Origin of the sequence: Spirochaeta isovalerica (assembly GCF_014207565.1) — a bacterium.
Lineage (GTDB): Bacteria > Spirochaetota > Spirochaetia > DSM-2461 > DSM-2461 > Spirochaeta_F > Spirochaeta_F isovalerica.
The window spans coordinates 1-922746 of sequence record NZ_JACHGJ010000002.1 but is presented as its reverse complement, the minus strand read 5'-3'; the positions used below and the strand labels follow the sequence as shown (position 1 = coordinate 922746).

General features: G+C 47.7%; 806 protein-coding genes, 3 tRNA genes, 2 rRNA genes and 2 pseudogenes (1 of these 813 only partly in view). 347 read left to right on the top strand and 466 right to left on the bottom strand.

Annotated elements, in window-relative coordinates; genetic code table 11:
- The 5 genes in view from nifK to nifH are tightly spaced (at most 20 nt apart) and all read right to left on the bottom strand, a layout consistent with a single transcriptional unit that may run on beyond the window.
- Positions 1–936, bottom strand: partial view of a nitrogenase molybdenum-iron protein subunit beta gene (gene nifK, locus HNR50_RS08950; protein ID WP_184746006.1) — the 5' portion only. 447 nt of this gene lie to the left of the window's left edge; only the first 936 of its 1383 coding nucleotides appear in the window; the start codon lies at positions 934–936; its stop codon lies off the left edge, out of view.
- On the bottom strand, positions 914–2539 hold the full coding sequence (nifD, locus tag HNR50_RS08945) for a nitrogenase molybdenum-iron protein alpha chain (protein WP_184746004.1): 1626 nt from the start codon (positions 2537–2539) through the stop codon (positions 914–916). Before nifD ends, nifK begins: the two co-directional genes overlap by 23 nt.
- An 11-nt stretch (positions 2540–2550) precedes the next feature.
- On the bottom strand, positions 2551–2928 hold the full coding sequence (locus HNR50_RS08940; protein WP_184746003.1) for a P-II family nitrogen regulator: 378 nt from the start codon (positions 2926–2928) through the stop codon (positions 2551–2553).
- A 9-nt stretch (positions 2929–2937) separates the two neighbouring features.
- Complete coding sequence (locus tag HNR50_RS08935; RefSeq protein WP_246433914.1) at positions 2938–3258, bottom strand: P-II family nitrogen regulator; 321 nt, start codon at positions 3256–3258, stop codon at positions 2938–2940.
- Between the two features lie 20 nt (positions 3259–3278).
- The gene (nifH, locus tag HNR50_RS08930; protein ID WP_184745999.1) at positions 3279–4097 is read right to left on the bottom strand and encodes a nitrogenase iron protein; all 819 of its coding nucleotides are present in this window, start codon (positions 4095–4097) and stop codon (positions 3279–3281) included.
- Positions 4098–4343: 246 nt separating this feature from the next.
- Here nifH and HNR50_RS08925 point away from each other — a divergent pair, with 246 nt between their 5' ends.
- Positions 4344–5069 (top strand): NAD(P)-dependent oxidoreductase, encoded by a 726-nt coding sequence (locus HNR50_RS08925; RefSeq protein ID WP_184745997.1) that lies wholly within the window; start codon positions 4344–4346, stop codon positions 5067–5069.
- Here the strand turns inward: HNR50_RS08925 and HNR50_RS08920 are convergent, their stop codons facing one another.
- Genes HNR50_RS08920 through modA form a run of 3 tightly spaced genes read right to left on the bottom strand, consistent with a single transcriptional unit; the run spans position 5070 to position 7189 of the window.
- Entirely contained in the window at positions 5070–5744 is a 675-nt protein-coding gene (locus tag HNR50_RS08920; protein ID WP_184745995.1) for an ATP-binding cassette domain-containing protein, read from the bottom strand.
- A complete protein-coding gene (gene modB / locus HNR50_RS08915) occupies positions 5734–6414 on the bottom strand; it encodes a molybdate ABC transporter permease subunit (RefSeq protein ID WP_184745993.1) in 681 nt (226 codons plus the stop codon). Before modB ends, HNR50_RS08920 begins: the two co-directional genes overlap by 11 nt.
- A gap of 10 nt (positions 6415–6424) precedes the next feature.
- Entirely contained in the window at positions 6425–7189 is a 765-nt protein-coding gene (gene modA, locus HNR50_RS08910) for a molybdate ABC transporter substrate-binding protein (protein WP_184745991.1), read from the bottom strand.
- A gap of 173 nt (positions 7190–7362) precedes the next feature.
- On the opposite strand from modA, the gene HNR50_RS08905 reads away from it, so the two are divergent.
- Entirely contained in the window at positions 7363–7908 is a 546-nt protein-coding gene (locus tag HNR50_RS08905) for a flavodoxin family protein (RefSeq protein ID WP_184745989.1), read from the top strand.
- Here HNR50_RS08905 and HNR50_RS08900 read toward each other — a convergent pair.
- Positions 7895–8542 carry a cyclic nucleotide-binding domain-containing protein gene (locus HNR50_RS08900; RefSeq protein ID WP_184745987.1) on the bottom strand — a complete coding sequence of 216 codons (648 nt, stop codon included), beginning with the start codon at positions 8540–8542 and terminating at the stop codon, positions 7895–7897. The two genes, HNR50_RS08905 and HNR50_RS08900, sit on opposite strands and share 14 nt — an antisense overlap.
- Positions 8539–9576, bottom strand: coding sequence for a 3-dehydroquinate synthase (gene aroB / locus HNR50_RS08895; RefSeq protein WP_184745985.1), 1038 nt, complete (start codon positions 9574–9576; stop codon positions 8539–8541). Before aroB ends, HNR50_RS08900 begins: the two co-directional genes overlap by 4 nt.
- A gap of 81 nt (positions 9577–9657) precedes the next feature.
- On the opposite strand from aroB, the gene HNR50_RS08890 reads away from it, so the two are divergent.
- Both HNR50_RS08890 and HNR50_RS08885 read left to right on the top strand, forming a co-directional pair.
- A complete protein-coding gene (locus HNR50_RS08890) occupies positions 9658–11088 on the top strand; it encodes a BamA/TamA family outer membrane protein (protein ID WP_184745983.1) in 1431 nt (476 codons plus the stop codon).
- An 83-nt stretch (positions 11089–11171) separates the two neighbouring features.
- Positions 11172–12230, top strand: a complete 1059-nt coding sequence (locus HNR50_RS08885; protein ID WP_184745981.1) for a glycosyltransferase family 4 protein — start codon at positions 11172–11174, stop codon at positions 12228–12230.
- A 95-nt stretch (positions 12231–12325) separates the two neighbouring features.
- On the opposite strand, the gene HNR50_RS08880 is transcribed toward HNR50_RS08885, so the two are convergent.
- Positions 12326–12622 carry an ArsR/SmtB family transcription factor gene (locus HNR50_RS08880; protein WP_184745979.1) on the bottom strand — a complete coding sequence of 99 codons (297 nt, stop codon included), beginning with the start codon at positions 12620–12622 and terminating at the stop codon, positions 12326–12328.
- Between the two features lie 65 nt (positions 12623–12687).
- Between HNR50_RS08880 and HNR50_RS08875 the strand changes: the two genes are divergently transcribed.
- Positions 12688–13833 carry a cysteine desulfurase family protein gene (locus HNR50_RS08875; protein WP_184745977.1) on the top strand — a complete coding sequence of 382 codons (1146 nt, stop codon included), beginning with the start codon at positions 12688–12690 and terminating at the stop codon, positions 13831–13833.
- Between the two features lie 2 nt (positions 13834–13835).
- Here HNR50_RS08875 and HNR50_RS08870 read toward each other — a convergent pair whose 3' ends face one another.
- Positions 13836–14294 carry a hypothetical protein gene (locus tag HNR50_RS08870; RefSeq protein ID WP_184745976.1) on the bottom strand — a complete coding sequence of 153 codons (459 nt, stop codon included), beginning with the start codon at positions 14292–14294 and terminating at the stop codon, positions 13836–13838.
- Between the two features lie 202 nt (positions 14295–14496).
- Between HNR50_RS08870 and HNR50_RS08865 the strand changes: the two genes are divergently transcribed.
- The 6 genes from HNR50_RS08865 to HNR50_RS08840 are packed head-to-tail and all read left to right on the top strand — an operon-like array spanning position 14497 to position 19154.
- Positions 14497–14943 (top strand): fused DSP-PTPase phosphatase/NAD kinase-like protein, encoded by a 447-nt coding sequence (locus HNR50_RS08865; RefSeq protein WP_184745974.1) that lies wholly within the window; start codon positions 14497–14499, stop codon positions 14941–14943.
- 58 nt (positions 14944–15001) lie between these two features.
- Complete coding sequence (locus HNR50_RS08860) at positions 15002–15925, top strand: DUF4129 domain-containing protein (RefSeq protein WP_184745972.1); 924 nt, start codon at positions 15002–15004, stop codon at positions 15923–15925.
- Entirely contained in the window at positions 15922–16470 is a 549-nt protein-coding gene (locus HNR50_RS08855; protein WP_184745970.1) for a hypothetical protein, read from the top strand. The genes HNR50_RS08860 and HNR50_RS08855 overlap by 4 nt, the downstream gene beginning before the upstream one ends.
- Complete coding sequence (locus HNR50_RS08850) at positions 16467–17420, top strand: AAA family ATPase (RefSeq protein ID WP_221439839.1); 954 nt, start codon at positions 16467–16469, stop codon at positions 17418–17420. Before HNR50_RS08855 ends, HNR50_RS08850 begins: the two co-directional genes overlap by 4 nt.
- 4 nt (positions 17421–17424) lie before the next feature.
- On the top strand, positions 17425–18681 hold the full coding sequence (locus tag HNR50_RS08845) for a DUF58 domain-containing protein (RefSeq protein ID WP_184745967.1): 1257 nt from the start codon (positions 17425–17427) through the stop codon (positions 18679–18681).
- The gene (locus HNR50_RS08840) at positions 18678–19154 is read left to right on the top strand and encodes a hypothetical protein (RefSeq protein ID WP_184745965.1); all 477 of its coding nucleotides are present in this window, start codon (positions 18678–18680) and stop codon (positions 19152–19154) included. The genes HNR50_RS08845 and HNR50_RS08840 overlap by 4 nt, the downstream gene beginning before the upstream one ends.
- Positions 19155–19168: 14 nt before the next feature.
- On the opposite strand, the gene fabF (HNR50_RS08835) is transcribed toward HNR50_RS08840, so the two are convergent.
- The 3 genes from fabF (HNR50_RS08835) to HNR50_RS08825 form a co-directional block, all read right to left on the bottom strand.
- Positions 19169–20407 carry a beta-ketoacyl-ACP synthase II gene (gene fabF / locus HNR50_RS08835; protein ID WP_184745963.1) on the bottom strand — a complete coding sequence of 413 codons (1239 nt, stop codon included), beginning with the start codon at positions 20405–20407 and terminating at the stop codon, positions 19169–19171.
- Positions 20408–20542: 135 nt separating this feature from the next.
- A complete protein-coding gene (locus HNR50_RS08830; protein ID WP_184745961.1) occupies positions 20543–22006 on the bottom strand; it encodes a pyridoxal-phosphate dependent enzyme in 1464 nt (487 codons plus the stop codon).
- A 119-nt stretch (positions 22007–22125) separates the two neighbouring features.
- The gene (locus tag HNR50_RS08825; protein WP_184745959.1) at positions 22126–23298 is read right to left on the bottom strand and encodes a threonine synthase; all 1173 of its coding nucleotides are present in this window, start codon (positions 23296–23298) and stop codon (positions 22126–22128) included.
- Positions 23299–23503: 205 nt separating this feature from the next.
- On the opposite strand from HNR50_RS08825, the gene HNR50_RS08820 reads away from it, so the two are divergent.
- The 3 genes from HNR50_RS08820 to HNR50_RS08810 are packed head-to-tail and all read left to right on the top strand — an operon-like array spanning position 23504 to position 26257.
- Entirely contained in the window at positions 23504–24106 is a 603-nt protein-coding gene (locus HNR50_RS08820; protein ID WP_184745957.1) for an anthranilate synthase component II, read from the top strand.
- Positions 24099–25478 (top strand): anthranilate synthase component I family protein, encoded by a 1380-nt coding sequence (locus HNR50_RS08815; RefSeq protein WP_184745955.1) that lies wholly within the window; start codon positions 24099–24101, stop codon positions 25476–25478. The genes HNR50_RS08820 and HNR50_RS08815 overlap by 8 nt, the downstream gene beginning before the upstream one ends.
- Complete coding sequence (locus HNR50_RS08810) at positions 25418–26257, top strand: aminotransferase class IV (protein ID WP_184745953.1); 840 nt, start codon at positions 25418–25420, stop codon at positions 26255–26257. The genes HNR50_RS08815 and HNR50_RS08810 overlap by 61 nt, the downstream gene beginning before the upstream one ends.
- 92 nt (positions 26258–26349) lie before the next feature.
- Here the strand turns inward: HNR50_RS08810 and HNR50_RS08805 are convergent, their stop codons facing one another.
- Positions 26350–27624 carry a hybrid sensor histidine kinase/response regulator gene (locus tag HNR50_RS08805; protein WP_184745951.1) on the bottom strand — a complete coding sequence of 425 codons (1275 nt, stop codon included), beginning with the start codon at positions 27622–27624 and terminating at the stop codon, positions 26350–26352.
- A 40-nt stretch (positions 27625–27664) separates the two neighbouring features.
- Complete coding sequence (locus HNR50_RS08800; protein ID WP_184745950.1) at positions 27665–29410, bottom strand: protein kinase domain-containing protein; 1746 nt, start codon at positions 29408–29410, stop codon at positions 27665–27667.
- A 77-nt stretch (positions 29411–29487) separates the two neighbouring features.
- On the opposite strand from HNR50_RS08800, the gene HNR50_RS08795 reads away from it, so the two are divergent.
- A complete protein-coding gene (locus HNR50_RS08795; RefSeq protein ID WP_184745949.1) occupies positions 29488–29823 on the top strand; it encodes an FHA domain-containing protein in 336 nt (111 codons plus the stop codon).
- On the opposite strand, the gene HNR50_RS08790 is transcribed toward HNR50_RS08795, so the two are convergent.
- From HNR50_RS08790 to HNR50_RS08770, 5 genes are read right to left on the bottom strand one after another with little or no spacing between them, the layout of a single operon-like run.
- Positions 29824–30807, bottom strand: a complete 984-nt coding sequence (locus HNR50_RS08790) for a tocopherol cyclase family protein (RefSeq protein WP_184745948.1) — start codon at positions 30805–30807, stop codon at positions 29824–29826. It lies immediately after the preceding gene.
- Positions 30808–30814: 7 nt separating this feature from the next.
- On the bottom strand, positions 30815–31867 hold the full coding sequence (locus tag HNR50_RS08785) for a M20/M25/M40 family metallo-hydrolase (RefSeq protein ID WP_184745947.1): 1053 nt from the start codon (positions 31865–31867) through the stop codon (positions 30815–30817).
- On the bottom strand, positions 31864–33159 hold the full coding sequence (gene lysA / locus HNR50_RS08780) for a diaminopimelate decarboxylase (RefSeq protein WP_184745946.1): 1296 nt from the start codon (positions 33157–33159) through the stop codon (positions 31864–31866). Before lysA ends, HNR50_RS08785 begins: the two co-directional genes overlap by 4 nt.
- A 13-nt stretch (positions 33160–33172) precedes the next feature.
- Positions 33173–34309 carry an aminotransferase class I/II-fold pyridoxal phosphate-dependent enzyme gene (locus HNR50_RS08775; RefSeq protein ID WP_184745945.1) on the bottom strand — a complete coding sequence of 379 codons (1137 nt, stop codon included), beginning with the start codon at positions 34307–34309 and terminating at the stop codon, positions 33173–33175.
- 3 nt (positions 34310–34312) lie between these two features.
- Positions 34313–35530, bottom strand: a complete 1218-nt coding sequence (locus HNR50_RS08770) for a DUF2322 family protein (protein WP_184745944.1) — start codon at positions 35528–35530, stop codon at positions 34313–34315.
- A 301-nt stretch (positions 35531–35831) separates the two neighbouring features.
- On the opposite strand from HNR50_RS08770, the gene HNR50_RS08765 reads away from it, so the two are divergent.
- The 5 genes from HNR50_RS08765 (at position 35832) to HNR50_RS08745 (ending at position 38836) form a co-directional block, all read left to right on the top strand.
- On the top strand, positions 35832–36578 hold the full coding sequence (locus HNR50_RS08765) for a TatD family hydrolase (protein ID WP_184745943.1): 747 nt from the start codon (positions 35832–35834) through the stop codon (positions 36576–36578).
- Positions 36579–36669: 91 nt separating this feature from the next.
- Entirely contained in the window at positions 36670–37044 is a 375-nt protein-coding gene (locus HNR50_RS08760; protein WP_184745942.1) for a GntR family transcriptional regulator, read from the top strand.
- Positions 37045–37063: 19 nt separating this feature from the next.
- On the top strand, positions 37064–37522 hold the full coding sequence (locus HNR50_RS08755; protein ID WP_184745941.1) for an NfeD family protein: 459 nt from the start codon (positions 37064–37066) through the stop codon (positions 37520–37522).
- 3 nt (positions 37523–37525) lie between these two features.
- Positions 37526–38458, top strand: coding sequence for an SPFH domain-containing protein (locus tag HNR50_RS08750; protein WP_184745940.1), 933 nt, complete (start codon positions 37526–37528; stop codon positions 38456–38458).
- A gap of 36 nt (positions 38459–38494) precedes the next feature.
- Positions 38495–38836 carry a hypothetical protein gene (locus HNR50_RS08745; RefSeq protein ID WP_184745939.1) on the top strand — a complete coding sequence of 114 codons (342 nt, stop codon included), beginning with the start codon at positions 38495–38497 and terminating at the stop codon, positions 38834–38836.
- On the opposite strand, the gene HNR50_RS08740 is transcribed toward HNR50_RS08745, so the two are convergent.
- On the bottom strand, positions 38833–40002 hold the full coding sequence (locus HNR50_RS08740) for an AI-2E family transporter (protein ID WP_184745938.1): 1170 nt from the start codon (positions 40000–40002) through the stop codon (positions 38833–38835). The genes HNR50_RS08745 and HNR50_RS08740 overlap by 4 nt on opposite strands.
- A gap of 45 nt (positions 40003–40047) precedes the next feature.
- Positions 40048–41046: an NAD(P)-dependent alcohol dehydrogenase gene (locus HNR50_RS08735; RefSeq protein WP_184745937.1), complete on the bottom strand. Its 999-nt coding sequence runs from the start codon at positions 41044–41046 to the stop codon at positions 40048–40050.
- Positions 41047–41214: 168 nt separating this feature from the next.
- Here HNR50_RS08735 and HNR50_RS08730 point away from each other — a divergent pair, with 168 nt between their 5' ends.
- Together HNR50_RS08730 and HNR50_RS08725 are read left to right on the top strand one after the other, a co-directional pair.
- Positions 41215–42117 (top strand): SHOCT-like domain-containing protein, encoded by a 903-nt coding sequence (locus HNR50_RS08730; RefSeq protein ID WP_184745936.1) that lies wholly within the window; start codon positions 41215–41217, stop codon positions 42115–42117.
- On the top strand, positions 42083–42460 hold the full coding sequence (locus HNR50_RS08725) for a DUF2089 domain-containing protein (protein ID WP_343060145.1): 378 nt from the start codon (positions 42083–42085) through the stop codon (positions 42458–42460). Before HNR50_RS08730 ends, HNR50_RS08725 begins: the two co-directional genes overlap by 35 nt.
- Positions 42461–42463: 3 nt before the next feature.
- Here HNR50_RS08725 and iadA read toward each other — a convergent pair whose 3' ends face one another.
- Positions 42464–43642, bottom strand: coding sequence for a beta-aspartyl-peptidase (gene iadA / locus HNR50_RS08720; protein ID WP_184745932.1), 1179 nt, complete (start codon positions 43640–43642; stop codon positions 42464–42466).
- Between the two features lie 81 nt (positions 43643–43723).
- Entirely contained in the window at positions 43724–45262 is a 1539-nt protein-coding gene (yfcC, locus tag HNR50_RS08715) for a putative basic amino acid antiporter YfcC (RefSeq protein WP_184745930.1), read from the bottom strand.
- 185 nt (positions 45263–45447) lie between these two features.
- Here yfcC and HNR50_RS08710 point away from each other — a divergent pair, with 185 nt between their 5' ends.
- Positions 45448–47376, top strand: a complete 1929-nt coding sequence (locus HNR50_RS08710) for a sigma 54-interacting transcriptional regulator (RefSeq protein ID WP_184745928.1) — start codon at positions 45448–45450, stop codon at positions 47374–47376.
- Here the strand turns inward: HNR50_RS08710 and HNR50_RS08705 are convergent.
- The 19 genes from HNR50_RS08705 to HNR50_RS08615 all read right to left on the bottom strand — a co-directional run bounded on the left by HNR50_RS08705 (position 47355) and on the right by HNR50_RS08615 (position 69209).
- On the bottom strand, positions 47355–48371 hold the full coding sequence (locus HNR50_RS08705; RefSeq protein ID WP_184745926.1) for a response regulator: 1017 nt from the start codon (positions 48369–48371) through the stop codon (positions 47355–47357). The two genes, HNR50_RS08710 and HNR50_RS08705, sit on opposite strands and share 22 nt — an antisense overlap.
- A 15-nt stretch (positions 48372–48386) precedes the next feature.
- The gene (locus tag HNR50_RS08700; protein WP_184745924.1) at positions 48387–50669 is read right to left on the bottom strand and encodes a PAS domain S-box protein; all 2283 of its coding nucleotides are present in this window, start codon (positions 50667–50669) and stop codon (positions 48387–48389) included.
- Positions 50670–50758: 89 nt separating this feature from the next.
- Positions 50759–51520: a 2-dehydro-3-deoxy-D-gluconate 5-dehydrogenase KduD gene (gene kduD, locus HNR50_RS08695; protein WP_184745922.1), complete on the bottom strand. Its 762-nt coding sequence runs from the start codon at positions 51518–51520 to the stop codon at positions 50759–50761.
- Between the two features lie 12 nt (positions 51521–51532).
- A complete protein-coding gene (gene kduI / locus HNR50_RS08690) occupies positions 51533–52369 on the bottom strand; it encodes a 5-dehydro-4-deoxy-D-glucuronate isomerase (RefSeq protein ID WP_425506738.1) in 837 nt (278 codons plus the stop codon).
- 18 nt (positions 52370–52387) lie between these two features.
- Entirely contained in the window at positions 52388–53506 is a 1119-nt protein-coding gene (locus HNR50_RS08685; RefSeq protein ID WP_184745920.1) for a glycoside hydrolase family 88 protein, read from the bottom strand.
- Positions 53503–55491, bottom strand: a complete 1989-nt coding sequence (locus HNR50_RS08680) for a hypothetical protein (protein WP_184745918.1) — start codon at positions 55489–55491, stop codon at positions 53503–53505. Before HNR50_RS08680 ends, HNR50_RS08685 begins: the two co-directional genes overlap by 4 nt.
- Positions 55492–55513: 22 nt before the next feature.
- Complete coding sequence (locus HNR50_RS08675) at positions 55514–57169, bottom strand: MFS transporter (RefSeq protein WP_184745916.1); 1656 nt, start codon at positions 57167–57169, stop codon at positions 55514–55516.
- On the bottom strand, positions 57166–58992 hold the full coding sequence (locus HNR50_RS08670) for a hypothetical protein (protein ID WP_184745914.1): 1827 nt from the start codon (positions 58990–58992) through the stop codon (positions 57166–57168). Before HNR50_RS08670 ends, HNR50_RS08675 begins: the two co-directional genes overlap by 4 nt.
- Positions 58982–59749 carry an IclR family transcriptional regulator gene (locus HNR50_RS08665; RefSeq protein WP_184745912.1) on the bottom strand — a complete coding sequence of 256 codons (768 nt, stop codon included), beginning with the start codon at positions 59747–59749 and terminating at the stop codon, positions 58982–58984. The genes HNR50_RS08670 and HNR50_RS08665 overlap by 11 nt, the downstream gene beginning before the upstream one ends.
- Before the next feature lie 56 nt (positions 59750–59805).
- Positions 59806–60747, bottom strand: a complete 942-nt coding sequence (locus HNR50_RS08660) for an aldo/keto reductase (RefSeq protein WP_184745910.1) — start codon at positions 60745–60747, stop codon at positions 59806–59808.
- Positions 60744–61895, bottom strand: a complete 1152-nt coding sequence (locus tag HNR50_RS08655) for a glycerate kinase (protein WP_184745908.1) — start codon at positions 61893–61895, stop codon at positions 60744–60746. Before HNR50_RS08655 ends, HNR50_RS08660 begins: the two co-directional genes overlap by 4 nt.
- Positions 61892–62548: an aspartate/glutamate racemase family protein gene (locus HNR50_RS08650; protein ID WP_184745906.1), complete on the bottom strand. Its 657-nt coding sequence runs from the start codon at positions 62546–62548 to the stop codon at positions 61892–61894. The genes HNR50_RS08655 and HNR50_RS08650 overlap by 4 nt, the downstream gene beginning before the upstream one ends.
- Entirely contained in the window at positions 62541–63869 is a 1329-nt protein-coding gene (locus HNR50_RS08645; protein WP_184745904.1) for a lactate racemase domain-containing protein, read from the bottom strand. Before HNR50_RS08645 ends, HNR50_RS08650 begins: the two co-directional genes overlap by 8 nt.
- A 66-nt stretch (positions 63870–63935) precedes the next feature.
- Positions 63936–65219, bottom strand: a complete 1284-nt coding sequence (locus tag HNR50_RS08640; protein ID WP_184745902.1) for an iron-containing alcohol dehydrogenase — start codon at positions 65217–65219, stop codon at positions 63936–63938.
- Positions 65220–65230: 11 nt separating this feature from the next.
- Positions 65231–66160 (bottom strand): transketolase family protein, encoded by a 930-nt coding sequence (locus tag HNR50_RS08635; protein WP_184745900.1) that lies wholly within the window; start codon positions 66158–66160, stop codon positions 65231–65233.
- On the bottom strand, positions 66160–67017 hold the full coding sequence (locus HNR50_RS08630) for a transketolase (protein WP_184745898.1): 858 nt from the start codon (positions 67015–67017) through the stop codon (positions 66160–66162). The genes HNR50_RS08635 and HNR50_RS08630 overlap by 1 nt, the downstream gene beginning before the upstream one ends.
- Positions 67018–67028: 11 nt before the next feature.
- Positions 67029–67415 carry a VOC family protein gene (locus tag HNR50_RS08625; RefSeq protein WP_184745896.1) on the bottom strand — a complete coding sequence of 129 codons (387 nt, stop codon included), beginning with the start codon at positions 67413–67415 and terminating at the stop codon, positions 67029–67031.
- Positions 67412–68218 carry a sugar phosphate isomerase/epimerase family protein gene (locus tag HNR50_RS08620; protein WP_184745894.1) on the bottom strand — a complete coding sequence of 269 codons (807 nt, stop codon included), beginning with the start codon at positions 68216–68218 and terminating at the stop codon, positions 67412–67414. Before HNR50_RS08620 ends, HNR50_RS08625 begins: the two co-directional genes overlap by 4 nt.
- 1 nt (position 68219) lies before the next feature.
- Positions 68220–69209, bottom strand: a complete 990-nt coding sequence (locus HNR50_RS08615; protein WP_184745892.1) for a PdxA family dehydrogenase — start codon at positions 69207–69209, stop codon at positions 68220–68222.
- A 485-nt stretch (positions 69210–69694) separates the two neighbouring features.
- On the opposite strand from HNR50_RS08615, the gene HNR50_RS08610 reads away from it, so the two are divergent.
- The 14 genes from HNR50_RS08610 (at position 69695) to HNR50_RS08545 (ending at position 83571) form a co-directional block, all read left to right on the top strand.
- Positions 69695–70150: a tripartite tricarboxylate transporter TctB family protein gene (locus HNR50_RS08610; protein WP_184745890.1), complete on the top strand. Its 456-nt coding sequence runs from the start codon at positions 69695–69697 to the stop codon at positions 70148–70150.
- Between the two features lie 3 nt (positions 70151–70153).
- Positions 70154–71692, top strand: coding sequence for a tripartite tricarboxylate transporter permease (locus HNR50_RS08605; RefSeq protein ID WP_184745888.1), 1539 nt, complete (start codon positions 70154–70156; stop codon positions 71690–71692).
- 55 nt (positions 71693–71747) lie between these two features.
- Positions 71748–72701 (top strand): tripartite tricarboxylate transporter substrate binding protein, encoded by a 954-nt coding sequence (locus tag HNR50_RS08600; protein ID WP_184745886.1) that lies wholly within the window; start codon positions 71748–71750, stop codon positions 72699–72701.
- Positions 72702–72804: 103 nt separating this feature from the next.
- Positions 72805–73449: a GntR family transcriptional regulator gene (locus HNR50_RS08595; RefSeq protein ID WP_184745884.1), complete on the top strand. Its 645-nt coding sequence runs from the start codon at positions 72805–72807 to the stop codon at positions 73447–73449.
- Between the two features lie 97 nt (positions 73450–73546).
- On the top strand, positions 73547–74989 hold the full coding sequence (gene sufB, locus HNR50_RS08590) for a Fe-S cluster assembly protein SufB (RefSeq protein WP_184745882.1): 1443 nt from the start codon (positions 73547–73549) through the stop codon (positions 74987–74989).
- 23 nt (positions 74990–75012) lie between these two features.
- Positions 75013–75768 carry a Fe-S cluster assembly ATPase SufC gene (gene sufC, locus HNR50_RS08585; RefSeq protein WP_184745880.1) on the top strand — a complete coding sequence of 252 codons (756 nt, stop codon included), beginning with the start codon at positions 75013–75015 and terminating at the stop codon, positions 75766–75768.
- Positions 75758–76966 carry a Fe-S cluster assembly protein SufD gene (gene sufD, locus HNR50_RS08580; protein ID WP_184745878.1) on the top strand — a complete coding sequence of 403 codons (1209 nt, stop codon included), beginning with the start codon at positions 75758–75760 and terminating at the stop codon, positions 76964–76966. The genes sufC and sufD overlap by 11 nt, the downstream gene beginning before the upstream one ends.
- Complete coding sequence (locus tag HNR50_RS08575; RefSeq protein WP_184745876.1) at positions 76959–78143, top strand: aminotransferase class V-fold PLP-dependent enzyme; 1185 nt, start codon at positions 76959–76961, stop codon at positions 78141–78143. Before sufD ends, HNR50_RS08575 begins: the two co-directional genes overlap by 8 nt.
- On the top strand, positions 78140–78592 hold the full coding sequence (gene sufU / locus HNR50_RS08570; protein WP_184745874.1) for a Fe-S cluster assembly sulfur transfer protein SufU: 453 nt from the start codon (positions 78140–78142) through the stop codon (positions 78590–78592). The genes HNR50_RS08575 and sufU overlap by 4 nt, the downstream gene beginning before the upstream one ends.
- Before the next feature lie 3 nt (positions 78593–78595).
- The gene (locus tag HNR50_RS08565) at positions 78596–78907 is read left to right on the top strand and encodes a metal-sulfur cluster assembly factor (protein WP_184745872.1); all 312 of its coding nucleotides are present in this window, start codon (positions 78596–78598) and stop codon (positions 78905–78907) included.
- Positions 78908–78989: 82 nt separating this feature from the next.
- On the top strand, positions 78990–79490 hold the full coding sequence (locus HNR50_RS08560; RefSeq protein WP_184745870.1) for a hypothetical protein: 501 nt from the start codon (positions 78990–78992) through the stop codon (positions 79488–79490).
- A 179-nt stretch (positions 79491–79669) separates the two neighbouring features.
- Positions 79670–80746 carry an ArsR/SmtB family transcription factor gene (locus HNR50_RS08555; RefSeq protein WP_184745868.1) on the top strand — a complete coding sequence of 359 codons (1077 nt, stop codon included), beginning with the start codon at positions 79670–79672 and terminating at the stop codon, positions 80744–80746.
- Between the two features lie 84 nt (positions 80747–80830).
- Positions 80831–81769, top strand: coding sequence for a 2-oxo acid dehydrogenase subunit E2 (locus tag HNR50_RS08550; protein WP_184745866.1), 939 nt, complete (start codon positions 80831–80833; stop codon positions 81767–81769).
- Positions 81769–83571 carry a class I adenylate-forming enzyme family protein gene (locus HNR50_RS08545; protein WP_184745865.1) on the top strand — a complete coding sequence of 601 codons (1803 nt, stop codon included), beginning with the start codon at positions 81769–81771 and terminating at the stop codon, positions 83569–83571. The genes HNR50_RS08550 and HNR50_RS08545 overlap by 1 nt, the downstream gene beginning before the upstream one ends.
- On the opposite strand, the gene HNR50_RS08540 is transcribed toward HNR50_RS08545, so the two are convergent.
- From HNR50_RS08540 to HNR50_RS08525, 4 genes are all read right to left on the bottom strand, one after another.
- Positions 83550–84941, bottom strand: coding sequence for a hypothetical protein (locus HNR50_RS08540; RefSeq protein WP_184745863.1), 1392 nt, complete (start codon positions 84939–84941; stop codon positions 83550–83552). The two genes, HNR50_RS08545 and HNR50_RS08540, sit on opposite strands and share 22 nt — an antisense overlap.
- Positions 84942–85004: 63 nt before the next feature.
- Positions 85005–85784, bottom strand: coding sequence for a 4,5-DOPA-extradiol-dioxygenase (gene ygiD / locus HNR50_RS08535; protein ID WP_184745860.1), 780 nt, complete (start codon positions 85782–85784; stop codon positions 85005–85007).
- Entirely contained in the window at positions 85781–86383 is a 603-nt protein-coding gene (locus HNR50_RS08530) for a nitroreductase family protein (protein ID WP_184745858.1), read from the bottom strand. Before HNR50_RS08530 ends, ygiD begins: the two co-directional genes overlap by 4 nt.
- A gap of 47 nt (positions 86384–86430) precedes the next feature.
- Positions 86431–86874, bottom strand: a complete 444-nt coding sequence (locus HNR50_RS08525; RefSeq protein ID WP_184745856.1) for a MarR family winged helix-turn-helix transcriptional regulator — start codon at positions 86872–86874, stop codon at positions 86431–86433.
- 102 nt (positions 86875–86976) lie between these two features.
- On the opposite strand from HNR50_RS08525, the gene HNR50_RS08520 reads away from it, so the two are divergent.
- On the top strand, positions 86977–87426 hold the full coding sequence (locus HNR50_RS08520) for a GNAT family N-acetyltransferase (protein ID WP_221439837.1): 450 nt from the start codon (positions 86977–86979) through the stop codon (positions 87424–87426).
- On the opposite strand, the gene HNR50_RS08515 is transcribed toward HNR50_RS08520, so the two are convergent.
- Genes HNR50_RS08515 through HNR50_RS08500 form a run of 4 tightly spaced genes read right to left on the bottom strand, consistent with a single transcriptional unit; the run spans position 87423 to position 89523 of the window.
- On the bottom strand, positions 87423–87953 hold the full coding sequence (locus HNR50_RS08515) for a chromate transporter (RefSeq protein WP_184745854.1): 531 nt from the start codon (positions 87951–87953) through the stop codon (positions 87423–87425). The genes HNR50_RS08520 and HNR50_RS08515 overlap by 4 nt on opposite strands.
- Entirely contained in the window at positions 87953–88525 is a 573-nt protein-coding gene (locus HNR50_RS08510; RefSeq protein WP_221439836.1) for a chromate transporter, read from the bottom strand. The genes HNR50_RS08515 and HNR50_RS08510 overlap by 1 nt, the downstream gene beginning before the upstream one ends.
- A 54-nt stretch (positions 88526–88579) precedes the next feature.
- Positions 88580–89146 (bottom strand): methyltransferase domain-containing protein, encoded by a 567-nt coding sequence (locus HNR50_RS08505; protein WP_184745852.1) that lies wholly within the window; start codon positions 89144–89146, stop codon positions 88580–88582.
- Positions 89146–89523, bottom strand: a complete 378-nt coding sequence (locus tag HNR50_RS08500) for a rhodanese-like domain-containing protein (RefSeq protein WP_184745850.1) — start codon at positions 89521–89523, stop codon at positions 89146–89148. The genes HNR50_RS08505 and HNR50_RS08500 overlap by 1 nt, the downstream gene beginning before the upstream one ends.
- 145 nt (positions 89524–89668) lie before the next feature.
- Here HNR50_RS08500 and HNR50_RS08495 point away from each other — a divergent pair, with 145 nt between their 5' ends.
- Complete coding sequence (locus HNR50_RS08495) at positions 89669–90115, top strand: SRPBCC family protein (protein ID WP_184745848.1); 447 nt, start codon at positions 89669–89671, stop codon at positions 90113–90115.
- 9 nt (positions 90116–90124) lie between these two features.
- Here the strand turns inward: HNR50_RS08495 and HNR50_RS08490 are convergent, their stop codons facing one another.
- The 3 genes from HNR50_RS08490 to HNR50_RS08480 are packed head-to-tail and all read right to left on the bottom strand — an operon-like array spanning position 90125 to position 92363.
- Positions 90125–90562, bottom strand: coding sequence for a CGGC domain-containing protein (locus tag HNR50_RS08490; protein WP_184745846.1), 438 nt, complete (start codon positions 90560–90562; stop codon positions 90125–90127).
- Positions 90563–90618: 56 nt separating this feature from the next.
- On the bottom strand, positions 90619–91335 hold the full coding sequence (locus HNR50_RS08485) for an SIMPL domain-containing protein (protein WP_184745844.1): 717 nt from the start codon (positions 91333–91335) through the stop codon (positions 90619–90621).
- A gap of 44 nt (positions 91336–91379) precedes the next feature.
- Entirely contained in the window at positions 91380–92363 is a 984-nt protein-coding gene (locus tag HNR50_RS08480; RefSeq protein WP_184745842.1) for an NAD(P)-dependent alcohol dehydrogenase, read from the bottom strand.
- Between the two features lie 81 nt (positions 92364–92444).
- On the opposite strand from HNR50_RS08480, the gene HNR50_RS08475 reads away from it, so the two are divergent.
- On the top strand, positions 92445–92993 hold the full coding sequence (locus HNR50_RS08475; protein WP_184745840.1) for a flavin reductase family protein: 549 nt from the start codon (positions 92445–92447) through the stop codon (positions 92991–92993).
- A 53-nt stretch (positions 92994–93046) separates the two neighbouring features.
- Here HNR50_RS08475 and pepF read toward each other — a convergent pair whose 3' ends face one another.
- A complete protein-coding gene (pepF, locus tag HNR50_RS08470; protein ID WP_184745838.1) occupies positions 93047–94852 on the bottom strand; it encodes an oligoendopeptidase F in 1806 nt (601 codons plus the stop codon).
- Between the two features lie 141 nt (positions 94853–94993).
- Between pepF and HNR50_RS08465 the strand changes: the two genes are divergently transcribed.
- Positions 94994–95344, top strand: coding sequence for a DUF3147 family protein (locus tag HNR50_RS08465; RefSeq protein WP_184745835.1), 351 nt, complete (start codon positions 94994–94996; stop codon positions 95342–95344).
- On the opposite strand, the gene HNR50_RS08460 is transcribed toward HNR50_RS08465, so the two are convergent.
- Complete coding sequence (locus tag HNR50_RS08460) at positions 95335–97029, bottom strand: endo-1,4-beta-xylanase (RefSeq protein ID WP_184745833.1); 1695 nt, start codon at positions 97027–97029, stop codon at positions 95335–95337. The two genes, HNR50_RS08465 and HNR50_RS08460, sit on opposite strands and share 10 nt — an antisense overlap.
- Before the next feature lie 73 nt (positions 97030–97102).
- Complete coding sequence (locus tag HNR50_RS08455; protein ID WP_184745830.1) at positions 97103–97963, bottom strand: GNAT family N-acetyltransferase; 861 nt, start codon at positions 97961–97963, stop codon at positions 97103–97105.
- 121 nt (positions 97964–98084) lie between these two features.
- On the opposite strand from HNR50_RS08455, the gene HNR50_RS08450 reads away from it, so the two are divergent.
- From HNR50_RS08450 to HNR50_RS08435, 4 genes are all read left to right on the top strand, one after another.
- Positions 98085–98591 carry a MarR family winged helix-turn-helix transcriptional regulator gene (locus HNR50_RS08450; RefSeq protein WP_184745828.1) on the top strand — a complete coding sequence of 169 codons (507 nt, stop codon included), beginning with the start codon at positions 98085–98087 and terminating at the stop codon, positions 98589–98591.
- Positions 98591–100723 (top strand): ABC transporter transmembrane domain-containing protein, encoded by a 2133-nt coding sequence (locus HNR50_RS08445; RefSeq protein WP_184745826.1) that lies wholly within the window; start codon positions 98591–98593, stop codon positions 100721–100723. The genes HNR50_RS08450 and HNR50_RS08445 overlap by 1 nt, the downstream gene beginning before the upstream one ends.
- A gap of 2 nt (positions 100724–100725) precedes the next feature.
- Positions 100726–102618, top strand: a complete 1893-nt coding sequence (locus HNR50_RS08440) for an ABC transporter ATP-binding protein (protein ID WP_184745824.1) — start codon at positions 100726–100728, stop codon at positions 102616–102618.
- 222 nt (positions 102619–102840) lie between these two features.
- On the top strand, positions 102841–104253 hold the full coding sequence (locus HNR50_RS08435) for a sodium/glutamate symporter family protein (protein ID WP_184745822.1): 1413 nt from the start codon (positions 102841–102843) through the stop codon (positions 104251–104253).
- A gap of 12 nt (positions 104254–104265) precedes the next feature.
- On the opposite strand, the gene HNR50_RS08430 is transcribed toward HNR50_RS08435, so the two are convergent.
- Positions 104266–105621 (bottom strand): 1-acyl-sn-glycerol-3-phosphate acyltransferase, encoded by a 1356-nt coding sequence (locus HNR50_RS08430; RefSeq protein ID WP_184745820.1) that lies wholly within the window; start codon positions 105619–105621, stop codon positions 104266–104268.
- A 248-nt stretch (positions 105622–105869) separates the two neighbouring features.
- Here HNR50_RS08430 and HNR50_RS08425 point away from each other — a divergent pair, with 248 nt between their 5' ends.
- Positions 105870–106385, top strand: coding sequence for a ferritin-like domain-containing protein (locus tag HNR50_RS08425; RefSeq protein ID WP_184745818.1), 516 nt, complete (start codon positions 105870–105872; stop codon positions 106383–106385).
- 45 nt (positions 106386–106430) lie between these two features.
- On the opposite strand, the gene HNR50_RS08420 is transcribed toward HNR50_RS08425, so the two are convergent.
- From HNR50_RS08420 to HNR50_RS22715, 4 genes are read right to left on the bottom strand one after another with little or no spacing between them, the layout of a single operon-like run.
- The gene (locus tag HNR50_RS08420; RefSeq protein WP_184745816.1) at positions 106431–107219 is read right to left on the bottom strand and encodes a GNAT family N-acetyltransferase; all 789 of its coding nucleotides are present in this window, start codon (positions 107217–107219) and stop codon (positions 106431–106433) included.
- Positions 107220–107231: 12 nt separating this feature from the next.
- Entirely contained in the window at positions 107232–107708 is a 477-nt protein-coding gene (locus tag HNR50_RS08415) for a TrmO family methyltransferase domain-containing protein (protein WP_184745814.1), read from the bottom strand.
- Between the two features lie 17 nt (positions 107709–107725).
- Positions 107726–108658 (bottom strand): AraC family transcriptional regulator, encoded by a 933-nt coding sequence (locus HNR50_RS08410; RefSeq protein ID WP_184745812.1) that lies wholly within the window; start codon positions 108656–108658, stop codon positions 107726–107728.
- A gap of 49 nt (positions 108659–108707) precedes the next feature.
- Positions 108708–110609 carry a methyl-accepting chemotaxis protein gene (locus tag HNR50_RS22715; protein WP_184745810.1) on the bottom strand — a complete coding sequence of 634 codons (1902 nt, stop codon included), beginning with the start codon at positions 110607–110609 and terminating at the stop codon, positions 108708–108710.
- A gap of 127 nt (positions 110610–110736) precedes the next feature.
- On the opposite strand from HNR50_RS22715, the gene HNR50_RS08400 reads away from it, so the two are divergent.
- Together HNR50_RS08400 and HNR50_RS08395 are read left to right on the top strand one after the other, a co-directional pair.
- Complete coding sequence (locus HNR50_RS08400; RefSeq protein ID WP_184745808.1) at positions 110737–111108, top strand: Fur family transcriptional regulator; 372 nt, start codon at positions 110737–110739, stop codon at positions 111106–111108.
- Between the two features lie 48 nt (positions 111109–111156).
- A complete protein-coding gene (locus HNR50_RS08395) occupies positions 111157–112149 on the top strand; it encodes a metal ABC transporter substrate-binding protein (RefSeq protein ID WP_184745806.1) in 993 nt (330 codons plus the stop codon).
- A 48-nt stretch (positions 112150–112197) separates the two neighbouring features.
- On the opposite strand, the gene HNR50_RS08390 is transcribed toward HNR50_RS08395, so the two are convergent.
- Positions 112198–113787: a sensor domain-containing diguanylate cyclase gene (locus HNR50_RS08390; RefSeq protein ID WP_184745804.1), complete on the bottom strand. Its 1590-nt coding sequence runs from the start codon at positions 113785–113787 to the stop codon at positions 112198–112200.
- Positions 113788–113946: 159 nt separating this feature from the next.
- Between HNR50_RS08390 and HNR50_RS08385 the strand changes: the two genes are divergently transcribed.
- Positions 113947–114621: a DNA-J related domain-containing protein gene (locus HNR50_RS08385; protein WP_184745802.1), complete on the top strand. Its 675-nt coding sequence runs from the start codon at positions 113947–113949 to the stop codon at positions 114619–114621.
- Here HNR50_RS08385 and HNR50_RS08380 read toward each other — a convergent pair whose 3' ends face one another.
- Positions 114622–115908 carry an adenylate/guanylate cyclase domain-containing protein gene (locus HNR50_RS08380; protein WP_184745800.1) on the bottom strand — a complete coding sequence of 429 codons (1287 nt, stop codon included), beginning with the start codon at positions 115906–115908 and terminating at the stop codon, positions 114622–114624. It lies immediately after the preceding gene.
- Between the two features lie 121 nt (positions 115909–116029).
- On the opposite strand from HNR50_RS08380, the gene HNR50_RS08375 reads away from it, so the two are divergent.
- The 7 genes from HNR50_RS08375 to HNR50_RS08345 all read left to right on the top strand — a co-directional run bounded on the left by HNR50_RS08375 (position 116030) and on the right by HNR50_RS08345 (position 124879).
- Positions 116030–117874 (top strand): hypothetical protein, encoded by a 1845-nt coding sequence (locus HNR50_RS08375; protein ID WP_184745798.1) that lies wholly within the window; start codon positions 116030–116032, stop codon positions 117872–117874.
- 104 nt (positions 117875–117978) lie between these two features.
- Complete coding sequence (locus tag HNR50_RS08370; protein ID WP_184745796.1) at positions 117979–118773, top strand: SDR family NAD(P)-dependent oxidoreductase; 795 nt, start codon at positions 117979–117981, stop codon at positions 118771–118773.
- Entirely contained in the window at positions 118770–119852 is a 1083-nt protein-coding gene (locus HNR50_RS08365; RefSeq protein ID WP_184745794.1) for a DUF1295 domain-containing protein, read from the top strand. The genes HNR50_RS08370 and HNR50_RS08365 overlap by 4 nt, the downstream gene beginning before the upstream one ends.
- 132 nt (positions 119853–119984) lie before the next feature.
- Positions 119985–122189 carry a molybdopterin-containing oxidoreductase family protein gene (locus HNR50_RS08360; protein ID WP_184745792.1) on the top strand — a complete coding sequence of 735 codons (2205 nt, stop codon included), beginning with the start codon at positions 119985–119987 and terminating at the stop codon, positions 122187–122189.
- Positions 122189–123085, top strand: a complete 897-nt coding sequence (locus HNR50_RS08355) for a DUF1295 domain-containing protein (protein WP_184745790.1) — start codon at positions 122189–122191, stop codon at positions 123083–123085. Before HNR50_RS08360 ends, HNR50_RS08355 begins: the two co-directional genes overlap by 1 nt.
- A gap of 86 nt (positions 123086–123171) precedes the next feature.
- Complete coding sequence (locus tag HNR50_RS08350) at positions 123172–124098, top strand: response regulator (protein WP_184745788.1); 927 nt, start codon at positions 123172–123174, stop codon at positions 124096–124098.
- Positions 124085–124879 (top strand): TIGR00266 family protein, encoded by a 795-nt coding sequence (locus HNR50_RS08345; RefSeq protein WP_184745787.1) that lies wholly within the window; start codon positions 124085–124087, stop codon positions 124877–124879. Before HNR50_RS08350 ends, HNR50_RS08345 begins: the two co-directional genes overlap by 14 nt.
- Here the strand turns inward: HNR50_RS08345 and HNR50_RS08340 are convergent.
- From HNR50_RS08340 to HNR50_RS08330, 3 genes are read right to left on the bottom strand one after another with little or no spacing between them, the layout of a single operon-like run.
- On the bottom strand, positions 124873–125418 hold the full coding sequence (locus HNR50_RS08340; protein WP_184745785.1) for a dihydrofolate reductase family protein: 546 nt from the start codon (positions 125416–125418) through the stop codon (positions 124873–124875). The genes HNR50_RS08345 and HNR50_RS08340 overlap by 7 nt on opposite strands.
- A 12-nt stretch (positions 125419–125430) precedes the next feature.
- Positions 125431–125946, bottom strand: a complete 516-nt coding sequence (locus tag HNR50_RS08335; protein ID WP_184745783.1) for a DUF402 domain-containing protein — start codon at positions 125944–125946, stop codon at positions 125431–125433.
- Positions 125947–125957: 11 nt separating this feature from the next.
- Entirely contained in the window at positions 125958–127004 is a 1047-nt protein-coding gene (locus tag HNR50_RS08330) for a 1-acyl-sn-glycerol-3-phosphate acyltransferase (RefSeq protein ID WP_184745781.1), read from the bottom strand.
- Positions 127005–127147: 143 nt separating this feature from the next.
- On the opposite strand from HNR50_RS08330, the gene HNR50_RS08325 reads away from it, so the two are divergent.
- The 7 genes from HNR50_RS08325 (at position 127148) to HNR50_RS08295 (ending at position 136107) form a co-directional block, all read left to right on the top strand.
- The gene (locus HNR50_RS08325) at positions 127148–128260 is read left to right on the top strand and encodes a LacI family DNA-binding transcriptional regulator (RefSeq protein WP_184745779.1); all 1113 of its coding nucleotides are present in this window, start codon (positions 127148–127150) and stop codon (positions 128258–128260) included.
- Between the two features lie 63 nt (positions 128261–128323).
- Positions 128324–129241: an ABC transporter permease gene (locus HNR50_RS08320; protein ID WP_184745777.1), complete on the top strand. Its 918-nt coding sequence runs from the start codon at positions 128324–128326 to the stop codon at positions 129239–129241.
- Positions 129222–130106 carry an ABC transporter permease subunit gene (locus tag HNR50_RS08315; protein WP_184745775.1) on the top strand — a complete coding sequence of 295 codons (885 nt, stop codon included), beginning with the start codon at positions 129222–129224 and terminating at the stop codon, positions 130104–130106. Before HNR50_RS08320 ends, HNR50_RS08315 begins: the two co-directional genes overlap by 20 nt.
- Before the next feature lie 68 nt (positions 130107–130174).
- Positions 130175–131716: a type 2 periplasmic-binding domain-containing protein gene (locus tag HNR50_RS08310; RefSeq protein ID WP_184745773.1), complete on the top strand. Its 1542-nt coding sequence runs from the start codon at positions 130175–130177 to the stop codon at positions 131714–131716.
- Between the two features lie 71 nt (positions 131717–131787).
- The gene (locus HNR50_RS08305; protein ID WP_184745771.1) at positions 131788–132936 is read left to right on the top strand and encodes a glycoside hydrolase family 88 protein; all 1149 of its coding nucleotides are present in this window, start codon (positions 131788–131790) and stop codon (positions 132934–132936) included.
- A gap of 1 nt (position 132937) precedes the next feature.
- Positions 132938–135295, top strand: coding sequence for a glycoside hydrolase family 2 protein (locus HNR50_RS08300; protein WP_184745769.1), 2358 nt, complete (start codon positions 132938–132940; stop codon positions 135293–135295).
- Positions 135292–136107, top strand: a complete 816-nt coding sequence (locus HNR50_RS08295) for a hypothetical protein (RefSeq protein ID WP_184745767.1) — start codon at positions 135292–135294, stop codon at positions 136105–136107. Before HNR50_RS08300 ends, HNR50_RS08295 begins: the two co-directional genes overlap by 4 nt.
- A gap of 30 nt (positions 136108–136137) precedes the next feature.
- On the opposite strand, the gene HNR50_RS08290 is transcribed toward HNR50_RS08295, so the two are convergent.
- Complete coding sequence (locus HNR50_RS08290; protein WP_184745765.1) at positions 136138–137130, bottom strand: ABC transporter permease; 993 nt, start codon at positions 137128–137130, stop codon at positions 136138–136140.
- A gap of 17 nt (positions 137131–137147) precedes the next feature.
- Positions 137148–138023, bottom strand: coding sequence for an ABC transporter ATP-binding protein (locus HNR50_RS08285; protein WP_184745763.1), 876 nt, complete (start codon positions 138021–138023; stop codon positions 137148–137150).
- 185 nt (positions 138024–138208) lie between these two features.
- Here HNR50_RS08285 and HNR50_RS08280 point away from each other — a divergent pair, with 185 nt between their 5' ends.
- Positions 138209–139144 carry a lipoyl protein ligase domain-containing protein gene (locus tag HNR50_RS08280; RefSeq protein WP_184745761.1) on the top strand — a complete coding sequence of 312 codons (936 nt, stop codon included), beginning with the start codon at positions 138209–138211 and terminating at the stop codon, positions 139142–139144.
- A gap of 4 nt (positions 139145–139148) precedes the next feature.
- Here the strand turns inward: HNR50_RS08280 and HNR50_RS08275 are convergent, their stop codons facing one another.
- The 10 genes from HNR50_RS08275 to HNR50_RS08230 all read right to left on the bottom strand — a co-directional run bounded on the left by HNR50_RS08275 (position 139149) and on the right by HNR50_RS08230 (position 155193).
- A complete protein-coding gene (locus HNR50_RS08275; RefSeq protein ID WP_184745759.1) occupies positions 139149–140480 on the bottom strand; it encodes an MATE family efflux transporter in 1332 nt (443 codons plus the stop codon).
- Positions 140481–140548: 68 nt separating this feature from the next.
- Complete coding sequence (locus HNR50_RS08270; protein ID WP_184745757.1) at positions 140549–141238, bottom strand: FecR family protein; 690 nt, start codon at positions 141236–141238, stop codon at positions 140549–140551.
- A 2-nt stretch (positions 141239–141240) separates the two neighbouring features.
- Positions 141241–142986, bottom strand: coding sequence for a CHASE2 domain-containing protein (locus HNR50_RS08265; protein WP_184745755.1), 1746 nt, complete (start codon positions 142984–142986; stop codon positions 141241–141243).
- The gene (locus tag HNR50_RS08260) at positions 142983–146663 is read right to left on the bottom strand and encodes a CHAT domain-containing protein (protein ID WP_184745753.1); all 3681 of its coding nucleotides are present in this window, start codon (positions 146661–146663) and stop codon (positions 142983–142985) included. The genes HNR50_RS08265 and HNR50_RS08260 overlap by 4 nt, the downstream gene beginning before the upstream one ends.
- A 66-nt stretch (positions 146664–146729) precedes the next feature.
- Complete coding sequence (locus tag HNR50_RS08255; protein ID WP_184745751.1) at positions 146730–148400, bottom strand: two-component system sensor histidine kinase NtrB; 1671 nt, start codon at positions 148398–148400, stop codon at positions 146730–146732.
- A 56-nt stretch (positions 148401–148456) separates the two neighbouring features.
- Positions 148457–149056, bottom strand: coding sequence for a 3-isopropylmalate dehydratase small subunit (gene leuD, locus HNR50_RS08250; protein ID WP_184745749.1), 600 nt, complete (start codon positions 149054–149056; stop codon positions 148457–148459).
- Positions 149053–150420 (bottom strand): 3-isopropylmalate dehydratase large subunit, encoded by a 1368-nt coding sequence (leuC, locus tag HNR50_RS08245; protein ID WP_184745747.1) that lies wholly within the window; start codon positions 150418–150420, stop codon positions 149053–149055. Before leuC ends, leuD begins: the two co-directional genes overlap by 4 nt.
- A 71-nt stretch (positions 150421–150491) precedes the next feature.
- Positions 150492–151094: a DUF2269 family protein gene (locus HNR50_RS08240; RefSeq protein WP_184745745.1), complete on the bottom strand. Its 603-nt coding sequence runs from the start codon at positions 151092–151094 to the stop codon at positions 150492–150494.
- Positions 151095–151318: 224 nt separating this feature from the next.
- Entirely contained in the window at positions 151319–151828 is a 510-nt protein-coding gene (locus tag HNR50_RS08235; RefSeq protein WP_184745743.1) for a DinB family protein, read from the bottom strand.
- Positions 151829–152328: 500 nt separating this feature from the next.
- A complete protein-coding gene (locus HNR50_RS08230; RefSeq protein ID WP_184745741.1) occupies positions 152329–155193 on the bottom strand; it encodes a hypothetical protein in 2865 nt (954 codons plus the stop codon).
- A 22-nt stretch (positions 155194–155215) separates the two neighbouring features.
- Here HNR50_RS08230 and HNR50_RS08225 point away from each other — a divergent pair, with 22 nt between their 5' ends.
- Positions 155216–155971, top strand: a complete 756-nt coding sequence (locus HNR50_RS08225; protein WP_184745740.1) for a pseudouridine synthase — start codon at positions 155216–155218, stop codon at positions 155969–155971.
- Positions 155972–156024: 53 nt separating this feature from the next.
- Here HNR50_RS08225 and HNR50_RS22710 read toward each other — a convergent pair whose 3' ends face one another.
- The 6 genes from HNR50_RS22710 to HNR50_RS08195 all read right to left on the bottom strand — a co-directional run bounded on the left by HNR50_RS22710 (position 156025) and on the right by HNR50_RS08195 (position 163231).
- Positions 156025–156783 carry a response regulator gene (locus HNR50_RS22710; protein WP_184745738.1) on the bottom strand — a complete coding sequence of 253 codons (759 nt, stop codon included), beginning with the start codon at positions 156781–156783 and terminating at the stop codon, positions 156025–156027.
- Entirely contained in the window at positions 156770–158719 is a 1950-nt protein-coding gene (locus tag HNR50_RS08215) for a sensor histidine kinase (protein ID WP_184745736.1), read from the bottom strand. Before HNR50_RS08215 ends, HNR50_RS22710 begins: the two co-directional genes overlap by 14 nt.
- Positions 158720–158817: 98 nt before the next feature.
- Entirely contained in the window at positions 158818–160161 is a 1344-nt protein-coding gene (locus tag HNR50_RS08210) for an ABC transporter substrate-binding protein (protein WP_343060158.1), read from the bottom strand.
- 192 nt (positions 160162–160353) lie between these two features.
- Positions 160354–161634 (bottom strand): TRAP transporter large permease, encoded by a 1281-nt coding sequence (locus tag HNR50_RS08205; protein ID WP_184745732.1) that lies wholly within the window; start codon positions 161632–161634, stop codon positions 160354–160356.
- A complete protein-coding gene (locus HNR50_RS08200) occupies positions 161634–162140 on the bottom strand; it encodes a TRAP transporter small permease (protein ID WP_184745730.1) in 507 nt (168 codons plus the stop codon). The genes HNR50_RS08205 and HNR50_RS08200 overlap by 1 nt, the downstream gene beginning before the upstream one ends.
- An 80-nt stretch (positions 162141–162220) precedes the next feature.
- Positions 162221–163231 carry a TRAP transporter substrate-binding protein gene (locus tag HNR50_RS08195; protein WP_184745729.1) on the bottom strand — a complete coding sequence of 337 codons (1011 nt, stop codon included), beginning with the start codon at positions 163229–163231 and terminating at the stop codon, positions 162221–162223.
- Positions 163232–163454: 223 nt separating this feature from the next.
- Between HNR50_RS08195 and HNR50_RS08190 the strand changes: the two genes are divergently transcribed.
- Positions 163455–164558, top strand: coding sequence for an Ldh family oxidoreductase (locus tag HNR50_RS08190; protein ID WP_184745727.1), 1104 nt, complete (start codon positions 163455–163457; stop codon positions 164556–164558).
- Between the two features lie 13 nt (positions 164559–164571).
- On the opposite strand, the gene HNR50_RS08185 is transcribed toward HNR50_RS08190, so the two are convergent.
- From HNR50_RS08185 to HNR50_RS08160, 6 genes are all read right to left on the bottom strand, one after another.
- Positions 164572–165081 carry a hypothetical protein gene (locus tag HNR50_RS08185; RefSeq protein WP_184745725.1) on the bottom strand — a complete coding sequence of 170 codons (510 nt, stop codon included), beginning with the start codon at positions 165079–165081 and terminating at the stop codon, positions 164572–164574.
- Between the two features lie 42 nt (positions 165082–165123).
- The gene (locus tag HNR50_RS08180) at positions 165124–165762 is read right to left on the bottom strand and encodes a HAMP domain-containing protein (protein ID WP_184745723.1); all 639 of its coding nucleotides are present in this window, start codon (positions 165760–165762) and stop codon (positions 165124–165126) included.
- Between the two features lie 12 nt (positions 165763–165774).
- Positions 165775–165993 (bottom strand): hypothetical protein, encoded by a 219-nt coding sequence (locus HNR50_RS08175; protein ID WP_184745721.1) that lies wholly within the window; start codon positions 165991–165993, stop codon positions 165775–165777.
- A 633-nt stretch (positions 165994–166626) separates the two neighbouring features.
- A complete protein-coding gene (locus HNR50_RS08170) occupies positions 166627–167949 on the bottom strand; it encodes an extracellular solute-binding protein (RefSeq protein WP_184745719.1) in 1323 nt (440 codons plus the stop codon).
- 60 nt (positions 167950–168009) lie between these two features.
- Complete coding sequence (locus HNR50_RS08165) at positions 168010–168573, bottom strand: carbohydrate ABC transporter permease (RefSeq protein ID WP_221439835.1); 564 nt, start codon at positions 168571–168573, stop codon at positions 168010–168012.
- A gap of 253 nt (positions 168574–168826) precedes the next feature.
- Positions 168827–169708 carry an ABC transporter permease subunit gene (locus HNR50_RS08160; protein WP_221439834.1) on the bottom strand — a complete coding sequence of 294 codons (882 nt, stop codon included), beginning with the start codon at positions 169706–169708 and terminating at the stop codon, positions 168827–168829.
- A 188-nt stretch (positions 169709–169896) separates the two neighbouring features.
- On the opposite strand from HNR50_RS08160, the gene HNR50_RS08155 reads away from it, so the two are divergent.
- Both HNR50_RS08155 and HNR50_RS08150 read left to right on the top strand, forming a co-directional pair.
- Positions 169897–171588: a glycoside hydrolase family 2 protein gene (locus tag HNR50_RS08155; RefSeq protein ID WP_184745713.1), complete on the top strand. Its 1692-nt coding sequence runs from the start codon at positions 169897–169899 to the stop codon at positions 171586–171588.
- An 8-nt stretch (positions 171589–171596) separates the two neighbouring features.
- Positions 171597–172520, top strand: a complete 924-nt coding sequence (locus HNR50_RS08150; protein ID WP_184745711.1) for an ArsR/SmtB family transcription factor — start codon at positions 171597–171599, stop codon at positions 172518–172520.
- Between the two features lies 1 nt (position 172521).
- Here the strand turns inward: HNR50_RS08150 and HNR50_RS08145 are convergent, their stop codons facing one another.
- Complete coding sequence (locus HNR50_RS08145) at positions 172522–174210, bottom strand: glycoside hydrolase family 13 protein (protein WP_184745709.1); 1689 nt, start codon at positions 174208–174210, stop codon at positions 172522–172524.
- A gap of 385 nt (positions 174211–174595) precedes the next feature.
- Here HNR50_RS08145 and HNR50_RS08140 point away from each other — a divergent pair, with 385 nt between their 5' ends.
- The 4 genes from HNR50_RS08140 to HNR50_RS08125 are packed head-to-tail and all read left to right on the top strand — an operon-like array spanning position 174596 to position 180328.
- Positions 174596–176131: an extracellular solute-binding protein gene (locus HNR50_RS08140; protein ID WP_184745707.1), complete on the top strand. Its 1536-nt coding sequence runs from the start codon at positions 174596–174598 to the stop codon at positions 176129–176131.
- Between the two features lie 59 nt (positions 176132–176190).
- The gene (locus tag HNR50_RS08135; protein WP_221439833.1) at positions 176191–177108 is read left to right on the top strand and encodes an ABC transporter permease; all 918 of its coding nucleotides are present in this window, start codon (positions 176191–176193) and stop codon (positions 177106–177108) included.
- Positions 177109–177118: 10 nt separating this feature from the next.
- A complete protein-coding gene (locus HNR50_RS08130) occupies positions 177119–177997 on the top strand; it encodes a carbohydrate ABC transporter permease (protein ID WP_184745705.1) in 879 nt (292 codons plus the stop codon).
- Positions 177998–178051: 54 nt separating this feature from the next.
- Positions 178052–180328, top strand: coding sequence for a helix-turn-helix domain-containing protein (locus tag HNR50_RS08125; RefSeq protein WP_184745703.1), 2277 nt, complete (start codon positions 178052–178054; stop codon positions 180326–180328).
- A gap of 37 nt (positions 180329–180365) precedes the next feature.
- Here the strand turns inward: HNR50_RS08125 and HNR50_RS08120 are convergent, their stop codons facing one another.
- The 7 genes from HNR50_RS08120 to HNR50_RS08090 form a co-directional block, all read right to left on the bottom strand.
- Positions 180366–180824, bottom strand: a complete 459-nt coding sequence (locus HNR50_RS08120; protein ID WP_184745701.1) for a NanQ anomerase/TabA/YiaL family protein — start codon at positions 180822–180824, stop codon at positions 180366–180368.
- Positions 180814–181740 carry a dihydrodipicolinate synthase family protein gene (locus HNR50_RS08115; protein ID WP_184745699.1) on the bottom strand — a complete coding sequence of 309 codons (927 nt, stop codon included), beginning with the start codon at positions 181738–181740 and terminating at the stop codon, positions 180814–180816. The genes HNR50_RS08120 and HNR50_RS08115 overlap by 11 nt, the downstream gene beginning before the upstream one ends.
- Positions 181741–181757: 17 nt before the next feature.
- Entirely contained in the window at positions 181758–182771 is a 1014-nt protein-coding gene (locus HNR50_RS08110; protein ID WP_184745697.1) for an ABC transporter ATP-binding protein, read from the bottom strand.
- Positions 182758–183771 carry an ABC transporter ATP-binding protein gene (locus HNR50_RS08105; RefSeq protein WP_184745695.1) on the bottom strand — a complete coding sequence of 338 codons (1014 nt, stop codon included), beginning with the start codon at positions 183769–183771 and terminating at the stop codon, positions 182758–182760. Before HNR50_RS08105 ends, HNR50_RS08110 begins: the two co-directional genes overlap by 14 nt.
- Before the next feature lie 9 nt (positions 183772–183780).
- Entirely contained in the window at positions 183781–184710 is a 930-nt protein-coding gene (locus tag HNR50_RS08100) for an ABC transporter permease (protein ID WP_184745693.1), read from the bottom strand.
- Positions 184711–184719: 9 nt separating this feature from the next.
- Complete coding sequence (locus HNR50_RS08095) at positions 184720–185679, bottom strand: ABC transporter permease (protein WP_184745691.1); 960 nt, start codon at positions 185677–185679, stop codon at positions 184720–184722.
- An 83-nt stretch (positions 185680–185762) separates the two neighbouring features.
- Positions 185763–187427: an ABC transporter substrate-binding protein gene (locus HNR50_RS08090; protein ID WP_184745689.1), complete on the bottom strand. Its 1665-nt coding sequence runs from the start codon at positions 187425–187427 to the stop codon at positions 185763–185765.
- A gap of 174 nt (positions 187428–187601) precedes the next feature.
- Here HNR50_RS08090 and HNR50_RS08085 point away from each other — a divergent pair, with 174 nt between their 5' ends.
- The 3 genes from HNR50_RS08085 (at position 187602) to HNR50_RS08075 (ending at position 190188) form a co-directional block, all read left to right on the top strand.
- Positions 187602–188282, top strand: coding sequence for a GntR family transcriptional regulator (locus HNR50_RS08085; protein WP_184745687.1), 681 nt, complete (start codon positions 187602–187604; stop codon positions 188280–188282).
- Positions 188283–188359: 77 nt separating this feature from the next.
- Positions 188360–189535: an AGE family epimerase/isomerase gene (locus tag HNR50_RS08080; protein ID WP_184745685.1), complete on the top strand. Its 1176-nt coding sequence runs from the start codon at positions 188360–188362 to the stop codon at positions 189533–189535.
- Complete coding sequence (locus tag HNR50_RS08075; protein ID WP_184745683.1) at positions 189532–190188, top strand: YdcF family protein; 657 nt, start codon at positions 189532–189534, stop codon at positions 190186–190188. The genes HNR50_RS08080 and HNR50_RS08075 overlap by 4 nt, the downstream gene beginning before the upstream one ends.
- 4 nt (positions 190189–190192) lie before the next feature.
- Here the strand turns inward: HNR50_RS08075 and HNR50_RS08070 are convergent, their stop codons facing one another.
- Genes HNR50_RS08070 through HNR50_RS08055 form a run of 4 tightly spaced genes read right to left on the bottom strand, consistent with a single transcriptional unit; the run spans position 190193 to position 196695 of the window.
- Positions 190193–191035 (bottom strand): sugar phosphate isomerase/epimerase family protein, encoded by an 843-nt coding sequence (locus HNR50_RS08070; protein ID WP_184745681.1) that lies wholly within the window; start codon positions 191033–191035, stop codon positions 190193–190195.
- The gene (locus HNR50_RS08065; RefSeq protein WP_184745679.1) at positions 191032–193353 is read right to left on the bottom strand and encodes a response regulator; all 2322 of its coding nucleotides are present in this window, start codon (positions 193351–193353) and stop codon (positions 191032–191034) included. The genes HNR50_RS08070 and HNR50_RS08065 overlap by 4 nt, the downstream gene beginning before the upstream one ends.
- Positions 193354–193357: 4 nt before the next feature.
- On the bottom strand, positions 193358–194362 hold the full coding sequence (locus tag HNR50_RS08060) for an ABC transporter substrate-binding protein (RefSeq protein ID WP_184745677.1): 1005 nt from the start codon (positions 194360–194362) through the stop codon (positions 193358–193360).
- Between the two features lie 47 nt (positions 194363–194409).
- Complete coding sequence (locus tag HNR50_RS08055; protein WP_184745675.1) at positions 194410–196695, bottom strand: ATP-binding protein; 2286 nt, start codon at positions 196693–196695, stop codon at positions 194410–194412.
- 129 nt (positions 196696–196824) lie between these two features.
- Between HNR50_RS08055 and HNR50_RS08050 the strand changes: the two genes are divergently transcribed.
- The gene (locus HNR50_RS08050) at positions 196825–197700 is read left to right on the top strand and encodes a substrate-binding periplasmic protein (protein ID WP_184745673.1); all 876 of its coding nucleotides are present in this window, start codon (positions 196825–196827) and stop codon (positions 197698–197700) included.
- A 39-nt stretch (positions 197701–197739) separates the two neighbouring features.
- Positions 197740–198609, top strand: coding sequence for a YkgJ family cysteine cluster protein (locus tag HNR50_RS08045; protein ID WP_184745671.1), 870 nt, complete (start codon positions 197740–197742; stop codon positions 198607–198609).
- A gap of 36 nt (positions 198610–198645) precedes the next feature.
- On the opposite strand, the gene HNR50_RS08040 is transcribed toward HNR50_RS08045, so the two are convergent.
- Positions 198646–199368, bottom strand: a complete 723-nt coding sequence (locus HNR50_RS08040) for an ABC transporter substrate-binding protein (protein WP_184745669.1) — start codon at positions 199366–199368, stop codon at positions 198646–198648.
- A gap of 279 nt (positions 199369–199647) precedes the next feature.
- Between HNR50_RS08040 and HNR50_RS08035 the strand changes: the two genes are divergently transcribed.
- The gene (locus HNR50_RS08035) at positions 199648–200379 is read left to right on the top strand and encodes a substrate-binding periplasmic protein (RefSeq protein ID WP_246433954.1); all 732 of its coding nucleotides are present in this window, start codon (positions 199648–199650) and stop codon (positions 200377–200379) included.
- A 100-nt stretch (positions 200380–200479) separates the two neighbouring features.
- Here HNR50_RS08035 and HNR50_RS08030 read toward each other — a convergent pair whose 3' ends face one another.
- The 9 genes from HNR50_RS08030 to HNR50_RS07990 all read right to left on the bottom strand — a co-directional run bounded on the left by HNR50_RS08030 (position 200480) and on the right by HNR50_RS07990 (position 214811).
- Positions 200480–202642, bottom strand: a complete 2163-nt coding sequence (locus HNR50_RS08030; protein ID WP_184745665.1) for a methyl-accepting chemotaxis protein — start codon at positions 202640–202642, stop codon at positions 200480–200482.
- A 22-nt stretch (positions 202643–202664) separates the two neighbouring features.
- The gene (locus HNR50_RS08025) at positions 202665–203840 is read right to left on the bottom strand and encodes a M20 family metallopeptidase (RefSeq protein WP_184745663.1); all 1176 of its coding nucleotides are present in this window, start codon (positions 203838–203840) and stop codon (positions 202665–202667) included.
- Entirely contained in the window at positions 203840–204772 is a 933-nt protein-coding gene (locus HNR50_RS08020) for an ATP-binding cassette domain-containing protein (RefSeq protein WP_184745661.1), read from the bottom strand. Before HNR50_RS08020 ends, HNR50_RS08025 begins: the two co-directional genes overlap by 1 nt.
- Positions 204762–205820 carry an ABC transporter ATP-binding protein gene (locus HNR50_RS08015; RefSeq protein WP_184745659.1) on the bottom strand — a complete coding sequence of 353 codons (1059 nt, stop codon included), beginning with the start codon at positions 205818–205820 and terminating at the stop codon, positions 204762–204764. Before HNR50_RS08015 ends, HNR50_RS08020 begins: the two co-directional genes overlap by 11 nt.
- Before the next feature lie 10 nt (positions 205821–205830).
- A complete protein-coding gene (locus HNR50_RS08010) occupies positions 205831–206742 on the bottom strand; it encodes an ABC transporter permease subunit (protein ID WP_184745657.1) in 912 nt (303 codons plus the stop codon).
- A complete protein-coding gene (locus tag HNR50_RS08005) occupies positions 206735–207697 on the bottom strand; it encodes an ABC transporter permease (RefSeq protein WP_184745655.1) in 963 nt (320 codons plus the stop codon). Before HNR50_RS08005 ends, HNR50_RS08010 begins: the two co-directional genes overlap by 8 nt.
- Positions 207698–207777: 80 nt before the next feature.
- The gene (locus HNR50_RS08000) at positions 207778–209652 is read right to left on the bottom strand and encodes a peptide ABC transporter substrate-binding protein (protein WP_184745653.1); all 1875 of its coding nucleotides are present in this window, start codon (positions 209650–209652) and stop codon (positions 207778–207780) included.
- Positions 209653–209768: 116 nt separating this feature from the next.
- On the bottom strand, positions 209769–213647 hold the full coding sequence (locus tag HNR50_RS07995; RefSeq protein WP_184745651.1) for a two-component regulator propeller domain-containing protein: 3879 nt from the start codon (positions 213645–213647) through the stop codon (positions 209769–209771).
- 9 nt (positions 213648–213656) lie between these two features.
- On the bottom strand, positions 213657–214811 hold the full coding sequence (locus HNR50_RS07990; RefSeq protein ID WP_184745648.1) for a cyanophycinase: 1155 nt from the start codon (positions 214809–214811) through the stop codon (positions 213657–213659).
- A gap of 276 nt (positions 214812–215087) precedes the next feature.
- On the opposite strand from HNR50_RS07990, the gene HNR50_RS07985 reads away from it, so the two are divergent.
- Complete coding sequence (locus HNR50_RS07985; RefSeq protein ID WP_184745646.1) at positions 215088–217058, top strand: PAS domain-containing hybrid sensor histidine kinase/response regulator; 1971 nt, start codon at positions 215088–215090, stop codon at positions 217056–217058.
- 58 nt (positions 217059–217116) lie between these two features.
- On the opposite strand, the gene HNR50_RS07980 is transcribed toward HNR50_RS07985, so the two are convergent.
- Positions 217117–218301 carry an MFS transporter gene (locus HNR50_RS07980; protein WP_184745644.1) on the bottom strand — a complete coding sequence of 395 codons (1185 nt, stop codon included), beginning with the start codon at positions 218299–218301 and terminating at the stop codon, positions 217117–217119.
- Positions 218302–218573: 272 nt separating this feature from the next.
- On the opposite strand from HNR50_RS07980, the gene HNR50_RS07975 reads away from it, so the two are divergent.
- Positions 218574–219038 (top strand): methylglyoxal synthase, encoded by a 465-nt coding sequence (locus HNR50_RS07975; protein ID WP_184745642.1) that lies wholly within the window; start codon positions 218574–218576, stop codon positions 219036–219038.
- Between the two features lie 146 nt (positions 219039–219184).
- On the opposite strand, the gene HNR50_RS07970 is transcribed toward HNR50_RS07975, so the two are convergent.
- From HNR50_RS07970 to HNR50_RS07940, 7 genes are all read right to left on the bottom strand, one after another.
- Positions 219185–222385, bottom strand: a complete 3201-nt coding sequence (locus tag HNR50_RS07970) for a glycoside hydrolase family 2 protein (RefSeq protein WP_184745640.1) — start codon at positions 222383–222385, stop codon at positions 219185–219187.
- Positions 222386–222397: 12 nt separating this feature from the next.
- Positions 222398–223054, bottom strand: a complete 657-nt coding sequence (locus tag HNR50_RS07965; RefSeq protein ID WP_184745637.1) for a ThuA domain-containing protein — start codon at positions 223052–223054, stop codon at positions 222398–222400.
- A complete protein-coding gene (locus HNR50_RS07960; protein ID WP_184745636.1) occupies positions 223054–224157 on the bottom strand; it encodes a Gfo/Idh/MocA family protein in 1104 nt (367 codons plus the stop codon). The genes HNR50_RS07965 and HNR50_RS07960 overlap by 1 nt, the downstream gene beginning before the upstream one ends.
- A gap of 24 nt (positions 224158–224181) precedes the next feature.
- A complete protein-coding gene (locus HNR50_RS07955; RefSeq protein ID WP_184745634.1) occupies positions 224182–225765 on the bottom strand; it encodes a GxGYxYP domain-containing protein in 1584 nt (527 codons plus the stop codon).
- On the bottom strand, positions 225758–228055 hold the full coding sequence (locus HNR50_RS07950) for an alpha-L-rhamnosidase (protein ID WP_184745632.1): 2298 nt from the start codon (positions 228053–228055) through the stop codon (positions 225758–225760). The genes HNR50_RS07955 and HNR50_RS07950 overlap by 8 nt, the downstream gene beginning before the upstream one ends.
- An 87-nt stretch (positions 228056–228142) precedes the next feature.
- Positions 228143–229576, bottom strand: a complete 1434-nt coding sequence (locus HNR50_RS07945) for an MFS transporter (RefSeq protein ID WP_184745630.1) — start codon at positions 229574–229576, stop codon at positions 228143–228145.
- Positions 229577–229781: 205 nt separating this feature from the next.
- A complete protein-coding gene (locus HNR50_RS07940; RefSeq protein WP_184745628.1) occupies positions 229782–231260 on the bottom strand; it encodes an MFS transporter in 1479 nt (492 codons plus the stop codon).
- A 212-nt stretch (positions 231261–231472) separates the two neighbouring features.
- On the opposite strand from HNR50_RS07940, the gene HNR50_RS07935 reads away from it, so the two are divergent.
- Positions 231473–231700 (top strand): hypothetical protein, encoded by a 228-nt coding sequence (locus HNR50_RS07935; protein WP_184745626.1) that lies wholly within the window; start codon positions 231473–231475, stop codon positions 231698–231700.
- Between the two features lie 149 nt (positions 231701–231849).
- Positions 231850–235512: a glycoside hydrolase family 2 protein gene (locus HNR50_RS07930; protein WP_184745624.1), complete on the top strand. Its 3663-nt coding sequence runs from the start codon at positions 231850–231852 to the stop codon at positions 235510–235512.
- Between the two features lie 372 nt (positions 235513–235884).
- Here the strand turns inward: HNR50_RS07930 and HNR50_RS07925 are convergent, their stop codons facing one another.
- From HNR50_RS07925 to HNR50_RS07900, 6 genes are read right to left on the bottom strand one after another with little or no spacing between them, the layout of a single operon-like run.
- Complete coding sequence (locus tag HNR50_RS07925; protein ID WP_184745622.1) at positions 235885–237234, bottom strand: MFS transporter; 1350 nt, start codon at positions 237232–237234, stop codon at positions 235885–235887.
- 4 nt (positions 237235–237238) lie between these two features.
- Complete coding sequence (locus HNR50_RS07920; RefSeq protein ID WP_184745620.1) at positions 237239–239761, bottom strand: glycoside hydrolase family 38 N-terminal domain-containing protein; 2523 nt, start codon at positions 239759–239761, stop codon at positions 237239–237241.
- Positions 239758–241548 (bottom strand): class I mannose-6-phosphate isomerase, encoded by a 1791-nt coding sequence (locus HNR50_RS07915; protein WP_184745618.1) that lies wholly within the window; start codon positions 241546–241548, stop codon positions 239758–239760. The genes HNR50_RS07920 and HNR50_RS07915 overlap by 4 nt, the downstream gene beginning before the upstream one ends.
- Positions 241541–242482 carry an ROK family protein gene (locus tag HNR50_RS07910; RefSeq protein WP_184745616.1) on the bottom strand — a complete coding sequence of 314 codons (942 nt, stop codon included), beginning with the start codon at positions 242480–242482 and terminating at the stop codon, positions 241541–241543. Before HNR50_RS07910 ends, HNR50_RS07915 begins: the two co-directional genes overlap by 8 nt.
- Positions 242482–245445, bottom strand: coding sequence for an alpha-mannosidase (locus tag HNR50_RS07905; RefSeq protein WP_184745614.1), 2964 nt, complete (start codon positions 245443–245445; stop codon positions 242482–242484). Before HNR50_RS07905 ends, HNR50_RS07910 begins: the two co-directional genes overlap by 1 nt.
- Positions 245446–245456: 11 nt before the next feature.
- A complete protein-coding gene (locus HNR50_RS07900; protein ID WP_184745612.1) occupies positions 245457–248609 on the bottom strand; it encodes a glycoside hydrolase family 38 N-terminal domain-containing protein in 3153 nt (1050 codons plus the stop codon).
- Positions 248610–248753: 144 nt separating this feature from the next.
- On the opposite strand from HNR50_RS07900, the gene HNR50_RS07895 reads away from it, so the two are divergent.
- Together HNR50_RS07895 and HNR50_RS07890 are read left to right on the top strand one after the other, a co-directional pair.
- Positions 248754–249911 (top strand): GntR family transcriptional regulator, encoded by a 1158-nt coding sequence (locus HNR50_RS07895; RefSeq protein ID WP_184745610.1) that lies wholly within the window; start codon positions 248754–248756, stop codon positions 249909–249911.
- 230 nt (positions 249912–250141) lie between these two features.
- Positions 250142–250771, top strand: coding sequence for a ThuA domain-containing protein (locus HNR50_RS07890; RefSeq protein ID WP_184745608.1), 630 nt, complete (start codon positions 250142–250144; stop codon positions 250769–250771).
- Between the two features lie 12 nt (positions 250772–250783).
- Here the strand turns inward: HNR50_RS07890 and HNR50_RS07885 are convergent, their stop codons facing one another.
- From HNR50_RS07885 to HNR50_RS07870, 4 genes are all read right to left on the bottom strand, one after another.
- On the bottom strand, positions 250784–251755 hold the full coding sequence (locus HNR50_RS07885; protein WP_184745606.1) for an acetylxylan esterase: 972 nt from the start codon (positions 251753–251755) through the stop codon (positions 250784–250786).
- Positions 251756–251769: 14 nt separating this feature from the next.
- Entirely contained in the window at positions 251770–253476 is a 1707-nt protein-coding gene (locus HNR50_RS07880; protein ID WP_221439832.1) for an endo-1,4-beta-xylanase, read from the bottom strand.
- A gap of 25 nt (positions 253477–253501) precedes the next feature.
- Positions 253502–254746, bottom strand: a complete 1245-nt coding sequence (locus HNR50_RS07875; protein ID WP_184745602.1) for an endo-1,4-beta-xylanase — start codon at positions 254744–254746, stop codon at positions 253502–253504.
- Positions 254747–254886: 140 nt separating this feature from the next.
- Positions 254887–256320, bottom strand: a complete 1434-nt coding sequence (locus HNR50_RS07870) for a family 43 glycosylhydrolase (protein ID WP_184745600.1) — start codon at positions 256318–256320, stop codon at positions 254887–254889.
- A 181-nt stretch (positions 256321–256501) separates the two neighbouring features.
- Between HNR50_RS07870 and HNR50_RS07865 the strand changes: the two genes are divergently transcribed.
- Genes HNR50_RS07865 through HNR50_RS07855 form a run of 3 tightly spaced genes read left to right on the top strand, consistent with a single transcriptional unit; the run spans position 256502 to position 261982 of the window.
- Positions 256502–258853, top strand: a complete 2352-nt coding sequence (locus HNR50_RS07865) for a glycoside hydrolase family 3 N-terminal domain-containing protein (protein ID WP_184745598.1) — start codon at positions 256502–256504, stop codon at positions 258851–258853.
- A 28-nt stretch (positions 258854–258881) separates the two neighbouring features.
- Complete coding sequence (locus HNR50_RS07860; RefSeq protein ID WP_184745596.1) at positions 258882–261299, top strand: substrate-binding domain-containing protein; 2418 nt, start codon at positions 258882–258884, stop codon at positions 261297–261299.
- Positions 261300–261325: 26 nt separating this feature from the next.
- A complete protein-coding gene (locus tag HNR50_RS07855; protein ID WP_184745594.1) occupies positions 261326–261982 on the top strand; it encodes a response regulator transcription factor in 657 nt (218 codons plus the stop codon).
- A gap of 7 nt (positions 261983–261989) precedes the next feature.
- Here HNR50_RS07855 and arfA read toward each other — a convergent pair whose 3' ends face one another.
- From arfA to HNR50_RS07835, 4 genes are all read right to left on the bottom strand, one after another.
- Positions 261990–263504, bottom strand: a complete 1515-nt coding sequence (gene arfA / locus HNR50_RS07850; RefSeq protein WP_221439831.1) for an arabinosylfuranosidase ArfA — start codon at positions 263502–263504, stop codon at positions 261990–261992.
- 84 nt (positions 263505–263588) lie between these two features.
- Positions 263589–265667: an alpha-glucuronidase family glycosyl hydrolase gene (locus HNR50_RS07845; protein WP_184745590.1), complete on the bottom strand. Its 2079-nt coding sequence runs from the start codon at positions 265665–265667 to the stop codon at positions 263589–263591.
- A complete protein-coding gene (locus tag HNR50_RS07840) occupies positions 265664–267790 on the bottom strand; it encodes a glycoside hydrolase family 3 C-terminal domain-containing protein (protein ID WP_184745587.1) in 2127 nt (708 codons plus the stop codon). Before HNR50_RS07840 ends, HNR50_RS07845 begins: the two co-directional genes overlap by 4 nt.
- A gap of 33 nt (positions 267791–267823) precedes the next feature.
- The gene (locus HNR50_RS07835; protein ID WP_184745585.1) at positions 267824–268468 is read right to left on the bottom strand and encodes a GDSL-type esterase/lipase family protein; all 645 of its coding nucleotides are present in this window, start codon (positions 268466–268468) and stop codon (positions 267824–267826) included.
- 146 nt (positions 268469–268614) lie between these two features.
- Between HNR50_RS07835 and HNR50_RS07830 the strand changes: the two genes are divergently transcribed.
- The 3 genes from HNR50_RS07830 (at position 268615) to HNR50_RS07820 (ending at position 272396) form a co-directional block, all read left to right on the top strand.
- Positions 268615–270396, top strand: a complete 1782-nt coding sequence (locus HNR50_RS07830; RefSeq protein ID WP_184745583.1) for an extracellular solute-binding protein — start codon at positions 268615–268617, stop codon at positions 270394–270396.
- 83 nt (positions 270397–270479) lie between these two features.
- Positions 270480–271466 carry an ABC transporter permease gene (locus HNR50_RS07825; RefSeq protein WP_184745581.1) on the top strand — a complete coding sequence of 329 codons (987 nt, stop codon included), beginning with the start codon at positions 270480–270482 and terminating at the stop codon, positions 271464–271466.
- Between the two features lie 9 nt (positions 271467–271475).
- Positions 271476–272396 carry a carbohydrate ABC transporter permease gene (locus HNR50_RS07820; RefSeq protein ID WP_184745579.1) on the top strand — a complete coding sequence of 307 codons (921 nt, stop codon included), beginning with the start codon at positions 271476–271478 and terminating at the stop codon, positions 272394–272396.
- 60 nt (positions 272397–272456) lie between these two features.
- On the opposite strand, the gene HNR50_RS07815 is transcribed toward HNR50_RS07820, so the two are convergent.
- Positions 272457–273575 (bottom strand): GntR family transcriptional regulator, encoded by a 1119-nt coding sequence (locus HNR50_RS07815; protein ID WP_184745577.1) that lies wholly within the window; start codon positions 273573–273575, stop codon positions 272457–272459.
- Between the two features lie 18 nt (positions 273576–273593).
- Positions 273594–275168, bottom strand: a complete 1575-nt coding sequence (locus HNR50_RS07810; protein WP_184745575.1) for a family 43 glycosylhydrolase — start codon at positions 275166–275168, stop codon at positions 273594–273596.
- A 263-nt stretch (positions 275169–275431) separates the two neighbouring features.
- Between HNR50_RS07810 and HNR50_RS07805 the strand changes: the two genes are divergently transcribed.
- From HNR50_RS07805 to HNR50_RS07795, 3 genes are all read left to right on the top strand, one after another.
- Positions 275432–276724, top strand: a complete 1293-nt coding sequence (locus tag HNR50_RS07805; protein WP_184745573.1) for an extracellular solute-binding protein — start codon at positions 275432–275434, stop codon at positions 276722–276724.
- 65 nt (positions 276725–276789) lie between these two features.
- Positions 276790–277692, top strand: coding sequence for a carbohydrate ABC transporter permease (locus HNR50_RS07800; RefSeq protein WP_184745571.1), 903 nt, complete (start codon positions 276790–276792; stop codon positions 277690–277692).
- A complete protein-coding gene (locus tag HNR50_RS07795) occupies positions 277692–278522 on the top strand; it encodes a carbohydrate ABC transporter permease (RefSeq protein WP_184745569.1) in 831 nt (276 codons plus the stop codon). The genes HNR50_RS07800 and HNR50_RS07795 overlap by 1 nt, the downstream gene beginning before the upstream one ends.
- A gap of 193 nt (positions 278523–278715) precedes the next feature.
- On the opposite strand, the gene HNR50_RS07790 is transcribed toward HNR50_RS07795, so the two are convergent.
- The gene (locus HNR50_RS07790; RefSeq protein ID WP_184745567.1) at positions 278716–282975 is read right to left on the bottom strand and encodes a PAS domain S-box protein; all 4260 of its coding nucleotides are present in this window, start codon (positions 282973–282975) and stop codon (positions 278716–278718) included.
- Between the two features lie 204 nt (positions 282976–283179).
- Between HNR50_RS07790 and HNR50_RS22590 the strand changes: the two genes are divergently transcribed.
- Genes HNR50_RS22590 through HNR50_RS07780 form a run of 3 tightly spaced genes read left to right on the top strand, consistent with a single transcriptional unit; the run spans position 283180 to position 284385 of the window.
- Positions 283180–283314, top strand: coding sequence for a hypothetical protein (locus HNR50_RS22590; RefSeq protein ID WP_281389043.1), 135 nt, complete (start codon positions 283180–283182; stop codon positions 283312–283314).
- Between the two features lie 47 nt (positions 283315–283361).
- Positions 283362–283643: a type 1 periplasmic-binding domain-containing protein gene (locus tag HNR50_RS07785; RefSeq protein WP_184745564.1), complete on the top strand. Its 282-nt coding sequence runs from the start codon at positions 283362–283364 to the stop codon at positions 283641–283643.
- Entirely contained in the window at positions 283591–284385 is a 795-nt protein-coding gene (locus HNR50_RS07780) for a histidine kinase (protein ID WP_184745562.1), read from the top strand. Before HNR50_RS07785 ends, HNR50_RS07780 begins: the two co-directional genes overlap by 53 nt.
- On the opposite strand, the gene HNR50_RS07775 is transcribed toward HNR50_RS07780, so the two are convergent.
- The 4 genes from HNR50_RS07775 to HNR50_RS07760 are packed head-to-tail and all read right to left on the bottom strand — an operon-like array spanning position 284351 to position 289570.
- Positions 284351–285259 carry a hypothetical protein gene (locus tag HNR50_RS07775; protein WP_184745560.1) on the bottom strand — a complete coding sequence of 303 codons (909 nt, stop codon included), beginning with the start codon at positions 285257–285259 and terminating at the stop codon, positions 284351–284353. The genes HNR50_RS07780 and HNR50_RS07775 overlap by 35 nt on opposite strands.
- Positions 285260–285273: 14 nt before the next feature.
- Positions 285274–286530, bottom strand: coding sequence for an AfsA-related hotdog domain-containing protein (locus HNR50_RS07770; protein ID WP_184745558.1), 1257 nt, complete (start codon positions 286528–286530; stop codon positions 285274–285276).
- A 15-nt stretch (positions 286531–286545) separates the two neighbouring features.
- Complete coding sequence (locus HNR50_RS07765; RefSeq protein WP_184745556.1) at positions 286546–288597, bottom strand: methyl-accepting chemotaxis protein; 2052 nt, start codon at positions 288595–288597, stop codon at positions 286546–286548.
- A gap of 10 nt (positions 288598–288607) precedes the next feature.
- Positions 288608–289570: an NAD-dependent epimerase/dehydratase family protein gene (locus tag HNR50_RS07760; protein ID WP_184745554.1), complete on the bottom strand. Its 963-nt coding sequence runs from the start codon at positions 289568–289570 to the stop codon at positions 288608–288610.
- 289 nt (positions 289571–289859) lie between these two features.
- Between HNR50_RS07760 and HNR50_RS07755 the strand changes: the two genes are divergently transcribed.
- The 9 genes from HNR50_RS07755 to HNR50_RS07715 all read left to right on the top strand — a co-directional run bounded on the left by HNR50_RS07755 (position 289860) and on the right by HNR50_RS07715 (position 299461).
- Entirely contained in the window at positions 289860–290696 is an 837-nt protein-coding gene (locus tag HNR50_RS07755; RefSeq protein WP_184745552.1) for an alpha/beta fold hydrolase, read from the top strand.
- 160 nt (positions 290697–290856) lie between these two features.
- Complete coding sequence (locus HNR50_RS07750) at positions 290857–292461, top strand: sensor histidine kinase (RefSeq protein WP_184745550.1); 1605 nt, start codon at positions 290857–290859, stop codon at positions 292459–292461.
- 3 nt (positions 292462–292464) lie between these two features.
- Entirely contained in the window at positions 292465–293223 is a 759-nt protein-coding gene (locus HNR50_RS07745) for a response regulator transcription factor (RefSeq protein WP_184745548.1), read from the top strand.
- Between the two features lie 107 nt (positions 293224–293330).
- A complete protein-coding gene (locus tag HNR50_RS07740; RefSeq protein ID WP_184745547.1) occupies positions 293331–294374 on the top strand; it encodes an extracellular solute-binding protein in 1044 nt (347 codons plus the stop codon).
- Between the two features lie 79 nt (positions 294375–294453).
- Complete coding sequence (locus tag HNR50_RS07735) at positions 294454–295524, top strand: ABC transporter ATP-binding protein (protein WP_184745545.1); 1071 nt, start codon at positions 294454–294456, stop codon at positions 295522–295524.
- Entirely contained in the window at positions 295514–297169 is a 1656-nt protein-coding gene (locus tag HNR50_RS07730; RefSeq protein ID WP_184745543.1) for an ABC transporter permease, read from the top strand. Before HNR50_RS07735 ends, HNR50_RS07730 begins: the two co-directional genes overlap by 11 nt.
- 100 nt (positions 297170–297269) lie before the next feature.
- Complete coding sequence (locus HNR50_RS07725; protein WP_184745541.1) at positions 297270–298673, top strand: MATE family efflux transporter; 1404 nt, start codon at positions 297270–297272, stop codon at positions 298671–298673.
- 191 nt (positions 298674–298864) lie between these two features.
- Complete coding sequence (locus tag HNR50_RS07720) at positions 298865–299053, top strand: helix-turn-helix transcriptional regulator (RefSeq protein ID WP_343060133.1); 189 nt, start codon at positions 298865–298867, stop codon at positions 299051–299053.
- Between the two features lie 3 nt (positions 299054–299056).
- Positions 299057–299461 (top strand): DUF2178 domain-containing protein, encoded by a 405-nt coding sequence (locus tag HNR50_RS07715; RefSeq protein WP_184745537.1) that lies wholly within the window; start codon positions 299057–299059, stop codon positions 299459–299461.
- A gap of 121 nt (positions 299462–299582) precedes the next feature.
- Here HNR50_RS07715 and HNR50_RS07710 read toward each other — a convergent pair whose 3' ends face one another.
- The 3 genes from HNR50_RS07710 to HNR50_RS07700 all read right to left on the bottom strand — a co-directional run bounded on the left by HNR50_RS07710 (position 299583) and on the right by HNR50_RS07700 (position 305588).
- Positions 299583–301295 (bottom strand): ATP-binding protein, encoded by a 1713-nt coding sequence (locus HNR50_RS07710; RefSeq protein ID WP_184745534.1) that lies wholly within the window; start codon positions 301293–301295, stop codon positions 299583–299585.
- 8 nt (positions 301296–301303) lie between these two features.
- Positions 301304–304237, bottom strand: a complete 2934-nt coding sequence (locus HNR50_RS07705; RefSeq protein ID WP_184745532.1) for a chemotaxis protein CheB — start codon at positions 304235–304237, stop codon at positions 301304–301306.
- A gap of 511 nt (positions 304238–304748) precedes the next feature.
- The gene (locus HNR50_RS07700; RefSeq protein ID WP_184745530.1) at positions 304749–305588 is read right to left on the bottom strand and encodes a head GIN domain-containing protein; all 840 of its coding nucleotides are present in this window, start codon (positions 305586–305588) and stop codon (positions 304749–304751) included.
- Between the two features lie 10 nt (positions 305589–305598).
- Between HNR50_RS07700 and HNR50_RS07695 the strand changes: the two genes are divergently transcribed.
- Positions 305599–305793, top strand: a complete 195-nt coding sequence (locus HNR50_RS07695; protein WP_184745528.1) for a hypothetical protein — start codon at positions 305599–305601, stop codon at positions 305791–305793.
- Between the two features lie 171 nt (positions 305794–305964).
- On the opposite strand, the gene HNR50_RS07690 is transcribed toward HNR50_RS07695, so the two are convergent.
- From HNR50_RS07690 to HNR50_RS07615, 16 genes are all read right to left on the bottom strand, one after another.
- Positions 305965–307152 (bottom strand): iron-containing alcohol dehydrogenase, encoded by a 1188-nt coding sequence (locus HNR50_RS07690; RefSeq protein ID WP_184745526.1) that lies wholly within the window; start codon positions 307150–307152, stop codon positions 305965–305967.
- Positions 307153–307179: 27 nt separating this feature from the next.
- Positions 307180–308556, bottom strand: coding sequence for an MATE family efflux transporter (locus tag HNR50_RS07685; RefSeq protein WP_184745524.1), 1377 nt, complete (start codon positions 308554–308556; stop codon positions 307180–307182).
- A 72-nt stretch (positions 308557–308628) separates the two neighbouring features.
- On the bottom strand, positions 308629–309378 hold the full coding sequence (locus tag HNR50_RS07680) for an SDR family NAD(P)-dependent oxidoreductase (protein ID WP_184745522.1): 750 nt from the start codon (positions 309376–309378) through the stop codon (positions 308629–308631).
- 22 nt (positions 309379–309400) lie between these two features.
- Positions 309401–309736 carry a cupin domain-containing protein gene (locus HNR50_RS07675; RefSeq protein WP_184745520.1) on the bottom strand — a complete coding sequence of 112 codons (336 nt, stop codon included), beginning with the start codon at positions 309734–309736 and terminating at the stop codon, positions 309401–309403.
- Positions 309737–309746: 10 nt separating this feature from the next.
- Positions 309747–311642 (bottom strand): heparinase II/III domain-containing protein, encoded by a 1896-nt coding sequence (locus tag HNR50_RS07670; protein ID WP_184745518.1) that lies wholly within the window; start codon positions 311640–311642, stop codon positions 309747–309749.
- Positions 311639–312106 carry a hypothetical protein gene (locus HNR50_RS07665; RefSeq protein WP_184745516.1) on the bottom strand — a complete coding sequence of 156 codons (468 nt, stop codon included), beginning with the start codon at positions 312104–312106 and terminating at the stop codon, positions 311639–311641. The genes HNR50_RS07670 and HNR50_RS07665 overlap by 4 nt, the downstream gene beginning before the upstream one ends.
- Entirely contained in the window at positions 312099–312497 is a 399-nt protein-coding gene (locus HNR50_RS07660) for a hypothetical protein (RefSeq protein WP_184745514.1), read from the bottom strand. Before HNR50_RS07660 ends, HNR50_RS07665 begins: the two co-directional genes overlap by 8 nt.
- A gap of 9 nt (positions 312498–312506) precedes the next feature.
- Positions 312507–313586 (bottom strand): sn-glycerol-3-phosphate ABC transporter ATP-binding protein UgpC, encoded by a 1080-nt coding sequence (locus tag HNR50_RS07655; protein WP_184745512.1) that lies wholly within the window; start codon positions 313584–313586, stop codon positions 312507–312509.
- A gap of 9 nt (positions 313587–313595) precedes the next feature.
- Positions 313596–313988, bottom strand: coding sequence for a hypothetical protein (locus tag HNR50_RS07650; RefSeq protein WP_184745510.1), 393 nt, complete (start codon positions 313986–313988; stop codon positions 313596–313598).
- Positions 313975–314490, bottom strand: a complete 516-nt coding sequence (locus tag HNR50_RS07645) for a hypothetical protein (RefSeq protein ID WP_184745508.1) — start codon at positions 314488–314490, stop codon at positions 313975–313977. The genes HNR50_RS07650 and HNR50_RS07645 overlap by 14 nt, the downstream gene beginning before the upstream one ends.
- 75 nt (positions 314491–314565) lie before the next feature.
- Complete coding sequence (locus HNR50_RS07640; protein ID WP_184745506.1) at positions 314566–316548, bottom strand: type 2 periplasmic-binding domain-containing protein; 1983 nt, start codon at positions 316546–316548, stop codon at positions 314566–314568.
- 54 nt (positions 316549–316602) lie between these two features.
- A complete protein-coding gene (locus HNR50_RS07635; RefSeq protein WP_184745504.1) occupies positions 316603–317466 on the bottom strand; it encodes a carbohydrate ABC transporter permease in 864 nt (287 codons plus the stop codon).
- 14 nt (positions 317467–317480) lie between these two features.
- Complete coding sequence (locus HNR50_RS07630; RefSeq protein WP_184745502.1) at positions 317481–318467, bottom strand: ABC transporter permease; 987 nt, start codon at positions 318465–318467, stop codon at positions 317481–317483.
- A complete protein-coding gene (locus tag HNR50_RS07625) occupies positions 318460–320457 on the bottom strand; it encodes a DUF4962 domain-containing protein (RefSeq protein ID WP_184745500.1) in 1998 nt (665 codons plus the stop codon). The genes HNR50_RS07630 and HNR50_RS07625 overlap by 8 nt, the downstream gene beginning before the upstream one ends.
- Before the next feature lie 74 nt (positions 320458–320531).
- Positions 320532–321278 (bottom strand): IclR family transcriptional regulator, encoded by a 747-nt coding sequence (locus HNR50_RS07620; protein WP_184745498.1) that lies wholly within the window; start codon positions 321276–321278, stop codon positions 320532–320534.
- 484 nt (positions 321279–321762) lie between these two features.
- Complete coding sequence (locus HNR50_RS07615) at positions 321763–322629, bottom strand: helix-turn-helix domain-containing protein (RefSeq protein ID WP_184745496.1); 867 nt, start codon at positions 322627–322629, stop codon at positions 321763–321765.
- A gap of 108 nt (positions 322630–322737) precedes the next feature.
- On the opposite strand from HNR50_RS07615, the gene HNR50_RS07610 reads away from it, so the two are divergent.
- Genes HNR50_RS07610 through HNR50_RS07595 form a run of 4 tightly spaced genes read left to right on the top strand, consistent with a single transcriptional unit; the run spans position 322738 to position 327356 of the window.
- Positions 322738–323991 carry an L-rhamnose isomerase gene (locus tag HNR50_RS07610; protein ID WP_184745494.1) on the top strand — a complete coding sequence of 418 codons (1254 nt, stop codon included), beginning with the start codon at positions 322738–322740 and terminating at the stop codon, positions 323989–323991.
- On the top strand, positions 323992–325095 hold the full coding sequence (locus HNR50_RS07605) for a class II aldolase/adducin family protein (protein ID WP_184745492.1): 1104 nt from the start codon (positions 323992–323994) through the stop codon (positions 325093–325095).
- Positions 325096–325118: 23 nt separating this feature from the next.
- Positions 325119–326204 (top strand): PfkB family carbohydrate kinase, encoded by a 1086-nt coding sequence (locus HNR50_RS07600; RefSeq protein ID WP_184745490.1) that lies wholly within the window; start codon positions 325119–325121, stop codon positions 326202–326204.
- A gap of 9 nt (positions 326205–326213) precedes the next feature.
- Positions 326214–327356, top strand: a complete 1143-nt coding sequence (locus HNR50_RS07595; protein ID WP_184745488.1) for an aldose 1-epimerase family protein — start codon at positions 326214–326216, stop codon at positions 327354–327356.
- On the opposite strand, the gene vapC (HNR50_RS22585) is transcribed toward HNR50_RS07595, so the two are convergent.
- Complete coding sequence (gene vapC, locus HNR50_RS22585; RefSeq protein WP_184745485.1) at positions 327252–327866, bottom strand: type II toxin-antitoxin system tRNA(fMet)-specific endonuclease VapC; 615 nt, start codon at positions 327864–327866, stop codon at positions 327252–327254. The two genes, HNR50_RS07595 and vapC (HNR50_RS22585), sit on opposite strands and share 105 nt — an antisense overlap.
- A 171-nt stretch (positions 327867–328037) precedes the next feature.
- Between vapC (HNR50_RS22585) and HNR50_RS07585 the strand changes: the two are divergent.
- The 6 genes and pseudogenes from HNR50_RS07585 to HNR50_RS07560 form a co-directional block, all read left to right on the top strand.
- Positions 328038–328322 (top strand): annotated as a pseudogene (locus tag HNR50_RS07585) (integrase core domain-containing protein); the annotation flags it as partial.
- A 91-nt stretch (positions 328323–328413) separates the two neighbouring features.
- The gene (locus tag HNR50_RS07580; RefSeq protein WP_184745483.1) at positions 328414–328989 is read left to right on the top strand and encodes a Crp/Fnr family transcriptional regulator; all 576 of its coding nucleotides are present in this window, start codon (positions 328414–328416) and stop codon (positions 328987–328989) included.
- A gap of 91 nt (positions 328990–329080) precedes the next feature.
- Complete coding sequence (locus tag HNR50_RS07575; protein ID WP_184745481.1) at positions 329081–329752, top strand: hypothetical protein; 672 nt, start codon at positions 329081–329083, stop codon at positions 329750–329752.
- A gap of 164 nt (positions 329753–329916) precedes the next feature.
- Positions 329917–331023, top strand: coding sequence for an acyltransferase family protein (locus tag HNR50_RS07570; protein ID WP_184745479.1), 1107 nt, complete (start codon positions 329917–329919; stop codon positions 331021–331023).
- Positions 331024–331065: 42 nt separating this feature from the next.
- Positions 331066–331656: a cyclic nucleotide-binding domain-containing protein gene (locus HNR50_RS07565; RefSeq protein ID WP_184745477.1), complete on the top strand. Its 591-nt coding sequence runs from the start codon at positions 331066–331068 to the stop codon at positions 331654–331656.
- A 61-nt stretch (positions 331657–331717) separates the two neighbouring features.
- Positions 331718–331861, top strand: coding sequence for a hypothetical protein (locus tag HNR50_RS07560; protein ID WP_184745475.1), 144 nt, complete (start codon positions 331718–331720; stop codon positions 331859–331861).
- Positions 331862–331879: 18 nt separating this feature from the next.
- Here HNR50_RS07560 and HNR50_RS07555 read toward each other — a convergent pair whose 3' ends face one another.
- The gene (locus tag HNR50_RS07555; RefSeq protein ID WP_184745473.1) at positions 331880–332596 is read right to left on the bottom strand and encodes a transporter substrate-binding domain-containing protein; all 717 of its coding nucleotides are present in this window, start codon (positions 332594–332596) and stop codon (positions 331880–331882) included.
- A 340-nt stretch (positions 332597–332936) separates the two neighbouring features.
- On the opposite strand from HNR50_RS07555, the gene HNR50_RS07550 reads away from it, so the two are divergent.
- The 4 genes from HNR50_RS07550 to HNR50_RS07535 all read left to right on the top strand — a co-directional run bounded on the left by HNR50_RS07550 (position 332937) and on the right by HNR50_RS07535 (position 335028).
- Positions 332937–333524, top strand: a complete 588-nt coding sequence (locus tag HNR50_RS07550; protein ID WP_184745471.1) for a Crp/Fnr family transcriptional regulator — start codon at positions 332937–332939, stop codon at positions 333522–333524.
- Between the two features lie 75 nt (positions 333525–333599).
- Positions 333600–333977, top strand: a complete 378-nt coding sequence (locus HNR50_RS07545) for a DUF6326 family protein (protein ID WP_184745469.1) — start codon at positions 333600–333602, stop codon at positions 333975–333977.
- 479 nt (positions 333978–334456) lie between these two features.
- The gene (locus HNR50_RS07540; protein ID WP_184745467.1) at positions 334457–334714 is read left to right on the top strand and encodes a type II toxin-antitoxin system Phd/YefM family antitoxin; all 258 of its coding nucleotides are present in this window, start codon (positions 334457–334459) and stop codon (positions 334712–334714) included.
- Positions 334714–335028, top strand: a complete 315-nt coding sequence (locus HNR50_RS07535; RefSeq protein ID WP_184745465.1) for a type II toxin-antitoxin system RelE/ParE family toxin — start codon at positions 334714–334716, stop codon at positions 335026–335028. Before HNR50_RS07540 ends, HNR50_RS07535 begins: the two co-directional genes overlap by 1 nt.
- 189 nt (positions 335029–335217) lie before the next feature.
- On the opposite strand, the gene vapC (HNR50_RS07530) is transcribed toward HNR50_RS07535, so the two are convergent.
- The 10 genes from vapC (HNR50_RS07530) to HNR50_RS07485 all read right to left on the bottom strand — a co-directional run bounded on the left by vapC (HNR50_RS07530) (position 335218) and on the right by HNR50_RS07485 (position 347778).
- On the bottom strand, positions 335218–335616 hold the full coding sequence (gene vapC / locus HNR50_RS07530; RefSeq protein ID WP_281389061.1) for a type II toxin-antitoxin system tRNA(fMet)-specific endonuclease VapC: 399 nt from the start codon (positions 335614–335616) through the stop codon (positions 335218–335220).
- 12 nt (positions 335617–335628) lie between these two features.
- Entirely contained in the window at positions 335629–335865 is a 237-nt protein-coding gene (gene vapB / locus HNR50_RS07525) for a type II toxin-antitoxin system VapB family antitoxin (protein ID WP_184745461.1), read from the bottom strand.
- A 43-nt stretch (positions 335866–335908) separates the two neighbouring features.
- Complete coding sequence (locus HNR50_RS07520) at positions 335909–336670, bottom strand: nucleotidyltransferase domain-containing protein (RefSeq protein ID WP_184745459.1); 762 nt, start codon at positions 336668–336670, stop codon at positions 335909–335911.
- Positions 336671–336994: a hypothetical protein gene (locus tag HNR50_RS07515; protein ID WP_184745457.1), complete on the bottom strand. Its 324-nt coding sequence runs from the start codon at positions 336992–336994 to the stop codon at positions 336671–336673. It lies immediately after the preceding gene.
- Positions 336995–337766: 772 nt separating this feature from the next.
- Complete coding sequence (locus HNR50_RS07510; protein WP_184745455.1) at positions 337767–339212, bottom strand: family 43 glycosylhydrolase; 1446 nt, start codon at positions 339210–339212, stop codon at positions 337767–337769.
- 54 nt (positions 339213–339266) lie between these two features.
- Positions 339267–340733: an alpha/beta hydrolase gene (locus tag HNR50_RS07505; RefSeq protein WP_184745453.1), complete on the bottom strand. Its 1467-nt coding sequence runs from the start codon at positions 340731–340733 to the stop codon at positions 339267–339269.
- Positions 340734–340801: 68 nt separating this feature from the next.
- Positions 340802–343702, bottom strand: coding sequence for a glycoside hydrolase family 3 C-terminal domain-containing protein (locus HNR50_RS07500; protein WP_184745451.1), 2901 nt, complete (start codon positions 343700–343702; stop codon positions 340802–340804).
- A gap of 15 nt (positions 343703–343717) precedes the next feature.
- Complete coding sequence (locus tag HNR50_RS07495; protein ID WP_184745449.1) at positions 343718–344743, bottom strand: glycosyltransferase family 2 protein; 1026 nt, start codon at positions 344741–344743, stop codon at positions 343718–343720.
- The gene (locus HNR50_RS07490) at positions 344733–345365 is read right to left on the bottom strand and encodes a hypothetical protein (RefSeq protein WP_184745447.1); all 633 of its coding nucleotides are present in this window, start codon (positions 345363–345365) and stop codon (positions 344733–344735) included. Before HNR50_RS07490 ends, HNR50_RS07495 begins: the two co-directional genes overlap by 11 nt.
- A 7-nt stretch (positions 345366–345372) precedes the next feature.
- Positions 345373–347778 carry a glycoside hydrolase family 3 C-terminal domain-containing protein gene (locus tag HNR50_RS07485; protein WP_184745445.1) on the bottom strand — a complete coding sequence of 802 codons (2406 nt, stop codon included), beginning with the start codon at positions 347776–347778 and terminating at the stop codon, positions 345373–345375.
- Positions 347779–347970: 192 nt separating this feature from the next.
- Between HNR50_RS07485 and HNR50_RS07480 the strand changes: the two genes are divergently transcribed.
- The 5 genes from HNR50_RS07480 (at position 347971) to HNR50_RS07460 (ending at position 357508) form a co-directional block, all read left to right on the top strand.
- Positions 347971–350370, top strand: a complete 2400-nt coding sequence (locus tag HNR50_RS07480) for a glycoside hydrolase family 3 N-terminal domain-containing protein (protein WP_184745443.1) — start codon at positions 347971–347973, stop codon at positions 350368–350370.
- 103 nt (positions 350371–350473) lie between these two features.
- A complete protein-coding gene (locus tag HNR50_RS07475; RefSeq protein WP_184745441.1) occupies positions 350474–352600 on the top strand; it encodes a glycoside hydrolase family 3 protein in 2127 nt (708 codons plus the stop codon).
- Between the two features lie 94 nt (positions 352601–352694).
- Complete coding sequence (locus tag HNR50_RS07470) at positions 352695–354035, top strand: alpha/beta hydrolase fold domain-containing protein (RefSeq protein ID WP_184745439.1); 1341 nt, start codon at positions 352695–352697, stop codon at positions 354033–354035.
- Positions 354036–354110: 75 nt separating this feature from the next.
- Positions 354111–355628 (top strand): bifunctional metallophosphatase/5'-nucleotidase, encoded by a 1518-nt coding sequence (locus HNR50_RS07465; protein ID WP_184745437.1) that lies wholly within the window; start codon positions 354111–354113, stop codon positions 355626–355628.
- Positions 355629–355747: 119 nt separating this feature from the next.
- Positions 355748–357508: a methyl-accepting chemotaxis protein gene (locus HNR50_RS07460; protein ID WP_184745435.1), complete on the top strand. Its 1761-nt coding sequence runs from the start codon at positions 355748–355750 to the stop codon at positions 357506–357508.
- 70 nt (positions 357509–357578) lie between these two features.
- Here HNR50_RS07460 and glf read toward each other — a convergent pair whose 3' ends face one another.
- From glf to HNR50_RS07435, 5 genes are all read right to left on the bottom strand, one after another.
- The gene (gene glf, locus HNR50_RS07455; protein WP_184745432.1) at positions 357579–358691 is read right to left on the bottom strand and encodes a UDP-galactopyranose mutase; all 1113 of its coding nucleotides are present in this window, start codon (positions 358689–358691) and stop codon (positions 357579–357581) included.
- Positions 358688–361102, bottom strand: a complete 2415-nt coding sequence (locus HNR50_RS07450; RefSeq protein ID WP_221439829.1) for a beta-glucosidase family protein — start codon at positions 361100–361102, stop codon at positions 358688–358690. The genes glf and HNR50_RS07450 overlap by 4 nt, the downstream gene beginning before the upstream one ends.
- Before the next feature lies 1 nt (position 361103).
- Positions 361104–361988: a LysR family transcriptional regulator gene (locus tag HNR50_RS07445; RefSeq protein WP_184745430.1), complete on the bottom strand. Its 885-nt coding sequence runs from the start codon at positions 361986–361988 to the stop codon at positions 361104–361106.
- A gap of 454 nt (positions 361989–362442) precedes the next feature.
- A tRNA-Leu gene (locus HNR50_RS07440) sits at positions 362443–362526 on the bottom strand.
- An 88-nt stretch (positions 362527–362614) separates the two neighbouring features.
- Positions 362615–364237, bottom strand: a complete 1623-nt coding sequence (locus HNR50_RS07435) for a sulfatase-like hydrolase/transferase (protein WP_184745428.1) — start codon at positions 364235–364237, stop codon at positions 362615–362617.
- A 124-nt stretch (positions 364238–364361) separates the two neighbouring features.
- Between HNR50_RS07435 and asd the strand changes: the two genes are divergently transcribed.
- The 3 genes from asd (at position 364362) to HNR50_RS07420 (ending at position 368210) form a co-directional block, all read left to right on the top strand.
- Positions 364362–365474, top strand: a complete 1113-nt coding sequence (asd, locus tag HNR50_RS07430; protein ID WP_184745426.1) for an aspartate-semialdehyde dehydrogenase — start codon at positions 364362–364364, stop codon at positions 365472–365474.
- Positions 365475–365519: 45 nt separating this feature from the next.
- Entirely contained in the window at positions 365520–366683 is a 1164-nt protein-coding gene (locus HNR50_RS07425; protein ID WP_184745424.1) for an ankyrin repeat domain-containing protein, read from the top strand.
- Positions 366684–366767: 84 nt separating this feature from the next.
- Positions 366768–368210 carry an MFS transporter gene (locus HNR50_RS07420; RefSeq protein ID WP_184745422.1) on the top strand — a complete coding sequence of 481 codons (1443 nt, stop codon included), beginning with the start codon at positions 366768–366770 and terminating at the stop codon, positions 368208–368210.
- Between the two features lie 9 nt (positions 368211–368219).
- Here HNR50_RS07420 and HNR50_RS07415 read toward each other — a convergent pair whose 3' ends face one another.
- Positions 368220–372557, bottom strand: coding sequence for a DEAD/DEAH box helicase (locus tag HNR50_RS07415; RefSeq protein WP_184745420.1), 4338 nt, complete (start codon positions 372555–372557; stop codon positions 368220–368222).
- A 120-nt stretch (positions 372558–372677) separates the two neighbouring features.
- Here HNR50_RS07415 and HNR50_RS07410 point away from each other — a divergent pair, with 120 nt between their 5' ends.
- The 3 genes from HNR50_RS07410 (at position 372678) to HNR50_RS07400 (ending at position 376034) form a co-directional block, all read left to right on the top strand.
- Positions 372678–373577 (top strand): hypothetical protein, encoded by a 900-nt coding sequence (locus tag HNR50_RS07410; protein ID WP_184745418.1) that lies wholly within the window; start codon positions 372678–372680, stop codon positions 373575–373577.
- 62 nt (positions 373578–373639) lie between these two features.
- The gene (locus HNR50_RS07405) at positions 373640–373792 is read left to right on the top strand and encodes a hypothetical protein (RefSeq protein WP_184745416.1); all 153 of its coding nucleotides are present in this window, start codon (positions 373640–373642) and stop codon (positions 373790–373792) included.
- Positions 373785–376034 (top strand): amino acid permease, encoded by a 2250-nt coding sequence (locus HNR50_RS07400; protein ID WP_221439828.1) that lies wholly within the window; start codon positions 373785–373787, stop codon positions 376032–376034. The genes HNR50_RS07405 and HNR50_RS07400 overlap by 8 nt, the downstream gene beginning before the upstream one ends.
- Here HNR50_RS07400 and HNR50_RS07395 read toward each other — a convergent pair.
- Entirely contained in the window at positions 376031–376537 is a 507-nt protein-coding gene (locus HNR50_RS07395) for a PaaI family thioesterase (RefSeq protein WP_184745414.1), read from the bottom strand. The genes HNR50_RS07400 and HNR50_RS07395 overlap by 4 nt on opposite strands.
- Positions 376538–376834: 297 nt before the next feature.
- Here HNR50_RS07395 and HNR50_RS07390 point away from each other — a divergent pair, with 297 nt between their 5' ends.
- The 8 genes from HNR50_RS07390 to HNR50_RS07355 are packed head-to-tail and all read left to right on the top strand — an operon-like array spanning position 376835 to position 382292.
- Entirely contained in the window at positions 376835–377545 is a 711-nt protein-coding gene (locus tag HNR50_RS07390) for a DUF2520 domain-containing protein (protein WP_184745412.1), read from the top strand.
- Positions 377542–378330, top strand: coding sequence for a 3-methyl-2-oxobutanoate hydroxymethyltransferase (gene panB, locus HNR50_RS07385; protein WP_184745410.1), 789 nt, complete (start codon positions 377542–377544; stop codon positions 378328–378330). The genes HNR50_RS07390 and panB overlap by 4 nt, the downstream gene beginning before the upstream one ends.
- Positions 378330–379091, top strand: coding sequence for a pantoate--beta-alanine ligase (gene panC / locus HNR50_RS07380; protein ID WP_184745407.1), 762 nt, complete (start codon positions 378330–378332; stop codon positions 379089–379091). Before panB ends, panC begins: the two co-directional genes overlap by 1 nt.
- Positions 379078–379617 carry a flavoprotein gene (locus HNR50_RS07375; protein ID WP_184745405.1) on the top strand — a complete coding sequence of 180 codons (540 nt, stop codon included), beginning with the start codon at positions 379078–379080 and terminating at the stop codon, positions 379615–379617. Before panC ends, HNR50_RS07375 begins: the two co-directional genes overlap by 14 nt.
- Positions 379614–380333 (top strand): phosphopantothenoylcysteine decarboxylase domain-containing protein, encoded by a 720-nt coding sequence (locus tag HNR50_RS07370; RefSeq protein ID WP_184745403.1) that lies wholly within the window; start codon positions 379614–379616, stop codon positions 380331–380333. The genes HNR50_RS07375 and HNR50_RS07370 overlap by 4 nt, the downstream gene beginning before the upstream one ends.
- A 1-nt stretch (position 380334) precedes the next feature.
- On the top strand, positions 380335–381105 hold the full coding sequence (locus HNR50_RS07365; RefSeq protein ID WP_184745401.1) for a type III pantothenate kinase: 771 nt from the start codon (positions 380335–380337) through the stop codon (positions 381103–381105).
- Positions 381102–381458: an aspartate 1-decarboxylase gene (gene panD, locus HNR50_RS07360; RefSeq protein WP_184745399.1), complete on the top strand. Its 357-nt coding sequence runs from the start codon at positions 381102–381104 to the stop codon at positions 381456–381458. Before HNR50_RS07365 ends, panD begins: the two co-directional genes overlap by 4 nt.
- Positions 381459–381503: 45 nt before the next feature.
- Entirely contained in the window at positions 381504–382292 is a 789-nt protein-coding gene (locus HNR50_RS07355) for a response regulator (protein ID WP_184745397.1), read from the top strand.
- A gap of 5 nt (positions 382293–382297) precedes the next feature.
- On the opposite strand, the gene HNR50_RS07350 is transcribed toward HNR50_RS07355, so the two are convergent.
- The 4 genes from HNR50_RS07350 to HNR50_RS07335 form a co-directional block, all read right to left on the bottom strand.
- The gene (locus tag HNR50_RS07350; protein ID WP_184745395.1) at positions 382298–383596 is read right to left on the bottom strand and encodes a methyl-accepting chemotaxis protein; all 1299 of its coding nucleotides are present in this window, start codon (positions 383594–383596) and stop codon (positions 382298–382300) included.
- Positions 383597–383723: 127 nt separating this feature from the next.
- Positions 383724–384443 (bottom strand): thioredoxin family protein, encoded by a 720-nt coding sequence (locus HNR50_RS07345; protein ID WP_184745393.1) that lies wholly within the window; start codon positions 384441–384443, stop codon positions 383724–383726.
- Between the two features lie 142 nt (positions 384444–384585).
- Entirely contained in the window at positions 384586–385095 is a 510-nt protein-coding gene (locus tag HNR50_RS07340; protein WP_184745391.1) for a hypothetical protein, read from the bottom strand.
- 133 nt (positions 385096–385228) lie between these two features.
- On the bottom strand, positions 385229–386752 hold the full coding sequence (locus HNR50_RS07335; RefSeq protein WP_184745389.1) for a DUF4384 domain-containing protein: 1524 nt from the start codon (positions 386750–386752) through the stop codon (positions 385229–385231).
- Between the two features lie 419 nt (positions 386753–387171).
- On the opposite strand from HNR50_RS07335, the gene HNR50_RS07330 reads away from it, so the two are divergent.
- Positions 387172–388059: an ABC transporter ATP-binding protein gene (locus HNR50_RS07330; protein WP_184745387.1), complete on the top strand. Its 888-nt coding sequence runs from the start codon at positions 387172–387174 to the stop codon at positions 388057–388059.
- The gene (locus tag HNR50_RS07325) at positions 388056–389315 is read left to right on the top strand and encodes a hypothetical protein (RefSeq protein WP_184745385.1); all 1260 of its coding nucleotides are present in this window, start codon (positions 388056–388058) and stop codon (positions 389313–389315) included. The genes HNR50_RS07330 and HNR50_RS07325 overlap by 4 nt, the downstream gene beginning before the upstream one ends.
- Positions 389316–389481: 166 nt before the next feature.
- Here HNR50_RS07325 and HNR50_RS07320 read toward each other — a convergent pair whose 3' ends face one another.
- The 4 genes from HNR50_RS07320 to HNR50_RS07305 form a co-directional block, all read right to left on the bottom strand.
- Positions 389482–390084 (bottom strand): hypothetical protein, encoded by a 603-nt coding sequence (locus HNR50_RS07320; protein WP_184745383.1) that lies wholly within the window; start codon positions 390082–390084, stop codon positions 389482–389484.
- Positions 390085–390135: 51 nt separating this feature from the next.
- A complete protein-coding gene (locus HNR50_RS07315; protein ID WP_184745381.1) occupies positions 390136–392283 on the bottom strand; it encodes a S8 family peptidase in 2148 nt (715 codons plus the stop codon).
- Between the two features lie 12 nt (positions 392284–392295).
- On the bottom strand, positions 392296–394008 hold the full coding sequence (locus tag HNR50_RS07310; protein ID WP_184745379.1) for a hypothetical protein: 1713 nt from the start codon (positions 394006–394008) through the stop codon (positions 392296–392298).
- Positions 394009–394164: 156 nt separating this feature from the next.
- Positions 394165–394566, bottom strand: a complete 402-nt coding sequence (locus HNR50_RS07305; protein WP_184745377.1) for a hypothetical protein — start codon at positions 394564–394566, stop codon at positions 394165–394167.
- A gap of 80 nt (positions 394567–394646) precedes the next feature.
- Between HNR50_RS07305 and HNR50_RS07300 the strand changes: the two genes are divergently transcribed.
- Positions 394647–395816, top strand: a complete 1170-nt coding sequence (locus HNR50_RS07300; RefSeq protein WP_184745375.1) for an MFS transporter — start codon at positions 394647–394649, stop codon at positions 395814–395816.
- Here HNR50_RS07300 and HNR50_RS07295 read toward each other — a convergent pair.
- Entirely contained in the window at positions 395798–397636 is a 1839-nt protein-coding gene (locus tag HNR50_RS07295; protein WP_184745373.1) for a methyl-accepting chemotaxis protein, read from the bottom strand. The two genes, HNR50_RS07300 and HNR50_RS07295, sit on opposite strands and share 19 nt — an antisense overlap.
- Positions 397637–397863: 227 nt before the next feature.
- On the opposite strand from HNR50_RS07295, the gene HNR50_RS07290 reads away from it, so the two are divergent.
- From HNR50_RS07290 to HNR50_RS07250, 9 genes are read left to right on the top strand one after another with little or no spacing between them, the layout of a single operon-like run.
- Positions 397864–398844 (top strand): GntR family transcriptional regulator, encoded by a 981-nt coding sequence (locus HNR50_RS07290; RefSeq protein WP_184745371.1) that lies wholly within the window; start codon positions 397864–397866, stop codon positions 398842–398844.
- A gap of 43 nt (positions 398845–398887) precedes the next feature.
- Positions 398888–399298, top strand: a complete 411-nt coding sequence (glmS, locus tag HNR50_RS07285; protein ID WP_184745369.1) for a methylaspartate mutase subunit S — start codon at positions 398888–398890, stop codon at positions 399296–399298.
- On the top strand, positions 399292–400662 hold the full coding sequence (gene glmL / locus HNR50_RS07280) for a methylaspartate mutase accessory protein GlmL (protein WP_184745367.1): 1371 nt from the start codon (positions 399292–399294) through the stop codon (positions 400660–400662). The genes glmS and glmL overlap by 7 nt, the downstream gene beginning before the upstream one ends.
- A 3-nt stretch (positions 400663–400665) precedes the next feature.
- A complete protein-coding gene (locus HNR50_RS07275) occupies positions 400666–402111 on the top strand; it encodes a methylaspartate mutase subunit E (protein WP_184745365.1) in 1446 nt (481 codons plus the stop codon).
- Positions 402111–403358, top strand: coding sequence for a methylaspartate ammonia-lyase (locus HNR50_RS07270; RefSeq protein WP_184745363.1), 1248 nt, complete (start codon positions 402111–402113; stop codon positions 403356–403358). The genes HNR50_RS07275 and HNR50_RS07270 overlap by 1 nt, the downstream gene beginning before the upstream one ends.
- Positions 403355–404707 carry an acyclic terpene utilization AtuA family protein gene (locus HNR50_RS07265; RefSeq protein ID WP_184745361.1) on the top strand — a complete coding sequence of 451 codons (1353 nt, stop codon included), beginning with the start codon at positions 403355–403357 and terminating at the stop codon, positions 404705–404707. The genes HNR50_RS07270 and HNR50_RS07265 overlap by 4 nt, the downstream gene beginning before the upstream one ends.
- A complete protein-coding gene (locus tag HNR50_RS07260; protein WP_184745359.1) occupies positions 404704–405021 on the top strand; it encodes a DUF4387 domain-containing protein in 318 nt (105 codons plus the stop codon). Before HNR50_RS07265 ends, HNR50_RS07260 begins: the two co-directional genes overlap by 4 nt.
- Positions 405021–405968 carry an alanine-tRNA synthetase second additional domain-containing protein gene (locus HNR50_RS07255; RefSeq protein ID WP_343060129.1) on the top strand — a complete coding sequence of 316 codons (948 nt, stop codon included), beginning with the start codon at positions 405021–405023 and terminating at the stop codon, positions 405966–405968. Before HNR50_RS07260 ends, HNR50_RS07255 begins: the two co-directional genes overlap by 1 nt.
- Positions 405965–406825 carry a fumarate hydratase gene (locus HNR50_RS07250; RefSeq protein WP_184745357.1) on the top strand — a complete coding sequence of 287 codons (861 nt, stop codon included), beginning with the start codon at positions 405965–405967 and terminating at the stop codon, positions 406823–406825. The genes HNR50_RS07255 and HNR50_RS07250 overlap by 4 nt, the downstream gene beginning before the upstream one ends.
- On the opposite strand, the gene HNR50_RS07245 is transcribed toward HNR50_RS07250, so the two are convergent.
- Both HNR50_RS07245 and HNR50_RS07240 read right to left on the bottom strand, forming a co-directional pair.
- Positions 406822–407133 carry a CcdB family protein gene (locus HNR50_RS07245; protein ID WP_184745355.1) on the bottom strand — a complete coding sequence of 104 codons (312 nt, stop codon included), beginning with the start codon at positions 407131–407133 and terminating at the stop codon, positions 406822–406824. The genes HNR50_RS07250 and HNR50_RS07245 overlap by 4 nt on opposite strands.
- The gene (locus HNR50_RS07240; RefSeq protein ID WP_184745353.1) at positions 407133–407351 is read right to left on the bottom strand and encodes a type II toxin-antitoxin system CcdA family antitoxin; all 219 of its coding nucleotides are present in this window, start codon (positions 407349–407351) and stop codon (positions 407133–407135) included. The genes HNR50_RS07245 and HNR50_RS07240 overlap by 1 nt, the downstream gene beginning before the upstream one ends.
- Positions 407352–407434: 83 nt before the next feature.
- Here HNR50_RS07240 and HNR50_RS07235 point away from each other — a divergent pair.
- The 4 genes and pseudogenes from HNR50_RS07235 to HNR50_RS07220 all read left to right on the top strand — a co-directional run.
- Positions 407435–407956: pseudogene (locus HNR50_RS07235) on the top strand (Fe-S-containing hydro-lyase); the annotation flags it as partial.
- Between the two features lie 148 nt (positions 407957–408104).
- Entirely contained in the window at positions 408105–408326 is a 222-nt protein-coding gene (locus tag HNR50_RS07230) for an OadG family protein (RefSeq protein WP_184745349.1), read from the top strand.
- Positions 408323–409600 carry a sodium ion-translocating decarboxylase subunit beta gene (locus tag HNR50_RS07225; RefSeq protein WP_184745346.1) on the top strand — a complete coding sequence of 426 codons (1278 nt, stop codon included), beginning with the start codon at positions 408323–408325 and terminating at the stop codon, positions 409598–409600. The genes HNR50_RS07230 and HNR50_RS07225 overlap by 4 nt, the downstream gene beginning before the upstream one ends.
- A gap of 247 nt (positions 409601–409847) precedes the next feature.
- Positions 409848–410762, top strand: a complete 915-nt coding sequence (locus HNR50_RS07220; RefSeq protein ID WP_184745344.1) for a leucine-rich repeat domain-containing protein — start codon at positions 409848–409850, stop codon at positions 410760–410762.
- Positions 410763–410798: 36 nt separating this feature from the next.
- On the opposite strand, the gene HNR50_RS07215 is transcribed toward HNR50_RS07220, so the two are convergent.
- Together HNR50_RS07215 and HNR50_RS07210 are read right to left on the bottom strand one after the other, a co-directional pair.
- Positions 410799–411665 (bottom strand): SDR family oxidoreductase, encoded by an 867-nt coding sequence (locus tag HNR50_RS07215; protein ID WP_184745342.1) that lies wholly within the window; start codon positions 411663–411665, stop codon positions 410799–410801.
- Between the two features lie 68 nt (positions 411666–411733).
- The gene (locus tag HNR50_RS07210) at positions 411734–412528 is read right to left on the bottom strand and encodes a helix-turn-helix transcriptional regulator (protein WP_184745340.1); all 795 of its coding nucleotides are present in this window, start codon (positions 412526–412528) and stop codon (positions 411734–411736) included.
- Between the two features lie 82 nt (positions 412529–412610).
- Here HNR50_RS07210 and HNR50_RS07205 point away from each other — a divergent pair, with 82 nt between their 5' ends.
- The gene (locus tag HNR50_RS07205; RefSeq protein WP_184745338.1) at positions 412611–413444 is read left to right on the top strand and encodes an SDR family NAD(P)-dependent oxidoreductase; all 834 of its coding nucleotides are present in this window, start codon (positions 412611–412613) and stop codon (positions 413442–413444) included.
- Between the two features lie 107 nt (positions 413445–413551).
- Here HNR50_RS07205 and HNR50_RS22825 read toward each other — a convergent pair whose 3' ends face one another.
- Positions 413552–413683 (bottom strand): hypothetical protein, encoded by a 132-nt coding sequence (locus tag HNR50_RS22825; protein WP_425506740.1) that lies wholly within the window; start codon positions 413681–413683, stop codon positions 413552–413554.
- Between the two features lie 42 nt (positions 413684–413725).
- Positions 413726–414469, bottom strand: a complete 744-nt coding sequence (locus HNR50_RS07200; RefSeq protein WP_184745336.1) for a DeoR/GlpR family DNA-binding transcription regulator — start codon at positions 414467–414469, stop codon at positions 413726–413728.
- A 108-nt stretch (positions 414470–414577) separates the two neighbouring features.
- Here HNR50_RS07200 and HNR50_RS07195 point away from each other — a divergent pair, with 108 nt between their 5' ends.
- On the top strand, positions 414578–416965 hold the full coding sequence (locus tag HNR50_RS07195) for a glycyl radical protein (protein ID WP_184745334.1): 2388 nt from the start codon (positions 414578–414580) through the stop codon (positions 416963–416965).
- Here HNR50_RS07195 and HNR50_RS07190 read toward each other — a convergent pair whose 3' ends face one another.
- From HNR50_RS07190 to HNR50_RS07180, 3 genes are all read right to left on the bottom strand, one after another.
- Positions 416966–418609 carry a Na/Pi cotransporter family protein gene (locus tag HNR50_RS07190; RefSeq protein WP_184745333.1) on the bottom strand — a complete coding sequence of 548 codons (1644 nt, stop codon included), beginning with the start codon at positions 418607–418609 and terminating at the stop codon, positions 416966–416968. It abuts the gene before it with no gap.
- A gap of 72 nt (positions 418610–418681) precedes the next feature.
- Positions 418682–419656, bottom strand: a complete 975-nt coding sequence (mvk, locus tag HNR50_RS07185) for a mevalonate kinase (protein ID WP_184745332.1) — start codon at positions 419654–419656, stop codon at positions 418682–418684.
- Positions 419649–420881 (bottom strand): DHH family phosphoesterase, encoded by a 1233-nt coding sequence (locus tag HNR50_RS07180; RefSeq protein ID WP_184745331.1) that lies wholly within the window; start codon positions 420879–420881, stop codon positions 419649–419651. Before HNR50_RS07180 ends, mvk begins: the two co-directional genes overlap by 8 nt.
- Before the next feature lie 117 nt (positions 420882–420998).
- Here HNR50_RS07180 and HNR50_RS07175 point away from each other — a divergent pair, with 117 nt between their 5' ends.
- The 4 genes from HNR50_RS07175 (at position 420999) to HNR50_RS07160 (ending at position 424806) form a co-directional block, all read left to right on the top strand.
- Positions 420999–421796: a DeoR/GlpR family DNA-binding transcription regulator gene (locus tag HNR50_RS07175; protein ID WP_184745328.1), complete on the top strand. Its 798-nt coding sequence runs from the start codon at positions 420999–421001 to the stop codon at positions 421794–421796.
- Between the two features lie 149 nt (positions 421797–421945).
- The gene (locus tag HNR50_RS07170; protein ID WP_184745326.1) at positions 421946–422959 is read left to right on the top strand and encodes a C4-dicarboxylate TRAP transporter substrate-binding protein; all 1014 of its coding nucleotides are present in this window, start codon (positions 421946–421948) and stop codon (positions 422957–422959) included.
- 69 nt (positions 422960–423028) lie between these two features.
- On the top strand, positions 423029–423529 hold the full coding sequence (locus tag HNR50_RS07165; protein ID WP_184745324.1) for a TRAP transporter small permease: 501 nt from the start codon (positions 423029–423031) through the stop codon (positions 423527–423529).
- Positions 423526–424806, top strand: a complete 1281-nt coding sequence (locus HNR50_RS07160; protein ID WP_184745322.1) for a TRAP transporter large permease — start codon at positions 423526–423528, stop codon at positions 424804–424806. The genes HNR50_RS07165 and HNR50_RS07160 overlap by 4 nt, the downstream gene beginning before the upstream one ends.
- 336 nt (positions 424807–425142) lie before the next feature.
- Here HNR50_RS07160 and HNR50_RS07155 read toward each other — a convergent pair whose 3' ends face one another.
- From HNR50_RS07155 to HNR50_RS07140, 4 genes are all read right to left on the bottom strand, one after another.
- Complete coding sequence (locus HNR50_RS07155; RefSeq protein ID WP_184745320.1) at positions 425143–426027, bottom strand: helix-turn-helix transcriptional regulator; 885 nt, start codon at positions 426025–426027, stop codon at positions 425143–425145.
- Positions 426028–426099: 72 nt separating this feature from the next.
- On the bottom strand, positions 426100–426747 hold the full coding sequence (locus HNR50_RS07150; protein ID WP_184745318.1) for an HAD family hydrolase: 648 nt from the start codon (positions 426745–426747) through the stop codon (positions 426100–426102).
- 130 nt (positions 426748–426877) lie between these two features.
- Positions 426878–427786 (bottom strand): rhodanese-like domain-containing protein, encoded by a 909-nt coding sequence (locus tag HNR50_RS07145; protein WP_184745316.1) that lies wholly within the window; start codon positions 427784–427786, stop codon positions 426878–426880.
- A gap of 61 nt (positions 427787–427847) precedes the next feature.
- Positions 427848–428765 (bottom strand): sulfurtransferase, encoded by a 918-nt coding sequence (locus HNR50_RS07140; RefSeq protein WP_184745313.1) that lies wholly within the window; start codon positions 428763–428765, stop codon positions 427848–427850.
- A 308-nt stretch (positions 428766–429073) separates the two neighbouring features.
- Here HNR50_RS07140 and HNR50_RS07135 point away from each other — a divergent pair, with 308 nt between their 5' ends.
- From HNR50_RS07135 to HNR50_RS07110, 6 genes are all read left to right on the top strand, one after another.
- The gene (locus tag HNR50_RS07135; RefSeq protein WP_184745311.1) at positions 429074–430774 is read left to right on the top strand and encodes an FAD-dependent oxidoreductase; all 1701 of its coding nucleotides are present in this window, start codon (positions 429074–429076) and stop codon (positions 430772–430774) included.
- A 27-nt stretch (positions 430775–430801) separates the two neighbouring features.
- Positions 430802–432085: a YeeE/YedE family protein gene (locus tag HNR50_RS07130; RefSeq protein WP_184745309.1), complete on the top strand. Its 1284-nt coding sequence runs from the start codon at positions 430802–430804 to the stop codon at positions 432083–432085.
- 65 nt (positions 432086–432150) lie between these two features.
- On the top strand, positions 432151–432936 hold the full coding sequence (locus HNR50_RS07125; protein ID WP_184745307.1) for an ABC transporter permease: 786 nt from the start codon (positions 432151–432153) through the stop codon (positions 432934–432936).
- 16 nt (positions 432937–432952) lie between these two features.
- On the top strand, positions 432953–433975 hold the full coding sequence (locus HNR50_RS07120; RefSeq protein WP_184745305.1) for a taurine ABC transporter substrate-binding protein: 1023 nt from the start codon (positions 432953–432955) through the stop codon (positions 433973–433975).
- Between the two features lie 4 nt (positions 433976–433979).
- Complete coding sequence (locus HNR50_RS07115; RefSeq protein ID WP_221439826.1) at positions 433980–434744, top strand: ABC transporter ATP-binding protein; 765 nt, start codon at positions 433980–433982, stop codon at positions 434742–434744.
- Complete coding sequence (locus tag HNR50_RS07110; protein ID WP_184745303.1) at positions 434744–436360, top strand: ArnT family glycosyltransferase; 1617 nt, start codon at positions 434744–434746, stop codon at positions 436358–436360. Before HNR50_RS07115 ends, HNR50_RS07110 begins: the two co-directional genes overlap by 1 nt.
- Here the strand turns inward: HNR50_RS07110 and HNR50_RS07105 are convergent.
- The 8 genes from HNR50_RS07105 to HNR50_RS07065 are packed head-to-tail and all read right to left on the bottom strand — an operon-like array spanning position 436336 to position 441816.
- Positions 436336–437100: an ABC transporter ATP-binding protein gene (locus tag HNR50_RS07105; RefSeq protein ID WP_184745301.1), complete on the bottom strand. Its 765-nt coding sequence runs from the start codon at positions 437098–437100 to the stop codon at positions 436336–436338. The two genes, HNR50_RS07110 and HNR50_RS07105, sit on opposite strands and share 25 nt — an antisense overlap.
- A complete protein-coding gene (locus HNR50_RS07100; protein WP_184745299.1) occupies positions 437081–437836 on the bottom strand; it encodes an ABC transporter permease in 756 nt (251 codons plus the stop codon). Before HNR50_RS07100 ends, HNR50_RS07105 begins: the two co-directional genes overlap by 20 nt.
- Positions 437833–438762 (bottom strand): ABC transporter substrate-binding protein, encoded by a 930-nt coding sequence (locus HNR50_RS07095; RefSeq protein ID WP_184745297.1) that lies wholly within the window; start codon positions 438760–438762, stop codon positions 437833–437835. Before HNR50_RS07095 ends, HNR50_RS07100 begins: the two co-directional genes overlap by 4 nt.
- Entirely contained in the window at positions 438752–440005 is a 1254-nt protein-coding gene (locus HNR50_RS07090) for an ATP-grasp domain-containing protein (RefSeq protein ID WP_184745295.1), read from the bottom strand. Before HNR50_RS07090 ends, HNR50_RS07095 begins: the two co-directional genes overlap by 11 nt.
- Positions 440002–440688 (bottom strand): glycosyltransferase, encoded by a 687-nt coding sequence (locus HNR50_RS22345; protein WP_343060157.1) that lies wholly within the window; start codon positions 440686–440688, stop codon positions 440002–440004. The genes HNR50_RS07090 and HNR50_RS22345 overlap by 4 nt, the downstream gene beginning before the upstream one ends.
- A 35-nt stretch (positions 440689–440723) precedes the next feature.
- Positions 440724–441041, bottom strand: a complete 318-nt coding sequence (locus tag HNR50_RS07075) for an EamA family transporter (RefSeq protein WP_184745293.1) — start codon at positions 441039–441041, stop codon at positions 440724–440726.
- A complete protein-coding gene (locus HNR50_RS07070) occupies positions 441038–441415 on the bottom strand; it encodes a DMT family transporter (RefSeq protein WP_184745291.1) in 378 nt (125 codons plus the stop codon). Before HNR50_RS07070 ends, HNR50_RS07075 begins: the two co-directional genes overlap by 4 nt.
- Positions 441416–441447: 32 nt before the next feature.
- On the bottom strand, positions 441448–441816 hold the full coding sequence (locus HNR50_RS07065) for an FHA domain-containing protein (protein WP_184745289.1): 369 nt from the start codon (positions 441814–441816) through the stop codon (positions 441448–441450).
- A gap of 79 nt (positions 441817–441895) precedes the next feature.
- On the opposite strand from HNR50_RS07065, the gene HNR50_RS07060 reads away from it, so the two are divergent.
- The 6 genes from HNR50_RS07060 to HNR50_RS07035 are packed head-to-tail and all read left to right on the top strand — an operon-like array spanning position 441896 to position 449615.
- Positions 441896–443506, top strand: coding sequence for a methyl-accepting chemotaxis protein (locus HNR50_RS07060; protein WP_184745287.1), 1611 nt, complete (start codon positions 441896–441898; stop codon positions 443504–443506).
- A 58-nt stretch (positions 443507–443564) separates the two neighbouring features.
- Positions 443565–444581 carry a LacI family DNA-binding transcriptional regulator gene (locus HNR50_RS07055; RefSeq protein ID WP_184745285.1) on the top strand — a complete coding sequence of 339 codons (1017 nt, stop codon included), beginning with the start codon at positions 443565–443567 and terminating at the stop codon, positions 444579–444581.
- A gap of 28 nt (positions 444582–444609) precedes the next feature.
- On the top strand, positions 444610–446202 hold the full coding sequence (locus tag HNR50_RS07050) for a xylulokinase (protein ID WP_184745282.1): 1593 nt from the start codon (positions 444610–444612) through the stop codon (positions 446200–446202).
- A gap of 43 nt (positions 446203–446245) precedes the next feature.
- Positions 446246–447274 carry a S66 family peptidase gene (locus HNR50_RS07045; protein WP_184745280.1) on the top strand — a complete coding sequence of 343 codons (1029 nt, stop codon included), beginning with the start codon at positions 446246–446248 and terminating at the stop codon, positions 447272–447274.
- Between the two features lie 33 nt (positions 447275–447307).
- Entirely contained in the window at positions 447308–448897 is a 1590-nt protein-coding gene (locus HNR50_RS07040; RefSeq protein WP_184745278.1) for a PAS domain-containing sensor histidine kinase, read from the top strand.
- A gap of 55 nt (positions 448898–448952) precedes the next feature.
- The gene (locus tag HNR50_RS07035; protein WP_184745276.1) at positions 448953–449615 is read left to right on the top strand and encodes an MBL fold metallo-hydrolase; all 663 of its coding nucleotides are present in this window, start codon (positions 448953–448955) and stop codon (positions 449613–449615) included.
- A gap of 82 nt (positions 449616–449697) precedes the next feature.
- On the opposite strand, the gene mmsB is transcribed toward HNR50_RS07035, so the two are convergent.
- From mmsB to chvE, 3 genes are all read right to left on the bottom strand, one after another.
- Complete coding sequence (gene mmsB, locus HNR50_RS07030; RefSeq protein WP_184745274.1) at positions 449698–450861, bottom strand: multiple monosaccharide ABC transporter permease; 1164 nt, start codon at positions 450859–450861, stop codon at positions 449698–449700.
- Positions 450858–452417: a multiple monosaccharide ABC transporter ATP-binding protein gene (gene mmsA, locus HNR50_RS07025; RefSeq protein ID WP_184745272.1), complete on the bottom strand. Its 1560-nt coding sequence runs from the start codon at positions 452415–452417 to the stop codon at positions 450858–450860. Before mmsA ends, mmsB begins: the two co-directional genes overlap by 4 nt.
- Before the next feature lie 77 nt (positions 452418–452494).
- The gene (gene chvE, locus HNR50_RS07020; RefSeq protein ID WP_184745270.1) at positions 452495–453568 is read right to left on the bottom strand and encodes a multiple monosaccharide ABC transporter substrate-binding protein; all 1074 of its coding nucleotides are present in this window, start codon (positions 453566–453568) and stop codon (positions 452495–452497) included.
- 206 nt (positions 453569–453774) lie between these two features.
- Here chvE and HNR50_RS07015 point away from each other — a divergent pair, with 206 nt between their 5' ends.
- The 14 genes from HNR50_RS07015 to HNR50_RS06950 all read left to right on the top strand — a co-directional run bounded on the left by HNR50_RS07015 (position 453775) and on the right by HNR50_RS06950 (position 467194).
- Positions 453775–454563: a DeoR/GlpR family DNA-binding transcription regulator gene (locus tag HNR50_RS07015; protein WP_184745268.1), complete on the top strand. Its 789-nt coding sequence runs from the start codon at positions 453775–453777 to the stop codon at positions 454561–454563.
- Entirely contained in the window at positions 454560–456062 is a 1503-nt protein-coding gene (locus HNR50_RS07010; RefSeq protein WP_184745266.1) for a sugar ABC transporter ATP-binding protein, read from the top strand. Before HNR50_RS07015 ends, HNR50_RS07010 begins: the two co-directional genes overlap by 4 nt.
- A gap of 75 nt (positions 456063–456137) precedes the next feature.
- A complete protein-coding gene (locus HNR50_RS07005; protein ID WP_184745264.1) occupies positions 456138–457145 on the top strand; it encodes a substrate-binding domain-containing protein in 1008 nt (335 codons plus the stop codon).
- A gap of 178 nt (positions 457146–457323) precedes the next feature.
- Positions 457324–458565 (top strand): ABC transporter substrate-binding protein, encoded by a 1242-nt coding sequence (locus tag HNR50_RS07000; protein WP_184745262.1) that lies wholly within the window; start codon positions 457324–457326, stop codon positions 458563–458565.
- Positions 458566–458642: 77 nt separating this feature from the next.
- Entirely contained in the window at positions 458643–459533 is an 891-nt protein-coding gene (locus tag HNR50_RS06995; protein WP_184745260.1) for a carbohydrate ABC transporter permease, read from the top strand.
- A complete protein-coding gene (locus tag HNR50_RS06990) occupies positions 459533–460363 on the top strand; it encodes a carbohydrate ABC transporter permease (RefSeq protein WP_184745258.1) in 831 nt (276 codons plus the stop codon). The genes HNR50_RS06995 and HNR50_RS06990 overlap by 1 nt, the downstream gene beginning before the upstream one ends.
- A 6-nt stretch (positions 460364–460369) precedes the next feature.
- Positions 460370–462139 (top strand): TIM-barrel domain-containing protein, encoded by a 1770-nt coding sequence (locus HNR50_RS06985; protein WP_184745256.1) that lies wholly within the window; start codon positions 460370–460372, stop codon positions 462137–462139.
- A 97-nt stretch (positions 462140–462236) separates the two neighbouring features.
- Entirely contained in the window at positions 462237–462497 is a 261-nt protein-coding gene (locus HNR50_RS06980; RefSeq protein ID WP_184745254.1) for a hypothetical protein, read from the top strand.
- 228 nt (positions 462498–462725) lie between these two features.
- Complete coding sequence (locus tag HNR50_RS06975; RefSeq protein ID WP_184745252.1) at positions 462726–463265, top strand: TetR/AcrR family transcriptional regulator; 540 nt, start codon at positions 462726–462728, stop codon at positions 463263–463265.
- Positions 463262–464461: an MFS transporter gene (locus tag HNR50_RS06970; protein ID WP_184745250.1), complete on the top strand. Its 1200-nt coding sequence runs from the start codon at positions 463262–463264 to the stop codon at positions 464459–464461. The genes HNR50_RS06975 and HNR50_RS06970 overlap by 4 nt, the downstream gene beginning before the upstream one ends.
- Before the next feature lie 77 nt (positions 464462–464538).
- A complete protein-coding gene (locus HNR50_RS06965; protein WP_184745249.1) occupies positions 464539–465153 on the top strand; it encodes a TetR/AcrR family transcriptional regulator in 615 nt (204 codons plus the stop codon).
- Positions 465154–465164: 11 nt separating this feature from the next.
- The gene (locus HNR50_RS06960; protein ID WP_184745247.1) at positions 465165–465659 is read left to right on the top strand and encodes a flavodoxin domain-containing protein; all 495 of its coding nucleotides are present in this window, start codon (positions 465165–465167) and stop codon (positions 465657–465659) included.
- 11 nt (positions 465660–465670) lie between these two features.
- Positions 465671–466423 carry a flavodoxin family protein gene (locus HNR50_RS06955; protein WP_184745245.1) on the top strand — a complete coding sequence of 251 codons (753 nt, stop codon included), beginning with the start codon at positions 465671–465673 and terminating at the stop codon, positions 466421–466423.
- A gap of 99 nt (positions 466424–466522) precedes the next feature.
- A complete protein-coding gene (locus tag HNR50_RS06950; protein ID WP_184745243.1) occupies positions 466523–467194 on the top strand; it encodes a DUF5680 domain-containing protein in 672 nt (223 codons plus the stop codon).
- A gap of 29 nt (positions 467195–467223) precedes the next feature.
- Here the strand turns inward: HNR50_RS06950 and HNR50_RS06945 are convergent, their stop codons facing one another.
- Complete coding sequence (locus HNR50_RS06945) at positions 467224–467937, bottom strand: L-ribulose-5-phosphate 4-epimerase (RefSeq protein ID WP_184745241.1); 714 nt, start codon at positions 467935–467937, stop codon at positions 467224–467226.
- Positions 467930–469417 (bottom strand): L-arabinose isomerase, encoded by a 1488-nt coding sequence (gene araA, locus HNR50_RS06940; protein ID WP_184745239.1) that lies wholly within the window; start codon positions 469415–469417, stop codon positions 467930–467932. The genes HNR50_RS06945 and araA overlap by 8 nt, the downstream gene beginning before the upstream one ends.
- 159 nt (positions 469418–469576) lie before the next feature.
- Between araA and HNR50_RS06935 the strand changes: the two genes are divergently transcribed.
- Both HNR50_RS06935 and HNR50_RS06930 read left to right on the top strand, forming a co-directional pair.
- Entirely contained in the window at positions 469577–470653 is a 1077-nt protein-coding gene (locus HNR50_RS06935) for a GntR family transcriptional regulator (protein WP_184745236.1), read from the top strand.
- Between the two features lie 23 nt (positions 470654–470676).
- Positions 470677–472842: a substrate-binding domain-containing protein gene (locus HNR50_RS06930; RefSeq protein ID WP_184745234.1), complete on the top strand. Its 2166-nt coding sequence runs from the start codon at positions 470677–470679 to the stop codon at positions 472840–472842.
- 98 nt (positions 472843–472940) lie between these two features.
- On the opposite strand, the gene HNR50_RS22705 is transcribed toward HNR50_RS06930, so the two are convergent.
- The 7 genes from HNR50_RS22705 to HNR50_RS06895 form a co-directional block, all read right to left on the bottom strand.
- On the bottom strand, positions 472941–476213 hold the full coding sequence (locus HNR50_RS22705) for an endonuclease/exonuclease/phosphatase family protein (RefSeq protein ID WP_184745232.1): 3273 nt from the start codon (positions 476211–476213) through the stop codon (positions 472941–472943).
- Between the two features lie 222 nt (positions 476214–476435).
- Positions 476436–477092 carry a FecR family protein gene (locus tag HNR50_RS06920; RefSeq protein ID WP_184745230.1) on the bottom strand — a complete coding sequence of 219 codons (657 nt, stop codon included), beginning with the start codon at positions 477090–477092 and terminating at the stop codon, positions 476436–476438.
- Between the two features lie 19 nt (positions 477093–477111).
- A complete protein-coding gene (locus HNR50_RS06915; RefSeq protein WP_184745228.1) occupies positions 477112–478389 on the bottom strand; it encodes a hypothetical protein in 1278 nt (425 codons plus the stop codon).
- Complete coding sequence (locus tag HNR50_RS06910; RefSeq protein WP_184745226.1) at positions 478386–478802, bottom strand: hypothetical protein; 417 nt, start codon at positions 478800–478802, stop codon at positions 478386–478388. The genes HNR50_RS06915 and HNR50_RS06910 overlap by 4 nt, the downstream gene beginning before the upstream one ends.
- A 57-nt stretch (positions 478803–478859) precedes the next feature.
- Positions 478860–480242: a hypothetical protein gene (locus HNR50_RS06905; RefSeq protein WP_184745224.1), complete on the bottom strand. Its 1383-nt coding sequence runs from the start codon at positions 480240–480242 to the stop codon at positions 478860–478862.
- A 117-nt stretch (positions 480243–480359) separates the two neighbouring features.
- Entirely contained in the window at positions 480360–481022 is a 663-nt protein-coding gene (locus HNR50_RS06900; RefSeq protein ID WP_184745222.1) for a PAS domain-containing protein, read from the bottom strand.
- Between the two features lie 58 nt (positions 481023–481080).
- Positions 481081–482982, bottom strand: a complete 1902-nt coding sequence (locus tag HNR50_RS06895; protein WP_184745220.1) for a bifunctional diguanylate cyclase/phosphodiesterase — start codon at positions 482980–482982, stop codon at positions 481081–481083.
- A gap of 107 nt (positions 482983–483089) precedes the next feature.
- Here HNR50_RS06895 and HNR50_RS06890 point away from each other — a divergent pair, with 107 nt between their 5' ends.
- Positions 483090–485786 (top strand): adenylate/guanylate cyclase domain-containing protein, encoded by a 2697-nt coding sequence (locus HNR50_RS06890; protein WP_184745218.1) that lies wholly within the window; start codon positions 483090–483092, stop codon positions 485784–485786.
- A 9-nt stretch (positions 485787–485795) separates the two neighbouring features.
- Here the strand turns inward: HNR50_RS06890 and HNR50_RS06885 are convergent, their stop codons facing one another.
- On the bottom strand, positions 485796–486638 hold the full coding sequence (locus tag HNR50_RS06885) for a helix-turn-helix transcriptional regulator (RefSeq protein ID WP_184745216.1): 843 nt from the start codon (positions 486636–486638) through the stop codon (positions 485796–485798).
- A gap of 103 nt (positions 486639–486741) precedes the next feature.
- On the opposite strand from HNR50_RS06885, the gene HNR50_RS06880 reads away from it, so the two are divergent.
- From HNR50_RS06880 to HNR50_RS06860, 5 genes are all read left to right on the top strand, one after another.
- Entirely contained in the window at positions 486742–489192 is a 2451-nt protein-coding gene (locus HNR50_RS06880; protein ID WP_184745214.1) for a beta-mannosidase, read from the top strand.
- An 83-nt stretch (positions 489193–489275) separates the two neighbouring features.
- Positions 489276–489911 (top strand): DJ-1/PfpI family protein, encoded by a 636-nt coding sequence (locus HNR50_RS06875; protein ID WP_184745212.1) that lies wholly within the window; start codon positions 489276–489278, stop codon positions 489909–489911.
- A gap of 275 nt (positions 489912–490186) precedes the next feature.
- Positions 490187–492703, top strand: a complete 2517-nt coding sequence (gene valS / locus HNR50_RS06870) for a valine--tRNA ligase (protein WP_184745210.1) — start codon at positions 490187–490189, stop codon at positions 492701–492703.
- A gap of 80 nt (positions 492704–492783) precedes the next feature.
- Complete coding sequence (locus tag HNR50_RS06865) at positions 492784–493365, top strand: TetR/AcrR family transcriptional regulator (RefSeq protein ID WP_184745208.1); 582 nt, start codon at positions 492784–492786, stop codon at positions 493363–493365.
- Positions 493362–495131: an LpqB family beta-propeller domain-containing protein gene (locus HNR50_RS06860; RefSeq protein ID WP_184745206.1), complete on the top strand. Its 1770-nt coding sequence runs from the start codon at positions 493362–493364 to the stop codon at positions 495129–495131. Before HNR50_RS06865 ends, HNR50_RS06860 begins: the two co-directional genes overlap by 4 nt.
- On the opposite strand, the gene HNR50_RS06855 is transcribed toward HNR50_RS06860, so the two are convergent.
- Positions 495124–497118: a hypothetical protein gene (locus tag HNR50_RS06855; RefSeq protein ID WP_184745204.1), complete on the bottom strand. Its 1995-nt coding sequence runs from the start codon at positions 497116–497118 to the stop codon at positions 495124–495126. The genes HNR50_RS06860 and HNR50_RS06855 overlap by 8 nt on opposite strands.
- Before the next feature lie 301 nt (positions 497119–497419).
- Between HNR50_RS06855 and HNR50_RS06850 the strand changes: the two genes are divergently transcribed.
- Positions 497420–498394, top strand: a complete 975-nt coding sequence (locus HNR50_RS06850; protein WP_184745203.1) for a lysophospholipid acyltransferase family protein — start codon at positions 497420–497422, stop codon at positions 498392–498394.
- 14 nt (positions 498395–498408) lie between these two features.
- Here the strand turns inward: HNR50_RS06850 and HNR50_RS06845 are convergent, their stop codons facing one another.
- Both HNR50_RS06845 and HNR50_RS06840 read right to left on the bottom strand, forming a co-directional pair.
- Entirely contained in the window at positions 498409–499554 is a 1146-nt protein-coding gene (locus tag HNR50_RS06845; protein ID WP_184745201.1) for a lysophospholipid acyltransferase family protein, read from the bottom strand.
- Positions 499547–500212: an HAD family hydrolase gene (locus tag HNR50_RS06840; protein WP_184745199.1), complete on the bottom strand. Its 666-nt coding sequence runs from the start codon at positions 500210–500212 to the stop codon at positions 499547–499549. Before HNR50_RS06840 ends, HNR50_RS06845 begins: the two co-directional genes overlap by 8 nt.
- Positions 500213–500320: 108 nt before the next feature.
- On the opposite strand from HNR50_RS06840, the gene HNR50_RS06835 reads away from it, so the two are divergent.
- Together HNR50_RS06835 and HNR50_RS06830 are read left to right on the top strand one after the other, a co-directional pair.
- Complete coding sequence (locus HNR50_RS06835) at positions 500321–501619, top strand: CapA family protein (protein ID WP_184745197.1); 1299 nt, start codon at positions 500321–500323, stop codon at positions 501617–501619.
- A gap of 12 nt (positions 501620–501631) precedes the next feature.
- A complete protein-coding gene (locus HNR50_RS06830; RefSeq protein WP_184745195.1) occupies positions 501632–503947 on the top strand; it encodes an efflux RND transporter permease subunit in 2316 nt (771 codons plus the stop codon).
- A gap of 50 nt (positions 503948–503997) precedes the next feature.
- Here the strand turns inward: HNR50_RS06830 and HNR50_RS06825 are convergent, their stop codons facing one another.
- On the bottom strand, positions 503998–504504 hold the full coding sequence (locus HNR50_RS06825; RefSeq protein ID WP_184745192.1) for a phosphoribosyltransferase: 507 nt from the start codon (positions 504502–504504) through the stop codon (positions 503998–504000).
- A gap of 25 nt (positions 504505–504529) precedes the next feature.
- Positions 504530–505144 (bottom strand): 4'-phosphopantetheinyl transferase family protein, encoded by a 615-nt coding sequence (locus HNR50_RS06820; RefSeq protein WP_184745190.1) that lies wholly within the window; start codon positions 505142–505144, stop codon positions 504530–504532.
- Between the two features lie 174 nt (positions 505145–505318).
- On the opposite strand from HNR50_RS06820, the gene fabF (HNR50_RS06815) reads away from it, so the two are divergent.
- The 4 genes from fabF (HNR50_RS06815) (at position 505319) to HNR50_RS06800 (ending at position 509456) form a co-directional block, all read left to right on the top strand.
- Positions 505319–506575, top strand: a complete 1257-nt coding sequence (gene fabF, locus HNR50_RS06815) for a beta-ketoacyl-ACP synthase II (RefSeq protein ID WP_184745188.1) — start codon at positions 505319–505321, stop codon at positions 506573–506575.
- A 107-nt stretch (positions 506576–506682) separates the two neighbouring features.
- On the top strand, positions 506683–507252 hold the full coding sequence (locus HNR50_RS06810; protein WP_184745186.1) for a TetR/AcrR family transcriptional regulator: 570 nt from the start codon (positions 506683–506685) through the stop codon (positions 507250–507252).
- 10 nt (positions 507253–507262) lie between these two features.
- Positions 507263–508246, top strand: a complete 984-nt coding sequence (locus tag HNR50_RS06805; protein ID WP_184745184.1) for a ketoacyl-ACP synthase III — start codon at positions 507263–507265, stop codon at positions 508244–508246.
- Between the two features lie 136 nt (positions 508247–508382).
- Positions 508383–509456: a sensor domain-containing diguanylate cyclase gene (locus HNR50_RS06800; protein ID WP_184745182.1), complete on the top strand. Its 1074-nt coding sequence runs from the start codon at positions 508383–508385 to the stop codon at positions 509454–509456.
- A 32-nt stretch (positions 509457–509488) separates the two neighbouring features.
- Here the strand turns inward: HNR50_RS06800 and HNR50_RS06795 are convergent, their stop codons facing one another.
- The 11 genes from HNR50_RS06795 to HNR50_RS06745 form a co-directional block, all read right to left on the bottom strand.
- A complete protein-coding gene (locus HNR50_RS06795) occupies positions 509489–510016 on the bottom strand; it encodes an ApeI family dehydratase (protein ID WP_184745180.1) in 528 nt (175 codons plus the stop codon).
- Positions 510017–511276, bottom strand: a complete 1260-nt coding sequence (locus HNR50_RS06790; protein ID WP_184745178.1) for an aminotransferase class I/II-fold pyridoxal phosphate-dependent enzyme — start codon at positions 511274–511276, stop codon at positions 510017–510019.
- 18 nt (positions 511277–511294) lie between these two features.
- Entirely contained in the window at positions 511295–511540 is a 246-nt protein-coding gene (locus HNR50_RS06785) for a phosphopantetheine-binding protein (protein WP_184745176.1), read from the bottom strand.
- A gap of 52 nt (positions 511541–511592) precedes the next feature.
- Complete coding sequence (locus tag HNR50_RS06780; RefSeq protein ID WP_184745175.1) at positions 511593–512408, bottom strand: SDR family oxidoreductase; 816 nt, start codon at positions 512406–512408, stop codon at positions 511593–511595.
- Between the two features lie 16 nt (positions 512409–512424).
- On the bottom strand, positions 512425–513174 hold the full coding sequence (locus HNR50_RS06775; protein ID WP_184745173.1) for a polyketide synthase: 750 nt from the start codon (positions 513172–513174) through the stop codon (positions 512425–512427).
- A gap of 47 nt (positions 513175–513221) precedes the next feature.
- On the bottom strand, positions 513222–514028 hold the full coding sequence (locus HNR50_RS06770; protein WP_184745171.1) for an enoyl-CoA hydratase/isomerase family protein: 807 nt from the start codon (positions 514026–514028) through the stop codon (positions 513222–513224).
- 3 nt (positions 514029–514031) lie between these two features.
- Positions 514032–515270, bottom strand: coding sequence for a hydroxymethylglutaryl-CoA synthase family protein (locus HNR50_RS06765; protein WP_184745170.1), 1239 nt, complete (start codon positions 515268–515270; stop codon positions 514032–514034).
- 162 nt (positions 515271–515432) lie between these two features.
- Entirely contained in the window at positions 515433–516173 is a 741-nt protein-coding gene (locus HNR50_RS06760; RefSeq protein WP_184745169.1) for an SDR family oxidoreductase, read from the bottom strand.
- 4 nt (positions 516174–516177) lie between these two features.
- The gene (locus HNR50_RS06755; RefSeq protein WP_184745168.1) at positions 516178–517461 is read right to left on the bottom strand and encodes a beta-ketoacyl-[acyl-carrier-protein] synthase family protein; all 1284 of its coding nucleotides are present in this window, start codon (positions 517459–517461) and stop codon (positions 516178–516180) included.
- A 40-nt stretch (positions 517462–517501) separates the two neighbouring features.
- Complete coding sequence (locus HNR50_RS06750; RefSeq protein WP_184745166.1) at positions 517502–518428, bottom strand: acyltransferase domain-containing protein; 927 nt, start codon at positions 518426–518428, stop codon at positions 517502–517504.
- A 14-nt stretch (positions 518429–518442) separates the two neighbouring features.
- Positions 518443–519573 carry an N-acetyltransferase gene (locus HNR50_RS06745; RefSeq protein ID WP_184745164.1) on the bottom strand — a complete coding sequence of 377 codons (1131 nt, stop codon included), beginning with the start codon at positions 519571–519573 and terminating at the stop codon, positions 518443–518445.
- A 198-nt stretch (positions 519574–519771) separates the two neighbouring features.
- Here HNR50_RS06745 and HNR50_RS06740 point away from each other — a divergent pair, with 198 nt between their 5' ends.
- From HNR50_RS06740 to HNR50_RS06725, 4 genes are read left to right on the top strand one after another with little or no spacing between them, the layout of a single operon-like run.
- A complete protein-coding gene (locus HNR50_RS06740) occupies positions 519772–520437 on the top strand; it encodes an alpha/beta fold hydrolase (protein WP_184745162.1) in 666 nt (221 codons plus the stop codon).
- Between the two features lie 37 nt (positions 520438–520474).
- Positions 520475–521701, top strand: a complete 1227-nt coding sequence (locus tag HNR50_RS06735) for an adenylate/guanylate cyclase domain-containing protein (RefSeq protein ID WP_184745160.1) — start codon at positions 520475–520477, stop codon at positions 521699–521701.
- Positions 521698–522426, top strand: coding sequence for a LolA family protein (locus HNR50_RS06730; RefSeq protein ID WP_184745158.1), 729 nt, complete (start codon positions 521698–521700; stop codon positions 522424–522426). Before HNR50_RS06735 ends, HNR50_RS06730 begins: the two co-directional genes overlap by 4 nt.
- Positions 522423–523589 carry a geranylgeranyl reductase family protein gene (locus HNR50_RS06725; protein ID WP_184745157.1) on the top strand — a complete coding sequence of 389 codons (1167 nt, stop codon included), beginning with the start codon at positions 522423–522425 and terminating at the stop codon, positions 523587–523589. The genes HNR50_RS06730 and HNR50_RS06725 overlap by 4 nt, the downstream gene beginning before the upstream one ends.
- Here the strand turns inward: HNR50_RS06725 and HNR50_RS06720 are convergent.
- The 4 genes from HNR50_RS06720 to HNR50_RS06705 form a co-directional block, all read right to left on the bottom strand.
- Positions 523573–524025, bottom strand: coding sequence for a bacteriohemerythrin (locus HNR50_RS06720; RefSeq protein WP_184745155.1), 453 nt, complete (start codon positions 524023–524025; stop codon positions 523573–523575). The genes HNR50_RS06725 and HNR50_RS06720 overlap by 17 nt on opposite strands.
- Before the next feature lie 123 nt (positions 524026–524148).
- Positions 524149–525339 carry a type III PLP-dependent enzyme gene (locus HNR50_RS06715; RefSeq protein WP_184745152.1) on the bottom strand — a complete coding sequence of 397 codons (1191 nt, stop codon included), beginning with the start codon at positions 525337–525339 and terminating at the stop codon, positions 524149–524151.
- Between the two features lie 265 nt (positions 525340–525604).
- Complete coding sequence (locus HNR50_RS06710; RefSeq protein WP_184745150.1) at positions 525605–528679, bottom strand: efflux RND transporter permease subunit; 3075 nt, start codon at positions 528677–528679, stop codon at positions 525605–525607.
- Between the two features lie 3 nt (positions 528680–528682).
- The gene (locus tag HNR50_RS06705; protein WP_184745148.1) at positions 528683–529732 is read right to left on the bottom strand and encodes an efflux RND transporter periplasmic adaptor subunit; all 1050 of its coding nucleotides are present in this window, start codon (positions 529730–529732) and stop codon (positions 528683–528685) included.
- 74 nt (positions 529733–529806) lie between these two features.
- Here HNR50_RS06705 and HNR50_RS06700 point away from each other — a divergent pair, with 74 nt between their 5' ends.
- The 4 genes from HNR50_RS06700 to HNR50_RS06685 all read left to right on the top strand — a co-directional run bounded on the left by HNR50_RS06700 (position 529807) and on the right by HNR50_RS06685 (position 532530).
- Positions 529807–530412, top strand: a complete 606-nt coding sequence (locus HNR50_RS06700) for a TetR/AcrR family transcriptional regulator (RefSeq protein WP_184745146.1) — start codon at positions 529807–529809, stop codon at positions 530410–530412.
- On the top strand, positions 530409–531779 hold the full coding sequence (locus HNR50_RS06695; RefSeq protein WP_184745144.1) for a TolC family protein: 1371 nt from the start codon (positions 530409–530411) through the stop codon (positions 531777–531779). Before HNR50_RS06700 ends, HNR50_RS06695 begins: the two co-directional genes overlap by 4 nt.
- 322 nt (positions 531780–532101) lie before the next feature.
- Positions 532102–532305 (top strand): hypothetical protein, encoded by a 204-nt coding sequence (locus HNR50_RS06690; RefSeq protein WP_184745142.1) that lies wholly within the window; start codon positions 532102–532104, stop codon positions 532303–532305.
- A gap of 36 nt (positions 532306–532341) precedes the next feature.
- On the top strand, positions 532342–532530 hold the full coding sequence (locus HNR50_RS06685) for a hypothetical protein (RefSeq protein ID WP_184745140.1): 189 nt from the start codon (positions 532342–532344) through the stop codon (positions 532528–532530).
- A 54-nt stretch (positions 532531–532584) separates the two neighbouring features.
- Here HNR50_RS06685 and sbcB read toward each other — a convergent pair whose 3' ends face one another.
- On the bottom strand, positions 532585–534042 hold the full coding sequence (gene sbcB / locus HNR50_RS06680) for an exodeoxyribonuclease I (protein ID WP_184745138.1): 1458 nt from the start codon (positions 534040–534042) through the stop codon (positions 532585–532587).
- Between the two features lie 92 nt (positions 534043–534134).
- Here sbcB and HNR50_RS06675 point away from each other — a divergent pair, with 92 nt between their 5' ends.
- The 4 genes from HNR50_RS06675 (at position 534135) to HNR50_RS06660 (ending at position 538007) form a co-directional block, all read left to right on the top strand.
- Positions 534135–535262: an aldo/keto reductase gene (locus tag HNR50_RS06675; RefSeq protein ID WP_184745136.1), complete on the top strand. Its 1128-nt coding sequence runs from the start codon at positions 534135–534137 to the stop codon at positions 535260–535262.
- Positions 535263–536021, top strand: a complete 759-nt coding sequence (locus tag HNR50_RS06670) for a TSUP family transporter (protein WP_184745134.1) — start codon at positions 535263–535265, stop codon at positions 536019–536021.
- Position 536022: 1 nt separating this feature from the next.
- Positions 536023–536982 (top strand): AEC family transporter, encoded by a 960-nt coding sequence (locus tag HNR50_RS06665; RefSeq protein WP_184745132.1) that lies wholly within the window; start codon positions 536023–536025, stop codon positions 536980–536982.
- 98 nt (positions 536983–537080) lie between these two features.
- On the top strand, positions 537081–538007 hold the full coding sequence (locus tag HNR50_RS06660; protein ID WP_184745130.1) for a DMT family transporter: 927 nt from the start codon (positions 537081–537083) through the stop codon (positions 538005–538007).
- 4 nt (positions 538008–538011) lie between these two features.
- On the opposite strand, the gene HNR50_RS06655 is transcribed toward HNR50_RS06660, so the two are convergent.
- Positions 538012–538644 (bottom strand): L-threonylcarbamoyladenylate synthase, encoded by a 633-nt coding sequence (locus HNR50_RS06655; RefSeq protein ID WP_184745128.1) that lies wholly within the window; start codon positions 538642–538644, stop codon positions 538012–538014.
- A 161-nt stretch (positions 538645–538805) separates the two neighbouring features.
- The gene (locus HNR50_RS06650; RefSeq protein WP_184745126.1) at positions 538806–539333 is read right to left on the bottom strand and encodes a hypothetical protein; all 528 of its coding nucleotides are present in this window, start codon (positions 539331–539333) and stop codon (positions 538806–538808) included.
- A 153-nt stretch (positions 539334–539486) separates the two neighbouring features.
- On the opposite strand from HNR50_RS06650, the gene HNR50_RS06645 reads away from it, so the two are divergent.
- Positions 539487–540869 carry a BspA family leucine-rich repeat surface protein gene (locus HNR50_RS06645; protein ID WP_184745124.1) on the top strand — a complete coding sequence of 461 codons (1383 nt, stop codon included), beginning with the start codon at positions 539487–539489 and terminating at the stop codon, positions 540867–540869.
- Between the two features lie 3 nt (positions 540870–540872).
- Here the strand turns inward: HNR50_RS06645 and HNR50_RS06640 are convergent, their stop codons facing one another.
- Both HNR50_RS06640 and HNR50_RS06635 read right to left on the bottom strand, forming a co-directional pair.
- Positions 540873–541826 carry a DUF1848 domain-containing protein gene (locus tag HNR50_RS06640; RefSeq protein ID WP_184745122.1) on the bottom strand — a complete coding sequence of 318 codons (954 nt, stop codon included), beginning with the start codon at positions 541824–541826 and terminating at the stop codon, positions 540873–540875.
- Between the two features lie 6 nt (positions 541827–541832).
- Positions 541833–541988 carry a hypothetical protein gene (locus tag HNR50_RS06635; protein ID WP_184745120.1) on the bottom strand — a complete coding sequence of 52 codons (156 nt, stop codon included), beginning with the start codon at positions 541986–541988 and terminating at the stop codon, positions 541833–541835.
- A 129-nt stretch (positions 541989–542117) separates the two neighbouring features.
- Between HNR50_RS06635 and HNR50_RS06630 the strand changes: the two genes are divergently transcribed.
- The 4 genes from HNR50_RS06630 to HNR50_RS06615 are packed head-to-tail and all read left to right on the top strand — an operon-like array spanning position 542118 to position 544907.
- Positions 542118–542600, top strand: coding sequence for a MarR family winged helix-turn-helix transcriptional regulator (locus HNR50_RS06630; RefSeq protein WP_184745118.1), 483 nt, complete (start codon positions 542118–542120; stop codon positions 542598–542600).
- On the top strand, positions 542597–543400 hold the full coding sequence (locus HNR50_RS06625; RefSeq protein WP_184745116.1) for a transporter substrate-binding domain-containing protein: 804 nt from the start codon (positions 542597–542599) through the stop codon (positions 543398–543400). Before HNR50_RS06630 ends, HNR50_RS06625 begins: the two co-directional genes overlap by 4 nt.
- A gap of 9 nt (positions 543401–543409) precedes the next feature.
- The gene (locus HNR50_RS06620; protein ID WP_221439824.1) at positions 543410–544183 is read left to right on the top strand and encodes an amino acid ABC transporter permease; all 774 of its coding nucleotides are present in this window, start codon (positions 543410–543412) and stop codon (positions 544181–544183) included.
- The gene (locus HNR50_RS06615; RefSeq protein WP_184745114.1) at positions 544173–544907 is read left to right on the top strand and encodes an amino acid ABC transporter ATP-binding protein; all 735 of its coding nucleotides are present in this window, start codon (positions 544173–544175) and stop codon (positions 544905–544907) included. The genes HNR50_RS06620 and HNR50_RS06615 overlap by 11 nt, the downstream gene beginning before the upstream one ends.
- Before the next feature lie 13 nt (positions 544908–544920).
- On the opposite strand, the gene HNR50_RS06610 is transcribed toward HNR50_RS06615, so the two are convergent.
- From HNR50_RS06610 to HNR50_RS06600, 3 genes are read right to left on the bottom strand one after another with little or no spacing between them, the layout of a single operon-like run.
- Positions 544921–545688 carry an ABC transporter permease gene (locus HNR50_RS06610; protein WP_184745112.1) on the bottom strand — a complete coding sequence of 256 codons (768 nt, stop codon included), beginning with the start codon at positions 545686–545688 and terminating at the stop codon, positions 544921–544923.
- A gap of 16 nt (positions 545689–545704) precedes the next feature.
- Positions 545705–546496, bottom strand: coding sequence for an ABC transporter permease (locus HNR50_RS06605; protein ID WP_184745110.1), 792 nt, complete (start codon positions 546494–546496; stop codon positions 545705–545707).
- Positions 546493–547500, bottom strand: a complete 1008-nt coding sequence (locus HNR50_RS06600) for an ABC transporter ATP-binding protein (RefSeq protein WP_221439823.1) — start codon at positions 547498–547500, stop codon at positions 546493–546495. Before HNR50_RS06600 ends, HNR50_RS06605 begins: the two co-directional genes overlap by 4 nt.
- A gap of 371 nt (positions 547501–547871) precedes the next feature.
- Between HNR50_RS06600 and HNR50_RS06595 the strand changes: the two genes are divergently transcribed.
- Positions 547872–549077 carry an MFS transporter gene (locus HNR50_RS06595; RefSeq protein ID WP_184745108.1) on the top strand — a complete coding sequence of 402 codons (1206 nt, stop codon included), beginning with the start codon at positions 547872–547874 and terminating at the stop codon, positions 549075–549077.
- Between the two features lie 3 nt (positions 549078–549080).
- On the opposite strand, the gene HNR50_RS06590 is transcribed toward HNR50_RS06595, so the two are convergent.
- Complete coding sequence (locus HNR50_RS06590; protein ID WP_184745106.1) at positions 549081–549860, bottom strand: substrate-binding periplasmic protein; 780 nt, start codon at positions 549858–549860, stop codon at positions 549081–549083.
- 283 nt (positions 549861–550143) lie between these two features.
- Between HNR50_RS06590 and HNR50_RS06585 the strand changes: the two genes are divergently transcribed.
- Positions 550144–551148: a Gfo/Idh/MocA family protein gene (locus HNR50_RS06585; protein WP_184745104.1), complete on the top strand. Its 1005-nt coding sequence runs from the start codon at positions 550144–550146 to the stop codon at positions 551146–551148.
- 1 nt (position 551149) lies between these two features.
- Here HNR50_RS06585 and HNR50_RS06580 read toward each other — a convergent pair whose 3' ends face one another.
- The 7 genes from HNR50_RS06580 to HNR50_RS06550 form a co-directional block, all read right to left on the bottom strand.
- On the bottom strand, positions 551150–552415 hold the full coding sequence (locus tag HNR50_RS06580; protein WP_184745102.1) for a sensor histidine kinase: 1266 nt from the start codon (positions 552413–552415) through the stop codon (positions 551150–551152).
- Positions 552405–553754 (bottom strand): sigma-54-dependent transcriptional regulator, encoded by a 1350-nt coding sequence (locus tag HNR50_RS06575; RefSeq protein WP_184745099.1) that lies wholly within the window; start codon positions 553752–553754, stop codon positions 552405–552407. Before HNR50_RS06575 ends, HNR50_RS06580 begins: the two co-directional genes overlap by 11 nt.
- 20 nt (positions 553755–553774) lie before the next feature.
- The gene (locus HNR50_RS06570) at positions 553775–556144 is read right to left on the bottom strand and encodes an ABC transporter permease (RefSeq protein ID WP_184745097.1); all 2370 of its coding nucleotides are present in this window, start codon (positions 556142–556144) and stop codon (positions 553775–553777) included.
- A complete protein-coding gene (locus tag HNR50_RS06565) occupies positions 556137–556826 on the bottom strand; it encodes an ABC transporter ATP-binding protein (protein WP_184745095.1) in 690 nt (229 codons plus the stop codon). The genes HNR50_RS06570 and HNR50_RS06565 overlap by 8 nt, the downstream gene beginning before the upstream one ends.
- Positions 556827–558071, bottom strand: coding sequence for an efflux RND transporter periplasmic adaptor subunit (locus tag HNR50_RS06560; protein ID WP_184745093.1), 1245 nt, complete (start codon positions 558069–558071; stop codon positions 556827–556829).
- A gap of 127 nt (positions 558072–558198) precedes the next feature.
- A complete protein-coding gene (locus tag HNR50_RS06555; protein ID WP_184745092.1) occupies positions 558199–560136 on the bottom strand; it encodes an MASE3 domain-containing protein in 1938 nt (645 codons plus the stop codon).
- A gap of 246 nt (positions 560137–560382) precedes the next feature.
- Positions 560383–561828: an aminoacyl-histidine dipeptidase gene (locus HNR50_RS06550; RefSeq protein ID WP_184745091.1), complete on the bottom strand. Its 1446-nt coding sequence runs from the start codon at positions 561826–561828 to the stop codon at positions 560383–560385.
- A gap of 127 nt (positions 561829–561955) precedes the next feature.
- Here HNR50_RS06550 and HNR50_RS06545 point away from each other — a divergent pair, with 127 nt between their 5' ends.
- Positions 561956–563449, top strand: coding sequence for a DUF4340 domain-containing protein (locus HNR50_RS06545; RefSeq protein WP_184745090.1), 1494 nt, complete (start codon positions 561956–561958; stop codon positions 563447–563449).
- Here the strand turns inward: HNR50_RS06545 and HNR50_RS06540 are convergent.
- The 4 genes from HNR50_RS06540 to HNR50_RS06525 are packed head-to-tail and all read right to left on the bottom strand — an operon-like array spanning position 563446 to position 565385.
- Complete coding sequence (locus tag HNR50_RS06540; protein ID WP_184745089.1) at positions 563446–564027, bottom strand: hypothetical protein; 582 nt, start codon at positions 564025–564027, stop codon at positions 563446–563448. The genes HNR50_RS06545 and HNR50_RS06540 overlap by 4 nt on opposite strands.
- The gene (locus HNR50_RS06535; RefSeq protein ID WP_184746300.1) at positions 564020–564547 is read right to left on the bottom strand and encodes a Gx transporter family protein; all 528 of its coding nucleotides are present in this window, start codon (positions 564545–564547) and stop codon (positions 564020–564022) included. The genes HNR50_RS06540 and HNR50_RS06535 overlap by 8 nt, the downstream gene beginning before the upstream one ends.
- Positions 564531–564908 carry a NusG domain II-containing protein gene (locus tag HNR50_RS06530; protein WP_184745088.1) on the bottom strand — a complete coding sequence of 126 codons (378 nt, stop codon included), beginning with the start codon at positions 564906–564908 and terminating at the stop codon, positions 564531–564533. Before HNR50_RS06530 ends, HNR50_RS06535 begins: the two co-directional genes overlap by 17 nt.
- Positions 564909–564917: 9 nt before the next feature.
- Positions 564918–565385, bottom strand: a complete 468-nt coding sequence (locus tag HNR50_RS06525; protein WP_184745087.1) for a hypothetical protein — start codon at positions 565383–565385, stop codon at positions 564918–564920.
- Between the two features lie 69 nt (positions 565386–565454).
- Here HNR50_RS06525 and argA point away from each other — a divergent pair, with 69 nt between their 5' ends.
- From argA to HNR50_RS06510, 3 genes are all read left to right on the top strand, one after another.
- Positions 565455–566777 carry an amino-acid N-acetyltransferase gene (gene argA, locus HNR50_RS06520; RefSeq protein ID WP_184745086.1) on the top strand — a complete coding sequence of 441 codons (1323 nt, stop codon included), beginning with the start codon at positions 565455–565457 and terminating at the stop codon, positions 566775–566777.
- A 62-nt stretch (positions 566778–566839) separates the two neighbouring features.
- A complete protein-coding gene (locus HNR50_RS06515; protein ID WP_184745085.1) occupies positions 566840–569404 on the top strand; it encodes an EAL domain-containing protein in 2565 nt (854 codons plus the stop codon).
- 35 nt (positions 569405–569439) lie between these two features.
- Positions 569440–570333 carry an alpha/beta hydrolase gene (locus tag HNR50_RS06510; RefSeq protein WP_184745084.1) on the top strand — a complete coding sequence of 298 codons (894 nt, stop codon included), beginning with the start codon at positions 569440–569442 and terminating at the stop codon, positions 570331–570333.
- Here HNR50_RS06510 and fliM read toward each other — a convergent pair.
- The 5 genes from fliM to HNR50_RS06485 form a co-directional block, all read right to left on the bottom strand.
- Positions 570330–572171, bottom strand: coding sequence for a flagellar motor switch protein FliM (fliM, locus tag HNR50_RS06505; protein ID WP_184745083.1), 1842 nt, complete (start codon positions 572169–572171; stop codon positions 570330–570332). The two genes, HNR50_RS06510 and fliM, sit on opposite strands and share 4 nt — an antisense overlap.
- Positions 572172–572175: 4 nt before the next feature.
- Entirely contained in the window at positions 572176–572412 is a 237-nt protein-coding gene (locus HNR50_RS06500; protein WP_184745082.1) for a FliM/FliN family flagellar motor switch protein, read from the bottom strand.
- A complete protein-coding gene (locus HNR50_RS06495; RefSeq protein WP_184745081.1) occupies positions 572413–572667 on the bottom strand; it encodes a FliM/FliN family flagellar motor C-terminal domain-containing protein in 255 nt (84 codons plus the stop codon).
- A 99-nt stretch (positions 572668–572766) separates the two neighbouring features.
- Entirely contained in the window at positions 572767–573594 is an 828-nt protein-coding gene (locus HNR50_RS06490) for a helix-turn-helix transcriptional regulator (protein ID WP_184745079.1), read from the bottom strand.
- Positions 573595–573794: 200 nt separating this feature from the next.
- Positions 573795–575525 carry an ABC transporter ATP-binding protein gene (locus HNR50_RS06485; protein ID WP_184745077.1) on the bottom strand — a complete coding sequence of 577 codons (1731 nt, stop codon included), beginning with the start codon at positions 575523–575525 and terminating at the stop codon, positions 573795–573797.
- Positions 575526–575700: 175 nt separating this feature from the next.
- Between HNR50_RS06485 and HNR50_RS06480 the strand changes: the two genes are divergently transcribed.
- Positions 575701–576501, top strand: a complete 801-nt coding sequence (locus HNR50_RS06480) for an exodeoxyribonuclease III (protein WP_221439822.1) — start codon at positions 575701–575703, stop codon at positions 576499–576501.
- A gap of 41 nt (positions 576502–576542) precedes the next feature.
- Here the strand turns inward: HNR50_RS06480 and HNR50_RS22580 are convergent, their stop codons facing one another.
- Complete coding sequence (locus tag HNR50_RS22580; protein WP_281389040.1) at positions 576543–576674, bottom strand: hypothetical protein; 132 nt, start codon at positions 576672–576674, stop codon at positions 576543–576545.
- Positions 576675–576925: 251 nt separating this feature from the next.
- Between HNR50_RS22580 and HNR50_RS06475 the strand changes: the two genes are divergently transcribed.
- A complete protein-coding gene (locus HNR50_RS06475) occupies positions 576926–577948 on the top strand; it encodes a type I glyceraldehyde-3-phosphate dehydrogenase (RefSeq protein ID WP_184745075.1) in 1023 nt (340 codons plus the stop codon).
- Between the two features lie 50 nt (positions 577949–577998).
- Here HNR50_RS06475 and HNR50_RS06470 read toward each other — a convergent pair whose 3' ends face one another.
- The 4 genes from HNR50_RS06470 to HNR50_RS06455 form a co-directional block, all read right to left on the bottom strand.
- A complete protein-coding gene (locus HNR50_RS06470; RefSeq protein WP_184745072.1) occupies positions 577999–578757 on the bottom strand; it encodes a substrate-binding periplasmic protein in 759 nt (252 codons plus the stop codon).
- 55 nt (positions 578758–578812) lie between these two features.
- A complete protein-coding gene (locus HNR50_RS06465) occupies positions 578813–579418 on the bottom strand; it encodes a TetR/AcrR family transcriptional regulator (protein ID WP_184745070.1) in 606 nt (201 codons plus the stop codon).
- Position 579419: 1 nt separating this feature from the next.
- Positions 579420–580283, bottom strand: a complete 864-nt coding sequence (locus HNR50_RS06460) for an SDR family NAD(P)-dependent oxidoreductase (RefSeq protein WP_184745068.1) — start codon at positions 580281–580283, stop codon at positions 579420–579422.
- Between the two features lie 96 nt (positions 580284–580379).
- Positions 580380–582578 (bottom strand): MFS transporter, encoded by a 2199-nt coding sequence (locus HNR50_RS06455; RefSeq protein ID WP_184745066.1) that lies wholly within the window; start codon positions 582576–582578, stop codon positions 580380–580382.
- Between the two features lie 196 nt (positions 582579–582774).
- Between HNR50_RS06455 and HNR50_RS06450 the strand changes: the two genes are divergently transcribed.
- From HNR50_RS06450 to HNR50_RS22575, 3 genes are all read left to right on the top strand, one after another.
- Positions 582775–584619 carry an amino acid permease gene (locus HNR50_RS06450; protein WP_184745064.1) on the top strand — a complete coding sequence of 615 codons (1845 nt, stop codon included), beginning with the start codon at positions 582775–582777 and terminating at the stop codon, positions 584617–584619.
- 83 nt (positions 584620–584702) lie between these two features.
- On the top strand, positions 584703–586325 hold the full coding sequence (locus HNR50_RS06445; protein ID WP_184745062.1) for an ABC-F family ATP-binding cassette domain-containing protein: 1623 nt from the start codon (positions 584703–584705) through the stop codon (positions 586323–586325).
- A 294-nt stretch (positions 586326–586619) separates the two neighbouring features.
- Positions 586620–587228, top strand: coding sequence for a response regulator (locus HNR50_RS22575; protein ID WP_184745060.1), 609 nt, complete (start codon positions 586620–586622; stop codon positions 587226–587228).
- Between the two features lie 5 nt (positions 587229–587233).
- On the opposite strand, the gene HNR50_RS06435 is transcribed toward HNR50_RS22575, so the two are convergent.
- From HNR50_RS06435 to HNR50_RS06420, 4 genes are read right to left on the bottom strand one after another with little or no spacing between them, the layout of a single operon-like run.
- Positions 587234–588970 (bottom strand): response regulator, encoded by a 1737-nt coding sequence (locus tag HNR50_RS06435; RefSeq protein ID WP_184745058.1) that lies wholly within the window; start codon positions 588968–588970, stop codon positions 587234–587236.
- Positions 588970–589296 (bottom strand): Hpt domain-containing protein, encoded by a 327-nt coding sequence (locus HNR50_RS06430; protein WP_184745056.1) that lies wholly within the window; start codon positions 589294–589296, stop codon positions 588970–588972. Before HNR50_RS06430 ends, HNR50_RS06435 begins: the two co-directional genes overlap by 1 nt.
- Positions 589280–589651 carry a hypothetical protein gene (locus HNR50_RS06425; RefSeq protein ID WP_184745054.1) on the bottom strand — a complete coding sequence of 124 codons (372 nt, stop codon included), beginning with the start codon at positions 589649–589651 and terminating at the stop codon, positions 589280–589282. Before HNR50_RS06425 ends, HNR50_RS06430 begins: the two co-directional genes overlap by 17 nt.
- Positions 589648–590472 (bottom strand): sensor histidine kinase, encoded by an 825-nt coding sequence (locus HNR50_RS06420; protein ID WP_184745052.1) that lies wholly within the window; start codon positions 590470–590472, stop codon positions 589648–589650. Before HNR50_RS06420 ends, HNR50_RS06425 begins: the two co-directional genes overlap by 4 nt.
- Positions 590473–590590: 118 nt before the next feature.
- On the opposite strand from HNR50_RS06420, the gene HNR50_RS06415 reads away from it, so the two are divergent.
- On the top strand, positions 590591–591211 hold the full coding sequence (locus HNR50_RS06415) for an MBL fold metallo-hydrolase (RefSeq protein ID WP_184745050.1): 621 nt from the start codon (positions 590591–590593) through the stop codon (positions 591209–591211).
- Here HNR50_RS06415 and HNR50_RS06410 read toward each other — a convergent pair.
- The 8 genes from HNR50_RS06410 to HNR50_RS06375 form a co-directional block, all read right to left on the bottom strand.
- Positions 591201–591449 carry a hypothetical protein gene (locus HNR50_RS06410; protein WP_184745049.1) on the bottom strand — a complete coding sequence of 83 codons (249 nt, stop codon included), beginning with the start codon at positions 591447–591449 and terminating at the stop codon, positions 591201–591203. The two genes, HNR50_RS06415 and HNR50_RS06410, sit on opposite strands and share 11 nt — an antisense overlap.
- A gap of 128 nt (positions 591450–591577) precedes the next feature.
- Complete coding sequence (locus HNR50_RS06405; RefSeq protein ID WP_184745047.1) at positions 591578–594013, bottom strand: heavy metal translocating P-type ATPase; 2436 nt, start codon at positions 594011–594013, stop codon at positions 591578–591580.
- Positions 594014–594222: 209 nt separating this feature from the next.
- The gene (locus tag HNR50_RS06400) at positions 594223–594504 is read right to left on the bottom strand and encodes a metal-sensitive transcriptional regulator (protein ID WP_184745045.1); all 282 of its coding nucleotides are present in this window, start codon (positions 594502–594504) and stop codon (positions 594223–594225) included.
- A 63-nt stretch (positions 594505–594567) separates the two neighbouring features.
- Positions 594568–594801 (bottom strand): MoaD/ThiS family protein, encoded by a 234-nt coding sequence (locus HNR50_RS06395; protein ID WP_184745043.1) that lies wholly within the window; start codon positions 594799–594801, stop codon positions 594568–594570.
- Entirely contained in the window at positions 594791–595024 is a 234-nt protein-coding gene (locus tag HNR50_RS06390; protein WP_221439821.1) for a 4Fe-4S binding protein, read from the bottom strand. Before HNR50_RS06390 ends, HNR50_RS06395 begins: the two co-directional genes overlap by 11 nt.
- The gene (locus HNR50_RS06385) at positions 595017–597017 is read right to left on the bottom strand and encodes an aldehyde ferredoxin oxidoreductase family protein (RefSeq protein WP_184745042.1); all 2001 of its coding nucleotides are present in this window, start codon (positions 597015–597017) and stop codon (positions 595017–595019) included. Before HNR50_RS06385 ends, HNR50_RS06390 begins: the two co-directional genes overlap by 8 nt.
- Positions 597014–597244, bottom strand: coding sequence for a hypothetical protein (locus tag HNR50_RS06380; RefSeq protein ID WP_184745040.1), 231 nt, complete (start codon positions 597242–597244; stop codon positions 597014–597016). The genes HNR50_RS06385 and HNR50_RS06380 overlap by 4 nt, the downstream gene beginning before the upstream one ends.
- On the bottom strand, positions 597241–598935 hold the full coding sequence (locus HNR50_RS06375) for a DUF362 domain-containing protein (RefSeq protein ID WP_184745038.1): 1695 nt from the start codon (positions 598933–598935) through the stop codon (positions 597241–597243). The genes HNR50_RS06380 and HNR50_RS06375 overlap by 4 nt, the downstream gene beginning before the upstream one ends.
- Before the next feature lie 129 nt (positions 598936–599064).
- On the opposite strand from HNR50_RS06375, the gene HNR50_RS06370 reads away from it, so the two are divergent.
- Positions 599065–599652, top strand: a complete 588-nt coding sequence (locus HNR50_RS06370) for a TetR/AcrR family transcriptional regulator (protein WP_184745036.1) — start codon at positions 599065–599067, stop codon at positions 599650–599652.
- A gap of 210 nt (positions 599653–599862) precedes the next feature.
- Positions 599863–600015, top strand: a complete 153-nt coding sequence (locus tag HNR50_RS06365) for a hypothetical protein (RefSeq protein ID WP_184745034.1) — start codon at positions 599863–599865, stop codon at positions 600013–600015.
- On the opposite strand, the gene HNR50_RS06360 is transcribed toward HNR50_RS06365, so the two are convergent.
- Genes HNR50_RS06360 through HNR50_RS06340 form a run of 5 tightly spaced genes read right to left on the bottom strand, consistent with a single transcriptional unit; the run spans position 599993 to position 603771 of the window.
- Positions 599993–601054, bottom strand: coding sequence for a radical SAM/SPASM domain-containing protein (locus HNR50_RS06360; protein WP_184745032.1), 1062 nt, complete (start codon positions 601052–601054; stop codon positions 599993–599995). The two genes, HNR50_RS06365 and HNR50_RS06360, sit on opposite strands and share 23 nt — an antisense overlap.
- A 4-nt stretch (positions 601055–601058) precedes the next feature.
- Complete coding sequence (locus tag HNR50_RS06355) at positions 601059–601325, bottom strand: PqqD family protein (RefSeq protein ID WP_184745029.1); 267 nt, start codon at positions 601323–601325, stop codon at positions 601059–601061.
- Positions 601326–601332: 7 nt separating this feature from the next.
- On the bottom strand, positions 601333–602160 hold the full coding sequence (locus HNR50_RS06350; RefSeq protein WP_184745027.1) for a hypothetical protein: 828 nt from the start codon (positions 602158–602160) through the stop codon (positions 601333–601335).
- Positions 602157–602570 carry a S24/S26 family peptidase gene (locus tag HNR50_RS06345; RefSeq protein ID WP_184745025.1) on the bottom strand — a complete coding sequence of 138 codons (414 nt, stop codon included), beginning with the start codon at positions 602568–602570 and terminating at the stop codon, positions 602157–602159. Before HNR50_RS06345 ends, HNR50_RS06350 begins: the two co-directional genes overlap by 4 nt.
- Positions 602557–603771 (bottom strand): nucleotidyltransferase family protein, encoded by a 1215-nt coding sequence (locus HNR50_RS06340; RefSeq protein WP_184745023.1) that lies wholly within the window; start codon positions 603769–603771, stop codon positions 602557–602559. Before HNR50_RS06340 ends, HNR50_RS06345 begins: the two co-directional genes overlap by 14 nt.
- Positions 603772–603823: 52 nt before the next feature.
- Here HNR50_RS06340 and HNR50_RS06335 point away from each other — a divergent pair, with 52 nt between their 5' ends.
- The 4 genes from HNR50_RS06335 to HNR50_RS06320 are packed head-to-tail and all read left to right on the top strand — an operon-like array spanning position 603824 to position 607554.
- Positions 603824–604768 (top strand): ABC transporter ATP-binding protein, encoded by a 945-nt coding sequence (locus tag HNR50_RS06335; protein ID WP_184745021.1) that lies wholly within the window; start codon positions 603824–603826, stop codon positions 604766–604768.
- Positions 604761–605564, top strand: a complete 804-nt coding sequence (locus HNR50_RS06330; RefSeq protein ID WP_184745019.1) for an ABC transporter permease — start codon at positions 604761–604763, stop codon at positions 605562–605564. Before HNR50_RS06335 ends, HNR50_RS06330 begins: the two co-directional genes overlap by 8 nt.
- Before the next feature lie 10 nt (positions 605565–605574).
- The gene (locus HNR50_RS06325; protein ID WP_184745017.1) at positions 605575–607188 is read left to right on the top strand and encodes a gamma-glutamyltransferase family protein; all 1614 of its coding nucleotides are present in this window, start codon (positions 605575–605577) and stop codon (positions 607186–607188) included.
- 48 nt (positions 607189–607236) lie between these two features.
- Positions 607237–607554: a hypothetical protein gene (locus tag HNR50_RS06320; protein WP_184745015.1), complete on the top strand. Its 318-nt coding sequence runs from the start codon at positions 607237–607239 to the stop codon at positions 607552–607554.
- Here the strand turns inward: HNR50_RS06320 and HNR50_RS06315 are convergent.
- From HNR50_RS06315 to HNR50_RS06275, 9 genes are all read right to left on the bottom strand, one after another.
- Positions 607551–608030, bottom strand: a complete 480-nt coding sequence (locus HNR50_RS06315; RefSeq protein ID WP_184745013.1) for a hypothetical protein — start codon at positions 608028–608030, stop codon at positions 607551–607553. The genes HNR50_RS06320 and HNR50_RS06315 overlap by 4 nt on opposite strands.
- 197 nt (positions 608031–608227) lie before the next feature.
- Positions 608228–609184 (bottom strand): D-2-hydroxyacid dehydrogenase, encoded by a 957-nt coding sequence (locus HNR50_RS06310; RefSeq protein ID WP_184745011.1) that lies wholly within the window; start codon positions 609182–609184, stop codon positions 608228–608230.
- Positions 609185–610114 (bottom strand): transketolase family protein, encoded by a 930-nt coding sequence (locus tag HNR50_RS06305; protein ID WP_184745009.1) that lies wholly within the window; start codon positions 610112–610114, stop codon positions 609185–609187. It lies immediately after the preceding gene.
- Positions 610111–610947, bottom strand: coding sequence for a transketolase (locus HNR50_RS06300; RefSeq protein ID WP_221439820.1), 837 nt, complete (start codon positions 610945–610947; stop codon positions 610111–610113). Before HNR50_RS06300 ends, HNR50_RS06305 begins: the two co-directional genes overlap by 4 nt.
- Before the next feature lie 28 nt (positions 610948–610975).
- Entirely contained in the window at positions 610976–612529 is a 1554-nt protein-coding gene (locus tag HNR50_RS06295) for a tripartite tricarboxylate transporter permease (RefSeq protein WP_184745007.1), read from the bottom strand.
- Between the two features lie 16 nt (positions 612530–612545).
- A complete protein-coding gene (locus HNR50_RS06290; RefSeq protein WP_184745005.1) occupies positions 612546–613292 on the bottom strand; it encodes a tripartite tricarboxylate transporter TctB family protein in 747 nt (248 codons plus the stop codon).
- Positions 613293–613356: 64 nt separating this feature from the next.
- Positions 613357–614361, bottom strand: coding sequence for a tripartite tricarboxylate transporter substrate binding protein (locus HNR50_RS06285; protein WP_184745003.1), 1005 nt, complete (start codon positions 614359–614361; stop codon positions 613357–613359).
- Positions 614362–614421: 60 nt separating this feature from the next.
- Positions 614422–615396: a sugar phosphate isomerase/epimerase family protein gene (locus HNR50_RS06280; RefSeq protein WP_184745001.1), complete on the bottom strand. Its 975-nt coding sequence runs from the start codon at positions 615394–615396 to the stop codon at positions 614422–614424.
- Between the two features lie 14 nt (positions 615397–615410).
- Positions 615411–616235: a sugar phosphate isomerase/epimerase family protein gene (locus tag HNR50_RS06275; protein WP_184744999.1), complete on the bottom strand. Its 825-nt coding sequence runs from the start codon at positions 616233–616235 to the stop codon at positions 615411–615413.
- A gap of 135 nt (positions 616236–616370) precedes the next feature.
- Here HNR50_RS06275 and HNR50_RS06270 point away from each other — a divergent pair, with 135 nt between their 5' ends.
- Together HNR50_RS06270 and HNR50_RS06265 are read left to right on the top strand one after the other, a co-directional pair.
- The gene (locus HNR50_RS06270; RefSeq protein ID WP_184744997.1) at positions 616371–617009 is read left to right on the top strand and encodes a GntR family transcriptional regulator; all 639 of its coding nucleotides are present in this window, start codon (positions 616371–616373) and stop codon (positions 617007–617009) included.
- A 4-nt stretch (positions 617010–617013) separates the two neighbouring features.
- Positions 617014–617649, top strand: coding sequence for a GntR family transcriptional regulator (locus HNR50_RS06265; protein ID WP_184744995.1), 636 nt, complete (start codon positions 617014–617016; stop codon positions 617647–617649).
- Here the strand turns inward: HNR50_RS06265 and HNR50_RS06260 are convergent.
- The gene (locus HNR50_RS06260) at positions 617646–619421 is read right to left on the bottom strand and encodes a response regulator (protein WP_184744993.1); all 1776 of its coding nucleotides are present in this window, start codon (positions 619419–619421) and stop codon (positions 617646–617648) included. The genes HNR50_RS06265 and HNR50_RS06260 overlap by 4 nt on opposite strands.
- A 193-nt stretch (positions 619422–619614) precedes the next feature.
- Here HNR50_RS06260 and HNR50_RS06255 point away from each other — a divergent pair, with 193 nt between their 5' ends.
- From HNR50_RS06255 to HNR50_RS06240, 4 genes are all read left to right on the top strand, one after another.
- Entirely contained in the window at positions 619615–620025 is a 411-nt protein-coding gene (locus HNR50_RS06255) for an acyl-CoA thioesterase (RefSeq protein WP_184744991.1), read from the top strand.
- Positions 620022–621794 carry a response regulator gene (locus tag HNR50_RS06250; RefSeq protein WP_184744989.1) on the top strand — a complete coding sequence of 591 codons (1773 nt, stop codon included), beginning with the start codon at positions 620022–620024 and terminating at the stop codon, positions 621792–621794. The genes HNR50_RS06255 and HNR50_RS06250 overlap by 4 nt, the downstream gene beginning before the upstream one ends.
- 71 nt (positions 621795–621865) lie before the next feature.
- Entirely contained in the window at positions 621866–623260 is a 1395-nt protein-coding gene (locus HNR50_RS06245) for a glycoside hydrolase family 32 protein (RefSeq protein WP_184744987.1), read from the top strand.
- Positions 623248–626409: a tetratricopeptide repeat-containing diguanylate cyclase gene (locus HNR50_RS06240; RefSeq protein ID WP_184744985.1), complete on the top strand. Its 3162-nt coding sequence runs from the start codon at positions 623248–623250 to the stop codon at positions 626407–626409. Before HNR50_RS06245 ends, HNR50_RS06240 begins: the two co-directional genes overlap by 13 nt.
- Before the next feature lies 1 nt (position 626410).
- Here the strand turns inward: HNR50_RS06240 and HNR50_RS06235 are convergent, their stop codons facing one another.
- From HNR50_RS06235 to HNR50_RS06180, 12 genes are all read right to left on the bottom strand, one after another.
- A complete protein-coding gene (locus tag HNR50_RS06235) occupies positions 626411–627553 on the bottom strand; it encodes an HlyD family secretion protein (RefSeq protein ID WP_184744983.1) in 1143 nt (380 codons plus the stop codon).
- 7 nt (positions 627554–627560) lie between these two features.
- Positions 627561–629705: a peptidase domain-containing ABC transporter gene (locus HNR50_RS06230; RefSeq protein ID WP_184744982.1), complete on the bottom strand. Its 2145-nt coding sequence runs from the start codon at positions 629703–629705 to the stop codon at positions 627561–627563.
- A gap of 8 nt (positions 629706–629713) precedes the next feature.
- Positions 629714–630904 carry a retroviral-like aspartic protease family protein gene (locus HNR50_RS06225; protein WP_184744980.1) on the bottom strand — a complete coding sequence of 397 codons (1191 nt, stop codon included), beginning with the start codon at positions 630902–630904 and terminating at the stop codon, positions 629714–629716.
- A 76-nt stretch (positions 630905–630980) separates the two neighbouring features.
- On the bottom strand, positions 630981–631202 hold the full coding sequence (locus HNR50_RS06220; protein WP_184744978.1) for a hypothetical protein: 222 nt from the start codon (positions 631200–631202) through the stop codon (positions 630981–630983).
- A 107-nt stretch (positions 631203–631309) separates the two neighbouring features.
- Entirely contained in the window at positions 631310–631957 is a 648-nt protein-coding gene (locus HNR50_RS06215) for a helix-turn-helix transcriptional regulator (protein WP_184744976.1), read from the bottom strand.
- Positions 631958–632258: 301 nt separating this feature from the next.
- Positions 632259–633122, bottom strand: coding sequence for a CHASE2 domain-containing protein (locus HNR50_RS06210; RefSeq protein ID WP_184744974.1), 864 nt, complete (start codon positions 633120–633122; stop codon positions 632259–632261).
- A 4-nt stretch (positions 633123–633126) separates the two neighbouring features.
- Entirely contained in the window at positions 633127–633771 is a 645-nt protein-coding gene (locus tag HNR50_RS06205) for a CPBP family intramembrane glutamic endopeptidase (RefSeq protein ID WP_184744972.1), read from the bottom strand.
- A gap of 96 nt (positions 633772–633867) precedes the next feature.
- Complete coding sequence (locus HNR50_RS06200) at positions 633868–635910, bottom strand: adenylate/guanylate cyclase domain-containing protein (RefSeq protein WP_184744970.1); 2043 nt, start codon at positions 635908–635910, stop codon at positions 633868–633870.
- A 141-nt stretch (positions 635911–636051) separates the two neighbouring features.
- On the bottom strand, positions 636052–636843 hold the full coding sequence (locus tag HNR50_RS06195; protein ID WP_184744968.1) for an amino acid ABC transporter ATP-binding protein: 792 nt from the start codon (positions 636841–636843) through the stop codon (positions 636052–636054).
- Entirely contained in the window at positions 636840–637886 is a 1047-nt protein-coding gene (locus HNR50_RS06190) for an amino acid ABC transporter permease (RefSeq protein ID WP_246433902.1), read from the bottom strand. Before HNR50_RS06190 ends, HNR50_RS06195 begins: the two co-directional genes overlap by 4 nt.
- Positions 637873–639057: an amino acid ABC transporter permease gene (locus tag HNR50_RS06185; RefSeq protein WP_246433901.1), complete on the bottom strand. Its 1185-nt coding sequence runs from the start codon at positions 639055–639057 to the stop codon at positions 637873–637875. Before HNR50_RS06185 ends, HNR50_RS06190 begins: the two co-directional genes overlap by 14 nt.
- A 320-nt stretch (positions 639058–639377) precedes the next feature.
- On the bottom strand, positions 639378–640466 hold the full coding sequence (locus HNR50_RS06180) for an amino acid ABC transporter substrate-binding protein (protein WP_221439819.1): 1089 nt from the start codon (positions 640464–640466) through the stop codon (positions 639378–639380).
- 205 nt (positions 640467–640671) lie between these two features.
- Here HNR50_RS06180 and HNR50_RS06175 point away from each other — a divergent pair, with 205 nt between their 5' ends.
- Entirely contained in the window at positions 640672–642165 is a 1494-nt protein-coding gene (locus tag HNR50_RS06175; protein WP_184744966.1) for a B12-binding domain-containing radical SAM protein, read from the top strand.
- Positions 642155–643555, top strand: a complete 1401-nt coding sequence (locus tag HNR50_RS06170; RefSeq protein WP_184744964.1) for a cytochrome c biogenesis protein — start codon at positions 642155–642157, stop codon at positions 643553–643555. The genes HNR50_RS06175 and HNR50_RS06170 overlap by 11 nt, the downstream gene beginning before the upstream one ends.
- On the opposite strand, the gene HNR50_RS06165 is transcribed toward HNR50_RS06170, so the two are convergent.
- The 3 genes from HNR50_RS06165 to HNR50_RS06155 are packed head-to-tail and all read right to left on the bottom strand — an operon-like array spanning position 643524 to position 645463.
- Positions 643524–643895: a hypothetical protein gene (locus tag HNR50_RS06165; protein ID WP_184744962.1), complete on the bottom strand. Its 372-nt coding sequence runs from the start codon at positions 643893–643895 to the stop codon at positions 643524–643526. The two genes, HNR50_RS06170 and HNR50_RS06165, sit on opposite strands and share 32 nt — an antisense overlap.
- Positions 643885–644322, bottom strand: coding sequence for an MOSC domain-containing protein (locus HNR50_RS06160; protein WP_184744960.1), 438 nt, complete (start codon positions 644320–644322; stop codon positions 643885–643887). Before HNR50_RS06160 ends, HNR50_RS06165 begins: the two co-directional genes overlap by 11 nt.
- The gene (locus HNR50_RS06155; RefSeq protein WP_184744958.1) at positions 644306–645463 is read right to left on the bottom strand and encodes a molybdopterin molybdotransferase MoeA; all 1158 of its coding nucleotides are present in this window, start codon (positions 645461–645463) and stop codon (positions 644306–644308) included. Before HNR50_RS06155 ends, HNR50_RS06160 begins: the two co-directional genes overlap by 17 nt.
- A 120-nt stretch (positions 645464–645583) precedes the next feature.
- On the opposite strand from HNR50_RS06155, the gene yqeB reads away from it, so the two are divergent.
- The 7 genes from yqeB to HNR50_RS06120 are packed head-to-tail and all read left to right on the top strand — an operon-like array spanning position 645584 to position 651484.
- Positions 645584–647158 carry a selenium-dependent molybdenum cofactor biosynthesis protein YqeB gene (yqeB, locus tag HNR50_RS06150; RefSeq protein WP_184744956.1) on the top strand — a complete coding sequence of 525 codons (1575 nt, stop codon included), beginning with the start codon at positions 645584–645586 and terminating at the stop codon, positions 647156–647158.
- Positions 647149–648291 (top strand): aminotransferase class V-fold PLP-dependent enzyme, encoded by a 1143-nt coding sequence (locus HNR50_RS06145; RefSeq protein ID WP_184744954.1) that lies wholly within the window; start codon positions 647149–647151, stop codon positions 648289–648291. Before yqeB ends, HNR50_RS06145 begins: the two co-directional genes overlap by 10 nt.
- Entirely contained in the window at positions 648284–649315 is a 1032-nt protein-coding gene (gene selD, locus HNR50_RS06140; RefSeq protein WP_184744952.1) for a selenide, water dikinase SelD, read from the top strand. The genes HNR50_RS06145 and selD overlap by 8 nt, the downstream gene beginning before the upstream one ends.
- Positions 649299–649598: a putative Se/S carrier protein gene (locus tag HNR50_RS06135; RefSeq protein WP_221439818.1), complete on the top strand. Its 300-nt coding sequence runs from the start codon at positions 649299–649301 to the stop codon at positions 649596–649598. The genes selD and HNR50_RS06135 overlap by 17 nt, the downstream gene beginning before the upstream one ends.
- The gene (gene yedF / locus HNR50_RS06130) at positions 649546–650175 is read left to right on the top strand and encodes a sulfurtransferase-like selenium metabolism protein YedF (protein ID WP_184744948.1); all 630 of its coding nucleotides are present in this window, start codon (positions 649546–649548) and stop codon (positions 650173–650175) included. Before HNR50_RS06135 ends, yedF begins: the two co-directional genes overlap by 53 nt.
- A 56-nt stretch (positions 650176–650231) precedes the next feature.
- Entirely contained in the window at positions 650232–651095 is an 864-nt protein-coding gene (locus HNR50_RS06125) for a bacteriohemerythrin (RefSeq protein WP_184744947.1), read from the top strand.
- Positions 651096–651154: 59 nt separating this feature from the next.
- Positions 651155–651484, top strand: coding sequence for a hypothetical protein (locus tag HNR50_RS06120; RefSeq protein ID WP_184744946.1), 330 nt, complete (start codon positions 651155–651157; stop codon positions 651482–651484).
- Positions 651485–651530: 46 nt separating this feature from the next.
- Here the strand turns inward: HNR50_RS06120 and HNR50_RS06115 are convergent, their stop codons facing one another.
- The 9 genes from HNR50_RS06115 to HNR50_RS06075 are packed head-to-tail and all read right to left on the bottom strand — an operon-like array spanning position 651531 to position 661428.
- Entirely contained in the window at positions 651531–651923 is a 393-nt protein-coding gene (locus HNR50_RS06115; RefSeq protein ID WP_184744945.1) for a Zn-ribbon domain-containing OB-fold protein, read from the bottom strand.
- Positions 651920–653128 carry a thiolase C-terminal domain-containing protein gene (locus HNR50_RS06110; RefSeq protein ID WP_184744943.1) on the bottom strand — a complete coding sequence of 403 codons (1209 nt, stop codon included), beginning with the start codon at positions 653126–653128 and terminating at the stop codon, positions 651920–651922. The genes HNR50_RS06115 and HNR50_RS06110 overlap by 4 nt, the downstream gene beginning before the upstream one ends.
- A gap of 2 nt (positions 653129–653130) precedes the next feature.
- The gene (locus HNR50_RS06105) at positions 653131–653820 is read right to left on the bottom strand and encodes a hypothetical protein (RefSeq protein ID WP_184744941.1); all 690 of its coding nucleotides are present in this window, start codon (positions 653818–653820) and stop codon (positions 653131–653133) included.
- A gap of 25 nt (positions 653821–653845) precedes the next feature.
- Positions 653846–654703, bottom strand: coding sequence for a cyclase family protein (locus HNR50_RS06100; protein WP_184744939.1), 858 nt, complete (start codon positions 654701–654703; stop codon positions 653846–653848).
- Positions 654704–654718: 15 nt separating this feature from the next.
- Positions 654719–656146, bottom strand: a complete 1428-nt coding sequence (locus tag HNR50_RS22330; protein ID WP_184744937.1) for a YlbE family protein — start codon at positions 656144–656146, stop codon at positions 654719–654721.
- Entirely contained in the window at positions 656143–657702 is a 1560-nt protein-coding gene (fdrA, locus tag HNR50_RS22325) for an acyl-CoA synthetase FdrA (protein WP_184744935.1), read from the bottom strand. Before fdrA ends, HNR50_RS22330 begins: the two co-directional genes overlap by 4 nt.
- A gap of 13 nt (positions 657703–657715) precedes the next feature.
- On the bottom strand, positions 657716–660061 hold the full coding sequence (locus HNR50_RS06085) for a xanthine dehydrogenase family protein molybdopterin-binding subunit (RefSeq protein ID WP_184744933.1): 2346 nt from the start codon (positions 660059–660061) through the stop codon (positions 657716–657718).
- A complete protein-coding gene (locus tag HNR50_RS06080; RefSeq protein ID WP_184744931.1) occupies positions 660058–660534 on the bottom strand; it encodes a (2Fe-2S)-binding protein in 477 nt (158 codons plus the stop codon). Before HNR50_RS06080 ends, HNR50_RS06085 begins: the two co-directional genes overlap by 4 nt.
- Positions 660535–660546: 12 nt before the next feature.
- Positions 660547–661428 (bottom strand): FAD binding domain-containing protein, encoded by an 882-nt coding sequence (locus tag HNR50_RS06075; protein ID WP_184744929.1) that lies wholly within the window; start codon positions 661426–661428, stop codon positions 660547–660549.
- A gap of 184 nt (positions 661429–661612) precedes the next feature.
- On the opposite strand from HNR50_RS06075, the gene HNR50_RS06070 reads away from it, so the two are divergent.
- Both HNR50_RS06070 and HNR50_RS06065 read left to right on the top strand, forming a co-directional pair.
- Entirely contained in the window at positions 661613–662857 is a 1245-nt protein-coding gene (locus tag HNR50_RS06070) for a uracil-xanthine permease family protein (protein WP_184744928.1), read from the top strand.
- A complete protein-coding gene (locus HNR50_RS06065) occupies positions 662835–663686 on the top strand; it encodes an oxamate carbamoyltransferase subunit AllH family protein (RefSeq protein ID WP_184744926.1) in 852 nt (283 codons plus the stop codon). Before HNR50_RS06070 ends, HNR50_RS06065 begins: the two co-directional genes overlap by 23 nt.
- On the opposite strand, the gene HNR50_RS06060 is transcribed toward HNR50_RS06065, so the two are convergent.
- On the bottom strand, positions 663664–664785 hold the full coding sequence (locus HNR50_RS06060; protein ID WP_184746286.1) for a 4Fe-4S binding protein: 1122 nt from the start codon (positions 664783–664785) through the stop codon (positions 663664–663666). The two genes, HNR50_RS06065 and HNR50_RS06060, sit on opposite strands and share 23 nt — an antisense overlap.
- 9 nt (positions 664786–664794) lie before the next feature.
- On the bottom strand, positions 664795–665832 hold the full coding sequence (locus HNR50_RS06055; RefSeq protein ID WP_184744924.1) for a LacI family DNA-binding transcriptional regulator: 1038 nt from the start codon (positions 665830–665832) through the stop codon (positions 664795–664797).
- Between the two features lie 66 nt (positions 665833–665898).
- Between HNR50_RS06055 and HNR50_RS06050 the strand changes: the two genes are divergently transcribed.
- Entirely contained in the window at positions 665899–666765 is an 867-nt protein-coding gene (locus tag HNR50_RS06050) for a DMT family transporter (RefSeq protein ID WP_184744922.1), read from the top strand.
- Positions 666766–666778: 13 nt separating this feature from the next.
- Here HNR50_RS06050 and HNR50_RS06045 read toward each other — a convergent pair whose 3' ends face one another.
- From HNR50_RS06045 to HNR50_RS06030, 4 genes are all read right to left on the bottom strand, one after another.
- Positions 666779–667360, bottom strand: a complete 582-nt coding sequence (locus tag HNR50_RS06045; protein WP_184744919.1) for an isochorismatase family protein — start codon at positions 667358–667360, stop codon at positions 666779–666781.
- Positions 667357–668709: an MATE family efflux transporter gene (locus tag HNR50_RS06040; protein ID WP_184744917.1), complete on the bottom strand. Its 1353-nt coding sequence runs from the start codon at positions 668707–668709 to the stop codon at positions 667357–667359. The genes HNR50_RS06045 and HNR50_RS06040 overlap by 4 nt, the downstream gene beginning before the upstream one ends.
- A gap of 92 nt (positions 668710–668801) precedes the next feature.
- Positions 668802–668963 carry a hypothetical protein gene (locus tag HNR50_RS06035; RefSeq protein ID WP_184744915.1) on the bottom strand — a complete coding sequence of 54 codons (162 nt, stop codon included), beginning with the start codon at positions 668961–668963 and terminating at the stop codon, positions 668802–668804.
- Positions 668964–669083: 120 nt separating this feature from the next.
- Positions 669084–669989: a helix-turn-helix transcriptional regulator gene (locus tag HNR50_RS06030; protein WP_184744913.1), complete on the bottom strand. Its 906-nt coding sequence runs from the start codon at positions 669987–669989 to the stop codon at positions 669084–669086.
- A gap of 79 nt (positions 669990–670068) precedes the next feature.
- Here HNR50_RS06030 and HNR50_RS06025 point away from each other — a divergent pair, with 79 nt between their 5' ends.
- From HNR50_RS06025 to HNR50_RS06015, 3 genes are read left to right on the top strand one after another with little or no spacing between them, the layout of a single operon-like run.
- On the top strand, positions 670069–671814 hold the full coding sequence (locus tag HNR50_RS06025; protein ID WP_184744911.1) for a DUF885 domain-containing protein: 1746 nt from the start codon (positions 670069–670071) through the stop codon (positions 671812–671814).
- A 9-nt stretch (positions 671815–671823) separates the two neighbouring features.
- Positions 671824–672099, top strand: a complete 276-nt coding sequence (locus HNR50_RS06020; protein WP_184746284.1) for an isochorismatase family protein — start codon at positions 671824–671826, stop codon at positions 672097–672099.
- Between the two features lie 11 nt (positions 672100–672110).
- Positions 672111–672947 carry a GNAT family N-acetyltransferase gene (locus tag HNR50_RS06015; protein WP_184744909.1) on the top strand — a complete coding sequence of 279 codons (837 nt, stop codon included), beginning with the start codon at positions 672111–672113 and terminating at the stop codon, positions 672945–672947.
- Here HNR50_RS06015 and HNR50_RS06010 read toward each other — a convergent pair.
- Both HNR50_RS06010 and HNR50_RS06005 read right to left on the bottom strand, forming a co-directional pair.
- Entirely contained in the window at positions 672937–674721 is a 1785-nt protein-coding gene (locus tag HNR50_RS06010) for a methyl-accepting chemotaxis protein (RefSeq protein ID WP_184744907.1), read from the bottom strand. The genes HNR50_RS06015 and HNR50_RS06010 overlap by 11 nt on opposite strands.
- A gap of 113 nt (positions 674722–674834) precedes the next feature.
- Entirely contained in the window at positions 674835–675992 is a 1158-nt protein-coding gene (locus tag HNR50_RS06005) for a GGDEF domain-containing protein (RefSeq protein ID WP_184744905.1), read from the bottom strand.
- 260 nt (positions 675993–676252) lie between these two features.
- Between HNR50_RS06005 and tyrS the strand changes: the two genes are divergently transcribed.
- Both tyrS and HNR50_RS05995 read left to right on the top strand, forming a co-directional pair.
- Positions 676253–677467 (top strand): tyrosine--tRNA ligase, encoded by a 1215-nt coding sequence (gene tyrS / locus HNR50_RS06000; RefSeq protein ID WP_184744903.1) that lies wholly within the window; start codon positions 676253–676255, stop codon positions 677465–677467.
- A 76-nt stretch (positions 677468–677543) separates the two neighbouring features.
- Positions 677544–678416, top strand: coding sequence for a hypothetical protein (locus HNR50_RS05995; RefSeq protein ID WP_184744901.1), 873 nt, complete (start codon positions 677544–677546; stop codon positions 678414–678416).
- Here HNR50_RS05995 and ade read toward each other — a convergent pair whose 3' ends face one another.
- Positions 678417–680168 (bottom strand): adenine deaminase, encoded by a 1752-nt coding sequence (gene ade / locus HNR50_RS05990; protein WP_184744899.1) that lies wholly within the window; start codon positions 680166–680168, stop codon positions 678417–678419.
- Between the two features lie 202 nt (positions 680169–680370).
- On the opposite strand from ade, the gene HNR50_RS05985 reads away from it, so the two are divergent.
- The 5 genes from HNR50_RS05985 (at position 680371) to HNR50_RS05965 (ending at position 686740) form a co-directional block, all read left to right on the top strand.
- The gene (locus HNR50_RS05985) at positions 680371–681663 is read left to right on the top strand and encodes an NCS2 family permease (RefSeq protein ID WP_184744897.1); all 1293 of its coding nucleotides are present in this window, start codon (positions 680371–680373) and stop codon (positions 681661–681663) included.
- A 263-nt stretch (positions 681664–681926) separates the two neighbouring features.
- Positions 681927–683126: a BMP family ABC transporter substrate-binding protein gene (locus tag HNR50_RS05980; protein WP_184744895.1), complete on the top strand. Its 1200-nt coding sequence runs from the start codon at positions 681927–681929 to the stop codon at positions 683124–683126.
- 79 nt (positions 683127–683205) lie between these two features.
- The gene (locus HNR50_RS05975) at positions 683206–684738 is read left to right on the top strand and encodes an ABC transporter ATP-binding protein (RefSeq protein WP_184746282.1); all 1533 of its coding nucleotides are present in this window, start codon (positions 683206–683208) and stop codon (positions 684736–684738) included.
- On the top strand, positions 684738–685814 hold the full coding sequence (locus HNR50_RS05970; RefSeq protein WP_184744893.1) for an ABC transporter permease: 1077 nt from the start codon (positions 684738–684740) through the stop codon (positions 685812–685814). Before HNR50_RS05975 ends, HNR50_RS05970 begins: the two co-directional genes overlap by 1 nt.
- Positions 685814–686740 carry an ABC transporter permease gene (locus HNR50_RS05965; RefSeq protein WP_184744891.1) on the top strand — a complete coding sequence of 309 codons (927 nt, stop codon included), beginning with the start codon at positions 685814–685816 and terminating at the stop codon, positions 686738–686740. Before HNR50_RS05970 ends, HNR50_RS05965 begins: the two co-directional genes overlap by 1 nt.
- 92 nt (positions 686741–686832) lie before the next feature.
- On the opposite strand, the gene HNR50_RS05960 is transcribed toward HNR50_RS05965, so the two are convergent.
- The 6 genes from HNR50_RS05960 to HNR50_RS05935 form a co-directional block, all read right to left on the bottom strand.
- Entirely contained in the window at positions 686833–687435 is a 603-nt protein-coding gene (locus tag HNR50_RS05960) for a TetR/AcrR family transcriptional regulator (RefSeq protein WP_184744889.1), read from the bottom strand.
- A gap of 170 nt (positions 687436–687605) precedes the next feature.
- On the bottom strand, positions 687606–688787 hold the full coding sequence (gene fabV / locus HNR50_RS05955) for an enoyl-ACP reductase FabV (protein WP_184744886.1): 1182 nt from the start codon (positions 688785–688787) through the stop codon (positions 687606–687608).
- The gene (fabZ, locus tag HNR50_RS05950) at positions 688787–689215 is read right to left on the bottom strand and encodes a 3-hydroxyacyl-ACP dehydratase FabZ (RefSeq protein ID WP_184744884.1); all 429 of its coding nucleotides are present in this window, start codon (positions 689213–689215) and stop codon (positions 688787–688789) included. The genes fabV and fabZ overlap by 1 nt, the downstream gene beginning before the upstream one ends.
- Positions 689216–689220: 5 nt before the next feature.
- On the bottom strand, positions 689221–690471 hold the full coding sequence (gene fabF / locus HNR50_RS05945) for a beta-ketoacyl-ACP synthase II (protein ID WP_184744882.1): 1251 nt from the start codon (positions 690469–690471) through the stop codon (positions 689221–689223).
- Between the two features lie 12 nt (positions 690472–690483).
- On the bottom strand, positions 690484–691227 hold the full coding sequence (gene fabG, locus HNR50_RS05940; protein WP_246433897.1) for a 3-oxoacyl-[acyl-carrier-protein] reductase: 744 nt from the start codon (positions 691225–691227) through the stop codon (positions 690484–690486).
- A gap of 23 nt (positions 691228–691250) precedes the next feature.
- Entirely contained in the window at positions 691251–692237 is a 987-nt protein-coding gene (locus tag HNR50_RS05935; RefSeq protein ID WP_184744878.1) for a beta-ketoacyl-ACP synthase III, read from the bottom strand.
- Between the two features lie 157 nt (positions 692238–692394).
- Between HNR50_RS05935 and HNR50_RS05930 the strand changes: the two genes are divergently transcribed.
- The 5 genes from HNR50_RS05930 (at position 692395) to HNR50_RS05910 (ending at position 698533) form a co-directional block, all read left to right on the top strand.
- The gene (locus HNR50_RS05930) at positions 692395–692970 is read left to right on the top strand and encodes a molybdenum cofactor guanylyltransferase (protein ID WP_184744861.1); all 576 of its coding nucleotides are present in this window, start codon (positions 692395–692397) and stop codon (positions 692968–692970) included.
- A gap of 69 nt (positions 692971–693039) precedes the next feature.
- Positions 693040–694707 carry an AMP-dependent synthetase/ligase gene (locus HNR50_RS05925; RefSeq protein WP_184744859.1) on the top strand — a complete coding sequence of 556 codons (1668 nt, stop codon included), beginning with the start codon at positions 693040–693042 and terminating at the stop codon, positions 694705–694707.
- Positions 694708–694957: 250 nt separating this feature from the next.
- Positions 694958–695776: an electron transfer flavoprotein subunit beta/FixA family protein gene (locus HNR50_RS05920; RefSeq protein WP_184744856.1), complete on the top strand. Its 819-nt coding sequence runs from the start codon at positions 694958–694960 to the stop codon at positions 695774–695776.
- A gap of 13 nt (positions 695777–695789) precedes the next feature.
- Positions 695790–696815, top strand: coding sequence for an electron transfer flavoprotein subunit alpha/FixB family protein (locus HNR50_RS05915; protein ID WP_184744854.1), 1026 nt, complete (start codon positions 695790–695792; stop codon positions 696813–696815).
- Positions 696816–696826: 11 nt separating this feature from the next.
- Positions 696827–698533, top strand: a complete 1707-nt coding sequence (locus HNR50_RS05910) for an acyl-CoA dehydrogenase family protein (RefSeq protein WP_184744852.1) — start codon at positions 696827–696829, stop codon at positions 698531–698533.
- Between the two features lie 56 nt (positions 698534–698589).
- On the opposite strand, the gene HNR50_RS05905 is transcribed toward HNR50_RS05910, so the two are convergent.
- Entirely contained in the window at positions 698590–699384 is a 795-nt protein-coding gene (locus HNR50_RS05905) for a transporter substrate-binding domain-containing protein (protein ID WP_184744850.1), read from the bottom strand.
- 78 nt (positions 699385–699462) lie between these two features.
- Between HNR50_RS05905 and HNR50_RS05900 the strand changes: the two genes are divergently transcribed.
- Together HNR50_RS05900 and HNR50_RS05895 are read left to right on the top strand one after the other, a co-directional pair.
- Positions 699463–699837 carry a flagellar assembly protein A gene (locus tag HNR50_RS05900; protein WP_184744848.1) on the top strand — a complete coding sequence of 125 codons (375 nt, stop codon included), beginning with the start codon at positions 699463–699465 and terminating at the stop codon, positions 699835–699837.
- Positions 699767–700918, top strand: coding sequence for a FapA family protein (locus tag HNR50_RS05895; protein WP_184744846.1), 1152 nt, complete (start codon positions 699767–699769; stop codon positions 700916–700918). Before HNR50_RS05900 ends, HNR50_RS05895 begins: the two co-directional genes overlap by 71 nt.
- Here HNR50_RS05895 and HNR50_RS05890 read toward each other — a convergent pair.
- Positions 700905–701369 carry a (2Fe-2S)-binding protein gene (locus HNR50_RS05890; protein WP_184744844.1) on the bottom strand — a complete coding sequence of 155 codons (465 nt, stop codon included), beginning with the start codon at positions 701367–701369 and terminating at the stop codon, positions 700905–700907. The two genes, HNR50_RS05895 and HNR50_RS05890, sit on opposite strands and share 14 nt — an antisense overlap.
- The gene (locus HNR50_RS05885; RefSeq protein WP_184744842.1) at positions 701369–703624 is read right to left on the bottom strand and encodes a xanthine dehydrogenase family protein molybdopterin-binding subunit; all 2256 of its coding nucleotides are present in this window, start codon (positions 703622–703624) and stop codon (positions 701369–701371) included. The genes HNR50_RS05890 and HNR50_RS05885 overlap by 1 nt, the downstream gene beginning before the upstream one ends.
- Positions 703625–703860: 236 nt before the next feature.
- On the opposite strand from HNR50_RS05885, the gene HNR50_RS05880 reads away from it, so the two are divergent.
- Positions 703861–705270 carry a nucleobase:cation symporter-2 family protein gene (locus HNR50_RS05880; RefSeq protein ID WP_184744840.1) on the top strand — a complete coding sequence of 470 codons (1410 nt, stop codon included), beginning with the start codon at positions 703861–703863 and terminating at the stop codon, positions 705268–705270.
- Positions 705271–705277: 7 nt separating this feature from the next.
- On the opposite strand, the gene HNR50_RS05875 is transcribed toward HNR50_RS05880, so the two are convergent.
- Positions 705278–706120, bottom strand: a complete 843-nt coding sequence (locus tag HNR50_RS05875; protein ID WP_184744838.1) for a helix-turn-helix domain-containing protein — start codon at positions 706118–706120, stop codon at positions 705278–705280.
- Positions 706121–706182: 62 nt separating this feature from the next.
- Between HNR50_RS05875 and HNR50_RS05870 the strand changes: the two genes are divergently transcribed.
- Positions 706183–707748 (top strand): beta-N-acetylhexosaminidase, encoded by a 1566-nt coding sequence (locus HNR50_RS05870; protein WP_184744836.1) that lies wholly within the window; start codon positions 706183–706185, stop codon positions 707746–707748.
- On the opposite strand, the gene HNR50_RS05865 is transcribed toward HNR50_RS05870, so the two are convergent.
- Positions 707726–708184: a PTS sugar transporter subunit IIA gene (locus HNR50_RS05865; protein WP_184744834.1), complete on the bottom strand. Its 459-nt coding sequence runs from the start codon at positions 708182–708184 to the stop codon at positions 707726–707728. The genes HNR50_RS05870 and HNR50_RS05865 overlap by 23 nt on opposite strands.
- Before the next feature lie 51 nt (positions 708185–708235).
- Entirely contained in the window at positions 708236–709123 is an 888-nt protein-coding gene (locus tag HNR50_RS05860) for a LuxR C-terminal-related transcriptional regulator (protein WP_184744832.1), read from the bottom strand.
- Between the two features lie 143 nt (positions 709124–709266).
- Between HNR50_RS05860 and HNR50_RS05855 the strand changes: the two genes are divergently transcribed.
- The gene (locus HNR50_RS05855) at positions 709267–709839 is read left to right on the top strand and encodes a hypothetical protein (protein ID WP_184744830.1); all 573 of its coding nucleotides are present in this window, start codon (positions 709267–709269) and stop codon (positions 709837–709839) included.
- A gap of 4 nt (positions 709840–709843) precedes the next feature.
- On the opposite strand, the gene HNR50_RS05850 is transcribed toward HNR50_RS05855, so the two are convergent.
- Positions 709844–710317: a hypothetical protein gene (locus HNR50_RS05850; protein WP_184744828.1), complete on the bottom strand. Its 474-nt coding sequence runs from the start codon at positions 710315–710317 to the stop codon at positions 709844–709846.
- Positions 710318–710418: 101 nt separating this feature from the next.
- Here HNR50_RS05850 and HNR50_RS05845 point away from each other — a divergent pair, with 101 nt between their 5' ends.
- A complete protein-coding gene (locus tag HNR50_RS05845) occupies positions 710419–710847 on the top strand; it encodes a MarR family winged helix-turn-helix transcriptional regulator (protein WP_184744826.1) in 429 nt (142 codons plus the stop codon).
- Here the strand turns inward: HNR50_RS05845 and HNR50_RS05840 are convergent.
- Genes HNR50_RS05840 through HNR50_RS05830 form a run of 3 tightly spaced genes read right to left on the bottom strand, consistent with a single transcriptional unit; the run spans position 710844 to position 715183 of the window.
- A complete protein-coding gene (locus HNR50_RS05840) occupies positions 710844–711614 on the bottom strand; it encodes an SDR family oxidoreductase (protein ID WP_184744824.1) in 771 nt (256 codons plus the stop codon). The genes HNR50_RS05845 and HNR50_RS05840 overlap by 4 nt on opposite strands.
- Positions 711601–713400, bottom strand: coding sequence for an ABC transporter transmembrane domain-containing protein (locus tag HNR50_RS05835; protein ID WP_184744822.1), 1800 nt, complete (start codon positions 713398–713400; stop codon positions 711601–711603). Before HNR50_RS05835 ends, HNR50_RS05840 begins: the two co-directional genes overlap by 14 nt.
- A complete protein-coding gene (locus HNR50_RS05830) occupies positions 713393–715183 on the bottom strand; it encodes an ABC transporter ATP-binding protein (RefSeq protein WP_184744820.1) in 1791 nt (596 codons plus the stop codon). Before HNR50_RS05830 ends, HNR50_RS05835 begins: the two co-directional genes overlap by 8 nt.
- 175 nt (positions 715184–715358) lie before the next feature.
- On the opposite strand from HNR50_RS05830, the gene HNR50_RS05825 reads away from it, so the two are divergent.
- Positions 715359–716546, top strand: a complete 1188-nt coding sequence (locus HNR50_RS05825) for a hypothetical protein (protein ID WP_184744818.1) — start codon at positions 715359–715361, stop codon at positions 716544–716546.
- 44 nt (positions 716547–716590) lie between these two features.
- Here the strand turns inward: HNR50_RS05825 and HNR50_RS05820 are convergent, their stop codons facing one another.
- From HNR50_RS05820 to arcC, 5 genes are all read right to left on the bottom strand, one after another.
- Positions 716591–727138 (bottom strand): Ig-like domain-containing protein, encoded by a 10548-nt coding sequence (locus HNR50_RS05820; protein WP_184744816.1) that lies wholly within the window; start codon positions 727136–727138, stop codon positions 716591–716593.
- A gap of 372 nt (positions 727139–727510) precedes the next feature.
- Positions 727511–727909, bottom strand: coding sequence for a GNAT family N-acetyltransferase (locus HNR50_RS05815; RefSeq protein WP_184744814.1), 399 nt, complete (start codon positions 727907–727909; stop codon positions 727511–727513).
- A 284-nt stretch (positions 727910–728193) separates the two neighbouring features.
- A tRNA-Arg gene (locus HNR50_RS05810) sits at positions 728194–728267 on the bottom strand.
- A 116-nt stretch (positions 728268–728383) separates the two neighbouring features.
- A complete protein-coding gene (ygeW, locus tag HNR50_RS05805; RefSeq protein WP_184744811.1) occupies positions 728384–729583 on the bottom strand; it encodes a knotted carbamoyltransferase YgeW in 1200 nt (399 codons plus the stop codon).
- Positions 729584–729620: 37 nt separating this feature from the next.
- A complete protein-coding gene (gene arcC, locus HNR50_RS05800) occupies positions 729621–730571 on the bottom strand; it encodes a carbamate kinase (RefSeq protein WP_184744809.1) in 951 nt (316 codons plus the stop codon).
- Between the two features lie 230 nt (positions 730572–730801).
- Between arcC and HNR50_RS05795 the strand changes: the two genes are divergently transcribed.
- Complete coding sequence (locus tag HNR50_RS05795; protein ID WP_184744807.1) at positions 730802–731392, top strand: acetate uptake transporter; 591 nt, start codon at positions 730802–730804, stop codon at positions 731390–731392.
- Positions 731393–731440: 48 nt separating this feature from the next.
- Here HNR50_RS05795 and hepT read toward each other — a convergent pair whose 3' ends face one another.
- The 5 genes from hepT to HNR50_RS05770 form a co-directional block, all read right to left on the bottom strand.
- The gene (hepT, locus tag HNR50_RS05790; protein WP_246433895.1) at positions 731441–731839 is read right to left on the bottom strand and encodes a type VII toxin-antitoxin system HepT family RNase toxin; all 399 of its coding nucleotides are present in this window, start codon (positions 731837–731839) and stop codon (positions 731441–731443) included.
- Between the two features lie 7 nt (positions 731840–731846).
- A complete protein-coding gene (gene mntA, locus HNR50_RS05785; protein ID WP_184744805.1) occupies positions 731847–732239 on the bottom strand; it encodes a type VII toxin-antitoxin system MntA family adenylyltransferase antitoxin in 393 nt (130 codons plus the stop codon).
- Between the two features lie 80 nt (positions 732240–732319).
- Positions 732320–733078, bottom strand: a complete 759-nt coding sequence (locus HNR50_RS05780) for an ABC transporter permease (RefSeq protein WP_184744803.1) — start codon at positions 733076–733078, stop codon at positions 732320–732322.
- Positions 733079–733090: 12 nt separating this feature from the next.
- Positions 733091–734038, bottom strand: coding sequence for an ATP-binding cassette domain-containing protein (locus HNR50_RS05775; protein WP_221439816.1), 948 nt, complete (start codon positions 734036–734038; stop codon positions 733091–733093).
- Positions 734035–735054 (bottom strand): alpha/beta fold hydrolase, encoded by a 1020-nt coding sequence (locus tag HNR50_RS05770; protein WP_184744801.1) that lies wholly within the window; start codon positions 735052–735054, stop codon positions 734035–734037. Before HNR50_RS05770 ends, HNR50_RS05775 begins: the two co-directional genes overlap by 4 nt.
- A 109-nt stretch (positions 735055–735163) precedes the next feature.
- Between HNR50_RS05770 and HNR50_RS05765 the strand changes: the two genes are divergently transcribed.
- Positions 735164–735754 (top strand): MarR family winged helix-turn-helix transcriptional regulator, encoded by a 591-nt coding sequence (locus HNR50_RS05765; protein ID WP_184744799.1) that lies wholly within the window; start codon positions 735164–735166, stop codon positions 735752–735754.
- A gap of 98 nt (positions 735755–735852) precedes the next feature.
- Here HNR50_RS05765 and HNR50_RS05760 read toward each other — a convergent pair whose 3' ends face one another.
- The 5 genes from HNR50_RS05760 to folK all read right to left on the bottom strand — a co-directional run bounded on the left by HNR50_RS05760 (position 735853) and on the right by folK (position 743769).
- The gene (locus tag HNR50_RS05760) at positions 735853–739128 is read right to left on the bottom strand and encodes a DEAD/DEAH box helicase (RefSeq protein WP_184744797.1); all 3276 of its coding nucleotides are present in this window, start codon (positions 739126–739128) and stop codon (positions 735853–735855) included.
- A 36-nt stretch (positions 739129–739164) separates the two neighbouring features.
- A complete protein-coding gene (locus tag HNR50_RS05755; protein ID WP_184744795.1) occupies positions 739165–739881 on the bottom strand; it encodes a membrane lipoprotein lipid attachment site-containing protein in 717 nt (238 codons plus the stop codon).
- Positions 739878–741548 carry a thioredoxin domain-containing protein gene (locus tag HNR50_RS05750; protein ID WP_184744792.1) on the bottom strand — a complete coding sequence of 557 codons (1671 nt, stop codon included), beginning with the start codon at positions 741546–741548 and terminating at the stop codon, positions 739878–739880. The genes HNR50_RS05755 and HNR50_RS05750 overlap by 4 nt, the downstream gene beginning before the upstream one ends.
- A 72-nt stretch (positions 741549–741620) precedes the next feature.
- Positions 741621–743144: a proline--tRNA ligase gene (gene proS / locus HNR50_RS05745; RefSeq protein WP_184744790.1), complete on the bottom strand. Its 1524-nt coding sequence runs from the start codon at positions 743142–743144 to the stop codon at positions 741621–741623.
- 109 nt (positions 743145–743253) lie between these two features.
- On the bottom strand, positions 743254–743769 hold the full coding sequence (gene folK, locus HNR50_RS05740) for a 2-amino-4-hydroxy-6-hydroxymethyldihydropteridine diphosphokinase (RefSeq protein ID WP_184744788.1): 516 nt from the start codon (positions 743767–743769) through the stop codon (positions 743254–743256).
- A 162-nt stretch (positions 743770–743931) separates the two neighbouring features.
- On the opposite strand from folK, the gene HNR50_RS05735 reads away from it, so the two are divergent.
- Complete coding sequence (locus tag HNR50_RS05735; protein ID WP_184744786.1) at positions 743932–744531, top strand: hypothetical protein; 600 nt, start codon at positions 743932–743934, stop codon at positions 744529–744531.
- Here the strand turns inward: HNR50_RS05735 and HNR50_RS05730 are convergent.
- The 8 genes from HNR50_RS05730 to ygfK all read right to left on the bottom strand — a co-directional run bounded on the left by HNR50_RS05730 (position 744528) and on the right by ygfK (position 757545).
- Entirely contained in the window at positions 744528–747404 is a 2877-nt protein-coding gene (locus HNR50_RS05730) for a molybdopterin-dependent oxidoreductase Mo/Fe-S-binding subunit (protein WP_184744784.1), read from the bottom strand. The genes HNR50_RS05735 and HNR50_RS05730 overlap by 4 nt on opposite strands.
- A 4-nt stretch (positions 747405–747408) precedes the next feature.
- Entirely contained in the window at positions 747409–748194 is a 786-nt protein-coding gene (locus tag HNR50_RS05725; RefSeq protein WP_184744782.1) for an FAD binding domain-containing protein, read from the bottom strand.
- 11 nt (positions 748195–748205) lie between these two features.
- Positions 748206–749048, bottom strand: coding sequence for an FAD binding domain-containing protein (locus HNR50_RS05720; protein ID WP_184744780.1), 843 nt, complete (start codon positions 749046–749048; stop codon positions 748206–748208).
- Positions 749045–749515, bottom strand: coding sequence for a (2Fe-2S)-binding protein (locus HNR50_RS05715; RefSeq protein ID WP_184744778.1), 471 nt, complete (start codon positions 749513–749515; stop codon positions 749045–749047). Before HNR50_RS05715 ends, HNR50_RS05720 begins: the two co-directional genes overlap by 4 nt.
- Positions 749512–751638 (bottom strand): xanthine dehydrogenase family protein molybdopterin-binding subunit, encoded by a 2127-nt coding sequence (locus HNR50_RS05710; protein WP_221439815.1) that lies wholly within the window; start codon positions 751636–751638, stop codon positions 749512–749514. Before HNR50_RS05710 ends, HNR50_RS05715 begins: the two co-directional genes overlap by 4 nt.
- 126 nt (positions 751639–751764) lie before the next feature.
- Positions 751765–752970 carry a YgeY family selenium metabolism-linked hydrolase gene (locus tag HNR50_RS05705; RefSeq protein WP_184744776.1) on the bottom strand — a complete coding sequence of 402 codons (1206 nt, stop codon included), beginning with the start codon at positions 752968–752970 and terminating at the stop codon, positions 751765–751767.
- Positions 752971–753148: 178 nt separating this feature from the next.
- Positions 753149–754474 (bottom strand): putative aminohydrolase SsnA, encoded by a 1326-nt coding sequence (gene ssnA, locus HNR50_RS05700; protein WP_221439814.1) that lies wholly within the window; start codon positions 754472–754474, stop codon positions 753149–753151.
- Positions 754471–757545: a putative selenate reductase subunit YgfK gene (gene ygfK / locus HNR50_RS05695; RefSeq protein WP_184744774.1), complete on the bottom strand. Its 3075-nt coding sequence runs from the start codon at positions 757543–757545 to the stop codon at positions 754471–754473. The genes ssnA and ygfK overlap by 4 nt, the downstream gene beginning before the upstream one ends.
- 367 nt (positions 757546–757912) lie before the next feature.
- Between ygfK and HNR50_RS05690 the strand changes: the two genes are divergently transcribed.
- Positions 757913–758539 carry a YgjV family protein gene (locus HNR50_RS05690; RefSeq protein WP_184744772.1) on the top strand — a complete coding sequence of 209 codons (627 nt, stop codon included), beginning with the start codon at positions 757913–757915 and terminating at the stop codon, positions 758537–758539.
- On the opposite strand, the gene HNR50_RS05685 is transcribed toward HNR50_RS05690, so the two are convergent.
- The gene (locus HNR50_RS05685) at positions 758536–759324 is read right to left on the bottom strand and encodes a hypothetical protein (RefSeq protein WP_184744771.1); all 789 of its coding nucleotides are present in this window, start codon (positions 759322–759324) and stop codon (positions 758536–758538) included. The two genes, HNR50_RS05690 and HNR50_RS05685, sit on opposite strands and share 4 nt — an antisense overlap.
- A 91-nt stretch (positions 759325–759415) precedes the next feature.
- Here HNR50_RS05685 and HNR50_RS05680 point away from each other — a divergent pair, with 91 nt between their 5' ends.
- Entirely contained in the window at positions 759416–760690 is a 1275-nt protein-coding gene (locus tag HNR50_RS05680; RefSeq protein WP_184744769.1) for a hypothetical protein, read from the top strand.
- Positions 760691–760700: 10 nt separating this feature from the next.
- A complete protein-coding gene (locus HNR50_RS05675) occupies positions 760701–761417 on the top strand; it encodes a DUF6320 domain-containing protein (protein WP_184744767.1) in 717 nt (238 codons plus the stop codon).
- Here HNR50_RS05675 and HNR50_RS05670 read toward each other — a convergent pair.
- Positions 761414–761941, bottom strand: coding sequence for a chemotaxis protein CheW (locus HNR50_RS05670; protein WP_184744765.1), 528 nt, complete (start codon positions 761939–761941; stop codon positions 761414–761416). The genes HNR50_RS05675 and HNR50_RS05670 overlap by 4 nt on opposite strands.
- Before the next feature lie 34 nt (positions 761942–761975).
- Positions 761976–763076, bottom strand: a complete 1101-nt coding sequence (locus HNR50_RS05665) for a coiled-coil domain-containing protein (RefSeq protein ID WP_184744763.1) — start codon at positions 763074–763076, stop codon at positions 761976–761978.
- A gap of 87 nt (positions 763077–763163) precedes the next feature.
- Between HNR50_RS05665 and HNR50_RS05660 the strand changes: the two genes are divergently transcribed.
- Positions 763164–763535: an ASCH domain-containing protein gene (locus tag HNR50_RS05660; protein WP_184744761.1), complete on the top strand. Its 372-nt coding sequence runs from the start codon at positions 763164–763166 to the stop codon at positions 763533–763535.
- Here HNR50_RS05660 and HNR50_RS05655 read toward each other — a convergent pair.
- Positions 763532–764755, bottom strand: coding sequence for an OmpA family protein (locus HNR50_RS05655; RefSeq protein WP_184744759.1), 1224 nt, complete (start codon positions 764753–764755; stop codon positions 763532–763534). The two genes, HNR50_RS05660 and HNR50_RS05655, sit on opposite strands and share 4 nt — an antisense overlap.
- A gap of 324 nt (positions 764756–765079) precedes the next feature.
- On the opposite strand from HNR50_RS05655, the gene HNR50_RS05650 reads away from it, so the two are divergent.
- The gene (locus HNR50_RS05650) at positions 765080–765526 is read left to right on the top strand and encodes a DbpA RNA binding domain-containing protein (RefSeq protein ID WP_184744757.1); all 447 of its coding nucleotides are present in this window, start codon (positions 765080–765082) and stop codon (positions 765524–765526) included.
- 52 nt (positions 765527–765578) lie between these two features.
- On the opposite strand, the gene HNR50_RS05645 is transcribed toward HNR50_RS05650, so the two are convergent.
- The 3 genes from HNR50_RS05645 to HNR50_RS05635 form a co-directional block, all read right to left on the bottom strand.
- Positions 765579–766697 carry a hypothetical protein gene (locus tag HNR50_RS05645; protein ID WP_184744755.1) on the bottom strand — a complete coding sequence of 373 codons (1119 nt, stop codon included), beginning with the start codon at positions 766695–766697 and terminating at the stop codon, positions 765579–765581.
- A 6-nt stretch (positions 766698–766703) separates the two neighbouring features.
- Positions 766704–767084: a hypothetical protein gene (locus tag HNR50_RS05640; RefSeq protein ID WP_184744753.1), complete on the bottom strand. Its 381-nt coding sequence runs from the start codon at positions 767082–767084 to the stop codon at positions 766704–766706.
- Between the two features lie 66 nt (positions 767085–767150).
- The gene (locus HNR50_RS05635; RefSeq protein ID WP_184744751.1) at positions 767151–767507 is read right to left on the bottom strand and encodes a TraR/DksA family transcriptional regulator; all 357 of its coding nucleotides are present in this window, start codon (positions 767505–767507) and stop codon (positions 767151–767153) included.
- A gap of 135 nt (positions 767508–767642) precedes the next feature.
- Between HNR50_RS05635 and infA the strand changes: the two genes are divergently transcribed.
- Complete coding sequence (infA, locus tag HNR50_RS05630; protein WP_184744749.1) at positions 767643–767861, top strand: translation initiation factor IF-1; 219 nt, start codon at positions 767643–767645, stop codon at positions 767859–767861.
- Here the strand turns inward: infA and HNR50_RS05625 are convergent.
- Genes HNR50_RS05625 through HNR50_RS05585 form a run of 9 tightly spaced genes read right to left on the bottom strand, consistent with a single transcriptional unit; the run spans position 767846 to position 776960 of the window.
- Positions 767846–768328, bottom strand: a complete 483-nt coding sequence (locus tag HNR50_RS05625; protein ID WP_184744747.1) for a Smr/MutS family protein — start codon at positions 768326–768328, stop codon at positions 767846–767848. The genes infA and HNR50_RS05625 overlap by 16 nt on opposite strands.
- The gene (locus HNR50_RS05620) at positions 768328–770388 is read right to left on the bottom strand and encodes an SH3 domain-containing protein (RefSeq protein WP_184744745.1); all 2061 of its coding nucleotides are present in this window, start codon (positions 770386–770388) and stop codon (positions 768328–768330) included. The genes HNR50_RS05625 and HNR50_RS05620 overlap by 1 nt, the downstream gene beginning before the upstream one ends.
- Complete coding sequence (locus tag HNR50_RS05615) at positions 770340–770933, bottom strand: tetratricopeptide repeat protein (RefSeq protein WP_184744743.1); 594 nt, start codon at positions 770931–770933, stop codon at positions 770340–770342. Before HNR50_RS05615 ends, HNR50_RS05620 begins: the two co-directional genes overlap by 49 nt.
- Complete coding sequence (locus HNR50_RS05610) at positions 770915–771904, bottom strand: VWA domain-containing protein (RefSeq protein ID WP_184744741.1); 990 nt, start codon at positions 771902–771904, stop codon at positions 770915–770917. The genes HNR50_RS05615 and HNR50_RS05610 overlap by 19 nt, the downstream gene beginning before the upstream one ends.
- On the bottom strand, positions 771901–772902 hold the full coding sequence (locus HNR50_RS05605) for a VWA domain-containing protein (RefSeq protein ID WP_184744739.1): 1002 nt from the start codon (positions 772900–772902) through the stop codon (positions 771901–771903). The genes HNR50_RS05610 and HNR50_RS05605 overlap by 4 nt, the downstream gene beginning before the upstream one ends.
- A complete protein-coding gene (locus HNR50_RS05600) occupies positions 772889–773773 on the bottom strand; it encodes a hypothetical protein (protein ID WP_184744738.1) in 885 nt (294 codons plus the stop codon). The genes HNR50_RS05605 and HNR50_RS05600 overlap by 14 nt, the downstream gene beginning before the upstream one ends.
- Complete coding sequence (locus HNR50_RS05595; protein ID WP_184744736.1) at positions 773770–774648, bottom strand: DUF58 domain-containing protein; 879 nt, start codon at positions 774646–774648, stop codon at positions 773770–773772. The genes HNR50_RS05600 and HNR50_RS05595 overlap by 4 nt, the downstream gene beginning before the upstream one ends.
- A complete protein-coding gene (locus HNR50_RS05590) occupies positions 774645–775625 on the bottom strand; it encodes an AAA family ATPase (protein ID WP_184744734.1) in 981 nt (326 codons plus the stop codon). The genes HNR50_RS05595 and HNR50_RS05590 overlap by 4 nt, the downstream gene beginning before the upstream one ends.
- A gap of 60 nt (positions 775626–775685) precedes the next feature.
- Positions 775686–776960 (bottom strand): bifunctional ornithine acetyltransferase/N-acetylglutamate synthase, encoded by a 1275-nt coding sequence (locus HNR50_RS05585; protein WP_184744732.1) that lies wholly within the window; start codon positions 776958–776960, stop codon positions 775686–775688.
- 47 nt (positions 776961–777007) lie between these two features.
- Between HNR50_RS05585 and rmuC the strand changes: the two genes are divergently transcribed.
- A complete protein-coding gene (gene rmuC, locus HNR50_RS05580; protein WP_184744730.1) occupies positions 777008–777853 on the top strand; it encodes a DNA recombination protein RmuC in 846 nt (281 codons plus the stop codon).
- On the opposite strand, the gene HNR50_RS05575 is transcribed toward rmuC, so the two are convergent.
- From HNR50_RS05575 to HNR50_RS05565, 3 genes are all read right to left on the bottom strand, one after another.
- Positions 777850–778449, bottom strand: a complete 600-nt coding sequence (locus tag HNR50_RS05575; RefSeq protein ID WP_184744728.1) for a hypothetical protein — start codon at positions 778447–778449, stop codon at positions 777850–777852. The two genes, rmuC and HNR50_RS05575, sit on opposite strands and share 4 nt — an antisense overlap.
- A gap of 8 nt (positions 778450–778457) precedes the next feature.
- Positions 778458–779513: an endonuclease/exonuclease/phosphatase family protein gene (locus HNR50_RS05570; RefSeq protein WP_184744726.1), complete on the bottom strand. Its 1056-nt coding sequence runs from the start codon at positions 779511–779513 to the stop codon at positions 778458–778460.
- 120 nt (positions 779514–779633) lie between these two features.
- A complete protein-coding gene (locus HNR50_RS05565) occupies positions 779634–780233 on the bottom strand; it encodes an ATP-dependent Clp protease proteolytic subunit (protein ID WP_184744724.1) in 600 nt (199 codons plus the stop codon).
- A 158-nt stretch (positions 780234–780391) separates the two neighbouring features.
- Between HNR50_RS05565 and era the strand changes: the two genes are divergently transcribed.
- Genes era through lysS form a run of 4 tightly spaced genes read left to right on the top strand, consistent with a single transcriptional unit; the run spans position 780392 to position 784328 of the window.
- On the top strand, positions 780392–781291 hold the full coding sequence (gene era / locus HNR50_RS05560) for a GTPase Era (protein WP_246433894.1): 900 nt from the start codon (positions 780392–780394) through the stop codon (positions 781289–781291).
- Between the two features lie 20 nt (positions 781292–781311).
- Positions 781312–782118 carry a DUF368 domain-containing protein gene (locus tag HNR50_RS05555; RefSeq protein WP_184744722.1) on the top strand — a complete coding sequence of 269 codons (807 nt, stop codon included), beginning with the start codon at positions 781312–781314 and terminating at the stop codon, positions 782116–782118.
- A gap of 12 nt (positions 782119–782130) precedes the next feature.
- On the top strand, positions 782131–782742 hold the full coding sequence (locus HNR50_RS05550; protein ID WP_184744720.1) for a hypothetical protein: 612 nt from the start codon (positions 782131–782133) through the stop codon (positions 782740–782742).
- The gene (gene lysS, locus HNR50_RS05545; protein ID WP_184744718.1) at positions 782739–784328 is read left to right on the top strand and encodes a lysine--tRNA ligase; all 1590 of its coding nucleotides are present in this window, start codon (positions 782739–782741) and stop codon (positions 784326–784328) included. The genes HNR50_RS05550 and lysS overlap by 4 nt, the downstream gene beginning before the upstream one ends.
- 101 nt (positions 784329–784429) lie before the next feature.
- Here the strand turns inward: lysS and HNR50_RS05540 are convergent, their stop codons facing one another.
- Positions 784430–784849 carry an Hsp20/alpha crystallin family protein gene (locus HNR50_RS05540; protein ID WP_184744716.1) on the bottom strand — a complete coding sequence of 140 codons (420 nt, stop codon included), beginning with the start codon at positions 784847–784849 and terminating at the stop codon, positions 784430–784432.
- A gap of 343 nt (positions 784850–785192) precedes the next feature.
- Here HNR50_RS05540 and HNR50_RS22170 point away from each other — a divergent pair, with 343 nt between their 5' ends.
- From HNR50_RS22170 to HNR50_RS05520, 4 genes are all read left to right on the top strand, one after another.
- The gene (locus tag HNR50_RS22170) at positions 785193–785771 is read left to right on the top strand and encodes a septal ring lytic transglycosylase RlpA family protein (protein WP_221439813.1); all 579 of its coding nucleotides are present in this window, start codon (positions 785193–785195) and stop codon (positions 785769–785771) included.
- A 115-nt stretch (positions 785772–785886) separates the two neighbouring features.
- Positions 785887–785960 (top strand) — tRNA-Ile (locus tag HNR50_RS05530).
- Positions 785961–786170: 210 nt separating this feature from the next.
- Positions 786171–786443, top strand: coding sequence for a transposase (locus tag HNR50_RS05525; RefSeq protein WP_184744714.1), 273 nt, complete (start codon positions 786171–786173; stop codon positions 786441–786443).
- Positions 786428–787282, top strand: coding sequence for an IS3 family transposase (locus HNR50_RS05520; RefSeq protein ID WP_184746262.1), 855 nt, complete (start codon positions 786428–786430; stop codon positions 787280–787282). Before HNR50_RS05525 ends, HNR50_RS05520 begins: the two co-directional genes overlap by 16 nt.
- Positions 787283–787295: 13 nt before the next feature.
- On the opposite strand, the gene HNR50_RS05515 is transcribed toward HNR50_RS05520, so the two are convergent.
- The 3 genes from HNR50_RS05515 to HNR50_RS05505 form a co-directional block, all read right to left on the bottom strand.
- Entirely contained in the window at positions 787296–788123 is an 828-nt protein-coding gene (locus HNR50_RS05515) for a TolB-like translocation protein (RefSeq protein WP_184744712.1), read from the bottom strand.
- Between the two features lie 47 nt (positions 788124–788170).
- Positions 788171–789079: a phosphatase PAP2 family protein gene (locus HNR50_RS05510; RefSeq protein ID WP_184744710.1), complete on the bottom strand. Its 909-nt coding sequence runs from the start codon at positions 789077–789079 to the stop codon at positions 788171–788173.
- Between the two features lie 70 nt (positions 789080–789149).
- Positions 789150–789764, bottom strand: a complete 615-nt coding sequence (locus HNR50_RS05505; RefSeq protein ID WP_184744708.1) for a TetR/AcrR family transcriptional regulator — start codon at positions 789762–789764, stop codon at positions 789150–789152.
- A 145-nt stretch (positions 789765–789909) separates the two neighbouring features.
- On the opposite strand from HNR50_RS05505, the gene HNR50_RS05500 reads away from it, so the two are divergent.
- The 5 genes from HNR50_RS05500 to HNR50_RS05485 are packed head-to-tail and all read left to right on the top strand — an operon-like array spanning position 789910 to position 796382.
- The gene (locus tag HNR50_RS05500) at positions 789910–792324 is read left to right on the top strand and encodes a glycoside hydrolase family 2 protein (RefSeq protein WP_184744705.1); all 2415 of its coding nucleotides are present in this window, start codon (positions 789910–789912) and stop codon (positions 792322–792324) included.
- Positions 792321–793727, top strand: coding sequence for an MFS transporter (locus HNR50_RS05495; RefSeq protein WP_184744703.1), 1407 nt, complete (start codon positions 792321–792323; stop codon positions 793725–793727). Before HNR50_RS05500 ends, HNR50_RS05495 begins: the two co-directional genes overlap by 4 nt.
- Positions 793724–794866, top strand: a complete 1143-nt coding sequence (locus HNR50_RS05490) for an arylsulfatase (RefSeq protein WP_221439812.1) — start codon at positions 793724–793726, stop codon at positions 794864–794866. The genes HNR50_RS05495 and HNR50_RS05490 overlap by 4 nt, the downstream gene beginning before the upstream one ends.
- Positions 794867–794899: 33 nt before the next feature.
- Positions 794900–795475 carry a hypothetical protein gene (locus HNR50_RS22165; protein WP_221439811.1) on the top strand — a complete coding sequence of 192 codons (576 nt, stop codon included), beginning with the start codon at positions 794900–794902 and terminating at the stop codon, positions 795473–795475.
- Positions 795476–795497: 22 nt separating this feature from the next.
- Positions 795498–796382 carry an alpha/beta fold hydrolase gene (locus tag HNR50_RS05485; RefSeq protein WP_184744701.1) on the top strand — a complete coding sequence of 295 codons (885 nt, stop codon included), beginning with the start codon at positions 795498–795500 and terminating at the stop codon, positions 796380–796382.
- Here the strand turns inward: HNR50_RS05485 and HNR50_RS05480 are convergent.
- The 3 genes from HNR50_RS05480 to HNR50_RS05470 are packed head-to-tail and all read right to left on the bottom strand — an operon-like array spanning position 796337 to position 799551.
- The gene (locus tag HNR50_RS05480) at positions 796337–796615 is read right to left on the bottom strand and encodes a hypothetical protein (protein ID WP_184744699.1); all 279 of its coding nucleotides are present in this window, start codon (positions 796613–796615) and stop codon (positions 796337–796339) included. The two genes, HNR50_RS05485 and HNR50_RS05480, sit on opposite strands and share 46 nt — an antisense overlap.
- Positions 796616–796622: 7 nt before the next feature.
- Positions 796623–798269, bottom strand: a complete 1647-nt coding sequence (locus tag HNR50_RS05475; protein WP_184744697.1) for a carboxylesterase/lipase family protein — start codon at positions 798267–798269, stop codon at positions 796623–796625.
- A 46-nt stretch (positions 798270–798315) separates the two neighbouring features.
- Complete coding sequence (locus HNR50_RS05470; protein WP_221439810.1) at positions 798316–799551, bottom strand: DEAD/DEAH box helicase; 1236 nt, start codon at positions 799549–799551, stop codon at positions 798316–798318.
- A gap of 93 nt (positions 799552–799644) precedes the next feature.
- On the opposite strand from HNR50_RS05470, the gene dbpA reads away from it, so the two are divergent.
- The 3 genes from dbpA to HNR50_RS05455 all read left to right on the top strand — a co-directional run bounded on the left by dbpA (position 799645) and on the right by HNR50_RS05455 (position 802890).
- The gene (dbpA, locus tag HNR50_RS05465) at positions 799645–801003 is read left to right on the top strand and encodes an ATP-dependent RNA helicase DbpA (protein ID WP_184744695.1); all 1359 of its coding nucleotides are present in this window, start codon (positions 799645–799647) and stop codon (positions 801001–801003) included.
- A gap of 430 nt (positions 801004–801433) precedes the next feature.
- Positions 801434–802429, top strand: a complete 996-nt coding sequence (locus tag HNR50_RS05460) for a ribonuclease D (protein WP_184744693.1) — start codon at positions 801434–801436, stop codon at positions 802427–802429.
- Positions 802430–802638: 209 nt separating this feature from the next.
- Positions 802639–802890: an RNA recognition motif domain-containing protein gene (locus tag HNR50_RS05455; RefSeq protein WP_184744691.1), complete on the top strand. Its 252-nt coding sequence runs from the start codon at positions 802639–802641 to the stop codon at positions 802888–802890.
- A 16-nt stretch (positions 802891–802906) separates the two neighbouring features.
- Here HNR50_RS05455 and HNR50_RS22820 read toward each other — a convergent pair whose 3' ends face one another.
- Positions 802907–803062: a LapA family protein gene (locus HNR50_RS22820; RefSeq protein ID WP_425506739.1), complete on the bottom strand. Its 156-nt coding sequence runs from the start codon at positions 803060–803062 to the stop codon at positions 802907–802909.
- Positions 803063–803228: 166 nt separating this feature from the next.
- Between HNR50_RS22820 and HNR50_RS05445 the strand changes: the two genes are divergently transcribed.
- The 4 genes from HNR50_RS05445 to HNR50_RS05430 all read left to right on the top strand — a co-directional run bounded on the left by HNR50_RS05445 (position 803229) and on the right by HNR50_RS05430 (position 808584).
- Positions 803229–803816, top strand: coding sequence for a PAS domain-containing protein (locus tag HNR50_RS05445; RefSeq protein WP_184744686.1), 588 nt, complete (start codon positions 803229–803231; stop codon positions 803814–803816).
- 131 nt (positions 803817–803947) lie between these two features.
- Entirely contained in the window at positions 803948–805546 is a 1599-nt protein-coding gene (locus HNR50_RS05440) for a B12-binding domain-containing radical SAM protein (protein WP_184744684.1), read from the top strand.
- 59 nt (positions 805547–805605) lie between these two features.
- Positions 805606–808140, top strand: coding sequence for a phosphoenolpyruvate--protein phosphotransferase (ptsP, locus tag HNR50_RS05435; RefSeq protein WP_184744682.1), 2535 nt, complete (start codon positions 805606–805608; stop codon positions 808138–808140).
- A 195-nt stretch (positions 808141–808335) separates the two neighbouring features.
- Complete coding sequence (locus tag HNR50_RS05430; protein ID WP_184744680.1) at positions 808336–808584, top strand: hypothetical protein; 249 nt, start codon at positions 808336–808338, stop codon at positions 808582–808584.
- A gap of 115 nt (positions 808585–808699) precedes the next feature.
- Here the strand turns inward: HNR50_RS05430 and HNR50_RS05425 are convergent, their stop codons facing one another.
- Complete coding sequence (locus HNR50_RS05425; RefSeq protein WP_184744678.1) at positions 808700–810310, bottom strand: methyl-accepting chemotaxis protein; 1611 nt, start codon at positions 810308–810310, stop codon at positions 808700–808702.
- A gap of 204 nt (positions 810311–810514) precedes the next feature.
- Between HNR50_RS05425 and HNR50_RS05420 the strand changes: the two genes are divergently transcribed.
- From HNR50_RS05420 to HNR50_RS05385, 8 genes are all read left to right on the top strand, one after another.
- Entirely contained in the window at positions 810515–811537 is a 1023-nt protein-coding gene (locus tag HNR50_RS05420) for a pirin family protein (RefSeq protein WP_184744676.1), read from the top strand.
- A gap of 69 nt (positions 811538–811606) precedes the next feature.
- On the top strand, positions 811607–812347 hold the full coding sequence (locus HNR50_RS05415) for a lysophospholipid acyltransferase family protein (protein WP_221439809.1): 741 nt from the start codon (positions 811607–811609) through the stop codon (positions 812345–812347).
- A gap of 223 nt (positions 812348–812570) precedes the next feature.
- A complete protein-coding gene (locus tag HNR50_RS05410) occupies positions 812571–812849 on the top strand; it encodes an RNA recognition motif domain-containing protein (RefSeq protein ID WP_184744672.1) in 279 nt (92 codons plus the stop codon).
- 73 nt (positions 812850–812922) lie between these two features.
- The gene (locus HNR50_RS05405; protein WP_184744670.1) at positions 812923–813126 is read left to right on the top strand and encodes a hypothetical protein; all 204 of its coding nucleotides are present in this window, start codon (positions 812923–812925) and stop codon (positions 813124–813126) included.
- A gap of 290 nt (positions 813127–813416) precedes the next feature.
- A complete protein-coding gene (gene folB / locus HNR50_RS05400; RefSeq protein ID WP_184744668.1) occupies positions 813417–814244 on the top strand; it encodes a dihydroneopterin aldolase in 828 nt (275 codons plus the stop codon).
- Positions 814245–814356: 112 nt separating this feature from the next.
- On the top strand, positions 814357–816549 hold the full coding sequence (locus HNR50_RS05395) for a methyl-accepting chemotaxis protein (RefSeq protein ID WP_184744666.1): 2193 nt from the start codon (positions 814357–814359) through the stop codon (positions 816547–816549).
- Positions 816550–816647: 98 nt separating this feature from the next.
- Complete coding sequence (locus HNR50_RS05390; protein ID WP_184744664.1) at positions 816648–817769, top strand: PQQ-dependent sugar dehydrogenase; 1122 nt, start codon at positions 816648–816650, stop codon at positions 817767–817769.
- A gap of 144 nt (positions 817770–817913) precedes the next feature.
- Positions 817914–818930: an SDR family NAD(P)-dependent oxidoreductase gene (locus HNR50_RS05385; protein ID WP_184744662.1), complete on the top strand. Its 1017-nt coding sequence runs from the start codon at positions 817914–817916 to the stop codon at positions 818928–818930.
- Here the strand turns inward: HNR50_RS05385 and HNR50_RS05380 are convergent.
- The 4 genes from HNR50_RS05380 to HNR50_RS05365 form a co-directional block, all read right to left on the bottom strand.
- Complete coding sequence (locus HNR50_RS05380) at positions 818887–819765, bottom strand: hypothetical protein (RefSeq protein ID WP_184744660.1); 879 nt, start codon at positions 819763–819765, stop codon at positions 818887–818889. The genes HNR50_RS05385 and HNR50_RS05380 overlap by 44 nt on opposite strands.
- 66 nt (positions 819766–819831) lie before the next feature.
- On the bottom strand, positions 819832–820386 hold the full coding sequence (locus HNR50_RS05375) for a hypothetical protein (protein ID WP_184744658.1): 555 nt from the start codon (positions 820384–820386) through the stop codon (positions 819832–819834).
- Between the two features lie 78 nt (positions 820387–820464).
- On the bottom strand, positions 820465–821325 hold the full coding sequence (locus tag HNR50_RS05370) for an EFR1 family ferrodoxin (protein WP_184744656.1): 861 nt from the start codon (positions 821323–821325) through the stop codon (positions 820465–820467).
- A 7-nt stretch (positions 821326–821332) separates the two neighbouring features.
- The gene (locus HNR50_RS05365; protein ID WP_184744654.1) at positions 821333–821737 is read right to left on the bottom strand and encodes a molybdenum cofactor biosynthesis protein MoaE; all 405 of its coding nucleotides are present in this window, start codon (positions 821735–821737) and stop codon (positions 821333–821335) included.
- A gap of 201 nt (positions 821738–821938) precedes the next feature.
- Here HNR50_RS05365 and HNR50_RS05360 point away from each other — a divergent pair, with 201 nt between their 5' ends.
- Positions 821939–823870 carry a 5'-nucleotidase C-terminal domain-containing protein gene (locus HNR50_RS05360; protein ID WP_221439808.1) on the top strand — a complete coding sequence of 644 codons (1932 nt, stop codon included), beginning with the start codon at positions 821939–821941 and terminating at the stop codon, positions 823868–823870.
- 135 nt (positions 823871–824005) lie between these two features.
- Positions 824006–824272, top strand: coding sequence for a hypothetical protein (locus HNR50_RS05355; protein WP_184744652.1), 267 nt, complete (start codon positions 824006–824008; stop codon positions 824270–824272).
- Positions 824273–824336: 64 nt separating this feature from the next.
- Here the strand turns inward: HNR50_RS05355 and HNR50_RS05350 are convergent, their stop codons facing one another.
- Both HNR50_RS05350 and dctP read right to left on the bottom strand, forming a co-directional pair.
- The gene (locus HNR50_RS05350) at positions 824337–825914 is read right to left on the bottom strand and encodes an ATP-binding protein (RefSeq protein ID WP_184744651.1); all 1578 of its coding nucleotides are present in this window, start codon (positions 825912–825914) and stop codon (positions 824337–824339) included.
- A gap of 3 nt (positions 825915–825917) precedes the next feature.
- Positions 825918–826898 carry a TRAP transporter substrate-binding protein DctP gene (dctP, locus tag HNR50_RS05345; RefSeq protein ID WP_184744649.1) on the bottom strand — a complete coding sequence of 327 codons (981 nt, stop codon included), beginning with the start codon at positions 826896–826898 and terminating at the stop codon, positions 825918–825920.
- A gap of 133 nt (positions 826899–827031) precedes the next feature.
- Between dctP and HNR50_RS05340 the strand changes: the two genes are divergently transcribed.
- The 7 genes from HNR50_RS05340 (at position 827032) to HNR50_RS05310 (ending at position 832769) form a co-directional block, all read left to right on the top strand.
- On the top strand, positions 827032–827550 hold the full coding sequence (locus HNR50_RS05340; RefSeq protein ID WP_184744647.1) for a hypothetical protein: 519 nt from the start codon (positions 827032–827034) through the stop codon (positions 827548–827550).
- A gap of 133 nt (positions 827551–827683) precedes the next feature.
- Entirely contained in the window at positions 827684–829933 is a 2250-nt protein-coding gene (locus HNR50_RS05335) for an ATP-binding protein (protein ID WP_184744645.1), read from the top strand.
- Positions 829934–829972: 39 nt separating this feature from the next.
- Positions 829973–830419: a hypothetical protein gene (locus HNR50_RS05330; RefSeq protein ID WP_184744644.1), complete on the top strand. Its 447-nt coding sequence runs from the start codon at positions 829973–829975 to the stop codon at positions 830417–830419.
- Positions 830367–830966, top strand: coding sequence for a TetR/AcrR family transcriptional regulator (locus HNR50_RS05325; RefSeq protein WP_184744642.1), 600 nt, complete (start codon positions 830367–830369; stop codon positions 830964–830966). The genes HNR50_RS05330 and HNR50_RS05325 overlap by 53 nt, the downstream gene beginning before the upstream one ends.
- A gap of 76 nt (positions 830967–831042) precedes the next feature.
- A complete protein-coding gene (locus tag HNR50_RS05320) occupies positions 831043–831597 on the top strand; it encodes a flavodoxin family protein (RefSeq protein ID WP_184744640.1) in 555 nt (184 codons plus the stop codon).
- A complete protein-coding gene (locus HNR50_RS05315; RefSeq protein ID WP_184744638.1) occupies positions 831578–832222 on the top strand; it encodes an NAD(P)H-dependent oxidoreductase in 645 nt (214 codons plus the stop codon). Before HNR50_RS05320 ends, HNR50_RS05315 begins: the two co-directional genes overlap by 20 nt.
- Before the next feature lie 145 nt (positions 832223–832367).
- On the top strand, positions 832368–832769 hold the full coding sequence (locus tag HNR50_RS05310; RefSeq protein ID WP_184744636.1) for a hypothetical protein: 402 nt from the start codon (positions 832368–832370) through the stop codon (positions 832767–832769).
- Positions 832770–832776: 7 nt separating this feature from the next.
- Here HNR50_RS05310 and HNR50_RS05305 read toward each other — a convergent pair whose 3' ends face one another.
- From HNR50_RS05305 to HNR50_RS05275, 7 genes are all read right to left on the bottom strand, one after another.
- Complete coding sequence (locus tag HNR50_RS05305; RefSeq protein WP_184744634.1) at positions 832777–834162, bottom strand: sensor domain-containing diguanylate cyclase; 1386 nt, start codon at positions 834160–834162, stop codon at positions 832777–832779.
- Positions 834163–834218: 56 nt separating this feature from the next.
- Positions 834219–835196 carry an NAD-dependent epimerase/dehydratase family protein gene (locus tag HNR50_RS05300; RefSeq protein WP_184744632.1) on the bottom strand — a complete coding sequence of 326 codons (978 nt, stop codon included), beginning with the start codon at positions 835194–835196 and terminating at the stop codon, positions 834219–834221.
- A 65-nt stretch (positions 835197–835261) separates the two neighbouring features.
- Positions 835262–836143 (bottom strand): hypothetical protein, encoded by an 882-nt coding sequence (locus HNR50_RS05295; RefSeq protein WP_184744630.1) that lies wholly within the window; start codon positions 836141–836143, stop codon positions 835262–835264.
- The gene (gene surE / locus HNR50_RS05290) at positions 836143–836871 is read right to left on the bottom strand and encodes a 5'/3'-nucleotidase SurE (RefSeq protein ID WP_184744628.1); all 729 of its coding nucleotides are present in this window, start codon (positions 836869–836871) and stop codon (positions 836143–836145) included. Before surE ends, HNR50_RS05295 begins: the two co-directional genes overlap by 1 nt.
- 2 nt (positions 836872–836873) lie before the next feature.
- Positions 836874–838346, bottom strand: coding sequence for a phosphonate ABC transporter, permease protein PhnE (gene phnE / locus HNR50_RS05285; protein ID WP_184744626.1), 1473 nt, complete (start codon positions 838344–838346; stop codon positions 836874–836876).
- Positions 838343–839140, bottom strand: coding sequence for a phosphonate ABC transporter ATP-binding protein (phnC, locus tag HNR50_RS05280; protein ID WP_184744624.1), 798 nt, complete (start codon positions 839138–839140; stop codon positions 838343–838345). Before phnC ends, phnE begins: the two co-directional genes overlap by 4 nt.
- A 120-nt stretch (positions 839141–839260) precedes the next feature.
- Entirely contained in the window at positions 839261–840157 is an 897-nt protein-coding gene (locus tag HNR50_RS05275) for a phosphate/phosphite/phosphonate ABC transporter substrate-binding protein (protein WP_184744622.1), read from the bottom strand.
- A gap of 219 nt (positions 840158–840376) precedes the next feature.
- Between HNR50_RS05275 and HNR50_RS05270 the strand changes: the two genes are divergently transcribed.
- Both HNR50_RS05270 and HNR50_RS05265 read left to right on the top strand, forming a co-directional pair.
- Entirely contained in the window at positions 840377–841045 is a 669-nt protein-coding gene (locus HNR50_RS05270; RefSeq protein WP_221439807.1) for a YfbR-like 5'-deoxynucleotidase, read from the top strand.
- A 72-nt stretch (positions 841046–841117) separates the two neighbouring features.
- Positions 841118–842521 carry a hypothetical protein gene (locus HNR50_RS05265; protein ID WP_184744620.1) on the top strand — a complete coding sequence of 468 codons (1404 nt, stop codon included), beginning with the start codon at positions 841118–841120 and terminating at the stop codon, positions 842519–842521.
- Between the two features lie 84 nt (positions 842522–842605).
- Here HNR50_RS05265 and HNR50_RS05260 read toward each other — a convergent pair whose 3' ends face one another.
- Both HNR50_RS05260 and HNR50_RS05255 read right to left on the bottom strand, forming a co-directional pair.
- Positions 842606–843313: a hypothetical protein gene (locus HNR50_RS05260; RefSeq protein ID WP_184744618.1), complete on the bottom strand. Its 708-nt coding sequence runs from the start codon at positions 843311–843313 to the stop codon at positions 842606–842608.
- Positions 843314–843436: 123 nt separating this feature from the next.
- Positions 843437–845437: a methyl-accepting chemotaxis protein gene (locus tag HNR50_RS05255; protein ID WP_184744616.1), complete on the bottom strand. Its 2001-nt coding sequence runs from the start codon at positions 845435–845437 to the stop codon at positions 843437–843439.
- Between the two features lie 131 nt (positions 845438–845568).
- Here HNR50_RS05255 and HNR50_RS05250 point away from each other — a divergent pair, with 131 nt between their 5' ends.
- Positions 845569–846054, top strand: coding sequence for a hypothetical protein (locus HNR50_RS05250; RefSeq protein WP_184744614.1), 486 nt, complete (start codon positions 845569–845571; stop codon positions 846052–846054).
- On the opposite strand, the gene HNR50_RS05245 is transcribed toward HNR50_RS05250, so the two are convergent.
- The 6 genes from HNR50_RS05245 to HNR50_RS22700 form a co-directional block, all read right to left on the bottom strand.
- On the bottom strand, positions 845985–846677 hold the full coding sequence (locus HNR50_RS05245; RefSeq protein ID WP_184744612.1) for a GNAT family N-acetyltransferase: 693 nt from the start codon (positions 846675–846677) through the stop codon (positions 845985–845987). The two genes, HNR50_RS05250 and HNR50_RS05245, sit on opposite strands and share 70 nt — an antisense overlap.
- A 126-nt stretch (positions 846678–846803) precedes the next feature.
- A complete protein-coding gene (locus HNR50_RS05240; RefSeq protein WP_184744610.1) occupies positions 846804–848120 on the bottom strand; it encodes an MFS transporter in 1317 nt (438 codons plus the stop codon).
- A gap of 56 nt (positions 848121–848176) precedes the next feature.
- Positions 848177–848701, bottom strand: coding sequence for a nitroreductase family protein (locus tag HNR50_RS05235; RefSeq protein WP_184744608.1), 525 nt, complete (start codon positions 848699–848701; stop codon positions 848177–848179).
- Between the two features lie 228 nt (positions 848702–848929).
- Positions 848930–849394, bottom strand: a complete 465-nt coding sequence (locus HNR50_RS05230; RefSeq protein ID WP_184744606.1) for a MarR family transcriptional regulator — start codon at positions 849392–849394, stop codon at positions 848930–848932.
- A gap of 12 nt (positions 849395–849406) precedes the next feature.
- Positions 849407–850795: an MATE family efflux transporter gene (locus HNR50_RS05225; RefSeq protein ID WP_184744604.1), complete on the bottom strand. Its 1389-nt coding sequence runs from the start codon at positions 850793–850795 to the stop codon at positions 849407–849409.
- 112 nt (positions 850796–850907) lie between these two features.
- Positions 850908–852536, bottom strand: coding sequence for an ATP-binding protein (locus HNR50_RS22700; protein ID WP_184744602.1), 1629 nt, complete (start codon positions 852534–852536; stop codon positions 850908–850910).
- A gap of 162 nt (positions 852537–852698) precedes the next feature.
- On the opposite strand from HNR50_RS22700, the gene HNR50_RS05215 reads away from it, so the two are divergent.
- The 5 genes from HNR50_RS05215 (at position 852699) to HNR50_RS05195 (ending at position 857075) form a co-directional block, all read left to right on the top strand.
- Entirely contained in the window at positions 852699–853259 is a 561-nt protein-coding gene (locus HNR50_RS05215; RefSeq protein ID WP_184744600.1) for a chalcone isomerase family protein, read from the top strand.
- A gap of 110 nt (positions 853260–853369) precedes the next feature.
- Complete coding sequence (locus HNR50_RS05210; RefSeq protein WP_184744598.1) at positions 853370–853726, top strand: arsenate reductase family protein; 357 nt, start codon at positions 853370–853372, stop codon at positions 853724–853726.
- Entirely contained in the window at positions 853723–854757 is a 1035-nt protein-coding gene (locus tag HNR50_RS05205; protein ID WP_184744596.1) for an NADH:flavin oxidoreductase/NADH oxidase, read from the top strand. Before HNR50_RS05210 ends, HNR50_RS05205 begins: the two co-directional genes overlap by 4 nt.
- A 6-nt stretch (positions 854758–854763) precedes the next feature.
- Positions 854764–856041, top strand: a complete 1278-nt coding sequence (locus tag HNR50_RS05200) for a glycoside hydrolase family 3 protein (protein WP_184744594.1) — start codon at positions 854764–854766, stop codon at positions 856039–856041.
- Positions 856042–856109: 68 nt separating this feature from the next.
- Complete coding sequence (locus HNR50_RS05195; protein ID WP_184744592.1) at positions 856110–857075, top strand: hypothetical protein; 966 nt, start codon at positions 856110–856112, stop codon at positions 857073–857075.
- Between the two features lie 39 nt (positions 857076–857114).
- Here HNR50_RS05195 and HNR50_RS05190 read toward each other — a convergent pair whose 3' ends face one another.
- Both HNR50_RS05190 and HNR50_RS05185 read right to left on the bottom strand, forming a co-directional pair.
- On the bottom strand, positions 857115–858053 hold the full coding sequence (locus tag HNR50_RS05190; RefSeq protein WP_184744590.1) for a radical SAM protein: 939 nt from the start codon (positions 858051–858053) through the stop codon (positions 857115–857117).
- A gap of 62 nt (positions 858054–858115) precedes the next feature.
- Positions 858116–859432 carry an FAD-dependent oxidoreductase gene (locus HNR50_RS05185; protein ID WP_184744588.1) on the bottom strand — a complete coding sequence of 439 codons (1317 nt, stop codon included), beginning with the start codon at positions 859430–859432 and terminating at the stop codon, positions 858116–858118.
- A 192-nt stretch (positions 859433–859624) separates the two neighbouring features.
- Here HNR50_RS05185 and HNR50_RS05180 point away from each other — a divergent pair, with 192 nt between their 5' ends.
- Positions 859625–861313: a hypothetical protein gene (locus tag HNR50_RS05180; protein ID WP_221439806.1), complete on the top strand. Its 1689-nt coding sequence runs from the start codon at positions 859625–859627 to the stop codon at positions 861311–861313.
- 5 nt (positions 861314–861318) lie between these two features.
- Here the strand turns inward: HNR50_RS05180 and HNR50_RS05175 are convergent, their stop codons facing one another.
- Positions 861319–861777, bottom strand: coding sequence for a ferritin family protein (locus HNR50_RS05175; RefSeq protein WP_184744586.1), 459 nt, complete (start codon positions 861775–861777; stop codon positions 861319–861321).
- 98 nt (positions 861778–861875) lie between these two features.
- Here HNR50_RS05175 and HNR50_RS05170 point away from each other — a divergent pair, with 98 nt between their 5' ends.
- Together HNR50_RS05170 and HNR50_RS05165 are read left to right on the top strand one after the other, a co-directional pair.
- Entirely contained in the window at positions 861876–862313 is a 438-nt protein-coding gene (locus tag HNR50_RS05170) for a hypothetical protein (protein WP_184744584.1), read from the top strand.
- The gene (locus HNR50_RS05165; RefSeq protein WP_221439805.1) at positions 862300–863007 is read left to right on the top strand and encodes a hypothetical protein; all 708 of its coding nucleotides are present in this window, start codon (positions 862300–862302) and stop codon (positions 863005–863007) included. Before HNR50_RS05170 ends, HNR50_RS05165 begins: the two co-directional genes overlap by 14 nt.
- 61 nt (positions 863008–863068) lie before the next feature.
- Here the strand turns inward: HNR50_RS05165 and HNR50_RS05160 are convergent, their stop codons facing one another.
- The 11 genes from HNR50_RS05160 to HNR50_RS05110 form a co-directional block, all read right to left on the bottom strand.
- A complete protein-coding gene (locus HNR50_RS05160) occupies positions 863069–863734 on the bottom strand; it encodes a 3-oxoacid CoA-transferase subunit B (RefSeq protein WP_184744582.1) in 666 nt (221 codons plus the stop codon).
- Between the two features lies 1 nt (position 863735).
- The gene (locus HNR50_RS05155) at positions 863736–864416 is read right to left on the bottom strand and encodes a CoA transferase subunit A (RefSeq protein WP_184744580.1); all 681 of its coding nucleotides are present in this window, start codon (positions 864414–864416) and stop codon (positions 863736–863738) included.
- The gene (locus HNR50_RS05150) at positions 864413–865600 is read right to left on the bottom strand and encodes an acetyl-CoA C-acetyltransferase (RefSeq protein WP_184744578.1); all 1188 of its coding nucleotides are present in this window, start codon (positions 865598–865600) and stop codon (positions 864413–864415) included. Before HNR50_RS05150 ends, HNR50_RS05155 begins: the two co-directional genes overlap by 4 nt.
- A gap of 162 nt (positions 865601–865762) precedes the next feature.
- Positions 865763–866872 (bottom strand): ABC transporter permease, encoded by a 1110-nt coding sequence (locus HNR50_RS05145; protein ID WP_184744576.1) that lies wholly within the window; start codon positions 866870–866872, stop codon positions 865763–865765.
- 8 nt (positions 866873–866880) lie between these two features.
- Positions 866881–867972, bottom strand: a complete 1092-nt coding sequence (locus HNR50_RS05140) for an ABC transporter permease (protein WP_184744574.1) — start codon at positions 867970–867972, stop codon at positions 866881–866883.
- Positions 867969–868694, bottom strand: a complete 726-nt coding sequence (locus HNR50_RS05135; RefSeq protein WP_221439804.1) for an ABC transporter ATP-binding protein — start codon at positions 868692–868694, stop codon at positions 867969–867971. The genes HNR50_RS05140 and HNR50_RS05135 overlap by 4 nt, the downstream gene beginning before the upstream one ends.
- Entirely contained in the window at positions 868684–869628 is a 945-nt protein-coding gene (locus tag HNR50_RS05130) for an ABC transporter ATP-binding protein (protein WP_184744570.1), read from the bottom strand. Before HNR50_RS05130 ends, HNR50_RS05135 begins: the two co-directional genes overlap by 11 nt.
- On the bottom strand, positions 869615–870487 hold the full coding sequence (locus HNR50_RS05125; protein WP_184744569.1) for an HlyD family secretion protein: 873 nt from the start codon (positions 870485–870487) through the stop codon (positions 869615–869617). Before HNR50_RS05125 ends, HNR50_RS05130 begins: the two co-directional genes overlap by 14 nt.
- The gene (locus HNR50_RS05120) at positions 870484–871125 is read right to left on the bottom strand and encodes a TetR/AcrR family transcriptional regulator (protein ID WP_343060104.1); all 642 of its coding nucleotides are present in this window, start codon (positions 871123–871125) and stop codon (positions 870484–870486) included. Before HNR50_RS05120 ends, HNR50_RS05125 begins: the two co-directional genes overlap by 4 nt.
- An 89-nt stretch (positions 871126–871214) precedes the next feature.
- The gene (locus HNR50_RS05115) at positions 871215–872489 is read right to left on the bottom strand and encodes a HAMP domain-containing sensor histidine kinase (protein ID WP_184744567.1); all 1275 of its coding nucleotides are present in this window, start codon (positions 872487–872489) and stop codon (positions 871215–871217) included.
- On the bottom strand, positions 872486–873205 hold the full coding sequence (locus tag HNR50_RS05110) for a response regulator transcription factor (RefSeq protein ID WP_184744565.1): 720 nt from the start codon (positions 873203–873205) through the stop codon (positions 872486–872488). The genes HNR50_RS05115 and HNR50_RS05110 overlap by 4 nt, the downstream gene beginning before the upstream one ends.
- A gap of 86 nt (positions 873206–873291) precedes the next feature.
- On the opposite strand from HNR50_RS05110, the gene HNR50_RS05105 reads away from it, so the two are divergent.
- The 4 genes from HNR50_RS05105 (at position 873292) to HNR50_RS05090 (ending at position 876181) form a co-directional block, all read left to right on the top strand.
- Positions 873292–873789 (top strand): hypothetical protein, encoded by a 498-nt coding sequence (locus HNR50_RS05105; protein ID WP_184744563.1) that lies wholly within the window; start codon positions 873292–873294, stop codon positions 873787–873789.
- 22 nt (positions 873790–873811) lie between these two features.
- Positions 873812–874339: a hypothetical protein gene (locus tag HNR50_RS05100; RefSeq protein WP_184744561.1), complete on the top strand. Its 528-nt coding sequence runs from the start codon at positions 873812–873814 to the stop codon at positions 874337–874339.
- 11 nt (positions 874340–874350) lie between these two features.
- Positions 874351–875622: an FAD-binding oxidoreductase gene (locus HNR50_RS05095; RefSeq protein WP_184744559.1), complete on the top strand. Its 1272-nt coding sequence runs from the start codon at positions 874351–874353 to the stop codon at positions 875620–875622.
- 148 nt (positions 875623–875770) lie between these two features.
- On the top strand, positions 875771–876181 hold the full coding sequence (locus HNR50_RS05090) for a hypothetical protein (RefSeq protein ID WP_184744557.1): 411 nt from the start codon (positions 875771–875773) through the stop codon (positions 876179–876181).
- On the opposite strand, the gene HNR50_RS05085 is transcribed toward HNR50_RS05090, so the two are convergent.
- The 5 genes from HNR50_RS05085 to HNR50_RS05065 all read right to left on the bottom strand — a co-directional run bounded on the left by HNR50_RS05085 (position 876175) and on the right by HNR50_RS05065 (position 881254).
- Entirely contained in the window at positions 876175–876627 is a 453-nt protein-coding gene (locus HNR50_RS05085) for an RNA polymerase sigma factor (protein WP_184744555.1), read from the bottom strand. The genes HNR50_RS05090 and HNR50_RS05085 overlap by 7 nt on opposite strands.
- Entirely contained in the window at positions 876620–877225 is a 606-nt protein-coding gene (locus HNR50_RS05080; RefSeq protein ID WP_184744553.1) for a hypothetical protein, read from the bottom strand. Before HNR50_RS05080 ends, HNR50_RS05085 begins: the two co-directional genes overlap by 8 nt.
- A gap of 108 nt (positions 877226–877333) precedes the next feature.
- A complete protein-coding gene (locus HNR50_RS05075) occupies positions 877334–878224 on the bottom strand; it encodes a hypothetical protein (protein ID WP_184744551.1) in 891 nt (296 codons plus the stop codon).
- Positions 878221–879276, bottom strand: a complete 1056-nt coding sequence (locus HNR50_RS22695) for a 4Fe-4S dicluster-binding protein (RefSeq protein WP_184744549.1) — start codon at positions 879274–879276, stop codon at positions 878221–878223. The genes HNR50_RS05075 and HNR50_RS22695 overlap by 4 nt, the downstream gene beginning before the upstream one ends.
- A 31-nt stretch (positions 879277–879307) precedes the next feature.
- Positions 879308–881254, bottom strand: a complete 1947-nt coding sequence (locus tag HNR50_RS05065; RefSeq protein WP_184744547.1) for an alpha-galactosidase — start codon at positions 881252–881254, stop codon at positions 879308–879310.
- Between the two features lie 165 nt (positions 881255–881419).
- Between HNR50_RS05065 and HNR50_RS05060 the strand changes: the two genes are divergently transcribed.
- On the top strand, positions 881420–883189 hold the full coding sequence (locus tag HNR50_RS05060) for a GGDEF domain-containing phosphodiesterase (protein ID WP_184744545.1): 1770 nt from the start codon (positions 881420–881422) through the stop codon (positions 883187–883189).
- A gap of 98 nt (positions 883190–883287) precedes the next feature.
- Here HNR50_RS05060 and HNR50_RS05055 read toward each other — a convergent pair whose 3' ends face one another.
- From HNR50_RS05055 to HNR50_RS05020, 8 genes are all read right to left on the bottom strand, one after another.
- On the bottom strand, positions 883288–884031 hold the full coding sequence (locus HNR50_RS05055) for a hypothetical protein (RefSeq protein WP_184744543.1): 744 nt from the start codon (positions 884029–884031) through the stop codon (positions 883288–883290).
- Complete coding sequence (locus HNR50_RS05050; protein WP_184744541.1) at positions 884018–887083, bottom strand: efflux RND transporter permease subunit; 3066 nt, start codon at positions 887081–887083, stop codon at positions 884018–884020. Before HNR50_RS05050 ends, HNR50_RS05055 begins: the two co-directional genes overlap by 14 nt.
- The gene (locus tag HNR50_RS05045) at positions 887080–888162 is read right to left on the bottom strand and encodes an efflux RND transporter periplasmic adaptor subunit (protein ID WP_184744539.1); all 1083 of its coding nucleotides are present in this window, start codon (positions 888160–888162) and stop codon (positions 887080–887082) included. Before HNR50_RS05045 ends, HNR50_RS05050 begins: the two co-directional genes overlap by 4 nt.
- Entirely contained in the window at positions 888163–889050 is an 888-nt protein-coding gene (locus HNR50_RS05040) for a helix-turn-helix domain-containing protein (protein ID WP_184744537.1), read from the bottom strand.
- A gap of 136 nt (positions 889051–889186) precedes the next feature.
- Positions 889187–889687 carry a thiol peroxidase gene (gene tpx / locus HNR50_RS05035; protein ID WP_184744535.1) on the bottom strand — a complete coding sequence of 167 codons (501 nt, stop codon included), beginning with the start codon at positions 889685–889687 and terminating at the stop codon, positions 889187–889189.
- Between the two features lie 72 nt (positions 889688–889759).
- The gene (locus HNR50_RS05030) at positions 889760–891037 is read right to left on the bottom strand and encodes an MFS transporter (RefSeq protein WP_184744532.1); all 1278 of its coding nucleotides are present in this window, start codon (positions 891035–891037) and stop codon (positions 889760–889762) included.
- A gap of 89 nt (positions 891038–891126) precedes the next feature.
- A complete protein-coding gene (locus HNR50_RS05025; RefSeq protein WP_184744530.1) occupies positions 891127–891303 on the bottom strand; it encodes a hypothetical protein in 177 nt (58 codons plus the stop codon).
- Between the two features lie 224 nt (positions 891304–891527).
- Positions 891528–893612 carry a methyl-accepting chemotaxis protein gene (locus tag HNR50_RS05020; protein WP_184744528.1) on the bottom strand — a complete coding sequence of 695 codons (2085 nt, stop codon included), beginning with the start codon at positions 893610–893612 and terminating at the stop codon, positions 891528–891530.
- A 147-nt stretch (positions 893613–893759) separates the two neighbouring features.
- Between HNR50_RS05020 and HNR50_RS05015 the strand changes: the two genes are divergently transcribed.
- Together HNR50_RS05015 and HNR50_RS22315 are read left to right on the top strand one after the other, a co-directional pair.
- The gene (locus HNR50_RS05015; RefSeq protein ID WP_184744526.1) at positions 893760–894149 is read left to right on the top strand and encodes a DUF2721 domain-containing protein; all 390 of its coding nucleotides are present in this window, start codon (positions 893760–893762) and stop codon (positions 894147–894149) included.
- The gene (locus HNR50_RS22315) at positions 894146–895615 is read left to right on the top strand and encodes an FAD-dependent oxidoreductase (protein WP_184744524.1); all 1470 of its coding nucleotides are present in this window, start codon (positions 894146–894148) and stop codon (positions 895613–895615) included. The genes HNR50_RS05015 and HNR50_RS22315 overlap by 4 nt, the downstream gene beginning before the upstream one ends.
- On the opposite strand, the gene HNR50_RS05005 is transcribed toward HNR50_RS22315, so the two are convergent.
- From HNR50_RS05005 to HNR50_RS04990, 4 genes are all read right to left on the bottom strand, one after another.
- Positions 895610–896236, bottom strand: coding sequence for a C39 family peptidase (locus tag HNR50_RS05005; protein WP_221439803.1), 627 nt, complete (start codon positions 896234–896236; stop codon positions 895610–895612). The genes HNR50_RS22315 and HNR50_RS05005 overlap by 6 nt on opposite strands.
- Before the next feature lie 125 nt (positions 896237–896361).
- Entirely contained in the window at positions 896362–896877 is a 516-nt protein-coding gene (locus HNR50_RS05000) for an adenylate/guanylate cyclase domain-containing protein (protein ID WP_184744522.1), read from the bottom strand.
- Between the two features lie 252 nt (positions 896878–897129).
- Positions 897130–897633 carry a GNAT family N-acetyltransferase gene (locus HNR50_RS04995; RefSeq protein ID WP_184744520.1) on the bottom strand — a complete coding sequence of 168 codons (504 nt, stop codon included), beginning with the start codon at positions 897631–897633 and terminating at the stop codon, positions 897130–897132.
- Entirely contained in the window at positions 897633–898658 is a 1026-nt protein-coding gene (locus HNR50_RS04990) for a hypothetical protein (protein ID WP_184744518.1), read from the bottom strand. Before HNR50_RS04990 ends, HNR50_RS04995 begins: the two co-directional genes overlap by 1 nt.
- A gap of 246 nt (positions 898659–898904) precedes the next feature.
- On the opposite strand from HNR50_RS04990, the gene HNR50_RS04985 reads away from it, so the two are divergent.
- Positions 898905–900266 (top strand): MATE family efflux transporter, encoded by a 1362-nt coding sequence (locus HNR50_RS04985; RefSeq protein ID WP_184744516.1) that lies wholly within the window; start codon positions 898905–898907, stop codon positions 900264–900266.
- Here HNR50_RS04985 and HNR50_RS04980 read toward each other — a convergent pair.
- The gene (locus HNR50_RS04980) at positions 900256–902067 is read right to left on the bottom strand and encodes an EAL domain-containing protein (protein ID WP_184744514.1); all 1812 of its coding nucleotides are present in this window, start codon (positions 902065–902067) and stop codon (positions 900256–900258) included. The genes HNR50_RS04985 and HNR50_RS04980 overlap by 11 nt on opposite strands.
- Before the next feature lie 38 nt (positions 902068–902105).
- Between HNR50_RS04980 and HNR50_RS04975 the strand changes: the two genes are divergently transcribed.
- Positions 902106–902669 (top strand): GNAT family N-acetyltransferase, encoded by a 564-nt coding sequence (locus HNR50_RS04975; RefSeq protein ID WP_184744512.1) that lies wholly within the window; start codon positions 902106–902108, stop codon positions 902667–902669.
- Here the strand turns inward: HNR50_RS04975 and HNR50_RS04970 are convergent.
- Both HNR50_RS04970 and HNR50_RS04965 read right to left on the bottom strand, forming a co-directional pair.
- Entirely contained in the window at positions 902584–903054 is a 471-nt protein-coding gene (locus HNR50_RS04970) for a hypothetical protein (RefSeq protein WP_184744510.1), read from the bottom strand. The two genes, HNR50_RS04975 and HNR50_RS04970, sit on opposite strands and share 86 nt — an antisense overlap.
- A gap of 83 nt (positions 903055–903137) precedes the next feature.
- Positions 903138–903926 (bottom strand): isochorismatase family protein, encoded by a 789-nt coding sequence (locus HNR50_RS04965; RefSeq protein ID WP_246433920.1) that lies wholly within the window; start codon positions 903924–903926, stop codon positions 903138–903140.
- A 115-nt stretch (positions 903927–904041) separates the two neighbouring features.
- Between HNR50_RS04965 and hydA the strand changes: the two genes are divergently transcribed.
- Together hydA and HNR50_RS04955 are read left to right on the top strand one after the other, a co-directional pair.
- A complete protein-coding gene (hydA, locus tag HNR50_RS04960) occupies positions 904042–905391 on the top strand; it encodes a dihydropyrimidinase (protein ID WP_184744506.1) in 1350 nt (449 codons plus the stop codon).
- 81 nt (positions 905392–905472) lie between these two features.
- The gene (locus tag HNR50_RS04955; RefSeq protein WP_184744504.1) at positions 905473–907698 is read left to right on the top strand and encodes an NADP-dependent isocitrate dehydrogenase; all 2226 of its coding nucleotides are present in this window, start codon (positions 905473–905475) and stop codon (positions 907696–907698) included.
- A gap of 13 nt (positions 907699–907711) precedes the next feature.
- Here the strand turns inward: HNR50_RS04955 and HNR50_RS04950 are convergent, their stop codons facing one another.
- The 6 genes from HNR50_RS04950 to HNR50_RS04925 form a co-directional block, all read right to left on the bottom strand.
- Positions 907712–910009, bottom strand: coding sequence for a hybrid sensor histidine kinase/response regulator (locus HNR50_RS04950; protein WP_184744502.1), 2298 nt, complete (start codon positions 910007–910009; stop codon positions 907712–907714).
- 9 nt (positions 910010–910018) lie between these two features.
- Positions 910019–912070 (bottom strand): TIGR03545 family protein, encoded by a 2052-nt coding sequence (locus tag HNR50_RS04945; RefSeq protein ID WP_184744500.1) that lies wholly within the window; start codon positions 912068–912070, stop codon positions 910019–910021.
- Complete coding sequence (locus HNR50_RS04940; RefSeq protein WP_184744498.1) at positions 912067–912588, bottom strand: TIGR03546 family protein; 522 nt, start codon at positions 912586–912588, stop codon at positions 912067–912069. The genes HNR50_RS04945 and HNR50_RS04940 overlap by 4 nt, the downstream gene beginning before the upstream one ends.
- 3 nt (positions 912589–912591) lie before the next feature.
- Positions 912592–915420: a cache domain-containing protein gene (locus tag HNR50_RS04935; RefSeq protein ID WP_184744496.1), complete on the bottom strand. Its 2829-nt coding sequence runs from the start codon at positions 915418–915420 to the stop codon at positions 912592–912594.
- An 85-nt stretch (positions 915421–915505) separates the two neighbouring features.
- Positions 915506–917527, bottom strand: a complete 2022-nt coding sequence (locus tag HNR50_RS04930; protein WP_184744494.1) for an ABC transporter ATP-binding protein — start codon at positions 917525–917527, stop codon at positions 915506–915508.
- A complete protein-coding gene (locus HNR50_RS04925) occupies positions 917527–919269 on the bottom strand; it encodes an ABC transporter transmembrane domain-containing protein (RefSeq protein WP_184744492.1) in 1743 nt (580 codons plus the stop codon). The genes HNR50_RS04930 and HNR50_RS04925 overlap by 1 nt, the downstream gene beginning before the upstream one ends.
- A gap of 120 nt (positions 919270–919389) precedes the next feature.
- Between HNR50_RS04925 and fbaA the strand changes: the two genes are divergently transcribed.
- Positions 919390–920466, top strand: coding sequence for a class II fructose-bisphosphate aldolase (gene fbaA / locus HNR50_RS04920; protein WP_184744490.1), 1077 nt, complete (start codon positions 919390–919392; stop codon positions 920464–920466).
- 67 nt (positions 920467–920533) lie between these two features.
- On the opposite strand, the gene HNR50_RS04915 is transcribed toward fbaA, so the two are convergent.
- From HNR50_RS04915 to HNR50_RS04905, 3 genes are all read right to left on the bottom strand, one after another.
- A complete protein-coding gene (locus HNR50_RS04915) occupies positions 920534–922174 on the bottom strand; it encodes a fatty acid--CoA ligase (protein ID WP_184744488.1) in 1641 nt (546 codons plus the stop codon).
- Between the two features lie 294 nt (positions 922175–922468).
- Positions 922469–922579 (bottom strand): 5S ribosomal RNA (gene rrf / locus HNR50_RS04910).
- Between the two features lie 78 nt (positions 922580–922657).
- Positions 922658–922746: ribosomal RNA gene (locus HNR50_RS04905) — 23S ribosomal RNA — on the bottom strand; the annotation flags it as partial.

Here is a 922746-nt window from a genome sequence, read left to right as displayed (position 1 = left end):
GTGGAGGTACTGCTGCATATCGGTGATGATATCGACGACGCGGCCTCTTTCATCATTTATCGATTCGGGTACGGGGCAGCCGGAGACCTCGCTGACTTTCATCAGGAAACGGTCTGTCGCGTTGATCCCTATGGGCACTTCCATGACCTCGTAAGGCACATCGCATTTCTTTCTCAGCTCTTCGCCGGCCGCTTCGGAGGAGAATTTCCCCAGAGCGAAGGTAAAGCTGCTGGCACCGGAGCGCTTGAGATCGGGAACCGATGCCCCGCCTTTGGGATAGAACTGATGGAACCCCGTCTGAGGCGCATCGAGTACGCCCGACGTATCGGGGAACATGACGAAAGGCACATGCATTTCCGACATCAGTCTTTTAATCTCCCGCATGTCCGAAGGCTCGACCCAGCCGGGGAGAATGTTGACCTGGTCCAGCTCATAGTCCTGCTTTTCCGGAAAATATTTGGCGATGGACGCGCACATATTGGAAAAGCCTGTCACATGGGACCCCACATAGCTGGGTGTGCTGGCATAGATCACATGTTTGCCTGCGGGGATTTTCCCCTCGTCGATGGCTTTCTGCGTTATCTGGCTCACATCATCACCGATTGTCTCGGACAGACAGGTCGTGTGCACGGCGACGATATCGGGATCATAGATTGAAAAAAGGTTATTGAACGACTGAAGCAGATTGCTCTGTCCGCCGAATACCGATGCCCCTTCCGTAAAAGAGGATGTTCCCGCCATAACCGGTTCCTTGTAATGCCTTGTCAATGTGGAACGGTGATAGGAACAGCACCCCTGCGAACCGTGACTGTGGGGAAGACATCCGTGAATCCCCAGAGCCGCGTACATGGCTCCTATGGGCTGGCAGGTCTTGGCCGGGTTTATGGTCAGGGCCTTCCTGTCTTTTACTTCTTTAGGTGTGTGACGCAACAGCATGTTTACCTCTCGCATATTTCGCGCTCATGGCGCTCTGAGTGCTCCAGGGAGCTTTAATCAGACCCCAGACATTCGTATTTACCATTCTCTCGATCTCTTTATAGAAATTGACAGCTCCGTCAAATCCCGCATAAGGACCGCCGTAGTCGTAGCTGTGCAGCTGTTTCAAGGGAATACCCATTTTCTGAACGGCGTATTTCTCTTTGATACCCGCGCAGAAGACATCGGGCTTATAGACTTCCACCAGTTTTTCCATTTCGTAATGGCTGATATCGTCGATAACCAGAGCGCCTTTTTCCATCTGGGCCATCATTCCCTCGTAATCGCTGAACTCCATCCCTTTTTCCATAAGAGCCGCTTTTCTGTCCTGCAGCGCCTGTGAATATCTCTCGGGATCTTTCTCGATATGAAGCTCCTCGATGTTTCTCGAGTCCGCATCGACTTTGATTGAGGGAAGAACCCGTCTTCCTTCGTAATCGTCTCTGTGGGCGAACTCGTATCCCGCAGCGAGAGTTTTCATCCCCAGCTCCGCAAAGAGATCCTGGTAATGATGGGCTCTCGAACCGCCGACAAAGAGCATGGCTGTTTTGCCTTCCGTGCCGGGGCGGTATTTAGCTGCCGCCTCATCTGTCTTGAGCATCTCCTCTGCGATAACCTCTTCTATTCTGGATATCAGCTGGGGATCTTCGAAATAGGCTCCGACTTTCCTCAGGGACTTGGCCGACTGCTCGGCTCCGATAAAGTTCACCTTAGTCCAGGGAACGCCGAATTTAACTTCCATCATCTCCGCTACATAGTTGATGGAACGGTGGCACATAATCAGGTTCAGATCGGCCGTATGGGCATTGGCGAAATGATCGATAGAGGAGTTCCCGCTGAATGTCGCCACCAGCTCGATCCCGCATTTTTCGAAGAGCTCTTCGAGAACGAAAGCGTCTCCCCCGATATTGTATTCGCCGAGCAGATTCACCCGGAATTTGCTGTCGCTGCGGCTGTCATCGTTACCTATGACATGCTTGAAAATCTGGTTGTTGGCTATATGGTGTCCCGCCGACTGGCTGACCCCTTTGTATCCCTCACAGGAGAATCCGAAGACATTGCAGTCGCCGAACTGCGCTTTCATCTCTCTCGCCACTGCGTGGACATCGTCCCCGATCAGTCCGACAGGACAAGTGGAGAAAATCGCGATCGCTTTGGGATGGAAGAGGTCATAAGCCTCCTGGATCGCATCCTTCAGGAGTTTTTCTCCCCCGAAAACGATATTGGAATCCTGCATGTCCGTGGAAAAGCAGTAGGTCATAAAGTTCTCGGATGTCTCATTCTCCGGTCTGGTCTGGTTCCGTCTGGTCAGCCAGGAATAAAATCCGCAGCCGATCGGGCCGTGGGTGATATTCACGATATCCCTGGTCGGTCCCAGAACGACCCCCTTGCACCCCGCATAGGTACAGCCCCTCTGGGTTATGATTCCGGGAATGGTCCGGACGTTGGCCTGAATCTCCTTCACCTCTCCGGGGTCGTTCACCATGGCTGCTTTCTTCCGTTTCCGGTAGACCTTGGTGGGATAGGTCTTCATCATCGTATCGTCAAGTTTTTCAAAACTCATTTTCACTTCCTTCAGTCGAGCGTCACACCGCCCCGTTCGCCGGTACGAACTCTGTAAGAGTCATTGACGGGGAGAACAAAAATCTTCCCGTCACCACTGTTTCCGGTCTGGTTAACCTTGATAAGCGTCTTGACCGCCAGATCCACTTTGTCGTCGTGGACAATCATGGTCAGAAGACGCTTGGGAACAAGCTGCGGAGCATCGCTGAGTTTTGCGATGGCTTCTTCATAGCCTTCAGCCGCTCCCTGCATGATTCTGAAGTCAACCGTCCCCTTCCCGCGGCCGAGGACACGCCCCGTCGCCGTCAGAGAAGGAAACCCGGCGCCGGCCAGGGCTCTTTTCGTCTCGTTGACCTTATTAATCCGGATTACCGCCATTACCTCTTTCACATCGTCCCCCTAGTCTTCTTTAAAACCGGAACTGATCGTGTAGGATTCCATAACCGGAGATACGAATACTTTTCCGTCTCCGTAGTTTCCCGCCTTGCCGGTTTTGGCGATTCCCAGAATAGTATTGATTACCAGCTCTTTGTCTTTGTCCTTGATGACGGAAATCAGAAGATCTTTGGGAAGCTCATCGTAGATGACCTCTCCGACTTTCAATCCGTGCTGCTGTCCTCTTCCGGCAACATTCACTTTGGTGACGGCCGGATATCCGGCATCCATAAGAGCGTCCATTACTTCCTGGCTCTTTTCCGGTCTGACTATTGATCTGATCATTAACATTTTCGCTCTCCTCCTTAGTTGGCAATTCCGAAATCTATCAGCAGCTGTTCCAGATCCTCGATCTCCAGAGGAGTGGGAACGACGAACATCTTGTTTTCATCTATTTTTTTGGCCAGCGTTCTGTACTCGTCAGCCTGACCGTGAACCGGTTCAAAATCGATTACTGTTTTTCTGTGAATCTCGGCTTTCTGAACCATATTGTCTCTGGGGACGAAATGGATCATCTGCGTACCCAGCTTTCTGGCCAGCTCTTCAATCATCTCTCTCTCGTTATCAACCTTACGGCTGTTGCAGATAAGACCGCCCAGACGGACCCCGCCGGCATCGGCATATTTCACAATACCTTTGCAGATGTTATTGGCCGCGTACATGGCCATCATCTCTCCGGAAACGACGATGTAAATCTCTTCCGCTTTCCCCTCACGGATCGGCATGGCGAATCCACCACATACAACATCCCCGAGAACATCGTAGAACGTGTAATCCAGATCCTGTTCATAAGCGCCCAGCTGTTCGAGCATATTGATGGATGTAATGATGCCCCTGCCCGCACATCCGACTCCCGGCTCGGGACCGCCCGATTCGACACATCGGGTTTCGCCGTATCCATCTTTGATAACATCATCCATCTCGATGTCTTCCCCTTCTTCCCTCAGGGTATCGAGAACTGTTTTCTGAGCCAGACCGCCCAGAAGAAGTCTCGTGGAGTCCGCTTTGGGGTCACACCCGATGACCATGATTTTCTTTTTCATCTCCGCCAGACCGGCAACAGTATTCTGCGTGGTTGTGGATTTCCCGATCCCGCCTTTTCCGTAAATGGCTATCTTTCTCATCTTTTTCTTCCTCGCTTAAAAAGGTTTATGACACTGGTAATGCAAGGGATGTGCCAGTTTCGAAAAAGGTGAAATTAAGTGGAGAAAACAGATGTTTTGACAAAAATGTCGAAGAGAATCGGGTACTCAGATCCGATTTGACACAAATGTAAAACCTTTGTTTACAAAGATGTCATGAGATTTTGTCCGGTTTTTCATCTTTGTTAATTTATACTTAAGGGAAAAGAGGAAGGGAGAACTACAGCTATGACAATACTTGTGACCGGAGGTACAGGAGCAACGGGACGTCTTCTTATCAGGCAGCTGCTGGAGAGAGAACACACCGTTTTGGCGGTCGTACGGTCAGCAGAAAGACTGGAAGACGAAATAAGAAATCACCCTAAACTGATAACGATCGAATCTCCGATTCTCGACATGGAAGATTCGGAAATGGCAGGGTATCTCAAAGATTGTGACGGAGCAGCTTCGTGTCTCGGGCACAATCTTACTATCAGGGGAATTTTCGGTCCGCCGCGGAAACTGGTCAGAGATGCGGCGGTAAAAGTCTGCCGGTCTGCCAGCAGCAGAGATTCGGGGCTTCCTTTCAAATTTGTTCTGATGAACACAACAGCGAACCTGAATAGAAATCTCAATGAAGAACGAACTTTCGGAGAATCACTGGTAATTTCTCTCATGAGGCTTCTGGTGCCGCCCCAATCAGACAATGAAGAAGCCGCAGAGTATTTCAGGAAAGAGATAGGAAATGACAATAAATCAATTGAATGGGTTGCCGTTCGGCCCGACACTCTGATCGATGAACCGGATCCCGGAGACTATGATCTCAGTGCGTCACCAGTGAGAAGTCCTGTCTTCAATCCCGGTAGAACGAGCCGAATCAATGTGGCTCATTTTATAGCGGAACTTCTTACCCGAGAAGACCTGTGGGAAGAATGGAAAGGACAGATGCCCGTCATCTACAACAGAGATAAATAATCAGCCGATTTTAACGGCATTCTGCAGGTTGAATTTTCTACAGCCGTTCAGTCCCCGCCCGGAAAGGCGGTACAATCTGTCGCTCAGAGTAACAAGATCCTCTCTGTCATGACTGATAACCAGAACCGGAATATCGGTTTTTTCTCCCAGTTCCCTGATCGTCGCGAGGATTGAACTTCTTAGGCTGTAATCAATAGCATTAAAGGGTTCATCGAGTAAAAGCAGATCGGGAGTGCACAAAAGGGCCCGTCCTATAGCGACCCGCTGCTGTTCTCCCCCTGAAATTCTGGCAGGCTTTGATTTCAGCAGCGGCTTCAGATCGAGAAAATCGACAATTTCATCAAAAGACAATCCCGTTTTCGCGGTATAGGGAATGCCGAACAGAAGGTTGTCCCGAACTGTCAGATGGGGAAACAGAAGCCTGTCCTGAAAGACATAGCCGACTCGCCTTTTGTGAATGGGAACGCTGACCTTTCTACCCACATCGGCCAGGACTCGGTCATTAAGCCGTATAAAGCCGGATTCCGGTTTCTCAATTCCAGCTAAAAGATTGAAAAACGATGTCTTACCCGAGCCGGAAGGGCCGAAAATACCGGTTATCCCCTTGCCGAATTCACCCGATAGATGAAGATCAAATTCCCTCCTTGCCAGTGTGAGATCAAATTCAAGACTCATGATTAATCCTCCCGGAGAGATGTGATGACAGAAACAGGGATCCGAAAGAGATGGCTATGGAAATGAGAACCAGCAATGACGCCTCTTTTTCCTTTCCGGGAATCTGCAGAAATGAATAAACCGCCAGCGGGATCGTCCGGGTTTCTCCTTCTATATTGCCGGCGAAGGTGATTGTCGCTCCGAATTCTCCCAGACTGCGGGCAAACCCCAACAACAGACCATTGATCACCCCCGGGAGGATCAGAGGCAGGGTTATGCGCATAAACAAGGAAAAACCGCCGGCTCCCAGAGTCATGGCGGCCAATTCCAGCCGGCGGTCCACCATGGCCATGGCCGTCCTGATACTGCGGATAATAAGCGGAAAAGAGACAATCATTGAAGCGAGAAGAGCCGCCGTCCAGCTGTATGCAAGCGATCTACCCGTAACCGAATAAAAAAACGAACCGATGATTCCCTTTTTCCCCAGAACAATCAGCAGAAGATAACCGGTCGTGACCGGCGGCATAACCAGGGGGAGATTTATAATACCCTCTATAAATGGAGATTCTCGCTTGAGTTTACGTTCCAGATAATAGGCGGCGATCAAGGCGACAGGCAGATTCAGCGCTATAGCCGCAAAACCGGTCTTTACCGAGAGAAACACAATTGTAGAAATACGCGATAAGTCCAATGGAACTCCTTCAGTTCACTGACCGGGTAAAACCGGAATCTTCAATCATCTCTTCGACTTCAGCAGCTGACTGAATATACTGGAAAAAAACTCTGGCTGCTTTCCCACTGTTCCTGAGCAGAACACAGTAGTAACGGATCGGACTATGCGATTCCTCAGGAAAAAGGGAAAGGATTTTTACCATCTCGCTCTTCATGGCATCCGATAGATATACAATCCCGAGATCAGCCTCATCGAGTTCCACTACGGATAAAGCGGCCCGCACATTAGGCGCGGGAAGAATTCTCGGCTTCAGATCCTCATACCATCTGTAATATTTCAAAGCCTCTTCTCCGTATCGTCCCGCCGGAACATGGTCCGGATCTCCCATGGAAAACCATCCTTTGGAAATCTCCGGCAGATTCGTGTTTTCATCAAGTTTGAAGGGGTCAAGAGATGAATCTTCAGGTGCAATAAGAACCAGACGGTTTCCCATCAGCAGCAGGATTTCCTCCGTTACCCCGAGATCTCTGACAAAATCCATCCAGCTCTCAGAAGCGGAAATATAAATATCCGGTTCGGCGCCCTGCTCTATCTGACGGGCCAGCATTCCGCTCGATGCGCTGCTGATGCGGACCTCGCTTCCGCCGTCTTTTCTGAACTGAACGGAAATGCCTTCCATAATATCCGATGTGCTGGCTGCGGCAAAAACAGTAATCGTTTCACTATCATTTTTGCCGGAGCAGCCTGTCAGCATTGCAGCAATAAGAAGTATCAGAACGGGATATCTTTTCATGAAATCTTTCCCCTTAAGGAAAAGAAAATGCAAATTGCGTGCCATCTGCTAAAGAGAGAATAAGGCAGCAGGAAGAAAAGCAGTGCCGGTCTTTTTGACATTTATGTCATTTTACGGAATTTTCTTTTCACAGATGTTATAAGATACCTGTATGATTAAATCGGAGGAAAATTATGAAAAGCGTTGTAGTCTATTACTCACATACGGGAAATAACAGATATCTCGCCGAAAAAACAGCCCTGGCTTTAAATAGCGAAGCCATTGAAATTCACCCGAGATTTTCCGCCTTCCCCTTTCTGGTTCTTTCATCGCTGACAAAGTTAAGCTCGGGTATCAGAAAAATCGATAAAGACTTCAGTTCATATGATTCGGTGATTCTCTGCGGACCTATCTGGATGGGGCAGATCGTCTCCCCGCTCAATGATTTTCTGAAAAAATACATAAGCCAGATTAACAGACTGCATTTCATAACATGCTGCGGCAGCAAAGACTCAACAAAAGAGGATAAGTTTGGCTACAGTCACGTATTCAGAAAACTGAAAGAGATGATAGGTAAAAAAGCCGGACTTATGGAAGCATTCCCCATCGAATTGATTTTACCGGCTGAAGATAAAGAAAATGATCAAGCCATGATGGAAGCCCGACTGTCCGATAGGAGTTTTAACGAAGAGATTAAAGCAAGACTGGAGGCCTTTGCGGGAAAACTTACTGCATCCTGAGAATGATACGCTTCTCGATGAATACATGAGTATCATCGTCGGAACCGGGGACCCTGTGAACGACTTTCCTCTTTATCAGTCCGGCTATGGCATTGGGAATGGAGCTCTCGGGAATCCCCAGATGCCTTGACGCCCACTTGGCAAAATCATCGACAGTGATCATAACGCCGTTATTAGCGGAAAGGTCAGTCATGGATCCCGTATGGCTGAAATAGTCTCCAATCCCGAGAAAAACCTGCTTTTCGATATCGGAACCCATAACCTGTTCAACAAGAAGATTTGTTCGTCTCAATCTTGTCGCCAGTACTTTGATCATCCTGACGGCAAAATCTGAATTCTGTTCGATCAGTGTCATAAAGGCGTTCTGATCCAGGGCCAGAAGCTTGCAGTCCGTCACGGCAATAGCCGAAGCTGACCGGGGCTTCCGTTCCACCATGGCCATTTCTCCGAAAAAGTCTCCCTTTTTCAAAGTGGCCAGTGTCGTTGTGGATTTCTCGGTTGTCTTTTTCCGGATTTCCACCTCTCCCTCAACAATGAGAAACATCTGATTTCCCGAATCACCTTCCCTGAAAATCATCTGCTTCGAATCTATATTCTGTATAAACTTGTTAAAAACGTTGCCATTCAGTTTCACTTGTCACCTGCTGATTCCAGATTTCTATTCAGAACCTTCAGTATAATATTTCTATCTACAGCTCTGATCAAAGTCTTTTCAATTCTTTCCTGAAGAATGAAATTCACAATTCCCCCTTTCTTCTTCTTATCCTGACTCATGGCAGTGATAAGTTCATCGGGGTTAAATTCAGCATAAAGTCTGAAATTATATTCCTCAAGCATTTTTCGCACTTCAATTGCATAATAATTGTCGGTAATGCCCAATTCCACGCCGGTTTCCATAGCCATGAGCAGTCCCCAGGCAACAGCTTCGCCATGAGACCAGGAACTGAAGCCCGAAACGGATTCCAGAGCGTGGGCGAAAGTATGGCCGAGATTGAGGGTGGCGCGGACCCCGGTTTCGCGGAGATCCTCTTCTACGACCCGGCCCTTAACCATGATGCAGCGCTTTATTATATCTGTCAGAATCTGTGGGTCTCTGGCCAGCACCGACTCTCTATTCTCTTTAAGAATATCAAAAAGTTCACGGTCGCCTAGCATGGCGGTTTTTATGACTTCCCCCAGTCCGCTCAAATACTCCCGTTCGGGGAGTGTTTTCAATAATTCGGGACAATATCGTACTTCCGAAGCCGGATAAAACGACCCGACCATATTCTTGTATCCTGCAAAATCGATTCCCGTCTTCCCTCCCAGAGATGCATCGACCATAGCCAGAAGAGTCGTGGGAACAAGAATAACCGAACAGCCGCGCATGTATACCGATGCGGCAAAAGCTGTCATATCACAGATCACACCGCCGCCGATTCCGGCGAAACATCCGTCGCGCCCGTATTCGGCTTCGACAGCCTTTTCGAGAATCTGTTCAACTGATGCCCAGTTTTTAGCCTTCTCCCCCGGTGGGAGAATGACTGACTGACGCTGGCTGCGGTTGGGAAAGAGGTGGGCCGTATTGTCATCAAAAACAAGCAGCGCATCTTCGAGCACTTCCTCGGGTGAACAGAAAAATGTTCTGGTTGTATAAGGTCCGAAATGGAAAGTACGAATATCGTTCATAGGGGAAAGTATAGACAACAGGCTTTCTTTGCACAAGCTTGTTTATCGGAGTTCTGTGTGTTAAATTATCCTGATATGTATATGAAAATGACAATATTCAGAGTGCTTTTGATCCTGTCCGCCTTAATCAGCTTTCCCATAATTCTTTCTGGAAACAGCATGACTCAGCCTGTCGTCGTTTCCGAAATAAGTACTGAAATCGATGGCTCAACTAAGAGAAGCGCTCTTTTGCGAAAAATCGATCTGTTCGAAGGAATGAGATTTGATTCTCTGGAAAGCTTAGCAGAGTATATGGATTCAGCTGTTCAGGATCTTGTGAATATGAGGGTTTTTGAAGAGGTGGACTACAGCATTGAGAAAAAAGATGCCCAGAGTGAATCATGGGAATACAAAGTCAGTCTACATATAAAAGATTCGATAACCTTCTATCCCATCCCCTATCCCAAATACAATTCCAATACCGGCGGACGTCTGGGGCTGCATCTCTATTACTACAATATGTTCGGAACTCTTATTGACGGAGACCTGTCAGGCAATATCGACATTATAAAAGATGAGGAAAGCGGCCGGATTACGATTCCGGGTTGGCATATCACGCCGCTAATAGAAGGTATACCCATAGGAAATATGGATATTGATCTCAAATACAGCCACAAGTTCATAACAGACAGCCCCAGAGGAGATCTGGTTCTTCCTTCGGAAGTCATTCTGGAAAATACCATAATAAAAAAGGACTCCTACCACAATGACAGCGTCAGCGCGGGAACGGAGATATCCATTTCCGACGATTTCTATTACAGGATGGCTCCAGAGATCGGATTCAATTACGCCGTAACCGGGTTTAAAGCAGATCAGGCGACCGGAGAGCTCGTGCCTTATGAAGCAACTCCCGGGGAGAATCCCGATCTGGATATCATGTATTTCAACTGGAACCATTCGCTGGGATACGACTCGGTTGACTGGATCGGAAATTTCAGAAACGGCTTTGCGGCGGAACTGAAAAACACCTTGACTCTATCGACGGACTTTTTACGGGAAGCCCCTCTCCATTTCTCTTCGTCGATTGAGGGGGAAGTTAAGTATTTCTGGAGAATAAACAAACATTTTGATCTTTCCGCTCTGGCCGGTGCCATGATTTCTTTCAACAGAAGAATGGAGGATCTGGGATCGAAGATCAGGGGAGTGCGGGACGAACAGCTCTTTGGAGACAAAGCCCTCTTCTTCAGTCTCGACCTGAGCATATCAGCCATTGACTGGGACGGCATAGGAGAATTACTTATAATTCCCTATTTCAATCTGGGATATGTCAGAAACGATATGATCAGGGATTATGAAATGAATTTTGCAGAAAAGGACAGTTTTGTCTACGGAACCGGTCTTGATGTTGTTCTGTATATCGATAAACTCAATGCCCTCACTTTAAGGGGTACTGTGGGGATCGATCTGGGGCAATACAACTGGGACAGCGGTGATAAATGGGAAATCGATATAGATACTTCTCTTTCCTACTGATTACTTTTACGTCAGAACTGGATAAATCATTTTATGTGTTGTATAGTTACTCAATCGTTTTTAATTAAAAAGAGGACTTCTCATTGAATAACTCAATAATTCTTCTGATTGGAATCGCCACATCTTTTGCCTTTCTGATCAATCTATATTTGACTCCAATCCTGATTTTTCTTTCAAGAAGACACGGCCTCTTTGATGAAATAGATCACAGGAAAATACATACCGAAGATACTTCCAGGCTTGGCGGCATTGGCATATTCACATCCTTTATGATTTCCGCTTTCGTCTCTCCCTTTCTGGTCAGAATGCTGACAAAAGATTCTTTTATCTTCGTAATGGGAAAAATCAATATACCGCTTTTGATCTTATCAATTGCCATAATATTTACAACTGGTATTCTCGATGACTTTGCCCAGGTGAGGGCCCGTTACAAATTGGTGGGACAGGTTCTGGCATCAATCGTCGCAGTCCTTGCCGGAGCTCTTATTACACAAATTGAAATCCCCTTTATTAATTATACAATACAATTGGGATTTTTCTCCGTACCCTTGACTATTCTCTGGCTCGTAGGATTGTCAAATGCACTGAATATGATAGACGGTCTTGACGGTTTATCTTCGGGAATCGGGATCATCGCATCTATGATTTTCGGTTTTGTTTTTCTGATTAACGGCCAGTTTATCTCCGCTATCATATCTTACTCTCTCGTGGGAGCCTTATTCGGATATTTGTTCTTTAATTTTCCCCCGGCCAGAATTTTCATGGGAGATTCCGGTAGTCTGCTGATAGGTTTTCTTCTCGCCTTGTTACCGATCGCGACCTCCCCGGACAGTCCGAGTTCTCTGGTTCTTCCTATTACAATGCTGATTATTCCGATATTTGATGTGGTAGCTGCCATTTGGAGAAGAAGCCGGGAGAAGAGAAACATATTCAGTCCCGACCGCCATCATATCCATCACAAGCTTCTTGATATGGGAATGAAAAACAGGACAATCCTTGCCATAGTCTACGGACTCAGTCTCATTCTGGGAATTGTCATAATAATTTTCGAATCGACCGGCTCACATAACTTTTTCCTGGTTTTATCCAGCTGGCTAGTGGTTGCGATTCTTTTCATCGTCCTTCACTATAAACAGAAATAAAATAGATGAAAAAAAAAGCATCGGGATTGAATCCTGATGCTTTTTTATACCCCTATAGTTGGGGTGTCATACAAATTTAATTGAATATAATCAGCTTAATTATCCATCTCATCCACTTCAAACCCCTGAATGATCTTCTGAACGAAAGGGTCGATAATTTTATAGATTCTTCTGTTGCCGTCGGTTTCCGATTCTACGATATTTCTGTCTTTAAGGACAGCCAGATGCTGAGAGATAACAGGCTGGGGCAATTCCAGACATTTCCAAAGGTCGGAAACACAAGCGTCTTCTCTTTCGATTAGCAAAAGGATCTGGAGACGGAGAGGATGACCACAGACTTTTAACTTGTGTGCGAAATCTTCTAATTCTTCAACTGAACAGCATTTTTCCATAATTGGAAATCATATATCATAATTGCGATATATACAAGTTTTATTCAAGGTATTATTATAAACCTATGATATATCTAGACTGGGCAGCCACAACGCCCCCGTACCAGGAAGCCATTGACGTCATGGCCAATACAATGAAGAACATATACGGCAACCCCTCTTCCGCCCACGCACCGGGTCTGGAAGCAAAAGCTCTTCTCAATGAATCGCGGAAAAAATGCGCGGAAATGCTGAACTGTAAAGCCGATCAGATTATTTTCACATCCGGCGGTTCGGAATCCAATAATATGATTATCTACTCTCTTCTAAAAACAAGAGACAAAGGAGAGATCATCGTCTGCGGCCTGGAACACCCCGCTGCCGGACTTCCGGTTCAGAATATGGCTAAAATGGGCGCTAAAGTGAAACAGCTTAACCCCGACAAAGCCGGTTTGATCCATCCTGAAAAACTGGCTAAGGCAATTAATGAAAAAACCCGCATGGTTATTGTTATGCTTCTCAATAATGAAACCGGAGTCATTCAGCCACTAGAGGAACTTATTGCTGTTGTGAGAGAGGCCGAAATAAAATACGGAAGACCGATCCACTTCCATTCCGATATGGTTCAGGCTCTGGGAAAAATCCCGGTCGATCTTCAGAAATATAATGTAGACAGCGCGTCATTCAGCGCGCATAAATTCGGCGGACCGAGAGGAATCGGAATCCTCTTCCTGAAAAAAGATAGAGAGTTTTTATTTTTGGGAGGTGGACAGGAGCGGGGAATGAGACCGGGAACGGAAAACCTGGCATCAATTGCTTCCATGACAAGAGCTCTGGAACTTTCCCTGCAGGAGGATCATAAATCCATGAAAAAACTGATGGATTTGCTTCTCGAAGGAGTTTCTGAGATCCCGAATGGTGAAATTCTTCCCCCGGAAAGAGTTTCCCGGAGAGAAAATTACTGTGATTATATTCTATCCCTCTCTTTTCCTCCCGTTCCCGGTGAGGTTCTGGCCAGAGTCCTCAATGAAAAAGGTTTTGCCATTTCAACCGGCTCCGCCTGCTCGACAAATAAAAAAAGTAAAACAGCTGCTTTGACAGTTATGGGTTTTGACCGCAGAATTTCATTTTCTTCAGTCCGGGTCTCAATCGGAAGGGATACGACATTCGAAGAGGTTGATGAGTTTTTAAAAACTCTTGGAAAGACGGTCGAAGAGCTGGCTGTTATCTGATTCTAATCAAAGGTATCAAGGAGTTCTCTGTATATAGACAGGAGAGCCCGATGGGAAGCGCTGCCAATATGGGCATCGATCAGAACATCTTTTCTCTCCCGTTTAAACCAGTTGTAGAGACGGAGGGCTCCTTGAGAGGGATTCTCTGCAGCCGAGGCAATTTTCAGTAAAGCTTTAATCTCTTTGTAATCCATGAAGATGTGCTCCTTACCGATGCAGAGATTAAAAAATTTGCCGTTTTTCAGCTGCTCGAAATAGATTGCCTGATCCTTTTCAGGAGAATTATGAATAAGGGATTCATTCTGCTGCGACAGTTCGCGGTTTTCTTTATTTCTTTCTCTGACTTCCATATTATAGAGAAGAACGCCGGCCTGTTCCCGAATAAAGGCCAGACTTTCCAGATCGAGCTTTTTCAAAACCGAACTTATCTCAGAGATCATTTTTTTATGTTCATCGCTCATAGGCTTATTATAGACCGGAAATGCCTGAAAACCTTATGATACAGATTTTTTCCGGAACTCATGCAGATCCTGATAAAACTCTGTCTCAATTAAAGACAATAATTTTCAAATATTTTAATAAATATACTTTACATTATATATGAACTTTATTATATATAGAGATGTAATTTAGATAAGAATTTATTGATTAGAGGTTTATTATATGAATAACAAGGAATTACCCCGTTTTTACAATCACGATGAAAATTTTGCAACCGGAGCACAGCCGAGTGTTGAAGGCATAAAGCTTCTGAAAGAGAAAGGATTTACTGCTGTTGTCAATATTTCTCCCGTGTCAACTCCCAACTTCCTCCCCGGAGAAGGTGGTCTTGTCGAAGGACTGGGTATGGATTATGTTCATTTTCCCGTGGATTGCTCGAACCTCAGGGATCGTCATTACAAAATGTTCTCCGCCATTCTCGATGGTCTTGAGGGAGAGAAAATCTTCATCCACTGCGGCGGCAATATCAAATCGTCCAGTCTCCTCCATATGTACAGAGTTATTGAAAAAAAGGTCGATGAGAAAGAATCTCTCGATGAACTCCTGAAAATTCAGAACCCGGAACAGAAGTGGTTCGACTACTTTAAACGATTCGGCATGGCCGGATAATCTTTCCAGAATCAAAGGCGCTGTTGTCTTTCGGGAATTTTCCCTGTACAATTTGGCTATGCGCCGTTCCACGCGCTCCGGAATGCTTTTCGGAGCGTCTGTTTTTTTAATCATCCTGCTTATCTCATCTATCGGGGAACCGGAGTTTCATAACGGACACCCTATATCCTCCCATCCCTTTTCTCAGTCGGAAGGTGTTTCTGATCTCATAGCCAGATTTTATGAGATTTTTCAGAGCCAGGCCGGATTGGTCCGGGATGCCAATATCGGGATCAGAAAGATATTTTCACTCTATGCCGTCCCCCTGTCAATTGCCGCGCTTATCTTCCTGGCGCTTATGCTGATGGTTTCAAAAAAAGTCAGAAGATTTTTTATAGTCCGGGCACTTATAGGTCTGTCTCTCATCATTTTGATTCTGCCCATTTTTTATTCTTCAGCCATAGAGGAATCCGAAGATAAACACGGAGAAATGATTGTGACCGATATGGGCGAGGATATCATGGGAGAGGAACTCAATAGCCCGGTTGAAAAAAATGAAATCATTGCTCCGGAAATATCCAGGGAATTATCATGGTTTATCTCTTTCCTTATTATATCGTTCTTTATTATCGCCGCTTTTTTTATTCAGAGAAAAGTCCGGCATTTCCTGAAAGAGAATAAAGACAGAACCCTGTTGACTGTGACGGAGAATGCTCTTGATTCCATGAAAAAAGGATCGGATTATAGCGATATCATTCTCCGCTGTTATGACGAAATGATCATCTATGTAAAAGAGAAAGCGGGAATTGTCCGATCGGCATCCATGACTCCCCAGGAGTTCAGCAGGCATCTGGAAATGGAAGGACTCCCTTCAAAAGAGACCAGATGTCTCACGGCTCTTTTCGAACAGGTCCGCTACGGTTCAGCCCCGCTCTCCCGTGAACAGGAAAGCAGCGCTGAAAACTGTTTGCGCTCTCTGGTGAAAGCGCTGGAGGACCGATGAAAAAAACTCTCATCGGTTTCACTCTGCTCACAGCCGCCCTGGTTCTCGCCTGGTTTTCACGGGATCACCTGACGGCCGTGATTGTCATCCCCTTCATACTGGGGCTTTATAAGCTGGGATTACTGATCGACACACTGCCTCAGCTCCTCTGGTGGATTTTCACAGTCATTATTTCTTTCTCTCTCCTTTTTACAACTGTCCGGCTGCCGGGACTGCAGTTGATAAGAACAAAAAAAAGAAAATATCCCGGCGGAAAGCTCGATATGCTGGACGGATTGATCAAAGAAACGGAAAAAGGCAGTTCCTGGTCGGGTCAGCAGCTCGCTCTGCTTCTTATAAACATTTACAGGAGATCCGAGGGATTACCGGAAATCAATATACACAAACTGAAGCAGCAATATGACGGCAAAGAGATCCCCGATGAGCTGAAACCTTTTTTAAGGAGCCAGTTTGATGGAATGAAAGTCAAAAGCAATACAGCGACGAGATTATCTCTGGAAAAAGCCGTTAAATATCTGAAGATAAAAGAAATGAGGGAAGAATGATGATTGATGTGAAAAGCAGCACAGCCGCTATTATCGATGAGATAGAAAAAGGCGTTATCGGGAAAAGGGAAGTTCTTGAAGAATTAATGGCAGCCGTCCTGAGCGGGGGACATATCCTTTTTGAAGATTTTCCAGGACTGGCCAAGACGCTGATCGCCAACAGCCTGGCTTCATCTCTGGGACTGACCTTCCGGAGAGTGCAGTTTACACCGGATCTGCTACCGGGTGACATCACCGGCGGTTATATATTCAACAGGATGGAGAGCCGCTTTGATTTGAAAAAAGGGCCGGTTTTTACCAACATCCTCCTGGCCGACGAAATAAACAGGGCATCTCCCAAAACCCAGTCGGCTCTGTTGGAAGCCATGCAGGAAAAACAGGTGACCATCGAAGGAGATACCTATCCCCTCCCCGATCCCTTTATTGTCATTGCGACCCAGAATCCCGTTGAGTACGAAGGAACGTTCCCCCTCCCGGAAGCGCAGCTGGATCGTTTTATGGTCAGGCTGTCAGTCGGATATCCCACGGTCGCAGAGGAAAGAGAAATCCTCAGCCGGCGGAGAATCCGGAAAACAGATGAGGTGGCCATTGAAGCCGTGACAGACAGCGCCGCTTTAAAAGAGATGAGAGATGTTGTAGAGTCTGTCCATCTAGATGGCGACCTGGAAGAGTATATCGTCAAACTGATAGCCGGGACGAGACATGATCAGAGAATACGGGTAGGCTCAAGCCCCCGCGGATCACTGGCTCTCATGAAACTGGCCATGTCCCATGCGGCAATCGCCGGAAGAGATTATGTTCTCCCCGACGATATAAAAAAATATCTGATTCCGGCTTTGAGCCATCGCATTATGCTTGAACCTGATTACTGGATGAGAAAACACGCGGCGGAAGACATTCTCACAGCCATAGGAAAGAATATACCCGTACCGGTTCTGGAAAAAAGGTAGTACTTTGAGCCGCTATTATTCCCTGGTTCTGACAGCCTCTATTCTCTTAATCGCCTCGCTGATGACCCGGACCTCTTTTCCGCTCTACCTTATGCTCCCTCTCCTCTGGAGGTTTATCAGAAAAGATACTCCGGAATTCTGCCCTTTTGAAGTCGAGAGGGATATTAAGGAAAAACGCCTTATCCGCGACGGGGAAACTGATATCATTCTGACGGTGAGGAATCGGGGGAAGAAGGCGGCCAGGATCCGCATTGTAGAACAACTGCCTGCCGGTCTCGCGCTTACTGAAGGCGATACAAATCTTTTTACCAAACTGAAAGCCGGGGAATCGGCTGCTATGAAATACCGGATCCGCTCAGGGAGAGGTCGGCACCGCTTTGCAGCTGTGAGAATAACTGTATGGAATGCAATGGGACTCGAAAAAAGCGAATATGAAATCGAAAAGGAAAGCGAAATCATTACCATGGCTACTACCGGACATTTGAGTTCCTTGCCTATCAATGTGAGAAAAACGCTTGTCTTTGCCGGCCTTAATCCTTCGGGCCAGGGGGGAGACGGGGTTTATTTTCACGACGTGAGAGAATACAGACCGGGAGACCCTCTTCGCCATATCCACTGGAATGGCGTTGCGAAAAATCCCGACAAACTGATAACCCGGGAGTTCGAACAGGAAAGGGTTTCCGATATCGGCATCATTCTGGATGCGCGAAACGATGCTTACTATCAGTACGGTATCAACACTTATATCGAAGAGACTATCGATGCCGCTGCAGCGCTGAGCGGGATTCTTCTGAGCCTTCAGAACAGAGTGGGACTGATGATTTACGGTCGTTTTCTCGATTGGACCATGCCGGGATACGGGAAAATGCAGCAGGAGAGAATCCGTCGGGCACTCTCTTCGGTAACAACAGGAAACCATCATGTTTTCAAAACTTTGAAAAATCTTCCGACCAACCTTTTTCCTGAAAGATCTCAGCTTATATTCATCAGCCCTCTGCTGGATAGCGACCTGGAATTTCTCAAACGGCTCAGAGGTCGGGGATATGCGATAATAGTGATCTCTCCCGACTGCCTATCCCGGACTACAGACTCATATGATCCATTAACACGGGAGATCGCTTCAATACAAAGGAATATGCTATTGAAAGACCTTGAGAGATCGGGCATTACCGTGCTCAACTGGAACATGAAGCACAGTATGGAAAAGCTGATCCAGCTGAACAAGGGAAGGCTGCGCATGGCTGTCAGGGGGAAATTATGATAAGATTGGCCAGATATGCCTATATTGGAATCAGCGGATTGCTGCTATCGCTTTCGCTGCTTAAGACTCCCTCGACGGCGCTTCCTGTTATTGCCGGAGCCCTGGCATCAGCCTGGCTTTTTTCTCCCCGGTTGAAATCAGCCATCCATTTCGCGATTCTTCCGATTTTTACCGGAGGAGTTCTTCTTGGCTATCTATTCGGAGGAAATACCTACGGACAGATCCTGCTTTTCCTCTTGATTCTGACAGCCTGGGAAATAGACGGTCTATACATGGATAGTAAAGGATGTGTAGACAAAGAGGCGGAAATCAAGCTGATCCTTCCTTTGATAATTCTTCAGGTCATATCAATGGTGGCCCTTGCAGCCCTCTACGCCTTTATGGAAAACAAAGGGCTCAGAATCGGATTCTGGCCCCTTGTTATCATTGCGATTAGTTTAATTGCCCTTCTACGCAAACTCTTCAGCAGTTGAGGAAACTTATTTTCTCATCTCACTTTTCCAACAATAAGACTGGAGTTATGTCCGCCGAAACCGAAGGAATTGGACAGAGCGTAATTGACCTCTCTTTCAACAACTTCCCTGTTGATGCAGGATACAGCCACATCGGGATCAAGATTCTCGATATTGATGTTGGCGGGGATTTTATTATCCATCACCGATTTTACAGCAAATATGGCTTCCAGCCCGGCTGTCGCTCCGAGAAGATGACCGTGCATTGATTTGGTCGATCCTACGGAAAGACGGCTCTGATCATCGCCGACCAGTTTGTAGATTCCCTTGGACTCACCGATATCACCGAGAGGAGTCGATGTTCCATGGGCATTGATATAATTCAGCTCCGATGGATCGATCTTCGCCATCTCGCAGGCGGATTTCATAGCCTGATAGGCTCCGTTTCCTTCGGGATCGGGCATAACGAGGTCATAGGCGTCTCCCGACATCCCCACGGAGAAGAGTTCGCAGAGAATCTCAGCGCCTCTCGCCTTCGCGTGTTCATACTCTTCGAGAATCAGAACCGCAGCGCCTTCGGCGATTACGAATCCGTCGCGTCCTTTATCATAAGGTCTGGATGCTTTTTCCGGCGTATCGTTGTAACTCGTGGAAAGAGCCCGCATTCGTCCGAAAGCTCCCACGATCAGCTCATTGACCCCGCTCTCCGTTCCTCCGGCCACCATAACATCGGCCTGTCCCGACTGTATGATCATCAGCGCCGTAGCTATCGAGTGATTGGCAGTGGCGCAAGCGGTCTGCATGCTCATATTGGGGCCTTTGAATCCGTACTCCATACTGAGAAATCCCGCGGCGATGTTTCCGATAGTCTGGGGTATATACATAGGACTGATTCCGCTGATGCCTTTTTCGTTAAGGCCCGTGACATTTGTTACAGCCGCGTCGATACCGCCGAGGCCGCTTCCCAGGGTAATTCCCACTCTCCAGGGATTCTCTTCGACGGAAAAACCGGACTGGGTTTTGGCTTCTTTTAATGCATGGGCCGCATAGGCGACAAAATCATCGAGACGGTTCCCTTTCTTGGGATTTATGTACAGGTTCTCCCTGCTGAAGTCTTTTACTTCCCCGGCGACCTGAGAGGTGCATCGCGATGGGTCAAAACGTTTGATTCGGGCAATACCGCTCTCCCCTTTTAATACTTTGTCCCAGGTTTCATTGACATTATGGGCCAGAGGATTGACGGTCCCCATCCCTGTTATTACGACTCGTTTCAAATTGATCTCCTCAGGTATGAGTTGTTTTTCAAGTACTAATACCTTACTTCAGTCAGCACTTTTCTGCAAATGGTTTCCCCGACAAAAAGAAAGCCCCGGCGCAAACCGGGGCGGAAAAGAAGAGGAATATAAATTCTATTTCAGTAAACCGGTTTTATCGTTGAAGTCATTGATCAGTTCATCGATCCTATCTACCTGTTCAAAAGTCTTATACCAGTAGTTATCATGATCGTACCACTGAGCGTTGAGCTCTGTGAGTTCAGATCCCTGCTGTTCTATCCAGGTGTAATATTTCAGATTGTGGATGGTCTTTCTGTCGTAGTAGGAAAGCTCTTTCGTGTTATCGTAAGTCATGCCGTGGAGGAGTTCGATATCTCTCTGGGCATCGCCTTCGGAGTAAACGCCTCTCTCTTTTTCCAGCTCCTTGATTCTGGAACCGTAGAGTTCCATGGAGTCTGTCGCAATTGTCACAACATAGTCATCGTTAGTCAGTTCGTTGTATTTGGCGAACTTGATTGCTGCCAGAACATTGGCTACGCCGGAGATTCCCAGGAAATCAAGAGCTTCAACAAGTTCGGGATTAACACCCTGATCTTTAAGAGATTTTCTTCCCACAGGCTCATTGAAGAGACGGATAAGTCTCATGGCTTTCTCATCGTCAACGGCGATTACGAAGTCCGTATCCTTGCAGTCGTGAACCCAGGGAACGTGCTTGTCGCCGATTCCTTCGATTCTGTGGCCGCCGAAACCGTTATTGAGCAGTGTGGGGCACTGGAGAGCTTCCGCAGCAGCGATTTTGGATTTGGGGTATTTCCGCTTCAGGTAATATCCCGCCGCCATTGTTCCGCCCGAACCTGAAGAGCTGATGTATCCGGCGAATCTCTTGCTGCCGGTCACATATTTCTGAAGCAGCTCATCGACAGCCGCACCGGTCACGTTGTAGTGCCACAGAGGGTTGCCCAGCTCGTCGAACTGGTTGAAGATTTTCAGATCTTCTCCGGAGTTTCTCAGTTCATGGCATTTATCAAAGATTTCCTTTACGTTGGACTCGCATCCGGGAGTGGCTATGACTTCTCCGGCTACTTTTTTCAGCCAGTTGAATCTCTCTTCAGACATCTCCTCGGGGAGAATGGCGATGGAATCGCAGGACATGAGAGCCGAGATATAGGCACCGCCCCGGCAGTAGTTCCCGGTGGAAGGCCAGACGGCTTTTGTTTTTGTGGGATCGAACTGACCCGTAATCAGCTGGGGAGAAAGACAACCGTAGGTAGCTCCTACCTTATGAGCTCCTGTAGGCATGTATTTTCCGGAGATCACAATTATGTTGGCTTTGATGCCAGTGAGTTCCGGAGGAAGAACATAGTGGTTGACGCCACCGTAAAGTCCTCCGCTTTTCTTCGGTTCGTTTTTCCAGGTGATCCTGAAAAGGTTGGCGTGGTCCACATCCCAGAGGCCGATATTTTTCAGCTTGTCTTTGATTTTCTGAGGTACTGTTTCGGGATTCTTCATCATCTCATAGGTGGGAAGAACGATTCCCTGCTCTCGGAAGTACTTAATATTGGAATCCAGTGTTTTCTGATCAATTGTCAAATCTATCATCTTTTCTTTTCTCCTTGCATTATTGTCGAATTAGATCGGTCACGATGCTGCTGCATCCCCCGCTCTATCTATATTTTCGAATAAGAACGGGTCCTGATGCTACGCATCCCCCGTTTTATCTAGATCTCATCTATTGAACTGATGGAATGTTCGGGCATTCTTATGCCTTTCAGTGCCGTTGCCGTATCTTTCAGACCGTTGCCCGTTGCCAGAATGACAACCGATGCATCCTTATCCAGTTCTCCCGCGACCTGCAGGAATCCCGCCCAGGCCGTTGCTCCCGCCGGTTCGGTAAAAAGACCCGCTGACGCTGATAAATCCGCCTGCGCAGCTATGATCTGATTGTCGCTGACCCGGATAAACCGGCCTTTGTTGCTCCGGACCTTGTTCAATGCGTAAACACCGTTTCTGGGTACATCAACGCATATCGAATCGGCTACGGTCGCTGTGGGAAGATTGGTAAACCGACCGTCCCTGTCGGCCCGGTACAGCGCATCGCTACCTTCGGCCTGAACGCCGAAGATCACAGGAATTCTGTCAATGATTCCGAGCTTTTTCAAATCCTCGAAACCTTTGTATATTCCCCCGATGATACATCCGTCTCCCACTGAAACGAAAAGATAATCAGGAGCCTTTCCCATCTGTTTGAATAACTCAAGGGATACGGTCTTCTTCCCTTCTATTGTCATGGGATTGTAGGCTGTGTTGCGGTTCATGCCGCCGGCTTTTCTGGAATAGGCCATGGAAAAATCATAAGCCAGGTCGTAATTACCTGCCACTTTATAAACGTCCGCTCCGTACTGAAGGGCCTGGATAATTTTGGCAGGCGGTGCTGTTTCCGGCAGAAAAATGGTTATACGCTGTCCGGCCGCAGCTCCTATACCGGCCATGGAAGACCCGGCATTACCTGTCGAAGCCAGAACGATGTTGTCGATGCCGTTCTTTTTCGCAAAGGCGGAAACAAGCCATGAAGCCCTGTCTTTAAAAGAGCTTGTGGGATTCGCTCCGTCATCTTTGATAAACAGATTGGGAAAACCGGTGCGATTTCTCAGATTTTCCGGTTCCCAGAGAGGTGTGTTACCTACAGGAGAGGGAGGAAAATACTCCTTCTCCACAGGCAGCAGCTCGAACAAGTCAAATGAACTGTCGGCTTTTCCGGTCAGCCTGACTTCGAGAACGCCGGCCAGAGGCTGATCGGCCTCCTGCTTCTCCGCGCAGACAGGGCAAACCATTAGGTCCGCTTTTATATCGTAGACCCGGCCGCATTCGCTACAGATATAATCGAATTTCATTCTATCGTCTCCTGGAAAAATTGCTCATAAACTGACAGTTCCGTCGAGCATTAAGCCATTCTATCATGATCTTTTCCTGCTGTGAAATGTTTTTTGTTAAGATTATCAGACAATTTGATTTTAAGACAGGAAAATCCCCTTTGCAAGCCCCTGAAGCAGATTCTTTTACTTTTCCAAAAGCCTCCCCTTCTGCTATATTCACCTTATGTCAAAATCGATTTTAATAATGGACAACTACGACTCCTTTACCGAAAACCTGAGGCACCTGCTTTTGAAAGTCCGTCCGGAATACAGCTTTTCCGTTCACAGAAACAACGACAGATCAGTTTTCGATCGGCAGTGGGACGGATTCGTCATTTCCCCGGGCCCGAAAAGCCCTTCTGAAACAGGGATTCTCAAAGAGTTTTTCGAGAAGGTCGTCCTCCCCCGCAAACTGCCGGTTCTGGGAGTCTGCCTGGGGATGCAGTTTCTCGCCTGGTTCTACGGCCTTGCAGTCTCTCCCGCTGACGATGCGAGACACGGAAGGACTGTGGAAATGTCTGTGAAAAATACCGATATTTTCAAAGGTCTGGGCAGGACGCTCAAAGCCATGCGTTACAATTCGCTGGCCATAGACGCCACGGTCAGGGAAATCGAAGAGAAAACAGATTTGATAGTTACTGCTGTACAGAGCGAAGGAGATATGATAATGGCTCTTAAACATAACAGTCTCCCTTTTACCGCCGTTCAGTTTCATCCCGAAAGCTTTCTGACGGAAAAAGCCGAATCCATGATGGAAAATTTTTTCAGAGATTATATCGATGGCTGAATACAGAGAAACCCTTATCGGCCGCCCCTCCATTGAAGCGCTTTTCCATATAACGGATACCTACAGGGGAATTTCTCTTTTTTCCTCCAACTGCGGTGATGACCGGGAGTATACAGGAATCAATCCCCTTATCATTCTGACTGAAGGGGAACTTCGGCAGGGCCGTTCCTGCAAAGCGATTTCCGACCCGATGAAAGAACTGGACCGACTTGTCGAATACTATTCGGACCTGCCTGACGAAGCGGCGCTCCTCGGATACATATCCTATGATTTCAAGGACAGACTTGAGGAACCGGGGCTCTACGGGAAAAGAAGCCAGGGCATCTTCGGCGATTTCTACTTTGCCATCTTTGAACACTATATTCTCACAGACCGAAGCAGAGAGAAAGGAAAGATCATCTCTCTTACCTTCCCATTTGTCCATGATTCGCTTCCCTTGGAAAAGATCCCTGAATTGCTCAAGTATAAGATAGAGCACCCCGGTCCCGAAGAGGCTCCAGCGAAGGAGCTGACCCATTATAAAGGCACCTCACTCGATAAAACAGATTTTGAAAACGCCGTAAAAAAGACAATAGAATATATCAGACAGGGAGATATTTACCAGGCCAATATCACCCGGACCATCTCCGGAGAATCAGAGCAGAGCGCGCTTGAGACGGCAATGGAACTGTACAGGTCCAACAGAATCACATACGGCGTATTCGCATCGATACCCGGAGGTCATGTCATCAGCACCAGTCCGGAGCTGTTCTTCAGAACCGGAGACGGGAAAATATCAGCCTCGCCTATCAAAGGGACAATTGCCAGAGGGCGTACCCCGGAAGAAGATGTGCGAAACAGAGACGATTTGCTCCAGTCGGAAAAAAACAGGGCGGAACTGGCCATGATTGTCGATCTGCTCCGAAATGATTTATCGAAGGTCTGCAGGCCGGGAACCGTCGACGTTCCGGAATTTCCCCTGCTGATGACTCTCGACAACGTATTCCACCTGTATGCCGATGTAATCGGTGAAATCCTTCCGGAAACGGGAATCGGTGAAATCCTGAAGAAAACCTTTCCCGGAGGCTCAATTACAGGTTGTCCGAAAATACGGGCCTGCCAGATAATCGATGAGCTTGAGCCAGTCCCGCGGGGGATTTATACAGGCAGCTTCGGCCGTATCGGGTTTAAGGGCGATGCGGTTTTCAATATTATGATCCGTTCCCTGTTCCGCTCGGAATCCCGTATAATGTTCAATGTAGGCGGAGGGATAACGCTACTCTCCGATCCCGGGGAAGAGTATGAAGAGACCATACACAAAGGAACGCATATATGGAAAGCAGTGAACATGGAAGAGATAGAAGAAGAGCGGTACTGTACAGGGGAGAGCTGAGCGATCCCGCCATTGTTTCCAATGCCCTTTCCCCTTTTTTTAATTACGGGTTGGGCTTTTTCGAAACGGTTCTTTATGACGGAGGAAAACTTCATCTTTTCGACAGACACCTCGATCGGATGAAAAACACTTGCAGGGACTTTTCCGTAAAGGTGGATTTCAGTGAGATTACAGAAGAAAAGATTCTCAGATACCTGGAGAGCCAAAATCTGACGGAGCACTGCTCACGGGTTAAAATTCTTTACGCCCCGGTCAGTGACCCCGCCCGATGGGATACGGTTGTCTCGGCAGCCCCCTACACCCGCCCCGTGAACGACTTTGTGCTTTCGGTCCATGACGAAGTTCGCGATACGGTATTAAACCGGTACAAATCACTGAATTACAACTTCAACCTCCATTGGAGAGATCATTACCGGCAAAAGGACAAGAGCGACGAAGTCCTTTTTCTGAATCGATACGGAAATATTCTGGAAGGGTCTTATACCAATATTCTGCTTATTAAGGGAGACACGCTTTTCTATGCAGGTAAAAATCAGAATTATCTGAAGGGAATCATGCAGAATAGAATTCTTGAAGCCGCTTCAAAATCGGACTGGCGAATCGCGGGGCTCGAAAAGGGGATCGATCTCGAAACACTGCAAAGCGCTGATGAGGTAATGGTATGCAATTCTCTGCTCCTGATAAAAAAAGTCGGGAAAATTCTTCGGGACGATGAAGTCTGGAAATGGGACACACAAAGCGGACCGTCCCGGGGAGACAAACTGCTGGAACTTATCTGAGACAAGGAAAGCCATCAAAGAATCAGACTATGCCATGCATGATTTGAGATGGTTCTGATGGAGGGGATCCGTCAACCTCCGGAGTAAGACACTCACTTTTCAATAGTAAAATGGAATTTCGTCCCTTCCCCCGGTTTGCTTTCACAGGTGATCTGGCCGCCCAGTTTCTGCGTTACCAGATTGTAAACGATATTCATTCCCAGCCCCGTTCCGCCGCTGGCCCTTTTTGTGGTAAAGAATGGATCGAAAACATGATTGAGATGGGATGGTTCGATACCCTTTCCGTCGTCGCTGTAGGTAATATCAATCAACCGCTCTTTTTCAAAAACATCGATTGTGATATTTCCCTCATCATCTTCATCAAAAGCATGAGTAAGGCTGTTAACGATAAGATTAGTCAGTATTTGAGAAATAGCGCCCGGAAATGTGTCGACATTCAGTTTCCCAGGACAATTAACTGCGATTTTGTGTTTGGTCACTTTAATTTTCGGGTGGAGACTCATCAGGATTTTATCAATATATTCACCGAAATCGATAACCCTCTTGCCGCCGGTATTCTGATCGACCGAAACCTGCTTGAACCCCTGGATCAGCTGGGCTGCGCGGGAAAGATTCGTCAGAAGTATCCGCGAAGCTTCCTTAGCCGTGTCTAGAAAATTCTGAAGGTCTGATTTCTTCATCTGCTCGGACTGAAAGAGTTTCTCGAAATCTCTGGTCGCCGTTTCCATATGGGATGCCGCGGTAATGCCGACGCCCACAGGAGTATTGATTTCATGAGCCACCCCGGCGACAAGGCCTCCCAGTGCAGCCATTTTTTCCGATTGGACCAGTTTCGCCTGGGCTTCCTTGATGACTTTGATGGACCTTTCCAACTCGGCGGTTCTCTCGGCGACCCGTTTCTCCAGATCTTTGTTCAGTTCGAAGAGTTCCCGGGTCCTCTTTTCGACTTCTATCTCCAGCCCTTCCTTGTAGAGTCTGTTATTGCGGATCAGTTCAGCCTTTTCTATTACCATCTCAACGGATAATTCGAGTTCCGCCAGATCGTAAATCGGCTTCATGATGTAGTTCCACGCTCCGCGGGACACAGCTTCAATGGCATCTTTAATGACGCCGTTTCCGGAAACGACGATGAGTGGAGTTTCAGGCTTCTCTTTTTTTACGACATCGATAACTTCGAGACCGGATATTCCCGGCATATGAAGGTCGCACAGAATGACGGTTGGCTCCTCATGGCGGATGGCTTCAATCCCTTCCTGTCCGTTGACGCATTGTATGACGTCATAACCGCTGTCTTCGAAAAAATCGGAAATACTTTCCCTTACAATTGAGTCGTCATCGATAATCAGCATTTTTCGGAGCGTATCCATAATTCAATACTAAGATTTAATATTTACTATTTCAATTTTTTTATGGGAAATTATAATTTCCTCCACTCTTGAGACTTACCTCCTTCTCAATGGATCCTTCCGGCCCTTCCAGGGTAATAAAATACTTGCCGGGAAGGAGGTCCAGCTGAAGGTTCGTCTCTCTTTCGCCGGGGATTTTTTCAAAGGACATAGACCGGGGGGAAAAATACTCCTTTTTTCCGTTGATTCTGAGATCGCCCACAGGAATATCGATAGACAGAGTAGCGGGAAGAGGCGTCATCAGTACATTCAAGTCTATAAGGATCTGATCATACCGGGGCGTCAGAAAATACTTTTCCTCAAGATACCCTTCTCTTGCGAATTTCAAATGAAATGATTCGCCTGTTCTCAGCCCCTCTCTCCTGGAAGAGTTGAAGAGAACCCAGGATTCCTCCTGACCGATAAAAATATCTGTTTCCCCCGATAAATCGGCACCGGAAAACCGGTCCCGAACCGATAACTCGATATCCAGAGGCAAACCTTCGGGCGGCGCGGCCAGAATTGCCAGTTCCATGGGATTTCGGTTTTTGACGAACGGTGTGACATAAACAGATCTCCATAGCACTGTCGATCCGCTCTCGACCCTAACCCGATAGCTCCCCTCTTTCAGAAAGAGACTTTTCTTACCTTTGGATGAAAAAAAACCATCCAGTTCCCTCTCCGAATTGTGCGGATAAAGAGTATAAGAGCTATCCTGTTCAGCCGGAATAAGCGAGATGCGGAGCAAGCCGAAGCGGCCTCCCAGATAGTATCCTGCTGTTAGAGCCAGAAGTGAAAGTGTCATAATAAAAAAAAGAGGAATAACATAGGCCGGCATGAATTTCCGCCCTGTTTGGAGGACCATTTCCGTCAGCTGCTTCGTCTTTTTCATTTCCGGCTTACCGGAAGTCACAAGAAAAGCCAGCTCGTCTCTCACAAGGGTATTCGTTTTTTTCCGGAACTGCCTCTCCAGAATTTTCCTTACTTCGCCGGCGTTTCGGGGCCGGAAAAAGGGCCGGATCCTGAGACAGCGCCGCATGAGCCGGATCACATCGCCGCTCACGTCCTTCCTGTAATTTTTAAAAGGAACGTATTTTCCCCGGCGGATCTCTTTTTTCAACTCTGTGTATCTTTCGGACCGGAAGGGTTTTGCACCATTGAGCGCTTCATAGAACGTAACGCCGAAAGAGAAAAGATCAGCTTTAATCCCCACTGTTGAGCTGTCATCAAACTGTTCGGGAGCCATGTAGGCGGGAGTTCCCATTGCTGTTCCCGAATCGGTGATGCTCACGTCCTTCAGCGAGGATGAGGCTATACCGAAATCCCCGAGTTTCACGTCCCCCTTGCGGGAGATATAGATATTCGAGGGTTTGATATCCCTGTGTACAATGCCTCTGGCGTGGATATACTCAAGGGCTTTCGCCGTGCAGAGCATGATGTAAAATAGAACGGACAGATCCGGAGGGCCTTCCCTTTTTATCAGTTCATCGAGAGACATGCCTTCTATATATTCCATGGCGATATACCAGGAACTCCCCTCGCGGAAGTGGTCGTACATATCGACGATATAATCGCTGCGCAGGTCCATCATCATATCCGCTTCGAGCCTGAACCTCTCCCGGAACTCCTTATCGCGGATCGTCAGTTTTTTCAAGATGATTTTCCGTTTGAGAGTGGGGTGTTCGGCCGAATAGACAACCCCCATCCCCCCTTTCCCGATCTGCGAGAGTATTTTGTATTTTCCGACTTTGTCCGGTATTTTTGACACTGAGCCTCCGTCTGATACCCTATGATAACAGATTGCCCAGGTTAGACAAGCTCAACATTTCAGGGCATAATGTAAAGATGGAAGAAACGGTTTACAAGCGCAGCAACAAAGGAAAAGCCATAAGCAAAAAGGATGACGGCCATTTGAGGCTGCGCACCGATACGAGCAGCATACGCATCAACAAAACAATTCTGATCGGCAGGGACAAATCATGCAAGCTGCAGATTGACGATCCTCTTGTTTCCAGACGCCACGCCATGATCGAGTTTATTTCCAAAGTCGCCTATATCAAGGATCTCGGCAGCACCAATGCCACTTATGTGAACAATAACCCTCTCAGACCCAATGAACAGAAACGGCTGAGACGGGGCGATGTCATACGTATTGGCAAAACGGAAATCACCATAAGCTGATCAGAGGAGCTCTTCTCGGTCTCCGACAATTTCCAGGCCGCTGCATGGCGACTGCTCATGAAAAACAAGCTGTTCGCCCCGATAGAACTTCAGGTTGATCATCCCGTCGATGCTTTCACTGATCCTTCTGTCCATGGAACCGATAACCGGAGCTTTCAACTCGCCGGCCGCTTTTCTCGATGCAGAGATAACCAGCCGATCACCTTTTTTCAGCCGGCCGCGTCTCCCACGTCCTCTGCCTCTTATGGTCATAGAGACTTTTTCATTTTCGATATTGTGTACTTCCAGACGTGAGCCGGTATAGGTTGAGAACGTTATAACCTCTCCCTCATGGATAAAGAAGCCCAGAAAGCCGCGGAACCACGATCCGAACCAGGGGATGCGGGCAAGAGAGAGCATGAATGAAGTACGGGGTTTGGAGAAACTGTTTGTCTGCATCCATATATAGGAGGTGGGAAATGAAGTGCCCCAGTCTTTTTCGATATACCCGGAACCGCTATTGAGATCGATGACCTCATCTCCCTTGACGATTTTTCCCGAGAGCCTGTGACCTGTACTGACGACACCGTGATAGCACTCCATAAAAGGGACATAGCGGTACCATCCCATGATGCCGGGGCGAAGAAGGCTGACGGGATAGAATCCGGGATCAATCAGCGAAACACGGCCGGATACAGGAAGATTATCCGATAAACTGACTTCCTCCAGTGAAAAACGGTTTCCCCCTATCTCTACAGAAAAGGGATCGTAGGAAATGTTCAGTTCATGTAAAGGAAATGAACAATATTCGGTAGATCCGTCTTTTCCGTCAATGATCTGTATGAAGGCTTTTGATTCCTTTTTCCCGAGAGATATTCCCGGGATGAGAGCGAGGGACCTGTTCTCTTCTGTTACGAACTTGTAATACCACCCTTCGAAATAGCCTTTGCTGTGAGTGAACCGGCGCGGTCCCTGATAAACCTGAGGTCTAAATATTCTCAACATATCTCCATTATAGATGAAAAATCATGGATTTGTAAAAATCGGAAAAATCCTTCAGATTGATATGCTCATCGGGCTTATGGGCATGGCGGATGGAACCGGGACCGAAATTGATGGAGGGAATGCCGGCAGCGTTGAGCTGGGCGATATCGGTCCAGGCCTGCATGATTTCCCGGTCAATTCCCTCCATGAGATAATGATCGATTCCCTCTCCGGCATAGGAGGAATCAGCTTCGTCGACAATGACAGTGTTCTCAGCTCCGATGGAGGCAAACAGCAACTCCTTTGCCTCTTCCAGACTGCGCTCGGGACTGAAGCGGTAATTGATCATAAGCTCCGCGCGGGGCGGCAGCACATTGAAGGCATTGAAAGTATTGAGAGCCGTTACATTGACTGTTTCATAATAGAGAAGTCCGTCCAGAGTGCGGTCGGAACCGATGATACCATCCATCTCCCGGATCTTTTCGTAGATTTGCAGAGATTTGTTAAGAGCGTTTTCTCCGGTCCTCGGGTTGGCGCTGTGGGCCGAAACGCCGAACACTTCTTTTTTCACCGCCAGAGAACCCAGGCAGCCTACGGAATAGCGAGACTCGGTAGGTTCCAGAATAAAGGCGAAATCCACATTCTTGAAATGACCGCGGTCCAGGAGAGTGTTGATTCCGTTGGGAACAGGACCTTCTTCCCCCGAATAGAAGTAAAATGAGAGATTATGGGAGAGAGAGATGGCGCCTATCGATTCATCGCTGATGATTTTCAACATAACGGCCAGACCGGCTTTCATATCACAGGCCCCTCTTCCGAAAAGCATGGAGTCTTTTTCATAGGCTTCGGTCGTGCTGTTCCCCAGAGGCACCGTATCGATATGGCCGATCAGGGCGATCCGCTTCTCTTTACCCCGGTCCAGATGGAAAACAAGTGAATTTTCTTCGCGGATCAGAGTTCCATCAAAGGGAGCCATGGTCTTTTCCAGAATATCACAGATCTCTTTTTCTTCCCCAGTGACGCTTTCAACAGCAATCAGCTCTTTCAGAATTTCAGGTAATTCAGCCCTGATATTAATCATAAGAGCTCTCCGGGAATGGTCATGTCATCAATCAGTTTTCTGATTTCGATCCGGGGGCGTACGACATGGGCTTTACCCCCGAGAACGAGAACCTCGGGAGCGACATCATGACTCAGGAAAAGAGGCATACTCTCCGTATAGCCATAAGCGCCGGAGCAGAAAACTCCCAGCAGATCACCGGTTTGGCTTTCTGATGGGAGAGCGAGATCCTTCCCCAGGAAATCAATGGAAGTACAGAGGCTGCCTCCCACATCGAACTGGCGGAAATTCTTCTGCTCCCGTGAAATGTTAAAGGTGGGATGGGCTGTTCCGATAAGCGCGGGGCGCAGCAGATGCTGGGCGCCCCCGTCCGCCAGAAGATACTCTTTTCCCCGGGAGGATTTCCTGTCGATCACTTCAGTGATATAAATGCCGCACTGTCCGACCAGATATCGCCCCGGCTCAGCGATCAGCCTGGTGCCGTTCTCACGGATAAAGGGGTATTTATCGATAAGTTCCGTAATTTTACTGCTGATTCCTTCTATGCTGAGCCCGCTGTCCCTATCGGAATAGGGAATGCCGATACCGCCGCCGAAATCAATGGAGAGGACTTTGAAATGTTTTTCGTTGATCTCGCCGGCCAGGCGGAAGCAGTTCTCCAGATTGCTCAGGAATCCCCGACTGTTCTGTATGCCCGTACCGGCGAAGATATGAATTCCCTGAAGGCGGATATTCGATAGCGATGAGACTTCTTCGATAGCCGCGTCGACAGATTCCGAATCAATACCGAATTTCTTGGAACCGCCGCCCATATTCACCGCAGCGCCGTCCACTTCGAACTCGGGGTTGATACGCAGTTCCACATCCATCACTTTTCCCAGAGAAGCGGCGACCCGGTTAATCCGTTTGATCTCTCCTACGCTCTCCGCATTGATGGCATAAATACCCATTTCCACAGCCATGGCGATATCGCCGTCAGTCTTGGAGGGACCGGCGAAGACGATGCTCTTCGGATCGGCTCCGATTTTCCGGCAGGCATAGAGCTCGCCTTCCGAGGCCACTTCCACTCCGGCTCCTAAATTGACAAGCTGTTTGACCACAGCGATGTTGGGGTTGGCTTTCATGGCGTAGAAGATATCAACTTCCGCAGGAAGATTCTCCCTGAGATAGGAATATCTCTCCTTGATGGTCTCTCCGTCATAAAGGAAAAGGGGTGTCCCGATCTCTTCAGCCAGGGATACCGCATCGAGTCCCGAGACGGTCAATCGGCCTCCGTCCATGGAAAAGTGACGGCTTATATCTTCTACTTTCATAATCGCTCCTGAATTATTCCCAATTCTCAAAAAGGTGTTTTATCCGGCTGAGTGCTTCTTTCAATCTGTCGAAATCGACCGCAAAGGAAATCCTGATGTGATTCCTGCCTCTCTCGCCGAAAGCCAGTCCCGGAATAGTCAGAACATCCACTTCATCGAGGATGCGCAGGGCGACTTCCCGCGAAGTATCGAATGCCGAGATATCGGGAAAGATATAAAAAGCGCCTTCGGGCTTTTCCACATGAATGCCTTTGATGCTTTTAAGAGTTTTCCAGGCGTATTCCCCTTTTTCCCGGAGCTCTTCGCGGATACGCTTCACAAAATCATCGGTAGAACCGTCGAGAGAGGCAATCGCCGCATACTGGGAAACGGAAGAGGCGCAGGTGGTCACATACTGGTTAGCGACTATCATGGGTTTGGCAATCTCTTCGGGGCATATCGTCCAGCCGATTCGCAAACCCGTGGCAGCAGCTCTTTTCGATATACCGTCAACTGTGAGGACCCGGTCGGAATACTCCATAGGGCTGGATGGCTGTTTTTCTCCGAAAAAGAGTTCGCTGTAAATCTCATCGGAGATGATATAAATCCCTTTTCTTTCGGCAATTTCCGTTACAGCGCTCACCTGCTCAGAGGTGAGAACGGCTCCTGTCGGATTATTGGGACTGTTAATGACAATAAACTTTGTTTTACCGTTGATTTTCCTTTCCAGATCGGCCAGATCGATAGAAAAATCCTTATTCAATTTATATGTTACGGCCTTTCCTCCGTGAAGCTCCGCAATAGTCTGATAGACGGAAAAGGCGATTTCCGGAATAAGGACTTCCTCATCGCGGTCCAGATATACCGAATAAATGTTCCACAGCGCCCCTTCCGCTCCATTGGTTACGATAACCTGATCGGCCGAGTAGTTACGGCCGTTCTTTTGTGAATGATAAGCGGCTATGAGCTTCCTCAGCTCCAGGTTTCCCTGATTTGAGGTATAGCGTGTCTGCCCCTGCGCGAAGGCTTCAAGCCCTTTTTCCCTGAGGGCAAGCGGCAGATCGTCGGGGAGCTGCCCGATGCCGAGATTGATTGTGTCACGGCCGGCCAGGGCATTCATCTTCCGGATTTCAGAGATTTCCACTCCGGCGAAAGTACTCTTCGGTTTCACGGCTTATCCTCTCAGAGCTTCTTCCAGAGCATAAGCCCGTTCTGAAGCTGAAGTTATATATTTGGCAATCATGGGAGTCAGTTTCAGAGTCCCCCTGCTCGATACGGACATGGAAGGGATAACGAGAGCCCCGGCAGGGATTTCCGGGCCGTAAGAGCCGTCCTTTTCCGCCAGGATTCTGCCGGTGCTGTACGTTTTAATACCGCCGCCGATTTCATGAGTGATCAGTTCCGCTGTGCCCGCCGACGTATAGGCGACATTATTGAGAGGGTCGAGAATAGGCGTCGCCTTGGAAATATGAACTCCCGGAGCAAGCGTAACGAGATCACCCAGCCTGGCTCCCTGAGTTACGCCTGATCCCTCGCCCATAAGCACGTGATCTCCCAGAATCACCGGTGTGGCTTCCACGGGATCCAGAACGCCGCCGATTATGGCACCGGCGCTGATATGGCTGTCCCGTCCGATCTGGGAACAGCTTCCCGCCAGGTTTTCCACCATGGTTCCCGCACCGACATGGGCGCCTACATTGGCGTATCCCGGGGGCATGAAGACGCAGCCCGCTCCGGCATAGGCTCCCCGTCGGAGTCCCGCTGCGGGGGGTACGACGCGGAACCCTTCCCTTCCCGTCAGTTTCCGTACGGGAAAGGTTTCTTTATCGGTAAAAGCGATGTCATTGCTGCCGCCGTATACAACGATATTTCCCAGAGGGAAACCGAGCATAATGCCGTTCTTAACCCACTGGTTGGCCTGCCATCTCCCATCGATTATCTGAGCTGTCCGTAGATATCCGGCTTCGAGCAGATCCATGACCTCATTGAATGTTCTCAAGGCGGCGTCTCTCTCGGAAGAGAGTTTCCCTTCTTTTTTCAAAGCAGTGAATTTCTCAACCCGTTCCCGCAGTTCCGACGGGACTTTATAATGGACAACGGCTTTTACGTACTCCCCCTCACCGATGCTTTGAAGCATTTCCACATTGGGGTGCTGTCCCGGACGGGCGGCCGCGTTAGCCACATGTTCACCGAACTGTTCCAATCCTTTCATGGCCAGAGCTCTGTCGATGTTTCCATTGTCGAAATCGACCAGATTGGCAATGACTTTCAGACTTCCGGCGCTGCCTTCCCGGTTATGGACAGTGTGGATGACTTCACCGCCTTTGACTATATCGATCTTATCAACTTTTTCAGCTGACTTAAGTGTCTTAAGTATCTCTTCAAATTTCATAGTTTTTCATGATAGGTAAAGAGTTAAAGAGAGTCAACGGGAGAGGGCTTGCAAGTGTGAAATGATGATGGAGGAATGGAATATTCCGGGAATAAAAAAAACCGTTCATGATTCTAAAAGAGGAGAGATAGTCACTGAGATGATTTCAAGCAATATCTGAGCCCCGGAACCAGAATGATACATCCATAGAATGTTATAAAGACTTTTATATACAATACAACTCTGATTTTCTTTTTTCATGAACAGTCATTATCACTGTTTTTTCTGTAACTATCCCCGTAATACCGGTATTATACTTTTGATGAACTCAAAAGAAAAAATAATAAATCAGCTGGATTCAGTTGCTTACATAGATTTTCATATACATCTTGAAGATCAGTCTCCTGATGATCTTCAAGATAGTGTTCTCTACCTGGCCAATTCAATAGACCGGGAGAGTTACAACGCGACGTTGGCCCTTGCAGAAAAACACAGAAATGTTATCGCTCTCCCGGGGATTCACCCGGCCAGGTCTGAAACAGAAACCTGGCCTCTCCATTTGCTGGAAAAGATATTCAGCAGAAGCGCCCTGACCGGAGAAATGGGACTGGACTTTTTCTGGATAGAAGACAGAAGTCATGATTCGCGCCAGAGAGAGATATTCAGGTCCCAACTGGAGCTTTCGTCAAAATATAAATGCGTTCCTTCTATCCATACAAAAGGGGCGGAACAGGAAGTCCTCGATTTATTAAAAGAATACGGAATTCAAAAGTCTGTTGTTCACTGGTATTCCGGACCTCTTGAGCTCATACCCTCCTATCTGGATCAGGGCGCCCGGTTCACGATCGGCCCGGATATCTTCAAAGGTTCAGAAGTCTGGAAACATATCCCCCCGGAGCGTATTTTCGCCGAGACGGACAATCCCACCGGCATACCCTGGATTTTAAATAAAGATGCCAGGGCTGATGATATCGTGATGATCTATCGGGAGCTGGCCTTAAAGCTAGGCGAGAAGGAAGAGAAGATTATAAACAGGCTTAAAAAAAATATGATCGATCTGCTTGATTGATGAGCTGCTGAGACAGAAAAAACCAATCGGGAAAGAATTCTCTTGACTTTTCATTTTTTAACTGTACTATATAAGTATAACGGTGGTACGGATGAAACAAATTGAAAATCTAAAAGTCGATTACAAATCAATCATCCCGGTTTATGAGCAGATAAAACAGCATATCAAGGTTAACATCCTGAGCGGCAATTATTCTGCTGATGAAAAAATCACTTCTGTCAGGGAGATGTCAAGAATGTTACAAGTCAATCAGAACACAATTGTCAAAGCCTATTATCAATTGGAGCAGGAGGGTTTTGTCTATTCACAACCGGGGCGGGGTTATTTTGTAAAGGCTGTGAAAAACAGCGAATCCAGAGAGAAAGAAGAGGTTTTCCGGTATGAGACAAAGGCGTATCTGGAAAAAATTACAGCAATGGGCTTCTCTGTGAATGATGCCATTGCAGAGATGGAAAAAATGAATTGAAGATGAGGAGATAAGATTTATGTTAGATTCAATTTCACCGACAACAGTATGGCTTATCGTTGGGATCGCTCTGGCTCTGGCTGAAATGGCTCTGCCGGGACTGATCATCGGATTCTTCAGCCTGGGAGCAATCATTACAACTCTGACAACATGGGCGGGGCTGACTAACAGTTTCGCTGTTCAGATGATCGTCTTTCTGGCCACATCAATTGTTTTTCTCACATTTTTTCACAGCATCTGGAAAAAGAGAATCAAACCCGGAACAAAGGGAGACACGACAGACTTTAACCTCCAATTGGGCAAGATAGTACCGGTAACGGAGTTCATCGATCCCGGAGAAGGTGTCGGGAAAGTGCGCTATCAGGGTGCCCTGTGGAACGCCAGGTCCGAGACCAAAATCGCCCCGGGAGAATCTGCCAGAATCAAGGGATGCGACAATCTGACCCTTATTGTAGAACCAGTAGATAAAGGAGAATAGAAAATGATAAATACAATAATTTTAATCGTAATCGGCATGGCTTTAATCGGCGTCATCTTCACTATTGTAAAAATCGTTCCCACGCAAAACGCTTTCGTTGTCGAAAGATTGGGGAAATACAACAGAACTCTGGAGGCGGGTTTCAATATCATTGCCCCCTTTATTGACCGGGTAGCCTATAAACACAACCTGAAAGAAATGGCAGTCGATGTGGAGCCGCAGACCTGTATAACCAAGGACAATATCTCTGTCGCTATCGACGGGATTCTTTTTTACCGGGTTGTCGATCCCGTTAAGGCCAGCTATGGCATCAATGACTACCAGTTTTCCATAAGCCAGCTTGCCCAGACCACTATGCGTTCGGAAATCGGTTCGCTTGAGCTGGATGTGACCTTCGAATCGAGGGACAATATTAACGGAGCTATTGTGGCCGCCGTTGACGAAGCATCCGATCCCTGGGGAATCAAAGTGACAAGATATGAAATAAAAAATATCGATACTCCAAAGACAATCCGCGAAGCCATGGAAAAGCAGATGCGTGCGGAACGGGAAAAAAGGGAGCAGATAGCTCTGTCCGAAGGTGACAAGCTGGCAAAGATCAACAGGGCCGACGGAGAGAAAGAGCAGGCGATCAGATACTCGGAAGGAGAGAGAATCAAGCGGGAAAACGAAGCCCTTGGCCAGGCAAAAGCCATCCTTGAAGTCGCGAAAGCAACAGCTCAGGGAATTGACGAAATATCCAAAGCCATCAATCAGCCGGGCGGCCAGGAAGCCGTAGCCATGCGCATAGCCTCGGACTGGTTCCAGTCTTTCGAGAAACTGGCCAAAGAGACCAACAGCATGATAATTCCAACCAATGTATCGGAAATGGCCAGCGTAACATCTGTGCTGAAGAGCGCTTTGAATTTTACTGGAAAACCGTCGGAAAAACAGTAATCTTGAGGGGGGCCACCCCCCTCTGAAGGAGCGTGAATGAAACAGTTCTTTAAGTTTTTTGCATACGGGATCATCTTCAGCGGCATACTGCTTTTTCTCTCTTACCTTCTGGACTTCGCTCCGCTTGATAAAAATAACGGAAATATATTCTCCAATGCTTTTATTACAGCCCTGCTGCTGGTGCTTTGGGGAGTAATGAGAATACAGGGAAATGCCATGGGCAGGCCGGAAAGCACAGACATTTTATATGGTGTAAAAATTGAGGAAATAAGAGAGAGGGCGACAGAGTATGAAAAGCTGAGTCAATCGAGGATTCCCTCGGCTCTGGCTCTGTTTCTGGTGGCAGCCGCCAATTTAGCCCTGTCCTGGTTTCTCTAGGTTTCACCGTCCGATGTATCTGCATCGTCGATCGTATCATTCTCCTCGTCTTCGGGTTCATCTTCTTCACCCTTTTCAACATCCCCGCCTCCGACAACAGAGAGCGCCTCAGTAACAGGAGGCAGATATTCGGCAAAAGTCTGTCCGTACAGCTCCCAGATACTGATGAAAAGAGCCGCGATAACCGGACCGATAAGAACGCCCCAGATTCCGAAAAGCCCGATTCCGCCCAGCGTTCCCAGAAGGATGAAAAGCTCGTGCATTTTCGTATCCTTGCCGACGAGAACGGGTCGCAGGATATTGTCGATGCTCCCGACGAGAACGGCGCAGTAGATTCCGAGAGCTACGGCAGCAGCAATCCGTCCCGAAACGGCCAGGATGATGACTGCCGGAATCCAGACCAGGGAAGAACCGATCAAAGGAATGATGGAGAGGATGGTCATAATCAATCCCCAGAATACAACCGAATCGATTCCGGCAAACCAGAACCCGAGGGCGGCCATTGTCCCCTGAATTATACCGATCAGAAAAGTTCCCTTCAAAGTGGCCCGGGTCACCGATGTAAAATAATCGAGAAGCTTCCGTTCCGGCTCATCTTCCAGGGGAAGATAATAGAGGATGATATTGATCAGTTTTCCACCATCCTTGAGAAAGAAAAAGAAGGCATAGAGGAATATAAAGAAAAGAAAACCCGCCTGGACCGTTGAAGAAGTCACCTGGCTGATGCTGTTGACCAGCAATGAGCTGAGGCTGCTGACCAGATCGCCCAGCTTTACCAGGATCTGATCCTGATACTGGACTAGATAATCGTAAAAGGGAAGTTTTTCCAGCGTGGACAGGAGCCGGTCGGGCTGGGAAATCATTTCCTGAATCCAGGGGCCGACGGCCTGTCCGACCTGAACGGCCTGCACGACGACGATACTCAGTATGATGCTGATAGGAATAATGACTATGAGCAGTATGGCCAGCAGTGTCAGTCCGGCAGCAATGGACTCGCGTCCCCGCACAAAACCATGAAGCCTGCGGTAAATCGGCTGGCTCAGAGATGAGAAAACCCCCGCAAGAAGCAGAGTCATGAGAAACCCTTTAATCATCAGGGCGAAAAGAGCCGTTACAAAAGCAGCGAGAATGAGAACGACAAGCTTATTAACCGCACTATGAGTCATAGCAACCTCCGTCTGGGGAAATACTAGGAAATAGAGGGTCTCCTGTCAATCGGCAACTTTCAGAACGATATTGCCCTTCTTGCTGCCGCTTTCGGCGTAACGATGTGCCTCCGCTGCCTTATCGAGAGGAAACACCCTGTCGATTTGCGGTTTCAGAACTCCTCCTGCAGCCAGTTCCGTCAACTCATCCATTTCCTCTCGGGACTGCCCGGCCGATTCAATCCTCAACCGCTTTCCGGTAAACAACTTGAAAAAGAGCGAGAGGAACAGATCTTTTATCCCCGCATAAGCGAGGAAATAGTTACCTTGCTTCTTCAGAAGACGCATTTTTTTGAGTACGGATTTCCTGCCGACGACATCGATAATAAGATCAAACCGCTCGTCCCGTTGTGTATAATCTTCAAGGTTATAATCTATCACCAGGTCAGCTCCGAGCTGTCGGAGCATTTTTAACTTATCCGGGCTGTCGACTGCTGTAACAGAGGCCCCTCTCGATTTGGCGAGCTGGAGGACAAGCGTTCCTATGCTTCCCCCGGCGCCGATTATGAGAACGTTCTGCCCCTCCGCTAAGGAAGCTTTGCGTAAATAATGGATTGCCTCCATTCCCGCTGTGGGCAGGACAGCGGCTTCTTCAAATGTCAGGTTGTCCGGCTTTATCGACAGGATTCCCTGAGCATCGCCCGGTTCAGAGGGAAGGCGGATATACTCACTGTAGGCGCCGAACCCCATTCCCGTCGTTCCGAAAACCGGATCCCCCGGTTTATAATTCGAGACATCTTTTCCGGTTGCGACGACTTCTCCGGCAAACTCCTGTCCCAGAACCTGAAGGCGTTCCGGCTTTCTCCACCCCGCGTAGAGCCTCATGGGGAAAGACAGCCCGAGAGGTAATTCCAGACGGCGGAACTCACAGTCTCCCGCGGAGACCGAAGCCGCAGCGATTTTTATCAGGATATCCCGGTCTCCCGGTTCGGGAATCTCTTTTTCTCCGGGAATTAATCCATCGGGCGAACCGTATTTTGTCCACAATACTGTTTTCATAGTCATGATTCAAGTTTACTCCTTGGGGAGATAAAATAACCACCTAATTGTAATTCACAAAATATCCTGTTCAGGAATGACAACCTTCGAGAAGAGGTAATTTTTAGATTTTCTCTAATTTATTTGCCATTTTATAAATTGCATTTTATATTTTATAAAAGGAGATTTACAATAATGAAAGAAGAGAGACTGGAAATATTAAAAATGCTTCAGGAAGGGATTATCTCCGCTGAAGAGGCGGAAAAGCTTCTGTCCGCACTTGATAAGGGAGAAAAGGATTCCCGGCACAGACATAATTCTGAGGAGACTTTCTCCTTCGGCAACTTTTTTTCCAATTTCGACAAAGGGTTTTCCGATCTGGGAAAGGCTGTTGGCGATTTGTTTGAAAACATTTCCATCAGCGGAAAGTACAGAGATTTTACCCCTGTGGCGATGGAAGATAACCGCTTTACACCGGGAGAAGGAGTCCGTATAGAAATCAGTCAGCCGGGACGGGGTTTTTTTAATGGAAACAGCGATATCTCTGTCATAGCGTCTCCCGACAAAGCGATCCATATCATTGAGGGTGATTGCGAAGTTCTGAGAAAGAACGGTGTCATTGCCCTTTTATGCAGTGAAGATTGTAAAATTACCATTCCGGAAAATATGGGAGAAGTGGCCGTGCAATTGTTTAACGGATCTATTGAAATCGACCGGATTGATGCTCCCGTGCGGGTTGAAACGGTCAATGGAGATATCGTCCTTAAAAACTGTTCCCGTCCTGCAAAACTGAAAACTGTCAGCGGAAGAATAGAAAGCCGCATTTCCGGAAAGTACAAAGGAAAAATGGAGTTGAATACTGTGAGCGGTAAGATCGGATTATTCATACCCCGATCCTTTTCAGGCCTATGTGAATCGACTACAATCAGCGGGAACGTATCGTGCCATGTGAGAGAAAATATGGCAGAGGAACGGGGATCGGAAGATTTCCGGAAATCCGTTCATTTCCGTTTTGGAGAGGGCGATCGAACAAACAAGGTTCTCTGTAGAACCGTCAGCGGCAATGTGGAGTTGGAAAGCGATGAATATACCGGGTAAATGTCCTTCCTGCGGAGGGAAAATGACCGCAGTGAAAATGGAATGTCATGACTGCGGCACTGTTATGGACGGTAGATTCAGTCCCTGTCCGGTCTGTTCACTCGATCCGGAGATGAGGGAACTCTTTGACCTGTTCATGCACAGCCGCGGGAATCTGAAAGAAGTGCAGAGGATTCTGCAGCTGTCCTACCCTACGGTGAGAAGCCGTATCGAGGGAATGTTCGCCGCCTACGAAAAAAGCGATTCCTCAAAAATCGGGCGGATGGAGATTCTGAAAATGCTCCGGACCGGGGATATCGATGTTGTTGAGGCGGAAAAGCTTTTGCGGGATGCGGATAAATAAAATCTATTCGAACGTCCCTTTGACAACTGGTTCGCCTCCCCGGACCATAAGCCGGCCCCGGGCAATGACTGAATCAATCTCCAGAGATTCTTTGCTCAGTAAGAGAATATCAGCATCGTTACCGGCTTTCAGCTCTCCTTTACCTTTCAGTTTGTGTATGGCAGCCGGATTGGCTGTCAGTGGTTTCAGGGCAACACTCAGATCTATATCAAATTCCTGAACGGCTGTTTGCAGAGTTTCCCCGAGGGAGCGGCAGGAACCGATTCCCAATCGGAGAAAACGTCCCTGCGAGTCGAATTCCGGCAGGCTCCCCTGCCCGTCGGAAGTGAAGGTTATACGGTCAACCGGAAGCTCCTCGTCGAGCATCCGCTTCAAAGCTTCGGCAGCGGGGACTTCCCCCTCCTTGATAAACTGCTCTGTTGTGCTCGTGGTAAAATCGGCGTATCCCCCTTTACCGACATATTCTTTAGCCGCTTCAAAAAGATAGGGATTGCGGTTCATATGGGTCGGAAGGATCTGTCCGGGAGGAATTTCCGTTTCTTCAAAAAGGCGGTTCAGGAGCCCGGTCATTTTACTGCTGTCGCCCATATGAACATTGACGATCCCCCCCTTGCCCGAGAGGATACCTCCAAGCCTGGAATCGGAGACAACTTTCACCAGAGTATCGAGGCCGGGATGGGACGAGCGGTGGTCTGCCAGAGCGATCTCCCCTGTTCCGATAATCCGCTCGATAAGAATGATATCGTCAGTAATGCTGCCCGTTACGGTGCGCACGGGAACCTGATAGGAACCGGTCAGAACCCAGGCGGAAATGCCTTCTTCGATCAGAGCGTTGGCTTTGGCAATGAGGTTGGACATGGTCCGGGTGGTTCCGTCGGTTCCGAGTACCCCGATAACCGATGTCACCCCGGCGAGAGTCAGGTCGGACAGGGATATTTCGGGAGTACGGGTCCTGAATCCGCCTTCTCCTCCGCCTCCGCAGATATGGACGTGGCCGTCGATAAATCCGGGGATCACGATTTTACCGGAAGCGTCAATTACATTAATATCAATTCCCGATAGGGCACGGGAATCGCTGGATCCTATTTCGAGGATTGTCTCTCCGCCGATTAATATGTTTTTCCTACCCAGATATTGCGGCGCATAAACTTCACCGTTTTCAATTAATGTAATGGAACTCATATTTTTAACTCCCTTTTAAAAAATGATGGCCGGACCGATAAAAATCAATCCGGCCGGAATTATGTGTGCAAACCGATTATATCAGAATCCGGTTATTACGGCGATAATGATGAAGGCTGTCCCGAGAAGAGCCAGCAGTCCCTGGAACTTGATCTGGAATTTCGCCCAGTTTCCCCAGTCCAGTCTGGCCACGCCCAGAACGCCCATGAGACATCCGGAAGTGGGGACGATGAGGTTTGTGAAACCGTCTCCCAGCTGGAAAGCCAGAACGGCGACCTGTTTGGTCACTCCGACGATTTCAGCCAGCGGCCCCATGAGAGGCATGGTCAAAGCCGCCTGTCCCGATCCGGAAACGACGAAGAAGTTGAAAACAGACTGGAACAGGTACATAAACCAGGCCGAGAGAGCTTCGGGCATGCCGGCGAGAACAGATCCCATTCCATGGAGGATGGTATTGAGAATATTGGGATCTCCCGTGCTGTCTCCTCCCATAACCAGGATGATACCTTTGGCCATACCGACAACAAGCGCCGCGCCGACGAGATCCGATGCTCCGCTTCTGAAAGCCGCCGCGCCATCGTTAAAGGTCATGCCGTTGAGCTTGAAAATACCGCCGATTATAGCTGCGACCAATCCCATGATAAAGAAAACAGTGGCGATGGAGGGGATGTAATACCCGTTTCCGACTCCATAGGATACAACGCCCCAGACGACCCAGATAACCGCTCCGAGAACAGTCAGCAGAACGAGGATATGTCCGAGAGAGAATTTCATATCCACACTGTCTTTCTCTCTGAAGTCTTCCCGGAAAAAATCATCGCTTTTGTAGGATACGGACAATTGGGGATTCTTCTTGACGCGGTGGGCATAGAGCCATGTAAAGCCGATACCTACGGCCGTGAAGAATATCCACATTATAATTCTGAAAGGCGCTCCGGACATGAGGGGAACTCCGGCGACACCCTGAGCGATGGCCACGCTGAAGGGATTCATCCACGATGTGGCAAAACCGATTTGCGTAGCGACATAGGTGATGAGTATACCTGTTATGGCATCGTACCCCATGGCAATTACGATGGGAATGATTATCATGGCAAAAGGAATGGCTTCCTCCCCCATGCCGAAGACAGCCCCGCCGAGAGAAAACACCAGAAAAAGAAGTGGAATGAGCAGAACCTCTTTCCCTTTTGTTTTCCGGATCATGGCCATGATTCCCGCCTCGACAGCTCCCGTGCGGAGAACGATTCCGAAAGATCCCCCTGCTATGAGAATAAAGGCGATGATACCCACGGCCGTACCCCATTTGGAACCGGAAGTGAGACCTTCGAAAACGTAATTGAGAAGACCCATTCCCCCGAATGGTTCAAAGAGAGCAATCGGTTTGGTGTGCGTCACACCTGCGGGATCTGCCACCAGCTCTCCGTCCGATTCGACAAAGAGATTAGTGTAGGATAAGGGATCGAGTACGGTTTTGCCGTTTGGTGCTTCCTGGGTTCCTGTAAAAACACCTACAGGAACGAGCCAGGTCAGCAGCGCGGCAAAAATAACAACGAGGAAAATAATGATATACGTGTCGGGCATTCGCCAGGTTCGTTTTCCTGTCTTTTCTCCACTGGACATTGTGAACTCCTTTGGTCGTTCAGGCGAGTCTTTAACCAGCCTTGTTTTTTGTTTTCTCAATTATAGGCGGAGGTTTTTAAAAAGAAAATTTCATCAATACTGATCACTTTTCCCTATCAGATTTTTCAAAATAACGAATATTTGGTTATCTTTTTGAGATTTTCAGGTTATTCTGGTTATATATTATGAAAAATAAATCCATTACTCTTATTTCCGGAAGCCGGGATACGGGAGATTCCCTCTCCGAACAGCTGCAGCTCTATCTCAATAAAGAACAGACATTCTCACTGATTGTTCTCGATGAATTCTGTCCCGAATCAGTTGAATCGGACCTGATAATCTTTTCAAGCCGGTCTCTCGAAGAAGAAGCCCGGGAAAAGATAAACCGGTTGAAAGCCGGCAGATTTATCAGCGGACGGAGAACCATAAGCCACAAGGGCATAGACAGCCTTGTGACCATACCGGCAGGAACAGACATTCTCTTTATCAATGATGACAGAGAATCAGCTGAAGAGAGCATAGAAGCTCTGAAGAAAATCGGTTTTAATCAATTCAATTACAAACCCTGCTATCCCCCTCTACTGGAAACGGAGGGAATCAAAACAGCCATAACAGCCGGAGAAACCCATCTGGTTCCGCCGGAAGTCAGCAAAGCCTACGACCTCGGTTCGCGGGTTTTCGATTATCCGACTCTCGCGGCGATCCTCTCCTGCCTGGAAATATCCCCCGATGAAATCGAAGCGCCTTCATTTCGCTATCTGAAAAAAATCGTCAGCACATCGGCTAAAGTGTCGGCTTACTCGCAGAAAATAAACAAGCTGAACAGTCAGCTCATCATGCTGCTCGAAGGTTCCGGCGAAGGCATCCTGACTTATGACACATCTGGAACCGTCCTGATGGCCAACGAAAACTTCCGATCTTCCCTTACGCCGGGATTGGAAAGTCCCGTAGGGTACAGGCTGTCTGAGATATTCGACTCAAAGGAGCTGCTGAGTTTTCTCCTTAAAAGCCGGAAGGAAGAAGGCGGGCGGTTCTACGCAGGAGGAAAGCACTTTTCCGTCAGAAAAACTCTACACGAAAACAGCAGTACCTATATCTGCAGCATCGTTTTTTCCCGGGGAGACATGGAGGAAACGGTTCATCGGGAACGGGTGGCTTTTGATCATCTGATCGGTAAAAGCGAATCATTTTCCCGAATGAAAAAACAGGCAGAGAAACTCTCGCTCTCGAACTTCAATATTCTCATAGAAGGGGAAAAGGGGACAGGCAGGAAGCTTCTGGCCCGGGCCATCAGCAACAGCTCTCACAGAAAGCAGCAGGTCTGTCAGACCGTTCGGCTCGAAGCTCTGGACAGGGAGCAGATGGAAAGTGAAATCGAAGCCCTTGTATCCGATAGAGATGAGGGGACGGTCATACTCAGCGAAGCGGATCTCCTTCCCCTGGATCTCCAGAAAAAACTTCTGTTCTTCCTGATTCACACACCGGAAAAAAAGCGCATTATTTCAACCGTGAGCGGCGATTTCTATAAGAAAGTGGAAAGTGGAGCCTTTTTACCCGAACTGTATTACAAACTGAAAGAGAGTTACCTCTATATACCGCCCTTAAGAGATAGAGAGGATGATATTCCTCTGATTCTCAAAGCAGAGTTAAAGAAAACCGGAGTTAAACTGAAAGTTGACAGAGAGCTTATCTCCTATCTGAAAAGCTGCTGCTGGTCCGGAAATATCAATGAGCTTATCAATACGGTCAGAACGATGTCAGCACTGGCCGAGACAGATGTCCTGACATTGGCATGCCTGCCCGAAGGGATGATTCCCGATCAAAGGAAATATGATAGGGAACTACCAAAGGCTTCCCGGTCAGTTCTTATGGCGATTGAACAGCTTAATAAAAAAGGAATTGTAACCGGACGCGCCAAACTGACAATACTAACGGATAAAATGGGAGAAAGATTAACCGAGGCTCAAATCCGGCGGATTCTCAAGGAATTGACTGCGGAGGATTTTGTCAGAAAGGAAAAAGGAAGATACGGTCTGTTCATATCGGAAAAAGGCAGACAAGCTCTGGGAACAGGGGACAGCTCATCGAAGCGTCAGTTCTCCGATTTTCCCTGATCTCCCCCATCGTGGAAATATTTCGGGTAGATCTCCCTGGCGCAGTCGGGGCATAAACCATGAGAGAACTCGGCTCCGGTATATTTGCTCACATATGTCTCGACCTGATTCCAGTACCCCTCATCGTCACGGATCTTCTTGCAGTGGCTGCATATGGGCAGTAAACCGTTCAGGGTTTTTATGCTCTCCATAGCCTGCTGCAGTTCGCCGATCAGTTCCTCTCTGGCCTTCTCGGCGGTTTTTCTCTCGGTGATATCCCTGTTGCTTGCTCTCCGCCCCAGATACCTGCCTTCGAAAGAGAATACGGGCTGACAGATATGCTCCACCCATATTATACTGCCGTCAGCCTTTTTAAGAGAAAATTCCATAACCATTTTCTTTGATTTATCATGACGGTGGGCTTTAAATTCCGGTACCGGATCCAGACCGTCAGCGGGCTCCATTATGGAATAAAGAAGATCGGGGTCTGCTTCGAACTGCTCCTTCCTGTATCCGGTCATCCTGAGGCATGAGGGCGATGTATAAATCAACTCTCCTTCCGCTCCGACCCAGGTTTCCCAGTCATAAGTATGATCAGCGATCGTCCGGAAAAAGAGTTCCTGATCTTTCAGCCTCTTTTCGGCATTCACTTTGTAAAGAGTCATTTCAAGATTGATTTTCATCTCTTCAAGGCGAATGGGTTTTGTCAGATAGGAATAGGGGCTGCTTTTTTTAGCGCGGGCAATGGTTTCCTCATCGGAAAATGCCGTCATAAATATAACCGGCAGATCAAGTTCGGCGGTAATCTGTTCCGCCGCTTCGGTACCATCCATATCTCCCTTTAAATGGACATCCATCAGGACGATATCCGGCGCTGTCTCGCGGGCCGTTTCTAGAGCTCTTTCTCCATAGCGGACACAGCCTGTTACGACATACCCCATTTTATTGAGTTTCCGGCTCAGATCGGTGCTGACAATCACTTCATCTTCGACAATTAATACCTTTGCTGTTGTCACCGGTTTGTCCTCCGTTCATCCATTGGGCCAGGTAAAGATCCAGACCGTTCCCTTATCTTTTTTGACGGACCACTCCCCTTCCAGTTGTCCCTCGATCAGATCAATAATCAGACGGATTCCCATGGATGCGGTTACATCGGGGTTAAAATCATCAGGTAGCCCGCATCCATTATCGGAAACTTCAGCTTGAATCTTACCCTCCGGAATACGGCGCACTTCGATTTTTACCGATCCGCTCTCACTTTCCCCAAAAGCGTGTTTGTAGGAATTTGAAAGCAGTTCCGTGAAAATCAGACCACAGGATACAGCGTTTTCCAGCTGTATATCGATATCTTCCGCATTCATGGCAATATCAATATTCCGCCCCACATACATCTCTCTCAGATGATTCATCAGGTTTTCCAGGTACTTCCTGATTGGTATCCTGTCAAAATTTTCCGATTTATAGAGGATTTCATGAACGAGAGACATGGATTTGACTTTGTTCTCCGCCTCGGCAAAGGCTTCCAGTGCCTGAAGATCTTTTGTTTTTTCCGATTGAAGACTTAGCAGGCTGGACACAACCTGAAGGTTATTCTTAACTCTGTGATGAACTTCCTTGAGAAGGATTTCCTTTTCCTTCAGAGTTTTGCGCATTTCATTCTCAATCTGTTTCCGCTCGGTGATATCTTCGGAAATTCCCAGAAGATAGACAGGCTTTCCCTCTTTATTGCGGATGGAGATTTTCTGTGTATGGAGGATTTTGGTCTGACCGTCTCTCGATTGTATCGGCTCTTCGGCAATATCGGTGATTTCTGTCCGCTCCAGAGCTTCACGGTCCTTACGGGTAAAAAAATCCGCTTCATCCCTGGGAAAGAAATCATAATCGTTTTTCCCTTTCAGCTCTTCGGCGGAATATCCCACAATTCTTTCGGCGGCCTTGTTAAAACGAATGAACCGGAGCGTTTCGGCATCTTTGACAAATATCATGTTGGGTATATTCTCTACTATGGTATCGAGAAAGGTTTCAGCTTCCAGACGCTCTGTAATATCGTGAGCAATGCTTAAAATGCCGACCAGATTCCCTTTTTCATCGTGAAGGGAGTTTTTAATAACTTCGACAGTTTCACCGTGGCCGTCATTCTTGTACTGAATATTGGCGATATAGGATGCTTCTCCTTTTTCCATTGCGATTCTGTCGTATTCCGAGTAAAGATCCGCTTTATCCTTACTGAAAAAATCATGGTCCGTTTTTCCCCTGATCCGGCTTTCATCGAGACCCAGGAATTGACGGTATCTGTTATTACATTTCAGATATTTCCCCTTGCTGTCTTTCAGCCATAACAGATCGGGGACGGAATCGAAGAGAGACTGGAGATGCAATTCGTTTCTTTTCAGTTCATCGGTTCGCTTCGCGACAAGGCTTCTCAGCTGCAGGATCCAGAAGATGATAAGACCCATGATGATCAGAATCGAAATCATGGCGATGATCAGAAACGTCTGGTTCTTTTCCAGCCATGTCCGGGAATCGCTGTAGCGGACACCGGTCCATTTCCGGTCGATCTTATCAAATATTCCGTTCTCCCTTGCCAGTATGACCCCTTCTTTGAGAATAGACTGAAGCAAACTGTTGCCTTCGACAACGGCTATGGAATTCTGGCCGATATACAGAGGGTCGCCTACCGATTTGACTTTATCCATGAGATTGCTGCTGAAAAGATGATACAAAACGATCTGCTTATCACCTATGACCGCATCGGCTTTTCCAGCGATTACCAGATTGACGGCTTCGGCAAAAGTATCGGTTGGCAAGATCGTAGCTGTGATCCCTTTCTGCAATAGATATTCCTCCGCGTAGTCTCCCCGCTGCATGGCCACCCGCCTGTTCCGCAGGTCTTCCAGGGACCGGATATCGGGTCTGTCGCTCTGAACGAAAATCAGCGCCGGAACTTCCCAGGTAAGAGGTGTAAAATCAAATCTTTCATCGCGTTTTTCACTGTAGAAAAGGCTTGTCAGCGCATCGGCTTCTCTATTGAGCACAGCTTCCTGAGCCTGTTGAAAAGACATATGACGGAATCGGGCTTTAAAACCGAATTCCGTCGCAATCCACCGTATCAGCTCGATGCTCATTCCATCGCTGGAATCCTCCTCCCCTTTGAACTCAAAAGGAGGATAATCGGTCTGGCTGACAAAGAGGATTTCATTATGATCCTGCAGCCAGTCCTGTTCCGCCTGACTCAGAACAGATGAGATATTTTCCGGATAGAGAGAAAAGCCCGCCAGTAAAAAGAGTGTAAACAGGAATATTTTGCCTTTCATTTTCAACGCCAGCCTTCTTCAGTGATAATTTAATTATAGTACATGAAGGAATGGGCTGAAAAAGAAAGGCTTTTTTTCTTACACCGAAGTTACCGGGACAGCCATCCTCCGTCGACGGCGATGGTGTAGCCATTGACATAATCGGAGGCCGGAGACGCCAGGAAAACCGCTGCGCCGCCCAGATCGGAAGGCTTTCCCCACCGTCCGACGGGAATTCTCTCGAGGATCTGTTTGCTCCGAACCGGATCGTCCTGGAGAGCCTGCGTATTGTCGGTCGCCATATATCCGGGCGCGATTCCGTTGACAGTAATCCCGTGCTGAGCCCATTCATTGGCCAGGGCCATGGTCAGTCCCTTCATGCCCGATTTGCTCGACGTGTAGGAGGGAACGCGTATACCGCCCTGATAGGAGAGCATGGAGGCGATATTGATGATCTTTCCGCCCCGTCCCTGTTTTATCATCTGCCTGGCCGCTTTCTGGGCCAGAAAGAAGGCGCTCTTCAGATTGACATTCATGACATCGTCCCAGTCTTTCTCGGAAAAGTCGATAGCTTCGTTCCGTCGGATGATTCCCGAATTATTGACCAGAATGTCAACAGAGCCGAATTTCTCAACTGCTTTTTCGATGACGCCGTCCAGTCCGTCGGTTGACGACAGATCGCACGCCAGATCGAGATAGCCTCTCCCGAGCTCGAGGACCTGTTTTTCCGTTTCGGCGGAGTTTTTCGTACTGACTCCCACGATATGACATCCCGCTTCGGCCAATGCAATAGCAATCCCCTGCCCGAGCCCCCGGGAAGCCCCGGTCACGATAGCGGTTTTTCCTTCCAGATTAAATTGATCCAGTATCATTATCTGCCCCTCCTACTTCAGGTCTTTCATATCGACGAAATCCATATCGTCGAAGGTCTTGTTCTCGCCGCACATGCCCCAGATAAAGGTGTAGTTGCTGGTTCCCACTCCCGAGTGAATGGACCAGCTGGGAGAGATGACGGCCTGTTCGTTGGCCATGACGACGTGACGGGTTTCATCGGGCTGCCCCATATAGTGGAAGACTCTGGTTTCTTCTGCCATATCGAAGTACATGTACACTTCCATTCTTCTCTCGTGGGTGTGGCAGGGCATGGTGTTCCAGACGCTCCCCGGTTCGAGTATTGTCATTCCCATAACCAGCTGGCAGCTCTCGCAGACCGCCGGATGAACAAACTGATAGATTGTCCGCACATTGAGATTGGCCGGATCGCCGAGCTTCACTTTCCCGGCCTTTTCAAGATTTATAATTGTTGTGGGATAGGCTTTGTGAGCCGGTGCACTGTTCAGGTAGAACTTGGCAGGATTGGAAGCTGAAGAACTTTTAAAGATGACTTCTTTCACCCCCATTCCGATATAGGCGCCTTCCCGGGATTTGATCTCATACTCTTTCCCGTCGAGAACCACGACTCCGTCGCCGCCGATGTTGATGACACCGACTTCCCGGCGCTCCATAAAATAGTCGACGCCCATTTCCTTACCGGCTTCCAGTTTCAATCCCTCTTTTACGGGCTTGATTCCTCCGGCAATGATTCTGTCCACATGGGAATAGGTCAGATTGATCTGATCATCCTCAAAAAGCTTTTCGATGAGAAAATGCCGTCTGATATCCTCAGTTGTATACTTTCTGGCATCTTCCGGGTGATTGGCGTATCGCACATCCATTTTCATTATTTTATTCTCCTCCGGTCAGCACTGCCGACCTTCCTTGTTTAATTTTTCCAATATAACTTCATGCCTGGAATCGCCGCCGAAAACGGTTTTTTCAAATTCCATTCCGGCAAAGAAAAGCGCAGCAAGACCGTAGGACCAGTCGTTGGACCTCTGCATTTTATACTGAAGCTTATAGCCCAGCTTCGGAATAAGCGGCATGGCAATGGTCGGCCCGCTGATATGGTCCATGCTGAGCAGTCCGTCGCGCTTCTCCAGATCACAGAGAACCGCCCGGTAGGCCCGAATGGCGGGATCGAGATAGGAAATATCGAGATACCCTTCGCGGACGGCCCGCATCCATCCCGATGCGATCAGGGCCGTGGCGCTGCTTTCCTTCAGGGTCGTCCCCGGTTTGTTGAGTAGCGTCTCGAAGTATCCGTCTTCTCTCTGGAGAGGGAGGAGCGCTTTGCTCACTTCCCGGACGATATCTTTGCATTCCTCTTTTTCCGGACCTTCGGGCAGGTTGCCGATAAGCATGGGCATGGCTCCGATGACCCATCCGTTTCCCCGGCCCCAGTACAGTTTTTCCGGATATTTACGGCCGCTTTTCGTCCAGTAGCAGTGCACAAACAATTTATCCTCCTCGTCCTGGAGGTAACGGCGGAAAAAGGAGGGCTGGCTCTTAGCAAAATCCATGAGCCACTGCTCGCCCTGCTCTTTGGCGTAGAGGCTCGTAAACACGCCGTACATCATGATCGAATCGACCCAGATGCTCTTCGGATAGAGTTTCCCTTCGAGGGAATGCCCCAGATGATTGGGCATATTGTGTATGATTTTTTCGGAGTTTTTTATGTAGTCGAGACCGCGGTCCGTCGTTTTCTTGTACCCCGCTCCGGGAAACTTCTTCTGGAGATAATAGGTCGCCAGAGTCGGAGCCAGCGTATCGGACTGATCGATACGGCATCCCTTCGCTATATGATAGTCCGCATAACTGCGGATGTAATCGGTATACCGGTCTTCCCCGAGGTGCTCATTGATCAACCCCAGAGAATGCATGAGGAGAGCTTCGCCCCACATCCAGGGGATGGAATCATAGGCCAGCCGTTTAGTGGTGTCATCGGCCAGCTGCAGAATCATTTGAAATTCTTTTGTCAAAATACCCTCCTGCTGTTATTGAAGTCGAGAAGAAGTGATTTCCCGTCGAAATCGATCTCAATCACATCGCTTTTTCTTTCCGCAAAGACGTATTTGGAGTCAAAGCGGTCGTATTCCAGGTCTACGGCTTCGTTATCGACGAGGAAGTCTCCCTTATAGGTGAGCTGAAGATTTCTATAATTGAGCGTTTCATCTTCGTAGGAAACGGCCAGCGAACGGATTTCATCGCAGAAGGTTTCAAAATCACCGTACTGCCGGGATGTGCCGGTTTCGGTAATCCAGTATGTTTCCCGGCCTTCCTGGATGAGATCATACTCTTCGGTCAGTATCATCTCTTCATCATAGGCCGTCCCTTCAAAGGGTTTATATACCAGATCGCTTTTTCCCGTCAGGGCCACATAGACATCGCCGATTTTTCCGAAAGCGTAGTTGTCCTCCACAATGGCCTGTTCCATATACTGCCGGGGAAAAAAGGCATGGGTGTAGTTGTTGATCTTTCTCGCCATGCCCGCCAGATCGCCGAGTGGATTCAATTTTTCAGGAAGCACCCAGAGGCTCATATTGATGTTCTTCTCCTGAACCGTATGGGGATGATAGCCGTTGCCGACCCAGTAATTGGGCGAATTGCCCAGCGCGCCGTCCGGTTTGAGAGAAGCCGCCGGATTCTGAACGAAGATATTGAAATCGTTGTTGATGGTCAGGGAGAAAAGGCTGTGCTGATCTCCCGGCATTCCGGGATGGTAGGCCTGGGCCGTCGACATGGCGTAATCGGGCGTCCGGTACATATAGGTGTTGGCCCGCTGTATAGCCGTGCCGTCATAAAGCGGATCGAGGAGCCGGGAGACTGCGGGAGACAGTTTGAATGTCTTCAGCAGCCCCAGATTGATCAGCTTGAAATCATTGAGGAACTCATTGGAGAACATTCCGGTCCGGTCGATGTATTTGATGGTATTATCGATGACTTCGGGATTGGTGAAAGCCTCGCTGTTGAACTGCATCATGATCTGAGGGTCTTCCGTTCCGTTCAGCCCCTCCGCTTCGAATTCGGAAAGATTGAGCCCTGTACTGGCTTTGATAAGGGTCTCCCCGTTCTGATCATAGCCGATGGCCCTCAGAACTTCGGGAACTTCATAGCGCTTTACATACTTGAAGTTGGCTTCCATTCCTCCGATATGTTCCACATTGAGGATTTCATTGTAACGGGGCCAGATAAGCGAAATGGAATCTTTAATGGAACTGTGCTGTCCGCTCATCTTCGCTTTTTCATACATGCGCCCCGAATTGACCGTAAAGGTTCCCTTGTAGTTCTGGGTCGCCAGATCATAAATGAGCAGATCCATGACGATGGACGCTTTTGTCCGCACCTCTTCATCGGGAGCGAAGTCGATCAGAACGGCAAGCGGTGCGATATCCTCGACATAATAGGTTGAGGAGTACCATTCTGTAAACCCGTAGAGAAAACGCTGTTCCAGCCAGGTCAGCACTCTTTTTTTACCCATTTCGCTGTGTTCGCTGCCCCGAATATCCATATTGGTGAAGATTTCGTCACCGTAATAGTGACCCAGCAGATATTCGCTTGATGAAAAGAGCAACTGATGGTTTTCCGACCAGTAGCACATGGAATCGTCTCCCGGCTGGTCCATCCAGAATTTGAACCCTGTGGCGGTCTCGCGGATTTTTTCCGCCACATCGGCGGGGAGTTTGTCTGAGTGGCTGTAGAGAATGCGGATCATGGAAGGGATCCTGAAGTCGGAACAGTCATACCGGCCTTTTATATATTCCAGCGTACCGTCTATCTCTGAATAATCGGGCTCCTCCCCTTCTTCCAGAGCGATCATGATATCGTCGATTGTCAATTTCAGAGATCGCGAATAGTCATCCCTGGCATTGGTTCTTTCGATTTTTCCATTATTATATAAGTCTATTCCAACCCAGACTCCTATAAGAATCAGGAGAGCCGGTATGGTTAAAAGCCATTTCTTCATAATATTTTCCTTTTTTTTCTTATTAAATAAGCTGAGCTTTCAGTTCCGCCACCTCTTCATCGGATAAGCCCTCTTTGTAATGGAGGAGCAGTTTTTCGTGCTTTTCTCTGGTAAGAGGGAAACGGGCCGCAATAAAGATAGCCAGCAGGAGAAGAATGCCGGGAAGGACAAAAACGATGACTCTCAGACCGGTAATAAACGTTTCGGGCTGGTTAAAGGATTTCACCGATTTCATCGTCGAGTCCGGGTCGAAGTTGTATGCCTGAGACACTTTCAATCCCCTTTCGGCGATGACAGCCGGCTTGGATTTTCCTTCGGTAATCAGAAACAGAACGCCGTCCTCTCTGTCTATCTGCATGGAGCCACCGCGGGGAAAGAAAACTTCGCTGAGATCCGGCTCGATCAGAATGTCTGCCGTTCCATCTTTCGAGAGGTCTATTTCAATGAGGGAATCGCCGTTGATTCTCACATGGGAATCTTCCGGAACGATAATATCTCCCGGCAGGATATAGCCGGAAAACTGAAGCATGAATCCGACCGCCCAGATACCGATGGCCGAGGAAAATTTTCTCAGGAAAGTCATGAATCCGGCAAAGGCGCCGCTCCGCCGGTCCCCGAAGGCCAGTTCGGAAATGTCCGTTACATCGGGAAAGGTGATCCAGGGGATGACGATGCATCCGATAAGCCCCAGTCCGACAACAAAAGCAATGACGAATATCGATGCGATCGGCCAGGACGTGTTATAGAAGCCCAGAGCAAATGAACCGAAAATAAATATAACCGCTCCAACGATATAAGTCCGGGGCTTGCCGATCTTTTCCGCCAGCAGGACGACCAGGGGCAGCGCGGCGATCTGAGTGATCAGCATGGTGCCGAGAACCATTTCCAGAAGATCCTCCCGTCCGATAAAATAGGTCATGTAATAGGTGAAGACGGCGCTGACCACATCCATGACAAAGAAAGCGAGAAGATAAATGCCGATCAGGGATCGGTAGGATCGGATTTTAAAGGGCGATAGAGTTCTGGACAGGCTGAACCGCGTTTTCTCATCGGGCACCGGAGTCCTTTCGCGGCACCAGAGAAATATCCCCAGGTAGGGAACGGCATAGAAAAGACCGAAGAGGAGCCCCATCATCAGATATCCTCTTTTCTCGGGAAACAATCCCACGATAAGCATGGGAAGGACCGCTCCGATAAGAGAAGCCGTCTGGGAGAAAAAAAGCCTGGCGCCGTTCACCCGTCCTCTTTCCTTCACATCCCGGCTGATCTCGCTGGAGAAAGCCGTATAGGGTACCATAACGATGGTGGAAACCGTGGAGAAAAAGATATAGCTGAAGGCCACGAATGCGAACTTGGCGGCCTGGGAATCGAAATCGGGAGCGTACCACAGCATGGTAAACGCTATGACGATAAGAAAGAATCCCGCCAGCATATAGGGCCTCCGCCTTCCGTAGCGGCTCCGCGTATTGTCACTGATTCCGCCCATAATGGGATCGCTGACCGCATCCCAGACCTTGGACAGGAGAACGACAGTTCCCGCCAGAATGGGATTGATCCGGACCACATCGGTCAGAAAACGCAGGTAAAAGAAGCCAATGACCAGCTGGGCGCCCCCTCCGAATAAGTCTCCGGCGGCAAAGGCGGCCATCTCGCGGAATTTCATCTTTCCCTCTTTCATATCAATTCCTCCATTCTGATATTCTTTTTGAAATTCAATTTCAGCTTCCGGTTCTCAAAGCGGAATTCCACTTCCTCATCTCCCCGGCTGAAAGATCCGTAAGGAGATTCCAGTCTTCTGTATGTCGTATTCACTGTCTCTCCGTCTACGGCGAAGGATCCTTTATAGCGAAGCACCATGTTTCCGAAGGAAAGGGTTTTTCCTTTAAACTGGGTTTCCATCTCCCGGATCCGGGCTGTGAAATCCTCATAGGATTCCTCTTCTCCGGCCATGACGCAGATCCAGAAAGTGACTTTGCCCCTCTGGATTATCTCCGCCCTGTCCTTGTCACTCCTCTCCAGAGGATAACGGCCGATCAGCGCCACTTTGCTCTGTCCCGATCTCCCGAAAGCATAAGGGCCGTCCATCTCGAAATGATCGAACTTGTCAAAAGGAAAATGGGCATGAGTAAAATCAGCCCGGCTGCGCTCCATATAGCCCTTTCGCCCCCGTGTATCATAGATGGACAGCACCGTATTGCCGTGCTGGACGCTGTGTGGCAAAACTCCGTTCCCGACCCAGTAGGACGGTGAAAAATTCCTGGCATTATCATCAAAAAAGGCGACTCCCGGATGTGTCGTAAAAACCGATATATTCTCATTCAGAGTCGCCTGCCAGATATGCTGCTGGTCCCCGAAGGTCCCGGGGTAATGGTTCTGGGCTGTCGAGAGAATATAATCGGCGGTCCGGTAGGTATAGGTGTCGGCCCGGCGGATAGCCACGCCGTCCTGTACGGGATTGAGCAGGCGGGAAATAAGCGGAAGAAGAAATCCGATCCCCTTAATATCGAGCATGGAAAAATCTTTGAGAAAATCATTGGCGATCATATTGTATTGCCGCCACATCTTCATGGTTCTCCTGATGACCGGAGGATTGGTAAAACTCTCCATGGCCCACTGAATGTAACCGGTGGTCTCCTCCCCCTTTTCCCGGCTGAATCCTTTCAGTTCGGAAAAATCGTGGCCCATGGATGTTTTGATTACCACGGGCGATTGATCAGCGGCGATTTCCCTGAGCACATCGGGAATCCTGTAGTTGCGGCTCAGATAGAGATTGCTGGATATTCTCGAGTAATCGAGTTCTCCGACGTAACGGTGACCGAATAAATACTCGCTCACTTCCAGCACATCCTGTTTCAGCGGTTCTCTCTTCTGATCCTCATAGCAGCGGCCGCTCGATACGGAAAAGAGCCCTTTGTAGTTGTGCATGGCCATATCGGCAACAAAAAGGTCGAGGATGATCAGGGCTTTCTTCTGAAGGTCTTCATCAGCAAAATCCGCAAGCAAAGTCAAAGGGGGAATGTCTTCCTCGTAATAGGTGTTGGAATGCCATTCGATAAAGCCGTGCTCGAAGCGGTGTTCCATCCAGGCCAGAATCCGGGGCCGGAAGATCTCCATCATTTCAAGACCGCTTTTTCCCGAATTGGAGAAGGTTTCCCCCTGATACAGCCGGCCGGCCAGATAGCCGCAGGTGAAAAAGAGGATCTGATGGTTTTCCGACCAGTAACACATGGAATCGTCACCGGGCTCATCCATCCAGTATTTGAACCGGAGAACCGAGTCCTCCATCCGGTCTATTGTTTCATCGCTGAGCAGATCTTTATAACAGTAAAGGGTCCGCAGAATTGAGACCATGCGGAAATCGGCGCAATCCAGCCTGTAATCGGCAAAATCGCAAAGTTCCAGAATCGGTTTCTCGTCAATTTTCTGTCCGTCATCCAGATCTTTTATCCCTTTGAAAGATTTCGATCCCATCTTGATAGACATGGGAATATCATGATCCATAATAATCTCCTTCGTAGCCGAGCCGCCTCGAGATTTCCCTGGCCGCTCCGACAAGAATTCCGGCTTCTTCCTCGATATTTCTCTCTTCACTGTACAGTCCCGCTGTGCTGATGGCGGCGCAGACTCTGTTTTTATGATTGAAAAGGGGGACGCCCAGACATTTGACGAAATCGAGGATTTCCCTGTCATCGATGGAATAACCGCGCTTTCTGGTCTCTTTCAGATCCTCGAGAAGCGAATCGCCGTCCATAATGGTCCGCACGGTCCTCTGACGGAACCTCATGGTCCCGATCAGCTCCCGCTGTTCGCTTTCCGGGAGCCCCGAAAGAATGGCCTTCCCCAGTGATGTACAGTAGGCATCTTCCCGGTTAGAAATATTGGCTGTGTAAATAGGAACGTATTCCGGTTCGGACTTGTGGAGATAAACGATCTGGTTCCCGTCCAGCATGGCGATAAAAACTGTCATATTCAGTTTTTGCATGGTCTCTTCCACAATAGGTCGGGCTACCTGGATCAGATCCATATTCTGTATATACCTGTTACCTATCAGAAAAGAACGGAGTCCCACTTTATAGAGCCGGACCTTCCCCTCTTCGCTGTGGACCATGCGGGTTTCCATAAGCATCAGGAGAATTTCATAGGCTGTCGTTTTGGGAATATCCGTTTTTTCGACGATTTCGTTGAGCGAAAGGCCGTCTTTCGATTCGGAAATCAATCCCAGAATCTCAATGGCACGAACGACACTTCGGTTCTTCATGATCTGATTATACAGTTCATATGTACGATGTCAATTCGCATATACGAATACTTATATCATCTCCATTGACTTGTATAGCGCACTCTTTCCCCATACATATCGGGATTGCCACCACAGGCTTTAAAAAGTTCCTGCGTGGATTTATCGAGAGTCTTCTGAACATCATCGGGGAGATGATATTCAACAGCCGCCAGAAGTTTATTCAGCTGGTCCGCCGTTCTTGCCCCGGCCAGAACGGAATCGATGAAATCCTTTGACAGAACATAAGAAATAGCCAGCGTCACAGGTTCTATCCCCGATTCCTGAGATATGGCGAGAAACGACTTTAGTGCGTTCCCTGTTTCTTCCAGCATTATCGGGGTTTTGAAATGACGGGTCCGTTTTCTCCCTTCGGGAAATTCTCCGGGATCAGCATACAGGCCGGACAGAAGCCCCTGCTGAAGGGGAGAATAAGCCAGAACCGGTATCCCTCTCTCTCTGGCATGCGGTCCGATATTCTCTTCGATGACTCTCCACAACAGACTGTAAGGCAGCTGATTGCCGGCGAGAGGACTCTTCCGGTTCTCGTCCATATCCTCGACACCGAAGTTACAGACACCGATTTCCCGGATCTTCCCCTCTCTTTTCAGATCTTCAAAGAGATCCAGAGCCGCTGAGGTCTCTTCAGAACGGGAAGAAGGCCAATGGATCTGCATCAGATCGATGGCCTCTCTCCTGAGATTTCTCAGACTGTCTTCGATAATCTGAGTCAGTTCTTCCCGGTTTAATCCTTCAATTTTGCACTTTGAAGCGATATACACATCATCCCTGTTTCCCAGGGCTTTTCCGAGAATGGACTCGCTCCGGCCGTTTCCATAGTTCGGCGCTGTATCAAAAAGCCTGACTCCTCTCTCCGCACCGAAACGCAGGACATCAATGGCGGCTTTTTCCGGGCTATCGGACCAGATGGCATCACCGGCGAAAGTCCAGGTTCCAAGAGATAATCGGGAAAAAATCATAAGCTCCTCCCCTGACAGATTTTTATCAGGCGGAAGATCTCTTCGGCATTCCTTTCGACCAGAAAAGCCGTTCGGTCAGCTTCGAGAGCCTCCTCCAGAGTGATCGGGTAATTCATAATGGAAAAAAGTGCGGAGATTCCATGATTGTGAACTGATAAGGCATCATCGGCAACCGATCCGGCAATGGCTATGACAGGAACATTTTTTTCCGCCGCTGCTTTTGCCACGCCGACAGGAGTTTTTCCCATCACCGACTGGAAATCGATCCGTCCTTCACCAGTCAGAACGAAATCAGCCCCTTCCAGCTTCTCCCCTATTCCGGTTTCCTTTAAAACCAGTCCGATACCCGGTTCAAGAGAACCATTGAGAAAAGCGGCGAAAGCTCCGCCCAATCCACCGGCGGCACCGGCTCCGGGCAGCCGGTTCATATCGAATCCGAACTGCTCCGCAACAATCCCGGAAAAGTGTTCCAATCCTCTATCGAGCCTAAAAACCATCGCTTCGTCAGCCCCTTTCTGGGGACTGTAAACATAAGCGGCTCCCCTCTCTCCGTATAAGGGGTTATCCACATCACAGGCTATCCGGAACCGGCATTCCTTCAGACGGGGGTCGAGCCGATCTGTCCCGATCGCCGCGATTTTTGGAAGATTCTCCCCGCACCCCTTCAGCACCTTTCCACTGCTATCGTGAAATGTCATCCCCAGAGCCTGCATCATTCCTGTTCCGCAGTCATTGGTGGCGCTGCCGCCTATGCCGATGACAAAGTTCCGGCACCCTCTCTCCACTCCATCCAGGATCAGCTGCCCTGTCCCGTAAGTGGATGTTTTTTCCGGATTCCTTTTAGCCTGAGGAATCAGAGGCAGTCCCGACGCTTCAGCCATCTCGATAACCGCCGTAGAGCCGTCTCCGCTGATTCCGTACCGAGCCATAACCGGTTCATCAAGTGGACCGCGGACTGCAAGATCGATATAGGAGCCCTCCGTACCGGCAACCAGGGCTTCGACAGTCCCTTCTCCTCCGTCAGCGACAGGAATTTTTACCACTTCCGCCTCGGGATATACGGCAAGAATGCCCTTTTCAGCAGCATCTGCCAGCCTGGTAGAAGGCAGGCTGCCTTTAAAGGAATCGATCGCCAGTACAACTTTCATCGAGCGGCTCCTGCTTTATCTTCAAGAGCCTGGACAGTGAGCTCCAGATAATCGAGGCTGGAATGGACAAAGGAGAGCAGCTCCGGCTTCAACAGCGAACGGACCCTTGCCATGGAAATCTGGGAAAAGAGAATGGCATCGTGTTTTTCAGCCAGCCTTTCCACTTCCTTCATGACCTGTCCGTCATGGCCGGCGCTGTCTCCCCGGCTCAGAGCTTCAAAAGCACCGGAGCAGAGTTGAACGGGCATAGGGGCTCCCATAAGCTTCTGCATGTAATCGGCGGGCTCTCTGTTCGTGGGATTGGTCATGAGAACAACAGGGTTCTTATAGTTTTCCAGAACCTTTTTATAGAGAGCCGTATCAATGGATTCGATGGGAACATCGACCAGTCCGGAAACTCTGGCGACCGACATGCTGAGGGAACTGCAGCTGACGATAATGCCGTCAGCTCCTCCCCGGATAGACCGGTTGACCAGTCTTTCAAGCCAGGGTACCGTCAGGCCGGGAGTATTTCCTTCAGACATCATGCAACGGAGCAGCGCTTCATCGAGCATATGGAAGAACCGGTAATCTCCGGAGAGTTTCTCCAGTTCAAGCCTGACCGGCTCGAGAACCAGTGATGTCGTGTGGATGAGAGCGATGCGGCTACTCATAGAGAGGCACTCCGTAAGGTCCGTCGGCCATCCAGCAAATGGAAATTTCATCGCCGAGCTTCTCTTTCAAATTCGCAACAGCGGCGGAAAGGTGCTCAGCGGGAGTCCCGTTCTGAAGACCGCTCAGATCTGACAGTTTTTCTCCGGGACAGATCCTGTATTCCGAATCGGAGAACTGAGGACTCATATAATAGAAGTGGTCCTGGGGAATGACTTTGAACATGCGGTTCCACATCTGAACCTGCCACTGTTCGGGAATGAAGGTCCAGTCGGGAGACAGAATGGTTCTGTCAAAGGCTTCCCGGCCTGTCAGTTTTAAAAGCTGAAGCATGGTTCTGTAAGCCAGAGAACCGATTGGATCTGTATCGGTATTATCGGCGACCATGAGAACATAACCGCCCTCTTTGACGATCCGTGCCGCTTCCACTCCGGCTTTTGCCGCCTGATAGTGATTAATCCCCACGAAGCCCCCATGGGTCAATACGATATCGTATTTCCTTTCGACGTGAATGGCCGTATAGCTTTTCAGATGGGCCACCGCCGCTTCATGGGCTTTTTCCAGATGTCCGGCAAAAACACCGGTCAGATCGAAATTTCCGTCCAGCGTTACATTGACAATAAAATCGGCACCGGCGACACGGGCCATATCCAACGCTTCGTCATGACAGAGGTTTCCCTCAAGGTTGAGAGCACAGGACCGTTCATCGGCCAGCATGGGAGCGCCGTGAAAAATGAAGGTGCTCTTCTCCCCGATAAGACCGGGGCAGATGGATTTTCTTCCTCCGGAAGCTCCGGCCATAAAATGACTCTCCACAAGTCCCGTAAGGATTTTTATATCGCTGTTTACATAATCGCTGTTGATAAGTATATCACTGCCCCGTCCCGTCTTGCCCAGAAAGGAGAGATTTTCCTCATTATGGCAATCATGATTTTCCACTCTGACAGGAAGTTCGAACAGCCGTGGATCAAGCATATCCCTCAACTCCGAATCGGTCTGTCCCCGGTGAGTTCCCGTTGCGACAAGAACGAGAATGCCCGATGCCGGAACACCGCTGTTCATCAGTTTCTCCACCAGCGGATAGAGAATGCCCGCCTCGCCTTTATAGGGGACAGGTCTCGTACTGTCGGAAATGACAATACAGGCCGTGAGCTCTTCCGCCCTTCCGCTTTTAGAAGCGATGATTTGTTCGAGCTGCGGCGATCCGATGGGGTTTTCCAGGGCATCTGCAACCATCTGCCGCGGATTGACGGCTGATTCCGGATGGGGCATGGTGAGAATGTCAGTGCCTTCGGGTAATTTCAGATCCTTTGTATGAATCATGTTTTCCTCTCTTTCAATCAGAAAAGGGGGCTCCGGGGAGCCCCCTGATAATATTATACCTTCGATTTATCCCGCGTAGGATTTGATAAGAGAGAGATCCCCTGTTTGCGCGGACAGAAGAATCGGCTTCATATACTCGTCGACCTGCTCTGCCGTCAGAGGAACGGGCATATTCTGAAGCTTCATCTTCAACTGAGGATTCTTCGCCGCTGTCAGAGCCCTTTCAATATGGCCATCGGTAAAGCCTTCCAGCTCTCCCAGCGAAACAGGACAACCGACAGCCCGGGAGAATTCTCTGAGACCTTCTGCCACAGCCATTCCCAGCTCCCGTCCCCGGAGAGCGTCGATGTCGTTTTCAATATATTTGTATTCCTTTAAAACGCCGCCTACAAGCTTAAGCTGCTTTTCAACAGCGGGAGCGAAGAACACAGCGTAATAGGGATTCATAATCCCGCAGGCCCTGCCGTGAGAAGTAACATCGACCAGAGAGAAACTGGTAAGGTGAGCTCCGTTGGTCCCTCCGATCATGATGGCATATCCACCCAGGTCCGTCGCAAGTCCGATTGCTTCCCTCGCAACCTTGTCGGCCGGATTCTTTACAACGACAGGAGTGTACTCTACGATCAGGCGAAGAGCCGTCTCCATAATATCGGCCAGTTTGTCATAGGTCTCTTCCGTTGCCCCGTAAAATACTTCGAGGCAGTGGGCGATACCGTCGAGAGCGCCGTCAACCGTCAGCCCGAGAGGCATGGTCGTCGTCACGGAATAGTCAAAAAGAGGATTCGTGGGAATGATGCCTTCATCGACGATCAGTTTCTTCTGGCCCGCCACGGGATCTGTCACATTGGAGTACTTGGTCAGATGGGCTCCGGAACTGGCCGATGTCTGAACCGCGATATGGGGCAGCATGACTTTCCCCGTTTTCTTAATGGATTCCGAAACCAGACCGGTTCCGAAATAGGATTCGATTTCGGGGCTGTTTTCCCCCTGTGTGGCAAGGGCTATAGCCGCTTTGGCCGCATCGATTGAGCTTCCCCCTCCGATGGAAATAACCACATCGGGTCTGAAGTGAAGAATGTAACTCTCGATTCTGTATACATCCTCCCTGGGAGCATTGGGCGCCGCATCGGGTACGATCCTGTCTCCGGCCAATTCCATTCCGGCGCTTTTCAGGGATTCCACAACCTGGTCGCAGACTGCTTTCATATATGTCGTATTGGATATTACCAGAGCTTTCTTTCCATAGGACGAAGCGATGGATCCGATATCTTTCAGAACATCCAGACCGAAATGGTAGGAATCTCCTTTAAAGGCTTTAAGCAGTTCCGAAGCTTTTTTCTGTATACTCATTTTCAATCTCCTTATTTCCTTGCCGTCAGCCCGAGAGCTTTGCGGCTGATACTTTTGCTGTCAATACCATACTTTTCCATAAGCGGGTCATAAGGTCCCGATTCGGTAAAACAATCATCCACCCCTACGAAATCCATAGGGACAGGACGGCTTTTCACCAGCACTTCCGCCACGGCGCTTCCCAGTCCGCCCAGAACAGAGTGCTCTTCCACCGAAAGGAAGCAGCCGGTTTTTGATACCGACTCCAGCAGAGTCTCTCTGTCGAGAGGTTTTATGCTTCCCAGATCGAGAACTTCAGCCTCGACGCCTTCGCCTTCCAGTTCTTCAGCGGCTGCGAGGGCCATAGGCACAGTGATCCCGCAGGCTCCGATGGTTATATGGGAACCGCTTCTCAGAACCTGAGCCTTTCCGATTGTCAGCGGCTCTTTTTTATTGAGAACAGGACTGGAGTTCCGGCACATTCTGATATACACGGGACCATCAATTTCCAGAGCCTGACGAAGGACCGGTTCGACATCATCGGCTTCTGAAAGCACCAGAACCGTCAAATTGGGAAAAGAGCGCATTATGGCCAGGTCGGTAATCGACTGATGGCTGGCTCCGTCGAAAGAATCGGAAAGACCTGCGTATCCTCCGGCAATTATCACCGGCAGATTGTTGTAGCAGATGACATTCCGGATCTGGTCCGTCGATTTCAATGCCAGAAAAATGGCGAAAGCGCTGATAACCGGCCGGTATCCGCAGGTCGCCATACCGGCAGCCATATCGGCCATATTCGCCTCTGCGACACCGGTGTTGAAAAACCGCTCAGGGAAAGCCTGTCCGAATTTCCCGCTTCTCGTACTGGATGAAACATCGGCATCGAGCACTACGAGTCTGTCATTTTCTTTTCCTATGGAAACGAGAGCCTCTCCGAAGGCGTCTCTCATTGCTTTTTCCATCAGTCATCCTCCCATTTGGCAAGCTGTTCCGTCAGTTCGGGCAGAGCCTTTTCAAAGTGATCATCCCCGACGGGGGCTCCGTGCCAGGCATTGGAGTTCTCCATAAAGGAAACCCCTTTCCCTTTGACCGTATCGTAAATGATTACCGAAGGGCCGTCGGTCTGTTCATCGAGCCAGCGGAATGATTCCTCAATGCTCTCCATATCATGACCGTCGAACGTGCGATCGGAAACATTCCAGTTAAATGCCCGGAACTTATCGGCCAGGGGATCAAGGGGCATAATCTCATTGGCCGTACCGTCGAGCTGAACTTTGTTGTAATCTATAAGAAGAACCAGTTTCTCCGGTGCGAACTTTCCTGCGGCCATAATGGCTTCCCAGGATTGTCCTTCGTTAAGGCATCCTTCGCCGACAATGACATAAGTGTAGAAAGAGTTTCCTTTCATCCGGGAAATCAGGCTCATGCCCAGACCGACCGACAGGCCGTGACCGAGTGCACCTGTAGACATCTCCACTCCGGGGGTTTTATTCATACAGGGATGCCCCTGGAGAGAACTGTTCAGATCCCGGAAAGAAGAAAGCGTCCCTTTCTCAAGGAATCCCCGCCCCTCCAGGACGGCATAAAGCATGGGGGAAGCGTGTCCCTTGCTGAGAATCAGCCTGTCCCGATCTTCCCACTGCGGCTCATCGACCCGGATATTCATTCTCCTGTAATAGAGATAGGTGAGAAGATCGGCAATGGAGGCCGACCCTCCCCAGTGTCCCGTCCCCTTATCGTGAAGCGTTTTCAGAACATCGATTCTGAAACGCTGCGCCTGAGCCTGAAGCTCTTTATTGCTTAGTTTAAGTGTTTGCATTCTCTTTTCCTTTACCAGGGCATTTCGGGCCGGTATATAAGATGTATCCAGTTCCCTTCGGGATCCTGAAAAAACCGGACGCGCCCTCCCATAAAAATTGTAAAAGGGTCATCATTAAAAATGACTCCCGCCCCCTCGAGAGCGGTAACGGCTTGATCGAAATCAGAGACGGAGAGACTCAAATGCTGATTCTTCCTCGCCTCGTCTCCCGGGTATTCGTAGAAATCAGGCTTTTGAAAAAACTCAAGAGTCACTCCCTTTTCATCTCTGACGAAAACAGGCATTCCCTTCCCTTCCGGTTCATAGAGCTCGCGGAACCCCAGAACCGTGATATACCAGTCAGCCAGGGACCGGGGATTCTCCGCCATGATGCCCAGATGTTCAATCGTAAATTTCATAGATATTTCCTCAGCGTGGAAACAGCTTCGTAAGCGGCCTGATCCGGTTCGGGATAAGGGAGTATTTCAACAGAGGCATATCCTTCATAGCCGATCCCCTTCAATGCACTGAAAATACTCTGAAAATCCATATGACCCCGTCCGGGGGCCCATCGGTTCGTATCAGCCAAATGGACATAGCCGACAAGATCGGAATGTTTCCAGAAAGCCCCTTCGATAGAGGGATCTTCGATATTCATATGAAAGATGTCGGGCATCATGACGAGATTATCATGCCCGATGCTCCGGATCATTTCGGCGCATTGATCAACAGTATTGAGAAAGTTGATCTCATAGCGGTTGACCGGCTCGAGGGCGACAATGACTCCGAGTTCCCCGGCTCTCCGCAGAACGCGGTCCATGGACTGGCGAAAATTCTCTTCCGAAGGTTCCCCATCTTTCAGCATCCCTCTGAGGCGGCCGATATTGATCATGCTTCCAAGCTCGGAGGCCACTTCCATCAAACCCAGAAAATCCGACACGGCCTTCTCCCGTCTGCTTCTGTCGGGATGAGTAAAATTGACACCCGTATCAGCGAAAATCTGTCCGGTGGACACCATGGGAATTTCAAGACCAGTATCTTTTAAATGTCTTTTTATAGACGGGAGATCAACCTGGTCCCGGTGAAGGAGAGCCAGCTCCACTCCATCGTAACCCAGCCTTGCCGCTTTCTCCAGATTCACCTCCAGCTTATCCCGAAAGACGACGAAAGCCGACATCAGGGCGTTTTCCGGAGCCACGGCCAGACCTAATTTGATAGCCATATCAATCCTCCTTTTCCAGAGAAGTGAGAACAACTTTCAAAGCTTCGGTCAACGCGTTGGCACTGGCTTTACCTGTTCCGGCAATATCAAAAGCCGTACCGTGAGCACAGGTGGCAATTGCGACAGGCATGCCACCGTGTATAGTCACGCCTGAATCAAAACCCAATAGTTTAGTCGCGACCTGCCCCTGATCGTGATACATGGACAGAACGCCGTCAAACTCCCCCTTTCTCACGCGAAGAAAGATCGTATCAGCGGGAAATGGCCCGGAAACATCGACACCACGGGATGCCGCCTGCTCCACAGCAGGAGCGATATGCTCTATCTCTTCCGTTCCGAAAAGGCCTTTCTCTCCTCCATGAGGATTGAGGGCTGCTACGGCGATCCGGGGATTTTTCAAACCGAACCGCTTCATCTCCTCATCGAGAAAAAGGATGGAGGCCATAACACGGTCTTTAACAATATAAGAAGCTATATCTTTAACCGCTATATGGCTTGTCACCCTGTTGGTCCATATCGGTGCCAGATAATTGATCTCTCCATTTACATCCTGTCTATGGAAATGATCTTTGAACATTTCAAGCTCACTGGAATAAGGGCATCCTCCCAGCTTCATCGCCTCTTTATTAAAGGGAGCGAAGACGAAACCGCCGACTTTTTTCTCATCAATGAGCTTCATGATTTTTTTAAGGGATTCATAAACACAAGCTCCTGCAACGGGAGAAACTGATCCGAAGGGGATTTCCTCAGTGCCGGCAGGCACATCGAGAAAGAGATACCGTCCGGCAGCTCCGTCGATACGGTCTTCATCGACAACTTCAACATTCAGCTCCGAACCGGTGATAGACAGGGCTCTGTCAAAACTCTTTTTATCTCCGACCAGGAGAATTCTGACATTTTCATCAATTTTATAATCTCTGAGGCATTTGACTGTTATCTCCGGACCGATACCGGCGGGATCCCCAATCATAAATGCAATTGTTTTATCCATCTTTCAGACACTCCTGAATTTTTTATTGGATAATCAGAATATACCAAACCAATCGTTGTATATTGTATACCATTTAAGTTTTTAGTCAATCTTTTTTATACGTTTATCGAGCATTTTGCAGATTGATTTCTTATCTGATTGAGAAATTCTACTGTATTCAATCAAATATTTCATGGGAAAACAGAAAGGGGAAAACTAAACTTCAGAGAAAGAAAACACTTCGCATAACTACTCTATATCTTTACATTATATATAATTATTATTTTTTTAAAGTAAAATAACCAATAAAAAGCATCTAAAATCGACAACCTGAAGATAAAAAAACCAATATATATCAGAATATTCATAAGAATTGTATACTATTTTTTTGTTGACAGGTGAAAAATTCAATCTTACAATCAGCAGTATATTGAATATGGTATACAATTTACCAAGCCAATCAAAGGTAATCAGGATTCCTGTTCAATAGTATTCAGAGGAGAATTATGAAGACAATAAAAATAAATACAAGGGCTGCCATCCCGGTCTTCACGTTTGCCGTGGGAATAATCTGGGTCCTTTACGGACTGAAAAACTACGGTTGGTGGGGCAATAACGGCCCGGCTAGCGGGTTCTTTCCCGCCATAGTCGGTGTCATTCTGGCGGGAATCAGCATCATTGCTTTTATTGATGGAGCGAAACTGGAAGCTCCTGAATATTTCAAGGCCAGCTACCACCCTTTTCTGGCAGCGGTTGTGACTATTATCGCAGCCATGGTTATCGGTTTTTTCCCGGCGCTTCTGCTCTATATACTGGGCTGGCTGAAACTGTATGAGAAATACAACTGGAAGCTGTCGCTTTCCGTCTCGGTAATCACCACAGCCGCCTGTTACGGTATTTTCGTTATGTGGCTGCAGGTTCCTTTCCCTGCAGGATTTGTATTCGATCTTATACTAGGATAGAAAATGGAAACTTTTATATTACTGATGCAGGGATTTCAAACAGCCCTGACCATACAGAACTTCCTGGCTGCCTCCATCGGAGCCCTTCTGGGAATCATTGTCGGAGCCATGCCGGGAATCGGCTCGCTCGCCGGAGTAGCACTGCTGCTTCCCCTGACTTTTAAATTCAACCCCGTTACGGGAATCATCATGCTGTCGGCCATCTACTACGCCAATATGTACGGAGGATCATTCAGTTCCATCCTTATAAATATACCAGGCGACAGCCCCGCTGTCATGACGGCTCTGGACGGCCACCCGATGGCATTGAAAGGGAAACCCGGTAAAGCCCTTTTTACCGCGAACCTGTCTTCATTCATAGGCGGAACGATCGGGATCATCATCCTGACGATTTCCGGTCCGGCCCTCGCACGGCTCGGCCTGAAGTTCGGTCCTGTCGAGATGGCTGCGCTGCTGATGGTGGCGATGACTTCCTTAAGCTGGCTCGTAGGAGACAACCCCACCAAGGGGCTGGTTTCCACCATGATCGGAATCGTCCTGGCAACAGTTGGTTTTGATATAGTCGTGGGAACGCCCCGATTCAATTTCGGTTCCCTCCACCTGCTCGGTGGAATTTCATTCATTCCTCTCGTAATCGGAATGTTCGGATTCTCTCAGGTTCTGCAGATGATGGAACCCCGTGACAAAAATGATTCGGTTGATCAGAAACTGACCATAAAGGATAGCATACTATCTAAAGAAGAGATTAAAAGACTTCTTCCCCCCGCTCTCCGGTCATCATTCCTGGGAACTATTATCGGGATTCTTCCCGGTGCAGGCGCAACTACCGGATCTTTCCTGGGATATATGCTGGAGAAGAAGATAGGAAAAAACAAGGATAAAATGGGTACGGGAATCGTCGAAGGTGTGGCATCGTGCGAAGCGGCAAACAACGCTGCAGCAGCCGGAGCCTTTGCCCCTCTCCTTTCTCTTGGAATTCCCGGGTCGGGAACAGGAGCCGTTCTACTGGGTGGTTTGCTTATGTATGGACTGAGTCCCGGACCACTCCTTTTTCAGAACGAACCGGAATTCACCTGGGGGCTGATCGCCTCTCTCTATGTAGCCAACGTGATTACTCTTGTGGTAGCTCTGTCCATCATTCCCTTTCTGATAAAAATACTCAAAGTTCCCACGAGAATCATGGTACCCATTATCACAACCGTGTGCATTATGGGAGCTTACAGCGCGAGCAACTCGCTTTACGGAGTGCTCCTTATGCTGGGAGCCGGTTTCGTCGGGTTTCATCTGAGCAAGAACAACTACCCCATTGCCCCTCTTCTGCTGGCTTTTGTACTGGCTCCCACTCTGGAGAGGGATTTCAGAAGATCCTTCCTTATTTCTGACGGAAGCCCTCTGATCTTTTTCCAGAAGCCCATAGCAGCGGGATTAATGATCTTTCTTATCCTCACTATTATGACCCCTTTGTTCAAAGCTCTGATCCGCAGGATCAGAAGATCGGATAAAACATCAGATTCGGCTAAAACAGCCGGACAAACTAAGTGATATGATTCCGGCATTCGTGCCGGATGAATATATAAACAAATCAAGGAGATTTTAAATGAAAAAGATTTTAACTGCTTTACTTATGACAGCATTGGTTTCCGGTTTCGCCTTCGCTGAAGGGAAACAGGATTCACCCGAAGCCTCAGGTCCCTGGACCCCCCAGAAAGTTGTAGAATGGGTCGTGACATCCAGTGCCGGCGGTGGTTCATCCATCTTTACCCAGACAATTACTGAAATCATTAAAAACGAAGGGCTCGTAGATCAGAATATCGTCATCAACTACAAAACAGATGGTGGCGGAGCCGTTGGAAGAAGAATGGTCAGCACAATGAAAAATGAAGCTCACACTCTTCTCACTTTCAACTCCGGCGACCTTCAGCCTATGGTACAGATGGAAGGCGGTGACCTGGACGGACTGACTCCTCTAGCCGTTATGGCACTCGACGGTCAGATTATTCTAGTGAACAAAAACTCCGAATACAAAACTATCAACGATATAATCAACGCTCTGAAAAACGGAAAGAGAATGATTATGGGCGGTTCCAAATCCGATGACGAAGCTATCTATAATGCTATGAAAAAAGAAGTGGGCGGAGACATGGAATACCTCAGATCCGACTCGACCGGCGAAGCTCTCACTCAGCTTCTTGGCGGACATGTCGATATGGCTATTGCCAAACCCGCAGCTTCTTTCGACCTGGTTAAAAGCGGAGAACTCCTTCCTGTTGTTGCAGCCGGCGGAAGCAGATTTGCCGATCCTTTCGACGCTCCCACTTTCAAGGAACTTGGATACGATATCGAATTTGAAATCTACAGAGGAATTGTCGGTCCCGCCGATATGCCCGCTGCTGCCGTTGAATTCTGGACAGAAGTTTTCAGAAAAGTTTCACAGTCTGATTCATGGAAGAACGACTATATCAGCAAGTTCCTCCTCGTTTCCAATTTCAAAGGTGGAGACGAAGCCAGAGCGTACATGCAGAAATTTGAAGACATGTACACAGGGAACTAATCTCTTGCTCTGACTTCTGAACTCCGGAAGATAGTCCGTTGTACCGACGGACTATCTCTATTTTAAACTTTATCACGAATAGTTTTTTGTATACAATAAGATTATGGAAGAATTAATAACCAGAAAAAGCCTGTCCGATCAGGTTCACGACCACATCAAGAGAATGATACTTTCCGGCGAACTCAAAGGCGGAGAAAGAGTGCCTGAAGCCTCACTCAGTAAACTTTTCGGCGTCAGCCGCACTCCGCTGCGTGAAGCTCTGAAAAAACTGAGCGACTACGGGCTGATTTATATAAAACCGAGAAGCTATGCCGAAGTCGTAGTTATCTCCGAAAATGAAGCGAAAGAAATTGCCGAGGTGAGAATCAATCTGGAAATTCTTTCCGCCAAACTTTTCAGCCGCCATGCCGATCCTGAAAACTACAAAGCTCTCAAAGAGATATCCCGGAAATGCCTTGAGTTCAATGAACAGGGAGATAAAGCCGGGGCATTTGAAATGGACAGTCTCTTTCATCTGAGTATAGCCCGTAACTGCGGAAATAAGGTCCTCTATGAAATCTTCGAGAAACTCGATGCCAGGATCCAGCTTCTCCGTCTCAATCAACAGCTCGGCCCGGATTCTCTGAAAGATTATATAAAGCAGCATAACGTCCTCATATCCGCTATGGAAAACAGGGAGGAGAATCTTATTGAATCGATTCTCAATGCTCATATCATGCATGATTTTCACAGTGCGACGGTTTCTTAATAGCTTTAATTAATTAAATTAGATTTATTTACTTATCTCTGTTTTTTTTGTTATATTATCAATGTAATGATAACGATTACCATTAAGGTTAGCAAAAATGACAGATAAAAAAAATAAAATAGAGGAATTCACCGACAGTGAATACAAATGGGGATTTCATACCGACATAGAGCAGGAAATGGCTCCCAAAGGTCTGAATGAAGATATAATACGCCTCATTTCAAAAAAGAAAAACGAACCGGAGTTTCTCCTCGACTTCCGGTTGAAAGCCTACAGACACTGGCTGACCATGGACCAGCCCAACTGGTCTTCCATGAATGTTCCCGCCATAGATTTTAACGATATCATCTATTTCGCCCAACCGAAGAAAAAGAAACTGAACAGCCTCGACGAAGTGGACCCGGAAATCCTGGAAACCTATAAAAAACTCGGCATCCCTCTGGAAGAGCAGAAAGCCCTTTCGGGAGTGGCGGTAGACGCCGTTTTCGACAGCGTCTCGGTCGCAACTACCTATAAGGAAATGCTCGGGGAAATGGGAATAATTTTCTGCAGTTTCTCCGAAGCGGTTCAGACCCATCCGGACCTGATAAAGGAGTATCTCGGGTCGGTTGTCCCCTGGCGGGACAATTTCTTCGCCACACTTAATTCCGCTGTCTTTACCGACGGTTCCTTCTGCTATATCCCCAGGGGAGTGAAATGCCCCATAGAGCTCTCCACCTATTTCAGAATCAATGCAAAAGGGACAGGTCAGTTTGAAAGGACCCTGATCATAGCGGAGGAAGGCGCTGAAGTCAGCTACCTGGAAGGATGTACAGCTCCGCAGAGAGATGAAAACCAGCTGCACGCCGCGGTTGTGGAACTTTTCGCTCACAAGGACGCGAAAATCAAATATTCCACAGTTCAGAATTGGTACCCCGGAGACAAAAACGGTAAAGGGGGAATTTTCAATTTCGTTACAAAGAGGGGAAAATGCCACGGAGACAATTCCAAGATATCCTGGACGCAGGTGGAAACCGGTTCGGCTCTGACCTGGAAATATCCGAGCTGTATCCTCAAAGGCGACAACTCCACAGGAGAATTCTATTCCATCGCCGTTACCAATAATTATCAGCAGGCCGACACGGGCACGAAGATGATCCATCTGGGTAAAAATACAAACAGCACCATAATTTCCAAAGGCGTCTCTGCGGGAAAAGCCCGCAATTCCTACAGGGGACTGGTGAGAACCGGTCCGGCTGCGACCAATGCCCGCAACTTTTCCCAGTGCGACTCGCTTCTGATAGGAGATCGGTGCGGAGCCCATACTTTTCCCTATATCGATGCCAAGGGAAGCACAGCTACGATCGAACACGAAGCGACGACATCGAAAATAAGCGACGACCAGCTCTTCTATCTGCAGCAGCGGGGAATAGAACCGGAAGATGCGGTGACCATGATCGTCAACGGATTCTGCAAGGAAGTTCTCAATGAACTGCCCATGGAGTTTGCCGTTGAAGCGCGGAAACTTCTCGGTGTCAGCCTCGAAGGATCTGTCGGGTGAAAGGGATGAATAAAGGAGAAACCATGTTAGAAATTAAAGATTTACACGCCTCGGTTGAGGGAAAAGAAATATTAAAAGGGATTTCCCTCAAGGTGAATCCCGGAGAAGTCCACGCGATAATGGGTCCTAACGGTTCGGGGAAAAGCACGCTGTCGCAGGTGATAGCAGGCAATCCCGCTTACGAAGTTCTTTCCGGGGAGATACTATACCGCGGTCAGGATATTCAGGAGATGGAAGCCCATGAAAGGGCCAGAGCCGGACTGTTTCTCGGGTTTCAATATCCCGTGGAGATCCCCGGTGTCACCAATATCTACTTCCTGAAAAATGCATTGAATGCCATCAGGGAATCCAATGGCGAAGCGCCGCTGGACGCCTACGAGTTCAATGAATATCTGCTTCAGAAAATGGATGAAGTGGGAATGAGTCATGAGCTGACAAGACGGGCCGTCAATTCGGGCTTTTCCGGCGGAGAGAAGAAGAGGAACGAGATCCTCCAGCTTCTGGTCCTCAACCCCCGTCTGGCCATTCTGGACGAAACCGATTCGGGACTGGATATCGATGCTCTGAAAACCGTTGCCGGCGGGGTGGAGAAATTCAGGAATTCTGAAAACGGCGTCATACTGGTCACCCACTATCAGAGGCTTCTCGATTTTATCCCCCCCGATTTCGTTCACGTTCTGATCGACGGAAAAATCGTTCTTTCGGGAGACAGCAAACTGGCTCTGGAATTGGAGTCGAAAGGTTACAACTGGGTGAAAGAGGAAGAATATGCCGGTTGATGTATTAGACTATAAAAAGACAAGAGCCGACCGGCTCGAACGCTCGGGATTACCCGATACGAAGACGGAGCGATGGCGGAAATTCGACATTTCTGCCATAACAGAAGCCGATTTTGCAGAAGCACCGCTTAAAACAGGGGAACCGTCTCCCCGGACAGTTTCGCAATGGGAAAACCTGACGGATAAAATTGAAATTCTCAACGGAAGCCTGAATCTGCCGGAAAAGGAAAAACAGGCTTTAGCCAGCCGTTTTTCCTTTGTCGAAAACAGGGATCAGATCGGTAAGGCCGGTGATGAGAGAGGGGCTTTCTTTTATGATCTCAACAGCTCGCTTATTTCGGATTATTCAGTCATTACTGTAAAAAAAGGGATAAGCGGTAAACCCCTTTATCTGCCTCAGCATATTGAAGGCGATAAAAATCAGATCAGAACCAACCCTCGGCTCGTTATTATCCTGGAAGAAGGGGCGGAACTGGAACTGATTCAAAGTTTTTCCAGTTCCGGTAAACCGGCTGTTTTCCACAACTCCGTAACGGAAATCATCATGAACAAAAACAGCAGGCTGGACCATCTGGTTCTCCAGGAGGAAAGGGATGAAGCCCATGTATTCAACCATCTGTTTATCAGACAGATGACCGGAAGCCGGTACCACGGGCGGAATCTTATAAACGGAGGGAAACTCAGCCGCAATGAATACCATATAGCGTTGAAAGAGGAAAACTGCGAAACACAAGTAGACAGCCTCTACCTGGGAAAGGGAGAGCGCAATCACAATAGCGATGTGACCGTTTATCACGACGCTCCGCTATGTACCAGCCGGACCGAATCGAGAGCCATAGCGCTTGATAAGGGAATGGGAACTTTCAGAGGATACGCTCTGATCGCCCGGGATGCCCAGAAAAGCGACGCGGTTCAGCAGTTCAAAACCATACTCCTCGATGATACGGCGGAAATCAATATGGAACCGCAGCTGGAAATCTGGGCCGATGATGTGAAATGCTCACATGGCGCCACAGTCGGAAGTCTGGATAAAAAACAGCTCTTTTATCTGCAGACCAGAGGCTTTACGGAAGACCAGGCCCGGAGAATCCTTCTTGAAGCCTTTGCTTCCCGTCTGGCCGACGGCCTGGACATGGGGGGAATCGGACCCCATATAAAAGAGAAGATATCCGGGCTCATGGAAGGGCTTTATGAATAGAGAGGATTTCCCCCTGCTTTGGGAAGGCGTTTATCTGGACAGCGGAGCGACATCTCAGAAACCTCTACAGGTTATAGAAAGAATCGACCGCTACTACCGGAATGAAAACGCCAACGTTCACAGAGGCGTATACGAGCTCAGCGCGAAAGCAACAGTACTCTATGAAGAGGCCCGAGAGAGGGTTGCCCGTTTCATAGGCGCCGTGAGAGATGAAATAATCTTTACCAGGGGAACGACGGAATCCATTAACATGACGGCTTTTTCTTTTGCCGAACCGCTTATGCAACCGGGAGATGAAATTCTCATATCCCATATGGAACATCATGCCAATATCGTCCCCTGGCAGTTGCTCTGCGAGAGAACCGGAGCTGTACTGAAGGTGATACCCATAGACAGGAATGGCAATCTGGACCGTCCTGCCTTGAGCGCATTGCTGACCGGCAGGACCAGGTTACTGGCTCTGACCCACATATCCAATGTTCTGGGAACGGTTAATCCTGTGAAGGAGATTATTGCCGAAGCGCACGAGAAGGGAATACCCGTGCTGATCGATGGAGCCCAGGCCGTAGGCCGGACTAAAGTGGATGTGAACGATCTTGATGCGGACTTCTACGCCTTCTCAGGCCACAAGATGTACGGACCTACGGGCATCGGCATCCTTTACGGAAAAAAGAAACATCTGGAGAAGATGCGCCCCTATCAGAGCGGTGGTGATATGATACTGCGGGTTACCTTTGAAAAAACGACCTGGAATGAAATCCCCCATAAATTTGAAGCGGGAACCCCCAATATCGCCGGAACAATCGGACTGGCCGAAGCCGTTCGCTACCTGGAGCGAATAGGTATGGACGAAGTGGAAGCCGCCGAGGACGAAGTCATGTCATACGCCCTGGAAAAGCTGGGAAGGATTGAGGGATTGGAAATTATCGGGTCGCCGGACAGGAGATCGGGAGCTATTACTTTTACTCTGGGAGACGCCCATCCCCACGATATCGCTCATGAACTGGCCAGAAAGAACATCGCTGTCCGGGCGGGACATCATTGCGCCCAGCCTCTGATGAACTTCTATAAGGTGCCGGCGGCGACAAGAATGTCTCTGGGGCTCTACAACGGGAAAGAGGACATTGACAAACTGGCCGACGCATTACCGGAAATCAGGGAGAAATTCAAATTATGAAAGATCAGGAATTGTATCAGGAAATGATACTGGACCATTACAGGAATCCCCGGAACTGCTGCTCCATGGAGAATCCCACCCATTGCGCTGAAGGTGATAATCCCCTGTGCGGCGATCATCTGGAAGTTTTCGTGAAAGTGGACGGGAAAATCATTCAGGAAATCAATTTCCAGGGGTCGGGCTGTGCCGTGTCACAGGCATCGGCATCGATGATGACCGAAAACCTGAAGGGAAAGACCATTGAAGAGGCGCTGAAGGTTTTCGACAAGGTCCATGTTATGCTGACCGGTTATCACCCCGATGAGGAATCGGAAGACAAAGCTCTGGGCAAACTGGAAGCCCTGTCGGGTGTGGCGCAATTCCCTATGCGGATAAAGTGCGCGTCCCTTGCATGGCACACACTGAAATCCGCCCTGAAAGAGGAAGAAGAGCCGGCCACTACGGAGTAAAATATGGAAAATAAATTTGACAGACAATATATTCTGGATATTCTCAGGCCCATAATGGATCCCGATCTGGGAATGAGTATCGTCGACCTGGGGCTGATCGTAGAGGTCATTATCGCAGGAGCGAATGTCACGGTGGATATGACTTTGACAACGCCCGACTGCCCCTACGGCCCCGTATTATTCAATATGGTGGAAAGCACCTTGCGGCGCGATCCCCTTATTGATAAATTTTCTCTCAATCTCGTCTGGACAGAACCCAGGACCCTCGATGACCTGAGCGATATGGACAGGCTTAACATGGGGCTGGATATTTAATTTCAAATTATACTGTTTAATTTGATCTTTTAAATCTTCTGTTCTATAATTCCAAAAGTTAAATATATACTTAGGAGTTAATATGAAAAGAAAGTTTTTTATTGCGATGATGCTGGTCATGCTCAGTATTCCGGCAATGAATTTAGCCGCCCAGAATTCGGGAAGCCCTATCGGTCTGGACTTCGGCGGTGTTGTTTCCACTGGATATATCGCTTCAGAACCTTACTCTTTCCTTTTTCTTCTCAGAGGCGGCGCCACAGTTACCGGACGATACAGAATCAATGAAACATTCAGCACAGGCCTGGAACTCGGTTTTACCTATTTTTCCTGGGATTACTATGGAACCACGACAAACTGGATCGATATTCCGATGAACGCTGTATTCCGCATAGGCGGAGGAAAAACATTTGTAGAACCACATGTCGGGTATTACCTCTCCGCGTCCATAATGGATTTCAGCGGATTCAGCGTCGGAGTCAAAGGATCTCTCGGCGGATTCTACACGGATATCACCTATGTGATCGGCAGCGATTACAAATATCCGAGATTCGGAATCGGCTGGCAGTACAACAACATTTTCTAAAGATTCGCCCCGGCACCCGCCGGGGTTTTTCATTTAACAACAAACTTTTGACATTCCGGAACAGGAATGCTATCTTTAGCTTACCCGCCTTCGCGGGTAGTCACATACCCGAAATCATCCGTACGGTAATGACAAAAAAAGAGGAAGGGAATACTATAGGGAAACCAGGGAGTTAATCATTGCCTTCAGATAATATCATTTCAGTACAAGCGGGACCGGGACTGGAGCTGAACCCGGTTTTGAACACACTAAACAGCATGATCGTCCTTTCCAATAAAAAACACTGTCCCCACTGTCAGAATCATCTGAATCTGACGGATGAGGAGTCCGAAACAGCCAGACTGGTTTTTGAAGGCCTCTATCATGCCGTCATTCCCCAGCACACATTCAGCAGTTTTCCCGCATATCTGGATTACCTGAAAGGATGCGATCCTCTTGAGCTCCGTGATAATATCCTGACCTTCTACAAACAGAGACACGACTGGAAAACAGGATCTCTGAAGGAACAGACTTCTGAAGAAATCAGCAGAAAAGTACTCGTTTCCCCCGACGGATTTATAAGTTTTCTTCAGGAAAGCTTCGATCCCGACCATATTGATCAGGAAATCGAAAGGCAAGCATTCGAATATCTTAAGCATCCGGATAAGATGCGGAAAGTCATCATCAGTTTTCTTTCCGGCTTATGGAACAGAACATTCCAACAGCGGTGGGAGGAAGTCAAAGACGACCTTACGGATTTCATCGGTAAAACAGAATTATCCTATCTTAAAAACATGTCTCCTCTGAAAGCCATATACAATATGACCGGATCGGAAATCCATGAAGAGAAGATAGCTTTTGCCCTGGAAAAAGGATACAGGCTCATATTCATCCCCAATAAAGATGTTGGTGAAATATACTCCAAAATGCTCTCTCAGGGTGTTTTATACATATTCTTCAACCCCGAAAATTATGAGAAGAGACGACTGAACGCTCAGTTGAATAATATTGATGAACTGGCGAGAAAACTGGGGGCTATAGCTGACCCCAACAGACTCAATATTCTCAAATACATAGCCTCGAAAAATGAAGCCTGCTCACAGGATATCATAAGGGATATGGGTTTCAGCCAATCCGCCGTGTCCCGCCACCTGAAAACCCTGTCAGATTCGGGCATTCTGATGGAACGGAGACAGGTCAGTGCGAAATTCTACAGGCTGAACGGCGAATACGTGCACAATATTCTTCATTCGCTCACGGGGTTTCTGGGAATCTGATAGCTCGGAAAGATATTTTTCATTGCCTATTGTTTTTTTCACATATAGAATAATTTCATTACTGAACACCGGAGAATCTATACTATGCTGAAAAAGACCAGGCCTGATGGAACATATATCGAAGGTCTCCATTATTTTACAAGAATGCTGCCCTATATGATGCCGGGGCGCACGGAATCGGCTATATACTTCGAACAGGAATTCGATGTAACCGAAACGCTCCCCTACATAGAAAGATGGAACCGCCAACATGGAGATCAGGAAGGGAAGCTGACCTTTTTCCAGGTTTTCCTTTGCGCTCTCGCGCGGACCGTCGCGCTTCGTCCGGATCTGAACCGCTTTATTTCGGGATTCAATTATTATCAGAGAAATGAAATCCTTCTCAACTTCATAGCTAAAAAGGAACTGAATGACGAGGGAGAGGAGATAAATATAACCGTCCCCTTCTCCCCATTTGAAACCTTATGGTCCGTGAGACAGAAGATTCACAGTTTCGTAAACAAAGGGAAAAGCGGAGAAGGCAATGAGAGCGAGGATCTGAATGAAACGCTAATGAAATTCCCGCGATTCATCCTGAAATTCTTCTTCCGGATGTACAATTTCCTCGATTATCACAACATTCTTCCCGCCTCGCTGATCAAGGCCGATCCCATGTATGTCACGTCCTTTGTCACCAATGTTGGCAGCGTGGGAGTCGATGCGCCTTTTCATCACAATTTCGAAAGGGGAACATGCGGGATCTTCATAGCCCTGGGGAAATTCAAAAAATTCCGCTATATCAGCGAAGAGGGAAAGCTTGTGGAGCGCGATGTGGTCAAAGTGACCTATACCTACGACGACCGTATCAAAGATGGTATCTATTGCGCCAAATCCATCGATCTGTTCAAGGAAATGGTTGAAAACCCCTCTATGCTGGAAGAGCCTCCGGAACTGGAGAATGTCGATCTGAAGCGCTTGAAACTAAAACAATACAAGCCGGAAGACGGCGCCGTCCGAAGAACAGAATGTATGGAGAATAAATAATGAAAAAAGATATCCCATGGAAAAAATATCTCGGGACCGTTCCCTCTTCGCTGCAATACGAACACAGAAGCCTTTACGGAGCCATTGCCGGACAGGCGAATGAAACTCCTGATCTTATTGCATGGGATTTTCTGGGGCTTCAAAACACCTACAGCCAGTTTCTGGCCGATATAGACCGGTGCGCTGCCGCACTTGTGAAGAACGGATTGAAAGAGGGGGACAGAGTAACAGTCTGCATGCCCAATACACCACAGGCGGTTATATTCTTCTACGCTCTTAATAAAGCCGGCGCCATAGCCAGTATGATTCACCCCCTCTCAGCGGCCGATGAGATTCTCTATTACCTTAAACTGAGCCAAAGCAAATGGGCTTTCACCCTCGATGCCTTTGTTCCCAACTTCACTCCCATAATGAACGATTCTCCTCTGGAAAAGCTGATAGTCACAAAACTGGGCGATTATATGGGCAATATAAAAAGCTCTCTCTTCTATCTGACCAAAGGGCGTAAAATAAAGAAAGTACCGGCTGACAGGCGGATTATCTGGTGGAAAGACCTGATGAACAGTGTCCGCACCGGTGCTTCGGAACCGGAAAAGAGTATGGCTCCCGGGGAGATGGCCGTAATCCTGTACAGCGGGGGGACAACGGGCCGCTCTAAAGGGATCATGCTATCAAGCGATAATTTCAATGCTCTGGCAGCGCAGACCGGTGTTCAGGGAAGCGAAATAATCGGGCACCTGGCTCCCGGAGATGCGGTTCTGGCCATCCTGCCTGTTTTTCACGGTTTCGGCCTGGCGGTATGTATCCATTCCATGCTGACGGCCGGGGGCAAATGCATCCTCGTCCCCAAGTTTTCCGCTGAGCTTGTTGGCAAAATGATCCGGAAGGAAAGACCGGAAATCATTGCCGGTGTTCCTACGCTTTACGAAGCTCTGCTCACAGACAGCAATATGCGAAAAGCAGACATGAGCAATATGAAAGGCGCCTTTGCCGGAGGGGACAAGGTTCCCCATAGCATCAAGATCCGCTTTGATCAGTTATTGAAGGAAAACGGAGCGAAGGTTCCCTTAAGAGAAGGCTACGGGCTAACCGAATCGGTTACGGTCTGCGCCGTTATGCCCGAAGCGGAGTACCGCAAAGGTTCCGTTGGCATACCCTACCCCGACATGTTCTTTAAAATAGTCAATCCCGAAAACGGGGAGACGCTGGCTGCCGGGGAGGAAGGTGAAATCTGCGTGTCCGGCCCCACAGTCATGCTCGGCTATCTGGACGAACCGGAGGAAACCGCCCAGGTTCTTAAAAAGGATGAGGACAACGTCACCTGGCTCCATACGGGAGACATCGGTCATATTGACGAGGACGGTTTCATCTACTTCAAACTGCGTCTTAAAAGAATGATTAAAGTTTCCGGTATCGCCGTCTACCCCACGCAGATCGAAGAGATTCTCGACGCTCATCCCGATGTGGCATCAGTCTGCGCCATCGGCGTTCCCGATGCCTATCAGATCCAGAAAGTGAAAGCTTTTATCGTTCTGGCTGACCCGGAGAAGGAAAGTCCGGAAATGAAAGAGGAACTCATATCCTGGTGCCGTGAACGGATTAATAAATGGAGCTGTCCCAGGGAGATAGAGTTCCGCAGCGAACTGCCCCAGACAAAAGTCGGAAAGATCGCCTACACGGTTCTGGAACAGGAGGAACTGAATAAAACCAGAGAAGAATGGCACATAGAAGAGGAAATCCGCGAAGATATCATACGCGACGAAGATGAAATGCTCCGCGATCAGGATAAATTCAGAGGATAAAGAATTCGCGACATATGGGCCTTCTCCGATTTATCGAGGGGCCTGAATCTGTTAGCTATCCTGACGAAAATCCACTCGAAAGAACCAACGAAACCGGTCCGGATCAGAAGAGCTATCAGAAGCAGCCATAATGACATAATGACAACCATAAAAAGAGCGATGGCCCCGGGATTGAGCATAAAGCTGTCGAACTGGAAAGTGAGAAAAGATTCGGGAAAGGGAACGGAAGATTCTCCGAACAGTCCGTGGGCGGCATAGCTGAGTACGAACCTTACGGGGAACTCCAGGACATAGAGAGTCAGGGTGAGCATCCCCGCTGCTCTGATAAACAGAGTTCTGTCGCAGATTCGCTGCAATCTCTCCAGCGGAGCGTATTCAAATCTCTTCATGGCGAAGCTGAGAACGAAGAGGATCAGCCCCATGTTGAAAACGGCCAGGTGCACCGGATAGGGCTCGTAAATGAAGATGGCGTCAACCGGTCCGGTTCCCGCAGTGAGAACCCGGATAACAATCAGAAGGACGCCGGTCAACAGAGCGACAGTGCCCGTCCGGTTCAGAAATCCCCTTAGGGAATCAAGATCCTTCCTCTCCCTGTCGTGGAAGAGAAAAAGTCCGACGATCATCCCGATCGAACCGTATGCCGCCAGGGGAAAGAGATCAAGCTGGCTGGCACTAAGTGACTGCAGGATAAATATGGCAACATTGGCGGGCAAAGTGTTCACTTCGACCAGACGGGTAACCAGATTGTAAGAGGGTCCGCTTATGACTGCTGACAGGACCAGTACAAGAACGGCCTGAATCAGCAGAATTTTTGTCAGAGACTGTCTGTTCTTCCATTTATCTTTTCTAAAGAAGTAAGTCATGGACAGGGCGAAATAGATTTCAGCGAAGGCCAGCATACTCAGCATGGTGTGAATGTACCACTGCCCGGAACTGATTTTTAATCCGTTACCGGTTACCAGATTTCCGAACAGACCGGCAGAGCCCTGTCCGGGATGATGCAGATCGGGACGGTAATCATGGAGAACTGTGACCATAAAGACATGGATCAGCAGAAAAAGTACGGCGTTGACATACATGGGAGACACAGCCTGTCGGATAGTCCTCCCCTTCTCCAGCCTTTTCGCCGTGAGATAGGAATTGAGGATTCCGGTCATAAGTATGAAAAAACCGGGCCAGGTGCCGACGATGATCAGAGGCAGCGCGAAGGGGATGACCCAGGGGGCATGCTCCCCCACGACAACGGCGGCATTGCCTTCGGAAAACCAGACGCCTTTGAAAAAAGCATGGGAGAACAGCATCCCTATGATTCCGATTCCTTTCATGATATCGATGGATATCAGCCGCGAAGGTCTGTTTGGCTCTGACATAGTTACACTCCCTGTAAAGTATCTATAGGGATTATAGCACAGGCCGGCTCCCGCTCAATTATTTTATGAAAAAAGCACTGTCCTCATAGAGACGGTTCCGAAAGAGATGCCCTCTATGGGGAAAGTTATCCTGTCTTTATCATCGGAAAGACCCAGCGTATACAGCAGAGGGAGATAGTGTTCTGCCGTTGTTATGGATTGCATTGCCTTTTCCCCCAGCGCTTGATAGTCTTTCAGCTTTTCGTACTCACCATCCAGTATAAGATTCTTTACTTCCTCATCAAAGGATACAGCCCAGTCGGCAGCAGTCATTTCGGGGAATGTCAGCATCCTGAGATTGTGAACGATATTCCCGCTTCCCATAAGAAGAACCCCTTCCTCTCTCAGCCATCGGAGTTTGTGGCCCAGTTCAAAATGCCAGGCTCCGTCCTGTCGCAAATCAAGACTCAATTGTATGACAGGCACATCGGCATCGGGGTACATATGTCTCAATATGGTCCAGCTTCCGTGGTCATATCCCCGTTCGCTGTCCCCTTTGATATTAAATCCTTCAAGCTTCTCTATGATTTTTTCAACCAGTGCGGGGTGCCCGGGAGAGTTGTATCGGATACGGTACAGTTCATCGGGAAAACCTCCGAAATCGTAGATCGTACCGGGATGGGGCGATGCTGTCAGTAGAGTTTCCCCTCCGGTCATCCAGTGCGCCGAAACAACCACGATAGCTTCCGCCTTGCCGATCAGCTGACCGAGCTCTCTCCATTTTTCCGTGTATCTGTTCTCTCCCAATGTCATATCGGGAGAGCCGTGTCCTGCAAAGAGGACCGGCATTCTCCCTTTGCTCATACTGTGACCACCAGATCCTCATAAGCCCGTCTCGGGGCCCGGGGGTAGAGTTCCTTCGTTCCGTCGAAATATCCAAGAGATATAAGCATAACCACATCCTTTTCTTCTCCGAGATCGAATTCTTTTTTGATACCTTCGAAATCAATACCGCTCATGGGGTGGGAGTCGACGCCGTAATGTCTGGCGGCGTACATGATGGACATGCTCAGCAGCCCCGCATTGCTCTCGGCAAACTTGATTTTCCTCTCCTCTGTTGAACCGTAGAGATTTTCCGCCATGGTTCGGGCTCCGGCTGTTTTCTCCTTACCCATTGCGGCTTCCAGCTGCTTCCACACGGGATTGTTTACATCATACCCGGCCCTGTTTCCTATAACGATAAGGGTTACGGGAGCTTCCTGGACTTTGGACTGCCCTCCGGTTAACTCAAGAAGTTTCTCTTTTGCCTCCGGAGTCTTTACGGCTATAATATCCCATGGCTGAAGATTAAAAGCTGAAGGCGCCGTTGAAGCCAGGTCTATGATATTTTTGAGCAGTTCATCATCGATATCTTTAGAGGGATCAAAAAAATTAACCGATCTTCTTTCAAAAATGCTATTCATAATATTCTCCTATTTAATACTAACTAGTATTATTTCATTAAAAAAAATCATTTCCTATTCAGTTTCTTCAGGATTCTCACCAGCTCTTTCTTTTCCCTGTCTTCCAGGGGACAGAGGAGATCTGACACGACTTTGATGTGGTCGGGGAACAATCCTTCGATTAACTGAAAACCTTTTCCGGTAAGCTGAACAACAAATGCCCTGCCGTCTTCAGGATCTCTGATTTTTGTAATCAACCCCTCCTGCTGAAGATTTTTGAGAACGACAGTCATGTTTCCTCCGGAAGAGAGCGTTTTCTCCAGCAATTCACAAACTCTAAGCGGTCCTTTATGATAGAGAGTTTCAAGAACACTGAACTGAGCGGAGGTGAGATGACCTCTCTCCAAAGTGATGCTTTCACTCTTCCTGACCGTCTGCATAGCCCGGAATATGGCGATTATGACACTGAAATCCAGTCTTTCGTCAGGACTGTAACGTTGTTCGCTTTCCATGCCTGAAATATATTACTAGTTAGTAATATAGTCAAGAAAATCTTTGCATTTATAATTATTCTTTCCCTGTTACCCCTGGCAAAAAGGCTTTATTCTGATGAGATGGATAATCATATCATTGAACTGAAAGAGATAGGTAATGAGAACTGGCGCGATGTCTATAAACTAGAAGTCTTTGAAGAACAGAAAGAGTTTGTCGCCGATCCCGGGTATTATATGTGTCTGTGCTCTTACGGATCTCTCTGGCATCCTCTTGCAATCTATCGGGACAATGCGCCGATAGGTTTTATTATGTGGGCCATCGATGATGAGGACAACAGCTGCTGGCTCGGGGGATTCCTGATAGATAAAAACTTTCAGAGAAAGGGATGCGGACGCAAAGCCCTGGAGCTGATCATGAAAAAACTCAGGACTGAAAAGAACCCCGACAGCTTTGCCCTCTCCTATTTACCTTCGAACGATGCATCCGGCTTGTACTATCTTCTGGGATTCCGGGAAACCGGAGAAAAAGAAGACGATGAAATTGTTGCCCGGTTAAAACTGAAAGACTAAAGAAATATTATCCCCGCAATGGCACCGGCCATAATATAGAGAACCGGGGTAGCTTTCCATAGACTTCTTGCAATCAATATCGCCGTCATAATCAGAAATCCCGGCAGAAAGAACTGCCCGCCGGGCAGGACGGCTTCGCTCAGGATAAACCACACGGCCGATGCAATAAGCCCCAGAGCTGCGGGGCGGATTGCGCTCAGGCTGTCCTGGATCGCTTTGCTGGAAGCGAAGTTTTTCATTAATGCCGCTATGAGAATGATAATTATCAGCGAGGGCGTGACGATACCGGCTGTAGCGACAACGCCGCCGGGAACCGAAGCCAGCTTGAACCCCGTATAAGTCGCCATATTGATGCCGATCGGCCCCGGCGTTGACTGGCTTATAGCGACCATATCGATAAACTCGTCACTGGTAATAAAACCGCCGTCGACGACAGCCTCTTTCAGCAGCGGAAGGCTCGCCAGACCTCCGCCGATTGTAAATAGACCGATTTTGAAGAATGTAATAAAGAGTTCAATTAAGGACATCAGACTTTCTCCCTTTTCACAGCTCCACCGATCCAGCCCGCCAGTCCGGCGGCCAGCACGATAACGACGGGAGACTGTCCGAAAACAACAACGGCTGTAAAGGCGAGAACAAGCAGGGATATGGTCAGGATATTCCTCTTCGTATCGCCGGTAATCATTTTCGCCGCCAGCGTATAGAGAGTATGGAGAAGCAGGGCGGCGACGGCGGCGCGGATTCCCCGAAATGCCCTCTGGAAAATCTCATTCTGCTGCATAAATGGGATAAATGCCGCAATAAGCGTGATGATGATCAGAGAAGGGGTTACCATGCCCGCTGTCGCCGCTATGGCTCCGGGAATCCCCTGACGTTTATAGCCGACGAATGTCGATGTGTTGATGGCGATGATTCCCGGCGTGGCCTGGCCGATAGCGTAATAATCGAGCAGTTCCTGATCGTCGACCCAGTCCCGTTTTGTCACAAGCTCGTCTTTGAGCATGGGCAGCATGACATAACCGCCGCCGATGGAGAACAAACCGATTTTGAAGAACAGCCTGTAGAGAAATCCGATTTCCCTGATTTTTTCACCGATCATGGGGCGAGTTTAGAGAAATTGGTGGAAAAAGTAAATCGGAATATACTTTTCTGCTTATTTCACAGCCCAGACAAGCGAATGAAAAGGAAGGGAATCATCGCTCCAGATGGATTGGAAACCGGTGTTTCTCAAGGCCTCTGAAATCTCATCGGCACTGACTCTGATCTTTTGAGGCGGGCCGGAAGGGGTTTCCCCTTTTTTCCAGTCGGCGATACAGATTTTTCCGCCTTTCTTCAGGATTCTCATAACTTCAGCCAGAGACTGATCAGGCGCTTCCAGCTCATGGTAAAGATTGAACATAATAGCCAGATCCACCGAATCGCTATCAATAGGGAGTGACTTTTCCTCCACCAGAAGGGGGATGATCTCTCCCTTTTCGGGAATGAGATTCTCCTTCATCCAGTCGACCATGACCGGAGAGATATCGGCGGAAAAAGCCTTGCCGCCTCCGCAGAGTTCCAGAAAAGCCTTCGTGAAAAGACCTGTTCCAGCGCCGATATCAGCCATAACGGAACACCCGTTTAGCCCGAGCTTCTCCCGGATAAAATCCGGCGGGATGTGTTCCAGCCGGACGGGATCATTGAGTCTGGCCAGTTTGTCAGGATTGAATTTTCTCTCCACTATTTCTTCTCCAGAGCCCCTTTCCATCGGCGGACGCCACCGAAGCTGGTCACATTGCTGTAACCGTTCAGCTCCAGTTTTCTTTTCGCTGCGGCAGCCCGGCCTCCGCTCTGGCAGTAAACGACGATCAGAGCATCTTTCTTTGTCTTTTTCAATTTGGCGGGGAGATTTTCCGGAGAGATGTGTCTGGAACCGGGGATAAAGCCCGATCTGTATTCCTTATTGGTGCGCACATCGAGAAGAACGAATTTATCGCCATTTTCAAGTTTGCTTTTCAGCTCCTTGTAACTCATAAGGGTTATGGCGTTGAGGATGTAGCGGTATATGATAAAACCCGCAATGATGCCCATAATGATATAGGGTATGTACTGCGTCATATTTAAAGTCTCCTTGGATAAAGAAATATATCCTTCTTAGGGATTTTTGTACATAGAGTCCGCTTCAATAAAGTTGTTGAATTCTGTGGTTTTTACAGTTAGGAATAACTAATATTAATATAAACCTATGCAAGAGGAGAATATTATGCAAGGCATTGAATTGAGTATAAATATATCGGCGCCGAGGGAAAAAGTATGGTCCGTTATCACTGATATCGAAAATTCCGTTAATACCATTTCCGGAATCCGGAAAATTGAAATTCTCGAAAAAGGAAACCCTTTCATCGGATTGAAATGGCGTGAGACCAGAGAAATGTTCGGAAAGGAAGCGACGGAAGTCATGTGGATACATAATGCGGAAGAAAACAATTTTTATAATGTCAGGGCAGAAAGCCACGGCTCCAGATATTATACGGATTTCTATTTGAAGGATTCTTCGGAAGGCTGCGCTCTCACAATGAAGTTTACAGCTGAGATCGAAAGTTTCGGAGCCAGGCTGGTGAATTTTCTTTTGGGCTGGATGTTTAAAAATGCCACGATAAAAGCTCTGGAAAAAGATCTTGAAGATATTAAAGAAGCTGTGGAGAAATAACTGAAAAAATCAGTCGTATGCTTTTCTCATCTCTTCGGTTCCCATAACGGGTTCAAGAAGTTTTTCCCATTCCGGATCATTCCAGGTTCCCAGCTTTTCGTGCTCCAGAAGGTATTTCTGAGGGATCGGATGGGTTCCCGTCACGACGGGGATCCCGTAACGCGATTCAATAAAATCCTTGAAATGGATTATGTGAGGACAGGGAGGATAACCGACCAGAAATCCCGTGGCGAAATGAATGACGTCCACTCCGTTCTTCTTCATCTCCTCAGGCGAATACTCGATATTGCCGCCGGGGCAGCCCCCGCAGCTGGTATATCCGGCAATTTCAAGGGGTTCATCGGCAGCGTACCTGTCGAAAGCTCCTTCTCTGTTCTGCAGCGCGCGGAAGCATTTGCCTCCGGCGCAGGTTTTATAACGATCGCAAATTATAATGGCTACTTTCATACCTTTCAGTTAAACACCGAAAAGTCCGCCTGTCCACTTTAATGTGCATATACAAATCAATTTGTTTCAAATACGATGCTTATATCATAGGAGATGGGGATCTCGCCTCCCGGAACTTCAGAAGGAGCGGCTCCTTCATATTCCATGACCGCGACGTTGCGCTGAACCATACCGTATCCCCCGTAGGGAAGGTTTCCCGTACCGGTCTCGGTTATAGAGACTGCGCGCCCGAGCTTGAGTCCCGCATAGTCTGACAGCTCATAAGCTTTCTGCTTTGCCTTTTCGAAAGCGAGTCGCCTGGCTTCGATATAATACTCCTGTGGGTAAGCTATGGAAAACATGAGGTTTCCGATTTCAATACCATCTATCGATCCGAGAGAATCGAGAACCGATGCCAGAAGGGAGGGCGAACCATCAAGATCATTGAATTTGACTGTAACGGTCTGACTGACGACCTGCCCGATAATTTCATTCCGTCTTGTCTGGTCGTTCCAGATATAATCCTTGGAAAACCGGATAGCCGATGTGGCGATATTCTTCATGTCTATTCCGGCGCCGTTGAGCGTTTCGGTTACCAGGGAAATTTTCCCGTTTGCCAGATTCTGGGCTTCCTTTGTCGTTTTCGCTTTTTCCGAAACGGTTAGAACCAGTTGTGCCGTATCGGGCGCCGCCATTACAGATCCCGATCCGCTGACCGAAATTGTTCCGGACTCTTTTGCCAAACCACAGGAGAACAGCAGGAGAGCAGGAAGAATCATAAATATTTTTTTCATTTTAACCTCTTGATAATATGTTTACAGGTAATACGGTGAAAACCTTAAAAGGTAACAATAATTTTTCCCAGCACACCGCCTCTGCGGGATTTATCTACGGCGCTGACAATATTTTCAGCAATATGGATGCTGTCTATAAGCGGTTTAAAGGTTGCCGATTGGAGGAGCATCTGAATTTGTCTCATTCTCCCCTTCGAGGGATACCCGATAAAGAGACTGGTTTTATAGGGAGTAAAAAACCAGAGCAGGGTACGGATAATCTGAAAGGGAATAAATGAATCGGGAATGTAGACCGGAGCGTATACACCGCCTTTTTTCAGTAATCCGGAAGGATTGTCTCTGATGACAGCAGCGGGACAATCGACAACAGCATCCCATTCCGGTTTGCCTGACAATTCATCTCTCCAGGAATAACGGTCGAGGCACTCACGGGCTCCCAGATGTCTCAGGGCTGATTTCTGATCGTCGCGGCAGACCGCCGAAACATCCCAGCCCCGGGAAGCGAGAATCTGCAAAACCGCCGAACCGACTCCGCCCGACGCACCGAAGAGAAGCGCTTTTCCCGGCTTCATTTTACGAGAGAAAGACGTGGCCAGAAGAGCGCTGATACAGGCTTCCGGCAGGGCCGCGCCCTCTTCGAAGGAAACGCTTTCCGGCATAATCAGACAGTGGTCCGCCCGAACCTTCAGCCACTGACGTCCCGAACCTTTATTAAGAGGCGAAACAAGTCCCATAACTCTGGTCCCTACAGAGAATCCCTTCTTTTGAGCACCCGCTCCGGCCCTGTATACAGTTCCGGCAAAGTCTGTGCCGAAGATTCTGGGAAAAAGCGGGAGAGTAACCGGTTTCTGGGAACCGGAGAGGATTTTCCAGTCGATGGGATTGACCGATATGGCCCGGATCTGCAGGAGAATCTCACCGCTGTTCAATTTTATCCGGTCCGGATCAATGCATTTTCTTTCAGGAAGAGTCCCGAACCGCAGCTCCTCCGGTCCTCCCCACCGACTGTAATAGATTCCTTTTTCCATTCCCGTCCTCCATTCTTTTATCCACTTTCATTGTATAGAAAAAAAAGCCCGGAGAGAATGAATTGTGGTACCATAATCTCCATGAACAGACAAATAAACAGCACGCCGCTCCTTCACGGTGTTCCCATAGTTCTTCTCTGCGCCGAATCGGAGGGCAAAGTCGATGTCACCACTATCGGCGATGTGGCGGTGATGGGGCTCAATCCCCCTCTGGTCGGTTTCTCGACTCACGAGAACCATTTGATTACAGAACTGATCGACAGGGAGAGGAAAGTGACCATCAACATTCCTGAAGTCACTCAAATGAAAGAAGTGGATTTCTGCGGTATCCATTCGGGGCGGGAGAGAGATAAGGCATCGCTTTTCAGACTGGAAAGGACCGAGGGCTATGTCCGTACGGGCGACTGCCCCGTCAATCTCCATGTGAAAGTTCTGGAAAGGGTTCAGATCAAACAGCGCGTTATCTATACCGGTGAAGTCAAGGCTACCTATGTCAGGGAAGATCTTATTCCGGAGGGGAAACTGGATATGAGAAGCCTCAAATCCCTCCACTACGGTCTGGACAACCGCTATTATTCCATAGGGGGTGATATAGGCACGGGCTATAGAGAAGGACGGGATCTCTCATAAAAAAAACGCGGCGAAAAGCATTCCGCCGCGTTTTTTACTTACTGTGCTATCTTTCAGTCGATCAGTTTTTCCAGTCTGTCGATCAGGGCTTCCAGAACTTTGAATCCCGCTTCAACAGGCTCGGAAGACATCATGTCCACCCCGCCGGTCGCCAGCGCTTCCAGAGGATAAACAGAGTTACCCAGGCTCAGGAATTTCAGGTAATTCTCCACAGCGTTCTCTTTTCCGTCCAGAATACCGTAGCAGAGGGCGTGTGCTGCGGATATGCCCGTGGCATACTGGAACGTATAGAACGGTTCGTAGAGATGGCCGAATGTCGCCCAGGTGATGGAGGTTCTCTCCTCATCATCCTTCAGGGCGTCTCCGTAACCCTCCGCATAGAATCCGCTCATGATCTCCTGCAGAATATCGGCATTGAGAGGTTCTCCCGCTTCCAGCCGCCTGAAAACTTCAAACTCGAACCGGGCCAATGTGGGCATGATAAAGAAATAACGGTGGATATTGTCCATGGCTTCCTGAATCACAGCCAGCTGGAAATCCCTGTCTTCATCGGTTTTGAACAGATAATCGCGCACCATGGCCTGGTTGAAATTCGATGCCACTTCAGCGACGAACATGGAGTAATGGGAATCGGAGTAACTCTGATTCTCATGAGTCAGATAGGAGTGCATGGAGTGTCCCAGCTCATGGGCCAGAGTGCTGACTTCCGTCAGCGTGTTGTCGTAGCTGAGCATGATGCAGGGATAGGTGTCATAAGTTCCGTAGGAAAAGGCTCCCTGGCTTTTCCCCTTGTTTCTGCCGTAGTCGACCCAGCGGTCTTCGAGGCATCCCTTGCGGACTGTGCTGACATATTTGTCACCGAGAGGCGCCATTCCCTTTCCGATCAGATCGACCGCTTCGGTAAAGCTGTATTCGGGCTGTTTTTCCGTCAGGGGAGCCCAGATATCGTAGGGGCGCATTTCATCCAGCTTGAGCAACCGTCTTTTCACATCCCAGTAGCGGTGCCATACGGGCAGTTTGCTCTTGAATGTGTCGATCAGATTGTGAAACACATCTGTCGGAATATTGTAAGGTGACAGTTTGTACTGAAGAACGGAGTCGTAACCCCGGATTTTTGCCAGAGTAGCGGTCTGTTTCGCCGAGGCGATATAATTCCCCGCATAGGTATGCCGGAGCCCCAGATAGGCATCGGCATAATTTTCCATACCGCTCTGCCGGATCTTTCTGTCGGGATGCTTTTTGATCTCCTCTATATTGCTCTGGGTCACATCCATGGAACCGCCGTCCTTTCCGACAGCGTCTTTAATTTTCATATCCATGGAGGAAAGCATATTGAAAGTCATTTCCACGCTGCCGAATGGGTCGGAGACCAGGCCCAGAACCTCTTCCACTTCTCCGGAACGGACATGGGGCCTCGTGCGGATCAGATCCTCAAGGCTGTGTCTGTAGGGAGCCAGTTCTTTTTCCGACTCCAGCCAGCCGCGGAGCTTTTTTTCATCCATGGCCAGAATTTCAGGATCGGCAAAGGCGGAACGGGCATTCAGGTCAGCGCCCATGCTCTGTATCTGACTGACCATGGAAGTGGCTTCGGCGTCGTCGCCGTTAACCGCCATAGCCATATAGGCGTAAAAACCGAGCTTCTCCGCTTTCCGCGAAAGCTCTTCCTCTTTCTTAAGCCATTTAATGAGATTGTCCGGGCTTGACGAGAGAGTTCCCTCGAATCCGTCAATGACAGGGAGTTCTTTTTTAAGTTCTTCGAACGCCTTTTTCCAGGCAGCCCGATCCGGGAATACCGCTTCGGCATTCCAGGTTTGTTCCTTCGGAATGTCCGAACGACGGGGTACACTTGTTTTTTCCATATATTACCTTCTTTTTTAAACTGAATTATTTTAACACGAAACATTGCGGACAGTGTACCGTTTATCTTTCGAAACCGCTGAGACCATCTTGAAGATTTCCACAGCAATAAGTATGTTCAATAAAATTAAGGAGAAAAAAAAATGCTGCAATATATAATCAAAGTGATTCTTTCCGCCCTTATAATCGTAGCGGTCAGCGAGATCGGAAAAAGAAGTTCTCTTTTCGGAGCGCTGGTTGCCGCTCTTCCCCTTACTTCGCTGCTGGCCATAGTATGGATGAGACTGGAGAAGGTCGGGACTGACCAGATCGCCCGGTTATCCGGTTCGATTTTCTGGCTGGTGATTCCCTCCCTCCTCTTTTTTATACTTTTTCCCTTTCTGCTGAACAGAGGCATGGCGTTCTGGTTCAGCTTTGCCATTGCCGCCGTCAGTACCACGGCAGCTTATCTGCTCATGAGCCGGATACTGACAGCCGCGGGCATTCAGTTGTAGAGTTCCAGAGTTCCCCAGCCCGTGGTATTGTGCCACGACTCGTTTGTGGGGTCATTCCATTTGGAAATTCCTTCGCGTTCGGCGTTTCCGAAATTGTCGTTGACCTGGAAATCCATTCCCATCTTAAGACCCGGCTCGCCTTTGACTTTCTGGAGGATATACATCAGTTCCACAAGATAACCGTCATCGGTGATCCGCGTCGCCGATTTGATTTTGTCTTTCCAGCCCTGACCACCGAAACTCATGTCGTTGTTGTGCCCGATACGGATCTGACTGTCATCTTTACCCAGGGCGACCGTTTTGTCGTTAAGCTCATCGATAAAGAATTCAAAGGAATCGTTCATGTACGCCTGATCCGCATTATCGCTCACCGTGCTGTCGGCCACTTCGGCCAGAACATAGAGGTGTTCTTCATCCCAGAGCATTCTGACCGCGGCGACGGCTCCCGGGGCATTCATGACCTGTGTATCAGTTAAGACGACTGGAGCGGCTTCCCAGACCGGATCTATTTCCCCGTCAATAAGCGGCGTACCCTTCGGAGCCTGATAGGTCTTGTTCTGACGCGGTTCTTCCAGGACGACATCGTCAGGCAGGTCATCGGAACGGATAATTCCATGATAAGCCAGTTTGGCTTTCATTGCGTCGTCGAAAGGCAGAGGCCAGTCCGGTCGATTGTAGGGCTCGCCGGTCCTGTAGGTATGGCCGTCGTTAAATCCCCAGAATGTGACGCTTGTTATGATATCGTCGTTTTTCACAAAAATATCGAAAAGGTCTTTATAGCGGTGGGCCTGGCGGATCAGAGAATCGCCGTCAGGTTCCTCCATTGTCTGGAATTCTCTCGAATAGAGTGACATATCCAGTTCCGTGATATGGATTTCAACATCGAGGGTTCTGAAAAGATCGATCGTTTTTTCAATCTCCTCAAGCGGAGGATGGGAAAGAGTCAGATGGAGTTGAAGCCCTACCCCGTCAACGGGGATGCCTCGTTCTTTCATCCCTTTGACAAGGGAGAACAATGCATCCCTCTTGGCGGGTTCAAAGGTTTCGTAATCATTGAGAAAGAGCCCGGCGTTCGGTGCCAGTTCCCGTGCGAGCAGAAAAGCCTGATCGACGTAATCGGGCCCTATGCTGTTATACCAGGGCGTCCGCCTCATATTATCGGGCTGGCTTGTGTCGACCGCTTCATTGACGACATCCCAGGCATAGACAATGTCGCCGTACCGGTCAATTAACGCGGACATATGGTCTTTAAGGATGGCCAGAACCTCATCCCGGCTCCTGGACCGGCCTGATCCGTCAGCAAAAACCCAGGAGGCGATTTCGTCGGGATGGTGCCAGACGAAAGTATGGCCGCGCATTTTCATATGGTTTTCTTTCGCAAATGCGGCCAGTTGGTCGGCCGGTTCGAAATTGTATGTATCCTCTTCGGGATGAATGGTGCGGAACTTCATGGCGTTTTCCGCCGTAAGGCTGTTGAAATGATAGGCGAGCAAAGCCCCTTCCGCTCCTTCAAGCTGAAAAGGTTCCGCTGCAGCTCCAAGGGGAAAACTGTTTTTATAAACCCGGGACAGAGCTGCAAGATCCGTTTCTATCTCATGACCGTAATCCCTGATGAGGGGAGAACTTACACAGGCAGCAAAAAGGACTGGCAGAATGAAAGATAGTATATATTTCTGTAATTTCACAAAGGCCTCCAGTTGGTTTCTGTTTTCAACTAACTTATGATAACAGCACTTATCCAACCGGGCAAGAAAATGTTTACAAAGGCTCTCTGTAATAATCAAATCGGGAGACAAGCCGGAAACCGCACCGCTTATAGAGGTTCAATGCTCTCTCATTCTCCGATTCGACCTCCAGAACGACCGCTCTTGAGGTATCGGCTATCCGGCATTTATCGATCATAAGCTGAAGAGCCTGCTGCCCCCATCCCCTGCCCCGGAACGAGGCATCCATGGCAAAGCCGTGAATGTAATCACGATTCTCCTCGAGATACCGTCCGATCATTCCGACGACCTTCCCCTCATGAATGACAGCGTAGAAATCTCTTTTATCGGAAGTATAGAACAAGCCGATCGTTTCCTCGACAGTTCTTCTCTCTTCATGAAAAGCCTCGCCGTTAATGCGGATCAGCTCCTCCCTATCCTCCTCTCTAACCGGACGGATCTGGATGTCATGTCTCTCTGCTGCCGGAACCGGAGATTCCAGAATCATGGAGAACTCGGAGAAATCATATGAAGCCCCCCGGTGCTTCAGAAATGCAGCACCGTCTTCAGAATTCCCATCGCAGACAAAAAGGAGAGACGGCACTGACCGGCGCTTCACTTCACCGGCGACCTCGCGGAGAAGGGTGCTCATATGCCCTTTCCTCCTCTGCTCCGGAACCGTAAAAGCGTATACCTCAGCCTCGACAGATGTGGGAACGAAGAGATACACAACGGATAAGGGCACGCCATCGCCGTAAAGGATAAAATAATTGTGATCCCCGGGCTTTCTGTAATCATCATCGCTGTCGAAATCGTAGGAAGTACCATCGAAACTGTTGCATCTCCCGATGATCTGATTAATGTGAGACACTGCCTCTCCCGAAGGGATACCCGGTTTAGCTATGGTTATTTTCATATGAATATTCTGCTATGGAATGATGAAATAAGCCAGATAAACTAAAGATAGAATTTTTTTATTGACGGAAAAATCAGATATCGTTAAATTATTTAAGATAACTTAACTATTTAGGATACTTATGCAAAATAGCAGAGAAGAATTAAAGGAAAATCTTCAGGAACTGGGGCATTATCTTATGCACCGGTCCATGGCGGGATATTTCCAGTTCGCCAGAAAGCACAACCTCTCATACAGCCAGATGTTTATACTCGGCAGACTCAACAAGGAAGGCAGAGCCTCTGTCAGCGAGTTGAGCTCCATGCTCGATATAAGCAATTCCGCCGTCAGCCAGCTTCTCGACAAGCTGGTACAATCAGGCTACATAGAGCGACGGGAAGACCGGGAAGACAGAAGAAAAAAATATCATTACATCAGTGGAAAGGGGGAAAAAGTCCTTAAGCTTTCCATCATCGCCCGTTCATCCTGGATGGAGGACCTTGTGGGAAAAATATCCGAAGAGGAAGCAGCCGGACTACTCCCCTGCCTTCAGAAGATCGTGGGGAGATTCTCGGAGATGGAACCTCTTGAACCTCATCACCGGCATCATCTCCATCATCAGAAAAAAAACTTCGGGGAGGAAGAATAGTGTTTAAAATTCTGCGTTATTATGCCCCTTACATACCGGCGATAGTTCTGGCCGTGGCTCTCCTGTTCCTGCAGGTAAACATGGATCTGGCTCTGCCGGACTACATGTCCAAAATCGTCAATGTCGGCCTTCAGCAGGGGGGCATAGAATCGCCCGTTCCCCTCAGGATATCACCGGAAACAACGGAGAGGCTTTTATTTCTGCTGGACAAACCCGAAGCTGAAAAGTTTACCGGCTTTTACAGCATGTCCGGTAAAGAGGCCGCTTCAGTGCTCCCGGAAGGGAAGGAAGAAGAACTGATATCGGACAATGATTTCCGATCGGACCTGATAATCAGCTTCATACTGGCTACATCGGATAATCCCCAGGATGCCTCCCTGTCTCCGCAAAAGCTTGTATCCATGCCGGAGGAACAGAGATCGGCAGCCATAAGGGAAATAAAGGAACAGCTGCGCAGACGGTTCGATCCGGCCATGCTCGAGCAGATGGCTTTGCGGGCCGTTAAGAAAGAAAACGAATCAATGGGGATAGATTCAGCCGCTGTCCAGAGCCGGTATATTCTGGAAACAGGCGGTTTTATGCTTATTCTGGCGCTGATTTCAGCAGCCGCTACGATAACTGTCGGATTTCTGGCCGCACGGGTGTCAGCCGGAGTCGGGAGGACTCTCCGTTCCGATCTGTTCCGTAAAATCGAAGGGTTTTCAAACGCCGAATTTGACCATTTCTCGACAGCCTCACTCATTACCAGAAATACCAATGACGTAGTGCAGATACAGCGTGTGACATTTATGATTATGCGCATGATGCTCATGGCGCCGATAATGGCGACAGGAGCTGTAATCAGAGCTTTTACAAAAGCCCCCTCAATGGGCTGGATCATCGCTCTTGCCGTACTGGTCCTTCTGGGAATAGTCAGTGTCGTTATGTCCATAGCTCTTCCCAAATTCAAAGCCATTCAGGGGCTCGTCGATAAAATCAATAAAGTAGCCAGAGAACAGCTGACAGGGCTGCTGGTCGTCCGGGCATTTAACAGGCAGTCTTTTGAGAAGGACCGTTTCGACAAGGCAAACAGGGAACTGACCGATGTCAACCTCTTCGTCAACAGGCTAATGGTCACTCTCATGCCCTTCATCACCCTGATTATGAACGTCCTATCACTCACTATTATCTGGGTCGGAGCCCATAAAGTGGCCGAGTCGTCCCTTCAGGTCGGCGACATGATGGCTTTTCTCCAGTACGCCATGCAGATCGTCATGTCCTTTCTTATGCTCTCCATGGCATTCATCTTTATTCCGAGAGCCTCTGTTTCGGCGGGAAGAATCGACGAGGTTCTGAAAACCGAAGGATCTATCAAAAATCCTTCCCGGCCGGAAAGCTTTGCCGACAGGGTCCGGGGAAAAATCAGTTTCAAGAATGTCAGCTTCAGATATCCCGGCGCCGAAGATTATGCATTGAAAAATATAAGTTTCACAGCTGAGCCCGGCCAGACGACAGCCATTATCGGTTCAACGGGAAGCGGGAAGTCGAGCCTTATAAATCTAATACCCCGCTTTTACGATGTATCGGAAGGGGAAGTTCTTATGGATGGAAAGGATGTGAGAAAGATAACTCTTTCAGCCTTGAGAAAACAGATCGGTTATGTGCCGCAGAAAAGCGTCCTTTTCGCCGGAACGATTGAAAGCAACCTTTCATATGGTTCGGAAGGGGTCGATCAGGAGAAATTGGAAAAGGCTGCACGGATATCCCAGTCCAGCGAGTTTATCGGCAGGAAAGAAGAAGGTTTCGATTCCCAGGTCAGCCAGGGGGGAGCCAATGTATCGGGAGGACAAAAACAGCGCATATCTATTGCCAGAGCCTTGATCAAAGACTGTCCCGTGCTCATTTTCGATGACAGTTTCTCTGCTCTGGACTTCAAAACCGATGCCAGATTGCGGGGAGAGCTCGAGAGGGAATACGGTGATACGACTCGAATCATCGTGGCCCAGAGAGTCTCCACGATTATGCAGGCCGAACAGATTCTGGTTCTGGACGATGGAAAACTGGTAGGAAAAGGCCGGCACAGTGAGCTGATGGATAACTGCCCAGTTTACAGGGAGATTGTTCTCTCCCAGCTCTCGATCAAGGAAGTGTAAGTATGAGTGATAATATAAAAAAACGGAAAGAAAGTCTGAAAGGCAGTTCGGATCAGATTCTGCGGCGCGGTCCCCGACCGGGCGGAGGCCGCGGCCCCCAGGGAATGATGAAAGGGGAATCGGCCAAAGACTTCAAAAAAGGGATCGGCCGCCTTCTCCGCTATATGGGCAAATACAGATATACCGTTCTGGTAGTTTTTGTTTTTGCTTCTTTTTCTACGGTTTTTATGATTTTAGGTCCCAAAATCATGGGACAGGCCACGACGAAATTATTCGAAGGGATCATGGCCAAAATAGCCGGCACGGGGGAAATAGACTTTGCCTCTATCCGCCGGATTTTACTCTTGACTCTCGGATTATACGGGATATCGGCTCTTTTCTCCTATATTATGGGCTGGATCATGTCGAGCGTATCGGCGGACCTCTCCTACCGCTTCAGAAAGGATATAGCGGAAAAGATGCATAAAATCCCTCTGAGATACTACGACGGGAACAGCCATGGCGATGTTTTGAGCCGTATAACGAACGATGTGGATACTATCAATCAAACCTTGAGCCAGACGCTGACCCAGATGATCACAAGCGTAGTTACGGTCGCCGGCGTGCTTGTAATGATGTTTTCCATCGACTGGCGCATGACGCTGACAGCGCTGCTGATCATTCCCCTTTCCATGGGAACTGTGGCGTTTATCGTTAAAAAGAGCCAGAAATATTTCAAGAGACAGCAGGCATCGCTCGGCCATGTCAACGGGCACATTGAGGAAATGTTCTCTGCTCATATTATCATGCAGGCCTTTAACGGACAGGAAAAAAGCCTTGAAGAATTCGGCGTATTTAATGAGGAGCTTCATGAATCGGCCTGGAAAAGCCAGTTCCTTTCCGGCCTGATGATGCCCCTGATGATGGTTTTCGGGAATATCAGTTATGTGGCGGTCACGATTCTCGGCGGCTGGCTGGCGGTAAGAAACATGATTACCATTGGAGACATACAGGCCTTTATCCAGTATGTCCGGAACTTCACCCAGCCTCTGACCCAGATAGCCAATATAAGCAATGTGCTTCAGCAGACTGTGGCCGCTGCGGAAAGGGTCTTCGAATTCCTCGATGAAGAGCAGGAAATCGCCGAAAAGGAAAATCCTGTCAAACCGGATACCATCCGCGGCGAAGTGGAATTCAAGAACGTCCGGTTTTCCTACAATAAAAAAGACCCCGTTATCCGAGACTTTTCCGCTGTTGCCGGCGAAGGAAAGAAAATAGCCATCGTCGGCCCCACAGGAGCGGGAAAAACGACCATGGTCAAACTGCTTATGCGTTACTACGACGTGGACAGCGGAGCCATCCTCGTGGACGGCATGGATATTCGCGATTTCACCAGAAAAGACCTGAGAAACAACTTCGCCATGGTTCTCCAGGATACGTGGCTCTATAACTCGACGGTCAGGGAAAACATCCGCTACGGCCGCACCGATGCGACTGACGAAGAGGTGGAAAAAGCCGCCGGAGCCGCTCATGTGGATCACTTCATACACACATGGCCCGATGGATACGACATGATTATCAATGAGGAGACCTCCAATATCAGCCAGGGGCAGAAACAGCTGCTCACCATTGCCCGGGCCATTCTGGCCGATCCGCGGATCCTGATCCTCGACGAAGCGACCAGTTCGGTCGATACGCGTACGGAAGTTCTGATCCAGAAAGCCATGGACGGACTGATGGAGGGGCGGACGAGCTTTATCATCGCCCACCGCCTCTCGACGATCCGCAACGCCGACCTTATCCTCGTAATGAACGAAGGAGATATCATCGAACAGGGCAGCCATGAGGAACTTATGGGACAGAATGGTTTTTACGCCGATCTTTATAACAGCCAGTTCGAACACGTGACGATCTGAAAAAACTTCAATGGAGGGGGTATGGGAACTCAAACCTCAGTATCCCCTCCCCCTAATCGAACAAAGCCTTGAATCCCAACACATATCATATTTTCAGAATTTTACAGTCGCGGCAGAACTATTCTTATCATATGAAATAATATATACTGTGTGAAAATCATAAACAGTTATCAGCCGACCTTTATTGTTTCCTGATATCTGATAGATCGACAGGCGGTTCAGATGTCATTTAACTGGTCATTAATTCTGCATCTCGGAGTTTTGTATGGAGCCATTGTGCTGGCGACCTTTATCCGGACAAAAGTTGCATTTTTCCAGAAATATCTCATTCCCAATCCTCTGCTGGCGGGATTTATCTTATTGCCATTATATAATTTTGTCTTACCGAGATTCGGACTTGAACAGCTAGGACTGGGAGAGATAGCTTATCATCTTCTCAGCATTTCTTTTGTCTCACTCACTCTGAAAAAATCTCCCGGAAAAAATAACAGCAGAAAGGAAATTGTTCCGATGGCCATGGCTTTTGTTTTCCAGTTCGGATTGCAGGCCTTTATCGGACTGATCCTCACTTTCATGTTTATTCAAACCCTCATTCCCGATCTTTTCCATTCATTCGGGTATTTGCTGGCTTTGGGGTTCATTCAGGGACCGGGACCAGCCTTTTCCATAGGACAGAGCTGGGCCAGCTTCGGCGTGGTTGACGGTGGAAATATAGGACTGACTTTTGCGGCAATCGGTTTTATTTTCTGCAGTTTCGGCGGAGTTTTCCTCATTAACTTTGGAATTCGAAGAGAATGGATTTCCAGAGAATCAGTTGCCTTCCTCTTAAACCGAGACCTGCTGTCCGGCGTCCATCCGGCAGGAACTGACCTTCCCGTAGGGGCCTACCAGACCACGGAGTCAGAAGCGATAGACAGCTTCAGCCTTCATATCGGTCTGGTTTTTATCGGTTATCTGCTGGCTTATCTTTTTTTAACCGCCCTAACCTGGGCTCTGTCGTTTCTTGGTGATGCGGGAATGCAACTTGCCGAGACGTTCTGGGGACTCAATTTTATTTTTGCCGCCGTAATGGGAATGTTGATAAAGAGTGTGCTGACCCTTACAAATCAACGGCATATCATCGATAACCTCACCCTGAACCGGATCTCGGGATTCTCTGTCGATCTAATGGTTACCAGTGCCATAGCGGCGATTTCCCTGGTTGTTGTCACCAGATATTGGCTGCCTATTACAGTTATGTCTGTAACAGGGGGTGCGCTGGTTCTATTGAGCTCCATCTGGTATTCCTCCAGAGTCTTCAAAGACCACCGCTTTCAACGGGCTCTGCTTGTATTCGGCGTTTCTACCGGTACCTTATCAACCGGCCTGGCGCTTTTACGAGTGGTTGATCCAAATTTTGAAACACCGGTGGCAACAGATTACGGTTATGCATCGGGTATCATATTTTTGATGATGATTCCCTACATCCTGGCAATCAATCTTCCGCTCCAGACTTACCAGAGCGGCAATTATCTTTATTTCTGGTTATCGGTAGGAATCAGCCTCATCTATTTGCTTCTCGGAACCCTATATCTGGGACTTCGCAGCGGATGGGGGTCTCTGAAGATTTCCGGAAGCATCTGGACAGTAAAATAGATCTGTTTCACATCATTGTGATTTGAGAAACGTCACGGCATGATGCCATTTTATACCTGAGGTCGGCCGTCCCGTAAATGTAAAGCTGTAAAGTGTTTTGTTATAGTAAAACTCAAATTGATCCCGATAGACTACGTTATCTCCGCTGATTTCATTGAGAGGAAATTTCAAAACCTCACCGCTGCTGAGTTCGAGTTCGATTCTGTCTGCGTACATGCGCGCTTTTCCGAAGCCCAGTCTCTTTCTCTTCTCCGTTTTATAGCCGGTGGAAAACTGAATATCCCGATCATCGAATAAGACGGTTGAAACATTTTCCATCAGAGCTTTGCGCAGCGATTCCCGAAAATATTCAAGCTGCCAGACATACCACTCGTGAATATCATCAAAAGGGAGATCTCCTCGTCGAGTTTCAAAAAAGCCTCGATGGGTCAGTTTTACTGAGAAACCGCAGCTGTCACAAGTAAATAAGTCTTTCAGGGAATACATGGTATTAATACCTTTGCACCCGGGACAGATAAAAAGAGTGCGGGACAGACCTTCAGTCAACTCTTTGCTATGAAAGGTGAGGCTGTTATTCCGTTGATAATCGAATTCATTATAGTTCAGGTTTTTGTCCAGTCGCTCCTGCAGCTCTGAAAGAGAGAGTTTGCCTGCTTCTTCCCTGCTGACAGCCAGGCGGTATTCGATTGTGACAGGACCTCTTCTTTTCTTTTCGGCCCACCGGGGCAATACGAGGAAAGAGCCCTTTATAATGGGAACCACAACAGGAATCTTTAACAAACGAACCAGTTTTGCCGTAGCGGGAAGAACGGGAAGGGTTTGCCCGTCCCATGTCCTTTCGCCTTCGGCAAATACGCCGACGACACCCTTTCTGTTCAGGGTTTCAATCATCATACGCACCGTATCAAGATCGGAGACGCCTTTGGTTTTAGGGATTGTTCCCAGCCTTCTGAGAAAAAAACCGGCCAGAGGGTTGGTAAAATTGGGATCGGAAGCCACCCAGGAGACGGGATGAGGAATATGAAGTGAAATCAGAACCGGATCGAATAAACTCACGTGATTGGGAAGTAGAAGGTAAGGCGGCTCGAGTTGTTTGACAATGTCTCTGTTCTCATGATGCAGCCTGTAGCGGAATTTGAAGACAAGGCCCGCTGAATACTTTAAGAATGTATTCAGCAGTCTATTCGGTTTTCTTATTATGACCTTATTCATGATTGCCCGGAACCGGCAGTTCCCTTTGCATGTCCTATTAATATTGGGAAGAGAATCGGCAAAATAAAAATTGAAAACATAAAAGAGAGGGTACTCCCAGGTCATATGAGATGTCAACTGAAACAATTTGCCCCTGATGATCAATCTCTCAGGCACCAAAGACTGCCGGAGCGAATTGGAACCTTTCCCTGAAATTATTATCGGTTCAGGGATAATATAGGAAAAATGACCCTCTGTTTATGGAGAGGAGGGTTTCTAAAGAGATATTCCCTTAAGAATAGTCCGCTCTGTTCATTCTGGCAGATTTAAAAGGACATCAGCTATTAAAAGAACATATTCCGTTCACACTTCGTTCATAAGCTTCCCCTATCTTTTAGAACATAAAGCAATCAGGAGGCTTTGAGATGAAAAAAATGAATATGACAATAATTTTAACAGTAATGACTGCTGCGGTTCTTTCCGCGGGAACAATCGGATCTTCCAGCGTTGATGTCGATAAATTCTACAGCCTGGAGGATATGTTCAGGTATGCCATGGAAGATGAGCATATGGCGCTGGCCGAGTATGAGGCGATTATGGAGAAATTCGATGTGGACCGCCCTTACGCCAACATCGCGAAATCCGAGGAAACCCATATCAGCTATCTGAACAAACTGTACGAAACATACGGATTCGATATCCCCCGGATCGACACCGATGCCCATGTGGTCATTCCCTCCAGCCTGGCCGAAGCGGCTCAGGTCGGCGTCGATGCGGAAATAGCCAACATAGCCATGTACGAGAAGTTTCTTGACCAGGATCTTCCCGATGATGTGAGAGAGGTGTTCACCTTCCTGAAAAACGGTTCGGAAAATCATCTGGCATCCTTTCAGAGGCAGCTCGCAGCCGGAGGCGGTGGCCGTTTCAGAAGCCGGGCCTGAGAAAAGCACTCGCAAAAACCGCACTCGTTTCGAATGCGGTTTTTTTTATTTTCTGCTTTCCAGCAAAGCCCTGAACTTCGGTCCGGTCATGACTTCCGCTGAAAGCAGTTCCCCGTCGAGAAAAACCGAGAAGAGACCCCAGGGAGTCGGCAGTTCCGTCAGCTTACTTCTATCATCGAGAAGATGAATGCGAACGGGGAAACCCGATTCTTCCCCTATTGCAGCCATAATTTGAGTAAAATCATAGTTGAACGGGCAAGCGGGAGAGTAGAAAAAATCCAGCCCCTCCGCTTCTGACAGCCCGCCTCTTCTGGCGCTTTCGAAAAATACCGGATCAGGGGCCGCAGAATCAAACTTCTTCACAGCCAGTTCATACCAGGGTTCCGCCCGATCCAGAATTTCAAAGCCGAAATGAATCAGCACTTTTTTATCAACCATAAATGGCTTTTTCGTTTTACCTACGACAGCGGCGATCCCCTTGTATCCCGCGTTTCTGCAGTCTTCTTCGAACTGATCGTAGAGCTTTCTTCCCAGGCCATGCCCCTTGTACCGACCGGAAACCCAGAAGCACTGGATCACGGCAAAGCCATCGGCTTCGACAGGAAACAGGGAGATTTCCGCCGGAGAGTACTCGATAAAAACTTTTCCTCTCACATCGGCTTTTAGAAACCTGTGTCCCTCTTTAAAGCGCCCCTTCATCCATTCCTTTTTCTGTTCGGCTCGCGATCGATTGACTTTGTCGTTTCCGATGGCGCAGCATATATGCTCTTCGGCTATATTATCCCCGTCGACATACTTCAGGGGAATTTGATTTGTATCCAGTGGATCGGACATGTTGACTCCTTGCTATCTGGCGTTAACGAATTCGCTTTCCCAGTCGAAATCCGCTGCATCTTCATACCATTCAGGCCAATGAGCGCACCATGACGGCACGGTATATTCCCGAACCCGTTCCATTCCGTAATATGGTTTGATATCCAGCACGGGAGTGCCCGGTTCGGCATCGATATAAGCCAGACCGGCCATTCCCTCGGCTAAATCGATAAAAGTAAGGGGAACCAGAGTCATGGCCAGAGGGTTGGGTCTGACTGGCGAACGGGTGGCGAAAATCCCCAGTTGATCGGGAGATTTGACATAAGGTTTCTCCACCGTGGTCAGTTTTCTCATTTCCGGTCTGTCAAGTAAATGGGCCCACCAGTAAACCTGAATATGAGAAAAATTCTCCAATCCTGTCAATGCGCTCCTGAAATCTTTCTCCAGCTGAATGACAAAGCCTCTTTCTCCTGTCTCAATTGTTCCGATACTTTTAAGATCGTATTTCATTTTTATCCTCCTGATTTTCAGGAGGCAGCCCTGACGGGAACGCATATGATTACAGCATACCTGCCATCCTCCCCTTTTTCATCATCTTTCGGGAAGAGTTCATAAGCAGGCCGGTCGTCTGGAACATAACCGCTGATCGGCAGCCATTGACAGTAAACCCAATCCCAGGCTTCCTGGTATTCCCGGGAATTCAGCCTGAAATGAGCCATGGCTGTCTTTCCGCCCTCAAAAGGGAGAACGCCCAGAACTTCATCTCCTTCGAAATCAGATCCCGTGGAGATCCCCAGAGTGACCCGGAGTTTACCGTCATCAGTCAGATCGGGATTATCGTGGTAGATAGCAAGATATTCACTGTCCTCTTCAACAACATCCCGAGCCCCTGCACAGGTATACAGTTCCGTCCAGAGACGCTGAAACAGATTGCCATCCCCCTTATAGGGCCCGGTATACCTGATATAGGCCAGTTTACGGGAACCGATTTCCTTCACTTCCACTTTCCGCTCTCTATTTTCATTGCGCATCCGCCAGAGTTGCACCCCCTGACGGTATTCAATATAAGGGGTCCATGGCTTAATCTCTTTACCGATGTTGCTCGAATGTGTGCTCAAATTGCTATTTATGACATTAGCTGACCGCCACCTGGTGGGCGTCTCTCCGAATTTCTGTCTGAAAGCCCGGGAAAATGATGCCGCGTTGGAAAATCCGCAATCCATCGCAATATCGATGATTTTCCTGTCCGGTCTTACGGCGAGAAGCGTGGCTGCCTTTTCCAGCCTCAAGCGCTGCAGCAGTTCAATAGGCCTTTCACCTGTCTGGCTGTAAAAAATGCGGTGAAAATGATAGGGAGAAAAACAGGCAATTCCGGCCAGCTTATCGAGAGATAAATCTGAACCGAGATTTTTTTCCATATAATCGAGAACTCTGTTTATACGCGTTTTATAGGAGATCATAAAACAAGTATATCAAAAAATCAGAAAAGAGGGCCTAAGGAATTCGCTATCAGTCAGTGGATTCGGGTAGATAGGCCATTACTTCATCGCCTGATTCTTCTCTGGTTTTGAAATACTGAATGCGATGGTAAAGCTCTTCGGCCTGACCGGATAGCTCTTCCGTAGCAGCCGCGGCTTCTTCCACCATGGCCGCATTTTTCTGTGTATTTTCATCCAGTGTCTGTAGAGTCTGATTGATTTCATCGACACTGATCAGCTGACGCTGAGAGGTTTCCGAAATTTCCTGAATCAGAAGATCCACTTTTTTGGATGCTTCTTTAATCTCATCGAGAACAGCTACGACATCACGGGCTATACCAACGCCTTCCTCCACCTTCTCGTTACTGGCTTTAATAATCCGGGCAATTTCGCCCGCAGCCTTATCCGATCTTTTAGCCAGTTTCCTGACTTCTACAGCCACAACGGCAAAACCTTTGCCCTGTTCCCCGGCCCTCGCGGCTTCTATTGAGGCATTCAAAGCAAGTAAATTGGTCTGGAAAGCAATATTGTTAATGACTTCTATAATATCGGTTATGCGGCTACTGGACTCATTGATAGTAATCATAGCCTGTTCCATCTCGTTAACGGCTGCCGTTCCCTTTTCCGTTTTGGAAGTGGCTTCGGAACTGAGCTTGTTTGCCGCCTGGGTATTATCCGCATTGGATCTGATGGATACTGCCAATTCGTCGATAGAAGCTGAGGTCTCCTCAAGAGCGCTGGCCTGCCCCTCGGTTCGCGAGGAAAGATCCTGATTGGCTATGGCAAGTTCGTTACTGGAGGAAGAAACCTGTCTGGAGCTGGCGATTACCGAATTGACCGTGTCAGAGAGCCGCATGGTAATATTTGTCATGGCCCGGCTCAGACTGCCGATTTCATCGCGGGAATTGTATCGGAAATCTTTTGTGAGATCTCCTTCTGCAATCTGCTTGCTGAGAGCTTCCAGCCCGGCCACCGGCTTGACAATCGTCCGGTTCTGAAAAATGATGACCGTCAGCAGAAAAGCAAAAAATATGGCGATAAAAAAGCCACCTGCCGTCAGGTTTACAGAGCGGACTCTGTAAAGCTCCCGCAGAGCAATATCAGTTTTCATCCCCAGCAGATAGAAGCCTGTTTCCCTATCGGCGAAGTTGGTAAAATGTCCCGCTACAAAAAGAAATTCCTCATCGAGAAGATAATGCTGACCGCCTATCCGCGTAACGATATCATTTTCAGTGACATAATTGAGAAAATCCTCATTGACTTCCGACTGACTCAGAATAAAATCAGCCAGTTTAAGGTTCCCAGCCAGGGAAGGAGAAATGCTGACATCTTCCGCATCCATGAAATAAAGGAATTCGATATCGTTGGGAGCCAGAGCTCTGGTAAACGAATTGAGGCCGCCTTCAAAATTGGCAACTCCCAGCAACTCTTCGCCATCGAGAATGGGGAATAAACCTTTAAGACGAAGGCCCTTTTCTGACATCTCCATGCGGGACAGAGCGATCTTCTCTTTTTTGATTCTGGCATATCCCTCGGAATGATCCAGAGACTCTCCATAGGATTCGAAATTCCAGTTCTTATAGTAGGAACTCAAATCAGCATCGACGATATGCACATTGACGTTTCTATAGGGCGTGAATTCTTTATAGGTTGCACCGAGCTGGGACATGGCTTTGTGAATCAGTTCACGGTCATGACTTATCATTCCCTGGACAACTGCCGGGTTCTGGGCAATCTGGATAACATTTGTCTGCCACACATCGACTTTATTATTCATTGCCTCGTTGTAAAAGACATGAATCTTTTCCGCGGCTTCCGCTACGAGCTGCTTCTGAAGGCTGTTGTAGATTATGACGTTGGATATGATGTATACAGACAGTCCGAGAATAAAAATAACCAAAGTCAGACTTATCGTCTTTTTCTGAAGGTTCACGGCATACTCCTAATACTTTATTTTTAGTATATGCACATAGGGAAAGCAAATTCATAAATTAACACTATTTTGCAAATCAATTGCATTTCTTATTGACCTTATCAGTAATCAATCTTATCTTTGGCACATGACCAGTAAGCGGAAAAAGATTTACAATTGCATCAGCGAGTCCTCATCGCCCCTGAATGCATCTCAAATCCACCGTGAAACCGGCAACGAAATGGATCTGGCAACAGTTTACCGCGGTTTGCAGTATCTGGAAGAGGGGCATTATATCTCCTCTTTCGTTTTTTCCTGCGATGAGCGGGGGATGGAACGTTATTACATAAAGGCCCGGACAGAGCATACTCATTATATGCACTGCCGGAAATGCCACCGTTTTTTCCCTATGCCGCTTTGTCCTTTTAAAGACAGTATGGTATTTGAAAAGAAAATCGACGGCTTCCTTGTGGAAAACCATACCATTACGCTTACAGGGCTCTGCAGCACCTGTCAGTAATTTTTTTAGACTGAATTGCAAATCATTTGCACATAATTTGGAGGTTATATGTCAAGAATCAAAAAATCAGCAACTACGGCTCTTTTTCTATTAGCTTTTATTTCTGCGGGTCTAACCGCTTCAGGAGCCAGTGAAAACAACGACGGTTTGACAGTTATCACGACTACGAGCATCATCACCGATGTAGTTAAAAACATTGCCGGTGATCATATAACGGTAAAAGGGCTTATCCCTCAGGGCGGAAATCCTCACAACTACCAGCCTACTCCCCGCGAAATGGCCATGGTCGAAAAGGCCGATCTGCTTCTGGTGAGTGGTCTCGGCCTGGAGGAAGCCCTTCTCGATTCCCTGAAAAATGTCTCAAAAGGGAAGGTGGTCGAAGTCTCCTCGAGAATTGAGCCACTGGCTTTTGAAGAGGAAGGTGAGCACCACGATTTGGAAGATCATGATGATGAAGCGGATCACGATGAAGGTGACGATCATCATCACGATCAGGATCCCCATACCTGGACAAGCCTTCTCAACGTCCTGACATGGACTGAAGTTATCAGCGATGCCCTTTCAGAACTGGATCCTGCCAATCGGACGGCTTACCAAGCCAATGCTGAAAACTACAGGAAAAAACTTCTGGATCTCGATTCCAGAGCCAGAGAGATTTTATCAGCCATTGATGAAAAGGACAGAAAACTGGTCAGCGATCACAGTCTGTTCGGTTATTTCGCCAGAGATTACGGATTCGAAGATTTCGGAGCCCTTGTTCCGAGTTTTTCTACAAATGGAGAGGTTTCGGCAAAGGATTTTTCCCGGCTGATCGAGGAAGTCAATGAATATCAGATCAAAGCCGTTTTTATCGGTAATACGGCAGGTGACTCAATAAAAAAACTGGGAGCCGTCCTGGTTGAAGAATCGGACCACCCGGTCGAACTTCTGACAATTATGACCGGATCGCTTGCCGCTCCCGGAGAGACCGGCGACACCTATCTGGGTTATTTCGAATACAACGTGAACCAGATTGCCAAAGGATTGAGATCGGAGAACTGAAGGAAGTGATGGAAAGTCCCGGGATATTTATCGCGGGACTATTCGCGGCTACCGCTCTTCTCCCGGTTCCCAACTGAAACTTTTTCTCTTCCTCTTATCTTCATACATTTTCATATCAGCCCTTTCGATCAGTTTCTGGATTGTTTCACCGTCTTCCGGGTAAAATGCACAGCCTATTGAACAGCCGATTGAGAATTTCTTGTTCCGGAAGTAAAGAGACCCTTCCAGCCCCGATCGCACTTTGGAAACGATCAGATTGATATCTTCTTTCGTTTTCAGATTTAAAAGCAGCATGGTGAACTCATCTCCGCCGAAACGGGCGGAAAGGTCGGACTGCCTCAGAGTTGTGGTCAACTGAGAGGCCACTTCTTTCAATACGTAGTCTCCTGCATCGTGGCCGTAGGTATCATTAATGGGTTTAAACCCATCCAGATCCATAAAAAGCAAGGCCGCCATTTCGCTGTTCCTCGAGACAAGACCGAGAGATTTCGCAGCCATCTCCAGAAAGAACTGTCGATTCATTAGACCCGTTAGCGTATCGATTGTCGCCAGATGCTGCATATGAACTTTCTGTGAGCGGTTCCGGTAGAACAGATAGGCTATCAACAGGGAAATGACGAGATTCATGATTAGAATAAAGAGGAAATTGGAAAAAACATCACCGATCGTTTCACTGCGGATTTCGTCAAGGAAACCCTGGTTGATATGACTGATATTTTTCCAGTACAAGTCCTCTGCTGTTTTTAACATCCCTGAGTCTTTGAGATCTGAAAATCCGCCGGGGACATTTTCGGGGGAAATGGAGTTCCACAGAAAGATCCCCTTTCCCGTCGACACAACGCCCTGATCCGCTGTATATATCTCTTCAGCCTCATCGGGGAAAAAATCATATATTCTGATCTGTTCCTGTTCGGGAAACATGAAACTGTAGGTATAATCGGAAAAACGCTCGGAATAGAGCCAGTAGCCGTCCCGGTTTAGCAGCATATTGCCGCAGCACTCCGTTTTGCTGCGCATATCCGGTAGACGGTTAAAGATGGACTGAGCCAGAAAATTGACGACAACAATCCCCAAAGTTGCACCATTCGAGTCGATTGAGGGGACGGCAAACCTTATCACCGGTTTATGGGGCGTCTCAACTACATCATTCTCCATATTTAAATCGAGAGGAGAAATGAAGACCATTCCTTTTTCCAGAGCTATGGTAGATGTAAAATAGGTCCTGTGCTTCTTGTTCTGAAGTTTATCGCCGGAAATTATAGACGCACCGGAATCGGTTTTGCTTATCCGGATTACTTCATTTCCCCTCTTATCGATATAGCGGATCTGATCGTAAATTCCTTTGTGGATGCTGAAGGACACCAGGTTCTCTTCCAGGTTGGACATGTTCTTTCTATCAGGATTTTCCATATGCCGAACGATCATATCATTAATAAAAGCCAAATCGGCATAAACCTGAACAAGCGACTCCTCTATATATCTTTTTACCGTGGAAACCCGGGCTTCTTCATTGATTTTGATTTCATCGATCTTCCGGGAATAGTTGTTCTGGAACATGAGTTGAAAAACCAGAAAAAGAACGATTGTAAGTGATATGAAAGAGAGAAAAAAAGGTTTTAAAATCCATTTTTTCGTCAAAGCGCCGAAAACCTCTCATGCTTTGCATTAAATATAATTGTAATCATATAAGAGGTGAAATAAAAATTCAGTTGTTTTCCCGATACAACCACTCTTCAATTTCCGTTAATGTTATAAGAGAAGACAAAACTGACCGTGCAATAAGCTGGGATGGTAGAGATGGATTTTACAGACAGACAAAAGAAATTGAATATGGAAGCGCTTGAAGAGTTTCTATCACGCCTCCATAAGCCCTGTTATGAAACAGAACTGATGCGCATCGCTTACGGAATGGAGAATATCCCTTCCGATGCGCTGGAACTCTACCAGCTTCACTTCCTTCTTTTTCATACTCTCTACTCAATGCAGAAAAAGTACGCCTCCAAAGGACTCTATCTTCATATCCATTTTATGAGAACCTTTCTCCTGCCCTATCCGGAAAGTGGGTATTGCAGGCATTACGATCCTGAAGGATACTTCTGCCGCAGCGAAACAACAGGCAGTTATTGTGATTTCCACAGCAAACCGGAAGAAGAAAAAGCTCTGGATGATGTTTCTGCCCGGTATTTCTATCTGGACAGCGACAATTACCATGCGGTTACGGGAGAGCAGGCCGAGTCTTTTATCAGCGGAGCCTGGGAACTGATGAACTCATGGGACAAAGTGGAAGAAGCGCGCAGCATACTGGGACTGCCACAGGGGTTTGATGCCAAAATGCTTCGGAACAAATTCAAAAAACTGGCGAAAATCCATCATCCCGATACGGGAAGTGAACTGACCCTGGATAAAGAAGATGAATTTATAAAAATAAATAACGCTTATTGTTTTTTGAAAAATCTGCAGAGTCTCGCTTAATCAGCTCCGGCCGGTCAGATACCAGGTTCTGTGAGCCCCCAGTCCCTTCAGCTCTATTTCACCTCTCTCTTCATAGTTGAAATCTCTTCCGGAAGCATTTCGGAATGTCTCGCTCACATGAATTTTCCCCTTTTCGCAGGTCGATTCGAGACGGCTCGCCAGGTTCACCGTTTCGCCCCAGAGGTCGTAGGCGAATTTGCTGATCCCCACCACTCCCGCGGCTGCCGGTCCCGTATGAATCCCGATACGGATATAAAAAGGCTTATTCTTATCCAGATAGGTTCGTTTCATATGATCCTGCATATCCAGGGCCAGTTCCGCTACGGCGCCGGGGTTGTGGCTTTCCGCCACTGGCAGACCCGAGGCGGCCATCCAGGCATCTCCGATGGTTTTAATTTTTTCCATTCCATAGGATTTCGCCATTTCATCAAAGGTTGAAAAGAGGCTGTTTAAAAGTTTGAGAACTTTAGCGGGATCGGAATTTCTGGTCAGCTTTGTAAAACCGACGATATCGGCGAAAAGCACTGTCACCTGATCGTATGAATCGGCAATAGCAGTTTCGTCATCTTTCAGCCGGGCAGCTATAGGAGCGGGCAGAACATTCAAAAGGAGATTTTCACTCCGGGCCTGTTCCTTCTCGATTGTTCTTTCGTAACGGCGGCTGACTCTCCGTGCCGCCCAGGAAGCGGGAAAAGCAATTAATAGTCCCAGAATTCCGAAACCGGCCAGAAGTGTGTATTGGATAAGGGCGATTTCGCCTTCAATCCTCTTGGTGTTTTCATGACTGGAGAGAATCCAGTCCGTCCCCGGAACAGGAGTAAAGTAATCTATTTCCACCGTGCCGTCGGGGTAAACGAGAAGCCCGCCGGTTCCCGCGCCGCCCTGAATACTGTCGATCCATGGCTTTTCTCCCGTCGAGGGGGTCAGAAGATCGCTGAAAGTCTGACCCATAGGCGCTATGGACTGCCCGATCATCCCGGGGTCGGGATGACAGAGAAGTTGTCCGTCCCCCTTGTCTATCATACACAGATACCCGCGGTCCACCTCGGAACCCTCCACGCTGGCCTGAAGATTATCTATCACCATTTCGGGAGATTCCCCCTGATCGAGCAGATTCCTCAGAATTCTGGCCATATTGTCTGCCTGACGCATGTTGACATCAATCTGCAGAGTCACATATGTTTTCCGGACATAATTCATAATAACCGGGGCTGCGAGTGCGCCGGCGATAATAAGAGAAAGGAGAATACCGATGAAAGTAAACAGGTAAAGACGGGAATTTTTCATATTTACATTATATACGAGTATGGCAATTTCTCATCTTCTATTATCAACAAAGTGCTTAATTAAGCTCAGCGGATGACCTTCCCGATAAAAAATATTACAATGTTATAAGGTATATGATATTTTGACTGATCGGAATTACAGATCTTTTTACTCAGCTCCATCGCAATCACCCTCTTCCAGACTCGCTGCGGGTCTCCTGAGACGGATCAAAGGCGCGGCCCGAAAAGAGCGGTGGGGTTCGGCCATTTTCCGGATCGCCTGGACTGCCGGGCCCGTTACCTATCTGGGTCTGCAGGGAGGATATTACATAGCCTACGGAAAACCGGCTTCTTCCGCGGTTTTCATTTATTTCGCAGGCTATACCTTAATAGCGGGCCTCTTTGCCTTATCGGCCCGATTCATTTATAACGCCACCCACGGCGACAGGGAATCCGCCGATCAGGAAGCTCTCGAATTCGTATTCGATGCGCTTCCGCTGCGTATAGTGGAAATCAGGAATCTCCAGTTGAAAGTACTCGATCCCTTCGGCCGAAAAGTGATGGCGGCCAAATATCTCCTGGAAAACCCCAATGCGGGATCCGAGAGCTTTTCCACGGCGATACAGGATCTCCTCGAAGACGAGGAACTGGCGGCGCTTTTCCGCAGGATGGAGACCTACCGGGGAAACGGACTTTACGTCAGAGCCGAAGAAATCCAGCAGGAGATCTCGCCTCTCATATCTTCCCGGCTCGACAGACTGAAGGAAGTCTCCGGGCCTCTTTCGGAAAGCCTGTCCCATCGGATTCTTGATGAAGGGAAAACGGACCTCGCCGGACGGAAACGAATCCGGGGATTTCTAAGCCGCTGTTATTCTGCAATAGACAAGGATGACCTGAAACGTATGTCTCTTTCCGATGCTGAAGAGATTTTCATTCTCCTGTTTGAAATTATCAACGGGCGGAGTTTCCCCTCTTTCCGGATTGAATACAGAGGAGAAAAAAGCTACACCGAATCAGCCCGCACATTGCAGAAAGCGAAAAGAGAATACAGGGCCGCCATATACAAGCGCAATGATACGATCCGCATTCTCGCGGAACTGCTCTACAAGCCGGTTCCCGGAACGTCCGGATTAACGGGGCAGCTGAAAAAAAGCAGCAGGAAACGGGGGCCCGGAATTCATAAAGTTCTGGCTAGCATCCCCGATATCCGGTCTGCCAGAATCTTTCAGGACCGGATCATCGAGTCCATGAAGGTTCTGCTTTCGGGACCGGACCGCCATTCAACCAGAGCGAAAAACTGTATGGCTCTCTATAAGCGTCTGCACAGACAGGGCAAGTCCGCTGCAAAAGCCTATGAAAATTTCAGCAAAGCCTGGGAAAAAAGAGAATCTCTGCTCAGATCTCCCCGGTCGGGCAGAAAAAAGCTCCTGAAAAAAGGGGAGAAAGGAACAGGCGTTGTTCTCATACCTTCGCTCACATCACTGGATCGAAACAGAATACTGCCTTTTGCTCGAAAGATTAAAGATAAACTGGAAGAATTCGACGCCAAGCATGAAAACAGTGTGATGCAGGCAAACGATGAGAAGGAACTGGCTATAGATCTTATGCTCATCGCCGATGATTATCTACCTCTGGAAGAAATTCCTGTTCAACAGGCTATTGAAGGGACTGTCTCGGCCTATGTGAGCCGGAGCGGAAGAAAATCGGCGGGAGCGGCAGAAACAGACTGGGGCCTGACTCTGGTGAAAGACAATCTCCATCCGGAACAGCAGGTCCTCCATGAAGTCCTGGATAATCTGCTGGCTTTTGAAAGATTGAAACTGAGAGAAGATGATATCGATTATCTGGCGGAAATGCTCGGAGCAGACAGGGATTTTCTATTTGATAAGATAAAAAAAACAGATGTTCAGGAGGATTTCTCTCCCGAGCCGCCCTATGTCGTTCCGTCTCCCGATTCTCTTTCGGCAGGAGAAAATTCCCGGGACTAATGAGCATTAATCTTCCTGTGCTCACAATTGTGTTCTACTCTTCAGTGTTATTTTTCCAGGTTATTAATAGTGAAAAATAAACCGATTCATACTATTCTCTACATATGCCTGACAGAAAAGAAAAATTCGCAGATAAATACGGACCATGGGCGCTGGTCGCCGGAGCCTCGGAGGGTCTCGGCGCCGCATTTGCCGAATCTCTCGCTTCCCGGGGCATAAATCTCATAATCATAGCCAGACGGCGCGAACCTCTGGAGCTGCTCGGTGAGCGTCTGGAAAAGAAGCACGGAATTACCGTGATCGCGCGCTCAATGGATCTGGGAGATGTATCGGGAATCAGAGAATACATTGACGGATTATCAGAAGAGATCGGATTGCTTGTCTACAATGCGGCTTATGCCCCGATCGGACTTTTCTCACGAAAAGAAGAGAGCGATCTGATGAAAGTGCCCGATGTGAATATAAGAGCGCCTCTTCTGTTGACGAAACTCCTGACCGATAAGATGATACCCAGAAAGAAAGGGGGTATCATACTCATGTCATCGCTATCGGGCTTTCAGGGCGGTCCCGGTTTGTCAGCCTACAGCGCATCCAAAGCTTTCAACACAGTTCTGGCCGAAGGATTGTGGGCGGAAATGAAAAAAGAGGGAATCGATGTCATGGCATGCTGTGCGGGAGCGGTCCGGACACCGGGTTATTCAACGGCCAGCCGATCAAAGGAGGCGCCCGGCACTTTGGATCCGCAACAGGTGGCGGAAGAAGCCGTAAAAGCCCTCGGGAAAGGTCCGGTTTATATCCCCGGTAAGCTCAACAGACTGTTCCGCTTTATTCTGGGCAGACTTGTCAGCCGGAAAAAGGCTGTTAAAATAATGGAATACAATACTAAGGATTTAATATGACAAATGCTATTGCAGGATTTATGACACCATTGGGTATTTATCTGATAATAACCCTTCTTCATCTTATCGTACCGGCCCGGAAAGTAACAGGATATGTAACCGATGAGAAAACCGGGGAAAAGATGAAATATTATCTGAACGGCAGAAGAGTGCTGATTATCTCAATTCTCCTCTGGGCGGGAGCCGGGCTCCTAAAGAGCGAACTGTTCAGCTGGCTCTACACCGTAAGGTTCTACAGTCTGGCGGGAGCGCTGACAATCGGGATCATCTTCTCCCTGTATATTGTCCTTTCCGCTCCCTTTTCGGGAAAATCTTTCTTTGCCGATTTCTATTTCGGCCGTTTGAAAAATCCCCAGTTCTTCAAAGGGCGAATCGACGCCAAGATGTGGCTCTATATGGTCGGGGCGATCATGCTGGAACTGAACGCCCTCAGTTCAGCGGCCTATCATTACATGAAATACGGATCCCAGTCATCGCCGGGCATTTTTATCAGCGCAGCCCTGATCTCCTGGTTTGTCTTTGAATATCTGACTTTTGAAGAAGTCCATCTTTACACCTATGATTTTTTTGCAGAAAGAACCGGTTTCAAACTGGGTTGGGGATGTCTGGCTTTCTATCCGTTTTTCTACCCTATAGCTCTGTGGGCGACTGCCGCGCTGCCCGCCCCCGGGACAAATACGCTGCTCAGCATCCTCTATATTCTGATTTTCTTCGGCGGCTGGACTCTCGCCAGAGGGGCCAATATGCAAAAGTTCTATTTCAAGACCCGACCGGGAAAATCCTTCCTGGGAATCAAACCCGAGACGCTGAGCGACGGCGAAAAAACCTTGCTGGTAAACGGCTACTGGGGATTGAGCCGGCATATCAACTACCTTGGGGAAATTCTCATGGCCGCCGGTATTATTCTGAGCGTCGGTTATCCGGCCAATCCGCTGCCATGGTTGTATCCGCTTTATTATGTGGCGCTGCTCTTTCCCAGACAGATGGCTGATGACAGACGCTGTTCCCAAAAATACGGACCTCTATGGGATGAATACGAGTCCAGAGTCAAGTACAGGATAATTCCCTTTCTGTATTAAGGCTTTGAAAACAGGGAAAAAGGAACAGGACTCGCATTATCTTCGGTGTACGGCATTGAAATAGATCATAAGGGTCATATAACTGTCGAAAGCGCCATAAATACATAAATAATCTGACAACAGGGAATTTACATGGAAAAGAAAACATTCTGCCGGATCTGCGATGTCGGGTGCGGATTAATCGCCACAGTGGAGGATGGAAAAATCATCTCGATCAGACCGAACCCGGATCATGTGGTCTCAAAGGGATTCGCTTGTAAAAAAGGATTGAAATACCACGAAATAGTCCACTCTCCCGATAGAGTCACAGCTCCGCAGAAACGAAGGGGAGCGAAGTGGGAAACGGTCGGATGGGATGCGGCTCTGAAAGAGATAGGCTCGGAAATAAAACGGATACAGAAAGAATACGGTCCGGACTCGGTCGCCCTTTATGTGGGCAATGGCGCGGGGTTCGGCTTTCTTCATCCTTTTTTCGCCCAGGCTCTTCTCATCGGACTGGGATCGGACAGCGCCTACAGTTCAGCGACTCAGGACTGTTCCAATAAATTCATTACAGCCCAGCATATGTACGGCTTTCCCATGACTCAGCCAGTACCGGATTTCGAGAACGCCGGATGTTTCCTTATAATGGGGGCCAACCCCTATGCCACGAAAATGTCCTTCCGCGGTGTTCCCGATGTCATGAATAAACTGAAAGAGGCATCGGAGAGAGGCTGCCGGATCATAAATATCAACCCCAGGAAGACCGAAACTGTCAGAGCGGGGGGGGAGCACCACTACATCCGTCCCGATACGGATATCTTCTTCCTCCTGGCCCTGGCCAATGAGCTTATAAAAATCAACGCCGTGGATCACAGAAAGGTTTCCCGTTATATGAAGAACTTCGATAAGTTCCGCGATGCCATCAGGAACTGGACACCTGAAAAAGCTGCGGAAGTAACGGGCATTGCAGAGGAGACGATCCGCGAGATCGCCCGGACTTTCGCCGATGCCGACGGCTCGTCGATCTACTGTTCCACGGGAATCAATATGGGTCGCAACGGGGCTCTGACCTTCTGGGTATCCGAAGCCATAAATGCCATGACGGGCAATCTTGACCGCAAGGGGGGAACGACAGTCAATAAAGGGTTGGTGGATTTTCCGAAAATGGGTGCGAAGAACCGCATTATGATGACTGACAAGACAAGCCGCATTGGCGGGTTCAAAGCAGTTAACGATCTGTTTCCGGGCTCACTGCTGGCCGATGAGATCCTCACTCCCGGAGGAAGGCAGATCAAAGCTCTGATCGTCGCCGCCGGAAACCCCCTTCTGACTCTGCCCGATACGGCCAAAACGGAGAAGGCCTTTAAAAGTCTCGAACTGCTCGTTTCAGTGGACATCTTCCGGAATATGACCGGGAACCTGTCTCACTACATTCTGCCGGGCATCACCCCTTTTGAGCACGCCGACATCAACTATCTCTTTCACTCTCTTATGGGGATAACCCACCGCCGCTTTTACCAGTATACCGACAGACTCATCCCTCCCCTTGGAGAGGCGAAAGACGAACTGTGGATCTACCAGGAGCTTTGCCGTCACGGCGGCGGAAAATTCTTCGGCTCCCGTGCCATCCATTACTGGCTGCACCTGAGGCGGTTTCTGAGAAAAATCCCCCTCATCGAAAAAGGCATGGCCTTTTCCCATGAGCAGATCCTCGATATGGTTTTAAAACTCTCGCGGAAGAAAGGCATTAAGAGAATGAGACGTCACCCCGACGGGGTACTGCTGCCTCAGTACGGAGCCGGAACATTTCTGGGAAAAAGAGTGTACACAGAGGACGGTCTGGTAAATCTGGCTCCGGATCCCATGCTAGAGGCTATGGAAAAGCTGGAAGAAGAATGGCAGTGGGAAAAGAAAAACTCCCGAAAGCTGAAACTGATTAATATGCGGCAGCTGCTCACTCACAACACCTTTATGCAGAATGCCCCCTCCCTCGTCGAAGGGAGAAATAACAGCAACTATCTCTATCTCAATCCATCGGACGGGGAAAAAGCCGGATTCACGAAAGAGGAAATTCTCCGGGGAGGCTCAAGAGAAGCCGAAGTCTACAACGAAACGGGCTCCATAACCGTTCCGGTGATATTTACGGAAGACATGATGCCGGGATCGGCGGCCATACCCTTCGGCTGGGGTCATCAGAGCGCCGACGGATTGTCCAGAGCCTCGCAGACCGGCGGAGCTAATGTGAACTATCTCATACCATCAGGAACCGATCATGTTGAAAGGCTCTCTCTTATGGCGCATCTGTCCGGTGTCATTATCAATGTCCGGCCCGCGGGCGGCGCAAAGGAAAAATGATGAATAAAATTAAGAGTTCCAAATCTCTCTCCATGATTTTCATCCTCATTGCCTATGGGACCGCTTCAGGAGCGGGGTGGTTCGCATGGCAGGCGGTACCGGCCGATATGCCCCTGCTGTTAAAAACCCTGATCGCCGATCTGTCCGCATCGGGAATCATTTTTCTTTTCAGCCTTATTTCCGGCAATTCCAGCTGTTACGATGCTTTCTGGAGCGTGGCTCCGCCGGTTCTTTTCCTGATATGGACAACATCGGGACAATTAAATCAGGACATTTCGCTGCGTGCGGTTTTTCTTCTGTCCGTCACTTTATTATGGGCTCTGCGGCTGACAGCAAACTGGGCGCTTTCATGGCCCGGTCTGAATCACGAGGACTGGCGCTTTATTTCCCTCAGGGAAAGTACCGGACCTTTCTACTGGATAATCAGTCTGATCGGTCTTCACCTTTTCCCGACCCTGCTCGTTTTTATCAGTTCAGTTCCCGCCTATTTCGTCCTGACATCTCTTCAGTCTCCGCTGAATTTTATGGATTTTATTGCACTGGGAACAGCTCTGACGGCAGTTTTCTTTGAATGGCTCAGTGATTTTCAACTTGCCGGACATAGAAAATCGGCAGATAAGGAGACTCCGATCCGCAGGGGCTTATGGAAGTACAGCCGCCATCCCAATTATTTCGGTGAAGTCCTCTTCTGGTTCAGTCTCTACTTTTTCTCTCTGGCGGCGGTACCGGAAAAATTCTGGATAGGATTCGCTCCCCTTCTCATGCTCTGCCAGTTCGTCTTCGTATCCATTCCCATAATGGAAAAACGGCAGCTGCAGAGGAAAAAGGGATATGATGAAATCCGGGAAAAGGTCTCTATGTTTTTTCCGCTCCCCCCGGGAAAGAGCTCCTTATAATTTGAAAGGAGATTGTCCACCGACTACAATTAAACTGAAATCTTAGTTGCAAATACCGGATCTCTATTCAACCGCAAGGAGAAAAGATGTCAAAATCCAGCCATAAAATTCTCATCATAGATGATGATCCCACGCTGATTACCATATTATCGGACTTTCTGGAAATGGAGGGATACCAGCCGATTCCGGCGAATGAAGGTGAAACCGGACTGAAACTGCTGGAAGAGAATCAGGACGTCTCTGCGATCATTCTCGATTGGGTTCTCCCCTCTATCACAGGAATTCAACTGCTGAAAAAGATAAAACAGAAGGAAGCCTATCTTGATATACCTGTCATTATGCAGACAGGAAAAAAAGACAAGGAAAGCGTTATCGAGGGAATTGAAGCCGGAGCGTTTTACTATATGACAAAGCCCTATAGTTTGAAGGTTCTTATAACGATTCTGAAAAAAGCCATTTTCGACTATGAGAATCTCCGCCTGGTCAAAGAATCCCTGCAGGTGAACAAATGCAGCATTACCGACTTTCTGAAAAAAGGGGAGATAGAGCTGAAGGCTCCGGGAGAAGCTCTCAGGGTTGCCTCGTTCTTTACGCAATACACAGACTATGACAAAGCATCCATAGGTTTGTCGGAACTGCTCCTCAATGCCATTGAACACGGGAACCTCGGAATCGGTTACGATATGAAAGAAGAGCTGATAATGGATGACCGGTTTGACGAAGAGATACGGAACCGTTTGAACGCTCCTGAGAACATTGATAAAACAGTCAAAGTGATATTTGAAAAGACATCGGATTCCATAAAAATCTCAATCTCCGACAGAGGGTCCGGATTTGATTACAACAATTTCCTGAGGCTCGATCCCGATACGATTTTTAATGTTCACGGACGCGGAGTGGCCATGGCCAAACTCATTTTTGAAAATCGTCTTGAATTTTCGGGAAATGGTAATACAGTAGAGATCATATTACCTTTGCGGGAACAGGAAGTGAAAAAGAATGATAAGCCATGAAATTGACTATGAGATATTCGGCGACGATATGCAGACTGTGGAAGTGGAACTCGATCCCGGAGAAACAGTTATAGCTGAAGCGGGTGCTATGAACTGGATGGAGGAAGGGATTCAGTTCGAAGCGAAAATGGGCGACGGTTCCGAGGCAAACGAATCCGTAATGGGAAAACTTTTCTCCGCTGGAAAACGGGTTCTCACCGGGGAATCCCTGTTTATGACCCATTTCACCAATCGGGGCATGGGAAAGAAAAGAGTGGCCTTCGCCGCCCCTTATCCGGGAAAAATCATCCCGTTGGACATGAGACAGCTTGGCGGCAGACTGATCTGTCAGAAAGATGCCTTTCTCTGCGCGGCCCTGGGCACCAAGGTCTCGATAACTCTTAATAAAAAAATCGGCACCGGTTTTTTCGGAGGAGAAGGATTTATTCTCCAGAAGCTGGAGGGAGATGGAAAAGCATTTCTCCACGCCGGCGGTACCATTATTAAAAAAGAACTGCACGGGGAAAAGCTCCGCCTCGATACAGGATGTCTGGTCGCTTTTACCGATGGAATAGATTACTCGATAGAGCAGACGGGAAACCTCAAATCCATGTTTTTCGGAGGCGAGGGACTATTCCTGGCAACCCTGAGCGGATACGGAACAGTCTACCTGCAGAGCCTCCCCTTCTCCCGGCTGGCCGACAGAATCATCCGTCATGCCCCTTCTGCAGGCGGAAGTCGAAAAGGCGAAGGATCAGCGCTCGGAATGCTGGGCAGCCTGCTGGACGGGGACAATCATTGATCCTGAAGAGGTTTTCTCATAAAACGCGATGATACCATCTGGCCTAAAAGAATCTCGCTCGAAACCAGCTGAAAATCCAGCTGGTTGTCGAGCTCTCCGAACAGAGGAATACCGCCGCCCAGCAGAACCGGTATAGTTGTAATGATCATCTCGTCTATAAGATCGTCAGCAAGAAAATTCTGTATTGTCCGGCCTCCGTCTATATAGAGATTTGTAAACCCCTCTTTCTCCAGACGGCTGAGGATCTCCCCGGGACTTCCCGAAATGATTCTGACTGACGATTTCAGTTCATCAGGAACCTCTTTCAACATGGTACTACAAACGAAAACAGGGACGGGATAGGGCCAGTCGATGCCAAAGGACAGTACTTTTTCGAAAGTATTGCGACCCATGACAATGGCATCCACTCTTCCCAGAAAATCACTGAAACCAGTATCGATATTATCGGGGTTGGATATTGTTTCGAGCCAGTCTAGATTATTATTTCTGTCAGCGATGTAACCGTCGAGACTGGCGGCTATATATACAATGCTTTTCATGGTTCCTCCAGGTCAGGGAAGATTGTATTCCGGTAGGGAAACGCCGGGGCGCCAGCTGAATATATCATCGCTCCAGATCCCCTTGCGGGAACTCATATCTTTCCGGATTATCCGCGCTTCATCGCGGCACCGTTCGATCAGATCTGCGGGATAACTGTATCGAGAGCTGTTCTCTTCGAACTCGTCCTCATCATCCAGTATAATCTCATCACTATTATAAAAACGGATCAGATCGAGATCCAGGTCGATGGCCGAGACCCGTTCACTGTCCCAGTCCGCCTTGGAAGCGATATTCACGTAATGCATCCGGGGAGTCCAGTCGGGATTCCAATGAATATGGATATTGTGATACCGGTCCCTGAAATAGAACATGAGAATATGGGTATGGGTATTAAATGCGCCTCTGTAGCTTTTCAGCGGAGTGTCGCTGGGGGTATACACAACCAGAGTGCTGTCCGATTCGTATATGATTTCCGTTTCAAAGCGGTAGTGGATGTCGCTGTTGAATTTTGTCGTGTGGTGGATCATGGGAAACAGTATCAGTCCAGTTTCATTCTATTGATTACCGGCGCAGCGTAAAGCCTGATTAAAGCATTCTGCAAAGACTCGTCCTGTGAACTCAATTTTTCTTTCAGCCAACGGACGGGCTTGTCTTTTATGGAATCCAGCCTATGGAGAAGACGGGCTGCATAATTGTTTGATTCCCAGATTTTTGTGCCGCTGATGATGCTTTCGTCCAGCTTCCTTACCAGCTCGGCTCTTTTCACGCCGATTACCCGCGGGGAAATATGGATATGGATCTTCCGTTTTTTCTCACCGATTTCCCGCAGAATCTGGCCGCTGTCCCTCCGGGAATCCTGCGTATCAGCCAAGCCCAGATGGTCGCGGATGATAAAAGTGTCGAGGGGTATTTCCTCATAGCTCATACTGACAGGCACAAGAGGGATTTCCCGGCTGAAGTCCTCCCAGTTTTTATCTTTGTGCGAGAGCTTAAGCATGGCCAGCACCGCCGAATCCGTCCTGTCATCTCCGTCTTTGGCTCTGCCGTTGCGCTGGGCGATCCATACATTTCTCCCCTTTTTCACAAGCGAGTGGATATAATGGGACAGCTTTTCCGCTTCATGCAGTTTCTCATCCATATCCTCCACATTGCGCTTAACGATAAAGCCCCTGTTCAGCCGGATCAGGTGTCCAAGCCAGGAGGTGTTGAGAAGATTATCGCCTGCGGCATTATAGGCCGTGTTGCCGGTTTCGCTGTGAAGCATATAGTTGAACAGAATGGGATCAAGAGAGGTGCTCCGGTGGTTGGAGATGAATATGGACCCGCTTTTGGAAGGTTTCTTCAGTTCGCCCGTGCCGCTGAAGGAAATTTCTTCCACTGTCTTCTTTACCAGCAGATCGACCATATGGATCATCAGATTCTTGAACTGATCATAGCTTTTAAGAGATGATACAATATTCCTGATGTTATGGTGATGACTGCTCAGGTGTTCCAGAAGGACTTTAAAATGGGGATCCTCAATAACCTTATTCCAGTATGTGGAGAATATTTTTTCCGGATAGGAACGTATGTCTGAAAAATCCATAAACCCTCCTGGGTGAAGCTCCTATAATATACGGGTAAATGAATCTTATGACAAACACTTTCTCAAAGTTAATTTCATCACAAATAAAATAATTGTACTGCATAATTCTTGACACAATATAGCAATCAAACCATCATATAAGAATGAAACAGGAACAGAGCAGTAAAAAATATATACAGATTGCCGATTTGATTATTGAGGAAATAAACAGGGGGACCTGGAAAGAAGGCGAAGCGATTCCGACAGTGAGGAAGCTGGCGGAAATGTACCGCGTCAGTCCCCAGACGGCTAACAAGGCGACCACGCATCTGGCCGGACTGGGTATTATCGCTTCCCGGCAGGGTTCCGGATCCCTCGTCACGGGAAAGAAGAGCGCTCTGGCGGGACCGGAAATACCCATGCTGATCGATAAAGCCCGATCATCATATCTGCGCGGAGAAGATACGGCCGTCGGCTACCACGGGAAAGAGCTCTATCTGAATTATCTCCATGAAATGAAAGAAGAGGGAATGGAACCCCACCTTCTGGTATACGATAAAAGAGAGACGGTTCTTCCGGAAGAGACGAAAAATATCCTTTTGCGATCAAAAGGGACACTCGTTCAGGGGAGTCTTCCCGATTGCTATCTCGATTTTCTTGAAGAGAACGATATCCCTCTTGTTATGATCAACAGGTCGATCCACAAAGACTTCTCCGGGAGAATAGGCTCTGTCATGATGGATAACGGAGGCCTGGAACAGCTTTCAGCCTATGTAGCCAGTCTGGGCCATGAAAAATACATTTTCGCCTTTTCCAATGAATTTGAAATGACATCGGTCTACGACAACAGACTGAAGGTAATCGGAAACACGCTGGTGGAAAACTGCCGGAACGCCAAACCGGAAATATCCGAATTCCATTTTACTCCGGGAACAAACAAAGACTCTCTGAAATTGAAAGAATTGATTGATAAGGGTGCTACGGCGATCCTCTGTTATAACGATATCTGCGCCCTGAGAATATACGACCTTCTGCATCAGCAGAATATCCGCGTCCCCGAGGAAGTGTCGGTCAGCGGGTTCGATGACCTTTTCATGGCCGAAATGGCCGCTCCTCCGCTCACGACTGTCAAAGTGAACCGGAACCAGCTGATCTGCAGCTCCCTGTCTCTTTTAAAGGAATTGATTACCAGGACATCGCCCTGCAGCGAAAAAGGGGTTTCGGAAACAAGCCTGGTTATCAGAAGATCCTGCTGGCAGAAAAGATCGGCCATATAATTGTGTTGCACAATTTTTATTACAAATAGTTGACAAATCATCACAATGTGATATTCTTTCCTTATGACAAGGAACAAACTTAAGAAAAAGAGCCTTATCAACCAGAAGGAACTGTGGATCATGCTGATTCCCGTACTTCTTTATTTTGTGCTCTTCAAATACCTGCCCATGGGCGGCGTCATTATAGCTTTTCAAAGATACAGTCCTTTCAGAGGCGTTGCGGGAAGCCCCTGGGTGGGATTCGAGTATTTCCGCCAGTTCTTCTCCTCCATCTATTTCGGTAGAGTGCTGAGAAACACGCTGATGATCGGGCTGTTCGATCTGGCCTTCGGATTTCCGGCGCCGATTATTCTGGCGCTGCTTCTGAACGGCATCGGAAACAAAACATTCAAAAAAGCGACCCAGACCGTGACGCTGCTCCCCCACTTCGTCTCCTACGTCGTCGTGGCCGGAATCGCTCTGAACATGCTGTCTCCCAGCACCGGCGTCATAAATGCCTTCCGCATGAAGCTCGGTCTGGACAGCATCTATTTTATGCAGGAATCCAAATACTTCTGGGGCATTTTCACCTCTCTGAGGATCATCAAGGAATCGGGTTTTGCCGCAATCATCTATCTGGCGGCGCTGTCGGCTATCGATCCCACACTGTATGAGGCAGCCCGGTGCGACGGAGCTTCCAGGCCCCAGCAGCTGCGCCATGTCACCCTTCCGGGAATCATACCCACCATAGTCATCATGTTCATCATCAAAGTGGGGAAAATCATCAGCATCAGTTTCGAACAGGTTCTGCTTCTTCAGAATGACGTCATTCTCGACACATCGGAAGTAATCAGCACACTGGTCTACCGGAGAGGACTGGTCAACGCCGACTACAGTTATGCCACAGCGGTCGGGTTATTCGAAACCTTTGTCGCCCTGGTTCTCGTCCTGTCATCAAACGCCATCGCAAGGAGAATGAAAAGTGAATCGTCCCTCTGGTAAAATGGAACTGTTCTGGTCCACTCTGGTGGCCGCGGCAGTTATCCTCATATGCGCTGTCATGCTCTACCCTTTTCTCTTTACCATATCCGCCTCGATTTCCGATCCCGATATGGTCATAAGAAATCAGGTGACCTTTTTCCCCAAAGGACCGCTCAGCTTCGAAGGGTATAAAATCCTGTTCAAAAACGAGAGAATCTGGCAGGGCTATGCCAATACGATTTTCTACACGCTTTTCGGAACAGGGGTTAATCTGGCCATAACCGTTCTGGCAGCCTATCCCATGTCGCGGAGAGGTTTTAACGGCTATAAATTCATCAATATCTTCATTTCCCTGACCATGTTCATCTCTGCAACGGGAATGATGATCCCTCTCTTTCTGGTGGTCCGGGGACTGAATCTGCTCGATACGAGACTGGCGATCCTGATCGTTTTCGCCGCCTTCCCCTATTACATCATACTTCTACGATCCTTTTTCCAGCAGATGCCCGAAGAGATGTTCGAAGCGGCCCGGCTCGACGGCGCCAACGAGTTCACCATTCTGCTCAAAATCGTTCTGCCTCTCTCCGGAGCCGCTCTGGCGACCATAGGCCTCTATTACGGAATCAACCGCTGGAACGGATACTTCTGGGCCATGATCTTCCTCAGGGACGAAACGAAACACCCCCTCCAGGTCGTCCTGAGAGAGCTTATCGTTCTGGCCTCCATGGGGGAGGAAATGGATGCCAGCCTCAACAGAGGCGGTAGCAACGCGGAAGTCATAAAATACGGCGCTATCGTTCTGGCGACGCTGCCCATAGCAGTCATCTATCCTTTCATTCAGAAATATTTTGTGAAGGGAGCCACCCTCGGCTCTGTCAAAGGGTAAAAAACAGTAAAAATCCCCCGTTATCCGGGATTTTGAATATACCGGGATTACCCGGAAAAGGAGTCTCAATGAAAAAATCACTTATTCCTCTACTTATGGTTATGACTATCGGTTCAGCCTTTGCTGCAGGTAATCAGGAAGCAGCCGTTTCTTCCGGCGGAACCGTGGATCTGGACGTCTGGGCTGTGAAAGCAGCGGAACTTCAGGTCGATACCGAATCGCTGGCGAACTGGAAAGGTATCGAAGAAGCAACGGGAACCAGCCTCAACTGGCAATTAATCAGCACGGAAGTGAAAGACGAACAGTTCAATCTGATTATGACTTCAGGCAATCTTCCCGATGTCATGGCTTACTATGAAGGGAAAAGCGGATTTTCCTCTGTAAATAAATTCGGAACTCAGGGAGCATTCCTTCCCCTTGAAGACCTGATCAGAGAGCACGCGCCCAACCTGAAAGCCGCCATTCTCGACGATCCCAAGGTAAGGGAATCGCTTATGGCTTCCGATGGAAATATCTACTATATCCCCATGCTGTCGGCGCTCAATGCGGCACGCGGATGGTTTATCCGTTACGACTGGCTGGAAGCTGTTGGAAAAGATGTTCCGACCACAACCGACGAACTGTATGAAGTTCTCCTGGCATTTAAAAACGAAGACCCCAACGGAAACGGCGAAGCTGACGAAATCCCCATGATTTTCCGCCGCCGCGGCGACGACGCCTTCTACAACCTCGGAGCTCTCGCTTATGCTTTCGATGCCGATACGGGCTGGGTCCTCAGGAACGGAAAGGTCGTTTACGGTCCCTCTGAACCGCAGTACCTCGATTTCCTCAAATACATAGCCAAACTCTATAAAGAAAAGCTGATTGATCAGGAAATCCTCACCCGACCGGGCAATCCCCGTAACGACCTGCTCGGCAAAGACCAGGCTGGAGCCATTCATGACTGGTTCGCTTCAACAGCCAGCCTCAATGATACTCTCGCATCGGATATACCCGGTTTCAATCTTCGCCATATGGCGCCTCCCGTGGGAACAGCCGACAGACCTTTTACCAGAATACAGATGAGCAAAGTCCGGGGAGACGGCGGATGGTCTATCAGCCACAGCAATCCCGATCCAATCGCCACGATTAAAATGATGGATTACATTTTCAGTCCCGAAGGCAGCCGATATGTGAACTTCGGAGTGGAAAACGATACCTATGTTCTGGAAGGCGGAAAACCCCTATACACGGATAAAATTACAAAAAACCCCGACATGGGCTTCCACGAAGCTCTCGTAACTAACGGCATGCAGTGGAAAATCGGTCTGCAGCAGGACATCGAATACGAGAAACAGTTCGCCAATGCTATCGCGACAGCGGCCCGTATCGACTATATGGATAACTTCATAGAAGAAGAGTTCCCCATTCTCAGCTTCACCGAAGATGAGCAGATGGTTATCGATGACAAGCTCAGCCAGATCAACCTCTACACAGCTGAAATGAGTTCCAGGGCCCTTATAGGCGCTGATAAAACTGCTGATCTTACAAAGATATTCGCAGAGCTGAACAATATGGGACTGAAAGAAGTGACAGCTATCTATCAGGCGGCTTACGACAGAAAGAAATAAGACAAGCCGATGGCTCCCCGCAAAAGCCGGGGGGCCAGCCGGAGATGACAACGGGATGAAAGGATAGCTTTATGAAATATGAAAACATGGCCCGCAGCATACTGACAGTATTGGACAGAGCCATATCCGTTCACGGAAACCGCAGGCCTGAAATCGGCATGGGAGACCTTCATCCCGGTTGGCACTACACAAAAGAGCACTATTGGACCGAGGCCTTCTGGCCCGGTCAGTTATGGCTGGCCTATGACTGGACGGGAGATAAAAAGTATCTTGAGGCGGCCCGCGTCCACAGCCCGGCTTTTGCGAAAATGCTTACAACGCCCCGGTGGCTCCACCACGATGTGGGCTTTCTCTTTCTCATGAGTTCCGTCTGGGACTTCAAATTGACAGAGGACAGAGAAGCCAGGGACAGAGCGCTCAGGGCTGCTGATATTCTCAGAAGCCGCTTTCAATGGCACGGACGTTTCATCCTGGCCTGGAATCCGAAGCCCGGCGACAAAGAGTGGAACCGCATAGCCAGCGGGAAAATGATTATCGATTCCATGGAAAATATATCGCTCCTCTACTGGGCAGCAAGGCAGACCGGAGAAAAAGCCTATGCCGAAATCGCCACGGAGCATGCGGCTACCATGGCAAAATACATAATCCGTGACGACGGCAGCACTTATCACTGTTACGATTTCGATCCTGTTACGGGAGTTCCCATAGGCGGTTCGACACATCAGGGATGGAGCGCCGAATCCTGCTGGAGCCGCGGCCAGGGATGGGCCGTCCACGGTTTCTGCCAGACCTATATCAACACGGGTAATTCTTTGTTCCTGGAATCCGCCAGAAAGCTTGCCGATTATGTCATCGGCAATCTCCCGGAAGACAATGTCCCCCCCTGGGACTTTTCCATTCCGCCGGAAGCTCCGCAGGTCAAAGATTCTTCAGCCGGAGCCATACTGAGCGCGGGATTTCTGAGTCTCTCACAGATCCTTGAGGAAGAAAAATCTCCCGATGCGGAACTGTATAGAGGATTCGGATTGAAAATGCTCGACGGCCTGAAAGAACATTGCGATTTAACTGGCGATCCCCAGTCCCAGGGGTTACTGAGTCAGGGAGCCAGCCACGCGAAAAAAGGCGGATACTGGGCTTCGGCCATGCTCCCCTACGGAGATTACTACTACTTCGAAGCGGTACTGCGCGCTTCGGGAAAAAGCGACTTTATCTGGACTTGAAATGAAATCTGATACACAAACGAATTTGACCGACCTCTGGGAATTCCATAAAGGAGATCTCGGCGGAATATGGGAAGCCTGCCGTCCCGTAAAAAAGGGAGATGCGGAAGACGCACTTCTCTGGGAGAGAGTCTCGCTCCCCCACTGCTTTAACGCCCTCGACGCCGTTGCCCCCGACGCCACCTACTATCAGGGACCGGGGTGGTACCGGAGAACCATTAAGCCGGAAAACCCCTTCCCGGGGGGAAGAACCCTTCTACATTTCGAAGGAGCCGGCCAGGACAGCCAGGTATACATCGGCCAGCGCAAAGCAGGAGAACACAGAGGCGGATACGATGAATGGAAAGTCGATATTACCGACTTCCTGTCCGAGTCGCCTGAAGAAATCAGACTGTCAGTCCGTTGCGATAACGGACGTGATGTCCAGCGCATTCCCTCCGATCTCTCGGATTTTACCATTTACGGAGGATTGTACAGGACAGTGAAACTTCTATACGAACCGGAAGTTTATATAAAGACGCTGCATATTACACCGCTCATTGAAAAAGAAGACCTTTCGGCTGAACTGCATATATCGGCTGAACTTAACCGCATCGATAGAGACGTCCGCCTGACTCTTGAGATTCTCGACCCGGCCGGAGCCGCGGTCTGGTCCGAAAGGACAATGACATCGGGACACATCGATCTGAAAAAGAGCCTGAGCGGTCCCGCGCTCTGGTCGCCGGAAAATCCGCAGCTCTACAGCGCCCGGATCACACTGGAAGATAAGGAGTCGCGATGGCGGCAGACTTACTCAGAGAGATTCGGATTCCGATCCTTTGAATTCCGCAGAAAAGGCCCTTTTTTTCTCAACGGCGGGAGGCTTCTGCTCAAAGGGACCCACAGGCATGAAGACCACGCCGGACTGGGCGCGGTGATGCCTCCGGAACTGATCGGGCAGGAAATGCGGATGATCAAAGCCATGGGAGCGAATTTCATCCGCCTCGGCCACTATCAGCAATCTACGCAGGTTCTGGATTTATGCGACAGCCTCGGCCTGCTGGTCTGGGAGGAGATTCCCTGGTGCCGCGGCGGACTGGGCAATGAATCGTACAGAGAGATGGGCCGGACCATGCTGAAGAATATGATAGAACAGCATTACAACCATCCCTCCGTCATTATCTGGGGACTGGGTAACGAGAATGACTGGCCGGGGGATTTTGAAGATTTCGACGAAACAGCTATCAGGCAATATATGAATGAACTGCATGAACTATCACACAGACTTGATAATACAAGAATGACGGCAATCCGCCGCTGTGATTTCTGCAAAGACATTCCCGATATTTATTCACCGTCAATCTGGGCCGGTTGGTATCGCGGCCACTACAGGGAGTACAAAGAGGCGACTCTGAAACATATAGGCGAAACGGAACGATTTTTCCACGCTGAATGGGGCGCTTCAAGCCACAGCGGACGGTTCTCAGAAGATCCCTACGAGGGACTGGAACACCTCAGGACCGGAGTGGGCACCGACGAAAGGGGAAGCGACGCATCTCTGTACGGAGGTATATCACGGGTATCAAAAGACGGGAACTGGTCGGAAAACTACGCCTGCGATCTCTTCGACTGGACATTGAAAGAACAGGAGACTATGGCGGATCTGACCGGATCGGCTTTCTGGCCTTTCAAAGATTTCGCGACACCGCTCAGGCCGGAGAATCCCCTCCCCTATGTCAACCAGAAGGGGGTCGTGGAAAGGGACCTGACCCCGAAAGAATCCTTCTACGTCGTTCAATCTTTCTGGTCGAATGTTCCCATGATCAGAATATTCGGCCACAATTGGACGGACCGCTGGGGCGGGGAAAAGGAAGAAAAGGAGTTTCGCGTTTACTCCAACTGCCGCCGGGTGGAGCTGTTTCTCGACGGCCGGAGCCTCGGAGTCAAAACCAGGGATTCACAGGATTTTCCCGCGGCGGGATTGCGCTGGACCGCAGAACTGTCATCGGGGATCCACGAACTCCGCGCGCTGGCCGTGAATGAAGAACTGGAAGACCATATCAGTTTTGCCTACCACAGCGAAAAATGGGGAAATCCGGCCGTTCTTCTGGCCGATATTGCCGAAGAGGATTCAAATACATACCGGATTTCGGTTAAAATGACCGATGGCCGGGGAAAAACCTGTCTGGATTACGGTGAGTACGTCTATTATTCTCTCGCCGGTAAGGGTCAGATGATCAGAAACCTTGGAACGGTCAGAGGATCGGAGAAGGTCCAGATGTGCAACGGCAAATCGGAAATCACAGTAAAGGCGGAAAAGGGCTCCTCCGTTCTGGTTATCAGATCGGGACAGGCGGATCCCCTGTTTTTGGAATTATGAAAGAAAACTACGAATTCATAGCCATTGATGAAGGAAAACAGAATCTCCTGAGGGGCAATACGAGCGGGAAAGGCATCAGCTGGAAAAGATCTCTGGCGGACTATCCGACCGCCCGCGCCCTCGAAAGGATCGACGGGGACAGAATCCTGATCGGTTACGACCGGGGATACTGCATTGCAGAGATCGACAGCGGAGAGATCATCCATGACTGCCGGAGCTGGACCGGTGTCACCTCGGCCAATTCCGGACCGGACGGCACCACACTGATTACCGGATTAAACCTGGAAGGACATAAAGGCGTCACGGTACTGACACTGGATCGCGAAGACAGGGTAATCGACGCCCGGTCCTGCAAAGGCGATTATGTGAGGCTGATGACCCGGACAGATGAGAACCTGTATCTCCTTTCCACCAATGACAGGATCAGGATCTGCACGAGCGGGCTTCAAATGAAAGGGACGCTTGCTGCAAAGGGATTTCTCCACGCCTGGCAAAGCCGTGTGACCGATGACAGCATTCTGGTATCCGCCGGATACGGTGCTTTTATGGCCAGATTTTCCCTTTCGGGAAAGCTGGTACAGGTATTCGGGGGGAAAGACTCCGTCCCTGCGGAAGTTGAACCCTTTTTCTACGCCTGTTTTTCCATTGCCGAAGATAAGTCTATTCTGGTGGCGAACTGGCAGGGGCACGGTCCGGATAATGGTCATAAAGGACGACAGCTTCTTCATTTTGATGAGATGGGGAATTATTTGGAATCCTGGTCATTCCCCGAAGAGATTTCCTCCTTTCAGGGTCTTCTGCTTCTGGAATGAAAGAGAGTCGTTTCCACCTCTTCTCAGGAATTATTCCCACCGGAAAAGCAGGGACGCAATCACCAGAAACAATACCGTCATAGCAGTCAGAATTCCCAGATTCGGCAGGATCTGAACCAATCCCGCTCCATCAATCATAATGGACCTGGCTCCGTCGATAAAATGAGTCAGGGGAAAGAAGAGCGATATTTTCTGAACTGCCTCGGGTGTCCCTTCCAGAGAGAAAAACACTCCGGAGAAAATAATCATGGGAAAAGTAATCAGATTCATTAACCCGTTGGCCAGTTCCTCGCTCTTTATCCTGGCGGCGAAGATTAATCCGAAAGAAAGCATGCAGAGTATGGCCAGCATCGTCAGAAGAATCAGCAGCAGATAGGAACCGTTTACCACAAAATGCAGAAAGAGATTTGTCCCTGCAAAAACGGTGATCGATGTAATGAGAACGATGAGAAAACGACTGGCCATCTGCGCTGTAATAAACGTAAAGGGCGTAACGGGTGTCGCTTTCATTCTTTTGAGCACGCCGTTCTTTCTGTATCGGACGATTACGAACCCCACGCCGAACATACAGCTGAAGAGCATATTCATGCCGATGACGCCGGGAACCAGCCAGTCCACATAGCGCACCGCTTCACCGGACACCTGCTCTTCGGCGTAGTTTGCCAGATCGGCCCGGCTGAGCCGGCGGAGGATCCCGGCTGAAGGAGACTCTTCGTTCAGATAATAAGTCCCGGCCTCTCCGTCAACAAAAATATCGATCTGATGACGTCTCAGCTTTTCCAGAGCCTGCCCGCTGTCGGCGTATTCTATGGTGTCCACAGCGGGCAAAGTGAGAAAGGATCCCGAAGGAGCTGTATAATTTTCCAGCACCCCCGCTTTGAACTGCGATTCGCCATTGCTGCTGAATGCGAAGGAAAAGCCTACGACGAGCACGACGGGAAAGAGGAGATTCCAGAAAAGCGTCCCCCTGTCACGGACGAATTCCATTGTTCTGGCATATACGATGGCTGTAAATTTATTCATATTCGATTATCCCTTTTTTATGACCGCAAAGACTCGCCGGTCAGCTTCAGGAAGAGATCTTCCAGATTGGGCTTTTTAATGCTGAGCCCTTCCAGATTCAGCCCCGAAGCCAGAAGATCCTTCATGGTCCTATCGAGGTTCGCCGTGGATATCTCCAGAAACTCGCCCTTCACTTCCGACCCCTCTATTCCCCCGGGCTCCGCCCCGCCGTGGGGCAGCCGAACCAGCGCCCCGTCGAAGTGAGATTCCAGCAGTTTATCGGGACTGTCGATTTCCAGAAGCTTCCCGTGGTCCATAATGGCAATTCTGTCACAGAGGATTTCCGCTTCCTCCATATAATGAGTCGTCAGGAGAACCGTCGTTTTCTCCGATTTGATATTTTCGATCAGCTGCCAGAAGTTCCGTCTGGCCTGGGGATCCAGTCCCGTGGTCGGTTCATCGAGAAACACCATTTCGGGCCTCGGAATGATGGCCAGTCCCAGAAGCATCCTCTGCCTCTGTCCTCCCGAGAGCTTTCTGTTGTCCCGGTTGAGAATGTCCGAGAGGGAACAGATTTCCACAACTTCGTCCAGACTCCGGGGATCGGGATAAAGGGCTCTGAACATTTCCAGAGTTTCCTTTACGGTAATAAACTCGGGCAGCGCCGTATTCTGAAACTGAATGCCCACTTTCTTTTTAAAATGATGATCGATCTCACTGTCCCGGAAATAGATCCGGCCTGATGTGGGGGTCAGAATTCCTTCCATCATTTCAATGGTCGTCGTCTTTCCCGCCCCGTTGGGACCGAGAAGTCCGAAACATATGCCTTCATCTATGGAAAAACTGATATCCTGCACGGCCTGAACATTTCCGTAGTTTTTCCTCAGATTCTCAATACGCATTATTGTACTCATAGATAGAACATAGAAAAGCTGTAGGGAATAGGCAAGATAATTTTGAATCAGTCTGAAATTTGTATCCTCGCCGCAGAGGGATTCATACTTGAATTTCTGACCTGACAGCGCACCTCCTACCGATCTGAAATAACACGGCGGAAAAGGAATGTAAACTTTGTGAAAGCCATTTATACTGACAGGATATGAAAGTCTTTTTTTCGGAAGCAACCGATCCCTTTACCAATCTCTCCATAGAAAAATGGCTTCTGAAGAGAGAGGACCTCAAAAACTCTGATGTTCTGCTCTTCTACCGAAACGCTCCTTCAGTTATTCTGGGACGGTTTCAGAACCCCTGGTTGGAATGTGATTTACGGAAAATGGAAGCTGATGAAGTAACACTTGTGCGACGGGAGAGCGGCGGTGGAACGGTATATCACGATCAGGGGAATATGAATTTCTCATTTATAGAAAATAAGGACAGACTGATAAAAGAGGAAAAAACCGCTATTGTCGTCGCCGCGCTGACGTCGCTTGGTATAGAAGCTGCTCAGGGAGAAAGGAATGATATCTATATCGATGGGAAAAAAATCTCTGGCAGCGCCGGGCGGTACACAGCAAAAAGAGCTCTGCATCATGGAACTCTCCTGATCGAGACAGACCTGAAAAATCTGAACCGATACCTGTTAAAAAAAGATTACAAGTCCCCTTCAATGAATAGCAGAGGAACCGCTTCCATCCCCTCTGAAGTGACTAATATCCTCTACTACAACAATCAATTGGTCTATAGGGAAATTTGTGAGTCCATAATTGAAAAGGCTTCGGCTTCCCGGAACAGTCAGGTCGAAATAGTAAACCTGAAGTTATCAGATATAGAGAACAGGGAAGAGATAAAAGATATCCGCGCAACATTTTCCGGCTGGGAGTGGACTTTCGGAAAAACTCCGACCTTTACTTTTGCCAGCCCTGCTGCTGTGCCCGGCAACGGATCGGAATGTCTGATCACTGTAAAACAGGGATTGATCGAAGACATTTCCTTCAGGGGAGAAACGGGACGGGCTGAAAAGGAATTCATAGAGAGATACATGGGAAATCGGTTTGACCATTCCCTGCTGTTCCTCAATCCGGTCAGGGAAACATAAATGTCTATATATTGCTGTCAGAGGAAGAGATCATAAGCCTTGCCCGGAAAAACATAAGGAGCGCCCCGCCCCAGACAGAGATGACGATCCCCCACCAGACGCCTTGTAAACCGAGGCCGGAAACCGTTCCCAGCAGATAGAAAAGAATGGGCGGAAAGATAATCTGCCTGAAAAGCCCTACCCAGAAAATCAGACCGGGTTTCTTAAGCCCCTGCAAAAGAGAGTTTCCCGTTCCGAGCAGGACATAGGCCGGCATGGCGACAATTTCTATAAGCAGATATCCCGCTCCGGCGGCGATGACGGCCTCTACGGGATTAAAAACAGCAACGAGAGGTCGTCGGAGAAAGAGCAGCAGAACCATACCCGTTCCCATTATAGCAAGGCCGTAGAGTACAGTTTTATTATAGGCTTCGCGGACTCGTTCCGGCTGATTTGCTCCGTGGTTCTGCCCGGCAAGAGTCACCAGAGCCATATTGAGTCCGATTGTTGGCAGGAGAATAATCTGCTCTATGCGGATCGCCGCACCGTATCCCGCTATAGCTTCGTCTCCCCCGAACTGAACGATAAAGCGGTTTATAATAAAAACCCCCAGGGCAATGCTCATGGAATTGAGGCTGGCCGGAAGACTCTGATGGAGCAGGGACGGCCAGAGGGTCACAGGATGGCCTTTTTTCTGTCCCCTGCTGAAAGAAATGCTTCCTGTCCGCCTCAGCCTTACCCACAGATAAACCGTTCCGACGGCCTGAACCACCACCGTAGCCAGCGCCAGTCCTGCCGTTCCCATATCAAAGGCGATTATAAAAAGAGGGTCCAGAGCCAGATTGAGAAAAAAGCCCAGAATAAGAAAATTACGGAATGCTTTCGTATCTCCCGTGGCGGAGAGAAGACCGTTTATTCCGTTGTTCAGGAAAAAGAAGGGTAGTCCCGACATGATTACACGTATGTAAACGACTCCTTCTTCAAGAGACTGCCCCTGAGCGCCCATAAAACTGAAGGCGGGAACAGAGGCGAATATACCGAAAACAGCCAGAAGAATAGAGAAAAGGATGGCGAGGATGATCCCCGCATAAGCCAGGCGGTCCGCTCCATCCGAATCTTTTTTACCCAGAGCATTGGAAGCCAGTCCCTGTATTCCGCTTCCCAGACCGTGGCTGAAAGCGACCAATATGAAAAAGACCGGAAAAGAAAGAGACAGCCCTGCTAGAGCCTCGGTGGAAATGAACCTTGTATAATAGGTATCCACCACATTGAACATGGTATTAAAGAAAAACCCCATTGCCGCGGGAACGGCTATGGCTCTGATCAGTTTCGGGATGGGGTCCCTTGTTATATCCATTGTCTTCATATTTTAATGTTTATCATAATAGTTAACTATGGCAAGAGAAATCGACAATTTCCGATATTTCACTCTCCCGGAATCTCATTTCTGCTCCGGACCATCTCAATGGCATGGTTGTAACAATCGATTTTCATATAGAGATCGACAAGCAGATTGTAGGACAGGGGTTCGGTAGGATCGATCTCGATCATGGAGAGATAGTTCGATTCCGCATCGCCGTACTGGCCGTAAATTTCGTAGATAAGAGCTTTCATCATCAACAATGTATAAGGGGTAAGATCCTGATCATCCAGATCCTTCAGCTTATCCTCCATTTCCTCTAAAAGGTTTCGGGTAAGATAATCATTGAGGATTTCCTCTTTTTTATCGGACCCCCGGAGCGCCCCCACTCCCCCGGTCTGGGCGCTGGAATATTCCGCATCGGCGAATTTGCTTTTGATACTCTTCCAGAGCTCGCCGAGCAGACTGCTCTTCTTCCCGTCCCGGTCCGACCGGCTGTTCTCCAGCTGGAGCCTGCTGTCGGGCAGAAGCTCTATGGCGGCGCCATCGGCCAGAAGAATCAGGGCGGTTCCGTCACTTCCCGTGCTGATGATATCTCCCGTTTCGAGATTCTGACCGGTCATCGCAGGAGCGGATTTCCCCGAAGAGATGATCTGAACCCGGCCCCGGCATTCGAGTAGAACGGCGTTCTCTCCGGTCAGAGCCGTGGTCGATGCGATCAGCGCAAGCAGTATTAGAACAATAGCCTTTCTCAATATCAGATTCCCTCTTTCAATCCTGTCACTTTATGGACGATTATCTTATCGCTTTTTCCTTTAACAGCCACAGGGGCCATAGTCTCGACTTCCACCAGATGACCGACTTTCTGAAACAGCTCATCGCTGATGAGCAGGTCGGTTTCGAAATCGCGGGTCAGCCCCTCTATTCGGGAGCAGACATTCACGGCGTCTCCGATAACAGTATACTCCATTTGCCGGGGCGAACCAATATTGCCGACAAGGACCTTTCCGCTATGGATCCCCATCCCTATTCTGATGGGAGGTTTTCCCTTCTCCGCTCTGTCCCTGTTGAACCGTTCCAGTCTGCTCCGCATATCCAGACAGGCCTTTAAGGCCCGTTCCGACGCGTCTACCATGGCTACGGGAGCGCCGTATATGGCCATGATGGCATCGCCGATATACTTGTTAAGCGTTCCTCCGTATTGGAAGATGATATCAGTCATATCGGTAAAGTATTCGTTGAGCATCTCCACGATTTCGTCGGGAGGCATTTTTTCCGACATGGATGTGAAACCGCAGATATCGGAAAAGAATATGGCGACTTCCCTCAATTCTCCTCCCAGCTCGATAGCATTGCCGCTGTCGAGAATATTGTTAACCACTTCCGCCGAGACATAGCGGGAGAAGGTCCTTCTGACATGGGCTTTCTCCCTTTCGACGATAAGATAATTGTAGAGGACGGCTCCGAGCCATGTGATGAATATGATCAGAAGGGGGTTGAAGATATCCACGATAGTTCCCATCGAGGTGTAGAGAAAAAAGGCCAGGAAACTGAAAAGGACAACCGCCGCAGCAGCGGTGATCAGTCCGGCAAGAGGCCTCAAATGGATAAATGCCAGGGATCCGGCTGCAGAGAGGAGCAGGAGAATCAGCAGATTAACCATTCCGGGGATCTCTCTGAGATAGCGGCCCGTATAGAGGGTATTGACGATGTTGGCGTGAATCTCAATTCCGTACAGGCCGGTGCTGCTTTCGACGGGGGTGAGAGATCTGTCGTGCGATTCCTTGAACCAGGCCCCCACGAGGACTATCCTGTCGCGGAACAATTCAGGATCGGCTGAACCGTCCAGAACCTTGTGAAAGGGAACGGTAGTAAAAGACCCTGCCGGGGCATAGTTTATAAGCAGGGTTCTGTCTACATTGAGAAGCGGGGCAGCCTGAGGATAGAGTTTGAAAGAGAATGCCTCGTGACTTTCACCCAGAGAGCTGTCTGCAGGAAGGACTCTCCTGACAAAATTGTCCCTGTCTATGATCAGGTTGACATAACCGATAGCCTGTGCCCCTTCTGCGAAGAGAGGGAGCGGCCTGTCGAAATAATCTATGACATAACCGCCGCTCTCCCGGACATCCCGTTTTTCAGGAAGGACCACATTGCCGGCATAGTTCAGAGCCGAGGCGAGAGCCCGGTCCTCATCGGCTGTATACCCGCCGTCGCCCAGCATAATATCCAGTCCGATGACCGAGGCTCCGGCATCCTTCAGATTGATTATAGACTCGGCCAGGATCTGCCGGGGCCAGGGCCAGCGAATGTTGATTTTCTCAAAGGACTCGTCATCTATGGTTACGATGGTCAAAGGAGCCGACGCCTCGTTCAATCCTGCCAGAGATGCCCTCAGATCCCGGCTTTTCAGTTCGGATATGCCGGAGAAAGGGAATATAACAACGAGGGCTAAAGAGGCCAGAGCCAGCAGAGGGACGAGAATCCATTTCTGTTTTTTTTTCATAATCCTGCCTCGTAATTGCCATAAAATATAAAAGGAGCCCAGTAGAAAGGACTAGCGAAACGATTGTCCCTGATAAAAGCTCGCTTCATCCGCGAAATGGCCCGGGCGTAGCTTATTTTTTCTTCCGCAACAAGAGAATAGACACCGGTCATGAACTGCATGGTCGACTCATCGGAAACCTGCCAGAGTGAGACTGACAGGGAATTGGCACCCGCCACGAGAAAAGCCTGGGTCAGGCCGACAACGCCTTCGCCCCGGTATATCTTCCCCAGTCCGGTTTCACAGGCCGAGAGATTCACAAAATCGGCGGCGATGTTCAGCCGGGAAATTTCGCTCATGGTCAGATAGCCGTCTTCGCCCCTTCCCGAAGGGGGAAACTGGGAAAGAACGACGGCGGACAATTGGGGCACTTCGGGAACGACGATGCCGTGGGTTGCGAAATGGAGAGCCTTATAAGATGCCAGTTCGCCCGTTGAAGAGAGCGCTTTTATTTTCTCCTCGGACACTTCGGCTCCCGACAGCACTTCGGACCGCTCGACGATATCTGATAGAAGATTGACTTCCTGCAGCGTCCCGGGAAGATTGATCCAGGCGCCGTAACCCATGGAATTATAAATTCCCCGGGTGCCCTCTCCGCTGCGGATCATTTCAGAGACATTGAGCCTGATCCCCGAAAAATCAATTTCATCATCAGCAGGTGGAGGTGAATCTGAATTATAAACAGCCCCGCCCATGGCAAGCAGCGGTTTTCTTTCCTCTCCGTAAATCCGGTCATGAACCAGCTGCTCTATGATGAGAGACTGTGCGTAAGTGATATCGTATTTTTCCACGAGATAAGTGCCCTCTTCATCGATGAGGGCTTCGAAAGGAATGGTTCCCAGAAGTCCGTCGGGCACGATGATGAGGTGGTCGATCCCGGCCAAAGCTTCACCGTATACGCCGAAGAGGCGGCTGTTGAGGTAAGTTCCGATTTCCTTCACAGCGCTGTCAGTTGACCGGGTCTGAACAGGTCTGGCCAGCAGCAGTCTGTACAGTTTCAGTACGCTTTCGAAGCGGTCGGCTTCGGGATCATCGATATAGCGCTGAATCAGGTTACCGTATGCGGAATAGAATCGGTCCAGAAAATCCACATCGATGGAAACAAGGGTTGATGTAATTCTCTCTTTTTCCACCAAAATGGTCTGTAGGAGATTTTCATCGACGATAGAGAGGGTCAGCAGTCCCGAGCGCTTATCGAGGCCGTTGAGAAAAGACTGGAGGATATCGGCGCTGAATGAGATCTCACCGTTCAGGACATCCAGCTGCTCCAGCAGGTATTTCCCCCTGGATAGTTCCTGAAAATAGAGAGACATGATCCAGTCCTCCAGAAAAAAATAGGTGACCGACAGATCCCGGTAGGAATTGACCTGCAATTCCAGATATTCTCTTCGAACCTCGTCCCGGGCGGTCAGGCGGAGCTCTTCAAAAATCTTCACAGCCTCACTCAAATAAACAGCCGCGTTGGCATAATCGCCGAGATTAAAAAAGGAAGCCCATATGTTTCTCAGAGCAGAGGCTTCCTCCCTTCTCTCTCCGGTGTTTCTCCAGTACTCGAGGCATTCGAAGAAAATCTTTCTCGCAGCGACCTCATCACCTTCCGCAAGAGTTAACACCGCGAGATTATTTTTGCGGATGACGATACCTCTGAGGTTTCTGTTTTTACTATCGATCCGCAGCGCTCTTTCATAGCTCGACCGGGCTTCATCCAGGCGGCCCGATTCCCGGAAAGCTTCTCCCAGATTGCTTAGATTAATGGCTTCGCCTTGCTCATCGCCGTTCCGCCGACTGAGGTCCAGGGCTTTCTCATAAAAGGGTATGGCCTCTTCCGGATTGCCGTCGAGACGGATCGCCTGGCCTATATTGTTGTACACCGAAGCCAACCCCTCTATGTCGTCGAGCTCCTGAAAAAGGATTTCGGCTTTCCCGTAATACTCTTGGCTCTTTTCAAACCAGCCCCAGGCCCGGTAAAGCTCACCCAGGCTATTGAGAATGTTCGCTTCGATTTCCCTTACGCCCTGCTTTTCAGCGAGGTGAAGCGCCTGAAGATAGAAGTCCAGAGCCCGGTCATACTCGGACAGAGCGAATTTCGCCTGGGCAATATTATGGAGATGAATCGCTTCATCGGAGGGGAGATCCAACCGGCGGGAGATATGCCGCGCAGTGCTGTAAGACTCTATAGCCTCCCGGTATTCCCCCAGAGCGTAATGGTAAGTTCCTATATTATTGTTGAGATGCATCAGCTCGGCCAAACTGTTCTCCCTCTCATATAAAGTGAGAAGAGGCTTCAGCGATTCTATGATTTTTGCATAATCGGTATTTTCCGAATAAATATAGTTGAGATGCCCCGCGAGCTCTTCCGCATCGCCCCGGTTCCCTTCTTCGATACTGAGTGCCAGGCTCTCGCGGAACAGCTGATCGGCTTTGTTCATATTGCCTGTGTTTTCAAAAGACATTCCCAGATTGAGAAGAAGAACCGAAAGATCGGTCAGATTTTCTGCTTTCCTGTAAAGGGAAACCGCTTCCTGAAAAAGGGGAATGGCTTTCTGATAATCGCCGTTGCTGTAGAAAATCAAACCCTGATCGTTGAGAAGAGAAGCGAGCTTTTCTTCATCTCGATTACGGCGGTAGAGATCGATCAGCTTGTCATTGGTTTTCTTCAGAAGGTCTTTCCTCCCGGCTTCGCCGTAAATCCAGGCCAGGCTTTCATAGGCGGGAATGATAAGATCCTGACGCCCCAGGGATCGCGCGGCGCCGAGAGAGTCTTCATAATAGGCAATGGCGAGATCGTACTCTCCCGTTCCGGCATAGAGAAAACCGAAATAGGCGAGAACCCGGCACCGGTCCTCCTGATTTGCCAGCTCTTCAGCCATTGACAGGGCTTTCCGGAAGAAATCCAGAGCCTTTTCCGGCTCATTTCTGTCCATGGAGACTTTGCCCGCCCAGGCCAGGTACTGGGTCAGCTCGGCCGATGAACCAAAGGACTCCTGAAGAGAAACAGCGATCCCGTAATCCTCCTGCGCTCCCGAAAGGTCGAGTAGATAATATCGACAATTTCCCCGCATGGCATAAAGCCAGGCTTTCTCAGTCTCTGCGCGGTTTTCGGGGGAACGGGACAGAGCCTCGTCAAATACAGGAAGGGCTTCTTCGTATTCTTCTGCCAGAACTTTGGCGTATCCGCCGTATTCAAAAGATCCGCGGGCTTCGGTCGTCATCCCCATTTCTCTTTGCCGGTCAGCGGCTTTAAGAAACAAGTCTCCCGCATCGGAATAGTCTGTGGTGTACATTTTAAGATTGGCCAGAGCCGTCAGGATATTAGCCTGAAAAGAGAGGTCGTTCCGTTTTTCAGCCAGCTCCAGAGACAGAAGATAGTGATTTTCCGCTGTGGTGAACTCCGAGAGATAATAGGCCGAAGCGCCGGCCCAGAGATGGGCATTCATCAGCGATTCTTCGCCATTGGATCCTGCATTGGCGAAAACTTCGATGCTGCCGGACAATTGGCTGTAAGCATCGGCATATCGGCCCTTCCCGTATAAACCGGTCCCTCTGTTGAAAAGTGCACGTCCCTCTTCCATCTTGTCGGCGAAGAGGGGATGGAGGAGAAGAAATCCGGTCAGTATGAATAAAATCCTGCGGTTCACCTTTTCAGCTTAGACTCAGGGGCAAGAGGTGTCAACGGGGAAGGAAGATCCGATGGCCCGGTCCGATCAGGAAGCGGGGATCACAGAAGGCAGATTCAAAGTAAAGACGGTGCCTTTTCCCACAGAACTTTCCACAAGGATTTCCCCGCTGTGATCCTTCACGATTCCATAAATGGCCGAAAGCCCGAGTCCCACACCTCTCCCCTGCTCTTTCGTTGTAAAAAAAGGATCGAAAATCCTGCTGAGATTCGCCGCCGGAATGCCCCTTCCACTGTCGACGATGCGGATTCTGCAGAAAAGTCCGGGTTTCAGATCAAAGGAACTGGCAGCGCAGTACGAATCGTCCAGAGCCGTATTTTCAAGAGTGAGTCTTATTTCACCCCCTCTATCGATGGCATCGCAGGCATTGATGCAGAGATTGATGATGGCGCTCTCAATATCTGTATGATCCCCTCTGACGGAACAATGGTCGGCTGTTACGGATAGAGAGATATTTTTGGTAATCGTGCCGGTAAGCAATTCAACCGTATCGCTCAGAATCTCTTTGAGATTGATATCGGCTTCCGGAATGTCCCCTTTCTGTCCGAAGACTAAAAGCTTCTCAACCAGCTCCCCCGCTTTCCGCGACGACTCAAGGATCATACCGGTGTATTTCATCCCCTTTTCATCGAGGTTCCGATTGGGTGACTGGAGCAGCTGCGCCGCATTAACGATTCCGCACAGGCTGTTATTGAAATGGTGGGCGATGCCCGAAGCCAGCTGGCCGACCGATTCCATTTTCCTCCTATGGAGCAACTTTTCCTCCATCCTCTTCCGCTCTGTTATATCATCATATATCGAAACGATTTCGCCGGTGGGGAGTTTGTAGATGTAATAATCCCGCCATCCGCTTTTCCTGCCATCGCTGTACTCTACTTCGGGACAGCGCTCCGCCTTACCGCTTTTCCAGACCTTCTTGAAAAGGGGAAATATTTCAAGGGATTTCAGGTCGGGCAGGACTTCGCTGACCCTCCTGCCGGACAGATCGTTTCTGGATAGCTTGTCGCTTTCCTCGGCCGAACGGTTGATATCGACGAAAACAAAATCATCACCCTCATCGACAGCCTGGAATACCATAACTCCGCTGCTCATATTGGAGAACAGTTCGCGAAACATAGCTTCGCTTTTATGGAGTTCCTGTTCCGCCTGTCTCTTCTGAATGGCGATCGAAGCCTGTTTAATAAACGTTTCGATCAGCTCCTGATTGCGAAGGGGTTCTTCATTTCTGTTGAAAATAATGGCCGTTCCGAAAAATTGATTCTGCTTCGCCATATCGATGAGAAATATGCTTCGTATGCCCAGAAGCTTTTCTATGGAAGCACAGACGAAATGGGGAATTGTTTTCAGAGCCAGGCCGTAAAGGCCCTCTTCGAAAAGATGGAGCTTCCCGTCGGCGTAATAGGGGGTTGTATCGTCAATACCGATGGTCATACCGACCGGATTGCGGCCCATTATGGCGATGAGTTTTTCCAGAAAGCCTCCCAGGCCCAGAACGGCTTCAACAGTAGCTTCCATTTTCCGGGAATCGACCGAATTCAGAATAATATAGGCGCTGTTGCCCAGAAAATCGAGAAGCTGATTTCCGATATACTCATAAATATTGTCATTCCGGGAAAACTCGATAAAGTCCAGAGCCGTATGAGAAAGCAGTTCCAGCATTTTGCGGTTTTCAGAATGATTCTCTTCTTTTTCTGTCATGAATGTAGATAATTGTAATATCTCATTGGCAATTATTAAAGAAAAAGAAAAACTGTTCAGCCTTTAAATGAAGGAAGAAACTGATTCTTCAGCTTTATATCCTCCAGATTCTCCATCAGCATGGATGTGGTATCCCACCTTCCTTCGACCAGAGCAATGCGGTAGTTTTCCGGCAGATCGAAGGCGTAGAACCGATTCCCGGCATGGAGTTTTTTGGAATTCAGATTGACACGGAATTCCACCAGGGGATCATCTTCAGCCATTTTCATGAGTTCTCCAGCGCTCGCCTCATCGACGATGAGAGCGGGTATTCCGAGACTGCTGCAGTTATTGGCAAAGATCTCAGCATAGGACCGGGCAATGATACATCTGACCCCCATCCCCTTCAAAGCCCAGGGAGCGTGCTCCCGGCTGGACCCGCAACCGAAATTCCGGCCGGAAACCAGAATGGAATGTCCCTGATAATCGGGAGAATTGAGGATGTGTCTCTTCTCCTCTCCATTCTCTTCATATTTCACGTCATAGAAGGCGAACTGCCCCAACCCGTCGAAAGTGAGACATTTCATAAATCGTGCGGGAATGATCCTGTCCGTATCGATATCATCGCCCCTGAGGGGAATCGCCTTACCTGTAATCTCTATAATTCTCTCATTCATAACATTTCCCTCACATCGGATATAACTCCGTTAACCGCTGCGGCAGCGACCATGGCAGGACTCATAAGCACAGTCCGGCCGGTTGGCGATCCCTGCCGCCCGATAAAGTTTCTGTTTGAGGAGCTGGCGCATAACTCCCGTTTCTCCAGTTTATCGGGGTTCATGGCCAGACACATGGAACAGCCCGGTTCCCGCCATTGAAATCCCGCTTCTTTGAAAATGGTGTGGAGCCCTTCCCTCTCAGCCTGGTCGGCTACACTTCTCGATCCCGGAACAACCAGCGCCCGTACACCGGATCTGACTTTTTTTCCCTTAACCACTTCGGCGGCGATTCTCAGATCGCTGATCCTTCCGTTTGTACAGGAGCCTATAAAAGCCACATCGATTTCAGTTCCCTTGAGAACCTGACCGCGGTCAAAGCCCATAAAAGAACAGGCCTGCTCATCGGCGTCTTCGGGAATCTGATCTCCGACACCCAGTGCCTGGCCGGGATTGATCCCCCATGTCACCATTGGCTCCAGAGATGAGACATCGAGATTGTAGACATCGTCATATTCAGCATCTTTTCCGGAGGCGAGAGACTTCCATCGCTCAACGGCAGTTTCATAATCTTCCGGAGCGTATTTCCGCCCTTTCAGATATTCATATGTTTTGTTATCGGGATTGACGTAACCGACGCGGGCGCCCCCCTCGATCGTCATATTGCAGATGGTCATCCGCTCTTCCATCGACATGTTATCAATGACCTCTCCGCCGTATTCATAAGCGAATCCGAGACCGCCGTTCACACCCAGATCGGCGATGATTTTCAGAATGATATCCTTGGCGTAAACGCCTTTTTTCAGAGTTCCGCTGATGTTGATCCGCCTGACTTTCGGTTTAGATAGAGCCATGGTCTGAGTCGCCAGGATATCGCGGATCTGGCTGGTGCCGATTCCGAAGGCAATGGCTCCGAAGGCGCCGTGGGTCGATGTATGGGAATCTCCGCAGGCGATGGTAAGCCCCGGCTGAGTCAGTCCCAGTTCAGGGCCCATGATATGGACGATTCCCTGATGATCGCTGTCCGGTCCGAAGTAGCTGATCCCGTTCTTAGCCGTATTATCTTCCAGAGCGCGGATCATCCCCTCTGCCAGTTCATCGTCAAAAGGCCGTTCTCTCTTGTCTGTAGGGATAATGTGATCCACCGTGCCGAAGGTCCTTTCGGGGTAGAGGACTTTGAGGCCCCGCTCTCCCAGCATTCCGAAAGCCTGGGGAGATGTCACTTCATGAATGAGATGAAGGGAGATGAAAAGCTGGTCCTGTCCGGTGGGCAGGGTTTTGATTTTGTGAATATCCCAGACTTTATTCAGCAGGTTTTGGCTCATGGCGGCACCTCTCTTTCGTTTTATATTTACAAAATATAAAGAATAATAGAGTTAGGTTCCACTAATTATTTTTAAAAAAGCGTAAAATCCGGTTTGTAGACCATGAGAATAAAGACAAAGATCAGAGGAACGACACCGGCCAGGGAAACCCTCAGCCGTTTTTTTAAAAGATCCATAAGCTCTTCGGAGAGGATATCTGATTCCGGGTCGACTTCCGCCAGCAGCTTTTTGATCTTATACTGTCCGGGGATATCGCTGATAATCCAGATAACTCCCGAAAGAACGAAAAGACTGAAGCCGAGAAAAAGCCAGCCCGTATGGAGGAAATCCCCGTAAATCTGAGTCAGAATAATTCCGCTGATGACTGAGAGAATGATAAGCGGAGAGGAGAAACGAGCATCGAGCCAGGCGACGGTGTTGTAGGTATGCAGAATAATCTCTTTCCTATTCGAAGCCAGACTCCGCAGCTCCCACAGTATGCCGATGACCGCATTGGCGAAAAAGAGAGTGACCGTGAGTATGTGGGCGAAAAGGACATGGGGATAGAGGAAGGGCCTGTTGAGGAATTCATCGATCTTGTCGCGGAACAGGATGCTCAGGATAATCATTGCCGCCATAATGGCCAGAAAGACAAAAAGTACCGGTTTTGAATTTGCGTTATTTTTCGGGTTCATATATGACTGTTTTATCCTCGCTCATTATATATCGTGTTGTATTATTGTAATGAAGCCTTGGGAAAATTGAAAGATAATTATTGTTTCGAGAAGATTCTTCATGAAGGAGCCAGATTGTGATTTTATCTGCAGTTAATTCCAGTCACGATGTTTAGAAACTCTTGTTTTGAAGTAGATTGGACAGGGCTTTATCGGAAGCGGATTGCTCAACCGCATATTCGCTGTTATACGTAGAAGCCCGAATAATCCGGTGTAAATGGATCAGACCATTTCTTTAATATATCCCATCTCATCAATGAAATATGCTTTATATGAAATAAATCATGACCTAACCACGAAGAAAGTAAATCACCTAAATGCATTTTATTCCCAAAGTGTTGTGAAAATAAATCTGGGCTTGATAATTCTCTTAACCAATTTATAGAGTTATCTCTTTCCTCTTTGAATTTTTCAATCGAAGAACTCATTTCCCGTTCGTTGTATTTCCTGGAAGTTATCCATTTCATTTCATCAAATGAAGGCCATTCCCTTTCCGGATTAAAAAGAATAAGTTCAAAATTATATCGAAAATCTTCTATTTCAATATCAATAATATGGTTTAAGATTTCAAGCATTGACCATCTATCCTCAGCAGGCTTCCAATGCGCTTGTTCTTCGGTTAAATTCAACATTAGATTCTCAATTATTGTCTTATTTATTTCCAACTGTGCTAATGACTTATCATATTCAATCATAATGTTTCCTTTTAATAGGAATATCCGGGGTTTTACGTATAACATTCCGACAATATGTCAAGTCTAGCACGAAGTGGTATATTTGGCGAAACACGGAATGAAATGGAGCGTATATTTCTCATTAAGTGATGAGTTCGACGATTTTGGATTATATTTTTAGTCCTTATTTCTTGTTATCTTATTTCCTATTAACAAAACTGATGTATAAATGAAGGCAAACATCCCAAAATCAATTGCTAATTTTAGGAAATTGAAATCCTCGGTAAAAATGTTGTAATCAAAATCTATGTAATAGAATATTACTGTTCTAATTATGTAAGCTATTACAAAATAAACAATACCTTTTCCCACTCTCATTTGTACTCCAGAATCATCAAATCATTTATTGAGTAGCTTTTTTTACCATCAATATACATTCTAATAGTATAGTAACTTTTCTCATAATTCAATATTAAACAAATGTAACAACTAAGCCGCCAGCTATAAAGGAATCCGGTTGTTCATCTCTCTCCTTTTGCCCGCACATGACTGTACAGCGCATTCATGATCACCATAACCACGCCCATGCCGATAAAAACGAGCGCCCTCAGAACCGTTGCCGAATTAGTCAGATCGAAGAACACGAGCCTGATCAGCGATCCGGCGATACCCGCCATTGAAATAAAGCGGAAGGTATTTTCCCGTAGTTTAAGACTCAAGAGGAAAATAAGTAGACTTTCCAGAACAAACATCAGCGTAATGATATTCCTGTTGAACCGGAAGAATATATAGAGGGCCACTGCCGCAAAAAAAGGATAGAATAACCAGAGGTTCCTGTTCTTGTGGATGTTATGGGCAAGACGGGAGAGAATTATGAAATTCCCCTCTTCGGCAAACTCATCGAGACGGGCTTTATGCCCGAAGAGAACCAGATAGAGAGTATTCAGGGCTATGACTATGGCTCCGGAAAGCCAGCCACCCCGGTCGAATCCGAGAATGAAACATAGCTGGAAAGAAGCCGCCCAGGAAAGGAAAACGGAATAGAGTCTTATCCGGCTGAGATCAGGTCTCCGGGTCCAGGAGAAAAAGAGAGACAGGACGGCCAGGGCGATCCAGATGACCGGATGCCACTGGGCTTCGACTTCCATTGCAGTCAGGGCTATGGCGACGAGATAGAGCAGCTCCAGAATATGACGGAAGATAAAGCGGAAGAACACATTCTCCCTGGTGAGATCTCCGGCGCTGCGTATAACCCAGTAAAGGATCAGAACGACAGTCTGGATATCGAGCAGCAGGTACATTTTCAGCTCGCGATTTACCGTAAAATGGACAATCAGAAAGAGAATCAGCTCAATAAAGGCGATCCGTTTCTGCGGGATTCCGATAGCCGGGAAAGCCTTTCCCGATTCAAGATTGATAATAGAGAGAACAAAGAGAAGCATGCCGATGAAATAATCCGACCTTTCCTGAAAGAAGAAGAGGCATTGGGCGATAAGAAAGATATTGAGCAGAAATAATCCAAAGGAGCTGCTCCGCTGAAGAGATGCCTTTTCAGCCTGTACTGCGGCAGTTCTGATTCCGCCGGGATTCCAGGGGATGATGATCCGGGAGAAAAAAGCCATAGATATGAGAACGGCTGTCATGGGAATAAAGTAGAGTATTTGCGCCGCGATTCCGCCGGGATAGTCATAAGAAGAGACCAATGTAAAAAGAACCAGAGCGGGTGCGATTATCTTCACGGCAATAGCCAGTGAGGGATTACGGTTTCTGTCCTTGACTGCCAGAAGAGGAATGAGAAGAACAACTGTCAGAAAGGAGTAGGTCCAATCTCCCGCCAGAGCATAGACAGCTGCTGCCTGCAGAGGCATGAAAACAGCGATTGAGCCGGACATTTTTACATCGACTTCTGAAAAATGAGCATTTCTTCGGGAGTACAAAGCGTAAAGAGCTGTTGTGAACAGAAGAACGGCGCTTAAGGTTCCGGCGGCAACCAAGTGTCCGCCGCTCTCGAAGGAGAGAACAAAAGCGGATATCCCGGCAGCTGTTCCAGCTGCAGGAACGAGAAAATAAGCGATCCGGGTCAGCAGGATCTCTTTTTCCATGACGGTGATAACCAGAAACAGGACCGTTTCCAGTAGCACGATAAGGCTGATGTAAAACCAGGTGACACCGTAGGGATACAATGCCGTCAGGGACAGGATCATAAGCAGATTCGCCGCCAGAGCATCGGTTACGAAAAGCCACCGTATTTCGAGTTTTTTCGCTCTCCGGGCAATCAGGTAGGCCATGAAGGCTCCGGCTCCGAGAAGAAGAAATTTCAAAGGGATCAGATTCCGGTAAAGGAATAGGCCGTTGCCGAAAAAGACCCAATTGAGAAAATGGGTCAGAAAAGGAATCAGCTCGAACTTTTTCTGGCTGTAAACGTGCCGGTAGTGAGCCAGCAGACTGAAAAGAAAGACCAGCGTAACCGAGAAGAGAGCCGCCGCTTCGTCGCCGGGGGAAAGCGCGGCACGGCCCGGTCTGCCAAGCTGGAAATGCCAGATCATATGATAGAGAAAAAAGAGGCTGATTATGATAAGGAAATGAATGTCCCATTTTTTCCGGTAAGTCAGATATAGGCCATACAGCACGACGGCCAGAGCCACGAGAAAAGGCAGAAGAGCGGCGGGGGCGATGGAGATGGCCAGAAGACTCAGAAAAACATGGACAGAGGCTATTACCTGACGGCCGGAGGCATGTCCGAAGGCGATATTGGCCGCGACGCCCAGCATAAGAAGAATCAGCCCCGCGATTGGATTATCGATCCATTTGAAGCCGGGGATTCCCGACGAGCCGATACAGGCGAAAAGCAGAATAGCTCCCGAAGCGGAGCGAAGCCAGAGCGCCAGGTTCAGAAGTTTGAATCTATGTTCCAGCAGATAGGAGCCCCCGGCGATCAGCGCCACCGAGCAGAGGAAAAGGAGAAATCGTCCGAACTCCGATAAATTAATGGCCACATAGGTTCCCAGAAACCCGAATCCCAGAACCAGAATGACCGTTCCGAGAATTCCGATCCAGTTTTTAAGAAGAAGATCGGCCAGGACTCTTATTCCCGACGGTTCGGGGACAATGACATCCTCCGGGCGACCGGGCGCCGCTTCTTCATCGGCAGCGGCGATTTCCGGTTCCGCCGGAATTTCAACCTGATCATCGATGCTGACGGGTTCTTCTTCCGCCGTAGATGTTCCGGAATCATTTTCCCGGTAATGACCTTCTACAAAATCGATAAGATCTTTTAACCGGTGTCTCAGATGATCCTGATCACTTCTGAGATCCGAAATTTTCCGGTTCTGTCCGATAACAACAAAAATGAGAATTGCGACGGCTATGAGACTGATTAATTCCATATCCCCATAGTAGCATAGTTATTTGTTCTGCGCTAAGATCATGGCCATGACCGGAAACGATCTGGATATTCTCTACAGAGATGAACACATTGCCATTGTAAACAAACCCGCCGGCCTGCTGACCCATCAGACGAAGATGGCCTCGGACAGGGATTCCGTTGTAGACAGACTCCGGAGCCGATTTCCTTCTCCCCCTTCTCCTGTCCACCGGCTCGACCGGGCGACATCGGGACTTCTCATATGCGCTTTCGACAGTCTGACAGCCAGGCTTCTCGGGGAATCTTTTATCAGAAATGAAATTGAAAAGGAATACACTGCTGTCGTCAGAGGCTACGCCGCAATAGAAGGAACCATAGACCGTCCGCTGAGCAAGGATGGTGAGGGGGAGCTGCAGACCGCACTGACCCGCTTTACCCTGATGGGCACCATGGAAATACCGGTGGCCAATAACAGGTACGCCACTTCGCGTTACTCCCTGATCAGGGTCAAACCGGAAACGGGCCGATTTCATCAGATCCGCCGGCATTTGGCCGGAGCAGGACATCCGGTCATCGGAGATACGAGCCACGGCGATTTGCGGCACAACAGGATTCTGGAGAATTACTGGGGCAATGAAAGGCTGTTATTGCATTGCGGAAAACTGACTTTTGACCATCCCCGGTCAGAAGAAAGGCTGACATTTGTTATTTCCGAACCCGAAGATATGGCCGGCGTGACAGATAGATTTCTGATCATGGGCCAGGCTATAGACGACCGGCCAGATTCATCGAATATATGAATGAAACCGTACTCCCTCAGAGCTCATACAGATTGGCAGAGTATTAATCAGGATCAGATCTTCAGCCCGACCTTTTTCCTGAAAGCGCTGACTTTCTCCTTGCTGACCTGAATTCTTCCGGAAATTCCGAAGTCCAGAGCGAGGCGCCCCTGCCCCCAGGGGAGGATTTCCCGGATGTTTTTCAGATTGGCAATGGCATTTCTGTGGATTCGGTAATACAGAGCGGGGGGGAGTCTCTTCTCGAGCTGATTGAGGGAGGAATCAACAAGATACCGCTCTCCCCTGCTGTGGAGAAAGAGCAGTCCGCCATCCATTTTAAAGTAATCGATTTCTTTCACGTCAAAGACCCGGTAGGTGTTGCCTTTCCGCACGCTGATATTTTCGAGCAGATCACTCCCGTCCTGCCGGGAGTCGAGCAACCGGGACACTTTGCTCTCCCAGTAATCATTATCTTTGATAGAGGCCAGAACGCGGTTGATCGCATCGAAAAAGCGCTTTTTCGTATAGGGTTTCAGAAGATAATCGACCGCGTTCACTTCAAAAGCGTTAATGGCGTATTCGTCGTAAGCGCTGATGAAAATCACCGCAGGATGATAGGAGCATTTGCCCAGCATGCCGAATCCGTCGAGCTGGGGCATCTGAATATCGAGAATCAGGAGATCGGGCTTGACCTCCTCAAAAAGTTTCAGAGCTTCTTCGCCGTTTTCCGCTTCTCCGGCTATGGTGATCTTATCAATATCCTTGAGAAAGAAACGAACCCGGTCTCTTGCCGGTTTTTCATCATCAACAATAATGGCTTTAATTAAACTCACTGGCTGTCTCCGGAATCTTTAATATGACTTTCAATCCTCCGGGATTGTTCTGAACGAACTGAACCGGCTGGTTGTAAAGAGTCATCATTCTCTGATTGACGTTTCGGATCCCCGTTCCCTGCTGTTCCAGAAGGATATGGGGATTGACAGCCTGGGTTCCGCGGTCGGAAATAGTAATAATAAGAAAATTCCCCTCTTTGACAATCTCAAAATCGATATGGATTTTTCCCCCTTCATCGGATCCGTACTTCACGGCATTTTCCACTATGGGCTGAAGAAGCATAGGGGGGATAGTGTTGTAAAGAAGTTCTTTATCGATGTGGTACTCGACCTCGAGATTATCTCCGTAGCGCATTTTCTCAATATCCATAAACTGCTTGATTATATTCAGCTCTTCCGAAAGAAGCACGGTGATCCGGCGGGTCGAAACAAGGGAGTAACGGAACAGATCGGCCAGTTTTTCAATCATGATAACAGCTTTGTCGCTGTTGCTTTCGATCAGATGGGCAATACCGTTTAAGGTGTTGAAGAGAAAATGGGGGTTGATTTGAGCGCGCAATGCCATCAGTTCCGATTCGACAGCCTGGGCTCTCAGAGTTTCTCTCTCCCGCTCCATTCTCATCTTCAGGGTCTCATTGGTAATGAACAGCATAAACTGTTCGCCGACACTCTGGTCTTCCGGCATCTTACGGGAAAGGAGCTTGACGGGAATGGGCTCGCCGTTAATATCCTTCAGATCGATGTAGAGGATATTCTCGCTGCTGCTGTCGAACAGTTCATCGGGTAGATCATCGGTATAAAAGAAAAGGCTCAGATTCATCTTTTCATTGCTCAGATCGGTTTCGCCCTTCAGACCTACCAGCTGGAGGAATTTGCTGTTTCCCTCCAGAACCTCCCCTTTCCTGTTAATAACGATAATGCTCTCCTCTACGGCTTCGAAGATATTTTTCAGCGTTGTGATCTTCTCGTCAATAACTTTGGACATGACATTGAAGTTGGAAGCGAGAATATCCTTTTCGGATTTGATCCTGATTCTGGCTCCGTAGTTTCCCTTTTTGATCCACTGGCTGGTTTCCGCCAGCTCCATCAGATAGAGATTGATGTCTTTCAGCGCCCTTCCCACCACACCGTGCTCCTGAAGATCCAGAATGGGAGAATCGAGTTCTCCCATGGCCAGGCGCCCAGCCTGCACCGAAAGATCGGTATAATGGGAGATAAGGTTACCCACCGACTCCCCGAGCAGATTCAGCTCATCCAGATCGGGAGAATGCTTCAGCTTGAGGGTTTTGCCGACGAAGGAAGAGAGTTTATAACTGAGATCCATAATGGGCTGGGATATGGAATTGGAAAAGCGGAAGGAATAGTAAAGTGCGATTCCTATGAAGAGAATGAACAGACTTAAGGAAACAAGGATTTCCACATTGCGGAGAGTTGAAGTCAGAACATCGACCTCTCCGATAATCACATCGAAAAGCTTATTGACCGTCTCGCTGTATATGGGAAAGAACTCTATGCTGTCGATGACGTTCCTCAGAATGTAAGCGTCTTTGTTGTCGGCGGCATCGGAGCTGTAATACAACTCCGTCCAGAGGTGATTGATTCTCTGAAGTCCGGGTTTCCTCTCAAGCTGAAGAACCACCCTTTCAAAATCGGGGCTTTCGATGGCAGAAAGGACCTCGAGAACTCCCTCCCGGGCGACTATCCACGTATTGTACAGATCTTTCATTCTTCTGTTCAGAGTTTTATTGAGATCGATTATGTTCTTCCGGGGCCTGTTATCCAGTTCCCGGAAATAATGGTCCAGACTCTGATACTGCTCTTTGAACTGAAAATAGGTTTCGCCGTCCGACCAGTTGTACTGCAATTCATTCATGGAGATGAGAATATCGTTCCAGATCTGCTTGGACCGGGATAGGGCGAGGACATCGTCTTCCATTCGCCTTTGAAAGACTCCCAGTGTAAACAGAAGCAGAGAATAGAACATTAAGAAACTGACTAGGACCACATAGGACAGGAATATCTTCTTTCTGATCGTCATGGTTCATTTTCCAGCAGAGAATTGGTTTCGGCTTCCGCGGCATGGCAGGCAGAAGCCACGTAATTGCCCAGTATGGATTCTACGATAGCGCTTCCCACGGCTTCCCGGTAACGGTCGACATCGGCTACGGGAGGATTCCAGTAGGGCGAGGCCAGCGCGTAACTCTCTTTCGACGCCCGGGTCCATTGGGGCGTGCTGTCGTGACTGGTGAACTCATCATTCTCCCAGACGGAACTTCTCGCTGCCGGAATTCCGCCCAGCAAAGCCTGGAGAGAGTTGGCTTCGTTTGTCAGCCACTGGATCAGGATCCAGGCGGCTTCCCTGTTCTGAGAACCGCTGTAAACGGACAGCCCCCAGGTGGAAATATGGGGTGTTGTTCCCGCCGGTCCTTCCGGGATAAGAGAGTAACCCACCTTACCGGCAATTTCGGAAGACGAACTGTCTTCGTAGTGGATTTTGAAAACGCTGGCGTCATATATCATGGCGGCCCGTCCCTCCATAAAAATGGAGATGCTTTCATACCATCCGTTGCTCGGAGCGCTTTTTGGACCATAGAGCCGCAAAAGCCTGCCATAATAGGCGGTCGCCAGAATGGCCTCCCGGGACCCCATACCCGAGCGATCCCCTTCCAGCCAGTCGCCGCCGAACCCCCGGAGGAAGTCGATCCACTGGGAAGTGGCCGAAGCTCTTTTGCCGCGCATGGTTATACCGTAGATTTCACCGTTGGATTCGCTGTATATTTTCCGGGCCGTATTTTCAAGCTCGTCCAGAGTTGAGGGAGGTTCATGTATGCCGTATTTTTCCAGGATTTCTCTGTTGTAGGCCAGAAGCGACGTCTCCATTAAAACGGGGATGGCGTACTGGCTCTCATGGCGCCGTCCCGCTTCGAGAGCAGCGGGAAAGAAGTCATCTTTCCTGAAGTCCGGATTAGTGAGAGTCGGATCATCGATCAAATCATCGAGAGAAGAAATCCATCCCGATCTTTCGTATAGCGTAAGGGAATGGCCGGGCATAATCATAAAGACATCGACATCGGAGACACCGGACACCATCTCGATTTTTCTCTTGGCCCGCAGCTGGTCTTCCGGATAAATGCTGATCTCCACATCGATTCCGGTCAGAGCCTCGAATTCCGGCAGAATCGGTTCGATGATTTCCACCCAGGGGTGGAGATTGAGCATGACATTCAGTTTTGTACCGCTCTGGCTCCTCCAGTTGAATTCCGGGGAGACTTCATCCGATGATGTGCCGCCGGTTTCCCCTCGGACGGAAGTCCGGAAAACAAAAAGGGCACCGAAAAAGAGAACCGGGACAATTATTATCAAAGCCGCTTTTTTCACAATCAACAGCCATACTCCCTATAAGACTTCTTTTTAAATTTTCCGTGCCATTGTCGCCGGGGCAGGACTGCAGGCCAAGCGGATTTTTCACCGGAAAGCCGATCAGCCAGGCAGAAAAATCATCAGAATCAAAATAGGCTGGTCGAACCGGAAAATCCAATTTATCAGATTTTCCGGTATCTTATCTGCCCCTTAATAGAACAAATCGGGAATAAACATAACGAGACCGGGGAATAGTATGAGCACCACGAGCACGATGAGCAATGTGATGAGAAAGGGAATCAGGGATGTTACCAGTTTTTCCAGTTTCACATTAGCTACGCCGGATGCGACATAGAGAACCGTCCCGACGGGCGGTGTGATAAGACCGATTCCCAGGTTGATAGACATAATGACGCCGAAGTAAACGGGGTCGATGCCGACCTGAACCATTACGGGAGTCAGAATGGGGGCCAGTATGAGAATGGCCGGAATGAGATCCATAATGAACCCGATGAGGAAGAGCAGAAGGTTGGCCATAAGCAGGATCACAATCTTCGACTGGGTAAGGCTTGTCAGGAGCCTGGCCAGATCAGTCGGAACATGAGCACGGGTCAGAAGCCAGGCGGAGACCATTGCCATACCGCACAGAAAGAGAACAATAGCTGTTGTCCGGGCCGAAGCCAGAAGGATACCGGGAAGATCTTTGAGCTTGATTTCCTTATAGTAAAAAAGCCCGAGAAACAAAGCTACGACGGCGGAAACAGCACCCGCTTCCGTTGCAGTGAAAACACCACCCAGTATGCCGCCGACAACGATGAAAGGGAGTGTCAGAGCCGGCCAGACTTCTTTCAGAGACGATCCGACTTTACGGAAGGAAAACTTCTGTCCTTCTCCGACAACGCCATACCGGTGTTTCGTACTGGTGATATAGGTCGTGACCATAAGCGCCAGTCCTACGAGTATACCGGGAATTATCCCGCCCAGGAAAAGACGGGCAATGGACGTGCTGGTCACAATTCCGAAGAAAATAAAGGGAATGCTGGGAGGGATAATGATTCCGATGACAGCGGAACTGGCCGTTACGGCAGCAGAATAAGGGGCGGGATATTTCTGCTCGACCATGGGAGGCACCATAAGCCCGCCGATGGCAGCTGTATCGGCAATGGCCGATCCGCTGATTCCGCCGAAAAACATACTGGCCATGATATTGACATGACCCAGTCCTCCGGGAATATGCCCGATCATGGAATCAGCCAGTTTCACCAGCCTTTTGGCAATACCGCCCTGATTCATGACTTCGCCGACAAATATAAAAAAGGGAATAGCGAGAAGCGGGAAGCTGTTCATTCCCGAAATCATCTTGCTGGGAAGCACAGTGAGGGGCAAATCCATAAGAAAAAGCAGAACGACATTGGCCACACCCAGAGAAAACACAACGGGAATCCCGATGAGTACTGAAACAAACAGAACAAGTAAAAATATCCAGAGCATTACAGCGTTACCTCCGATTTTTCAGCAGCATCACCGTTTTTTCCGGAAAAAAGGGCCGCTATCTTCCCTATGGCGAGCAGAGTCATAAGAAGCGCGCAGAAAGGGACTATCATATAAACGGTGGACAGGGTTATGGAAAGGGCCGGAGAGACATTTTTGGCGCTGATCGTAACGATGTAACCGTAATAAGTCATAATAAGCAGAACAAAGAGAACCGCAAGTCGCTGTATAAAAAAGAGCGATTTTCTGACAGCGGAAGACTTTATTTTATCAACAATGAAACTCAATCCCACGTGCTCATCGGACTTGTAGGCCAGAACGGCACCGAGAAAGGAAATCCATATGAATATAAACCTGGAAAGCTCATCGGCCCAGCCGATGGAATTATTCAGGACAAACCGCATAAAGACATTGAATATGACAATGATGAACATGGCGGTGGTAAAGGAAATGAGAACCATATTGAACAGCTTTTCGATTTTAACAAACTGATCTTTAATCTTCATCAGAACTCCAATAAAACCGGTCCGGAATGACCGAACGTCACTCCGGACCGGTTTTCAAATTAAGTAACTTCCCGATCGAATCAGTAGCCTGCGGATTTGATTTCCGCGAGAACGCTGTCGATAAGGTCTTTTCCGATAGCTTTTGAATAGGTATCGTATACGGGCATTACCATGGACTGGAACTCGGCTTTCTGAGCGGGAGTCAGTTCCACGACAGTCATAACCTCTTTGAGTTTTTCTTTGTACTCGCTGTTGTATTTTCTGTTCAGTTCTCTTTCTCTGTCGCGGGAAGCGATGGCCGCATCCTGCACAACTTTCTGAAGATCTTCCGGCAGGTCGTTGAAGAATTTTTCAGCGATCAGCAGAACAAAAGGAGAGTACACATGACCGGTGTCGGTAGCGAATCCCTGTACTTCAAAGAAGTTCTGGAGATAGATTGTTCCCCAGGGGTTTTCCTGTCCGTCGACAACACCCTGCTGCATAGCTGAGAAGAGCTCTCCGAATGCCATGGGAGTCGGGTTGGCGCCGAGAGTCGTCCAGGCATCGAGATGCATGGGGTTTTCCATGGTTCTGACTTTCAGACCGTTAACATCGGCGGGAGTGTAAACCGCCCGTTTGCTGTTAGTCAGGTTTCTGTATCCGTTTTCCCAGAAAGCCAGTCCTTTCAGACCCACAATGGAGAGGCTGTCGAGCAGCTCCTGTCCGATTTTACCGTCGAGAACGGCATCGGCCGCTTCTGCATTGGGAAAAAGGAAGGGGAGATCGAATACACCGAATTCAGGCTGAAAAGATACGATAGGTGCTGTGGAAGGACAGGTAACTTCCTGCTCGCCTCTCTGAAGAGCTTCCATCATTTCTCTGTCATCACCGAGCTGGCTGGAGTGATAAACATCAACTGTAATCCGTCCATTGCTGTTTTTTTCAACCAGTTCCTTGAAGTACATCAGACCTTCGTACTGAGCGGATTTGTCATTCAGACCGATACCCGCAGTAATTTTGTAAGTCTTTTCAGAATCATCCTGTTTCCCTTCGGCGAACAGACCGCTCATTGCGATAGAGATAACCAAGACGCTGACCCATATTTTTTTCATAGGGTTCCTCCTTTTGTAATGACTTCATGCTACAGGAAAAAATACCGGCTCCAAGAGAATTCATGCGAACGGGAAAAATCGGCTGTGAACAGGAATTCCGGCCCGTGAACCGGATTTTTCCCTGCTCTATTGTATGGGGATCTATATACGGAACATGGATTTATATAAGATCCCCCTTTGACATTATCTATTTTATCCCTTTAATCTTCATTGGGAGAAATCTATGGAACATGAAGAAGTTCGGATTCAGCGCCATTCTCTGGAAGACTTTTGCCGGAAAATATTTCAACAGCTGGGAGTTTCGGAAGAGAACGCCGCCACAGCATCTGAAGTCCTGGTCGCCGCAGATGCCTGGGGTATACCATCACATGGGACAGGACGGCTATGGCGTTATGTCAACGGCTTGAAGTCCGGTCAGATGCTGCCCGATGCGCCTTTTGAAATCCTCAGGGAGACCCCTGCTTCTCTGGTAATCAATGCCAATGGCGCCATGGGAGCGCCAGTCAGTGTGAGAGCCATGAATATGATTATCGATAAGGCGAAAACAAACGGTTCGGCTTTTGGATGCGTCCGCGGCTCCAATCACTTCGGTATAGCCGGATATTACGCGAAAATGGCCCTGAATGCCAATATGATCGGCATAGCCATGACGAACACAGCCGCTCTCGGCGTTCCGACTTTCGGCCGTCAGGTCATGTTCGGGACCAACCCGCTGGCCTTTGCCGCTCCAGCCGATAAGGAAGTGGCTTTCCTGTTGGATATGTCGACGACTGTCGTCACCAGAGGCAAAGTGGAAGTGTACGAACGATTGGATAAGGAGCTTCCCGACGGATGGGCTGTCGATAAAACCGGCAGACCGGCAAAAGATGCCCGTTCCATGCTCGATGATATGCAAAACAGAGTCGGCGGAGGGTTACTTCCCCTCGGAGGAATGGGCAAGGCCTTCGGCGGACATAAGGGTTTCGGACTGGCTGTCATGGTGGACATTCTGACCGGCGTCCTGAGCGGCGCTTCATTCGGTCAGGGAGTCTTTGATACGGAAGAGTCCTCCGCCCGGGTCAGTCACTTCTTCGGTGCCATCGATATCAGCCGCTTCAGGGACCCTGATGATTTCCGAAGGGATATGGATGATATGCTCCGGGAAATACGCCGGAGCCCACCGGCCGAAGGAGAAGAGCAGGTCTACTTCGCCGGATTGCCGGAAATGGAGAAGGAACGGGAGAACAACAGGATCGGGGTTCCTCTTTTGAAAAAAACATATGAGGGAATATGCGCCATTGGAAAAGAACAGGGAATACAATGCCCGGAACCGATAAGCATCAGCTGAGATGTGGAGTATGTCATGATTTTTCGTCGACTCTGAGATCTTTAATGGCCAGCAGTACGAAATCTCCGACCTTGTGCGTTGTAATGAACGAGGAGACATGCTGTTCCGCATCCTCGACATATACTTTTAAAGTGGCTTTGACATCGATACAGGGATTTCCTGTGTTAAAAGTCTCTTCAACGGCATTACGGATCGTACAGACTTTGCAGTGAATAGTCTTTCCACAGCCGCCCGGCTTGCTGTGGTGAATGCAGTTGAAAACGTCGCCGCCTTTATAGCCTTCGATCAGCTCCGGCTCTTTTCCGGTCAGTTCCTTCAGACGTGTGTTTTCAGCTTTCATATTCGTTTCAGAATCGATCAGCAGAACCGGATATTCGAGGCGGTCCAGGTAATCCCGGATCGAACCGATCGGCCTGGAAAGCAGATCGGAGGCGCAATCTTCGCACATACTATGAGAGGTTCCTTCAACATGGAGAGCCTTCTCTCCCATTGATTTTCCACACCAGGCGCATTCTATCTTCATAGTGAAATTTTAAGAAAACTGAAGTCATTTTTCAAGAGATCCTTAGGACACCAGAGGAAAATGACAACATGAAAAAAGAAAGAAAGCATTGATATTCCTGTTGACTCTCAAGTTCCTTACGGATCTTCCTTTGCAATTTTTCGGCGAATCTGGATAGTATTTCCTGAGGCAATCCGGGCAGATTGTATGACTGAAATCCACCGAGGAGTGTTTGGCTATATAGCTTTCAATCTCTTCGTAATACCCCTTGTCATTCCTGACATTTTTACAGTAGGAGCAGATGGGGATCAGCTCCTGAAGTTCATTGATTTCCTTTATTCTCGTTTCCAGTGCAGCAATGAGGTTTTCTTTATCCGCTGAAGTCTTCTCCAGGGCGAAATTGGCTTTATCGAGCTTGATTATGTTGATTCTGAATTCGTTGACCGCTCTGGCGATATCGCCGATCTCGTTCTTTATATTGATATAGGGTACATCGGATTCCGCATTCTTCCGGCTGATCAGCAGCATGGCGTTCTTCAACCTATCAAGGGGAGCAAAGATGTTTTTCTGAAAAATCTGCAGAAAAAAGAAAATGAGTATCGATGACAGGAGGAAGGCGAGAATATGTTCCCGGATTTCCTGCCTCTCACGCTCGATCCTGCTGTCTGCATATTCCTCTGTCTTATTGACAACAACTCCCATAAAATCTGATATCTATTCCAGTATTCTGACCCCCAGTCTCAGGAATTCTTCATGGGTGGATGGATAGGGACCGCCGGCCGGAGCCAGTGGAAGTATTTCATTCCGGGACTTTAAAAACTCATCGAAATAGAGATTTTTCAATTCGGAGTACGATTCCTCTACCCCCTGCCCCTGAAGATGGGCACATAGAAGATCCAGATCTTCAAAATACTTTAGAGTTACAATATTCAATATAATATCTTTTCATACAGATCTGATTTCAATAGCTGTCCACCAGCCATAGTGGCTGTTAGAATGGAGATTTCAGGACCAGCCATATTCCTCAAAGCCAGAGTTCTGAGTCTGATCGACGAATAGCGGTTTATCAGCCCTGCATCCGCCCTTCTCCGCAAGTCATCGATTCCTGTCTTGATTTCGACAACCCCGCTTAAGGCTGATGATATCTACTCTTCTAGGTTTTCCCCTTGCAACTCCGCCAGAACTCTTGATAAGGTTTCTTCTCCTTCCCGCAGAAAGGCGTAGACCGAAGGATCTTCGGGATCAAGCAGAACGCTATTGCCGTAGACAATGGTATCGCTGTATTCACTCTCCCTTCTCCGCCATCGGCAGCCAGGTCTCTCCAGATATACTAGTCCAATTTGGGATTGTCCGAAAACTCCCCCAAGAGATTTACATAGATACTATAAGATGAATTAAAAGCTATTCTTCCGAAACTCCTTTTTCAATATCCTGGACAGACAGCAAATAGCGGACGTGATCTTGAAACTGAAAAAGAACTGGCAGCGTTGAACAGATTATGATAAAAAATATGTAAAAAAAGCCCGGCTGAAAATATATTTTCAGCTGGGCAACATTGTTTAATTCTCAATTATTCAAAACTTCTTCAATCCTTTTATCAGCTCTTGTTAGAACATCATCAAGACTCTCGCCTAACAACCAGGTTTTTTCAATTTCCTCTTTAATAATTGTCTCTATGGCCGCATAATTTAGAACTGGAGGAAAAGTGCTAGCGTTGGATGCCGTTTCGGCATAATTCGCTCTCTGAGGCACATTGTCAGCAGCTAGAGCTTTCAGAACACTGTTTCTCGGCGCGATATGTCCTGTTCCGGCAGCCCAGTCATATACATGATCATTCAGGAAACTGCAGAATTCAAGAGCTGCTTCATACTGTTCCAAATTGTCCTTCTGCTTTGGGATAACCCACATATGGCTATTGGCCCAGACTTTCTTTTCACCCATCAGATTGGGAAAGTTCATGGCTCTGTAGTCAAATTCCAACTCTCTGTTGTACTGATCCACGACCCAGGTTCCATTTAATTCTATAGCAGCTTCACCAGTCATGAACATCTGCTGAGCAGCTGTATAATCGGCATAAGGATCGGAATAGCCCTTATTAAAACGCTCAAGCATAAAAGAGAGAGCCTTTTCAGCCTCGGGAGAATCCATATTCGCTGTATTTGATTCGATATCAATGACTGATTTTCCCTGTTGCTCCATCAAAGAATGAAACAACCGGAAAGAAATGGGATACTGTGTTGCATCTTCAACCCAATAGAGCTTGCCGGTTCTCTCTTTCATGATCTGAGCCTGTTCAAAGAACTCTTCCACACTGGTCGGAAGAACAGGTATACCATTGGAATCGACTAATCCGGCTTTTTTAAAGAGATCTACATTAACATGAAGTAAATTGGCATGAAGATCTAAAGGGACTCCATATGATGTTCCTTCATAGGATATGGCTGCGGCTGCTGGTGCTGTCCAGTCAGAAGAATCGATACCAGCGGAATTGTATTGATCGTCAAGAGAAAGCAGTAATCCCCGGGACGCATAGGCTGGCATATTAGTCTGATGCATAACAGCGACATCAGGTGGGTCTCCTGCAGCAAAAGTGGTATTTAACTGATCATAATAGCTTCCCCACTCACTACCGCCAAGTTTCTCAACTCTTATTTTTCCTTCATTTTCAGCATTGAAAATATTTGTGAGGATCTGAATGGCTGCCGCTTCCGAATTAGCCTGACTCAAATCCGTCGACTTCATAAGCGAATCATCGGGATCTCCGAAGAAACGGGCAAGTTCAAGAACAATAACTCCATCTTCAGATCCAGTCTGTTCCGCACCACCACTCGCCAGAACAGGAGACAGAAAGATTGAACCCATCAAAATACCAATTAATAATTTTCTCACTATGAACTCCTTTAAGATTCTATATTATGTGCAGACTAAATCTCTGCCATATATCTGTATTTATTTGCCGCCGCTGGACATGGAAATTCCCCGGATAAGATACTTCTGAAAAATCAAAAACAAAATGAGGAGAGGTAAACTGGCAATAGAACCGCGAGCCATGAGAGATCCCAGTTCTGTTGCCTGAGCAAAGTTCCCCTGTAAAGAAGCCAAACCTGTCGTGATTGTAAACATCTCTTTTCTCGTTGCGGAAACAAGAGGCCAGAGATAATCATTCCAGGTCAAAATATAGGTAAAGATTCCAAGAGAAGTTAAAGCGGGAACTGTCATGGGTAAAATTATGCTGAAAAATGTTCTTATAGGAGAAGCTCCGTCTATCTGAGCCGCTTCAGTAAGAGAATCCGGAATTCCTTTAAAGAACTGAACCATAATAAACACACCAAGAGGAATGGCTATTCTGGGAAGGAATAAAGCTGCGTAGGTATTATGGGCAGATAACTGGGAAAACATCAGAAAAAGAGGAATGAACAGAGCTTCTTTGGGAACCATAAGTCCCGCCAGAGTCAGAGAATAGAGGACTTTTCGTCCCCTGAATTTCATTTTGGCAAATGCATATCCTGCCATGGCTTGAAACAGAAGTGTAAATACAGTTGTAATACCCGTCACAATTAAACTGTTTGTAAACCATCTTGTTGTCAGTCCTACTTTAAATACTCCGAGAAGATTTTCGAATGTTACTTGCGCAGGAAACAATGCAGTCGAATTTATCTTAAGAAGATTATTAGGTGTAATAGCCATAATAACCATCCAGTACACGGGAACTATCCAGATTAAAGCTAAAACAATTAAAACTATTCGGCCGAACCAGAATGATACACTATTCTTTTGCATTTTTCTTCTCCGATTTAAAAGTTAATTGAATAAGGGATATGGCAAACATGGCAAGAAAAAGGAACACGGCCATGGCTGAAGCATATCCAAGTTGATAATCACGGAAGCCAGTTTCGTAAATGTATTGAATTAGAACTCGAGTCGTACCCCCGGGTCCCCCTTTGGTCAGAATATAAACCTGACCGAAGATCTGAAAGGAAGCAATGATCTGAAGAATTGCTACCAGTTCTATTGTTCTTTTCAGAGAGGGTACAGTTATATGAAAAAAGTCATGATACCATTTAGCGCCATCGATAGAACTGGCCTCATAAATGAAGGGATCTATATCCTGAAGACCCGCAAGTAGCAAAATCATGTTAAAGCCGACAGTCCACCAGAGTGTACATATTATGATGGCAGCCATGGCAAAGTGAGGATCTGTTAGCCAGTTGATTACCGGAAGATCAAGAAAAGTAAAAGCCTTACCAATTAATCCCTTTTGCGGATTAAACATAAATCCCCAGATTAAAGTTGTGACAGAAACAGAAAAAACATAAGGAGCAAAGAAAGCAGTTCTAAAAGAGCTGTTAACCTTACTTTTCTTATTGAGCAAAATAGCAAAAATCAATCCTATAATAATCAGCAACGGAGTTGAATAGAGAACAAACTTCAGAGTATTGAAAAATGAACTCCAGAAAGTAGGATCTTTTAACATTCTTGTATAATTAGCCAATCCCTTAAAGGTCATACCAGAAGTAAGTAAATCCCATTTAAAAAAGCTGGCAAACAAAGCATGGAAAAGAGGAAAAATTTGAAAAACCAGATATATAGCCATAAAAGGAAATAGAAAAAATACGACTGAATAATTGAACGACTTAATAGTTCTCACTCTCACCCCCTCCCTTTAAATTCATATATTCATGAATCTTAAGGCTATTATTTCATGCTTATGCGAACTTGTCAAGTTTTATCCTTGTATATTCTTTTTACTTCATGCTATAATGAACTATAATAAATCGGGAGTTATTTATGATACCTATTGAATATCCGAGACCATTACAGTATAGAAACTCCTGGATGAGTTTGAACGGACTCTGGGAATTTACTGATTATAATGATGATTTTCTCAAAAGTCCTTACGATAAGATCAATGAATCATTTGACTATACCATCCAGGTACCCTATACATACCGCACCAAAGCATCCGGATTGGGTTGGGACAAAAACCTTCAAAAAGTTATATACCGCAGAACTATTGAACCGCCATATGCGACAGAGAATAACCGGACAATACTTCACTTCGCCGCTGTAGACTATTACTCAGAGATTTGGATAGATAACGAACTTGTGGGTAATCATGAAGGAGGCTACACCCCTTTTTATTTTGATATAACGAATTATATCAAAGAGAGAAAAAGATTTACCATTACGGTATTTGTCGAAGACCCGGACTCGGGAGAACAACCCAGAGGTAAACAGTCAAAAGGGGCATCTTTTGCCTGCTGGTACACTCCCGTAACAGGAATATGGCAGGATGTCTGGTTGGAGTTCCTGCCAGAAACCTATATAAAATCGATTAAGAAAATCTCCTCAACTCCTGAAGGGACAATAAATTTCTCCCTTGAATTATCTTCTCCATTGGAAAACACCATTGTATTATCCGAAGTAATCCTGCAGGGAACCTCCATTACGAAAACTGAGATTGAAGCCAGATTCCCCTTTACTCAAATGAGTCATTTCATTAATAACGCTTCACATTGGGAGCCGAAAAATCCCGCATTATATTATATCCGCATCCTTTTGATTCATAATGATTCAGTTATTGATGAACTTATAACTTATACAGCCTTCAGAACACTGGAAATAAAAAAAGACGGGTTGTATTTAAATGAAAAGAAACTTTATCAAAAACTGATTCTTATGCAGGGATACTGGGAAGATGGAGGATACACTCCTCCTTCTGAACACTCATACGGGAAGGATATAGAATCTGCACAGGAATTGGGTTTTAATGGATGCAGGATGCATATGAAAATTGAAAGTCCCCGGTTCTATCATGCTGCAGACCGCCTGGGCTTTCTTGTATGGGAAGAAGCCCCTGCCATTTATGACTATTCGGAAAGATCCAAGAACCGTTTCTATAAAGAGTGGATGGAAATACTAAAAAGAGATTTCTCCTGTCCCTCAATCATTGCGCGTGTGATTTTTAACGAATCATGGGGAATCCGAGATATTGCAGAATCTCCAAAAATACAGTCATGGGTAAAAGAAGTTTACAGTATGACACGAACAATAGATCCCCATACATTACTAATCGGAAACGACGGATGGGAACATTTTGATGGAGATTTCATTACATGCCATAATTACGAACACTCACCAGTTGAAATAGAAAAAGAGTGGAACAAAGCCCGATCAAACAAACCTTTCGGTATAGAAAACAAAAAACTGTATATCTCTGAACCGATCCCCCCCGAACGGCCCTGGATCCTCAGCGAATTCGGAGGAATCAGTTTTAAATCATCTACCGGAGAAACTTCCGAATTGTGGGGATATAAGGACATTCCTGAAACCGCTGATGATTTTTTAGAACGCTTTGAATCGATTATCAAAAAATGCTCAAAACTAGCCGGATTAACCGGTTGGTGTTATACTCAATTCAACGATACGGAGCAGGAGAAAAACGGTCTCTTTTCCAGTGACAGAAATCCTAAGTTTCCCCCTGAGTTAATTCGTAAACTAATAGACAGATATTTTGAGGGAAGTTAAATTATCCGATGGAATCAAAAGTATTAATTGCTGAAAGTGAAAAGGTCCAGGAAATTGCAAAAGCTCTCAATTCTCAATTGAGAATAGATATGCTTAAAATTTTGCAATACAGAAAGATGAATCTCCGAGAACTCGCTGAAGAGCTTGATATACTGACTTCAACGTGTACAATGAATATCCAGATTCTGGAAAAGGCAGGGCTTATAAAAACAGAGATGGTTCCGGCTACAAGAGGTAGCCAAAAGATCTGCCAAGCCAGCTGTTCCGAAGTGGTTCTCCCCCTGATAGAAGATAGGAAAGTTCAGGATGATGAAATTATTACTATTGATATGCCCATCGGTTTATACACAGATTTTGAAATTCATCCGCCCTGCGGGATTTTAAGTGACACAAATATTATAGATTATCTGGATAGTGAAAGGGCCTTCTTCAGCCCTCAAAGAAGCAATGCTCAGCTGATATGGTTTACAGAGGGGTTTATCGAATACAGCTTCCCGACAAATCTACCAACAGAAAAAAGTGTCAAATCTCTTCAGATAACTACAGAGATCTGTTCCGAATTTCCAGGAAATAAATCAGACTGGCCTAGTGATATAACCATGTGGATCAATTCCGTGGAAATCGGAACCTGGACAAGCCCCGGAGATATGGGCGATAAAAGAGGAAGATTCACTCCAAAATGGTGGGGACTTGAAAACACTCAGTATGGTTTTTTAAAACACTGGAGAGTTACAGAAGAAGGCTCTTTTATTGATGGAATGGAAATATCAAAAATATCATTACATCAATTAAAACTGAGATCAGACCACAGAATTAAGGTACGATTGGGAAATAAGAAAGATGCCAAGTACAAAGGCGGACTTAATATTTTCGGAGAGAAATTCGGAAATCACCCAACAGGTATTTCCATGCAGCTTGAAATGAATTCATAATCTAGCTATATAGCCTCACCCGGAAGACATAGGATTCATAAGGCTCCAACCATAAAGAGCGGAGATTCACAACAGCCTCACCGCTCTTTCCATAATTGGATAAAACTGTTTTCAAAACCTCATAATCGTAGCTGCGAGTGAGGGCATCACCGGTAAAATTGGAAACAACCAGCAACACCTGCCCGTTCCCTTCCCTGAGAAAAGCATAGACCAAAGGATCATCGGAATCGAGAAGAATGCTTTTTCCGTAAACAATCGTATCGCTGTACTCGCTCTCCCGTCTCAGTCGGATCAGCTCTTTATAGTGATAGAAAACGGAGTTTTTATCGGCGACAGCTGCCTCCCCATGTATTAGGGAACCCGGACCGTCCATTTTCAGCCACGGCTCTCCACTGGTAAAGCCGTTATGCTTTCCGCCGGTCCAGCGCATGGGAACCCGGGCGTTATCGCGGGAAAAGGGCTGGATTCTCCTGATAGCCTCAGCGGGAGTCATTTTATGATCATTAATAAGAAGATCATAGTAATGATGGTCCATAAGATCGTTGTATTCTTCAATCCTATCGTAATAAGTGTTGATTGCGCCGATCTCCTCACCCTGATAGATATAAGGCGTTCCGCTCATCATATGAAGAGTAGTCCCCAGCATCTTGGCACTTTCCACCCGGTACTCCCTGTCATTTCCGAAACGGGAGACAGCCCGCGCCTGATCGTGATTGGACCAGTAGTTGGAGTTCCATCCCCTCCCCTCCAGTCCGGTCTGCCAGTTTGACATGATCTGTTTGAATTTGACCAGATCCAGCGGTTTCTTAAGCTCTGATACATCCCCTCTGTCCACATCCATATGTTCGAACTGAAAGATCATGCTCAGTTCCTTTCTGTCGGGATGGGAATAGAGCTGACCGTCAAAGGGAGTGACGAAGGGCGTCTCCCCGACGGTGAGAACATCGTAGTGGCTCAGGACTTCACTGTGCATTTCCCTCAGGTATTCATGGGCTCTGGAATTGTTGGCCCAGTGCTCAAATCCGGCGACCCCTCTGTCTGTTATGGCGGCCGGGGGAAAGTCCACCGGTTTGCCGATCATATTGATAACATCCATACGGAAACCGCCTATCCCTTTTTTCAGCCAGAAATGCATCATATCATAGACGGCTTCCCTGACCTGTCTGTTGGCCCAGTTCAGGTCGGGCTGTTTTTTACTGAAGAGGTGGAGATAGTACTGACCGGTCGCTTCATCGAGCTCCCAGGCGCTTCTGGTGAAATAGGATCCCCAGTTGTTGGGCGATCCGCCATCGGCAGCCGGATCTTTCCAGATATACCAGTCCCGTTTGGGGTTGTCCCGGGAACTGCGGGATTCGACGAACCAGGGGTGTTCGTCACTCGTGTGATTGACAACAAGATCCATAACGATGCGTATCCCTTTTCCGGCTGCCCGGGATATGAGCTCATCGAAATCCGCCATGGTTCCGAACTCAGGGGCGATATCGCGGTAATCGCTGATATCGTAGCCGTTATCGTCCATGGGGGATTTGTAGACCGGGCTCAGCCAGATGACCCGGACACCCAATTTCTCCAGGTAATCAAGTTTGCTGATGATCCCCTGCAGGTCGCCGATGCCGTCTCCGTTGGAATCTTTAAAACTTCTGGGGTAGATCTGATAGACCGCTTCTTTATGCCACCATTTTTTTTCCATAGTGAATCCTCTTCCCTAACACTAATCATTACCCGCGGCGGGTTCTCTTCAATATAAGTATTTGATAATTAGAATTATACTGAATCTATCAGAAAAATACTCTTCATGATGGATATTGCCTTAAAAAAGTTTCCGGTCTGCTTCATGGAATTGGCAGGGCTGAACAGATTTTTAAGGGATGTTCTCTGCAGATGAGCGGGGGATTAGACCCGACAGGGAAAAAGATGCCCCGGGGAATTGAAGCAAACTGATATCCGTAGCAATTTCCTGTCATTATAGTAAATTCTTGCTATAATCAAAAAACTATTCATGGCATAAAGCTCCTCTAGCCCGATTCCAAAGGACCGGGGGACAATGAAGCAACGAAAAAACAAGGAGACTACGAATGAAACGAATTTTTATGTTGCTTCTGCTTCTTCCGGCCATGCTTATTGCCGAAGGACAACAGGACAAAACAGCCGATGACGCTGTGGAAATCGTCATCTACAACAACAGCGGAGCCATGAGCGCCGCCCAGGGGGGAGCATCCAGCGATCCCGAACATGTGGAATTTATCAGGGAGTATATAAAAGAAAGGACCGGGGTGAACGTCATCGTTATTCCCCCGGTAATCGGTCAGGAAGATCAGAAGCTTAATATGCTGCTGGCTTCGGGTATGCAGATTGATGCTTTCTGGGGTAACTGGGACCAGTACTACAGCAAGAACGCCATTATGCCTATTAACGATCTGATGGAAAAATACGGTTCAGATATTATGTCACACTGGCCTGAGGAATCGATCGAAGCCATGAGCGACAGCCAGGGGAACCTTTGGGGTGTGCCCAGAGTGACTCCTACAGTGGCAACCAACCCCTGGGTCAGAAAGGACTGGGCAGAGGAACTGGGCGTCAAATTCCCCGAAACCATAGCCGAGCTGGAAACTTTTATGGCTGCCGCGGCCGCAAATAAAGAAAAGCTTTCCGGAGATGACACCATCATCATGCTGGCGGAAATCAATGGAAAACACGGCTCACAGGGAATCTACCAGACGTTTATCGGAGGATTCACCGAGCACGGATTCTCAAACTGGATGGATTCTGACGGAAAACTCAAGCCTTATTATCTTCAGGATGGCTACACCGATTTCCTGAAAACCATGAACAGATGGTACACAAGCGGATATATGTATCCCGAGTTCGCTTCTCTGAACAGACAGAAAGTGAGAGAACTGGTAAAAACGGGAAATGTCGCATCCACAGCCACCTGGTATTCCAATGTTGCTAACGTTCATTGGGATATGAACCAGATCGATCCCGATGCGGAATTCGTCCTGATTCAGAAAGGAATAGACGGTCCCATGGGGAAAGGAGAGACGGTTATTCCCGCGACATCACAGGGTATGCTCATCTCTTCCAGAAGTAAACACCCCGAAGCCGTCATCAAAGTCATGAACCTTCTCTATTCTTCTCCTGAAGCCTTTGCCACGTCCCAGAAAGGTCCCGAAGGCGTCAACTGGGAATGGACAGACAAGGAGAATGGAATCTACGATCTGCTTACAGACAACCTGAACTACATCCGCGATTTCGACTTTGCCGTCGGCCTCCCCGCTGCGGCAACTGCCGGAACAGCCAATCCCATGTTCCAGAAAGAAAACGAAGTCTGGGGCCTCGCGGGCCAGGGGAACAATCCTCCCACGGGACTCGATTTCTCCCGGGGGAAAATGCCTTTCGACGCAGGCGTGAAATACGATCCTTCGGTTCTTTCCGATCAGATACCCGGATACAGCGATATCGAGAGAATGGTCGAGGAAGAGCAGATCATGTTCATCATCGGTGAGAGACCTCTCTCCGAATGGAACGATTTCATCGGCGAACTCTACGATGCGGGGCTTCAGGACTGGATTGACGTTCACACCGATATCTACAAAGAAGCCATGAAATAAGATCCATTTTACGCGGCGGGCCGTGATTCTCCGGCCGGCCGCTTTTTCCGGAGTTTACTTTGAAATCACTAAGAAAAAAGAAGAGCGATTATGCCGCTCTCTACTGGTTAATGGCGCCGGGCCTCGTCTATTTTTTTATTTTCCGGTACATACCGATGCTGGGGACCCTGGTGGCTTTTAAAGATGTCGCGCCTTTTGAAGGTATCGAAGCCATATTCACAGCGCCCTGGGTGGGATTGAAACACTTCAGGAAATTCATATCCTCGGTTTTTTTCTGGAATATAATGGGCAATACCTTTATTCTCGCTGGGCTGAGGATGATTTTCGAGTTCGGACTCCCCATTGTTCTGGCCTTGATGATCAACGAAGTGCGCCTTCTCAAATTCAAAAAAGCCGTTCAGACTATTTCCTACCTGCCTTACTTCGTATCCAACGTGGTTCTGGCCGGTATGGTCTTTAACCTGCTGTCTCTTCACGGCGGCCTGATACCCGAAATCATCCGCTTTTTCGGCGGACAGCCGGAATATTATGTGGGAATGTCCGATACCTTCCGCCCCGTTCTGGTAACCGCCATCGTCTGGAAGAATCTGGGATGGGGAACCATAATCTATCTTGCCGCTCTGACAGGAATCGATCCTCAGTTATACGAAGCGGCGGAAATCGATGGAGCCGGACGGTGGCAGCAGACTATAAGGATAACTTTGCCGAGCATCAGCTATGCTATCGCCATTATGTTTTTACTTCGTATTTCAGTAGTTCTGAATCAGGGATATGAAGAAACGCTGCTTCTATACAGCCCGGCAGTCTACAAAACAGCTGACATTATCGACACATATGTGTTTAGAACCGGTCTGGAACAGATGAATTTTTCCTTTGCCACAGCGGTTGGTTTTTTCAAATCCCTGTTGGCTCTCGCTCTCGTAGGCCTCTCCAACTGGACTACGAAAAAACTCGGACAGGACAGTCTGTACGCATAGGAGTATGTAAATGAGTGCAATTTTCCCCACAAGGGGTGAAAAAATATTCCGGGGTTTCAACGGCTCACTTTTGATCCTTATATCTCTTCTCTTTCTTGTTCCCTTTCTCACGGTATTTATGACCAGCTTTCTTTCGGAACAGGAATACATTCAGAGGGGTCCTTTTGTTCTGTTTCCGGAAAAATTTGATTTCGGAGCCTACAAAATGCTCCTCTTTCAGGGAGACGCTGTTCTAACAGCCTATAAGAATACCATATTCCGGACAGTTGTCGGAACGATCCTTCAAGTCGGCGCGACCAGTCTGCTGGCTTACGGCCTGAGCAAATCCGATCTGCCGGGAAGGAAAATAGTCATTTCCGCGCTGATCATCTGTATCGTTTTTCCCGTGCAGATCATCCCCCTGTTCCTGCTGAACAAAAGTCTGGGACTGATCGATTCCATCTGGTCCCTGATCTGGCCGCGGCTGATCAACACCCAGTACGTGTTTATCATGATGGCTTTTTTCCGGCAGATACCAGCCAGCCTCGAAGAATCGGCTAAACTGGACGGCTGCTCTGTGTTTCAGACCTTTGTAAGAATCATTCTGCCGCTGAGCCTCCCCTCGCTCGTCACGATCGGTCTCTTCTACGCGGTATGGCAGTGGAACGACTGGTTCGATGCAGCCATGTTCCTCATCAGCCAGGGAAAACTTCCCGTTCAGAACCTGATGAGAACCATACTACTCTCATCAACCATGAGCGAAGTTATCACGACCGGACAGACTCCCCCTCCCGGCGAAGCGATTAAAGGAGCCGTCATAGTCATTTCGACTCTTCCCATCCTTGCAGCCTATCCCTTTATTCAGAAATACTTCGTCAAAGGGATGATGATCGGCTCGGTAAAAGGGTAATTTCATGCTATAATTTTCCGGCGGATCAATCGGTCCGCCGAAACTTCCGGAGGTATGAAAAACCTGAAAAAAGTTCCCCGCTATTATATCCGAATTCTCTTTATTCTCCTTATTGCTTCCATGGTCCCCACAGTCTGGCTGGCGGGCTTTCTCTACACCCGTATGTCCGACCTCATCCGGACCGCCGAAGAGGAAACGGCCATCCACTATCTGGAGCAAATCTCCCACAGCATGGAACTGATTGTAAAAAATATAGAGGATACGGTCCATCTTCTCCAATTGAATAACGATTTCATCACCTATCAGCATTTCAAAGACAAAAACTACTTCAGGAATTTTCATGATCACTACAATCTCGACCGCATTTCCGAATACTCGCGCTTTCTGAAATTGCGGACCGGGATCAACCGGAACCTGGAGCAGTTCGCCACGACGGCGGATTTTATTCAGTCGGTTTATTTTTACGATACAAAGGTGAGGGAAGTTTTTTCCATGGAGTATATACCGACGCCCATTCAGTCTTTCCCCCACCGCGAATGGTACAGCCATTTACCGTCCATCGATGAAAAAACTCTGATCGGACCTGTTCTCAACAAAGACGGACAGAAAGTTCTCTATATGGTCTTTCCCGAAAGGGATAACAGCGAAATGGTATTTATCGTCAATATCAACGTATCTCTTCTTTATAACTTTCTCTGGAGACAGATCGAGCCGCGCAATACGGAAAACTTCTTTATCCTCGATAACAACGGCTCCCCTCTTTTATATGATATCCGCATGGAAAAGATGATTCAGTCGATCGCCTGGACAGTGAAGGAAAACTCCGAAGGCCTGAATGCCGTTCAGGCAGGCAATAAAAAGCTGCTGGTAAGCAGCTGGAAAGATGACTACCCCGGCTGGTCCTATCACGGGGTCAATAACAGTTCCCAGTTTGCCGCCTTATTTAATCAGAACCGCCGTTTTATGCTGTGGATACTTCTTCCGCTGCTCTTCATCAACCTCTCATTGCTGTTTTTATTGCGTCGGCTTCTGTACAAACCGATAGATATGGTCATGGGCCATATGCCGGAAGAGGAGGCGCGGACACTGGACCGGCTCGGGCAATGGATCGATGAAGCTGTCAACGAAAGAGATGTTCAGGAGGAACTGCTCAATAAAACGGTTCCGGCTTTTCAGACCGATTACCTGAGCCGCAAACTCGATGGAGGAGATGTTCCCGATTCTTCGCTTCCCCCGACAGATCTCCCTTTCAAAGATTCCCGGTTGCGGGTTCTGGCTTTCTTTACGGAAGAGAATGAAGATCTGCAGGAGGCTCTTCATAAACTATCCCAGTGGAGTTCTTCTCTGCAGTGGCCGTCGGTATCCTTCAGAAAGGGTTCGGAGCTCTTTGTTGTCATGGACGGAGAAACACCCGCCTACAGCGAAATATGCCGTCTCACCGATGATTTTACATCCCGGGTATACGGCGAATCAAACTTAAAACTTTTCGGGGCCATAAGTCAGAAAAGCTGGAATACAGAGGAGCTATACAAAGGACGCATCCAGGTCGAAACAGCTTTAAAAGATTATTTGAAACTCCCCTTCGGAACACCGGTGATTGAGCTGGGCCGTCCCTGCGGAACAGATATCGCTCCCCTTATTCTGGAAAAGGGCTTTACCGAAAATCTGCTCGATCTTTTAAAAAACGGAGAGAAGGAAGAGGCGGCGGAGCTTCTCCGGTTCAGACTGGCACAGCTGGCGGATGAGGGAGAGGACCACCTGCCGTCGGAAGTTCAGCATTTTTATATTCATCTGGTCAATTCGCTTCTCAACGGCCTCCGGGACAGGGGTTATGACATTTATCTCTCCGATCCGGTCGGGGAAGATCCTTTTGTTACCCTGATCAATTTGAAAACCGGCGATGCCATAAACCGGTGGCTTCTCGGATTTCTGGACAGGATAGCGGGAAGAATATCCGGCGGTGATGAAAATTCACAGGCCCGTTCCTATATAAGCACGGCCGAGGCCCTGATAGATGAGCAGCTGGGAGATGATATCAGCCTGTCCTCCATTGCCGAACAGATGCATCTTTCAACTTTCTACTTAAGCCGCCTGTTCAAGGAAGTGAGGAATGAAACCTTTACCGAGTATCTGAGAGTTCAGCGGATGAAAAAAGCCCGTCAGCTCCTGGAGGACAGGGAACTGAAAATCAAGGATGTGAGCCGCCGCGTCGGCTACTGGAGCAGCAACTATTTTATCAAAGTGTTCCGGAAGCACTACGGGGTGACTCCCGGAGAATTCAGAGATGCCCAGCTCTCATTGAAAAGGAAGGGATCCGGTTCAAACCAGTAAGGATTATCTTACAATCGAACCGGAATCCCACTCTTATTCAGATTTTTACTTTAATTACGATTTTTCTGACTTTCTCAGAACCTTTACTGACGACGGAACAACCGGGCATATGCAGTTCACCGGGATGAAATATGGCGAAGGATCCCGCGTCGACACGAAAGGTTTGATAGCTTTCCGGCTTAAACAACGCTATATCAACAGTTTCGTCATAAGCCTGAATTTCCCTCACCTGCTCCGGATAGGCGAAACCCATCTCCTCCGAACCGGATATGGGAATTTGAAGATCCATGTATTTCCGGTGGGATTCCATCATTTTCTGTTCGGAGGAAAGGGTATCGTATTCCTGTACAAGAGCGAAAACCCTGTCTCCGTCAATCTCATACCTCCCCTCTTTCAAAGAGGAGAGATCGGATTTCTCCAGAAAATCAAATGCTGCGGGAAGAGCCTCGTGCAGGACTTCGTAACGGCGGATTTTTTTCAGGGAATCAAAGAGCATCGAGAAAATCCACTCCTTTAATGTCGTGTTTGTCTCTCAGTAAGCGGAATTCATCTTTTAGAACAGCTTCTTCCGATGCACCGAAATTACTGAATGGCCTGCGGCAATATCCCCCGTCAACACCCATCCAGGAGAGGGCCCGTTTCATAATAGCCACATAATTTTTCTGTGTGGCATGCATGATTATGATATTGGCAATCCGCTGTTTCTCCTCCGCTGTTTTCAGGTCCCGCTCCGCCATAGCTTTATTGATAGCGATAAAAAGCTCGGGCATAAGATTGTAAAATGAACCGATGAGACCGTCGGCTCCGAAAGAGAGTCCCGACATGGCCATTTCGTCGCATCCCGAATAGACGAGAAAATCATTTCCGATCTCCTCTTTCATCCGCATCACTTCAAAATGGGATGTGGCCGTATACTTCACGCCGGCCACGCCTTCAATAGTGGAAAACCGTTTAACCTGTTCGAATCCCACCAGTCCGGCGAGGGCGATATTGTAAACGATCATGGGAAGGTCGGTTGATCCGGTTATATCTTTGTAGTAATTGAATACATCGTCCGCCCCGAATTTCCAGTAGAAAGGGGGGACGCTGGAAATGGCGTCGACACCGGCCGATGCAGCCTGTTTTGCCAGATCGATAGATATTTTCGTCCCGATGGCGCCGACATGGGCGATCAGGGGGATCCGGCCGTTTACCTGGTCGACAACGACCTCGACAACCTTCATCCGCTCCTGGGGTGTCATGAGAAATCCCTCGCCGGTGCTACCCGTCAGATAGAGTCCGTCGACCCCTTTTCCGATCAGATGATCGACCAGAGCTCTCATTCTCTTCTCATCAAAATTTTCATCCATGTCGAAGGTCGTGACAAGGGCGGGAATGACCCCTTTGATTTCATTAACATTGTACTTTGCCATAATTATCCTCTTTGTTCTTATCTTATTTTCTCAACGAAATGACAGGCGGCCAGATGCTCCTCTCCGTCTTTTCCGTAATTGACCAGTTTCGGCTCCTCTCTCCGGCAGATGTCCTGACATTGGGGACAGCGGGGATGAAAGGGACATCCCGAAGGCGGATTGACAGGACTGGGAACATCGCCTTCGAGAATGATGCGATCGCTCTTCCTGTCCGGATCGGCCACCGGAATAGCTGATAGCAGAGCCTGCGTGTAGGGATGGAGTTTTCGCTCATAGAGTTTATCGCTGTCCGATAGCTCAACGATCCGCCCCAGATACATGACGGCGATCCTGTCACTGATGTATTCGACAACGCTCAGGTCGTGGGTAATGAACACATAGGTGAGGTTCCTCTCATCCTTGAGTTTCTTCAGAAGCTTGAGGACCTGGGCCTGTATGGAAACATCGAGCGCGCTGACTGCTTCATCGCAGATAATCAGTTCCGGGTCGATGCTCAGAGCCCGGGCGATACCGATTCTCTGTCGCTGCCCTCCGGAAAACTCGTGGGGATAGCGGTCCATATATTCCCGTCTCAGGTTGACCGCTTCAAGCAGATCCCCGATGATCTTTCTCCGTTCCTCCCGGCTTTTCACACCGAACTTTTTAAGCGGGTCTTCAAGGGAACCGAATATGGTGAAGGCCGGATTGAGCGATGAATGAGGATCCTGAAAAACGATCTGCAGCTTCTTCCTGAAAGGTACCATGTCCTTTGCATTGAGCGTTCTCAGTTCGGTCTGGCCTTCCGGTCCATGGTAATTGATCTCCCCGTCCGTTGCCTGAACCAGTTTCAGGATGGATTTTCCCAGGGTCGTCTTGCCGCAACCGCTTTCCCCTACCAGCCCGAGGGTCTCGCCTCTGTAAATATCCAGATCCACGCCGTCGACCGCTTTGACATAACCGCTCAGCTGTTTGAATACGCCTTTATGGATGGGAAAATGAGTTTTGATATTTCTGAGGCTGAGGATAACCTCTTTCTCTTTATTTGCCCTCATGGTTCATAACCTCCCTGTAATACCAGCACATGACCGAATGGGTTTCACCGCACGATTCTTCCACGGGAGCAGTTCCGCATTTGTCCGTGGCAAAGTCGCACCGGGGCTGGAACTGGCAGCCGACCGGCCTGTCGTAGGGATCGGGAGTAGAGCCCTTGATAGGTTCGAGCTCCTGCTGTTTCCCTTTTCCCAGAACGGGTATGGAACTGAGAAGGGCCCTTGTGTAGGGATGGGCGGGCCTGTGGAGAACATCCTCCACGGTGCCGCTTTCCACAATGTTTCCCATATACATGACGGCCACATCGTCAGCCAGTTCGGTCACGACCCCCATATCGTGGGTGATGAGCATAATGGCCGTGCCGTAGTCTTTTTTCAGGGTCTCCATCAGCTCGAAGATCTGGGCCTGAATGGTCACGTCCAGGGCCGTGGTCGGCTCATCGGCGATCAGAACCCGGGGATTGCAGGACATGGCCATGGCGATCATGGCGCGCTGCCTCATGCCGCCGGAAAACTGGTGGGGGAACTCCTTCGCCCTCTGTTCCGGCGCCGGGATGCCCATGTCACTGAGAAGATCGACGGTTTTCTTCCTGATCTTCCGTGCGGTTATTTTTGCATGGTATTTCAGGTTTTCGCCGATCTGTCCGCCCACGGTGAATACGGGGTTGAGCGCTGTCATGGGGTCCTGAAAAATCATGGCGATCTCCCCGCCCCTGATGGACCGCATGGTGGGGCCGTTCTGTTCGAGCTGATCGATGCGGAGCTTGCCGTGCCTTTCGCTGTAGTAGTTTATTTCCCCTTCCTCGATTCGCGACAGCTTGGGAAGCAGTCCCATGATGGATGACGCGGTGACGCTTTTCCCGCAGCCGCTTTCCCCGACGATGCAGAGCGTCTTCCCTCTTTTTACGGAAAAGGAAACACCGTTGATGGCCTTATTGCACCGCTGGTTTGTATAGAAGAAGGTTTTGAGGTTTTTCACCTCGATTATCGTATCTTTATCCATGACTCTCTCCTAACCCTGCTGCGATGGGTCTGTGGAATCGCGCAGACCGTCTCCGATAAAATTGACGCTGAGAACGAACAGGGAGATGACGATTCCCACGGGCAGCCACATCCACCAGCTCTCCTGAAGGATTCTCAGCTCCTGCGCCGCGTTGAGAATGTTGCCCCATGTGGCGATATTGAGCGGTACGCCGAGTCCCAGAAAACTCAGGGCCGCTTCCTGAAGAATGAACATGGCCGTACTCAGGGTGATATTGACCATTACGGGTCCCAGAGCATTGGGGAGTATATGTTTGTAGGTGATGGTTGCCGTTCCCAGCCCGAAGGCTTTGAGCGCCTGAACATACTCCTCTTCCCGGAGGCTGAGCATCCTGGCCCTTGTCATCCTGTACATGGGCCCCCATCCCGTTATTATAAAAATCACAATGAGATTGATAAGACTCTGTCCCAGAATGGAGACGAGCAGAAGCACCAGGATGATCTGGGGAAAGGCCATAAAAATCTCCGAGAGCCGAAGAAACAGCCCGTCGATCAGTCCGCCTTTATATCCGGCGTAACAGCCGAGGGACACACCGACGAGAGCCGCGCCGAGGGCGCTTCCGAGACCGACGAGGATGGAAATCCGCCCGCCGTAGACGATTCGGGCGAAAACATCGCGCCCCACCCTGTCCGTGCCGAGTATATGATCAGCCGAAGGAGCCTGAAGCACCGCCTTCAGATCGATGGCCAGCGGATCATACTGGCAGATCAAAGGAGCGAAAATGGAAGCCAGAAGGATGAGCGAAAATATGACAAATCCCCCCACGGCAAGCCGGTTGTTGAGAATCTTTCTCAGCTGCCGGTTCATTTTGCTCTGTTTGAGCAGACCCGCTTCTTCGCGGGCCCGGATTTTATCGAAACTCCGGTCGAGCCGGGTATTTTTCTTCTTTATATCATTCATGGATTCCGCCTAACTCAGTTTGACTCTCGGATCGAGCACTGCCGTGAGCAGGTCGACGAGGAAACTGGCGATGAGAACAGCCGTAACGGAAAAGAGGGCGATCATCATAACCAGAGGGAAATTCTGTCCTCTGACGGCCGTGATAAATTCATTCCCGATTCCGGGCCACTGAAAAATCTGCTCGATGACCACGGCCCCGCCGATAAGCGTGGGAAGCCGGAAACCGACCAGAACGACAACGGGGGTCAGAGCCACGCGGAAACCGTGAACCAGATTGACCCGCCATTCGGGAAGCCCTTTGCTCCGGGCTGTTTTTATATAATCTTTATTGAGCGAATCGAGCATGCTTGAACGGGAATAGCGCATGACTCCCGCGGTCATTGTCGCCGCCAGAACAAGGGCGGGCATAACCAGATGGGGGAAACGGTCCCAGTAGGTGACATATTCGGGCATAAGCCTTCCCCCGACGGGAAGCCAGTGGAGCTTGAGGGCGAATATGAGAATGGCCACCAGGCCGAAAAAGAACTGGGGGATGGAAACCCCTATCATCCCGATGACTGTCAAGGAGTGATCGGCGATGGACCCTTTTCGGATGGCGCTGAGGAACCCCAGCAGACTGCCGAACAAAGAAGAGAGAAGCAAGGCGATAAAGGACAGTTCCAAAGTGGCGGGAAGCCTGTCGAAAACAATGTCCCGTATAGGGACGCCGCTTGAAAGGCTGTAGCCGAAATCACCTTTGAGGACGCCTTTGAACCAGATGGCGTAACGGACGATAAAAGGATCGTTCAATCCCAGAGAATCCCTTAAGGCGTCAAGTTTTTCCGGCGAGAGCTCAGCGGCTGCTTCCGGATTAATCATATAGGAGACAGCGTCTCCCGGCATTAACTCCAGTCCTCCGTAGATAAAAAAGCTGATGATGATCAACATGGGAACCAGAATCATAAGTCTTCTAATCGTATAAGAGAGCATCTATATAACTCCTCCGGGATAAGTCTTGAAAGAGGCGGCGGGCTATGAGGCCCGCCACCGATGGTATTATTTAATAAGGCTTATCAGGGTTTGGGAAACTTGTTCACGTAGAAAAGTCTCGTATAGGGAATGTCCACGGGAATCACTCTCATGTTTTCCATGGCTTCCAGGGCTTTCACGTCGGCCACGCTTTTGGTAAAACCGTAATCGAGTTTTCCGGCGGAAGCGTTTTTGATCACGTTTGTGTCATTCTCGCCGCTGGGGTACATGACGATTTCATCGATTTTGGCTGTTCCGCCGTAGTACGATTCGAAGGGAACCGCAACCGTGTAGTCGTTCATTTCCACTGTTTTTATTTTGAATGGTCCGCTTCCCACAGGGCTCTGCCAGAAGGAGTTCTGCTGGAACTGGAGGGGATCGGAGTTTTCAAAGTACTTTTTCGGAAGCGGGGGAAACTGAGAGAAAGTGAGAAGCATATTGGGATCCAGTGTTGCAAATGTCACTTTCACTTTATTTCCGTTCACAGCAATTCCGCTGATGGAGTCGGCTGTTCCGCTTACATAAGCATCGGCGCCTTCGATGGATTTGAAAGTTGTAGAGAACACAGAGTGGATCGCCGGAACTTTCAGAGCGTACTCGATGCTCCACTTGATATCATCTGCTGTGATGGCTGACCCGTCATGCCATTTGGCTCCGTCCTCCAGAGTAAACTCGATTTCCATGCTGTCGTCAGATACTTTGAAAGAAGAAGCGAGCTGTCCCTCTTTCGCCATGAGCGATTCGTCGGCGACGATCAGTCTGTCAAAGAGAACCTTATTAGCCATATTCAGACCGGGGTTGAACCAGGGATGTTCGAAAAACTCTACAGGAGCCGTATTGGTGTAAAGCACATGCTTGCCATTGGAATCGGCTTCAACTGTCCAGTCGAGAATGCCCCAGTCGTAATTGTACTGTGCGTTTCCGTAAGCCCCGCCGTTTCTGTTAACTCTGTCGCTCTCATAAATAAAGAGCTGCTGGTAGTATAGGGGAATCAGAGGAAGGTATTCATTGACATATTCTTCAAGAGCGAAGAATGCTTTCTGCTGCTCAACGATATTGGCTGTCGCTTTTGTAGCGGCAACGAGTTTGTCGATTGTAGGATTGCTCGGCGTATGGGAGTTACCCGGTCCGTTAGTCGGCAGTTTACCGTAATACTCGTGCATGGCCAGAGCAGCGGAACCGGCATAAGCCATATCCCACTTCACGTAAGAAGGTCCGTTGACAGGATCGGAAGGATTGGTCCATAGCTGCTCCCCGAGGTCGCCTTCGAGTTTTCGGAAATCCATTTTAATCCCCACGCCGCCGAGATAGGCCTGTACGGCAGTCATGATATCGACTGTCAGCTGGTCTCCGTAGTAGTAAACCACATCGAGAGTATAGGAGGAATCCCAACCCGCTTCTTTGAGAAGAGATTTAGCCATTTCCGGATCATAGGAATAGGAATTGAGGCCGTCGGCTTTCCAGGGTCCGTTGGGAACCATGCTGTTCGACACAAGAGCTTTTCCTTCGAGAAGCGTCTCGGCGATAGTGTCCATATCGATGGCATAGGCGATGGCCTGTCTCACTCTGTAATCGGAAAGAGGATTGCTGTTGAGTCCCTCGATCTGTTTGTCCGATGCCGGTTCAGAGGCCTGCTGCCCGCCGGCCCACAGTCCGAATGCCAGAAAAATCATCAGAATAGATAGTAATGATGTTCTGATTTTACCCATTTTATATCTCCTTTAAACATAAAAAATGATTCTCTATTTACGGATGCAGTGTTTTGCCACCCAACCCGCTACATTGGTTTATTATTGCATACATTTGTATACAGTCAAGTTTTTTCTTGCAGATTTATTTTCCAAGGTATACAATGCAGTCATACTATAAAATAAGGTTTGCCTATGAGTAAGGATAAAAACGGGGAGAAATCCTCATACGAGAAAATGAAAGAGTTGGTCCTCGAAGGCCGCATTTCCCCGGGATTCAGACTGACCGAAGCCTTCCTGGCGGAAAAGCTCGATATGTCCCGCATCCCCGTAAGGGAAGCGATCCAACAGCTGGTCCACGAGGGCTTTATAGAGAGAACCGGCAAAAACGGGTACCAGATAAAAGAGTACAACGAACAGGATATTATCGATCTCTACAATTACCGGGAAGCTCTCGACGGCATGCTGGTAAGGCTCTATACCCAGAGGGTCGACGACTCCCAGCTGTACTACCTGGAAATGAATGTGGAGGCCATGGACGAACACTTCAAAAACTTCGATCAGCACGTGTTTTCCAAAATCGACCAGGAATTCCACAGAATCATCGCAAGGGGAGCGCGAAACCAGTATATGGAACACCAGCACGAAATCATTCTGGAAAAAGTGCTCTACATCGCCGATATGATCTACCGGATAGATGAAGAGAAGCACACAGAGCTGCTGAACCCCGAAACATACCGGAAGACCTACGATCAGCATTGCGAAATATTCAACGCCATTAAGGAAAGAGATCCCGACAAAGCGGAAAGGGCCGCAAGGGATTCTGTCGAAAAAGGACTGAAACAGGCGCTGCAGGTTCTTTCGAGAAGACACTAGAGATAAGTGAGACATAATAATCAAAAAAACTCGCAAACAAAACGTAAGGGCAGTTATGCCTGTATAGGAAGAGATACATGGATTCAAATACAATCGGAGAGCTGAAAGATTTTTATTATACGGAACTGATAGAAGACGTCGTCCCCTTCTGGGAGCGGAACTCTGTCGACCATGAATACGGGGGATTTATGGATTTCCTGGACAGAGAGGGAAAACCTCTTTCCACCGATAAAGGGGGATGGGTCCAGGGGCGGGCCGTCTGGATTTTCTCCACTTTATACAAAGAGATAGAACCGAAAAAGGAATGGCTGGAAGCAGCGGAAAAAGGTGTTCGCTTTATCCGGGAGCACCTGATCAGAAAGGAGGACGGCCGGGTTTATTTCGAGGTGACCAGAGAGGGGAAACCCCTTGTTATGCGCCGTTACCTTTTTTCAGAAATGTTTGCCGCCATAGGCCTGGCCGCCTACAGCGAAGTTTCCGGAGACCGGGCCGCGCTGGCAGAAGCGAAAAAGCTCTATGCCCTTATTGATAATCTGGAAGGGAAACTGGAGCCGAAAATCGATCCCGCAACCCGAGAGTTCCGCGGGCACTCCATGACTATGATGCAGATAAGTCTCAATCAGATCATGCGGCAGGCCGATCCTGAAAGCGCCGGGAAATACACAGCCAGAATTGATAGACAGATAGACGAGCTGTTCAGGTATTTCGTCAAACCGGACCTGAAAGCCCTGCTGGAAACTGTCGGTCCTGAAGGGGAGATGAGCGAAGGGCCCGAGGGAAGATGCGTCAACCCGGGCCATGCCATCGAAACGGCCTGGTTTATACTGGAGGAAGCGAAATACCGGAACGACAAAGATTTGATGGAGAAAACGCTTCCCATTCTCCAGTGGTCTCTCGATCTGGGATGGGATAAAGAGTATGGAGGTTTATTCTCCTTTGTCGATATCGGGGGAAAACAGCCGGCCCAGATAGAATGGGACATGAAGTACTGGTGGCCCCACTGCGAAACAATTTACGCTTTGCTTCTAGCTTATGAAATGACAGGCCGCGACGTTTATGAACAGTGGTTTAAGAAAGTTCATGACTACACCTGGTCTCACTTCCCCGACCGGGAGAAAGGCGAGTGGTTCGGCTACCTGAGACGGGACGGTTCGGTTCAGGTGGACCTGAAGGGGAACCACTACAAAGGGCCTTTTCATATCCCCCGCTTTCTGATGAAAACCTATAAGCTTCTGGAGGAAATGGCGAAATGACGGAACAGGCAGTTGAGAAGGCGGCGCATATCATCTGGGACTACCACCATATGAATCACAAACTGGAGAAATCCGACCTTCTCTTCGTTCTGGGAAGCCATGATATCCGGGTGGCCGAATACGCCGCCCGTCTCTTCCGCGAGGGATGGGCGCCGGTCATTCTTTTTTCGGGAGGCGTGGCCCATCAGGGGGATATGCTCGATACGGGATGGGGAAAAAGCGAAGCGGAGGTTTTCGCCGCCAGAGCCGGGGAACTGGGAGTTCCCGGAGAAGCCATTCTGCTCGAGACCAAAGCCGGCAATACGGGAGATAATGTCCGCTATTCCCGGGTTATTCTTGAAGAAGCCCGAATCACATTTGATAAGATCATCGCCGTACAGAAACCTTATATGGAGCGAAGAACCTATGCGACGATAAAAAAGATCTGGGCCGATAAGAAACTGATTGTCACATCCCCTTCCCTTTCATACGAAGCCTATCCGACGAATGAGATATCGCTTGAGAATATTATCAATATCATGGTAGGCGATCTTCAGAGAATAATCGAATATCCGGCAAAAGGTTTCCAGATTCATCAAAGTGTCCCGGAAGAAGTTATGAGCGCTTACAGACAGCTCGTTGATGCGGGGTATGATCGGCATATGATAGGATAGAGCCTTATTTCGCCAGACTCATCAGAAAATCCCGGCTGCTCCTGATTTTTCCGCCTCTGACCCCTTCCAGTATAAAAGGGACACCGCTCTTTCCCGCTTCTTTCAGCTTCTTATAGAGAAGCCTGTAATTGAATCTTCCCTCTCCCGGCGCGGCCGGCAGCAGCCCCGCAGGTGTGGGTATAAAATCCTTGCAGTGGATCAAAAGAAGGTCATCTCCATATAAATCGACAGTGCGCTCAATAAGCTCATCCTGATGGCGCCAGTTCTTTATGGTGAGAAAATTCACAGGATCAAAGATGAACTTCAACCGGTCAGCACCGGAACGCTCTTTCAGTTCCACCACGCGCTCCGGACTGCTAAGAACATGAAAACTGACCCCTTCGACAGCGATGTACGAATCAGTTAAACACGCCGTATTCTGCAGGTCCCGCAAAACAGCGACAGCCTGTTCCATAGCTTCTTCGGATAGATTTTTCGGGGAATTGATAAATGGCAGAATTGAAAAACCTTCGGTCTCTGTTCCGACGGCATCCGCACCTAAAGCGGAAAGAACCGCCAGACTCTCCCTGAAGATGCGGCGTCCGATACCTCCGCCCCGGATTTCTTCCCGGGAAAACCAGTTGAAGTAGGCCCCCACCAGAGAAATGGAAATGCCCCGGCCCACCAGATTTGACTGTATCTCCTCGATCAGACAGGGAGACCACAAACCGGGAGAACGTTCCACATGGCTGAACGCTTTCCAGGGCACAAGCTGGATAGAGTCCAGACCGGCTTCCAGTACAGCCTCTGCCAGCTCACCGGCAGAGGAGAAGCGGCCCAGATCATGGGCCCGTATTCCGATATTCATGATTGCTTTTCCTGATTTTTTTTATGCAATTGTTTTAAAACCGCATCCAGATCCTTAAAATTATAAGGCTTATTGAGAAAACCGGCCGCCCCCTGATCCTCCAGAATTTGTCTGTCCTCTTTCCGCATATATCCGGTGGCAAAAATGACAGTACAGCCGGGATCGGTTTCCTTCATTTTTTTAAAAGCGTCAAGCCCGTTCATGACAGGCATGATCATATCCATAACGACAAAGTCAATCTCCTCATGCCTATCCCGGAACAGAGATACCGCACGGCTCCCGCTTTCCGCCAGAATAACGCGATAACCGGCTTCTTCAAGCATATCTTTATTATTCTGTCTCAGAAAATCTTCATCATCGACAAAGAGAACCGTTAACTGCGGCCCCTGTTCCTCAAAGAATGAAGATAAGGTATTGTCTGCAGCCGGCTGCTGTGTTCCATTTTCCGATATAGGCAACCGTATACGAAAAGTGGTCCCCCTGCCCTTTTCGCTTTCCACATAGACAGCACCTTTATGCTCCTGTACAACACCATAGACAGCAGCCAGTCCCAATCCGGTTCCTTCTCCCTGCGCCTTTGTCGTGAAAAAGGGTTCGAAAATACGCTGCAGATTCTCTCGCGGTATACCGGTTCCCGTATCGATGATTTCCAATTCGATAAACAGTCCCGGTTCCAGGTTAAAGGAAGAGACCATACAGAAATCTCTATCGAGCCGGATGTTTTGTGTGCGGAAAGAGAGCGTACCACCCTCTGGCATGGCGTGAACGGCGTTAATCGCGATGTTCATCAATATGCTCTGAATCTCTGTGGCATTACAGAAGACAAAGCTCCTCTCCGCCCGGAAATCCCTTTCGATGGCGATCTTTTTATCTGATGTCTGGGAGAGAATCCCGCATATTTCATTCGCGATCAAATGGAGGTCTGCTGAAGTATAATCGCTGTTTTTTTTACGACTGAACTGCAGAAGCTTTTCTGTCAGGTCGGCCCCTCTCTGAGACGCCTGCAAAATCATATCGGCATAATTCCGGCTTTTCTCATCGATATTCCGTTTGGGGGACAGGAGAAGCTGAGCCGAGGACATGATGGCCCCCAGAACATTGTTGAAATCGTGGGCGATCCCGCCGGCCAGTGTGCCGAGTGACAGCATCTTCTGAAACTGTATTCTGTTTTCCTCTTCCTGTTTCTGTCTTGAAATATCCTTGATATTGGTCAGAAAAAGGATTCTGTCGTTAAAACTGATTCGCGAGAGCATTACGACGGCCTGAAAATCAAACCCTGATTTATTCCGGAAGCTCCATTCGAACAGAGCGGAACCTTTGCTTCTCGCTTCCGCAAAGGCATGATCGAGGATATCCTGCCGGTTCAATCCGGTTTTTTCCCTGTTTCCCTCCGGGGAAAACAACTTCAGCGCGAGGAATTCCTCTTTATCTTCGCAGCCGAAGAGTTCGAAAGCCGAACGGTTGCCGTCCTCCTGTCCCGATTCAGGAGAATAAAGCAAAAGCGCATCGGTGGAGTTGTCGAAGAGATAGCGGTATTTCTTCTCATTCAGAATCAGCTGATAGTGCTGGTCCTTTATAGTCCGGCTCATACGGTTCAATGTTTCAAAGACAATCCGGAATTCATCGTTATCCTCATAATCGAAAGTATGCCCTTCTCCGGTGTCGAGCCAGGCAAAGGAGGAGATACGCTTCTGCAGAAACTGAATTTTCCCAAGCAGTATTCTTCTGAATATAAGAGAATAGATCACGGCCAGGATTACCAGAGCCGATATAAAGACTATGGCTGCGATATTGATGATAAGTATGGATTCGATATTGCGCTGACGTTCTGAATAATGGCTTTGAAATGATTCTCTCTGTTCCAGATACAGCAATCTGTTAATAAAGAAAATTTCATTGATGTCCTTGAGCAGGATTTCCCTTTCGAGAGTCTTCAAACCGCCTTCGACAAAACTTCCGATATACCGGTCGAGCTGATGGTAGTTCGCCTGGAGTTTTTTTAACAGAGATAAATCCGACTCATTATTTTCACTTTCGAGCAGCTGCTTGATAAGAGAGAGGTTTTTATCGAGCTGAACCTGTATGGTACCGTGGGAAGGGATGTAACCGAGAGAAAAATTGAGAAAATCGGATTCCATTTCCATGGAGTTATGAACAATGGTGTAAAAATCGTTTTCAAACTGAACAGCCTGCGCATTGCCTTCAATAATGTCCCGAAGGCTAAGATATATAAAAAACTGGATGGAGATATATAAGATGCTGACTGCAATGATGACGACCACTGCCGAAGACAGGGACTGGCTGATATTTTTCTGCATATCTCTACTTAATAAACTTATTGGTATAACTATCAGAAATACTGAAATCCTGATCTATAATACCATACTTTCTGTACAGCTCGCCTATCAAATTGTAATCCCGATCGAGATGCAGACCGATTTCGTATTCATCGGGATGAATAAGATCAATTATCCCGAGCATCTGACGTAATTGATGATCCCGATTCAGCACGCCCTCCTGATCATAGCTCATCACGATATCCGTAGCCTCCTCCGGGTGGGAAATGGCATATTCCCATCCCCTGATGGATGCGTCGACAAAGCTTTTGCAGATATCGGGATTACCATTGAGGTATTCTCTGGTCGTGAAGATATTATGACCGGGAAACCCGATTCCCTGCTCGGCGAAACTCATGATATCAAGATTTGATTCGTCAAAGCCGTCGCTTCTCAGCGTCAATAATTCGTTATAGGTCATAACGGCGGCGACATCCACTTCATCATTGAGGAACTGGCTCATATCCCATTTCTGGGAGATGATATCCACCTCTTCCCGGGATATTCCGTAAAGGTCGAGCAGGGCAAAGAGCTGATATTCATTTCCGATAAACCAGATGGCTACTTTTTTTCCCCTAAAATCCTCGACAGATACAATTCCCTTCTCCTTACGGGAGATCAGGTTGAGACCGTTATCTTTAACGATATTGGCCAGGGAAACAAGCGATTCATCCTGGGAAGCGACCAGGTCAGCCGGCCATTTTGTTCCGAATTCTTCAAGTCCTGCTGCAACCGTCTGATTGGGATTCTGACCGTAACCTCCCGGTTCTATCGAAACACGGAGCCCCGCCTCATTGTAGAAACCCTTTTTCAATGCGACATAATATCCGGCGAATTGTGTTTGTGTTGTCCATTGAAGTCGCAGAGTGACATCGCGAACAACCGGTTCAGCGGATCTCCCGATGCTTTTCTGATTAAGGAAAATAAGGAAAAAGACTACAAAGCAGACCAGTAGAATGAGAACAAGCAGCAAACCTGATATTTTTTTCACGTCCTGACTCCCTTTATAGAGAATTTTACGCTAATGGCAGGCGAATTTCAAACAGGAAGCCCGATGACAAACGATGTACCAACACCTTCGGTGGACGTTACGGACATCTGTCCCTTATGCTGCTCGGTAATGATAAAATAGGAGACGCTGAGCCCCAGACCTGTCCCCTCTCCTACCGGCTTGGTCGTAAAGAAAGGCTCAAAAACTCTTTTCCGGGTATTTTCATCCATCCCCGGCCCGTTATCCACAATTTCGAGGTAGACCATTTTTCCGCCTTTTCCGGTATACAATCTGATGGTAAAACAGGGCGATTCAATGTGAGCCTCCAGCATAGCCTGGGCTCCGTTTCTCAGAAGATTCAGAAGGACCTGCTGGATTTTGCTGCCTTCGCAAAGAACCGGCGGTATATCTTCGCCGTATTCTTTAACAATCCTGATTTTCCTGAAATCCGATTGTTTTTCCAGATCATAATCCGACCCTGCCAGAACCAGCGTCTTATCAAGAAGCTCCCGGAGGTTATGAGTGGAATTAACCCTTTCGCTTTTCCTGGAAAAACTGAGCATATTTTCGACGATTCCGGCAACTCTTCTTCCCGATTCGCTGATAGATGAAAGCATCCTCAGGATTCCCCTCTCATCGAGAAAGGTTCTTATATCATCCAGGGCGATCCCGAGTTTAAGGGCCGCTTTTTCATTAGCAGCCATATGCAGGTTTTTATTAAGACGGTTATCCATAACCGAGGCCGACTGCATCATTCCGGCCAGAGGGTTATTTATCTCATGGGCCATACCCGCGGCAAGTCCTCCGATGGATAACATCTTTTCACTTTGGATGAGAACTTCCTGCATACGGACTTTTTCCGTCACATCATCTATCCTCAATACAGCCCGGAGGGATTCACTCCCGGTAAGAGGATAAATCGTTATATCCTCAAAATGTGCAAGGTTTTCTTCCTGGTGTTTTTTCTTTTTGATATAAATAGGCTCTCCCGATTGAATGCTTGAGGAGATGTTGCCCATTTCGCTTTCGAGATAGGGGAGCAGATCAGGGAGGAACGCGCCGCATGCTTTGTCGGCTTTGATACCAGTCATATTCTCAGCAGCGCAATTCCAGTGAGTGACTTTTCCTCCCGATTCTACACCGATAATGACTGAAGGCATGGAATCAATGATATCGTTTACGTATTTCCTGGATTCGGACAAGGCCAGCTCCATTCTCTTCCGCTCTTCGATTTCCTGATTCAAGTTCTCGAAAGTCCGGTCCAGCTGAAAGGACATCTTATTGAAGGCGACAATCAATTTCGAGACTTCATCACCGGTTCTGAGAATTTTACTCCTGCTTGGGCTTATCTGAAGTTCCTGTCTGAAATTCCCCTTTTCAATACTTCCTGCCAATATAGTCAGTTCCTCTATGGGAGCCACGACAGAATGAACGACCAGATAGAGAATGATGGCGGCCAGCAATATCCCGATGAGTATGATCACAAGAGAAACTTGAATAAGGAGTGTGGTCCCTGCTGTAATTTCATTATAGGCGCCGTTAATTCCCAGTGACCAGCTGGCTTCGGGAACAGGTGAAAAAGCAATGAACTGACTGCCTTCTCCGTTTCTGTAGGTACCGAATCCGGATTTCTGATCTGTCATAGCCCGGATTATATTCTCCAAAGCGGTATCTCCCTGAAATACAGACTGAATAGGGGGAAAGCTGCTTTCGTCCTTATGATAAATCAGTCTGCCTTTTTTATCGCCGACAAAGAGAGAGCCGGAATTCCCGAAGGAAATATCTTTAAACTCCCGGAACAGCTCCTTCAGAGGAAGTATAAGAACAACCATTCCGTCAACGTCCGGTTCACGGTGTTCGACATAGGAAAAGAAGGAAGGCGCGAATAAAGCGACAGCTTCATTGCCGAAGAATATTCCCGGCTCGGAAACAGCAGAAGAACGATCATAAACCGCTCGGTCCCATCCATCCAGTGAGCTTAAATCAAAGCTTTCCAGATCTTTATCATAGGGAGACATCATAAGGATTTTGCCATCGGGAGAGCCGTAAAAAGAATGAATGAATTGCGGATATCTCTTTCTGAAAACCTGCAGCGTCGTTTCAATATTAATCGCCGTAACTGTCGCGCTGCCCAGGTCCTGACTGAGGCTTCTGAAGAGTCGTATTGATGAATTTAATTGGCCTGCATAACTTCGACTGAGCAGCTGAGCATTTTCACGGGACTGATTCTTGAGCGCATTTGTCGAAATTATTCCGGTTGTTATTGAAATAACTGTAACGATGCCGATCAGAACAGGCAGTATGACAGCCATCAAACGGAATTGTAATTTCAAAAAGATCCCCTAATTTCTGAAGTATAAGAATAAAACATAACAGCCCATCTTTACCAGTAATAAATCTTTGACTGCGGACAATTAATTCATTAGCCTTAAAGTACAGTTATATCTCAAAAGAGGTTAATTATGAAACGGTTCTTAGAATTATCACTGGCTCTGATGCTTTTCTGTTTCCCTTCCTGCACAAAAGAAAAACTGATTATTGATGAAGTCAGCGCCAGGGAGATTGAAACTCCATCCTCCGAAGAAGAACCGGAACAGGCGGAGACGAAGCCTCTGATTGTCGTATCGCCTGATGATGTCATTGAGATCCTCGTACGCGCTGATGGAGCTCCCGGTATGTATTTGGGAGAAGACGGCGAAGTTCACGGCTTCTATGTCGATCTGGAAAAGATGGTCATGAAAGAGATGGGGCAGGCCTATCATTTCTACCCCTATTCCAGTATTGCCGATATATTCGTCGGGTTCAAATCGGGAATCTATCACTCCGCTCTTTCTACGCCTGACGTACCCGATTACCAGGCGTTATTCGACCTATCCATTCCCTATGAAATCCTCCATTACGTCACTTTCGTAAGAGTAGATAACAATGAAATTAAAGGCGATACCCGCGAGGAGATTATAAAGAGTCTTTACGGGAAGAAAGTGGGGGTGCAGACGCAGGGGCATATCTACCAGGCTCTGAGGGATTACAAGGAAATCGAGCTGGTCGAATACGAGACGACAACAAAAGCGCTGGAAGCTCTGAACGCCGGACTCCTCGATGCCGTTCCCGATGTCAAACGGATTGGAGAGTATTACAGGAATCTGAAGGGATGGAATATAAAACCGGTGGGAGAGCCGATTATCAATCATGAAATCTGCACGTCCTTTTCAAAGGCTCTCGATCCTTCCCTTGTGGAGCGGTACGACAAAGCGCTGAAAAAGCTGATCGATGAAGGGAAGGTAAAGACGCTGTGGGAGAGCTACTTCGGGCCCATGGCGGAATCGGATATACCGTGAAGGCTTGACTTTTCAACCCCGAATAGTTAAAGAAACAGAATGGCTGATAATTCAATTCTTTCACTTACCGATTTACTACCCCTTACCTGTTCCCGCTCCGGGACCTGCTGTCATGGCAAAAGAGTGAACCTCAATCCCTGGGAGCTGTTTTGTTTTTCAAGTGTAAAAAAAATGACTCCGAGGGAATTCAGGGACAGATTCTGCGTTTACGGCGGCATCCGGCTCAAGTTCAATGGTAAATCGCAATGGAAGGGTATGTCCGCCTGCAGTCTTTACGAGTCCGGTTTCGGCTGTTCGGCTCACGCCGGAAGGCCTCTGGTCTGCCGGCTATACCCGCTTGGCCGTCAGATACTGAATGAAAATAAGCAGTATATTTATGAGGGGAATGAATTTCCCTGTCTGGAAGGTTGTCCGGAAGTCGTCGACCAGCCCCATATGACCGTTGGCGAGTATATTGAGGGACAAGGAGCCGGTGACTACGAAAAAGCTCAGGATCTCTATCTGGAAATGATGCAGAACATTGCCGACGCCGCCTTTATGCTTCTTCTCGAGAGCGGTCTTTCCGAATCGGGAGACCGGGAGACTCTTAAAATCTGGAGAAAGATGGGATCGGAAGAGCCGGCACAGTTAAGGGAGAGAATCGGATCTCTGTGGATAGACCGTTTGATGCTTCCCGAATTAAAGGGATATGAAAGCAATTATGAGACTTTCATTAACAGACACTATGAAGTTCTCATTTCCCGGGCAGAGGAGACATTCAACTCCATATCCGATCTGGACGGCTTCAGGGAGGCATCGGTTCTGATGATGGGGCTGGCGCTTCATCTGGGCAGGAGCCTGGGCGCCGAACCATCCGATCTTGCGGAGAAATGGATCGCCGTTGCAAAACAGAACGGAGCAGAGGAATAAAAGGGCGAACCGATTGGTTAACCCGACAGACTGCCTTTATCTGTTCAGCAGTTTTTCAATAGCTTCTACAATTTCCGGCCTATGGGCTTCAAAATTCATTTTCAATCGGGGAATTTTATCGGCATAGCGATTATTGACCAAGTGCCAGTATTCAATGGTGAGAAGTGGTTCATCGATCCTTATGATTTTATCACAGAGATCGAGATCGACCAGTAACTGCTCAATTCCGCCGAGCGGGTTCACCATAAAATCAAAACGCCCCCAGGCAAGCATATTGATGACATTCTCATAGGTCGGTGCCGTGACAATCCTGACACCCGGTACGCTTGCGGGAAAACCGAAAGATGCGCTCGGACCGACATTGGCGATTTCGCCGATTGAGAGTCCCTTCCAGGTCGAGGGATCAGGCTTATATTTACCGGCATCCTCAGCTCTGATGTACATATACAGGCGGCTATATCCCAGAGCTCCATCGCGAAAACCGATAGCCGTATAACCGGCAGCCAGCTGATCAGCCAGTTTGGTGTTCGCTACTATCATGGCATCGAGACGGCCCGACTGGACTTCAGCCAGAAGTCTGGATCCGGGCAGTTCCAGAAGTTCCGGCTCAAAACCCGCTTCCCGATAAGCCGGCGCCAGCGCATCAAAGAGAATTTTCAGATTACTCGACGTGGCGCCGAGTTTTACTGGTTGCTGCGCGGAGAGGTAATTTAAAGCTGATATAACAATAATCGCCAGCCAAATTGCAGATCTACCCATCGAACATCTCCTAACGTTTTTTTTCGGGATAAACTCAGTTGTCACGGGCAGAAAAATCGGAAAAGCTTTAAGAATCAATAAGGATCAGTCAAATAGAGAAAACGCTCGGAAATCCTCTAGAAAGCAATAACTTTCTCCCTGCTCTATAAGTTAGATTATCTTTCAACGGCTTCAGGCATTCAAGAGTTACAGGGAAAATATCCGGCATCTCGCAATAAGAGATTTGTTTGTTCTCATAAATTGCCGAAATGACCTTAAAATCCTATAATATCTTAAGTGATGCCGAAAACTCTTTTCTTTCTGATACTCTTACTTCCCTCCGCTCTTGTGGCTAAGGATCCCCTGCAGATTGTCACCGATATCTGGGCCCCCTATGTCTATAGGGATGAAGAATCCGCTGCCGGATTCGATTACGAAGTAATGGATGCTGTGTTAAAGCGAATGGAAGTGGATTACGAACTGAAGATCCTCCCCTGGAAACGATGCATCTATCTCATTGAAAACCGCGAAGCCGATGCCATACTCGATATCAGCATGAATGATAACAGGCTTGAAACCATGATCTTTCCCGAAGAACCGATTTCCTCCAGCGAATCGGTTCTCTTCTACAGGAAAGGTACCACCTACCGGTTCGCCGGTTTGAGTGACCTGGATAATCTGATTGTCGGAACCATCCTCGGCTACGAGTACAACAGGGATTTTCTGGAAGCAGAGAACTTTAAAAAGGAGCCTGTAACATCGCTGGAACAGAATATCGGAAAGCTGCTTCTGGGACGGATCGATATGTTTATCTCCAACAGGAGCGTCGGCCTTTTCACCATTATGAATATGGGCAAATCCTCAGAAATAACCTATCTGCCCGAACCGGTCAGCGGCGGCTTGAATTATCTGGCCTTCTCGAAAGTAGAGTCTAATGTCAACCTGGCAAAGGCTTTCTCAGAAGAGCTGAAGAGGTTCAAAACCACAGCTGAATACAGAACCATTCTGGCCCGTTACGGCCAGAATCCCTGAATCAGTGCCGATATCCGCTCAGGGATGAACCAGAAATTTCCAGAAGCAATTCATTCGGCAACTTCAGCTTTGCAGCAAAGCTCCTGATCCCACCCGGGAATCACTCGGTAATAAACTGATCGACCGCTTCTTCCAGGTCTGTAGAAACTCTCTGAATATTGTCGGAAATATCTTTGACAAAATGCATGCTGCTGATTATCTCTTTCGACCCGAGTTGTATTTCATCTATCCCCTGCTTAACCGTCGAACTGATCTGCGTCAGTTTTTCTATGGATTCCGACACGGCCTTAATGCCCGTTTTCATATTGTCCGCGTCACCATCGACCACCCGGCTGATCTCTTTCAACTGGCCCGCCGTATTCAGTATCTGCCGGCTCCCGTGATTCAGCTCCTCCGTATTGGCCGAAATTTCATCGAAGGCAGAAATGGCATCTTTGGTCTCTTTCATCACCCTGGAAAAGGCCGAATCGCTGTTTTTTGCCGTTTCATAGGCGATATTGACTGATTCCAGTATTTCATTAACCGTCTTTTTTATGACTGAACTGTTTTGCTGACTCGTCTCGGCAAGTTTTCTGATCTCGTCAGCAACAACGGCAAATCCCTTCCCCGAGTCCCCTGCGTGAGCCGCTTCGATAGCGGCGTTCATAGCCAGGAGGTTCGTCTGGTTGGCAATTCCGCTGATTACTGCGGATATTTCCGAGATCTGTCCGGCCAAATGGAGAGTTTTCTCGTTAGCCGAATTGGCATTGGTTATCCTTTCGCCGGCATCGGTTATCACTTTTTCCAATTCCGTGAACACTTCTTTCTTGAGTCCTATTGTGGCGGAAACGCTCTGGAGCGAGGCAATCATCTGCCCTACGGCCGAAGTGGCATCGGCAACGGACATCTCCTGTTGTGAGCTGCCTTCCTTGAGTTCTTCCACCCTGGACGCTATCTCTCTTACAACTTCGCCCACGCCGTGAACAACACTGTCCAGGTTTCCGATCTGCCCCTGAATGGAAAGGATATTGCTGGAGATCTCTTCAGTCGCCGCCATGGTTTCTTCAGCGTTGGAAATCAAATCGTCTTTCTGAAAGCTGATGTCATGACTGGTTGTCTTTATGCCCCGGACGATTGTCCGCAAATGTTCGATGAATCCGTTGAACGAAGCGGCCAGGCTTCCCATCTCGTCATGGGAGCGCACTATCATCCCGGCCGTCAGATCGCCTCCTGCTCTGGATATGTTCTCCAGGTTCGATGAAGCCAGGATGATATATCTGATGACTGTTCTATCCAACAGAAAGAGAATCAGAGCCAGCAGCGCGACAAGGGAAACCATGATAAAAAGGATGGATCTGATCGTCTCTCTCGAAAGATTGCCGTATATTTCATCGATACTGAATTCGATCATCAAAGCCCAGGATGTTTCGGGGATCATCTGCTTGATTATGCTTTTTCTCTCACCTTTCCCGTCCCTGTATTCCAGCTGAACCGGATCATGGGAGTAGATGGATTCTGAAAAGGAAGAAAAATCATCTTCGCTCACACCCATATCGGTGAAATAGGAAACAATCTGGTTTTCCTCCTCCATGGAATAGAGGGGGTGATAGATATAGAGATACTTGTTGTCATCAGTCAGTGTGGAGTGAAGCGAGAGAACCGCCCGGGAATCTTCGGTCTTTTCCCGGAGATAGGCGATCACGTCTTTCATCCCCATATCGATTCCGATAACACCGACGATCTTTCCCCCCTTCCTGACAGGATAGGTCATGGTCACGACGCGGGTGTCGGGGGCGTTGGACGGGGCATAGGGGGGCGAGCAGTAAAGGCCATTAATGGCAACCGCTTCGTTATACCAGTTTTTCTCTTTTGTATTATAATCCTCTCCCAGCTGCTCCCAGTAATCGGTTATCCAGTACCTGGAGCTTTCCGATCCCATAAAGACATAGTCCACCGTATCCTCGGACAGAAATACAGAGGCAATTTTCTGAAAATCCGCAAAGTGGGGGTTCTGTTCATAATCCTCTCTGTTTACCGTATCGGGCATCGATTCCGCCATGTCGATAACAGCGGGAAGCCTTGCCATATCTTTGAGAATCTGTTTCTTCTCCGCGACATAGCGGTAAAGCTGGTTGGTGATCTCGGCACTCAGAATCTGCTGTTTCTCCCGTTCCCTTTCGTAGAGAGATTGACGCTGAGATAAAAAAGTAACCGCTCCTATTACCGTTAACAGAAGAATTGGCAGAAGGAGAAGCATGATTCCGAACTTAAACCGTAATTTCATAATTTAACCTTTGCATTCAATATCAGATCTTTCGCCTGATACCTTTAAACTCATTCAGAACCGATGCTCTGAACTGATCATCAGCCAGAAGATCCCTCCCCAGAGAAGCCAGAGCGATGACATTCTTCTTCAGCCCTTCGTAAGCCCTGTCGCTGTTGCACATCTCCCCGTATTCTACCGTATGGGCCAGAGGGGGCTCTGCGCTGTCGGTCACGCTGAAATAGGGATGCATGGCCGGCATGGCCAGACTGATATTGCCGATATCGGAGGAACCGAAGCGCCCTTCGGGATCGGCTTTTGTCACCGTCTCCCCCAGATCCGACAGGTAAGCGCCATAGCGCTCTTCCATCTCCATGTTGGGGTATCGTTCCGCATAGATGAGCTCTTCGCCGATCCGGGCTTCGGCTCCCGTCAGAACTTCCACCGAGGCGACGATATCCCTGATCCCGCTGACCGCTGTTTCCACATCGGCCTTTGTCGCCCCCCTGACGCTGAACCGGCAGGAAGCGTAACCGGGAATGATGTTGTCGGCGGTTCCGCCTTCCAGGATGATCCCGTTCGTATTGACATCGCGGGGAAAGCGCTGGAAGTTCGCGTCGATACCGTTGAAGGTCTGGATGACCGCCGACAGGGCATTGATCCCCCGGGAGGGATTGGCCGAATGGGCCTGTTTCCCCTCGTATTTAATGGTCAGGCTGGTTATGGCCCGCCCTCCCCGTCCGATCTGGTTTATCGATGAAGGATGAGCCATAAGAGCTATATCCACATCATCGAAGAAACCCTCCTCAAGAAGGATGATTTTTCCGCCCTTATCCTCTTCCGCCGGTGTTCCGATAACCGAAACCCTTCCCTTAAATTCCGGCAGCAGACGGGTCAGGGCGACAGCGGCGAAAACCGCCCCGGTTCCCACCAGATTATGGCCGCAGCCGTGTCCCACTTCCGGAAGGGCATCATATTCGGCCAGAAAAGCGATATGGGGAGCCTCATCACCCCCTTTTTTGGTAGCTTTGAAAGCCGTGGGAAGGGATCCCAGCCCGACCTGAACGTCAAATCCTTCCCTTTTCAGAATGCCGCTGAGCCGTTTACTGGACTCATATTCCATAAGGCCGGTTTCGGGATGGTCGAAAATGGCACGGCCGGTTTTGACCATCTCTCCATAGAGTTCGTCAACTATTGACTGAAGTGCTTTGTCTATCATCAGCGTCTCCATAAATCCAGTTCTCTTTCATCGGCCAGCACCCAGTGTCCGGGATAGGCCTCGCGCCACGACGGGGGAACCTTGTCATAATCGTGTATCGACGGGTCGTAAATCAGCAGGTTTTTGTTTTTCTCCGACTCGGGATCAGGAAGCGGGACCGCCGACAGCAACCCTTTCGTATAAGGATGGAGGGGACGGCGGAACAGCTCTTCGCTATCGGCCAGCTCGACTATCTTTCCTTTGTAGATAACGGCGATCCTGTCGGAGATCAGCCGGACCACGCTCAGATCGTGGGCTATGAAAAGATAGGTCAGGTCCTCTTCCTTTTTCAGTTTATTGAGCAGATTGAGAATCTGAGCGCGGATGCTCACGTCGAGAGCGCTTATCGGCTCATCGGCCACCAGAAATTCCGGTTCCATAATCAGAGCCCGGGCGATGCCGATCCTCTGCCTCTGCCCGCCGGAGAACTCATGGGGAAAGCGCGAAGCGAAATCGGGGAGCAGTCCGACTTTCCGGAGCGTCCGCTCCACTTTGGCCTTCCTCTCCTTCTCCCCTTTGAACAGTTTGAAATTGTAGAGCCCTTCGGAAACGATGTAATCGACCTTGGCCCTTTCGTTGAGGGAAGCCATGGGGTCCTGAAAAATCATCTGGACGCTCTGGCGGAATTTCCGTTCCTGAGAACCGGTCATATTGCCGCTGACAGACTCTCCTTTATAGAGAATATCTCCCTGGGAGGCCTGGTGAATCCGCATGATAGCACGGCTCACAGTTGTTTTTCCGCTGCCGCTTTCCCCGACCAGGGAGAAGGTCTCTCCCTTATAGATATTGAAAGACACATCGTCGACGGCGGAAAACTTCCTCCGCCCCAGTTTGAAGTCCACTGTCAGGTTTTTCACTTCCAGTAGAATTTCCCGTTTATCTTCAGCTGCCATAATCCAATCCTTTGAGCGACTTTTCCTTCAGCCGCTGTATAATCTTCGGAGCCTCGACTTCCGGCGCCGATTCGTGAAGGAGCCAGGTTTTGGCAAAATGGGTATCGCTCACGGCAAACCAGGGCGGCGCTTCTTCGAAATCGATTTTCAGGGCCCGGGGATTGCGTGGCGCGAAGGCATCCCCTTTGATCTCCTTAAAAAGATTGGGCGGCGTGCCGTGGATTGTGTAGAGGTCCTCTCCTTTCTCCCCCAGCTGGGGAAGCGAGGCCAGCAGAGCCCAGCTGTAGGGGTGGCGCGGATCGTAAAAAACTTCCGGAGTCCTTCCGTACTCGACGATCTCTCCGGCATACATAACCGCCACCCGGTCCGCCACATTGGCGACCACGCCCAGATCGTGGGTGATGAATATGATGCTCATGCCCATCTCTCTCTGCAGCTCCTTCAGATTCTCCAGAATCTGGGCCTGGATCGTCACATCGAGGGCCGTCGTCGGCTCGTCGCAGATTAGAATATCCGGTTTGCAGGCCGCCGCGATGGCTATGACGCCCCTCTGGCGCATCCCGCCGGAAAACTCGTGGGGATACTGGCCGTATCGCTGGGCGGCATCGCCGATTCCCACTTTCTCCAGCATGGAAAGAGCTTCGGCCCTGGCTTCCTGGCGGTTCATCCCCCGGTGAAGCGTGATCACTTCGCGGATCTGCTCCCCGATGGTCTTCAGGGGATTGAGAGCCGTCATGGGGTCCTGGAAAATCATGGCGATTTTCTTCCCGCGGATTTTGAGCCACTGCTCTTCTCTGGAAAACTCAGCGAGGTTCTCCCCTTCAAAGAGGATATTCCCCGAGGCGACCCGGCCGTTTTTATCGAGCATCCCCAGAAAGGATTTGGTGAAAACCGACTTCCCGGAACCCGACTCCCCCACGATGGCCAGGGTCTCCCCTTTGTAGAGATCGAGAGAGGCGGAACGGACGGCGGTCAGCTCCTTCCCTCTCAGATTGAAACGGATCACCACATCCTCGACTCGGAGGATTTTTTCTCGTGTTTCTGTCATAAATTCCTCCTTACAGATGGTTTTTCGGGTCCGACGCATCGGCGAATTTGTTTCCGACGATATAAAAGGAAACGGTAATGACGGCAAGGATAACCGTGGGCCAGGTAAGCTGGAAGGGATAAAGCATAAAATTGCTCCGCCCCTGATTCACCATGTTTCCCAGGGAAACCGTATCGAGAGGCAGCCCCAGTCCGATAAAGCCGAGGAACACTTCCGCTCCGATGGAATAGGGAATGGTCAGTGCCGTCTGCATGATTATGATGCTCACCAGAAAGGGGATGATATTTTTCCCCAGAATCCTGTTCAGCGGCGTCCCCAGGCACCGGGAAGCCACATTGTACTCGCTTTCCCGTAAGGAAATGACTTTGTTGCGGATAAAACGGGCGATGGTAATCCAGCCCCGGGAGGACATGGCGATGACGATGGTCCAGAATCCCGGCTTCATGATGTAGGAAAGAAGAATCAGATAAACCGTGGAGGGGATATTGGTTATGACATTGTAGATTTCCGTCATGATCTGGTCGCTCTTGCGGACATAGCCCCAGAGAGCTCCGGCCACGACGCCGATCCCCACATCGAAAAAAGCGATGGTAAAAGCCAGAAGTATGGAAGTGCGCGTTCCGTACCAGGTTCTGACCCAGATATCCCTTCCCAGTCCGTCTGTTCCGAAAATATGGGAAAAATCGGGCTTTCTGTTCCAGAGAGAGGAATCGAGGGCCACCTTGTTGGGGTCCACCGACGCCAGAACCGGATAGAGAAGGGAGAAGAGAACGAGAACACCCATTATGATCAGCAGAGTCAGGGACAACCGGTTTTTGATAAAAGTCCTGAATGTGGATCTCCAGTAGGAATAGTGGGAATAACCGGTTTCCTCCGCCGCTTCGGGATTCCAGGGCGCGAAAGTAAAAGCATCGTCAGACACGGAGGGCCTCCTTTTTCTTCTTTTTTTCGGCCAGTCGTATCCGGGGATCGACAAAAGCCATCAGCAGGTCTCCGACGAAGACTCCCGCCACGCCGAGCACCGCGTAGATAAGAACCAGGACCTGCACCAGGTTGTTGTCCTGCTGTTTGATGGCGTAGACGAGAAGCCCGCCCATGCCGGGGATGGAGTAGATGCTCTCGATAATGAGCGAACCGGCTATGGTCAGCAGCAGCTGCACCGGCAGATATTGGACAAGGGGAACCACGGCGTTTCTCAGCACATGGTGCCGCATGATATATTTCTGACTGAGGCCCTTGGAACGGGCGAACTTGATGTAATCGCGGTTTTCCTCATCCACCATAAAGCGGCGGAGCCAGATCCCGTACCAGGCGATTCCCGTCAGGGACAGGGAAACGACGGGCAGAATCCAGGTGACCGGCCTGTCTTCGTAAAAGACCATGGGCCAGCGCATAATTCCCGTAACCCAGATCTGAATGAGGAAGAGATAGATAAGGCTGGGTATGGCTCTGACGGTCACGACATAGGCGGTACCCAGATGATCGGGCCATCGGTCCTTGAACCGCGCCATAAGGATCCCCAGTCCGAAACCCAGCGTTACGCTGATGAACATGCTGGCCAGTCCGAACCAGAGCGAATAGGGAACCTTTTCCGCCAGAATCGTCCTTATGGGCAGCTTGGGATAGACAGTGATGGACCGGCCAAGATCGCCTTTAAACACCCCTGTGAAGAAACGCTGCAGCTGGATGAAAGCCGGGTCAGTGACGCCCAGGCTCTTGAGATAGGCGCTGCGCATCTCCTCGGTCATATTGATATAGTCTTCCCGGGTGAAGTAACCGCTTGTCGGCATCAGCCTGAGGAGTAAAAACACAGCGATGACGACAATGACGACGGTGAGAAGACTCTGCAGAATTCGTTTTACGATATAACGTGACATGGTTTGTATCCAGGTGGGGACGTCGGCGGATTGACAACCCGCCGCTGTCCCCGGTTTATTTCTTTAGTTAGGTTTTGAGTTTAATTGGGAGCCAATTCGGCCCGGAATGCTTTTTCCAGCATTTTGTACTGATCCGCCGTAATGGGATTCTGCTGCAATATCATGCCTTTATACTTGAACCGCGTTACACCGAATCCGCCTCTCGGAGTCGAGAAAGGAACAACCGTATCCATGGAATAGGCGCCGCCTCCCGCCTGCCAGGGGATGATGACCGCGTTGTCGATCAGGAACCGCTCGGCGCGGCTGAAGATTTCGTATCTGTCGGTCAGCGATGTTTTTCCATCGGCTTCTTCGACGAGCCTGTCAAACTCCGGGAAGGAGTACTGGCCGTCGTTCACGCTTCCGTCGGTGACGAGTCTTCCCAGCTGGGCCATGGGGTCGGCGTATTTGAAGCTGAATGAATCGTAGAGAAGGTCGAAGCGTCTGGGCTTGATGGTATCGTTGTATTTGTCATCGACATACTGCCCCAGAACCAGTTCCACCTGCCCGTCGAAGGTGTCGCGGAGCATTTCCTGAAGCAGGAGGGCTTCCCTGGTTTTGGTCGGGTCTGTCGGATGGACGAAGAGGATCTGAACCGGAAGTTTCCCATCGGCTTTGATCTCGGCGATAGGCAGCATGTCCACGGTTGCGGGGCTTATCCCTTTAATATTACCCTTTCCGTCGGTCAACTCATCGACTGCTTTCTGAAAATACTCCTGAGCCAGTTCTCTGTCGTAAGTGCGCCGCTCCTTCACTTCTTTCAGAAGAGGGTAATCCGTATAGTCCTGGCCGTTCTCATCGAAGATGACGTCTTCGGGAATGATTGTGTTTCTTAAAAGCGCTTCAGGCTCGTAGGGATTGACCAGTTCGAGCAGCTTGGCCCTGTCTATTCCGTGATAGAGAGCTTTTCTGAAGTTCACATTGTTGATAAAGGCTCTGGCTTCGGGATTGTCCGACGTGTAGTTCATGGCGAACCAGTAAGTGACGGAACTCTTTTCATCGAGGAAAACGTTGTCCGCCCATTTGGTGCCTTCCAGCGCTTTAACCTGATCGCCCTGAAGTGTCGTTGCCGAAACTTCGCCTCTCTGGAACATCTGGACCCGGATGGAATCATCAGCCACTTTCTGAAGGCTGACTTGTCCGACGTTAACGGAGTCGGCGTCCCAGTAGTGCTCATTCTTAGCCAGACGGATTTCCTTGTCCCTCTGCCATTCCGCCAGATAGTAGGCGCCTGTGAAGATCAGTTTCTCTTTCGTCGTCCCGAAATCTTCGGCGCCTACGCTGTCCAGGAATTCTTTCTCCAGAGGAAAGAAGAGTTCCGTAACCAGATAGGAGAGAAAATAGGGAGTCGGGTTGTCCAGGGTGTATTTGACCGTATATTTATCGGGGGCCGAAACGCCCACGGAGGAATCGAATGAAGCGAGAGCTTCCTCCCTTGTCTTGCCGATATCCACACCGTCGTCAATATCCACAAGATCCCAGTAGTACCCGTTGAGTCCGGAAATCACTTTCCTTATGATTCCGACATTCTTGATTCCGTTTTTCGGTTCGGCAATAAAGCGCATCCCTTCTACGAAATCGTCAGCAGTGACTTCCCAGGCCGTTTCCTGTCCCATGGAGTCTACCCACTTGACGCCGGGCCTCAGATAAAAGGTCCACTCGGTATAATCCTCATTGTGGTCCCACCGCTCGGCGAGTGAGGGAACGAATTTCCCGTACCGGTCGTTTTCCACAAGCCCGTCCATGGTATTGGCGGCGACCCGCAGGGCCGTCGTGTCGAGAAGCAGGAAGTAGTTGAGGGTCTTCACTTCCGTGGCATAGGTGGTCCTGTACTGATCGGGCGCTTCGCCGGCCCCTCTTCCGAAGAGGGAAGAGGCGGCAAGCACCATCAGACAGAAGGCAAGAACTCTTTTCATTTCATTTCTCCTTTTCCGTGCATTTGTTTCAGCGTGAGGCCGAAACAGCCGCAGGACAAGGTGGAAATAATACGCAGAGAGGCTACGTAATTTTACGCAGCCCCCTCTGAAAGCTGCTAATGGAGGAGATTGATCAGCTCAAGCCGGCTTTGCACTCCGGTTTTCCTGAAAAGGTTGTAAAGATGCTTTTCCACCGTGCGGACCGAAATGCCCAGGTCGGAGGCGATCTCCTTATTGTACTGGCCCCGTGCCAGAAGGCCGAGGATTTCCTCTTCCCTGGGGGACAGATCCTTCTCGGCCGCAAGCCTTTTTATCCTGTCCTCCAGCCCTTCCCTCCCGGGATTGAACCGGCTGCTCAGCGCCTCCCTGATATTGCTGAGATAAATCTCCTCCCGCCGTCTCTGCCCTTTGAGACGGGCTTCGATTCTCGCGGTAAGCTCATCGGCTCTGAAAGGCTTGGCAATGTAATCGACTGCGCCTTCATCGATTCCCTGAAGTTCCTCCTGCCGGCCCCCCCGGGCGGAGAGAAAAATGAAAGGTGCCGATTTCCACGGCCCCTCCTGAATGCGCAGAAGAAGCTCGTGGCCGTCCATCCCTCCCAGCATGACATCGGAGATGATCAGGTCGGGGGATTTGAGAAAAGGGATCCGCTCGAGAATGTCCTCGGCGCTTTCCGAAAAAACAAGATTGTATCGGTCCGAAAGGGTTTCCGCCAGAAGGCGTAACATGTCCCTGTCGTCGTCAATCAGGACTATAGTCTTGTTCTGCTCCGAATGAAAGACGTCCTGGGGGAGTTGCGGCAGGGGCGAGCGGAAAGAGAGGTGGCCGGAGGGAAGACCGGAGGCTTGACCGCTCCCCGGAGGAACCGACGCTTTGAAAATGATGCGGAAAACAGAACCCCGGTCTTTCTCCGACTCAACAAGAATCCTCGCTCCCATGTTTTCCAGAATCCTCCTGACAATGGAAAGCCCCATTCCGATTCCCTGAATATGCTCTTTTCTGTGGCTGCTCTGGTAAAAGGGATCGAATATTTTTTCCAGACGGCTTTCTGAAATGCCTTTTCCGCTGTCCCGGACTTCCAGGATAACGCCGTCACTCCCGCTGCGCAGAGAAATGCGGACGCTCCCTTTCTCCCGGTTGTATTTCAGGGCGTTGTCCACCAGATTATTGAAAATGCGGTCCACCGCCAGGGGATCTCCGTTTATGAATAAGCCGGGTTCGATTTCGCTGTTGAAATCCAGTCCCCTTACCTCGGCCGCCGATCGGACCATTTCCACTCCGGAAAGGACCAGTTCGCTTACGGAGCAGATCTGATCGTGATTGTATATGGTCCGGTTCTGGTTCATTTTTTCAGAATCGAGGTAATTCACCATATCGCGGACAAGTTTGTCCACGTTATCTCTGACTATCCTCAGATCGCTGTCTGCCCCCTTTTTCTCCATATAGCGCTGTATATAATTCTGGATAAAAGTGAGCGGCGTCTTGGTCTCGTGAGCCAGGTTGATGAAATAGGTCGATTTGAGGCGCATTTCCCGTTCAAGCTCTCTCTTGGCTTCTTCCAGTTCCGCCGTCCTTTCCCGGACGAGAGCTTCCTGCCGCCGAATCGTTCCCAGATGCATCCGGCTTCGGAGCCGGATAACGGCGATAAGGACGCCGAGAAGTATCAGGCCGTAAAAGACCAGCATATACCAGCGCAGAAGAAGAGAAGGCTTCACAATAAGAGGGACATTCAGCTCATTGCCGAACCAGAGCCCTCCGCTGCTCCCCGACCGGAGGTGGAGACTGTAACGGCCCGGAGCCAGATGGCTGAAGATGATTTCCCCGTGAACGCCGATTTCTATCCAGTCGTCCTTTTCGCCGAAGCGGTAGGCATAGCGGAGATCGCCGGGTCGGCTGTAATCGAAGGCCGTGAGCTTGACAATGAGCATCCGGTTATCGGCGTCGAGCTCAAGGTTTTCTCCCTCCCGGTAGATATTCTCTTCCATGGAGAGACTGCGGAAGACCTCTACAGCCATCCGGGGCTCCTCCCGGGCCGATGAATCCAGGCCCTTCCCCCTTTCCAGAAAGGCCAACCCTCCGGTCGACCCGAAATAGAGATTGCCCGACCGGTCGCGGAAAGCCGCCGCAGGATTGTAGATGAGTCCGGGAAGACCGTCCTCGATGCCATAACTGAATATCAGATCTCTGGCCTTATCGTACCGGGCGATGCCCTTGAGTGTGGAGATCCAGATATCCCCCTCTTCGCCGATCAGAACCGATCTGATTATATCGGAAGGGAGTCCGCTCTTTTCCCTCAGGATTTTTCTTTCTCCGCTCAGGCGGTCCACAATCAGAAGACCTCTCTGATCGAGGGCGAAAAAATAATCCCTATCGGACCGGGTCATATAATAAGAACTGATTCCGCTGAAAAGAGGATCCGACGGTTCGGAAAGGGCGAGCGTTTGCGTATCCATCAGGAGAAGGGGGTTGTCTCTGGAACCTATGAGCAGATTGCCGTCATCGAGCAGCATGAGGGAAGAGACATCGAAACTACTAAGGCGCACGGCTGTGGGATCCTCGGGAGAGAACTGCTGCAAACTTCCGCCCGCCATGTCATAACGGAATAATCCGTCGTATGCGGTAGCGATCCAGATCGCTCCATAAAGGTCTTCCTTGATCTGATTGACCACACCATCGGCCAAACGTCTTCGGCCCGAGATCCCGTCTCCTTCCTCCTCAAGCAGATAAAAGCCGCGATCGGTGCCGCAGAAAAGGGATCCATCGGAACCGCGGTGAAGCGCGTAGACTATCTCTCCCGAAAATATCTCCTTCTGGACCGCCCCGCTGATCTCGAAAAGCCCCTGATAAGTTCCGGCGTACAGTCCCCCCCGGCCGTTTGAAAGAATGGCCCGGATATCATTTCTCCGCGGGATGTCGGCTCCCTCACCGGAAATAGCAATGCGGTTGAAGAGAGGGTTGGTATAAAGGCTGATGCCATCCCTGGTCCCGAACCAGAGGACCCCTCCTCTATCCTCCATTATGGTATGTATCCTCGAATGGGCCAGTGACCGCATATCGCCCGACTTATGGAAAATCTGTCTGAAAGCTCCCGTCTCCCGGTTCATCAAATTGAGACCGTCGGTCGTTCCCACCCAGAAACGCCCCCGCGAATCCTCCTTGATGGCCCGGATCGAATTATTGCTTATGGACTCCGGATCATTCTCCTCATGACGATAGGAGACGAAAGACTCGCTTTTTCTGTCAAAGCGGTTCAGCCCTCCTCCCGAAGTCCCGACCCATAGCGTATTGCCGCTGTCGATATAAAGGGAGAAAATATAATCGCTCGAGAGAGAATCCGGCTCTTCATCATTATGCCGGTACTGTATGAACCGTCCTGTTGATTCGATATAGCGGTTTATGCCTCCTCCGTCGGTGCCTATCCAGACATCTCCGTTTCCATCCTCGACGATCGGCCACACATTATTGTGGCTCAGCCCGGTGCCGCCGGAACCTGCTTCGAAATACCGGATAGAATTGCTCCGGGGATCGACCAGGGAAACACCTCCGTAGGTTGTCCCCATCCAGATCCGCCCCTTGCTGTCCTCCAGAAGCCCCCATACGTAGTTGTCGGAAATCCTCCGGCTCTCATCCCTTTCGTCTTTTGCGTACCTCAGAAACTGGCCGCTCCGGGGATCAAGTCTGGCGGCTCCTCCCCCGTCTGTCCCGATCCAGATATAACCGCTGCTGTCCTGGATGAGACTCGTTACGTAGTTATGGGGCAGAGATCCCTTGTCGTCGGGATCGTTCTTGTAATAGCGGAAAGACCTTCCGTCATAGCGGTTGAGTCCGTTGGAGGTGCCGATCCACATGAATCCCCTGTCATCCTGAAGGAGGGCGTAGATTCTGCTGTGGGAAAGCCCCTCGTCGAGACCGATCCGGGAAAAACTGAAATCTTCTTCGGCGGAAAGAGAAACAAGAGATAGAAACATTATCAGAAGAATCAAAGTTCTTTGCACGGCAAGCCTCTATGGGGAAAAACTGATATTCCCGGATAGGATTTCCAGTTCAACATCCACCACGGCAAAACCTCCCCGGGAGTCGGCATAAGCCTCTGTCCGTCCATTGGTTTTATGAAACCGCAACTCAAGAGCCGGGAAAACAGACTCGCCGGGGAAGAGGGAAGGATCGAACACATAGGATGTGACATATTTCGATGACCTGCCGGCATCGCTTTCGAGCATGGACTCATCATTATCCATCAGCTGTCTTGCAAGAAAATTCCTCAGATCCGCATAGGGGGAAAACACACCTGTCGACAGCGGTTTGAGTGAAGAGAGAACCGTCCTGTCCCCGACAGGCGATTTATCCCGCAGATCCAGGATTCCGCGATCCGCTGAAAAGACATCTCCCTTTTCAAAAAATGAGATGCCAATGCCCCGGGCCCTCCGGCCGTCCATGGAAAAATCTCTCATATCCACAGAGAAGACAGATGAGGCTCCGTAAACACGGAAAACTCCGTCCTTTACCAGAAGGGCCGTGTTTTCCGAAATTCCCAGGCCGTATTTAAAGGAAGTCCTGTTCAGAGCGGCTATCAGCCGCCCCATACGGCTGCGCATGTCGAAGTGCTGGTCCACCAGAATATCCTTCAGAAATCCCAGGCCTTTTCCCAACGCCACATCGCTGTCCCATTTTCCGGAACCGAAGAGCGAAAAAAGTGATGACGATGTCTCGCCGCCACAGATCATGGGATCGGACATGACAGCGGCCCCGGCGCTGGTTCCGCCGATGACGGCACCCCTGAGATTTTTCTCCCTTATGGCTTTCAGGGCCGGAGTGTCTGAGCCGTCCTTTTCAAGGAGAGCGGCGATCGTCATATTCTGGTCGCCTCCAGTAAACCAGAATCCGTCAGCCGATTCTATCAGGTCCAGAACCTCCCTCTTGAAGGCGCCTCCTTTCCATTCTTCACGTTGATTTGAAATTTCCAGAAGCGCGGCCCGGCAGGGGCCGGCGGAAAGCAGCTTCGTACGGATTTTGTCAAAAGCATCCTCGGGATCCGACGTTGCCGTTGCGATAATCGCCACAGAAGGTTCGGTACCACCTGTGCAATTATCTAAAAAAGCCCGGTATATATCGGTCTGGTCAATCCTGTCGGCTCCGCCGACGATCAGCAAGGGTCCCATGCGATTCTCCTGTCATTTTACTTAAAAGTCAGTATAGCATCACATGCTATTCTGTCTACAGTGATAAAATAGCGGAGTCAAGTCCGGTTCGATACCCTGTCTCCCGATTGAGAAATTTTGTCAATAAATTGAAATAGGGAACGGGATATTCGATAATTAAAACGATTCTCCAGTTTAAACTGCAGGACTGCTCTTATAATCTGAAATGGATTTTCAAGAGCAGTCTTCTTTTGAGCCATCTTCCCATAGAATCCACCGTAATGAGAGCAGGCAATTATGAAAGAAGAGCATTATCTGAAGAAAGAACTCTATAGTTTAATCGCTACCGACCCTTCAATATTCGATTTCATACAGGAGGGAAGCCTTGACGGCATATGGTATTGGGATCTTGAGAACCCTGAAAATGAATGGATGAGCCCCAGGTTCTGGACCATTCTGGGGTACGATTATAACCGGAAGTCCCATAAGCCGGAAGAGTGGCAGGACATAATCAACCAGGATGATTTAAAGATAGCCATATCCAACGTCGAAAAACATCTGGCCGACCCCGATCATCCTTATGATCAGATTGTCCGTTATATGCACTGCAACGGCTCAACAGTATGGATCCGCTGCAGGGGTATAGCCATCCGTGACAGTCAGGGAAAGCCGATCAGAATGCTCGGAGCCCATACGGATTTAACGACAATCAAAGCCTCTGAAAAATCGCTTCTGGAAAACCGCAAACTCCTGGAAGAGACATCCCGGATAGCGCAGATCGGAGGATGGGAGTATTACCCCGAAGGAGACAAATTTATCTGGACTCCGGAAGTGTACCGCATCCAGGAACTGGATCCGGAGATTATACCTTCGCTCGAATTGGGTGTGAACATGTACCATCCCGATCACAGGCAAGTAATCAGTCATGCCGTTCAAAGAGCTCTGGAGAATAATGAATCATTCAATCTTGAGTTGAAAATTATTACCGGCGCCGGAAATGAACGCTGGGTGGAAGCGATAGGAAGACCTATTGAAGAGAATGGGAAGATTATCGGCTGCAGAGGAACTATTCAGAACGTAACCGACAGAAAAAAAATCCAGGAAGAAAACGAGCGGCTGACCGCCCAGATAAATCATAAAAGCAGAATGGATGCATTGGGACAGATAACAGGCGGTGTCGCCCACGACTTCAACAACATCCTGACAGGCATAATGAGTGCAGCGAACCTCTTGAAAATCAAAGGGACATATTTTGATGACAAGTGTAAATCCTATGTAGAGCTCATACTCAAAGCATCGGACAATGCGGCCAGGCTGATAAGCAAGATGCTGACCTTTTCCAGGAAAGACCTGGAGGAAAAGGAAATTCTGGACATCGGAAAAATCATAAATGAGACTATAGAGATTCTGGGAAATTCAATTGACAAGAAAATTACCTTGAAGACAAATCTGACCAGAGAAAAATCCTTAATATGGGGAAACTATATATCCATCGAAAACATGCTGATGAATATCTGCATCAATGCAAGTCATGCCATGCCGAACGGAGGGACTATTGAGCTGTCCTGCCGGAGATTCCATGCGGATGATTTATACTGCAGGACAAGCACCTTTGATATCATTCCCGGCGATTATGCGCAAATTACAATTGAGGATGAAGGCGAAGGAATTCCCGCTGAAAATCTCACGAAAATTTTCGATCCTTTTTTTACGACAAAAGCAGCGGGAAAAGGTACCGGTCTGGGGCTGGCAGCCGTCTATGGAATCGTGACTGATCTTCACGGCGCCATCACAGTCGACAGCGAATTGGGAAAGGGAACTGTATTTGAGATCCTCATACCGGTGACTGACTCTTCCCGGAGTACAGAGAAAGAGGGCCAGATATTTAAAAGAGGGAAAGGAACCATACTTCTGGTCGATGATGAAGAGATAAACAGAATAACGGGTAAAGATCTGCTTGAATCACTGGGTTATTCGGTGATAACTGCTGAAAACGGCGAAGAATCTTTAAGTATCTTTAAAGAGAATATCGGCAGAATAGACCTTGTCATTATGGATATGACAATGCCAATCATGAATGGCGCCGAAACGCTTGAAATATTAAAGAATGAGAAACCGGATCTGAAAGCGATAATAGCTACAGGACATGCTGAGTACGAAAAGCTGAATCAGATCAGGGATCTGGGCTTTAACCAGTTTGTAAAGAAGCCGTACAGCCTGGGAGAAATGAGCCATAAGATATTCAGCATGATAGAAAAATCCCCCTGATTTTCCGGCATCCAGAATTATCAGTTCTCTATCCCGGAAGCTGACATCGGGCTTTCTTTTAACTTTCTTCTGGAAAAATACTCTTCCGCTGCCGGAATAAGGACAGGGAGGGAAAATATAGAAGCGCACCGGCTAAGCTCATAAGAGCAGCTATGTAGATCGAAAAAGAGAACGTTCCGTTCAAGTCATTGAGTAGACCTCCAATTACCGGACCGCCGATTCCAGCCGCGGCATAACCCAGAAAGACATAAGGATAGACAGATCCGAGTTGCGCGACACCGAACTTCTGTGCCGTCTCCCTGGCGAAAAGGACGAAATTCCCGCCAAAGCCAAGCCCGATAATAAGAGTCACCAATAGGAACTTAGTCCCTGAGAGAGAGGAAATTGAGAGCAGAGAGATTCCCGCGGCCTGGATGAAAAGGGCGGCGACAATCGATAAGCCGGCTCCGATTCTGTCACTGACAGCTCCCCAGAAAATCCTTCCGGTAAAGTTGGCGACGGAGAGAAGTGATACGGATAGGATAATAATATTATTATCCATCCCAGACTCCATTCCTATAAGCTTCAGACTTCCTACTATCAAAAGGCCGGCAAAGGTTCCAAAAAATATGCCAAGAAACAGTTTCAGAAATACGGGATTCTTCACGACACGGATTGATGAGGCAGGGGTTGAAACCCTGTTTAGGGAGTTATCAATCTTAATGAATCTGGATGCAAAAAGAATAATCAATCCGTATAAAACCGCTATTATAACAAAAAGCTGAAAAACATCCCTGCCCGACTGTAATACGAAGCCTGCAAGTTTAGACAGGACCAGGGCTCCGAGACCGAATCCCGCCGATGTCAGCCCCGTGATAAGACCCTTTCTTTCAGGATAAAGCTGAACGGGTATGGTTAAGGCTACCCAGTAACCCAGTCCTGTTGCCATTCCGGAAAAGAGGCTTATCCCGATAAGAACAGCGGGAAAGCTGCCACGGGATAATCCCGCAAGAAGATATCCGGATGTGAAAAGAAAAGCCGAAGCCAGAGAGATCCGGGAAGGTCCGATGACAGGAGCCAGCTTGCCCGCCCCGATCATGGTTAGGGGGAATACAGCTATGAGCAAACCGAAAATTATCTGTGTTTCTGTTGTTGTATATCCGAAACTGTTTACCAACTCTGATGCGATCAGACTCCAGGCGTAGACTCCGCCCAGACACAGCATGAGCAGGAATGCGGAAACAACAGTTATCTTCTTGTTCATATTCTCTTCCTTTACGACTATCCGGGACTGGCGGGATAATCAATAAAATGAATTACTATTCACGAATTATTTTTCGTGAATTAAAATACTTTATTTAAGCTGAATCGTCAACTCCCGCCTTCCCAATGATTCATCTAATAATTTTGGATTTCCTGGCTCATTGTCTGGAAACACACATTCTCTTTCCCGGTTGGTAACCTTAAACCATCAGTTTATAGTTCTTTTTCTCTCCCTGCTGTACAATGAGTTGAACATAAGAAAGGAGCGCCGACATGAACAAGCGGAAAACTATAGCCCTCGTGGCACACGATAACAGAAAAGTAGACCTGGTCGAGTGGGTCCAGTACAACTGGAAGAAGCTGAAGGGGCATAAACTCATATGCACCGGAACAACAGGAAAACTCGTATCCGAGGCTTTTGAGAAAAAAGTGAAGGCGACGGAAGATATCATACCTGAAATCATCCGCCTCAAAAGCGGTCCTCTCGGAGGAGACCAGCAGCTGGGTTCGATGATAGCCACAGGGGAAATAGATATTATGATTTTCCTCTGGGACCCCATGGAGCCCCAGCCCCACGACGTTGATGTCAAAGCACTGGAAAGAATTGCCGTTCTCTACAATATCCCCATGGCATCGAACAGAGCCACGGCTGATTTCATGATTTCTTCGGAACTCTTTCAGGCCGACTACACTCCGGCGCTGAAGGATTATGCCTCTTATATAAACAGAAAAGTGTAGACTCTATCATCATCTTTGATCTGGAAAGAGTCCTCATATGGTGTTCCTCATTATAATCTTGAAAAAAGAAGACCGCGCTTCCAGTTACAGGCGGTGATTTAATACAGGATTTTCCCCGCGCCTTGCGAGCCATTTGTGAGACGTTTTCATTCATCACCCCTTTCCGGCAGGTCCACGACAGAGCGCATTTTTCTCAGAAATGCTTTTTTCGTGCAGCTGAATGATATCTTCACCCGCCCCCCTGTCGTCTTGAAAACAATTCTGTTCCAGCCCTTCCGCAAAGAGAGACCTCTGACAAGACCTTCGTCCGTCTGAGACAAAGCCAGATCCCCTTCATGGGATACAGCGACACCATTCAATGCTATGCCGGTGATTCCTCTTCCGCGGATTTTCATATCGAGACGGGGCAATCCGGGCTCGATGAGTAGGTCATCGAGGCTTCGGGGGCTGTGGATCCGGAAACTGAGTAATCCTTCCGGGGCAGAAGGCAGATTCAGAGATGATCCCCATCCCCGGGAGATGACCGACTGATGCCCTTTACCGTCATTGTACAGGACATGGGTGACAACACGGCGGCGGTTGAGCGCCGGAGGGAGTGTTTTAACCCGCCCGTTCAAGGAGGCTCCGAGGTTTTTCAGAATAGATGCGACCATGGACCGGAACCTCATGCCGAGATCAAAGAAATCGAGAGTCGAAACGATGATCTCTCCCTGGCCGATAGGCTGCTGCACGATAATGTTTCCCGCCGGTTTGCTCTCTCTTTCACTGCGGAGAACCTTTGCGGTTTTAACCGGCTCGGCCTGATAATTCCAGGCTTTCCAGTCGGTGTCACAGGCTTTCAGAATGGTCCGTCCTCCGTTGTCCGGCCAGTCTCCAGTCATGGACCGAGCGGATACGGTATTTTCAACAATCTCGGAAAAGTACAGATCCCTGTTCCCCAGGTTCCGCACCAGAGGGTGTTTTTCCGCAACGAGATAACTTGTAGCCGCTCTGTCTGCAAAATCGACTCTCCTGCCGGTCAGGGAAGAGATGATAGGGGTTGAAGGGCTATCAGCTCCCCAGAGAAGTATCGTGCTTCCACCCTCAACAGCTTTCCGCAGATCTTTTTCCAGGTCCCCGTCCAGGAGAGGGGGATGTTTCCCGTCGATGATCACCAATTGATTCCTGTCCGGATCAAAACTGGAGAAGGTTACGGAAACGTTCTCAAAAAGGGTTTTCCCGGTGCTGCCATCAGCAGAACTCAGATAGGTAACCGATTGTTTTCTCTCCGCCCGGGCGATGCTGACCCTATTGTGTTTTTCCGATCTGCTCTTCGGCTTCCAGATGTTTTTCCGCTTTCGGAAATCATCGGAAAAAGCGGCTTTCACAGCCTGAAGCAGGGGCCATTCCTCATTGAGGGGAAGATCGCCATCGTAACCGGGATTGAAAGTGGTACAATAGGGCCCCAGCCGCTCGGGCTGAACACCGGGCAGGCCTTCTTCAAAATCGGAGAAAAAGATCCCGTCGCTTAATTCATATGCACGGCTTGTATCTTCGAGTCCCAGGGGAAGGGGTTTATTGCCGTACCAGGCCAGATTGAAGACTGATGCGTATGAGGATCCGGCTTTCCGCTGACTGGTAATCAGATCAAAAGCCTCTCCCGCGAGACCTTCCATCCGGCCCAGTTGAGATTCATAGGCTCTGTCGCCGTTCACTTTTGACACCTGTCTGGGCGTTCCGAAATAAGCCATGCCGGTTTCCCCGGTACCCCAGGGTTTTCCCAGAAGAGAGAACAGCGGATAGAGCCCCCTCCAGGCATAATGTTCAATAAACGTGGGCAGACCTATCCTGCCGAAGATCTCCCCGTCTCCGGAAATCCAGTCCCGGGTGGGATCATTTTTCCTGGCGATGGAAATCCAGTTGCGTATTTCCGCTATATTTCTTTCGATAACACTCTTCGGCGCGTGAAAGACCATCCTGCCCACTTCCACGGTTTCGTTACAGACACTCCAGCCCAGAACGGACGGGTAATTCCGGTCCCGGAGAACCAGCCCCTTCACATGGGCGGAACAGGCAGCCCAGAGTTTATCGGAATCCATCTTCGAAGCCGCATCGCTGAACCAGATGGCTGACTCATCGAGGATGCACATCCCCATCTCATCGGCCAGCTCCAGATAGAAGCGGGGATAGACCTGAGCGTGAAGCCGCACGGCATTGCCGTTGGATTGCTGAACCATTTTGTACCAGGCCCAGGCGTAGCGGCGCGTCATCTGGGGAATTCCGGTGAAGTGCCAGGAATCGGCTTTCAATCGGATCTGTTTACCATTGAGGAGAAATTTCCTCCCTTTTATGGAAAACTGCCGCCAACCGAAGCGGGTATACTTGCCGTCATGAACTGTACCGCTCTCTTCCGCATAAAGCAGCAGCCCATAGAGCTGAGGATCTTCGGGAGACCAGAAGGAGAGCCTGCCATCGACAGAGGTTCCGATTGTAATAGTTTTTTCGGAATGAGCCGGGATGGTTTCAGCGCCGCCATTGAAAGAGAAGAGTTCTTCACCCAGGCACCAGTTCACTTCGGGAACCTCTTCTGAGGAGCTTCCATTCTGATTGAGCCAGGGGGCGACAGCAGCCTTCAGATTAAAAGAGCGTTCAGTCTCCGTAGTATTCTTTACGGTAACATCAATTTCCAGCCGGTTCCTGTTGACCAGAGGTTTGACGAAAACATCGCTTATATACAGGACCGGCATTTTCTGCAGGAACACATCCTGCCAGATTCCCGCAATGTAACTGGCCCAGAAGGAGCCGCCCACATAGACACGGCTGCCGTAATCTCCCGGTTCATTGAGCAGTTCCCCCTGCACGATCCACAGGAGAATATCCAGATCTCCACCGGCCGCGGCCTGAGCCGTCACATCAATGGCGAAAGGCAGAGTGGGATCGAAATGCTCTGCCACCTCTTCCCCGTTGACGAAAACTTTCACATAGCCAGCCACGGCTTCAAAATGAAGCAGAATTCTACTTCCGCTCCAATCAGCCGGGACTGTTACAGTACGGTTGAGCCACCCGGCTTTCACAGTATTCCACGATTCGGGATAAGAGGGAAAAGAGCGGAAATCCCCGCCTCCGCCATCGAGCAGAAAGCCATTGACATTCCAGGGAGAGGGAACTTTGAGCATAGTGCTCTCCCAGCTGAAGGATTCGGGGATCGTCGGAGAGATCAGGGCGGACTTCTCCATCTCTTCCACATGGGCAACCGGCTGGAACCGCCAGAATCCATTGAGGCAGATTTCATCGCGCCGGGGCTTTTCCATCGATTTGACCAGCCCCTCCTGAGGGGCGAACTTTCTGTTATAGACTTTCTTTACCATATCCTTATCCAATTATCTGCTGGCCCAGAGCATACCCCTGGTGACAATCTCCCTTGTTTCCGGCAGTTTAAAATCCTCCGCCGTATGACCAAAGGAAGCAAAGAAAACTCTGGCTTTCCCATAGGTCCTCTTCCAGATCACAGGCATAACCGTTCCTTTGATCCAGTCGATACCCTCCTGATCACCGGCAAAGGTTGTCGTGGCCAGAACCTCATTACCCGGATCTGTGTGCATGTAGTACTGTTCCGAATGAATGGGGAAATCTTTAATGCCTTTAACGATGGGATCGTCGGAGGTGATATTGATTGTATAATCGATGACGCCGCCGGGATGAACCACCCACTGGCCTCCGGTCATAAACTGATACTCCGTATTATCCCGGAAGCTGTCGCACATACCGCCGTGCCAGCCCGCCAGCCCGCAGCCGTTGGCAACAGCTTCTTTTAATCCTTTCCACTGTTTCGGCTTGATTTTGGACATGGTCCAGATCGGCACAATGAGATCCAGGGAATCCATCAGTTTTTTATCGGTGTAACATTTGAGATTATGGGTAAAAACGACTTCATATCCCTTCTCTTCGAGGATCTTTTTGAAAATCAGTCCCGTCTGCTCAGGTTCATGGCCGGACCAGCCTCCCCAGGTTATAAGAGCTTTTTTCCTTGTACTCATCATAGTTCTCCTTTTTTCAGTCCGGCCTGAAAGGGCTCGGGTTGTTTCATGGACGATTTGATTTGAACAGATGTTCCAGTCTCACCGGCCTCCTCAAAGGCGAGCATGACATCAAGGACATGGAAAGCCATGTCTCCGCTGGCCCGATGAGGCCTGTCTGCAGCAATGGCATCAGCCATATCGGCCAAACCGACTCCCCGGGAATTCATTTTGTAAGGAAAATTTCTCGTGGAGACCTTTGCTGTCTTGAGACTGTCCTTTCGGAAAAGCTTCACAGGACCGTCGAAACCATTGGGATCGGGAATGAGCAGACTGCCCTCGGTTCCGTGGATCTCAATACGCGGAAGTTCGGATTTCCACGTATCGAAGCTCATAATAACCGATCCGGCAGCACCGTTTTCAAATGTCATCAGTCCCTGATAATGAGTGGGAACTTCCACGTCGATCTTCTTTCCCTTTGTATTTGCGGCGGAACAGACGCGCTGCTCAAATCCGCAGGAAGTGACGGCCTGAACCGATTTTACCGGTCCCAGAAGACTGACGAGAGCTGTCAGGTAGTAGGGCCCCATATCGAGCATGGGACCGCCGCCTTTTTTGTAGTAAAAATCGGGAGCCGGGTGCCAGCTCTCATGTCCATGACAGTTCATGGAGGCAAAAACGCTCAGGGGCTTACCGATTTCCCCTTCATCGATGAGCTTGCGGCAGGTCTGAAAAGCCGATCCCAGAAAAGTGTCGGGAGCGCAGCCGACCCTAAGGCCTTTGTTCTCCGCCAGAGCGAGAACTTCCGCCGCTTCCTCCCGGTCCGAAGCAAAAGGTTTTTCGCTGTAGACATGCTTTCCATTTTCCAGAGCCAGTTTATCGATAGTTCCGTGATAGGGAGGCGTGGTCAGATTGAGGATGATGTCGATGTCATCGCGTTTCACAAGCTCTTCCGTTGAATAGACGGGTACATTGTACTTTTTCTTCTTTGCTGCGGCTTTTCCGGCATCGAGATCGCTGCAGCCCCGTATTTCCACACCGGGGAACATATTGGTCAGGTTGCTGAAATAGATGTCGCTTATATTGCCGCATCCGACAATTCCGATTCCTGTTTTTCTGTTCATAGGATCTCCTTCATCAATTCTCATTTAATCTCGCGATACTTTTTCCGTGATTAATCTCACCAGCTCATCAGGAGCGACCACTTTCACATCGCTATCCAGGCCGTCAATCACCTGCTGAACATTGTCCAGCCCCTTGCTCCAGGCATGGACCAGAACAAGAGAGTAACCACTACTGTCTGACGGATTTCTGTTCTGTCCATTCAGGTTTCTGATGACCGTTGCTTCATCGCAGCCCCGGAGTCCCTCCCAGAGCATCTCCCGGGGAGTTATAATCGGTTTGCCCTTGGACCAGAGGATTTTCCCCTTGTGGGATTTGTGATTCCTGAATTCCAGATAGATAAGCGCATCGATATTGTTCTGACGGGTATAGAGTTCCCAAAGATTCTCTTTATACAGGGAGTTGAAATCGATGATTTCAACAATTCCCAAATCGGTACGGCCCATCCGGCGGTTCAAAGTTTCCACATGGGCAGCCAGGGCTTGAGGACTGTAAAGACTCGGATAGAGGTAACCGCTCCCTGACGGACCGGCTACGAAATGGTTTGGCTGCTCACCTGCCGCGGCGTCACGATAGTACCGCTGAAGAACCGAAGGCGCAATATCGGCCATCAGAGGAGAGACCGCCCACCCCATGGGAAAAGACCCTCTGCCGGAGTTGCCCCACCACCGGGAATCTGTGTAGAGATCACCAAGCATCCATTGCACATTGTCGCCGTCGGACATAAGAAACGAAACATAGTGAACTTTTTCATCATAGGTTTGAACTTCTGCTGATACCTGTTTCAGATCCGCCGTCTCAAATCCGCTGAAGACAGAGAGATTCCGGGCGTGGTCCGACGGAATCGTATAAAGATCGCTTCGGGAGCTCATGGCGACAAATTTATCTTCCCCCCTTCCGGGATCTCCCCAGCCGAATAGGGGGGCATCCTCCCCGGCCCACCGGGTTATCATTTTCCGGAAAGAGGAATTACCGTCGAAGAAGAGGAATCCATTCAGTGCCACGGCATAATCTCTCAAAGCCGGAACGAGCGATTCCTTCTGCTCGAAGAGAACATCTTTTGAAAACCGGTCTTTATAATTTTCAAAGACCCATTTTTCATCTTTTCCCCGCACATCAAGAGCCATGGAAATCCCCCTTGAGATCATTTCAGATTCAAGAGATGTATCGATAGCGGGGGCCTTATAGAGGGAAACAAGGCTGTTGGCCCCATTGACAGATTGATCTTTAATGGAACAGAGAATATAAGCTTCTATATAGTCTTTGTATCGATCGATGAGAATCCGGTAATCATCGACAGGCTCAACCGTTACGCCCCGGATTTCAAGATCCTTCAGCCAGGCGGTATATCCTCCATAACCGGGGTCGATATATATCTGAGTTCTTGAGGATTTTGAAACCAGCCCCTGGAGCGTGCTCACAAAAAGCTTCTCTTCGGGAGACAGATTCTGCTCATCCAGAACCAGAAGGTGTTCAGCCTTTTTCAGATTGCCGGTTAAAACTGATATATCAACCGCTCTGTTACGAGGCGCTTCAAAGGAATCTGTATCGAGGTGAGAACGGCAGCCGAAGAGCAGCAGGACAGGTATAATGCAGAAGATTCTATACATAAATAACCTCACATTGAAAGTTTTCGTCGAGACAGAGAGATAATTCGATCTCGTCGGGGGCTTCAATATATAGATTCAGTTTCCCCTTTTCCCTTTCCCATCGCACGGATAATTCTCCGAAGGGAGTCCTGGTCCGCCCCTCTGCCGAGGTGAGATGATTATTAAAATCCGGCTGAATTATCACTTTCCTGAAAGCGGCATCCTCAATCTGAATACCCGCGAGGCGGGTGAGAAACCAGGAGCTGATACTGCCGAACATCCTGTGATTTCTCGACTGTTCCCCGTTCCAGTTTTCCCAGAGCGTTGTAGCGCCCTGTTCGATCCACATTCCCCAGCCCGGAAAATCCCTTTGAGTGGCGATTTTCATAGCCAGGTCGCCGCGGCCGTGACGGCTCAGAACTTCGAGAAGATACTTTGTCCCCAGGATTCCCGTATCGAGATGAAAGTTCTGCTTTTCGACCTGATCCACCAGCCTTTCGAATACCTTTGATTTCAGGCTTTCATCGATCAAACCATAAAACAGAGTAGCGGAATAACTGGTCTGGCAATCGCCTTTGACAAAACCCGATTCCTGATTGACAAAGGCTCTGTTAAAAGCTTTGCGGATTTTCTCTGCCTGATTTCCGAAGTTATCAGCATCCCCCTTCCTGCCGACGGCTTCGGCTATTTTTGCCATAAGCCGGGCCGATTCGTAGAAAAAAGCCGTACTGGTCAGAGAAGGAGGGCATTTCGGTTTATGAGGGATGCGGCCCGGAGAGCACCAGTCGCCCAGACCGTAATGGATGATATGGTTCTTTGCCTTACCGCTCTGCCACGACATATACTTCTTCATGGGGTCGTAGACCGACTCAAGAAAAACCTTATCACCGCGATAAAAGTAGATATGCCAGGGGATGATGATAAAAGAGCTGTCCCAGGCGGGGCCGGAGAACCCCTCATACCCCCACCCCGGCGTGGGCGCTATGGCGGGAATCCGACCGCTTTCGCTCTGGGCATCGACAATATCGTAGATCCATTTTTTCAGAACCCTGTCCGAATTATAACAGAGAAGATTGTAATCGATGGAAAGGTTTACATCACCGGTCCAGCCGTTTTTCTCCCGGTGCGGACAATCGGTGGGGATTCCCTGAAAATTATTCAGATTGGATTGGTTGCCCGCAAGAAAGATTTTATTCAGCAGATCATCGGAGCAGCTGAAATTTCCGATCTGCTCCAGGTCCGAGTGAACTTCCAGTCCCGTAATGGTTGATTTATCAACAGATTCCAGACCGTCGACTTCAACATACTGGAAGCCGTGATAGGTGAAGCGGGGATGCCATTCTTCCAATCCCCGCCCTTTGAATATATACCGGTCTCTCTGGAGATAGGGCTTATCCGGTTCTGCCGTATGCTCATAGAGAGGCATCATGTCGAGCTCTCTCCCCTCAAGCTTTTCTCCGTGGGTCAACAGGACCTCAGTCCCCGCGGGAGCCGATCCTTTCAGACGGACAAAACCGGCGATATTGACTCCCAGATCGAAGACCCATTTCCTCTCGCCGATCTTCCAGTATTCGACCGGCTCGATCTCCCGGATAATTTTCATGGGCGGCATGTCCAGAGGCTTAAGAGCTTCCGTGGGAGAGGAATAGAGAACAGCGTTTTCCCAATGACTGTCATCATAATCGGGATTCTGCCAGCCCGCCAGCTCCAACCGGGCGTCATAACACTCTCCGCCGAAGATATCGTCGCTGATTATCGGCCCGCTGGCTGTTTTCCAGGACGCATCGCTATCCAGCAGAATATCCCTGCCGCTTTTAATAATTCCGGTCATAATGAATCGCGGCAGCCCCCGCCAGTGGGCCGTATCGTAGTTCCAGGCATTTTTCAGATGCACGTTGTACATGCCGTTGCCCAGAATGACTCCGATGATATTTTTCCCCGCTTTCAAATAGGGCGCTATGTCATAGGTCAGGTAATACGTCGTTTTTTCATACTGGCTGTAGGGGGGAGAGAGAACATCGTCTCCTATTTTATGCCCGTTTACATAAAATTCAAAATACCCCAGTCCCGTTATGCAAACCTCTGCAGATTCTATTTCGCTTAGTTCTACAGTTTTTCTGAAATAAGGGGCCTTTAGATATTTGCGGTTTTCATAGCCGAGTTTCTCAAAAGCCCTGTCGGCAAATCTCCGCAAAGAGGAGCTGACATAATGAATGTTCCCCTCCAGTCTCTGCCGTTTATTCTCTTTTATATGATGTTTTTTTCCGATCCAGCTAGCTCTAGAAAAATCGGCGGCATAAGCGGGGGACATGTTATTCTTCCTTATTAATTAACTGTTTTCTGAGTTCCCAAAGCCAAAAAGCCCCTGAGGGCTTTTTGTTTGATATATCCATAGCGTTTAATCCATCGCGGGGAGGGGCATTCCCAATCCTCCGGGCGATTCGGGATCGGAATCGATGATGGGATTTCTTTTGCCTTTATGTTTGGCATCGATAGCCTGTTCGATCTCTTTCTCCCGCTTGTGATTGATAGGCATGCGGGACAAAATAAGTATTCCGGCCAGGAGAATGACGGCGGGAATGATTCCCGTACCGAGTCTTATGGCCCTGACGGCTTCGACTGACTGCTCTTTTGTTGTTCCGACATAACCGGCTGCCGACATGAGGGAACTGAGAATAACAGGCTGAACACTCGCCGCGGGAGTCAGGAAAACGGCTATGATGCCCGCCACGACGCCTGGCTGGCGTTTCCCCGTTTTCAGCTCGACATCATCGACAACCAATCCCAGGAGTGGCTGGTTGATAGCTCCGGAAAAAGCATACCCTCCGAGAATAACGATATAGGTGGCTGCAGCGACCCAGTAGTTTATGGGCAGGGACAGTGTGGCGTGTCCGGCCACAGAAATCAGAAGCCCTGTTGTCAGAACATTCCTCGATCCGTATTTTTTGACACCCAGAACGATCAGCGGGAATATGGCCATCTGAAAAATTCCTGTCAGCACATCGGGTATGGTTGCCTTCATCCCCGAAACGAGCAGGACATTGTCCATATAATAGAGATATCCCGTAAAATAATTGCCCGTTGCGGAATTGATCAGGAAAAACCCGATGACAAAGTATAAAAAGGATTTATGCTTTATCAGATCCAGAAACAGCCTACCCAGTTCCTTTAGCCCCCGGCTCATCTCCATATGGGCATAGAATTCCGGATCTTCCTTCACAAAAAGGGAACCGATCCAGGTGAGCAGCAGGCCGAAGATGATGCAGGAGGAGAAAATGAGCACAATGGAGAGGCGGCTGAATTCGCCGGTTAAGAACCAGACGGGAATCATGCCGCCGATAAATATGGGAATCATCGTGACATAGCCTCCGATGACCTGGACCTCGGTTCTGTCTTTCATCGCCAGAAAAGTATTCATTTTGAAAGCGTTGAAACTGACATCGAGCATGGTTTTTGTCCCTTCGTATATGACGAGCAGGACGAGGAGATAGACAACCGCTATGATATCGGGCCACCCGGGAGAAGCGAAAAAAACGGGAATGATGGTGGCGGCGATGACAGGTATGGACCACCGGATGAGAGGCCTGTACTTGCCCTGTCTCTCTTTGAACGGGCGTTTGTCCGCCCAATAGCCGACCATCGGATCATTGAGGCCGTTCCAGATGCTGAAGACGAGGAAAACGGCGCCGAACATGGCCGGAGACATGCCGACGACATCGGTGTAGAACTTCATCAGAGAGCTGGTGACAATGATATTGACCAGCGCCATCCCGCCGGTAATCAGGTTGATAAGAATCTTCTTGTTAAAGGTATAGTAACTGGATAATTCCATAATGTTTTTCCCTCTCTAATGACAGGCGACGGCATTGTCTTAAGCTCTGATATCAGAAATATCAAATGAGAAAGTCTCCAATTGATATGTCATATAAATACAACCATATTTGATATATCTTTTTGAAATATATTAGCACGCAAACCGGGTATGTCAACAAAAATCGGCTCTCGATATTGCGGTAAAAAAGTTATGTAATTTCCACTCAGGCATGAGATAGAGACGTACTCCCTTCATGATCCGGGTCGTTTCCGCCTTTGGGAATACCGGCTGGTTCATCGGGTGTTTTTCTGCCTCTGTGCCTTTGGGAAAATTCCGACAGATCCTTCTCCACATCTTTTGTAAAGGGGTTCAGAAACAGAGGGATCATGCCCAGGAGTATAAAGAGACCGGGAATAAGAGCCGAAGCTATTCGGATTCCGTTCTGAGCTGTTGCACTTTGGGCATCGCTTCCGCTGATAAACCCGTAATACCCCAAAATAGTCGTAAAAACAAGGGTATGAAGCCCTCCTACGGGAATAGTGAGAAGTGCGTTCATCCCCATGAAAAGACCGGCTTTTCTCGTGCCCGTTCGTCTCTCATCCTCATCGATTATGGCGCCCATCATAACGGGACCGACGATTGCGGAAACATTTGTCAAGGTTATTACCGCTGTGAATACAATCATGGCCTGCCACATATTGTTTACAAGGAAAATACTGAGATAACTCAACGCCAGAGGAATGGAAGCCCATAGCAGAAGCTTCCTCATCCCTATTTGCTTACTGAGCTTACCCATAAGGGGCATGAATAAAAACATAATGAGCCCCGGAACGATATCGGCTATTGTAGCCTGGATTCCCGAGAGATTCAGAACATGGTCTGCCATATAGAGGAAAGAGGTAAAAAAAATCACTGTCGGCCCTCTTCCGATTATCTGATAGAGAAGCCATGTCATAAATCCCCTGGATTTCATAAGGGATTTTGCATCTTTCCTGAATATTTCCACAAGTCTGGCTTCTTCATTTTTAATCTCGGCTCTGAACATGGCCTCATTCTCTTTCAGAGGGCGGAGAGCGATATAATAGAGAATGGAATTGAAAATAAGCACTCCGGAGAACAAAGCGACCGTCAAGCCCCTTCTCGCCTCTCCGACTAGAAGCAATGTCGGAATGACCGATGCCAGAAATGCTCCGACCTGACCGACATAGTTTTCCGCAACGGAAACTCCGACTCTTTCATCTCTGGATGGAGCGGCGACAAGCATATAGGATGCCCGGGAAATGCTGTAAGCGGTCTGCGCCGTATCGAAAACAAATAGAAGAACCGATAAAAACAGAAAGATAAACCATTCCGCCCATCCAGGCTGGGCAAAGAGCATCATAGCCGACGAAATAAGGGTAACCGGTGCGGTGACGCGCATCAGATAGGTGTATTTCCCCCGGCTTTTCCTGAATTTAAAGCGGTCGATAAAAACTCCCATCAGGGGGTCGTTGGCGGCATTCCAGATTCCGAAAAGCATATAGATTATCCCCATATACTTAATATCCATGCCGATAATATCCGTATAGTATTTCAGGTAGGCACTGTGAATGAGCGCATTGCTGAGCTGGACAGGCATAAAAGGCAGAGCGATCTGCAGCTTTCTCTGATTATTGATCATCCCATCATTACTGATTTTCCAGAAGTCTCTGAATTTTCCCATTAATTCATCCTTTTTCAGATTGTCTTTTCAGGAAGTGCGGAAAAATCAATAAAATATGATATATCATATTAATTTTTCTTTCATTTAGTATATCGTAAGAAAAAAAGATGTCAACTTTTATTTACATCCATATTTTGGATGCTATAATACAAACTATGTCATATCATACTAATATCCTATAAAATTGATATAACATATATTTGGAGTCCGGAATGAGCCTGAACAAACAGCCGAATATTCTCTTCTTGTTTACAGAAAATCAGCCTTTCAACACCAATCTGAGTATCCGCCCTACACCTATGGACAGGCTGATACAAAGAGGCTCTGTCTTTACCCAGACAGAGATCCCCGGAGGGTCCTGTGGTACCGGATCCATGCCCGGCGGGGACATGCTCCATACAGTACGATCCCTTTATCGTTTAAAAGATGCCGGAGGATAGGTTTCAGAAAAGTCCAGCTCAACCGGAACCGCCTTTATGCAAAATACAGGAAGAAAAAGAACAACTTTCCCTCTAAACACTCATTTGATTTTTGAGAACCGGCCCTTCTGATCAGATGAATGAAATTTAAACAAGGAAGCGCAAACACTATGTTAACTGATAATTTTGAAACAGATCGATTGGATAAACAAGTATGGGAAATCATCGGAAGAGGAAATCTCTCTTTAAATAATGGTATCCTTCTGGTAGAGGATTGTTATGTCACGACTACGGCTTCAGAATGGTCGGATTATAGTTTTCAGTTTAGAGGCCGAACTCCAGCCCATGAAGATCAGGTTCAGATTTGGGCAGGATTTCGACATTTCAATAGAGACTTTCGCTATGTTGCAGCTCTTAGAGGAGGAAACAATAACCACCTCTATCTAGCGAGATACGGGGCAGAAGGATTTGATAGATTCCTCGATATTGAGCCCCTTGATTTTAAACCGGTTACCGGAAAATGGTATGATTTAAAAATTGTGGTTGCAGGGCCAACAATAGCTGTCTACCTGGGCGATGAGGAGGAACCCAGGCTATTAGCAGAGGACCCTGAAGCACCTTTCAGGAATGGCGGTGTCTCTCTTGGAGGAAGCTACCTGGCTACGGAGTTCACCCATGTTAAAGTTGCGCCTGTAGAAAAAAACTGCCTGAATGGAGTACATAGAGCTCAAAAGCTACCAATAGTTTCTGATAAAGAGGCCAAAAGACAAAAACAAAGAGAGCTATTTAAGCCATTTGTAATTGATAATATTTCAGACGATAGAAGTGAGTTCTCTTTGAATGGTAACTGGTTATTCCTGCCGGATAATAAGAGAGAAACTGATGGAAGCTCCGCATTAGAAGATGATACGGCTTGGCATGTTATGGATGTTCCCAACTTATGGGGTCCCGCTAGAGCCTGGCTGGAAGGTGAGACCTTTCAGAATGGAAAGTTCAATAAAGGCATGAATGACACCTTTCACCAATTAGAAAAAGATAGGTGTGATAGTTACACTTTTAATTGGGGGGAAACAGAATCAGCATGGTATCGCAATACACTGGTACTTCCAGATGGAATTGACCGGAAACAGTTAGTTCTTCACTTTGAAGGCGTATCTTATATTTCTGAAGTTTACATAAACGGTATAAAGCTGCATGAAAATAGAGGAATGTTTGGTCCTTTTGATGTGGATATCTCCCGAAATGTTAAACCGGGAAGAAATATTATAGCCGTACATGTTAACAGGGTTGCAAACAGCCCCAGTGTGGGAAGTGGAGACCTGGCAAATGATACTATCGATGCGAACTACGCTGCTGCCTGGGATATCATCGAGCATGGATCCAAGGGGAAAGTGCTGCAACAATTAGATGAAATGGAACTGCCAAGAGGTTTTCTACAAGGAACTCCAGGAGGGATCTGGAAACCTGTAACCCTTATCATATCTGAAAAAGTCAAAATAGAAGAGACCTTTTTCAATCCGTCAATGGATTCCGCCCATATAGATGTCTGGTATAAAAACAGTGGGGATACCGACAGAACTGCAACATTAAACTACACGATTATTGAAAAGAGTAACGGGACAGTTCTCTGTGATGGCACGATAGAAGAAGTTAAACTTAAAGCCGGAGAGAGAAGAAAGGTTAGTTTCTCGACCCCTGAAGTTTCAGCAAAGCTCTGGGCTCCCGGAGAACCAAACCTATATAATCTGAAATTGGTTGTGACCACTTCTGAAGGTGTGGATACCCTTACAGAAACAGTAGGGTTCAGAACCGTAGCGACAGAGGGTAATCGAGTCATCTTTAACGGAAAACCTCTATGGATTAGAGGGGCTAATCATATGCCTGCTCATATCCGTCCAAACGATGAGAATCTTGCTAAAAAGTTTATGAAACTCGCTTTAGAGCATAATGTTATCGCAACGAGAACTCATGGGGCACCATTTTCTAAAAACTGGATGAAAGCCGCAGATGAATCTGGCGTAATGGTATCCTACGAAGGCACTTGGCCCTGGTTAATGCTGCGAGGCAACGATGTACCTCCGGAAGAGGCTACCAGTATATGGCTTGATGACATGGAGAGGCTCTTCAAGGCAAATCGGAATCATCCATCAATCTTTTTATGGACTGTGAATAACGAGATGAAGTTTCTCATTTATGCAGCAGGTAAAGTTCTGAAAGCAAAAGGAGCTCTACTGAATAGAGCGATGAAAACAGTCAGAAATCTGGATCCCAGTCGACCTGTAGTAGCGGACTCTGCGTATTTTAGAAAAGTGGCATATTATATTCCGAGGTTATCATTAATTATGAATAAAATTGATGATGGTGATATTGATGATCCGCATATATATAGCTCCTGGTATGAAAACAGTTTTTATCATCTGGTAAATGGTGAGTTTTCAAAGATGTATGCGATGAAAAACAGACCGTTAATCAGTCAGGAAGCAGGGACAGGGTACCCTCGAGCAGATGATGGCCTACCCACAAGAGTCTATCTTTTTTATCATCAAACTCCCCAGACCTGGGTCGGCAAAGATGCATACGAACATTCTGATCCTAAGTATTTTCAAGAACGACACGCTATGTTAACGAAAGGAACAATTGAAACGATACGGAGAGTTGATCATACAAAGATCTCCGGTGTAATGCCCTTTGCCTTTGAGACATGGTTTTATCACCAGCATGATTATAAAAAAGTAACCCCTATGGAGACAGCGAAAAAAATCAGAATGACTTTTCAACCTATACTGGCCAGCATGGATCTTCAGATTCTGCATTATTATGCAGGAGGAGAGATAAAAAGCAAGTTAGCGCTACTGAATGATGACAAGGATCATCCCGTTCTGGAAGAGCCTGTGGTAAATTGTGAAGTTCGTTACAACGGGAAAATTTTATCAAAAAAAGTTGTTGCGTTTGATAATATACCCTACTACAACAAGGCTGAAAAAGATTTTGGTTTAACCATCCCTGAGAACTTACCATCTCCCAGGATCGATGTTGAACTTCGTTTAATAGTAGAATCAGCAGGTAAGCCCCTATCTGAGAACTCATACAAGATAACCTTGGCAGATAAATCCTGGGCACTTCCCGATAAAAAAAGCCCACGGAAATATGTGACTCTTAAAATAGAGAAAGAGGTTCAAAAACTGCTGGACTTTTTAGGTTTTGAGTATCGTACCATTTCAAAAATAGGTCACGATAATATCAAAGAAGAGACTCTCCTGATTGGCAATAGAACCAGGTTAAAATCTAAACAGATAAATCAGCTGAAAAAAACTGCAGCAGCCGGTGGAAACATTATTATGCTGAATAGTGGTAAAAGTGTACTAAATGTTTTTCCTGATCTGGTTACCCACTACAACAAAGCCTTTCATGAGATTGTTAACATGAATATAAAAGAGAGTCCTGTTTTTGCAGATCTTGACCCTCTTGATATCTCCTGGTTCCCATATAAGCCGTATAAAAAGAAAAAAGCTGGATATTTGGATGCGTATGTGCCGGAATCAACAGGTTTGGAGCAAACTGTACATAAGCTAATCTACAAGGTAAAGGTTCCCCATGTCGCTATCGGTCGTTATACGGTAAACCGATTTGACCCCGATGTTTCCGTTCTTGCGGAGGCGCTCCTACCCCATGGCTATCTTTCAGATCCGCAACAATATAAAGATATAGGTGGCTCAGTACTCTTTGATATCAAGTTAGGAAAAGGTTCTTTCAGGGTGAGTTCCATACGATTTGATGCAGTTGACCTAGACCCGATTGCAGCTAAATTGATGGGAAATGTACTTAAAATATAAACTTCAAGATTTAATTTCTTCATAAAATTTACATACTGAACAGTCAGCACAGTTAAAAGGAGCATATTAAGAAAACTTTCAGAAGAGGCATGACTATTGTCAAAGCTTAATTCAGCCGTTTCTGGACAGGCTAGATATTTATGATTATAGTCACTCCGGCTGGATTGGCTTTCCCCATAGTGACAAAATACCTGATCAACAGCCTGTTGATCGATATAAGCCTCTACAACATTATAGGATTGTATGGTTTTTAACTCAGTTCCTGGCCCTTAAAAGTATAGCGGTTATGCTCTTCCGGCTCGATGGACAGCTGTCTTTTTTGACAACAGTCGGAGCCCGGACCGGTATATCACCCCTCGACTATAGGACTCATCAGCTTTCGCTTTCCAGCGCCAGGTCCTTCACTAGTTTGGCATGAGTTTTTTCATCAATGTTGTAGAAGAACAGGGGCAGGATCATGATAAGAGAACCGATTCCCGGAATTATGGTCATGGACTGAAACAAACCGTCGAGCACCTGTGGGGACTGAGCCGTGTTGGCTATGAAGCCGTAATAAGTCAGCAGGAGTCCTGCGACGAATTTCCCCAGACCGGCAGTCAGCTTTCCGATAAAAGTGAGCGTTGAGAAAATGGTACCATCGCTCCTCTTGCCGGTCTTCTTCTCCATCCATTCGACCGTATTGGCGATCATGGTAGTGCGGATAACTTCGGGGAAACCGTTGAAGAGTCCCCACAAAGCGGCGAAGACGTAGAAGATAAGAAGATTTTCATAACCGATGAAATACATGGCCGTTCCGAGAAAAGCCAGAACGAAACCGCTGTAGAGAACCAGTTTTTTTCCGCTGATGAATCTGGTCAGCCAGGGGACCAGTCCCGAACCAAGAGCCATTGTCACCAGGCTGATCCCCGCAATGACAGTCATCAGACCCTCATTCTGCAGGTTGTACTTGGCAAAATACATCATCATGACCATCTGGAGGCTCGGAATAACTGTCAGCAGTAGCGACAGGAGCACGAGCAGAAGCGGCCCGTTTGCAAATATGGAGACGAGGCTGTCCTTCAGGCTGATTTTCTGATCCGGGTCATGGCTGAAAGTCCTTTCTCTTGTGATAAGACCGCCCTGAAAAATCGCCAGAAATCCGAGAAGGCAGAAAATAACTGCAACGGCGAAATATCCGCCCCCTTTATCCCCTCCCAGCAGATTCTTTAGGGGGACAGTCGCCAGCACGGCGGCGGCCGTTCCGACAGCTCCGGCCACCCGGCCCCAGGAAATGAGCAGGTTTCTGTCCTCCGTCCGGGGACTGATCCGGCCCGCCAGGGTCCAGAGAGAGATATCACCGGAAGTATAGGCCATGCCCCAGATGATATAGGTGACCCACATATAGACGATGCGGCCGCCGTATTCCAGATCGGGGACGATAAACATTATGGCCGTCGTCACGGCGATGGGGAACGACATGAAGATGAGATAGGGGCGGCACTTGCCCCATCGGCTTCTGGTCCGGTCGACAATCATCCCCATAATCAAGTCGTTAAAGGCATCCCAGATCCGCGCCACCAGAAACATGAGCCCCGCCGCGGCGGGACTGATGCCCATGACATCGGTATAAAAAATGAGAATAAAGAAATTCACAAAAGTGTACATGAGATTCTGGCCGCCCAGAGCGCCGGCGAAAGAGATCTTCTCCCGCAGAGAAACTTGGATCGATAGAGCCTTTTTCATTATATTACTCCTTGATTTTTACCAGAACCGTTTCTCCCGGCACCAGCGTAATTTGATTTCCATTGAGATTTCCCTCTTTGCCGCTTCCGGCAAGAGAGAACTGCGATGCCTCCATAGAATTTTTTCCAATAAGAAGCGACGTATCGCAAACATCATCCGAAATATTGACCAGTCTCATAAAGAGAGAGCCATCCCTCCTTTCCAGTGAGCTGATAACCACAGCTTCACAGGATGTCCGGGGCAGTTCCCTGATCTGCTTCCCTTCCGCCGCAGTGACCTGCAATGGCTGAAGATTCTCTAGGGACGACCGGTAGTTTTCCTCAGGCGAATAAGACCCGTGGGGCCTGAAGACATAACGGAAGAGTGTTTTACCCGGCTGGTCGGCTTTGAAATTGGTCTGCCAGTAATTATTCATGACATAGGAATAAACCGTTCCTTTGTAATCGACAGTATCAAGCCATCCGCAGAGCCCGGGCGGTCCCGAACGAACAGGATCGTGGACCAGTTCTCCGCTCTTGAAGATAGGAGCGTCCATGAGAACGCAGGACATCCCCTTTTCCGGACCCGAAACATCGACCCAGCGGGAAGCGCTGATGAAATTTCTATTGGCGCCGGGCAGCTGGTCCTCTTCAAGCCGGACCGTACCCCAGGCGCTGTCGTAGCGGAGCACTCCTCCGGGGATATCCATGGGAAAAGCAAAGTGAAGACCTTCTTTTCTCCGCGATACGGGACGGTCGAGAACGTTATGGATACGGACTTCATCAGACCAGGCGTCGATGCTTATATCACTTATGAATTCATGGCAGCGCGGCGCCTTACGGCTGATCCTGAAAGAGACGCGCAGCGGCCCCTTATCGACCATATCTATGGAAACGCCGGCTCCCGTTGCTTCGCTTTTTCTCAGAGAGGGGAATTTTCCCGGCACCAGGACAAAGGAGTTGAATCCCTCTGTCCCCTTCTCCGGCACATACTCCCTGTTATCGAGAACGAGACTGGAAATCCGCCCCGTATCCCTGTCGATTTCACAGGAGATGCGGTCATTGCCGAAACGGTATCCCTCGATATAGCAGCCCCCTTCGAAAGGTGCAGGTCCGGTTTCGGAAAGCCTATAGGAGCGGAGGCCGAAAGCCGGAACCGAAGCGGCAAAAAAAGCCAGACGTCCGTTGGAAAGGCGCTGAGAGGGAACGGGATTCCCCTCTTCATCGGCGACGGAGTTGAAGGCAGTGGAAATCTCCACGATGCGGGAAACCGGCCAGCTGAGGCTGTTGTAGACGCTCAGGGATTTTTCCCTGCTGCCGCCGTGGCTCTGATCATTGAGCAGACCGCTGTAGCTGTGCCCCGATTCGGGCTGCCCTCCCAGAGTCTCAGTCAGGAAACGGTGAACACCCTCTTCTCCCTTCAAGGCTCTCTGTTTTTTCCAATCCCACTGGCTTCTGGCAAATGGATGATCGGGCCGGCTGATCGAGTTATGGGCACCCCAGGTGTGCTCGTTGAAAAGAAGAACCTGTTCCCAGGCTTCCGCTTCATAGCGGCGCCCCGATTCTCCCCCGGTCATAATGGCCAGATTCCCGGCCTGGATCAATCTCTCCGAGGCTTCCCTGGCTATAGCGGTTTCCCGGGCTGTGGAGAGCACTCCGTCTTCCCAGTAGGCAGTCAGGTCTCCCCGATACCGGGGCAGTTGATCTCCATAATTCTTCTCAAAATCAGCCATGGCGCCGGAGTTGGTTGAGATGACCAATTCGATATCCTTATGGGCTTTGTTCCAATCTTCCACAATGGCGCTCAGATCGGGATCGGGCGGGCCGTTGTCCGAGCCGATATTGTATCGGAGAATGACCGTATCATAGGGATAGTTCTTTTTTTCCAGAGAATCGAGATAACGGCGGATTCTGCCGTAACGCAGTTTGTTCCTGAGATTCTTTGTTTTATTCAAACCCGTATGGAACCATGCGTATCCCTTCCCGTGAACCCACAGGAGGATTTTTTCCCTTCCCGAGGGAGACACCCAGTAGAAAGGCTTATCGCCCCACTCTTTAATGGTAGAACCGATCCGGTCCATGTGATTTGTACCGGCTGAAAGGTAACGGATCCCTTCTTCACTGAGCGCCGGGACCATACCCCAGTTCCAGCCGGGGACATCTGTAATCATGGCCGAATCAATCGTTGTACCCGTCAGCTTTTCAAACTCCCTTTTCCAATCCATCATGCGGATCAGCTCTTCGGGGCGGCAGAGAGCCGTATGCATATTGGCGAAGAGTCCGTCCAGGCCGATATGGCCCGACCGGACCATGGAGACGAAGCGGTCGATCTGTTTCTGTCCGGCCTTTGACAGCCATTTTTTCAGCGCCCAGGTCGCTTCGGGATTCCAGCGGAACTGCGCGTTCTCCGGCCTGTTCCGGTTGGCGTCGACCAGATCCATGGCCTGTTCCTGATTGCGGAACTGGATATCCAGAACTTCCTTCTGGGTATGGGTGTACCCGATGTCAAAATGGGTGTGATGAATCAGGCAGACTTTCCACTTCTTCATTTCTCTTCTCTCCTGTTCCGTCTCGTGCCTCTTACAAAAGCCTTGATTGTGGCGAACTCTTGCGCCGGCCGGCCAGCAGCGGGGCGAATGGTGTATTCTCCGGCACCGGCGGGAACGATAAATGTCTCGGCATAGTGAATGCGCATCGGGTCAAAGGCGCCGGAAGGACTTTCTACAATCACTTCGTCGCCCTGAACCAGGTTGAGAACATGAACCGTGCCTTCCGTGTCGTGGGGAACCGTACCGGTAAACCAGTGGCGCCTTGTTTCAATAAATTCCAGCTCATGGAGTCCCGTTCTCTCCTCCCGCCATCCCTGTCCTTCGGCAACCGGTTCCAGAGGATTGATAAACCCGTCGGAAAGTATCCTGTCACGGTCGCGGGTCATATCGATGACCTGTTCCCCCTCGTCGATATGAACGGGACGGGGCCGGCCGTCAAGGCCGTTGCGGTTCCAGTCCCAGAGCTTGAACGTAAAGATATAGGGCGTCGCCGATATTTCGAGAACCATGGTGTTTTTCCCCGAGCAGTGAATGGTTCCCCCGGGGATCATGAAGTGATCGTGCTTTCCCGCCGGGAACCTGTTGATGTATTTTTCCGCATCGAATTCTCTTCCCGTGCTCTGGCTCTCCCTGAGTGCTCCGATCAGTTCGGACAGTTCGGTTCCCTCTTTCACGCCAAGGTAGACCGAAGCGTCATCCTCCGCTTCAAGGATGTAGTAACTCTCATCCTGGGTATAACTCATGCCGTAGGATTCGCGGATAAAATCTGTTGTCGGGTGGACCTGAAGACTGAGATTCCCCCCTCCCATCGTATCGAGCATATCGAAGCGGATGGGGAACTCCGCTCCGAAACGGGCTTCCGTCTTCGCCCCCAGCAGTTCCGTGGGTCTCATATGAACAACATTGATGGCGGGCATCTCATAAGCCGCATCGCCGAAGCGGAATATGAGGCTGTTCTCTTCGGGAACGCCGTCGAAACTCCAGGCGAAATTGTCCGAATCCTTATCGAGGCCGAATTGCTCTTTCATCCACTGTCCGCCCCAGGGACCCGCATCGTAATAGGGCACGAGTCGGAAAGGCCGGGAGACACATAAATCCAGAGCGGCTTCTGCGGCCCGGGCCGGAATCAGAACCGGCGCGTCAGGCCTGTTCGCATCGAGAAAGAAGTCCGCCTTATGATAGAGCTCTCTTTTTTTGCGGTCGCCCATTCTCCAGTCGAAGAAAAAGGCCCTCTTGTACATCCGCAGAAAATCCTCGCCGTAATTATCACCGAAGAGGTTGGCCAGCTCTTTGCGGCGGTAACGCTTCTGGATCTCCCAGCGCGTCAGCTCGGCGTAAATAAGAATGTCCGGTTCGGCGATGAGATAAGCCCCGACACCGCAGATGAGCACGAGGCCTTCGGAAACAGCTGCCGCTTCGCCGCGGAGGGCCGCCAGCTTTTCCCCATCGGCAAATTCTTCCAGACGGTAGGTGCTCATGACGCCGCGGACCCTGTCCTGAGTCAAATCGCGGCTGATTTTGCTTTCGGCCTGATCCAGGGGGATATAGATCTCATCGGACAGGAAAAAATGCTCCGCTCCCAGTCCCCGGCGGAGCTGTTCTCCCAATTCCCTGTGAACACCGGGATAATATTCCACGACAACTGTGGTCTTATCTTTAGCAAGATGATCAACAGACTCCTGTATCTTTCTATAAATCTCATCAAAACCGCGACAGATATCCTTTTCAAAACCGTCCACAGCTATCCCGGGAGTCAGGTCGAATCTCCCCTTTCCCCTCTTATCCATTACAATCTCCTATGGTTAACAGTTCCGCCGCTCCGAGCAGTCCAGCATCATCGCCGCAGAGCGCGGCTCTGCAGACTATCGAAGGATTGACCTTCTTCAGACGCTCTTGAACATAGGGCAGGATGATATCGCCGCTGGCCATGATCCCCCCTCCGATGATCACTCTCTCGGCCTGAAATTCCTCCAGCGCGGGAATCATGGCGTCCGCCCAGATTTCCATAACCGAATTGCTGATCTCCCGGGCCGGGGCATCGCCCTCTCTCCGGCAGTCGAAGAGAATCCGGTAATCAACCGTCTCATAACGGCTCAGCCGGCTGGTCCCGTAATCGGAACGGCTCCTGATTCTCTCATTTAAAATCTTTAAAGAGGTTCGGGCTTCGGCGCAGTCCTTACGGCCGCAGACACAGGGAATGCCCTCACCCCCCGAAGGGCGATGGCCCAGCAGATTTCCCGAGTTTCCCCGTTCGCCGCCGGTCAGTTTGGAGTTCTCCATGATGGCCGAGCCAATGCCCGTACCGAGGGTGAACAAAGCCAGATTGGCTGTATCTTTTCCGGCGCCGTAGCGGCTCTCTCCCAGAAGGGCGCATCGGGCATCATTTTCCAGAACGATGGAACAGGATAATTCCTCATCGGCCCATCGGGAAAAGTCAAAGTCCGTGGAGCCTGGAAACTTCCCGTAATAATCGGTCGGTTTGTTCTCATGCCGGTCGATGATCGCCGGAAAAGCGATTCCCGCTCCACGGGAACCATGAATAACGAGCCCTCTTTCCCGGCAGAGAGCCAGCCACTCATCTTTAATCCTTTTCATCTGCCATTCAACCGGTCTGTGCGATTCAGACGGCAGAACTTTTCGCGCCAGGATCCTCCCCTGCGAAACCAGTCCGAGCTTGATCCGGGTGCCGCCCATATCGGCGGCGAAGGAAAAATCTCCCATCAGAGCGGTTTCTCCTCTGAAGAGCGGCTGCCCTTTAACAGAATCTGAATCGTTTTAACTTCAAAAGGTCCGAATGAGAGATCGGCCCTATTGCCATCACAGATTTTTACCGGGTTCTCTTCAACCATATTGGTCTCATACAGGCTTTCAACTGAGCGGTTGATTTTCAGCATGACCCTTTCTTCCCGGCCATTGCGCTCATAGAGACGGAGGATCAGGGCATCGCTGTCTTCACTCTCTTTCAACGCTGAGTAGGTGATAGCTTCGCTGTCCAGCTCGAAGAGGGGCTGACCGCAATCCAGAGAGCTCTTCCCGAAGGGTATCCAGGTATTGAATTCCATAGCTTTTTCATCAACCTTTGCAGCGAGGTGATCGCCATCGTGGACAAAAAAGGCATATCTGATATCATGCAGCCCCAGATCCCCCCGTTTAGCCGGGTAATTGGTCGATTTAATCAGGTTGAGATCCAATGTGTTGTTTTTGGTTCTGAAACCGTATTTGCTGTCGGTGAACAGCGCCGCCCCCCTTTCTCCGTCATTCATATCGACCCAGTTGTGTCCGCACATTTCGTACTGGGCCCGCTCGATCTTCGTTTTATTCCGCGCCGATCTCTTAAGCGATCCGAACTGAATATCGAAGACAGCCACATCGGTTTTCAGGTTGAGAGGAAAAGCGGTCCGGACCATTTTCTTATTGTTCTGCCAGTCTCCGTGGAGTTCAAAATCGAGACGGCTTTCGCCATCACGGAGCCTGATGATCTGAGTCATCCGGCTTCTGCCGTATACGTAGCGCTGTACGATTTCCCGCACCGGTCCGTACCGGAAAGCCCTGCTTTCGATCAGCTTCATATGGCGTTTGGGCAGCAGGCGGTAAAAGCGGAAGATGTCCCAGGCATTGGCGATATCCGAATAGACGGTTAAGCGGTTTGCTGTTCCCCGCAGTACTTTGCGCCCGCTTTTTTTGTCTCTGATGGAAGCGATGGCTCCGCGGCGATTGAATTTCACCAGGATCCGATCGTTTTCCAGCATCCGGTTATTTTCAGAAGCTTCTCTTTTCCAGGAACCGGCGTCTCTTACCGTAGAGGATAAGGGAGACAGATGGAGTTCCTGATACTCCTGTCCCGTGAAGCGCTGAGCCCGGAGAGGAACAGGAAGGGGATTGTAGGCCGACAACTCTTTCAATGAGACTGTTTCTTCTGAAGAAAGAGGAGACTGTCCTGTTACATGACGGAATATCTCATCAGTTTGTTTATCCAGAGCTTCATACCGCTCCAGACACTCCTTGTACACCCGTTTAATCGAAGATCCCGGTAGGATATCGTGAAACTGATAGAGCAGAACTTCTTTCCAGATAGCGCGGACCTCCTCTTTGAATTCTCCGTACCGTCCGGTCTGAACCAGCAGAGTTTCCAGAGTTTTGAGCTTCTGTTCCATGCGGCGGTTGTAATACTTCACCCACCCCTGAGAAGTATAGGTTCCCCTGTGCTTCTCCAGATACAGTTCGCCCCGGTAAGAGGGGAATTTCTCTTTTATCATCGATAGCCTGGAAAAGAAATCTCTTGCGAACTCCATTTTTACCCGGGGCATAGGCGCAGTGCCGTTCAGCCTTCTGATTCTCTCCACATGAGAGGCCGCTGGACCGCCGCCGCCGTCTCCGACGCCGAAGAGATTCAGCGTTCTGTTGTCAATGTGTTTTTCCCGGTAATTTCTGGCCGATTTCAGTAGAAAATAGACATTGGCCGGGCTGTTATACTCCCCTTCGGGCGGCATATGGGCAAAAACTTCCGAACCGTCAATTCCCTGCCAGTTGAAGGTATGGTGGGGAAATTTGTTCGTATCGTTCCAGGAGATTTTAATGGTCATGAAATTATCGAGACCGGACTTTTTTATGATCTGGGGCATATTCCCCGAATAGCCGAAGACATCGGGGAGCCAGAGACTGTCGACCCGGATGCCGAACTCCTTCTGAAAGAAGCGGATTCCATAGAGCATCTGGCGGACCAGAGCTTCCTCTCCCGAAACATTGGTATCGGCTTCGACCCACATTCCCCCCTGGACTTCCCAGCGGCCCTCGGCCACTCTTTGCTTTACCTCTTCATAAAGCCCGGGATGCTGATCCTTCACCCACTGATAGAGCTGGGGCTGGCTGGCTCCGAATTTGAAGTCGGGGTAATCCTCCATCAGCCTCAGGACATTGGCAAAGGTTCGGGCGCCCTTTCTCCAGGTTTCCCGGATAGGCCACAGCCAGGCGAGATCCAGATGGGCATGGCCGATCGAACTGATCTGATGATCCAGTTTCGAAGGGGTCTTCAACAGTTCTTCCGTAAGCTCTAGCGCTTCGGACACCCAGCCGGGTTTCTGTCTGTTGATAATGGCCCGGACTTTCATCAGTCCTTTTCTGTAAATCCGGAACGCCTCGCGGTCCAGTTTCATCGACCCTATCTTCAGGTCCCGAAGAACCTTCAGATCGTAATAGAGGGCTCTCATGTTCATATCACGGGTTACCATTTCGACGATCTCAATACGGCCTTTTTTCTTTACGTTCCCGAAGAGGTCGTTCATTCCCGCATCGATCCAGAGCTCCACATTCCCCTGTCCGTCGGTAAAATTCTCAAGGGGGTAATAGTACTTTCCCGGATCTCCCAGATAGCCCATAAAACCGAAAACAGAGCTGCCGTTGGTAAAACCTTTCAGGGGATTCCCCTCCCTGTCATAGAGAAGAGCTTCGCAGTTCATATCCAGCTTCAGGAAAACCGGCTCGCCCGGGGCCGGGTCAACTTTCCCGGTCAGGTGAAACCAGGCGCAGTCAAAAAGCTTTCCCCAGGAATCTCCGACTTTATATTCTTTGTAAACCAGGCCTTCCCGTTCAGAGAAGGGAACCGGTTCTTCCGTTACGGCGCCGCGTAAGATAAAACCGCCGACAGTCCTATCTATCTGTTTTTGAACTCTTTTCATAACATTCATTGATCCATCCCCTAAAAGTCAAACTTGTCCGAAAGCTTCTGAATGCTTTTTACCATTACAGGGCGCTTCGATGCCGCAGCAGCCAGAATCCAGGTCTTATCCCTTTCGGGAAGAAGCAGAGAAGCGGCCCCATCGGGAATGGCCATGGTCACATTGTGAAGATACCCGTATCGATAGGTTTTATCGGCCCCCCGGTCATGGGTGTGAGAGGCGAACCATTCGAGGCGGTCGCGGTTGATAAATCCCGGTTCAACGCCGGTGCATTTGTTCAGCCAGGCGTAGTCTCTGCGGTGCTTCAGATGGTGCTTCGGTTCTCTCTTCCAGATTCTCCTGTCCCATTGGCCCTCATATCCGGTCATCGCCGGAATGGTGCGGTTCTCTTCACTCAGAAGATTTCCTTGACTGTCCAGCCACTTGAAGGACACATGGGTATCCCTTTCGGCTCCGGCCAGCAGAGACAGGCTGTTGTACCCTTCGGGAAGTTTGATTGTCTGCCCCCGGAAGCTCATGGCATTGTCCCCATCTCCCCTGTTCAGATAAAATTCCACGGTTCCGGCGGAAATTCTGTCAGGCGTAATCTCTTCGGGAAAGAGAGCTCCCGAATCCTCACCGTTCCCTCCGATCAGACGGTCGTCCCATTCAAGAGGAATCGGCGTGCTATGAATTTCTGTTATGCCCGCTGTATCTTTCAGCGTGACGACAAAAGCCTTGACGCTGCTGGCTCCCATGGCAACCTCAAAACTGTTCCCCTTAAACCCGACGGCTTCAATGGGTTCCTCGAGGCCGTTGACTTCAACGACGCGGCTGACGGCATGGGAAAAGGATAGCGCAGCCCGGCCGTAGCGGCCTTCTCTTTCATAAAGACGGACAAGAATCGCATCATCGCTCTCGCTCTTTTTAACTGCCATGACGCCGAACTGATGGGAACTCAGCTGCAGCAGAGAACCGATATCCGCTTTATCCGCTCCATCCTTCCCCTCTACCAGAAAAGACCGAACGGGCTGATTAAACGCTCTGGCCACGCGATCGGTCCCCCTCCAGTCACCGCCGTGACCGTAAATGCCGTACCGAATGGTGTGTTCACCCCAGTCGTGAGTCTTCTGATCCCAGAAACCATTGGTATAACGGAGAGCCGGTGTATAAAGGAGCGTCATCCTGATGGTATTCGCCTCGGGACGGTCCCATCCGTACTTTGAATCCTCGATAATGGAAAATCCATGTTTTTTCCCGCTGAGATCGGCCCACTGCCGCGAGGGGACTTCAAAAATCTTTTTGTGATTTACATCCCTCTTAATGCGGGAAGTTTCCCAGTTACAGGTGAACTCCGGTTCCTCCAATGCCGCAGTAAAGGCCACTTTGAAAGTACAACCGGTCTCACGCCAATTAATTCTCTCCGTGATCTCGACCAGATCGGAACCGGCGGAGAGGCTGATCTCCCGGAAGAACTGCGAAGACTGATAATTTGTCACGACCTGCAGGGTTACGCGAAGGGAAGAGTGTTCAAGTACATGGATTTCGCTCCCCTCTTCAATTCTGCAGAAGGGAGCTTTCTTTCTGTCACGCCAATCCATATTCCAGGCCGGGAATTTCATCGGCCTCTCTTTCTGAAATTCATAGGCCAGAGGTTTCCCGAGCAGCTCTCTATCCGCTTCTTTGCAGAAAACAGAGGAAAGAGCGCCTTTCATTGATAAAGACACACGGTACCGGCCGTTCTCCAGAACAAATCCAGCCCCATTCCTCTCCAGGGTAACGGGATCGTCCACGGCGACCTGATCCTTCAGGCCCGGCGAGCGAAGGGAGAATCGCGTCCAGCTCGATGGAGGGAGTTCCGGAATAAAGGACAGGGCGTAACGCCTTTCACCGACTTTCTTCAATTCTCCGGGATAGGTCTCTCCTGTTCCGCTTTCCAGAACGACCCGACCCTCTACAGGATCTTCAGAGAGGTCCATCTCCAGATCGACAGGTTCCCGTCTGCTTTGAACCAGCGGATTGAAGAAAAGGATATTCCCCTCTCCTTTGACAAGGGGCGCTATGGCTTCCGCCGAATCGTCGAGGATATGGCTCCAGGTTTTAAGGGCGATCACTTCATCGTTGTGAGAGAACTCATAGGCTGTCGGAGTCGATGTGCCGGGAAGAATGTCGTGCATCTGATTTCCGATGACCAGCCTCCAGGCCGATTCGATCTTCTCTTCCGGATAGGGAAGTCCGGCGTTAACCATCGCCGAAAGAGCCGCCGCTTCCGCCGCAAAAGCGAGCTGTTCGTTTTTCCTGTTCCAGCGCTTCATGATCGCCGCGGAGGTAATGGTTCCCGCGCTGTGGTTGGTCAGAAGGAAATCCCCTTCATAGCGGTCCATCCGCCTTTTTTCCTCGTCAGTGACTTCATTGAAAAACTGATCGGCCGCGCCCTGCCGGACGACAAGTCCTTTCGCTTTTCGGGCGTAATGGCGGATGCTCGCCAGCGCTCTCCGGATCGACCCCTCCGTTGGGGCCCCACCGATATCGCCGACGCCGTAATATTGAAAGGATTTCCAGATACCGTTCTTTTTGCCCAGCCGGGTTAATCGCGCCAGCCTGGAGGGATTGATATAGAGTGGGAGTTCCAGATGAGCGTCGTATCGGCAGGGGTTGAGAGCGCTGACGATCTCGCTGCCGTCCGGGCCTTTCCACATACCGATTTCAAAGGGGATTCCCACTGAGGACCCCCAGGTCAGCTTCTGGCTGGAAAATCCCCGGATTCCGCAATGGGCCAGAAGCGTAGGCATGTTGCCGGGAAATCCGAAGCAGTCGGGAATCATATAGTCGCGGCTGCTCCGGCCGAATTCCTTCATCTGCCACTTATCGCCGTAGAGGATATTTCTGATCATCGATTCCGAAGCAGGAACCAGGGCGTCGGTCTCATCGAGGCAGGTGCCGGCCAGGTGCCACCGCTCTTCCCCAACGAGTTTCTTGACCTCTTCGAACTCTTCGGGGAAATACTCCTTCATCATCTGATACCGGATGGCTCCGGTGAAGTTAAAATGGTGATCGGGATATTTTCTGAACATCTCTATGCTTTCGTCCAGAGTGTTCTTTATATACTTATTAATCGTCGTAGGATATTCCCATCGCCATTGAGTATCCAGATGGGAATAGGGAATCAGAAAGATTTCCTTTTTCTTTTCCATAATGCAGTTTCCTTGTGCCTTGCCATTTGTTATGTCTTATTTAGACCAACCTATTTGCTATATCATATCAACAAAACCAACTATAACATATACTAGTCATCTGTCAATATTTAATATATGCTATAGCAAACCCGGGAGAACAGAATGGCATCGGACAAAAAACCGCTTTACGAAATCATATACAGACAATATAAGATAAAAATTCTTTCCGGAGAATTGCCGCCCGGCACACGGCTGCCGACTGAAATGGAGATCGCCGGCGAATTCAAAGTCAGCCGCATTACTGTTACAAGAGCCCTCAAAGAGCTGGAACTGGAGAAGTTCATAAGGCGGGTCAAAGGAAGCGGCAGCTATGTCACCGAAAAGGAGTGGCAGAGCGCATCAGATTCCAGTTCCTCCCCTTCGGGAAATAAAAACGGCTTGAATTTCATTTCTCTCATACTTCCCTTTGATGAAGAATTTTCAACCATATTTCTCAAAGGGATAGAGGACGAAGCGAAAAAGAAAGGTTTTCTGGTTACGTTCCACAATACGGCTGAAGATTCAGATCAGGAAGTGGAGATCATTGAAGATGTTCTCTCGAAGGGATCCCGGGGGTTGATAATCTACCCTTTCTCCGAAACCTCCAACCTCCATATGTACAGCAGCCTGCTTATAAGAAAGTTTCCCTTTGTTCTCATCGACCGCAAAATCCCGGGAATCGAAACATCGATTGTTTCGGTTGACAACAAAAAGGGGTTTGAGGAAATCACATCCCATCTCATAGAGCAGGGGCACAGGAAAATAGTCTTCGTCGGGAGCTGGGTGAACAGGATCTCTTCGGAACAGGAGAGATACAACGGCTTCTGCCAGGCCCATATCAACCACGGCGTCCCCCTGATGAAGAAGAATCTCTACTCATTCAGCGATGCCGAAGCCATCCCCGATGGCTACAGAGAAAATCTGGATAAGGATATAAGAAAGATCCATTACCTTCTGGACATCCTGGAAAAATATCCGGCAGAGGAACGGCCGACGGCCATTGCAGCGGTTAACGATCTGATCGCCCGGCTGATTATGACGACGGCCCAGGAAAGGGGCATAGCCATTCCCTCGTTCTACTCTCTGACAGGATTTGATAATCTGCCCTACGCGGCTCATCTCCCTATTCCTCTGACGACAGTGGAGCAGCCAGCCTATGAGATCGGCAAACAAGCCGCGGAAATCCTTTTCCGCGCAATAGACCGGCAGGAGAACCAGCCGGTATCGTGTACCATACCACCGCATCTGATCATCAGGGAATCGACGGATTGCGTGGTGTAGAATTATGCCATCTAAAAACCAGGAGTAAATATCAAGTCTGTAAATGAAGAACTGCAGTAAGCCGACTATAATCGGCGGAATATCCTGTAAGTGAATCGACTTTCAGTTTATTGATATCATTGCGATATCTGCAATGATGTATATAAATGACAGATTCAGCTTAATTAAGCCCCCTGCCTGTAGAAATTTTCTGAACTGATGTATAATAAATACTGAAATCAGGAGAGCCCATGAAAATTCTGTGTATTTGCGGTGATTTTTACCATCCAGCAGCTGTAGTAAAGAAGGGACTCGATTTTCTGTCAGAATTGAACCTGGACATACGCTTTTTAGATGACACCACCCTGGGATCTCCACATTGGCTTAAGGATTATGATGTTCTCATACTCAGCAAAGCCAATATGACAGTAGAAAACAAATCCCGGACATGGCTCAATGATCAATGGGAACAGGAAATCGATCGCTTTGTCAGATCGGGACACAAGCTTCTGGTCATTCATTCGGGAACGGCCGGTTACGATAACAACAGAAAAATCAGAGAACTTATTGGCGGTGTTTTCTCTCATCATCCCGAACAGGAGGCTATTTCCTATTCAGCTTCCGGAAACAAAGCCTTTATGAATGAAGTTCAAACATTTACAGAAAAAGATGAGCAATATTTCATGACGATGGATCGTGAAGACATAGACTTGATTCTCGTATCAACATCTCAGCAGGGAACCCAACCGGCAGGATGGTTCCTGAAGCATGATGCCGGGGAAGTGGCTGTACTGACACCGGGTCACAATATCGAAGTATGGCTCAATAGGCAGTTCCAGAAAATACTGGAAGAGATTTTAAAGGGATGGATGAAAGGATAACATTCTTTCCTTTTACAAACCCCATCGATCGCAGAGGATATCAATTCTCTTCTTCATCTGAAAGGGACCGCCGCCTTCATGGTCGTTAAACTCCCAGGCATGTATCTCCTTCCGCCCGGCATAATGATTGAACGCGGCGTATACCGTGGATGGGGGACAGGTCATGTCCATCAGGGCCGTGGAAAAAAAGGCGTCGCATCGGGCCCTCCTGGAGAAGTTGACTCCATCGAAATAGGACAGAGTTTTGTGAACCCTGTCCGATTGATCCCGGTGGATCCTCAGGTATTCGCCGATCTCCTTATAGGGATAAGAGTCTGTAATCCGGATGGCTCTGTGGAAATGACATAAAAAGGGAACATCGGTCAGAACGGCATCGAGCCCTTCAATCAAACCGGCAGCCGCCAGACTGATTCCTCCCCCCTGGCTCCCTCCGGTTACGGCGATACGGGCCGAGTCTATATCTTTCCGGGCGGCCACAGTCTCATAAGCGCGGACAGCATCGGTAAAAACCCTACGGTAATAGTATGTGTCTCTGTCGAGAACGCCCTTTGTCATAAATCCTGGAAACTGCCCGTTACCCGGAGAAAGCTCGGGATCCGGTGTATCGCCGGGGCTCCAACCGCTTCCCTGCCCTCTCGTGTCCATAACGAAATGCGCCATTCCCGTACTCACCATGGTCAGCCATTCGTGAGGCAGATTGCGCCCGCCGCCATAGCCGATAAACTCGATCAGACAGGGAAAAGGTCCTTCCCCTTCGGGCCGCAGAAACCAGCCCTTCACGCTCTGACCGGCAAATCCGGAAAAAGTGACATCATAAATCTTTATATGGCGGAAATGATGTTCGATTTCTTCAAACCGCGGCTCCCCGGCCGCCTGCCGCGATTGGGAGAGGGTGGCTGCCCAGAAAGCGTCGAAATCCGCTTCCTCGTGAACTTCCGGTTTATATTTTTCCAGGGCGTCCAGCCCCATATCAAAAAAAGCCATAAAAATCCTCCAGATTATGATTCAAAAAACATCACTTTATCCACTATGGCATGAAATGCCGGTTTTGCCATAAAGTTTCTATCGAAAAGAAGCGGATGGCCCGGGGCTCTCCAGCTCCGGGAATCGGCCAGCCCCCAGAAAGAGACTCTGTGAATTTGTTCTGCGAACTCAAGGTAATAGCCGAATAACCGGGCATAGGCATCAGCCTGTTCTTCATAAAGGGCGGGCAGTTCCGATTCAGCCGGAACACCCGCGCCGTATCCGCCTACCGTAATATCGAGTTCTGTTACCGACATCTCGGCTCCGGTTGCGGCAAAGCGCTCAAGAGCGGCCCGCACGTTGTCCAGGTCTGTTGTCCAGCCCCGGAGGTGATAGTGGCTCTGAAGGCCGATTCCCTCAATGAGAAGTCTCCCGTCGTATTCGGGATGGTTTTTCCAACGAAGGTTGATCTCTTCAACCATCTGGCCGATGGCATTGCGTTTGGCCGGAATTTCCTCGTTGTAATCGTTGTAATAGAGCACGCTGGCAGGGAAATATTTCCGGGCGAAGTAATAAGCGTAGAATATAAAGTCCGAGGGATGTTCTCCGGCGTCCTGATCAGAACCGTTGGAAAAGGCCCGGTACCAGCCGCTCTCTGTTCGCAGCTGGGTGCGCCAGTCTCCCGCCTCCCAGTCATCAAGAGATCCTCCCCAGCTTCCGCCGTTGTTGGAAAGAGCTTCATTCACCACATCCCAACTGTAAAAACGGTCGATAACGCCTCTTTCGGCCCAATGATCTGCGAGAGTGCTGATGTAATACTCCATATTTTCCAGGGCTTCTTTGCGGGTCAGGGGCTCTCCGGTCGAAGAGCTGAAAAGCCAACGGGGAGTCTGGCTGTGCCACACAAGGGTATGGCCGATGAGTTCCATGTTGTTTTCAACCGCCCAATCCACGATGGCATCCGCTTCTGTGAAGTTGAAATCCTTTGCATCGGGGCGGACCGATCGATTCTCCGAACCGGCGATACCCGCCGGCTTATGGCCGTTTTCCGCGGTCACCGCATTAAAGTGGTGCCTGTACGCTTCTTCCGTGTTAAAAAGACTCATCATAGACGAACCGGAATAGACGTTGCCGATCCTGAAATAGGGAGAGAAGAGCTCGCCGAGTCCGGGGAGAGTCAGATCCCACCGGGGAGCCGAAACAGCCGGAGCTGCCGAATCGGCTGTCCGCGTAACAATCCACTTGCTTATGGTGAAGTCGCAGTTCGCTCCCGTCTCATTGGTCTGGAGACGCAGGCGTACAAACTGGCCTTCAATGAAATGCTTCTCTGTAAGGACTGTTTGCAGGGAATAAGTCTGAGTGCCTTCCACATCGGTGCTTATAATCCAGTTCCAGGGGGATTCCGCTCCCCCCAGGACCATGGCCGTACCGGAAGGCGCATCAATAATCTTTCCCTCGATGGTGACCCTATCTCCCGGCTGCAGCGGCGATGCGTCAAAATCTCTTATAAGATCGATGGCATGCCAGCTTTCCGAACGGTCACTCAGACGGAGCTCGCCGTTCTCTACAGAAAACCGGGGATTTCCCGACTGCTGAAGAGGCGCACGTAGATTAATACTATTCCCGGAAATGTAATCATTCAGATCAAACACGATCTTATCACCGGTTCCTGAAGCTGTCATGCAGGCTGTAAAAAAAACCGCTATCAAAAAAAAAGTTGGGAAAAATATTGCTTTATTCATCTTGAGCCTCAAAGAAAATTCAATTTTACAATAGGTCGATTTGGATTTCCGATTCTTCAGTTGAGGGAATCTGAAATCTCTGCAGTCTGCCTTCAAACTCCAGTTCGTATTCTCCGAGAAAGCCTTTCACCTCAATCTCTCCCTTTGAATCGGAGACAAATTCTGACGGTTTGAGCCACCATTCGCCTTTGAACAGATCTTTAAGAGCATGATAGGAGGGTTTCGGCGTGTTATCCCGGCGGATCAGACCGGATGGGGCATTCAGCCAGGCACCGTCCTTAATATCCCACCATGTGATGGATTCAACCAGAGGATGGGAGAGCAATGTCTTGATGTGCGTGACGACTTCTTCCGCCTGCCGCTCTTCCCCCTCGGGCGTGCTGGGCCAGTCGGTCACCTGAAAATCGTTCAGGTCCTTTATTTCCGGCGGCATCAGATCGCCGGAGATTATGGTGTTTTCGGTGAAATGTATCGGCAGGCCGAAACGTTCGAACCGCTCGATAATCCTCTCTGTCTTTTCCACGCCCCAGTATCCCTGGTGCATATGCGACTGAATGCCTATTACGTCTATTTCAATCCCCGCTTCAAGGCAGCCTTCCACCAGGATGTCATAGGCCGGAGAGGTATCGAAATCGTTTATGAGGAACCGGGCCCGGGGGTTGGTTTCCCTGGCCGTCTCAAACATGATTTTAAGCAGTTCGATACGCCCTTTCTCTTTGCACAGCCTTGTCAATCCGTTGTCGTATTTATCGAAGATGGGCATGATGACCGCTTCGTTCACCACGTCCCAGGTATCTACTATTCCAGCGAAATCCGAAACGTCCCGTTTGATGCGGTCTATCTGGGTCCGGAGGATTTCATCATTGGTCATATTCAGTAGCCAATTCGGGGCAAGGGTATGCCAGCACAGCGGATGGCCTTTGAGGGCAATATCATGGCTGCTGTACCAGGAGGCAAGCTTCTTCATCATTTCCGTACCGGGTTTGCCCTGTTCCGGCTCGAAGTTTGCCCAGTAAAAAGGCAAAGTCACCTGATTGAAAAGATCCAGATATAATTTTGTGATGACATCGGGCTGCTCCCCCGCCGGTCCGTTTAATTCCTTACGGGCAAAGCGGATTATATCATCCTGCCAATTTGAACCGAATTGGAATTTGTGGTTTTTCTGTCCGATGCGAACAGCGCATCCTGCAACCGGCCTGCCCCCCTGTGTCAGTTTTAATTTGACTGAGCCTGTGCGGTTTGTCTGTATTTTTCTATCCAATGCTCCCAAAGCGAAGCCTCCTGTTGGTTGTTACTCAATTTTTTGCCATAAAAAAATTGTATGGCGAACCATAGCTGAAGAAAATCGGTCAAAACACCTATTAACCATTGAGATTAAGACCTATGGGAAATGCCATTCCCGGCTCTATATTAAATAAATGCAAAATCAAGCAGGCTCGCCAGGCCGCTTCCGCGGAACCGGATATACAAGGGATGGATTCCGTCGGGAATCCCGACGGTCCCTTCGTACCTCTCCCATGCTGTTGAAAAATCTGTAACGGCAATGGTGCCGCGAACCGGTCCATCCCATTCGGTCAGAATTTCAAAATGCCCTCTGCAATATCCCCGGGCGCTGATGACCATGCGGCTGACGCCGTTGAATTCAAAGTATTTGAAGCCGGCGACGGCGCCGTCCATCATATTGGCCACATAACCCTTTCCGGTATCGCCGTCACATTCATCCTGGGTGATTTTAGGGAAGCGATTGTCCATATAGGCATTGGCGCCGGTGTAAACCGATTCTTCCTTACAGAAAAGATTGCAGGCCATGTGCGCCGGATATTCTCCGCGGGCCGGAAGGGGCTCTCCCTTTAGTCCGCATGAAGTCATCTCCGCCTGTTCGATCGTTCCGTCCGCAGCCATGATTATCGGCTCGGCACAGGCCTGGCGGCTGAAATTCGTCCCGTTCGTATGGCGGTGGTAGAAAATGTATTTCCTTTCACCGAGATCGAGGATGCCTCCGTGATTGTTACCGCCGTAATACATGGGTTTTTCCGCCGGCTTGTAGCTGTTTATATGAAGATCGCTGTTGCTTATCACCACTCCCCGGTATTCAAACCCATCGGTCGGACTGGAGCTGACGGCGTAACACAATTCGTGAAAGACCACAGAGGAGTACACAAAATAATACAAGCCATTGATTTTGCGGATAGACGGTGCTTCGAAGAACTCGTGACCGGCAAAAGAGCTGCCCCGGGAATAGGGTTTGCTCGGTGCTATGTTATTGGGCCCTTCGAGAACAGTCAGCATGTCCTCTCCCAGAACGGTTACCATGGGACCGGTCCGGGACGGATCATCGGCGGGGCAGAATCCGGTGTAGAGATAGGTCCGGGTACCCTCGGTGAGGACGCCCGGATCAAACTGCGGCTCATCATCGGGTCCTTCTCCCAGAAGGGTTCCGTCGTCATGATGAACATATCCGTAAAAGCTGTATCTGCCCGCCGGGCTGTCGCATACGGCGACGGAGACCACGGACACCTTATCAAGCACATAGTAAAGGTAGTATCTTCCGTCGGGTCCCCGGGTGACATCGGGCGCGTAAAGACACATCCTGCTATGGGGATTCAGCGGGTCATCGGTTTTTTCATATATGACCCCTTCATACTGCCAGCTGGTCAGGTCGCCGGGATCGGCGGACCAGCAGACATAATCATTCAGGCAGTACCCGTGCCCGTTGAATCTGTCGTGGGAGCCGTAGATGTACACTCTTCCGTCGAATAAATGCGGTTCCGCATCGGGGACGTATTCCCATGACGGAAGATAGGGGTTAATTCCCCGTTGCTGAAGTGAAGATTCATTTGCCATGGTTGGGCCTCCCGCTGCAGTTGTATCTAATTATTTTCCATTCGCCTCATATAAAAATCAATCCGTCTTTTTGCCTATATGGATAGGTTATATGACCGATGCATTGAGGGGTGTTTACGCTGCTTTCGGATTTTTTTTTTCAGGTTAAAATCAATTAAAAATAAAGGTAGGTGAATCAGCCATGAGATCTATGGATAAACGGGCGGAAGAAATAGTACGCGAACTGCGGATTGAAGAAAAACTGGCTCAGCTCTACTCAGCCTGGTGCCATTTTTCCGAAAACGGCCATATAAAAATCCGAAGCATGGAAGGGTTTAAAAACACCTACCGCGAACTGGATATGAAGAAGGATTTCCAGCACGGAATCGGTCATATCGTGAGGCCTCTGGGCAGTCAGCCCATATCCGCCCTTGCCGGAGTGAAAGCGCTCAATTCCATTCAGGAGTACCTGGTCAAACACACCCGCATGGGTATTCCCGCTCTCCCCCACGAGGAATGCCTGACAGGCCTCATGGCAAGGGGCGCGACGCTTTTCCCTTCGGGTATAAACAACGGCTCGCTCTGGGATGAAGATCTCATCGGCGAAATCGCAGAAGCTATCGGTTATGAGCTGCGAAGCGTCGGCAGCAAGCTCGGGCTGGCGCCGGTCCTGGATGTGGCCCGCGATGCCCGCTGGGGACGGCTTGAAGAGAGCATGGGAGAGGATCCCTATCTGGTCGGATCTTTAGCGACGGCCTGGGTTCGCAGTTTTCAGGGGCCCGATGAAGATGTTATGGCCACCCTCAAGCATTTCGCCGGACACTCTCTTCCCGAAGGCGGACGGAACCACGCTCCGGTCAGGATCGGCGAGTCGGAATTGAATGACACGATGCTGCTGCCCTTTGAGATGGCGGTCAAACTCGCGTCCCCGGGAGCTGTGATGCCCGCCTATCACGACATAGACGGCATCCCGCTTCACGCATCGCGGAAATATCTGGGCGATGTTCTCAGAGAAGCCTGGAAATTCCAGGGGGTTATTGTTTCCGATTACGCGGGAATAGGTCAGCTTCACAACGAACACCGTGTCGCTGAAGATATGGAAGAGGCGGCCGCTCTGGCTCTTGAAGCCGGTGTCGACGTGGAGTTTCCCGGAGACGAGTGCTTCGGGCAAGCCGCCCTGAAGGCCATTGAAAAGGGAAAACTACCGGTGGCTCTGGTAGACCAGGCCGTCAAGCGGGTGCTGAAGGAAAAAATCAGGCTGGGACTTTTCGACAAGCCCTATGCTGATGAAAAAGCCATAGACCTCCGCTCCGAATCGACAAGAAATACGGCCTATAAGGCTGCGGCACAATCAGCTGTACTCTTAAAGAACAATGGTATCCTTCCTCTTGAGAATCCCGGTTCGCTAGCTCTTATCGGCCCATTGGCAGATGATAAGATGGCTATGCTCAGCGGCTATTCCTTTCCCGTTCACCTCATTCTCAGCGGGCTGGACGATGAAGATCCGGAACTCAAAACCGTCAGAACCGTATTTGAAGAGTTCTATCCCGGCAAAGTCGGCTTTTCCAAAGGATGTGATGTCCTGACAGAGCGTCCCAAAGAAGCGGCGGTTTTCCCCGGGGATCTGTCACTGGACGGCAGAAGTCAGAAAAGCTACATAAGCTACGACACCTCCGGATTTTCAGAGGCCATCGATCTTGCCCGAAAATCCGATACGGTCATTGCCGTTCTGGGAGATCTCGCCGGATTGTTCCTCACGGGAACTGTGGGAGAAGGATCCGACACGAGCTCCCTGCGGCTCCCCGGCGTTCAGCATCAGCTACTCGAAGTTCTCCTTGCCACGGGTAAGCCGGTCATTGCCGTGCTCGTAAGCGGACGGCCCTATAGCCTGGGAAGCCTCGGGGAGAAATGCGCAGCCGTACTTCAGGCCTGGCTTCCGGGAATGTATGGGCCGAAAGCGATTTTCGATCTTCTTACAGGAAGGGAGAACCCCTCGGGGAGGCTGCCTGTTTCAATTGTGGAGAATGCGGGGGTCATGCCCTATTTCTACAATCATAAACTCAAGTCGGCCGGCACTCCGCTCCATCCGGATTTTGCAGCGGATTATCCCTTCGGCTACGGTTTGAGTTATACGTCCTTTTCCTACTCCGATTGGGAAATTCCGGCCGTCCCGGTTGAGATAACCGGTTCCGTCAGAGGCTCGTTTAAAATTACCAATACCGGCCCTGTAAAAGGCGCTGATGTCATCCAGATATATGTGAGGGATCTGTTTGCCAGCAGGGTCCGCCCCGTAAAAGAGCTTAAGGCATTCAAAAAAGTCTTTCTTGAGCCCGGAGAAACCGCCGATGTGGAATTTGAAATACCTGTGGATATGTTGAATTTCACGGTTGACGACTTTGTCCGGATCGTCGAACCGGGCGACTTTGAAATTATGCTGGCCGGAAACGCGGAATCCATCGAATTCAGCACGACTGTACAAGTAACAGGGGAAAGGCGGCCGCTTCCGGATAATTGGGAAATGAAATCATCCCTTACCATACGTAAACATTTATAGTAATATATTCGGATTATGGAAAGTTACTGTGAGTCTTGCACCAATGGGTGAATTCAATAAAGTATACGGTGTTATAACCGCAGGTATAAACGACTCGTACCAGGCGGGGATCTGGCGGGGGATCGTCTCAAAATCGGAGGAACTGGGCACAGGGCTGGTGAGTTTCCTCGGTTCGCGTATCAATTCGCCCCATCCCGATGAGAGTAATTCCAACATAGTGTATTCGCTTGTAGGGAAGAATCAGATCGACGGCCTGATTATTGTCAGTTCGTCCATATCCACTTATGTGGAGCCGGATCAGCTGGCCAAGCTTCTGGAGCCATGGTCGGACATTCCGAGAGTCTCACTGGGACTTGCCATTCCGGGAATCCCCAGCGTCACCGTTGAAGGGCGAAAGGCTATCGGCTCAATCATAAAACACCTGATCCACGACCACAAACGACGCTGCTTCGGTCTGATATCCGGTCCGCTACACCATGAGGAATCGCGCTTGAGAATGAACAGTTTCTACGAATTCCTCGAAAACGAAGGCATACCGACCGCGTCGGTACCCTGGGTCGAGGGAGATTTCAATACCGAGTCGGGCAGACAATGCGTTTCGGCCCTGCTCGATTCGGAAGTAGAACTGGACGCTTTGTTCTGCTTGAATGACAACATGGCCCTGGGAGCTATGGAGGAATTGATATCCCGGGGGTACCGCATTCCCGAGGATATTTCGATTTTCGGCTTTGACGGGATTGAGGAAGCTCAGTTTTTCAATCCTCCCCTTACCACGGTTCGTCAGCCTTTATATGAAATGGGGGCCAAAGCCGTTGAAATGCTCTTTCAGCAACAGGAGGGAGAGCCCGTATCGAACATAAAACTCAGCTCTTCTCCGCTCATAGGGGAATCCTGCGGATGCAAAAGCCATGAGAGAACTTTCGGCAACGGGGATTTCGCAATTTCTACGAAAAGCCGGACCTATTCCGATTCGGAAATCAAAGAGCTGAAGAAAACAATTCTGGAGGGACGGGAAGAGGATTTTCTCGAACAGCTTTCCGAAAGCCTCGGCTCTTCCATGCAGTCTCCCTCAGCCATTCAATCGCTTCAGTCCATGCTTTTTGCTGTTCAAAAAGATCTGCTCCTGTCCGTGAAAGCTTCCGACCGGAACCGAATTGAAGAGATATCAGATTTAATAGCCCGGGGAGTCTCATACCTGAATCAGCAAATGGTTTTTTCCCTTTCCTCCAGGAGACTGAAGGAAAAAGAACAGAATTCCATAACCCGCTCTTTCGGAGCCTATATATCGGAAGCCTTTGATAAGGATTCCATCCTGAACAGGGTGAAAGAGGGCCTGTCCCTTATCGGTTACTCCGAAGGCTATATCGGAATCATGACCGGATGGGGCGAGGAAAACCGGAAAAATCACGACAGATGGGAACTCTTCCATCTATCTGAGGAAGTCCGGTATCTGAACAGTTTCGATGGTGGAATCCAGCAGCTTCCCGACGCTTTGCACAAAGCCTGGGGAAAGAGCCGCTGCGTCATAAAACCCCTTGTTTCAGAATCGGAAATTTTCGGGATCATCATTCTGCCGGTAAAAACCGATGACCCGGGCTTCTACGACATCATATCCAAGCAGATCGCCAGCACCCTCAAAGGCTACCACCTGATGGAACAGGTCAAACTGCACGAGCGGGGTCTGGAAGTGGAAGTAGAGAAACGCACCAGGGAACTGATAAGAATCAACACGAAGCTCCAGAGCGAAGTGGAACTGCGCACGAGGCTAGAAAGCGATCTCATCGAAATATCCAATCAGACCATGAACCGGATCGGACAGGATCTGCATGATGATTTGTGCCAGCATCTGGCAGGTATTTCCATGCTCACCAAAGTTCTGGGAAAAAGTCTGCCCGAAGGATCGCCGACCTCCGATACGGTTGAGAAGATAGCGAATATGCTGGGAGATTCCATTGAAAGGGCGAGGAACATTTCCCGGGGGCTCGTTACCATCGGCCTTGCGGAAAACGATTTTGTCGCGACCATCGACAGTCTGATAGAATCACTGAAGAAAAGCAGCGGATTGCCTATTTCTCTTATTGTGGGTAATAATTTCTTCATAGAAAAGGGGGACAGACGAATCCAGCTCTACCGGATTATTCAGGAAGCCCTCTCCAATGCCATAAAGCACTCAGGGTGCAGCAGAATCGTGGTAGATCTGGGAATGTTAAACACCCGGAACAGCAGTGCTTATTCCCTCAGCAGCCTCCAGCCTTCTGCCGGGCACCCGGTTTCAGGTTTTTATGTTCGTATCGAGGATGACGGAGTGGGCTTTGTAAAACCCGAAAAGTCATCGGGGATGGGTTTGCAGATAATGGAATACCGGGCGGAAAAAGCCGGCATGACCCTTGATTTCCGGAAAACCAAGGGAGGGGGCACGACCGTGGTGTGCGCCGCCATCAGCTAATTCAGTGAAAGAAAAGGAAGAAAGATATGCCTAGCAAAGGAATAATCGAATTTCTGGTTGTAGATGACCACCCGATTTTCAGACAGGGACTTGTCGCTCTCCTCGAGAGCGAATTGAGATATAAAGTCAAAGGGCAGGCGGGGAGCGCCCGCGAGGCCGAACAGTTTCTCTCAGGCGAGCAGGTTGATATCATACTGCTCGATATGTCCCTCGGCGACAGCAAAGGCATCGATCTGATCCGGGATTTGAAAAGCAAATACCCATCGATTCCCATACTTGTCATATCCATGCACGACGAGCTGATTTATGCCGAACGGGTATTAAAAGCCGGCGCCAGCGGCTACATTATGAAGGAAGAAGCCTGGGCTGTGACTCTGGAAGCCATTCAGAAAGTGCTGAACGGCAAAGTGCATGTTTCGCAGAACATAAACCAGCGCCTGCTTTCGAAAATGTATTCGCAGAAGGACGAAACCCTGCCCGAAGAGCTGTTGAGCGACAGGGAGTTTGAAGTCCTGGAATACATGGGCCAGGGCTACGGCACGGGTGAAATTTCCGAATCGATGAACCTTTCGGTTAAAACCGTCAGCACCTATCGCGATCACATCAAAGAAAAGCTCCAGCTCTCCTCGGCCGCTCAGGTCCGCCGCTACGCCGTAAAATGGTGGCAGAGCAGACGAACCTGATTCCGGTTCAGGTCGCGGCGCTGAGGACGATGCAGTTCCAGCTCAGGGGAAGAACCTCACCGGAAATTTGTCCCTTTTCATAAGCGATACCTGAACCGTCCCGGGGAACGACATTGTCCCGGTCGTCCTTACTGTTTACAGCCTTGTTGTCTTCATGAACCATGACCTTGTGTTCGTCCAGCCGGAATTCTTCGAATCCGTCCAGTTGAAAATCGAGAGAAACTGCGGACTCCCGGTTGCGGTTTATCACGAACAGGGCCAGAACCCCGGTCTCTTCGTTATGGACCGCTGCCACATCCAGATAGGGGATATCCCCGTATTTCTCATTCTTATAGGACGGACAGTCAACCATCAACCGGATGGCGGTTCCCCTTCCGTACCGGGAAGCGTATTGGAATGGATAATAGATTGTCTGCTTCCAGGCGGGACCGCCGTTTTCCGTCATGATCGGGGCGATGACATTCACCAGCTGGGCGAGACAGGCGATTTTAACCCTATCGGAATGGCGGATCAAAGTGTTCAGCATCATTCCCACCACGAGGGCGTCTTCGAAAGTGTATATATCCTCGAGAAGCGAAGGGCCGACCTGCCAGGGCTTGTTTTTGTAAATATTCTGATCCTGCTGATTGGAGTGAAACCAGACATTCCACTCGTCGAAAGAGAGATAGATCGTCTTTTCGGATCTTTTTTTGGCCTTTATATAATCACAGGCGTGAATGACTTCCTCGATATATTTGTCCATGCTTAAAGGGGCGGCGAGAAATGTTTCAAGATCGTCCTTAGCATTCTCCAGGTACATATGAATGGAAATGTAGTCGACGTTCTCGTAGCTTTCGTCAAGGACCTGTCTCTCCCATTCGGGAAATGTGGGCATACCGCAGCCCGATGAACCGCAAACCACAAGTTCCAGCTTCGAATCGAATAATTTCAAAGCCTTGGCCGTTTCATTGGCCAGTCTGCCGTATTCGTATGCTGTCTTATGTCCGACCTGCCAGGGACCGTCCATCTCATTGCCGAGGCACCAGATGCCGATGCCCAGGGGTTTATCCCGGCCGTGGCTTTTTCTCAATTCGCTCCAGTACGAACCTTCCGAATGATTTGAGTACTCAACGACTTCAGTGGCCTCCTGCAATCCTCTGGTCCCGAGATTAACGGCCATCATCACTTCCGATCCGGCTTTTTCAGCCCATCTGGCAAATTCATGGAGACCTATTTCATTGGGCTCGGTGGATTTCCAGGCCAGATCCAGGCGCCTGGGCCTTTCTTCGACCGGACCGACGGTGTCTTCCCATTTGTACGCCGATACGAAATTCCCCCCGGGATAGCGGATAATCGGGACATTGAGTTCACGAACCATCTCCAGAACATCCTGTCTGAATCCCTCTTCATCGGCAGTTTCATGGCTCGGCTCATATATACCGCCGTAAACAGCTCTGCCGAGATGCTCGATAAAGGCTCCGTAAATCCTCTTGTCGATCTTTGCTATGGGCAAGTTTTTATTCGCGTATATTTTGGCTTTCATAGTCATTCCTTCCTTTTAATTTACCTTATGACTTAATCAAATAAAACATGATATATATCACAATAGAATTATCTGCCCGACCTTCTATTTGAAGGACCGGAAGTAAGGTACGCAGACCTCCATCCATTCCCGGGCGTCGGCCAGCTGAATCTCCAGTTTTTCTCTGACGGCGCGGGCCCGCTGAGGATCAATCCTCTCTGAAACCTCATCCCAGTGACTGATCATTCCTTCAACGCCGGACACGCCTGTCTTATATCGCTCCTCGATTTCGTCCATGAGAGTTCTCCCTGACGAAAGCTTTCTGTCCCAGGGAACATGATGAAACCAGAGAAGATATTTTTCCGGGCAGGTATCCATCGATCCGAAGAGAGAGGAACAGGGCTCCGGGTACTGTTCCGTGGCCTTTGTTCCCGTAGGACTGCGGTCGAATCCCAGACCTTTACGATCAGCCCGGTGATAATAAGTCGATCGCCAGTCCTCCCTTTCCCCGCCGTCGAAACCGGGATCGGGACCGTAATGGTGCCCCTCTTTCATTATATGATGGAGGCCGAGAGGCGTCATATAATTGATGCAGGTTTCCCATGAAGGGAGGAGCATCCGCATACAAACATCGATGACTTTTTCGTCGGAACCGAAGGTTTGAACAGCCCATTCTTCGGCGATAGCTTCGGAACTCAGACCGGGGTTCCAGGCCAGACGACCGTAGGCGTACCAGTTGAGCGGATGAAAATGAGATCCGCACCAGGTTTCCTCATCTCCGATATTCGAAACCGCCGCTATGCCGGTGATTCTGCCGTTCCGTTCATTCGTAAGGCGGGAAACAACCGAAGAGGGCGATTCCGGATTCGATAAGCCGCTGGCGAAATCGAAATCCAATATCTCCTTCCACATGGGCGCCAGGTAGACGATATGATTGCCCTGGCCAAGGTATTCCTGGGTTATCTGGAATTCCATAAAGGAATTCGTGGAATGGAGATGGGAGAAAAGGGGGTGAACAGGCTCTCTGGGCTGGAAATCGATCGCTCCGTTCTTGATCTGGATCACGCAATTGTCATCGAACTCTCCATCCAGTGCCGAGAAAGTCGAATAGGCGGTTTTAGCTCTGTCCGCTTCGCCGTGGCCGTATACAAAGGCCCTCCAGATAAGCACCCCTCCATGGGGAGCGAGAGCGCGGGCCAGCATATTGGCCCCCTGGGCATGATTCCGGTTATAACTGAAGGGGCCGGGCTGGCCTTCCGAGTCGGCTTTGACCAGAAATCCTCCGAAATCGGGGATGAGCGCATAAATCTCGTCGCATTTTTCCATCCACCATTGACGAACCTCCGGATCCAGAGGGTCCGCCGTATCCAGACCGCCGATGATCATCGGCGATGCGAAATTGACCGAAAGAAATGTCCTGATTCCCCAGCCCGCCAGAACCTGCGCTATGGCTTTCACTTTCCTCAGATTCCCGCTCTGCAGAACCGTCTGGGCGTCATTGACATTATTCAGCACGCTGCCGTTCAGGCCGACAGATGCGCAGGCCCTGGCGTAATCTGTATAACGGTTATCCACACGGTCCGGCAGCTCGTGCCACTTCCACAAAGATTTCCCCGCATATCCCCGCTCTATCGTTCCGTCGAAATTGTCCCAATGATTGAGCATTCTCCAATTGAATGCCGGCGATCCGCTATATGTACTGCCCGGTTCGGGAAGATGGCCGGTCGTGATCCTCCGCAGGAGCTCAAAAACGCCATAGATTAAGGCCGGCTCGTCTTCGCCGATAACCCAGAGGGCATCGCTTTCCCCTCCATGACCCGATTCAGAATTTCCGGGCATGATCAGGGTAAAAGCTTCCGGTTTACCATTCACACTGCCATCAGATTCAGGCCCTGTTCCCTGAATCATTTCGCCCAGGGAATGCTTTGTTCCCGCTATTATTGAGGGGCGGGATCTGGTGCTGTCATTTCTCTGAGAATTGATAAGACGAACTGTTTTCACCTTTTCCCCGGTCAGGCCGGAGAACCCCCGTTCCAGTTCAGCGGCAACATTAGCCATGACCGGTCCCTCTCCATAGACATGGATTTCCCTGCACAAATCTTCAGCCATAGCCAGTCTTTCGCCGCTTAATCGGTTATAGGCCATCCACAAATCATATCCGCTGCAGTTTTTCATACTATTCATTTTGCTTCTTCTATGGTTATTTCCAGAATTTCCGTCGACCATGTTTCCGGAAAGTCATTGATGAACCGGGGAGAACAATTGCTGATGAGCACCTGACAAACTCCCGGAACGAGACGTCTGATACCGTCATCGCCAACGGTTTCGAAATCTTCAGGCTTTAGAACGAATTCAGCCCTGACGGAGGCTCCCGCGGCAATATTCAACCGCTGAAAAGCCTTGAGACTCCAGTCCGGTCCCTTGTGCCCTTCTCCGCTGTGCCTCAGATAGACCTGGCAAACCTCTTCGCCTTCTCTGCTGCCCTTATTGGCAATGTCCAACCGGATTTTAATGTTTTCACCGGCTCTTATTCCCGTGCCGGAAATTTCCATGTTTTCAGGGGCGAAACGGCTATAACTCAGTCCGAATCCAAAGGGAAAGAGCGGCCGTTTTTCCATGTACCGGTAAGTCCGTCCCGCCATGGAATACTCCTCGTAAGGGGGAAGGTCTCCGGTGGAAGCGGGAAATGTGACGGGGAGCTTGCCCGAGGGGTTTGTCTCTCCGAAAACGATATCGGCTACAGCGCTCCCTCCCTGTTCTCCGGGATACCAGGCGAAGAGAATCGCATCGGCGATGTTCTCAGGCACGGCGATCGGGCTTCCGCCGGTGAGAATGAGTACCAGCGGCTTGCCTCTGTCTCTCAGGGCCTGAAGATATTCCAGCTGCCATGGCGGCAGCTCTATCGTATCCCGGTCTCCCTTACAGTCGGAGGCTACGGCATCTCCCTCTTCCCCCTCGATGGCATTGTCGATTCCGAAGACCGCGATAACGACATCGGCTTTTTCGGCCATACCCACAGTCCAGCCCGTATTCTTGTTCGGTCCGTACATCCCGATTCCCGGGTGATAGTCCATGCTGACAGCAGGCCGTTCCGAAACGGCCCCGCTCATCCCTTCCAGAATGGAAATCAAGTCGGGGCTGAGACCGTGGTAGTTGCCCAGAAGAACATGGAGATTCGCCGCTGCGGGGCCTATGAGCAGGATGCGTTTGGGCGAATCGTCCAGAGGCAGGAGTTCATCGCGGTTCTTTAAGAGAACAATGGATTTTCTCGCGGCTGTTAAGGCCAGATCCAGGTGCTCCGGCGATCGGATGACCTCAGGATCCGTACCTTTGTAGGGGTTGGGGTTTGAAAGATCATCTGTCCCCAGGATCCCCAGTTTATATCTGGTTCTCAAAAGCCTGGCGACCGAAAGATCGAGATAGGATTCGTCCAGCAGACCGTGCCGCACAGCATTGCAAAGGACTTCATAGGCGTTGCCGCAGTTCAGATCGCAACCCCTTTGCACCGCCAGAGCCGCCGATTCTTCGGCATTTCGGGTTAAGCCATGGTTTTCGTGAAGGTCCTTGATGGCCCAGCAGTCAGACACATAATGGCCTTCAAAACCCCAGTCTCCCCGGAGAATCTCTTCCATAAGGAAGCTCGACGCACAGCACGCTTCTCCGAGTGTCCGGTTATAGGCCCCCATAACCGATTCCACCCCTTCTTCCACCAGCGCTTTGAACGCCGGAAGATATGTCTCGTGGAGGTCCTTCAGTGAAACACGGGCATCGAAGCTGTGGCGGAGGGCTTCGGGGCCGCTGTGGACCGCAAAATGCTTTGCGCAGGCGGCTGTTTTCAAATAGCGTTTATCCCCGCCCTGAAGTCCCCGTACGAATGCCTGGCCCATCCGGGTCGTCAGGACGGGATCCTCTCCATAGGTCTCCTGCCCTCTGCCCCATCGGGGATCTCTGAAGATATTAATATTCGGTGTCCAGAAAGTAAGGCCGTGGTACTGTTCCCTCACTCCCCGGGAAACAGCCTGATCATACTTGGCTCTGGCTTCATCGGCAATGGACGAAGCGACGGACTCGGCGAGCCCGGGATCGAAGGTCGCGGCCAGGGCGATCGCCTGGGGAAAGACCGTTGCGGTTCCCGCCCTGGCTACTCCGTGAAGGGCCTCGTTCCACCAGTTGTACCGGGGAATTCCGAGCCTGTCGATGGCCGGGCTCCCGTGAAGCATCTGGGAGACTTTTTCTTCCATGGTCATTTGTTGTATTAGATCTGCAATTTCCTGTTCCTGCTCCTTGGCAAGTCTGACAAAACTCATAGGGGAACACTCCTTGTTTACATTGTTTCTCAGTTACGTGGATGCTCCACGAAGGATCTTTGAGATTTCCGCCGAGAGAAGCGGACCGAGGATTGAGTATCCCGCGGCATCCAGGTGAAGCCCGTCGGGAAGCAGATTGCGGTCCGGCCGGCCCTCATCAGTCAGGAAACGGCTTCCCGGGTCCAGGAACGCGTATCCCTTTCGGGCGCATAAGCCTCGCAATCCTTTATTGATATCAGTGATGCGGGAACCGTAATCGATGCCGGTTTCATCCCGGTCTCTCGGTAGGATTCCAACAACAAGAAGTTTCGCATCGGAAAGCCGCGTTTCTATGCTCCCGCAGATATCAGCCAGTCTATCGAGGATATAGACGTTATCATGGGTTCCTATATTATTGGTCCCGGCGAGGATGACAGCCACAGAAGGATTCATCCCTTCCAGTTCGCCGTTTTCCATACGCCAGAGAATATTCTCCAGAGTGTCTCCGCCAAAGCCGAGATTCGCCGGACGGAAGCTTCCGAAGAACCGGTTCCAGAGATCGGGATTATCCTCCCATCGCCGCGTAAGGCTGTCTCCTATAAAGACCGAGTCGACATTGTCCTTACCGGTCATATCCATAATCCGCCTGTGCTTTTCTATATGATGATCATCTGTGCGCATGATTGGCTCTATCGGCATGTTCCGGTCTCCCTTTCCCTGCGGCATTTCCATCGGACACCGCAAACCCTCGATATGAAATCAAGTATATCAGAGAGGGAGGCCATCTTTGTATAGGTTAAATCACCGACCATATTATCAGTATTTCCCCCGCTATGTTGAACCGAATGACCGCCCTTATACTTTTTTCAACCGGCGGATCATTCAAAGTCGTCTTTGATGCTTTTCCTCCGGAATACCTACTCTATGGAGGTGCACTAATGAAGCGCACTTTATTTACTGCTTTTCTATTAGTCATTTTATCCGCCGTGCTTTTCGCCAGTGGAGCAGATGAAACGAAGGGTGCCCAGGGCAACGGAGAGCCCCATGTATTCTCTCCCGACAATCCGGTCACAATCGATGCCTGGATCGTTACCAGCCAGACAGCTCCCTCGCCGGACAACAAAATTTCGAAATTGCTGAAGGAGAAGCTCGGAGTTACGCTTAATTACGATATAACAACTCCCGATCAGCAACTGGATCGTATCGGAATCATGCTGGCAGCGGGATCGATTCCCGAGCTTGTCGGATCAACCGATCAGCAAGCGAGGCTTGTACAGGGCGGCGCTCTCCTTCGTCTCGACGATTATCTGGACAGCGGCCGCTGGCCTCTCCTTGCGGAGCATGTCAGACCGGTTCGCAAAAAATTGACATGGACAGGCGGAGGCGTTGAAGACGGCCTGTACCAGTTCCCCAATTACAACCGCTTCTATGGAAATCCCCCTATAATGTCGCCTATCCACTGGGGTACGGCATTCTGGATCCAGAAAGACGTACTCGCATTCCACAATTATCCTTCGCTGGAAAACATGACGCTCGAGCGCTATTTCGATATGATCGAGTCCTATATGAAAGCCAACCCCACTATCGACGGTGCGAAAACAATCGGGTTCTCCTTTCCCATGCAGGGTCGTGTCTGGGGTCTTACCAATCCTCCCCTGTTTCTTGCGGGATATCCCAATGACGGCGGCGTAATGGTCGATGACGGCCAGGCTAAAATTTATGCTAACTCTAAATATGCCTACGATTACTTCAAATTCCTGAACATGGCTCATGACCGTGGCCTGGTTGATCCTGAATCTTTCACTCAGACTCTGGACCAGTATCTGGCGAAAGTCGCCAGCGGCCGTGTCCTCGGTGTTCATGACCAGAGATGGAGTTTCGGAACAGCCAACGACGCCCTTGTAGCCAATGGCCAGTACGAACGGACATATGCGGCGACTATGCCGACATTCCCCGGTAAGAAACCTTATTATGCCGATAGAGATGTATTGAATATCAACCAGGGATTCGGAATTGCCTCCAACGCCGAAAATCCCGAATTGCTTCTCGATTTCCTCGAGATCATGCTGACTCCCGAATGGCAGACCATTCTTTCCTGGGGTATAGAAGGCGAAGACTACCTGGTCGATGAAAACGGCCTTTTCTACAAGACTCAGGAAATGCGCGATAACTTCAACAACCTTACCTGGAAACAGGACAACCGGCTGGAAGCCCTTCTCGACATTATGGTTAAGAGACAGGGAGAACTGCCCGGAGGCAATGCTTTTGCAGCCGGCGATCAGCCCGGAGAGTTTTTCGACAGCCTGAAACAGTACGATAAGGACTTCCTTGCGGCCTACGGTCTTCAGACCTGGAGACAGTTCGTAAACGATCCTCCTCCCAACCCCGCTCATTATCCCGCGTGGCAGATATCTCCTCCTGACGGCAGCGCCGCCCAGGTCGCCAACCAGCAGCTGGAAGATGCGGCCCAGAGATACTTAAGCGAAGCAGTCCTTACTGATCCTGCAAGATTCGACAGTGTCTGGGATGAATATATGGCTGCCATAGACAGCATCGATGTAGCGGCTTTTGAAGCTGTGATTACCGAAGGCGTGCAGGCTCGTATCAGAGCGGCAGGCGGAGAATAGAATAGAGCTTAAGCTGCAATAAAAAGGTGGGGCGCCTTATGGCCCCCACCCGCTTTTGTCTCATCACAATAAGAGGTTGATTAATGGGAATAACGACATCACCCGGCGTTTCAGCGAAAAAGCGCCCCTGGCGGGTAACATTCAAAAAACAGTGGCAATTGTACTTAATGAGCTTTCCGATGCTCTTTTATTTGCTTTTATTTGCCTATGTGCCGCTGTTGGGCTGGGTAATGGCCTTCCAGGAATTCCGGCCGCGATTCGGGCTCTCGCCTATCGGTCAGGTTATGAGCAACAAATGGGTTGGATTGGAGAATTTCAAAACGCTATTGGACAATACAACCATTCTGGGACAGCGTTTTCTGCAATCGGTAGTTAATACGCTGGGGCAGAGTATACTGATTCTCGTTCTCGGCTTCTTTTTAACCATTATGCTTTCCCTGCTGCTTAATGAATTGCGGCTGACAGGGGTAAAGCGCTTTGTTCAGAACGTTTTGTACCTCCCCCACTTTTTAAGCTGGGTTATAGTGGCCATGCTGGCCTCAACAGCCCTATCTCTGCCCGGTTCCGGCGGATTTCTGAATGATTTTCTTCTGAAAGTGGGTATTGTGGACCGCCCTATACAGTTTCTGGCCGATCCCGGATATTTCTGGGGAATCGTGGCGGGAACCCATTTGTGGAAAAACCTCGGGTGGAACACCATTATCTATATGGCAGCCATGACCTCCATCGATCCCAATCTTTACGAAGCGGCTTCCATAGACGGCGCCAATCGGTATCAGAAAATGTGGCATGTGACCCTGGCTTCGATCCGTCCCACCATAGTGCTTCTGCTGATTATAAATATCGGGATGCTGCTCACCAGCGGTTTTGAAATACAATGGCTTCTCGGACAGGGCGTGAACATCGTGCGATCAGAGAATATTGATGTTTTCGTATTGCGCTACGGTATCAAGATGGGTAATTTCAGCCTGGCAACCGCCGCCGGCATATTGAGGACCGTGGTCAGCATTCTCCTTTTGACCGGTTCCAACTTCGTCGCCCGATCGCTTAAACAAGAAACGCTATTCTAGGAAATATCAATGAAAAGTAAAATAAAATTAAGACGAAAATTTAGTGCCGAGTCCCTGATATTCCATACATTTAATTATGTATTCCTGGCATTGCTGTGCATCGCCATGCTATATCCGATCATAAATACTATAGCTGTATCATTCAATGACGGACTGGATGCCGTCAGGGGGGGAATCGGCCTGTGGCCACGGACCTTCACTCTCGATAACTATCGGACAGTTCTCGGAATGCACACCATACTGGACGCCTTCTGGATGTCCGTCTATCGAACTGTCGTCCAGGTCGTAACGAACATCGTGGTGACTTCCATGCTGGCCTTCGCATTGAGCCGGAGAGAATTCAAACCGGGCAGGCCGATTGCACTGATTTTTGTGCTCACCATGTACTTCAATGCGGGACTCATCCCCAATTTCATTCTCATCCAGAGTCTGGGCATGGTGAACACATTTGCGGTTTACTGGGTACCGACCATGATTTCCGCTTTCAATCTCATAATAATGAGGACTTATATGAGAACCATCCCCGAGGCGCTGCTTGAATCGGCGCGGCTGGACGGGGCCAGCGATTTCCGCACCTATCTGCAGATTGTCATGCCACTCTCAAAACCGGTATTGGCGACCGTAGCCCTGTTCGTCGCCGTGGGCGCCTGGAATACGTGGTTCGATGCTTTTATCTACAATTCCGGAGCCCAGCACCTCTCGGTTCTCCAGTACGAACTTCAGAGAGTTCTCGCTTCCGCCATGATGCAGGGCCAGCAGTCGAGCCAGTCGTCTCAGGCAGCCCAGGCGGGAATGGGCCTTTCCATGGTAACGCCCCAGACTATCCGGGCCACCATTACGGTTGTGGCCGCCGTGCCTATACTTATAGTCTACCCTTTCCTGCAGCGCTATTTCGTTCACGGCGTGCAGCTCGGCGGAGTCAAGGAGTAAGAACTATTAGTGAATTATATGTTTCCGGATGTTTAAGAGAAATCTACATCCGGATTTTTTTTAGATTAAAAGATCTCTGACGCTTTCTCTTTCAATGAAAGGAGGCTCGAAAATCATCTGCTTGGGCATAGGGCGGTGAGAAGGCTCCAGCTCTTCGAGAAGAATATAGGCAGCCCAGCGACCCATGGCGTATTTGGGATGTTCGAAAGTGGTGAGAGGCGGCGACAGAAGAGTAGACGATTTATAATCATCAAACCCGACAACGGAAATGTCTTCGGGAATTCGGAAACCGCAGTCTTTGATCGCCCGGTACCCCTGAAGGGCCACGTTGTCGTTGAAATAAAAAATCGCCGTCGGAGGATCGGGGGATCCCGATAACATCTGACTGGTCAGTTTGTACCCCTGCTCGGAATACTGGAACTCTTCCAGGTCGGAATAGTGCTTAATGTATTGATCATTGACTTCGATACTTGCATCATTCAGGGCTTTGATATAGCCGTCGAATCTGTCCCGGCCAGCCTGGACATCATATTTGTATATAATGCCGATTTTCCTGTGCCCTTTTTCCAGAAGATAATTGATGGCGTCGTATCCGCATTTCACATCATCGATAGTGACCATGGAGAAGTTTTTCACTTTCGAGTTCCAGTTGGTCGTGACGACGGGAATCCCCGCACCCCTAAGAAGAGAGAGCAGAGGATGGTTATCGGTTATCTGCGAGTTTCTGGAAGGCTCGATGATAAGCCCTTTCACTCCCTGATCAATCAGTCTCCTGACGGATTCCAGCTCTTTGGAATAATCCTGATTGCAATTGGAAAGAACCAGAGAATAACCGTTGGCGTAAATCGTATCTTCAATGCCTCTCATTATATCGGGGTAGATATAATCATGAGAGTAAAAATTCACCATGCCGATAAATCCCTTCTGTTCCTTTCTTTCCCCGGAAATAGATTCCCGGGAAACATCGGGCTTGCCTATAAAGAACGACCCCCTCCCGTGAATCCTTTCGATGATGCCGTCCTTTTCCAGTTCTTCCAGAGCCTGGCGAATGGTATAGCGGCTGAAGCCGTATTTATCCATAAGCTCGAATTCAGTCGGCAGCTGATCGCCATTTCTGTAATTGTCATCATCAAATATCTTCAGAAGAGCATCTTTTACTATCTTATATTTCAGGGACATTTTTATATATTCACCGCTTTAAAATCGTTTTATGGATAATTCGGCGAAGTCAGCCTGTTTTCCGCCCCCGGAAAGATCCTGACAGGCTAACGCGGCAAAAGCTCCGGTAAAGCGGAAGTCTTCGCAGTATTCGTCAGAAAGGACACGGGCAGACAGCTTATCACCGACTTCCATCCATTTATCTTTTTCTATTGAATAATAAAACTGTATTAAATCTTTTTCTACTCTGTAGCGGAGATTAACAATTCCTTTTTCCGGCAAATCGATATTATATACAGGATATTCGAAATTCCCCTGTCCCGCCGACAGAAGATGAAGAACCCTTCCCCGGTATTCATCATGGGAAACATGGAGATAATAATAACTCTCCGTGTCATAATATGCGGCTAATCCGGCCATCTGGTGATACATGTCCGGATTCATTTCCAGTGAAACCGTAACGTCGAAAACCGGATTGTCCTGACGTATGGCCAACAGACTCTGAGTAAAGAGACTGCTCATGGACTCCCTGCCGTACATCCTGAGCCATCCCGGCCTTTCCGTAAGGGAATAAAAACTCTCCGATGGGATTCTCAGGGACTGAAAATCATCATGAAGCCCTTCGGGACCGAATTCATACAGACTGTGTCGCTCCTGTTCTTTCTGAACCGAATTTCCGGGAATTTCAATAACCTCCGCCGGTTCGTTGCCTCCCGAAGCCAGACGGGGCCATTCCCCCTCCGGCCAATCGACCCTCTGAATAGCCGTTTCCCGGCCAAGCACCGAATGGCCGTTGCAAACCGACGGCCTGCTGGCTAGATGCACAAAATACCAATTGCTGTCGTGCCCCTTGATAATATCTCCATGTCCGGTCTTCTGCAGAACAAGATCGGGATACGGTCTCGATGTGATAAAGGGATTCCGGGGGTGAACTTCATAGGGGCCGTAAATATCCCGGCTTCTGGACACGGTTTCGCAATGGCTGTCCCGCGTGCCCCCTTCGGCCGTAAAAAGATAATAATAGCCGTCCTTCCGATAGAGATGGGGACCTTCGGTCAGCTTCTTTCCCGTTCCTTTGAAGATTATTTTTCTTTCACCGAGAGGTTTGTTATTTTCGAAATCGTATTCCTGCAGGGAAATACCATAGAACAGGTTTTCCATCCAGGGCCTGTGATCCCAGAAGGTGTTGAGCAGATATTTCTTACCATCGCTGTCGTGAAACAAAGAGGGATCGAACCCCAGCGAATTGAGATATTTCGGCTCGGACCACGGACCTTCGGGCGAAGACGCCGTAACCAGATAGTTATGGGTATCTTTAAAAATTCCCTCTAAAGATCTTACGTTTGTAAAAATAAGATAGAACAGTCCCTTATCATAAGTAAGGCAGGGAGCCCAGATACCGCCCGAATCGGGAATACCGTACATATCCAGCCGGGATCTGTCGGCAAGAGGCCTTGAAAGGAATTCCCAATTGACCAGATCTTTTGAACGGTGTATTTGTACACCGGGAAACCATTGGAACGTACTTGTGGCAATATAGTAAAATCCCTCTGCATAAACAATAGAGGGATCGGGATTAAAGCCTTTAAGAATAGGATTGGTTATTTTTGTCACAAACAACTCCTCAACAAATACAAGACATCTACGAACATCTATAGTACAAGTATCAAAATAATAGATTTAAAAAAAATGCAGTACAAATAGATTATATAGGCATTTATTTTCCTTTGACAAGGAAGGATGTTCGGTTTATTATATTTTTATGTGATTGTTGTATGTAATTTGTCTTTTTATCCCAAAAGGGCTTTTTACCAAATTGTCCGTACTTGTACTGTCGATTTGATAACAGTTATTCAAAAAAATGAAGGAGTTTTTAAATGAAGAAAGTTTTCCGACTGATGCTTAGCTCGCTTTTACTGTTTACAATGGTAACGGCTCTGAGTGCTAATGGACAGCAGGAATCGGCCAAACCCGATTCCGGACCTGTTGTAATCGAATGGTGGGCCCTCTCAGGAGGAGGCGGTGCTCAGGATCCGGCTTCCGAATTCAAGAAGCAGGCTGTAGCTGACTACGAAGCATCACATCCCGGTGTAAAAATCAATTTAACCATACTGGAAAATGAAGCTTTTAAACAGAAGATTCAGGTTGCCATCCAGGCCGGCGATCCGCCGGACATTTTTCATTCCTGGGGCGGCGGTGTCATGGTCGAATATGCCAGACAGGGCATGCTGAGGGACGTAACCGATTACGTTAACAGCACTCTTTCCAAAAAAATCGGTCTGGGAGCCCTGGGCGTTTACGGATACGAAGGAACCTATTACGGCTCTCCCTACGATATGGGCGGTGTTGTATTCTGGTATAACAAAGACATCTTTGATGAAGTCGGCGTTTCCGTTCCCAAAACCTGGACTGAGCTTATTGAAACTTCTAAGAAAATCAAGGCAGCCGGATATGTTCCCATAGCAATGGGTGCCGGAGACAGATGGCCGGCTCACTTCTGGTGGGTATATCTAGCCATGAGAATAGGCGGAATCGATGCCTTCAACGCAGCTTACGGCGGAAATGGATCTTTTAAAGATGAAACATTCGTTAAAGCCGGAGAATTGCTGCTGGATCTTGCAGAAACAGAGCCGTTCCAGACCGGATTCCTCGGAGCCAGCTACGATGACCAGGCCAGACTCATGGGTGACGGAAAAGCGGCAATGGAGCTGATGGGACAGTGGGCTCCTTCCGTAGAAGCCAACAACTCCGCATCGGGAGAAGGCGTTGCCAACCTCGGCATGTTTACCTTTCCTGCGGTTAAAGGCGGAAAAGGTGATCTGAAAGACGTAATGGGCGGCGGAAACGGCTATATTTTCGGAAAAGACGCTCCCGATGAAGCGCTCGATTTCCTCAATTTCTACCTGTCCGTTGACCGTCAGAAAGAACTTGTCGATATCGAAGGTGCCATACCTGTCGTCAAAGGCGCCGATGCAGCGCTCAGCGGCAATACGGCTGAATTGGCCAAGGCTGTCAGCCAGGCCGGTTACTACCAGCTCTATTACGACCAGTTCCTCCCCCCTGCGGTCGGAGAAGTGGTTAAGGACGCCGTTGCGGCCTTGCTGGCGGGAGAAGCGACTCCCGAAGAAGCTGCTGCTATGGTTGACGATTCCTGGCAGATGGAAAAATAATACCTTAAGATAAAGGTTGGGGATTCTCCAACCTTTATCTTTTTTTTAGTGGATGTAACCAAATCATGATTTCGAAAAGAAAAGCCGGGGCAACACAGAACCTTTTAATGTTTGTTCTGTTCATCGCGCCGGCGCTTATATTATTCAGCGTTTTTGTCGTGGCACCTGTTTTTCAGGGAGCTTTTTATTCACTGTTCAACTGGAAGGGCGCCGGGCCGCTGAACAGAGACAACTTTGCCGGCGTTGAGAACTTCACAAGGCTGTTCGCCGACAAATATTTTAAAACCGCTTTGTGGAACAATATGAAAGTGATCATCTTCTCACTGATTTTTCAGCTTCCCGCAGCGTTTATATTCGCGCTTCTCATCGGTCGGGGCAAATCGAGAGGATCGGTTCTATTCAGAAGCCTGTACTTTTTCCCTTATATTCTGACGGAAATAATCGCCGGAGTCATATGGAAATTTATCTATAATCCCCAGTTCGGACTAATGACCCAGCTGGCCACCTTTTTTGCCGATGCGAAAACGGAAATAGCCCTTCTGGCCGATCCGTCGACTGCGTTCAATGCCATTTTCGTCGTCCTGTTCTGGAAGTATATCGGTTTTCATATGATCCTTTATATCGCCGGATTGCAGAATGTCCCGTCGGAACTGGAGGACGCCGCTGTAATAGACGGAGCCAACAGACTGCAGGTAATCTGGAATGTCATAATCCCCAGCATGAAAAACGTTATATCTATTTCCATATTCCTCTCGGTTACCGGAGCTTTCAACGTATTCGACGTCGTATGGGCCATGGGCCAGGGAGGACCTGTTCATTCAACGGAAACTCTCGTGACCTATCTGTACAATTTCGGATATAAGAGATTCGCCTTCGGTTACGGAAGCGCCGTGGCCATAGTTATTTTTCTGCTATGTCTGGCATTTAATTTTCTCTACCAGAGATTCATCGTAGGAGAGGAAAACTGATGGTAACAAAAAAAAGATATGAAGTCATAAGATTTGTTTTCAGCGCGATCATCGCCTTTCTCATGTTTTATCCCATACTGACGGTCCTGATGGGCGGATTCAAGGAAAAAGGTCAGATATTCTCCGATCCCTTCGGAATCCCCAATCCCCCGACCCTGCAGACTTTTGCGGAAATACTGGGAGCAACCGGCACCTACTGGACCCTGATATTCAACTCCGTATACATCACCGGCGCGACAATAGCCATAGTGATCGTATTCGCCATGCTGGCCAGCGCTGCTCTCTCGAGAATCCGCATAAAAGGACAGAAAGCCATTTTCAACTTCTTTATAATGGGACTGCTTTTTCCTCTGACCGTGGCCATTCTCCCTCTCTTCCTGCAATTGAGGTCGTTCGGACTGATCGGATCACGATGGGGAGTTATCCTGACTCAAGCCGCATTCAACCTGCCCATCAGTATTTTTATCCTGACAGGTTTTTTCCGGCAGATCCCCTTTGAGCTTCAGGATGCCTGCAGCATCGACGGGGGGACGATTCTCACTTTTTTCAGAAAGATAATGGTTCCCCTCTCAACTCCCGTTCTGGCTACTGTGACGATTATCGTTTTCGTCGCCAGCTGGAACCAGTTCATGCTGCCTCTGCTCGTCCTTTCCGATACATCGCATTTTACGATTCCCCTGGGAGTCATGCAGTATCAGGGACAATACGCTTCCGGGTGGAACCAGATTATGGCTTTTATCACGCTGTCCATTCTTCCGGTCATCATTTTCTATTTTGCCCTTCAGCGCTATGTCATAGACGGGCTGACGGCCGGGGCAGTAAAAGGCTGAAGCAGCATAAGTTTTACTTTTTTATCAAACTATTGCAGAGATTATCCAGAGGACCTTTCAGGTCCCCTGGATTTCTTTTAGATTTCTGGCGAACATTGCCCCTTAACTTCTGGATATAAATCCTTTGGATAGCACAAAACTCCATCGCGATATAACGAAATCCCTACATTAAAATGCAAGAAAGCAGAAAGCCTTATTTGGTCTGTAAGTGATTGTTGAGCAAATCTATTAATTCTTCCTGCCTGAAAGGCTTACATATACTTGCTGTAAAGCCGTACTCACGAGGATTCTTCATAACAGGACCGTCGGCATATCCACTGGCGACAAAAGCGGGAATCTTTGTATTTGTTTTTCTCAATTCAGCTATTGTCTCCTTTCCGCCCATTGCGCCGGGCACAGTAAGATCAAAAATCATAGCGCTGATCGATCTGCCGGTTTTAAATTCTGCTTCTAGAAAATCTAAAGCATCTCTTCCATTCTCCTTGCAAACAACAGTATAGCCAAAAGATTCAAGCGTTCTTTTTAAAATTTCCCGAATAACTTCTTCATCATCCATTACCAGAAATGTTCCGCTGCCAAAATGCTCTGTTTTCAATTTTCTATCAGAACAAGGTACATTTACATCTACTGCGGGCAGATATACATTAAAGAGACTTCCTTTATGCAGCTCAGAATCAACCTCAATGCAACCCCCATGTTTTTTCACTATGGAATAACAAGTAGCCAGCCCCAGACCGTGGCCATAGGCTTTTGTAGTAAAAAAGGGATCAAATATCTTATCTAACTTCTCTTTAGGAATACCTATACCGTTATCTTTAATGGAGATTCTGACATAGTCTCCTTCAGCTAATAGGGGGTGCTTCCCTTCAGCAATTGAGATATTTCTGGCTGTTACATTTATTTTCCCTTCGTTGGGAATAGCCTGCTTGGAGTTAATGATCAGATTATCGATAACCTGGCTGATCTGGTTTTCATCATAGTTACAATTCCAAAGGTCCTGCGGAACATCGAAATTACATGAAACTTTTGATCCGCTTAGTGCAAAATGAACTGATTCTTCAACCATAGGAAACAGCGGCGCGATCTTTTGAACCGGAGAGCCTCCTTTTGCAAAAGTCAGAAGCTGCTGAGTCAGTGATCGTGAACGTTCTATCGTATCCCCTGCCTTGCCAAGATAATAGTTCTTTTTCTCCACAGTAGGAGATTGTAAGGCCAAATCTGTCAATCCATAAAATCCACTTAAAAGATTGTTAAAATCATGGGCTATCCCGCCTGCGAGGACTCCGAGAGATTCCAGTCTTGACGATACTTCCAAAGCGCTCTCCAATTTCTTTTGCTCTGTTATATCCTGAAAAGTACCTGATATTTTTATACATTTCCCGTTTTCCATGATCGGTTGACCCATGGCCCGGACACAAACTTCTTTGCCTTTTGCGGTTATAAGTCTTGCCTCAAAATCAAATGGTGTTCCCTTGCTTATAGCTGACTCAACAGATTCCTGAACTAAAGACCGGTCTTCGGGATGATAAAAAAGGATAGCCTCTTCCAGAGTCGGGGAGAAGTCGTCAGGTAATTCGTGAATCCTGCATGTTGTTTCAGTCCAGTATACTTTATCCGAACCGACATTTAAATCCCAACCACCCACGCGAGCCATTTCGCCTGTTCTGCTCAGAAAGTCTCTACTTTCTTGCAACTGCCTTTTTGTTACATTTAATTCTACAAGCGATCCGATGACCCTCGCTGAGACTTGAAGCCTTTCTTTGGCAAGCTCGATTATATAAGAAGGTCGGGTTTTATAAGCCCGGGCTTCCTCTTCCAGTGTCTCTATGGGGATTGAGTATTTTTCTGAGATCTCTCTAAGCTCCGTCATTTTATCCGGTGGATTTCCATATCCGAAGTTTATTGAACCGACAACCTCATTGAATGCAAAAATCGGGTAAGCGTATATTCTTAACCCTCCATGGCAATGAGAATCCGTTGGTTTTCCCGTCTTAATGGATTTGAGGGATGTATCAGTCCAGCATGACTCATGGCACAACCATTTACCCGAATCCAGAGATTCGTTCAGATCTGTAATCGCGGTAAGCTCCCTGGCCCTGCGATCAAGCAGTCTGCACCAGCCGGAGGAGAAAATACCGAAAGCATAATCGCCATTCTTTTCATAAACGGCAGCGGAAGTTTCCAGCAGACCCAGATAATCATTGACAATGTCTTTCAGCATCTCTTCTCCCACGGAATCCAGTATGGTTCTGTCACTGTTAAGCTCCGTTAGATCTCCATAAGGCTGACTATATTTATCATCAATTTGTGTCTTGGATTTCGGCGTCAGCAGCCATTGAATTTTCTGAAGTTGCTCTTGCGTTTTTTTCTGTTCGGTTATATCCCGGGAAATGATGACAGTCCTTAACTCATCTTCTGAATACTGATAAACCTGTCCTTTCGATTCAATGATTCTGTAAGATCCATCTTTGTGCAAAAACCTCCAGACGTCTATGCTGACGCCTGCTTCATCTTTAACCTTCTCATACTTTTCAAGACTGGTTTCCAAATCATCGGGGTGGATCAGATCTATCGCTGGTTTTCCCAATAATTCCTCAGGCTCATAACCTAAAATATCTTTATAGTTCTTATTAAGATATGTATAAACACCGTTGGAATCGATTTCACAAATGAGGTCATTGATGTTATCAACCAGCAATCTATACTTTTTCTCGCTATCCTCTAAGGCATCCTGAGCTTTTTTTAAACTGGTTATGTCTGTAGAAAACACAATGATACCGGTGACTTTTCCGCTTTCTGCTTTTACAGGAACTTTATTAGTAAGCAGCCATTTCCTAGAACCATCGGAAGAAGGTAACGGTTCTATAATCCCCATCTTCGGATTTCCGCTATCCATCACTTCCTTATCATCTCTATAATATTCATCCGCCATTGTCGGAAAAATCTCTGCCGATGGCTTCCCTTCAATTTCTTCCTTGGGAAGATTGGTCATTTTCGCGACCGTATCGGTAATTTTTATGATGTTGTTCTCTGTGTCTTTATAAATGATGAAAGAGGGATCATTGTTTAAAAGGACTTCCTGTTCTTGCAGTAAGTCCTTCATCTGAATTTCCGCATTTTTTCGATCAGTTATATCCAGAGATGTTCCCGGATATATTTCATTGCCATTCTCATCATAATCCAGAAAGGCATACATAAGCACATCAAAGGAGGTTCCGTCCTTTCGCTTTGCTTTAAATTCGCCTATAAACTTGCCCTTTTCTTTTATTTCATTAATTATCTCTGTCGACTTCTGTGGGTCTTCACAATGGCTGACGGGAGAAGTATCAAGGATTTCCTCGATGGAATCATATCCCCACATTTTGCAATATGCCTGGTTTGCATAAATGATTCTGCCTCTATGATCTACAATATCAAAGGCGTTCAGAGAATTCTCAATAGCTTTATTAAGCATGGAAGACTTCTTTTTAGCTCTATTTTCTTCAGTTATATCAATCCACTGACATACAATATTAATAATCTTTTTGTCAGCATCGAGAATTGGATACATGGTTAGGTCGATCCAGACATTCCGGGCTCCATTAAGCGGTGCATGTTTTACAACCCTGGATTCCCAATAAAGGGAATGATGAACTATATTATGTCTTTCAAAAAGGTCTTCTATCTTCTGCTTTATTTCACTGGTCTGAAAATTCTCATCTTGAATAACATTATATTTTCCAACAAGCTGCTCATCAGTAAGGTTGAGTGTTGTTTTCAATGAATCGTTAGCGTGAATCAGGGTCCCCTTCTCATCGGAAATCCATATAGGGATAGGACTGTTTTCCATTACAGATCTGAATATGTTGGTGCTAGTGTTCAAAACATAGGATTCAGTTTCCAGCTTTTGCATACGTCCCGTCTGAGCAGTATGAATATCGGTTAGTTGTAGTTTTAATAAGGCCAGGCTCAATTGCTTTGTCACTGAACCAATAAAGATCAATTCCTGTTTTGTCCAAAGGTGTTCTTTCCGGGCTTGACCCAATAAAAGTGAATTAAAAGAATTCCCATCAAAATCAAAAGGATACCATAAAAGACATTGAACTTTAAATTTGTCATGAAGATTGTCGCATTCATCACAATTTAATGATGCGGTTTGAGAACTTATCAGGTAATGATGTGTCTCGATTATTTGGGAAATGTGTTTATCAGAAAAATGCGAAGAGTATTTAAACTTCTGTAAATTACTCCCAGATTCTTCATTCGGCCATTCGCAATAAGTCTCTATTGTATTGTCATCCGGACAAACTGAACAAACCAAAGCCTTATCAAGCTTCAGGATTTCACAAAGTGTCTGAAGAATTCTCTTTAAAAGTTCATCCCGGTCACTTATATTTCTAATAATATCAGTTATTGCATCAATAGCAGTCATATAAAGAGAATATTGATCCCCAGCCGCTGATTCATTAACCATAATTATCCCCAATAATAATTGATTTAAAGAAGCAGATTCATAAACAAAAGATTATAATCTTTCATTAAATAATAGGATACAGCTATTGATATATCAAAGAATTAACCAGTTGCTCCTTTATAAAGGAAAGTTGGATTTTTCCCGCAAACATAAGCTTCAATCAGTTCAGTTGAAACAGGACATCAAATAACCTACTATTTTAATATGACCGGAAAATACACGGTGGGAGTGATAATGATCGAGATTGAAGGACCTTATCACGAACTGGTCTGCAAAGGACTGGAAAGCAGAGCTTCGGAACTGGAGTTCAATCTTCTCTTTTACACAGGAACTCTTTAAAAGGGGTAACTCCGAAAAGAACCGCTAACCAGATCTACGATCTCGCCATGGAAGCTAGGCTTGACGGTTTGATTTTTATCTCCACCAGTCTCTCTCCTTTTATCGAATACAGCGAGTTTACAGAATTTACCAGATTGTTTCCCTCTTCCATCCCGAAGGTCAGCCTCGGCGATCCCGTCCCGGGGATGTCTTCTGTCAGGATCTCGCCGCAGAAGGGCATCGCCCAGGCTGTTGATCATCTGGTTACTGATCACGGTCGGAGAAATTTCGCTGTGGTTGAGGGACTCCTGCGGAAATCATGTTACCGATTCAGGAGCGGAGCAACCTGACCTGGAAAATCGGCTCTTACGCAAAAATGACGAGGTTTATTTTCCGGCCGGCAAAGAATGGAATCGAGAGAAAGAGAAATTCGCATCGGGCATATGGGGTGACCGTTTGTACAGATCGAGACGATTCATCTCCGAGGGAATAGTCAACAGCTATGATATGGCCAGTCTGGCAAAGGGAATTTCCCGGGCCTCTTCCGAACTGGAATTTCCCTCCATCTTTGTGCTTCTCTACCACGGAGAAGACAGAAAGAACGCCCGAATTGTCATTCAGGAATGGAAAGAAAAGGAAAGTTCTCCTCTCGCAAATACCCCCTTCCCGGCAAGGGAAATTCTACCACAATCCGGCCTGGAACGGCTATCAGGCGATATAGTTATAATAAACAACCTTTTTTTTCTGGACAATATCTTCGGATTTATAGTGATTGAGAAAGGACCGGAGTTCGGAGAGGTCTACAGCAACCTGATCAGCCAGATATCAACAGCTCTCCGCGGGATCGAAGTCCTGAACTCGCTTAAGAAATCGGAAAACGACATATCGATCAAGGTCAGCTGTCCTCCGGATCTGGAGATAAATGTTGTTCCCCTGGATTTCTTTCAGATTCTGACAGAGCTGATCGACAATTCCATACTGCACTGCGATGAGCAGAAAGAGGATAAGAGTATTGAACTGGATGTGGAAGCCAAAGCCCCGGGAATCCTGTTCTATACTAAAGTACCGGTATTCCCTCAAACCTTTCTTTAATGGCGTTCAGGATCTCTCTGTCTTTATCAAAAGGAACAGGAGCGATAAGAACACCTATATTTCCCGATTCGGGTAGCTCAAGGGGTATGTCATCTACATGTTTGAGCAATCTGGCTTCAGCGCCTTTATCCTCGATTTCGTTTATCAGGGTCAGGACCGAGCGATTGTATTCGGAATTGCATATGATCCAGACCTGGCTCAGCCCGCGTCCGGGTATGACCTGGCCGATCTCATCGAAAAGACTGTTACGGGTAATCCACGAGCATATTCCTCTGGAAGAGGATTTGTGCGGCAAACCCGGCAGCTTCTTCTCAATGCAATGTTTGACATTATCAAAATCCTTCTGCCTGAATGTAGCGTAAACGCATAGGAAAACAGGTTTGTCCCTATCGAGCCCTTCGCACTTTTCCCTGTAATTCTTTTCATTGACAATAAGGGTATTTTCCGGAAATAAGGATTTGAAGTTTTTATAGACTATATGGAACTCATCGATCAGGATTACGCACTGATACCCCTCGGGAACCGATCTTATATCCTGCTCAAGAAATTTAACCCAGGGACAGATCTTGTCTATCATGGGAATGCCCTTTGCTCTGGCCTTATCCAGAGCGACCGGGTCGCCGCCGTATCCGCCGGCGAATATGCCCGCGCCTTCCGGCAGGTCGTCTATCGTTTCGACGAAGCGGATTCCCGATGACTTGAGAAAGTCACGGTAAACATCGGAATGATGAAGAACGTTCCAGTCCAGGATGAAATAATAGGACGTCTGCTGTGTCTCATTTCTATCGATCAAGTATCGGGGAACCGACTTCTCGAGTACGTTTTTCATAACCGGACATCGTCCGTCCTGTCGGAAATAGTAAAATCGGCTCATTACCTTCTCCCTCCCTAACTAAAATCCCGGCATTCTATCGCTTTCGTGTACAGTTTCAGACACTGTACAAGATTGTCGAAGTCCTCCTCTGAAAGATCAGAGAAGGAGAAGTCGACAATGAGCGAATTACCGCTTCGCTCTATGTTCGTCTGATAGCAGCTGCCATTGATAAAATAGCGGTTGTCAAAGGAAAACAGGAAGTCGTGCTTTTTTTCCGGATCATATCTATCATTCCCGGGAATCTCGATTTTGAAATCACGGGTACTGATCTCTTTCAAAGCCCCATCGATATATTCATAGTTCTCCAGGTTCCTCAAACAGAATTTATGCCTTCCCGGACTGTTTGTATGAGGCTTATACCGGAAATCTCCGATTTTATTGTATAGTTCTTCCTGCCGGAGCTCTCCGAAAAGAGCTTTTTCTATACTTCTCCCGTTAAAGCGAATGGAAACCGCAAGAGTCTGATTCTGTATGATTTGGAAATTGAGAATCACTTTTTTCCACATTCCCGACGCGGCCCTTTTCTTGACATCGACGGTTCCGACCAGTTTGATCGGCAGGTGATAATCAACATATTTTTCAAAATGGATATCCAGATCGCTCATCATGATCTGATATTCCGATTCGGGAATCATACCATATTTATGACATGTGGCCAGTCCGAACTGTCTGGCCGCTTCGATCACCATCATTCCCGGCACATGTTCATTATAGTGTTCAAAGTAAAATTCATGCTCCGTATCAACAACCATATTGGCATAAAAAGAATTCCTGTCATCTGCCACACCTGAGCGGAAGAGAATCTCAGACAAAAGGGCTTTTTCGGAATCCAGTATGATGCGGCTCTTTTCATCGAGGATTTTAAGTATCTTAATCTGATCCATTTCATCGGGCATGCCTTTCAGAATAAGGCCGTTTCTGCCGTCATCAGCATAGTGACCGTTTAGAAATTTCCATGATTCGGAAGAGAGTTTATTTCTCATTTCGCGGACATACTGCTCCGGTAAGACCGGCAGTATCTGGGCGAGGAGATAAACCCGGCCCGTTGTATCCGGAAAGATTTTTTCAGTAGAAAACTGATCCAGAAGAGAAAAGCGCTGCCTCATGAATATCTGCTCCTCCCTATTCAGCCGGGGCAGGATTTCATCCTCAAAGACTTTCCCGGACAGGCAGGGCGGAATTTCAGCCCTCAGATTATTGATTAAGACGTTTTCTTCTTTTTCCTTATGTACCAGGGATTTACAGATTGCAATTGATTCAGAAGCCAGCATATCAAACTCCTATTATCATATTTTATAGCTGGAAATCAGCTGTTCCAGTTCATCGATTTCTTTCAGATTATCCGAAGACACTTTACCCACATTGCTAACCAGACGGACGATATCTTCCGTTCCCCTGTTCTGTTCGTTGGTGGCCGATTGGATCTGAACGGACCGCTCGATCAGCTCCTTCATCTCCTCCTTAATGCTGGAGCTGAACATTGTAAGCCGTTGTATGAGCTCCTTGATTTCCATTGTTGACGATACGACAGTTGAGATGGCCTCAAGAATCTGGCCCGTTCCCGAGCTCTGCTCCGTCATGGCGAAGGAGACCTGGCTGATCAGCTCCGTAGTTTTATTGATGTTGACTCTGATCTTATCAAAAGCCTGACCGGCAATCTCTGAAAGGTTGACTCCGTTCAAAACTTTTGAGTTCATCAGAGCAATTTTGGATTGGATTTCCATTACCTGCTGCGCGCTGGATTCAGAGAGTTTTCTCACTTCCTGGGCCACGACGGAAAATCCCCTTCCCGCATCTCCCGCATGGGCCGCCTCTATAGATGCGTTTATGGCTAACAGATTGGTCTGGGATGTTATGTTTTCCATGATATTGATGATCTCGGAAATTTCCCGGGAAGATTGCTCAATAATCTTTATGGCGTTAAGCGAATCCCTGATGGAGGCTTCTCCCCCCTTCACGACTTCCAGAAGCTCTTCCGAAAGAGTTCTGGCCTGGGTTGTAGTCTGGGTGACCGATTTCATGCTGCCTTCCATCTCTTCCATGGAACAGGATGTCTCTTCAATGAATCCGGCTTGTGTCTCCACATTCCCGAAAATTGTCTGAACGGCCTGAATGATTTCAGACAGGCTCTTGTCTGTCGACTGGACGACGTCAATTTGCTTGGACGTATTGGCATGTATGTTCTTTACTGAAGCGGACATCTCTTCCACCGAGGCTGATGCCTCATGAATATCCCTGTCAAGGGAGTCTGAAGTATTATGTATGAATACCGTGCTTTTACCGATTTTTATGAAAATGGCATGTATGGTATCCATAAATCTGTTGAAATGGTCTGTGAGCAAACCGACTTCGTCGCCCTGGATTATGGATAGCCGGGCCGTAAGATCCCCTTCCCCATTGGTCAGCCGGGCCAGTTGAACCTGCTGCAGCTTTATCTGAGACACGATTTCATTGGAGAAAATCATCTGAATGAAAATGCCGATCGACACCAGAACGAAAAGGGATACAAAGATAAATCGTAAATAGGCTCTGCTGTATTTGTATTCGAAACCGGATGAAAGAAATAAAGCTATCTGGCTGTCGTCCATTTCCCGGTCTACATAATATCTGCTATAGGAAATTCTGCTTTCCTCCCTGGTTATGTCCCCGCTTATGAATGACTCCAGATTCTGCGAGTAAAAAACTTCCTGCCGGTAAGCCCTGGTAAAGTGGATAGAGTAAAAGCTCATGGCGTAAACGGTAAACATAATGAAAATGAGAATGTTCTTGGATTTTAAGGAAAGCACTTTCCAGTTATCATTTTTGTTTATGTAATAAACCTTCAGTATTTCTCTCGGTTTCAAAAGAACCGTATTGCTCAGCGATATCTGAAGGAACGAGTAAACGATTGCCTGCGATATGGTAAATATGAAATAGAAAAGCATATCCGCCGAAAAGACATGGGAGATATTCTGATCGAAAAAGGCATAGGTAACAAAACCTGCGACGAAACCGAATCCGTTGATGGAATAAATAACGGCAGGCAATTTCATTATCCGCTTTTTGATATGTATGATTTCATTTTCCGGTAGTGTCCCTTCGGCAATAATGGTATTGATTCCCCTTTCCACAGGTTTTATGTAGAAGTAGATAATGAGGGAGAGGATTGTGCCGAAAGGGAGAAATATGGATAGCAGAAAGCGGATATAAAATTCTATAAAGCCACTTAGACTGCCGCTGCCGAAAAATGAGGCCAATGCCAGATACTCCAGGGAGTTGCCGACTGATATTGCCAGCAGAGAAACAAAAAAAGTGATCGATGCTATTTTCAGAGATAATTTAAATTTCTTACTTTTCATTTTATCCTCTTCAGATCCTGCGGCAGATGGAGCGGAGAGCTCTATCAAGTCCTTCATCCATAGAGATTTCCGGGACCCAGTTCAGGTTGTTTTTATAATTGAATTTTCCGTGATTCAGATTGATGGATAGAACATCGGCGATTCTTCTGGCTAGCGGAGGGTTGCCGGGAAGGCAAAGCAGCTGCCAGATATCCTCTATTATCATCGCCGGAATCAGGATGATGGCTTTAGATAGTTTTTTATAAGGGAGGGGATTCCCGGTTTTTTCAGCCAGCAGTGTGAAGAAATCATGTATTCCGGCCGGCTCTGTATTGACTCCCATGTATGCCCGATTGACAGAGGATGAGCTCATGGCGATTCTGTAGAAGAGTTCGCATAAGTCATCGATATAGATCAAAGGAGAATTTTTTTCGCCGCCGGAGAGAAGGATTAGTTTTCCCATGCTTAAGTATTTGATCAATGATGGCAGAAAGCGCTTGTCATTGGCTCCGTATATCATCCCCGAATAGACTATCGTCAGCTTTAGTCCCGATCTATCGCGAGCCTGCTCCGCATATCGCTGACCGAGATATTTGCTCCTGGCATAATCCGTATCGACAAATCTGAGTATTTTTCTCCGTTTGAGGACGGCAATGCTCGAACAGTATACGAATCGGCATGCGGGATTGAGTTCGATTATTTTACTGCAGATATTTCTTGTACCTTCGCCATTTACTTTCCTGTAGGTCGCCCATGGAGCAGAACCGACGAAAGCAGCCAAATGGAGGCAAACATCCAGATTTTCGATAAAGGAATTCAAAGTCTCGGGCTCAAGGATATCACCTTCGACATAAGTAACATTTTCACTATCCCGTACAGAAGCCCTGTTTCTTACAAGGCACCTGATTACGCATCCTTTTGATTTAAAAAAGTCAACAGTATTCGAACCGAGATAGCCTGTGCTTCCGGTAATCCCGATGATCAAGTCTTTCATGCTATGTCCAAAAATCTTATTAGTTACTTTTTTAAATTAATATGAGGACATAATAACTGATACTTTTTAAATGTACAATTATTATCTGTTTATATTTAAATATTCATTATTTTAAGCACACTGTTGTTTTCTACCTCCTTCCGATCAAGGAACAGAACGGGGCGAATCATTTCTGTCGTGATGGAAAAAGTGAAACAACGAGTGCAAGTCATATTGATGTGTTTTTTTGCACGCCAGGAAAGGGAAATATGTTAATATGCACAGAGAAACTCTAAGGACGGAAAAACCTATGGATAAGCACTGGACCGAGCATGACATCAAGATAAACAACATCAATCTGCACTATTACCGTACAGGGAAAGGAGTGAAAAAAACTCTGATCCTCGTACACGGATTCTCAGACAATGGTCTGTGCTGGACACAGGTCGCCCGCGCGTTGGAAGATGAGTACGATGTTATAATGCCTGATATGCGGGGACATGGTCTTTCTTCCCGATACTCTGAGACAGAGACTCTTGATATGGCTTCAGACCTGGCGGAACTCATAAAAGAGCTGGGCCTGGCCAAGCCAGTGGTCGGTGGTCATTCCATGGGATCCATGGTCACTTATGAGCTGGCTATCCGTTACAGGGAATTACCCGGTGCCTTGTTTTTCGTAGATCCGCTCTGGTGGATCGGCACCCCTTTTGGAAATCCCGGGAATCAGGCCCCCGAAGAAAACCCCATAGCAACCTGGGCGAAAACCCTGCAGGACATCCCCCTGGATGAATTGATAAAAGGTTACAGGGAAGACAACCCTGCCTGGTCCGATGAGCTGATCCGCATTATGTGCGAAGCCAAAAAGCAGCTGGATATGGGTATAGTCGATGTTCTATCCGAAAAAATGCACAGACAGGAGTGGGACTGGCAGGAAGAAGTAAAAAAATTCCCGCAGCCCTTCCTGCTTTTTTCCGGAGAGACTGAAAAAGGCGGTTTTATTACACCGGAAGTCAGTGCCAGAGTGAAAGAAATCAGACCTGACGCCATGACGCTTCAAGTACCGGATGTGGGGCACCTGATACACTTTGACGGTTTCCCTGTTTTTATGGAAGGCTTGAAGAGATTTCTGGCAAGCGTTGATCTATAAATGACAACAGATTGCCGCCAATCCGGATTTCCGCGATTCTGCCAGTATGAAATGAACTGAAACTCCCTGATTTCAATACTCAGATAGATTTCTTGCAAAGACAAAAAATATAAGCTTAACTGTAAGTATGAATTTTCAGGCAAAATTACGAAGGGTATTTATGGTTTTCTCCATAAAGCTGATAATCGTAATTGTATTACTGTTTGCTACTGTGACGATTATTGTCAATTTCGTAAACAATAATTTGAATAAGAATCACAGCATAGAACTTGTTAACGAATCCTTTAGCAATCTGATGGAAAGCATTTCCGCGCAGATAAGCTCACATAATTCCGACAATGATTATCTGCAGGCGATCCAAAACAACTATGTCAGCCGACGACTCGTATCCAGTACGGATTATACATTTTCCCGGATGATAAATGTGCGATACAACTATGACATATACGATATGAATGCCAACCCCATATATCAGGAATCATATCATCTGCTGCCTCAATACAAAATTTATCTCAATATCATCAGAGACCGCGTCAGGAAGGACTCTCCTGTTAAATTTATTCTCTATCCCAGTTTCAAAACCAATACGGCGACACTGATTTTTTACGGGGGGCTGTATAAAGATGGGGAACTGATCGGCTTCGATATGTATTCAATAGAAATAACCGATCTGGATTATGCTCTGCTGCCCAATACAGGCGACTATGTTATAACGGACCGGTTCGACGGCATCATCTCCACCAACAATAACAAACTGCTGGAGAAGAGTCTGAATTTCAAATACGCCGAGAACTATACGATCGGCGCGCAAAAATACACTGTGACAGAAGTAAAAAAGGATTTTTATTCCATCTACTATCTGGAAAAAAAAATCAGCTTGAGCCTGTCCTATTTAATAGTCTTCTCTCTTCTGCTCGCTATAGCTCTTGTCGTGGTGGCATTCACCAATAATATCGTAACAAAAATCGCAAGAGAAAACACCAGGAGCTTCGAGTCCATTATTGCCGATACGAACAGAGTCTCCAAAGGACACCTGGACCACAGAATCAATGAAGATCTCGAAGACGACTTTAAAAGCCTGGCGATCAATATCAATGAGATGCTGGAGAAACTGAACTATGAAATAACATTGAATAAGGAGCTGAGCGAAACCAATATCATTTTTGAAAAAAGAAAGCTCGATGCTCAGTTCAACCCTCATTTTCTGTATAACTCTCTGGAAACCATTCGATATTCCATGCAGTATGATATCAAGGGAACTGAAAAATACATCCTGGACTTAACAGCCATATTAAGATACTCCATATCCAATGATATTAATTACTCTTCCCTGGAAAAGGATCTGACCTATACCGAGAAGTTTCTGAATTTATACAAATACAGATTCGCTGATAAATTAACATACTCCATCAGGACATCGGAGGAAACGAGAGATGTTTCCATACCCAAGCTGGCTCTGCATCCCCTGGTAAGCAACAGTATCAAATATGGGTTTACTAACAGTCTGTCCGTCAATATTGATATCACTTCGGAACTGATCAATGGGGTTTGCTTTATTCGGGTCCGCGATAACGGAGTCAATATTACAGATGAAGTCATAAATGAGATTAATCAGATATGTAAACAGAAGAAGAACCCCTCGAACCATATAGGCGTTCATAATGTTCTAAGGCGGTTTATGATTCTTTATCCCGATTCCCGACTGAATGTCTGGCGCGAAGATGAGGGAACCGTCTTTGAAATCAGTTTTAATAAGAGTTGGTGACCAATGTATAATGTTGTTATTTGCGAAGATGAAGATATTATCCGGAAAGGACTGATTTTCAGCTATGACTTTCAGAGCCTGAACTTGAAAATAGCCGCGGATTTTGATAATCCTCTTTCCTGTCTGGAGTATTTAGCTGATCATGATGCGGATATCATTATAACAGATATAAAAATGCCGCTGATGAGCGGATTGGACATGATCAGTAAAATTGAGAACAGGAAGAAATATGAATTTATCATATTAAGCGGACACAGCGATTTTGAGTATGCGAAAAAAGCGATTACCTACGGTGTTACAGAGTATCTGGTAAAACCTCTGGATCATCAGCTGCTTGAGGTTTCCCTGAAAAAAGCTATTGCTAATCTCAACGATAAGAACCTGCTGCAGAATACCAAATATCAAATCGAAGATATATCGAAAGTGTATCAGGATATACAGAATGAGGATTCTCTTTTCCAGTCGATTATTGCTTATATAAAAGAAAACTATATGCATAAAATCGTATTGGATGATGTCGCCGGAGAATTAAACTACAGCGTCTCTTCCATTAAGCACAAGCTGAAAGAACACGATCTGAAATTCAACACGACCCTGAATCGCTACAGGATCTATAAGTCGATCCAGTTTATGAAGCTGAATGAAGTTCCCGTTTATCAGATCGCCAAAATGGTCGGTTTCAGCGACTATAGATACTTCTGCACAAAATTTAAGAAATATACAGGTTACTCAGTTACGGAACTGGTGCAGAAAAATCAATAGAAACCGGGTTTCTGGCTTTTTTTCACACAAAGTCTGCCTTTTTGTAGCATATCGCGCTCAGGTCAGCGGTGGTAAAATTACTTATTACTTTACAAAGGAAGGGAAAAATGAAAAAAGTCTTATTAATGACTGCGGCGGTTTTTATGTTGGTTAATCTTACTATCGCTGCCGGCGGAGCTCAGGAGTCCGGAGCAGACAACGGACAGGAAGAAAAGAAGCTGGTCGTTTATTCGCCAAACTCGGAAGGACTTCTCAACGCGGTGGAAAAACCGTTCGAAGAAAAATACGGTATCGAAGTGGAAATCATATCAGCCGGAACCGGAGAATGTCTGAAACGTATCGAATCTGAAAAAAACGATCCTCAGGGCGATGTTATGTACGGCGGAAGCTATGCTACCCTCCTGGCCCAGAGAGATCTATGGGCTGATTATGTCAGCAAAAACGATTCCCAGCTGGTTAAAGCTTATAGAAATGATAGCGGTTATGTTACGAAAAACACCCTTGACGGCAGTGTTCTCGTCATCAATAAAACAAAACTGGCCGAGAAATTACCCGGCGTCACCATTACGGGTTATGAAGATATTATCAAATACGGATCTCAGCTGGAAGGCCAGATAGTCTCGGGAGACCCTGCAAAATCATCAAGCTCTTTCGCTCATCTGACAAATATGCTGATTGACTTCGGCGGATATGAAAGCGATGCGGCCTGGGCGAAAGTGACGGATATATTCAGAAACCTCAAAGTCCTCGGATCCAGTTCAGCCGTATGGAAAGGCGTGAGAGACGGAGAATATACAATCGGCCTTTCCTATGAAGACCCCTGCCTGACTCTGATCAATGACGGTGCTGACGTGGAAGTTATCTACATGGAAGAAGGCGTTGTGTTCCTGCCAGCCGGTTCCGCTATCATCAAAGGCGCCAAGCATCCGGAAGCCGCCAGGCTGTTCATGGACTTCATCACTTCGAAAGAAGTGCAGGACGTCTACGGCATGACGCTGACTAACAGACCTGTTTACGAAGGCGTTCAGACAGCTGATTACATGAAACCTCTCGATCAGATCAATGTGAAAGTTGAAGATACTATGTATATATCAGCTAACAAACAGGCGATTGTAGACCGTTACATCGAAATGTTCACAAGCCTGGACTAATAGAAAATTCTAAACTGGGGTGTTGTAAAAGTATTCAGCTTTTGCAACACCCTCTTTATTATACGGGGATGATTAGAAAATGAGCGTAGCGATAGACATAAAGAATGCCTTAAAAAAATACGGAGATAATGTCATTATTCCGGACCTGAGTCTGAAAATCAAAGATGGAGAGTTTTTTACATTGCTGGGTCCATCGGGATGTGGAAAAACGACTCTGTTGAGAATGATTGCCGGTTTTAACACCATTGAAGGCGGGGAATTCCATTTTGATGAGAATATCATCAATGATCTGGACCCGAGCAAAAGAAACATCGGTATGGTTTTCCAGAATTATGCTATATTCCCCCATTTGACAGTCAGGGCGAATGTGGAGTTCGGTTTAAACAACAGGGACTATAACAAAAAAGAGATCGGCCCGATGGCTGATAAATTCCTGAAATTGATGCAGATCTATGAATATAGGGACAGAATGCCGGAAAACTTATCCGGCGGTCAGCAGCAGAGAGTCGCCCTTGCGAGAGCCCTGGTGATAGCGCCGGATGTGCTGCTAATGGATGAGCCCCTATCCAATCTGGACGCTAAACTCCGTCTGGAAATGCGTCAGGCCATAAGGGATATACAAAAGGAAGTGGGGATAACCACGGTTTACGTGACTCATGACCAGGAAGAGGCCATGGCTATCAGCGACAGAATCGCAGTTATGAATCTCGGTGAGATTCAGCAGATCGGCACGCCCCAGACCATCTACCACCGTCCCGTTAATGAATTCGTCGCCAATTTTATCGGCCGTACGAATTTGATACTCGCCGATTGCGAAGAAAATGAAGTTGATGTGCTGGGTCATAAAGTCCGGATTAAAGATCTGGATTACAAAGGCAAGGTCAAAGTGTCGATCCGTCCGGAAGAGTTTATGCTGACCGACGATAAAACCACCATTAAAGCCGTTGTAAAAGATACCGTATTCTTAGGGTTGAACACGCACTACTTTATTGAGCTGCCCAACAAGCAGATAGTGGAAGTGATTAAAGAAAGCATGATCGATAATATGATCGAACCGGGAACCGAAGTCTATTTAACCATCAACACGGAGAAGGTGAATGTTTATACGGAAGACGGCTCCAAAAATCTGGTGATCGCCCATGAGAATTAAAAAATCAAAAATCAACTTGTGGTCCACGTCGACCTTAAGCTTATTGATCTTATATACGATTTTTCTGATCATACCTCTGTTCGTACTGTTGTCAGAGTCATTTCTCGATAGAGATACAGGACAGTTTACCTTAGAGAATTTCCAGCGGTTTTTCGGGAAGAAATACTATTACTCCACTTTGCTGAACTCCTTTAAAGTCACAGTTTCCGTGACTGCCGTCGCCGTGGCTCTGGGTACCACGCTGGCTTATTTTTTCTCGCGATTTAAAATTCGAGGGGCTAAAACTCTGCGGATACTGATTATTCTATCCAGTATGTCCGCCCCCTTTGTCGGTGCCTATTCCTGGATATTGTTACTGGGAAGGAATGGAGTCGTAACTCAGTTTTTTGAAAAGATATTTGGCATTGCCATGCCGGATATTTACGGTTTCAAAGGGATTTTGCTGGTCCTGTCTTTACAGCTCTATCCGCTGATATTCCTTTATGTTTCAGGGGCTTTATCCAATGTGGACAACTCCCTTCTCGAAGCGTCTGAGAATCTCGGCTGTTCGGGAGCTAAACGGTTTTTCAAGGTCGTCGTGCCTCTGATTCTTCCGACGGTTCTGGCCGGCTCATTGCTTGTTTTCATGAGGTGTTTCAGCGACTTCGGAACTCCCATGCTCATCGGAGAGGGATATCGAACCTTTCCCGTTACGATTTACGATGCCTACATGTCAGAATTGGGTGGAAACAACAGTTTCGCCGCAAGCATCGCCATTATTGCCATTATTCTCACTCTGGTTATCTTTTTAGCTCAAAGATATATTGCCAATAAAAAAGCCTTTACCATGAACAGTATTAATAAAATAAGGCCGGTTCAAATCGGCGGTTTCAGAAACATGCTGATTCACCTATACGCTTATTTATTGATAACGCTTTCCATTGCGCCGCAGGTCTATGTCATTTATACATCCTTCAGAAATGTAAACGGAACCGTATTTACCAGCGGCTATTCCCTGAATAATTATATTATAGCCTTTTCCAAAATGGGGAATGCCATCAGAAATACAATTGTCATACCATTGACAGCTTTAGCCTTTGTTCTGACCTTTGCCGTTTTTATCGCCTATCTTGTAGTACGGAAGAGATCCAAGATCACTGCCGCGATCGATACGGTTTCCATGATCCCCTATATTGTTCCCGGTATCGTAGTCGGTATTGCGCTGGCAACCGCATTCAGCCGCCCCCCCATGGTTCTAACCGGCAGCATGACGATAATGGTTATCGCGCTCATAATAAGACGTCTGCCCTATACGATCCGTTCCAGCGTCGCCACTTTGCAGCAGATTCCCATTACAATTGAAGAGGCGGCTCTGTCTCTGGGCGCCAGCAATATCAAGACATTCTGGAAAATAACCATCCCCATGATGTCCGCCGGGATCATTTCCGGAGCCATTTTATCCTGGATAACAATGATTTCCGAATTGGCATCGGCCATTTTACTCTATACGGGTAAAACGAGAACTTTGACCGTTGAAGTCTATACACAGGTTCTGCGGGGAAATTACGGCGTAGCCGCCGCGCTGGCCGCAATCCTGGCCGTGCTGACAACCCTTTCTTTAGTTCTCTTCAACAAAGTGAACAAAGGCCGGGATTTATCAATGTAATTCAGGAGAACAGATTTTGCAGCAATTGTGCGGGATCTGTTCTCCCGGGGATGAACTGCTACTCTAGCATTTTTCCTGCCCTTTCTTTATATTGTCCGCTATGAATCATTTCTTAATGGCTGATCCTGAACTATCGCGGGAAGAGAGTAAACAGAATTACTCGGCCCTCTTCAATATCGCTCTGCCGATTATGATGACGAATTTCCTGCAAACCATCTACAACCTGACAGATACCTATTTTCTGGGAAAGATCAGCCGCGAGGCAGTGGGAGCCCCCTCTATCAGCTTCAATATCATCTTTCTTCTCATCCTTTTTTCCATGGGATTCACCCAGGCGGGAAGAACTCTGATCAGCCAGAGCATCGGCAAAAAGGACCGGAGCCGGGCGGAGTTCTATCTGGGACAAACCGCCGGTATTATGGTACTGGCAGGCGTTGTCCTGCTGCCCCTGTTCTACTTTTCCACACCTTACATATTGAAACTGATGGCTGTTCCCCATGAGATTTTCAACGATACAAGCGACTATCTGCGAATTGTCCTATATAGCCTCCCCCTGATGCTTCTCAGCTTTGCTCTCCACGGAGCCCAGGAGGGAGTGGGAAAAAGCATTATCCCTCTTTATATTAATATCGTCACGATCAGCATCAATATACTGCTGGACTGGCTTCTCATTTTCGGCATTGGCCCCTTCCCCGCTCTGGGTGTGCAAGGCGCCGCCTGGGCTACTTTTATCGCCCGGATCATCAATGCGCTTATAGCCCTGGCCCTGGTGCTCCGCCCGCGCGACTCCGCCAATACAGCTCTGACCAGCATTCGTCTGCATATGTCAAATATTTATCCCGATAGGAACGCCTGGAAACTGATTGTAAAGATCGGTCTCCCCTCCAGTCTGGGGCACAGCGCTTCTGCACTGGGATTCACAGTACTTCAGGGAGTGGTCAATACATACGGAACAGCGGTTATCGCTGCTTTCAATTTGGGAAGCCGCATTATTAATCTCTTCATGATGCCGGCCCTGGGGATCAGTCAGGCAGTGGCTGTTCTGGTAGGCCAAAATCTTGGTGCGAAACGGAAAGATCTGGTCTTCCTGACTTTACGCCAGGCACTGAAGACCGTTTTCGTCCTGATAACCCTATCCATGACCATTACTTTTTTCTACGGGAATCGGGTCACTGGATTCTTTATAAACGACCCCGAAGTGATCGCCTGGGGGAAAATATTGTTCCGCCTTGTTAGTCCCTCTGTTATCTTCTTTGCCCTTTTTACAGTTATCAACGGTGCTTTTCAGGGAGCCGGAGACACGCGTCCTGTAGCCTTTTTGAACACTTTCCGGCTCTGGGGATTACGATTGCCCATCGCATTCGTCCTCTGCATACTTTTGGGATTCGGTCCCGAAGGGATCTGGTATGGCATGATCGGATCCAATCTGTTCACCGCATTAGCCGGGTTTTACCTGATACTGACCCGCCCCTGGACGGAAAAACTGAGCCCGGACCAGGTCTGAAGCAGATTTAATGCAAAGCTGCATTTCACAAGATACAAACCTTTAAGCTATACCGGGATATAGGTATAGCTATCACCATTTATTATTTATATGCAACTTATATCGGACATATTGCAATATATATTTGACATAATGCAATATATAAAATACATTATTAGTAATACTGATTGTGTGAGGAGTTAATCTTGGCGGTGAACAGAATAAAACTGGCCAGAATCGAAAAGGAAATGACCCAGGCGGAGCTGGGAAAACTCTGCGGCGTAACCAGACAGACAATCGGTCTTATCGAGTCGGACAGCTATAATCCGACCATCTCACTCTGCCTTAAGCTCTGCCGGGTTCTCGGCAGGAATCTGGATGAATTATTCGGGGAGGAATAACAAATGACTTTAAAACAAAGAATAACCCTTATCCTGGGCCTGGACAGCCTGGTGGGTATCGCCCTTGTCGTCACAAAACTGACTGGTTTGAATTCCAGTTATCTCAATGGGTTCGGCATCGGCCTCTTCTCTGTAACCGTGCCCTTTCTTATCTATCTGACTTTCAAACTGAGGGACAGAGAATACAGGGAGGAATATGACTTAAGCGTTAATGATGAAAGGATCAGAAGGAACAGCGAAAAGGCTTACGCCATAGGTTTTCAAATTCAGACAGCTTTGCTTCTGGCCACAGCCGTCATCTCATATGTCGCCGACTTCAATCTCTATTTTCCTGTAATCGCTATCGTTCTGGCGTCACTTATCTTCGCCAAAGTCTACTATAAAAGATTGAACAAACAGCCGGATTAGTTAATGACGCTGGAGGAAATGAAATAGCCTGCTTAGTTGGTCATAGTGATATAAATCGAGCATAAATCTGAAGAAAAAAAGGTGAAAAGAAATCTGTTCAGTTAAAAAGATATAAGCATGTCTATTCAATATGGCTGTTAAGCAATTTCAACAGTTCAAAGACTTTATAGGGCTTTTGAATGCTATCATTAAATCCATACTTCTCGGGATAGGCCATTACAGGATCGTCTGAATATCCACTTGAGACGATAATAGTCGTTTGAGGACAGATTTTTCTGACACTGCCAATAATATCTTTTCCACCCAGTCCCCCGGGAATCGTCAGGTCTAAAATCATTCCCGCTAAGTTCATACTGGAACAATCACCATTCTCAAGAAAAGAGATTAAATCTTCACCTGTATTTTTTATTTCGACCCTATAGCCGAAAGATTCAAGAGAATCTTTAATTGCCTGACAGAGGATCATTTCATCATCCAATACGATTATGGTACCGGATCCCTGCAAATCTTCAAAAGTCGTCGTAGTGAGATTTAAAGGTCTACTTTGGCGGCAGGCCGGCAGAAAAATATAAAAAACACTCCCCTCCTCTCTTGTAGATTCAAAGTCGATATACCCGCCATGACGCTTAATGATAGAGTAGCATGTCGATAAGCCGAGGCCTGTTCCTGTATCTTTGGTAGTAAAGAAAGGATCGAAAATATAAGGGGAATCCTTTTTATCAATACCGGAGCCATGATCCTTAATGGAGATTTTTACATATTCGCCAGCTGAAAGAGTTTCATGCCCGCCCTCTCCGATCTGAGTATTTTCAGCGTCTACGACTATAAGTCCTTTTTTATTCATTGACTGAAGAGCATTAATTATCAGATTATCTATAACCTGGGATATCTGGTTTTTATCGCAATTGCAGGACCAGAGATTCTCATCAATATTGTATTGTACAACTACAGAAGTACCGCTTATAGCGAAATTCACAATCTCCTCTATTAAAGGGAGGAGTTTGTGTTCCCGCTTTACGGGACTTCCCCCTTTTGAGAATGTAAGCAATTGCTGTGTGAGACTCCGGGCCCGATCAATGCAATTTATCGTATTTTCAAGATATTGGTTCAATTTCTCATCTTTGTTATTCATTTGAACCATTTCGATGTTAAGAAAAAAACCATTTAACAGATTATTGAAATCATGGGCAATACCGCCGGCAAGGATTCCAATGGAATCGAGTTTCTGCATTTGGGACAATTTTTCGGTAATTCTCTCTTTTTCTTCCTCTCTTTTTTTCCTGAGGCTAATATCACTTATAATAATACGGCATCTCATATCACATTCTCTATTGGGAACAATGACACCATCAAGAGAAACCCAGAATGCAGTTTTACCGTTCCGGTTCATTCTAATTTCGCAGGATTGTCCGCTTTTAGTTGCAAATATCTCTTTAAGCAGTAAATAGAGTTGATCCACATCATCTTTTAGAACATATTTTTGTAAATGCGAGTTTGCCAGTTCCCTTTTACTTAAACCCAGCAGTTGAGCCGCAGTTAAATTGGTTTCGAGGATCAAGCCTTCTCTGGATAGGGTTAAGTATCCGACAGGAGCTAGATCGTATAAATCGTAATATCGGTTCTGAAGAGCCTCTATTGATTCCTGAGCCGCAATTAAATCCTCATTCTGAAGCTCCAGTTCGATCTTATGTACATTTAAATTATGGATTAAATCAGATATCTCATCCTTTCCCATACATTCAATTTTTTTAACTGATTCCTTCTTCGCCTTTTGAGCTATCTTTTCAGCTTTATGGCGAATTTCACTTTTATCGCTGATTCCATGACTGCTCATAAAGCCCCCTACGGCCGATTTGGCAATTTGACGATTTCCACACCAATAGTCTGATCACTCATTTTAAAGGCACGGACTTCATACTCAGAGAAAGATTCGCTGAATGTCAGATCATCGCTGAATCCTTCAGCCATCGCCGTTAATATTTCACTGACTTTATCATTCTTAATCCATGGGAAAATTTCATTAAAAGTTAATCCGACAAGACTTGCCGGGTCTTTTCCTGAAATCTTCTCAATTGAGGGATTGGCATCTATCAGACAAAGTTTTCCATTTTTATTGGTCTTGAACAGGCTTATGGCAACAGGTGAATTGGTAAAAAAATTATGAAATAGAGATTCTGTATTAATCAACTTTTCTTCTATTCTCTTTGCATTGCTGATATCGGCAAAGGTTATAACAGCTCCCTCAATTACGTTATCCAGAGTCCTGTAGGGCTGAATACACATGGAATACCATGTTCCGTCTATGGTTTCAACTTCCATTTCCTTCAGACTCAGGTCATCAAGTACCGATTGAATGAGAGGAACCAGATCTATATGAGATTTGAAATTAGAAAGTATATGGTTCACCGGTCTACCGATATCCCCATTAATAAGATTGATAATTTTTGTGACTGTAGGAGTAAACCGCATAATGCATAATTGAAAATCAACAAAAATCGTACCTATGCCTGTACCGGCCAATAGGTTGTCCATATCGTTATTCAGTCTGGTAAGCTCACGAACCTTCATCTGCAGCTCAGTGTTAACTGTAATTAACTCTTCATTAACCGATTGCAACTCCTCTTTTGAAGTTTCGAGCTCTTCATTTGTCGATTGAAGTTCTTCATTAACAGACTGCATCTCTTCATTAGAAGATTTCAGCTCTTCATTAGCGGCTTTCAGTTCTTCCTGAGTTGATTGCAGAAATTCCCGGCTTTCGGTCAATTCCTGCTGGAGAGATTCTATAGATCCCCGGGAACCCGATAGGGACTCACCGGAGGAGCTTATGTCTTTAGGACTGGTTTTATAATTCCTCTCCAGTATAATCAAATAATAATCACTTTCTGAACTATTATCTTTCCCCTTTACAGGAGTGATCTTGATATCGATTTTTTCAAAATCACCATTAGTTCGAACCATTAATCCTTCCAGGGTGAGGATTTTTCCCGTTTTAACAGTTTTTCTTAAGAGGCCCGGAAGTTTCTGATATAGTCCTTCTCTGGCCATTTTTAATACATTGGGTATTCCCTGTACTCCCGGACTCGGTTCAAGGAATCGACCCGTTCGCCCGTACAGATAAAAGATATCTCCCGTGCTGTTTACCAATACAGCAGCATGACTCAGATTCTGCAGCAATGCTTTTTCAGTCAGATCCTTAAGAGCCATTCCCTTTTGCGTCGTATTGGTTTTTACCTGTTTGCGGGCCGAGTTGTCGTCCGGAAGAAAATTATCAATTTTTATATTTCTGTTTCCTATAAAGCCATCTTTCCGTCTGTAAATCTTCTGTTTATTATTTATTTTCTTAAACAGCTTGCCGTTTTCTCCAATGGATTCGGATGTACCAAGAAAGAGAAAGCCCTCAGGATTCAAAGCGTAATGAAAAATAGGGATGATTTTCCTCTGCAGCTCCGGCCCCATATAAATGAGAAGATTGCGGCAACTGATAAGGTCTATTTTGGAAAATGGAGGGTCCTTTATCAGATTCTGCTCTGAAAATACAAGCAAATCCCTGATTTTCTTGCTAATTCGAAAATATCTCCCATCCGGTTCCAGATTGAAGTATTTATTGAGAATCTCCGGTTTAATCTCCGATTTAATGTTATAGGGATACATTCCTGAACGAGCTCTATCAATAGCCAGAGGATCGATATCCGTTGCAAAAATAGTTGTATTAAGAGGAAGATTTGCTTTATACATGTATTCGTAAAATAAAATGGCTATTGAGTAAGCCTCTTCTCCCGTAGAACAGCCGGGTACCCATATTCGAAGAGGACTTCCGTTTTCCTTGTTTCTAATTATTCCGGGTATGACTTCCTTTTCCAGATAGGCAAAGGCACCAGTGTCACGAAAAAAGTTTGTGACACCGATAAGCAAACTGTAAAACAGAGATTCAACTTCCTCGCTGCTTTCCCGGGTAAAATCAATGTATTCTTTTAAAGTCTTAATCTCCTTGATTGCCATTCGCCTTTTTATCCTGCGCATTATTGTGCTGGATTTATATTGGGAAAAATCATGACCTATCTGATTTTTTAGTAAAAGGAATAAATGCTTAACTTCTTTATAGGGTAGTGACTCGAATTCCTCACTATCCTCCTTGCTTATCTCGAAATTGAAGCTGGCATATTTTTGCAGCTGGACAGCCATTTCCTCGGGACTTAATACGAAATCGACTAGACCTGTTGAAATAGCATTGCCGGGCATACTGGAGAATTCCGCTGATTCAGGTTTCTGAACCATGACCATTCCGCCTTTCCCCTTTATGGCGCGCAATCCAATGGACCCGTCGGATCCGGAACCGGAAAGGATAATACATATGGCTTTTTCATGACACTCATCTGCCAGGGAACGAAAGAACAAATCAATAGAAAGATGATGACCTTTGCTGATATCTGCTTCTATAAGTTTCAGTTTTCCTTTCTCTATCAGCAGGTTATAAGCCGGCGGGATAACATATACGGAATTGATCTGAACGGGCATATCATTCTGAACTTCATATACATTCAGCGAAGTGCATTTCCTGATCAGTTCAGTCAGAGAACTTTTATGTTCGGGGGCAAGGTGCTGAACGATAATGAAAGACATCCGGGGATTGGCAGATTCTTCAAGTCCGGAAAAAAAAGATTGAAAAGAGGACAATCCTCCGGCCGAGGCACCGATACCGACGACTGGAAAATCGATTTCACTGGTTCCCGAAATCAGATCTATCGCCGATTCCATGTCAGTCCTCTCCTTTGCCATTCCCGGTTTACTCCTTTTAGAAACTCAATGAATTGATAGAACTAACATATACGACGCTCTGCAAAAAGCCATAGGATGCTGCGTAAATAATTATCAATAAAATAATTATACATGAAAAGATACTAATAGGTAACATTAAACTTAAAAACAGTCTGTTCTACCTACTATGGAGACTCGAGAGACTCAATCTGATAAATAACACCGCATGCTATTATTATGATGTATTCCAAGCATACGGTTCACAGGTTCTGACGGTACGAAGCCGGATTGTTGGGGAAAAGGTTTGGAGGTTTGAAATAAAATCTTTCCTAATATATTAAAGATCTTCAGGATCTGTTGCATTTAACCTGAAAAGGAGAAGAATCAGGAAGTTGAGCATACTTTATTATCAGTCAAAGCCATTTGGTAATGTTATCATTTCCGGTGGCGTCTCCCCATGGAAAGGGCAGCTCGAACAACGCTGATTATTGTAAAACCCGGATGTACAAAACCGCCCGGTCCGGGCTTTCCGTTAATCCTTTTTTATTATTTCCCCACTGCTCGATGTGCGGATACTTTCCATCACGGGATTCCCTCTATAATAAAGATTTCCTCCAGATGAGAGGGAAGCTTCGAGTTTCTTAAGGATAGTCAGTTCCGCATTGGCCGAACTGGAAATCGTGATATCGGCATTCTCCGTAATAAAGCCGGGTCCAATGAATTCTCCTCCCGAGGAAAGGCGGAGTTCCGTTTCGACAGCTTCTCCGGTAATGTATATATTCCCCGAGCTGCTGATTGATGCTTCGACCTTCATGGCTCTGACATCCACATCGGCTTCTCCAGATGCACTGAGCCAGATATTCATCTCCCTGTTTACTCCGCTATAACTAATGTCTCCCGATGATGAACTGGTAATCTGCAGATATTCCACATCTCCCTGCGCTTTGATGGAACCGCTGGAAGAGGTTCTCAACTGTGTTTTCAGAGCTTTCAAGTCTCCCAAGACTTCCGCATTTCCCGATGATGATAGATTGAGCGAGCGTATTTCGCTTCCAGGCATGGAAATTGTAAACTGAACTCCCCTGAGCCGTTTAAGAGAAAAAAATCTGATTTTGCGGCGAATAATCAATTCACCATTTCTTACATATACCTTCAGCTGATCGAGCTGACCTTTATCCCCTCTGGCTTCAACGCGGCGGCTTTCATTAAGGCGAATTACAAGATCCGCGGGAATGCTGTTGCTTATGGAATGGAAATCGCCAACATCAAATATTCTCTCATTGGGATCCATATCATATTGTCCTGAAGAAAATAACGACATTCCCGCAGCTAAGAATGCAATTATTACAAGACCCTTTATTACAATCTTCATATTCTCTCCTGTGATTCGTTACCTTAAGTTCTGTATTATAACCGATGGGCAGGGAGAAGTTGTCACCTTTTTTACTTATTACTATCATACACAGTCATGGTGGGATGGATGGAGAGGATACGCCCTTCCCAGAATAGTTGAGCACAATGGTAAAGGGGTCTGGCTGGTTAACGATTTGCTGAGATATCAGAAACCAATTAAGTGAATTATTGAGCATTTCTGCACAATATATATTTTCGCATAATTAATTGTTACTACGGGCCTACATCACATATATTTTAGAAGAACTGTATAAAGAGCCTTCGGATAAAAAAGCTACATTACGGGATTTAAAAAAACCGGCAAAATCCCTTCGATCTGCCGGCTACTTCATACGCTATTTACACATTTCGAAAATCTTCACAATCTCCGCTTTCGTCACAGGTCTCGGTCCCGGTGTCGTATCGGGCTCCGGTCCCTTGAACATCCTCACCACATCGTCAGCCATCTTCTCAATTTGATCAGAAGGAATATTCACATCTGAAAGCGTCAGATAGGAATCGGTGGATTTCAGCCACTCGACAACTTTGCCCGAAAGCATTTTAGCTGCTTTCAGATCATCAGACTCCGTCACACCGAAACAACGTCTGGCAAGTTTGGCCCAACGGTGAGGCAGCGTATCGGCCATCAATTCCAGATAAGGGGGAATCACAATAGTCATTCCCCTCCCGTGGGGCAGATCGTAAATGGCGCTCAAAGGCATCTCCACAGAGTGCATGGGAATGCAGCCCGTTCGCCCGAGAGCCTGAATGCCGGACCATCCGAAGATAGAACAGAGAGCCAGCTGACCGCGAACTTCCTTGTCTTCAAGATTATTGATGATCAAATCAAAATTGTCCTTCAACGTCAGAATCATGGCTTCGGTAATCCTATCGGCAAACTCCGACTCGGCATGGCTTGAAAGATAGTGTTCTATAAGATGCGAAAAGATATCAACACAGCTGTCTTTAGTCACGCCCATCGGGAGCGATGTGAGAAGATCGGGATCGACAATGGCCACTTTGGGAAAGCGATATTCCGATCGGGAAAAACTCTTCTCCTTAGTCTCGCTGTTAGTCAGAACACCTCCGGCGTTACACTCAGAACCGGAAGCCGATACTGTGGGTATGGAGATAATCGGGTAAGCCCCGGTGTACTCTCTCGGTTTCCGGTCTCCCAGAACAACATAATCCCAACATCCACCGCCGGAAAAACTTGTCGCCGCTATATACTTGGATCCATCAATAACCGATCCACCGCCCAGAGCAATGACCATGTCGCAGCCCTCAGCCTTGAATTGTTCGATCGCTTTATCGATAGTCTGGGAACGGGGATTCGGTTCGATGCCCGTAAAGGTGACAAAATCTATACCGGCAGCTTTCAGAGACGACTCCACTTTATCGATTATGGGGTCGAGGAAGCCGCCTCTTGCATAGGTGGCAATCATCGCCTTTTTACCATACTCTTTCGCTATTGCACCTGCTTCGCTGATCCGGCCTTCGCCGTAGGTTAGTTTTGTGGGAAAATTCCACTGAAATGGTGTCATATCTATACCTCTTTTACTTTTTTTTTTTCATTCGTTTATTGTATTCCGCTCCTTGAACAGGAGTTGTGGAATATAGACAAAATAGAGCACGAGAGCCAGCAATGCCGTTATCACATTTGAAAAGAACATGGTGTACCAGACTCCGTACTCCCCGATTGAAGTGAAAACGTAACGCAATGCCAGAAGACCGGGAATTCTTAAAGCCCAAAGCCTCATTATCGTAATACTCATTGTTATATTTGTTTTTTGAAACCCATTGAAGATTCCACTAAGCGATTGGAAAATACTCCAGGCGATAAGCGTCCAACCCATCAGCCTGATATAATTGAGAACATGTTTTATTATGTCAGGATCACCTTTTGCCAGATATGTCCCGACAGGTTCTATAATAAATTGAATGCATACAGCCCCGATAAATCCGAATACTATCGCAAAAACCAGTCCCGTACTGATAGCGGTTCTGATTCTGTCCATAGCCTTTTTCCCCCAGTTCTGGGCGATCAAAGGAATGAGGGCCTGCCCCACGCCCGTAGTAGGGGCGAAAAAAAGAGAATTTACCTGATTGCCTATGGCAAAAGCTGCAACGACTTGATAACCATAGGGAGCAATAAAAGAATTAATCAGGAGAAAGCCGAACTGCGAGCTGGCTTGGGAAAAAGCCAGAGGCATGCCTACTTTGAAAAGATCTTTCAGTATAATCGGATCCAGAATCTTTCGTTTATATACCCAGAAAAGATCGAAATCATGGATCTTACTGTGGTAGAAAACAAGAATCAGAACAACCTGGAGAAGCATAGTTACCAAAGTGGCATAAGCTAAACCTCCTATACCACCATCCAGAACAAGAATAAAAAGAGCGTTCAATCCTGCGTTAGCCACAACTCCGAAAAAAGCCAGATACATAGTCATAGCCATTTTTCCCTGGGACTTGTAGAAAGCCATATAGAGCTGAAAAATAAGAGTCATGGGAATACTGAAAAACCGGATTTTAGTGTAAATGGTAGATTGTTGGAGCATATCTCCGGAGATACCCAGCAGCCTGAGAATGGCATCGGATAGAAATATACCTATCAGCATTAAAGCCAGAGCGAAAAACAGGATGATATACCGAAGCTGGGAAGCGTATCGCGATGCTTTTTCCGGCTTTTCCTCACCAAGGGTTTTCGCTATTACACTGACTCCGCCAGTGGACAGTCCCACGCCGAGAGCCTGAATCATAATGAACAGAGGCGCGACAAAAGCGACAGATGCGACCTGGAGTCCACCGATTCTTGAAGCGAATATCATATCGACAAAGCTGTAGGATGTTCTCAATAATCCCGAGAGCATGACCGGGACAGCCAATCTGAAAATCAGAGGCCTGACCGGATCTCCCAGAAGATTCTTTTCTAATTTTTTTTTCAATTATGCTACCATACTTAAAAAAGACCGGGCGCCCAACCCGGGGCGCCCGGAAGAATACATGAAGAGGTGTTCTTAAAGGAAATCCTGACCACCATTGATCTGAACGATTTCACCGGTGATGAAAGAAGCTTTTTCACTTACGAGAAACTCGATTACAGATGCGACTTCCTGGGGTTGTCCCAGTCTTTTAAGAAGAATATTGTTTTTCCACGATTCAAAAACCTCGGGTTTGGACTTTCTAATCGCATCATGGAAAGCTGTATCGATTGTACCGGGAGATACGGCGTTGACTCTGATGCCGTATTCGGCCAGGTCTTTTGCCAGAGCTCTGGTCAGCGTAGTGACAGCGGCTTTTGATGTTCCGTAGACTCCGGCTCCCGGACCTCCGGAATTCCATCCAGCAATGGATGTAAAGTTGATAATGGAAGCGTTTTCCGATTTTTTGAGAAAGGGAATAGCTGCTCTGGAATTGAAGAAAGCGCTATCCAGATTCAGAGCCATAACGAATCGGTAGAATTCCGTTGTCATCTCTTCGAAACGGCTTCTGCCTCCCAAACCACCGGCATTATTAACCAGTACGTCGATTTTTTCATATTTGGCGCCGATCTTTTCCCATCCGGCCAGAACTTCTTCTTCTTTGGTTACATCGTAGAGAAAAAGTTCTGCTTTTATTCCCATATCGGCTAGTGTTTGAAGGGCTTTCTCCCCCTGGGCGGAATCTATACCGTTTAAAATTATTTCATATCCCTGCTTGCCCAGAGCTTTCGCTGTTTCCATCCCGATTCCACCGGTTCCTCCGGTAATCATTGCTATTTTACTCATTTCTATCCTCCAATAATTCTATCTAGTTTAAAAAATCTTTCCGGCACGGTGTAAAAATGTCCAGCAAGACCCCCTCTTTCAAACAAAGGGCACCATGCTCAATATGAGGCTGTTTGAATGTCGAATCGCCTGCTTTCAGTACTTTTTTAGTTCCGCCGATATTGAACTCGAATTCACCGGAGAGAATGTATGTGATCTGCTCATGTGGATGGGAGTGCAATGCGCCGATTGCCCCTTTCTCAAAATGAACTTCCACGCACATAAGATTATCGTGAAAAGCCGTAACTTTTCTTTTCATACCGTTCCCGAGATCCTCTAATTCTATCTCTTCTCCAGGAAAAAAGTTTTTCAATTCCATTAATGACTCCTTATTTTATTACAATCCAATTGACTTCAAAGGAAGCCTCATTCCCGCGCTTACGGAGAATCAGCGTGTTCCTGTAACCTGACGCGGAATTATCAGGACTTTTAGCCAGAAATATTTCAGTTTGCTCAGTATTGACAAGACAATCCACTGAGATAGATCCGATTTTCCACTTCAGTCTTAACTGATCTCTTGCAGATTCGGACACTTTTTTTATGTCACGAATATGTTGATATCCATTCTCGTCAAATATAATGTCACCCTTTTCAAGAAGAGGCTCTTCCAGCAACTCCCCTTCGATGTGGAAGAAATAATCGAAGATCGAAGAATTGGCTGCTTCAACCGCAAACCGATCTTTGAACCCGGAATCGTTTAACTGTATGTCCCGTTCAAAATTTACATCTTCATAGACTCCGGTTGACCGGACTTTCATATGAAGCTCTTCTTCAATGAGGCACTCCCCCCCTTTAAATCCTTTATGGCTTTCTCCATTGACGACAACTGTGTTATGAGAGGGACTCATTTTATGCCACTCATTACAGAGAGGATTGCCATAGCCGGAATTGGATAAATCCCGACTGAGCATTTCACCCTTGAGGAGCACTTCGATATTCATTTTGTCCGGATGGGCATGGCTCGGACCGTTGTGCCCGTACTTTATAAAGACATTCGATCCATAGCTTTTAATGAGCCCGCAATATGATGACTTGAAATTAACAGAGCCGCTAATAACAGGGGTCGTCATTTTATACCTGAGCTCAGGAACAAAGAGGAGCTCTTCCAGAGAAATGTCATTTTCAAAGTAATAGGGTTTAGACAGAGGGAGAGATCCTCTATCCCCTACTTTATTTACGATTGAGGCCATCAAATGCCCGATACGGCTATCTTCACCGAAGATTTTCGTGCCGATTGCGTAAACATATGAATATGTTTTCAGATTGATATCGGGCCAGCCATCATTGGGATTGGGTAGAAGATGATTGTCGAAGGCATAAATGTAAGCTGCATCCAGCATCTTCTCTACTGTTTCTTTACCTAAGGGAAAATCATATCCGTACAATTCGCAGAACAGAAGCAGATTGGCCACACCTTCCAGAAGGAAAAAATTATAATGGATAGAGCCTTCGTACCAGAAGTAATCATCTGTAACACCTTCTGTTAACTGCCGGATTTGATTGTTGGGTCCGTTAAATGCATAATCGATCATCTCCCGGTTTCCGAGAAAAAGCCCCATAACACCAATCGCGCTATTGAGCCATGTGGGAATGTTATGAATCTGATGGACCTGGGGCTTTAACATTATAAAAGCCTGACTGAAGAAATCCCTCTCCATTCTATCTATAAAACCATCGGGGAGATCCTCTTTTACAAGCTGAAAAGCATTGACAAGACGTATGATAAAGATCGCTTCATTGAGAGACTGGGGCATGATTCTGGAAACTCCCCATGCCGCGTCTTCAAGATTATCAAATTCCAACCCCTCCTTGTTGTGAAGAATGAAATTCAGATAATTTTCACTATAATAACTTGCAAACTTCACCAGATTCGCCAGAAATCTCTCCTCACCAGTCAGTTTGAAAATCAAAGCGGATTTCCAGGCATTTACCACGGCGAGATTCCTGTACATAGTCAGCCAGCACCCGTCAAACAGTTCATGATTCTCATAAACTTTTCCGCAAACGCTGCATTCGTGTCTGTGCGGAGTCTTAGGATCGAACAGGAGCCTGGCTCCCTCTTCTTCGCAGAAATAGTGATGAGCCCAGCGGGAAGTCCGGTCAGGGGAATCATCGAAATTATGGAAAAAATCATCGACTTCCTCTCTCGCCCGTAAGACAAAATTTCCAAGTCTGTCCTGTGAGTTGACAAGAACTTTCAATTTCTCAATATCAGAATATTTCAATTGCCGGCATCCTTCTTTTTAAACAGCGAGATGATCAGCAGAATCAACTGCATTATCAGCGCGTAAAACAAACCGAAAAGAATCGGTTCCCCCGGGAGGAACACCTCATCGGAGGGATACCCGAAGAAAGCCACGGCCGCACTGTTGATTCCCTGGTAAATAGCCATGATGAAAATGGCCGATATAAATCCCAGAGTGATATCCTTTGCACGGCAGACGAACCGCTGTGCGAATGTTGAGCTCCCGTAAGGCCTGTGCCATCCGATACCATATAGCATATGAAGCGTCGGATTAATAAAGAATGTGCTGGCCAGCCCTATGGCGATTCCCAGAAAAAAAATCAGGTCGATCAGACTGTTATACCGCCCGAGCGGCGTTCCCCAACCGATCAGGAAGTAAATGGCTCCTATACTCCACCAACGGATAAGAAATACTGCGATTTGCTCTTTCCTTTTCTTATTCATCTTTTGCGATTCCAGTTGCAAGCAGCAAAATAGCTCCGATAATAAAAGCTGCCATTGTCGCGACTAACAAACCGATGGATAAGCTGGCGTCATGGAAGGTTAAAAGATTGGCTTCCTGTATATCCTTAATCAGTATTCGTAAAAAATAAAAACCCATGGCTTCCGTAGCAACGCAAGCCAGTAGGAAAAGCTCAATTCGGGACCCTTTTTTCACAGAAGAGGAACTGAAAGCCGTAACGACTCCTAGAATGGTAAAAGAGAATAGGAAAAAACCCGAATTGGGATTAAAAACTTTAGTAATAATACCTATATGGATCTGAGACAGAGCCAGGTGGGATAGAGCTGCGATATAAATGAGAAATCGCGATCCATTATACAATATATCTTTCATAACATTCCCTTATATAATCCTCAGTTCAGATTCCGTTTCGAAAAAACTGCACTTATCCGTATTCAGGAAAAGCTCCAGTTCATCGCCTACATGAATATCGTGGTTCTCTGTTGCAAAACGGGCACGCAGTTCTGTTCCGGAAAGGTTAAAATAGGCTACATATTCGCTTCCCAGACACTCGACAATATCCATGCTGACTTTAAAGGATTCACCAGTTCCTCCGTAAAGAGAGAAATGCTCGGGCCGAAACCCCAGAATGACCTCTTTCCCATCAAATTCACTGAGATACTTTCGATTTTCCTCGGCAATAGTAATTGTCAATTCAGGGCTGACAAAATGTATGTTCTCAATCCTGCCCCTGAGGAAATTCATTGCTGGACTTCCGATAAAGCCGGCGACAAACATATTGACAGGATTCATATAGATCTCATGGGGCGTACCGATCTGCTGAATTTGTCCTCTGTTAAGCACAACTATCCTATCGGCAATGGTCATAGCCTCCACCTGATCGTGGGTCACATATATAAAAGTGGCTCCCAGCTTTCTGTGAAGCTTGGCCAGCTCTTTCCTTGTCTGATTCCGCAGCTTGGCGTCGAGATTGGAAAGTGGTTCGTCCATAAGAAAGATCTCAGGGCTTCTGACTAGAGACCGTCCAATGGCGACTCTCTGCCTCTGCCCTCCCGAAAGCTGTTTGGGCTTTCTGTTCAGTTCGGGAATGATCTCGACAATTTCCGCTGCTTCCATTACCTTCTGATGGATATCGTCTCCATTGACGTGTCGAACAGTCAGGGGGAAACCTATGTTTTCATATACGGTTTGTGTCCCGAAAAGAGCATAGTTCTGAAAAACCATAGCGATGTTTCTATCTGCCGGGGCAACATTGTTGATTTTCCGCCCTTCCATAATCAGCTCACCGTCGGTTATGGTTTCGAGACCAGCTATCATCCGGAGCATGGTCGATTTTCCGCAGCCCGAAGGACCTACGAATACGATAAACTCCCCGTGTTCGATCTCCATATTGAAATCCCTCAAAGCTTCCACTCCTCCGGAATAGACTTTCTTAACATTTTTGATACTGAGGTTTGCCACTCGATCCTCCTATTTCAACCTGTTTCTCTTCGCGGTATAAATCACTGACAACAGGCCTCCGGCAACACAGATTACAGAAGAGAGAATCAATATCAGATTCAAAAGAAAAGCATGTGTCTCTTCAAGATTCACTGTTGTAAAAAACAGACGTGAGAACTGAAAAAAACCCATTGCCAGAGCAAAGATACTCCAGGGAAGGGAGTATATCCGAACTTTTATAGCTGTCAAAAATCCCAGAAGAAGCAATGCTATTGTAAGCATGACGAAAATGCCGATACCCCTGTCTTTGTCCATAGCATTGAGAACGAAGACTGTATAAACAGTATTCAGGGCGATGAATGCAATAATCATCAAATATCCCTTATTGTTATTCTGGTAGAGCATTCTTTCAGGATTTTTCATTGAGCCCCTCCTTCCTGTCCAGCAGATAGTTAATCAGAGTCAAACTGAAGAGAAGTACAATTATCATCATGGAAATGATCAATAATGCCGAAATCATTTCAAATGGAGCAGTCGAAGGAGCATAGCCCTCGATGGCCGAATAATCCAATTTCTCATAACGAGTTCTGAAAGCGAGATTCGATGATAAAACCGACGCTCCTCTGATAATATTTATAATGGCAGCTATCAGCGTATAGGATACGCCAAAGATACCAGCTGTTTTCTTGTTTATATCGAATGTAAGCAAAAAGAGAGACATAACTAAAAAAGTCAAACCGAAAGAAAAAAGAGCTGTGTTTACGGTTTGCAGTTCTTTAAAAAAATTATACATTTCATCATTTCCATTCATGAACAGAGTGTAGAAATCCGTCATGAATCCCAGTCCAAGAAGACAATTAAAAACAGCTGCCAATATGGTTAGGTAAGTGAAAACGATTTGAATCTTTAAACTGAATTTGTTCATTTTTATACCCGGATTGAAATCCCAATACCGGCCCGGGTCGCCCCGGGCTGATATTATCTCAATTGTTAATATGGATTAGTTACTCGTCATGCGTTTGTAAGCAGCTGTGTATACACTTTCATAAGTATCCAGTCCAGCGTCTTTAAACTCAGCGGCAATTTCATCAGTCGTCTTGATGACAGTTCCGTTGCCTGTAATGAAGATGAATATCTTGTCAACCTGATCTTCACCGATCGCCGTAGTACCAAGTTTAGCCACATCCTGCTCATTCAGAGAGATAACCGGAGGCATCATTCTGAAATAGGGATTTTCTGCTTCGTAATCATCTATCAGAACATTTTTCTTTGTGTAGAGATCCCAGCCGGCAAATCCAGTGGCGGAAGTGTACTGAAGCTCAAAACCGATCTCTTTCTGATAACCGAGAGCCAGGTGGGATCCCATGAAATCTCTCAGGAATCCGGAAATGTCCCCGTTTTTGAACTCATCGGCCGTATCAATCAACCACTGGCTGAACTTGGGATATTCTGTTCCATCGGGACCTTTGAATACAGCACCTTCAACTCTCGCTTCGGGAATTGAATAATTCTGGACATTATTACCATCTTCGGAATACATGTAATCGAAAAGAGCCAGCGCGGCGTTTCTCTGAGGTTCATCAGCTTTGGCGGAAATGGCCCATCCATCGGGTTTGATTGCTCTCGCATTACCTACATAATGTATGAAATCATTGATTCCCGCTCCGGTCACAGTCGTTACAGGAGGGAGAAAAGCATACATTTTATCGCTTCCGGCTGTTGTAGATGCAAACCAGTCATATGTCATGAAACCGAACTGTCTCTGCCCTTCAACGTCATCAGAAAAGAACATGCTTGTTCTGAAATTATCTTTGATGGAAAGATCGGCGAATTCACTATGAATAAGACCTTCCTGATACCACTGCTGAATATAGTTCAGGTTTTCAAGGAAAGAATCCTGAGCGTATGAATGTACGACTTTGTCGCCTTCCAGAATCTGTCTTGCCGCATAAGAATCGGAACCGTGGACTCTCTGTCCATCGAAATAGTTCATCATTCTGAGCAGGTCTTCTCTGTATTTGGAATGTCTGACGAAATAAGGAGAAATTTCCGCGTCAGCGACTACTTTTCCGGTGGACACTTTGGAAAGAGTTCTGGGAGACAACTCTATAACGCGCCAGAGAGCTATAAGCTCGTCAATGTCGTAAACAGCTGTTTCTCCGACATAGAGATCAGAAGGTTTGTCCAAATCGGGGTGCGCCTCTGCAATGTAGTCCTTAAGAACATTCAAAGCCGTAGATTGGTCGAGCATACCATTTTTAGAAGCTTTGTTTTGCAAATCGATGACATTGTTCTCAAACCTGTCCCAATACCCTTCGTATGCGACTTTCAAAGTGTGGGTTTCAGCTTCAAGAGCCTCTGTGGAATCGAGCAGAGCTGTGACCCATGCGGGACGGCCGACAAAGGCTCTTGCATAGTTGCCCAGTTCCGCTGCATAGGGAAGGTGATAGATTCCGCCGTCGAAAGCTGTGATGGCTTTGGCAATATTGGGTTGGCTTTCCAGATATTCCTTAACATGGGGCATGTAATCAAGATAGTCTTTAAGGTTGATCAGGTAACCTTGAGCCCCGTATTTCATCAGTGATTCCGCAATGGAGTTTCCACCGTAAATTGTATCGCTTGAAAAAGATGTAGCCGCTGCGATATCAATCATTTCCGAAGCTTTCTGGTCCTGAACCGCGTTATCGGCAATTTTTAAACCGAGTTCTTTTTCAATGTACTGCCAAGTCGGTTTCAGATCGCCCTGGCTGACAACGGTTCCGTCAGGAAGGGTCAGCGGATTGGCTTTCTGATAGGTCATTGTCCTGGAGTTATTACCCATAGCAAAGTTGATGTTAAGCGTGTCCGCTTTCACCAGATTGGCCAGATCAACTTTTTCCATTGTCTTTGACTCAGATTCAGATACAGCTGAATCGGAAGCTTTCGAACAACCGCTGAGAACCAGAACTACTGCAATAGAAAGCAGTAAAGCAATTTTTTTCATTTAAATCTCCTCCAATTTATTTAAAAACATAGTATGAGCTATGCATTAACCAGATTAGCCTTTGACTCCGCCCATATTCACACCCTTGGCGAAGTACTTTTGTATATAGGGATAAATAATAAGAACCGGGACGATGGAACAGACCAGAATGGCATACACATAGGAATCCGCCGCATAAGGAAGCAAGTCTCCCATATCGTCGATCATGGCCTGATAATTCTCCACGAGGATCCTCATATAAACCTGAAGCGGAAGCTCCATCGGGTCTGTCAGCAATATCCTTGCCCAAAAGTATCCATTCCAACGGCTCGTGGCATAAAAAAGAGTTACAGTAGCCATGGATGCTTTAGACATGGGAATGAAGATTCTCCAGAGAAGCTGAAATTCGTTCACTCCGTCAACCAGTGCGGCTTCTTCAATTGACTCAGGTATGGCGCTGAAGTAATTTCTCATCAGGATGATATTGAAAGCCTGCACACCGAAGGCTACGATAATGCCCCAGCGGTTATTAACATTCATGTTTACATAGTTGAGATACATCGGGATAATCCCCGCATTGAACCACATTGTAAATACGACAAAGAGGTTAAGCTGTTTTCTGAATAAAAGCCTTTTCTTCGTCAGAACATAAGCACCGGTAACGGAAATGAACATACTCCATGCGGTACCGAATACCGTATAAAACAAAGTGTTGATATAGGAAATCCAGAAACCTTTATCGTCGAAGATAAGTTTGTAAACCTGGAAATTCATATCGACGGGAAAGAGAATAACCTTATTTGTCTCATAGGCAATTTTCCCGCTGATAGAAGCGGATACGGCATAAATCACCGGATAGAGTGCCAGTACGGCAAATACTGAAATGAGGATATGTGCCAGAGTTTTGAATATTATTTCACTTTTACTTAAACGTTCCATTTAAATCCTTTCTCCTACCAGAGTGAAGTTTCAGAAATCTGGCGGCTAATGAAGTTAGCGCCCATGACAAGTGCAAAACCGATTAACGCGTTGAACATGCCGGCAGAAGCACCGAGGGCCGAGTTTCCCTGTTCCAAACCGATTCGAAAAACAAAACTGGAGAGCACATCAGCTGTGTCGTATGTATTCTCGTTATAGAGAAGAATGATCCTCTCATAACCGATAGAGAGCATTTGTCCAATTCGGAGAATGATCATAATCGTCAGCGTCGGCGCCATTCCCGGAAAGGTGACATACCTAATTTCCTGAAGCTTGTTACCCCCTGAAACTTTGACAGCTTCGTATAAGACGGGAGATATTCCCATAATGGAAGCGAAATAGACGATGGAACTGTATCCGGCTTCTTTCCAGATTCCTGTAATGATATACAAGGGCCTGAAGTAAGCTGCGTCTTGAAACAGCTTTGTTCCTTCGGGAACGATGTTGAGCTGAAAGAGAAGATTGGCGATTACCCCGGTGTTAACTTCTCCATGATACAGCAGAGTTAATACGAGTCCTGTTATCGTGACTTCCGAAAGGAAGTGAGGGAGATAGGTAAACGTCTGAGTAAGATTCCGGTAGAACTTGTTCCCGATTTCACTAAAGAATAGAGCCAGAAATATCGGTATGGGAAATCCGAAAATCAACCCGTATAAACTGACAAGAAATGTTGAGCGGAAAGCCCGCCAGAACTGAGTCGAGTAAGGACCGTTGATTAAATTCTTAAAGTTAGTAAAACCAACCCAGTCGCTTCCCCAGACACCGAGGTTGGGCTGATAATTCTTAAATGAGATCAACAATCCCGCCATCGGTTTATACATCCAGAGGAGATACCAGATAAGGACCGGCAGCAAAAGGAGATAAAGCCTCCAATCTTTTCCAACGACCTTTAACCCATTATATAATTTATATTGTGTCAGTTTTTCTTTGTTCAAACCGTTTTTCTTTACTAAATCAGTCATTAACCAACTCCAGAATTTTACTAATCTTATTATTTTCCACTTCAATATGAGCTAATTTGGCTTTAACAGGAGTATCCATAAACACTAGATAGCCCGAGGGAGAATACAGTAAGTAATCAACTCTTTCATCATGTCCCGTAGATAGTCCGTAAGCTCCATCGCATTGCACTTTTTCAATTTCCTGATGATCTGCTTCAGCGCTCCGGGGAACAAGAGCAGAGATGAAGGATTGCTTTTCTACCAATTCTTTATTGGAAATCCGTATTCCCTTCATATGATTTTCTGTGAACTTATCCGGTTCCTGGGTTGTCATAACCGCTCGGACGGTATTCTCATTCAGGTCCATAACGACCTCTCTCTCCGATACGACAAAGAGATCCATCTCAGCATTCCCGATACTGTACCTGTAACAATCGCCATACACATCGGGGTACACATCGCTGTACATCTGCCATGTATAGGTATGAGGAAGTTCACTGACTAACTCGTCTATCATGAAAAATATTGAACTGCCGCTTTTCGAAAATAAATGTCGTCGGCATTTATTCATTTTCAATTCTTTCTTATATACAGCCGCCGTCTCACCCGCCAGATAGGAATAGTCATCATTCAATTCGCAAGATATGATCTCGCCTTTCATTTCGGGAGTGTAATTCTTCCAGATATTGTTCTGCCCTTCGCCTTCGTATCCGACTCCATCGACGAGGATTACGTTGTGATCCGAAGCTTTGACTGTTCTGTTATATCCATCATCGATGGCAAAAAAATGGCCTCCATAATTAAAAAGAAAGGAATTATTATCTGGATGTTGATGAGATAGTCCGAAACAGTTGTAGTTTTTCTCTTCTTTAAGCTTCCAAAGCCAGCTCCACTGTTTTCTCCCACCGGGATTGGAGCATTTAAAAGAAAAATGCGCTGCATCTCTTTCCCAGGAAGTTCTTTTGACATAAAGGCCCAGATCATCAAAAAATTTTTCCAGGGGCAAATCATCAAATTCTTTCTCTTCCACCATCGGATCATAAAAAAGAACTTCGAAAAAACACTCGGGAAGAATGCCCGGCTTAACTTTTGACAATTCAGCTTCTCTTTCCAGGAATTCATCGCGGACGAGATTTCCAAGTTTCTGGGCATATCCGTTTTTATATTCTGCCGCCGTTTTGTAATAAATGGCTGTGCTGTGCCCGCTTCTTCTATCATGTGCATCACCGAAACCGATCTGTTCTTCAAGATTAGGGGCGGCCTGATATAGTCTGTATTCAAAGGAATTTCTTAAGAAACCTGAGGTTTCGAAATAATCAATCCCCTCCCGCTCTTTCAGAAGATGAGCGTAAACATAAAGCCACATGGCTCCGTACCGCCAGTAGACCACGCCTTCGTAGTCACTGCCATCTTCAGGCATTACTGAAAAAACGAAGTCGAAGTTAGCTCTGGCACTGTCGATCCATTGCTGGACATCCTCTCCTTCTTTAACAAGAGCATAGGCTGCAGCGCTGAGACCCGTCATATTAATCCAGTTATGGTTCTGCCAGTAATTTGTCGACCAGCCGGAGCCTTCCGTTTCAACCTTGAAAGCGAACATGCGGCCGCCCTGAAGCAGGATCTTCTCCTTAACCGCTTTCCTCTCATCTTGAGTGAAGCTCTCTTTCAACCAGTCATAGGATATTCCCATTCCGAAGAGGATCCAGGCCGCGGAAAGATCCACATCGACCAGATGAGCATTGCCCCAATGTGGATAATTAACCGCAGTCATGATCCACCTTCGAGCCTCATACAGATATCTCTTTTCGTCCGTCAGGATATAGGCCAGAGCCAGATTGGCCATGGCAATTCCCATAAAAGTCGTGCTGGAGGGGGGATGACTTTTCGGCAGTTCTACAGAAAAATATGTTTCACATTGTTTCACAAGACGTTCAAAGACAGCCTTCTTTCCGGCTCTAATGTCTTCTTTGAGAACATCGGGTTCACAATCCATAAAAATCAAATCTCTCAATTCTCATCCTCTTATTTCAGAGTTACGCATATACGTAACAGTTACGGTATTTTATATAAAAAAAAGCCGAAAAATCAGCTATAGCCTATGCGGCGGGAAATAGTCAAAGCGGCTTCCTTTACAAGACGAGCCTGCTCTTCCACGTCCGTTTCGACAGAATACAAACCGCTGATACTGATGGCTGCGACGACATTGCGATTGCTGTCAAAAATGGGAGCTCCAATACACAACAGATGATCATTTTGCTCTCTATCATCAATGGCATACCCCTGAATTCGCACTTTTTTGACTTCGGCTTCTAGCTTGTCGAAATCCGTAATAGTGTGCGCAGTCTTTCGAATCAGTTCCTTCCCCCTCAGAGATTCAAACATCTGCTCATTATAGGCGAGAAAGGATTTCCCCAAAGAAGTGCAATGCAGATTGGTGCGGCTGCCGATATCGCAAGTAGCCACAAGAGTTTCTTTTGGTTCATGTTTATAGATGTAAGTAATTTTCCCCTGAACCTCTTTCCCGAGAAAGACCGTTTTGTTGGTTTTATTACTGAGCTCTTCAATAGCCGCTTTTGCCTTGTCGACAATCGAAGTGTTGGCAATAAAGGCATTTCCGATATAATAGGCAGTCACCCCGATTCCATAGACTTTACTGCGCTCATCAATAACTTCGACCATCCCTTCATCGAGTAGTGATCTGACAATATCGCTGGCGCTGGTTATGGGGATATCAAGTTTAGCCGCTATTTCGGACAGAGTCAGCCCTTTGGATTCATTGGCAATGACTTCAAGAATCTTAATTGTCCTGGTGGCAGCTCGGCTCTTTTTCATATCCTCTCCAGCAATTTTACTTCTACTTCATTATTCCGTAACGATTACGCATATACATAACGCTTTCGTTTTACTGTTTTACACTGGTTCTGATTGTTCGTCAAGAATAAATTGTCTATTTTGATTTATTTGCCTTGAAATCCCCTTAAAAAGGCACTATTAGTCCTTTTTACTCCCTTTCTGCAAAATTGCGAAGGTTAGAAAGATGATCATGAATACGTATATGCGAAGCTTTTACCTATTTATGAATTATTTAAACCTATTTAGACAAAAAAAATCGAAATCTGGACGATCTGAGATAATTAATAGGATTACAAAGAAGGCAATACTCGAAGTGACAATAAATTAGCGCCAATCTCAAAATCGGACCATAGAATTGTACTTCGGGGAATAGAATGTAAAACACCCATATCTGCTCAGAATAATTGAAACACTTATCATATGATGAATTGGAAAAGACAAAGGCGAAATCAGTAAAATCAATTCATGATCTCTTGCGGAATTCCCGGGGCGTCACACCGATGATCTTCCTGAACTGCCTTGAAAAATAGTTGCTGTCGCTGAACCCCAGGTCATATGCGATCATGGTAATAGAGCTGTCTCTCTTCAGCAGAAGAGAACAGGCCCTGTCCATTTTTTTCTTCAGATGATAATCGAGCGGCGATGTCCCGGTGATTTTCTGAAAAGCCCGGTTAAGAGTGCTCGCCGACATATGTGATACCTCAAGCAATTCCCGGATAGTGATGTTTCTGTCCAGATTCTGCTCAATAAAGCTGATAGTCTCTCCCAGCTGATAAAGGCTGGAATGATCGGATCCGGCATTTCCTGCGTATGCGCGGGATAAATAGGCAATCAATTGCATAAACAGAGAGGCGGTTAAGTACTTATAGCCCTCCCTCTTATGACATTCCTCCCTTTCCATCTCATCGAGTAAACCGGTAACATAGCGGATCTGATCCCTATTGAGTTTTAAACGGCTGGAAAATTTCGATGTTTCCCGTAAAAGAGGCTCGATTGTAAAGAGCGTATGAAATCCCGGAGATCGGCTTATGTCCCAGTCGGGGAGTTTAAGCTTTTCCAGGTCGAAAAGGATATTGATAAGAACCAGATTCTCCAGATCTTTATATCCATGGGCCAGATCTCCGTTTATAACGAAAAGATCGCCGCGGCTCACCTGAAAACTATGTTTCTGAGTGAAGTGTGTCCCCTTCCCGTCGAGAATCAGGACGAGTTCCGAGAAATCATGTGAGTGAACGGGATAGTCCGGCTGAGGATTCCTTTTCAGAATTTTTACGGGGATATCATCACTGCGGAAGAAGTCCTTACCCATTAGATGATGGCGTTCATACATGACAGCATTGTGCTATTTTTTGACTGTATAATCAAGGTGAGATCCGGGAAAGAATCCTAATCTATTGTTAAAGAATCACTATGACACACCCGATTCGAAGGAGATTTTATGGGAAATATATATGAATATGCCAAAGAACAATACGCGGAAGTCGGAGTAGACGTAAAAGACGCTCTGGAAAAGCTCAGAAAGATATCCCTGTCGGTGCACTGCTGGCAGGGCGATGACGTAGGGGGGTTCGAGACGCCCGATTCGCAGTTGTCCGGCGGAGGAATCCAGGTGACGGGAAACTACCCCGGTAAAGCCGGCAACCCCGATGAGCTGAAAAAAGATCTGGAGAAGATGTACAGCCTGCTTCCCGGTAAGCACAGACTGAACCTCCATGCCATATACGGGGACTTTAAGGGGAAAAAAGTCGACAGGAACGAAATCGGTCCCGAACATTTCAAAACATGGTCGGACTGGGCTGGAGAACAGGGCATAAAGCTGGACTTTAACGGCACATTCTTTTCCCACCCCATGGCGGACAGCGGTTTCACACTCAGCAGCAAAGATGAAAAAATCCGGGAGTTCTGGATAGAACATGCTAAAAGATCCCGTGAAATCACCGCTTTTTTCGGTAAAGAGCAAGGGTCGCCCTCAGTCCACAACCTCTGGATACCCGATGGAGCCAAAGATCAGGTGGTGGATAGAATGGGGCACAGAACCATTTTGAAAAACTCGCTTGACACAATATACGATCAGAAACTTGACGGCAGACATATCCGCGATGCCGTGGAGTGCAAGCTCTTTGGAATCGGAAGCGAATCCTATGTCGTGGGATCTCATGAGTTCTATATGGGTTACGCTCTGAGCCGGGAGAAACTTCTCTGCCTCGATATGGGGCATTTCCATCCCACCGAATCGATCGCTGACAAGATTTCAGCGGTTTATCAGTATCTCGATGAAATCCTCCTCCATGTCTCAAGGCCTGTCCGATGGGATTCCGACCATGTAGTCACCCTCAACGATGACATCTACGCATTGATGCAGGAGCTCGTCAGATCCGGAAAAATCAACAGCACCTATATCGGTCTCGACTTTTTCGATGGAACTCTGAACAGAATCGGAGCCTGGGCTGTCGGTGCCAGGGCTTCTCTCAAAGGAATTCTTTTCGCTCTCCTCGAGCCCTATTCGCAATTAAAAGCCTATGAAGAAGAGGGCAATAATTTCGGACGACTGGCTCTGCTGGAAGAGATGAAAAGCAAGCCCTTCGGAATTATCTGGGATGAATACTGCCGGGAAATGGGAACGCTTACCGACAGAGAAATGCTGTCTGATGTTCTCAGCTATGAAAAAGCAGAACTGGCGGAGAGAAAATAGATGAGCATGGATAAACTTATTGAAGTTTCAAACCGCTATGGGTCCGATGCCGATTATGTTCTGGCCGGAGGAGGAAACACTTCCTGGAAAACTGATGAATTTATGTATGTGAAGGGGTCGGGAACAGAACTGGCGACTATAGATTCTGACGGTTTTGTCAAAGTTGATTTGAAAAAACTCGATAAAATCTGGTCGAAGACCTATTCCGGAGATACCGAAACCAGAGAGGAAGAGGTACTTGCGGACTTAATGGCATCGAGATTTCCCGAGGAGAATGAAAAAAGGCCCAGCGTCGAAACGCTTCTCCACGGGATGCTTCCCTATACTTATGTCGTCCATACCCATCCGGCTTTGATAAATGGCATAACATGCAGCAATAAAGCTGCGGAACTGGTCCGGGAGTTATTTGGAAACAGAGCCCTGTGGGTTTCCATTACCAACCCGGGATACATTCTGGCCAAAGTTGTAAAAGACAGAATTGATGAGCACCTGAAATCGGGCGGAGAATTTCCCGTAATGATTTTTCTCCAGAATCATGGTGTTTTCGTTTCGGCTAATACGATTAATGAGATCGACTCCATTTACGCCCATATGTTCAAAGTCATAAATGACAAGGTAACCATTCAGCCCGATCGGGAGAGACAGGGAGTCGACCCATCGGAGGAAGAAAAAGCGGTGCGGATTATCCGGGACGTTTTAGGAAAGGATATGGCGGTACTGGGGTTCCGAAACAAGGATATAATGACTTACTCCCGATCGGCTGAAGCCTTTACGCCTCTCTCTCTATCGTTCACCCCGGACCACATCGTCTACTACGGCTTCAAACCGGTTTATTCCCGAAGCCTGGAGTCTCTCGGCGAGGACTTGAAAAGCTATAGGGAATCACATGAAGAGACGCCCCGTCTCGCGGTTGTTAAAAACATCGGGGCCTTCGCGATCAATACCAGCGAAAACAAAGCCGCCAAATCGGCGCTCCTTTTTGAAGACAACGTGAAGATAGCGGTCTATACGCAGAGTTTCGGAGGATACAGTTTCATGCCTCAGGACAAAATCGATTTTATACGGAACTGGGAAGTGGAAAAGTACCGCGCTTCAAAGAGCTGAAGGAGCAGAAAATGAGTGGAAATATGAAAAGATACAGAGATTACATTAACAATGTCAGCGGAAACATGCTCTTCGGATGCGATGGTTTCGTCGACGAGACATATGAGATTGTCGAAGAAAGGCAGAATCTGACCCGGTACTCGGCAATGGGGAAACTAAAAGATTTCGGGGAACTGCTTGTGGCCAGGGCCGATGGAGGCGTAGGGCTCGAAATAGTGGCCAAGAGACGATGCGAAGGGGGTTTCGGCATAAATACGGGAAGAATCGCCGGTATTCTGGGACTGAATGTAACCCTCCCCGGTCTTTTTGGAAAGAATGAGATCGATCCGGCTTTTGCGGAGTTTAAAGAGTACTGCAATCTCCAGTCGGTCGGCGATCCTGCCCTGACTCTCGTTTTTGAATTCGGAGATGGAAAAGTACTGATGAGCGATCTGCAGGCTGTTTCCAGTCTGACATGGGCCGATGTGGAGAAACATTTCGGAAAGGAAAAACTGAAAGAGATGTTCACCGGCGTGGATGTTTTAGGCCTCGGCTACTGGTCGCTGACCGCGGATTTTGACGGAATATTCCAGGGCTTTATGGATCAGTATGAAACAGTGGAAGCGCCGCGGCGCATGTTTTTCGATTTCGCCGATATCAAAAAGAAATCCGGCGAAGCCTTTTCCCGATCCCTGAGGCTGATTGCTTCCTATAATGACAGAATTCCCATGACTTTCAGCCTCAACGAACATGAGGTCTTTGAGCTTTTCAGAAGAGTCGGTGTGGAAGAGCCGGAAAATACCCCGGCAGCCATTGCTCCTGCTCTGGCTATTGCCCGGGAGAAAGTGGGCTTCGATGAGCTGATCGTCCATACACCGGAATTTGCCGTGGGATCGAGCGCCACAGAGGGCGAAGCCTACGCTATTCAGGACCGCCAGACCGAAGTTGTCAGAACAGCCGGAGCGGGAGACAGCTTCAACGGAGGCTATGTCAGTGCCTCTCTGGGAGATTTGTCCCTGAAAGAACGTCTGGTAATCGCCAATGGGGCAACGGCTTTCTTTGTCACCCATGCCACCGGACCGACAAAAGAACAGCTTATCGCTCAGATCGAAAAAGCGACTGACAAATAAGGATCAAAAATGAAGACATTACATAAATTGACACTTCTGTCACCGGACTCTACCGAAGGCTTGAAGAAAATTGATCTGAAGCAAGGGGACTGGTCAGTCAAATCCTATACGCTCCGCGGCGGCCTGCAGGAGGGGGTCGATGTTGTGGAAATAAATAATGGCAGACTCTCCTTCGCAGTCCTCCCGACCCGGGGCATGGGGATCTGGAAAGGAGAGTGCGGAGATGTCTCTCTAGGCTGGAATTCACCGGTAAAAACTCCGGTACACCCCTCTTTCATCAACTACCAGGATCGGGGCGGAATCGGCTGGCTGAAAGGCTTTAACGAATGGATTGTCCGGTGCGGACTCAACAATATGGGAGCGCCCGGAACCGATAGGGACGGAACGGCTCTGACTCTCCACGGGAAAATTGCCAATATTCCCGCCCACTCCGTTTCTCTTGAGATAAGCGATGAAGCGATCATCCTCAGAGGAGAAATCGACGAGACCATGATGCTGGGGCCGGCCCTGAGACTGAACACGGAAATACGGACGGAACCGGGATCGGGAAAACTGACGATTTCAGACACCGTGACAAATATCGGAGCCGCCCCTGCAGAGCACGAACTTCTCTATCATATAAACTATGGGGAATCTCTTCTGGAAAAAGGTTCGAAGGCATTGGCTCCCTTTAAACATGTTGCGCCCAGAGATCTCCGGGCCGCTGAGGGCATCGATTCATTTAATGTGTATGAAGATCCGGAAACAGGATATGCGGAACAGGTCTATTTTTATCAGCTTGTCGAAAAATCCGGAAGCGGGGGGACAATGGTCATGCTGAAAAACGCTTCGGGCGATAGGGCATCTGTTCTCCGTTATTCCTTAAGTGACTTTCCCTGTTTTACTCTCTGGAAAAATACAGCGGGAAAGGCTGATGGTTATGTGACGGGGCTGGAACCGGGAACCAATTACCCCAACTGCAGACCGGTTGAAAGAGAACAGGGTCGACTCCTGTCTCTGGCAGGAGGCGAATCGCGCCGGACAGCCTTATCTATAGAAGTTTTGGAATCAAAAGAGGCCGTCGAAGATGCCGAAAATGAGATAAACAGGCTTCAGGAACAGGTCGAAGGGAAAGTGCATCGGCAGCCCCTTGCGCTCTTCTCGGGAAACTAGACATCGCGGAGCTGTTGAAAACCCGCAACAGCTCCTGTTTCTTCTAAACCGAATGCCATCTGCGATGAATAGAGCTAATCGAATAAAGGCATCAATTCTGGTGTCACTTTTCAGAAATAGTTCAATCAATCTCAGCCCTTCCACCCGTTCAAATTCTCTCGTATTGTTAGATACCAGGATTAGACCTTTGCTCCGAGCATGTCCGGCAATATGGAGATCATTAACACCAATCACAGTTCCTTTTTTTTCCAGATCGGCTCTTATATCACCATAATGCATCGCCGCTTCATCATCATAATGCAGTACATCGAGATGTGTAACAAAGTCTTCAACATTTCTAAGATTTTGTTCAGGCTTTGAGCTTTTTTCAACACCATGCATGAGTTCAGCCAGTGTAATAGTGCTGATACACATTTGGTCCACATGTTTATTAAAAACATCTAGCAATTCCATAGGACGCCGTTTAATCACGTATATAACAAGATTTGTATCAAGAATGCATTTCAGCATTTAAAATGATTCCCTTTCCGCCTGATGCTGAGAAGCATGTTCTGATATGAAATCATAGGTGACTCCCACTTCATCGGTAAGAAAACCGTCCTGATGATCTTGAGAACCGGGATTTTACGGCTTCCAGACCAAACGAGCTGTGGGTCGCCGACTTCACCTACGTATCGACCTGAACGGCTTATTGAAGCCGGGATTGATCCATCAGTTGGGAGAAAAGGCGATTCCTATGACAATACCATGGCTGAAACGATAAATGGTCTTTACAAGGCAGAAGTTATTCATAAAGATGGCCCCTGGCGGTCCATTGAGCAGGTGGAATTGGCAACACTCGACTGGGTGGACTGGTTTATTAATCGCAGGATCATGGAACCTCTGGGATATTTATCTCCCAAAGAATTTGAAATGATGTATTATGAACAGGAAGAAAGTCTGGCTATGAGAGCCGGACTCAAATAAAACTGTCTCCGGGATTCTCGGAGTGGTTCAGAAAAGAACTTTTACAAAGATATGATTCAGGGGATATTATTGAGCTACCGGAGAATATGTAATGGAAAAAGAAATCAAAAAATACCTCTCGAAATATATAGAACTGACTGATGACCTGATTGATGATTTATCAGAGAATTTACCGGTCAGAAAATACCCCAAAGGCAAAGTTCTTCTGAAAGCGGGAGAAATCTGCAATGAGTGTTACTTCATTCTGAAAGGTCTTATCAGATGTTACAACCTGAGAGAAGGAGATGAAATCACTACCGATTTTTATCTCGAGGAGCAGGTTGCCTCGCCATCCTGTTACGGCCAGGAAACTCCTTCCGATCTGTATCTGGAATGCCTGGAAGATACGATAGCTTTTGTTGGCTCACCCCAACTGGAAGGTGAAATGCTCGGTAAATATCCCCAGCTAGAAAAAATGGCCCGCATTATGGGTGAGAAAATGATGTCGGGCTATCAGGACAGCTATCGAACCTTCAAAATGTCTTCCCCGGAAGAGCGGTATCTCAATCTGGTGGAAAACAATCCCGACTTGATTCAAAGAGCCCCTCAGTACCAGATAGCCAGTTATCTGGGAATCAAACCGGAATCGCTGAGCCGCATACGAAAAAGAATTTCCCGAAAGGGCTGAAGAACCTTTCTTAACTTAAGTCAATGGATCATTTGCATTAACTCCTTTACTTTGTAGTCAACCTTATATTTGCATAACAAAAGGAGAAGATATGGATCATCTTAAAAACAAGAAAGGAACAGCGGGCTTAATCGGCATTGGTTCAAGCCTTTATATGGCATTGGCATATATCACAGGAATTATCATATTCATCGCCGTTCTCAAATATCCCTCTATTACAGAAGACATGGACAAGGTCAGAATTCTTGTGGATATGAAAACCATGGTGTTTTCAACCAATCTGCTGATGTACGTTTTATTCGGCCCTATTCTTGTTTTGTTTATCCTCTACCTGAGATCAAAGCTGAGTGACGACAAATCTGTACTGGTCGGCTTCTCATCAGTCGTCGGGTATATCTGGGCGGGATCGCTGACGGCCAGCGGCATGATTGCCAATGGAGCCATAGAGCCTATCATCAAATTGTTCCAGGTCGATCCCGATCAGGCTGTTTTTCTCTGGCGGATGTTCGACACGGTGTCACTGAGCATCGGAAACGGGAACGGAGAAATTCTCGGAGGACTTATGACCCTGGGATTCGGAATGGCTATGGTGAAAGATCCGCATTTATCCAGAGGATTGGGAATATTCGGGATTATTATCGGATTGATAGGGGTGATTTCGCTTATTCCGGGATTAGTAGATCTGGCGGTAATATTCGGTCTGATGCAGCTGGTCTGGTTTGTTCTGACGGGATTTTCCTCTTTGAAGAAGAGTGATAAATAGTTTTTAACAAGGATTCTTCATAGAGGATGTCTTTATGAGAATCCTTGCGCGCATAGAGAAGTCATACTCCGACACGTACTAATTAATATAAAAGAAACAGCAGAATCCAGTTAACCTATGTTAATGAAGTCATGAGATTAACAGAGTAAGCTCATGTGAGGAGTATGACTATGAGGCAAAACAAAAGAGAATATTATCTGGATTGGATCCGAGTGATTGTGGTTCTGCTACTGGTTCCCTTTCACACAGCAGTTTCTTTTTCCCATATAGGAAAAGGGTATATATACAGCGCAGAGCCTGTTGATTCCTTTTTTTATGTGTTTCTATCTGATTTTCTCAATCTCTGGTTTATGAGAATGCTTTTTTTCATTTCAGGAATGGCATCTTTTATGGCATTGAAAAGAAGAACTGAAAAAGAGTTCATTGTTGATAGAGTGAAAAGATTGTTATTACCAATTCTGTTTGTTCTTTTAACAATTGGTCCTTGCTCCGCCTATCTTCTGGCAGTAAACCATTATGGTTTTATCGGCAATTTCCTCCAGTTCTATCCTAATTTCTTTATTGAACCTAAAAAGTATCTTTTCTGGGGGCATATGTGGTTCTGTCTTTATCTGCTTGTTTATTCCTTCCTTATTATCCCCTTGCATCATCTGTTTGAACAAAGAAATAATTACATAGGCAAATTCATATGGTTTCTGAGCCGAGGCAATCATATCCTGCTTCCAATGTTCTTCATAATGCTTTTGGAAGCACTGTTGAGACCGTACTTCCCGGGGTATCAATCCTTTTGGGGAGACTGGGCAAATGTTATCGTCTATTTCTCATTCTATCTCCTTGGATATTCAGCTGGTAGAGATACATGCTTGATTGTGGCAATTCACAAAAAGAGAATTCCTTTCCTTGCCATAGCAGTTTTATCCACGGTCATTCATATTGTTTTTAAAAGATTCTATATTCAATCACATATTTCATCGATATTCTGGGGCTCAGGGGCCTATTCGTGGGTTATGTTTTTTCTATCTCTTTTTCGACAGCACGCCAATAAAGACAGCAAAGTTTTACAGTATCTGTCCCGGAGTTCATTCTCTCTCTATGTATTCCACTACCTTATCCTATCCCTTTTCAACTTCATTCTTTTAAGAACCGGCTTAAATCACTACATAGTCTGGAGTCTTACAACATTGGGAACCTATGGTTTCTTCTTTCTGCTATACAAGAGTGTTTTGAAAAAATTCAGAGTTCTGCGATTTGTTGGAGGCATCAAAGTCTGATTCTTTTATGACGGATTCCAGAGGAACAGATATAATGGGATTGTGGAACAAGAATGGTTGGATCTGTGGCACCGAATACTCAAAGAGAGACAAATCCCGGAAAGAGAATGGGAACGTTTCAGTCAGCTGGTAAAATTCATGACGATGAAAAAAGGTGAATTTCTTATCCGGGAGGGTGATATGCCGGATAAAGTGGCATTTATTGCTTCAGGGATGTTCCGAGCTTTTTACACAACAGATGAAGGAGATGAGAAAACGATAGTTTTCAGAGGAACGGGGAGACCTTTATCAGCCTATAGTTCTCACCTTGAGAATAAGGAAGCCAAGTTCTCCATCGAAGCTCTGGAAGAGAGTTCCCTACTCTATCTGTCCATTCAAAACTTTGAGAAACTCCTCTCCGCAAATCCGTTCTGGAAAGAAGTGACGGCCCTGTATTATATGAACCTCTTTATAGAAAAGGAAAAAAGGGAGAGAGAGTTAATGTCCGATGACGCGGAAACTCGGTATAATAATTTTCTCAGAGAATACCCGGGTTTAATCGATAGAATAAACCACTATCACATAGCTTCTTACCTTGGGATCACAAATGTAACTTTAAGTCGAATAAGAAGAAGACAAACAACCTTACGATAAAAGGCTGAAGACAAGATTTCCCTAGTTTAACCATAAACACCTTATCACCTGAGGGGTGCGAATGAAAATCTCAATTGATTCTACTACAGAAAGAATCCAAAGCACAGACGGAATGGCGCTTGCAGGAAAGATTCTGGAAAATAATGGACTATCCGATATATCATCAGATCAAGGCCTTAAACACCCCCAGGTCCTGGAGTATTGATTTATTCTTATCCCGACTTTAAGAATGAGGCAGATAGTCTGCTGAGATTTCATCAAAAAGTCCGGAGCTTTTGATTTTTTCCAGACCTGAGTTGAATCGCTCAATTATCCATCGGCTGCGCGGGTGCTTTTTAGAAACAACCATGTGAAAACTGGCACCGTTAAGTGTAGGATCATAGCTATAATAGGTGAACGTATTTTCTTCCGGAAAAAAAGTTTGAATGGTGTACAATCCATTTAGATTGTTTGTCAGGAAAAATTCCGCACGATTGAGAATTAGCATTTTAAAAGCCTGTTCCTCAGTTTCTACCACACAGTAATCAATTTTATCAGAAGCCAGGTATTGATCCACATTGGCTCCGTATGAGTACCCTCTCTGGATGATTACTTTGTAATCCATTAAATCATCCGGTTTGCTTATATGGAAGGTCTTTTCTTTCAGGCAAAAGGCCGCGCTGAAACTCATATCCCAGATAGGTTTGCTGTAAAGGACTTCTTCCTCTCTTTCCGGATTCCACAAGTAACCCAGACTTCCGTCAGAATTACCTTCAGTAATATTGAGCCAGACTCTTGCCCAGGGACAGAAACTATAATTGACCTCAATGCCTTCTGCTTTAAAGGCTTCTGTTACGATCTCCGTAAAGAAACCGTATCCCGGCAAGTACTCTGATACTCCGGGAGGGTATTCGCCAATGGAGAAATCAAGTGTATCCAGAGTCTGTCCGGTTAGATTCACAGGTTGTAGTATCGTGCTCCCGATGAATAATATAAAGAAGATTATAAAATTGAATCTACCCATATTAAAAGAATAGTATATTTATGAAAAAACTCAACCTGAATCCGTATAGTCAAATCCAGCAACTTCCAAATGAAAAAAGTGAAAAAAGCATTTCTCCCAACCATTTCAAGATAATACAATTCTTTACTATTACAATTCCAATAAATTGCAAAAAATAAAACAATAGTCTAATATTTGATATATTTTGTTATATATAAATCATTCTGGAAAAACGTGTTATGATTTCAAATAGAAATGATGGTACTTACGAAAAATATATGAACCTCCAGGAGCTGTAATGAACGAAACCGTAGAACAGCTTCAAATATTCCTTTCCCGATATATGGAAATCGATGAAAGATTGGCCTCTCTATTGGTGGAAACGGCAATGGTCCGCCGCTATGGCAAAGACGAATTTCTCCTTCGCCAGGGGGATCTTTCAGAAGAAACCTTCTTTATCCTCAAAGGATGTGTCCGGAGTTTCTCTCTAGTGAGCGGGGAAGACAAAACTCTGGATTTTTACTGTGAAGAGGAGCCGATTATGCCTCTGGAGCTGGGAGAAAAACGACCTGCCAGCCATAGTCTCATAGCCATGGAAGAGCTTATCCTGATTGCCAGCACCCCTTCTATGGAAGAAGAAGCCTTTAAAAGACATCCAGAGATTAAAAATGTCTGCCTGGCCATGGCGGAGACAATGAGTCATTCTCTGCAGAAGAAGTTTACTTTTTATCGCACTTCTTCGGCAGAAGATCGCTATATCGCCCTCCGGGAACAGCGCCCCGATCTACTGCAGAGAGTCCCTCAATATCACATTGCCAGTTATTTGGGGATCAAACCGGAATCGCTGAGCCGCATACGGCGCAGACTCCAATCTCAAAACCGGTAACGATCTTAACCTCGATCAATGACATCAATAAACATCTCTGGCTAGACTGTGATCATAATTTATCGGAGGATTTTTATGAAACAAAACGTACCTGTGATTCAATCGACTTTATGGATCGTCCTAATGATCAATATGATTTTTATTGATATTTATTCGATCATTGTAATTCTTTCCGGTGGTGGGAATATGGATATCCCCGGAGACGCCGGAGTATTCATGGCCATCGCTGTATTCATGACCAATGTGCCGACGGTCATGATCTTTCTCTCGCGGGTTCTGCCCTTCCGCCCCAGCAAAATAATGCACTATATCACTATAGTTTTTACAGGCCTTTACATCATCGGGCTGGGAGATTCTTCTCCTCATTACATTGCCGGCGCGGCTGTGGAGCTGATTACACTGGTGATTCTTTTTATCATTACGTTGAAGTGGAAAGAAAGTAACAGGAATTAAAAGATGTTTCCCTTTAAAGACAGCATTTAGACGAAAAAAGATGCTCCCAAGTCATATATCTTTTGCCCGTACTAACAATAAATTAGCGCCAAAGAATTATTGGTTCATTTTACGCCTATAAAACTTGTTGATTCTATTAATATGCTGTTACTGAAATCATTCTGTCATCTTCTTAAGTTCGCCCTCTTTTACATTATCAATAGGAAATCAATTATTCCCAAAATTGCTCTCATTTGGCAGGAGAATCAGAGGTATATACGGTACTTCAAAGAGAAGAATGTAAAAACTGCCCTTCTCTACTCAGGAGAAGAGGTTTATCCGATCAATGCTCATCAGCAAGGTTCCTGAACATTTACCGTATTTCAGTGTCGTTTTATGGAATGCCCTTATTATACATTGTGTTTTAATATTACACCTGGGAATAATCGACATTATATCAAAATATCGATATAATATGTATATAGGGAAGGAGGTATATTATGCCAAGCATCAGACCCAGCTCCGATTTAAGAAACAAATACAATGAAATCTCTGAATTTTGTCATGAAAATAATGAACCTGTCTATATTACGAAAAACGGCAAAGGAGATCTTGCTGTAATGAGTATAGAAACCTTTGAAATCCTGGCAGGAAAATTTGAGCTATACAAAATGCTGGATAAGGGACTAGAGGATATAAAAAGCAACAGAGTCAAAGGGGCAGCTGATTTTTTTGATGATTTGGAAAATTCAATTTAATGCACAAGTATTCTGTTGAAGTTTCCGATACCGCTCAATCCGATATTAAGGGAATTGTATCCTATATCAATCTGGAACTTAAGAATCCCTTGTCGGCAAAAAAATTGGCAGTAAAATTTAGAAAAAGTATTTTAAGTCTGGAGGAGATGCCAAAGAGATTTAATCTGTTAAAAGATGAGATGTTATCCAGAAATGGTATCAGAAAAATGGCAATCGATAACTACCTGGCCTTTTACATAGTCGATGATAATAAAAAAATAGTGTCGATAATCCGTGTCCTTTACAGCAGGAGAGACTGGGAAGAAATCATCTGAAATCCTTGTTTCATCTTCATCTGTTCCTTGCTAAATTCATTATTCAACATCTTTCTCAAAAAGAGAAAAAATCTGATTCATGAGATGAAGCAGGACAATAGTCTATGGGGCTGTCACTGTATCGCAATTGCTGCCGCGGCATCCATGCCGCTAATCTGGATTTATAAAATACTGGAGTCAATAACGGTGTCACTTCTCAGAAACAGTCCAATCAATCAACCTCAGCCCTTCCACCCGTTCAAATTCTCTCGTATTGTTCGATACCAGGATGAGTCCTTTGCTCCGGGCATGTCCGGCAATATGGAGATCATTAACACCAATCACAGTTCCTTTTTTTTCCAGATCGGCTCTTATATCACCATAATGCATCGCCACTTCATCATCATAATGCAGTACATCGAGATGGGTTACAAAGTCTTCAACATTTCTAAGATTCTGTTCAGGCTTTGAACTTTTTTCAACACCATGCATGAGTTCAGCCAGAGTAATTGTGCTGATACACATCTGGTCCACATGTTTATTGAAAACATCGAGCAATTCAATAGGTCGCCGTTTAATCACATAAATAACTATATTTGTATCAAGCATGTATTTCAGCATTTAAAATGATTCCCTTTCCGCCTGATGCTGAGAAGCACGTTCTGATATGAAATCATCGGTGACTCCCACTTCACCGGAAAGAAAGAAATCATCCCAGCTTTTATTTAGCGGAGCAATTATCCGGGACTCTCCGACGACTCGAACCGTAACTTTCTTTATATTTTTAGGGAATCTGGTTTCAACTGGAAGGCGAACAGCCTGAGTTCTGTTATTTTCAAAAACTGATCCAATATTCATAATTCCTCCCCTTGCTATACACTTTAAGTATATAGCATTTACATCAATTATCAAAGAGATTAACAAGATCAATAAATGCCTTATCGAGAGTTTCATTATCTGAAGTTTTCGGCTTTTTCATATGTTCTACAGATTTTCTGATTGCATAAAGGCTTTCAGAGATATAGGAATCGAGTAATCCAATGCTGGAAATCTCGCTAGATTCCAGCAAACTCTTCTTAATTTCCAACAGATCTTTGATTTTTTGATATACAGGGTTTTCTATATCCAACAGAGTTAGAAGCTTCTCAAACTCTATTGGAGGAAACTCTTTATATTTCATTATCCAGAAACAGGCCAGAATCGGCCTTAAAACATAAAAATACTTCTTCAACCTGATTTGATCCTTTTTCTGTATTGGATCAAAATTCCTTTCAGCCATACTCAAATAATGATATATCGATGAAACTGGTGAGAAATACAGATTATTAATCTCCCGGAGAATATCAACGGATCGATTATCTCGAATATAAACAATAGGAGATCTCAACCATTCAGAAAAAGTATTATTTGATCGCGAGATGAGTACTAATGTCTTCTTAATATCCCAACCGGAGAAATCAAAATCATCAACGATCGGGTATTCGATAACATCTCTTTTCGGTTTCACATGGAGATACCAGTCCTTTTTATGCATATAAACAAACCTGACATCATAATCACTATCGGCGGATTCAAAACCCCAGGCCCGTGAGCCGGACTCGACTGCAAGGATAATTTTTATATCATGCTCGATTTCAATTTCTTTTAGTCTGTTTAGTATCATTTATCGCTCCTCCATAAAACGGATGGAGTCTCTGGAGAACAATTTTGTTTTGTACACATCGGGATCTCTACGATTAAGATTGACAACTCCTGTATCCGAAAAGGATAACTGGAATTCCAAAGAAACAATCACATCTCTTTTAGTGTAACTAACAAATTTGTAATCGTGGATATCCCAGGAATTATAGATCTTTTTGATAAATCCATATCCTTTAGGAATTTCTCCTTCCAGCCTTCGAACAGCTTTATTTGCTTGCCGCTTTGCCCATCTAGCTCCGCCTTTGTTATTGTCGCTGATTGAGGCTTTCCTGTATGTTTTACTCATCTTCTAACTCCTTAACAAGTAGTTAGAAGACAGCTCCTTTTTTCATATATATTGCTTCCATATCGTCGAGTCTTAATGTTTTTCCATAATTTCCATTTCCTCAAGAGAAAAGCCGGTTCTAATTATTTTGTCATTACGACTCTTCCATGTAGAAAATGAAAATCTCGCAACACCTGAATAATTAACATTTTCCGAATAGTGATATACTCTTAATTTAAGAGGATTGATATGAATGCCGTTAAAGAGCAAATGATAAAAAATAATTACAGAACAGCCTGAAAATTCCAGCTATATTGAAATATTGCAGGAGTTGAGTTTCTCTGACATGGTCAATAAGGGATTACAAAATTCTCTTGATGGAAAAGTATCATCAACATCACAGCTGAAAAAAGAAATACAGAATTGGTAGAAACATTCTGGACTAATGAGTCCAAAGACTGGCTAAAATAAATTCATGACTACATAGCTGCCGATAGTCAGACAAATACCAGGAAAGTAGTGGAAAAAATTATTGATCGAGCTGATTCATTAAGAGATTTTCCATCCATCGGACAAAGGTTTCTCGCCGGATCAGAGCATCTCGATCCCCTGCTTAATCGGCAAGGTTTTCGAAAATTGGTTTGTGATGATTATATATGTATAGGACGGGCTTCAAACCGGGCTACCGCCGATTTTATAATTTCTTCCGATCTGTTTCAATCGGATTATAAGCCGAAACTGAAGGATTATTCGTCCTACATCAACCGAAAAGTATAGAGTCATGGTAAATATTTTACCTTAAAAAAGTAAAAGACAGGAAATCCATTTTCCCCTTTCCGGAAAACCGGAAATAAAGGGGATGGACTCCAACCGGCGGACTGAATGAGGTCCGGATCTCAGTCCATCTTCTACGGTTCCTGAGATGAAGGGGAAATTCAGCAACTTTATCTCCCTGCTCAGAACAGAAAACTGTTATTTCCCCTTCAGCCGCTCCTCTTGCCTTTATGGTTATTGTTCCGGACTGTACAAACTCGAAATATTTAAAGCCGACTAGTGCTCCATTTTGCATATTGGCGATATACTGATAAGCTCCGGGCCGGCCGTCCTTTCCCTCCTGAGTGATATAAGGGTGCTTTCGGAAGAGAAATCGCGGGCAATAACTGTCATAACGGCCGACTCCTCTCAATGAACCGAGATTACAGGCTATATACGCACCGTATTCCCCACTTCCCGGAAGAGGCTTGCCGTTCAGACCGCAGCTGGTAACTTCCGCCTGCACCGGCAGCCCGTTCCCGCCCAGCGGCAATTCTTCAGCGCAGGCCTGTCGTGAAAAGGAATTCCGGTTCGTCTGCCTGTGATAAAAAATGAAGAACTTCCCGTTATGTTGGAGCAGACTTCCGTGTGTATTGCCGAGGTAATTGCGCCCTTTTCCCTCTTGCGTAATTCCACTTAATCCGATATCGCCGAGGCTGACCAGAGTTCCGGCAAATTGGAACCCCGAATCGGGTCGTTCACTGACAGCATAACATAGCTCGTGATTGTGACGTGATGAATAGATGAAATAATAAAGATCATTTATTTTCCGAATGGAAGAGGCTTCAAAAAACTCGTGGTCCGAATATGAGCCCGGCCCTTTAGCGGGAAAGAGAAGGAGGGGTTCTTTTTTAATTGTGATCATATCGGTTTCAAGTTCGACAACGACTCCTCCTTCGCTTTTCAGCGATCGGAATCCCGTCAGAGGAGCCGGGATCTTTACAGCGAAACCCGAATAGAGGTAGACTCGCCCCCGATCGACCAGAACCCCCGGATCGAAGGGAAGATGATCTCCTGTGCGGCGCCCCCATCTTGCTCCGCCGGAATCCCTGATATGACCGTGAAAAGAGAAGGGACCGGAAGGTCTATCGGAAACAGCGACTCCCATAATACCGCTGAAATCCAGCGTATAGTAGAGGTAATAACGGTTATCGGAGCCCTGAACAACATCGGGAGCGAAAAGGAGGCGAAGCCCCAGACGATTACCGGGATCCTGAGTCTTTCTGTATATAATTCCTTCATATCTCCAGTCAGAGAGATTCTCTAAAGGAGCAGAATAGGAGACATAATCGTTCAGGCAGAAAATTGCTCCGTTGAAGCGGTCATGCGATCCGTAAAGGTAAACTCTGTCACCGAAAACCCGCGGTTCTCCATCGGGAATGTATTCACCGGCCGGTAGAAAGGGGTTGAAAACGGAATTATTCATGGAGAGATCTCCTTAAAAAGGAAGGCCGCACTCAGGAAAGTGCGGCCTTAGGTATTATTTAATGAACCGGTCAAAAAAGTCCAGCATTTCGTAAATATTGGGAACGCCGAATTCTTCAAAAACAGCTTGAGTCTCCCGGTCGGGTTTCCAGTCAAAAAAGGCATGTCCGGCATCGGGAACCTGCAGGTAGAGAGCATCCTGTCCGGCATCTTGCAGAGCGTCGTTATAGATGCGAACCATTTCATCCCTAATGAGCGGATCGGCTGTACCACGAACCAGGAAATGAGGAATAGAGCGTTCATCTTCGGCAGGAATGTTGAAGATTGGACTGACCGCCCTCAAAGCATCTGAGGACTGTTCCGGCATGGGCACTTCCGGGTTAGTTCTAACATCAAATACTCCGTAACTCGGTGCAGCTGCCCTTAAGGCTCCTTTCAGAAAATCTCTGAACTCATAAACAGACATTTTAGCGGGGAGATAAGTGGGCATAATTTCATACACTCCCTTCTTTTCTCCAAATCCGCCGTCTCCGATACGTTCAATCATAGTTGCTGCGGATGCGCTGAGATGCCCTCCGGCACTGTCTCCGGTAATTACTATACACTCCGGATCGGCACCGTATTCTTCAGCATGCTCGATTACGTGAGCCATGGCGCCGTAGACGTCTCCGATCAGATCATGCATAAGATTCGGCTCCGGATCTCCATCGAGATGACCGATCCACCGGTAATCGATGCTGGCCACAACATATTTACCTGTTCCGGCAATCTCCCGGGCCATCCCCCTCATAACATCTTCACTGTTGGACGACCATCCCCCACCGTGGACAATGATGAGAAGGGGCAGTTCAGCTGCGTTTTCGGGAGAGAACAGGTCATATTTCAGCTCCTTCACTCCCGGCTTTGCATAGACAATGTCGTTGATAACTTTTATTCCTTTCGTCATATTCCTGTCCATGAAAGAAGCCCCCAAAACCATTGGTGATGTGAGTCTGACTTCAAAATGACTTTTCGGACTTTCGAAATAATCAACCCACCATGGGCCGGGTACGGCATAATAGAGAGAGTCGATCTCAAACCCCGCATCAGCTTCGGCCTCTATGGTAAATACGGTATTGGCTGGATATTTCTTTCCCGGGATAACTTCAGGATTCACGGTTACGTTTCCGTTTACTGCCTCATCGAGGCTGACAGAGTATTCCGCCTGAACAAAAACAGCACCGATCGTCTGTTCCTCCTCAATATTGAAAAAGAGTTTCGAGTCTTCTCCATCTACACCATTCCAGTAACTGAACTCATAGCCCTGATCGCCTATCGCTTCAATTGCAAGAGGACCGTAAGGCACTTCAAGAGAGCTGCCGCTCTCCAGAAAAACCAGTTTATCCATACCGGAAGCGTAAACGGCCAATGTACCATCACTCATCTCCCCTGCATGAAGGATCACTTTTTTTTCTACTCCGCACGAGATTAAAACTGTGCATACCATCGCCGCAGTTAGCAGTCGGAGAGGGCTTATTTTCATGAAAATCTCCTATTGCAAAATAAAGGAGCACCGCCGGAAGGTAGGCAGCACTCCTGAAATCCTGTCTATCAGTTCAGTTTTCCGGCTTTTCTCAAAGTGATAAATATACCGAGAGCCAGAAGAAGAGCTATGAGGATATCGGCTGCAATAAGGCCGATCATCCAGGGAGCCATTGTAAACGTTACCGTCGCTCCGGGAACTATTCCATTCATGGCATGGCTGTTCGCCACGGTATAGAGAAGCCTGTGCCCGGTCCGGCGCAGTTGCTGGACAACAGTAGCGCTTTCCGTTTCATCCATGGATTTCATAGACTCGAAGGTGATGTTGATGTCGGTTCCGGCAGCCAGTCCCTGATTGACATCCATATGGTCATAGAGGTTGAAGTCACTGATCACGACACCTTTGAAACCCCATTCATCACGGAGGATATTCTGCATAAGAGGAACTGATCCACCGGCCCAGACCCCTCCGATTCTGTTGAACGAACTCATAATCGCTGTGGAAGCGGGCATGATTTTTTCACTGACCGTACCGGCCTCATCGGATATGTACTTGACCGTGGTTTCGGCATTTTTGACAATGAGCTCAAAGGGCTTCAGATAGATCTCTCTGATTGACTGCTCATTGGCCCAGGTTGCCACACCATTGGCATTTCTGTTCGCCTCCTGGTCATTCAGCGCATAATGCTTCACATAGGCATAGACACCTTTTGAGGCTGTTCCCTCAACAACGGAAGTTCCGATTTTCCCCGAGAGGTAAGGATCTTCTGAATAATACTCGAAGTTTCTACCGGCAAAGGGAGATCTGTGAATATTAACAGCAGGAGCATACCATCCGTGAACATCATAGAACAGACCTTCGTTTCCGACCATTTCACCCATTTCAAAGGCTATTTCGGTGCTGAAAGTCGATGCTATAACAACCGCTGAAGTGTAGGCTACGCCGTGTATATTGGCACCCATGAAAGAGTTGATTCCAGCCGGTCCATCGAGGTCAACCGTAGCAGGCTTGCCAATGTTGTCAATCTCTCCCGTATTATAGGCGCTGTTGATGACAATGGTTATGATATCTTCGGGATTGAGCTGATCCAGGAAAGGCTCCCAGAGGGGATCACTGAAGTCCCGGCCTCTCATGTTGATCAGAGAGATTCCGTTTTCCGCTCCGGTAACCGGCATTTCGGCCTCCGGATCATCGTGATCACCGGCCCAATAAGGGGCAAAAGCAGCCAGAACCGCATCGCTTGCTTTCAGATCCTCTGCTTTGGGCGCAGTGGGAAAGGTTCCGGCGAAATCACTTCTCGAAAGGGTTCTGCTGATCTCGGACGAAACATCATCGAAGAGATTTGTCGCCGCTACAAGATCGGATTCTCTTCCGCTCCTGTCCTTATAGACAATAGTGCTGTCAACGGAATAGACGATCTCATCCACGCCTTCCTTCATGTTGTGAGAGTCGGTCTGAAGCCTGATCCTGTAATCTCCCTTATCGAGAACATAGGCTCTCTCCTGAAGGAAATCATAGGAGGCCATATCCTCCACGGCAATTGACAGAGTGACAGTTTCCGATTCTCCCGGACCGAGAAGACCGGTTTTCGCGAAATCTCCGAGAACAACTTCCGATTTCTCTACGCCGCCCTTATAGTAGGGTGCTGAATAATATAGCTGAACCACTTCTTTTCCGGCCCGATCGCCCTTATTGGTAACTCTAACATCGACTGAAATGGATCCATTGATATCTCCGATCTCCCGGGACGTAACTTCCCAATGAAAATCAGTGTAACTGAGCCCGAAACCAAATGGATAGACAACGGCTTCGTCATAGTTGATGAAACCTTCAGCCGCTGCCGTTTCGTAGTAGCGGTACCCCATATATATCCCTTCCTCGTATTCAACGAGAAAGGCGTCGCCGTACGAGTTATTACGGCTGATATTGGAATACTGAAAGTGTCCGAAATTGACAAAAGTGGGATCCTTTGTAAAATCGGCTGCATAGATATCGGCTGTCCTCCCTGAGGGATTGACCGTTCCGTTCAGAATTTCTCCGACAGCGAGAAATCCTGTCTGACCGGGTGAACCGACCCATAGGACCGCATCGATTTCCGGATCATCTTCAAGAATACCCATTTCCATGGCAGCGCTTGAGTTGATGAGGACGATTACCTTGTCGAAGTTCTTTTTAGCCAGTTCGAGAAGATCCTTCTCATCCTTGTTGAGTTCCAGCTGATGCTGTCCGGGCTCATAGTTTTCTTCGAACCCTTTCATATTCTGAGAAAGGTCTCCCCCTTCTCCGCCCCCACGGCCGAACATGATAATTGCCGCATCGTCATATGTACTGAAACTGGCCAGTGCGTCATCGGTAAATCTGTCAACAGGCATTTCTCCGATGTAATAAGTCGAATCCTGCGGCTTGTCCATGACAATATCCGCCTTGGGATTCTCGTATTTTTTTGCGGGCTGTCCGAAGTTGTTCCGCCCCATGGTGTAAGCGGCGAAGGAATCAAAGAGGGAATAAACCGTTTCGTTAATGCTGTAGTTTGCCTTTTCCAGACCTTCTTTCAAATCGACAACAGTTGAAATATCGACAGAACCGGATCCCGAACCACCGAAAACCGAGTCGACGGCATCACGGCCCATCAAAGTGATTTTTGTCCTGTTCGAAGCTGATGTTTCGAGGGGTAGAGCTCCGTTATTCTTCAGAAGTACGGCTCCTTCCGCTTCGATTTTTTTTACCAGATCCTCGGCCGCTTCCTTCAGAAGCATTTCGGAGGCGTAATCGAGAGAGTAGTATTCGCTGTCCCAGTCCTCTGTGCCTTCCGCTGTTGTAATGACAGCTTTCCCTTTACCTAAATACAAATCAGCGTATCCGCTGAAAACATTGATGAGAATATTGAGAACAATCGCCAGAACCGCAAACAGGGAAAGTGCAATAATGCGGCCCCGAAGGAACTGTTTTCTGCTCTTTTCTTTTTTCATTCCTTGTCTCCTTTTTTAGTTGAAACCCACGACCAACTGAGTGAGTTTGTAAATTCCGATAGATATTTTTCTTCCGATCTTCCCGGGAAGATGGGTAATCAATCCGAGAATACCGAAGCGGAGGCTCATGTAGAGTCCTCTGTCCCTGTACTTGACGGAATGCCAGAGATCCGTTTTCTGAACGAGATGCTCCTTCTGCCGGGAGCGGATCAGAAGAATACTGGAAACTGTCATAATAATCTCCAGATAATGTCGCATGTATTTCTTCAGCTTATGGTTGAAAACCGTACTGGTCAGCATATGGTCAAGCATCATCTGGTTCACTTTCAGCTGCTGGTCGATCCTACTGATCATGACTGATTCATTGACAGACTGATCGGCACGGCCGATATAATAGCGGTAGAAATTAACATCGATGTAATAGAGGGACCGCACATGGTTCAGCGGAACAAAGGCAAAGAGATTGTCCACATAGAATGTATGCTCCGGCAGTTTGAGGCCGCATTCCCTCAGCAGCCCGGTCCGGTAGATCATCGAGTGCATCAGCATGTACTGACCTTTGCGGAAGGACCTTGATTCATGCCATCCGAAGATTTTCCCCTCGGGGAAAACCGATTTATAGCGGACCGTCTTCTTAAACCGGGCTCCTTCTTTCTCATAGACGAAGTTGCTGATCAGCAGGTCCAGAGTTTTGCCCTGGTCATCCAGTTCCTTCAGTTTGTCTAAAATGGACTGGAGGGACGGGAGATCGACCCAGTCATCACTATCTACGACCTTGAGAAACTTTCCCTTCGCATGGCTGATTCCCCTATTGACAGCTCCTCCATGACCTTTGTTTTCCTGATGGATGGCTCTGACGATTCCCGGGTTATTCCTCATATAGGCATCGGCAATGGCATCGGTTCTGTCCCGGGATCCGTCGTTGACAATCAGAATTTCAAGAGAATCGTCCTTACAGGCCAACAGGGAATCTATGCAACGGTGCAGATAGTCCTGTGAATTGTAACTCGGCACAACGACCGTCAGGATCTTATTCGTCATTTTCCGGTTTTCTCCTGAAAATGATCTTAAAAATGGGGAAGAAGATCCAGAATGAAATAGCCGCGTTGATAATCATGGTGATGACATCGGCTGTTTTCTCTCCGGCTGCACCGAGACCCCAGGTATTCATAAGCAGATTGTAAATGGGGATTTTATAGAATCCCTGTGCGGCGGCGGCGGCAAAGGTGATGCCGATATAGGCGATGAAATACCAGAAAGCGGACCACCAGATATTGCCGTTCGATTTGAAAGTGATATTTCTCTGGGCGAAGAAATTGATGACCTGGGCCGTGAGAAGAGTGATCTCCACGGCCAGAAAATAAGCCAGTCCGCCGCCCCCGCCCTGAGAAATCAGTCCGGCGGGATAATTGAAAATATAGTAATCGCTGCCGTCGAGATTTCTCCCGACCTGAAGAATCTGAAAAGTCGTATCGATAAGCGATGTCTGCTCGAAGATTTCTCTGAGAACAGGCATCAGCAGCATCTGAAGAACCGTGACTCCGTTGCTCAATAGAAAAAAGACGAGAAACTGGGCGATGTTGGGGTGTTTGGCGACAAAGTTCTTCCAGAATTCTTTAAGAGCGCCCCAGGCCCCTTTATTTGCATTCTTTTCCACAATCATTTATATGTTAACTCCTGTTTTTCTTTCTGTTTTCCGACAGGACCTTAGTCAGCCCTTTGAAAAAATGTCCGTTTGCCATAAGCAGGATCCCATCGAGCATTGGCATGGTAATGATTCCGCCGGTCATGCGGGACATTCCGCGGAAGGGCATGTAGTACACGGACATCATGATAAGATTAGCCGTATCTCTTTTCCCTATTCCTTTGAGAAATTTGTGAGCAAATACAATCAGATAAAAGGCGAACCGGGCAAAAAGGCCCTTTGAATAGCGGCACTGGGCTATAGTATCATTGTAGCCCAGCTCTCTGTTTCTATCCCATTGAGGCGAAGGGACCTTGCGTCCCAGAAGCATTTCGAATTCCTCCTTCTCAACATTTTCCACTCTTCCGCTGAAATAGGCGGGAAGAGATCCCTTCTCATATGGCGTTTCGGCGTTGCTTCCCTCCAGGTACAGATGTCCCGAGAGCTTTATATCGGAACTGGACGCACCGATTATTATTTCGTAATCCCCGCCTTCGATTTCCCATTGATTTGATTTTTCATTAAAATACCGGAAGCTCTTATCATCAAAATCAATCTTTACCTGTTTTGATTCTCCGGGCTCCAGAAACACTTTGACAAACCCTTTAAGCTCGATGATTGGCCTGAAGACTTCTTCTGAAATTCGGGATATATAGAGCTGAGCCACTTCCGAACCGGCTTTTTTCCCTGTGTTTACAAGTGTAAAGGACACACCATTTTCATCAATATCCAGTAAGGTATAGGAGAAATCTGTGTAACTCAGGCCAAAGCCGAAGGGAAACATGACTTTTTTATTAAGAGTACTGAAATACCGATACCCCACATAAAGCCCTTCGCGATATTCCACAGTTGCCTCTTTCCCCGGAAAAAAAGGTGCCGAAGGTGTGTCCTTATAACTCAAGGGATATGTCTCCGCCAGTTTACCCGAAGGATTTACTTCTCCGGTTAAAATATTGATAAGGGCTCCCGCTCCTGCCTGACCGGACAGATATCCGTGAAGAACCCCCTTTGCGTCTTTGACCCAGGTCATTTCCACAACGGAGCCGCTGGACAAAATGACAATGATGTTTGGATTTACTTCACGCAGTGCTTCGAGCAGATTCAGCTGATTGGAAGGAATTGACATGTCCTTTCTATCCAGTCCTTCCACTTCTGTATACTCATCGAGCCCCAGAAAAAGCAGAATTTTATCGCTTTTACCGGCCAGAGCACAGGCTTCACGAACCAGTTTCCTGTTTCTGCGGCCGAATCTCTCGTATCCTCTGGCAAAACCGTTTAAAGATAATGAGGATTTTTTACAGAGAAATAGAAAGGAATCGAGCTTTTTAGGGTTCACAATGGATGAACCGGCTCCCTGAAAACGGGCTCTTTCGGCAAATTCTCCGATTAGCGCTATAGTGTCAGTTTCTTTTAAAGGTAGAATGTCCTCTTCGTTTTTAAGTAGGACTATTGATTCTTCTGCCGCTTTACGTGCCAGAGCATGGTGTTTATCCCAATTTATCGTTTGATCAGTCTGTGAAAGATATTTGTCCGTTCGAAATGCCAGTTCCAGCAGCCGGTCCACTGCTTTATCCAGAACAGACTCCTCGAGTTGACCTTTTTTCACAGCTTCAACAATTTCGCGGTTAGTTTCTCCGCCAGTTGTAGGCATCTCCAGCTCATTGCCGGCTTTAAGTCCCTCAACTCTGTCATTACCGCCGCCCCAGTCCGTCACGACACAACCCTGAAATCCCCATTCATCTCTGAGAATATCCTTTAGTATATGAACATTTTCATTGGTATAGGTCCCGTTCAGCTTATTATACGCAGACATGACAGTGGAGACATTCCCTTCCTTGACTGCAATTTCAAATGCCGTCAGATAGATTTCCCGGAGTGTCCGTTCATCGACAATAGCATCGACAGCCATTCGATTGGTTTCCTGGTTATTCACACAGAAATGCTTCACGCAAGCCGAAACGCCTTTGGACTGAATCCCTCTTATATACGAAGCAGCCATTTTTCCTGCCAGAATTGGATCTTCACTGAAATATTCAAAATTCCGGCCGCAAAGTGGATTTCTTTTAATATTGATACCCGGTCCCAAAAGCACATTGACTTTCTGGGCAGCAGCTTCCTCACCCAGAGCTTTGCCCACTTCCTCTCCCAGCTTTTCATTCCAGCTGTTCGCCACTGTTGCGGCCGTAGGAAAGCAAGTCGCAGGAATGCTTTCGTTCAAACCGAGATGGTCGGCCGCCACGGCCTGTTTCCTCAGTCCGTGCGGTCCGTCAGCAAGAAACATGGAGGGAATCCCGTGCTTCGGAATATCCCGGGACTGCCAGAAGTCTTTTCCGGACATCAGAGAGGCTTTTTCCTCCAGTGTCATTTCTTTAATTATTTGTTCAAACTTCATTTACCGGTCCCTTTTTAATTTGTAAGCCGACTATATCATGGCTTTTTTCATAGAGCCATCAGCTAGTTGTTTCGGGGAGGAAACCATTAGTTGACCCGTAAACTTATGGTTGCCCCCCCGCAACAGAACGCTGATAGCCTCCTTAAAAAACACATGATACGGTGATTACATAATTTAAGGAGGTGCAAATCAGTGAGAAACTCGATTTTGCTAATCAGCTCGATTATCCTGGTGCTTACAGTAACAGGCTGCAATAAAGATCCCTTTGAAAACAGCATTTACAGTAAACAGCCGGAAATCGGTCTTTACCAGGACTACCTGGCAAACAATTCCGATCTTCCTTCCGAAGGAACAGATCCAGTTCTCAACACAGGCGTTGAGAAAGATATTATCAGGAAGAGCAAGCTGCTGTTTAAAGACTCTAACGGGAACGGCAAACTCGAACCCTATGAAGACTGGCGTCTGTCGCCTCAGGAGAGAGCGGCTGACCTCGTTGCCCGTATGACAAACGATATGAAAGCCGGACTTTTCAACTGGCTGGGAGAATCAGGCAATACAGCCATGACCAAAGATGATAAAGGAACGGAAGACACATCGGACGACAGACTGTACTACGGCCTCGAAGGACTGAATGCAGACGGTACAATTGAACGGACTGTTATGACCGCCTTCGGACCGTCCAATTCTGTTCCCTTCTCTATGATAAAAAATGGAGCGAGATATATCAATGATCAGCTCGAACTGTCTCCTCTGGACGAGGTAAAATTCAACAACAACCTCCAGGGTCTGGCTGAACGCACTGAGTTCGGAATTCCCGTTATTATAAGTTCCGATCCCCTTCACTCCGGTTTCAACGGGGATGACATGTGGCCCTCACGCCTATCAAAATGGCCTTTTTACCTCGGTCTGGGAGCGGCTGACGACCTTAAAACAACCAAAGCATTCGGCCAGACAGTAGCTGATGAAATGAGGATGTCCGGCCATCACATGCTTCTCGGCCCTCAGGCTGATATTGCCACTGAACCGAGATGGGGCCGGATACAGCATCTGCTTCACGCCAACGGAGACGCGGCGGCCAAGCACATGAGTGTTCTTATAAAAGCGATGCAGGGCGGTTCGACCCTCGATCCCGAAGCTATGGCGACAACAGTCAAACATATTCCCGGTTCGGGTTCCGTAGTAGAGGGAATGGACAGTCATACGGCAGCCGGTCAGTGGAGCGTTTTCCCGGGGAACAACCTGGATGAACACCTAAAGCCCTTTCAGGCCGCCATCGACGCAGGAGCCACTTCAGTTATGGCTTGCTACAGCATCATTGATGTAGAAGAGTACAAAGATGTCATCGATGGAAAACCCGTTGATGAAGGCGCTGCATTTTCCACAAAAATCATGACCGATCTGCTCAGAGATGAAATGGGATTTGACGGTTCTGTCGTTTCCGACTGGGGAATCGCCAAAAGCAGTGCCTGGGGTCATATGGACATTCAGGAGAAACCGGAGATCTTCGCCGAGATGTTCAACGCCGGTACCTATCAGTATGGCGGAACAGACTACACGGAAAACTGGCGTGAAGCCTTTGAGCTCGGTTTGATCTCCCAGGAAAAAATCGATGAAGGAGCCAGAAAATCCCTTGAGCTTCAGTTCAAGCTCGGTCTTTTTGAAAACCCCTATGTCGACCTCGATGAAGCGGAGAAATTCTGGGATCCCGAAGGAGATGAGCTCAGATCGAGATATGCAGCCGGTGAAGCAGCCATGAAAAAAGCCATGGTTCTGACAGAAAACAAAGATGTGGCAGAAAACCTGGCCATGCTTCCCGTACTGGGAACCAGCGATGAATATATAAGCTCGGTAGATAGAAACGGGAACGGCGTAGTCGATGTCTATTTCGATTCAGTCTACCCCGAAGCGGACAGCGGACAGAGCAGAACAAAAGCATTTTCAACAGAGACCCAGTACCTGAATATCAACTTCGTCGACAGTCCCGAAAAAGCCGATCTCTACATCGCCCGGATGTTCTCCAGAGGAGCCACCTACTTCGGAACTCAGGGGGGAACACCTCTGTCCTTCGACGGCCCTGTGATGGTATGGGATCACGATAAGCAGGCTTATACAGATAAAGCTGTAAAAGTTAATAGTCATTTCTCAGAAGGATTCGCGGAATTCGGAGCCTGGAAATTTAATGACTGGAGTCAGGTCGGCGGAGAAAGCGGATTCATAGGACAGGGATTTCATACATACCTGGGCGGTCTGGAAAGCAAAGCCGTCGTTGACAAGGCTCTCGCGGCCAAAGAAGCCTACCCCGGTATGAAAGTGATCATAGGGATGACAGCTTCACGTCCCGGAATCGTTACAGATTTTCATGACAAAGTTGACGCTATGATCATCGACTTCGCAGCTACCGATAAAGCATTCCTTGATATTATCTTCTGGCAGAACGGCAACAAACCGCAGGGAAGATTACCCGTTGAATTCCCGAGAGATGATGCTTCGGTCGAAGCTCAGCTCGAAGATGTTCCCGGAGATACGGCCAACCCGGTTTATGAAATCGGTTACGGCCTGAACTACGCCTCTATGGGCGGATACGGCGGCTGATAATCAGCTGCACTTCATTACTCCTTTTTTACTGGCCGCCCCGGTTGGCGGGGCGGCTTCCTTCTCTTATTTAACTTTTCAACTTTTATCCAGGAGGAAAAATATGAAAAAAAGTTTGGCACTGCTGTGTTTATCTGCCGGTATGATATTCGTATCATGTGGAAGCAGAGAGACCTATGTGCAGCCGGAAATCGGTATCGCCGAAGGAACCGGAGTCACGGAAATTACCGTGGATAATTTCCGTTTCCGCGATGCCAGCAAAGACGGGCAGCTGGACCCCTACGAGGACTGGAGACTCTCTCCCCTTGAAAGGGCGCGGGATCTTGTATCGAAAATGGAAACGGAAGCCAAAGCGGCTCTGCTTGCCGAAAAGGACTTTATCGGCGGGCCGACTGACGACAACGGAACCGTTTCGTTTGAGAACAAGATCAAGATCACTCAGGAACATATCCGTTTCAATCTGACAAGATGGGGTTATGCGGGTGATTCAGCAGTTTACGCGAAGTATCACAACGAGCTTCAGAAAATTGCGGCGGCAACACCTCTGGGAGTTCCCATGGTGATAATCACCGATCCCGTCCACGAAGCCGGTACCAATGAGAACAGTACGGAATTTAAAGGCGGCGATGCTCAGAATACGTCCTTCACCCCCTTTCCCCTTCTTCTGGGTCTAGGTGCGATCGGAGATCCTGAAATTGCCAGAGAAGTGGGAGCCATGCAGGCTGAAGAATTCCGTTCCGCCGGAGCCAGACTGCTCCTTGGACCTCTGGCAGATATCGCCTCCGAACCCATGTGGGCCAGAGTCGGACATACGTTCGGTTCCGATGCGGAACTGGTGGGAGAACTGGCCAAAGCCTACATTCAGGGACTTCAGGGCAGAGATGACGGTGTCGACCCGGAAAAGGGCGTCGCGGCAACTATCAAGCACTTCCCCGGTGCCGGTCCCAACGAAGGCGGAATGGACAGCCATTCCTATCCCGGTCGATCCAATATCTACCCCGGAAACAATCTGCAAATGCACCTAAATACAATGCGGAAAGCTCTTGAAGCCAATCCGGCCGCTTTAATGCCCAATTACAGCATTATCGAAACAACCTACAAGGGAAAACAGATCGAAAATGTTCCCGCCGCCTACTCGAAGATTCTCATGCAGGATATTCTGAGAGATGAAATCAAATGGGACGGTCTGGTCACCTCTGACTGGGGAACTCTCGATGGAGAGGAAAGTCCTATGTACGGGATGTTCGGTTTCGCCATGGCCTGGGGAGACGAATGGGACAAACCGCGGGGCCAGAGGATCGCCGATTTCGCAGCAGCCGGTTCCCACCAGGTTGGAATGGGAGCACCGGACTACTGGATGGAAGCACTCGATGAGGGCTATATCACCGAAGAAGTCATCGATGAAGCGGCCGTTAAAGTTCTGGAACTGGCTTTTAAAGTCGGAGCCTTCGAAAACCCCTACTCCGATCCACAGGAAGCTCTGGCCATTGCCGAGGCGAACAGAAAGCGGGGGGAAGAGCTGATGAAACAGGCCATCACTCTGCTGAAAAATGACGATTCCATCCTTCCCCTCGACGCTTCGACAGAAGATCTGAACGACACACCGGGAATTCAGGTAAGCTATATCGGATACGACAGCGATGAAATCGAAGCCTACGCGGCAGCAGTTCCCGCTTTCACAGTAGTGGAAAATGCAGCAGATGCCGATTACGTCATAAAAAGAGTCAGCGCCCGTCAGGGAATGTATTTCGGACTCGACGGAGGAGCTCCCCTTTCATGGGACGGAGAGATCTACGTCTACGACCATGACACCCAGAGCCCGAGCTCTACCCTGTCCGAACAGGGAGACCATCCCTTCGGAGCTCTCGGTTCCGCGAGCAATACAGCTGTATGGACGGCAGTCAAGGAGGACTTCCTCAATACAGTGGCATCCATGGACAGCAAAGCTAAACTGATTCTTGACGTTCATATGATCAGACCGTTCATTATCGAACCCTATATTGATGATATTGACACACTTCTTGTTGACTTCGGAGCTACAGACAAAGCTGTTCTGGACATTGTGTTCCAGATGAAGGACATGGTTCAGGATAAGTCGGTTCAGCCTGCAGGGAAGCTTCCCATGGCCATACCAGCCTCTGATGCCGACGTATATGCCCAGTTTGAAGATCTGCCCAACGATTCAGCTAACCAGACCTTCAAAATGGGAGATGGTTTGACTTCCTACTGAAATCAGTAGACAAGTCTAATGATTTAATCCGGGCGGCGGTTCGTCACAGGTACCGCCCCCCGGAAACGGATTTTCATTGAAAGGAGTACATTCAATGAAGAAATTTTTTCATTCATCCAGTTTATTACTAACATTTTTATTTACAGCATTTCTAGTCGCATCATGTGCGACTCAGCCGGAAAAACCGGCAGATGAACAGAACGGGGCAGCTGCCATGGATTCTGAAGAGGTATACTACAAAGTGGTTCTCGACGAAGCGGTCAACGGTACCGTAACTGTCGAACCGCCGATCCCCGCCGACGGACTGGTCAAGGCCGGAACACAGTTTACCCTTACGGCCACACCCGATGAGGGATACGCGGTCGATTCGATCTACAAAATGATCTGGATCATTGAAGCCTATAACTACGGGTACTTCATGGAATCGACCGAATCGACCTGGACCCTTACCGTCGATCCAGCAGACGGACGGTTTCAGACCTACGGACCATCCAATATCTATAAACTGGGAGCATCTTTTATAAAGGAAAGCGAACTCGACGGTATTGAAGTAACCCAGAATATTGAATATGCCCGGGTCGGGGACAAATCCCTTGTATATGATGTATACGCACCGGAAGGAGCAAAAGATCTGCCTTCTGTCGTTATCATTCACGGAGGAGGCTGGAGCGCCAATACCGAAGACATTATGCGAGGAATGGGAAGGGAAATTGCCAAAACCGGAAAATACGTGGCCTTTGCCCTCGATTACCGCCTTCTCAATGACCTCGATTCCAGCGGAAATCTGGTCGGGAATTCTCTGGTTGACGTAATCGAAGATGTTTTCGGAGCTATCGCCCATATCAGGAAAAATGCAGCAGAATACGGCGGAGACCCCGGCAGGCTCGCCGTGACCGGAGACAGCGCAGGCGGACATCTGGCCGCTGTTGTAGCCAATATGCCCCATATGATAGGGACCGGTGGATTTGACGGAATGAACTTCGAGTTCTGGCCGACAGGTGTGGCCGAAAGCGAAGTGGCAGCAGTCAGAAAGGGAATTATGGATTCCGTTAAAGTAGCCGCGCCCAGCTATGGAGTTTTCACTCTGGCGCCGGCTATGGCTGAGGAGATGCCCGGTCTTATTCCTGCAGAAGGAAACGAGGCATGGTTTGCCCAGCTCTCTCCGATGACCCATATTCCAAATGCGTCAGAACGACGTCTTCCCCCTCAGCAATGCCAGATAGGCAGTGAGGATCCTATTATACCGCCCGCAGCGGTTCAGGGCTATGTCGCTGCGCTGGAGCAGGCCGGCCAGGCCGCCGAGTACATTGAAGTGCCCGGAGCCAGCCATGCCTACTTCGACTGGAAGCCGGACCCCATGGTTCAGGGGGTTTTCAACAGCACAGGGAAAACCTATCTGAAGGAAATGATCCGCTTTTTCGACAGTAACATCTAATAGCTTTTTGCTAAACATAGCCGGTTGCGGACCCGATTCTCGGGAAGACGCTACCGGCTCCATTAAGGAGAAGAAATGAAAACAAATTTTAAAAAGGCACTCCTGCTTGCCTCGGTTCTGCTTCTATCGGCAGCGTCAATAATGGCAAGCGGAAAGCCCGAAGACTTCACACTTCACATAGTTTCGACCAATGACACCCATGGCTACGGTCTGACACCATCGGAAACGAGTATCGGCTTCAGCCGCGTAGCCGGATATGTTAATCAGCTGAAAAAAGAAGGTCAGGATGTCCTTCTTCTCGATGCCGGTGATACAATAGCCGGAAATGCAGCGACAAACCTCGACAGGGGAGAAAGCGCTATCTATGCACTCAACTCTGTTCAGTACGATGCCATGACTATGGGTAACCACGAGACGGATTTCGGTGCTGAACGCTTTCTCGAACTGACAGAGCAGATGAACTTTCCTTTTATCGTAGCCAATCTCTATGCCGATGGTGAGGCTCTGTTTGAACCATACCTGATCAAAACCATAAAAAAAGTAAATATCGCCCTTGTCGGGATCGTGACTCCGGAGTACGGCGTCAAGGATTTTACCTATGAAGATCCCGTTGTCGCTTTAAACAGGCTTATGCCTGAACTGAAAGAAAAAGCCGATGTGATTATTGTCCTGGCCCACCTGGGAATGGAAAGAGATTTCACCTCGAAAAGGCTGGCCGAAGAAGTAGAAGGCATCGATCTGATAGTTGATGGGCACGACCATGTTTCCACGCCCGAGGGAACAATGGTCGGAGAGACTCTGATAATCAATTCAGGATCGGAATCCAGCAACATTGCAATGGCCTCCCTAACCGTAGAAGGGGGGAAAGTCGTAGAAAAGACATCCCGCTTGGTAGATTTGACCGATGAAAAACTAAAGAACGCCGAAGATCCTGAAGTCTCAGCAGTCCTTGCGGAAATCAAAGCCAAAAATGATGCGATTCTCAATGAAGTGCTGGCCGTTTCTCCGGAATTCCTGGAGGGAACCCGAGCTGTCATCCGCACAAGTGATACCAATCTCGGCCGTCTCGTTACCGATGCCTTCCGTTCCGACAGCGGTGCCGACATCGCTCTCATGAACGCCGGTTGGATCCGGTCGAGCGCGGAAGCCGGAGGTGTGACGATGCAGGATGTACTCAATATTCTGGCTATGGGCGGATCAGTCGTGACCATTCCCATGACGGGATCAGAAGTACTTGCCTCTCTGGAAGCAGGATTCGCCATCTATCCCGAACCGAACGGGTTCCTCATGCAGGTCAGCGGACTGACTTGCGATGTCGACACGTCCAAAGAAGCGGGCAGCAGAATTTCCAATCTGATGATAGGGGGAGAACCCGCCGGGATGGAAAAGACATACAATGCTGCCGTTCTCGACATCCTCGCTCAAATCGGCGCGGCAGGCCGGGCCGGAGCACCGGACTATAAACCCTTTGCCATCTACGGCGGAGGAATCATTGCTGTAAACAGCCTGTCGACTGAAGCTCTGGCTGATTATCTGAGAAACACTCCCGATGCTTTCAATATCATCGAGGAAGCTCGAATGAATATCAAATAACCGGTCTGATACTATCTGAATTATAAAATAGCACCGGCCCTGATAAATCCGACGAATATCAGGGCCGGTTGTTCACGAAAAAACCCACCGATAAAAAAGTCCAATATAAGGAGATTCCTTTGACCATACGATTCCGATTATTTACGTTCGTCATAACCTTAAGCTGTCTGCTCATCGGGGTGTCATACTTTGCCACCTTCATCACCATGGATATCCTTTCCAAGACAGAGCATATCTACTCAGATCAGTTCTCCGCACTGGATACACTTGTTCAGACGGCCAACCACGCAGGCAAAGCTGATCATATCCTGTCGAAGTCTCTCTCCGGTTCAAATCAGAATGATCATATAAGTGAAATTGAAAACGAAATTTTCCTCGGGGAAGACCGCTTAAAATCCTTTAGGGAGATTTACGGGCCGATCCTCAATGATAAAAAAGAACTCGAAGATTTAGAACAGTTTTTTTACAAATGGAAGACGGAAATCATTGCTGTATCAGCAGGACGGCCAGGAATGCCGGGGCTAAACTATCAGGAATCCTATGAAAAGATGACCCAATCACTGGGTTCGCTCTTTGATATAATCCGCAACAATGCCGAGGGGAACTACACTGATGTGAGAAAATACGGGAAAAATCTCTTTATAACCTATCACGTTATTGCCGCATCGGGGGGAATCCTCGGGATTCTGATCCTTATGACCATCTATCGATCCGTTCTCAGGCCTATCCGTACTGTAAGCCTTAAAGTTGAAGAGCTTTACGAAGGGAACGGGGATCTGACTAAACGGCTGCCCGTTAAGGGAAATGATGAGATGGCCGGGCTGGCGGAAAACCTGAACGGATTTATAGAGAAGACGGAAAAAATACTAGTAGCGTTGAGACAATCCATTCGAAAAGCCGATTCTGTAAAAACCGGAACAATCACCTCAATTTCGGAAAACAGTACGGCTACTACACAGATCTCCGCCAGTATGAAATCGATCAGCGGACAGATTACCTCTCTGGACAGGCAGATTCGGGGAGCCGGCGAATCAGTCGGCAATCTCGACGGGAGTGTCAACCAGTTTGAAACACAGGTGTCAGAGCAGGTCTCTATAGTCGAAGAGACGACCGCTTCGGTTACGGAAATGATCAGCTCCATCGGGAATCTCTCAAATATAGCCCGGGGACGAAAGGAGGGAACCGAAAACCTACGGGAAAAGATCAGCGAGGGCGACCAGAAAATTCAGGAATCCGTTTCCTCTGTCAAAGACATTCACGCTGATATTGACACCATACACCAGATGGTCAATCTGATTTCGGGAATTGCCGCCCAGACAAATCTTCTGGCCATGAATGCCGCCATCGAAGCTGCCCATGCCGGCGATGCGGGACGGGGATTCGCCGTAGTATCCGATGAAATCCGGAAGTTGTCCGAAACATCGAGCGCCCAGTCAAAATCCATAAGGAACGTATTGCTCCAAACTGTGTCCAATATAGAAAAGGCGACAGAAGCCAGCGGTTTCACATTGGACATCTACAGGGAAATTCAGGGGGAATTTACTGTCCTCATTGACGCATTCACCGAGATATCCAACAACTCCTCGGAACTGAATACGGGGGGAACGCAGATTCTTCAAACGATGGAGCATTTGAACAGCCACAGTATCAATCTGAAAGACGAGTCGAACCGCTTGAAAAGGGTAAACAGCGAAATGGTTTCTGTCATGGAGGAAATATCAGCCATTTCACGATCCATAGACAGTTCAATAAAAGAGATGAACCGGGGGATGGATGACATAACCGGAGGAATCAGCGAGATGAACTCCCTCTCTGAGGATCTCGATTATGCCATGAACACGGCGGAAGAACAGCTGAAGCTTTTCAAACTGACCTGCTGAATCTTATGATGAACAGGAAGTTTGTCCGGACGGTAAAAACGCCATCGAACCTGTTGAAATTGGAATTTCTTTACCCTTCCCGGTTCAAAAGCATTCGAACAGTTTCCAGCGCTCTTTCTATGGTTACGTCCATATCATAATACCTGTACTCTCCGAGACGTCCACCGAAAATGACATGGTCCAGACCGGAGGCGAGCTCCCTGTATTTCCCGTAGAGTTCTGAATTTTTCAAATCATTTACAGGGTAATAGGGCTCATCGCCCTTCTTCCACTCGTCGCTGAACTCGTAACTGATAACAGTATGGGGCTGCTCTCCGAAATTAAAATGCTTGTGCTCTATTATCCTCGTGAACGGGGTTTCCCTGTCTGTATAGTTGACAACGGCATTCCCCTGAAAATCAGGGATGTCGAGGATCCGGGTTTCAAAGCGGACTTTTCTGTACTCCAGAGTTCCCAGTTCATAATCGAAAAAGGAATCAATCGGCCCCGTGAAAACAATCGTACCGGCCTGACCGGACCAGAATTCCCTATCGTCGAGATAATGACTGTTCAAACGGATGTCCAGCCCTTCAGTCATTCTGGAGATGATGTTCGTATAACCATCAACGGGTATCCCCTGAAAGCGGGCGTTGAAGTAATTATTGTCATAGGTAAAGCGTACGGGAAGTCTCTTGATAATAAAAGGCGGCAGATCTTCACAGGATCGGCCCCACTGCTTCTCCGTATACCCCCGGATCAGCTTTTCGTAGATATCCGGTCCGACCAGATTGACAGCCTGCTCCTTCAGGTTTGACGGATTTCTGCAATATTGACCGCGCTTCTGATCTTCGATCTTCTTCCGGGCTTCATCGGGCGTCGTAACACCCCACATGGCATAAAAAGTGTTCATATTGAAAGGAAGGTTGTAAATCTCCCCTTTGAAATTGGCCAGAGGACTGTTTATATAATGATTGAACTCACTGAAATTACTGATATAATCCCAGACTTTCCTGTTGTTCGTATGAAAGATATGGGCCCCGTATTTGTGTACATCTATGCCGTTTTGTCTTTCCGTATAGATGTTCCCGCCTATATGGTCTCTTTTATCGATGATGAGACATTTTTTTCCGGCACGGCTCAGCTCCCTGGCTGCGACAGCTCCGAAAAGCCCGGCACCGACAATAAGATAATCGTATTTCTTCATTTTGAGGAATTGGTTCTCCACTCTTTCCAAAGTTTGAACAGACCTCTGAAAAAACGACCGTTCACTATGAGAAGCATACCGTCAACCATTGCCATGGATACAGATCCGCCGGTCATTCTGGCTATGCCCCTGAAAGGCATGTGATAGACCGACATCATGATGAGATTCGCCTCGTTCCGCCGTCCAATCCTCTTAAGGTACCAGTGGAGAAAGACGATGATCCAGTAAGTGAGGCGGCCAGCTACACCCCTGGCATAGCGGCATTGAGAAATTGTATCATTATATCCCAGATCTCTTTTTCTGTCCCAATTGGAAGGAGGAAGAGGCCGTCCCAGCAGCTGCTCGAACTCCTCATCACCGATATGGGCTGCTTTCCCTTCAAAGTACGAAGGAAGATCTTCCTTTCTGTAGGGAACAGGAGCATCGGTACCTTTCCTATGCATAGAGGCTTTCAACCTGATGTCAGCACTTGATGCTCCGACAAGAATTTCATAATCCCCCTCTTCGATTTCCCACCCGTTAGTCAGAGTGTTGAAATAGCGGAAACTTATATCGTCGAAAGGTATAGTTATGTTTTTGACTTCGCCGGGGTTGATAAAAACCTTCTTAAATCCCTTAAGCTCTTTATAAGGTCTGAAAATAGCATCGGAACAACAATGGATATACATCTGGGCTATTTCCATTCCGGCGGCTTTTCCCACATTGGCCAGATCAAAGCTTATGCCGTTATCATTGATTCTCAGATCTGAATATTCAAATTCCGTGTAGCTCAAACCGTATCCGAAGGGGAATAGAACAGCGATCCCGGCTGTATCGTAATAGCGGTATCCGATAAAGAGGGACTCTCTGTACTCGGCAGTAACTTCCCTACCGGGGAAATTTCCGGCCGAAGGGACATCTTCATACTTGAGTGGATAGGTTTCAGCCAGCTTGCCCGAAGGATTGACATCGCCGGAAAGAACACGGAGTATTGCCCGGGCTCCCGCCTGTCCCCCGAGATAGCCGTGCAGCAGACCTTTGACCTTCCCGATCCAGGGCATTTCAATAGCCGAACCGCTGGAGAGGCAGACAACTATGGAGCTGTTGACTTCGTAAACCGCTTCGAGGAGATCTATCTGATTGGCTGGAAGGGACATGCTTTCCCTGTCGAGCCCCTGTGTCTCGGTCGCTTCATCGAGCCCCAGATATAGAAGAACTATATCTGCGCCGGCGGCAAGCTCACAGGCTTCCCTCTTGAGTTTACCACTCTTCCTCCCATACCTTTTATATCCCGGAGCATAATCGATAATGCGGATACCCGATTCGTCGAAACATTCGAGCGTATTATCCAGTATGGTGGGATTGACCCGGGATGATCCTGACCCCTGATACCGGGCTGTCTTTGCAAACTCTCCAATTACAGCCACCTTTTTATCGTAGCGAATGGGAAGGATAGCGTCTTCGTTCTTCAGAAGGACGATAGATTCTTCAGCCATCTTCTGTGAAATCCGGTGATGCTTTTCCACATCGAAATTGAACCGGGACTTATCTTCCAGTTTTCCAGTAAAGAAGATCAGGTCCAGCAGATTGTCGACCCTCCGGTCCAGTATCGATTCATCGAGAACACCATTCTGAACGGCGAGAACGATCTCCCTGTCCGTCTCGCCGTCATTGGAAGGCATCTCAAGATCATTCCCCGCTTCCAGACCGGCGACTCTGTCATTGCTGCCCCCCCAGTCGGAAATAACGGCGCCCTCATATCCCCACTCGCCCCTCAGTATTTCCTGCAGTATATGCTTGTTTTCATTGGTGTACGTCCCGTTGAGTTTGTTATAAGAAGTCATGAGGGACCTGGTTCTGCCCTCTTTGACGGCTATTTCAAAAGCGGTGAGATAAATCTCCCTGAGGGCTCTTTCGTCGACGACCACATCAATGGACATGGCTCTTTCTTCCTGATTTTTGGCACAGAAATGTTTAACACAAGCCGAGACTCCGTGGGACTGTATGCCCCGGACATATGCGGCGGCCAGCTTCCCGGCCAGATAGGGATCCTCGCTGAAATACTCGAAATTCCTCCCGCAAAGAGGATTTCTCTTCATATTCAGTCCCGGCCCGAGAAGTACGTGAACTTTCTGAGCCACTGCCTCCAGCCCCAGATAGGAGCCCACACGTTCCCCCAGATCTTCATTCCAGCTGTTTGCGACAGTGGCTTCCGTAGGATAACATGTGGCGGGGATTCCAGCGTTAAGCCCCATCTGATCCGACCCGACAGCCTGCCTGCGGATACCATGGGGACCGTCTGCCAGAAACATACTGAATATGCCCAGCCTTTCAAGATTTTGTGATTGCCAGAAATCTTTCCCGGACATCAGGGAGGCTTTTTCCTCCAGAGTCATTTTCCTTATCAGTTCTTCGTATTTCATCCGAGCCATATCAGCGCAGCTTTATCCTTTGATTCAAAATGTATCGGCGGAACAATTCGACCGCCTGATTCTGTATTTCCCTGTGTTTGGAAACGAAATAGAGATTCTGCGGGATTTTCTCTTCTAGCCGCACAATTTCCAGTGATCTGTCGGGAAAGGATTCCTCCAGAAAATCAATGGAAATACCGGCGACTTCCCTCTGTTCGCAAAGATGATGAATTGAGGCTAGATTCTCGCTTTCATACCTGATTCGCGGAGTTATACCCGCTTCCCGGCATTTATCGGCAAATCCCTGTTCTTCTCCCGGGACGACAGACTTGACGACCAACGCCATATCGTCAAGCTCTCTGAGGGAAACGGTCTTTCTACCCGAAAGGATATGGCCGGAGGGCACAATGAGGACCGTTTCTCCTGAATGGAGAATCTGATAATCGCAATTGCTTATCCTCTCGTGGCCGAGAACAATGCCCGCATCCGCCTGTTCCTGAAAGAGATCTTCCAGAGGGGAGGCATCGGGATACTCACGAATTGTCATCTGTATCTCGGGATTCCTTTCGCCGAAAGAGTAGAGCGTATCAAGAGAATAGGAGGACACGGCCGAATAGGTAGCGATGATATTCAGAGCATTTCTGCTGCCGTTGATGATGCTGATCTCTTTTTTGATATCTTCCATAAGGTAGCAGAGGTGCCTGGCTCTCGCATAGAGCAGCTCCCCCGATTCGGTCGCTTCCATTCCGTGGGTGCCGCGGAAAAAGAGCTCTGCATCCAGCTCAGTCTCAAGCTGTTTGATTACTTTGCTCAGCCCCTGGGGAGAGATATAGGCATCCTTGGCAGCCGCAGTGAGACTTTTTTTCTCATAGACCATAATGAAACACTGCAGAGATCTCGTATTCATATCTTCATTTTATTAACTTTGGACTGTTTTATCCATCAGCAAATAGTTGCACAGAGTCAACTGTTTATTGATGGAACATTTTCCAGTATTACCCAAGTTTAAGTAGTTACTCTTATCGATGCCTCCCGAAGGATTGTTTCAATATGGATGGAGAATAGGGAAAATAAACAGGTCAATACTGGCATCAGTACCACAGACGACACTTATAAACGAAAAAACACTTTCAACCGAAAGTGTTTTAATTTCTTACCCTGCAAGGAATTACGATAGTTATACGAAGAGGACTTGCCATTCCAGTCGAAATCCCCTGATTTCTCCTTACAGGCCACCTGCGATTGCTGCCGCGGCATCCATGCCGCTAATCCTCGCCCTTGCTCGGCGCAATCTATGGATCAAGTCCTCTCGAATTGCTTATAAATGAAAAAAGATTCCATCAGGAATCTTTAATCTACTATGCGGCGGAGAGGACTTGAACCTCCACGCCCTAACGAGCACTAGCCCCTCAAGCTAGCGTGTCTACCGATTTCACCACCGCCGCATTTCTTGATAACAAGGAGGATAATACAGATCCGTTTATTTTTTGTCAACAGCTCCGGTTTTTTTTCTAATATTTTTTTTCAGATCATCTAAGTAGCGAATTTATACTTCTTTCCGTGCACTTCAATTTCAAAATCCATAACCCTCGGCCACATAGGCGGCAGACATTCATTTGCCTTTGCCTCAAGCTCATTCATCAACTCCTGCAGCAATTCCGGTTCCTCTTCCGATAAGTCCTTGTACTCACCTCTATCGGCATCCAGATTGTATAACTGAGTGCTCCCTGTATATGTATTGAGCATCAGCTTCCAGGGACCACGCCGCAGTGTAAGATTGTAATCGCTTTTCCAGAAAAGAGACTGATGCGGATCACCTGGATGGTCGCCTCTCACATAGGGAAGAAGATTGACGGAATCGATTACTCTATCTCCCGGTACCGGGAGATCAAGAGCTGCCAGAGCGGTACTGTATACATCCATTAATGAGACCATTGGCTCATAAAGACCGACGAACCCCTCTTCCTCCGGCCATTTTATAATCATGGGGATTTCCAATCCTCCTTCAAACTGAGACATTTTTCCTCCGGCCAGTTCGCCGTTATCTGTCGCTTCGGTATAGCTCGCTCCGCCGTTATCGCTGGCGAAAACGATCAGAGTCTCATCATAAATCCCTCTTTCTTTAAGATCCTCGATCAATCTTCCTATTCCCTCATCTAAATGAGAGATCATGGCCGCATAGATTCTCCTGTTCTCATCCTCAATTTCCGGAAATCTGTCGTAGTATTCTTTCAATTCGATAAATGGTGTGTGCGGGGCATTATATGATGAATAGAGAAAGAAAGGAGTATCGGGATTTTCCGTAAAATGCTCATCAATATAATCAATCGATTCATCAGTAAAGGCATCGGTCAGATGACGGTCTTCTTTTATAACCGATCCGTTCAACTGAATGGCGCTGGCCCCTTTTCTCTTCATATGCCAGATATGCTTTTCCCAGAACAGATCGTGCTGAAAGGAAACGACATCGTCTTTATCGGGATCATCGGGATAGGAAAAGGCTTCCAGAAAGCCGTAATAATGATCAAATCCTCTCATTGTCGGATACTGTTCCGCTCCGTAACCCAGATGCCATTTCCCGACCAGAGCCGTTCCGAATCCCGCTTCTTTCAGGATTTCAGATAAAAACAGTTCCGAATGGGGAACGCCCTGCTTTTTCATCTGCGAAGGAAAGGGGTAGGTCCCGAAGGGGACCTGGCTCATCTCATCGGTATCGAGGAATAATTCGGCGGCATAGTAATAGGCGGGAAAGAAGGGATAGATCTGCATAGGCTGGCTGTCGAAACCGCTCCGGTTCTGGACCCGTCCGGTCAGCATCCCCGCCCGGGATGGCGCGCAGATGGGAGAACTGGCCAGAGCCTGCTCAAAAACCACCCCGTCCTGAGCCAGAGAGGCGATATGGGGTGTATCGATACCGTTTTTTTTATCGTAAATGGTTAAGTCGTTCCGGCTTAAATCATCGGCCAGAATGATCAGAATGTTCGGCGCGGAACGGCGCAGGGGATGCACTCTGTTTTTCAGGTATTCTCTTTTGCCTTCCAGCATCTTTTCATCTTCAATGATATCCCACCGCGAAGAATAACGGGGAAAAAAGAGCCAGAGAAGCATCAGAACCGATGCGCAAATGATAAGAGTCTTTCTGCTTAAAAACTTCATATGTCTATATTTTTGCGAAGATTTTCCCTTCTGTCTAGAAAATTATTGCAACTTTCTCTTCTGCCCGTATTGAACAAGAGCGTTCTTATCGATAAGAATTCTTTCATTATATATGAGGTGATGTATGAAGTTAAGGACTGGTTTGATAGGCTGGAGAGGAATGGTCGGTTCGGTTCTCATGGACCGGATGAAAGAGGAAAAAGATTTCGATCATATAGATCCCCTTTTCTATTCCACATCACAGGCCGGACAGAAAGCTCCCGATGTGGGCTACGATGTTCCCGCGCTGGCGGATGCCTATGATCTTACATCGCTCAAAAACATGGATGCCGTCATCTGCTGTCAGGGCGGCGCCTACACGGAAAAAGTGTACCCGGAACTTCGCAAAGCGGGCTGGAAGGGTTACTGGATCGATGCGGCGTCAACTCTCCGTATGGCGCCGGACAGCGAGATCATTCTCGATCCGGTCAACAGAGCCGTTCTCGATGAAGCTCTTTCCAAAGGAGTCAAAACCTTCGCCGGCGGCAACTGCACGGTAAGCCTCATGCTAATGGGTCTCGGCGGGCTTTTTGAAAATGATGCGGTGGAATGGCTCACCTCCATGACCTATCAGTCAGCCTCGGGGGCCGGAGCCAGAAATATGAGGGAACTCCTTCTGCAGATGAGAGAACTCGGCGCCGCGGCCGGGGCCGATCTGGACAATCCCGCTTCAGCTATCCTCGATATAGACAGAAGAATTACAGCAAAGCTTAACGATGGGGATTTCCCTGTGGACAATTTCGGAGCTCCTCTGGCGGGAAGCCTGATTCCCTGGATCGATAAAGCCGTTGATGACGGCCAGACCAAAGAGGAATGGAAGGGCTTTGCGGAAACCAATAAGATTCTCAGAACAAAAACACCAATAGAAGTGGACGGAATCTGCGTCCGCGTCGGCGCCATGAGGTGCCACAGCCAGGCTCTTACCATAAAGCTGAAGAAAGATATCCCGCTGGGAGATATTGAAGATATGATCCAGAACGGGACCGACTGGTCCGACCTGATCAACAATAATAAAGAGGATACGCTGGAATATCTGTCTCCCGCCGCCGTTTCCGGAACGCTAAGGGTCCCTGTGGGAAGGGTGAGAAAGATGCGAATGGGTGGCGAATATCTCTCGGCCTTTACCGTGGGCGACCAGCTTCTCTGGGGCGCCGCCGAACCGCTGAGACGCATGATGAGGATTATCGTCGAGCGGTAGAGACATTGATTCAATTCTATGGCACTGACCGCCGATTATAGACATATGCGCCGTTTATTGCCTATCTGCTTTCTCCTTATCATCTCTTTCAGCCTTTCCGCCAATATGCGAGAAGATCTGATTGAGGCTTTAAACAACAAGATGTATCTGAGAATACGGTCCCTTCTCGACCAGGGTGCCGATCTGGAAAAGAAAGATGATACGGGGCGGTCCCCTCTTACGCTGATGGTTATCAGCGGCAACGTCGATATGGTGAGGCTGCTGCTTCGGTACGGCTCCAATATAAACTCCATAGACGATAATGGCTACACGGCCCTTCATTATGCAGTGGAATCGGGACAATACAATATTGCGGAAATTCTCATTCTTGAGGGAGCGGAAACCAACTCCATCAACAATGCTGAGGAAACACCGGTTTATCTGGCGCTTAAAAACAACGATATTCAAATGACGGAACTTCTTATCCGGAACGGCGGAGAGCTCGATTTCATTCCTATCATCGCACCGGTTATGGAAGATTACCTGAAGAGCCGCGTGTCCATAAGAAACAAGCTCTACGGTCTGGATTTTCTGAACAGGACCGAACTGATGGAAGCTGTTTTTGCCGGTGATTTCAAAACGGCAGAGCTCCTCATAACTGATGGGGCCGATGTCAATGAACAGAATGAAACGGGTTTGACAGCGCTGATGATGTCTGCCGGTCTGGGGGATATCTATACGACAAGGCTGCTTCTGAAAAACGGAGCCGACAGGAATATCAAAGATCAGGACGGCCTGGAAGCCATCTCCTACGCCATGTTGACTCCGGGGAATCTGGTTGTGAAAGAACTTCTGGAATACAATCGGGAGATCGATCCGCACGCCTTGTTCTACGCTCTGTTCGAAGGCAAAAAGGAACATTTTTCCACACTTCTCACATTATCTGAGACAGCGGATATTTTCGATGATTCGAACCGGAGCCTTCTCATGTATGCGGCCTACCTGGGGGATTATTACGCGGTGAGAAGGATTATCGCCAAAGGTTCCGATCTCAACCTGACAGACGGTAACGACAGAACGGCGCTCGCTTACTGCGTCCGGGGAATGAAGGAGCCGCTTGAGGATTACTATCAGATAGCTTCGGCTCTGGTCGAGAACGGAGCGGAAAAACGGGATCTGACCAGTTCGGATCCGGAGATGGAAAAAGCCCTGAAAGGGTACCGTTTATAATTCCGGGTAATTACAGTTTGACGTCTCAAATAAACAGTTCTATTATTACTTACTGTAAGTAATATTAACATTCAAGGACATCGGATGAGCAAAAGAGAAATCAGACTGAGAAATATGGTTGCCTATGGCGCCGGAGACATTTACGGCGGCGGCGCTTTCATCATTATTGGAACATACTTCATGTTGTTCCTCACGCTTAATGTGGGAATCAATCCCGCCCTGGCTGGTCTGATCGTGTCACTCGGGAAAATCTGGGATGCCGTAACTGATCCCATGATGGGGATTCTCTCTGACAAGACCAGAAGCCGGTTCGGTCGGCGGCGTGTGTACTTCCTCCTGGGGATTCTCCCCATTACGGCGTCTTTCATTCTTCTATGGCTAAATCCTCATATAGAGAGCGAGACGGGTCGTTTCCTCTATTACTTACTGGCCTACATGTTTTTCAATACCGTTTTTACCATGGTAATGGTTCCCTACAACGCCCTTCTCGCCGAAATGACAAGCGACTATAAAACCCGGTCAAAAATGATGGGGATCAGAATGCTTTTCTCTCAGGGCGGAACTCTTGTCAGCGCCGTTGTCCCGGGCATAATATTCTCCTTTACGGGAAGAAATGATCTGGGTTACTTCTATTTCGCTCTCATCATCGGAATATTCTACGCCACCCCCTGGCTTTTCACATACCTCGGGACATGGGAAAGAGAGGTGACGGAAGAGGAGCGGAGCCTACAGGCCCGGAGCCTGGGAGACGTATTCCGGGAATTCTTTTCTACTTTCAAAAACAAATCATTCAGAAGCCATATCGGAATGTATCTCTCGGCGTACGCGTCCATGGATATTTTTATGGCCCTTCTCATGTATTACCTGCTTTTTCATCTGAGATACAGCGGCAGCGAGTCTCTTGTGCTCGGTACGGTGCTGATCGTCCAGATTATCGGAGTGGTCATCGTTTCCCGGTCCTGTATGAAACAGGGAAACGCCAGGGTCTACCGCCGCCATATAGCTATCTGCATGAGCGGTCTCGTTCTACTCTCCCTGCTTCCCAAAGGTGTTCCCTATTGGGGTATTCTCGCGGCCGGGGCCGTTTTTGCCCTGGGGATGGCCGGAGGAGTTTTCGTCCCCTACAACAATCTCGCTTTCGTTATCGATGCCGATACGATTATCAGCGGCAGGCGCCGCGAGGGGATATATTCGGGGATGACCACTTTCATAAGAAAGATTGCCCAGGCAATGGCCTTACAGATCGTGGGTATAGGCCTTTCGCTGATCGGATTTTCACAGGGTTCAGTGGAACAGAGCACCTCGACAGTAAACGGCATCCGGATCATGTTTACCTTTCTGCCTCTGGCGCTTTTGCTCGCCGGGTTCATTTTCTCCCGAAGCTTCCGGATCGATCCGGAAAACCATAAACTGATGCTGAAAGAGATAGAGACCCGGGAGAAAGGGGAAAACTGCTCGCAGGACAGGGAAGTCGTCGAAGCCTGCGAGCTGGTTACGGGCTGTTCCTACGATACGCTCTGGAGCTGAGCTACAAATCTAGATCCTGACACCGCTCAGGATATAACAATTAAAATTATCTCGGAATCCCGCTTCCTTCAGAACTTTCCGGAAGGGACTCTCTGATACTGCCAGACCGTTCACCTTTTCGACCTTGATGGATTTGAGCGGTTCCGATTCCCGACTGAGGAGCGTGCGGAAAAACCCGAGAGATTCCAGTGAATCAGGATGGTCCGGTTCTGTAAAAAATTCCAGCTCTTTTCCGTTTTTCAGCGAATAGAGGAGAGGATTCTGCCCCCGGAAGACCATATGGTTGGAAGGCATTCTTTTGGGATATTTCCCTTTGAGCTCATCAAGTCTGATACCCGCCAGGGAAGCGGGATCGGTGCAGTTCATCCAGTATAATGTGTCCTGCTCGAGCGGATCCTTCAACATACGCAGAGCCTCCCAGCTGGCAAACTGCAGACCTCTGACCCCTTCGAAGAAATACCCTGCCACACACTCTCCGGACAGTTCCATGAGGCGGAGCGTGGGGAAAACGGCATTCCAGTTCAGTTGCTCCGTTTCCCTTTCCAGAAGCTGTCGGAACAGAACGCCGTAACGCAGGAACAGCTGACGGATCACTTCGCGCAGCCTCTCGTCGCGGGCTATCAGGTCTTCATCTTTCCCGATGGTCTCGGGAATGAACCAGCGGCCTTCGACAGGGCGGGAACGAACCCAGCGGCTGTATCCGCCCCGGCTGATTTTCCGGCCGCCCCTCTCTTTTTCCATGTCGGAAAAGCTGTCGGCATTGTATTTGTTTGCAATGCCGCTGCGGACTGTTGAAAAATGATCATTGGAAATGGCCCCTTTCCAGCAGAGTTTCCAGAGCGATTCGACCAGCTCCGTACTGTTTTTTCCGCTGTGTTCTTTTATGTCCCAGAAAGTAAAACCGCCCCGGCTGTCGGGGAGAAGATCCTCTCCCCCCTTTTTTCCTTTTCGGGGAGGGATGAAGAGGCTCTGTTCCTCATCGAAGCAGAAGGCAATTGTTTCTTTGCCGCAGCCGTACCACATAAGGGGGCTTTCCTGAAACAGCGTATCGAGCCACGTCCGGTAGTAGGGGTTGAGCCTGGCCGGGAGGATTTCCTTCTCCCATAGGGGGGCTTTGGCTCCGAAGGCTATCAGCCTCTCCATAACATCCCGCAAATCATCTTTATCTCCTCCCGAGCCAGTGAGAAGCTGCTGCTGTGCCAGGAAAAGCTGAAGGCTTTCCGCCGGCAGCGCTTTGAACTCCTTCCGCCCTTTCCGCCTTTTCAGCCTGAAGAGGATTTCCAGATTTTCAGCCGTGCAGATTTCATCTTCCACAGCCCCTTCGGTCAGCCGGTCGATGATGAGCTGATCCGACTGGCGGAGTTCCTCCAGGCAGTCCATTATGATTTGAGACGGCGCCGGATAGAGTTCCGCAATGCGGGTTAAGAGAACGGGGCCGAAAAAGGAGAGCCACTGAGGCAGCACATCATCAATCTCACCAATAAATTTATCGGCATCGAATTTCTTATCATATGTGACAGAGAGCACGATCGGTTCTGATGAATCGCCACTTTCCCGCAAAACGATGCGGTTCTTCACATCTTCCAGGATTTCCGCACAATTTTCCCTGTCACGGATCAGGGCTTCGGTCAGCTCTTCCCACTGGCTGAGCGGGAGAAAGATCCTCTCCTCGATCCAGTCGAATAGATCATCGGATGCCCCCGGGCAGTAATCGGGAAAGGTCCGGGTCAGCTTTGCCTGGAACTCCGCAACCAGTTCACAGGACAGCATGGGACGGAGACCCGACTCATGAACGATTCCCCGTATAAGGTCTTCATTGAGATTGGACTGACCTCCCAGAGGGGTGTCATCTTCATACATTCTCTGGTTCGTATGATCGTAAATAATGCCTGCCGCGAAGGGCGACGGCGTCCGCGTCACAACATCGGTGATGCGGATTTTCCCCTCCCGGATTTCATCGAGAACCATAGCGAGCGAAGGAAGATCGAAATCATCGCGGAGGCAGGAGCGCCAGGTTTCTGTGAGGATGGGAAAATCCTCGTAACGGCTGACCGCCTGGAGGAGTTTCTTGGAACGGAGTCTGGTCAGCCACAAAGGAGTCCGCTGCTTGAAGGATTTTCGGGGCAGAAGCAGAGCACGGGAACAGTTGTGGCGGAACCGCCCCCCGAAGAACATGGTCGATTCGAGCCTTCGCCTCAGAAGAGATTCGAGATTATCCGCATTGACCAGAGACAGAACGTCTTCCGAGGAAAACTGATGGGGAAGATCGAGAATGACAGCGTCATCGTCACAAAAGACCTGCAGGGGATAGCCGTGCTTGTCCTCCCAGGCCTGGGAAAGAGCTTCGCTGTAGGGATAATTGAGTGTTCCGCCCCACAAAGTGTGGAGAATGACCTGATGGCAATCCGTTCTGTTCAAAGGATCGTTAAAATGCTCGATGACGAGGTTATTCCTGCCGGGGAGAGATGCTCCGGTAACGTCTTTCTGCCTTTCCAGGAAGAAAAGCATCGATTCGGCGGCTTCGGGGCTCATATGAAATCGCCGGCTCAGCTCATCGCCTAAGCGGGGATCATTCCATTTCCGCTCTACATGATCCAGCAGATCCAGTATTCTGAGAGAATAAAAGAAGTCCCTGCCGTTGGGATCGGCTTTCCAGAAAGGGCTCATAGCTCCGTTCGAGTCTCCGGGGCTGACCTCCACAGCCCGGTCTCCGATCCTGTCAATCCTCCAGGTCTGGGTTCCCAGTGTAAAAAAGTCTCCGGGATTTCTCTCCCAGACAAACTCCTCGTCAAGCTCCCCTATTTTGGAACCGTCCCCCATCAGTCTCAGCTCGTAGTAGCCTCTGTCGGGGATAGTGCCGCCGGACATGTAGATGACTCTTTCCGCTCCGTCTCTGGCCCGCGCCGTTCCCGCCGCTCTGTCGATATTGAGCCGGGCTTTCAACTCGCCGATACGCGTATCGCTGTACCGCCCGTTCAGCATATTCAGGACCAGATCGAAATGGCGCCGGGGGAGATTCCTCCAGTGATAAACCGATGTTATAAAAAGATAAAGCTCATCGAGGTTCCACTCTTCGGTACAGCACATGGACAGAATAACCTGCGCCAGAACATCAAGAGGGTTCTCAGGTATCTTCAACGCCTCGATCTCTCCGGCCAGAACGGCTTCCGCCGTAATGGCGCAGCTGACCAGATCGAGGCCGAACATGGGAAAGATGGTGGAACGGCTGACATCGCCCACATTATGCCCTCCCCGACCGATCCGCTGAATGGCAGAGGACAGCGAAAATGGCGCCTGAATGAGAAGAACTTCATCAATGGAACCGATATCGATTCCCATTTCAAGGGAGCTGGTCGCGACTATGGCTTTCAGCTCGCCGGCTTTCATCTTCTGTTCAACGAAATGCCGAATCTCCCGGGACAGCGATCCGTGATGGGCGAATGCGACAGTCTCCCCCATATATTCATTGATCATCCGGGTCACTTTCTCGGTCTGCCGGCGGCTGTTGCTGAAAATCAGCGTGGACCGGTTGGAGCGGATCTTCCCGGCAAAGACAGCGATGGTCGACGGCCACTGGGATCCCTCCCCTTCCGGCGTATCAGGGAAGGCGACGGAGAGCTCATACTTCTTCCGGATTTCCGAACGGAGGATTTTAACATCCCGGGGCCGGGATGCCTCTTCCTTATGATATCGCCTGTAATAACCACCCAGCAGCGAGGCGACCAGATTCATGGGCTGAACCGTTGCGGAAAGGCCGATGCGCTGAAACTCTCCGTTGATCAGAGTCAGCCGCTCCACAGCCGAAAAGAGATGGACTCCCCGCTTGTTCGCCGCTATGGCATGGATTTCATCGAGAATGAGAACGGACAGTCCTGAAAGCAGGCTTTGAGCCGCTCCGGAAGTGAGCATGATGTTAAGGCTTTCGGGAGTCGTTATGAGGATTTCCGGCGGCCGTCGCATCATTTTCTGCCGATCCGATCCCGATGTGTCGCCGCTGCGGGTCTGAACGCGGATCTCGGGGAATGATTCTCCCCTCTCTTCGAAAAAGGCCCTCAATTCTTTCAGAGGCTCAGTAAGGTTGCGGCGCACATCATTATTTAATGCCTTGAGCGGGGAAATATAGAGAACCCGCACGGTTCCGCCCGGCCATTGTTCCGTAACCAGCTGATTGATGGACCAGAGAAAGGAAGCCAGCGTCTTGCCGCTTCCCGTCGGCGCCGTCATCAGGACATGAGACCGGGAAGCGATTTCCCTCCAGCCTTTTTCCTGGATATCCGTGGGAGCTGAATATTTCCGAGTAAACCAATCCTGAATGAGCGGATGAAAAAGTTCCAATACCTGTGCCATAGCTAACATATTAAGGGATATTCGGTAAAAAACAACCTGTCATGCATTTTGCATTGGAAATCACAACAAGATTGCCATAAACTCAGATATTGAATATCCATACATTTAACGGGGAAAATCATGCGTTCATCACTATGTCTCACATTAATAACAGGATTACTGTTGCTTTCCGGCTGTGACTTTCTATCATCTCTCTCATCGGATAGCGATAGCGAACCTGCCGAACCGGATTCGGCTAATTCGGCACCTTTAATTACAGTTGATTTCGACTACCAGGAGAGTCAATATACCTCTTATACCAATATTTACGTCATATGGCTGGAAAACTCTTCAGGAGATATTCAGCATCTTTACGTTTGTGAACGCCTTCTGCCCGATGACGGAACCAGAACTTCAGATTATAAAACGATTACAGATCGATTATCGGCGCTGCCTTTCTGGCATCTCAATCGCTATGATGAAAATGATGCGGACCTGATGAATGATGCAGTTTTCCAGGACGATGTCGACGCGGTTACGGGAGCGACTCAAAGGAATTCAGACTTCACCGTAAGCAGGGCGATCGCTGAAAGGATGGGAAATGAATTTACTCTTTATCTTGAAGTGGATGAATCCTTTGAATACAACGAGTGGTTTCCCGGTACAAAATTCGATATGACAGATCAGCCTGCAGTACTCTATTCTGCCGATATTGACTTATCGTCGGACAAAACCGATTATACGTTAACACCAATAGGTTTCACTCCTATGTACAGCTATGAGACTTATTACAACACCAGTTTTGCCAGCTATAACAACAATAGCGAAGTCACTTCTTTTTTTGAACTGACAGCCGACGACGAAACAGCCCGGACAAATGGGACTTTATCATTTGAAAAAGGTATTTTGTTTGAAGATATGAGATACATTACCCACAGCAGAACGGAAACGGCGTCTTCCGATTATATTTTCGGAACAGCCGCCCCTTCTGAAAGTTCGATCCGCTCTATCTCAGGCATAACCGCGGCAATCAGCCGTTAAGAAAAAGACAATTATTTTTCCTGCTTGCCCGATCAACAGAACCGGACCTAAAATATTAAGTTATGAACCATTTAATTCCAGGCCTGATCGCGGCTGTTCTGGCAGTCGGCATCATCATCACTCTTACCATTTCAGCTGTTATCCGCATCAATCATATGGACCGCAATAAAATCCATGAAGTAAGAGAACTGTACAGGAAGAGAAACCGTGTCTGATAATTCCATAAAAACCGAACTATCGCGGGAACTGAATCTATTCCACCTGACCATGCTCGGACTGGGCATGATGATCGGTGCGGGTGTATTTCTGGGAATCGGGAATTCGATCCACCATGCCGGACCGGGAGGAGTGATTCTCACCTTCGCCTTCAACGGGGTGCTGGCCCTCTGTACGGCTATGTCCTATGCCGAGCTGAGTTCGGCTATTCCCAGAGCGGGAGGAGCCTTCAATTTCGCCAAACTGGCTTTCGGATCCCATATGAGTTTTCTCGCCGGCTGGATGGAGTGGTTCGCCTCCAGCGTAGCCGGTTCCATGTATGCCGTTACATTTTCAATCTATACGATGCGCTATCTCGATACGCTGGGGTTTCTCCCCGCAGGACTGGCGGATACTCTGATAAAGCCTGTGGCTGTGGCAATAGCGCTCCTTTTCCTGATAATCAATTACAGGGGAGCTTCGGAAACAGGTAAGGTCGGAGCCATTATGACGCTGGGACAGACGCTCTTCCTGGTTCTGCTTGCCATTATCGGGATTTATGTTGCCATAAAAGAACCCCACAGACTTCTGAATTTCCAGCCCTTCCTTCCCAAAGGATGGGGACGGCTCTTGATGACCATGGGATTCACCTATGTGGCTTTTGAAGGGTTCGAAGTCATCGCCCAGGCGGGAGATGAAGCCATCAATCCCCGAAAGAACCTCCCCAAGGCGATGATTCTCTCAGTATCAGTAGCTGCTCTGACGTATATCGGCGTAGCCTTCGCGACCATAGTGTCTGTTCAGGCCGGCCATGAGGGGATCGACATTCCCTGGGAGTGGATCGGTTCTTTCGGAGAGAAGGGATTCGGCGAAGCGGTATCCCGGCTGATACCGGCGGGAAATATCCTGCTGACCATTGCCGTCATTTTCGCATCCACATCCGCTCTTAACTCGACGGTTTTCTCGGCGACCCGGGCTTCCTATGCTCTCGGCAGGGATGAGCTTTTGCCACCTGTTTTTGCTAAAATCTCCCCGAAAAGAAAGACCCCCGTCGGCGCTCTTACACTGACAGGAGTGATCATCGTATTCGTCGCTTCATTCCTGCCTACGATGGATGTGGCTTCAAGTGCCAGCATCATGTTTCTCTTTCTCTTTTTCGTCGTCAACCTGAGCGTCATCATCATCAGAAGAAAGTTGGGTGATGAGATGAAATACGGCTATATCATGCCGCTTTTCCCGCTCTTTCCCATAATAGCTATTATCATGCAGGCCGTTCTGGCCATCTGGCTGGTTGAAATGTCACTTGTAGCCTGGATAATCGCCCCTCTCTGGATCATCTCAGGCTCAGCTATCTACTTCCTTTATGCCAAATCCCATATGAAGCCCTCGGAAGTGGAGTTGGAAGTCATTGAAGAAGATCATAGTGAAACTAACGGCAGATACAGGGAACAGGTGATGATGGCTGTAGCCAATCCGGAAAATGTCCCGCTCCTGGCGGAAGTGACCCGGTCGCTGGTTCCCGATAATGAGGCTCTGGTGGAATTCCTTCATATGGTTCCCGTACCGGGGGCCGTGGCGCTTTCCGACGCGGAGAAATTCCTGAAAAGCGGCAAGGAAGCCATTGATAAGGCGGAAGAACTGCTAAGCGAAACGTACTCTACAGCCAGTACGATCCGCTACTGCCGCAATATCTCCCGGGGCATTATAACCACGGTTAAGGAGCGGCACAGCAAGACCTTGATTATGGGATGGCACGGCAAACCGGGAAACAAGCAGTTCTCTCTGGGAAGCACGCTGGATCCGGTTATCTGCGGGACTCCGGGAAATGTGATAGTCGTCAAAGGCGATGTGAAACCGAAAAAAATAAAAACCGTTCTGGTTCCCCTCTTCGGCGGACTGAATGACGCTCTGGCCATGAAAGCGGCGGAAAGGCTTCTCCCCGATGAAGGTGGAGAGATAACCGCCTTCTATTCCAACAGGGCCAAAATGCGGCCGGGCCATATCTACAACATCATGCGGAATATCGTCGACAATCCCGACGTGATCATTCACGAAATGAACACCCATCACGCCCGGATGGAGAACCTGATCGTAGAGGAAGCGAAATTTCACGACCTGCTGGTGCTGGGGATCTCGGAACCGCGGACTTCCAGGCTCGGCTTCCCTTCCCTTTCCGAGAGGATTGCCGCGAGGGTTCCGAGTCCCATGCTGCTGGTCAAGACGAACAGCATACTGCGCAAGCTGGCGAAGCGACTTTTTTAAACCTCGACCTCATCGACAGGAGTCTCATCATCGACGAGAAACCACTCGTTATCAGCAAATTCCTTCGATGAAATCTTATCGATCGCCATCTTCAGGTACTTGCCCGTGGCTGAAACGGCCACCTGCCCGTCAGGGAGAATGATTTCCCCGGAACCCTCAAAAATAGCGCCCCGTTCCGATGTTATCCTGCCGACAACTTTGAGCTCCTGATTGAGAGGAACCGGCTTCTTATAGCGAAGGGTGAGCTCCGCCGTTACGCCCCATACCGTATCTTCATAGCGGGACATGATGGCCCGGCCGATGATTTCATCGAGTATAGCCGAAGCCATACCGCCGTGCAGCCTGTCGGGATAACTCTGATGATGGTCCCGTGGGGTAAAAAGAGCGACGACTTCATCATTCTCTGTCTCATAAAACCTGGCTTTCAGGCTCAGATTATTATCGGTACCGCAGACCAGGCACATTTTGGAATTGTTCTGTTTCGATTTAATTGTGTATTTCATTATTCCATTATATATGAAAACAGATATTGTTAAATCCTTGACTTTTCCCCGGTTCAGGAGTATATAGAACACAGGAAATCCCGGAAGAGACGCCGAGCCGTCGGCAGGCAATCTCAAAAACCTCCGGAATTTACAATAACGTTGGAAAATCTTTGGATGCTGAAATATTTGTTTCAGGACCAAGGCATCCGGCGCGGAGTTTACGAATGTAAATGAGCACCGGATAACGCAGGGCCTGTAGCAAAGATGAAAGCAGGCAAAGATTTTCACAGGACTTGATCTATAAGGACAGGTACCATGAATAAAACACGCCCCTGCGCCATTGTGGGAGACGGCCGCATGGCCACGCACTTTGCGCGCTACCTTCAGCTGAGCGGAATCCCCTATAAACAGTGGTCCCGCAAGGCCAATTCAGAAGACCCTTCTGACTATCTCAAAAACTCCAGAGCCGTTTTCCTCCTGATCAGAGACGATGCCATCGCTTCATTTGCCGAAGAGAATCCCGGTCTGAAAGAGATGCCCCTCATCCATTTTTCCGGAAGCCTCTTTCTCGAAGGAATCCCCTCGATCCATCCCCTGATGACATTTTCAAAAGAACTGTACAGTCTGGAAAAATACAGGACCATCCCTTTCATTCACGAAAAGGGGAAGATGTCTCTCCGCGATGTTCTGCCCGAACTGCCTAACCCCGTTCAGGCCATGGATTTCCGGATGAAATCGCTCTATCACAGTCTCTGCGTTCTCAGCGGGAACTTTACCACCATGCTGTGGCAGAAAGCTTTCAGCGATTTCGACGAGAAGCTGGAACTGGACGACAGGCTGCTGATTCCCTATATGGAACAGACATTCGAAAACCTGAAAAGCAACTGGACCGATGCTCTGACCGGACCTCTGGCCCGGAGGGACAAAGAGACTGTTGAGAGGAATCTCCAGGCTCTGGAAGGCGACCTCTATCAGAACGTCTACCGGTCTTTCGCATCTACCGTTTTTACTGGAGGGAATTTATGACGACACTCGATTTCAGAAAATACAAAAATGAGAATAAACCCATATCCATGATCACCTGCTACGACAGCTGGAGCGCGGCGATTATAGAAGAAACAGATATAGACTGCATACTGGTGGGAGACAGCCTGGCCATGACCATGCACGGCTATGACAGCACACTTCCCGCCAACACGGAACTGATGGCCCTGCATACGGCAGCCGTACGGAGAGGCGCCCCCAATGGCTTTATCATCGGCGATATGCCCTTTCTCAGCTTCCGCAAAGGACTGGTTCCGGCGATGGAAGCGGTTGAGAAAATCATGCGGGCCGGAGCCAATGCGGTCAAACTGGAAGGATATGCGGGGCACGGTGATATTATCAGTCACATTGTCGATTCCGGTGTTCCGGTCATGGGCCATATCGGCCTGACGCCCCAATCGGTCCATCAGCTCGGCGGATATAAAGTCCAGGGAAAGAGCGATGAAAAGGCACGAGAGCTTATGGAGGAAGCGGTGGCTCTGGAAGAGGCGGGCTGCTTCGCCGTGGTTCTCGAATGCGTGCCGGCCCCGATCGGACAGGCCATATCGCAGAAACTCACCATACCGACCATAGGCATAGGAGCCGGGAACGGATGCGACGGACAGGTTCTGGTTCTTCAGGATATGCTCGGGCTCAACAATAAATTCCAGCCTAAATTCGTAAGAACTTATATGAAGGGCTTTGAAACAATCAAAACAGCCCTTAACGAATACGACAGGACGGTCAAGGATCGCTCCTTTCCTGCAGAAGAGGAGAGCTACAGTTAATGAGAATCATCAGATCCATAGAAGAATGGAGAGACATTTTCAGGTATCATAAAAGGGAAAGACGCTCTGTCGGACTGGTGCCCACAATGGGAGCCCTTCACGACGCCCACATCAGTCTGGTAAAAGCATCGATGGAAGAGAATGACCTGACGGCCGTTTCCATCTTCGTCAATCCGACCCAGTTCAACAATCCCGACGACCTCAATAATTACCCGCTGACCTGGGATGAAGATGTGCGGAAGCTCGAGGAAGCGGGAGTCGATTATCTCCTCTACCCCTCCTATGAAGATATGTACCGCGACGGTTATAAATACAAACTCATTGAAACTGATTACTCGCAGGATCTGTGCGGAACCGCCAGACCGGGCCACTTCGACGGCGTTCTCTCTGTCGTTATGAAACTGATCAATATCACGAAAGCGACAAGGGCTTATTTCGGAGAGAAAGACTGGCAGCAGTACCGCCTTATCGCCGGCATGGCCGAAGCGTTTTTCCTCGATACGGAAATCATCCCCTGCCCCATTGTCAGAGAGGAGAGCGGACTGGCCATGAGTTCCCGGAACAAGATGCTGACTCCCGAAGAGCTGGAGATCGCTCCTAACTTCAACAGAATCATCACTTCTGGGAAAAGCATCAATGAGATGAAAGCGGAGCTGGAGTCCCTGGGAATGAAAGTGGATTATCTGAAAGAAAAGGAAGGACGGATATTCGGTGCCGTTTTTCTCGGAAAAGCGAGGTTGATAGACAATGTCCCCCTCTAAAAAAATACTCATATGCATCAGCGGATCCATATCCGCCTACAAAGCGGCCTCTCTCGCATCGGCCCTTAAGAAAAAAGGCCATGAGGTGAAGACTGTCGCGACTGAAAGCGCTCTGAAATTCATCGGTCCTGCCGCACTGGAAGGTATTACAGGACAACCGGTCCTGACTGATATGTTCAATCCCGGTTACGAAATCCCTCACATCAATCTCTCCGAATGGGCCGATATGATCGTCCTCTACCCCGCTTCGGCGACGACGCTGGCCCGTCTCAGGATGGGACTGGCGGAAGATCTTCTTTCGGCGATCTTTCTCTCCAACAATTTCAGGAAGCCCTACTGGATCTGCCCGGCCATGAATATCAATATGCTGGAGCATCCGGCGGTTCAGGAAAACCTGAAGATTCTGGAAAAATGGGGAGCCCGGATCATCGATCCCGACGAGGGCGTTCTGGCCTGCGGCACCGTGGGCAAGGGAAGAGCTCCCGAGCCGGTTCCTCTGGCCGAAATGATTGAGGAAGCCCTGTGAAGATACTGATTACTTCGGGAGGAACGGAGGAACCGATCGACGGCGTCCGCTACATAACCAATTTCTCCACGGGCAAAACCGGTGCGGTCATCGCCGATAGACTGACAGATCTTGGCGCGGATGTGACACTTCTCCATGGCAAGCGAGCCCATCTACCCGAAAAAGATATGGAACAGTACAGCTTTACCAGCTTTGCCAGTCTGGATGAAAAGCTTGAAGAGCTCCTTTCATCGGAAGATTTTGATGCGATTATTCATCTGGCAGCCGTCAGCGATTATACGGTCGACTATATCGAAACCGAAGATGGAAAAAGAATCACCCCTGATGATAAAGGGAAAATCAGCTCTGACAGCGACGGCCTGATACTCCGGCTGAAAAGGAATTACAAAATTCTTCAAAGGCTGAAGACTTACAGCCGGAGAGGGAAAGAACTGTTGGTAATCGGTTTCAAGCTGACCGATACGGACTCGAAAGTGGAGATGGCGGAAGCTGTGACAAAGCAGCTGAAAGGCGGCTTTGTCGATCTTGTTGTTCACAACAATCTGAGAGACATCACGCCATCGGTCCATCCGGCCGGGCTCTATCTGCCAAAGGGAGAGCTGCTCTGCAGAACCGGAACCAAGGAAGAACTTGCCGAAAAGCTCTTCAGTTTTCTTCAATCGGAAAACAACCGGAAGGCTAAGGCAGAAAGTTTACAAAAAGGAGAATCAAACTGATATGATATTATGTCTCGATGTGGGAAATACCCAGTTATACGGAGGGCTTTTCAAGGAAGATAAAGTTATTTTCCGTTTCAGAAAAGTTATGAATAAGGGGATCTCTTCCGATGAGATAGGGATTTTCCTCCGTTCCGTCATAAGAGAAAACGGACTCGATCCTTCGGATGTCAGCCGCATTGCCTATTGCAGCGTCGTACCGGATCTAAATCACTCCTTAGAAAACAGCTGCCGCCATTATTTCGATCTTGAGCCCTTTTCCCTGAAACCGGGAGTGAAAACGGGATTGAAAATAAAATACAGCAACCCCGGTGAGGTTGGGGCGGACAGAATCGCCGACGCCATCGGAGCCTATACCCTTTTCCCCGGTAAAGATATTATCATTGTCGATTTCGGGACAGCCACGACAATCGAGGTTCTGACGAAAAACAGGGAATATCTGGGCGGAGCCATTGTACCGGGGATGAAAATTGCCATGCAGGCGCTGGAAGAGCGAACGGCGAAACTGCCGAAAGTGGAAATAGTGAAACCGACCAAAGCCTGCGGACGGTCGACAATTGAAAGCATCCAGTCAGGTCTTTATTTCGGGAATCTCGGAATTATCAAAGAAATTACCAGAATGATTACAAAAGAGAGCTTTGAAGGCGGCAAACCGATGATTATCGGGACGGGGGGCTTCTCCGGTCTCTATCGGGATTCCGGCGTGTTCGACGAGATAATCCCCGATCTCGTTCTTGACGGGATATACAAAGCACAGGAGCTGAACAAATGATTATTGAAATGCTGAAAGCAAAACTACATAGAGCCACCGTTACCGATGCGGACCTCAATTACGAAGGCTCCGTATCAATCGATCCTTCACTGTACAAAGCGGTGGGGATGATGGAATTTGAAAAGGTCGATATCCTCAATATAAACAACGGAGCCCGGCTGACGACCTATATCATCAATGGCAAAGAAGGTGAAGTCTGTCTCAACGGAGCTGCAGCCAGACTGGCGCAGAGAGGCGACAAAGTGATCATCTGCTCTTATTGCGGACTCGATTCTGAGGAAGCGAAAGGCCACAAGCCCCAGGTGGCTCTACTCGATGAAAACAACCGGATTATCAAAGAGGGGATTAAGTAAAAAGGAATCCTTGACTGCCTTCGCAATTTGGCTACAATTGAAAGCATGATAAACATATTGCATGTAGAAAGAGGATCGTTCTTCAGGAAGGTAATCAAGGATATCGCAGCTCAGTCGGGACTGATTCATTATGAAGCGGACAGCTCCGAAGCGGCACTGGAAATTCTCAAAAAAGAGCCGGTCGATCTTGTAATCACCGGCCTGGAGCTGGCAGATGTCTCGGGAGAGGAATTTGTCGAGAGATTGAGGCGGACTCAATTCAACGATATCCCCGTCATGGTGATTTCATCCAGCGACTCCATGGAAGATTACGAGAAGATGTTCAAACTGGGGGTTGTGGATTTCATTCATAAAAAAGACATCTCCTACGACCGGTTCAATCGTTATGTCCAATCGATCGTCAAGGAAGACCGACTGGTTACGAAACTGAGAGAAATCAATATCGCCGTACTCGACGACAGCCAGGTGAGCCTCAATGTTATCCGTAATATTTTCACTCTCAATAAAATACAGAATGTCGATTACTTCAAGGATCCCAAAGAACTGCTGGCGTCCAATAAGAACTACGCGATCTATATTCTTGATTTGATTCTGCCGGAAGTTTCCGGCGACGAAGTGATTATGAAGGTCCGGGAGAAATCGAGCGATAACGTCATAATATCGATTTCCAGCGTTAAAAATTACAAAACCATCTCCAATATTCTGCTCATCGGCGCCGATGACTACATCATAAAACCCTTCGACTCCAATGTGTTTATGGCCAGGTTGAAAGCGACAGTCAGAACGCTGCTGCTTCTGGAGGAAATTAAAGAGCTGAAGAGCCGGCTCAGGTAATTTTTTTAATATTCTGATTCGAGATACCTATCGCGGATCGTAAATCGTTCCATAAGCGTCTCAAGCTGCAGAGCCTGTCCCGCCAGTTCCTCGGAAGCCGAGGCGCTCTCCTCGGCGCTGGCGGAGTTGCTCTGGGTGACACGGCTGACCTGCTCCAGCCCGGCTGTCATTTCATCGAGGGAACGGGTTTGCTTCTCAGTCGCATCGGCGATCTTGTCGAGCAGATCAGCAACTTTCGAACTGGCATTGACAATGGCCTCGAGCTGCTGGAGAGTTCTGATGACAGCTTTGTTCCCGTCCTCGATTCTGTGGGCCGACTTATCAACCATATCTGTCGTTTCCTTTACAGCCCCGGCGCTTTTGACCGCCAGGTTCCGTACTTCATCTGCTACGACGGCAAATCCCTTCCCGTATTTTCCCGCTCTCGCCGCTTCCACATTGGCATTAAGTGCCAGGAGATTGATCTGAAAGGCAATATCATCGATGACTTTTACGATATTCCGAATTTCACCGGAACTGCTGTTAATCCCCTCCATGGCTTCTTTCATTTTGATCATCTCATCGGAACCGTTTTCCGCTTCCTGACGAGCCTCCCCTGCCAGGCGATTCGCATCTTTTACCAGCAGTGAGTTTTCATGGGATTGATTGTTCATCTGCTCTACCGATGAGGTTATCTCTTCCAGTGTCCCTGCCTGATCCGAAGCGCCCTGCGAGAGATTCTGGCTTCCTATGGCGATCTGATCGGCACCGGAACGGACCTGATATATGGCATCGGTTATCTGCTGAACCAGATCTCCCAGAGACTCTGTCATCTCTCCGATTGAATGGCCCAGGGCGTCGCTGTCGGAAAGCAGATTGACTTCAACGGCGAAATTGCCTTCGGCCACCTGCTGCAGCACAACTGATTTCTCCCGCAGAGCCGCTGTCATTTTTGAAAAGGAACGGGCCAGCTGTCCGATTTCATCTCTCTGCTTTATGGACAGATCATCGAGATCGACGACTCCGCCGGCTATCTGTTCGGCATGAGCTGTGAGCTTTCCAAGAGGTTTGATGATAAAAGCCGCCAGTCCGACAACAGCAATGATCGTAGCTGAAGATCCCGGAACAACGATGACAAGGAAGGTTCTCAGACTCAATCCCTCCATCCCCATATAGAAAGCCATAATGGCGATTAAACCTACAGTCAGGCCGAAGGTTAGCGAAATTTTAAAGATGATATTGAAACGGTATTTGAGAAAGAATGTGATGTTGGTCAACATGACTATTCCGCTAATGATAAGCACGACCTTGAAAAACTCGGACATATTCCCCCCTATTCAAATAAAAATACTCTGCTGATACATTAAAAACGGGTTCCAGCCGGTAGAATCCGGTATCTTATTCATCCGCCGGGCAATCCTTATTAAAGACTAGATGAGCGTCATGTTATTTTCAATCAAAATACGGGTCGCCGCCGATCCGCCGGACATCGGGAAGATCGCTCCAGACCCAGTTTCCTTCCTGAAGTGTCGCCATATGCCTGTCCGTCCCCTTCATGGGCAGCGCGATGACATGTTCCTGACGGGCGTGTTCCAGATAGAGATATTCATAATCGTATTTCATCTGCTTGTATTCTATCTCTTCCGCGCCGGTCTTAAGTATCCAGGTACCGTTGTTTCTGTTGATGTACTCCCCGCCGCCGTCAGCTGCAAATGTGTATTTCTCCGGAAGCTGAAGATCTTTAAGAAGGGGCTTGAAAACGCCTTCCGAATCCTTGTATCGCTTCATGCTGCCCACCATGGCGACCGGATCCTGAGTATAGATATTTTCGATATACTGCCCCTTGCTGTCATAGAGAAACACTGAGGGGTATCCGGAAAAATCAAAATTATCCAGTTCGGGATTTCTGGCACCGTTCACCTTGTCGAGCAGTTTCAGAGGAATGTAGTTTTCCGTCAGATAAGACTGGAATTCCGGTTTGGACAGAACATTTTCCTCAAGACGCTGACACCAGATGCACCAGCTGGGAGCGGTAATAAGAACAAATATGTTCCGCCCCTCACTCTCTGCGGCTGCCAGCGCCATATCATAATCGCTGTACCAATTGACTGTATCGGCAAATAGACCAGACAGAAGCAGAATAAATATTATTGAGAAAATCCTGACTTTCATTATGCCCTCCCGGGGAAAAAGCTATACTAATAATTTTATGGAAAGTTAAGGAAATTTCAAAATTTGCCGGGGAGACAAAAAAACCGCCGGGAGCTATAGCATAATCCGGCGGTCTTCTGATTTTTAAAACCAGAGAAAATTATTAGTCACAAATGAAGAAAATCACCTTCTCCGCAGTTGTAAAGGATAGAAATGTTTTGTCGAAACGGGGATTCTCATAAGCAGAGACGATACTGGTATAGATAAACCTGGAACTCTCGTCTTCTCCGGCAGAAGGGTTATAGACAAAATCGATCAAATACTGACTGGGTGTCGCGGTCAAACCGCCGATTCTGTCATAGGCATCCTTGCTGAAACCGATGGAATGAGACTCATTAGTATCACCGTTCTGAGTTGTTTTAGCTGTAATTTCAATAGCTGTTTTAAAACCTAAGTCTGCAAAAGTTCTTTTTTCCGGGTCATTAGGTACTACATTGTTCAGGTTTTCCTGAATTTTCTGATTATAGTCGACGATCAGTTCGACAGATTCGTTTTTTGTTACGTTCAGCGTATCTTCATCAATATTTGTAATCAGTTTCCCGGAGAAAGACTCCTGGGCGAAAACTGAAACCGTGGTCATAAGAAGAAAAGCTATTATTAATTTCTTAAGCATTCAATGCTCCCTTAAGTTGTTGGCTTGTGAATCACAATCTTAGACTGATCAGATCAATTCTGTCCAGAATAAATAGAGCCGTGTTTTGATAATAAGACAACTCCCGGAAGCGGAAGTTACGGTAAAAAAAGAATTACCGCATGGTCGTCAGATTAAGAATCGCCTCGCCGACCCGCACTTCATCCTCCGCACCTGTCTGCTTTTTCCTGAGTCCTCTGGTCTGAGCCACAACGGCTTCCATTGTTGAAAAAACTTCATACTCTTCTCCGTCGATGAAATCGACAATCGTATTGGGCGTCGGCGGTTCCTTTGAGAAAGCGGTAACGATCATCTGCTCCACGCCGAAGGGTCCCTGGACTTCGAATTCGTAAGGAAGTGCTACGGCCCTGTTAACCTGATCCATGCCGATGTAGAAAGAGCGCTCGAGAAGAACCATCTCTCCTGTCGCCAGCCGATAAGTAATCCGGAGGAACGAAGGCTGATTGACTCTCAAATAAAGCTGAAGCGTCTCGCCATCCTCAAACACGAGAGAATCGCTGTCCCTTCCTTTATTGGTCCAGACATCGACATTAATACCGCCGTCGGTCAAAGCGCCGACTGAGAATTCCTTCAAGGCGACCATAGCCTCTTCGAAATTCTGAGGCTTCAGATCATAGGATCTCAAGTCGGCCGAGTAGGGAAACCTTACCGATGCCTGCCCCAGCTTATTGCCCCGTTCATCGACAGCTAGAACCCGGAACCGTATCATATTGCCTTCCATCCAGTAGTTGGAACGATAGATGGTCTTTGCATTGGATCGTGACAGAGACCCTATAAGAGATCCTTCCAGCCCCGAAGCGGCATAACGCCCGAACTCGCTTGAGAAAGATGATGTTTCAAAAGTACTGGGAGGTACGGAAATATTCCCGGCATTGAGATCCTGTCTTTTCAGGATAAGGGCGATTTTATCCATAGCCGCCTGATAATTGCGCAAATCGAGATCATCCAGTTCCTGTATCCGGCGGTTCACATCATCTTCAAGAGTTCTGACAAAACTCTCCTGATCCGTGTCATATGCGGATAACAGCCTCTGAAAGGAATCCCTGCTCCTCCGGGGATTCACTGAAAGATACAATGACTCCTGTTCAGATAGCAGAATAAGCTCTTTCTGCGCGTCGTAAAGAGATTCGAGAGCCTGTACATTCTTCCCCGAACCGATCAGCTCTTCCGCGCGGTCATAGGCGCTAAGGGCTTTACCAAGAGCCAGATCCGCTTTCTGCACATAAGATGAAGATAAATCCTCAATGGAAACATAGGCCAGAGCATAGGTTTGGGAGGAATCGTCATACACAAGATAATCTACGCCGGAAACCGTAACCTGAACGGAATTCCTGGACAAAATTGTCAAATCAGAGCTGTATCCCCCCGAACCATCTTCTTCAGATAATGTCATGACCGAGTTGACTTTGGTTTCAATTTTTCCCGAGAGATCGGCAAGCGCACTCTCTTTCGCTTTGGCAACGGCATCGCTTGAATAGCGGTTATACATGGCAAAACCCGTGAGATACCGGTCTGACGAATAGGGAGTGCTGGTTCCCATTGAACGGACCCAGCCCGGTTCGGCATAGAGATGTATGGATATTAAAATGAGAATAAGTGTCGCAGGCAGTTTTTTCATGGCGTAATCTCTCCGTTTTTTTGTATTATACTACACTGGAATCATCTTTTCAGTTTTCCTTAAGGCTCAGCAGTATTAAAACCGAAATGGGCAAAAATATTATCGCGGTCAGCAATCGATTTCAGATGTTTAGCGATTCCCGGGTGGCAAACTGCCTATAACAATAAATGGATACGATGCCCTTTTCTTCGCTGTATACTTCTCCTGAAAACGCTATATGCTGATCACTTTGGAAAACTTCTAAATAAATCGCTTCCTTAATAAATTTTATTTATAATGTTTAATATTATACATCTTTTATTATTTTAGAACCAACTATATAATCTCAATATCATTTATCATATTCAGGCAATAGCTGAAACAGTCAGATATTGCCGGATGAAATTTCATAAGTTAATTAATCAAATGAGGCAGATATAATGGAATTGGAGATACATGAAATTTCAAAGCACTTCAGAGAAAAAAAAACTGTAAACAAATTCTCATTAAAAATCACGCCTGGAGTCTGGGGGCTCTTAGGTGCAAACGGGGCTGGAAAAACCACATTGATGCGGATTATCGCCGGTATTATCAAACCGACTTCCGGCTCTGTCACCTATAACGGAATCCCCATAGGCGAACTGCAGGAAAAGTACAGAAATATTTTGGGATATCTTCCTCAGAATTTCGGTTTTGATCCGGATTTTTCAGTCAATGACTACCTGAATTATATCGGTGCGCTCAAAGGGCTCGGCGCGGCAGATGTTTTGGAAAGAATAGAGGATCTGACAGAGAAGCTGAATCTTACCGAGCTGAAAAATAAAAAAATTACAAAATTATCGGGAGGCATGAAGCAGAGAGTCGGTATTGCCCAGGCTCTGCTCAACGAACCGGAAATTCTGATCCTCGATGAGCCGACGAGCGGTCTGGATCCGGGAGAGAGGATCAGATTCAGAAATCTGATTTCAGAATTTGCCCGCGATCGCATCGTGATCATTTCGACTCATATCGTTTCGGATGTTGAATACATAGCGACCATGAACGCTGTTATGAAAGAGGGAAAGCTCCTCTCTTGCGGCACAACGGCAGATCTGGTCAGAACAGTGGAGAACCATGTATGGAGCAGCGTCATATCTATCAGAGATCTCTATGAATATGATCGGAAAGTGAGGATTGTTAACACCAGGAACGTAGATGCATCGAGGGTTTCGATCCGGTATCTGGCTGAAAAACCGGTAAACGACAGCTCTATATCCCGGAAGCCGTCCCTGGAAGATCTGTATTTATGGATGTTCCCGCAGGAAGAGAAAGAGGCGGAAGACCTATGAACAGATTATTGATTCTTGAATTTAAAAGAGTTTTGAAGAGGCGGCAAACGATGATTATCATCTTTGTTTCATTTTTCTTTTCCATAGTTCTGGCTATGATACCTGTTATCTCCCAGGAAGCATTCCACTACGACAAATCGGGAAAAGCAGAGACGCTCAAAGGACTGGATGCCATCGTTTTCAAAAGAGATCTGCAGAAAGATATTATCGGCATTGTGACGCCTGAGAAATTCAGGCTGGCTGTAGAGATATCTCAGAAATGTCTCCGGGAATACGGAGTGGAATCACAATATGATCTGCCGGTCGAAGTATACACAGAAAGAATAGAGCCTTATTCGCTTTTGGTGCACAAAGTCAAAGAAGTCCTCGCCGATCCGGATACGGGATTTGCGCCTTCTATTCTCCAGATAGATCCCGAGACCTTAGACGGGAACTTTTATGACAGATTCGAAGAGAGATTGGAAGGCATAATGGAAACAGAACAGAAGGATCATCGGGTGGTACGGTCAACGTCGATAGAAATGTATAAGAGGGTTCAGCTGCCCCTGTTTTTTTTCGGCACCAACGGAGACGCCATGGATTATCAGGTCCTGCTTTCCTTCATCATACTACTGGCATGTACATTTCTGGCGGCTCCGGTTTTCTCATCAGATTATCAGAACGGAGCTGAAGATATTTTGCGGTGCACGAAATATGGAGGGATACGGCTGGCCAACGTAAGAATTATAACATCAATTTGCGTAAGCGCCCTTTTGTACGGGGTTAGTATTTCCTTATATATATTCATTTCAAATAGTCTTTTCGGTTGGGAATGCACTGAAACATCCATGCAGGTAGTATATTCAGCCGTAAGTCTTCCCGACTGGAATATAGGGCAGCTCCAATGGATTATGATGTTTGCCGGACTGGCCAGCGTAATGGCCACGGTGAGTTTCACCCTGCTCATCTCTTCAAAAAACAGAAATGTTCTCATCCCTCTGGCCATTGGCCTCATAACCTGTATTCTGCCTATGATTATCTATTTCCCTCTTCGGAAGATCAATGAAGATCTGGGATTGTGGGTTCAGGCGATCGTGGCATCCAATGGAGCGGGGCTGCTGGGCAGCTTTTATTATGAAGCGCTGGATCTATATTTTCTTAGAATCGGGAGATTTGCTATCTGGGTGCCTTTGGCCATGGTGGTGTTTTCAGTCGCCGAATTCGGCTTTTTCATAGCTGTGAGTAACGTCTCGTACGACAAATACAAGGAGTACTAACTCACAATTGAGGAACATAGAGAAATACCGAGGAGACACATAAGTAGAGACTAACATACCGGAAACTCTAAACGACACTACTGATATCTAATCCATAGAATGAATCACTTATATAGAAATGCTTCCTGTCTCCGGGATTTAAAAGAATTCGAGAATCTTTATCCGATTACTCTGCGTACCAGATCCGGTTGATGATGATTTTTTCCTGATCTTTTCCGCCAGGAGAATTGGCAATCCTTTCGAGCGTGCACTCGACAAGGGAAACTGAATTATCTCTGATTTCCAGATTGTCCGCTGCGGCAACAGGTCTTGAGCTAACAGTTCCTCTGCCTCCACTGAAGGACAGGAACTCCATTCTGTTGTTTCCTCTGTTATGTCTAAAGACACCAAGCATTACTCTCGAGCCTTTGGGCGGTTCATAAGTATTTGTCTGGCAATATAGAAAAAAATCTTTCCACTGAACTTTTCCCGAATTTCCGTCCGCCATATCAAAATTGATAACTACGTCATCGCTCCAGTTAAAATCTTCAATCCTGATTTCCCGGGGAAAACCTGCCGACATGCGGTATATGACAGTAGCCCCATTATACCTAAGGACCTTATAGCTATCAGAAGGATTAGTTTTATAGAAACTGATAATTCGGGAAAAATCCGGCCTATCGTAAACCTGTTCGTCATCAATTGCGCCTCGCGGAAAGCCGAAAGACATTGCAGTTATCAGAATCAATATGGAGAGAGTCTGTTTCTTTCCGCATCTGAGATATTTCATTTTCGCACTCCTTAAAAGGAGTCCCTGTGCAGGAACTCCTTGAGCATAGATTTAATTCGCAGGAATGCTGATCCTATAGAAATCGTATTCCTCTCCATCCAGATAGGCATTATATGTCTGTTCCGGATTGATTACATAAGCGTCAGCTTCCGTATCATTCGGTTCCATATCATCATTTCCATCTGTCAACGCTGCTGAACCGGTGTATGAGGATGGATCCGGATTATCTTCGGAGATGCGTATGGCATAATGGCCGTCCAGGGGAGAACCGTCCGAGACATAAGCGGTAATGCCGATGACATAATCCTCTCCCCTCTGAAGGGGATACTGAGTCTGATCGAGAGCCCCTCTATCATAATCCAGAATGAATTCAAATGCCGGATTGGCCGGGTCGCTATCGTCCACACGGTACAGTTCAATAACTGTGTCTGTTCCTGCCGTTCCTTCGTTCGTCGCTGTAATGATGTTATAGATCGGAAAATCATAGGCGAAATCTACAACGACATTCCCAAGGGGATTGTTAAAAGATACAACTTTTACCGGATCTGAATCATCGGAAAGAGATTCGCCGAAATAGAAAGTTTTTAAAATGTAATCCCCTTCTCTCAGGAGCCCGAATGAAGCTATGCCGCTTTCGCTGGAAAGAGAGCTTGCGACAAATTCTCCCGTAGACTTGTAGAGGTAAACCGGCACCGCCGCAACTCCGATACCGCTGTTTGTCACATTAGCCTGAAGGAGATATTCCGAATAAGGCGATGAATCGGAGGGACTGAGATTGATAACGGCCTCTATGGCTGCGGCGACATTGACTCTGCCCCAACCGTAATCCTCATCGAACCCGGGAGCGCCTTTATCGTCGGCCGTCGATTCGAGTATGTGCTTGATCATAGCGGGAGAAAGGGTCGGATCATGGGTGAGCATAAGCCCGACCAGACCTGTTACGAAAGGCGTTGCCATAGATGTCCCGGACATATACACGTATTCGTCTACCGCCGTGTTTCCAGCGGAAATGATATTGAATCCCGGAGCCGAGACAGACAGATGTTTGCCCGAATTGGAAAAGTGGACTTTTTCGTCCCTCCCGTTTGTCGCGCCCACGGCGATGACGCCCTGGTAAGCGGCGGGGAATGCGGAAATGTTAAATCCGTCATTACCCGATGCCACGACCGCAACGACTTTGTTTTCCAGACCATAGTTGATCACATCAATGGCGTAGTAGCTGGCATAATCGCCTCCGAGAGACATATTGACCGGAACGGTATAATCGGAATCGATATTGGCGACTTTGTAATCAACCAGATGTTTGAAAGATCCGTACACGGCCCATGTGGAGCCGCTTCCGTCCACGCTGTTTCCGTTTTCGTCATCGGCGAAACATTTGTAGAAAAGATAAGTCGCGTTATCGGGACAGACGCCGGTCACGCCGAGCCCGTTATTTCCTTCCGCCAGTATGGTACCCGAAACATGAGTTCCGTGGCCTTCCCCGGGATTGCTGTCCCAATTGGAGCCGTCCATAGCAACAGGATCATTTCCGGGCCCGACAAAAGTATATGAAACAGATCCGGCATCTCCGGTTTTATCAAACATGGAATACCCGGGATGGGCGCCGTAGACAGAGCCGAACTCCTCATGTGTTTTGTTTATTCCCGAATCGATGGTAGCGATAAAAACGTCATATTCCCCGACGCCGTAAGTCTTCAAAGCTTCTCCGAGGCCGGTTATATGATAGGAATACTGGGAACTGTTTATCCTGGGGTCGTTCAGATCATCGCTGTAGGTTACGGCCGAATACATCTCATTGATCATATCCGGCTCGGCGTAAACTACGCCCGGAGCATTATTGAGAGTTTTGAGTAGCTTGAGAACTTCTCTGTTTTTCCTGACATATAAATAACGCCCGCCATTCATTTCCATTCTGTTCACCACTACGGCTCCCGCGTCGGTGATGACCTTTTCCTTAAAGGAATCTTCAATCCTGACAATCAGATATCCGTAATGGGTCTCGTTTATCAGATCCTGTTCCGAGCCGGGAGAAAAGAAAGAGCTTTCCCCGGGAAGATCGGAATAATCGAAGGAGACTTCCTTTTCCGGAACAACTGTGGCAGGATCGCCTGAGATCCCGGGTGCCAATGCCGTATCACAACCCGTAACAAAAAGGGCTGCTGAAAAAAATATGGCAATATATTTAATTGATTTCATATTCTATTCCTCCTACTGCGCCATATCGGAAATGGTCAGTGTAAACCATCCGTTCAAGGTTCCCTGTCCGCTGGCACTGTTTGAAGCCAGAGACTGTTCCTGTCCGAGCAGTATCGTTCCGTCGTTGTTGTAGTATTCATTGGAAAAATAGGTGCCGTGGCCTTCATCTATGATATTCCATTCATAAGTTTTCCCTGCTTCCAGACCGGATAATCCGAAAATGAGATTGAAACCGGAATAATAAACCGTAATGGTTCCGGCTGCCGTATCCTCATTGACAAAATACCCGACATATTCCGAAGGCACAGCATTCCCTAAAATATCAAGAGTATTGTTAACTCTGTCCCATTTTATGGGAAGTGAGTAAATCGGCGCCGTAGTATCGCGGATCTGGAGTTGAAACTGTAAATACTGAGCTCTATCAGTATCAAGAAGTTCAGTATTGGTAATGGAAAATGTGAATTCAGGCATCAGCGAATCGGATGTCGACTTGTTGGCCGGAGCAGTCAGCAGCGTGTTATGAGGAGGCAGAAGAGTCAGGCTGACTGATTCCGATTCCTCAGATGCCCCGCTGCCGTTATAGGCTATAACTTTATAAAAATAAGAATGTTCCAGTTCGATTGTCGGATCAAAATCGGAGTAGCTGTAATTTCCTGCGCTGGTCGGGTTGCTGAAAGTCAGGTTTCTGTCGAGAACCTTATAGGTGTTGCCGCCGTCGTCGGAACGGAGGACATCTATCCTCCGGATTTCTTCTGCGATCGAGATATCCAGTGCTATATAATAAGTCGTACCTTCGCCGTTGAATGTAGTCGATCCTTCGGGAAGCGCAATCCTTTTTACCGGATCGATCGGGGTTCCGTAATAATCTCTGGAAACACTGTATGTTTTACCTGTGAACTGGGTAATGACGGGTATAACTCCGGCTAGAGAGGCATCTGCTGAAGGGGCATCGGTTGTAATGATCAGTTCAGAAGTCTGCTCCACCCTGTTGGCCGCCACATCATAGGCATTCACAAACAGAGAGTAGCTTCCGGCCATGTAATCATGAGTGGAAAGATCGAAAAGGGCAACAGTTTCATAATATCCTGTAGAACCGATCTGCTCACCTTCTTTTTCAAAAGAAGAAGCCGCCAGGCCGTCCCAATGTGTAATGATGCCGTTCAGGGATATTTTTATTCCGTAGCCGCACCAGCTTGTTTCTTTAATCTCCGTTCTGGCTCTTGCCGAGACGCGGATATAGTTGAGATCAGCCGAATCGATCGAGCCTTCGGCAACAAACCAGTCCGTTCCGTTCCCGGAGTATTCCACAGATGTTATGGAAGGAGCTTCAGCAGAAAAGCTGGTCATCATAAGATCGTGATTATACAGGACGGGAAGTTTTCCATTCTCAAAGGAAAAGCTCTGTATTTTGCAGGATGCCCTGTCATTTTTAGCTGATACAATATCATAGAGAATGTCAGCCTCATCTTCATTTACAGCGATAATGACTGAACCGTCGCTTCGGGAAACACCTGTATAAGCAGGCGAGCTATCTCCCTCAGGATAGAGCTTCACTTCGACTCCATCGACAGGAGATCCGTTCAATGAATCCAGAACCAGAAGTTCCAGATCAACCTTGTTTTCCGGAATGTCGGGATTTTCAGGATCACCGGGTCCCGGCTGCTGACAGGATCCGAGCCAGAAGAGCAGAAAGACTGCGCTTAAAGCAAAAACACTTTTTTTCATAATATACTCCTTTTGATTTAATATTTTACTTTCCATTAGAGTATATTTACAATAATTAATTTTTTATTTTTAAACTTATAAAAAAAATCAGAGACTATTCGATAGGACATAAGAGATTTGGAAATCTATAATGATACAGGAAAGGACCTGTCAGAATCAATCGTCAAAAAACAGCTCATTAACCTCATCCCAGGCTTCCGGCTCATCACTGCGGAGCCTGCTGAGCAAAGTAAACCGTTTCAACAGCAGTTCCGCTCTGCCGGCCTTTGCATACCGGCTCCAGGCTTCCTCTGTCATGGAGCCGTCATAAGGCTTTTCGATATTAATGCTGCTGCCCAGCTCATCGAAACTCAGTTCTTCTATTTCCTGAAGCTGCCTTTTCACATCGCTTTTCGCCAGGGTTGAAGCATGGATTTCCAGCCGGCCCAGGCTTAGATCGGCATTCATGCCGGAGAGCTGCTCCGCGGCGATCCTAATGGCTTCCCGATCGTGATCGGGAAGGCTCTCGAGAGTATGATAAGCATTAGCCATAACATTCATATAATCTTTTTCTGTCATGAAGTACCTCCCTTTTCTTCTAATTTTAGACAGAAAACTAAGTAATGCAAATATATATAAAAAGGTATATACTGCTCCCCATGAATAAAAACGATGATAAATTCAATGCTAAAAATGTAATTATTATATCACTGGCTCATCTGACCCATGATACCTATTCCGCTTTTCTGGCTCCGATCCTGCCCATTCTGATCGATCAATTGGGAATCACCTTATTTATGGCGGGAATGCTCGATGTAGTCCGGCGCGTTCCCCAGCTTCTGAATCCCCTGCTGGGAATGATTGCCGACCGGATAAGAATCAGCGTGTTCATAATTCTGGCACCCCTGGTCACCACTCTCTCCATGAGTTTCCTCGGTCTTTCTCCCAATGTCATAGTTCTGACGGCTCTCGTTTTCGTATCGGGAATCAGCGCCGCCTTTTTTCACGTTCCCAGCCCGGTTCTGATCAAACATTTCTCGGGAAATAAAATCGGCCAGGGAATGAGTTTCTATATGCTGGGAGGAGAACTGGCCAGAACGCTGGGTCCTCTGCTCATTCTTTCAGGTGTCAGCCTATGGGGGCTTCAGGGAACCTGGCGTCTCGCGCCGCTTGGAATAGCCGCTTCGCTGGTCCTCTTTTTCCAGTTCCGTAAAGTTAGGGTCCACAAGCCGGAAAGACGGGAAGAATCCAAAGGCTACGGTAAGACATTTATCAACCTGCTTCCCCTTTTCCTCACCATAGGCGGAATCATCTTCTTCCGGGGAGCCATGAAAGCGGCTCTGACGATTTACCTTCCCACCTATCTGACAGGCAAGGACCAGTCGATCTGGATGGCGGGGATATCCCTGTCAGTTCTGCAGTTCTCCGGCGCTGCGGGAACTTTTGCCGCCGGTCCTCTCTCCGACAGGATCGGGAGAAAGAAAGTCCTGCTCATAGCTTCGATTATAAACCCTTTTCTGATGCTGCTTTTTGTCAATATATCAGGAGTTCTGGTCATACCGGTGCTGATACTTTCGGGATTCTTTCTGTTTATGACAGGTCCGGTTATCCTTGCGACTGTTCACGATGTCAAATCCGATCAGGGAGCTTTCATCAACGGGGTCTATATGACAGTAAACTTCTTCTTCGCTTCGGTCATGACTGTGCTGGTGGGATTTCTGGCTGACAGATTCGGCATGGACAGAACCTACAGCGCCACTGTGCTTCTCTCGGCTCTGGCCATACCGGTCGTATTATTTATGAAAAAGAGCTATTCCGCGACCCGGTAAGTTTTCATCTCTTCCCGGAGGCTGTTGACCGTCTCGACATTTTCCTCATTGGACTTGCGGATCAGATCGAAAGAGCTGAGAATCTCTTTGGTACCCAGCGTTATTTCCCGGATGCCGTTGAATGTCGATGAAGAGTGCTCTCCAATGATTTCCATAGAACGGTCAAGAGTCCGGGAGCGGTCGCTAATGGTGCCAATCCCCTGACTCAAGTCGTGGCTTACCTCTTCCGATTCCCGCGATGTCCGCTCGACTTCTTTTCCGCTGGCAACAAGCGAATCGAGATATTTATGAACGTCATCCATAACCTGGGAATAACGGAGCACTTCCTCTCCGATCTTCTCGAATGTCTCATTATTTTCCCGGCTCCGCTCAAGGGTTATATCCATATCCTGAGAGATGGTGGAGAGGAACTTATCTATGCGGGAAACATTTTCTCCCGACGATTCGGCCAGCTTTCTGATCTCTTCGGCAACAACGGAAAATCCCTTTCCGGCATCTCCCGCATGGGCTGCTTCGATTGCGGCGTTCATCGCCAGTATATTGGTCTGGTCGGCAATGCTTTTTATTACCGTTACGATATCGTGTATCCCCTGCATTCCCGTCGCGACCGATTCCACAGCTTCGATGGATTTCTCAAGTGAATCGCGGTTTTCCTCGACCAGCAGAAGCAGATCCCTGGCGCGGGCATTCTGTTCCGAGGAAATGCTTCCGACTTTACCGATATCCTCAACCATGACCTTCATCATATCGCCTGATTCGCGGGCCTTCTCAGCCTGCACAGAAACCTTTCCCGAATAGGTCTGCACATCTCCGTCGAGCCGGGCGATCTGCTCCCTCGACTGAAGAAGTTCCGAATCGAGCTTCTCGAACTGCCCTTCAAAGGATTCGATATTCCTGAAAATCTCCTCCATGGCCGAAGCTGATTCGGTCATCCCCGAAGAGAGGATCTCCTTCAGTTCGTCGGCCCGGTAGATCGTTCCGTTGACGCTGGTGAAAAAATCTCTCAGAGAATCGAGAACGGAATTGAGGTGACCTCCCAGATGACCTATTTCATCAGTTGTTTTCACATTGTACCGGACTGTCAGATCCCGTTCCGCCGCCCTGTTCATCAAACCCTCTATTGTGACGATTCTGCCGGCGAGATTGCGGCTGAACAGAATAACGAAAACCGATGAGAGAAGCAGTATCACCATAAATACCGCTGCGGAGATAATCATCCAGCGGGAGTTTCTCCCGTCGATCATCAGAATCAGATTATCAACGGTCTCCTCGATCCCGAAAGCGACAAATTCAGAGGAGCGGTCAAGTTTCTGCATCCTGTCCTCCAGAACCATGACATCTTTATAGAGGTCGCTCTCTTCCCGGGACCAGTCGGTGCTGTACCGGACGCGGATAAAGCTGTTGTTTCCCAGTTTTTTTATCAGCTCAGAAGTTCTGATCGCCACAATGGCATCATTTGCCTGCTGTATATCTTTTTCCAGATGGGTCCATAAACCGCTGACCTTCCGGGCTCTCTCCCGGATTTCTTCCGGAATGTAGGAATTTTGAGAGATCTCTTCATACTCTGTCAGAAGTTCTTTGAAGCCGCGGACGGCCTGTAACCAGTTCTCAGCCACTTTATTAAATCCCGTATCGTTTATGAGAACGGCATTGGACTGGTTCTGAATCTCTTTAAACTGATTGAGCAGCCTGTAGGAACGACTCATATAATGGTCGAGCTTAACCGTCGTATAGTTGTTGTAAAAGAGGATTAAAGAGTTAACCGATAACATGAGAATCACTGTAAAAACAAACAGTGACAGTTTACTCTGTATTTTCATCTATTTTCCTGTTCAAAATTGATTTTAAAATATTACTTGAAGAAAGACATTCAATGCAAACGCTTGCATTAAGATTAGCTCTCAATCCGGGATCTGTCAAGTTTTCGTATTTAGTAAAGAGGAAAGAATAATAAACGAATTATAACTGTTGACAAGCTCATATTTCAGGATTACATTACTTGAACAATTGGTATATACCAATTGCAGGAGTGGTACAGTTGCTGTATATGAGAATTGACAGGAACTCGACGGTTCCCGTCTACAGACAGATTACCCAGAACATAACCCTTATGGTTAAACAGGGAAAGCTGAAACCCGGCGACAAAGTCGTCCCCGAGCGCGAACTGGCAACAGCTTTAAATCTTTCGAGAGGGACCGTGAAAAAAGCCTACGGAGAACTGGAGAACAACAATGTTCTGGAAGTGGTTCAGGGCCGCGGCTCCTTTATTTCCCGCAATCAGGATGTGCTCATCCAGAGCCGGAAAGACAGAGCCGTCCAGCTGATCGACAATGCCCTTACGGAACTGGAAGCCCTTAACTTCTCCCACAGGGAAATCACCACTTTTTTCCAGCTCATGCTTATGAACAGGGAACAGAAAATCAACAGTTTTCATATAGCCGCCGTCGATTGCAACAGCGAAGCCCTCACGGTTTTTGAAAAACAGCTCCGGTACATTTCCGGAACAAGAATAAGCAAATACCTTCTCGATGATGTCGTTGAGAATGGAGATCCCGAAAGGCTCCTGTCAGGTTTCGATGTGATATTGACGACATCGACCCATTACAACGAGCTCTCCGCCATCTGCCCCGCTCTCAAGGAGAGGATCCTCCAGGCCGCTCTCACTCTCGGACAGGAAACCATCATCGATCTGGCTTCCATCAAGCCGGAAAGCCGTATCGGTACCATTTGCATAACCGAGCGATTTCATCAGATCGTCAAGGACAGAATGACTCTTTTCGGATTGGAAACCGATGATGTCTCCTATCTCTGCAACTGTCGGGGCAGCGATTTCCACAACTATCTTGAAAATAAGGACGTCGTCATTCTCCCTTCGGAAATGTCGGTCAGCGACAACTGGGATCTGACTGACGCTCTGGACAAATTCTCCGCCAGGGGCGGCAAGATTATCAATTTTGATTATCAGATAGATAGAGGTTCTCTCATTTACATAGAGGAACAGATTTCCAACCGAATGGAGCGGCTGTGATCTTTGATCCGGCTCATTCGGTTTTTAGGAGTATTTAAAAGGAATGTGTAAAAAAACAATTGTTCTGGGCGTTATCGGCTCGGACTGCCACGCTGTGGGGAACAAGATTCTCGACAAGTTCTATTCCGATGCCGGCTTCAATGTCATCAATCTGGGCGTTATGGTCTCCCAGGATGAGTTTATCGATTCGGCCATAGAAACAGGAGCCGAGGCTATTCTCGTTTCCTCGCTATACGGACACGGGGAGATCGACTGCATGGGTTTCCGCGAAAGATGCACGGAAAGAGGCCTTGAGGATATCGTCCTCCATGTGGGAGGCAATCTTGTTGTGGGTAAAATGGACAAGGCTCATATCGTTGAGAAGTTCAAAGATATGGGTTATGACAGAGTTTACACTCCCGATGTGGATCTGCAGATCTGTCTGGAAGAATTGAGAGCCGATCTGAAATGCTGATTTCCATCGATATCGGTTCGACCTGGACGAAAGGGGCTCTTTTCACAGTCCGGGAAGGAAAACTTGTGGTGGAAAACAGAGAAACCACGGCAACAACCACCGATGACCTGTCTATCGGATTCAGGGAAATTCTCGGCCGGCTCAGACTGACAGCCTACGGTGATACCCCGGTCCTCTGTTCCTCTTCAGCCCATGGCGGTCTCAAGATAACAGCCATCGGAATCGTTCCCGACCTGACTTTGGAATCGGCCCGGCTGGCGGCTCTTTCCGCCGGCGGGAAACTGACGAAAGCTTTCTCCTATCGCCTCAACAGTTCGGATATTAAAGAGATTGAAGCTTCACTGCCCGATATAGTCCTTCTTACGGGAGGGACCGATGGGGGCAACAGAAGCTACATTCTCCATAATGCGGAACTTCTGGCAAAATCGAACCTTGACTGTACCATTCTCTATGCGGGGAACCGCGATCTTCAGGATGAAGTGAAAAATATTCTCATCAGAAAAAAGCTGCTCATCGCCGCTAACGTATTGCCCGATCTGAACAATCCCTCACCACAAGAGGCCCGGGATGTCATCCGGGAAACGTTTATGTCCACCATCATCCAGGGAAAAGGTCTTCAGTCGATCGTCAAGCTGACCGGTTCGGCTCCCGTACCCACACCGGCAGCGGTTTTCGACTATGTGACTCTTCTCGACAGGGAAAAGGCTTTCGAGGGAGATTTCTCTTTTATCGATATGGGCGGAGCCACGACCGATTATTACTCTGCAGTTTCATTTGTAAGCGGGGAGAAGGTCATACGGAAAGGAATCCGGGAACCGAGGATCAAGCGCTCTGTCGAGGGAGATCTGGGAATGAGGGTCAGCGCCCTGTCGGCGTTGGAATCGGACCGCATGACTCTCGAAGCGGAAGTCGAATCGAGGGGTCTCAACCCCGATGACTTTCTCGTTTATTTGAATAAAGTGAGCACCATGACCGAATACATCCCCGTCGATGCGGAAGAAAAGCGCTTTGACGCCCTGCTCGCCGGATTCTGCACAGCCAATGCGACAACACGTCACGGAGGAACCCGGAGGGAAGTCTATACAACTTCCGGTTCGGCGTTTATCGAAAGGGGAAGAAACCTGAAAAATATCAAAACCATTATCGGTACGGGAGGATATCTGGCGGCGCTCGATGACGATCCTTTCAGGCATTACCCCGTACCGGCTGTTACCATAGAGGGAGAGGAAATACTCAGTCCGGCGGAATACCGGTATTACCGGGACGAACGCTACCTGATACCCCTCCTGGCCAATGCGGCCCGGCTCTATCCGAAAGAGGCGGCGGCTTCATTGAAACCGAATTTAGCGGAAATAAAGGATTAAATGGTGGAAATTCAAAACAAAAAAATTGAAAAACAGGAATACCTTAATGCAAGGGAAGAGATTCTCGCGGCCTGGCCGACCGGTCAGGGTGTCTCCATCGAAGAGGGGGTCAAATATCAGCAGAGTCTCCCCGAATCGAAACGATTTGCGTCTGTATTGAACCAGGCGGTAAAAGAGAAAAAGGTCCTTATCCAACCCAGAGCCGGCGTCGCCCTGGTGGATGAACATATAGAGCTTTTGAAATTTCTGGAAGAGGAGTCGGACCTCCTCCCCACGACGATCGACGCTTACACCAGGCTGAACCGCTATGATGAAGCCCAGAAAGGTATCGACAAATCCCGGGCTGCGGGCCATTCGCTTCTGAACGGCTTTCCGGCGGTCAACCACGGCATCGAATCGTGCCGGAGAATCATTGAATCCATCAGCAAGCCGGTGGAAATCCGCCACGGGACTCCCGACGCCCGGCTTCTGGCGGAAATATCCTACGCCGCGGGTTTCAACTCCTTCGAAGGGGGCGGAATTTCCTACAACATCCCCTACGCCAAGAACGTTCTCCTGGAAAAATCGATCCGCGACTGGCAGTTTATCGACCGTCTGACCGGTATCTATCAGGAAGAGGGAATCACCATAAACAGAGAGCCTTTCGGCCCTCTGTCGGGAACTCTGGTACCTCCTTTCGTTTCCCATTCCATCGCCATAATCGAAGGACTTCTCGCTCTGGAGCAGGGCGTCAAATCGATCACACTCGGCTACGGTCAGGCGGGAAATATGATCCAGGATATCGCCGCCATGCAGTCCCTGACAGAACTGGCCCACAAATATTTCGGAGAAGCGGGATTCAAAGATTACGAGCTCTCCACGGTTCTTCACCAGTGGATGGGCGGTTTCCCCGAAGACGAAGCCAGGGCCTTCTCGGTTATCGCCTGGGGAAGCGTCGTAGCCAATTTTGCCGGCGCCACGAAAGTCATTGTAAAAACACCCCATGAAGCGTCGGGCATCCCCACGAAGGAAGCCAACCTTCAGGGACTGAAAGCCACGCGGCAGATGATACAGATGACCCATGACCAGTGTTACTTCAACATCGCCGAACTGGCTTTGGAAAAAGAAATGATCCACCGGGAAGTGGACGCTATCATGGCTGCCGTTTTCGAAGCTGGAAAAGGCGATATCGCCGTGGGCGCCGTCAAAGCTTTCGAGGCGGGAATCATCGATGTCCCCTTCGCACCGGCCGCCTGCAACTACGGAAAGATGCTGCCTGTCAGAGACAATACGGGAGCGGTCCGCGTTTTCGAGACCGGTAATACGCCGCTTCCCGCAGACGTGATGAACTATCACAAAGAAAAGATCAGAGAAAGAGCCGCCGTCGAGGAACGGGACCCCTGCTTCCAGATGGTTATCGACGACATTTACGCCATCAGCAAAGGCCGGCTTGTAGGGAGACCCAGATAATGAAAATTGTTAAAGCGATATTCTCGCCCGGTGTGACAGGCTTCTTTTTCGACGACCAGAAAGCCATCAAGGCGGGAGCGGAACACGACGGTTTTATCTACCGCGGCGAGCCGATGACAGAGGGATTCACGACGATCCGGATGACCGGTCAGTCCATCTCCGTTCAGCTGATCATGGAAAACGGTCAGATCGCCGTGGGCGACTGCGCCGCCGTCCAGTACTCCGGTGCCGGCGGCCGCGATCCTCTCTTTCTGGCCGAAACCTATATCCCCTTTATGGAAGAGCACATCCGCCCCTGGCTGGAAGGCCGGGACATTCAGTCCTTCAAAGAGGCCGCCGAAGAGTTCGACGTTCTGAAGGTCGACGGGGAAAGGCTTCATACGGCCATCCGTTACGGCGTGTCCCAGGCGCTTCTCGATGCAGCGGCTATTTCAGCGGGGCTCCTGAAACAGGAAGTGGTCTGCCGCGACTACGATCTGCCGGTCGTAGCCGAGCCGGTGCCTCTCTTCGCCCAGTCAGGAGATGACCGGTACACCGCTGTCGACAAAATGATAATCAAGCAGGTCGATGTTCTGCCCCACGCCCTCATCAATAATATCGATACCAAACTGGGACGGAAGGGAGAGCTTCTCCTCGAATACGTCAGCTGGCTGAGAAACCGCGTGGAACAGCTCCGCGAATACAGTGATTACAAACCGGATCTCCATATCGATGTCTACGGAACCATCGGCATCATCTTCGACTATGACGCGGACCGCATGGCCGACTACTTTCTGGAACTGGAAAAAGCCGCCGGAGAACTGCAGCTCTACATCGAAGGCCCCATGGATATGGGTGAAAAAGCCAGACAGATCGCAGCCATGAAAGAGCTTCAGGACAAGCTCCATGAAAAGGGATGCAAAGTCAAAACAGTCGCCGACGAATGGTGCAACACCTGGGAGGACATCAGAGATTTCACCGACGCGAAATGCTGCGATATGGTGCAGATCAAAACGCCCGACCTGGGGAGCATCCACAATATCGTAAAGAGCATCCTCTACTGCAAGGAGCACGGTATGGAAGCCTATCAGGGGGGAACCTGTAACGAGACCAATATCTCCGCCCAGACCTGTGTCCACGTCGGACTGGCGGCCCGCGCCGAGAGAATGCTGGTCAAACCGGGCATGGGATTTGACGAAGGACTCACTATCGTGAAAAACGAAATGGAGCGGACATTGGCCGTCCTGAAATACAAGGAGGTGAAATGATGAAAGAGTTTGTTGTACTCTCTCCCACGGCCATTCTGGGATACGGATTCCCCGAGGAATCCTTCTACAGAGGGCTGGAGAAAAACCCCGACCTGATCGCCGTTGACGGCGGTTCGACCGACCCGGGCCCCCATTACCTCGGTTCAGGAAAATCCTTCACCGACCGGATAGGGGTTAAAAGAGACCTCCGCTACATGATCACCGAAGGGGTGAAACGGGGCATTCCCGTTGTCGTGGGAACCTCCGGCGGCTCCGGCGCCCGCCCCCACCTGGAGTGGACAAAAGAGATTGTCGAAGAGATTGCGAGTGAGAACAATCTCCATTTTAAAATGGGACTGATCTACTCGGATATTGATAAAGCCGTTGTCAAAGAAGCCTGGAAAGCGGGAAAGATCCAGTCGCTGGACTATGTCCCGGAACTGGATGAGCAGACCATCGAGGAATCGCATAACATCGTCGCCCAGATCGGTGTGGAGCCGATGATCGAAGCTCTGAAAAAAGGCTGTCAGGTCATACTGGCGGGAAGAGCCTACGACCCGGCCTGTTTCGCCGCCCTCCCCATCAAAGAGGGTTACGATGAAGGGTTGGCAACCCATATGGGCAAAATCCTCGAATGCGCCGCCATCGCCTCGACGCCCGGTTCGGGATCGGACTGCGTTCTCGGTTTTCTGGGAGAAGACTACTTCCGCCTGGAAACGCTCAGCGACGAAAGGCGCTTCACCAAAGAATCAACCGCCGCCCATACGCTTTATGAAAAATCGGACCCCTATCACCTGGTCGGGCCCGGCGGATCTCTGAACCTGGAGAGATGCCAGTTTATCGAGCACCCCGAAAAAGGCGTCACCGTTAAGGGCAGCGTTTTCGAGAAAGCGGAAAAATACACAGTCAAGCTGGAAGCGGCCCGGAAAATCGGCTACCGCACCATCAGCATCGCCGGCACCAGGGACTCCATCCTTATCGGACAGATCGATTCGGTTTTGGAAAAAGTCAAAGCCCGGGTGAACGACCTGCTGAAAAAAGAGAGCATGGAAGGCAATGTCCATTTCCACGTCTACGGTAAAAACGGTGTCATGGGATCTCTGGAACCGGAAGAAAAGACAAGCCATGAAATCTGTATCGTCATCGATGTTGTGGCGCCGGTTCAAACCATGGCCGATACGATCTGCAGCATCACCCGATCAACTCTACTCCATTACGGTTACGACGGGAGAATCTCGACGGCGGGCAACCTGGCCTTCCCCTTCTCGCCCTCGGATATCAAAGCGGGAGAGGTTTACAACTTCAGCCTCTACCACATAATGGAAATCGATAATCAGGACCTTTTCAAAGTGGAGGTACGGGACATATGAAACAGCCCATAACCGATCTGGCCCGGGTCATCCGGTCGAAAAACGCCGGCCCTTACGAGCTGACCCTTGATATGATCTTCAAAACAAGCGAAATTTACGAAGCGATCAAGAAAAAACAGCTGATTAATGCTGAAAAGATCGCGGAAATCTATAAAATAGATAAAGAGATGATTAAGGGAGTGATCTATTTCGACCCCTCCCATGCCGTGAAAGTAACCATGAAACGGGAAATCCCTTCGGGAGCTTTCGGCGACAGCGATATTTACGGGGCGCAGCAGCACGCGCCTCTGCTCAAACTGGAGTTTGATATATAGTGGAAAACTATTCGACGCGGATGCTTCGGGAGAATCTCATATTCTCCACCTATTACGCCCCCCGGGGACGCAACCGTCTATACGCTCTGGGAAAGCTCCTTTCCCAGAGATATATCTCCTCCCACGACCAGCTGATCGGCGTGATCGGTTCGGAAGGGGCGGGAAAATCGACTTTGATCAAAGCGCTCTTCCCGGGCCTGGAACTGACCAATGACGACGACGGGGTCAACGTCCGCCCCACTCCCATATACGACTTCAAAGAGGATGACTTCTTTTCGGGCCATACCTTCCACATAGACTACCGGTACGAATCGGCCTTCCATCAGCAGTTCGAAATCGTCGATGCGGTAAACAAGGCCATCAACAGCGGACGGCGGGTTATTATCGAGCACTTCGACCTTATCTATGAAGCCCTGGGATACAACGCCCAGATCCTCTTCGGGATCGGCGAGGAAGTTATCGTCGCCCGTCCCAATGTTTTCGGCCCCTCGCCTCTGGCGATCAAAGAGGTCTCCCACAAAACCATAAAATACAGATTGATGGCCCATTCGGCGGAAGATATCACCAGTATGGTTCTGGAACAGGATTACAACTATAAAAATCCCATACTCCATTCCGATGTCAAGCACGGCTTCGTCATCAGTTTCGATGAAAAACCGGATATCGATATCCGGGAACTGGAGGCCAAAGTTCTCGATATAATCAATAAGGACATCAAGATACAGAACTCCCGGGAGCAGCATATCAAGATCGGCGATCACGAGATGTTCTGCACCGGCGTGCGGACCCATGTCAAATCATCGGGACAGATACAGGATTTCAAACTGAGGAAAGAGTTCACTTACGATCCCTATACAAAGGAATACCTCCTGGTGGGAAGAGTGGGCTCGAAAGAGGAAGCGGCGGGATTCGAAAACATCCTGATGGAACCGGAGACGGAATTATGAAACATATCATAGAGAGAGCGCAAATCTACCAAGCCCTGAAAGCGGGAATCAAAAAGACGGGCGTCGTCCTCCCCGGCGATGTCAAAAGGGCTCTGCACCAGGCCATTGAAAAAGAAACCGGACCGGCCGGAAAAGTTCTCCGCTTCATCGCGGAAAATCTCGAATCGGCTGAACGGGAAAATATGCCCATGTGCCAGGATACGGGGATGGTCGTTGCCTTCGTGGAGATGGGCGATAAGGTTGAGATCAAAGACGCTTTTATCGATGATATTATCCACGATGCCATAGCCGATGCCTATGAGGAGGGTTATTTCAGAAAATCCGTAGTGGAAGACCCCCTCAACGGGCGGAAAAACACGGGAAACAATCTCCCTGCTGTTATACATCACGAACTGAAAAAAGGATCCGATCTCAAAATCAGCCTTATGCTCAAAGGGTTCGGAAGCGAAAACTGCTCCCGCCTGGCCATGTTCAAACCGACGGCAGGCCGCGATGAGGTTATCGAGTCCATCGCGAAGATCGTCGTGGAAGCGGGCGGCTCACCCTGCCCGCCCACCATACTGGGCATCGGTATCGGCGGAACTATGGATTACGCGGCGAAGCTCTCCAAAAAAGCGCTGATCCGAGAACTGGACGACAGCCACCCCGATCCCTATTATGCTCAGCTGGAAGACGATATCCTAAAGAGGGTCAACGAGCTGGGAATCGGAGGCGGCGGACTGGGAGGTGATATTACCACCCTTGCCGTAAAGGTTGAAAAATTCCCGACACATATTGCCGGACTCCCCGTGGCGGTAACGGTGAACTGCTGGGCCGACCGGAAAACGATTGTGGAGTTAAAAGGAAAGGATAATTAAAAACCAGTAAAAATAAGATCTACGGCTGCAATCAATTCTGTTCTTAACGATTCTAAAGATCCTTTTTCTTCACCAAGGTACTTCACAGGAACTGCAGCCATTTCTGAAATGTAAGCGGTATATTCCTGGTTGTCGAGAATAAAGGGAATATGGATTTTTGAAATTAAAATGGCTTCTGTTTTGGTTTTTTTTCTGACAGGAGCCACAATACGGGTAGCAAGATCGCTGAGAAAAGGCGTCTGTAAATCGAGAAGGAGAGGTGTTTCCCCTGATGATTTTCCTTTGTTCGTGTAGAGGTGAAACTGCATTAAAAAGTTCTCATATCTTCACTGAAGACACATGTCTCATCAATTTGCTGATTGTATTTATCAATGGCCTCTTTATTCTCTTTTTTCCAGGCTTTTTCTTTTTCCTCAGCCAGTCTGACTCTCAAGGCCCCTTCAGCAACAGCCGAAATCGAAATATTCATATTTCTGGCTTCAGAGAGCAATTCGCTATCAATACTCACATTTGTCCTCGTCTTCATATACATATATTATACACACGCCCTGTGTGTAGTAACAGAATAAAATGGGATGATGCTTCAAAGAAAAAAGAAATAAGGATAAAAAAATGAAAATTACACTGCCCTTAAGAGCGGAAGATATAGCAAAGATGAAAGCAGGAGATGAGGTCTATCTGACGGGAACCATTTACAGCGCCCGGGACCAGGCCCATAAAAGACTCTTCGAACTGCTTGAAAAAGGCGAGGATTTCCCCGTGGACCTGAAAGGCCAGACCGTATTCTATATGGGACCGGCCCCCACTCCCGACGGGAAAATCATCGGTTCCTGCGGCCCCACGACAGCCTACCGGATGGACCCTTTTGCTCCGGCCCTGATGGATTACGGTCTGAAAGGAATGATCGGGAAAGGCCCCAGAGCACAGGAAGTGGCCGATTCTGTCGTCCGCAATAAAGGTGTTTATTTCTATGCCTACGGCGGATGCGGCGCTCTTTATGCCCAGAAAATAAAAGCCAATGAACTGGCGGCTTTCGGCGATCTGGGACCCGAAGCCATCTATAAACTGGAAGTGGAAGATTTTCCCGTTGTTGTGGCGATTGATTCGGAAGGCGGGAATATCTACGGCTGATTATTTCGCGGAATATCAGCCCTCATAAACCCCTTTGTGTAGGAATAGTCCTACAAATCTTTAAAAACCAGTCCTACTTACAACTTCATCAATCGGGATCATACTGCTGAAAAATACTAATAAATACAGTATTCAGCAGGAGAATTCAATGTTAAACCAGGGACTAACCCTGACCTTGGCCGGCATGGCTTTTGTCTTTAGTTTTCTGATCCTCTTAGTGGTCGTTATGACTCTGAGTTCTAAAATTATATTGCGTTTTTTTTCGGAAACAGCGCCTGTCCCCGTTCCGGAACGAAGAGCCAAACCGGAAATCGCTGTAGCCGTGGCGATCGCGGCCGCCAGGGCTAAAAAGGACGGCAGAATCCAATGAGAGAAGATCTTATCCAATCCATAAGGGAACTCTGGTTCTCCACAGGCCTATACGGTTTTCTGCAGGAAGGCGGTTCGGGCAATCTCATTATGATCGCCGTGGGAATCCTCCTCCTCTACCTGGCCGTCAGGAAGGGTTTTGAACCGCTGCTTCTCATTCCCATCGGCTTCGGCGCCATTCTCTCCAACATCCCCTTCGCGGAGATCGCCGGTCAGGCGACCTATTTTCTCAGCGATGGCGGTGAAGTCATATACAACAAAGAAGCCCACAGCATTATCGAATCCTTCGGCGGTTTCATCGGGCAGTTTTACAACATAGGCGTGGCGAGCGGGCTTTTTCCCCTGTTGATCTTTATGGGAGTGGGAGCCATGACCGATTTCGGTCCCCTTCTGGCCAACCCGAGGACCCTTCTTCTCGGAGCGGCCGCCCAGTTCGGAATTTTCATAGCCCTTCTGGGAACTGTTGCCCTGGAGCTGATTCCCGGTTTCAGTTTCGTCTCTACCTCGGAAGGAGACACTCTGGCCCGGTCCATCCTCCATGTGGCCGGTTCGATCGGAATCATCGGAGGCGCCGACGGCCCCACAGCCATTTTCACAGCATCCAGATTAGCGCCTGCTTATCTAGGTCCCATAGCAGTGGCCGCTTACAGCTATATGGCATTGGTGCCTATCATCCAGCCGCCCATCATGAAAGCGCTCACAACTCCTGAAGAACGGCGGATAAAAATGGAACAGCTCAGAGAAGTGAGCAAAGCGGAGAAAATCGTTTTTCCTCTGATTGTGCTAATGCTATGCATCCTTCTGCTGCCCAGCGCCACACCACTTGTCGGCATGCTTATGTTCGGCAATTTATTGAAAGAGAGCCTGGTAACCGACAGACTGTCCAATACAGCTCAGAACGCGCTTATGAATACCGTGACCATAATGCTCGGCCTTTCCGTCGGTTCCAAAATGCAGGCCGCAGTCTTTCTGAACGCCACCACTCTGGGAATTCTGCTTCTCGGCCTGGCGGCTTTTGCCATCGGAACGGCTTCCGGCGTTCTTCTTGCGAAACTGATGAACAGATTCAGCAAAAGACCTATCAATCCCCTCATTGGAGCGGCGGGAGTATCTGCCGTGCCCATGGCGGCCAGAGTGGTCAATAAAGTGGGGCTTGAAGAGAACCCGGGAAACTTTCTGCTCATGCATGCCATGGGTCCCAACGTGGCGGGAGTAGTGGGTTCCGCTGTAGCGGCGGGCGTGCTGCTGGCGCTGGTCCCGATTCTGGGCAGCTGATTCTTGAAATTCGGTCAGGCGGCTGTAACTACGCCTGACCGGGAGTTTAACCTTTTCCCCGTCCGGCTCATTCAATTTTTCTGAATAAAACAGCAACAGAAACAACTTGTCAAAATTGTGAATAAAGCCTATTCTTGGAATTAAAAACCAGCAAAAAAAAAGCAAATAAACCGTTGCCTTACAACAATTTAAATGCTTATACATAAATAATAATGCAAGCCGGTTTATTTGTCAAGAGGAGATCTGATTGACCGAATTTCAAATTGATGCCGACAGGCTTATCGGACTGTTTAACGAAGAGAAGCTGAAGAAGATTTCATCGCTTATTATCGAAGCCTACAGAAATAGCGATTATCAGTCCCTCAGAAAATATGCCTCTGCTCTGGACATCAAAGCGGGTGAATTTGAAGCGAAACCGGCCGGAACTTTCCGGAAGATGATGCTCTTCTATCATCCCGACAGACGGGCTGTCATCCATAGAAAAATAAGAGAGCTCTCTGCAACAGGGCAAAGAGAGATGCTGACGAAAATGGAACAATCTGTCAGTAGAGATATTATTCAACCTCCCCGGCAACCACGCCATTCCGGAAAGAAAAGGAAATTCTCCAAAGATTTTACCTTCAGAGAGGAGTACTGGACCAACCCCTTTAATGATGATTTCGAAAGCGATGATTTTCTCTATACCAGCGAAGACAGGACAAGAGTTACCGAAGATGACTTCTTCGAGTTCATTGAGGCGGTCAGAGCCATGATGTACGGAAACCTCCCCGGTGAATTCCTTCCGAAGGACCTTTATCATCTGGACGGAGAACTGGATTTAAGCGAAGAGGGGATCGGAGATCTGACGGGTCTGGAATACTGCATCAATATAACGGAACTGATTCTCAGCCGGAACCGGATCTCCCATCTCTCCGACCTTTCCCGACTCACTCAGCTCCAGATGCTCGATCTGTCGTGGAACCAGATTACTTATGTCGATGAACTGGCAGCCCTCACCTCGCTCAGGATTCTGGATCTATCCTTCAACGATATTGAGGACATTTCTCCTCTCATCACCCTGGAAGATTTGAAGTATCTCAATCTCATAGGAAATCCTCTGAGATCTGCCGATGACGTAAGGATTTTAAGGGAGAGAGGAGTCATAATCATCTTCGACTCATAAAAAAAGCAGCAATCCTTTTTATATTTCTACAGAGTTTTACAAATCGGACCCGCCATTAGTAACGATGGCTTTAAAATGATCTTCCAGATGATGATCCCCATACTGTTCAGCGATATTATCCATCGCCATAGCCGTGAGAAAAAATTCAACGGGACCATATGTTTTAGAACCGGTAAATATTCTTAACAGGCTGATGACAGCTACTCTGATCCAGTCGGGCAGGTGAATGACTTTGCCATGGCTTCCGTAAGCCGCCAGAGCCAGTTCCGCCAGTTCATTCTGAGAGAAGAGATCTGGACCTCCAATAGTCAGCTCACAGCTTTTCCTGTTCAAATGATCGACGCAATAGGAGGCCAGATCTTTCCCGGAGACGGGATTGAGTCTGAACGATCCATCTCCGAAAAGATAGACCTTGCCACTTTTGGCCATATTGAGAAAATCAGCCATATCGGAAAAGTAACCATTGGGACGGATAATAACATAATCCAAACCGGATCCGACAAGTTCCTGAACAAATCGTTCTTTCGCTTGAAAAATCTTAAGATGCGTCATTTTATCGCCATTAATGGCGGATATATACATAAAGGATTGAACGTTCGATTGTTTCGCTTCATTCAGGAGATTGGCATTGCCCTGATAATCGACATCCATATAGGTCAGACCGTCTTTCTGCCTTGTAATGCCGACCGTACTTATAACTCTGTCTATACCTTCCGTTACCCCTTTCAGAGAGTCCGGATCTGTAATGGAGCCGACAAAATAATCATCCATATTCTCCAGTTGCTTCTTCTGCTCTTCTTTCCTGATGAGAACCCGAACCCAATAACCTTTTTTTTTCAGTTCCCGGGCAATATGATTTCCCAGATAACCGGTAGCACCGGCCAATAATATCTTTTCACTCATCCATAACACCTCATAACTTTGATTTAGTAATAATCTAATAGAGGACGGGATTTTCGTATTGTAAAAAATCAGCGCTGTTTCAGCATATGTTGAAGAGTGATTTCTTCGGTTCCCGTTATTAATTCGGTGGGAGTCTTGCCTGTGTATTTCTTACAGGCTTTTATAAAATGAGATTGATCGTAAAAGTGATCGATAAGCCGGTCTCCCTCATTTAATTGCTTCAAAGCCACAGCGAATCTGACTATGTTCGCATAGGCTTTTGGAGTCATACCTACGGTTTTCTTAAAGAATCTCTCGAAGGCACTCAAGGATAAGCCATACTTATCGGACAGTGTCTGAATAGCTATGTTCCCCTCAGAAGACTCTATCACTTCCAGAATTCCATTCATACGCTCAAGCTGCTGTCCGGTTCCTGATTTCTCTTCAACATAGGTTTCAAGCAGTGATGACGACTCTTCGAAATTCCTGCAGACCTTCAGTTCGGAATATAAATCAGATAAGTTCCAGGGAGACTGTCGGCCATCAATTATCGAGCCGGTATAAAGAGCTCCGGGGACATGAAACAATTTGAGAAACCCCGCCGGTGTAAGCGAAAGACCGATCTGATTCGTATTCTTTCCATAACGGATTTCCCATACCCGGTCGAGCTGGCCGGTTACGAGAATCGACGGAAGCTTCATCCCTTTCCCGCCATTCTCTGCAATATAATAATCATCACAGAAATTGAAAACCACATGAAGCGTACCTGTCGGCATAATTAAATCCCGCGTCGAGACCTTATCGCCTTCAGCAAATTCAACATGCCAGATCTCCTGAACAATCGGGCTTAATTCATCTCCGGCCGGTCTTGATATTACCTGCATGGTATTACTTTAATGGATTTCAGCTATTAGGAAAACCTGGTTATTTCTTGACGGTCCTATTATCCCTTCTTACTTTAGTAACATGAAAAACAAAGACGTAGTACTTATCACCGGAGCTTCCGCCGGATTCGGACATGATACAGCAAGAGAATTATTAAAAATGGGTTATGATGTTTATGCAACAGCCCGACGATTGGAGCCTATGGCTGACCTGGAAAAGATGGGAGCCACGCTTATAAAAGTTGATGTCACCAGCGATGACGATGTAAAGAACGCCGTCGACAGGATAATAAGCGAGAAAGGACAGATTGATATCGTCTACGGAAATGCCGGTTACGGTATATACGGCAATATAGAAAACATATCTCTCGATGACCTTAAATATCAATACGATGTCAATCTTTTCGGCCAGGCAAGACTGATACAAGCGGTGCTGCCCCATATGCGGGCCAGAAAATCGGGAAGAATTATCCTTACGGCATCGCTGATGAGCCATCTCTCCACTGCGGGACTGGGCTGGTACGCCTCGACAAAGCATGCCCTGTTCGCCATGGGAACGGCCCTGCGTCAGGAAGTGAGAGGACTGGGCATAAAAGTGATTATGATCCACCCCGGAGCCGTAAAAACGAATTTTGACAATGTGGCGATAAAAACCCTGGATAAGATTGACTATCCCGATGACTACAAGCCTTTAATGAAAGGGTTCAGGGAATACATCATCCAATCCTACGAGACCTGTCCGGGACCGGAAAGCACCGTAAAAGACATGGTTCACGCCGGAACGGCCCGAAAGCCGAAAGCCATTTATGACACGACGGGACAGGCCAGGATCATGAAAAGGCTTATTAAGTGGTTAAACAGTTCCCTGTTGGACCGGATAGTGCTTTCCATGTATTCCAGGCCCTCTCATGTATGAAGGAACAGAGATGAAACCCGGGAATCCTATTGACAGTTTTCAGGTCGGCAGCGATCTCTAAGTGGACAGATGTTCTAAGGGTAGACTGAAAACCGGAAAATGATAAGTCAGAAAATTGACAGGCGCTCTTCCAGATCGGCGACCCGGCGGATCGTGATGAAACGGCCCTGCTTAACGAGAAGATTCTCCTTTTCCAGAAAAGATACGGTTCTGGAAAGGGCTTCCCGGGAACAGTCCAGGATATCAGATAATAAAGAGAGATTTGGTTAAGGGAATCGATCTTAAACTTCCAGGATTTCTGTTCCTATACCGGTAAAGAAGGTTCTGTAGCTCTCCTCAAGATTTCCATCGGTGATAATACAATCGATATCTCCGGGAGGACAAACCGTCCGCACTGCTGTCTTTCCGAATTTGCCTGAATCGGAAAGAACATAAATCGTCTCCCCTTTTTCGACAAACCTGGCCATGACTTCCGCTCTTTCAAGATCGCGGCACATCAGTCCCTCATCGGACGTAAAACCGTCCATTCCGAGAAAGACTTTTGAGAAGTTATAATAGCTGAGATATTCGGCGACCAGGGGACCGACCAGGGTTTCGCTTTCCTTCTGAAACAATCCCCCCATGAGAATGACATTGACCGAAAGGGAGTTTTTAAACTGCCGCGCGACAAAAGCGTTATTGGTGATGACATTGAGATCTTTCCGCTCTGCAAGAAAACGGGCCATAAGGGAGATAGTCGATCCGGCTTCGAGAAGAATGGTCTCTCCATCCTTCACCAGATCCGCAGCTGCGGCGGCTATTCTTTTTTTGGTAGGGAAATTGATGCTCAGGCGATGGGTGATATCATCGACAGGGGGCAACGCAGCCCCTCCGTGAGTTCGCATCAGGAGTTTCTCTTCCTCAAGAGCCCTGAGGTCACTGCGTATTGTGACAAGCGACACCTTCAGAAGTTCCGCCAGACGGTTGACCGAAACTTCATTCTCTCTGTTGACGATATTCAGAATCTGTTCATGGCGGTTAATCATGCTTTATCATACAGTTTCGAACGAAAACCTTCAACTTCTTTATTGTTTTCGTTATTTTCGTTTTTGACTTTCGCATGAAATTACTCTAATATAAATCAGGGAGTATGTATGACCGAAAGAATTAATCGATATAGGGAGAGAATCCTATCATCCACACCGTCTATCTGCACGGAGCGTGCCCGGTTTTACACCGATGCCTACCGTCTCCGCGATGATCAGCCCGTCATAATAAAAAGGGCTTACGGACTGAAGAAAACTCTGGAAAACATGACGATCCGCATAGAACCGGAAGACCTTCTGGCGGGGAATCACTCATCGGCAATCTATGCTGCACCGATCTTCCCGGAGTACGCAGTGGAATGGATCATCAAAGAAATCGATGAATTTGAAAAACGGCCCGGAGACGCGTACTACCCCGAAAGGAAAACGAAAGAGGAGCTTCTGCAAATCTGCCGGTTCTGGGAAGGCCGCACGACTCTCGACAAAGGACGGGCCCTCATGTCCGGCACACTCGGGGAGATTCACGATACATCGATTATCCGGGCGGAGGGCAATCTCACCTCGGGAGATGCCCACATTGCGGCTCATCACAGAAAGATTCTCGAAAAGGGTCTGGGGTGGTATGCAGCTCTTACCGAAGAGAAGCTCCGCCAATCCGAAGCCTCAACTGAAACGGATCAGGAGAAGAGAGATTTTTACCGTTCAGTACTCATAAGCCTCAAAGCTCTTCAGGTTTTTATCTCACGATATGCCGCTTTGGCTTTGGAATCGGCAGCGAAGGTAAAGAATGAGAAGAGATGGAAGGAACTGGAGTTGATAAGCGAAAACTGTCTTCATATCACCCATTCCAGGCCGGAAAACTTCTATCAGGCCCTTCAGCTCACTTTTTTTATTCAGCTTGTTCTCCAGATCGAAAGCAACGGCCATTCCCAGTCTCTGGGCAGGATGGATCAGTATCTCTACCCGTTTTACAAAGAGGACAAAGAAAAGGGGCTGATATCCGATGATTTTGTCATGGAGCTGCTGGAATCCCTTTGGCTGAAACTGGTCAGCATGAAAAAAATCAGATCCTGGTCCCACACCCGATTTTCCGCCGGCGGGCCCCTATATCAGAACGTGACCATAGGCGGTCAGTTGCGCGACGGCTCCGATGCGGTCAATGATTTAAGTTATCTGATTCTCCGTTCCGTGGGAGAAACAAAACTGACACAGCCGAATCTCTCGGTTCGGTTCCATCAGAAAATCAATCCGGCTTTTCTCAAAGAGTGCGTGGATGTAATCCGCATGGGATTCGGCATGCCCGCTTTTAATAACGATGCCATTGTCATTCCCTCCTTTCTGAATCTCGGTGTGGAAGCGGAGGATGCCTGGGATTATTCGGCTATCGGTTGCATAGAAACGGCAGTCCCGGGCAAATGGGGCTATCGCTGCACGGGAAAACACTTTCTCAATTTCATGCGCGTATTTATGGCGGCGCTCAACAACGGCACTGATCCGGTCAGCGGAAAACAGTTCTGTCCCGGAACCGGCCGTTTCGAGGATTTCACAGATTTCAGCCAGGTGATGAAAGCCTGGGAAAAACAGGTTCGCTTTTATGCCAAAGTGGGAATCGAGATCGATACGGCCATAGACACCGTGCTTCGCGATGAAACCCCGGACCTTCTCTGTTCAGCCTTCACCGATCCCTGTCTGGAACGGGGAATGACAGTCCACCAGGGCGGAAGCAAATACGATTTCGTATCGGGACTTCAGGTGGGAATAGCCAACCTGGCCGACTCACTCGCTGTTATAAAAAAGCTGGTTTTCGAAGAGAAACGCCTGACGCCCCTTCAGCTGATGGAAGCAGTGAACAGCAATTTCGAAGGTCCGGACGGAGAAAAAGTACGTCAGCTTCTTCTGAACGGCGCACCCAAGTATGGGAATGACGATGATTATGTCGACTCTCTTATCGGAGAAGCTTATCATTATTATATTGATGAAATCAGTAAATACGGCACTATCAGGGAAGGGAAAGGCCCCATCGGAGGCAAATACTATGCCGGAACCTCCAGCATATCGGGGAATGTTCCGGCAGGCTCGGTCGTTCCGGCGACTCCCGACGGCAGAAAAGCCTGGCAGCCTCTGGCTGAAGGCGCCTCACCGAGCGCCGGAGCTGACAGACAGGGCCCGACGGCTGTAATGAAAAGTCTGGCCAAGCTGCCGACCGGAAAAATACTGGGCGGCGTCCTTCTCAACCAGAAACTCTCTCCGCTCAGCCTGCAGACAGAAGAAAAGAGAGAGAAGCTTATTTCCCTTCTTCATGGATTTTTCGACAGATTGAAAGGCTGGCACATCCAGTTCAATATCATAGACAGGGAGACTCTTCTGGCCGCAAAAAAAGATCCCCGGCAATACAGGGATCTTATAGTCAGAGTCGCCGGTTATTCGGCCTTCTATACCAATCTCTCAGAAGAGACTCAGGACGATATAATAGCGAGGACAGAGCAGGCTATCTGATCAGACAGAGCTAAGTCTCCCGGCTATATAAGCGATATGGCTATTAATTCTGGAGAGATAGGAAATCATATCCAGATGAACTGAGGATGTAGCGAGAGATTCGGCCTGCCCCCTGTGGAGTCTTTCTATATGAAATTCTTTGTATTTTTCTTCTTCGCGCCATTCATAGGATTTAGTCAGAGAGAGAGCCAAATCCCGATTCTCTGAAAGAAGAGCCTCGGAAAGAGTCCTGAAATTCCGGTTTACTTTATAAATCAGGTGTTCCAGCTCATGAAAACCCTCTTCGGAAAAAAGGAGATTCCTGTCCATCTTCTTCGCTGCCAGAGACATGATATTCTTGTCGATAACATCGCCGATGGATTCCAGTTCATTCTGAATATAAATGTAATTCAGGCATTGCTGAGACTGAGCAGATGAAAGCTCTACCTGTGACAGCCTCGCCAGAAAAGTAATTATGGCTTTATGAAGAATATCGACTTTTGAATCAAGCGAGCTGACTTTGTTTAGAACCGAATTATCTCTACTCCTGAATGCGCTTTTCATCTCATCTATCATTTCCTGGATGTAAACAATCACCCGGCCTATTTCCTTCTTCGCCATGACAAGCGCCAGATCTACATTCTGCTCGATAAGGGAATCATTCACATAGTCCGGACCGAAGGGTCCGGGGGATTCTTTAGCGGGGAAGAACCTTTCGAAGCCCTTTAAAAGCAGAGACAGATTCGGAAAAAGAATCAGATGATTAATAAGCGGCATGAAAGTGAATCCCATAGCAATCTGCCGGGCCAGACTATCAGTTCCCAGAACATGAAGGGTAAACCATTTTATCCACCATATGTACAATCGTTCGCCTCTGAAACTGATTAACAGCAGAATGACGACCCAGAAAGCACCGATCACCTGAAATACAACATGAATATAAGCTGAGCGCTTGGCTTCCCAGTTGAGAGTCAAACTGCCGAGAATGGCTGTAATACAGGTTCCGATGGCCGCCCCGAGATTGATGGGAACGGCCTGTTCGATGGAAATGGCTCCCGCCTGAGCCATGGCGATCGTGATGCCGGTTGTTGCTCCCGAAGATTGTATCAGCATGGTAAACAGAAGCCCCAGCAATATACCGAGAAAAGGGTTTTCAACACTTTTCATCAGGTGGATAAACGGTTCATAGGTTCTCAGGGGCTTAAGAGAAAGGGACATCATTTCCATCCCCAGGAAAAGTAGTCCGAAAGTGAATAGAGTTTTCGCGGCTTTCCTTCGTTTCCTGTTTTTTACCGTAATCATCAATATAAACCCGGCGAAAACGATAAGGGATGAGAATTTCGTTATTGACGGAAAGGCAACCAGCTGGGGCAGAAATGTCGAGCCCAGCTCTGCCCCGAGAGTAACAGCCAGACTCTGTTGAAACGTCATCAGTCCGGCGCCGACCAGTGCCGCTTCGAGAACGGTCGTCGCCGATGAGGATTGATTTATCATCGTAATCCCGAGTCCCGTGGCATATCCTCTGACCGGTCCCTTAGTCAGCTTCAGCATAAGAGATTTCATCCGACTCCCGGCAAGAGAAGTCAGATTTTTATTCATCTCCATCATTCCATAGAGAAAAACAGCCAGTCCGCCTAAAAGAGAGAAAATATTCCAAAAGCTCATCAGTCCCACCTTTCCATGAAAAAAACCCCGCCGGATGGCAGGGCAAATTGCTATTGATAAAAAAGTAAATCTTTATTTCAAAATCTGAAACGCCACGTCATCAGTCGGTTTACCGCCGATTGTCGCCCGGATTGTGGAAATCCCTCTTTCCTCAAATGCCGATGCGACTTTATCCTGAAGTTCTTTTCCCGGAGTGAGGGCGACCATATATCCTCCCCGTCCGCCTCCCGTGACCTTGGCTCCGTAAGCCCCGAGAGAATTGGCCAGATCGCAAAGCTCTATCAGTTTGTCATGGGACAATCCCATATCTATCAGAATTTTGTGATTCTCATTCATAATACGGCCTGTTGCTTTCAAGTCACCTCCCGAAAGGACAGTACCGAGCTCCTCCACCTGTTTTCGAATCAAATCCAGCCGCTCTCTGAAAAGCCCGGGATCGGCTTTTTCCTGCTCTTCAAGAAAACCTTTCAGAGAAGCGGTATTAGCTGTAACGCCGCTGTTTCCCAGCACGATTTCGATCGGCTCCGATAGATGAACGCGTTCGAACTGTTTCACACCCTCTTTTATCCGGTACTTGATTACGCCGCCGTAGGTTGACACAGTATTATCAAGCCCGCTGGGCAGTCCGTGATAACCGAATTCCCCCTCCCAGGCAACATGATTGATATCGAGTATATCCATTCCCAGATCAAACTCTTTATTGCATGCTCTGGCAAAAGAAACGCATATGGCTGCGCTGGCTCCGACACCGCTTCCAGCCAGAAGATCTCCGGCGACAGTGATTTTTATAGGATTCCTGTTCAGATCGAGCCCCATCACTTCTACCATCCGGTCAAAAGAAACCTTGCAGTCTGCTTCTTTGGCTTTTTTATACCCCGGTACTTCAATGCGGTTATCTTCAAGAATCCAGCCTGACCCATCGTTCAGCCGCTCGACTGTACACAGGGTCTCAAAAGGAATTGCCGCCAGTACGGCCGGTATTTCCCACAGAACAAACTGATCCCCGATAAGTATGGTTTTGCCAAACCCTTTCCCCACGCTACTCATTTCTCATTCTCCTTTTAACCAGAACTTTTTCCGCTTCATTTATTAGATCCCGCTCCTGCCCGATGGAAACAGTTGTCGCCGCCGATAAGCTGTGACAGGCATCTGCAAATCCTCCGAGCCTCAGGGTCGCTTCCGGAAGAAAATCGCTTAACCCCGGTTCGTCTCCTCTCCGGATTGCCTCGGTCAGATCCGCAGAAACCCGCATGGAGACTTTAGTCGATCGAAAATCAATATCTCCGAATCCCGGAACCATATCGGGCACCTGCTGGAAACCCGCCAGATACCTGGTTCGGTCCACGAGGTCAGAATCTTTGATCAAAGTGCAGAATACTCCGATCATTTTCACCCCCATGGGTTCGAAACGTCTTCCGACGTCGAACCACTGAATGCTTCCTGTTGTAATAAGATTCTTCGAGAGATTCTCTTTCTCTCTATCGAAAATTTCATTCTGGAGTTTTTTAAGCGATGTCTCGTATTCCCGTATCTCATCAGTCATCCCCTCGAGACAAACAGTTATTCCTCTGTCGGTACCACCACTGTAATAAGCGACTCCGCCCAGAGTATCAAGGAGCGAACATATATAATCGGCGGAATACTCCCCTTCGCCGAGCCTGATGTAATACTGTATGCCGGCTTCTGTTTTTTCAGATCTCATTGTACCGGCTTTTTCGGCTCTTTTAAAAAGATCGCTATTAATACCGGAAAGCGCCCCGTTTACAAAGAAACCGTCACCAATGGCTCCGAGAACCCCCAGATGGACTAAAGAATCGGGACTTAATCCTCTGGACTCCAGTAAAAGAGAGGAAAAGAGGAAAGCCGTAGCTGACGCGGATATGTCGCGGTCGCCTTTCAGACCGTGCAGTTCACCATCCAGATTGAAAACAGTATCATCTTCAATATATTCGGCAGGGTGATGGTCGAGAATGATGACCAGATTCCTTCCTTTGTTGATCCGTGAAATCTCCGGGGCTATTTTACCGGCGAAATCAGCAAAGACAATAATGTGTCCTTCTGTTTTAAAAACTTTTTCCAGAACCTGAGGATATGGTTTCTCCAGAGAATAACGGGTAACTTCATAGCCGCACCGATTGAAAGCCTCCATGAGAACAGCACCGGAACTGAGTCCGTCTGTATCGTTATGATGAAAAAGCAGGATCTGCTTCTCTTGCTGCCTCTCCAGAAGAGACAAGGCTTTTTTCATTGCTTTCAATAAATCATCAATCATTTTTCAATCCATAATGAACGTTTTCGATCATTATACACACTCATTCTGATCGTTTGCAACCATTTTATTTGATTTGTTATAGTTGATAAGTGAAGACATGAGACCTATAATGTCCCTATGGCTGAATCAGATAACCTCCAGATGCAGGACCTTGTTTCCAGACAGAAAAGAATTCTCGAACTACTTCAAAGGGATGGGCATGTACGGGTTCCCGATCTGAGCCGGCTTCTCGATGTGTCGGAGATTACCATTCGCAGGGACCTGACCTACCTGGAAAACAAGAACCTTCTGGAGAGAACTCATGGAGGAGCCATTTCCAGCCGGAGAATCACAAAGGAAATCAATTATTCGAACAGATCCGATCTCGAACTTGAAAACAAAGACCAGATTGGAAAAAAGGCTGCGGAACTGATTGAAGACGGCGATACGGTTTTTATAAACGGCGGTTCGACAACCTTTCACGTATTCCGTTACATAACAAGTAATAATGTTAAAATTGTAACGACAAACGCCGGGGCAATCGGTCAGGTTCGGAATGAGAATGTCGATCTTATCATCGCCGGAGGCCTTTACAAGCCTCAATACAATACTTTTCACGGAAGCTTTACCAATGAAATTATAAACCAGGTAAATGCGAGCAAAGCAATTCTGGGAGTCCATGGAATCAGCTTCCGCCACGGCTTGACAACCCCCAGACAGGATGCGGCTGAAACAACGAAACTGATGATTAACCGGACAATCGGTGAGATTATCGTCGTTGCCGACCACAGGAAAATAGGTCTTGTTTCCGATTTTGTTACATCTCCGGTCAACAGAATAACAACCTTGATAACCGATCATTTTCTCGATGAGGGCTACAAACGGGACTTCGAGGAACTGGGAATCAAAGTGATTCAAACAAGAATCGAAAACTGATTCACTACGATTGATTCCAATCTTTTTTTTTCAATTTTCTTTTGACAGCCAAAATCACCCATGATATTGTTTTATTATGATCGTTTTCGATCATTGTATGTTTGATAGTATTCATCAAGCAGAGAGAAATGAAAAAACAGGAGAAATTTATGCACAAAAAAGCACTGGCACTGATGACAGCCATTCTCCTCTCCGCATCATTTATTTATGCGGGAGGACAGCAGGAAGAAGGAACGGGAGATGATTATAAACTGGTTCTGAAGCTCAGCCATGTCTTCAGTCCTGCAGAGCAGCTGACAAAATCCATGGATTTAGTTGCCGAAAGGATTCTTGAAAGAACAAACGGAGCTATTGAAATCCAGACTTTCCCACAGGCTCAGTTACCTGCCTATAAAGAAGGTGTGGAACAAGTTGTTCGCGGCGCCGATTTCATTTCCGTGGAAGACCCCTCTTTTATCGGTGATTATGTTCCCGATTTCAAAGCGCTTTACGCTCCTATGATGTACCGCAGCTTCGATGAGTATGTAGAATTGACACAAAGACCGATCGTTGAGGAAATGAAAGCCAAAGCTGAAGAGCAGGGAATAAAAATTCTCGCCCTCGACTATATCTACGGTTTCAGGAATCTGATCACCAAAAAAGTTATAACGACCCCCGCTGACCTTAATGGAATGAAGATCCGTACACCCGGATCAAAATCCTATATTGATACCCTGACAGCCATGGGCGCCAACGCGACACCTCTTCCCTGGGGAGAAACACTTTCCGCCGTACAGCAGGGAGTCGTTGACGGACTTGAAGGTTCTGAGTTCACAAACCTCGGAACAAAAGTATATGAAGGACCAACAAAGAACGTAGCAAACACTCGCCACATCCTGGGAACCTGCGGTGTATACATATCCACAGAAGTCTGGGACAGGATTCCCGAAGAGTACAGATCTATCGTTCAGGAAGAATTTACAAAAGGCGCGGACGAGATGGTCAGCCTCTTGAAATCCCAGCATGGCGATGTCGTCAAAGAGCTTGAATCTTACGGAGTCATGTTCAACGAAGTCGACGGCGATGCTTTCCGGAAAGCCCTGGCTCCTCTTTACAAAGAACAGGATGGAATGACACCGGGCATCTTCGATTCCATTTTCGCAGAACTCGATTCCATGAGATAATTTATTAAAACAGGTAAGAAAAGTCCCTGCCGGTTGCAGGGACTTTTTTCTTGACGGGCAGGTTTGAATATGAATCTTTTAAAGAAATTCACACAGAATTTTGAAGTTGTTTTCAGCGGTTTTTTTCTGCTGATAACAGTCTCGGTTGTTATTGTCAACGTCATATTGCGATACTTATTCCACAGTGGACTTTTCTGGGTGGAAGAAGTGGCTACTACGGCCTTTATCTGGAGCGTTTTTGTCGGCGCTGCCGCCGCTTACAAGTACAAGATGCACATAGGCATTGATATTATAACAAAGCTCTTTCCCGAAAAAGTCAGGGAAATTATTTCCATCATCATTAATTTCATGATGATTATCATTAACAGCTATATCTGTTACCTGAGTACGCTTTTTATTCAGGCGAATAAATTGAAAAGGACTCCGGTCCTGGATATTCCAGCCCTGTATGTCAATCTGGCAATTACGGTCGGTTTCGGCCTTATGACAATACACGCCATACGCTTTCTCGTAATAGAAATTCGGCTCTTCACAAACAGGGAAAGCCAAAAAGAGGAGACTGAAGCATGACTGTTTTTCCCATAATTATTGTAATGATCCTCTATTTTTCCAGCATTCCCATAGCCTTTGCCCTGATTGCGGCGACTCTTGCCTATTTCACGTTCGCCAGTGTGGGGACGCCTCCCGATCTTATTCTGCAGAAGTTCATAACATCGGCATCATCCTTTCCCCTGCTGGCCGTACCTTTTTTTATCATGGTCGGTGAAATCATGAATTACTCCGGAATAAGCTCGAGTCTTATGAAAATGGCCGATGTTCTCACCGGGCACATGAAAGGAGGTCTGGCGCAGGTCAACGTCGTTCTCAGTACCATGATGGGAGGGATCTCCGGTTCCGCCAACGCCGACGCGGCGATGCAGTCAAAAATACTGGTTCCCGAAATGACGAAAAGGGGTTACGGAAAAGCTTTTTCAACTGCTATCACAGCGGCTTCGTCCTCTATTGCACCGGTTATCCCACCGGGAATCAATCTGATTATTTACGCCCTTATCGCCCAGGCTTCCGTTGCTAAAATGTTTATCGGAGGTTATGTTCCGGGCATTCTCATGTGCATTGCCCTGATGGTCGCTGTAAACCTCATATCCAAAAAGAGAGGGTATCTTCCGACAAGAGAAAAGATGTCTCCCCTGAAAGACATATTGGTTCAGCTCCGGGAATCCATCTGGGCGCTGCTTCTCCCCTTCGGCATTATTCTCGGTATCCGTTTCGGTGTTTTCACCCCGACGGAAGCCGGTGCCATAGCCGTACTGTTCTGTACTGTCGTAGGGGCTTTTTTCTACAAGGAACTGAAGTGGAAACATTTCCCTATAATTATAAAAAACACCATATACTCGACTAGTTCGGTCGTTCTGATTATCATCGCCGCCTCTGTTTTCGGGCAGTATATGAGCTGGGAGAGAATTCCTCATCAGCTGACCCAGTCTCTGATGACTTTTTCCGGTTCTCCATGGCTCATGCTGATAATCATTAATGTCATGCTTCTTTTTCTGGGTATGTTTCTGGAAGGAGGAGCTGTCCTGATTATCGTAGCCCCCCTCCTCGTGCCGGTTATAAAAACCATGGGAATCGATGTTGTACATTTCGGCCTGGTGCTTATCGTCAATATCATGATCGGAGGAATCACACCTCCTTTCGGATCCATGATGTTTACGACCTGCTCGATTACGAAAGTTTCGGTCGGAGATTTCATGAAGGAAATATGGCCTTTTATCATAGCCCTTCTGATCGTGCTGCTGATCGTAACCTACATACCGTCCATCGTAATGTTCCTGCCGAATCTCCTTTAATTATACCCTGGCTGTCCTGTTCGATCAGGACAGCCTTTTTTTACCGGAAAACCTTTTTCGGGATTGGACGCTTTGGCTTTAATAAGCTTTTTCTCACAAGCGAGAGTATGAACATCTATTTGACCGCAATTCTCCGGTCCCCATTCCAGCTTGGTATTTAAGAATAAACAGAAAGCGGAGCAGATCATCTACTACCCGCTCCGCCAGAGGCGGGATAGAGCTATTTGATGAGAAAAGCATCCCTGCCCTAACTAATTATACAGTACAGGAACAGGAGATGCTACAGATAAAAGGGAAATATGAAAGCGGAAGAATAATCTTCGGTTTCAGCTTATGCTAGCGGATTTTTCGAACGGGAACAGCTTCCACATATCCTCTTTCGCCAAGCGGAGCCAGTTGGTATCGGGGAGAATCCTCTTCAGCCCACTCAAAACCGTACGATTGAGGTTTATATTCCTTTATCCCCTGTTGGACCGCTTGAATGACTTCAATCATCTTTTCATCGCTTTCTTCATAGGGTTGGCTCTGAAAAATCATAAATGTTCCTGCCGGCAATATGACGGATTCAATTCCAGCGGGGATATCGCCGGAAAAATCAATCGGGACTTCGACCCCCTGAACATAGGGAGAGCAGGAATCTCCGCGTAGCTTTTCCGGAAGCCACAAACCGAGCGGTTCATCGAGGGTCCCCTGGATTTCAAGAAGCTTACCCCAGATATCGCATCCGAGTTCATCGCAATATTCAAAGTAGTGTGTTGCTTTTTTTCCGGGGTAAAACAAAAGCCGCCTTTCCTCTTTCTCCATGACCTGCGTAAAAATAATTAAATTCGCCATATTGTTCTCTCCATAGTCCAAAGGGAATACTTTAAGCCCCTTCGGCATAAAATGTTTTATTTCCGGCTTAATCTTCCGGAACCTTTTAGGAGAAATACCGAAGTATGTCGAAAAAGCTCTGGTAAAGACTTCATGGGAGTTAAAACCGTGATCGAAAGCGACATTGATTATTTTCCCTCCTTCATTCTTCAACCGCTCAGCCGCTCTCAGCAGCCTTCTGCACCTTATGAAATCAAAGAGATTCTCCCCCGTCTCTTTCTTGAAAAAGCGGCTGGTGTGCTCTTCGGAATAACAGACGGCGTCACTGATTTTTTTCAGAGTGATCTCTTCATTCAGATGAGAATCGATAAAACTTATAATTTCCTTTACGACTTCTTCTTCATACATCAAGCATAATCCTAATATAGGATTCTACAGAATGGACAGAATAATTCTTGATTTTAAATGACATGGAGAATATCAGCGGAAGCGGAGGATTTCCCATCCGTTTTTAATTGCAGCGGATTTCAGTTTCCGGTCGGGATTGACAGCGACGGCTTTGCCGACATATTCGAGCAATGGAATATCATGGTGCGAATCGGAATAAAAGACGCAATCATTTTTATTAATTCCCCGATCTTCCAGATAAGCCATTACCTTGGTTTTCTTTGAATCGCCGAAAGCAGCCCGGCCCTCGATATAACCGGTGCAGGAATCTCCGTCAAATTCGAAAGAACTGGCTATCACATCATCAATTCCGAAGTATTCGGCTACGGGACGAACGGAATAATCAAAAGATGATGTTGCGAAAATAACATGAGAACCTTGATTTTTCAGATTTTGAATCAGATTTTTAGCGTCTTCATAGACATCTGAAAGCCCGTATTTCCGGAAACCGGCTCGACCGATTTCTTCAATATCCTTTCTGGTCAGCCCTTTCATAAAGGGTATTTCCCGTTCGACGATATTTCCTTTTAGGAAACCCATGCGGTATTTGATGAGGACAATGGGAATTCTGATTAATTGCCGTCTTTGAAAGAACTTGCGGGTAAGCCCTTCTTTGACGAAATAGATACCGGTCGCACTTCTTAGCAAGGTATGATCGATATCAAAAATATAAGTTTTCACCTTCTCTATTTCCTGCCCTGACTCTATCAGGAATGGATAGTATATCCTTTTCGTAAAGTATTGGGAAGTTTGGGATGTAAAAAACCCGGAGCTACGCCCCGGGTTATATTTTGCAACATATATGCAGATCTTACTGAACTACAGGATTTCCTTCTACTTCCCATCCGGAACCGGCTGTTCCTGCGTTACCCATACCGCTTTTGATGGAAACGGCATCGTATCCGAGCATTCTCAGAACGCCGACAGTCTGACCGGCAGTCTGACCGGAATAACAGTAAACATATACTTTCTCATCTTTGGGAAGCTGAGCGAACTGTTTCTGCATATCTTTTCCGAAGGGGATATTGATCGCGCCTTCAATGTGTCCTGCCGAGTAGGCATCGGGCTGTCTGATGGAAACGATAGTCATTTCTTCTTCTGCATCCATTTTTTCTTTCAGAGCGGAAGAAGCGATAATGTTGCTTCCTTTATCGGGAATGGCATTAAAGAAATTTTCCGCAGCCGTTTTTACAGCAGCGTCATATTTAACGCCGGAAGCATCGGGAGTCATGTTTTCAGTCGTCTCGACATAGTTCTCATAACCTTCAGTTTTGGATATACCGAGGTTCCATCCTGATTTAATGGACTGAGCCTGGATTCCGGCAATATTGAGAACAGCGACAGTCTGTCCCGCAGTCTGACCTGTATAACAGTTTACGTATACGGGAATATCATCGGGAAGCCAGTTGAGAGCATCAGCGAGAGCAGGACCCCAAGGTGCGTTTACAGCGCCTTTAAGATGGCCGTTTGCATAGTCTTCGGCTCTTCTGATATCGACGATAAGAAAATCCTCATTGGCATCGATTGCAGCGAAAACCTTGTCAGCGGGAATAATCCGCGAACCGGGATACTCTGCGAAATAAGCTTCACTTGCGGCTTTTACTGTATCAACAGAAACTTCTGCAGCTTTTTCTACTGCTTTGACAGGTTCCTGTTCAGCTTTTGCACAGGAACCGAGAATCAGTGCTGCAGCCAGCAGCATCCATAGCATTTTTTTCATATATCACACTCCTTCAATAATCAGAACTTTTCTTAAAAAGTTCTGCATTAACCAAAATAATTTACGAGTTGTCCGATTGGGTCGTAGTGGTTTTCACCTCCACTTCCGTTTTGATAACCGGCAGTTTCTCTGCGGACCACTCCAGGTAGGCGCCGTCATAGACCTTGAGATTTCTGTAACCGGCATCGTATAGCGCAGCATAGGTATTGGCTGCCCGGACAGAGCTTTTGCAGTACATGACTATTTCCTTTTCCGGCGTTATTCCCAACTCTTTATAGAGGATTCTATTATGACTGTAAGGTCTGAAAGTCGTACCCTTATCCTCGTTTACAAACATATTTTTTTCGTGATTGATATGGATGGATCCGGGGATTGTTCCGGCATTGAATTCTTCATCGGACCGAACGTCGATCAGAACGAAATCCGGTGAAGGATTATCGATATTTCTGAGGATCTCCTCTTTAGTGGCAAGCATATCACTATTGAGAGGTGAAGTCCTGTAAGTTGCTTCAGAAACGGCAGTTACGGCATCTGTGATTACAGCTCCCTCCCCTTTCAGCGCGGCAACCCCTCCGGAGACTATAACAATATCCCCTTTATGCCCGTATATCTTGAGAGTCCACCAGAGACGGGAAGAATCCATATTCATATTATCATCATAAATGACAATATTGCTGTTTTCCGTCAGTCCCGCAGCTCCGGCTGCACGGGCCACAATTTCCGCTGTTGCCAGAGTGTTTGCCACCGGCTCTTTGATCATAATGGCATTCCGCTCGATATTGACGGCGTTTACAAGATGTTCCTTTCCATAGGAGGATGCTCTCTGGGCATCTACGGGAATATATCCCGATTCAATTTTCTTCAGCGCATCCGAAGCACTGACAATCAGAGTTCCCGAATCTGCATAATTCACAAAAGAGCAGGCTGCCAGAAGCAGAACAGGAATTAAAATAAAGGTCGAAAACCTGATTTTCCCCATTGATTTCATTTTATCAGCATCCTTAATCAATAAATTTTTCACAATATGATAGAAAATTAATAACACCATTAATTCTTTATTGTCAATAAGTTCCCACAAGTAAGAAACTTTACATAATTATAGTGTTTTTGTGAACTTTATTTGTTCTAACTAATTGTGTTCATATGCAAAAAAAAGACGTTTTTTTTAATTTTACAGGGTGGACAAAATTGGGGACAAGGCTGTTTAATAGTTATTGTATATTGAATAACTTTTTATACATAAATTATTATCTATATATATTATTTTTCATATCTAAGGAGTTTAGAATGGCCAGGAAAATCCTTGTTGTCGGTGGAGTTGCCGGCGGTGCTTCAGCAGCGGCGCGATTGAGAAGACATAGCGAAGAAGATCAGATAATCGTTTTTGAAAAAGGACCCAACGTCTCTTTTTCCAACTGCTGTCTACCCTATCACTTAAGCGGTGTAATTGAAAAAGCCGAAGATCTGGTTTTGATGACGCCTGAGCTTTTTAAAAGCCAGTACAACATCGATGTCAGAATCAACAATGAAGTTGTCTCCATAGACAGAGAAGCTAAAGAAGTAAAAATCAAAAACCTTGATACAGGGAAAGACTATACAGAAACTTATGACAAGCTGGTTCTTTCTCCCGGAGGAAAACCCATCGTCCCCCCGATTCCCGGCCTGGAGAAGATAAACCATTTCACAATCAGAAATGTTGTCGATATTGACAGGATCGCCAAAGCCATCAAAGAAAAAGATGTGAAAAAAATCAGCGTAATCGGCGCCGGTTTTATCGGGATCGAAACAGTTGAAAACCTGAAAGAAGCCGGTTATGAAGTGACCCTTATCGAAGCCATGCCCCAGATCCTGAGGATTTTCGATTACGACATGGTACAGACTCTCCATAAAGAGCTTTACGACCAGGGGGTCAACCTCATTCTCGATGATAAAGTAACAGCATTCGATACCAGAATGATTCACCTCGAATCGGGCCGGAAAGTCGATGCCGATGTGGTTATCATGGCTATCGGCGTATCACCCGAAACGGATCTTGCCAAACAGGCGGGACTGGAAATCGGGAAAACCGGAGCGATGAAAGTCGACCAGAACTTCCGGACCGTCGATCAGGATATCTACGCTGTCGGCGATGCCATCGAAGTTTACAGCTACCTCTTCGACGACTACTTCAAGCTTCCCCTGGCCGGACCGGCCCAGAAACAGGCGAGAAGCGTTGCCGACCATATCAACGGACAGTATGTGGATAACCGCGGCTATATCGGTTCCTCCATCCTGAAAGTGTTTGATTACAATGCGGCTTCTACCGGTCTGACCTGCGGTTTCATCAAGAACAGCGGCCTTAAAGTGGATTACGACTGCGTCCGGATCATACCCGGAGACAAAGTGGGATTAATGCCTTCCAGCAAAAACATGCACTTCAAGCTGATTTATGAAAAACCGACAGGAAAGATTCTCGGGGCCCAGGCTATCGGAAAGGGTAACGTCGACAAGAGAATCGATGTTATCGCCACGGTTATCAAGTTCAACGGTACCATCAACGATCTGAAAGACCTCGAACTCTGTTACGCACCTCCCTTCGGAACGGCAAAAGACGTTGTCAACTTCGCCGGTTACGTCGCCATAAACCTGATGCACGACGATTTCAGACAGGTTAATGTTTACGACGTAAGACCCCTTGTAGAAGACGGCGCGGCGATTTTCGATGTGAGGGAAGAGAACGAATACGAACTGTCCCACCTCAAAGGGGCTGTGAATATTCCCCTGAGCCAGCTCCGCGACAGAATCGATGAGTTCCCCAAAGACAAGCCGATCTACCTCCACTGCCGGAGCGGTCAGAGAAGCTACAACGCCTGTCTCGCCCTTCAGAACAGAGGCTTCAAAAATGTGTATAACATCTCAGGAGGATTTATGGGAATTTCCTTCTTTGAATTCTACAATGATAAAGTAACCGGAAGAGAGCCGATTCTCACGGGTTACAACTTCGACTGATTTAGGAACGAAAGGAACAAACTGATCATGAATAACAAAATTGAAAATATCCTTGGTTTCGCCGTGATAGCCCTTGTGCTGATTTTCGGCGGCGCCTTTCTCGGAACGCAGATGCTCCTCTTCAGACTTCTGGCCGGAATGGGATTCGGATATGCCCTGACAAGAGGGTTTATGGGATTCGCCGGCAGCGTCAACCGAGCCTACAGAACCGGATCGTCCAAACTGATGAGAGTTCTCATGTGGATGTTCGCCGGAACGGCAGCGGTTTCCGTCGCTTTTCTCTACGGAGTCGATGCGACGACATACAACCTCTGGGTCAATCCCATCAATCTGGGGCTGATTCTCGGAGGACTGTTCTTCGGTTTCGGTATGACTTTTTCCTCATGCTGTGCTTCAGGTGTTCTCACCGACCTGGTAACGGGGCTTCCCAGAGCCATCATCACGCTGGTTTTCTTCGCTTTCGGAGTTTTCATTGGATTTCCCGTACAGAAAACAGCCTCATGGGTGACTGATTCCTGGTTCTCCACCGTTACGGGCGAACAGCTTGCCGGGGGAGTTTATCTTCCCGACCTGTTTATGTGGGACGGCATGAGCGGCTACCTCGGAGCGGTTCTTCTGACAGCGCTTTTCGCCGCCATCGTGGCATGGATCGCCAAAATATACGAAGACAGAAAGAAAGCCGAAAATAAATTCGTCGGCGTGGGAACGGAGCTGGATCAGGATAAAGTCCTCGAAGAAGCGGCTGCCAAAAAGCCCTTCAAGCTATTCAGCAGCGACACTTACCATATGCTTTTCGTCCGCCCCTGGCAGATGAGAACCGGAGCTATCGTCATCGGAGGGATCTTCCTTCTGCTTATGGGTATTACCAAAGCGGGATGGGGTGCTTCCACGATCTACGGCATGTGGTTCGGTAAAGTGATCATGCTTTTCGGCGCTTCTTCCGAAGCTCTTGCGTCATTCACTCATATGCCGGCATCTTTCTTCGAAATGTCTATTTTCGCTCATCCCGTATCGGTTCAGAATATCGGAATCGTCATAGGAACGCTTGTAGCCCTCCTTCTGGCGGGATCGTTCAAAGCCACTTTTACTTCCGAACTGAAAATCCGCCCCATGCAGATTCTTTTCTTTGCCATGGGAGGACTGTTCATGGGATTCGGAACCAGGCTGGCCAACGGTTGTAACGTCGGGGCTCTTTATACGCCGATTGCCAACTTCTCCCTTTCGGGATGGATCTTCCTCGCGGCGCTGGTCGGAGGCGGTATCATCGGCAATATTGTTGCCAGAATGACTGTCGACAACTGCGTTAACTGATATAATTGAAACAGGGGACTTCGCGTCCCCTGCTTTGGCTTTACTACATTCAATCGTTATGGATAATGAATAAGTATAAAAAACAGAAAATTCAGGAAATTCTGATCTCGCTTTCAGCCGTACTGGTGATTTTTATCGCCTGGTCCGTTATTGCGGCAATGAAGATCTTCCCGGAGTATTTTATTCCGGCTCCGGCCAGCGTTTTCAGAGCATTCAAAGAAATAGCCTTTGAGGGATACCGCGGAGGAACTCTTCTGGAACACCTCGGGGACAGTCTTTTCAGAGTTCTCACCGGTTTTATTCTGGCCTGCCTGATCGCCATTCCTCTGGGAATGCTTATGGGTTTCAACAGAAAAATCAAAGCGCTCTTCGATCCCATCGTCGAATTCTACAGGCCTCTGCCTCCCCTTGCGTACTATACGATTCTCGTGATCTGGCTGGGTATCGGGAACGCCTCGAAAATAACCCTGTTATTTCTCGCCGCCTTCCCGCCGCTATCCATAAACTCAATGGCGGCTGTGGCTTCGGTTCCTCTCGAAAGGATACACACGGCCCAGTCCCTGGGAGCCAATAAAAGACAGATTTTCTCCCGGGTAATTTTTCCCTCCTGCCTTCCCGGTATTTTCACGGGGATGAGAGTCAGTATAGGATTTACCTATACGACACTTGTTTCTTCGGAGATCGTTGCGGCGACTTCAGGGATAGGCTGGATGGTTCTCGATGCAGGTAAATTCCTCAGAGGCGACGTTATGTTTATGGGAATTCTGGTAATGGGTATAACAGGCATTATTCTGGACAGACTGATCCGGATTGCTGAGATGTTAATAGTTCCCTGGAAAGGGAAAGGATAAAAAAGGAACAGTGAAAATGAAAAAAGGAATATTACTTCTGCTTCTTGCGGCGTCTTTGCTCACAAATGGCGCGGCGGCAGGAAAAGATGACAACGGATCGGGCAAACCGAAAAAAATCGTTATAGGCTACCAGGCCATTCCCAACGGCCAGATTATCTCCAAAGATTTCGGCTGGCTGGAAGAAGCGACAGGTATTCCCGTCCAGTGGGTGCAGGTCAATTCCGGTTCGGAACTGAACACAGGACTCGCAGCGGGAAGCATAGATATCGGTCTTTCGGGAAGCAGCGGCATTGCAGCGGGTATTGCCAACGCCGTTCCCTTCGATGTTATCTGGATACACGACATTATCGGAGACAATGAAGCTCTGGTGGTTAAGAACGATTCCGGCATTACCGATGTAAAGAGCCTTGCGGGAAAAAGGATAGCCGTCCCTTTCGGAGCTACGACACACTATCATCTCCTGGCAGCGCTCGAGCTGGAAGGAATTGATCCCGAAACTGTTGAGATTTTCGACATGCAGCCCCCTGATGCTCTGGCGGCATGGCACAGAGGGGATATTGATGGAAGCTTTATCTGGGAACCGACCCTGGCTAAAATGCTGGAGAGCGACGGCAAAGTGGTAATCTATTCCCGGAAACTGGCGGCTGCCGGATACCTGACCGGAGACATTACTGTTGCCAGAAAAGGTTTTGCAGAGAAGTATCCCGAAATTGTGACGGAATATATCAAAGGTGAAATCCGGGCGGTCGACTACTACAACACAGACAGCGCAGGAGCGGCCGAAGCGGTGAGCCGGCAGTTCGACATACCGGCGGCCGAAGCGGCAAGACAGATGAAAAGCCTGGTTCTACTCACCGGCAGAGACCAGCTGACAGATTCCTATTTGGGAACCCCGGGTAATATCGGAAACCTGGCATCGGTCCTTAAAGCGACAGCCGATTTTCTCGTAACCCAGCAGACGATTCTCAAATCACCGGATCTTGAAGTGTTTAAAGCGGCTATCCATCCCGAATATATTGAAAAGGCGCTGGAGCAATAGATAGTTGAACCTTCTGGAACTGGCGGGAATTTCCGTAGACTTCGAAACAAATAAAGGAACCTTATCGGCGGTAAAAGATGTCTCCATGACTGTAAAGAAAGGAGACTTTATCAGTATCGTCGGTCCTTCGGGCTGCGGAAAATCCACGCTGCTCAATGTGATCGGAGGGTTTCTCCCTCCGACTGAGGGAGAGATTCTGGAAAGCGGATCGCCTCTGACCGGGCCGGGACGGAACAGAGGGGTCGTGTTTCAGAAACCGGCCCTTTATCCCTGGCTGAATGTGGTTCAGAACGTGGCTTTCGGTCTGAAACTCCGGGGTATGCCGAAAAATGACATCAACAGTAGTGTAAAAGAAAACCTGGAACGGGTTCACCTCTCCGATTTCGGCCATATGCACCCCTACGAACTCTCGGGGGGGATGCAGCAGCGCGTTGCCATAGCCCGCATTCTCGCCAACGATCCGGAGATTCTGCTGATGGATGAGCCCTTCGGGGCTCTCGATGTTCTCACCCGGGAACACCTGCAGGATGAACTGCTGAAAATCTGGCGGGAAACCCATAAAACGGTCCTCCTCATAACCCATAGCGTGGAAGAGGCGATCTATCTCTCCACATCTGTGTATGTCATGTCGGAGCTTCCCGGCAGAATTCTGAAAAAAATCGATACGCCTTTCAGTACCGATTATAGGGACAGGGACAGCCGGGAGATCAAATCCCTGCCGGAATTTGTGGCGCTCAGAGAAGAAGTTCTCAGCTATATCTGGTCCTGATGAAGGGGAAAATCCTTAAAGAGAACCACTATGTTCTCCTTTTTGCGGCACTCTGGTTTACGATCAATCTGCTGTTTTTACAGAGTTACCCTTTCGTCCACACTGACGAGCCGTGGCTTAGCGGGCTGACCCGCTCCATAATGGAATCCGGTTCCCTTTCGGCTACGGAAGATTTTTTCGATCTCTACCCGCGCCATCCCCATGCCATAAAGATTCTCTATCACCTTTTACAAATTCCCTTAATCGCCCTCTTCGGATACGGCATCTTCTCTGTGAGACTGCTGTCTCTTCTGGCAGGAGTCCTGACCATTCCACTGTTTTTCCGGCTACTGAAAAATGTCTATCCGGAATCCCCGGGAGGACTCCGCTTTATCATTCTACTCATAATGTCGGTGGATATTCAGTTTCTCTACGGAACCCATATGGCCCGGCAGGAAAGCCTTCTCCTGCTTCTGGAAATAACATCTCTGGTTATCCTGACTGAAAAAAATCTGCCGGCACTGAGGCGGGGAATGCTTGCGGGACTGATAATCGGGGCAGCAACTGCCATTCATCCCAATGCTTTTATCATTGCCTGGCCGGCGGGACTGTATCTTCTCATTTCTATTATAAAGAACTATTTACCCCGCGCCCGAAGGAAAGCCGATCGATCCTTGAAAGAGGGACTTCTTTTTCTGGTCGGCGCCGCCATACCGGCATTGGCTGTTGTACTCATCAGCTTTTACTTCAATCCCTCATTTATAGGGGATTACAGAGCTTATGGAGAACCGCTTGGCGTACTTGATCCGACTGATGTCAAATGGCTCAGACTGCCGGGCTATTATAAAAAACTGTTTCTCCGCATCGGGGGAACATACCACACGCCCCCGGTATACCTCCAGATGGTTCTCTTCCCCTTTTTTCTGGTTGCGGATTTTATCAGGAACAGATCCTGGCTTAACGGCGCGGGATTTTTCGGCTTTAATATTGCCCTTGCCCTGATCGGAAAATACAGCCAGCCTTCGATCATCTTTCTGCTGCCGTTCTACTATCTCGCCGCGGCGGGAAGCCTGGGGTGGATTTTCGAAGTGTACAAGAGAAAATCAAAGGGAGTAACGGCCCGGGCGAAGAGGAGGCTCTTTCTATTCCCGGCCATAGTTCTCCTTTCCGCAACGGCATTTTTCTCATTCCGGGATATCACCGGTGAAAAAGAGAGCTTTGCAACCTTTCTGAAGGAGCTAAAAAAATCCGTTCCCTCCGATGGGGTTCTACTGGGAAATCTCTATGGTGAATACCTTACAGGAGAGGAGGGCCGATTCTATGACTGGAGAAATCTCTCCTTCCTCAATGAAAGCGAACTGACACTGGAAAATTATCTCGACATGCGGTCCATTGAATACATCGTACTCAGTGATGAGCTGGATTTTATCTACCGGAACCGGCCTGTCTGGAATGTTCTGTACGGAAATATCGCCCACTGGTATCCGCAAATGCTTGAACTGGTTGAGAAAAAGGGAACGTTGATTGATGGATTCAACAGCCCCGGTTACGGCGTGAGAATAGCACCTTATCGATATCGAAGAGACTGGCATGTCCGGATATACCGGATTGATCAGTCAGATTCAATAAGCGAATAGAGTTCGATTTTCCTCTTCCGGAACTCATCGCAATGCCTGTCTCTCGGTCTGGGCAGAGGGTTGTCATACAGGCCGAACCGCCTGTTTCTGCTTTCGAAAACCAGAAGCCTGTCCGCCAGAAGCAGGGCTTCGGAAATATCATGAGTCACAAAAAGCACGGTTCTCTTTTTTTCCTTCCACACACGAAGCAGAAGATTCTGCAGTTCCATCCGCGAGGGGGCGTCGAGGCTTCCGAACGGTTCATCGAGAAAAAGGATTTGCGGATCGGCAAAGAGAGACCGGGCTAAAGCCGTTCTCTGCTTTAATCCTCCCGAAAGCTGATGGGGGAGATATTTTCTGAAAGAATTTAAACCCGTGACTTCGAGAATCCCCTCCAGTCTGCTCTGATCCCCGGATCGAACAGCTTTCATCTTCAGGGGCAGGAGGAAGCGGTATTGAGGGAAGAGGATATTCTGCTCAACGGTCAGCCAGGGAAAGAGCTGATTGAAATCCTGAAAAATCATCTGTCCCGCTCTGTCCGGGCGGAGGACGTCTCTTCCCTTTCGGCTGATTTTCCCCGAACCGGGGCGGAGAAATCCCGAAAGAAGTCTGAGCAGAGTACTTTTCCCGCAACCGGACGGTCCGATGATCGCAAGGAATTCTCCATCGTCAATTTCAAGGGAGAGCTCCTCCAGAACAGGATGCTTCCCCTTATCGAGATCATAGGCGAAGTGGAGAGATTCAGCTTTGAGAATAGACATGGGCAATCCTCCTCTCCACAGATTGGAACAGCAGATTCTCAACCGCCAGACCGATAAACATGAGAATGAGCACGCCGCCGTACATGCCCGGAGTATCCATAAAAATCCTCTTATTATAAATGAACCAGCCCAGACCGCCCCCGGAACCTATGGTGCCGAATATCATTTCCGCGCTGATAACGGCCCTCCAGGCTCTGGACCAGCCGATTTTCAAGCCGGCGAATATCTGGGGGAACGAAGCGGGAATCAGAACGGAAAAAAACCTTTCCCCTTCGGTAAGTCTGTTGTTTTCCGCCACATCTAGCCAGACTTTCGGAACCTGCTGGAATCCGCTCCGAATATTGATATAAAAAGGCCAGAGAACGGAATGAATGACAATGAGAACGATTATGTGTATTCCCAGCCCGGTCCACAGAATGAGAAGTGGAAGCAATGCGATACCGGGCAAAGGGTGCACCAGGGCTGAGAGCTTTTCCGCCCAGGGGTCGAATCCCCTGAACCGGAAAGCCAGCCAGGCGAGAAGAAAAGCCAGAATCAGAGCGGGTATAAAGGAACCGGTTATGATAGCCAGTGAAAAAAGGATTGATAGGGGCAGTTCTCCGGTTTTCAAATCCCCCAGAAGAGATTTCGCCACTTCAAGAGGAGAGGGAAAAATCAGAGGTGAAAAAACACCGCTCAGAAAAAGAATCTGCCAGAGAAGCAGAATCGCAATCATGAGAATCAATCCCTTTTTCAAAAGGAAACGCTCCCCTTTTCAATAGCCTGTTTCAGATACCCCGTCTCTGACATAAAATGGATGAATCTATCGAGCCCGCGAACATCCCTGTCGTAAACCATCCCCCTGTTATAGAGATAATCCTCTACAGTCTTCTCATCCATATGGTATTTTTCAGCCAGAATGCTCACCGTTTCACTGCGGTTTTCCCGAATAAAGAGAATGGCTTTATCCAGAGCTGAAAGAAAGGCTTTATACAAATCCGGTTCATTATTATAAAACCGTTCCGTAGCCACTCCGGCTATAAATGTAAAAGGACCGCCCATGGCCTCATCGCCGCTGACCAGGACATCATATCCCTCTTCCTCTTCCATAAAGAGATAAGGCGGAGAAGTAAAATGACCGCTGACGGCTCCGGAGAGAAGGGCATTCATCCCGTCGGGGTGCTTCATGGCTATGAGATTTTTATCGAGAGCTGCGGGATTCCCTGTTTCCCTTTCGAGGGCCATGGACAGGAGGATATGCTGAATGCTTCCCGGCTGGGGAAGTGCGATCTTCGCATCTCCGGGAATATCGGAGAGAGAGGAATACTGACCGGCCGGCACGACAAGCCCTAGGGGACAGCGGGACAGGCCTGTGGCGATTTTCCATTCCATACCCTTGTCCCGGGCGATGAGGAAAGGGGGAATCCCCATAAAACCGATATCGAGGTCTCCAGCCAGAACAGCCTCTCTGATAGCAGCCGTATTGCCGAGGCGCACCCACTCCACCTCCACCTCCCCGGCTGTTTCCTCCAGGAAACCCTTCTCGATGAGAATCTGAAGGGGGGCATAAGCCAATCCGTACTGTTCTGCAATGCGGATTTTTCCTGCGGAGCCCTTTTCTTTGTTACAGCCCGCAAACAAGATGAGAGACATCATAATTAATAGAACGCATTTAGTTTTCATTGGGAAACATCATCCTCTCATAAAATTGCAGCATATTCCCTCCCGATTGATCTTCCATACGGATAAGATTGTACGCCTCTTTGATTGTCCGGTTCACCGAATCACGGGACGTTCCGGTTACGATGAAATAACCCGCACGCTGGGTCGAGTTCTCCCTGTCCACGATTTCCGTTCCCGGCGGGAGAAGATAGCGGCCGGACAGTACTCCCGGAAGAGAACGGACAGCCTCCATTCCCTCCAGAATATACAGGATACCCGGCGAAGCGAAAAACATCTGGAGAGACAGGTATTTTCCGCTCAGTTTTTCATCGACATCAGCCTGATCGGGAAGGATCCGGTCTCCGCCTCTGGTCAGTTCCAGCATGTTATCGAGAAGGGGAAACCCGGTCATAAAGGGTATGAACTCATCTTCATAAGCACCGCCGAGACGACAGGCGATTTCATTAACTTTGAAGCCCTCTTTTCCGGCGAGTATCTGGAAATACAGAGGCCCTTCTTCCAGACCGATCATAGAAGTGATTCTGCCGACCAGTTCCCGGAGCTCCCCTTCTCTATGATGATAAAGCGAGGGATAACGATGAGAAACACAGACACCTATATGGGGACCGTTATCAATAGTGATACGATCGGTAATCATAAGAGTAAGGGGCTTTCCCTTCACAGCCCATCCATTGACCGTCAGTTCATCGGAAGGATAATATTCTTCAGCCAGAATCTCCCTCTCCCGGGAGAAAGAGAGGAGTCGCGGAAAATTGTTCCGGATTTCCTCTATGGAATTCACCTTCATGACTCCTCTCTGTCCCTGGCTGTCCAGAGGTTTGATGACGAGAGGAAAGGTGAGTCCTTTCAAATCTTCATGGGAAAAATCCTCATTCAGTACTGTAAAAGGGGCTGTGGGAATGCCATGACGCAAAAAGGCGTTCTTCATCACTTTTTTATTGGTGACCATCCTGGCCTGAGAAACCGAGAGAAAATAGGGAAGTTCCAGTTTTTCCGAGACCATAGCCGCGGTCAGAACCGGCTGGTCCGTCCCTGTCGTCATGAGAAAGGAGGAACCGTATTTGACAGCATCGGTTTCAACGGCTTCTGTGTCAAAAGTGCTGGCATGGGAATGGTAGCGACTGTAGGAAAGAGCCGGAGCCTTGTCATCGAAATCGGAGACGAGAACATCGAGTCCCAGCTCCCCCGCCCTTCTGACCGCTGCGATCTGCGCCGGTCCGCCACCGAGCATATGAAGAATCACAGGACCTCCTCGATCCGGTAGGGTTCACCGTGATGTAAAAAAAGAAACCGGAAAGGTCCGTAATGGCGGAACAACCGGGAAAAAAGTCTCACACGCCCCCGAAAGGAAAAACGGCTCGGCTCCCGGTGGACTGACGGAACTTTGGAGAACCGGAAGGAACGGACTTCCGCTCCCGGCCTGAGACGGAAAACTAGAGCGGAAACATAAATGAACGCTCTCTTTTCTCCTTTAATCCTGTCAACCAGAGAGCGGGTGAAGATTCTGTAGCTCCCGATCTCAACCCGCGATGGCTTACGGAGAAAAAGGGTAAAGAAGAGACTGTTCAATGCCGTCCCTCCGCGAAGGAGAAAGGGACGCCCCTTCCCTCGGGAAACAGCGTACACCAGATCCGCTCCATCTGACACCCGGGATATCAGTTCGGGGATCAGTTCAGGGGGATGCTGAAGATCATCATCCATAGTGATAATCAACTCGCTGTCTGCCTGGCAGAGACCGCAGTAAACGGCATTCTGCTGTCCTCTGTTCTCCGCCAGTCTAATCCCTCTGATCCGGGAGTCCGACTTGCGGACTTCCTTCAGCTTCCCGAAAGTGCCGTCCCGGCTTCCGTCATCGACAAAAAGAACATTCCACAGAAGCGCCGTGCTCTCGAGAACGGGAACGAGGCGCTGAAGAAGAGGATCGATATGGCGCGCTCCATTATATAAGGGGATAACGACTGTCAGATCGACCAGATAAATACCCCTCCGCTGATTAATAGAATGCCCAGGGTTTGCAGGAATGAACCTTTTTCTCCCAGCACTGTCACTCCGAGAAGATAGACAATAATATAGGAGATCCCGTTCAGTCCGAAAGCTCCGGAGAGACCGGCGGTCTGAACAGCTTTCATATAGAGGAAAGGCGAGAGAAGGACCAGAAAAACTCCGGCGAAGATATAGAAATCCCAATAATAGGGCTTCTTTCTGTTAAGCCCTTTTTTAACCAGAATCTGTCCCGTCGATGCAGCCAGACACATGGAGATCATAAGAAGATAAATCATGACCGTACCGCCTTAACGCCCGCGGAGGACTGGCGTTTTTCCCCCAGTGCGAAAAGAAGAATGCCGGGGATGATAAGTGAAGCGCCCAGAAGATATTTCAGCTCCAGATTTTCCTTGAGGAAAAACCGGGAGAGAAGCGGCACAATCAGAAAATTCACACTGGAGAGGGCATAGGCTTTAATCAGATCCATCTTTTTTAAAATGAGAATCCAGATAAAGCCGCGGAAGAAAAGACAGAGATACATGAGCGCTGTCCAATAATTTAAAAAAACGCCCCGAAGAGCCGCCTGCCCCGATGAGAGCTGACCCGCCCAGAGAAAGAGAAAATAAAGAGAAAACAGAATGATATTGCGCGCCGGCCCGCTCTTTTCCATATGAAGGAAAGAGTATCATTTTCCGGACTTTTTTACGAGACCTCTTCTTCGCGGAAAAAGCGCAGAACCGTGCTACCCAGCCGGATTCTGTCGCCGTAGCAGAGCTGCTGTTTTTTCTTCAGCCTTTTCCCGTTAATGGCGCTGGAATTGGTCGATTGCAGATCTTCGATGGAGAAGTGATTCCCCTCCTCTCTGACAATACGGCAATGTTCCCGGCTGATCAGATCGTCATTGAGGGAGAAGTCGGCTTTATCGCTTCTTCCTAAAATACAGGAATCGCTGTCCACGATAAAAGTTCTCCCGAAATAGTTCGGTGAGAGAACCAGAAGTATGCCCCTTGAAGAGAGATGCCCCCCCGTTTTCAGGGAGCGCGGATTGTCGTTTATTACTGTTGTGTCCATGCCCCTAATTATTCCCCTTTTTTTTATGTCTATCAAATCTTATTTTTTCGTCGATAATGAGAGGAACAAAGGTATAATAATGAACTGGATTGATAGATATTACAAAAATGCTCCCTATGAAGTGGAAAAAAAACTTAAACCCATTTTCGCCATAATGGTTATTCTGACCTTTATGTCAACCATACTGCTTATAGGAGACTTGCTCAGTAAACAGCAGCTGGTTACCTTTCTGGCCCATTTGGTTCTTATCATCGCGACGGTTACATCTCTCATCGTTCTGCTGAGAGGAGGGTTCCATTTCACATCCCGGGTTTACTTCGCTTTTCTCTTCTGCGCCATGGCGCTTCTCAGGCTGAAGGCCGGATATGAAAATCCCGGAAGCGTAGCCCAGGTAACAGCCATACTGGGTTCCTTTCTGGTTCTCAGCTCTGTATTCATCAGCAGTCTGAAACTCATAGCGGTGTTGTCCGGAATCGGAACTATCAGCTTTATCTATGTAACAACTGTTACCATCCTCAGCCCCGATATGGCAAAGGGGATAATTTCCATGGAGCTTATCGTCTACCCTCTGATAGCCCATATTTCCATTGTCACGTCCACTCTTATTACCAGGGTTGTATTCGACGGCATATTGACACAGACCCTGTTGAACCTCGAAGAGATGAAATCTAAAAGCGAACAGGGTAAGATACTTGTCAAAACCTCTCTGGACCAGCTCGACAAGGCGGAGGAGCTCCTGGAAAACTCTCAGGAAACAGCAAGCGCCGTTGTTCAGATAGAGAGGAACCTCCAATCCATCAAGGAAAATATGGGGGGGCTGGATGGGAATATCCGCTCATCGGTGAATATTCTGGAAGAACTCACCGGTTCGGTTACGGAAATGCGCGGAGCGATCAGCAACCAATCGGAAAAAGTATCCGATTCCACCGGAGCCATTGTACAGATCGTTCAGAATATCCGGTCTGTGGAAGATATTGTCGGGAAGGAAGAGCAATCCGTTTCAACTCTTATAGAGAAATCCCGCGAGGGAGAACATATCGTCGACGAGGCGATGAAAGCCTTTGCCAATGTGACCGACCAGATTGACAATATTCGGGGCATGACATCGCTCATATCTAAAATCGCCGCCCAGACAAACCTTCTGGCTATGAACGCCGCTATAGAAGCAGCCCACGCCGGAGATTCCGGCCGGGGATTTGCCGTCGTAGCCCAGGAGATAAGGAGCCTGGCCGAATCCAGTTCCGCTAACGCCAAAGATATTACCAATAGATTGAAAGATCTGATACAATCAATTGAAACAGCTAACGACAAAGTAAATATAACCGGAAAGTCTTTTCAGGATATTTCCACTGAAGTGCAATCGGTATCCCGGTCCATGTCCCGAATAAAAGACGATGCCGCAAAACTGTCCGGGGAAGGATCGGTCATCAGCGAATCGGCCGCGGGGCTCGACTCGGCTTCCCGGGAAATCGATAGCGAATTCGCCAAATTCAGCCGTGCCCATGAACAGATCAGCAGCGAGGTGCGTTCACTGGTCGATATGTCCGCTCAGATATCCGGCGGAATGACGGAAATAAGCCAGGGAATGAACATGATTTCCGAATCGGTTCTACAGATTTCCGATCTGTCCAAAGGTTTGAAGGACCACGGGGAACACCTGAATAAAGAGATAAAAATTCTCGAATCTTGACAATTCCCATAAAGTGCCATACTCTGAATGTGTACGTTAACGCAAGTGTGGTTTGAGAATGATTACAATCAAGGAAATTGCAGAACAGGCCGGTGTTTCCATCGGCACGGTCGACAGGGTCATTCATGACAGAGGCCGGGTTTCAGAGAAGACGAAAAGCAGGATTCTCTCCATAATGGAAAAGGAAGGATACCGGCGGAATATCGTTGCCAGCCAGCTTTCCAACTCCCGCAAAACCCTTCTGGCCGTACTGATCCCCCATCCTCACCAGAACGACAGTTTCTGGGGAATGATCGGCGAAGGAATCCGTGAAGCCAGTGAAAAACTCAGCTATTTCAAGCTCGATACCCGCTTTTATTTTTTTGATCGTTATTCCCCCGATGATTATATAAAACAGCTTGATTCGGCCATAGCCGCCAGCCCTTCGGGACTTCTGATCGCCCCGATCCTGGCAGAGGAAACCATGAAATTCCGGGACAGCATACCGGAAAACTGCAAAGTGGTGTTTTTCAATTCCGATCTTCCCGAATTTCCCCGTCTTTCCTGTATCGGGCAGGATTCCTATGAAAGCGGAAGGACAGCTGGAAAGCTGATGCATATTCTGACAGGAGACAAGGGGTCCATTGCCGTAATAGAAGTAAACCTGGAAGATTATCATATCAATACAAGAGCTCTGGGATTCAAGGACTATATGAAAGAGCACACCTCCATGGATATCAGTTCCTACTTCCTTCCTCCGGAGAACAAAAGAGATGAATTCGAAATCACCGCGCGGCAGATTCTGAAGGATCACAAAGATCTGACCGGGCTTTTCGTACCCAATTCATCGGTTCACTTTTTCGCCGAGCGGTTGCCGGATAATGTAAAGATCATAGGTTTCGACCAGGTGGAAGCCAACACCCGTCAGCTGAAGGCCGGCCAGATCGATTTCCTTATAAATCAGCAGCCCTGGAAGCAGGGGGAACTGGCTCTTGAAAATTTGATAAAATGCACGATTCTGCAGGAAGAGATTCCCTATAATATAAAGCTCCCCATTGAAATCCTCTGCCGGGAGAATATCAATTCCTATGAGTAAAAACGCACTAGAGTAACTGGAGGTTCTTATGAGCAAAAATCCTATGGAAATTATCAAATCCGGTCAGGCTATGGTCGGCATCGAGCTGGGATCGACGAGAATCAAAGCCGTTCTGATAGATGATGAAAAAGCGCCTGTTGCAGCAGGCGGGTACGGCTGGGAGAATTCTCTGGTCGACGGCATATGGACCTATTCCATGGATGAAGTGGAAACGGGTCTGAGAGAGGCGTACCGCGATCTGAAGAGAGATGTAAAAGACAAGTACGGCGTTGAGCTGAAAGCCGTAAAAGCCATGGGCATAAGCGCCATGATGCACGGATACCTTGTTTTTGATAAAGAGGACAGGCTTCTGGTTCCCTTCCGGACCTGGCGGAACAATATTACGGGACAGGCTTCAGAGGAACTGACCGAACTTTTCCATTACCCTATCCCCCAGAGATGGAGTATGGCCCACCTCTACCAGGCGATGCTCAATAAGGAAGAACACATTCCCGAAATAGGCATACTCACAACCCTTTCGGGTTATGTCCACTGGAAACTGACAGGACGCAAGGTTGTGGGTGCCGGGGAAGCGTCGGGAATGTTCTCCCTCGACAGTAAGACTCTTCAATTCCGCGGAGATCTTGTGGAAAAATTCGACAGAAAAGCACAGGAGTTCAATACGGGATGGAAACTTCTCGATATCCTCCCTGAAGTTCTGACCGCGGGTGAAGAAGCGGGAACCTTAACGGAAGCCGGAGCCCTGTGGCTCGACCCGACGGGAGATCTGGAACCGGGCGCGCCCCTCTGTCCTCCCGAAGGAGATGCGGGAACCGGCATGGTCGCCACAAACAGCATTACAAAAAGAACGGGAAATGTGTCGGCCGGAACGTCGACCTTTGCCATGATCGTCCTGGAAGAGGATCTGAAGGATGTCCACCACGAAATCGATCTGGTGACAACCCCCGACGGTTCGCCCGTGGCTATGGCCCATTCCAATAACTGCACCTCCGATTTCAATGCCTGGGTCTCGGTTCTCGCCGATGGAGCCAGACTTATGGGAGCCGGTTTCGATACCGACACCCTCTATGAAAAAATGATGAATAAAGCTCTGGAAGGGGCGCCGGATTGCGGCGGACTGCTGTCAATCGGTTATCTATCCGGAGAACACATTACGGGATTTACCGAAGGAAGACCCCTCTTTGTCCGCAACCCCGACAGCCGTTTTTCGCTGGAAAACTTCCTCAGGGCCAATCTCTACAGCTCTATCTGTGCCCTGAAGACGGGAGTGGATATTCTCACGGAACGGGAAGGCGTTCAGGTAGACGAAATCCGCGGACACGGCGGTTTCTTTAAAACACCGGTTGTCGGTCAGAGAATCATGGCCGCAGCGCTCAATACCCCCGTATCCCAACTGGAAACGGCAGGAGAAGGCGGTGCCTGGGGAATAGCCCTGCTGGCTGCTTTTATGGCAGAGAAAAAAACAGGAGAGAGCTTGTCGGAATACCTTGATAAAGTCTTTGCCGGTTCCATGGGAACAGCCCTGAAACCGGACCCCGAAGATGTAAAGGGCTTTAACGCCTACTTCGAGAGATACCACAAAGGACTGGCCGTGGAAAGGGCTGCGGTGGAAAGTCTTTAAAATAATCCCTCTTCGGTGTACATTACCGCAAGGGGGATTTTTTATGCTCAAACCTGAAAGACTGAAAAAAGACGACACCATAGCCGTCATATCTCCATCCTGGGGAGGACCTGGCCTCTATCCCTATATTTTTGATAAAGGTCTTGAAAACCTGAAAGAAATGGGTTTCCGCATAAAGGAATATCCTACCGCCAGAATGTCCGCCGACGAACTGCACAGGAACCCGGAACTGCGCGCGCAGGACATCAATAAAGCTTTTGCCGATAGAGAGGTGAAAGGTATTATCACATCCATCGGCGGGGATGATTCGGCAAGAGTTCTCCGGTACCTCGACACAGACATCATTCTAAACAATCCCAAACTGTTTATGGGTTATTCCGATACAACAGGTTATACATCCTATCTCAATCAGAAGGGGTTGGTCATATTCAACGGACCGGCGGTCATGGCGGGGTTTTCCCAACTGGGGTCTTTCCCTCCCGAATACCGCCGTTATCTGGAGAAATTTCTCTTCGATGAGTGGTCAACCCTCGAACTCCCCCATTTTCCCTCCTACTCCGACGGCTACCTGCCATGGTGCGAAGAGAATGCAGGAAAAATTATTCCTCCGGTAACCGATGAGGGTATGCGCTGGCTTCAGGGAGAAAAAAAATCTTCGGGAACTCTCTGGGGCGGATGCATCGAAGTGCTGGAAATGCTCAAAGGCACGGAATTCTGGCCCGAACCCTCTTTCTGGGAAGGGAAAATACTCTTTTTCGAGACATCGGAAGACAACCCGTCCGTGGACTATGTCCGGTACTGGCTCAGAAACTACGGCGTTATGGGTGTTTATGATAAAATCGAAGGCCTGTTGTTCGGCAGGGCCAGAGATTTTTCCGATAAAAAGAAAAAAGAACTGGATGAGACAATTATATCCGTCGTAAAGGGAGAGTTCGGCCGGGAGGACCTCAATATTATTTCGAATATGAGCTTCGGCCACACGGATCCTCAGATCATACTGCCTCTTGGAACGGTTCTCCAAATCGATCCGGCGGCGGAAAAACTGCTACTGTCTGAATCGCCTTTTAATTGAAATGAGGTCTGCCTTTGAATAAAATATAAGCATATGAGAGAAAGATTGCGTTCCATTCTTAAGGATCCCGCCGAACGAATAAGAGTGATAGCTATGCTGTCCATCAGCATAAGCATTATCACTATAGGAATTGTCCTCACAGTAAAAAATGTTGTGGAAGGCGATCAATCAATCAATCCTCTCTATATCGCGTCGGTAATTGTAACAGTTCTTTTCGTTGTTCTCCTTCTGTTCTCCTACAGCAAATTCCTCTCATCCGTTTTTTTCATATCCTTCACCATTGTCATAGCTTTCCAGATCTTGACCGGCGATTTCTATGAATATCAGACACTTTACCTCGCGGTCCTGATAACCGGGTCCTATTTCTTTATGGAGGATCGGTATGCCTATGCCATTATTCTAATCGCTTTGCTGTCCTTTGTGTTTCTCTTCCTTTTCAAAGAAAACCCCGGGGATTACAGTCCCGACATGTTTCCCATTTCCCTCTTCACTCTGATTCTGATCTCCATATACACATCGCTCAATATATGGGTTCATAAACTCTATATAAAAGAATTGACCAGAAACAGGGACGATCTGGAAAAGGAAGTGAACTCCCGGACGGAAGAACTGAAAAAAGCCAAGGAATACGCGGAATTTCTTTTCAGAAAAAGCCCGGTCGCCATTTACTCAATTGACAGCAGTAAAAGAATCGTCGATGTCAATGAAATGGCTGAATTGATCACCGGCTACAAACAGGATGAAATAGCCGGAAAAACGGCAGACATACTAAATCCGGAGAAAGAAGACAACAACCCGTTGTTCAGCGGAAAAAACCTGAAAGAAAACGAAACCGTCATAGTGACAGGAAAGGGTGAAAAACGAATCATCGAACGCCACAGACTGGAAGTGAAAGGATCGTCCGATACAGATATCCGGTACATTGAGAGTTTTACAGATCTGACATCGATGAAGCAACTGGAAATATTCAAGGAAGATATGGAAGGGGTCATGCGTCATGATCTGAAAACTCCGCTGAACTCCATCATCGGGTTTACCCGTCTTCTGCTGCAAGATGAATCGATCAGCCGTGAAAGCCGGGATTACCTCCGGATAATATCGAATTCCGGAAAGAATATGCTCAACCTCATCAACCAGTCTCTGATTCTATATAAGATTGAATCGGGAACTTATGAGCCTGCCTTTCAAAAAGTGGATGTTCTTTCCATAATCAGGGACATTATGGGAGAGTTGAACCTTCAGGCTTTGGAGAAGGAATGCACTTTTGTATTACACACAGACAGGAAAGAGTTTCAACTGTCAAGCGAACACACCCTCCTCTATATGATCTTTTCCAATCTTATGAAAAACGCCCTCGAAGCATCACCGCGAAATGACTCTATTACCATTTCAGTCAAAAGCGGCGAAGGCTATACTGTAACAATTCACAATGGAGGCGTTATTCCCCACAGCATACGGAACACTTTCTTTGAGAAATACGTTACCAGCAGCAAGAAAAACGGAACAGGACTGGGGACGTACAGTGCGAGGATAGCCGCCTCTGTAATCGGCGCTACACTCGATTTTACTACGGATGAAACGAACGGCACCAATCTGAATATTCATTTTCCTGCAATGTTATAAAATATCGTTTAAAATGTAACGGACCTGTCAGGCAAAAAACATTCTGGAGGATTATATGGATTTTGTTACAGATACAATAGACGGACCTGATGGAAAAATCGCTTTGACGTTCATCGGCCATGGAACACTGATTATTCAATACAACGACACAACCATTCATATCGACCCCTGGGCTGCTCTGGCTGATTACAGGGCCCTTCCCGATGCAGACCTCATATTGATAACCCATGAACATCAGGATCATCTGGACAGCGAAGCCATACAGGCCGTAGTCAGGAAAGATACGGAAATAATCACCACCGGAATCTGCGGCGGACTGCTGAAAGACAGATTCGATTCAATCACAACCATGGGTAATGGAGATACTACCAATTTCAAAAATATAAAGATAGAAGCTGTTCCGGCTTACAATTTTGAGAAACCCTACCATCCCCGGGGCATGGGAAACGGCTATATTCTGAACTGCGGAAAAACGAGAATATACATTGCCGGAGATACAGAAAACACGGAAGAGATGAAAGCGCTGGAAAACATAAATATAGCTTTCCTTCCCATGAACCTCCCCTATACCATGACGCCGGAGCAGGTGGCCGATGGGGCGACAGCTTTCAAACCTGAAATACTCTATCCTTATCACTATGGCGAGACTGATACTGACGAGCTTGTTCAACTTATGAAAGATACCGGAATAGATGTGAGAATCAGGCCCCTCAGCTGACAAAAAAACCGCCCGCAGGAGAAAGGAGACTCTTGCGGACGGTACAGGAATAATTAAAAAAGAGTAATTTGCTTTACTCGCTTTAACTTTTTTTCTTGGCTACAACATCAAAGAAAACGGCTCCGAGAAGAACCAGCCCCTTAATCGCCTGCTGCCAGTCGACGCTGACACCCATAATGGACATACCGTTGTTCAAAACACCCATTACAAGGCCTCCGACGATGGCGCCGATGACCGTGCCGATACCGCCGGAAGCGGAAGCTCCCCCGATGAAACAGGAAGCGATGGCATCGAGTTCGAACATGGTTCCCGCTTTGGGAGTCGCCGCATTAAGCCGTCCTGCCACGACAAGACCGGCCAGAGCTGATAAGAGTCCCATATTCGTGTAAACCAGAAACATAACCCGTTTGGTTTTGACGCCCGACAGTTTCGCCGCTTTTTCATTTCCCCCCAGGGCATAGACATGCCGTCCGAAAATGGTTCTCTGGGTAATAAAAGTATAGATGCCGATCATACCGATAAGCAGGATCAGAACTATGGGAATTCCATTGTAGGCCGCAAGACTGAAGGTAAGAAGATTGATTGCTATGATTACAATGGCAATTTTGAACAATTCGAGCCACATGGGGATAACTTCAAAGCCGTATTTTGCCTTGTTTTTCCGGGACTTAAACACCATAGCGGCAAAAACCAGGGAAATAACCAGACCGGCCAGAAGTGAAATGACATTTAATCCGCCGATTGTGATATCCCGGCCGGGAAGATAACCGGCCGACATGGCCTGAAAGCTCTTCTCAAAAGGAGACAGGGTCTGCCCTTTAAGAATAACCATTGTCAACCCCCGCCAGATAAGCATACCGGCTAGAGTTACGATAAAGGCGGGGATGCGCATATAGGCAATAAAATAACCGTGAAAGGCTCCGACGGCCATTCCTACGATAAGGGCGGAAATGATTGTCAGCCATACGGGAACGCCCCAATTCACCATCATAACAGCCGAAACAGCTCCGACAAAGGCGACAACCGAACCGACAGAGAGATCGATATTCCCGGTCAGAATGGCCAGCAGCATACCTGTAGCCAAAATGAGAACGTAGGCGTTCTGCAAAACCAGATTGTTGACATTCATAGGCCGGAAAAGAATCCCTCCCGTCAAAATCTGGAATAACACCATTATAAAGACAAGGGCGAGAACCATACCGTTCTGCCGGATATTATTCTTGAAATAATTCGTGAGCTGATTCATCCATTGCTCCTTTTCACTGATTTTTTCTCTTTCTGATGAGTCATGATGGTTTTCATGATGCTTTCCTGGGACGCTTCGCCCCTGTCCAGGCATCCCGCCATCTCCCCGTCGTTCACAACATATATTCTATCACACATGCCCAGAAGCTCGGGCATCTCCGAACTGATTATCAGCACCGCTTTACCTTCCGCGGCCAGCTCATTGATAATCGTATAAATTTCATATTTCGCACCGACATCGATACCTCTGGTCGGTTCGTCCAGCAACAGGATATCAGGTTCGGACATTAGCCATTTGCTCAAAACGACTTTCTGCTGATTCCCTCCGGACAGGCTTTCGACAACCTGTTCGAGACCGGTGGACCTGACTGCCAGTTTATTCCGGTATTTTTCCGCCTCGACAACCTCCTCATTGGGGTTGATAACCTGAAACTTGGAAACCTTGCCGAGATTGGCCAGGGAAATATTGTTTTTTATATCGTTTATCAGAACCAGACCGTATGCCTTTCTATCTTCTGTTAAATAGACAAGACCGTTATCAATGCAGTCATTGACCGAATCCACTCTGATTTCCCTGCCGTTCTTATACACCCTGCCGGTATGTTTCTGACCGTAGGACTTGCCGAAGATGCTCATGGCGATCTCCGTCCTGCCGGCTCCCATCAATCCGGCGAAACCGATGACTTCGCCTCTGCGGATATTGAAATTGACATTGTTCACGATTTTTCTATGTTCGTGCTGCGGATGGTACACCGACCAGTCCTCCACACGGAAAATCACTTCTCCTACTTCATTGTTCCTCGAAGGCCATCTATCGGTGATTTCCCGGCCCACCATGCTTTTAATAATCCGGTCTTCGTGAAAATCTCCCTCTTCGCGGGTCATGTTCTCAATAACCCGCCCGTCGCGGATAACCGTGATCTTATCGGCCACCTGCTCAATCTCATTCAGTTTATGGCTGATCAGAATCGAAGTGATCCCCTCGGCTTTCAATTCCTTAAGTAAGTCGAGTAGCTTACCCGACTCTTCATCATTCAACGCCGCCGTAGGCTCATCGAGAATAAGAATTCTCACTTCTTTCGAAAGAGCCTTTGCAATCTCAACAAGCTGCTGCTTCCCTACCCCGATATTGCCGATAAGCGTATTGGGGTTCTCATCGAGTCCGACCTTCTTTAGTAGTTTACCGGCCTCGTCTACAGTTTTATTCCAGTCAATAACTCCCCCGGAAGCTTTTTCATTCCCGAGGAAAATATTTTCGGCAATCGAAAGGTAGGGGATAAGGGCAAGCTCCTGATGTATAATAACTATCCCGAGCTTTTCGCTGTCCTTGATAGTTTTAAAACTGCACTCTTCTCCCTTGACGAAAATCTTCCCGTCAAAAGAACCGTGGGGATGAACGCCGGAGAGCACTTTCATAAGTGTCGATTTTCCGGCTCCGTTCTCCCCCACAATGGCGTGGATCTCATCATCCTGTACGGAAAAGCTGACATCCTGTAAAGCTGGAACACCGGCGAACTTTTTCGTTATATCGCGCATTTCCAGAATCGTGTTTGCCATAATCCCTTACATCTCCTTAACATCTCTTCCCTGACCGGCAGCCCCGCAGGGGGCTGCCGATCCCAATTTGAAAAGTATTACAGTCCTATCTGATCTTTTGTGTAATATCCAGTGTCGATAAGCGCCTCTACAACATTGCTCTTGTCCACAGAAACAGGAGTTTCGAGGAAAGAAGGAACAATTTTCACACCGTTATCATAAGTTTTGGTGTCGTTGATTTCAGGTTCTGTTCCCTGAAGAACAGCGTCGACCATGTCGGAAGCTCTCTTGGCGAGAGTTCTCGTGTCTTTAAAAACAGTGGAGTACTGCTCACCGGCGAGGATCGATTTTACAGAAGGAATTTCGGCGTCCTGTCCGGAAACGACCGGTATGGGCTTGCCGCTTCCGTATCCGACACTCTTGAGAGCGGAAAGGATACCGATGGAAAGTCCATCATAGGGAGACAGTACGGCATCGACATTTTTATCTGTGTAGAAAGCCGCCAGAAGGTTGTCCATTCTCTGCTGAGCGACAACACCATCCCATCTGAGCGTAGCGACCTGATCGAAATCGGTCTGACCGGATACAACCACGAGCTGACCTTTATCGATGTAGGGCTGGAGAACGCTCATAGCACCATCGAAAAAGTAGTAAGCATTTGTATCGTCAGGAGAACCGGCGAAGAGCTCGATATTGAAAGGACCGGCACCGGAAGCGAGATCGAGTCCCTCAACAAGAGAAGTAGCCTGAATAACACCGACTTTGAAGTTGTCGAAAGTAGCGTAGTAGCTGACATGGGGAGAGTTGACGATCAATCTGTCGTAGGAAATGATTTTAACATCATTCTGGGCAGCCTGCTCGAGAACATTAAAAAGCGCGGCTCCATCTATAGCAGCGATAACAAGAGCATCGGCGCCTTTTACGATCATGTTTTCGATCTGAGCTACCTGAGCGTCAATATTGTCTTCAGCGTACTGGAGATCGACTTTATATCCTCTTGCCTCGAGAATCTCCTTCATGTATCCCCCGTCCTGGATCCATCTCTGGGAAGACTGTGTTGGCATAGCGATACCGACAGTTGCTACGCCGTCATCCTGCTGACCATTGGCAAAGAGGGGCGCTGCCATGAGCACCATCAGTGCGGAAAGAAAAATTGCAGTGAACTTTTTCATCTAAGTTCTCCTTTATTATGATTTTCAGAAATTGAAAGCAAATAATCACAGTTTGAAAGCATTCGTAATCATTTACTTTCGTTTCTAGATTTATTTAAAACCCCTTTTTTTCTGCTGTCAACAAAAAAGTGTGTGCGTTAACGCAAATTCATATCCCCCAATTTGTTTCTGTTGTCTAGCAGCTGTTTTACCCTTAGAATGGGTATATGTACGCCATCGAACGGATCAAGCTTATCAAAACATATCTGGAAAAACACGGTCAGGTTCAGGTCCAGACATTAAGTTCCCTTCTCAGCGTATCGGAAGTGACGGTCCGCCGCGACCTGGAACGGCTCGAAGCCGAAGGATGGCTTACGAGGACCCATGGCGGCGCCGTGATTAATCGGGAAGCGATATCCGATCCTTTGCATGAGCTGCTCGATGAACCGGATAAAGATGAAAAAGCCAATGACATCGCATCTGTTGCCAGCCGTATGATTGAAGACGATGACGTCATAATGCTGATGAACGGACCGATAAACAGAATTCTGGCCAGACTTCTGGAAAAGCGGTCCAACCTCACGGTCCTGACCAATGATGTTGCGGTCGCGCTGGCTATTTCTCTTCAGGAGAGAAACCGGGCTGTTCTGCTGGGCGGCGAAATGGACAGAGAGGAAAAGGCCGCCTTCGGATCGATGGCTTTGAGTAATCTGCGAAAGTACTATGTGAACAAGCTCTTTATAGAGCTGGACGGCATTAACGAAAATCTGCATTTAACAGTGAACAGTCAGAATAAAGCGGACCTGATTGAAGGAGCCATGGAAGTAACCGGAGAGACAATTGCCATTTGTTCGGCTTCCAACTTCGGGAAGAGCGCCTTCTTCCGGCTCGGCCCCGTAAAACTCGTTAAGAAAATTATCAGTTCCAATACGCTGGACGAAGAATACAAAGCCGGTCTGTTCCGGTCCGGCATTCCTTTATACACATCGGCGGCAGCCTTTGAGGGTACGGAATGACAGCGAATAGCGCCCTGATCGAACTGATCGCAGTAAAAAAACGATTCGGCGATTTTCAGCTGGAAGATATCAATATAGACCTATATAAAGGGGAGATACATGTACTGGTCGGAGAGAACGGTACAGGGAAATCCACATTGATGAAAATGATTGGGGGCTGGTTTCCCCAGGATGAAGGAGTCATCCTCTACAAAGGAATCCATTATTCCTTCTCATCGATCAGCGAAGCTGTTGAGGGAGGAATCCTCTACCTGCATCAGGATCTTCAGAATTTCGAAAACCTTACAGTCGCGGAGAATATTTTCTTCCGGACTTTATCGGGTAGAAAAAAAGCCTTTTTCTACTTCAATCCTGAAAAGATTCAGGCCAGATGTCTATCGGTTTTTAAAGAACTCAATATAAAGATTGATCCTCAGGCACGATTGGGGTCTCTGGGATTTGCGGAAAAGCAGCTCATATCCGCAGTCAGAGCCTATGTTTCCAAAGCGGAAGTCATTATTTTTGACGAGCCTTCTTCGGCAATGGGAGATCCCGAACGCGAAATCCTGTTCAACATTGTCAGAGCGCTTAAACAGAGAGGAACTGCCATATTCTATATCTCTCACAGACTCGATGAGATACAGACTATAGGAGACCGCGTTTCCGTACTGGACAGAGGAACCATAGGGAAAACCTGTATATGCAGCGAAGTGGGGAGCCAGGGCATTGTGGAAATGATGATCGGCGAGGTTCATAGAGAGAGGTATCCCCGTCTTTCTTCAAGAAAGGGAAGAACCCTTCTGAATGTGGAAAATCTCACACACTCCCCCATCCTGAAAGGAGTGAGCTTTTCTTTGCGGAAAGGTGAAATTGTGGGAATAACCGGCTTGATGGGCTCGGGACGCACTCTTCTGGCTAAATGTCTCTTCGGCATAGTCAAACCGGAGGAAGGGGCCATTTCCGTCAGAGGAATGGAAAGACGCTTCAATCACCCTCTGGAAGCTATGGAAGCGGGAATCTCTCTTATTCCGGAAGATCGTATGGAAAACGGGATTTTTTCCATTCACACAGTCAAAACCAACATGACCAGCGCCGCTTTGAAGCGCTTTGTCAACAAGCTGTCTCTCGATGATCGCTTCATCTACGAACTGACTGGTAAATATGTAGACGAGCTGAGCATAGCTCCGGGCCATGCCGACGATGTGGTGAGAAATTATTCCGGCGGCAATATGCAGAAGATTCTTATCGGCCGGTGGCTTATGCAGCGGAGTCCCATTTATATAATGGACGAGCCCACGAGGGGTATAGACGCGGCTTCCAAAGTGGATATCTACAACACCATGAACGATATTGTGGAGAAAGGCGGCGCCATACTGCTGATCAGTTCGGAGATTGAGGAAATTCTGGGAATGTGCGACCGCATACTCGTTCTGGCGGGAGGAAAGATCAAAGGGGAAATGAGCCGGGAGGAAGCATCGAAAGAGAAGATCCTCCGGCTGGCGACTGATGAATCGGGGTGATCATATTAATTTCTGTTGAAAATAGTGAAAATTTGTTGCATTATATTTTTTATCAATTCTAGAACAGGAATAACAGTGGTAACCTTAAAAGACATTTCAGAAATTACGGGAGTTTCCATAAGCACAGTTTCCCGTGTATTAAACAACAGAGGGAAGATCAGCGAGGAAACCAAACGACTGGTTCTGGGCGCAGCTGATGAGCTCATGTTCAAAAAAGGTGTGGTTTCTCAGAAAACCGGGCAAATTTCCTACCGGCTTGCCATATTCTACCCCAACAAAGGCGAATATTTTCACAACGATCCTTCATCTTCATCGGATATACGGTCAATTCAGTCTGAGCTTCTGCAGAAAGGACATACTGTTGAATTGATCCCTCATTTCCTTTCAGAAGACAGAGGAATGGAAAAACTCATAGAGAGCATAAACCGAAACAAAATAGACAGTTTTATATTATCCGACCCTCCACCGGAAAAGAAGGTTCTGAAGGGTCTGGAAAAAATAACAATCCCCTTCATTATTACTAATGGAATATTCAGGAGTTCATCGCTCAATCAGATCGACTTTGATAATTATTCGGGAATGAAAAGACTTTCAGAGTACATATTATCAAAAGGACACAGAAAAATCGGCATTCTCATGGGTCCGGAAAACAGAAGCGTCAATAGAAACAGAGTTGATGGATTAAAGGATGCCTTCAAAGAACTCAATCTCAAAATTGACAGCAAACTTGTAAAAAACTGTGAGTTCAGTATGGAGAGCGGATATGCCGGAGCGAAAGATCTTCTGGCCGAGAAAAAAGAGATTTCAGCGCTTATATGTTTCAGTGATTACATTGCACTGGGGGCTATGAAAGCCTGCAAGGAAACAGGTTTCCGCATCCCCGACGATATAAGTATTGTCGGCTTTGATGATATATCTTTTTCAGAGTTCTCCGACCCCCCGCTGACAACAGTAAAAAGACACTCGGAGCAGTTCTATTCCTTTATTGCCAAAGCTCTTCATGACTTAATAAAATACGGAGACTCTATCAGTTCCTTCAACGTGCTATTCAACACGGAACTAATCAACAGACACTCGGGATAAAGTACCCCGATCCCTAAAGTTCTTCCGGTTCAGGTTACCGGGGATATCGTGATCTTTAACAAAAATGAGTTGCACCAACCAACCTTGGAAACTATTTTGCACTTCTGTGCAAACTTTTTGCTTTACATTTTGCACAATTACCCTAATAATAAAATTCAATAAATCTTGGAGGAAATAAATGAAAAAGATTTTTGCTATCTTGTTCTCCCTGACAATGATATTGCCCCTCTTTTCCAACGGGCAGCAGGAAGGCGCGAAAACATCGGAAATTCAGTTTTTCAGCTGGTATTCAACAGAAACAGATTCATATGAAGAGCAGCTGCTGGCAACTGTGGCATCAAAAGTCGATGGCGTCGCTGTTGAGATAGAACCTGTTGTCTGGGACCAGATGCACTCTCTTCTTCAGGCGAGAATTGCCGGCGGTTCGATGCCGGATCTGCTTGACTTCAAAGGGCAGGATATCGCGAAATACGGAAAAGCCGGCAACCTGATGGAGCTGACAGGATCCTGGATAGATGAGTACATATCTCCGGCTGCAAGAGAAAACCTGCAGATCGACGGAAAAGACTACGGACTCCCTTATTCGGCTCTTTTCCAGGGAGTTCTCTATAACAGAGACATCTTTGACAAATACGATCTTAAAATTCCCGAAACATACGAAGAGTTAATGGAAGTAGCAGCTGTTCTCAAAAGCAACGGCGTAACACCTTTCGTTTCACACATGGCCGATAACTGGCACATTGGAAACATAACCATGCAGTTCGCCATGTCCGAAGTATTTAATGAAAACCCGGGCTGGGGAGCCGATCTCTATGACGGGAAAGTTACTTTTGAAGACAGCGAAGGCTATAGAAACGTATTCAAACACGTGAAAGATATTTACGACAATACCTGGGAAGACACATTCTCCGTTGATTTCGGTGAAGCGACAGCCCGTTTCGGACGGGGAGAAGCAGCCATGTTCGCAACAGGAACCTGGTCGAACAGAAATCTTCAGGAATTCCCGGAACTGGATTACGGGATTTTCCCCTTCCCCGGAGAGAAAGCCGGAGCCAAGCTGATTTTCGAACCGAACCACACATACGGCGTAGCAGCCACAACGGAAAACCCGGAAAAGGTTATGGAGGTTCTAAAAGCCATCATAACAGACAAAGAACTCGCTGCGACTTTTGTTGACGAGGCAAGCGCATACAGTCTTGTAAACGGTGTACAGCCCTCTTCTCCCTATCCCTGCGACAGCGATATCGATAGGTACAAAGCTGATAACGCCATCGTCGATGTATCGATTGGTAACAACCAGATCAAATGGGCCTATCAGGAAGAATATTCCCGGTATATAGCGGAATGGCTTCTGGGAAGCAAAACTCTTGATGAAGCTCTTGCTGCGGCAACGGCTCATAAAGAGAACGTACCCCGCTAAACCGAAGCAGCCCTTCAATAAAATCAGGACTGAAGGCGGTAAAGTCTTCAGTCCTCTTTCTATCAGGAGTTTAAATAATGATTCAAAGAACCCCATTGACTTTGGAAGGAAAAATGAGGAGAAATTATTTCTTACTCTCACTCCCTTCCTTTCTGATATATTCAGTCGGCGTCCTCGTACCTCTGCTCATAGGCTTTTATATTTCTCTGACTGACTGGAACGGTTTTTCACCGAAAATGAATTTTATCGGGTTCGAGAATTATTCAAGCATGTTCACAAATCCCAGATTCATTCACTCCATGGGATTTACCGTACAGTTCGTTATCTTTAACACAATAATCCAGAATGCTCTGGCTTTGCTTCTGGCTCTTTTTATCGACAGCGGAATAAAAGCGAAGAATTTTTTCAAAACGGTTGTCTTTATTCCCTGTCTGCTCAGCCCGGTACTTATCGGATACCTCTGGTCCAAGCTTTTCGGCTCCATCTATCCGGAAATACTTCAGTCTTTCGGATTCGGCGGCAATATCAAATTACTGGCCAATCCCGACACGGTTCTTATGGGAGCCCTGATTGTTAACAACTGGCAGTGGATCGGATACTGGATGCTCATCTATATAGCCGCCCTCCAGGCCGTCCCCGGGGAAATGTACGAAGCCGCCGCGATAGAAGGCGCCGGTGTATTTCAGAAATTTATCAAGATTACCCTCCCCATGATCATGCCGGCTGTCACAGTCTGCATCACGGCAATTACAGTAGGAGGTTTCCAGGTCTACGATCTGCTCATCACCCTGACAGGCGGCGGACCGGGTCATGCGTCGGAATCTTTTATAATGTATGTCTTCAACCAGGCTTTCGCCTCGGAAAGAGCTGCTTTTGCTTCTGCTAATTCGATGGTCTATGTCCTGTTTCTTCTTGCCATAGCCTCCGTCCAGATAACTCTTCTCAAAAAGAGGGAGGTACAGGTTTAATGAAAAACGTCAAAAATTGGAAAACAGGCATTTATGCCATTCTTATTGTAGTAAGCGTATTTTACTTCATCCCGCTTATCATGACATTTCTCTATTCCTTTAAAACAGACCAGGAAGTATTGACCAAAACGGCACTTCAAATGCCGGATAAACTGAATTTCGCCAATTTCAAGGATGCCGTGGAAAAGCTGGCCTACATAAGAAGTTTTATAAATTCCTTTGTCATAACCTTCTTTTCCGTAGGCCTGTCCGTCCTCCTCAGCGCGATGGCCGGTTTCGGTATTGCAAGGGGAAACAGCAGACGCTTCACTTTCATATTTATGATTTTTGTGGGCGGTCTTCTCATTCCCTATCAGGCCGTATTCGTTCCGACCTATCTGGTCGCAGTCAAACTGAGTATGACAAATTCATTCTGGGGGATAATCTTTTTCTATGTGGCGGGACAGATGCCCTTTTCCGTCTTTATGATGACCGGTTTTATGAGAAATCTCTCACAGGAAATCGAAAGTGCCGCGCGGATCGACGGATGTTCCATTCTGGAAATATTTTTCCACATCGTCCTGCCTCTGCTCAAACCGGCCGCCGTAACACTGGCTGTTTTGAGGTCGCTGATAATCTGGAATGACTATCTGCTCCCGAAACTGTTTTTGCAGAAAAGAGATATGCAGACGCTCACCGTTAGGATAGCCAATATGTTCGGGCAATACCGGTACTCCATGAATACAGCTTTCGCAGCCATAATTCTGGCCAGCCTGCCGATTCTTCTTTTTTTCATCTTCAACCAGAAACACATAGAAAAGGGAATAGCCGCTGGCGCTGTCAAAGGATAGAGAGATATGACTTACACGACGAAAAATTATGAATTAGCAATAAACGACAGCGGAACAATCACTGTCGACAGGAACGGAGCCGAACTCTTTCAATTGCCGGCTATCATCGCTTTCAACTGCCTGAAAGAAGAAGCTGAAGTGAGCAGAACCTGCCGTATAAGCGAACGTGCAACTTCATCGGAAACACGTTTCTCTCTGGAATGGGATTCATCGAGCTGGATACGCAAAGAAGTGATTCTTACATGCAGCGAAGACAGAATTACCCTCCGCGGCAAAGTGAAAGGGATGGGCAAACGGATAGACAGAATTTCATTTTTTGCCGGAAAGGGACGCAGGAATATAGATAAGATTTATGCTCCCCGATTCGACTGGTCTAAAGGAATCGTGCTAACTCATCCCGATGATAAGGAGTCCCTGAGCTGTCACCAGTGGCTGAGTCCGCCGCCATTTTATTACGGCCTTAAGAGCGGGCAACTGTGGTTTGGAGCCGGTATCGCAGCCGGTGGCGGAGAGTACAACTTTATAAGTTTCGACTATGACGGCGAGGAAGGGATGGTATTTTCTCTGGCTTATGAAGGGCACTGCAAAGTTGACGGAGAGTTCGAATCTCCCGAGCTGGTTCTTTATATGGAAGGCTCGGAAAGCGAAAATGACGGTCTCTTTCTCTACACCGGTGATCTGACAGACCGGGGTCTTATAAAAAGAGAAAAGAAAGAAATTCCCGGGTGGTGGCGGGAGCCGATTTTCTGCGGATGGGGTCAACAACGGCTGGAATACAGGGATGACCACGACGGCCATGAAATGGGAAACTGGATCAACGCCGGCGACTATTCGACGAGACTGTTTTACGAACGCCACCTGGCTGAACTCGAAAAGAACGGCATAAATCCAGGTATAGTTATCATTGACTGTTTCTGGGCGCTTTTCCCCTCCTTTGCCGAACCGCATCCAAACCGCTGGCCCGACATGAGAGGTTTTATCGAGGAACAGCATGAAAAAGGTAGGAAAGTGCTTCTCTGGCTTACGCCGATAATTCATGAAAACCTCCCCAATTCCATGTGCATGACAGTCGAAGGACGACCCGTCGCCACGGACCCGACCAATCCGGAATTTCTGGAGTTTTTCTCCGGTGAGATAAAAAAGATGATATCCTCCGATGAAGGGTGTCTAAACGCCGACGGATTCAAAATTGACTTCACCCAGGATATACCGGCGGAAAGAGGTGTTTTCAGAAACTATCTGAACAACCGCTGGGCCATAATTTCCGAGGAAAAAGACAAAAACTACCCGTCTATAGATGAAAGGGACGAGCTTGTGAAGCTCCATGGCGATATTTGGGGAACCGAATTGATCAAAGCCTATTTGAAGGCTATTCGCGAACCGATGAAAAAGGCGAAAGCCGACAGTCTTCTCATCACCCATACAGCCAACCCGTACTTTTCCGAAGATGTCGATATGCTCCGGCTCAACGACATGGATGGAACCTCTCCCGATGTCCTGGGAATCATGCAGAACAGAGCCACCATCGCACGCAGCTGCAATCCCCAATGGCTGATTGATACGGACAACGATCTTATGATCAACAAAAAAATGTGGCTGGAATACATACAGCTCCAGCCACTTCTGGGAAACCCCGATACCTATTACGCGACGGGAATTGCCCAGTCGGGAGAGCTTTTCAACGATGAAGATTACGCTGTACTGAGGGAGACCTTTGACAGATATCGTAAAGAATTAAAGTCGGGAATCTACGCTGGCAGGAAGCTGGCTGAATAAAAATCTCTTCCTGATTTTCCCCTTCCTCACCATCATATTCCTCTCCTGTGTCAATTGAGACAGGAGAGGACTTTAATCTTCCGTCGGCCTATGGCTTATGCAGAGAAGCCCGATCTACATTATGGACGAGCCTACGAGGGGTATAGACGCGGCTTCCAAAGTGGATATCTACAACACCATGAACGATATTGTGGAGAAAGGCGGTGCCATACTGCTGATCAGTTCGGAGATTGAGGAAATTCTGGGAATGTGCGACCGCATACTCGTTCTGGCGGGAGGAAAGATCAAAGGGGAAATGAGCCGGGAGGAAGCGTCAAAAGAGAAGATCCTCCGGCTGGCTACTGATGAATCGGGGTGATCAGAGATTAACTTTTCCGATGAAGAAAAGCGAGTTGGAGAAGTGTTTTGATTTATACCGAGCTCTTTGAAACTATCCGGATCAAAGCCTTCAGAGAAGGCTGTTTAGATTTCAGCGGACAAAATACATCAGAAAATAACATCTCGAACTTGACGAATTCAGCATATCTCTCTATTTTATACACAGATGTCTAACTTTAGACAACAATGTATAATTTAAGAGAGATTCATGAGAGCGGATAAACAGAGAAACAAAGAAAAAATCCTGAAGATAGCGGAAGAAATCCTCACACGGAATAATATCGATACCATTGCCATCGATGAGATTGCCAGGGCCGCGGAAGTGACCAGAGCGACCCTCTACAACCACTTTTCATCAAAAGAGGAACTGCTCAAGGAGATGGTTCTCCCCGCCCTGAAGGAAATAACCGAAGATCTGAAAGAAAAAAACAGTAGCGGCAAAGGAGATTTTTCCTCTGTAACCGATTCTCTGTTCAAACTCTATATAAATCATCAGAAGACTCTGGAACTCGTATCCTGCCAGACCCTGTACGGCAATGAGGAAGTGACTGCTTCCCACAAAGCTTTTATGGAAGAATTCAACAAGGCCATGATCCTGGCCGATGCTGAACATTTTCCATTGGGGATGGAAATGAGCCTGAAGTTGATTTCAGCCACATATCTTTCCGTTCTATTGGAACTTCAGAAGGCCGGGAAGCTGACCTACTCTCTCTTTCACAAAATCATGGAAGGAGTTTTAACCCTATGAAAAAAAGACAGATTTCAATACTGTTCTCAGTTGTATTTATGGATATGATCGGCTTCGGTTTCATTATTCCCATCATGCCCGATATTATTAAATTCTTTGGATCCTCCCAGGATATGCTGGGAATCGTTCTCGGCGTCTATGCCCTAGGACAGTTCGTCGCCGCCCCTCTGGTCGGCGCTTTGTCGGACCGCTATGGCAGAAAGCCCCTGCTCCTGCTGAGCATCGGCGGCACGTTCCTGTCTCTCCTGCTTCTGGGAGCCGCTCAATCGATGGTTCTCGTTATAGCCAGCCGGTTTCTCGACGGGATTACCGGTGGAAATATTACCGTGGCCCAATCCTATATCGCCGATTCAACCGATGAAGAGGACAGGTCAAAAGGATTCGGACTCATAGGCATGGCCTTCGGCCTCGGGTTTATTCTCGGGCCCCTTTTCGGCGGACTGCTCATGAGCATCAGCATCCATGCACCGGCCTTTGTCGCCGCTGGAATCGCCGCCGTCAACCTGATTATCATATCCGTCGTACTGCCTGAGTCCCATCCCGCGGAGAAGAGAAACAGATCGCGTAAATTCAAAATCATCGACATCAAGGCTTTCCGCCAGGTGTTCTCCCATGACGCAAGCCGGAAATTTCTCACCATCATTCTCTTCTACACCATGGCCTTCAATATGTTCGAAACCATGTTCAGCAGCCACGGGATGCTGGCGATAGGGTTGTCCCCCAAAGCCAGAGGGCTTATTCTCGCCTATATGGGAGTCCTGATCGCGGCTATGCAGGGGGGGCTGATCGGCAAACTGACTTCCCGATTTAAAGAAATAACTCTGCTGAACATCTCGAACCTGCTGCTCATACTTTCTCTTGCAGGCTGGGCTTTCGTCAGCACAACGATTGAACTGATGTTGATCATAATCCCCCTCTCCTTTGCCGCCGCCCTGCAGAGCGTTCTCCAAAAAAGCCTTCTTTCCAAATCGGTTAAGGGAGACAATCAGGGTATGGTTCTGGGTGTTTCCACTTCCCTGGAGAGTTTTACAAGAGTCGTGGCACCCATAATGGGAGGGTATCTCCTTTCCAGAATCGGTCTCTGGGCGCCCGGCGTCGTTTCAGCAGCCATATTGATCGTTCCTCTGGTAATCGTAACAGCTGAAAGAATCGGTTCTTCCGATAAGGGAAAAGACAGCGGGCTCAATAATATTTGATTAATCTTTTTGGGACCTCTTGACAGAACGAACACTCGTTAGCTAAATTATCTAACGAACGTTAGCTAGAGGTTTTTATGAAAGAGAAAAAGGAAACGACTAAAGAGAGAATTTTCAGAGAAGCGGTCAATCTATTCGCCGCGAAAGGATACCATGGCACATCGATGCGTGAACTGGCCGCCGCGGCCGGTATCAAAGAGAGCTCGGTCTACAATCATTTCAAAGGAAAGGAGGCCATTCTCGATGCCATTCTTGACTATCAGATGAGCGGTTTCAGCGGGGCGGGCGATGCACTGGACGAGCTGAAAGGACCCTTGCACAGCATCAGCGACCCCGTTCAGTTCTGGCTGGCCGGAGCGTCTCTTTTTCTGACCAGACTTCCTCCCCTCAACAGAGAAATTTCGAGAATCCTGATTAACGAAATGTATCTCATCGACAAATGCCGGTCCTTTTATCTCCATATATTAAGACCCGTACAGAAAAATCTGACCGCAACCATTTTGTCGGTCATGCGGGATAAAAAGATGATCAAAGACTGCGACATTGAGAAAACGGCGGAGCAGTACGTCTACTTTCTTGAAGGAATGGGCATTGAACACAACCTGATGATGATGGAAGGCGTCAGTCAGGATGAAATAAATAAAAGGACGCTTGAACAGGTGTCTCTTTTCATTGAGAGACTGAAAAAATAAGGAATGTGAAAATGAAAGGAATTATTATCTACAAATCAAATTACGGTTCGACTGAACAGTACGCCCGTTGGATCGGGGAAACTACCGGTTTCAAAGCGATAAACGTGAAAGACGTTAAAAAATCAGATATCACAGACAGCGATGCTGTTGTTTTCGGCTGCCCCAATATCGCGGGAAAACCTTTGCTGGCCAAATGGATTGAAAAAAGGAAGGATCTTCTCTCGGGCAAAAAGCTGGCACTCTTCACGACTTCCGGAGCCGATGCCAAAGACCCGGTGCTTCAGAAGGGATTCGAGGCCGGGTTTTCACCGGAACTGAGAAAGGAACTGAAGTACTTCCCCCAGAACGGCCGCATGATATTCTCCGAACTTTCCGGTATGCACAAGTTCCTGATGCGGCTGGGACAGAAGATGGTGAAGGATCCTGCCGAAAAAGAGGAAATGGTCAGGGATAAAGATAACATGGACCGCAGCGGCTTGAAGGATCTGCTGGAATATCTCGCGTAAAGGATATCTATATGAAAATTACAGCCTTCGTGGGAAGCGCGAGGAAAGCTCATTCCTTTGGAGCGGCGGAAGAATTTCTGAAATATATAAACGACAGGGAAAAAATCGATTATGAGATTTTGAATCTGAACGACTATAATCTGAAAATCTGCAGAGGATGCAAGCTCTGCACAGATAAGGGAGAAGAACTCTGTCCGCTGAAAGATGACAGGGACATACTCATCAATAAAATGAGAGAATCCGACGGAGTGATTTTTATCAGCCCCAATTATACCTTTCAGGTTTCGGGAATGATGAAAGTCTTTCTGGACAGATTGGCCTTTATCTGTCACAGACCGGAGTTTTTCGGTAAGGCATTTACCAGCATTGTTCCGCAGGGAATATTCGGCGGAGGTAAAATCGTAAAATACCTCGATTTCATCGGATCTCCTATGGGATTCAATGTTGTTAGGGGTTCATGCATAACGACTCTGGAGCCTATGACGGACAAAGGAAAAGCCCGCAATTCCAGGGTACTGACCAGGCATGCATCCAGATTTTACAAAAGGTTGAAGCAGAACAGTTTAAAGACGCCGAATCTCTTTGAGCTGGCGATGTTCCGCCTATCGCGGACAAAGATAAAGACTATGCAGGATGAGACGTTCGGCGATTACCGCTACTACAGAGCTAAAGGCTGGTTTGACTCGCCGTTCTATTACCCGGTCAAACTGGGTCCAGTAAAAATACTGACAGGGAAATTGGTCGATAGCTTGAGCAGAGGATGAATCCTGCAGGAAAGTTCCGCAACCTCCGGTATCTCAATTGAAACCGGCTGTTTATTGTGCGAAATAGCAGAACCGGTATAATTGAGACGGAGGTTGATAATGGAACTTGCACAGAGAATACAGCATTTGAGAAAGGAAGCCGGTCTGACACAGGAAGAACTCGGTGAAAGACTGGAAATTTCAAGGCAATCCATAACAAAATGGGAAAACGGCAGCTCTCTTCCTGAAATAGACAGGCTGATTGATCTGAGCCTGATTTTCGGGGTTTCGGTAGATTATCTGCTGAAAGGTCCGAACGAGTATGTTAAAAGCGGGACAGGGGAAAAAAACGAACGGTCCGAACTGATCAGCTTCCTCTGTGAAGCCAAACGCAACACCTATGCCGCCCATGGAAACGAAGTGGAATCATCACGTCCCGGATCACATGATCTGTATTACAGACAGGGGCAACTCAGTTATCTCGACTCCTATTTCGGCGGCAACCGTTTTGCCGGAGGCGAAGTCCTTTTTGTCCGCGATGCCCCCTTCTGGTCCATGAACTATGCGGGGCGGGTTCTGGGGGAAAACTTCTCCGGTGACTTTCTCAAAGAGAGCCTTCTAGCTGTTCCGCCGGAACTCCCCTTCCGCGGCCCACCGCTCCACAGAAAAGATTCCTTCTCCTATCACTGCAAGGTGAATGGTGATTTCGACTGGTTCGAAGGGGAAGAGGAAATCTTCTTTCAAACAGCCAAAGTGTACGAGTGCCGCTTCCACGGCGGGGTCGTCGAATAAAAAACCCGCCGGTCAAGGCGGGATAATTTTTACTTCTGTCCGTAATAGGCTCCGGGCCCGTGTTTTCTCAGAAAGTGCTTATCTTTCAGATAATCCGGTGCCTCCATGCTCTTTCCGGCGATAAGGAGAGTGTTCATGGCCATTTTGGCGACTTCTTCCAGAATTATCGAATTTTTGACAGCATCCATGCCATTTTTGCCCCAGGTAAAGGGCCCGTGGAAAGGCAGCAGAACTCCCGGAACATGCTCGGGATTGAGCTTCTTCTCCGTAAAATGCTCGACAATGACCTTACCGCTGTTAACCTCGTAGGCATCATTGATCTCTTTCTCGGTCAGCCTTCTGGTCAGGGGAACCGAACCATAGAAAGTATCGGCATGAGTCGTACCCATACAGGGGATCTCCCTGTTGGCCTGGGCCCATGAAACGGCCTTCTCCGAGTGGGTGTGGACAATCCCTCCCAGAGAGGGAAACGCCTTGTACAGCACATGATGGGTGGGCGAGTCCGATGAGGGCCGCAAAGATCCTTCAACGACCTCTCCCGTTTCCAGGGAGACGATGACAATATCATCGGATTTCATGGTCTCGTAGGACACACCGCTCGGCTTGATGGCATACACCCCTCTCTCCCGGTCGACCTCGCTGGCATTGCCCCAGGTCAGGACAACCAGACCTTCTTTCACCAGCTTGAGGTTGGCTTCGAGAACCCGTTCTTTCAGTTCGGAGTAAGGCGATTTATCAGGCATAAACCAGTCCGTTCCAGCGGAGAGTGTTTTTGAAATCTCTCAGTTTCGTATCTTTATCGATTACCACACACTCAATGCCTGCCATTTCCGCATAGGTTTCCATCATTTCCGTCGTTACGGCCTGACTGTAAACCGTGTGGTGAGCCCCTCCTGCGAGAATCCATGCCGTGGCAGCTGTTTCCAGATCAGGCATCGGGTTCCAGAGAACACGGGCATCGGGGAGATGAGGGAATTGCTCGTCAGTTTTCAGAGCGTCCACTTCATTGATGATCATTCTGAAACGGTTGCCCATCTGTACAATCGTTACATTGATGGCCGGTCCTTCGGTTCCGTTGAAAACAAGTCTCGCCGGATCATCCTTGCCGCCGATTCCCAGGGGATGGACTTCAAGAGAAGGCTTGGCCGCCGCGATGGAAGGACAGACTTCAAGCATATGGGATCCGAGAACTTTCGTGTTGCCCGGCTCGAAGTTGTATGTATAATCCTCCATAAACGAGGTGCCGCCGGCGAGCCCTTTGCCCATGACCTTCATAGTATGAAGGAGCGCCGCTGTTTTCCAGTCCCCTTCCGCGCCGAATCCGTATCCGTCGGCCATCAGTCTCTGACAGGCCAGACCGGGGAGCTGTTTCAGCCCGTAAAGGTTTTCGAAAGTTGTTGTAAAAGCGGAGAAGCCCCCTTCTTCGAGAAAAGACCGCATAGCCAGCTCGATACGGGCCGCATCTACGATAGACTGGCGATAGGCACCGCCTTCCAGCAGATCTTTACCCATGACATAGGAATCTTCATATTCCTGAACCAGTTTCATAACTTCAGCATCGCTGAAATTATCGAGAAGAGATGTCAGGTCTCCGATTCCGTATCCGCTGACAGAGTAGCCGAACTTGATCTGGGCCTGAACCTTATCCCCTTCGGTCACAGCCACTTCGCGCATATTGTCACCGAAGCGGGCCACTTTCATATTTTTGGCATCTTCATTGGCTGCCGCAACTCTCATCCAGCGCGACAGCTTATCAATGACTTTGTCATCTTCGAAATGACCTGTGATAACAGTTCTCTCGATTCCCAGCCTGGTGGCGATAAAACCGAATTCCCGTCCGCCATGAGCTGACTGGTTCAGGTTCATAAAATCCATGTCGATGGAATCGTAGGGGATGTCCCTGTTGAACTGTGTGTGGAGATGAACAAAGGGCTTATTCAGTTCGCTCAAGCCTTTAATCCACATTTTTGCAGGAGAAAAGGTATGCATCCACAGAACCAGCCCCATACAGTTTTCTTCGGAATTGGCCTGGCGGCAGACTCTGGTAATCATATCCGGGTCGGTAACGACCGGTTTGAAAACCACTTTAAAGGGAATTCTGCTGTCTTTATTGAGGCTTTCGGTAATTTTCTGTGAATCGCGGTCTACTTGTTTCAGTGTTTCGGGACCGTAAAGATGCTGGCTTCCTGTTACAAACCAGACTTCATATTCTCTCTCTCTCATTTATAATCTCCAAAATATTAGTACAACTTGTTCTTTTTATGTTATTATTTTAAGCACAACATATTCTATTAGTCAAATTCAATTTCTTTGTATTGACAGCAAAAGAGATAGAAATATAATGAAGTGAATAAAAAAAGGAACAAGTTGTACCATCCAGAAATGAAGAAGTATGAAAGGATCGCCCAATGGGTTCGCGATGAAATAGCCGCGGGGAATCTCCATCCCGGAGACAAACTGCCGTCGGAAAATGAATTGACTCAGCAGTTTCAAGTGTCCCGCAATGCGGTCAGGCAGGCGATCGATCTCCTGAACAGCGAGGGCATAACCGAAACCATGAAGGGGATCGGCACTTTCTGCCGGAGCAAATCGGTCAACGGCGAAGGGAGCCGCAATATCGGCTTCGTCTGCTTCTTTACCGATTCCTACATCTTCCCCCGTATTATCAAAGGCTGCAGTCAGGTTCTCTACAAAGAGGGCTACCAGCTTATGCTCAATCAGTCGGAATACGATCTGGAAAGGGAAAGAGAGATTCTTGAAACCCTGCGGGATAAAAAAGTCGAAGGCATTATTATCGAGCCGGTGTTTTCCGGTAAGGGGAAATCCAATATGGATCTGCTTCTCTCCATAAATGAGCAGGGCATCCCTATTTTCCTGATGGACAATCAGTATCCCCTCCCCCGCTTCAGTTCCATTACCATGGATGACAGAAAAGCGGGATATGAAGCGGCAAAGTACCTTTGGGAAATGGGCCATCGGGAGATAGGCATATTCTATCAGAAAGACTACCTGACAAAGATGAGAAGAAGGGAAGGTGCTCTCGAATTTCTCTCGGAACAGGGAGTTTCTCCGGAAGAGATTCTCCAGGTGGGCCTCACCGGCCAGGGAGAGAAAAGCACGGCCTGGGAAATGGCGGAAAGGTTTTTTGAGACGCCTCGAATGCCCACTGCCGTGATCTGCACCAATGACGAGGAAGCTCTGAAGCTAATCGGACGGGCATCGGAAAAAGGGATTAGAGTCCCCGAAGATCTGTCGGTTATCTCATTCGACAATTCGGAGATGGCACAGATGGAACAGATATCCCTCACATCCTTTGAGCACCCCGGCGCCTATATAGGACATCTTGCGGCAAAGCTGCTGCTGGAACAGATATCCAACCCGGAACTGGGAATAATCACCAACTCTGTTATCGAACCGAGGCTAATCAGGCGAAAATCGGTCAGGAAGCTTTACAAATAAACGATTAACTCTACAATATAGATATGAACAGGAGAACCATCGGCCTCATAATTCCATCACTCCATCTTCCCTGGGAAGATGTCCAGATTGCCGGTATTATCGAAGCATGCCGCGATGAGGATATCAACCTGGTCATTCTTCCCGGAGGCCGGCTCGACAGCAGAGATGTGCGCGAATCATCCCGCAATGTCCTGTACAGCCTTGTCGATGACAGGAATATAGACGGTCTGATAATCTGGACAGCCGGCTTGAGCGAACTCGTATCACAGGAAAGACTGGACGGATTCATAAGAACTTTTGATCCTGTTCCCGTCGTTCTCCTCGACTGCCGCCACGAAGGATATGACCATATCTTCGCAGACTCCTATCACCCCATGAAAGAACTGGTGAACCATCTGATAAAGGATCACAAACTATCTGCCATCGGATATATTTCCGGCGAAAGACAGCATATGCTGGGCAATGACCGCTTTCGTGCCTACAAAGATGCCCTGGAAGAATCGGACATCCCCTTCAGGCAGGATTTCGTATTTGAGACAAAGCATTCCTACGATGAGGAATTGGAAATCCGCGGACTCATCGAGTGGTATGAAGGAATAAAAGAAGAATTGCAGGGCGTCGCAGTTTTTAACGATACCCGTGCCAGACAGTTCATTGATGCCATGAACAGGATCGGGATCCGGATTCCTGAAGATCTGGCACTCTGTTCCTATGATGACACTCCCAATTCCCTATACTATCATCCCTATCTAACGACTGTCCACGCCCCTTTCCGGGAGATTGGCAGAGAAGGAGTCAGAGCCATTATTGCCAGGATCGACGGAGACTCAGAGCAGCCGGATAGAGATTTCAGAGGCAGGATTCTGATCCGGGAGTCATGCGGCTGCACTTTTGAACTGAATGAATCCAATAGGCACAAAGTGGAAAACCTCGCATCCAGTCTGGGGGAGAAGATGCGGAATATCCAGCTCGTCAATTCTCTGAGGGCTTACCTGAAAGCCTCGCCGGATTATCTTACGAACCGGGAAAACTTTAATTCCGTATTTTCCGATTTTCTAACCCGCTCTTCCATCCCTTTGTGTAAAATCTATCTCTTCAATAATCAGGAGGAGAAAAGTCTCTTCGAGTATTATTCCTACAGCAACGGTTCGTTGGACAAGCCGTCCGAAAAGGTTCTGACTCTGGGAGATATAAAATACAGACCGGGCATCCCAAGGGAAAACCGCTTTACCTTTATTGTTCTGCCTCTTTTTTCAAGAGCTGCCAATTTCGGTTTCGTTATTGTGGAAAAAGGAACCGGCGACGGAGATATGTACGAAACGCTAATGTACATTCTGGGCTCCTACTTCAAGGAAAACCGCCTTCTCAGCTCGCTTCATGAACAGAGCAACGATCTGAAAAAAAGCAACGATCAGCTATCCACAACCGTGGAAAACCTCAACGCGACAAGAAACCTTCTTGTCCAATCGGAAAAAATCGCCGCCCTGAGCAATCTGACCGGAGGGATTGCCCATCAACTCAATACACCTCTCGGCGTTGCCATTACGGCGGTAAGTTACCTCGAAAGCTGTTACGAAGGGTACAGAAACCCGAAAGATTCCGACAAGGAAAAAGCCGGCCGGGCTCTCGTCATGGCACTGGACAAAAGCCTGCCCATCGTTACCCAGAATCTCAAAAGAGTGGCCGATCTCGTCTCCACCTTTAAAGACGTTGCCGTTGAGAATATCAGCGGAGAGAAAGGGACCATTGTTGTCGATTTATATCTGAGAGAGCAGATGAACAGTTTCCGGGCACTATGGAACAACAGAATTTCAGTAAAAGTGATCAGCGGAGATTCTTTTTCAATTGAAGTTTTTCCCGGCGTGCTATCGCAGATACTTTCCATTTTGGTAGAAAACAGCGTCAGGCACAGCGAATCGGAGACTAGCCATTCCCTTATATCCGTAGAGGTCTCCAGAAAAGGAACCGAAACCATCATTGATTATTATGACGACGGCCCGGGCATCCCACACGAAATCCGAGGCAAGATATTCGACCCCTTTTTCTCAACCAAAGGGGGAAACCAGAATCCCGGACTGGGGCTTTTTATCGTTCACAATCTGGTGAGCTATAAACTGCGTGGATCTATTGAAGTGATCGACCGGTTTGACGGCGGAGCCTGTTTCAGGATTGTGCTGCCGGGAACTTAAAAAATCTTCCCTTTCATAGGACAGCGGCATATGATCCGGAGGGAGCGGCAGTAAGCTATCAGCTTTACTGCCGCCAATTGTATTCAGAAAATCATTAATCAGTAAACGCCGTAATATGTCGCGGCATCCACATCGGCCTGAGAGTACTCAGTCCATTGGCTTATATCAAAGACAGAGCTTCCGGTTGTCACATCGTGATTTCGCATCAATCCGAGATTTGAACCGAAATAGGAATCATCTCCGGGAATGCCTATGGCATCAAGGACCGCGTCTGTACCGTCCTCGTAGGATCCGTTTCCATTCACATCCTCGATCAGCACAATAACATCATTCCCGTTAAAGAAGGTAGCCCCGCTGTTGAATGAACTTTCAGCGGACATTTTACCGGTAATGGCTTCCACAGCCGAGCTGTTATAGACGCCCACCAGTTCTCCGGAAGAAAGAACCCAACCGGCAGGAAAGGCATTGACAGTTCCTTCCGCCAGGGCTTTCCCGTTTGAACAGAGCAGCATAAATACAGAATCGAGATTCACATCGTCTGTACCGGCGTTGTAGACTTCCAGATATTTGTTATTAGAACCACCCTCTCCGTAATCGGAGAAAATAAGTCCCTCGATCGAACCGGAAGGCCCCGAACCGCCATCATATCCCGGAACCACATAGGCCAGAACAGGATCGTGATCGCTGTGTCTGGTCTGGCTGCTGAACTCGGAGTTCCGGTGGACAATATCCACCTGAGCGGCGCTGTTGAACAGAGCGGGAGAAACCAGAATGTGGTCCAGCTGCTGGCTGTTTCCGTTGTAGTTGTAGGAATACTGCTCTTCCGCAGGAAGAAGTTCTTCCGTCAGATTAATCAGAACACCGCCTTTCAGAGTCTGAAGAGGAGCGGAAAACTGGAAGTCGTTCAGGTCGCCGGCCACAACGATGTTGGCATCGGACTGAACCGCCAGGATCTGATCGACGAAATCATTGATAGCCGCTGCCTGAACCAGTCTTTCCGCTTCGGAACCGAGAACGGGAGGCTGGGCTTCGCCGAAGAGAGTCGTATCACCGCCCTTTGAATTGAAGTGGTTGGCAATAACAAAAACCGTTTCGCCGGCAAAGTTGAATTTCCCGATAAGAGGACGCCGGCTTCCCGCAAAGGAATCGACGCTGATCCGTCCGGGACTGAGAGAAATATCAGCCTGTCCGTCTGTTGTCAGAACCTGAGTATCAGTTACGGCATCGCCGCTTCCGATGTCCTCAAAAGAAACCCTGGCTGTATTGAAGAGGAATCCCACGCGGATATTGGCACCGGTCCATCCCCCCTCATCATTGTTGACGGGGTCGATCTGGCGATAGTCGTAAGTCGCCGGTCCGCCTGCTGCAGCGATAGCGTTAACCAGGGCTGTAAAGTTCGCATCGGCAGAAACAACACCGTCGTTTACCGAATAGGAATCGTCAGTCACTTCTTCCAGAACCAGAATATCGGGGCTGTTAAGAGCATCCACAACGATTTCAGCGGTATGATCGATCTTTTCCTGTATCTCCGCAGCACTCATTCCATCATCATCTCTGGGGAAGTTTTCCACATTGAAAGCCGCTACGGTCAGTCCTTCTTCTGTTCCCGTGAGATCCGATGTCTCCGGCTCAAGAGTTCCGCTGATAAGATCGGGAAGAACTGTAGGGAGAACAAGGAACTTGCCATAGGAATAACCGATAACACCCTGAACAGGACCGCTGAAACGGTCTCCCGTATTGGCGACGGGTGCGGGCAATCCCAGAATGTAGGCATCGGCATCGATAGAGACCAGATTGGGATTGTAATTGTCCGCGCTGATGGTAACTCCGCCTCTGGCATTCTTTGTATAAGCAGGGGCTGTGGCGCCGTTATCGGCCAGAACGGGAATTTCTCCATACTTATCACCGGCGACGACAAGGGCATCGTTTATCTGAACAAGCATGGATTCAATACTCTCGTAAAAATCGATGCCGTCTTCTTCGGGATCGAAAACGCTATCGTAAACATCAACTGTCGCATCGTTGCAGATGATTTCGTTGGGCAGCACTCTTCCGCCGAGACCGAGAATAACCGGCGCGGGCAGAGGATAATTGCTCTGGATAACTTCTTTTATTGTGGGATAGGTAATTTCGGTCAGTTTCAACTCATTTGAATAACCGTATTCTTTAACCGTACCATCCACGACGACCAGGTCCCCTACTTCGAGAGCCGAGGGATTGGTGTAGACAAGTATACCTTCCGACGTGGCATCATCATTATCGGGAACCGGGCTCTGCATCCAGAAGCTCCGGCTGTCTTTTGCCGTTACCACACCGATCAGGTTTTCTACAGTCTGTCCCGCATAGGGAGACGTATGGCCGGCACCCTGTACAGTATGAATCTGCATATAGGGAGAGAGATCCAGTTCCGTTACCCGGAAAGTAACCCCGGTTGACCCGCCGCGCATACCGTCAACGGTAAATGCCAGGAGGTCGAGGTTATAGATTCCTTTGTCGAGACCTTCAACAGTGCAGCTTTCTCCTGTTGCATAGGGCTGGCCGTTAACAAACCAGAAATAAACCAGATTTTCCGTTTCAGCAGGTGCGGAAGCCGATACGGTCATGGACGCCGTCTCTCCGAAAGAATCGAGAGCATCGAGAATGGAAACCTCGATGGGATTATTCATCTGCTGGTCGATGGTGAAATCAAGAGTTCCGCCTGGCTGATTGACCTCATCGTAATCGAAGACGCCTTCCGTAACTCCGTCTTTGACAATCCGGACCACTTCGACTGTTCCCATCGTGTTGATTCCGTTATCCAGAAGCTCAAGGGAAAGGCTGTAGTAACCGTCGGCGACAGCATCGCTGGAGAAGGTCGCACTGTCTCCGGAAATAAGAAAGTCCAGAGACACCGGTTCTCCCAGGGCAGGCGTCAGAACGGCATTAACCGTGGGGATTTCAAGATCTCCCGCAGGCCAGTTAACTGTGAGATTCAATGTTCCGAATCCGTCAAAGGGGATCACTGTGACGGAGAGGGCCGTTGTTTCGCCGGTATGAAGGGAAGCTTCTCCGCTACCGGAACCGATGGCAAAACCTTCAGCATTTTTACCGGTAACAGTCACCGTCCAGTCGCCGAAGGCCAATTCATCGAGAACCAGAACTTCTTCCGATGTTGTCACATCAAAAGATTCTCCGTCGGGACCTTCTCCGAAAACTCTGTACTCCGCGATATCCATATCGATATCCGGGAGTAGAGTTCGGGAAACGTTCTCATTGAGGGTGATGACCAGAGCGGATGTTCCCTCCGGCGGTTCGAGATCTATCGGATTCTGACAACCCGAGAGAACAAAGAGACTTGCAAGTAAAACCATTAACACTTTTTTAATTTTCACTAAACACTCCTTTGTATGTAAATCATGTCCAATACATGTGTATTGCCAAATCAACGCAATTCGTCAGCTTATTATCTTATTATCATACATATGTGAGTGATCCCGTATATCAGCTTAAATCCGCTTTGTTCATATTACAAGAGTAAACTATTTATTTTTGAATAGTGAAAAAAATAGCCTCTGCGGTTTTTCCGCAGAGGCTATTTGAAATCATAATATCTATTACTGGATAGTAACAATCAGGTCATCAATGCTGAAGTCGATGAATCCCAGATTATCAAGCAAAGGGATAATCGTATCGATGGCGGCGGAAGGGTCGACAGAAACAGCTTCGACAATAGCATCCACAACTTCCTGGGGAATACCGCCGTCCTGCATTTCCGAAGAAGCCCCTACCGGAACGGTAACGATCCGCCCTCCGTCGCTGCTGAATGCTACCAGGCCGTCGGTAACCTGAAGCTGAAAACCGTTGAAAGTAAACTCGGTTCCCCTGACAGCCGCCGTGGCAATGGGACTCCTTACCTGGAACCTAGTCGGCTCCGTTTCATTCTTCTTAACGGCGGCTGTTATCCTACCCGTTCGAAGAGATAGACTGGTCTGATTACTGGCCCCCTCATCCTGAAGCTGATCAATCGTCAGCCTGGTCAGCGGCTGTACCACAATCGTAGCACGGGGCGAAAGCAGAACAGCCCGGGACTGGAATCCTGTGGAAATGGTCGCCGCGACGGGGACCACATCCCCTTTGGAAAGCGTTTTCCAACTCTGGCCGGCAAGCTGGATTTCGACCCGCCCGCTCACTTCCCGGACCGTCACTTCCTGAGCCGCAAGGCAGAGGGACAGGGCAAATATTAGAATTAAAGCAAAAATCGTCTTTTTCAAAATAAACCTCCTTCAGCGCCTAGAAACTCAGAGAGAAATAGCCGCCGAATTTGTATTGGACTCCATTATCCACAACATTTTCATTGGGAATGAATACCCCCCCCTTCACCTGGAATCCCAGATCGGACAGGGGTTTGATATTAACGGCAAGGGTTATCTCCTCACCCAGGAAAAGAGAAGAGGACGCATTGGCTTCCGTTACAGGAAGAGCGGAAACCGGACCGTCAACAGACCTGAAAAGCGTCAGGCTTCCCAGTGAGACGGAGAGAAATGATAAGGGAGTAATGGCAACTTTGACATCGCCATAGAACAGATTCCCCCGACCGATGCTGTAAACATAACCGACATTATTCATGGAGAAAGATGTATAGCGGTTGAGCGTGTCTCCTGCCGGATCGATATCCGATCCTTCATAATCCCCTCTTTCCTCCCAGGTTCCGCCGGAAGCATAGAAAAGATCCGTTGTAATAAGTGGTTTGAGGAAAACATTCAGCGGTAGAGTCAGTTTCAGCCCTGCCGCTCCGGCCAGAAGAGTGAGCGAAGCATCATCTTCAGCCATATTATAGATTCCCGCTTCGCCGGTCCCGTATAAATTATAGAAGAGCATAGAGCCGATTCGCCCTTTCAACCCCACATTGAGATAGAAGGAATGTAGAAGACCATCACCCGTTGTCAGAATGTCGGGGCTGAAAATGCCCCTGAAATCCTGCTGAGCCAGAAAAGCCGCAGTCAGTGCCCCGTCGCCGGGAAGAATATAGAAAGCCGCTTCCACGTACTCAGCCATTCTGGGAGAGGCCAGAAAGTTTCCCGAACCGGCCAGTTCAACATCGAGTGCAGTCATCTGAATATTACTGTTATCATTAAAAATGAGCCTGGTAAAACCGATACCCGACTCAATTCGGAATTTATCTGTACGGAGACCGAACTGCGCCCCGTCCCATAAGGTGCTGAACAGGTTTTTATTCATATCGCTTATGGAAAAACGACCCGCTTTCCAGTTTATAAGACTATTGGAACCGTAACCGTAAAGGGCACCGAATTCGGGAATATGATCGACAGGCTCATCGGCGCTGCCGTCGTATTTGAAGCGATAACCGCCCGATGCTTTAAAATTCAGCATAGGAGAGACCTGAAGCTCCCCCCAGAGAGAAAGGCTGACCACCTCAGTAACATGCAGGTCATTAATGCTCGAACCGTCAGTCGAGTTCTGAAGAACGCCGCCCCAGTCGAAATCAACGGCACTGAGAGAACCGGTGAAAAGAGAAAAAGCAGTTGCAATAATTAAGAGTTTCTTCATCGGTTATCCTCCGTCCACGCCAGAATCTGGGAAAGGGAAGTCATAACTTCCCAGGGAGTCAGCTCTGCACCGGGAAGCGGTTTGCCCGGCATCCATCGCCGGTAGGTCAATTCTCTGGCCGCATAGCGGGGAAGCCAGGTGATGGAGTATAATAATCCTCCTGGCAGATCCATAGCATCCATTACAATATGGGCGTACTGCCTGTATTCGATGGGAGCATCGCCATCCTGTTCGATATATCTTTTCCCGATCGGGGTTTCGCCGAGATACTCCATGGCAATCTGCCCTGTGGCTTCATCACCCAGAACTCCCGCCGCCTGATAGATGAGAAGGATTGTAGTGGCGAAATCGGCTTTTTCCCTGTTGAGGTAGTTGTCGAGAGTTTCGTTGGATTGGGCGGTTAACAAGATCAAAGAGATGAATAAGTATAAATGAATAAAGAACGATTTTTTCACATGTTTTTTCCTTATCTAGATAGAGTTATCCCAAATTTGAGTTCTGGCGTATATAAATGATTGACTATTTGACGATGCTCTTCCAAGAATAATAACCCAATCATTTACTGAATCTGAAGCACCGATATTACTATCAGTGTAAGTTAGTGCAGTATACGTTGCCCAATCAGAAACAAGTGTTGGACTAAGAGCATTAATTTTAGAAATAGTATCGATATCACTTCCTATTAAACTAGATGATCCAACAAGATGTAGTATTTTAAACTCTAACTCATCCACTTCTAATCCAGAAACGGGATTCCAATTAATCACTAAATTGTAAGGACTGTTTGTTGTATGTTGTGCTTCTGGACTTATATCAATCAACAAACCATAAGACACATCATATGAACCTGAGGGAAAGTAAGTCCATGACATTTCAACAGCTGTAGGAAAAACCGTCGAACCAATAAAATATTCACTCATTACATAACTATCATCAACATCTGGATAACCAATCATAAAAGACCTATATTCAGTAACTAAATTACCTGGAAATGCATCTCCAAATATTGTATCTACTGGATTTCCCAATTCATCATACATCATTACATACCCAGGAAGTATTGTAGGGACTGTAAAACTAGCTTCTACAGCTACAAAAAGAGCAATATCTCTTAAATAATCATACTCCAAATATGCGTCAAAGGCATTAAATGCAGTCTTGCCTGGCTCTGGTTCAGACACTTCCAGAAAAGGAGTACTAGAATCTATATAGGAAGCGGTATTAGAGGAAACTTCTCCCGTATCTACAGAATATAATTGGTTATTTGTAAAATCATAAGGTCTGATTGGAAGTACCAAGAAGTTGTCATTTAATTCATCAGTCGAGACAGGAATCCACTGAGCTTCAGCATATGTTCCTCCAGCTGGAATAAATGTCTGGCAGATAGCATAATCGAGGATTTCATCATAATCCATATCAGTATTATATCCGCCTTGAATTCCAGCAGTAAAAATAGTTTCATTTTCTTCCAGAAATGCCCTTGCATTTAATTCCTGATCCCTGGGCACATCCACAAATGTGGCCTCAATCGTTTCATCCAAAGTAGACAAATCCAGACTCAAAGTCACAATTGCATGACCGCCCCAGGCAGTCTCAACCCAGGTCCCGTTTCCGGTCACAGCCTTCGCCGAATCCGCATCATACGCCGCCTGATCATTAATCAATGCCAGTTCAATGTAAATATACTGTCCCTGCAATGCCAGCGCGCGGCTCGAAGCGGAACGCCCCGGCTGGTAAAAGGGATTGGATATCGATAAAGTCAGATCTCCGCCTTCACGGACGTCCCAGAGCAATCCGGAACAGGAAGACAGGAATATCATCAGTATTAAAGACTTAATGAGTCCTTTTTTCATATGCCCCTCCTAATGTCACAATACAATACTATCAGGCAAAAACTTTTCCAAATCAAATAAAAAGTATAATTAATTACAATTTATCCTAATTTCAGCAAAAAAACCGGAAGAACGGTCTTAACCTTTATCTTCTTCAAGCCTTTTCTTGAACTTCTGGAACCAGCCCTTATCTTTATAGAGCTTTTCGCTGCAGCTGTCGCAGAGGCCGTGGGAGAACACGGCCTGGGAATGGGATTCTATATAGGCTTCCAGTTCTTTCCAGTACCCTTCGTCATTGCGGATGCTTTTGCAGGATGAGCAGATGGGGACGATTCCTTCCAGCTCGCTGATTGTCTGCTTTGCTGTTTCCAGTTCTTCCCTTCTGTCTAAATCCCTTTCCCGGTAAGCAGCGATTTCTTTTCTCAAAGCGACTTCGCTGCTGATGTCGCGAATGTATCCGATAAAACGGAGAGGATTACCCTCTTCATCTCTTTCGCTCACGATCCCCCGGACTTCGCAGGGAAGCCAGGATTTATCTTTTCTCAGATACCGCACTTCATATTTGTAATAGGGAGAATGTCCTTTTATATGTTCGGAGATAAGTTCCCATCCCTCTTCCCAATCGCTGGGAAAATGGATCTTTTTAAGATTATCAAGAGTTTCCTCAAGCTCCCCTTTTTCATAGCCGAGAAGTTCCCAGAACCTGATGGAGCCGTCGACCTCTCCGGTCTCCATATTGATGGACCAGGAACCCACTTCGGAGAGGAAAATCAGTTCTTTGAAAAAAATGAGATCGGACATGCACTAATGATACACGGAAACAAGCCCGAAGTGAAAATTAATAAAAATTCCACTATTGTTATTTCTCCAGAAAAGCCCATCTGTTTTTATTGTGATGATCGTAAAAATCCTGTAACGCTACAAGCTCAATCGGCTTTGAAAAAACGAACCCCTGAATTTCATCTATGCCCTCCTTCTGGAGCCACAGGAACTGTTCGGGAGTTTCAACACCTTCGGCTACAGTCAGAAGATTAAGGGCATGGGCCATTTGAATGACCGCCCGGACTAGATGCTGCTGTTTCCCGCGGCCGGGGATGCCGTCGATAAACTTCTTGTCGATCTTCAGAACATTGATGTTCAGATCCTGCAGATACTCAAGATTGGAATACCCGGTACCGAAATCATCAACCGAAGCGGCGATCCCTCTGGATTGCAGCAGCTTCAGTTCGTCGGCTACACGCTCGTCCACACCCAGGAAAACGCCTTCCGTCAATTCGAATTCATAAGTGAAATCGGGACCGGCTTTCTCCGTATACTGAATCAGATCATGGAGTTTTTCCGCATGAATAATACTGGGAGAAATATTGACCGATATGGAAAAAGGTCTGTCGTTTCCCGCTTCCGGAGCAAAAATATCCCCGAGTTTCAGGCTTTCCTTCATCAGATAATGGGTCAGATAAAATATCTGATCATCTTTTTCGGAAATTGGTATGAATTCCACGGGAGAAACCGGTCCGACTGTGCTGTTGTTCCATCGCATAAGCAATTCTCCGCCGCTTATCTTTCCCGTTGTAACATTGAGACGGGGCTGAATCATTATGCTGATTTCATCATTTTTCAGGGCTTTTGCCAGTTTTTCCTTGAGGCTGGCTACCCGCTTCAGCCTGCGGTTCTGTTTTTCATTATATGAAACGATTGTATTTACGGGAATTTTGTAATCATTGTACAGATTCATCATAAGCGATGACAGCATCATGGCGGGGTTGGATATATCCCGGGGATAGTTAATGTGAACGCCGACGAAATTAATGGTGAAATACTGTTTGTTCACCGGATATGGTTTTAATAGCGTGCCTGAAATATAAGGATAATCGATTTCTTCATCTTTGTTGAAAAAGCAGATGAGAAAAGCCGCTCCGTGAAGCCGGTAAACCGAACATCCCTTTAATTCTCCCAGCCGGTCACCAATGGCCTGAAGCAGACTGTTGCCCGTATCGATGCCGTAACGGATATTATAGTCTTCAAAGTTTTTTATTTCGATGAGGATCTGATCTACACTTAAGGGATTATCGGCTTCCTCCTGCATAAACCGGGCGATATCGGCAGAGATTTTTCTATTGTTGGGTAGTCCTGTGACCGTATCGATGTAAGCCGTCTTTTCCAGTGCTTCTTTTTCTCTCTCAAGCTGCCTCGTATTGGCTTCATTAGTCCTCAGAGACTTGAGAAGATTATTGATGAGAAACTCCGCTGTAATCAGGACGGCAATCTGAATCATAAGATAACTGAGAACCGGACCGATCCAGTTCTTCCATTTTAATAATTCGGGTCTATTGGGAGAATCGACATCGATGATTTTATTGTTGTGCAACACCATGAAAAGCATTATGAGAAAAAACGAGACGATAAAACTTGTCCAGCCGGAAGAAGGGCTTTCCAGAAGGGTGGTAAAGAGAACCGCCGCCAGAAAAAAGAAAAAAGCCAGACTGGAAAATCCCCAGTAATAGAGTTCCGAAGTAGCCAGAAGCATAATAAGAGAGACAAAGAGATTGGATCTGAGTGCTTTGGGCAGCTTCCTGATAAAGGCGATGACGCCCAGAATGATCATTAGCGGCAGATAGATGAAGAGAACCCGGCTATAGATCTCCAGACTGAACTCTTCATAGGTAATAAAGAGCAAAACGGGAAGAGAGAGGAAAAAAAATGCCTTCAATAGCTTATTGAGAATTCTTATCTGGATCGGTTTAAGCGGCGAATAATCCATTTGATTGAATTATAGAATTCATCCAATGGCAGGTCAATTTTTTAGAGAATAAACATTCGGCGGAAAAAAATCCCGCTATTTGCACTGTTATGGTTTAAGATAAAAATATGAAAAAAGTACTGACAGCACTCGTTGTCCCCCTCATATCAGCTGCTTTGTTCTCGGGATTGCTTTTTACGGAGTTTTACCGGGGCCTTGACAGCAAACTATACGATCTTATGCTGCGCATCCGTCCGGGAATCCATCAGGACGAGCGTCTTCTGATAGTCGATGTCGACGACAGAACCATTACCAATATCAATATGTATCCTTTAAGCCGCGACATCTTTGCCGACGGTATCATTCTCATGAAGGAATTCAACCCCTTCTGGGCTGTGCTGGATATAGAATTCGTCGACCGGAGCCCTGCGGGAATCAATCTGGATGTCATGAACCGGAACATTCCCGAAGAGTTCGACCGGACGTTTTCCGATATCCAGGTAAACCAGGAAAGCCTGTTCCACTCTCTTCTCGAAGGGCGGTTTCCCATTGAAGAAGCCGGTCCGATAGTCGGGGAACTGTCCAGATTCACACTCAGCGAAAAGGACAGGCTTTACGAAGAGGTTCAGAAAATAGCCAGAGACAACGATGAATATCTGGGCCTGGCTCTCAGCTATTTCGGCAATGTGACGGCAACTGTCAATATGATGGATGAAGAGGACCCGACCATTACGGACGAACTCCGGTCCTATACAGAAGAGAATTTTCCCTTCAAGGACAAATTGGAGATAGACGGCGACGGATACGACCCCTTCTCCGAATCTGCTGAGATTAAACCCTCTATAATGAAAATTCTCTCGCGATCGACGACGGCCGGTTTCCCCCGCGTGGAAATCGATCCCGACGGGGTCAGGAGAAGAGTCGATCTCATCTACCGGAACAAAGAGAACTATTACGGCCAGCTGGGTTTTATGACCTACTGGAATATGTCGGGACGCCCGTCCATGGCTACCGACGGCAGATCTCTCCATCTCAAAGGCAAAGAGATTACCATACCTCTGACCCAGGACGGGAGAATGTTCATACACTGGCCGAAAGCCAACTACATCGAAAGCTTCCGCCATCTCTCCTTTTATGATTTATACCGCCACGACCTCTTAATGGACGATCTCTTCTACAATCTGAAGCTGATCGAGCAGGAAGGGCTCCTCGGATATCCCTATTACGACGGCGACATCAATATCATGGATTATTACAGAGAGCTGGAATCGTACCGGGAACAGTTTGTCCAGGCGGGAGACGGCACGGCGGCAGCCGATTACCGGGAGGCTCGCGATTATCTTCTGGGCGAGGTGGCGTCCTTACTGAACGGCACCGGCGAGGAGATGATTCTCCAGGACATCGAAGTTTACGGCCTGAATCCCGACCTTTCGGAAGATCAGAGAATTTATGTCGAAGATCTGAAAAACTTCGTACCCGAGGTTTTCTCCTCCAGCCGCAATATCCTGGCTTCGCTCCAGTCTCTCAGGTCCTATCTCGATGAAACAATCGACGGATCAATTTCCGTTCTCGGCTATTCCGGAACCTCAACGACCGATATCGGGGTCAATCCCTTTGAAGAAGGGTACATGAATGTGGGTCTCTACGCTTCAGTTATCAATACGCTCATTCAGAGAGATTTCCTCAGAGATATCCCCATCTGGCTCAGCGCTGTCATCACACTGATCATAGCCGTACTGACGACTCTGATAGTCTTCCGCCTCAAGCCCGGGCCCGGCGTTGCCGCCGGACTGCTGATGGCCATGCTTTCTTTCGTGCTGCCCGCGCTTTATTTCTATTACCGCGGAACCTATATCAACATTCTGCCGCCGATTCTTGCCACCGTCAGCGCCTTCCTGGCGACTGTTATCCTCAACCTCTTCAGAGAATCCAGAGAAAAGGGATTCATCCGCGGCGCCTTCAGCCACTATCTGTCGACCGACGTCATTACCGAACTGATCGACGATCCCAGCCGGTTGGCTCTCGGGGGGGAAGAACGGGAATTGACAGCCATCTTTACAGACATAAAAGGGTTCTCCACCATCTCCGAAAAGCTCACTCCGACCGAACTGGTATCCCTGCTCAATTTGTACCTGACGGAAATGAGCGATATCATCATGGAGGAAAAGGGAACCATCGATAAATACGAGGGAGACGCCATCATCAGCTTCTTCGGTGCACCTTTACAGATTTCAAACCACGCTGAAAAAGCCTGCATGGCCGCCCTGAAGATGAGAGATGCGGAAAAGAGTCTCAATATCAGACTGATTGATCAGAACATAACCCCCTCGCCCATTCTCACCAGAATCGGCATCAATACCGGTCCCATGGTCGTGGGGAATATGGGGACGAGCAAAAAAATGGACTACACCATTATGGGAAGCGATGTTAACCTCGCCAGCCGTCTGGAAGGGGTCAACAAGCAGTACGGAACGCAGATTCTGATCAGCGGAGCCACGAAAAAGCAGATCGGCGACGCTTTCGTTACCCGGGAGCTCGATAAAGTGCGCGTTGTGGGAATACAGCGTCCTGTCACCATTTACGAATTGTGCGGATTCCGCAAGCAGCTGAGCGAAGACCAGCTGCGGGCTTATGAGATCTATCATCAGGCGCTTGAGTTTTTCCGCGCGAAAAAATGGGCCCAGGCGGAAGAGTTTTTCCATATGGTCACCGAGTTGATTCACAATGACGGCCCTTCAGACGTATTCATCAAGAGGTGTAAGCAGTACAGCCATAAAGCGCCGCCTGCCGACTGGGACGGAGTTTACAATCTGGTTAAGAAGTAAAACTCCGGCTTAATGGATTCGGCGCCCCAGATTTCTCCTGTACTCAAGCGGCGTCATGCCGTAGGTGTCCCGGAACTGGCGGTGGAAATAATTGGCGTTATCATAGGAGCAGAGATAACAGATCTCCTTGACCGGGTAATTGGTGCTCAAAAGGAGTTCCGATGCCCGGTTCAACTTCAGATTTTTTAAATAGGCCGAAGGAGATTTACCCATATATTTCCGGAACGACCGGCTCACGTGTTCGGCGCATCGGCAAGACAGCTCGACCAGTTCCTCGACCGAAGGAATTCTGTTTTCCTCTTCGTTCACATGGAGAATGAGATCTCTCAGCCATTGGGGAATATCCGCCAGGGGTTCGTCACCGGACTCGGGCAGAAAAAAGCTATCGAAAACATAATGGAGAAATCTTGAGAATTTCAGGTCCGCCCTGCCCCCTTTTCCCGAGCTTCTGAGCGCACGGATCTGACCTTCCAGGTCCCTTCTGGCTGTTTGCGGAACAACGGCATAAGGAGGTCTTCTGTCAGGCTTGATAAGCGTTTGAACAAGTTCATCGCCGGCAATGCGGCGGAATGTATCCATCCAGGCTCCGGAAAAAGCTATGTTGCTGTACCGGAAATCCCGCCCTTTAAGCAAATGCCGGTCAGCTTCCCGGATAAACATGAGCCGCCCTTCGCTGTGGTTGTAAATTTCCCCGTTAACCTGATGATGGAACTGTCCTTCTTCGCAATAGACAAGCTCCCAGTGATTGCGGTGGCTGTGAAGGGGGAAACTGTATGGGGAATCGAGATTGTAGGAATGGACCAGGTATTCTTTTCTCCCGTAATCCTTCCACTCGAAAATCTTCATGGACATAGAGTAAATATCAATTCTGTTCTATAAAATGTCAATATTTTTCCTATATTTATCAATTTTATTCCATCAATAATATAAACAGACAAATGAATGGAGATGAAATATGCATAAGCAAAGCCTTAACGGCCTATGGAAAATCACGTCACAGGATGGACAGTACAGCCTGACAAGCGAAGTGCCCGGATCTCTTTTTTATGCCCTTGAAGAAGACGGACAGCTTGGAGAGGGTCTTTTTTACAGAGAGAACAACCGCAAGGCTCTGCAGATAGCTGACAGGGATTTCCTCTGGGAGCGCACTTTTACCCTCAGCGGGGATTTTCTGAAATCGGAACAGATCCATCTGGTTGCCGAAGGACTGGATACGCTGGGGGAAATCAGCATAAACGGAAAGCACGTGGCGTCTACAGACAACATGCACCGCACATGGCGGTTCAATGTAGCCTCCTGTCTGAAACAGGGAGAAAACAGAATCTCGATCCTCTTCCGAAACTCCCTGGAATATATAAAGAAAGAGAAGGAGAGACGGGACCTCTATGCGGCGGACGGCGGCGGCCTGACTTCCGTACCGGGATTTAATATGATCCGCAAAAGCCACTGCAGCTACGGCTGGGACTGGGGTCCCATGGTTCCCGACGTGGGGATATGGAGGGATATCACACTGGTCTCCTATGACTCGGCCCGTCTGAAATCCGTCCATGTGACGCAAAACCATAGAGAGGGAGGAGTGAGGCTTTTCATCAAACCGGAAATCGAACGGTTCGCCGACTCTTCTCTGACTGTAAGAGCGGTGATAACCTCTCCCGACGGAAGAACATCGGGGTTCGAGGTGGATTCCGAAGGCTCTGAATATGAAGTTGCCAATCCCCGTCTGTGGTGGCCCAACGGCCTGGGAGACCAGCCTCTCTACCGGCTTGATTTCTTTCTGGAAGAGAAAGGCCGGGTCATCGATGATCAGACACAGAAGATCGGTCTTCGGACCCTGACCATAGAGCAGAAGAAAGACCAGTGGGGAGAGACATTCAACTTCAACTGCAACGGCGTCTCTCTTTTCGCCAGAGGCGGGAACTACATCCCCGAGGATATCTACCTCAACCGCAAAGGCCCCTACTCCACGGAGCAGCTTCTGGAGGACTGCCGGACCGCCAACTTCAACTGCGTCAGGGTCTGGGGCGGCGGAGTCTACCCATCGGATGACTTCTTCGATCTCTGCGACCGAAAAGGTCTGATCGTCTGGGAGGATATGATGTTCGCCTGTGCCGCCTATGATGTGAGCAACGATCATTTTCTGAACAACATTACAGAGGAAGTGAAGGACAATCTTATCAGAATCCGGCACCATGCCTCTCTCGGCCTGATCTGCGGCAACAACGAAATGGAAATGGCCTTCGAAGACTGGGGCATCAACCCCACAGGCCTGATGAGAACCGAATACCTGAAGCAGTACCAGTTCATCTTCCCCTCCATCGTTTCCGAGGTTTGCCCGGAACTCTTCTACTGGCCGGCGTCGCCGTCATCGGGGGGGGATTTTGTCGATCCCAACGATCCTGACCGCGGAGACTGTCATTTCTGGGAGGTCTGGCACGGAGCGAAAGATTTCTCCGAGTTCAAAAATCACTATTTCCGCTTCATGTCGGAATTCGGTTTCGAGTCATTTCCCTCGGAGAAAACCCTTGAGAGTTTTTCCGAACCGGAAGACAGGAATGTGTTTTCACCTGTCATGGAAGAGCACCAGAAATGCATCGACGGCAACGGGAGGATTCTCTACTACATTTCCAAATACTTCAAATATCCCAGGGATTTCTCCTCTCTGGTTTATATTTCGCAGATCAGTCAGCTCGAAGCCATTACCACGGGAATCAAACACTGGCGACGAAACAGAGGGCGCTGTATGGGGTCGACATACTGGCAGCTGAACGACAACTGGCCGGTAGCCTCATGGTCGAGTATCGATTATTACGGGAGATGGAAAGCCCTGCATTACGGCGCAAAAAGAGCCTATGACAACGTTCTTCTATCCCTCGACGGAAACGATCACTCTGTGGAAATTCATCTGTCAAACGAAGGTAATGAGAAAACCGAAGGGACTGTTTCCTGGAAACTGTTCTCCTTAAAAGGAGATCTGCTCGATTCGGGCAGCTGCCCGGCATCGGTTTCCCCCTTTTCCACCAGAATGATAGAGAAAAGGGACTTCTCTTCCGATACGATGGATCAAAAAGACCGCGATGTCTATCTGAGCGTCACCTATACCGACCGGAGCGGCCGGATTTACAGGGAATTCCACAATTTCGCCCCTTTCAAGTATCTCAATCTGCTGGCGCCGGAAATAAAAGCCTCAATTACCGAGAAAGACGATGACTTTGAAATCGAAGTGGTATCCCGCCGGCCGGCCCTTCACGTTGAGATCGATTTCGGGGCAATCGACACCGTCCTGAGTGACAATTTCTTCCATCTGGACAGCGGAATCCCCTGCAGGATTACAATGGCAAAAGGTTCAAACAGGGCGGAAGATCTGGAAAAGCAGATCCGGATCCGATCTCTATTCGACAGTTATTGAGCCTGCGGCACAGGGCCGAACCAAAGTTCGCACCGGAAACAGAGCTCCGCCGTCTATAATAAATGACGGAAAAGGGGGATACATTGAAAAAACGAATATCGGGTCTTTTGGCTCTTTTGTTCTTTACGGCTCTGCTTCCGGGCCGCGGATTATTTGACGGCGGCTCACCGGGGGTCTTGATTCTCGCAGCCGATGGTTTTGGATATAACTATTTCGACCTGAAAGAAGGGCTGGAGCGAAGAGGGATCGAAGTGGCGACGGTCGCACCGGGCAAGGTGATAAGATCCTGTTCCAACCGCGAACCCCGGCCCGTAGAAGCCGATTATGTGATCGGAGAATTTCCTCCGGGCGATTTTAAAAAGTGGGATGCCCTTATCATACCCTCGGGAGGTCATCACGAACTGCTCGGCCGAATGGAGTTGACGAGAAAATTCATTTCCGATGCATGGGATAAACATCTCATTATCGGCGGGATCTGTACAGGAGAGGCCGTCCTGGCCCGATGCGCCGGTCTCCTCGATGGAGTGACAGTCGCGCGCAACGGTTTTTTCTACAAAGAACTGTCCGAAGCCGGAGCCCTGATGTCCTATGACAGAGTGCATTTTGATCGCGGGATTCTCACAGGCTCCAACGGCGGAGGAAGAAACAGCGGTGGATACGAACTGGCTCCAACGGAACCTTTTATCGAAAGACTTGTTCTGGCATTATCAGAATCCTGAGCTCTATAGATAAAAAAACAGATTCTCAGAGGTTGATTAATTACATTCTCCTTATTACATTGAGAATCAAATGAATAGTTTACTTAACGCAAAAGTCACAGTCGTCGTCCTCGTCAACAACCTTCGGATTATTCCGGAAAGGGCGGCTGCGTTGTAAACGGCTATTTCAGCAATTACAGACCTGCACTTCCGGTGCAGGTCTTTTTTTTCGGGAAATTTTCCGGAATCAACCGATAGCGCCCGTATACAGATTAAAATTTTAAAGGAGTGAAAAGATGAAACACTTTGATTCGAAAGCAGCAGAAGAAAAATGGAGCCGTTTCTGGCAGGAACAGGGAACATACCGATTTGATGAGAACAGCAGCAGAGACGTCTTTTCCGTCGACACTCCTCCTCCCACGGTTTCGGGCTCTCTCCACATCGGCCATGTTTTCAGTTACACACACACGGATATCATATGCCGTTTCGAGCGGATGAGGGGTAAAAATGTTTTCTACCCCATCGGATGGGACGATAACGGCCTGCCGACCGAAAGGAGGGTTCAGAACTACTTCAATATCCAGTGCGATCCCTCCATCCCCTATGAAGAGGGCTTATCCTTTGAGAAAGCAGAGAGCAAAGCAGCGAAAAAGCGGTCGGAAAAAATCAGCCGGAAAAACTTCATAGAACACTGCCGTCGCCTCACTGCGGAGGACGAGGGAGTATTTAAAAACCTGTGGATGCGGAACGGCCTTTCTGTTGAATGGGAACGGGAATACTCAACCATCGATGCCGACTCCATGAAGGCCGCTCAGTTCAGCTTTATCGATCTCTACGGAAAAGGGCATTTATACAGCACCGCCGCACCGGTCATGTGGGATATCGATTTTGAGACGGCTGTAGCTCAGGCGGAAATAGAAGATCGGGAAGAAGAGAGCTACTATCACTTCATCAATTTTACCACCGAATCGGGGGAAACCATCAAAATCGCCACGACAAGACCGGAACTCCTTCCAGCCTGCGTGGGGATAACCGCCCATCCCGACGACGATCGCTACAGACATCTTTTCGGTAAACAGGCCCTGACGCCTCTGTTTCATGTTCCCGTGCCCATATTCCCCAGCCCTGAAGCCGATCCGGAAAAAGGAACCGGTATCCTGATGGTTTGTACTTTCGGAGATTCTATGGATGTGGAATGGTGGAAACGGGAGGAATTGCCTCTGAGACAGATAATCCATTCCGACGGGACGCTGACGGCTCCGCCCTTCGGTGAGGAAAACTGGCCTTCAGAGAATCCCGGATCAGCGAAGAAACACATGGAGGTTCTGGCGGGAAAATCGGTAAAGGCCGCAAGGAAGATCATTATCGATCTGCTTGAGGATAATGAAGAGGGAATCAACTATACAGCCGGCGATCCTCTTAAGACTGTTCATCCGGTTCGCTACTACGAAAAGGGGAAGCGGCCTCTTGAAATACTCTCATCCCGCCAGTGGTTTGTATCTCTGCTCGATAAAAAGGAAATGCTTCTCAAGGCGGGGGACGACCTCAAGTGGCACCCTGCCCATATGGGCAAGCGCTACCGGGACTGGACGGAAAATCTCAAATTCGACTGGTGCATCAGTCGGCAGAGATATTTCGGCGTGCCCATTCCCGCCTGGTACAGACTCGACAGAGATGGCCAGCCGGATTACAGCTCTCCCCTCCTTCCCGAAGTTGAGGCGCTCCCGGTTGATCCCGCATCGGACTGCCCTGAGGGGTATCATGAATCGCAGAGGGATGTGCCCGGAGGATTTGCGGCGGAAAAAGACATTTTCGATACCTGGTTTACCAGCTCCCTCACACCGCAGATCAGTGCGGGCTGGGGAAAAATACCGCTGTCCATACGTCCCCAGTCCCACGAAATTATCCGGACCTGGACCTTTTACACCATAGCCAAGTCCCTCCTTCACGAAAACTCCCTGCCCTGGCGGGATGTTCTCATCTCCGGCTGGATTCTGGACAGGGACAGGAAAAAGATGTCCAAGAGCAAAGGCAATGTCCTAACGCCCGAAGAGTGGTTCGATCGATACGGAGCCGACAGCATCAGGTACTGGGCCGCCGGCGCCAGATTGGGAACGGATACGGCTTTTGACGAGCAGGTTCTGAAAACGGGCCGGAAACTGGTAACGAAAATTTTCAATGCCGCTAAATTTGTTTTCTCATTTAATCTGCCCGACCGGCAGCCGATGAGGGAGCTGGATCTTTCCTTTGCAGCGTCTCTGGAGAATATGCTCTTCAGGACAACGGGTTATTTTGACTCCTATAACTTCTCCGGGGCTCTGGAGGAGATAGAATCATTTTTCTGGAATTCCTTCTGTGATGCCTATCTTGAACTTGTAAAAGGCCGTGCGAAAGAGGGGGACTATTCAGCCGTTTACACCCTGAGGGAATCTCTCATCAAACTGCTTAAGGCTTTAGCTCCCTTTCTCCCTTTCATAACGGAGGAGATGTGGCACCGGATACCTGACAGAGAAGCCGGCTGCAACAGCATACACAGGGAAAACTGGCCAGCGGGAGAAGAGAGATCGGCCGATGAAGTTGCCCTGTTTCAGCTGGCTGCCGCCTGTTTGCGGGAAGTCCACAGCCGGAAATCGGAAGCGGGAGTCTCACTGAAAACCCCGGTTGCCGAAGCAGAGTTCAGCCTTAACGGAAAAGACCGGATTCTCTTTCCTTTTCTTGAGGAAGATCTGAAACGGACAGGCTGGATCGAGAAAATCATCCTCCGGGATACCGACGGGGCGGACAAGCCTTCGTTGACAGCTGAATTCAAATAAAGATTTCCTTTGACAAAATAACAGGTGTTATTTTAAAATAAAATACATAATAACACCTGTTATTTTAATAAGGAGATTTCATGCCCAGAAACAGTGCGATAAACCGGGAAGCCGTTCTGCAGGCCGCCTTCGGGCTGGTCCGAAGGGAAGGCATCCACATGTTATCCGCCAGAAACACCGCAGCGGAATTAAACTGCTCGACGCAGCCCCTATACAACTATTTTTCCAATATTGCCGATCTGGAACAGGAGATCATAAAAAGATCCTATAGCCTCATGTCCGATCAGTATATGTCTGCATCTGCGGAAGATGACCCTTTTCTGGCCATGGGGCTGGGATATCTGGATTTCGCCGTCAGGGAACCGCAGCTCTTTTATCTTTTATATCTCTCGGGCAGAAACAAACCGGATTTTTCATCGGAAAATCAATCTGACGAAGAAGAGCAGCTTCTCGATATGATGTCCGCCGGAGAAGGCATGGGAGACTTCAGCAGAGGGGCTCTGAAAAATATCCATTCCAATATTTCGATCTATACCCACGGCCTGGCTCTGATTCTCTATCACGATCCGGATGCCTTCACAAGAGAGGAACTGACCGGAAAGCTTACGAGCGCGGCGGTGAGTTTCACCATGTATGAAAAGACAAAGGAGATGCCCCGATGAAAAAATATCTGTTGATCCTATTATCTGCCATGGTTCTGCTCAGCTTTTCCTGTTCGGAAAAAGACGAAGATCTGTCTCGATCCCGGACTCCGGTTGAAGACTCGCCGACCCTCCGGACCGAAGTTTCCGCTGTCCCGGCAAAACCGCCCCAAGGGGAAATACTCTTTTCCTCGGAGAGAGGCGGCGACAGAGACCTCTATATAGTCAACGCCGACGGAACGGATCTGCGTGTCATCCTCGACCTGCCCTCGATAGAAGGCCATGGCGACTGGGCTCCCGACGGAGACCGGATCGTCTTCTTTTCCGATCGCGACGGCAACAGGGAGCTCTATTCCATTTCCTATGCCGATCCGGAGAAAACGCTTCGCCGCCTGACTGACTCAAAAGGTAACGACCATCTGCCGGCATGGTCTCCCGACGGACAAAAAATCGCTTTCGTCTCGGAAAGAGACGGCAATCCCGAGATTTACATCATGAACAGCGACGGCACGGATCAGAAAAGGCTCACAGATGACCCCGGAAAAGATATGGCGCCGACCTGGTCTCCCGACGGGAGAACTCTCTACTATTCCACAGCCGGAGACAACGGGACCTGGCAACTCCGGTCGCTGGACCCCTCACAGCCCGGCAGCGAACCGGAGATCATATCGGAAGAGAACATCGGATACGCCGATGTCTCCCCCGACGGGTCGAGACTGGCCTGGCACAGCAACAGATCCGGTTCTTTCGCCATGTATATTTCGGGAACTGACGGATCGGATATCGAAGCCGTTGAAGGGGCTCCGGGTCAGACGGGCTGGATACCGGTCTGGTCCGCCGACGGCCGCTATCTCGCTTTTGACGGAGAAAGAGGTTACTCGACCGGAGAAATATATGTCAGGGATCTGGAAGAGGGCTCTCTCTACAGAGTCACCAATCACCGGTCTTCCGATTGGGGACCGGACTGGCGTCCCGTACCGCCGTCGAAAATCATTTACGATTCCAATTCCGGCGGGGACCGGGAAATTTATATTATCGATGAAAAGGGCCGGAATCGGGTGCAGCTGACAGATAATGATTGGGAGGACGGATTGCCCGGTTTTTCTCCCGACGGCCGACGGATCGTATTTTTCTCCGACAGAGACGGAGATGATGAAATCTTTATTATGAACGGTGACGGAACGGATCCTATCCAGCTGACCTCAAATGAATCAATGGACAGAGCGGCCAGCTGGTCTCCCTCGGGAGAGCGCATCGCCTTCATCTCCGACAGAGACGGGAACCAGGAAGTGTATATCATGGATCCCGATGGAAGCAATCAGATCCGCCTTACGGAAAATGGAGCCAGAGACTTCTGGCCTTCATGGTCCCCCGATGGAAAGACGCTGGCCTTTACGAGATACAGTACGACACAGGAAACCTGGTTTATCGATTTTTCAGAGAAAGGTGATCCGGGACTCCCCTATTTATTCCTCGAAGACTGCTCGAGATGCGAATTTTCCCCGGACGGCAGCGAAGTGGCTTTTTCCTCGCACAGGGATGGCAACTGGGAAATCTACACGATGAACAGAGATGGAACCGGGCTCAGGCGCATAACCAGATCGGGTAATGCCGATTGGGTCCCGACCTGGTCGCGCGACGGAAGAAGGCTTGTCTTTTCCAGCGAACGGAATTACAGCGCGAAAATTATTATTTTCGACAGAGACAAGGAAGAATTTACCACCGTTACTCCGGGACGGTTTCAGGACTGGCGCCCCATTTTCGTCCCGGAGATGTTATTCAATTGAGATCAAGGCCGGAAATATAATCTTTCAGCTTTTTATCGCCGTCCGACAGATCCTGCTGCTTCCGGTTGATTTCATTATTGATCTGCCGGATTTCCGATTCCTGTTCATCAAGCTGATCTGCATAGCGCGTATAGAGATCCGAATCCGTATCGAGAACTTTCATGTTCTCCCGGACTCGGTTCTGATCGCGCTCAAGACGGCTGATCCGGCTGTTTAATGATGAAAGTTCGTTTCTGACAGATTCGAGATGACTGAGAAGGGATGCTATTTCACTGAAAGCCTGTTTCATTGCCGGCGAGATGCCGTCCCACTGAATATAATAGTTGATATCGGCGAGTCTTAAATTCGCCAGGCTGTATTGCTGGGAGACGATGTATTCCTCGACAACAACGGCCGGTTTCTCCCAATTGTTCAATACAAACCGGTATTCCGAAGCGGTTTCCTCTGCGATCTCAGGGTTTTCTACGAGATCCCATCCTCTTTCTTTCCTGTGGATGATCAGCAGTTCTTTCTCCTCTCCACTGATTCTGTACTCTGTAACACGGCGGATTTTATCGGTGCGCTTCAGCAAACCGTCAACCATGACAAGGCTTTCAAGGCGCTGGGGGTCTTTCTCCTGAATTTTATCGACCTGAACCGAACCATGTACGGCATAGGTCAGCAATCTCTCTGAACCGGGAATCATTTCCGGCAGAAGCGCATCACCTCCGTAATACCGGCCTTCAGAAACGGTAACCGGTCCGGCCGCCCAGTGAGCCCCGGAGCCGTTGATAAGCCTGATGCCTTTGAAGACAATGTCATAGGACGGATCATAGAGCGCCAGCGTCTCGCCGGCTCCCTCAAGAGATATTATGGGAATCATGGCCGATGAGCGGCTATAGACAGTAACCGGCTGATTAACTGTATAACGGTAGAAATTCCCCGCGGAAAAGCCCGTGGCCTGAGCTTCGACCGGTGCCGGACTGTATGCTTCTTCGGCAAAGGCCAGCTCATCCTCACTATCCATCATGGCTCCGTATGCCGCTGATGGGGCAGCGCTTTTATAGGATTCGCTGGCCGCCCGTGGAGGAGCATAACCCCGGTCATATTCAGTCGGTCCCAGCGGCGCGGCCGCAGCAGTCTGGACCTGCTGTCTCTGAACATATCTCGGCGTGGCCAGATCCATGGTAAAGGCGTTTGGCTGCCCGGCCACAAAGCTGAGCTGAACATCTTTCCAGTCAACGCTGCCTGTGTTCTGGACAAGCGCCCAGCCTTCAAGAGCCGGAATCCCCTCATCATCGAGGTTGACCCGGTAACTCGTCTTCCAGAGCGGAACGGCGCGGATGTAACTGAGCCGGACGGTCCTCGTACCCTCTCCGCGGAAAGAGATCTTCAGAACCCGTGACGTCTTGACCCGGGATCTGGATATCAGGTCCAGAGCTGATAAGAGCTCGTCCTGGAGTACAGTATCATCAAACTTCAGACCCGATATTTCCGTAATGTCCACCGGCTCTATGCCTGAGACATTCATCAGATTGAGAATGACCTGCCTACCCTCCTGATTCTGAACGGTTTCGACACTGAAAATCCGCCCGTTCACCGTTTCATCTCCCGAGGAGACAGTCACCGATTCCCCCTGGGTGCGTTTCAGAAAATCGACCAGGGCCGGAGATCCCGAGGGATTCACCCTCATATCAGCCAGCGCCACAGCCAGAGGATTCTCGCTTTCAAAATTGATGGAATCGACGGTTCCTCCGTCAAGATCCTCCACTACCAGGCTTTTGAGAATGTCGTTGATATCATTCTGTTCCACTTCAAAAGACAGAATTTCATGGCCTGTTACAGTCGTTTCGTGCATCATCCAGGCCAGACCTGCTGTATAAAGCGTAACGGATTTAACGGGAAAGCGGTCTGGTTCTGTAATCCGATCCTGCGATCCTTCGCCCGCTGTCAATACGGGAGACCCCAGAGCAATAACTATCAAAAAAAACACATTCAACTTTTTCATGTTTATAGAATAAGTCAAATGTTGAACCTTTGCCATCAAAGATGATTGCGCAATTATTAAATAAAAACTTACCCACTGAATCTGGTATCTTTTAAACCGATCTTCTATTATTGTTATATAAGTGAATGAATATTCGCTGAAAGATAATGAAATCAGATGTATAAGTAGCATAGACTAATTTGTGTATACAGGACCTTCGCGGGTTGTTTTCTATAATATGATTCCCTATAATACGCAAAGCTTTTTTATGCTATTTTTTCGATATAAGGTAGGATAAATGTTTCCAGGAAAAAAAAATCCTTTGAGTTTTACACTCAGTCTTAGCAAATTTTTACAGGCAAGACTGAATGTCCTGATATTCAGATTTCTGCCCTTCCACACTTCGAGGCTCTACTTACTTTTCCTGGGTAAAATCTACTATAACTTAAAAAAGAAAGAAAAATCCCATATTAAAAATACATTGACCTATGTCTATAAGGACAGTCGCACTCCCGAAGAATTAAACAGAATCATCAGGGAAACATTCAGGGGAATTATCGCTCATTACCACGAGAAGCTCTTCATCGCCTATAACTATCTCCCCAATACTCTCAAATTCCTTCGGAAAAGCGTAAATCTGACAGGTGAAGAGGATTTTAAAGCCGCTCTGGATAAGGGTAAAGGGGTAATACTCGTTACGGCTCACTACGGCGCGGTCGAAGCTCTTCCGGGAGCCCTCGCCGTAAGAGGTTATCCCGTTACCATGATTCTCCGTTTTCAAACTCAGAGACTGAAGGAATCGCTCAACAGAAGAGCCGAACCCCTTGGCCTGGAACTGATGGACCTGGACGAAGGCAATGTGTTCATGCAGGCAGTCAACGCCTTGAAGAAAGGCAGAATTCTCATCACCGAATGTGACGAGTTTGATTCCTGGAGGACATCAAAAAATAACCCGGTAAGTTTTCTCGGAAAGGAATTCGACGGAGACAGAACTCTGGAGATCCTGCGCAAACGCTCCGGTTCGGCTGTCGCAACAGCTCTTATGCACAGAGAAGGCCAGAAGAAGTTCACAATGAACCTCAAAACCCTGATCACCGAAGAGGATGACAACCGTTCGGTCAGCCAGGCTGCCCTTTCGGTTCTCGATGAAGCTATCCACAAAACGCCCTATCAATGGTATCAATGGGCGGATTTCGGTGAAAAACTCGAAGCCGAAGAAGAGAGAAAAAAAAAGATCGAGAATGAGAAGGAAAAAGGGTTCTCTCAGACCATAGAAGAAAACACTGTTTCATTGTAATTCAGAGTATTACCCTATTTTTTCAACTCGTTGAGCAGATCGATCCATTTCACGGCATTTTTCCCGGAAAAGATGACTCGGTATCTCACCTTACCATAATCGAACTCGAAAGCATTATTGAAATTATCAATATAATGGGCAATCAGGGATACATTGAGAACCAGATCATCTCTTCCCTCAGAAGAGAAGACAACTCTGTCCCGGTATAGCTTCAAATCACCACGTCTTGGATCGATCATTTTGCGGTTTTCCAGTTCGCTGATTTCAATATCAATGGAACCGGTAATCATTTCCGTACCGGCCGATGAACATATCTCTGCGGTTTTCACTTTCTGCCAGTCATACCAGTCTTTAAGGTCCGTCCCCTGAACGCCTTCAGGATAAATTCTCAACGATCCGTCGAGAGTCCACCTTGACCGGCATTCGCCGCAGAGAATATCATCACCATCCCCCGCCAGAGAATCCTGTTTTCCGCAGGAGGGGCATATCCAGAGCAGCCTCTGTATGCCTGAAGCCAGATTCTCACCGGTAAAGACAACCCCCTGGTTGAGTGGATCCTTGATATCGTTCACATAAAGAAGTTCGGTTACTTTTTTCTCAAGCTCTTCCGCAGACATGGATTCCACATCTTCTTTAGTAATCGTGTAATAATCGATCTGTATTCTCCCCTGTCTCGGGTAGTCCGCCCAACGGGGAAAGGAAAGGTAGTTCCCCCGTTGGATCGCCAGGACGAGGGGAATCTTATACTTCGAGGCCAGAGCTGTCGAACCGGGGATAAAAGGAGCTGTTTCTCCATCCCAGCTCCTGTCGCCTTCGGGATAAATACCGACGGCTTCGCCTTCTTTCAGCAATTCAATGGTCTTTTTTATAGCGGCGAAGTCGGGAGCCCCCTTTTTCTTTCCGTAACAGGCGGCCAGATGGGAGAGGACGCGCTGCACATTGGAAACGCCGTCGATGTTCGCCATAAAGTGCACGGTATCGCCCAGCGCTCCCCCTGTAATGTAGGGATCATCCCCATGGGAATGGTTTCCCATAAAAATGTAGGGAGGATCGGGAAACTCACCGTGAAACACAGGCTGAACATTGTGAAATTTCCACAACCTCCTCGTTTTGAAGCTTTTGAGAATTTCCCATGTTAAATCCTGATACCACTTAGCCATTCAGTCCTCTCTCTTTTAAGAAATCTTCCATATCGGTAATAAAGCGGTCCCATTGATCCGGTCCCGCAATGTGGTAAAACATCATGCCTGCCTTTTTTGCCGCTTCTCCGTCGGTGTCCACGCGGTCGCCGACAACCAGGACTTTACCGGGAGAAACACCAAGTCGCGATGCGATTTCCAGCAGCGGTCTGGCCGAAGGCTTCAGGACCCCGTATTCCTCGCTGCCTGCCATAAAAGAAAAATACTTCTGTGGGATTTTAAGAGCGTGCAGCCTTTCCGGCACATAGGAATAATCGGAGAAAACAGCCATCGGTATAACGCCCTGAAGCTTTTCGAGCAGGGCAACTAGATTATTCCTGGCTTTATACTTCTTTTTAAGAGCCCTTATGAAGCGGGGATAGAACTTTTTCTGATACCAGTGCTCTATGGTGGACGTCCGGCGGCCGGCGGATCGGGCTATCTGCCTATAGAAAGTCTCATGAAATGCCTCTGAATTTTCAAAATCCACACCTTTCAGGGATTTTCTGAGCCGATTGGTCGCATGGAGAATCGGGATCTCTTTCCAGTGGCTTTTCAGGGTATTGAGAACGATATTTTTTTTATCGTACAGTGTTCCATCCAGATCAAAGATAAGGGCTTCAATATTGAGCATATTCATTATATCGACATTTTAGTATATAACCGCCTATGTGAGAATCACAAACAGCAAGTTTCTCTTTACTGAATGTTCATTCTTCTATATCTTCTACTGAGGATTAAATAAATAATGAAATATCTAATTATATCTTTATCAATCATTATACTGCTTATTCTCAACGCGAGAAAAAGGCCCAAACCGACTGAAAGCGATCTGAGCCATAAATTCTTTCCCTGGATGCAGCTTTATTATGCCAGCAAATATTTCTCTCCTGTAAAAAAAGCCGCCCGCCATTCGCGGCTGGAGGAATATTTCCGCAATATGAAGCCTCCGGTTAACAGAGAGCCTCTCGTTCAATCAGACGAAGTGAAACTTCATGCCGCGGGAGACCTCATGATCCGGACAGAAATCAGCCGGGGCAATCCGGAATTTCTCTGGAGCGAGATCGGCGAAACGCTTTTCGACAGCGATTTGACATTCGCCAATATGGAATTTGTTGTTAACGACAGCAATCCCATCGATAAAACCATTCGATTTTCCATGACGGAACAGCAAGCGGAAGTTATGCTGGGAGACCGGCGGTTCGGTCATTTCGATATCCTGTCGCTCGCCAACAATCATATAAACGACTCTCTCTACTCCGGAGTCAAATCAACCATGACATATCTGGATTCCAAAGGGATACTCCACACGGGCGCCAACAGTTCACCGGAAGATGTGGATAATTTTCCCATTGTCGAACGGAAGGGGATAAAAACAGCTTTTCTGGGCTACACATTTTCCACCAACGGAATTCCGCTGGAAAAAGACTGTCAGCATGCGACAAACCTCATCCGCTTCAATGCCTTAAAGGAATCGGAATACGATCCCTCTCTCATCTTCAGGCACATTGAGCTGGCGAAGCAGAGGGGAGCCGATATAATCGTAGCCTCGCTGCACTGGGGACTGGAGTTCGAGTATTATCCCCCGGAGCGAATAGTCCGGAGAGGACACGAGCTTCTGGAAAAAGGTATCGACATTATAGTGGGGCACCATCCCCACATTCTCAATCCATCGGAATGGTACAGAACATCTGACGGCCGGGATACTCTCTGCTTTTATTCCCTTAACGGACTGACTTCCCAGACTCTTCCCATTTCGGCTCAGAATACGGGGGAAATCGCGGAAATAATTCTTGAGAAAGGGATAAACAGCAAAGGCGAATCCATAACCAGAATAAAAGACGCCTCTCTCATACCGACCTATTTCATCCGTAAAAAGCGGGGCATGAGAAGCCGGCACAGAATCGTTCCCCTTTTCAAAATTATTGAAAAGTTGAATAATGGAGATTCGATAGAATATCTGAATCCGTGGAACAGAATCCAGTTGCGCTATGCCCATAGAGAATATGTAAAATATTTTCTGCAGGAAGCTTTCCACCGCAAATAGGACATCTCATTTATGTCAAGAAATGAACTTTTTTTCTATAAACTCGGTGAAAGCCTGGTCCGCTTCCGCTTTTTGATCATTGCAGCGATTCTGATAATGGGAGCCTTCGCATCGCTGGGACTGAAAGATCTCCGAACTTCCGTATCCATTTCCAATCTGTTTCTGGAAAATGATAAAGTCATCGTAGACCAGAAGGAATTCGATTCCATCTTCGGCAACAGCGATTTTGTCGGAGTGCTGGTGGAATCGGAAGATGTTTTTTCCCCCGAAACCATGAATCTGATCGAATCCCTCAGCCGTGATTTGACAAAAGAGGTCGAGTTCATTGACAGCGTGTCCTCGATTTTCAGCTTCGCCGACGGTCTGGACACACAGTCTCTGGAAGATTTGAGAGACAGCCTCGACATGAGGGAAAGCGTCAGGGGAGTTCTCTATTCAACGAATTACAAACAGGCCTGGATCTTATGCAGCCTGAAAACATATCCCTCAAAAGAGGAATGGACCGAAGACGACGACCCCTCGTTTATCGTAGGAAAAGAAGTTATGGCTATAATCGACCGGTACAGCGCCGACGGGGCTTCCCTTCTGGCGACGGGTATACCTGTGCTCGAATATAGAAAGACGATAGAGATGCTTCATGATCTGATTATCGTTATTGGTCTGGCTGCGCTGATTGCTCTGCTTCTGATTGTCTTTATCATCCGCTCATTCCAGGGAGTTCTGGGTGCCGTTCTGGTAATCGGCATATCCATAAGCAGCGTTTTCGGTGTTATGGGCTGGCGTCAGATGATTGTCGATACCACTTTTATGCTCATTCCCATACTTCTGTCCATAGCAGTTTCCATAGGCTATACCATACATGTTTTCAACTTCTTCAAAAGAAATCTGATTTTGACCGGCAGGCGGAAGGAATCGGTAGCATATGCCATAAAGGAAAGCGGTTGGCCGATAATGTTTACGGCTTTTACGACCATTTCGGCCCTCCTGTCCTTTTTGCTCGTCCCCATTAGCGCCATTCAATGGGTCGGTCTGGTTTCGGCGATAAGCATCTCCGTTGTATTTCTCATGGCCGTGGTACTTTTTCCCGCTTTCATCGCACTCGGCCAGGACAGACCGGACCTGCCGGAAAAGACGAAAGAGATCAGCGATACGAACCGGGGAATCGACAGGATAGAGATACTGATTGGCCGGTTCAGCGATTTCGTCATGACTCACGGGATTCACCTGTCAGTTATATTTATCCTGGTTCTCCTTATCTCTCTTTACGGAGCCACAAAGCTCCGGGTGGACTTGAATACCCGCAATATGATGGGCGATAAAATGCAGCACGCCATAGACCAGAACTATATATCCGATTCGGAAATCGGATTTACCAACGCCTACAACATAGCTCTGGAGTTTCCGGAGAATATGGCTTTAACTGAAGAAACGCTTAAGAAAGTGGATGAACTGACCGGTTTTATCAGCCGGTACGGGTTTATCAAGCAGGTTTCATCAATCAACAGCATCATTAAGGAAGTTAACCGCCTGAGACACCGGAACGACGGAGCTTTTTACAGCATTCCTGAAAAAGATTCCCAGATAAGAGGCCTCGTCATGTTCGCCAGGCGGTCGATGAGCGAGACGATGAATTCCTGGATCGACAGCGATAATAAGACATTGAGAATTCTGGTCCAGATATATGACGTCTCCACACTGGAAACATCTGCCCATCTGAAAGATCTGGAAAAGGAGATCGCAAGGCTTTTCCCCGAAGAGTCCTATCCCGGATTCCAGTATCTGCTGACCGGTGGAGTCATACAGCTGAGCATTATGAACCAGTATATTACCAAAGGACTGGTTCAGTCGGTCTTCTCGGCTCTCGTTGTCATCTCAATTATGATGATGATTGTTTTCCGGAATGTGAAACTGGGAATTATCGCAATGATACCCAACATCACGCCGGTTATAATTACCGGAGGCCTGATGGGCTTTATGGGTGAGCCTCTGGAGTTCGTGACCATGACAATCGCCCCTATGGTTATGGGACTGGCTGTTGATGACACCATTCACTTTATCAATCATGTGAAAACGGATTTCGGGCGAACGGGAAACTACGACAAATCGATCAGGAACTCATTCATCCGCGTCGGAAAAGCCCTGATTCTGGCCAACATAATCCTATGCGCCACTTTTGCGGCTTTCCTCACATCTGCAGTGCACAGCATGGTGAACATGGGAATCTATATGATCGTCGCTATGGTATCGGCTCTTATAGCGGATTTTACTGTCACGCCTTATATAATAAAATTAAGCCGCCCCTTCAAAGGGCAGCTTGAAACAATCTGAAGCTGAAAACAAAAGAAGAAATCCTGTTTCCGGCTTCCTAAGATAACGATTCAGCAGTTTTTGTCGTGTTCCAGGATATCATCGGCATCCCAGGGATAGCAGATCCATTTGTCTTCCATGGTTTCGCCGGCGAAATATCTTTTTACCTGAGGAGGGATGGCTCCCCTTTTCTCTTTATCTTTATTATGTACGACCACAACGGCAATCTCTTCCGGGTTATGGGTCAGAAGGGTCTCGAGGCAGTATCCGATTGTCGCTCTCGAATCATCGACTTCGTCAACCAGAAGCAGTTTTTTCCCTTTGAGTTTGGCATCAGCATCATCGATCCACTGAATGATATGGGGATGATCCATTAGATTATCATTGAGATCGTAATAAGCAATGCCCACAGTCAGGATAGGACGATTGATGTTGGTTTTCAGCATACGGGCGGGAATGAATCCCCCGGTTCCGATCGCTACGATATAATCGGGTTCAAATCCTGAGGCTTTGACCTGCTCTGCCAGATCCTTCATTGTCGAATGAATGCGGTTATATGATACGTAATACTTTTCCATGTCTCAGAATAATCTGTAAAGAGAATCAAGAAAAGTCCTTTGAGAGAAATTTCAAAAAATCCGCAGTTTCAGGAAGAGCCGGAACGGCCAGAGAGAGAAAAACTTCCTTTTTCACTTCCGTAGAGTAGAAAAACAGTTTCTCTCGTTTAAACCATGTATCGGAAAAATTTCCCGGAGCCGTTTCCGTCTCAAAATCCCGCCCGTACCAGATGGAACCGCCCAGGGCTTTGACATAAGCTTCCTTGAGACTCCATAGCTGAAAGAAATCACCGGGATTCCCCTTTTCCTTCAGAATTCCATATTCCCGGTCAGTCATGACCGAACGAAGCGCATCGTCATATTTAACAAGGCTTTTTACGGACTGTATATCCACGCCGCAGTAATCGAAAGAAGTAACCAGAATGGCATACAGATCTTCGCAGTGGCTGAGGTTGTAGCTGAAAGGAAGGTCCTTTATATAAGGTTTCCCATGTTCGTTTTTTCTCAGTAACGAGGGAGAATAGCCCCTAATGAGATGCTGAAGCATGAAATCAGCGAAATTCCGGCTTAAAGAGGAATTATTCATATTATCGCCGGGGACGATTTCTCTTATTTCCGCTTCCGAAGCGAGCCATAGCTCGAACAATTCTCTTTCTGGCATATATTTACCTCCGCGGAAGAAAATCGGCAATTTAGTGATTCCATTTGGTTGACATGGGAGACAACAGTCTTGACAATCGCCTTTCATCAGGGTTGAATATAGAAGTTTGAAAATATCGATCTTCTATGTTCGTAATTGATAATCAATATATAAAAAGGAATTACTATGGGCAATATGGGCAGCAACTTTTTGCAGAGAAGAGTTGTGGTTACAGGATTGGGAACAGTCAATCCGATAGGAAATGATGTTAAAGAGTACTGGGACAACCTGGAAAAAGGCAAGTCCGGAACGAGAAAAATCCAGAATTTTGATATCGGAGATTATGAGATTCAAATAGCGGCCGAGCTGGATCTCCCCGATCTTCAACCCTATTTCTCATCAAGGAAAATGATTAGGCGGATCGACCGCTATATGATATTCTCCCATGTGGCTGGAATGCAGGCTCTGAGAGATTCCGGCCTCGATGTTAATATAAACCCCGAAAGATACGGAACGCTGATCGGTACCGGTGCCGGCGGGGTAAACTCCCATGTGAATACGATAAGACAATTTGATACAAAGGGAATGAGTTCTACATCTCCTTTTTATATAATCGGCTGTATTCCCAATACGGGCAGCGCATTTTTCGCGCAGGAAGCAGGATTAAAGGGACCTTCCTTCTCTCTCAATTCGGCTTGTTCAACGGGAAACCACGCTTTCGGCGTCGCGGCGTCGCTTATCAAAATGGGTATGGCCGATGTCATGTTCGCCGGCGGTTCGGAATCGGCCGTTAACGAAGCGGGCATATCCGCTTTCGGAAATATCGGAGCCCTTTCAAACAGAAACGATTCACCGGAAACAGCAAGCCGTCCTTTCGATAAAGACAGAAACGGTTTTATTCTCGGAGAAGGCGCGGGAGTTCTATGTCTTGAAGAACTGGAACACGCTAAAGCCAGAGGGGCAAAGATCTATGGAGAACTGACCGGATACGGCTTCTCCTGTGATGCCCATGACCTGGTAGCGCCTCATCCGGAAGCGGAAGGGGCTGTACGGGCTATGAAGATGGCCATTGAAGAAGCGGGTATCACCTCCGATGAAGTCGGTCTCGTCAACTGTCACGGGACATCAACTCCACTTGGAGACCAGATAGAATCCATTGCCATCAATAAAGTGATGGGAGATTGGGGAGACAAGATTCCCGTACACAGCACCAAATCCATGGTAGGACACCTCCTGGGAGGCGCCAGCGCCGTTGAAGCAGTTGCAGATATGCGGGTTTTTGTAGACGGAACTGTACATCCGACAATAAATGTCTTCGAACTTGATCCTGAAATATATCTCAATGTCATAACCGAAACATACAAAGATAATTCAATCGATCACATACTATCAAATTCCTTCGGATTCGGCGGCCAGAACGCCGCAGTCGTATTCTCGCGATATAAAGACTGATCATAATCACAGGAAAGACTAAAGGCCGGATTATATCCGGTCTTTTTTTTGTATTTACCTCAATGGAATTTGACATTCTACCTACTAGTAGGTAGAATTGTTTCATAATGCAGAACCGAACGACAAAATCGTTAATAGTAAAAACGGCGGAAGAGCTGATTCTCTCTTACGGATATCAGGGATTCAGCTACAACGATATCGCTTCAGCCATTAACATAAGAAAAGCCAGCATCCATTACCATTTCCCCAAAAAAGAAGATCTGGGGATAGCTTTCATCAGAAAATACAGCCGGCTGTTTTCTCTATGGGGAAAACGTCTCGGGTCGATCAGCAACAAAGAAAAGCTGATTGCCTTCTGCAGAATGTATGGTTCGCTTTCCAACGGCTGTACCAGAATCTGTCCCATAGGAATGGTCGCCGCTGATTATCACAGCATGCCCGAAGGAATTCGGGAACACTCTCAACGTTTGATAGCACAGGTAGAAGAATGGCTTACCGACCTCGTCGAAAAAGGAAAGGAAGCCGGAGAATTCCGACAGTATCTCAGCAGTTCCGATACGGCCCGTCATATGATCTACGTCATGTCAGGTTCATTGAAAATGGCCCGAATATTCAAGGAACCGGGAAGAATCAAGAGAGCGGAAAAAGACCTGGTCTTTCATATCTGCAACGAATAAGGAGAAAATATTGAATTTTATTTCAAGAGCACGAATATCTGCAATCGGATCTTATGTCCCTGAAAGAATCCTGTCTAACAAGGATCTGGAAAAAATGGTGGATACCTCTGATGAGTGGATCGTCCAGAGAACAGGAATCAGAGAGAGAAGAATTGCCGGAGAAGAGGAATATGTTTCCGATATGGCTGTCAAAGCCGTGGAAGACCTTGTTTCCCGCTTCTCAGTTGATATAAATGAAATTGACCTGATAATCGTGGCCACAATTACCCCTGACTATATCACACCCAGTGTTTCCTCAGTTGTCCATGGAAGAATGAATTTCCCCGAAACGACCGGTGTTCTTGATCTGAATGCGGCCTGTTCAGGCTTTGTTTACGCCCTTCAGGTTGCCAATTCCATGATAACGACCGGTCAAAACAATAAAGTGCTGGTTATATCTTCGGAAGTTCTATCGAAAATAACAGATTATACCGACAGAAACACCTGCATACTTTTTGGCGATGGTGCCGGTGCGGTCCTTGTCGAAAGAGACAATGAAAACCCCGGATTCTTTGCGGCTTATTACGGGTCACAGGGAAAATCGGGAAATAAGCTCTATTGCACAGGGCTTGCGGGAAAAATAGAAAAAGAAGAAGCCGAGAAAGTCAATTACCTGTATCAGGACGGCAGAGCCGTATATACCTTTGTTATACGAACAGTGCCGGCAAGCGTAAAAGCCATGATGGAAAACTCGGGAATGACCACAGATGAAATCGACTGGTTTGTACCCCATAGCGCCAATCTCAGAATGATACATTCCATAGGCGAGAAAATCGGTTTCACCCCGGAAAAGACACTGACGAGTCTGGAATACTTCGGCAATACATCATCGGTAACCATACCCCTGGCTCTCTCTGAAGCGGAAAAAGCCGGCAAGCTGAAGAAGGGTCAGAAGATTCTCCTTTACGGCTTCGGAGGCGGGTTAACCCACTCGGGACTGATATTAGAGTGGTAAAATAAACCGTACTGCTATATACTGAAAGAAATTGTTTCTGAGGCTGGTTTTACATCATATGAATATCAGTACGGTTTTATTCTATACAATTATTATCTCGCTATTACTCCTATTGACGTCTATTATTTTTTTGATATTGAAATATCGCAAAAGCAATAATCTCTATAACAAATCCATCGAAGAAAGACAAAAACTCGAAAAATTGAATCATTCAATGCTCGATATTACCCAGGCAGTCGTCGGGACAGAAAATCCCGAAGAGTTGTACAAACTGATACTGGCCAAAGTTATTGACTTCATACCCGGTGCCAATGTCGGCAGTATAATGATTAAGAATGATCAGGGATTGTACGAATGCTCGGTTCATCAGGGCTTTGACGATGAGAAGATAAAGGATTTTCAAATTCCCCTGGAAGAAACCATCATCTGGAAATACACAGGCGGACATATAACCAAATCCGAGATAATAGATGATGTATCCCTAATCAAAAACCTGGAACTGAAGCCCTTAACTGTTGACCCCGAAGAGTGGTCGATACGGTCAACCATAGCCGTCCCCTTGATACTCAGCGGCGAAGTAGCCGGAATACTGCACATAGACAGCAGAGAGCTGAAAGCTTTTTCAAGTGAAGACCTGAAATCGATGGAATACATAAGGAGCAATCTGGAAATCGCTTTGCAAAAATTCCAGTTATACCGCAATATGGTTCTCCTGTCCCGCTATGACAGCCTCACAAATGCCTATAACAGAAACTACTTTATGGAGCAGTTTGAAACCGTTCTGAACAAATCTGAAAGATATAAGGAAAAATTCTCATTAATTATATTCGATATTGACGATCTGAAGAAAGTGAATGACACATTCGGTCACATGGCCGGAGATCTAGTTCTGAAAAAATTCTCCGAGACGACAAGAAATAAAATCAGAAAAACCGATACATTCGCCCGTTGGGGCGGAGACGAATTCATGGCCATATTCTACGACATTACTGACGAAGAAATTGCTGAAAAAATAAGTGAAATCCGCCAGACGCTCGACATAAACCCGGTTATTACCACATCGGACAATTTCTCCGTATCATTCAGCTACGGACATGCCTTCTTCCCCGTCGAAGGTGAAAGCTTCGACCAGCTCCTGAAAACCGCCGACAACCGCATGTATGTCAACAAACGCAAAAAAAGAAAAGAATCCTCACCGGAAGAAAAATAAGCAGTCGACGCAGAGATTGGGTCAAAGACGGCCTACAGGAAGCAGACCTCGGAAATAGAGACACAGGCAACTGCTCCGTCTTCATTGATAACCTGACCTATAACCTTACCGAAATAGCCGTCATGCTCAAGCAGCTGCGCCACAATGCGCACAGTCTTACCGGGGATGACAGGCTGCAGATAATATGCCCCGACAACTCTTGTAGCCCTGATCGGGGTTATCTCGGGATTTCCCGAAATTCGGGTAACATTATTGGACAGAAAATAATTCATGCAGAGACCAAGCTGTCCGGTCATTTCAATCTGCATGCATCCGGGATAAACGGGGAAATCGGGAAAATGTCCTTTAAAAAGAGGCAGTTCCGGATCGATATAAGCTTCTCCGGCAATGATCTTCTCTTCCGGATCGAGACCGATCAGCCTGTCGACCAGAAGAAAAGGATCCCTGTGTGGAACAATCTTCTCGATATCTGTCTTTTCATAAGAAAACCGAACCGGAAGATTTTCCGGTTCGGCAATTAGTTTCTTTCGTTTTTTTCTAAGAAGCTGATCGTAATCCACTTAAGATTTCATGTCCTTTACGATAACATCTTCGATAATGCTCAGTGTTGTATCCATTTCCTCCTGAGTCAGCTGACTGGAAACAGACATTCTGAATCTTCTGGAATGGGCCGGTACGGCGGGGAAGTCTACAGGCTGAAGGAAAAGTCCCGCTTTCTGCATCTTCTCGGCATAGGACATGAGCTTTTCACCGGAGTTTCCGATGATTATGGGAATAACCTGCGATTCTGTCCCGCCCAGATCGAGATTCATATCGAGAAGGTTTTTCTTCATGTATCTCGTGTTTTCCCACATTTTATCTCTCAGCGAGGAATCTCTGGTTGCAACTTCCAGTGCCTTGATCAATCCGCCCGAAACAGCAGGAGACGGGGCGCAGGAGAAGTTCCAGGGAGAGGAGTAACCTTTCAGATATCTTATAAGGTCTTTATTGGCACAAATGAAACCACCGACTCCACCGAAGGACTTGCTGAGCGTTCCAAAGGAAACACCGACTCTGTCCTCCACGCCGAAGTGCTCGGCGACACCCCGTCCGTTCTCTCCGAACATCAGTGTCGAGTGGGCTTCATCGATAAAGATACCGGCGCCGTACTGTTCGGCAAGGTCACAGATTTCCGGCATTTTCGCCAGATCTCCGTCCATGGAATAGACACCTTCGACGACGACAAGGGTTCTCTTGCCTTTTGCTTTTTCCAGCATCATCTGGAGAGATTCCATATCATTATGGGCGAAGAAAAGCATCTTGGCTCCGGAAAGAGTACCTCCGTCGACGAGAGACCTGTGGCATTTCTCATCCATAACGAGATAGTCGCCTTTTCGCATCATCCCCTGAATGGCTCCGACATTTCCGCCAAAGCCGCTGGAATAGAGGATACAATCCTCTTTCTGTTTGAATTCCGCCAGTTTTCTGGCGAATTCCGTGTGTATATCAAGTGTTCCCGAAAGCAAAGGAGCTCCCGATGACCCTAAACCATACTTTTCCAATGCTTCTTTAGCAGCCTGAACTACTTCAGGATGAGTGGAAAGACCGAGATAGTTATAGGATGTAAGGTTGATAATCTTTCTTCTCTTACCGTCGAGATTACTCAGAATTTCTGTGGAAACTCTGGGTGCGTCGAGCAGTTCCTGCTCAAAGAAGCTGAAACTGTGTTTTACAACGGGGTTATTGATCCATTCGGAAAAGTCATCCGGAGGAGACAGAACGTCGGGATTATCATTGTAAAAAAAGTCAGCAAGACTGAAATTCAGTATATTGTTTGCCACGGTAGCCCCTTTATTTTCTTACGCTTCAGCGTGTTCCAGGAATTTATCAGCAAGCTGATCGATGTTTTCGATGTCGGCCAGTTCAGCACGGGGAACTTTGATGTTAAGTTCTCTCATGGAACAGGAAACAACTTCGATCATATCGAGACTGTTTGCACCGTAATCTTTCATGGACTTCATGGGATCGATTGTCTCGTTCTCCAGATCATCCAGATTCTCTTTGATATTTTCTGCAATTACTTCAATGATTTTTTCTTTAGTCATAACTTTTTCTCCTGTTATTTTATCTCCATCCACAATGGAGGTTTTTACTTTTCTATTTACCAAGCTTTGTCTTAAGATACCGCATCATGGAATTATCCTGATAGGGAAATCCGTAGTCCACATTAATTATCTGCCCGTTCATGGCATTCATAAGACCGCTGCACATGGCGAATACCGAATCGGCACACTCTTCGGGAGTCAGGAACATGGATTCCTCGATTCCGTCCTTAGCCATGAACTCGAAAAACTCTTCACCGAAAATCTGGTTGAAGGAATCGGTTTTCACTGTGCCGAAGCGAATGGCATTGACAGTACTGCCCTTTCCCTCATTAAAGAGATGAACAGACATATACTTCGTAAGGAATTCAAGCAGCGATTTGGAAGCCGCCACATAGTCATATCCCTGATAGAAGTGATCAGGCCCGTCACTGGAAATGGCCAGAACTTTTTCCGGATATTCTCCGAATACAGCTTTAATCTGCTGCGTATAGTCAACGAGAGGCCAGGTACTGTAATCGAGTGTTTTATAAAGTGATCTTTTTTTGTATTCCTCAAGAGACTTGGGACTCTGGGCAAAACCTACGTTGCTTATAAAAACATCGAGCTTTTCCTCTTTTTCCCTGATTGTCTCCATAACAAGTTTCGTGTCTTCGGGAATGGAAACATCGGCCTGTATGAACACAGGCTCCACGGACGCACCTTCCTTTATAAAATCCGCTTTTATGCTTTCCATATCAGCAGATCCCCATTTATAGGTGAGGTATGTCGATGCGCCGGCTTTAGCCAGTTTCAGAGCACTGGCCAGACCGATACCTTTTGTCCCGCCGGTAATTAATACAGACTTTCCGCTTAAATCAATCTGAATCATTTTCTTCCTGTACTATTTAATCAGCATAAAAGCTGTTTATTCTTTCTTTCGTTTCGGGATAGGCGAAGCTCAATTTGTGCATCATATCCTCCTGAAGCCTGGCGTCAACAAGAAGCTTCTTCTTTTTGGCGCTTAAAGTGTACTTCAGAAGATTAACCGATTTTACATTCTTCTCACTTATTTGTAAAGCAATGTCCAGGGCCTTGGCCAGTACATCCTTTTTAGGGACGATATAATTGATGTTGGTTCCTTTTTGAGCCAGTTCGCTTCCTTTGAACCGTTTTCCCGTGAACATCATCTCGTTTGCGATAAAATCACCCATCAGCCCCTGAAGAAGAGTTGTCGTTCCCATTCCGGGAGTGAATCCCATATTCATGAAAACAGCACCATACCGGCTTTCCCTTGCGGCAATGACAATATCGGAACAGAGCGCCAGAACCAGTCCGCCACCCATGGCATGTCCTTCCATTGCGGCAATAACGGGATATTCCGTATTGACCAGTCTTTCAGACATAAGCAGATCCTTGACGTCTATTTTGCCATTGCTGAGATCGATAAGTGTGTCTTTTTCAGCTCCGGCACAGAATACAGAATCAAGGCCGGAAAGAATGAGACAATGCGGCTTGTAGTTAGCTTCAAGCTCATCCATTGTTTCCAGGAATCCCCTGATAAAATCATTTGAGAATATATTTTTGTTTTCCACATCATTCATTTTCAGATGGGCAATATTGTTTTCGTCCACATGGAGCTGCATATTATCAGCCACTGTTTGCTCCTTCGGCAGCATAGGCGCGCAGTAAGCGCAGCTTACGATCAGCCTGTTACAGGTTCGGAGGGTTTGAAACGCCCGAACCAGGGGGGCAGGTCCCCTTCGTTGAATTTTTTAACGGCCGCGAGAACCGATTCCTGCTTTATCAGATCAAAAAGGGTCTGTTCGGCCAGCACCTTTCTTCCGTTGAAATCCGATTCAAGAAACTGGTGTGTAAAATCTTTAAAAACACTGACAGCTTGAGGCGAAGTTCTCATAATCTGCCGGCAGAGAGACTTAACTCCCTTCTCGAACCCTTCAACAGTATACACCTCATCGACCAGCCCGACAGCATGAGCTTTGTGGGCATCGAGCTGGGCGGCTGTCAGAACGAGATATCTTGCTTTCTGCGGAGGAACCCTCAGCATGAAAAGATAGGGAAGCACATTGGCAGGAATAATGCCGATCAGGGCTTCGCTCAATTCAAATGAAGCCCGTTCAGAAGCGAGTACCACATCACAGGCAGCGGCAATCCCCATTCCCCCGGCTTTTACCGGACCGTCTATAAGTGCCACAACAGTTTTCGGGCTGTGATAAATATCGGAAAGGAGTGAGGTGTAATCCTTTACAGCGGACACAACGTCATCCATACCGGCATGTCCTTTTTCGAGGGCTACCAGATCCATTCCCAGGCAGAAATTTCTCCCTCTGGAACGGATGATAATGAATTTGGCTTTTTCGTCTGTACTGAGATCCCTCAGCGCCGCGGAGAATTCTCCCAGAAAAGAGGGGTTCAGTCTGTTGCCCCCCTCCCCGTCCAGAAGTGTGATAATCCCGGCGCCGGAATCAATTTTCTTTTCTACTAGAGACAAGAATCAGCTCCACTCGTAAGTTCTGTAGTAGTCCTTAACTTCCTTAAGAACCAGCAGACCTTTACCTTCGTAGTGTTTTTTATAGTGATCGTCGAGAATAGAGAAATCAGGTTTGAAATTCGCATTCTCAACATAAGTGTTTCTCAGTTTTTCAACCATCTCGTATTCTTCTACAGAACACTCTCTTCTCTGATCGAAAGTTTCATGAATTTTCATATCTTTAACGATTTTCCGGCTGTTCTTCTGGAGAATTCCGCTGTAGAACTCACCTATAGCCCCGGAACCATAAGCGAAAAGACTGATTCTATCGCCTTCATCGACTGGTGCATCGCCGGAAAGCAGAGCGGCCAGACCGACAAAGTTACTGCATCCGTAAGTGGATCCGATTCTTCTGGAAAGCTGGAGACCGGGCATAACGCGCTTATCGAAATCGGCCTGAATCTCTTTTTTCTTCAGACGGACCTCTCTGTCCTTGTTGAGCAGCGTTCTGTGTCCCTGGAATGCGATTCCCGGAAAAGGAGTGTGATAGAGGTTATATCTGAACTCTTTTTCGAAATCGATCTCTTTACCGGCTTTTTTACAGTAGTCGATATAAGAACCTTCCAGCGCATCCATGTAGGAATAAAGGCTGACTTCATTGTTTCCCACTTCGGCAAGGGCCGTCGGTCTGAAAGTGTCATAGATATCGGTTGACCAGGTCCCTCTTTTATTCATTTCCAGTTCCAGGACTTCGGGGTTGTCGCTGATAATCATGGCAGCGGCAGTACCGCCCATTACAAACTCCTCTTTCGTATCGAGGTGCTCTCTGGAAAAGTCTGTCGCGATGACAAGAGCTTTTTTCCCGTGGTTGAAACCGGACGCCACCCAGCTGACAGCGGGGTCCATAGCGGCTACACCGCTATAGCAGGCATGCTTGGTTTCGTAGTTTCTGATATTGTTGTGAAGCCCGAGAGCTCCCATGATATTTGTACTGATGGGCTTGCCGAAGTCAACAGAACCTTCCGTCCCGACAATAAGCATACCGATTTCTTCTGGATCTATCCCTTCCATGACTTTTTTGGCAGCATTGGCGGCCATTGTGACAGTATCCTCCCAGGGGGGATTGAGTGATCTTGTATCTATAAGAAAATCGCTTACGACTTTTTCAGGATCCTTTCCTCTTGCAACGGCCAGTTTTTTCTGGTCGAGGAACATGGAAGTTCCGTAAATGTTTATTTTTTCAATTCCGACTCGACGACTCATTTGTTCTCCTTATTCTCAACTGTAAAGGGCTCCAGCCAATAGCTGAACCCGAAATATCCTATTTTGCCGACTATGTTCGGGACCCGACGCTTCGCGTCCGAGGTTGCATGGGCGAGCAGCAGGCTACGCCTGCGACCAGCCCCCCGAAATATCTTTTTTGGACTATGGTGCGTAAGTTAAGCCACCGGTTACATGGAGAACCTCTCCATTGATGAAACCGGCATTTTCAGTTGTCAGATAATACACGGCATCGGCGATCTCTTCAGGTTTTCCGACCCGCCTTGTCGGGCAGTAATCCATCCAGATCTTCGACAGCTCGTTATTCATATTCTCTTTGGTCATATCTGTGGGGACGTAACCCACGACAACGACATTGGATGTAATCTTTTTCGGACCGTATTCCCGTGCGATGGTCTGGGATAAAGCAACCAGTCCGGCTTTGCTGGCCGCATAGTTGGCCTGACCGCTCGATCCTCCCTGTGAAAGTGAAGAGATACTGATGATCCGTCCGAATTTATTGGAAAGAAAATGCATCAGCAGACCTCTTGTGACATAAAAAGGTCCGTAAAGGTTTGTCTTAATGACGTCATCCCATTCTTCATCACTCATAAAAGCAAGTACATTGTCTTTGAGAATTGCCGCGTTATTGACCAGAGCCCCGAAATCTCCGAAATCCTTAATGGCGTTTTCGAGAACACTCTCCACTTCGGAGACTTTAGACTGATCCATCTTATAGGAGATAATACTGCAGTCTTTCCGGATTTCTTTTGCCTGACGGATAGTTTCCTCAGCCGCTTCCACGTTTCCGGCATATGTGAAGGCACATCCGTAGCCTTCTTTTATCATCTTCAGAACGATGCCGCGTCCGATTCCCCGGGATCCCCCTGTGACAAATACATTCATCTATTTAATCTTCCTTGTATCTTTTTATTATGGAAGTACAGTTCACTCCTCCGAAACCGAAAGAATTCTTCATCATGACTTCGATCTGGTGATCAACGGCCACGTTGGCACAGATGTCAAGATCAATGTCAGCTTTCTGTTCATCAATATTAATGGAAGGGTGAAGCTTTCCGTACTTCATCTGCAAAAGTCCTCCGATCGTTTCCACAATGGGAGAAGCCCAGCAAGTATGCCCCAGCATAGACTTGGGCGCATTGACTTTAAGTTGTTTATAGTGATCTCCGAAAGCTTCCTTGATAGCCATAATTTCCTGAATGTCTCCTGCCGGAGTACTGGTGGCGTGACAGTTTACATAGTCGACGTCTTCAGGTTTCAGACCGGCCATGCGGATGGCTTCCTGCATGACAACAGCCTGTTCATGTCCTCCCGGCAGCGGTAGATGATTGGCATTTGATCCCGCCTTTACAGACAGGACCTCTCCGTAGATCTTCGCACCGCGGGCTTTGGCGGATTCCAGCTCCTCGATTATGAGCGTCCCGGCACCATGGCTGTAGAGAAATCCGCAGCTGCCTTTATCGAAAGGACGGGAAGCTTCCTCCGGTCTATCCTGAAATTCCGGTTTAATGACGACCGCATTGATAACTACCGATGCGTGTATATCTGTCGGGGAAACGTCAAAAGGAGCGCCGGCGATGACGCAGAGATCGGTCTCTCCGCTGACAATGTCACGGAAACCGCTTCTCAAAGCGAGGTTCCCGCTGGCGCAGGCTCCACCGATCGTAAACATAGGACCTTTCAGATTGAGGATTTCCGAGGTGATTCCCGGAACGTTAGGGTCCGGGGCATCAACACCGGCAAGGGGGTCTGTCCACTCGGGCTCATCCTGAAACTGAACGCTGTTATTATAAATAAAGTTTGAATTGAGATTGTGACCGGCAACAATAACATTGGCTTTATAGGGATCGAATTCTCTGCCGAATAGACCGGCATCCTTCCAGGCGGATAAGGATGACAAGGCAGTCATTTTGGCTGAAAAAGTTGTTGTTTTTATCAGTTTTCTGACTCTTTTGAAATCATCTCCCAGATCTTCTTTAAATTTCTCGACTGCTCCTAGAGCATCGTAATCACCGAGATCCCCACCGATTTTGCACTCCACTTTGGAAAGGTCAATGGATTTCCATTTTTTTATCCCTGATTTTCCGGCAATCAGGTTGTTGTAGTATTCTTCAAGATTGTCTCCCAGGGGATTAATGGTTCCCATACCGGTAATAACGACTCGTCTGCTCATTTCATATCCTTAATATTCAGAATTATATATAGAGTTATTTTTATACTAATTTCTCTATGGCGTCAATTTTCCCAGCAGGCTGGCATTTCATCTTCCGGTAGAAAGATTTCCACAGCCCTGTCAGAACCATACCTGGTCCGACTTCGAGAATGCGCTCATATCCGTCATCCAGTATCGACTGTTCTTCAGCCACCCACTGTACCGGCGAAATGATCTGGCTTCCCGCCAGCTCTTTAGCCTCCGAACCGCTTGCTATGATTTTCCCCGTTACATTGCTGTAAACGGGAATGATCGGATCCTTAAATGTAAAATCTTTCAGATTGGCGACAAAATCCTGTCTGGCTCCATCCATAAACGGAGTATGAAAGGGACCGGATACTTTCAGAACAACATATCTCATGGCTCCGGCTTCATCCATTACGGCTTCTGCGGCTTCAAGAGCTTTTGCCTCTCCGGCGATAACAGTCTGTATGGGACTGTTATCATTTGCCATATAAATGGTACCGGATACTTTATCAAGCGCGGCTTTCACATCGGCGGAAGCGAGTCCGACAACGGCAGCCATTCCCGGCCGGCCTTCCGGACCGTCAAGAGCGTTACAGGCTGCTTCCATAACCTCTCCCCTCATTTTAACAATGCGGAAAAGGTCTTCCGTCCCGAGGATTCCCGCCTGCCAGAGTGCCGCGTATTCCCCGAGACTGAATCCTGCAGCGCCATGAGCTTCAATACCTTTTTCTTTCAGCACTATGCTTGAGCTGACATTGGCAAGAGTTATGGCCAGCTGTGTGTTGTCAGTAGCTTTGAGGTCTTCTTCAGATCCCTCAAAAAGGAGATCAGCCATGTCTTTACCGGTTATATTGCTGACTGTCTTGAACAGTTCTTTAACTTCTTCGCTATTTTCCCACAAATCTCTTCCCATGCCGGGATACTGCGCCCCCTGACCGGGAAACAGAAAACATGTTTTCACTTTCATTACCTCAGTTAAATTGTCTTTTCGTATATTCTGTATGTTCTGTAGTGCTCGGCACCCCAGTTTTCCAGAAGGTTCGTTAAATTGATATTATCTTCCAGGATCCAGGAAAGTTCAGAGCCCCGCATTCCCATGCGATCCCCTCTTTCATAGATTTCTCTGACCAGGACAGCATCGAGACCTTTATTCTGGGCGTGTTTTCGCACACCGAGGATGGCTGTCCGGATCATATCGACCTTTTTCTTCCCTGTGAGGATTTTCAGAAGACCGGTCGGAAAAAGCCGGCCGTTCATTTTTATAAAAATCTGATTGAAATCGGGAAGAGGTATGGTAAAGCCGACCGGTTCATCGCCCATATATACAATGAGCACCAGTTCGGGAATGGCGATCATTTTAAGATCTTTAGCCAGATACTCGAACTCCTCTTTCTCCCAGGGAACAAACCCCCAGTTGTCCGCCCAGGCTTCGTTGTACATATCGCGAAGCAACTCTATGGTCTCATCCCACTTTTTCATATCTATGGGTTTTATCGTGACATTGTATCTCTTCTTGACGATTTCAGAGACTCTGATCATTTTGTCGGAGATTTTGAGACTCTTATCCATGCGGTAACAGAAGAGATCCTTGGATTTTCCATATCCGCATTTCTCAATCATGGGAGGATAGTATTCTGTGTTATAGGGCATTTCGATGATAGGCGGGATATCAAAGGAATCGATGAGACAGCCAATTGTTTTGCCTGTCGTCGGATTCATAGGACCTTTGATTGTGTTGTATCCCTTTTCCTTAACCCACTCTTCGGCAGCTTTGAACAGAGCATCGGCGACATCCTGATCTTCCAGCGCTTCGAAGAATCCGAAAAAGCCACAGTTGTCTTTCTGGTACTCGATGTAGGCATAATCGACGATGGCGGCGATTCTTCCCGACAGCTTATCGCCTTTATAGGCGAGGAACAGCTGAGTTTCCGCATGTTTGTAAAAAGGATCTTTGTCTTTATTGAAGAGGTCTTTCTCTCCGAGAATCAGCGGCGGGACCCAGTTTTCATAAGTTTTTTCACCGCGGTAAACCGTCCAGGGGAACTTGATAAAACGGTTTAAATCTTTTTTTGACGAAACAGGAACAATCTTAATTTCTTCACTCATCAGTATATCTCCAGTATCAGTTCATTATATTAACCGCTTGCTATTAAGAGAATCAAGGATGAAGAACCGTGTAAAATTTAATTTTTAGGCCCAAAAATAAAGATTGAGTGCTCGCTCGTTAAATTTTATTCAAAATGAACATTCACTCGTTTATTTTGAACTATTGACCGCCGTCCGGCGAAAGTATAATTTGATGGCATGAATGCAAAATGGATATTCATCCACGGCGGCTGGGGAGGTTCCTGGCAGTGGACCCCCGTACAGGAACGCCTGAACCATCTGGGGATCGATTCCTCTGCTCCCGATCTGCCGGGAATGGGTTCCGCAAAAGGCAGACAGATAGACCTGACTGATTTCATCGACCACATATCCTCTATAATCGGGCAATCGGAAGGCTCCATCAATCTGGCCGGTTTCAGCTTCGGCGGAATGACGGCTACGGCCGTAGCAGAAAGACACAGAGACAGAATCGGGAAACTTGTATATATCGATGCTTTCGTTCCCCGGTCCGGGCAGTCTTTTTCCCATATAGCCGGAGAGAAAATCACAAGGCAGATAAAAGCCTACTCCCACGTTATGGGTGAGGAAAATATGATTCCGCCTTTTTTCGAAACCGACAGCCGTTACTGCAGCCACCCTCTCAAGACTCTTTTCACTCCCGTTCATTACAGCGACTCTTCGCTGGACGATCTGAATCCGATCTATATCGAGTGCACCTCGAAAGATGATGAGTGGACTTTTACTCCCCTGCTCCGGAAAGTCGCGCGCTCCGTGAGAAACAGGGGGTGGAAAACCTTTACGATCCCCAGCGATCATATGCCTATGTACACCCATACGGAAGAGCTCTTGAAGATCCTTTTATAAATGTGGTTTTTCCCGGTATTCCGTTTATAATTATATTATGGACAGTTACCGGCAGAGATTTCTGGACCCGAATCAAAGAGCTTTTTTCATTGAACGGACCGGAGTTGTGCTCCGGTGGTGGCTGATTGTTTCCTGTTCAGCCATTCAGTTCATATCGCCGATTATTCCCTTTACAGTTTTCTATCTGGCTCTGCCCCTGGCTGTCGGGTACAATTTGACCCTTCATCTGCTGGTCAGGAAAAGAACGGATTTCATTGCCATCATGACTGTCATCTCTTCGATTATGGATATCATCTTTTCCCTTGTTCTGATTTATGCCGGAGGCAGTCAGGACATCTATCTCTGGTACATTATCCTTCTCATATCCCATGCAGCCCGGTTCGGGATGAAAGGGGTTATTATATCGGGAGTTCTCTTCTCCGCATTCTACACAGCTTCGATTCTTCTGAGGGATCTGCCGGTTTCCCTTCAGGACCTGGCTCTCCGAAGCCTCTTCATCAATCTCATAGCCATAGTCAGCGGTTACCTGGCGCGGGAGGAACACGAGGAATTTGACAATATTCTCATCGGCCAGAAAGAGATGCTCGAGGAGCAGAACAGGCGGAGGGAACTCCGCTCCATGCTTCAGCGCTACCTGAGCTACAATATCGTAGACGAACTGATCGAGCATCCCGAGGTACTGCAGCCCGGCGGTAGCCTTAAGAAAGTCTCGGTCGTTTTTTCCGATATCAAAGGTTTCACGACACTGCTGTCCCTCAAAGAGCCGGAAGAAGTGATCATCAGACTTAACAGCTATCTGGAGGAAATGTCCAACGTTATTTTCGAATACGGCGGAATGGTGGATAAGTTCGTAGGTGACGCGGTAATCGGCATTTTCGGAGCGATAAACCAGAGGGAGAACGACACTCTCAGCGCGGTTCGCTGCGCCCTGGCCATGCAGAAGAGGCTGAAAGAACTTCAGGGGGACTGGGAGAAAGAAGGAGGAGACTCCATTTCTTTCCATACCCGCATAGCGATTGATACGGGGAAAGTCATTATCGGGAATATAGGTTCTCCGAAGCGGATGGATTTTACGGCTATCGGCGATACGGTCAACACGGCATCACGCCTCCAGACCGTTGCCGATCCGGACACGGTTGTCATCAGCAGCCGCACCTGTGAGGAGATTTGCGAACATGTGGTAACCGAGGATATGGGATCCCTTCAGCTGAGAGGAAAGCCCGAACCGGTCCGGGTGTACAGAGTGACGGGTTTGAAAAAGTGAAAAGAAAATCAGTATTGATCTATACATTTACCTTATTTGTCCTCTCTCTGCTCCCGGCTCAGCAAAATGAAGATCCCTGGCGGATCGTCGGAAGAATGGAAAAGATGCTTTCAGAAATTGAAGACTACCAGTGCCGGATGTACGAGTGGAGCGTGAAAGGCCGAAAAGAGGAAATACGCTATATTAATTTCTATTTTAAAAAACCGAGACTCATCCGCATGGACATTATCAGGGGAAACAGAAATGGCGATGACGGCAGCATAGCTGTCCTGGAGGAGGACGGGAAAGTAACGGGCAGGAAAGGCGGAATACTTTCGCCCTTTGCCGTCAAAGTGGAAAAGGACAGTCCTCTGGCTACAACGATTCGCGGCGTGGCTTTCGATCAGAGCGATGCGATTGCGGCCTGGGAGCGCCTTGTCGGTCTGAAAGATTCCAGCCGCCTCATATTTACCGTTGAGGCCGAAGGGTGGCTGTTTGATTTCAGTCTTAATGAACCGGAAAATGGCATAACCAGAGAAGTTCTGTTTATCTCAAAAAACAATCTGATGCCTCTTTACACAAAATCTTTCGAGGGAAGAAATCTGGTTCAGCATGTCGTCTGGCGGTCCTATCTGATAAATACAGGTCTGCCCCGGGAGCTTTTCCATGTCCGTTACGAAGCCGAAAATCTCAAAACATTGGGAATCAGGAACAATATTGACCTTCCGCTGGAGCTTAAAGAGTGAAAATACATGATTTGATTGTCATCGGAGCCGGACCTGCCGGTTCATCGGCCGCGAGAAAAGGAGCGGAACTGGGTTTAAACGTTCTTGTAATCGACAAAGAAAGTTTCCCCAGAGACAAACCCTGCGGAGGAGGCTTATCTGCCGCGGCATATAAAGAATTGGGCGAAGATCTGCCGGAGCATCTGATTGAGCAGAAATGCTATGGCATGAGGTCGGTTTACCGGAATCAGATCCATTTGATAGAAAGCGAAACACCCGTAGCTTATATGATCCGGCGAATTCATTTTGACAATTATCTGCTTGAACAGGCTCTTTCGCAGGGAGCCGTTTTCAGTCAGGAGACATGCCGCGCGGTCCGGGAGACCAGCGGGCTTGTGGAAATCGAAACGGATAAAGGAACTCATTACAGCCGGTACTGTATCGGCGCCGACGGTTTTTTCAGCCCTACAGCAAAATCTGTAAGGGACCCTTTTTCAAAAGCGGAGACCCGCTTCTGTCTTATTTCCCACCCTGCAGACAATGGACATCCTATAAGGCAGAGCGAAAAACCTGTCGTGGAACTCGATTTCGGGTTTATCAGGAAGGGATACGGCTGGCTGTTTCCCAAAGGAGAGTTTATCTCCGCCGGGATCGGAGGAGAGGCGGCATCGGCTAAAGAGTTGCGCCATGTGTACAAAGCATTTCTGGCGTCCCATAATCTGGATCAGGCCGAAAAACCTCAGGGCTGTTTTATTCCCGTATCCAATCTCAAACACGAATTGGCTACCGGGCGGATCATGCTTGCGGGAGATGCGGCAGGGCTGGTCGATTCATTCAGCGGAGAAGGTATACGCAATGCCCTGATATCAGGTCGTCTGGCGGCGGAAAAGGCAACTGAAGCCAAAAGCCGGGATGGTGCAGTTCAGGGGTATAAGAGTAGCCTATTGAAAAAGATCGGGAACAACCTTATATGGTCGGAAAGGATGACTCGGGTGTCTTCCCGTTTTGAAAGTCTCGTCTACGGCCGGCTCCTGGCCGATGAAAGAGTGATGAAACGATACTTTGAGATTTTGAGAGGCGACCGGTCATATCGATCTTTTTTCCTGATGACGATGCTGGAGCTGCCTTTGATTATCCTTTCCGTGAGTATAAAAAAAACAGGAATGCTTAATCGGACCCGGTAATTTCCGAAACATCAATCCCCTTCTCGGAAACATAATCGGCGATCTTCTTATCGTGATCCAGGATATGCTGATAAAGCCAGACCTTTATCTGAGATATGAGCTTCTCTTTATCAATAGGATCCCCGTTAAAGAGTTTCACAAAAAGATCGGAAATGCTCTTATCCAGTTCCAGATGCTGCAGTTTATGTTCAACCAATCCGGGATATCCTATGCTCTCCATAAATTTTTCTTCAAATTTTAAATGAGCGCGGGCATATTCGTACATTTTAGCGACCAGGATCTTCATTTTTTCCTGAGTCTCATCATCATGATCATGACCTGAAGCGAGTGAAAGAGATTCCTGATATATTTCAAGCCAGCGGGAATGCTGTTCATCGATCTCATCAATATTGATTCTGTACGCAATATCGAGAATTTCGGTGTCTTTTGATTTCATAACAATAAGATTTTTACACAAAAAATTGATTTCCAAAACAATCCGGAACAGGATATATGTCTTTTTTTCTACATTTCTTTTGAATGAAGCCGGAACAGGAAGCCGTTCCGGCCTTTTCAGAATTTATTTCAATACAAAGGCTTTCAAAGGAGGAAAGCCGTTAAACCCCACAGAACTGTAACTCTGAGTGTAGGCTCCCGTAGTAATGAAATAGAGCTTATCACCCTCTGTCAGAGTATCGGGCAGCTGGTATTTATAATCCTCATAGAGTATATCCATACTGTCGCAGGTCGGTCCGGCCAGGATGACATCGATCGCATCCCCTTCTTTTTCGCTGTAGATGGGAAACTTGATGGATTCATCCATAGTCTCGATAAGTCCGCCGAACATCCCGATATCCGTATACACCCATTTGCTGGGAGAGTATTTTGATTTATAGGCCGTCGTTATGACTTCGGAGACGATGACGCCTGAATCGGCGACCAGAGAACGCCCCGGTTCCACAATGATTTCGGGAATATCATCGCCGAAGTCCTCAGAGAGAAAGCGCATGATTTCCTTCGTGTAGATTTCAAGTTTCGGCGTCGGCTGAATATACTTGGCGGGGAAACCGCCTCCCAGATTGATCATCTTCAGCTTTATGCCTATTTCGGCAGCGGCATTGAATATATAGGTACAGTGGGCGATAGCCGCGTCCCATTCTCCGATATCGCGCTGTTGGGATCCCACATGAAATGAGAGCCCGTAAGGTTCAAGTCCCATTTCCTGGGCAAGAGAAATATGCCCCAGAATGGCATCGGGGTGAGTTCCGAATTTCCTGGAAAGAGGCCAGTCGGCGCCTGTTCCTTCCGTCAGTATTCTGAAAAATACTTTTGATCCCGGTGCGTTGACTCCGATTTTTCTCACATCCTCTTCCGAATCAGTAGCGAAAAGCCTTACGCCATTATTGTAGAAATAGGCTATATCGCGGCTTTTTTTTATGGTGTTGCCGAAACTGATTCTGTCGGGACTGATCCCCAGCTTTAGCAGCTGATCGAGCTCATAGACTGTGGCCACATCGAAATTCGATCCCAGATCGCGGAGAAGCAGAATGACTTCCTCCATCGGGTTTGACTTGACGGCATAATACACCTTGGCCAGGGGCATGTTTTTTGTCAGGCTCTGATAATTCTTTTTTATGATGTTGAGATCCACCAGTAGAAAAGGGGTCTGAACATTTTCGGAGAATTTTTTTATTTTTTCGAATCTTGTCTTGGAGACGAAACGCGAAAGGGGGAAATTGTAAGGCTTACCGGCTTTTTCTTCGATAACCATAGAACACCTCCTGATCCGAGCCGGGAACTGTCCATGGTTGTTTTCCGGGATCTTTTCTACCGATCTCGCTTATTAACATTCAAACCATATAACCAGACAGGGTGGTCGACTCGAGGACACTGTTTTCCTCAACAGCATCACAATCTGAATAAAATAAGCGGTCAGCAAAGGAATCCCTTTTCTGGCCGTGGCTTACAGCCTAAGAAGTGATATTATATATCGCCTTTTTAGGGAAGACATAAAAGGCGATATGAGAAACTTTTTTCTATTTTTTTTCCTTCCTTTTTTCCAGTCGGAAATAGAGGATGGGAATGATAAAAAGGGTGATAAATGTAGAGGTTATCAACCCTCCGGCTATGGTCTGTCCGAGAGGCCCGTAAATGGCCGATCCCTCACCTAGCCCGACTGCCATGGGGATAACCCCCAGAACGGTTGTCAGGGTTGTCATAAGGATAGGTTTCAGGCGGGAGGAACTGCCGTACAGAACGGCCTCTTTCAGTTCCATGGAATCTCTTTTTCTCAGCAGGTTGATATAGTCGATCATGACGATGGCGTTATTCACGACTATCCCGGCCAGCGCGATTGTCCCTAGAAATGCAACGATGGACAGACCGGATCCGAAAATCAGCAGACCTCCGGCTACGCCGATGATACAGAAGGGGACCGATGCCATGACTACCAGAGGCTGCGTATACCGTTCGAATTGTATGACCATGACGACGTAAACCAGAAAGACGGCAATGGCCATAGCAGCGAGAAGAGATTTAAAGGAATTGAACGTCTCTGCCGACTGACCGGCAATCTGCCACTTCACGCCGGGGGGAAGTCCCCGGTCTTTTATGAATTGAGCCGTTCTGGTGCTGATGCCCCGGATATCCGACCCTCTGGGAATGGCCGTCACCTGTACGGAGCGGACTTTATTTTTCCTGTTTATGGTATCAAGGGATCTTTCCGACTCAAGGTTTGCAATGGTGGCAAAGGAGATCTTCCTGCCTGTCTGCGAATCGGCAAAGAGCCGGTAGAAAGCATCTTCTCCGACAGCGCCTCCGGCATAGGGCGTGGTTAGAAATATGGGATAATCGCTGTCCCCTTCCCTGTATACACCCGAATCCAGTCCGTGAAATACAGCTCTGAGCGTCATGGCGGCTTCATAGGGAACGACCCCCAGTTCCCCCATGGCTCCCAGATCGAGACGGGAAACGAGACTTCCCGATGTAAAGGAGACATTCATATCGGCGCGGTCCACATCGGGGTCTTCTTCCAGCATCCGGACAAGAGTCTCGGCAGTTTCGATGAGGATATCCATATCGGATCCGAAGAGTTCGAGACTGTACCCCTCACCTCCGGTGGCCACAGCCATAAGAGAACTCAAGCCCCCGTTGACAACAGAGACATCAATATCTGTGATCTGCCTGGGAATTTCATACTGAAGCAAATCAATGATTTCAAAAACATCCCTGTTTCTCTCTCCCTGAGAGGAGAGCGAGAGAGAGACAAATCCCCTGTCGGGCACGGGACTGGTTGCGAAAAAGTTGTTAAGTCCCGCATAGAAGAGTCCGCCAGTCGCTTCCGGAACCTCTCTGTATATGAGATCTTCGATTTCGAGAAGTTTGTCTCGGCTCTCTTCGATTGAATAGCTTCCGGGAAAATCGATGGAGATCTGGATTTCCCCCATATCCGTAGCCTCAAGAAACTGGAATCCGAGCATATTGAAAACCAGGAAGGTCAGTCCGAGTACGAGAAAGGCGACAACAAGTATAAATTTCCAGCTCTCCAGAGCCCAATGGAGCATTCTTTTATACTGTTCCGTCATAAAATCGATGACCGATTCAATGGACCGGCTCAATTTCTGAGCGAGACCGCCCTCTTTCATTTTCTGTTCCTTCAATATTCTCGACGAAAGAAAGGGAACCACTATGATGGCCACGAACATGGCGCCGGTCAGGGAATAAATGATTGTCAGAGCCACATCTTTGAGAACAATCCCCGTAAAATCCTCCAGGAACAATATGGGGATAAAGGCGGCCAGCGAGGTGGATGTCGAAGCGATAATAGCCCCCCCCACCTCCGAAGTGCCGATTGAAGCGGCTTCCATAGCTGATTTTCCAGCTTTGAAGTGCCTGTGAATATTTTCCAGTACCACAATCGAGGAGTCAACAATCATGCCGATGGCAACAGTCATGCCGCCCAGAGTCAGAAGGTTGATGGTCTGGCCTTTCAACTTTAAACCGATAAAAGCCATCAGTACGGAAACGGGAATTGAAATTGCGACAATAAGCGTCGTTGTTCCGTTATGAAGGAACAGAAGGAGAACGAGAATTGCCAGAAAAGCCCCGAGCAGAGCCGAGCGCTGAACCGAATTTATGGACAGATTGATATTCCGGCTGTCATCGAGGAGCACGGAAAAATCCACCTGATCATCCATCTCCGACAGTACCTCATTTATGGATGCAACGATTTTACCCGTATCGGCTTTTCTCTTTTTTATGATGCTGACCGTGATGGTCTCTTCTCCCTTGTTGACCGCATAGAGATCGGGTTTTTCCAGAACTCTTTCAACGGAAGCCACATCGGATAAACGGATATACTGCTCATCGGCAAAGGAGACGACTACATTTCTCAAATCATCGAGAGAGCCGTATTCCCCTTCGGTCCTGATGGTTGTCCGGTTTCCCTGGAACTGAACATCACCTCCGGGAAAGGCGACGTTGCTGTATCTGAGGACATTGTAAATATCGAGCACGGGAATCTCCAGAGCCTCAAGCCGATCAAGGTCCAGCTCCACTTGCACGATCGATTCCCTCAGGCCGTTTATCGAAACCTCGGAGACGCCGTCTATCCTGGCTATGGCCGGCTTGAGGATATCATCGATAAACAGGCTTAGATCATCATTTGTCATGGCCGTCTCAACAGTAAAAATAAAAATCGGCTTGACTGATGAATTAAACTCCACGATCGATGGCGATCCCGATATTCCTTCGGGCAGGTCGGGGAGAACGTTGTTGATTTTTTCCCTTATATCGATCAGCCGGTCGCTGACCTCCTGCCCCATCTCAAAATCAAGGATGATATTCGATAGGGAATTGAGAGAAACGGAAGAGATTTCGTCCAGTCCCGAAATAGTGCTCAGTTCATCTTCCAGAGGTTTTGTTATTTCCCGTTCAATGTCTCCGGGACTTCCTCCGGGATAGGTTGTCAGAATCATGGCAGTGGGCAGACTGATATCCGCCAGGTAATCCTGGGGCAGCTGTATGGCTGACATAACTCCGAAGAGAAGAAGAACGACCAGCAGAATGGAGATAATGGCGGGATGTTTGATGGCAAAATCGGAAACTTTCATTTATCACTCTCCCAGAAGCCGGACAGTTTTACCTTCTTCGAGAAAATACTGGCCTTTGAGTACATATTTTCTGTCAGCCAGATCAGCGGGAAGTTCAAAGAACTCATCGTTGCCGAACTGTGGCTCAAAAGGGACAAACCGGGCCGTATTTTCTTCATCGACATACCAGAGCCCCCCTCCGGAAAGAGCTTTATAGGGCAGATAGTATGTGCCGATTCTCTTATCCATGACAAATTCCACATAGGCAAACATTCCCGGTCTCAACGTCAGCTCTTCATCATCAATTCCACAGATAATGGAAAAATTTCTCGATTGGGAGGATACATAGGGAGCGATATGGCTGATAGTCCCACTGTAAACCCTGTTATCCATGGCAGGGACCCGAATCTTAACTTCCATGGAACGCCCCTGCTTCTGAAAATAGGAATAATGGATTTCCGGAATGCCGCATTTGACGCGAAGGTTCTCAATATCTCCTATGGTCACGACGGGGACCTGAGGCGCCACCATGGAACCGCGGGACACATGCTTCTGCAGAACAACGCCTTTAACCGGCGAGCTGAGATTTGTATAACTGAGGTTAAGCTCGGCAAGTTCGTATGAAGCCTGCAGAGCATCGAAGTTCCCCTTGGCCTCGTCATAGTTCTGCTGGGAGACCGATTTGGTCGCATATAGAGAAGATACGCGTTTGAAAGTTGATTCAGCCGCCAGGTAAGCTGCCCTCGCCTGGTTGTAGGAAAGCGTGTAAGGCTCACTATCGATATGGGCAATAACCTGATCTTTCTCAACTGGGTCTCCCATTTCAACGGAAATATCCTCAAGAGTCCCGCCGATTCTGGGGAGAACCGTAACGGTGGTTTCGCTCTCGACAAAGCCGCTTATGGTGATTATCTTCTCCAGATCGCCCTGAAAAGGGATGAGGGTTTCAACGGGCAGAACCGGTTCTTCCCTGACAGCTTCCTTCCTGAGAGATGTTATGAGAATCAGCGCCGCTGCCGAGAGCGCCACAATAAATAAGAATAGGGATTTACCCAGAATACTTCTTGACGACATATATTACTCTTCCTTCAAAGGACTTTCATTTTTACACTATATATACTATAATAGTGTAATATGTGGAGAAAGAAATGTCAAAGCGAGAATTGATGCTTCAGTCGGCTTCCCGTCTTTTTATGGAAAAAGGGTATAAAAACCTCACCATGGAAGAGATAGCCGACAACCTTGGAATTACTAAAAAAACACTGTACAACCACTTTCCCGGCAAGTTCGAGCTGATGAAAGAAGCGATAGAACTGAAACTGAACCAGATTCTGGACGATCTTCAGGTTATTGCCGATGATGAGGATTGCCCATTTACCCTGAAACTGAAAAAACTGATCCTCTATGCGGCCCATTCCTTTTCCAGAGATTTCCCTCTGACGAAGATTGCCTCGGAAAACGGATTGATTCAGGAAATCATTTTTCCCGCCATAAGCCAGCACATTATCGATATCACCGGAAAAGTCATGAAAGAGGGGGTGGCCAGAGGCATACTCCGCAAGGAGCTTGAAGACGAAACACCCCCCTACATTCTGCTGGGTATAATTGAGGTTTTCATGACCATGGAAAGCCGGTACGGGATTAAAGACTCTTCTTTCGATCTGTTTTTCTTTATTGAAAAGATCCTTCTTGAAGGCGTTCTTTCCGAAACGGGGAGAGAGGAATACAGGGCTCTGGAGGATACTGTCATATGAAAAAAATCTTACTTCTGCTCATGCTGCCGGCCGCACTGTGCCTGCCGGCCTACTCACAGACGACATTTTACACCGTTGATCAGCTTATTGAGACGGCTTTGGCCAATAGCGCGGATCTGGCGGAAAAAGAAGCGGCCTGGAAAGCCTCGTCCTATAGGGTGAAAGAAGCGATAAGCCGGTCCGCACCGACAGTAGACTTTGAATCCAATCTCAGTTATATAACCAATCCCGATACGCTTACGGTTGAAGCCGGGGCTCTGGGTGAGATGGTTTTGCCCGGCCCTTTAGTCATCTCCATGCCGGAAGAGGATGTCGTATTCGAAATGACAGGCAACACCTATTACGATTTCAAACTGGTCCTCGACCAGCCGATCTTTACCTGGGGGAAAATCCTCAATTCCATCAAAGCGGCAAAAGAGGGAGCCGGAGCGGCCCTGGAAGACAGGGGAAAAACCGAAGATCAGATAAAAACGGAAATTCTGATCAACAGCCACGTCCTTCATTATTTAAAGGAGATCGAGCTGGCGCTGAGCAAACAGAATGAACTGGTTAAGCGACTCGAAGGGATAGCTTCCGACAGCCTGAGCAACGGCATGATCCTCCGGACCGAATACCTGGAAGTGGAAAACAGCCTGAGGGAATCAGACCTGGCAATCAGGAAAATTTCGCAGCAGATAAAAAGCACGACTCTCAATCTCACTTATCTTACGGGGATAGAACTGAGTCCCGTCATGATCAGGACGGAGCCTCTGGAAACCGGAGACAGGGAGAGTTGGGAAAATCTTTTCGGCAAAGCTCTGAGCGAGAATAGAGACCTCGCCATGTTCCGCCATAAGGTTCAGGCTGATGAATACAAAAAAAAGATCCGGAAGGGAGAGTTTTACTTCAAACCGGACCTGGCGTTTCATATGGAACTGGGTTACAGCGGTTCCCTCTTCCCTTTTATCCAGGAGGGATGGGAGGACGATGATAAGGGGAACCTGACTCTCTCCCTGGCCATAAGAAGCCCGCTCGGCGATGGTGGAGCCATGTACTTCGCCGGTGAAGCGGCTGAATATGATGAACAGGCTTCAAGAGCATCCTATGAAGCGGCTATGGAACAAATTGAACAATTTATACGCCAGAGCCTGATGGATATGGAACTCAATGAAATAAACATCGATTATTACAGGGAACGGCTGTTAACCGATGAGCGGATTATAGAACAGAAAGAAAAAGAGTGGCTGTCCGGTTATGGAGACGAAAAGGAGTACCTGAAATCGCAGATAGATATGTACGCCCGTCAAGTCAGCCTTTTCCGGGAAATGATAAGCCTGGGAACAACGGGCTTTCAACTCGACCATATAACGGGAAGTGTGAAACAATAATTATAATTATTTTGTACCATTGACCCTTGCGGAGAATCATCCGATACTGCTATTAACCGAAAGGGAATCTAAATTAAGGAGCACAGGTAAATGAATAAAAGAACATCAGATTGCTTTGAAAAGACATTTTCAAACTGTAATGCGCCTGTGCGCTGTTGATTTTCAATAGAGTTGAATCACGCCGCAGCCATTGCAGGGGCTGCGGCTTTTTTTATACCCGGACAGGGACTGGATAAAGCCGTAAACGACTTCAGAAATGAAGGCGCATACGGCTTTTTTTTTCGAACTACGGGATTGTCCCGGCATAATCAGGAGACTAAGTATGCTGAACAATGACACTTACTTATTGCTGCTTCTATCAAAAATGAAAATGGATGATTTTTACAGCACCTCTGATCAACTGAGAATGACTTCGTTCAAAAAAAAGATCAGGTCTGAGAAGCACGGCAAAGTTGCCACTTTCATTTTTCACAAAACGGGTAAGGCGCTGGTTTCCACAGGAACCCGCCTTCTGGAAATTGCCTGAAAGGATTCGGGCACGGTTACTATAAAAGGATTTATCATGTTAAACCAATTCAGTCTTTACGATGAACAATTGATGGCTCTCCAGAGAAAAGAGAGATTAATGCAGTACGCTGAAGCCGAAAGGATCTACAGAATGACCGCTTCGCTGAGAAAAAACAGAGTTATCGAAGCGGCCGGACGGTTTCTCGTTGAAACTGGCAATAGATTACTGGCTATTGCATCATAATAACACCACCAGTTTAGTTGAATAGATTAATGAGGGAGCCTGCGGCTCCCTTTTTTATTCTCCGAATTCCAGGATTTCTTTTTTCAGATAATCGGAATATTCACCCAACGCTTTGATGATCATTTTTTCCTTGGCTGAAAGCTGATGGCTCTTCCTGTAGGTTTCAAGCCGCTTGTTGAATTCTCCGAAATCCGATGTTTCTCCGTCGACCGGAGGCATGAGGATGCGGCCGGCACAGAAACTGATCCACCGCTTTTTTTCCTCTTCGGTCATGGTTTCGGGAAAGTTGCGTCCCTGGAAACGGCGGAGCATCTCGGGAATGCGGGGATCTTCGAAAACCAGATCGTTATTAAAAATCTCCCGGCCTTTCCGCTCGTGAATCTTCCGGAAGTTCTTTTTATCGTCATCGTGAAAAAAACCGCCGCTGTATATCTGAAAGTCGGGGTCGCTCTTGTCCGAGGTCAATTTCCTGTCATAAACTTTGTGCAGTTTCTGAATGAGATTTTCCCCTTTCCGGAGTTTTTCATAGTTGGCCATGGCCAGTTCTTTATCAATGCCGATGCGGACAGCATCTTCGTCAGTGAGAGTACTCAACGGGGCGATAGCCGGGCACTTATTCAGATGAATCCCTTTGACGGGAATGCGGGACACCCCTTCGGGCATATGATCGTGACGGGTGAAGATTCTCACCCGGATCTCATCAACGGACAATTCAAGAAGAGGAGCCGGATCTTCCGACAGATCGAAAGAGAGTATGCAGTTCCGGTTGTGGGGATCGACCGTGAGCGGCAGAACGATGGCCGTGCATCCCTTTCCATTTGTGAACATGGAAGATGTGTGAAGGATCGGTTTGGGATTATGCAGATCGATCAGCGCCGCCGCTTCATTTTTTTTTCTCAGCTTGAAATAGTATTTGAACAGCTTGGGCTGCTTTTCGTGAATCAGTTTGGCCATATCGATCGTGGCGTACACGTCGGAGAGGGCGTCATGGGCGTTTTTATGGCTCAGGCCGTTGGCAGCCGTCAGCTCTTCCAGTTTGAAAACCGGTCTCCCCTCTTCATTTACCGGCCAGCTGATCCCTTCGGGCCTCAGATCGTGAGTCATCCGCACCAGATCGATGATGTCCCAGCGGCTGTTGCCGCCCGCCCATTCGCGGACATAAGGATCGAAGAAATTGCGGTAATAGAGATTGCGGATGAACTCGTCATCGAAACGGATGCTGTTGAACCCGGCGACGCAGGTGCCGGGCCGGATGAACTGCTGATTGATAGCTTTGATGAACTCGTATTCCGTAACTCCTTTTTCCAGAGTCTCCTGGGGGGTAATCCCCGTAATGAGAGACGCCATGGGATCGGGAATATAATCGGGCGTAATCTTGCAATACAGGACAATGGGATCTTCTATGGGTTCAAAATTGCTGTCGGTCCGGACAGCGGCGAACTGGGCGACTTTGTCCCAGGCGGGGTCGCGGCCGAAAGTTTCGATATCGTACCAAAGAAGTGTCTGCATCATAGTGCTTTCGATTATACAGGCTCTTGTAATGATTGAACAGAGAGAACAGATAGGTTACCATTTCCCATACAAATTTCAACAGGAGTTCATTCATGATATACAGACCGCTGGGAAATACGGGAATCGAAATTTCATCTCTGGGATTCGGCTGCATGCGCCTGCCCATGATCGATCAGGGCGACAAAAAGATCGTCGATCAGGAGAAGGTGAACGGGATGTTGGCCGAAGCCTACAGGCTGGGTGTCAATTATTTCGATACGGCCTGGTTCTACAACGATTTTCAAAGCGAAGAGGCGGTCGGTAAGGCGATCAAATCCTTCCGGGACAAAATCTACCTGTCCACCAAGTGCCCCAGCCATCTGGTCAAGGAACCGGGCGACTATACGAAATTTCTCAAAGAGCAGCTTAAGCGCCTCGATACGGACTATCTGGATCTCTACCATTTCCACGGCATCGGTTACGACGGGTTTCTGGAAATCGATGAGAAAACCGGATGGCTGGAAGAAGCGAAAAAAGCAAAGAAAGAGGGACTGATCCGCCACATAGCCTTCTCCTTTCACGACAAACCGGAAAATATGATCAAACTGATTGATCTGGGGCACTTCGAATCGGTTCTCTGTCAGTACAACCTCATCGACAGAAGCAACAGCGAGGCTATTGCCTACGCAGCGGAAAAAGGTCTGGGCGTCATCGTCATGGGTCCTCTGGGCGGCGGTAGAGTCGCCGGTCTGCCTGAGGAAGTAACCGAATCTCTGGGCATCAAAGTGAAAAGCAGCGTGGAACTGGCCCTGAGATATGTCTTCTCCAATCCCCATATCGACTGTGCCCTTTCGGGGATGGAAAACATCGACATGGTGCGGGAAAACGCCTCTGTTTCAGAGGAAAGAGCGGAGCTGGCCGCCGATGAAGCTGCTGCCATTTCCGAACTGATGGAGAAAAACGGCAAGCTGGCCGACCTCTATTGTACGGGATGCAACTACTGTATGCCCTGTCCTGCGGAAGTCAATATTCCCCATATCTTTAAAATGATGAACTACCATAAGATTTACGGTATTACCGACTTCGCGAAAAAAGGATACGCGGAGATCGGAACCAACCAGTGGGTCAAAGGGAAGAGAGCCGACGCCTGTACGGACTGCGGCCTCTGCGAAACCAAATGCCCCCAGAAAATCAAAATAAGAAAACAGTTGAAAGAGAGCCATCTGGCCCTCGGAGCATAGATGGAAATTACTTTACTGACAGCCCTGATTATGGCGGCGACCGGCTTTCTGGCGGGCTTCGTCGATTCCATAGCCGGAGGCGGAGGCATCATTACCGTTCCCGTACTCCTCTCCCTGGGGCTGCCGCCTCATCTGGCGCTGGGCACCAATAAATTCCAGGCCAGTTTCGGAAGCGTGACCTCGGCCTGGCGCTATTACCGGAAAGGGCTTTTCACCCTGAAGGAGACATGGCTCGGCGTTCTCTTCACTTTTGCCGGTGCGGCGGCGGGAACGATCCTCATCCAGATGATCGAAGCCGATTTCCTGATGAAAGCCATACCGCTTTTTCTTCTGGCTGTCTTTCTCTATACGCTATTCAGCCCCGAGCTGGGAGCCAATGATCGCCAGGTCGGCATGGCCCGCTATATATTCTATCCGGTTTTCGGTCTGCTGCTCGGTTTTTACGACGGCTTTTTCGGTCCCGGGACCGGATCGTTCTGGACGATCGCCCTGGTCGTTCTTCTGGGCCTGAACCTGAAAAAAGCGACAGGAACCACGAAGATTATGAATTTCACCAGCAATATCGTATCGCTCGCCGTTTTTATCATGGGGGGAAAAGTTGTTTTTCTCGCAGGCCTGTTTATGGGATCGGGACAGATAGCCGGAGCCTGGACGGGATCCCACCTGGTGATCAAACACAGCACGAAGTTTATCCGGGTATTTTTCCTCATAGTCGTGGCAGCCACAATAGCCAGAATTATCTGGAAGGAGTTTTTCTGATATGAACAGCATGGTCTCCTATTTACTTATGATTTTTCTCTGTCTGGCAGCCGGTTATGGAACAAAGCAGTTTATTGCGGAAGAGCTGAACGGGAAAATAAGAATATCCCTTCAGAAACTGGTCATCGCCGGTTTTATTCCTTTTACGGTGGCGACGAGTATCTGGATCGCTCCTATCAGAAACCTGAGTATCGTAGCCCTTCCTTTTCTCGGGATGTCAGCTCTGGCTGCCGGATCTTTCATCGCTCTGTTTTTTTCCCGAATTCTGAAAAAAGATAAGCGCGACGGTGCGGTTTTTTTTGTTTCCGGAGGCTTCACGAATCTCGGATCCATAGGAGGACTTCTCTCTTTTCTTTTTCTGGGAGAACAAGCTTTCGCTCTGGTTTCCTTCTATATGTTCTTTGAAAAAATCTGGTATTTCGGATTCGGTTTTCCCTATGCGCGGCGCTGCAGCTACGGGGAAGGGAAAAAAGAGAGCATGAAAGAGACTCTCAGAAAAATGTTTGTCGATCCCTTCGTCATCATGTCTCTCTTAAGCATGGTCATCGGTGTGCTTCTCAATTACTCCGGTCTGGACCGACCGGCTTATTTTGAAAGGATTAACGGGATTCTCGTTCCTCTGGGGACCTATTTTCTTATTTTCTCCATCGGGTTGGGAATGAGACTGGGCGCCGTGGGAAAATACTGGAAAGAGGGATTGATAATCGTACTTGTGAAATCGCTTATAACTCCTGTGCTCATGATTGGGCTGTCCTTTCTCTTCGGTCTGGATGAAATTGCAGGAGGCCTTCCATTAAAAACGGTGGTCATACTCTCATCGATGCCCGTGGCTTTTGTCGCCCTTGTACCGCCTTCAGTTTACAAACTGAATCTGGACCTGGCAAACTCCCTATGGCTTATATCCAACGGGTCTCTGGTCATTATCATTCCTGTTCTTTCCAAGATAATTCCGCTGCTGTAAACCGTTTCTCTTAAAAGAAACGGTTCCGGCCTACACTTTTTTCGCAAATTATCATTTTCACAGGATACATTCTTTTCCATTCCGGATATATTCAGCCTATGGATGAGATAAGAGAACCCTTGAAACAGGAAGTGAAAAGCATTCTTCTGCCCATAACCGCCATAATGGGCGCCGTCATACTCTGGGGGAGTTCCTTTGCGGGAACCAGAGTCGCTTTACGGTCATTAGAGCCGGGACAGCTCGTCTGGATCCGGCAGATTTTTGCCGTACTGGCGATTCTTCCCTTCGCAGGAAAACTCTATCCCCGCCACTACCGGAAAGGCGACTGGAAGCTGCTGATTCCCATGGTTCTGTTTCAGCCCTGTCTCTATTTCTTCTTCGAGTCCAACGCCCTCGTTTATACGACCTCTTCCCAGGCCGGCGTCGTTGCTGCCGTTGTTCCCGTTCTCGTCGCATTGGGAGCCTGGATGTTTCTCAAGGAAACGATAGGGATAAAAACAATAATGGGAATGGTGCTTTCCATAGGGGGCGTTGTCGTCCTGACCCTGAGTCAGAGTTCGGGGAGCCAGGCGTCCAATCCCGTACTGGGCAACAGCCTCGAATTCATGGCCATGATCTTCGGGGCAGCCAATATGGTCATCGTGAAAAAAATGAGCGGGCGGTACAGCCCCTTCACGCTGACGGCCATGCAGATGGTAACGGGTTTTATTTTCTTCAGTCCGGCAGCCTTTTCGCTGTTCCGGACAAGCCGGGAAATCTGGACGCCTGAACTGATTATTTTACTGGTCTACATGGGTGTTTTTGTCTCTCTGGGAGCCTTTGCCCTTTACAATTGGGGCATGAGTCATTTGCCGGCATCCAAAGCATCGGTTTTTATCAATCTGGTTCCCGTAACGGCGATTCTTTTCGGCTGGATACTGATCGGGGAAGGACTGAATCCGGTACAGACCGGCGCGGCGATAGTGGTTATCCTCGGAGTACTGTTAAGCCAGAGCAGAAGAATAAAGAGAAACTGGAGATTGTGAAAGATTATTCTTCCAGCTTACCGTCGCCGTAGCGCAGGACTTCCACAACCCCTCCATCGAGGCGCAGAACGGTAGAGAGGCTTTTTTCAAGAGCTTCGCCGGAATCGATGATCAAATCGATGCCTCTGATGTTCTCCAGTTCCCAACCGCATTCCAGAAGATTTTCCTCGGGATATTCAGCGTCCAGGCCATAGACATCCATCATGTCCTTACTGGCTGTTATGGAAAAAAGAGGGGCGCCGAGAACATCGACCAGACGTTTCGGGATTTCGTGGGCCGGAATTCTCAAGCCGACTTCCGCCCTCTTCTCCCCTATCATTTTCTCAACTTTCCGGATCGCTTTGAGAACAAAGACAAAAGGACCGGGAGTATTCTGCTTTATGATCCGGAAACTCTGATTATCGATATTGGCGACGGTGCTCATCTGGCTTATGCTGGAGCATATAAGGGAGAATTGCGTTTTCTTATCTTCCCTCAGCCGCGAGAGCTTTTCCAGTCCTTTAGCCGATTCGCTGGAGCAGCCGATTCCCCAGCTTGAGTCAGTCGGATAGGCTATGATGCCGCCTTCTTCGAGAATGGAAACGGCTTTTTTAATAATGCGGTCATCGGGGTCGTGGGGCTGAACATACTCAATCATGAGTGATATTATGTATCACAGTTAAAAAGAAGGGAAGCTTAAAAAATCCATTTGAATCCGAAAGAGAATTCCGGACGTATTCGGGATACTGAGAGAGATGCAGTAATTGAAAAACTGACGAACCTCTATGATAAATAGGGAGATTCATCGGATTATCTTCTTTAAAACTGGTCCAGCTCCCCTTTCCGGATAACATGAAACTTACCCGTTTCGGTATCCAGGTCGTAAATGCTGAAATTGGTTTTTACATCAAAGCCCTCATATCTCGTTGCCAGATTCAGAGAGGCCGATCCCTCTTTCCCGCTGATGATTCTGTGAAAGACATTTCTTTTCCAGACCAGAATCGCCGGCTTGTCGTAAATAACCTCCCCTTCATATTCGATGTAATCGGGCGTGACCGTAAAGGTCATCATGGTCCAGGAAGGCCGGTGATAGACATCGACGATTCTCTTTCCGTAGAGAACGATGAGGTTATCCTCCTGATGGGGATGGGTATACCAGGGCCGGAGTACATCTCCGACCGGACCGGGGGACTGCGCATCGGATTTATGTATCACCCGGTCGACTCCATCGACGCGGGGCGTATTCTCTTTCGTGAGAATGTGAAATTCAACGCCGGGCGTCCGGCGGAATTCTTTCATGGGGATAATGCTGTAAAATCCGGGAATTTCCAATTCTATTTTTTTCATATGACTTAGATTATACAGGCAAGTAGAAATTTCACAACCGGACTTCCGGCGTAAAATCTCGGTTTAATAGATTTCCCGCTTGTTATATCAAAAGTACAGACTTATAATTCTGTTTAATATGAAACAATCAGTAATATATTGCAGGAGACAGGTTTGAAAACCCGGTTTACCCCTTGGGGAATCTTTACCCTTCTGATTGTATTATCTTTGACTGGCTGTACAGAGCCGGAATGGAACTCAGTGGAATACCTGGCGAACGGAGCCGATTCGGGTAAGGCGCCTGAAAAACAGCAATCGGGAAAAAACAGCTATATTATTCTTTCGGACAACTACGGCGATCTCTCGAGAGATGACGGATACAGATTCGGGGGATGGGATACGGAACCGGACGGAACGGGAGTGAATTATTCACCGGGTGCGACTTATCACGAGCCCCGTCCGCTGACTCTTTACGCCTGGTGGATCCCTCCGGGGGTGCCTACCCGGGCAGACCTCGATGCGGCCCTTGAGAACGGCGACGATGTGACCGGTTTCAATACGTCCTATATTACTGATATGAGTTCCCTTTTTCAGAATGATTCCCATTTCAATCAGGACATATCCCGATGGAATACCGGTTCAGTAACAAATATGAGCCATATGTTCGCTTTTGCCCACTCATTCAATCAGGATATTTCCCGATGGGATACCGGCTCCGTGGCCGACATGGAACAAATGTTCCTCGATGCCCATTCCTTTAACCAGCCTCTGGGCGATTGGGACACGAGTCATGTAATCCGCATGACCGGCATGTTCTGGGGGGCTTCGAAATTCGATCAGGACATTTCCCATTGGGATGTCAGCCATGTGATCTGGATGGATACACTTTTTGCCCGGACCAAAGCTTTCAATTGCGATATTTCAACATGGGACACGGGCTCGGCGAAGACGATGGAAGGGATGTTCTGGGGAGCCACGGCTTTTAACAGAAATATTTCCCGATGGGATACAGGATCGGTCGAAGACATGAACCAGATGTTTCACGGTGCCCTGATTTACAATCAGGATATCTCCCCATGGGATACATCTTCTGTCACAGATATGAGCCGGATGTTCGAAGACACCAGGGCATTCAACAGGGATATCTCTGGTCTCGATACCAGCGCCGTAAGGACTATGTATGGAATGTTCTGGGCTGCAAAAGCCTTTAATCAGGATATATCGGAATGGGATACGGCCAATGTTACCGATATGAGTTACATGTTTGCCGAAACCGATCGATTCAATCAGCCGCTTTCCCGGTGGAATACTTCTTCTGTCATAGACATGACCCAGATGTTCTACAAAGCAGAAGCTTTCAATCAGGATCTGTCGGGGTGGGATACCTCTTCAGTCCGGAAAATGTATGGAATGTTTGAGGATGCTTCATCTTTTGACCGGGATCTTTCAAGCTGGGAAGTTGGGGCCGTTGAATACTACGGAAATTTTTCTGAAGGAGACTGCCCTTTATCTGCTTCACATCATCCCCGTTCCGATTGGTCCGAAACAGCAGACTGAAAATTAAAAATCAAAAGAAAATCCGGGTATAATCTCCTTTCTCAATGATTCGCAATTCCGGCAGGGGGTGAGATTTTCATCGCCTGCCAAAGAGTCGCAGAGCATGGGAGAATCGGGATTATATAAGGCGGATTTCCGGCGAATCGACGACTCCTCCCTGTTGGCATAACAATAGAGACAGCCGTGAAGACAGGTATTATAAGATCCGATATCACGGCTTTCAGCACAACCGCAAGCCTCTCTTTGCGATTTATCCGGCCTGCTGAAAATGGGATATCCGCAGACTTCCCCTATGAGGTCCGGATCGATGCATCGGTTGTGCCCGACACCGGACTCCCTGAAGTCTTCGCTCAGAGCACAGGATGCCAGCTTCATATTCGCCTGAAAAGCGATCTCCGCCATAGCGCCGACCAGAGAACGTCTCTCTTCCCGTCGCCCGTTTCCCGCTCCCCTCTTTTTCACAAACTCTGAAATCTTCCCGTATTCGGAAAGAAAGCTGAATACGCATTTATCTGTTATGCCCTCCAGCTGTTCCGCCATAACTGCGAAAGCCTTCAAATGAGATTTCACATCCATATCTTTAAAGAAGATGACAGGATCGTATCGCCAGATGATCCGTTTCGATCCGATTCGCCGGGACAGCGATTTTACAGATTCAATGACGGACTCAGGGCTTCTTAGCCTTGTCTCGATGTCCGGTCCGTAAGGTGTAATGGTTATGGAGAAATAATAGGGAATACCGTAACTGTCCAGTTCATCGAGAAAAGGAAGAAAGGGACCGGGATCCTTTGTCCAGAAGACGATGCAATCAACATTGTCTTTTGACAGTGGAATGACGCTGACCTGTTTTCTGTTTACGGGATTGCGGACGAAAACCTCACCGGCTTTCAGGCGATTGAGAAACCACCTTCCGTAAAATGAGGGGATATCGGTTCGGCGACTGGCACTGATGATCAAATGATTTTATCCTATTAAACGCTCATCCACGGCCTCGGCCATACTGAATTTGGCAATGGGATTGTGATTGATAAAATAGAGATTAAACCAGCGACCGGCGAAGCCTGCCGAAAAGACAAAAGCGAAGCCGACCAGCTTTAATCTACCGGAATTAATGTTCATGATTCCGTCCTTCCCGATTAGTTTATATGAGCCGTTACTCCCTGTCAAATCTGCCTGTCCTACTAATGTTCACAAGAAAACTATTGTTTTTTTCTTGACTTTAGTTCGGCGCCGAACTAATTTTAAAACATGTCTGAAAAAACGGAAAGTCCCGAAGGAATCCTCGATCTCATATCCAGAATCAGGGATACGAGCGGGGAAATCCTGAGCAGAGAGTTGGAAATGAACGGCATTGAGGGTGTTGTCCCCGCCCACGGCAAAATCATTTTTCATCTCTTTCAGAAGGAGAAACCTGTCCCTCTCAGCGAAGTGGTCAAAGCCAGCGGAAGAGTCAAATCCACCATAACCGGCATGGTCGCGACACTGGAAAAGCACGGCTATCTGATGCGGACCCACAGCCCTGAAGACAAGAGAAGCGTCCTTGTCGAACTGACACCCAAAGGCCGGGCCATGCGGGAGCTTTTCAATGACATATCAATCAGGATTCTCGATCGGATCTATATGGGAATCGATCGTCCGGAACAGGAAGCCCTGACGGACAGTCTCAGCCGGATCAACAGGAACCTGAAAGATGCTTTGGCATTATACATTGCAAAGGAGAACATAAAATGAAGAGATTATTTACATTAGCCTTATTGGCAGTTATTGTTTTTTCCGCATACAGCGGCGGCAAGGATGATCAGCAGAACGATAAGCTGATCGTGGCGATGGAACTGCAGTTTCCGCCTTTTGAAATGGCCGATGCCGACGGAACCCCCAGAGGGATCAGCGTGGATACGGCCTATGCTCTTGGAGAATACCTGGGACGCGAAGTGGTTATTGAAAACACGGCATGGACAGGGTTGATACCCTCCATTCAGTCGGGAAAAGCCGATATAATTATATCATCCATGAGCATAACCGATGAGAGAGAGAAAGTTGTGGACTTCTCTATTCCCTATGCCGCATCGGGACTGACTTTGCTCATTAACAGTGATTCTCCAGTCAAAAGCTACCGCGATATGAATAAAAGCAGCGTCACTGTAGCGGTGAAATCGGGAACGACCGGTGCAATCTGGGCCCAGGAAAATATTCCGAATGCAACAATTCAGATTTTTGACGAAGTAGCGGCCTGCGCACTGGAAGTTTCACAGGGCAAAGCCGATGCCTTTATTTACGACGGACTGACTACCTTTGAACTGCAGAAAAAATTCCCCGGAAAAACAAAAGTCAATCTGGAAAATCTTCCCGGAACTCTGGGCGGTTGGGGAATGGCCATGAAAGAAGGAAGCCCCATGAAGAAAGATGTCGATGCCTTTATTCTCGAGTTCAGAGCCTCCGGCGGATTTGAAGAGCTGGAGAAAAAATATCTTGGAGAGATTAAAGCTGTTTTCGATGAGGCGGGTCTCCCCTCTTTCTTCGATGTTCAATAGGAAGGATAGTTGAATCTTATAAAAGACACGGAAAATCTGAATAACCGGAAAGGCCATGCTTTCTCCATGGTTGTGGTTATTCTGCTTCTGGCAGCGGTATTCTGGTACGGTTTCAGCCGGCTGGGGTACCGTTTCGCCTGGGAGACAATCTACAATTACCGCATTAATTTTCTCAAGGGATATGGAACCACGCTGCTCCTCTCTCTTTTCGCCCTTATTCTCAGCCTTTTTCTGGGAACGCTCTTCGGGCTGGGGCAGAGCAGCCGCATACTGCCTCTTCGCTATCTCTCCCGCTTTTATGTGGAACTGATCAGGGGAACGCCACTGCTGGTACAGATCCTGATCTTCTTTTACGTGATCGCCAATGCCGCGGGACTGAACAACCGCTTTGTGGTCGGAGTTCTGATCATGGCGCTCTTCTCCGGAGCCTATATCGCGGAGATCATCCGGGGCGGCGTGGAGAGCATAGCGGCCAGCCAGCTGGAATCGGCCCGGTCGCTGGGATTCACGCCGGCACAGACCTATATCTACGTTATCTTCCCTCAGGTGATTACGAGGATTCTGCCTTCGCTGGCAGGCCAGCTGGCATCGCTGATCAAGGATTCCTCCCTGCTATCGGTTATCGCCATCAAGGAATTCACCATGGCGGCGAGAGAGATGAACGCCAACACCTTCAGCACAATGGAAGCTTATATTCCCCTGGCTATCGGATATCTACTTCTCACTCTCCCCATATCCCGGCTGACGCGATATCTGGAAAAGAGGTTCTCCTATGAAACTTGAGCTCGATAATCTGACAAAAACATATGGTCCTCTCACTGTTCTGGACAAAGTGTCATTAAAGCTGGAGGATGTCCACTCCCTCGTTTTTATCGGCCCTTCGGGAGGCGGAAAGACAACGCTTCTCCGTCTGATAGCCGGTCTGGAAAGACCCGACGGCGGAGAGATCCGCATTAACGGGCACAATGTGGATTTTCACAGCGAAGTGAGTCTGAGGGAATACCGCAAGAGAATCGGAATGGTTTTTCAGTCCTACAACCTCTTTCCCCATCTCAATGCCCTGAGAAACATTACCCTGCCTCTTGTCAAAGTACACGGGTACAATGAGGAAAAAGCAGAAGAGGAAGCGGTCAAACTTCTGGATCGGTTTCAGCTCACTGATCAGGCCCATAAAAAGCCAGCTCAATTGTCGGGAGGGCAGAAACAGCGAATCGCCATCTGCCGCGCCGTCGCCATCCATCCGGAGTTTCTTCTGCTCGACGAACCGACATCGGCCCTCGATCCGGAGTACACTTCGGAAGTTCTGGATCTGATCGGCGAACTGCGCGATGAGGATATGCGCCTGATTCTGGTTACCCATGAAATGGGATTCGCCCGGCACGCCGCCGATCACCTCCTCTTCATAGGAGAAGGGGGAATCATCGGACAGGGCGCTCCGGACGAACTTTTCGAAAGCGGTGATGAGAGAATCAGCCGCTTTTTCAATAAAATCCTGAAATATCATTAAGGGAGCCGGGGCTTTACAGCCTCGTCCCCATGCGGTTCCCCGAACTGTACCTCTTCAAACCCTCCCGGAACATAAACAGGGATAGCAGAACGATCACTCCGTCGGCCGCCAGCAGCATAAGAAACTTCAGGGGATCGAAGGAAGCGAAAAGCTGAGCCGGTATCCAGGCGACAAGCGCCGCCGGAATGATCGTATGGAGAATCCAGGTCGACGGCCCTGAGAAAATTGAACCGGGATAAATGGTAAACATAATAACCAGCTCTGAAATGGTCGCTGCAAACTGCTCGGCATTCCCCAGAAAGAAAGTCAGGCTGTGATAGAAAACCCTGACGGAAACGAAAACCAGAGCCATCATAAGGGCGAACAACAGAAACAGCACGATTCTGACAGGAGTCAGGGGCTGGGTTATGACGAAGAGAGCCACGCCGTAGATCAGATCTCCCCACCCGGAAATATTCATCCTCGAACAAACCAGATTGGGAAGGACTGCACGAGGCTGGAGAAGATACACATCGAGCTCCCCTTTATAGATGATGGAGGAAAGCTGCCGGGCATTGCCCATGAGGATCTCGCTGATGCTGAATCCGAAAGTGGCCAGAGCCCAGAGAAACATGACCTCGCGGAATCCGTAGCCATTGATATCGCCGCCCACCCGGTCAAAAAGCATTTTCCAGAAAATGATAAAGGCGCAGTTATTGAGAACCATCCCGAAAACCTGAATCAGGAAGGATGTACGGTACTCCATTCCCGCCGAGAGATTGAATAGAAAGTATTTTTTCATAAGTTTCAACATATGTTCACCCCCCCTGCACGTGTATCTTCTTCAATGCCGTCCGGAAAATTCCGTAAGCGACAAGACCGAGAACCGTAATATAAAAAACCTGACCGGTCAGAGCCGTCATGAAATTCTCCATAGAGAAGTTGACGATTGTAATGGCCGGCCAATAAGCGGAATAGGCAAAGGGAAGAACCTTGGCTGTGCCCTGAAGCCACTGGGGAAAAAAGTCGATGGGGAGAAACATCCCGCCGGCAATAAAGATCAGCTTCTGCAGAATCCAGTAGAAAGGCGTAACCTCTTCGGTCCAGAAAGCGAGCAGCCCTATGATTATGCCCCACATGAGATTGAGAATGATTCCCCCCGTAATCAGCACCAGCCCGAAAGGTATCGCCCGGAAATACCCCGGCAGAATCCCCGTAAACAGAGAGCAGACGATGAATCCCAGAATCAGAATGGGAATGGCTTTGACCAGACTCTCACCGAGAGAACGCGCCACTTTGAAACCGTTATAGGAATAGGGACGCCCCAGGGCATAGGCGATGGAACCCTCTTTCACCTCCTCCTGAATCTGGTTGTAAACCCTGGCTTTGGACAGCTCGATCGTTTCGGCGAAGGAGAGATACCAGAGAGTCTGGGTCATGGAGAGACCGGCGATCAGAGCCTTACCCGAATAGATGACCGACCAGAGAGAGAAGAAGACAAAGAGCACCACTACCAGAAAAATATTCCCGATCAGATAGGCGGGGATATAGGCGAACTGATCACGGACAGTGCAGCTGAAAATTTTGAAGTATTTTCTCCAGTGTATCATACGCCCCCCTCGTAAATGGCCGAAATAACTTCCTCCATGGGAATGGTGGAAATGCTGATATCGCTGATATTGTGGCGGTTCACCAGCTCGGACATGACATGCTTCATAGAAGTGACGGAAAGATCCACTTCGAGCTTGGCCGAATGGCCTTTTGCCTTCAGCAGATCGACCCCTTCCAGCCTCAAATCCAACGGCTCCTCCAGCCGGACATTGATGATCCTTTTATTGAGAAGCGTGTACTTCATATCCTTGACCGAACCGTCCCAGACCATCTGCCCCTCGTTGATGACGATAGCCCGCCGGCAGATCTTCTCGATATCCCCCGTATCGTGGGACGTGAGAAATACCGTCACGCCGCTGTCCCGGTTGATCCTGAGGATGAGATCGCGGATCTTCTGCTTGACCACCACATCGAGACCGATGGTCGGCTCGTCGAGAAAGAGGATTTCCGGGCTGTGAATCAGCGAAGCGGCGATCTCGCAGCGGATTCTCTGCCCCAGGGAGAGCTTTCTCACCGCCTGATTGACGAATTTGCCGATTTCGAAAACCTCGGTCAGATAATCGACACGCTTCTTCGTCTCCGACTCGCTCATATTGTAGATGCTGCCCAGAAGATCGAAGGAATCGGCCGGAGGGAGATGGTACCACAGCTGACTCTTCTGCCCGAAAACCGTCCCGATCCTGTAGGCCAGCTTTTTCCTGTCCCTGTGGGGATCCATCCCCAGAACGGAAATATGCCCCGAATCGGGATAGAGTATCCCCGTCATCAGCTTGATGGTCGTCGACTTCCCCGCCCCGTTGGGCCCGATGAAAGCGGTGATCTCCCCCTTCTCCACGGAAAAGGAAACATCATCCACCGCCCGAACGGTTTTGTAATCGGGACGGACAAGGTTCTTCAGCGACCCCTTGAAACCGCTGCTTTTCACCTTGCTCCTGAACTCTTTCTTCAAGCCCTCAATTTCCAGCACATTGTCCATAATCTCCTCCTCCATACCGTTACGCATACCAGCCCCTGGTACTAATGTTTTGCGAAGCTATTTTTCACAGATTCAAGAAGGGTGGCGAGTAGGCAGCACAGTGTACTTCTGTACACGAGCAGCCCACGGAGTCTCCCGACGCGGAAGCTGTGGAAAAGAGCGAGCAAAAGAAAAAAAAAGACCCGATGGAGTTAGATCCAACGGGTCTGAATTTCAGATATAATAATACCGCCGGTCAGGTTATCCTGTGAAAGACAGGTGCAAGCAGAAGCTGAAAATCAAAAGAAATGATAGATTTCATGCAGTTTCTCCTTTCCTGACGGTAATTTCTGTAATTTTTAAACTATCGGTTAATTAATTGCAAGACTTAGGGAAAATTATTATAGTGAATTTCTATTATGATTAAACACAAACCGGTCAACCACAGGATCTCCTACCTCCTCTCTTTAAGTATTATTATAAAGCTCATAGCTGAAACGGGCTCTCAGATATTCAATCCTTTTCTCACAATCATCGCCGCGGGAGCCGGGATATCCGCAGTAACTCTCGGTAGTCTGGTCGGCGCAAGAAGCCTTCTCGGTTTGGTGTCTCCGGCGTTGGGAATACTATCGGACAAAATCGGTTACAGAAAAGTAATGCAGCTGTCGCTGACAGTTTCAGGATCGGGTCTGCTTCTAACGGGGTTATCCCGCACACCGCTGCTCTTCGCCGCCGGCCTCATGCTGACAGGCTTGGGGCAGGCCGGTTTCATACCGAGCATACAAGCCCACACCAGTTCCAGACTCCCCTATGAAAAACGGGCTATGGGAATCGGGATGCTGGAATACTCATGGGCACTGGCAGGCATCTTCGGACTTATGACAGCCGGTTTGCTCATCGAAAGATTCAGCTGGAGGGTTCCCTTTATTCTAATAGGCGCGGCTTTACTCATTGCCGTTCTGGTCCTTTTTACCCTTCCTGAAAGCGAAAAACCTCATCATTCTCCAGGCGATATGAAAGAAGAGAGGAAACTGACAGCTCTTTTTCATTTGGGAGGAAACCGCCGGTCGGCCTGGGGCGCCATAGCCGTACACGGTCTGCTCATGTTTTCATCCATGCACCTGATGATCATTCACGGGGGATGGCTGATCGATGAATACTCTCTGACTCCGGCTCTGCTGGGAACCGTCGCCCTGATTATGGGATGCACCGATTTGTCGGCCAGCGTTTCGGTCAGCCTCTTCGTGGACAGGTTCGGAAAAAAACGGAGCGTAGCCATGGGACTGACCGGGATGATCGCCGGATTTCTCATTCTCCCCTATTTTAATATAGGAATAATAGCTGCCGTAATAGGCCTGGTCATTCCCAGGACATTTTTCGAATTTGCCCTGGTTAGCAATATCGCCCTGCTCAGCGAACAGGCTCCTGACAGAAGAGGCAAGATCCTCAGCCTGGGGTCGGCTTCCACTTTAATCGGAATGACCGCAGCGGCTTCTCTCGGACCTTTGAATTACTATGGAATGGGTTTAAGAGGACTGACACTGATCAGCATGGGGACTTCGGCAGTTGCCTTGCTGGTTCTGCTTCTCTTTGTGAAAGAGATTGAACCGGACCAGATTTCTTAAAAATTACTCTAAATACTTAAGGCTTTGAGATCCGGGAAGCATTTCTTCAATAATTTCTTTCAACCGCCCGCTTTCCCGGAGTTTTGCATATCCCCTTTCAAAAGCTTCGGCATTCTCCCTGTTTCCGGGAATGGCCCTGGATAAAAGCAGGCAGAGATCGCTGACCTGAACAGGTCGGGGATGATATGTTATCCTAGAACTCTGAAGGGGTGTCAGATACTTGTCAATAAGATACTGCCCTACATCTACCTCGCAGGGCCACAGATCAAAGCGTTTGCTTTCAAGCATGAGAATGCTCTGTTCTTCCGATCTGGTCTCTTCAACCCTGACTATATTGCTTTCAATAGCGCTGCTGAGGGCCGGTCCGTAATTGTATCCCTCAATCATTCCTACAGACAGACCTCGCAGATCATCCATACCGGTCCAGTCAAAATCCAAATCTCTGTTATGGAAAAAGACCACATCCTCAAGGATCAGAGGCGTGCTGATATAGAAGAGGCTTTCTCTTTCCCCGGTGCGGTTCCATCCGACGATTCCATGCCAGATGCCGTCTTTTACGTTATCGTAGCCTCTTTTCCACGGTGCCACGCGGAAAACGACATCGAGTCCTTCTTCGGCAAAAGCTTCTTTCGTAATCTGAGCCAGAACACCGTATGGTTCGGTTGTACTTTTAATTGGTTCCCAGGCATTCATGGCAATGATTATTTTACCTGTATCCTGAGACAATAGCGGCGAAGCATTTAAAAAAATGGACATGAGCAAAAAAGCAAAGAATCTACGCAATATGAACCTTCTAAATCAATTATGAACCGTTGGGAAGGAGATTTCAAATCAGCGGGAATTAAATCCCTCTTCATAACTGACAGATTCGGTTATCCTCTCAAAGGAGAGGAGTATCCATAGATATATCAGATTCTCTCAGTCGGAGAATGGATCAGAAGATGAGAACAACGACCGAAAAACGCTTCTGGAAAGAATCATACAGAAATATGTGAACTGGAAATCCAAACAGAAATAAGGTCATGTAGTATACTTATGTAAAACATAACTGCATGGAGTTGAAGATATGAACAAAAAAATCCGCTGGGGTATCCTCAGTACAGCCAATATCGGCATGAAACAGGTCATCCCGGCGATGATGAAAGGCTCAAACTGCGAAATGGCAGCTATAGCCTCCCGCAATAAAAAGAAAGCCGAAGAAGCGGCGGCGGAACTGGGCATTGCCAAAGCTTACGGCTCCTATGAAGAATTGCTCTCGGACAGTGATATCGATGCCATCTACAACCCTCTTCCCAACCATCTCCATGTGGAGTGGAGCATAAAATGCATGGAAGCGGGCAAGCACGTTCTCTGCGAGAAACCCATAGCCCTGACAGTTGAGGATGTGGTAAAACTGATGGAAGCCCGGGACAGAACGGGCATGAAAATCAGCGAAGCCTTTATGGTCCGCTCTCATCTCCAGTGGCTGAAAGCCAGGGAAATGGTCAGAAATGGAGACCTCGGACAGGTAGGGTCGATTCAGGGCTTCTTCAGCTATTACAATACCGACGGAGATAATATCAGAAATAAGCCGGAATACGGCGGAGGCAGCCTCTGGGACATCGGATGCTACCCTATAAATACCTCGCGATTTATCTACGGAGAGGAACCGGTCAGGGTCATGGCGCTGACCGAATTCGATCCCGCTTTCAAAACCGACAAACTGGCTTCAGCCATTCTGGATTATCCATCGGGGCAAGCTATTTTCACAAGCTCGACACAGTTGGCGGGTCGTCAGAGGATGACTATTACTGGTACGGAAAACACCCTTGATGTGGAAATACCCTTTAACGCTCCGGCCGATGAGAGCTGTTCCCTCTATCTGGGAAAAGGCCCGATCAGGGATAGCGAAAGAGAGGAAATCAAAATAAAAGCCTGTGACCACTACACCCTTCAGGGAGAGAATTTTTCCCGGGCTATCCTGGAAAACAGTGAGGTTCCGGTGACTCTGGAAGATTCTCTGGCCAATACGAAAGTGCTCATAGCCCTCTTCCAATCAGCGGAAACCGGCAACTGGGTAAAAATAGAATAATTCAGGGAAAAATAAGCTCGATACAGCTTCCCGTCTCTTCGTTTTTGATTGAAATATCGCCTCCATGAAGACGCATGATCTGTCTAATCAGGCTGAGTCCTATCCCGGACCCCTCCGGTTTGGTTGTATAGAAGGGGAGAAGAGCCCGTTCCAGGCTTTCATCGGTAAAGCCCGAACCATTGTCCGAAACAGAGAGAACGACAGCTCCGTCCGACCTTGTACCACATGACAGGACAACGGTCGAGGCGGAAGCTTCCATGCTGTTTTTGACCAGGTTGATCAGCATCTGTTCAACCTGGGACAGATCGCCATTGATGAAGATTTCCCCCTCCCCTTCTTCACAGTTTACCTTAAGGTCAAAGAGATTCTCCGGCACAGACATCAGGATGGCGATGCGGGATAAGAGAGAATGTACACCAATAAGCTCCATCCGGGGGGACGGGATCTGGGAGAGCGATTTATAATTGTCGATAAACTTCATCAGATTGCTGCTTCTACGGGCAATAATCTCGATCGCCTCGACCAGATCGCTCCGCGGATCGTTCTCTACCAGAGTCAGGACCGAAGCCGCAAGAGAGGAGATGGGTGTAATGGAATTCATTATCTCGTGGTTCAGCGAGCGAATCAGGACATTCCAGGAATCAAGTTCTTTATCGTCCAGAGCTCTTCTGATGTTCTGAATGGACAGTATTCTCAAAGGCTGTCCATTGAGAATAAAATCCGAACTCTCCATAAGAACAGGTCCTTTATCCTTCAGCTCCAGAGTTCTGCAGAAAGGCGTTTTGAAATTCAACAGATCGTCGATGAGTTCTGAATCCCCGGGAAAACACTCCCAGAGATGACTGACATATCCGACTGAGAGCAATAGTCTTGCCGGTTTATTGAGAAGGTCTATCTGCCCTTCCCTGTCGAATGAAAGAAGTCCCACATTGACGTGATTCTGGATCACATCGAGCAGACTGTCCTTTTCTTCAATTTCCCGAAGCGATTCTCTATACTTTTCCTCAAGGTCATAAAGGAGATTATCTATTTTACTGTAGAGACGGTTCCCGTGGGTTAAACGGCTGCCTTGATTCTCATCAAGCACGACTGATTCGATATGGGCCACGATTCTGTCTTTTTCCCGTTGCTCTTTCCTGTAAAGGAGAAAGACCTGAAGGGGAATCAGAAGAGAAACAAAATAAGGGGTAAGAAGAAGATGACCCCGGGAAAATAAAAAAACTGCCAGAAGAGTATTAGCGATGATGAAAACCACTCTATAGACCATATTTTTCCATCTTTCGGTACAGGGTGGCGCGGGAGATTCCCAATAGTTCGGCAGCGCGGGAGAGGTTGCCTTCGGAAGCATCAATGGCCTCAGCAATGCCTGACATTTCCCGGTTCTCGAGATTGAAGTTCGAAATATTTTTCTCAGATACACCGGATCTCAGCGAAAAATCTTCTGCTTTTAATGGGCTCCCTGCCGCCAGAATGACCGCCCGCTCCACAAGATGCTTCAACTCCCGAACATTTCCCGGCCAGGGAAATTCAGTCAGCCTTTCCATCAGAGAGGGGGTGATTTTCAAATCCGGCCGTTTATATTTCCGGCAAAAAAATTGCAGAAAATGGTCCAGAAGTTCGGGGATATCCTCTTTTCTCTCCCTCAGGGAAGGCAGGGGGATTTCCACGGTATTGATACGGTAGAGAAGATCCTGGCGGAAACGGTTGTCTTCGATGAGCTTTTGGATATCGCTGTTAGTCGCGCAGATCAGACGGATATCGAAAGCCCGTCGGGAGACACCGCCCAGGGAAACAAGTTCCCGGGTCTCCAGAACCCGAAGCAGTTTTGGCTGCTGAGCCAGAGGGATATTCCCTATTTCATCGAGAAAGAGAGTACCTCCCGATGCCGCTTCGATTCTCCCTATGCGGCTTTTATCGGCACCGGTAAAGGCCCCTCTCTCATAACCGAACATTTCGCTTTCAAAGAGAGACTCGGGAATAGCGCCCATATCCACAGGCAGAAAAGGCGCATCGGACCTCTCCGAGGAATCGTGAATCAGCCGGGCGATCAGATCTTTTCCCGTTCCATTTTCCCCTGTAATGAGGACATTGGCATCGGTTCGCGAAACCTTCTCAACCAGATCGAGAACTTTTCTCATAGCCGGTCCCGATCCAATGACCTGGGTGCCGTTACATTCCGAAAGAAATTGATTTTGTCTTTTGAGAAGGGAGACTTCTCTTTTGGAGCGTCCGAGCTCAACAGCCATGGAGACGGTAGAGACGAGTTTTTCATTATCCCAGGGCTTTTGAATAAAGTCATAGGCTCCGTTCTGCATAGCCCGGACAGCCAGCTCCACATCGCCGTAAGCCGTAATGAGAATGACAACAGCAGCAGGGTCGTTCTCCCGGATTTTCTGCAGCCATGTCAGGCCCTCCTCGCCGTGAACCACCCCGCGGGTGAAATTCATATCGAGAAGAATAACCTGGAAATCAGTCTTTGCCATAAGGGCGGGAATCTGTTCGGGATCGCTTCCCGTTGTTACGGAGAAACCGGTCTGCGCAAGAGCGATCCGGGCAGCGGCGAGAATATCTCTGTTGTCGTCTACGATTAAAACATTGGGACTCATCACATTATACTAATTCACATTTACTCATAGCGCAAAGCTTCCGCGGGATTGGCCCCGGCCGCCTTGAAAACAATCGTTCCGATAAACAGCATTCCCGCCATTACAATAAGAAGAGCAGAAAGGAGAGACAGCAGGAAAAGGTTATGGACAGGAAAGGGATATCCCAGGCTTCCTACCAGCGGATTAATAGACACCATTCCCAGAACTATGCCTATGGAGACTCCCGAGGCGATGAGAATCAGAATCTCTCTCAAAACCTGAGTTATCACAGTCCAGAACCCCGCGCCGAGAACTTTTCTGATGCCGATCTCCTTCGTCTTCTGTTTCAGTGTCTGGAGTATGAGACCGAAAAGCCCCAGAGCCGAGAGAAAAAGCGTAATGGCCACTGTCAGATTCATAACCCTTTCCAGAGTCCGGACAACGGGAAGAACAATCCCCGCTTCAATGCTTTCGTCCATGTAATGATACTCGAAAATCCTGTCGGGAAAATACTCTCTCCACACTTGCCGGATTTCCCCGATATCGACATTATGACTGAGCTTAATCAATTGAAAATAAAAAGGACCGTTTTTCGAAATCACATGAAATTTCGGCATATCCCCATACGGCCCGTCGATGAAATAGTCCTCAATCACAGCCGACACCCTGTAGTTTACCGAATCAAGTTCAATAAGATCTCCCGGTTTCAGTTTTCTGTATTCATTGGCGCTCTTCATGATAACCGCGCCTTCTCTCTGAGAATCTCCTTCCAGAGTTTCCACCCCTATAGCTTTGAGGTAATCGGGATCGATAAATGTTACGATCTCGTAATGGGAAACGCCTTCCTCATCAGTAAAGAGATTCACATCACCCATACCGCCTGTAAACGGCGCGTATCCCGTATAGGAGACCTCTTCCACACCGGGAATTCGCTTCAGATCGCCTTTAAGACCTTCCAGTTTTTCAACCGGCTCCATGTCGAGGTCCCATCCGGGGAAAATGGAGATGAGGTTTTCGCTGTCGAATCCCGGATCGAGATTTTGAATGCGGCGGATTTCGTTATTGAATACGAGAGACCAGAGGAGAACAATGGAAGCGAAGAGAAACTGGGAGACCAGAAGGATTTTCTTTGATTTCCCCAATTTCAGAAGCTTTTTCCCCTTCAGGCTCTCAACAGGATCGAGAGAGGAAAGAAACAGAACAGGATAGGCTCCGGCCGCCGCACCGACAATGAGAACCAGCAACAGACAGAAAAGAAAAAAAGCCGGGGTGTAGGAAACAGCCAGATCAACTGAAACGAGATTGGAGAACGACGGCAGCAGCAGCTCCAGAAGAACGAGGGAAACAATCAGGGAAAAAAGAGTCAGAATAAACGATTCGGAAAAGAACTGTACGGCAAGATCCATTCTCCGGCTTCCCATGACCAGCCTGATCCCGACTTCCCTTGTCCGGGCCAGAGACTGAGCCGTGAGAATCGAAACCGTATTAATAATGGATATAATGAGCAGTAGCGAAGTGAGAAGACCGAGAAAAAGAATCATATAGAGAGGATTGAGAACATCGCCGGAATTCTCCCGGGAATAAAGATGGATATCCTTAAAATCTTCGAAGGAGAGCTCCATTGATGTAATATTTTCGTTTACCGGAATCTGATTGACTATTCCATTGATCTCTTTTTGAAGAATAGATTCGCTAAAACCGGCAACCGGTTTGAAATAGAGAGATAGTTTAACAGGGCTGTCAGGGCTATCGAACCCGATGTCAGATGATTTGTTTATAATATTTCTAAAAAAATCCAAAGGGACAAAAACCTGGGATCTGGCATTATACAGATGACTATTCGATGGAACACGGACGATTCCCGTAACCCTGAAGGGATTTCCCTGCCCGTCGATAAGATTGACCATTTTCCCCAGAGCATTACCGCCGGGAAAATACTTTTCTGCCAGCGTCTCTTCAAGAACTATGGAATCGGGTTCTGAGAAAAAAAGATCTCTGCTTCCGGCTACTACTTCGAAAGGAATCAGATTGAAAAAGCCGGGATCGACGCAATAAGCCATTTCAAAAAAGATATCTTCTCCATCCCTGATTCTGACTCCTTCATTCACAGCGAGCCGGACAGATTCACCAATCCCCGGAACATTCTCCCTTATCACTTCCGATACGTAATAATTGACCGAACGCAATCCTCCGACTAGTTCCCTTCCGTAAACATCCGTCGTCCGGCAGACCAGTCTTTTAATCTGGCTGTCCTCTGGTATAAATTCATCAAAATGACGATGATAATCGATAAAGGCGAAGAGAAGAAGCACCGAGGTAATCCCCAGAGCCAAACCGGCAATGGCAATAAAAGATGAAACTTTCTGCCGCGAAAGGGTCCTGAAAGTCAGAAGCAGATAATTCTTAAACATTAAGCGCCTCTTTAACCGATTCGGAGATAATTTTTCCATCAAAAAGGCGTATTCGCCTGTCGGCGTATTCGGCGTACTGCCTGGAATGGGTCACCATGATAATGGTGGCTCCGGCTTTATGAAGCCGGACAAGATAGTTCATAACCGTTTTCCCCCGCCGGGAATCGAGGTTGCCTGTAGGCTCATCGGCGAGAATGATATTCGGTCTGGTTATAATAGCTCTCGCCACAGCCACCCTCTGCTGCTGGCCTCCCGAAAGCTGCTGGGGAAAATGATTCCGGCGGTTTGCAATGGAAAAAGTCTTCATCATCTTTTCCACTCTCTCCCTGCGCTCTTTTTTTCCGACTTTGAGATATATGAGAGGCAGCTCGATATTCTCGTATACAGTCAGTTCGTCTATGAGATTGAAGCTCTGAAATATAAAGCCGATCTGCCCCTTTCTTTTGATTGTCCGTTTTTTTTCACTGAAGCCCGATACCTCTTCGCCATCAAAAAAGTACAATCCGCTTGTCGGCGAATCGAGCATTCCCAGAATATTGAGAAGGGTTGATTTGCCGCAGCCCGACGGCCCCATGATCGAAAGGAATTCACCTTTTTCCACAGTGAGATTAAGATGATCCAATACAGTGCTTTCCACCTCGTCGGTTCTGTAGATTTTTGTCAGCCCTTCGATTTTAATCATTTATATTTCTCCGCTTAATATAATTTTATCGCATTCGAGAAAGTCCGAATAACTTGAGACGATGACTCTGTCCCCTTTTTCCAGGCCCGAGAGAATTTCAACCCGGTTCCCGTTTTTCAGACCAGTGTCGACCGCGGTTTTCATAGCCGTATGATCATCAACAAGCTTGAAAACCCATGAGCCTGCCGTGTCCCGGTAAAAGCCTTCATCGGAAACAATCATTTTCATTTGAGAAACTCCGTGCTTTATGGAAAGGGTAAAAGTCTGGCCGCTGATAAGATTTCCCGGAAGCGGGGGGAGCAGAAAAAAATCGAGTCTGATTCTCCCGTCCCGTACGACGGGAGATATGGATGACAATTCGGCATCCCCATCGGAAAAAGAAGCCTTATCCCCGATGCTGATCAGCGGGAGATAAAACTCGTCGACATAAGCAGTCATTTTGAAATCCCCCTCTTTATCGATTGCGCCGATTGCCTCCCCCGTATTGATGTTCCGGCCGACGAACAAATCTTCAAGATTGAGAATCCCGGATACGGGCGAACATACAGTCAACCGCTCTATCCTGCGGCGGATTTGTGTCAAACTGTTTTCTATGCTTTGCAGCTTTCTTTTCTGCAGCTCTTCCTTAAGGGCCGCAATAGTCTTTTCACTCTCCCATACAGAAATAAATAACTCCTTTTTTCTATTTCTGAAATCCAGTTCCACCCGGCTGGCCGACAGCTTTTCTCTGGCAATCCCCCCCGACTCATAGAGCCGGGTATCTATTTCGACTTGCGTCACCAGACCGGCCAGAATGAAATCAATTTCCAGAAGCCGTTGCCGGAATTCCAGTTCCCGTCTTTTGAATTCCTCACTGCTCAGCGCCAGAATCAGTTTCTCCTCTTCACGGGACTGGATAAGCTTTTCCAGCTCCTGCTCCAGAACTTCATTTTTCAGACGGAGAATCGGGGTGCCTTTGCTGACTGAGACTCCGGAAGCCTGAAATATGGCATCAACTTTTCCTCCCTCATCAGCTTCTATAACCACCCGGGATTCCGGTTCGACTGTGCCGAGACTCCGGATTTCACGGGATATATTTTCCTCGCTCACCGTAGAAATCGTAATGCGCGATAACTTAGCACGTCCGGTCCGGTAAAACTCTCTCGAAAAGAGGAACTTCCCCAGAAAAACGGTTAAGACAAGAGCAAGGAACAGAAGGAAAATCTTTCCGGCAGTGAATTTCTTTTTTCTGATTGCACGATCCATCGTTCCTCCCCTGAAACAATTGCAACAATCGTGCCATAGTGAGGCAAGGTGTTATATCGATGTTTTAGAGAGCAGGAGCTGTATAATTGTGAAACATATGTCTCAGAATGAAACAGTCATAGACATTTCAGTTTTGTGCGGATTTGATAGAGAGAAGCCCTTCTTCCCCGTCAAAAGGCAGGGTTATGATAAAGTGGGCGCCTCTACCCGGATAGGAATCGACGCTGATTGTCCCTTTATGCCCTTCGTTGATAATGAAATAACTGACACTTAAACCGAGACCTGTACCGGCTCCGACTTCCCTGGTTGTATAGAAAGGCTCAAATATCATTCTCTTGACTTCATATGCCATACCGGGACCATTGTCGCCGATTGAAAGGATTAGATGTCTTTTATCCTTTGATGATTTCATATTTATATCGAAGACCGGATCCTCTGTAATATTCTCTGTCATAGCCTGTGTTCCGTTCCGGAAAATATTGAGGAGGACCTGCTGAATCCTGTCCCGGACACAGAACAGATCCGGCAGATTGTCCTCTATTTGAATATTCTTTCGTATCTTCTGGAAATCAGGATCCGTATCGGCAATCCTGATAGCATTTTCCAGCAATTCATGAGGTTCTTCCCAGGATCGATCACCTTTTTCATCTCTGGCAAAATAATGCAGATTCTCCACAATGTTGGAAATGCGCAGTCCCCCTGACGTAATATTATCTATCAGACTGGAAATGCCTCTTTTTTCCATGTACTGTCTGATGACTGTGCAGTCTGTACCCGATTCCTCTGCAGCTTTGTGATTTGACACATTATCGGTATAGCACATCAGCCTGCTGTTCAGAACATAAATGCTCTGCATCATCCCGGCAAGGGGATTGTTGATTTCATGGGCCGTTCCTGCTGCCAGGCGTCCCAAAGCCATCATTTTGTCATTCTTGACATAAATATCACTTAAAGCTCTGCGCTCCTGTTCCAGCCTTTTTCTATCTGTAATGTCGTGAAAGATGCTCAGGGAATAGCTGCCCAGAAAAACGATATAGAAATTACAGTGATGGATTACGCCGTTTTTCCCGGTCATAAGAAGTTCCCGGACCGGAGTATCGCGACCGTCCTCCCTGGCAAGAGCGGCTTCTTCAAGTATGGCTTCTCTCACTCTCTCCCGGTATTCCCGATCGGGGCAGAGAGCTTCCCACCATTGATCAAGGGTCACCAGATCCTTTTCTGAATATCCGAAAATCTCGGTGAATTTTCTGTTCAGCACTTCGACGTTCTTATCTTCTGCACTGACAACCAACATGGGAACAGGTGAAAGTTCAATAAGCTCTCTGAAGTTTTTCTCCCTTTTATGGATTTCCGCAAAAAGAGTCTCAAGAGGATCGGTCAGGGTCATCACGATCATGGCCTTGTACAGGAAATAGACGGAAATAAGTTTGAATATGTGTCCGATAAGATTGGAAATGTCGTAAACACCAATATAGAAGGTAAACATGATTTCACTGAGAATAGAAAGGAGCAATGACATGACAATGGAGACATACACCTCTTTTTTCAGGAGATGCCTTTTCAAAGAGAGAGATAGGACAGCCAGAACAAGAATCAGCGAAATAACATATTCGCTGACTTTTTTAAAATACGTCAGCCCCACCCCTTCTATATAACAGGCAGGAAAAAGATCCCACCGAAATAGAGACAGAAGCACGAAGATAAAGAATAGCGAAAAGGCAAATAGCACAGGATATTCACGATTCTTTCTGCTTATAAACAAAGGGGAAATCAGCATGGACAGGCTCTCCGTATACCGGGCGGCAATCCACAACTGCGTCGGGAGATCCGAATCATATCCGGGGAACACATTCATGCCTTTGTAGGCAAGAGTGTGAAGCAGATCCAGCGAACCGATAAAAAGATAGGCGATCCCCAGAAACACCAGGTACCCCGAATAAGCTATACCTCTCGTGTTCCAGGCGATAATAAAAATAGAAAAAGCAATAAGTATACTGATAAATTCGACAACGGAATGAAAGAGTAGAAAACTATAAAATCTCAGCAAACCGGTCAGACCAAGCAAAACAAGAATATAAACAAGAGAGGCATACCCGGTGTGCCTTTTAACCGCACTTCTCATATTTCTTTAATTCCATTATCCGACACTGAAACAGGAATAACAACAATCGAGTGAAGAACCTTACCGGGCCTGGCCCCCGGAGCTCAAGATTTTGTGAAGAATGAAAACATCAACAGAAAAAGGTCCCTGAGCATACTCCTGTATGTAAAGAAAACTTTTTCTGTTGAAGACGGAGAATCTGTTCCTAAATCAGCTCCTGTAGGATTTGAAGAGTTCGGTAAGGAACAGCCAGACCAACTCCAGACTGGGGATCCTCAGCTTCTCATCGGGAGAATGGCAATCCTGAATATCGGGACCGAAGGAAATCATATCCATCCCTTCGTAAATTGACCCGATGACGCCGCATTCTAGACCCGCATGAATAGCTTCGATAACCGGTTCTTTCCCAAAGGTTTTGATATATACCTCGCGGCATTTCTGCAGGAGAGGCGAATCCATATCCGGCATCCAGGCGGGATATTTTTCCTCGATCTCCACCCTGGCTCCGGCCAGTCCGGCAATAGCTTCAATTTTCCGGGACGTATACATCAGGTCTGACATAACGGAGCTTCTCTGGCTCTGCAGCACATAGAGGTTATCCCCTTCCAGCTTCATGATAGCCAGATTGTTTGAAGTCTGAACGAGCCCCTCTATGGCGGCGGACATTCTCTGAACGCCGTGAGGCATGGAAAGGAGAAGATTTACGGTTTTTGCCTGAGACTCAGCGGTGAGCATTCTGCTGTATGTTACGGACGGCGTGGCTGTTTTGATTTCCAGCCCTTTATCGACAAGGGAGTTTTCCACTTTGAACCGGGCTTCCACTTCACGGACAACTGTTTCCAGCTTATCCAGATCAGCAACTTTTACGGCCAGAACCGCATCAGATGTGCGGGCTATCGAGTTATGGGCTGTCCCTCCGTAAATATCGACCAGGCCGGCATCAACTTGCGAGAGGACCTGAGAGACAAGACGGGAAATAAGGACATTGGAACTCTCCCGGTTCGTATTGATATCCACGCCGGAATGCCCTCCCAGGAGTCCCGTTACAGTCATTTGAACCGTCTTGTGCCCTTCGGGAATATTCCTGTACTCCACCGGCAAGTGTATGATCGTGTTATTTCCCCCTGCGCAGCCGACCGTGAAAATGCCTTCATCTTCCGAATCCAGGTTAAGAAGGATTTTACCTTCCACGAATCCCGGCTTCAAGGCATTGGCCCCGTAGAGTCCCGTCTCCTCAGCAGTGGTAATGAGAATTTCAAAAGCGGGATGTTCCAGGTCTTTATCCAGTGCGGCCGCGAAGGCCATGGCGATGGCGATGCCGTTATCCGCCCCCAGGCTGGTGTCTTCCGCGGTCAGCCACTCACCGTCTATGACGTGCTTGATGGGATCCTTTGAAAAGTCGTGGTCCGAACCGTCAACTTTTTCGCAGACCATATCCATATGTCCCTGTATGACCAGTCCCGGAGCTTTTTCAAAACCGGGCGTGGCGGGAACTTTGATATTGATGTTCAAGGCTTCATCGGTGGAGCAGGCGAAACCGTTGTCCTCGGCCCATTCCATAAGCCATTTATGGATTTTTTCTTCCTGTTCCGATTGGCGGGGAACTTTGTTCAGTTCTTCAAATATATCGAGTATTCTCTGTACAGCTTCAGTCATATTGACACTCCTTTTAAATCCTTTTTAAATACCTGAAAAATATTATACAATTCTTTGGCAGTCCGGTCGACCGTCCATTTTCGCGATATATTGTCAGCTCGTATAGAACTGAAGAAAGGATGATTACTTGAATAAACGCTCGATTTATCTGATAGCATTATTTTTTATAGCCTCAGTTGCCGCGGTTTTCTATGTAACCGTCAGGGACAAGAACATCCCGGAAACGGTAAGGGAGCAACCGGTCGCGGAGAAGCCGGCGGACGCTCCCGAAAAGGTTGCGCCGGAAGCACCGGCGGAAACGCCGGCTGAGAAACCAGCTGACATTCCACAAGAGAAAGCTCCTGCGGAAACCATCACAGATAAGGGACCGAAAACTCTCTTCAATATACCCTCAGAGACCCTGAATTCCTTTACGCTTGTCGACAAGGGACGGACTTTCAGCTTTCTTAAAGAGAATGGAATATGGACCGCGGCAAAGGGATCTCTCAGCCGCTTCGACCCCGAAAAGATTCTGCCGGTTATAAAGGAACTGAGCCGCATTGATTCACTTAAGACCGTCAGCGACTCTCTTGAGACCGGTGATGAGAAAGGTATCGATCCCGGTTCCAGGTCCATAACCATCAGCGACGGGAAGCAAATTCAAACCATCTACCCGGGTTCCTACAGCACGGAAGAAGAGGGGTATTTTCTTTCTGTTGACGGATCGGAGGAAATCTATCTCGTGAAAAGATCACTCGGTTCTTCTCTAAAAATAGAAGCCGACGACCTGAGAGACAGAAAACTGCCCATGCCTGATTTGAGAAACATATCGACTCTTACCATTGAAGGCCCCTCTCACCTCTCCCTTATCCCCTATAAACGATTTGATCAGTTCGCACCGGATGATTTTGATCATATGCTGGACGCCCCCTACAGCAGGCTAATTCCTGTCGATGAGGACAGCTTCACCCTATTTCTGAACAGCCTGGGCCGGCCTCTCATGATTTCCGGTTTTATTGATCAGGGCCGACCGTCCGATTATGGAATAAATACGGAGAAAGCGGATTTCTCGCTTACCGACAGAACCGGCGAAGCTCTGATTCTTCATTTGGGTAAACCGGCAGGAGAAAAGAGAGTTTATGCGAAACTGGGAACAGAAGATCAGCTTTTCACTCTAAATACCGGAGATCTGGATTTCATGGATATATCTCCCTTCTCTCTGGCGGACAGACAGGTGAGGCCAATCGATCTTGAGAAGATAGATACGATCAATATTATCACTCCTGAACTGGCGCTTATGGTCGGCATCGATAAAAGCGGAGGAGCAAAAGCTTACACTCTCAACGGAATGGAGATCAGCGAAAGGGATTTTCTGGAAATTTATCAGACCGTAAGATCTCTGCACCTGACAGGAGAAATAGAGGCTCCGGTATCAAAGGCCGCCGCCGATCTGACGATTTCCTGGAAACTGAAAGACGGCGGTTCCCTATGGGCCGAAACGACGTTTCATCCCTATGACGCAAAGAATTATGCCGTCACTCAATACGGAGATTATCCGCCTCTGTTCCTCATTGACCGGGATCAGGTAGCGGCCATGGTGGACAAAGTTACCGCTGCGGCAGACCGGATCTACGGTTTCTAGACAACAAAGGGTATGACAAAAAGCGTCCAGCTCAGGATGAAAACCAGGGTCGGAACAATCAGTTTCGTCCCCGGAGAGACCTTTGCACTGTCTGTTTCGAGGGAAAGGTTCTCCACAGAGATGTTCTGAACGGCCATCAGCTTTTCATCGATCTTTTCTATGAAATTTCCCCGGGTCACTCTCTCCCCTTCAATGATTCTGTCAAAATAGAAAAAGACAAGGGAGAGAAGACTGCCTGTGCGGCCGGGGATCTGGAGATTTTTCCTCACCGAAAACCTTGATAGATAAATCATGCCGATCAGAAGTCCGGCCCGGGAGATTCCGTTTATAAGAGCCCCCTGAGTGACGGACAAACCGGAGATGGACAGCAGGACTTTCCCGTTGGGCGTGATCAGATTGGCGAAGATGATTCCGGCGGACATGAGAAGATTGGGAAGCAGCCTGAACTTCTTTCCGGAAATGATAGACGCCGAGATAAAAAGAAAGACCTGTATCCACCGGAAAAGCGGATCGCTTTGAAAGAGAAACGCCGGCGCCGCCGCCATACCCGCCCATAAAAAGAATTTCGGCTTATTCATCCAGAGCTCCCATCTGGTCGGCAAACCATCTTGACCGGTCTTTAAACCGTTCGGCGAAAATACCCAGAATAAGGGCACTGACGGTTCCGATTATCAGGAAAGGAGGGCCGATAATAAAAGCCGACCGACCGAAAATAAAAAAGCGGGCCAGAACCAGCTGAACCATATTGCTGACAAGTGCTCCCGCCAGACAGATTCCTATAAGAGAAATTCTTTTACCGCCGGCTTTGTATACCAGAAGCATAACGAGACCGCTGCTGAAAGATCCCGCTGCGGAAAAGAGAAAAATATAGGAGAAAAGGGTTCCGTTCACCAATCCCTGACCCAGAACTTTCAGAAAAATCAGAAGGAGGATTTTTCTGTCCGGAAGAAGAAAAAGAGCTATCAGGATCGGTAGATTGGCCAGCCCGAGTCGCATAAAGGGAAGAGGCTTGGGAATCAGGTACTCGATCATGGAAAAAAACATACAGAAAGCCGCCAGCATGGCGACCATATGAGATTCTTTACTGACTGATTGCATCGATTTCACTATCGCTTTCTCCCTGTAAGGTTACAAATACGCCGTTGGGAAGGCAGGCTGCCCAGTCATTAGGATTCTCAAGCCAACCCATTTGCACGCACAGTTTGTCGGGACAGGGAGAATCGGCGATATGGGCTTTCCCGTCTTTGATTTCGATGACCGTATCTCCCTGATTTCCGTGAATGTGTACGATTCTGTCTTCATCGAGTGAATAGATCCACTGATCTTCACCAGCTTCGATAAGAACATTGGAAGGCTCTCCGGCCTTTCCGTATACACTTAGGGAAAAAACAACTATGGCCGCTATATTAAGTATAAAAATGAGATAGTCGGCAGGTCTGAACAATTTTATAAACTTCATTTAAAACGCCTATTCTGGGCGCAGCATATACTCATTTACCAGATTCTTGAATCCCTCTTTGTCGAGAAAATCAAAGAAGATCGACGGTTTGCCTTTTAACAGGAGCTGTATAACCGATTTGAAAAACAGACCGGTCAATCCGCCGGGAGCATTCAGAATTTCATCCTCCGGCAGCATTCCGGACACGCACTCGCTTGCATGCTTTTCCCGGATTTCCTTAAGGACTGAAATATCATCAAGCTCAAGAGAAAATTCCGTCTTGCTGTACTTTTTATTCTGGCCCATCAGGGACATCAGAGCGTTCTGGCTCTCAAAATCCTCGAAGTGGATTGTATCATTTATGACAAAGAGGAGACCTCCGATATTCAATGGTCTCGCCCCTCCGGCTTCGCCGATATAACGGGCATAAGACATAAACCGGATTTTACCGCCGAACATCTCTTCCCGCTCTTTTTTAAACTCTGCTGCTTCATCCATAAATCCAGTCTATAGGATTTTAACTTTTTTGTAGATGATTTTTTTCACACTTTCTTCTAAAATCAATCTATGGATAATCCCGCTTTTAAAGATCAGGTCTCCTTAATCAGAGAAGTTTTCGCCTACACGCACCGGTTTAAAAAATCGACATTCGTTATAAAACTGGACAGCGCCATCATCGACGAACCGGCTTTTCCCGTTCTGGCCAGGGATATTTCTCTTCTCAAAGGAAACGGAATCCGTATTATTCTCATCGCCGGAGCCAAAGAGAGGATAAATGAAATCCTTCACAGATACGGAATAGAATGCGAGTTCCATAAGGGAATACGAATAACACCTCCCGAAGCCGTTCCTTTTATAAAAATGGCAGCCTTCGATACGGCGAACAAAGTCATGACCGCTCTTTCAGCCTATGGAGAAAACGCAGTCATCGGGAACTGGGTGAAAGCCCGGGCGCTCGGCGTTCAGGACGGTCTGGATTATCTCAACACGGGAAAAGTGGAAAAAGTCGATACAGTGACAATCAAGAAGCTTCTCGATGAAGCCCTGATCCCCATTATCCCCTCTATCGGCTGGAATTCGACAGGTATACCTTACAACGTCAACTCCGACAATCTGGCCGTCACCCTGGCGTCGGAAATGGAAGCGAGAAAGCTCTTTTATATTACCGGAAACGATATACTCATGACCCCTCCCTATAAAACAGCGGGATCGACCAATGTGTCCCGGGAAGGGCGCATCTCGAAAATGGATGTGCGGGCTGCTAAGGATTTTCTCGATCTTAACGAAGGTGTTCCCAATAGAAATATTATCAGCTGCTCCGTAGAAGCCTGTGAAAAAGGGGTCGACAGAGTTCATATCCTGGACGGAAGAATCGAAGGAGTCGTTCTGAAAGAGATTTTCTCATCCCTCGGAAGCGGAACGATGATCCACACCAACATTTACGAATCCATTAGGCCCATGAAGAGCGACGACGTTCCGGCTATTCTCAGCCTGATGCAGCCGCTGATTGAAAAAGGGCTACTGGTGAAAAGGACAAAGGAAGATCTTCTGACCTGGAAAAAGCATTATGCCGTGTACTCCATGGACAACATCATACACGGATGTGCCGCTCTCATCCCCTATGGAAAAGAATATGGAGAAATTGCCGCCATCACTGTCGACTCTACCTACAGCCACCTAGGTATAGGGAGAAGGCTGGTTTCTTTTTTTCTGGAAAGGGCCAGAGAGCAGGGGATCAGGCATATCTTCGTGCTGACAACCGAAGCGGCTGACTGGTTCCTCTCTCTGGGTTTCAGAACCGTATCCAGGGAAGAGCTGCCGCCGGAAAAACAGAAAAACTACAACAATAAAAGAAATTCAAGAATATTAATGATGGATTTAACAATCTGATGTCTTGAATTCATTTGTAAATTTGACTCAAATATCCTTTATTATTAATAGTGAAGGATTTAATGAACAAGAGAACGAAAATACTCAATATTTCATTATTCGTATTTTCTCTGGCTTTTTTTGCCCAAAACCTCTTCGGAGAAGGGGATCAATCAGTAAATTTCGCATTTATCACCGATACACCTCCCATATCCTTTATCAACGATTCGGGTGAACCCGATGGTTTTCTCGTAGAACTTTTCTCACGAATTCTCAATGAATTTCATGTCGAATATCAATTTGTCCCGACAGATTACGGCGATCTTTTCAGCAAACTGGAAAGTGGTGAAATCGATATATACGGGGCCTTATTTAAAACAGAATCCCGTCAGAAAATCTTTTATTTCGGCAAGGAGAGTATCTCCGGAGGCTGGGGACAGCTGTTTATTAATCGTCAGGAACAGTACGAAAGCATTCAATCTCTGACAAATAAAAAAATCGGAATGGTTGTCGGCGATGAAATCGGAAAGAATTTCAAGTCATTTATGGACGCACTGGAAATCCCTTTCACTGTTGTCGAGTACACCAGTTTCAGCTCTCTGATAAATGATGTCAAAAGCAATGAGATATACGGCGGCGTCATCTACAATTCCTACCTCCTCGGAGCGGAGGACATTAAAATCACACCGACGGTCTTCTCCCCGGAACCGGCATATCCCGTAACATCGATAACAGGACCCCATAAACTTCTTCTCGACAGGATTTCCCTGCGCCTATCCGATTTGAAAGACGATCAGAATTCCTACTATTACAGTCTGTACAGCAAATGGATCGGTCCTCATGAAAACCCCATGGAGAAGTACATACCTTCAATAATTGCTGTTATTCTTACTGTTTTAATAGCCACAGCCTTTCTCCTCATCAACAGAAGGATTCTCAAAAAAACAATACTGAAAAGAACGAGCGAACTGGAACAGGCTTCCACCATTCTGGAAAACAGCCTTGAGGGAATCGTCATCACCGATAAAGACCTGATTATAACAAAGGTGAACAGAGCTTTCGAGAAGATATCCGGTTACAGCGGAAAAGAGGTCTTAGGAAAATCCATTGTTGAATTGAGTTCTCCCGATGGGCGGATAGAAATTTTTGAAGAGATGCGGAAGACCATCGACAAAACCGGTAAATGGGTAGGAGAAACCTGGGATAGAAGGAAAAACGGCGTCATATTCCCCCAGCATAAATCCGTTGTGCTCATCCGCGACAAAAACGGAGAACCTCTCAATTACTCATTCGTCTGCCAGGACCTGACTCAGAACCGGGACCTGGAGAACAGATTGCATTATATGTCCAATTACGACAGACAAACCGATCTGCCCAACAAAAATCTCTTTTACGACAGACTTCTCATTGCGGGAATGAATGCCGACAGAGAGGGGAATATAGTCTGCGTCGTCAGCCTCGGTCTGGACAATTTTAAAAAGATCAACCGCTCTTATGGTCACCAGGTCGGTGATGAGCTGTTAAAAATGGTGGGGGACAGACTGAAAACCCTGTGCCGCCGTTCTGATACAGTCTCACGCTATGAAGGAGATGAGTTTACCCTGCTGCTAACGGATATCAACACCCAGGAAGACATCATACGAATCATAGAAAAGATCAGACTGGAAATGGAAAAACCATTCTTTATAGCCGGGAGAAAAGTGTACACGTCCTGCTCCCAGGGCATATCCCTATACCCATCGGACAGTCGCAGGATCGAGGATATCCCCAGAAATGCAAACCAGGCCCAGCATATGGCCAAAAAGGCCAGAAAAGGATCTTACTCCTTTTATAGAGAGGAAGATGACCGCGCACTGAAACTCCGCCATAAAAATGAAACGATGCTGAGATCCGCTCTTGAAAATGAGGAAATCCTCGTCTATTACCAGCCCAAATTTCACATCCATGAAAGCAGGATAACAGGCGTGGAAGCGCTGGTTCGCTGGAACAGGAATAAATCGGAAATCGTGTACCCCGATGAGTTTATTTCCATCCTCGAAGAGTCGGGCCTGATTATATCCGTGGGAGAATTCATTCTGAGAAAAGCCTGCAGCGATATAGCAGAGCTGAATGCTTCACTGGAAAGACCATTGAAACTGGCGGTCAATCTTTCGGCTGTACAGTTTACCGATCCCGGTCTGGTCGGGAAAATAAGGACAATACTGGAAGAGACATCATTCCCCTCGGAATTGCTGGAAGTTGAAATCACTGAGAGCATAGCCATGAATGATATTGCCAGTACCATGAAGATTCTCAACGAGTTAACCGCCATGAAAATCAGTATCGCCGTAGATGATTTCGGAACTGGCTATTCCTCCCTTTCCTACCTGCAGAAATTTCCCCTTTCCACTTTAAAAATCGACAAATCATTTATCGATCAGATGCAGAACAAAGAGGAAGATCAGGGTATTGTCAGGACGATAATCTCCCTGGCGGACATTATGAACCTCAACGTTGTAGCGGAAGGAGTCGAAACAGGCGACCAGATCGAGATTCTGAAAAACAACCGATGTGCAGAAGCTCAAGGTTATTTTATCAGCCGTCCCACTGATATCGGGAGTCTCAGGCTGATTATGGTGTCAAAGGATCCTAAACAGTCAGACAATTGACATAATTGGCAAAACATTGGAAATTATCAGATAAAATGAAACATCAAACTACCAGTTTTCAAAGCAGGATGATCAATAAATCTCTGAAGAAAATGATTCACGGGCTTTTCAGCGACGGGCTGAAACTGGAGAAACTGCGGAAAGATGATTTTCCCGAACCGGGACCGCTGGCCCGGAAGAGATGCCATATTGAAAAGATAGAGACCGAAGAGTTCTCGGGCCACTGGATATACCCCAAAAAGAAAGACTACGGGAAAACCATTCTCTATTGTCACGGCGGCGCTTATGTGAGCGGCCCCTCGCTGCTGCACTGGAGAGTTCTCAGTCATATAGCCTTATCGGGAAACTACAGGATTCTTATGATCAACTATCCGAAGGCACCGGAACACCCCTACCCGGCGGCTCTGAACGCTGTTTATTCTGCGTATCGGCATCTTCTGGAAAATACCGTTTCAGATGACATTATCCTGATGGGAGACTCGGCCGGCGGCGGTCTGGCCCTGGCGCTCTCAATGAAGCTTCGCGATGACAATCAGTCATTGCCGTCCAGGCAGATTCTCCTCAGCCCCTGGCTCAACTTAGCTATGGATAATGAAGACACACCTAAGCAGAGTGAGCTGGACAACATGCTGGCCCTCCCAGGACTCGCTGACGCGGCAGGATTCTACAGAGGGAAAGAAGACCCCAGGCATCCCTATATATCCCCTCTGTTCGGCAGTCTTGAGGGACTTCCCCCGACGCTGCTGATGATCGGGACTCTGGATCTTCTTCTCCCCGACTGTCGCGATTTCCGATCAAAAGCTGAAGCGGCCTCACTGGATCTCACCTATGAGGAATGGGACGACATGTTCCATGTCTGGATGCTCAACATCCCCTACATCCCCGAAGCCAGCGAAGCGGTCTCCCGCATTCTGGACTGGTTGAATTAATCGATCATCTCATCGGCCCGGCCGATGAGCATCTCCCCTTCCTCCTCCATCTGCCGGATGACCGAGACAATCCGCTGCTGGGCTTTATCGACTTCCGTAATCAGAACCCGTCCTTTTTCCTCAAGACATTTTTTCAGTTCATCAGCTTCAGCCGGGGGTATAGAGGTGAAAATATGCTCCCTGACAGAATCTTCGGCAACCATTTTCATTGCCAGGCAGAGATCCTTCAGGTCGACCCGCTGAGCCAGTCTGGCGACGGCCCGGGAATCAAGCAGAACAATATCTTCAAAAACAAACATCCGCTTCTTAATCTCTTCGGAAAAATGGCTGTCACTCTTATCCAGGCTCCCGATGATGTGTGATTCAACCGAACGGGGTGATAAACTGAGAATCTGAGTAACTTTTTCCACCCCTTTAACATCCGGTTCGGAGCTTTCGGCAATCTTGTTAAAACTGCCGAGCAGAACCTTTTCCACTTTATTAATGATTTCCGGTGACACCCTGTCCATCGTACCGATTCTTTTTATAATATCCGGTTGCAGCTCTTTTGGAAAATGACCGAGCAGCTCCGCTCCAAGGCCGGAATCGAGCCGGGAGAGAATCAGAGCGACCGCCTGTTTGTTCTCTCCGGAGAGAAGCTCATACAACAAGGGGATATCGGGTAATCCGATAAACCCGAAAGGTTCCCTTTTCTGAAGAGCCGCCGGCTGATCGCCTTCGGTGCTGAAGAAGACCTGATCGCTCAGCTGTTCCTGATTCAGCGAGAGGCGATCAATCTTTTCGGTCAGCGTTCTCGAAAGCTTTTTCATCTCTTCTGCGAGGCTTTTAATGCTGTCCTCATTGAAACTGTCCGCCTTCTGGTTCACATTTAGAAAGCCCGGAACCACGCCGCTGTCTCTCAGCCGGCTTTCAGCAACCTGGAATTTCATGGCGCTGCGAATTTTCTTATGGGTAAGGTCCATGACAGTTTCCCCGCCGGCTCTCAGATAAGAATGACCTTCTCCGAAAAGCGGAAGCCTGACAAGGCTTCCCTTTCTGAGCTGTCCGATCTGCCTCAGGCTCAAATCTTCTGCTTCAGTCAGGACTTCGCAATCGAGTTTCAGGGAAATGATATTTTCCGATGGAACGCAATCCTCTCTCTCATTTCTCACTCTGGAAAACCAATATTGTGCGCTCAGTTTTTCAATGAGAGGTTCAATTGTCAGAAAGGGGATGCAGAAATTGATACGGCCCTCATGTCCTTCCAGCACGACTTTAAGGCTGACCAGAACGACCATCTCCGTAGGAGGGACAATCATAGCCATTTGGGGATTGGTCTCTATCTGCCCCACTTCTGGTTCTAAATGAATCAACGGCTCCCAGGAAACGGCCAGATCCTTCAATAAGACATCTGCTATACTGCTGCTGACTGAACGCTCCATGGGAGACAGCTCTCTGTTTTCCACAGATTCCATTCCCGATCCACCAAAAAGCAGATCACAGAGGGGAAAAGAGATATCCGGATCAATCTGAATTATGGCGCTGCCTCTCAGAGGATGCATATTGACAACGGCTATGGCCGTCGGATCGGGAATGGAGTCTATAAACTCAAAATAAGCCAGCTGATCGACCTGCGCGACCGACAGGTCGATTTTCTTCCTGATTTTTCCTGAAAGGGAGACCGTAACCAACCGGCAGAATGATTCATGAACGATCGAAAGGGTCCGTATCTGCTCCAATGAGAACTTATCAGGTCTTTTAAAATCATATTTCTTGACACGGTACTCCCGGTTTTCCTTGCGAGCCGAAGCCATTATGGCGCTTCCGTGAACGTTTTCCACTTTGAATTCTTCTTCCATAGCCTTAACCCTTCTTCAAGATCTCTGTTACGCGGATTCCGAAGCACTCATCGATTACGACAACTTCGCCTTTAGCTATTTTTGTACCGGAAGCAACGAGATCCACAGGTTCTCCGGCAATTGAATGAAGTTCGATAATTGTTCCCGGCCCCATAGAGGCAAAATCCTCAAGCTTCAGTTCGGTATCTCCTAAAACAACCTCGACAGGTACTTTGACATCATTAATTCTTCCCTCTTTCATTTATTTCTCCTCCCCGTACATCTCTTTTACTTTAAAAAAGTAACCGCCCTGTTTTTTTACAATGGTTCCATGGGCAATAGAACAGCCGTTCACTTCAAGCTCGTATTCTTCATCCCCTCTTTCCTCGACAGAAAAGACGCCCTTCGATTCAAGAGAAAGAAGCTCCTCGGCGCTCATTTTCTTCCGATGGAGCACAACATTGGCCGGAAGCCTCACTTCTCCGGCTATTGGCGATGTTTTTAAAAAATCTCTCATTTCCTCATCTCCTTCTCATTTTGACTTAATTATGCGCCCATAGGGATTTACGGTCTGACACTATTCATCCGAACCGGGGCTTTTGTTCTTTCACAATTTTTACTCCAGTATTTTCTTTCTGAACTCTCCCGGAGAACAGCCTTTGAGTTTTCTGAAATACCGGTTGAAAAAAGATACATTGTTGTACCCTACGGTCATGGCTATTTCCAGAATAGCCAGATTGGTGTTTTTGAGGAGCTGTACGGCGCGGCCGATCCTCATCCTGTTTATGTATTCAAAAAGAGGCAGGCCCATCTTTTCCCTGAAGGCCCGGGAAAAATAGGAGGGGTTCAAATTGCACCTGACGGCCAATTCCTCCAAAGTGAACGGGATATCGTAGTTAGAGTCTATAAACTCCGCGACATCTTCTATCTGCCAGACTCTCTGACTGACCGACCATGTCTCGATGTCCGCCTGCGATAGAGCCCCTTCTCTTCTCAACAGAATGAGTATCTCGAAAATCTGGAAATGTATCATATCCAGATAATCGCTCCGCTTCAGACCCGTTTCTTCACTGATAATGTCAAGAAGAGGTTCCAGACGGAGAACCGAATGGCCGGAAAGGCAGTAAGCCCGGAACGGTCCCGTTTTTACCGAAGGCAACAGACTCGACAGAGCCGATCCGATAGAACTTTTCAGTAGTGAGTTGATATAGGATATGCGGCAGTCGAGTAATCGGGCCCGTCCCCGTCCACGGACACGGAAAGACAGCGCTGAAGGCATAATAAAGGCACAGCTGTCCTGTACATCGAGAACTGTCCCGCCCAGATGCACAGACGCGCTACCCTCAAGCTGAAAAAAGAAAAGAAGCCTTCCCTCTTCCGGCGTGGAGACATGATGATATGAGTCATGATAAATCTGACAGATTACGGGACCGGAGTGAATCATCTCCTTTTATTGTAAGGGAGATATACATTCCGGTCTCACACTATTTTTACATGAGCCCCGATGCCGGGGCGAACAAAGACCCCGATCATCTGAGGGGTCGACAATCCCCGATGCCGGGGCGAACAAAGACCCCGATCATTTGAGGGGTCGACATTGCCCGATGCCGGGGCGAACAAAGACCCCGATCATTTGAGGTGTCGTCAATTTATTTCTGCGATTAGAGTTCCCTTATCGGCCAGGGATTTGTAATAACCGCCCTGATTTATCAGATCCAGATGGGACCCCTCTTCCACAATTTCTCCGTTTTTCATGACGTAGATCCGGTCGGCCCTCATAATGGTCGACAGCCGGTGAGCTATGATAATTGTTGTACGATTTTTACATAACTTCCACAGTGCTTCCTGAATCATCGCTTCCGATTCGTTGTCGAGGGAACTGGTCGCCTCGTCGAAGATGAGGATCTCGGGATTTTTCAGGAAGACACGGGCAATGGAGATTCTCTGCTTCTGGCCGCCCGAAAGAAGAACGCCCCGCTCGCCCACTTCCGTTTCCAGACCGTCGGGCAGTGTTTCGATGAAAGATTCCAGATTGGACATCTTTACAGCTTCCCGAATCTGCTCTTCCGTCGCCGCCGGTTTACCGTAGACTATGTTCTCCCTGATCGTTCCGTCAAAGAGGAAGACATTCTGTTGCACGATTCCGATGGAACGGCGCAATGTTCTCTGTTTGAGCGATTTTATATCCTGCCCGTCTATTCTGATTGTCCCTTCCTGAATATCGTAGAACCGGGGAAGAAGTGATGCGAGCGTGCTTTTCCCTGCACCGGATTCTCCGGCAAGAGCTATTGTCTCACCGGCCCGGATCGTCAGATTGATATTTTTCAGTATCCAGTCGGGGGATTTGCTGTATCGGAAACTCACATTCTCCATAAGGAACTCACCACCGGCGGGATGGAAATCTACAGCTCCGGGCATATCTTTTATATCGGGCTCGATGTCCATGATTTCCTGAAAGCGTTCAAATGAGGAAATTCCCTGCTGAAGCTGCTCCGTAAAATTGATAAGTCGGTCTATAGGGGGAAGAATGATCCCTACATAGAGTATAAAAGCCAGCAGATCGACCAGATTCAATGAGCCCCGGTGGATAAGAAGGGCTCCTCCGCCGATTATACAGAAATAGTAGAAATCGCGGAGAAACTGCATAACCGAATGAAAACGGGCCATCCGCTGATAACTGATCTCTTTAGCGACGCGGAATGTATCGTTGCTCTTGTGAAATTTGTTGTTTTCAAGCCCTTCATTGGCAAAAGACTTAACTTCACGGATTCCCATAACGGAGTTTTCGACAGTACTGTTGATTTCGGCAATCTCTTTTCGCACCTTTCTGAAGCTCTTTCTCATACGGGAGCCCATATGAATTCCCCAGAATATCATTATGGGAAAAGGAATGAGGGAGATAAGAGCCAGTGACGTATTGAAAAAGAACATGACGATATACGCCATGATCAGAATGATTGTAGAGATAATAAGGTCTTCCGGAGCATGATGGGCCACCTCGGCGATAATGCTCAGGTCATTGGAAATCCGGCTCATAAGATGACCGGTCTTAACCCTGTCAAAATAGCTGAATGAGAGTTTTTGTATATGGGCGAAAATATCGCGGCGCATATCCGCTTCCATACGGACACCGAGGATATGGCCCCATTTAACCCTTATATAAGTCAGGATCGATCTGACCAGATAAATGGCGAAAATCAGGCTGAGGACATAGGCTATCCTTTTCACATCGCGGGAAGGCAGGATTTCCCCGATTAGGGACCGCGTTAAAAAAGGAAGACCGATAATCATGGCCGAAGCAATAACGGCGCAGGTCATATCCAGAATGAATAAATGTATATGGGGTTTGTAGTACCGGATAAAATTTTTGATCATAAAAGCACAATACAACAGGATCAGCTAAAATCCTATAGGAGAGTTATTGTGGAATTGATTTTTCCTGCGACATTTGCCTATTTAAGTTAGAATATGCTATCTTGTTATTAATGGCTTCACATATAAGAACAAGATAAGAAAACAAGACAGGAAAAGCCATATAACGGAGAAAACAATGAGTCGAAATATTAAATTGATATCCTGGAATGTCAACGGTCTCAGAGCCGCTTTGAAAAAGGACTTCTTCCAGTCCGTAGAAAAGTGCGATGCACAGATCTTTTCCGTACAGGAAACGAAGATGCAGGAGAGTCAGGTTACCGATGAGATGAGAGCCATTAACGGCGGGCACGATTACTGGAGCTTCTCCACAGTGAAAAAGGGATACAGCGGCGTCGCCACCTTTTCGCGGATCGAACCGGAAAGCGTCAGGCACGGCTTCGGAATCGAAGAGTTTGATCAGGAGGGCCGCATTCTGGAGATGGATTACGGCGACTTCGTTTTCTTCAATATATATTACCCCAACGGACAGCAGAGCGATGAAAGGCTCGATTACAAACTCCGTTTCTACGATGCCTTTTTCGACAGGGCGCAGGAGCTGCGGAAGGAAGGCCGTTCCGTCATTGCGACAGGAGACTTCAATACCGCCCATAATGCCATCGACCTGAAAAACGATAAAGCCAATGAAAAGTACTCCGGCTATCTGCGCATCGAGAGAGACTGGCTCGACAAGTTCACAGCCGCCGGATTTGTCGATACATTCCGCCATTTTCATCCCGAAGAAGAAAAATATTCCTGGTGGTCCTACCGGATGAACGCCAGAGCTAACAATACGGGATGGAGAATAGACTACTTCTTCGTATCTCAGGATATGATCGATAAGGGCTATGTAAAGAGCGCCTGGATCGACAATGAGATCTACGGATCGGACCACTGCCCGGTCGGGCTTGAGCTTGAACTGCCCATGAAATTCTTCTAGGTAAATTTCCTATATCTCTTAAAGCCGAATCGTGGTATTAATTAATACTGGTCAAAGCGGATATCCCCGGTGATATCCCCTTTAGTTTCATACATAAGAGACTCCAGGGTTGATGGGGTATCCGCTGCGATCAACTTTTTTTCTCTCAAATCACCGACATTTTCAACGCTCATGCAAAAGCTACGGTAATGTATTATTATTTAGCAATGGGGACAGGTGGGGATTTGTCAAACACCTTTCTACAGGATTGATTGAATCGCCCTCTTATGCCATACTGCAGATAAGATAAATTTATCTCCATTAGAGATAAGAATATCGATAAATAAGGACTCCGGAGAGCCCCGGTAGTCAAAGTCAGTGAAAAGCGGTCCTGCCGCAATGAAATCATAGCCGAATGGCTAAGGAATAAATGAGGAGAATATAAATGGGAAAAATCAGAGTTGGTTTTAACGGAATGGGAAGAATCGGAAAGAACGTAATGCGTGTCATAACTTCCGAGCTTAGCGACAAAATTGAAATTGTAGCCGGAAACGACCTCGTTTCTGCAGACGCAATTGCAAAAAGCCTTCCCAAAGACTCTATCCACGGAAGATTCCCCGTTGATGTAAAACTCATCAGCGACAACGTCATTAAAATCGGCGACAACGAAGTTACTGTTTACGCCGAAAAAGATGCGAACAACATTCCCTGGGCAAAACACAACGTAGACGTAGTTTTCGAGTGTACAGGATTCTACCTGAGTACAGAAAAAGCACAGGCTCACATCAATGCCGGAGCTAAAAAAGTTATCGTATCCGCACCTTGTAAAGACGACACGAAAACAGTTGTTATCGGTGTTAACCACGAAACTCTTACCGGTGATGAGAAAATCATTTCCAACGCCAGCTGTACTACAAACTGTTACGCACCCATGACTCACGCTATCGATATGACTTATGAAGTAATCAGCGGTCTGATCTGTACAACTCACGCTGCAACTGCAACTCAGAACGTTGCCGATACATTCGGCGGCGGAAAAGCCAGAGCGACTCTCAACAACATTATCCCCGCGTCAACCGGTGCGGCTATCGCTGTTGGAAAAGTTCTTCCCCACCTCAATGGAAAACTCAACGGTACAGCGCTCAGAGTCCCCACGGACACAGGTTCCGTTGTTGAAGCTTTCTATGTTATCAAAGGTGAAGTTTCCGCAGACGAAATCAAGAAAGCGATCGCTGCCAATGTTGAAAAAATCAACGCTTCTTCCTTTCTCGGAAAAGTTGCCACTTTCGGCGATTACTACGAGTGTTCAAGAGACTGTGTCGGCGAGCCCTACACTTCCATGATCACAGACAATATCCAGGTTGTTCCCGCTGACGGAAACACAATGGTTAAAGTAACGTCTTTCTACGACAACGAAATGGGTTACTCCAACAAAATGGCTGAGCTGGCTCTGATTATTTCCAAATAATCGACGCTGAACAGCTTATTGAAGTCCCCGCTTTACGCGGGGATTTTTTTTTACTCTATACCATATTTCGAGAGAACGCGGGAAAGAATATTCTTCTGTATCAGTTCATCGAGCAGACTGTTAATCTCAATGACAGAGACTGGAGAGCCTGTGCGAACCAGAACCGTATGATCGTACTTCTGATCGTACCGCACGGAAACCAGTAATCTATTGCCGAGTTCCGGTTCTTCTTTCAACAAAGTTTTCAGATAGGTTTGAGTAACGATGGAAAGATCAGCGACTCCCTGGAGCACCTTCTCAATATTGATCCGATGGTCCCGGCTGAATTGGAGATGGAACAGACTGTTCATATACGCCTCATCGGAATTGAAGTCGACGAAGCCGTAGTGATATCCCAGAATAACCGCTATTGTCTTATCGCTTATATTCTCAAAATAGATCTGATCTCTTCCCGGTTCGGCCCGGGCAATGAATACTTCGCCGCCTTTGAGAAATGATCGGGAAAAGCTTACGGGATAATCAGTCCACCCCCAGCTGTCCTCTTCAAAAAACATGATGTCGAAACGCCCCTGCAGGAGATGTTCATACCGTCTTTTTGAAGTGGTCTCAACAAACCGGAAAGTATACTTATCCTGCAATCGGTTCAGCTCCCTGATAAGATCGATGGTCAGACCGGTATAAACTTCATTGCTCTCTTCAACGACAAAGGGCGGAAAAATATAACCGCCTACGTTAACGACATCTCCATATGATGAAAAAACAAATATTGAGAATATAAAAATCAGTAATAATACGGGGCGGAAGTTCATAATCCCTCTGGATTTAAGTATAGGCTGTCAACCGCCCCTTCACAATAGAAAACAGTCAGGATAACCCGCGGCGCATAAAGGTAACAAGCTCTTCCATATGATCCAGAGTTTCTTCCAGTCCTTCATTTCCGGACCCGGGAAAAATCTTATCGAAAGAACCGAAAAGAAAGGACAGGATCGCCTTTGCGAAATCCCGGCTGTATTTATTGCTGATTTCTCCTTTTTCCATCGCTTTGTCTATCATATCATCCATTCCGGACTGATCATCCCCGCCAAGCGCTGCCAGAGCTCTGTCATATATTTCCGAACCTTTTTCCCGGGCAAACATTCCCGCAAGGCGGTGCAGCTTCGGATGAGCATGGGCAAATCGTATCCCCAGTTCCGTCTGAATCATGAACAGGGAGTAAATATCATCATCTTTTGCCGCAGTCCCGCGCCTTTCCATCTCTTTCCGGATAAATTCCCATTTCTTTCCGGCTCCCTCTTTCAGAAGATGGAGGTACAGCCCGTATTTGTTTTCAAATCTGTAATAAAAGGATCCTTTGCTTATGGCCGCTTTTTCAATGATTCTGTTAATGGAAGCTTCCTCGTAACTGTAAGTCGAGAATTCTTCGAGAGCCGCTTCAAAGAGTAAATTTTCATCGATCCGTGCTTTACCCATATTACTTCAGATACCTTTCCGTCAGATCCATAAGGGATTTCTGTTCTTCCCTATCATAGGTATAGGGAACCGATTTGACCGGTTTCCGATTCTCATCGAAATAGACGCCGCTTATGCCTATGACATCGGGAGATGTTGCCAGCCAGGCATAGGTTTCAGCCATTTTCTCCGGCGTGATGGATTTCTTCGACTTTATGGCATACATCCATTTTATAAAGGGACTCAGATCGGGATACCGGGAGAGGTCGATTTTAACATTGGTGACCCTGATGCAGTTGGCTGTAACCGGTGATTCTTTCAACTGATCCGCCAGCCAGTAGGTATACATAACCTGTGCCCTTTTCGATTGGTAGTAGGCTTTCGTAACGGTAAATTTTCTCTTCCCGAATTCCGGATCAGCCAGATCAATCCGCAAACGCGGCATGATGATGAGTCCTTTCGACGCAATGGTGATGACCCTCCCCTCCTCACTTTTCTTCAGATTATCGAGAAGCAGTTTTGTCAGGTAGACAGGACCGATGTGATTGGCAGCCCAGATTGTCTCGACTCCCTCGGCATTTTTTTCCGGTTCTTTCTGGGAAATATCGAAAATGGCAGCGTTGTGAATCAGCACCTCAACAACGGGATACTTTCCTGAAACCTCTTCGGCAAATTGCCTGATGGAACTCTTCAGCCCCATATCGACCAGCATGAGTTCCAGAGACAGATCGGGATTCTCTTTCTTCATTGTTTCCAGAGCTTTCCGTCCTCTCTCTTCATTCCTGCAGGCCATTATAACATGGTATCCCTTTCCGGCTATCTGCTTCGCCGCTTCTTTTCCTATCCCGGAATTGGCTCCGGTCACTATACAGATTTTCTTTGACATTATTGATCCTCCTAAAAAAACCTACCAGTCTAGACCACATGGTTTAATTAGAATATACATGAAATATACCACTTAGTCTAATTAATTCTCACCTGTTTACGGATTGATTAGAATCTGATAGGTAAAGTAGACAGCCGCGATAGCTTCATCGTAGGATCTCAACTCCCTTTCGCATGCTGAAACAACTGAGATTTTTAAATTATTCATCGGGGAATGATTGGTTTCGCCCTTATCATCAGAATCATTAAGACTCTGCAGGCAGAATTGACTGATGGCCTTCCAATCTGAAGCAGCGAACCACTCCTTCAGATCCCGATGAAACTGATAGAATTGCGCCCGGTCTCTCGCCTGTTCCAGAAAGGAATCAAGACCTGTCCCTCTGTCCAGATTCCCGGAACTGTATATCTCAGCCAGCGGGGGCGTCATATCAAAGAGCTCCGCTGTGAGAGAAAAATAGCTCTGCCCGAGCATAGAACTCTCCTCATTTTCATTCATACTGAATGTCTCGGTGAATATTGTTCCATCGGGATCCATGTTCTTCAGCGCGATGAGATAGTTGATCTTTTCCCAGGGGATCTTTGCTTCGCGAGCCAATGCCCGTATCCGGTTGAGTGTTTCGCTATGCCCTGTCCGGCTGAGAGATTTGGCCGCATGGGATCTGACCAGAGGATCATCGTTATCGAGAAGTTCGATGAGAAGATTCTCGACTTTCTCTCCCTCGTAAGCTCCGAGAGCGAAGATGGCATTTATCTGCTGATATGATCCGCTATCTCCCGCCTCCCGCAGAAGATCGTCGAGAAGCTCCGGCCTGGGATTGTTAAAAAGCGTTTTTATAACTTCCGCTTTCACGGGAGAAAGAGGCGCGGCCATGATGGAGCGGATCTCCTCTGTCGCGATGGGTGCGTTGTTCCGGCTCATGGACATGATAACAGTTCTTTTTCTCACCGGATCGTCGGTGGCATTGAGTTTACCGATATAGTTGTAGGCCCTTAGCCCTTCGAGAGAAAATAATATGGACATGGTTTCCCTGGGCGTAAGACTGCCCTTCTCCCGGAGAAACAGACTCAGGACGAATAAAACGGCGGAAAGAACAGCCGCCGAGAAAAAGAGGAAACTGAATGAATTAGGCAAATTTATAGTGGACTGCTGTCCCAGGTCGATAAGCAGACCGCCTGTAACCCCGGCAAGAAGAGAAAAAATTGCCATAACGAAGTTAATCATGGCATTGTATCCGAAATTATCCTTTTCCGGCATGGAATTGACCATGACGCGGGCAATGAGAACATTGGCTGAGAGCATGAAGAAATTGGAAAAGAATCCCAGTACGAAGAAGACGAACCAGGGAAGCCCCTCTCCCGTTGAGAGAGGCAGAAACATCCAGGCGAGATAGGATAAAGCCATAAAAAGGCTCATGCCGATCAGGAGGGGGCGGCTGCCGATCCGGTCGGCAAAGGTGCGCCCGAAAAAACCCGATACGATATTGGCCAGAGCAATTACCATTGTATAGAGAAAAACGACATTGGCGCCGAAACCCGCTTCCTTGCGTACGAAAACGATAGTCAGTCCGTTGATAACCATAATGGATATGAATATCCATTTGATCATCAGCGGGAAAAAACGGTCTTTTCTTTTAAGCGATTCACCGAGTATGACAAAGATATTACGCCCTTTCCGGTACTCGACCGTATCCCGGCAGGCGACCTGTCTCAGCTGCCAGGAGGCGGAGCTGTTAAAAATAACACCGATAATCTGAAGCAGGAGAATGCCGACGACACCTGTGAAAAACTGTATGGACGTAATGAGAAAACTGAACAGCTTCGCCACAACCGAAGCTGTCTGATTGGCGATGTTCCCCATCGCCAGCACTTCGCCCCGGTTCTGGGAAGTGGTGACCATCCTGACCAGAGGATTCCAGATAACCACGCCGATCATCCTGGCGGAACAGAAGAGCGTATAGACAACAAGAATTAAAATAACGGCGGACTGGCCCTCCAGAAAAAAAAGAAGGAGATACAGCAGAACAAAAAGTCCCCGCAAAAACCAGGCCGTGGACTGGACTTTTATAAGATTCCCGCCGGCGAGAAAGCGGGGAAGAAACAGGAGAATGATGCCGGTTAGAAAGATGGCCGATGAAATATAGCCCAGTTCTATATTGGATGCACCGAAATGCATAGCCAGGAGATAAACCGGAGTTTCCCCCATAAAGTTGAAACCGAGACCGTTAAAAGCCTGAAACTTATAAAGACGGGATTTTCCATGACGTCTTTCATCTTCTGATAAAAACTTTGTCTGCATTTGTTAAATAATATACTTTCAATCCTCTTATGTCTTTAAATCTTCCCATTTTATTGTAACTTTCCTCTTCCGCGTTTGTTAAACTTTTACCACAGCACAGAGCTGTTGGAGTTTTCAGGACTAACTAACATCATTGACAGATACGGGATTCTCATTACTTTTAAAGGTAGCAACCGGAAATGACTGGGAGGTTATTATGAAACTGAAGAAGGATATTTCTCTATACGGCGTTTTCAGCATAGCGACGGGGGCCATGATCAGTTCCGGTATATTCATTCTGCCCGCTCTGGCTTTCACCAGAGTCGGACCGGCTCTCTTCCTGTCCTATCTTCTGGCGGGCGTGCTGGGCCTTATCGGCGTTCTCAGCGTCATAGAGCTTACGACGGCCATGCCTAAAGCTGGAGGAAACTACTTTGCCATAAATAAAACCTTCGGCCCCATGGTCGGTACTGTTTCCGGGATACTGAGCTGGATCGCCCTGGCTCTGAAAAGCGCCTTTGCCATATACGGAATCTCGGAACTCATTTTTATCTACACGGGATTCAGTACGATTCTGTCCGGTCTCATTCTGACTCTCCTCTTTGTTTTTGTGAATATCAGAGGTTCAAAAGAGACTGTTATTTTTCAGATGATCATGGTCACCGGGATGCTCGTTCTGATGGCTGTCTATGTTGTTCTGGGAATCGGCAATATCGATGTCTCTCTCTATAAAGGGATGTTCAACACAGGAGGAAACCAGATTATCTACACAGCCGGTTTCGTGTTCGTCTCCTTCGGAGGACTTCTGAACGTCTCCAACATTGCAGAAGAAGTAAAAAACCCCAAAAGGAATATCCCGCTCGGAATCATTTCGTCCATTGTATCAGTCACCGTGTTTTACGTACTGATCACCTGGGTTCTGGCGGGTACGCTCGAACCTGAAGCTTTCAGGAATTCCCATGCGCCGGTTGCCGAATCAGCCCGGAACATAATCGGACTCCCCGGTTATCTGATCATCGCCGGGGCCTCGACACTGGCCTTTTTTACAACAGCGAACGGAGGTATCATGTCCGCTTCGCGATACCCCCTGGCCCTAAGCCGGGATAAGCTGGCTCCGGGATTTCTCGGCAGAATCAGCAGCCGGTTCAAAACTCCCGTTTTATCCATTGCCGCAACTGGGGCAATTATATTCATATCCCTGCTTCTTCCCCTCGAAATGCTGGTTAAAGCGGCTTCGACCATCATTCTAACCTCCTATGTTCTCACCAATATCGCTGTAATCATCATGCGGGAAAGCAAACTGAAGAATTACAAACCCAGTTTCAAGGCTCCTCTCTACCCCTGGCTTCAGATTTTCAGCATAGGGCTTTTCGCTTTCTTCATTGTCGATATGGGCTTGAGTTCTATAGAAATCAGTCTGGCAATGGTATTTGTGAGCTTTATTATCTATATGTTTTTCGGAAGGAAAGTAAAAAACAGGGAAACGGCCATACTCCATCTTCTGAGGAAACTGACAGAAGGGAAGCTGGAGGAAAACCTGCTGGAAGAGGAATTGCGTGAGATTATAATCAGCAGGGATGAGAACGAGCACGATGCGTTGGACAGACTTCTTTTGGATGCGGCTTTTATCGATATCAAAGGTGTAAATTTCTTTGACCAACTGCTTGATGATAGAGGACCGGATCTGGAAAACCTCTTTCGAATAAAAAAAGAGGAAATTCGATCGACTTTTATAAAAAGCGAGATGAAAAGCAGTTTCGCCCTGTCTGATTTTCTGGCCATCCCTCATATTTCCCTCCCCGACAGCAAGGATATGAAGCTGCTTGTAGTCAGAAGCAAAGAGGGGATTCAGTTTCCCGGAAACGGGAAAAAGGCTCACGCTCTGTTTATCCTGGGCAGGGGCAAAGAAAGAGAACATGAAGCTCTTCTCATACTGGCGTCCCTCATCGATATGGCGGAATCCGATGAGTTCCGGAAAAACTGGATAAGGGCCGAAAATGCCGATGCGCTTAAAAGACAGATTTTAGAGAGCGAAAGGACAAAGGTTCCCGAAGTCTATTGATAACAGTAAATTTTCTGAACCTGAATGATCGACAGAAGTGGAAGGTGACTTTTGTTCCGAAATAATCTACTATGCTCTCCGTTATGGTAAATCTATCGAATATTAAACTGGCATACGGTGAAAGAGTCATCTTCAGAAACGGCACATTCCTCGTTCGCCCTAATGATAAAATCGGCCTGGTCGGCCCCAACGGCTCGGGCAAAACAAGTCTCTTCAGAATCATCTCCGGTGAAGAACATCCCGATGAGGGAACGGTTTCCGTAGAATCGGGTAAAACCGTCGGCTATTTTTCCCAGGATGTGGGAGAAATGAAGGGACATAGCGCCCTGACGGAAGTTCTAAAAGGATCGGGCAATATTTTTGCCATCGGCGAAGAGCTTACGGAGCTTGAACATGAGATGTGCGAGCCCATGGACGACGAAGCCATGGACAAACTGATGAACCGATACGGCGAATTGCAGATGGAGTATCAGAACAAGGGCGGCTACACCCTGGAAAATGACGGGAAGGCCATTCTCAACGGTCTTGGCATCGGATCGGATCGTTGGGACGATCCGGTAGAGAACTTCAGCGGGGGATGGAAGATGCGGATCGCCCTGGCGAGAATCCTTCTCCAGAACCCCGACATCCTTCTTATCGACGAGCCGACAAACCACCTCGATGTGGAGACCATCGTCTGGCTCGAAGAATGGCTCAAAGAATTCAAAGGCTCCCTGGTTATGACATCCCACGACCGCGAGTTCATGACGAGAATCTGCAACCGCACCATCGAAATCGCCTCGGGAGAGATAACCATGTATTCCGGCGATTACGATTTCTACATGAGGGAAAGAGTCATCCGCCGGGAACAGCTGGTGGCATCGAAAAAGAAACAGGATGCCATGCTGGCCAAGGACGAGGAGTTTATCGCCCGCTTCGCCGCCAGAGCTTCTCATGCCGCCCAGGTCCAGTCCCGGGTCAAGAAGATAGAAAAAATCGAAAGAGTCGTTATACCCCCGGAACCGAAGGTTATGAAAATCCGGCTCAAGGAGCTGAAACGGAGCGGGGACATCGTCGTCTCCATGGAAAACCTCGGGAAGAAATGGCCCCTTCAAAACGGGACCGAGCTCTCTGTTTTCAGCGGCATTACGGGAACTATAGAGCGGACAAATAAAATCGCCCTGACCGGAGTGAACGGAGCGGGAAAATCGACGCTTTTAAAAGTGATATCCGAACAGACCGGAGCGACGGAAGGGACCTGTACAACAGGCGGAAGCGTTTCCATGGGATACTTCAGCCAGTATTCCAGCGATCTTCTGAATCCCGATAACACCATCTTCGAAGAAGTAGCCGCCCGGCTGCCCGACGAAACCATGGGTTCGATCAAAAACTTACTGGGAGCTTTCCAGTTTTCCGGAGACGACACGGATAAAAAAATCGGTATACTCTCGGGAGGGGAAAAAAGCCGCGTTGTCCTGGCCTGCCTGATGGCCCAGCCGCTCAACTTCCTCATCTTCGACGAGCCGACGAACCACCTGGATATAGCATCCCGGGAGGTTCTTCTCGAAGCCCTGCAGGAATACGAGGGCACGCTGATCATCGTCAGCCACGACCGGTATTTTCTCAAGCATCTGGTCAACCGCGTTTTCGAGATCGATCACGGGAAAATGAATGTTTACGAAGGGGATTACGACTACTATCTCAGCAAGACGACTGAAATCTCATAGTACCGGTCAATCTAAACATTCAGGACCTTCTGTATTCCCGAAAAAAATACACGACTGAAGAGATGAGGGGAACCAGCGTAAAGGCCAGCACCCAGTTTCGCTTATTCTCTCTGAGAAGCTTTGATTCTGTCGTCAGATGACAGAGCATATGGTATTGGAGAATCATCAGGGCAAGACATGCCGACAAATAAATTAGAGTTTTCAATTCGCACCCGACCTTTACATTATTACAATGTATAATATAAAACTTTTAATCTATTTTCAATAATTAAAAAACCTCTTATACTTATGATCGTGAAAGACAACAAACCGAGAAATCTTAAAACTACAGACGAACTGTGGGACGAGATAAAAAAAATATCCCGTTACGAACACCGCAGTCTTAATGAGCAGATCAATTATTTCCTCAAAAACAGCTGCCGGGAGTTCAGAAAAAATAACCCCGAGTTTGACAATTCCGAGGATTCAGCCGACAGAAAAACGGTAAAAGAGCTGGCCCAGATTATTAAGGAAAGCCGCATTTCCTCCTTTACCGATAAGCCCAAGATTCTTCTGATTGATGACTCCTACATTGAGAATATGATCTACAAAGAATACCTGGAATCTCATAATTGCGAAGTCTTCCTGGCTTTCAATGAGGATACAGCGCTGGAACTGACGGGAAAGATTCCCGGCATAGACATAGCCATAATCGATTACCGCCTGCCGGAAATGACAGCGGACCAGCTTCTGGAAAAAATGCAGAAGATCAATAACAGTTTCGATTCGATAATCGTAACCTCCGATATCCGTCCGTTCATAAGGACGTCCTTCGGGAACTGCGATCCCGAACCTTATGCCTTTATTGAAAAATCAGCTGACAACCTTGAGATCCTGATCAAGGAAATACAAAAGAAAATCTGAACGGATTACTCGCCGATATGAAGCAGATGAAGACTGGTAACCTTCTTCAGCTGCTCTATTGTCGCCGGTTTTTCCAGATAGCCGTTTGCTCCCACATCAAGTGATTTTTCCCGACTCCCGGGGTCGGATCCGGCTGAAAAGAGATAGATGGGAACAAGATATCCCAGACTGCGGCATCTCGATACGAACTGGTAGCCATTAATATCCTTCATCATAATATCGCTGAAAATGAAATCCACATTATTGGTTTTCATCATGAACAAGGCTTCTTCGGCCGATCGGGCGGTCAGCAGATTCAACTTTTTTACAAATTGCCTCAGCTGCTGCCCCAATATGGATGAGATTATATCCTGATCATCGACAATCAGGACAGTCTGTACGGACATGGTTACGGGAACTCTGGTCTGAACCATCTGGTGTGAGAATTCAAACTCGGTGAGATTGAGGAGATCATTAATCTGGATAAGGAGATCCGTTACGGATTGATCCATAACCTTGTACTGTTTTTCAAATTCCTGCTCCTTGTCCATGCTGTTCCGGATCAGGTCCAGAGAGCCCTTAACAGCGTATAAAGGAGTTTTCAGGGAGTGCGATACACGGGAAAAAAGTCCGTCCTTCTGCTCGATGAGTGAAACATTGTGTTTGAAAGTCTCTCCGTACCGGACCGCATTCTGAACTCCCTGGAGGAGCATAAGAAAGCCGTAAAGGAGATGGTACTGTTCGGAAACGACACCTGTCCAGATAAGGAAAGATCTAATGAGCAGGAATAACAGTGTTGCCAGAACAACGATCCCTACAATTATCGTTCTTTTCAACTCCGCTCTTTTAAAATGAAGAATACTTATATGTACTGTGGCGAAAATGGCGAAAATCAGAGCGATCAGATATACAGGCGAGACTCTATAGAAAACGATAACGGGAACAGTCACGACAAGCAGAGCATAAAAAATCGATACGCCGATAAAATACCTCATGATCTGGGAGTATCCCGGATAGCGATAAACACTGAGGAAAAAGAGGGAATAGGCAATGGCGATAAGCGGTGTCGTTACCGTGCTGATTCGCTCGACGATGTAAAAATTATCGATAAAGAGCAGGATAACCCGGTTGTAAGTGGTCACATAGCGGACAGCCATAAGAGCATTAGCCGCGGACAGCCAGAGATATTCCCGGGCGCCTCCTTTCCTGTCCACAAGTCCTATACTCAAATAGAAAAGGGCTGCGAATAGAAGAGCACCGGCTATGAGAAGATCACCCATAATTCTCATATTAAACAGTCGGGAGACCTCTTCGGGATTACCGAAAAACAGAGAAGTATGAATTCCGCCGAATGTCGTAACATCATCTTCTATATCGAAACGGATCGATGCTTCCCCGGCAGCTGTAAAGGTAAAGCTTCGCGGTTTAATAGACGGAACGTTACCGTCGTGCAGAACGACCCCGTTAACCGTCAGGCGGTATCTGGTAAAGCAGTCCCGGACATAAAGAGCATACCGGGTATCTTCCTCAGGCAGAAGGATTTTCAGCCTGTAGGAACCCGAAGAGATTTTACCGCCCCATAAAGAAGGAACCGGTCCGTAATCCCAGGAATTCCCCTGACGGAATTCCCATTCACCATCCAGTCTGTATAAAATCTCTCCACTATCCTGCGAAAGATCGGCAAGACCTTTTTCAATTCTGATATCTTCGCTATTACAGGAAAAGAGCAGTAATGACAGGAGGAGGAATGAAAGGCGCTTCACTAAGCCTCTCCATTGATTTGCCGGTGAAGATTCTCAAATAAGAGAACCACTTTCTCAAAAGCCTCCGGATATTCAGATGATACTTTTTCCCTGGATAAATCACAGCATTCCCGGCAGATATCTTCCGCTTCGGCTGCGGAGATCATCCGGAAAGTGGACTTCAGCCGGTGGAATTCAAAATAGATTTTATCAAAATCACTTTGCGCCATTATTCCGCGGATTCTCTCGACGTTGGATGAAAAATCGCGGTAAAAGACATTTATATGTTCTTTTAGAAACTTTTCTCCGATCCCCAGTTTCCCGGCTGCTTCACTTATGCTGTACATCTGATTCAACAAGCTCCTTTCTTATAATATCTATGGCTCCGAACCTGTCGGTAATGGCAATCGGTTTATGATCAAATCGCAGAAAAATATCCTTCAGATCGCTGATATACCCGGCACTGGTGATAATAACCCGGGCACATTTATGAATATCCAGGAGTTTTTCATAAAGAACATCACCCAGAATGCCGTCGAGGGTGAAATCGATGATATAGAGAGAATCGGAATCGTCGGCATAGGAGAGAAATGAGTCTACCGAATCTGTTCCAAGGAATTCAACCGGCGGCTTCATGGCTCTGACCACTGATCCCATCAGAGCAAGATTGTTTTTGTTATCATCGATATAAATAACTTTCATTCTGTTCCCGGCAGAGTGATAACAGATGTCAGTCCGTCGTTTTTACTGATAATCTCAAGGGAACCTCCACACTCCTTAACGGATTGGACAGCTACATATAACCCCAGTCCGTTTCCATCTTTTCTGAGGCTGCGGCCCGGTTTAATAAATTCCGGAGGAATGACTCCGTCGAAACCGGAAAAACCATTTCCATTATCCTTTATGATTATTGATACTTCTTCAGCTTTATTCTCGACGGCAATAGAAATATGACTGTCCGGAACATCTGCTTCGAGAAGGGCATTGTAGGAATTTTCCAGAATATTCTCGACGGCGGTTTTCAGAAGTGAAGGATATACGGAAGCGTATACGGGCTGATCGGGAATAGAGAGGTTCAGGGGGATTTTTCTATCCCTGATCCGTTTGAGCCGGACAAACTCGGCAGATCGCCGGGTCAGCTGGGAGATATCAATTTTCTCTCTTTCTGTCCGGAAAGATTCGGAGAGATCGGAAACTATGGATTTGACCTTATCGGCGTACTCATCGATTATAACGCTTTCGTGATCGAGAATTTCCAGAGCTTTTTCTTTATCATCGAGATTATCCCTGATCAGACTGTTATATGCCTGAAGCGACGATATGCCGTTTGTTGAGTGGAGGAGACCGATGACCGCTGTCGAAACCCGGTCCTTCGCTTTTTGCGTTTGTGTTTTCCCCTGGATTCCATAGCTTCTGAAATGAAGGATGCAAACAATCAGAAGAAGCACAATCTCTATGGGGATCTTCCACAAGAGGGAAAAATCAGCCGCTAATAATATTATAGATACCAGGGCCAAAAACATAAAAGCAAGAATATAAAGTGTTTTGAGAGTTTCCCTGTTGTTTATTTTATACATTCTTTTAATGTTCTTGAAACAGGGGATAAATTGCAATAGTGTTGAGGAGAAAAAAGGAAAAATAATGAATATTATTCAAATTGAAATGGGAGGATTTCTGAAAAACTACTCCTACCTGGCCCTGTGCGAAGATTCGGGAAAAGCAATCCTGATAGATCCCGGTACAGCGTCTGCCACTCCCCGGAAATATTACCGGAAGATTCTTGACCGAATTCGAAGCGGGAATCTTGAAATCCTGTATATTGTGAATACACACAATCATTTTGATCATGTGCGGGGGAACCGCTACTTTCTCCGGAAAACGGGAGCTGAAGTCCGCAGTTATATAACTGGTTTGAGAGAAGGGGATAAAATCCGTTTCGGCAGTGAAGAATTAACAGTACTGGAAACCCCGGGGCACAGCGCGGACAGTATTTCTCTTTACGGTGACAGAAATCTTTTCACAGGCGATACCCTGTTTGTCGGTGATTCCGGTGCAACAATCAGCAAAGACAGCGACAGACCGGCTCTCGGGGCATCATTAAGAAAGCTGATTGAGGTTTGCCCGCCCGAAACGGTTGTCCTGCCGGGACATAATCTGGGAAAAACACCAACAACGACACTGCTACGGGAACAAAGGGAAAATGTTAACGCCGACGAGTACCGACTCGGCAGCGTCACATACAAAGGCAGTCTTATTTCCTGAGAATCTGACGCATTTCGACAAACTGCTCCACCGTGATTTCACCATTGATCAGGCGTTTCTGAAGAACTTCCATCGGAGTGTCTTTTTCGACGGCTCTGAGACTGTGTCTGTTTCTCACCAGAAAATACACGATAAGAGCCGTCAGGATAACGGCCAGACCGATCATGAGATAATATCCGCCGAATGCAGGCGTCCCGCTTAGCAAACCGCTATTGATTCCATTTAGTCCTCTGTACATTTTGTACCTCCAGTTTCTTTATATCTGGAATATAAAGGGCAGATGTGAAGGAATTGTAAAGGAAATCTGTTTAAAAAAAATAGAGCTGCCCCCAATGAGAACAGCTCCGGGAAAAAGAGAAAAGAATCCTATTGCGGTTCGTATCCCGCTTCCTTGACAGCGGACTTAACCGATTCGACCAGAGTCTCCTTATCTCCGCCGAGAGAAACAGTCAACTCACCGGCTTCGAGATTGACGAGGACAGAAGAGACTCCCTCAACAGCGCCGGCTGCTTTTTCAACAGCCATTTTACAGTGATTGCACGACATGCCGTTCACTTTTATTGTCACATCCATATTATTCTCCTTATAAGGTATATTTTCTTTTTCAGTCTTTGCGACTTTAAAATTTCTCAAACTCAGCGAATTGGAGACGACCGAAACGGAACTGAAAGCCATAGCCGCTCCGGCGATAACCGGATTAAGCAGTCCCAGCGCCGAAAAGGGAATTCCGATGGCATTGTAGAAAAAAGCCCAGAAGAGGTTCTGTTTTATCTTTCCCATAGTCTTCTTCGATAGTTGTATGGCTGCGGCGATTTCCCTCAGATCCCCTCTCATCAGCGTGATGTCGGAAGATTCCATAGCGATGTCCGACCCCTCGCCCATGGCGATGCCCAGATGGGCCGTAGCCAATGCCGGTGCGTCGTTTACACCGTCACCCGCCATGGCCACGATATGACCATCATTCTGCAGTTTTTTAATCTCCGCAGCTTTTCCTTCCGGCAGAACTTCCGCCAGAACATGATCGATCCCTGCTTCCGCTGCTATGGCTTCGGCCGTTCTCCTGTTGTCGCCAGTCATCATGAAAACCTGGAGACCCAGGGATCTGAGTTGGTCAACCCCTTCCCGGGAGTGTTCTTTTATGGTATCGGCAATGGAAATTAGGGCCAGGGCCTCTTTGCTGTCGGCCAGAATGACAACACTGTGCCCTTTTGACTCCATTTCGCCTTTCAGGGCACTCAGACCGCTTTGTTCTATTTCGTTTTCAGAGAGATAAGTGCCGGTTCCGATGAAATAAGTCTGACCGTCGAGAACCGCTTTTACCCCTTTCCCGGGAACAGCGGTAAAATCAACAGAATCAGGAATAGCCAATCCTTTCTCTTCAGCGGATTTCACGACGGCTTTCGCCAGGGGGTGTTCCGAGTGTTTTTCCAGAGAGGCGGCAATAGTCAGATAATGATCTTCATCGCCGCCGTTTAAAGAATGAATCCCTTTCATTTCCGGTCTGCCTCTTGTCACGGTACCGGTTTTATCGAGAACGACTGCAGAGAGTTTTCCCGCCTGCTGAAGGATTTCTCCGTTTTTAATGAGAATCCCTCTCTGAGCGCCGACTCCGGTCCCCACCATAATCGCCGTCGGAGTGGCCAGCCCCAGGGCGCAGGGGCAGGCGATAACCAGAACGGCCACGGAGGATACGAAAGCAGAAGTCAGCGATCCCGCGGCAAGCCACCAGAGTAGAAAGGTAACCAGCGCTATCAGCAGAACCACGGGGACGAAGACTGCGGCCACCTTATCGGCCAATTTCTGGATGGGAGCCTTGGATCCCTGAGCCTCCTCCACAACGGCGATAATCCGGGACAAAACTGAATCCTTCCCCACCCTTTCCGCCCGGAACTGAATGGAGCCGTAGCTGTTGATGGTCCCGCTAACAACTTTGTCGCCCGCCTGTTTTTCCACCGGCAGGCTTTCTCCGGTTATTGTGCTCTCGTCGACAGCTGTATTTCCCGAAAGAATCGTTCCGTCGACAGGGATTCTATCACCCGGACGGATGTGAACGATATCATCGGGGACGACATCGGCAATGGGCACTTCAACGACAGAACCGCCGCGGTTGACAAATGCTGTTTTCGGCTGAAGCCCCATAAGCTTTTTAATCGCTTCTGAAGTTTTCCCCTTGGCCCGGGACTCAAGATATTTCCCGAGAAGGACCAGAGTGATGATGATGGCCGACGCTTCGAAGTAGAGCCCGGAGGTTTCCACGCCGAGAGATTGGGCAAAGAAACCATTGAAAACACTGAAAAAATAGGCGGAGGATGTTCCCATGGCTACCAGAACATCCATGCCCGGGCTTCCGGCGGCCAGGGATTTCCAGGCGCCTTTATAGAAACGCCAACCGATCCAGAACTGGACAGGAGTGGCCAGAACAAGCTGAAACAGCGGATTGTGAAGGAACATGAGTCCCGGGATGTGAATAAACATGGTAACCATACCCAGAAGCAAAGGTGCGCTTAACAGAGAGGAAATGAGAGTGTGAACCCCCAGCTTCTTAATCTGCCTGTCTTTCTCCTTCTTCTCCTCATCGCCGTCATCTTCACGGGGCACCGTCGCCCCGTAACCGGCGGAGATGATGCTCTGCCTTATTTCCTCGACCGATGTTTTTTCCGGGTCATAGCTGACCGTTGCTTTCTCCGTGGCCAGATTGACCGCCGCCATATCGATCCCATCGTTTTTTCTGATTCCCTTCTCAACATGGGAAACGCATGCCGCACAGGTCATGCCCTGTATATTCAACTGGATAATTTCCATAAAAAACCTCACAATCCTGTCATTTTTCGACTATGTTCGGGTTCCGGCACTGACGTGCCCCCTGGGTTGCATGGGCGAGCAGCAGGACTGCCTGCGACCAGCCCAAGGTTGCATGGGCGAGCAGCAGGCATGCCTGCGACCAGCCCCGAAATATCTTCATTTTTCGACTATGTTCGGGTCCCGACACTGACGTGTCCCCCGAAATATCTTTATTTCATCATTTTGCCGATGGTAGTGAGCACTTCATCGATCACTTCGGTTTTGCCGTCCTGGATCTGATGAACGACGCAGCTCTTCATATGAGCTTCCAGAAGGGTTTTCTTCACCCCTTTTATGGCCGATTCAACACTCATGAACTGATGGAGGATATCGTCGCAATACACATCTTCATCGATCATCTTCGCGATACCGCGGATCTGTCCCTCAATGCGGTTCATTCTGCTGATCATATCTTTTTTCGTTTCGTAAGGATGGTGTGCTTTTCTCGCCATATACCATACCCCCCTACCCTATAAGATAATAAACTAAACTTTACCTGTCAAGTGAAGTATTAGTCAGCCGCCGCTGATCGGCCAGAAAATACTGACCATATCCCCCTCTTTGAGAGCGTAGTTGCGCGGGACTTTATCATAATTAACCCGGATGATGAGAAGAGGTCGGAAATAGGGGGGTATTTTCATCTTTCGGAGAAGAGAGGAGAGACGGGTTTGCTCCGGAAGCTCCGCCTCTCCCCTGTCGTCGAGGAAAGACTGATCGCAGAAAGGCGGAGCGATAAGCTTAACTTTCATTAGCGCCCGGGACCATGGTGATGGCATCGACAGGACATTCCGATGCGCATATGCCGCAGCCCGTACAACTGCCGCGCCGCAAAAGATCGGGGTAGGCTTTTTTATAGGGGTCCAGATCAGTTATCGACAGCTCCAGACATCCGAAGGGACAGGAGGTGACGCAAACCGTGCAGGCCATACAGGTTCCGTAATCTATCATGGGAATCATTTTAGCATCAGCCATGTGCCGTCTCCTTTTCCAGCAATGCCGGAATGCCCAGAGCGTGGAGCGTCTCGTCCAGAGGGTAGCCCGTAGAGGGGTCCCATCCCCAGGCTTTGCGGTAGGCATCGACAAGACCGTCCACATCCAGTGTAATACCCTTGTTGTGGCCCGAGACCAGAGGCTCCTTTCCGCTCACTCTGTCGTGGACTTTGAAAGCGTTGACATCGACACCCTGCCTGGCGTTGAACTGCTGCCTCAGGTTCTGTATGCGTTTGCCGATTTCCATGTACTCGTCGGGGCTCTTATTCCATCCTGTTGCTGCATTGAGGTATTCGAATATTTTAAAATGCTGAACTCCCATCATCATGGCGTAGTAGCAGCCTCCCGCCCCGTCGACCAGCATTTTGTAAGAGGTGTAGGCGACATTTTTCATGGCTTCCTCAACTCCCGGCAGATATTCTGCAGACTTGGGAGAGCGTTTGAGCGGTTTAAGCCAGGAGATTCTGTCCCAGAGAAAAGACATGGAATAGTACTGTCCGCCGGAGGTCGTATGGCGCCCCGGAGTGGGATCGGCGTTATAGGTAGCGCCGAGCATGGGGTCGATTTTCGGATCGTGGGCCGGCAGCTCCTGACCTCCGGCATGAACGGCAAAACGTTCCGATCCCTTGCCGATTTTCGCTGCGGCGGCTTTCACTCCGTCGGCCAGGAGGTCTCCGATTCCCGGTTCCCGCTTTGCGATTTTTTCAACGAGTTTCACTATTGCATCGCTATCGCCCCAGCGCAGCTCGAGCCCCTCTGTATCGGAGGCAGTCAGAATGCCCTTTTCAAAACACTCGATGGCGAAGGCGACAGAGCCTGCCGTAGAGATGGTATCCAGCCCGGCACGGTTAAGCAATTCATTGATATAGAAGATAGAGTCGGTGTCGCGGTTCATAAGAAGGCCGCCGAACATCATGGCCGTTTCGTACTCGGGCTTGTGGGTATGTTCGAATCTGCCGTCCTTCACATCTTTGATATTGCAGATTCCCCCGCAGCCGACGATACAGGATGAACAGTGATATTTCCTCTCTTCCCTTTTAATGAATTTTTCCGGATTGAGTTCTTTGTAAAAGGAGCGGTTGTAATCTTTGGCCGATCCGCTCCAGTTTTTAATCGGGGCGTCGCCGTTGTGAATGGAAAGGGTGTTATTCATAATGGAGCCGTATTTCTTCAGAAGCATGGAAGTGAAAAGTCCGTCCATGGGAGACACGCTTTTCAGACTTCCCATAACCTTGCCCATGAGCGGGAAGACGCTTCCTTTGAGAACTGACGGAGCATTGGAGTTTCTCACCTTTCGGGAATACTCTTTGCTGATCGCTTTGACTTCATCGCGGTTTTCCGCGCCGACTCTCCTGGAACCGTCGAGAACGATGGCTTTGAGTTTTTTCGACCCCATCACGGCTCCGACTCCCGAACGGGCGGCAAAGCGCCCCAGATCATTGGAAATTCCGGCAATGAGCGACACCTTCTCTCCGGCCGGTCCGATAACCGCCACAGCCGGCTTTTTCTTTTTCCGGCAGTCCCGGATCAGAGCTGTTTCCGCTTCGACCGTGTCAAGTCCCCAGTAATCGCCGGCGGACCTGATTTCCGCCTCTTTACTGTTTACATAGAGATAGACCGGTTCTTCGGCCCTCCCGTGGAAGAAGATCGCATCAACGCCGCACTGCTTGATAGCCGGAGCCAGATCGCCGCCGCAGTTGGAATCGCCCCATCCCCCGGTCAGAGGGGATTTGCATACAGCCATCCACCGCCCCGTCATAACCGAACCGGTTCCCGTGAGAAGCCCCGATGTTATACCCAGGATGTTCTCCGGACCGAGAGGGTCTGCTCCGGCCGGAATATTCCGGTTTAGATACCAGGCTCCAAGTCCCACGCCGGAGAGAACGGATTCGTAGACCGAATCATCGACATCCCGGTAGTTACACTCTTTTTTCGTCAGATCAACAACGAGAATCTTTCCCCAGTATCCTTTCATTTTTCTTTTCTCCTTAAGGGCAGCCACCATGTGAAGCCGAATATAAAGGTCAACAAAGCCGATTTGAGAGGCGGAATATCATTCTCCCTTCCTGTTTTCAAACCAATGGAGAAGATCTCCGCTCCATGAAGCAGCGCGAGCAGGAGAAAAGGGATCCCGATCCCCCCGAAAATCCAGAGAAGCGAAGCCGCTCCCCAGGTGAGAAGAACAAGGGCTTTTCCTATCATTTCAACGTGTCCTTTATGTATTTTATCTGTTTTTTTCTGTCAGCTTTCGACAGGAGCGGTATATCAATGGGGATGTAATCGAGAGTTTTTTCTTCCTCCGTCAGATTCCGCCCTTCAAAAATCTTATCTTCCAGACAGAGGTCCACATCCACGGGAATCCCTCTCCTGACCAGCTTTATCCGCCGCCGCATTATCTTGAAGATTTCCAGAACATAAGCCGGCTTTTTCAAAAAAGTTTTAATCATGGGGTTTTCCACCCCCAGGGCTCTGTTCAGCCCCTGTGTGAGCTTCAGTACATGGGCGGTGCAACCCTCGAAGTAATAATCGGTTTCCCCTTCCATCCAGGAAGTGCAGCTTCCCACGGCGATTTTCTTTCCGGGCAGCTGTTTAATTTCTTCCCGGCTGTAGGCTTTCCCCTCTTTATCGAAGTAATAGTAGCTTTCACCTATTTTTGAACCGGCTCCGATCAGCACAACGGCATCGCGGAAACGGTCGGGATTGAAGTTTTTCATATAGCGGTAGTACTCGAAAGTCATGATAACCGACGGCAGACATCCTCCCGGACAGACCTGTTCCATGGCCTGTATAGTTTTCAGATCGACGTTTTCAGGAGAATCTGGTTTCGGAGCCCCGTTTTTCGTAGCGCCGGCAAGAAATCTGATATGGGGAAAGTTCTCTGCCATATTGCCGGAGATCAGGCTTGTATCAGCTTTCCTCCAGGGTATGGGATCGATATCGCCTCCGATAACAACCGTATCGGGATCGTTGAATCCCAACTTGTCCGCTTCATTCATAAGTTCGATCGTTGAGGGATCGATGCCCATAATTCTGGTAGCCACCCGGTCGGTTTCCACCGAATTGGTTCCGCTGATAATCAGACGGGCATCTACGGGGTCGAGAGGAGCCGGAGTGTTACCCTCCCCTCCGATAATCCCGTCGATAACCGTCAGATCAGGTTTGAACAGATAGAGAAGATCCACCAGTTTTTTATTGATATTGTAATTGTGGTTCCTGTAACGCATATGGGTCGAGAGGCTGCCCATGGCATTTTTGAAGCCCAGGGTTACGCCCGTGTAGAGATTGGTTTTCATTTTGGGGACAGAGATATAAAACGCTTCCCCGCGGACAACCTCGCTGAAAAGAGAGGGAATGTATACCTCTTTCATCACCTGGGCTTTGGGGAGCAGATAGCGGTCCACCGGCTGTTCCTCCACGGCTTCGAAGCGGATCTTCCGGAATTTGACAAGCCTGTCGGTTCCGTTTATCTTCGCCATGACTCTGGTTACGGGTGCCCCGGAACCTTCGACGATGATGATATCATCAGTATACTGCAGAACATATTCCACAATGGAATCGAGAACCCGGGGATCGGTCGATTCGGGATAATCATCATCGCGGAAACCCGCTTTATGATACACGCCGACGAAATTCGGTTTAATGAGAACCCGCCGGTTCCTGATCTTTTCGGAGAATCCTGTCTGTTCGTTCAGATCATCAAGATTGCAAAAAACCGTATCTCTGATAGCCTGAACATCCTCTCGGGCAAAATAGGCCGCCGTTCCGTAGTTTTTCGGCAGGGCTACATAATCCCGGGAATAATCCAGCTCCGGTGCGCATGAGACGATGACACAGCTTTTCTCCCGGTTATTTTTCAATTGCGGAGATACGGAACCTTGCAAGAGGGAACCCATAGCATAATTCTCCTTTTCCCGGCGTATCCGGTATTTTTAAAGAATACTTCCGAAACTAGACTCTGTCAATATTTCCGAGTACACTCGGTTTTTATTGCCGGACCATGAGGAATCTGCTAAAGTGAGATGATGAGCGAGAAAATAACCCCGAAGGGAATGAAAACCAGACTGAGAATTATTGATTCTTCTATCAAACTGATTCATGAAAAAGGGATCGAAAATGTCACTCTCAGCGATATCTGTTCCGCTTCGGGCATCGCGCAGGGAACGTTCTATCACCATTTCAAATCGATGGATGGAATTCTGCTGGAAATAATCCGCCGCGAAGGGGAGGAAATGACGGCTCTGATGAATTCGATGGAAGGCACAGCCCCGTCTGTAAAGCTGGAAAAGCTTCTTGCCGCGCTCTATCATTATTACGAACGGAAAGGAAAGGATATTGTCTCCCAGATTTACAGGTTGGAACTCAGGCCGGAGGGCGGCCCGTCTATCATTGAAGAATACCTTCCCATACGCCCCCTGCTGAACCGGATAATACTGGAGGGACAGAAGACCGGAGATTTTTCCCGGGAAGAGGATTCGGATTTTTACTGCTCACTTCTGACATCACAGATAATTTTTCAGTCCTTTCTCTGGATCCGGAGCTCGTCGGACGAGTCCTTTTCTTCTTATGCCCGCAGAGGAATGTCTCCCCTGATAAAACTGCTTAAGCCGTGAACAAGTCTCCTCTGCCTATGAGCTCTCTCTTTACGGGAGCTTTGAAGAAGGGGGAAAACACACTATCTAGAAAAGATTAGTACTTAAGTACCAGAGTAAATTGATACTTTCTTATCTGTTTCTATGAAAAAGAAAAATAAAATACGAAATTCACCTGATTGTGATGTGTTGGACTAAGGCAGATAATGGTAGTAACTTCAGGAGGCCTCTATGAAAAAATCATACATTCCGCCGAAAGTGAAGACCGAAAAAGTCGAACTGGGTGTTTTCGGCTGTTACGGATCTTCAGGTGGAGACTTCTGGGAACAAATGTCGCCTTTGAAATTCATTGCGAGTTTATTTAAGGTGCTTTGCTGCGATTGAGGTCCTGCTTTGCGGCGGTTTCCGCCGACTCTCCTATCCCCGAAATTACTTCTGCCATACGGCAGGCGTTCGGGGATTTTTTTTTGATATCTCCCGTATCGAGGTAGACCATGGCGGGACAACGGGGACAGAAATCCCTTCTGGAACAGCTGTAGCACTCCTCCACATCCTCATCTTTCATTTCCCGCAGATCGATGAGATAGGGATCGGGATCGTCATGCCAGATCTCTTTCAGAGTCTGCTTTCTTATATTTCCCACAGGCCTGCGGAACATGAGACAGGGAAGCACATCCCCTTCGGGAGTGATGGAACCGAATATTTTTCCGGCGTTACAGGTCAGATATGCCTGATTGTGGCAGGAACTCAATGATTCCTGTCCCACAATATATTTCATGGGGATCTCTTTCAGCTCTTCAGCCCCGAGAGCATGGTCCCGGGGGGAGTTGTCACCGTCCAGTCGGGAGCTTACGTTTACCAGTGCGGCATACTCCACCTTGAGTTCCCGCGCCAGTTCCTCCATAAGCGGCAATTCTCTGTAGTTTTCCCTGAGAAGCGTCGTCTTCAAAACCACACCGATTCCCTCTTTCGCCAGCAGAGGTATGGTTTTTTTCAGGTGTTCAAAAGCACCGGGGAATTTCATTATGGAATCGTGGGTTTCCGCCCGCCCCCCGAGAAGGGATATTTCCACCGCCTGCACACCGACTTTTTTAAGTCGGGCGATATCTTTTTTCTTCCAGAGAAGTCCCGTTGATAAAACGGTGAGAAAAAATCCCTCTTTCGAAGCGGCCTTGAGGATGTCCCACATATCCTTGCGGATAAAAGGTTCACCTCCGGTAAAACCCAGATCGAAGACCCCTTCCTCTTTTAATTGAGAAAAGAGGATTTTAAACTCCTCAAGAGTCAGTTCCGGCGGCGGATTGTCGGGTATATAACAATGAATGCACGAACAGGGGCAACGGTGGGTCACCTCAATCATGACGGCATTAAGGCGGTTCTGGGCTTTATATTTTGCCAGGATTCTGTCACGCAGCTCACCCATAAATTTACTCTACTATGCCTTTTTCCAGAAGATCATTGAAAAAATCTTCCAGATCCGCTTTAGCGCGCTCTTCCGGGACATCATATTCTTCCAGAATCGCGCCGAGAATATCCTGAGGGGTTTTCCCTTCCTGCAGCTGCTGCCATACCCATAAGCCCGAATCTTCGAAACTGTGGATTTCCTGTCCGTCTTTCGACATGAGAACGATTTCGTCACCCAGATCACGGGAAATGAATTCCTTATTGATTTTAAGATTTTCAGTCCAGTTCATATTCACCTCACAATTCTTTGAGAACATCCCAGAATCCGCTGTCGGGGAGAAAATCCAGCCGATAGACAGGAACATTTTTACAGATCACGGCCGCTCTGTCCATCATGGACGGAAAAGTCATAGGGTCCAGAATCTCATCGAGACCGATGGGAGGAATGATCTCCCCTGCGAGAGGTTTCACAGCTTTGGCCCCCCGGATTGCTTCGACGCGGTGATGCGGAGCTTTGTTTAGGAGGAAAAGCCCCTTGAGAGGAGCGCGGCCTTCTGCTTTATCGCGATATAACCCGTTGAAAGGCGTGCTGACGAGCATGGGGATCTCTGATTCCAGGTCAATGATATTTATCTCATCGTTAATAACAGAATAGGGGGAACTGAGCGAAGCCACTGTGCTTTTCCCCGCTTCGGAGGGACCGAAAAAGAGGAACCCCTGCCCGTCCCTGATAACGCCGCTCGAATGGACCAGGTGATAATTCCGCTCCCCCACAACGCTGTAAAAAGCCTGATAGAGGATCTGTTCGAATACCCGGGTATAATCATTTTTCAGAAGCAGCAGATTGACTGTAAAAATCCATATTTTTTTCTGGCGATCGTAATGGGCCTGGAGCAATCCTTCACCCGTTTCAAATCCCATTTCCCTTTTTCTCTTAGTTAAAAAAAGGCTGTTCGGGACCCGGCCGCTTGTTTTTTTATCAGTCAGATGAATCTCCATTATCACCTGAGGATCGGATTGAGAGATCTGATCCATAAAATAACGGGAAAAATGTTCGCACAATGACTTGTCCTCAAAGTCCAGTGCCATCGATACGGGGCCTACAGCCAGATTCAAGCGGTTCATCTCCATCTCCTGATTTTCCAAAGTCTGAAAAAAGACCGCCGGGCCAGTTTTTTCGAGAATCTGACGGCTTCCGCACTTGTAAGATCGGTTTCAAGTCCATTTCTTTTAAATCTGAGAACTGTTCCCAGAACCTTTTTTTCCGCAATGAAACGGGCAGATGAATTGGCATCGCCTTTCTCGCAGAGAAAGCGGGACGTCCCCCAGCGGAATGAGAAAAGAACCCGGTGACTGAAAAATCTGCCCTCTCTGAAAAATACGGCTATTTCTCCCCGGCGGGGAGTTCTCCGTTGCGGATCGATATACAATTCATCTCCCGGAAGGAGAGCCGGAGCCATGCTCCCGCTGAGAAGGGGCAGCCATAGAGCTTCCTTTCCCTCCAGAAGTATCCCCATAGCCTCAGATTTTACCAAGGGGCGGCCTCCTCTGCCTCAAGGCGACGCGGATCCACCTTACCGGTTCCAGGGGATAAGCGAGAAAGAACCAGGGTGAGTGGCGGGAGAACCCGTACAACTGCCGGAGTCGCCACGGCTCGGGGAACAGAACCGGAAGAACGCAAATACTGGAAATTTTATGTTTCAGACGGCTTTTCACGGCAAAGGGAAGACCCAGTTCATAGAGGACTGTTCTGAAATAACGGGCCGTATCCAGATCATAAAAACAATTATGCATGTTTTTTTTAAACCGCCGTTGAAAAGATGTGAGCCTATCATTTCCCGCTTTCAGGATATCACCGCCGGGAAGGTCCGGGAAAAAGCGCTTGGCTGTCTCCAGTGAATAGAGCAGAAAAAGCAGCATTCCCGTTTCCTCCGCTGTTCTTTGCAGAACTTGCCAGTCAACGGGGTGAGCGGCAATAAAATTTTCTATATCGAGAATATTGCGGAGAGCGAAGGTTTTTTTCGGCGCGGCTCTTTTCACGGCTGTATGTATGCACAGCAGAAGGAGCCTGTCTTCGACGGATAAAATCCGGCATTTCAGTTCTTTCGAATAAACAGAGCGTCGCCGGAAATCTTCAATCCTGTCGAGAAGGGAATCGAAACTGAATCGGTACACTCTGTCCCTGTGGAAAAATTCCGTATGCAGCTCGATGAGCAGACCTGTTTTCTCATTGAGAAATTCGAACTGGTTGCTCCAGGGCTTCAGCCGCTCCCAGTTCCCCGCTTCTCCTTTCCTTTTGTGAAACCCTCTGTTGCCGCCGGCATAAACGAAGCCGTTTTTCTCCAGGAGAGCTATAGCTTTTTCCAGTTGCTCCGGTCTGACGAGCAGATCGAGATCGCCCATGTCCCTGGGAATATCGGTTTCATAACTGAGGCCTTTGAGAAGCAGAACATCGATCCCCGCCTCTTCCATTTGCGGAACCAGCGAATGAAGGGTTTCGAGCCAGATGCCTTTGTCCCGTTCATGAAGGAGCAGCGTCTCCCTCATCCTTCGGAGAGATGTTGTGCCTTTAAAAAAATGATCTATTCTGTGATCGAACACATAACGGGACAGGGGAACCAGCACCTTGTTGCGGTGAGCCAGAGAGAGGAGCTTCCGGGGATCCATTTCCGCCGCCCTGGTATCGTCCCAGCGGCCATGGCAGAGCGTGTCGATAATGATACGGCTTTCGTTCATTTTTTTACGTAATTCCTTGCGTTGCAGACTCAACTATAGCATAGTAAAGCCTATGGCGGCAAAAGAACATACCTCATTTATAAGAATAAAAGGTATTGAAAAAGAATATCCCGTTCCCAATCTCAATCCCTTTCGCAAAGGGGAGCGGCAGAAAGCTCTGAAAGGACTTGATCTGACAATTCCCCGCGGCTCGGTGTGTTGTGTTCTCGGTCCCAACGGAGCGGGAAAAACCACGTTGATAAAAATCCTCGCCGGCCTGATACTCCCGGATAAGGGATCAATAGAAATACCGGAAAAGGATTTCAGGGGAGTCGGCCTGGTGACCCCCAACGACCGATCCTTTTACTGGCGCCTGACAGGCAGGCAGAATCTCGATTTTTTTGCCTCGCTCTACGGCATATCCGATAGAGATGAAACGATAAATTCGGTATTGAAAGAAGTGAATCTTTACGAAGACGCCGATAAACCCTTCCGCCAGTATTCCGCGGGCATGAAGCAGAAACTGAACATTGCCAGAGCGCTCCTGTCCGACCCGGATTTATATCTGCTCGATGAACCGGCCAATCATCTTGATCCCATTGCCCGGGAAGATTTCCGCAATTTCGTCAGAGAGATTCTCCTGGACAAAAGGGGAGCGACCGTTTTTCTCTGCACGCACGATCTCGATGAAGCGGCGGAACTGGCCGACAGGATAGCTCTGCTTCACAAGGGACGTATTGTCGCGGAAGGCGACCCGCAAATCCTCAGGAACCGGGTGCAGCAGGAAAATCATTTCAGAGTGCGGCACGAAAGCCTTCCCTCTTCATGGCAGAAATCACAGAAAGAGAAAATCGAAATTATCAATGACTGGGAATTCCGGCTGAAGTCGGGGATAGAGGAAATTTCCAGCCTGATGGAAGACTTTATCCGGAGCGGCGGCCGCCTGATCGAACTGAAAAAGGAAGAACCGGGACTGATGGATATTCTGAAGCACTTTCTGGAGGGTCCTGATGAATAAAATGCTGGCTTTTCTGAAACGGGACTGGCAGTCCATGCTGAGTTACCGATTCCGTTTCATTCTTCAGTTAATCGGTATCCTGCTAACTGTTCTCTTTCTCTTTTTCGTTGGAAAAACATTCAGCGGCGGTTTCTCCATCCAGCTCGAACGTTACGGGAACGACTACTTCGCCTTTGCCATTCTGGGCATGGCACTCAGCACATTCGTTTCCACCGGGCTTTACTCCTTCTCTTCTCAAATCCGCAATGCCCAGGTTCAGGGGACTCTGGAAGCGCTTCTGATAACACCGAATTCAGTTTATACGATTCTCATCGGGAACTCTCTCTGGTCATTCCTCAAATCCTTCTTTGAAAGCTTTTTTCTCATAGGTGTGAGCATCCTCATTCTCAAGCTATCGGTCGACCCGGGACAGGTTGCTCTTCTGTTCATATCGCTGGTCCTCACTTTCGGAGCTTTCATAAGCGTCGGCCTCGTTTCCGCTTCTTTCACCCTGGTTTTCAAGCAGGGGAATCCCATAAATGCTTTTTTCGGGGCCTCCAGTTATTTTCTCGGAGGACTGCTTTTCCCCGTAGAGGTCATGCCTAAAGGCATACAATGGATATCCAAGCTGCTTCCCCTGACCCATTCGAGTAAAATCGTCAGAGAGATTCTTCTCGTTAGTCCGCAGGACAGACAGATATTAACATCTCTGCTCTTTCTGTTCCTGTTTACAGCTCTCGTCGGACCTCTCTCTCTGTATATTTTTCACCATGCCCTGAAAAGGGCCAAAAAGGACGGCAGCCTCGTCCAGTACTGAAGGAAATCTTATGAATTTAAAAGAACAATCGCTCCAATATCCCCATTCTTCCCGCCGCTATGTAACAGTGGGGAAAAACGGAATGGTAGCCACTTCGCAGAACCTGGCCGCTCAGGCAGGACTGGACATTCTCAGGATGGGAGGCAATGCCGTCGATGCGGCGATCGCCACCGCGGCCTGCCTGACCGTCGTTGAACCGACCTCAAACGGCATAGGGGGTGACAATTTCGCCATTGTCTGGATGAACGGAAAAATGCACGGACTGAATTCCAGCGGCCGTTCCCCCCTGGCGCTGTCCATCGAAGAACTGGAAAAGGCGGGACTAAAGGAAATGCCCCGCTTCGGATGGTATCCCGTAACAGTCCCCGGAGTCCCCGGAGGCTGGGCGGAACTGAACAGAAAGTTTGGACGCTTATCTCTGGCGGAAACTCTGAAACCGGCGGTGAAATATGCCGAAGAGGGATTTCCCCTGTCCCCCCATGTCAGTGCCAACTGGCAACGGGCTTATGGAATATACAAGGAGCACCTGAAAGATCCGCAATTCGCTTCCTGGTTTCAAACCTTCGCCCCCGGAGGCAAAGCGCCGGAACCTGGTGATCTTTTTACTATGAAAGACCACGGTGCCACTCTCCGGGAAATCGGAGAAACCGGAGCGGAGTCATTTTACAGAGGGGACCTGGCGGATAAAATAGTCCGGTTTTCCTCGGAGACCGGAGGATTTCTTAACAGCGGGGACCTGGCCGCCCATAAGCCGCAGTGGGTCAGACCGCTTTCCGTACCGTACAAGGGATACGATGTCTGGGAATTACCTCCCAACGGTCAGGGTCTCGTCGCGCTGATGGCACTCAGCATGCTTGGCAATGACAATCCATCATCGATGGCGGAAACGGAAAGACTCCATCTCCAGATCGAAGCCATAAAGCTGGCCTTCGCCGATGGACGGCAATTTATTACCGATCCGGATACAATGAAAATCTCAACAGACGCTCTCCTGTCGGAACAGTATTCCAGAGAGCGGCGAAAACTGATCGGGAATAAGGCTTTAGAGCCTGAACCGGGAACTCCCCCCCGGGGAGGAACAGTTTATCTGGCCACAGCCGACGGAGAGGGGAACATGGTTTCCTTTATCCAGAGCAATTATATGGGCTTCGGTTCGGGTCTCGTCGTACAGGGCACAGGCATCAGCCTGCAAAACCGCGGTCACAGTTTCTCTCTTGACCGCAGGCATCCCAATTGCCTGGAACCGGGAAAAAAACCTTACCACACTATCATTCCGGGTTTTCTTACAAAAGAAGGCAAAGCCGTGGGTCCTTTCGGTGTTATGGGCGGTTTTATGCAGCCTCAGGGACATCTTCAGGTTATCATGAATACGGTGGATTATCATATGAATCCCCAGAGCGCTCTCGATGCTCCCCGATGGCAGTGGATGGAAGGAAAAAAGGTACTGGTTGAACCGGATGTGCCGTCCGAAACGGTTCGGGCACTGGAGAGAAAAGGCCATGAGATTTCCTACAGCCACAACGCGGCTCTTTTCGGAAGGGGCCAGATTATATGGCGGGATTCCGGGGGAGTGCTGTGGGGAGGAACAGAAGGACGAGCCGACAGCGCAGTTTTGACTTTTTAATCAAATGAAACTGTTGAAATCCGGAATCCCGCGAATTATTCTTAATACATGGAACACACGGAACTGATGAATATAGTAGTGGAAAAGAAATTCAAGGATATCGAACTGGCCATCCATCCCAATGACGGAGAGGATCTGGATCTCTATACCCGCGACCTGCAAATGGATCTTTACGCCGGGCAGTCCATAGAAAAACTCAATCAAGGCGAAGGCCAGATCGGAAAGGCGGATTTCCATCTGCTCAACGAATGTCCCATGGGTACAATTCTGGTTTCCGAATCGCTTTCCATAAAACTGAATTTTCCCGAAGAAGCTGTCATTATCCGCAATAAAGACAAAATGTATCTGGCTTATAAGGAATTTTAATCGGTTTTCGCTCCTTCTCTTCTCTCCCTCACCATATCAATCAGACTTTTACCGTAGTTCCCTCTCATAAGGAAGAGAAGAGAGGGCACGGATAGCGCCCAGGCGAAACGATAAGCCTGAAGGGGAATGAGGATCACCATAAACAGAGAGGCCAGCAACAGGCCCCCGGTCACCCATCGCTTTTTACCGAGAATCATCATCCCCACAGTCAACTCGAAGAGAATGAGCAGGACGCCGAACAGGATGGGATTGACTCCGATGACCCTCTCGGTAAAGTCTCGATACAGTTCAAGGCGGGCCGTCATGCCGTACTGATAGACGAAAAAAGGTCGTATGATTATTAATGTGAGATTGACGACGGCACCGGAAATAATAAAAAAAAAGCCGATAAAAACCCGGCAGCTTCCCGGTTTGAAAAAACTTAAGAGAATAACGGAAAGTGAAAACAGCAGGCCTGACAGTATGGGTCCGGTCATGAGCACCTCATCTAATACTAAAGTCTTACGACTAATATAACTCACGTATGAGAAAAACCAGTTTTTTTTGGTAACCGCTGTCAAGAATCTTATCGTCAATGGTCTATGACATGACTGAAGAGTGTAAAGACCTCCTTACTAAACAGAAAAAAAGGGCAATCAAACATTTGATTGCCCTTTTCCATAATATCTCAGAATCAATTAACCCTGTTCACAACCGCCCCGTCCAGAAAGGATTTCAGATTATCAACAGCGATATTCATAAGCCTCGACCGCGACTCGAGAGGAGCCCAGGCGATATGTGGCGTTATCAGACAGTTCTTTGCCTTAAGCAGAACATTGTCTTCCCGGATCGGTTCTGTAGAAACCACATCGAGACCCGCCGCTCTCACCTTACCCGAGTTCAGAGCTTCCGCCAGATCCTCTTCCACGATCAGCGGCCCGCGGGATGTGTTGATAATGATCACCCCGTCCTTCATCTTTGCGATATTGCCCTTATTGATAATCCCTTTTGTCGACTCGAAAAGCGGACAGTGGAGGGAAATGACATCGGACTGCTCCAGCAGATCATCAAGCGAAGCATAAGCCATGGTTTCACACTCCAGATCGGCATTCCGGTAATCATCATAAGCCAGGACTTTCATTCCGAAAGCCTGAGCGATTTTTCCCGTTGCCTGGCCGATCCGCCCGTAACCGATAATCCCCATGGTCTTGCCGGCCAGTTCCATCAGGGGAAAATCCCAGAAGCAGAAGTCGGGAGCCGCCGTCCAGCGCCCCTGGAAAACCGCATTGCTGTGGTCCTGAACGTGATGGCAGATATTAAGTAACAACGCAAAGGCGAACTGAGCCACCGCTGTAGTTCCGTAAGTGGGAATATTGGTTACAGGGATATGTCGGGCCGCAGCAGCTTCCACATCGACAACATTGTAACCCGTTGCCAGAACACCGATATACTTAATGTTGGGACAGGCGGCAATGGTCTCTGCCGAAACAGGGGTCTTATTGGTAATGACCAGCTCTGCATCCCCGATCCGGCTGACTATATCCTTCTCTTCGGTTCTGTCATAACAGGTGAACTCACCGAGATTTTCAAAACCCTCCCAGGAGAGATCTCCCGGATTGAGGGTGTATCCGTCAAGAACTACTATTTTCATCTATTGGAACATCCTTTCTGCAGACTTCACTATATTATCTACAGTAATGCCGTTCTTTTCCAGCAGATACTCGTAGGGGGCCGATTCTCCGAACTGGTCGCGAATACCAATCCGCTTGACAATCCCCTTCCCTTTTTCGGCAACCATTTCACAAACAGCGCTTCCCAGACCGTTGAGGATATTGTGGTCTTCCACAGTGATGATCTTCCCGATCTCTTCGATACAGGTATTGACCGCCTCTTCATCGAGGGGCTTTATGGTGTGCATATCCAGCAGGCGCACCGAATGTCCCTTCGCTTCCAACTCTTCAGCCGCTTTCAGGGCAACGGACATGATATCTCCGTTGGCGATGATCGCGACATCCTTCCCCTCCTTCAGCTTCACAGCTTTCCCGATCTCAAACTCGGCGTTCTCATCATAGATGAAAGGGACAGGATCTCTGGTAAACCGAAGATAGACAGCACCATTGTAGGCGGCTGCGGCTTTAACGAGCTTCTTGGCTGAATAGAAGTCTGCCGGCATCAGCACAGTCATGCCGGGAATGGAACGGAGCACGCCCATATCCTCAACGCCCTGATGGCTGGCGCCGTCGTTGGCGGGGGTGAATCCCCCGTGGGAACAGGCGATTTTTACATTCAGCTTCGGGTAGCACACTTCCTGGCGGATCTGCTCGGACATCCTCATGGAACCGAAAACCGCATAGGTCGTCACAAAAGGGATTTTCCCGCAGGTCGCCAGACCGGCCGCTACCCCGCAGGCATTCTGCTCGGCAATCCCCACATTGACATGCTGGTTCGGAAGTTCCTGCGAAAAGGGTACGGTCTTACAGGATTTGCCGATGTCCGCATCCACTACATATATATCTTTGTTATCTCTGCCCAGTTCGAGGATCGCTTCCCCGTAGGCATCTCTTGTCGCTTTACCTGTCATACCGTCACCTCTTCAACATCTTTTATGGCTGTGGCGAACTGCTCCTTGTCGGGAGCCATTCCATGCCACTGAACCACATTTTCCATAAAGGAAACGCCCTTGCCCTTAACTGTCTTGCCGACGATCACTTTGGGTAGTTTTTTATCACTTTCCCTGATTGTATCCAGAACTTCGACGATCTGATCCATATCGTGCCCGTCGATTCCATAGGCTTCGCAGCCGAAGGCTTCAAACTTGAGCCTCAGATCTCCCGTAGGCATGACCACATCACAGGTGTTGTCGTTCTGCAGATTATTGTTGTCTACGATGATAACCAGGTTATCCAGTTCATATTTAACAGCGGACTGAACAGCTTCCCAGATCTGCCCTTCCTGGCACTCTCCGTCACCGACCAGACAGAAAACCCTGTAGCTCCGTCCGTCTCTTTTCCCGGCCAGAGCCATGCCGACCGCAGTCGAAAGCCCCTGACCCAGCGATCCGGTGCTGATGTCCACGCCGGGGCAGACTTTCATATCGGGGTGTCCCTGAAGGATCGATCCCTGTTTTCTCAGCGTGTAGATGGTCTCATAGGGAAAATACTCCCGCAGAGCCAGAGATGAGTAGAGGATGGGGCAGACATGGCCTTTGGAGAGAACAAACCGGTCTCTGTCGGGCCACTTCGGGTCTTCGGGGCGGATATTCAGTTCGTCAAAGTAGAGCGCCGCCATAAAATCGGCTGCCGAAAGGGAGCCTCCGGGATGGCCGGATCCGGCCGTATGTATCATAGTAAGAGCAGTTTTGCGCAGTTCTCGGGCTTTTTCCCGCAACATGACTGCTTTGTCATTCTTATTCATAATTTTTCTCCGTAAAAGGATTGTTCAGTTATGCGTTGTCAGCGCTTTTCTCTTTTTTTTTAAAGAGCGAGACAACTCCTTCTTTCACTCTGACCTGAAATCTCTGAAATGCAGGAATCTGTCCGGCTATGAGAATGGCGATTACCAGAATCAGAACCAGAGAGACCGGTCTCTGGAAAACAGGCATAAAGCTGCCCTGGGAAACCATAAGGGCCCGTCTCAGGTTCTGGTCGCACATGTCTCCCAGGATCACTCCGATAATCAGGGGAGCGATGGGATATTTCATCTCCGACAGGAAATAAGCCAGTATACCGATGGGGAGCATAAGGTAGAGGTTGAACACCCTCATTCCCAGAGCGTAGGACCCGATGACGCACAGTACCGCAATGATAGGCATAAACAGCGATGTGGGAACTTTGAGTACTTTAACAACCTGTTTGGACAGGAAAATTCCGCTCACCCACATGGCTATGGACGCCAGAAGAAGGATGGCCGTAATCTCCAGAACGAAAGTCGGTCTGTCGATATTGAGCATCGGTCCCGGCTGTATGCCGTGAAGCATGAAGGCGCCGAGGAGCATGGCCGCGGGAGGACTGCCTGGTATTCCCAGATTGAGCAGGGGAATCATGGCTCCGCCGATACAGGAATTGTTGGCCGTTTCCGTGGCAATGACCGCTTCCACGGCCCCTTTTCCGAATTCTTCGGGGTGCTTGCTGGCTTTCTTGGCTGTTCCATAGGAAACCCAACCGGCGATATCTTCACCTATGCCGGGAACCGCTCCAATACCCACTCCTATAAGGGATGACCTGAGGATGGTGGGAATATTTTTTCCGATGGTTTTCCACTCGGGCAGAATCTTTTTAAACTCGCTCGTCTCGGATATTTTAAAATTGTCCCGGATGGTCTGCATGATCTGGGGGATACCGAATGCTCCGATGAGGACGGGAACCAGATCGAGCCCCCCTTCCAGTTCGCTCATTCCGAAGGTGTAGCGCGGAAAAAACTGAAGGCTGTCCCGGCCGATCGTGGCCAGGAAAAGTCCGATGAGACCGGCGATCCACCCTTTGTAAACCAGATCCTGACTAGTCAGGGTTCCGCTGATGACAATTCCGAATAGCGCCAGCAGGAAAAACTCGAAGGATGTGAATTCCAGGGCGAGGGCCGAGATAACCGGAGACAGCATGACGACGAACACCATACCGATAACCGTACCGATGGCCGATGCCGTCGTCGTCAGACCGAGAGCCCGTCCAGCCTGCCCTTTCCGTGCCAGGGGATAGCCGTCGAGAGCCGTAGCTGCCGAAGCGGCGGTCCCGGGAATATTGACAAGAACGGCCGTATAGCTTCCGCCGTAGACACCGCCGACATAAATTCCCATAAGGGCGACCATGGCGGTTGAAACATCCATTCCGTATGTGAGAGTCGTCAGCAAAGCGACTCCCAGTGTGGCAGTCAGTCCCGGCGTCGCGCCGAAAATGATACCCATAATAACCGATCCGAAAAGGATCAGTATGTTAACCGGATTGGCGACCAATCCGACTATGCTCATAAAAAATATCTGCAAAGGTTCCAGAAAACCCATATTTTTCTCCTATTATTTAGCGCACGGCGTAATAGACGAGGTTCATCAGTTTGATGATCCCCCCCTCGACAGGTAGCGGAACCAGAAGGAAATAGCGGAAAAGAGGACAGAGAATAAGGGGAACGATGAGTGAGATCAGCGTTACCTGTCTGATAGTTTTCCGGGCTATATCCATTTTGCGGGCCTGTATCCGGCTGTAGATATTCAGATAGATGAGAAACAGCAGAGCCAGTATATCAACGTTATAGGAAAGAATTCCCTTGAGAACATCGTCCAGTCCCGTAGTAATCAGTATGAGAAGCACACCCATTCCAATGATGAACTGCAAGGTCATCTTCTTTCTGAAATCATCTCTTTCCGGATAAAAGGAAGTGGAGATGTAAAAGAGAAAAAGGGAAATGCTCAGAAAGAAATCCACATTAGGAATCATCAGATAGATGAAGGATACAAAAGCGAAAACGACCGTAACAACCCGTCTTGTCGGTTCGGTCACCTTTATTTTTCCGCTGTTTTTTACAGCTTCGATAAAAGAAGCTGCTCCGCCGGTTCTGATTGCATTGACCAGAAGGATCGCCCCCAGCAGCATCAAGCCCCCGCCGATTATCATAGGCAACAGGGCGGGAGAGACATACCATTCGCTCTGAACACCGCCGTAGGACTCTTTCATAGGCATTTTTAAAGCCTGTGACAATTCCCAGACACTGAACAGAATCAATCCGACCGCCGTAATAAAATCATACTGCCGAAGTTTTTTTTCTTCCATTTCAAGAATTCCTTAAAAAATTGAATGAAGGGCGCCTCTGTCATGGAGAAGCGCCCGTAGGATATTACATTTTCGGTATGCCCAGAGAAGCAGGGCTAACCTTTGCCGCTCCCAGAGCATCGAGAGTCCAGGCGAAGTTGGATTCGAGTGAATCGAAAACCTTACCGGCTTCCTCTCCGTATTTACCGGAGAGAATGTAGAAGTTCTCTTTTCCGAAATCGAGTACAGCCTGTGAGTTCATAGCAACTGTAAAAGCGTTTCTCAGTTTGGATTTGATGGCTTCATCAGCATCTTTCTTGATAGCGAAACCGATAGCCTGGGAAATAGGCAGGAAGTTTCTCAGGTCAGTATAAGCCTGAAGCGCAGAAGGTATGGCTGTTCCATCGAGGTCGAAGTTGTCTTCCACCAGAACGCCGAGGGGTTTCAGTTTTCCACCGCGGATAAGCTGAGCCTGTTCCGCAACAGAAGTAACAACAACTGTAATCTCACCGGTCATGGCAGCATTCTGTGAAGGTGCTGAACCATCGTAGGGGATAAAGTTGAACTCCGCGCCTGTTCCGTCCTGCAGTGCAAGAAGATTCAGGTGGTGAATGGATCCCGCTCCGCCGGCGCCGGCTCTGATAGATCCGGGGTTGGCTTTTGCCGCTTCGATCAGGTCTTCAATAGTGTCGTAGGGGGCATCGGGTGTTACGGAAACGATATCGGGAGACCCGCCGATGATAAAGAAATCCCATACATTCATTCTTTCGGGGAATCCGCCCATAACAGCGGAGGTCACGCAGGATTCGGAAAGACCGCAGATTGTGTACCCGTCGGAGGCTTTGGCGAATGCGTCGCTCATTCCGACCGAACCGGCCACGCCGCCGGGTTTGTTAACCACATTGATGTTGACTCCCAGTTCCTTTGCCATTTCGGCCATAACCACGCGGTTACATGTGTCGGTACCGCCGCCGGCACCCCAGACCAGAATGTTGGTAATATCTCTTTCGGGATATTCCGCCTGTCCTTCCGCAAAGAGAACACCTGACAATGCTGCCAGACAAACAACCAGAGTTAACAGTTTCTTCATAAAAAATCTCCTTCTAATATTCTAACAGACCAGACAGTCTGTGTATTCAAAATTTTTTGTTCAATTTCTGAAAAACAGTTCTTTTTCCAGAAACTTCCAGTTCCTGACAAAATCCGTCTGATTGAGCAGTTTCGTCAGTTCCTTAAGATCCATGGCATCGAGCATGTCCCAGATTTTCTGGGTCCACCGGGCGTTGGCTTCGAAACATTCCTTAATATCCACGCGGGTGGGCGATGTGTCGGAGGTGAGCCAGCCGGCATAGTTGAAGCGCTTGAGGTAATAGACGAACTCAACATAGGCCTGGAAGTTCCGCGTGCCGCACATATAGTCCCAGTCCCACCTTCCGTCGTTATCGTTTATATGGATGTAATAGGGAAACCGGCTGCTTTCGATTAATGAGAGGGCTTCCGCCGGAGTTTCGCCTCCGTACATGGAGTGTCCGAAATCAAGCGTGACTCCAATTGCCTCATTGCCGATGTCGTTGAGCAGACAGAGGGTCTTGGCCGCATTTTCGATAAAGCAGTTCCCGCGGATCTCATTGGGTTTGTATTCGATGAAGAGGGGGATTTCCGGCTTGTACTCCCCCGCTTCGGCAAAACATTCGACCATATGCTTCCACGAGTTGGCATAATCGGACTGCAGACTGTACTCATATCCATCTCCGAGCGGGCAGCACTGTACTTTGTCCGCGCCGACGGCCTCGGCAAAGTCCTTTGCCTCCTTGATGAAGCGGACTGCCTTTTCCCGAATGGTTTTATCAGGATGAGACACACTGCCGTGCAGGAATTCCTCTTCCTTTTTGATATTCACATTAACGGCGGCCATCTCCAGTTCATACTTCTCAAGCAGCGGCTTGACGACAGCAGCATCCTTCACTTCATAGGGAAAGACAAGTTCCACGCCGTTAACATTCTCCAGGGAATGCATGACCTGAAATTTCTCCTCCAGGTTTTTCGGTGCGTTATAGGAACGGAACCGGTCTGCCGTTTCACCGATAAAACCGGTTATGACAGCGAATTTCGGTTTATTGCTCATAAATTATAAACTCCTCATATGTATATATTATTTTGTATACAATAGTTTTCTAAAAAAAATCGGCCCGCTTCATATTCCGGTTCAAACTGTTCAGACCGGCAGATTATCTCGAGATCAAATGTTCCTCTGTATCCCGATCCGATAAGATTACCCAGAAGGCTCGCCCAGCGGTTGTCGAATGTTCCCGGCCGTAGAGAGAGATTTTCCACTCCGTCATTCTCGCACAGATGGGTAGCCATAACCCGGGACAGGATTTCAAGATCCAGAGAGAAGGGATCGATACCGCTGCATAAAAGATGCCCGGGGTCGAGATTGAGTCCAATCTTCCCATGTCTTTCCAGAAAGGAAAGATCAGCTGCCAGACTTCCCGGCTGCGGCTCGAGTGCCAATGCCAGCCCCTTCTCTTCCAGGAAAAGTGCGATTCTGTTCAGCTTTTCATCAAAATATAGAAATTCATCTCTACCGGCAGGGCCGTCACTCTCAAAAGGAGGTATGGGAACAGTGATAATACCGGTTAAGGAAAATCGGCTTACCAGGGCAGAAATGAATTCAAGTTCATATAGACCCTTGTCAGAGCGCAGCGATTCAGGGCTGTCAAAGCTGTTCATCAGAAAATGGGCAACGAACTGACTGGCTTTCAATCCTTTATCGTCAAGCGCATTCTTCAGCCTCATGCCATTGCTGAAAGTCCATTGATCGATTTGATTGTAATGAAAGACTTCAAGCTGGAGTGCTGTAAAATGGTGATCCCTCAACCAATCCATGCCTTCAATGACATCATCAATTGTAAATGCCGTGCCGTATCGGCTGATATAGTAGGCTGGGGATACTCCGATCAATTTCGCTCTCCTTAATTTTGTATACATTATTTTATACACAGCATTTTTTAGCTGTCAACGTTTTTTTGGATTATTTATTTTGTATACAATATCGCTATTGACCTGAGCCTGCTTATGATCCATACTGAATCCATAATGAAATCATACAAAGTTGAAACTGCTGACCTGGTTGAAAAGGTATACTCATCCATAAAGGAAATGATTCTCAAAGGAGAACTGGTTCCCGGTCAGAAACTCATACAGGAGGAAATGGCCGCTCATCTGGGCGTTTCCCGCACACCTATTCTTTCAGCCTTTTCCAAACTGGAAAAAGAATGGCTTGTCAAAAGCATCCCCCGGAGGGGTTTTTATATATACGAGATGAGCCGTGAAGAGAAAATCAATCTCTTTGATATCCGGTTGCGGCTGGAATCTCTCGGAGCCTTTAAAGCCGCAGAGCTGGGAACGCCGAAAGAAAAAAAAGCTCTCCTCTCCTATGTGGAAAAAAACAGTTCGAAAGATTTCAGCACCTCTTCCTCCGGTTTCAATCAGCACGACTACGAATTCCACAGACGGATAACGGACATGAGCCGGAACGTCATGCTCAGCACCATGATTTCTTCCTATAACATAGTCAGCCTCAGCAATCAGGATGACAGGACGATTGATTACTCACGGAGCATCAGTGATCATCTGGCCATAAGCCGCGCCATCAGCGAGAGTGATGCCGCCAAAGCTGAAGGGCTGATGCGCGACCATATTCAGACCGGACTCGACCGGATTCAGGGGGTATAGGTATATGCCCCGTCTGTCAAAAGATGCCCTGGGCGACCTTGTTTACGACCAGATTGTCCTTATGCTTCTCAATAAAGACCTCAAGCCGGGAGATAAACTGCAGAAAAAAGAACTGGCCGAGATTCTGGGAGTCAGCATTACACCGGTCAGCGAAGCCCTGAACCGTCTGATCCGCGAAGGAATTGTGGAACAGAGGGAGAAACGGGATCTGTTTATACGCGTCTTTACGACAGCCGATATGGTCGAGCTTTTTGAAGTCCGGGCCGGGCTTGAAGGAACGGCTCTGCATATCTGCATGGAAAAACTGAATGACCGGGAATGGGAACCTCTTCTGGCATTATTCGATGGTTTTGACATTCCTGTCGCTGAAGACAGATACGAAGAATATCAGCTCAAAGACCGTGAGTTTCATTCCTCGCTTCTCAAGTTATCCCGTAACAATCTGATTCAGGAATTTATAGACCGCTGTGATTTCATTCTACGCTGCTATTCCAGGGGATTAATCAGAGAACCGGATGAAACTCTCCCGGAACACAGAAGGATCATCGAAGCCATCCGCTCGAAAAATGCCGATCTGGCCCAGAGAATGATTATGGAACATCACTGGAGAACAAGAGAGAAGCTGGGAAAGAGCCTTTAAAGGTACAATTGGAACAAATCGTGGATTTCATCGATTTTTAAAGGCTTTGTCAGATAACCGTCAGCTCCGAAAGCCAGCGCTTTTTGCCTGTTTTCCCGATTGAGGGAAGCGCTGAAAATAAAAAGCGGCATCAGGAGCCCCTGTTTTCGACAGGCCCTTGTAAACTCGAAACCATCCATACCCGGCATCATAAGATCGCAGAAAATCATATCGGCGAAATGGAGTTCATCGAAAGCCAGAGCAGCTTCGCCGGACTCGAAAAGATGAAACTGTCCATTACGGAAGACCTGTTTCAGCTGTTCTTTTACAATTGACCGGTTTATTTCCACATCGTCGATAATTACGATTTCATATCCCGCGTTGACCAGTTTCGGTTTCAGTATGTTCCGGCTTTCTACCACATCGGCCCGGGAAACCGAAAGAAGATAATCTATTTGCCGGGACAGCTTTTCCGTCTCTACCTGAGCGGCCTTCACTTCCTTCTCCAGTTTTTGGGGAGACTCTGTCTCTCTGCTCATTATGTCCAGAAGACCGGTAATTCCGTATAAGGGCGTTTTAAGAGAATCGGAAATTCTCATAAAGATATCATTTTTATGTTTGTAGAGCTTCGTATTCTGATCGTATATCCTGCGGTAGGGGAAATAGGAAAGCAGAATCTGAACGGGAATGATAAAGGCAGTCAGGGATTCCGTATTGAAATTGTTATTATTGAAACTCTTGAGTGAATTGCCACCGAAAAGAAGAATGCCGATAACCATGACAATAAACCAGTAGAGCGACTCGACGCTTCGTCTTCTGACAAAAACATCATGAGCTGTTACAAAGAGCGTCGCGGTCATGGGAACTATCATAATCAGCTCATAGGGAATGTCCGCCCTGTATGCCACTTTCACCGAACCGAACAGAACGATGAGTCCGTAAACCACCGAAAGCCCCAGAGAGATTTTCAAAAGGATTTTATAGAATTTGATATCGTACAGCTGATGGAAATACACTCCGAAGAGGAACACGATGACAGGAATATTCAACCAGGTCAGTTTTTCGTGAAGAAGATAAAAATCGTAGTAATGAAGAATGATCGAATTGTAATCACTGGCGAAGCGGACAATCATCCAGAATGAAAGCAAGGCCAGAATCAGCTGCCGCCGCCCCCCGCTATCTCTGGAGACGAACCAGATGACAAGCGAAAAAAAGCCGGAAAACAGAAGCACTCCTATGCTGACGGCGTCGACAACGTTCTTTCTCGTATAATGGGACTGAATATTCTCCAGCTTTCCCAAATAGGGAGGCGATGTTATACCTCCGAATGTCGTATCGTAATCGCTGACCATTATACGGATATCCAGTTCGCCACCGGCATGGACCGGAAAAATTCTGGGTTTGAGAGTCGGAGCGTAGTTTTCGCCGATATCGCCGTTCCGATAGCTGTCCTCATTGAGACGGATTCTGTATGAAGTGTAGCAATCGGGTATATAGATCCCGTAATAATCCTTCGAGGGCGGAAGCTTGACGGTCAGAGAATAGGTTCCGTCCCGATACCGTCCGTTCCAACGGGCCGGAACTTTCAATGTGCTCCAGTTTTGCGGATCAGCATCGCTGAAATGTCCTGAAGTGAAGAGCCACTGCCCTTCCAGTGATATGTTCTTTTCGAATGACTCTCCGGAAAGATCGAGGAGACCTTCTTCGGCTCTGTGTCCTCCCTCTATATAGGCCTTATTACCACATGACAGTAAAAGGATAAGGGGAAAGATTATCACGACCCAGCCTTTCAAAATTACCTGCCTCCCGAATATTCTGTTGAAAAAGGGCATTTTAAGCCTTTTCCGGGAAAATAAAAATAGATTAATCAGGTAGCCGTTCATTCTTTTGAATATTCAAAAACCACAAACCACTATTAAAAACATTGTAATAATGTACTCTTCCGTTTATAATCCAGAAAATCAACAGAAAACAGGAGCAATACATATGGATTATATTTTTGAAATAGACATGGAAGTGCGGGACCACGAATGCGATGTGCAGGGAGTGGTCAACAATGGTCAATATCAGAACTATATGACCCATGCCCGTCATAAATTCATAAAATCCGAAGGGATCGATTTTAACGAGCTGTACAAGGAAGGTATTGCCGCTATGGTAACCCGGGTTGAAATGGATTACCTGGCTCCGCTGCTCCCCAATGATGAGTTTACCGTAAAAATCGCACTGGAGAGAAAGAAATCCACAAGGCTGATTTTTCTTCAGGATATTTTCAAAAAAGACGGAACACAGGTTATCCGGTCAAAAGTCACGACGGTCTGCATTGATGTCAAAGAGGGCTTTCCTCTGATGCTCGACGAAGTGTTCGAAAGTCTATTCAAGAAATATGGACTTTGATCGATTCATTGAAGAAAATTGTCATTCTGTCTCTTTCATTTCTTTTTCTCTCCTGCAGTGTCCCGTCAATAGAAACCGGAGTCGACCAGGGGTATATTGATCTTTCGGATTTCGATTTTTCCCGAACTGTTGATTTATCCGGTTCATGGCTCTTCTCGGAAGGGCATGGAGATAAGAACAACAGCCATTGGAACAGTATTACTGTTCCCTCGCCCTGGCAGAACGGAATCAATGAGGGAACCTATAAGCTGGAGATAAAACTCCCTCCGGAAGAAGAGCATTACAGCCTCTACATTCCCGACTGCCCGACAGCATACAAACTGACAATAAACGACAGGATCTATTACAACGGCCGCATCGGAGATTCCTACAGTCCCACTCTGAAACCCCGGGTTTTTCAGATCACCGCCAGGGAAAGGTTGACGGTATTTCTTGAAGTTAATGACTATCATACAACCCACAGCGGACTGATCTCCCGACCTTATTTCGGCCGTTCGGAATCCATTGAAAGCCAGGCGCTGAAGAACTCATCGATAGACGCCATCAGCATAGGGGCTCTGCTGCTTTCGGGAATTTTTTCATTGGGAGCCTGGCTGGCTGACCGCAAAAACAGGGAGAACAGTCATCACATTCTGGCCCTGATCGCATTCTGGATGATTATCCGGTTCCTGACAGATTACAACCGGCTGATCCTGCTATTCATAGACAACTACACTGTTCACGAAAAACTGACATGGTTCAATATTCCGGTTATTGTCGCCCTTTTCGCCCTCTATTTTAAACGGATATTTGATTATCCCCTCTACAGGAAGCTGATGGACTGGTCAATCGCTTTGTCCCTTCTCTACGCAACGGCGGTACTGGCTGGACCTGTCAGGCTGGCTTATATAGCCAATGTCCCCTATGAACTGACAATGGTTATTCCGATGAGTGCAACGATTTATATAACCATATTCGATATTTTTTACGGAAAAAAGACCTATGATTCCCTTTACTGGCTGGGAGTCATGATCGGGGGCATTATCATTTTCGCTGGAAATGCTCTCTTTCAGTTCCACAATTCGGTTTTCAACACCAGGATTTTCGCCGCTCTCATCATCCCTTTCCAGATCCTCTTTACTTATATCCCCTACCGGAAAGTCTACGAAAGAAATTCCAATTTGCTGAAACATAAGAACGACCTCTTTATGAGGATTTCAGACTCGCTCAGAACACCGCTTTTCGGGATAAGGGGGAAACTGGATCTGCTGATCAACAGTCCGGAGAAGACCTATGAGATCAAGAACGAGCTGATGGAAATGGACGGATGCGCTCAGAAGCTTTCGGATCAGATTGACTATCTTCTCTCCGTATCCCGGGCCGATGTCATATCGCGGAATCCCAAAGGCTTGATGAGAGATCCCCTGACGCGGAAAAGCATCATTCTGATTGATGATGTTGAATTGAACAGATCCATCCTCCGGGAGCAGATCAGACATGTTTTCCGCAATGCGAACATACAGGTCTTCGAATCGGCGGAATCCGCCCTACTCCATATGGAAAAAAACAGGGTCGACTGTATTTTCTGCGATCTCCTGATGCCGGGAATGGACGGGTTTCAGTTTACAAGGAGCTGCCGGAAAAAAGGCTATCTGACCCCTATTTTCATTTTCAGCGCATCCTTGAACAAAGAGAACCGCCGGAAGGCTCTATCTTTCGGCGCCGACGGCTATCTGGTAAAACCTCTCAAGCTCAATGAGATAAAAGAGCTCTTCTCAGTCTATCTTTAACAGTTAGTAATGATTATTCATTGAAGTGTTATCCTCCTTAAAGTAGAATTCATCATAAGGACCTGCAGATTATGGAACATTTAAAACCACGATACCACTATATGCCCGCAAAAAACTGGATGAATGATCCGATAGGATTACATGACGACGGGAAGTGGTATCACATGTTTTATCAGTACAACCCCTTCGGAGACAGGTGGGGATCCATCCATTGGGGCCATTGCCGCAGCACCGACCTGATACACTGGGAAGAAAGACCGATTGCCATGAAACCGGACAGAGCCGGGGGAGAGGAACACTGTTTCTCCGGTTCCCTCATTGTTCCGGAAAAAGGCGACCCCCTTATTTTCTATACGAGGATTCCCTTTGGGGACAAGGCCGTTTCCCATTACGCTGAACAATGGATGGCGCGGGGAGACCGGAAACTTGAAACATGGCGGACCGACCGCCGCAATCCGATACTCAAGGCCGATGACCACGGTTCTGTGGGAGAATTGATCGACTGGCGGGATCCCTTTGTTTTCAGAGCATTCGACCGGTGGTATATGCTTCTGGGAGGCTCCCTCAACGGGGAAGGGGTTATCCTTCTCTACCGGTCAGAAAATCTGGAAAACTGGTCCTATCGCCATATCCTGCTGAAAGATTCAGCCGAAGCCCCTTTTCTGGAGTGTCCCAATATCATAATGGAAGAGGGTAAAGCCATTCTTTTCTACTCTCCCGCCAATAAAGCAGTCCGCTGCCTTACAGGCATATTTACCAGAGATGAGCAATTCAAAGTGGAGCGCAAGTCCATTCTGGATAACAGCGCCATGGAAGGTTTCTATGCACCGCAGATGGCGCGGGACCGGGAAGGCTTCATTTACATGATAGCCTGGGCTCCGGAAGAGAGCCGGAAAGGTTCGGATTTTATAAAAGGTTACTCGGGAGCGCAAACCCTCCCCCGCCGCTTGTCACTAAGCCCGAAGGGATATGTGAATATAAAGCCCCACAAACAATGCCTATCTCTTCGGCAAAGGGGACACCGGTTTTCTCAGCTCACACCCAGGGGAGAGCCGCTTGCCCTTTCATCACCGGGCTGGCAATGGGAACTCTCCCTGAAATTGAAGAGAGATAGTAAGGAAAGCCCGGCGGCGAATCCCCTGCGATTGAATATCTGCGAAGACAAAAAGAGCGGAGAAGTCACGGAAATACGTTTCGAAAGCAGTGCGAACCGCCTCGTACTGGACAGAAGCCGATCGTCCGTTCTGGAATCTGTCAGCAAATCGCCACTGTTTATTCCGCTGGAGGAAACAGCCGATACTCTATCTATGAGAATCTTTCTCGATGGTTCGCTCATCGAGATTTACCTCAACGACCGGTACAGCCTGACTTCAAGACTCTATCCATCTTCTCCGGAGGCGATTAATATCACGTTATTCTGTTACGGAAGCGAACTGCAAGGAGAACTTCATCAATGCGGGCTGTAGGTGTTAAGGAAGAAGAAAAAAGGTTATATCCTTTTATTGAAGAATTAACCGGTCAATGGGATGGCGGGATCCGGATCGCCGATATACGGACGCTCTATCCGGAAAGCATGACCCGTTCAATAAAAACAGCCTTACAAGAAAAATACAGTCAGTTTTTTGATTATGATCTATCCCAGCCTGAAAGCTTTGCTTTTTTTCCCTTAACTTCGCTTCTGGTTGAAAGTGAAAAGCGAATGAACGGTTTGATCAGCCGGACAGTAAAGTCCAGCGCGGAAATGTATGAGCTGCACAGAAAACTTTTTCTTTCGCTCCTTAAATGTGAAGCCATTGAAAGAGAAGAGCTGATCCTTCAGGAGGAAATCAATTATGAAACCCGCATCATAATCGGGGAGATATCTTATCTCCTTGAAATTCTGACGGAAAAAGAACCGGTTGTCCTTCTATGCTCCCATCTCCCCTACCTTCAGTTCTCCTCCATGAAATTACTTCAGGAAGTGGTAGAGACCAATAGAAAAATCAATCTTCTCATTATCTTTCTCTCCGAAGAGGGTTATCTTCTCTCCTCGCAAAAAAGGATTCAGGAAATCAGTGATTTCAGGATGTTTATTGAGGATAAGGGTTTCACTTTCCGGAGGATCAAAGAAAGCGTTTCCGATTCGCCTGCTCCATCGCTGAGATGGCATAAGGATGAGGATGAAACCGTCAGAATCCTTCACAACGCTCTGGAAATGCTGGCATTGGATGACGTTGAGGAGGCGATAGAACTATTCCAGAGCAGGTTTTCCGAAGAGAAAGCCTTGCTGGACGAAAAATCCGTTCTGGAATTTGATTTTCTCAAGGCAAATCTCAATTACCTGAAGCAGAACTGGGATATGGCGTTACTGGAGTTCAATGAGCTCAAGGAGAGAACCGGAAGCGATGATTTGATTTTTTTCAGGATCCTGCTCTTTCTGGCGGCTTCCTATATCAGGAAGAACTGTTTTGTCGAAGCGAGACAGACATGTGAGGAACTCGATGATTACAGAATCATGCATGAAAACAGAAGAGGCGTATTCTATCTGGCTCATATAAAGCTGCTTATCGACAAGCAGGAACAGGCTATGAATGTCGACCTGTGGGACAGCGAGCTGGAAAAAATCGAGAAAATGGGTCTGGCTCTGGGATACAAGAATACTGTCGCCTATTGGCTGACGGCACCCTATGAACTCAATTATCTATATAGAAAAGATACGATTTTCGATTGTCAGAACAGAGCGGTCAAACTGGCTGAAGAATTGGGAAATGAATTCCGTCTCGCCGCTTTGTATCATACGGAAAGTCTTTATTATTTATGGCAGAGAAGTGAAGAGGGATTTGCGAAAGCACTCGAACTGCTCGACAGAAGTGAATCAATAAGAGTTAAGCTGAACCATAAGAGAGAACTTGTCAATCTTTTCAACGGCAGGGGATTTCTCTACTACCAGTACGGTGAATACAAATCGGCGATAAGAGAATTCGAAAACGCCATTAATCTGATAAATGAACTCAATGACGACATCGAATTATCACTCAGCCTGTTTAATATTGCGAGAACCTATTTTACAACAGGAATGTTCAACGAAGCCGGTGTTATTCTCGACGGGATTCTGCTGCAGCTGGAGCTGCTCGGAGAAAATACCATTCCACTACAATCTCCTCTGGAAATTTATTCCATTCAGCTTATCACGAACAGCTACAGCAACAACCGTTTCAAAGGAGAAGAGCTGAAAGTCAAGATTCAGAATGCCTGGAGTGCAAGGGAAAAGAAAAGAGACATTGAAGTGTTCCTGTATTATTGGGCCATGGGAGTCTGTTCCTATGCTTTCAATGATTTTCAAAAAGCGGAAGAAAATCTGGAAAAAGCATTAAGCCTGGGAAGAAATGCCGTCAGCAACTCCATGATCCCCAGTTATTTCCCCGCATTACTCGAATACTGCCTTCGCCTTTCAATCTACAGCGAAAAAAAGAAAGCAGAAATGAGGAAGGAAGGGATTACCAGTATTTCCGAAAATCAGAAAGAATATTTCCCCGCTTTCTACAATGAAACAAGTGAAGAACCCGTTCTTCCTTTGATTTCTATCGACATGGAACAGATTCTTCTGAAAACCAGAAAGAACCAGGAAATAAACAGCCTCCATAAAAGAATCAAAAACATAGATTTCCTCAATTCATTTTTTTCACTTGTTTCCGAGTCGGAGACCAAAACGGAACTTTTCCGGCGGTCATTCAATATACTGGAAAATCACTTTATGATAACAGACTCTGTTTTTATCCGCAGAGACGGGGAGGAATGGGTCAGAATCGGCGGAAAGGAAGACTGGTTTCTGGAAGTCATGGAAAAAAGAAAACTCGGCGAAATCCTTATGAAAAGGAAAAACACTATCATCCTCCCCGAACTGAAGATGAAAAATAGCTACATCGTCGGAATGCCGGGTTTCAACGACAGGAAAGTGAACAGGGCCTTTCTCGCGAGAATACCGGGAGATAAGTACCGTTCCTTTTCCGATCTGGTTCCTATTTTCGAAATGGCCCTGAAAAGCCTATTCCAGGCGAATAGAAGAATACAGGCAATGGATGATTTATCCCAGATGGCTCATACCGACTCCCTCACCGGCCTTTACAACAGGAAAGCTTTCTGGAATGAAATAGGTTTGGAGCTGGAGAGGTATCAGCGCCATGAAAACCCCGACAAACCCTGTCTGACCATAATTTATCTCGATCTGGATAATTTCAAGTTCTATAACGATACCTACGGCCACCAGGCGGGGGACAAAGTACTGCAGAAATTTGCCGATCTGATGAAAAGCCATTTCAGACTGACCGATATTATCTCGAGATTCGGAGGAGACGAGTTCGTCATAATGCTTCCCGAAACATCGGAAGCCCAGGCAGAACAGATTATCATAAGGCTTCTGCAAATATTCCGAACGGATTTTCTCGAGGAGCTGCACAGAACGCTTTCGATAAAAGCGATTCCCGAGGAGAAATTTCTCTCCTGTTCAATCGGCATAGGGGAATACAGGTGCCTGGAGGATCAGCCTTTCGATTCTTTCATGGCCCGGGTCGACGCGCTTATGTATGATGTGAAAAAAGCGGGCAAGAACGGGTATAAGAGATTGAATGGAAAATAGGTTAGCGATTGATCATCCAGTTATTCATCAAGCCCGATTTATCGAGAAGATGAAAGAGAATTCGTCTCTTTCGAACGGTTATCCTCACATCAACAAACATGCCGCTCTTCAATTCCGGAAATTCTTTCAAATTATCGAAACTCCCTTCAACAAGAAACAGGCCTTCGGCGGTTTTCTGCATATCTGCTGGAATTGATGTAATATTCCCCTTTAAAACTCCATACTTCTCTTTGGGAAGAGCTGGAAGCCTGTAAGAAACGGCATCTCCTGTTTTTATCCCCGCAATATCCTGATTGGAGATGGATATTTCCACTCTTCCCCGTCCGCCGGTTTCTGGAACGATATCCAGTATATCCATTCCGGAAAAAAGATAGTCCCCGTCATTCAGTTCCGCAAGTTTATTTACCGTACCGGAAATAGGCGCGAAAATGGTCGAAAGAGATATCTCTTTTTCAAGTTGCTCCGCCTGTGATACCAGAGATCTCAGTTCCGTTTTTATCAAATCATATTCATCGACAACTTCCAGAAAGGAACTTCCGGTAAAACTCTGCAGCTCCAGTTCGGCCATGCGGAGCTTATACTCAAGCTCTTCAAGCTCGCTTTTCGCGACGAATTGAGCCATGCTTTCCCGGGCGTTATACTTTGCCTGTGCGGCATCCCGGTTGAGTTCAAGCTTCCGCTTCTCACAGGAGTACAGGAAAAACCGTTCATAAAACTCCCTTTCACCGGTTCGGGAAAAGGCATTTCTGTCCTCTTCATAACTTTTTCTCAGATTCTGCAAATGCATCGACTTTACTTCCAGTTCATCAATCCGGCCCTGAATCCGTTCCAGTTCCTGAACCTGGTAGTCGCAATCGATTTCGATAAGCGGTTCGCCCTGTTTGATGTACTGTCCTGGTTTATACCGGATAGTCTTGATCTTACCGTCCCGTACGCTTCTGACCCGGCTGACGGTTTCAAAAGGCCTGATAGTACCATGTGTTTTTACAACAATCTCGATTTTGCTGAACCAGGAGTATAGGAAAGCTGTCAATAGCATCAGAAGGAGGAAATAAACGAAAAGACTTATGAGCCGCGGAGGTTTTCGCTCCAGCATGATCCGGCTTTCTCCCATATCATCAATATTCAGAATTGTATTTTTCATGAACTACCTAGACCAGACATTGGCTCTGCCAGAGCTGACCGTACCGCTCCCCTTTATCAATAAGCTCCTGATGGGTCCCCCATTCTCGGATTTCACCTTTTTCCATAACAACGATTTTATCGCATTTGACCACTGTCGATAGTCTGTGGGCTATGATTATCGTCGTTATATCACGGCTCAACTCATCAATGGTGTTGTGGATGGCCCTTTCGGAAATACTGTCGAGACTGCTCGTCGCTTCATCCAGAATGAGGATCTGCGGATTATTCAGTATCGCTCTGGCGAGGGCTATACGCTGCCGCTGACCACCTGAGAGCGTGGCGCCCCGCTCCCCCACTTTGGTTCTGTAGCGCAGAGGCAGCTCATTGATAAACCCGTGGGCCTGAGCCAGTTCCGCCGCCCGGACAATGCTCTCGAAAGAAGCCTCCCTGTTACCATAGGCGATATTGTCCCGGACGGAACCGGAGAAAAGGACAATATCCTGAGGGACATATCCGATTCTGCTCCTCAGGTTTTCCGTATCAAGGTCCCGAAGGTCTAAACCATCAATAGAAATTTTTCCTTTTTCAGGAACATAATACTTAAAAAGCATTTTTACCAATGTCGTTTTACCGGAGCCACTTTCTCCTACTACCGCAATTTTCTCACCTGGATGAATTTTTAAAGAGAAGTCACTGATTACTTCTTCTCTTGTTCCATAACGGAATGTTACATTCTGAAAATCGATCGCTCCAGTAAAGCATTCAGGTTTCATAAGGTCTTCATCGGGGGATTCTATTTCAAGATCGAGTATTTCACCCAATCTCTCTGCTGCTACGAAGGCTTCCTGAAGGGCTGGCTGGAGCCCAATGAGATTCTGAATCGGTTCGTGAAAATAAGCAAGAAGAGCATTGAAGGTGATGAGCTGTCCAATAGATATTTGCCCTTTTATAACCAGAACTCCGCCGATCCAGAGAATCATCAATCCACCTGCAGCAGTTATGAAATCCTGTAGGGATCCTTGGATATTTTCCAGTTTGGCAATGCGAAAAGAAGTGAAAACTGTTTTGAGAAAGAACTTCTCTGTCTCCTCTACAGCCTGTCTCTCTCCATTTACTGCTTTTACTGTGGCAATTCCGGAAACGGATTCAACCAATTGTGACTCTGTATCTGCTGCTTCCGTCATAACTTGTCTCTGTCTCTGCTGAAAAGGCTTGACAAAGAGAAAAAGTATGACAGCAGAAAAGGGGACGAGGATCAGGGATATGAGAAAAAGAGTGCTGCTCTGGAGGTAAAGGATAATTCCGGCTCCTACCACCATAGTACTGTCCAGAATAACAGAAAGGGTAACACCGGAAACTGCTTCCTGAATTTTTGAAGCATCGTTCAAACGCGAAAGAATTTCACCTGTTCGCCTTGAGTCAAAAAAGGAAATAGGCAGTTTGAGAACGTGTCTATAATAGGAAAAGACTAAAGAAATATCTATTTTTTGTGTGAGATAAACTAGTAGATGTTGCCTGAAGGCACCTAGAATAATTCGGAAAACAGTTAATATCATCATTCCGCCGGCAACGATATGTAGAGAGTCCAGCAATCCGCTTATAAATACCTCGTCAATGAGGTACTTGAAGAAAAAAGCACCCAGCATCCCCATTAGAGAGAGAAGAAAAGAGGAAATAATGATCTCAGTCATTAGTTTCTTATGGGGATAAAGAAGAGAGAGAAACCTCTCAAAAAATCCTATTTTTTCCGAGCCTTTTTTAAAAGATTCAGAAGGCATCATCAGGATAAGAACTCCTGTCCAAATCTTGAGAAAGTCCTCTTTTTTATAGTGAACCAAGCCCTCTGCTGGATCAGCGATGATCATCTTCTTTTTCGTTATTTTATGGATCACCACATAATGGAGCAAATCGTCCTTTATCACATGGGCAATACAGGGAAGTGGGAGTTTTTCATTCAGATCCTCGGGCTCCGCTCTTACTCCCTTTGCATCGAAACCTAGCTTTTCCGATGCTTTGATCAATCCAAGAGCGTTAGTTCCCGCTTTATCTGTACCGGCAATTTTCCGTATCTTTGCTATAGGGAAATTTAATCCGAACTGTTTTGAGATCGTAGCAATGCAAGCTGCACCGCAATCGGTTATGTCATGTTGTCTTATAAAGAAATATTTCATTTTCGATTCTATAGATTCTTAATTTCTATAGAGACTTCTTCTTCTCTCTCGTATGTAATGCTATATATTCTGGAATCTGTAAGAGTAATATATAAATCAATTACAGATTGAAATTCAGATAGGGATATATTATTGATTTCTTTGATATGATCTCCAACTCGAATACCTTTTTGAACTAGTTTTGATTTATCCCAAATCTCTTTGATAATGAATCCAAGACTATTTTTTTCAATAACTATTTCAGAAAAATGTACAACCTGAGTGAATGTATTTTGATCCATAAATTTATCAAATCGAATTCGTTTTGTAATATAATCAATTTCCACCTTACTTCGTTCTAAGAAGTCACGCCCCAATAGAAAACGATCTTTATTTGTTTTTACTACTGTTAAATCATTGACAAGAGCATTCCCGATTGTCAAATTTTCGACTTTTCCTAATTCATAAGGAATTCCAATATTGTTAATACCCAATAGCTCCAAGTGGTTATTGTAAAAAGAATGATTGATTAAATTGAAAGAATCAGGAGTGCAAGATAAATCTATCCCAGTGTCAATAAAAATTGGTATATCTTTTCCGTTATCGCTTATAGCATAAAAGTGATTTCCAGAAATGAATTCATTTTTATCAAATGGAATGAAGTCTCCTTTATTTAAATTATCACTCTGAATATTTGTTAAAGTAAATTTCTTCCTTGAGTAGTCAATCGTTAAAATAAAATTACTTAGAAAGTTTTCTCCTAAAATCCCATCATATTTAAGCCCATTAATTTCAATATGTGACAAATCGGTAACAGCACAATATACATCTTCAATAACAACATCCTTCAATTGAATAGGATCCAATTTTGCAAAGCTATTTTTTTGACTGTTACCTGCGATTCCTTTTGTCAAAATGTTAGTTTTTTCAGGTTCTAATGTGAAACATTTTGCATTTTTTGAGATAATTGTGATTTCTGATCCCGTATCTAAAAGAAAAAGATAACTTTTGTTATTAATATTCAGTTTTATTTGAAGAGGTTCTCCTGTATTTAATGGGAAATCAAGATAGCATGAAGTAGAAATAGATCCACCAGAAAGTAGACGTTTTTTTATATCATCATTTTTCTCTTCGTTATTTGTTGCTCTTGAGCAACTATTAATAATCAATGATACCAAAATACTTATAATCAATATGCTTTTTCCTTTTGGCTGAATCATAATCCACCTATTCTTTCTTAGTAAAACATATAGCAAAGAGATCTTTGCTATATGTAATTTTTCACTTAGAGAATCATTATCTTCTTAATGCAGTCAATAAACCCGCTCTAAATGCAGCTCTTCTGGCTTCTCTTTTTGCATCAAATTTTTCATCTCTTTTCTTACTGTTATCTCCAGTAAACTTATATGAGACTTTTGCTTTTGCAACTCCGATATTTACTTCGACTTCGACCGCAGCCTCATGTTGTCCCCGACCTCCATTAACAGAGATGAGTTCTTCGTTTGTCAAGTTTGTCATAATTCGACTCCTTTCATATATATTTACAGCAACGCTGCAAACAGAAGCTTAATTTTGAATAAACCGGATATGAATACTCCTCATAGTTGCATTTTATCTACAACTTCCTACATCTTTGTTCCTATGAACTCTTTAATTACCTTTCTCCTATCATGAATCCCTATCTTTTCAAAAATATTTGACATATGACGCTTAACCGTGGCTTCACTAATAAACATTTGATATGCAATTTCCTTATTAGTAAGTCCTTTTCTCACTTCATTTAAAATTTCATTTTCTCTATTTGTTAACATTTCACTTTGAATTTCTTCATAAGTTTTGTCTTCTTCGAGCTTGGTTGAGTGCATAATATCAAAAAGGAGCTTTTTATTAACACGAATACCCCCATCAATCAAATAATCTATCTCTCGCTTAAAATTCTTTATAACTTCATCAAAATAAAAAATGCCTTTAAAACCACATTTGATTGCCAATTGTTCTTCATTACTGTTCTTTACTGCATTGAATAAGGCAGATGAACGGAATAAAGGAATCAGATCTTTGTTACCACATTCATTCTCAAGACAGTCGATCACTCCCGCTGAGCTAGCATCAACCAGAAGAATGGTATTTGAAAAATCCTGATTCTTTTCCAATTCTTGGAAATGATCCAAAGAAATCAGTTTTGAAGAATATTCACTGCTACCAGTAAAATATTCATCAAGTAGTTGCCCGGTAAGGGATTCTGAAAGTATTAGTATCGATACATTATTCAATTTTTAGTCTCATTTATCGTCAAATTTACAAATGTTGTATATTGAACTTAATTTGTACATCAAAATGATGCATTTGTCAACTTATTTCTTGAACATCAATCATTATGACACTATGGTTTATTCTCCTTGCCATCATTACACCTCTGAAATATGATAAACAGATTAAAAGGAGAGATCTGAAAAAATGTCCCGATCCCTCCTGAAAACCGATTTCCCCTATTCGCAAAGAAACCAGGTTAAAAATTCACCAGTCATAGTATTAGAGACAATGCAAAGATCTCTCTCTTTCGTTCTTACATTATTAACCATCCTGCAAATCCTTAAGAAGGGTATTGATCGAATCGGCAACAATCTCGGCGGGGTTATGGAGCTTGTCGTATTCAGATTTTATGGAACGAACCGCCGGATTATCGATAAAAACAACAATAACCTTTCCCTTGAAGTCTAAAATCCGGGGATTACCGCTCAAAACATCTATCATCGAATGAACTGGATACAAAGTCTCCGGCTCAGAAAGATCAAGGGTATACCGATTATCTCTTAGGGGGATTTCATTTCCTCCGATCCACAGTGATTCCTCATCAATCCGGATCTCCTTATCGATTAAAAAAGCCGCTGAAATGAGCGCCAGAGAGGGCCGTTTCCACCCCTGATATTCCACATAAACCGGAAAGTCTTCAAATACCCCTTTATCACCCGTAAAATCGACAAGACCTACACCGGTAAAACTGTCAAATAAACTTTGATTGGGAGCGACAAGTTCTACAGGTCCGGAAACTGGTGTGTCATCAGAACCGACCGCCATATTATCCAGAACATCAACAGAGGGTTCTGTTAAAGGTTCCAATAAAAGCGAAGCTTGAGAAAAAACATTGTCATACCGGCCAATGACTTCAGCCAGAGCTTCATCTTCTTCCGATTCGGAGTCCAGAAAAAACTTCAGAATGACCAGAGCCGGATCGCGGCTCTCCACTTTTTCGATCAGATCTCCATAAACGCTTCGTTTTATGGGGAAAGGTCCAAGTTCTCTTTCCGTTTGACTGTCGAAATATATGATTTCGATGGGGTAGAGATCATTCATCACAGAAACCATTCTGTAATTTGGCTTATCAGAACAGGAGAAAATCAGGATGAGACAAAAGACTGTAATCGTAAATCGTTTCATATTTCTATATAGTTCCTGCCATAAAAGCGATGAGATTCGTTAAGAAATGTGCCATCATTGATGCACCAATCCTGTTTGTTTTCAGGCGGAGAAGTCCGAATAAAAGACCTGTAACAAAAAGGAGAGGCAACCTGTATAGCTCCAGATGAGCCAAAGCAAAAATCAAGGATGTCAGGATGAGGATTTTTCTATCGCTATAGTTTTTCTCTTTAAAAATTTTCCAGATGAAATCACGAAATATCAGTTCCTCTGTAAATGGAGCAGCTAGGCATATAACAACAAAAGCAAGTAATAGGGTTAAGTTTTTACTCTCAGAGATAATGCTCCAAAAGGGAGCTTCGGGGATGGGAACGATGCTTATATAGATAAAAGCAAAGATTAGATTGACGATTACATACCAGATAGAGCCGGGTATATCTTTTCTATGGAGAGACAGCGCCGGATTCTCAAGGAAAGCCTCCCTCCCCATAGCTTTGACTATATATAAAATGAAAAATCCATAATAAGGAAGATCAGGCAGAAAATAAATGATAGATGAGTCATCGGCAATCCCGGCGACAACTCCTGCAAGGAAGCTCAACAGAACAAAGAGTCCCAATATCTTTTTCAGATGGGCGCTATCATAGGCCCCGGCTTTAACTTCAGTCATTTATGATAACAGCTCACTTATTTATTCATTTTTAAACAACTGAAATACTATAAGCTCCTTTATACATTATTGCAATGTCTAATTTCAGACTTCTTTTTATTCTCCCGCCTTGAGCAGAGCCTGATCGATATAGGTCCTGTACCGGCGGCTCGTATCATCTTCGGGCATATCCTCGAGGATCGTCGAGAAAATCCTCAGCGATTCCCAGTATTTTTTTTCTTCATATAAAATGACAGCCATTTCGAAGTCCTTCTTCAGCCGGTCTTTTTTCTCAACGACTTCCGGCAAATCGCAATTGTACAACTCATAAACGGCCTGCGGCTCCTTTTTGCCCTTTAGAGAAATGCGTCCGATTTTTCTGACATGAAGCGAATCTCTCTCTTTCATAGACAAAAAGGTCTTTTCGCTCATGGCGATATTCAAACCGTATTCCTTGGTAATCGATTCAATTCTTGAGCAGACATTGACCGCATCGGAAATGACCGTACTGTCCATCCGCTCGTTCTCCCCTATGGTTCCCATCATCAGCGAACCGGTATTGAGCCCCACGCCGATGTGGATCGGTTCGTAACCGCTCTGCCCTCTGTGCTTATTATAGAGCTTCAGGGCATCCTGGATGTCCAAAGCGGCTCTGACAGCGCAATCCGCCTCTCCGGGGAAAAGAGCCATTATCCCGTCGCCCAGATATTTATCTACAAAGCCGTGGTTTCTCCGGATCACCGGACCGATTCTCTCCAGAAAAGAATTGAGGAAGAGAAAATTTTCATGGGGAGTCATATTTTCCGACATGGAAGTAAAATCCCGGATATCGCAAAACAGGACGGACATCTCCAGCTGAACATGATCGCCCAACTCAATATCGGCGATCTTTTCTTTATGGAGATATTTAAGAAATTCCTCGGGGACGAAACGGCGGAAGGAGTTATTGGCCGTTGTCAGTTCCGTGGCCAGCTCTTCCGACTGCCTGAACGCCTTACCGATATTCCAGCTGAGAAGAGAGGCCTGGCTCATGATAAAAAAGGTGACCCCTATGGGAGTCATATGAAAAGTATGAATGATTTCCTGACTGTGGAGAATATCATTGACAGCTGCTAAGAGCAGCGCGAAAAAACCGAGCAGAGTAACAAAAGCCGTTCTGTTTTTCCTGAATACATTTCTAATCAGACATATGAGAATGCCCAGACCGACCAGAAGAGTCATAACCTGATAGCCGACCAGGAATCTCACAAAGAAAAAGTGCCGGGTGAAAATGGCCAGCGCTATATATAATCCGCTGATGATATTGACAGGAATTCTGAATTTGCGCAGATAGGTCATGGGAAAAGCCATTACGATGAAGCGCAGAAAGAGAGGAACCGCCAGATAAAACGTCATATGGCCGAGTGCCGCTTCCGTTTCAACCGTCATGCCCGGGAAAATCTGAAGGAGAATGTGTTCTCCGTACAGAATGGTCCGGAAGGCCAGAACCATGGAGAAAAGCCCGAAATAGAGTGACGACTGATCATCCCTCTTATTAATATAAAAACTCAAATACAGCATTCCGGTTATCAGCAGAACACCGAAAAGGAACGATTCAAAAATGACAGCTTTATCTCTCTCCTGCCGGAGCCTGTCGAACCGGCCGACCTGGGGAAGATCCAGAATGCCTCCGTTGAGATCATCAAAATTCGAAATCTGATAGATAATTTCAATTCGCTGAGCCTCGGGGAGCATATGGACATAAGGGCCTTTTCTGTTTTTGTTAACATGATATTCTGCGGAAACATCGCCGTTCTCACCCCATAGTCGTCCGTTTACGAATATACGGTACTGGTTGAATGACTGGGGAACGTAAAGCGCCACCCTGCCGTCATTGGGGGGAAGGAGCAGTATAACCCGATAGGTGCCGTAACCTCTCGAATCATAATCGTCACAGCAGCTCCATTCGGCCGGTACGGGAAAATAGGCCGGAACATCGGGAAAGCTTTCGCCGGGATAGAGAATCTTTTCCCAGTAAAACTCCCAATTCCCTTCAAGATTGACTATTTCACTGTTAAAATCGACCTGTCTCAGATCGATGATTCCATCCTCTCCAAAGACATGAAAAAAAGGGAGAAGAATTAAAATGAAACATAATATATGTTTGCGCAAATGTTGCATATCTAGATTATAGGATAGAAAAGGGGAACCGGCCAAGTTAAGAAAGAAAAGATCCCGAATCCCGCTTTGTGAATGGAGGATTCCGAGAGCAGGAATCCCGCCCCGGAATGGACAACGGGATCCGGAATCTGAAAATGCAATCTATGAGATGGCGTGTATCTGCTTCAGAAACTCCTTGGTTCGCTCATTTTCGGGATTGGAAAAGAACTTCCCGGGAACCTGACGCTCGACGATGCGTCCTTCATCCATAAATATGACGTGGTCGGCCACCCGGCGGGCAAAACCCATCTCATGGGTAACGCAGATCATGGTCATTCCCTCTTCAGCCAGTTTGACCATGACATCGAGTACCTCGTTTACCATTTCAGGGTCGAGGGCCGATGTTGGCTCGTCAAAGAGCATAATCTTCGGCTGCATGCAGAGGCTTCTGGCGATAGCCGCTCTCTGCTGCTGTCCCCCCGACAACTGGGAGGGAAACTTCAGGGCATGCTCGGCTATGTTAACTCTTTTCAGGTACTGCCAGGCGATTTTTTCCGCTTCTTTCTGGGACATTTTTCTGATCCAGATAGGAGCCAGAGTGAGGTTCTGCAGAATACTCAGATGGGGAAAGAGATTGAAACTCTGAAAAACCATTCCCACTTCCTGGCGGATGGCAGAAACATCTTTCGTATTTTCAGTAAGCTCGTTCCCCATGACATTAATGGTTCCCTTCTGGTGCTTCTCCAGGCGGTTGATACAGCGGATCAGAGTCGATTTACCGGAACCCGACGGACCGCAGATAACGATCCTTTCCCCTTTGGCAACTGTGAGGTTCACGTCTTTAAGAACATGAAAATCCCCGAACCATTTATTCAGATTATCAATGGATATAATATATTCGGATGTACTGTTTAAAGCTTCATCCTCTCTGTTTTTTTCAATAACTTCAGTCATTTGATTACTCCTACATCAGGTAATTCATTCATTTTCGTTTCAGCTTTGGATGTCAGCCTGGATATGGCAAAACATATGATCCAGTACACTATACCGGCAAAAATCAATCCTTCCGGTTCCATACCCAGCCAGTTGCTGTCGCTCGCCAGCGGATTGACGATTCCCAGAAGATCAAACATTCCGATTATGAGGACAAGAGTGGTATCCTTGATAAAAGAAATCGAGATACCGCCGATGTTGGAAATGGTGACTTTCAGAACCTGCGGCATAATAACCAGATAAGTCTGCAGGCCGAACCGGAATCCCAGAGCATCGGACGCTTCATACTGTCCTTTGGGAATGGCCTGAAGCCCGCCCCTGATGACCTCGGCCAGATAGGCGCTCTGGAAAAAAGTCATGCCGATAACGACTCTGACGATTTTATCAACGGCGACCTGTGAAGGGAGAAAGAAAGGAACGACAACCGAAGACATGAAGAGTATGGTGATCAGAGGTATGCCTCTGAAAAACTCTATGTAAGCAACGGAAAGCCCCCGGATAATGGGCCAGGTACTTCTCCTCCCCAAAGCGAGCAGCATCCCTATGGGAAAAGAATAGAGCAATCCCAGAAGAGAAAGGATAAATGTCAGAGACAATCCTCCCCAGTCATTGGTGGAAACTTGCCCCATGAAAGCAAAGATCAGCACAGGCCAGATGACCATATGGGCCAGGAAAATAATAACCTTGTGCCTTATCCCCTTGATGAAATAGGGAATGAATGACAGGACGATGGTAAAAAATGTTACATAAATCCGCCAGATCTCGTCTTTGGGATAAAACCCGAAGATAAAAAACCGCAATTTATTTATAATAAACGCCCATGTCGCTCCGCCCCGTCCCGATTCGAGTGCCTGATCTTTCGTATCGGCGATCCAGACGGCGTCGAGTATCGCCCAGTTGAGAAACCACCAGGCGAATCGGGCTATGAGGTAAATCATGACCAGAGTCATAAGGGCGTTTAAGGGTGTATTGAAATAGTCTTTTCTGATTTTATTCAATTTCAAGGGGTATCTCCTCGATGCTGAGCATTTCGCCCTTTTTATCAATGATGGATTTGTTGTACCAGTTCATAACCACAGATGTGAAAAGGCTGATGGACAGATAGGTGAGCATGACCATGACCATGACTTCCAGCGCCCGCCCCGTCTGATTCAAAGTCGTGCCGGCAAATACCGCCGTAAGATCGGGATAGGCCACGGCCATTCCCAACGAGGTGTTTTTAATGATGTTCAGATACTGGTTTGTGACCGGGGGTATCATCGTTCTGAGAGCCTGGGGAATAATGATGAGCCGCAGCCGCTTCCAGGGCGAGAATCCCAGACTTTTCGCCGCTTCCATCTGACCCTTGGGAACGGCAATGATGGAACTCCGCACAATCTCTGAAATATAAGTCGAAGTATAGGTGCTCAGAGCCACGACTATGGAAAACAGTTCCGGCCTGATAGTCATGCCGCTTGAAAATTTAAAGCGGCTCAGTTCCGGAAGGATAATGTCATAGGGTTTGAATAGCAGGGCGAAAGCGACCGGCAGAACCAGAGCCCCCAGCTGCCAGGGCCACATGGCTTTGTGGATTCCCCTGACGACCTGTTTCTTCTTCGCAATGCTGAGAAAGATAATAGCCACCAGGGAAATGAACAGCAGGATATTGAAAGACGAAGCCGTCTGACGGGCCGCGAGCTCCGGAACGGTAATTCCCCTGACATTGATATACAGCCAGTCTCCCAGGATAAAGGATTCCTTAAAAGGCGGCAGTATGTTGAGAAACACGACCTGATACCAGAACAGGACGTGCAGCAAAGGCGGAATATTCCGCAAAAGCTCGACATAAACCAGAGCCGACTGACTCACGAGCTTGTTTTTTGACATTCTTAATAACCCGACCAGGAAACCCAGAAGGGTCGCCAGCACGATGCTGACAAAAGAGGCGACCAGCGTATTGAGCAGCCCCACGGCAAAAGTCCGTCCGAAAGTATCGCTCTCATCATATTCGATCAGAGTCTGGCTTATGGAAAACCCCGCCGTATCATCGAGAAAACCGAACCCGATCCCGATGTTCCGTCTGGTTATATTATCAACGTAATTAACCGCGGAAAATAAACAAACCACCAGAAGAACGGCAATAAGCGCTCCCTGAATGGAAACATTTTTCACATTAATCTTTTTCATAACTCTCATTTGAATGCCCGCCTCCATTCCCATACCGCAGGGGCATCCCGCTTTAAAAAATGCGCCCGGCGGAATAACATTCCGCCGGACAGCACATGGTATTATTGAAAAACTTAAGAAGTAATATTAACGCCGGACCAGCCGGCTATACACAACTTTGCGGGAATTGATCTTTGTACAAAGACCCTCTAAAACGTCCCCCGGTATCAACTCCGGATCAGACGCCCCCGCAAAGCAGCATGAAACCTGGATCAGCTGAAGGATTTTATTTCAACCCTTTCACAACCAATGCCTCAGGTGAAGATTCGGTTTCGCAGCGGAGCCAAAGATCACCTGATGGGCATACCGTACTGGAGACCGCCGTCAGTCCAAAGAGCGTTATACCCTCTGCTGATCTTGAGCGGAGATCCCATACCGAGGTTTCTGTCGAAACTCTCGCCGTAGTTACCCACCTGTTTGATGATGTTGTAACCCCAGTCGTTGTCGAGACCGAATCCGCCGGCGACTTCACCTTCCACACCTAGCATCCTTTTCACATTGGGATTGGTGCTGGACGTTTTCATCTCATCGACGTTGTCCATGGTGACGCCGTATTCTTCGGCATTGAGCATAACCATAAAAGACCATTTAACGATATTGAACCACTGATCATCCCCCTGTCTTACAACAGGTCCAAGGGGTTCTTTGGAAATAACTTCGGGAAGCATGACAAAGCTGTCTGGCGCGTTGAACTTGGTTCTGAGAGCGTAGAGCTGTGACTGGTCGCTTGTTACGGCGTCGGCACGTCCCGCTTCGAGAGCCGCTGCTGCCTGATCGTTCTTTTCAAAAGTGATCAGCTCGAACTCCATACCCATTTTCCGGAAATAGTCGGAGAGATTGAGCTCCGTCGTTGTACCTGCCTGAACGGCGATTGTCGCACCGTCGAGATCGGCAAGAGATTTGATTCCCGAATCCTTGGCAACCATGAATCCCTGACCGTCATAATAGTTTACGCCGGCGAAGTTAAGCCCCAGTCCGCTGTCTCTTGTAGCTGTCCATGTCGTTACACGGCTGAGAACATCAATCTCACCGGACTGAAGAGCCGTAAAACGCTCTTTCGCACTTAAGGGACGGCACTCGATGGCATCGGCGTCTCCGAGGACGGCAGCCGCAACGGCTCTTCCCAGGTCTACGTCGAATCCCTGCCAGACACCTTCGCTGTCAGGAGCGGAATAACCGGGTACACCAGCTGTAACGCCGACGATGACTTTTCCTCTCTCTTTAACAAGCTCGAGAGTGCTTTTCTCTACTTCTTTTTCTTTTGTCGCCGTTTCTGTCGTTTCTGTTGCCTGCGAGCCGCACGATATCGCAAGGATCATAAGCATGGCCGCCAGCAGCGGCATTTTAACAATTGTAGTCTTCATTTTCATTCGCAACATACATTCTCTCCATTTATTTATTTTACACATTGGAGATAATGCAATGACCGTGCCAACTTCAGTTATGGTCTTTAAGCCCTCTCAGAGAAGAACAACCAAACAATATTCCTACATTTTTGTATCTACAATATTAGTTTCATACATTTTCGAACCTTGATAGACTCCGGCTTTGACAGAATCCGGCAAAAGCTGATAATGAGTCTTTATGAGACTGGAAAGAGCGGTTGCGGCTGCGCCGCCTGTAAGGGATTTTTATTTTACTCCATCAAGAACATCAGCCCTCGGTCTGGAAGGTGTAATCCGAGAATTGAAACAGAGAGGCATCAGTTGCCGATCTTTCAATTTTCCGAGACTCAATCCGAGAGGCTCCTCTATCCCCATGCCCGAGGAGTACAACTATCTGAAACCTTTCATTGTCGAAGGAGAAAGAGGTCCTCTCTCTTTTTTTACCGGGAGAAAATTATTCGGCCCCCCATTCCACGATGCGGCCGGGAAGATCGCAGAAGAAAACCCGGACATCATCTTTCTCAGCCTCTTTGCCTGGACTTATGCCGATGATGTGCTGGAACTGGCTAAACATCTTCGAAAAAGGCTGGGCTATTCGGTCCCCATCATAATCGGAGGAGCCGGAGCATCGGTACTCCCCCGGTACTTCATTCAGACAAAGCTCTTCGATCTGGTTCTGACAGGAGAGACAGAAACATCTCTAGGGGATCTGCTGGATCATCTGGATAAAGATCTTCCCCTGGAGAATTTTCAGGAAAAAAATGAGCTGACAGATGAGCCCGCCCCTCTGTTCTCATTTACAAGAGACAGCAAAGGGAATCAGTTTCTCACACTGGCCCTTTCGAGAGGCTGCCCCAAGATGTGCCGCTTCTGCTCCAATTTCTTGACCCAGGGAAGACGATTCAGACTTGTGGATCTCCCGTCCCTCGAAAAAGAATGGGAGAAGATTCCCGATGATAAAGAAAAGCCTGTTCATATCAATCTGGAAGATGACAATCTTCTCTATCATAAAGAATACTTCAGAGATTTTCTGTCCCGATGCAAAACCCGTTTTCCCGATGCCACATTCAGCGCTGATAACGGCCTGGACTACACCCTTTTGACGGAAGACTTCACAGATTATCTTATTGAGAGAGGTTTCAGAAGTTTCTCTTTTTCTCTGGGTTCCGCCGATCCGACCGTGCTGAAAGAGGAAAAACGACCGGTTGATCTGGAAAAACTGGAAACACTTCTGGATCGCATCAACAACAAGAATATCCCCGTGACGACTTTTTTTATCGCAGGACTGCCGGGTGACAGGGCGGAAGGCGTTCTCCGGACTTTACTCTATCTGCACAGGCTGCCCACCCGATCGGGTATTTCCCTTTTCTACCCCGTTCCCGGACTGCCCCGTTTTGAAAACCCCGAGCTTTTTTTAACCAATCCGCCCGCTTTATGCAGCGGTTCCTCGGCCTACCCCTGGAGCAGATCTCTCACGACTGAAGAGATGGTAACGGCTTTCCGGCTCTCCCGCCTCTCCAATTTCCTGAAAGCCCGGAATGTAAGCGATGAGGAAAAACAGCTGAGAGACATCATTCTGAAAACCCGAACACTTCACACCTTTGCCGGTAAAAATAAAAACATTATTCCTCTTCGGAACTTGAACAGGGAGATGTGCCAGATCTTTTTTAAGGAATTATCAATTGACGACTGAGAAATACTACTTTGCCTTTTTTCTGATTCTCATCATAACTTTTTCCCTCCATGGGGAGATTCTCCTGGATAGCATACCCGATGGAGAGGACTGGATCATAACCATTTCCAACCGGAGCGATGAAACCTATGATGCCATGATCGTCTCGGCGGACAGTGCCTACAAATGCGAAAAAGGCCAGATAAGCGTGCCTCCGGGGGAAGAGGAAGAACTGAAGATCATCAGGGAAGGAGAAACTTTCCGCGATCAGCTGTATCTGAGATTCATTTCCGATCACGAGGATAATCCCGGAATCTACGCTCCGGGAAGAGAAGAAATCTCCCCTGAGTTATCGGTGAAGAGTGAGACAGAGGCTGATATAGAGTATTTCTATACACCCGATTGCAGCCGCTGCCGGGAATTCCTGGATAGGACAATGCCGGAACTGGAAGAGAAGCTGGAAAGAGAGATAAGCCTTTCAGCCGTGGATGTGACAACGGCAGAGGGGCTGCAGAAGCTTATGGAAAAACTGGAAGATCTCCGGTCACGGGAGAAAAGGCTTCCCCTGATCGTTATCGGAGAAACAATTCTGGCAGGAGACAGAGACATCGAGGAAGGATTGGAAGAAGCCCTGCGGCAAAGTGTGCCGGGAAAGACCCTTCCGGCAGATGGTTCCTCTCTGGAAAAAACGACCGGCGTCATCAGCTTATCTATCCTTCCGGTTTTTACCGCGGGGCTGCTCGACGGCATTAATCCCTGCGCCTTCAGCACTCTTATCTTTCTTCTCTCCTGGCTGAGCCTTGCCGGGCGATCGAGAAAAGAGATACTCCTGACCGGAATCCTGTTCTCTCTTTCGGTCTTTGTCACCTACTACGCCGTGGGACTCGGCGCTTTCACAGCTTTGCGGGCGGGAGATTCCCTCAGGTGGATCAGTCTCTCCCTCAAATACATCATGGCGGCGGTTCTCATCGTTCTAGCCATTCTTCACCTGGCTGATTACCGCAAGATGCGCATGGGGAAAACAGGAGAAATAGCCCTGCAGCTGAGCCGGGAGAGAAAACGGAAGATCCACAGCCTGGTAAGGGAAAACACGAGAAAAGCCGGATTGATTACGGGATCACTCGTTCTCGGCTTTACAGTCACTATTTTCGAACTGGGCTGTACGGGACAGATCTATCTGCCGACCCTTATGTACATGACCCGGATGGAGGGAAACATATCGTCCTACCTTCTCCTGGGTTTCTACAATCTGGCATTTATTATCCCACTTCTGGCCGTTTTCATTATGGCCTGGAAAGGAATGACATCGCAGAGGCTGGCTGAATGGTTTTCACGAAAGGCCGGGTCGGTCAAGCTGATATCAGCCCTGTTTTTTCTGGCTATGGCAGCTCTGTTGCTAATTCTTCTTTAAGCCTGAGGATTTCGCTTTCGATATCCTCATATCCCACAAAGAAGTTTTTCTCTACGAGCAGAAGCGGTAAAGCATGAGCTATTCTCTCGAGCCCTTTCTCTTCGAGCAGTTTTTTCATCGCCGCCGCATCTTCGTCGTGAATGATATTGGACGCCGTACCGCCGAGGCTCCTGACCTGTTCGGCCAACCGGTCGGCGGTTTCGTATTCTTCACAGCCGGGACAGAGTTCGAGATAGAAGAACTGCAGGTCCGCCGAAGGTTCGGTCTTCTCTTTGCCGGAACAGGAGAGAATGAAAACAGAGAGAATAAGCCATGGTAATAAGAATCGTCTATAGGACATGGCACTTGCTCTCCACAGTAATGGTTCCGCCTGTAATAACCTTTGCGAATATCCCTTTCCGGGGCATAACGCAATCTCCCACGACCCGGAAAACGGCGCAATTCTGATGGCATTCCTTCCCGATCTGCGTCACTTCCAGCTCAGCTTCGCCCATGCGGATTCTCGTTCCGATGGGAAGAACGCCCAGATCGACGCCGCGGGTCGTGATGTTCTCGGCAAAGTCCCCGAAATTCAATTCCATTCCCCTGCCGCGGATCGTATCGACATCTTCATCGGCCAGCAGAGAGATCTGACGGTGCCAGTTGCCCGCATGAGCATCCCCGACTATCCCGTGAGCCGGTTTGAGTTCCATGGAGGGAACCGGTTTCTTCTGCTCCCCTTTCTTCTCCGATATATTGAGAGAGAGTATCCTAAATGATACGGACATAAACAGTTTCTCCTTTTTCCACTTTTTTCACTTCCCGGTCCACGATGATCAATCCCGTCGCTTCGGCGAGGGCGTTCAGATGGGAGGAACCGTGATAGGAAATGGGTATGACTTCCTCATTCTCCCACTTGACAGGTAGAAACTCCGTCCGGTCCCAGGTCTTTCTTCTGATATCCCGGCCCAAAGCTCCCCGGATAAAAGCGGGATCATAGGCCAGTCCGCAGAGTTTCTGTATCAGATGTTTGACAAAGACTTCAAAGAGAATAAAGGTCGAAACAGGATTCCCCGGCATCCCGAAGACAAAATTTCTGTCATTTTTCCCGAACCAGAGCGGTTTTCCCGGCTTGACGGCGATGCGGTGAAAAAGTTTCTGAACTCCCGCTTCTTCCAGTATACGGGGAATGAAATCGAATTCGCCCATGGAAACGCCGCCGGAAAGGAGGACGATGGTATTTTCTCCCAGAGCCCGGTTCACCGTTTCCGCCAGTTTTTCCGGATCATCGGGGGTAATACCGTAATAACTGGTCCGGCATCCCCAGATATCGGCCTGTGCCAGAAGCTGATGGCCGTTGCTGTTATAGATTTCTCCATCTTTAAGAAGCTCACCCGGTTCTTTCAGCTCCGTTCCGGTTGCGATAAACCCTATAGCGGGGGCGATGACGACTTCGACTTCCGCAAATCCCATGGAAGCGAGAATACCGATATCACGGGGGCGCAGGACCCTCGGAGTCAGAACGACATCGCCGGCTTTCATGTTTTCGCCTTTATAGATGATATTTTTCAAAGGATCATCTTTATCAATATTGACCGTCTCCCCGTCACGGCGGCTGTACTCCACCCTGATGATGCGACCCGCCCCGACAGGGAGTTTCGCGCCGGTCATGATAGCCGAACAGGTTCCCGGTTCTATCTCTTTAACACCCACCTCTCCGGCGGCAATGGTCTCTTCGATTTTCAGAACTTTCCCGGTCTCATCGGCGCGCATGGCCCATCCGTCCATGGCGGCTTTGTCGAAAGGAGGCTGATCGATGGGAGACAGTACCGGAGCGGCGAGTATTCGTCCCGAAGCCTTGCCGAGGGGGACTTTTTCCGTAACGATTTCAGCGGTTTGCCGATCCAGTATCTCAAAGACTTCATCCATTGTTAACATCGAATATCCTCTAGGAAATTTATTTTTTCCATCTTATCACACTATGGGAAATTGCAGAAAGTTAATTCCCCCTTTGTTAGACAATCTGATATTTCTGTGTATAATATGCATATGAACATTTATACAGAAGCGGCAGCTCTGGAATCGCAGAACAGAGCTTTTGCCATAGCCATGATAACGGAATCGAAAGGATCGACGCCCCGGTCCAAAGCCAGGATGCTCGTCAGGGATGACGGGACAACTGTCGGAACCATCGGAGGAGGAGCCGCTGAGCTTTTTGTCATAAAACAGTCTCTTGAGGCTATCCAGGAAGGGACAAGCCGTTCGTGCCATTACGGCTTGAGAGAAGATCTGGGTGGGTCGATGATCTGCGGAGGCGCCCTGCAGTTCTTTATTGACGTGCAGACACCCGGCGCCGCCCTTCTGCTCATCGGAGCAGGTCATGTCAATCAGGCCGTAGCCCGTCTGGCGGCCAGAACCGGTTTTACCATAACCGTAGCCGACGACAGGGAAAACCTGCTGAAAGAAGAGCTTTTTCCGACAAACAGCACGCTGGTGTACGGCGAGACTCTGGAAGAAGCTGTCGGGAAAGTATCTATCAATGAAAACACCTACATTCTCGTAGCCACGGGAAGCGAAGATAAAACAGCGCTCCGCTGTTCTCTGAAACATAAGGTTCCCTATCTGGGAATGCTGGGCAGCAAGAGAAAAGTGGCGTCGCTGAAGAAAGATCTTGCTCTCGAGGGTTTCAGCCGGGAAAACCTGGACAGAGTGATCTCCCCTTCGGGACTGGATATCGGCGCTGAAACGCCCGATGAAATTGCCGTCAGCCTGGTCAGCCAGATGATGATGACCAGAAGCGGAACAACGGGAAAGTCCCTCTATAAAAAATCCCGGCAGATTATCGTCGTCCGCGGCGCCGGCGATATTGCTTCGGGAACGATCGCCCGCCTTCACAGAGCCGGCTATAAGGTTCTGGCTCTGGAAACGGAACAGCCGACAGTTATCAGGAGGACAGTCGCTTTCGCCGATGCGGTGCGCAATGGCGAAATGATTGTTGAAGAACTGAAAGCCCGGAGAGCGGTCACAGCCGATGAAGTCCGGATGATCCTCGGCGAAGAGGATATCGCCGTGGCGGCAGACCCCGAAGGCAGACTGATTGGGGAGCTGCGTCCGGCTGCGGTTATCGATGCCATTCTGGCAAAGAAAAATCTGGGAACAAATCGCTCCATGGCGAAAGTGACCATAGCTCTCGGACCGGGATTCTCCGCAGGAGATGATGTCCATTACGTAGTGGAAACCATGAGAGGCCACACTCTGGGTCAGATTATTGACAAGGGGCCGGCGAGCCCCGACACGAAGATCCCCGGAAGCATTGAAGGTTATACGGAAGAGAGGATACTCAGAGCTCCCGCTGACGGAGAGGTCAAAGTCATGAAAGATATCAGCTCCCTCGTAACCAAAGGTGAAACTGTTGCCATTGTAGGCGGCGTCGAACTGCCTGCCACTCTGACAGGAATGATCCGCGGTATGATTCTCGATGGAACCGTTGTAAAGAAGGGAATGAAAATGGGAGATGTGGATCCCCGCGGGGAGAGAGCCAATTACACAAATATCTCAGATAAAGCCTACGCTATAGCCGGCTCGGTTCTCGAAATTCTCCTGCGGGAAGGCATATGTCCCTGATTTATCTCGACAACAGCGCCACTTCCTACCCAAAAGCCCCGGGTGTCGCCGATGCGGTCCGTGACAATCTACTATCCTGCGGAACAAGCGGCCGCGCCTCCTATGACGAAGCTCTTGAGGGAAGCCGGGTTCTCTACGAATGCCGGCGGAACCTGGCAAAGCTCTTTTCGCTGCCCGACAGCTCACGGATCATTCTCAATTCCGGAGCCACCGAATCGCTCAACACCATTATTAAAGGCTTTTTAAAGCCGGGAATGAAGGCTTTGACCTCTATGGGAGAGCACAACTCTGTGATGCGGCCGCTGAACACTTTGATGGAAAAGGGAGTCACCGTTGAAAGATTTCATTGCCTCAACGATGGAACAGCGGACCTGGATGATTACAAATCCAAATTGAAATCCGGACCGGATCTTGTTATTCTCTGCCACAGTTCCAATGTAAGCGGAGCCCTGTTTCCCGTAAAAGAGATGATCAGGGACGCACATGAGGCAGGGGCTCTGGTCTGTCTTGACGGAGCCCAGTCGGCGGGTCATAAAACTATCAATCTGATAAAACTGAATGCTGATTTCTACTGTTTTGCCGGCCATAAAGGCCTTCTGGGTCCGGCGGGAACCGGCGGTTTCTACATAAAAGATGGAATAGAGATCAGTTCCTTATTGGAAGGGGGAACCGGCAGCGCCTCGGAAGAAGAGATTCAGCCCCGATTCCTCCCCGATCTGTACGAAAGCGGAACCCGGAATATTCCGGGGCTGGCGGGTTTGAGAGCTTCTACAGATTTCCTTCTGACAACCGGTGTTGATGTCATCGGAAAAAAAGAGAAGGATCTGGCCCTCAGGCTGATAGAAGGATTAAAAATGATTGAGGGAATTACCCTCATCGGCCCGGAAAATCCTGCTTCAAGGAATTCCGTCGTCTCCTTTTTTCATGATAGAGTGGATCTATCGGAGCTGGCCGAAGGGCTCGATGATGCCGAAATAGCCCAGAGGATGGGACTGCACTGCGCCCCGTCGGCTCACAAATCTCTGGGAACTTATGACCGGGGTGGCACCATACGTTTCAGTCCCGGGTATTTTAACAGCGAAGAGGATATCGATTCAGCGCTGAAAGCGGTAAGGGAAATAGTAAATGGATAACAAACTGACGCAATTCACAAAATTCTCGGGCTGCGGAGCCAAACTGGGTCCGGCCCTTCTGGACAAGGCACTCTGCGGGCTGCAGCAGCCGAAATACGAGAACATGATTTCCGATTTCAGCACTTCCGATGATGCGGGCGTCTACCGGATCAATGATGAGACGGCGCTTATACAGACTGTCGATTTTTTTCCTCCCATCGTCGACGACCCCTATGTATTCGGTCAGATAGCGGCAGCCAATTCCCTGTCCGATGTCTACGCCATGGGCGCGCGCCCTATTACAGCCCTCTCTCTGGTCTGCTTTCCCAAGGACAAATCTGATATCGAAACACTCAGGGCCATGATGGACGGGGGCCTAAGCAAATTGATTGAAGCGGAAACGGCCCTTCTCGGCGGTCACAGCATCGAAGATGATGAACTGAAATTCGGCTTTTCCGTAACGGGAACCGTCCACCCCGACAAGGTGCTGTACAACAACAGGCCGAAGAAGAATGAAGCGCTGATTCTGACCAAACCTCTGGGTACGGGACTGATCAACACGGCGCTCCGCGGAGGGATCGCTTCGGAGCGGGCTATAGAAGCCTTTACCGAATCCATGAGAACACTCAACAAGATAGCTGCGGAAGTGATTTATGACTACAATGTTTCGTCCTGTACCGATGTAACGGGATTCGGACTGGCGGGACACGCCTGCGAAATGATAGCCGACAGCGAAGTGGGACTGTCCATCGACATGAAGAAGCTGAAACTCCTTCCCGATGTGGCGGAATATGCCTCCATGGGTCTGATCCCCGCGGGAACCTACCGGAACAGGGACTTCCGTCTCAAATTCATCAACAACAGCGAGTCTCTTTCCAGGCTGACGCTGGACCTGATCTTCGATCCCCAGACTTCGGGCGGTCTCTTTTTCTCTGTGGCACAGGACCAGGCAGACGAATTGCTCGGCAAGCTGATTTCCAAAGGCGTCCCGGCACAAAAGATCGGGAATACACAGGACAAACCGGGAATTGAAATCATTGAATAGCTTTGTCCTCACATTTAAAAACACACATGATGCCATGGAAGAGGAAGAAAGACTGGACGAAGGGGGGTATAATATGAAATTGATCCCCACTCCCCGGGAAATATCCTCGGAATGCGGTTTTTCCATCCGCGTTAAGTCGGAAAATCCCGCTATAACGGAGGAGCTGACCAACGGACCCAATACAATTGAGCGAATCTATCTCCAATACAACTCAGGAGGGAGCAGAAAATATGAAGAAATCTATAAACGGAACGGGACTGGCCTGCCCCCAGCCGGTCATTAGGGTAAAACAGGCTTTTGACGAGGGCGGATTCTCCGTTCTGGAAATTCAGGTGGACAACCAGGCGGCCGTGGAAAACGTCACCCGTTTCTGTGAGAACAGCGGCCATGCCATTCTATCGGTTACGCAGGAAGGGGAAATCCGCACCATAACCATCGACAATGAGGGCTATAAAGAAGGAGACGCTCCCCCAGCCGAACCGTCTTTTCAGTTCGCGGAAATTCAGAAGGGCTCTGCAGAGGAGCCTCTCAATATTTTCATTAATGCGGAGACTATCGGCCAGGGAGACCCGAAACTGGGATCCAAGCTGATGGAGGCTTTTATCTACTCCCTGACGGAAATCGAAAGACGGCCCGACAACATCCTGATGATGAACGGCGGCGTCAAAGTCGCTGTGGAAGGAAGCCCCTGCATCGGAAACCTGAAGGATCTGGAAGAATCGGGCATTACCATTTATGTCTGCGGAGCCTGTCTGGACTTTTACGGCATGAAAGAACAGCTTGCCGTGGGAAAGGTTTCCAATATGTATGAAATCGCATCCATTCTGACCGGAAAAGGAAACACCGTTACAGTCGGCTGAAAATCCCTTGTGACATCTGATTCTCCCCGTACTACAATGTAAACAGGGAGAATGAGATGTTTATAGAGTGGAAAGATGAAAAATTCGGCCTGGGTATCTCCACTATCGATACTCAGCACAGAGAGCTCATTACGATTACCAATCAGCTTCATAATATCGTTGACAGGGAAAACCATCAGAAGGAAGCGATCAGGATTCTCAAGCAGCTCTATGCATATACGAGTTATCATTTTACCAGCGAAGAAGCCCTCCAGAAAGAATATGGTTATCCGGACCTGAACGGACATATAGCCACCCACCGTTCTTTCAAGGAAAAGATAAAAGAGGAATTGGAGGGAGTTCGGGATAAGCTCAATTATCCCCTGGCTCCTATTCAGGATTTTCTGGTTGAGTGGATTCTGAAGCATATTAAAGGCGAAGATGTCAAATACGCCGATTATTTCAAGGGGAGGGGTATATTCCCGGAAACCAATTTTTCCATCTCCGCGGAAAAAAGAAGCAATGTGCTCGACCAATGGGAAAACCAGCAACTGGAGCTGGAAATAAAAGGCATCGACGACCAGCACAAGGAGCTGATCTATATCCTCCAGCAGACCAATGATCTGCAGCATACGAGCAGCAGCCGCAAGACCCTATACATTCCGGTCATTATCAAAAAGCTATTCTATTACAGTCAGTTCCACTTCTCTTATGAAGAAGAACACATGGCAAAGAACGGATATCCCGAACTGAAAGCGCATATGACACTTCATAAAGGTTTTATCGATAAGATTCGGCACTTCGCTTCTGAATACGGACAGGGTTTCAGTGAACTGACCGATGAAATCATCCTCTTTCTGAAAGACTGGACGATCGGACATATTCTCCAGGAAGACAGGAAGTATAAAGATTTCCTGATAGATAAGAGTGTGGACCGTTAAAAACAGATTCCGGTTAATCCTCCTTTCACCGAACCCTCTTTTCTTATAGAATCAGTAGTATGAACAAATTGTATCTCTTACCCTTTCTACTCTTTTTAGTCGGTGCCTGGTTCTACTTTTCCCGAAGGCAGATGAAGCTCAAGATTTTTTATGCCGAACAGAGACAGCGATATATAGAATCTCATAGCGAATTAACCGGTGAACAGAAAGCCTCGCTTTCCAAAGGTGAACCCTGGCCGGGAATGCCCAGTAAAATTCTGATTGAGCTATTCGGAGAACCCGATCGGAAAAGAGTGCTCGACCAGTCGGTAACCAGATTTATCTGGACTTATCCTGATCTTTTCGTTTATATATCCGGTGATGAAGTGGCAGAGTGGAAAAAGAAGTAACTGCGGTCCGGATTTCACCTGAACCGCAGTTGGATCAAATCTGTTTTTAAAAAGATTCAAAAATAAATCCGTCAAACTCCTTTCCTTTGGAGTTATCCATCGTTTCAACCCGGGCATTTAATTTCATGCCCGTCTCAGGTTTATCGACTTCCAGCCGTCCGCTGGCGCGAAGGCCGTTGGGAAATTCCACAATTCCGAAAAGCAGATACTGCATATCCAATCCTTCCGGCAGAGCATAAACTCTGGTCCAGGCGAGAAGTTTGCATTCTCCGGAAAGGGAAACGGTTTCCCAGTCCTTGAATATTACGCCGGAAGGGTCTCTCCTCTCGCCGCATTTATTGCAGATCATGGGAGCGGGATAGTGAAGCTTTCCGCAGGAAGGACATTTCACTGCATAGACTTCGGGAGTTTTGACTCCGTAGGCACTGAAATCAATCATGCGTCCCTCCTCGAGCAGATAACCGCTACCACATTATTGCCGAACCCGCCGAAATTGACGGCCATGCCGTGTTTCGCATTTTTAACCTGGCGACCTTCTTTTTCCGCCTGTCCCCGGAGCTGTTTAACCAGCTCGAAGACCTGGGAGACACCGGTAGCGCCGACCGGATGACCTTTCGATTTGAGCCCTCCCGAAGTGTTTATCGGTTTAGCCCCGTCGATGGCCGTAACCCCTTTGCGCAAAGCCTCAGCCGATTTGCCTCTTTCGAAAAAGCCGATTTCCTCGGAAATAGCCAGCTCCAGAATGACGAAGGCATCGTGAAGTTCGGCAAAGGAGATATCCTCCGCTTTCAGTCCCGCCATGGCATAAGCCCTTTCCGCGGCCAGCCGAACCGCATCGAGGACGAGTGGATCCTTCCGGTTGTGGACGCAGTGAGTGTCTGTCGCGGAACCGACCCCGGTTATGCGAATGGGCGTCTGTTTGGTGAAGTACTTCATTTTCGGCGAATCCTCGGCGCAGAGAATCAGCGAGGCAGCTCCGTCTGAAACGGGACACATGCCGTACATTCTCAGCGGTTCCGCCACATAGTTATTGATAACGTGGGCGTTCTCGCTGTCGTGGATCGCTTCGATTGTACAGGGAACCCGGACATGGGCGAAGGGATTTTTCTCACCATTCTGATGATCCTTTACAGCGATCAGCCCCAGGTCCCTTTCGGTGAGCCCGTAGCGCTCCATATACATGCGGGTGAACATTCCCCCGTAGGCCGGCAGCGTCAACCCGTAGTTGTACTCCGCTTCGGGATGGAGAAGCGAAGCGACAAAGTCGGTTCCCTCCCAGCCGGTGACGGACCGCATTAACTCCCCGCCGGTTACCATAACCACATCGACAAGGCCGCTGGCAATGGCCATATAACCGAGCTTGACAGCGCTGGCCCCGCTGGCCGGACCGTTTTCCACCAGTTCGGCCATAGCCGGTTCCATATCCATCCGGCTCACCAGAGAAGAGGCTATCCCCGTCTGGTGATTGATAATTCCCCCGCCCATATTGGCTACGAAAACCTGTTCGATGATTTTACGGTCATCGCGGATTCCCGCATCATCCAGAGCATTGCCCGACGCGAAGGCCATGACATCGACAAGATCAAAATCACTCAGATTGCCGAAAACCGTGTGTCCGATTCCGACAATGGACACTTTTCTCATAATCAGCCCCTTTTGAATCCGGGGATCTGCGGATACTCGGAAGGCATTCTCAGCTTATCGGCTGTGGCCAGTTTTTCCGGAGGAACGGGACGGGAACCGGTGCACTTGTCGGCTTTGACTCTATCCCAGAGCTCTTTTGTAAGGGTGAAAGTCGGAACCCCTCCCAACTCATGGCGAAGCGCCGGGTACCGGGAAGAGCGGTCTTCCAGAGCGTACTCGATCATCCACCTTTTGAAACCGATAGGACTTTCCGCCACAATATGAACTTCATCATTACCGAGAATATCGATATGGTGCTCCATTTTCGCCGCAAAGAGCTGCGCTCCGATTCTCAGCCCTCTTTTGATGGTCATGGTATGAAAACTCATACCCTCTTTTCCATCGATAAGCCGGCTGTTGACAATACCGGCGATTTCCCCGTTGATCGCGCCGACAAGGACGAACTCGTTGGCTACCCGGTATTCGAACCAACCCAGGACCTCGGCATACATGCGGGACGCAACTATGTCATAAAAATCTTTCTGAACGCCCATAAGAGGCTGGATCGTTCCCAGAAGGACTCCCACTTCCTCGCGTTTTACTTCGCGAACTATCATCTCCTCTCCATTGGCCAGAGTGATCATTTTGGGAGGAAAAGGTTTCAGCTCCAGCTGGGGGGGCCGTAAAGACTGTTCCATTTTATCAATAGCCATAATTTTCTCCTTTTATATTATAAAATCATGAATGAAGGAACTCGTTCCCGCCGCCTGTAACATCGCCGAATTTGGTAAGACCGCATTTGGCTTTCTTTTTCATCAGTTCGTCGTATTTGTCATCGTCGACCATGGCGACGATACGGGAAATGCTGGACTCTCCGTCGACAAAGCGCCAGGGGAAGCATCCTATTGTCACTCTCTGGTTATTGAGCAGATCCATATCTCCACCGAGACATTCGGCGTGGAGGATGTGGTGATTAAACATCTCCAGATGCATCAGCTGATACTTGTCATCTTCAAAAATTTCCTCAAGCCCTTTTCCATAGGTCTTCTTGAAATAGGCATCACACTCTTTGGCTTGCCTGGGCATCCAGTCTCGAATTTTCGTATTGAAGGGATGGTCGGCGCTACCGCAGTCCACACCGATCCACCTCAGTTTTTTCTTTTTGGCCCATTCAGCGAATTCCCTGTCGGGACCGGGGTGCTTGATCATGTAGCGGATTTCATCGGCTGTCGGCTGATCCCATCCGAATTTGTGATAGCCCGTATTGATAATGAGGATGTCCCCCTCTTTTACCTCAACTCTTTCCTCAACCATTTTGGATGTGTAGATGCTGTAGTCCTCCACGCAATCCGACAGGTCGACGACTACCCCTTCGTGTACCAGAAAATCGAAATCGAGGGAGGCGATATCTTTACCGGGAGTATAGAAATGAATCTCTCCATCGAGATGAGTACCGATGTGATTGGAATGGGTCACAACCTGCCCGTTAGCCCCGTTGGGAGCCAGTCTCTTGAAATACTTGACCTGAAGCGGTTCGTATGTCGGCCAGGGCGGTGTTCCTATCCCCAATGGAATGGTAAAATCAATAATCTTCATTCTTTTCTCCTCGTATTAGTTTTTATCTAATGCTTCCTTGAAAGCTTTAAGCGCATCCTCATAACAGTTTACCGGTGGTTTGACTAATCCGGCTCCAACCATGCCGATACCCGGATCCTTATGGGCGATTCCCGTATTGATGACCGGATAGATTCCCGTTTCAGCGATCTTCATCAGGTCGATGCCCGTGGGCGTCCCCCTGAAATCGAGCGCAGGGATCTGGAAGACAGAGTTTTCCCCCATGGTTATTTCATACATATCCTGAGTGAACTTCATGGCGTCATCCGGTGATCCGCCGACGAATTTGACGATGGCCGGAGCCGCCGCCATGGCGAAACCTCCGATGCCCACTGTTTCGGTTATAGTCGAGTCTCCGATGTCGAGACCAGCATCCTCTTCTGTGTATCCCGGCAGATAGAGCCCGTCGACTTTGGAGGCCGGTCCGGTAAACCACATCGATCCCAGACCCGAGACCTGAATCCCGAACTCCGTTCCATTCCGCGCCTGGGTTACGATCAGCGAACTGTTTTCGATATCCCGCGCCGCGTCGATCAGGCATTTGCAGGTCGGCATGGTCAGATTCAGGAAAAAGTGGTCGTTCTGATGCATGAAGTTAAATACTTTAGCAATCTTTTCCTTATCCTCATCGAGCATGACCAGATGAGCGGCCATTTCCCGGATAAAGAGAGATGTTCCGGCTCTGTTTCTATTGTGTCCCTCATCGCCCATCTGCAGAACCTGCGATATGAGGGTCTTCATATCCACCGGTCCGTGCAAGGCCAGGGCTTTTTTGAGTATGGGAGCCAGTTCATCGCGCATCCACCGCAGTTTATCGATGACTTCATCGGAAAAAGCGCCATAGCGGAGAACCTTTCCCAACCCTTCGTTGAGAGTCGCAAAAGCGGTGTTGCCGTAGACGCTGTTTTTCAGGACCCAGACAGGCATGGAGGCTGTGACGATTCCCGCCATTGGTCCGACAGTGCTGTGATGATGGCAGGGATCGAAGAGGATCTCTCCCGATGCTGCCATTGTTTCCGCTTCTTCGCGGTTTGCCGCTAAACCTTCAAAGATGAGTCCACCGATAACGGCACCTTTCATAGGCCCGCACATTTTTTCCCAGGTAACGGGAGGTCCCGCGTGAAGAACGGTCTTCGCCGTCATCCCGGGAATAACCTCTCCGGCAATCTGAATATCGACGATTTCCGGTTTGCCTTTCTGAATGATCTCAAGGGCTTTCGCGTTGGCCTTATCAATATCCTCTTTCCTGGTTTCCAGAAAATCGAGAGCTTCAATCAAATCCGCTTTTCCCCCGGCAGGCGGGGTCCAGTCGATCTGGGTGCTTCTCACGCCACGTTCGGAAAGGGTTTCGCTGAAGGATTCCAGCCCCATATTCAGTACATCGAGTTCACTTTCGAACAGTTTGTTTATCTTTTGCCCATTCATAGGGAACCTGCCTTTTTCATGATTTCAAGAGCCATCATGGATGCCTGAAAATTGGAAGGCATAACGACACAGCCGATCGATTCCAGTTTGGAAACTGTCGCGGCGTATCCCTGGAAATCCTGTTCCGTTCCCACAACGGAAGCGACAATAGGGAGATACCCCCCTCTCGCCGCCGCTTTGTCCTTTGCGGCTTTCAGACTTTTAATAATAGCGCCTGCCGGATCATGATGGGATCCGTATCCCAGCACGATATCGAGCAGCATGACAGCCATGGAGGGATCATCAGCTTCGATGTTGATTCTCTCCTCCCTGGTAGAGGGATCGATCATGGGGTGGGGCCGGCCCACCGTATAAATGTCGTCTCCCAGATCGACGATGGTGTGCTCTTTCGAGACGAAGGGATCAGGCAGCTGGAGCTCCTCTTTTTTCTGATTGTTGGAATAGACCGTCACGCCTTCCCGCTCAAAGAGAATCAAAGCCTCATCGGCTACGGTTCCTCCCGTATAGAGTCCCCTCAGATATTTCTGGGACGACGCCAGTTTCGCGCTTTCCCGCTCGACAATCTGACGGATCTCAACTTCCGGCATGGAAAAAGTCGATGCAGAGGGAGTCACTCCCTTCGAAAGGTCGACAGCAATTCTCGCCGTCTCCTCCAGACTGACCGCGAAATAGAGTCCCTTTCTCCCCTTCTCCGGTTCCTGTCCTATAAAATGGACAACCGCCGGTTTTCCCGTTTCCTCCAGTGCCGACAGAACTTTTTCCGCCACATCGGCCGCGGGAGGTTTGGAGATAACCACGAGAATCTTTGTTGACGGATCGTTTCTCAGGGCTTCGATGCCCAGAAGCATCATTTTCCCGCCGATCCGGGCGTCTTTCAGGTCGCGCCCTCCCGTGCCGATAGCCTGGGTGATCCCGCCGCCGAATGTATCGATGCAGCAGGTCACTTCCTGGATACCCGTGCCCGAAGCGCCGACGATTCCGATATCGCCGGGGGAAACCACATTGGCGAAACAGAGAGGCTGGCCGTTGATAATGGCGGTACCGCAGTCGGGACCCATCATAAGAAGCCCTTTCTCCAAAGCCAGTTCTTTCAGGGCGATTTCCTGTTCTACAGAAACGTTATCGGAGAACAGCATGACGTTCAGCCCTTTTTCCAGAGCGGACCGGGCTTCCCGGGCAGCGAATTCTCCGGGCAGGGAGATGAGAACCAGATTGGCATCGGGATTCTCCCTGACCGCCGACTGAAGGGATTTGGGCCGGTAGATCTGTCCGGAACTCTTCTCCTTCTTTTTATTAAGCAGGGAATAAACAGCCGCAACGGCTTTCTCACCCGTCTCTTCATCCCGGCACTCGATTACGACAATCAGATCGTTCGGCGTAGCAGCCAGCACTGATTCATCGGCGAAATTCATATCATTCAGAAGCTGAATATTCATTTCCGTTCCCATGGAGACGACGGCGTTATTCACTCCTTCGAGTTCCTTGATTTCGCTGTTTATCAGCATGAGAAAGACCGAATCGAAGTACTGGTCTTTTTCTACAATTCTTTTTATCATCACTTTCCTCTCATCATTTTTCAGGCACAAAATCTTTCTGCAGAGGTCGAAGAGCCACCTTCTCGGCAGTCAATGGTATGTCCTTTATTCTCAGACCGATGGCGTTGGCGATGGCGTTGGCCACGGCGGGCATGACGGGAATCATGGTATGCTCCGACATTCCTCTGGCACCGAAAGGACCGTCGGGCTGGGGAACTTCCACGATTACGGGGATCATTTCATCGGGCATTTCCAGAATGGTCGGAATTTTATAATCAGTGAAATTGGTGTTGAGCATTTTTCCCTTGTCATCGAAGATGCACACTTCATAGAGAGCTGTACCCAGCCCCTGAATGAAGCCGCCCACGATCTGATCCTTTACCAGATCGGGATTGATGGCTTTTCCGCAGTCGAACCCTTCGGCCATTTTCACGACACGGACGACTCCCGTCTTTTTGTTCAGTTCAATCTTCACCGCCCCGGCGCCCACGGTGTAGTGGACATTGGGATGCCCGCCCATTCCCGTATCGGGATCGACCATGGCGTTGGTAAACTCGGGGATAAAGGAACCGATTCCCATTATGGGACCGCCCACCCAGGTGTTGAACTCGGTCTGAATACCGGTTATGACGAAATCCTCGAAGGGAAGTGAAAAATCGGGATCGAGATCATCCTTAACCTTTCCGTCTTCCAGATAGAGGCTCTCTTTTTCCAGATGGAAAGCCCGGCTGACAACATCGAAGATCTTATCTCTCGCATCGCGGGCCGCCCTGATGGTGGCATTCCCCAGCTCCCAGGTTTCATGACTGGCCACGGTCTGCCATTCGTAGGGGTTCCTGTCCGTATCGGGCAATTCAACCCGGATTTTATCAAGGGGAACAGTGAGGATTTCCGAAGCGAATTTCGCTACGGCCGTGTGAAGCCCCTGGCCGATTTCCATGCCGGAGACCAGCACATTGATACTGCCGTCTTCGCTGAACTTGATAAAGACGGATGATCCGGCATTGGGAGGCATGGCCGGAGCTTTCCAGGCGCTGGCGAAACCCTTGGCGATAACGATATCGGGATCATCGGAAACTTCTTCCTTGCCCCATTCGATCGCTTCTGCGACTTTGTCGATGCACTCGAGCATGCCCGAGGGGTTCATATGACATTTGTAGGCCACTTCGTCGTCGGTCTTGATGGCATTGATCCTGCGGAATTCAACGGGATCGATACCGATCGCCTTGGCAATGCGGTCCATATGGCTTTCGATTCCGAAATGGAATTCCGAATAGCCGAAACCGCGGTAGGCGGCGCAGGGCGGATGATTCGTATAAACACCTACCGAATCAATACTGACATTGGGAACAAAGTACGGACCCGTAGCGGAAAATCCCGTAGCGTTGACCACATTGTTTCCGTATTCGGCGGACGCTCCCACATCCCAATGCATGATATGGCGGAGAGCTGTGATTTTTCCGTTCTTTTTCACGCCCATTTTCACGGTGGCTCTCAATTCCTGACGCTGAGAGGAATTGAGGAACTCCTCTTTTCTCGACCAGCGCAGTTTGACCGGATACCCCGGAACCTTCTGACAGGCGACGGTCAGAGCCTCCATGCTGATTCCCGCTTTCCCTCCGAATCCCCCGCCCACATAGGGCGCGATGATCCGGATATCCTTATGGGGAATTCCCAGAGCGTTGGCCATGATATGGCGCTGCGTATGGGGGGACTGTGTGGAGTTCCACATGGTAAACCGCTTGGTATAATCGTACCGGGCTACGGAAATATGGGTCTCGATACAGGCATGGACAACATGGGGCACATGGTATTCGTCCTCCAGAATAAAATCCGCTTCCTCGAATCCTTTCTCCACATCGCCTTTCCGTATTTTCCGAACATGGGAAATATTGGTCCCCGGCTGAGGATTGATCCAGGGAATAACCTGATAATCACCCAGATCGGGGTGTATGAGAACCGCGTCCTCTTTCATGGCGTCCCTGACATCGAGAATCGGTTCCAGAACCTTGTAATCCACTTTGATCAGCTTGCACCCCTCATCGGCGATCTCCTTGGTCCGGGCAATAACCACGGCGACCTGCTCGCCCACATAGCGGACCCGGTCCACAGGAAGGATCGACTTATCCTGGAGATAGAGCCCGTATTTCTGGGGATAGTCCTTCCCCGTGGCCACGGCCATAACCCCGGGAAGCTTTTCCGCTTCTGAAGTATCAATCTTAAGGATTTCAGCATGGGCATGAGGGCTGGCCAGAACACTCATATGGAGCAAATTGGGACCGAAGGGAAGATCGTCCGTATAGAGCGCGGCTCCTGTTATCTTCTCTTCCATATCGATACGGACAGCATCGTGCCCTACGACTTTCGTGTTTTTGCTCATGACTCCCTCCCCTTTCTCTTTTCAACCATCTCTTTTACGGCGGAGAATATGTTTTTGTATCCCGTGCAACGGCAGAGATTACCGGCCAGAGCTTCTTTTATCTCCTCTTCATCGGGATCAGGATTCTGAGAGAGCAGTTCATCGGTGCTCATAATGAAGCCGGGAGCGCAGAAACCGCATTGAAAGGCATTGTGTTTCTGGTAGATTTCCTGAATTTCCTTTTTCCCCAGCCTCTGGAATCCCTCGAGGGTTTCAATAACTGAACCGTCGGCTTCCACAGCGTACATAAGACAGGAGCGAACTGTCTTTCCATCGAGGTTGACCGTGCAGGCCCCGCATTCCCCTTTCCCGCAACCGTATTTCGCACTGGTAATCCCCAGACGGTCCCGCAGTACATCTAGAAGCTTCTCGCTGGGTTTCACGGTGATTTTCTGATGATATCCGTTTAATGTGAACTCGATTTCCCTTACCATTTTCTCACCTCCCTAGATCAGTCTCGCGCCGTATGCGGGAGCTCCGGTTTCCATGCGGGAAACAGCAGCAGCAATCGCTTTCTCAAACATAACGGCGCACATATGGAGTCTGTATTCCCTGCTGGCCCGAATATCCGCAATAGGAGTGACGGTACTGAGAACTTCAGCTTTGGCTTTATCCAGAAGATCAGCTGTCGGTTTTTTTCCTTTCAGAACAGCTTCCGCTCCGGGAATACGCATGGGAACAGGACCGACCGCCCCGTAAGCAATCGCAAAATTCAATTTCTCATCGACCAGAACCGCCGTGGCGACCTGAGCGATATCCTCTCCCCGGTAACGGCCCAGTTTCACATAGGACTCGCCGAATTTTCCTTTCAGGAGGGGAACAGAGATGGATGTTACAATTTCATCATCTTTCACCACGGTTCTCCGTGGTCCGGTGAAAAAATCCACAGCGGGGACAGTCCGGCTGCCGGAAGATGAAGCTATGTGAATCATGGCACCGCGCACCATCAGAGGAGCGGCGCTTTCCGCCGAAGGCACGGCATTGCATATGTTTCCGACCATAGTGGCTGAATTCCTTATACCCACCGAAGCGACAAGCCGCGAAGACTCCCAGATACCCGGTAGTTTATCGTGTATAAGATCGGAGCGGATCAGTTCGCTGTATGTGACAGCCGCTCCGATATGAACGGAACCGTCCTTCTCTTCCAATCGGGAAAGCTCATCTATTTTCTTCAGATCGATCAGCAGCTCCGGACGGCGAACCTCTTCTTCAATGGCCAGGAAGAGATCGGTCCCTCCCATCAGCAGTGATGATTTTCCACCCCATTCTTTTCTGAGAGACAGGGCTTCAACGAGAGATTCAGGTCTCCGATAGTCAAAATTCAACATAACCTTCTCCTGTTTTTTCTTTGCATATACCCGGAACCGTGATAACATTCCTTATGATGTAACTAGTTACATTTTCATGATAATTGCGAAATTCAGATTTAACAAGAAAAAGATTGCGCTTTTTGCTTGCTAACTTTGGTAAGATATCTCTAGAATTATATAATTTATTTTCACGGAGGGTTTTATGGAAAAGAAGTTGGATTTGAAACTCGTCATCATGGGAATCCAGCACACGTTCGTCATGTTCGGGGCCACAGTTTTAGTTCCTCTGCTGACGGGATTGGACATTGGCGTTACCTTATTCGCAGCAGGTATCGGCACAATTATTTTTCACATTCTGACTAAGGCAAAAGTACCTGTGTTCCTCGGGAGTTCTTTCGCCTTTCTCCCGGGTATTTTCGCTGTTTCTGCGGAACAGGGACTTGCCTATGCAACAGGGGGAATTGTTATCGCCGGTCTGCTCTATGTTGTGGTCGCCATCATTTTCAAATTCATACAGTATGAAACACTTCATAAAATCCTGCCGCCCCACGTAACAGGACCGATGATCATACTCATCGGTCTTATGCTGTCCTCAGTCGCCATCCAGAACGCCAGCGGAGTCAACTCTCCCGGTGTCGTTGAGAAAATCGGCACAAACGGTTCCTGGCTTGTCGCTCTGGTAACCTTCGCTTCAGGGGTTTTCGTAAAAATTGCTTTCCCGAAATTCGGATGGAAGTTTCTCTCCAACCTGCCGGTACTCTTCGCGCTTGTGGTAGGTTACGTTTTCTCTATGATCCTCGGAATTGTCGATTACACGGTTATTAAAGAAGCCAGCTGGATCGGTCTTCCCGGTTTTATGGCTCCCAAATTCTCCGGAATGGCTATTTCGATCATGGTGCCCATATCCATTGTCGCCATGGTAGAGCACTTCGGTGACGTCCTGGCTATCGGAAATGTTGTGGGCAAAGATTTCATTAAAGATCCCGGTATAACAAGAACCCTTCTGGGAGACGGTATCGCCACATCGGTTTCCGCTCTTATGGGAGGCCCGGCTAACACGACTTACAGCGAAAACACAGGTGCTGTAGCCCTGACGGGAATCTACAATCCTGTCGTTATGGAAATCGCCGCCGTATTCGCTATCATTCTGGCTTTCATTCCCAAATTCACTTCGATCATCGTCACCATTCCCGGTCCGGTTATCGGAGGAATATCCATCCTTCTCTTCGGAATGATCGCCTCTATCGGTGTCAGAAACATGGTTGAAGCGCAGATAAACCTGTCCAATCCCAAGATTCTGATTATCTCATCGACAATGCTCGTTCTGGGAATGGGCGGAGCTCAGTTCTCCTGGGGCAACTTCAACCTCGCCGGACTCGGTCTGGCCGCTGTTGTGGGAATCATCCTCAACGTGATCATCCCCGATGTCAAAGCGGAAGCCGCCTGATCTTATCGAAGCTCAATCGAGAGGCCGTTTTATTCAAAGCGGCCTCTTTTCCTTTTCAGAGCTTTCCCGCCATGAAGGCATAATCAATATCCTGCATAAAGAGAGCGGAATGGTCTGGTCGATCATTTCAGACCGGAAGAATATGACAGGTTTCAGCCTGCTCGCACCAGGATTCTTCTCGGCCTGTGATCCGCTCAGATCTTTCTCCCCCCTCAAAACCGCAGAGTTGAATTCTCTGATGCTGGACGGGACAAGTATCTCCTATGGCCGGGCCCCCTTATGGACAGGCTCCCCTCCCGTTCTCCGGCAAGACAGGGAGAAAAGAAAGAGAGAACTGGCCATTATGACAACAAAGATCGAAGAAGGTGACAGTTTTCTCTCCATACTGAAAAAAAAGGACCGCACAATTTTCCAGAGGAAAGCCCGGGAAATAACAGAGATGATAAGCCCGGACGGAAATCATGTCATTCAAGGGCTGGAAGAGATGATCGGACTCGGACAGGGACTGACTCCGGCTGGTGATGATTTTATAACAGGAGTCCTGCTTGCAGAACAGAGCCTCCAGCGCCCTCTTCGGATTGATACTAAGAAAATAGAAGCCCGGCTGGAGAAAACCACAGCCCCCGGACGGACAATGCTATTCGCGGCTTTGCGGGGGAGTTTTCCCGCTTTCATTCTAAGTTATCTGGAACAGATTGATAAAGCCCGATCAGACGGGGAGATTGTAACTTCCGCCCGGGCCGCAGCGAAACACGGATCAACATCGGGCAGAGATTGCCTGGCCGGTTTTTACTGGTACGAATTACTCAGCGCTTCCACTCCAGAGTGAAACAGGATTCGGGACATACACTGAGACAGAGCCCGCATCCCGTACATCTATCCGTATCCACCTGAATCTTTCCCCGCCGGTCCTTGGCAACGGCTGAGTATACACAGGCCGTCTCACAGAGAGAACAGTCAGGCCGGGGGCACTCTCTCGCCACCATAGCCACTTTCGGTTCCAGAATAATCTCATCAAAGGATTTCAGGCGGTTAAGGGCTTTGCCTCTAAACTCATCGAGAGAGTTATACCCCCTGCTCTCCATCCATGCGCTCAGACCATCGAGAATTTCTCCGATAACGCCGAGCCCTTTGAATATAAGAGCCGACTGAAGCTGGCAGGTCCGGGCTCCCAGCATGATGTATTCAAGAAGATGATTGAACTGACTGATCCCCCCTATACCGGAAACGCTCAATTCGACGGTCTGGCAGATAGTAGCAACAGCGCCCAGGCCGATAGGCCGGATCGGATCGCCGGAGTATCCGCCGTATGTGGGAAGATAAGGACTCATGGATTCGATATCGACACCCAGGATTGAACGGATCGTATTAATGGCGCTGATGCCGCGGGCTCCCGCATCTTCCGCGGCTTTAGCCAGGGATGCGAGATTATTCACATTGGGAGATAACTTAACCATGACAGGTATTTTTACAGACTCCACGACCTTTTTAACTGTCTGGTAGAGATTGGGAGGATCGCAGCCCAGAACGGAAAGCCCCTCTCCATGGGGAGAGGAGACACCCAGTTCCAGTGCATCGGCTCCGTATCGCTCCACGGTTCGTCCGAGAAAAGCCATTTCCGAGGGACTGTGCGCCAGAATATTGGCAATGACAATTCCGCCGTGCTCTTTCACCATGCCGATCTGCCGCTTCCACTCCTCAAGCGAATATTCGCTATAAAGGCGGATATTCTGAAGGGCGCCGTCATGCCCTGTCAGACGGGGACGGACATTGGGCCTTATCTCGTTGAGAATGGTCTCGGTCACGACAGCACCGGCACCCGCTTCGAGCGCTTTAATCATCATCTCGCCGCTTCTGGACATGGGCCCGGAAGAAAGTATGAGAGGATTTTTCAGTTTGATTCCCATCAGATCGCAGGATAAGTCCATAATTCCCCCTTATGTAGGCTGATCGAATATTTCGCTGACCCTCGTTTCATGTCCGCAGGATTTTCTGATTTTCAATCTCGGCCGGAGATAGATATTCTGTGCCTGGGGATTATCCTCTTCCGATTCCACTTCATCTATGAGAATCCGGGCGGATATGAGCCCCATTTTATAGACCGGCCAGGAGACAGTGGTCAGTTTCGGTTCGAGCAATGATGCCATGCGGATGTTATCGTAGCCGATAACAGAAATATCCTCCGGAATGCGAAGTCCTTCCGTTTTCAAGGCATCGACCGCTCCCATAGCCATTAAATCGTTGGCGGCGAAAACGGCATCGGGCGGAGGCGTCAGCTTCAGGAGTTTCAAAGCAGCCAGATAGCCGCTGTCCACATCATCGGCCCCCTCTATCATCAATTCTTTCGAGACCGTCAGGCCTCCGCTCAGGAGAGCCTCTGTATAGCCCAGAGTTTTATCCCTGTTCTCCAGGTGATCACTGTCTCCGCCGATATAGGCTATTTTCCGGAAACCGAGATTAATAAGATGGCTGACAGCCAGAAAAGCCCCTTCCCGGAAATCGGAATAGACGCTGTTGATATTTTCATTGAGAATATTCTGCCCGAAAAGAACCAGGGGAATATTTTTCCGCCTTATCTCATCAAAATCCTGTTCCTGCAGGAGAGTGAAAGCCAGAATGATGCCATCGATTTTCTTGTCAATTAGCATGCGGATATAATCCTGTTCTTTGACTCTGTTCTTCTCCGTATTGCAGAGTAGCAGATTATATCCTTTCTCATGGGCGACCTGCTCCACCCCCCGGGCTATTTCCATATACTGGGGATTGACGATGTCGGGAATGACCAGAGCCACCGTATTGGATCTTTTGAGGTTGAGACTCCGAGCGAAGACATTGGGAGAGAAATCCAGCTCCTTCATGATCGCTTCAATATGCTCTTTCGTCTTGGGGGAAACTCTTTCCGGATGGTTCAGAACGCGCGACACTGTGGCGACAGAAACCCCGGCTCTACTGGCTACTTCCCGTATATTCGGCATGATTTCATACTAGCACAACCTCCGGCCCCTTTCCACACATTTGCCTTTATGTGATAACATGAACCCATGCCCGACTGGTTAATCTACAGCCTCACGGCCACGTTGTTTTACGGAATCATGAATTTCCTCTATAAAATTGCCGCGGAGCGTCAATACGTCAATCCGGCCGTTGTCCTGGCCGCAGCCGTAACCGTGGTTGCATCAGCGGCGGCAACTCTTTTATTGAGCGGAACCGGTTTCGGCAGAATGGCCCCGGCTCTGCCCTATGCGCTGGCGAACGGCACGCTCTTCGCTTTCGGAGCCCTATCCAAATTCAAAGCTCTTAAACTGGCTCCGGCTTCCATAGTCTTTCCCGTAAACAAATCGAATATCCTTTTTGTCATACTCATTGGGCTTCTCTTTTTCGGAGAGTCGCCTTCACCCTACCAATGGCTGGGCATTGGATTCTCTGTTGCCGTTCTGGCACTCATTTCTTCGGAGCAGTTTAAAATGTCGGAAAATCCTGTTCTGAAGGGGATAGGATTTGCTCTGCTGGCCGCGCTCTGCACTTCTTTTTCCATGACCGCGGGCAAAATGGCTTCGACCAGAGTGGACCGCACATCGTATATCATGCTGTCCTATTCCATTGTGGTCATCGTCTCTTTGATCACTTTTATGAAGCGAACCAGTGAGAATGAGAAAAAAAGGGCTTTTAAAGGAGCCGGGGTGTATCTGACAGGCGGAGCCATAGGTCTTCTCAATTACTTCGGTTACAGACTCGTGCTGTCGGCATTCGCAGCGGGAAACATGTCCCTCGTCCAGCCCGTTCTGGCTCTTTCGATTCTCATCCCCATAACCCTTTCATCGATTATTTACAGAGAAAAGCTCACCTGGATTCGTCTTGTGAGCATCGGACTGACTCTGGCATCGATCCTGCTCATAAAAAGCAATTGAAAAAAGACCGGACTTATTGGCTCTCCGCTTCCGATGAGTCCTTGAGGAGTTTGACCAGGAATTTAAAATCCGGTGTGCCGGCTCTCTCCAGGAGATAAAAAATCAGTGTTTCCGCATTCATGATATGAGCGCCGGCTTCCTTGGCCAGGTCGAGCCCGTTATGCCACCGCAATGTCGTGGAAGAAAGACATCCGTCGCTGATGAGGAGAACCTCCTTCCCCTTCCGCCGCAAATCCAGAACAGTCTGCAGAACGCAGATATGGGTTTCCAGACCGCAGACAACGGCAATATCCCGTTCATTTTCGGCAAAATCCTTCCGGAATTCCTCACTGCCGAAAGCGCTGAATGTAATTTTATCTTTAAAGGAGTATCCCGACCAGTGGTCAAGGACTTCCTGTTCGGTCAGCCCCAGCCCTTTCCGGTAATGATCCGTTCCTATCATGGGGATGCCCAGATGTCCGAACATCCGGACCAGAAGCATGATATTCTTCTGGGCAGTCTCCCGGTATTTATCCTTGATCAGCGGAAAGAATTTCTCCTGATAATCAACGAGAATGAAAAGAAGGTTCTCTTTGGAAATTTTGTCCCAAATCATTGAATAATCCTCATTTCCTTCCAGGGTCCGAATTTGTAGCGCAAAAACATGGACAACCCCAGAAGAACTATAAAACTGATAAATCCCAGCCAAACGACCAGGGGATGGAGTACCAGAACCTTAATCATAAGCCATGCCATAAAAGCGAGAATCCAGTGCATGACTACAGAAATATACATTACCCATTTCGTATCGCCGGCGCCGCGGAGAGTTCCGGAAAAAACCAGCTGGACAACATCGGCAATGATATAAATCGAGGCCAGGCGCAGCATGGATTTCGAAAGGGCCACGACGGCTCCGTCCGACTCGGACAGTCCGCCGGTGAAAACCGAAACGAGAGGTCCGGCCATAAAAAGAAAGAGAAGAACCATTGAAAAACCGTACAGGGCTCCCACTTTCATAGCCAGACGGGAAACCTTCAGGGCCCCTTCGGGATTATCGGCACCCATCTGCTGCCCCACCAGGGACGTGATGGCGAAACCTAATCCCAGCATGGGGATGAAGACGACCATATCGTAATTGAAGGTGATCGTCACCGCCGCCGCCACATCGGCCGAATAGGAATGCATCATCTGAACAAACAGATTGAAAGCAAAGACATTGAGAAATAACTCAATTCCCGCAGGCATGCCGTAACGGAGCAGTTTTCCCATAATGAGCTTATTGAATTTCCACAATTGAGGACTGTGATGCTCCCTGTAGATTTTATGTTTCAGAAAAGCGATAAGAAGAATCAGACTGATGAGAAAGCTGCCCGCCAGAGTGCCTATGGCTGCCCCGCTTATTCCCATTTCGGGAAATCCGAGTTTTCCGAAAATGAGAACATAGTTCACTGGGATATTGATAAGCATACCCGCCAGATTGGCAAACATGACAGTTCTGGTTTTCCCGATGCCGAGAAAGAAACCGGCGAAAACCGTCCTTATCAAGGCAAATATCCCGCCCAGCATCAGAATCCGGAAATAGACAGTTTCCAGGACGATCTGCTCCGGAGAATGCCCTGACACCTGGAAGAACCGGCCAACCAGAGGAATAAAAAGAAGCCCCAGAGGATAGAACAACAGAGAAAGCCTGACCCCCTGTGTCACCGTACGGACACAATGGCCCTCTTCTCCGGCACCGTAATACTGCGCGGAAAGAGCGTTGACATAACCGACAGTTCCTGTAAAGAGACTCATAAAAACAAAAGAAGACAGGCCGCCGCTCATGGCGGCTGAGATATAGGCTTTACCAAGCCAGGATAGAAACAGGCGGTCAGCGAACATCATTACAGTTTCCGACGCCTGGGAAATAATCATGGGAAGAGCTATTGTCAGCAATGCTTTGAGATCAGTATTTCGGGAAGACATAAGCTCAGTATAATTCTACAGCGCTTATTGTCCAGATAAAATCACCGAAATTGAAGACAAAAACAAATGAGATAAATAATTTATTGTGATTCTTACTCGTGTCCGGCTTCTTCGCGATACCAGCCGCATTCATCACAATAGTAATAGGAACGTCTGTCCACAAGATTCTCCGGTGCGTAAGTCAAAGGTTTTTTGCAAACCGGGCAGATAGTTACAGAATTGGTTCCCTGATTGGTTTCATTCTTGTCAGGCATAATAGATCCTCCGCAAAGAATAATGAATAAATCTTTATTGAATTATTATCCACCCGTTTTTTCCCCGATGCAAGATAATTTTTTATTAATACATTTTTGAATCTTTTTGTAAAAAAAGAATCATCCTTTTAATAATTTCAGAAGCTCCCACCGGCTGTTTATACCGCATTTTTTATAGAGCTGATATATCCTGTGCTTAATGATACTCAGCGTTGTGTTTCTCTCAAAGGCTATTTCTTTATTGCTTTTCCCCTCACCGATGGCGATTGCGATCTCCTTTTCCTCATCTGTCAGATGATACAAATCAGCAAATTCACCGGGAAACAATGAGACTCGTCCCTCTTCAGGATTATTCCATTTCCTGCGGAGAAGCGATGGAAGCAGGAACAAATATGCCGTATAGGGCAAAACCAGAGAAAGGACGAGAGTGACCGGTCTCAACAATTCAAAAGCATAAAAAAGGCCGTCGGCAGCCTGACCGAAAGACTGAAGGAGGAGAAAAGCATTAAGCAGGAGATCCTTTTCTCCCCGGAAAACTCTCAGCAGACAGCATAACAATATGATTCCCTTTACGGACAGAATGGGGATGACAGAAACCCCCGTGACATTTCTCAGAGAATAGGGAATGAAAAAGAGCGGGTTCCCGCTCAATAACTGAATATAGGCCAGTATGGAAAAGATGGCAAAAAAGGCGATTCCCAGATAAAAGGGGAATGGCACTTTTTTCCCTGATAAACGGCCCATTCCCATCAGTAAAAATAAGTGGGACAGGTAAACGAGTGAACAGTAAACCAGTCCCCCGCGGGGATGTGAGGAAAACCGCACGGAAAAGATATAGAAACGGCTGAGATCCCCATAACGCGCCAAAGCGAAAATAACGGTTCTGGCCATAATAAGCGTGACAGCAATGAGAAAAAAAATAATAGTCCTGTTTCTGTGCATCAGATAGTTCTGAATGAGAATGGCTAGTACGGCAAAGGCCAGAATCAGAGTTAATACCTGTACCAGAAAAATAAAATGAACCATAAAGGCATTTTAAGCCATCGGAACCAAAGTTCAAAGGACGGATTTTCATTTTGGACCTACTCTGGAAATGGAGGAAATAATGAAAATCAGAAGTATTAGCCTTGTGGCGATTATTGTCGTTTTATTGTCCTGCGAAAGCCATTTTGAAAAATCATATGACTTCAGCGGTTTGACATTCAGTGAGTATCTTGACCGGACATACAGCGCGTTATTAAAGACCTATCCCGAAATGGTAACCGAACTGGGACTGGATAGAGAGTTAGGTCTGGACGGAAGGGAACTGGACAACTGGGATGAGGACTTTCTTAAACAACGGGAAAAGCTGGAAAGGGAAATTCTCTCCGGGCTGGACGGTTATGACCCCGGAAAATTGACCGAAGAGGATGAAATATCCTACCACATTTATCGCTATTACATCGAAGATCTTGTGGAGGGGCAGAAATTCAGGCATCACAATTACCTGGTCCATTATATGCTTACGGGAATCAATGTTTCGACGGAACAGTTCTTTACAGAGATTATTCCCGTCAATTCTCCCGTCGATGCGGAAAAATATATCAGCAGACTGAAAGCCGTCTTGCCCAAAATGAAACAAATTGAGAGGCAACTGGAAATTCAGGAGGAAAAAGGGATTATTCTGCCGCTTTCTCTATCCGGAGCGGCTCTGAACAGTCTTAGATCGGTCAGCCGCCAGAAACCTTCGAACTGCACCTTTTACACTGCATTTGAAAAAAAACTGACACAAGCCGGAATAGATGAAGCCCGGAAAAGGGCTTTACTGACCGAAGCGGAAGAAGCCTGCCGGGAGTCTGTTATTCCCGGATACAAACTTCTGGAAAACAAGCTCATCAGTCAGCAGACTTCAGCTCCGGGTGAAACGGGAGTGGTTCATCTTCCCGACGGCAAAGCTTTTTACGAATATGCCTTAAAGCACCACAGCAGCAGCACTATGAGCCCCCGGGAAATACATGAAACAGGCCTGGAGGAGCTCAGAAACATCCATGAGGAGATGAAAGATCTATTCGGCCGGCTGGGTTATGATAAGAGCTTCACCGTCAGCGAATTATATAGAAATCTGGAAAGAAATAACCAAAAACTGTCGGGGAATGAGGTTGTGGAAGAACACCGCAGACTAATCAGCGAAGCCATGGACTGGATGAAAGGCTATTTCTCACAGTTCCCTCCATCGGGAATCGAAGTAAAAGCGGACAGCTTCGGCGGTTTTTATATTCCTCCGTCTTATGACAATTCCCGTCCCGGTGTTTTTTATGCCTCAACAGGGACTGTCGGTTCTTTCACACTGCCGACTCTGACCTTTCATGAAACTTACCCGGGGCACCACTACCAGATATCCCTTGCGGGATCGATGGATCTGCCCCTGTTCCGGAGACAGGCTTTTTTTACAGGTTATCTGGAAGGATGGGCCCTTTATTCCGAGTACCTGATGGATGAAACAGGCTATTACGGTGATGATATTCCGGCACGTCTAGGATATCTGCAGGCGCAGGCATTCCGGGCCGCGCGCCTTGTCGTCGACACAGGCCTTCACTTATATGGTTGGGATATGGGAAAAGCAACAGAATTCTTTATGGAAAATACAGGGTTCGACAAAGGTTTTTCTACAAATCAGGTATACCGGTATCTGGTATGGCCCGGACAGGCGGCATCCTATTACAGCGGATTTCTTGAGTTGCGCAATATACTCGATGAGGAGAAAAGCCGCCGGGGAGATCGTTTCGACTATAAATCCCATCATGACCGGATTATAAACAACGGCCCCATGCCTCTTGCCATTCTGAAGGAGGAGATTTTCCCCAATGAATAGAATTCTCATATTACTGTTTTCTATCGTATTATTTCCGGCACAGAGCTGAAAGAAATTCTCGACGGAAAAAAAATCGACCGCTTGGTTCTTGCGGGACTGGCCTCCTCGGGCTGTTACGGCGCTACGGTGAGAGAAGCCTACCGTCTCGGCTATCAAACCATAGTTGCCTCTGACGCTCATGCCGATCAGATTCGGGGTAAAGCCGATGATCTGAATAATCAGTTGGCAAAATATGAGAATCTGCTGATAATGAAAACCGAAGAGATAAGTTTTTCAAAAAGATAGGGGTTTTATCAATGGACTTTGTCAAATGCAGCCAAGCAGCGGATCATCAGATATTTGAAGCTTTCAGCAGGGGATTCTCTGATTACATTATCAAGTTTGACATGTCGGAGGATTTTTTCTTCGATCACTTTTTCGGTGCCGAAGGCAACAGGCGGGAACTCTCATGGCTGGCGCTCGAAGATGGGAAGCCGGCAGGTCTCGTCCTGGGAGGAATCCGCAGTTTTGACGGTCTGAAAACCATGCGCTGCGGAACCATGTGCGTCGTTCCGGAATACCGTAGAAAAAAAGTGGCTGCCGGGCTTCTGGAGCAGCACAGGCAAACGGCTCTTGAATCAGGTTGCGACCAGCTCTTTCTGGAGTGCATCGAAGGTAATGACCGGGCTCTGGCATTCTACCGCAAGGCGGGTTATGAGACCAGGCACCATCTTCACTATTTCCTCTGTGAGAATCCCGGAGAGATAAGCTCCCCATCCATATCATCCCCTATAGAAACTCTGACACCTGAAGAGATAAGATCCCTGAGGTCGGAATCCGGGGTTCACTGGAACTGGCAGAATGAAATGGAATACCTGGAAAAGGAAGGCGCCGAGTTCTCCGGTATACGGGAAAACGGATTCCCCGTAGCGGGAATCGCCCATAAAGACAGGAGAATACAATTTCTCTACGTGGCAGAGCCCTACAGGCGGAGGGGCTATGCCTTATCGCTTATCGCTTCCTTCGCTCAGGGAAAAGAAAAACTGACTGTCAGCTTCCCCGACAACCCCGGCCTTGAAGGATTCTATGAGAATAACGGTTTCCGCCGGGAGCCGATCCGTCAGGAAGAAATGTACCTCGATCTCAGGTTTTGAATTTGTTGACTTCTTCAGCCATAACCGATACGGACTCACTCATTTTCGACGAGATGGTTCTCACTTCATCAGCAGCGGCCTTAATGCTTTCCATTCCGGTTCCAATCCCTTCTATCTCCTGAATGACAAGGTCTGAAAGGTGGCGAACCGATCCCATGGATTCCTCCATCTCATCGGACCCCTTATCGATATCATCAACAGAATTTTTCACAGATACCGATGAATCACGCAGAACGGTCATAGCTTCAAGAATCTGTCCTCCGCCGCTTTTCAATTCATGGGTACTTGTGCTGATTTCATCGAGTGCGGAGATAACATCGCTGATTTCCCGTTCTATGGTTTCAAAGGCGGACTGGGTTTTTCCGCTCATATCCACAGCTGATTTTATTTTCTCTATGACTTTCTGAAGAACTTTGGCGATTTCCGTTGAGTTCTCCCCGGTTGTTTCCGCCAGTTTCCGTATTTCATCAGCTACGACGGCGAATCCCTTGCCGGCATCTCCTGCATGTGCCGCTTCTATGGCGGCATTCATTGACAGCAGATTCGTCTGGGAAGCTATCCCGGAAATAATATCGGTCATAGCGGAAATATCATCGATATTGCTGTAGATTTCCTCTACGGCTCCCACGGTTTCATCGAGCATTTCCCGCCCTTTTAAGGCGTTGTCTGTCAGATACGCCGCCGCATCTTTTTTCTTTTCCGTAATAAGGGCCACATTTTCCATTGAAGCGATCATTTGTGTTACCGCGGCTGAAGATTCCTCAGCCATGGCGGACTGTTCGGCAGCCTGAGTGTTGAGAGAGGTAATATTGGCGCTGATCTGCCGGACAACCGTTATGGAACCGTCAATGGTTCTGCTGAACTGATCGATCTGACCGGTGATGCTGTCCAGGCTTTCTCTGATATGGTTTATGGATTCCACAGTTCTGTCTCCCGAAGAGACAAGCTGCTTTTCCAGTTCGAGATTGACTTCCGCACCGTCTTTAATATTGAGAACGATTCCCTTAAGCCTTTCCAGGAAACTGTTGAAATGCCCGGCCAGATCCCCCAGTTCATCCCGGGAGGTTACGGTGAGGAGACTGGTAAGATCCCCTTCCCCCTCGGCAATCTTCCTGAGACGGCGGGCCGTCCTCTTCACGGGAGTGACGATGATCCGGATAAGAATGAGCGATAAACTGAAAACGAGAAGAACCGCAGCGGAAATGGATATGAGGGCATTGCGCACTTCCCGGCCAGCGAGCAATCGGGTCCTGTCGGCTATGGCTATTCGTTCCTGTTCCAGTTTTTCTATCTGCTTATCGATATCGGTCAGAACGGCGGCCCTCTGATCAAGCGCGTCGGAAACGAGACCGAAATTGACTGTTTCCCCATTCTGCAAAGGAGTGACGAGAGAATTCTCTATAAGCTCGATCAGATCCGACGATCCTCCGAAAATTCTGATAGCGCTGTTCCGGTCATCTGCCGATTCCTGCAAATCAAGAAATTCCGACATGAGGGTGTGGATCTCGCTTTTCAAAGAATCGAACTGACTTCGGAATTGATCTGTTTTAACAGATTCGGGAGCAATAATCAGATTCCGGGCCGAGAGCAGAACTCTGGTCGTCATATTATTATAGCGATAAAGCATATTCATCTGTTCGCTCTTGTTGAGGCTCTCATCCATTCCGTCCCGCAAACCTATCACACCTTTCATAATCAGAAAGGATGAAATGATAAAAACGAGAAGGATGAGAATCAGTGAGGAGCCGATTTTTAAACCAAGACTCAATCTCATAATGAAACTCCGTAAATAAATTTAACGGCACTTTTTTAAATGAAGGGAAAATGCTTTTCTCTCAGGAGAAACAGTGGCATTAATATTAGAAAGATTTATATTATCTGTCAACATTATTTGAATTCTACCCTGTTGCGTCCTTTCGCTTTGGCTTCATAGAGAGCGATATCGGTGTTTTCCAGTAATTCATCTTTGTTCTGAGCATCCATATCGAAAGACGTCACCCCGAAACTGACTGTAAACCGTATATCCTGACCATTGAAGGGATGATTGTTTATTTCGACTATTTTTCTGATCCGTTCGGCTGTTTCAACGGCGTTCTTTTTCTCCGTGTCGGGAAGCAGGATCATGAACTCCTCCTCTCCGTACCGCGAAAGAACATCATTGATTCTCAGATTCTGCTCAACAAGTGCCTTGAAAGCCATAAGCACCGAATCACCGGCCAGATGACCGTTCCGATCATTGATCTCCTTAAAGTGATCGATATCTCCCATTATCAGAGAAAAGGTAAGACTCTGCCGCTTGGAGCGGGCGATCTCGCGATTCAATTCATCGAGAAAGGCTCTGCGGTTTAAAGCTCCGGTGAGCGGATCGAGGCGCGCCCGTCTGTCCAGATCCTCTTCCAGAACAGCACCGGCGATCCATATGAGAGAAAAACCCGAATTGATGAGGAAGAAAATGAGAACAATAAAATAGACGGCGAAAAGAAGATCGGGATCAATGAGTCTTCCCGTCTTCTGTTCCAGAATAGCCATTACAATTCTTAGCAGGGCATACAGGGCTATGACAGTAAAGCCTGAGGCCATACTGTTTTTCTGGCTTGAAAGCCCTTTTCGGCCGTCGCGGATGAAGAGGAGGGCACCGTAGACCGATTCTCCCAGGATAAAAGAATTTATAAGAATGATAGCCGGGAGCGCCGGCATGTCAAACATTGTTATATAAACCAGGGCGCCCGCAATCAATGCGAGCAGAAACCAGTGCAGCCATTGAAGGGGAAAAAGAATCCGCAGAAATGAAGTCGTTCCTGAAATGAAGAATACAAAAGCGAGAAGTATCAATCCGTTGCTTCCCGCCAGAGAAATGACGTCGGGAATGACCGGTTTGAAAGAAGAGAGAAGAAGCCCGGCCAGCAGCAGGAGGTCTCCGTAAGCGAATAAGCGGATACTTATAAACCGGCGATTGCCGAAAGCGAACCGGAACAAACCGCCCGAGATAAGAAAAGAAATAATCATGGCCACGAGACCCAGGGTTTTAATATCGGGAAATTGCATACTTTTATTCTAAAAGGTTGAAAAGGATAAATCGAATAGAAAAAGGAAAAACTGAAATAAATACCTTGATTAAGGCTGTTCCCTGCATTAATCTGTTCCTATGAAAATTTCTGTGATATTCGCAAACAGCTATTATTACCTCTATCAAGACCTGTATTGGCCAATACTGCAGAAATTGTAATTTCATTTTGTGAGCAATTTCAGACCCGCAGGTTTCGGCCTGCGGGTCTTTTTTTTTCGATATTCCAGGGAGGCATAACATGAATCTGAAGACAGAAGTGGAAAGGCAGATGAAGATATTATCTTCGGGCACAGTTGAAATCATTCCGGAGAACGAGTTGAGGGAGAAAATTAGCCACTCTCTGCTGAAAGGAGAGCCTCTCAGAGTGAAGGTTGGCATCGATCCGACATCTCCTCATGTGCACATCGGCCATATGGTGATATACGGAAAACTCAGGCAGTTTCAGGATCTGGGTCATAAAGCCGTCCTTGTAATCGGAGATTACACAGCGAGGATCGGAGACCCCACGGGCCGCAATAGGGAAAGGGCGCCCTTGTCTGAAGAAGATGTACTCAGGAACAGCCGAACCTACAGAGATCAGATTTTCAAAATCGTCGATGAATCGAAAACGGAAGTCCATTTCCAGAGCGAGGGTTTTGACTCGCTGACTCTTCAGGACATTCTGAACACGGCATCAGCTTTTTCGACAGCCCATATGTTGACCCATGAAACATTCAGGAAACGACTGGAGAAAGGAGACAGACTCTCTCTCCATGAATTATTTTATCCCGTCCTTCAGGCATGGGATTCCCTGCTGATAAAATCCGATGTAGAACTTGGCGGGATGGATCAGAAATTCAACATTCTCTGCGGCAGGGATCTGCAGAAAAACAGAGGGATGACTCCTCAGGCCGCTCTCTTTATGCCTCTGCTGGAGGGAACAGACGGGAGGAAAATGTCCAAGAGTTTCGGCAATCACATTCCGGTCGATGCCGATCCGCAGGATATGTTCGGAAAAGTCATGTCAATTAAAGATGATCTTATCCTTCCCTGGTTTTCCCTGGCGGCACAGCGAAGCAGCCAAGAGCTGAGCCTTCTGAAAGTGAGGTTGGAGAAGGAAAATCCGAGAGATGTAAAAATGGAACTCGCTTCTGAAATCGTCAGTCTCTATCACGGAACTGAAAAAGCGGAAAGGTGCCGTCTTGGTTTTATCAGTCAATTCAGCCGCCGCGAGCTCCCGGAAGAGATTCCCCTATTTTTCATAGATCCTAAGGGGATGAAGATCACCGGTATTTTAAAAGAATCAGGACTCCTTCCTTCCATAAGCGAAGCGAGAAGGCTGATTATCCAGGGGGGATTGAAAATTGATGGCGACCCGGTCAGAGATCCGGATTTCATATTGAGACCTGTAATTGACACTTTTATAATTATTAAAGCGGGCAAACGGAAATACCTGAAGGTAAAGGGAAGATAAACCTCGGAGGCTTGTAAAACGAATAGAATTTCCTTTTATGGGCCAACCTTCCGATATTCATTAAAGGAGGCATGCCATGAAAAAATCAGCCTTTCTCCTCTTTGCCATACTAACCGCGGGAACCTTATGGTCCTATGAAGTCTACAAAGGCAATATTTATCCGGGCGCCGTCAATCATATCAATTCAGCATACAGCTGCGGACTTTTCAGCCTGAACACGATGGAAAGCTCCTACCGCGAAATTAACGTAAAGCTGACACCGGCCTTTAATAATGTGGAAACCGAATATAAATACGGATACGACAGTGAAGGGCGTCTCATTTCCTTTCAGGAAAATAATGATAAATACATTTATGAATTTAAAAACCGGGAACTGGGTTCCGTCAGATTCAACGACAAAGAGATCTACTTTCCCACACCCTATTTCGTTGCAGTTAGAAAAGGCGGAGACGAGCTCAATTTCGACCTGGAGAAGGATGATTCGGGAAACATAAGGACTATAACCCTGAATGATGAAAACGGAACACGATATTTCTTCAGTGACGGGAGATTGACCGCAGTCGAATCCATTGGTACGGGAGATGACGGGTTTGCCAGCCGACTCGACTACAATGAGGAGATGCAGCTTATTCGCTACCGGAAAGAAACATCGGAAGGCCGGGGAGAATCGAAGATCAAGACACTCTATTCCTTTACCTATGATGGAGACCGGGTCACTGATTATCTCTATGAAAAGAGCGGTCCCGGACAGTTTTTCGAAAGGACCCACTGCACTTTCGAGTATATTGACGGTGCCGACGGTTCAATCGAAACAGCTTTCGCAATCGATGACAATGGCAATATTCACGCGACAGCTCAATACGAATATACCGGAGCCAATGAATACACCATTAAAATAACCGATGAGAGAAACCGGCTTCTGGAGACGGTTGAAGTGTCGAAACGGTGATCACACACTGACATCTATAAAGGAAAACGTCTTCACATCGAACAGTCCGCGATCCGTCAGCTTGATATCGGGAATAACCGGCAGAGCCAGGAAGGCGAGAGTCATAAAGGGATCCATCGCGGGGTTGATGCAAAGCTCTTTCCTGGCCAGTTCGATCATGCTGTTGAGCTTTTCCGCCAGTTTGCCGCTGTCCATGGAAGTCATCAGCCCGGCAATGGGAAGTTCAAGCGTATCGAGAACTTTCCCGCCGGATACGACGGTGATTCCGCCTCCGCATTCCTTCAATTCCCGGACGGCCCGGATCATATCCTCATCATTATCTCCGGCCACGACGATATTATGGGAGTCATGAGCGATGGATGAGGCGACTGCTCCCCCTTTCAGACCGTAGTTTTCCAGAAGTCCCAGACCGATATAGCCCGGGCCTTTGTGCCTTTCGATAACGGCGACTTTGATCAGATCACATCCATCCCCTTCGGAAAAATAGCCCTCTTTGTCCCGTTTCACTTTGCGGACGACTTTTTCCGTTATGAGACTGCCGGGTTTCATGGAAATAACATTGGCCGAATCCGATGACATTTTCAGTTTGAACACTTCTTTATCGATAGACTGAAGATGCACAGTATAAAGGACATGCCTGTCTTCCAGCGAATCGATCGAAAACTTATATTCGCCCTTTTCCGCGGAGAGAATTCCATTGATATAGACCGATTCAACATTAAAATCCTTCAGATTATCCGTTATGAGAAAATCGGCATCATACCCGGGAGCAATGGCCCCTTTGCCTTTCAGCCCGTAACACTCGGCGGAATTGATTGTGGCGATGCGGATGACCGACACAGGATCCACTCCCGCTTTCAGAGCCAGTCGGACATTATTATCGATATGGCCGATATGGATAATATCCTCCGCCTGTCTGTCATCTGTGCAGAAGCAGCAGCGCCGCGAATTGCTTTCGTTAACACCTTTGATAAGCTCTTTCAGATCCGAGGCCGCCGAACCCTCCCGGATCAGCACATACATTCCCGCACGGAGCCGGTCGCGCATTTCCTCCAGACTGCTGCACTCATGGTCTGTTTTTATTCCCGCGACAGCATAGGCGCTGAGAGCTTTTCCCGTCAGGGTCGGTCCGTGTCCGTCGACAAATTTCCCGTGATTGACCGCAAGAGTCAGCTTATCCATAATATCGCTTCGTCCTTGCAGGACACCGGGGTAATCCATCATTTCCCCCAGCCCCTTGACCCGCTTGTCATCAATGAAATGTTTCATATCCTCGATGCGGATTTTCGCTCCGGCATCTTCGAAAGGAGTGGCGGGAACACAGGAAGGTATCATAAAAAAAACATCGAGAGGTGTGTTATCCGATGCGTTCATCATATAACGGATTCCGTCGTTCCCGCAGACATTGGCGATTTCGTGGCAGTCCGCGATAACCGTCGTGGTTCCGTGAGGTATGACAATGGAAGCAAAATTCTCCGGCGTTCCCATTGAGCTTTCAATATGGACATGGGCATCAATCAGTCCGGGAACAATCGTTTTCCCCTGCAGATCGATAACTTCAAGCCCTTCATATGTGATATCGCTCTCTCCGGCATAAGATACGGCCGCGACCTTTCCGTCGCAGACCGCTATATCCCCTTTCAGGATTTCGCCTGAAAAGACATTGACTATAGAACCGTTTTTCAGAACCAGATCGGCAGGAATTTCACCCGAAGCTGTTTTTATCAACTTTTTCATATCTCCGCTTTTCATATCCATCTCCTATATCATAGTCTAATAACAGGCGGCTGAAGAATCAAACAAAGCACCTTAACAGATAATCATATTATCAGACATTGCATTTGTAAAGCTATTTCTACACAAAGTAACTTTTTGTAAAAAATCACTTGTTCAATAGCCAATCTCAAGAGAGAATGTATGAAAGTAATACAATTTGAATCGGAGGAAATAATTAATGGACAAGTTTTTTAAACTGACCGAAAAAGGTACCAATGTAAAAACTGAAATCCTTGCCGGTATCACCACTTTCCTGACAATGGCCTACATTCTGGCCGTTAACCCGGGAATACTCAGTGCTACAGGTATGGACGCCGGCGCGGTATTTACTGCGACAGCTCTTTCATCTTTTATTGCGACTCTGGTAATGGCTCTCGTTGCCAATCTGCCTTTCGCTCTGGCTCCCGGTATGGGTCTCAATGCCTTTTTCGCTTTTACTGTTGTTCTGGGAATGGGAAAATCCTGGCAGTTCGCTCTGACAGCTGTTTTCCTTGAAGGAATCATTTTCATCCTGCTGACACTCTTCAATGTTCGTGAAGCTATTATCAACAGCATTCCGCTGAACCTGAAAAGAGCTATCTCCGTCGGTATCGGTCTGTTCATAGCATTTATCGGTCTACAGAACGCAGGCATCATAGTCGATGACCCTGCCGTTCTTCTGAAACTTGGCAGCTTCTCCAGCGGTCCTGTTCTTGTTGCCCTGATCGGTCTTGCCATTATCGCCGTACTTCATGCTTTTAAAGTAAAAGGATCTTTGCTAATTGGTATCATAGCTGCCACAATCGTCGGGATCCCACTTGGGGTAACCAATCTGGAAGGTTTCAAATTATTCAGCGCTCCAGCATCTCTTTCCCCGATCTTATTCAAGTTCGAATGGAACAGCATTCTTTCATTTGATATGTTCGCCGTTCTCTTTACTTTCCTCATGGTCGATATGTTCGATACAGTCGGGACTCTGGTCGGCGTATCCACAAAAGCGGGAATGCTTTCAGAAGACGGAAAAGTCCCCAGAGCGAAACAGGCTCTTCTGGCAGATGCAATCGGAACAACCGTTGGTGCCTGTCTGGGAACCAGTACTGTTACAACTTATGTTGAAAGTGCGGCAGGTGTTGAAGAAGGCGGAAGAACCGGACTTACAGCTCTGACAACAGCGATTCTTTTCCTTCTGGCTGTTTTCCTCTCTCCCATCTTCCTGGTTATCCCCGGCGCAGCAACAGCTCCCGCCCTTTTAATGGTCGGTCTGTTCATGATGTCGCCGATCAAGGAAATCGAGCTGAACGAAGTTACCGAAGCGCTTCCGGCCTTCCTGACTATCATCATGATGCCTCTCACCTACAGTATTTCCGAAGGTATATCTTTCGGTATTCTCAGCTATGTACTGCTGAAAGTAGCGACAGGAAAAGCTAAAGATGTAAGCATTATGACTTATATCGTCGCTGCGATCTTCCTGTTGAAAATCATCATCGGCTAAACCGACCGGATTGAATATTTATACATCCGCCTCCACCGGGGCGGATTTTTTTATCTATTCAAAAGCTAGCCTGAAGCTATAACACTATATTCTGACTGTCATATTGTCTGATTTTACACATATAAAGCTTTTACATAAATGTAGAAAATATTCATTGACGATGCATAATCGCTGTTTTTTATTCTCCGGGATTTATTGACAAGCTCATTCCTAAACGGGACAATTGTGCTGAACAATGAATCAAATCAAGGAGTAAGGATATTATGAAAAAGATTTATGCATTAATGCTGGCTCTTTTGCTGGCGACAGGAACTCTTTTCGCATCGGGCGGCCAGGAGGGAGCAGCTGCCGATGATCAGGGAGGAGAAGAAAAAGTCAAAGTGGGATTCGTTTACATCGGCCCGGCGGGAGACTTTGGATGGACCTATGCTCACGAGCAGGGACGTCTCTATCTGGAACAGCAGCTTCCCTGGGTTGAAACCGTAACTGTGGAAAGCGTTCCCGAAGGTGATGCCGTAAGATTTATAGACAGAATGGTTCAGCAGCAGAAATGCGATGTCATTTTCACAACCAGTTTCGGTTATATGGACGATACGGTTCAGGCCGCTGAAAAATATCCTGACACGACCTTTTTTCACTGCTCGGGATTTAAAAGAGCCCCTAACCTGGGAACTTACATGGGAGATATGTACCAGATCTACTACCTGAACGGCCTTATATCCGGTGCCATGACGGAAACCGATAAAATCGGTTATGTCGCTGCCTTCCCGATCCCCGAGCTGTTCCGTCATATGAATGCTTTCGGACTGGGAATCAAGGAAGTCAATCCCGCCGCGACAGTCAATGTTAAATGGACTTACGCCTGGTACGGGCCGGATAAAGCCAGAGAAGCCGCCGAAGCTCTCGTTTCTGAACAGTGCGACGTACTCGGATTCACAGAAGATACGCCAACAGTTATCGAAGTGGCTCAGGAACATATGGAAAAAGGCGATCGGGTTTTCGCACTCAGTCACTACAGCCCCATGGAAGCCTACGGCGAAGATGCGACGATTACCGGCCAGCTGACAGACTGGGGAGTAATATACGAGCAGGTCATGAATGATTACAAAGCCGGAAAAACCGCCGATCTGACAAACTACGATCTCTTATGGCTAATGAAAGAGAATGCCGTGGAACTCGGTGCTTCTTGGGATGAGAAGATAAACCCGAAATATGTCGATGATCTTAAAAACAAAATGATCGACCACGCCGAGTTCGGAAATATCTCAGTTTACGACCTTGTTATGAAAAGATATGACCAGATGAAACAGGGAAGAGAGGTATTCGATCCCTTTACTGGACCTATCTACGACCAGGACGGGAATATGACAGTTGCCGATGGGGAAATAGCATCCATCGGCCATTTGTTTGCAGAAATGATGTATCAGGTAGATAACTTCGCCACGCCTCTGCCCCAGAACTGATAGAGCACAAAGAGCAAAACTATAAAGGGGGACCCTGGCGTCCCCCTTTTTCCGTAAACAGGCATCAGGGAGTATGGAATTGAAACGCATAGAAAAACTGGAAATGAAGGGGATCTGCAAATCCTTTGTCGGCGTCAGAGCCAACAGGAATGTCGATCTGACCATTGAAAAAGGGGATATTCTCGGTCTTCTCGGTGAAAACGGAGCTGGGAAAACAACTTTGATGAATATCCTCTACGGCCTGTATATGCCCGATGAGGGACAGGTACATGTCAATGGCCAACCTCTTCATCTCAAGAGCCCCAAAGACAGCATGAAGGCGGGAATCGGTATGATTCACCAGCATTTCATGCTTATTCAGAAGCACACTGTTCTGGAAAATATAGCTCTCGGCTATGCCGATGCCCCTTTCTTCTTCCCTCAGAAGTACATGAGAAAGAGGATTGAAGAATATTCCCGCAAGTTCGGTCTGGAAGTTGATCCCGATAAAAAGATCTGGGAACTCTCTGCAGGAGAACAGCAGAGAGTGGAGATCCTCAAAGCACTGCTCCGCAACGCCGATCTGCTAATTATGGATGAACCCACATCTGTTCTGACACCCCTTGAAGCCGATGAGCTCTTCGAGATTTTGAGAAAGATGATCAAGGAAGGCCATTCGGTCATTCTTATCAGTCATAAGCTGGAAGAGATTATCAGCATATGCAACCGCGTCATGGTTATGCGAAAGGGCGAAGTGACAGGAGCCGCGGAAATAAAAGATGTAACAAAAGTGGATCTGGCCAGAATGATGATCGGCCGCGAGATCAGCGCTTCCTATGAGAAAGCCGATATCAGGCCCGGGGAACCGGTTCTGGAAATATCATCGCTTTCGGTGAACAGTGATCAGGGCCTGCCCATAGTGAAAAATATCACTATGACAGTCTCCCGCAACGAAATACTGGGTATCGCCGGCGTATCGGGCAACGGCCAGAGAGAATTGGTCGAAGCCGTAACGGGCTTGCGCCGATCCGAAGAGGGAACAGTCTCCCTCCAGGGACGGGAAGTGACGAACAAATCGGCCAGGACAATACACAATCTGGGAATCAATCACGTTCCCGAAGAGCGCATAAAGTTCGGGACTGTCGCCAATCTTCAGCTCTTTGAAAACTCGGTTCTGAAAAAACATCACGAAAAGCCTTTCAGCAAAAACATGCTGATGAATTATCCCCTTATTAAAAATCATACCGACTCGATAATCGAGAAATTCCATGTCGACGCGGCATCCATAAACGTTCCCGTAAAAAACCTTTCGGGAGGCAACATTCAGAAACTCATTCTTGGGCGGGAAATCGCTTCGGAACCGAGCCTTCTCATTGCAGCCCATCCCACCTACGGACTCGATGTCGGCGCGGCGGAATACATACGGAAAGAGCTGATCAGCGCCCGGGACCGGGGCGGCGCCGTCCTTCTCGTATCTGAGGACCTTGAAGAGCTATTCCAGGTCTGCGACCGCATAGCTGTTATGTTCGAAGGAAAAATCATGGGCATTGTCGATCCATCCAACTGCGATATCGATGAAATCGGACTGATGATGGCCGGAACTTCCTTCGAAGGAAAAGGAGAGACAAACTGATGACTGTAACCATACTGCCCAGAGAGAAAACATCAGCTCTCTTTAATGTTCTAACCCTCCTGGGATCCCTATTAGCGGGCCTCGTCGCTGTGGGAATCGTCTTTCTCCTGAAGGGAATCAATCCATTCTTCGCTATCGGAGAAATATTCATAGCTTCTTTCGGAAGCGCCTTCGGCTTCCAGGAAACGCTGACAAAAGCCATTCCACTCATTCTCATAGGCGCCGGTCTCGCCCTGGCCTACAGAGCGAAGTTCTGGAACATCGGGGCGGAAAGCCAGCTTCTTCTGGGTGCTGTTTTTGCCACCTGGGTGGGACTCAAGCTAGGCCCGGGTCTTCCGGCATGGGCTATTCTGCCGCTTATGTTCCTGGCCGGTTTTATCGGCGGAGGATTATGGGGGCTGATCCCGGCAATCTTCAAGGTCCGGTTCGGAATCAATGAAGTCATTTCTACGCTGATGCTGAACTACATCGCCGCGGAGTTCGTCAAGTATCTCGTAGTCGGCCCCTGGAAAGGGGAAACAAAATACGGCTACCCCTATACGGACGATCTGCCGGACCAGGCGATTCTACAGCATTTAGGTTCGACGAGAATATCGGTGCTTATGCTGATCATAGCTGTCAGTGCGGCCCTGATTCTGGCATTTCTTGTGTACCGGACCCGATTCGGTTATGAGATCCGGGTTATCGGAGAAAATCCCGAGGCGGGTCGCTATGCGGGTATCAATTTTTTCCGTACGTCGCTGATTATGATGTTTATTTCCGGCGGCGTGGCAGGTCTGGCAGGTGTGGGAGAATTGAGCTCAATACACCATCACCTCAGCTATCCGGATACGATAAGCGCGGGATACGGTTTTACGGCCATTATCGTCGCCTGGCTGGGACGGCTGAATCCGGGATTCTCCATTCTGTCGGGACTCTTTTTTGCCGGAATCATCGTCGGAGGAGATGCTATACAGATGTCCATGGGGCTTCCCGCCACAACAGTTAATGTGTTTAACGGCTTAATACTTATTTTTCTTATCGCGGGAGATTTTCTCCTGAACCACAAAGTCAGATTTCAAAGGAGAGTCCTCTAATGCTCGAAATAATAACATCCATACTGGTCAGAACCGTTGTAGCCGGAACACCCCTCCTGCTGGGAACCATGGGCGAGGTTATTTCCGAAAGGGCGGGAATTCTCAATCTCGGAGTCGAGGGAATGATGTCACTCGGTGCGGCGACTGGCTTTATCGTAACCTTTACTACCGGAAACCCCTGGCTCGGACTCATGGCAGCTACTATTGCGGGAGCTCTTATTTCCGTAATACACGCTTTCGTAACTGTTTCACTCAGAGCGAACCAGGTTGTTTCCGGACTGGCTCTTACCATGCTGGGGCTCGGTTTGAGCGGACTTTGGGGAAAACCTTATATAGGACGTCCTCTCACAACAAAAATGCACGCCATCAAAATCCCCGTGCTTTCCGATATTCCCGTAATAGGGAAAGTGCTTTTCTATCAGGATCCCTATTTCTACCTGTCGGTCGCATTGGGAATTCTTGTCTGGTTTCTGATGAAACACACAAAAGTGGGGATTACAGTCCGGTCTGTCGGAGAAAACCCCAAAGCAGCGGAAACTCTTGGAATCAATGTAGCAAGAGTCAAATACCTCTGCGTTATGGCGGGAGGAGCTTTTGCCGGCATGGCCGGTGCACACCTTTCTACAGCTTACAGCAAATCATGGATTGAAGGAATGACTTCCGGAAGGGGATGGATTGTCATCGCTTTGACGATTTTTGCACTCTGGGAGCCTGCCAGGGCCTTTGTCGGGGCCTATGTCTTCGGCGGGATATTCGTTATCCAGTATGTGCTTCAACCTCTGGGGATTTCGCCCAACCTTCTGGCCATGCTCCCCTATGTGACAACCCTCGGCGTGCTTCTGTTCTACGGAATGAGCAAGAGCGGCAAACGTAAAATGAGTGCCCCGGCCACTCTCGGAGAGCCCTATATCCGCGGTTCACGCTAATAATACAATCTGCCGAAGTTAATTCAACGTACTTCGGCAGCTCGAATAAATCGAATCATGCCTGAAAGAAGAAGTATAAGAGAAAAAAAAGTTCAGCTCTTTTCCACAGTAAAGCTATCCACAAACAATTCGAGAAGCTTTGCCGAGTTCTCCGGCACAAAGCTGTCGAGCAGAACCATCTGAAAAGCGAACGACTCAATCATGGCGAAGATCTGATCGACCGTTTCGGCTACGGGAATATCTTTAAATTCCCCCTGCCTTTTTCCCTGATTGATCAGAACGGAAAAGAGGTAATGCAGACGGACAGTCCGCCTCTTGATTTCTTCCGAGTAATCGTTGCCTTTCCGTTTCATTTGAAAGAGAAAATCGACAAGAGATACAATGAAAGGCTTGTTGGTATAGCTTTTATTAATGACATCGCGGCAGATAGCTTTCAGTTTCCCTTCATAATTGAGCGATTCGTCGCGTGAAATCTTCTTGTATTCTTTGAAGAGATCGCCCGTCACATGCTTGATGGCGAACTGAAAGATCTGTTCCTTATCTTTGAAGTACTGGTACAGAGTGGGCCGTGATATTTTACAGACATCGGCAATATAAGAGAGATTGGTATTCTGAAAACCTTTTTTCGCGAATATGAGAAGGGACTGTTCCAGAATCTGTCGCTTCCTGGTTTCGTGATTGATTATCTTCGGCATTCTTCTCCGGTCTCCTGCGCCAATTTTTTAAAAGAGAAAGGAGGCTTCACAAAAATGAAGCCCCCCATGCGGTTTTTTCAGAGGGATAAAAATATAATTTTGTTTTCAGCTTTCCGGCAACGCCGGTTCGATATACTTGCGCTGAATTGCGAGGTAAAAAATTACAATTTTTAGTCTTCTAAAACCACATCTTTGCCATAGTCGATCCCTTCAACATCAAATCCATGAAGCTGAAGGAAATCCTTCCTATATCCAATAATATCTGTTACTTCAGCCAGGGTTTCCGTGGAAACCTTGTCCCAAAGCTCAGATACTTCGGCCTGAACATCATCCCTCATTTCGAGGTCGTCGATCCTGATTCTACCTTCCGAATCGACAGGGGTTTCCCCCTCTACATAGAGTCTCTCATCAAAGAGACGGTAGATCTGCTCCATACAGCCCTCATGTATACCCTTCGCCTTCATCACTTTAAAGAGGATGGAGATATAAAGGGAGACAACAGGGATATAGGCACTGGCTCTGGTCACGAGGGCTTTATTGACCGAAACAAATGCCCGGCCGCCTTTGGCTTTCAGTTTCTCATCGAGTTTGAGAGCCGTCGCTTCCAGGTGCTCTTTCGCCTTACCGATCGTTCCGTTTCTGTATATGGAAGCGGTAACTTCAGGACCGATGTAGGAATAAGCCACTGTCTTTACATCGTCGGCCAGAACACCTGCTTCGCCAAGCGTATTAATCCAGATTTCCCAGTCCTCGCCGCCCATGACTTTTACGGTGTTTTCCACATCGCCTTCCTGGGCCGGCTCGATCGTCAGATCCCGGACCGTTTCCTTCATGAAGTCAACACTCTTGGCCGTAAAGGATTCACCCAGAGGCTTAAGAGCGGATTTGTGAAGTATCCCTGTTGCGGGATCAGTCCGTACGGGGGAAGCCAGACTGTATATAATGAGATCGACTTTTCCGAAATTCTCTTTTATCAATCCGATCACTTCTTCCCTGATCTCGTTGGAATAAGCATCGCCATTTATCGTGTGAGAAAAAATGCCGGCCGCTTTTGCCTGACGGTCGAATTCGGCATTGTTATAGTAACCGGGTGATCCTGGTTTTTTAGCTGTCGGTTCTTTCTCGAAAGAGATTCCGATCGTCCCGGCTCCTGAAGAAAAGGAAGCCGCGATTCTCGAGGACAGACCGTATCCCGTGGAACAACCGATAACAAGAGCGTTTTTCGGACCTTCCACTTTTTTCCGGTTTTTTGTCCACTCTATCTGCTCTTTCACCATAGCTGCGCAACCATCGGGATGAGTGGTCAGACAGACATTGTTGATAATCATCGGTTTTACATGAACTGAAGCCATTACATCTCCTCTTTGGAGCCGACTACGCACATCCATGATGCTTCGGCTGCCACATCGTCGCCGACATAGGCTTTTCCGCTCTGCTTTATCATTCTTCCGGAGATGCGGTCGTTTTTAATTTCAAATCTCACTTCGTCGCCGGGACGGACCTGTTTTCTGAATTTCGCCTTCTCTATTGTCGCGAGAAAGAAAAGGGATCCTTCGGGCAGAACACCGGCCTGGTTTACTCCGGCGCCGCCGCACTGGGCCATGGCTTCAACGAGAAGCACACCGGGCACCACGGGGTATTCGGGGAAGTGACCCTTAAAGAAATACTCTTTATCGGTGTAAAGCCTGTATCCGACGATATTTTCTTCGGTAACTGTTTCCAGTCTGTCCACATAGAGAAAAGGGTCTCTATGGGGAAGAAGTTTTTCCATTTCACTCATAATTCTTAATCCTTGTATCTCTGTATTATCAGGGCGCCGTTATGTCCGCCGAATCCCAGGGAATCGGAGAGGACCGTATCGATCTTCCCTTCTACAGGTTTATTGGGCACGTAATCGAGATCGCATTCCGGATCGGGGTTGTCCAGATTATACGTAGCCGGGAATATGTTATTTTGAATAGCCAATACGGAAATAATGGCTTCCAGTCCGCCAGCCGCACCGACCAGGTGCGATGTCAGCGATTTGGTGGATGACACTTTCAATTTGTAGGCGTGGTCTCCGAAAGCCCCTTTGATCGCTTTGGTTTCAATGGGGTCGTTCGTGGGGGTGGAAGTACCGTGAGCGTTGATATAATCAACCTCTTCCGGCTTGATTCCCGCATCTTCCAGAGCCATCTGCATACAGCGGATCATTCCCGCGCCGTCCGGGTCGGGAGCTGTAATATGTCCGGCATCACAGGTTACACCGTAACCGGTCACTTCCGCCAGAATATTGGCCCCTCTTTTTCTGGCGTGCTCCAGCTCTTCAAGAATCAGAACACCGGCTCCTTCGCCGAGAATAAAACCGTCTCTGTCCTTATCAAAAGGACGGCAGGCTTTGAGAGGTTCATCATTTCTCGTGCTGAGAGCATGGATTTTGTGGAATCCCGCTGCGGCCAGCTTGGTAATGGCTGCCTCTGTCCCTCCGGTCACGATAACATCGGCCTGATTGTTTCTGATGGCGTTGAGGGATGCACCGATAGCATCGGTTCCCGAAGCACAGGCAGTTGCCAGAACGTAACAGGGTCCCTTCAGACCATACTCGATGGCGATGTTCCCCGCTCCCTCATTGGTTATCATTTTGGGAACGGTCATGGGAGCGACCTTGGAAGGTCCTCTTTCAATAATGTTTTCAAGCTGTTCTTCCACAACTTCAAAACCACCGATACCGTTCCCCAGTATGACGCCGGCTCTCCAGGGATCGAAAGCCCCTTCCTTCAGAAGCCCGGCCTGTTTCATGGCCTGATCAGCAGAGACGACTGCGAACTGTGTAAAAAGAGCCATCTTCCTGGCGCTTTTGCTATCGATATAATCGGAAGCATTGAAATCCTTAACTTCGCCTACGATGCGCGCGCCGTACTCTTCAGCGGGGAAACGGGTCAGCTCTCCGATTCCCGATTTACCCTCCATCAGACCTTTCCAGGTATCATTTACATTATGGGCTATGGGGTTTACAGTCCCCATCCCGGTTATCACAACTCTTCTTCTAGCACTCATTTCACAAAACTCCTACATTGCCATTCCGCCGTCGACGCTCATAACCTGACCGGTAACGTAACGGGAAAGATCGGAACCGAGGAAAAGCGCCATATTGGCAATATCTTCGGGCTGGCCGAGTTCCTGCATGGGGATCTGAGCGACGATAGCCTCTTTCTGCTTATCATTGAGTTTGTCTGTCATGGGAGTCACGATGAATCCCGGGGCAATAGCATTGGCTCTGACGCCCCGGCTTCCGAATTCTCTGGCCAGAGTTTTTGTAAAACCGATGGCACCGGATTTGGAAGTCACATAGTTCGCCTGACCGGCATTACCCTGAATTCCGACAACGGAAGCCATATTGATAATGGAACCTTTGATTTTCTTTTTAACCATGGCTCTGACAATCGGCTTGGATATATAAAACATGCTGTAGAGATTGACTTTGAGAACCAGGTCCCAGTCTTCGGCTTTCATTCCGAAAAGGAGGCCGTCTTTGGTAATTCCCGCGTTATTGACGAGAATATCGATTCCGCCGCTCTTCTCGAGGATCTGAGCGACCAGATCGTTCATCTGCGCTTCGTCCGCAACATTTCCGAGGAAAAGCTCGAGCGTTCTGCCTTTTTCCACAGCCAGCGCTTTCAGAGAATCGAGATCCTGCCCTTCATCGAGAGAGATGATATAGACATCGGCACCGTTTTCCAGGTATTTCTTTACGATTTCCATTCCGATACCCTGGGTACCGCCTGTGATTAATGCTTTTTTTCCTTCTAACATTTTTGCCTCCATATATTGCAAACTTACCAGCGCAGAAGATTTCCGCCGTAAGCCAGTCCGGCTCCGAACCCGACTGTGAGAATCAGATCTCCCTTCTCAAGAAGTCCTTTTTCATCCATTTCATTCAGTGCTATGGGGATAGTCGCCGCCGAAGTATTGGCGAACTCCTCGATATTGAGGTAGAACTTATCCATACTCATGCCCAGACGCTTAGCCGCAGCCTGGATAATTCTCTGATTGGCCTGATGGGGAACGATGTACTTCAGGTCATCAATAGAGATATTGTGTTTCTCCATTAGGATCCTGATAACTTCCGTCACCGACCGTACGGCGAAGTTGTAAACCTGTCTTCCATCCATAAAGATAAAAGAGTCCTCATCGACCGGTTCACCAATTACCAGGGGGTTTTTCGAACCGCCCTTATGCACTTTGAGAGCTTCCGCTCCGCTTCCTTCCGATCTGAGATATTTGTCGAAAATATCCGATTTGTCTTCATTGGTATGGGAAAGAACTACAGCTCCGGCTCCGTCTCCGAAGAGAACGCAAGTGCTTCTGTCATTCCAGTTCAGATAGGTAGAGAGTTTTTCAGCCCCTACGACCAGAACTTTTTTCATTCCTCCGAGGATCATCGATCTGCCGACTTCCAACCCGTAAATAAAACCGGTACAGCCCTGAGCCAGATCGAAAGCACCGGCATTTTTCGCTCCCAGCTTATCCTGCAGAATACTGGCAGAAGCCGGGAAAATCTTGTAATCGGGTGTGCTGGTCGTAAAAATGATACAATCCAGCTCATCCACGGTAACGCCTGCTTTTTCAAGCGCTCTCAGAGAAGCCTGATGGGCAATATCCGTACAGGTTTCCTCTTCCGATGCTATATAGCGGGAACCGATTCCCGTATGGGACCGGATCCACTCATCAGAAGTATCTATATTATAGATTTCAGCGAGCTGGTCATTCGACACTCTGTTCGGCGGAGTGTACGCGCCCACTGACAAAATTTCTACCGCCATCAAATATCCTCCGGGATCAAATCAACATAACAGTAATAACTGTATTGTTAACACTTTAAGCTAAAATGTCAATAATAACACTTACCCCTGAATCTGTTATAAACAAACTCTCTCGAAAAAAATTGTTCTGCGGCTCATATTCTGTTAAGGTTTACCTATGAACGGTGCTGTACTGGCGGGAGGAAAATCCTCCCGAATGAATTTCCGCGACAAATCAACCCTTTTATTCAATGGTGTTACCTTTCTGGAACTGATTGTTTCCCGGCTGGAGAGATTCAGCAAGGTCCTTGTCATTTCCAACAACAGCACTTCTGCGGATTTTCCCCGTATCGAAGCCGATTTTTACCGGGATATCATTCCCGGAATCGGTCCGCTGGGCGGCATCTACACAGCTCTGACCCATTCCGATGAGGAACAGGTCTTTTTTACAACCTGCGACATGCCGCTCATCTGCGAAGAAGTCATAAGCCCCATCGCAGAAGCCGGTGTTGAGTACGACGTGATTGTTCCGGTACACAATGGCAGATACGAGATGTTGTTCGCCGTTTACTCCCGCAACTGCCTCCCCCGCATCAAAGAGATGATTGCCGCGAAACGCTACAAGATTACGGGTATTTTTGAAGATGAATCTCTGAGAGTGAAAAAAGTCACGGTTGATGAAACTTTTATGGCTTATCTGAAAAACATCAATACTCCCGAAGAATACGGCACACTTTCCTCCCGTAAGCGTTGAAAACCCATTCTCTTTTTTTCTCTGTCTGTTTATATTATTTCTTGTTAAAATAATGGCAGGAGAATAGAGATGAACAAAGAACCCTGGACTTTTCTGGAAGAATACAGAGGTACTGATTTTAAAGGTCAGTGGCCTACTCTGCCGGAGATGCTGAAAATAACCGTAAAACGCTACCCCGAAAGAAGAGCTTTTACCAGCTTTTCTCCGGAACTGATTGAATTCAATTACAGCGAAGTGCTGGAAAAAGTAGAAATGTACGGGCAATACCTTCATGGAATCGGTGTAAAAAAAGGAGACAGGGTCGGCGTAACCGGTAAAAACTCACCGCAATGGGCCCTTGCCTATCTGGGGATTCTCTTTGCCGGAGCTATCGTTGTCCCTCTGGATTACGGACTGAAAAACGAAGAGATCCGGGGATTGATGGAAACAGCCGGAGCAGAAATTCTCTTCTGCGATGAGGAAAAATATGACTTTTTCAAAGAGGCGGGGCTGAAGGAACTCATAAGCCTCTCTCCGAAAAAAGAGAACTATATTCTGGATATAAACCATAAGGGATCAGTTGAATTTGAGCTCCAGGGAGAAGAAGATCTGGCGGCCATTCTCTTTACTTCCGGTACGACAGGAGTTTCCAAAGGCGTCATGCTGACCCACAGCAATTTTGTCAGCGACTGCTATCTGGCTCAGGCCAATATGAATATTTTCCATACCGATGTTTTCTACGCTCTGTTGCCCCTGCACCATTCCTATTCCATGCTGGCGGTTTTTATAGAATCCCTTTCGGTAGGCGCTGAAGTGATTTTCGCCAAAGGTCTGGCTATACAGCAGATACTTAAGGACCTGAAAAACGGAAAAGTCACCATGTTCCTGGGAATCCCCATGCTTTTCAATAAGCTGATCAAAGGCTTGATGAAGGGAATCAGAGAGAAGGGAATTGTTGTGTACGGATTAATCCGCTTCCTCATGTGGCTGAGCGGTATCATTAAAAAATATTTTCATGTCAACCCGGGAAAAAAGATGTTCGGCTCCATACTGAAGCAGGTATCGCTCGATACCAACAGGATCTGCATCTGCGGGGGAGGTCCTCTGCCCGAATCGACTTTTAAAATGTTCAACCAGCTCGGAATCGATTTCGTCCAGGGATACGGGCTTACTGAAACCTCACCTATTGTCGCCCTGAATCCCAAGGAAGCCTACAGAGAAGCATCGGTGGGGAAAATGATCCCCCGGACGACGACGAAAATTCTGGAACCCGACGAAAGAGGCTGCGGAGAGATAGCCATCAGCGGTCCGATGGTCATGAAAGGATATTATGAAAATCCCGAGGCAACCGCCGAAGTCCTCACTGAAGACGGTTTTCTGAAAACCGGCGACGTCGGTTATCTCGATGAAGATAATTACCTCTACCTGACCGGCCGGGCCAAATCGATGATAGTTACGGAGGGAGGAAAAAATGTCTTCCCCGAAGAAATTGAAGATAAGTTCCAGCTCTACGATGAAATCGAACAGATCCTGATACGCGGTTTCCTCCTCGACGAAAAAATGAAGGTCGAGGGGATCGAAGCTCTTATCTACCCCTCCGATGAGGGCAAAAAAGATGGAGAGGAAAGATTCCGGGCGATCATCGATGAGGTGAACCGGGAGCTGAAAGCCTATCAGAAAATCAACCGTCACAGGATCCTCGATGAACCGATGGAAATGACGACGACCCGGAAGATCAAGAGGTTTGCCGTCGAGTAGACCGAAGCTTCCTACTGATCCTGTTATCACAAAAAACTCCGGCCGTGACGCCGGAGTTTTTTTGTTTCTTTACAACACCCGTATCCATGATATAATTCTTTAATTATACATTTCCTCTAAAAGTGTAAATAAAAAATCTTTTTCAGAGAGACAAACGTCTACCTGAATTTAAATATTTTTTTATAGAATTATTCCGACGGTTGTATTACCGTATTCAAAATAACGTTACAAAAAATATCTGGAGGATATGATGGGTCTGAATTTGGTGGTGCTTGTAAAACAGGTACCTGATACTCAAAATGTAACCGGCGAAGCTATGAAAGAAGACGGAACAGTCAACAGAGGAGCTCTCCCGGCGATTTTCAACCCCGAGGATCTCTACGCGCTGGAAGCGGCGCTAAGAGTCAAAGAAAGTGTGCCCGGTTCCAAAGTGCACGTACTGACGATGGGTCCCCCGTCGGCTGAGCAGGTTCTGAAGGAATCGCTGTACAGAGGAGCCGATTCGGTGGCCCTCATAACTGACAGAAAATTTGCCGGAGCCGATACTCTGGCGACATCCTACGCGCTCAAATGCGCCATAGAAAAGACAGGCAAATACGATATCGTGTTCTGCGGTCGCCAGGCTATTGACGGCGATACCGCTCAGGTTGGTCCTCAGACTGCGGAAAAGCTCGGAATCAATCAGATCACCTGTGTGGATCACATCGAGCAGATCGATGATGACTCTCTGATTGCCAGACGGTCCATTGAAGGCGGATATGAAATAGTAAAATCTTCCTATCCCGTTCTCGTCACCATGACCGATGAAGGTCACGTACCCAGAACATCATCAGCCATAAAAGTTATGACTTACAAAAATAAAAAAGCCGGAGATCCCGAAATCCCCCTGTGGAGCATAGAGCATATCGGAGCTGATTTTGAAGCCTGCGGGCTCAAAGGCTCTCCCACAAAAGTGAAACAGATCGAATCGGTGGTTCTGAAAGCCCAGGAGCTTCAGATGATTGAAAACAGCGACGAAGGGCTGAATAACCTCATGCACAGCCTCATTACCGATCACACATTAGGATAGAGGAGAGAGTATAATGAGTAACAATATTTGGGTTTTCATCCAGCAGGATGACGGCAAAATAGCCGATGTGAGCCTTCAGCTTGTCAGCAAGGCAACCGACCTGGCCCGTGATTATAACAATAAAACCGGAGAAGCTGTACAGGTGGAAGCTCTTCTCTTCGGTGAAAACATAAAAGAGATGGCCGCCGAGCCGGTAAAGTACGGAGCCGATAGAGTTTTCTGTGTTGATGATTCGAGGCTGAAATACTACACCCCCGTTCCCTATACCAAGGTTCTCGTCGATCTGATTAAAAAGGAGAACCCCCAGATTATCCTCTACGGCGCCACAACCACAGGACGGGACCTCGGTCCCCGGGTCGCCTCTTCCCTCAAAGTGGGACTGACCGCCGACTGTACGGATCTTCAGATAGGAGATTACGAATCCAAAGGAGAGACCTACAGCAATATCCTCTACCAGATCCGTCCCGCCTTCGGAGGCAACATCGTAGCAACCATCGTATCTCCGGAGAAAAAGCCCCAGATGGCTACAGTCCGCGAGGGAGTCATGAAGCTCAATGAGCCGGACTTATCACGGAAAGGGGAAATCGTCAATGTTCCTTCCATCGTAGAAGATGCGGACTGCCTGACAGAAATCATTGAGAGAGTACAGCAGGACAAAGCTGTTAATCTGACAGCTTCGCAGATTATCGTTGCCGGCGGAATGGGCGTGGGAACCAAAGAGGGATTCGACATCATAGCCGATTTCGCGAAAACCATCGGAGCCGACCTCGCCGCCTCACGTGCCGCTGTCGATGCGGGCTTTATCCACAAGGATCATCAGGTAGGCCAGACAGGAGTCACAGTCCGTCCCAAGCTGTACATTGCCTGCGGAATATCTGGCGCCATTCAGCACAGAGCGGGAATGGACCAGAGCGCCAAGATCATCGCCATTAACAATGATCCGGACGCGCCTATCTTCCAGATAGCCCATTACGGTATCGTCGGAGAGATAAACGACGTCATCCCAAAACTGAAAAAAGCCTTTAAGGCGAAAGCATAAGGAGTCCGCAAATGGCCAATTTTCTACAAGACAACGAAGATATTCTGTTCCATCTGGAGCATATGGATATAGACAGAGTCATCACTCTCAAGGAAATGGAGTTTGCCGACAAAGGCAAATACCCCCATGCCCCCAACGATATTGACGACGCAAAGGATTCCTATAAAAAGGTTCTGGAAATAGTCGGGGAAATCTGCGGTGATTACCTGGCACCCCAGGCCGCTGAAATTGACAAAGAAGGCGTAAAACTGGTTAACGGAGAGGTTCAGTACGCAAAAGGAACGGCGGAAGTTCTCGATCTCTTCGCCAAAGCCGACCTGATGGGTTTCGCCCTGCCCCGCAAATACGGAGGCTTGAACTTCCCCACGCTTATGACATCGATCGCCGCCGAAATGGTAATGAGAGCCGACGGTTCCTTTCTTAATTTCGGTCTCCAGCAGGACATCGCCGAAACCATCAACAAATTCGCTTCGGAAGAGCAGAAGATGAAGTACCTTCCGAAACTCTGTACGGGAGAGCATGGCTCCTCCATGATCCTGACCGAGCCCGATGCCGGATCGGACCTTCCCGCCGTAGCGCTGAGAGCCTATCAGGATGAAAGCGGCCAGTGGTATCTCCACGGGGTAAAAAGATTCATAACGAACGGTTGCGGAGAAATCGGACTGGTACTGGCCCGATCAGAAGATAAAACAGGAGCCAGAGGGCTTTCCCAGTTCATCTACAAGCGGGATTCGAAAATGGTTATCCGGAGACTCGAAGACAAACTGGGAATCCACGGTTCGCCAACCTGTGAACTCCAGTTCAACGATGCGCCCTGCGAGCTCATGGGAGAAAGAGGGCGCGGCCTCACGGAATACACCATGTGGCTTATGAACAGCGCCCGGCTCGGAATCGGCGCCCAGGCTGTGGGAATCGCCGAGGCGGCCTACAGGGAGGCGGCGAAATACGCTTCGGAAAGAGAGCAGTTCGGAAAGAGCATTGACACCATGGTTCCCGTTTATGAGATGCTGACCGACATGAAAGTCTCTATTGAAGCGGGACGAACGCTCCTCTACGAAACGGCCAAAGTCGTCGATATAAAAGAAGGCCTGGAACACATGGCTGAAGTGCATCCGGAAAAAGCAGCTGAGTTGAAAAGCGAAATGAAGCTTTACAGAAAACTGGCCGGCCTGCTCACTCCCATGGTTAAAGCCTACGCCACGGAAATGTGTAACAAAGTCGCTTATGACGCGATCCAGATCCATGGCGGAACCGGTTATATGCGGGAGTTCAACGTAGAGCGCCACGCCCGGGACGCGAGAATCACCAATATCTATGAAGGAACGACTCAGCTTCAGATCGTGGCGGCCAGTCCCGGCGTAACTTCCGGAACCGCTAAAATGCTGATCGATGAATTCGATCAGGAAGACTACAGCCACATGGGAGAGACACTCAACCTGGTAAGAGAAGCCAAAGAGAAACTCTACGCCGCGGTGGAACTTGTCAACTCGGCCAAAAACAAAGTGTACAGCGACTACCACTCGCAAAGGCTGGTTGAAATGGCGACAGCCATTATTCAGTCCTATCTGATGATGCGGGATGCCAGGCACAGCGACAGGAAGAAAAAAGTCGCCGAGCTTCACATCGAAAAAGCGTACTCGCTGGTTGAGCACCACAGGCACTTTATCGCCGAAGGAAGAGCCGTGCTTCTCGATCACTACATGGATATCATCGGCTAATAAGTTTTTCCTGTTTCAAGGCCGCCTGAGGGCGGTCTTTTTTTTCAAACGGCTGTTTATCTTGAGTATTTATCTTCCAATTCCGAAAGGTGCCGGTTCCTGATCGAAGCAAGCTCCGACCAGATCTGCTCCGCCAGAGATCTGTTTCTCCCGACGAGATTGTCCGACAGCATGAGATAGTATTCCTTTGTCGCCACCGGCGGCGTCACTTTCACAATATCTTTATATAACCGCACATTTTTTCTCAGTATGCTGTCTCCTGTAATATCCTGAACAACGATACCGTCGAGCCGGTTTCTCTCCAGCATAAGGAATCCTCCTTCGGTGCTCTGGAACTCGAAGATCCTGTAACCGGAAAGCTTCAAATCGGATACGATCGAATAACCGAGAGGCGCGCCGAGAGAGAGCTGAGAAATGCCGGTAAAAACCGAGCCGTTCCAATCGAGGCCGGATTCAGCTTTCGTATAAAGCGAATAGGATATAACTGTTATATTCCTCGATGTATCGACCGGTCCCTCAAGTGTTCCGTCCACGGTTGGATACCAACCGATTTCAAGGCGCTCCTTACTGTAGCTGGCATTAAAGATTCCATCGACCTGATTGTTCTTCAAACTGTAGAGGCACCTGGGCCATGGAAGCCGGACGAGCTCAATGGTAAGGCCGTCAATTTTCCTCTCCAGCTGAAGAACCATTTCAACAGCAATCCCCGGATCTGACCCGGGGACCCCACTACCATTGCCGAGATAATAGGGCGGCTGTTCCTTGTCTTCATAGGCGATCACCAGATGTTCCCCCTTAAGGGAACTGAAAAGGGAGAAAAGAAAAATGATTACAATTCCAAACTTTTTCACATGACCGCCTGTCTTTATTATAGTCCCAAATCCCTCAGATTGTTTGCTTTTAAAATAGATTATTCCGATAATTGAAGTATGAAGCCCGTTGGAAATGAAGAACAGAAAGATGATTCCGTCAAAGAGATTATCGAATCGGTTATGGAACAGGATTGTCCCGAGCTGCCGGTTCTGGAGGATTCCTCTTCCGGAGAGCCCGATACGAACGGCTCTGTGGAAATCCACATCAGCCCCGACAAAATGTCTGTGCTGGTATCATTTTTTCCGCACCTCGGCAATGGGAAACGTCTCAATACGGGAGATGTCGTATCTCTGCTCTCGGAACGGGGTGTTGACCGCAGTCTTGTAAACCGGGAAGCCATAGATAACGCTCTGTGGACCTGTGAAGAAGATTCAAGTTCCGTCAAGGATGTGGAAGTGGCGCGGGGAATCCCCCCCCGAAGAGGGAGATGAAGAACATATCGAACTTCTGCTCAATCCGCAGCAATACATCCGGGCCATGAACCTCATTCGGCGCGATCTGAAAAAACAGAAAATAAATTACAAAAACATTACCCACCTGTGCATTCTCGAAAAAGATACGCCGGTAGCCATCCATTGCAAAGCCGTGCCGGGGAAAAACGGAGTAAACATCAATGGCGAGGAAATTCCATGCAAGATCAAACAGCACGATTCCATTAAAATCGGCGACAACCTCCTCATGAATGAATCGGGATATATTCTGTGCGCCACACAGGGAGAGTATATTTTTGAAAACGGCACAATTGCCATAAACGAAGTTCTGACCATCCGCAAAGGAGTCAACTACCATACGGGCAATATCCATTTTCCCGGTGCCGAGGAAATTTACGGCGAAGTAAAAGACGGTTTTAAAATACAGGCGGGGAAGGACCTGCACGTATACGAAACCCTGACAGCGACCGACGTTCTCTGCGGAGGCAGCCTGACGGTCCACGGAGGGGGAATCATAGGCCGGAAAGAACACAAGGTCATTGTGGAAGAAACAGCGGCAGCCAACTTTATTGAAAGAGTCCATCTGGAGGCGAAAAAAGGTATCAGAATAAAAAAGGAAGCTTATCTATCCCGCCTTTACACAAACGGCAAGGTTATTTTTCAGCCCGGAGGCAAGCTGATAGGGGGTGAAACATACAGCCAGAACGGCCTGGAGGTGGATCAGCTGGGAAACGGCAAATATCTGAAAACGGAAGTCTACGCGGGCATAGATTACAAATTGATGAAAATGCTCATCCAGATAAAATCATTTCGCGATTCCCTATTGGACCTGAAGACCCTGAAGTCCGATAACGGAAAAGAGAACTATGATGAACAGATACTCAAATGCAACCTCAGCATGGAATATCTTCTGGAACATCTGGATCACGATGAGAATGCTGAAATAACAGTAGCGGGAACAGTTTATCCCGGCACGGTCATTCACATATGCAACGCCCGCCGCCCGATTACGGAAGAGATGAAGAAAGGGACTTTCAAGCTTGACAAGGAAAAGGGAGTAATCGCTTTTAATCGGTTCTGACGATATAAAGCTCCACCGCATCAATAATCTGCTGATAGCCCGTGCAGCGGCATAGATTTCCGCTGAACGCCTTCCGGATTTCCTCTCTTGAAGGATGCGGATTTTTTTCAAGAAGATCCAGCCCTTTCATAATCATACCGGGAGTACAGAAACCGCACTGGATGGCACCGGCATCGATAAAAGCCTGCTGAAGCGGATGCAGCGTACCGTCGGCACTCTCCACCCCTTCAATGGTCACAACTGATTTTCCGACAGCTTTGCCAAGAGGCACCACACAGGACTTTTTGGCAACACCGTCTATTAGTACCGTACAGGCTCCGCAGGCACCGACTCCGCATCCGTTCTTCGTACCAGTCAGTTCCAGGTCTTCGCGAATATAGTTAAGCAGCTTCTTATCCAGTAGAGAATCATCAAAATGATAAATCCTACCGTTTACTGTTATCTCATTCATTACGCTTCTCCTTTGAGCTTGATGGGCAGTGAGTACTGGCGGGCTCCGGTTGCATTATACACAGCATTGGCGATCGCCGCGGCGGCTATTTCCGTGGCCGGCTCCCCTATTCCTTTAACACCTGACGGCGTAGTGCGGTCTTCATTTTCGATAATAATGGCATCGATCTCCGGCATATCGATGGATTTGGGTATCTTGTACTTATTGAAGTTCGGATTCATGATCCTGCCGCCTTCAATCTGCAGATCTTCGGTGAGAGCCATTCCCAGTCCCTGGGCGATACCTCCGTAAATCTGCCCCTTAACCAGTTCGGGATTGATAGCCCGCCCCACATCATGTCCCGCCGTCGCTTTGGTCACTTTGATTTTTCCCGTCTTTTTATTGACGGTGAGCTCAACGACATTACAGCTGTAAACATAGGTGAAGTAGGCATCCCCTGCTCCGATTTCATCATCCCAGGAAACCCTCGGTGCCTTGTACTCACCGAAAGCGAAGGGATAGGTTCTGTGGAGAAACATTTTGTGCATGGCCTCTTCCCAGGAAAGAGAGTAGCTTCCCCCGGCGACCAGCCTGTCTTTTTCAAAACGGATATCTTCGGGGTCGCAGCGGAAATCATCACTCAGCGTTTCCCTTATTATTTTTTTCAGTTTGGCAGAGGCTTTGCGGACGGCGCTGACCCCCATCATGGTTCCCCTCGTCGCCACAGTGGTTCCGCTGTCAGGTATGGATGTGGTCGACGAGCGGTTGTAACGGATACGGGAAAGAGGGACATCGAACTCCTCGGCCAGAGCCAGCATCATGACGGACTGGGCTCCCTGCCCGTTTTCATGGATTCCCGTATCGAGAACGATCGAACCGTCGAACTGGCAATTGACCATACAGGCGGCGAAATCAAGACCTTCGGCTCCGACACTGGAACCTCTGTAGGAGATAGCCAGCCCTGTGCCGTACAGCTCATCGCTATCGGATATACCGCGGCTGCTCTTTTTCACATTTTCAAGATATCCCGATTTCTCGATGACCTTATCCATGACCTCTTCCATAGAGACGATATGGCTGTCCAGTTTCTGTCCCGTTATGGTAATGCTGTCCTGCCGGACCATATTGATCCGACGGAATTCAATGGGATCCATTTCCATTTCTTCGGCGCAGATATCCATCATCTGTTCGATGGCGAAGTTGACCTGGGGGGTTCCGAACCCCCTCATGGCTCCTGTAAAGACATTATTCGTCATAACGCCGATCACGTCGGTGTGGACATTATCCACGACGTAGGGACCGGCGCACTGGGCGGTGGACCGCCAGGTCGACCACGGCGTCGTTGATGTAATTCCCCCCGATTCGGAGAGCATATAGGTATCGAGAGCGAGGATTTTCCCTTCCCGGGATAATCCGTATTTATATTTCATGATATAGGGATTCCGCTTGTAGCTCTCCCGGAATGACCATTCGCGGTCATAGAGTATTTTAACCGGGATCCGGAGCAACGATGCGGCGAGCGCTGCCCGCGCGGCAATAACCGAAATGGTATCGTCCTTACCACCGAAGCTCCCCCCAGTGGGATGGCTGTATACGACGAAGTCGGCAAACTGCCGGTTCAGAAAAGCGGAGCAGTAACGCCTGGTGCTGAAGGGGTGCTGGAATGTACCGTAAAGCTCTATCGTACCGTCTGTCAGAGGGTTGGCGAAAGCACACTCAGGTTCCATGTAGGAGTGCTCGACAAAAGGAGTGCGGAATTCCCTTTCCACGATTTTATAACAGGCGGGAAAAACAGCTTCCGCATTGCCGCGGCGAACGTGATGGTGGGTCACTTTATTGCCGGGAAACATATCGTTTACCAGGTTGGTCTCTGCACCGAGGGCTTTTTCCTGATCGAGAACCGGTTCCAGTTCTTTCAGTTCATATGTGACCAGAGCCGAGGCTTCCAGTGCGATTTCTCTTGTATCGGCTACTACCAGAGCTATAACATCCCCATGATAGCGGATTTTCTCTTTGGCAAAAATGTAGTGATCGTGTTCTATCTGGCCCCAGGCCGGCTCCCCGGGCACATCTTTCCAGGTGAGGACTTTTCTCACTCCGGGATAAGCCTCCGCTTCGGATGTATCAATACTGATAATCTGGGCGTGAACCGAATCGGTATAGACGGGAACCCCGTGAATCATACTATGGAACGTATAATCGTCTGCGTATTTTGCACGGCCGGTGACTTTCGCGACCGCATCATTGCGAAATACTTTCTTCTCTGAATCTTCCATAATCAGGTAAGCCTCCAAAGGTAAACAAGTTTTTATCGCAATCTTTCTATTTGAATTGAAAAAGACAGGGAGAAATCAATAATGAAAATTTATCCTTCAAAGAAGAAAATGTCAAGAAAATGCCGACGAGATATTTACATTTTTCAGAATATCAGACATTCTGTCAATTTTTGCTGTCCCATTTGAAAATTCCGATATACAATATCCCAAAATCTAATTATTGGAAGGATCAGTAAATGAGTGACGAAAATCGCAGAATCGCTACGGACATGATTTACAGATTGGATGATAAGCCTCCCGCATTTCAGGCTTTTCTCGCAGCGCTACAGCACATGATGGCTATTTTTATCGGCATCATCACCCCACCGCTTATCATCGGCGGTGCTTTGGATCTACCTCCTGACTTAAAAGCCTACATTATCAGCATGGCTCTTTTCGTATCGGGAATAGCTACATTTATCCAGGTTAAAAAAATCGGTCCCGTAGGCTCCGGACTTCTGAGCATCCAGGGTACGAGTTTCACTTTCCTGTCTCTGAGTATCGGCATAGGCCTTTCGGTAAAAGCCGCCGGCGGAACCCCTGAACAGGCCCTGGGAACAATATTCGGCGTCTGTATTATCGCCTCTCCCGTTGAGATGATTTTCAGCCGCTTCATCCCCTTCCTGAAAAAGATCATAACACCGCTTGTGAGCGGTATAGTCGTCACCCTTATCGGTATGTCACTTATTAAAGTGGGAATCACCGATGTTGGAGGCGGACAGTGGCTTCTGGATAACAAACCGGAATTCTTCGGATCGGGAACCAATCTCCTCCTCGCGGGAATCGTTCTGATAATCATTGTCATTCTGAACAGAAGCACCAACAAATGGATCAGAATGTCCGCCGTCGTTATCGGACTGGTCGTAGGGTACATCATCGCCGCCTTTATGGGCCTGGTCAACTTCAACAACATTTCCACAATGAAGTTCATAACAGCTCCCATTCCCTTCCGCTTCGGCTTCCATATCAGCTGGGGACATGTCATCCCCATGGCTCTTCTCTATCTCATCACTACCGTTGAGTCTATAGGAGACCTGACAGCGACATCCATGATCTCCGGAGAGCCTATCGAAGGCGACAAATATTTCAAGAGAATTTCCGGCGGAGTTCTCGGTGATGGGATCAACTCGGCATTGGCCGGTGTTTTCAACTCTTTCCCCAACACCACATTCAGCCAGAATAACGGAGTTATCCAGATGACAGGAGTTGCAAGCCGCTACGTGGGATTCTGGATCGCGGGACTTCTTGTCCTCTTCGGCCTCTTCCCGGTCGTGGGCGGTCTCTTTTCGGTTATCCCCAACTCTGTCCTCGGCGGAGCTACCATAATCATGTTCGGAACAGTCGCAGCTTCGGGAATCAGAATCATATCCTCGAGCATTATCAACAGACGCGGCGTCCTGATCATGGCTATTTCCTTCGGTCTGGGTCTCGGTGTGGCTTTTGTTCCGCAGATTCTCAGTAAAGCGCCTTCAATTGTACAGCAGATCTTCGGTTCAGCTATTACAACAGGCGGATTGTCAGCTATTTTCCTCAATATAGTTCTCCCCCGGTCACTGTCAAAACAGGATCTGGGTCACGAACCTTATGAAGGCGAAGCGGCAAAATAATTCCTGACTAAAGGGGATAGTTCTTCCGGAACCGGTCCGGAGACATCCCCTTTATTCTTTTAAAAACCTTGCTGAAATGAAACCGGTCTCTGTACCCAAGCCGTACCGAGATATTATCCAGCTTTTCGCGGGTACTGAGAATCCATTCCGATGCAATCTGCATCTTCAGGGAATCGATATAGTGCTTCGGCCCCATTCCCGTTCTGTTCCGGAACAATCTTCTGAACTGATTTTCACTGAGATTACAGTAAGAGGCCATCTCCGATACTGTCCACCAGCGATCCTGAGAACTGCTGAGTTCATCGAGAAGAAGAGTGATGTTATCCTGACTGTTCCCCTGCTTTGCCTCTTCTCTTTCTCTGTAAAGATCATAGAGCAAATGCTGCAGAGCGCCGTTAGCTTTTATCTGCCCGGAATCAGAAAGATTGAGAGCTTCCTGAATTACCGGAAGCAACCGCCTGTTTCTTCCCATATTAATAATGCCGTTTTCTATAACTCCGCTCTGAAAAAGGAAATCCGCAACAGGTCCGTCAAAGCAGATAAAATCTTCAACAAACGTCGTTCCGTCACCGCCGTAGCTCTGAACAAATCCGGGAGTGGAAACAACCCCTTCCCCTGCTGAAAAATAGCGGATAGATTCTCCCGGTACCCAGTACCAACCTTTCCCCTCTATCAGGTGACAGATACTGTAATAGGAAAACCGTCGGGGTACGGGTTTTTCCAGAGGCTCGTATGACACCCCTCTCTGGAAGTGTGAAATTCTGAATCCGCTTTTCCGGTGAATTTCCCTCTCTCCCGGCTGTTTATCGTAATTGATTATATCTATATTGTTGATTTTGACATCACTCATGGTGTTTTTTTACATCCTCTTACATCAAAAATCAAGTTAGAATATGTCATATGGAGGATATAATGTCTGCCAACAATAAGATAAACCTGATTCCCGAAGTATCGGAAATCAAAACAAATGATTCGATTTTTACATTAAAGAAGGAAACCCGCATTGCCGTATCATCAGGCGAAATAATGAATAAGGGACACCTTCTCCGCAATTACCTGACCGGCCCGACCGGCTACCCCCTGCCTCTCTCTGTCGGAAAGGAGGGAGATCTTCTTTTAATTCTGGAAGGAAAACCCGATATGTCTCCCGATGAACCGGGAGACGAAAGATACAGCATTTCCGTTACCGGAAAAAGTTGTATTCTCAAGGCTCCGACTCCGGCCGGTCTGGCCAGAGCGATACAAACCTTCCGCCAGCTTTTAGGGCCGGAAATTTTTTCACAGGAGGAAACTCCGTTGGCAAAATGGGAGATTCCCGGCTGCGAGATTTCTGATTATCCCCGGTTCGGCTGGAGAGGGATGCATCTTGATGTTTGCCGCCACTTTTTCTCTAAAGAAGAAGTCATGCGATTTATCGACCTCATAGCCCTGCACAGATTCAACAGATTTCATTTTCATCTGACCGAAGACCAGGGCTGGCGGATTGAAATTAAAAAATATCCGAAGCTGACAGAAGTAGGAGCCTGGCGGGATTCCACTCTCATCGGCCATGCCCAGGACAGACCCAGGCGATATGACGATATTAAATACGGCGGGTTCTACACTCAGGAGGACATAAAAGAGATCGTTGCCTATGCCACGATAAGGGAAATTACCATAGTTCCTGAAATCGATATGCCGGGCCACATGCAGGCGGCTATTGCAGCCTACCCCGAACTCGGCTGCACGGACCAGACACTCAAATCCCTCTGCCACTGGGGAATTTGCGAACACATTCTCAACGTCGAAGAATCGACCATCAATTTTATGAAAGATGTTCTGGATGAAGTCATGTCACTCTTCCCCGGTAAGTATATCCATATAGGCGGCGATGAAGCGCTTAAATACGAATGGGAAGAACAGAGAAGGATTCAGGACAGAATGGCTGAACTGGGACTGAAAGGAGAAATGGAGCTGCAGAGCTGGTTTATCCGTCAGATGGCCGAACACATACAATCGAAGGGACGGGAAGTGATCGGATGGGACGAAATCCTCGAAGGAGGGTTGGCTGATGGAGCCGCCGTTATGAGCTGGCGGGGAGAAAAAGGGGGAATAGAAGCTGCAGAGCTGGGACACAAAGTGGTAATGGCCCCTGAAGAGTATGTCTATTTCGACCATTATCAGGGTGATAAGGACAAAGAACCTCTTGCCATACACGGATTGACTACTGTGGAAAAAGTTTATAGTTATGACGTTTTGCCCAAAGAGCTGCCGGCTGATAAAAAACATCTGATTATGGGTTCTCAGGGACAGCTATGGTCTGAATACATTCCCGACTTCAGGCATCTGGAATACATGGCTTTTCCCAGAGTATGCGCCTTGGCTGAAGTTCTTTGGACATCCGGGAAAAAGAGAGATTTCTCTTCTTTTCAAAAGAGACTTGAAATTCACAAAAAAAGATTGGATAAGCTGGAAGTCAACTACCGGAAAGGGATCTGAAAAGCGCGACAACCTCCGCGGCCGAACCGGCGTGAAGAATCTTATCGCAAAAGCTGGAATCGCGGGAAATTTTCGCGATTTCGGTGAGTGTCTCAAGGTGAGGCCCGGTTTGATCAGGTGCAGCCAGAATCAGAAAAAAGATCGTGGAAGGCTGGCCATCCAGAGAATCGAAATCTATCCCCTTCGGCGAAAGGCCGATAGCAATTGTCAGACGTTCCACCCCGGGGATTTTGGCATGGGGAATTGCAATACCACCCCCCAGACCGGTACTGGCAAGCTCTTCCCTTTCGAGAATGGCCTTCTGGGCAGTTTTTACATCTTTAAGTTTTCCCGCATCCTTCAAAATCGTAAGAAGCTCTTTTATCACTTTATCTTTAGTTTTGGATTTGAGAGGTATTTTTACGGTTTTTTCATCTATCGCTTCAAAAAGGGCCATAGAAGTAAAATAGGAGATTTTCCCAAAAGAAACAAGAACGATTTTCAGCTGCTATGTGAAGTTATATTCGCAGAGATCAATAAGCTGTATGCGGTTATCGACTCCGATTTTATTGAATATCCTGTACAGATGCTGTTTAACTGTGCTCTCCTTGATATTCAGCTGCTCGGAAATCTCTTTGTTCGATGCTCTGAATTTAACCAGAACCCTTATGACATTTATCTCCGATGGAGTCAGGTTACATTTTTCAAAATCAAAGGGTTCTTTAGTGCTCTTGAACTCGATGTACTGTTTCTCAAGCTCTTCGAACTGTTTCTGACTCTCGCTTATTCTATCCTTCAGCTTATCCCTGTCGATGACGAGGTTCAGGATTTCGTTTTTCATTCTTTTTTCATTGCTGATGATTTTATCCATTTCTGATTTGAACACCATGTAGCAGATGAAGAGGAAGAAGGTCATGAACATAACGACCTGTAGTCCAGCGACCATCCTCCCGGCATGCCAGGCGGAAAATCCGATAAAGACGATCAGCATAAAATAGAGGATGAGAATTTTTGTAATAAATCTCTTCTCAAGCATCCTGTATTTGTACATCAGCGCAATGGCGAGAATGCTGAAGGTTAGTCCATAGATTCCGTTATACTGATCCCAGACTGATATGGAGAACGCTGTAAATAAGACAAGAACTTGTACCAGCTGAACGACATAACTACTTCTTGGTATGTAGCTGAATATTATAAAAGGGATTGTGAGAGCAAGAGTTAGATATACTGTGTTATTCGTAAATAGTTCAATAAAAGAAATCTGACTGACAAAAAAACCAAGAAGGATATTTATAATTGTAACAACTATACCAGATATGGAAAACACAATTGATATTCTTTTCTGGATCTGGAAAATATTATCTATGTCTTCTTTGGTAAATTTTTCTTTAATCATTAAAATGAAACCTCAAACTAATGTAGAGAGTCTAGCATATAGAAAGATAATTAGAAAGGTAAACATTTCTTCCAGTATAACTTTAGTTATATTTGATGTTTTTCATATCTTATATAAACTTATGAAAACCCGGAGGTAATTCCATGACAGAAAAAGCACTAAATAGCTCTGAAACTCTTGAGTCACAATCGTTATCCGATACAACTTGGCATGAACTTATCGATCGAATGTCTGTTTTATTCAGCCTTTCTGATGATATGAATCAAAGATTTAAAAAATGTAAATTGGCTAAGCTGATTGCAGCTCTTCCATTTATTGCGGGTTGTGATGATCCATACAGGACTGCTTTATCTCACCTATCAATTACGTACCTTGCATCACATGAAGCAGGTAAAGACATTTTCAATCACAATTTTGCTGATAACAAAGCTTTATTGAAAAGATTAGAACCGATCTCTCATTTCTCAGGCGGTCATAAAACAATAATAGATCGGGGAATGAATCTTCTGGCAGTTATTATGCTTGCAGATCATAAAAAAGATATTGAAAATGATAAAATATCGGACAAATATAATCCGCTCTCTTCAGAAGTCTGGAATTTTGAAAAACAGATATTTCATCTTGAGAAAGCTATTAATTCGATATATTGTCCACAAATGGACGAAATCATAACATTTGAAGATGCCAAAGCTTATTGGTGGGAGTATCCATCATAATATTTCACACTCCCTGGAACCGGGAGATAATTCTTCCGGTTTCAGTCAGATCAAAATAAATATCGTACAATTGGTAGAGACATTCACTGTCCTCTTCACTCGCTACAGCTTCAGAACCGACGACAAGATACGGCTGGCCCCCGATATCCCTTTTTTCAATAGAAACGCTTAACACAGATGATTTGTGCCATGTTCCTCCGAAAAGCCAGTCCACAGATGTTGTAAATGTAACCGTCTTTTTTTCCTGTTTTGTTATAAGTGCGGCAATGACAGCTTCTGGAACAAGGATGACCGACTCGTAAAGGTCATTCACGACATAAAGATAGACGCTCCCTGTTTCCTCATTTTTGAGAAATGAATAATCCACTTCATCAAAGTTCTCGAAATAGGAATTCTGGTATAAAGCCTGACCGCTGATCAGCGGTTTCTGATAATCGTTTACAAAATACTCTGTTTGAATAAAACCTGATATACTCATATCTAAACTCCTGGTTCAGATTATTGCGATTAATTGAGAATGTCTATTCAACTAAAGTTATAATACTTTACGGTGGTGGAAAAATATCATACAACTAATATATGATGCAAACAGACACGATAGTAGAACAACTTAAATTATATGTACAATTGCTTCCGCGAATAGATAAGCTTGTATATCCCGAACTTCCCGAATTACAGAAAGAGCATAAGCTGAACAAAACACAAATAAAAACCATACTGATTACAGGTCTTTTCAACGGATCTGTCATGAAGGAATTATGGGAAATCCTCAATGTCACGAAAGGCAATTTATCCATTCTGATAGATTCTCTGGTGAATAAGGGTTTTGTTAAATGTGAACGCCAGACTGATGACCGCAGAAAGGTAAGAGTCTATCTGACCGAATCGGGAGAAGATCTTTATAAGCAGATCCTGGATCAAACAGATTCTCATGTTCAAGACAGCAAATTAAAAGTTAACAAGAAAGAAACAGAAATCCTGAAAAAGATGATTACCATTCTCGACTAAGCAATTCCACCGTTGCTATAGAGAAGCTGACCATTTACCCACTGTCCGTTTTCCGAACAGAGAAACCGGACAAGATTGGCACAATCCCGGGGAGTTCCCAGGCGATTGGACAAGGTAATACTCCCGATCGTTTTTTTCAGGTCTTCATCCATCCACCCGGTGTCGGTTGCTCCGGGATTGATAACATTGGCGGTTATGCCCTTATCCCTGAATTCCACCGCCGAAGCCAGTACAATACGATCAAGAGCCCCTTTACTGGCACCGTAAGGGAGGTTTCCCGCTGTATGGTCACTTGTTAATCCTATAATCCGTCCCTTTCCGGACTGATCTTTATAGCGCATACCGAATTCCCGAACCAGCAGCCACGAGGCTCTGGCATTTACAGCAAAATGTCTGTCAAAACTCTCCACAGTAGTTGAAAATATATCGCTGTCAACAGAATAACAATGGGAGAGAATCATGGCCTGAACTGCCCCCTGTTCCGCTTCAATGGTTTCAAACAGTTGCTCAGGCTGAGCGGGATCGCTCAAATCAGCCGGATAGAGAGATGCATTAGCACCTGAAGAAACCAGTTCGTCGCGCAGCGCTTCTGTTTCTCCGGATCGGATTCCCCAGGGCATGGATTTATCGTAAGGAGTCCAGTAGCTCAAAGCGAGATCCCACCCATCTGCGGCAAGAGTTCGGGCGATTGCCGCTCCTATTCCGATAGAGCGGCCGGCACCGGTGATAAGTGCCAGAGGCCGCTTATTCTTTTCAGCTGAAGACATGGAGGTCCCTCTGTCTTTCCCTGCGGAACTGTCGCGTATACAGATCGAAATAATGACCGCGCTTAGCCAGCAGTTCCCTATGGCTGCCCATCTCTTTAATCTTCCCGCTTTCAATAACCAGAATGCGGTCGGCGTTGCGGATAGTTGAGAGCCTGTGGGCGATGACAAACCCCGTCGATCCATCGAGCAATGTGTCCATGCCTTTCTGGATAAGCTCTTCCGTCAGCGTATCGATTGAACTGGTGGCTTCATCCATTATAATAATCTCCGGCTTGGCGAGAATGGCTCGGGCCAGAGAGATAAGCTGCTTCTGTCCGACCGAAAGAAGGGTTCCCTCCTCTCCGACATCCTCATAATACTGTTTATCCAGCTCGGCGATAAAATCATGGGCATGAGCCAGTTTCGCGGCCTCTATGACTTCTTCATCAGAGGCTTCAAGCCTGCCATACCGGATATTATCCATAATGGTTCCGGAGAAGAGATGAGGAGTCTGGAGTACGACCCCCAGCTTTGACTGAAGAGACTGCTGTGTAAATGATCTGTAATCGCGGCCACCCATGAGGATCCGGCCTTTTTTCGGTTCATAAAACCGGCAGATCAGGTTGACGATTGTCGATTTCCCTCCGCCTGTCGGACCTACCAGAGCGATAGTCTCACCCGGTTTGACTGTAAGGGAAAAATCACTGAGAACAGGATTATTCTCTTCGTAGTAAAAATCTACATTCCTGAACTCGATTTCACCTTTTACAGACTCGACATCATAGGAATCGGGAGTGTCCTGAATATCCGGTTCCGTATCTATCAGGGAAAAAACCCTCTCTGCGCTGGCGACAGCCTGCTGCATCTCTCCGTATACTCTGGCAAGATCCTGAACCGGCCACATCATAAAAGTGATGTAACTGATAAAGGCCTGAATCCCTCCGATTGTGAAAAGCCCGAGCTTGAACTGAAAGCCCCCGAACCACAGAACAGCGCCGAAAGCCACAGCCGTAAGTAGCTGGACAATGGGAAGAAATATAGCTGACAGCCAGACCGCTCTGTAGGAAGCGTTATACATGTTATCGGTCAGTTGCCCGAAGAGTGATAGATTCTTCTTTTCCCGGACAAGAGCCTTTATGATTTTAACCCCTGTAATGTTTTCATTATAGGCCCCGGTTATTTTTGAGTTGATGGACCTGACCTTACGGAACTCTCCAATAATGTATTTCTGGAAACGCAGAGCTATGGAGATAAGGATCGGCATGGCCACGACAACAATCAAAGCCAGCTTCCAGTTGATGAGAAACATGAAAACCATGGCCGAAATGATATTGGTGATAGCCCAGACCAGGTCCAGAAGGTTCCAGGTAACCAGATCGGAGACTCTCTGAATGTCAGAAGTACAGCGGGAGATAATCCAGCCGACGGGAGTCTTGTCAAAATAGGAAAAAGACAGATCCTGAAGGTGATTGAAGAGCTTTTTCCTCAAATCGTACTGAATCTGCTCACCCAATCTCCCCGCGCAGTAGATAAAACCGAAGACAGTTCCCGCCAGAACGATATGGAGGCTTCCGTAGATCATCATAAACCGCAGCAGCATCGGACCGTCGCCGGGGATGACGGCCAGGTCGATGGCATTCTTTACAATGTAAGTGTTAAAGGCTTCTATAAAAGCCGTAACCATTATAAAGAGAATAAAACCTATAAGCAGCGGCCAGTGCGGAGTCGCCTGTCTGACAATTCTCGCAGCCGTTTTGAATGACAGCTTATTGCTGAAGCTTTCTTCTTTAAAATGTGACTCAGCCACTGATGACCTCCTGTTCCAGCTCCGCTTCCAGTTCCGCTTCGATCTTGTTCTGAAGCTCGAATACATGTTTATAGAATCCCGGAACATCAATAAGGGACTGGTGCACACCTCTCTGAATGATCCGCCCTTCCTTAAACACAAGGATCTGGTCGGCATCGATCAGACTCTGAACCCTGTGAGCGATGATAAATGTGGTCCGCCCCTTCATCAGAGAATTCAATGCATCGCGGATATTGTCTTCCGTCTCCGCATCAACAGCCGAAGTCGAGTCGTCGAGAATGAGGATGCGGGGATTTTTGAGAATGGTTCGCGCGATGGCGATTCTCTGTTTCTGGCCGCCGGAAAGGGTCACCCCCTTTTCCCCTACGATGGTATCGTATTTTTCAGGAAAGGAGAGAATGCTCTTGTGGATGGCAGCCGCTTTAGCCGCTTCATGGATTTCCTCTTCGCTGACGTCCCGGTCCACTCCGTAAGAAATATTCTCCCGGATTGTTGTGGAGAAAAGAAAAGGCTCCTGTTCCACGATTCCGATGTTCCGCCGAAGAAAGTGACGGGAATACTCTTCTATGGGATGGCCGTCGATAAGCAGTTCACCGCTGTCCTTTTTGTAGAAGCCCGGAAGCAGATTAACCAGAGACGTTTTTCCCGATCCGGTTTCTCCCAGCAGAGCCACGGAATGCCCCGGCTCGCAGACAATATCGATATTTTTCAGAACCTTCCCTGAGTTATCGTAACTGAAGGAGAGATTCCTGTATTCGATATGTCCTTTTAAAGGAGCATCGGCCTTGCCCAAAGTCAGCTCCTCCTGATCATTAAGAAGAATGGAGGCCACCCTTCCATAAGAAACAGAAGCAGTTGATAACTGGGCGACAATACGTCCCATCTGCTGAATCGGCCAGATAATGGTGTTCAGAAATCCGATATAGGCGACCATATCACCTATGGAAAGTGTCCCGTCGATTACCATAAAAGCCGCCATGATAATGCCGAAAACCTGCTGGGCGGCACAGACGATATGAGAAGAAGGCCAGTACATGGCGTGATTGATCAGAAAACGTTTTCCCCGTTTGAATTTCTCCCGGTTTTCCTCATCAAACTTTTCCATTTCAAAATTCTGCCGGGCAAAAGCGCGGACGACGCGGACACCGGTCAGATTTTCCTGAACGGCCGATGAGACTTTCCCGTCCTGATCCTGATAAGACTCGTAGGAATTGTGTATGCGGTTGAAGAAAAAGACAGACATGGCAACCAGAAGCGGAATAACGATTATGGAAAGAAGCGCCAGTTTCGTGTTGAGATAAAAAATCGAAACAAGGTTGATGATAAACATAAAAAGAATCCGGGAAAGCCCCGAAATCATCTCATTATAGAATCGCCGGATCGTGTCCACATCGGATGTGGATTTCTGTATCAGTTCCCCCGTTCTGGTTTTATCGTGATAGGAAAAGGAGAGCTTCTGTATGTGATCAAAAATTGAGTTCCTCAAATCCCGGGCGATTCCCTCGGCGGTTCCGCCGACACCCCGTGCCGTCAGGAAAGAGAACACCCCCCTGAAGAGAGCGAACCCTATGTAAAAGAGAGAGAAATAAATAAGCGGAAAGCGCCAGTCTCCCGTATTGATGATGTCATCGACATAAAAACGGAGAACAAAATATCCGGCTGTACCGGCGGCGACTTCGCCGGCCTGAAAAAGTAGAGCCGAAAAGAATTTAACCCTGAACCCTTTAAGCAGAAACCACAGACCGCTGCCTGAAGAGGACGGGATATTGGTGAAAGTACGCATTTGATGAACCTCCCCCCTTTCAGAATATAGAACTAAATAATAGGGAAACCAAATTTTGTTTGCAAGGGAGAGAATGGTTAAAAAAGAAATCTCTGTTTGATCGGGGAAAAAACCAAAACTTTGATTATTTTTCTGGTCAAATGTATAATTCACTTATCTTACTTGAGGAAATGTAATGTTTAAAAACAAGATTCTTTTTCCGGTTCTTATTGCTCTGTTTCTGATTCTTATTCTTGCTGCCTATATTATCCGATTCACGACTGTAGGCAAAAATCCCCATATCGGATTTTACAGGACCAATCCGGAACAGTACTCGCGTCTGATTGAGCTTATGAGCTCCGCCGAGACAGGTCTCGGCAAAGAGTTTTTTATCATCGAATATGACGGAAAAAGCAACCTGGAAGAGCAGTTCAAAAAAGATCCTTGTGACATACTTATCACGGAAAACTTTACTCTGACAGAATCATGGGATAATCTGCTTTTCCCTGTAGATGCAGCTCTTATTGAAAGATATCCCCGTTCGACCAGATTGCTGACTGAGTATAAAGGTGCCAATCTGGTTCTCCCCCTCCAATTCGACCATATCGAGCTGGCCTATAAAAGAAGCGATATCAAAGGTGATCCGGAAACGAGTATCATATACAGTTTTGATAACCTTAATACCCAGCTAACTTCTCTTGCGGGAAAGGATCGTTATCCACTTTTGCTTTCGGGTGCCGAAGACCGGGATCTGATGGATATCATCTCTGTGCTGACGCTAAGCATTGCCGGTCCTGATGGCCTGGAATCGCTTCGGTCACGATTCGATAAAAGTTCGGATCTGGAGGAGCTTCTGAATCTGGAACTGAGAGAGGGGATTACATTCAGAAATATCCTGAATGTTCTGACAAATTGGAAAAACAACGGCATAGTCAGCAGGGACTGGCTGCATTTCACATTTGATGATGTCCTTTTCTTTCTGGAGAATGATTTGAGCAGCGCCTGTATCATGCGACTGTCAACACACAGAACACTTCCGGACAGCTTGTTGAACGATTTATCGGAATCACCTTTTCCCTTTCTTTCGAAAGATGACCGGGCTTCGGCTCTGCTGATGCCGGGCTATTCCATGGCATTGAGCTCGAAAAGTCTTTTCAAAAGGTCTATCACGACCATTCTTCCCGATTTGCTGGAAAATGATATCCTGGCAGGGCTTTCTGCCTATTCCGGTCTGGCTCCAGCGTCCTCTACGTCGGAAGCATTGGACAGACAGGCTTCCAATGTGCGGCTTTGGGGAGCAGCCAGCATGGCTCTGCTTAATCCTTTATCCGATTTAAATTCACAATTGATCGAAGAATTGAGAGAGTATCTTCTCATTCAATAAACGATATGGCCTGCCCTTGATCGACAAGGGCAGGCCATATGATATCATTTTAAATAAGTTCTTTCATAATAAGCATCAGTATAGTAGCTGATAAAGACCTGATCTGCGTAAGCGCCTCCGGTCGGAACTCCATTGCAGACCATGCCGTCTACCGGCACATTGCCCGATGGAATCGTCATGACCTCCCAGGATCCCGAATAGTCATCCATAACCGCACCATCAGTCAGGCTGGCGAAGTCTTCTCTCCACGCGACTTTGACAGAACTCGTGGTCGAAACGAAAGATGGCTGAAAGTAAGAAATATAAGGAACGTAGTTGCCGCCTTCGAGTCTGGTATTTATGGTAATTTGCGTACCCGTAGACAAGTAGGAATCAACTGTCACCACTGTCGGAGAGGCATTGTAAGCGCTGAGGTAAGCGTACTTCAGATCTCCCGAGCCGCTGCTGTAATAGGCAATGTGAATTCCGTCGCCATCATCTACAGTCATATCGACATACCATCCCGCGAAATTCGTGTCCAGTACGACAGCATTGGTCTGCCACTGGGCCTGTGTCGCTCCGGCGGGATTTGTGTTATAGGAGAATATCAGCTGGCGGTTCACCGCATCATACCAGGTCATGACAGCCGTACCGTCGGACAGGGCGTCCGCGTCGGAGTAATTACCGCCGGGATAAGTCGAGTTTCTGTCAGCTACGATCTGATATCCCGTTGCCGATCCGGGATTAGTGCTGTTGAGGTTGTTGCTTATACCTCCGGATATGTTGTCAGCATTGGTACCTACAGTTCCGTATCGGAATTTCAACTCGTTGTTCACTGAGTTACTGTCAAAGTAAGTCATGTATACTCTGGCGGGATCCGCGTCGGTTCCACTTCCCTTGATCTCCATCTTAGGATACTCGACCCTGTTAATATTATATACGCCTGTCTGGCTGTTGTAGGCCAGTTCCAGTCTCCGCTTGTTCGTCCCATTATAATAACCGGCAGTATTACCCGTTGCACGACTTCCCGGAGATTTGGCATAAAATGTATAGCTGGTAGCTCCGTTTACTGAATCGCCGATTCTATCGGTGTTGGATGTGCTTCCGTATATATTGCCGTTAGCATCAAACGCAACCATTGTATTGTTGAACTGATTATACGTCTGATCATACTGCTGTGCCGTGCCGTTTTTATTTAAATAGAACCTATTGGCGTTAGCACCATATGACATGTAATAATTACTACTGTCATCCATCCTCATAATGGGATCTGCAATGCTGTTGCTATTGACCAGTGCACCAAAACTCCAGATATAGAGATATCTGTCATCGTTCAGAGTCGAGTTGTTCAGGTTGTTATCTTCTTTATTGCTGACCTGGCTGTTGTCGTTGCTGTTGTTCTGGCTTGATATGCTGTTTGTCACAACGGCAATGGCGCCCGAGGCTGTATCGGTGCCGACATTGATGTCAAGAGATGAAGCTGTGCCGGATACCGGAGTTTTGGACACGCCGTTTATGGAGACGGCATTGCCCGCATTCTGCAGATTGAAACCGCGGACAGTAATCACTTCATTTTCCCTTACCGGATAATATCCGAGAGCCGATCTGTTAAATGCCGAAGGATTAGCCGGATAAACCGCATCGAGCGAAGTCGAAATGCCCGTTATATACGGTACGACATCGACTGTGTAATTGGGAATGTTGTTAATCGTATCGCTGGCATCATTGACGACCGTATAACCGCTCGGATTATTCCCCTTATCGACTGTGACGATTTTTACAGCTCTGTTCAGTTCTGCGATATTGGTGATTTTTGAAGAATCCCAATCGAGCTGCCATTCAATTCTATGACCGCTCTGGTCAAGACTTACATCAGCAGCAGAAAATTTCCATCCTTCGGTTGCCAATTTATCGATGGATGACCATGCTCCGCCGGAATAAGAGGAAAGGAGCGTATAGGTTTCATCAGCACTTGCCGGACCGGTAGGATAATCAGCCGTGCTGCCATTGGTCATGACAAATGAATCGATCCTTCCGTAGATATCCGTCAATTTCTGATCGTCATAAGATGTACCCCGAATGCTGACGATTCCCGAAACATCCGGATCCGTTCCGTCTATGACTCCGGAGAGCTCTATATGCCCGTATGTCTTGCTGTTGCCGTAAAGACTGTTATCTGATTCGCTTGTCCAGAAAAATGGCGATATAACTGCCTTCGGAGCGACGCCGTCGATAACATCAACGATCATCGGAACCGTGAGCTGCGCCCACTGGCTGTCCAAGCCGATCGTCGTTTCCTCCGTGCTGTCCCAGATCCTGAATACGAGGTTTTTGTCCCCTTCTCCTATTTCGGCCGATGTGAAATCGGCAGTGGAAACGGTGATGGGCTGTACAGCGGAAATTTCATCGGCTCTCAGCGTTTGAAGAGATCCATGGATATTGGTAACGCCAGCGCCTTCAAAGAATTCGTACTGGAGCGCGCCGTTACCACCGATAACTTCTATTTCGATCGTTGTGTCGCCTTTGGCCGTAAAGGGAGAAGCGTCTCCGCTTCCACTGGCACTAGTCGCCACAGCCTGGTTATTGCCCAGACCGTCCAGAAGACTGTATGCCGGAACTTTTTCGCTTTCTTCAACGCCGTTTATTCCGTTCAGGTCCGTTCCAAGAAGAACGCTGGCCAGCATAGGCCTGTGGTTCAATACCTGGGTGGAAACGAAATCAGCCGTAAAATTGCCCGATTTATCGAACGCGACCCAGTGGATCTCAATCGGTCCGTCGGGAATTTCCTTAGAATCGATATAGGCGTCCCAGACGTATTCCGTTCCAGTCTTGCTCAGTTCCTCGATAAGACCATCGCCGTCATCGTTCGTAATGCTGGCCAGTGTATTGTCGGGGTTCCAGACCGGAGTCTCGGGTATATCGTGATCGACGATAAGCGCGTATGCTACCGCCGCGTCGGTAACTGATATGGAAACAGCACCGGACCATGTAATCTCGCCTGTTCCGAGATTGACTGACGTAATCAGCCTGTCCAGTCCTCCGATCCTGACCAGACCGCCTTTTCTCACATTTGTGTTGCCGATGATATCGTTGTGCTGAAGAGTGTACTCATCGGATCTCGTCACGCTCGAGAGTGAAAGCCGGGGCAGTCCGTCTACAAAGGCGATAGTGCTTCCGCTGCCGTATACCTGGTTGAGATAAGTTCTGTTGGCATCGCCGGCTTTGGCTTCCTGAGGATTGTAAAGCCTGTCTTCGGCATCTGTCGTTCCCTGTCTCAGAAAGAAGAAGGCGACTCTTTCCAAACCGCTTCCCGCTTCATTGACAGCGGAAGTGAGATGATATGTCTTATTGCTCTGCTCCACAGGGAGAAGCCCGTCATAGGCTTCGAGAGTCGGAGCCGTATTGTCATAATTGATCCGGAAAGTAGCCGAGTTATTAGTTTTCGGGTCGCTGTTATCGACCGCGGTAACTGTGAAAACGTACTGTCCGGTTCCCGATGTATTGATCGGGATCTGCATTCTGTATCCGTCGGTGCCGGAACCTATGTAATCGGTAAACCAGCCGGGATTTCCCGCGAGAGATCCTACAATATCGCCGGTTATCTGTATATCCGAGATATCGCTCTCGTCCTCGATCGTGCCTTCGAGAACCCAGTTCCCCTTGATGTACATATCGGAGATATAGCTCTGGACAGTCGCGCCTTGGGTGAGAGTCGGAGCTTCGGTCGAGCCGATTTTGGGAACGCTGTTATCCACGTCGATATGATGGGAATCAGACCAGGGTCCGAAGGTTCCGTAAATATCTTTTGCCCGCACTCTGAAATTGATGGGATTCGTTCCGGCACCCGAAGGGTTGAACTCTCCTGAAGTATTGATATTGATGTTCCAGCTGGCGGCGCCTGTTACGGCAATACCTTCACCGCTGTTATACCAGTCAAAACCTTCGGTATCGATATCCGCAGCATCGTAATCATTATCGCCGTCAACATCGATCTGGATATAGACAGAATCGACGCCGTCATCGTCTTCGGCCGTTCCGAAGATTCTGATGATTCCTCCCATAACGCGGTTTACATTATCGGGATCGGGGTAGACGACTACGGGATGGGGCTTGTCTCCCGAGGGATCGACAAGCACGACGTATGCGCTGTCGGAAACGACCGAAGCATTGCCGGCCGTATCGGTGGCTCTGACGACAACGGGAAGTTCCCATATGGAGTCTTCGTTTGCATCTTTGGAATAGCGGCTGATTCTCACTTCCGTTCCAACGGAAGCGAAGGTCAGAGCTCCCCCTCCTGCTGATGACGCGATCTGCAGCGTATCGGCTGTCGCATTGACGACATAATAAGTACTGGATCCGGAAAGACCAGTGGGAAGAGTTGTTCCACCGACCCATACTGCCGTATCGTTAGCCAAACCATGAGAGGTAAGCGTAATAGTACCGTTCGTATCGACGTTTTCCACTTCCAGTCCGGCATAATAATCAATCTTGTTGATACCGCTGAAGTCGATCTCCCAGTTGAAGAGAGAACCGGACACATCCTGCCAGCTTTCACCTGCGTAATTATAGCCGACTTTATACTCGACTTTTGCTAGAGCTGAACCGGCATCGCTGGCCAGTCCTCTGACGGGGATATCGCCATTGACGACATCGAGGGAAGAACGGGGGCTCAGGTATGTCAAATCGGGAGCCGTATTGTCAATGAGAATCGTTCTTGTGGCCGTTGATGTCAGCCCGGAATCATCGGTTACGGTGATGACGAGGTCGATGCTTCCGTCGCCGAGAGCGGATATATCCTGCTCAGCCGTCGAATATGTCTCATATCCAGCTTCGTCAGCACCTTTAAACGTCGGAACTGTGCCCAGTCCCGGGATATCGATAACAACTGAGCTGATAGTATTGGCATCCCTCGCCAGGACTTTCAGTGCGAAATGACTGGAAGACCCACCGAAAGGCATATTGGTCGTTATAGTTGCGGTATCCGCCACGAAATCAAAGGGAGCGGCCCTGTCGGCGACGATAGACGAATTGATTTCCGGCGTAACCGTATCGAGCCTGAAAATCAGGATATCAGCAATTTCTCCGCCGGATTTTCCAATGACTCTCGGTTCATCCGCGGCATTGGTCACGAACAGAGTCCCATCGCCGTCTTCGATCCGGAAGTACAGGTTCTTGGTTCCGTTTACCGCTGAGACATCGTACTGCCAGGAGCTTCCACTCAGGGTGACCGATGTCCAGTTCGAATTATCCTCACTGATCTCAAACGAGACGATTCCGTCGTCATCGAGAAGAGAGCCGAAAACCGTCTGGCTCAGTTTGAGCGTGTCGGTTCCCGTCGTCTGCAGATTGTTCAGAGAAACGACAGGGCGGTCCGTATTCTGATCGATAATCAGATCCCTGATTGAAGAAGCCGTATTGCCGGCGGTATCCGTGGCAGTCACGCGCAGGCGGATCTGAGTTCCCGCCGTTCCGCCGTCTCTGTCATAGTCTGCAGTATCATAGCTTACCGTATCTATATCGGCGTTCCAGGAATATGTTCCGCTAGTGGTCAGAACTTCCCATCCGGCCGTTGCATTATTGTAGATTTCAAGAAGAACCGACTGGAGCCCCTGCGTATCCGATGCCGAACCGGACAGGGTGATGGTTTTATTGACATATGCTCCGTCGTTATGGCTGGAAATAACCGGTACCGAAGGAGCCGTTCTATCCACCAGAACAGGGAAGCTCTGTATTTTTTCGTTACCGGCATTATCGGTAAACTGCACATTAATATCTATCTGCCCTTCCGTTCCCGGAATAGCGGCGGCGGGAAGAGTCAAAGTCCAGGTATTGTTGAACTCCGCTGTTGCGGGAGTGAGTATTCTGGAGGCGTCGGGCGTTGTAAAGTCGGTGCTGTTGACTTTGACTTTAGCGCTTACGACACCGGATTGACCGATATCCTGAGCGAGGATCTGAATATTCAGATCGATAGAGCCGTTCAGTTTAACAACCGTTAAGGGAGAAACCATAGATGTAACAGGGCTGGCCGTATCAACATTAACACTAAAACTTTCATGTGTGCTTTCGTTTCCCACATTATCGACTGAACGGATATAAAGGGGGTTCGCTGTACCGTTGGGTATGGAAATATATCCACTCCAGGGTGAGGTTACGGACAGGTTGTTCCAGTTGACATCGTCAAAGGAGTATTGAACGACTTTCAGCTGACTGCCGCCGTCCGAGGCTGTTCCCTCGACAAGAACCGTATTGCTGCCGAACCACCCGGTAAAATCGGTTGTGACGGCTAGGGCGGGATCGGTCGTATCTATTCCCACATTGATAATCTCGGAAACGGACCGGCCCACCGCATCGGTGGCGATTATAGTGATCTGGCAAGTCCCGTTATCTCCGGGATTGACCGGAATGTCCCGGCTCCATGTGCCGTTGACTGTACTCTGATTCAGAGGATATCCCGTTAAATCGATGGGGGCACCGTCAAGCGTAGCGATCAGGGAAATCGGCGTCAGGCCCAGATCTCTGTCACTCATGGTACCATCAATGGTAAATGTTGTATTTCTATATTCGTTTCCGGCAAAGCCGCTCACTGTAAGAACAGGATTATCCCTGTCGATCGTATAAGACTGGGAGGCGCTGGCGCTGATATTGCCGGCTCTGTCCAGGCTTCTGATATAAACCGTATGATCCCCAGCGGCCTCCGCGGCGACATCGATGGATCCGAACCAGTTATCTGTTCCGCTCAATGCATTCCAGGTCGCTTCGCCGTCGATGGAGTACTGAACGGTGTTAATGCCGCTTGTTCCGTCGGAAGCCGTTCCGGTCACGCTCAGGTTGCTGGTGACATAGCTGCCGGGAGAAGATGTGATAACAGGAACGTTTGGAGCTGTTCTGTCGAGCAGCAGGTTCCGATGGATCGTAGTGGTTCTGCCAGCTGCATCGGTCGCCCGGAAGACGATAGCGAAAACGCCGTCCGTTGTGTCGGGATGAGTGTAGGTCCAATAATTATCGTCGCCGTTGCCGAGAGTATCATCCGGACCGTCGACGTCGATTGTGATATCGGCGGGGACGCCGTTATTGATGATCAGTTCCAGGCTTGTCAGCGCATTGGAATCATAAGCCCGGCCTTCAAAGACGACTGGGCTGTTGATAATCTGCTCCGTATCAGTATTAACCAGAATCTCGGTCAGAACGGGATTTTCCGTATCGTAATTGAAAGTGATCGTTTCTATGACTTCAGGGTTTAATCCGTCTGTCGCTCTGATATAAAGGGTTCTGGCCCCCTGAGATGTTTCTGCGCCGATAGGTGAACTGAAGTCTACACCAGCGACAAACCAGCTGAGACCGGCTATGGTAATATCCGACCAGTTCGTATTATCTCTGCTGTACTGTAATTCTGTAACTCCAACTCCACCATTATCAGAGATTTTTCCACTAATTGTATAACTGTTACTGTCTACCAGCTCAGTGTTCACCGGGCTTTCTACAGTTAAATCGGGAGAGCTTGTATCGATAACGATATTGCGATTTAAGGTTGTGGTTCTTCCCACATTATCTGTGGCGACAATCTGGAGTTCATATCCACCGTCACCTAAACTGACCGGAAGAGAGGCGTCCCAACGTCCCGCAGCTATATTACTTGTGAGGTTTGTGAGTACCCCACCGTTTTTGCTATATGAAACAACAAGAGAAGCTATACCAGTACCGTCACTGATATTACCACCCAGATTGATGTCTGCATTTCTGTAAACAGTTGCCGTTCCGGCTATTCCTGAAACATCTTCTGTTAAGGTAGGTGAAGACTGATCAACAGTAAAATCTGCAGAACTAACTGAACTGACATTCTTAGACCAGTCCAAAGCAAAGAGAAATATTGTTTTGTCACCTTCACCGATTTCAGTGAGATCCAAAGCTCCTGACCAATTATTTGTACCGAATGCTGGATTCCACCCTGTATATGGAAAAACTGTTGAAGGAGGAGTATCTAATGGATCACCTGTCCACCAAAACACCTTTTCAATTCCGGCATCACCCGAGTCGGAAGCCGTTCCAGCAACATTAAATGCTGAGCCTGATATATATATTTCTAATCCTGTAGGAGAAGAAATTGTATCTATACTCGGTGCTGCACTATCAACTACGAATGACCCACTTTCTTGAGCAATGGTCCCATAATCTTCAATACATCTGATTTTAAAGTCATATGTTCCATCGGGACCAGTAAAGTCATAAGTCCAGTTTACCGATGTTCCAGGAGTTATGGGGATTTCTGTCCAGGTTAGACCATTGTCAAAACTGATATCGACATCGGAAACTCCATTTGCATCGACAGCATTGCCTTCTATAGTAACAGTTCCCACGAAATAACTGGAAGAGAATGGATTTATTGTAATGATTGGAGGACCACTATTGAGGATGAAAGGTATTCCATTCTGATCAACAGAATCTTCAATAGCCCAATTATAGTTTGATATATATTCGACAGAAGTACTTGAATCACCCACAGTGCCAACAAACAGACTATCTCTGGCTCGAACTTTTACATTATGTTCTCCTTCTGCCAGAGTAGAGATATCATGTTGCCACTTTACATATGTCCCACTAGAAAGTGGTGGTATTGAAACTGGAACCCATCCGCCTCCATCGATAGAGATCTCGATAGCGTTTCCGCTGAAGAGTGAAGGGTCAAAAAGATCATCCTCAGAAATAAATCCAACAAGAAAGTTTGCACCTGTGAGAACATTATTACTTGCTACAGTTTCATTTTTATCTATATCACTGAAAGTGATTACTGGTCTGTCACTTTCCTGATCAACAGTAATCGTTTTGGTAAAAGGAGTCGATTCATTACCAGCAATATCAACGGAAACGACAGTTATATCATAATTTCCATCTATTAGTGTTGTACTATCCAGTGTATAGGTCCACGAATATTTTCCTGTTACACCATCATCTTCATCTAGCCATGTTGTAATGTCTGCGGGAGGTGCAACACTTTCAGGGTTAATGCTTAGGTATAATTTATCAATTGTTCTATTATCATTTGAAGTTCCGCGAATGAGTACATTTGTTCCATTGACTGTTGAAGATTCCGGAGACAGTTCAATTTGGGCAGTAGGAATTGTAGCATCAACTTTAACACTTCTATCCATAAGAGAAAATCTACCGGAACCATCTGTGACGCGAATCTGATAATCATAATCAGCATCTGTAGATCCATCAGCCTGAACTGTGAAATCATAATCCCAGGAAACACTATCTGATGGTAAAGCCGGAGTTGTATTCGCATTTGTCCATGTTGAACCTCCATCCAGGGAGATTTCCACCGAACTGACGATATCGCCATCAGAAGCACTACCATCGATGGTAAATGATGAAGTGAATATAGCACCGGCAGCTGGAGAATCGATCTGTATAGAAGGGGGGCCATTGTCGACTGTAATGGGGATCTGATCTGTGTGTTCAAAAAGAGTGCCACCGCTATCTGAGACTCTCATTCTGAAGCTATGCGTTCCCTGAGCATAACCGGCAAAACTATGACTCCAGTCTATGCTTTTCCCATCTGCAGCAGGGGGTCCACTTACGGGAATCCAATTATCTCTATCGGGTCCCCCATCGTTATCTTCATCAATTGCGATTTCAAGAGTACCAGCGATAACAAGATCGTCATCAGAAACTGATCCGGTAATGCTTCCATCGGGATAAATCGAATTGGGACCAAGAACAGTTATTCCATCAATAGTGATTACTGGAGTATTGGAAGACTGATCGATATCCAATGTCAGATGAACAGGACCACTCTCAGTCAGTCTGATAGTATCGAAGGAAGCTGATATGATACCTGATGGTCCAATAGGAATCAGTTCGCCCTGATTATCCACACCATCGATCTTCTCGATATTGGGAACATTGGCTATGTCGTTGGAAAGCGCATAAATATCGGAGATATGATAAAACCAATTATTCTGATTACCGTTAAAGTCAACAGCTATAACATCTATATAATGTTCATCCTGATCAGTTAAAACATTCGAATTCAGTGTATAAAACCAACTTGTTGTCCCTGTCGCTTTCTCACTTTGAATTAAATCGCCAGTGGAATTATAGACATTAATCCAAACTTCTTTTACACGGGTTTTATCTGAAGCTTCACCTTTGATTTCAATCAGGTCGTTAAATTTTTTCCCGATATAGAGCGAGGGAGTCGTGACGATAACAGTGGGAGGCTTGTTATCGATAATGAGCAGCATGGAAACCGTCGATTCTTTCTCAGCTGTATCGATAGCATTGACGCTGATTTCATACTCGCCGTCAGCATAGTCGGTCGTTGTCAAATCGAGGCTCCATTCACCATTGGCGAATGTAGCAGGAAAGTCTTTATCATTAATGGAGAGAGTTACTGATGATATACCGGCATCATCGGAAACGAATCCGGCGATATGAGTTATTCCGCCGATGTAATCCCCGTTTCCGTGGCTTTCAATTCCCACGACAGGTTTTTCGAGATCGATCTCATCTCCTAATCCGGGTGTAAACAGTTCACACGATGATGTAAATGTCCCGGCTAATATAAGAAGAGCAGCCAGGATAAACCTGAAAATAGCTTTTCTCTCTTTCATTTTGGACTCCCTAATATATCAAAAAAACAAATAGACATAACTTTCTACTTATATATTGCAATTTCTGTGCCATCATAGAATTTTTGACAAATTCCATTAAATTTAAATTAATTCTCGCCCAATCTGTCGAGAATTCGCCTTTTAGGTCGAATTCAAAAAATTGACGGGATTTCTTATAGTCAGGTATGATTTAGTCTCAAAATATGCCTGAATACGAGTTTGTTTAATTATCGGAATATACATTTAACTAATAGAGGAAAAGAGTTTTTCATCTGATCTGGAAATTGAAACAACTGAAATCGATTCAGCATTAATGACAGATCCAGTTCTGCTGATTTCCATTAAACTAATGAATTTCTGATAGTATATCGATTATGGAAGCGGTGCTTTGAGTACTGAATTCTTTTCTTCAACTGAAATTATTGTCCATCCCGATTTCTGATAAAGCAGCGGTATATGAGTCAATACATAGAGTTCCACGGATCCTGTCATTTCATTTGCAGCGCTGATCAAGTCGGAAGCTATACCAGATTTTCTATTTTCCTGCTTTACAAATAGCGCATTGATCCAAAGGGCCATTCCTTCCTTTTCAGGATTCGGATATTCGGTGAAAGCCAAACCACCTAACAATCTTTCCCCTGAAAGGGCAATAAGGGGATTTGGAATATTCCTATGGAAAATGTACTCTCTTTTCCATTCCGATTCGAACCATTTCTTCAGTTGTTCAAGGTATGGGGAATTGTAATCAGCGGTAATTATCTGATAATCCATGATTCGTGAGATCTCCTGTTAACAGATTTTATTTTAGCATGATTTGCGCACAAATGATCGAGCCCCGACTTAAAAAATAAAACAGGCACCTGAAAGGTGCCTGAGTGTGTGATCGATGCGGGGCTCCTTTCCGCTCGCAGTCTTCCTGACTGCGGCTCCAAGCCACCTGCATTCGCTGTCGCCGGCATCCATGCCGGCTAATCCTCGCACTTGCTCGGCGCTCATTTCGGATCGAGCCCCGCTAATTATAAATAAGACAGGCACCTTAAAAGGTGCCTAAAGTGTGATCGATGCGGGGCTCGAACCCACCACCTCTTCCTCCGGAGGGAAGCGCTCTATCCAAATGAGCTAATCGACCATATCAATAGGAATTTACAGCGAATGGGGCTGTAAGTCAATGGTTTGGGATCAACATTATAAAGAGATGAACCGCCCCGGCTGAGGGGCGGTTCAGGAGTTTTTTATAAGAAAAAATCAGTCGTCAAATCTTCTTTTGCCTTTTTCCAGCATTTTCTGAAGAGTGTCCGCGGGGTTCTGGCATTTGCTCAGAAGAATCATGGCGGCGATGATGTAGGGTTTGTAGCTGGCTTCTTTGTAGAGAGGATCTCTGTATCTGTCAAAAACTGATGCGGCTACTTCGCCTTCTTTACAGCTGACACCTGATATGTCAGCGGGGAGGCAGTGCATATAAAGCGCTTTCCCTTCTTTGGTTGTCGCCATAAGCTCTTCCGTACATTCCCAATCTTTGTACTTGGCGTTCTGTGCGAGAAGTTCCTGCTCAAGAGCTTTGATTCCATCGTGGTCGCCCTCACCATAAAGGTTGGTTCTCTTTTCCATAGCCGCGAAAGGTGCCCATGATTTGGGATACACGATATCCGCATCTTTGAAGGCTTCCGCCATGGAGTTGGATTTAACGAATTTTCCGCCTGATCTCTCGGCGTTAACTCTGGCTACTTCTTCAACTTCAGGCATGATTTCATAACCTTCGGGATGAGCCAGATGCACTTCCATTCCGAGCCTGGTCAAAAGTCCGACGATTCCCTGGGGAACGGAAAGAGGTTTGCCGTAAGAGGGGGAATAAGCCCAGGTCATGGCAACTTTCTTGCCCTTGAGGTTTTCGATTCCGCCGAACTCGTTAATAAGATGAAGAGCATCGGACATGGACTGTGTGGGGTGGTCGATATCGCACTGGAGATTGACGAGAGTCGGTCTCTGCTCGAGAACGCCGTCCAGGTGTCCCTGCTTAACTGAGTCGGACACTTCCTGCATATAGGTGTGTCCTTTTCCGATGTACATATCGTCTCTGATTCCGATAACGTCAGCCATGAAGGAGATCATGTTAGCGGTTTCCCTTACGGTTTCGCCGTGCGCTACCTGGGATTTTCCTTCATCGAGATCCTGGACTTCAAGACCGAGAAGATTACAGGCGCTGGCATAGCTGAATCTTGTTCTGGTGGAGTTATCTCTGAAGAGGGAGATTCCCAGACCGCTGTCGAACAGTCTTGTGGATATGTTTTCCTCTCTCAGGTTTCTGAGGATATCGGCAACGAGGAAAGTCGATTTGATCTCATCGTCACTCTTATCCCATGTCAGAAAAAAATCATCATTGTACATTTTGTCACTGGCCAGACGGGACAGTTCTTTTATCATCTCTTCGATACGAATTTTACTCATTGAAATCTCCTATTTCTATATCCTTCTACAATTGTAGTTAAATTGTTATATGGGTTCCAGTCTCTCCGGCCACAGCGGCTTTAATGTGTTCCGGATCGGTGATAATGGCTTCTTTCCCGCCTTTTTCCAGGAAACTGACAACGGCCTGAACTTTGGGCAGCATACTTCCGGGAGCGAAATGCCCTTCGTCCATGTATTTTTTCATTTCGTCAAGAGAGACATTCAGCAGTCTCTTCTCTTCCGGCGTATTGAAGTTCAGAGCCACCTGGGGAACACCGGTAGAGATGATCAGCAGATCCGCCTTGAGATCCGCAGCAAGAAGGCTTGTTGCAAAATCCTTGTCGATAACAGCGTCGATTCCCGTAAAACCGTTTTCTTCACGGACCACCGGGATCCCGCCGCCGCCGACAGCGATGACATTGAATCCCGCATCGATGAGCGTATTGATGGCTTCGCGCTCCACGATACTCTGCGGTCTGGGAGAAGGAACGACTCTCCTGTATCCCCTACCGGCATCGGAAACCATGTTCCAGTCAGGATGCTCTTTTCTGATGGTCTCCATCTGCTCTTCAGAGTAAAAAGTCCCGATAGGTTTGCTCGGATTGGCAAAAGCCTGATCCTCTTTATCAACTTCCACCTGGGTTACGATAGTCACCGCGCTTTTATCCATGCCGCGGCTCTTGAATTCATTGTCCATAGCCTGCTGGATCTGGTATCCGATAGCGCCCTGCGTATCGGCTCCGCAACTTACCAGAGGAACGGAGTGCATACCCGCTGTTTCATGAGCGATTTCCGATCTTCTGAGGATGAAACCGACCTGAGGTCCGTTTCCGTGAGTGACAACTACGCTGTACCCTTCCTCTATGAGATCAACAATATGCTTTGCAGTAGTACAGATGGCCTGATACTGATCCTCTACTGTCTGATGGTCTTTATCTGTGATTAAGGAGTTTCCCCCGATTGCTATAACAGCCAATTTCTTATCCATGTTGACTGCCTCCTGTTTTTTCGATTTTTTCTATAATGATCAAACAAAGTATGATTGTCTGATATTACCACGAAACAGTCCGGGTTGTAAAATTCTTTCAACAAAAAATGATCTGTTCATTCGCCCATATTGCTCATGTATATTATTTTATCTATAATTGCCCCCCGTATAGAGTTATCCGGGTTTAGTTACTTAAAGACCCGGACAAAGTAAAAAAGGAGAAAGACATAATGTCCAATAACTCTGAAGCGAGAAGAATTCTCGATCAAACAGCCAATCCCGCCCCTCTGGGACTGATGGGATTCGGTATGACAACCGTACTGCTGAATATTCACAACATAGGGCTTTTTGAGCTCAATTCCATGATCCTTGCCATGGGAGTCTTTTTCGGAGGACTGGCTCAGATTTTCGCCGGCCTGCACGAACAGAAAAAAGGTAACACTTTTGCCGCAACAGCCTTCACTTCCTACGGAGCCTTCTGGCTGTCCTTCGTAGCGCTGCTCGAACTCCCCCGATTGGGATGGGCACCGGCTTCTGATGATCTGTCCATGGGGTTTTACCTGCTTATGTGGGGAATCTTTACAGGATTCATGTTTATCGGAACTCTGAGACTCACAAGAGCTCTTCAGGTCGTATTCGGCACGCTGACATTGCTTTTCTTCCTGTTAGCCATAAAAGATTTCACAGGTATCGCCTTTGTAGGACGAGTAGCCGGTGTCGTGGGAATCTTCTGCGGATCCAGCGCCATCTACACGGCCATGGGAGAAGTTCTCAACGAGCTGTACAGCAAAGAAGTTTTGCCCCTGGGTTACAGAAAGTAATCTACGCTTAAGATTGGATTTGAAAGGAGCCGGGAACGGCTCCTTTTTTTATTCATTTACAAGAATTTCAATGCCTATTTCTTTGCAGAAAAGAATAAGCGATTTGTATTCTTCTTCAACTATCTGCTTCAAAATCCCCATATCCAACTTCTGATATTCATGGATTACGATATTTCTGAAACCTGTCATGGCAATCATGGATTTAGTAGAAGCTGATGATATTATTCCGGAATTTTCAAGAAGATGAAATGATTCCGCGCTATTCTGGGGCATTCCCAAATGCTTAATAGCGACAAGATGCTGGGCCAAATCAATAGCTGCCTGACAAGCCCTCTCCAGATTGAGGATTAATGCATCAATATGAGTAAAATTATCCAGTTGGGGATTTGCGTTGTATTCCTCTCTCATTCTTCTAAGAGACCGTTCAATAATGGCTGATTTATTCAATATGACATTATCGGCTTGCATAGGCTTCCACAATTTCCCTTCTATCTTCATTAAATTGAATGTACATCCCCAGAAGATTAGCCCTGAGCAGATTCATTTTGTCTTCATCTCTGACAAACACAGGAATACCTTTCAACAAGGCTTCTCTGGCATAGATCAGGTTTTTCGAAGAGATAATCCCCAGATCAACAGTTCTTGAGAATTCATAAGATAAAGATGATGAAAGGCTTAAAAAATCAGATGGTAAGATTTTTTTACCTGATTCGGTAAGTAAAGCCATATCTATATCACTATCCGGTCTTAATTTACTGGTGGCAGCACTTCCCAGTAAAAAAACAGCAACGACCTTATCGTATTTCCTGAATATATCTGCCGCAACAGTCTGGATCTTCTCAATCATATAATCAAAATGTATGTTAAAAAACGGTTTATCACAAGGATAAACCGATTTGAAGTCATTCTATAAATAGATCGTATAATTTACCTGTTCTCTTTTTTAAAAGCTTTAGCCGCTGCGGCCAGCCCCGCCAGGGCAAACCCCGCGCTTACGGCAAAACAGATCCAGAGAGGAATCGCAGCGGCTCCTGCCGATTGAGCGGAATCGAGTGCAGTCTGCCGCAACCCGGTAACCACATAGGTCGTCGGATTGGCCAGAGCTCCGATACGCATCCACAGGGGAAGCGATGCAAGGGGATACAGCGAGTTGCTCAGAAACAGCAGAGGCATTTGAAGAAGGAAAATGAGCATGTGATATCCTTCGGAACTGTCAGTCATAGTTGCCGCGGCCAGAGCCAATCCGGAAAAACCGATTCCGAAAGCAGCTATGAGAATCAAACCGCCCAACCATCCGAAGGGGTTTCCGTTCAATTCCGCTCCCATGATGAGGCCGACCAGAAAAATGATAAGTGCCTGAATGAGCACTTTTGTAGTGATCGTCAGAACATGCCCTGAAAGGATGCTCACCCGGGGAACCGGAGCGGCTCTGTATTTTTTTACGATACCGCTTAACCTTTCGTTCAACCAGGTCGATCCTCCTGCGATGGCGGCTCCTACTGCTGTAAGGGCGACGATTCCAGGAATCATAAAGGTCATATAATTATCCCCTTTCATCATGCCGCGCATACCCACGCCGAAAAGAACGACCCAGAGAAGAGGCTGAATCAGCATTCCGGCTATTTCCTCGGGATGCTTCAGCGTCTTGTGCATATATTTCTGCCAGAAAATAAATGTAGCGTTCATATTTATCCTTTTTCAGTCTCTTAAATGCCGCCCTGTGTGCTTTAGAAAAACATCTTCCAGGGTTGGTTTCGATAGAGTGATATCTTCAATTCTGTAACCGCAGCCGAATGCCTTTTCCACAACCTCTGCCAGCCTGCGATTGCCTGAATCAACGCCGATCTGGACCATATCGCCTATGGCTTCCACGGTTTCTACAAAAGGCAGATCTTTTAAAGTCCGAATCAGGGTTACCTTATCCCCTGTGCCCTTCAGGCGAATTCCATCGGAACCCATCTGGTCAATAAGCTCCCGGGGAGTCCCCTCTGCCATGATTTTTCCCCTGTCGATGATTCCCACTCTGTCCGATACGGCTTCGGCTTCATCCATATAATGAGTTGTCAGCAAAACGGTTATTCCCTTTTGTTCCTGCCGTGATTTTATATACTCCCAGATCTTTGTCCGGTTCTGTGGATCCAACCCCTGGGTCGGCTCATCGAGTATAAGAATCTCAGGATCTGCGACTAGACCGCGGGCCAGCTCAAGGCGCCTTTTCATCCCTCCGGAATAGGTTTTCACAGGGCGGTCAGCCACCTCTTCCAGTTCCACTAACGCGAGCAGCTCTTTGATCTTCCCGCTTCGCTCGGCTTTTTTCATTCCGTACAATCTTGCGTGATAGTCAAGATTCTCCCTTCCTGTGAAATCCGGTTCCAGAACGATTTCCTGAAAAGTCGTTCCGATTTTCCGGCGGACTTTTCCCGGCTCCCTGACGATATCCAGACCGGCGACTTTCGCCGTGCCGGACGTAGGCCGGAGAAGCGTGGACAGCATGGATATGGTTGTTGTTTTCCCGGCGCCGTTCGGTCCCAGCAGAGCGTAGACCGAACCGGTCTGTACCGAAAGACTGATTGAGTCCACAGCCGGCATCTCCCCTCCGTAGGAGCGTGTCAGACCCTCAATACTGATAGCGGTGTTTGAAATCAAAGGGAGGCCTCACTGTTTATGACTTCATCAATCCAGGGGGTTACGATATCGATAAATTTCTCCGGACTCTCCTCATGGGGCATATGCCCGGCGCCGTTGATAATCTCCAGCTTTGATTCCGGTAACAATCGATCCAGTTTCACACTGTCTTCAACGGGTACTATGGCGTCTTCGCTTCCTGAAATGACCAGGACGGGTACATCGATGGAAGAAATTCGGGACTCAAAATCATAAGTCTCAGCCCCCCAGGCCTTCAGGTACTGCCAGAGAGCGGCATCCCAATTCTCCACTTTTGTCAGGATCATTGTATCTTCCTTCCGCTTTCCGTTGAAAAAAGCGGGGTCGGCATAGCAGGATTCATAAAAGGGAACATTGTTTCCCATCATCCTGGCGAAAAGCGGACCGATATTTTCCATCTGACGACTTTCCAGGAGCCATTCGGGCATGGTTTCGCTGACAAACACCGCCGCATCGACCAGTATCATACCGGCGACTCTCTCCTCATGCTCAAGGGCTGTGCGTACTGCCAGAGTACCTCCGTATGATGAACCGACCAGATAGACCTGATCGAGATCAAACTCATCGAGCAGAGCCACTAGCTGATCTACCGCCGCTTCCTGTGTATAGGGATTGGCTCCGGACCAGTCACCGGATATCATTTTTTCACTCAGTCCGTAGGGAACCTGGTCATAAGCGATGACCCGTCCCATGGAACCGAAAAAGTCCATAACCCTGTCCCAGGAATACAGGTTGTACATGGAGCCGTGAAGGAGAACAAAAACAGGTTCATCCTTATCTGCCCCGCCCTTTTCCCTATAATGGATTTCAATGCCATCAGTCCCTTCAAAGGGAATAGTGACAAAACGGCTGTCGTTCCTTTGAACCTCTTCAACAGAGACCACATCCTCTAGAGGTGATGGAGAAATAAACAGAGGAACGATGACTGCCAGCAATGCAAGTGAGGCAATCACAATAGCGATAATGAGTAAAATTCTCTTAATAAGCTTCTTTTTCATACTAAATCCTTATATTTAATGCTTTATAGCACTTTATATACTGTGATATTTTATTAAAGTCAACTATACAGCTTGATTTTTAATGCTTTATAGCATTATTATGGGATAAATGAATGATTCGACTCTACAACACGCCAAAGAACTACTGACCTATCTGGAAAATTACCTGAAGCAATCCGGTGCAGAGACTTTAAAATCTGACTGGATCGTCGATTTTTCCCGCTGGTTATTGAGCTCCGGAGAAAAGGAAAACATCGCAGAGGAACACGACGGTTCGGGAATGGAAGACATTCTGATCGGAATGCATCTGGTCAATATGGCCAACCTCCTGAAAAAAGAACAGAATCGGTTTGCGACCGAAACGCCCTTTTCATCCTTTATGGATTTCCAGTACCTTTTCGTTCTGAACGAACACGGAGACATGACAAAATCCCGGTTGATTTTTTCCAACAATATGGAAATGTCGTCGGGAGTTGAAGTGGTCAATCGTCTGAATAAACAGGGCTGGATAGAGGAGAAGGAGAACCCCGATGACCGGCGATCGAAACTGGTCAGCGTAACAGAAGAAGGACGGAGAACTCTGGATGAATACAGGGAACAGGGACTGAATATCTATAAATCCTGTTCTATCGGTTTGGAAGACAATGATAAAAAAGCTTTACTGAATTCGCTAGGTCTTTTAAGCCGGCTCCAGAACTGACACTTAAGGCTTGATTCTATTCCACATATTATCGGCCATTTTCTCAAACAGGGCTTTATCATAGGGCATGGATTGATTCTGAAGATAGTGAAATCCCTCTAACTGAACAGATTCACCACATCCTCTTTCCCCAGAGATTTGAAGAAACTGCTCTCCGTGGAAACGACATCCTCCACAAGCATCTTCTTGCGGTTCTGCATCTCCAGAATCTTGTCCTCCACCGTATCCTTGGCGATGAACTTATAGGCGATAACACGGTTCTGCTGTCCGATCCTGTGGCTTCTGGCAATGGCCTGGGCTTCGATAGCGGGATTCCACCAGGGATCGAAGAGAACGACGTAATCCGCTGATGTGAGGTTGATTCCCACTCCCCCGGCTTTGAGGCTGATCAGGAAAACGCGGTTCGACTCATCATTCTGAAAGCTCTTGATCTGCCCGTCCCGGTCCCGGGTCTGTCCGTCCAGATAGGAATAGGTGATTCCCGCCTGATCCAGATAATCACGTATGATATGTAAAGATTTGACAAACTGGGAGAAGATGAGGATTTTGTGATTCTCCTCTAGAATCTCTTTAATCAGGTCCTTAAGCATTTCAAACTTGGCGGGGATGATATGGCTGTATTCCTCGGAAACCATTTTCGGAAAGTTTGCCGCCTGCCGGAGCCTGAGAAGGGCTTCGAATATAACCATCTGCGACCCCGCCACACCGTTGTCGTTGACAGAATCGCTGACTTTATTCCGGTAATATTCCCGAATCTCGTTGTAGAGCTTGCGCTGTTCGTATCCCAGTTCGATATGCTGGATAATCTCCTCTTTTTCCGGAAGATCTTTGACGACGTCTTCTTTCTTTCTGCGCAGAATAAAGGGAAAGACGATTTTTCTGAGCAGTTCCGTCGCCCCTTCATCATTTTCATCCTCGATGGGCCGGGCGAATCGCCGCTTATACTGTTCCGCCGAACTGAGAAGTCCCGGGTTGAGGAAGTCGAACTGGGCCCAGAGATCCATTGTGTTGTTCTCGATAGGTGTACCGGTCAGAGACAGGCGATGCCTTGCATGGACCAGTTTGACGCTTTTGAATATCTGGGAGGAGGCGTTTTTAATATTCTGGGCCTCATCGAGTATGAGATAAGTGAAATCCATTGAGGAGAAGAGCTCTATATCATTTCTGAGAGTGTGAAAGCTGACCAGAATGATGTCGAAGTCCTGAAGCTCAAGTTCCGTTTTAGCCCTGCCGGGACCGTAGTGACGGAGAGTCTTGAGAGAAGGCGTGAATTTTTCAGCTTCATCCTGCCAGTTGGGCATGGTACTGACAGGAACGACGATCAGGGCTTTTTCAAGCTTCCCTTCGTTTTTCAACTTCATAAGCAGGGCCAGAGTCTGGATCGTTTTTCCCAGTCCCATATCATCGGCCAGACAGCCGTTGAGGTTATACTGATTCAGAAAGTACAGCCAGTTGAGTCCCGCCTGCTGATAGTGCCGGAGAGTCGCGTTCAGACCTTCGGGAGGCTCGGCTTCTTCTATCTCATCAAAATGCTGAAGACCTTCGATCGCCTTCCCGAGCCGGAGGACCTCCTCGTTGTCGCGGTTTTCAATCTCATCGTACAGAACATCGATCATACCCAGATTGAAGGAAGAGAGACTCAGTTCCCCGTCGTCATCCATTCCCATATTCCGGAGCTGTTCCAGCTTTTCCAGATCGGCCTGACGGATCAGGTAGAACCCGCTCCGCCCTTTCATAAGGGGATCGCCGGGAGTGAAGCTGTCAAAAACGGGATCATCGAGATTCCCTTCCGTATCTTTAATCCGCGCTTTTATATCGAGCCAGTCATGGCTCTTGTTGACATTGAATGAGAATCCGGCGGCCATACGGATCTTCTGTTTGGTTCCCCGCCTTCTCAGCTCGGCACCGTCGGAAATGAGCTGTTCCCCGAAATGGAGGAGCATCTTGTCCACCGAACTCTTGAACTCGAAAGTGAAGCCGTCGCGGAACTCGAGATCGCTGTATATGAGTTTGTCTTCCATTACTTCGCAGAAATAGTTGAAAGCTTCAAGCTCAAAAGCCGTATTCCTGTTTATGATAGTTGTCACATCATCAGTTTTTTCGGATATGAATGAGGCTGTCGTGTTTTTTCTGAAAGCAAATTCGCGGTCTTCATAGCGAAAGAAAAGAGAGATTCGGGACTTTCTTCCTCTTTCGGAGAATTCCAGTATGGGAACAGGCTCGGGATTAACGTACTCGATTCTGCTCTGAGGCAGTTCGACGAAGATTCCTTCAGGCAGCCCCTTCCCCACTCTTTCCGACAGGCTGATAATTTCCTCTTCGCTCATGGACGTGCAGTTTGCAAAAAAGTCGATAATCCAGTCTGATGCCTCATTAACTTGCCGCATATAGAAAATAACGGCGCTGTGTATATCAAGAAGGTAGAAGAGGCCGCTGTCGTTGTAGAATTCATGGGGGAGATAGAGAGTCCGGGAAGAAGTTTTTCCATCGGAGAATGTCACCTGAGGCATATAAAAGGGGTCGCCCCCTTTATGATCGTAAAAAACGAAACTGATGCGCGTCTCCAGTATTTCCCTCACATGCACATCGATGAGCCCCCGGTAGTCCCGGTAATAGAAAGAACCGATTTCACCCAGTTCGATCTGATTGAAAGCATCAGAAAGGCGATAAAGTCCTTTGTTTTTTTTAAGCAGTTTGTGAAACTTTTCTTCCAGGCCGGACAGTTCACCGGTCTCATCAGATGTTCCCCAGGGATGAAGGGGATTCTCCTCTTCTCCGGGATAATTATTGAGATGATAAGCCGTTGCCGAAAGCCCCCTCGTCATGGTATCTGTGAAAAAATCCGGTTCGATAACAAAACCGTGAGACCAGGGAGGCTTCTCTTCAGGAGGCTCTTCCGGAATCGGTTCGGGTTCAGGTTCGGGGAGACGTTCTGACTCATTTACGGTTTTTCTTTCCGGTTCCGGCGGCTGCTCATGATCAGGCTCCAGGACAGGTTCAGCTTCCCTATGCTTTTCCGGCAAAGGCTCGGATATGATTTGAGCGTCCGATTGTCTTTCCCTATCGGAAAGCTCCGCAGGAACCGATTCAGCAGTTTCGCCTTTTTTGGACTTTTTCGATGTTTTTATGACTTTCGACTTGGGCGTAACGGCCTTTCGGGGTTCCGGTTGGGAGAAGAGATCCGGCTGAAAGAGATCTGCTGATGCGAAGAGAGGAAGATCATCAAAAAGAGAGAGAGGCTGCTCATCTACCGTTTTCTTTTCTGCCTTCTTCTTTGAGGACTTTGAGGGGCTTTTTTTTGTTTTTCTTACTTTCTCCGGCTGAGGCTCCTGGAAACCCGGTTCGAAGTCATCAAATAGAAACTGCTGTTCCATAGGGCTTTGAAATATTGGCGTATTTGAAGATAAAAATCAATAAGGGAAAAAGTACCACTTATAGTCGGCTTCCAGCTGTCCGAAATAGTCTACGCTCTGGGAAGAACTGGAATAATTGAGGTGAAAAAGGGAGATGTAACCGCTGTGGTGTTCGAATGCGAAATAGAGCAATCCCCCGGGATACCCATTGTGAAAGACAGCTAGTCCCTGCCCCTGGAGAAAGGGATCATCGCTTTGCGTATTGAATTCGACGACCGCAAGAGTCCCGGAACCGGAAAGCTGATTGGGATCCAGATAATCGAGAAATGTAAAACCATCAATTTCCGCTTCATAGGGGATACTCCATCCTACCTCTCCCGTATAGGCGGTGTAAGTGACAAGAGTTCCGCTTATATCGGTGCTTATTGATATGCCGGGAGTGGAAAAGTCGATACCGCTTAAAAAACTCTGCAGATACCCGGTCATGATTTGGAAAGGAGATAATGGGCCGAATGCAGTTAAATTGCCGAAAGCCGGAGCCCGCCCTTCACTCCATACGGAATTTGCCTGAAAAGTGTTTCCATCAAAAAAAATTTCCGCTCCACCGTTCCCCCATTTACCGGTTTCATTGATTTTCCAGTCAGTTCCCCCGCCGGTAACGCTCCAATGCACATAAACCGGCTCGGGATCGGAGTCGTATTTGTAAAAAGGGAGAAAATCAAAACATCCGGACAGCAGAAATGCCGCGATTATCAGAATTACAGATTTTTTCACAGGCGGACTCCTATGGCCGGGGAATAGCGGATCGAGTCGATATTGAAACTGTCGAGACTGAAATCGGTTATATAAAAATAGTTGGACAGATAAATATCGACCTTACCCAGATCCAGTCCGATACCCGCATTAATTCCGACAGCGGTCCAGAAAGCAATTACGCTTCCTGTCTGGAACCCTTCCGCGTCACGGGCGAAACCGTTACTCCAGTGAATAGTCGGTTTGTTCTGAAGACGAAAAATATCAGCTGTTATCCCCAGAAAGATCTCCAGCTTCCTGTTGACGATGAAGAAATCCAACTCAACGGGAATGGAAAAGGTCATGGAAGGATTTTCATCAGCGAGCCAATCATCCTCTCCGCTTCTGTTAATAAAGTCATATGTTCCCGAAACACCCACATTCAGGGCGAACCAGGGCCGGGGTTCCCAGAACAGACCGGCTGTGAGCAAAGCGCCTCCGCCTGCGGTCAGATTGAACTTCAGAGGCCTTTCTCCGCTTTTCAGCATATCGGGATTCCAGAGCACGGAGAGATCCATAGAACTATAGGCGGCCTTTATGGCCAGCACGTCCCTGCTGTCCGGAAGGATATCACTGGATTTGATGGATTCGAGCGATTCCCAGACGCTGCCGTAGCGAACCGCAAGCTGCTTTTGAAAATTGCGTCTGTCGGGAATGCGCTTTTCACCAATGAAATGAAGATACATATTGTTAATGGACTGAAAATCGGTGCGATATTTTTCAGCAAAATCCGGCGTTACCCGACCAGCGAGAGCCAGGAGAAGCTCGTTCTCGCCCAATTGTTCTCCATAGAGTTCAAAATCCCTGTTCATGAGAATTTGAAGCATTTGAAGCCTTTTGAGAATCAATACATATTTGAGAGCCCACTTAAAATCGAAAGAAGCGGGAGTCGTATGCAATTCATAGTCTATAAAGTCATAATCCTCCATAAAAAAAGAGAGGTCGATCATATCCCCGAAAATAAAATTAGTGGTGGCTCTGCGCTGCTCCAGTTCGATAAGAATTTTGAGTCTGTAATCTTCCAGAACAGGTTTGTCCTCCATCCAGTCCGGCATCTGTTCCAGAAACGAGGTAATTTCATCCCTCAAATCAAATAGCGATTCCTTATTGTCTATGGCCCTTTCGATACGCCGTTTCAGATCGAGGATCACTGTCTCTTCGCTTCCCAGCATATCGGGAAGAGTAAACGTGAATTCGGCGGAACCGACTGCAGGAACCGTCACATTTTCCGTAAGAAGGACACGTTCGATCCGCAATCTTTTCTGCCTGATTTCGACAAGATGTTCTCCCGGTTCGACATTGACAACTTTGAGATCTGAACCGGCCTCTTCTCCGTCGATATAGACAGTGTATCCGCCGCTTGCCCCGGTAGGCCGCAAGAGGATTGTACCCGTTGGCGAATCAGGTGCGGACGTTTCGGTTTCGTCAGGTTCAGCAGGTGATTCCGGTCCGGCAGCTTCTGCAGTTTCGGGATTCGCCAAAGCCGCGTCCGCAGTTTCGGACACTCCCGCCGGCGTGTCATCGATTACGACAGCGCTGTCCGGTCCTTCACTGAGAACGCCTTCATCCGCAGCGGGAACATCCGCTGTATCATCGCTGAAAAGGGGAAAGGAGAAAATAAATATGAGGAGAAACAACAAGCGCTTCATCAATTAATTGTTGAACCAAAAGTCTTATAAAGTCAAACACCGCCCGGCATAATCCGTAAGCGGTGCTGATTATCAATAAGCTTTAGCAAATACCACCCGCCGTTTGCTCGGCGCTCCGCAGTGTATACACTTACCTGCTTCCTCTTTTGCATCGAGAGGTATGTTCCGGATGGTGATCTTCAGATCCTTCAGCTCATCTTCGCATTGGACGGAACCGCACCAGTGAGACAGGGCGAATCCCCCGTGGATCTCCGGCTTGTCCTTGTTTTCCGGCGTAAAATAGGCTTCGAACTCATCTTTGTCGTCGATGGTTCTGGTGTTTTCATCGCGGAATGCTTTGGCACGGTCGAAGAGAGTCTTCTGTATATCGTCGAGAGTCGCATGAAGATTTTTCACAAACTCATCTCTATTAATAAAATCCTTCTTCAGCTCGGGATTGTCGCGGCGCAGAACCGCCAGAGAGTTCTTTTCGATATCGCGCATACCCACTTCTACTTTCAGGGGAACGCCTTTTTTAATCCAGCTCCAGTTCTTCTCGCCGCCGCGCATATCCCTGTCATCCACATCGGCGACGATATGTCTCTCATGATATCTTCCGAGTCCGCGGATCTCCGTTCTGATCTCTTCGATAAAGGCGAGAACCGTATCGCGCTCCTCATCAGTCTTGTAGATGGGAAGGAACACGACATGGGCCGGAGCGATTCTCGGAGGGAGAACCAGACCGTTGTCGTCGGAGTGAGTCATGATCAGCGCGCCGATCAGCCTTGTGGAAACACCCCAGGAGGTGGTCCATGCATACTCTTCCTGCATGTCTTTGGACTGGAATTTGATATTCGAAGCTTTGGCGAATTTCTGTCCCAGGAAATGGGATGTACCGGCCTGAAGGGCCTTTCTGTCCTGCATCATCGCTTCAATGGAATAGGTGGAAACGGCTCCGGGAAATCTCTCCGATTCGCTCTTCTCACCGGTAATGACCGGAATAGCCATGACCTGTTCGGCAAAATCCCGATAGACGCCCAGCATCTTGATGGTTTCGTCGACCGCTTCCTCTTTTGTGGCATGAACCGTGTGTCCTTCCTGCCAGAGGAATTCAGCTGTTCTCAGAAACAGCCTGGTCCGCCTCTCCCAGCGGACGACGTTGGCCCACTGATTGATGAGTATGGGGAGATCTCTGTAGGAATTGACCCACTTGGAGAAAGTGGCGCCGATAATCGTCTCGCTGGTCGGTCTAACGATAAGGGGCTCATCCAGTTCGCCGTCGGGAACAAGTGTCCCTTCAGAGTTTTTTGTCAGTTTGTGATGGGTGACAACGGCGCACTCCGTTGCAAAACCTTCAACGTGGTCAGCCTCTTTCTGCAGATAACTTAAGGGGATGAACAGAGGGAAATAGGCGTTCTTGTGTCCTGTCGCCTTGAACATATCGTCCAGTTCCTTCTGAATGTTTTCCCAGATGGTGTATCCCCAGGGTTTGATAACCATGCAGCCGCGGACATCGCTGTTTTCCGCCATGTCGGCCGCCTTGATCACTTCCTGATACCAGATGGGGTAGTCTTCATCCCTTCGGGGATTGATTGCTGTCTTGTTGTCTTTTGCCATGGGCTTTCCTGTATTTTATTAGTATTTCAATATTTCTTTTAAGGTGATAATCATAGGGGAAAATCCTTCGGTTTTCAATGGTTCGGAACGCTGCATCCCCTTAATAATTTTACAGATCGATACCTTCTTCGAGCCGTCGCGGTTCTTCCTGCTCTCCTTTGAGAGATTCGGCGATCCTGTCGCATTGTTTCTTCAGAAGGGGATGAATATACCGGGGGGCGATATCGCAGAGCGGCCTGAGAACGAAGAGCCTGTCCTGAATACCCGGGTGGGGAATAATTACATGGGGGTCGGAGCTGACGATATCATCGTAGAAGAGGATATCCAGGTCGATGGTTCTCGGTCCCCAGTGAACGGTTCTCTCTCTTTTCAATTCGGCTTCGATTTCCAAAAGGCGGTTCATAAGCGCCCCGGGAGACAGAACTGTGCGGACTTCCGCGGCCCCGTTGAGAAACCTGTCCTGATCTGTATTGCCATAGGGTTCGGTTTCGTAGATAGACGACACGCGGGATACGCGGCAGCCTTCTGAAGCATCCATAAGCTTCAGAGCCCTGCTGAGATGATCCATCCGGTCACCCATATTGGAACCCAAGGCGATATAGGCTGTATGCCATTCTTTTTCCATTTACTATTTCCCCCTTCGAGAAATGCCCAAACCGGCACAAGCAGTTCTGAAACTACCGCTTTTAAGCTGGAGCGCAGATTATTTTAAGCGATTCTCCCTGATTTCTGCAAAGATTGATTCCCGCTATAGTTTTCATCTCTAAAAATGATATAATCATTTTCCATGAGCCGATTGGAAGACTTTATTGCCAGATGGCTGTCCCGGAGCGGAGACGCGACATTCTGGTCCTGGGTTATCACATTTCTCTATGCCGTTGTCATCATACTCTCTTTCCTGTACACGAGAAAGATCCGGGGAGACAAGCCGCTCCACCTTTTATGGATGGCCCTTTCTACATTTCTGCTGGCCATGGGTGTCAACAAACAGCTGGATTTTCAGACTCTGCTCATTATGGGGGGCAGGTATCTTGCCTGGAAGACCGGATTTATCCGCTACGGCTGGGTCATTCAAATGGCTGCCGGGGCGATTATCTCCTCTTTGTGCTTTGCCGCTATTCTATATATTCTGATCAGATGCCGGTCCGTCCTGAACCGGGCAAAGACGGCGCTTGCCGGAACTGCTATCCTGCTTCTCTTTCTTTTCATCCGCATAGGCTCGATAACAGGCCTCAGGACTGCCATGATACTCCAGTACATAATATTTCATATACACGCCCTAGAGCTTCTGGGACTGACTATCATATTTGCGTCACTGATTTACTACATCTTTCTCGATGCAAAAAAAGAGCAGCTCCCTCACCGGGAAGCTGCTCCTGAACTTTAAATCTTACCGAGCTCTTTCAGTACTTTTTCAGGACTGAAAGGCCAGCTTCTCATCCAGACGCCTACAGCATCATGGATAGCGGCAGCGATAACCGGAGCGGCTCCGTTCGTGCTGATCTCCGAAACGGACTTTCCGCCATAGGGACCGAAAGGATCTTCTGTAAAGATCAGTTCCGCTTTGAAGTCTTCAGGCAGATCCTTGATCATAGGCACATGATATGTATCAAAGTTCGTAGTGAGACATTTTCCCTTTTCATCGAGAACCATTTCTTCCCACATGGTGTGTCCGATTGATTTGAGGACACCGCCGTAAATCTGACTGAGGGCGATCTCCGGATTGATCGGGGTTCCGATATCCTGAAGCGCATAGTATTTCTGAAGCTTCACTTTACCGGTTTTCACATTGACCGCCACCTGGCAGAAGTGAGCCCCGTAGGGAAACGCCGCGTCATCAGTCACGAAGTGAGCATGGGCGACCATCTGTCCCGGACCGTCTCCCTCTCCGCTTTCGCAGTGATGGGCGATCTCACGGTAGGTCAGTTTCCCTTTCTTACCGACAATGTAACCGGGATATTCGGGCTGAAGATCCTCTTTCGGCTCTTCGAGCATTTCCGCCGCGACGGTCAGAATATTATCGAGCAGTTTTTCCGAAGCCTTTTTGGCGGCATTACCGGAAAAATAGGTTCCGCTTGATGCGTAGGCCCCTGTGTCAAAAGGCGTGTTGTCCGTATCACCGGAAAGAATGGATACGAGATCCATATCAACTTTCAGGACTTCACTGGCCATTTTCACGCAGACCGTATCGAGTCCCGTTCCGAGATCCGCTCCACCGGAATGCAACATAAATGTTCCGTCGGCCAACATCTTTATATCCGCGTTGGACTGGTCCAGACCGGGCAGACCCGATCCCTGCTGTATAATGGCCACGCCTTTTCCGATTTTCCAGTCAGGATCGTCGCTTTCCTCTTTTTTGCCCCATTCGATCATCTTCGAACCTTTATCCAGGGCGTCGTCGAGACCGCAGCTTTCCACCCGCGCCGGCGTTCCTTCCCGCCCTTCACCAAGACAGCGGAGTATTTCCAGCATAACGCCTTCGGAGACTCTGTTTTTCTGAATCAGTTCCAGGTGATCCATTCCCAGCTCTTCCGCCAGCTCGGCTATGGCCGTCTGCAGGGCATAAGAACCTTTGGGAGCGCCGTAGCCCTGATAGGCTCCGGTGGGAGGAATATTGGTGTAATAAGTCGTTACATCGAATTTGAAGTTGTCGCACAAAAAGAGAGGCAGCGATTTGGAACAGGCATTCATGGGAACAGTCAGACAGTGGTTGCCGAATGGTCCGTTATTGGCCTTCACATTCATATAGACCGCTGTGAGCGTTCCATCTTTCTTCGCTCCGATTTTGACACCTATGGTCATGGGGAAACGGGTGCTGCACGACTCGAATTCCTCCTGTCTTGTGTACTGACTGAAAACCGGCTTGCCCGTCACCCACGTGGCATAGGCAGCCACATCTTCCAGAAGGACATCCTGTTTGGAACCGTAGCCTCCGCCGACGCGGGCTTTTTTAACATGGACTTTGTTTTCACGGATTCCCAGCAATGTCGATACGATCCGTCTCAGATGCCAGGGAACCTGGGTCGATGCGTCGATAACCAGGCGATCCCCGTCCATATAAGTATGAACGGTGTGCATTTCCGCAGGGGTACACTGAATCTGCGATGTTTTGTATTCCCTTTCAAGAACTACATCGGCTTCGGCGATTCCCTTATCGATATCGCCGATTCCACCTGTAACGGAAGCAGCGATGTTTTTCCTGGTATTGCCTCCGATGGGGAACTGATAGACAACGGTTCCCTCGGCGGGATCGGTCCCTTTATTCAGATCATCAATATCATCGGGAGCCCCGACGACATACTCCATAGGTCCGCCCTGAACGAGAGGCGCCCCGGGAGCGGCCGCTTCATCGACCGAAAAAATCGGTTGGAGAACATCGTATTCCACTTTGATCTTGCCGATAGCCGCCAGCGCGGTCTCTTCATCAACAGCGACAACGGCAGCCACACGGTCTCCCACATGGCGTACTTTCTTATTGAACATCGATTTATCATAGGGAGAAGGTTCGGGAAATCCCTGCCCGGCTGTCGTATAAGGTTTTTCAGGAGTGTTTTTATAGGTTAAGACGATTTCCACTCCTTCCATAGCTTCCGCTTCCGATGTGTCGATTGACTTGATCCAGGCATGAGCATGGGGCGAACGGAGCATCTTGAGAACGCAGGCATCGGCCGCTTTCTTGTCTTCGACAAAAGCTTTCTCACCGCGGGCCAGCATAGGGCCATCAACTTTCCGTCTTGCCGTACCGACATCTCTGAGATCTTCCCGGAACTCAGGAGCAATATCGCCGGTGAAGGACTCATCTTTCATCCGTTTCTTTGCCAGCTCGACAGCCTGAAAATATGGCTGATACCCGTTATCCCGGTGCAGGATTCCCGACAGGGCATCCTGAATTTCCTCTTTAGAGGGATCGGGATTCCGGTCAAGCAGATCCGTGAGAACCAGAGCCGCCGCCGGCGAGTTATAGGCGGACTGAACCAATCCCATATCCACGAGAGCCGACTGGACAGCGGAGAGATTTCTTCCACTGGAGAGAGACTCTACGGTTTTAATGACCTTTCCCTCGAGCTGAGCCGCAATCAGCAGCCCCGCATTGACGGGATACCCGTCGAGAATAATGGTATCGGAACCGGTATTCCCCCATCCGTCATCACTGTTGCGGACAGAGTTGATCCCCGCATCCTGAAGAAGTTTCCGGGCTGATAATCCGGGAGCCACATCGAATGAACGGGCTTTATTGTTTAATGTAAATTGTATTTTCATATAATCACCTCATTGCCTTTCCGACACAGTCTGCGGTCAGAACTGCACCGATATAATTGAGGTATGTCCCCCTTTCTCTCTTTTCCGTATAGGGAACCAGTTCATCCTGAACAGCATCCTGCACGGCATCGGCGCTGGCGAGAGAACCGTCAACCAGACGGGCTTCCACTTTTTTAAGGCGCATCGGCTTTTCGGCGACACCGCCAATAACAACGACTGCTTTTGCGACTTTTCCGCCTTCTTTGAGAACCGAAGCCGTCACAGTCAGTTCGGGCTTGCTGTTAGCTGTCGATCTCTGATCTTTCTGCATCAGAACAGCTTTGGATGAAGGGAGAATCACCGCTGTGATCAGATCGTCCCGATTCCCGCTGATATATTCTTCGAGTGTCTTTTTCCCTTTCCCGTCGGTTTCCACTTCCGCTTCCATAGCCAGAAGCCCGGCAACAAAGTTTGAACTGCTCATGCAGTATCCGATTTCGCCGCCCACGGTCGAGGCGTTGCGGAGGTTCCGGTTCGATTCTCCGGCGGCGCAATCCTTGAGGAATTGCGGAACATCTTCCGAATCCATCAGTTTCTGGAGAGTCACCATAGCGCCGATTTTCAGTGCGTTGTTTTCAAGTTCAATCGAATCCAGGCCGAGATGCTCCAGAGAGATATAGGCTGCGGCGTTAAAGTTCTCTCCGCCCTTGTTAAGTTTGGTTCCGCCGCCCAGAAAAAAGGCGCCGGGATTTTTATCTTTCATCTCCAGAGCTTCCGCGATACTGGACGGTTTAAAAAAATCTTTTATCATATTATCTCCTGTCACCCCTTCATATCCTGCTCAAGGAAATCCTTCAGAAGATTGAGGCATACCTGTTTTCTGTATTCAGCTGTGGATCGCTGATCGTCTATGGGAACAATGATAGCGGAATAATCATTGAGTATGGAAGGGATTTTCTCTTTCATTTCTTTCATAGTCAGCCCCTTGATATTCAGTTCAAGGTTTCTGTCCCGAACAATCACCGGACCGACGGCTCCGAAAGCAATAGATATATCGTCGATTCTGCCGCCCTTTACTTTAGCTGCGGCGGTAATGGAGCACTTGGTCAGGGCATTGGCGGCCCGGGTTCCCACTTTTCTGTATTTCTTCACATTCCACTCTTTCAAGGGAATGATGATTTCCTTGAGGATTTCCTCTTTTTTCCTGTCGGTCCGCCCGGGGCCTTTAAAGAAGTCCTCGGCTTTGACGATTCTTTCCCCATTCAGCGACTGGAGGCGGAATTTCGCATCGAGCGCATAAAGAGGAGGAATGGAATCTCCCGCCGGAGAGGCATTGCAGATATTGCCGCCCATAGTTCCCCTGTTGCGGAGAGCCGGCGCAGCGATCAGAGCGACCGCGTCTCTCAGTAAAACCGGCGTATGGGGATGGTTTTCAATATCCGTCAAGGTGGCAGCAGCACCGATAATCAGGTCCTGTCCGTCCTTGCGGATCTGCTTCAATTCACTCAGGTGACCGAGAAATACAACATCCTTTTTAAACTTAGGCAATTGCGGCGCGGCATTCTGAACCATAAGGTCCGTTCCACCGGCAAAGGGGATCAGGTCTTTCTCAGCCATCAGCTTCAGGAGCTCATCAAGAGTTTCCGGCCTGTAGCTTTCACTCATTTCCGCCCCCCTTTCGCCGCCGCTTTGACAGCGCTTATAATCATATCGTACCCGGTGCACCGGCAGAGATTCCCCGAAAGGGCAGTCCGTATCTCATCGCTTGTGGGGTCCTCATATTTCCTTAAGATCCATTCGGCCCCGACCATCATGCCGGGGGTGCAGAAACCGCACTGAACGGCCCCTTCTTCGGCAAAGGCATCGATGATACGCTTACCGTTCTCACTTTCGCGAATGCCTTCGACCGTCTCGACAGCCGCACCTTCAATGGTTCCCACGGGAATGAGGCAGCTGTTGACAATTTCTCCATCGAGGAGAACCGAACAGGCACCGCACTCACCTTCCCCGCATCCTTCTTTCACGGAAGTGAGGGCACAGTCCTCCCGGAGAACATCGAGAAGTCTTTTAAGAGGATCTATTTCCATGGAGACCTTTGCTCCGTTAAGGACAAAATCAATTTTCTTTTTCATTTACCTGCCTCCATGATTCTCTCCGGAGTCAGAGGAATGGTGTCGAAGTGTTTTCCCGAAGCCATTGCCACAGCGCTGACAAAAGCCGGAGCTCCGCCGTTGTGAACAATTTCTCCGGCCCCTTTGGCTCCGAAAGCTCCTTCCGAATAGGGATTGAGGACAAAATCATTTTCGATAGCCGGCACATCAAGGGTCGTCGGTATGACATAGTCCGCCATGGTCCGCTGCTGAATGCGCCCCTCTTTGAACTCCATCTTCTCCAGATAAGCCCAGCCGAGGCTCTGGACCAGACCGCCCTCGATCTGTCCCTCAACAATCATTCGGTCTATGGGAACGCCCACATCATAGACATTCCACAATCCGATGATAGAGACTTCGAAGGTTACAGGGTCAAACTCAACTTCAACGACATTGACGCCCCAGCTGTATGAGGGGTACGCATCTCCCTGAAAGGTTTCCTGATTCCAGGGAATGACAAAATCCGGTTCTTCATATTCCTGCCAGACCGTAATCTCCTCCCCGTCGACCCATTGATCCTTAAGCTTGGCCGAAGCCTTGCCGACCAGAGTTCCGACGATAACGATGGAACGGGAAGCGACCGTCGGACCGGAGTCGGGGACGATATCCGTATCGGGCTGAATGAATTCTATCTTTTCTATGGGAATGTCCAGAGTCCGGGCGGCGATTTTTGAGAATGTTGTCATCAATCCCTGCCCCATCTCCACGTTGGAGACATAAATCTCCACCACGTCGTCAGTTCTTTTGCGAAGCTTCACATGGGCGTTGATAATGGCTTTTTCACCATTACCGGTAAAGGCTCCTCCGTGATTGAAGAAGGAAAGACCGATGCCCCGGTTACCGCCTCTGCTGTATTCCTTCACTTTCCTGTCGAAACCGGACATTTCTTTCGCCCGGGCCAGAATTTCCGGAAGCTTGACCTCTTCATGAATCTTCCCGTTGGTGATAGTCACGCTGCCCTTCTTCATGAAGTGCCGTTCTTTATAGGCGACGGGATCGATGCCGGCCATTCCTGCCAGATGATCCATATGGGTTTCCAATGCGAAAATAGCCTGAGGCGCCCCGAACCCCCGGAACGCGTCAAAGGGCACATGGTTTGTAGCCAGAGCCCGGCCTCTCAGTTTCGTGTTGGGAATATCATAAACGCCGGTCGCGTGAAAAATCGTTCTCTGGAGAACAATGCAGGAACAGCTTTCAAAAGCTCCGCCGTCCAGTATGGAATCGAAATCCATAGCGGTTATGTTTCCCTCTTTATCAAGGGCTGTTTTTATGGTAATCCGCGAAGGGTGCCGTTTGACCGAATTGACAATATCCTCACCCCGTTCATAGAAAATAGCGATATTTTTCTTCAGTTTATCGACGGCTACAGCCAGAGCTGTGCTGATGATATCGGGATAGTGCTCTTTCCCGCCGAATGCTCCTCCTGTGGGAGCCTGGGTTACCCGCACTCCGTCGTCTTTGACTCCGAGAACCGGTGTTACAGCATGACGCACATAGAAAGGACACTGAAGAGAACCGTGGAGATGCACTTTACCGTCTTCCCAGACACCGACAAACCCCTGGGTTTCCATATAAATATGTTCCTGAGGACCTGTTTCATAAGTGTGTTCGTAAATCTGATCGGCTTCGGCGAAAGCCCGGTCGGGATCGCCTTTGAGAAGATGATAATCGGCGTAGCAATTATCGTCATTATGGAGTGCCCCGCCTTTCAGGGCCATGGATTCATCAAGGCTGAAAACTGCAGGCAGATCTTCGTATTCGACTTCGAACCGCTCTATAAGATCTTCCAGAACTTTCCGGTCCGGACCAACCACCAGAGCGATGGACTGGCCGATAAAACGGACCTCATTATCGGCGAAAACGGGCCAGTCGGCACCGAGCATGTGAATGGCATTCTCGCCGGGAATGTCATTCTTATCAATAATGTAATAGCCGTCAGGGATGGCTGGTTTTTTTACGCTGACAATCCTGGCGCGAGGCCTTTCGGAACGGAGAAATTTTCCGTAAAGAAGATCTCCAAAATCCCTGTCAGCAATATATTTTGTATATCCAGCGGTTTTTTCAACCGCGTCCAGTCTTCTGACGGGAGTGCTGATATTACTCATTATCTCCTCCCAGGAAGCCGTCTGCTGCTACACAGGACGAAAAACCAAAGCCGGCCCCCTATAATGTAATCATAAACAGGAAAGCGGAAAAAGTTTTTTTCACTTTTTCCGCATTCTGTTTACCTTTTATTTCTCAAGCATCAGAGGCAGCATGGCATAGAAGGCGCTGCAGATTTCAAGATCCTTCACACGGGTAATTTCATTAGGCGCGTGAGCCTGAGCCTCATCTCCGGGACCGAATCCGATAGTCGGAATCTTGTGGCGGCCGCAGGTGGCAACTCCGTTTGTAGAGAATGTCCATTTGTCAGTTTTAACCTCTGCTCCGTAGAGCTCTTTGAAGGCTTTCTGTCCGGCAACGACCAGTTCGTGATCCTCATCGATTTTCCATGTGGGAAAATAGAGTTCCTGTCCGTAATCGTAATCCCTATAGCCTCTTCTGGTGTAATCGGGCATATAGACTTTTTCAGGCTCTTCACCCAGAGCATCTTTTATATACTGCTTAACCTGGCTGATGGCCAGATCGGCATCTTCGCCCCAGGTCAGTCTTCTGTCCAGATACAATCTCGCCTGATCGGGAACAGCACACTGGCTGGGCCCTTTAACCTCAATCTGAGAAACGACAATGGTTCCCTTTCCAAGGAAATTGTCTTCATCGGGCTGAAGATCGGCATTGAGTTTTTCCATGGCGAGAGCGGCTCTTGCAGCTTTGTAAGCGGCACTTACACCTCTTTCGGGAGCAGAACCGTGGCTGGAAACACCCTTGATGATAACTTCCATCTCCATTCTTCCCCGGTGCCCTCTGTAGAGCTGACAGGAAGTGGGTTCTGTGGAAACGACAAAGTCGGGAACGACTTTCTCTTCTTCGATCAGGTATTTCCAGCACATGCCGTCGCAGTCCTCTTCCATAACAGTGAAAGTGAACAGACAAGTGTACTCGCCGTCATAACCGAGTTCTTTTATAATGCGTCCGGCCGTAATCATCGATGCCGCTCCGCCTTCCTGGTCGGAAGCACCCCGTCCGTGAACCAGACCGTCTTTGATGATACCGGAGAAAGGATCAGTCTTCCACTGAGAAGGATCGCCGACCTCAACCGTATCGATATGGGCATCGAATGCAATCATCTTGGGCCCGTTTCCGACGCGCCCGACAACACTGCCCAGACCATCGAGGCGAACCTCATCGAATCCCGCTTCCTTACACATTTCCATAATCGCTTCGCAGACTTCTTTCTCCTGCGCGCTGTAGGAAGGAATCTTAATCATTTTGGAAAGATTTTCCGCCGTGTAATCTCTGTATTTTTCAGCCAGTTCCAGAATCTGTTTCTTATCCATTTTCAATCATTCTCCTGTATCTTTTAAGATATTTTTTCATTTCATAATCATTCATAACCACTTTGATCGACGATGATTTGCTTTGATTTCAAGGCAGGCAAGACTCGAGGATCGGCGCATGCTCATGCAGGCAAGTACCCAGACTCGCAGCCCAACACGGAAATCAAGACAAAGGGCCTCAATCGGGAAGAGCGTCCATAGCCTTCCACAATCTGGAAGCCTGCTCCCTCGCCTCGGCATAAATATCGCTCACATCAAAGGTAAACTCACCGTCCTCCAGGACGACATTCCCGTCGATAAGAACCGTTCTCACCGTATCGGATCCCATGCCGAAAGCGATATGCCCGGCGATATTGTCTCCCACCAGAGGAGTGGGGCTGTTGTAGTCCGCCACAACAATATCGGCCTTATATCCCGCTTCAAGTTTTCCGAACTTCTGTCCGAAATTCCGTTCCAGAATATCATTGCCGTTGTAGAGGAACTTCAGGTAGCTGTCAGGCCACATGGGACCGCCCGCGTCCTTGTGCTTGAAGAATGCAAACTTGAACTCCTCAAACATATTGTTCCCTATGCCGTCGGTACCGAGGGCCACATTTTTATAATCCGCCAGTCTGTGGTTGTAGCCGATACCGTTGTTCATATTGGAACGGGCATTGTGTACCAGATAGGCATCTCTTTCGTTGATAATGCGGATATCCTCGTCTGAGAGATAAACACCATGGACCATTATGGATTTGCTGTTTACCAGACCGAATTCATCGAGACGGACAATCAGATCTTTCCCGTACTCCGCATGGGAATAGGAAACATCATAGGTCCCTTCAGCTACGTGGATATGAGATCCCCGGCCTGTCTTCTCGACCGCATCGCCCATGAGCTTCAGCGCTTCGTCATTGAGGGTAAATGGCGCGTGTCCGCCTATATGGGTTTCAAACAGCCCTTTCCCGGAACCTTTTTCACTGTCGATCAGGGCGGCGAACTCTATGCTCTCCTCAACCCCTTCGATCATGCCGTCGCGGCCGTTACGGTCGGTGATCTCGTAGCAGCTCATTCCTCTCAGCCCGACTTTTTCAAAGCCGTCCTTCAGAGTTTTCAGCGAGCCTTTAATGAAGTTCGGCGAAGCATGGTGGTCAATAACCGAAGTTGTACCGGCCTTTATGGCATCGAGGGCACAGACCAGTCCGCTGGAATAGAGGCTGTCGCGGTCCAGAGCCCTGTCGAGACGCCACCAGAGATTTCTCAAAATAGAGACGAAATCGGGAGACGGTTTGATATTGGCGATTATGCCCCTCGCCAGGCCCGAATAGTAGTGGTTGTGGGAACAGACAATTCCCGGATAAACCAGCTTCCCCGATCCGTCGATCACTTTATCAGCTTTATATTTTGAGGATAAACCGCTGCCCACCTCTTTGATATAGGAATCTTCTATAACGACATCCATGCCTTCCCGGACGCGGGACGGTTCGAACTCAACAGCTGTCGCATTCTTGATTATGGTAATCATTTCTGAACCTCCCCGAGAACCCAGGGCTGTCTTTCGGCTATAAGCTCGGTCATGCGGACAGAAGCCCGCAGCTTATCAGGCGCCTCCAGAACTTTGCCGTTCTCCATCTTCAGGGTTTCCACTTTTCCATCGGCTCTCAGATAGAGAGTTGTGCCGTCGAGGAAGAATCCCGGATTCGTGCTGTTGTCAAAATCCTCTTTGAAACTGAATACGGTGAACTTGTCCTTGTAGGGTCGTCCTTCTTCGTAGGGGCAGAACCGGGCGCAGTTTCCGCATTCGTTACAGTAGGCATCGATGTGGTAGATCTGATAGGGATCGAAGTATCCGTCCTCGGGAGTCACAGCCACGGTGGCGTTGGCTCTGTTGGGACAGACTTCCACACAACGGTTACAGAGGAAGTTGCACTCGATACAGCGCTTGATCTTTGTATCCACCTGAATGACAGACTTCTTCATCTCTATCTGTTTCAGCTGCTGGTCCGCATCGACCCAGGGGAATGTTTCGACTCTGTCGAAATCGGGCTCCTCTCTCAGAGTGATGGCATCGGCAGCGACACGTCCTTCGTGAATACACTGAACGATTGTGGAGGGACCGGTCCGTCCGTCTCCGATCAAAAATACATTTTCTACCGATGTTTCCAGATTTTCATCGGTGGTCACCCAGCCGTTTTCCGCAGGCAGACCGCTTTCGATCAGGATTTTGGAATCGGCGGACTCTCCTATCGACGGAATAATCAGGTCCGCTTCGAGAGTGATGGTCCGGTTTGTGGGTACAGGCCGTCTCCGCCCGCTACTATCGGGCTCGCCGAGCTCCATAACGCGGCAGACCACCGTCCCGTCAGCCTTGAATGTTTCGGGATCCGTGAGGAATTTGAAATCGATTCCGTCTTCCAGAGCCTCATCGTACTCGACTCTGGCGGCAGGCATCTCTTTTTCAGATCGTCTGTAGACCACGGACACCGATTCGACACCGGGCATTTTCTTTGCGGCTCTGGCAGCATCCATAGCCGTATTTCCCGCACCGACAACCAGAACTTTCCTGGCCGCCGGAAGCTTGGAGGGATCAGTATTGAAGTATTTGAGGAATTCGAGTGACGGGAGCACTTTGCTTTCCGCCCCTTCGATATCGTATGCCTTTACTTTTTCCGCTCCTGTCGCGATAACGACATACTTGTATCCTTCAGCCTTCAGATCGCTGATTTTAAATCCGACGGGTACACCGTATTTGAATTTGACGCCGTGCGCCTTGATAAAATCGATATCGTGGGAAATCGCCTCTGCGGAAATCCTGAATTTGGGAATGACATGCTCGATAACCCCACCGGCGCTTTCGTGCTTCTCGTGGATTGTGACATCGAATCCCTCCCGGGCCAGAAAGTAAGCGGCGGAAAGACCGGCAGGCCCCCCTCCGATAACAACGACTTTTCCATCTCTGTGAACTTCAGGTTTTTCCCATCGTTCCTTATATTCTTTAAAACCGTTCAATACAGCCTGTTTCTTAGCCTCGCGGATTTCAATAGCCCCTTCGTAATCGAGACGCGTACAGTTGTACTGGCACTGATGATCGCAAATATGGCCGGTAATGGAAGGAAGCGCGTTCTTCTCGTAAATAACATCGAGCGCATCGGCATAACGCCCTTCCGCAACGAGGCGGATGTACTCGGGAATATCCTGATGGATGGCGCAGGCCACTTTGCAGGGAGCGATGTAGCAGTCGTTGAGAGGAAGAGGCTCCTTCACTTCGACACGGTCATCGCCGCGGCTTCTTTTCAAAGTATATTTTGCCGTGAGCGCTTCTTCCGCCAGAGATTTCAGCTTGGTTACATCTATCTTGTCAGGATAGGTGCAGTTCTCGGAAATCTCGGCACACTGAACCATTCTGGTATAGCCGCCGGGCTTCAGCATTTCCGTAGCAATAGTTACGGGGCGGATTCCGGTTTCGAGGATCTGTCTGATATTTTTCGCCCCGGCCCCTCCGGAAAAGGAGATGGGCAGGTCGCCATCGAATTCTTCCGACAGCTTAGCGGCCAGGTTGATGGAAAGGGGAAAGAGGGCGCGGCCCGACATATACATTTCATCCCCGGGAAGACGCCCCAGGTTGTTCACCGAACCGAGGGTGTTGGTCAGCTTGACTCCGAATCTCCGGCCTGTTTCATCAGCTGCGGCGCGAAGCCGTTTGAGCATGGCAACAGCATCGGGGTATTGCAGGTCATGGTCAAAAGACTCCTGCTTAAGCCCCACATAGGAGAATCCCGCATCGTCGAGGATTTTCCGGACCACGGGAAAGGAGAGAAGCGTCGGGTTCAGTTTTACGAAGGTCTGAATCCCTTTCTCCTTAATCATATACATGCAGATAGCTTCGATTTCATCAGGCGGGCAGCCGTGCATGGTCGAAAGGGTTACGGATTTACAGATATCGGAAGGGATAGAAGCAGCCAGGCCTTTCAGAGAGTTCAGCTTATCTTCCAGCCCGGTACCTTTCAGAAAGGCCCCATCTTCAATCAATCTGTCGAGAGAATCGATGTGAGACTTGAACTCCGCTCTCTCAGAGGAATCCATCATGGAATTGATATAGGTCTGCATCCTGTCGGTTTTAATCCCCTTCAGGTCATATCCGACACTCATGTTAAAAATAAAGGAACGTTCACCGGAAGCGGAGAAACCGAAAAGCTTTTCGATCAGATGAAGGATGATCCAGGCTTTGGCGTACTCATCATAGGCTTTTTCAAGGGTAAACTCGGTGGACCATTCGGTGTTGAATCCCTCATCATCCGCATCAATACAGGGCTTTTCAATTTCCAGGGTGTCTATAATCTGAACGGTTTTCAACTCTATAAAGCGGCTTCCGGTCAGATAGGAAACGATAATATTCTGAGTCAGCTGGGAATGAGGTCCCGCAGCCGGCCCCAGGGGCACCTCGCAGGTCTCCCCGAAAACATCATATGCCCTGTCGTTTTTCTTCCTGAAGAAGAAGGATTCGCTTATACCGAAAATCGACTTCTGAGTTCTGTACTCATCGAAGATCCTGTTAATCAATTCCTCGAACGGTACCGGTCTCATAATATCACCCATTGAAAACTCCTTTGATATATAGCTGGCTGGTGTCTTTCTCCGCCAATCAGCCTTACTTCATATTTTCAGACAATACTCTATCTATCACTATAATAGACAGCTCTTTAATTATCATAAACTTTTTGCTCAGTGTTTTTGGCTTGGATTAATTCTGTCTCCCGGAATTGTGGATTCAGCCCGAAAATGTCTCTTCACCGAAGCTCAATTTCATGCCGGCAGCCTTACCGGGTTCCCTAAATTGTATGTTTGTCATACAATAGCGCTGCAATAGTCATTATCCGACCCATTTTCAATTTTGTCCACATATTTTTTTCAGGCATAAAAGCTCGGAATGATTATAATTATTACATAGCTAAGGAGTATCCTGATGGATTTTATAACACTTTTCGGAACGGTGGCATCGGTCATAATAGCCATATCATTGACAATGAAAAATCTGAAGACTCTCAGAATAGTCAATTTTGTCGGAGCCGTCATGTTTTCCGTCTACGGAGCCTTTATCGGGGCTCTGCCTGTCATTATCGTCAACGCCATCATCGCGCTGATCGATATCTACTTTTACATTCCGCTGGTCAAGAACAAGGAGAAGTTTGACTTCATTCTGAACAGCAGCGAAACAAAATACTACAGCGAGCTCTTTCTGAAACATTACAAAAAAGATATTCTCCGCTTCTTTCCGGATTTCTCAGAGGATATGCTTAAAGAATTGAACAGCGCCTATATACTCAGGGATATGGTTCCGGCCCTTCTCCTCCTCTTCAAAGATACCGAGGGAGAGGACATAGAGATTCTGATGGATTATGCGACTCCGCAGTTCCGCGATTTCAAGAGCTCGAGCTATTTCTTCGACTACGCCGTTCACCACCTGGACATTGACAAATCAGAGAAAAAGTTCTTTAAAGTGCGATCCGCCGTAGACGCCCATGACAAATACCTTGTAAAGATGGGCTTCGAGAGAATCGGCGAGTCGGAGTATTTCAGAAAAGCGATTTAATAATCTGCAGGGACATCCTCAAAGTCCGTCCACTCATACCAGGTACGGATTTTGAGTTTTTCCGCCCAGTGATCGATTATCACCCGGTCCTGTTCTACAGTTCCTCCGGAATTGGCTTTGGTAAAATCATAAAGCGCATCAGAGCGCTTTTTTTTATAAACATGTTCCGTACGGGCTGTAAAATCCGTACCTATCTCATCGTCGAGGATTTTAAGATACACATAATTCATAATAGCCGAAGCATCGAAAACGACAGTGGGTGAGAGATCTCTCACCTGGGGATTAAGAGTCATTGTGTAATCGACAAATTGTTTCTCGAGCACATTCTTCTGCAGGACTCTCAGGTCGGGACAGGTATCGTATATCATTTTCTCCACGACCAGATCGGCGGGCTGGCTGATCAGCTGATTTATCAATCCCAGAATCCAGGAGGAGACGAGCTCGTTGTTATTCAGAACCTCGCGCAGCTCCGGCTTCACATTCGCTTCCGCCTCGATCTGCATTCTCGCATTATTATAATTATCCTGATAGGAAACCCCCATCAGCCTTTTATCTTCGGGAACTTCAAAAGTCCTGATAATCTGGAGGCATTTACAACCGATCAGATGATTGACTTCGTCGGGACTGTCGCTGTTATAGAAAATTCTGTGCGTATCGTTGTGCTCACGGGCGATTTTTACTTCCGCCATTGTAGCCATCCCCTGAACGGGTACCAGAACGGCTTCCTTGCCGGTTTTCAATTTTACGGAATCGAGGATTCCCTGAACGGATTCGTATAATTTCATTGCACCGATTATGCCTCATATCCCGGAAACCGGCAATTCCCCCGCCTATTGAACAGCGGTGTTTAAATGAATATAGTGGGAAATATCAGGTATGAAAGACAAAAACTGGTACCGCCTGGATAATGCGGGAAAGGTCTACCCGGCCATTATAACACATCACAGAACGTCTCTCTTCCGTATCAGCGCAACATTGATAAATCCCGTCCATGCGGGGAAGCTCCAGAAAGCCCTGGATAAAACGATGAAGCGCTTTCCCTATTTCAATGTTCAGATCCAGAGGGGCATGTTCTGGTATTTCTTTGAAACGAACGAACACAACCCCATTGTGGAAAGAGACTCTCTCTATCCCTGCATGGCTGCAAATGTAAAAAGGAACAGAATGTATCTTTTCAGGGTCAGAGCATTCAACCGCAGGATAGCCGTGGAATTCTCTCATATTCTGACTGATGGTACGGGCGCTCTTATTTTTCTGAAAACTCTGCTGTTGCAGTACTTCCGGGAGCTGGGCCTGAACGCGGATCCCGGTCTCGATGAGTTTATATTCAACCCCGAAGCCAGACCGGATCCCGGCGAGTACGAAGACTCGTTCAAAAAAGTGTACAATAAAAAGATTCCCTTTAACAGAAGGCAGCAGAGAGCGTTTCATTTGCCGGAGAAACTGATGAGGGCGGGACATTACAATGTTGTAACAGCGATTATCCCCGCTGAAAAACTATTGGATAAGAGTAGAGAATACAAGGTTTCGCTGACGGAATTTCTGACAGCGCTTCTAATCGAATCGTACAGACAATACTGCGCTGACAATCTCAAACCGTGCCACTGGAAGCCTATAGTCATAAATGTACCGGTCAACCTGCGCCCCATTTTCAACAGCCGGACAATGAAAAACTTCTTTCTGTCTATGGAACCGGCCATCGATCCCCGCCTGGGAGAATACACTTTTGACGAAATCGTCAGCAAAGTCCATCATTACATGAGGCACGAAGTCGACAGCAAGGTTCTCAATCAGCAGATCACCCGTAATGTAAAAGGGGAAATGAACACTTTTGTGCGCCTGATGCCGCTCCTGTTGAAAAACATGGTCCTTCCGATTATCTACAACCTGCTTGGCGAGAACAATTATTCAGGAAGCCTTTCCAATCTGGGAAGAATCACGATGCCTGAAAAGCTATCGGGAGAAATAGAGCGCTTCGAGTTTATTCCCGCTCCTTCCACCGGTCTGAAAACAAAAGCGGGATTTCTGTCCTGGGGCGGAAATATCTACATATCCTTCGGAAGACTGACAAATGACAGCCCCGTGGAGAGGATCTTTTTCCGAAAGATGAGAAAGATGGGAATTCCTGTTAAAATAGAGAGTAATTATTAAAGGAGAGAGAATGCCATACTGTTCGAGATGCGGCGTCGAAGTCGATAATGATGTGGAAAAATGTCCCCTCTGTTCCACACCGATACAGGTCCTGAGTCCGGAAAATCTGAAAACGGGGAAATATCCCGACAAACCGGCTCCTCATCCGGCCCCTCCCAAAAGAAACAAGAAAGAACAGCGCCGCATGGCTGCCATAATTATAACTTTCGGGCTTCTTATCCCCGCATCCATAGCCATTGCAGCAGACGTGGTCATCAACAAACATATAACCTGGGGGACCTATACCATCAGTACCCTGATTTATATCTGGGTGATCATACTCCTCCCCCTTCTCTATTACAAAACGCCGGTTCTCACTCTCATGGCCTATTACCTGTCAACGCTTCTCTTCCTTTATTCCATCGAAGTCTTCAGCGGAGGAGAATACTGGTTCCGACAGTTGGCTCTGCCGATTATAACAGTTACGGCATTGCTTATAGCTCTGAATTTTTATATTGACAACAGGAGCGCGATAAAGGGGATAAATATATTCGCTTATGCGGTATTTTCTGTGGGGCTCGAATGCGTTGGAATAGAAATGGCCGTTTCGCTTTTTCTGGAGAACACCGTAAGAGTCTGGTGGTCTATAATGGTTCTTTCAGCGACGATCCCCACGGGAGGACTGCTTCTTTATCTTCACCATAAAACGAAAAAACCTCTCAAAACTGAGAAGTTTTTTCATATTTAGACCTCTTCGGCAGCCGTTTGTCCCGCTTCTTCCTGAGGAAGCGCCAGCTTATCCGCTTCGGCAGCCAGAGCCATCTGATCGGAGTTGAGAATCTTGTCTATATCGAGGACAATGATGAAGTTATCCTCTTTCTTTGCCATTCCCACGATAAAGGTATCTTTTATGCGGATACCGACTTTAGGTGCCTCCTGAATATTCTCGGGAAGGATTTCTATCACTTCCTTCACCGCGTCAACCAGACCGCCCATAGTCAGAATTTCTCCCTGAGATTCAATAAACATTACGACAATGGATGTGTCGAGAGTTATTTCCTTCACATCGAGATTGAGAATCATCCTCAAATCGACAACCGGAAGAGCCCGGCCCCTTAAGTTTATAACTCCCTTTATCGTATCATCCGTCCCCGGAAGCGGCGTAATTTTCGTATACTCAAGAACGCTTTCGATCTTGGATACTTCAATAGCATATTCCTCCCCGCTAAGAATAAAAGTCAGATACTCATTGGTTTCTCCGATTGAACTCATATGGGACTCCTTACGTCTCTTCAGAAGCGGTAGCTTATTCAGTCAGTTTTTTCAACTTCCGGATTTCCGCCCGCGCCCGTTTAATCTCATTATTAAATTCTGAAATATCACTGTTGCACTTTTCAATAGTCATTTCCAGATCTTTGATATTTTTCTTCATTTCCGTAACTTCTTCTTCCAAATTGACAATTTCCAGTTCAGCTTTGAGCTTCTCTATTTCCCGTTCCTGGTTTTCAATTTTTCCATAGATCTCACCGGCGGAAGCGAATAGCTGTTCGACCTCGTTATCCTTCAGTTCAATTTTTTCCCTGTAGAGATACAGGCCGAGATCATATACGCCGGCCATTTTGTCGGAAAGAGCCAGGTCCCGCCGGGATTGCATCTTCTCTTCCGTTTTCTTCTGACGGCTGCTGTTGTACTCTGATTTCAGGTGCTTTTCGAGGTTTGAATTCTCCTCTTTCAGCTGAGCGATTTCCTTATCCAGCGCGGCCATTTTTATCCGGTTCTCTTTGAAGGAAGCAACAGTTTCATCTTCAATAGAATCGAGAAAAGCCGGGTCTTTGCGATATATCTTTTCTCCGAGTTTTCCGAAGAGATTATCCATTGACGATTCCAGGCGCTTTTTTTTCGATCGTAAAACAGCGATGCGGCCTTTGTCTTTCAGGTTCTCCAGAAATTTCTTCTTACCGCCGGAACTCTCCAGGCGGAAGATTTCATTATCCTGTTCCTTTAAATTCTCCTCAGCTTCAACAAGGGAATCAAAGGATTTTCCGTATTCCTGCCCTCTCCCGCCTTTAAGCGGAAAATAAGCGACTCTCCCCAGGGGAACAAAAAGCTTTTTATTCTCTTTCTCAAGAAGAGCGTATTCTTCTCCGATTTCCTTTTCCCTTTCGGCTATCTCGGAAATCCGGTTATAGGAAGTCCTCAAATCATCCATCTGACTATCGATGTTCTGCAAGCGCTTTTCCCGCTCGCCAAGGGCTTCCAAAAGTTTGTTTATGGCTTCGTCATCGCCTTTATAGAGCTTCTCTCCGGCGACCCGTTCTCCAGCTTCGCAAAAAATATCCTTAAGCTCCGCCTGGCTGTCTTTTATACGGGATTGTAATTCTTCAATGCGGGTTTCATTCTGATCCATATATCCCTCCGGATAATCTGTACACTTTAAATCTACTACATTTAAAAGCCTTTATCCAATAATTAAAATAGGGTAAACTCCATACATATGAAAAGTCTGACAATCTGGGGAGAAGAGGGAGACGAGAACTCCCACATCAATGAGATTATAGCCGGGCGAAAAAAGGCTTTCTGTACCCCTGAAGCCTGGTTCGGAACAGTAGACAGCGAACCGGAAACGGTAAAAGGGGATCAGATTATCCTCAAGGACCCATCGGGGAAAGACCGGGTTCTGGCAGAAATTACCGATGTCCGTCACCTCTCTTTCGGCCAGGCTGATGAAAAACTGGCCCTCGACGTTCTGGACTGCGATCTCCAGGATTTCCGGGACGCCCATCGTTTCTACTGGGGCGAGGAAATCGAAGTGACAGACGACCTTCCCATTGTCGCCGAATACTTCCGCATCGTCGAAATTCTCTAATTCTCCAGGATAGTGATCTCAACCCGCCGGTTCAATCTCTGCCCCTCCTCGGTAAGGTTGCTTCCCAGAGGACGGGTGGAACCGTAACCGCGCGTCACGATTTCCGACTCGTCGCGGATATGCATTTCCTGAAAATAGGAAGCGACTGCCGCCGCTCTTTCCTCCGATAGAATCTGACAGCTTTCCTCGGTTCCGAATCTCGCCGTATGACCTTCAACCAGGATGTCCCGGTCTCTGTAACGCATCAGAATCTCCGATATCCGCTCCAGCTTTCCGATTTCACTGTCTTCAAGAACGGGAGAATCGGGAAGGAAGCGGATTTCCTCGAGAGTGAGCCGCACGCCCTCTTCATCGGAAGTAACGGCGATATCATCGATCCCCTCTTCCTCCAGCTCACGGCTGATATCCTCGGCCATCTGCTCGCGGTCCATTTCCCTGGCTTCCACGACTTTGCCCTTTGAGACTCCGGAAAAGGTATAGGAAACGCCGGTTGAGAGATAATACTTGTACTCAAACCTGTCCTCAACTTCAGCGGGGCGACCGGCCTCCCTGTTCCAGAAATACTCCTGGTAAAAGGAACCGACTATTTTTTCCGGATACTCATCTCCCCAATCGGGATGCTCATAAACGGTGAGCACAGGATCCTGCTCATAATAGATATGATATATTATGGTAATTTTATCGAGAACCTTATCTCCTCTTTGCACCGTGCCGTCATATGTATAGAAGACACGGAAAGGAATATGGAGGCGGTAATCAATTCCGAAAAAAGGAAGGAGGTCATGAACCTCTTCCGCAGAAAAATTCCATGATTCCCCTATCGCGATATCCTGATCGGGGAAGCGTGGTACATTTCTGACCGAAGGCAGGGCCGTATCAACCGGCAGCTCGGAGTATACCCCTTTCGCATCTCTGGTAAAGGCGACCTCATCTTCCGAGCTCCACTGATATCCGCTGCCGTCATGAAGGTGCTCGGAAATCTGATACAAGGCTTCGATGTCCCCCCGGCCGTCCGTAACGCCGGTCACAGTGGCGGCGATGCGGTTGAGAATTTCCGTTGAATATATGATTTTATCGTTTTCCTTAACCGTTTCGCTCACTTCCGTAACGATGCGGTAATGATCTCCCTCTTCATAAGTAAATCTGAATTCCACAGCATTGAGGCCGAAAGGAAGAACAAGCAGTAAGGAAATAATGGCTCTTTTCAGGCGAACCCTCATAAAAAAACTCCTACGGTTGCATAGGCGAGCAGTAACCGAAGGTTACGACCAGCCTTAGGATGCATAGGCGAGCAGTAACCGAAGGTTACGACCAGCCTATATATTTAAAAAACATACAGCAAAAAAGAGCAATTTCTTGACAAATCAGAAGTCAGTGCATACCTTAAGTAATGTCTTATGCGTATAGAGACAGTATTGGTTAGTGCCCCGGGTAACTTTAACGGAATTTAAAAGAAACAGAACCAGTTCCGTTTTTTCCAGTCTGTCATTTATTCATATTTTTGCATAAGTCGTTTTTTTTACATTTTTTAAGGAGAAGCCGCAATGAGCAAAGTTAACGATGTGTTGACTGATTCCATGATATCTGCCATTGATGCTCTTCAGAAAAAAGTCAGCGAAAATGCTGATCCTGACGATCTGAAGACATTCAAGAAGATATTCAAAAAGACAGTCCCACTGCATTTGCGTTCCTGGACCACAGCCTATCTTTTCAAACAGGCTGTCGAATCAAAATCCAGGCAAAGGCTTACCGATGGAACAACCCTTTTTGTCAGTGTCGGAAAAAACCGCCGGGTCTATCCCCGCGATCTGATACAGCTATTTATCGGTACCGGTAAGCTTAACAGAGACGATATCGGTGAAATTAAAGTTTTGGACAGCTATTCCTTTATTACCATTAAGGAAAACAGCGCTCCCACAGCTATAGACAATCTCGATGGTATTAACTACCGCGGGAGAAATCTTGTTGTCAATTTTGCCAAGAAGAAATAACACGTGAGGTTCTGTTTCGAAAAGGGAGATTGCAGTCTCCCTTTTTTTATTTCTATAGAGATTGAAAGATCAGAATAATCAACCAGATATTGATTGTCAGAGCGGAAAGAATACTCGTCATGGCGAGAATTTCGAAAAGAAAAGCCTTTGCCGTAGACCGCATGATGAGAGAGCGCGGTTCGTCTTCTATCAACAGAAATTCCTTCATCGGATCCAAAGGCCGACCGATAAAAGATCCGCTTTCCTTTTGAATCTCCGCTCCGAAGAGAGAATGGTCCCAGAGAGTTTTTTTCTCTTTTCCGGGATAATGGATGCCTCTGACTTTATATCCGGGCTCAACAGGCATAAAAGGCTGCCCGGACCCGAAGCGGATATGGCGGTATTCTCTTGCAAAGATGTTTCGATCTTCAAAACGAAGGGGCAGTGCGATCAGATCCCTGTCCGCCCGGCAATTGCGACCCCGCCTCCAGAAAGCTGTATAGAGGAAAAAGAAAAACAGCCCGGGAGGGAGAAAAGGAAGAATAGGGAGAGCCGCCACAAGAATTCCCCCGATGAGGAATTCTGCCGGAACATTGGCCTGGATCATCATATTTAACAGAACAAGAGAGAGAATTCCCCCAATGGCTATTGACCAGGGAGTCAGAAAATTCCAGTATTCATTTTTCTGCCGGCCGCAGCTTATGCTCCGTTCCAGCAGAGAACTCTCTTCACCGTCATAAATTATAACCGTCAGCGGATTTTTTCTGTCCCCGGCAAACAGAAGCCTTCCGTCTTCTTCCCGCACTTCGCCGCTTATATATACAGCTGTTCCCTCGGCTATGGAAAAAACCCGGTTCCACGACAGTTTGGTAGGCATCTGGGAATTCATCTTTTTTTCCGAAGGGATGAGATAAACAAAACAGTGCTCCATTTTAACGGTCATTGTCATGTTTTTGTTTTTGACCCATAAAAGCTTTCGGGATTGTATGGATTCGATTTCTCCGAAAAATCTGAAATAGCCTTCTTTTCTGTCTCCGATTATCTCCCCGTAAGTGCAGATGGGAAAGAGCGACGCATTAATCATTGTCAGCCTGAACTGTCTCCAGACCGATCTGACGCGAAAAGCTCCGATAAGGGGTAATATAATATAAAAAAGAAGAGGTATAAGGATTAAAACATATAGGGCGGGCATAAACTATCAGGCAGTTAAAGAGACAACCATACCGGTTTCTGAAACGTTAAAACCGGTCTGGGCCGCGGAAACTACGCGATGCAGCTCTTTTGAATAGGAATCGATAAGACGGCCGACAGCTTCTGAAGACATCTTATCGGCTCCGGAAATTGAGTTTTTAAGGGAGGCATCGCCCTTCAGGCGGGAGAGATTTTCTATAAGATTATTCAGTATTCGTATTTTGGATATGGGAACCGTGGGAGAATTTTCTCCGGCCGAGTAGCCGTGAACATGTTTGTAATATGAGTAAATGACGGAATTGCTCGATACTGGCAGACCTATGCCGGTTCTCTGAGCAGTGGCAACCTGACTGTATCCCAGATTAAATCCGCTTCCGTTAAGTCTCATCTCCGTTCCTCCAGTTTTATTATCGGAAACAGAGATGATGACCTTACAATTATTTTTTAATGTATTTTAATGACGTCTCCCCTCTGATGCCGTTTTACACTGAATACAAAAAACAGCATAGGGAATGGCTTCAAGCCTTTCTCTGGAAATCTTTTTGTTGCATTTTGCACAGACACCGTATTTTCCGTTCTCCAGCCTGACCAGCGCGGCCTCGACCTGGCTTAGACGGAGTTTATCCTGATGTCCGATAACTTCAAGGGTTCGGCAGTCGATATCGTTCGAAGCAACGTCTCCCAGATCCTTGACGCCCATGTCTTCAACAGCAGCTCTGAAGTCTTCACTTTCATGCATCAATGTTTTCAGGATGCCAGCTTTCGAATCAAGCAGCACCTGACGCATTCTGGAAACAAATTCCTCATCCATAAACGGACCCCTTACGTTCAAGTCATAATTTAGGCATTAAATATATTATTTTTCCCCAAAATGTCAAGCTGTTGACAAATCAATTGAAGATAACTTACTATTTGCGGAGAAAACATAAAGCCGCAGGAGTTTTTTTTGGCAAAAGAAGAAGCTATTGAAGTAGAAGGCGTGGTTAAGGAATCTCTTCCCAACACACTCTTTAAAGTGGAGCTTAAAAACGGCCACCTTATACTTGCCCATCTCTCAGGAAAGATGAGAAAGCATTACATCAGAATCGTGCCGGGAGACAAAGTCAGAGTCGCCCTTTCCCCTTACGACCTCACAAGAGGAAGAATTATTTACAGGGAGCGCTGACGGACAACCGCCCAGGTTGCGCCGCTCCCTCCGTCCCGCCTTTCCGGCGTACCCGTATCGCCGATATAGGGAGACATTTCCAGAATGGATCTGACCAGCGGTTTCAGTACCGCCTCTCCCTTCGTATGATTACCCTTACCGTGAATAATTAGAATTTTTCTCGCACCGGTTGAATAGCTGCGTCTGATAAAACGGTTAAGGGCAATGCGGGCCTCTTCGGTTGTCATGCCGTGGAGGTCGAGTACCGAATCAGCTTTCCGACGTCTCATTTTCTCACGGGAAACCTTGTTGATCTGAGGCTTATCTTCCTTTTTCGAACCTACAACTTCCTGATCGGGAGCGTACTGTTTGAGAAGAGACTCCATGGGATGTTCGCTTTTTACAGATTTCCTGACAGTTTCTTTCTTGTTTTTCGGCTTTTTTTCTCCGTTCTTCTCCCAATCCTTGAGAATATCCCCGAAATCCATTATTCCTCCCTGTTTAAAAAGAGGAGTGACGACTTTTCGATCCATCCTTCCAGACCGTAGCCGGTTCTGATCAGCAGAGAATCATCGGAACGGGAGAGAACAAACACGGTCGTACCTTCCTGCAGAGTCAGCCAGGATCCGCCGGAATTTCCCGGAACTTTCTTGAGTTCTCCTTCTTCGGCGTTAACGACAGCCGCATCTGTACGGGAAACATAATGAGAATAGCCGACTATTGCCAAAGAGATAAGGGAAAGAAAGAAAACCATGATTATAAGAATCGTCAGTTCCATTTTCCGTTTTCTGATATTAAAGGATATGACAAGCGCCCCACCATTAAACAAAAGAATGAAAAGAAGAAAAAACAGATCAGGAGATAATCCCGAGGTTGCCCTCACTTGCCGTTCGAGCCCGTATTCCTCTTCGACCGCAGCCAGCGCATTCTGATAAAGACGGCTTCCCGGCTTGAGGTTGAGAGCTTTGCGAAGCAAGTACACAGTGCGTCCGGGCTCATCGAGATTATACTGGATGATGGCCCGATTATAGTAAAGGGCAGAATTCTCTTCATTGCCGGAGATCAACTCACTGTAAATATCGTCCGCTTCGGTAAATTTTTCCTCTTCAAATAATTGCCGGGCTTTCTGAAGCTTATCGCCCCACAGAGGGAGAGTCACGGAAGAAGATGAAACAAGAACCGCGAAGAGAAGGAAAAAGGCGCCTATGCGGGCGTCATAACGTTTTCTTATCAAAGCGGCAAGTATAGAAATAAGCCCCGGCAGAAGGAGAAGATAATACAGGGGGATATTATAAAAAGCCCTGCGCTGATTGGAAACATCCTCGATGCCCAGCATGGAGAATCTATCGGCAAAGGACAGGTTTTCTTCACGGCCGGAAATCACTTGATTGCTGAACCTGAAAGGGTCAGTGTTTTCAGTTTCAACGGTTCCGGAGTCGCGGTTGAACCAGTTCCAGGGAGGAATGACGATAGAAATCTCCGGCTCATCGCCCACCTGCAGCCTGTAGACATCCTCCCTGTATCCACTGTAGCCCGACCGGGAAGGGACATAATCGCTCAATTCCTCTTTATCGATAAGCGTCATTCCGGAGAACTCCGGCTGGGGCATTATCAGGTAATTGAGATTCCCGTCCCCTTCGATAAGTATTCTCAGAACAGATACTTTTCCTTTGTCCGGAGGCAGGTTTTCCATATCGACAGACAGCGAGAAGGCTCCGATAGCTCCGGTCGCCACTATTTCCTGAGGAGTCGGCACTACATTGATATAATGGGAAGATGTCGATCTGGTAATATTCCCCATTACGACGGAAGCCGCAGGTATTTTTATCCTGCCGGGAGCCGTCGGTGTATAGAGCCAGGAATCAATCGGCGCTATATAGACCTCATCCTCCCCGATTTCCATCACCGTTATCTCGCCCAGGGAATTGACCCGTTCGAACATCCCGCCGGCCGGCGGATCCATTTTCACATTGTCGGGAAAGGTCAGAGATTCAAGGTTCTGCATTTCAAGAATGAGCGGGATCGATTCCCCGACCATGACTTCGTCGGGCAGAGAGTACCAGGAGGCAAATACGGGATATTTGAAATTCCTCTCGTCAAAAGCGACCGCGGGAAAAGTGACCGGTTCTGTCACAAGGGTGTTTTCTCCATCGCTGAGAGAAAAACTCCCCATAGTATAAATACCCGGTTTATCCACCTTGAACTTGTAGTAGACACGGGTTTTTTTAATGTAACGGGCGTCGCCCACTTCACCTACACGAATTGTCTGGGCGCTCTTATAGGGACCGCCGGCCAGACTGATGCCGTCGGGAAGCTCCGGTTCCTTTATTTTGACAGTGCGGTATGAAGGAAAGTCCCCGAAAATAGTCAGGTCAAACCTCTGTCCGACGATAATCTTTTCCGGAGAGACTTCCACGGTAATACGGGGTTCATCCTCTTCCTGCGCATTATCCTGGGCATTAAGAAGGGAGCTTATCAGGAGAATAGCAGAAAGTAAAATTACCAGTCTTCCTGATAGTTCTCTTTGTCTTTTTCCGATGAAAACCACAATTGCCCCTCCTTTCTTCTGATGTACTCAAGCATTCTCTGCGTCTCAGCCGGATTGACAGCTTCATTTTTCTCGGCGGTGTTCCCGCTGTTCCCGTTCTGAGCTGCGGGAGCGGCCAGTTTGCCCAGGGTCAGTTCCAGATTGATCTTGGCATCGATGCTGGCCGGATCGGACCTCAGCGCCTCTTTAAAGAGATTGTAAGCTTCATCATATCTTCCGAGCTGATAGAAAAGGACCCCTTTATTGAAATTCAGTCTGTAGCGGAGGATGCGGTCTTCAGCGCTATCCACGTTTTTCCAGACTTCAAGGGCGGCTCCGCCTTCTCCGAGAGAAAAATAAACATTGCCCATATTATAGTAAATCCATTCTGAGAAGCGTCCGCTTTCCAGTCCGGTGACGTAATTAATCGTAGCCTGCTGAAATTCTCCAACCTGATAGTTGTAATTGCCGGTCAGAACGGAAAGCCCCGGTTCCAGACCGTTGCAGGAGCTGAAAAACAAAATGAAAGAAAGGAGGAACAGACCTTTCAGAAGTCTTTTTTCCATTTAACCCCCCTTATAAGAAAATGCAGCATGATAAAAACCAGAGCCAGAATAACAAAAAACCGGAAATGTTCGATATTGCGGAACCTTATTCCTTTCCGGTCTGAAAAATCATTAACGGCGCGCACGGCTTCATTCAGATTGGAGGATACAGAAGGCGAAGAGAGATCAAAATACTCACCGCCGGTTCTTTCCGCGGCCTTGACCAGAATATCTCTATCCAGTGAAGAAATAACCGTGTTACCCGAAAGGTCTCTGATGACCGATCCGTCATTGAGTATTATGGGAACTCCCTCGACACTTCCCGCCCCTATGGCGAAAAGAGGAATATTCCTCGTTGACGCCAGTTCGGCGCCTCTCATAAGATTCCCTTCCAGAACATCGCCGTCAGTGATGAGCACCACAGCACCATTATGGCCAATACCGGGAGGGAAGGAATTGACAGCCTTGACGATCCCCGCTTCGGGATTGGTTCCTTTGCTCGAGAGCATGGCGGGGCTGATGCTGCTCAAAAAAGTTTCAATTGAAATCGTATCTTCCGTCAGAGGAACGGCGACGACGGCATTTCCTTTGAACACGGTTATGCTGAACCGGCTGCCTTTAAGGTTTTTCATAGTCGTTCTAACGAGATCCACCGCTTTGTCCAGACGGGAGGGAAAGAGATCTTCCGCCAGCATGCTTCTGGAAATATCAATGACAAAAGCCACATCAATTCCCTTTTTCTCTTCGTGAACGGGTTTCTGCCCCCAGATGATTCCCATAAGGGAAAGAGTGACAGCCCCGACGAAGAGTACCAGCATGGCTGTTGAAAAGAAAAATTTCACCAGATACAGGTCAAGGATTTTTTTCTTTCTCCACTCGCCGCCCAACCTGAGAAGCTGACGGCTTCCCGAGCGGTAGCGTAAAGCCGCTGAAATGAAAAGCGGGATAAGAAGAAGGAGCAGATATACAGCCTGGGGATTATTAATCTTCATAATATCTCCCTGAAAAAGGCTTTTCTAACGGTAAACTCAAGCATTATCAGTAAAAAACCTGCCAGAATGAATAAATAGTGCAGCGGTTCGAATACAACCTGCATTTTCACGAGCCTTTCAACAGACTCAAGGGAATCTATTGTCTGAAACACCGCTTCAAGAGTCCCCGGACTGACAGCGTGAAAATACCGGCCACCTGTCTCATCGGCTATTTTTTGCAGCATGGATTCATCGAAGCGGCTCATCAGAGTAGCGGAGTAAACAGAACCTGTTTCGGGATCGGTGAATTCCGCGGAAACTTCTCCGGTCGTGCCGATTCCGATCGTGTAAATGCGGATCCCGAGCTTGCTGGCGATGGACGCCGAGGTTTCCGGCTGGATTTCCCCGGAATTGTTCTCTCCGTCTGTGAGGAGAATGATGATCTTCTCATCCGCCTGGCTGGTAGAGAGATGAAGCGCCGCAACCGCGAGCCCCATGCCTATGGCGGTTCCGTCTCCCATCTCCATTATTTTCAATTCGCTGAGCCGTTTGTTGAGAAGTTCATAATCGAGGGTCGGAGGTACGCGGAGAACCGCGTCTGTACCGAAACTGACAATTCCGATAGGGTCGTTTTCCCGTCCGGCTATAAAGTGAGAAGTCATCTCGCGGGCCGTTTCAAATCGGTTTACAGGCGGAAAATCCTTTCCGGCCATACTGGGGGACTGGTCGAAAACAATCATGATATCGACTCCCCGGGAAAGAAAGAGCTTTTCATGCCGGCTCAAAGAAGGGCCGCCGAGAGAAACAATAAGCAGGGCTACTCCAATCCAGAAAAACAGGGAAAAGAGAAAAAGAACACCTTTAAGGCCGATCTGCCGGGGATAGAACCCATGCCCTCTCCATACGCGGAAAGGGAAAGAGAGAACAGCACCCCGCCCCTTTCTGAAATGTCTGAGATAGACAGCCGGAGGGAGCAGCAGCAGAAGCAGAAGATACTGAGGCGTTTCAAAGGTCAACATGGAAATCCTCCCTCTTCTCAATCTCCTGACAGAGACTCAGTACGAAATCGAGATTTTCCTTCATCTCTTCCTTTGAAAGAGTTTCCCCGGCAAACTTGACCATGTCCCCCTGCTTTAAAACGGAAACCATGCGATCCCACAAGGTCTGGTCGAGACCGAAGCCATGAAACCTGGCGATTTCGCTTGTCGTCGCGGACAGACAGTCAAAGCCCGTCCGTGCGGAAAGGTAGATCCGGAGAGAGTCGGTCAGGGCGATATAAAAATCGCGGACACCCATCTTTTCAAGTCCCGCATCGAGCTTTTTCAAAGTCCTGTTGAGAGCCCGGAACGGCCTTGCAGAATGGTATTTCCGGATAAGAACGATAATATAGCGCACCAGGAGCCTTATGAGGAAGTAAAGCAGATAGGGCAGGACAAACACGGCAAGTATGAGAAGAAAGAATGTGAGCCGCGAACCGGGAATCATGACCTGAGGCCTTAAGCCCCGCAGATCGCTCTCCCCCTCTTCAACGAGAGATTTCGTATAAATTTTAAAATCACTGAGTGTGAATGGTCCGAAATTGAGATCGGGAAGAGCTCTCGTCCCGGGGCTGAAACTGGTGAATTTAATGCTGATTTCAGCTGTCCGTCTATCCTGGGATATATCTATATTGCGAATTTCAACCCATTCAGGCTCTTCATAATTGAGTGGTTCCATCAGGACTTCAAAGCTGTCTAGCTCTATCTGCAGCCGCAGCTCCACAGGGTCTCCGATGTAGTATTCCGGAGGAACAAACACTGAACGGGTTACTTCGGCCTGTCCGGACAGAACAGCCATTGGTATCAGACATATGAAAAGAACCAGGAGAGAAGACTTGTAACGAAAGATCATTGCCGCTTGTTTCTCCTGTTAAAATATTCCATAAGTTTGACAGCCACATCATCTTCCGTGCTGATCTCCAGCGTGTCCACGCCGATCCGCCGGCAACCGTTGAGCCAGTTAAGCCTTTCGATTTCCCAGAATTCAGCATACTCTTCACGGAACCGGGGAGACCGTCCGTAACCGAGGATTGTTTCTCCCGTCTCCGGATCCTGCAGCTCAACCAGTCCGCTGACAGGATACTGCCTGTCTACGGGATCGGTCACCCGGATGGCGATGACATCATGCCTATGGGAAAGGACAGTCAGTTCGCTCCAGTAGGAAGCGGCCCGGAAGTCGGAGATGATAAGACAGATCCCCCGCCTTTTCATGGTTTCCGCGGTCGTCCGGAAAGCCAGGGAAAGATCGGATCCGGCGCCTTCGGGCTTGAAGGAAAGAACCTGGGAAATCTGTTTCAAAACGTGTTTCTTCCCTTTCATGGGCTGAACCTGCTTCTCGATTCTATCGGAAAAAAGGAGAGAGCCCACGCGGTCGTTGTTCGCCACGGCTGCAAAAGCCAGGAGGGCGAAGATCATCCCCGCCGTATCCTGCTTGCTCACCGTTCCGGCGCCTGTCCCGAGGGAAGCGGAAATGTCGATGAGGACCTGAAGGACGACCTCTCTCTCCTCACGGAACGTTTTGGTATAGGGCGAGCCCATACGCGATGAAACGTTCCAGTCTATAAAACGGGTGTCGTCTCCCGCTATGTATTCGCGGACCTCATCAAACTCCAGTCCGGGCCCTTTGAAAACGGAACGGTAATTTCCCGCGAAAAAGCTTTCCACGAGCTTTCCGGATACGAGATGGAGCTGCTTGACTTTTTTCGAGAGATCCCTGTTTTCTGTCACGGAACGGAAACCGCCGCCAGAATATCTCTGATAACGTCATCGGTGGACATTTCTTCCGCCTGGGCTTCATAGGAGAGAACAATGCGGTGCCGGAGGACATCGTAGGCCACACCTTTCACATCTTCGGGAAGAACGAAAGTCCGCCCCTCGAAAAGGGCTTTGACCCGGGCGCACCGGTAGAGATAGATAGTCGCTCTGGGAGATGCCCCGTATTCGATATAACGGGCAAAAGAGAGGTGCTTCTGATCATTGGCCCTGGAAGCGGTAACGATGGATACAATGTATTTCTCAATTCTTTCATCGACCGTAATGGATTCGGCGGCGCGGCGCAGCTGATCGATAGTAATGGAATTGAGGACGCTTCTGATGGCGATGTCCTTTTCGCTGCCCATGCGCTTGAGGATTTCCAGCTCTTCCCCCGCAGTCGGGTAATTGATTTTCAGTTTCATGACAAAACGGTCAAGCTGCGCTTCGGGAAGCTGATAAGTACCCTCCTGTTCGATGGGGTTCTGAGTTGCCAGAACGAAAAAGGGGTTGGGGAGCTTATAGGTATTGTCGCCGATGGTAACCTGTTTTTCCGCCATGGACTCCAGAAGAGCCGCCTGCACTTTAGCAGGGGCCCTGTTGATCTCGTCCGCCAGAATGATATTGGAGAAAACCGGTCCCTTCCGGGCGACGAATTCCCCTGTCTGCTGCCGGTAAATCATAGTACCGGTCAGGTCGGCGGGAAGAAGGTCGGGAGTGAACTGAATTCTTTTAAAATCTATAGTCAGGGCTTCGGCGAGGGTGCGGACCGCGAGAGTTTTCGCCAGACCGGGAACACCTTCAACAAGCACGTGGCCGCTGGCGATAATCCCCATAAGGAGACCGTCTACCATGGCTTCCTGACCGACGATTTTCCGGCCCACTTCCTGCTTCACTTCGGCGAGAAGTTTTTTAGCGTCATTAACTCTTCTTTCAAGATCCCTGTTTTCCATGTATGCCTCTTATAATGTCAGACTCGCTGAGTCTTTTGTTCTATGCAGGATAAGTGAACGTCACGTTCTGTAATCTGCGTTTTCCCGGACGTATTCATATGTCAGGTCCGAACCGAGAACAGAGGAACGTCCGATTCCCCTTTTCAAAGTGATTTTCAGCTCGACAGACCGTTCATGGGGAGGAAAGCCCTCACTGTTAATAAATGAACAGTCCTTCATATAGTTACTTAATTTAACCTCTTTTTCCTCATCGAGGGTAAAAAAACCGTTCCGGTAAATGGTTTCCCCGCCCAGTTCCATGGTTACCGATTCGGGATCGACGGCCATGCCTCTGTTCCCGTAATAATCTCCCATAGCCTGGATGAACCGTCCCACATTGGGGTCATTTCCGAAAACGGCGGCTTTTGAAAGAGGTGAGTTGATCAGGTTTTTGCCCAGTTCGCAGGCTTCCTTATCATCCGCCGCGCCTTCAACGGTAACGCGGATGACATGAGAGGTTCCCTCGCCGTTTCTGACCACATCTTCTGCCAGCTTCGAGCAGACCTCCTGAAGGGCTTTTCTGAAAGCTTTAACCGACGGACAGCTCTTCCGCGTCGATGAGAAAATCAGAGCTGTATCGCTGGTGCTCTGGTCGCTGTCGACGGAGATTCTATTGAAACTGCTGTCTATGATTTCAGGGAACATATCTCTGAGATCTTCGCGGCTCACATCCAGATCGGTGAGAATGAAGACCAGCATGGTCGCCATATTGGGTTCGATCATACCCGCGCCTTTGGCAATGGCGCAGATCCGGCCATCTCCAAGCTCTACGGAACGGACTTTCGGAAAAGCGTCGGTCGTCATGATTGACTGCGCCGCCGGAAATATATTACCACCGGTCAGTTTTTCCGCCAGGGGAGAAAGGTTCTCAAGAATCTCCTTCTCCGGCAGTTTCCATCCTATAATTCCCGTCGATGAAGGAAAGTAGGGATATTCACGCCCTCTGAGTTCACGAAGGGCGGAAGTTATGGCCAGGGCTGTTTCGCGCCCTTTTTCACATCGGACATTGGAAATGCGGTTATTGATGATGACACCGGAAACTTTTTCCGAGGAGAGCAAGTCCCTCCCGATAGTAACGGGATGACCGGGAAAAGCGTTGCGGGTGAAAACACCGGCAAAAGCCGCAACGGGTTCATCGGCTTCAATCAGCGTCAGCTTCATCTTCATGGGCTGCGCCGTTTCCCTTTCAGCGGGAAAAAACTCCAGATCCTGAACAGATGTGGAAAACCCCTCCGGGAGAACCCCTCTGCTCTGGAGAACCGCCGCATATTCCTCTTGATTTGTGAATTCTTCCATAATCCGCAATCATAGCGAAAATAAAAAAAATGGTCTATCATATGTCCATGAATCTGCAAATCCTGCTTTACCCCGCCATGGGAGCTTCGCTTCTTTTTCTGGCTATAATCATTATTCTCCTGATAAGAGGAAAAAAGAGTCCGGAAAACAGTTTATTTGAAACATTCGACTCCATTTCCCGACGACTGGACAGGATCGAGGATATGGCCGGGAAGGTCGACAGCCTCTCCCGGATATTCACCCTGCCCCACATCAGGGGAGCCGCCGGCGAAACCATGCTGGAAACTCTTCTCCAAAACTGGCTTCCGGCGGGCAGCTATAAAATGCAATACAAATTCTCAAACGGAACCAGGGTTGATGCGGTCATACGGCTTGGTAAATTCCTGGTTCCCGTCGACTCCAAATTTCCGCTGGAAAGCCTGAAGGAACTGGTCGACAATGATGCCGCAGGACTAAGCACCTCGGCAAAGCGGGTTTTCTATAAACACTGCGACGACATATCCACACGATATATAATGCCCGAAGAGGGAACCATGCAATTCGCTCTGATGTACATTCCCTCTGAAAAAATCTATTACAAAGTCTTTATCGAAGATGAGGGCGAGTTTATGCGGGAGATCCTGAAAAGAGGCGTTCTCCCGGTCAGCCCCTCCAATATGTTCATTTACCTGCAGACAGTCGCTTATGGCTTGAGGGGCCTGAACTTCAGCAAACAGCAGAAAATCATTATGGACCGCCTCCACAGGCTGCGGGAGGACTTCAATCAGCTGAAGCGGCAGTACGATGTGGGGACGACCCATTTAAAAAACCTTCAGAAAATCTGGGACGATTCTTCTGTCAGACTGTCCTCCATGGACAGTGCCATTGAGAGAATGGAGCGGCCCGACGATTAAAGGCCGTTCAGATATTCGGTCAGGTTTCTGGTCATTTTAAAGACATACCACTCGAAGTTCTTCTTGTATGAGCGGAGAGAAAAAAAGAAATCCAGAAAGGGAGCCAGGCGGATTCTCGATTCATAGCGCAGCGACGATCCCGAAGGAGTTTCCCTTAGTTCAAACAACATGATGGCGCTGTGCACCATTTTATTCCCGAGCATGGGGTTCAGGGAGATTGACCTCAACCGTCCTTCATCGTCGAAACTCTGAACCGGGCGGAATCTGATCACGCTCCCCTTTTTACCGAAAGGCCAGATCAGGTTGAGATCGAAAGTGACGTAAAAAAGATTCTCCTGAGCCGAATATCTGACATCTGTAAAATATGCGATCAGACCTTCCGATTCCTTGTCGACCCCCTGCATGCCCACAAAGGCCCATTTTGAATAATCGTTGTACTTGAGAAGGACCGTACCCACTTCCCAGACATCTAGATCAAAGTCTATCTCGCCGGTCGTGATATAAAAATGATTTTCCGTATACTCCGTATAGGGTTCGGTATAGGCGAAAAGAGAAACAGGCAGCAGCAATAGAAAAACAAGGGGCATATATCTCATGCCGCTAATTATATATCATTATTTTGTATCTTCAACAGAATGGGCAGATGATCGGAATATCCCTCTTCGGAATAGGAATCCCACCTTGCCGGATAATTGTATTCATTAAGAAGAGGGACATCCCTGATAACATCGAACTCAGCAAAATCATAATCCCTTCCATCGAATAAACTCTTCCAGAGAAAGAAGTGATCGATTTTATTCCATTGCGATTTATAGACATATGTTCCCGCACGGGATGAATCAAACCAGGGAGAATAAAGAACAAGCCTCATTTCCGTACTGATCGCATCCCTGCCGTCAGAGCAGAGATAGAGAGAACCGGACCACTCTTCCGGAACATCTTCTATTACCGGAATCAGCGCTGTGCGGTAAGCCCGACCGTTTTTTTTGTATTCATCGTGATTTTCATTGAAATCTCCGCCCGCCAGAATCAGGGCATCGGGATTGTCCCGCACAATAGAGCGTATCCGGCTGACAAGGACTTCCGCCGCAGAGATTCGGCCCTCTTCCGTTGCCGCCGAACCGCCGGAGCGGGATTTCCAGTGATTATTGAAGAGTATCATCTCCCGGCCGTTCAGATCAAAATGGATTTCCTGAATCGGCCGCAGACGGACCCGTCCCCAGTAGCCTGTTTCCAGCCTTGCCGTCGAGGTCACGGGAACAGAAGAAAGAACGGCTGTATGAACCGACATATCCTCTTCTTCGAAGAGAATCAGCCAGGGGTATCGGTCTTTGAGAATATCCTCGCCGAGGATTTGGAGAGCATGAAGATTCTCAATCTCCTGAAGAAGGACAATATCGGGATAGGATTCGAGAACATCATCAAAGATTTCGCCGATGCGGTCCAGTCTCTTCTGAAACATAGCCGAAGTCCAGGTTCCCTCAGCCGGATCGAATTCCTCATACTCCCCTCCATCGGAAACATCATCGAAAAGGTTCTGAACATTCCAGGAGAGAATGGAGAGCTCAGAAGGAGCCGGATCGTCACCGAAGGGAAGGGAGCAGGCTGCGCATGAGAAAAAGAGAATGACGGATAAAGCAAGCAGTGCCGGAAACTTCATTTTCATGCTTTATATACAGAGGAAATATCCCCGCCGCTTTTAAAAGAGAAAAAAAAAGAGCCGTCGCTTAAGTCTTTTCAGACTTATACAACAGCTCTTCTTTTCACGATGTTTTTTTGCTTATACAGGCATATCGCTTCGGCTGGCTACAATCTTGCTTACAAGACCGTAGCTCAGAGCTTCTTCTCCGTTCATCCAGAAATCTCTGTCCGTATCCTTTTCCACCTGTTCCAGGTTCTTTCCCGTTTCATCGGAAATCAGTTTGTTCAGCTTCACACGGAGCTTTTCGATCTCCGTCGCATGGATCTCGATTTCCGTGGCCACTCCGCGGATTCCGCTCAAAGGCTGATGAATCATATAGTGGGAGTTGGGGAAAGCGAGACGTCTCTCTTTGGGTGCGGCCAGAAGAATGAGCGCCCCGGCGCTGGCCACAAGCCCCATACCGATTGTGTATACTTCCGGTTTAATGAAGCGGATCATATCGAAAATAGCGTATCCCGCATCGGCATCTCCTCCGGGGGAATCGATGAATACTTTAATGGGATCGTCTCCGTCAGCTTCGAGAAGCAGAAGCTGTCTGACAACTTTTTCCGCCAGAGCTTTGTTGACTTCTCCGGACAGAAGGATGGTTCTGGTTTTGAGCATTTTCTGCATGAGCATATCGGGCTGCTCATCGTTTTTTCCCTCTTTGTTGTCATCATCTCCATATCTTCTGATCATTTAAAAAACTCCTGCTCGTTATTATCCTGGACTGCCGGTTCGGCAAAAGCCCGCTTCGGCCCTGTCTCAGGTATTATTAATTGTAAAGATACTATAAAATACAGGAAAAAAGAAATTTTATATAGACTGAGCTTTATAATTAAAGAGAGATTCAGTTATTGGCAGGTAAAATAAGAATGAAATCGGCTTTCGCAGCGATCATCGGCCGCCCTTCGGCAGGCAAATCCACTCTCCTCAACGCCCTTTGCGGAGAAAAAGTATCCATTACAGCGTCGGTACCTCAGACGACGAGAAACAAGATCCGGGGAATCCTCACCGAGGAAAGAGGCCAGCTGGTCTTTCTGGATACGCCGGGATATCACAATTCCGACCGAAAATACAACAATTATATGATGGGAGTCGTCAACTCATCGCTGGACGAATGCGAGCTGGTCGTCTATGTGGTCGATTCGACCCGCCCCATGGGAAAAGAAGAACAGGAACTGATCGATATGCTTACCGCAAGCGGCAAACCGCTTGTCGTCGTCCTGAACAAATGCGACAGCAACTCCCAGTATAAGAAGGACATCCGCGCCTTTCTGATAGTGAATGTCCATCCCGAGTCGATTATTGAAACATCAGCCCTGAAAAAAGAGGGCATCGACGAGCTCAAGGAAGCCATCTTCAAAGCCGCTCCCGAAGGACCTCCCATGTATCCCGATGATTTTTACACCGATCAGGAACCTGAGTTCCGTATCGCCGAAATCATCAGGGAAAAAGCCATCAGCAAACTCTCCCAGGAGATCCCCCACGCCACCTATGTGGAAATATCCGATATGGAGATGAAAGGCGAAGGGGATAAACAGAAACTATGGGTCAGAGCTTTCGTAACCGTGGAAAAGGAATCGCAGAAAGGTATGGTCATCGGCAAAGGCGGAGACCAGATCAAACAGATCCGCCGCGAAGCGGTGAGCGAACTGAATAAGATTTTTCCCTATAAAATACAGCTGGACCTGAGAGTGAAAGTCAACCCGAAATGGCGGACCAAAGACTACCTTCTCAAAGGCATGATCAAGTAACATCAAGGACGGACTCAAAAATGGAAGAGAAAAAACAGTCTCCAGTTGAACTGATATGGAAAGGAGCTCTTTTCGGCATTGCCAATATCATCCCCGGCGTGAGCGGCGGAACGCTGGCGGTCATTACCGGCGTTTACGACCAGTTCATGGAGGCGATAGGGCATTTTATCAAACACTGGAAGTTTCTCCTTTTTTATGCGATCGGCGCGGGAATCGGCATAGTCGGCGGATCTTTTACACTGGAAACGCTATTCGAAAAATGGCCGGCGCCTACCCTCTTCTGTTTTATGGGATTTATCCTGGGCGGTCTGCCCATTCTCTGGAAACGGAGCACTCTGTCTTTTAAAGAGAACAAAAGCTGGATAATCGGTTTTCTTCTCTCCTTCGCCCTTGTCGTACTGATGAGATTTCTCCTCGACCCCGCGGAAAGCGAACCGATGAGAGAGATTAACCTGACAGCGGCGATAGCCATTTTCCTGAGCGGAGCGGCCGCGGCGTCGGCCATGGTCGTTCCCGGCATATCCGGGTCATTCCTCCTTCTGCTTTTCGGGATGTACACGACTTATGTCACAGCGATTACGGAAATGAATTTTGTCATTATCGTCGTTGCGGGACTGGGTATTGTAACCGGGCTTCTGGTAACGGCCAGAGTGATCACGTTCTTCCTGGAGAGATTCCACAAAGGAACATACGGAGTCATTCTGGGGCTGGTACTTGGATCGGTGATAGCCCTGTGGCCTGGAATTCCTGCTGGATTGCAGATATTGGCTTCTGTTCTGACTTTCGCTGGAGGATTGATCGGCGGCTACCTGCTGGGGGATAAGTAGGATTCGGGAAAATTGAAATATGATTTGATTATCTTCGATTTCCATAAGACTCTCACAGATTCGGTCTATTTTGACCAGTTCGATCGGGAAACCAGAGAGCTCATATCGGATCTGATTTTCCGTCCCCCTAACAATAAGCTCTGGGATACAAAATGGATGACCGGAGAGCTAGCCTATTCCGATATTCTCAAATATCTGGCATCAGAAACATCCATCCCTTACGACAAACTGGAAGAATCCCTTTTCTCAAGCCTGGAAAACATTCAATGGAACCAGACGATCTGGGATTTTTCCCAGTCTGTAAGGGAGAAAACGAGAACGGCCATCGCCACAATAAACACAGATCTCTTCAGAGATTTCGTTGTCCCGCAATACAGGCTGGACCAGAAATTCGATATCATCACGAACTCTTACGATCTCAAATCCAATAATAAAACAGAGCTATGCATCGCGGCAGCCTCGGAACTCGGTCTGAATATAAGACAACATAGAATTCTTCTGATTGATGATAAAAAAAAGAACGTGGATGAGTTTATTTCAGCCGGCGGTGAAGGCTTCCATTACCAATCTCCGAACCCGAAGCTTGCCCAAACACACAGAGATCTATATAATTCCTTGCTATGAGTAACGATAGACCGACATCAACACACTGGGCGGATATAAACGCCGATAAGATTATAAGAGAAAAAGGAACGAAGGATCATTATACCTGCGCCTCGGGAATTACCCCCTCGGGAACCGTTCACATCGGAAATTTCAGAGAGATCATCTCTGTCGATCTGGTTGTGCGTGCTCTGAGAGACAAGGGAGAAAATGTCCGCTTCATCTATTCGTGGGACGACTATGACGTATTCCGGAAAGTTCCCAAGAATATGCCCCAACAAGAATTGCTGGAAACCTACCTTCGCAAGCCCATCACTCTGGTACCGGACGTATTGGGAGATAGCGAGAGCTATGCCGCGGCTAATGAGAAAAACCTCGAAGAGCTCCTGCCCATAGTCGGAGTGAAGCCCGAATATATTTATCAAGCCGCCAAATACCGCAACTCCGATTACGCTGATGGTATAAAAACAGCGCTGGAGCACAGAGATGTGATAAGAAGACAGCTCAATGAAAGCCGGACTTCCGACCTGCCGGACGATTGGTACCCCGTATCGGTTTTCTGTAACAAATGCGACCGGGACACGACAAAAGTTACGGGCTGGGACGGCGACTACGGCGTATCCTATACCTGCGATTCCTGCGGAAACGATGAGACCGTCGACCTGAGAAAAACTCCCGGAGTCAAACTGCCCTGGAGAATCGACTGGCCGATGAGATGGGCCTATGAAGGCGTGGACTTCGAACCCGCCGGAAAAGACCACCACTCGGAAGGGGGAAGCTTCGACACGGCACGGAAAACTTCAAAAGAAGTATACGGACATGAAGCACCGGTAACCTTCCAGTACGACTTTATCAGCATTAAGGGAAGAGGCGGAAAAATCAGTTCATCAACAGGGGAAGTTATCTCTCTGGCCGATGTTCTGGAAGTGTACACTCCCGAAGTGACGAGATTCATGTTCGCTGGAACAAGACCCAACACGGAGTTTGCCATATCCTTCGACCTCGATGTTCTGAAGATCTACGAGGACTACGATAAATGCGAGCGGACTTACTTTAACAAGCCCGATAATGACAAAGCTATGAAGAAATGGGAGAAACAGGCGAGAATCTACGAACTGTCCCAGGTGGATAAGGTTCCCGAAACCATGTCCTATCAGATTCAGATCCGCTACCTCTCAACTCTGCTGCAGATCTTCTCCGGAGATATAGACCGGGTGATCGAGTTCCTCGGCGATGTGAAACCGGACCAGGTGGACAGATTGAAAGCCCGTGCGGCCTGTGCCTGGAACTGGGTGAAAAACTTCGCTCCCGACGACTTTACCTTCAGCCTGAAGGCGGAAGATGCCGCGCCGATCGAAGTCAGCGAAGTCGAAGGAAAAGCCCTGAGACTTCTTGCCGAGAAAATTGAAACCCATATGGATTCCTGTACGGAGAAAGAATTCAGCACCCATCTCTATGATGTGGCCAGAGAACTGGAAATTGAATCGGGCGATTTCTTCCCCGTGGTATATAAAGCGCTGATCGGCAAAGAGAAAGGTCCCAGACTGATCAGCTTCCTCTATATTATAGGTAAGGAAAAACTCCTCAAGCTTCTGGGAAAGTACTGAGTTTAAAAGCAAAGTGAATCTACAACCTGGGAATGAGGAATCCTTCTTGAAGCATAAAAAACCCGCCTTTAGTCAGGCGGGTTTTTTTCAATTTGTAATAATCAGTTGATTTTAATGCTCATAGGCTTGGCTTCGGGTTTCTTGCTGATTGTCACATTGAGAACGCCTTCTTTCAATGTGGCTTTGATAGCCTCTCTATCCGCATCTTTGGGGAGAGAGAAACTTCTTTTGTACTGACCTTCAGCTCTCTCACGGATCAGATATTTTGAGGCATTTTCCTCTTTATCTTCTTCTTTCTTGTTAGCGCTGATAACCATCAGATTATCATTCAGAGTGATTTCCACTTCTTCTTCAGCAAACCCGGGAAGTTCCGCACTGACGAGGTAACTATCGTTTTCTTCAACGACATCCACTGGAAATGCTCTCCAGCTAACTGCAGAAGGGGTATCGTAGAACATGGAATCAATCAGCTGATCCATAACGCTTACAGGTCTTGTTTTTGTTGTTGTCATATATCTCATTTCGGGCCTCCATTTGGCATTTTTAATATTTATCTTTCACTTCCATATATTGCATATAGTGTGCCAACTCTTCCAAGATAAGAATTATATCCTTTGCATACAACAAATTAGAAATCCATATCAACTCGATTATGTGTCGCTGTCTTTTTAGAAGATCTGAAATGTATCATTGATTCCATGAAAACATTTCCATCTGCAACATATGGCTATTTTTGACCCACGATACTATGTCATTTTGACACATACCTGCAATGAGAAACATTTTCCGCCGTTTCTTCATGTTTCAAAATGACGCAGCCACCTTTTTGATTAATAAATCTGTCCTTATTCCGATAAGAAAATTATGAAAAGAAACCTCCTCATTATTGCCTTACTGACAGTTGTATCTTCCCTCTTTGCTTATGAGCAGATCGGGATTGCGTCATGGTACGGCGGAAAGTTTCATGGAAGAGCGACCGCCAACGGCGAGATATTTAATACACACGATCTTACAGCGGCGCATAAGGAACTGCCATTTAATACAGTCGTTACAGTGACCAATATGGCTAACGGCAGATCGGTGCAGGTTAGGATAAATGACAGAGGCCCTTTTGTGGGCGACAGGATCATCGACTTGTCCTACGCTGCAGCAAAAGCGCTGGATATGGTAAGGGACGGAACAGCCAATGTGCTTCTGGAAACTTCGGATTTCGAAGAACTCCAGATAACATATAACATCCAGGTAGGCGCATATAAAACAATTGAATATGCCAGGGAGATGAAAGAGAAGCTGGAAGATGCGGGTTTTGCACCCGTAGCAGAGCTGGCAAACAGCGGTGTTACCCGTATATTGATTAAAGGTATACCGGAGAGTGAAACCCATCCTATCGTAGTACGGCTGGCCCAGTTGGGGATAAGAAATCCCCTGGTAAAACAGAACTGATTTTCTATGTTGACACAATGGGAAGCTTTCTATATTATGTCAATTCGTTGAGGGGATATACCTCTTATATATGGGCTGGTCGTAAACTACGTTTACTGCTCGCCTATGCATCTACGGGCCTATAGCTCAGTTGGTTAGAGCACCTGACTCATAATCAGGTGGTCCAAGGTTCAAGTCCTTGTGGGCCCATTGAAGACACTCTTTTTGAGTGTCTTTTTTTTGGTTTAAAGCCTTGTATTATATGGGTTTAAGCTGTTTTCGGCAGTCAGATATAATGTGTCAGAATAAAAATGATGCCAGTATTGACGCCTTTTCATTTATAATTGGGTTGATCCCCTCCCTTAAAACTGTACCATAAGCTAGATTACTTTTCAGCTTCAAAATACAATGGAGGCTGAGATGAAAAAGAGATTTACAGAAGAACAGATCGTCAAAATCCTTGGCGAGCAAAAATTAGGAAAACAGGTAAAAGACATCGCCAGAGAGTACGGAATCAGTACCAATACATTCTTCAACTGGAAGAAGAAATATGGTGACATGACAAAGCAAGAAATTGTTAAGCTGCGGCAGCTGGAAGAAGAGAATGAGCGTTTAAAGAAACTGATCGCCGATCTATCTCTTGATAATATGGCTCAGAAGGAAATCATAAAAAAGTTCTGCGACCCGGAATAAAACGAGAGGTCGTTGACCATCTGAAAAAGTATTTCGGGTTTTCAACCAGGCGCAGTTGTACTCTGGCTCAAATTGCCAGATCTACATATCTATATACTCCCAAACCAAATGATGATGAGAAAATTATCAAAGAGATCTATAAGATTCTGGAGAAAAGCCAGAAATATGGATGCGAGATGGTACATATGAAACTCCGTCAGAAGAAGATTCTAATCAATCATAAACGGACTGAGAGGATTTATAGGGAACAAGGTCTTCAGATCAAGACCAGGGCCAGGAGAAAGAAGATTGCCGCTGTTGAAAGGCAGCCTGTTGAGCTTCCAGAAAACCCAGGTGTAGTCTGGGCAATGGATTTTGTCAGTGATTCTGTTGCTCATAGGAGGAAGCTGAAGATCTTGACTGTTATTGATCCAGTGAGTAATAGATCTCCATTGATTCATCCTGCATTCTCTATCAATGGGAAAGAGGTCGCAAATCGGTTGGAGATAGCAAAAGAGGAGCATGGAAAACCTGAATATATTCAATGTGATAACGGACCGGAATTCAGAAGTAAAGAGCTAGATCAATGGTGTTATGAGAATGGAATTAAGCTCGTTTTCTCAAGGCCGGGAAAACCAACGGACAACTGTCATATTGAAAGTTTCAATGGAACGTTTCGAAATGAGTGTCTGAACTCTCATTATTTTTTATCACTAAAAGATGCCAGAGAAAAGATCATTGATTGGTGGGAAGAATACAACGTTGAAAGACCTCAGAAGAGGTTAAAAGGAATGACACCTTTAGAATATGAAGGTATGCTGAAAAAGCGGAAAAGTAATCCTACGAGTGGTCGAATGTAGGGGTGAGGTCAATTTACCAGAGACCGGAAGCCCTATACCATCGTGAATTAAAGGCTGCCTGAAACACATCCCGACCGGCACTGTTTTCCCTTACAAAATATAAGGTACGACCATCTTCGCTCAGTGAGGCCATGGCATCCCAGTCCCGGCTGCTGATTCGGTCTCCAAGATTTACAGGCTCGGAAAAGACACCTCTTTTTTGAAAAGATATAAACAGATCAGCACTGCCTAAAGAATTCTTACCCCGGGCATCGAATATAATAAAACTTTCATCGGGGGAAATAAATGGGTGAGAAGCAAAGGAATAAGTGGAGAGTTCCTCTATTTTTTCAGCTTGTTGATAAGCACCATTCAGATAAACCGAACGAAAAATACCTTTCCCCTCTCTTGTAAAATAGAGATTTCCATTAGCCGATGAAGACGCATAGTATTCAGTGGACGAGCTGTTTATTTCATCGGGAAATTTGACAGGTTCTCCCCAACCGTCACCGATTCTTTCCACATAGAACAGATCGTGAGGTTTCCCCCTGTTTTTTTGGTTATCAGCAGAGAAATACAAGCGCTTTCTATCAGGAGAGAAGATAGCCTCCATTTCATTCTGACCGGTGAATCCGATTTTTTTCGCAGGCATCCATACTCCCTGGGAATCTATCTCTGAAACAAGCAGAAAGCGGTTTCGCTTCACATCCATGGCGCCGAATATTACGATGCCTCCGTCCTCCCAAACAGAACAGGGATATTCGAATAGCGCTTCCCGAGATATTAACCCCGGTTTTAACAGAATCGCCTCGCCACCTTTTCCGGAAAAGCACCCGCCGAGGTTAACAATTAACAAAGACATGGCTAGTGCAGGATATAGATTCTTTATTAACAAAAAACTCTCCTTTCCTATAGTGACGGATCCTCCGCACGGAATAGTTTTAACTTCAGCCCCGCCGCAGGCCAGAGATATGTTATCCATAGTCCGACAAGAGCATAACGGAAAAAATCTGTTATGTAATGCTCGGGAAGGATCAACTTTGTCCCGCTCATTAAAGCCACCGAGACTGCCAGTCCTAATATAAACCGGATAAACCTGACCGCTCTCCCTCCATTTTCAGGAGAGAATCGAATATACCTCATCTCGAAGAAAAAGCCGTAAACGGCTCCGCTGGAAATACCCGACAGCTTAAAAAAGTCTTCTATTTTCATACTGCCATGAAGATGGAAAAGATCAAGCAGCAGAAGTGCCGCTGAAAAACAAAGAACGACGCCCTGTATCCTGAAAAAAATCAATTTGAGTTTTTCCGGTTCATCATAATACCGGTCAACGATAGCACAGAACAGATAAGCCAGGATAATCCCGAAAACCCAGCCCCCTATGACATCGACAGGCCAGTGAACACCGAGATATACCCTGCTTACTCCGATGGCCAGAATCACCAGCAGGGCAGGAACAGTAAACCGTTTCTTTTTGATAATTCGCGATAAGGTAATGAAAAATGTCGTCGACCCCTGGGTATGCCCGCTCGGGAAAGAATAACCGGTCGCGGTTTCAACCCGTTTTCCCTTAATGAAATCCAGCTTCTCAAAGGGCCGGGGAGCATGAAATGCCAGCTTCAACAGAGCATTGAGAAGCGAAGAATACAGAAAGGCTACAGCGAGTTTAAACCCCTTCCTTTTGGAGATGTTCCAGTAAAAATAGGAAATAATAAGGATGAATACATATTGCTCTCCGAGCATAGTGATCAACTCTGCGATCTGATCCAGAAAAGGCGTGGCGGCGTTCTTGAAGAACAGTAGAATGTTTTCCTGCATAGTTTTACTATGCACGTTCTAATTCGATTTGTCCAACAATAATGAACCGGTCAGGCCCCGTTCAAACCTGTCACGGTTCCGCTTTGATGCCGCTAAGAACGATCTTCCGGAACAGCTTCTGAAAATCGACGTTATCACAATGTTCGTGTACGAGATGCTTTTCTCTGATGATAAGTCTCTGAAAAAACCCGAGAAAATTCTGACTGATAAAAGTAAAAATTTCGTGGGCCGTCAGATCATTGCGCAGAGACCCGTCTTCACAACCCTCTTTTATATAGACATAGAGAATATCATTCCCCGGATCCAGCTTGGAGATAAAGAGCTCCTCCAATTCCCTGCCGGGATACTCGTCCTGAAAATACCGGTCGAATTCGGCGGTAAACTTCAGAAGATCCCGGATCCCATCGAGATTCACTTCGTCAAAATACAGTTTGATTTTTTCGAAACCCGTTAGTTTATGATTCCGGGACTCATCCATTTCGGGATTGAACTGCAGTTTGTCCATAACAACGAGTTCCACTTCAAAAGCCAGTTCTTCTTTCGTGGGAAAATAACGGTAGAGAGTTCTTCTGTTGATTTTGACCGCCTCGGCGATCTCTTTCATCTGGGTATTCTGGATTCCCCTGTCAATAAACTGCTTCTCCGCTTCCTGAAGAATTTTCTCGCGGGTTGTTAATTCTTCCATCGGATTGAAACTATCACATCACCTTTCAATGATCAACTGTACCGCTTTTCAATTGACAAAGCCGTTTTTGACATTTAAACTTTGACCTAATGCCACACGTGTGGCATTAGAATTCTTTACGAGATAAAATTGAGAGAATGGCGATATGAGGATAATAAAAGATATTAATTTCAACTGGAAATACACAGATCAGTTCAAAGAGGAATTTATTGGTGAAGATTTTGACGATAGTCATTTCTCAGAAGTCAACATCCCCCACAGCAATATAGAAGTTCCCTTTAACAATTTCCCCGAGGAGATCTATCAGTTCGAGAGCTGTTACAGAAAATCTCTGTGGATAGATAAATGGCATGATGATGAAATGGTTTTCATTCATTTCGAAGGGGTTATGACCTATGCAAAAGTCTATCTGAACGGACAGTACCTGGGGGAGCACAAAGGGGGCTATACGGGTTTCCGTATCGATCTGACTCCAGCCGCCAGATCTGAGGATTACAATCTTCTGGCAGTCTATGTCGATTCGAGGGAAAGAAGCGATATACCCCCTTTCGGCCATGTCGTCGACTACATGACATTCGGAGGAATTTACAGGGAAGTCTCACTGGAATATTGTCACAAAGTCTATATTGAATCTTCGCTTATCAAGGGCCGGAATCTGCTATCGGAAACACCCCTGATGGAAGTCGATCTGCATCTGAAAAATTCCGACGGCAGATCGGGGGTTATATCCTGCAACGGCGAACTGGTCCGGGAAAACAGGTGTGTTTTAAACTTTTCGAGAGAAATCGCTCTCAGCGGGAATGAGAATCAGCTCCACCGCTTTAACTGCAGCCTGGAGAATATCGAGCTCTGGGATATTGAGAATCCCGCCCTGTACCATCTCAATCTGACATTAACGGAAAAGGGAAAAGAAACAGGAAATTACTCTTATCGATGCGGTTTCCGGGACATATCCTACAGACCTGATGGTTTTTTCCTCAATGGGCGGAGGATTAAAATCAGAGGTCTCAACCGCCATCAGACTTACCCCTATGCCGGGAATGCCATGCCGAAGAGCGCTCAGTACAAGGATGCGGAAATACTGAAGGAGGAACTGGGAGTCAACGCCGTCCGCCTTTCCCATTATCCCCAAAGCCGGCATTTTCTCGATCGCTGCGATGAACTGGGATTGCTCGTCTTTGATGAAATTCCGGGATGGCAGCACATAGGCGATGATGACTGGAAGAAGATCTCTTTAAAAAATGTCGAAGAGATGATCAAAACAGACGGGAATCATCCCTCCATATTTATCTGGGGCGTGAGAATTAATGAATCTCAGGACGATGATGAATTTTATGCGAAAACCAATGATCTTGCCCGGAGCCTCGACAATTCCCGCCCGACGGGAGGCGTTCGCTGTTTTCCCGGCAGCAGGCTTCTGGAAGATGTCTATACTTACAATGATTTTAATCACTCCGGCAAGAATGCCGGTTTGATCAAACGGAAAAAAGCGGCTAAATCCAAAGTGCCCTATTTGATAACCGAACACAACGGCCATATGTTTCCCTCGAAAAAATTTGATAATGAAAAGCATAGAACCGATCAGGCGAAACGTCACCTCACGGTCCTGGACAGGATGTACGGAGACAGTGAAATATCCGGCGCCATAGGCTGGTCCATGTTCGACTATTACACCCATCAGGATTTCGGAAGCGGAGATAAAATCTGTTACCACGGAGTCATGGATATGTTCCGGATTCCCAAAAATGCCTCTTTTGCCTATGCCTCTCAACAGGATGAAAATCCGGTTATGTATATTTCCTCTTCCATGAACATCGGCGAAAACGAAGGTTCTCTTCTGGGAGATGTTTACATCTTTACCAACTGCGATTCTGTAAAGATGTATAAAGGCGGAAACTTTGTCAAAGAGTTCTATCCCCGGCGAGACCTCTACCCTCACCTTCCCCATCCTCCTGTGATCATTGATGATTTTCTGGGAGATGCCATTGAAAAGAATGAAACCTTTTCCCGGCGCAACGCCGCCGTCATTAAGGAGCTTATGACAAAAATCAGCAGAGAGGGATACAGCCTGGGATTGATCGATACAATCAGAATGGGACTTCTCTTCCTGAAAACCGGAATGAATTACAAAGATGCCGAAGACCTCTATACAAAGTACTTCGGCGGCTGGGGCGGTGCTGCAAACAGCTACACTTTTGAAGGGTTCATCGACGGGGAATGTGTCAAAAGGGTTGAGAAGAATCAAAATGCTCTGCCCCGACTGGTTCTTTCCGTGGACAAAACAGAACTGAGGGAAGAGGAAACCTGGGACTGTACCAGGTGCATAGTCAGCCTCGCTGACTCTTCAGGGAATATCTTTCATTACGGGAACGACGCATTCCATATTGAAACGACAGGGCCTATAGAAGTAATCGGGCCCGAAACAATCGCCCTTGTCGGCGGATCGGTCGGATTCTGGCTGAAAACCAGAGGAGAAGGGGGACAGGCTCAGGTAAAAATACATTCCGGCCGCTTCGGAACTATAGAAGAAAATCTGAATATTGAGGTACGCGGAAAATGAACCAGGCAAAAAATCCCGAAAATCTACCCCTTTGGAAAAAAATAGTGTTCGCGGCCGGTCAGTTCGGCTGGAGTCTCGGAGGATTTTCCGTGGGATCTCTGATGAATTATTTCTACTTTCCTCCGGAAACCGCTGATGGTCTCGTTTTCAGACCCTATATCTTCCAGGGAGCTGTATTCGGCGTTTTAACTATTCTCGGGCTGGCCAGCGGACTGGGCCGTGTTTTTGATGCATTCAACGACCCCTGGATAGCGGGGATCTCCGATAGACTGAAAGTTAAATTCGGCAGGAGAAGAACTTTTATGGCCATTTCGGCCTTACCGACCGCACTCCTTTCGGTACTGGTCTTTACGCCGCCGATCCAGGGGATCAGTTCTGTCAATGCTGTCTGGCTTGTGGTGACCGTGCTCCTCTTTTATCTGTCCATCACCGCCTATACGATACCCTATACGGCTCTTATCGCCGAACTGGGCCATAGCTCAAAAGACAGACTCTTTCTCAGTACGCTGACTTCCGTCGGCTGGGCTCTCGGTTTCTTTATAGGGAATTCAGTCTATGCTCTCAAAGATGTTTTTATGTCACTGGGCCTGGAGCCCGAAGGGGCTTTTCGAGCCGTTCTGATCGGATTTTCCCTTATAGGTTTTACAGCCATGATCCTCCCGGTTATTTTCATAGACGAAAACCGCTATGCCCACAGGGGGGAGTCCAAGGAAAAACCCTTTCAGGCCATTGTCAATTCTCTGAAAAATGTAAACTTCCGGATTCTTCTCCTCAGTTCTTTCAGCTACTTTCTGGCCAACACCCTTCTGGAAGCTGGGATCGTCTTTTATGTCACCATCCTGATGGGGATGCCAGAAAGCATGGCTTTTACATTAATGGCTGTCATGTTCATTCTCAGCTTTGTTCTCTATCCGTTTGTTGTAAAACTGGCCGACAGAAAAGGGAAGAAACAGCTTCTGGCTGCAGGGTTTATCGTACAGGCTTTTGTCTTTTTCCTTATCTTCCTCTGCGGAATCACAAATGGCTCGTCGTCACTTATAATCGGTTGGACAGCGATATTCATACAGGCTGTACCTTCAGCCATAACGGGGATTCTGCCCAATGCCATGGTTTCGGATATCGCCAGAGCTGACGGCATCGCAACAGGAAGTCATAAAGCCGCTTCCTTTTTTGCCTGCAACGGATTCACGATGAAACTGGCTGTCTCTGCGGGAAATTTTCTTCTTCCCTCTTTTCTTCTTCTGGGGAAAAGTGTCGACAACCCGAAAGGAGTCATAGTTTCGGCCCTTTTTTCCACGGCGGTCATGACAGGGGGGGTATATTTCCTGAGCCAATACGATGAGAGGGGAATCGAGAGACAGCTGGCTGAAGAAAAGAATCCCGCAGGAGTGCCTGTTTTATGAAATACAGCATATTTCAACGGGCCGCTATGGTTCTCATGATGGGGTTTATGACGGCAAAGTCAATCTATGCAGAAAAACCGGATGATTCCCGACCGAATGTCATTTTTATACTTGCAGACGATGCCGGGTTTGGAGATTTCGGAAGTTACGGTCAATCGGAAATTCTAACCCCCAATCTGGACAGAATGAGTGAAGAGGGAATCCGCTTTACCGATCACTATGCCGGAGCTCCGGTCTGTTCCCCTTCGAGAAGCGCCCTTCTGACCGGTCAGCATACGGGGCACACCCCCATAAGGGGCAATAAGGAGATTCAGCCCGAAGGACAGTATCCTTTGCCGGCGGAAACCGGGACTGTAGGCACAATGCTTCAGAAAGCGGGCATACAAACAGCTGCCATCGGAAAATGGGGGCTGGGCTATCCCGGCAGTTCCGGAACACCGGATAAACAGGGATTCGATTACTTCTTTGGTTACAACTGCCAGCGGCAGGCTCATGATTACTATCCCGATCACATATGGGAAAATGAAAAAAAACTGATATTGGATGGGAAGACCTACACTCATGATCTTTTTACGGAAAAGGCTCTTTCCTGGATAGAAGAGGAGAGAGATGCTCCCTTCTTCCTTTATCTGGCCTACACCATTCCCCATGCGGCACTCCAGGTTCCCGACCTGGAACCCTATCAAGAGAAAGACTGGCCCGAAAATATGAAAAAATATGCGGCTATGATCACCAGAATGGATCGGGATATAGGAAAAATACTTTCCAAACTGAAGGAACAGGGAATAGATAAAAAAACGCTTATCCTTTTCTCCAGCGATAACGGCCCCCATGCAGAAGGAGGAGCCGATCCGGCCTATTTTAAAAGCGGCGGTCCGTTCAGGGGAATCAAACGGGATCTTTACGAAGGCGGAATACGCATACCCCTTATTGCAAGATGGCCGGGCGTGATACAACCGGAGAGGGAAACAGATCATATATCGGCGTTCTGGGACTTCCTTCCCACCATAGCAGAAATCTACAGTATCCCTCTTCCGGAAGGAATCGATGGAATATCCTATCTCCCCGTACTTAAGAATCAGGAGGACAATCAAAAAGAGCACGATTACCTTTATTGGGAATTTCATGAAAACGGATGAACCCAAGCCGTCAGAATGGGAGACTGGAAAGGTGTGAGAAAGTTCGTTCGCCTTTTACCTTCCGGTCCTATTGAGCTTTATAATCTGGCAGATGATCCCGGCGAAACAAACAATATCGCCGGTGAAAACAAAGAAATCGTTTCGAAAATCGATGAACTTATGGCAGAATCGCATATCGAGAATGCCGATTTTCCTCTTCTAGGAAAAACACCATTCCGTCTGGGATTGGAAAATGGATGGCTTTTCCTTATTCCCTTTGGATTGGTTGTGTCCGCTATTGCTTTTTTCCGGAGGAAAAAAGACCGGGAAGAACAAATAAGCAAACCTGATAGAATCACTCTGTTGAGAGGGATTTCAACGGCCATTCTCGCAGGAATAAGTTTCTTCAGCCCTATGATGGTCATGGCCCCCTGGTTCTATCGGTCCGTTGCGGCAGCTGTAACAGGAATACTTGTTTACGGAGTATTGAAAGTTCTCAACAGGAATGGATTTCCCGGAGCATTTTTATTCTGGATTGCCCTGGGAGCGGTCATCCCCTCCTGGCCTTTTATTGCAGCGCTTCTGTTCTGGTTTATCGCAGGTTTAACGACATTACGATTTGACAGTTAGTTTTATCTAATGATTTAATTAAATGAGATCTATTACAGAAGAAGAGAACCAAATGCATCATTCCTCCAATTATATTATCAACAATAACGGGCTGTATGTAATGAACATGGGCGATGGGGATCCGATACTCTTCCTCCATGGCGGCCCCGGCCTCTTCCATGATTACCTCGCCGAATCGTTTAAAACTTTGTCATCGGAGTATAGACTGATTTTTTTTGATCAGCGGGGTTCAGGGAAATCACATCCGATCGATCCTGAAACAGGTATTACAATAAGCGATTTTGTATCGGACATTGAGGCTCTGAGAAAGACTTTAAAACTAAGCTCTTTTACCATTATCGGCCATTCATGGGGTGGTTTACTCGCAGCGCTTTATGCAAAACAATATGGGCAATATCTTACATCGATGATATTAATTGATCCTGCTCCGGGCAACAGCGACATGGATAAATCGGGACGGGAATTATTACAACAAAGACTGACTGATATAGACAGAACGGAAATCAAATCCATTATGGAATCAAATCCCTTTCAGTCGAGAGATCTGGAAGCCATTAACAGATTAATCCGCATAAGCGAGAAGCCTCGTTATTTTAATCAGAGCTTTGCTGAAGATAAAAAAGCATCTTTTACCTTTGAAGATATAATGAAGTTGCAGACAATCAGCAATCTTCTGGAAAAAGAACTGGATAACTACAATATCTATAATGAGCTGCGGAATATTGATACCAGAACACTAATTATCCATGGTGATTTTGATCCCATTCCTGTAGAGTCCAGCAGAAAATATTCAGAAATCCTTAATCATGCCAGATTGGAAATAATTGAGAATTGCGGGCATTTTCCCTTTGAAGAGAAGAATCAGGAGACAATTGGGCTGATAAAGGATTTTTTTGAAGAGAGCTGACTGAAAATCAATAAAAAGATTGGTTTGTAAAATGGACCGCCCCCTTCATGATCCCGCTTCAATTCCCGGACGTAAAAAAAAGGAAGAAGAAAAAGGACGGAAACCAGCATTCGAAAGGAAGCGAGTAAAACCGGATCGATTGTAGACAAACGGATAAAGATGACTGAAGCCGAAACCAGAATCTCTCCTCCCAATAGAATCAACAGCATGGGAATTTTGGGGATATCCCTCATAAAATTATTATTCCGTTCTTTCAAGTAGCTCAGCATATTCCCCGGGACCGAGCTCTGATTTCAGCTGATTAAGTCTCTCATCTCTAGTAATAATTTTGTCATCGGTTGTAATTACGGCTTTATCATCTTTCGTGTTAAAAACAAGATACCTGTTTTCCTCATCCCAGACAGGCCAGTCCAGAGGAACCGGCCTGCCCCTATCAGGAGATCCATTCCATATAAAATTCGCTGTGTAATCCATAATTGTACCGGTTAAATTTCTACGACCCTCTTCATTATGTCGATTGAAAACAAGAGAAGTGAATAATGAACCGTTTATTGTATCAAGTCCCAGAAAGAATGGTATTTCGAGAGTATGAAAAGCTCCGAGTCTTTGCCCCCTTTTTCCGGGCAGCGGACTCTCTTCCTCTTCATCCGGACTTCCCCAGTCAAAACGGTATGCATAAACCGGAGGCCCTGAATTTCTGTTTATTGCAGCGGCGATGCTGTCGACGCCTTCTTCTTTAAACCTGAGACTTCCAATTTCTGATACATATTGATAGAGGTCGCTCTTCCAATCAATAGTAGAGTCAAAGAAGAGAAACATCTTCATTTCATCCTTGTTGCTCCCGACAATCATCGGAACTTTATTGGGATAATCTCCGGTATCGAAACGGCTGAACCCTCCTTCGGGAAATACGAAACCGTCTTCAATATGATAGGGGTTATCGATCATCCCTGTAATGCCCGGTTCATAAAATTTAAAAAGGTCTTTCGGAGAGCTTTCAAGCAACAACTTCTTTATTTCTTCGGAACTTAACTGTTCCTTTTCCAGTCCGTTCTTTTCGATCAGATATGCCGCGATATCCATCGAATGTTTCTCCGCCTCACCGGTACTGACAGAACGTCTGTACCCGCTTTGAACAATGGCTTTATGAAATAAACCGTCGGCTTCCGGGCTCAGCATAAGCGCCAGGGTATTGTTGGCTCCTGCGGACTCTCCACTCAATGTTACATTACCCGGATCTCCACCGAATCCTTCGATGTTATCCCGGATCCAGCGCAGTGCCGCTATGATATCCAGAAGTCCGTAATTTCCAGAATTGTCCAGTTTATTATCTGTCTGTAAAGCGGGATGTCTGAACCATCCAAGCGGACCTAGCCTGTAATTGATTGAGACGAAAACGGCATTTGATCGCGATGCCAGCGCATAACCGAGGTAATCATCGGACGTAGAACTTCCTATTGAGTTTCCTCCTCCGTGAATCCAGACATAAACTGGTAGATTCTGCTCAAGTGTTTTCGGCCGCCAGATATTCAGATACAGACAATCCTCTTCCCCGGAAACAGGACCCTTCAGGAGAGGAATAAACTGAGTGGCCTTAGGTGCAAAACGAACCGTCTTTCTTACATCATTCCATGGCTCTACAGGTCGGGGGGCCTTCCAACGGAGATCACCTACGGGAGGAGCGGCATAGGGAATTCCTTTCCAGACCCACGTTTCATCAGAATCTTCTTCACCTTGAATCCAGCCGGCATCAAGATGAACATATTTATCTCCGTTCCATCCTGGATTTCTGTCTATTGCTTCAAGATCACTGACTTTCAGGGTCATGCAACCGGAAAAAGAAAGGAGAATCAGAAAAATGGTAAGAACAATTATCCGATTATTCATTTTTTAATTATAACATATTAAAAAACAATCGAATACTTTCTGATATTTACAACAACTCAGTTTTTTTCTTCTTCGGTTTCCTGGTTTTAAATGGCCGCATGTCAAGTTTGGAAGGAGGTAAAGGGAGTTCCATTTCAAATCCCGGAACAGTAATACGATCGATAACCTGTTTTGTCAGTCGTTCAATATCCGCCAGCGTCTTAAACTCTTCCCTGGAGACAAAAGAAATAGCCTGGCCTTTGGAACTGGCCCTGCCGGTTCTGCCTATTCTGTGGATATAGTCTTCTTTCAAATGAGGCAGATCAAAATTCACCACTAAGGGAAGACAGTTAATATCAAGCCCCCTTGCAGCCAGATCTGTTGCAACAAGTACTGTGACCTTTCCGTTTTTAAAGTCTTCCAGCGACCTTGTCCGATTCCCCTGACTTTTATTCCCATGAATGGCAGCAGCACTGAATCCGGCTTTTTCCAGTTTTTGAGCCAGATGGTCGGCTCTGTTTTTCGTCTTTGTAAATACGAGGACCTTTTCAGGCGATATATCCCCCATAAGTTGAATAAGCAGAGCTGTCTTTCTTAAATGATCAACAGGATATACCCATTGGGTAACCGACTCCACTGTTATTTCTTCGGGATTAACGGATATCTCAACCGGATTATTCACCAGTTTTCTGGCCAGAGATCGAACTTCGTCCGTAAAAGTCGCTGTGAACATCAATGTCTGTCGTTTTCGGGGAAGGAGATTCAGAATTTCCTTTATCTCTTCTGAAAATCCCAGATTCAGCATCCGGTCGGCTTCATCGAGAACCAGGTACTTGAGATCGGTAAACCTGACGGCGTTCTGCCTGTATAAATCGAGCAGCCTTCCCGGCGTCGCAACGAGTATATGCATCCCCTTTGTCATTCTGATCATCTGGGGATTGATTTTCTTCCCCCCGTATACAACGGTTGATTTCAAATCCATAAACCGGCCGTAATTTACAATACTTTCGTAGATCTGAGCCGCCAGTTCTCTGGTAGGAGCCAGCACAAGGGCTTTCATATGATTGGCCCGGGCTTCACCGCATTTATTTAATAGATCGAGAAGCGGCAGAACATAGGCAGCCGTTTTGCCTGTGCCGGTCTGGGATGCGGCCAGAATATCCCATCCCGACAGCACTACGGGGATAGTTTCAATTTGAATGGGAGAGGGTTCATCGTATTCCTGTGCTTTTACTGCTCTTTGAAGCTCTTCAGATAGTTTCAAATCAGAAAAAACAGCGGACATGGATTTATCATTGCTCATAGGGTCTCTTTCTACAGTTTTCCTTCACAATTGTATATAGCTGGCTATGGGGATCATTGTATTTGACAGATTAAGTATGATAGGTTGCCCCTTATGAAACCATTTTCCGGACTGCCCCTTTCCCAAGCCATGCTGAACAATCTTGAAACGCTGAAATACATAAACATGACCCCTGTGCAGGAGGTGTCCATACTTCCGGTTCTGGAAGGTTATGATGTTCTGGCCCAGGCGAAAACGGGCAGCGGAAAAACAGCAGCTTTCGGTATCGGCCTGTTACAGAATCTGAAGGTCAGCCGGTTCAGGGTGCAGTCGCTGGTTCTATGCCCGACGAGAGAGCTTGCCGAACAGGTCTCTGAGGAGCTGAGAAAGATTGCCCGCTTTCAACACAATATAAAGATCTTAAAAATAACAGGCGGACTGCCATTGTATAAGCAGGAACACTCACTCAGCCATGAAGCCCATATAATCGTCGGCACACCGGGTCGAGTCCTGAAACTGCTGGAAAGAGGATCTCTTTCGCTTAAAGAATTGCGTACTCTGGTGCTGGACGAAGCCGACAGAATGCTGGATATGGGTTTTATAGATCCCATAAGAGAAATTATCAGCTACGCCCCGGCGAAACGTCAGACTTTGTGCTTTTCCGCGACTTTTCCCGAAGATGTGAAAAAACTGAGCCGGTCCATACAGAACAACCCCGTCGAACTTGCCGTTGACAGGGAACACGATTCCACAGTTATAAGACAAATGTTTTATCATGCTGCCAACATGGATAAAGTTAAAGCTCTGCTCTCTCTTCTCAATCATTTCCAGCCTGGCAACGTAATCGTCTTCTGCAACACAAAAGATGTTTGCCGGAAAGTGAACAGAGCTCTTACCGATGCGGGACTTCATTCCCTCATGCTCAACGGAGACCTGGAACAGAAGGAACGGACTGAAGTGCTCATCCGTTTTGCAAACGGCAGCTGCAATGTCCTGGTGGCGACAGATGTGGCAGCCAGAGGTCTGGATATAAAAAATCTGGGCGCTGTTATCAATTACGATTTTCCCTTCGAAGGGGAAACCTATATTCACAGAATTGGCAGAACGGGGCGGGCCGGAGAAGAGGGACTGGCTCTCTCCCTGATCCAGCCCGGCGAAGATTTCAGATTGGATAAAATTCAACCCCGGTTCGAAGAGATTCCCGAAACCGATGGCGACGGGGGGCAGTTCCCCGATTCTGCTATGATTACCCTCTCCATCAACGGAGGCAGAAAGAATAAAATCAGCCCGGGGGATGTGCTCGGCGCCTTAACCTGCAGCGGAGGCATCAGCGGAGATGATGTGGGTAAAATCGACCGCCAGGACTACCTGACATTTATTGCCGTAAAAAGAACCGTTGCTTCAAAGGCTATCGAAATGCTTGAGAAAGGACAGGTGAAAGGACGCCGTTTCAAAGCGATGATCAACGACTGAGAAAGGGCTTAGATTTCTTCAGAACAAAGAGCTTCTGAAGCTGAAATAATATAGGAATTTTCCCTATATACGTGCTATACATGCTGTGATAATTTATTCAATAATGACGAGAAATGAACTGGGAGAGCTATTAAATCAGCTGAGAGAGACCGAACAATGTGACAAAAACTACTTTTGCATCAAGAATATGTTTGATGATTTAATCCAGGCTAAAATCGATGCTTTATCCTTTCAGCAGGAGTGTATTTCCCGTGAATCACAGCCCTGTAAAAAACGCAAAGAGATATCCGGTAAGTTTTATTGTCATTGCCATTTAAGGCGTCAGGTAGCTATTCATATCCAACAGATATAATGATAAAACCCTTTGGCATTCTGACGGTCTGGTTACTGTCACGTCATTCTGTTATACTCCGGGAAACAGGAAACTGTTATGCGGAGAGCCCGGAAATTCTGTTTGACTCTTCAGAATTTCACTCAGCTCATTTTCTTAGCACTTATCATGTCTTTTTCTACAGTTTTCCGGGGCGTTTTTATAAAGAAGAACAGCAGTCTTTGTATCGAACACAAGAATCAGAAATGGGGCAATAAATTGACAAAATACCGGTATATACAAACGGATTCAGAGATACAGAAGTTCAGGAGTTATTTGCTCTCTGAGCAGATTCACACTCTTGCCATGGATTTTGAAGGAGAATTTTCTCTTCACCAATACGGCGAATCATTATGTCTGATCCAGATTTTTGATGGAAAAAACTATTTCCTGATTGATCCGGTTCATATCAGCACAAGAGAGTTGAAGATGCTCCTGGAATCGACAAATATAGTGAAAATCTTTTATGACGCTCAGTCGGACAAAGCTCTTGTGTTCAAAAAATATGATATTGAGATTCAGGCGATATTGGATCTGGCCGATCCGGTATATATCCTGGAAGGACAGATTCGAGGCCTGGACGCCATGATTCAAAAGTATTTGAATATCACAATCACGCAGAAGAAAAAATTCCAGAAGCATAACTGGACGATCCGTCCCATTGCGGAAGAGGCTCTGGAATATGCTCTGAAGGATGTTCAGTACCTTTTTAAACTCAAGGATGAATTAATGGAGCAGCTCAGCCGGAGAGGGTTGCTCGAAGACTATATCCGCAGGCTGGTGACCAGGGACAATAAAGTTAAGATAAACCCCATACCTGGAATAAAAAGAAAAAAAGAGTACAAAAAACTGACGAAAGAGCAGAAGCGCACTTTCGATTCTCTCTACGAAATAAGAGAAAAGTATGCCGAGAAATTGAATTGGCCACCCAATAACGTAATAAGCAACAGCCTTCTCCATAAAATAGCGACGGGAGGCGAAACGCTTGAAAGGTCAATTCATGATAAAGTTCCCCGTAAATTCAGGATCGACATTCTCCGTGAATTCAAAGAATGAAAGACCAAACCGGTTCCGAAACGTTGACATTAGCCCCAATAGGACATATAGTCTCTTCACAGTCTGATATTTTTATACGTAGAACCGCTCTATTGTTTCAAAGTTACTAAGTCATTTGTTTCCTGTCATCAATTCACGTTTCCTGCAATTTCAATAATCATTCAGTAAATAATCAATCATAACCGGAAAATCCCGGAACAGGAGACTCTATGTCGAAAAAAATTTATGTAGGCAACCTCAGTTGCAATATCACAGAGAACAATCTGACCAACCTCTTTACCCAGTACGGTGAAGTTTTATCTGCCAATATCATCACCGATCGTCGGACCAACAAATCGAAAGGTTTCGGGTTTGTCGAAATGGAAGATGTCAATGCTGCGGAAACAGCGATTTTTGCTTACAACGGACTGGATTTCGATGGCCAGAATTTACGAGTCAACGTAGCAGAATCCGGAAATTAGGCAGAAGGACCTCCGCTTAAGGCCGATCAGCTGACTTTTTCCGCTTGCGCTTTTTAAGAGAAACGAGACTGGTTAGCAGCCATCCGAGAAAAATCCCCGAGACAAAAAATATCATCATTATCAGATACTGGGGGAGAGCGAGTGTCCAGTTTAAGAAATTGATTTGGCTCATATCTCCGTTTTGAAAAAAGAAGATAACACAAATTAAACCGATAATGAGTCCGAAAACAAATTTTACCATATTGTCATTTGCTCCTTTGATTATAATAATTCTATGCTTAAAATGTATTTATTTCAAAAAGGTTAGAAGAATCAGAGTATAATAACAGGGGGAGTCTATGGATTTTACAAATGAATGGGATCTACGCCGCCTCGCTGTGATACTTCATGATTCCAATGACGCGATAACTGTTCAAGACCTGTACGGGGAGATTCTGGCCTGGAACAAAGGGGCTGAAAAGATGTACGGCTATTCAGAAAAGGAAGCTCTTCAGATGAATATCTCTCAAATCGTACCGCTTCAAAAGCAGGCTGAAATGCTTAATTATCTAAACCTTATCAGATCGGGGGAGTATATTGAATCATTCGAATCTACAAGAGAAACAAGAGACGGAAGAGTACTCGACGTTTGGCTTTCGATCACTTGTCTTAAAGATAATTCAGGGAATATCACTTCAATTGCCACAACGGAAAGAGATATTACTCACATAAAGGAAAAAATCGAAAGGCAGGAGCAACGCACTAAAATTCTGGAAGGGCTTCTCCCGATATGCAGCAAATGTAAAAAAATAAAAGACAGTGAAGGGGAATGGCAGGAACTGGAAACATATATCGAAAAACATTCTGAAGCCTTGTTCACACACGGTCTCTGCCCGGAATGCGAGATAACCCTCTACGGCTCCAACAAATGGTTTGAAAAAAAATAGAAAATATATTTTTCTGATTATATTTGGTATTCTCTTCTTTTGTGAGTAACTTATAAAGAAGGTGCTCCTAATCTAATGGAATAGATCCGGCTTGTCATTTATGAAAATCCACTAATTATGAGTTGAAAGTCATGGTACTTAAGAAACGAAGATTATTAAGGATTATCATTCCCCGTTTTCCCCATTTCAATATATATACGAATGCCTCTAAAGTGACGACAAGCATCGGCCCTCTTCTGGTAGCAACGAATGCTGTGAGACTTGACTGCTGGGATGCGGAAGTGATTGATGAGAACAATCTCCACGGCAAGTTCTTTCCCCAAAACAGCAGGGGGGAACTTGATCATAAGAAGCTGCAGGAGGAAACCCCGGCAGAGATTGTCGGATTCTATGGTTCCATTTCATCATCAATTCCCAGATTGTATGAACTGGCCCGACTTTATAAATCGATGGGAGCGCTAACCATAGCAGGCGGAAAGCATATTGAGAACCTTCCCGTTGAAGCTCTGAAAAGCGGGCTCGATTATGTATTCTTCGGAGAAGCAGAAATAAGCATCAGGAAATTTCTGGAGAATATCGACAGTATCGATTCCCGGAATACCGTAAAAGGAATCGGGTATCTCAGGAATGGACTTCTGGAAAGAAACGGGAACAGGTCGGAACCCGATGAACTGGACAAGCTGCCGGTGCCCGATTATCATCTTCTGCGATTCGCCAGCATGAAAATATTCCCGATAATCAGCACCAGGGGATGCAATATGAATTGTGAATTCTGCGCCGTGAAAGGCCGATCCCGAAGCTGTTCCCCTGAATATCTGATAAATACAGTTAGATATCTTGTGGAAACATACAATGCCAGAGAATTCTTTGATGTGAGCGATCATTTCGCCTCGAACATGGAAAGGGCAATACGATTCCTGGAACTCTTCGCTCTATACCAGCAATCAATCGGAAAAAAATTATCTCTGACGATACAGACCAGGCTGACCGATGCCAGATCGGAAAACTATCTGAGAGCTTTAAAAAAAGCCGGAGTCTCCATGGTCTGCATCGGCTATGAGTCTCCTGTCGACAGCGACCTGAAGCAAATGAATAAAGGCTACCACTCTGAAGAGATGCTGAGGCTTACCCGTTCATTCAAGCGTCAGGGCGTCCGGATTCACGGCATGTTCATTTTCTCCTATCCGCGGAACAACGCTACCCCTCCGCCCTATTCTCTGGCAGAATATGAAAAAACCTTCTGGAAATTCATAAAAAACAGCCGGATTGACTCTTTGCAGCTTCTGCTGGCCATCCCGCTCCCCGGAACAGACTTGAGGAAGAGACTTCAAAAGAACAACCAGCTCTTTCCAATAGAACAGATAGGATGGCAATATTATGACGGCCAGTATCCCTTGTATTTCCAGAACAGAATATATTCTCCCGAGAAGATTCAGAAAGCAATGGGAAATCTTATGAAAAGATTCTATAAAAGGGGGTTCCTGGCGAGATGCATCAAAAATATTATAATCGACTTCCCGCTGATTATCTTCCCTTCTGTTTTGACGATATTAAGCGGAAGAATTACATACATCCAGAAAGCATTCCGTTTCTGGCATTCCCGGCTGTTCAGCAATAACGCCATATGTTTTGGCGGTCTTCTCATTCTGAAAGGCTGGTTCAAAAATTACCGCAAAGGGAATTTCCCCGATTTACTCAGGAAAGCGGAAAATACTCTTTTTCAGAAGTAAGATCCACCTGTTGGTGATAAATCCCCGCGTATCAGCAGATTTCAACTATAATGAACTTAATGGCATATATTAATGGATTTGAGGGTGTAAAGAATATTGCTCATCCTAAAATCTCCGGAGATCTTCTGGAAATCATTTGTTCGGGAGGGGATGCCTCAGAAATCCAGAAAAGAGATATAGAAAAGATTTCCCAGAATCTCGGAAGCCGGTACTATCCTGAAATCCTCTTTTTACTGACATATACGGAAGTTGACGATCCCACTCTGGCGGAAAAAATATGCCTTAGCATTTCATCTCATCGGAAAAACATGGAAACGAGGCTCGGAAGGCCGATTCGGCTTGAACTCGCGGCGATGGACTATGTTGACTCAGCTGATCTGGAAGACAAACCTATCATGGAAAATATGGGAAATTTCATAAGGCAAATGGCAAGACAGGCTATTACGGACAGCAAGACCAAAGCTTTCTCTGCTGAGCAGCTCTTAATCGATATGCAGAAGGAAATCGATCGCGCTTACAGATACGGCATAACATTTTCCATAATTCTGATAGATCTGGATAAATTCAAAGACATCAATGACTCCTACGGACACCAGACCGGCGACCATGTTCTGCAGTTTTTTGCTTCTCTGATAATTGGTAATCTCAGGAAACTGGATAACCTGTACCGCTTCGGAGGAGATGAATTTATCGTCCTGCTTCCCCAGACAAATATTAAAGGTGCCGGAAGGATTTCACGCAAATTACTTGAGCTGCTGAACAAGACTCCCTGCGGAGAGATAGAAAAAAGCATATCCGTCAGCATGGGCGTCGCAGCTTACGGCAGCAGTTACAGCAACAATTATGAGAAGTTGATCGGCGCCGCTGATCAAGCCCTTTATAAAGCCAAGGCCGGGGGAAGAAATCTGATTGCTCTTTCCAGGGATGGTAAAAGCGAAATTCTTGCGCAGAATGGAGAAACTGCTCCATCCGAATACCAAAAGGGTAATCTTAAAATCAATTGCGAGACAATAGTTTCGGGCTGTGCAATAGGTAATATTTTTATTTACAGAGACATTATTTCCAATCAGATCAGTCAGTACGATATCAAACCGGAAGAGTCGCAGATTGAACTGGAGAGGATAAGAAGGGCGATTAATTCGGTTATCGATGATTTGACCAGGATGCAGAGCTCGATCGAAAAGGAAATTAACAGGGAGCATGGAGCCATCTTTCTCGTTCATAAATTGATTTTACAGGACAGTTCATTATTCATTGATATTGAAAACGAGCTGAACGAACAATTATTAAATGGCGAAATCATTGTCAGGGATATATTCCGAAGACTGGAAAAGCGGTTTCTTCTCTTCGAAGACAAGGAAAGATCGGAAAAGGCAAAGGATATCAGGGATATCGCCGGAAGGGTCATAAAAAAACTGCAGGGCAGAGAAGACAATATCCTCTCCTCTCTGCCTCCAGACACGATTCTGGTTTCCAGAAGGCTTTTACCTTCCGATACGGTTTTCCTCGACAGAAAAAACGTAAAAGCGATTATAACCGTTGAAGGAAGCCGGGGCTCCCATTCGGCGATTCTGGCCCGGGCGCTCAATATTCCCTATGTGACAATCCAGGATAAAATCGAAATGCTGCCCAATCTCAAACAGGCTATTGTGGACAGCGACGAAAACACCTGCATTATCAATCCCGATGGCCGTTTGATCGAGGAATACAGGAATCGAATCCTATTGCATGAATCCTCCCGCGCCCGGCATATGGCGCCCGGCAAACCTCTTGAGTATAGGAAACATAAAATATCGCTCCTGGCCAATGTCTCCAGCAGGGAAGAGGCAATCGCCGCATCGGATTCGGGAGCTGATGGTATAGGCTTGTTCCGTATGGAGAATATTTATTTGACCAGCAGAACCATCCCCGACGAGCGCTTTCTTCTGAAACAGTTTGAAGAGATTTTCAGTCATATGATTGTGAAAGAGATTACAATTCGCCTGGTTGACATTGGCTCGGACAAAACACCCGCTTATCTGGATTTCAAAAACGAGATCAACCCCGCTCTGGGACTGAGGGGAATCCGATTTTTACTGAAACACAGAAATCTGCTTCAGACCCAACTGGAAGCCTGTATCCGGTTTAACAGGAAAGTGCCGATAAAGATTCTGCTGCCCATGGTCTCTGTCCCTTCGGAAGTTATAGAGGTTCGCGAAATAGTAAGCGGAATAAAAGGCGGAGAAAAAATTCCTGTCGGCGCTATGATAGAAACACCGGCAGCCGTATTCAACTTTGATTCCATTCTGGAAACCTCAGATTTTATCAGTATCGGAACCAATGATCTTTTTCAGTACACGATGGCGGCGGACAGGGAAAACAAAGCCGTAGCCGGATATTTCGACATGGGATTTGAGACTCTATACGGTTCCATTAAAGGAATGATAGAGAAGTCGCGGGATGCTGTAAAGGATTGCACGATCTGCGGAGAGATAGCCGGAGACAGGGAATACATTTCATCTATATTAAAAATCGGTTTGACACGATTCAGCGTGTTGCCGAATCTGATCCCCCAGGTCAGAGAGGAAATAATGAAATGCAATCTGCAAAAGTAGTTTTTTCCCAGGCACGCAGGCCATGAAAATGACATATTCCTTGACAATTAACGCTACATGGACATAAACTTTATTATAGTTTTTGCATTCCACTTCATTATCAAACATATTCTACTTGTTAGATTACAGTAATTTTTAAGTCTGCAATCATTACTCACTGCCAAATGGATATATATAGAAAAAACAGGAGAGAATATGGGTAACACTCAGGAAAAAATAAAGAGAACAGTATTATCGCGAATCAGAAGCAATAAAAATATCAATGACCCTTCACATGTTTCAGTTGAAATTAAAACTTCCGGATTTCTTTTTTGGAAAAAAAATGAGATTCACGTAACCGGCCGGGTCGATCTGGATATTGAAAAAAAGGAAATCGATGAGATTATCGAATCCGAAGCTCACGGTATGATTATACACAACACTCTGCGCGTTAAAAAAAGCTGATATAAGAGATAACAACCGGAGCAAAAACCGCCGGTTCCGATCTTACCAATATATAATTGGAAAAGAGCGGACCGGTAATTTCTCACTTGACATCAATCTATGCTCCTCTTCAAAATTACGGTTCTTTACCTATCTGAGAGTTAAGCGATTCCGATTGCTCGGTAAGAGACTTGGCCATTTCCAGGATTTGAGAAGAAGCTTGAACTATGCTCGAAGACTCTTTCACAATATCATCGGCTTCACTATTAAGCTTTCGGGAAGTCTCTCTGCCTTCTGAAATCTTACCGGAAATGGTAAGGATATCTCGATCGGCAACTCGTACCGATTCCATGACATTGGTTGTCAGTTCGCTGAGACTGGTTGTGGCCCGAAGGATTTCATCGCTGCCGTTATCCAGCTCTCTGGTGCTGGAAGCTATTTCTTTCATGGCGTTTGAGACCTGTGTCACTTCATTCTGAATTTCGGAAAATGAGACTTCCGTCTGGGAGACTTGCGTGCCTGTGGCTTCTATACTGCCGATCAGCTCTTTCAGGTTGTCCGCGATGTCTTTTGCATTGGCGGAACTGTTTTCCGCAAGTTTCCGGATTTCATCGGCGACAACGGCAAAGCCCCGTCCCGTATCACCGGCATGGGCGGCTTCTATAGCGGCATTCATAGCCAGAAGATTCGTTTGGGCGGCTATGCTGCTGATAAGTCCCGTAATCTCCCGTATTCCGCCGATCCTTTCCACGACATCGCGGAAAGACGTCTCGGTCTGCTTGATCATCTGGGCCCCGTTGACAGAACTTGACATCAGCGATTCGACACTGCTGTTCCGCGACTCTATAACCTTGGAGACATTGCCGATAGATGCGACCATCTCCTCAATGGCCGCGGCGGACTGGGTAACATTGGCACTCTGCTCCTCCGCCCTTTGCGACAGCAAACTCATGCTTTCCTCCAGTTGAGAAAGGGAGGAAACCATGGATTCAAATATGTCCCTCTGTTCAGATGTAAGCCCCTGGATGCCCTCTACGAGACCACCGATCCTGCTCGTGGCGCTCTGGGTTGATTCCACCTCGGCCTTCAGCCCTCTGGTATTGTTCAACTGATCGGCGGCTTCTTTCATAATGCGGCTTAATTGCTGTCGGTTTTCTTCGCTGAGAGCGAACTGCCGTTGCGCATCATCGCTTACGGAATTAAAAATCCTCTTGATCTGAAACAGAACCAGAACGCATATGATATAGGTAAATCCGGCTATATCAATCTGGGACAACAAGGGGAAATCAACCGTTGCGGCCTGTCCGCTGAAAACGACAAAAAATATGTACCCCCAGAACGTGATTGCCGATGCAATGAGATAGGTGATAAAAACCCGGGTCTGCCGGATGAGAAAAGCGACCAGAACCAGCACAGTCAAATGAAGCAATGCGTACTGGGGAAAAACCAATGCGTTATTATAGCCCTGGAGGAAAACCTGATTTAAAAACATGACTATGGAAGCGGCAAGAAGTAAAAGCCTTACGGAAAAATCATAGCGCCCTTTGAAAAGCAAAACTAAAGAGAAGAGGAAAATTCCCGCAAGAAATAAAATTGCTGCGCCCTGCACAGGCTGACGCGATGCGAATTGCACGATAGACAAAGGCAGAAGCAGTATGGCGACGACCGATTCGAGAATCGCAGCGACCGGAGCCTTGAGTTTTATTTCATAGGAAGAATCTGAGTAGGCTTTCAATTTAATTGACATATTTAAATCACTCCTGAATAGAATTATAGTCCAGGAGATTTTGCCATGCAAAAGGAAAAGAGACTTCTTTTCTCATACTGTAAAGACCAACTTCAAGAAAAAACTCCCTGATGTTCTGTTTGGTGGAAAAATAGATTTCATCCTTTTAAAACAGCATAAAAAAAACTATGTTTGACTTAGCGACCCTTTATCGGAGATGTCAAAATGAAAGAAATAATCAGCAATCTAAAACCCCTCGATTTTCACTGGAAAACCTATGATCCTTTTTTGTTCTGCGCTCATCATTACGATCATTTTCCAAAAGGGAATGATCAACAGGGCCCCGATGCATCGCTCCGGGACAGGCTTATGGGAAATGATTTCACAATTAAAGATGGTTGGAGAATGTACCACGGCAGGAATGTCCCCGGCTTTCCCGTGCATCCTCACAGAGGTTTCGAGACAGTAACCATTGTACTTGAAGGCTTTGTGGACCACTCCGATTCGCTTGGCGCCGGCGGCCGTTATGGTCAGGGAGATGTCCAATGGATGACCGCCGGGAGCGGAATCCAGCATAGCGAGATGTTTCCCTGTATTTTCAAAGACAAGCCCAATACCCTTCATCTTTTTCAGGTTTGGCTGAACCTGCCCCGAAAATCCAAGTTTGTGGAACCCTATTACAGGATGTTCTGGAATGAGGACATTCCTGTCCTGCAGGAGATCGATGAGAGGGGAAATAAAACTTCCATTCGCATTATTGCCGGTTCTCTAAATGAGGAGAAAGCCCTCTCTCCCCCACCTGATTCCTGGGCCAGTGATCCAGCAAACAATGTTGCCATTTGGATAATTACAATTGAACCCGGAGCCCGGTGGAATCTCCCGGAAAATACTTCAGGAGCAGAAAGAGCCCTTTATTATTATAAGGGAAAAGGATTAAAAACCGGGGATACGGATATACCGGAAAATCATTCTTTTACGACGGAATCCGAATCTTCTCTTTGCTTAGAGAATACAGATTCTGAAAATGAGAGCTGTTTACTTCTTCTTCAAGGGATTCCGCTGAATGAGCCCGTTGTCCAGAGCGGACCTTTTGTCATGAATACGGAAGATGAAATCTACCAGACATATTCAGACTATCGGGAGACCCAATTCGGGGGCTGGCCATGGGACAGCCCGGAACCGGTACACGGACTTGAGACATTCCGGTTTGCCCGGTTTGCCGATGGGAGGATTGAAAAAAGAGACTGATCTCAAAGGGAAATCCTCTGGTTAACAGGTTGTTTTTCTGCTATACTCCGGGAATCATCGGAGGTGCTTTTGCATTTAATATTATCTTTGCTCTATTGGATGATTGCAATTCCGGCCATCGTGCTCGTAATGTTTCCCCTGTCTTTTTCAGTCTGGTGTCTTACAGTACTTTTTGACAAACGATTGCGTTTGCTCCAGTTTATTGCCAATATCTGGGGCTCTCTGTTTATCTGGCTAAATCCATTTGTCTCCGTTGAAATTACCGGGAAAGAGAATATTGATCCGAAAAAAACATATATAATTACACCTAATCATTCATTTCTCCTGGACATTCCGGCGCTTCATCTTCTCTTTATCCATTTTAAATGGATTTCCAAGGCATCCTTGCGGCGGGTTCCATTTATAGGGTGGAATATGGTCCTCAATAAAACGATTTTTATTAATCGTACCGATCAGAAAAGCCAGTTAAAAATGATGCGGTCCTGCGAAGAGAATCTGGCCCTTGGAAATTCGATAATGATTTTTCCGGAGGGAACGAGAAGCAGAGGACAGGGGCTGGGGAAATTCCTTGACGGAGGGTTTCTTCTCGCTAAAAAAATGAAATGCGACATACTCCCTGTGGCATTGACCTATTCAGAAACCGAAATTATAAAAGGCTTTATTTTTACGAAATTCCTCAAGATTAAAGTGGAAGTTCTTAAAGCGATTCCCAGTGATGAGTTTAAAAAAACCAGAGAGCTAAGGGATAACGTTAAGATGAGGATAGAGTCTGTTCTACAGAAGCAGAGGGCAGAGACGATCACATTATAGCACTAAAAGCTGATAGGAATTAACCCGGACTCGTTGACATTTAAAACTGAAACATTTATAGTGAAGCATACAGTTTGATAATTTTTATCTGTAGAACCGTTATATTGTTTTCAAAGTTACTGATTTTATTTGTTTCCTGTCTTCAATTCCCGATTCCCACAAATTCAATAATCATTCCGTAAAAATCATTAAAACCCGGAAAAAATCCGGAACAGGAGACAATATGTCAAATAAAATTTATGTAGGTAATCTTAGCTGGAATACTGGAGATCAGGAACTGGGCGATTGTTTTGCTCAGTATGGCGAGGTACTCTCTGCCAGAATCATCATTGACAGGAACACTAACCGGTCAAAAGGATTCGGATTTATTGAAATGGCTGAAAGCAGTGCAGCTGAAGCGGCAATTTCCGCCTTGAACGGAACGGAACTTGACGGACGTAATATCAGAGTCAACGAAGCTGAAGACAGAGAAAATAACCGGGGAAATAACCGTCGGTACTAATTAACTCCCGAAAATAAAAAAGGATCTTAAGGGTCCTTTTTTTTATATTTAATCTTCAGATAGGAGGCCGTTAATGGCCAGGCATAATTACTCATCTGACAAACGTCAGAAAGAAATAAAACGACAGAAACGCCAGGAAGAAAAGAGATTGCGCAAAGAGCGCAAGGGAACCGAAGAAGGCGAAAGGGATGAACAGGATCTTATAAATGGATATCTGGGTATAGAACCTGAAACCGAACAAGTCGAAGCGGCTTATGAGAATACAAATCAGGACTGATTATCAGTCCTTTATTGAGCCGTTTCAAAAAATCATATGAAAGGATTGAAAAGAGCTCCGTCAATAGCCCCTGAAGAGACTAAAGGACAAAGACTTTTCTCCTTGCAATCCCATTCTTCCTGTCTATCAGAAATCCAGCGAAAACCTATAACCACAACGCTTTTCCTTATATTCATCTGTTGATCAGAGCTGTTATTTTCTGACAGTTTTCTCATGTGCTGTTATCAACTGATCGATTATATCGACTTCTGAACCATTGATTGCCGAACTGTATCCGTTATACTTAGTATATGGATTTATCAAGACTTAATAATGATATCATAACAGTTACAGACCTTCTGGTGCGGTGCATCATCGGAATAAACGATGAAGAGCGAATCAATAAACAGGATGTGCTGATTAATATTGAAATGTCGGGAGATTTTAAAAAATCCGCTATCTCCGACTCTATCGACGATGCGTTAAACTACAAAAGTATAACAAAAAAGATAATCCGCTTTGTGGAATCGTCATCTTTCCAGCTTATTGAAACAATGGCCGAAAAGATTGCCGGTCTCTGCCTCGAGGATATTCACTGCCGTTCAGTCAAGGTCCGGGTTGAGAAGCCGGGGGCCTTGCGGTTTACCAGGAATGTGGGAGTCTCAATCGAAAGGGAGCGGAAGAGTCAGACTTTCATTGTTGGAATCAGCGGGAATATTTCCCCCCTGATCTACCTCCCCGCAGCAATAAGAAAACTACATAACATTGCAGGAATTCGCATCAGCGACACTTCTCCTGTCTATATTACAACTCCGGAAAAGCAGAAAAATCAATCGCCCTATCGTAATGGAGCCGTTGCACTTGAAACGGAAATGCCGAAATCTGAATTGAATAGTCTACTCAAAGCGATTGAATCGGACTGCGGAAGAACCAGAGGCAGCGATCCATACGAATCGCGGACAGTCGATCTGGACATTCTTGTCGAAAACGGACGCGTTATTCATGAAGATGTAAAGAGCCGATGGTATCTTCAGGCATTGATATCCGGGCTTACGGGTATTGTTCCTTCGGAATTGAGCAGCATTCCCGAAAACCCGGAGATAGATACCGTTCTGACTGAAATATTCAGGAATTTTTGAAAGAAGAGCTGTTGCGGAGCACTATCTGACTTGTCTAAAACTGACCTGTCAGAACATCACAGCTTCCAAAGAAATCATGGACTTTGCCGAACTTGGGCTCTATACTCGAAGGATGAAACTCTTATCCCGATCGAAATGGATTCTATTCCTGTTTTTCCTGCTTTTTACTTCAATCATTATCTCAGCCAAGGAACCCCTGCATATCAGCGACTGGGAAATAGCGCCTATGGAATCGGTCGCGGTCATTCCTCAGGGCGGCTGGGAACCGCAGAAGCTCAGAGGATCGTTTTCTCTCGATTCCAAGATTGCAGCAATTAAGACAGAAATTGTCATATCATCGGATTTCCAAGGAAGGAAGCCGACATTATCCATCGGACGTTTTGAAGAAGGATGGCGCTGTTATTTAAACGGATCGCTTATCGCCCAGGAAGGTTTTCTGGAAAACTCGAACACTCCGACTCTCAGTACCATGAAACTGGCTCTTATTCCCGAAGGGTTGATCCGCTGGGATCAGAAAAATACCATAGTCATCGCCCTATTTAACGATGGAGGGAAATTCAGTATAGAGCAACCTTTTCTGGATCATTTCGACTCGATTTATCCTCAAAAGAAGCTCTCCGATTTTCTCAACATTTACATCTACCTGGCTTTCTCACTCATGTCCGGTTTTATTTTCCTCTATTACATGATGCGCTTTCTGATGAACCGGAACGATCGTGCAAGTTTGTATTTCGCTCTGGCCAATCTGGTCCTGACAGTTTATTTCTTCCAGATGGGAGCTGATTTTCCGACTTTCCCCCATCAGCAGTTCTACCGACTCTCAAAGAGCCTGCTGCCTTTTTTCTTTATGTTTCTGACTCTCTTTTTTCTGGAGTACTTTCAAACTTTTAACAATCGGATCGTCAAGGGAATCGTGATTGTCCCGGGAGTGCTCGGCTGTCTGGCCATGCTGGTTTTCGGCACCACATCCTATGCTGTAAAAGATTTTTTCAACCTGTCACTGCTGCCCGGCGTGATAGAGCTTCTCCTCATGGGAGGAATCTCTATAAGTGCCGTTATCAAGGGTAATCGTCTGGCTATTCCCATACTGGCCGGTGTTCTGGTGGGTATAATTTCCGGAGTCATTGATGCATCCTATTCTCTGCAGAGAATCGTACCCCTTTTTTTCACACAGGGTTTCGGAATTCTGTTCTTTGATATTTCAATGTTTATGACTCTGGCATATGAGGGAATTACAATCGCGAAAAACCTGGACAGGACCTCCCGCGACAATCTTGCCAAGACTGAAAAACTGATGAACTTTCTCAATGAAATGAGTAATGCTTCCCAGGTTCTGGCCGGTATGAACAGGAATTTAAGCAGTCATGTCCGAAAGGCATCGGACCGGACAGAGGAACTGAAAGTGGAGAATGCCGCCATTGCAGGAGCAGTTGAGAATCAATTTCTCAGGATTAAGGAAAACACCGATGCCATTACAAAAGTTTTATCGGAGTTTGAAAATCTGCAGTTTCAGATCTCTACCCAGGACAGCAATATCAAAGAGACTTCGGCTGTAACAATAGAGCTTCTGGAATCTTTTGATAAGACAGTGGATGACCTGAAACGGACGACTGATTTCACAGAGAACCTGCGCAAGTCAGCTGTTTCCGCCGAAAGCCGCCTTCGGGATTCGACTAAAATCATAGAGAGTATTCAGGAAAAATCCAGAGCGATTACTTCCATTATCGACGCCATGAACGATATAGCCGAGAGAACCAACCTTCTGGCCATGAATGCGTCCATAGAGGCAGCACATGCCGGAGCGGCCGGTCGGGGATTTTCTGTTGTGGCTCAGGAAATCAAAAAGCTCGCTTCCAATTCCGCATCAAAAGCAGCTGAAGTTTTTGATACGATAGACCAGATAAGCAATCTTATCAGCTCCGGTGTCAATTCAAACGAATCCGTAAAGAAAGCCCTCTCATCAATGGCTGAAGATACGGAATCCGCTCTTGATCAAATCTCCCGGATCTACAGGTCCACTCTGGAGGAAAAAACATCGGGCAGCCGGATTATCGATTCCATGCACTCCCTCATGGATTTTTCCACCCGGCTGGACGAGCTGACCAGAGAACAGGAGAAGTCGGGGAGATCCGTTGAGGCGGGGCTGCAGAACCTCGTTTCTCTCTCCGAAGGGGTGCGGGATTCTGTGGAAAAAACAATGGCTGGAAATGCCGATCTTGCACAGCTGATAAACAACATTAAGGATGTCGCCGATGAATCAGCTGAAGAATCCGGGCGCCTGAACTCGCTTCTGACAAGGGAATAATAGATATAAACACACAACAATTACAACTGCCTACATATACTAGCCGCATCTAACTCTTTTGAGTATCTTATGATGAAAGAAACTCTCAGGAGAGAATCATGAAGAAACAAACATATTTATTCATCATATTTATCTTTACAACAACTGTTTATCTCTTTTCTCAAACGCTGTACGGCAACGCGGGATCACAGATAAAAGCGGATGATTTCGGGATTTTTTACGAGCCCTGGGCTATGACATTTCTTCCCGACGGAAGGCTTCTCATAACTGAAAAACCGGGAAATCTCTATATATATGATACGCAATCGGAAAAAAGAATAAAAGTCTCAGGAACACCGTCAGTCGCATATGGTGGCCAGGGCGGCCTGGGAGATGTCATTCTGCACCCCGACTATGAAGATAACGGTCTAATATATCTTTCATTTGCCGAATCGGGATCAGCGGGAAGAAGAGGCGCCGCCGTGGCGAAAGCCGCTCTTCAGATCAATCAATCTGCAGCAGAGCTCAAAGATCTGGAAATTATCTGGCGCCAGGACCCCAAAGCGACAGGAAGCGGCCATTATTCCCATCGCCTCGCCTTTGATTCCCGTGGCTATCTTTTTATTACTTCCGGAGAAAGGCAGAAACAGACTCCCGCTCAGGACTGGACGGGAAACCTGGGCAAGATAATCCGGCTGAATGATGACGGGACAATCCCTCCCGACAACCCTTTTCAGAACAAAGGCGAGCTGGCCAAATCGTTCTGGACAGTCGGTCACCGCAATATGCTTGGAATTACCTTTGACGGGAATGGCCGTTTATGGGTTCACGAAATGGGTCCCCGCCATGGCGATGAATTGAATCTGATTATCAAAGGTGATAATTATGGCTGGCCGCTTGTCTCCTGGGGAAACCAGTACTCCGGTGCCGACATTCCCGACCACGATACGAGGCCGGAATTCCATACTCCAGAGGCATACTGGGTTCCCAGCATTGCTCCTTCGGGACTTGTCATTTATTCGGGAGATCTGTTCGCAGACTGGCGGGGCGATGCCATCATCGGGGGCCTGGTGTCGAAAGCTCTTATCCGTGTGAAACTATCGGGACCGGCAGCTGATGAGATCGAAAGATTTGATATGGGAACCCGGATCAGAGAAGTGGAACAGGGGCCTGATGGCGCGCTATGGATTCTGGAAGACGGAAGAAATGCCCGGCTGCGCAGGCTGACTCCCCCGGATTGAGTTCATCATGAAGGGAAATCGGGGATCCGGGCTTATCACTTTCTCAATAGTGCTCAATCGGAATATTCCATAACAAGTGTTGTATATAGGGTTATTTTAATATTTTTTCTTGAATCAACCAGTTTTATAGATTATCTTCCCTATATGAATGAACAATCAGCAAATGTAAAGAAAGGCATTTTAAGATATTACGGCGAGTACAATGTAAAAGATATGATCGCCATGATAAGGAATAATAAAAAAACCCCTGAAATATGTGAAAAGTCCTTTAAGGGCAAATTTGTCATTATCACGGGGGCGACTTCGGGGATAGGTTACCATACAGCCCATAAGTATGCCTCTATGGGTGCCGAATTACTACTGATCAACCGGAACAGGGAAAAGTCGGAACAATTATGCAAGAATCTCATAGATGCCTACAGTATCAAATGCAGCTATCTGCTGACTGACTTCAGCGATCTTCATCAGGTTACCTCTCTGGCGGAGGCGATTATCTCACTCAACCGGAAGGTCGATGTTCTCATTCACAATGCCGGTATTTACCTGAATCATAAGGTTTTGACCGATCAGGGATTGGAAACGGTATTCACCGTCAACCACTTATCTTCCTTTTTATTGAATGACCTTTTATTACCCATGTTTAAAAAACAGAAAAGCGGACGCATTATCCTTGTGAACTCCGAGGGTCACCGCTTTGCCATGTGGGGTCTTCGGACAGAGGATCTGAACTGGAAAAAACGCCATTATTCCGGACTGGGAAGCTATGGCTCGGCAAAACTGGCTCAGCTTCTGACAATGCTTATTTTCGCAGAAGAGCTGAAGGGAACAGGAGTAACCATAAACGCCATGCATCCCGGTGCCGTAAAAACAGAATCAGGCAAGGAAAATGACCGTTTTTACAAATGGTACAAAGAAAAAATCATCGAGAGAAATTTCAGATCGGCCGGATTGTCCTCCGAAGCGATCTACTATCTCGGCGCAGCGGAAGAAGTGGCTGAAGCAAACGGCAAATTCTTTAATCTGACGACCCTGGAAGCCCCTGCACCGCCGGCTCTGGACAGACTGGCGGCAGATGAAATTTTCAAGATAAGCAGAGAACTGGTCAGTTTCGCCCGGACTAGTAAAAAGAAGGCGGCGGAGGAAACAATTCATCACGGATAGGTTCAAGCTCTTCCCATGTATCGATGCTTTCCGGGATACGTTTTAATATAATGGGGTTCATCGCCGGATCGGGATGCTGAATGTTATTGGACGGTCTGTTTAAAAAAGACCGCGAGGCGCCGAGGACTAACTGCTCGGAAAAATCTTTTACATTTCCCGCGATCAGGTCTTCTGAGTAGACCTGCAGATCATATTCGAAAATTTCACGGCGGGCGATGTAGATCTCCCCTTTAAGAAATCCCGAAATATTCAGATGCACAGAGACACCGGGGAAACCATCATGGTCGGGATCTGTTAAAGCGGCGTCATCGGGATCTTTAGATAGAGGCAGATATGGATCTCCCTTTATCCCCATCAAAACAGGTGTGGCAGGCCGGAATAATTTCCAGACTCCGTCAACAAACTCCAGCCGGACTTCAGACATGCTGTCCTCCATGGACTGAACGGCCAGATCCGAAATATAGGATGTGGTGTTTTTCTGGTTCAAAACCTGTTCGGCATGGATAAAGCGGTTTGAAAGATAGAGCTTTCCGTCCTCGACAAAAATATCCGTGAAACCGTAGGAAATAATAAAAGTCCGCATGGGAGCCCTAGTCGTGACATCTTCATAGGAAACGATATCGTAATGGGCATAATGACCGCTAATCTGTTCCATTATCTCTTCTCTTGTCCCGGCGAGATCCGGAGAGACTTCAAGATCAATATGATCATAGAGCGTACCTTCCGGCCATGGAGCCGTCTCCATGCTCTTTCGTACCATAAAAAAAAGAAAGAGAATAATGAGAGAGATGATTAATATAATTAATTGGGCCTTTCCCGTTTTCTTATCTGCCATAAACATGATGTTCCTTAGTAATTATTACTATTTATTTGTCGGAAAGGCAAAGATTATTTCTCAGTCTCATGAATTTGTCATGACTTTTTTAATCAAACTATAAATTATTGAGACATTGCTCCGGAGGACTCTTGTCTGCATGGCAAATTCTCCATCTCTCTCCCACCGGAATTCTTCACGGATAATCCCGATATGATCGGAATAGTCCATAAGGAGTGTTTCCTGCTTATCTTCAAATTCATAGAGAAACAGCGAATGGCTCTCCGGCTGTCCTTTTTTTTCCACAATTATCTTCAATTCATCAGGAGAAAGTTTATCATCTTTTATCAGACAATCGAGAACATGAACCAGAACAACGGCAACATACTTATTCAAGAGATTCTCCATAGAGGGGTCATCTGTTTCAAAGGGATAGTAAGTAAAATTGACAATTATCTCCGGCAGGACATCATTAGGGAGATCAATTGTAGAGCTGAAAAATTCCTCATGGATAGATAAAATGGTGCCGATCGATTGTGTTTCATAATCCTGAATCATTTCATCTGTAAGTGAAATTTCCGGAAAATCTGAAGCGAATACAGAGAAAACAGATAGAAGAAATATAGTAAAACCGGAAAACAACCGCATATTTTAAGGTTCAGAGATCTTTACGTTTTTTGCAATCAATTTTCGAACCGTTCCCGTTCTGCTCGCACAGCACTAAAGGCGCGTAGTTTTTCCCCGGGAATGTATGACCTTCACCTTTTCGATTCCCGAATCCCCTCTTGCCTGTCGAACGTTATAGGCCATAAAAGGCGCCATCAGAGGCCAGTCAATGGGAGATTTGATGGCATCCACAGGGCATTTCATTTCACAATAAAAACAGAAAAGACAATTATTCCCCCAATCGGGCCTGCCCTTATCCTTAATACCGATATTGCCGGTCGGGCATATTCTGACACACAATCCGCAGGATGTGCATTTGTCTTTTTGCGCTTTAAACAGGCGGCTGTATATATTTTTCACAAAGAGCTCTTTGGTCATTAAGCTCTCGAGGCTGAAAATCACACCGTCAGACCGATCTTTTGCGTAATCTGCTGATAGTTTCTTTTCCCAATTGTCCACTATTTCCTGAGCGAAGCGGTATGCGCTTTCCATTTCAGCTTCAGTGGGGGAATCGGGGGAAAACAGAAAGCCGCGCTTTATATAACCTATAAAATAATCAGCCCCTTTGAACTTCCCGGAACCGATATTCCTGCCGCCTTTCCGCCTGAGGACTTTATTCACAGTATTCATGGATGTCCCCGGTTTGGTTCCATAGAGAGAGAAAAGAAAAAAAGCCATTCCTTTGAGGTCGGGAAGTTTTCTGATGAACTGCATAACATTAAAAGGAGGACGGTAGAAGTAAACCGGAAAACCCAGGCCGATTATGTCATAGGCATTCAAATCCGGCAGGACATCATCGGTAATATTAAACAGATCTACAGCAAACTGCTTTTCACTCATTCCCTTCTCTATCCGCCGGGAGATAGAGAGTGTTGTTCCGCCTTGTGAAAAATAAGCGATCAGAACTTTTTTCATAATCGCCTCACTTAATTTCCTTTAGACCGAGGATCGTTTCATCCTTTATAATTTCCAGGAATTCTCTCATCCCGTTAAATGCCGTCTCTCTGTCCTTGCCTTCGACGGCAAGAAAAAGGATAGAGTCGTTCTTATCTATGATACCGATATTATGAACCCCGAGAAGTCTGTTCAGATTGTGTTTTACAGCAATCTCCTTCGCTTTTTGATTTAGTATTTCTTCAGCATCGGGCTTAAGGGTGTAAAGTTTGATTTTGCTGTAATCAGGCAGTTGTTTCCCCGGGTATTTCGCTTTTCCGTGGTGAATCAATATTGTCCCTGTCGAGTCGGAAAGTGTTTTGTGAAAATCATTGTAAAGTGCGTTGTGATTCAACCCTTCGGTGAGAATAAAAACGGCTAGGGAATCGTTCATCAGAACCTCCTGAAATTGGCGGATTGTATTAATGAACTATACTCTGATACCAGTCTATTCTCAATGAAATGGGGATAGTAGTTTACTTTTTTGGAAAGCGGCACTAATATGAAACTAGTTACAACAACCATTGTCTTTTTATAGGACAATAGGTTCATCTCTCAAGTAACAAGCCGGGCCACCGGCAAAAAAGGAGTTATCGTGAAAGATAAAAAAACAAAAAGAGGGTTTCTTCGATTGAAGAAACGGACAATCTCCATTGCGGGCTTTTCCATCATCCTGCTCGCGGGGATATTCGCCATTTCCACCCTGCTTTCATCCTGTTCATCCTCCCCTTCGGGATTGGTTACGGTCGATGAACGGCCGGCGCGGGTCGAGTTTACCCTGATTGAAACAACCGATGTTCACGGGGCATTTTTCCCTTATGACTTTAAAACCGGTCAGGAAAAAAGCACCAGCCTTTCTCATGTTTCCACCATTGTGAAACAAAAAAGACAGGAAGGAGAAGTTCTTCTCGTAGACGACGGAGATATCCTCCAGGGTCAGCCGATTATCTATTACTACAATTTTATGAAAACGGATGTACCGAACCCTGTTTCCCAGATGTATGATTATATGGGATATGACGCTATCGCAGTTGGGAACCACGATGTAGAAACCGGTCATGCCGTTTATGACAAAGTCAATGATGAATTTACAGGCGCAAAATTCCTTTCAGCCAATATTGTAAAGAAAAGCGACGGAACACCCTGGTTCGATCCCTACACGGTTGTAGAAAAAGGCGGTCTGAAAATAGCCATCCTCGCTCTGACGGAACCCGGATTTGTTAAAAACTTCCCGGAAATCCTCTACGAAGGATGCATGGTGGAAGACATGATCGTTTCCGCTGAGAAATGGGTTAAAATAATTGAAGAGAAAGAAATGCCCGATATGATCATCGGCCTATTTCACTCAGGCGTGGATTACACATACGGTGGCAACGAAGCCGATACCCCTAAAAACGAAAATGCCTCACAGCTGATTGCTGAGACTGTTGACGGAATAGATCTGGTACTCGTCGGCCATGACCATCAGGGATGGGAAGGCCAGGGATGGGATCCCGTCGCCAAGGCGCCTGTTGATATCAAATCTCCTTCCGGTAAAATCGTTCCCATATGGGGCGGATTGAACGACTGCCGCAAAATTCCCGTTCTCGACATTGTCGCGACGCTGAACGGAGACGAATATGATTTCGACATTACAGGAGAACTTGTAGATCCTACAGGAATAACACCGGATCCGGAATTCCTCTCAAAATTCGCATCCTATTCTGAAGACGCGAAAGAATGGCTCTCGACAAAAATAGGTTCCATGAACGGAAGCATAAACTCTATGGATTCCATGTTCGGCGATTCAGCCTTTGTAGATCTGATTCATAATCTTCAGCTTGCTGTTACACGCGATCCCGCAAACGAGCTGAATCCCGCCCAGGTCAGCTTCTGCGCTCCCCTTTCTTCCAACGCCGTATTGCCTTCCAGTAATGACGGAACAATTACGGTAGCCGATATGTTCACTCTCTACAGATATGAAAACTGGCTCTACACAATGGATTTGACCGGTTCTCAGATAAAAGGGTTCCTGGAAGATTCCTATGGAAACTGGATGAATCAGATGACATCTGAAAATGACCACCTTATGGGCTTCTCCCTTGACAGCGATGGTAAGATTGTCATGGATGCCAGAAGCAATCTGCCCCAGACGAAAACACGTTACTACAACTATGATTCAGCACAGGGAATCAATTACACCGTTGATGTAACCAAACCCGCAGGAAGCCGGATTAGTATAACAACTCTGTCCGATGGAACTGCCTTCGATATGAATAAGACCTATTCAGTGGCCATAAACTCTTACAGAGCGATGGGCGGTGGTGGTCTTCTGGCCAGAGGAGCGGGGATTTCCGCGGAAGATCTTCTATCTATGAAGTATGTTACTTCAGCGACCACCAGAGACCTTCGTTATTACCTCACAGAGTGGTTCCAGAAGAACTCCGGAACTCCTGTGAAGCCTGTTAAAGACGGAAACTGGAAAGTCATACCCGAAAACTTTGCCGCTGCCGGAGAAAAAACCGACAGAGCGCTGATGTATCCCTGATAATTTCTATGCACCGGGATTCCGGTGCGTAGCGGTTCCGCCTGTTTTCAGACGAAAACGGGCGGACGCTTTTCAACTGCCGTAGATATCAATCCCAAACTCAAGTTTATGCGGGGCCCCTACCGATAGGGCAGTATGTACATCGTTCCCGATTTGCTGGAACGGCAATTTCCACAGATGAGCCGGGGGTACTTTGCCCTTAAGGGATTTCCCCCAGAAGATAAGCTGAATATTCTCTGTAACTGGATCTGTTATGAAATGACTGTAAACCGGAGAAGCTGGTTATCAATCAGAGAAGAACTGATGCTCGATGATGACAATACACTGGAAAAGTACTTCCTAAAAGTCACAGGCTTCACTCCCGCTGATTTTTCATTACAGATGAAAAAAATACAATCATAATAAGATTTTCTCTTCCCGTTGATTTTGTAAAGTTAAAAATCACACTGTTTTAATTTTTGAAAGATTATAATAAAGGCAGTGCGATTTTAATAACCGTTCCTTCGTTAGTGCGGCTCTCCGCATGTATGGATCCGTCATGTTCCCGTACGATTCCGTAGACTGAGGAAAGCCCCAGACCTATGCCTTTGCCCTGTGCTTTCGTTGAAAAAAAGGGGTCGAAGATTTTATCCAGATCCTCTTCGGCAATACCTGTGCCGTTATCCTCTACATTGATTTCAACATAGTTGATACTTTCATCGGAAGCCTCGTCCAGGTATTCAATTTCAGCTCCCGGCAGGATCGTGTAATTAATTTTTACTGTACCGCTTTTATCAAAAGACTGAACGGCGTTATCAATGAGATTTGAAAAGGCATCTGACAATAGATTGATATCCCCAAACAGTTCAATTTTTTGATTACTTAATATCTGAATATCCACTTTTTTTCCGGAATAACCTTTCACTGATTCAGCTGATACTTTTAGAACGTCCCTGATATTAATCTTCGATTTCTCCAGCATAAAGTTATTTCTCGAATAGGAAAGCAGATCATCGATTATACCGGAAGCCTTTTTCAGCGATGTCCTTATTATGTCCAGGTAACGGTCTTTCGCATCGTCGTCTTTCGCGGTTTTTATAAGTTCAGAAGCGCCCATGATGGCTGAGTGAATGTTATTGAACTGATGGGCCACTCCTCCGGTGACCCTCCCGATCGCTTCGAGCTTACCCTGCTGAGCCAGCTTATCTTCCAGAATAGCCTGTTTCCGATTCTGCTGAACAAGATATCTCACAAGAAAAAGACCGAAGATGAGAAGAACGGAAACAACCAGAATATACAGGAAATACTGTCTTCTGACGGATTCGAAAGTGTTTCTATAATCTGTTTCCAATGCTATGAAAAATGGATAGCCCATTATTTTATATGTGGATAGATTAATATTATCCTCTGAATTCTCGAAGTTTCCACCCGCAGTCTGATCATTATCAATCGCGCTGAACAGGATGTTGTAATTCTGATCGAGTATGGCAATCTGAGAAAAGTTATACATGGACATAATTTCGTCAAAGCTGAGGATTTCCTCAATGTTAACACTGCACACAAAGACATTTTGCACCTGATCAAGAGAATCGAAGACAGCGCGGCTTATCAAGAAGCTGGAAGTGTTTTTTGAATCGGCCGTAATATTGGAACGAATTAGATTGTCTTTGTGTAAATTGAAGATATTCCCCAAACTTTCCTCAAGAAGAGGATTCTCTGTCCGGGAACTGTAATTCAGGCCATCTTTATCAAAGATATACAGGTCATAAATATTCAAATATTTCAGTCTGAAATCTTTGATAATTGCTGAAACATCCATTTCGCTTTTATCCCGCATTAGCTGAATTTCCTGTTCCAGAAGATCCAGAATCATTTCCGATTTTTCAAGGATTTTAGAAATGTCGTTTGCCAGAACTATCGAGTTGTATTCCGTATCTGCATTCATTTGTTCGAGAACAACATCCTGATTGCTCCTGTAGAGAAAGCAGATCAGCAGGTAAACCGATACCATCAGAAGAATGTAAATGAGAAAAGGATATTTCGGAACCAGCGTTTTTTCTCTCATAGTCTATTGGTTAATCTCATTACGCAGCTCCTGCTGATGGCTCAAAAGCATTTCTTTCGCCCGGCTAAGATCCGCAGACTGAGGATAGACAATTATGACACCGTTCTGTTCTGCAGTCCGGCGGGCTTTAATCTGAGCGTCTTCGGCTTCAATCCTCTGTTCCACAGCCACTTCATTCCATGTTGAGATTATCGTCTCCCGGACATCATCGGAAATTTTATCCCAGAACCGTCTTGAAATCATGGGAACATACTGGGGAAAATATTCATTATCGACAAAGGCGTATTTAACCCCGTACGTCCATAAGTCCGCACTTTTTACAGTTTCAAATGTAGTGAGTAGACCGTCAATCGTTCCTTTCTTCAAATGAAGGGGGACATCGGACCAGGCGATAATGACACCGTCCGCCCCCAGCAGCTCAATCCTGCGTTTATTCATGATGCCACCGGCGACCCTTATGGTTTTTCCTTCAAAATCACTGAAATCACTGATTCTGTTTCCGCCTGTTGTAAAGACAATCGCATGACCGAGATCCATCCAGGCACCGGGAATTATGACATTGAGATCATCTTCTATTTTTGATATTAATTCTCTGCCTGATTCAGAGCTGATATAGGAGTAATTATATTCTTTCTCTTCACCGAAGAACTCGGGAAGAAGAAAATAACTGATCTCCGGAATAAAGGCGCTCACATGCCACGTCCCGGGAACAGCCATCTCAACCTTTCCTGAATAAAGGGCGTTTATCACTTCCTGATCCCTGTACATCGTTCCGGAATGATAGAATTCGATATTTATCGCACCTCCGGTTCTCTCCTTCAGCAACTCAACGAATTTCATAACATATTTTGTCTGGACGTGATCTTTCTTGTTCTCAATGGAAATCCTCAGTAGAGGTTTCGGCTGGGCAATGCCGTTGACATTAATAAATATGAGCAGGAACAGGAATGCAAATAAGTGTTTATCTTTGATATCAGGTATCATTTGTATTTTCCTATATGAGAAATTTAAAAGATGGGTATCCATTAATCAAATTTAAAAAATCAGTTCAGAAGGAGGTTAATAACCGATTTCTTTTCTATAATTAATTTTATGAGTAAACCATAAGGAGTCGCGGATGGAGATTTTATTGATTTCGGGGTTGGTTGTTTTTTTAGGAAGGATACTTCAGGACCTCGCATTCAATTTTAAAATTGAGATGTTCAACAGAGGAAAGCTGTCGGGTGTTTTCGGAATCAATTTCATTGAAAGCATAATAGGAATGTACGTTATAGCCATGGTCGTCCAGTACATAGGAGAGGATCCGAGGCTGTTGATTTTTCTGGGACTGGGATCGGCAGTGGGGGGAATAACCGTAATTAAAATCCGCGACCGTATCAATAGAAAGAAGATCGGAATGCGACAATACTATGCAAGGATTTCATTTACGGGCAACAGCGACCTGGTTGAGACGCTTGGAAAAGACGGCTTTATTTTTACTGTTGAAGAGAGGGAATTCACTGACGGCATAAAAAGAACCGTCCTGGAGGGATCTCTTTTGAACAGAGCCCGTAAAGAGCGTCTGAAAAAACATCTGGACAGCCGGCCAGATCTATTTGTTACGATAATTCCCGCCCGTGAAGTTTATGTGGTTTAATTGATTATTCACCGGGGGAAGAAATTATCAAATCCTCAGTATCCTTAAGGATAAACTGATTTTTCTGAGAATATGCCGATAATATAAAACGCATCCTTGCCAATTCTACAATCCATAAACTATGATTATTCCAATGGAAAAGCATCTTCTGATTGCAGCACAGCTCATCCTTTTTCTTACTTCATCTCTTTTCTCCGCAGAGTCATCGTGGCATGTGGATTTAAACGACTACCCGCTCTATGTGAAATACGGTTTCGAAAAATCCGATACAGTGGCGTTTCCCGATGAAGACAGTGGAAAATGGGCTGTTCTGCCGGCGGGAGGTAGAGGCGGAAGGATAGCAAGACCGATCGACCTTGATATACCTGAAATTCACGATCCGGAGTTTATGTCTTTCAGAACTCTTGATCTGCAGGAATTAACCTACGCAATCCCTTTTTCTTTGAAAATTCCTTCGGGCATAGATGTGCCTGGTATCCATCTGGCTGCTCTGGGCGATAACTGGGAGATCTATCTGAATGGAAAACTGATCCGTTCGGCCATGGACCTGGGCAGCGATGGACGAATAGCAATCCACCATTCCCGCCGCGATATTTTCTTTCCCGTTGAGCGGACACTTTTCAACAACGGGAAGAATCTGCTGGTCATACATTTTGTGTTTGATCCCTCATTCGAGTCAAACGGGTTTCATCAGGCCTATCCCTACTATTTCGATACCTTCGAGAATATCAGTGATGCAAACTCATCTCTGCTCACTTTCGCCCTGTTGATACTTTATCTGTTTATGGGGATCTACCATATCTTTCTCTATTTCTCCGAAAAAAACTATCGCTACAATCTGTTCTACGGTTTGTTCTCGTCCGATCTCTTTCTTTATCTCTTCATGCGGACCCGGGTGGTATACAACCTGATTGCCGATACGCAAATCGTCTTTAAAATTGAACTTATCAGCCTTTTCGGAATACTCCCGGCCGTAGCCGCCTTTCTTCAGTTGGTCCAGAACAACAAAGTTAACAGGCTTACTAAAATCTATTCCGTTTTTTGTGCCATACTGGCCGTTTCCGTCATTTTTACACCGGCAAATATCAATCTTGATATTCTCCGGATCTGGCAGATCATCAGCCTGGTCATGATCCTCTACATTTTCCTGTATCTCATACTATGGCAGTTTATTTCCGCTGTCCGGCGGCGCTGGAAGCGATTGGAAAATCTGAAAAAAAAGCAGTCGCGCTTTTCCGTATTTATGCAAACCATATACAAAACAGCAATCGGAAACCTTCTTATCGGGAGCTTTATCCTCGTCGGTACGGCAGTTTTTGATATTCTCGATTCGCTTTTTTTCCAGACGGATCTGATCCTGACGAATTACGGGTTCCTGGTCTTTACTTTGGGCAGTGCTTTCATTCTCGCTAACCGTTTCGCTTTTATGAACAAACAGACGGCAAGGCTCAATCTCTCCCTGGAGAAAAAGATTCTGGAAGTGGAACAGGCATCGGAGCAATCGAAAATTGCGGAAAAAAAATACCGCAGCCTTTTCCAGGGCCACAGCGATGCCGTGTTGCTTCTCGGCGAAGACTTATCCGTACTGGATGGCAACAAAGCCGGAATCAAACTTCTGGGTACTACTAAAAATAAGCTGAGAGACATCAACCTTCTCCAATACCTGGCTGCTGATGAGAAAAACAGCACCCATGCCCGTAACCTCTTCAAGGTGAAATTCAGGGAACTGATGAAAACCGGAAAACCGACAGAGCTGAAAATGCGCTTCTCCGGGAAAATGGGGGAAAAACAAGCAGTACAGGTCCGTCTGGAATTAATTAAGTCTCTCTCTGCGGGAAACCAGATATTGTTCAGAGGTAATATTCTTCAGGAAGATACCCTGGTAAACTACTTCGTCGGTGAAAAAGTTCAGTACAGAATAAGCAATTCCTTTCCACTGACTGAAGACATCAGCCGGCGGATCACCGCCAACCTGTCCCGATATATGGACAAAGGGGATGCGGAAGTTCTCTATATCGGCCTGAGAGAAATAATCATTAACGCCGTGGAGCACGGCAATCTGCACATCTCCTTCGACGATAAAACCCGAGCCCAATCGGAGGGGCGTTATATAGAATTTCTGATGGAACGGCAGAAAATGAAGGAATACCGGGACAAGAAAGTTAAAATCGAAGCGACCATAACCCGGGAGAAAGTCCTTTACCGCATAGCCGATGAAGGTCCGGGTTTCGATCATAAGGCATTTCTGAATGCGGCTCTCAACTCAAAAAACGAAACTCTGGCCCACGGCAGGGGAATCGTCATGACCCTACAGCTTTTTGATTCAGTCACCTATAACGAAAAGGGTAACGAGGTGACTCTGATCAAAGAGCTTCAAAAATAGGGATTTTCCCTTGGTCGCAACGACACGCTGGCTCTTAAGGTGGGAGACAAGATAACTCTCTCTGTTTCTCACGAGATGCTCGGGGAACTTACCGGTGAACTGACTGTCCCTCCGGTTATTGATAATCTGTCGGTTGAACCGCCATTGGTTATGGGGGAGCCGAATAGAAACAAAACTTATTTGTTAACCTGGGACAATCCCCATAGCGCAGCTTCAGAAATCAGAGCATATAGAGCTGATGAAAGGAAGAAAGAGCTGGACAGTTACGGACAGTCGATTTTTGAATCCTTCCATCAATGGGACCCCTGGGAACTTCAGGAGGATGGAAGACGTAGAAGAATCGGGCGGGTTTGGTCCGGATCGATAAATATACAAAGCTCTCTCCTGTTGACGAAGCATAACAACAGTTATACATTAGGTTCAGGAGAGTTTTTTGCCGCCGAAAGTACAGTTTTCCAGAGAACAGATTGTAGATACCGCTTTTAATATCGCCAGAGAAAGCGGGATCGCCTCGCTGACCGTGAGAAAAGTAGCCGCACGACTCGGCTGTTCTGTCGCCCCCATTTATGTGAATTTCAACAAAAGCGATGATCTGATAGATGCCGTTATGGATAAAATCAAACAGTTATCCTGGGAATACTCCACAGGATCTTACACGGATATCGGCTTTTTCAACATTGGAATCGGACAGCTCCTCTTCGTAAGGGACAATCCCCGTCTGTTTCTGGAACTTGTCAATTCCGATTACATCTGCTCCGATATGGAAAAAGATGTAGAACAGCAGATGGTCGACATCATGATGAAAGACAGAATGCTCGACGGCCTCTCAAGAGAAGACAACAGAAAACTGCTCCTTCAGATGTCTATTTTCACAAACGGTCTTTCTCTTGAGCTTCTTAAAGAAAACAGCCGCCTTTCCCTGGAGGGAGCTCTTTCCATTCTGGAAGAAACGGCCCATCAGCTCATCCATTCCTTCAAGACCGATTTCAGAAGCTCTTTTACACCCTACTCTCCGATAAACATACCGAAATGATATTTTGCTTGACCATTAAATAACAACTGTTATATATTAATTCCATAGATAACACTTGTTATATAAAAGAGGTTATATGAGAATTACTTTAGTAAATGGAATACAGAAAGGTCCTGAGTGGGAAAATCACCGTCAATCGCTCTCTGGTTTATACAATGAAATGAAGCAGAACCATTCTGTGGATTATTTTCCCATAGCCGATATGAAAATGGCCCATTGTCAGGGTTGCTGGGATTGCTGGACCAAAACTCCCGGAATATGCCGGTTGAAAGATGACGGCGTGGATTACCTGAAAAGCCTGATTAATTGCGACCTTCTTCTTTTCGCTTCTCCTGTAACTGCTGGCTTCCTCACTTCGGAAACGAAAAAGGCCCTGGACCGGTTCATCCCCGAAGCTCTGCCTTTTATCGGAATCTATGATAAAGAGTGCCACCATTTACCCCGGTATCCCCATAAGAAATTTGTCGGGTTCATTCTGCTGGATCAAGGTGACATAGAGGGAAAAGCCAGAGAACTGATTGAAGAATCCATAGACCGAAACGCGCTTAACATGCGGCCTCGAAAGATGCTTAAACTCAATCTGACTAACAACAATGCCAAGGAGATCATCCGTGAAATTAATAGTCTTTAACGGATCCCCGCGGGGACAGAAATCCAACTCGACCAGAATGATTCCCTGGATATTAAAGGAAGCGGCCGATGACATCTGCTACCTGAATAAAAGTTCCCTATACGATACTTATCTCCGAAAAGCGAAGACCGCGGATTCCTTTCTTTTTGTTTTTCCCCTTTATGTTGACAGCATGCCTGGAATAACAAAAGCCTATTTCGAAGCGATGGAACAGCACAAGACCGACTTTGCGGGAAAACCGGTCTATTTCGTTATACACAGCGGCTTTCCCGAGATGGTTCAAAGCAAAGCGCTTAGTCACTACAACGCCTATTTCGCCACTGAAATCATGGGGATGGATTACAAAGGCACCGTTATAATCGGTGGAAGTGAATCCATGCAGATGGCTCCTGATCAGGCATTCAGAAAACTTCAGATTAATCTGAAGCTGGTCGGACAGGCTATTAAAGAGTATAAAAATCTTCCGGAAGACATAAATATACGAATAAATAAAAGAGAGAGGTTGTCGGGTTTCCGGAGATTTCTTTTCCGGATCACTCCTGGACCCCTAAAGAATTTTTACTGGCATTACCGGGCCGGACAGCATGGAGAAAAAATCGATTTGAAGGGCAGACCTTACGGGTGAACGATGATATCAAAAGGTTTGTGAGTTACCCGCCTGAAGAAAAGTATGGCAATCTCTCAAAACGGCTTTATAATTTCTGTTAAAGGGTCCGGTAATGTAATCCTCCGGACCTTAATCCCTATATTTCGATATTCAGGAGTTAAAAGTGAAAAGAGAAATTAATGCTATGTTTTTTCTACAACTGAGCCTGGCCCTTATGTTTCTTGCCATCGGCATCGTCGGCATCACCAACTACAACAGCGACCTGTCCCAATTTGGTCGTTCGGTGGGAAAGGTGTTCGGAAAAAGTAACGACCTCTTCCCTATCGTTTTTGCCGTTATACAACTCGTCGCAGGCGCCTTGCTCGCTCTTTCTCTCTTTATCGATATTCCGGGGCGGATTCTTCCCATATCATTGCTGATTATATTCATTTTCTGGGCCATCAGCATCGCCATGACTTTTGTACTCGATAATCTTTTCGAACCGAATTTCCTGGTTTGGCTCTCGCAATTATCTCCCCAGCTTGTGATCCTCACGGCTTTATGGATTGTCTTCAGAGCGGAATAACAACAGCTTAATTAATGCAGGTACGGTTTCTACCCGTTTTCTTAGCCCGATACATTGCCGTATCTGCACGGGATATGATTCTATCGGGATTCTTTTCATCTTCTGAAGAATAAACCGAGCATCCCAGGCTCACAGTGACAATACGGGATCCGTCGGGATGCGGCAGTTGAGTCATAATGATCTTCCTTACCCGTTCCGCCGCGGAATAGGCATTGTCGATTGTTCCCGACGGGATAAGAACGGTGAACTCCTCACCGCCATATCGACAGAGAATATCCGAATCTCTCAAAACGGATGAAGCCAGCTTAACGACATCTTTCAGAATTTTATCCCCGGTCAGGTGACCGAAATTGTCATTGATCGATTTGAAATTATCAATATCGAAAATAATTAGGGCGAGATTTCCCCTGTACCGTTCATAGAGGTCGATTTCCCGTCTCAAACACTCAAAAAAGTGTCCTCTGGAATAACACCCCGTCAGGTCGTCTCTGATAGCCTGTTCTCTGGCCTCTTCATACAGACGGGCATTCTCCAGTGCAATGGCAACCTGATGGGCAAAAGCCTGGGCATTGGGCAGATCCTCCGGGGAGAATTGCTTTTCCTCCCGGTGGTTAAAAGCCAGAAGACCGGTAATTCTGTTTTGGAATAAAAGCGGAAGCCCCATCCATGACCGTGTTAACTCATCATCGAGAACTCTGAAACCGGAATATGTCTCACTTATGCGGTCATTGATAATAAGAGGCTTTTTATCTTTAATGACTTTTGAATTCGGTATATCCTCTTCCAGGGAGAAACGCAGTCCTTTTATCTCTACATCGGACCGGAATCCCCTGCCTCCGACGATTTCGAGATTATCACCTTTTAGAAGCTGAACCGAAGCACAGGTGAAGGAGATAACCCTGTCTGCCTGTTCCAGAATAGCCTCAATGGTTTCCTCAAGGCTGAGATGGGATGTTATGATTTCAGCGGCGGACCGGAGAGTTTCAGCCTCCCGAAAGCTTTTCTCGGCATTTTCTTTAGCCCTGATCTCCTCTGTTACATCATGGTCGTAACCGATATAACCTGCTATCTCGCCTTTGTCATTCAGTTCGACTCCAAGGCTCGTCGAAAGAATCCATCTCCATTCTCCGCTCCTGCTTTTCATGCGGAATAGAGACCGAACAAGGTCATCATTGCTGACCAGACAGTCTTTCAGCTTTTTTTCTACCGATTCAAGGTCGTCGGGATGAACATACTTGAGAAATCCGCCATTAACCATATCTTCCGGTTCATAGCCCATTTCCTCCCAGATATAATTAGGATAGGCAATATTGTTTTCCACATCCTGAATAAACAGTCCCAGTTGTCTCAGTTTAGAAATAAATTTTACAGCATCAATTTTCCCGAGGTCCATTAGCTATTTTACAGGGATAAAAAAGTATTGCAAATAGGAAAGTTTCCTATGGCTGATCAGGAATCGGGGAATATATGTTTCATGGCTTGGGCGAAAGAGACGGAAGATGCCCAATTCAGTTCTTTCTGAATTTTCTCTGTGGAAATTTCCTGACTGACGCCGAAAAGACAGGCGATCATTCTGGTTACGACAGGACGTTTTCTCATACCCAGGAGATAGTATATCCTTTCGAGAAACCATCCGCCGGCGTACGCAAGGCTGAAAGGGATAACCGGATATGTTTTGCGGGATCCGGTTAGAGCGATGAGAGTATCGGCGAGCTGACGGAAACTGATGTTTTCCTGATCAATTATATTATAGGCTTCACCGATAGAAGATTCGCTTTCCAGCGAGAGCATAATAGCTTCAATGAGATTGTCCACATAGATAAGCCCCGCGTGGACATTGCCGCGGCCGATGTGAATATAGCGGGATTCTCTCATCATCTGAACCATTTCCTCCAGGAGAGGCGTGCGGGGTCCGTATATGGTCGCCGGTCTGAAAACTGTCACGGGAATCTGTTTTTTATCATAGAAGTCCCATATGAGTTTTTCACTTTCGATTTTACTGTTCCCATAGCGGAAGCCCGGCCTTTTTTTAAAACTCTCTTCTTCTGAAGCCGCATGTTCGGGGAAACCGTAAACATCGGTTGAGCTGATATGGATGATCCGGCTGACATGATATTGGACACAACTATTCAACAGGTTTTCCACGCCGATAACATTGGCTTTTCTGAAAGCATCCTTCGGTCCGTAATCCTGTACATAGGCCGCGCAGTTGAAGACCCTGTCTGAACCTTTTACGGCACTGTCCACGGCATCGGGATCGGATAAACAGCCGTAGAAGATTTCCAGTTTCTCATTCTCCAGAGATGAGATATCGCTGGTCGGCCTGATGAGGATACGGACATCTTCACCTCTCTTCAGCAGCTCTCTGACCAGATGGCTTCCCAGAAAACCCGATGCTCCCGTTACGAGGTTTATCTTCTTTTTCATTATTCCCTCAGTCTCCCTCATGTCGTGTTATAGCGAATCCGTTTTTCTGTTCCCGGGATGAAAAGTTAAAAATCAAAAAGCCGGTAGTTCAGAGCATCGACGAGCTCAATCTTTTCGGATTGAATGAGATGGTCTTCAAAGATTTCCGTCTTCTGAATCTTCCCGCCCGACGAATCGATTACAAAAAAGGCGTTTTGGGGATATTTTCTTTTTATTTCCACGAGCGTCGCTGTAATTTCCTCTATATTGTGCGGATCATCATCGCTCACGCCGAAGCGGTGGTGCGGGTTGTATCCGTACCTTTTAAAAGCCGTTTCAACTGATCTGTGAAGAGCTTCCTTTTTCAATAGGGCAATCGGTCTTTTCAAGTCGGGATCCCCCAGTTTTTTTCTCAGATGCGGATTGGAAACGGGGTAGATAGTGAGTATGTTGGGACGTTTGAGAAGAAAGCCTTTCTCGTAGAGAATATCCAGTGTTTTCTTTATAGTCACCGGACGGTGTCCCCGGGCGGTAATGATGGAAACAGGTCTGCCATTCAGAACAGCATAGAAGAAATGATTCCAGCTGGGGCCATGCCATTCCCACTCGGGTTTCTCAATGGCGCGTTCCAGATCAAATTCGATGGACTGCCTTCGCTTTTTCCCGAAGATCCAGGGAGGTTGTATTTTATCCCGGAAATTTCTATAAGAACCGGTTGCATCGTTCAGATCGAGATAATAATCGGCAAACCGCCCTTCTTTTCCGATGGATTTGATATTCTGAGCCAGTTCGGCAGAACTGATTTCTATCTCTTCCTGCGTCTCTTTATGGAAAAGGATAATTTTCGTATCCATAAAGAGGATGTTATCATCGAGATCGAAAAAATAGAAACTGCGCCCCCCGTGGCTTGAATTCCTGTCCTCTTTGTAAGGCAGCCATTGAGCCAGGGGGAGCTGTTTGTTCGCCATCAGAGCCTCTCTCTCAATATATCCATATAGCCGTAATCAGTCCGATTAATCTGAATGGGGGAAACGGAGACATATCCGTTTTCCCAGGCCCAGACATCAGTCTCCGGTCCGTTATTAACCCGGTCCCAGGAACCTTTTGCCCAGACCAGCCCTTCTTCTTCGACAAACTCGTGGCTGAAAGGCCGCTCGCCCATCCCGGTAATCTTAATCCCTTTTATCTCCCTGTATTCTTTCTGGGGAAAGTTAATGTTTATGACCCGGCCTTTATCAACGACATCCGCCTCCATCACTCTGGTCAGAATTTCTTTCAGGTGGGGCCTGGCCGAATCGAGACCGGAAAAATCCGATGATACGGCGATGGCGGGAATGCCGCAGATTATGCCTTCGCTCGCTCCGGCCAGCGTTCCCGAATAAATGATATCCGTTCCCACATTGGGTCCGTCATTTATCCCCGAGACAACCAGATCGATAGACAGCCCGAGACCGTAAAGGGCAAACTTTACACAGTCCGCCGGTTTGGCCTCCAGGCTCCAGGCATCAATGCCCTCAAATAGCTCTTTCCGGATGTGAACCCGGAAAGGCTCATGAATGGTTATGCCGTGGCCGATAGCGCTCTGCTGAGTATGGGGTGCGACAATATAGATTGTCCCCATATCCCTCATAGTTTCCGCCAGGAGCCTCATCCCCGGTGATTCAATTCCGTCATCATTTACCAGAAGTATATTCATGGCTACATCAGCTTATTCCGGATTTCCGCACTGACATAATCCAATATGGCCACGGTTACCGCGATAAACCAGACGGCTATACCGGCACTGCGGTAATCGAGGAGCCGAATATACTGAATGAGGAGGAAACCGATTCCTCCGCCTCCGACCAATCCGATAACCGTAGACATTCTGACATTGATGTCCCAACGGTAAATAGAAAAGGAAATGAAAGGCGAAACCATCTGGGGTATGACTCCGTACATAATTGTTTGCAGTCGACTGGCTCCTGTAGCCTGAATGGCTTCAATAGGACCGTGATCGATTCCTTCAATAGCTTCGGAATAGAGTTTTCCGAGAGCGGCAATGGAATGGAGAGTCAGGGCCACTATACCGGCAAAGGGACCGAGTCCGACCCAGACAACGGCAATCAGAGCCCAGATCAGAGGTTCGATACTCCGGACAATATTCAATATGGTTCTTGTCAGATAATAGAAAAACATGCTGACTTTTGATCCAGACATGATATTCCTCGCGGCAAGAAAACTGATGGGAATAGAGAATATGATACCGAACATAGTAGCCATCATACCCATAAAAATCGTTTCGACCATCCTGCCTACGGTCAATCTCAGGGCTTCGCTTGGCTTGTAAGGTCCGACCGGAGTAACCTGACGGGCCTCAAGAGTGTGCAGAAAAGCCCCTTCTGCACTGGGAGGCGTCAACTGGTAGGGCAAGGTCATTTCAAACTGGAACTTTCCCTCATCGTCGGTGGTCAAGACAAGATATTCCCCCCCTTCTCTCGGTCTGAATTCATTACCGATAGGATCTTTCCACCAGATTTCCGTTTCCATTCGGGGAGCAAATCCGCTACCCGTTACAGTAATCCGGGTTCCCGGAACCATATTGTAATCATCATCCCTTTTTGACAGTTCTCCAAAGTTGGGCTCGCTTTTCAGATAGGGCTTACCCTCTACCGGCTCAGTCTGTTCAGGAGGAGTTCCCTCTCCTGTCATAATTATAGCTTTGCCGGACAGGACATCCGTATCCCGCTCAAAGGCGGCATCCCAGGGCCACATAACCCGAGAGAGCGGCGGCAGAGCTTCCGGAGCCTGTCGAACCATTTTTACCAGGTCGATCTCGGAGATCTGCCATCCCTGAATAAAAAAGCCCAGAAGAACCAGGGCGAAAATACCCGTATTGACTTTTCTTTTTTCTTTGGCACATCTGTAGGCATCGTAAGCACCGAGTAACCAGAGCGCGATGAGGACAAGAATCATAAAGCCGATAAAACCCGGCCTCCGGGAGAAAGCTCTGGCCATGGCGGCCCACCCCTCACCGGCTCTGCGCCCCAGATCCGCAGCCTGGCTGTAGAGGATCGAAACCATTGTTATGAGAGACAGAAAAAACAGAATCCCTCTCCGTATCTGACCGGCCAGAACCTGTCCGAGACCGGGGAGAATAAGCGAAAGCCCTCCATAGACTATGTTGCTCATTCCACACCTCCTGTAATGGACTGGCCGGGGCCGGCGCTGACACGCTCCGCCTCTTCTCCGTAAATTTCCTTGAATTCCTCATCGGTCATATTGCGTATATCCTCTCCTGTTCCCCGGTACACGACCCTTCCGTCGCGCAGACCGATAACTCTCGTAGCATAACGCTGAACAAGGTCCAGATAGTGAAGGCTGCAGATTACGGTTATTCCGTCCTCTTTGTTCAGCTTCTCCAGATAACCGAGGATAGTGTGAGCCAGAACGGGATCGAGGCTGGCGACAGGTTCGTCCGCCAGGATTATCTCCGGTTCCTGCATCAGCGCCCGTGCGATACCGACCCTCTGCTGCTGCCCGCCTGAAAGCTCGCTCGCCCTTTTCCAGGCCTGTTTGGTCAGGCCCACTCTTTCAAGAGCTTTCATGGCTTTATCTTTGTCTTCTTTTGAAAACCGGTAGGTCAATGATTTCCAGTTATCCATATAACCGAGACGCCCCGATAAGACGTTATACAAAACAGAAAGCCTTTTTACCAGATTAAACTGCTGGAAGACCATTCCTATTTTCCGCCGGACCGGCCTGAGCTGATTCTGGGTCAAAGAAGCAATATCCTCTCCGTTCCAGAGAATTTCCCCCGATGTGGGATCGATAAGCCTGTTTGTGCAGCGAAGAAGAGTTGATTTTCCCGATCCCGACAAGCCGATAATGACCAGGAAATCACCTTTCTCCACCTCGAAGCTGACCTCTTTAAGAGCTTCAGTACCGTCGGGATAGGTTTTTGACAATTTTTTGTATTGGAGCAACGCCGAGCCTCCTGTTTTTTTGCTCAATAGTTCAACAGGCTCGCCAAATTCCCTTTCGGAAAGCCGGTAAAACTATTGAGGGGCTTAAAATAAGCCCCCCGGATATCATTTAAATCAGTATTATTCTCCCATCAGACTGGCGGCATCTACGCCGGCGGCCTGAAGGACCTGTCGGAAAGGATCATAGAAATCATCCTGGTGTCTTTCCAGAGCTGTCCAGGAATACGCTTTGTTCAGAGCTGCATTTCCGGCTTCATCATCAGCGATTTCAAGCAGTGCATTAATGATTTTTTCTCTCATTTCCTCAGGAACAGAGGGGTGGAACTGCACGCCGTCGTTGGGAATGGGAGCGGAAACTTCGATAACGAGAACTTTTTCCATAACATCGGGGTTATCTTCCTGAATATTGCTCCGGGCGTCTACAAAGGTCGCTCCGGCATCGGCATCGCCATTATAAACAGCGGTAACAACTCCCGTATGTCCGCCGGCATCAACGATTTCAGCCAGATCAGTATCGGGGTTGATCCCGTTTGCTCTCATTGTCAGAGCGGGAATAATCCAACCCGATGTGGACAATGGGTCAGGGCGGGCAAAAGTTTTACCAGCCAGATCGGCAAGAGATTTGATTCCCGTATCGGCACCGGCGATAATCTGTCCGTCATAGAACGGCCGGCCGTATCGCACGCTGATCAGTTCAGCTTCGGCTACGCCGCGGTCCGCTGCAACAACATAGGCGAATGTTGCCAGAGAAGCCATGTGGGCACTGGGCGGGTTACTGGAAAGGGCTTCGATGACTCCGGCGTATTCTGTAGCAACGCTGGCTTCTACAACAATCCCTGTTTTCTCATAAATCATGTCAGCGACCTCTTCCCCACCGGCAGCGATCTCCTGAGTGTCACCGGAAGGTACGAAAGACCAGACAATGGGATTTTCCTCAGTTCCCAGTTCTGCTTGCCCCTTTGCAAAAAGCACAGTGGACATTCCAAGAATCAATAACAGCAATAGAACTTTTTTCACGGCATATGCCTCCTTTTCTATACATTACTAATTGAAGTATAAAGTAAGGAGGAAAATGCGCAAAGAATTTTTTATTTACGAACCCGCATAACTTTCAGACAACAGCCTTTTTCCCGAAGACTGCTGCCCATGTTTTTTTCAACAAGATCAGATCATCCAGAATCTCCCCTTTTTTTCCGGTCCGTAATCGGTTATCTTAAACTCAGGAGGCGAAAATTTATGCCCTTTGGAACCCATTTAGTAGAATCCCGCTCCCTCATGGAGATTAAGCGATATCAGAACAAATACTGCTTCAAGAAGCGATCCGTTGCCGAGCATATGTGGTCGGTCGCCAAAATAGCCGAAGGACTGGCCATCTGGGAAAGCAAAAAGTTCGGAAACAAGGTGGATATGGCTAAAGTGTTACAGAAAGCCATCAACCACGACATGATAGAACAGTGTACCGGGGATATACTGGGCCCGACCAAAAAGAAAACTCAGGCCATGAGGGAAGCCATGGAGGAGATTGAAGAGATCGCTTTCAGGGAAGACATTGAATCCCATCTACCCAAATCATGGCGCAATCAGTTCAAATCCTATATTCTCAATCCCAAAACCGACGATGTTGAAGGGCAGATCATCCGCGCCGCCGATATTATCGATACCATGATCGAGTCAATTGAAGAGATAAAGCTGGGCAATGATATCTTCAGAGCCGTTTTAATAGACAGTTCTGAATCGCTGATCAAAGTGGATCTGGATAGCGTTCGGTACTTTATTAAATACGCCATTCTGGACTTTGATATCGATATCAAAGAGTTCTTCGGCAAAGAGTTGTTCAGTTTCCGTGAAACGCTCCATTTCGACCCGGCGGTCTTCGAGGCTTGCAAGGACATAAGGGAAGAATAAGAAATTTTCCTATAGATAAATTATTCCGGTCCATTAAAATTCAGAGAGTACTGTAATAAAAAGGATCGGCAAATGAGAAAATCAATAGTTCTTTTTCTATCACTCCTGTTCGGGCTGACAGCCTGTGCAACTCAAAATAAGACAGTCCTCGATAACAATGTCCGGGTTCTCACTCCCGAACCGGTGGCCGAGAAGGTCATTCACGACCTGAACCGGATTCTTCCTCACATTGACTTTCAATACTCGGATAGAATTGATGAGAGCCGAAAAGGGAACTACCTGATTATCGCGGTTGAAGATCAGGACAATAGACAAGTAATCGAAAACAGCCGTTTCCTGTTCGGTCCCGGGTCCGGTCCCGATCATGGATTCGGGGGATCATATAACGGAAGAATCTATTTTACTTACCTGGAAATCAGTACGATTGATAATTTTACCGGTGAGTTTGAAGCACTCCTGCATAAGGGAAACTTCTTTCCGCCCGAATTGATGGATCTATTCAGAGATAATTCCTCATTTGTACCGGATGACACTTCCGGGACTCATATGGAAAAGAAACCAGAAGAGAGAGGGGAATCTGATGTGATTCCCACTGACCCAGATACAGTCCCGGCAGAGGAAATCCCTCAGGTTCAAGTATCAGCTCCCGTAGATGAATCCCCTCAGATTGATGAAGAGAAAAAGCTTGCCTGGAATGACACATATCCATTGGGAGATCTGGTAGAAAGCGACAGAATTGTAAAAGTGGAACTCGATGCCGATATATGGAGCGGTTCATCCTACAAAGCTCCTATTCTTGGCCCTCTCGTACAATTCGACAAAGCCGGACCGGAATTATTCATTTTTGTAAATCATGAAGTCTTTTCCGGGAAGGGTCATCTGCGGGGACTGCAATTTATCTGGGAAAAAGATGAAAATGAATCAAAATTGATAACCCCAGATCTTACGGGATCAGAAGTTGTTGTGAAAAATGCCGAATTCGGAGAAGAATCGGGTTTCGATACTCAGGGAAATGGAAATTGGCAGGGAGGAATAGTATATCAACTGTTCTGTGGTTACAATCCGAGAGAATATTGGCTGACGTATATTGAGTACGAGTATAACGGGGTGATTTATATGGCCGGTGATTTTTCGGGGGAACTAAATGTGAGGGTTGCAGACCAGGTAACGAAAGAAAGTGACCGATGGTTCTGGTCTGATAAAAACCTTAACGGCTATTTTGTCTACTGCCTTATGGAAGACGGTTCCATTGCCCGATACGGTTTTGAAAACAAAGGCTTTGATACTGATGTGAAAGAAAAAGATGGTAAATTGCTACTAAATAATTACTTTGGCAGATTTATAAATGGTGATGATAAAGGCATGGATTGCAAAGATGCAAGCATAGTCCGTATCCTCGACGCCGTTCAGTATGACCCCGGCAAATCCATGGAAATGCTGGATCAACAGATTATCGATAATTATATGAACCGTTAATTACAGGAAACTACCTTTCCGGTTATTTCAAGACGGCAAAAAAAAACCGGCACCAAACGGTGCCGGTAAATAGTCAGCTATTTATTACTGTCTAACTGCTGTCAGAACGCCAGTCATACCGAGAAGTCCATTCTCGAGAGTCACTTTCAGGTCTCCATCCCAGAAATACATAGCTTCGGGATTGTAGTTTTCGGCGACAACGTTGGAAGAGAAAACTTTCTCGAAGTCAACACCCATGGCTGTTCCGTCGGAAGTGAATTCCGCTTCCAGCTCCTGGGGAGTTCCGATTTTTCTGCTCTCCATTTTCGCGTCGGGAAGAGAAAGAATACCTTTGCTGTCCGTTGTGAAACGGTAAGCTGTTCCTCTGTGAACGTAGAGGATGGAAATTGATCCGTCGCTGTTCTTAATAGCGTGAAGATTGTCGTTTTCAACCTGTGATGCTCCGGTAACACCGAAGAGGAACAGACCTCTGAGTCCAGTAGACATAGTGTTCTTAGCTTCCACATCGTACAGGTAGCTCATGAACAGATGAGTTGATCCGGCCAATGAGGCGCCGCTGGCCGCATCGTAAGAATCCTCAGCTGCCATGTAGCGAATGTTACCTTTCCAGTTGAAGCGATTCATGGAATCTTTGCCGTCAAGGCTTACCTGGAAATCGATTACAAGGTCTTCACTTCCGTCAGAGACGGCAGCTGCAGCAGGCTTAGCCTCGGTCGTAGCTGTCGGGATAGGTTTGTTACACCCTGTAAATACAAGAATTGCAATACTGAATAATACAATAATTTTTTTCATTTTAATGTTCAGTCCTCCACTTTACTTTACTTCATAATATAATTAATTCACAAATTGATCAATTTTTATTTATATTTTTTTATCGTATATAGAGAATTTCATATAGTTTATAAACCTTATACCCTACTTTTGCATGGATCCCTTTAGCTGAATTACTGTCAGGGCATTCTGTTCAACGACCTTCTGAAGGTTTTGAATAAAGTTCTCCAGTTCATTGAGCACCTGTTTCTGCTCATCCATTCTGTTATGAATGTGTCCTGCGGCCTCTGAAAGCGAAACGCTGTTAGCCAGGACTGAAGAACTCAAATCGCTCTGGCTTTTCATGTGTTCGAGAACTTCGCCGGTCATACCTTTCAATTTGATCATGGAAGACTGAATATCCCGGCTCCCCTGGTTCTGCTCCTCCATGGCCGAAGAGATGGTGCTGTTGATTCTGGCCAGCGACCCGACGCCTTCCTTGATGATAGAGAACCGCTCCAGAGTCTCTTCCGTTTTTTCCAGACCGGACAGCGCTCTGACACTCATATCTTTGGTCATGACTGTGATTCTTTTAGAAACTTCGCTGGACTCTTCCGCCAGCTTTCGGACTTCCGACGCCACAACGGCGAATCCCCGACCGCTGTCTCCGGCATGGGCAGCTTCTATCGCCGCGTTCATTGCCAGAAGATTGGTCTGAGCCGCTATATTGGAAATTTGCAAAGTGCTGGCTGCAACCTCCTGCGAGGCATCGGCAATCATTCGTATTTCCTGAAGGAGGTCATTCATGGCTTTACCTCCCTCTTCCGAACGGGTCAGAAGGTCTTCGGTTTTTTTATAAGCTTCTTCCGAACTGATGTTAACCGAAGCTATGCTGGCCGTCATCTCTTCGATGGCGGCAGTCGACTCCTCCACGGCAAGAGATTGATCGGTCAGGTTCCGGTTTGTCTGATCAATGCCCAGAACCAGTTCATTGACGTTGGCGCTTGTCTCTTCAATGGCCGCATTCTGATGATTAACCGATTGCCCTACTTCCGAAACGGATGTGTTCAATTGCTCCCGGACAACCTGGGCATTCTCAACCATTCCCGTTAACTCTTCCGACACATCTTTAATTGTCGAGGATGCCTCTTTTATGGTTTCAAAAAGATTGTTCTGTCTGTCGAGAAATCGGTTTATCCAGTTGATCGTCTCACCGAGTTCATCGGTTGAAGTGATGGGTATGCGCTCTTCCAGATTCATCTTTCCGGAACTCAGATCCTCTATACTCTGATTAATGACTCTTATCCGTTTGGTCGTGGGAGCCTGCTCCATCCGCATAATAAGCCAGCTAACTCCGCCTATCAGGATAGCCAGCAGTCCCATTTTCAGGTAAAATTCTTCAATCCGCACAACCAATTCCGGTGTGTGATCGTTCAGAACGGGACTGTTCCCTTCCAGAGCTTCACTCCAGAAACGGACGCGGTAATCCAGGTGTTCCGAGGCCCCGCTGACCGCATCGACGCGGGAAGGGGCAAACATCTCTTCTTTCAGATACGCCAGCCCCGCTGAAGAGAATAAGGCAAAGCTCATATAGAAAATTGAGAATCCGATCATAAACTGACGCCGAGCCCAATCCGGTTTGGAACTGTCTATCCGGTACAGCTTCCTGTCCATCTCAAAACCGAAGAGGATCCGGTCGGTAATCCGGATTTGAATAACCGTAACGCCGAGCCCAATACCCGTTGAGTACAAAATGGCCGATAGGAGTTCAAACCCCAGAAAGGGGATTCCCAGAGTCATGGATTTAATCAGGTACTGGATAACCGGTCCCAGAAAAAAACCGGTAATATTGGCAGCCATAAAAATAATCGGCAGGGTTGATATGACTTTATTTGTCTTGTTTCTTGTTTCTGTATCGGCAAGATTCCCCGATCTGAGGATTTGCGCTTCCTGAACAACCGGTTTGAGCCTGATCGCCAGAATTACCGCAACTATCAGAACAAGGGCGATAACTATGGATGCGAATATTGTAAGGTTTTCGGTGAAACGTCTGTAATCTCTCAGGATATAGAAGACACTGAAACTCCAAAGAAGGGCTGTACCGATTAAATCCGTAACAATAAAATTGAGCAGGATGAAAAAACGAAGAGACTTGTTCACAGGCATACCAACCTCCATTAATACTATAGAGTATAGAAATTAATTCATCAATCTTGTGAATATTAAAAATTTGCAGTCATATAATTGGCCTGATCCTTAAACAAGACACCAATTACAATACAATTATTATCTTCAAGATGAACCATAAGAATATCGATCTTGTTACTATGGATAAAAAAGCTGTTTTTATTTTGTGCCTCTTCGTTAAAAGTCTGCTTCTTTGGAGTCAGCCCTCTGAAATCATTCCCGGACCCGAACCTTTTTCTGTTGATGGGAGAAGCGCAATATATTGTATCAATCTTCTGCGAACCAACCCCTTTCTCGAATACAGGGATCAAATGGGCCGCTCTTCCATCCTGACTGTCAGAACAGTCTGGTCCTGGTTTCTGGATTTTGATGAAACATACCCCGAAGGTCATCAGCTGCGTTACGATATCATTGTTAATAGCGAACCGCTGGACTGGGACAACTGCTTTATCGAATACGGAGGGGAGATGATCAATATTCGCCTCCTCTTCACCTACAGGAACCAGTATCCGCCCGGAGGACTGGATTACAGAGTCAGTAAATCGGAAGAGAAGGGCAACCAGGTGCCGGACAGAGGGTTGGGCTCGGGTAAATAATACTGAGCCTTATCCTGCCCCAGAAAAAGTTTGTAATCCATTTTCGGATTTCCGCGAATAACATAGCCGGGATAATACCACTCAAGTCCCTCTTTCCGGCAGTAATCCAGAGTCTTCAGTATAAGATATTTCCCGGGACTGTATTTTCTGTAGTCGGGATCATAAAAGTGTAGAACGGAAGCGACGGAGACAGCCCCCTGATGAAAGATACCGCAGGAGATGAGCCTATCTCCGTCACGAACCAGAATCGCTTTACTCCTGTAGATATTCGTCTCATCACTCCGGTATGTCGCCTTTTCAACCGATTTATAACCATCGAACTCAACCGCAGCGATATATTTCTCATACAATTCATTCAGTTCCACTCTGTGGATAAAAGGATCGGCAAGCTCGATCGTGAAAGAGTTATTTTTTTTACGAATTCTCCTGTGAGAAATCTTATCGGCTAAAGAGCTGACCGGGTAGCGGAGCCAGTGCACTCGAGCCGGGGGTGTATCTTCCTCCCTGAAGAGATGAGATGTGGTGAAAATTGTCTGCCCCATGGGATACCAGCCGAGGGAGAGCAGGATATCGAAAATATCTCCCGTACATTCCGTCGGCTTCAGAACTTCGTAATAATGCATGGCTACCGAAATAATATAGCAGATTTCAAGGGCAATAAACGTTATTTATCATCTTTTATCGCAAGACCTCTCGCCCGAATCGATTTAATTATGTTACCCCTTTTTTTTCGAAGTGGAGTTGCGTCTTCAGCTCTCCGACCCGTTCTCCAGCCTATAGAACCACAGGGGGATTATGGTCAGAAGGCTTCCCAGAGCGGGAACAATTGTGAGCATAATGAATATGCCCTTCAAAGCCTCCGGAGACTGAACAGCTTCGGGAACGTAACCTGCGATTTTGAGTATCCATCCGACGAGAAAAGCCGCAATACCCATCTTCAGTTTGCCGGAAAAAGTCATGGAGGAAAATATGATTCCTTCGCTTCTCTTTCCGCTGATCCCCTCGTAGTGCTCAATCGTTTCTGCGAGCATAGAGGTTCTCAGGACAAGAGGAACCCCCAGAAGAGTTCCGATGACAAAAGTAAAGCCGATAACAACGGGAAAATTCCCGTAACCGACGAAATAACCGATTGTGAATAAAACAGCTGTTAGGACAGATGACCAGATGAGGATATCCCGGGGTCTGAACCGTCTGGCCAGAACGGGAGCCAGCCCGCTTCCCAAACCGGCTGCGACCAGAACGGTTCCGGCCATCACGGCAAAGAGCGCTTCATCACCGAGATTGTAGGTGACAAAGAAAATGCCAGCATTAACGGGAAGAACGACGAGAACGTTTAGGATCGACGAGCTGAGCAGCAGAAGAAGAGGCTTGTTGCCCCAGATAGCTTTCAGGTTTTCCTTCAGGTCCGGCTTGAATTCATCGCTGGAAGGAGCCCGCTCATTGGTAATGAAAAAAGACTGAAGAAGAAGGGGAAGTGCTACGGCGCAGAAGAGAACGACTGTCAGCAGATAGCCTCTGGACTCATCTCCCTTTCCCAGAGCCATTTTAAGGGGAACCACAAGGATAACAGGGAGAGCGCTTCCGATAATATTGAAAATCCGGCCCGAGGCTATGAGAGATTCCCGCTCGTGAAGATCGGTTGTCATCCGGCTGCTCATCGTCCATAGAGGGATATCCACGGAAGTGTAGAACATCCCCCAGAGAATATAAGTGACCGCGGCGTAAGCGACTTTCGCCGCCTCGCTCCACTGGGGAGCATTAAAGAGAAGAACAGTAAGGAACGCTATGGGCAGAGGGAAAAACAGCAGGTAAGGACGGCATTTCCCCCATTTCGTTTTTGTATGATCGACAATGACACCCATAATCGGATCATTGACGGCGTCCCAGATACGGGCGCCCAGAAATATGGAGCCCGCCGCAACGGCACTGATTCCGAGAACGTCGGTGTAGAAAATGAGCAGATACAGATTGACAAAATTGTAAATCATCGTCTGTCCCATCAAGGCTGTGGAAAATGAATATTTTTCTTTTAGGGGCAGTCGGGCTGCGGAAAACTCTTTTGGCATAAACGGATACTCCTGTGGTTAATTGTACACTTTTCTTCGAATATCGAAACGGGAAATCAACTTCCGTAACGTCCGAACCAGGCCCTTTCACCGAATGGCTTTTTACTGTTCTGCACACCTTCATTGACGGCTTTTCCGACGGGAAGAACAACGGTAAGCAGACGGTCTGCCGGTGCGTTCAGAAGTTTTGAGATTCTTTCAATTCTGTTTTCGCTTCGCAAAGCGCCATCGATCCAGAGGGAGCTGTATCCATAGGCTGTTACAGCCAGCAGAATGTTTTCCACAGCTGCAGCGTAATCCTCTCTGTAGAAGGAATAACCGCTCATGGTAGGGCTGGTATCGGAAAAAACGGCGATGAGGGCCGGTGCAGTTTTCAGATATTTATAGCCGATGATTCCGGCTATGGCTTCAATGTCAGCCTTGTCGGTGATTATAACAAATTCTGTTGTCTGTGAGTTTTTCCCCGAAGGAGCTTGTATTCCCGCCTGGACGATATGAACAAGATCTTCTTCAGGTACCTTCTGGTCTGTAAATTCTCCGCGATAGCTGTATCTCTTTGCAATGGCTTCGAAAAGCTCCATATAATCCTCCTTGAACGGAATACATGATAACAGGAAGCATATATTTTATAAAGAAGAAAAGGAGCCTGTCTGTTCGTGCCTGTGAAGGAATTTCCTTTTTTTCAAATTGAGTTCAACTGACGATTCTGCTGTCTCTCCGACGCCGAATACCCCCTGATCCTCCATCTTGTTAAGGAGGGGTATTAAGTAACGGCGCGGTACAGGCTTTTTTTTATATCAGCTCTGTCGTCAATTATCGGGTCTGGATAATTCCCCGATAATAATCGAATCCAGTTCATTCAAACGATTCATCAGAGAGAAGTATTCTCTCTGCTCTTTTTCGGGAAGAAGAGAAATCCGTTCCAGAATAAAGCCTTTATGCTCCTCTTTGAAATCGGTTACCAGCTTTAGTCCCGATTCGGTCAGATGGAGTTCCGAAATTCTCTTATCTTCCCTGTTTTTGTCTTTGCGGATAAACCCCATCTCAACCAGTTTTCCCGCGACGGGAGTAAAAGAGCCTTTCTCGAGCTGCATTAAGTGACTGATCTGGGTCATTGGCGAAGGTCCGGCATGATCCAGATGAATCAGAGTAAGCATATGGGTGGGATTCAGCCCTTCGGGGAAATCATAGATTTGAAAAAAACCCTTGAAATACAGCTCATTGAGATCTCTTTTCAAATGAAACAGGCTCAGTATGTCTTCGGGGGAATCCACCGTTTTACTCCTCTATCCGATTTTTCCGACTGATTCCAATTGTAAACCGCTTTGCCTTTTATGGGAATTCTCTCTTTTCCTGTAGTCCAGCAGCAATGCCAGAGCCGTGATCAGTATGGCCAGCCCGTCGGCAACCGGGATTGAAACCCAGACGCCTTTAAGCCCCAGTCCGGGAGGCAGTATGACCAGAAGGGGAATGAGAAAGAGAAACTGTCTCAGGGTACTGAGAATAAGGGCTTTTGTCCCCTGAGCCGTCGCCTGAAAGAAGGAAACACCCAGAATGTTGACTCCGACAATGGGAAGCATCATGAAGAAGATATTGAGTCCTTCCACCGCCGTAATCATGGTGGGTGAGGAAGGATCGATAAAAAGACCGAGAAGCGTAACGGGAAAGAGCCTCAGGCAGATAAAAACAAAGGTTGAGAAAGCAGTCGCCCAGATCATGGCCAGCTTCATTGTCCCGTTTACTCTGTCATGCTGTTCCGCTCCGTGATTGAAACCGACAATAGGCTGCATTCCCTGCTGAAGCCCCATGAGCGGCATAAAGAAAAGTGTAAACAGACTGTTGATGGCCCCCATGGATGTAATGGCCTGAGTTCCGCCGTAGAGACTCAGCCTCTGATTGAGAAACCCGATAGCCAGGCTGTTTCCGACAGTCCCCATAAATGTAGCCATACCGGTGAGCAGTATGCTTTTCATGATAGCGCCCTGCAGACGGAAGTCCTCTCTGTGAAGGTGGATTGAACTTTTTTTTCTGAGGTAGAAGGACAGAAGGAAAAGAAATCCCAGAAACTGGCCGATGATGGTTGCCGCCGCCGCTCCTTCCACCCCCCAGCCGAAAACAATGACAAAGAGGGCATCGAGAACGATATTCGTCAGTGCTGAGAGAATCATGGCAAACATGGGAAGACGGGCCTGCCCTTCAGTCCGGACTGTAAAATTGAAAACGAAAGCCAGCATATTAAAAATGAATCCACCGAGAATGATTCTCAAATAGGATTTTGCCAGAGCCAGAGTCCCCGCTTCGGCACCGAAAAGCTTGAGAACCGCGTCCATTTTCCATTGGAGAATGAGGACGACGGCAATAGTGAGAATGACTCCCATTGTTATGGCGTTTCCGAAAATCTGCCCGGCCTTAAGACTGTTTTTTCTACCCAGTTCTATAGACATGAGAGCTGAGGAACCGCTGGCGATAAGAGTCGCCAGGGCAAAGATTATCATCATAACGGGAAAGGCGATGGTAAGCGCTGCGAGAGCTTCCTCCCCGGCAAAGCGGCCGATGAAGATTCTGTCTACGACGTTATATATGGCATTAACCACCATGGCGATAATTGAAGGGAGAGAAAAGGACCAGAGAAGCCTGCCGATAGGCATCTCTCTTAAGTTTTTTTGTTTATCCATTTATGGTATCCTTGCAAATTGATTAGATTTCTAACTTTATATATCTGCAAAGATAGAGATTTTTCAAACAACAGTCAATAGGTTAGATTTCTAACTAATGAAAAATTTATTTTTATGTGAGTATCGATTTAAGATGCAGTAGAAACTGCGTTCCTTTCCCCGGAGCGCTATAGCAGGAAATGGAGCCCTGAAATTTTTGAGTCACAAGAGTATACACAACAGACAGTCCCAGTCCTGTTCCCCCCAGATTCCGTCTTGTTGTAAAAAAGGGTTCGAATATACGCGATTTTACGTCTTCTGTCATGCCCTTTCCATTATCTCTGTAATCTATGACAGTAAAATCTTCTTCTTCTCTTAATGAAATATCTATTCTCCCCGATTCCCCGGAATCGAACCCATGATTGATCGAATTCATAATGAGATTTGTGATTATTTGAGAAAAAGCACCGGGATAGGTGATAATACGGATTTCTTCAGGAGAATCAATATTGATAGCAATATCGGTTTTCTTCAATGCAGGAGAAAGAGTGAAAAGAATTTCCGTCAGGTATTCCTCAAGGTCGAGAGAGCGCATCGGTTCATCGGACTGATCGATGGACAACTGCTTGAAACTATTGATCAGCCGACCCGCTTTCTCCAGATTCTTATGAATTATCAGTGATGAACTTTCGATTTTTTCCAGATAGTCAATCATCTGGCTTTTGGAAACGCTGTTCGTTTCTATGGCTTCAATAAATTCTCCGCTCAGGCTCTTCAGATAAGTCGAAGCCGTAATTCCGATTCCCAGAGGCGTGTTCACTTCATGTGCCACACCTGCGACGAGACCGCCCAAAGCCGCCATTTTTTCAGTTTCAATGGCATAAGCCTGCATCTGCCGGAGCTGATCATTAGTCCGGATCAGATCAAGATTCGTATTTTTGAGATGGGCATTCACCTTTTCCAGCTCATCGGTTCTATCCTGAATCTTAAGCTCCAGTGTTTTATTCAGCTCCTGAAGCTCCCGTTCCGCTTTTTTTCTCGAACTGATATCAACGCCCATTCCCACAAAATAATCTTCGCCGTCGACAACCAGAGGACAGGCGGTAAAATAAAAAGGAATGGCTCTCCCGTCTTTGCATTGCAGATTGGCTTCCGCTTCCCCGAATCCTTCTGAAACAGTTTTTTCAAGCCCTCTGGTTACAGCTATCTGGCTTTCCGGATCATTGGCATACCAATCCATGAGGTTCCGATCCAGCAGCTCTTCAGAACTGTAACCGGTAATTTTTTCATGAGCGTTATTCCACACTTTCAGTTTGCCTTCGGCACTGTACATATAAAGCATACCGGGAATGCTGTTGATAAGAGCGTTTTGAAACCGCAGAGTTTTTTCCAGTTCCTCTTCGGTCCTTTTTTTCTCTGATGCATCGAAGGAAGCACCGGCTACACCTTCAATTTTCCCCTGGCTGTCGTAGAGGGGGACAATATAATTCTCAAAAAACAAGGGGCCCACATAGTGATTCATCTTCATGGTTTCACCATGGAAGGCCTTCTCAATGGCTTGAATTATGCCTGGATAGTCTTTGTACATTTCTTTGGCGTTTCTGCCTACGACTTCACCCGGTTTGAGTCCCAGTTCTTTTAGACCGGCGCCTTCCGACAGCAGAAAAGTCCACTCCCTGTCCAGGACGTAGAAAATCATCGGGATATTGGAAATGAGGCGCGCAAAACTTTCGAGACCTTCTTTTGATAACCGATCGAACACTATTCTTTATTTCTCCATGTTCATAATGATTATAGGCTGAGGAGAGAGATTTTGACAAATGATTCGCATTCCCGGTTTCTCTTTCCGATACCGGAGAAAAACCGGGAATGAATTGCACAGCTTCCCCGCTACCCTTATAATCTAAAAAACAAAGGAGTCTCTATGAAAAATGCCATTTTAACTCTCCTGTTCACTTTAATGCTGGTTCCCGCTTTCGCCGGAACAACAATAGCGGGAGTCTCTGTCAGCGACAGCGTTTCCTATGAGGGAATAAATTTCAATCTGAACGGCGCAGGAATCCGGACAAAAGTGGTGATCCGCCTCTATGTCGGATCTCTATATACGGCTCAGTCCGTATCGGATTCCGGGCCGGTCCTAGACGGTCCGGTTCCTTCAGTCATCCGCCTGGATATTATCTCGAAAATCATAACCAGCGAGCTTATGAGAGAGACTATAGAAGAGGGATTTGACAAAGCGATGGGCGGCAACACAGCCCCGCTGAGAAAAGAGATTGATGACTTCATAGCCATTTTCAGCGACGAAATCAGTAAAGGGGACCAATTCACTTTTGTGAGTCTGCCCGGAATCAGCCTCACAGCCTACAAGGGAAGCAGGAAACTGGCCACAATCAATAATGACAGGTTCAGACAAACCCTCTTTACGATTTGGCTTGGAGACGACCCTGCCGATGGCAGGCTGAAAAAGGCGATGCTCGATAACTGATAATCAAAAATTGCCAATCGGGAAGACTTATCCATCAGGAACTGTCCGTATGGCCATTTCTTTATTACTTTTAAGTCAATTAAAGTCACTAACAAGGAAGATGCAAACCTATGTCTGAATACGTACTCTATCAATATCCCACCTGCTCCACCTGCCGGAAAGCGATAAAATGGCTCGACGGCAGAGACTTCAAATATAATTCACACCATATTGTGGAAGAGACTCCCGCTGCCGCGGAAATAAAAAACCTGATAGAAAAGAGCGGCCTGCCTTTCCGCAAGTTCTTCAACACTTCGGGAAAACGGTACAGGGAACTGGGGATCAAAGACAGACTTGAGCAAATGACTGCCGATGATGCGGCAGAACTACTGGCTTCCGACGGAATGCTCCTCAAGAGACCGATAATTATCAAAAACGAAATCGTGCTGGTAGGCTTTAAAGAAACGGAATGGAGTCATAACCTATGAGTGAGCTTTTTAAAACTTTCAACCTGAAAAACGTTTCCCTGCGAAACAGGATAGTCATGCCTCCCATGTGCATGTACAGCGCCGGCGAGGACGGTCTGGCAACGGAATGGCATCAGTTCCATTACCGGACGAGAGCCCAGGGCGGAGCAGCCCTTATCATCCAGGAAGCGACGGCTGTCGAACCGCGGGGAAGGATTTCCGACCGGGACCTTGGAATATGGAACGATGATCACATTCCGGCCCTCAGCGCGGTAGTGGAAGGCATAAAAGCCGAAGGAGCTGTTCCGGCCATACAGCTGGCTCATGCCGGCCGTAAATGCACTGTTCTTGCAGAAGATATCATAGCGCCCTCTCCACTCAATTTCGATGAATCCGACAAGAGTTACAAAACCCCCAGAGAGATGAATCGCAATGATATCGATGAGGTTGTGGATTCTTTCCGCGATGCCGCGCGACGCGCTGGCGATGCCGGTTATCAGGTTCTGGAAATCCATGGAGCCCACGGCTACCTTATAAGCGAATTTCTCTCTCCCCTCACAAACAGAAGAACCGATGATTTCGGCGGATCACCGGAAAAGAGAGCGGAACTTCTGCGCCGGGTTATCAGAGCGGTACGCACCGTATGGAATAAAGAGAAGCTGCTGATGGTTCGCGTCTCCGGCGAGGATTGGAAAGAAGGGGGAAATAAGGCAGCCGACATTGCGGCCATTCTCAACCTTGTAAAAGAGGAAGGGGTCGATATTATCCACGTCAGTACCGGCGGGGTGGATCCCGATGCCGTAATTCCAGTCGGTCCGGCTTTCCAGATTCCTGCGGCCGGAACAATCAGAGAACAGACCGGATTGCCTGTCATCGGCGGAGGTCTGGTAACGGACTATGAAAGGGGAGAGAAGATTCTGACAGACGGAGATGCCGATCTGGTATTTTTCGGAAGGGAATTGCTCCGGAACCCCTATTTCCCTCTGCTCAGTGCCAAGGCGAAGGGAATAAAAACCGCATATACTCCGGTTCAATACGAAAGAGCTTTATAACATATTATGAATAAAAAGCTTATTCCTCTTCTGATTCTGCTCACCGCTTTGTTTTCCTGCCGGACAATTGATACAGGGGATTCTGTGACAGAAAAGCCTTTGGAACCGTTTACAGAAAAGCGGGAAGAAGCTGCAGAGCCTGAACAGAGGGATCCTGTTCTCGCTTATATGAGCACGCTTTCTCTGGAAGAAAAAATCGGACAGATGATTATTATCAATGCCAGAGATATCTCCAACTCCCGATCGCTTCTGGAAGTGGATTCTTTCCTCAAAGATAGACTTGAGTTCATCAGGCCCGGGGGAGTTATTCTCTTCGGAGGCAATCTGAGTACCATTCCCCAGACCCTGGAGCTCATCGGCGGATTGCAGGAAATCAGCCGCACGCCCATGTTTATCTCCGCCGATGTGGAAGGCGGAAAAATCAACCGGTTAACAGCCAGCGAAAGCCTTCATGCTACCGCTCTGCCTTCCAATGGAGATATAGGGCGAATGGACTCCGAAGATGCTGTGACAATGAAAGCCCGCATAATAGGCCGGGAGATGTCGGCACTGGGTATAAATATGGACTTTGCCCCCGTGGCCGATGTTCTTTCAAACAGTGAAAATACAGTAATCGGAGAAAGATCATTCGGTTCCGACCCGCAGATTGTCGGAGAAATGGTAGCTCAGACAGTCAAAATCCTTATGGAGGAAAATGTCATCCCGGTTATTAAACATTTCCCCGGACATGGCGATACGGTTGCCGATACCCATCTGGGGTCCGTTTCGGTGCAGCACGACCTCAGCCGCTTAAAGAGTCTGGAACTCATTCCCTTTAAAATGGGTATAGATTCGGGATCTCCCGCTGTTATGACAGCACATATACAGGTGCCGGAGGTAACGGGAAACGATCTGCCTTCCACCCTCTCTTCCCGGATCATTTCCGGTCTTCTCCGAAAAGAACTGGGTTTCAGCGGTCTGACAGTCACGGATTCCATGGGCATGGGAGCCATAACAAGACGATGGGAACCTGGAGAAGCGGCGGTTCTGGCTGTAGAAGCGGGAATCGATCTCATTCTGAATCCTCAATCGCCGGAAGAAGCTTTCGAAGCCCTTGTTCAAGCCTGCAGGGAAGGACGCCTGACGCCGGAGCGAATTGATGAATCGGTATACAGGATTATCTCAGTCAAAATGGATTTCAACATAATGGATGACTCAGGACAATATGTTTATATGTCGGATCGGACCATTAATCCTGAAACCCTTCTGGGCAGCGAAGAGCATAAATATTTTTTGCATAACTGACAGGGCTTTTCCATCTTTACACAATTCTTTTTCTCGGCTATATCAACTCTTATCGGAGAGTTAAGGAATTGAAAGAAAAAATCGCCCTGCCGGGAGACCTGATCGTCAGACAGGATCTGTGGAATGATTCGCCCTGTTCCCATTGCGACAATACGCCCTGTTGCAGCAATTTGCCTTTGGCCCCGTTCAGACTGGAAAGCCAGTCTGATTTTATCGATCTTCTGCTTTTGTCCACATACTCAGATATCTTTCCGGGGCTCAAGCGCTCGGGGGAATGGACTATCTATCTGCAGAGGAAATGCCGCTTTCTCCAGCCCGAAGATGGTAAGTGCACCATCCATACGCAACCCCATCAGAGTTTGATCTGCAAATCCTATGATGCCCATAACTGCTGGTATACCGATGCCTTCAGCCCGAAGAGCTACAGCACGATGATTCCTTTCAATACATCTATGCTGATATGGATGGAAAAAGAGTACGAACTTATAAAAAACCGATTTGACCGCATACCCGCCTGGGATGATCTGTGCCGGGATGCCTTTGAATTCAGAAAAGGGACAATAGAGCTCCCGACGGAACAGTCAACATTATTAAATGAACGTAAACTGTCATTCAAAAAGAGCCGAAGCGATGAGTACCTCTTTTTTCAGCCTTACCAGCGTCCTGAAAACATAAAGCACTTCGAGCTGATGTCTTTCCGCCTTGGTTTTCCCGGTGTTTCTCTTGCCGTATCTGACACTACGTGGTCCTATATTGTGAAGACAGGGCAGAACGGGGCTTTCATGAATCTGATAAGAGACGAATACTATCCCGGTCTAAACCACAAGGACGGATGCTGCAGTTTCGACGGCATTGAAAAAAGGCACAAACCCTTCTCGGAAGCCGGAGATCTCTGGGTCATAATTGAGAGAAACGATCTTCCTCTGCTTAAAAGCCTTACCCTGTATGATGATGCCGGCCATATCAGAAAGCTTCCGGCTACGGGGACTCTGCTCCAGGCTCTCGACAAGGGCAAGCCCGACAAAGCTGCATAAAACTGAAAGGGGTCAGACCGGGCTGCGACAGCCCCGGGGTTATCTTTTTTTCAACTTATAGAATAAGCCCCTTTCTTCCCTTACCGATTCTATTTGTCCATCGCTTTCCAGAACATCGAGATACTTATTCAACTCATTAACATGGATACCGAGAATCTCTCTGAGATCATCAGATGTACAGGGGCGCCGGGAAATCGTATCCAGGATTGTTTTCCCCGCTTCCGATTTATAGGACGGAACATTTTTTCTATCCGCCGGTTTTGAAATGATCTCAACGTTATCGAGTTTCCAGAAAGATATGACCTTTTCCAGTTCTTCTGTCGATGCTTTTCTGAGCCCGGGGAGGACACCCGGTCTGTCCAGACTGTTCAGCTGAACACTGTCGGGCTGAATTTTCAAAATCGCTTTTTTCAAAGCCGTCAACTCCCACTCTCCATCGTTGTATCCCGGCAGAATAAAAACCTCCAGCCGGATTTCTCCAGAGTATTCTTTTCTGAAATGAATCAGCCCCTCAATGCAGTCTTCGATCTTCAGACCTGAAGCAGGGCGGTTTATGTCTTCAAAAACCGGCTGTGTCGCTCCATCGAGAGAGGGAAGAACAATATGGCATTCAAGAAGAGCTTCACGGACATTTTTATCACTCAGCAATGTGCCGTTTGTCAGCATTGCAACAGGGACAGCGGGACGCAGTTTTTTTATATAACGGATAATTTCGGGGAGAGCCGTATTGAGAGTCGGCTCGCCTGATCCGGAAAATGTGATATATTGCGGATCGGGATTCCGGCTGAACCACGACTTTAGCTCCGATTTTATCTCATCAGCGGGAAAATACTCACGCCTTTCCAGGGTCAGGTCCGTTGTCCTGCCGACTTCGCAGTAGACGCAATCGAGAGAACAGACTTTGTGCGGAACTAGATCAACACCGAGGGAAACACCAAGTCTTCTCGAGGGGACCGGACCGAAAAGATATTTATACATATATCTCCTTTTATTATAGACCTGAAAAAGGGAGGAGTCTCTCCCCCCTTATCTATTTGCCCTCAAGCCAGTTTTTTTCTGATATCTTCAGCGGCAAGCACGACTATATTGGCAGCCGGATAGAAAGACTGATGGGGCTGTGAAGCATAGCTCAAAGCAGAGAGGTCCTCCACTGTCGATTCTTTCTGAATGGCATATGTTAAAAGATCGATACGCCCGACAACCGGCTCTTTGCTGATAATCTGAGCTCCCAGGACTCTATGGGTTTTCCTGTCGGCAACGAGTTTCATCTGTTTGTTTTCTGCTCCGGGAATGATAGGAAATTTGGTTGTGACTGCGCTGTAACCCGAAACCACATCGAAACCGGCTTTAAGAGCCGCTTTTTCACTTAACCCCGTTCCTCCGACGAAAAAGGTGCCAACTTTGGTTGCCGCCCCGTTGAAGAAACCGGGATAACGGCGGTCCTGTCCCTTTAAGTTGAATCCCAGAACTTTTGCCATGGGAACGGCATTTGTCGCCAGTTTACCCGGAGTCACTTCGCCGGTAATCCCGCTGGTAAACTGCGTACAGTCTCCCACGGCATACACATTATCCAGATTGGTTTCCATTTTATCATTGACGATGATACCGCCTCTGTCCATTTTCAGGGCCGTGTCCTTAAAAAGGCTCACTTCCGCAACGGCTCCGACGGCAAAGACGACCAGCGTTGCCGGCAGAACATCGCCATTATCAAGAATGACACCTTCCGCTTCTTCGGTCCCCTTCACTTCCGTAACCTTTACGCCCAGATGGATTTTGACCCCCTGTCCGTCGAGCTCCTTGTAGAGAAGGTCCTGCATATCCCTATCTATAAGATTGGGAAGAACCGAATCTTCAAGGTCAACCAGCTCCACTTCCACACCTCTGTGATTCAGAGCCTGCGCCAGCTCGATACCGATTGCCCCGGCTCCGACAACGACCGCGCGGTCCAGTCCGGTACTGACAATATGATTAACGACAGCCAGATCCTTTTCCGTTTTGAACCCCATGACTCCTTTCAGGTCTCTTCCGGGAATGGGAGGAATGAAGGGAACGGCTCCCGTTGCGATGATCAGTTTTTCATATCCATATTCTTCACCGGACTCCATTCTGAGGATTTTATTATCCCAATCGACCTCTGCAACTGTGTCTCTGATGAGAGACGCACCCGATCCGGTTACAAGATTGTCGCTCTTCAAAGTATCGCCGTGGGATATGATCCCCTCGATGGCATAAGGTAAGGCACAGTAGATCATACTGGCTTTTTCCGGTCTGACGACTGCGACTCTCTTGCCAAGCATTTTTGCCAGAGTGATTCCGGCGGGACCACCCCCGATAACAATTATTTCGTGTTTTATCATGATTTAACTCCTTATAATAAAAAAGCACTCATGAATCTCTCTCACAAACCTTCTTAATTTGCATATGCACGCTTCTTATTAGTTGAGACTATACACCTTAGGTTCAAATAAAGCAATAGATAAAGATTGATTTATCCAATTGTAAAAAACAGGAAAAAATGGAATGATAACGCAAACATAAGGAACAAGCATATGAAAAGAAGCGATAGCGAAGCTCTGAGCATTCCCGGAACATTTCTCCATCCTGTACTGGGTGACAGAGTTCTGATTTTTGATGAAACCATGAACAGAGAGCAAATGCAGAACATAATAAACAGTCTTCACGAAAAGATGAAACACGATGAGTTCAGCGAAGAGAGGTTTGCTATCCTTCTGAAACCGGGCGTTTACAATCTGGATCTGACCGTCGACTACTACATACAGGCAGCCGGTCTCGGAAGAGTTCCCGGCGAAGTCACCCTTAAAGGATCGGTCCAGTCGATTACGACGACAGCGAACAATAATGTAACGATTATGTTCTGGCGGGCTGCGGAAAACATGACAGTCGAGCCGGCTGAGAAAACGGAACCTGTTATATGGGCCGTTTCCCAGGCGGCGCCCTATAGAAGAATGCACGTAAAAGGAGATTTGATTTTCGATCAGAATGGTTGGGCCAGCGGCGGCTATCTGGGCAATTCCGCTGTTGAGGGAAAAGCGGGGACCCGAACGGGCCAGCAGTGGTTTACCATGAACTCCCGGGTGGGAGGATGGTACGGCGGAGAATGGAACCGGACATTTCTGGGAGTCGAAGGAGCGCCGGAGGAAAACTGGCCCGATGAGCCGACGACCACGCTCGCCAGCGTTCCGCTCTTCCGGGAGAAACCTTTTCTGGCATATTCCAAAGAGGGAGAAACAGGTATTTTCGTGCCGGCTTTGAATAGGCAATGCGCCGGCGTTTCCTGGAACGGGAATGAAGAGAAAGGTGAATGGATTGACCTTAAGCGCTGTTTTATCGCTTTTCCGGAACAGCATTCAGCAAAACAGATTAATGAGGCTTTGAAAGAAGGACTATCTATCATCCTGACTCCCGGCATTTACAGACTCACAGAACCAATAAGGGTGACCCGTCCCGGAACGGTGGTTCTGGGGCTGGGAATGGCCACTCTGATTCCCATGAAAGGTGATGCGGCTCTGGAAACAGCTGATGAGCCGGGCATAATTATCGCCGGACTACTCGTTGATGCCGGTCCGGTGGAATCTCCGGTTCTGGTCCGGATTGGAGAAAAGGACAACAGAAGAGACAATCGGGACAACCCCGTTTCGATTCACGATATTTTCTGCCGGATCGGAGGAGCCGCTCCGGGAAAAGCGGATATTTGCATGGAGGTGAACAGCCACCACGCCATTCTCGATCATTTATGGCTCTGGAGAGCTGATCACGGAGCCGGCGTAGACTGGAAGGGAAATACCTGCCGGGTCGGTCTGCTCGTTAAGGGTAATGACGTCTCGGCCTACGGTCTTTTCAACGAACACTTCCAGGAGTATCAGACTTTATGGTGCGGAGAGAGAGGGACAACCGTTTTCTACCAATCGGAACTCCCCTACGATCCTCCGACCCAGTCGGACTGGACTGCTCCGGACGGACACCGCGGCTATGCGTCCTACAAGGTAGCCGATGGCGTTAAGGAACACCGGGCTTACGGGTTGGGAATATATGCTTTTCTGGGAATCAAGAATAACAGCGATAAAAATGTTCATCTGGAAAATGCTGTGGAATCTCCCGAATCCGATGGAGTCGTTATCAAGCATATAACCACTTTTTCCAGGGGATACGGGAGTATCCGCCACAGCCTGAACGGAAGGGGCGAATCGACAGAACCGGGTTCAAACCGGTTCTACTAAACAGCTTAAGCCTGGTGTTTTTTCATCAGGCCTTTGATTCTGCTGGCATGCCCTTCTTCCTGATTCATAAGATCTGTAAAAACCCTGATAATTTCATCCGAAAGATTGGTAATGGTTGAAAGCGAAGTGTAAACCGCTTTAGTATCCACCTCTCTCTGATAGGCGATTTCCAGAATATCGGCGACAGACGGATCATCGGGCATCTGTCTGGTGGCGACCAGCGTTTCGTAATGGGCCTTGGCAATCTGAACCCGTGTGTTCATCTCCTCTTCCGACGCTTTTATCCCCTCAAGAAGCTGATTCAGTCTGTTGTAATGCCCCATCTCTTCTTCCGCCAGCTCTTCAGCCAGATCATGAAGATTTTCTTCTTTGAGCACTGCGGCGCTCTCTTTATAGAAACTATAGGATTCAAGCTCAATTTTTTTGGAATAATTGAGGATTTCTTCAACGATTATTTCTTTCATATTCAATCTCCTGCTTTAAATTATGTTTCATCTCATAAAAAAATCCAGATATAGATTTTCCTGCATTATACCCTTAATATAGGGATTAGAGGTTTTTTATGGTAATTTTATCTGTAGTTTTGTTAGCTTTTTCCTTTATAGAAACTTTGAATATCATTCTTCTTTACAAAATGCCCGGCTCCAGGATGGGAAATGCCGTCGGTGTTTTCAAGGCTTATGAAAAAACGCGGCAGGATCCGGAGATCAGACAGTTTGTCGACTACCTGATTAACTGGGTCGCCGGAACGAAACTGATCTTTGTCGTTCTCCTGATCGGCATTGTTATTACAGGTCCGGCGGAAACGAAAGTTTTCAGCGTCATCGCTCTGATTTTTTCCATCAGCACGTTCTTTACCCAGCTTTACCCGAAGCTGAAAAAAATGGATAAAGAAGAGGGAATTGATCCGGCGGGATATTCGCGAACACTGGCTAAAATGATTGCCGGATTCATAGCCATTTTCGCCATAGCGCTGGCGGTGTATTTTGTCACGAAATAATATATCCCCCGATCGTTTTCACCCTGGAAAAACAGACCTGTTTCTCTCTGCGGCAATAGCTCTTCTCTTCCCTGCCGCGGCGGGATTTCTCCTGTCCAGAACAGGAGCCCTCCTGCCTATGCTGCTCTATTACGGGGCTGCATGGGGGCTCAGCTTCTGGAGAAGAGGCGGATCGGGCTATACTCTGAAGAAACCGAATGCCCCTCCCTTCTGGTTTTATATCAATGTGTCAGTGATTATTATAACTTTGATAATAGCCTATGCAGGCAGGATCGAAACCAAAGATGCCGCGCTCGGGGGGATATTGTTTACAGGTATAGTCTGGACTGTCGCCAATGCATCTTCGGAGCAGCTTCTCTGGATCTATATTTTCGATTCCTGGGATTTACAGGGAAAAGAAAAATCGACCCGGGCCGGGCGCTACCTGAAAAGGGCCGCGGGATTGATTCTCTTCTCCTTTTTTGTGGGTATGATTCACGCCCTCTACTGGGGACGGTTTCTCCACACGGTCAGCGCGGAAAACACGCTGGGAGTTATTTTTATTGCAGCGACATCGCTTTCGGGCTATCTGCATATTGTCGTCTGGAGAAAGAGCGGAAATATGCTTTATACCTTCATACCGCACTTCCTGCTCAATCTCTTTCCCCTTTTCTGGACCGGGTATTCAATCACGCCTTTTCTGCTCAGGCCCTGACCTCACCTATACTATTTCGGCTACGACCTATTAGCAGAATTTCACCGGTTCCGGAATGGAATCAGAACTTGAATTCCCGGCATTCGGGGTCGATGACGATATTCCCCCGGGTATTTTCGACAATCCATTCGGGTGTAGCCGGTGCGAAATATTCCTTGAGAATAAAGTTACCCTCTTTCACTTCGAACATTCCCAGGTCCGTTACGATAATATCCACCTCTCCTTTTGCCGTCAGAGGAAGAGAGCAGGAGTGGACCATCTTTGAATTTCCTTTTTTATCGAAGTGGACAGTGGCGGCGATGACTTTTTTGGCACCTGTCAGAAGGTCCATGGCCCCGCCCATCCCCGGTACCATTTTGCCGGGAATCATGTAGTTGGCCAGATTCCCCTCCTGGTCAGCCTCAAGTACGCCGAGCACAGTGTAATCCAGATGTCCGCCCCGGATAATGCCGAAGGATGTTGCGGAATCGAAAAAACAGGCCCCTTCAATGATAGTGCAGGGAACGCCGCCGGCATTGACAATATCGGGATTAAAATTCTCTTCGCCCGGTGCTTCACCCAGTCCCAGAAACCCGTTTTCCGACTGCAGGACGATATGAACATCCTCCGGAACATAATTACCCACGAGAGTCGGGAGGCCGATACCCAGATTGACATAGTCGCCGTCTTTAAAAATTCTGGCGATTCTTTTGGCTATTTTGGTTTTATCTTCTTTGTATTCGAACATATTATGCCTCCCCTCTCTGCACGATGTAATGAACAAAGATTCCCGGTGTGACAACGGTTTCGGGATCGAGGGTTCCGATTTCGACGATTTCATCTGCTTCTACTATGACAGTCTCTCCGGCCATGGCCATCAGAGGCGCGAAATTTCTGGCAGAAGCCGAATAGGTGAGATTGCCCGCTTTATCGGCTTTGGCTGCGCGGATGAGGGTGTAATCGCTTTTCAGGGGCAGTTCAAGAAGGTAATCCTTTCCTTCCACGTTAATGACCTGTTTTCCCTCCTGAACAGCCGTTCCCACGCCGGTGGGCGTGAGAAAGCCGCCGAGCCCCGTACCGCCGGAACGGATCCTTTCAGCCAGCGTTCCCTGGGGAACAAGCTCCACCTCCGCTTCACCGGAGAGCATCTGCCGCTGGGTTTCCTTATTCAGTCCGATATGGCTGGCAATATATTTTTTAAACTGCTTCTTCAGCACATTGGGGGCGACACCGGTAGCCGCGCTTTCGTCTCCCAGAAAGAGTCCGTTGTCGCTGCAGATCAGAGTCAAATCTTTTCTACCGCTTTCTCCAAGAGCTTTCATCAGTCCCGCAGGAGTGCCGACGCCCATAAACCCCGAAACCATAAGTGTATCGCCGTCCTTTATCATGGCTATGGCCTCTTCGGCGGTAATGATCGGTTTTTCCTTCATGACCGGTCCTCCATCTCTATACAGAGGGCCGTACCCATGCCCCCTCCGATACAGAGAGTGGCCAGTCCTTTGCGTGCTTTTTTCTGCTTCATGGCATATATCAGCGTCGTGAGGATCCGCGCACCCGAGCATCCGACGGGATGACCCAGGGCAATAGCGCCTCCGTTGACATTCACTTTAGCCGGATCCAGTTTCAGATCCCGGACAACAGCGAGAGACTGGGCAGCAAAAGCTTCATTGGCTTCGATCAGATCCAGATTCTCTACTGTCCATTCAGCGGCTTCCAGAGCTTTTTTCGATGAGGGGACCGGACCGTATCCCATAATGGAAGGATCGAGTCCCGCCGATCCGTAACCTTTGATTGTCGCCAGAACAGGGATATTGTTCTCTTCCGCCCATTTCCGGCTGGCAATAATCAGTACGGCCGCTCCGTCATTGATTCCCGAAGCATTACCGGCTGTTACGGTTCCGTCCTTTTTAAAGGCGGGTTTCAGTTTGGCCAGCTTATCAACCGGACTCAAACGGGGATATTCATCTGTATCAAAAATTAAAGGATCGCCCTTTCTCTGGGGAATGGAAACCGGCATGATTTCCTCTTTGAAAGCTCCGGCTTCGATCGCCTGCGCCGCTTTGGACTGACTCTGAAAAGCAAAGTTGTCCTGCTCTTCTCTGGAGATGCCCCATTGTTCAGCGATGTTTTCCGCTGTTATTCCCATATGATAATCATTGAAAGAGTCCCAGAGGGCATCGTTGATCATGGAGTCGATCATCTGCCCGTTACCCATTTTCTGCCCCCACCGCGATGAGGGAAGTAGATAAGGAGCCTGACTCATGTTTTCGGCGCCGCCGCAGATAATGCACCCGGCGTCTCCCGCCTTGATGATCTGCGCCGCAAGGCTCACGGTTCTCAGACCGGACCCGCATACTTTATTAAGGGTCATGGCGGGGATTTCCACAGGCAGGCCAGCCCGTACAGCCATCTGACGGGCCACATTCTGGCCAAGTCCGGCGGAGAGAACGTTCCCCATAATGACTTCGTCGACTTTATCTTTGCCGACCCCTGTTTTTTCAAGAAGAGCTTTAATAAGCTGAGCTCCCATTTCAACAGCCGATACATCCTTCAGCGTTCCGCCGAATGATCCGATCGGGGTTCTCAGAGCTCCCAGTACAACTATTTCATTCATTTTTTTAATTTCTCCAACGTCCATTATTGTACAGGCAAATTTGAAATAGCACACTGTCAAAATTTATCTATTTGATATGGTTTTTTTACACTTTCCGTATATCTGAGACAGAATATCGATAGATTTCACAATTTCAAGCCGAATAAATTGACATAAATGCTATCACTTGAGCCTTTTATGAAACCGCATTGAAGAGGCCAGAATGAGAGTCAGTCCCATTCCTCCCAGAATCACAGCTTCCCGCCAGAGATCGCGGAAGGGAGTCCCTTTCAGATAAATTTCCCGCAGTACCGTAATGAAATACCGCAAAGGGTTGAGGTAGGTCAGATACTGAACGAACCGCGGCATATTATTGATGGGGACAAAGAATCCCGAAAGCAGCAATGTGAAGATCATGGAAAACCAGGCGACAAACATGGCCTGCTGCTGGGTATTGGCGACTGTTGAGAAGAAAATCCCGAGCCCCAGCGTAGTCATGATAAAGAGAAGAACCATCCCGTATAGCAGGGGAATGCTTCCCTGGACGGGGATACCGAAGACCAGCCGGGCCGCCAGAATCCCCATGGTGAACTGGAGAAGCCCCAGAATGGTAAAGGGGATGATCTTCCCGATGATCAGCTGAGTCCCGCCCAGAGGCGTCACCATCAGCTGTTCCAGCGTACCCAGTTCCTTCTCCCGGACGATATTGATAGCCGTAAGCATAGTCGTAATCATCAGGAGCAGCAGACCTATGAGTCCCGGAACAAAGTTGAGCTTGCTGTCGAGCTCAGGGTTGTAGAAGTACCGGGGGATAACCTGGACACCGCCGGAAACCGGAAGCTGTCCCGCCATCATCCACCCTTTCTGAATTCCCGCAGCCATGGAGGTGATGTAACCGAGGCTGATTCCCGCCGAGTTGCCGTCGACCCCGTCGATAAGAACCTGAAGGGAAGGGGAAAGCCCTCTTTCCATATCCCGTTCAAAGTCCCGGGGAATGATGATGACGGCTTTCGCCAGACCGTCATCGAGGGCCAGCGATGCCTCTTCGGTGGTCCGGGCTTCGCCCAGGTAATCAAAAATGGCGACGGCGCTGAACTTGTCGATGATTTCCCGGCTCGCTGGTGTTTTGTCCTGATCGACAATAACCAGAGAGATATTTTTCACTTCATTGGTGATGGCCGACCCCATTATGAGCAGCTGCATGAAGGGAGCGACGAATATCAGTGCGAAATAGGCTTTGGTCCGACGGATCTGCCGGAATTCTTTTTTGACAAGTGATCGGATTTTTCCCATAAACTCTCCTACTCCAGCCTTATCTTAAAGGCCCTGATGCTGAGGGCGATAAGGACGGCATCCAGCCCCAGAAGAATGGAAGCCGGTTTGTAGAGATTATGAAGATCATTCCCCTTGAGGACGATCCCACGGATAATCTCGATAAAATAAGTCGCCGGAATGATGCGGCTGACCAGCTGAAATATGCGGGGCATGCTGGAAATGGGAAAGATAAAGCCGCTCATCAGCATGGAGGGGAGAACGGTCATGGTAATGGCTGCCAGCATGGCCACGGACTGGGTTTTCGCTACGGTGGACACGAGCATTCCCAGACTGAGTCCTGTGACGACATAGACGAGCATCATCGCCATAATGAGCAGAACAGATCCCTGGATGGGCACATGGAAAAGCAGGCTTCCCACGACCAGAATCATCAGCCCGTCGAAAAACCCCAGAAAAGTATAAGGCAGAACTTTGCCCAGAATTATCTGGACCGGTTTGACCGGGCTGACCAGAAGCTGCTCCATTGTCCCCGTCTCCTTCTCCCGGACAATGGCGATGCTTGTCAGGAGCGCGCAGATGAGAAGCAGGATCAAGGCGATCAGGCCCGGGATGAAAAAGGGTGCCGACCGCATGTCGGGGTTATAGAAAATCCGCGGTTCCAGAGAAAAGAGCATTGTCTGATCGGCGAAGGACAGCGATGCCACCCGGCTCACATAATTCTGTATGAAATTGGCCGCATTGGGATCACTGGCATCGATGGAGAGCTGAAGCTGGACGGGGAGACCCGCCCGGATGGTCTCTCCGTAATCACGGGGGATTTCAAGGACGCACTGGGCTTCGCGGTTCTGAAAGATTTCTCCTATATGGGCGACCCCGCCTTTATAAACAGAGACTTTGAAGAAATCCGTCGCCTCTATGTGACGGATCAATTCCCTGCTTTCGGGACTGGCCGAATGGTCTGCTACGATGATATCGATGGCTTTCATATCAAGGGTGATGGCATAACCGTAGAGGAGAAGCATAAGCAGGGGCATGGTCAGAACCATAAAAAGGCTCTGCCTGTCCCGGAAAATGTGTATGAGTTCCTTGCGGACAATGGAAAGAAATGACCGTTTCAATTCTCCCCCCTTCCGACCGATGCCAGAAAAACATCCTGCATGGTTTTAACTCCGTATTTCTCTTTCAGGCTGCGGGGATTGTCCATTTCGATAATCCGCCCCTGTTTCATGATGGACAGGCGATGGCAGTACTCCGCCTCATCCATGTAATGGGTGGTGACGAATACGGTCTTCCCCATATCGGAGAGCTGATAAATCAGCTTCCAGAAATTACGCCTGGACACAGGATCGACTCCGCTGGTCGGTTCGTCGAGAAAGATAATATCCGGATCGTGAAGCAGGCTGGCGCAGAGGGCCAGCCGCTGTTTCCACCCCATGGGGATCGATGAAGTGAGTTTGTCCTTCAGCTCTTCAAGTCCGATTATGGCAAAAAGTTCGGAGCTCCTCTCTTTTATCTCTTTATCATTGAGCCCGTATATCCCTCCGTAAAATTCGATATTCTCCCAGGCTGTCAGGTCGTTGTAGAGACTGAACTTCTGGCTCATGTAACCTATGCGGTTTTTTATTTTATTGTACTCCCGGTTGATATCGAACCCCGCTACCCGCCCGGTCCCTTCACTTGGCTCCAGAAGGCCGCAGAGCATTCTTATGGTGGTCGTCTTACCGGCGCCGTTGGCTCCGAGAAACCCGAAGATTTCCCCTTTTTCAACGGAGAAGCTGACATGATCGACTGCGGCAAAATCGCCGAACATCTTTGTGAGCCCTGCAACTTCAACGCTCATCGCCATCTCCTTTCATCAGAAGGAGGAAAAGATCCTCGATTCCACAGTCAATGGCACCGAAGGATTCAAAACCCAGAGATTTCAGTTCCAGAAGTTCCCTGATCTGACTTTCCACAACACCTTCCGACAAGGTGAGATGAACTCCTTCGCCGAAGAGATTGCACTCGCCGCACAAACCCGATTCCTCCAGGGCATCGTGAACCAGATGGGGATCATCGGTGCATAAGCTATAGAGTTTTCCGGGGTAACGTCCCGGAAGAGCCGAAGGCCTGTCGTGGACAAGGATCCTGCCGTTGAACATCAGTCCGACCCGATCACAGAGATCAGCCTCATCCATATAGGCCGTGCTGACGAGAATGGAAGTTCCCTCCTCTTTGAGCTTACTTAGAATCTGCCAGAATTCGCTTCTGGAAACGGGATCGACCCCGAAAGTCGGCTCATCGAGAATAACCACATCGGGAGAATGGACGAGCATGCACGATAGAGCGAGTTTCTGCTTCATCCCCCCCGACAGAGCTCCGGCCTTCCGCTTGGAAAAGGGCTTCAATCCGGAAAAGCCGTATAGTTCTTCGATCCGGTTTTCTGCAACAACCCTGTCGACATTGAACAGGTCGGCAAAAAAACGCAGATTCTCGGCGACGCTCATATCCTGATAGAGGCTGAACCGCTGAGGCATATAGCCGATATTCTGACGAACAAAATCGGGATTCTCCCGGACGGACCTGCCTTTGAAATAGAGCTCTCCCCCGTCAATTTTCAGAAGAGAAACAAAGGAGCGCATCAGGCTTGTTTTTCCACCGCCGTCAGGCCCGATCAATCCGAAGATCTCCCCTTTCTTTACAGAGAAGGAAACACCCCGGACCGCTTTGACAGCGCCGTAGTTCTTGACGAAATCCCGGGCTTCCAGAACCGTCATACCATCAGAATGTGACATCGGCCGGCATCCCGATTTTCAATTCGCCCGAGGGGTTCTCCACGCGGATTTTCACTTCGTAGACTAGGGTGTCTCTGGTTTCTTTTGTCAGGATGGTTTTAGGCGTAAACTCCCCTTCCGAAGCGATCCACGATAAGGTTCCGCTGTAAGTCTGCGAAGCTCCAGAGACTTCGATATGAGCACTCTGTCCGACCTTGACTTCTGTCAGCTTTCTCAGAGGCAGATAGACGTAGAGATCCAGAACCGAGAGATCGGCCATTTCGAGAAGAGGCGTTCCCCTTGCCACCAGCTCTCCGGGACTGTGGTACCGGTTCAGAATCGTTCCGGACACGGGAGCTTCGACAGAGGATTTCTCAATTGCCAGATCGGTCATATCGATACCCGCATAGAGTTCCGCCTCCTGAGCCAGAATGAGATTATACTGGCTCTGGAGAATCCGCAGGCTCGATTCGCCTACGCTCACCTGAGTGGCCAGCTCATCCCGTTTCTGTTCGGCCGCGCCTCCCATAGACAGGAGCTTTTCCGTTTTACCCAGAGTTTCCCGGTTGAGATTGAGCTGGACCCGGGCCTGATCGATCTGAAGCAGAGCGGATTCCTTCTGGCTGGCCAGGGCATTCAGTCCGGCCAGCTGCTGCCGTTTCTGAATGGATAAACCCTCCGAATCGATCCGCCCGATGATCTGCCCCTTTTCTACCTGATCCCCTTCGCGGACCGCAAGTTCCAGAAGCTCTCCTGCCGCCTGCGCCGAGATGACAAGTGTATCTGCCTCCATGCGCCCGATGTAGACTTCCTCTTCATCAGCAGCCGTACAGGATAATATAAGAATGCCGAATATAAGCAGAGTCATTTTTTTGATCATTGTTCTCCCTCCCGGTTTTCCAGGCCTCTGTAGAGCGTGTTGAAAATTTCTTTTTTTCTTTCCTCGAGAAAAGCTTTCCGGTCAAAGCCATCCATCAGGCCGTTCATCGCACCGATTTTCATAACCACCGGTTCCGCCATGGAAAAGTAGAGACAGGAACCCAGCATCGTCATAATCAGCTGGATGGGGCTGGTCTTTCGTATTTTCCCCTCTGCCATGGCCCGGTTGATATTCTCAAGCATGACAGCTGTTACCGGAGGATTATGCTTACCCAGAACATCATTGAGAATGGAGAGGACAGCCTCCCCCCCTCTGGAAAGCTCCTGCATGATAAACATGGGGATTCTCGGATTATCAGATGAGACATCGACCAATGTGTTGATAAAGGTTTTAAGGAAATCTTTGAAATCCTTCGTACGGGAGATATTTTTCAGAACCGATCCGAAAAAAGATTCCATGGTCAGAGACACAATTTTTATGTAGAGATTTTCTTTGGACCTGTAGTAATAGTGCAGCAGCGTCTTGTTGATCCCTGCGCGGTCGGCTATGGACTGCATCCGCGCGCCGCTCCAGCCGCGGGCGATAAATTCGTCCATGGCCGCTTCGAGGATCAGCTCCTCTTTCGATGTGTCATTCACTTCATTCCTCCCTGTTACCAAAGGGTTTAACCATATGGTTAAACTTAATAGTAAAGAAAATGATAAGTCAAGAGGATATACAGGTTGTTTTATGATTCCGGGAAAACAAGTCTGAGAGAAAACCCTCCCCCGGCTCTGTTTTCAGGAAGAAAAACCGCTCCGTGGGCTTCCGCTACCGCTTTAACGATGCTTAGCCCCAGACCGAAACCGCCTGAGTCTCTTCTGCCCGAGCGGGACCTGTCTCCCAGAAGAAAAGGCTCTCCCAGCCTGACCAGCATGGCTTCAGGAACACCGGGGCCTCTATCGGCGACTTCCAGATAAAACCCCCCGTCCGCCCCATTGCTATGAACTGTTAGATCTACAGGAGAATCCGATGCATATTTTCTGGCATTTTCCAGCAGATTCCTCACGGCCAGTTCCATCCGGCTTCTGTCCAGCCGGACCAATCTGTCCGGCCCCTCCTTACGGATAGTCAGCGGGAAGCCTTCCAGCAGATAGGACTTGGACAATCCATCCAGCCAGGAATGGAGAGAGAGATCTTCCCGGTTCAGAAAACCCTGTCCTTCTGCCAATCTCCTCTGTTCGAGGAGGTCTCCGGTCAGACGGTCCAGAACATCGATCTCCTCGCTTAGGGATTCGCTTATGCTTTTATCATTTATGAATTCGAGAGCCACTTTCATGCGGGTCAGAGGAGAACGCAACTCATGGCTGATGGCCCCCAGCAGATCGTGCATCGACAGAATATGCCGCTCTATCTGATCGGCCATCGAATTGAGAGCCTTTCCCAGAACGGCAAACTCATCATTACCTTTGGGATGAACTCTCTCCTTCCAATTGGCTCTGCCCAGCTCCAGAGCCACGCCGTACATTTCCCGCAGCGGCTTCAGCAAATGGCGCACCATAAAATAAGTAGCGAGTAGCGCCACAACTACGGCACTACCCATAATAATCCAGAAAGCCAGGGAAAGGGGCAGATCGGAGTGAAATTCAGAAAATCGGAAACTGTAATTCCCCGATTCGATCACGATCTGCCGGTCCAGCCAATCGGGGAAAAAATATGGGAAATCATCTTCATCGTTAAAATAGATTCCGTGGCTGGACCATTTGAGATCCGGTCCCGTAATGACAATAGAAATACCGGCGGAAGCGGAAATATCCCGAGCTTTATCCAGATCGGGAGGATTGCCGATTTCATAAACCAGATACTGCACATAATCGCGGGCTTTATCGATGGAAATCTCCATATTAGGAGATGCGGCAGTGAGAAACCTCAAAGCCATCAAGGCGATAAGGATGACAATAAAAGCGGCTGAAAAGGCTCCCAGAAGCTTTATAAAGACGGAATGCATAGGATGAACTTTCAAATTTCCACTCCCGTAAAAACATAACCGAAGCCGTGGACCGATTTGATCAGACGGGCATCCCGGGCGCTTTCTCCCAATTTGGATCTTAAGCGGCTGATCGTGATGTCTACGGACCGGCTGTAGGCATCGGAATCGAACCCCTGCAGATGGGCCATCAATTCATCCCGGCTGAATTTCCTGCCGGGACGGGAAGCCATGAAAAAAAGCAGTTCATACTCCATGGAGGAGAGACCGGCGGGATTACCGGAGAAATAGGCATCCCGTTCAGCAGGACGAACTTCCAGCCTGCCGAAAACAAGAGCTTTTTCTTTAAAAGAGGGGGGAGCAGCCCGCCTGAGAATAACCTGAATCCTCGTTATCAGTTCCCTTGGTTCAAAAGGTTTGCTCATATAATCATCGGCCCCCAGTTCCAGACCGACAATTCTGTCCATGGCTTCGCCGCGGGCGGAAAGCATTATAATGGGAAGATTACTCTCCCGGCGGATTCGGCGGCACACTTCAAAACCGTCAGTACCGGGCATCATAACATCGAGGACGACAATGTCCGGCGGATTGTTTTTAACCTGATCCAACCCTTTCAGCGGATCGGTTTCGCCACTGAAAACCATACCGTACTGGGGGAATAATCGGGAAAGCAGATCGATGAGTTTGGAATCATCGTCAATCATTAGTATTCGTGTCTGTTTCTGATAACTGTTCATGTCATCATTAAGCATATAACCACAATCTCTCAGTTACAACTTGTTACAACTTTTAACCTTTGAGAAAAGACTCAAAGCTTCCTGAATCCTATATTAAAGTCATGAGAAAGATAAGAATTGCGATATTAACAGCACTATTTCTGCTGCCCCTCACCGCAGCACAGGCACAGGAAGTCCTCAAACTGGATTACTCCCGGGCTGTTATGTTTTCGGCTAAAGGCAGCAGCCTGGACAGCTTCGATGTCACATCGCCAACAGCTACGGTTCACAATATTCTGGGATATTCCACCGTGGCTCTGGGGCTGCTCACGGGAGTGCTCAACCCTGAGGTGGTAGGAGAGAGTCTCCATCAGGCTCTGGGATACACGTCCGCCGGCATGGCAGCGGCCACCATAGGATTTGGTTTCATTTCCCATATTAAGGATATCGATATGAGCAGCGGCCTGAATTCCAACAGCATCCATATGATTCTGGGTCTGGCCGGGGGAACGATGATGATGATCGCCCCCTTCGTCGCACCGGGAGACGCCCACAAGGCACTGGGAGAACTGGGCGCTGCGACCATGGGATTGTCGATCGTCGGAAAACTTGTTTTTTAAATTACCGAGAGAGGAGAATGATATGAAAAAGAAACTTATTTTAATAATGATAGCGGCCATGCTGAGCGCTCACGCGGTTTTTGCCGGAACGGGAACTGGTAAAGTTGCGGTGATTTATTCGGGAAGGAGCCAGGTCAACAGACATGTCCTTCAATTTTTCGGAGAAGAGATCCGTAACAGGAACAGCAGCTATCAGTTCGAAGCCTTTGATGTAAAAGAGGGGATCAACCAATCGGATTACATAGCCTTAGTGGTTATCAACACCGGTGTCTCTTCGGGTATCAATCGCGATCTTTCCGATTTCATCGATTCCAGTCCCGACAAATCCAGGCTGATTCTCGTCAGCCTCTACCGGGGAAGACAGGACCTGACAGTGGAGACCGTACCGGCGCAGAGCAATCCCGATAAAATCGACGCCATATCATCGGCATCGATATGGGAACAATCCGGCTTATCATCGCTCTTCAATAAAAACAAAGGCGGGAATCCCCGCCAGATGCATCAGCAATGGATAAACGAAGTTTTCAGGCTGATCGACCGCAGGGCTTAAGGAGGCATAAAATGTTTTTACTCATACTGTTTTATCTGGCGCTCCCCATATTGCAGATTTATTTGTTCATCAGCGGGCAATTCGGAGCAACGACCTGGGATATTCTGAATTTTACTGCATCCATATTAGCTGTGCACTGGCTTCTGGCCAACGTCCTGATGTCCTCGAAGATTCCCCTGCTTCAGAAAGTCATTCCCTATGACCAAAGAATCAGATTCCATATTTTTTCCTCCCTGGGAATAGTCGCGGCGGTTCTCTATCATGCGATTTTTAAACTGACGATCGGTTTCGAGCTCGATCCCGTCACTCTGGGACTGGCGGCAGCGCTCGGCCTGACGCTTGCAGGAGGCATACTGTGGATTCCCGTCCCGGGACTCAAAGGGTTGAGAACATATCTCTTAAACCGTTTTTCAAGAGGAAAAGAGCCGGATTATGACCGGTCCAAACAGTGGCACGGTTATTTCATTCTGGCACTGGGATTGCTGATAATCATCCACATTACAGGAGCCGGACTGTTCGTAGAAGTGCCTCCGGTTTCAGCCCTTCTTTATTTTCTGCTCTATGGTTTCTCCTCAGGATCCTATCTTCTCTCCCGGACGAAATTATTCCGGACTGAATCCAGGGTTCTATCTGTTGAAGATAAACAGGGGATTATCACCATCCGCCTTCAGCCGGAAAGAAAATTCTCCTACCGGAGCGGACAGTTCACCTTTCTCGAAACGACGGGAGCCGAAGGCAGAAAAGAGGAGCACCCCTTCTCCTTTCTCTCTTCCCGCAGCGGCGACGGAGAAGAAGTCAGTCTGGCTATCCGTGCCGTGGGTGATTTTACGAGTGATCTCAAAGCGCTGAAGCCCGGAGATTCTGTCACCCTGAGGGGCTCTTTCGGGAACTTCCGGCCAGGAAGGGAAGAAGCTCTGTGTTTCATCGCTTCGGGCATTGGAACGGTTCCCATTCTTAGCATACTGAAGGAACTCCATGCCGCTGGAGACACACGGCCGATCCGCCTCTTTCTGGCCGTCAATGACAGAAACGAACTCCCGGAAAGAGAAAAAATCGAAGCAATCCTCTCATCAATGGATAATGTCCAGGTCAATATGATGGTCTATAATGAGGATGGATTGAGATTCTCCGAATCCTTTTTCAAGGAAGAGATAAGCGACCACAGGCGATATTCCTATTACTTGTGCTCCTCTCCGGGCGTCCGGTCCATCGTTGTCGACTCCCTCAAAAAACTGGGGGTCAGAAAATCATCCATTCACTTCGAAGCTTTTTCATTCGCCTGAAATATAGCGGGGCTTTTCAGCCCCGCGCAATCAGATAAGCTTATACCGCTGAAGATTGGCCTCAATCACAGTTCCCTGGCCTTTTATTGAACCGGGAAAAACATCGAAAAAACTTGATAGCTGTCATAATATAGATTAATTTTAAAATATGTATTCCGCTCATGGTCATTACGAAATTTCCGTAGAAAACAAAATCCTCTTTATCGAAGCCTACGGGCCCTGGAATCTGGAAGCCGCTGAGGAATTCGACCGGATCGTCCGGGAACAGGTGACGGTACACCTGACAGGGTCGCCCTGGGCCATGATCGCAAGGCTCCACGGCCAGGGAATCTACACGCCCGACTCCATTCCCCTCCTTCAGGAACTTCACATGTGGAGAATTGCATCGGGACTCACACATATCGCCATAATCCACGAAAACAGAGAAGATGCCGGTACGGGGATAACTGAAAAACAATTCAATACGATTTATAAAGCCGACCCGGATCGCCTGTGCGAAGAGCGCTACTTCAAAGATCTGGACGATGCGAAAACCTGGCTCCGGTCTGTAGGCTACTGAACCATATTTCTCAAATATTTTTTTATTATGAAAAGATAGTATTTGACCGTTCCTTCCGCCATATTCAATTCCCGGGCGATTTCCCGGATTGACAGGTTTTCCCGGAACCGTCTGCTGTAAACAGGTTTCAAGTATCCCGGAAGATTATCAACCAGAGATGTAAAATCGATATATTCGGTTTTATCGGGTACCGGAATATCCCGCTCTCCCAGAACCTGGATCCGGTTCTGTTTTCTCATGAATTCGAAGAGCACATTGCGGCATATGGCATAGATCCAGGTCCCCGGCGACGAGCTGCCCCGAAAAGAGTGAAGAGATTCATAAATCCGGCACAGGACTTCCTGGCTCAGATCCTCAACCTCCTCGCGGCTCAATTGTTTACTCAGAAAAAACCGGGTAATTTTTCCTTCATAATTGAGAACCTGTTTATACAGATCTTCAGACATCCATCTTTCCGTACAGAATTTCGGCGCTTTCTTCCGATAGAATCGAAAGAATACCCTCTTTCAGAACAGCGGCTTTCCTCTCCTCCTCTTCCCTTCTCCGGCTTTGGAGACGGTTTATCCGGTCTTCCCCTCTGATGGGATCAAAACCGTAGAGGACCGTTTCCAGTTGTTTTTCCAAAAGGGGATCCTCAACCGCGCCGATCAGCTCTTCCAGTTTTTCAAGGTTTCCGGTTACTGTGTAATAGTGAAGGGTCATTACTGATTTTCTGATGGCGTCCAGACTCTGAAAATCGAGAATATCCATCAGGAAATCGCCGGGCAGGGGGGATTTGCTTCGTTCAACAGCCAGCATAATCCGGGAAAAGCGGAAATAGGCCCGGGTCTTCGCGTGTTCGGGGATTCTGGATTCATTGGCATTGAGATAGTTCTCAACCTCCCCGGCGACTCTTTTTGACAGATTGCGCATGATCAGCTCTTTTTTAGCTCCCAGCGCCGAACAGAGGTCGTAGAGCGAGTCGAGGTCCAGTTCTCTAAGACCTTTCTGAATCTGCCGGTTATTGTCATCGCTGTTCTCAAAATACTCTTCTATCTTTTTCATAACATCCTCTCTTTTCATTCTTGCACACTCTTTAGTGACATAAAGAGAAAAAAGGTTGGAAAAAAGTTTACAAACAGAACAACAGGGTTAAATTAAAAAGAAATGGGATTATTCGAGAGGTCCCGTTCCCCAGAATCCGTCAAGGAAATATCTGTCGAAATCCTCTTCGGGGAAGATCATTTTCCCCATCTTCACGGCCATATCCTTTTCATAAAGGATTGAAACAAAATCCTTCACTTCCCTTTCCCGCATAGGGGCTTCGGAGAGATTCTCCTCCCCGGACATTCTCTCCAGTGACTCCAGATAAGCTTCTGAATATAAGACGAAACAGGAATAGACCGTGTCAAAATATTCTTTTCTCTCTTCTTCCGTTCCCTTTTCCGGCTCGATCATCTCAAGACGGTAGGGACTTTTGTAGGGATCAAGATGGGGCGTCAGTTCTCCGAACCCTTCCCTTTTCCAGTAAGGTTGTGCCAGTTCAATAGCTCTAAGGATTTTGTCTTGGGATTCTGAAAAAAACTGTTCAGTATCCACACCGTCATTGAGCGAATAAAAATCCATGTACAAGGCACTGGTTACACCGGGCAGAGCCTTCAGGGCATCGCCATGGAAAAGAGGGGCGTTGTAACGGTAATCGGGACGGATCATAAAGGTAAAATCAAAAAAATCATCAGTCCCGTTTCCGATCTCAAGCTGATTAATCGAAGCCGTATCGATTTTTTCCGTTCTGTAGCTCCTGAGAAAGAGGGAGAGATTGTCCGCTTTGAACATCACTTTATAGAGAAAAGGTAGGTCGAGTTTGTAGTTTTCAAAATAGCGGTTGATCCCTTTTTCTTCTGCGCCGTACATATTGAGAGTCCCGATCTGGTATTCTCTCATCTTCAGAAATACTCCGTAATCTGTACTTCCCGGAGAGAATGCAATCCAGGAGGCGGCTCCTGCCAGCAGAATGATAGGAACACTTATCAGCAGAATAGCCAGTTTTACGGATTTTCTCATTTTCCCCTCCTGATTTTTCCCAGAAAAGCTGTGGAATACTCCAGAGTTCCGACAGGACATATATCGACACAGTGCCCGCATCCGACGCAAAGTGAAGAATAGACGTCCTTCTTTTCCTCTGCAGACATCTTAATCTCAATGCCCATGGGGCAGCTGACATTGCATTTACCACACTTGATGCAATCGGAAATATCAGTTCGAATTCTCTGTCCCGCCAGTCGGGAAACCCAGCCCAGAACAGTTCCGAGAGGGCAATAGTAACAGTATCCCCGTCCTGTAAAAGCGACCCAGAAAAACATGGCCATCAACAGCTCGACAGAGAGGTATTTGTACACTTCAATATCGGCAAATAAATCGGCAGCGGACTCCCGGTAATCTCCGCTGATCAGAATATAAAACCAGAAGAGAAAAAATATAAATGCGATAACCAGAAGAGCCCACTTCAAAACAACAAACAGTTTCCTCAGTTTACTTCCCGGTGCCGTTTTTTTTCCCACGAGAGGAAAAGCCGGAGAGAAAGTTTCCGAAATAAATCCGTTAAAAAGACAAAGAGTCGAGCATTGCCACCTTCTGCCCAGCAGAACCGTGCCGGTAAAGACGATTATTGTAATAATCAGATAAACAGTAAGGGAAGCGCTGATTCCTCCCAGCCCCCACAAGGGCAAGTGATGAGTGTAAAAAGATGATCTGTCGACGAGGGTCTGCAAAGCAGTGGAAGACCAGGGAAAGGGCATAGCAAAAAAGTACAAGTCGGGATTTCCCGTAAGGAAAGGACCTATTATGTGTACCAGAAGAGCCGCGATGATGAATCCTGCGAAATTTCTCTTCTGCATCCGGGACCTCTTACCCGAAATTCTCAGAGTCAGCCAGGAGCCGGTAACAATCAAAAAAGTTTTGAAATAGTTTTCATAAATATTCCAGATGCTTCGGATAATCCGGGAGCCGGCTTCTGAGACATGAGGTGCCAGACCGTAATTCAATCCTGCGATAAGGAGGCACAAAAAGATATACAACGCCAGAAGTATTTTGAGAGCTTTAATTTCACCTTTCACTTTTTATCCTTTTCCGGGATAAGTCTCCCGTTCACTGTCCAGACTCAATTCTGAAAAGTCTGGAGCCCCGGGGAAGAAGATCTCCCACATGAGTTTTAGAAGAAGCCGGTATTTTTTCACCATTTCTGACATCAACAAGAACGGCGGGTTCCCTTTCGTAATCAAAAAGCATGGAGAGATCATAGGTCCGCCGTCTGAGAGTGGTTGAAAAATTAAAGAGTCCCAAATATCCCGAAGTGTTATAGTAAATTTCCGGCATTTCCTGCTCCATCACATCCAGGGCGATAGCCTGCCCGGCAAAACAGTTCTCCGATACCTCATCGATAAGAGCCATATCGGCGATCGCTTTCTCTGATAAGGTTTCGAAATCATCGGAATAAATGAGGATTCCTCCCGACAGGGCGATGGCGTCAATCTGCGACTGTCTCTCACCGGGCTTCAGTCCCGTCCCTTTATCTCGGATCATAATGCAGTCCGGATCGTTGAGCCAGAGTCTTTTGTGCATGGGGCTGCGCACCATAAAGTTTTTCATGGAATTGCGTACACCGAACATACTCCCCGTCCGAACAAGCTTGGCCGTATGGTGAATCCAGAAATCTCCCGTATCGGGGCCGACTCTCATGGCGTCGACAGAGCCGATTCCGGCAGAAAGTGGCATTCCACAGCCTATAATTTTCGTTTCGGGACGGGCGGCATTTCTGATGATCTCCATCCCTTTTTTGACAACCGAAGCTCTGGAAAGAGATAAATCATGGTGGACAGCCCCTCTGAGAGAAGCGGTAAAGAGAAAGTCGCATTTCAAATACTCGAATCCCCATTGATGGACAATGACATCAATAAACTCTCTCAGATATTCGGCATAGCGGGGATGGGTGACATCCACGCCGTAATAAAAACACTTCCAGAAAGGATTGTAACTGGCTTTGAGCATTTTACCCATTTCATTTTTGAGAATATATTCGGGGTGGTACCGGAACAGCTCCGAGTTGGCGGCAGCGGAAAAAGGAGCGATCCAGATACCGGGTTTCATTCCCGCCGTTCTGACGGCATCGGCCAGTTCTTTCATCCTGCCGTCGAACGGTGCACTCTGATCGAGCCAGTCCCCGACAGCTTTCTGGTAACCGTCATCAATCTGAAAAAAATCAAAGTTCATTCCCCGGTTCTGTATGGCCCGGAGATTTCTGTAGAGCAGTTCCGGCGTTATTTTGTTGTAGTACTGATACCATGAACACCATCCCCGGAAATTCTTTTCAGGAGGCTGTATTTCCAACTTCTCGCGGATGTAGTGGAAGTATTTCTGTTCCACCATGGCCCGGGTCCCCTGTATAATCATGATGCCGTCAAGCTTCACCTTTTTCCCCGGCTCGAGCATCTGCCTGCCGAAGTCGTAAATCATCTCAAAAAAGCTTCTGTCCTTCCTGGAGTTGGCATTGAGGATGATATAAAAAAACTGATTAAAGGGAGGAAGCTGACCGGCCAGAAAGGTTCGCCCGTCTTCCAGGTCCGTTATAAGGGAGTACATGTCGGAAGAGAGCATGCCTGGAACATTGGAGGGAAGATTCGCCATATTGGAAGTCGCCAGAGACATTAGCTTGAACCGGGGCCGGAGAGGTTTCTCTGATATCCGGTAGGTTCTGGCTGTTGACCAGGACTGATATCCGTTTCTCAAAAAAGAGATTTTGCGGGGACTGACTTTCTCCAGAAACGAGGCGATTCCATCGGTCGCCGGGAGCCGCAGTCTGGTTATCCGTATATGCTTGCTGCTGATATTAGTGAGAGACATGGTGTAGATAACACCCTGATCTATGGATTTTTTTTCACAAGTTACCTCGATCCATTCATTCCTGTAAAAAATCCTCTTCGGCGAACTTTCTACAATGTTCAGGGCATATTTTTTCCTGTTGATCCCGAACTTCAGTTCCACATTGGCCATGGGGAAGAACCGGCTCAGGTGATCGGCGCGAATAAGCTTCTTCATAACAATCCCTCTCTGCATTAATTATAGAAAATGAAGCCTTCACTTTCACACAAAATATGGAATCAAAAAAATTGTAGCTTATTTCTAAAAACATTAGTATAAATATGAACAAGTGCTCAATAAACTGAAATAAATCGATTGAAGATTATTTATGGATAAATTGGAATGTTTAAAAATACAGACAAAAGAAAAACGGAAATCAGAATAGTGGTGCTTTTTCTGGCGGGCTCAGCAATAGAACTGCTTTATGGATATATAAATTTTTTTATCAGGAACTACAGATCTATGGCTCTGGCGAATGTATTGGCTGCAGCCCTTATCATTGGCTGTTTGATCTTCCTTCTGCTGACAAAAAAGAAAAAAGTCACTTACCTCGCCGGACTGATTATATGCTCAGCTCACTTTATCTATATAGTTCTATTCGGATATGGAAATGAATTATCTCCTTTCTGGATACTCATTATCCCGCATATCGTTTATTATACCAATGGAGCCCGCAAAGGCTCTTTTTTTTCTTTACTGGTATTTCTGGTATTTTTAACAGCCATCTTGATACAGATAGCCGGAATTTATTCCTTCCCTTATCCTCCCTATGTTTTCAGAGATCTCTCGCTGGTTTTTTTCATTGTCTCTCTCATGACTTATATCTATGAAAAATCATTGGAAGAAAAACAGAAGCATTTGGAATTTCAGCTGAATTTCGATAAAATGACAGACCTTCCCAACCGTAACCGGATGCTGAAATTCCTTGAGACGAACCGTAATGAACAAGCTCTCATCCTGATCAATATCGATAAATTCCGGGAGATCAATGATATCTACGGAAGCCGGCAGGGAGACATGGTTCTGAAAGAGCTGGCTTACAGACTTTTATCGCTGAATGAAAAGGTCCCGAAAGGGGAGCTATATAAACTTCACGCCGATGAATTCGCCTTTATCTTTCCAATTGCGCAGAAACAGTTCGAAAGAAGCCTCAATACGATTATTCGGGAGATAAGAAATAAAAGCCGGTATGATTTTAAAATCGGTGACGCGGGGATTTACATCTCCCTGACCATGGGTATAGCCCGGGGGAGAAAAAACCATCTGGCCCATGCGGACTCCGCACTCAGACTGGCGAGGGCTCAACACAAAAACTATGTTATCCACAGCGATTCCATAGATATGACCGGAGAATACAGGAAAAATATCAAACAGACTTCAAAACTGAGAAACATAATGAATAAAGGGGGCGTCGTACCCTTTTTTCAACCCATTATGGACAATAAGACGGGAAGAATTAATAAATATGAATGCCTGATGCGATTCCGCGATGGCGAGGAATTTCTTCTGCCTGGACAGTTCCTGGAATTATCAAAAAGATCCAAAATCTATGGAGCATTGACCAGGACAATGATTAGCCGCTGTTTCCGCTATTTCGAGAACCGGAAAGAAGACTTTTCGATAAACATCTGCCTTGAAGATATTTTTGATGAAACTACAACGAATCATATTTACCGGCAGCTGGAGAAGTACGGACTGGGCAAAAGATTGATTTTTGAATTTCTTGAATCCTCCCGCATAGAAGGGAACCCGCAGGTAGAATCCTTTATCCGGAAAGTCAAGGAATACGGCTGCCGGATCGCCATTGACGATTTTGGAGCGGGATACTCCAATTTTGAGTACCTGCTGAGGATGGAATTCGATTTTCTGAAGATTGACTCATCTCTCATCCGGAATCTCGACAGAGACAGGAACTCCCGGATCATGGTTGAAACAATAGTTAGTTTCTCCCGTAAACTAGGCTTAAAAACCATTGCGGAATATGTTCACAATGAAGAGATCTCCCTTTTGATAAGGGAGATGGGTATTGATTTTTCACAGGGGTACTTCATCGGAGAGCCATCAGACAGAGCTGTCAAAAAAGGCATGGAGTTAATTAGCCGGGGAAAATAAGGTGTCTTTTTTTTCATGGTCCGAAACATCCACAGGCCCTCCTATTCCAAGGAGGACCCATAAGCGAATTATCTAAAACAACCAGACAGTGATAATATTCACCGGTTGGCCAGACCGGTCAATTTCTTTGCTACCAGACGGTTTTCCGGATAATCATCGAGGATTTTTCTATAAAAAGCCAGTGCTTTATCCTCTTCCTTTTCGTTCTCATAAATCTCGCCCATTCCCATAAGAATGAAAAACCTGTCTTCCGGGTCCAGTCCGGGCTTTCGGGTCAAAGCTTCCATTTCGGCAAAACCTTTTCTTTTATTGCCCCCGAATATGGCCGGTGCGTTAATCAGCCCCTGCGCGACGATCAGAGAGGCCCTGACATTGGAATTGTCCATTTCAAGAGCCTTTTCCGCCTGATCCTGCACTTTTCCGGAGTTTGCGATAATGTATCCCACACCTTTCTGAATCATAATAAAGCTGCCTGCATCAGCCTGTATGCGCCAGGCATCAGCTCCGGCCCCGCCTTCAGCGGCGAGACGGGCCTCTTCGCGGCTCTTCTCCAACGCATCCAGTGAGAGCTTTTCCTCCTCCCGGTAAAAGCGGATCTGCCCTATGGCGAGGTTGACTCTGGCAGTCCAATACTGCCGTTCTGCAGAATCGGTTATAGCAGCAATATCGCTTTCCAGATTTCCCAGATCCGATAGAATCTGAAAGTCATTCCTGCTTCCGTCAATCCAGGCCAGCATCACCTTATCGTATTCTCTCCGGGCCTCTTCAGCCGTAAAAGCGAAGAGACTCAGGGATATGGTCAGCAACATCATCAGAATAAAAAATCTTTTAGTTCGATTCATGTTTGTCCTTCCTTCCATATAAAAGTCCGTACATGAGCGGAATGAGAAGCAGCGCCGTAAGAGTGCTGAACAGTAGTCCGAATATGATCGTACTGGCCATTGGCTGCCATACAACGGAAACGCCGCCTATACCGATTGCCGTGGGAAGCAGTCCGGCGATTGTCGTCAGTGATGTGAGCAATATCGGCCTCAGCCGCGTCGCAGCAGCTTCTTTGACAGCCGCCGCCACAGCCATGCCCTTCTCCCTCAATTCGTTGATAAAGCTGATAAGAACGATGGCGTCATTGACGGCGATACCGGCCAGTGCGACTCCCGCATAGAGAACAGTCGTACTGAAGGGGGTCCGGCTCACAAAGAGATAGAGAATGATCCCCGCAAAAGCCATCGGTACGGAGAGAAGAATGAGAAAAGGCTGGCTATAGGATTTGAACTGGGTCCCGAGGATCAGATAAATGAGAAAGACACCGATGAGGAATATCCTGAGAATATCGAAAATGAGTGTTTCAAAATCGGCGAATTCGCCTCCTACGGATAGAATCTGATCGGGATAAGCCACAGCATACTCCGCTGCCAGGGCCTCAATATCCTTATTGATATCGGGAACGGTCTCGTTGGTATAGGCGCCGGCGGATATGGATACGACTCTTTTTCCATCAACCCGCTGGATTGTGGAGAGAGAAGTCGCTTCTTCTATTCCGGCAACGGCGCTGAAGGGCACTTTTGCTCCGGCAGGAGTCGGAATGAGAAGTTGTTCGAGCTGATCGGCACGGAAGAGCCCGGCTCTCTCATACCTGACGATGACATCGATGGACTGGTTGTCCTCCACATAGGTCGTAGCCTGGATGCCGTCCACAGCGGCGCGGATATACTGTCCGATAGTGAGGACACTCAATCCGTAGGCTGCCGCTCTTTCCTCATTGACGATAACGCGAAGCTCCGGAGATCCGCCGCTGAAATCATCCTCGATATTGAGCAGTTCCGGATAGGTTCTCAGACGGTCGACGATGGCCCTTGATACGAGTTTCAGACCTTCCAGGTTATCGCCGAAAAGCTGATAGCTGACCGGAGACGACTGGGGAGGACCATTGACGGCTTTTCTGAAGAAGACATTTTCGGGACCGGGTATGGATCTGGTCATTTCCCTGACATCGCCCATAATGGTGCTGATCGACCGAATCCGCCCGTCATTCTGCTCTGTCAGATCGACCAGGATCTGGGCGACATTGCCCTGACTGGTATTCCCGTCCTGGGAGGAGAGAAAGCCGATGGATGTGCTTATGGAAACGACTTCTCCGTTTCCCGCCAGCGGAAAGAGACGTTCTTCGTACTGCTTGACCACCCGGTCGGTTCTATCCCTTGTGGTACCGGCGGGCATTTCGATATCTATGGTAAAATAGGTATAGTCTTCGGCGCTGAAGAGATCGATATTCAGAGCGCCGGTCAGCCCCAGAAGGCCGAACATGATGAACATTGCCCCTGCGACGGCCAGGCCTTTTCTCTTATAGAGTTTCTCCAGAATCCTGCTGTAAGCTTTTTTGAAGGGGTCGAAAAACCTGCCCTCTTTTCTGATCTTCTTCCCTCCGGGCCATTCGGCATAATGGGAGGGAATAAAAACAAGCGCTTCAAAGGTACTGGCTATCAGAGCTATGGAAACAGTCAGGGGGATGACTCTGAGAAATTTCCCGATCGTGCCGGGAAGGATCATAAGCGGAAGGAAAGCCGCCACGGTCGTCGCCGTTGCGGCAATTACGGGAAAAACGACCTGATCGGTTCCCTTGATTGCCGCATCATGACGGGAAAGCCCTTCCTGCTGAAGACGGAAGCTGTTTTCAATGATAACAATGGCATGGTCTACGATAAGCCCCAGAACAAGGACCAGACCGAACAGCGTATTGGAGTTGAAGGTCTCTCCCATGACATCGAGAATCATAAAGGTGATGGCGAAAGTCAGGGGTATGCCGATAGCAGTCATGACAGCATTTCTGAGTCCTACGAAGAAAAATAAGATAAGAACCAGGAGAAGGAGCCCGAAAAGAGCATTATTGAGCAGGACATCAAGGCTGGACCGTATTTGGACAGTCGAATCATTTAAAAGGGTAATTTTTATATCATCGGTGAGCCTGCTTTCCCACTCAGCACTTATTCTCTTTACCTCTTCGGCGATTTTCACCGAATTGCCACGGGGGATTTTTGCCACGCGGATCGACACGGAAGTCTCTCCGTTGAACCGGGCTTCGCTGCCGTCATCTTCGTACTCTTTCACGACTGAAGCAACATCGCGGATTTTAACTATGCCGCTGCCGTTTCTTCCCCTTTTGACGATGACTTCGCCGAACTGATCCACGCCTTCCACGCTGCCGACAGTTCTCACCAGGTAGTCTCTTGAGTTGGTGCTGACCGTGCCGCCGGGGACATTGAGGTTCCTGGCCTGCAGGGCCAGAACGACATTATCGAGAGTCAGGCCGAGGCTGTCGAGACGATTCTGATCGATCACGATGGAAACCTGTCTGTCCCGGGCGCCGACAAGTTCCACCGAGGAAACTTCATTGATTCTCGACATTTCATCGGACATGGCTTCAGCGGTTTCCACCAGAGAGGCGTAGTCGCTATTCCCCGAGAGGACGACCTCGATAACGGGAGCGAAATCATTGGATGAAAAAGAGCTGATGTTTTCCTGAAGAGTCCCTTCGGGAAGACGGACCCGGCTGAATCTCGTGCGGACATCCTGAAAGAGCTTGTCAAAACGTTCCGATGAAATATCACTTTCAAAGCGGACCGATACGAGACTGAGCCCCTCGCTTGATACGGAGCGGATCTCATCGACATCGTCGAGCCCCTGCATTTCGTTTTCTATGGGGACTGAGAGCAACTGCTCCACATCCTCGGCACTGACTCCCGGAAAGGGCACCGCGATATTGGCCCAGTAGAAGGGGACTTCGGCAAATTGCTCCTGGGGGAGCCGTCTCAGACTGAATACCCCGAGAATAAGGAGCGTGACCATTAATATGTTGATTAACACACCGTTTCGAACGGAAAAAGTACCTAAAGTCATCTCCAATCTCCTGTTTTACCGATTTCAGTAGGTTCGATGAAGTAATTATCTCCCAGAGATGATAGAGCGCTGACCACAAGTTTTTCCCCGACAGACAATCCCTCGAGAACGACTGTATTACCGCCTAATGATTCTCCGGTGACGACCTCTTTCACGACTGAGCGGCCTTCTTCAGCCACAATAACCGATTGCTTCCGGTCTCTTACAACCAGAGCTGACGAGGGGATAATGATTTGGGGTTTTTCAACTGTATTAGCCATAAGGACCTGTGCAGACAAGCCTGAACGCATAGTGTCGTCTATTCGATTATCCCAGGTTATAATAACGGGAAAGCTTCCTGTTGAGCTCTCGCTCCCTGAACCGATGGAATCAACAACGGCTTCGACCGGATCTTCTTCGATATCGGAACTGAGCCTCAGAGTCGCTTTCTGCCCTTTTCTGATAAGACCTATCTGTCTTTCTCCAAGGGAAATTTCCATCTTCATGGCTGACCGGTCTATGATAAGCGCTACGGGTGTACCGGGAGAGAGAGTTGTGCCCTCGGCCAGTGAACTGTCGAGAAGGGCCACAGTTCCATCAAAAGGAGCTTTGATAAACGTATCCTTATAGCTCTTTTCAGCTGAGCGGTATGTCGTCTCAGCCTGCAGGAGTCTGGTTTTTGCATTATTATAATCGGATCGGGAGAGACCGCCTTTCCTGAATGAGCTTTCCAGAGCCTGAAAGTCCAGACGGGTCGCTTCAAACTGCTGAAGCGCCAGATCCCGATTGAGCTTCTGAAGATCATTTTCCACGGAAAGAAGTACCTGATCAGCCTTCACCGCTTGACCGAGCGAGACATTCATTGACGTAATCTGCCCCTGTGCGGCAGCAACGACCCAGGCTTCACGGATTCCCCGAATGGTTCCCGATGCCTCCACATAGGGGATCAGCAGACCTTCAGTCACGTCAAGAACTTCAACAGCTATGGGAACGTATTCACCGGCCTGGTCCCAGCTTGACGAGGACACCTGGTCCGCTTCACCGCTTCCGCAGGCCGAAAGGATAAAAACCGACAATAAGATGATTACTACTTTTTTCATTCAAGAACTCCTTTTCTCATTTGCATATTCCTCAGCGAGATTAATACCTTTTTCCAGAGTGTCGGCAGTCCCGATGACCCCGGGGAAATCCCGGACATCTTCATCTTTTACCGCAGCTCCCCCCAGAATAACACCGTAAGGATAGCTTCTGTTCCGGTAAAGCACATCGAGATAAGTCTCGAGACCGCTTCGAAAAGTTTCAATTGTTATGGACAGAGAGAGAACAAGAGGTTTATGGAAATCAACAGCGGCTATCAGATCCTTCACAGGCATTTGCGTGCCGACAAATCTGACATCCCAGTTTTTCAGACGGAGAAGCCGGGCTGTCATCAACAGAACCAGATCATGCTCTTCTCCGGGTGCGCAGAGTCCCATCCAGGAAAGCCCCGGAACAGGAGGATTGCTCCAGTTCTTTTCATGAGCCGCTGTCAGGGTTATAAGCTCTCTGACTTTTCCGCTGACCAGGTGTTCATCGAGAATGGAAATATCTCCCGAATACCATAGGTCTCCTGTTTTCCTGAGCAGGGGAATCAGCAGGCGGGAGTAAACATCCATCGCGCTGTAATTCCCATTGTCTTTCCACTGACGTATATAATCCCAGCATCGGGCTACCGAATCGCTCAAAAGAAGATCGAAAAGATAGTCCGCACTGAACTGGTGGTCGACAGTTTTTTCGGAGTGAGAAGGCACGGAAAGAAGATAATCAAGCGAGACCTGGAGATTTTCCGCCAGCTTCCTGAGCATATCTTCTCCGGGAAAACGTGCACCTCTCTCATAATTGGCTATCACCACCTGACCTGCGCCGGTCATTTCACCCAATTGTTTTTGAGTTAAACCTGATTTTTTTCTGGCATCTTTTAATTTTTCACCAAAATTGGATTCTCTCATACAAACAATATAACAATACGTTATTATTATTGCAAGTAGTAATTATTATTATTTCTTTTTGATATTTGTTCTATTCAAAAAAAAAGCCCCGCTGAGCTAACAGCCGGGCCTGATTCTGAATAATATCCATCCGCTCTCAGGGAAGTTTCGCCAATACCGGATCATAATCGGGTTCGTCGACAATTTCCGGAACCTGCTGAGTGTATACGACCTTCCCCTCAGGGTCGACCACAACGACAGCACGGGACAATAGACCGGCAAGGGGACCGTCGGTGAAAAGGACACCATAATCTTTTCCGAATCCGGGATTTCTGAAAACAGAAGCCGTGTGCACATCTTTCAGCCCTTCGGTCGTACAGAAACGTCCGGCAGCGAAGGGAAGGTCCGCAGAGATGCAAACTACAGCGACATTATCCCGCGAAGAAGCCTCCTTGTTAAAACGACGGACAGAAGCGGCGCAAGTAGCCGTATCAAGACTGGGAAAAATATTCAGGACGACATATTTGCCTTTGAAATCCTGTAATTGAATATCAGCCAGATCCTGCCCGACAAGTTTAAAAACCGGAGCGGCGGCACCAACTGCCGGCAGAGCCCCTATTGTATGAACAGGATTACCCTGCAATGTTATTTCAGCCATTCTTTATGTCTCCTTTCATTCGATTGTTAGTTTTATCTAATATAATAAGCCACTTCAATTACGACAAATCAATTAATCAGATTCAGGCTCGGGCACCCTGGCCAGAAGAATAGCCCCTACGACAAAAAGTATGAGAATCGACAGAACACCGTAACGGGAATCCCCTGTAAACTTTGTAAATAACGCCATAAGCAGGGGGCCGACTATGGCGGCGAATTTTCCGAAAATATTATAGAATCCGAAAAACTCGGCTGATTTCTCTTTGGGCAGGGTTTTGCCGAAGAAAGACCGGCTCAAAGCCTGAATCCCGCCCTGGGAAGTTGCAACCAGAAAAGCCATAAACCAGAAGGCTCCTGTTTTGAGCGCTGTCGATTGAATAGAGGGAAGGAGAAAACCGACCATTGTTACAACCGAATAGACGATTATCCCCGCAAAAAGCATTTTCCTGGCGGAAAACCGTTTAGCCAGAGCCCCGAAAATGAGCGCGAAAGGCCAGGCGACAATCTGAATAAAAAGTATAACGGCAATTAATGTTGTCGCTCCGAACCCCAGATCGATTCCGTAAGCCGTTGCCATTGATATAATGGTGGAAACACCGTCGATGTAAAAGAAATAGGCGATGAGGAAACTGAAAGTTGTCTTGTATCGGGAAATCTCCTTAAGCGTTGTCCAGAGCCGTACAAAGGATTTTCTGATCATTCGGGGCTCCGGTTCGATAGCGTATTCCTGTCTTACGTTTTTTATCATAGGCAGGGAAAAAACAAACCACCAGAGTGCTACGATAACAAAGGATATTTTCATCATCAATGGGGAGATTTCCGATGATCCCTTAATTGTCTGATACCCGACGATCAGGCCGATGGAAACGATAAAGGGCAGACAACTGCCGATATAACCCCATCCGAATCCCAGCGTTGATATTCTGTCCATCCTTTTGTTTGTCGTTACATCAGTGAGAAAAGAATCGTAGAAAATATTAGCACCCGCATAGGCGACCCTGGCTACAAGGTAGAGCATAAGTCCGAAAAGGATCTGCCCCTGGCGGATTAAGGGAAAGAGAAGAGTAAAGGCGACACCTGTAAAAAGCGCACCGAGAAAAAACTTCTTCTTCATACCCCGGTAATCGGCTATGGTTCCGAGAACCGGTGCCAGAACAGCAAGAATCAAAGATGCCAGAGAGACAACGAATCCCCAGTCTGCTGTAGACTGAGCTCCCGATCCGGCAGCGACATAATCTTTATGAAAAATAGGCATTAATGTTGTGGTAACGATAAGAACGAAAGCGGAATTGGCCACGTCGTAAAGAATCCAGCTTCTTTCCGTCTTCGTCAGTTTTTCAGAGTCGGACATGATAGCTCTCCCATTGTGAGAATTATGCCTTCATTCTAATACGGATTTGTTAAAATTTGATGAGAAAGTTATGCATTAACGGCTAGGGCTCAGACGTACATATCGACAAGGTTGCCCATGTAAGACAGCTGAGACTGATCGATCTGCTGAACAGCGCTGAGCTTCATAAGTTTTTCCGCCAGATCCGTTCCCTGATTCTGAGCCTGCTTTAAAGTCAGTTCGAGTAGAGCATAAGGGTTCTGAACGTTATTCGCTATACCTTCCATATTTGTTATTTTCGACCCGGGCTTTCATAAAATCAAATTTTATGTGTTTATTCAGACATTCTGCAGCTGCTTGATCTGCGAAAAGAACTCAATTCCCGAGGGGTAATACTCATCAAAACTTTCCCGGAACCGCTGGGGGGGAATTACACAGAAGACCCCGACCACAGAACAACATTTCCCCAGTACATGTACATTGACTGGATCCGCCACTACGAAAAGGAAAACTAAAGCGTAAACCGCTCGATCTCCTTCTCCATTTCCTTGGAATCGACCGACAGCTTTTTCACAACTTCGAGGAGGCTGTCCATCGCTTCCTTGATCTGGTTTCTCCGGTCGTTCATTTCTTCGGCAAGCTGTTCCAAATAGCTCATGGATTTAATGCTCCGGTTGATTACGGCATTCAGGTTATTCTGCTGATCCCGGATTTCTTCGGAACTGTCTTTAACGGCAACCGTGACATCCTGAACCTGGTGGATGGCTTCCATAACCTCTCTGCTGCCTATGGTGAGCTCTTCGGTACTCAAAGCTATGCCGTGCAGACCGTCAGCCACGCTTTTAACCGCTTTGTCTATTTCGATGAAGGCTTCCTTTGAAGCCTGTCCCGATTGTTCCGTATTAAGAATTATATCCGTAATGGTGGTGATGGATTCGCTGATCCGCCTCGATTCCTCTCCCGACGTTTCGGCCAGGCTTCTGATTTCCTCGGCGACGACGGCAAAGCCCTTCCCTGCTTCTCCGGCGTGGGCGGCTTCTATCGCGGCATTCATGGACAGCAGATTGGTCTGCGAAGCAATCTGATCGATGGTGCTGGCAAACTCCTGAATCTGCTCTATGGCGTTGCGGATCGATTTTATCTGATCGGTCGTTTCATAGATGGACTCCTCCCCTTTTTTGGAGAGAGAGACCAGATCGGTTGTCAACTCCTGCCGATTTTGTACCAGTTTGTTGACATTTTCCAGAGATGCGAGCATTTCAACAAGCCCTGAGGATGACTCTTCCACAATGGCCGACAACTGTTCCACGCTTTCCTGAAAAACTTCAGATTTTTCACCGATGATCTCGGCAAAGCTTCTGGATCCGTCCATTTCTTTTTCCATATTTGTAAGCTGTTCCCTGGTTTTCTCGATGGATTCGGATATGGATGCGGTCGCCGTTAAAGTTTCATTCGTAAGAAATGATAGCGCCGTACTGCTGTTGCGCGTATTTTTGGAAGCGTCTCTGGTATTACCGATAATCTGGGCCAGCTGTTCCATAAACAGGTTAAAGTTTGCGGCTATCATTCCGATTTCATCCTTCCTCTTCACTTCGATTCTGTGAGTCAGGTCCCCGCTCCCTTTTGAAATGATTTCAACAGCTTTATCCTGCCTTTTGATGGGACGGATTACAAATTTGGAAAGCCAGAATATCAGACCTCCCAGCATCAGAACATTAATCACCGCCATTAAAGCTATAAGTTCTGATGAGGAACGATTGAGTCTTGCCATCTGTTCGCTCGTATCACTGATAAACACATAAAGTCCGACAGCCTGCCCCCTGAAATCATTAATAGGTATATAGCTGATAACCATATCCCCGCGGGAATCATAAACCGTTTCATTCATGGATCTCGCTTCATTTATCAATTTTTCCGAAAGCAGAGTCTGAGGATCGATCCAGTCCGATGAGCGATAGGAAACCATAACGGGGCCGATCTGCCCCAGATCGTAATTCGCCAGATCAGACTCAAACATGATATCGAGAAGCCGTTCCCGTTCCGCCAGAAGTACAAGCCCCGATGCTTCCTCATCGGCGGACATCATCTGCAGCATCTGCTGGGGTTGAAAATACAACTCCAGAGATCCCACGACTCTTCCATTGACACGGACGGGATGGACGCCGCGGATAACCATTCCCCCTTTTCCCAGTTCAATGCCCATAATGGGTTTGCCGGTCTGAATGGTCTGGATTACCGAATTGCGGAATCCCGAAAGATCATCGCCCCAGGCATCGGACCAGGTCCTGTAGAGACTTCTGGCAGGAGCGATGTGAAAATGGACTCTGAGATGTTCGACTTCAAGAGCGTCCTGCAGTTTATCGATTAAAGGATCAGCCTGATTTTTCAGGGCATCATGGATTTCATCAACCGAACCGAGAGAATAGGCTTCAATGATCGCGGGGTTATTGGCGATGAGGGAAGCCATGGAAAGAGCCTTGGTTTCCAGTTGTTTCTGAAGGGTTTGAATCTGAGAAACGACCATTTTCGATTCTTCTATGGATTCCACATAGACGATATCACGGAAACTTCTCCCGATAAAAAAGATAACAGCCAAAATGTTCAGTAGGATCATTGGAATAAAAAAAACAATACTGCGGGTTTGAAGTTTCATGTGATAAAATCCTTATAAAAACGGAATCAGTTATTATTATTATATTACATATAGTTCCTATTTTTCAAAAACATTAAAAAAGGAGTTTTCATGGAAATAACACTGACCACCCCGGCTCTGCTCTTTCCCGCCATTTCGCTGCTTCTTCTCGCCTACACGAACAGATACCTGACGCTGGCCGGCCTGATCAGAGATCTGGACAGCCGCCGCAGAGCAGGTTCCGCTGAAAATATAGAAGGGCAGATAGAAAACCTGAGCAGGCGGATTTATATGATCCGCAATATGCAGCTGGCCGGCGTTATCAGTTTCTTCCTCTGCGTGGCCACCATGCTTCTCCTCTTTCTGAATTTTCCCTTGGCAGGCGAGATTTTCTTTGCCGCCAGTCTCCTCTGCCTTCTCCTGTCGCTCGCCATTTCGATCGGCGAAATCAGGATTTCCGTTAAGGCGCTCGATATACAGCTGAGGGGGGTCGAAAAGTGATTTACGATGTCATTATAATCGGCGCCGGCGTTGTCGGCGGTGCTGTCGCCAGAGAATTAAGCCGCAGCAAAGTATCGGTTCTGGCCCTGGAGATGGAAAGCGATGTTTGTTGCGGTATATCCAAAAGCAACACGGGCATCATCCACACGCCCTGCCTGGTAAAAGGGCCGTCGCTCAAAGCTGAGTTCAATCTGAAGGGGAATCTGATGATGGATCAGCTCTGTTCAGAACTCGGGGTAACTCTGCAAAGGCCGGGAGCTCTCATTCTCGCCTATTCCGATGAAGACAGAGAGATTCTTCAGGCATACAGGGAACAGGGAGAAAAAACGCGTAAAGCCTTTGACGCGCCCGGACAGATCTACAAGATCATCGAAAAAGTAGAGCTCCAGACAATTGAACCCAATCTTAATAAAGAGGTTGTTTGCGCTCTCTTTGCCCCTGATGCCGGACGGATCATCCCCTATGAGTTGGGAACGGCCTTATGGGAGAATGCTGTATCCAACGGAGTGGCTCTCAGATTGAAACACAAAGTGGACTCAGTGATTAAACCGGAAAATGACGATTCCCCCTGGACTGTAAAGTCGGGAAAACAGACATTTCAATCGAGATATGTGATAAATGCCGCCGGCCACGGCAGTGAGGAAATTGGACAGAAAGCCGGCTTTTCTCATTCAGTTATCGAGAAAGTGAAAGGCCAGTACATGATTTATAAAAGAAAACGGGATTTTGATGTGAACCACATTCTTTTTCAGGTCCCGCCGAAGGGAAAGGGAAAAGCAGGCAAAGGAATTCTGGTCTGCAAAACCGTTTATGGTAATCTTATGATCGGCCCCGATGCCCGATGGGTCGGAGACGGGAACGATACGGGAACCGACAGGGAATCCCTTGAAGAGGTTCTGGAAGGAGCCCGTAAAAGCATCCCGGAACTATCTCCGAAAGGAATTATTAAAACATTTGCCGGAATCAGACCCAAACCAGCGGCAGGAGACTTTATAATCGAATCGGATCAACGCTTTATCCACCTTTGCGGAATTGAATCCCCCGGCCTGACCTCCAGCCCCGCGCTGGCCCGGGAAGTGATCGGTTTGCTCAATCATCTAGGACTGGAATTTGAGCCCGATGAAAATTTCAAAAGCCGGAGAGACCCTATCGTAAAAGAGATTCTCAATCTGGATAAAGATGAGCTGAAAAGGAGGATCGATCTTCCCGAAGACGACAAAGACCGGATAGTCTGTCGATGCGAACAGGTCCCCCGAAGCCGCATTATCGATGCCATGAACAGAGGAATACGGGTTGACAGTCTCGATGCTGTGAAAAGGAGGACCCGGGCCGGTCAGGGTCAGTGTCAGGGAAATTTCTGCGGGAAAAGAGTGAGAAAGCTCCTGTCACGGGAATTGGATATTCCCGAAGAGGAGATTACCCAGAGAGGCGGTCAGCCCTTAGGGGACAGAATTAATAAATTATGATACCGGCGGATAGAGAACCCTGATCCCGTAGATATTTCTCGAAGGGCCGGAACCCCATTTATCGGAAATATTATAAATCGCATCGAAACGGTGTTCTTCCGGGAACTCCGGATCATTCATTATAAATCCCTCTCTGTCATAACCTGTCAGAACCACATAATGGGGAGCACCTCTCAGCAGAACTTCAGCTATAAGGGGAATATTATTATCCAGATAGTAACGGATCAGCACCACATCCGCGGGATTGGCGGCCCAGTTGTGGCGCGTATAAACATAACCGCCCCGGAAACCGGCGAGCGCCGGCCAGTTGAGGTTGACTTCCCCCAGATAGGCGCCGCTGCGGTCATCATAGCCGTCATCGAAACCGTTGTTTCTTTGCAGCCAGCTGTTCATATCTTCCGGCGTGAGTTTCTCGTTTTCAAAGTGGGAGGCTATCATGGAAACGCAGGTGAGTGTACAGCCGTACTGGCGTATTGTCACTTTAGATTTGTTGCCGAGGATAATATCGGCCCAGGGGGCGTCATTTCCCTGTTCATAATAGGGAACTTTCAGATCCACGGCATGAAGAGTTACTGAAACAAACAGTAAAATAAGGATACTTACGGGACATTTTCTGATCATCTGATTCAATATAATCCGGTCTTTAATGAAAATCCAGCTGGAGAACTCCCTACAGGCAGATCTGAGTCCGGAAAAGAGCGAACCCGACTCTCATTTCCGGAAAGAAATCAGTTTATGCCGGCCTTTCAGGCCAGATAGACAATCGGCTCGGTATACTTGTGAAAAGCCTTGCGGCCGGAAGAACTCAGTTTCCTGAAAGCTTCCGGTGTGAATATCACTATGGACCTGTGCTTCGCCCGCCCCCCGGAACCTGTCATGGCTGCAATATTTACTGTTTCGCCGACGAGGTCCGCTTTTTCCTCAAAGGGAGTGAAATCACAGACGGCAAAAGGGCCGTAGTTAGCCCCGATCCGCAATCCCGTTTTCTGACCCTTAATTTCAAAGGATTCTTCTATCTCCTGTTTCATATCAATCAGAGCCGCGGCACCTTCATCGACCCGTTCAGGTGGGAAATACCCCAGGGCTGAATCGCCGATATACTTTATCAGTACTCCATCGGCTTTTTCCACATGCTTTCTGGTAATGGCGGCGAAATCCTTGAGAACTTTAACGATTTCCGACAGCTCCAGGTTTCCGGTCAGCCGTGCAAATCCCGCAAGGTCCGTAAAAAAGACGAGACCTTCTGTGTAAGTGGTTTCCATACATATCCTCCGGTTAGTGTTGTTGAGCAGACGGCCCTTATGTCCGACAGTTTGACAGGATGGTCGCCGGCCCCTATGTCCGGCAGTTATGGGTTCACTTATATCTTAATTGAGAAATTTTAAAATATCAGCTTTTTTTTCAGCTCCCCCTGAGAGATCTGCAGCCACGCACTTTAAAAAAAATATCAGGTCTTTTAAAAGCATATCGTCCATGGATCACAATCTATTATTACTTAAGAGAGGCGATTTGAGTCACGGAATCGATTGATCTCCATCCCCTTTCCGGAAATAGAGACAGTATGAATTTCGTCCCGGCATAAAAATATCCGTATGATAAGAGAAACTGTTGGAATGCAGTATTCTTCTCATGGAAGTGTTGTCAGCCGTTGTAAGCGAGAACACCGGGAGACGGGGTTTTTCATTACAGAGAGCTGAAACGAGAGATGATCCGACACCCTGTCCGCGAAAGGACTCATCGACATAGAGCCAACCAAGTTCGACAGGGGGCAGTCCGGTAAACACAACAGGGTCCTGAGCTTCCAGTAAACGGCGGCGAAAACCTTTTTTGGCCCTTTTCAATGCGGAAATACCCGCCGGTTTACCTTCAGAAAAAGCAAAAGCCAGTTTCCCGGCTCCTGCGATTCTCTTCTCAAGGTTTTGAATATTTATATCGGGTCGACAGAGGAGAAAAGAACGGAACAGCTCCAGTTCTTCAGCCGAACATTCATCGGGATTTTTGACAATCACATCGACCATCAGACGATTCTCTCTTTGATCTCCCCGATATTGATATTCATGCTGTCAAAAATAGGTATATGGGTAACTTTACCCAGTTCCCGCATATGAAGGGGCGAACTTGTGCAGACTCCCGATATAAGATCAGGCACTAGATCGAGTCTTTCCTTAAGATACTCGATTCCGCCGATGGCACCGAAAGCGTCGTTGGCGCAGAAGACGAGGCGATGAATTCTCTTGCGCACCTCGGGGTGGCGCAGAAGCATTTCCGTCTCTCTCTGATTGATACCGTCGGCAAACTCCACAACCCAGTAATTCTGGGGATTATTGGCGTATTTCAGATCGAGATCATTGAAAATCCCTATGATTTCCTCTTCTTTCAGCATATAAGTGGTGGGGAACCCGAGATAGGTAAAGTCCGAGAAAGAATCGGCACCGGCATCATTCATATGGAGTATATCCTTCAAGCTGGCGGTTCCGGTAACCTTTGACCCTTTAACCGTATGCCCCATTTTGGAGAGCGCCCAGCAGATGGAAGCGGCAGCAACACTTTTGCCTGAATTCATAGCCGTTCCGCAGACCAGAATCATTTTAGCCCGGGGGAAAACTTTATCTTTTCTGCGGGGAGTAACAGCCGGAAATTTCTTTGTATTTATGACCTGCCCGTCCTCATCGCAGAGATAACCCAGAATCATCACTCTTGAAGGGTCTTTGATAAGGGAGTTTTTCGTCTTGACTTCACCGATGAGTCCGCTTCTGGCCAGAAGGTCCACTTCCGATGAAAAAGCTTCAGGAACAAACGCCTCATAATAGTCAGGAGCATAGCGGTCTGCAAAGACAAACAGAGCCCTGGTACCGTTATGAATCTTGTGAATACGTCCCGATTTGTTTTCGAGATTGGAATGTTGACCGATGTGGGATATTTCGCCGTATACGACATCTCCCGCTTCGGGAACCTTCTCCAGGTTCGTGTAAAATTTTATCTGGCTGTTTTTCAGCGCATAAGCACCGCTGGTAAAAATATAGCCTTTTTCTATTCTTTTCATATACTCTGCTACCTGTGGAAGCGAAGGCAGAGAGTTCTATCCGGACATGTTCCCCTGAATAAAAAGACTACCTACACCTCAAAATCAAGATATAAGCAGACATCGTTAGCAAAAAAAGGGTCCGGTTGTCTGCAAATTTTCAGATATAAATATATGAATTCTCTTATGCTTGTCAATAGCGGAAAAAACTCTTCCTATTAAAAGGTACTCTATTACCGGAGAGATTTTTTGAAGTACAATGCATACATGAAAAAAGACCTTACCAGAGGCAATGTCCCTGGGCATTTGATCAGGCTGGCCGTCCCGACAATGGCCGGTTTTATGGCACAGACCCTGTACGATCTTGTCGATATGGCATGGATCGGCCGTATAAGCTCCGAAGCGGTTGCCGGCGTTACAATTTTTACGACGGTTTTCTGGATAGTGGAAGTGCTGAACGAGATTATAGGAAACAGTTCCGTATCACTCATCAGTCAGAGTTACGGAGCGGGGAACAGAGAAAGGACAGAGCAGGCGATTGAACAGACTCTTACATTCAAAGCTCTTGTAGCCCTTCTGGCGGCAGCCCTTCTTTTCATGTTCATTAAACCACTCATGGCTTTTTTTACGGAAGACCGGCTGGTTCTGAAAATGGCCCTTGACTACGGCTATCTCCGAATCTTCTTTCTCCCCTTCATGTTTTCCTCCTTCACTGTCAACACGGCTCTCCGCTGTACGGGAGACGTGAGAACTCCCATGATCATTATGATAATCAGTTCCATTCTCAATATTGTTCTCGATCCTTTTTTCATGTTCGAAACCATTCCAGGAACATCCATACCGGGATTGAATATGGGTATTTTCGGAGCCTCTCTGGCAACGGTGATTTCCACTACGGCAGCTTTTCTCGGAGGTTTCATTTTTCTCTTCTCTTCAGGAGGAGGCGTGAAACCGAAGCTGAAAGGACTCCTGAAACTTCGCTGGGATATTGACTACAAGCTCCTGACCATAGGTCTCCCCATCGGTCTTGAAACCTTTTCCCGGCAGTTCTCGCTCTTCCTCATTATGAAATTCGCAGCTCTATATGGAACCGCATCCCTGGCAGCCTTCGGAATCGGCAACAGATTGTACGGCTTCATCTTTCTCCCTCTTATAGGATTATTTATGGGCGGCAGCACTGTAGTGGGACAGAATCTCGGAGCCGACAGAGTCGACAGAGCTGTTTCCGCCTCCAAATGGTCCGCCCTTTTCTCCACGATCATGATGATCTTTTTTATGGCAGTCGCCCAGATCTTCCCATCATCCATCATGTCGTTCTTTATCAGCGACAGCGATGTGATCGGGACGGGTGTGGAGATGATCCGCCTCATAAGCATCAGCTTTATTCCCATGGGCTCGACTTTCGGTCTGGCAATCGCCTTTTCCGGTTCTGGGCACAATATGCCATTTCTCCTGTCGGGAATAGTCTCCAAGTGGGTCGTTCAGCTTCCTTTTCTTCTGGCGGGGTGGTTTATCTTTCACTGGCCCGTCTCGACAATCTGGATCAGCTTTATTCTGGCGGACGTCGTCTCGGCCTTTTTTATAGCAGGCGCCTACGGCAGGGGCAAGTGGAAAGAAATCAGAGTTTAAGTTCCTCCGGCGGGACAGGTCTCGCCAGGAGGAATCCCTGGAATTCATGACAGCCGAATCCTTTAAGTAGTGAGAAATCCTCTTCTGTCTCAACTCCCTCGATAACTGTCTTATAGGAGCTATTGCTGAGATAGGAAATAAGAACTTCCAGAAGTTCGGCGTATTTCGGATCCTTTATCATTCCTGTCAGAAAACTTCTGTCGAATTTTATCTTATTAAACGGGAGATTGAGAATCCTGGTGAGATTGGAGTATCCCGTACCGAAATCATCGAGAGCCAGTTGAAACCCTCTTGATTTCAGTAATTGCATTACGCTGTCTGTGTCGTCATCATTATGCAGCATGGCGGATTCGGTTATTTCGAAGCCCACTTTCTCCGCTGGTATACGGCTCGTCTCCAACAGCTCCATCAGACGGTTGAAATCAAAATGATAATTTATCAGTTCCGGCGATAAATTTATAAAAACGGGAAAATCCCCCTGCAGCGATCTAAACTGTTTTATATCTTCGAGGACTTTTCTTACCATCATAAGAAAGTAATCATTCATCAGGCCTGTCTCTTCCAGCATGGGAATAAAAACGTCGGGACTTATGGCTTCTCCCTTATTATTGGTCCAGCGGGATAGGGATTCAACAGCGGCAACTGTTCTTTCCCGGGTAAAAATCGGCTGATATACAATAGAGAAACGCCCTTCAGAAACAGCATCAAACAACTCGTGAAAGAGATTTAGCCGGTCTTTCCATAAGTTCTCGCTGTTTTTTTCGTAAAGGACAAATTGCTTATTCTCTTTTTCCGCCTGATACAGAGCCAGCTGACCCCGGCTGTAATTGGCCGACATACTCTTCTCGATGGCCGAGTGCCTGAGTTTAGCTCCTCTTAATTGAACGCGGACATTTATATCATTGACTGTTAGAGGGGCTTCAAACAATTTCAGCGTCTTTTCCATGCATTGCGAAGCAGTACACTTTGTGTCACTGAAAAAAAGGCCGAGCAAATCTGTAGACAAACGGTACACCTCACTTCCGTTTTCAATGGAAATGATTTCCGCAATCGACTCGACTGTCTCAATGAGATTCTGCATACCGTAATTCAGCAGAAGTTCTTTATAATTTTCAATTCTGTAAAAATGAACCTGATTCTCAATCCCCGATTTCATCGAATGAGCGAGATCGAGTCTCAATCTGTTTCCATTCGGCAGGCCGGTATTTTCATCATGCTCGGCCATGTACTTCGTTTCCATCAGAGTCCGATTGAGAAGAAAGAAAACGAAGTAGGCGAGAAGCGTCTCCATAGTAAGCACAATAAGAACCACAACAAATGTGGACCAGTAGGGAAAGGTTTCACCCGAAGCTGCGGGAAGCAGCCGCAAGAGAAGAAAAGCGCCGCATAAAACCTGTGCTCCCAGGCCGTAGAGAACAATCTGCCAGGCCCGGGTAGCTATGAGAACAGCGAAAAGGATCCCGATAGACTGAAGGAAAGCCATATTGTAGAGTTTCAATTCATTGAGCGTTACCCCCATCCAGACCAGCGCAGTTAAAGGAATAAGCGCCGCTGTCAGGATCAGGAAAGATGAAAAAAAGAACTTGCCATTGACCAGAAGAAGCAGAGCGGTAACAAGAAGGCCGATTGCCAGAAAGAGATAGAGAAAATCCTGAGCATAATGGGAACGGGCAATGAGCTGATAGGAAAGATATAAAAGAGAACCGCCCAGAAGAACGAGCAGAGACCAGAAGAAAACATGGATTTTTCTCTGGATGAGAATATCGCTATCGCTGTATTTATTTCTGATATACGCCATCATATAAATCAGTATAGTATTTACGGCAGAGGAAGACAAACATGTCAGAAGGCAAGAATATCCATAGTGATTTGCAGCGTCTTATACTGATGGTGCCGATTGAAAAAGACAGACCTGCTCTGGAAGATTTTTTCAGACAAACTATTACCGATACTTTTTTCAGAAACAATATAAATGACCCCGCAGGGATCGAAGAAGAAGTGAAGCATCAGCTTGAAACCTTTGACAGCCGGGAAGATATGCTCACGGCCCGCCTGGGAGACCGGATTGTTGGAACCATCGCCTGCGGCAGGCAGAATCGTTCCGTAAGTTCCAACATAGACCGGGAGCTGCGGGAACTGCCTGAAATAAAAGGTGTCTACGTCCATCCGGAATATCAGTCCGCCGGTATCGGTTCGTTTTTATGGAAAACCATGATAACAAGGCTACATGACCGGGGAGTACCTGAAGCCTGCCTTGATAGCGGTTATAAACTGTCTCAGGAATACTGGAAGAGAATGATCGGAGCGCCGGATATTATTATGAAAGATTATTGGGGGAAAGGAGAGGATCAGATGATATGGTTCTTCCTGATTGAGGATCAATATAAACGTCTTCTCTTATAATTTCCTCATCGACAAAACGGCTTAAATCATTCTGAAGAAAAGATGAAGCCCCTTCTACCGTGGAATAAACGCTGAATCTTTCGTCCAGTCCCACATGACTCCGGAAAATCATGATTTTGGCTGTATCGACTGAACGGTTTACCAGCATGGCTTTTCGGCCTTTGAAACAATCCGCTTCACGATATTTTTCAGCAGCAGTTTTCAGCTCTTCCAGTGACATGAGTATGGAGCCGGGGCGGAAATCGAACAGCATATTGTAATCAGGACGAAAGAGGGGGTCTCTGACAAGCAGAGCCGTGACTTCGAGAAAACCATCGAGAGTTATATCATCTCTCAATACTTCTATTATAAGTCCCTCTTCGGGAATAATTCGGTAACTTTGCATTTTGTTGTCCTGCTTCGTGCTGTATTACGGGCAAGTATCATGAATTATAATAATAAAATAACTGTTGTATATAGGAATTTTTCCTATATTTCTGTCGATTTTACAATCTTCATTCCTCTCTTTTTCATTTCCTCAAGGAAATTATCGCTCATTCCCGAGTTCGGATCTACTGAAGAGCAGCAGTCCTCCAGAAGAATGATCTTCCCGGTCTGAGAGGGATCGAGGGCATCGGCAAGCTGACGAACCGTATTGGCGACACAGTAATCGAGAGCCTCTCCGGCAATAATTATTTCATCGGCTTTTTCCAGTCTGCGGACAAGAGCGGTAATGTTATCCGGCCGGTTTTCTTTTCCCCGGGATACTTCCGGTTCAAAGGCGCCGTAATGCTCGGTCCGCGAATCATCACCTTTTATAACCTTGTATGATGAAATGAGGTTTTCCTCTTCCCATTCTGTGACAGCCTTAAAAACATCGCTCTGGATCTGATTCCCCTTAGAACCGATCAGGCAGTGAGGCGGCCAGATGCAGAGGGTATACTTACCCTTTTCTTTCAGGGTCCTGACATATTCCAGCCCCCATTCCTTCTCTTCCGGCCGGGATGTTGTCCACAGGCCTGCTTCCACATCGCTGTCAGTAATAAGCGTAAAGGGATCGGGATGGCTGCCATTGCGGTCGATCCAGTAAAGAGGGTGGGCAATGTCGTAGAGGTGGTGGGAATCGAGAGTCAGGGAAATCCCGCTCAGGTCATCACCCTTTCTTTTTATAAACTCAGCAAGCCTGAGACAGTCAGTCTCCGCTCCCTTGACATAAAGAGCCCCATCAGGTTCGCAGAAGTCATTCTGAGCATCAATAATCAGCAGTTCCCTTCTCATATTCACTTATCCTCCGTCATTTTCATTCTATACTGCAATCCGGCTTTTCCTCTATGCCCTTTACCATTGACAGCTGAACTTTCCTGTCACATCATTAATGTTCCGGAGGAAATTGATGAAATACGATCTGGTTATTAAAAACGGAACAATTGTCACAGCGATGACATCCTATAAAGCCGATATAGCAATAAAAGAGGGGAAAATAAGCGCCATAGGCCAGGGACTCGAAGGGAAAGAGGAAATTGACGCCACAGACCGTCTTGTAACACCGGGAGCCATTGATACACACGTCCACCTGGAAATGCCTATCGGAAAATTCGTCTCCTCAGATGATTTTTACCATGGGACGAAAGCCGCAGCTTTCGGAGGAACGACTTCCATCATCGACTTCGTAGAATCCAAAAAAGACCAGACTTTTGTCGAAGCCCTGAAAGAGCGGAAAAGCAAAGCCGCGGACAAAGCCCTTATAGATTACCGATTCCATATGACTATCGGCCCTGATGACATGAAAAAGCTGGATCAGGTACAATCTGCATACGATGCGGGCTGCCGAAGCTTTAAAATTTATATGGCCTACGGTTTGAAACTGACGGACGGCGAGATCCTCAAAGCCTTTGAAGCCATTGGCGAAGCGGGAGCGCTTCCCGTGGTTCACGCGGAAAACTGGGATGTTATAACCACCCTTATAGACAGGAATATCAGCGAGGGCAACAGCGGACCGGAATGGCATACGAAAAGCCGACCGGCCCTGATGGAAGCGGAAGCCGTAGGAAGAGTGATAGATCTGGCGGCCTATGCCGGCGTACCGGTTCACATTTTCCACATATCCTGCCCCGAAGCGGCGGAAAGAGTCAGACAGGCCCGTCTCCAGGGGCATTACGTCTCCGGGGAAACCTGTCCCCAGTATCTGTGCCTGACCGATGAAGTTTTCGAAGCGGAAGGGGTCGAAGGCGCTCTGCCCATCTGTTCTCCGCCTATCAGGGGAATCATCGATCAGCTGGAGCTGTGGGAACATATGAGCAGCGATACCTTCCACACGATTTCAAGCGACCACTGCCCCTTCACGAAAGAGGAAAAAGCGACCGGCCTGGGGGCATTCAATACGGTTCCCGGAGGAGTTCCGTCCATAGAGATGCGCTTCCCCGCCATATACACAAGAGGAGTCCGCGAAGGATTTATTACAGAGAACCAGTGGGTCGACCTCTGCTGCACAATGCCGGCCAGACTTTTCGGTCTTGAGAATAAAGGGGAGATTCAAGTCGGAAAAGATGCGGATATCGTTATCTTCAATCCCGAAAAGGAGATGACGCTCAGCGAAGAGACTCTCCACGAAACAGCCGGCTGGACCCCTTACCGAAACATGAAAATGAAAGGATGGCCGGAAACGACAATCAGCCGCGGCGAGGTAATCATCCGGGACGGGGAATGCACAGCGGCTAAAGGGCGGGGGAAATACCTGGCATAACACTACCGGAAAAGTGTTAGAACTTTTTCCGGCAGTTTTGTAATATAACAATAGAAAAAAGAATTAAAGAAAAGGAAGACCATGGCACAGAAATCGACAATTATCTACACGAAAACAGATGAAGCTCCGGCTCTGGCGACAAGCTCGCTTCTGCCGATCGTACAGGCTTTTGTTAAAAACGCCGGAATCAATATGGAAACAAGGGACATATCCCTTGCGGGACGAATCATTGCCCAGTTTCCCGAAAGACTGAAAGATGATCAGAAGATTTCCGATGCCCTGACGGAACTGGGCGAGATGGTAAAAGAACCGGACGCCAACATTATCAAGCTGCCCAACATCAGCGCGTCGGTTCCCCAGATAAAAGCAACGGTGGCGGAACTCCAGGCGAAAGGTTATGACCTGCCCGATTACCCCGAAGATCCGAAAACCGAAGAAGAAAAATCGGTTAAAGCCAAGTTCGATGTCGCCAAAGGGAGCGCCGTCAACCCTGTTCTCAGAGAAGGGAATTCAGACCGGCGCGCCCCGAAAGCCGTTAAAAACTACGCCAGAAAAAATCCCCACTCCATGGGAGAATGGAAAAGCGATTCGAAAACCCATGTCGCATCCATGAGCAGCGGCGACTTCTACGGCAGTGAAAAATCTGTAGAAATAGAAGAAGCGACCAATTACAGGATCGTATTCAAGGATAAGGCGGGGAACTCGACTCTCCTGAAAAACAAAGCCCCTCTGCTCGCCGGAGAGATAATCGACGGAGCAGTTATGAGCCGCAAAGCCCTGAGAGCGTTTTTCGCGGAACAGATTGAAGACGCCAAAAAGAAAGACGTCCTTTTTTCCGTACATCTGAAGGCGACCATGATGAAGGTCTCCGATCCCATAATCTTCGGACATGTCGTAACAGTATTTTTCAAAGAAGTTTTTGAAAAGCATGCTGCGGATCTGAAGGAACTGGGAGTGGATCCCAAACACGGGCTGGGAGATCTGTACTCAAAGATCCAGTCGCTTCCCGAAGAGAAAAGAAAAGAAATAGAAGCTGATATTCAGGCCGTTTATGCCGAGAGCCCCGAACTGGCCATGGTTAACTCCGACAAAGGAATAACAAACCTCCACGTTCCCAGCGATATCATTATCGATGCGTCAATGCCGGCGGCGATCAGATCTTCCGGCATGATGTGGGGCCCTGATGGAAAGCTGAAAGATATGAAAGCCATCATTCCCGACCGCTGCTATTCCGGAATCTATGAAGAGACAATTGAAAACTGCCGGAAATACGGAGCCCTGGATCCCTCTGCAATGGGGAGCGTATCCAACGTGGGACTTATGGCACAGAAAGCCGAAGAATACGGTTCCCACGACAAGACATTTGAAATGGCAGGAGACGGTACTGTTTTGGTTCTCGATGACTCCGATAAGGTTCTTATCGAACAGCCCGTTGAAGAAGGTGATATCTTCCGTATGTGCCAGGTGAAAGATGCCCCGGTTCAGGACTGGATCAAGCTGGCTGTGAAAAGGGCCAGGGAGACAGGAAATCCAGCGGTATTCTGGCTCGATAAAAACAGAGCCCATGATGCCCGGCTCATCAGCAAAGTGGAAAAGTACCTGCCCGGTCAGGACACGAAGGGTCTGGAGATCCTTATAAAAACACCTGTTGAGGCAACCCGGTTCTCTCTGGACCGTATCCGGGAAGGAAAGGATACCATATCGGTAACAGGCAATGTTCTCAGGGACTACCTGACAGATCTTTTCCCCATTCTGGAAGTGGGAACCAGCGCCAAGATGCTATCCATCGTTCCGCTGATGAACGGAGGGGGGCTTTTTGAAACAGGAGCCGGAGGTTCAGCGCCGAAGCACGTTCAGCAGTTCCAGGAGGAAGGACACCTTCGATGGGATTCCCTGGGCGAGTTCCTCGCCCTGGCCGTTTCAATCGAACATCTGGGAAAAAGCTATGGAAACGACAAGGCTCTCATTCTGGCGGAAACACTCGACAAGGCGACGGAACTTGTTCTGGAGAACGGGAAGTCACCTTCCCGAAAAGTGAATGAAATTGATAACCGCGGATCCCATTTCTACCTGGCTCTCTACTGGGCTCAGGCTCTGGCGGAACAGGATAAAGATGCTGATCTGAAGAGGATTTTTCAACCTGTCGCCGCAGAAATGGCAGCAAAGGAAAATGTAATTGCTGAAGAACTTCTGTCAGCACAGGGCAGACCGGTCGATATCGGCGGGTACTATGCTCCTGATGAAGATTTGAAATCACTGGCGATGCGCCCCAGCGCTACGCTGAATGCGATTATTGACGCCATTTGATTTTTACTGAATATTACAGAGGAGACCGGGTTAAATCAATCCGGTCTTTTTTTGTGTCTGCTTTTAAAACTTCGCCCACAACAGAAGCAAACGAATCGACATGAAAAGGTTTATTGATAAATGCCGAGGCGCCTTCATCGAGAAGCTGCTGGATATCGCCGGAGAGTGAATATCCGGAAGACAGGATAACGGGGATGGAACTGTCAATTTCCATAATGTTCCTGAATACCTCTTTCCCGCTCATAACCGGCATAATCATATCGAGAATGACAAGATCAACATTCCCGTTTTTTTTCAGATATTCCAGAGCTTCCGTACCGGATCCAAAAGAGATAACGCCGTATCCCAGCTCCTGAAGGATCTCCTGAGCCACGGCTCTGATCATGTCCTCATCATCGATTAGCATGATAGACGCATTGCCCCGGACTGCTTCGGGATCGGATTTTACAGAGGGATATTGGACTTTCTCTCCGCAGGGAAAAAAGAGACGGAACTGAGACCCTTCTCCCGGTTCGCTTTCCACTTCAATCACAGCTTTGTGGTTAGTTACTGTTCCATAGACGCTGGCCAGTCCCATTCCCGTCCCCTTCCCGACTTCTTTTGTTGTAAAAAATGGTTCGAAAATATGATTTAATGTCTGATTATCCATCCCGACTCCCGTATCGGAAACAATGATTTCGACAAAGTCTCCGGGGTCTACACGATAGGATAATTTACGGCAGAAATCCTCATACAGAATGATATTCCTGGTCGAAAACTTCAGGATTCCTCCTGAAGGCATGGCATCCCTGGCATTGATTGCCAGGTTCATGATTGCGTTCTGGATCTGCGAAGGATCTCCTGTGATAAAAGGATGTTTCGCCTTCAAATCCAGTTTAATGGTGATTTTCCGGTCGACACTGTGAATCAGAATGTCGACGGCTTCACCAATGGTTTTATTGATATTGATGTTCTTCCGTTCATAAAGGCCTTTATGTGAAAAAGCCAGCAGTTTCCTGGTCAGATCATCGGAACGGTGAGCACTGGCGAGGATATTTCTGGCAAATTTCAGAAGCTTTGGATCCTGAATACGGGAAACAAGCATTTCGCTGTATCCCATAATAACAGCAATCTGATTATTGAAATCATGGGCGATCCCTCCGGCCAACTGTCCTATGGCGTCCATTTTTTCCATCTGGAGGATCTGCTCCTCCAGTTTTCTCTGTTCCGTAACATCACGGTTGAATCCCAGGAAAGAGCCGTCGTCCAGCTTAATAGCCTCGATAACCCAATGCCTTACTGTACCGTCCTTTTTGATAAACCGGCACATATTTGTTGTACGCCCCTCGGTTTTTACCCGTTCAAAAGATTCCCGGGTCAACTCCCGGTCTTCAGGATATGTCAGGGATGCCAGAGGCATGCCCAGAAGCTCCTCTTTCGTATAGCCCGTAATCCGGCATGCGGCTCCATTTATATCGATGAAAAAGCCATCTTTATCGGCGAGAAAGATTCCATCGGGAGCTGATTCAATATAGCGGCGGAAAAGGGCTTCTCTTTTTGCCAGAGCTTCTTCTGACTGCTTCTTTTCAATAATCCGCGACAAACGGGCGGTTATGTAATTGAGCATCCTCAATTCCCTGACAACATTCAGATTATCAAAGTCATTATCCGGACGGCTGTAACAAACACCGATCGAGCCTGTCACCTTGCCGTAAACAGTAATATCGCTCTTCTGACAGAATGCCGGAGATCCCGGAGAACGGGTCTCGGTTTTTCCCGAAATGACCCTGTCGCCATAGGCGATTCTGATAGAGTCAAGATGAGAATACTTCCATGAACCGAGCATGACTTCAAGAGCCCTCTCCAGCAATTCTTCAAGGGGCAGATCCGCCTCTTCTGAAAGAGAGGCGATTCCGTAAAGGCAGTCCAGTTCACGGATTCTTTGGAATAGGGCTTCCTCGGCATTTTCCTCCCGGGTCCTGACAGAAGATAACAATCGGAGCAATCCGTCCCACACCAGAACTTCACTCTTTTCATTTCTCAAAGACAGGATCAGCTCACCGAGGAGCAGTTCGGAACCGTTGAAAATTCTGAAACGGGTTTCAAATGACTTTTTTTCACTAATGGCTTTCCCGAAGTCGTCACTAACCCTTTTCCGGTCTTTCTCTATAAGATATCCGAAAAAAGACGAAGGGTCGGCCATTAGTGATTGAATGTTTTGTCCGGGGAAAAGAGAGGAAACATCACCGCAGAAGGGCAGAGTGTAACCTGTTTCATCTTCAAACTTGAGCGTAAAGAATAGATTCTGTTCCCTTTTTCCCGTCGTATTCATCTTCTTTCCTTAAAACCCCGGGAGTTTTAAGGCTCCTCCGGCCTGCTGAAGCAAATTTCCGCCCTGCTGCCCTGTTCCGCTTTTCAGCTCATCCAGTTTTGTATCGAGAATGTCTTCCAGGCTGTCAAGAGAAGAAATCTGATCGGCAGATTCGAGACCGAGCTTATCCAACCCATCAGATAAAAGACTGTTCTCTTCCAAAGCAGGAGTAAGCCTGTCCATCAGAGATGCTTCAAGTCGGTCTATGGCTTCTTTCCGGAGACTGTCCAAAGCCGCACCTAAGGCATTATTCAGAATACTATCTAAATCCGAGTCTATCTGAAGGGTTTCAATCCCCTTAGGGCTGATCTCCATTTGCCCCGACAGTTCAATGCTGTCCAGGCTGTCAAAGATCGACCGGACCGTTTCACCGATAAAACCATCCTGATCCTGCTGTTCTATGATCAGATCCGTCAGTACGACAGAAAAATCCGATTCCAGTCCGGACATACCATCGAGAGAAGAAATGTTTCCGGAAATCTCCCCATCGGAACGGAAACCATCTATTGATAGAGCCGGAATACCATCAGGCAGGTCGGCGGAGATTCCTCTACCGTTAAAATCAAGAGAAAATCTCTCAGCTTCTTTTTCCCTTAAATCCAGAATACCTTCTCCACTGAGTGTAGTCACACCTGAAACGGTAGAAAGATCGAGACGAACAGGATCGATAACCTTCTCCGGTTCATTGCTCAGGGATCGGATTTCAGCTTCAAACTCAGCATTGTCACCGGAACTTCCGGAAAAGAGCACTTTATCCACATAAAACTGCGGTTTATCAGGCGACGGGAACATAACGGTTCTGCCGGGAGCCCGGACAAGAGCCTTTTTTTCTTTCCCTATATCGGCCTTCTCACGCGAATCAAATCGTTTGTAGATGTTCCAGACTTTCAAACCCGCTTCGTAGTAGCCGTTCCATCTCTCCCGGATGAAAGATTCCGCCAGATCTGAAGCCAGAGTCTGAAATCCCCCACTGCTGAAATCGAGTCTTTCTTCCAGAGAATCCAGATCGGCTTTTATAAGATCTGACACAGATTCACCAGCTGAGACAAGAGCCGACCTGTCCTCTTTAAAATCATCAGCCAGATTCTCCACGCTGGAAGTCAGTGTTTCGATTCTTGTTTTAAGGGTTCCGATGCGTTCCATGTTTCCCTGTATTTCCTGAAGATTGGACAGGGAATTGAGATTCAGAGAACTGAGGCTTTCAACCTCTTTTTTAATAGCCTTAATTTCCGATTCCTTCTCTTCAAACCGCTTTGACCATTTATCTGTCAATCCCCTCATCTGTTCACTGCGTTCTTCAATCATCCTGTAGGACCCCAGAGAGTCAAGGCTGATACTGTCAACCAGAGCTTCGGGAGACAGTGACGGCAGACTGATTCCCTCTGTTCCGGTTTGCTCTTCCTCTTCCCCGGCCTCCATCTTTTCCTCCTGACCGCTTTCAGCCGGGAGAGCACCGGAACTCTGCCGTTTCGTATTCCAACGGACGTCGCTCAAGGAGATTTCATCAATTCTGAAGCGCTTGAATGCCAGTTCGGACATGGCCAGCTTCATATAACCCGGACCGGTTTCCAGAAGATTAAAATCCGGAGAATCCTTATCGGCAATGGCCAGCGATTGAAAAGAGAACTCTCCTCCTATTATGGAAAGATGAAGCTTCCCCACATCTGCCTGAGCCTGAAAAAACGTCTCGAGAGCCCGTTCAGCCCCCCTTTCAAGAAGTTTGTCTTTAAAAATAAAGTTAAAGAGAATCAGAGCTGCAAGAGGAATAAGGAAAATCAGAACTTTCCAGGTTGTAAGAACCCCGCGGTTCTTTTTTACCGCTTTGGCGAGAAGGGCAAGTTTCTTTTTCTGATCAGCGCTCAGATCGTCTCTCAGACTTAAGAGCCCCTCCCCGTCATCTGTGTAAAGCGCTTTTACCAGGTCTCTGTCTGCAGGGATATGCAACCGCTTCAGGACCTTTTTATCGAGAGACTTCTCATTGTATGACTTGCGGAACAGTCTCGGAAGGTTCTGTTTTTTCATAACCCCGCCTCCAGTCTGACCGCCGAGGCGAGTTTGGAGAAAAACGGCACTTTCTTCAATGCTTTAACAGCTTTGCTCTCTGCGATTTTCGGGGCGATCTTCCTCCGGTAGAGTTTTACCATAAACAGGAAAAGATAGAACAGAGGAACCCAGAGAATCAGTCCGGAGAGAAATCCTCCGGCGACAATGGTATTATTGAAGGAAGAGTAAGACATGAACGGCAGATTATACAGAAAGGTATAAAAAACCTGAAGACCGGGCTGTGTCAGAATCAATTCTCCAAGTTTATCCAGAAGGGGATCGGCGATCGGAACAATCAACCTGAATCCCGCCATGGAGAGCAGAAAAGCTGCCGTATTGTGCTTCAGAAAGAAAGCCACGGCAAAAAGGACAAACCAGAGTAGATTTCCTCCCGGAACAAGAGAGAGCCATAGACCGAATGATAAGCCGGATGCCAACTCCCCGGGACGCGAATTGCTGTTTAACGCAACAAGAATTTTTGCTATAAATCCTATCATGTATTACTGTTTTCCTGTTTTCTTCTGTAGAGCCATATCTATTTCTTTTTTGAAAAGAGACTGTTCAAAGGGCTTTCTTATAATACAGGATACTCCCTTTTCCTTAAGTTTGCTCAAATCCGGATCGCGGCTGAATCCCGTTATCATAATGATGGGACAGTCTTCCCGAATCTCCCTGATTTTATAAAATGCTTCGACTCCATTTAACTCAGGCATAATGACATCGAGTATGACCAGATCGATCTCCTGCTTCCTTTCCCTGAAAATGTCTAAGGCTTCCCTGCCGTTGGATGCGGTAATAACAGTATATCCCGATTCTTCAAGAATCCCCCGGCCGGTCTCCCTGATGAACTCTTCATCATCAACGAGGAGAATGGTTCCGCTTCTCAAACCGGTTGATTCAGCAGGAACCGGAGTTTCATCGGGCTTTTCATCGATACAGGGGAAGAGAAGGATAAATGATGTCCCCTCGCCGACTTCACTGGTTACCTGAATCATTCCCTTATGATCATGAACAGATTTGTATACTGTCGCCAACCCCAATCCGGAGCCCTTCCCTTTTTCCTTGGTAGAGAAAAAAGGTTCAAAAATATGCTTCAGGGTTTCCTCATCCATTCCCGATCCCGTATCGAGAATTTCTATCCTGACATAATCACCTGGATGGCACTCAAAGGGGTAATCGGTACAATCCTTTTCATCGAATGTCATGTTTTCCGTATTAATATGGATTGACCCGGATCCTTCAATGGCATGAGAGGCGTTGATTCCCAGATTGAGGATAATGCTCTGTATTTCCGTGCCGTCGGCGAGAATCACACTTTTTGCCGCATTGAGATTCATCTGTATGGCAATCCTCATATCTATGGTACGGCTAAGTATGACTTCGGTTTCTTCAAGTATATGATGAACATTCTGGGGTTTGAGAAAAAGAGCCCTTTTACCTCCGAATGCCGACAGCTTTGCCGTCAGATCGGCTGCACGCGATGCGGCTTTGAGAATAAGATCGGCCATTTTCAGCCCCTTTTCATCAATCTCCCGCCTGGGAGATTTAAGAACATTGGCAGCATTCATTATTCCGGCCAGAACATTGTTGAAATCATGAGCCACCCCTCCGGCCAGCTTGCCGATTGCTTCCATCCTGTTGTTGCGGTTCAAATCCTCTTCCGCTTTCTTGCGCCTCGTTTCATCGCTAAGCCGGCCGATAAGAACGTATGTCCCCTCTTCTTCCCCTTTAATCAGGGTATTCTTCTGGCTTATCCACCGCTCCTCTCCCGATTTGGAGATAATGGGATACTCAAATGTCTCATCGATGTGGCCGGAATTGATATCATCGAAAACCCCCTCCAGCCAATCCCTCCAATCAGGGTGTATCGTTTTTCGAACATGATAAGGCTCTTCCATGATTTCCTGAGCGGTGTAACCGAGAACATCAATAGCCGCGGGGCTGATGTACTCAAAATTTCCACCGGGGAAGGACATCTTGAATATCATGTCCCGGGAATTTTCAGCCAGCAGTCTGAACCGGTTCTCGCTTTCTCTGAGGCGGCTGAGCGCTTCTGCTTTATCTCTCTGCATACCATTGGCCTGTCCGGCCAGTTCAGCCAGTTCCCGGAAATAAAAACTGTCCAGATTGAGCTGGAGATCATCGGTGAGAGAAGATTCGAAAAAGGAGCTGAACAGGTTGAATTCTTTCTTTAGCCTTTTATCCGCCAGGAACAAGAAAAGAAAAAACAAACTGATTATGGACAATGTTATAATGATGGTATCGACTATATCGCCTCTCAGTTCGATATAAGAGATTTCCCGCAGCTGAGCGATTTCCTTATCCACATCATCAAGATAGACTCCCGCACCGATGAGCCAATCGAACTCGGGGATTCCGATAATAAAGGATGCCTTGGGAGATTCGACAGTCGAATCGCTTAATTTTCTGATGGTATAGTAAATGTAATCGCCTTCAGGCTTGAGGGCTGCTTCGTACTCCATTCGGAAGAGATCTCTCGACCGTTCCGGATTAGATGAGAAAACCTCCCACAGCTTCCGGTCTCCGGTCATCAGTTCTCCGTTCGATACCAGTGCGTCGCCTTCCATGGAGTTGACGAAGATGTATCCTTCCTTGCCGAAGCGGATATTACTGATTTTAATTAATAGCTTATTTTTGAGAGCGGCTTCCTCATCGGACAGATATAGGCCTGTGCCGATAATCCAGTCATAAGGTTCGAAGCGCTTGATATAGGATATTTTTTTGTGATCGCTTCCCTCATCCCCCGGTTTGGTCCAGCTGTAGCTGTAAAATCCTTCACCTTGATCCCGGCTGATTGCAATCATGTCCCTTATGAGATATTTCCCGTCAGCTGTTTTCATATCTATCAGGTTCTGACCTTCAAGCTCCGGCTTGTCGGGAAAAAGGATTTCATTGCCGCTGAAACTGGAAATGAATACGTAGCCCAGTCCCCCGGAATACCTTACGGGTCTGAGCGCCTGTCGTATTCGCTCCTGAATTTCGCTATTGGAGATTTTTCCCCGATTTGTATTATAGATATGCTCCGCTACGGAATAGGCCTCGTAGGTCCGCATGCGGACAGTTTCCCCCACCTGCTCTTCCAGAGAATCTAAATTGCTGTAAATGAAATCGGAGACCCACATGACCTCTCTTTTGATCTGTTCTTTCTGAGATTCAGTATATTTTGTCTGGAGGAGGAGAGCCTCTTTCTTATAGCGGTTATTGAAGGTGTTAAATTGAATAACTAAAAAAATAGCCGCGAGCAGAAGTAACGCCGAGACAAAGAGGAGAAGAATTCCGTTTATTAGACTGTAAGTCCTTTTAGCCATACCTTATTTTCATTATAAGCCAGGTTATTTTTCCCTGCAAAGAAACTCGTGTTGGATTGTTGTTTTAAATTACAGATTGCAATCCCTAAACCTCAATCCCTCTCTGAAACTGCAAATCATACAGCGTCTTGTAAATCCCGCCCTTCTCCATCAGCTCATCATGGCTTCCCATCTCCGCTACCGCGCCGTCATTCAGCACAAGGATTCGATCGGCATTGCGGATTGTCGACAGCCTGTGGGCGATAACCAGAGACGTTCTGTCCTTCAGCAGATTCTTCAGGGCCCGCTGGATCTGTTCTTCCGTTTCCGTGTCGATATGGGCTGTCGCTTCATCGAGAATGAGTATCTTCGGATCATGAGCCAGGGCTCTGGCAAAAGAAAGCAGCTGCCTCTGCCCGACCGAAAGATTTGTCCCCCGCTCGGTCAGCTCCGATTCATCGATAAATCCGCTCACCTCCGCCGCCTGAACGGCTTCATTGAAACTCTCTTCAGCGATATCGCTTCCCAGCGTGATATTCTGGCGCATATCTCCCGAGAAGATAAATACATCCTGCTGGACGGGCTGGACAATCTGTCGCAGCTCATGTAACGGAAAATGCCTTATGTCCTTTCCGTCGATAAGGATTGATCCGCTGTCGATATCCCAGAACCGTGCCAGCAGACTGGCGATTGTCGTTTTCCCGGCTCCGGTATAACCGACGATGGCAACGGTTTCTCCCGGCTCTACGGTAAAATTGAGTCCCTTCAGGACCGGATCATCGGCTTTGTAGGCAAAATGAACATCGCGGAACTCTATCCTTCCTGTAAAATCCCCGCCTTCATCGGAACCGGAATCGTCAATCTTCCTGTCCACATCAAAGAAATTGAATACCCTTTCTCCTCCGGCCATGGCGGACTGCATAATGGAGAATTTTTCCGCGATGTCCTTCAAGGGGTCGAAGAATTTGGTAATCAGATTGATATAGGCGATGAGAACTCCCAGGGTGATGATTCCCGATTGATAAAACCCTGCCCCCACATAGACTATGACAGCTATGGAAACCGATGCCAGCAGATCAATTAAGGGGCGGAAAAAGGCGTACACGTACATCTGGTGCAAATTGGCTTTGAGCAGTTTGCCGTTCTGTTCCTCAAACCGCTTACGACTGAGAATCTCCCGGCCGAACATCTGCACCACATCCATCCCCGATATATGCTCGGAAAGGAAGGCATTGACTCCTGAGACATGCATGCGGACCCGACGGAAAACCTCCCTCGATTTCTTCCTGAGCACTTCAATCAGAATTACCGCCGGCGGCAAAGTGATCAGCGTTACCAGCGCCAGTTTTACATCGAGATAAAACAGCGCGACGACCACACCGCCCATGAGGAGAAAATCCTTCAGAAGCGCTGTAAAAACAGTGGTGAACAGCTCATCTATCGTAGCCACGTCATTTGTAATCCCCGAAACGAGCTTGCCGACAGGAGTTTCCGATAAGTAGGAAAGAGACTGGGACATCAGATGTCGGAACAAGCCGACCCGCAGCCCCTTCATAATATTCTGGCTGGTCAATGCCATAAGAACGATCTGAATAAACGTGAAAATTATCCCTGTGGAGAGTAAAACAATAATAAACAGGCTGTTGCGGATTATGATGGAGATATCATCAGAGCGGAAAGCTTTCCGTTCTTCCGGATTGAGAGTTTTGAAATTATTATCACTGACAGCGGCGTAAGCTTCATCACGGATAAACATCTGACTGTGGGAGTTAACAACCGAAACGACCTTTTCATTATCCAGAGACGCGACATGCCATCTTTCTTTTCCGATCGAAACGCGCTCTCCCTCATTCAGATCGGAGACCTCGACAAAAAGCTCATTGCCGACAACAATACCGTCATTTTCCGTCCACTTTCCCTCTTCGGGCTTACCGGCATGGACATAATGGGGCAGAACATTATTGTCTATTGTCTTCTGAATGACGATCGGCTTAATCAGATCTGCCGCCGTTGCAGCAGCCAGGGCCAGAATACCTATTATAATCCACTTCAAATGAGGCCTGGCGAAAGAAAAGAGCTTCTTCAGAATAACCGGATCATACTCGCGGACGATTCTCTCTTTTTCCATCAGTTTTCCTCCGAAGCTTCAAAATTCTGCAGACGGGCAATGTCCGAGTAAATGCCGTCATTGCCGAGCAATTCGCCCGGGGTTCCCGACTCGACGATTTTTCCCTTATCCAGAACGATCACTTTGTCCGCATACTGGAGAGTGGAAATTCTATGGGAAACAACAATACTTGTTTTCCCCGCCCTCTCCTGGAGCAGATGTTTGAGAATTTTTGATTCAGTCTCCGTATCGACCGCCGAAAGGGCATCATCGAACACAAGAACAGGAGGATCGAGAATCAGGGCCCGGCTGATCGCCACTCTCTGTTTCTGGCCTCCCGATAAGGTAACCCCTCTCTCCCCGACTTCGGTTTCCCATTTGCGGGGGAAAGCTTCTACGTCTCGGTCTATGGTAGACAGCTGAGCGGCAGCCAGTACGGCTTCATGATCAGCCTCCGGTATTCCGAAACTGATGTTTTCTTCAATGGTTGTTGAGAACAGGAAGTTTTCCTGCGGGACCAGACCGAAATACCTGCGAAGGGCATTTATCTCGTACATTCTCACATCCACTCCATCGAGGAGTATGCTCCACTCCGGCGGGTCGTATTGTCTGGTAAGAAGGTTGAGCAATGTCGATTTTCCCGAACCGGTCCGCCCCAGAATGCCGAGGATCTCCCCTTCCTTCAGATTGAAACTGATATCTTCGAGAACAGGCTCATCCTCCCCTTCATGAGTATACGTCAGATTGTTGACCGAGATTTCAGAACTCCGGATCCTTTCGATAGGTTCCTCGACATTGCGGATCAGAGGTTCAAAATCGAGGATTTCATTGATTCTCTTGAGGGAGGCTCCGCCTCTCTGAATCATGTTAACGGTAAATCCCGCACCGAGTAGCGGCCAGACCAGCATACCCAGATAACTGAGGAAAGCGGTAAAATCTCCCGGAGAAAAAGAGCCGGAAATGACAGCCTGCCCCCCGAAAATCAGTAGCAGCACAGTCGATATCCCGGAAAGGAAAGCGATGATAGGAAAGTAGAGGCCCCAGATTTTAACAAGGGACATATTGGCATCCCTGTAGTCATCGTTCTTTTCTTCGAACTCCCGGGCAAAGAAATCTTCCCGGTTAAAGGCTTTGATGACCCGGACTCCTGTCAGAGCTTCCTGAACATGACCTGAAAGAGCCGAAAACCTGTTCTGGACTTTGCGGAACAATGGCCCGATCATCCTTCCGAAAAACAGAATGATTAGGGTGATGATCGGAAGCGGCAATATGGTTAAACCGGCCAGTGATACATTCTGTCTGAACAGTATTATAAGAATGGCCATGGACATGAAAAGACCGTCGGCAAAGGCGATGAGAGCCATGCCGGTAGCCATGCGGATATGATTGAGATCGTTGGTCGCTCTGGCCATGATATCGCCTGTTTTGTGCTTGTTGAAAAAATTATGACCCAGCAGGAGCAGATGATCGAAAAGCCTCCGACGCAATGCGGCCTCAATCCGCCGTGAGGCTCCGTGAATAAAGAACCTCCAGAAGAACCGCCCGAGAGCCACAAGAACAGCCAGCCCGATAATCAGAAGCGTATTCCGGAGTATAAGTCCATCAGACGAGCCGCCGTTATATATAACATCAACAGATTGACGGAGCACCTGGGGAATCAGGAGCTGTCCGGCATTTGTGAGAAATAAAAAGGCCAGTCCGAGTACATAATTGTACCAGTATTTTTTTACATAAGGAGTAACAGTTTTGTATTCATTTAGCACGGAAGAGATACCTCCCCATTAAATTAAGCCCAACTTTTCAGGCGGTCAACCTATTCTATATTTTTATTATGTATTATATTTAAGACAATATTGTTTATTATTTTGAAGAGGTAATATTTTATGAGTGTATTAGACAGGATTAAACCTGGCGTAGTCTATGGAAAAGACCTGCAGACTTTATTCGAAATCTGCAAAGAAGAAGGATTTGCCATGCCTGCTGTTAACTGTGTAGGATCTGACTCAGTTAACGCTGTAATGGAAGCAGCGGCAAAAGTAAAATCACCTGTTATGATACAGTTTTCCAACGGCGGCGGAACATTTTATGCCGGTAAAGGCCTGAAGCTTGAAGGTCAGGAAGCGGCAATCGCCGGATCCATTTCCGGAGCAAAACACGTTCACCTTATGGCTGAAAAATACGGTATTCCCGTTGTTCTTCACACAGACCACTGTGCCAAAAAACTTCTCCCCTGGATCGACGGACTTCTCGATGCCGGAGAAGAGCACTACAAACAGACTGGAAAACCCCTTTTCTCTTCCCACATGCTCGACCTTTCCGAAGAGTCTATCGAAGAGAACCTTGAAATCAGCAAAAAATACCTCGAGAGAATGAGTAAAATTGAAATGACTCTCGAAATCGAACTCGGAATCACCGGTGGTGAAGAAGACGGTGTAGACAACACTGATGTCGCGCACGAAGATCTTTACTCCAAACCCGAAGAGATCGATTACGCTTATACTGAACTTTCCAAAATCAGCCCCAACTTCACAATTGCCGCTGCATTCGGAAATGTTCACGGTGTTTACAAACCCGGTAACGTAAAACTGACTCCCTCCATTCTGGATAAAGCTCAGAAATACATCATCGATAAACATAACCTTTCTGCAAAACATCCCGTAACTTTCGTTTTCCACGGAGGATCCGGTTCAACTCAGGAAGAGATCAGAGAAGCTATCAGCTACGGTGTTGTAAAAATGAACATCGATACAGATACTCAGTGGGCCACATGGGAAGGCGTTTTGAACTTCTACAAAGCTAACGAAGCTTATCTTCAGGGACAGCTCGGCAACCCCGAAGGTGACGACAAACCCAACAAAAAATTCTACGACCCCAGAGTATGGCTCCGCAAAGCTCAGGAATCCATGATCGCAAGACTTGAAAAAGCTTTCGACGACCTGAACTGCATCGGCAGAAACTAATTTCGTCTATGGATAGAAAAACCCGCCGTTTTCACATGGTGGGTTTTTTTATTGGTTGATCTATTCTTTATGAGAGAAACTGTTCGCGAAGCGCGACCTTATTTGTCTTTCCGACGCTTGTCTTGGAAATAGCATCGGCGAACCTGACTTTCAGAGTGATAGCTTCACGGGGAAGAACGCCGGAATCAACACTGGCCTTAACGGTCTGTTTGACTTCGCTCTCCGAAACCTCCGCTCCTTCAGCCGTAACGACAATTGCCATGGGAACTTCTCCCCACTGATCATCGGGAAAAGCGATAACAGCTACTTCAGAAACACCTTCATGCCGTGCTATGACATCTTCAATCTCCAGAGATCCAAGCCACTCGCCGCCGACTTTGATAACATCTTTTGTTCTGTCAACGATTCTGACGCTTCCCTGTTCGTTGATGCAGGCCACATCATTTGTATGAAGCCATCCGCCTTCCCAGAGTTTTTCAGAATGGACATTATCTTTAAGATACCCCTGAGTGAGATAAGGGCTGCGCACAATGATTTCTCCGGGTGTCTTATCATCTCTGGGAACATCCTTTCCCTCTTCATCGACAATTCTCAATTGTGTCAGACCTACGGGCTTACCGGTCCGGCTTCTCAGAGCAGCCTGCTCTTCCGGGGGTAATTCCGTTTCAGCGGAACTTAAATGGGAGATGGAAAGAACCGGAGCCGTTTCCGACATACCGTAACCGCCGAAAACATCGATTCCTCTCTCGAGCGCCATGAGAGTCATAGCTTTCGGCAAGGCCGCGCCTCCGATAATAACCGACCAGTTGGACAGATCGAACTGTGCGGCCGCTGGCGATTTCAGAATAAGGTGAAGAATCGTGGGAACGCAGTGGCTGAATGTAACCTTATGGGTTACTAGAAGCTTAAGAAGCATCGCCGGTTCATACTTTCCCGGATAGACCTGTTTTATCCCGAGGTAGGTTGCAATGTAGGGAATCCCCCATGCATGAACGTGGAACATGGGCGTCATGGGCATGTAAACAGACTCACGATGCATCCTTCCCTGAACGGAAGGAGACGAAAGAGAAACAGTGTTGACCAGAGTATGGAGCACCATCTGCCTGTGAGAGAAATACACACCTTTCGGCAGGCCTGTAGTCCCCGTCGTATAGAATGTAGTCGCCCTGGTATTCTCATCGAAATCGGGAAAATCATAATGGCTCGACGCCTCGGCAAGCATGACTTCGTACTCGCCTTCTATTTTAAGCGCGGAATCTGTAACGACTCCGTTCTCATCAATGATAATGAATTTCCTGCCTTCGGCTATGCGGCCTTTTATTGCTTCAAGAAGAGGAAGAAAATCGGCGTGACAGATTATAACATCATCCTCGGCATGCTCGATAGTATAGGCGAGCTGTTCCGGAGAAAGTCTCATATTAATCATATGAAGCACGGCTCCCATCATGGGAACGGCGTAATAACATTCCAGATATCGATGCGAGTCCCAGTCGAGCATGGCAACTGTACTGCCATGAGTTACGCCCACAGATTCGAGAGCATTCGCCAGCTTGTGGACTCTCTCTCTCCATAGACGGTAGGAAATGGCTGTTTCATCGCGATAGATAATCTGTTCTTCCGGACGGTCTTCCACCGGAGCTAAAAATAGTTGTTTAATGAGCAGAGGATACTCATATGCGGATTCAGTTTTACTAATTATGTTATTCATAGTTGTTTATTATATTATTAAATCGTTTTACAGGGAATCAAAAAAGGAGAATCGGATCGGATGCTGTCACTTAGTTAGCCTAAACTACTTCAAAAGAAAGATTTGGACAAAAAAAAGCCTGGCGCCGTTCCGTTCGCTCAAGCTCACTACCTATGCGCGTTCCTCGTTTTAGCGCTGCAAAGCAGCTTGTTCGACGCTGCAAGTTTCGCGTCTCATGGTACGCGCTATGCCCAAGGGTCGTCGCAACTTGAATAAAGCACAAACTACAAACCTTAAAGTATTATAAATAAAAAAGCCTGGCGACGACCTACTCTCCCACATAATTGCAGTACCATCGGCGCAATTGAGCTTAACTTCCGTGTTCGGGATGGGAACGGGTGTGACCTCAACGCTGTTATCACCAGACATAAATACTGTGTATCGCTTTTGACACGATGCACAATTGCTTTGTTTTCTTAATAAAAAGAAGGGACAAATAATAATATGGTCAAGCCTCACGGAAAATTAGTACTGGTCAGCTGATCATGCATTTCTGCACTTACACTGCCAGCCTATCAAACAGATATTCTTTC

Coding starts and splice junctions, on each gene's coding strand:
- nifD (WP_184746004.1), bottom strand. CDS start 2,539: ATGAGTTTTGAAAAACTTGACGATACGATGATGAAGACCTATCCCACC.
- HNR50_RS08935 (WP_246433914.1), bottom strand. CDS start 3,258: ATGATCAGATCAATAGTCAGACCGGAAAAGAGCCAGGAAGTAATGGAC.
- nifH (WP_184745999.1), bottom strand. CDS start 4,097: ATGAGAAAGATAGCCATTTACGGAAAAGGCGGGATCGGGAAATCCACA.
- HNR50_RS08925 (WP_184745997.1), top strand. CDS start 4,344: ATGACAATACTTGTGACCGGAGGTACAGGAGCAACGGGACGTCTTCTT.
- HNR50_RS08920 (WP_184745995.1), bottom strand. CDS start 5,744: ATGAGTCTTGAATTTGATCTCACACTGGCAAGGAGGGAATTTGATCTT.
- modA (WP_184745991.1), bottom strand. CDS start 7,189: ATGAAAAGATATCCCGTTCTGATACTTCTTATTGCTGCAATGCTGACA.
- HNR50_RS08905 (WP_184745989.1), top strand. CDS start 7,363: ATGAAAAGCGTTGTAGTCTATTACTCACATACGGGAAATAACAGATAT.
- aroB (WP_184745985.1), bottom strand. CDS start 9,576: ATGAACGATATTCGTACTTTCCATTTCGGACCTTATACAACCAGAACA.
- HNR50_RS08890 (WP_184745983.1), top strand. CDS start 9,658: ATGAAAATGACAATATTCAGAGTGCTTTTGATCCTGTCCGCCTTAATC.
- HNR50_RS08880 (WP_184745979.1), bottom strand. CDS start 12,622: ATGGAAAAATGCTGTTCAGTTGAAGAATTAGAAGATTTCGCACACAAG.
- HNR50_RS08875 (WP_184745977.1), top strand. CDS start 12,688: ATGATATATCTAGACTGGGCAGCCACAACGCCCCCGTACCAGGAAGCC.
- HNR50_RS08870 (WP_184745976.1), bottom strand. CDS start 14,294: ATGAGCGATGAACATAAAAAAATGATCTCTGAGATAAGTTCGGTTTTG.
- HNR50_RS08865 (WP_184745974.1), top strand. CDS start 14,497: ATGAATAACAAGGAATTACCCCGTTTTTACAATCACGATGAAAATTTT.
- HNR50_RS08860 (WP_184745972.1), top strand. CDS start 15,002: ATGCGCCGTTCCACGCGCTCCGGAATGCTTTTCGGAGCGTCTGTTTTT.
- HNR50_RS08855 (WP_184745970.1), top strand. CDS start 15,922: ATGAAAAAAACTCTCATCGGTTTCACTCTGCTCACAGCCGCCCTGGTT.
- HNR50_RS08850 (WP_221439839.1), top strand. CDS start 16,467: ATGATGATTGATGTGAAAAGCAGCACAGCCGCTATTATCGATGAGATA.
- HNR50_RS08840 (WP_184745965.1), top strand. CDS start 18,678: ATGATAAGATTGGCCAGATATGCCTATATTGGAATCAGCGGATTGCTG.
- HNR50_RS08830 (WP_184745961.1), bottom strand. CDS start 22,006: ATGATAGATTTGACAATTGATCAGAAAACACTGGATTCCAATATTAAG.
- HNR50_RS08825 (WP_184745959.1), bottom strand. CDS start 23,298: ATGAAATTCGATTATATCTGTAGCGAATGCGGCCGGGTCTACGATATA.
- HNR50_RS08820 (WP_184745957.1), top strand. CDS start 23,504: ATGTCAAAATCGATTTTAATAATGGACAACTACGACTCCTTTACCGAA.
- HNR50_RS08815 (WP_184745955.1), top strand. CDS start 24,099: ATGGCTGAATACAGAGAAACCCTTATCGGCCGCCCCTCCATTGAAGCG.
- HNR50_RS08810 (WP_184745953.1), top strand. CDS start 25,418: ATGGAAAGCAGTGAACATGGAAGAGATAGAAGAAGAGCGGTACTGTAC.
- HNR50_RS08805 (WP_184745951.1), bottom strand. CDS start 27,624: ATGGATACGCTCCGAAAAATGCTGATTATCGATGACGACTCAATTGTA.
- HNR50_RS08795 (WP_184745949.1), top strand. CDS start 29,488: ATGGAAGAAACGGTTTACAAGCGCAGCAACAAAGGAAAAGCCATAAGC.
- HNR50_RS08790 (WP_184745948.1), bottom strand. CDS start 30,807: ATGTTGAGAATATTTAGACCTCAGGTTTATCAGGGACCGCGCCGGTTC.
- HNR50_RS08785 (WP_184745947.1), bottom strand. CDS start 31,867: ATGATTAATATCAGGGCTGAATTACCTGAAATTCTGAAAGAGCTGATT.
- lysA (WP_184745946.1), bottom strand. CDS start 33,159: ATGAAAGTAGAAGATATAAGCCGTCACTTTTCCATGGACGGAGGCCGA.
- HNR50_RS08770 (WP_184745944.1), bottom strand. CDS start 35,530: ATGAAATTTGAAGAGATACTTAAGACACTTAAGTCAGCTGAAAAAGTT.
- HNR50_RS08765 (WP_184745943.1), top strand. CDS start 35,832: ATGAACTCAAAAGAAAAAATAATAAATCAGCTGGATTCAGTTGCTTAC.
- HNR50_RS08760 (WP_184745942.1), top strand. CDS start 36,670: ATGAAACAAATTGAAAATCTAAAAGTCGATTACAAATCAATCATCCCG.
- HNR50_RS08755 (WP_184745941.1), top strand. CDS start 37,064: ATGTTAGATTCAATTTCACCGACAACAGTATGGCTTATCGTTGGGATC.
- HNR50_RS08750 (WP_184745940.1), top strand. CDS start 37,526: ATGATAAATACAATAATTTTAATCGTAATCGGCATGGCTTTAATCGGC.
- HNR50_RS08745 (WP_184745939.1), top strand. CDS start 38,495: ATGAAACAGTTCTTTAAGTTTTTTGCATACGGGATCATCTTCAGCGGC.
- HNR50_RS08740 (WP_184745938.1), bottom strand. CDS start 40,002: ATGACTCATAGTGCGGTTAATAAGCTTGTCGTTCTCATTCTCGCTGCT.
- HNR50_RS08735 (WP_184745937.1), bottom strand. CDS start 41,046: ATGACTATGAAAACAGTATTGTGGACAAAATACGGTTCGCCCGATGGA.
- HNR50_RS08730 (WP_184745936.1), top strand. CDS start 41,215: ATGAAAGAAGAGAGACTGGAAATATTAAAAATGCTTCAGGAAGGGATT.
- HNR50_RS08725 (WP_343060145.1), top strand. CDS start 42,083: ATGTGGAGTTGGAAAGCGATGAATATACCGGGTAAATGTCCTTCCTGC.
- iadA (WP_184745932.1), bottom strand. CDS start 43,642: ATGAGTTCCATTACATTAATTGAAAACGGTGAAGTTTATGCGCCGCAA.
- yfcC (WP_184745930.1), bottom strand. CDS start 45,262: ATGTCCAGTGGAGAAAAGACAGGAAAACGAACCTGGCGAATGCCCGAC.
- HNR50_RS08710 (WP_184745928.1), top strand. CDS start 45,448: ATGAAAAATAAATCCATTACTCTTATTTCCGGAAGCCGGGATACGGGA.
- HNR50_RS08700 (WP_184745924.1), bottom strand. CDS start 50,669: ATGAAAGGCAAAATATTCCTGTTTACACTCTTTTTACTGGCGGGCTTT.
- kduD (WP_184745922.1), bottom strand. CDS start 51,520: ATGATACTGGATCAATTTAATCTGGAAGGAAAAACCGCTATCGTGACC.
- kduI (WP_425506738.1), bottom strand. CDS start 52,369: ATGAAAATGGATGTGCGATACGCCAATCACCCGGAAGATGCCAGAAAG.
- HNR50_RS08680 (WP_184745918.1), bottom strand. CDS start 55,491: ATGAAGAAATGGCTTTTAACCATACCGGCTCTCCTGATTCTTATAGGA.
- HNR50_RS08675 (WP_184745916.1), bottom strand. CDS start 57,169: ATGAAAGAGGGAAAGATGAAATTCCGCGAGATGGCCGCCTTTGCCGCC.
- HNR50_RS08670 (WP_184745914.1), bottom strand. CDS start 58,992: ATGGATCATGATATTCCCATGTCTATCAAGATGGGATCGAAATCTTTC.
- HNR50_RS08665 (WP_184745912.1), bottom strand. CDS start 59,749: ATGAAGAACCGAAGTGTCGTTCGTGCCATTGAGATTCTGGGATTGATT.
- HNR50_RS08660 (WP_184745910.1), bottom strand. CDS start 60,747: ATGATTTTTTCCCGATTATCTCTTGGAACCTGGACTTTCGCCGGTGAT.
- HNR50_RS08655 (WP_184745908.1), bottom strand. CDS start 61,895: ATGAAAGTTGTACTGGCGATCGATTCCTTTAAAGGCAGCCTGCCTTCT.
- HNR50_RS08650 (WP_184745906.1), bottom strand. CDS start 62,548: ATGAGTAGCCGCATCGCTCTCATCCACACGACATCACTGGTTCTCGAG.
- HNR50_RS08645 (WP_184745904.1), bottom strand. CDS start 63,869: ATGATTCATACAAAGGATCTGAAATTACCCGAAGGCACTGACATTCTC.
- HNR50_RS08640 (WP_184745902.1), bottom strand. CDS start 65,219: ATGAGTATACAGAAAAAAGCTTCGGAACTGCTTAAAGCCTTTAAAGGA.
- HNR50_RS08635 (WP_184745900.1), bottom strand. CDS start 66,160: ATGGAAAAAGCAATGAGAGACGCCTTCGGAGAGGCTCTCGTTTCCATA.
- HNR50_RS08630 (WP_184745898.1), bottom strand. CDS start 67,017: ATGCAAACACTTAAACTAAGCAATAAAGAGCTTCAGGCTCAGGCGCAG.
- HNR50_RS08625 (WP_184745896.1), bottom strand. CDS start 67,415: ATGAAATTTACGATTGAACATCTGGGCATCATGGCGGAGAATCCCCGG.
- HNR50_RS08620 (WP_184745894.1), bottom strand. CDS start 68,218: ATGGCTATCAAATTAGGTCTGGCCGTGGCTCCGGAAAACGCCCTGATG.
- HNR50_RS08615 (WP_184745892.1), bottom strand. CDS start 69,209: ATGGATAAAACAATTGCATTTATGATTGGGGATCCCGCCGGTATCGGT.
- HNR50_RS08610 (WP_184745890.1), top strand. CDS start 69,695: ATGAAGACAATAAAAATAAATACAAGGGCTGCCATCCCGGTCTTCACG.
- HNR50_RS08605 (WP_184745888.1), top strand. CDS start 70,154: ATGGAAACTTTTATATTACTGATGCAGGGATTTCAAACAGCCCTGACC.
- HNR50_RS08600 (WP_184745886.1), top strand. CDS start 71,748: ATGAAAAAGATTTTAACTGCTTTACTTATGACAGCATTGGTTTCCGGT.
- HNR50_RS08595 (WP_184745884.1), top strand. CDS start 72,805: ATGGAAGAATTAATAACCAGAAAAAGCCTGTCCGATCAGGTTCACGAC.
- sufB (WP_184745882.1), top strand. CDS start 73,547: ATGACAGATAAAAAAAATAAAATAGAGGAATTCACCGACAGTGAATAC.
- sufC (WP_184745880.1), top strand. CDS start 75,013: ATGTTAGAAATTAAAGATTTACACGCCTCGGTTGAGGGAAAAGAAATA.
- sufD (WP_184745878.1), top strand. CDS start 75,758: ATGCCGGTTGATGTATTAGACTATAAAAAGACAAGAGCCGACCGGCTC.
- HNR50_RS08575 (WP_184745876.1), top strand. CDS start 76,959: ATGAATAGAGAGGATTTCCCCCTGCTTTGGGAAGGCGTTTATCTGGAC.
- sufU (WP_184745874.1), top strand. CDS start 78,140: ATGAAAGATCAGGAATTGTATCAGGAAATGATACTGGACCATTACAGG.
- HNR50_RS08565 (WP_184745872.1), top strand. CDS start 78,596: ATGGAAAATAAATTTGACAGACAATATATTCTGGATATTCTCAGGCCC.
- HNR50_RS08560 (WP_184745870.1), top strand. CDS start 78,990: ATGAAAAGAAAGTTTTTTATTGCGATGATGCTGGTCATGCTCAGTATT.
- HNR50_RS08550 (WP_184745866.1), top strand. CDS start 80,831: ATGCTGAAAAAGACCAGGCCTGATGGAACATATATCGAAGGTCTCCAT.
- HNR50_RS08545 (WP_184745865.1), top strand. CDS start 81,769: ATGAAAAAAGATATCCCATGGAAAAAATATCTCGGGACCGTTCCCTCT.
- HNR50_RS08540 (WP_184745863.1), bottom strand. CDS start 84,941: ATGTCAGAGCCAAACAGACCTTCGCGGCTGATATCCATCGATATCATG.
- ygiD (WP_184745860.1), bottom strand. CDS start 85,784: ATGAGCAAAGGGAGAATGCCGGTCCTCTTTGCAGGACACGGCTCTCCC.
- HNR50_RS08530 (WP_184745858.1), bottom strand. CDS start 86,383: ATGAATAGCATTTTTGAAAGAAGATCGGTTAATTTTTTTGATCCCTCT.
- HNR50_RS08525 (WP_184745856.1), bottom strand. CDS start 86,874: ATGGAAAGCGAACAACGTTACAGTCCTGACGAAAGACTGGATTTCAGT.
- HNR50_RS08520 (WP_221439837.1), top strand. CDS start 86,977: ATGGATAATCATATCATTGAACTGAAAGAGATAGGTAATGAGAACTGG.
- HNR50_RS08515 (WP_184745854.1), bottom strand. CDS start 87,953: ATGTCCTTAATTGAACTCTTTATTACATTCTTCAAAATCGGTCTATTT.
- HNR50_RS08510 (WP_221439836.1), bottom strand. CDS start 88,525: ATGATCGGTGAAAAAATCAGGGAAATCGGATTTCTCTACAGGCTGTTC.
- HNR50_RS08500 (WP_184745850.1), bottom strand. CDS start 89,523: ATGACGCAGTACATACCCTATATCATTATGGGCATCATTGCGGGTTTT.
- HNR50_RS08495 (WP_184745848.1), top strand. CDS start 89,669: ATGCAAGGCATTGAATTGAGTATAAATATATCGGCGCCGAGGGAAAAA.
- HNR50_RS08490 (WP_184745846.1), bottom strand. CDS start 90,562: ATGAAAGTAGCCATTATAATTTGCGATCGTTATAAAACCTGCGCCGGA.
- HNR50_RS08485 (WP_184745844.1), bottom strand. CDS start 91,335: ATGAAAAAAATATTTATGATTCTTCCTGCTCTCCTGCTGTTCTCCTGT.
- HNR50_RS08480 (WP_184745842.1), bottom strand. CDS start 92,363: ATGGAAAAAGGAATCTATTACAGTCGGTGGGGAGGACCGGAGGAGCTG.
- HNR50_RS08475 (WP_184745840.1), top strand. CDS start 92,445: ATGAACAGACAAATAAACAGCACGCCGCTCCTTCACGGTGTTCCCATA.
- pepF (WP_184745838.1), bottom strand. CDS start 94,852: ATGGAAAAAACAAGTGTACCCCGTCGTTCGGACATTCCGAAGGAACAA.
- HNR50_RS08465 (WP_184745835.1), top strand. CDS start 94,994: ATGCTGCAATATATAATCAAAGTGATTCTTTCCGCCCTTATAATCGTA.
- HNR50_RS08455 (WP_184745830.1), bottom strand. CDS start 97,963: ATGAAAATAACCATAGCTAAACCGGGTATCCCTTCGGGAGAGGCAGTG.
- HNR50_RS08450 (WP_184745828.1), top strand. CDS start 98,085: ATGCAAAATAGCAGAGAAGAATTAAAGGAAAATCTTCAGGAACTGGGG.
- HNR50_RS08440 (WP_184745824.1), top strand. CDS start 100,726: ATGAGTGATAATATAAAAAAACGGAAAGAAAGTCTGAAAGGCAGTTCG.
- HNR50_RS08435 (WP_184745822.1), top strand. CDS start 102,841: ATGTCATTTAACTGGTCATTAATTCTGCATCTCGGAGTTTTGTATGGA.
- HNR50_RS08425 (WP_184745818.1), top strand. CDS start 105,870: ATGAAAAAAATGAATATGACAATAATTTTAACAGTAATGACTGCTGCG.
- HNR50_RS08420 (WP_184745816.1), bottom strand. CDS start 107,219: ATGTCCGATCCACTGGATACAAATCAAATTCCCCTGAAGTATGTCGAC.
- HNR50_RS08415 (WP_184745814.1), bottom strand. CDS start 107,708: ATGAAATACGATCTTAAAAGTATCGGAACAATTGAGACAGGAGAAAGA.
- HNR50_RS08410 (WP_184745812.1), bottom strand. CDS start 108,658: ATGATCTCCTATAAAACGCGTATAAACAGAGTTCTCGATTATATGGAA.
- HNR50_RS08400 (WP_184745808.1), top strand. CDS start 110,737: ATGACCAGTAAGCGGAAAAAGATTTACAATTGCATCAGCGAGTCCTCA.
- HNR50_RS08395 (WP_184745806.1), top strand. CDS start 111,157: ATGTCAAGAATCAAAAAATCAGCAACTACGGCTCTTTTTCTATTAGCT.
- HNR50_RS08385 (WP_184745802.1), top strand. CDS start 113,947: ATGGATTTTACAGACAGACAAAAGAAATTGAATATGGAAGCGCTTGAA.
- HNR50_RS08380 (WP_184745800.1), bottom strand. CDS start 115,908: ATGAAAAATTCCCGTCTTTACCTGTTTACTTTCATCGGTATTCTCCTT.
- HNR50_RS08370 (WP_184745796.1), top strand. CDS start 117,979: ATGCCTGACAGAAAAGAAAAATTCGCAGATAAATACGGACCATGGGCG.
- HNR50_RS08365 (WP_184745794.1), top strand. CDS start 118,770: ATGACAAATGCTATTGCAGGATTTATGACACCATTGGGTATTTATCTG.
- HNR50_RS08360 (WP_184745792.1), top strand. CDS start 119,985: ATGGAAAAGAAAACATTCTGCCGGATCTGCGATGTCGGGTGCGGATTA.
- HNR50_RS08355 (WP_184745790.1), top strand. CDS start 122,189: ATGAATAAAATTAAGAGTTCCAAATCTCTCTCCATGATTTTCATCCTC.
- HNR50_RS08350 (WP_184745788.1), top strand. CDS start 123,172: ATGTCAAAATCCAGCCATAAAATTCTCATCATAGATGATGATCCCACG.
- HNR50_RS08345 (WP_184745787.1), top strand. CDS start 124,085: ATGATAAGCCATGAAATTGACTATGAGATATTCGGCGACGATATGCAG.
- HNR50_RS08340 (WP_184745785.1), bottom strand. CDS start 125,418: ATGAAAAGCATTGTATATATAGCCGCCAGTCTCGACGGTTACATCGCT.
- HNR50_RS08335 (WP_184745783.1), bottom strand. CDS start 125,946: ATGATCCACCACACGACAAAATTCAACAGCGACATCCACTACCGCTTT.
- HNR50_RS08330 (WP_184745781.1), bottom strand. CDS start 127,004: ATGGATTTTTCAGACATACGTTCCTATCCGGAAAAAATATTCTCCACA.
- HNR50_RS08325 (WP_184745779.1), top strand. CDS start 127,148: ATGAAACAGGAACAGAGCAGTAAAAAATATATACAGATTGCCGATTTG.
- HNR50_RS08320 (WP_184745777.1), top strand. CDS start 128,324: ATGACAAGGAACAAACTTAAGAAAAAGAGCCTTATCAACCAGAAGGAA.
- HNR50_RS08310 (WP_184745773.1), top strand. CDS start 130,175: ATGAAAAAATCACTTATTCCTCTACTTATGGTTATGACTATCGGTTCA.
- HNR50_RS08305 (WP_184745771.1), top strand. CDS start 131,788: ATGAAATATGAAAACATGGCCCGCAGCATACTGACAGTATTGGACAGA.
- HNR50_RS08300 (WP_184745769.1), top strand. CDS start 132,938: ATGAAATCTGATACACAAACGAATTTGACCGACCTCTGGGAATTCCAT.
- HNR50_RS08295 (WP_184745767.1), top strand. CDS start 135,292: ATGAAAGAAAACTACGAATTCATAGCCATTGATGAAGGAAAACAGAAT.
- HNR50_RS08290 (WP_184745765.1), bottom strand. CDS start 137,130: ATGAATAAATTTACAGCCATCGTATATGCCAGAACAATGGAATTCGTC.
- HNR50_RS08285 (WP_184745763.1), bottom strand. CDS start 138,023: ATGAGTACAATAATGCGTATTGAGAATCTGAGGAAAAACTACGGAAAT.
- HNR50_RS08280 (WP_184745761.1), top strand. CDS start 138,209: ATGAAAGTCTTTTTTTCGGAAGCAACCGATCCCTTTACCAATCTCTCC.
- HNR50_RS08275 (WP_184745759.1), bottom strand. CDS start 140,480: ATGGATATAACAAGGGACCCCATCCCGAAACTGATCAGAGCCATAGCC.
- HNR50_RS08265 (WP_184745755.1), bottom strand. CDS start 142,986: ATGAAAAAAAAACAGAAATGGATTCTCGTCCCTCTGCTGGCTCTGGCC.
- HNR50_RS08255 (WP_184745751.1), bottom strand. CDS start 148,400: ATGACAGAAAAAGAAGAGAATCATTCTGAAAACCGCAAAATGCTGGAA.
- leuD (WP_184745749.1), bottom strand. CDS start 149,056: ATGAATGAGAGAATTATAGAGATTACAGGTAAGGCGATTCCCCTCAGG.
- leuC (WP_184745747.1), bottom strand. CDS start 150,420: ATGAGCCAAAACCTGCTGAATAAAGTCTGGGATATTCACAAAATCAAA.
- HNR50_RS08240 (WP_184745745.1), bottom strand. CDS start 151,094: ATGAACCCGAAAAATAACGCAAATTCAAAACCGGTACTTTTTGTCTTT.
- HNR50_RS08235 (WP_184745743.1), bottom strand. CDS start 151,828: ATGATTGAATATGATAAGTCATTAGCACAGTTGGAAATAAATAAGACA.
- HNR50_RS08230 (WP_184745741.1), bottom strand. CDS start 155,193: ATGGAATTAATCAGTCTCATAGCCGTCGCAATTCTCATTTTTGTTGTT.
- HNR50_RS08215 (WP_184745736.1), bottom strand. CDS start 158,719: ATGGAAGACGATGTCCTCGCCCTATCCCGGTCCAAGCAGATCTGGAAC.
- HNR50_RS08205 (WP_184745732.1), bottom strand. CDS start 161,634: ATGCTCTGGATATTTTTACTTGTTCTGTTTGTTTCAGTACTCATCGGG.
- HNR50_RS08200 (WP_184745730.1), bottom strand. CDS start 162,140: ATGAAGATTAAAGATCAGTTTGTTAAAATCGAAAAGCTGTTCAATATG.
- HNR50_RS08195 (WP_184745729.1), bottom strand. CDS start 163,231: ATGAAAAAAATATGGGTCAGCGTCTTGGTTATCTCTATCGCAATGAGC.
- HNR50_RS08190 (WP_184745727.1), top strand. CDS start 163,455: ATGGAACATGAAGAAGTTCGGATTCAGCGCCATTCTCTGGAAGACTTT.
- HNR50_RS08185 (WP_184745725.1), bottom strand. CDS start 165,081: ATGAAGATAGAATGCGCCTGGTGTGGAAAATCAATGGGAGAGAAGGCT.
- HNR50_RS08180 (WP_184745723.1), bottom strand. CDS start 165,762: ATGGGAGTTGTTGTCAATAAGACAGAGGAATATGCAGACAGCAGGATC.
- HNR50_RS08165 (WP_221439835.1), bottom strand. CDS start 168,573: ATGGCAGGATATGCATTTGCCAAAATGAAATTCAGGGGACGAAAAGTC.
- HNR50_RS08155 (WP_184745713.1), top strand. CDS start 169,897: ATGAGTTTGAACGGACTCTGGGAATTTACTGATTATAATGATGATTTT.
- HNR50_RS08150 (WP_184745711.1), top strand. CDS start 171,597: ATGGAATCAAAAGTATTAATTGCTGAAAGTGAAAAGGTCCAGGAAATT.
- HNR50_RS08145 (WP_184745709.1), bottom strand. CDS start 174,210: ATGGAAAAAAAATGGTGGCATAAAGAAGCGGTCTATCAGATCTACCCC.
- HNR50_RS08140 (WP_184745707.1), top strand. CDS start 174,596: ATGAAACGAATTTTTATGTTGCTTCTGCTTCTTCCGGCCATGCTTATT.
- HNR50_RS08130 (WP_184745705.1), top strand. CDS start 177,119: ATGAGTGCAATTTTCCCCACAAGGGGTGAAAAAATATTCCGGGGTTTC.
- HNR50_RS08125 (WP_184745703.1), top strand. CDS start 178,052: ATGAAAAACCTGAAAAAAGTTCCCCGCTATTATATCCGAATTCTCTTT.
- HNR50_RS08120 (WP_184745701.1), bottom strand. CDS start 180,824: ATGCTCTTTGATTCCCTGAAAAAAATCCGCCGTTACGAAGTCCTGCAC.
- HNR50_RS08115 (WP_184745699.1), bottom strand. CDS start 181,740: ATGGCAAAGTACAATGTTAATGAAATCAAAGGGGTCATTCCCGCCCTT.
- HNR50_RS08110 (WP_184745697.1), bottom strand. CDS start 182,771: ATGAGGGCAAATAAAGAGAAAGAGGTTATCCTCAGCCTCAGAAATATC.
- HNR50_RS08105 (WP_184745695.1), bottom strand. CDS start 183,771: ATGGATAAAGATACGATAATCGAGGTGAAAAACCTCAAAACCTTCTTC.
- HNR50_RS08100 (WP_184745693.1), bottom strand. CDS start 184,710: ATGAATGATATAAAGAAGAAAAATACCCGGCTCGACCGGAGTTTCGAT.
- HNR50_RS08095 (WP_184745691.1), bottom strand. CDS start 185,679: ATGCTCTCTTATACGATTAGAAGACTTATGATTCTGGTTCCCATGTTG.
- HNR50_RS08090 (WP_184745689.1), bottom strand. CDS start 187,427: ATGGGTAAAATCAGAACATCATTACTATCTATTCTGATGATTTTTCTG.
- HNR50_RS08085 (WP_184745687.1), top strand. CDS start 187,602: ATGAGTAAGGATAAAAACGGGGAGAAATCCTCATACGAGAAAATGAAA.
- HNR50_RS08080 (WP_184745685.1), top strand. CDS start 188,360: ATGGATTCAAATACAATCGGAGAGCTGAAAGATTTTTATTATACGGAA.
- HNR50_RS08075 (WP_184745683.1), top strand. CDS start 189,532: ATGACGGAACAGGCAGTTGAGAAGGCGGCGCATATCATCTGGGACTAC.
- HNR50_RS08070 (WP_184745681.1), bottom strand. CDS start 191,035: ATGAATATCGGAATACGGGCCCATGATCTGGGCCGCTTCTCCTCTGCC.
- HNR50_RS08065 (WP_184745679.1), bottom strand. CDS start 193,353: ATGCAGAAAAATATCAGCCAGTCCCTGTCTTCGGCAGTGGTCGTCATC.
- HNR50_RS08050 (WP_184745673.1), top strand. CDS start 196,825: ATGAAACGGTTCTTAGAATTATCACTGGCTCTGATGCTTTTCTGTTTC.
- HNR50_RS08045 (WP_184745671.1), top strand. CDS start 197,740: ATGGCTGATAATTCAATTCTTTCACTTACCGATTTACTACCCCTTACC.
- HNR50_RS08040 (WP_184745669.1), bottom strand. CDS start 199,368: ATGGGTAGATCTGCAATTTGGCTGGCGATTATTGTTATATCAGCTTTA.
- HNR50_RS08035 (WP_246433954.1), top strand. CDS start 199,648: ATGCCGAAAACTCTTTTCTTTCTGATACTCTTACTTCCCTCCGCTCTT.
- HNR50_RS08030 (WP_184745665.1), bottom strand. CDS start 202,642: ATGAAATTACGGTTTAAGTTCGGAATCATGCTTCTCCTTCTGCCAATT.
- HNR50_RS08025 (WP_184745663.1), bottom strand. CDS start 203,840: ATGATAGACAAAGCACTTCAGTCAATAGTTGACGAACTCTATGGAGAG.
- HNR50_RS08020 (WP_184745661.1), bottom strand. CDS start 204,772: ATGGCAGCTGAAGATAAACGGGAAATTCTACTGGAAGTGAAAAACCTG.
- HNR50_RS08015 (WP_184745659.1), bottom strand. CDS start 205,820: ATGACAGAAACACGAGAAAAAATCCTCCGAGTCGAGGATGTGGTGATC.
- HNR50_RS08005 (WP_184745655.1), bottom strand. CDS start 207,697: ATGTCACGTTATATCGTAAAACGAATTCTGCAGAGTCTTCTCACCGTC.
- HNR50_RS08000 (WP_184745653.1), bottom strand. CDS start 209,652: ATGAAAAGAGTTCTTGCCTTCTGTCTGATGGTGCTTGCCGCCTCTTCC.
- HNR50_RS07990 (WP_184745648.1), bottom strand. CDS start 214,811: ATGGGACCCTTGCTGATCGTCGGCGGAGCCGACAGGATTGACCAGACC.
- HNR50_RS07985 (WP_184745646.1), top strand. CDS start 215,088: ATGAAAGAAGAGCATTATCTGAAGAAAGAACTCTATAGTTTAATCGCT.
- HNR50_RS07980 (WP_184745644.1), bottom strand. CDS start 218,301: ATGAACAAGAAGATAACTGTTGTTTCCGCATTCCTGCTCATGCTGTGT.
- HNR50_RS07975 (WP_184745642.1), top strand. CDS start 218,574: ATGAACAAGCGGAAAACTATAGCCCTCGTGGCACACGATAACAGAAAA.
- HNR50_RS07970 (WP_184745640.1), bottom strand. CDS start 222,385: ATGGTAAAGAAAGTCTATAACAGAAAGTTCGCCCCTCAGGAGGGGCTG.
- HNR50_RS07965 (WP_184745637.1), bottom strand. CDS start 223,054: ATGAGTACAAGGAAAAAAGCTCTTATAACCTGGGGAGGCTGGTCCGGC.
- HNR50_RS07960 (WP_184745636.1), bottom strand. CDS start 224,157: ATGAACAGAAAAACAGGAATCGGAATTGTCGGATGCGGCAATATAAGC.
- HNR50_RS07955 (WP_184745634.1), bottom strand. CDS start 225,765: ATGTATAGAATCTTCTGCATTATACCTGTCCTGCTGCTCTTCGGCTGC.
- HNR50_RS07950 (WP_184745632.1), bottom strand. CDS start 228,055: ATGTCCCCCGCTTATGCCGCCGATTTTTCTAGAGCTAGCTGGATCGGA.
- HNR50_RS07945 (WP_184745630.1), bottom strand. CDS start 229,576: ATGGAATTATCCAGTTACTATACCTTTAACAAGAAGATTCTTATCAAC.
- HNR50_RS07940 (WP_184745628.1), bottom strand. CDS start 231,260: ATGGGAAAATTCAGAGACTTCTGGAAAATCAGTAATGATGGGATGATC.
- HNR50_RS07935 (WP_184745626.1), top strand. CDS start 231,473: ATGAGCCTGAACAAACAGCCGAATATTCTCTTCTTGTTTACAGAAAAT.
- HNR50_RS07930 (WP_184745624.1), top strand. CDS start 231,850: ATGTTAACTGATAATTTTGAAACAGATCGATTGGATAAACAAGTATGG.
- HNR50_RS07925 (WP_184745622.1), bottom strand. CDS start 237,234: ATGAAAAAGGCTCTATCGATCCAAGTTTCTCTGCGGGAGAAGATCTCT.
- HNR50_RS07920 (WP_184745620.1), bottom strand. CDS start 239,761: ATGAAGAAGTGGAAAGTCTGCCTGATTCATCACACCCATTTTGACATC.
- HNR50_RS07915 (WP_184745618.1), bottom strand. CDS start 241,548: ATGGATAAGAGGGGAAAGGGGAGATTCGACCTGACTCCCGGGATAGCT.
- HNR50_RS07910 (WP_184745616.1), bottom strand. CDS start 242,482: ATGGGAGATTTTTCCTTCGCCGCCGATATGGGCGGCACCCGGATCAAG.
- HNR50_RS07905 (WP_184745614.1), bottom strand. CDS start 245,445: ATGAATGTTATGAAAAGAGTTCAAAAACAGATAGATAGGACTGTCGGC.
- HNR50_RS07900 (WP_184745612.1), bottom strand. CDS start 248,609: ATGGAAAAGAAAAAGGAAATCTTTCTGATTCCCTATTCCCATCTGGAT.
- HNR50_RS07895 (WP_184745610.1), top strand. CDS start 248,754: ATGGCATCGGACAAAAAACCGCTTTACGAAATCATATACAGACAATAT.
- HNR50_RS07890 (WP_184745608.1), top strand. CDS start 250,142: ATGAAAATTCTGTGTATTTGCGGTGATTTTTACCATCCAGCAGCTGTA.
- HNR50_RS07885 (WP_184745606.1), bottom strand. CDS start 251,755: ATGGCTTTTTTTGATATGGGGCTGGACGCCCTGGAAAAATATAAACCG.
- HNR50_RS07880 (WP_221439832.1), bottom strand. CDS start 253,476: ATGAATAAAGCAATATTTTTCCCAACTTTTTTTTTGATAGCGGTTTTT.
- HNR50_RS07870 (WP_184745600.1), bottom strand. CDS start 256,320: ATGGCAAATGAATCTTCACTTCAGCAACGGGGAATTAACCCCTATCTT.
- HNR50_RS07865 (WP_184745598.1), top strand. CDS start 256,502: ATGAGATCTATGGATAAACGGGCGGAAGAAATAGTACGCGAACTGCGG.
- HNR50_RS07855 (WP_184745594.1), top strand. CDS start 261,326: ATGCCTAGCAAAGGAATAATCGAATTTCTGGTTGTAGATGACCACCCG.
- arfA (WP_221439831.1), bottom strand. CDS start 263,504: ATGAAAGCCAAAATATACGCGAATAAAAACTTGCCCATAGCAAAGATC.
- HNR50_RS07845 (WP_184745590.1), bottom strand. CDS start 265,667: ATGAATAGTATGAAAAACTGCAGCGGATATGATTTGTGGATGGCCTAT.
- HNR50_RS07840 (WP_184745587.1), bottom strand. CDS start 267,790: ATGAGTTTTGTCAGACTTGCCAAGGAGCAGGAACAGGAAATTGCAGAT.
- HNR50_RS07835 (WP_184745585.1), bottom strand. CDS start 268,468: ATGCCGATAGAGCCAATCATGCGCACAGATGATCATCATATAGAAAAG.
- HNR50_RS07830 (WP_184745583.1), top strand. CDS start 268,615: ATGACCGCCCTTATACTTTTTTCAACCGGCGGATCATTCAAAGTCGTC.
- HNR50_RS07825 (WP_184745581.1), top strand. CDS start 270,480: ATGGGAATAACGACATCACCCGGCGTTTCAGCGAAAAAGCGCCCCTGG.
- HNR50_RS07820 (WP_184745579.1), top strand. CDS start 271,476: ATGAAAAGTAAAATAAAATTAAGACGAAAATTTAGTGCCGAGTCCCTG.
- HNR50_RS07815 (WP_184745577.1), bottom strand. CDS start 273,575: ATGTCCCTGAAATATAAGATAGTAAAAGATGCTCTTCTGAAGATATTT.
- HNR50_RS07805 (WP_184745573.1), top strand. CDS start 275,432: ATGAAGAAAGTTTTCCGACTGATGCTTAGCTCGCTTTTACTGTTTACA.
- HNR50_RS07800 (WP_184745571.1), top strand. CDS start 276,790: ATGATTTCGAAAAGAAAAGCCGGGGCAACACAGAACCTTTTAATGTTT.
- HNR50_RS07795 (WP_184745569.1), top strand. CDS start 277,692: ATGGTAACAAAAAAAAGATATGAAGTCATAAGATTTGTTTTCAGCGCG.
- HNR50_RS07790 (WP_184745567.1), bottom strand. CDS start 282,975: ATGGTTAATGAATCAGCGGCTGGGGATCAATATTCTCTTTATATGACT.
- HNR50_RS22590 (WP_281389043.1), top strand. CDS start 283,180: ATGACCGGAAAATACACGGTGGGAGTGATAATGATCGAGATTGAAGGA.
- HNR50_RS07785 (WP_184745564.1), top strand. CDS start 283,362: ATGGAAGCTAGGCTTGACGGTTTGATTTTTATCTCCACCAGTCTCTCT.
- HNR50_RS07775 (WP_184745560.1), bottom strand. CDS start 285,259: ATGAGCCGATTTTACTATTTCCGACAGGACGGACGATGTCCGGTTATG.
- HNR50_RS07770 (WP_184745558.1), bottom strand. CDS start 286,530: ATGCTGGCTTCTGAATCAATTGCAATCTGTAAATCCCTGGTACATAAG.
- HNR50_RS07765 (WP_184745556.1), bottom strand. CDS start 288,597: ATGAAAAGTAAGAAATTTAAATTATCTCTGAAAATAGCATCGATCACT.
- HNR50_RS07760 (WP_184745554.1), bottom strand. CDS start 289,570: ATGAAAGACTTGATCATCGGGATTACCGGAAGCACAGGCTATCTCGGT.
- HNR50_RS07755 (WP_184745552.1), top strand. CDS start 289,860: ATGGATAAGCACTGGACCGAGCATGACATCAAGATAAACAACATCAAT.
- HNR50_RS07750 (WP_184745550.1), top strand. CDS start 290,857: ATGGTTTTCTCCATAAAGCTGATAATCGTAATTGTATTACTGTTTGCT.
- HNR50_RS07745 (WP_184745548.1), top strand. CDS start 292,465: ATGTATAATGTTGTTATTTGCGAAGATGAAGATATTATCCGGAAAGGA.
- HNR50_RS07740 (WP_184745547.1), top strand. CDS start 293,331: ATGAAAAAAGTCTTATTAATGACTGCGGCGGTTTTTATGTTGGTTAAT.
- HNR50_RS07735 (WP_184745545.1), top strand. CDS start 294,454: ATGAGCGTAGCGATAGACATAAAGAATGCCTTAAAAAAATACGGAGAT.
- HNR50_RS07730 (WP_184745543.1), top strand. CDS start 295,514: ATGAGAATTAAAAAATCAAAAATCAACTTGTGGTCCACGTCGACCTTA.
- HNR50_RS07725 (WP_184745541.1), top strand. CDS start 297,270: ATGAATCATTTCTTAATGGCTGATCCTGAACTATCGCGGGAAGAGAGT.
- HNR50_RS07715 (WP_184745537.1), top strand. CDS start 299,057: ATGACTTTAAAACAAAGAATAACCCTTATCCTGGGCCTGGACAGCCTG.
- HNR50_RS07710 (WP_184745534.1), bottom strand. CDS start 301,295: ATGAGCAGTCATGGAATCAGCGATAAAAGTGAAATTCGCCATAAAGCT.
- HNR50_RS07705 (WP_184745532.1), bottom strand. CDS start 304,237: ATGGCAAAGGAGAGGACTGACATGGAATCGGCGATAGATCTGATTTCG.
- HNR50_RS07700 (WP_184745530.1), bottom strand. CDS start 305,588: ATGAAGATTGTAATAAAGGGTCTTGTAATAATTGCATTCTTAGCTGCG.
- HNR50_RS07690 (WP_184745526.1), bottom strand. CDS start 307,152: ATGACACCATTTCAGTGGAATTTTCCCACAAAACTAACCTACGGCGAA.
- HNR50_RS07680 (WP_184745522.1), bottom strand. CDS start 309,378: ATGAGTAAAATAGCAATGATTACCGGAGGAACCGGTGGAATCGGGATG.
- HNR50_RS07675 (WP_184745520.1), bottom strand. CDS start 309,736: ATGGAATTGAAAAACTTTTTTCCTGGAGAAGAGATAGAATTAGAGGAT.
- HNR50_RS07665 (WP_184745516.1), bottom strand. CDS start 312,106: ATGAATAAGAAAAGGAAAGAGCAAATCGCAGTATTTCTTATCCGTTGG.
- HNR50_RS07660 (WP_184745514.1), bottom strand. CDS start 312,497: ATGAAAGATATATTGTATAATGGATCGCGATTTCTCATTTATATCGCA.
- HNR50_RS07650 (WP_184745510.1), bottom strand. CDS start 313,988: ATGAAAAATCCTGAAAGAATGCTCTACCAGAATAACAATAAGGGATAT.
- HNR50_RS07645 (WP_184745508.1), bottom strand. CDS start 314,490: ATGAACAAATTCAGTTTAAAGATTCAAATCGTTTTCACTTACCTAACC.
- HNR50_RS07640 (WP_184745506.1), bottom strand. CDS start 316,548: ATGAAAAAAATTGCTTTACTGCTTTCTATTGCAGTAGTTCTGGTTCTC.
- HNR50_RS07635 (WP_184745504.1), bottom strand. CDS start 317,466: ATGGAACGTTTAAGTAAAAGTGAAATAATATTCAAAACTCTGGCACAT.
- HNR50_RS07630 (WP_184745502.1), bottom strand. CDS start 318,467: ATGACTGATTTAGTAAAGAAAAACGGTTTGAACAAAGAAAAACTGACA.
- HNR50_RS07620 (WP_184745498.1), bottom strand. CDS start 321,278: ATGAAAAAGAGCCGAGCTGCCACCAGGACAATTAAGATTCTTGAAGTC.
- HNR50_RS07615 (WP_184745496.1), bottom strand. CDS start 322,629: ATGTATGAACGCCATCATCTAATGGGTAAGGACTTCTTCCGCAGTGAT.
- HNR50_RS07610 (WP_184745494.1), top strand. CDS start 322,738: ATGGGAAATATATATGAATATGCCAAAGAACAATACGCGGAAGTCGGA.
- HNR50_RS07605 (WP_184745492.1), top strand. CDS start 323,992: ATGAGCATGGATAAACTTATTGAAGTTTCAAACCGCTATGGGTCCGAT.
- HNR50_RS07600 (WP_184745490.1), top strand. CDS start 325,119: ATGAAAAGATACAGAGATTACATTAACAATGTCAGCGGAAACATGCTC.
- HNR50_RS07595 (WP_184745488.1), top strand. CDS start 326,214: ATGAAGACATTACATAAATTGACACTTCTGTCACCGGACTCTACCGAA.
- vapC (WP_184745485.1), bottom strand. CDS start 327,866: ATGCTGAAATGCATTCTTGATACAAATCTTGTTATATACGTGATTAAA.
- HNR50_RS07580 (WP_184745483.1), top strand. CDS start 328,414: ATGGAAAAAGAAATCAAAAAATACCTCTCGAAATATATAGAACTGACT.
- HNR50_RS07575 (WP_184745481.1), top strand. CDS start 329,081: ATGGATCATCTTAAAAACAAGAAAGGAACAGCGGGCTTAATCGGCATT.
- HNR50_RS07570 (WP_184745479.1), top strand. CDS start 329,917: ATGACTATGAGGCAAAACAAAAGAGAATATTATCTGGATTGGATCCGA.
- HNR50_RS07560 (WP_184745475.1), top strand. CDS start 331,718: ATGAAAATCTCAATTGATTCTACTACAGAAAGAATCCAAAGCACAGAC.
- HNR50_RS07550 (WP_184745471.1), top strand. CDS start 332,937: ATGAACGAAACCGTAGAACAGCTTCAAATATTCCTTTCCCGATATATG.
- HNR50_RS07545 (WP_184745469.1), top strand. CDS start 333,600: ATGAAACAAAACGTACCTGTGATTCAATCGACTTTATGGATCGTCCTA.
- HNR50_RS07540 (WP_184745467.1), top strand. CDS start 334,457: ATGCCAAGCATCAGACCCAGCTCCGATTTAAGAAACAAATACAATGAA.
- HNR50_RS07535 (WP_184745465.1), top strand. CDS start 334,714: ATGCACAAGTATTCTGTTGAAGTTTCCGATACCGCTCAATCCGATATT.
- vapC (WP_281389061.1), bottom strand. CDS start 335,616: ATGCTTGATACAAATATAGTTATTTATGTGATTAAACGGCGACCTATT.
- vapB (WP_184745461.1), bottom strand. CDS start 335,865: ATGAATATTGGATCAGTTTTTGAAAATAACAGAACTCAGGCTGTTCGC.
- HNR50_RS07520 (WP_184745459.1), bottom strand. CDS start 336,670: ATGATACTAAACAGACTAAAAGAAATTGAAATCGAGCATGATATAAAA.
- HNR50_RS07515 (WP_184745457.1), bottom strand. CDS start 336,994: ATGAGTAAAACATACAGGAAAGCCTCAATCAGCGACAATAACAAAGGC.
- HNR50_RS07510 (WP_184745455.1), bottom strand. CDS start 339,212: ATGAATAATTCCGTTTTCAACCCCTTTCTACCGGCCGGTGAATACATT.
- HNR50_RS07505 (WP_184745453.1), bottom strand. CDS start 340,733: ATGAAAATAAGCCCTCTCCGACTGCTAACTGCGGCGATGGTATGCACA.
- HNR50_RS07500 (WP_184745451.1), bottom strand. CDS start 343,702: ATGAAAAAAGAAAAGAGCAGAAAACAGTTCCTTCGGGGCCGCATTATT.
- HNR50_RS07495 (WP_184745449.1), bottom strand. CDS start 344,743: ATGACGAATAAGATCCTGACGGTCGTTGTGCCGAGTTACAATTCACAG.
- HNR50_RS07490 (WP_184745447.1), bottom strand. CDS start 345,365: ATGATTGTGGAAAAGAATGCAAATAAAGGGGCCTGGGGCGCTCTTAAA.
- HNR50_RS07485 (WP_184745445.1), bottom strand. CDS start 347,778: ATGAAGTTTGAACAAATAATTAAAGAAATGACACTGGAGGAAAAAGCC.
- HNR50_RS07475 (WP_184745441.1), top strand. CDS start 350,474: ATGAAAAAAAGTTTGGCACTGCTGTGTTTATCTGCCGGTATGATATTC.
- HNR50_RS07470 (WP_184745439.1), top strand. CDS start 352,695: ATGAAGAAATTTTTTCATTCATCCAGTTTATTACTAACATTTTTATTT.
- HNR50_RS07465 (WP_184745437.1), top strand. CDS start 354,111: ATGAAAACAAATTTTAAAAAGGCACTCCTGCTTGCCTCGGTTCTGCTT.
- glf (WP_184745432.1), bottom strand. CDS start 358,691: ATGAAGAAATACGATTATCTTATTGTCGGTGCCGGGCTTTTCGGAGCT.
- HNR50_RS07450 (WP_221439829.1), bottom strand. CDS start 361,102: ATGGCTCGGATGAAATACGAAGAACTGATAAGGAAAATGACTCTGGAG.
- HNR50_RS07445 (WP_184745430.1), bottom strand. CDS start 361,988: ATGAATACGAGATCTCTGCAGTGTTTCATTATGGTCTATGAGAAAAAA.
- HNR50_RS07435 (WP_184745428.1), bottom strand. CDS start 364,237: ATGAAGTTTTTAAGCAGAAAGACTCTTATCATTTGCGCATCGGTTCTG.
- asd (WP_184745426.1), top strand. CDS start 364,362: ATGAAGTTAAGGACTGGTTTGATAGGCTGGAGAGGAATGGTCGGTTCG.
- HNR50_RS07425 (WP_184745424.1), top strand. CDS start 365,520: ATGCGCCGTTTATTGCCTATCTGCTTTCTCCTTATCATCTCTTTCAGC.
- HNR50_RS07420 (WP_184745422.1), top strand. CDS start 366,768: ATGAGCAAAAGAGAAATCAGACTGAGAAATATGGTTGCCTATGGCGCC.
- HNR50_RS07415 (WP_184745420.1), bottom strand. CDS start 372,557: ATGGCACAGGTATTGGAACTTTTTCATCCGCTCATTCAGGATTGGTTT.
- HNR50_RS07410 (WP_184745418.1), top strand. CDS start 372,678: ATGCGTTCATCACTATGTCTCACATTAATAACAGGATTACTGTTGCTT.
- HNR50_RS07405 (WP_184745416.1), top strand. CDS start 373,640: ATGAACCATTTAATTCCAGGCCTGATCGCGGCTGTTCTGGCAGTCGGC.
- HNR50_RS07395 (WP_184745414.1), bottom strand. CDS start 376,537: ATGAAATACACAATTAAATCGAAACAGAACAATTCCAAAATGTGCCTG.
- HNR50_RS07390 (WP_184745412.1), top strand. CDS start 376,835: ATGAATAAAACACGCCCCTGCGCCATTGTGGGAGACGGCCGCATGGCC.
- panB (WP_184745410.1), top strand. CDS start 377,542: ATGACGACACTCGATTTCAGAAAATACAAAAATGAGAATAAACCCATA.
- panC (WP_184745407.1), top strand. CDS start 378,330: ATGAGAATCATCAGATCCATAGAAGAATGGAGAGACATTTTCAGGTAT.
- HNR50_RS07375 (WP_184745405.1), top strand. CDS start 379,078: ATGTCCCCCTCTAAAAAAATACTCATATGCATCAGCGGATCCATATCC.
- HNR50_RS07365 (WP_184745401.1), top strand. CDS start 380,335: ATGATATTATGTCTCGATGTGGGAAATACCCAGTTATACGGAGGGCTT.
- panD (WP_184745399.1), top strand. CDS start 381,102: ATGATTATTGAAATGCTGAAAGCAAAACTACATAGAGCCACCGTTACC.
- HNR50_RS07355 (WP_184745397.1), top strand. CDS start 381,504: ATGATAAACATATTGCATGTAGAAAGAGGATCGTTCTTCAGGAAGGTA.
- HNR50_RS07350 (WP_184745395.1), bottom strand. CDS start 383,596: ATGTCCGAGTTTTTCAAGGTCGTGCTTATCATTAGCGGAATAGTCATG.
- HNR50_RS07345 (WP_184745393.1), bottom strand. CDS start 384,443: ATGAAAGTCAGGATTTTCTCAATAATATTTATTCTGCTTCTGTCTGGT.
- HNR50_RS07340 (WP_184745391.1), bottom strand. CDS start 385,095: ATGCTTAAGAAATTAATAATAGCTTTTCTTCTTATGACCACGGTTTCA.
- HNR50_RS07335 (WP_184745389.1), bottom strand. CDS start 386,752: ATGAAAAAACTGCCTGCGACACTTATTCTCATTTTAATATCCATACAT.
- HNR50_RS07330 (WP_184745387.1), top strand. CDS start 387,172: ATGGAATTGGAGATACATGAAATTTCAAAGCACTTCAGAGAAAAAAAA.
- HNR50_RS07325 (WP_184745385.1), top strand. CDS start 388,056: ATGAACAGATTATTGATTCTTGAATTTAAAAGAGTTTTGAAGAGGCGG.
- HNR50_RS07320 (WP_184745383.1), bottom strand. CDS start 390,084: ATGAAATATCTCAGATGCGGAAAGAAACAGACTCTCTCCATATTGATT.
- HNR50_RS07315 (WP_184745381.1), bottom strand. CDS start 392,283: ATGAAATCAATTAAATATATTGCCATATTTTTTTCAGCAGCCCTTTTT.
- HNR50_RS07310 (WP_184745379.1), bottom strand. CDS start 394,008: ATGAAAAAAAGTGTTTTTGCTTTAAGCGCAGTCTTTCTGCTCTTCTGG.
- HNR50_RS07305 (WP_184745377.1), bottom strand. CDS start 394,566: ATGACAGAAAAAGATTATATGAATGTTATGGCTAATGCTTATCATACT.
- HNR50_RS07300 (WP_184745375.1), top strand. CDS start 394,647: ATGAATAAAAACGATGATAAATTCAATGCTAAAAATGTAATTATTATA.
- HNR50_RS07295 (WP_184745373.1), bottom strand. CDS start 397,636: ATGAAAATACAGAGTAAACTGTCACTGTTTGTTTTTACAGTGATTCTC.
- HNR50_RS07290 (WP_184745371.1), top strand. CDS start 397,864: ATGAGAATTGACAGGAACTCGACGGTTCCCGTCTACAGACAGATTACC.
- glmS (WP_184745369.1), top strand. CDS start 398,888: ATGTGTAAAAAAACAATTGTTCTGGGCGTTATCGGCTCGGACTGCCAC.
- glmL (WP_184745367.1), top strand. CDS start 399,292: ATGCTGATTTCCATCGATATCGGTTCGACCTGGACGAAAGGGGCTCTT.
- HNR50_RS07270 (WP_184745363.1), top strand. CDS start 402,111: ATGAAAATTGTTAAAGCGATATTCTCGCCCGGTGTGACAGGCTTCTTT.
- HNR50_RS07265 (WP_184745361.1), top strand. CDS start 403,355: ATGATGAAAGAGTTTGTTGTACTCTCTCCCACGGCCATTCTGGGATAC.
- HNR50_RS07260 (WP_184745359.1), top strand. CDS start 404,704: ATGAAACAGCCCATAACCGATCTGGCCCGGGTCATCCGGTCGAAAAAC.
- HNR50_RS07250 (WP_184745357.1), top strand. CDS start 405,965: ATGAAACATATCATAGAGAGAGCGCAAATCTACCAAGCCCTGAAAGCG.
- HNR50_RS07245 (WP_184745355.1), bottom strand. CDS start 407,133: ATGCAGTTTCACCTCTACACGAACAAAGGAAAATCATCAGGGGAAACA.
- HNR50_RS07240 (WP_184745353.1), bottom strand. CDS start 407,351: ATGAAGACGAGGACAAATGTGAGTATTGATAGCGAATTGCTCTCTGAA.
- HNR50_RS07230 (WP_184745349.1), top strand. CDS start 408,105: ATGTTAAACCAGGGACTAACCCTGACCTTGGCCGGCATGGCTTTTGTC.
- HNR50_RS07225 (WP_184745346.1), top strand. CDS start 408,323: ATGAGAGAAGATCTTATCCAATCCATAAGGGAACTCTGGTTCTCCACA.
- HNR50_RS07215 (WP_184745342.1), bottom strand. CDS start 411,665: ATGAGTGAAAAGATATTATTGGCCGGTGCTACCGGTTATCTGGGAAAT.
- HNR50_RS07210 (WP_184745340.1), bottom strand. CDS start 412,528: ATGCAGGTAATATCAAGACCGGCCGGAGATGAATTAAGCCCGATTGTT.
- HNR50_RS07205 (WP_184745338.1), top strand. CDS start 412,611: ATGAAAAACAAAGACGTAGTACTTATCACCGGAGCTTCCGCCGGATTC.
- HNR50_RS07200 (WP_184745336.1), bottom strand. CDS start 414,469: ATGATTAACCGCCATGAACAGATTCTGAATATCGTCAACAGAGAGAAT.
- HNR50_RS07195 (WP_184745334.1), top strand. CDS start 414,578: ATGACCGAAAGAATTAATCGATATAGGGAGAGAATCCTATCATCCACA.
- HNR50_RS07190 (WP_184745333.1), bottom strand. CDS start 418,609: ATGAGCTTTTGGAATATTTTCTCTCTTTTAGGCGGACTGGCTGTTTTT.
- mvk (WP_184745332.1), bottom strand. CDS start 419,656: ATGAGTAGCGTGGGGAAAGGGTTTGGCAAAACCATACTTATCGGGGAT.
- HNR50_RS07180 (WP_184745331.1), bottom strand. CDS start 420,881: ATGATTGATGATTTATTGAAAGCAATGAAAAAAGCCTTGTCTCTTCTG.
- HNR50_RS07175 (WP_184745328.1), top strand. CDS start 420,999: ATGGCTGAATCAGATAACCTCCAGATGCAGGACCTTGTTTCCAGACAG.
- HNR50_RS07170 (WP_184745326.1), top strand. CDS start 421,946: ATGCACAAAAAAGCACTGGCACTGATGACAGCCATTCTCCTCTCCGCA.
- HNR50_RS07165 (WP_184745324.1), top strand. CDS start 423,029: ATGAATCTTTTAAAGAAATTCACACAGAATTTTGAAGTTGTTTTCAGC.
- HNR50_RS07160 (WP_184745322.1), top strand. CDS start 423,526: ATGACTGTTTTTCCCATAATTATTGTAATGATCCTCTATTTTTCCAGC.
- HNR50_RS07155 (WP_184745320.1), bottom strand. CDS start 426,027: ATGTATGAAGAAGAAGTCGTAAAGGAAATTATAAGTTTTATCGATTCT.
- HNR50_RS07145 (WP_184745316.1), bottom strand. CDS start 427,786: ATGAAAAAAATGCTATGGATGCTGCTGGCTGCAGCACTGATTCTCGGT.
- HNR50_RS07140 (WP_184745313.1), bottom strand. CDS start 428,765: ATGGGGAAAATCAGGTTTTCGACCTTTATTTTAATTCCTGTTCTGCTT.
- HNR50_RS07135 (WP_184745311.1), top strand. CDS start 429,074: ATGGCCAGGAAAATCCTTGTTGTCGGTGGAGTTGCCGGCGGTGCTTCA.
- HNR50_RS07130 (WP_184745309.1), top strand. CDS start 430,802: ATGAATAACAAAATTGAAAATATCCTTGGTTTCGCCGTGATAGCCCTT.
- HNR50_RS07125 (WP_184745307.1), top strand. CDS start 432,151: ATGAATAAGTATAAAAAACAGAAAATTCAGGAAATTCTGATCTCGCTT.
- HNR50_RS07120 (WP_184745305.1), top strand. CDS start 432,953: ATGAAAAAAGGAATATTACTTCTGCTTCTTGCGGCGTCTTTGCTCACA.
- HNR50_RS07110 (WP_184745303.1), top strand. CDS start 434,744: ATGAAGGGGAAAATCCTTAAAGAGAACCACTATGTTCTCCTTTTTGCG.
- HNR50_RS07105 (WP_184745301.1), bottom strand. CDS start 437,100: ATGTCTATTCTCAAAGCTGAATCTCTCCACTTCGCCTATGATCTCGAT.
- HNR50_RS07095 (WP_184745297.1), bottom strand. CDS start 438,762: ATGAAAACTAAATGCGTTCTATTAATTATGATGTCTCTCATCTTGTTT.
- HNR50_RS07075 (WP_184745293.1), bottom strand. CDS start 441,041: ATGATTTATCTTCTTATGATCTCCATGTGTCTGGCTGCATCGACGGGA.
- HNR50_RS07070 (WP_184745291.1), bottom strand. CDS start 441,415: ATGGAAAAGAGCGGGCCGGCGCGCAATATCATTCTGTTTTCTCTTTAT.
- HNR50_RS07065 (WP_184745289.1), bottom strand. CDS start 441,816: ATGGACACAACAGTAATAAACGACAATCCGCGCTCCCTGAAAACGGGG.
- HNR50_RS07060 (WP_184745287.1), top strand. CDS start 441,896: ATGAACTGGATTGATAGATATTACAAAAATGCTCCCTATGAAGTGGAA.
- HNR50_RS07055 (WP_184745285.1), top strand. CDS start 443,565: ATGATTACAATCAAGGAAATTGCAGAACAGGCCGGTGTTTCCATCGGC.
- HNR50_RS07050 (WP_184745282.1), top strand. CDS start 444,610: ATGAGCAAAAATCCTATGGAAATTATCAAATCCGGTCAGGCTATGGTC.
- HNR50_RS07045 (WP_184745280.1), top strand. CDS start 446,246: ATGCTCAAACCTGAAAGACTGAAAAAAGACGACACCATAGCCGTCATA.
- HNR50_RS07040 (WP_184745278.1), top strand. CDS start 447,308: ATGAGAGAAAGATTGCGTTCCATTCTTAAGGATCCCGCCGAACGAATA.
- HNR50_RS07035 (WP_184745276.1), top strand. CDS start 448,953: ATGGATTTTGTTACAGATACAATAGACGGACCTGATGGAAAAATCGCT.
- mmsB (WP_184745274.1), bottom strand. CDS start 450,861: ATGAATCAGCTCACGAATTATTTCAAGAATAATATCCGGCAGAACGGT.
- mmsA (WP_184745272.1), bottom strand. CDS start 452,417: ATGGCAAACACGATTCTGGAAATGCGCGATATAACGAAAAAGTTCGCC.
- chvE (WP_184745270.1), bottom strand. CDS start 453,568: ATGAAAAAGTTCACTGCAATTTTTCTTTCCGCACTGATGGTGCTCATG.
- HNR50_RS07015 (WP_184745268.1), top strand. CDS start 453,775: ATGTACGCCATCGAACGGATCAAGCTTATCAAAACATATCTGGAAAAA.
- HNR50_RS07010 (WP_184745266.1), top strand. CDS start 454,560: ATGACAGCGAATAGCGCCCTGATCGAACTGATCGCAGTAAAAAAACGA.
- HNR50_RS07000 (WP_184745262.1), top strand. CDS start 457,324: ATGAAAAAGATTTTTGCTATCTTGTTCTCCCTGACAATGATATTGCCC.
- HNR50_RS06995 (WP_184745260.1), top strand. CDS start 458,643: ATGATTCAAAGAACCCCATTGACTTTGGAAGGAAAAATGAGGAGAAAT.
- HNR50_RS06990 (WP_184745258.1), top strand. CDS start 459,533: ATGAAAAACGTCAAAAATTGGAAAACAGGCATTTATGCCATTCTTATT.
- HNR50_RS06985 (WP_184745256.1), top strand. CDS start 460,370: ATGACTTACACGACGAAAAATTATGAATTAGCAATAAACGACAGCGGA.
- HNR50_RS06980 (WP_184745254.1), top strand. CDS start 462,237: ATGCAGAGAAGCCCGATCTACATTATGGACGAGCCTACGAGGGGTATA.
- HNR50_RS06975 (WP_184745252.1), top strand. CDS start 462,726: ATGAGAGCGGATAAACAGAGAAACAAAGAAAAAATCCTGAAGATAGCG.
- HNR50_RS06970 (WP_184745250.1), top strand. CDS start 463,262: ATGAAAAAAAGACAGATTTCAATACTGTTCTCAGTTGTATTTATGGAT.
- HNR50_RS06965 (WP_184745249.1), top strand. CDS start 464,539: ATGAAAGAGAAAAAGGAAACGACTAAAGAGAGAATTTTCAGAGAAGCG.
- HNR50_RS06960 (WP_184745247.1), top strand. CDS start 465,165: ATGAAAGGAATTATTATCTACAAATCAAATTACGGTTCGACTGAACAG.
- HNR50_RS06955 (WP_184745245.1), top strand. CDS start 465,671: ATGAAAATTACAGCCTTCGTGGGAAGCGCGAGGAAAGCTCATTCCTTT.
- HNR50_RS06950 (WP_184745243.1), top strand. CDS start 466,523: ATGGAACTTGCACAGAGAATACAGCATTTGAGAAAGGAAGCCGGTCTG.
- HNR50_RS06945 (WP_184745241.1), bottom strand. CDS start 467,937: ATGCCTGATAAATCGCCTTACTCCGAACTGAAAGAACGGGTTCTCGAA.
- araA (WP_184745239.1), bottom strand. CDS start 469,417: ATGAGAGAGAGAGAATATGAAGTCTGGTTTGTAACAGGAAGCCAGCAT.
- HNR50_RS06935 (WP_184745236.1), top strand. CDS start 469,577: ATGAAGAAGTATGAAAGGATCGCCCAATGGGTTCGCGATGAAATAGCC.
- HNR50_RS06930 (WP_184745234.1), top strand. CDS start 470,677: ATGAACAGGAGAACCATCGGCCTCATAATTCCATCACTCCATCTTCCC.
- HNR50_RS06915 (WP_184745228.1), bottom strand. CDS start 478,389: ATGAAGAAACTCTTAATTATTGCAACTGCTTTTTCTCTTTTCACCGGT.
- HNR50_RS06905 (WP_184745224.1), bottom strand. CDS start 480,242: ATGAAAAAAGGACTCATTAAGTCTTTAATACTGATGATATTCCTGTCT.
- HNR50_RS06900 (WP_184745222.1), bottom strand. CDS start 481,022: ATGTCCGATCTCATTTTTTTCAAAGAACTGATTTTCCTCTCCGAAGTG.
- HNR50_RS06895 (WP_184745220.1), bottom strand. CDS start 482,982: ATGGATTATTCGCCGCTTAAACCGATCCAGATAAGAATTCTCAATAAG.
- HNR50_RS06890 (WP_184745218.1), top strand. CDS start 483,090: ATGAAAAAAGTACTGACAGCACTCGTTGTCCCCCTCATATCAGCTGCT.
- HNR50_RS06885 (WP_184745216.1), bottom strand. CDS start 486,638: ATGTCCATGAAGATTTTCGAGTGGAAGGATTACGGGAGAAAAGAATAC.
- HNR50_RS06880 (WP_184745214.1), top strand. CDS start 486,742: ATGCATAAGCAAAGCCTTAACGGCCTATGGAAAATCACGTCACAGGAT.
- valS (WP_184745210.1), top strand. CDS start 490,187: ATGAAACACTTTGATTCGAAAGCAGCAGAAGAAAAATGGAGCCGTTTC.
- HNR50_RS06865 (WP_184745208.1), top strand. CDS start 492,784: ATGCCCAGAAACAGTGCGATAAACCGGGAAGCCGTTCTGCAGGCCGCC.
- HNR50_RS06860 (WP_184745206.1), top strand. CDS start 493,362: ATGAAAAAATATCTGTTGATCCTATTATCTGCCATGGTTCTGCTCAGC.
- HNR50_RS06855 (WP_184745204.1), bottom strand. CDS start 497,118: ATGAAAAAGTTGAATGTGTTTTTTTTGATAGTTATTGCTCTGGGGTCT.
- HNR50_RS06845 (WP_184745201.1), bottom strand. CDS start 499,554: ATGGCTAAGTGGTATCAGGATTTAACATGGGAAATTCTCAAAAGCTTC.
- HNR50_RS06840 (WP_184745199.1), bottom strand. CDS start 500,212: ATGAATATGCTCAATATTGAAGCCCTTATCTTTGATCTGGATGGAACA.
- HNR50_RS06835 (WP_184745197.1), top strand. CDS start 500,321: ATGAAATATCTAATTATATCTTTATCAATCATTATACTGCTTATTCTC.
- HNR50_RS06830 (WP_184745195.1), top strand. CDS start 501,632: ATGTCAAGAAATGAACTTTTTTTCTATAAACTCGGTGAAAGCCTGGTC.
- HNR50_RS06825 (WP_184745192.1), bottom strand. CDS start 504,504: ATGGAAAAGTATTACGTATCATATAACCGCATTCATTCGACAATGAAG.
- HNR50_RS06820 (WP_184745190.1), bottom strand. CDS start 505,144: ATGCCAGAAAGAGAATTGTTCGAGCTATGGCTCGCTTCGGAAGCGGAA.
- fabF (WP_184745188.1), top strand. CDS start 505,319: ATGGGCAGCAACTTTTTGCAGAGAAGAGTTGTGGTTACAGGATTGGGA.
- HNR50_RS06810 (WP_184745186.1), top strand. CDS start 506,683: ATGCAGAACCGAACGACAAAATCGTTAATAGTAAAAACGGCGGAAGAG.
- HNR50_RS06785 (WP_184745176.1), bottom strand. CDS start 511,540: ATGACTAAAGAAAAAATCATTGAAGTAATTGCAGAAAATATCAAAGAG.
- HNR50_RS06780 (WP_184745175.1), bottom strand. CDS start 512,408: ATGATTCAGATTGATTTAAGCGGAAAGTCTGTATTAATTACCGGCGGG.
- HNR50_RS06765 (WP_184745170.1), bottom strand. CDS start 515,270: ATGAGTCGTCGAGTCGGAATTGAAAAAATAAACATTTACGGAACTTCC.
- HNR50_RS06760 (WP_184745169.1), bottom strand. CDS start 516,173: ATGAATGTATTTGTCACAGGGGGATCCCGGGGAATCGGACGCGGCATC.
- HNR50_RS06755 (WP_184745168.1), bottom strand. CDS start 517,461: ATGAGCAGACGAGTCGTTATTACCGGTATGGGAACCATTAATCCCCTG.
- HNR50_RS06745 (WP_184745164.1), bottom strand. CDS start 519,573: ATGAGTGAAGAAATTAAGATTGTTCCTGTTTCGTCAAAAAAAGATTTA.
- HNR50_RS06740 (WP_184745162.1), top strand. CDS start 519,772: ATGAATGCAAAATGGATATTCATCCACGGCGGCTGGGGAGGTTCCTGG.
- HNR50_RS06735 (WP_184745160.1), top strand. CDS start 520,475: ATGGACAGTTACCGGCAGAGATTTCTGGACCCGAATCAAAGAGCTTTT.
- HNR50_RS06720 (WP_184745155.1), bottom strand. CDS start 524,025: ATGAAATCAAAAGACACCGAAATTCTCGATATTGCGTACAGAATCAAT.
- HNR50_RS06715 (WP_184745152.1), bottom strand. CDS start 525,339: ATGGTTATCGAAGAAAAAGCCGGTAAGCCTTACAATTTCCCCCTTTCG.
- HNR50_RS06710 (WP_184745150.1), bottom strand. CDS start 528,679: ATGAAAGTTTCCGATTTTGCCATCAAACATCCCGCCATTATCTCCATT.
- HNR50_RS06705 (WP_184745148.1), bottom strand. CDS start 529,732: ATGTCGTCAAGAAGTATTCTGGGTAAATCCCTATTCTTATTTATTGTG.
- HNR50_RS06700 (WP_184745146.1), top strand. CDS start 529,807: ATGTCAAAGCGAGAATTGATGCTTCAGTCGGCTTCCCGTCTTTTTATG.
- HNR50_RS06695 (WP_184745144.1), top strand. CDS start 530,409: ATGAAAAAAATCTTACTTCTGCTCATGCTGCCGGCCGCACTGTGCCTG.
- HNR50_RS06690 (WP_184745142.1), top strand. CDS start 532,102: ATGCTGAACAATGACACTTACTTATTGCTGCTTCTATCAAAAATGAAA.
- HNR50_RS06685 (WP_184745140.1), top strand. CDS start 532,342: ATGTTAAACCAATTCAGTCTTTACGATGAACAATTGATGGCTCTCCAG.
- sbcB (WP_184745138.1), bottom strand. CDS start 534,042: ATGATGCAGACACTTCTTTGGTACGATATCGAAACTTTCGGCCGCGAC.
- HNR50_RS06675 (WP_184745136.1), top strand. CDS start 534,135: ATGATATACAGACCGCTGGGAAATACGGGAATCGAAATTTCATCTCTG.
- HNR50_RS06670 (WP_184745134.1), top strand. CDS start 535,263: ATGGAAATTACTTTACTGACAGCCCTGATTATGGCGGCGACCGGCTTT.
- HNR50_RS06665 (WP_184745132.1), top strand. CDS start 536,023: ATGAACAGCATGGTCTCCTATTTACTTATGATTTTTCTCTGTCTGGCA.
- HNR50_RS06660 (WP_184745130.1), top strand. CDS start 537,081: ATGGATGAGATAAGAGAACCCTTGAAACAGGAAGTGAAAAGCATTCTT.
- HNR50_RS06655 (WP_184745128.1), bottom strand. CDS start 538,644: ATGATTGAGTATGTTCAGCCCCACGACCCCGATGACCGCATTATTAAA.
- HNR50_RS06650 (WP_184745126.1), bottom strand. CDS start 539,333: ATGAAAAAAATAGAATTGGAAATTCCCGGATTTTACAGCATTATCCCC.
- HNR50_RS06635 (WP_184745120.1), bottom strand. CDS start 541,988: ATGAACATTAATTCCGGTAGATTAAAGCTGGTCGGCTTCGCTTTTGTC.
- HNR50_RS06630 (WP_184745118.1), top strand. CDS start 542,118: ATGTCTGAAAAAACGGAAAGTCCCGAAGGAATCCTCGATCTCATATCC.
- HNR50_RS06625 (WP_184745116.1), top strand. CDS start 542,597: ATGAAGAGATTATTTACATTAGCCTTATTGGCAGTTATTGTTTTTTCC.
- HNR50_RS06615 (WP_184745114.1), top strand. CDS start 544,173: ATGAAACTTGAGCTCGATAATCTGACAAAAACATATGGTCCTCTCACT.
- HNR50_RS06610 (WP_184745112.1), bottom strand. CDS start 545,688: ATGAAAAAATACTTTCTATTCAATCTCTCGGCGGGAATGGAGTACCGT.
- HNR50_RS06605 (WP_184745110.1), bottom strand. CDS start 546,496: ATGATACACTGGAGAAAATACTTCAAAATTTTCAGCTGCACTGTCCGT.
- HNR50_RS06600 (WP_221439823.1), bottom strand. CDS start 547,500: ATGCGTAACGGTATGGAGGAGGAGATTATGGACAATGTGCTGGAAATT.
- HNR50_RS06595 (WP_184745108.1), top strand. CDS start 547,872: ATGATTAAACACAAACCGGTCAACCACAGGATCTCCTACCTCCTCTCT.
- HNR50_RS06585 (WP_184745104.1), top strand. CDS start 550,144: ATGAACAAAAAAATCCGCTGGGGTATCCTCAGTACAGCCAATATCGGC.
- HNR50_RS06580 (WP_184745102.1), bottom strand. CDS start 552,415: ATGGTCTATAGAGTGGTTTTCATCATCGCTAATACTCTTCTGGCAGTT.
- HNR50_RS06575 (WP_184745099.1), bottom strand. CDS start 553,754: ATGAGTCCCAATGTTTTAATCGTAGACGACAACAGAGATATTCTCGCC.
- HNR50_RS06570 (WP_184745097.1), bottom strand. CDS start 556,144: ATGTTTAAGAATTATCTGCTTCTGACTTTCAGGACCCTTTCGCGGCAG.
- HNR50_RS06565 (WP_184745095.1), bottom strand. CDS start 556,826: ATGATTAAAATCGAAGGGCTGACAAAAATCTACAGAACCGACGAGGTG.
- HNR50_RS06560 (WP_184745093.1), bottom strand. CDS start 558,071: ATGGATCGTGCAATCAGAAAAAAGAAATTCACTGCCGGAAAGATTTTC.
- HNR50_RS06550 (WP_184745091.1), bottom strand. CDS start 561,828: ATGACTGAAGCTGTACAGAGAATACTCGATATATTTGAAGAACTGAAC.
- HNR50_RS06540 (WP_184745089.1), bottom strand. CDS start 564,027: ATGAATAAGCCGAAATTCTTTTTATGGGCGGGTATGGCGGCGGCGCCG.
- HNR50_RS06535 (WP_184746300.1), bottom strand. CDS start 564,547: ATGCAATCAGTCAGTAAAGAATCTCATATGGTCGCCATGCTGGCGGCT.
- HNR50_RS06530 (WP_184745088.1), bottom strand. CDS start 564,908: ATGAAGTTTATAAAATTGTTCAGACCTGCCGACTATCTCATTTTTATA.
- HNR50_RS06525 (WP_184745087.1), bottom strand. CDS start 565,385: ATGGATGAAGCAGCAGAGTTTAAAAAAGAGCGGGAAGAGATGTTCGGC.
- argA (WP_184745086.1), top strand. CDS start 565,455: ATGGATAATCCCGCTTTTAAAGATCAGGTCTCCTTAATCAGAGAAGTT.
- HNR50_RS06515 (WP_184745085.1), top strand. CDS start 566,840: ATGAACAAGAGAACGAAAATACTCAATATTTCATTATTCGTATTTTCT.
- HNR50_RS06510 (WP_184745084.1), top strand. CDS start 569,440: ATGAAACATCAAACTACCAGTTTTCAAAGCAGGATGATCAATAAATCT.
- fliM (WP_184745083.1), bottom strand. CDS start 572,171: ATGGAAGAAGAATTCAAAGTGGAAAACGTTCACGGAAGCGCCATAATG.
- HNR50_RS06500 (WP_184745082.1), bottom strand. CDS start 572,412: ATGAAAGAGGGAAGAATTAATGATGTCAAAGTACCTGTCGAGGTTGTT.
- HNR50_RS06495 (WP_184745081.1), bottom strand. CDS start 572,667: ATGAGAGATTTTTTAAAAACATCGCCAATAGCCGGAGAAGTGAGGCTT.
- HNR50_RS06490 (WP_184745079.1), bottom strand. CDS start 573,594: ATGATTCACTCCGGTCCCGTAATCTGTCAGATTTATCATGACTCATAT.
- HNR50_RS06485 (WP_184745077.1), bottom strand. CDS start 575,525: ATGATCAAAAATTTTATCCGGTACTACAAACCCCATATACATTTATTC.
- HNR50_RS06480 (WP_221439822.1), top strand. CDS start 575,701: ATGAGTCGAAATATTAAATTGATATCCTGGAATGTCAACGGTCTCAGA.
- HNR50_RS22580 (WP_281389040.1), bottom strand. CDS start 576,674: ATGAGCGTTGAAAATGTCGGTGATTTGAGAGAAAAAAAGTTGATCGCA.
- HNR50_RS06475 (WP_184745075.1), top strand. CDS start 576,926: ATGGGAAAAATCAGAGTTGGTTTTAACGGAATGGGAAGAATCGGAAAG.
- HNR50_RS06470 (WP_184745072.1), bottom strand. CDS start 578,757: ATGAACTTCCGCCCCGTATTATTACTGATTTTTATATTCTCAATATTT.
- HNR50_RS06465 (WP_184745070.1), bottom strand. CDS start 579,418: ATGGGTAAAGCACGGATCGATGAAAATTTACTCTTTGAAGCGGCTCTC.
- HNR50_RS06460 (WP_184745068.1), bottom strand. CDS start 580,283: ATGTCAAAGAAAATCTGTATAGTGACCGGAGCCAATTCCGGGATAGGA.
- HNR50_RS06455 (WP_184745066.1), bottom strand. CDS start 582,578: ATGCAGACAAAGTTTTTATCAGAAGATGAAAGACGTCATGGAAAATCC.
- HNR50_RS06450 (WP_184745064.1), top strand. CDS start 582,775: ATGAAACTGAAGAAGGATATTTCTCTATACGGCGTTTTCAGCATAGCG.
- HNR50_RS06445 (WP_184745062.1), top strand. CDS start 584,703: ATGGTAAATCTATCGAATATTAAACTGGCATACGGTGAAAGAGTCATC.
- HNR50_RS06430 (WP_184745056.1), bottom strand. CDS start 589,296: ATGTACAGCATAAGTGAAGCAGCCGGGAAACTGGGGATCGGAGAAAAG.
- HNR50_RS06425 (WP_184745054.1), bottom strand. CDS start 589,651: ATGAAAGTTATTTATATCGATGATAACAAAAACAATCTTGCTCTGATG.
- HNR50_RS06420 (WP_184745052.1), bottom strand. CDS start 590,472: ATGTTTTTGGCCCTGGTATCTATAATATTATTAGCGGCTGATTTTTCC.
- HNR50_RS06415 (WP_184745050.1), top strand. CDS start 590,591: ATGAATATTATTCAAATTGAAATGGGAGGATTTCTGAAAAACTACTCC.
- HNR50_RS06410 (WP_184745049.1), bottom strand. CDS start 591,449: ATGTACAGAGGACTAAATGGAATCAATAGCGGTTTGCTAAGCGGGACG.
- HNR50_RS06405 (WP_184745047.1), bottom strand. CDS start 594,013: ATGGAAATTATCCAGTTGAATATACAGGGCATGACCTGTGCGGCATGC.
- HNR50_RS06400 (WP_184745045.1), bottom strand. CDS start 594,504: ATGGCGAGAAAAGCACACCATCCTTACGAAACGAAAAAAGATATGATC.
- HNR50_RS06395 (WP_184745043.1), bottom strand. CDS start 594,801: ATGAAAGTTAAGCTTATCGCTCCGCCTTTCTGCGATCAGTCTTTCCTC.
- HNR50_RS06390 (WP_221439821.1), bottom strand. CDS start 595,024: ATGGCTGATGCTAAAATGATTCCCATGATAGATTACGGAACCTGTATG.
- HNR50_RS06385 (WP_184745042.1), bottom strand. CDS start 597,017: ATGAAAGGATACTGGGGAAAGATTCTCGTTGTTGATCTGACGAAAAAA.
- HNR50_RS06380 (WP_184745040.1), bottom strand. CDS start 597,244: ATGATAGGAAAAGCCCTTGTTCTTCTCACCTGGGGAGCGGCTTCGCTT.
- HNR50_RS06375 (WP_184745038.1), bottom strand. CDS start 598,935: ATGGGTTCCCTCTTGCAAGGTTCCGTATCTCCGCAATTGAAAAATAAC.
- HNR50_RS06370 (WP_184745036.1), top strand. CDS start 599,065: ATGAGCGAGAAAATAACCCCGAAGGGAATGAAAACCAGACTGAGAATT.
- HNR50_RS06365 (WP_184745034.1), top strand. CDS start 599,863: ATGAAAAAATCATACATTCCGCCGAAAGTGAAGACCGAAAAAGTCGAA.
- HNR50_RS06360 (WP_184745032.1), bottom strand. CDS start 601,054: ATGGGTGAGCTGCGTGACAGAATCCTGGCAAAATATAAAGCCCAGAAC.
- HNR50_RS06355 (WP_184745029.1), bottom strand. CDS start 601,325: ATGAACTGGACTGAAAATCTTAAAATCAATAAGGAATTCATTTCCCGT.
- HNR50_RS06350 (WP_184745027.1), bottom strand. CDS start 602,160: ATGAACCGCTTGAATCTGGCTGTAGGCCCCGTATCGATGGCACTGGAC.
- HNR50_RS06340 (WP_184745023.1), bottom strand. CDS start 603,771: ATGAACGAAAGCCGTATCATTATCGACACGCTCTGCCATGGCCGCTGG.
- HNR50_RS06335 (WP_184745021.1), top strand. CDS start 603,824: ATGGCGGCAAAAGAACATACCTCATTTATAAGAATAAAAGGTATTGAA.
- HNR50_RS06330 (WP_184745019.1), top strand. CDS start 604,761: ATGAATAAAATGCTGGCTTTTCTGAAACGGGACTGGCAGTCCATGCTG.
- HNR50_RS06325 (WP_184745017.1), top strand. CDS start 605,575: ATGAATTTAAAAGAACAATCGCTCCAATATCCCCATTCTTCCCGCCGC.
- HNR50_RS06320 (WP_184745015.1), top strand. CDS start 607,237: ATGGAACACACGGAACTGATGAATATAGTAGTGGAAAAGAAATTCAAG.
- HNR50_RS06315 (WP_184745013.1), bottom strand. CDS start 608,030: ATGACCGGACCCATACTGTCAGGCCTGCTGTTTTCACTTTCCGTTATT.
- HNR50_RS06310 (WP_184745011.1), bottom strand. CDS start 609,184: ATGAAAATAGTAGTTCTTGACGGATACACCCTCAATCCGGGAGATCTC.
- HNR50_RS06305 (WP_184745009.1), bottom strand. CDS start 610,114: ATGACAGGTAAAGCGACAAGAGATGCCTACGGGGAAGCGATCCTCGAA.
- HNR50_RS06300 (WP_221439820.1), bottom strand. CDS start 610,947: ATGAATAAGAATGACAAAGCAGTCATGTTGCGGGAAAAAGCCCGAGAA.
- HNR50_RS06295 (WP_184745007.1), bottom strand. CDS start 612,529: ATGGGTTTTCTGGAACCTTTGCAGATATTTTTTATGAGCATAGTCGGA.
- HNR50_RS06290 (WP_184745005.1), bottom strand. CDS start 613,292: ATGGAAGAAAAAAAACTTCGGCAGTATGATTTTATTACGGCGGTCGGA.
- HNR50_RS06285 (WP_184745003.1), bottom strand. CDS start 614,361: ATGAAGAAACTGTTAACTCTGGTTGTTTGTCTGGCAGCATTGTCAGGT.
- HNR50_RS06280 (WP_184745001.1), bottom strand. CDS start 615,396: ATGAGCAATAAACCGAAATTCGCTGTCATAACCGGTTTTATCGGTGAA.
- HNR50_RS06270 (WP_184744997.1), top strand. CDS start 616,371: ATGAAATCATACAAAGTTGAAACTGCTGACCTGGTTGAAAAGGTATAC.
- HNR50_RS06265 (WP_184744995.1), top strand. CDS start 617,014: ATGCCCCGTCTGTCAAAAGATGCCCTGGGCGACCTTGTTTACGACCAG.
- HNR50_RS06255 (WP_184744991.1), top strand. CDS start 619,615: ATGGATTATATTTTTGAAATAGACATGGAAGTGCGGGACCACGAATGC.
- HNR50_RS06245 (WP_184744987.1), top strand. CDS start 621,866: ATGGAACATTTAAAACCACGATACCACTATATGCCCGCAAAAAACTGG.
- HNR50_RS06240 (WP_184744985.1), top strand. CDS start 623,248: ATGCGGGCTGTAGGTGTTAAGGAAGAAGAAAAAAGGTTATATCCTTTT.
- HNR50_RS06235 (WP_184744983.1), bottom strand. CDS start 627,553: ATGAAAAATACAATTCTGAATATTGATGATATGGGAGAAAGCCGGATC.
- HNR50_RS06230 (WP_184744982.1), bottom strand. CDS start 629,705: ATGAAATATTTCTTTATAAGACAACATGACATAACCGATTGCGGTGCA.
- HNR50_RS06225 (WP_184744980.1), bottom strand. CDS start 630,904: ATGATTCAGCCAAAAGGAAAAAGCATATTGATTATAAGTATTTTGGTA.
- HNR50_RS06220 (WP_184744978.1), bottom strand. CDS start 631,202: ATGACAAACTTGACAAACGAAGAACTCATCTCTGTTAATGGAGGTCGG.
- HNR50_RS06210 (WP_184744974.1), bottom strand. CDS start 633,122: ATGAAACGATTTACGATTACAGTCTTTTGTCTCATCCTGATTTTCTCC.
- HNR50_RS06205 (WP_184744972.1), bottom strand. CDS start 633,771: ATGACTGAAGTTAAAGCCGGGGCCTATGATAGCGCCCATCTGAAAAAG.
- HNR50_RS06200 (WP_184744970.1), bottom strand. CDS start 635,910: ATGCAACATTTGCGCAAACATATATTATGTTTCATTTTAATTCTTCTC.
- HNR50_RS06195 (WP_184744968.1), bottom strand. CDS start 636,843: ATGACTGAAGTTATTGAAAAAAACAGAGAGGATGAAGCTTTAAACAGT.
- HNR50_RS06185 (WP_246433901.1), bottom strand. CDS start 639,057: ATGAGAGTTATGAAAAAGATTAATGTGAAAAATGTTTCCATTCAGGGA.
- HNR50_RS06180 (WP_221439819.1), bottom strand. CDS start 640,466: ATGTTGCGAATGAAAATGAAGACTACAATTGTTAAAATGCCGCTGCTG.
- HNR50_RS06175 (WP_184744966.1), top strand. CDS start 640,672: ATGAGACTGGAAAGAGCGGTTGCGGCTGCGCCGCCTGTAAGGGATTTT.
- HNR50_RS06165 (WP_184744962.1), bottom strand. CDS start 643,895: ATGTCCTATAGACGATTCTTATTACCATGGCTTATTCTCTCTGTTTTC.
- HNR50_RS06160 (WP_184744960.1), bottom strand. CDS start 644,322: ATGTCCGTATCATTTAGGATACTCTCTCTCAATATATCGGAGAAGAAA.
- HNR50_RS06155 (WP_184744958.1), bottom strand. CDS start 645,463: ATGGATGAAGTCTTTGAGATACTGGATCGGCAAACCGCTGAAATCGTT.
- yqeB (WP_184744956.1), top strand. CDS start 645,584: ATGAACATTTATACAGAAGCGGCAGCTCTGGAATCGCAGAACAGAGCT.
- HNR50_RS06145 (WP_184744954.1), top strand. CDS start 647,149: ATGTCCCTGATTTATCTCGACAACAGCGCCACTTCCTACCCAAAAGCC.
- selD (WP_184744952.1), top strand. CDS start 648,284: ATGGATAACAAACTGACGCAATTCACAAAATTCTCGGGCTGCGGAGCC.
- yedF (WP_184744948.1), top strand. CDS start 649,546: ATGAAGAAATCTATAAACGGAACGGGACTGGCCTGCCCCCAGCCGGTC.
- HNR50_RS06125 (WP_184744947.1), top strand. CDS start 650,232: ATGTTTATAGAGTGGAAAGATGAAAAATTCGGCCTGGGTATCTCCACT.
- HNR50_RS06120 (WP_184744946.1), top strand. CDS start 651,155: ATGAACAAATTGTATCTCTTACCCTTTCTACTCTTTTTAGTCGGTGCC.
- HNR50_RS06115 (WP_184744945.1), bottom strand. CDS start 651,923: ATGATTGATTTCAGTGCCTACGGAGTCAAAACTCCCGAAGTCTATGCA.
- HNR50_RS06110 (WP_184744943.1), bottom strand. CDS start 653,128: ATGAGAAAAGTGTCCATTGTCGGAATCGGACACACGGTTTTCGGCAAT.
- HNR50_RS06105 (WP_184744941.1), bottom strand. CDS start 653,820: ATGGCTATTGATAAAATGGAACAGTCTTTACGGCCCCCCCAGCTGGAG.
- HNR50_RS06100 (WP_184744939.1), bottom strand. CDS start 654,703: ATGAAGATTATTGATTTTACCATTCCATTGGGGATAGGAACACCGCCC.
- HNR50_RS22330 (WP_184744937.1), bottom strand. CDS start 656,146: ATGAATGGGCAAAAGATAAACAAACTGTTCGAAAGTGAACTCGATGTA.
- fdrA (WP_184744935.1), bottom strand. CDS start 657,702: ATGATAAAAAGAATTGTAGAAAAAGACCAGTACTTCGATTCGGTCTTT.
- HNR50_RS06085 (WP_184744933.1), bottom strand. CDS start 660,061: ATGAGCAAAAACACGAAAGTCGTAGGGCACGATGCTGTCCGTATCGAT.
- HNR50_RS06080 (WP_184744931.1), bottom strand. CDS start 660,534: ATGGTAAGGGAAATCGAGTTCACATTAAACGGATATCATCAGAAAATC.
- HNR50_RS06075 (WP_184744929.1), bottom strand. CDS start 661,428: ATGTTGAATTTTGACTATCGGAGACCTGAATCTCTCGTTGAAGCCCTG.
- HNR50_RS06070 (WP_184744928.1), top strand. CDS start 661,613: ATGGAAAAGAAGTTGGATTTGAAACTCGTCATCATGGGAATCCAGCAC.
- HNR50_RS06065 (WP_184744926.1), top strand. CDS start 662,835: ATGTCAAAGCGGAAGCCGCCTGATCTTATCGAAGCTCAATCGAGAGGC.
- HNR50_RS06060 (WP_184746286.1), bottom strand. CDS start 664,785: ATGGACTTATCCTGCGATCTGATGGGAATCAAACTGAAAAATCCTCTC.
- HNR50_RS06055 (WP_184744924.1), bottom strand. CDS start 665,832: ATGCCGAATATACGGGAAGTAGCCAGTAGAGCCGGGGTTTCTGTCGCC.
- HNR50_RS06050 (WP_184744922.1), top strand. CDS start 665,899: ATGCCCGACTGGTTAATCTACAGCCTCACGGCCACGTTGTTTTACGGA.
- HNR50_RS06045 (WP_184744919.1), bottom strand. CDS start 667,360: ATGATTTGGGACAAAATTTCCAAAGAGAACCTTCTTTTCATTCTCGTT.
- HNR50_RS06040 (WP_184744917.1), bottom strand. CDS start 668,709: ATGTCTTCCCGAAATACTGATCTCAAAGCATTGCTGACAATAGCTCTT.
- HNR50_RS06035 (WP_184744915.1), bottom strand. CDS start 668,963: ATGCCTGACAAGAATGAAACCAATCAGGGAACCAATTCTGTAACTATC.
- HNR50_RS06030 (WP_184744913.1), bottom strand. CDS start 669,989: ATGGTTCATTTTATTTTTCTGGTACAGGTATTAACTCTGATTCTGGCC.
- HNR50_RS06025 (WP_184744911.1), top strand. CDS start 670,069: ATGAAAATCAGAAGTATTAGCCTTGTGGCGATTATTGTCGTTTTATTG.
- HNR50_RS06015 (WP_184744909.1), top strand. CDS start 672,111: ATGGACTTTGTCAAATGCAGCCAAGCAGCGGATCATCAGATATTTGAA.
- HNR50_RS06010 (WP_184744907.1), bottom strand. CDS start 674,721: ATGAGATTGAGTCTTGGTTTAAAAATCGGCTCCTCACTGATTCTCATC.
- HNR50_RS06005 (WP_184744905.1), bottom strand. CDS start 675,992: ATGCAATTTCCCGATATTAAAACCCTGGGTCTCGTGGCCATGATTATT.
- tyrS (WP_184744903.1), top strand. CDS start 676,253: ATGAATCTGAAGACAGAAGTGGAAAGGCAGATGAAGATATTATCTTCG.
- HNR50_RS05995 (WP_184744901.1), top strand. CDS start 677,544: ATGAAAAAATCAGCCTTTCTCCTCTTTGCCATACTAACCGCGGGAACC.
- ade (WP_184744899.1), bottom strand. CDS start 680,168: ATGAAAAGCGGAGATATGAAAAAGTTGATAAAAACAGCTTCGGGTGAA.
- HNR50_RS05985 (WP_184744897.1), top strand. CDS start 680,371: ATGGACAAGTTTTTTAAACTGACCGAAAAAGGTACCAATGTAAAAACT.
- HNR50_RS05980 (WP_184744895.1), top strand. CDS start 681,927: ATGAAAAAGATTTATGCATTAATGCTGGCTCTTTTGCTGGCGACAGGA.
- HNR50_RS05970 (WP_184744893.1), top strand. CDS start 684,738: ATGACTGTAACCATACTGCCCAGAGAGAAAACATCAGCTCTCTTTAAT.
- HNR50_RS05965 (WP_184744891.1), top strand. CDS start 685,814: ATGCTCGAAATAATAACATCCATACTGGTCAGAACCGTTGTAGCCGGA.
- HNR50_RS05960 (WP_184744889.1), bottom strand. CDS start 687,435: ATGCCGAAGATAATCAATCACGAAACCAGGAAGCGACAGATTCTGGAA.
- fabV (WP_184744886.1), bottom strand. CDS start 688,787: ATGGCTTCAGTTCATGTAAAACCGATGATTATCAACAATGTCTGTCTG.
- fabZ (WP_184744884.1), bottom strand. CDS start 689,215: ATGAGTGAAATGGAAAAACTTCTTCCCCATAGAGACCCTTTTCTCTAT.
- fabF (WP_184744882.1), bottom strand. CDS start 690,471: ATGAGTGCTAGAAGAAGAGTTGTGATAACCGGGATGGGGACTGTAAAC.
- fabG (WP_246433897.1), bottom strand. CDS start 691,227: ATGTTAGAAGGAAAAAAAGCATTAATCACAGGCGGTACCCAGGGTATC.
- HNR50_RS05935 (WP_184744878.1), bottom strand. CDS start 692,237: ATGGCGGTAGAAATTTTGTCAGTGGGCGCGTACACTCCGCCGAACAGA.
- HNR50_RS05930 (WP_184744861.1), top strand. CDS start 692,395: ATGAACGGTGCTGTACTGGCGGGAGGAAAATCCTCCCGAATGAATTTC.
- HNR50_RS05925 (WP_184744859.1), top strand. CDS start 693,040: ATGAACAAAGAACCCTGGACTTTTCTGGAAGAATACAGAGGTACTGAT.
- HNR50_RS05920 (WP_184744856.1), top strand. CDS start 694,958: ATGGGTCTGAATTTGGTGGTGCTTGTAAAACAGGTACCTGATACTCAA.
- HNR50_RS05915 (WP_184744854.1), top strand. CDS start 695,790: ATGAGTAACAATATTTGGGTTTTCATCCAGCAGGATGACGGCAAAATA.
- HNR50_RS05910 (WP_184744852.1), top strand. CDS start 696,827: ATGGCCAATTTTCTACAAGACAACGAAGATATTCTGTTCCATCTGGAG.
- HNR50_RS05900 (WP_184744848.1), top strand. CDS start 699,463: ATGAAGCCCGTTGGAAATGAAGAACAGAAAGATGATTCCGTCAAAGAG.
- HNR50_RS05890 (WP_184744844.1), bottom strand. CDS start 701,369: ATGAATGAGATAACAGTAAACGGTAGGATTTATCATTTTGATGATTCT.
- HNR50_RS05885 (WP_184744842.1), bottom strand. CDS start 703,624: ATGGAAGATTCAGAGAAGAAAGTATTTCGCAATGATGCGGTCGCGAAA.
- HNR50_RS05880 (WP_184744840.1), top strand. CDS start 703,861: ATGAGTGACGAAAATCGCAGAATCGCTACGGACATGATTTACAGATTG.
- HNR50_RS05875 (WP_184744838.1), bottom strand. CDS start 706,120: ATGAGTGATGTCAAAATCAACAATATAGATATAATCAATTACGATAAA.
- HNR50_RS05870 (WP_184744836.1), top strand. CDS start 706,183: ATGTCTGCCAACAATAAGATAAACCTGATTCCCGAAGTATCGGAAATC.
- HNR50_RS05865 (WP_184744834.1), bottom strand. CDS start 708,184: ATGGCCCTTTTTGAAGCGATAGATGAAAAAACCGTAAAAATACCTCTC.
- HNR50_RS05860 (WP_184744832.1), bottom strand. CDS start 709,123: ATGATTAAAGAAAAATTTACCAAAGAAGACATAGATAATATTTTCCAG.
- HNR50_RS05855 (WP_184744830.1), top strand. CDS start 709,267: ATGACAGAAAAAGCACTAAATAGCTCTGAAACTCTTGAGTCACAATCG.
- HNR50_RS05850 (WP_184744828.1), bottom strand. CDS start 710,317: ATGAGTATATCAGGTTTTATTCAAACAGAGTATTTTGTAAACGATTAT.
- HNR50_RS05845 (WP_184744826.1), top strand. CDS start 710,419: ATGATGCAAACAGACACGATAGTAGAACAACTTAAATTATATGTACAA.
- HNR50_RS05840 (WP_184744824.1), bottom strand. CDS start 711,614: ATGTCTTCAGCTGAAAAGAATAAGCGGCCTCTGGCACTTATCACCGGT.
- HNR50_RS05830 (WP_184744820.1), bottom strand. CDS start 715,183: ATGCGTACTTTCACCAATATCCCGTCCTCTTCAGGCAGCGGTCTGTGG.
- HNR50_RS05825 (WP_184744818.1), top strand. CDS start 715,359: ATGTTTAAAAACAAGATTCTTTTTCCGGTTCTTATTGCTCTGTTTCTG.
- HNR50_RS05820 (WP_184744816.1), bottom strand. CDS start 727,138: ATGAAAGAGAGAAAAGCTATTTTCAGGTTTATCCTGGCTGCTCTTCTT.
- HNR50_RS05815 (WP_184744814.1), bottom strand. CDS start 727,909: ATGGATTATCAGATAATTACCGCTGATTACAATTCCCCATACCTTGAA.
- ygeW (WP_184744811.1), bottom strand. CDS start 729,583: ATGAGTAAAATTCGTATCGAAGAGATGATAAAAGAACTGTCCCGTCTG.
- arcC (WP_184744809.1), bottom strand. CDS start 730,571: ATGGATAAGAAATTGGCTGTTATAGCAATCGGGGGAAACTCCTTAATC.
- HNR50_RS05795 (WP_184744807.1), top strand. CDS start 730,802: ATGTCCAATAACTCTGAAGCGAGAAGAATTCTCGATCAAACAGCCAAT.
- mntA (WP_184744805.1), bottom strand. CDS start 732,239: ATGATTGAGAAGATCCAGACTGTTGCGGCAGATATATTCAGGAAATAC.
- HNR50_RS05780 (WP_184744803.1), bottom strand. CDS start 733,078: ATGAACGCTACATTTATTTTCTGGCAGAAATATATGCACAAGACGCTG.
- HNR50_RS05770 (WP_184744801.1), bottom strand. CDS start 735,054: ATGAAAAAGAAGCTTATTAAGAGAATTTTACTCATTATCGCTATTGTG.
- HNR50_RS05765 (WP_184744799.1), top strand. CDS start 735,164: ATGAATGATTCGACTCTACAACACGCCAAAGAACTACTGACCTATCTG.
- HNR50_RS05760 (WP_184744797.1), bottom strand. CDS start 739,128: ATGGAACAGCAGTTTCTATTTGATGACTTCGAACCGGGTTTCCAGGAG.
- HNR50_RS05750 (WP_184744792.1), bottom strand. CDS start 741,548: ATGAAGCGCTTGTTGTTTCTCCTCATATTTATTTTCTCCTTTCCCCTT.
- proS (WP_184744790.1), bottom strand. CDS start 743,144: ATGGCAAAAGACAACAAGACAGCAATCAATCCCCGAAGGGATGAAGAC.
- folK (WP_184744788.1), bottom strand. CDS start 743,769: ATGGAAAAAGAATGGCATACAGCCTATATCGCCTTGGGTTCCAATATG.
- HNR50_RS05735 (WP_184744786.1), top strand. CDS start 743,932: ATGAGCCGATTGGAAGACTTTATTGCCAGATGGCTGTCCCGGAGCGGA.
- HNR50_RS05730 (WP_184744784.1), bottom strand. CDS start 747,404: ATGAAAATACAATTTACATTAAACAATAAAGCCCGTTCATTCGATGTG.
- HNR50_RS05725 (WP_184744782.1), bottom strand. CDS start 748,194: ATGATAAAAGATTTTTTTAAACCGTCCAGTATCGCGGAAGCTCTGGAG.
- HNR50_RS05720 (WP_184744780.1), bottom strand. CDS start 749,048: ATGAGTGAAAGCTACAGGCCGGAAACTCTTGATGAGCTCCTGAAGCTG.
- HNR50_RS05715 (WP_184744778.1), bottom strand. CDS start 749,515: ATGAAAAAGAAAATTGATTTTGTCCTTAACGGAGCAAAGGTCTCCATG.
- HNR50_RS05710 (WP_221439815.1), bottom strand. CDS start 751,638: ATGAGTAATATCAGCACTCCCGTCAGAAGACTGGACGCGGTTGAAAAA.
- HNR50_RS05705 (WP_184744776.1), bottom strand. CDS start 752,970: ATGGATAAGAAACAGATTCTGGAACTGGCTGAAAAATACAGAGATTAC.
- ssnA (WP_221439814.1), bottom strand. CDS start 754,474: ATGATTACCATAATCAAGAATGCGACAGCTGTTGAGTTCGAACCGTCC.
- ygfK (WP_184744774.1), bottom strand. CDS start 757,545: ATGGGTGATATTATGAGACCGGTACCGTTCGAGGAATTGATTAACAGG.
- HNR50_RS05690 (WP_184744772.1), top strand. CDS start 757,913: ATGGATTTTATAACACTTTTCGGAACGGTGGCATCGGTCATAATAGCC.
- HNR50_RS05685 (WP_184744771.1), bottom strand. CDS start 759,324: ATGAAATTATACGAATCCGTTCAGGGAATCCTCGATTCCGTAAAATTG.
- HNR50_RS05680 (WP_184744769.1), top strand. CDS start 759,416: ATGAAAGACAAAAACTGGTACCGCCTGGATAATGCGGGAAAGGTCTAC.
- HNR50_RS05675 (WP_184744767.1), top strand. CDS start 760,701: ATGCCATACTGTTCGAGATGCGGCGTCGAAGTCGATAATGATGTGGAA.
- HNR50_RS05670 (WP_184744765.1), bottom strand. CDS start 761,941: ATGAGTTCAATCGGAGAAACCAATGAGTATCTGACTTTTATTCTTAGC.
- HNR50_RS05665 (WP_184744763.1), bottom strand. CDS start 763,076: ATGGATCAGAATGAAACCCGCATTGAAGAATTACAATCCCGTATAAAA.
- HNR50_RS05660 (WP_184744761.1), top strand. CDS start 763,164: ATGAAAAGTCTGACAATCTGGGGAGAAGAGGGAGACGAGAACTCCCAC.
- HNR50_RS05655 (WP_184744759.1), bottom strand. CDS start 764,755: ATGAGGGTTCGCCTGAAAAGAGCCATTATTTCCTTACTGCTTGTTCTT.
- HNR50_RS05650 (WP_184744757.1), top strand. CDS start 765,080: ATGAGCAAAGTTAACGATGTGTTGACTGATTCCATGATATCTGCCATT.
- HNR50_RS05645 (WP_184744755.1), bottom strand. CDS start 766,697: ATGCCCGCCCTATATGTTTTAATCCTTATACCTCTTCTTTTTTATATT.
- HNR50_RS05640 (WP_184744753.1), bottom strand. CDS start 767,084: ATGAGACTTAACGGAAGCGGATTTAATCTGGGATACAGTCAGGTTGCC.
- HNR50_RS05635 (WP_184744751.1), bottom strand. CDS start 767,507: ATGGATGAGGAATTTGTTTCCAGAATGCGTCAGGTGCTGCTTGATTCG.
- HNR50_RS05625 (WP_184744747.1), bottom strand. CDS start 768,328: ATGGATTTCGGGGATATTCTCAAGGATTGGGAGAAGAACGGAGAAAAA.
- HNR50_RS05615 (WP_184744743.1), bottom strand. CDS start 770,933: ATGGAAAAAAGACTTCTGAAAGGTCTGTTCCTCCTTTCTTTCATTTTG.
- HNR50_RS05610 (WP_184744741.1), bottom strand. CDS start 771,904: ATGAAGATTAATAATCCCCAGGCTGTATATCTGCTCCTTCTTCTTATC.
- HNR50_RS05605 (WP_184744739.1), bottom strand. CDS start 772,902: ATGTTGACCTTTGAAACGCCTCAGTATCTTCTGCTTCTGCTGCTGCTC.
- HNR50_RS05600 (WP_184744738.1), bottom strand. CDS start 773,773: ATGATCTTTCGTTACAAGTCTTCTCTCCTGGTTCTTTTCATATGTCTG.
- HNR50_RS05590 (WP_184744734.1), bottom strand. CDS start 775,625: ATGGAAAACAGGGATCTTGAAAGAAGAGTTAATGACGCTAAAAAACTT.
- HNR50_RS05585 (WP_184744732.1), bottom strand. CDS start 776,960: ATGGAAGAATTCACAAATCAAGAGGAATATGCGGCGGTTCTCCAGAGC.
- rmuC (WP_184744730.1), top strand. CDS start 777,008: ATGAATCTGCAAATCCTGCTTTACCCCGCCATGGGAGCTTCGCTTCTT.
- HNR50_RS05575 (WP_184744728.1), bottom strand. CDS start 778,449: ATGAGATATATGCCCCTTGTTTTTCTATTGCTGCTGCCTGTTTCTCTT.
- HNR50_RS05570 (WP_184744726.1), bottom strand. CDS start 779,513: ATGAAGTTTCCGGCACTGCTTGCTTTATCCGTCATTCTCTTTTTCTCA.
- HNR50_RS05565 (WP_184744724.1), bottom strand. CDS start 780,233: ATGATCAGAAGATATGGAGATGATGACAACAAAGAGGGAAAAAACGAT.
- HNR50_RS05555 (WP_184744722.1), top strand. CDS start 781,312: ATGGAAGAGAAAAAACAGTCTCCAGTTGAACTGATATGGAAAGGAGCT.
- lysS (WP_184744718.1), top strand. CDS start 782,739: ATGAGTAACGATAGACCGACATCAACACACTGGGCGGATATAAACGCC.
- HNR50_RS05540 (WP_184744716.1), bottom strand. CDS start 784,849: ATGAGATATATGACAACAACAAAAACAAGACCTGTAAGCGTTATGGAT.
- HNR50_RS22170 (WP_221439813.1), top strand. CDS start 785,193: ATGAAAAGAAACCTCCTCATTATTGCCTTACTGACAGTTGTATCTTCC.
- HNR50_RS05525 (WP_184744714.1), top strand. CDS start 786,171: ATGAAAAAGAGATTTACAGAAGAACAGATCGTCAAAATCCTTGGCGAG.
- HNR50_RS05515 (WP_184744712.1), bottom strand. CDS start 788,123: ATGTCTTTGTTAATTGTTAACCTCGGCGGGTGCTTTTCCGGAAAAGGT.
- HNR50_RS05510 (WP_184744710.1), bottom strand. CDS start 789,079: ATGCAGGAAAACATTCTACTGTTCTTCAAGAACGCCGCCACGCCTTTT.
- HNR50_RS05505 (WP_184744708.1), bottom strand. CDS start 789,764: ATGGAAGAATTAACAACCCGCGAGAAAATTCTTCAGGAAGCGGAGAAG.
- HNR50_RS05500 (WP_184744705.1), top strand. CDS start 789,910: ATGAGGATAATAAAAGATATTAATTTCAACTGGAAATACACAGATCAG.
- HNR50_RS05495 (WP_184744703.1), top strand. CDS start 792,321: ATGAACCAGGCAAAAAATCCCGAAAATCTACCCCTTTGGAAAAAAATA.
- HNR50_RS05490 (WP_221439812.1), top strand. CDS start 793,724: ATGAAATACAGCATATTTCAACGGGCCGCTATGGTTCTCATGATGGGG.
- HNR50_RS05485 (WP_184744701.1), top strand. CDS start 795,498: ATGAGATCTATTACAGAAGAAGAGAACCAAATGCATCATTCCTCCAAT.
- HNR50_RS05480 (WP_184744699.1), bottom strand. CDS start 796,615: ATGAGGGATATCCCCAAAATTCCCATGCTGTTGATTCTATTGGGAGGA.
- HNR50_RS05475 (WP_184744697.1), bottom strand. CDS start 798,269: ATGAATAATCGGATAATTGTTCTTACCATTTTTCTGATTCTCCTTTCT.
- HNR50_RS05470 (WP_221439810.1), bottom strand. CDS start 799,551: ATGAGCAATGATAAATCCATGTCCGCTGTTTTTTCTGATTTGAAACTA.
- dbpA (WP_184744695.1), top strand. CDS start 799,645: ATGAAACCATTTTCCGGACTGCCCCTTTCCCAAGCCATGCTGAACAAT.
- HNR50_RS05460 (WP_184744693.1), top strand. CDS start 801,434: ATGCGGAGAGCCCGGAAATTCTGTTTGACTCTTCAGAATTTCACTCAG.
- HNR50_RS05455 (WP_184744691.1), top strand. CDS start 802,639: ATGTCGAAAAAAATTTATGTAGGCAACCTCAGTTGCAATATCACAGAG.
- HNR50_RS22820 (WP_425506739.1), bottom strand. CDS start 803,062: ATGAGCCAAATCAATTTCTTAAACTGGACACTCGCTCTCCCCCAGTAT.
- HNR50_RS05445 (WP_184744686.1), top strand. CDS start 803,229: ATGGATTTTACAAATGAATGGGATCTACGCCGCCTCGCTGTGATACTT.
- HNR50_RS05440 (WP_184744684.1), top strand. CDS start 803,948: ATGGTACTTAAGAAACGAAGATTATTAAGGATTATCATTCCCCGTTTT.
- ptsP (WP_184744682.1), top strand. CDS start 805,606: ATGGCATATATTAATGGATTTGAGGGTGTAAAGAATATTGCTCATCCT.
- HNR50_RS05430 (WP_184744680.1), top strand. CDS start 808,336: ATGGGTAACACTCAGGAAAAAATAAAGAGAACAGTATTATCGCGAATC.
- HNR50_RS05425 (WP_184744678.1), bottom strand. CDS start 810,310: ATGTCAATTAAATTGAAAGCCTACTCAGATTCTTCCTATGAAATAAAA.
- HNR50_RS05420 (WP_184744676.1), top strand. CDS start 810,515: ATGAAAGAAATAATCAGCAATCTAAAACCCCTCGATTTTCACTGGAAA.
- HNR50_RS05410 (WP_184744672.1), top strand. CDS start 812,571: ATGTCAAATAAAATTTATGTAGGTAATCTTAGCTGGAATACTGGAGAT.
- HNR50_RS05405 (WP_184744670.1), top strand. CDS start 812,923: ATGGCCAGGCATAATTACTCATCTGACAAACGTCAGAAAGAAATAAAA.
- folB (WP_184744668.1), top strand. CDS start 813,417: ATGGATTTATCAAGACTTAATAATGATATCATAACAGTTACAGACCTT.
- HNR50_RS05395 (WP_184744666.1), top strand. CDS start 814,357: ATGAAACTCTTATCCCGATCGAAATGGATTCTATTCCTGTTTTTCCTG.
- HNR50_RS05390 (WP_184744664.1), top strand. CDS start 816,648: ATGAAGAAACAAACATATTTATTCATCATATTTATCTTTACAACAACT.
- HNR50_RS05385 (WP_184744662.1), top strand. CDS start 817,914: ATGAATGAACAATCAGCAAATGTAAAGAAAGGCATTTTAAGATATTAC.
- HNR50_RS05380 (WP_184744660.1), bottom strand. CDS start 819,765: ATGGCAGATAAGAAAACGGGAAAGGCCCAATTAATTATATTAATCATC.
- HNR50_RS05370 (WP_184744656.1), bottom strand. CDS start 821,325: ATGAAAAAAGTTCTGATCGCTTATTTTTCACAAGGCGGAACAACACTC.
- HNR50_RS05365 (WP_184744654.1), bottom strand. CDS start 821,737: ATGAACGATTCCCTAGCCGTTTTTATTCTCACCGAAGGGTTGAATCAC.
- HNR50_RS05355 (WP_184744652.1), top strand. CDS start 824,006: ATGTACATCGTTCCCGATTTGCTGGAACGGCAATTTCCACAGATGAGC.
- HNR50_RS05350 (WP_184744651.1), bottom strand. CDS start 825,914: ATGAGAGAAAAAACGCTGGTTCCGAAATATCCTTTTCTCATTTACATT.
- dctP (WP_184744649.1), bottom strand. CDS start 826,898: ATGATACCTGATATCAAAGATAAACACTTATTTGCATTCCTGTTCCTG.
- HNR50_RS05340 (WP_184744647.1), top strand. CDS start 827,032: ATGGAGATTTTATTGATTTCGGGGTTGGTTGTTTTTTTAGGAAGGATA.
- HNR50_RS05335 (WP_184744645.1), top strand. CDS start 827,684: ATGGAAAAGCATCTTCTGATTGCAGCACAGCTCATCCTTTTTCTTACT.
- HNR50_RS05320 (WP_184744640.1), top strand. CDS start 831,043: ATGAGAATTACTTTAGTAAATGGAATACAGAAAGGTCCTGAGTGGGAA.
- HNR50_RS05305 (WP_184744634.1), bottom strand. CDS start 834,162: ATGGACCTCGGGAAAATTGATGCTGTAAAATTTATTTCTAAACTGAGA.
- HNR50_RS05300 (WP_184744632.1), bottom strand. CDS start 835,196: ATGAAAAAGAAGATAAACCTCGTAACGGGAGCATCGGGTTTTCTGGGA.
- HNR50_RS05295 (WP_184744630.1), bottom strand. CDS start 836,143: ATGGCGAACAAACAGCTCCCCCTGGCTCAATGGCTGCCTTACAAAGAG.
- surE (WP_184744628.1), bottom strand. CDS start 836,871: ATGAATATACTTCTGGTAAATGATGACGGAATTGAATCACCGGGGATG.
- phnE (WP_184744626.1), bottom strand. CDS start 838,346: ATGAGCAACATAGTCTATGGAGGGCTTTCGCTTATTCTCCCCGGTCTC.
- HNR50_RS05270 (WP_221439807.1), top strand. CDS start 840,377: ATGCCCTTTGGAACCCATTTAGTAGAATCCCGCTCCCTCATGGAGATT.
- HNR50_RS05265 (WP_184744620.1), top strand. CDS start 841,118: ATGAGAAAATCAATAGTTCTTTTTCTATCACTCCTGTTCGGGCTGACA.
- HNR50_RS05260 (WP_184744618.1), bottom strand. CDS start 843,313: ATGAAAAAAATTATTGTATTATTCAGTATTGCAATTCTTGTATTTACA.
- HNR50_RS05255 (WP_184744616.1), bottom strand. CDS start 845,437: ATGCCTGTGAACAAGTCTCTTCGTTTTTTCATCCTGCTCAATTTTATT.
- HNR50_RS05250 (WP_184744614.1), top strand. CDS start 845,569: ATGAACCATAAGAATATCGATCTTGTTACTATGGATAAAAAAGCTGTT.
- HNR50_RS05245 (WP_184744612.1), bottom strand. CDS start 846,677: ATGCATTATTACGAAGTTCTGAAGCCGACGGAATGTACGGGAGATATT.
- HNR50_RS05240 (WP_184744610.1), bottom strand. CDS start 848,120: ATGCCAAAAGAGTTTTCCGCAGCCCGACTGCCCCTAAAAGAAAAATAT.
- HNR50_RS05235 (WP_184744608.1), bottom strand. CDS start 848,701: ATGGAGCTTTTCGAAGCCATTGCAAAGAGATACAGCTATCGCGGAGAA.
- HNR50_RS05225 (WP_184744604.1), bottom strand. CDS start 850,795: ATGGATAAACAAAAAAACTTAAGAGAGATGCCTATCGGCAGGCTTCTC.
- HNR50_RS05215 (WP_184744600.1), top strand. CDS start 852,699: ATGAAAAATGCCATTTTAACTCTCCTGTTCACTTTAATGCTGGTTCCC.
- HNR50_RS05210 (WP_184744598.1), top strand. CDS start 853,370: ATGTCTGAATACGTACTCTATCAATATCCCACCTGCTCCACCTGCCGG.
- HNR50_RS05205 (WP_184744596.1), top strand. CDS start 853,723: ATGAGTGAGCTTTTTAAAACTTTCAACCTGAAAAACGTTTCCCTGCGA.
- HNR50_RS05200 (WP_184744594.1), top strand. CDS start 854,764: ATGAATAAAAAGCTTATTCCTCTTCTGATTCTGCTCACCGCTTTGTTT.
- HNR50_RS05190 (WP_184744590.1), bottom strand. CDS start 858,053: ATGTATAAATATCTTTTCGGTCCGGTCCCCTCGAGAAGACTTGGTGTT.
- HNR50_RS05185 (WP_184744588.1), bottom strand. CDS start 859,432: ATGATAAAACACGAAATAATTGTTATCGGGGGTGGTCCCGCCGGAATC.
- HNR50_RS05180 (WP_221439806.1), top strand. CDS start 859,625: ATGAAAAGAAGCGATAGCGAAGCTCTGAGCATTCCCGGAACATTTCTC.
- HNR50_RS05175 (WP_184744586.1), bottom strand. CDS start 861,777: ATGAAAGAAATAATCGTTGAAGAAATCCTCAATTATTCCAAAAAAATT.
- HNR50_RS05170 (WP_184744584.1), top strand. CDS start 861,876: ATGGTAATTTTATCTGTAGTTTTGTTAGCTTTTTCCTTTATAGAAACT.
- HNR50_RS05160 (WP_184744582.1), bottom strand. CDS start 863,734: ATGTTCGAATACAAAGAAGATAAAACCAAAATAGCCAAAAGAATCGCC.
- HNR50_RS05155 (WP_184744580.1), bottom strand. CDS start 864,416: ATGAAGGAAAAACCGATCATTACCGCCGAAGAGGCCATAGCCATGATA.
- HNR50_RS05150 (WP_184744578.1), bottom strand. CDS start 865,600: ATGAATGAAATAGTTGTACTGGGAGCTCTGAGAACCCCGATCGGATCA.
- HNR50_RS05145 (WP_184744576.1), bottom strand. CDS start 866,872: ATGGGAAAAATCCGATCACTTGTCAAAAAAGAATTCCGGCAGATCCGT.
- HNR50_RS05135 (WP_221439804.1), bottom strand. CDS start 868,694: ATGAGCGTTGAAGTTGCAGGGCTCACAAAGATGTTCGGCGATTTTGCC.
- HNR50_RS05130 (WP_184744570.1), bottom strand. CDS start 869,628: ATGTCACATTCTGATGGTATGACGGTTCTGGAAGCCCGGGATTTCGTC.
- HNR50_RS05125 (WP_184744569.1), bottom strand. CDS start 870,487: ATGATCAAAAAAATGACTCTGCTTATATTCGGCATTCTTATATTATCC.
- HNR50_RS05110 (WP_184744565.1), bottom strand. CDS start 873,205: ATGCTTAATGATGACATGAACAGTTATCAGAAACAGACACGAATACTA.
- HNR50_RS05105 (WP_184744563.1), top strand. CDS start 873,292: ATGAGAAAGATAAGAATTGCGATATTAACAGCACTATTTCTGCTGCCC.
- HNR50_RS05100 (WP_184744561.1), top strand. CDS start 873,812: ATGAAAAAGAAACTTATTTTAATAATGATAGCGGCCATGCTGAGCGCT.
- HNR50_RS05095 (WP_184744559.1), top strand. CDS start 874,351: ATGTTTTTACTCATACTGTTTTATCTGGCGCTCCCCATATTGCAGATT.
- HNR50_RS05090 (WP_184744557.1), top strand. CDS start 875,771: ATGTATTCCGCTCATGGTCATTACGAAATTTCCGTAGAAAACAAAATC.
- HNR50_RS05085 (WP_184744555.1), bottom strand. CDS start 876,627: ATGTCTGAAGATCTGTATAAACAGGTTCTCAATTATGAAGGAAAAATT.
- HNR50_RS05080 (WP_184744553.1), bottom strand. CDS start 877,225: ATGAAAAAGATAGAAGAGTATTTTGAGAACAGCGATGACAATAACCGG.
- HNR50_RS05075 (WP_184744551.1), bottom strand. CDS start 878,224: ATGAGAAAATCCGTAAAACTGGCTATTCTGCTGATAAGTGTTCCTATC.
- HNR50_RS05065 (WP_184744547.1), bottom strand. CDS start 881,254: ATGAAGAAGCTTATTCGCGCCGATCACCTGAGCCGGTTCTTCCCCATG.
- HNR50_RS05060 (WP_184744545.1), top strand. CDS start 881,420: ATGTTTAAAAATACAGACAAAAGAAAAACGGAAATCAGAATAGTGGTG.
- HNR50_RS05055 (WP_184744543.1), bottom strand. CDS start 884,031: ATGAATCGAACTAAAAGATTTTTTATTCTGATGATGTTGCTGACCATA.
- HNR50_RS05050 (WP_184744541.1), bottom strand. CDS start 887,083: ATGACTTTAGGTACTTTTTCCGTTCGAAACGGTGTGTTAATCAACATA.
- HNR50_RS05045 (WP_184744539.1), bottom strand. CDS start 888,162: ATGAAAAAAGTAGTAATCATCTTATTGTCGGTTTTTATCCTTTCGGCC.
- HNR50_RS05040 (WP_184744537.1), bottom strand. CDS start 889,050: ATGAGAGAATCCAATTTTGGTGAAAAATTAAAAGATGCCAGAAAAAAA.
- tpx (WP_184744535.1), bottom strand. CDS start 889,687: ATGGCTGAAATAACATTGCAGGGTAATCCTGTTCATACAATAGGGGCT.
- HNR50_RS05030 (WP_184744532.1), bottom strand. CDS start 891,037: ATGTCCGACTCTGAAAAACTGACGAAGACGGAAAGAAGCTGGATTCTT.
- HNR50_RS05025 (WP_184744530.1), bottom strand. CDS start 891,303: ATGGAAGGTATAGCGAATAACGTTCAGAACCCTTATGCTCTACTCGAA.
- HNR50_RS05015 (WP_184744526.1), top strand. CDS start 893,760: ATGGAAATAACACTGACCACCCCGGCTCTGCTCTTTCCCGCCATTTCG.
- HNR50_RS05005 (WP_221439803.1), bottom strand. CDS start 896,236: ATGATCAGAAAATGTCCCGTAAGTATCCTTATTTTACTGTTTGTTTCA.
- HNR50_RS05000 (WP_184744522.1), bottom strand. CDS start 896,877: ATGGAAACCACTTACACAGAAGGTCTCGTCTTTTTTACGGACCTTGCG.
- HNR50_RS04995 (WP_184744520.1), bottom strand. CDS start 897,633: ATGGTCGATGTGATTGTCAAAAATCCCGATGAATGTTCGGCTGAAGAA.
- HNR50_RS04990 (WP_184744518.1), bottom strand. CDS start 898,658: ATGAAAAGAATAGAAAAAGGCTATATTTTTACCAGCGGTGCTTATGCG.
- HNR50_RS04985 (WP_184744516.1), top strand. CDS start 898,905: ATGAAAAAAGACCTTACCAGAGGCAATGTCCCTGGGCATTTGATCAGG.
- HNR50_RS04980 (WP_184744514.1), bottom strand. CDS start 902,067: ATGATGGCGTATATCAGAAATAAATACAGCGATAGCGATATTCTCATC.
- HNR50_RS04975 (WP_184744512.1), top strand. CDS start 902,106: ATGTCAGAAGGCAAGAATATCCATAGTGATTTGCAGCGTCTTATACTG.
- HNR50_RS04970 (WP_184744510.1), bottom strand. CDS start 903,054: ATGCAAAGTTACCGAATTATTCCCGAAGAGGGACTTATAATAGAAGTA.
- HNR50_RS04965 (WP_246433920.1), bottom strand. CDS start 903,926: ATGAGAAGGGAACTGCTGATTATTGATGCTCAGAATGACTTCTGCGAA.
- hydA (WP_184744506.1), top strand. CDS start 904,042: ATGAAATACGATCTGGTTATTAAAAACGGAACAATTGTCACAGCGATG.
- HNR50_RS04955 (WP_184744504.1), top strand. CDS start 905,473: ATGGCACAGAAATCGACAATTATCTACACGAAAACAGATGAAGCTCCG.
- HNR50_RS04950 (WP_184744502.1), bottom strand. CDS start 910,009: ATGAATACGACGGGAAAAAGGGAACAGAATCTATTCTTTACGCTCAAG.
- HNR50_RS04945 (WP_184744500.1), bottom strand. CDS start 912,070: ATGAAAAAACAGAACCTTCCGAGACTGTTCCGCAAGTCATACAATGAG.
- HNR50_RS04940 (WP_184744498.1), bottom strand. CDS start 912,588: ATGATAGGATTTATAGCAAAAATTCTTGTTGCGTTAAACAGCAATTCG.
- HNR50_RS04935 (WP_184744496.1), bottom strand. CDS start 915,420: ATGGCTAAAAGGACTTACAGTCTAATAAACGGAATTCTTCTCCTCTTT.
- HNR50_RS04930 (WP_184744494.1), bottom strand. CDS start 917,527: ATGGAAAAAGAGAGAATCGTCCGCGAGTATGATCCGGTTATTCTGAAG.
- fbaA (WP_184744490.1), top strand. CDS start 919,390: ATGAGTGTATTAGACAGGATTAAACCTGGCGTAGTCTATGGAAAAGAC.
- HNR50_RS04915 (WP_184744488.1), bottom strand. CDS start 922,174: ATGAATAACATAATTAGTAAAACTGAATCCGCATATGAGTATCCTCTG.